Here is an 882,018-nt window from a genome sequence, read left to right as displayed (position 1 = left end):
ACCTCAACCGAACAACGCAACACCGCACTGCCCGCCTGGCTCCATTTCTACAATCACCATCGCGCCCACTCCGCCATCGGAGGCCGCCCACCAGCCACCCGGCTGACCAACCTCCCTGGACATCACAGCTAGGCGTCGTAGTCCAGAGTCACCAGGTCGGTCACCGGATGGGACTGGCACGTGAGCACGAAACCCTGCGCCACCTCGTCGCCCTCGAGAGCGAAGTTGCGGCGCATGCGGACCTCGCCGACGAGCACCTTCGCGCGGCACGTGCCGCACACGCCGCCCTTGCACGCGAAGGGCAGGTCGGGCCTGGCGCGCTGGACGCCGTCGAGCACCGCCGTGGTCTTCGGGACCAGCGCCGTGGTGAGTCGGCCGTCGAGCTTCACGCTGACCTCGCTGGTCTCCCCGACGAGCGCGGGTTCGACGTGCCGCACCGGTTCGGGCGGCTCGGCCTCGACGTAGAACAGCTCCTGGTGCACGCGCGAGAGGCAGACGCCGTGCCGTTCGAGCACGTCCTGCGCGTCGGTGACCATGCCGAAGGGGCCGCACAGCCACCAGTGATCGACCAGTTCCGGCTCCGGAACCAGGCGCAGCAGGTCGGTGAGCTTCTCCGCGTCGAGCCTGCCGCTGAACAGCTCCACCTCGCGGAGTTCTCGCGAGAGCACGTGCACGAGCTCGAACCGCGCGCGGTGGCGGTCCTTCAGGTCGGCGAGCTCGTCGGCGAACATCACCGTGTCGGTGCGCCGGTTGCCGTAGAACAGGGTCACGGTGCTCGCCTGGTCGGCCAGCACCGACGACGCGATGGAGAGCACAGGCGTGATCCCGGAGCCCGCCGCGACGAGGACGTGGTGCGCTGGCTCGGTGAGGTCGGGCGTGAAGCCGCCGGTCGGGGTGCCGACGTCGATCATCTGGCCTGGCCGCACGTCGCGCACGAGCCAGGTGGAGAACAGACCGGCGGGCACCTCGCGCACGCCCACCCTCGGGCTGGCTCCCCTAGGCGCGCAGATCGAGTACGACCTGCGCTGTTCGTGGCCGTCGACGGTGCGCCGCAGGGTGAGCGACTGTCCCGGCAGGAAGTCGTAGGCATCGGCGAGCTCGGGCGGGACGTCGAAGGTCACCGCGACGGCGTCGTCGCACAGCCGCGTGACGTCGGAGACGCGCAAGGGGTGGAACGCGGCTCGCGGCCGCACCGGAGCACCCATCGCCCTCACCCCTGTTTCGCCCGCGGGAGTTCTCGTGACACTAAGCCCGGCCGCGGCAGGGCGCCAGCGCGGACGACCTGGTGGCCGGGGTGGCGCCGCCTTGACACCACCCGCGCCTCGAACCCAGTATTAACCGTCCATTCGGTCAGTAAGCGAGGATGTGGCTGGTGCGGGACAACGCTGCTCACGACATGTTCGCCGTCGACGAGGCCTCGCGCGCACTCGGCATTGAGCTGCGGGAGGCCGCCGACGGCAGCGCCACCGCCACCATGCGGATCACGGCGACCATGGTCAACGGCCACGACATCGCCCACGGCGGCTACGTCTTCCTGCTCGCCGACACCGCGTTCGCGTGCGCGTGCAACAGCCACGGCCCGGTGACCGTCGCCGCGGGCGCGGAGATCTCGTTCGTCGCCTCGGCCCGGCTCGGCGACGAGCTGGTCGCGACCGCACAGGAGCGCACCCGGTTCGGCCGCAACGGGATCTACGACGTCACGGTGCGCCGCGAGGGACCCGACGGCCCCGTCGTGATCGCCGAGTTCCGCGGCCGCAGCAGAGTCATCGACAAGAACACCTGAGCTCGACCGAATCGTCCTCAATGGACACTTTGACACCCGTCGCGACCATGACGCGCCCCTTGGCGGTGACGGCGAGTGTCAGTATTCTCATCGACAGTGACATCATGGGTAAGGTAAGACTTGCCTTACCCACGTGACCGTCGAGTCGAGGAGTGCAGTGACCGCCGCTTCGTCCGTGGCCGAGTCCGTCGGCGAGTCCGTGCTCGACTGCGTGGGCGGAACCCCCGTCGTCGCGCTGCGCCGGCTCTTTCCCGATCCCGGCACCGAGGTCGTCGCCAAGCTGGAGTTGTTGAACCCCAGCGGAAGCATGAAGGACCGCTCCGCGCGCTACATCGTGGAGTCCGGCCTGCGCGACGGGTCGATCCCGCCCGGCTCCACGCTGGTCGAGAGCAGCTCGGGCAACTTCGGCATCGCGCTCGCCGTGGCGGCAAGGGTGCACGGGCTGAGCTTCAGCTGCGTCGTCGACCCCAAGACCACCACGGCCAACCTCGCGCTGCTGCGCAGTCTCGGTGTCGACGTCGAGGTGGTGACCGAGCCCGACGAGGCGGGCGGCTACCTGCAGACGCGAATCCGCAGGGTGCGGGAACTGCTCGCGCGCACACCCGGCGCGGTGTGGGTCAACCAGTACGCCAACGACCTCAACTGGCAGGCCTTCTACGACGGCACCGGCACCGAACTGGCCGAGCAGCTCGTGCGCCCGCCCGACTACCTCTTCGCCGCGGTGAGCACCACCGGCAGCATCCTCGGCTGCTCACGCAGGCTGCGGGAGCGTTTCCCCGACCTGCGGGTGGTGGCCGTCGACGCCGTGGGTTCGGTGATCTTCGGCGGCACCGCGGGCCGTCGCGAGATCCCCGGCATCGGCTCCAGCCGCGTGCCGGAACTGTGCAGCCCCGACGAGATCGACCAGGTGGTGCGCGTCGACGACGTGGACGCCGCGCTCGGCTGCCGCGAACTGCTCGCCACAGAAGGCATCTTCGCCGGCGGGTCCACCGGTTCGGTGGTCGCCGCGATCCGCCGCACCCTGCCCTCGTTGCCGACGCCGTGCCGGGTGCTGGCGATCTTTCCCGACCGGGGAGACCGCTACCTCGACCTCGTCTACGACGACGACTGGCTGGCCGCGGCCCGGTCGCGGCGCGCCTCGCCTGACCTCTCTGCCTGACCTCGCAGCCTGACCTCGCAGCCTGAACTCCCAGGAGGAAGACCCGCCCATGACCGAGCCCGCGCCGAGTCCCCGCATCCGCTATCTCACGCGGGGTGACGTCGCCGCCGTGGGAGGCGGGAGCTCCGAGCTCTACGTCGACGCGCTGAGCCGAGCCCTCGTCGCCCACGCCGACGGCAGGACCGTGCAGCCGCTCAAGCCGTACCTGCGCGTCGGCGAAGGCCACATCGCAGACCGCATCATCGCGATGCCCGCCCACGTCGGCTCGGTGGCCGGACCCGGCGTGTCGGGTCTGAAGTGGATCGGCAGCAAGCACGACAACCCGGCGGCGGGACTGGAACGGGCCAGCGGTGTGCTCGTGCTCAACGACCCGGACACCAACTACCCGGTGGCGATCATGGAGGCGGGGCTCATCAGCGCGTGGCGCACCGCCGCCGTCACCTGCCTGGCCGCCCGCCAGCTGGCGCGGCCCGGTTTCACCGATGTGGCGTTGGTGGGCTGCGGCGTCATCGGCGGCACCCAGGTCACGGCGCTGCTGGAGCAGTTCCCTGCCATCACCACGATCCACGCCTTCGACGTGCACGAGAGCGCGGCGCGGGCGCTGGCCCACCGGGTCGGCGAGCGCGCCGAGGTACGGGTGGCCGCGAGCGCGGAGGACGCGGTGCGCTCGGGCGACGTCGTGGTGCCGTGCACCGTCACCGACCGGCCGTATCTCACGTTCTCGTGGCTCAAGCCGGGCTCCTTCCTGGCCAACGTGTCCATCATGGACACCCACAAGGACGTCTTTCTCGGCGCCGACAAGGTCGTGGTGGACGACTGGGACCAGTGCAACCGCGAGAAGAAGATCATCAACCAGCTGGTGCTCGAGGGATCGTTCTCCCGGGAGCGGCTGCACGCCGAGCTGGGCCAGGTACTCGCGGGCACGCGGCCCGGCAGGGAGACCGACGACGAGATCATCCTGCTGAATCCCATGGGCATGGCAGTGGAGGATGTCGCGTGCGCCGCCGAGGTCTTCCGCCGCGCCGAGGCCGCGGACGTCGGCACATGCCTGAGCCTCTACTGACCGCGCGCGAGGAGGTCACGCGCGACCTGGTCGACGCGCTGATCAGGGAGCGGCTGTTCGGTTTCGGCGACGGGACGATCGAGGGCGAGTGGTACCGCGTCGGCGACGTCCGGGTGCGGGTCCGCGAGGGCGACGGGCTGACGCCCGTTCGGTTCGCGGGCGGCCCGGTGCTGCACGGCTCCGCCGAACTCGGTCCCGACGAGCTGGTGCGGCTCGTCGCGCGCGGCGAGACTTGCGCCGAGCAGGTGGCCGCCGACGTGCGCACCGCGATCGAGCACGGTGCCGTCGCGGCGGTACCGCCACACACCGGTGCGCTCGGGATGCTCGCGGGCGAACGCCTCGCGGCGAGCCGGAACCGGCCGTTCCACCCCACCGCACGCGCCGCCGCGGGCTGGTCGGCCGCCGAGCTGGCCCGCTACGGCACCACGCGGGCCGAGCCCCTCGCGCTGGACTGGGTCGCCGTGCGCACGGAGTCGCTTCGCTTCGGCTCCGGCGAACGCGACCTCGCCGGGCTGCTGCTCGGCGACGCCGCTCCCGCGGCTCCCGACGGGTTCCACGCGGTGCCGGTGCACCCGTGGCAACGCGAACACGTGCTGCCCCGCGAGTTCGCCGACGAGCTGGCACGCGGCGACATCCGGCCGCTCGCCACCGGGCTCGGCGCGTTCCGGCCGACGTCGTCACTGCGCACGCTGGCAGCGCCCGAGCAGTCGCTGCACGTCAAGTTGCCGCTGGGCATCGCAACGCTCGGAGCCGCGCGGCTGCTGCCCCCGCGCTACCTCGACAACGGCGAGCGCGCCGAACGCACCCTGCGCGACGTCCTCGCCCGCGACGCCGAGCTGGCCTCGCTGGTGGCCGTGTGCGACGAGCGCAGCTGGTGCGGCTGGGCGGGCGACGAGTTCGCCGACCGGCCCGGACACCTCGCCGCGCAGCTGCGCACCTATCCGGCCGACGTCGCCGACGCGGTGCCGATGGGAGCCTTCGCCGCGCCCGCGCTCCACGCCGGGTGGGAGTGCGATCCGGTGCCGTTCTTCCGTGCGCTCGCGGAGTCGTTCTGCGCCGTGGCGCTCGGGTTCCTGCGCTACGGGGTGCTGCCCGAGCTGCACGGGCAGAACGTGGCCGTGACGCTCGTCGACGGCGTGCCGGGGCGGTTCGTGCTGCGCGACCACGACACGGTGCGCATCCATCCACAGTGGATGCGCGCGGCCGGGGTGGCCGAGCCGGGTTACCGCGTCAAGCCGGGCGCCCGGCAGTCACTGGTCCTCGACGAGCCCGGCGAGCTCGTCGGCTACCTGCAGACCCTGGGATTGCAGGTCAACCTGCACGGCATCGCCGACGCACTGTCCCGGCACTACGGCATCACGGAGAACGTCCTGTGGAACCAGCTCCGCGCGGCGCTGATCAGCTGCTTCGACCGCACGCACCCGCTACCGGAGGTGGAGCGGCTGCTCCTACGCTCACCGACGTGGCCGAGTCGCACGGTGCTCGGCCCGCTGCTGAGGCAGGGCACGTCGGCGGGCGTGAGCATGCCGGCGAGCACGGGCCGGGTGCCGAACCCACTGCTGCGCTGAGCGCCGCCGAGCACGCCGCGCGCCAGCGGCTGCTCAACGCCTACCTGCGCGAGACCGGGATCCACGACGTGACACCCGGCGAGCTCGTCGTGGAGCTGCCAGCGACGGGGCGGAGCCTGCGCGTCGAGGTGTGGCACGCCTCGGCGTTCGGGCACCACACCTACGGCGAGCACACCGTGCCAGGCCACCCGGACCTGGTCGCCGCGCTGCTGGCCGAGCTGGCGGCCACCACCGGCTGCCCGGGTGGTGAGCTCGCGACCCAGATCGGCGACAGCGTCGAGCGCACCGCGCGCTACCTCGCGCACGGCAGGCGCCGGCCGGGGCCGGGAGCGCACGCGCGCACGCGGCACGCCGAGCAGAACGTGCTGCTGGGCCATCCCTTCCATCCCACGCCGAAGAGCGCGGAGGGCTTCACCGACGCCGACATCGGCCGGTACGCGCCGGAGCTGGGCACCGAGTTCGTGCCGCACTACCTCGCCGTCGCGAGGGAACTGCTCCTGGAGGTCAGGGTCTCGCCGGACGAGTGGGTGCCCGGCGAGGTCGCCGAGCACGTCCCCGCCGGGTACGAGGCGTTGCCCGTGCACCCGTGGCAGGCTCGCCATCTCGCCGGCGAACCCGAGGTGCGCTCGCTGGTCGCGCAGGGTGGGCTCGTGGCGCTGGGCCCGCTGGGCAGGCCGGTCTATCCGACGTCGTCGGTGCGCACCGTGTGCGACCCGGAGTTCGGCGTCTCGTGGAAGCTGCCACTGCACGTGCGCATCACCAACTTCGTGCGCAACAACCCGCTCGAACACCTGCGCCGGGCCACCGACGCGAGCCTGCTCGCCGCCCGGCTGCCCGCACGCCCCGGGTTCGGCGTGGTGCTGGAGAGCGGGTACCGCACGCTCGCTCCGGGCGTGGTGAGCGACGAGCTGGCAGCCGACCTCGCTGTGCAGTACCGGCAGAACCCGTTCGCGGGCAACGGGCAGGCGCCGCGGGTGCTCGCGGGCCTGCTGGAGGATGCGGCCGAGGTCCTGCCCGGCCCGCGCGAGGCCGACGAGTGGCTGCGGCGCTACCTCGATGTCGCGCTGGTGCCGCTGCTGTCGGTGTTCGCCACCGACGGCGTGAGCTTCGAGGCACACGTGCAGAACTCGCTGCTGTGCACGGAGAACGGCTGGCCGAGCGGGCTGTGGGTCCGCGACCTCGAAGGGGTGTCGGCGAGCCGCGACCGGGTGCGCGCCGGGCTCGTGGAGGCGGACAGCCCGGTGCTCTACGACGAGGCCGAGGCGTGGCTGCGGCTGCGCTATCACGCGGTGACCAACCAGCTCGGGCACGTCGTGCACGTGCTGGCGCTGCACACCGCGACGTCCGAACGGCGGCTGTGGCGCCTCGCGCGCGACCACCTGCGCGCCGCGCCGGAGGCCGGGCAGCTGCTGGCGTGCGCGACGTTGCCCGCCAAGGCGAACCTGCTCAGCCGCTTCACCGGACGCGGCGAGCGACCGGTGTACGTCGACGTCCCCAACCCACTGCGGGAGCTGCCATGACCCACGACCTCGTCCAGCGGGCGCTCGCCGCGCCGACCTACGCGCCCGTGCTGCGCAGGCTGTTGCGCCAGCTGCTGGAGTCGCTGCTCTACGAGGGCGCCGTGCGCACCGAGGACGACTCGACGATCGTGGGCTCGGCGGGTGTCACCTACACGTTCACGGCGCGCAGGCGGTTCACCTTCGACCGCGTGACGGTGGACGAACTCAGGCGCGAGGGCGAGGAGCCCGAGTCGGTGACGCGGCTGCTCGGCGAGCTCGGCGACCGCCTCGACGCCGACCGCGCGTGCCTCGCCCGCTTCGCCCGCGAGCTGGAGCACACGCTGCTCAACGACGCCGTGGCACAGTACTCGCGCACGGGCACACTCGCCGGTTCCGGCTTCGACGAGCTGGAGGGCGCCATCACCGACGGGCACCGCTACCACCCGGCGTACAAGTCGCGCATCGGCTTCGGGGTGGCCGACAATCTCGCCTACGGTCCCGAGTTCGCGCGAACGATCCGTCCACTGTGGCTGGCCGCGCACCGCGACCTCACCGAGGTGAGCGCGTCGTCGACGATCGAGGAGGCCGAGTTCCTGCACGGCCAGCTCGGCGACGCGCTCACCCCGCCCACTCCCGAGTTCACCTTGGTCCCGGTGCACCCGTGGCAGTGGAACGAACACGCGGCACGGGCCTTCTCCGCGCAGCTGCGGCGCGGAGAACTGGTAGTGCTGGGAGAGGATCCACACGCCTTCCTCGCCCAGCAGTCCATCCGCACGTTGTCGTGTGTGGATGATCCGAGCCGGCCGTACCTCAAGCTCGCGATGTCGCTGGTGAACACCTCCACGAGCCGGGTGCTGGCACCTCACACGGTGCACAACGCGCCGTTGATCTCCGACTGGTTGCACACCATCGCCGCCGCGGACGAGTTCCTGCGCGACGAGGCGCGCACGATCCTGCTCGGCGAGGTGCTGGGCGCCGCGGTGAACCCCGAGCCCGCGGCGGAGCTGACGAGGGAGGACACCTACGGCACGCTCGCGTGCATCTGGCGCGAGAGCCTGCACCTGCACCTCGACACGGAAGAGCGGGCGGTGCCCTTCACCGGACTCACGGCGCGCGAGCGCGACGGCACCCCGCTGATCGACGCCTGGATTCGGCGGCACGGCGCGGCCACGTGGGTGCGCGGGCTCGCCGAGGTCGCCGTGCTGCCACTGGTGCACCTGCTGTGCCGGCACGGGATCGCGCTGGAGTCGCACGCGCAGAACATGGTGCTGCTGCACCACGACGGCGTGCCCACACGGGTCGCGCTGCGCGACTTCCACGACGGCGTCCGGTTCTCGCGCGCGCACCTGGCCGAGCCGGAGCTGTGCCCGCCGCTGCGCGGCACGCCGTCGCACCACCAGAACCGCAACTCCTTCGTCGAGACCGACGACCCGGCGCTGGTGGCCGACTTCATGCTCGACGCGTTCCTGTTCGTCAACATCGGCGAGCTGGCCATCTTCCTCGCCGACGAGTACGGACTGTCCGAACGCGACTTCTGGGCGATCGTCGCCGAGCGGGTCCGCGAGCACCTCGGCCGCGTCGGCGAGGCGCGCTTCGACGTGTTCGCCCCGGAGATCGCCGTGGAGAAACTCACCATGCGCAGACTGTTGCCCGACACCGAGCTGCGACTGCACCGCGTGCCCAACCCGCTGGCGCGCGTGTGAGCGCCCCGGAGCCGGTCTGCCGCTACGTCTACGACCTCGACGCTCTTGCCGCGCATGTCACCAACGTGGTGGCCGCGCTGCCCGAGCGCTGCCGCATGTTCTACGCCATGAAGGCCAACAGCGCGCAGCCGCTCCTGCGTACGCTCGCGCCGCTGGTCGCCGGGTTCGAGGTGGCCTCGGGCGGCGAGCTCGCCAAGGCGCGCGCGGTCTCGGCCGACGTCCCGGTGCTGTTCGGCGGGCCCGCGAAGACGGAGTGCGAGATCGAGCAGGCCCTGCTGGCCGGGGTCGAGCGGCTGCACGTGGAGAGCGTGCTGGAGCTGCACCGCATCTCGCGGGTCGCCACGCGCGTCGGGCGACCGGCGCGCGTGCTGTTACGGGTGAACCTCGCGGGCCCGTTCCCCGAGGCGACGCTGGCGATGGCGGGGCGGCCGACACAGTTCGGCATCGACGAGACCGACCTGGGTGAGGCGATGCGCGCCGCGCGGGACCTGCCCTTTCTCGCGTTCACCGGCTTCCACCTGCACTCGCTGTCCAACAACCTCTCGCCGGACAACCACCTGGCGATGCTGGAGCTGTACCGGCGCAAGATCATCGGCTGGGAGGCCGAGTTCGGGGTGCGCTGCGAGGTCGTGAACGTCGGCGGCGGCATCGGCGTCAACTACGCGGAGCTGAGCGAGCAGTTCGACTGGCACCGCTTCACCGAGGGACTCGGCAGGCTCGTCACGACGTTTCCCGCGCACTGGCGCGAGATCGACTTCGAGTGCGGCCGGTTCCTGGTCGCCGCGTGCGGCAGCTACCTGACCGAGGTGCTCGACGTCAAACGCAACCACGGTGTCCACTATGTACTCGTGCGTGGCGGAACCCATCACTTCCGGCTGCCGGTGTCGTGGCAGCACAGCCACCCGTTCAGCGTCCTGCCGGTCGAGCGGTGGCCAGACGCGCTGCCGCGACCGGCGGTGCACGACGGGCCGGTGACGGTGGTGGGTGAGCTGTGCACGCCGAAGGACGTGCTCGCGCACGACGTCACGGTGAGGCGGGTGCGGGTGGGCGACGTGCTGGAGTTCCACCACGCGGGGGCCTACGGCTGGGAGATCTCCCATCACGACTTCCTCAGCCACCCGCACCCGGAGCAGGTGTTCACTGCGGCCCGGTCTTGAGTTTCGTCGCTCGCTGGGCGAATCTTGAGCGTCGGACGAGGGGACACACATGTTGCTGACGGGGCAGGTCGCCATCGTGCACGGCGGCTCGGGAATCATCGGTGGGGCGGTCGCGCGGGTGTTCGCCCGCGAGGGCGCGACCGTGCACGTCACGGGACGCTCCCGCGAGTCGCTCCACCCGGTGCTGGCGTCGATCGCCGACGGCGGCGGTCAGGGGCACGCCACCGCGCTCGACGTCACGGACGAGGCGGCCACGAAAGCCCATGCGGACTCGGTCGTCGAGCGCGCGGGGTCCATCGACATCCTCTTCAACGCCGTCACCCATCGGGATGTGCAGGGAACACCGCTGCTCGAGCTGCCGACCGCCGTCATGGAGGACGCGGTGCTCAGCGCCGTGCGCGCCCAGACCGCGACCATTCGTGCGGCGGCGACGCACATGGCCGAGCGAGGATCGGGCGTCGTGCTCACCAACGTCGGGTACGGGCCTCCGTTCGAGGGGATGGGCACGACGGTGGTGACGTGGCAGCTCGTCGAGGCGCTGTACCGGCAGTGGGCGGTCGAGCTCGGACCGCGGGGTGTGCGCGTCGCATGGACGCGCATCGGGGGAACGGTCGAGGGCGTGCTGGACGGGCCGGACTACGGATCGAGCTACGCGGGCGACACGGAGAATCGCGCCATCCTCGACGAGCTCGAGTCCGGCACCATGCTGCGCAGGCTGCCCAGCGCCACGGAGATCGCCGAAGCGGCCGCATACCTGGCCAGCGACCGGGGCGCGTCCATCACCGCGGCCGGCATCAACCTCACCGCTGGTGCGGTGTCCGACTGAGTCGGCCGCGCACGGCGGCGAGGCCGATGCCGGTACGCGCTAGTCGATGATCGCGCTGTAGCCGTTCAGCGCGGGCTGCCCGCCGAGGTGCGCGTAGAGCACCGTGGAGTCCTTCACGATCTCCCCCCGCCTCACGAGGTCGATCAGACCTGCCATGGACTTGCCCTCGTACACCGGGTCGGTGATCATGCCCTCGGTGCGGGCGGCGAGCTTCATGGCCTCCACAGTGGACTCGTCGGGGATGCCGTAGGTGCCCGCGTGGTAGCGGTCGTCGAGCAGGATCTCGTCGTCGGCGAGCTCGCGCTCGACACCGATCAGCGACGCGGTGGCGCGCGCGATCCTGGCCACCTGGTCCCACGTCTGCTCCGGCTTGGCCGAGCCGTCGATGCCCAGCACCCTCCGCGGCCTGCCGCCGAGCGCGGCGAACCCGGCCACCATCCCGGCCTGCGTGCTGCCCGTCACCGAGCACACCACCACGGTGTCGAAGAAGACGCCGAGCTGCCGTTCCTGCTCGGCGACCTCGAACGCCCAGTTCGCGAAGCCCAGCCCGCCGAGCCGGTGGTCGGAGGCGCCCGCGGGGATCGCGTAGGGCGTGCCGCCCGCCTCCTCGATGTCGGCGATCGCCTGCCGCCAGCTGTCCTTGAACTCGATGCCGAACCCGGACTTCACCAAGCGCACGTCGGCGCCCGCCAGCCGCGACAGCAGGATGTTGCCGACCTTGTCGTACACGGCGTCGGGCCAGTCGACCCAGCTCTCCTGCACCAGCACGCACTTGAGCCCTGCCCGCGCGGCGACCGCGGCGACCTGGCGGGTGTGGTTGGACTGCACGCCGCCGATCGACACGAGCGTGTCGCAGCCCTGGGCCAGCGCGTCGGCCACCAGGTACTCGAGCTTGCGGGTCTTGTTGCCGCCGTAGGCGATGCCGGAGTTGCAGTCCTCGCGCTTGGCCCACACCGCGGCGCCGCCGAGCTGGGCTCCCAGCCGCTCCAGCTCGTGCACCGGCGAGGGCCCGAACAGCAACGGGTAACGCTCGAAGTCGTTCAGCGACAAGGGATTCTCCGATCTTCGGCCAACACGGCTGAACGCAAGCGTACGGCTCCTGACGCCCTGTTAACCTGTGAAACATGTCTTGCGCTTGCGCTGCGGCCATCGCCGTGACCCGGACGCTCCGCCACTAGCGGCGGAGCACCTTCGCGTATCTTCTCCGCCGCTTCGTCCTGACCGGAGCGGCCTTCGTAGTGCTGCTCGGAATCTTCTCGAGCGACGGAGCACAACCTTGCACCAGGACATCCAACCCGGGACCTCGCGGCTGCGGCCGTGGTTCCTCCTCGGCTCACTGTCCCTTTTGCAGTTCCTGATCGCGGTCGACGTCACCGTGGTCAACATCGCCCTGCCCTCGATCGGCGCCGACTTCGGGGTCGGCCCGCGCCAGCTGACCTGGGTCGTGGTCGGCTACACCGTCGCGGGAGGTGGCCTGCTGATGTTCGGCGGCAGGCTCGGCGACCTGCTCGGCAGACGTCGGGTCCTGCTCACGGGCGCGGCCGTGTTCGGTGCGGCCTCGCTGCTGGCCGGGCTCGCCCCGACGTATCCGCTGCTGATCGCGGCTCGGATGCTGCAGGGCGTCGGCGAGGCGCTCGCGCTGCCCGCGGCGATGGCGGCGATCGTCCTGACGTTCCCCGAAGGGCCGCGCCGCACCCGCGCGCTGAGCGTGTGGGCCGCCGTCGCGAGCACGGGCCTGGTACTGGGCTTCGTGCTCTCGGGCGTGATCACCGAACTGTTCGGGTGGCGGTGGATATTCCTCATCAGCGTGCCGTTCGTCGTGCTCGTGCTGGTGGCGGTCACCGTGCTCGTGCCTGCCGAACCGCCGCGCGAGCGCACACCGCTCGACCTGCCCGGCTCGGCACTGCTCACACTGACCCCGCTGCTGCTCGTCTTCGGGATCATCGAGGGCGGGGAAGGCGGCGGAAGTCCGTGGCTCTCGGCGGCGGCGCTGGCCGGCGCGCTGATCGCTGGCGTGGCGTTCGTGCGCGTGGAACGCCGCGCCTCCGACCCGGTGATCCCACCGTCGTTCTTCCGCAACCGCACGAGGGTGCTCGCCAACATCGCCACGGCGTTGCTCAGCGGCGCGTTGTCGACGTCGTTCCTGCTGCTGACCTTCCAGCTCCAGCAACGCGAGGGCCTCACGCCGTTCGCGGCGGGACTCGCGCTGCTGCCGCTCGCGGTCGTGCTCGTGGCAGCGGCGACCTTCGTACCGCGCGTCGCGGGCCGGTGGGGAGCGCGCACCTGCGCGGTTCTCGGCATCGGGCTCACCGCGGCCGGGCTCGTGGCGATCCCCGTCGGCTCGGGTGTGGCGGGCACGATCCCCGCGATGGTGCTGATCGCCGCTGGCATGGGCTTCGGCCTCGTCGGGCTCCAGTACGCGGCCGTCAGCGGGGTGACCGGTGACGACGCGGGCGTCGCCTCCGGCATCCAGCGCGCCTCCGACCAGCTCGGCGGCTCGGCGGGAGTCACGCTCTACGTCGGCATCGGGTTCGCACCCGCGCTGGCTGGCTTCGACCCGTTCGTCGTGAGCTGCACGCTCGCCACGGCGGGACTCGTCGCCGCGGGCCTCGTCGCCTGGCGGATCAGGGATCACTGAGCGAGGGCGACCGGCCGGGCCTCCCGGCCGGTCAGCTCTCCGCCTCCACCGTGGCGCCGTCCACGACGTCCAGCACGAACCCGGCGACCGCCGTCCACACACCCGGGATCAGCAAGACCGCGAGCACCGAGAAGACCGGGAAGATCAGCCTGTTCTCCACGCCCTTGCCGGTGCGGAACCGCAGCCAGCTCGGCGGGCGCAGCTCGTACCAGGTCTCACCCGCGATGGGCAGCGGGAACAGGAACGGGCACCCGGACTCGGTGAGCGCGTCGCCGAGGCAGTGCGTCACACAGCCCAGCGCCACGGCGATGCCGAGCAGGCCGGTGACGCCCTCGAGCTGAGCGAGCGCGTTCGGGTTGTTCTCGTAGACCCACCAGATCACGGCGCCGCCGGACACCGGCAGCAGCCAGTCACCGAGCGCGTCCTCGGCCAGCAGCAGGCCGAACAGCACGACCCCGGCCACCGCCCACGGGCCACCCGCCTCCGTACCCGCCGCCGTGGCGAACCCGAGCACCGCGGCGAACAGCACGGTGTGGGACAGGTGCCGGTGGGTGCCCTTGCCCTTCTCGTCGCGCGGGCCCTTGGTGACCTGGTACAGCGCCCCGGAGGCCTTGCGCAGCAACCACGACAGCCCTCCGGTGACCGGCCCGAGCAGCTTCGAGGCCCTCGCGCCGGGGTGGTCGAGGTCCGGCAGCAGCGCGAAGCCGGCCGTCGTCGCGGCGAACACCAGTGCCTGCGCGAGCGTGTCGACACCGGCGAGCGGCGCGACGGCGAGACCGGCGCACCAGCCGGTGAGCGCGTGGGTACGACCCATCATGGGCGGGCGATCCTCCAGGGGGACACGGGGACTGGGAGCGTCGAACATCCTTTCGAACGCGGACCGCCGTGTCGCAGGGACACGCCCATGATCATCGGCCCTCCCACAGGCCGGGAGTGGGCACTTGGCAACAATCCCGGCCAACCCTACGAAAGTCGGAATTTTCGGGCCGCTCGCTCCGGATGTGAAACGTTTGTGAGCCTCGCGCAGATGGTCGGAGCATCGCGCTGGCGGGAGGTCGAAGCAGTGACTGGACGACGTTGGTGGAGACGCACGGGGATCGCGGCGATGGTCGTGGCCGTGAGTTCGCTCGGGTTCAGTGCCCCGCAGGCACTGGCCCAACCACCCGCACCACCACCCGGTGAGCAGGAGGTGCTCGACAACGAGGACCTCCGGTTGCTCGAGCAGGCGGAGCAGGCCGGGAAGTCGGAGGTCACCCTGCTCGTCGCGGCGCAGCGAGGGCGCGCCGACGCCGCCGCGGGTGAGCTCCGGTCGCTGGGCGGCGTGGTCCGTTCCGCCAACGACGACCTGGACTACCTCAAGGTCACCGTGCCCATCGAGGAGGCGGAGCGTGCTCCGAAGCTCCGCTCGGTGGACGCGGTGGACGTCGACGGGCTCATCGCACGCGACGAGCCCGCTCCCGTCGGCGCGACCGACCCGCTGCCGCAGCCGGCACCGGATCGCAACACCCCGAAGGTGAATCCATACCTGCCCACCGGCGACATCAAGGCAGCGCAGTTCGCGCGGACGTTCCCGTTCTGGGACGGCCGCGGCACCACGGTCGCCGTGCTCGACTCGGGTGTCGACCTCGACCACCCGGCGCTGGCGAAGACCAGCACGGGCAAGCGCAAGATCGTCGACTGGTACACGGCCAACTCGCCCACCTCGGGCGACGGCACGTGGGTGCCGATGTCGGAGCAGACCTACTCGGGCGCGTTCTCGGCACAGGGCAGGCAGTGGACGGCGCCGGATGGCTCGTTCACGTTCGGCGTGTTCTCGGAGACCGCGGGCGATCTCGGCACTGCGGCCAGCGAGACCGGCGGCGACGTCAACCGCGACGGCGACTCCGACGACAGCTGGGGCGTGCTGCAGGACACCGAGTCCAAGCAGGTGCGCGTCGATCTCGACGGCGACGGTGACTTCACCGACGAGAACCCGATGATCGACTACTCCGTGAACCACGACGTCGGCCACCTCGGCGTCGACAACCCGGCGACCGGCGTCGCCGAGCGCGTGGCGTTCGTGGTGCAGACCGACAAGCCCGGCTACGTCAACATCGGCATCGCGGGCGCCGCGCACGGCTCGCACGTCGCCGGTATCGCCGCGGGCAACGACCTCTTCGGCGGCCGGATGGACGGCGCCGCTCCCGGCGCAGAGGTGATGTCGGTGAAGGTGTGCCTGTCCACGCCGTCGTGCACGTCGAGCGGCCTGATCGACGGCGTGGTCTACGCGGCCGAGAACGGCGCGGACGTCGTGAACATCTCGATCGGCGGCCTGCCCGCGCTCAACGACGGCAACAACGCGCGCGCCGAGCTCTACAACCGCGTGATCGACACCTACAACGTGCAGCTGTTCATCTCGGCTGGCAACAGCGGCGCGGGCGCGAACTCGGTCGGCGACCCCTCGGTGGCGACCGACGCGGTGAGCGTGGGTTCCTACATCACCGACGACACGTGGCTGTCGAACTACGGTTCCGAGTCCCCCGTCGCCGAGTCGCTGCACCCGTTCTCGTCGCGCGGTCCGCGTGAGGACGGCGGGTTCAAGCCCGACCTCGTGGCGCCCGGCGCCGCGATCTCGGCGATCCCGCGCTGGCAGGCGCCGGAGCCCGTCCCGGGCACCTACGAGCTGCCGGCCGGGTACGGGATGCTCAACGGCACCTCGATGGCGGCGCCGCAGGCGACCGGCGCGGCCGCGCTGCTCGTCAGCGCCTACAAGGGCCTGCACCGCGGTGAGCGGCCTCCGGTGACGGCACTGCGCTCGGCACTGACGTCGACCTCGCGGTTCATCGACGGCATCGACGCCAACGCGCAGGGCGCGGGCCTGATCGACACCTTCCGGGCACTCACCGCGTTGCGTGGGCCCGGCGTGCACGAGGTGACCACGTCGGTGCCGGTGAGCACGGTCCTCTCCGGACAGCTCGAGACGCCGAACACCGGTGTGGGCATCCACGACCGCGAGGGTGTGACGGTGGGCAAGGCCTACACGCGGACCTACACGCTCACCAGGACCACGGGCTCGCGGCTCACCGTGAACTACCGGGCCGGCTGGGTCGGCAACGACGGCACGTTCTCCTCGGCCCGCACCGTGCGGTTGCCGCTGAACAAGCCCGTGACGTTCGACGTGCGCGTCAACCCGAAGACCGCGGGTTCGCACTCGGCGGTGCTGCGGCTGGACGACCCCCGCACGACGGGCATCGACGTCATGACCATGAACACCGTGTTCGCGCCGTACGACCTCACCGAGGACGGCGGTTTCGTGGGCAGCGCGTCGGGCACGATCCAGCGCAATCAGGCCACGAGCGTCTTCGTGCGGGTGCCGGAGGGCACCAGCTCGCTGCAGGTCGACCTCGACGCGGGTGGAGAAGAGCCGGGCGCGGGCCAGGCGCGGTTCGTGCGCTACGACCCCACCGGCGTTCCGGTGGACCCGACGTCGTCGGTCAACTGCTACAACCCCGACGCCGGAGCGGGCTGCCCCACGGGCTCGCCGACCAGCAGGGCGGCGACCGACCCGATGCCGGGCGTGTGGGAGATCGTGCTCGAGGCGCGGCGCACGTCCGACGCCGCCGAGGTGCCGTGGGCGCTGACGTTCGCGGCGCAGGGCACCACGGTCAGCCCCGATCCCGACGTCATCGACGAGGCCGCCCAGGGCACTGCCGTCGCCCGTGAGTACACCGTCACCAGCACGCTCGGCGAGTTCACCGGGCGGCTCACCGGCGGGGCGCTCGACAGCGCACACGTGGCGAGGCCTTCGATCGGCGAGGGCGAGACGCAGAGCTACGACGTGCGGGTGACGCCGGACTCGACGGCGCTGACCGCGACGATCGGCAACACCTCCGACGGCGGCGCCGACCTCGACCTGCTCGTGTACGACTGCACGAGTGGGACGTGCTCGCTCGCCGGGCTCAGCGCTGGCGGTGACTCCGAGGAGTCGGTGACGATCCCGAACCCGGCGGCCGGCGCGTGGCGCGTCGAGATCGACGGCTACGCCGTGCCCTCGGGTTCGACGGAGTTCGACTACCTCGACCTCTTCGCCAACCCCGCGTTCGGCTCGATCGCCGTGGACGACAGCGACGCGCCGAGGCCGACGGGCACGACGTGGACGGTGCCCGCCGAGGTCACGGCCGAGGGGCAGCCCGGCGAGGGCAGGGTCCTGCGCGGACTGGTCACCGTCCGCACCCCGGACGACCTGCGGATCGGCAGCGGCACGGTGCTCGTCGAGTCCGTCACCGGGTGACCGGAGCGGCTCGATCGGGTAGACCCTGAACCATGGGGTCGAGACTCGACGAGTACCGGCGCAAACGGCGGGCGGGCCGCACGCCCGAACCGCTGCCGGAGGGCGACGTGGTGCCCCACGGTGACGACGACACGTTCGTCATCCACGAGCACCACGCTCGCCGCCTGCACTGGGACGTGCGGCTCGAACGCGACGGCGTGCTGGTGTCGTGGGCCGTACCCAAGGGCCTTCCCGTCGAGCAGGGCACGCTCCGGCTCGCCGTGCACACCGAGGACCACCCGCTGGAGTACGCCACGTTCTCCGGTGACATCCCGAAGGGCGAGTACGGCGCGGGCCGGATGACCATCTGGGACAGCGGCACCTACGAGACGCTCAAGTGGTCCGAGCGCGAGGTGTCGGTGGTGCTGCACGGCGAGCGGGCCCAGGGCCACTTCGTCTTCTTCCGCAGTGGGGAACAGTGGCAGGTGATCCGCAAGGGCCCGCCGCAGGACCCCGGCTGGGAGCCGCTGCCGGAGCTGGTCGCGCCCATGCTGGCCGTCTCCGGCCGCCTGCCGTCGGCCGCCGAGGACGACGACTGGGCCTACGAGTTCAAATGGGACGGCGTGCGCGCGCTCGCCAGGGTGGAGGGCGGCAGGGCGACGCTGTTCTCCCGGCGCGGCGGCGACATCAGCACCACCTATCCCGAGCTGCGCGGCCTCGGTGAGCAGCTCGGCAGCGCACAGGCATGGCTCGACGGCGAGATCGTCGCGCTGCGCGAAGGGCGGCCGAGCTTCAAGGCCCTGCAGGCCCGGATGCACGCCGGCGAGCAGCGCGCACGGGCCCTGTCGAAGCACCAGCCGGTGACGTACCTGGTGTTCGATCTGCTGCACCTCGACGGCCGCTCATTGCTCGACCTGCCCTACACGCGACGTCGCGAACTGCTGACCGGACTGGAGCTGGGCGGCGCGCACTGGCAGGTCTCGCCGAGCTTCACGGGCGAGGGCGCAGCGGTGGTCGCCGCCGCGGGCGAGCAGGACCTCGAAGGCGTCATAGCCAAACGGGCCGACTCGCGCTACGCGCCGGGCAAGCGCAGCGACGACTGGCTCAAGATCACGGAACTGCGCACGCTCGACGCGGTGATCGGCGGCTGGCGACCCGGCGAGGGCAAGCGGTCGGACACGTTCGGCTCGCTCATGCTCGGCCTGCCCTACGACGGCGGCCTCCGCTACATCGGCCAGGTCGGCTCCGGGTTCACCGAGGACATGCTGCGGGAGCTGCTGGCGATGCTGCGCGAGCTGGAGCGAACGACTCCGCCGTTCGCCGACGAGGTGCCGAAGGAACGAGCCAAGGGCGCCCACTGGGTGAGCCCCACGCTGGTGGGCGAGGTCGTGTTCAAGGACTGGACGGAGGACGGCAGGCTGCGCGCACCCGCCTGGCGAGGGCTGCGGCCGGACCTCGACGCGAAGGAGCTGGGCTCGTGACCGATCCGCTCGTCGACGTCGAAGGCCGCCGCATGCGGGTGTCCAACCTGGACAAGGTGCTGTACCCGAAGGTCGGCTTCACCAAGGGCGAGGTGCTCGACTACTACGCGCGCATCGCGCCGGTGCTGCTGCCACACCTCCAGGACCGGCCGCTGACACTCAAGCGCTATCCGGACGGCGTGGAGGGTGCGTCGTTCTTCGAGAAGAACGTGTCGCGGCACGCGCCGGACTGGGTGCGCACGGTGCGCATCGAGACCCCCGGCAGCTCGCGCGGAGCCGAGAAGGCCGACTACGCGCTGGTGCAGGACCTGCCCACCCTGGTGTGGGTGGCCAACCTCGCGAGCCTCGAACTGCACATTCCACAGTGGACCGTCGGCCCGCGTGACGGCAGGCGCGATCCGGACCTGCTCGTGTTCGACCTCGATCCCGGAGAGCCCGCCACGATCGTCGAGTGCTGCGAGGTGGCGTTGCGACTGCGGGAGGAGCTCGCCGAGGACGGCATCGAGGCACACCCGAAGACGAGCGGCTCCAAGGGAATGCAGCTCTACGCGCCGGTGCGGGTGCGCTCGGCCGACCGCACGCGCACCTATGCCAAGGAGCTCGCCGAGCGGCTGGAGCGGGCGATGCCGGAGCTGGTGGTGTCGCGGATGGCGAAGAACCTGCGCCCGCACAAGGTGTTCATCGACTGGAGCCAGAACAACACTCAGAAGACCACGGTGGCCCCGTACTCGCTGCGGGCCAGGCCCGAGCCCACCGTGTCGACACCGTTGCTGTGGGACGAGGTCGCCGAGTGCGAGAGCGCCGCCGACCTGGTGTTCACCGCCGACGAGGTACTGGAACGCGTCGAGGAGCACGGCGACCTGTTCGCACCACTACGGACCGAAGAACCCCCGAAGCTCTGACACCCCGCCACTGCCACTGCGGCTGCGGTGAAGGGCACCTTTACTGCGTTCAATGCAGTAAAGGTGCCCTTCACCGCATGATCCGGATCGAGTCTCCAGGGTAGATATTTTTGTCCCCTCGGTCTGACACCGGGTTCTGCTGTGTACAGACCAACTGTGGACGGGCAGGCTCACCGGCATCCGATCGACCAATTCTCCGAGCAGAGGACACGATCATGTCGTTCACGAAACGCGTCAAGGCTGTTGCAGGTACCGCTGTCGCCGGCGCAGCGATCAGCGTGGCGATGGTCGGATTCGCGGGCACCGCGAACGCGGCCGACTACGAACTCAAGCTGTGCAACGAGTCGACCATGTACAACCTCAGCGCCGAGTACGAGGACGGCTCCACGTCGTCGAAGGTGTTCCCCCAGAGCTGCATGGAGTTCGGCGGCATCGCCGCCGACACCGACTTCCAGCTGATCTTCGACTTCTCCCACGACGACAACGACACCAAGTCGAGGGTGCTGAACACCTTCAGCGACGGGAACACCCAGGTGACGACCGATGACTCGCTCCGCTGGACCATGAGCAAGTACTGAGCACGGTCGACAGTCCACACCGGACCCGAAAGCCCGGTCAGCCGTTCAGCGTGTCGTCGAAGAACGCGAGCGTGCGACCCCAGGCGAGGTCGGCGGCGTCGGGGTCGTGGAACGAGGGCGCGTCGAAGTTCGAGAACGCGTGTCCCGCCGCGTAGTGGTACACGGTGATCTCCGGCCTGCCCGACACCGCGGCCTCGACGGCGCCGATCGCCTCGCCGGAGATGTAGGGATCGTCGTCGCCGTAGTGGAACATCACCGGGCAGGCGATGTCGCCGACCTTGTCGAGCATCCCGTGCACGCCCGAGCCGTAGTAGGACACCACGGCGTCCGGACCCTCACCGTCGGGACGCACCGACGTCGCGAACAGGTAGGCCAGCGTGCCGCCGAGGCAGAACCCGACGCCGCCGGTCCTGCCCGTGCACGCGGGCAGTGCGCGCAGGTGCGCGAGCGTGGCGCTCATGTCGTGCACGGCGACGTCGAGGTCGAGCCGCTGCGCGAGCTCCATGCCCTCGGCGATCCCTGATTCGTCCTTGCTCTGAAAACCGCGTTCCAATCGCCAGAACATGTCGGGCACGAGCGCGACATAGCCGTGCTCCGCCAGCCTGCTCGCCAGCGCGCGCATGTTGTCGTTGACGCCGAAGACCTCCTGGAACAGGACGATTCCCGGGCCCCGGCCCGACTCCGGCAGGGCACAGAACGCGTCGAAGGTTCCGCCGTCGTGCGCCGTGATGGTCTCGATCTGGGTGGCAACCACGATCGCGATCTTGCTATCCAGCGCCGGTCCTGCCAACCCCGTCAGGTGAATCTGCTGGACAGCCGGTCGCGTGCTGCTGCTCCCACAGTGCACGGTTATGCTGCGAGAATGCCGAGTTCGGTCGAGCCAGCTGACATAGCAGACCGGCTCCGTCGCATCGAGGCGGTCACTGACAACGCGCTCGCGGAGCTCGAGCTCGAACAGCTCCTCGCGGAACTGCTGGCCAGGGTCAAGGAGCTGCTGGGCGCCGACACCGCCACCGTGCTGCTGGTCGACAGCGGCGGGCACCATCTGGTCGCGTCGGCCTCGTCCGGGATGGAGGAGGAGGTGCGCCAGGGCGTCCGGGTCCCGGTCGGCGAAGGATTCGCCGGGCGCATCGCGGCCTCGCGCACGCCCATGGTCATCCAGCAGGTCGACTCCACCACCGTCGTCAATCCGCTGCTCTGGGAGAAGGGCGTCCGCTCACTCGCGGGCGTTCCGCTCGTGGCGGGCGGTGACATGGTCGGTGTGCTGCACGTCGGCACGTTCGACCCGACGCCGTTCTCGGAACGGGACGTGGAGTTCCTCCAGGTCGTCGGCGACCGGGTGGCGCTGGCCACGCACACGCGCCTCACCCGCACCGAGCGTGCCGCCGCGGCGGCGCTGCAGCGGACGCTGCTGCCTGCCAAGCTCCCGCAGATCGCCGGACTCGAACTCTCCTCGCGCTACGTGCCCGGCGAGGCCGGCGGAGCCAGCGGCGACTGGTACGACGTGTTCACCCTGCCGTCGGGCTGGCTGTGCGTCACCGTCGGCGACGTCGTGGGCAGGGGCCTCGCCGCGGCCACGATCATGAGCCGCGTCCGGACCGCGACCCGCTCCTACGCGCTCGACTCCGGCGAGCCCACCGCGGTGCTGTCCAAGCTCGACGCGCACATCCGGCACTTCGAACCGCAGACGATGACCACCATCGCCTACGCGGTGCTGGAACCGTCGCTGGAGCGGATGCACATCTCGCTCGCGGGCCACCTCTCCCCGGTGCTGGCGCTGCCGGACCGCAAGGCGGAGCTGCTGGACGTGCCCATCGACCCGCCGATCGGCGTCGGCTCGGCACCCCTGCAACGCCGCAGCGCCACGATCGACCTGCCCGAAGGCGCGACGGTGCTGTTCTACACGGACGGTCTCGTGGAGCGGCGCGACCGCGGTCTCGACGAAGGTCTCCGGTTGCTGTGCGACACGGTGACCACGGACTCCACGGAGCGGCTGTGCTCGACGGTCATGTCGCGCATGGTCGGCAGCGACCCCACCGACGACGACATCGCGGTGCTCGCCATCCGCAAGCGGCTCACCGACGAGTTGCGAACGCTGGAGCTGGAGCTGGACGCCGTCCCCGAGGTGCTCGCGGACGTGCGCGCGGCGCTGCGCCGCTGGCTGCCGACGACGGGCGCCACGGCGGAGGAGACCGCGGACCTGCTCGTCGCCGTCGGCGAGGCGTGTTCCAACGTGATCGAGCACGCCTACGGTCCGCTCGGTGGCAAGATCAATCTCCGCTTCGAGGCGGAGGAACCCGAGGTGGTCGTGACGGTCGCGGACACCGGACGCTGGCGGCAGGCCCGCGGCGCCCACCGCGGAAGGGGAACGGCACTGATGCGTCAGCTCAGCGACAACGTCACGTTCGAGCACACGGCGGGCGGCACCCTGGTGCGCATCCGCAAGACCCTGAGCGGCGAACCGGCATGACAGTGGCGAACATCGAGGTGCTCACGCGCGATCCCGAGACGATCGAGATCGCCATCACCGGCGAGATCGACCTGTCCAACGCCGACGTGGTCCGCGACGACATCTTCGCCGCCATCGGCAACCACCTGGTGACCGTCCGGCTGAACCTCGCGGGCGTCACCTATCTCGACAGCGCGGGGCTGCGGATCCTGTTCTCGCTCGCCGAGCGGCTGCGGCTGTTGCAGGCCGACTGCCAGATCCTGGCGCCCGAGGGCTCGACCAGCCGACGCGTCGTCGAGCTCGCCGGCCTCGACACCCTGGCCCGGATCCTGCCCTGACGGGTCCACTGTGGAGTAACCAGAGCTACGCCCGGCCACACGAATGTGACCAGGCGCTTTGGTGAGATACCGTTCGCCCATGCGCAGGAACTGGGTCGTCGCGGGCGTCGTCGCGATCGCCGTGGTGTGGCTCGTGGTGGTCACCGTGCTGATCTCGCGCGAGCCCGAGACGGGGGCGAGCTCGCCCGAACAGCTGCGTGACCGGCTCGAGCAGGCCCTGTCCACGCACGACGCCGACGAGCTGGGCCTGCTGCTGGGCCAGACGGGCAGCGAGGTCGACGAGTTCGCCGGTGCCTACGTCGACAAACTGCGCGGCACCACCGGGCTCACCGTCTCACTGCGACCGGACGGCGGCGAGTCCCGCGTCGCCGTCGTCGAGGGTGCCCGCGCGGACGGCAGCGCGTTCGCCTACGAGGTCTCGCTCAGCCGGTCCGGCGATCGCTGGCGCCTCGACCTCACCCCGCCGCTCTAGGTTTCGCGTGCCCGGAAGGACTTCATGACCAAGATCTTCAACGACCCGGCCGACTTCGCGCGCGACACGCTGTCGGGCTTCGCACGCGCGTTTCCCGGTCTCGTGCAGCGCGTGCCCGGCGGCGTGGTCAGGGCCTCGCAGGCGGGGCGGGGCAAGGTCGCGATCGTGGTCGGCGGAGGCAGCGGGCACTACCCGGCGTTCGCGGGCTGGGTGGGGCCCGGACTGGCCGACGCCGCTGTGGTCGGCGACGTGTTCTCCTCGCCGTCGACGCAGCAGGTGGTGGCTGTGGCGAGCGCGGCCGAAGCCGGCGGCGGCGTGGTGCTCAGCTACGGCAACTACGCGGGCGACGTGCTGAACTTCGAGGCCGCTCGCGCGCAGCTCATCGACGCGGGCATCCCGGTGCGCTCGGTGGTGGTCAGCGACGATCTCGCGAGCGCGCCGCGCGACGAACGGTCCCTGCGCCGCGGCACCGCGGGCGACCTCGTGGTCGTCAAGATCGCGGGCGCCGCGGCGGAGGCGGGCTACGACCTGGAGGGCGTGGTGCGGGTCGCCGAGCGCACCAACGCGGCCACGGTGTCGCTCGGAATCGCGTTCGAGGGGCCGACCCCGCCCGGCGCGCGCGGCCCCCTGTTCACCGTGCGCGACGGCAGGATGGGCGTCGGCCTCGGCATCCACGGCGAACCCGGCGTCTCGGAGGAGCCGCTGCTCGGAGCGCGAGAGCTGGCCGAACTGCTCGTGCGGCGGCTGCTCGCCGAACGGCCGGAGGGCATGCGCAGGGCCACCGTGCTGCTCAACGGCATGGGCTCCACGAAGTACGAGGAGCTGTTCGTGCTGTGGAACGAGGTCGTGCCGCGGCTCGAGGCCGAGGGTGTCGAGGTGGTCGAGCCCGAGGTCGGGGAGCTGATCACGAGCCTCGACATGGAAGGGCTCTCGCTCACGGTCGCGTGGCTCGACGACGAGCTGGAGGCACTGTGGGGAGCGCCCGCGCACAGCCCGGCGTTCCGCAAGGGTCCCGCCACCGCGGCTCCACTCACGCCGAGGCCGGTTCCCGTGGTCGCCGAACGCGCCATCCCGGAGTCGAGCGAGGTGTCGCGGCAGGTAGCCAAGGTCGTGCACGCGGCTTTCGAGACGGCGGCGACGGCGCTCGCCGAGGCCGAGCCCGAGCTCGGCGACCTGGACTCGGTCGCGGGCAACGGCGACCACGGGCGCGTGATGGCGCGTGGGGCGAGGGCGGCAGCCTCGGCCGCGGGCCGGGCCGTCGAGGCCGGAGCCGGCACGACCACCACGCTCCTACTCGCCGCCGACGCGTGGAGCGACAGGGCGGGTGGCTCCTCGGGCGCGTTGTGGGGCGCGGGCCTGCGAGCGGCCGCGCGGGTGCTGTCCGACACCGACCTCCCATCGCAGGCCGTGCAGGTCGCGTGCCGGTCCGCGCTCGACGCCGTGACCGCGTACGGCAACGCCCGCGTCGGCGACAAGACCGTGGTGGACGCGTTCCTGCCGTTCACCGAGAGCCTCGAGGCCGACCTCGCCGCGGAGCTGCCGCTCGGACCGGCGTGGGTCAACGCCTCCGCCGTCGCCGCGAGGGCGGCCGAGTCGACGGCGTCGCTGAGCCCGCGGCTCGGCAGGGCCCGCCCGCTCGCCACCCGCAGCCTCGGCCACCGCGACCCCGGCGCCGTGTCGTTCGCGGTGGTGGTGACGGCGATCGCGGAGCACGTGGCATGAACACCTCGCGCAGGGCCACGGTGTTGCGGGCCGCGGAGCTCTACTACGACCGGCACCTCACGATGGAGGCCATCGCCCAGGAGCTCGGGTGCTCGCGCGCGACCGTGTCGCGCCTGGTCGGCGAAGCCCGCACGGCCGGACTCGTGGAGATCACCGTGCACCGCAGGGGCCGGGCCGCGAGCACGCTGGAGCGGCTGATCGGCGAGCGCTACGGCGTGCAGGCCACCGTCGTCGCTCCGCCCGAGCGCGCGACCGAGGGCGAACGTCTGCTGCACGTGGCCACGCAGGCCGCCGCGAAGCTGCGGCTCACGCTCGCACCCGACACCACGATCGCGATCACGTGGGGCATCACCATCGCCACGCTGGCCCGCAACCTCACGCCCGGAGTCGTCCCCGGGCTCCAGGTGGTGCAGATGAGCGGCTCCGGCAACACGTTCTCCTCCGGCGCCGAGTACGCGTCCGGGGTGTTCGACCGCTTCGGCGCGGTGCTCGGCGCACGCGTGCACCACTTCCCCGTGCCCGCGTTCTTCGACTCCGCGGCCACGCGCTCGGCGCTGTGGGCCGAGCACAGCGTGCAGCGCATCCTGCGGCTGCAGCAGCGGGCCGACATCGCGCTGTTCTCCGTCGGCGCGCTCGGCGGCGGCATCCCCGGTCACCTCTACCGCGCCGGCTACCTCGACCGCGCCGACCTGCGCTCGCTCACCGAGCAGGGTGTGGTGGGCGATCTCGGCACCGTGTTCCTGCACTCCACCGGCTCGAGCGCCGAACTGGCGATGAACCAGCGTTCCAGCGGGCTGCCCATCGAGGCGCTGCGCCGCATCCCGCGCCGCCTGTGCGTCGCGCTCGGCGAGGCCAAGGCCCCGGTGGTGCGCGCCGCGCTGCTGGCGGGCGCCGTCACCGAGCTGATCGTCGACACGACAGCCGCCGAACCCCTCGTCGGCTGAACAGATTCTCACGCTGTCGCACTTCTGGATCGAAACCGCCAATGATCAGCGACTGATTTTCGCAACTCCGTTCACCGACACTGGGCCGTTCTGGTTACGCGTGCTTAGCATCGCCGCAATCTTTCAGCCTGTCAGGAGTCGACGTGGACGCCACCCAGCAGTCCCCCGTTGAGCGGTCGGCGATCCGCAAGGTCGCCGTGCGGCTCGTGCCCTTCGTGGCACTCATGTTCTTCATCAACTACCTCGACCGGACCGCGATCTCCTTCGCGGGGCCGAACGGGATGAACGACGACCTCGGCCTCACCGCCGCGCAGTTCGGCTTCGCCTCCGGTGTGTTCTTCATCGGCTACATCCTGCTCGAGGTCCCCAGCAACATCGCGCTGCACCGGTTCGGCGCCCGCAAGTGGCTGGCCAGGATCATGGTGTCGTGGGGCATCGTCTCGCTGCTGTTCACGTGGGTGGACAGCGTCGGCGGGCTCTACGTGCTGCGGTTGCTGCTCGGCATCGCCGAGGCCGGGTTCTTCCCCGGCGCGATCCTGTTCCTGTCCCTGTGGGTGCCCGCGCGGCACCGCAGCAAGATCCTCGCGCTGTTCTACCTGGCGCAGCCGCTCACCACGGTGATCGGCGCCCCGCTGGCCGGCCTGCTCATCGAGCAGCACGGCGTGTTCGGCCTCGAGGGCTGGCGCTTCATGTTCCTGTGCGTCTCGGTGCCCGCGATCCTCGTCGGCATCGCGACCTGGTTCTACCTCAGCGACCGCCCCGCCGACGCGAAGTGGCTGACCGAGGAGGAGAAGACGTGGCTCACCGCCGAACTGGAGGGTGAGGCCAAGACCAAGACCGGCGGCGGCTCCCACAAGGGCGGTATGGCGGCGGCGCTGCGCAGCGGCCGGGTGTGGGTCCTCGCGCTCATCTACTTCGGCTTCATCTACGGCCTCTACGCGCTGGCGTTCTTCCTGCCCGCCATCATCAGCAGCTTCGAGGAGAGCTTCGGCACCACGTTCACGACGCTCGAGGAAGGCCTCATCACGGCCATCCCGTACGTGCCCGCGGCGATCGTGCTCTACCTGTGGTCGCGCGACGCGACCAGGCGCGGCCTGCGGACCTGGCACATCGCCCTGCCCGCCGTGGTCGGCGGTGTGAGCGTGCCGGTCGCGTTGTACATGGGCTCGCCCGCGGCGACGATCGTGGTCATCACGATCACGGCGTGCGCGATCTTCGCGGCGCTGCCCAACTTCTGGACCGTGCCCGCGCAGTTCCTGACCGGCGCGGCCGCGGCCGTGGGCATCGCGCTGATCAACACCTTCGGCAACATGGCCGGTTTCGCCGCCGGCTACGTGACCGGATTCCTCAACGACGCCACGGGTTCCTACGCCGTGCCGATGTTCGTCGTCGGCGGGCTGATGGTGCTCTCGGCCGTGCTCATGGTCGCGCTCGCCAAGCGGGGCCGCGTGCAGACCGGTGACCTCGACGAGAAAGCGGAGACCTCGGCATGACCCGACTGTTCAACGACCCGGCCGAGTTCGCCGACGAGGTGCTCGAGGGCTTCGTCGCCGCCCACCAGCGGTGGGTCCGCCGCGTGCCGGGCGGCGTGGTGCGCAACACCGCGAAGACGCCGGGCCAGGTCGCCGTGCTCGTCGGCGGCGGCTCGGGCCACTACCCCGCGTTCACCGGACTGGTCGGGCAGGGACTCGCCCACGGCGCGGTGTCGGGCAACATCTTCGCCTCGCCCTCGGCCCAGCAGGCGTGCTCGGTGGCCAAGGCGGCCGAGAGCGGCGGCGGTGTGCTGCTGCTGTTCGGCAACTACGCGGGCGATGTCCTCCACTTCGGACACGCCGCGGAGATCCTGAACCAGCAGGGCATCCCCACCAGGACCTTCGCCGTGACCGACGACGTGTCGAGCGCCGAGGTCGACGAGATCACCAAGCGCCGCGGTGTCGCGGGCGACCTCACGGTGTTCAAGGTCGCCGCCGCTGCCGCCGAGGCCGGACTGAGCCTCGACGAGGTGCACCGGGTCGCGGAGCACGCCAACGACCGCACCCGCTCGCTGGGCGTCGCCTTCTCCGGCTGCACGCTGCCCGGCGCCGAGGCGCCGCTGTTCACGGTGCCCGAGGGCAAGATGGCCGTGGGCATGGGCATCCACGGCGAGCCCGGCATCGACGAGGCCGACGTGCCCAGCGCCGACGGGCTCGCGGAGCTGTTCGTGCGGACGCTGCTCGCCGAGCTGCCGCCCGGCATCACCGAGGCGCGCGGGCAGCGTGCGGGCGTGATCCTCAACGGACTCGGCACGGTCAAGCACGAGGAGCTGTTCGTCGTCTACCGGCGGGTGGCCCAGCTGCTCGCCGAAGCGGGCGTCGAGGTGGTGGACCCCGAGGTCGGCGAGTTCGTCACCAGCTTCGACCTGGCCGGGGCCTCGCTCACGCTGTTCTGGCTGGACGAGGAACTGGAGCGGTACTGGAGCGCGCCCGCCGACGCGCCCGCGTTCCGCAAGGGCTCACTCACCCCCGCTCCGCCCGCAGCCGAGGACCTGGCGGACGACACGGTCGAGCAGAGCGTGCCGGAGGCGAGCGAGCAGTCGCGCGCCGCCGCCGCGACCGTGCTCGCCGCGCTGGAGGCCACGCGCAAGGTGGTGGACGGCAACGCCGAGGAGCTGGGCCGCATCGACGCCGTCGCGGGCGATGGCGACCACGGCATCGGCATGCAGCGCGGCGCGGTGGCCGCGGTGGACGCGGCGCGCGAGGCGCAGCGGCTCGGCGCGGGCGCGGGCACACTGCTGGCGCTGGCCGGTGACGCGTGGGCCGACCGCGCGGGCGGCACGTCCGGTGCGCTGTGGGGGCTGCTGCTGCGGGCCGTCGCGAACACGTTGGGGGACAACGACGAACCCACCGGCGCGACCGTGAGCGAGGGTGTCGCGGCCGGGCTGGAGAGCGTGCTGCGCGTGGGCGGCGCCCAGCCTGGCGACAAGACAATGGTCGACGTGCTGGCGCCGTTCGCCGAGGCACTCGCGACCGGGATCGGCGAGTCGAGGGGCCTCGCCGAGGCGTGGGGCCGGGCGGCCGAGACCGCCGACGTCGCCGCGACGGCGACCGCGGACCTGGTGCCGAAGATCGGCAGGGCCAGGCCGCTCGCCGAGAAGAGCGTGGGAACTCCGGACGCGGGCGCCGTCTCGCTCGCACTGATCGTGGGCGCGGTACACGGCGTCCTCGCCGAGAGGAAAGGTGTGTGATGGCTCAGCAGTGGCGCATCGTCGTCGGCTCGGACGACGCGGGCTTCGACTACAAGGAAGCGCTCAAGGCGGACCTGGAGGCGAGTGAGCTCGTCGCGTCCGTTGTGGACGTCGGGGTGACCGCCGACGGCAACACGCCGTACCCGAAGGTGGCCGTCACCGCGGCCGAGCTGATCGCCAAGGGCGAGGCCGACCGGGCGCTGCTGGTGTGCGGAACCGGCCTCGGCGTGGCGATCTCGGCCAACAAGGTGCCCGGCATCCGCGCCGTCACCGCGCACGACAGCTTCTCCGTCGAGCGCTCGGTGCTGAGCAACAACGCGCAGGTGCTCACGTTCGGCCAGCGCGTGGTGGGCCTCGAGCTCGCCCGCAGGCTCGCGCGCGAGTGGCTGACCTACACCTTCGACGAGAACTCGGCGTCGGCGCAGAAGGTGCAGGTGCTCACCGACTACGAGAGCGTGGGTTCGTGCTGAGCTTCGGCGTCAGCCTGAAGATGTACTTCTCCCACGCCAGGACTCTGGCGTGGAGCGGGGATGTGGCCGCGCTCGCCTCCCACGAGGCGATCGCGGGAGGGCACGCGGAGCTGTTCGTGCTGCCCTCCTTCCCCAGCATCCCCGCAGTGACCGACGTCTTCGCGGGCACGCCGGTGCGCGTCGGCGCGCAGGACCTGTGCGCCGACGACACCGGCGCGTTCACCGGCGAGGTCGGCGGGCCGCTGCTGCGCGAGCTCGGCTGCACCCACGTCGAGGTCGGCCACGCCGAACGGCGGCGGCTCTACGGCGAGGACGACGCGCTGGTCGCCCGCAAGACCGCGGCGGCGCTGCGCAACGAGCTCGTGCCGGTGCTCTGCGTCGGCGAGCCCGAGCGCGTCCCCGCCGACCAGGCCGCCGCCCACTGCGTGGCCGAGGTGGAGTCGGCGCTCGGCTCGGCGACCGGACCCGTCGTGGTGGCCTACGAGCCGCACTGGGCGATCGGCGCGGCCGAGCCCGCTCCCGAGGAGCACATCGCGCACGTCTGCGGCACGCTCAAGAAGCGGCTCGGCGTCCGCGTGATCTACGGCGGCAGCGCGGGCCCCGGACTGCTCACCAGGCTCGGGACGTCGGTCGACGGGTTGTTCCTCGGCCGGTTCGCCCACGATCCCGTCGCGGTGGGCGAGATCCTGGACGAGGCGCTGGAACTGGCGAAGGGATCCTGATGGCGATCGGACTCAGCACCTACGCGTTCTTCTGGCGCATCTCGTCGGAGGCCGAGAAGCCACTGACGCTGACGCAGATGCTGGAGGAGACCAGGGAACTGGGCGCGGACGTCTTCCAGATCTGCGACTACGCGGGTGTCGAAGCGCTGTCCACGGCCGAGCTGCGCGAGGTGCGCTCAACGGCAGAGAGCCTCGGTGTCCAGCTGGAACTGGGCACCCGCGGCGTGCGCCCCGAGCACCTGCGGCGCTACCTCGACCTCGCCGAGGCGCTCGACGTGACGCTCGTGCGCAGCATGCTGTACTCGGCCGACGACCGGCCGACGCTCGCCGAGGCAACCGAACGGCTGCGCGAGGCCGTTCCCGGCTACGCGCAGCGCGGGGTGACCCTCGCGCTGGAGACCTACGAACAGGTGTCCTCGGCCGATCTCGTGGACGTCGTCGAGGCCGTCGGCAGCGAGTACCTCGGCATCTGCCTCGACCCCGCCAACTGCGTGGCCAACCTTGAACACCCGAAGCAGGTCGTGGAGACCACCGCCCGGCACGTGGCCAACCTCCACGTCAAGGACTTCACCTTCGCCCGCCAGGCGGGCTGGGTCGGGTTCACGCTCTCTGGCTGCAAGCTCGGCGAAGGGCGCCTCGACTACGGCGCCATGATCGAGCGGGTCAGGCCGGGCGAGAAGAAGATCAACCAGATCGTGGAGCACTGGCTTCCCTGGCAGGACGACATCGAGACGACCTGCCGGCTGGAGGACGAGTGGACGCGGCACAGTGTGGAATTCCTAAGGAGCAACTCATGACCACGGTCACCGTCGTCGGCGCGGGCGGCAAGATGGGCCAGCGCGTCTCGAACAACCTCGCCACGAGCGACTTCCAGGTGCTCTTCAGCGAGAACTCGCCCCAGGGCAAGGAGCTGCTGGCGAGCCAGGACCGCGAAGTCACCGACGCCGCCGAGGCGGCCCGGCAGAGCGACGTCGTGATCCTCGCCGTGCCGGACGTCGTACTCGGCAAGGTCTCCGAGGCGCTCGTGCCCGAGCTCAAGCCCGGCGCGATCGTGCTGACGCTGGACCCGGCGGCGGCCTACGCCAACCTGCTGCTCAAGCGCGACGACATCGAGTACGCCGTGGCGCACCCGTGCCACCCCTCGGTGTTCCTCGAGCGCACCACCAAGGAGGAGTACGCCGACACCTTCGGCGGCATCGCGGCCCCGCAGGAGGTCGTCGCCGCGTTCGAGTCGGACAACGAGACCGCGCGCAAGCTCGCCGACGACGTCATCCGCGTGATGTACGCGCCGGTGGTCGACGTGCACTGGGTGAGCGTGAAGCAGCTCGCCGTGCTGGAGCCGACGCTCGTCGAGACGGTGGCCTGCATGGTGGGTTCGCTGCTCAACGAGGCCCTGCACGAGACCGTGCACACCGTAGGCGTGCCCGAGCCGGCCGCGCGCGCGATGCTGCTCGGCCACGTGCAGGTGGCGCTCACCAACACCCTGCGCGGCTCCAACCCGTTCTCCGACGCGTGCCTCATCGCGATGGACTACGGCCGCGAGTCGATCGTCAAGGACGACTGGAAGAAGATCTTCGACGACGGCGAGCTCGACAAGGTCATCGCCAGGATGCTCAAGATCGACGCGGTGAAGCGCGACAACTGACCCACAATGGGGCCATGCGCTACCTGCGACTCGGCCCCGGAGACCGCCTGCCCGTGCTCGGCCAGGGCACCTGGCACATGGGTGAACGCGAGCGTTCGAGGAAGGCCGAGGTCGAGGCCCTGCGACGGGGCCTCGACCTCGGCCTTTCCCTGATCGACACCGCGGAGATGTACGGCGACGGCGGCGCCGAGGAGGTCACCGGCGAGGCGATCGCGGGCCGCCGCGACGAGACGTTCCTGGTCAGCAAGGTCCTTCCGCACAACGCGAGCGCGCGCGGCACGGTCGCCGCCTGCGAACGGAGCCTGCGCAGGCTCGGCACCGACCGGATCGACCTGTACCTGCTGCACTGGCGGGGCGGAGTGCCGCTGACCGAGACGCTCGAAGCACTGGAGACGCTGCGGACGGACGGCAAGATCCGGCACTACGGCGTCAGCAACTTCGACCGCGACGACCTCGCGGAGACGTGGGAGCACGCGCTCGGCCGCGACGTCGTGAGCAACCAGGTCCTCTACAACCTCACGCGGCGAGGACCGGAGTTCGACCTGCTGCCGTGGTGCCGCGAGCAGAGCGTCGCGGTGATGGCGTACTCGCCGATCGAGCAGGGCAGGCTGCTCGGCGACCCGGTGCTCGCCGAGGTCGCGCGACGCCACGACGTGACGCCAGCGCAGCTCGCGATCGCGTGGGTGCTGCACCAGCCGCAGGTGTGCGCGATCCCGAAGGCGACCACCCTCGCGCACGTGGAGCAGAACGTGGCGGCGCTGGACATCTCGCTCACGGCTCAGGACCTCGCCGACCTCGACGCCCGCTTCCCGGCCCCCTCCCGTGCCACACCGCTGGAAGTGCTGTGACGCGATGAGTTTTTCCTGTCGGTGGGGTCTGCCAGGATGAGGACCTCGAGGCAGCGAAAGGGCAGGGGCCATGGGGCAGACCAAGGTCGACGACGATTTCCTGCGTCAGGCGGACCCGTTCCGCCGCGAGTTGCTCGCGCACTGCTACCGCATGCTGGGCTCGGCACACGACGCCGAGGACCTGGTGCAGGAGACGTATCTGCGCGCCTGGCGGGCCTACGACCGGTTCGAGGGCCGTTCGTCGCTGCGCACCTGGCTGCACCGGATCGCCACCACGGCCTGCCTCACGGCGCTGGAGAGCAGGAGCAAACGGCCGATGCCCACCGGGCTCGGCGGCGGCAGCTCCGACCCCGCCGACGACCTCGTCGACCGGCCCGAGGTGCCGTGGCTGGAGCCGATCCCCGACGCGCTCGCGGGCGCCGACGGCAGCGACCCCGCGGCGATCGTCACGGAGCGAGAGAGCATCCGGCTGGCGCTCGTCGCTGCCCTGCAGCACCTGCCGCCCCGGCAGCGCGCGGTGCTGATCCTGCGCGACGTGCTCAAGTGGCGGGCGGCAGAGGTGGCCGAGGCCGTCGGCGTCAGCACCGCGGCGGTCAACAGCATCCTGCAGCGGGCCAGGGCCCAGCTGGCCCAGGTGTCGCCCACGCCGGACGACGTCGTTGAGCCGACCGCCGACGAGCAACGCGCGCTGCTCGAGCGCTACGTCTCGGCGTTCGAACGCAAGGACGTGACCGAACTGGTCGAACTGTTCACCAGCGACGTGGTGTGGGAGATGCCGCCCTACGCCGCCTGGTACGCGGGCACCGAGTCCGTGGCGGCGCACCTCAGCGATCGTTGTCCCGCGCGGCCGGGCAAGGTGCTCATGCTGCCGGTGGAGGCCAACGGCCAGGCCGCGTACGCGATGTACCTGCACGACGCGGACAGCGACGAGTACCGCGCGTTCACGCTGCAGGTGCTCACCGTCTCGGGCGGCGCGATCAGCCACGTCGCCAACTTCATGGACACGCGGCTGTTCGAGCTCTTCGGCCTGCCGGTGACCCAGGACAGCGCAGGCCGGGTGGCGGCGGAGCAATCAGTTCGCCGGGCGCACGCCTGCGATGACCGGCCCTGGCCGAGCGATCGGCTGCGGGCGCACGCCGACGGTGGCCGACTCAGGCCGGGTCGCGGCGGAGCAAACGGTTGCGGTGCGCGCCTGCCATGACCGCCCGGGCAAGGCAGAGCGATCGGCTGCGATGACCGGCTCGAGCCGGATCCCGGCCGAGCAAACGGTTGCGGTGCGCGCACCTGCCATGACCGCCCGGGACGTGGCCAAGAAATCGGCCATAAGCACCCGCCGACGGTGACCGGCTCAAGCCGGATCCCGGCCGAGCAATCAGTTCGCCGGGCGCACGCCTGCGATGACAGCCCCAGGCCGACCGATCGGCCGCGGGCGCACGCCAACGGTGGCCGACTCAGGCCGGGTCGCGACCGAGGAAGGCGAGCAGCCGGTCACCGGGACCGGCCAGCGGTGACACGTCGACGGGCTGCGCGAAGCGGCCCGGCCGGTCCTCGCCGCTGACCAACAGCGGGCAGAGTTCGAGCAGTTCGCGCGCGAGCGCGTCCGGAATCGGCCGGTCCGTGCCGCACGCGCGCGCGACGTCCCAGCCGTGCACGGCGACCTCGACCGCCCCGGCCCCGGCCACCACGTCGGCGGACAACGGGTGCCCGCCGATCTCGACGGTCCCGGAGCAGTCCGCGCGTGCCCACTCGCCGACGAGCAGGCACGCGTGCTCGCGCAACGCTCGCACCGGATCGGGGTGGTCGCCGGGATCGGACTCGAGCGAGACCGCCCCGAGGCCCGCGGCCTCGGACAGCGCGAGCAGCGAGTCCTGCATGTGCGCGAGCAGGTGGCCGAGGTCCCACCACCCGCAGGGAGTCGGCCCGCGCAACGCGTCGCGCTCGACCAGCCGCAGGCTGCCGAGCGTGTAGCCGACCGCCCGCTCCAGCAGGGCGAGCCCTGCGCCCATCGCCCCTCCTCCCACACCACCGTCCGGAAGTAGGGACCGCCAAACCCCCCAGAACTAATCGCCCACCCCGCGAGTCCCCCACTCCAGCGCGCGAGTCCCCCACTCCGGCCCGCGAGTTCTGCGCTCGGGCACGCGAGTCCCGCACGCCTGCGCGCGAGTCCTGCGGTCAGGCGCGCGAGTCCCGCGCTCCGAACCGCGAGTCCCGCACTCCAGCCCGCGAGTCGTGCACGCCAGCCCGCGAGCTCTGCGCTCAAGGCATCCGAGGAACCACCGACCGGCGCAGCCCGCAGAAACCGCAGCTACGCAGCCGACATAGGCACCGTAGGCACTGCGGCTACGCAGCCCACACGAGCACTGCGGCCACACGGCCACACAGGCAACCCCGGCCACGCGGCTACACGGCCACACAGGCACCGCGGGCACCCCGGCCACACAGCCACACGGCCACACGGCCACACGGCCACACGGCCACACGGCCACACGGCCACACGGCCACACGGCCACACGAGCGCGACCATCCGCCACCCGAAGCCCGCAGCAAGATCCCGCCGCGCCTCACCACAACACCGAGCGCAGTGCCCCCCACGCCAACCGCCGCGAACGACACCTACAACCCGCGCGTCAGCTCCGGGATACGCGCCGAGTACCGCGCGATCAGCTCCGCGTTGCGCTCGTCGCCCCCGGGGACGTTCGCGCTGGTCCACAGCGGCAGCGCGATCCCGCGCTCCGTCGCCAGCCCGTCGAGCGCCGCGAGCACGGACGACCACAGGTACGCCCCGAGCACCGTCGACACCGCCGCCGTCCGGGGCGCGCCCTGCGGGTGCACGACGTCGCCGGGCGGGACGCCGGTGTCCAGCACCACGGTCGCGTGGTCGGCGAGCCGCGTTCCCGAGCGGTCGCTGGCCTGCGCCGACGCGGGCAGCGACGTCACCGCGATCACCGGGACGCCACGAGCCAGGCCCTCGCTCGCGATCTCCACGGGATACGGGTTGCGGCCACTCGTCGAGAACACGACGAGCAGGTCCGACGACGTCGGCGCGGCGGCCTCCACCAGCGCCCGGCCGCGGCCGGGCTCGCGTTCGACGGCGGAACTGCGCAGCGCCCCGGTCAGCGGCAGGACCTCCGGGTCCCACAACGGCCGCACCGGGGCGAGTCCGCCCGCGCGGTAGAAGGTCTCGCACACCATCGCGAGCGAGTGCCCCGCGCCTGCCGCGTAGACGATGCCGTCAGCGGCCACCGTGTCCAGCAGCAGACCGGCGGCCCGCTCGATGTCACCCTGCCGCTCGTCGAGTTCCCCGAGCAGCCTGCGGACGTCCTCGCGCATTCGCGGTGCCTCCTTCGATCGCCTGGCAAACGCTAGGGCCAGCAAGTCGAATTTGTCCAGACCAATGTGGCCGAACCGGATCTTGACCTATGCGGGCCATCACTCTAGGTTCCTAGATAGGACGTCCTATGTCCAAATTTCAGCAAGGAGGCTGAAGCGATGCCCGCCGTGTCCCGACGCGCCGCCCTCTCCCTCGCAGGCGCCACCGCAGCCGGCCTGGCCCTCGCGCCAGCGGCCGCCGCCGCCCCGCGTGCCCGCAGTATGACCTCAGTGCCGTTCACCTCGGGCACCGAGGGCTACCACACGTTCCGCATTCCCGCGCTCGTCCGCACGAAGGCCGGTGAGCTGCTCGCCTTCGCCGAAGGTCGCGTCGAGTCGGCGGGTGACAGCGGCGCGATCCAGGTCGTGTCGCGCCGCTCGGCCGACGGCGGCCGCACGTGGAGCCCGCTGTCCGTCGTCTCCGCCAACGGCGACGCCACCGCGGGCAACCCCTCTCCCGTCGTGCTGAGCTCCGGCGACATCGTGCTGCTGACCGTCCGCAACGGCAGGGTGTCCGAGGACGAGATCAGGGAAGGCACCGTGTCCGAACAGGACACTCGCAGGGTGTTCGTCCAGCGCAGCACCGACGACGGCCACACGTTCTCCGAGGCCGTCGAGATCACCGCCGATGCCAAGGCACCGGACTGGCGCTGGTACGCGACGGGCCCCTGCCACGCGATCGAGCTCGAGCACGGCAGGCACAAGGGCCGCATCGTCGTGCCCGCCAACCACTCCAGCGCGCCGCCCGAGGGCTCGCCCGACACCGGCGCCGAGGACAAGTACTACGGCGCCCACTGCCTGCTCAGTGACGACGGCGGCCGCACGTGGCGCATCGGCTTCACCGAGGAGCGCCACGACGGATACATCGCCGCCAACGAGACCACCGTCGCCGAACTGCCCGACGGCACGCTGTACTTCAACAGCCGCTGCCACGGCACCGCACCCGGCCACCGGGTGGACACCTACAGCGCCGACGGCGGCGAGACCCTCGTCGAGCCCTACCGCGAGCAACCGGGACTGGTGGGCCCGCGCGTGCAGAGCAGCGTCCTGCAGACCTCGAGGGAAAACGCGCTGCTCTTCGCAGGACCGTCCGATCCGGACGCCCGAAGGGCGATGAGCGTCCGGATCAGCTCCGACCGGGGTCGCACCTGGCGAACCGCGCACCTCGTCTCCGAGGCGCCGGCCGCGTACTGCGACCTGGTGCAGCTCGACTCCCGCAGCGTCGGTCTGCTGTACGAGACGGGCGCCGAGGGCAGCTACGAGACGATCACGTTCGAGCAGCTCGCCATCCCCCGCACCTGACGCGGATCAGGTGGGCGCGTTCGCGAACTTCTCCGCCCCGTGCACGGCCTTGCCCGCGACGAACGTCGCGAGCACACCGATGTCGCCGATGCTCGAACTCGGTGCCGTGGTGGGGTCGTCGTCGAGCAGCACCATGTCCGCGAACGCGCCCGCCGCCAGGTGACCGCGCTCGTGCTCCTGTCCCGCCGCGTAGGCGGAGTGCACGGTGAAGGCACGCAGCGCCTCCTCGCCGTCCACCCGCTCGTCCTCGCTGAGCACCACACCGGCCTTGGTGGTGCGCTCGACCATCGACTGCAGGCCGAGCAGCGGCGCCCCGGCCGAGACGCACGGCCGGTCGGAGCTGCCGGGCACCCGCAGGCCGGCAGCGAGGAAGGACTTGTGCCGGTACAGCCACGGCACCCGGCTCTCGCCGACCGCGCCCACCATCGTGTCGCCGATCTCGTACAGGAACCGCGCCTGCGGAACGGGGACCACGTTGAGCGCGGCCATCCTCGCCAGCTGCTCGGGCCGCACCATCGCGGAGTGCTCGATGCGGTGCCGGACCTCCGGCCTCGGCAGCACGCGCTGCGCCTCCTCGAAGGTGTCGAGCGTGAGGTCGATGGCGCGGTCGCCGATCGCGTGCGCCGCGATCCGCCAGCCGCCCTTGTGCGCGGCGAGCATCCGTTCGCGCAGCACCGCGGGGTCGTCACCGAGCACGCCGACCCCACCGTGGCCGCAGAACGGCTCGGTGACCGCCGCCGTACGGCTGGACAGCGCGCCGTCGGTGAAGATCTTCATCGGGCCGATGCGCAGGAAATCGTCGCCGAAACCGGTGCGCAGCCCCAGATCCAGGCCGAAGGCGTCGCCGTGCAGCGGGTGCAGCACCTCGCTGGCCGGCATCAGTTCGACCCGCAACGGCAGCAACCCGCGCTGCCTCGCGGCCTGGTAGGCGGCGGCCTCGGCGGGGCTGTGGCCGATCCAGCCACCGCCGATCCCGGCCTCGGTCACGTGCGTGAGGCCCTCGGTGACGTAGACGCGCGCGGCCCGGTCGATGGCGGCCACGAGCTCCTCGACGGGATAGGGCTTCACGAGCGCGTCCACGAGCTGCTGCGCCTGCTCCGCGAGCAGACCGGTGGGCACACCGTCGTCGCCGAGCTCGACGACACCGCCCTCTGGCACCTTCGCCGAGCCGTCGAGCACCCCGGCCTGGTCCAGAATCGCGCTGCTCGCCACGCACATGTGCGCCGAACGGTGCTTGAGCCACACGGGCCTGCCGCCGCCAGCGCGGTCGAGCGCGGCGCGATCGGGGTGCCCGCCGAGCACGAAGTCGTCGTAGCCGGAGCCGACAACCCAGGCGTCGGAGGGCAGGCTCGCCGCCTTCGCGGCGACGGCGTCGTAGAGCTCCTGCGGCGTGCGGCACACCGAGAGATCCAGCTCGGCGAGCGACAATCCGTACCACACCATGTGGTTGTGGGCGTCAGCGAAGCCGGGGGTGAGCACGGCGCCGTCGCAGTCGACGACATGCCGCGCCCGCAGCCCCTCGACCTCGTCGTCGACGCCGACTATCCGGCCACCCAGCACGCCGATGGTGTTCGCGCGGGGCCGCTCACCGGTCATCGTCAGTGCCCGCACATCACGCAGCAGCAGATCCAGCATTCGTGTCCTCTCACGCCAAGTCGTCTTGCCTCAACCGGCAGCCTAGGCGCGAGAGGCAAGGCGGTCACTCCTTGCGGTGCCTGCCCTGCGGATCGTCGCCGTCGACCTCGATGCGCTCCTTGCGCACCTGGTCGGTGACGGTCTGCTCCTCGGTCACCTGCTCCGTGCCGAGCCGCACCTTCTCCACGGGCACGGATTCTTTGCGCACCACCGGACGTTCCTCGTGCAGGACGATCTCCTGCTCGTCTTCGCCGATCGGCACCCCGCCCGCACGGTCGGCGTCGGTGATCGGCTCCCGCTCGAGGCGGACCTCCTCGTGGCTCACCGGCACGCTCACCTGCTGCTCCTCGGTGACGACGTACTTGCGCAGGCGCACGCGACCCGTCTCCACCTGTTCGGTACCGACCTTGAGCTGCTCCTCGCTACGCATCATCGTTCCGCCGGAGCCATCGGAACCATCGGAGCCGGAGTGCTCAGACCGCTCGCGGCCGGTGTCGCGGGGCCTGCCACCTCCGAGCCGTCCCGGTGAGGTGCCCGTCGGCCCGTCCATGCTCTGGCGCGGCGCCGGCAGGTCGTAGTAGCGGTAGAGCTCCGCGCTCTCCTTGTGGGAGAGGTGGCCCTCGACGTCCATCCGAGGAGCATCGGACACCTGGTCCTTGGCGACGCTGACGTGCAGCCCCTCGGCGTCCAGGTTGGCGCCGTGCAGCGGGACGAAGCTCTCCCGCTGCCCGAACATGCCGGTGCGCACTGTGACCCATTCGGGTTCGTGCGTGTCGTCGGCGAGGTAAACGGTGCCGACCTTGCCGATCTTGCTGCCGCTGTGGTCGACGACAGTGCTGTCGACGAGCTCGTCTGGCCTCATGGACTGGGTCATGATGACGGTTCCTTCCGATTGCCGCTTTTCGTGACCCGGCGGGGAATTCGGAGCTGACGAGCGAGTGCCCGGCCCACCCGTGCGCCAACCGTCGCGCCCCTCGGTCGAGTGACCCGTCAGCTCAGCCTGCGGTTGACACACCAGAACACCAGTGCCACGCACACCCCCGCCAGCGCGAGGAACAGTCCGGCCTCGATGACCTGAAGCGTCCAGTACCGGTCCGCGGGCTGGACCGGGACTCGTGAGAAGTAACCCGCCCGGGCCATCTCGTCCGCCGTGTCGGAGTTGAGGAATCCAGCCGGATCGGCGACACCGGCCCGCGAAGCGGCCTCGCTGGAGCTGTACACCGCGCCCTGGGCGTCGACGAACACCTGCGTGCCCACCCGGAGCGAGTCCACGGCGGGCGAGGCCGACAGCACCGGGTCGAGGTAGTGCGGCCGCACGAAGTTCTTCACCACCACGAACAGAGGTAGGTACACGGCCAGGGTCGCCGCCATGCCCGCCAGCGTCCGGCGCGTCAGCGCACCCGCCGCCACCCCGAGGAGGAACCCGAACAGGGAGGTCGCGGGGAACGAGACGAGGCCGAAGTCGAACGTGGCGAACCAGCCCTCCGACTCCAGCGCGGGCGAGAACCACCAGGCGTAGGCGACCGAGAACACCACGCCGAACAGCACCGAGCAGGCGCCGAGGAACAAGAGCTTCGAGCTCAGCCACCGGCTCCGCGCGAGGCCCTGAGTCCACGCGAAGCGATGCGTGTGGTGCTCGAGCTCGTTCGCCACGAGCGGCGCCCCGAGGAACATGCCCACCAGTGCGGGCAGCAGCGGGAACAGGATCACCACGTAGTGATGGATCGCGTCGACCAGGTCCGACCACGAACCACAGCGCACGGGTTCGGAGCCGGTGAAGCAGTACGGCAGATCCGCCGGGCTGATCGCACCGCGCATGGCCGCTCCGAGCGCGACGTAACCGCAGGCGAGCAGGAGGAAGACCGCACCGAGTCCGACGAGCTTCGACCGATGCTGCCGCCAGGCCAGCCAGATCATGCGGTCACCTCGGACCGGGCGAGCTCCCCTGCATCCAAAAAGGACAAGATCAGTTCCTCGAGACTCCGTTGTCTTCCGTGTGAGTCCAGCAGCTCGTCGATGTCACCGGCGTAGCGCAGCGTGCCCTCGTCGAGCACCACCAGGTAGTCGCACAGGCGTTCCAGCTCGGACACGACGTGCGACGACAACACGACCGTGCAGTCCCACTCCGACTTGACCTCCATGAGCGTCCCCATGAGGTCGCGGCGAGCCAGCGGATCGAGACTGGCGACGGGCTCGTCGAGCACCAGCAGGTCGGGCCGCTTCGCCAGCGCGAGCGCGAGCGCGACCTGCGCGCGCTGCCCGCCGGAGAGATTGCCGACCTTGTGCTCCAGCGAGATGCCCAGGTCCTGTAGCCGCTCGAACGCGACCTCCGGGAACCACCGCTCGTTCAGCCTCGCCCCTGCCTCGATCATGTCGCGCACGCGGAACGACTCGTACAGCGCGTGCCGCTGGTCGAGGTAGGCGACCGATCCCCAGCCAGCGGGCGCGCCGAGGATCTCGACCGAGCCCTCGGTGGGCCGCAGCAGGCCCACCAGCAGGCTCAGCAACGTCGACTTACCAGCGCCGTTCGGGCCGACGAGGCCGACGACGCGTCCGGCCTCGATGTCGAGCGTGCAGTCGCGCAGCCCCCAGCGACGGCCATACCGTTTGCCTACACCCCTGGTCGAGATGGTGGGTACGGTCACCGGTGTTCCTCCTTGAAGTCGTGCAGTACGGCGGCGACGAGTGCGGCGATGTCCTCGGCGTCCATCCCGGCGTCGCGTGCGGTGGCGAGCCACGTCTCGAGCCCGGCGCGCAACTCGGCCTGCTCGGACTCGGCGAGCCCGTTGGACTCCCGCTCGACGAACGTGCCGCGCCCCGGCCTGCCTTTGGCGAGCCCGCGGTGCTCCAATTCGCGATACGCCTTGAGCACGGTGTTCGGGTTGATCACCAGGGTTCGGGCGAGGTCCTTGACCGTGGGCAGCCGATCACCGACCCGCAGCTCGCCCAGCCGCACGGCTTGCTCGACCTGCTGCACGAGTTGCAGATACGGCGGCACACCCGATCCCGCGTCGAACCTGAACCGGAACACCACATCACCCCGTTCCGCTATTAACCTAGCTAACTAGGATAATAGGACGCTCTGGCAAGCGTGCGGAATCAATGGCTTGCTGAGCTGGTTCGGACTACTGGGAATCCGGCGTCCGAAATGACTCCGGACACACCTCGGCAACGGCTCCGACGGCAGCCGGCGTTGCAGGGATGGCGGCGGCCTCACTCACCGGGCCACAGCAGCCGAGAAGACAACTGAGACAAAGAAGGACCGGGGCGAATCCGATCATCGGACGTGCCCCGGTCCCGAGTGAGCCGGCAACAGGACTCGAACCTGCGACCTGCTGTTTACAAGACAGCTGCTCTACCAACTGAGCTATACCGGCCTGCCTCGCCACAGGCGAGCGCGGGCTCACTATATCCGTCGCGCGCTCGCGTGAGCGCGCGCGGCCGCGCGGTCTCACCCGACTGCCGCGCGACCATCCCAGAGCTATGTTGGTTGCCGGCCACGGTGAACGAAAAACGTGGCGGACGCCACGGCCGTCAGCATGCAACGGCGGGCCCTTGCCGGTCGATGCTACGCGCGGAACCAGTAAGGAGGTCGCTGATGAAACTACGGCCGCGCGCGAAAACGGCGCCGAACCGCCGGCACGCGTGGCAGATCCTGGAAGCTCCGGCCGAGGAGCGGACAGAGAGGCACGTCCCACGGCAGCAGCGTGGCCGCTCGCTGCGGCAGCGTGCGTGGCACATCCTCGAAGCACCGACCGGCGAGCTTCCCGTGGTCGAGCCCCCGGCGACCATGGGCCCACAACTTCCCGACGAACCGACCGTGCACCTCGTGCTCGACCTCGTCGTCCGGATCGGCGAGGTCCAGATGGCCAGCGGTGCCGGCGCATCAGACGTCACGGCGACGATCCTCGCCCTGACTCGCGCGCTCGGTATCCCGACGTGTGAGGTGGACGTGATCTTCACGTCCATCACTGTGAGCTGCCATCGAGGCAGCGACCTCTCGCCGGTCACCGCTGTGCGCGTCGTCCGCGCCCGCAGCCTCGACTACACGCGCCTCTCCGACACGGAGCGGCTCGTGCAGCGGCTCCTGCGCAACAAGCTCAGCGCCGAGGAGGGCTACTCCGAGCTGCACCGCATCACCAACGCCAAACACCCCTACCCGCGCTGGGTCTCCACGCTGGCCTGGGGTGGCATGGCCGGTTGCATCTCGATCCTGCTCGGCGCATCGGGCTGGGCGGCGCTCGTCGCGTTCGCGATCAGCGCCCTCGTCGACCGCGTCGGCAGGATTCTCAACAAGCTGACGTTGCCGTTCTTCTTCCAGCAGGTGTCGGGCGGCTTCGTCGCGACCCTGCTGGCGATCGCGTTCGTCAACCTGGACCTCATTCCCGAGGATCGACCGACCCTGGTCGTCGCCGCGGCGTTGACGGTGTTGCTGTCCGGGCTCTCGACCGTGTCGGCCGTGCAGGACGCCATCACCGGCTACTACGTCACCGCTGCGGGCCGAAGTCTCGAGGTGGCACTGATGAGTGCCGGGCTGATCACCGGCGTCGCCGCGGCGATCGGGCTGGCAGGCAGCCTCGGCGTCGGTCGCACACCGATTCCGGCGATCGACGCGTTCAACCCGGTGAACCTGCCGATCATGGTGGTCGCCGGTTCGGGAGCCGCCGCGTGCTTCGCGCTCGCGTCGTACTCGAGCCTGCGCCCGCTGCTGGTCGCAGCGGTCGCCGGAGCGGTCGGCGTGGGAGCTTACGGCGCGCTGACCGTGCTCAGCCTCAGCCAGATCATCGCGTCGTCGATCGCCGCGACCCTGGTCGGTCTCGGCGGTGGTGTGCTCGCCCGCAGGCTGAAGGTCACCCCGCTCGTCGTCGCTGTGTCCGGTATCACTCCGCTTCTTCCTGGGTTCGCGACGTACCGCGGACTGTCCCAGCTCGCCGACTTCGGTACGGCTACCCAGCTGATGGAGGCGGTCGCGATCGGGCTGGCACTGGCCGCGGGCGTGGTGTTGGGCGAGTTCCTGGCGCAGCCGCTGCGGACCGGCCTCGGCAGGCTGGAACGCAAGCTGGCCGGACCCCGAATGGCAGGTCCACTGGACACTGGCGGCAGTCTGGAATGACCACATCGCGATAGTGTTTTCGTATGCCCGCTCGAGCTACGGAGTCCGAAGCACGCGCCGAGTTCGTGGTCGTCGCCAACCGGTTACCGGTGGACCTCGACCGTGCTGAAGACGGCACCCAGCGCTGGACACAGAGCCCCGGTGGGCTCGTGTCGGCGCTGGAGCCGTTCCTGCGCTCCCGCAAGGGCGCCTGGGTCGGTTGGCCCGGGGTCCCGGATGTCGAGGTGGACGAGTTCACCGACGACGGACTCGTCCTCCACCCGGTGACCCTCACCTCCGCCGACGTCCGGGACTACTACGAGGGCTTCTCCAACGCCACCCTGTGGCCGCTCTACCACGACGTGGTCGCCAGGCCGATCTTCGATCGCGGCTGGTGGGAGGCCTACGTCCGCGTCAACCGCCGCTTCGCCGAGGCCAGCGCGGCGGTGGCGGGCGAGGGCGCCACGGTGTGGGTGCAGGACTACCAGCTGCAGCTCGTGCCGAGCATGCTCCGCGAGCTGCGGCCGGACCTGCGGATCGGCTTCTTCCTGCACATCCCGTTCCCGCCGGTGGAACTGTTCATGCAGATGCCGTGGCGGGCAGAGATCGTGCGCGGTCTCATCGGCGCCGACCTGGTCGGCTTCCACCGGCCGGGCGGCGCCCAGAACTTCCTGTGGCTCGCCAGGCAGCTGATCGGCCTCGAGCCGAGCAGGGGCTCGGTCGGCGTGCGTTCGAGACCGGGCATGGTGCAGGTCGGCGACCGCACCGTCCGCGTCGGCGCGTTCCCCATCTCGATCGACGCCGCGGGCCTCGACACGCTCGCCCGCACCAAGGCCGTCACCGACAGCGCGGCCCAGGTCCGCGCCGACCTCGGCAACCCCGAGACGATCCTGCTCGGCGTCGACCGGCTCGACTACACCAAGGGAATCGACCTGCGCCTGCAGGCCTTCCACGAGTTGCTGCAGGAGGGCAGGGTCAAGCCGGAGAACGTCACGTTCGTCCAGCTCGCCACGCCCAGCCGCGAGCGCGTGGAGCACTACCAGCGCATGCGCGGCGAGATCGAGCAGATGGTGGGTCGCATCAACGGCGAGTTCGCCCGCGTCGGTCACCCGGTCGTGCACTATTTGCACCAGTCGGTCAACCGGACGGAACTCGCCGCGTTCTTCTCCGCAGCCGACGTCATGGTCGTGACGCCACTGCGTGACGGCATGAACCTGGTCTGCAAGGAGTACGTGGCGTGCAGGCACGACCTCGGCGGGTCGCTCGTGCTGTCCGAGTTCGCGGGCGCCGCGGCCGAGCTGAGCAGCGCGTTCCTGGTCAACCCGCATGACCTGGACGGGGTGAAGAACGCGCTGGAACAGGCTATTACGCTCGACCCCGCGGAAGGTCGGCGTAGGATGCGCGCCTTGCGTCGTCAGGTATTGACCCACGACGTCGACAGGTGGGCGCGCTCGTTCCTCGAAGCCCTCGGGTCCGAGACGGCCGCCTGACTCCCCAGACCCCTGCGAGCTCCTTGAGGAGGAGTGTTGACCGCCGAGGCCCTGACCGCTGAGCTGCGGCGCGCGATCATGCAGATCGCCCGGACGCCGCGCCTGCTGGTCGCCTGCGACTACGACGGCACGTTGGCGCCGATCATGGAGAACCCGGACGAGGCGCGACCGCGCCCCGAGTCGGTCGGTGCGTTGCGTTCGCTCGCCGGCCTCCACGAGACCACCACGGCGGTGATCTCCGGCCGCGCCCTGCGTGACCTCGCCACCCTGTCCCGTCTTCCCTCCGAAGTTCATCTCGTCGGAAGCCACGGCTCCGAGTTCGACATCGGCTTCGTCCACGAACTCGACGCGCAGGCACGCCGCCTGCACCGCCAGGTCGAGGACGAGCTGGAACGGCTGATCGAGGGCGTCGAGGGCGCCTCCCTCGAGGTCAAGCCCGCGAGCGTCGCCGTGCACGTCCGCCGTGCTTCGCGCGAGGACGCGCACCGGATCCTCGATGCCGTCCACAAGGGACCGTGCACCTGGGAAGGTGTGTCGACCACGGACGGCAAGGAGGTGGTCGAGCTCGCGGTTGTCCAGACCAACAAGGGCGGCGCGCTCGACACCCTGCGCCATCAGGTCGGCGCGACGGCGGCCGTGTTCATCGGCGACGACGTGACCGACGAGAAGGCGTTCGCGCGCCTCGCCGGGCCCGACCTCGGCGTGAAGGTGGGCGACGGTGAGAGCCTCGCGCAGTACCGGGTCGAGGACCCCGAGCAGGTCGCGACCGTGCTGGCCTTCATGCTCGAGGAGCGCCGGAACTGGCTCTACGGCGAGCAGTCGCCCCCGATCGAGCGGCTGTCGATGCTGTCGTCCGAGCGCTCCGTCGCTCTGCTGACGCCCGACGCCAAGCTCACCTGGCTCTGCCACCCCGGCCCCGACGCGCCCGCCGTGTTCGCCGACCTGCTCGGAGGCGAGAGCGCGGGCCACTTCACGATCAAGCCCCACCGCAACGGTCTGCCGCTGGGCCAGCGGTACCTGCCCAACACGATGACCGTGGAGACGCGCTGGTCGCGGCTGCTGGTCACGGACTACCTCGAGCCGGAGTCGCCCGCACACCGCACCGACATCGTGCGCGTGATCTCGGGTGAGGCGGCGGCGTCGATCGTGTTCGCGCCGAGGCCCGAATTCGGTGGCGTGCCGGTGCGGCTGCTGCAGGAAGAGGACGGCCTTCGCGTGCTGGGCACGTCGGAGCCGTTCGTGCTGCGCGCGCCCGGTGTGCAGTGGGAGATCACCAGCGACGGTCTGCACGACACCGCCACGGCGCTGGTGCAGCCGACGCCGGAGAACGCGGTGGTGCTCGAACTGCGCTGCGGCACGACCGACCTCGGCCCGCACGACCTTCCCGAGCTGGAGCGGCGCGCCAAGGCGGGCGACTACTGGAGCTCGTGGGCGTCGACCCTGAAACTGCCGACGGTGGAGCCCGAGCTCGTGGCCCGCTCGGCACTCACGCTGCGCGGCCTCGCCGATGCCGACAGCGGTGGCGTGATGGCCGCTGCCACGACGTCGCTGCCGGAGGAGATCGGCGGCGTCCGCAACTGGGACTACCGCTACTGCTGGATCCGCGACGGCGCCATGACGGTGCGCGAGCTGGTGACGCTGGGCTCCCTCGACGAGGCCGACGGTTTCCTGCGCTGGCTGCACGGCGTGCTCTCGACACTCGCCGGCCCCGAACGCCTCCACCCGCTCTACACGCTCGCGGGCACTCAGCTCGGCGCCGAGGCCGTGATCGACTCGCTGCCCGGCTACAAGGGCTCGCGCCCGGTGCGCGTCGGCAACCTGGCGAACCACCAGGTGCAGCTCGACGTGTTCGGGCCGGTGGTGGAACTCGTCATGACGCTGGCCGAGGCGCGCGGCGCGCTGCGGGACGAGGACTGGCAGATGGTGCGCGCAATGGCCGAGGCCGTCAAGCGGCGCTGGTCCGAGCCCGACCACGGCATCTGGGAAGAGCGGCACGTGCCGCGCCACCGCGTGTACTCGCGCGTGATGTGCTGGGTGACCCTGGACAGGGCCATCAAGCTCGCCGAGATCTACGACCGCCCGGTGCCCGCGGGCTGGCACGAGCTTCGGGACCAGATCGCATCGGACGTGCTCGAGCACGGCTGGAACGACGAGGTGCAGGCGTACACCACCGCCTACGACGGCACGGACCTCGACGCGGCGTCGCTGTTCGTCGGCCTCTCCGGACTGCTGGACCCGCAGGACCCGCGCTTCCAGTCGACGGTGACGGCCATCGAGGCCGAGCTGCGCAGCGGCTCGACCGTGTACCGCTACCACCGCGACGACGGGCTTCCCGGCGGCGAGGGCGGCTTCCACCTGTGTGCGGCCTGGATGATCGAGGCCTACCTGCTGACCGGCAGGCGCACCCAGGCGCAGGAGCTGTTCGAGCAGATGGTGGACGCCGCGGGCCCGACGGGCCTGCTGCCGGAGCAGTACGACCCGATCGCGGAGCGCTCGCTGGGCAACCACCCGCAGGCGTACTCGCACATCGGACTGATCCGCTGCGCCCGCCTGCTGGCCCAGTGATCGCGCGGCCCTCGTAGCCGCCGTGGAGGCCACCTCGAGTGCGTTGATCGCATTCGAGGTGGCCTTCGCCGTACCGGACGGCAGCACGCAGCGCCTCGGCACCCGGGTCGGTTCAGGCCATCGGGCCCCTCGTCTTCTTCTCACCCCACCAACAATGGCCGAGCGAACCGCACCAGAGAACCGCGATTTCGCCACCCTGTGGATAACCGCCCCGACATGAACAACTCGGTCAGCCGCCCGCCACCGACGGGATGATCACCACTTCGGACTGCGGCCGCAGCGGCGTCTCGGAACCGTCAAGGCGACGGCATTCCTCACCGTCCACATAGAAGTTCACGTACCGCCGCAGGCCGCCCTGCTCGTCGCGCAGCCGACGTTCCAGTGCCGGATACCGCTGCGCGAGCACGTCCAGAGCCGCGCCCAGCGTCCCCGCCGACACGTCCACATGCGACATCCCGCCCGCGAGCCCGCGCAGCATCGAGGGCAATCCCACCGAGGCCACCTAGACCCCCGCCGCACGGACGCAGAACACGTCGGGAAGATGCGCGGCCACGAGCGACCACGTGTCGCCGTCGTCGGCGCTCGCCCACACCTCACCGGAACGCGAGCCGAAGTACACGCCCGCGGGGTCGGAGTCGTCGACGCACATGGCGTCGCGCATCACCGCGGACCAGAAGCCCTCGCCGGGAAGCCCCTTCGCCAGTCCGGTCCACGTCTCGCCCGCGTCGTCACTGCGGTAGACGCGGCACCGGCCCTCCGGCGGGAACCGCATCATCGACGACTCGAGCGGGAACGCGTAGAGCACGTCAGCCCGCGTCGGGTGCGCCACCACGGGAAACCCGAAGTCCGCGGGCAGCCCCTCCGCGATCGACTCCCACGTGCGCCCCGCGTCGCCGCTGCGGTACACGCCGCCGTGGTTCTGCAGGTACTGCCGATCCGGGTTCGTGGCATCGACGGCCACCTTGTGCACGCACTGGCCGAACTCCGGGTACTGCTGGCCCTCCGGCATGAAGTCCGCGAAGATGCCGCTGTTCGACGCCTGCCAGGTCTCACCGGCGTCGTCGGTGCGATAGACGCCGCCGGTCGACATCGCGACGTTCACGCGGCGCGCGTCCCTCGGATCGGGCAGCACCGTGTGCAGCGCCATCCCACCGCCGCCCGGAGTCCACTGCTCCCGGTGCGGGTGGTCCCACAGGCCCCGCACGAGTTCGTACGTGCGCCCGCCGTCCAGTGAGCGGAAGAGGGCCGTCGGCTCCGCACCGAGATAGACGACGTCGGGCTCCGGACCGTACGCGAACTGCCACACCCCCTCCAGCGCGACGCCGGTGTCCTCGGGGAACGACACGGGTGCGTCGTCCGGCTCGCTCCAGGTCTCGCCCAGGTCGTCGCTGGTGACCACCGTGGGGCCGAAGTGACTGTTCAGCACGGCCGCTGACAACCGCGGGGTCGCGCACCTGGTGTCGATCCCGACCGCCTTCACGTCGGCGATCGGGAACCGCGGACCCGAGACGTCCCAGCGGCGCCGGTCCTGGCTACGCGCGAGCCAGAGGCCTTTGCGCGTGCCGATCGCGAGCAGGGTGTCCATGACTACCTCCGATGTGAATCAAGTCACAATCGAGGCTACGCCGCACCACCGACAGAACTCCGATCCGTCTCACGGACGACGGAGCGGTCGGGAGGTCGTCGGGGGACGGCCCGGCCGCTTCGCCAAAAACTCAGGAAGGCACGTACTTGACCGCGTGCACCGCGCTCGCGAGATCTCCGACCTCCAGCGCCTTGATGCCGTCGGGCAGCGGGCCGGGATCCGTGGGAACGAGCGCGTGGGTGAAGCCCAGCCGCACCGCCTCCGCGAGCCGCCTGCCGACACCGGTCACCCTCCGCACCTCACCGGCCAGCCCCACCTCACCGATCGCGACCAGCCGCGGGGACAGCGCTTCGTCACTGAACGCCGACGCCACCGCGAGCGCCGCGGCCAGATCGACGGCGGGTTCGGTGACCTTCATCCCGCCGACGGTCGCCGTGTAGACGTCCTTGTCGCCGAGCAGCACGCCGCCCCGCTTCTCCAGCACGGCGAGCACCATGCTCACGCGGGCGGAGTCGAGACCGCTCACCGCACGCCTCGGCTGGTTGAGGTGTGAGCGCCCGACGAGCGCCTGCACCTCGCACAACAACGGGCGCTTGCCCTCGACCGTCACGGTGACCGCGGTGCCTGGCACGGCCTCGGTGTGCCGGTTCAGGAACAGCCCCGACGGGTCGGGAACGCCGATGATGCCGTCGTCGCGCAGTTCGAAGCAGCCGATCTCGTCCGCGGCGCCGAAGCGGTTCTTCACCCCTCGCACCAAGCGCAACGTCGAGTGCCGGTCGCCCTCGAACTGCAGCACCACGTCGACCAGGTGCTCGAGCACGCGCGGACCGGCGACCGAACCGTCCTTGGTGACGTGTCCCACGAGCACGACAGGCAGTCCGCGCTCCTTGGCCAGCGCCACGAGCCCCGCCGCGACCGCACGCACCTGCGTGACGCCACCCGGCGCGCCCTCGACCTGGGGCGACGACATGGTCTGCACGGAGTCCACGATCAGCAGGCCTGGCTTGACGTCGTCGACGTGGCCGAGGATCGACGAGAGATCGCTTTCCGCCGCGAGGTACATGTCGCCGTGGACGTTGCCGGTGCGCTCGGCGCGCAACCTCACCTGTCCCGCGGACTCCTCGCCGGTGACGTACAGCGCGGCCCCTGTGCCCATGGCGGCCCACTGGTAGGCGACCTCGAGCAGAAGTGTCGACTTGCCGACCCCCGGCTCGCCCGCGAGCAGAACGACAACACCGGGCACGAGCCCGCCGCCGAGTACTCGGTCGAGTTCGGAGACGCCCGTCTGGCGCGCACGGGAGGTCTCGATGTCGACGTCGGAGATGGGCCGCGCCGGAGCACTGGGCGCTCCGGCCGCCACGCGGGCAATGGGAGGGCGCGTGTCACCACGCTGCTCGATCGTCCCCCACGCCTGGCATTCCGGGCACCGGCCGACCCACTTCGCGACCTCGAAACCGCATTCGGCGCAACGGTAGGTACTGGCTGCTTTCTTGACCACGAGCAGACGGTATCCGCCGGTACCGACAACGCGGCGTCAGTGACCGCCCTCTTCGTCGTGCTCGGACACCCTCGGCTCCGCCGGAGCCTTGATGGGGAGCTCGACCGAGGCATCACCGGCGTCACGGAAGGTCAGCGTCACCTTGACGGTCTGGCCGGGGCGCACCTCACGCGTGAGGCCCTCGAGCGTGACCTGGGCGTGGAGCTGGCGGCCGGCGCCGGGCTCGGTGGGTCCAACGTTGAGCGCGGTGCCCGCGGGAACCTCGCGGTCGCCCTGCACCGAGACGTTGGCCGCCTCGTCGGACTCGATCGAGACCAGCTCGTCGTTGGTGCCGCTGCGGTTGACGATGCTCATGAGCACCTCGGCGTCCGAGCCCTGGAGGTAGGCCGGGGGCTGCACGTCCCCGGGGAAGGCGAGCTCGGCGTTGCGGATCGCGATGTCCCGCACGTCCACCGACGCCCCGTCGATCGCCGCCACCTGGCGGTCGGTCTGGGTGATCTGACCGGCTCCGCAGCCCGCGATGAGCAACGCGGCACCGAGACCGATGACCGAGCCCAGCATGCGACGTTTCACTTCCGAGTCCCTCCTAGCTAAGGACTTGCCCTGCCGCGCACACTATCCCGGAGCGATATGCGAGGCGCGACGTGGTGGTCACTCGCGTGGTGTGACACACCTCGCGCACCGAGATCAAACGTCCACAGTGGATTTCGCAGCCGACGGGAAACGCATCCGTGCCCACCTGCGTGAGTACGCGAATTGCGCGTTTGTCAACCCCTGAGGGACCCTTGATCAGGCCACTGACCTGCGAGGACGACTCCGGGTGGCTGGTTAGCCCCCGATGCTCCGTGCTAAGCTGTATTCAGCGAAAGGGGCAGAGGACACATGGTTTTCAAGGTCGGAGAGACCGTCGTCTACCCGCACCACGGTGCCGCACTCATCGAAGCGATCGAGACACGCGTGATCAAGGGCGAGGAAAAGCAATACCTCGTCCTCAAGGTCGCGCAGGGAGATCTCACCGTTCGCGTTCCCGCTGACAACGCCGAGATCGTCGGCGTGCGTGATGTCGTGGGTCAGGACGGGCTCAACCGCGTTTTCGACGTGCTGCGTGCGCCTCACACCGATGAGCCCACGAACTGGTCCCGTCGGTACAAGGCCAACCTCGAGAAGCTCGCCTCCGGCGATGTGAACAAGGTGGCCGAAGTGGTGCGCGACCTCTGGCGGCGTGAGAAGGACCGTGGCCTTTCCGCTGGTGAGAAGCGGATGCTGGCCAAGGCGCGACAGATCCTGGTGAGTGAGCTAGCACTCGCCGAGGGCACCGATGAGGGGAAGGCCGAGGTGCTGCTCGACGAGGTTCTGGAAACCGCGGCGGTCTAGCAACCCTGAACGTCATCGCGCTGGTTCCCCTGACGGAGAACGACCATCGCCTTTCCGGGGCGCTGATCAATTTCCAAGGCGAATCCCTGTTGTCGCATGCCGTTCGTGGCCTGTTGCACTCGGAATGTGTGGACCGGGTGATTGTGGCAGGCCCGCCGCAGAATACGACCGTGTACTCGGCTGCGCTCGAATCAGTCGCTGATACACGTGTGCGAGTTGTTGCCGGGGGTGCCGGCCGTTCCGAATCGGTGCGGTCGGCGCTCGCGGCCCACTCGGTAAGACCGTCGGACATCGTGCTGGTCCACGACCCGGCGAGACCCTTCACACCGGCCGCCACCATTCGCGCGGTCATCGAGTCAGTGCGCTCCGGGGCCCCCTCCGCGGTCCCCGTCGAGCTGGTCACCGACACCATCAAGCTCGTGGACTCCGACGACGTCATCCGCGGTACCCGCGACCGCTCGACGCTGCGTTCCACCCAGTCTCCCCAGGCGTTTCGCGCCGAGGTCCTGCGCGACACGGGCCTCGACCCACTCGGCGAGCAGGTGCACACCGTCGCGGGCCACCCCCATGCCATGCGCATCGCCACGTCGTTCGATCTCGCCGTGGCCGAGGCGCTGCTGAACTCGGAGAAATGACAGTGAGAATCGGCCAGGGCACCGACGTCCACCCCATCGAGGCCGGCCGCGAGTGCTGGATCGCCGGACTGCGGTGGGACGGTGTCGACGGCTGTGCGGGCCACTCCGACGGCGATGTCGCAGCGCACGCACTCTGTGACGCTCTGCTGTCGGCGGCAGGGCTCGGCGACCTCGGCGCCGTGTTCGGCACCGGTGATCCGCGCTGGGAGGGCGCCCACGGCGTCGAGTTCCTGGCCGAAACCCGCAGGCTCGTCGAGCAGGCCGGCTACCGCCTCGGCAACGCGGTGGTGCAGGTCATCGGCAACCGCCCGCGCATCGGCCCCCGTCGGGCCGAGGCCCAGCGCGTGCTCGGGGAGGCCGTCGGCGGCGACGTCAGCGTCGCGGGCACGACCACCGACGGACTGGGCCTCACCGGCCGGGGCGAGGGCGTCGCGGCGATCGCGACCGCTCTGCTCGTGCCCGTCGACCGGTAGTCTGGCGCGGTGACGATTCAGGCGGTGATGTTCGATTTCTCCGGCACACTCTTTCGACTCGAGCACAAGGACACCTGGCTCAGCGACCTGACCGACTCCGCGGGTGAGCCCCTCGATCTGGAGGCGCAGGCGGAGCTCATGCGGCGGATGACCGCTCCGGTGACCCTGAACGTCGACTTCGACGAGGAGCACCTGCACGCGTGGGAGCACCGGGACCTCGACCCGGAGCTGCACCACAAGGTGTATCTCGAAGTGCTGCGGCAGTCCGGTGTCGCGCGCGTCGAGCAGGCCAGAGCTCTGTACGACCGGCTCGTCGACCCATCGGAGTGGACCCCGTACCCCGACACCGAGCGGGTGCTGAAGTCGCTCGCCGACAAGGGCGTGCGCGTGGGTGTGCTCAGCAACATCGCCTTCGACATCCGGCCCGCGTTCACCGCACGGGGCCTCGACGCCTACATCGACGAGTTCGTGCTGTCGTTCGAGGTGGGCGCCATCAAGCCGGACGCCGCGATCTTCCGGCTGCTGCTCGATCGGCTGGGCACGGCACCGGAGAACACCCTGATGGTGGGCGACCACGAGGGGGCCGACGGCGGAGCCAAGGCACTCGGCTGCCCGTTCGCGCTGGTGGAGCCCCTGCCGACCGTCCGGCGCTCCGACGGACTGCTGACCGCCCTGCGCGAGCACGCCGCGCTCTGACACGTACCATTTCTCCGTGGTCCTACATCTATACGACACCGCGACCAGGGACGTACGGGAGTTCCATCCCGCGCGCAGTGGAACGGCGTCCATGTATGTCTGTGGGGCCACCGTCCAGGGCATTCCGCACATCGGGCACGTCCGGGGCGCACTGAACTACGACGTGCTCAGGCGCTGGCTGGTCCACAATGGACTGGACGTGCTCATGGTGCGCAACGTCACCGACATCGACGACAAGATCCTCACCAAGGCCGCCGACGCCGACCGGCCGTGGTGGGAGTGGGCGGCGACCCACGAGCGCGCGTTCGAGGACGCCTACACCGCGCTGGGCTGCCTGCCGCCGTCGATCGCGCCGCGCGCGACCGGGCACGTCACGCAGATGATCGAGCTGATGCAGCGGCTGATCGACCAGGGGCACGCTTACGCGCAGGGCGGGGACGTGTACTTCTCCGTCGCGTCCTTCCCCGACTACGGCTCCCTGTCGGGGCAGCGGGTCGACGAGGTCCAGCAGGGCGAGACCCTGGCCGAGGGCAAGCGCGACCCCAGGGACTTCACCCTGTGGAAGGGCAGCAAGCCGGGCGAGCCGTCGTGGCCGACCCCGTGGGGGCCGGGCAGGCCCGGCTGGCACCTGGAGTGCTCGGCGATGGCCACGACCTACCTCGGCGCGGAGTTCGACATCCACGGCGGCGGCGTCGACCTGGTGTTCCCGCACCACGAGAACGAGCGGGCGCAGTCCAACGCGGCGGGCGACGGGTTCGCCCGGTTCTGGCTGCACAACGCGTGGGTGACGCTCTCGGGCGAGAAGATGTCGAAGTCGCTGGGCAACGTCGTCGCCATTCCGGAGATGCTGCGCCGCTACCGGGCAGTCGAGCTCCGCTACTACCTGATCCAGCCGCACTACCGGTCCACCATCGAGTACTCCGACGCCGCACTGTCGGAGTCGGCGCAGGGCTACCGCCGGGTGGAGCAGTTCCTGCGGCGCGTCGCGGGCAGCGCGGGCGAGGTCCACATCGGACGGGTTCCCGGCGAGTTCGCCGCGGCGCTCGACGACGACCTCGGTACACCCCAGGCATTCGCGGTGCTGCACAACACCGTGCGCGACGGCAACGCGGCACTGGACGCCGCCGACTCGGCCAAGGCTCTGGAGCTGGCCGAAACGGTGCGGGCGATGACCGACGTGCTCGGCATCGACCCGCTCTCGGAGCGGTGGACGGAGACGGGCGGGTCCGAGGACGAGGCACTTGCGGCACTGGTCGCCGACCTGCTGGCCCAGCGCAAGCAGGCGCGCGCCGACAAGGACTTCGCGAGGGCCGACGCCATCCGCGACCAACTGACCGCTGCGGGCATCGCGGTGGAAGACACCCCCAATGGTCCCTTGTGGACAGTGAGAGACTGAGAGATGGCAGGCAACTCCCACCGCCGTGGCGCGATTCGCAAGGACGGCACCAAGAAGGGCCAGGTCGTCGGCTCGGGTGGCCAGCGCCGTAAGGGGCTCGAGGGCAAGGGCCCGACCCCGAGGGCGGAGGACCGCTACGGCCACCCCGCTCAGCGCAAGGCCGCCGCGGCGGCGCGGACGGACAAGAAGCGCGCGAACTCCAAGAACAAGTCCGAGGGCCCGGAGATCATCGCGGGCCGCAACCCGGTGGTGGAGGCGCTGCGGGCCAACGTGCCCGCCACCGCGCTGTACGTCGCGCTCAACATCGACGCCGACGACCGCGTCAAGGACGCCGTCCACCGGGCGGCCGACAAGGGCATCTCGATCCTCGAGGTACCGCGCGACGAGCTCGACCGCAAGACCGGCGGAGCCATGCACCAGGGTCTCGGCCTGCAGGTGCCGCCGTTCGAGTACACCCACCCTGACGACCTGCTGGCGATGGCCCGCGACTCCGGCGAGGCTCCGCTGATCGTCGCGCTCGACGGTGTCACCGACCCGCGCAACCTCGGAGCGGTGATCCGCTCGGCCGCCGCGTTCGGCGCGCACGGCGTCCTGCTGCCCGCGCGGCGCAGCGCCGGCATGACGGCCGTCGCGTGGCGCACCAGCGCGGGCACGGCCGCCAGGCTGCCCGTCGCGATGGCCACCAACCTCACCCGCCAGCTGCAGTCGTGGGCCTCCGCGGGGCTGATGATCGCCGGACTGGACGCCGACGCGTCGCTCGAAATCGACAACCTCGATCTGGCCACCGACCCGCTGGTGATCGTGCTGGGCTCCGAGGGCAAGGGCCTCTCCCGCCTGGTGCGCGAGAACTGCGACTACACGGTGTCGATCCCGATGGCTCCCGGCGTCGAGTCGCTGAACGCGTCCGTGGCCGCGAGTGTGCTGCTCGCGGAGGTAGCGAGGCGGCGGAGGATCACCGGCCGGGTGTAGCCGGGCGCATGGCGCCCGCCACTTGACGCCGGTCTTGCCAACCCGGGGGCCCTTGCTCCGTTAGGGTCACGTTGCTGCACCGTGACCAGGGGGCCCACCGGATGTCGTTCGTCTCGCCACTCTTCCTGTGGTACTTCATGCCCGCGGTGCTCATCGCACTGCTGGCGTGCCCCAGGAGCTGGCGCAACGGCATCGTCGCGGTCGCGAGCCTGTTGTTCTACGCGACGGGTGCGGGGGCGTTCACGCTCCTGCTGCTCGCCTGCATGGCCGTCAATTTCGCGGCGGGGCCCGCGCTCGAGCCCGACGAATGGGGCCTGCGCTCCAACAACAGGCGCCGGTGGCTGCTGATCGGCGTCGTCGCGTTCGACCTGTCGATCCTGCTCGTGTGGAAGTACGCCGGCTTCGCCACCGAACAGATCGCCTGGTTCGCCGAGCTCTTCGGCGGTGATTTCCCCATCGTCTCGCTGGCACTGCCGATCGGGATCTCGTTCTTCACGTTCCACCACATCTCCTACGTCGTCGACATCTACCGGGGCGAGCGGCACGCGCTGCGCAACCCGGTGGCGTTCGCGACGTACATCTCGATGTTCCCGCAGCTCGCAGCTGGCCCGATCGTGCGGTACCGGGAGATCGCCGACCAGCTGCCGCAGCACCGTTCGCACCGCTTCGACGACATCGCGGCCGGGTTCCCGCGGTTCGCGCTCGGTCTGGTCAAGAAAGCCGTGATCGCCGACTCGCTGGCCCCGATGGTCGACGCGTGCTTCGCGACCCCCGCCGACGAGATGACCTTCGCGATCGCGTGGCTCGGGGCGATCGGGTACACGCTGCAGCTGTACTTCGACTTCTCCGGCTACTCCGACATGGCGATCGGCCTTGGCCGGATGCTGGGCTTCCGGCTCCCGGAGAACTTCGCCAGGCCCTACTCGTCGGTGACGATCACGGAGTTCTGGCGGCGCTGGCACATGTCGCTGTCGCGCTGGTTCCGCGACTACGTCTACATCCCGCTCGGCGGCAACCGCGGCGGCAAACGCAAGACGTACCGGAACCTGAGCATCGTGTTCGTGCTGACGGGGTTCTGGCACGGCGCGGCGTGGACGTACGTCGTGTGGGGCATCTACCACGGCGCGCTGCTGATCATCGAGCGCGCGTTCGGCTGGGACAAGGCACCGAAGGACTCGAGGGCGCGGATCGCGAGGCGGGCGCTGACGCTCGTGCTGGCGGTCTTCGGCTGGGTGCTGTTCCGCTCGCCCGACATGGCGCACGCGCTGACGATGCTGGGCCACATGCTGGTGCCGGACTTCGAGGGCATCACCGACCTCGTCGGGGCGTCGCTGACGAATCAGCGACTCGTGCTCCTGCTCGCCGCGGCGGCCATCTTCTTCCTCCCCGCCAGCCCCGTGACGGGGCCGATGCTGGAGTCGGCGCGCGGCAAGCCGGCGACCGCCCTGCGGATCGGCATCATGACCGTCGGCCTCGCCTACGCGGCGATCCTGGTGGCGACGGGCACGTTCAGCCCGTTCCTCTACTACCAGTTCTGACGCTCAGGTGGCCCGGTCCTCGGGTCGCCTCGTTCGCATACCTTCTGACCTGCGCGTTGCTTGTTGATCTTTCTCGCGAGTTCTCACGCCTGCCCGCCACCTGACGGCCTGTAGACGGCCTGGCAGCTCTCCGGCCACGCCTCCCCCATCGATCCGATACGCAGCCTGCTCAGCGGCCGCTGCGCCGGGTCAAGGCACGCTCTCCCGCCTTGACGCGGTGTGGCGGCCGTTGGACGATCCGGCGTTCGGGTCGCTGGGGGTCTGTCTCGTCGCCTGCGGTGGCGCGCAGGCACCCACCTGGGCGCGGCCGTGCCGCGCGGCCCGCCGGGCGTAGCGGAGCGGGAGCCCGGCGTGTGCCGCGATGGATCCGGCCCCGCCGCCAAGGTGAGGGGCAGGGAGCGCGCCGCCGCAGGCGGCGCGCCTTGATCCCATAGAGCCAAGTTCGGCAGTGGGCAGTCGTTTCGCCGGGCGCTCTGTTGCACGTCGCGCTGTATGCTGTCCGTGTTGCGGCTAGCGCTGGGAAGAACTCACGAAAGGTATATGACTCCGGCATGTACATCAGGCGTGTTGTTCTTTCAGGAATCAAAGGTTTTGATAACGCTGATTTGAGCCTCGTCGGCGATGACGATTCATTCGATGGCTGGTCTGTCATCACAGGTGAAAACGGTGCAGGAAAGACAGCCTTCCTGAAGGCGATCGCACTAGCCCTGCTCGGCCCAGACCAAGCCGCGTCCCTCGTTCCCGATTTTTCGGGCTGGATCACGGACGGGCTCGATAGCGGGACGATTTCAGTTGAAGTTCTGCCCGACCACGACCACGACAAAACTCGCAAAGGCGGATTTCCGGTCGCGGGCACCTTCTGGGCTGAGATAGAGATTCGGCGAAGTGACCGGATGTTCGATGTGTCGTCGGCAGATATTTTCAGAAATAAAAAGAAAGGCGCCCTCAACGGGCCCTGGCAGTCTCTGACACCCGGTTGGTTTTCGGTCGGATATGGCCCTTTTAGAAGGCTGTACGGAAGTTCGCCGGATGCTCAACGTTTGATGATGCTTCCGGGAAGAGTTCCGCGTTACGCTACCCTCTTCAAAGAAGACGCAACTCTCGCCGAGGGTGAAGAATGGGTCAAGACACTCAACTATCGTCGACTGGAACAGAACAAAGAAGACGCAACTATTCTCGACGCTTTATTAAACTTAGTCGGAGACAATTTTCTTCGACAGGGTGTGGCGATCGACGCAGTGAATTCTGACGGTATCTGGATGCGCGACTCTGCGGGGCGCAAGATGCCGCTGTCCGACATGAGCGAGGGATATAGATCTGCCCTCGCAATGCTTATCGACATATTTCGCCACATGGTGAGCGTTTTTGGTTCCGAGAATCTTCTTAGTCGAGACGAGGATGGGCGCACTTTCATAGACCGGCCCGGCGTGGTCATGATCGATGAAATTGACGCGCATCTCCATCCAGCTTGGCAGCGTGAAATAGGATTCTGGCTCAAGAATCACTTGCCGCGAATACAATTTATTGTTACCACGCATAGCCCTCTGGTTTGCCAGGCCGCAGACGCTGGTCGGATATACCACATGCCGACAGCAGGAAGCGGTGAACCTTTCAAGGTGTCGCACGACGAATATCGACGCATAATTACAGGTAAGCCTGACGAGATCCTACTCACTCCTGCGTTTAACCTGCCGCATACACGTTCGCCTCGAACTGTAAGGGCCCGCGAACGCCGCGCGCGTCTTGTCGCAAAAGAACGCAAGGTTGGCCTAAGTCCCGAAGAAAAACGAGAGTTTGAGCAGCTCGATCTCTTTGCCGGGGTCTTGGGCGAGTAGTACCAATGCGAAGACTCCATCGCCCTGCGCTTAAATTTGAATCGAGACAGGACCTTTTCGCGCGTCAAAAGAATGTCACTTCGGCGAAGTCGGGCCGCGAGCACTGGGATCGCTACAGGAGATCTAAGCCTGCAAAGGAGGTAATCTCCGCACTAGAAGCGATGGCTGGGACTAGGCAACGTTGCGCCTATTGCAGCGACTCCTACGCTTCTGATATCGACCACTACGTTCCTATAGCAAGGGATCACGGTCGAGTATTTAGTTGGAAGAACTTCTTGTGGGTTTGCACAAAGTGCAATCGACAAAAAGGGGCGAATTTCCCGGTCGCTGATACGGGAGAGCCACTACTGGTCGACCCGTCGCGGACAGATCCTTGGGCGCATCTTACTTTGGATACGGCAACGGGATTTATATCTCCACGATATTTGGAGAGCACATTCGATCCGGTCGGAGAGTTCACTCTCTCAGTGCTACCAACGATAAATCATGAGGGCGTAGCAGAGGGTAGAGCGAGAGTTTGTCGAAGTCTGAAGAAGGCAATCGGGAGCGCAGCCACAGCGCCAAGTTCAAATCAAGCACGCGAAGACCTTTTGACACTAGTACGTGAAGACGATGTTGCGGTTTCACGCTGGTATGGCTACTGGGAGGGTAGCCAGGAACCCGAAATGGTTGCTTTGCGTGTAGCCTCGCCGAAGCTTTGGCGGCGACTTCTTCGCGCATGTTCGTACTGATGCAGACTTAGTGGATCTCCATAACGTATCGAAGTTCGTAGCGGTCGGCGGGGAATAGGATGTCGGCGGTTTCGACTGCGAGGTCTTCGGCTCCGTGGCGGTCGGCGACGCGGAATGTCTGGTGGATCTCGACCAGGGGGCGCGTGGGCGGCATTTCGAGGGCGCGGGCTTCCTCGGGCGTCGGGGTGCGGATATCCAGCACCTCCTCCACCTGGTTGACGTGCAGGCCGATGGCTCCGAAGCGGTCAACGATGCCCTTGTTCGCGTGCTCGCCCTCGTGGGGTAGCTCAATGTCGGTGCCGCCAGTGATGGCGAGGGGCTCCCATGCCTGGCTGCTGGTGACCGGTTGGGCTGGGTTGCCCATGCGGATGAAGTAGCGGGTGCAGGTCACGGGATCGCCTTCGGCGATGCCGAGTCGCTTGGCGATATCGGCCGGCGCCGTGGTTCGGATGGTCTCGTGCTGCACGTCGAGCTTCGCGCCCGACGCCTCGGCCTCTCGCACGTAGGTGCGGACTTCTTGGCCCCGGAAATACCGCTGAGGGGCGATGCGAGTGAGCTTGTCCAGGCGGCGGACGAAGACGCCCTTACCTCGAATGCCGTTGGCGAAGCCCCACTCGCGCAGGAGCTTCATGGCCGCGCGGGCGGTGATCGCGGAGACGTTGTGGATGTCGCAGAGCTGGGCTTCGCTCGGAAGCTTCTCACCGTCCTGTAGATCGCCGTCGATGATCCGGCGGCGGTACTCCTTGGCGATCTGCTTGTAGCGCGGTTCGTCATCGCTCGGGAAGTCCGCGTGCTCGCCAAACAGCAGCTCAGACATGTTTTTCGCCCTCCTCAGGTTCGGGCTGATCGTCTCACAGAACCTCGTATGTTGACATCCTCACATACGAGGCTTAACCTCGTATACGAGGTTGCTCCGATGGGGTGGCCGTGAAGCCCGCTGAAGGGCTCCCTACAGGCGATCAATGAGGAGACAGAACACAGATGGCGATCAACAGGGGTCACCGGTTCCCGATCAACTTTGATGACGCCTTCCCGCAGGGGTTGGTGATGGTCGGCGAGGTCGCGCCGGACAACGAGTACCTGTCGAACGACGAGCGGGCGCGTGGCAAGCAGCCCAAGCAGAAGTTGGACGAGACCACGGGCAAGCGGCAGTGGAAGGCCACGGTCACCGACCCGAGCGAGACCAACGCCAAGCGTGCCTCGTTCGTCCTCACGTTCCTGGCCGACGTGCAGCCCGTGCCCACGACCGACGAGGCTCTGCCGGGTATGCGCCCGATCGAGCTCGACGGCCTGACGGCTGAGCCCAAGGTCGCGGGCAATGGTGAGTTCAAGTACCAGTCGTACGTCTTCCGTGCGACTGCCTTCAAGGCCGCTATGGCCAGTGGTGGCGCTGGCAGGTCAGCGGGCAAGTCGGCTGGCAACGGTGGCGGGGCTGAGACTCCGGCCAAGGCCGCGTGATCTCCATGGGCGAGGCCAACGTGAAGGGGCTTGCCGTCGTTCCCCGACCGCTCGTGAAGGGATGGGAAGAGGCGTATCGCCGGTACGGAACGGCGTGTGAAGCCCTCGACCGCAGCCGCGGAATCGACACCGCGTCGAGCATGGCCGAGGCATCTAAGGCTGTCGCTGTGGCGTGGCGGGCGATCGCGACGCAGGGCGCTTTGTCCTGGTGGATCGTGGCGGCGATGGTCTCGGCGGCTGAGTCCTTCGATGAACAGGCCGACTACTGGGCGGAGCAAGCTCGACGGTTCGGCGCGGGGGTGAGCACCGGCGGCACTCGTCCTGTTCACCCTCGCACCTCCCGTTCCCTGCACCGTGGGGGGAGGTGACGACGTGAGCGAGTGGGACAAGGCGCGTGAGGTGCAGACGCTGAAGCAGGCACACGAGGTTCTGTCCGGTCTGCGCCCCGGCGACGGCGAACCGCTGGCCGTGTGGCGTGACTACTACCTGCGCAGCTCTGCCGTGTACGCGCGGATCGCAGAGATCGACCGGGGGCATCACCACGAGGCTTTGTACTGGTCCGGGCGCGAGAAGCGTAAGGCTGAGGAGATCAAGCAACCACAGTAGTTAGTCCACTGTAGAGGGTGAACGTGCGGCCTGTGGGTCGTGCGGCGATGACGCGCGCCCTCGTTCGGACTTGTTGGAACGTAAGGCGCAGAAGCGGTGCGTGGCTACCAACCTTGCCGCTTCTGCGCTGTCCACACCAGACGGAGTAGACATTGGCAACGATAGACAACGAGCAGGGGCGCGAGTCAACGGGGGTCACCCGGATGCGTTGCGCCACCTGCAAGCGTTTCGCTCGGCTGGCTCCCGGTGACCGCGACTGCGCGGGCTGTGCGGGTCGGCTTCCTCTCGACATGCCTGCCTCGGCGAAGCGGGGTGAGGCTCGATGAGCGTGCATGGTTCGCGTTGGGCCGACCCTGCCCCGCTGGAGATCTCGCGGCCCCGGTTGCCGTGGTGGACGCTGCTGCCCGGGTGGATCAAGGTCGTCGTCGCGCCGGTGGCGGCGGTCTGGGTGGTGTGCTGGCTTGTGTTCCAGCTCGCCCGGGTCGCGGTGCGCTACCCGTTGACCATCGCTGTCGCGGTGCTCGTGGGCTGGCTTCAGGCCCAGTCCGGGTGGTGGATGGTGGCGTTCACGTTGTTGGCCGTGGTGGTGGTGTTGGGGTTGTGGCGGTGGCGGCATGCGCCGTCGTTCGGGCGGTTCGTGGCCCCGCAGCCTCGCACGGAGTTCCGGCGGTTCTCGGTGTATGCGTGTCAGTGGCGCACGGTGATGCGGCTGTCGGATCTGGTGAAGTCCAGCCGGGGCAAGGAGTACCGGCCTGCGCTCGGGCGGGTGCGCTCGGAAGGCTGGCGGGACCGGGTACGGGTGCGGATGGTCAAGGGCCAGGCCCCGGAGCAGTGGGAGCTGCACGCCTCCGGTTTGGCGCACGCGTTCAAGGCCCGCTCGTGCCGGGTGCGGGTGCTCAAGCCGGGTCGTTTGGAGCTGGACCTGGTGCACAGTGACCCGCTCGTGCATCCCGTGGCGGTGCCGGATCTGGTGGAGGATGCGGCGGCGGTCGATTTGAAGCGGGTGACCGTGGGTCGCACGGAGGTGGGTAAGCCGTGGCGGTTGCGGCTGCTCGGTACCCACGTGTTGGCGGTGGGGGTGTCGGGTGCGGGCAAGGGCTCGCTGTTGTGGTCGATCGTGTGGGCGCTCGCGCCGTTGATCCGCTCGGGGAAGGTGCGGCTGGCGGGCATCGACCCCAAGGGCGGCATGGAGCTCGGCCAGGCCCCGGAGGTCTTCAGCAAGGTCGTGTTCGACAACGGTCCTGACGCGGTGGTGCTGTTGGAGGAGATCGCGGCGACGGTGAAGGAACGCGCCACTCGGTATCGGGGGAGGTTGCGGGCGTGGACTCCGGAGACCGGGGACCCGTTCATCCTGCTCGTGGTTGATGAGCTGGCGGACGTGATCGCCTACCAGGCCGACAAGGGCCTGCGGGAACGCGCGTCGCGGGCGGTGCAGACGATCACGAGCCAGGGCCGGGCACCCGGTGTGTGCGTGCTGGGGCTGTTGCAGGACCCGCGCAAGGAGGTCGTGAGCTTCCGACACCTGTTCTCCACCCGCATCGCCATGCGGCTGGATGAGAAACCGCAGGTGGACATGGTCCTCGGCGATGGTGTCCGGGAGCGCGGGGCGACGGCGCACGAGATCTCCGAGCAGACACCCGGCGTCGCGTGGGCCAAGGAAGAGGGGCGTCGGGAGCCGTTCCGCGCTCGGGCTTTCCACGTCACCGACACCGACCTGGACGAGCTGGTCACCTTCGTCACCGGCGTTCCCGTGCACCGCGCGGAAGTCCTGAACTTCCCCGGCCAGCGAATGGAAGGGGGTGCGGCAGCGTGAACGAGCTGATCGTCTTCCTCGACGCCATCCGCGCTCATCTCGTGCGGCACAACCTGCCGGGCGCGATCGGGGTACGGGTCACGACGTGGCGGGAACCGGTCAAGGTCCAGCTCGACGGCTGGGACCTCACGGAAGTGGCCGGCCAGTTGTGTTCGTGGGCCGCGAGCCTCGACGGCTCCACGGCTGAACTGCACCGGCTGGCGGATGGGTCGCGGGTGTTGGTGACCGTCGTCGGTCGACTTCCCTGTGGTGCCCCGGTTCACGTGTACGGCGCGGTCCGCTACACCCGTACCGCGTTGCCTGACCTGCCGGTGGCGGTCACGCAGGAGGTGCCGGTGTGGGTGCTGCGCGGATGGGCTCGCGGTCGGCAGGGGGTGGCCGCCTGATGACCATCCCTGCGACCACTCCGGTCGACGTGTCGCGGCTGACTCGCGCGGAGCGGATGCGGCTGCCTCTGTCCACCGAGGTCATCAAGGCCACGGCGGAGAAGCACGGTGTCTGTGTCCGTCCGTTCACGATGGAGGTTGGCGACCCGGACACCGGTGAACTCCGCTACGTCGCGGTGCCCTGCGGCTCCACCGTGGAGTCGGTCTGTCTGCCGTGTGCGCGCAAGGCGAAGGCGCTGCGGCAGACCCAGTGCCGTGAGGGTTGGCATCTGACCGAGGAACCGGACTTCACCCCGGAACCACCCACCGGGCAGCAGACCGAACTGCTCGAGTTCCGGGCCGACCTCGTGCACGCCTACCGCCAGGCAGTGGACGAAGGCGCGGACTGCGACGCGGAAGAACTCCGTGACGAGATCCGGGGTGTGGACGACGAGCTGCGGGCACTCGGGATGCGGGGCCGACTCCCCGCCGTCGAGGTCCCCGTCAAGCAGCCGACGAAGCGGTCCACGAAGCGGCGGCAGGACGCGCCGGACCTCCCGACCCGCAAGGTCACCAAGACCACCGTGGGTCGGGAGTTCGCGGGGCGGTTCCGGCCGTCGATGTTCGTCACCCTGACCCTGGACACCTACGGGCGGGTCCGGGACGACGGCACCCCGATCGACCCGGCGGGCTATGACTACCGCAGGGCGGCGCGGGATGCGGTGCACTTCTCCGCCCTGATCGATCGGTGGTGGCAGAACCTGCGCCGTGTGGCGGGCTGGGACGTGCAGTACTTCGCCACCGTCGAGCCCCAGAAGCGGGCCGCACCTCATCTGCATGCGGCGTTGCGTGGGTCGATGTCGCACGAGGTCATCCGCATGGTCACCGCGGCCACCTATCACCAGGTCTGGTGGCCTGCTCATGACCGGCTCGTCTACGACGGCGACCAGGTGCCCGTCTGGGATTCCCGCACGGCCTGTTTCGTGGACCCGGACACCCGACGTCCGCTGACCGAATGGCATCAGGCGGTAGAGGAGGTTGAGGACCCGGCGCACGTGGTGCGGTTCGGGCGGCAAGTGCACTCCAAGGGCATCCTCGGCGGCACCGAGGAAGCCGGGCGGCACATCGGCTACCTGACGAAGTACCTCACCAAGTCCACCGGTGAGGTCGTCGAGGCCGCGTCCAACCGGCAACGGGATCACCACGACCGGTTGCACGCCGAGTTGGCGATCACCCCGTGCTCGCCCCGGTGCGCGGTCTGGCTGCTCTACGGCATCCAACCGTTGGGCAGCAACGCCAAGACCACGCCCGGCAGGTGCAAGGGGCGGGCTCATCGGCGGACCACGCTCGGCCTGCCCGGTCGCAGGGTCCTCGTCTCCCGCAAGTGGTCGGGCAAGTCGCTGGCCGACCACAAGACGGACCGCAAACGGTTCGTGCGGGACATGCTCGCCGGAGTCGGCATCGAGAAACCCGAGGAAGACACCTCGCGCCTGATCTGGCGCAAGGTCGCACCCGGCGATCAGCACGTGCCACCACGGGCACACCTGCTCATGCACGCCATCGCCGAACGAGTCACTTGGCGGGCCGAGTACGACCGGGCCTTACTCGCCGCGCAGGGACCACCAGGCGATGCGCCAGAAACTTCGGCAACTCAGCTCGCAGCCTGAACTACCAGGGGGAACGCAGTGGAGAACGTGAGCAGATTCGAGCGGCTGTGGTCGGTCGAGGACGTGTCGGCCTACTTGGGGGTGCCGGTGAAGACGCTCTACCAGTGGAAGTGGCGCGGCGAGGGTCCGCCGGTCCGCAAGCTCGGCCGTCACCTCCGATACGACCCGGCCAAGGTGCGGGCCTGGGTGGACGGACTGACGGAGGCGGCCTGATGGGACATATCCAAGATCGCTGGTATCGGCCTGCCCAGGACTCGGAGACCGGGAAGCCGCTCCTGAACGCGCAGGGTAAGCCGGTGCTGGAGAAGACCGAACTCTTCGGCAAAGGTCTGCGGTACAAGGTGCGCTACCTCGACCCTGTGGGCAACGAGCGGAGCAAGTCCTTTCCGGACAAGAAGAAGCGTCTGGCCGAGGACTTCATGCACAAGGTGGAGGACGAGAAGAACCGGGGCAGCTACCTCGACCCGAAGGCGGGGAAGGTGGTGCTGCGGGAGTACGCACAGCGATGGGTGGCCAGCCAGAGCTTCGAGGAGTCGACGCGGGAGCTGACGGCCTACCGGATGCGGCTGCACATCTATCCGCATCTCGGTGACAAGTTCCTGGACGGCATCACAGCCTCGGACGTGCGGGAGTGGGACCGCAAGCTTCAGGACAAGGGGCTGGCGGCCAGTTATCGAGAGGTGCTGTTCGCGCATCTCCAGTCGGTGCTGAACGCAGCGGTTGACGACGAGAAGATCAGAAAGAACCCATGCAACGCGGCGTCAGTGCGCAAACCGAAGGCCGAAGCTCGCAAGATCATCCCGTGGACGGCTGAGCGGGTTCACGCGGTGCACGAGGCGATGGCGGAGCGGTACAAGGTCACGGTGCTGCTCGGGGCTGGCCTTGGGCTTCGGCAGGGTGAGGTCTTCGGCCTGGCTGTCGATGACGTCGACTTCGATGGCGGGGAGGTCCACGTACAGCGTCAGGTGAAGCTGGTCGGCAACAAGCCGTGCTTTGCTCCTCCGAAACGGAACAAGACGAGGGATGTCCCGCTGCCCGACTCGGTGGGCAAGGCGCTGGTCGATCACATGGCACAGTTCCCGCCGCTGTCGGTCACGCTGCCGTGGAAGCATCCGGGCGGCGAGCTGGTGACGGCGCGGCTGCTCGTCTACAGCAGGGAACGTACGCAGGCATGGCGGCCGGTCTTCAACCAGTGGACGTGGGCACCCGCACTCAAGAAGGCCGGGGTGGAACGGGTTCCACGGGTCGACGGCTTCCACGCGCTACGGCACTTCTACGCCTCGACGCTGCTCGACGCTGGGGAGACCGTGGCCGCGCTCGCGAGCTACCTCGGTCACGCGGACCCCGGCTTCACGCTCCGCACGTACACACACCTGATGCCGTCGAGCAAGGAACGGACCCGCCGCGCGGTGGACGGGGTCTTCGGCCCAGGTCGTGGGGATCTCCCGGCGGCGGCCTGACCACGGCCTGAGCTGCCCGTTGATCTTCGAACTGGCAGCTCAGACCCACTTCCTTACCTACAACTACCAGTTCTGACGACGACGTAGCCCACTACCCACGGTCCCGGGGATCTTTGTACCTCCGGTCAGCTCTCGTTTGGCATTTACTTCCCGATGCGAGTACGCTTTCCATATAGAAAGTAAGCGTCGAAGGGAGCTCGTCTGATGTCTGGCATGTCCGAACTCGACCAGGTCGCCGACGCACGCCGCAAGGTCGCGTCCCACGCCCAGTTCCCGACGGGCTACTGGGTCTTCTTCGGGGTCGCCCTCGTTTTCATGGCCGGTGTGCCGATCTGGATGAGCTGGGTGAACTCGGCCGGCTCCACCTATCTGGGCTGGTCGCTCGGGGCGATCGCGCTCGGCTCGGCCGTCTACTCCGTGATCAAGCGGCGCAGGTCGGGCGTCCACCTCCCCAAGTGGGCAGGCGCCTACCCCAGCGCGCGACCGATCTGGCTGGCCAGCATCGTGATCACGCTCGCCGGGTTCGTCGGGATCAACGTGTTGGTCAACAACGATCAGCGCAACATCGCGCTCATGGTGCTCCCCGTCGTGGCCATCGCCGTGTTCTTCACCCACCTCAAGATCCGTTCGGCGATGCGCCGTGACATCGAGGCGGGCCGGGTCAGGCCGTGAGCAGTCAGGACCTCGAACGGGGCGCGGGCCAGACCGAGGGCTGGGGTCGCCAACCGATCTTCGAGACCGGTCCCCGGCTGGCGCTGTGCGCACTGCTGCAGGGCGCGAAGTGGGTCGACTTCGCGACGGCCCGCGACATGCTGGGCGCGAGCGACTCCGCGATTTCCAAGCACAGCCGCACCCTCGAGGACGCGGGCTATCTGGAGGTGCGCAAGGGTTCGGTGGGCCGTCGCCCACGGACCTGGTTCCGGCTCACCGACGATGGCCAGGCCGCGCTCCGGGGCCACCTGGACTGGCTCTCCCGGCTGCGCGACACCCTCGAGCCGACCTGAGGCGTCAGCGCCTCCGACCAGAGCTCGGGCTCGCTCCGGTGTCGCGCTGTTGGACGGGGAGAACATGGCCACGCAGGTGTACGACCGGATCGGCCGCGGCTACTCGCACGGGCGGCGGACAGATCCCCGCTGGATGGCGGCCATCACGGCGGCGCTGGGAGACGCCGGTTCCGTCCTCGATGTCGGAGCGGGCACCGGGTCCTACGAACCCTCGGCGTCGACGGTGCTGGCGGTGGAGCCTTCGCGGGGGATGCTGACACAGCGAGGGCCATACCTGGCTCCGGCCGTGCGGGCCGTCGCCGAGAACCTGCCCGTTCGAGATCACGCCGTCGACGCCGCGATGGCGGTGCTGACCGTGCACCACTGGACCGACTGGCGTCAGGGCCTCGCCGAGCTGCGGCGGGTCGCAGACCGTCAGGTGGTGCTGGCCTACGACACGCGGCTGCACAGCGAGTTCTGGTTCACGCGGGAGTACGTCCCGGAGATCGCGCGACTGGAGCGCTCCCGCCCTTCCGCCGAGGACATCGCGACCGAGCTCGGCGCCGACGACGTTGCCGTGTTGCCCGTGCCGTGGGACTTCACGGACGGCGTGTTCCCGTCGTTCTGGCGTCGGCCCGAGGCCTACCTGGACGAGCGGGTGCGCGCGAACTGCTCGGCGCTCGCCCAGACCGATCCGGCGGCGGTGACGCGCGGCATCGAGCGGCTGCGGCGCGACCTCGACTCCGGCCGCTGGCGGCGACGCCACGCCGACCTTCTGGAGCTCGACGAGCTCGACGTCGGGTTCCGCCTCATCACCGCCGGGGGTCGATGAGTTTCCGGCTCGGCCCAGGTCAGTACCGGCATGGGAATCGTCACCGCCAACCTCGCCATCTCGCTCGACGGCTTCACCGCGGGGCCGGGGCAGAGCCTCGAGAAACCGTTCGGCTCGGGGGCCGACGCGCTGACCACGTGGATGTTCGAGACCGAGCAGCCCGGCCGCGAGCGCGACGCCAAGCTGCTGGCCGAGATTCATGCCGGAACCGGCGCGCACATCATGGGCCGCAACATGTTCAGCCCCGGTCGTGGCGCCTGGGACGAGAGCTGGACCGGCTGGTGGGGGCCAGAGCCGCCCTACCACGCGCCGGTCTTCGTGCTCACCCACCACGAGCGTGCGCCGCTGGCGATGGAGGGCGGCACCACGTTCAACTTCGTCACCGCCGGCATCACCTCCGCGCTCGACCAGGCACGTGCCGCGGCGGGCGAGCGGCCCATCGAGATCGCGGGTGGCGCGGCGACCGTGCGCCAGTACCTCGCGGCCGGGCTGCTCGACGAGCTCGTGCTGCACCTCGTACCCGCGACGCTCGGCGCGGGTGAGCGTCTCTTCGACGGGCTCGGCGACCTGAGGCTGGAGCCGGTGGAGACCATCAGCTCGCCCACCGTCACGCACCTGCGCTATCGCGTCCTGCCCTCACCCCGGTAGGGCGAGGCGCGCACGCGCACCACGTGGTGAGGCTGGGTGGTCCACGTGGCACGGAGGAGGGATCGTGATGGCAGGCACGGCGACGGTGGGGCTGCTCGTCACGTTGGAGGCCAAGCCGGGGCGCGAACGCGACGTCGAGGAGTTCCTCGACTCCGGGCTCCCGCTCGTGGACGACGAGCCCGCGACCACGGCCTGGTTCGCACTGCACCTCGGAGGTTCCCGCTACGGCATCTTCGACGTGTTCCCCGACGACGCGGGCCGGGACGCACATCTCAGCGGCAAGGTGGCCGAGGCCCTGGTGGCGAAGGCTCCCGAGCTCTTCGCCGCCGGGCCCGACATCCGCAAGGTCGACGTCAGGGCCGCCAAGCTGCCCTGAGCGTCAACCACCCATTCCGAGCACCCCGACCATGAGCGGGATCAGCAGCATGATCAGGATCGCTCCCGCCACGTCGAACACGACTCCGGACCGGATCATCTTGGTGATCGGCACCGCGCCGGAGCCGTACACGATCGCGTTCTGCGGCGTCGACACCGGCAGCATGAACCCGAACGACGCCGCGAAGGTCGCCGCCAACGCGGGTATGAACGGGTCGATGCCCGCCGCCGCGGCGATGGGGATGACGATCGGCACGACCACCGCGGCCGCTGCCGTGTTGGACGTCGTCTCGGACACCACGATCGCCACCAGGACGGCGAACACCGTGAGCGTCACCGTGCTCGTGAGACCGAACGTGCTGGCGAGCGCCGTACCGACGGTCTGGGCGAGCTCGGTGTCGCTCAGCAGCGAACCGAAGATGATGCCGGTACCGAACAGCAACACCGTGCCCCAGTCGATCCGGACGGCCTCGGTCCAGGTGAGCGTGAACTTCCGCTGCGGCCAGTTCACCGGCAGCACGAACAGCAGCGCCGCACCCAGCACGGCGACGATGCCCTCGTCGAGCCGGTTGCTGATGGTCTCGTAGGCCGAGGAATCGCTGCCCGCGACCAACGCGACGATGCCTGGCGTGACCCAGAGCGTCACGGTGACGAGGAACGCGATCATCGTGTTCCACTCGGCACGCGAGAGCTTGCCGAGCTGCTCGCGCTCCTTCGCGACGTACTCCTCGACCCCGGTGAGCCGCTTGATCTCCGGCCGGTTCAGCAGGATCAGCACCGCGGCGAGCAGCACGAACATCAGTGCACACGCCGGCAGCGCCAGCACCGTCCACTCCAGGAACGAGATCCGCTGGCCCGTGGCCTCCTCGATCAGCTCCCTGCCGATGAGGTTCGGCGGCGAGCCGATGGGTGTCAGGAGACCGCCGACGCTGGCGCCGTAGGCGAGCACGAGCATCAGCGCGATGCCGACGCGCAGCCGCAGCGGGTCGAAGGGCTTGTCCTCCGGTGTCTGACGCTTGATGAGCTCGGCGATCACCGACAGCAGACCGACCGCGGTGGGCAGCAGCATCGCCACCGTCGCGGTGTTGGAGATGAACGCGGAGATGACGGCCGTGACCGCTCCGAGCGCGACGATCACGCGCCAGGTGCTCTTGCCAACGCCGCGGATGCTCAGGATTCTGAACGCGAATCTGCGCGCCAGGCCGTGCCGCAACATGGCCTGGGCGAGGATGAATGCGCCGATGAACACGAACACCGTCGAGGAGCCGAACGGTGCCAGCACGTCGTCGGCGGGTAGCACCCCGAGTATCACGATGGCGGCGACGCCGATCAGGCCGCCGACCGGGATGGGTACCGGTTCGCAGACCCACAGCACCACCACGCCGAGCAGGACCGCGGCCAGCTTGTGCTGCGCGGGATCCAGCCCGGTCGGCAGTAGGAGGAACACGATCGTCACCGCGGGCGCCAGGAAGAAGCCCACTGTTCTGCGTGCTCGTTCGAAGCGCTCCTCGGCAGGCGTCAGCTTCTGTTCCGCCAGTCCGCGATAGGTACTCCCGGACAACAGAGCCGAAGTGACGCTCTGCGTGCGCCCACCGTCAGCGTCGTCGCTTTGTGCCATCCGGGAACCCTAGCGACCAGTGATCCAAGTCACTAGTACTTTGCGATCATTTGTCTGATTCCGGCACCAGGGCGAGCTGGTCGGCGTGGAACGACTGGCGCTGCGGCGGCGGCAACCAGGCTTCCGGCCGGTTGCTCTTGTGCCTGCCCAGCTCCGTGAGGCTCAGCGGCGCGCCGAAGTCGGCTCCGTACGAGTCGGGCTTCTCGATGCGCACGAGGTGCGTCCGCTCGGGCGCCAGGCCGATCCCGATCGCGATGACGTAGGAGTCGTCGAGCTCGGCGGTGAAGCCCGCCCAGGCGCCGGCGAAGTGCCACACCCGCGCCGTCACCGGCTCACCCTCGACCAGCCAGGTCACCTGCGGCCAGTCCTCGTAGCGCTTGGCCTGCTTCTCGGCGTGCTCGACGAGCGCGAGGATCAGACCATCGGGCCGCGGTACGGACCCGTCCGGCAGCGTGAGGTTGACCAGGCCGAACGCGCCACTGAAGGCGACCTCGGCGAGCGGGTCGCCCCCACTGGCGCACATGGTCTCGTCGTAGCGCCGCTTCGGCAGACTCCCGATCCGGACGCCGTGCTCACTCTCCCGCTCGCGGTGCCCCAGCCACAACGCCCACGGCCTGCTGTCCGGGATGCCCTCGAAGAAGTCGACCCATCGCGGCCCCCGGAAACCCCAGTCGAGCCCGTAGACGGAGAAGTCGACGGGCAGCGATTTCTTGTCAGTGACATCGGAGTTCACTCGAAGATATTGCACCGTTCGCCCGGTATCGGCAGCTCGAGTTACCAAGCCGCAGCAATGGGTGACACAGCGCGAGCAGGTCGGTAACGGTCCGGATTGGACGGAAATCGCGTGTTCGCCAGCCGGGTAGTGCAACGGGACGATCCCGCTGCGACAGGCGCAGTCGGCATCGTTACCCGGTTCGGCCGGTGACACACGAACGGCCGCGGCCGCCGGATTTCTCCTGCTGGCCCCCGCAGGGGGCCGACAGCGAATCGGCGGCGCGGCCGGTAAATCCACAATGGAGCAACGTCACCACGTCCACTGTGGAGTCGGCGCCGGCCGGGCGGGCGGTCTCGGATCGGCCCTACCCAACCAGCGACACCGCTTGCTCAGGAGGACTGAGCGGCGGCGGGCTCCTTCTTCTTCTCGCCGGCCGCGGCCTCCGGATCGGAGCCGAGCCGTTCGAGAGCGTCCTGCAGCGCGGTGTGGCTCGCCGCGAGCCGCTCGGCGACGACGCCCCGCAGCTCGAGCGCCTCGGTGCGCTTGGTGTTGGCGTCGGCGAGCTTGCGCTCGGCCTCGCTGACCATCTTCTCGGAACGCGTCCTCGCGTCGGTCTCGAGCTCGTTGATCCTGCGCTCGGCGTCGGCGGTCTTGGTCGCGATCTCCTCGGCCGACGCCTTCTCGGCCGCCGCGATGCTCTCCGCGGACTTCTTCTCCGCCGCGGTGATCTTCTCGGCCGAGGTCTTCTCGGCCGACGCGATCTTGTCCGCGGAGCCCTTCTCGGCTACGGCGATCTGGTCGGCGGACTTCTTCTCCGCGGCGGCGACCTCGTCAGCCGACTTCTTCTCGGCGGCCTTACGGCGTTCCTGAGCCTCGCCGTCGAGACGGGTGCGCTCCTGCTGGGCCTCGTTCGCGAGCTTCTCGGCCTCGGCGCGCGCCTTGTCGCGTGTCTTCTCCGCGTAACCGTCGGCGGCCGAGCGCGCGGCGGCGGCCTCCTCCTCGGCCTTGCGGCGGAGGTCGGCGATCTCCTCCTCGGCGAGCCGCATCATCGTCTTGACGCGCTCGCTCATCGCCGCGGGACCCGAGGGGTCCTCGACCATGCGGGTCAGAGCGGCCTTGGCCTCGATCAGCTCCTGCTGCGCGTAGCCAAGGGCCTTGGTCAGGTCGGCGACGGACGCGGTGGCCTCGTCGCGGCTGCGCGCACTGCGCTTGAGCTCGCCGGCAGTCTTCTTCAGGTACTCGTCGACCTGGACCTGGTCGTAGCCCCTGAAGACCGTGGTGAACGGGGTGGACTTGGTGGGGTTGTGGGGTGCTCCGGCTTCTGCCATTCGGCAACCTTAATGAGTCCACACGCGGAAACCCATACCTCCAAACGGACCCTTTCTCTCCAGGGCCGATACTGTGCGTGCAAGGGTGCGCTGACGAGGGGAGGGACGTCTAGATTGGACGCGGTCCTCGACGACATCGCCCAGCACTGGCCGCTGTACGCGGCGATCCCTTTCATCGCCGCGCTGATCGGCTACGTCACCAAACGCGTCGCCATCGAGATGATGTTCCGGCCCCTCGAGTGGGTCGGAATCAAGGGCACCTTCCTCGGCTGGCAGGGCGTCGTTCCCCGGCACGGCGGTCGCATGGCCGCGGTCGCTACCGATCTGCTCACCGCGAATTTGCTGGACATTCGCGAAGTGTTCGACCGGATCGACTCCGACCGGATCGCGCGCGAGATCGAACAGCCGCTGCTCCGGGCCGTCGACGGGATCGCCCGCGACGTGCTCGCCGAGTACCACCCGCGCATGTGGGAACGGCTCCCCCCGATGGCGCAGGAACTGATCGTCAAGCAGCTACAGGCGTCGTCACCGAAGCTCGTCACGCAGCTGATGGACGAGGTGCGGGAGAACCTCGACGACATCCTCGACGTCAAGCACATGACCGTGCAGCGGCTGACGAAGGACAAGGCGCTGCTGGTCAGGCTGATCCGCGAGACGTCGAGGCCCGAGATGGCGTTCATCGCCCGCTCCGGCATCTACTTCGGGTTCGTGCTCGGCATCGCGCAGGCGATCGTCTGGGCGCTCACCAAGGAGCCGCTCGTGATGCCGATCTTCGGCGCCGCGATCGGCCTGTTCACCGACTGGCTGGCGATCAAGCTCATCTTCGTTCCGCGCGAGCCGGTGCGGCTGTTCAACCGGTTCACGCTGCAGGGCAAGTTCCAGCGCAGGCGTGCGGAGGTGGCTCAGCAGTACGGCGAGCTGATCGCGCGCGAGGTGCTCACCGTGCCGAACCTGATGGACTCGATCCTGCGCGGGCCGCGCTCCGACCGGCTGATGGCGATGATCAAGCGCATGGTCGCCGAGTCGATCGACGAGCAGGCAAGTGCCGCGAAGCCGCTGGTCACTGTGGCCATCGGCACGAAGCGGCTCGAGGAGATGAAGCAGGCCGCGGCGGCGAAGGCCATCGAGCGGTTGCCCGAGACCATCGGTCCCGCCGAGGGCTACCTGACCAGGGCGATGGACGTCGCGAACATGGTCGAGGAACGGATGATGAGGCTGACGCCGGTGGAGTACGAGGGTCTGCTGCGGCCCGCGTTCCGTCAGGACGAGTGGAAGCTCATCATGGTCGGCGGCGTCATCGGACTCCTGGTCGGTGAGCTTCAGGTGCAGCTGATGCTGACGTGACGGCGACGCGCCGTTCACGTCCCTTCGCGTAGGCGATCACCCGGCACACAAGATAGATCGTGAACGAGATCGCCGTGACGAAGAAGCTCACCGGTGCGCCCGGTGCGAGCGAGAGGATGATGCCGCCCATCGCGGCGACCTCGGCGAACACCACGGCCAGCACGGTCGCCCGCAGCGGGCTCGCGGTGATCCTGGCCGCCGCCGCGGCGGGCGTGACCATCAGAGCCACCACCAGCAGCGCGCCGACGATCTGCACACCGAGAGCCGTCGCGATACCCACGAGCACCGCGAACAGCGGCGACAGCAGCCGCACCGGAACGCCCTTGGCCATCGCGACGCCGGGGTCGACGCTCGCGAACAGCAGCGGCCGGTAGATGAGGCCGAGCACCACGAGCACGACTCCGGCCGAGACCAGCAGCGCCGTGAGGTCCTGCGGTTCGACGGCCACGATCTGGCCGACGAGGATGCCGAACTTGTTCGACGCCCTGCCCTCGTAGAACCAGAGCAGCAGTACACCGAGACCGAGCCCGAACGACAGGATCACGCCGATCACCGAGTCGCGCTCGGACTCCCTGCCACCGAGCAGCCCGAGCAGCAGCGCGGCGACCACCGCTCCGAGCAGCGCGCCGTAGCTGACGCCGATGCCCAGCAGCAGCGCCGCGGCGGCGCCGGTGAAGGCCAGCTCGGCGGTGCCGTGCACGGCGAACGACATCCGCCGCATGACGATGAGCGGGCCGAGCGTGCCGGCCACGAGGCCGAGCACGGCCGCGGCGAGCAGCGCCATCTGCACGAAGTCGAGACCGAGCAGTCGTGCGGTGAGCTCGAAGTCGAAGAGCTTGTCCATGATCTGTTACGACACCCGCTCGCCCACGTGATGGTGCACCTCGTCCTCGCACAGCGCGCTCTGCGCGCCCGCGACGTGGATCTGCCCGCCGACCTTGAGCACCTCGATCCGGGTCCCGTACAGCTCCGACAGCGTCTCGGAGTTCATCACCTCGTCCGGCGTGCCGATGCGGAACTGTCCGTTGACCAGGTACAGCACTCGATCCACATAGGACAGGATCGGGTTAATCTCGTGGGTGACGAACAGCACCGCGGTGTCGGCCTCCCGACGCCTCGAGTCGATCAGCTCACTGACCACTCGCTGGTGTGTCAGGTCGAGCGAGGCCAGCGGCTCGTCGCACAGCAGCACGTCCGGCTCGCCGATCAGCGCCTGCGCGACCCGCAGCCGCTGCTGCTCTCCGCCGGAGAGCCTGCCGACCGGCGACGCGGCGTAGGACTCCGCGCCCACCGACTCGACCAGCTCGGCGATGCGCTTGCGCCGCCTGCCCGCGCCGAGCAACCCGAAGCCCCAGCGGTCGCCGTCGAGGCCGAGCCCGACCAGATCGGTGCCGCGCAGGGTCAGCTGCTCGTCCATGGCGCGCTGCTGCGGGATGTAGCCGATCCTGCGGTTGCCCCTGCCCGGCGGCCTGCCCGCGATGCTCGCGGAGCCCGAGCTCAGTGACTGCAGGCCGAGCAGCACGCGCAGCAGGCTCGTCTTGCCGGAGCCGTTGGGACCTAGGACGGCGAGGAACTCGCCGGGGCGGACATCGAGGTCCAGACCCGACCACAGGACCCGGTCGCCGAACCTCAGCCCGGCGCTCTCGATCTCGACGACTCCGCCACTCACTTGCCCAATGCTCCCGACAACGCCTCAACCTGCTCGTTCATCCAGGCAATGTAGTCCGTCGTGCCTTCGGGCAGCGTTTCGGTCACGTCGACCACCGGCACTCCGGCGTCCTTGGCGGTGCCGATGACCTTCTCTGTCACCGGGGTGACCGTCTGCGAGTTGTTCACCACCGCCTGGACCTGCTTGCTGGAGACCAGCTCGGTGACCTCCTGCTGAGCGGCGACGGGCACATCGGTCTCGTTCTCGACGGCTTCGGCGAACGCGTGCGGCGTGGCGTCGGTGATCCCGGCCGTGTCGAGCAGGTACTGCGCGACGGGCTCCGTGGCGACGACCTTCGTGCCTGGGTGCTCGGCGCCGAGCTGCTCGATGCGCGTCGTCAGGTCGGCGAGCTCGGACTTGAAGGCCTCGGCGTTGTCGGTGAAGGTCTGCTTGGACCCGGCGTCGAGCTCACCGAGGCGCGCGGCGACCTTGTCGGCCACCTCGGAGACGACCTCCAGGTCGTACCAGACGTGCTCGTTGCCATCGCCGTGGTCGTGGCCGTGGTCGCCCTCGGCACCTTCCTCGGCGTGTTCGCCGCCGTGCTCGTCTCCGTGCTCACCGGCGTGCTCTCCTTCGTCGCCTTCCTCGCCGTGCGAGTGGCCCTCGCCCTCGTAGGCGACCACCGGCTCCGCGTCGGAGGCCTGGCCCGCGAGCTGCTCGAAGAACTCGTCGTAGCCGCCGCCGTTGTAGACGAGCAGCTGGGCCGACTGCACGTCGGCGGCGTCCTCCGCACTGGCCTGGTACGAGTGCGGGTCCGCGGACGGGTCTTCGATGATCGGCAGCACGCTCACCTTGCCGCCGCCGACGGCCTCGACGACGCTGCCCCAGACGTTGGTGGAGGCGACGACCGAGATCCGGCCGTCCTCACCTGGCTGGCCACCGGAGTCACCGTCGGAACCACATGCGGTGAGGCCCAGCACGAGCACTGAGACAGCCGGTGCCGTGACCAGCAGGCGCCTCGCGCGGCGAGAGTTCATCGACAACACACTCCGTCAACGTGATGGTGGGTAACAGTCAGTAGAGATAATGGGAACGATTGTCGAATTCACTTTACCCCAACCGGTGACGAACCCACAGTTCAGCGACCAGCGTCACGACGGACCGTCAGGTGTGACGCCGGTGGGGCGGAACTTCTGCATTGGCTTCTGAACCGTTACGGTTTGTTCATGAACCGGCCGATGCGAACCCGGCGACAGGCGACGTTGGCGTCACTGGCCGCCGAGTTGGGCGTGTCCAGGACCACGGTGTCGAACGCCTACAACCGGCCGGACCAGCTCTCGCCCGAGCTACGCAAACGTGTGCTGGAGACCGCGAGGCGGCTGGGCTATCCCGGCCCCGACCCGGTCGCCCGCTCCCTGCGAACCCGCAAGGCCGGCGCTGTGGGTCTTTTGCTCACCGAGAACCTCTCCTACGCGTTCCGCGACCCGGCGGCCGTCGGCGTGCTCGAAGGACTCGCGCTCGCGTGCGAGGACGCGGGCGTCGGCCTGCACCTCGTGCCGGCCGGTCCCGGCCGTGAGGACGTCGCCGCCGTGCACAGGGCCGGCGTCGACGGGTTCGTCGTCTACTCCGTGCCCGACGACGATCCGCACCTCGCCGCCGTGCTCCAGCGCCCGGTGCCCACCGTGATCGTCGACCAGCCCTCCGTCGACGGCGTCGACCGCGTCGGCCCCGACGACGAGACGGCCACCGTGAGCCTCGCCAACCACCTCGTCGGGCTCGGGCACCGCCAGGTCGGCGTGCTCTGCATGCGCCTCGCCCGCGACCGCAACGACGACTTCGTGCCGATGTCTCGCCAGCAGGATGCCCACTACCACGTGCAGCGCACCCGGCTCGACGCACTCAAGCGCACCTTCGAGGCCGCGGGTGTGGCGTGGGAGAGCGTGCCCGTCGTGGAGCGCTTCGAGCACAACGTCGACGACGGCGCGTCCGCGGCCAGGCAGTTACTCGACTCCTACCCGCGCGTGACCGCGCTGATCTGCACGTCCGACATCCTCGCGCTCGGCGCGCTCGCCGAGGCGGGCCGACGAGGCCTGCGTGTGCCGGCCGACCTGACGATCACGGGTTTCGACGGCATCGCCGAAGCCACGCGCGCCGGGCTCACCACCGTGCACCAGCCGGTGCTGGAGAAGGGGAAGTCCGCGGGCAAGCTGCTGCTCGGCGCCGCGGACCGCGTCGCGCCGAAAGTCATCACGCTGCCGACGGAACTGCGCGTCGGCACCACGTCGGCGCCGCCGAGGACCGCCGAGGAACGCTGGTTCGGGCCCTGAGCCGAAAGTGAGCCGCTGCTCACCCCTTTCGCCCAGCCGCTCATGGTCCAATTGACGTATGACCGCGATCGACCTGCTGCTCAAGCGCAACCAGGAACTGGGCAACGCGACGCCCGGCGACCGTTCCTCGGCCAGCCCCTCGCTCCATGTGGCCATCCTGACGTGTATGGACGCGCGCATCCGCGTGTTCGAGATCTTCGGCCTGTTGCAGGGCGAGTCGCACGTGCTCCGCAACGCGGGTGGCGTCGTCACCGACGACATGATCCGCTCGCTCGCGCTCAGCCAGCGCAAGCTCGGCACCACCGAGGTACTGATCGTCCAGCACACCAGCTGCGGACTGAACACCGTGACCGAGGACAGTTTCAAGGACGAGCTGGAGACCGACTGCGGCCTGCGGCCGACGTGGGCCGTCGAGGCCTTCAAGGACGTGCAGGCCAGCGTGCGGCAGTCGGTGCGGCGCGTGCGGACGAGTCCTTTCCTGCCGCACAAGGACAACGTGCGCGGCTTCGTCTACGACGTGCACAGCGGTGAGCTGACCGAGGTCTCCTAGCCCACCCGGCCGCGACGGCGGCCGGTGCTGCTGTAATTCCAGGGATGTCCATCGACTCCGACACCCTGATCGACTGGTTCGACACGGTAGGCCGCGACCTGCCGTGGCGTCGCCCCGAGTGCACCGCGTGGGGCGTGCTGGTCAGCGAGATCATGTTGCAGCAGACGCCGGTCGCCAGGGTCGAGCCGATCTGGCACGAGTGGCTCGCGCGCTGGCCGAAGCCCTCCGGCCTGGCCGCCTCGAGCCAGGGTGAGGTGGTGCGCGCGTGGGGCAAGCTCGGCTACCCGCGGCGCGCGCTGCGACTGCACGCCGCCGCCTCGGCGATCGCCGAACAGCACGGCGACGTCGTGCCAGCTGACGTGGACGCTCTGCTCGCCCTGCCCGGCATCGGCGCCTACACCGCGAGGGCGGTCGCCGCGTTCGCCTACGGCCAGCGGGCTCCGGTCGTGGACACCAACGTGCGCAGGGTCGTCGCCAGGGCCGTCCACGGCGCGGGCGACGCCGGACCGCCGTCGAACACTCGCGACATGGCCGACGTCGAGGCTCTGCTGCCCCGCTCGGAATCGCGGGCGGCACGGCTTTCGGCCGCGCTGATGGAACTGGGCGCGCTGGTCTGCACGGCGCGCACTCCGCGCTGCGCCGACTGCCCCGTCTTCGACGGCTGCGCCTGGCAGCACGCGGGCAGGCCCGCCTACGCGGGTCCCGCCAAACCGGTGCAGAAGTTCGCCGGAACCGACCGGCACGTGCGCGGACTGCTGCTCGACGTCCTGCGCGGCACCTCGGAACCGGTGGAGAAACCGCGACTCGACGTCGTGTGGTCGCAGGCGGGTCAGCGAGACCGCTGCCTGGACTCGCTGCTGGTGGATGGCCTGGTCGAACAAACGGCCGACGGGAGGTTCGCTCTCCCGGGCGAACATTGACAGAACAGAAGCGAATCTTGTTAATGTCTCCCCTCGTCACGATTTGCGAGGGAGATCGAGATGACCGGCAATTCTGGTTTCGACCGGCGTGCCCTGTTCAAGGGCGGTATCGCCGCGACCGCTGTCGGTGCCCTGACGACCTGGGGGGCGGCCCCTGCAACCGCCGCTCCGCGCAGGGCAGCCGAACCCGTGATCTACGGGACCGATCTGTGGGGAGCGCGTCCACCGGACCAACCCATCGAGGTGCTCGACCACAAACCCACCTACATCGTCGTGCACCACACCGTGGAGCCCGGCAACACCGAGGACTATTCGAGAGAGCGCGCATTCCAGATCTCGCGCGACATCCAGACGTTCCACATGGACACTCGCGGCTGGGGTGACTCGGGCCAGCAGTTCACGAACAGCCGCGGTGGCCACATCACCGAAGGACGGCACCGCAGCCTCGAGGTGCTGCGCGGCGGCACCCAGCACGTGCTCGGCGCCAACGTGGGCAACCACAACAGTGAGGTCGTCGGGATCGAGAACGAGGGCCTCTACACCGACGTCGACGTGCCGCAGGCGCTGTGGGACTCGCTGGTGAACCTGGTGGCCTACATGGCCGACCAGTACGGAATCACCACCGATTTCATCAAGGGCCACCGGGACTTCAACTCGACCGAGTGCCCAGGCGAGGTTCTCTACGGACGGCTGCCGGAGCTGCGCGAGGCCGTGGCGGCCTCGCTCGGTGTGCAGGCCCGCCAGCCCGTCGAGTGGCCGCTGCTGCGCCAGGGAGACACGGGCGAGCAGGTCAGGGAAGCACAGCGACTGCTGCGGGCGCGCGGGGAGAAGGTGTCCGTCGACGGGGTGTTCGGCCCGGCGACGCGCAGTGCCGTCCGCTCGTTCGCCGACGCCAACGGGGTTTCCACGGCTACCTGCTACGCCTCCGCCCACACCGATGAGCGCGGGCTGCTCGGTGCCGACATCTGGCCCCTGCTCACCGACGGCGCCGACCGTCAGGCCGTCAAGCAACGGCTGGCCAGGATCGGCTAGCGGCCGAGGACCTCCGAGAGGAACGCCTCCACGGCGCCCCGGTACTGCTCAGGCGCGTCGTCGTGCACCACGTGTCCCGCACCGGGCACGACGACGTGCCTGCCGCCAGGTACCCGGCCGGCGAGTTCTGCCTGCTGCCCCGGCGGCATCGCGGTGTCGCCCGCCTCGACGACGAGCAGCGGGCACCTCACACTGTCCACAAAGGACCAGTAGTCGCGCCTTCCCCATTCGGCCGCGATCTCGTACAGGTCCTCGAGATCGGCCAGCAGGTGGTAGCCGTCGGCACGTTCCTCGACACACTCGGCGAAGTAGTCGCCCGTGCTGCCGAAGAACTCCCGCACGTGCGCCAGCGAACGGAACGGCACTGGCCACGAGTCGAAGTGGCCTCGCCACGCCTCGACCGTGCGACCGCGCTGGTCGGGAGCCATGTCCTCCACCACCACCGCGCGCACCAGTTCCGGGTGCGTGGCCGCGAGCACCCACGCGTGCAGCCCACCCATCGAGTGCCCGATGACCACAGCGGGCCCCTCGCCGAGCCCGGTCACCAGCTGGGCGACATCGGCCACGAACTCCTCGGTGCGCCACTCACCGCGACGCCGGGACCTGCCGTGTCCACGCGCGTCCAGACCCACGACGTGCCCGTACCCGGTGAGCCAGCGCGTCACCGGCCACCACGTCGTCGCGCGCCCCATGAGGCCGTGCAGGAGCACGATCGGCGGGCCCTGCCCACCGAAATCGACGACTCCCTCGCCGCACTGCATGGACTCGCATTCACCTCGTCTTTCGGTGCGGGCGCGTAAGCTCCCGCCATGTTTAGCCGCCGCGCGCGGGCCGCCCTGCTGGGCGGTCTGGTGTGCACACTAGCCGCGTGCACCACGTCCCAACCGGACGAATCCCGGGAACCAGACCAGGGAGCTCCGGTGCAGGGCGCGGCCGGGATCGGCGATCCGTACTACCCCGAGGACGGCAACGGCGGCTACGACGCCACCGGATACGACGTCTCCATCGGCTACAACCCGGACAACGGCAATCTCGACGGCGACACCACCGTCACCGCGCGCGCCACCCAGGACCTCGAACGGTTCAACCTCGACCTGCGCGGCTTCACCGTCAGCTCCGTCGAAGTCGACGGCCAGCCCGCGGAGTTCGCCAGGGAAGGCGACTTCGAGCTCGTGATCACGCCCGGCGAGCCGCTGGCCGAGGGCAGCGAGTTCACCACGCGCGTGCGCTACGACGGCAAACCGCAGGACGCCTCCAGCGCCCAGCTCGGCGGCAACGGCTGGCAGCGCAGCGAGTCCGGCGGCGCGTTCGTGCTCGGTGAACCACAGTCGGGGTCGTACTGGTACCCCGTGAACGAGCACCCGCGCGACAAGGCCACGTTCCGGCTCACCGCGCGCGTGCCGCAGGGCTGGACCGCCGTGTCGATCGGCACGCAGGAGAGCTCGAAGACCGAGAACGGCTGGACCACGAGCACCTGGACCGAGCAGGAACCCGTCGCCAGCTACCTCACTACCGTGGCCGTCGACCGCTTCACCGTCGACAAGGGACAGCTCGCCGACGGCACCCCCGTGCTCAGCGCGTACGCCCCCGGAGCCGAGGGCATCCGGCGCGACGCTGACCGGGTCGGCGAGGTGATCGACTTTCTCACCACGAAGTTCGGCGAGTACCCGGCCACGTCGGCCGGCGGCATCTACCTCGCCAACGACGTCGGCTACTCCCTGGAGACGCAGGGCAGGCCCACCTACACCCTCGGGGCCGACTTCTCGACGATCGTGCACGAGCTCGCCCACCAGTGGTACGGCAACGAGGTCTCGGTCGAGTCGTGGGCCGACATCTGCCTCAACGAATGCCTCGCGAGCTACTCGGAATGGCTGTGGGCCGAGGGCAAGCAGGGCGACAACCTCGATGCCAGGTACCGCAACAACATCGACCAGCTGCGCGACGACACCGAGTTCTGGGGCCAGAAGCTCTACGACATGGGCGCGGGCAACGAGTTCGAAGGCGTGTACGACAAGGGAACCCTCGCGATCCACGCGCTGCGCAAGCAGATCGGCGACGAGGCGTTCGACCGCGTGCTCAAGCAGTGGCCCGTCGAGCACCGCGAGGGCAACGCGAGCTGGCCGGACTTCGAACAGTTCGTCTCGGACGTCTCCGGCCAGGACTTGGAAGGCTTCTTCGCCGACTGGTTCCGGGGCACGGAGCTGCCCGGTGACGAGCACCTCTATCCGGGTTCGCTGCGCAACTAGGTTCTACGCTGGGGCCATGGCTGTTGTGAAGATCAACGCGATCGAGGTCCCCGAGGGCGCAGGCCCCGAGCTGGAGAAGCGCTTCGCCGCACGGCTGCACGCCGTGGACTCGCAGCCCGGGTTCCTCGGCTTCGAGCTGCTGCGCCCGGTGTCCGGCGACGACCGTTACTTCGTCTACACGAAGTGGGAGACCGAGGAGCACTTCCAGGCGTGGGCCCAGGGCCCGTCCCGCGAGGCGCACGCCGGTGAGCGGGCCAAGCCCGTGTCCAGCGGTGCGAGTCTGCTGGAGTTCGAGGTCGTGCAGAGTTCGGTGCCGAAGGCAGAGTGATTCGCGAGCTCGAGCGCGCCGCCGGGCTGATCTCGTCGGCGAACGCGCTGCTCGTGTGCGCGGGCGCGGGTATGGGCGTCGACTCCGGGCTCCCCGACTTCAGGGGCGAGGACGGGTTCTGGCGCGCGTACCCGCCCTACGCGCGACTCGGACTGAGCTTCGCCGAGATCGCCGACCCCGAGCACTTCGCCGCCGATCCCGCGCTGGCGTGGGGTTTCTACGGGCACCGGCTGGAGCTGTACCGCCGCACGGTGCCGCACGACGGGTTCCGGATCCTGCGCGAGTGGGGTGAGCGCAAACCCGGTGGGGTGCACGTGTTCACGTCCAACGTCGACGGCCAGTTCCAGCGAGCCGGGTTCGAGCATGTCACCGAGGTGCACGGGTCGATCCATCACCTGCAGTGCCTGGCGCGCTGCGGCTCCGGCATCTGGCCTGCCGACGACGTGTCGGTGGAGGTGGACCCGGACACGATGCGAGCGGTCGGTGCGCTGCCATCGTGCCCTCGGTGTGGCGGGCTGGCCCGGCCCAACATCCTGATGTTCGGCGACATCGAGTGGCTGCCGGAGCGCAGCGACGAGCAGGCTGAGCAGCTGCGAGCCTGGCGGCGGCTGCACCGCGACGCGGTGGTGGTCGAACTGGGCGCTGGCACCGCGGTGCCGACGGTGCGCAGACAGGCCGAGCTGGCGAGTGCGGCGACGGCAGCGCTGGTGCGCATCAACCCGCGCGAACCCGAAGTCCGCCACGGCAGGGGCATCCCCCTCCCGGAAGCCGCCCTGAACGCCCTGACAGCCCTGTCGAAAACGATCACCTAGCCCCGCGCCGCCGCCACCCGCCACCAACCGCGGACCGCGCACCCAGCCCCGCGAGTCCCCCGCCCCAGCCCGCGAGTCCCCCGCTCTGGGCCGCGAGTTGCCCCCTCCTGCACGCGAGTTGCCCGTTCCGGGGCGTGAGTTGCCCACTCCCGCGCGCAAGCATCCGTTCCGAGCCGCAGCTCCAGCTCGCGTGCTTCCAAGCGCGCAGCGAGTGCCCCGCTTGGAACGTGACACCGCCCAGTAGGCAGCGGGGTCCCCGATCCAGCCTGTTGGCCTCCGTCCCGGCACAACGAGTTCCGCACTCCGGGCAGGGCGTCCCGCGTCGGCGCATCAGATCCCCGCCTCGACCTTCACGCTTGGTCCTCCCACACGCGTGCTTTCAGCGGAAGACGCCCTTACTCCCGCCAGTCGTGCGAGGTCCTGACGGCGCACGGCCGCTTCGGCTCTCCGGTCGCATACGAATCGCGCGGGGCGCTACGTGAGGCGCTGCCCATCACATCCCGTCGGAACGCAGACCCCGCTTGTCCCATCGGGAAACTCACGGTCGGGAACGGGGAACTCGTCGGCCATAGCGGGGAACTCGCGTGCGGGAACGGGGGACTCGCGGGCTGGAGCGGGGCGCGAGTCGCGCGTCGGGCCGCACGACTTGCGCTTGGGTACCGACAGGAACGGCGCCCCACGCAAAGCGTGGGGCGCCGTTTCCGTCGTACCGGGTTGCGGTTACTCCTGCTCGGCCTCGCCGGCGTCCTCGCCGCCCGCGGCGGCGATGCTCACCGGCGGGGCGTCGGGCACGTCCGACGGCTTGGCCTCACCGCGGAAGACGAACTGGGCCTGGTCGTCGCGCTCGTCGCCGACCTCCCAGTTCTCGACGTCCACGATGATGATCTGGCCGGCCTGCACCTCGCCGAACAGGATCTTCTCGGACAGCTGGTCCTCGATCTCCCGCTGGATGGTGCGGCGCAGCGGTCGGGCACCGAGCACCGGGTCGAAGCCGCGCTTCGCGAGCAGGGCCTTGGCCCGCTCGGTCAGCTCCAGCTCCATGTCCTTGGCCTTGAGCTGCGACTCGACCCTCGTCACCATCAGGTCGACCATCTCGATGATCTGGTCCTGCGTGAGCTGGTGGAAGACGATGATGTCGTCGATCCGGTTCAGGAACTCCGGCCGGAAGTGCTTCTTCATCTCCTCGTTGACCTTCTGCTTCATCTTCTCGTAGCGCGATCCCTCGTCGCTGCCGGAAGAGAAGCCCAGGCTCACGGACTTGGAGATGTCCTGAGTACCCAGGTTCGAGGTGAAGATCAGCACCGTGTTCTTGAAGTCGACCGTGCGGCCCTGACCGTCGGTGAGACGGCCGTCCTCCAGCACCTGCAGGAGCGTGTTGTAGATCTCCTGGTGCGCCTTCTCGATCTCGTCGAAGAGGACCACCGAGAACGGCTTGCGCCGCACCTTCTCGGTGAGCTGGCCACCCTCCTCGTAGCCGACGTAGCCAGGAGGGGCACCGAAGAGCCGCGAGGCGGTGTAGCGGTCGTGGAACTCACCCATGTCGATCTGGATGAGCGCGTCGTCCTCACCGAACAGGAACGCGGCCAGCGCCTTGGAAAGCTCGGTCTTACCGACACCGGACGGGCCGGCGAAGATGAACGAGCCGGACGGGCGCTTCGGGTCCTTCAGGCCGGCCCGAGTACGGCGGATGGCCTGCGACACGGCCTTGACCGCGTCCTCCTGGCCGATGATCCGCTTGTGCAGCTCGTCCTCCATGCGGAGCAGACGCGTGGTCTCCTCCTCGGTGAGCTTGAACACCGGGATACCGGTCCAGTTGGCGAGGACTTCGGCGATCTGCTCATCGTCGACCTCGGCGACGACGTCGAGGTCGCCGTCCTTCCACTGCTTCTCGCGCTCGGTCTTCTGGCCGAGGAGCGTCTTCTCCTCGTCGCGAAGGCGTGCGGCCCGCTCGAAGTCCTGAGCGTCGATGGCCGATTCCTTCTCCCTGCGGACGTCGGCGATCTTCTCGTCGAACTCGCGCAGGTCCGGCGGAGCGGTCATGCGGCGGATCCGCATCCGGGCGCCGGCCTCGTCGATCAGGTCGATCGCCTTGTCCGGAAGGAAGCGGTCGTTGATGTAGCGGTCGGCCAGGGTTGCGGCCGCGACCAGCGCCGAGTCGGTGATCGAGACACGGTGGTGCGCCTCGTACCGGTCGCGCAGGCCCTTGAGGATCTCGATCGTGTGCTCGAGCGACGGCTCGCCGACCTGGATCGGCTGGAACCGACGTTCCAGAGCGGCGTCCTTCTCGATGTACTTGCGGTACTCCTCGAGCGTGGTCGCGCCGATCGTCTGCAGCTCGCCGCGGGCCAGCATCGGCTTGAGGATGCTCGCCGCGTCGATCGCGCCCTCTGCGGCACCCGCACCCACGAGCGTGTGCAGCTCGTCGATGAACAGGATGATGTCGCCGCGGGTCTTGATCTCCTTGAGCACCTTCTTCAGGCGCTCTTCGAAGTCACCGCGGTAGCGGGAGCCCGCCACCAGCGACCCGAGGTCGAGCGTGTAGAGCTGCTTGTCCTTGAGCGTCTCGGGCACCTCGCCCTTGACGATGTTCTGGGCCAGTCCCTCGACGACGGCCGTCTTGCCGACGCCGGGCTCGCCGATCAGGACCGGGTTGTTCTTGGTGCGGCGCGACAGCACCTGCATGACGCGCTCGATCTCCTTGCTGCGACCAATGACCGGGTCGAGCTTGCCCTCCCGCGCGGACGCGGTGAGGTTCCGGCCGAACTGGTCGAGCACGAGCGAGGACGACGGGGTGCCTTCGCCGCGGCCGCCGCCTGCTTCCGCGGGCTCCTTGCCCTGGTAGCCGGAGAGCAACTGCAGCACCTGCTGGCGAACCCGGTTGAGGTCTGCGCCGAGCTTGACGAGCACCTGCGCCGCCACGCCCTCACCCTCGCGGATGAGGCCGAGCAGGATGTGCTCCGTGCCGATGTAGTTGTGGCCGAGCTGCAGCGCTTCGCGCAGCGACAGCTCAAGCACCTTCTTGGCACGCGGCGTGAAGGGAATGTGCCCGCTCGGGGCCTGCTGCCCCTGGCCGATGATCTCCTCGACCTGCTGGCGGACGCCCTCCAGCGCGATACCCAGCGACTCCAGCGCCTTGGCGGCGACACCTTCACCCTCGTGGATCAGACCCAGGAGGATGTGTTCGGTGCCGATGTAGTTGTGGTTGAGCATCCGGGCCTCTTCTTGGGCCAGGACAACCACCCGCCTCGCGCGGTCGGTGAACCTCTCGAACATTCCCACTCCCTCGACTGCTGCGCCCGGCGGCCCGATCTCATCACCAACGAACTCTTCCGGCAATGAGTTCGGCACCGTGAGACCACTGTAGTAGCCAAGCGCACGTGTCGGCCTACCACTCTGGCCGTTTGCACCCCGCTCCTGCCGACCGGGCGATGACACCTGACCCGGCGCTGAGCAGACACACAGTCCGTTTGTTGCTGGCTGTTGACGTCTGGCACAACGCACAAGCGGCACCTTTTGATTCCGATGGAAATTCTTGTCCGCTCACCGCGAACAGATATCCGTGACCCAGCTTTCCCACGAAAGAGGTGCGCGGGTGGCGAGTCACCCGTCCAGCGGTAAGGTAAGGCAGACCTAACGCCCGAATGGAGCAAGCGGAGGCGATCCGTGACCGTTGATCGGTCCGTGCGTGATGCTCGACACACGCGCGCCCAGCTCGACTCCCTCTCGGACTCGCTGACCAGGGTCGCGGGCCTGCAGGATCGCGTCGAGCTCCGTGCCGACCTGCCAGGCGAGGGCTGGCAGCGGTGCTCAGACCTGCTGACGCAACCCGGCCGCATCGGTGAGTGGTGCCTGGCGCTGTCCGACTGGTTGCGCGAGCAGTACGGCGAGGCACCCCCGAGGACCGCGGCCAGCTACGTCATGTCCTGGTACCTCCGCGTACCGGCGTACGCGGGCGCGCTCCTGCTGCACCACGAACGCCGGGTGCCGTCACTGCGACCCGAGGAGCTGGGCTTCCGGATCTCCGCCGATGGCAGGCCCGACCCCACGGGCATCGCGGTGCTCGGCACCTCCTTCTACTGCCTGCCGCTCGACCCCGCCGCGGGGCGGCCGGAGGCCACGGTCGTCGCGGACGAGCGCGCCCTCGCGGCGGTGCTGCGGGCCCGCTACACCGCGCACGCCGCGCGCTTCGTCCGCACCTACGGCCGGATGAGCCCGCTCGGCAACCGGGTGCTGTGGGCGGGCGCGACCGACGCGCTCGACGCGTGCCTGTGGTGGGCGGGACTCGACGGCGGCGACGAGGGCGCGGGCGTCGCCGACGCGGCACTGGTGCTCGAGTCGCGGTTCACGCCGCTGACCTCGGCCTCGACGTTGCGCATGGAACCCGGCGCGGACGGTCGACGCCTGTGGTGCAGGCGCAGGGAGAGCTGCTGCTTCAGCTATCTGCTGCCCGGCCAGACCGAGTGCGCTGAGTGTCCTCGGCTCGGCAGGTCACGGACCTGACGCTCAGCGCGACCAGTCCGGGGAGCGGCCCGAAAGACCCAGCGCGCGCTCGAACGCGGACGCCGAGTCCGCCACCGGCACGGCCTCGCCGAACACCTGCAGCCGTCGGCCCTGCTCGGCCATTCCGAGCATGACCATTTCGGCGGCCTCACCCGTCTCGTCGGTGCTGACGAGCTGCTGTCCGGTCGCCCGAGCGAGGTCCCAACCGTGCAGCACGAACTCGCAGAGCACCATCTCGCCGACCATCGAGGCAGGCAGGTCACCGCCGCCCATCGTCGTGCCGCCCTGCCACGCGTCGGGGTCGGCCAGCGCGCAGGCCAGGTCCTCGGTCTGGCGGACCAGGCGCGCTGCCCAGTCGCCGGTCACCAGGTCGGCGCTCTCCTCGGCAGCCGCTCTCGGAGGCACCTCACTCTTGCGCGCGGCGGCGTGCAGCGCGGGACCCCAGTACAGGAGGTGGTTGCACAGGCCGCGAACGTCGTAGCTCTCGCACGGGGTCGGCTCGGCCAGGTGCCCGGCGCGCACACCGTGCACCACCCGGATGAGGTCGGCGGCGGCGATCTTGATCGGTTCTCGCAGGTCGGACATGCCGCTCATCCCAGCGCGCGCGGCCGGATCCGTCTTGAAGAAAAACGTCACCCGCGGTGGCTACTGTCACCGGCGTGGAGCGCATCCCACAGGGGGTACTGGACGCCGGGATCGCGGCGACGAGGTTCGAGCTGACCCGGCACGAACCGATGGAGGCCCTGCGCCCGTTCGTGCAGTACTACTGGGTCGTGCGCTGGGACCTGCGCGGCAGGCCCGCTCATCTGCAGCGGGTGCTGCCCAACCTGTCGGTGCACGTCTCGTTCTCGCGCGCGGCCTCCGGCGTGTGGGCTCCGAGTCGCGAGGTGTTCTCGCACCTGCTCGAGGACAGGGACCAGGTTCTCGGCGCGCGGTTTCGGCCTGGGTGTTTCCGGTCCTTCGCCCGTAGGCCCATGTCGGAGTTCTCCGGCAGAGTGGTGTCGCTGGCCGAGGTCTTCGGGCCGCAGGCGCGGGAGACGGAGGACGAGCTACTGGCCGCCGCCGAACCGGCGGAGATGGCACGGCTGGCCGACGAACTGCTCGGCAAGGACGTGCCCGCACTGAGTGCGGCGGAGGAGCAGGCGCGCGACGCCGTGCGGGTGGTCGCGAGCGATCCGGGGATGACCAGGGTCGCCGCGCTGGCGGAGGCCACCGGGCTCTCGGCGCGGACGCTGCAGCGGTTGTTCGCGACCTGCGTCGGCGTCAGCCCGAAGTGGGCGATCAGGGTCCACCGGCTCGACGACGCCGCGCGGCGCATCGCCGACGACCCCGGGCTGAACCACGCCGACCTCGCGCACGAACTGGGCTACAGCGACCAGGCGCACTTCGTCCGCGACTTCACCACCGTCGTGGGCACGCCACCCGCGCGCTATGCGAGAGCCCAGGCCGCGGAACCCCGAACGTGAAGCGGCGGCCGTCCCTGGTCGGGAGGCCGCCGCTTCGCAAGAGTGGAACTATGTTTCAGTTCTTCTTGTGGTAGGCGTCGACGACTTCCGAGGGGATGCGCCCACGGTCGGAAACGTCGTAACCGTTCTTCCTCGCCCACGCGCGAATGGCCTGATTCTGTTCGCGGTCGACCGCGGCCGAACGGCCGGGCACCTTGGCGACGGCCGGGCGGCCCGCCCGCTTCCGGCCACCGGCACGGCGCGCGTGCTCGACATACTGCGCCAGCGCGTCCCGCAATTCTTCGGCGTTTTCGCCAGACAGATCGATCTCGTAGCTGACACCGTCCAGCCCGAACTCGACGGTCTCTTCGGCCTCTGACCCGTCCAGATCGTCCACGAGGGAGACAAGGACCTTCTGCGCCATCAGTTCCTCCTGTTAAAAGCCCGGCGATAGCCGGCGTGCGAGCCACGCCCCGGTCAAAAGCCTTTGACTGGACATATTAATACCCCGTGACCAGACTAAAGGCAAATCAACATCTGCGGTTACAGATGTGTCGCGCGCAGCTATTCGGGACGGACCAGCGGAAACAGGATCGTCTCCCGGATACCGAGACCGGTGAGGGCCATGAGCAGCCGGTCGACTCCCATTCCCGCGCCGCCGGTCGGTGGCATTCCGTACTCAAGTGCACGCAGAAAATCCTCGTCAAGGCGCATGGCCTCGCTGTCACCCTTCGCGGCCAACCGAGCCTGTTCGGTGAGCCGTTCCCGCTCGATGACCGGGTCGACGAGTTCCGAGTAGCCCGTGGCCAGCTCGAAACCGCGCACATAGAGATCCCACTTCTCTGCGACGCCGTCCTGGGTCCGGTGCTGTCGCGTCAGCGGCGACGTCTCGACGGGGAAGTCGCGCACGAATGTCGGCGCGTGGAGGTGATCCCCGACGAGGTACTCCCACAGTTCTTCGACGAGCTTGCCATGACCCAGCTTCGGATCCGTCTCGAGCCCGCGCGCCTGCGCGAAGGATCGCAGTTTCTCGACCGTCGTTTCCGGCGTCACTTCCTCACCGAGCGCGTCGGAGAGGGAACCGTACATTGTCATTGCGGTCCACTCGCCGGAGAGGTCGTACTCGGTTCCGTCGGCGAGGGTCACCACCTGGGAACCGAATGCCGCCTCGGCGGCTTCCTGCACCAGCTCCCTGGTGAACACTCCGATTGTGTCGTAGGTCGCGTAGGCCTCGTAGTATTCGAGCATCGCGAACTCGGGCGAATGGGACGAGTCACTGCCCTCATTGCGGAAGTTGCGGTTGACCTCGAAGACCTTCTCGATACCGCCCACCACGCAGCGCTTGAGATACAACTCGGGCGCGATACGCAGGTACAGATCCAGGTCGAAGGCGTTGGAATGCGTCACAAAAGGCCGCGCCGACGCACCACCGTGAAGAGTCTGCAGCATCGGCGTCTCCACCTCGGTGAATCCGCGGCGGTGGAAAGAATCGCGAAGCGCGCGCAGAACCGTCGCCCTGGTCCGCACCACGTCCCGCGCCTTCGGGCGCAGGATCAGGTCGACGTAGCGCTGGCGGACCCTGGTCTCCTCGGACAGTTCCTTGTGCGCCACCGGCAGCGGGCGCAGCGACTTCGCCGTGAGCTGCCAGCTGTCGGCGAGCACGGACAGCTCGCCGCGCTTGGAGGTGATCACCTCGCCCTGTACGAAAACGTGGTCGCCGAGGTCGACGTCGGCCTTCCAGGCGCCGAGCGCCTCCTCGCCGACCTTCGCCAGGCTCAGCATCGCCTGCAACTCCGTGCCGTCGCCCTCGCGCAGCGTCGCGAAGCACAGCTTGCCGGTGTTGCGCAGGAACATGACGCGGCCGGTGACCCCGACCTGCTCGCCGGTCTGGGTGTCGGCGGGAAGATCCGGGTGCCCGGCACGGACCTCGGCAAGCGAATGCGTGCGCGGCACCTCGACGGGATAGGGCTCGACGCCCGCGGCGAGAATCCGGTCACGCTTGTCCCGGCGCACCCGCATCTGCTCCGGCAGGTCGTCCTCGCTCATGGGCTGCTCCGGGAAATCGCTCATGAGGCCTTAGGGTACGAACACCCGTGCGAGCCGTGCACACGGGCACCCGTTCCCGCGCGGACCCGCTCGCTCAGCGCACGTTGCGTTCGTAGACCAGTCGCAACCCGAGCAGCGTGAGTTCGGGACGGTGCTCCGTGATGGTCTCCGACTCGCCCAGCACCAGCGGCGCGAGACCGCCCGTGGCGATCACCTCGACCCGCTCACCGGTGTCGCCGGCGAGCTCGCGGGCGATGCGCCGGACCAGACCGTCCACCTGGCCCGCGAAACCGAACACGATTCCGGACTGCAGGCATTCCACGGTGTTCTTGCCGATCACCGAGCGCGGCGGCACCAGCTCCACCTTGCGCAGCGCGGCGGCGCGCGCGGCGAGCGCGTCGACCGAGATCTCGATGCCGGGAGCGAAGGCTCCGCCGAGGAACTCGCCCCTGGCGGAGATGGCGTCGACGTTGGTGGACGTGCCGAAGTCCACCACGACGCACGCGGTGTTGTGCAGGTGGTGCGCGGCCAGTGTGTTGACCAGCCGGTCGCCGCCCACCTCCTTGGGGTTGTCGACCAGCAGCGGGACACCGGTGCGCACACCGGGTTCCACCACGATCTTCGGCACCCTCGGGTAGTACCTGCCGAGCATCACGCGCAGCTCGCGCAGCACGGCGGGAACCGTCGACAACGCGCTGATCCCGCTGACCGAGTCCGCGTGCTGGCCGAGCAGCCCGCGCATGGTGAGCGCGAGCTCGTCGGCGGTCATCCTCGCGTCCGTGCGCATCCGCCAGTCACGCACCAGCTCGGCCGACTCGCCCCTGCCGGAGTAGAGGCCGAGCACGATGTTCGTGTTGCCGATGTCGACGGTGAGGAGCAACTAGCTCTCCGCGTGCAGCAGGGCGTCCAGCTTGGCCGCGTCGACCGTCTCCGCCACCGGGAACGCCTGCTGCTCGCCGATGAACTTGCCGATGGGCAGCGCACCGCTGACCAGGCCGCTGCCCTCGGGCACCGTGGCCGGGTCGCCGCCGAGGTCGGCGATGCGGTTGTCGGCGTCGACGAACACGACCCTGGGCCGGAAGGACGCGGCCTCGGCGTTGTCCATCTGCCCGTACGCGATGAGGATCACCAGGTCACCGGGGTGCACGAGGTGCGCGGCGGCCCCGTTGATCCCGATGACGCCGCTGTCGCGCTCGCCCTTGATGACGTAGGTCTCCAGGCGCGCGCCGTTCGTAACATCCACAATGGACACCTGCTCGCCCGGCAGCAGGTCAGCGGCCTCCATCAGGGCCTCGTCGACGGTGACGGAGCCGACGTAGTGCAAGTCGGCCTGCGTCACCGTGGCTCTGTGAATCTTGGATTTCAGCATCGTGCGGTACATCCGGGACTCCCTCTATACCCCTGCGTCCTCTGTGGACATGTGTGGGCCGTGCTCGGCCGCTGCGCCGAGCAACACGGCGACGTTGTCGATGAGCCGGGTCCTGCCGACCCGCGCGGCGATCAACAACCGTGCCTCTCCATCGACGGGTGCGGGCCCCAGATCGGTTCCCCGCAGTTCCAGATAGTCCACCGCGATCTCCGGTCGCGCCGCGAGCGTGTCGCGAGCGGCGTCGAGCGCGGCCTGTGCACCGAGCCGTCCGGCGTGGGCGCCCGCGATGAGCGCGGCCGAGAGCGCGACGGCCTGCTCACGTTCCTCCGCCGACAGGTAGACGTTGCGCGACGACAACGCCAGCCCGTCGGCCTCCCGCACCGTGGGCACGCCGAGCACGCGGGTGTCGACGTCCAGGTCGCGCACCATCCGCCGGATCAGGACCAGCTGCTGGTAGTCCTTCTCGCCGAACAGCGCGTGGTGCGGCCTGACGATGTTGAACAGCTTCGACACCACCGTGAGCACGCCCGCGAAATGCCCCTGCCGCACCGCCCCCTCGAGCTCGTCACCCAGCGCGCCAGGGTTCACGGTGACCGTCGCGTCCTCCGCGTAGAGATCGCTCACCTGTGGCGTGAACGCGATCTCCACGCCCAAATCCTCGAGCACCTCGAGGTCGCGCTCCAGCGGCCTCGGGTAGGCCTCGAAGTCCTCACCCTGTCCGAACTGCAGCGGGTTCACGAAGATCGAGGCAGCCACCACCGTGTTGGGCAGCCGCTTCGCCCTGCGCAGCAACTCCCGGTGCCCGGCGTGCAGCGCACCCATGGTGGGCACGAGCGCGACCTTGCGGCTGACCCCGCGCAGCGCCGTCGTCACCTTCGTGACATCGGCGGGCGAGCGGTAGACGTTGAGAGTGCCTCGGCTGAACTTCGGGGCTGTCATGGGGTTTCACGTCCGTTGTCGAGGAGATCGGTGAGCTCGGCCGCGGCGTCGTCGGCGAGTAGTCCCGCGCCGGTGGCCCTGGAGACGGTCCGGCGCGCGAGCGTGGCGTAGGTGTCCGCCACCTCCGGGTCCTGCTCCGCCAGCACCTCGAGGTGCTTCGCGACGGTGCCCGCGTCGCCACGGGCGACCGGGCCGGTCAGCGCACGATCACCGTGCCGGAGCACGTTGTCGAGCGCCGCGGACAGCAAGGGGGCCAACAGCCGTTCGGCGTTGCGCACCCCGCCCGCTCCCAGCAATTCAACACTGTCGCTCACGAGCGTGATCAAGTGGTTGGCGCCGTGGGCGATCGCCGCGTGGTAGAGCGGCCGCATGGCTGCCGGGATGCGCACCGGCTCGGCACCCATCTCCACGGTCAGCGCCTCGCCGACGTTCCAGGCCGCCTCGTCGCCCTCGGCCGCGGTGATGCCGACGCTGCACGTCGCGATGCGCTCCAGGTCCTCTTCCCTGCCGCTGAAGGTCATCACCGGGTGCAGGGCGAGCGGGAGCGCGCCGAGTTCGGTGACGGGGGCCAGGATGTCGACGTCGTAGGCGCCGGAGGTGTGCACCACGATCTGACCGGCTCGCAACGCACCGGTCTTGGCGAGACCGTTGGTCATCGCAGCGAGTGCGTCGTCGGGCAGTGCGAGCAGCACCAGATCCGCGCGTCTGGCGACCTCGTCGGGCGGCAGCAGCGGAACTCCCGGCAGCAACGTCTCGGCTCGCCGGACGGACACGTCCGAGATACCCGACGCGGCGACCACTGTGTGACCTGCGCGGGCCAAAGCCGCACCCAGCACACTTCCGACCCTGCCCGCGGAAACCACGCCCACCGAGAGCCGGGCGGGCCGCTCCATGGCCGTCATCGCGCACGCCAACGGACGCTCATGTTGAACTCCCAAACTCGTTCCAGTCCCGCTCTTCGGTCGCGGGTACCAGACGACGGCGCGAGAGTAGTACTCGAACGCGCCGGTAACCGTCACCAGGTGACGAGCTTCACCCGTCCCGGGTTCACCCGTTCGCGGTCGCGAGCCGCACGGCCTCGGCCCTGCTCGACCTGACGATCTCGGTGAGCTCCCGCTCCCGCGACTCACTGGGTGAGCGGCGGCGCAGGAACGCCAGTTCGGTCACGCCGTTCTGGTACTCCGCGACGGCGTTGGCCGCGGCGCGGCCCGACTGCTTGCGGGCCATCTCGCGCCAGCGGCGGCGCTCCTTGAGGTCGGCGAGCAGGTCGATCTCGGACCTGGCGATGATGCCGGCCGACGCCAGCTCGGGCAGCGCGTCGGAGACGACCCGCTGCTCACGCCGCCGTTGCCAGAGCACGAGCATCACCACGCCGACGAACATCGGCACCATGATGAGGAAGTAGACGTTGAGGAACGCCTCGGCGCCGCCGAGGACCGACGACGCATTCCACAACGCGTGCAGGCAGACCGCGCCGACGTAGGCGATGAGCGGCAGCAGCACCTTGAGCCTGCGGCTGCCGGTCTGCGCGGCGACGCCGAGGCCGATCCCGATGAGCACCGAGAACAGCGGGTGGGCGAACGGCGAGAGCACCCCGCGCAGGATGAACGCCGCGATGACGCCGGAGCTCAGTCCGTCGCCGAAGCCCTGCTCGGCGAAGGCCCTGCCGAAGTAGTAGACGTTCTCGGTGAACGCGAAGCCCGCCGCGCTGAGCCCGGCGTAGACGATGCCGTCGACCACGCCGTCGAACTCGTGCGAGCGCCGCCAGAGGATCACCACTGCGGGCACGGCCTTCATGAGCTCCTCGACCAGCGGAGCGGAGACGATGGCGCTGACCTTGCTGCCCTGGCCCGAGCCGAGCAGCAGGTCGCCGACGGTCGCGGCGGTGTCGTTGATCAGCAGCGCCGACAGCGTCGCGACGCACGCGCCCCAGAGGAACGAGAGCAACAGCAGCTTGGCGGGTTCCGGTTCCCAGCGGTCGATCCACAGGAACGCCGCGGTGACCACGGCCACGGGCACGACCGCGGCGATCACGCCGATCACCACGGCCAGCACACCCACCCGCACGGTCGCGAGGCCCAGCACCAGCAGACCGCACAGCGCCACGCCCGTCAGTACGACGATCGGCAACAGCACCGTGATCCTGCGCGGGGTGTGCCGACGCGGTGGCTTGACCGGCCGGCTGGTCGTGGGTCCGCTCACGCGGGCACCATAAGTCCTGTCCACGAACCCGGAAGAGCAGGGTGGCCAGCGATCCTCCGAGGTTCATCCGCCAGGGAGAGCCGCGGGGTCCGCTCAGTCGTCCGCGCGACGCCGCCTGCGCGGGGCCGACTTGCCCGAGCCGTGCGCGGCGAGCAGCTCGCTGACCGACTTGCCCTCCGCGTGCGAACCCTGCGGCTCGGGATCGGGCTCGGGCGCGCGACGGCGTCCGCCACCCGACGAACCGTTGGTGTCGGCCTGCGCGCGCCGCCGACCGCCGGACTCGGAGTCGTCGGGCTCGGCGGTGAAGCCCTGCCATGCGGGCTCGCCCTCGGCCCTGCGCCTGCGGCCACCGGACTCGTCGTCGCCGTGCCGTCCCGTGGCTGCGGGCTGCTCCCCGGCCTCGGGCCGTCGCCTGCGCCCGCCCGCGCGGCCTGCATGCTCACGGACCTCGGGCGGCAACGTCGGATTCGGCGGAGCGGGAGCAGGCTCGGGAGCGGGCGGTTCGGGCTGCTTCTCGGGCGGCGCCGCCTGCTCGACGGGCGCGGCGTGCGAACCGTCGTCCACCTTCGCGGGCGGCTCCGGCTGGTCCTCCGCGCCGGACCAGGTCGGCGTCCAGTCCGCGTCGAAGCTCCTGGCGTAGGTGGTCGGCGGCTCCGGTTTCGCGGGTTTGCGCACGGGCGGGGTGACGCTCGCGGCCGGTCGTCCCCTGCGCGGCGGCTCCATCGCGGGCCTCGTCGGATCGGGCTCCGGTGCGCGCGCCGGCGTGTGCGGTTTGGCGGCGGGTGGCGGCGGCGAGGGCGGGGCCTGCGGCGGTGCGGGCGGCGCGGGCGGCTTGGCGGCCGGTGGCGGCGGCGCCTGCGGCGGCGCGGGCGGCTTGGCGGGCGGTGCGGGCGGCGCCTGCGGCGGGCGCTGCGCGGCGGGCCGCTGTTCGGGCTGGGGCCGCTCGGCAGGCGGCTCGGCAGGCCTGCGAACCGGCTGTTGCTGCGGCCGCGACCGCTCGGCGCGAGCCATCTCCGCGCGGGCGAGCTCGGCCGCCTTGGCGGCGCGGGCGGCGGCAGCACCGGCCTGGTCGCTCGGCTGCACGCGCCGCGTCGGCAGATCCACAGGGCGCTCGACGGGGCGCTGCGACGGCCTGCTGTCCTCGGGGGGCCGCGAGGGGCGCGGAACGAACTGGGTCGCCGCCTCCTGCGGAGCGGGCGGCTTCGGCGCAGGCTGCTGCGGAGCGGGCTTGCGCGCGACCGGTTTCTGAACCGGCGGTTTCGGGGGTGCGGGCTGCTGGGCCGCGGGTGGCTGACGCCGCGGCGGGCGGACGACGACGTCCTGCCCCTTGTCGCGGAACCGGTCCATCAGCTCCGTCTGCCGCTCCGGCGGCTCGGACCCGTTCTTGCCCGCGGTGATCTGCGCGGGGGCGCTGCCGCTCGACTCACCGGCCGTGACGATCCTCGGCTCCTCGCCGATCGAGCGCATGCGCGTGGACTGGGCGGTGAGCGCGACCCGCTCCCACAGGACCTCACCGCCGAACAGCGCCTGCAGGCTCTCGCGCAGGGACGAGACCTCGTTGCGGAGCGCGTCGAGCTCCTCGCGCGACTCCTCCTCGACCCGGTCCCGCGTCTCGGCCTCGATCTCCAGCTCGAACTCGCGCCTCGCCGCGATCTCGCGTTCCAGCTCCAGTTCGTAGATCTCCTGCGCCTGCGCGGCCGCCTGATCGCTCGACGAGGCCTGCTTGCGATAGCGCACGGCCACGAACGCACCGATCAACGCGGCCCAGAGCGCGGCGACGATGCCCAGTCGCAACCACCTGAGATCCTCGGTGAGTACGAGAGCCAAGGTCGCACCGATGGCGAGGGCCAAGCCCGCGGCCAGCCACGGCCTACCCGAAGAGTGGCCGCGCGAGTCGTCACCCACGCCAGTCATGCCCAACACCGTACCTTCTGGTAATCCATCCGAGACCTTGTTGGTACTTCGAGCGGTGGGTTTGGATCGTTAACCGGTCACTCTCCGATCGCGATCATGATCACGCGGTTCCGGTGCCCGGCAGCAGTGCTCGAGCCACAGTGCCGCGGCGATCAGCACGAGGGCGCAGCCCGCACCGATGATCGCGGAGGGAAGATCGTCAGCGGCGGCCGTGAGCTCGTTGGAGCGCGGAGCGAGATAGACCACTCCCGCCAGCCACGCCCCGAACATCAAGGCGCCCAGCAACGACGACGCCTTGGCGAGCGCGACGGCCCTGGCGATCCCGATGCCGTGGACCACCCTGCCTTGGCGGATCCGGCTGCGGACGATGTAGGCGAGCACCAGCTCGATGACGGCGAGGATCAGCAGCGTGACGCCGGCCAGCGTCGGCAGACTCGGCATCGACGTGTAGGCGAACTCGAAGAGGAAGAACACCAGTCCGAAGCCGATCACCCCGGCGACGAGCAGGTCCCGTGGCCGAGTGAAGTGCATGCCCCCACCGTAGCGGGACTCGAGGTGGCCATGACGCTCGTCGGTGGGCGATGCTTGACCCTCCAGTGACTGAAGACTCCAGTCTGGATCTCGTGCAGGGGGCGAGCGTGTTCACGATCGGAGAGCTGTCACGGCGGACGGGACTTCCCGTCAAGACCATCCGGTTCTACTCCGACGAGGGACTGCTCCCGCCCACCGACCGCACCCACGCCGGATACCGACTCTACGACACCAGGGCGCTGGCCAGGCTCGAGCTCGTGCGCACGTTGCGCGAGCTGGGCATCGGCCTCGCCGACGTGGAGCGGGTGCTCGAGCGGACGGAGACGATCTCCGCTCTCGCGAGCAAGCACGTCGAGGTGCTCGACGAGCAGATCCGCGTGCTCCGCCTGCGCAGGGCGGTGTTGCGTGCGGTCGCCACCCGGCGATCCGAACTGGACGAGGTGCAACTGATGAACCGACTGGCTTCGATGTCCGACGAGGAGCGCAAACGCCTCGTCGACGAGTTCTGGGACAGCGTGACCGAGGGCCTCGACGTCGACTCCGACTTCTACGAGTGGATGCGCTCGGCCAAACCCGAGCTGCCCGACGACCCCACGCCCGAGCAGGTGGAGGCCTGGGTCGAGCTGGCTGAGCTGGTGCAGGACCCCGGCTTTCGTGCCCTCATCAGGGGAATGGGCGAGGGGCAGGCGGCCCGGCGCGAGCAGGGAGAGGACATCGACGCGTTCGCGAAGGTGCAGCGGGACGCGTGGTGCGGGTGGAGCGAGCGGGCGGAAGCCGCACTCGGCAAGGGGCTCACGCCGGACTCGCCCGAGGGCACGGAGCTCGCAAGCGAGATCGCGGCACTGCTGCGCGCCGAGGACAAGACCGACGGCCCCGAGTTCCGCGCCGAACTGGCCGGGCAGCTCGAGGCGGGAGCCGATCCGCGCGGCGAGCGGTACTGGCAGCTGATGGCGATCATCAACGGCTGGCCGCCGGTGCCCAGCCAGAACGCGGCGGCTCAGTGGATCGCCGCCGCCGTGCGTGCGACGGCGGGTTAGAGCAGCAGGTCCGGCCGGAAGCGCACACCGGCGCGGTCGGACTCCGGCAGCGCGGCGAGCAGCTCAACGGCCCTGCCGCGGCCCGGCACCTCGGCGGCCGGCTCGATCTCGAGCCACGGGATCAGCACGGTCGCGCGCTCTGCGGTGCCGGGGTGCGGCAGGAGCAACTCGGGATCGGTGGAGCGGACTCCGTCCACGGTCACCACGTCGACATCGAGCGTGCGCGGGCCCCAGCGCTGCTCGCGCACGCGCTCGGCCTCGCGTTCCAGCGCCTGCCCGGTCCGCAGCCAGTCCCAGTGGTCGCGGGCCGGGTCGGCCACGATGCACACGGCGTTGAGGAAGTCCGGCTGGTCCTCGACGCCCCACGGCGCCGTCTCGTAGACGCCGGACACGGCCACCAGCACGTCCCGCAGGCCGTCGACGGCGAGTCGCAGGTACGCGAACCGGTCACCGAGGTTGGACCCCAGCGAAAGGACGGCCCTGCTCATCGCTCGCGCCGCACGGTCACGGCCACGTCGGCGAACGCCAGCGGAATCGGGGCCGAGGGCTTGTGGACGGTCACCTCGACGGCCGAAAGCCGCGAGTCCTTGCGCATCACCTCGTCGGCGATGCGCCCGGCGACGCTCTCGATCAGGTCGTAGGGCTCGCCGCCCACGATGTCGGCGGCCAGTTGCGCGAGCTCGCCGTAGTGCAGCGTGTCCGCGAGGTCGTCGGAGGCGGCCGCGGGCGCGAGGCTCAGCCACGCAGTCACGTCGACGACGAACTCCTGCCCCTCGCGCTTCTCGTGCTCGAAGACGCCGTGCCTGCCGAACACCGCCAGCCCGGTGAGCGTGATGCGATCGGTCATCCGGACGTGCCTCCACGCTGCCAGGCCGCGGCGACCTGCACGGCGTCGAGCGACGCGCCGACGTCGTGCACCCGCACTCCCCAGGCTCCCGCCTGCGCGGCGAGCGCCGAGATCGACGCGGTGGCCACCTCGCGGCCGGACGGCTGGCGCGGTTCGCCCTCCGCGTCGGCGAGCAGCCTGCCGAGAAAACGTTTGCGGGATGCCCCGACCAGCACGGGAAAGCCCATGCCCAGGAACACGTCGAGGCGGTGCAGCAACGCCCAGTCGTGCTCGGCCTGCTTCGCGAAACCGAGCCCAGGGTCCAGCACGATCTTGTGCTCGGCGACCCCCGCGGCCAGCGCCTCGTCCACCCTGGCGCTCAGCTCGTCGCGCACCTGCGCGACGACATCGGTGTAGTCGGCGAGCGAGTTCATGTCCTTGCTGTGACCGCGCCAGTGCATCAGCACCCACGGCACGCCGGCCTCCGCCGCGACCTTGGCCATGTCCGGGTCCGCGAGCCCGCCGGAGACGTCGTTGATCACGTGGGCGCCCGCGTCGACCGCGGCCGCCGCGACAGCTGCCCGCGTGGTGTCCACCGACAACGCGAGCCCGTCGGCGCACAGCGCCCTGATCACGGGAAGCACGCGTGACTTCTCCGTGTCGGCGTCCACGCGGCCCGAGCCCGGCCGGGTCGACTCACCGCCGACGTCGATGATGTCGGCGCCGCGCCGCCACATCGCGTGGGCGTGGGCAAGCGCGTCCTCCCGGCTCAGATAACGCCCACCGTCCGAAAAGGAATCGGGCGTGACGTTCAGTACGCCCATCACGGCGCACCTGCCAGGGGACGGGAGACCTGCGGTCACCGCCGGCCCTTGATCAGGTCGAGCGCCTCCGCCCTCGAGGTGGCCGAGGTCTTGAGCGACCCGCGGACGGCGGACGTGGTGGTGCGTGCGCCGGGCTTGCGGATGCCGCGCATCGCCATGCACAGGTGCTCCGCCTCGATCACCACGATCACGCCGCTCGGCTTCAGCTTGCGGTCGAGCGCGTCGGCGATCTGCGACGTGAGCCGCTCCTGCACCTGGGGGCGCTTCGCGTAGAGGTCCACGAGCCTGGCCAGTTTGGACAGTCCCGTGACCTTGCCCTGCGAGTTGGGGATGTAACCGACGTGCGCGACGCCGTGGAACGGCACCAGGTGATGCTCACACGTGCTGTACATCGGGATGTCGGTGACGAGCACCATCTCGTCGTGACCCTCGTCGAACGTCCGGTCCAGCACGTGATCCGGCTCGTCGTAGAGGCCAGCGAAGATCTCCTGGTAGGCACGGGCGACTCGACCGGGAGTGTCCTGCAGGCCGTCGCGATCCGGGTCCTCGCCGCACGCGAGCAACAGCTCGCGCACGGCGTTCTCCGCACGCGCCTGGTCGAACACCCGGCCGTTGGCCAGGGGCGCGACATCCTCTATCGCGGCCCCGTAGCCGTTGCCGCTCACCTCACTGGCGATGTTGACCGTCCTGATCGTCGGGATCGCGCTCGTGCTGCCCGCCCTGGGGAGGCTGCGGCTGCGAGGGTCCCGGCTCGTTGCCGGGAGGGCTCGGCCGCCACGGCTGGCTCGGCCTGGTGCCACCGGGTGAGGTGGCGGGCGTCCAGCCGGGAGGTGCCCCGTAGTTCGGCGGGCCAGCCTGGTAGTCGCCGGGCGCTCCGCCGCCGTAGGGCTGCTGCGGCCACGAACCCTGACCGCCGCCCTGACCGGACTGCCCGCCGTTCTGCCTGCGGGTGCCGTTCGGGTAACCGCCGCCGCCCTGGGGCGGCGCGTACGGGTTGTACCCCGGCGGGGGTCCGACCGGCCTGGGGTTGGTGCCGTACGGCGGGCCACCGGGCAGGTCGTTGCCACCGGGTGCGGTCGCCACGGGCGTCGGCTCGGGCTCCGGGACCGGCGCGGTCTGGGGCTCCGGCTCGGGCTGCGGCGGAGGCCACGGCTCGCCGCGCTCCATCGCCAGCTCGCCCGGAGTCTTGATCGGCGGCTTGTCCGAGGGAAGCCGCTCGCCGAACTCGTTGAACGCCGTGATGCGCGGACGCTTCTCGACCGAGGCGAAGATCCGCTCGAGGTCCCTGCGCTGCAGGGTCTCCTTGTCGAGCAGCTCCACGACGAGTTCGTCGAGAACGTCACGGTAGGTGTTGAGCACCTGCCACGCCTCGGTGTGCGCCGTCTCGATGAGCTTGCGCACCTCCTCGTCGATCTCGTGCGCGACCTCGAGGGAGTAGTCCGCCTGCCTGCCCGCCGAGCGGCCGAGGAACGGGTCGCCCTGCTCCTGGCCGTACTTGACGGCGCCGAGCCGGGGGCTCATGCCGTACTCGGTGACCATCGCCCTGGCGATCTTGGTGGCCTGCTCGATGTCGGAGACGGCACCGGTGGTGGGCTCGTGGAACACGAGCTCCTCCGCGGTCCGACCGCCCATCGCGAAGACCAGCCTGCCGATCATCTCGGAGCGGGTCATCAAGTCCTTGTCGTCCTCGGGGACGAGCAGCGCGTGCCCACCGGTGCGGCCACGCGGCAGGATCGTGAGCTTGTAGACCGGCTCGATGTCCGGCATCGCCCACGCGGCCAGCGCGTGCCCACCCTCGTGATAGGCCGTGATCTTCTTCTCCTTCTCGGAGATGATCCGGCTCTTGCGGGCAGGTCCGCCGATGACGCGGTCCACCGACTCCTCGAGCGCGGAGTCGGTGATGACGTTGCCGTGGGTACGCGCGGTGAGCAGGGCGGCCTCGTTGATCACGTTGGCCAGGTCGGCACCCGACATGCCTACCGTGCGCTTGGCGAGCGAGGTGAGGTCGACGTTCTGCTCGAGCGGCTTGCCCTTCGAGTGCACCTCGAGGATCGCCTTGCGGCCGCGCAGGTCGGGCGCGGACACCGGGATCTGCCGGTCGAACCGGCCGGGGCGCAGCAGCGCCGGGTCGAGGATATCGGGCCGGTTGGTGGCGGCGATCAGGATGATGCCGCCCCGCGAGTCGAAGCCGTCCATCTCGACGAGCAGCTGGTTCAGCGTCTGCTCGCGCTCGTCGTGCCCACCACCGAGGCCGGCGCCACGCTGACGGCCGACGGCGTCGATCTCGTCGACGAAGATGATGCAGGGCGCGTTCTGCTTCGCCTGCTCGAACAGGTCGCGCACCCGGGAGGCACCGACACCGACGAACATCTCGACGAAGTCGGAACCGGAGATCGTGTAGAACGGCACGGCCGCCTCGCCGGCGACGGCACGCGCGAGCAGCGTCTTACCGGTACCGGGCGGGCCGTACAGCAGCACGCCCTTCGGGATCTTGGCGCCGAGTGCCTGGTAGCGGCCGGGGTTCTGCAGGAAGTCCTTGATCTCGTGCAGTTCCTCGACGGCCTCGCTCGCGCCGGCCACGTCGGTGAACGTGGTCTTGGGCATGTCCTTGTTGAGCTGCTTGGCCTTGGACTTGCCGAAGTTGAGGACGCGGTTACCGCCGCCCTGCGCGTTGTTCATCATCCACATCAGCAGGAGCAGCAGGATCCCGAGCGGGATCATGTAGATGAGCAGCTGCGTGAAGAAGGAGTCCTGCGTGACGGTGGTGTCGAACTTGACACCCGAGTCGCCGTTGCGGGCATCGAGCAGCGAGTTGTAGAGCTGACTCGACGCTCCGTTCGGGAACTTCGTGATGATCTGGTTGACCTGCTGGCCATCGACGTCGATCGAATCGGCCAGGTGCAGCTTGAGCTGCTGCTCCTTGTCCTCCAGGTTCGCTTCCGTGACGTTGCCGGAGTTGATCTGCTGGACGGCCTGCGACGTCGGCACATGCGTGTACCCACGGTCGCCGTCGAAGATCATGCTGAAGGCGAAATAGAGCAGCAGAACCGCGACTATCCACAGCAGTGGGTTCTTGAGCAGGCGCTTGCGGTCCATTTGATCCGGCCGTGGTGGCCTCGACCCTCCCTGGCTAGGCGGTTCATGTCACACCCGCCGTCACGGTGTTGACAACTGCGATGGGCACGGTGTTAGCCGTCCCACCAGCGTACCGCCCGGCATGTTAAGGCAGCCGGGCGATCCTCCAGGAGAACAACGGCCATCAGCTCACCGATGTTCCCACCAGCCGACCCTCAACTCAACGCGGGGCGCGAACGGAGCCGTCACCGCTAGGAGGCGACACCCGCCACCATCTCGCCGAGCCGCGAGCGCAGGGTCTTCGCATCGGCGGGAGACACCGTCACCCACTCCCTGCCGTCGGTGCCTGGGCGCGACAGGCTCAGGTAGCGGCCGGTCGCGGTGTCGAACCACGCGAGCACGGCCGAACGACGCTTCGCCCCCAGGTCGTCGCGGCTGTTGGCGGCGAGCTGGCCGCCCCGCGACCTCGGCTGCGCGATCAGCTGTGCGTACGCCTGCCTCGGATCGGTGGTCCGCTCCGACAGTGCCGTGCGCCTGCGTGCACCGGCCCCGGAGCCGGCGACCACGCCCGAACGCGCGGGCTCCGTTCGCAACGCCTCGTCGATGGGGATGGTGATGGACGACTCGCTGCCACGCGGCGCCTGCGGGAGCAGATCCACCACCGCGGAGACCAGTCCGTCGGGATACGCGGGACGCAGCGAGACACCGGTCGCGTCCTGGACGGCCAGCACCGCCTGCCTCCCGTCCGAGGCGGCCAGCGCCGCGACCGGGGGCGCCTGGAACTCGGGGATGAACAGCGCGTCGATGCTGATCGACGGCCTCGCGAGCAGTGCGAGCCACTCCTCGACGTGCGAACCCGGGATGTCGCGAGCCGCGAACTCGGCGTCGAAACCGCGGCGCAGTTCCCTGCGCTCCAGCTCGGTACGGCCGTGCGAGCGGACCCGCAGCGGGTACGGCAGCTCACCGATACCGGCCGACTCCCACAGGAAGTCGAAGGCGACCGGCGTGAAGAACTCCTGCGTGGGCACGATCCTCCCGATATGAGCCCGATACTGCGGCGAACCCTAGCTCACCGGACCGCTACAGCGGCGCGGTCGTTGAGTTCACCGCACCGGCGATCATCTCGGAGAGCCGGTACCGCAACGTGGCCGCGTCGGCGGGCGCGATCGTGATCCAGTCCCTGCCGTCCCGACCGCGAGTCGCCTGCGTGAAGTACCGCCCGGTCTCCGTGTCGAACCAGCTCAGTACGGGTGTTCGGCTCTTGCTGCCGGTGCGGCTGCGCGCGTTGGCGCCGATCTGACCGCCCCGCTCGCGCGGCTGCGCGTGCAACCTCGCCAGCGCCTTGCGGTCCTCGTCGACGCTCGCCCTGCCACCGTCTGGCGCTGGTGCCCTGCGCTGCATGAAGTCGACGCCCGGCCCGGAGAGCAGCTGCTCCAGCGGGACGGTGATCGACTTCTCCTTGCCGCGCGGGGCAGGCGGCAGCAGGCTGACGATCGCGCTCGCGAGGCCGTCGGCAGGGACGCGGTCGACGAAGAAACCCTGCGGGTCCCTGATCAACAGCGTCGCCTGCGTGCCCAGCGTCGCCGCCACCGCGAGCTGCGGCTCGGCGCTCGGCGCACTGATCTGCACCGAGTCGACGCTCACGTCGGCGCCCGCGACCACACCGAGCATGTCCTCGATGTGGGGCTGCGGCCTGCCACCGTCGTCGACGAGGCCCCGCCGCGCCAGCTCGGCGAAAGCCTGCTGGCGCAGCGTGGCGCGTTCTTCCATCGTGTCGCCGTGCGACCGCACTTGAAGCGGATAGGGCAGTTCACCGATGCGGGCGGACTCCCAGAGGAAGTCGAACTCCAGCGGAGTGAGCCGCTCCGCCACTGCCTAGCGCTCCTCGTCGTCGTCGGATCCCCAGGCGCCGAGCACCGGCGGAGGCGTCGCCTGCGTGGCACCGAACGTCTCGTCCGGGTCCGGGTCGATGAGGAAGGAAGCGTGCGTGTGCTCCTTCTCCTCTTCCTGCCGGGCACCGCCCGCGCCCATGCCACCCATACCGCCCATGGGAGCGGCACCCTGCGGAGCGCCACCACCGATGGTGCCCGCGGGGTTCACCACACCCGGCTGCTGCTGCTGAACCGACGCGGCGCTGCTGGCGCCCTGCTGGTTGCTCGCAGTGGTGTCGGTGGACGACTGCTTGGTGCTGCCCGTGCGGTTGCCCTTGGCCAGCGAGCGGGCGCCCGCGTAGCCGAGCGCGCCACCGGCGGCCGCGCCGCCGAGCGAGGCGGCGACGTTCGGGCCGCCCGTGGGAACGGAGGGAGCCGAGGGAACCGAGCCGGTACCCGCGCCCGCCCCCACGCCGGGAGCCGGAGCGGAGCCGGGAGCCGGAGCGCCGGGAGGAGCCTGCGGCGGCGCCGCGTGGGAACCGCCCTGGAAGCCCGAGGCCGCGACGTTCTGCTCCCCGCCGTGCGCGGCGATCGGGGTCGCGCCGAGTCCGCCGTGGAGCACACCGCCGGGCGAGCCCGAGCCGGGCATGCCGTACGCGCCGGGGCCGCCGACCGGACCGGCGCTCAGCGTCGAGACACCCGACATCGGCTTCAGGCCGAGGGACTCGGGGCCGAAGCTCGGAGTGCTGCCGTCGATCTCCGCCATCGCCGTGGTGTAGGCCTCGAGGTAGGCGACCTGCTGGGCCTTGATGTCGTTGGCGGCGTCGAACTTCGGCTTCATGTCCTTGACCATCGCGGCGGGGCCACCCGCCAGCATGGCCGCCGTCATCTGGCCGGGGTCGAAGTCGCTGGGCTGCGGCATCTTTTTCAGCTCAGCGGCGGCCGCCGCCTGCTGGGTGAGCCGCGAGCTCATCGTGTTGGCCGCCTCGGAGGCCTGCGCGCTGGAGTTGGCGATACCGACGAGCGAACCCTGCGCGGCGCCCGCACCCTGGCCGACCCACGCGGCGCCCAGCTCGGCGATCGCGTTGTAGAGGTCCTCGGAAGCCCTGGAGAGGCTGGCGCTGTGGCCGGCCCACGACTGGCCGATCTCCTCGGCCGTGCCCGGCTCGTTGTTGACCGTCGCGTAGCTGTAGAGCTGCTCGCTCTCCTGCGCTTGCCAGTTCGGGCGGTCGCCGATCGCGCGGTCGTCGCCGTAGGTGAAGCCGTCCGCGCGGCCACGCGCCTGCTGGACGATGCCGGCGACCTCGCCGTTGTCGCCCATCGGCACGCTCGAGGTCTGCCGCGATTCGCCCATGTTCTCGAATGCCATGTTGTCGCCCCCCTGGCCTTACGCTTGCCCGCGGAACGGGTCGGCGCCCGACTGGTCGATCTCGTGGTAGCGGCTCATCGCCGTCATGATGGCCTGTTCGGCCTGCTCGTACTGGGTGTAGAGGTTCTGCAACGCCTGCGCGTACGAGTCGCCACCCCCGTCGGCGCGCTCGGAGAACTTCGCGGCCATGGCATTGCCGACCGGGTTCGCTCCGAGCCTCGGCTGCGTGGCGAGAGCCCCCGCGTTGGCGAGAAGCGCCTCGACCTCGTCCTTGCCGGTGCGGATCTTGTTGAGCACACCCTGCGCGGCGTCGGGGTCGACACCGACCTGGCCGGTCGCGGCCGCGGCGCGGAACGCGGCGGCATCCGCGTAGCTGCTGTTCCCCATCTCTCGCTCTCTCCTGTCCCCAGCACAGCGTGAAAAAACGCCTGTGATCTTCGCTTAGGTTAACGCAACAGCTGTGCCGGTATGACGCGTTCCCGGCACACAGGGTTCCGCATTTCCCCGAGGGGACGCAATGCGTTCACCTGCGATTACGAGGAGTAAACCTTTGGGTCCAACGTTCCGATGAACGGCAGGTCCCGGTAACGCTCCGCGTAGTCGAGCCCGTACCCGATGACGAACTCGTTCGGGATGTCGAAGCCGATGTAGCGCACCGGGACGTCCACCTGCACGGCCTCGTGCTTGCGCAGCAGCGACACGACGTTCAGCGACGCCGGGTTGCGGGCGTTCAGGTTCTTGAGCAGCCACGACAGGGTCAGTCCCGAATCGACGATGTCCTCGACGATCAGCACGTCCCTGCCCGCGATGTCCCTGTCGAGGTCCTTGAGGATCCGCACGACACCCGACGACGAGGTGGACGAGCCGTACGACGACACGGCCATGAACTCCATCTGCGCCGGGATGGGCAGTGCCCTGGCGAAGTCGGTCATGAACATGACCGCCCCCTTGAGCACACCGACCAGCACGAGGTCGTTCGCTCGATCCTCGACGGGGTAGTCGGCTGCGACCTTCTCGGCCAGCTCCGCGATCTTGTCTTTGATCTCTTGCTCGGTGATGAGCACGGAGGCGATGTCGCCTTCGTACACGGGCCAGTCCCCTCTTGTGGTGGGTTCGGGAGCCTTCACGCTTCCACGCAGAGCTTTCCACGTGATCTGCGCGCTTCAAAATTGCCGGGCAGCCATACGCCGCCCTGCCCCCGCCATTCGCCGACGAGCGCGTCGACGGCGCGCAGGTGGGCGTCGGTCAGTTCTCGCACACCCGCGCCGAGTAGCCAGGTGCGCAGCGCCCGCCGCCGCAGCGCGGCAGGCGCGGGCGTCAGCACGTCCACGTCGAGTGTCTCCCCGTCGCGCGCTCGCCGCAGCAGTTCGGCGGCCAGTACGTCGAGTGCCTCGGTGTCCTCGCGCAGTTGCGCGGCCGTGCGCGCGAGCGCGGCGGAGACTCCGCCCGCGAGCACGTCCTCCAGCAGCGGCAGCACCTCGCGCCTGAGCCGGACCCGGGTGTAGCGGCTGTCGGAGTTGTGCGGATCGGTCCACGGCACGACGCCCAGTTCGGCGCAGGCGCCCTCGGTCGCCGACCTCGGCAACGCCAGCAGTGGCCTTCCCCACGGCGGGTCCAGCGGGCGCATGCCGGACACCGAGCGCGGGCCGGAGCCCCTGCCGAGCCCCAGCAGCACGGTTTCGGCCTGGTCGTCACGGGTGTGTCCGAGCAGCACGAGCCGGTCGGGTGCGGGCAACGCCTCCCGCAACGCCCGGTAGCGGGCCCCTCGGGCGGCGGCCTCGACGCCTCCGCGGCCCTCGACGGTCACGGTGAGCACCCTGGCGTCGTCGGCGCCGAGTTTGCGGGCCATGTCCGCGGCCGTGGCGGCCACCTCGGCCGAGCCCTCCTGCAACCGGTGGTCGACGACCAGAGCGGTGACGCGCACGTCCCTGCGGTGCGCCGCCCTCGCCGCGGCCTCGGTCAACGCGAGCGAGTCGGCTCCGCCCGACACCGCGACGAAAAGCTCACCGGAGGCGAGCACCGGTTCGCCTGCCGCGAGGAAATCCCTGACCGCCCTGCGAACCGCGCTCAGTGGATCCGGCGAACCCACGCCTGCGGATCCCTGATCTCGGCTCGGGTCGGCAGCGTGTCCGGCGAGGTCCACACGACGTTGAAGCCGTCCATGCCGACGGTCCGCACCACCTCGCGCGTGAACGTGGCGCCCAGCGCGTACTGGCGGATCTTGGCATCGACACCGAGCAGGCTGCGCAGCAACCGATCGAGCAGCCCACCGCCCTTGCGCCTCGCGGTGAACCGGCGGCGGATGGTCGCCACGCTGGGCACCACGTCGGGGCCGACGGCGTCCATCACGTAGTCGGCGTGGCCCTCCAGCAGCGTCGACATCGCCAGCAGCTTGTCGAAGACGGCACGCTGTTGCGGGGACTGCAGCAGTTCGGCGAGGCCCATCGAGCCGTCGGCCTTGGCGCGCCGCGCCTCCTTGAGCGTCTCCGGCAGCCTGCCGAGCATCGTGCCGAGGCCGTCGCTGTCGGCGAGACCGGTGATGAGGTTGGCCACCTCGTTGGCGAAGTACTCGCGCAACCAGGCGACGGCGGTGAACTGCAGCCGGTGTGTGCTCTCGTGCAGGCACACCCACATCCGGAAGTCGCGGCCCGAGACACCCATCGCGCGCTGCGCGGTGACGACGTTGGGGGCGACCAGCAGGAGCCTGCCCTGCTTGTCCTCACCGCCGAACGGGTCGTACTGCCCGAGCACCCTGGCGCCGAGGAACGCCAGCACCACCCCGGTCTGCACCCCGGCGCTGCCCGCGACCAGCGGTGTCAGTGCGCCGCCCGGTGCGTCCGGCAGGGCGCGGCCGGTGAGCTCGTCGAGCCCCGACGCCGCAGCGCGCACCCAGCCCGGCCGGTCGACGACGTCACCCGGCAACAGCGGCAGCCCTGTCCCGAGCCCGGTGAGCTCGCGGACGTGGTGCTCGGCGTCGATTGTGAGCTCGCGCAGCTCGCTGACGGCGCGCTCGGCCTCTTCCCTGGGCACGACCGGTCCACCCCGCACGAGGTAGGCGCCGGTCGAGGCTGCGACGGACCAGTCGACCAGCTGGTTCGCCCTGGCCTGCGACTGCTGGTTCACCAAGTTCACCGTTTCGACGCTACCCGTTCGTCAGCCGCAGCCGCACCCACGCAGCGTGGCCGTGATCGTGTCCAGCCCGGCACGTCCGGCCTCGGTCTGCGAGCCCTCGGTCATCAGCGCGAACACCAGCACGCGGCCGTCGGTGTCGAGGACGAGTCCGGCGAGCGTGTTGATGCCGTCGGACGGGATCGTGCCGGTCTTGGCGCGCACCCAGCCCCTGCCTTCGGTGGCGGTCCCCTCGGTGTAGCGCGAGGCGAGCGTGCCACTACCGCCGGCGACGGGCAGGCCGCCGAGCAACGGGCGCAGCTTGGCCGTCCGCGCGTCGCCCTTGCCGTCCGGCGCGGCCGCGACCGACAGCACGTCGGCGAGCAGCTTCGCCGAGACCTTGTTGCGCAGGGAGAGCCCGCTGGCATCCGACAGCTCGACCCCGTCGACGTCGAAACCGTTGTCGCGCAACACGGTGAGCATCGCCCGCGAGGCGCCCTCGAACGACGGCTCCTCGCCCTCGGCGATGGCGACCTGGCGCGCGATGGCGTCGGCCAACAGGTTGTCCGAGATGGACAGGAACGTGTCGACGAGCTCGGTCAACGGTGCGGAAGCGACCTCGCCGAGCACTCGTGCGCCCTGCGGCGCGGTGGTGGTGGCGGTGCCGGAGACCTGGGCACCGAGCCTGCTCGCCAGCTGCTGGGCGAGGTCCTGGGCAGGCTTGCCGGACCGCATCGACGTGTCGTCGTCGGGTTTGCTGCGCCCGCCGTCGAGCATCGCGGGCTCGACGGGAGCCATGTAGGTCGAGGGCGCGTCCTCAGGCGCCCAGCCCTCGGCGCTCGTCGGACCGGAGAACGCGGACAGGTCGAGCTGCACCTGGCTGACGTCGCCGCCGGTGGCCTCCTTGACCTGCGCGACGAGATCGTCGAGGTGGGCCGCGCCCTGGTACACCGAGTCCTCTCCGTCGGGCAGCGACGACAACGTGACGTCCCCACCCGCGACGAGCACGACGGTGCCCGGCTCGGAGCCCTCCACGACCTTGGTGGTCAGCTGCTTGCCGTGGTCGAGCGCCAGCAGCGCCGCGGCTGCCGTGAGCACCTTGGTGGTGGACGCGGGGGTGATGAGCTTGCCCGCGTCCTGCTCCCACAACGCGGTGCCGTTGGCGGGATCGATGATGGAACCGGTCAGCGAGCCGAGCGCGGGGTTGTTCGTGAGCCCCGACAGCGCCTGCGTGACGCCGTTCGCGGTCGGCGACGGCGCCGAGTCGGGCGGACCCTCGAGGTCGCGGGTGACGGCCACCGGCTGCGGCTCGTCGCCCTTCGGCGCATTGGGCGCCCACGGCAGACCGAGCCGGTTGGAGACGTAGGGCAGTGCGGCCGTGACGCCGAGCAGCACCACCAGCACCACGGCGGCGCCGACGAGCCACCACTTGCGCCTGCCCCGCGAAGTCGGGGGTGGTGGGGGTGGCTGCTCATCGTGCGAGGGTTCGCCGCCCTCGGTCCGCGCAGCCGCCGGGTGCTGTTCACCGGTCGGCTCGATGCGCATCGGGATCGCCTGCGACCCGGCCTGCTTGACCTCGACGCGCGCGGGCACCTGCGGCGGCGCGGGTGAGTGTCCCTGCTGGTTCTGGGGCTGGTGGTGCTGGTTGTAGGGCGGCGCGGGGTGGTTCCGGTGCTGGTCGGGCTGCGACTGCTGGTCCTGCCGCTGGTTCTGCGGCCCTGGCCGGTGCTGCGAGCCCGGCTGGTTAGGCGAACCCGGCTGGCCGTACGAGCCGGGTTGGTTCTGCTGGCTGTGTTGGCTGCGTTGGTTCTGCTGGCTCTGCGAGCCCGGTTGGCTCTGCTGGCTCTGCTGGCCGGGCTGGATCTGCTGCCCGGACTGGTTCTGGCTCTGCTGGCTCTGCTGGCGCTGCTGCCCCGGCTGGCTCTGCTGGCCGGACCGGTTCTGTCCCTGCTGGCTCTGCGAGCCCTGCTGCCCCGGCTGGCTCTGCCCGGGCTGATTTTGTGCGCCGGACCGGTTCTGCCTGCCGGGCTGGTTCTGTCCCGGCTGATTCTGCGGCCCGGAGTCAGCCTGCGAGCCCTGCTGAGCTTGCTGGTTCTGCTGGTTGTGCGGGCCCTGCGAGCCGGGCTGCCCCTGTGCGCCGGGTCGGCTCTGCTGCGCGGGGTGGTTCTGCGGCCCCGACTGGTTCTGGCCGGGGCGCGACTGCTGGCTCTGCGACTGGCCCTGCTGCGACTGGGCCTGTGGTCGCGGGTGCTGGTGCTGCGAGGCGGACTGGTTCGCGTGCGGTGACCGCTGCTGTTCCTGCTGCCCCCTCGACGGCTCCCTCGACGCGCCCTGACCCGGCGACTGCGACTGCCGACCCGGCTGGTCCTGCCCACTCTGCGGCTGCGGCCTCGGCCGGGGCTCGGTGCGCTGCTCCCCCCGCTTCTCGGGGGCCTGCTCGTGCTCGGTCGGCACCGGAACCCACAGCGTGGGCCGCTCGGGCAGGCTCGGCTTCGGCAGGGCCAGCTCGTGGGTTCTTCCCTCCGGCTCGCCCTCGGCCGTCTTGTCGTGATCGGCCGACGGCCACGCGGGCTCTAGCGTCTCGTCAGTGCCGGTCACACACCCCTCCTCGCCACTTTGACGGGGCCAACGTCACACTTGCGCACCAGCATGCGACACCCGTCCGATCCGTGGTCCACACTAGTGAGGACGGTAAACGGACTATGTGAGCCGCCCGGACGCGGCACGCAGGCAACGAGGCAGCGAGGACGGCGTGGAATTCGACGTCACTATCGAGATCCCCAAGGGGGAGCGCAACAAGTACGAGGTGGACCACAAGACGGGGCGCATCAAGCTTGACCGCACCCTGTTCACGGCCACCCAGTACCCGGCCGACTACGGCTTCATCGACGACACGCTCGGGCAGGACGGTGACCCGCTGGACGTGCTCGTGCTGGTGCAGGAGCCGACGTTCCCCGGCTGTCTGATCCGGTGCCGTGCGATCGGCATGTTCCGCATGCGCGACGAGAAGGGCCCTGACGACAAGGTCCTCGCGGTGCCCTCCGACGATCCGCGGCTGGAGCACCTGCGCGACATTCATCACCTCAACGAGTTCCACAAGCTCGAGATCGAGCACTTCTTCCAGGTCTACAAGGACCTGGAGCCGGCCAAGAGCGTCGAGGGGTCCTCGTGGGCCAACCGCGTGGACGCCGAGACGGAGATCAAGCGCTCGTACGTTCGGGAGACCGAGCGTCTCGAGAAGGAGGCCGCCGACAACGGCGAGCACTGATCGCATGCGTCACGAACGCCCCGCTGCACTGAGCAGCGGGGCGTTCGTCGTTTCGGGCTCAGGCCTGGTAGCCGGGGATGGGGAACGCCGACAGCAGCTCGCGCACCTCGGCCGAGATCGTGCTCAGCGCCGCGGTGTCCTCGTCGACGGCGGCGGTGACGGTGCGGTCGATCCATTCGGCGAGCTGCGGCTGGTGCTCAGGCCGCAGGCCCCGCGTTGTGATGGCCGCCGTGCCCAGCCGGATGCCGGAGGGGTCGAACGGCTTGCGCGGGTCGAAGGGCACGGTGTTGTAGTTCAGCTCGATGCCCGCCTCGTCGAGCGCCTTGGCCGCGGGCTTGCCACCGATCCGCTTGCCGGTGAGGTCCACCAGCAGCAGGTGGTTGTCGGTGCCACCGGAGACGAGGTCGAAGCCTCGTTCGGTGAGCGCCTCGGCCAGAGCCTTGGCGTTGGCGACGATGGCGTGGGCGTAGTCGCGGAAGCCGGGCAGGGCCGCCTCGCCGAGCGCCACCGCGATCGCGGCCGTCGTGTGGTTGTGCGGGCCGCCCTGCAGGCCGGGGAACACCGCCTTGTCGACGGCCTTCGCGTGGTCGGCGTCGGTGAGGATCATGGCGCCGCGTGGCCCGCGCAGGGTCTTGTGCGTCGTGGTGGTGATCACCGGCGCGTGGCCGACCGGCGACGGGTGCGCGCCACCGGCGATGAGACCGGCGATGTGCGCAATGTCGGCCACCAGCACGGCGTCCACCTCGCGCGCGATCTCGGCGAAGGCGGGGAAGTCGATCGTGCGCGGGATGGCCGTACCGCCGGCGAAGATCAGCTTCGGGCGGTGCTCGCGAGCGAGGTCGCGCACCTGGTCGAGATCGACCCGGCCGGTCTCCTTGCGCACGCCGTAGCGGACCGCGTCGAACCACTTGCCGGTGGCCGAGACCGACCAGCCGTGGGTCAGGTGGCCGCCGTCGGGCAGCGCCATGCCGAGCACGGTGTCGCCGGGCGCGGCGAACGCGAGGTAGGCGGCGAAGTTGGCCGGCGAGCCGGAGTAGGGCTGCACGTTGGCGTGTTCGACGCCGAAGAGCGACTTGGCGCGGTCGATGGCGAGGAGCTCGACCGGGTCGACCAGCTGCTGGCCCTCGTAGTAGCGCTTGCCCGCGTAGCCCTCGGAGTACTTGTTGGTGAGCACGGTGCCAGTGGCCTCGAGCACCGCCTGCGACACGTAGTTCTCGGAGGCGATGAGCCGGATCTTATCGTGCTGGCGAGCGGCCTCCGCCTCGATCAATCCCGCGATCTCGGGGTCGGCGGAGGAGAGCGTGGGGATCGCTGGCTGATGCGTCATGTGACGAACTCCTGGCATGCGTCCGGGCTTCGCGGACACCCAGGCGCGCGGTGCCCTGCCCTGTTTCGCTCCCCGGTGGTGCTCCACCTCGTGGCGCCAGTCGCTACTGCGCTGCCGATGGTAGTCGACGCGGAGCCCATTCCCGCAGAGCGGAATGGGAGACGAGGTACAGGACGACCGCGTTGAGCAGGTGCCACAGGAAGTGGGTGCCGACGGGGAACTGCCCGCAGACGGAGTGGTCGGCGCTGCGCAGCGAGAGCGAGACCCCGAAGACACCGCCCGCGAGCGCGAACCTCGGCCAGTACCGGCGCGAGCGGGCGTCGCGCGTCACCGCGAGGGCGGCGGCGAACCCGAACAGACCGAGCAGCGGAGCCAGGTAGCTCGCGCCGCCGAAACCCAGCGGCGCCACGGCCGCGGTCACCGCGACGGTGAACGCGAGGAACGCGGGAGCGGCGAGCCAGGCCCTCGCCCAGCGCACGCCGAGGAAGACGTGCGTGAAAACGACCGCGTAGACCAGCACGAACACGAGGATGAAGAACGTGTCGGCGGCGCCCGCCCAGCGAGTGGCGAGCGCGTGGAACGCCGTGCTGGCCGCGAAGATCAGGCCGAGCAGCACCGCGAGCACCCTCGGGCCCCTCGCGCCGCCGGCCTGCCGCCACACGGCGACGGCGGCGCCGAGGAACGCCAGGTTGCTGACGGTGTTGAGCGGCTCGCCCCACAGGCCCGGTTCGGCCCGCTCACAGTAGCCGTCGACGTAGTCACCCCAGTCCACGCCGTCCGGTCTAGCAGGTTCGGGGGTACGGACGGTGTCGCGCACGTCAACGGCCGGTGCTCAGTCCGCTCGCTCAGTCCCGCACCGTCACTCCCATCGACCGGGCGGTGCCCTCGACGATGCGCGTCGCGGCGTCGAGGTCGGCGGTGTTGAGATCGGGCAGCTTGCGCTCGGCGATCTCGCGCAGCCGCTCGCGGCTCAGCACGCCCGCGCTGTCGTGGCCCGGCCGCGCGGAACCCTTGCCGCCCAGTGCCTTGCGGATCAGGAACGCCGTGGGCGGGGTCTTGAACCGCAGCGCGAACGAGCGGTCCTCGAACACCGTGACCACCACGGGCACGATGTCGCCGCGGCTGGCCGCGGTCTCGGCGTCGTAGGCCCGTTTGACGTCGACGAGGTTGACGCCGGTCTGGCCGAGCATCTTGCCGAGGTCGACGACGGGCGCCTCGCCGGCAGGCAGCTGCAGCGTGGCCTGGAAGGTCTGCTTCTTCTGTTTCGGTGGCATGCCGACGAAAGCTAGGAACTCCCTTCGCCGGAGGGTCAAGCGCTTTTCACACCTCTTCGACGGTGTCCGCGTGCCTGCGGGCGAGGTCCCGGTAGAGCTCGGCGTTGTGCTCCACCCACTCGCGCGCGGAGTCCGAGAGGGGCACGAACTTCTTCGCGGGACTGCCCATCGCCACCACGTCGGCTGGCACCTCGGCGCCGGGCGGCACCGTGGCGCCTGCCGCCACCAGCGTGCGCTCGCCGATCCTCGCCCCGTCCAGCACTGTCGCGCTGTTGCCGACGAGGGCCTGTTCGCCGACGACGCAGTCATGAACGACGCAGGAGTGACCGATGGTGGCGTCCCGCCCGACCTCGCAGCCGCCGTCGCCCGCGTGCAGCACGGAGTTGTCCTGCACGTTGGCGCCCTCGCGGACGACGATGCTGCCGAAGTCACCCCTGAGCACGGCGCCGTACCAAACGGAGGCGTCGCGCTCCACCACGACGTCGCCGACCAACGTGGCCGTGGGCGCGATCCACGCGCCGGGGTGCACCTGCGGGGTCTTGCCTTCGAACGCGAACAGCGGCATGGCCGACACCCTAGACACAAACAAAATCGGGGCCCCTCCGAAGAGGAGCCCCGATTCTGGTGGAGCCGCCTAGGGGAATCGAACCCCTGACCTGCTCATTACGAGTGAGCCGCTCTGGCCGACTGAGCTAAGGCGGCACGGACCGTGTCCGGCTGCGACCTAGTATAACGATCCCTTCGCGCGTCACTTTCCCACCCCTGCATCGTTAGGACGCCAGGACACCGCCGTCAGCGGATCGGCGGGTCCACTGGTGGTCTGGAGGACTCGTACATGCGCCGACGTCTGCCCCGTACGCTGGCACTTCCCGTGACAGCCGCGGTGCTCGTCCTGTCTGCCGCGCCAGCCGCAGGGCAGACCATCCCGACGACGCCCATCCCGGAACCGGCCGATCCGGGGCAGGCCCCGATCACCTCGCAGCCCAGCCCGGCACCCAACGGCAAGGCGGTCGGCGAGGCGGGCACGGCGCTCGGCATGCTGCGGCTGCTGCCGGAGGCTGTGCCGACCGACGCGATCCTGCCCGGCCTCGGCGAGGAGCTGCCCAAGCAGTCGGCGCTCGAGGGCGGGTTCGGCATCTCCAGCGCCCAGGCCAACTCCGAGTCCTACCTGACCTATGAGCGCTCGATCGCGCAGGCGTCGCCGTTCGGGCTTTCCGTCGCGGGCAACGCCCCGCAGACGCCGGGCTCGCTCGTGCAGACCGCGCTGCCCGACAACCCGGAGCCGGTGACCACCGGCTTCAACGCCCCGGACAACCCGCTGCTGAACGTGGGCGTTCTCAACGGCAGCGCGCATGCGCGGTGGAGCCCCACCGAGGGCCCGTGCGTGGGCACCATCTCCGACGCCAGCACCTCAGTCGCGAGCCTGTCGCTGCTCAACGTGGTCCCGACGATGCCCGACCTCTCGGCGATCTCCGACTCGCGGATCAAGGACGGGCTCGCGTCGCTGCCCGGCCCGCTCGCCAACCTTGGCGGGCTGCTGTCCGGTTCGAGCGAGGGCAAGCCCAACGCCGACGGCACGGGCGCGGTGCTGAGCATGCCCAACACGCTGTCCACGAGGTCCGTCGTGGAGCTCGTCGACATCCCGGACTCCGACCGCAAAGCCGTGCAGTCCACGTCGACCATGCAGGCCGCCGACATCAACGTCCTCAAGGGCACCCCGCTCGGCCTGACCATCAAGGTCGCCAGCCAGCCCGCGCTCAAGGTCACCTCGACCGGCGACGAGGCGACGTCGAAGGTCGAGTACACGGCGCCGGTGCTGTCGGTGGAGCGCAACGGCCAGCAGCTGTTCGAGCTCGACGCGGCCAACCCCACCAAGGACATCCCGATCGGCATCCCGCTGCCCGGCCTCACCGACGTGCCGGGCTTCCAGGAGGCCAAGGACCTGCCGGTGATCGGTGGCGTCGCCGAGCTCACCGACGGGCTGGTCAAGCCGCTCACCGACGCCGCGAACGGTTTCGTGGCCGACCTCGGCGTGCTGCGGCTCAGCATCGCGGGCCTCGACGAGCAGGGCTCGCAGCTGCAGGACCCGTTCCCGGGCTTCCAGCTCGGCGCCTCGGCCCGGCTGCTCGATCTGCAGATCCTGCCCACGAAGGCACTCCAGGACCTGCTGCCTGCCGACGTCGCCGGCAAGCTGCCGTCGTCGCTGGCGCAGGTCTCGCTCGGCGAGCAGGTCGCGAGGGCCTACGCGCCCGAGGGCGGCGTCGAGTGCGGGTCCACGGCACCGCCGTCGCAGGCGCCGCCTCCCGGCGGCGGTGAGCAGCAGCCGGGCGCACCCGAGAAGCTGGCGCAGACCAGTGCGGCGTACTCGTCGGTGCCGCTGTTCTGGACCGGCACCGCGATGCTGCTGCTCGGCGCCGTGCTGGTGGCCGGTCTGCCGCATCGCCGCAGGCTGGCTCCGGAAACCACGCCGAAGCCGTCCCCGCGCCCCCGCGACGAGTAGGCGACTGCGGTGAAGGGCACCTTTACTGCGTTCAATGCAGTAAAGGTGCCCTTCACCGCATCCGAGGAGAGGTGGCGGAGCTGAGGGTCAGCCTTCGCGGAGTGTGGTCACCATGGCTTCCACGGCGATGCGCGGCTTGACGTTCCACTCGATCGCCTCGCGGCAGGCCAGCACGGCCTCGAGCCTGCGCAGCGTGGACGCCGGGGTCCACTGGGAGGCGGCGTCGGTGCTCTGTGTGGCGTGGTCGGGATGGTTGAGCATCGCGCCCGCACCGCTGGCCGTCACCAGCACGTCGCGGTAGAAGGCGGCCAGATCCACCAGCGCGAGGTCCAGCGTGTCGCGCTGGGTCCGCGTCGCCCGCGACTTCTGTCGCTTCTCCAGCTGCCGAACGGCCGCGTCGGCGGCCCGCTTCGCCCCGGCGACACCCTTGCCGGTGCCGCCCGAGCCCATCGCGGTGCGCAACGCGTCCTGTTCGGCCTCGTCGCGGACCTTGCTCTCCTCCGAGGCGTCCGCCTCGGCCGTCTTGATCAGCTCGTCGGCGCACACGAAGACATCCGAGGGCCTGCGCAGACCGAGCGGGATCCTGAGCACGGCGGAGCGTCGTTTGCGGGCGCTCTCGTCGGTGGCGAGCCTGCGGGCCCTGCCGATGTGGCCTCCGCACACCGACGCCGCCCACCGCGCCATCCGCTCCTCCACACCGTCGCGCTCCATCAGCACCTGCGCGATCGCGGCGGGCGGCGGTGTGCGCAACGTGACGAGCCTGCACCGCGAGCGGATCGTCACCGAGACGTCCTCGGGGTGGTCGGAGGGCGCGCAGAGCAGGAACACCGTGCGCTCCGGTGGCTCCTCGACGGCCTTCAGCAGTGCGTTGGCGGCGCCCTCGGTGAGCCGGTCGGCGTCCTCGATGATCACGATCTGCCAGCGGCCGGTGGTCGGCCTGCGCGCGGCGGCCTGCACCAGCGAGCGCATCTCGGCGACCGAGATCGACAGCCCTTCCGGCACCACGAGCCGCACGTCCGCGTGCGTGCCGGAGAGTGCGGTCCGGCAGCCGTTGCACCCGCCGCAGCCGAGGCCGAGGTTGCACTGCAGGGCCGCGGCGAACGTGCGCGCGGCCACGGAACGTCCCGAACCGGGAGGCCCGGTGAACAGCCACGCGTGCGTCATCGCGCCCGAGTCCGTGGTCTCGCCGTCCACGAGGGCCGCCGCCGACTTCGCCGCGGCGGAGAGGGTTTCGACAGCCGGTTCCTGGCCGACCAGCTGCGACCACACCGCCTGCGTCACGAAGCGGCCTCCGCGACGGCCGGCCTGGACGCGAGCCCCGCGACCATTCCGACGAGGGTGGTCTGCACGGCGATCCGCACGCGGTCGGCGACCTCGTCCTCGGTGCCATCGGCGTCCACGACGACGTAGCGCTCCGGGTCGGCCGAGGCCATCTCGGTGAGCAGTTGTTGCACGCGCCAATGGTGCTGGGCCGAGTCGGCCGACTCCTCCTCGGCCCCCGGTTCGGCGTCGAGCAGCACGGTCAGGTCGGGCCGCAGCCGCCCGGTGGCCCAGTCGGCCAGGCCCTCGAGCTCCTTGGCGTCCAGGCCGGCGACGGCCGAGAGGTGCGCGAGCGGGGAGTCCACGAACCGCTCCATCACCACCACCGAGCCCGCGTCGAGCGCGGGCCGCACATCTCGTTCGACGATGTCGGCGCGCACCGCCGCCGCGGCGAGTGCCTGCGCTCTGGCCCCGGACAGCGCCGCGCCGGAGACGAGCGATTCGAGCCTGCTGTCGTCGAGCGCCGGGTCGGCGGCGAGCACGACGTTGCGCGGGCCCGCGGAGAGCCACCCCGCGAGCTTGGCCGCCTGCGCCGCGGTGTCGGTGGCCGTGGTGCCTTCGAGCGCGATCAGCAGCCCGTTGACGCGCCGCGGCCTGCGCCGGATCACGTTGCGCAGGTCGGCGAGGATCGGCTCCGTGCGCCGGGAGTCCATCTGCCGGTAGGCGATCACGCCGACCAGCGCTGCGAGCAGCCCGCCGCCGAGCAGCACGGGCCGGGTGCCGTCGATCGTGAGGACGTTGCCCCACACCGTCACCTTGTGGGGCTGCACCAGCCCGATGAGCAGTGGCACGGTAGCGGTCGCACCGAAGATGATGATCTTCATCATCGACTGGTAGATCGCGTTGATCCGGCCCCGGATCGAGTCGTCGACCTGCGAGCCGATGATCGTCACACCGGTGAGGAACGCGGCACCCGCGCACCCACCGACCACCGCGACGGCGATCAGCGAGACCGCGAGGTGCGGCGACAGCGCCACGACGATGAGCGCGAGCCCGGCGAGCACGATCCCGATGCCGAACATCCGGTCGTGCGGCAGGCGCTGGGCGAGCTTGGGCACGCCGGCGAGACCCACCGCGGCACCGACGAACACGGCCACGAAGAGCAGGCCGAACGCGGCGTCACCGCCACCGAGGCTCGACGAGTACGGCTTGGCCGCACCGATCACGGCTCCACCCGCGGCGAACGCGCCCATCATGCCGATCAGCAGTCCGCGCACCAGCGGCGTCGTGCGGATGAACCGGAAGGCGTCGCGGAACATCCCGAAGATGCCGCCCGACGGCTTCTCCTCGGCCTCCGCGGGCTTGGCGACGGCGCCGGATGCGGGCACCGGGTGGACGTTGCGCAGCGACAGCTCGGGGATCCGCGTCGCGACGATCAGCGCACTGGCCAGGTAGAGCAGGCTGTTGATGACCACGACGGCGTTGGCGATGCCGAACGTGCCGAACACGTTCGGGGACAGGTTGAACGTCGTCGGGATACCGGTGAGGATCGCGTAGAACCCGGCGCCGGTGACCACCGCGAAGCCGTAGGTCATCACCATGCCGAGCTGGTTGGCCGTCTCCACCTGGTCGGGCCTGCGCAGCAGGTTCGGCACCGCCGCGTCCTTCGACGGGATCCACATCATCGCCGCGGAGCCCACCAGGAAGTTGGCGATGAACAGCCAGATCGGCGACCCGACAATGGCGATCGAGAGCAGCAGACCGAAGCGCACCAGGTCGGCGACGATCATCACCTTGCGGCGGTCGAACCGGTCGGCGAGCAGGCCGCCAACCGGTGCGAAAAGCAATCCCGGCAACAGGTTGGTCAGCACGACTCCGGCGAAGGCGAAGTTCTGCGCCATGTAGTTGTCGGTGAACTTGGTGACCAGGCCCGCCAGCGCGAGCAGAGCGAGCCAGTCGGCGACACTGCACAAATAGGTGACGCCCCACAGTCTGCGGAAGGGCTGGATGGCGAGTACTCGCCGCACGCGATTGACGGTGGACGCCTCTCGGCGCACCGACTCCTGGGCGCCCGCGCCCGCTTTCCCCTGTCCTGCCTCGCTGATGTGCCCCACCCCAAATGACCGCCGGCACGTGCTGAGGTCAGAGTAGCGCTCGCCACGGACAGTGCGCCGGAGCACCGACGAAAACACCCGGGGTAGTCAATGAATCACGAAACGCTGATCGAAAAAATCAGCCGGTTCAGTTGAATAGGCTGCTGATGCTCTCGATCAAACTCGAAATGAACTGAATGGCGACGATACCGAACACAGCCATGAGTACGAGCGCGATCAACAACCCCGCCGAGCCGTTCGACGGCTTGCGGACGAGCCCACGCTCGCCCTCCGGCTTCGGAGCCTTCTCCCGACCCTCCTGCCGCTTGCGCAGCATCTGCGGCAGCAACTGGGTACGCGCGGCCCAGCCGCGCGACTGCCGCGAATACACCCCGGGCGGACCGTCGTCGCCGGACTCGGGCGGCGCACCGGGCAGGGCCACGGCGTCGTCGGCGGGAGCATCCTCGGCGTCCTGGTCCGGGAGCTGCTCGCCGGCCATCGCGGCGTCGACCATCCCCTTGACCATGTCGGGATCGGGCTCGACGGGCGTGGCGAGCTGGAAGCTCGTGAAGTCGTTGCGCTCGGGCCGCTCGTCCGTCGACTGGTTGTCCGGGCGTCCGCTGGTGACCAGCCCGGACAACGGGTCGCTGAACGACTGAGCCGGATCGGGTGCCTGGGTACCGTCCCCGTTGGCCACGCGTCCTCCTAGCCGGGTCTCGTCATGCCATATCAGGGTAGCGAGCCGGTCACTCCGCGCATCCGCCAACGGGGCGCACTAGCCCTCACCCACGGTCACGACGACTTCGACTTGGCCGTGGTGGCCTTCTTCTTGGTCGCGGTGCGCTTCTTCGGCGCGGGTCCCTTGGCACGCTTCTCGGCGAGCAGCTCGGCCGCCCGCTCCACGGTCAGGTCCTCGACCGAGTCCGACTTCCGCAGCGAGGCGTTGTACTCACCGTCGGTGACGTACGGCCCGAAGCGCCCGTCCTTGACGATCATCGGCTTGCCGGAGTTCGGGTCCTCGCCGAGCTCCTTGAGCGGCGGCTTCGCCGCCGCCTGGCGGCCCCTGCGCTTCGGCTCCGCGTAGATCTTGAGCGCCTCCTCGACCGTGATGTCGAAGATCTGCTCCTCGGTGGACAGCGAACGCGAGTCGGTGCCCTTCTTCAGGTAAGGCCCGTACCGCCCGTTCTGCGCCGTGATCTCGTCACCGCTGTCCGGGTCCTTGCCGACGACACGGGGCAGCGACAGCAACTTCAGCGCGTCGTCCAGCGTCATGTCCTCGATGGTCATCGACTTGAACAGCGACGCCGTGCGCGGCTTCGGCTTCTTCGCCTTGCTCGTCTTCTTGCCGGTGGTGCCGCCTTCGGGCTCCTCCGGCTCCGGCAGGAGTTCCGTGACGTAGGGCCCGAACCGGCCCTCCTTCGCCACGATCTCGTTGCCGCTGACCGGGTCGTTGCCCAGCACGCGGCCCTCCTGCGGCGTCGCGAAGAGCCGCTCGGCGATCTCGAGCGTCAGCTCGTCCGGTGGCAGGTCCTCCGGCAGGTTCGCGCGCTGCGACTGCTCGTTGACCTCGCGCTCGAGGTACGGGCCGTAGCGGCCGACCCGCACGACCACGGCGTGGCCCTCGGTGTCGTCGAACATCTTGATCGAGTTGATCTCGCGGGCGTCGATGTCCTCGACGCTGGTGCCGACCAGCTTCTTCAGCCCGCCGAGCCTGCCGATCGAACCGTCGACGCCCTGGTCGCCACCGAAGTAGAACCGGGACAGCCACTGCGTCCGCTGCTCGTCACCTGCCGCGATGCGGTCGAGCTCGTCCTCCATCGCGGCGGTGAAGTCGTAGTCCACCAGCCGCTCGAAGTGCTGCTCCAGCAGCCCGACCACCGAGAACGCGACCCACGAGGGCACCAGCGCGGAGCCCTTCTTCCACACGTAGCCGCGGTCCTGGATGGTCTTGATGATCGAGGCGTACGTCGAGGGCCTGCCGATGCCCAGCTCCTCGAGCTTGCTCACCAGCGACGGCTCGCTGTAGCGCGCGGGCGGCGAGGTGGAGTGGCCGTCCGGCGACAGCTCGCCCGCGGTCAGCTCCTGACCCTCGCTCAGCTGCGGCAGCCTGCTCTGCTTGTCGTCCGCGTCGCCGCCGGTCTCGGAGTCGACCGACTCGACGTAGGCCTTCAGGAAGCCGGGGAACGTGATCGTGCGGCCCGACGAGGAGAAGACGCACTCCTCGCCGCTGGTGGCCGTGCCGGTGATGCGCACCGACATCGTGGTGCCCTTGGCGTCGGCCATCTGCGAGGCGATGGTGCGCTGCCAGATCAGCTCGTAGAGCCGGAACTCGTCGGTCTCCAGCTCACCGGCGACCTGGCCGGGCGTGCGGAACACCTCGCCGGCGGGGCGGATCGCCTCGTGCGCCTCCTGGGCGTTCTTCACCTTGCGCGTGTACTGCCGGGGGGTCGGCGAGACGTACTCGGAGCCGTAGAGGTCGGTCGCCTGGTTGCGCGCAGCCGTCAGCGCCGTCTCCGACAGCGTCGTCGAGTCGGTACGCATGTAGGTGATGTAGCCGTTCTCGTAGAGCCGCTGCGCGATGCGCATCGAGCGCTCGGACGAGAACCGGAGTTTGCGGCCCGCCTCCTGCTGGAGCGTGGAGGTCATGAACGGCGCGTACGGCCGCCGCGTGTAGGGCTTCTCCTCGACGCTCGAGACGGCGAAGTCGCGCTCGGTCAGCGCCTGGGCGAGCCGGTTGGCCTCGGCCTCGTCCAGCACGCGGACGTCGCGAGCCGACGCCTTGAGCTGCCCGTCGGAGCCGAAGTCGCGGCCCGTGGCGAGCCGGGAGCCCGCCACCGAACTCAGCCGCGCCGGGAACGTGCGCGGGCTCGCGTCGGCGCCCGCGTCCATCGTCGCGGAGATGTCCCAGTACGACGCCGAGGTGAAGCGCATGCGCTCCCGCTCGCGCTCGACGATCACCCTCGTCGCGACCGACTGCACGCGGCCGGCCGAGAGCCTCGGCATGACCTTCTTCCACAGGACCGGCGAGACCTCGTAGCCGTAGAGCCGGTCGAGGATGCGGCGCGTCTCCTGCGCGTCGACCAGGTCGGGGTCCAGCTCACGGGTGTTCTCGGCCGCCGCACGGATGGCCTGCTCGGTGACCTCGTGGAACACCATCCGGCGCACCGGCACCTTGGGCTTGAGCGCCTCGAGCAGGTGCCACGCGATGGCCTCGCCCTCGCGGTCGGGGTCCGTGGCGAGGTAGAGCTCGTCGACGTCCTTGAGCAGGGTCTTGAGCTCGGTGACCGTGGCCTTCTTATCGGGTGAGACGACGTAGAGCGGCTCGAAGTCGTTGTCGACGTCCACGCCGAGCCTCGCCCACGGCTGGCCCTTGTACTTGGCAGGCACGTCGGCGGCACCGCGCGGCAGGTCACGGATGTGGCCACGGGAGGACTCGACGACGTAGTCACGACCGAGATACGGGGCGATCTTGCGCGCCTTGGTGGGCGACTCGACGATCACCAACCGTCGACGGCCACCGCCGTTGGCAGCCGCACTCTTCTTCGTCTTCGTCGATCCAGCCACGCTGTCCCGCTCTCCGCTCCACTAACTCACCTGTTCGACCCGCCAGTGTGCACTCTCCCGGGCGATGGCGTCCTCCCAGGTGGCTCAACACGCCGTAAAGCGTGTGTCAAGCGCATCGCCATGTGCCCCGGTGGTGTTTCCCTTCCACACCTAGCACGTCACACGAACCTCACGCTGAAGTGGGCCGGGGCGTAGCCGAACAACTACGCTGCGTCCCACGAGCCCGTCAACGGAGAGGACCGCCCCGATGTTCCGACGCCCGCTGGGTGCGCTGCTGGCAGCGCTGCTGACGTTCGCACTGGTCAACGCCGCACCGGCGAGCGCGGCGCCGGCCGTGGACCTCGCGGGCACGGTGGCACTGTCGAACTGCTCGGGCTCGATTGTGCACCTCGCCGGCACTCCTGCCACGGCACCGGCGCTGGTGCTGTCCAACGGGCACTGCCTCGAGGAGGGCTTCCCAGCGCCCGGCGAGGTCATCGTCGACCAGCCGTCGCAGCGTTCGTTCACGTTGCTCGCGGGCGACGGAGCCGAGCTCGGCACGGTACCGGCCACAAAACTGCTCTACGCGACGATGACCGGCACCGACGCCTCGGTGTACCAGCTCGGCCTCAGCTACGCCGAGCTCGAGCGCACCCACGGCGTCACCGCACTGGAGCTCGCCGAGCAGCGCCCCTCGGCGGGCAGCGACATCACCGTGGCCTCGGGGTACTGGAAGCAGACGTACTCGTGCTCGGTCGACGGCTTCGTCCACGAGCTGCACGAAGGCGACTACGTGTGGGACGACTCGATCCGGTACACGCCGGAGTGCGAGACCATCGGCGGCACCTCCGGCTCGCCCATCGTCGACGTCGCGACCGGCGAGGTCGTCGGCGTGAACAACACGGGCAACGAGAACGGCGAACGGTGCACGATGAACAACCCGTGTGAGGTCGCCGGGGACGGCGCCGTCACCGTGCGCGAGGGCATCAACTACGGCCAGCAGACCTACGACCTCTACGGCTGCCTGACGGCCGGAAACGAGATCGAGCTGGGCCGACCCGCCTGCGAGCTTCCGCAGCCCGCCTGAATCCGGACTTGAGGTTGACGCGACGTCAACCTCTACCGTTGTCCGCATGGCCTACTCGATCGTCCAGGTCGCCCGCATCGCGAACGTCACGTCGCGAGCGCTGCGGCACTACGACGAGATCGGCCTGCTGCCGCCCGCACACGTGGGCGGCAACGGCTACCGCTACTACGAGGACGAGCAGCTGCTGCGCCTGCAGCAGATCCTCGTGCTGCGGGAACTCGGCCTGGGGCTGGACGCGATCAGGGACGTCCTCGATCGCCAGACCGACCGCCTCGCCGCGCTCAGGGTGCACCACGAGTGGCTCACGGCCGAGCGGAACCGGTTCGACCAGCTGGCCAGGACCGTTGCGGACACGATCGAAAGACTGGAAGGAGGGATGAGAATGAACGCCGAACAGCTGTACCGGGGCTTCGCGCGGGATTCCGAGCGAGCGCAGACGCTGGCCGAGGAGGCGGAGCAGCGCTGGCCCGGCGCGATGGAGTCGCACCAGCGGGTCAAGGGCTGGTCGGACGAGAAGTGGCAGGCCGTCCAGCGTGCGGGCGCGGAGGCGTCGGCCCGGCTCGCCGAGCTGATGAACGAGGGCGTCGCAGCCGACGACCCGCGCACCATCGAGGCGACCGGCGCGCACTACCGCTGGGTGTGCCACTTCTGGACGCCGAACCAACAGGCCTACCTCGGGCTCGGCAGGCTCTACGTCGACGATCCGCGGTTCACCGCGAACATCGACGCGGTCGCACCGGGCCTCGCTGCCTACCTGTGCGATGCGATGGCGGCCTACGCGCGGGCCCGCCTGAGCCAGTAGGCCGGCCGGGGAACCGCGGTCCCCGGTCTCGCCACTACGGGGTGCCCGGATCGAACCTGGGCGCGGCCCCGGAGTCCGTGAGCTCCGTGCACTGCGGAGCCTTGAGGCTCGCTTCCTTCAACTCCGGCACGGCGTCGAAGCCGTCGAGCAGGCTGATCCGGCCGATCTCGTCCAGCGGAGCGCGTACCGAACCGATCGCGGCCCTGCTGGCCTCCTCGGTCGTGGCCGCGTCGAGCTGCTGCTTCGCGCCGACCGCCCGGTCCCTGATGTTGGTGTACGCCGTGACGGCCTGCTCCTTGATCCGGTCGCCGTCGGCCACGGGAGCGCGGGCGAGCCGGTCGAGCCCGTCCAGCGTGCGGTCGAGGCCTCCGATCATCGAGCCGAGCAGCTCACTGGACGTGCGAGAGGCCTCCTGCGGCGTGCTCGGGTCGATGCTCGGCATCTCGGAGAACGAGCGGACCAGCTCCGACACCGCTCCGCAGTAACCACCCGCCCACGCGGTGGTGGCGTCCTCGTGCCGCACCTCCTCGGCGGTGAGACCCGGTCCAGGCGGTGCGGGCTGACTGCCTGGCGACACTCTCGACTGCTGGCCACACCCCGCCACTCCAAGGCCAAGGGCCGTCACCACAGCGGCGAGAACGGTCATCCGCGGCCGCACGCCCACACCTCCTGACACACAGTGTCGAATCGAGCACGATCTTCGTCCGACGGTACCGGTCGTGTTGCAGGCTGCAAGCGCCCCCGCCGGGCTCGTCGGTTCCCGGAGACGGAACGGGCCCGGAACGCGAGGTGCGCGCTCCGGGCCCGGACAACGTGCCTGCTAGGCGTTGGTCGCCTGCTGAGCGGGCGTTTCCGTCATGACCGAACTGCGGCGCTTCGACACCACGATCGCGGCCACGATCACCAGCACCGCCACCAGCGCGATGGCGATCCGGACACCAACGGAGGCGCTCTCACCCACGGTGAACTGCACGACCGCGGGCGCGATCAGCAGCGACACCAGGTTCATCACCTTCAGCAGCGGGTTGATCGCCGGGCCCGCGGTGTCCTTGAACGGGTCACCGACGGTGTCGCCGATGACCGTCGCGGCGTGGGCCTCGGAGTTCTTGCCACCGTGGTGACCGTCCTCCACCAGCTTCTTCGCGTTGTCCCACGCGCCACCGGCGTTGGCGAGGAACACCGCCATGAGCGTGCCGGTCGCGATCGCGCCGCCGAGATAACCGGCGAGCGCACCGGTGCCGAGGCCGAAGCCCACCGCGATCGGCGCGAACACGGCGAGCAGACCGGGCGTGGCCAGCTCCCGCAGCGAGTCGCGGGTGACGATGTCGACGACCCTGCCGTACTCGGGCCGCGTCGTGCCCTCCATGATCCCGGGGATGTCCCGGAACTGACGGCGCACCTCGTACACCACCGCTCCCGCGGCCCGCGAGACCGCGTTGACGGCGAGACCGGAGAACAGGAACACGACCGCCGCACCGATGATCACGCCGACCAGAGTGTTCGGCTGGATGATGTTGTCGGCGAACGACTCCGGGATGTCCGTCAGGCCGGTACCCACGTCGCGCAGCGCACCGAGAATGGCCTCGGAGTACGAACCGAACAGCGCGGTCGCCGCGAGCACCGCGGTGGAGATCGCGATGCCCTTGGTGATCGCCTTGGTGGTGTTGCCGACGGCGTCGAGCTCGGTGAGGATCTGCACGCCCTCGCCTTCCTCGAGATCGCCCGACATCTCCGCGATGCCCTGCGCGTTGTCCGCCACCGGGCCGAACGTGTCCATCGCGACGATCACGCCGACGGTGGTCAGCAGGCCCGTACCGGCCAGCGCGACCGCGAACAACGCCACGGCGCCACCGAGCAGGTAGGCGCCGAACACGGCACCACCGATCACGAGCGCGGTGTAGACGGCCGACTCGAAACCGACCGAGAGCCCGGACAGGATCACCGTCGCGGCACCGGTCTCGGACGTCTTGCCGACGTTCTTCACCGGGCCGTGCTCGGTGCCGGTGTAGTAACCGGTGAGCCACAGGATCACGCCCGCGAGCGCGATACCGATGAGCACCGAGAACGTCGCGATGACCGCCGGGTTGCCGTCGGCGCCCTCGAACGAGCTGGGCAGGAACACGAACGCCGCGACGGCGGACAGCGCCGCCGAGATGCCCGCCGAGATGTAGAAGGAGCGGTTGATCGTCTTCAGCGCGCTCTCACCGGCCCTCGCCCGCGTGATGTAGATGCCGATCACAGCCGTGATGACACCGATCGCGGGGATGATCAGCGGGAACACCAGGCCGTAGCCGGTGGCTCCGAACGCGGCGCTGCCGAGGATCAGCGCGGCGACCAGCATCACCGCGTAGGACTCGAACAGGTCGGCCGCCATACCGGCGCAGTCACCCACGTTGTCACCGACGTTGTCGGCGATGGTGGCCGCGTTGCGCGGGTCGTCCTCCGGGATGTTCTGCTCGACCTTGCCGACCAGGTCGGCACCGACGTCAGCGGCCTTGGTGAAGATGCCGCCGCCGACTCGCATGAACATGGCGATCAGGGCGGCGCCGAAGCCGAAGCCCTCGAGCACCTTCGGGGCCTGGCCCGCGTAGACCAGCACCACGACGGCCGCGCCGAAGAGGCCGAGTCCCACCGTGATCATGCCGACCACACCACCGGTGCGGAACGCGATCCGCATCGCCTTCTCCCGGCCGCCGGGCACCCTGGCGGCAGCCGCGACGCGGACGTTCGCTCTCGTCGACAACCACATGCCCAGGTAGCCGATGGTGAACGAGAACGCCGCACCGATGAGGAAGAACAGCGAGCGGCCTATCCGCTCGTTCCAGTCCTCCGCGGGAAGTGCGAACAGCAGGAGGAACACGACCACGCCGAAAATCGCGAGGGTGTTCCGCTGCCGGTTGAGGAAGGCAGCCGCACCTTCCTGCACCGCCTTGGCGATGTCCTGCATCTTCTGAGTGCCCTGGTCAGCAGCCAGGACCTCCTTCAGCAGGAAATAACCAATGACGAGTGCAGCAAGGGCGACCACGGCGACCACGGCCACGATGCCGTAGTCACCTCCGGAGAGCTCGGCTGAGCTCGCCGCGAGGAAGTGCCGGGACATTCGTCCTCCTGGAAACGTCGCCTGTTGCCAGCTCCGGCAATGGGGCTGACCACTGTGCCGACGCTGACATGGGATCTACACCACTTCTGGTGTGGTTCGGCGGAGTCTATTGGTAAAGACGGACGACCCGGCAGGCCGTCCCACCTCACATACGCTGCGTATTCATGTGAAACCGCTCACGGTACCGCTCAACGGGTCGCGCTTGATCACGATCTCGGGTGTGCAATGCTCGAACACATGAGCGGTCGAGCCGACACATCGCGGGCCCGACGCCTGCTGAACCGGGCCACCGCGGGCATCCCGGAGCGGCGCCATCCCGTCACCCACGTCGCCGATCTCCCGGCGCGACAGCCGCGCTTCGCGGCCTGGCCGGACTGGGCGCCGTCCGCTGTCGTCGACGCCATCAGGGCGAGCGGCGTCGAGCAGCCGTGGACCCACCAGGCCGACGCGGCTGAGCTGGCCTGGTCGGGCCGCGACGTCGTGATCGCCACCGGGACCGCGTCGGGGAAGTCGCTCGTCTACCAGCTTCCGGTGCTCTCGGCACTGCACACCGACCCGAAGGCCACCGCCCTCTACCTGGCTCCCACCAAGGCTCTCGGCGCCGACCAGTTGCGCGCTGTGTCCGCATTGGACCTCGACGGCGTGCGGCCCGCGTCGTACGACGGTGACACCCCTCTGCCCGAGCGCGACTGGGTGCGCGAGCACGCGCGCTGGGTGTTCACCAACCCCGACATGCTGCACCGCGGCGTGCTGTCGGCCCACGCGCGCTGGGCGAAATTCTTCCGCAGGCTCTCCTACGTCGTGGTGGACGAGTGCCACAGCTACCGGGGCGTGTTCGGCTCGCACGTGGCACTGCTGCTGCGCAGGCTGCGCCGGGTGGCGCGGCACTACGGCGCCGACCCCGTGTTCGTGCTCGCGTCGGCGACCACCGCGGAGCCCGCGGAGTTCGCGGCCCGGCTCACCGGCCGGGAGTGCTCCCCCGTGGTGGAGGACGCCTCGCCGCGCGGGGCGCGGACGGTGGCGCTGTGGGAGCCGCCGCTACTCGAGGAGCTGGCAGGCGAGAACGGCGCGCCGGTGCGGCGTTCGGCGGGCGCCGAGGCGGCGCGGATTCTCGCCGAGCTGGTCATCGAGGGCGCCCGCAGCCTCGCGTTCGTGCGCTCACGTCGCGGCGCGGAGCTCACCGCGCTGGGAGCCAACCGAATTCTGTCCGAAGTGGACCCAGAGCTCGGTGAGGCGGTGGCCGCGTACCGGGCGGGTTTCCTGCCAGAGGAACGGCGATCGCTGGAGAAGTCGTTGCTGTCCGGCAGGTTGCTGGGTGTGGCTACCACGAACGCGCTCGAACTCGGCGTGGACATCTCGGGCCTCGATGCCGTGGTGCTGGCCGGTTATCCGGGCACGTTGGCGTCGTTCTGGCAGCAGTCGGGCCGGGCAGGCCGGGCGGGCGACGACGCGCTGGTGGTGTTCGTCGCGCGCGACGACCCGCTGGACACGTATCTGGTGCACCACCCCGCCGCATTGCTGGACCGGCCCGTGGAAACCGCGGTGCTGGATCCGTCGAACCCGTACGTGCTCGCGCCACAGCTGGCTTGCGCGGCGGCGGAACTGCCGTTGACGGCGAACGAACTGCCCGAGTTCGGCGGTGAGGCAGCGCGCGACGTGCTGGACGAGCTGGTGGCCGACAAGGTGCTGCGCAGGCGGCCGAGCGGCTGGTACTGGACGACGAGGGAGCGCCCGCAGCACGAGGTCGACATCCGCGGTTCGGGCGGTGAGCAGATCGCCGTGGTGGAAGCGGAGACCTCGCGGATGCTCGGCACGGTGGATCCGGGGTCGGCGTGCAGCACAGTCCATCAGGGAGCGGTGTACCTGCACCAGGGCTCGGCCTACGTGGTCGACGAGCTCGACCTCGAGCACGGCATCGCGCTGGTGCACGCGGAGGACCCCGAATGGAACACCTCGGCGAGAGAGGTCGTGGACATCGCCGTGCTCGACACGGTCCGCGAGGAGCGGTACGGCGGGGTCACCGTGTGTCTCGGCGAGGTGGCGGTGACGTCGCAGGTGGTGGGGTATCTCCGGCGGTTGCCGTCGGGCGAGGTGCTCGACCACGTCGCGCTCGATCTGCCGGAGCAGGTACTGCGCACCCGTGCGGTCTGGTACACGATCAACGGCGAACTGCTGGATGGTGAAACCGGTGGGGACCGGGATGACAGGGCACCGGGGGGCGCCGGTCTGGAACCGGCGCGCATCCCCGGCGCCCTGCATGCCGCCGAGCACGCGGCGATCGGCCTGCTACCGCTGTTCGCTACGTGCGACCGTTGGGACATCGGCGGTGTTTCGACCGCGATGCACGATGACACCGGGGAGGCGACGGTGTTCGTGCACGATGGTCATCCCGGGGGTGCGGGATTCGCCGACCGCGGTTTTGCCGCGCTCGTCCCATGGCTGGCCGCTACGCGGGAGGCGATCGTCTCCTGCGAGTGCCCGGCTGGGTGCCCGTCCTGCGTCCAGTCGCCAAAATGCGGGAATGGCAACGATCCGCTGGACAAGGCGGGGGCTGTGACCGTGCTGGACCTCGTGCTCGGGGCGGTGAACCACGAGGGTCGGCACGACCACGGGGTGGATCACACCGCGGAGGATCCCGCGGCGAAGACGGGCTGAGCCGAGGCGGGGGCGGCCGACTCGCCGTGCAGTGCGCGCTCGAGAACGTCGTGCACCGCTTCGGCGGCGGGAAGTCGCCAGCCCCAGATCTCCGGCTTGACCCGCCAGTGGACGACACCGTGCTGGAACGGCGTCGGCGGGAGCGGGACGTAGCTGCCCTCACCGTGGTACCGCACGTCCTCGTTGGCGGTGAGCATCGACGGCACGTTGTCCGTCGACGTGGTGAGGAAGAGCCAGCGGCCGTTGGGCATCGCGACGATCGGCGCCGGGTGCCCGGTGGCGCGCAGCAGCGTGGCGGCGCGGCGGCCGAGGCTGTCGTCGACCTCGATCGCGTCGATCATCGTGCCGGTGGCGACGAGCAGGCTGTACGGCCTGCCGGTCCACCAGGCGGCCACCTGCTGCGGGTGGGCGCCGATCCGCTGGCGCCAGTCCTCGTGCGCCGGGACCGGCTCGGTCCATGCGGAGCCGGACTCCGTGCTGTCAGCGGCACCGGGGTAGGTGCCCGGCAGCACCGGCCAGCCTCGCCAGGCCAGGCCGATCGCCTCAGCGCGCAACTCGATGCGGAACGCGCCGCGCCAGCTGTCCGACCACTCCGTGTCCAACATGTCTTTCTCGAGCCTCCCTCGTGCTTCGTCGCCTCGTTCGCGGCGACACCTACGAATAAACGGCAAGTTGCACCTCGCCGGAACCCCTCGGTCGACCACCGGCACTTGACAGACGACGAGTGAGCATCGACACAACTGTTCGGCTGAAGCCCGCGTGTCAATCGTCGGCCGGAGGCGCCCGCTACCCCCGCCGCTCGTCGCAGCCTTGGGAGCAGGCGACTTTCCTGGTGATCAACCGGTGTGGGGGCCGTCCTGCCTCCCACCTGGGTGAAGACCGTTCGTCGCACCCGGACGACCGCTGCTCGCCAACGCCCGGTTCGTCCGGCAGGTCAGTTCGATTCCTTTCGCCCGTTCGTCGCGGGCGCGTCCACCGGGCCTGCGCGCGCCCGCGCGGTCGCGGGACCGAACCCGGCCAGCAGACCAGGACCGGGTGCCTCGACCACGACCAGCGCATCCCACTCGTCGAACCGGCACTCGCGCAGTCGCGCCGACATCCGCTCCGCGATCCGCCCGGCGTGTCCGCATGCCTCCGTCGCCCCGCGAGCGACGTGGCCCGCGGCCGCGAGCGCAGCCAGGTCCGCCGCGTTCGCCGCGCGTTGCCGGGTGAGGACGGCGCTGCCGAGCGCCCACACCAGTGCGCCCACCACGAGCAGCGAGGCGATGGCGCCCGCCGCCCACACGGTCGCCGACCCGGTGTCGGGCTCAGGGCGGCGCCTCGACACCGGCCATCACCTCCTCGACTTCCTCCGCCTCTGCTTCGCCGGGTTCGAGTTCGGCGAAGGCCTCGGCGCGGACGGCGACGCCCGGCAGCAGGCCACCGATGGCAGGGACGGCAACGGTCACGGCGACGGTTGCCTCCTGGGTACGGGCGTCGATGGTCGCGCCGCTGGGCGCCAGCCTCCGCACGGCTTCGTCGGCGAGCGGAGCCTGTCCTCTTGCCAGGTGCCGGGCCGCTTCCGTGGCGGCGTCGGCACACCGCAGCTGGTGGGAGAGCGCGGTGACCCCGGCGAGAACGAGGCCGAACACGGCCAGCATCGAGCACAGCGCGATCGCGCCCTCGACGGTGGCTGCTCCGCGATCGCCCCTGGGCCACATCAGAAGTCCACGGAGATCGCGCGCTCGATGAGTGAGGTCAGGGCGCTGAGCACCGAGTCGCCGGTGACGATCGTGTAGAGCAGGGCCGCGAAGGCCGCGGCCGCGATCGTGCCGATGGCGTACTCGGCGGTGCTCATCCCGTCGTCGGAGTCGAGCAACTCGCGCGGCCACAGCGTCCACGTCCGTTGGGACAGCGGGTTTCTCACGAGGATCGTGCGCATGGGTGTTTCCCTTCTCTTGTCGTGCATCGATTGGGTCAGGGGAAGACGGAGAGACTGCCTGCGAGACCGAGTACGACCGGGACGACGCCAAGGCAGAGGAACGCAGGCAGAAAGCACAGGCCGAGCGGCCCCGTGATCAGCACGCCGGCCCGTTGCGCGCGAGCCTCGGCCTGGTCGGTGACCGCCGAGCGCGCTCGCTCCGCCATTCCAGAGGCGGCCTTGGCCAGGGCGCTGCCGGAACGAGCGGTGCGGCGGGCGGCCCGGGCCAGTTCCGCGGTGTCCTGACAGCGCAGAGCGGGCTCCCAGGCCTCCGCGGGTTCGGCTCCGAGCGCGAGGAGTTCGGCGGTGGACCGCAGTGCCGCTGCCGCATCGGCGGGGGCGGTGCCCGCGACCGCGCGCACAGCCGTGGGCACGGGCAACCCCGCCGCCAGGCACGCCGCGAGCAGGTCGCCGGTCGCGGCGAGGCGAAGCGGATCGACTGCGGTCCTGCGCGAACGCGTCAGCAGTCGGCGCGCAGCCAGCCAGGCGGCGACTCCGGCGGGAGCGGCAACGAACCAGCCTCCCGCCGCGGCGACCACGAACGCGAGCGTTCCGCCCAGGAGAGCGGCACGGACTCGCGCGGAACCCCACGAGCTCGCCGGAGCCGATGCCTGCGGCTTCGGGTCCTCACCTGACAGGATCTGCCGCAGCCTGCTCGCCCGCCGTGGCGGGAACACCAGCACCGCGACGCCCGCGAGCGCGGCGGCGAGACTCTGCGCGTTCATCGCCACGCCCTTCTGCGGACGAGAGCCACGAACCGCACGGCCACCACGACGGCGACAATCGCGACGGGTTCGCACCCTGGCCGTGCTCGCACCGCCGAGGGAGACTCCCAACCTCGGACCGGCGAGCTCATCGCGGCACCACCCGGCCGGTGAGGACGGCGCTCCAGCACACACCCGCGAGGATCAGTGCCGCGCCAAGGACAAGCAGCACCTGGCCCGCCGTCGTGGTGGCGAGCACGTGCAGTGGTTCTGCGCCCATTGCCTGGCCGAGCAGAATGCCACCCGCGGGCAGCGCGGCCAGGATCGCGGAGCTCGCGCGCGGGCCGGCCATCCTGGCGTCGACCTGGTTGGCCAGACGTACCTTGGCGTCGACATCCCGTTGCACGGCGTCGAGCACCGTGGCCAACGGAAGGCCGTGATCGCGAGCCAGAGCCCAGGCGTTGCCGAGCTGGGCGAGCACGTCGTCGAGGACGTCGTGGCGCCCGGGAACCGACCGTGGGAGCACCGCGTCCAGATCACCGCCGAGCCGCGCGGACGCGGCCACCGCTCGCAGGACGTCGGCCGTGCGCGCGTCGGCGTCGACGGCCGCCGCCTCCGCCGCGACCGCGGGATGCGCGCCCGCGCGGAGTTCGCCGACCATCGTGCGCACCGCCTCGCCGAGCGCCGCGGCGGCCGCGACCTTCTGGCGCTCCTCCCGCCGAGCCCGGAACTGGCGGATCGCGGCCCCGGCGAGCAACACCAGCGCCACGGCGACCGCAGGTCCCACCGTCATGGCGGCCAGGGCCGAAGAGAGCACCACGACAGGCACCATCACCTGGCGCGACCGGAGCCGGCCGATTCCCGCGCCGGGCCCCTTCGGGCTGCCGAGTGCGGCGAGCCGGTACGTCGAACTCGGCCTCGGCCAGCAGAGCAGGCCGAGAGCTGCGCTGATCGCGGCACCGGTCAGCACGGCACCTCGACCCCCTTCGACGCGAGGAGTTCCGACACCAGTGCGCGTCGGCCCGTCCAGCCCGAGGGCCGCCACGCCGGCAGCACGCGGACCGTGTCGCCCTCGCGATGCACCACACCGATCTCGGCGAGAACCCGCCGCCCGTCGGGTCCACGTCGCATGTGGAGCACGACCTGGACCGCGGCGGCGAGCTGACTGTGCAGGGCGGAACGGGACAGACCGCCGAGTGCCGCGAGCGCCTCGAGCCGGGCGGGCACCTCGCTCGGCGAGTTGGCGTGCAACGTGCCCGCGCCGCCGTCGTGCCCGGTGTTGAGCGCCGTCAGTAGTTCGCAATAACACTCAATTGCACCAATACTCACACGCGCGCCTCACGGCGGCGTCACCTGGGGAGCAGAGTTGTGAACCTCCTGCGCAAGCCACACAGCCGTACCCGCCGGGACTGGAAATGGGCCGCCGCTCGCGTGCTGGGCTATCCGCTCCTCGCCGGTCTCGCAGTCGTCGTGTACGTCGGATTCGCCCAGCCCGAGATGATCAGCGGCGAGTACCGCGACGGCATCCAGATTGTCACGGAGACGGCCCGATGACCGAGAAGCCGTCGAAACCGAGCTTCCTGTCGAAACTCCGTGCGCTCTGGACCCGATTCCTGGCCTGGTTGGCGACGCCCGTCGATGACCAGGACGACCCCGAAGACCGTGCCTGGTAGCCGATCCGTTGCTAAGACACGACGCCGTAGTGAGCGGCCAGCTCCGCGAATTCGGCGCCGCGGCGGCGGGGCGCGCGGTCAACGAGCCGTCGCATGGTTGCTTCGCCGAGCGGCTGGTACCTCACCCAGTCTGGCGCGAGGTCCCGCGCTTCGGCGAGGTAGCCGAGAGCGTGTTGGTCCCGGCGTAGGTCCACGGAAGCAGCCGCGAGGCGCAGGCGATGGCCTGCCTCCCAGAACGCAGGTACGTCACCGCGGGCGGCGGGCATCTCCGCGGCGAGCTGCAGAGCCCCTTCTGGGTCTCCAGCGCGAGCAGTGTGGTCGATGCGCTGGAGCGCGGCGACGCGGGGTCCAAAGATCGCGGCCTCGCTGGCGTTGTCTCCGCGTGCACGCACGGCCGCGGCTTGGGCCTCGGCCAGCAGGTCGTCGGCACGGGACACGCTGCCCGCCGAAAGGGCCGCTGTCGCGGCGTTGAACAGCAGATTGCCGAAGACGCCAGCGCGACGCGAATTGCGGTCGAGCATGCCGGGTTGAATGCGCTCCGCGGCGGTTACGGCGACACGCTCGGCTTCGTCGAGCCGGCCTTGTCGGACAAGCGTCCACGCGAGGTAGCGCAACGAGATCGCAGCCTCGATGTCTGGGACGTCAGAATCACGGGCCGCTCGTAGTGCACGCTCGGCGGATGACCACGCGAGGTCGTCGAGCCCCATGCGCCCGGCCAGACCAGCCCCGAGGCGATAGGTGGTGGAGAGCACGCGGTGCGCGCCGGCCTTTTCGGCGTCGTCGATCGCAGCACGGGCGACGCGCCGGGCGTCTGTCAGCACGGCGGGCAACACGTTGAGGAGCACCGTGTGGCGTCCGTCCACGTAGGCACGCCACGCGGAGTGGGTCATCACAGTGAGCTGGTGCAGGCTGACGACTTCGGCAGGCTCGGCGAAGTCATCAAGGCCTGGAATGTGTTCGCCTGCAGTCACGGCGTGTCGGAGTGCTGCCACGTCGAGCTGGCCAGGCAGCGGTGGGTTTATCTGGCCGAGGAGGTTCTCGACGGTGACGCCGAGCGCGTCAGCGAGGCATTTCAGCGTAGCGGGACGGCAGGTGGAGCGTCTGCCCTGTTCAATGCGGGCGACGGTGTCCACGCCGATAGATGCAGCGGCAGCGAGCTGCTCCTGGGAGAGATCTCGGGCCTTGCGAAACCGGGCGAGGTTCTCCGAGAGCGGGTTGCCAGCTGTCACAGCGCCTCCCATGTGGCATATGCAGCGTGAATAGACTAGCCCGCTACGGGCTTGCCGTCCTCGCACAACGCCAGCTGGCCACTGGATTCGGCGTCCATGGCGACGGACAGGCGTGCCGCAAGCGATGGTTTCACCCGGGACGTGGTCTGGTCGAGGGTGTACAGGCCGGCGGACACGATCTCGGGGTCCGTCAGCGATAGGCCAGCCACCTGCTCGACGGTGAGCAAGCCGCCGTCGAACACGAACGCGATGCCCTCTGGCATTCCACCGTGGTCCAGGACATGATCGATCACCAGCAAGCGGCCAAGCGGTCGCTCGATGCCGATCTCCTCGCGGACCTCACGGACCGCGGTCGTCCACGGCGCCTCCTCAGCATCGACTGAGCCACCGGGAATGTCCCAATGTGGCTTGTACGACGGCTCGACCAGCAGCACGCGACTGGCTGCGTCACGGAACAGCACACCAGCGGACATCCGTTTGCGGTGCAGGGAACGCACATACTCGTCGAACGGAAGCAGTTCCACGCGCCCGAGGCTACCGCTCCGTCGCGACGGTCTGAGTTCTAGGCGCAAGAGGCATAGAACCACGGCCGACGCTCGACGAACGCCGTTGTTGAAGCGCTGTTGCGCCTGAGGATGCTTGCCGAAACTGCCCATGTGGGAAAAGGAGAGTGGCGAACGGCAGGCCAACAGGCGCACCTCGTCGTCGAGACCAGAAAGGACGACAGCGGTGCCGCGTTCGTGCACACCCGGTGCAACTGGTTGATCTGGCCAAGTGTGGTTGACATGCGCCTGACCGACCCTCCGAGGTGCCAGACCTGCGTGTGGCTGGCCGATGCGACGACGCGCAGGGAGGTGGCGTGATGGACACGGCGCAGATCGACAGAGAAGCCGTGCGTGCGCATCCCGCGTTGCAACGCCTGATCGACCTCCGGAACGCCGGCTGGCAGTTCGTGCACCGATTCAACGATGAGGGTGAGGTGCGCCAGATCAACGGCCTGCGCGGGTGGCCCGATGGACACGTCGACGGCGTGCGCTTACGCCACGCCGACGATGCCGCTGCGGTTCGCTGGGACGGTGCCGGCCAGGTGGTTTGGCAGAAGGACGGCGGTCTGGCAGAGGTCGTCGACGGGCTGTTGTCCCTTCCGGAGCCGTCATGAGTTGGGCCATGGGGCCGGACGGCACGGAGTACGCGATGGTCAGCGGCGACCAGTGGCTTGAGCTCTACGTCGCCATGCGGGACGGCGACGAGGATCGCGCGATAGGCCTCCTGCTCGAGGTCAAGCCGTCGCACTGGCCGCTTCTCGACGAGAGGCTCGACGAGGACCCACTGGAAGCTGGCGAGTCCCGATGAACATGCCCTGGCTCAACGTGCCCCGCCACATCGCCGCCCACTGCACAGAGTGCGGCCAAGCGATGCCGCACTCGCCCTTCGCGACCATGGGCGATCTCGTGATGGTGGCAATGGCGTTCCGATGGGCTGTCTACGTGTGCGACGAGGTCACCGCGTGGTGCCAGGAACACCGCGAGTCCAACCGCCTGCCCGGCGGCCGTCCATCTCCTTGAACAGCGGCTCGCTGCCTTCTGGTGCGGCACAGCACCGGCAGGCGGCGCGCCGATCATGCCCGCCCGGCGCACAGTAGGCCTCCCTGCGCCATGCGGGCTATCCCTGCCCGGCTCGGTCCCGAGTTGTCTGTCCGAGCCGGGCAGGGCCACAGCGAAACGCCCGGATCCTGTCGGCCGGTCGTGCCATGCTCCGAGACGGGGGTGAGCGGATGTCGGTCGAGGACCTCGCCGCGGCAGTCCGGCGAGCGCTAGACCTGCTCACCCAGGTCCGCGCCGACGCCGAACACGCCACAGGGCTCATGGCTGAGGCGCGCGACGTCTACGGCGCCCTGCTGCACGGCTCCAGCGATCCAGAGGCCGCGCAACTGCCCGCGCTCGCCGCGCAGCTCGTCGACGAGGTCGGCGCAATCCACGGCCCGCTGCAGCTCGTCGACGAGTCCCTGCGCCGCTACCTCGACGAGCTCGGCGCCACCGGCCCAGAGCCCGACGCGGCGCCACGTCGGACGGAGGCCACGCCTACGCGTCAGGCTCCCCCGGATCCGCCGGGGGTGGCGGCGCCGGATGGCTCGCGGTACCCGCGCGAAGCTGAGTGGTGTGTCGACATGTTGCCGCGCAGGGTGCGAGCCGGGCAGGCCGTGGACCGCACCGTTGGCTACGCCGATGGCAGCCTCACTCCGCTGACCTCGGGCCAAGACGGAACGTGGACACCGGCGATCCGTCAGCGCCTGACCGAGCTCGGGTTCCCAGTCCAGACCGCTCGCCGTCTGGGTAACCACGTCGAGCTCAAAGCCGCGGCGAAGATGCTGCTGGAGGGGCGGCAGCACAGCGAAATCACGATCAACAACGAGCCATGTCGGGCACGCAGCAGGATGCTTCTCGGTTGCCGTGAAGTGCTGCCGAGGTACCTTCCCAGAGGGCACACATTGACCGTGCATGGCACCACTCAGCAGGGCGAACCGTTCACCGAGACCTACGAGGGGACCGCATGAGCACCACGATGACCGCTCAGCCCGCCTACGACATCACCACGGTGACCGACGCCGACGCCCTGTTGCGCATCATGGACGAGGTCAGCCGCGAACTGTCGCGCCCGGCCGAAGCTGGTGTGGTGTGGGAGCTGTTCTCGGGCGAGGACGACGAACACGTGCTAGTAGCCGGCGTCCGCGGCGAGCGCGGGTGCCTCAGCTGGGCTGAGCCTCACGAACTCCAGCTGCCTCAGAACGGTCTGAACGCCGAGCCGGTCGAGTACTTCACCTGGGACGGACACCAGTACGACCAGGACCCCGGATCCGAGGTCCCAATCGCGACCGTGCGCACCGCAGTCCGCGAGTACATCGCCACCAAGCAGCGCCCAACCTGCGTGCAGTGGGTGCCCGCGCCGCTGTAACACCCACCTGGCCCTGATCGACTCAACCGGGTGACGCTGGCCGGAACCGGCCCCCGTTCGGCTCCGGCGTCGCTAGCGTCACCGCTGATCGGCGTTGGGTAATCACCGATCATCCCCCTCGCCCCCGGCTCGCGACCCCCAGCGCGGCCGGGGGCGTCACCATGTCAGCCCGAGATGCGATGCCCCTGCATGCAGGACGTCAGGCTGGTTGTTCCGCCTCGACGATGGTGTGGACCCACAGGGGCGCCTCGCGCAGTGGTGCCTGCACGGCTGAGACCGGCTCGGCAGCCCACTCGATCTCGCGGTACATCAGCCGGTACAGACCGCCCAGCATCACGCCCACCGCGCGCCACGGCTGTTCCTGCGCGAGCTGGAAGTGGATCTCCAGTCGGCTCGGCTCAATGAGCAACTCGCTGCGAGGGTCGGGAACAGCCGGGAATCCGTCGAGGTCGACGATCACGTACTGCCACCCTTGATCGCGCGTTCGCACGACGACAGCCCATCTACCCCGCATGCTCGAAGCCTGTCAGAACGCCCCGCCATCGGTCACGGCTCGGGACGCACCCTCGACGCGCGCCCCGAGCATCACCACGGTCCGGAGCTGCGCGACGGTAGGTCCTCCCCTCGCCGTGTCGCGCAGCTCGGCCCCGCGAGACACGCCCCGCACGGCCCCACGAGGTGACACCGCACGCACCAATCAGACCCCGCCCCGATGCCATGTGGCGTCGTCCAGAGTGTGCGCAGGGGCCGCAGATCGCTGCTAGAGGCGTTCGTCCCACAACGCCACCCACACGGCGTATCGCAGCCCACGTTCGCGCATCCGAGACACTTCCAATCGCACTCGCGCCGTACCCGCCAACGAAAACTCAGTGCCCCTGAAAAACGCGCTCAAACCCCCCGCCGACCAGGGGGTCAGTTGGGCCGTTCCGCAGCGACGATGCCCCGCAGCCACCGGGGCGCCTCACGTAGCGGTATCTGCGCAGTCGAGATCGGCTCCGCAGCCCACTCGATCTCGCGTCGCACACGACCGTGCACGCCACTGAGGGTGACGCCGACGGCCTGCCACGGTTGGTCGCGGGTGCGGGCGTAGTGGACGGCCAACCGGGCAGGCTCGATCGCGTCGCCGCTACCGGGATCGGCCACCGGCGCGTAGCCATCGAGGTCGACGATGACGTGCCGCTGCGCGTGCTCACGCACCCGTGCCACGGTGTAGCGCCCTCGGGACTTGCCTGCCATGAGTGCAGGATGCCCCGTCGACGCGTGCGCGACCAGCGGAAAGCCCCCGCGCCAGTGGGAGACGACGCGGGGGCTCGCAGGGTATCCAGTTACGCGACCGCGCACCTGCACGTGACCGCAACGCGGGTATCCCGAGTCGGTCCAGCAGCAAGGGGACCAAGCGCAACCACCCCCACGCCGTGGTCAGGCCGGGCGCAGGGGTGGTTGTGAGGAGCGATTGGCTACGCGGGTGTGGACATCGCCCCGGAAGCCTCAGCAAGCACCGTCGCCGGGTAGGTGTTGACCTCGCCGTAGCGTTCGTGCTGGGTCTTGCCGGGCGCAATTCCCTTCTCCCGGCAGATCTGCGCCGCACGCTTCCCGAGCGACCTGGTTGCCGCGACGGAGGTCGACAGTTTGTGCCTACGTGCCCAGGCAAGCGCCGAGAACCAGTCGTGGCGTCCCTCGATACCGTCGAGGCGGTGTTCGACATCGTCGAGCCGCTCGCGCTGCCTCATCTGCTCAACTTCGATCTTGCCGACCCTGCGGATCGTCTCGATCTGCTGCTGAGCCCATACGGGCAGCTCGTCGTGCTCCTGTTGAGCAACCTCTGCCTCGCGGGTCTGCCCGGCGAAGTAGGCCTGCGCCTCGGCCACCTCAGGCTTGTTGGGGTCGCCGTTCATGGCAACGAGGTAGGCGCACTCCCGGGACAGCTGGTAGTCCTCCTGCGCCGGGCCGGGCCCACCTCGATCTTTCGCAGATCGGCGAAAGTTCGAGGTCAGATCAATACCGGTGTTCTCAGCTGACTGCCGCGCCCTGAACAGCGGACTCTTGAATCGTTCCCACGTTGCGTAACCCATCAACGGCTGCAGATCGCGCGCCGACCAGTACTCGGTGCCGTCGGGCCGCACACTCCTGATGCGGTCGAACGCCGAGACCGAATGCTCGATCGTGGGACCCAGATCACCCTTGTTGGGTGTGGGTTCTTTCTTCCACGGGTACGTCTTGCTAACTTCTTCCATGTCGCCTACCTCCATTGTGACGGCGATCACCCCTCCGGCCGCTGACCCCGGCGCGGAGGTGGATACGGATTCCGGAGGCCGCATGACGCAACCATGCGGCCTCCGGCCGTGCCAGGGTTCCCCTGGCACGTGATCCCAGAGAGTACCGGCAGCCTCCGACGAACACGGCCGACGCACCGTATGTTTTCGCCGGTGTGTTCGACTAGACACGCCCCGTAGTTGGGTGTTGACCCGGAGGCGTGCAGGCCTCCCAGCTGCAGCCTCCGGGCCAAGTCTGATCAGCTCGATTCGGCGAGCAGCCGGGGAAGCAGGTAGCGCAGCGCGGCCGCGGCCTGCTGCGGGATGACGCCGTTACCGGCCAGGCGCAGCCGGTCCGCGCGCGAGAGCCCGGGCACCGCGGTGATGTGCCCGGGAATGCCCATCATCCACTCGGGCAGTGCAGGGTTGAGGACCTGGCCGCCGCGCGCGCTCGTCGCCGTCGGCCTCGGGGCCGGGTGGTCGAGGACCGTTTCCCAGCGCCGGATCGCGTGCGCGTACGGTCCCCAGTCCAGAACACGTCCATCAGCGTCTGTCCCGTGTGGTGCCCCGACGTGGAGCGGTTCGCGGTGGCGTTGCGGCTGCCTCTGGCGTCGGCTGCGGTCGGTGTGGGCAGGAGCCGGCCTATCGCGTCGAGAGACGGGCGCCGGTCGGCGTCGGCGCGCTGGGCGCCGTTGCTGCCGGAGCGTGCGGCCGTCGGCGTCGGCAGCAGGGCGACGGCGGAGGACACCGTCAGGTCCCCGGAGCTGGCGCGCTGGCCGGGTGAGCCCTTCGTGCCATCGCTCGCCCTCGGTGTCGGCAGCAGGTGCACAACCTGATCCGCCAGCGACGGCTGGTGCCCGCCCGCCTTCCGGATGTCCGGGTGCTGCGAGCCCCCGCCGAGCGCCAGGGATGCCGTCGGCGTCGCGAGCAACCGCGGCGACGAACACCCGGTGCCGGTGGTGTGGGGCGCCGATGTCGCTGGCGCGTAGGCCAGTCCACGCCGCGTCATACCCGAGGTCGGCCAAGTCTCCAAGAACGGCACCCAGTGCCCGCAGAGCAGCGACGTCGCCGCTGTCTCCCAGACACCACGGGCAGGGTTCCATGTCGCTATGTGCGGGGGCACTGAGCAGTCCTCTCACGTTCTCGGCGATCACCAGCCGCGGCCGCAGCACACCGATCGCGTGGGCCATGTGCGACCACAGCCCGGAGCGGGTGCCCGGAGCGAGGCCTGCGCGGCGCCCCGCCGTCGACAAGTCCTGACACGGGAATCCCCCGGTCAGCACGTCAACCGGCGCCACGGAGGACCAGTCCACAGTGGTGATGTCGGCGAGGTTCGGTGTGCTCGGCCAGTGATGCGCGAGTACCGCCGACGCGGCGGGGTCGACCTCGCAGAACCACGCGGGCTCACAGCCGAGCACCGCGGCCGCGGCCATGTCCAGGCCGCCATAGCCGGAGAACAGGCTGCCAGCACGGCGGAATCGCTGGCGCCGCAGCGGATCGGGCCGCACGCGGGTCACGGGCATCGGTGTCTCCTCGAGCAACGCGCCCAGCTCACGCCGGGCGATGCGTTCGGAGGTCAGCGGCTCGGGCCGCCGGGGAGACACCTCGTGGTTCCAGCGCAGCTTACAGGCGCCGGAGCGTTGTGGGGGCTAGGTCAGTCGTCGAGGGCGGCCACGATCCGCTTCAGCGGCGTGGTGAAGTCGCGGCGGTCGGCGGGCAGCGGCCGAACTGGCAGGTGCGTGGTCCCGAGTCGTGTTGCCTGCTCGGCTGCCCACGCGTCCATCGCCTGCTCGTCATCACCGAAGTCCGGGCGGGGCGGCACGTCGCGCAGTCGCGGGTGCTGCTCGTGCAGCCACTCCCTGCACGGCTCGGTGACGCCGAGCGAGCTCGAGGGCGACGGCAGTGTCTCGCCGCTCATGAACTCGAGGATGTCGCGGTAATGCGAGCCGTAGGAGGGCAGGCCGTGGGTGACGGCGAGGACCATGTACAGCGAGAACGTGCGGGCCTCGTCGGCGTCGTGCTGGTCGGTCAACGTGGTCTCCTGATCGGGCGTGCGTGATAGCCCCATTTTTCCAGCGTCCTCACAGGACATTTCCAGGCCAGGAACGGGACAGCGCCAGCCTGTGCAGCGAACCGGCCCCACACCCGCACGGCGTGGGGCCGGTGCTGCCTGCGTCACTCAGCTACCCGGGCCCCCCGGAGACGACAGAGGATCGGCGTCGCCGCCGCGGAGCGCGCGAGCCTGCGCCTCGGCGACGCGGCCGAGCTCGGCGGCGTCGTCGAGCGCCCGCAGCATCGCAGCATCGCGGCACGCGACTTCGCCACGGGCTCGTCGGGTGCGTTGGGCACCCGCCATACCCCGTAGACCGTGGCGGCGGCGAGGACCAGCGTGGACGCCAGGCCGGTGCCCTCGCTGACGTCGAGCACGTCGTCAGCGACCGCCGCGGCCAGGGCGGTCACGACCGTGCCGACCGCGCCCACGAGCGTCTTGGCGATGGTGCCGATCTTCACTGCTGGTCACCTCCGGCCACGGTGACGTCGACCCGCACGGTGCCCTCCTCGAGGGCGGCGCGGGCGCCGGACGCTGCTGCGGCCTGCACGGCGGCGAGATCGATCGCCTCGTCCTTCGCGAGCTGGCGGACCAGCTCGGTGATGCCGGCGAGCTCACCGCGCATCGGCGCGACCTGCTGCCGGAGAACCCAGTCCGGCAGCGACCCGATGAACATCTCAGGCCAGCCGTTCGGCAGGTTCGGGTGCCTGTTCTTGATCAGCGGCGCGCCGTCGGCTCCGTGCCACACGGCGTTGTAGAGGGCCTTCTGGAACACGTTCGAGTTCGCCAGCTTCTTGATGTCGGCGTCGGTCAGGGGCATGTCGTCCTCTCCTTGGATGGGCCCGCCTGCGGCGAGCGCGTTGATGTGGTCGATGGCGTCGTAGGCGTGTTTGCCGGGGCACGCCGTGGGCTTGAGGTCTTGGTGTCCGCCGTTGAGGCGGGCGGCCTTCCACCAGCCGCGGGCCTTGCCGTGCTGCAGCAGCCACGCGGCCGCCCGCAGCTGCGCCTGAGTGGGCCGGTGTGTCTCGTAGTTGCCGACGAAGCAGATCGCCCGCGCGATGTCGTTGCGGCCGCCGGTGTGTGCGCCCTGGCGGCCGACGCCGTGCCCCTCGTAGATCCGACCCGAGGGCATCACGAGGAACGTGTAGGAAATCCCCCCGTTGAACCTGTCCTGGCCGATGTCCTCGAGCGTGCGCATGGCGCGTTCTTCGTCGTCGTCGACGCCGTCGCGGTCGGCGTCGACCCACTGCAGGTCGGGCGCGATCGTGACGGAGTGGTGCAGCCACACCTCCTGCGCGGGCAGCGGCGCGTCGGTGAAACCGTTGTCGTGGCGGGCGCCCCACTTGCTGCGGCCGATGATGTTCAACGTCAGCTCCCTTCGGTCTGTTCGGGGGTGCAGGTGTAGGTCGGCGCGGTGTCGGGTGAGCCGGTGTCGCGTGTGCACTGCTGGGTCCGGCCGAGGCTGTCGACGAACGTCCACGACGCCACGGGTTTGCCGTCCGCGCCGCGGCACTGGTTCGGTTCGGACAGACACGGCGGGCTCTGGCCGTCCACGCCGTCGGCACCGGTGTTGCCGGTCCTGCCGCGGCACGGCTCGGAGGGCTGGCCGCACAGCGCGGCGACCTGCGCGAACACCTGGTCGTCGGTAACCGGCGGGGCGTCGCGCGGTGCGGGCATGAGGGCGAGCACGTCGGTCACGATGGCGTCGAGGTCGGGCGCCTGGCCGTCGGCGCCGCGGCACCGGTCGTCCGCGCAGTAGTTCTGCACCGCGCGCCGGGCCGCCTCGCGCACCGCGGCGGGGTCGACGCGCGGCACTTCGACGATCTCGGCCGGCTCCTCGACCGAAGGCGGCTCGACGACCGGGCGTGCGCCGAGCTCGCGCACCTGCGCGGCCAGCGCGGCGGCTGCGGCGGCGTTGTGGACGACGGCATCCTGTGTGGAGTTGACGCGCCACTGCTGGTAGCCGAAGCCACCGGCTACGCAGAGCACGAGCATGGCGAATGCCAGCCACGGACCCCGTCTGCGGTCGGATTCCTGCACGGCCCGTTCGGCGGCGTTGTCGCGCAGCTGACGTGCGTCATCCGGTCTCATGGCTCACCGTCCTCGTCCTCGAGCGCACGGCGGAGCTCCTCGACCTCGTCCGGGGTGATCTGGCCGTCAGCGAGCGCGTCGAGAAACGCTGCAGCCGACGAGGACGCGGCCCGCTTCGCGACTCGTCTCGGTTCCCGCTTGCGGTCCACATGCGACCGCAGCAGGACGTAGGCACTGACCATCGAGCCGATGAGCCCGCCGATCGCGACGACCAGGTCAGCAACCTCACTCACACACACCCCCTCGAAGTGGTCATGCCCGCAGCCACGTGAACGAGATGTGGTTCTCCTCGAGCTGCTGGCTGGTCGACAGCGGCCCGCCCGAGTCCTGATACATCCACGCGGCGAGCGTCGTCCCCGCGGGAAACCGGCGGACCGTGGTCGTCGACAGCGCGGTGACGTGCGAGGCGCCGACGGTGATCTGCGCGGAATTGCCGTAGGCGGTGCCGTTGTTGGACGCCGCGGCGATCCGGAGGAACCGCTGCCCACCACCGGAGGCGGGCAGTGCGCGCACGCCGGCCTCGACGAGCCACACCCCGGGCCGGTTGATGGTGAAGTCGGTGCCACCGCCGGACACGGCGATGTCCGAGCTGGTCTCGATCGGCTGGGCGTAGGCGAGCTTGGTGTAGGAGGCGTTGGGCAGCGACATGTTGCCCGCGGCGATGTAGCGGGCGTGGCGGCCCTCGAGCTGCGCGGCGATCGCGGCCGCGATCTGCGCCAGGCCAGCCTCCGACGCAGTGGCGAGTGCCGCGATGTCGGCGGGCACGTTCGGGGGGTCGCTCAGCGCCGGGTAGGGCAGCGAGTAGATCGGCGTGGTCGGCATGGAGGGCTCCTAGAACGGCATCACGGTCAGGACACGGTTGTTGACCTGCAGGTTTTGATCTCCGTCGGCGAGACCGCGGTACTTGCAGGTGAAGGTGTTGAGCCCCTGCTGTAGACCGTTCTCGGCGGTGATGAACGTCGTGGCCGAGGCAGATCCGGCCACCCCCGCGGGCCCTTTGAGGTAGGCGTTGGTGATCGCGGATGCTGGGGATGCCTGCGTGGCTCCGGAGATCGCCACGCCCTGATGGATCTGCCCCTGTTGCCCGATGTTCACAGCGCCCGAGATGATGACTTCGCAGGAGTGAATGACCAGCGCCCGGCGCTGTGATCCGATGTAGACGGTCACTTCTGGGCCGTAGGAGCCGGTGAGGTCGCCGAAGGTGTCGTTGTTGGGCACGAACAACGACGCTGCGACGCGGTCCGAGTCGATGCGTTCACCCGCCCCGGCGCCGGGCGCGCGGATCTTGCCGAAGATGAAGTAGGTGGTGCCCACGCGGAGCACACCCACCACGTCGTCGGGCTGGAACGGCTGCACCGAGCCCGTGGAGAGCACCTTGAGGTTGGTGAACACCCGGCCCTTGATCTCGACGCTGTTGAGGCCGGTGAGGTCGTCCCAGGACAGCACGACGCCGGTGTGCCAGCCGAGCTCGGTGGTTCCGGTGACCTGCTGCTGCATTCCGTCGGCGAGCAGGGCGGCGATGTCGGTGGACCTCACTCGTCGACCTCGACTTTCGCGCGGGTGGTTCCGGTCATGGCCGCGCCCGAGTCGAGCGGGACGGTCAGGGTTTCGATCACGTGTGTCTCCGGCGCGGTGCGGTCCGAATAGGACACGGCGATGGGGTCCAGCGGCTCGAGGGCGACGTTGGGCACCATCGAGAAGTCCACCGAGTAGGGCAGGCCGATCGCGCGGGCGAGCATCGCGTCGGCGGAGGTCTGGCACTGGGCCTCGGTGGTGAGGAACGTCGAGCTGTAGAACTTCGGCACCCGCCCGAACGGGCCGTTCCAGTAGGTCGGGCTGTTCGGGTTGAGGTCGAACGCCACGGCGCGCACGGGCGGGGTTTCGCCGGCCTGCTCGCCGGTGGCGACCACGGCGTTGTAGACGCCCTGCCGCGAGAGCGAGCGCGAGACCTTGGTGACCACGCCGCCGCGGCCGTGGTTGACCGCGAACGCCGGGCGGGCGGGGTCGGGCGCGGTCTCCACGCGGAGCCTGCCCGCGTAGTCCCACCACATGACCTTGCCGAGGGAGTCGCAGATGTCCTTGAGGAACGCATACCGGTCGTCCTCGAGGATGTGGCTGCCCGGGAAGCTCGCGGTGGCGGCGTCGAAGTCGAACAACACCACCGCACCCGGGTAGACCTCGCCCACGAGGTAGTCGAAGATCGCCGCCACCGACGTGCCGGGCCCGAACTCCTGCGGTGCGAGCGGGCGGGCATCGACGATGCCGGCCATCCGGTCGCGCGCGGAGAGCCGCACCAGCCCGGACGGGGCTTCCTCCTGGTCGGCGTCCTCCAGCCGGTAGTAGCCCTGCGACACCCACTCGCGCACGCCGTCGCCGTAGACGACGCCGCGCTCCACGAACAGCTCGTTGCCGTACGGCGTGAGCGTGCCGCCGGCGTCGGTGGGCCACTCGTGGGTCGTGGTCAGGTCGAGCGACCCGCGGATCTGTGCGGTGGCGTCCAGGCGCACGTCGCCCGCGGTGATGGCGATCTCGACGCCGTGCGGGTTGATGCCGACCTGCCCCGGTGGACACACCCGCACCCGCGCGCACATGGCGTGCGAGCCGCGGATGGTGGTCAGGAACCGATCGGACACGGGCCTCACGGGACGATCACGTCTTCGGGGTCGGCGATGCGGTCGAGCACGTCGGCGTAGGTCGGCTCGGTGGCGAGCAGGTCGGCGTAGGTGGCGAACGCGGCGAGCAGGTCGGCGTAGAGCACGGTTTCGCCGACGAGCGTTCCGGGCGGGGCGGCGACCTCGGTCAGCGGCAGCTCGAGGAACCGGCGCAGCGTGCGCTTGCTGTGCTTGTCCGTGCTGATGTCGCCGATCACCGCGTACATGCCGGGGAACGGGCAGCCGGGTGGCACGTGCAGCAGCACCGGCTCGCCGGTGGCGAAGCAGTAGTCCAGGTCCTCGGCGAGGTCGAGGTTGGCGGCGGTGATGGTGAGCGGGTAGCGGCGCGAGCCGCGCAGGTCGGTCACCGCGACCGGCAGCGAGCGGGACACGACCTCGAACACGCCGCCGCGGGCGGGCCGGGTGATCTGCCCGAAGTCGGTGACTACGACGCGCCGGTTCAGGTAGGGGCGCTGCACGTTCTTGATCCACACCCCGGTCATGGCCGGCGTGACGGTGGCCTGCTCGGCGGCGAGCCGGTCGGCGGGCCGGAACGCCACGGTGACCGCTCGGGACACCGCGGCCGCGCCGCCGGAGACATCGAACACGCCGGGCACGACGTTGACCTGCGTGCTCTGCACGAGGTAGCACCAGGCGATCCCGGCGTCGTCGCCGGTGACGCTGGAGGGCTCGCCGATCTCGGTGACCGGCATGCCCACGCCTGCCCAGTCGTCGGCCTTCCACCCGGCGATGAGCACCAGGTGCCCGTCGCCGGGCACGGTCAACGGCGGGTAGGCGATGTTCTGGCCGCTGGTGTTGATCTGGGTGTTGGCGGTGGCCGGGGTGAGCGCGGCGTTGCGGAACGCCGCGCACTGGGCGAGCGTGTCCGCGCCGGCCACACCACCGGTGAAGCCGACGGTCGGCGCGGTGTCGCCGGGCAGGTAGCGGCGGCCGAGCAGGGCGGCGTTGCCGACCTCGACCAGCGTGCTCCAGCCCGCGGGGACGACGGGGCGGCCCGCGGTGTTGCGGATCGCGGTCCAGATCAGCAGCAGGTCGCCCTCGAGCAGCCCGGTCGGTAGCGGCGGGGTGAGCGCGGCGTTGACCCCGGCGGCCGCGGCCCCGGCACCGACGAACGACACCGGCGCCGAGTCCACATAGGACGCCCTGTAGTGGTTGGGCACGCCCGGGGTGAACTCGTAGTCGTCCAGCGAGCCCGCCCCGGTGGTGAGGGGCACGGTGTCGCCGCCGCGCACGGTCGACCAGGTGATCAGATCTGTCGAGCGCTCCACCCGCGCGTAGTCGGCCGCGGCCGGGGCGCCGGTGATCGACAGGCGCACGCGCGAGAGGTCGTCGGCGTAGGTGGCGGTCAAGGTCATCGGGCGGCCCCCACTCCCTGGCTGGCGCGGCGCCGGGTGTCCCGGTCGCGGGTGGTGACCTCGGTGCGCACGATGTCGGTGAGCTCACGGTCACCGATGAACACCCGCACCTCGGTGATCTGCTCGGTGGGCGTGCTCGTCGACGAGCTCCCGGCAGTGGCGGTCTGGCCGGTGACGGGCAGGGCGGCGGCGTCGAGGTAGCCGCGGGTGACCACACCGGAGCCGCCGACCCGGGCGGCGATGGCCGGCGCGATCGCGGCCGCGGTGCGCAGCACCTCGGTCAGCCCGGAGTCCAGTCCGGTGGTGAGGCTCTGCATGATCGCCCGGCCCTGCGGGATCAGCAGCCGCCGGTCCTTCTCGATGGGGCCCTTGACCGCGGCGATCTGCGAGGCGATCCCGGCGGCGAAGCCGAGCACCCCGGGCAGAGCGGCCTGCATTCCCACCCGGAGGCTGGACATGATCGCCGAGCCCTGCGACCACAGCGACATCCCGGAGAACGCGTTGCGCACGCCGCTGGCGGCGTTCTCGGCACGCTTGCGATTGATGTCGCCCTGGCGCCTGGTCTCGGCCACGATCCGCGCCCACGCGTTGTTGTTCGCACCGGCCGCGCCGTTGACCCCGCCCGCCCACCAGGCGCGCGCGTTGTTCGCCTGCGTCTTCGCCGACAGCGCCGCCGACCGGGACTTGTTGCCGGCGTCGCGGGAGATCCGGTCCCAGATCGTGGCGTTGCCCGAGCCGGTGGCCGACAGCTGCGACCACCACCCGTTGCGCGTGTTCGTCGCCGCAGTCGTGGCGCTCGAGGCCGCCCAGAACGCCTTGCCCCGCACCTGATCGGCGATCCCGGTCCACGCCAGCGTGTTCCCGGACGCGGTGGTGCTCATCGCGGTGTTCCAGAACGTGGGGATCTCGCCGGCCTTCTGGCCGATCGTGGCGGTGATCTCGCCGGCCTTCTGCGTGGTGGTGTTGGCGACGGTGGTCCACGTCTGGGTGGCGGTGTTGCCGAAGTCCGTGAGCCCCTTGCTCGCCGAGGTGATCTTGGGACCCCACTCGTTGACGATCAGGTTGGTCATCTGCTCGCCGGTCCAGGCCACCGTGTCCTCGACCCGGGCGGAGAGCCACCCACCGGTGATCTCGTCGGCGATCGCGTAGCCGAGACCGACCCACCCGAGCGCCTTCAGGCCCTGCGAGAACGCCCCGCCGAACTGCCGGGCCGCGCTCGGTCCCTTCTTCTTGCCGCCCTTCTCGGTGCTCTCGACCACGCCACCGACGTAGCCGTTGCCGTCGCGCCTGCCGTCGGCCCTCGAGTTCCGCCATGAGAACGCGCCCGCGATGGTCGAACCGATGCCCTTGAGCCTGCGCGCGGCACTGGCGAACGTGGCCAGCGCGGCCGCGGCGACCAGCACCTTGATGCCGAGCCCGTCGGCGGCCGTGGTCAGGTCCAGGGCCAGGCCGATGAGCGGGCCGATGAACTCGGCCAGCGTCTCCAGCGCCGGGGCCAGGTCCTCCTCGACGAAGTTCGCCAGGGTGTCCACGGCGCGGCCGAGCGGTCCGATGATCGGCTGCAGCAGCGCCAGCGCGGGCTCGAGCAGCGAGGTGATGATGCGGGAGCAGTCCTCGAGGATCCCGCCGAGCGTGCGGAACACCTCCTGGCCCTCGGCCGACTCGACGAACTCCTTCAGTGTCTCGATCGCCGGGCCGAGGACCCCGCCGAGACCGGCGCCGCCCTCCTCCAGGGCGGCGAACACGCTGCGCACGGTCGCCCACACATCGCCGAGCACGTCGCCGATCTCGCGGAAGGTGTCGATGCCCTCCTGCATCCACTCGCGCAGCTGGCCGGATTCCTTGGCCTGCTTGATGAACTCCGCGAACCGCTCCCCCGCCGCACCGGCGCCCTCGGTGAGGTCGGCGAACACCTCGCCGCCCACGTCGGCGATGTCGAGCAGCGCCTGCCCCACCGGGGCCAGGAACTTCCCCAAGTTCCGGACGGTCCTCGACGAGGTGAGCAGGATCCGGTTCAACGTCGTGGTGTTGCGGCCCTGCTTGAGCATGGCCGTGAACCCGGTCGCGGCGTCCGACACACTGGCCGCCACGGCGTTCAGGCCGGTCTCGGTCTTGGGCAGGGCCTCGTTGAGGTTGTCGACAGCGGGCCGCAGCCCACGCTCGAACGTGCCCGACACCGCCGAGCGCAGCCCGTCCAACGTCGGGGTGAGGCGCTTGAACGCGCGCTCGATGCCCTCGCCGCCGAGCTTGACCGCGACCAAACCGGCGACGGCGGCCGCGGCGATCCCGGGCAGCAACCCCAGCGCACCCGAGGCCGACGCGATGACGCCGGCGAGCCCGGCGACGAGCCCGATCACGCCGTTGAGTGCCGCGCCGACCAGCGCCAGCCGCAGGAACGCCCCACCGAAGCGGGTCACCATCCCGCGTGCCCGGTCAGCCGCATCACCGACCCAGGTGATCGCCGCCCGCAGCCGCCCCGACGAGCGGCGCGCCTCCTCGGCCTGGCGCACGGCTTCCTGCTGCGCCTCGCCGTACTGGCGAGTGGCCTCGGCGTGGGTGGCCTGTGCCGCGGCCACACCCCGGGTGGCCTTGGCCACCGCCGCCTCGGCCGCGGCGAGCGTCGAGGCCTTCACCACCGCCGCGTCGCGCACCTCCTGCAGCCGAGCTTGCGCGACCCGCAGCTTCTCGGTGGCGTCCGCCTCACCGTCATAGGCGCGGCGCACCCGCGCCGCGGCGTCGGCGATGTGCTTGTTGTAGTCGGTGACGCCGCGCGTCGAGGCGCGCAGCTCCTCACGCACCCGGTTCGCGGCCGCCCGCAACCGGTCCGCGGTGCCGTCGAACCGGATCCGGATCGTCCGCTGAGAGTCGGCCATGAGCTACCCGCCCCGACCGAACTTGCGGGCGATCTCCGATGCCGCCGCGTTCCACTCGCGCGCGATCCTCGCCTGGTTGGCCTCGATCACCGGGAAGAACCAGTAGGCGTCCTGCCCGCCGTGCGGGCGGTACTGGCGACCGGTGGCCTCCCGGAAGCGAGGCGCACCGAACCAGCCGGAACGGCGGTTCATGCCGAACACCGAGCCGAACAGCAGCGCCCACGCCGGTGCCTTGTTACGGCCGAGGCGCTTGGTGCCACCGGCCTCGACGACCGGCACCCGGTCGCGCCGCGCCTTGACCGTGCCGGCCACGAGCGCGGCCTGCGCGCCCTCCGCACGGCCACTGAGTGCCGCGTCCTCGGCGAGCACCGTCGCCAGCGCCATCGATCGCTCGCGCAGCTGCTCGTTGGCGTCCTTCGGCATCGCCTGCAGCGCCTGCAGGGTGTCGCGCACACCGTCGATGCGCATGCGCACGGTCAACGCTGTGCCCGCCATCCGTGCGCCCTCCTCCGTTAGCCCGACAGCTGCATTCCTGTCGGGCCTCCGGCCCCGGGCGCACGATCACCGCGTGCGTCGGTTCGCTGCTTCAGCACGTCCAGCGCGGTGAAGAGGGTGCGTTCGTCCTCGTCCCACCACGCGCTCGGTGCGGTGTTGGTCGCTATCGCCAGCTCGATGACGAGCCGCGCTAGAGACCCAACTGGGTAGGGTCCAGCTCGTCGTCGTCTTCGTCGTCCGAAGCCCGGTCGACCTCGAGGTCGAAGGCCTGCTCGAACTCCTTGAGCGGCCCGCTGTACTCGCCGAGGCGGCGGCTGGCGTACCAGGCGATCTTGTAGAGGTCGACGATGTGCATGTCGTCGACAAAGCTCCCGAACGATGCGCCCTTGGTGGTGCGCTCCCAGTTCAGGACGTCGCGGCTGTTCGTCTCGATGTCAATCGCGTCGCCGTGCTCCGGCGTCAGCGTGATTTTCAGCTTCACAGCGAGAAAACTCCCCTTGTCACGTCGGCCACAGCCGAGTAGTCCACATAGGCCCGACCGGAGTCGGGCTGCCCGGTCGGGCGGCCAAACGTCGTCTTGCTGAACGGGCCGATCAGTCGACGGCCACCGGCAGGAACCTGCACGGCGAGCTCGTCGACGGCCAGGCCGTCCACGGTGAGCGGTGTCTGCACCGTGACCGTCACCGGCGAGGCACCGGCGTTGTCGACCATGAGCAGCACCCGGCCGGTGTCGATCACGTCACCGTCGACGGTGGGCGCCGTCAGCTCCGGCTCGACTCCGGTCTTGACGATTGGCTGCGTGAGCACGTTCGCGCGCGCCATGACTAGGCCCCCGCGCCCATCGGCTCGTAGTACAGGCCGTCGCCGAGGGTGCCGACGATCGGCAGCGTGACCTCGGTGATTTCTGTGGTGCGCGCGTCGCCACCGACAGGGCCGGGCTTGATCTGCACCCGACCGCGCCACCGCTTGCCCTCGGGCAGGTTGGGGTGGTGATCGAGTACGAAGTCAACAGTCTGGTTGGCGTGGGTCCACAGGAAGTCCGAGAACCCATCGCTACGCCAGTCGGAGAACGCCGTCAGCTGCAGCGTCGGCTCGTCGTCGGTCTCCTCGATGAACGAGTTGTCGCCCTCCTCCGAGCCGCTGCAGTAGGTGTACTGCCGATCGCCGTCCTGGGTGCCCGGATCCAGGGTCCAGGACCGGATCTGGCACTCGAACGCGATCCCGTCGACGGTGAAGTTGATCAGCTTGAGGCGGCGCTGGTGAACGCTCATGTCAGGCTCATTTCTACGGTGATCTCATAGCAAGGAAGGTCGGCGTTGCCGACCGGGAACATCCCGGGCAGAGCGCTGGTCGTGACGGCGTCCTGCACCTCGGACAACGCGGCGGCGACGCGGGGAACGAACTCCCACAACCGCTCCAGCGACCGATCGTCGTTGGCTACGGCCACGTACACCACACACGTCGCGCTGGTGGGCTGGGCGAGCTCACCGAGCGGGAGGTAGCCGTCCCAGTCCAGCCGCGGCGGCCCGATGATCGCCGCTGGTGGGTCCACGTTGGACCCCAGATCACGAGTCACCCGCAGATCGCCCACTGTTGCCAACGCCGCCTCGAGCCGCTCGGCGGCTTCACGCACCAGGCTCATCCGATGACCGCCTTGGCGTAGCGGCCGATCCGCAGCAATTGCTCGATGTCCGGGTCGAATGAGGGCACCCGCGTGCTGCCGAGCTCACCCATCGCGATCAGCGCGTCGGGCGAGCGCCGGCGCGTGTGCCAGCGGAACGCGAGCCGCATCGTTCCCAGGATCAGATCGTGGGTGGGCGCGGGCAGTGTGGACTCGGGTTCGCTGTCGTAGTTGAACCGCGGCCGCCGAGACCGGACGAACACGATCGCGGCATCGAGTACCTGCTGCAGGCGCACGTCGTCGCGGGTGTCGTCCGGTTCGATCTTCTGGTCGATCTTGATCTGTGCCACGGTGGGCGGCCAGGACAGGGCCGGTGCCGGTTCGGTCATAGCGCGGCCCTCACGCAGCAGTCCTTGGCCTCCAACAGCTTGCGCAGCCCCGCGGCCAGCTCCGGACCCTCCAGCCGTGCCGCCATGAGCTCGGCGAGCTCGGCGAAGGGCTTGGACACCTCCTGCAGGTGCGCGGGAAGGTGCTCCCACGCGAAGAACCGCATGAGGTTGTCGATGCTCGGGTGCCGCGGGGCCGTCATCACCGCGCGCTCGATTCCGGCGCCCAGCCGTCGTCGGTGAGCACGTGGCCACCGGCGCGCACCGGCGCACCATCGCGGCGCACGACCTTGTAGGTGTGCACGGGTACGAAGGCGCTGGGCTCGGCCAGAGCGGGCTCCGGCTCGGCCCCGGCTGCCTGCTGCTCGTCGGCAGCCGGGGCCGACTCAGCCGCAACAGGTTCCGGTGCGGCGCTGGTGGGCTGCGGAGCTGACGCGGCCGCCCCCTGCGCGGTCGCGGCCTGCTCCGGAGCCGCGGCGGCGGTGCTCGTGCTCCGCTTGCGGGCAGCCATCGTCACTCGCCCCGGGTGTGGCGGACCGCGGAGAGGCCGACCGGGCGCAGCACGCGGGACGCGAAGTACCCGAACAGCGCGAGGTCGACGTTGGCCGGGCCGTTGCGCTCCTCGTAGCGGAACGTCAGCAGGCCCGACTCCCACGCCCACACGTCGGCCTGGTTGAACATGAGCGCGTCGGCGTCGCCCGCAGCGTTGCCGGTCATCGACCAGCACGGCTCGAACACGAGGTTGTCGATCACCCACGCCTGCCCGGCCACACCGGTACCGGCCGAGTTCGAGGGGTTGGCCGGCGGCAGCAGCGGGCGCCCGTCGTTGTCGACCGCGGTGGCCAGCGCGCTCGTGCCCTCCTGCGAGAGGTAGCCGCGGGTCGGTCCCGCGAAGCGGCGGAACGGGTAGAGCGCCTCGGCGCCGCGAATGCCGGCGATCAGCTCGCGGCCACCGAAGGTGCCCTCAGCAGCCGAACCGCCGGTCGTGGCGGAGGCCTGCGCACCGGAGGGGGTGAAACCGGCGGTGATGGGGCCGCCCTGGCCGTTGGCGCCGTTGACCTCGGCGTAGACCATGCCCTCGGTCTGCTGGCTGTAGGACTCGCCCATCGCCTGCATGGCGATGGCGTCGATGGCCGGGTTCGAACTGTCGACGATCTCGCGCGTGAGCTGGAAAGTGCCCGAGATCGCGCGCGGGGTGACGGTGACGACGTCCAGTTCGAGCGTGCCGGGACTGGGGTTGGTGCCCTCGGTGTGCTGGCTGCTCATGCCCGATGCCGAGGTGAACGACGGGATGGTGAACGGGGTCGCGTCCTCGAGCGCGCCGCGCGAGACACCGTTGACGAGCGGGCGGCCGCGCATCAGCTGCGTGACGTAGAGGTCGGGCCGGTAGCCGGGCGGGATCACGGCGGCCGCGTTGGTGGTGTTCGCCGCGAACATCACGGACGCGGCCTGCTTGGCGATGTCGTCGGTCTGCGCCTCGAACTTGCGCAGCCGCTCGCGGGCCTCGGAGTCGTACTCGCGGTGCGCGCGCCAGGAGTCGCGCACGAGCGAGTGGCCGTAGCCGTTCATCGAGTAGACCGGCGCTTCCTGCGTGACCACGGCACGGCCGGCGGGCACGACCTGACGTTCGTGCTGCTGCTGGAACGGCAGCTTGGCGAAGGCCTCGGCGACGGCGGTGGCGACGGCCTCGCTCATGCCCGCGGTGAACTGGGCCATGTCGACGGTGGGCGCGGAGGCCTGCACCGGCGCGGCCGGAGCGGCGGGCGCGGCGGTGGTACCGGCGGCCGGAGCAGCCGGGGCGGCGGGCGCGGCAGCGGGCTGCTGCTCGGGAGCCGGTGCGGTCATGGTGCTGTTCTCCTTTGCTGTCGGGGCCGATGCCCCGGGCGAGGTCTGGGATGCGGTCACGGACGTGATGCGGGCGGTGTCGAACGAGGGCATCGGGGTGATGCTGACTTCACGCAGGGACGCGCGGCGGACCAGGCGCACGCGCTCGTCGGCGGGGTCGGGCTGCCAGTCGTCGGACTCACCGTCGAACCACACGCCGATGGACAGGCCGTCGAGCACGCCGTCCTCGGCGAGGGTCAGGATCGTGTCGCCCTCGGCGCCGCGGGCGACCTTGAGCGTGGCCACCAGGCCCGCGTCGGTGGACTGCAGCGACGTCGCGACACCGACGGCCTGGTCGTAGTCGTGATCGCGGAACATCTTCACGCGCGAGACATCGGACCACACCAGCGAATCCGGCGGGAACTTCCACAACGCCCACCCCGATCGGGCGATCATGTTCCACGGCACCGCGAGCCCGGTGATGGTCCTCTTCGCACTGTCGACGGCGAACTGGGCCGCCACGGCGTCGCCACCGAAGGTGAAGGTCTGCAGGGCCGTGCCGGTCTCGGTGCTGGCGAACTGCGCCGAGGGCACGTGCGCGGGGGCGGGGGCAACGCGGAGCGGGCGCGGGGCCGACTGCTGCACGGTGGTCTCCTCGTCGGGGGTGTCGGCCGGCCGCGGCGCGGGCTTCGGCGGGGGCTGCGGGACAGCGCTGGGGATGTTCTCGATCTCGGCGATCCGCTGGTCGTTGTAGACGCCGACCTCGCGGCCGACCTTGTAGGTCTCCATGCGGGTCTTGGTGTCGCTGCGCAGGAACCCGGCGTAGTCGAAGCGCACGAGGTGCCCGCCGGGCACGACGTCGGGCATCGACAACCGGGTCTCGATCGCGCCGACGTAGGCGGCCAGGGTGAAGTCGACGAGGTCGAGGCGGCGCTGCTCGGCGTTGGCGTAGGTGCGCGAGGTGGTCGACACCCCGAGGTCTTCCGGGTCGACACCGGCGTGCCGGGCGATCTCCAGCACGATCGCGTTGCGCGACGAGGCGAGCTGCAGCTTCTCGGGGTCCCACTGCAGCACGTTCGCCTTGAGCGCGGCACCGATGTAGCCCCACGAGCGCTCAGAGCGGGCGGTCTCCCACTCGTCGAGCAACGGCTGGATCTCATTCGGGTCCTGGTCGGCCATGCCCTCGGCAGGGCTGAAGTAGCCCAGCGGCAGCGGGTCCCTGGTGTAGCGCTCGGTGGCCTGGTCCAGCGCGATCGCCATTCGGATGGCCCGCGCGGCGGACTTCAGCAGCGGCTCGTTGGGCGAGTCGATCCGGATCAGCTCGGCGTCGGGCACGTGCTCCTCGGCGATGCCCTGCGGCCGACCGTCCTCACTGGACACGTACACGCGGGCGTCGGTGCGCACGGTGACACTGCGCGGTTCCAGGCGGCGGACCTTGGTGGGGAACCCGTGCCAGCCGAACTCGGTGATGCGTAGCCAGGAGACACCCTCGAACAGCATGTCCTCGGCGATGCGGGTCATGGTGACCGAGCGGGCAACGTCGCTCTCCGGCTGCTCGAGCAGATCGGAGCGGATCGCGTTCCGGGTGGAGTCGTGCAGCCGGATCGGCAGGGTGCCGAGCGTGGCGCACACCAGGTCTCGCGCGCGCTTCACCGCGCCGACGGTCAAGGCCTCGGCGCGGCCGACGCGGGGCGCGAGCGGGCCCGTCGTCGATCCGCCGCGACGGATCATCTCGGGCGCGTTCAGCTCGAAGGCGACGTTGTTCGACGTCAGGTGCGGGGGGCGGGGACGACCGGGGGCCGGCGCATCGCGCCAGCCCCCGCCGAACACCGTCCGCCACAGCCCCACACGACCGAGACTAGCAGGAAGATTTTCGGTCAATCTGTCAACTAGCCGGACGATTTCCCGTCTGACGCGTCACTGGTTCGGCGTCCACGCAAAATCACCGGTTTCGGCGGTGGCTTCGGCACCGGGAGCGTGCGCGCCAGGTGCACCGCGCCGGCCGCGGCGTAGATGCCGCTGACATGGCCGGCGCCGTGCCGGGTGAACACCCACGCGTCGCCACGCGGCAGCTTCTCGGCGCCACCGGCCTGGGCGTTGAGCATCGGGTCGTCGGAGTGCAGGACCTGCCCGGACTTGACCAGCTCAGCGAAGCCCATGCACACCGCGGGCACGTCCCGGCGGATCGCCTCAACCTCGACGTCCTCGGGTGGCCAGTCCTCGCCCTCGGCGAGATCCGCCGCGACCACGGCGGCCGGGCCGTTCGGGAACCAGCCCAGCTTGCGCGGCCGCACGAGCGCGACCAGGCCCTTGACCTCGGCGCGCATGTCCTTGACCGCCGTCGGCCCGGACCAGGCGTGCACCGGCTCGATCCGCACCCTGCCGTCGGGCAGCTGGGCGGCGGCGAGCAGTGCGGCGTGCTGTTCGTCCATCGACACGTCGACAACCAGCGCCAGTTGGTCACGCAACTCGGACAGGTCGCCGGGCACGTGACCTTCGGCCCAGCCCGCGGCACTGATGGCCGGGTTGAGGTTCGGCACGTCCATGCACAGGATCTCGGTCAGGTACTGCGCCAGCTCCTCGCCGCCGTTGCGCTTCGCGCGCCGCGCGTCGGCGAGCAGCGAGCGCAGGCTGATGCGGCGGCCGAGATTCGGGTTGGACTGGGCCAGAGCATGCGGGTCGTCCGGCTCTGAGCCTTGCGGAGCGCTCCACTCGAACAGCCCCAGCTCGGGATCGCCGTCGGCGCGCATCGTCTCGCGGCCGGTGACCTCGTTGACCTCGACGGCGTCCTTACGCAGGGAGTTGAGCACCACGGCGCGGGCGTCGCCCTTGTTCGTGATCCCGAACGCCTGCGCGTCGGGTACAGCGTTCATCGCGTTGTAGGCAGCGTTCCAGGCGGCCCACGAGTCGTGCTCGCGCAGCTCGTCGAGGATGAGCTTGTGCACGGTGAGCGACCGGCCGCCCTTCCTGTTACTGGCCGCGATCTTGTAGCGAGACCTGTGCCGCTTGCCCTTCACCGTCCGGGCGATCGTCAACGTCTGCTCACCGTTGGCCTTGCGGATCCCGCCCTTGGGGACCTCCTCGGCCAGCTCCTCGATGGACTCGACGAGCTCGACGGCCTTCTCCCACGACTCGCGCGCGTAGTCGAGGTTCGTCGAGGTGCCCAGCACGAGCCCGACCTGCATCACGAACAGCCAGTACAGCGACAGCACCACCAGAACGTGCGTCTTGCCGTTCTGCCGCGCGACGATCACCAGCACCTTGCGGAACCGCGGCCGCCCATCGGGCAGCAGCTCGCCCGCGTGGATCACCAGCCACCGCTCCCATGGGTCCAGCGGCTGCTCGAGGATGTCGCGGGCGAACTCGTCGACGGCGAACCCGTAGGAGGTCGCCGGCGTCAGCGCGCACCCGCAGCCACACGGCCCAGGCGAGCCGGTGACCAGTGGAGGCGTGAACAGCCGCGGTTCAGTCCGACCCAGTACGTCCGGCGTGGTCTCCGCGGAGTTCGATGAGCTTGGCCTTCTTGGTGCTTCCACCACCGTCGTCAAGGGGCGCACCTCCCTTCGGCAGGATCGCCTTGCGCGCGGCCGGCGTCGCGCCGAGCGACTCCAGCACCGCGAGCATCGCGCGGCCCAGCTCGGCGACCGTGCGCCCGCTGGTCTCCTGGTCGATCGCCTTCGCCAGCCGCCGCGTCAGCGACGCGGCCGCCTTGTCCTGCTCCTCGAGCTTGAGTTCCTTCAGCGTCGCGTTCACCGCGGTGTAGACCGCCTTCGACGTCGCCGCGGACTTGGCCCTCGGCGCGCGCTTCGCCGCGGTCACCGTGCACCTCGCGTGGTGTGCAAAACATGCGGGGAGAGAGAGGACATAGGGACTCGGGGTGTCCGCCGGCCGGGGACCTCGGAAAAACCGCAGGTCAGGGGTTCGACCACTGTGGACTGTTGTTCGCGCAGGTCAGCGGCCTTTCGGGCTTGACTCTTCATATCGCTCCCTCATTCCACGTAGACGCAGTCAGTGGCGTAGCCGACGACTCCGCCCATCTGGATGGCGAGCTGGGCAGCTTCGAGGTAGGACGACGCGGCCACGTCGACGCGTGCCCACTGTGCGACGGTGACGCCCTGCTGGAGAAGTTCGTGTGTCGTGACGCCTACGTCAAACTCCCACGTCATCTCGGTGGTCACGGCCGCCACTCCTCGCGGTAGTCCGAGTGGGAGGCGTACGGCAGAGCGAGCAGGCGAACGGTCCGACACGGACCATTCGGCACATCGCTCCGGCTTTTGAAATGCGAGTGCTTCGGCACGCACACCCCACACACGGGCAGTTCGCTGTACTCCTCATCACCATCGGCGAGCCAGCCGATATCGCGCCACAGCTCTGCGTGTTCGTCGAGGATGCGCCGCTTGGACTCGATGTCATCCAGGACGGCAGCGGGATCATGCCGTGCGATGTGTACCGCCTCGAAGTAGCCCAACGTCCCAGTGATGTGCTGCAGGCGCTCCCCATGGACGACGGCAACCGTGCCGCCCCACACTGCATCGTCATCGGCCCGGTAGATCTCCCCGGTGTCCTGGTCTCCCGTCCATTCCGCGGAGGAGCAGAGCCGGGCTGAGTTCTCGTCCTCGTCGAGCCGCGCGCGCAGGAACTCAGTCAGTTCGGCCATGGTCACCACCTTGTCACGGGTCGGGGCTCAGGATCGGGCTGTGCGCTGGGATCGCCGATGTCCATATTGCACTTGCGGTGTGCGGCGACGAGGTACGCGGGGTCGTCGCCGTTGACCTTGCCTCGGGTGTGATGGACGGACGGGGCCTTGGGGTCGCGTCGTCCGTTGCGGGTCGGGTCGATGGGCTGGTGGCACAGCTGACAGATCCACCTGTCGCGGTCGAGGACGAACAGTCGGATCTTGCGCCAGCGGCGGGTGCTTCCGCCTTCCCATGCGGTGCTCACCTTCCCTCACTAATCCTTGACTTTACTGGGTATTTCACCCTAGACTGATGGCACAACTTCAGAGAGGAGGTGAACACATGGGAGACCTGGGAACGGCGATCATCACCGCGATGCGCGATCAGGGTTGGCTGCTCATCAGCGGCACCAACACTCTCGCCTGCTACCCGCCCACGCGGGACGGCGAATCGCTCAAGTCGATGGTGGTCCCGACCGTCCTGCTCCAGCAGGGTAACGAGCGCCGATTGGGCGTTCTGCTGCTCTCGCTGATAGCCGTGTACGGACTGCAGTGGCCTTGGCCGCCGGAACCGTCCGACGGGGCGCAGGGTGGCGAGACACCGCGACTCGACTGGTGGTGATCGCGTGAGGGCTGGCCGGGGGTGAAGGAAGCACCCCCGGCCAGCTTGCCCAGGGTACCCGCCGTTCGATAATCCTTGAATCAAGTCAAGTCCAAGCGCATTATGGGAGCATGACGATGTGGAGTTTGACGGTGACGGCCGCGCTTGATCGCGCGCCCTCCCAGCACGAGACCATGCAACTCGGCCGCGAGATCGCGGGCGAGGACCTGGTGATGGTCGGCATCCAGGACAACCGCGTCTCCTGCGTGGTGTCCAGCGAGAGCGTCGACGGATTCGGCATCCTGCAGGACGTCATCGACAATTACGAGCAGACGATGGCCCACCACGGGTTCACGGTGCTGTCGTGGGAGTCCGCCGAGGTGTTGTCCGAGGCCGAGACCCAGCGGCGCATCGAGGCCGCGGCCATCCCGGCCATGGTGTCGGCGACCGAGTTCGCCGAGCTGTGCGGGATCACCAAGCAGCGCATCTACGAACTGGAGACCGAACGCAAGAAGACGGTCGAGCAGGGCAAGACGAGCCGGTTCCCGACACCGGTCGTGCCGGGCTACTGGCTCCGCTCGGCCGCCGAGCACTACGCGAAGAACCGTCCGCGCCGCCCCGGCCGGCCGCGCAAGGACCAGCCGTAGGGGCACCGCGCTGCTGCCGTTCACGTCAGGCCACTGCGCGGATGGTGATGTGGACGCCGGAGGCTTCGACCTGTGCGCCCGAGCCTCCGGCGTAGCGCTTGACGGCGTGGAGCTCGACGACCTGCGAGTCGTCGCCCCACACCCCGGCGCTGCCGATGGCGTCGAGCACGGCGCGCACGAGCTTGTCGATGTCGGGCTTGCCGGTCGGCGCGACGGGTGCGTTGTCGCGCAACAGGTGCGCGTTGCGCCCGGTGCGGTAGTGCGACTTCGGACGCGGCATGACGAACACCAGATCGACGTCGACGGAGCCGTCGAGGCGCGGCCGGTCAGCGCCGACGAGCGCGTCCCGAATGTCGCCGCGCCAGGTCTTGACGTGCTGCGACACCTCCATCTGAACGATCTTGCCGCTCTGCTTGTGGTGGAAGGCGCGCTTGCTGCCCTGGGGACGCGGGATGCCGGGCACGAACACGGCGGGGCTCACCGCGGCCACGTGCTCGAGGTCGGTGGGTGTGAGGGTCACGGTGTCTCCCGGGGAGGTTGGCGGGCGTCGTGGTAGCCGGTCATGGGTCTGCGGCGGCCGCGGCTGGCCTGGACGGTGCAGGGCTGGTTGGGTCCGGCTCCGCAGGGTGGCCACGGGCAGTGGCGTAGGCGCGGGTTGTCGCGGGTCTCGGCCTTGTCCGCGTTGGCGGCCTGGCCGTTCCAGAACAGCGCGGCGGGCGCCATCCCGGTCGGGGCCTGGCCGCGAGCCTTGCGGGCGGTCACGTCGGTCTCGCCGCGCGCCACGCCTCAGCAGCGGCGCACACGGCCGCGATGCGCTGGGCGCCCATGCCGGACACGTCCGACAGCTGCGAGCCGGTCGGGGTGGCACGGTGCTCGTCGACGAGCTCGGCCAGCTGCTCGGTGGTGGTGATGCCCGCCCGGCGCAAGGGGGCGGTCTGGTGGAACGTCAGGCCGTATTCGTGCAGGGCCTGGACGTCGGTCGCGGTGGTCATGAGGCCTCGCGCTTCGGGGTTAGGCGGCAGAGTGCGCACGTGGCGGACTTGCCGGTGATCGGGTGGAGGTGCAGGCCTCCGTCGGTGCCGTGTTCGCAGCGCATGCGAGGGTCGGCGATGGCGGCTTCGATGTCGCGGGTGACCTGCCCGGCGCGCTCGGTTTCGCTGGTGTCCCAGGCTTCCGCGGTGAGGCGTGCGTCTCGGCAGGCCCGACAGGGTGGCGGGTCGTCGTCGCCGAGGTGGCGGTCGCAGCGGTCGGCCGGTCGTGGCCCGTCGAGGGGTTTCGAGGGGGTGGGGGTTTCGCCGTCGCGTTCGGTAGGTGAGTGCCCCTCCCCAAGGTGACCATTGGAAGGGACGGGACCGGGAACGGGACCGGGACCGGGTGTGTTGTGACTCCCGTGTGGAGTCTTGCGTGAGTCCACTGTGGTGTCTCCGTTGGTGTCCCGTGGGGACACTTCGGTGGACGTTCCGGTCTTTCGTTTCCGGCGCTGCTCGGCCTTGCGTTCCCGCCACGCCTCGCGCTCGGCCTCGACGGTGGCGCGGGTGGGCTGGTAGTCGGCCCAGTCGTGGAACATGTAGCCGGACTCGCCGTCGACCTCGGTTCGGTTCCACAGGCCGACGTCGACGAGCCGCTTGGCGTAGCGGTGGCGCGGGTCCCACAACGTGACCTGTTCGTCGGGCACGAACCCGTCGGCGACGTTGGTGTCGACGTTGTCGGCGCACCAGGTTCCGGCGAGCTCCCACAGTCCGACGGCGGGCAGCTTGTCCCGGCCGAGTTTGCGGACCTTGGGGTGACGCCAGAACGAGTCGTCGCTCTTGAACCAGGGCATCAGGCGGGCACCTTTCGTGCTGGGTGCGCCGCGAGGCCGAGGCGGTCTCGGATCCTCGCGGCCGTGTAGGTGGACATGCGTGTGTGCGTGGCGATCTCGACGTCAGACCAGCCGGTGAGCCAGAACCGGTAGATGAGCTGGTCGACCTCGGCGGGGTCGACGAGTGCGAGCGCCTCGGCGGGCATCTCGCCGCGCCAGCACATGCCGCGCAGGACCTGCAGCGACATGACGCGCACGGCGGGGCGGTCCGGTATGGCGTAGCCGTGGACGTGCAGGCTCACCGGGGCTCCGTTCGTCGGCAGGGTGCTGGGCCGCCCCGCGCACTCCTCGGGGCGGCCCAGCGGGCTTACGGGATCTCGGCGGCCGCCGTCGCGCCGGGCACGTGCACGAGCACCACGGGACCGGAAACGGCGAGCAGCAGCGGCCACGACAGCGGGCGACCGCAGGGGGTCGCCGGGAACCACCGGTGAACATCGGGCGGGGTGATCCGCCACGGGTGCTCATCGGTCTCGCTACGGCGTTGCCAGGCGTGGCCGGTCGAGGCGATCACCACCGAGCCGGGCGCGGGCTCGACGGGCAACTGCGGGGTGAGGACCGCCGGGAGTGTGGGCATGGCCTCTACTCGCCGTGCTCGACGGGCAGCGCGGCGGCGTGCACTTCGGCGCTGGGCTCTGCACCCTCGTTCGGCTGGTCGTTCCACCCGCCGAACGGGGTGATCACTCCGCGGTAGTGCGGGCCGATCTGCACGAGCGCGCGCCGCGTGTGGTGGTACCGGTAGAGCTGAACGGCCTCGCCCCGGGACCTGGCGACCTTCAGGAACGGCGCCAGGCGAGCGGCGGTGTAGTCGTGGCGCGGCAGCGACGGGGTGTCCTCGTCGACGACAGGGGGTGTCTCGAGCGCAGTGAATACGCGCGGGAACTTCGCGGCCGGCCCTTCGGTGAAGCGCAGGGCCAGGCCGTCACCGAAGAGGTCGGGGTCCTCGCAGACACGGATCTCGTTGAGGTCGCGGCGGATCTCGACGGCGTGGTCCTTGTGGCTGGTGGCCTTCGGTTTGAACGCGGCGATGACGGCGCGCACGTCGGTCAGCGGCCACAGCATCGGGTGTTCCATGAGGCCGTAGGCCTGCACGTAGGTGTGGCCGATGGCGACGCCGCTCGTCGAGGTGCCGACGAGCAGGTCGGTCACGCCGACGTCCTCGCCGAGGTAGCCGCGGGCGGAGTTCAGCAGGATGCCCTCGGATGCGGCGCCGCTGCCGAACGCGGCGGTGTGCGCGAGGTCGCCGAGTAGCTGCACCAGCCGCACGGTTTCGATGCGGATCAACGGGTTCTCCTTCTGTGGTGATTGGCGTTGGGGCACGTCGCGAAGTGCGCGAGGTGCAGTCGGGTGCGGCGGGCGCGGGACATGCGCGCCTGGCCGGAGGTGAGCACGGCGGCGACGAGCAGCGCGCCCTGCACGACGAGCAGGACGTTGCCGTTGCTGGCCGGGTCCGCGTTGACGGGCATGCGCTCGCCCTCGCGGGTGGTCGCCCACAAGATCCGTGCGCGACACGACTTGCACGTGTCGCGGAACGGAGCCAGGGCGACCCCCGCGGGCGGTGTCACGACGTGGCTTCTCTCGCGGCCTCGGCGGCGGCGACGACACCGGTGACGTCGCGCAGCGGCGCCTCGGCGTGACCAGCTGCGTCCGTCCACCGCTGCGCCTGACCGCCCGGCTCTGCCTCGTTGCCCCAGGCCCATCCGGTGGTCGTGCGGTAGAGCCAGGCCCAGCTCGTCTTGCTGTCCTCGTCGTAGAGCACCCGCACGTCGGCGGGCGGCTCGTCGTCACCCGGGTTCCAGGTGCGCGACCACGAGGCGGCTTCCTCGTGCTCGGTGTAGGCCACGTGGTCGCCGAGGTGCCCACGCCACCGCGAGCAGACGAACGATCCGGACGGCTTCTGCGCGGCGCATTTCCCCGGCTGCTGCACCTCCGGGTAGGGCGCGCTGTCGATGTCGGCGACCTTCGCGGCGAACAGACGGCCGAGCTCGTCGAGCCGGTCCACGAGCTGGCCGAGCCGATCAGCGACCGCGAGCGTGGCGTGAACGTGCGCGGCGTCGAGCTGGTATCGCTCGGCGGGCGTGCCGTAGTCCGGGATCCCCGCGGCGGAGTCGAGCTTGGTCACGGCCCGCTGGTACTGGTCGAGGTCGCTCACTGGGCGCCGCCGTTGTCGTCGCCGTCCTCGAGCTGGGCCAGCACAATGTCGAGCGTGCGCTTCGGGTCGTCGCTACCCAGCGCGCGGTCGAGCATGTCGATCACCTGCGACGCTTCGGCGCGCGTGAGGTCGCTCGACGATGCGAGCCGCTGGTTGATCAGCAGTCCGACCACGCGCAGCTTGTCGTCGCGGTCGGTGATGCCGAGCTCTCCGAGCTGGGCATGGAGCTTGTTCTGCTGGTCGCGGGTGACCTTGCGCTTGTCGTCTCCCGACGCGACCGGCTCGCGGGCCGTCGTGTCAGCCACGGGATCGGGGTCGTCGGCGTGCTCGTCCTCGCCGGGCAGCGGCGGCCCGGCGTTGGCGGACTCCGGCTCGGCCTGCGCGCGGCGAGCGGGCGGGGCGACGCGTTCGGCAGTCGCCCGTGTGGCCGGCCTCGCCTCAGCGGTGGTGCGGCGCCGGGCGGTGCGCTTGGGCTGTTCCTGCTCGGCGCGCTCGACCTGGTCGTCCTCGATCTCCTCGGCGACGTAGGCGATACCGAGGATGGCGTCCGCGGCGATCAGGCGGGCGCACTCGGCGGTGGCGCGAGCGACGAGCATCGCGCCGGGCTGTTTCTTCCAGTTGTCCTTGGTGTGCAGTCCGAGCCCGCGCGCACGGTCGATCGTCCATTCGGAACGCTCGATGCGGTCGGACCCGGCGCGCTTGCCGGCGACGATCGCGCGGGCGGAGGTCTGCTCCTCAACCCAGATCTGGTGTCCGTGGGACTGCACGATCGCGCGCAGCGTGATGGCACGGGGTGCAGCGGTGCCCTGGATGACGTCGAACGAGCGCAGCGCGCCGAGCGGGGACAGGCCGACCTCGGCACCGGCGAGGATCGCGGCTGCGGCGTCGTAGGGCTTCTCGCGGAACCCCTGCGGGCAGAACGGGGTGGAGACCAGTCCCTTGGCCAGGTGCATGGCGGCGTCGGCGCTGTGCGCCCACTCGACGAGCGCGGCGGCCTGCGCGGGCAGTGCCGACGAACGCGCGGCGGGCGCCGCGACGGCAGCCGTATCGGGCTGGAACGGGGCGATGGCGGTGCTCACAGGTGGCTCACTCCTGAACTTGTGCGGAGGTGGGACAGGGTCTTGTTGGCGGCCATGTGCACCAGCTCGCCGACCTCGCCGAGGTCGGCCCCGGCGAGCCGGTCCGGCACGGTGACCTCGGCGCGGATGCGCACGCCGTCCGGGGTGCTGATGGCGGACTCGAACCGCCACTCGGGATCGACGATCTCGGCGTCGACAACGCTCTCGGCGTTCACGCGGCGGCCTCCTCGCGCAGGATCTCCAGGCGGCGGCGCGGCACGCTGCGTGGCGGCACCGCGGGGTTGCCGACGAGGTCGCGCGAGCCCTTGTCGAACTCGGCGACCTGCTGCGCGTACAGCAGCTGTCGGTGCTGCACGGGGCCCGCCGTGACCGGGATCAGGTCGGCGCCGTCTGCGCGGACGTGCACCGCGGCGCACCCGTCGACCGGGATCATCGGCTGCTCGGCGCCGTCGGGGTCGACGTAGGTGTCGGCGTAGCGGTACCCGGCCAGCTGCAGCGCGGTCTCACCGAAGATCCCGGACCGGTTGGTCTTGAGGTCGACGAGCAGCCGCGGGCACTCTTTGTCGATGCCCGGCACGCCGAGCGGGAAGTCGGCGATCAGGTCGAGGGTTCCGGCGTAGCCGTGGCGGTGCGACATGACGGTGATCTCGATGTGCACCGGCTGCACCTGCCAGGCGTCGAGGAACGCTACGTAGGACTCGACGTGGCCGGCGAGCTCGTCGGGCACCTCGACCTCGTCACCGCGCACCAGGCGCTCGGCGAGGTTGTGCACCTCGGTGCCGCGCTTGGCCGCCCGATCCTTCTCCTCGTAGCGGGCCTTCTGCAGCTTCTCCAGCCGTTTCGCCGGTGACAGCTCGCCGAGGGCGGCCCAGTTGTCGATCGCGTATTCAGCGGTCGCCTTGCCCGCCCAGTTGATCAGCGCGGCCTTCGGCAGGCCGCCGGACAGGATCGTGGTCACGCCGGGCACTCGGGTGCCGTTGGCGTCGACGTAGTGGTGTCCCCGGGCGGTGTCGACGCGCCGGATCGGGGCGGTGTAGTTGCTCATCGGGTCCTTTCAGGACTGTTGTCGTGGGTGGTGTCGTCGGTGTCGGTGGTCTGGATGCGGCCGGTGAGCAGGCACGGCCGGACGCGGCGGTCGGTGTGGTTCACGAGGCGGCCGCGCGGGAACACCTCGACGTGGTGGGCGGCCTGGCCGCACTCCTCGCACGGAAGGTTGTGCGCGGCGATGATCTGGTCAGGGGTCACGAGGCGCGCTCCGTGCTGCGGTGCCGGTGGATCGCCCGCTCGAGCGCGCCGAGCGACATGCCCATGCGTTCGGCGGCCGCGCGGCGGGTGAGGTTCTGGGCGGCGAGGAACGTCCAGTCCTCGATCACCTCGACCCCCGGGCGAAGCTGGCGCGGGTACGCGGTCGCGTTGCCGGCCCTGAGTTCCCGCTGGTAGCAGCGGTTGTGCATGCCGCGCCCGCAGCGCCGGTCTCCCCACCTCACGGTCTTGTCGTCGTGAGCGGCCATCGGCTCGCCGCACTTGCGGCACACCTGGCCGCTCACGACACCCACCGCCGGGCCAGGGACCGAGCACGAGCGCGGGTGTGGCCTTGGCTGCGGAGCCTCAGCCGGTACTCACGGCGCCGACGGCGCCGGTCCGCACCGACCGCGGCACCGGCCAGCAGCCAACCCGCCAGCACGGCGAGGATTGCGGTCGCGAGCAGGACGGCCGCGGCCAACATCTGTGCGGATGTCACGGCAGCAGCACCTGCCCCAGCCACACCAGCGTGTGGATGACGAGGTACAGAGCGGCGAAGGCCAGCGGGGCCGCGACGAGCGGGCACCCCACGCCACCGGCCGGTGTCGGGGCGGCCGAGGCCACCTCGACGCGACCGGCCTCGCGCCCGTCCTGCCGCTCCTCCCACCGCGCGCCCATCACCGCGCCCACTGGTTGTCGTCGATGTGGCCGAGCTGCCCGACGGCGGGCAGGACCTCGGTCGGCTCGGGCAACGCGTGCCGTCCGCTCGGATACGGGTCGGTGTAGGCCTCGCGCGGCGGCTCCGGATGCCACGCCGGTTCGTCCTCCGGTGCGTCGGGCAGCGGGTCAGGCTCGCGGCCTGCACGCACGTAGTCGATCAACGCGTCGCGCTGGGCGAGCATGTGGAAAAACGCCCACGCGCCGAGCCCGAAGCCGGCCGCGGCGACGAGGGTGAGGGCGAGCAGGAACCAGGCCACGATGGTCATCGCGTCTCACCGCCGTGCAGGGGCACGAGGATGTGGCCGCGGGCCTCGATCTGCGCGCGGCTGGTGTCCTCGACCCGCACGGAGTGCGAAAACTCCGCGCGCAGCGAGGTCTCCCATACTCCTGGCGAGATCTCGCGGTAGTAGTGGCCATCGGGCACCCGCTGCGGGCAGCGGTAGACGATCGGCACGTCCGCCAGCTCGGCCGCCGCTGGGGCGGCGATAACCTGTGCGTACGCCATAGAGGCACTTCCTTTCGTGATGGATGGGTTGGTGCTGCGGCGTTCAGCGGGGCCGGTGTTCCAGCACCGGCCCCGCGCTTGTTCTGGGACCGCTCGCTCGCCGGCATGTGATCGACTTAGGCCGTCGACGGGCAGGAAGGTCACGCCGCGCCGTTGGTTCGCTGCGGAGAACTTGGGGTTGATATCTGCTCGCGATAGGGAGCGAGAAGCGCGAGGATCTTGCTGGCCTCGACGTCGGTTAGGTCCCGGTGCTTGCTCGCGTCTTCGGCGGCCGCGGCCCGGATCTCCTCGACAGTTCGGCACAGCCGGGAGGGGCGGTGCGGCGACTTCTCGCTACACCTCGCCTGAACCGTTGCATCGGTTGCAGATGGTTTCGCCTTTGCGCCGATCGTTGGGATCGACAGGGACGTAGCCTTCTCCGTTGCATCGGCCGCACGGCACAGGCTTCGGTTTGGGTCCGGGTTTGCGCCCATAGCCAACCACCGGTCACGCGGCTCGATCGTGGACCGCTGCGAGGAGTGATTCCCGTTTGACGCGAAGCACTCGGCACAGCGCTTTGAAGTTTCCCGGGCTCGGGGACTGCCGCCCGGCCTCCCAGTGCCCGACCGCGGAGCGGTCCACGCTGAGCTTGCGTGCAAGCTCATCCTGGGTGAATCCAGCGAGCTCACGGGAGCGCCGGATGGCCGTCCCATCGACGGATGTTGATCTCATGGGTCGTCACGCTAGATCACGTTTACTCACGCAGGCAAGCGTGAAACGCCACAGTTCGGCCCTCTAACGTGATTATACGTGAGCTTGTAACGTCTAGACCTGCCAAAACGACGTTCGCCGTCGGCTGGACACTCACGTTTAATCACGCCAGACTGACATGCCATGAGCAACTACGAGGACGGTTCACTTGGCTGGTGGATCGACGAGCGTCGCGCCGAGCTCCGCTTGACGTGGGACGAGCTCGCAACGAGGGCAAACCTGTCCACGGAGACCTTGTTCGCTGCCGCACGCGGCCGGCCGATGCGCACGACGAACCGATCCGCCCTCGAACGCGCCCTCGAATGGACGAACGGGGACATCAACCGAATCCGGGCCGGGCAAGAGCCACGCGTCCGCGACGTCGCCGAACCCGCACGTGACGGTGACCGCGAGGCCGAATTGCAGCAACTGCGCGAGATGGCCGAGACCCTCGAAAAGCAAGCTCACGAATTACGCGAACGGCTCAACCAATTGAGCCATCCGAGTGAAAAACGGCGGGCACAGTAACGGTAAAGGAGTTATTACAGCGCTTTGACCAGCGCGAACGGTCATTTAGGGTCAGCCGATAGGGGGAACTAACCAACGCGTCCCCTTGAGTGGAGGAAAGCGACCCCGCAATGCCCGACCGTGAACTACTGCAAGTCGAACTAAAACAAATCGAAGACCAGCTACGGCGAGTCCGCGACAAGATCGACCAGCTGGAACACGAGCAGCCACGGCCACCTCCGCCGCGGCGGGCAAACCTTCGACTCGTCTCGAACAGCAAGGCGGGCCCGGGCATCGCAGGCGGGCCCTGCGCCCGAGAGTCGCGTCCGAACCGCCATCGAGGCGCTTCCTAACCCGGTACCCGGATTAGCTTCACAGAGTCGGGATCGAAACCAGGTCCTCGCCACGTCGCCGGCAGAACGACTACGCGGAACAACGCACGGATGACCTCGGCCCGAAGATCGAGCGGTAACGCATCCCAACCCGCGCGATCCATGCCAGCCGCACGCAACAACAACCTGTGACGGGTGCTCAACGACTGCTGAGACCGCAGATCATCGATCTTCGCAGAGAAGGCCGCGAGCGACTTCGCGATGAGAGCAGGATCGATGTCGGGGTGGTCGACGAGTTGCTCAAGCTGCTTCTTCGCGGCTTCGCGACGTCGCTCCAGCTGCGCGATCTCCTTACCGACCTTCGGATCCGCATTCGCTGCCTCAGCTAATCGCTCCTTGAACCGCGGCCGGTTGAGCACCGCGAGCACCTGCGTCACCACGTACTCGTCGAGGTGCTCCGTGTTCCGACCAGCACGCTTGCACTGTCGGCAGTAGTAGATTCGCGAAGTCTTGCGGTTCCGTCCGCCGGTCGGCTTGCTACTCAGCGTGCTGCCGCAGTTGTAGCACTCCGCGACACCCGTCAGCAGGTATCGACGGGCACGCCCCTGGTACGGGAAGAGCTTGGCGTTCCTGGCGAACAACGCCTTCACTTCCTCCCAGAGCTCCACTGAGATGATCGGGGCCCAAGCCCCCTCGTAGGTCTGTCCTTGACGTTGGATCAGGCCGACCACACGAGGCGCTAGCAGCACGTTCTGCATGGCTCGCGGATCCCAGCGGTTCCCCATGCTGGTTGTGGAGCGTTCGTTCAACCAGGCCACGACTCCGGCGATCGTCTGTCCCGCGACCAGCCGCTCAGCGGCCTCCTCGACGAGCACGGCCTCGTCTGGGCGATGCGTAACCTTGTCTGCCTCGAATCCGAACGGACGCCGTCCACCGCCCGCAGGCAGGCCCTTCTCGGCGCGCCTTTCCCATGCATGCTTGACACGCCTCGATGTGTCGTCGCTGGCCTTGCACGCCTGCGCTGCCTCAATGCGAAGGACGAATCTGTCGTCCGGACTGTTGAGGTCCCTAACCCCGGACACCGATGCCAGTTGCAGGCGGCGCTCGTCGGCAAGCCTCAGCAGCAACTCAAGGTCCCAGGGCTGACGTACGAGGCGGTCTCCGTGGTAGACGATGATGCCGTTGACCTGGTTGTTCTTGATCGCTTCGAGCATCGCGTCCCAGCCCCTGCGCTTGCGATTGCGCTGCCAGGCCGAGACGGAGTTGTCCTTGTAGATGTGGTTCTCGCTCACTCGCCAGCCGTTACGCTGGGCCAACGCGCGGGCGTCCAACTCTTGCCGATCGACGTTTTCCAGTGATCCGTCCGGCGCCCAGCTCAGTCGACAGTAGATCGCGGCAGTCACGGTCATGCTCGGAGTATAGGTACTTGACAACGGTGTAGCTCGCACACCTCCTGTCCCCGGACCTCGCCGACGACGAGCCGGTCGGGGCGCATGCGCAGCGCCTCGCGGACGAGTTCGCGCAACGTCACCTCGCCCGCACCCTCGACGTTCGGTGGCCGCGCGACGAGGCGAACGAACTGTGGATGCGCGGGTTGCAGCTCACCCGCGTCCTCGACACAGACGATGCGCTCCGTGGGCGCCACCTCGCCGAGCAGCGCGGCCAGGAGCGTGCTCTTGCCGGAGCCGGTGGCTCCGGTGACGAGAAACGCGAGCCTGGCCGACACGAGTGCGCGGAGCAGGACGAGCCCATCGCCGCCGACCGTGCCGAGCCTGCGCAGCGCGCGCAGGTCGTGCACGGCGGGGCGCAGGACCCGCAGGGAGAGACAGGTGCCCTCGGCCGCGACCGGCGGCAGCACCGCGTGCAGGCGGACCCGGCCGTGCGGACCGCTGCCGGGAAGCCAGCCGTCGACGAACGGCTGGGCGTCGTCGAGTCTGCGCCCCGCGGCGAGCGCGAGCCGCTGCGCGAGCCGCCGGACCGCCTCCTCGTCGGAGAAGCGGATCTCGGTGCGGCGCAGGCCGTTGGAGCCATCGATCCACACCTCGTCGGGTGCGGTGACTAGTACGTCGGAGACGCCGGGATCGGCCAGTAACGGTTCCAGCGGTCCGGCCCCGACGAACTCGTGCCGCAGCAACCTGAGCGCGTCGAGGATGTCGAGATGCCCCGCGACACCACCGGTTTCGGCGCGAACCGCGTCGGCGACCGTGCGGGGATCGGTACCCGAACCCGCTCCGGCGATTCGCCTGCGCACGCGCTCGACCAGCTCCGTGTCGGTCTCCGGCCGCTCCTGTCGTGAGTGGACTGTCGTGCCATCCATCGTGAACCCCCCGTTCGGCTGTACGTCCACGATCGAAGACTCGCCGAGGCGCGAACAAGGTGAAGTCCGCGAACCTGTGGACAACCGGTCCGATGTGGATAACTCGCACAGCGAGAGGTCCGATTCCCGCCGGATCCTGGCCGCGGAAATCCAGAAACTGGACCCATGAACCTCACAGACAAGGTCGCACTGGTGACCGGTGGAAGCAGGGGAATCGGTGCGGCGACGGCGCTTCGGCTCGCCGAGGATGGTGCCGACGTGGCCATAACCTTTCAGCACAACGAGGACAGAGCGGCGGAGGTGGCCGGCCGGATCAAAGCCGCCGGCCGTCGAGCGCTCACGATCCGCGCGGACAGCGCGGACCCGGAGGCCGTCACCGAGGCCGTCGACCGCACGGCGGCCGAGTTCGGCAGGCTGGACGTCCTCGTCAACAACGCGGGTGTGTTCCTGGTGGCGCCGCTGGAAGAACTGGGTATCGCGGAGATCGACGAGACACTCGCGGTGAACGTGCGCGCTCCGTTCGCGGCGGCGAAGGCGGCGGCGCGGCACATGACCTCCGGCGGCAGGATCATCCACATCGGCAGCAACGTGGCAGAACGCGTGGTGTTTTCCGGATTCTCGGCGTATTCGATGAGCAAGGCGGCCCTCACCGGTCTCGCCAAGGGTCTCGGCAGGGAGTTGGGACCACGGGGCATCACCGTCAACGTGGTGAGCCCCGGTCCCACCGACACCGAGACCAACCCCGCCGACGGTCCGAACGCGGACACGATCCGCGACTTCACCGCACTCGGCCGCTACGCCGAGGCGGCCGAGATCGCCTCCGCCGTCGCGTTCCTCTCGGGCGACGGCGGCGCCTACGTGACCGGCGCCGTGCTGGCGGTGGACGGCGGGTTCAACAACTAGGTGCGGAGTGGAGAGCGTCGAGCACGGTGCGGGCGGCGCGACCGAGCGCGCTACCGGGACGTGGGTTGAACGCACCGCGCTCGACGGCTCTCGCCAGCCCGCGGTCGGTGCGGACAGAGCCGAGCAGGGCAACACCGACGGCGTCGGCGACCTCGCCAGGGCTCAGTCCGTCTGGCGCGGGACCGCGGGCCAGCACCCGGACTTCACCGGGACAGTCGAGACCTGCGAGGACGCGCGTGGCACCCACGCAGGAGCGGACCTCGGCAGGCACCACCAGCACCACGAGGTCGGCGTGCCGCAGGGCCTCCGCCGCGGCGGCGTCGGGGTGCCGGGGCACGTCGCACACGACGGTTCTGCCCGCGCGCCGCCCGGCTTCGACGACCGCGGCCACGGCGTCCGAGCTCGGCCCCGGCCCCTCGCGATCGCACGAGAGCACCGACAGCCGCCCGGCACCGATTTTCCTGGCCGGCAACGCCGCTTCCAGCTCGGCCATCGACACTCGCCCCGACTGCACGCGCAGACCGGGCCAGCGCACGCCGTCGGTCTGCTCGGAGCCGAGGAGCAGGTCGACCCCGCCGCCCAGGGGATCGCAGTCGACGAGCAGCGCGGAACCGCCGGTTCGGGCCACACCAAGCCCCACACTCGCAGCGAGTACCGAGGCACCCGCTCCGCCGCGTCCTCCGACAACGGCGAGCACTCGTCCCCGTCGGTCGCTCGGACCTTCCGCGACATCGGCGAACGCCGCGACGAGCGTGTCCTCGCCGTCGGGCAGCGTGACGACGTCGCGGGCACCGAGCGCGAACGCCCGCCGCCACGACGCCGGTTCGGGAGCGCCCTTACAGACGAGCAGCACGTCCGCTCGCCTCGGCAGCGGCGTGTCGAGCAGAGCAGCGGTGTCGTCGACGAGAACGAGCGGCGCGTGGGCCCAGTGTTCGCGCGCGGCCCCGAGGTCGCGCACCCACTCGCTCTCGCAGCCGACGGCTGCCGCGATCCGCTGGATCTCGTCGAGCACGGTGTCGTCGCTCGCCACGACGAGCGGACGGTCGGCCTGCTGCACTTGCCACCCCCAGAAGCGTCACTGCGATCGCTTCCACGTTCACCTCGGCGCAGGCCGACGAACAACCCTGAGTTTTCGAACCTGTGGACAACTCGCCCGCTGTGGACAACTCCGTGGACAACCGGGGTGAAGGCGGCCCCCGCCAGGGGGGAGGAGCGGGGACCGCCGGTGGGTTCAGTCCCGGGGGGTCGGACTGAACCGGGGGTCCGGCTGGACCGGACAGTTCAACTCTAACGCCGTCAACGCAAGGTCATGTGACTCCGACCACCCCAATTCGGTAACGAGCAGGAGGTCGACGATTCCTTTGCCACGGCGCGAATCCGACTCGACACGCTCCGTGCCTGTGCCTCACGCGCCGAGTCGCGGCCACCGAAACGCGATCACTATTGTGGAGACGTGGCCGAACCCAACAGCTCGCCGCCGAGCGCGCCCGAAGCGCCCACCGCGGTGGCGGCGTTCTTCGACCTCGACAAGACGATCATCGCCTCCTCCAGCGCCCTCGCGTTCAGCAAACCCTTTCTGCGCCAAGGACTGATCAACAGGCGTGCGGCGCTCAAGAGCGCCTACGCCCAGCTCGTCTTCTCGCTATCGGGAGCGGACGCGGACCGGACCGAACGGTTGCGAGCGGAGATCTCGGCACAGTGCGCGGGCTGGGACGTCAGCCAGGTCCGTGCCGTGGTCAACGAGACGCTGCACGACGTGGTCGCTCCGCTCGTGTACGCCGAGGCCGCGGAGCTGATCGCCGAACACAAGGCGCGCGGCGAGGACGTGATCGTGCTGTCCGCGATGGGCGAGGAAGTGGTGGCGCCGATCGCCGAGATGCTCGGGGCCACGCGGAGCATGGGCACGCGGATGGAGATCGTCGACGGCCGGTATTCGGGAGAACTCGAGTTCTACTGCTACGGCGAGCAGAAGGCCGTCGCCGCCAAACGTTTCGCGGCCGAGTACGGCTACGACCTCGCCACGTCGCACGCCTACACGGACTCGAGTACGGACGTGCCGCTGCTCGAGGTCGTCGGCCACCCGCACACCGTGAACCCGGACCGTGCGCTGCGCAAGATCGCAGTGGAGCGCGGCTGGCCCGTGCTCGCGTTCACCAACCCGGTGTCGCTGCGCGCACGGATCCCGGCGCCGTCGGCGGCTGTGGCGGTGGGACTCGGGGTGGGCGCGGTCGCGGCGGGCGCGACCCTCTACGGACTGTCGCGCCGCCGTCGCAAAGAGACCTAGTCGCCACCCACACGGCGGCGGCTTCTGCTTGGGATGTCACGGAAATCGATGTGCTCACAACCGTGGAACTCACCGGATAGCGGCTCTGTACCGGTGCACCCCGGCTCCCTCTTGAAGTGACGGCCGTCACTAGGTAGAAAAGGAGTTGCGGACATCGAGTCGGCCAGGGACCCGGCGAAGATAAGCCCGGTCCACCCCGATCCGATCTCCGTGCGCGAACTCCGGGCACCCACGCTGGGCACGCCGCGGGAGGCTTGTCGTCGAGGGACTGCGTAACGGGACGCCGGACGCCGAGACCCCATTGAGTACGACACGAGTTGCAGCTTGGTCACCCGAGCAGTTCGCGCGAGCAGGCGGCGCCCGTCGACGTTCAACGTCGACGGGCGCCGCCATCATGTCCGGGTACTTTTTCCCGGGGAACGGACCATTCGGTCATTGACCACTCCCCGCTTCGTCAGTAGCTTTCCAAAGTCGGCGAGTTCTCGTGGAGAATCCACGAACACATCGCTCTGGGAGGCTTTCAGTGACGATCCCCCGTGTCCGGCGCAGGAGAACGCATGCCAGGAAAGGCGCCACAGTCTCGATCGCGGGCTTGCTCGCCATGAGCGCCGCCGCCGTCCCCGCCACAGCGGAGCCCGCCGACGAACAGGCACGGAGCTGGGCCGAACAGACACTCGCGGAGCTGACCCTCGAACAGAAGGTCGGCCAGCTCTTCGTCGCCGACGTCTTCGGCAAGTCCGCCGACGAGACCCACCCCTCGAACCAGGAGAAGTACGGCGTCGACACCCCTGCGGAGGTCGTGCAGCGCTACCAGGTCGGCGGGGTCATCTACTTCAACAACGCCGGCACCGACAACGTCGACGACCCGGCGCAGGTCGCGCGCTTCTCGAACGGGCTGCAGCGCGCCGCGCTCTCGGCCGAGCCGAACATTCCGCTCGTGATCTCCGTCGACCAGGAGGGTGGCCGGGTCACCCGTATCGGCGATCCCGCGACCGAGTACCCGAGCGCGATGGCGCTGGGCGCGGGGCGGGACGCCGGGGACGCGCGCGACGCCGCGGCGATCAGCGGCGTCGAGCTGCGGTCGATGGGCATCGCGCAGGACTTCGCACCCGACGCCGACGTGAACTCCAACCCGCTCAACCCCGTCATCGGTTCGCGGTCGTTCTCCTCCGACCCGGCGCTGGCGGGCGAGTTCGTGGCCGCGCAGGTGGACGGATACCAGAACGGGGCCGGCCCCACGGAGTCCGTGTCGGCGGCCGCCAAGCACTTCCCCGGCCACGGCGACGCCGCGACCGACAGCCACACCTCGCTGCCCCAGATCGACCGCACCGAGCAGGAGTGGCGGGAGACCGACCTTCCTCCGTTCAAGGCGGCGATCGACGCGGGCATCGACTCGATCATGACGGCGCACATCACCGTGCCGAGCCTCGACCCATCCGGCAATCCCGCCACGTTGTCCCAGCCGATCATCGGCGGGTTGCTGCGCGAAGAGCTGGGCTACGACGGCGTCGTGGTGACCGACTCGCTGCAGATGCAGGGCGTGCGCGAGCTGCACCCCGACGACGAGATCCCGGTGCTGGCGATCGAGGCCGGCGTCGACCAGATGCTGATGCCGCCGGACCTCGACGTCGCGATCAACGGCGTGCTCGACGCCGTGCGGAGCGGAAGGCTCAGCGAGGAGCGCATCGACCAGAGCGTGCGGCGCATCCTCGAACTCAAGGAGAAGCGCGGCATCGTCGAGCAGCCCTATGCCGACGAGGAGGCCGTCGACCTCGTCGTGGGCACGCCGGACAACCTGGCGCGCGTCCAGGAAGTCACCGACAAGACCACGACGGTGCTGCGCAACGACGCCGGAACGCTGCCGCTGCGCGATCCCGGCAACGTGCTCGTGACGGGGTGGAACCGACCCGACTACCCCGGTTACCCGGCGGAGCCGGTGGACGCGCTGGCCGACGCGATCGGCCCGTTCGCGACACCTCTGGCAACCGGAAGTGAACCTGACCCGAGCACGATCGACAGCGCCGTGTCCGCCGCGACCAGCGCGGACACCGTGATCGTGCTGACGAACGGCCTGCGCGACGACGAAGGGCAGCGCGCGCTCGTCGAAGAACTCGTGGCCACCGGCAAGCCTGTCGTGGCAGTGTCGGTCCAGGAACCGTACGACCCCGGGTACGCGGACGTGCCCACGTGGGTCGCCACCTACGACTGGCGGAGCGTGACGATGTCCTCGCTCGCGAAGGTGCTCCTCGGCGAACAACCACCGCAGGGCACGCTTCCCGTGACGATCCCGGCCGGAGACGACACCGGCACTGTGCTGTACCCGTTCGGCCACGGGATCAGCTGGTGACCGTCAACCGGCGGCTCTTCCTCGCCGCGAGCGCGCTGGCGACCCCGATGCTCACCACGGGGTCCCAGTTCGCCGCGGCGGCACCGATCGAACGCGGCGGCGGCGAGGTCACACCGGGCGCGGACCAGCTGGCGGCAGAGGGCTGGCAACGGCTCGCCGGCCGCAAGCTCGGCGTGCTGTCCAACCCCACCGGCGTGCTCGCGAACCGCGACCACATCGTCGACTCGCTGGTGGCGGCCGACATCCGGCCGGTGGCCGCGTTCGGCCCCGAGCACGGATTTCGGGGCAGCGCGCAGGCGGGCGGCTCGGAGGGCGACTACGCGGACCCGCGCACGGGTGTGCCCGTGTACGACGCCTACGGGGCGACCGCCGGCTCACTCGCGGGCATGTTCACCAAGGCGGGCGTCGACACGGTCGTCTTCGACATCGCCGACATCGGTTCGCGCTTCTACACCTACATCTGGTCGATGTACACGGCGATGGCGGCCGCCGCGCGCACCGGCGCCGCGTTCGTCGTGCTCGACCGGCCGAACCCGGTGGGAGGCCAGGCCTTCGGACCGATGCTCGACCCCGCGTTCAGCTCGGGGGTCGGCCTCAAACCGATCGTGCAGCAGCACGGCATGACCGTCGGCGAGCTGGCCCGGTTCTTCGACGCGGAGTTCCTGCCCGATGACGGCGGCCGCCTCGACTCGCTCGAGGTCGTCGAGGTCCACGGGTGGCAGCGGTCGACGGTCTTCGCCGACACCGGGCTCCTGTGGACACCGCCGAGCCCGAACATCCCCACCGCCGACACCGCGCTCGCCTACCCGGGCACGTGCCTGTTCGAGGGCACGGTGCTCTCGGAGGGCAGGGGCACCACGAAACCGTTCGAGACCATCGGCGCGCCCGGCATCGACTGGCGGTGGCGCGAGGCGCTCGCGGCCGAGCGGCTCGCGGGTGTGTCGTTCCGAGAGACCTACTTCGTGCCCACGTTCGGCAAGTTCACCGACGAGACGTGCGGCGGGGTGGAGCTGAGCATCACCGACCCGTACTCGTTCGACCCGGTCCGCACGGGCGTGGCCATGCTCGTCACCGCCAAGCGGGCACACCCGGAGCAGTTCGGCTGGCGGCCGGACAACTTCATCGACAAGCTCGCGGGCTCGACTCGCCTGCGCACGATGGTCGATGCCGGTGCGGGCACCGACGAGATCGTCGGTTCCTGGCAGGACGAGCTCGCGGACTTCCGGCGAAGCCGCCAGGACTACCTCAGCTACCGGTAGGGGACGATCGTGCGGGCGAAAATCGCGACACTGACCGCGGTCATAGTGCTCACGGGAGCGACGGCCATGGCTTCTGCTCACCCCGACAGCGGCCGGTTCGACCGGTCGAAGGAGGGTTTCGCGCCCGCGTCCACCGTCCTGCACGAGGCCCCTCCCGAGCAGGTGGGGCTCGACCCCGAGCCCCTGCGCGACGCCGACCGGCAGCTCACCGAGTGGACCCAGGACGACGCCGTCGACGGGCATCCGCTGTTCTCCGGAGCGGTCGGCATGCTGGTGCACGGCGGGAAGATCGTCGACACACACGCCACGGGCGAAGCCGTGCGCTACGCCGACGGCGAGGGCACCGAGCTGCCGGAGTCCGAGCAGGTGCCCATGCGCCCGGACACGATCTTCGACATGGCCTCGGTGACCAAGCTGTTCACCTCGATCGCGGTGATGCAGCTGGTACAGGACGGCCAGGTGGAGCTGGACGCGCCGGTGGCGCGCTACTTGCCCGAGTTCGGCGTCAACGGCAAGCAGTCCATCACGGTGGAACAGCTGCTCACCCACACCTCAGGGCTCGAGCCGTTCCTGCTGCTGTGGCAGGACTGGCCCGACAAGCAATCGCGCATCAAGGCCGTCATGGACGTCGCGCCGGAGAACGAGCCCGGCAGCACCTACACCTACTCCGACCTCAACCTCATCACGCTCGGTGTGCTCGTGGAGCGGCTCACGGGGTCTACGTTGGACCAGGTGGTGACCGAGCGGATCACGGCACCGCTCGGGATGTCCGACACCGGCTTCAACCCGCCCGCGTCGAAGCTCGACCGCATCGCCGCGACGGAGTTCCAGAGCGACCCGGACCGGGGCATGGTGCGCGGTGAGGTGCACGACGAGAACGCGTGGTCGCTCGGCGGAGTCGCCGGCCACGCCGGGGTCTTCTCGACGGCCAGGGACATGGCCGTGCTCGGGCAGGCGATGCTCAACGGCGGAACCTACGACGGAACGCGAGTGCTCAGCGAGGACAGCGTCCGCGCCATGTTCACGAACTACAACCTCGACTTCCCCGGCGACGACCACGGACTCGGGTTCGAGCTGAACCAGCTCTGGTACATGGGCGGGCTCAACTCCACCGTCACGGCGGGGCACACCGGCTACTCGGGCACGTCGTTCGTCCTCGACCCGAAGTCACGCTCGATCGCCATTCTGCTGAGCAACCGCGTGCATCCCAGCAGGGAATGGGGATCCATCAACGTCGCCAGGCAGGCGTGGGCGACGGCACTGTCGCGCTCGATGGCGGTGCTGCCCGCCAAAGGACGCTCGTACTGGTTCAGCGCACTCGGCGACGACAGCACGGCCACGCTGACGACACAGCCGCTCACTCCCAGTGGTCGTTACGTCTCGGTGCGGTTTTCGGCCTTCGTTGACAACGAATCGGCAGACCCGCTCGTACTCGAATCGAGCACCGACGGCGTCACGTGGGAGACGGTTCCGTTGCACGCGAAGGGAGCCGGGGCACCGCGCGAAGCCACCCCTTTTTTGGCCGGAACGGGTCACCGTTCGTGGTGGTCCGTGCGCGCGGAGCTTCCCAGCACTGAAAATCTCACGCTTCGTTGGCGATTCACCACTGACGGGAACTACACGGCGCGCGGGGTGTCACTCGACGACATTCGGGTAATAGATACAGAGGGCGCCCTTGTAGACGGCGAACGGCATCCCGAAGCCTTCTCCGCGATCGGCTTCGCTTTGCACAGCCGGTAATTAGTTGCAGAGTCGTTAGCCAACCAAGGTTAACGACCACGACCCGGTTGGCGACTTTCTCAGCAACTAGCGAAGCAGCAGCACGGGACGTGGGAACACTCTCAGGTTGCGATCATTCCGAAAGGTGTGGGTAACCTTGTCGCAGATGCCTACGGTTAGTAAGTTTCCCACGGTGAGCAGTGCCAGCCCCGCCGACTCGCCAACGGAGCCGTCGACCGACGGTCCCGAGCGCGATGCCGAGCACGGTCCCGAGACGACCGTGGGGCAGAGCCTGGACGCCGATGCCAGCCCGCTCGTTCGAATCCGTTCCCTTTTGCCGGGCCTGGCGCGTGCGGAACAGCGCGTGGCGAAGGTCGTCCTCGACGACCCGTCCGCGGTCGCCCGCCGCAGCATCACCGAGGTCGCGCTCGCCGCGAACACGAGCGAGACCACAGTCACCCGTTTCTGCAAGGCGATCGGGGTCGGCGGCTATCCGCAGCTGCGCATCGCGCTGGCCGCGGACACCGCCCGCTCGGCAGCCCGCTCGACCCGCAACCTCGGCGGTGACATCACCCGCGACGACGAGCTCTCTTCCGTCGTCAGCAAGGTGAGCTACGCCGATGCCAGGGCGGTCGAGGAGACGGCCGAGCAGCTCGACATCGGCCAGCTGGAGCAGGTCATCGACATCCTCGCCGCCGCGGGCAGAGTGGATGTCTACGGCGTCGGAGCGAGCGCGTTCGTCGCCGCGGACCTGCAGCAGAAGCTGCACCGCATCGGCCGCATCAGCTTCGCCTGGTCGGACACGCACATCATGCTGACCTCCGCGGCGGTGCTGAACTCGGGCGACGTGGCGGTGGGCATCTCCCACACGGGAGCCACCACCGACACGGTCGAGGCGCTGCGAGTGGCCAGGGAGCACGGCGCGACCACGGTGGCGCTGACGAACTTCCCGCGCTCGCCGGTGACCGAGGTCGCCGACCACGTGCTCACGACCGCCGCGAGGGAGACGACCTTCCGCTCCGGCGCGACGGCCAGCAGGATCGCGCAGCTCACGGTGATCGACTGCCTGTTCATCGGGGTCGCGCAACGGCACATGGACGACGCCGTGAGCGCGTTGGACGCCACCCGCGACGCGGTGGGCACACACAGGCTCGGGGTCAGGCCGGACGGTAGGCGCAGGCCCCGGGAGACCGGCAAATGAGCGACGCGGTGGACATCGCTGCGCGTTCCGAAAGGCGAACAGCGAGAACGGTGAGGCCTATGACATCGAGCCGCAGCGGAGTGGGCGTGCCCGCTCAGGTGGTGCACGTCGACTCGCCAACGGAGCAACGCAACACGCGCACGACCGACATCGACCAGATGTCCACCGCGGGGATCCTGACGGCGATCAACGCCGAGGACAGCCGTGTTCCCCGGGCCGTGCACGCGGTGCTGCCGCAGCTCGCGACGGCCGTCGACTACGCGACAGAAGCGCTCAGGGGCGGGTACCGCGTCCACTACGTGGGCGCGGGCACGTCCGGCAGGCTCGCCGTGCTCGACGCGGCCGAGCTGGTGCCCACGTTCAACGTGCCGCCCGACTGGTTCGTCGCCCATCACGCGGGCGGCGAGCGGGCGCTGCGGCACGCGGTGGAGAACGCCGAGGACGACGAGAGCGCGGGCGCCGCCGAGCTGAGCTCCACGGCGGCACCGGGCGACTTCGTGCTCGGACTCACCGCGTCCGGCAGGACGCCCTACGTACTGGGTGCGCTGAAGGCCGCTCAGCGGCGTGGCGCACGGACCGGCCTGGTCTCCGGCAACCCGGGGGCGCCGAAACCGCCGGGGGTCGACGTGCTGATCGCCGTGGACACCGGCCCCGAGGCCATCGCGGGGTCGACCCGGATGAAGGCGGGCACGTCCCAGAAGATCATCCTGACCGCGTTCTCCACGGCCACGATGGTGAAGCTGGGCCGCACGTACTCGAACCTGATGGTCAGCATGCGCGCCACCAACGCGAAGCTCCGGGGCCGCACGCTGCGCATCCTGCAGGAGGCAACGGGACTGAGCGCACACGAGTGCGACGAGGCTCTCACGAAGGCGGACGGCGACCTCAAGGTCGCGCTGGTCCACCTGCTGTCCGGAGTGGACGTCGCCGAGGCGCACAAGGCACTGGCCCGCTCGGACGGACATGTCCGCAAGGCCCTGGAGTTCGTACGCGCCAGGGCTTCGTGACTCCGGCGGGCAACGATCAGGAGGCGGCGGCGTCGGCGATGCTCGTCGCCTCCCGCGCACCTGCCTCGAACGCCTCGCACGAGAACAACAACCACTGCCGTACGCCATCGGCCTCGCCGCTCGCGAACGCCTGCGCGGCCTCGCGGTACTGGGCCGCGCGCCGGAAGTAGGCGACCTCGGGAACGGTCAGTGCCTTCGGGTCGAGTCCCGTCGCGATCATCGTCAGCCGCGACGCGGCGCGCGCGACCACGCCGTCGGCCGAGCCGAACGCCCGCAGCGCGAGCAGTTCGCCGTGCACCACGGCGGTGAGCACCGGGCCCGGCACCGCCGTCGCACCCGTGACGAGCTGGGAGAGCAACTCCAGCCGCGCCCCGACGCCCGCCTCGGCGCGGGGCCTGCCCAGCGCGTCGGAGTCCGAGACCAGATCAGCCGCGGCGAGCACGTGAACGCGGGCCAGCGCCTGCGCGGGCGCCCTGCGCCACGTGGGCAGCAGCGACTCCGTGGCTTCGGCGACCCGCAGCGCGCCCGCGAGCACGGGGTCGGTGACGGCCCCCTCGGCCGGGAGTTCGGGGTCGGCGCCCTCGGTGCCTGCCGAGGCGCGCGCGGCACGGACCGACGCCTCCGCGGCGGTCGCGGAGCCGTCCCGCAGGTTCGCCCGGTGGCGGTGCACCGCGAACACGGCGTCCTGCGCGGACTTTGCGGCGGCGGCGACCCCGTCGAGCTCGAGCAGCGGCGCCAGCGGATCCGTCATGCGTCGAGCACCTGACCTTCCTTGCTGACCACCGGGGGCAGCGTCGACCACGGGAAGTTGATCCACTTGTCGGTGCGCCGCCACACGTACTCGCACTCCACGACGGACGCGGGCTTCTGGTAGACGACCGCGCAGCGCACCTCGGCCACCTGGTCGGCGCAGAAGTCGCGGACGAGCTTGAGCGTGGCGCCGGTGTCGGCGACGTCGTCGGCGACCAGCACGGTCGCTCCCGCGAGGTCGACGACGTTGGGCACCGGGGGCAACATCACCGGGAGGTCGAGACGCTCGTCCACACCGGTGTAGAACTCGACGTTCATCACGTGCAGGTTCTTGACGTCCAGCGCGTAGCCGAGCGCGCCCGCGACGAACAGTCCCCCGCGCGCGATCGACAGGATCAGGTCGGGCTCGAAGCCGTCCTCAGCCACCTGGGTCGCCAGCTCACGGCTCGCCGTACCGAACAGTTCCCACGTGAGCTCTTCGCGCTCAGCCATCCGCGCCGTCCCTTTCGCCTACTACCGGGTCCGTCGAGGATAAGCAGCGCCCGTCGACCGCTTGTCAGCCGCTCGTCGCCCGTGGCTTGTCGTGCCCGCAACCTGGCTGCAACCTTCTACTTGCCGTACTAACGTCACTACGGACGCCGCCACGGATTCGCGCATCAGGAGGCCATGGAACATGACAGAGCAGTCGCCGGCACTCGACAACCTGCTGACCGAGAGCCGGACCTTCCCTCCGAGTGAGGACTTCGCCTCGCGGGCCAACGCGACCGCGGATTGGTACGCGAAGGGTGACGAGGATCGCGACGCCTTCTGGGCCGAGCAGGCGCACCGGCTGCACTGGGACACCGAGTGGAGCCAGGTCGTCGACTGGTCCGACGCGCCGTTCGCGAAGTGGTTCGTCGGCGGCAAACTCAACGTGGCCTACAACTGCGTCGACCGGCACGTGGAGGCCGGGCACGGCGACCAGGTCGCGATCCACTGGGTCGGCGAGCCCGGCGACACCCGCGACCTCACCTACGCCGACCTCAAGCGCGAGGTGTCCAAGGCGGCCAACGCCCTGCTGTCACTGGGTGTCTCGGCCAACGACCGCGTCGCCATCCAGCTGCAGATGGTTCCCGAGGCGATCGTCGCGATGCTGGCGTGCGCGAGGATCGGCGCGCTGCACAGCGTGGTGTTCGGCGGGTTCTCGCCGAGCGCGCTGCGGCAGCGCGTCGACGACGCCGAGGCGAAGGTCGTGATCACCTCCGACGGCCAGTACCGCAGGGGCAAGGCCGCTCCGATGAAGGCCAACGTGGACGAAGCACTCGAGGGCGCTGAGAGCGTCGAGAAGGTCCTCGTGGTGCGCCGCACGGGCGACGACCTCGACGCCGAGGTGCCGTGGACCGAGGGCCGCGACGTGTGGTGGCACGAGCTGGTCGACGGTCAGTCCGAAGAGCACACGCCCGAGGCGTTCGACTCCGAGCACCCGCTCTACATCCTCTACACCTCGGGAACCACCGGGAAGCCGAAGGGCATCCTGCACACCTCGGGCGGCTACCTCACGCAGGCCGCCTACACGCACAACGCGGTGTTCGACCACAAGCCGGGCGAGGACGTCTACTGGTGCACCGCCGACATCGGCTGGGTCACCGGGCACTCCTACATCGTGTACGGGCCGCTGGCGAACCGCGCGACGCAGGTGGTCTACGAGGGCACTCCCAACACGCCGCACGAGGGCAGGCACTGGGAGATCGTGCAGAAGTACAAGGTCTCCATCTACTACACGGCGCCGACGTTGATCCGCACGTTCATGAAGTGGGGCGCGGACATCCCGGCGAAGTACGACCTGTCGTCGCTGCGCGTGCTGGGCTCCGTGGGCGAGCCGATCAACCCCGAGGCGTGGATGTGGTACCGCGAGAACATCGGCGCCGAGCGCTGCCCGATCGTCGACACGTGGTGGCAGACCGAGACCGGCGCGATCATGATCTCGCCGCTGCCCGGGGTCACCAGCACCAAGCCCGGCTCCGCGCAGCGCCCGCTGCCGGGGATCTCGGCCAAGGTCGTGGACGACAAGGGCGACGAGGTGGGCAAGGGCGGCGGTGGCTACCTCGTGCTCGACAAGCCGTGGCCCGCGATGCTGCGCGGCATCTGGGGCGACAACGAGCGCTACCGCGACACCTACTGGTCGCGCTTCGCCGACCAGGGCTACTACTTCGCGGGTGACGGCGCCAAGTACGACGCCGACGGCGACGTGTGGCTGCTGGGCCGGGTCGACGACGTCATGAACATCTCCGGTCACCGCATCTCCACCACCGAGGTCGAGTCGGCGCTCGTGTCGCACCCGACCGTCGCCGAGGCTGCCGTCGTCGGCGCGACCGATCCGACCACGGGCCAGGGCATCGTGGCGTTCGTGATCCTGCGCGGCGGCGCCGAGGGCGGCGGCGACGAGGCCATCCAGGAGCTGCGCAACCACGTCGCCAAGGAGATCGGCCCGATCGCCAAGCCGAGGCAGATCATGGTCGTGCCGGAGCTGCCGAAGACCCGCTCCGGAAAGATCATGCGCAGGCTACTGCGCGATGTCGCCGAGAACCGCGAGGTCGGCGACGTCACCACGCTCGCGGACTCGTCCGTGATGGACCTGATCTCGAGCGGCCTCAAGACCGGCGGCGACGAGTAGGCACCCACCGCACACGAAAGCGGCCTCCACCCGGCGGGGTGGAGGCCGCTTGTCGTTGTGCGCTCAGCTGATCAGCAAGAGGTAACCGACCGTCCTACCGATTGCCACCCTGTGCGACCCGCTCGATGATCTGCGAGATCCGCTCGCGCTTCTCCAGGTCATCCCGAACGACGAAGGCCGGGGAGTCGCCCTCCGTCACGCCCCACGGTACAAGGACGTCGAACTCGAGGTCTCGCACCCGAGTGAGGCTGTCGACGTAGTCCTGGCGCAGATCGGAGTCGAGGACCACCGCTTTCCACTCCCCGTCCTCGATCCAGATGAAGTCGCCGGTGAAGAGGAATCGGTGCTGTCCGCTGTCCCAGAGGTAGGAGGTGGTGCCACTGGTGTGTCCCGGAGTGGGGATGACATACAGATCGTCATCAATCGTCGTGGACCCGTCGAAAGTGCCGTGAATCCGGACCGAATCCTTCATCTCGGCGCGGTCGTCTCGATGCGACCAGATCGGAACGTCGAGTGCGGGCTGACCGTACATCGCCTCGTGCGCGTGGTTGATCAGCAGGCGCGCCGGAGCACCCATCCGACGGATGGCCGCAGCACCATCGCTCACCCCCGGGGAGTTGTAGACCACGACGTTACCTGCGGGGCGCCGCAGGATGAAGGACCGCAGCAGCACGTTGTCCTGGTAGGGCAGCCGCGTCGTGGATGTGGCGGCGAGTTCATCGAAGATGCTCTCCAACTCCCGGCTACGGGTACGGGACATGTCTGACTCCGCTCTCGTGATCCGGCCAGTTCCTGTCGATGTCAGCGAGACTAGAAGTTGAAGCGCACTTGAGATCAAGGACGCGAAATGGCTCGATGGCATTCGCCGAAGGAAAACCCGGCCAAGGCATCGTGGCGTCCGTGATCCTGCGCTGCGGCGACGAGTAGACGCCCACCGCACGCGAAAGCGGCCTCCACCCGGCGGGGTGGAGGCCGCTTGTCGTTGCGCGCTCAGCTGATCAGCCGGTCACGTCCAGGTGGGCCTTGACCGGGGTCGGGGTCGGGGCGTGGCCCGACTGCGAGCCCGAGCCACCGTCGTCCGAGCCGTTGTCGTCACCGTGGTCGCCGCCGTTGTCGCCGTCGTCACCGTTGTCGTCGGTGGGCGGGGTGGTCGGCTCCTCGCCGTCGTCGTCGCCGGCCTTCGAGCAGGTGGCCGACGCGAGGTCGAGCGTCTGCAGATTGTTGACCTCGACCGACAGCGCGGTGACCGTGGTGGAGCCGTCCTCGTTGGTGACCTGCTTGTTCAGGGTCACCGAGGCAAGGCCCGGCACCTCGACGGCGGTGTTCGCCGGAGCGGTCACGTCCAGCGCGATGCCTGCGACCGACGCGGCGGCCACCGACGACGACGCGACGCCGTTGTCGCAGGAGGCCTCGATGGCCTCGGCGGCGACGAGCGGCTTGGCCAGGTTCAGGCCGAGGTCGGGCAGCGCGCTGATGTCGACGCGCACGTCGGCGATGCTCGCCTTGGCGTAGCCGTCGCCGGCGCGGGCGTTGAGGGCACGCACGTCGAGCAGGTTCTCCGGCACGTCCAGGTGCGCGACGGACTCCTCGGAGGCACCGTTGGTGTCGTCCACGAACGGCGTCTTCGCGACCTTCAGCAGGCCGTCGGCGGCGATGGCGAAGGCGGAGTTCTCGCCACCGGTCGCGGACGCGGCGGGGGCGATCAGGACGCCAGCGGTCAGCACGGCGGAAAGCGCGCCGACACCAGCCATGGCCAGTCTCTTCTTGGACACAGAAATACCCTTCAAGGAATTACGTACAGTTACCGCGAATGCGGTTCTTCATGCGCGAAAAAGGCTTCCGGAATCGTGATCCGGCCGAGAAGTCAGACGATGTTGACGATCGTGCCGAGCGGAAGCTTGACGAGCTCGTCGAGGGCTTCTTGCGTCACCCTGATGCACCCGTCGCTGTTCGCCTGGCCGACAAAGCTGTCGTCGGGCCAGGTGTGGATGCCGACGGTGCCGGGGCCACCGCCGAACGTCTCGTGCGAGTCCGAGTGATAGCTCAACGGAAGCACGATGGGGCTGTAGTCGTTCACCGTCTCCTCGATGGAGGCGATGATGTACGCACGCCCCTCCGGCGTCGGGTGCTCATTCGTACCGATGCCGATGGTCCATGTACCGATCGACTCACCGTTCTCGGTGATCTCGATCTCGAAGTTCTCCCTGTCCACGTTGACAGCGAAGGTGTTCTCGGCCGACTCGAGGTCGGCGTCGGAGGCGTGGATCCAGCCGCTGGCTCCGTTGGGACGGGTCGGCAGCAGAACCTGCACCCACTCGCCCTGCTCTGCGACCACGGGAACCCAGGTCGGGGAACCCATCTGGCGGGTCGGCAGCTTCGCGAAGGGCTCGCCGTTCACTGCTTTGTAGACGACCAGGTCCTTCTTGGGGTGAACCACGCGCCCGGTGGACTCGCCACCGGGGTCGGACGGAGCACCCTCGACCGTGCCGAACGTCGTGGCGTCGGGCAGTTTGGTCAGGTCCTCCTGGCTCACCGCGGCGGGTTCGACGGCGGCTTGTTCCTCCGCCTCGCCGCCGCACGCGGAGACCGTGAGTGCGAGCAGTGCGGCGCCCGCGAGCGCGAACAGCCGCGTCGACCTCTTCCTCCCGTGGGCAGGGGAGGTGCCAGATCTATCCATCGATCACTTGTCCTGAACGCAGTAGGGACACAGGTACACGCACGCGGAACCCCAACGAAGACGCCGAACACGGCGACTACCGCATGCGTACGAGACGCCTCGCATTGTTATCCCGTGAAGAACGACGGATCAAACTGGTCGGTTTTCCACCGCAACTCCGGCAACAGCACAAATGCTGCATTTACGCAGGCCAGAAACTCGCTAGTGGATCACTCGATAGTGTTAACCCTAAGCGGAAGGGGTAACGCGACCTGCGGTTGCATGGCGTGACCAGTTCCCGCGCGCGTCACCCGACAGTGGCTACTTCACTCGTGAATCGCTGCCCTGAAAGTGCGAGTAGTGACACAGTAGCTCGAACTCGGCAACAGCGAAACAATCATGAACGCCCGCCCCGAACCCGCCGATCTCGAACGTGTGTTCTATAATTCTGGCCGTCGCAGCCGGACGCCACCGACAGGGAGATCACTCCGCATGAGCCTGGACACATCCACCACCCCGGACGAGCAGGTGAACTCGGCAGCCGAGACTCCCGCCCAGCCTGCGCAGGCCGAGCAGCCTGCCCAGAACGGCGCGGAGAACAACACCGAGTCCGAGTCCTCCGAGTCCGCGGAGGAGAGCAAGCCGAAGCGCGGCCGCCCCAAGGGTGCGACCGCCGCGCGCAAGACCCGCACCGTGGAGCTGACGCTCACGGTCACCGGCACCGCCGACGGCGAGTGGCAGGCGGAGCTGAAGCACGGCAGCAAGTGGGTCGCCCGTGGCCTCGGCATCCCCGCCGCCGCGGTGTCGAGGGCGGCGAAGGAGCTCCACGAGGAGCTGTCCGCCCCGATCGACGAGGTCATCAACGCGGCGAAGGAACAGCAGCAGGCCAAGGTCGCCGAGCTGGAGGCCCAGCTGGAGCAGGCCAAGCAGGCCCTCGCCGAGCTGGAGAGCTGAGACTTTCCCCCTGACGGCTCCGGTCCCGGACTTACCCGGGGCCGGAGCCGTCGCTTTGCGCCGGGGAAGTTCCTCAGCGCGCGAGGACGGTGGTGGGCTCGTGCTTCACGGGGAAGTTCACCGATCGCGCGATGAAGCACTTCTCGTGAGCCGCCGCGTGCAGTTCCGCGGCCCGCTCCACCATGTCCTGCTCGGCGACTGTCACCGTCGGCCGCAGCACCACCTCGGTGAACTCGCCCGCACCGCCTGCCTGTTCGGCCATCGTGCCCGCCGCCTCGTCGACGTAGTCCGTCACGACGACGCCGGCCTGCGAGCAGAGCCCGAGAAACCACAGCATGTGGCACTCGGACAGCGCGGCGACCAGCAGTTCCTCGGGGTTCCAGCGCCCCGGGTCGCCGCGGAAGGCGGGATCCGCGGAGCCGGCGAGCACCGGCTTGCCCTCGGCGCTGATGTCGTGGTCCCTGCTGTAGGCGCGATAGCTCGACGTGCCGCTGCCCTGGTTGCCGGTCCAGCGCACGGTCAGTGCGTAGGAATGTTCACGATGTCCCATGAGCCGGATATACCGCCCGGTGGCAAGTCGGCGGAAGCGAGTTTGGCGGTTGCGGCCGCGCGTACGAGGCGTTGAATGTCGCCGTGAGCGAAACACCCGAGGCCGGGCCTCATCGCGGCGAGCACCACCACGAGGACGTCAGCGGCAAGCTCAACTGGCTGCGCGCGGGAGTACTGGGCGCCAACGACGGCATCGTGTCCGTCGCGGGAATCGTGGTGGGTGTCGCGGGAGCGGGCACCGACCGCGCGGCGGTGCTGATCGCCGGCGTCGCCGGGCTCGTCGCCGGTGCGCTGTCGATGGCGGGCGGCGAGTACGTCTCCGTGAGCACCCAGCGCGACACCGAGCGCGCGATGTTGCGGCTGGAGCGCTACGAGCTCCGCACGATGCCGCACGAGGAGGAACGCGAGCTCGCCGAGATCTACGAGGAGAAGGGACTGTCGCCGGACCTCGCGGCGAAGGTGGCGCACGAGCTGTCCGAGAAGGACGCGCTGCACGCCCACGCGGAGGCCGAGCTGCGCATCGACCCCGACAACCTCACGAGCCCGTGGCAGGCGGCGTTCGCCTCGATGGCCGCGTTCACGGTCGGCGCGCTGCTGCCGTTGCTGGCGATCGCGCTGCCACCGGTCTCGGTCAGGGTGTGGGCCTGTTTCGCCGGCGTCGTCGCCGGCCTCGCGCTCACCGGTTGGGCGAGCGCGAGGCTCGGCAACGCCCGCGTGGGCAGGGCCGTGGCCCGCAACGTCGGCGTCGGTGCGCTGACGATGCTGATCACCTACGTGGTCGGGCTGCTGTTCGGCGTCACGACCGGATAGGCCGCGTCAGCCGCAGGTCACCGCACGCCCTGCATCAGCTTGCGAATGAACGGCGACAGCAGGCCGATGGCGACACCGACCACGACGGCGACCGCGCCGACGATGCCGAAGTACGACCCTTCGGACTCGGGGCTGTAGTACTCGGCCAGCGAGCCCGACAGCGCCGTGCCCAGCGCCACCGACAGGAAGTTCAGCGCCACCATCTGGGTGCGGAACGTCTTCGGCGCCAGCTTGGTCGACAGCGAGAGCCCCACCGGCGACAGCAGCAGTTCGGCCACGGTGAAGACCAGCAGGATGCCGATCAGCACGAGCAGCGGGCTCGTGTTGCCGGTACCGCCCGCCATCGGCAGGAACAGCAGGAACGCGACACCCATCAGCGACGTGCCGAGCGCGAACTTCATCGGCGTCGACGGCTGCCGGTCGCCGAGCTTGGTCCACATCGTGGCGAACAGCGGGGCCAGCGCGATGATGAACACCGGGATCACCGAGTTCACCCACGACACCGGCATCTCCCAGCCGAAGAGATCGCGGTTCAGCCGCTCGTCGGAGTAAACGGTGACGACCGTGAACTGCTGCTGGTACAGCGCCCAGAACGCGGCGCTGGCGATGAACATCGGGATGAACGACAGCACCCGGCTGCGCTCGATGGACGTGATCTTGCTGCTGGACAGGATCACCGCGAAGTAGGCCACCGACGCGACGCCGACGATCCACACGGTGACGTCGGAGAGGTTGGCCGCGGTTACGACGCCTGCGATGACGAGCACCGTGATCAGTGCGGCCAGCGCGAGCACCCCGACGCCGACGAGCGGCAGCCGCGACGACGGCAGCGGGTTGGGAACCTCGCGGGCCTTGTCGCCGAGGTTCTTCCTGCCCAGCGTGTACTGGATCAGGCCGAGCGCCATGCCGATCGCGGCGAGCGCGAACCCGAAGTGGAAGCCGACCTCCTTCTGCGCGAGGCCGGTGAGGATCTGGCCGACGAACGCGCCGAGGTTGATCCCCATGTAGAAGATGGTGAATCCGGCGTCGCGACGCTGGTCGTGTTCGCTGTAGAGCGTTCCGACCACCGCGGTCGCGTTGCCCTTGAGCCCGCCGCTGCCGAGCGCGACGCACGCGAGCCCGACGCCGATGCCGGCGTATCCGGGCAGCACCGCGAGGCTGACGTGGCCGATCATGATCAGAACGGCGCTGTAGAACAGGGTCCGGTCCGGTCCGAGCAACCGGTCGGCGACCCACGCGCCCGCGATCGTCGAGAGGTAGACGAGCCCGCCGTAGCCGCCGACGATGCTCAGCGCCGTCGCCTTCGGCATGGCGAGGCCACCGTCGGCCACCGCGTAGTAGAGATACAGCGGGAGAATCCCGAGCATCCCGTAGTAGGAGAAGCGCTCCCACATCTCGACACCGAACAGGTTCGCGAGCCCTCGTGGGTGCCCGAAGAAGCCGGTGTCCTTGCTGCCCTCTGTGGAGGTCGTGTCCAAGGAGTTCACGTGCATCTGCCCTTGTCGTGCTGGGTCTGGAAAACCACCAACACGGTAGGTTACTTCTGGGTAAATGCACGCCGGAGTCGGGTCGACTCACCGCAGGACAGCCACTAGGGTGGCCAGCGGGTGTGCCGGGAAGTCTGGTCGGCGGTCCCGTTGTCGACCCCACCGGAGCCCGTTTAGTGAGCACTTCCGACCGCACCCGGCCGATCCTGTCCGGTTTCGCCCGCTTCCTCCGGATCGAGACCACCGGCGGATTTCTGCTCTTGGCCGCAACGGCGATCGCTCTGGTGTGGGCCAACTCTCCGCTCGACGACAGCTACCGCGCGATCCGCGACTTCCACATCGGACCGGAGTCGCTGCACCTGAACCTGTCGATCGGCGACTGGGCCAAGGACGGTCTGCTGGCGCTGTTCTTCTTCGTCGCCGGACTGGAGCTCAAGCGCGAACTGGTGGTCGGCGAGCTGTCCGACCTCCGCTCGGCCGCCTTGCCGATCCTCGCCGCCGTGGGCGGAATGCTGCTGCCCGCGCTGATCGCCGTCGGCGTGGCGTGGGGCGAACCCGGGATCGAACGAGCCTGGGCGATCCCGGTGGCCACCGACATCGCGTTCGCGCTCGGAGTGCTGGCGCTGGTCGGATCGAGGCTGCCCACGGCGGCCCGCGTGTTCCTGCTCTCGCTCGCGGTGGTCGACGACCTCGGCGCGATCGCCGTGATCGCCGTGCTGTTCACGGAGACGTTCAGCGTGCTCGCCGCCGCGATCGCGGTCGCGGGACTCGCCTGCTACGCCTACCTCCAGCACCGGCGGGTGCGTGCCTGGTGGCTCTACGTTCCCTTGGCCGTGGTGGTCTGGGCCGCCGTGCACGCCGCGGGCATCCACGCCACGATCGCCGGCGTCGCGCTCGGCCTGCTCACCCGCGTGCGCGCGGACGCGGGCGAGGAGCACGCGCCCGCGGTGCGGCTCGAACACCGGCTGCAGCCGTGGTCGGCGGGTCTGGCCGTACCCGTCTTCGCGCTGTTCGCCGCGGGCGTCACGATCAGTGCCGACTCGCTGGGGGCCGTGTTCTCCAGTGCCATTCCGCTCGGCGTGGTCGCGGGGCTGCTGGCAGGCAAGTTCTTCGGCATCCTCGGCGCCTCGGCGCTGGCCGTGCGACTCGGCGTCGCCCGGCTGCCCGGCTCGCTGAGCTGGCGCGACGTCGCCGCGCTCGCCATGCTCGGCGGGGTCGGGTTCACCGTGAGCCTGCTCGTCGCCGAGCTCTCGCTGGACGGTGAAGCGGCCGAACTGGCCAAGGCCGCCGTGCTCATCGCGTCGGCGTTCGCGGCTCTGGCGGCCGCCGCGCTGCTCTCGAGGCGCAACAAGGTGCACGCCAGGGGCGCGCCCACCGAGCCATCGGATTGATCACATGGCACGATGATGCCCGTGAGCAGCCCCAAACACGAACCGGTCGGCGGCGATCGTGTGGGCTCCGTGCCCTACATCCCGCTGTCCGAAGACAACGGATCCGCGGCCGACGGTCAGTCGATCGGCACGCTCGTCAAAGACGCGACGACGCACCTGTCGACCCTGTTCAGGGCCGAGGTCGAGCTGGCCAAGTCCGAAGCCGTCGGGGAGGCCAAGAAGGCCGCCAAGGGCAGTGCCTTCTTCGTCGTCGCCGGCGTCATCGCGCTGTACAGCTCGTTCTTCTTCTTTTTCTTCCTCGGTGAGCTGTTGTCCGAGTGGCTCCAGCGCTGGGCGGCCTTCGGCATCGTCTTCCTGCTGATGCTGGTCACGGCCGCGCTGTTCGGCCTGCTCGGCTACCGGAAGTGGAAGAAGGTCAGGGCGCCGCAGCGCTCGATCGACAGCATCAAGGAGACGGCCGCAGCGCTGAAGTCCCGGCGCCAGCCCGAGTCCGCCGAGGCGGAGCCGGGCCTGCCGGTGCAACGCTGACGGCAGTGCGGCAGGTCGCCGTGCCCGCACCCGACCCGTCGACCGTCCGGCTGGCGGGTCCCTGGACCCACCGCGACGTCTCCGCGAACGGGATCCGCCTGCACATCGCCGAGGCCGGATCCGGTCCTCCGGTGCTCTTGTTGCACGGCTTCGGCGGGCTCTGGTGGAGCTGGCACCACCAGCTGCGAGCGCTGGCCGACGCCGGCTTCCGTGTCGTGGCCGCCGACCTGCGCGGCTACGGCGACTCGGACAAGCCCCCGAGGGGCTACGACGCGTGGACCCTCGCGGGCGACGTCGCTGGGCTCATCAGGGCGCTGGGCGAGCGCAGGGCCCACCTGGTCGGACACGCGTGGGGCGGCATGCTCGCCTGGACGGCCGCGAGCCTGCACCCGCGCCTGGTGAGCTCGGTGAGCGTGCTGGGCGGGGCGCACCCGCTCGCGCTGCGCTCGGCCATCAGGCGCTCGGTGCTGCGCAGGCGCGGCCAGGCGCGCGCGATGGCCCACCTGCTGCGGTTCCAGGTCCCGATGCGGCCGGAACGCGCCCTGGTCAGAGACGAGGCCGCCGAGATCGAGCGGTTGCTGCACGACTGGTCGGGCGTCGCGTGGCGCGAGGACCCCGGCTTCGCCGAGGCCTCGAAGACCTTCCGCAACGCCATGCTCGTTCCCGGTGTCGCCCACAGCGCGCTCGAGTACTACCGCTGGGCCTTCCGCGCCCAGTTCCGCGGTGAGGGCAGGCGGTTCACCGACGCCGTCGACACCAGGCTCCACATGCCGGTGCTTCAGGTGCACGGCGCCGCCGACCCGTGTGTGCTGCCCTCGACCGCTCGCGACTCCGCGCCGTGGCTCGGCCCCCGCTCGCGCTTCGAGTTGCTGCCCGGCGTGGGGCACTTCCCGCACCTGGAAGACCCCGACCGCACGGCGAAGTCGCTCGTCACGTTCCTGCGCGAGTCCTGACGCCGGTCACGCCGTGCAGGCGCCGGTGCTGACCTCCGCCCCGAATCCCGGCGCGGCCTCCACCTCGGCGCGCACCTCGTCGGCGGTGAGCACGAAGCCCGTGTCCGGGTCCTCGACCGACGCGCCGAACACCACGCCGACGACATCGCCATCGGGGTCGACCATCGGGCCGCCGGAGTTGCCGCTGCGCACCTGTCCTCGCACGGTGAAGACGTCGCGCTCGACGGTGTTCGCGTCGTAGATGTCGGGGCCACGCAGGTTGATCCGCTCGCGCACGCGCAGCGCCGACGCGGTGTACGGGCCGTCGAGCGGGTAGCCGAGCGCGATCGCGTCGTCGCCGTTCTGTGCCGGACGCGGGTCCAACGGGAGCGAGGGCGACGAGAGGCCGGGCACCGCGAGGATCGCGACGTCGGTCTCCGGGTCGTAGTAGACGACGCGCGCGTCGAGCCTGCCGCCCGCGGTCTCGACCGCCACCTCGTCGGTGCCCGCCACCACGTGCGCGTTGGTCATCACGCGCTCGGGGGCGACCACGAACCCGCTGCCCTCGAGCGAACGCGAGCACGCCTGCGCGACGCCGCGGATCTTGAGCACGCTCTGCTGCAGGTCCCGCACCACGGCGCTGTTCTGCAACGCGGTGTCAGGGGGGCCGATCTCGGCCACCGGCGCCTTCTGGAACGGGTCCACAATGGAGGGGAAACCGGACGCGTCGAGCAGTTGGCGCAGTTCACCGGGAAGGCCCTGCGCCGCCTCGGGCATCATCGAGTTCACGCCGCCGAGCACCACGGAGTTGTTGATCGCCCTCGACAGTCCCGGCAGCGAGGTGACGCTGGTGAGCGGCAACGCGATCAGCCAGGCCACCACGAACACCACGACGCCCTGCACCACCGCGCCGAGCGTGCTGTCCACGCCGGACAGTTTGGGCGAGCGGATCTTGCTCTTGAGCTTGTTTCCCAGCCACACCCCGAGCGTCTCGCCGAGTGCGACCAGGAACACCACCGTGCCCACCGCGAACGCGACCCGCGCGGCCGGATGGTCGAAGAAATCGACGATCACGGGCGCCAGCTGGATACCCGCGACGGCCCCCGCGATGACACCGAGGAACGCGGGCAGGGCGATCACGACGCCCTGACGCGCACCGGAGACGGCCGCCAGCACAGCCAGCAGGATCACCAGCACGTCGACCCAGTTCACGTCACTCCCAACCCGCGGGGCACCGGCGGTTACCCACGCTCTTCCGGCTCCGCCCTGCGGAGGCGGGCTTCGTGCCGCGCCAACGCTACGTCAAGCTCGCGTACATCCGTGTGATCCCACTCGCGCTCCCAGCCCGCGAGGGTCAGCAGCACCGACAGCAGCCCGGCCGTGAAACCCCACACGAACATCTCGCCGACCTCGAAGGCCGGGCCGGTGTATCCCGTACCCGGCCTGCCGACCCGGAACCGGTTGGCGGGATCAGTGAGGTCCGCCACGGCGACCCTGGCCACGGCCGCGGTCTCGGCGGGATCGACGGGGTGCACGGGAGAAGGCTCGTGCCAGTAGGCGAGCACCGGGGTCACGGCGAAGCTCGACACCGGAACGTACAACTCGGGCAGCACGGCGAGCGGCCGGATCCCGGCCGGGTCGACGCCCGTCTCCTCCTCGGCTTCGCGCAAGGCCGTGCCGACCGGGCCGTGGTCACCGTCCTCGGCACCGCCGCCTGGGAAGGACACCTGCCCCGCGTGCGAGCCGAGCGTGTCGGCCCTGCGCTGCAGCAGCACGTCGGGGCCTCGACCGTCCCCTTCGCCGAAGAGGATCAGCACCGCTGCGGCACGGGTGGCCTCGCCGTTGGGCACGGCGAAACGGGTGAACGTCTTCGCATCCAGCTCGCCGCTGATCTCGACGAGCCCGCGCAGCCAGCCGGGAACGCCGCCGGAATCGACGAGCGGACCGTTCACCGCGCCGCTCCCACTGCCTCGCGGATCTGCTCGACGGAGCGGAACAGGCGCGGGTTCTCGATCAACCGCACGGACCCGTCGGGACTCACCAGGTACGAGGCGGGCAGCGACCTCGGCACCCGCAACGCGTCGCGGACCGGCCCCGTCGGACCTTCACCGTCGTAGACCGAGGGCAGGCGCACGCCCAGCTCGTCGAACAGCTCCAAGCCCTCGCGCGCGCCGCTCTGCACCTGCACGGCCAGCACCCGCGCCGCACCGGGCCGCTCGGCGTACTCCTGCAGCAGCGGCAGCTCCTCGCGGCACGGTCCGCACCAGGTGGCCCACACGTTGACCAGCGTGGTCTCGCCCGCGAGCGCACTGCCGAGGTCGACCTGCGAGCCGTCTCCCAGGCACGGGACCTCGACCCCGGCCAGCTGCTCGACGGTGCCCTCACCGCGAGGGCACGGCTCCAGCGCCGCGGCCGCGCGCGCGGGCCCGAGATCCTCGCCAGCGGCCGCCCCTGGCTGCGCAGGCTGCTCGCCACGCAGGTTCGGCAGCACGGCCACCAGCACGGCGAGCGCCAGCACGCCCACCGCCAGTGCCCATTTCGTCGCAGTGGTCAAGGCTTCGTCACCAGTGAGAGCAGGTGCTCCCGCTCGTCGCCCTTCACCAGCTTTGCCGCGACATCGAACTCGGTGGGCCCCGCACCGTAGGAGGGGCAGTCGTTCGCGAGCGGGCACGCGCCGCAGGCGGGCTTGCGGGCGTGGCAGACGCGCCTGCCGTGGAAGATCACGCGGTGGGAGAGCATCGTCCACTCCTTGCGGGGGATCAGCTCACCGATCTCGTGCTCGACCCGCACCGGGTCGTCGTCGGTCGTCCAGCCCCAGCGGCGCACCAGCCTGCCGAAGTGGGTGTCCACAGTGATCCCCGGGACGCCGAAGGCCTCACCCAGCACGACGTTGGCGGTCTTGCGGCCCACGCCGGGCAGCTTCACCAGCAGGTCGAGCTTGCCGGGGACCTCGCCGTCGTGCCGCTCCACGAGCGCGGCGCCGAGCCCCATCAGGGAGTTGGTCTTGTTGCGGTAGAAGCCGGTGGGCCGGATCAGCTCCTCGAGCTCGATCCGGTCGGCTCCCGCGTAGTCGGCGGCGCTGCGGTAACGGGCGAACAGCGCCGGAGTCGTCTGGTTCACGCGCTGGTCGGTGCACTGCGCCGACAGGATCACGGCGACCAGGAGTTCCAGCGGAGTCGTGAAATCCAGCTCGCAGTGCGCGCCGGGATAGGCCTCGTCCAAGCAACGTTTCATGCGCCGGGCGCGTCTTACCAAGGACAACCGGCTCTCGTCAGCGAACGAGCGCCGCTTCCGGGGGGCACGACCGACGGCTGACGACACACCGCTAGCCTACGTGCGCCGTCCGACGACTCGGATACGTGCTTGGCTAAGGTCGAGCTCCGGCAGACCACGAGCGAGGGATCGGGAGACTCATGACCGTCTGGTTCGTCATCGCGGTGCCGCTCGTCATCATGCTGTTCGCATTGGGTATGGAGCGGGTCGAGAACCGGCTCCGCCATGTCTCCGTCCGAGGTGAGGACGTCGAGGAGTTCCTCGAGCAGGCACGACCTGACGAGGTCAGAGCGCTCTACGGGCACGGGATCGGCCGCGCGCTGGAGCTTTTCCGGCTGCGCAGGCTCGGTGGGAAGACCGGCAAACTGAAGCCGCGCCGCGTCCGGGGTTAACAGCGGGTTAGGCTGTTCGATCGGACGAGATCGATCCCATACCGCTCTGACAGGCGGTGTTCGCGCGAACGCGTAGCGGTATCACCCGCCCAGGGTGCGTTCACTGCTGCGCGGCGAGCCGGGAGGCGATCTCGGGAGCACGCCCTACACTGCACGTAGTGATCGGCGACACGCTCCTCGAGTTCGAAGGATCGCGGTCGCTTCTCAAAGGAGGCACGAGGTGGACGAGACCCTGGCCCGCGCGGGCATTTTTCAGGGTGTGGAACCGGCAGCGGCCGAGGCGCTCGCGCAGACCTTGGAGACTGTGGAGTTTCCCCGCGGCCACGTGATCTTCAACGAGGGCGAGCCGGGCGACAAGCTCTACATCATCAAGTCGGGCAAGGTGAAGATCGGGCGCAAGTCCGCGGACGGCCGCGAGAACCTGTTCCAGATCATGGGCCCTTCCGACATGTTCGGTGAGCTGTCGATCTTCGACCCCGGCCCCCGCACCTCGACCGCGACGACCGTGACCGAGGTCAGCGCCGTGACGATGGACCGGCCAGCCCTTCGGCAGTGGATTTCGACGCGCCCGGAGATCGCCGAGCAGTTACTGCGCGTGGTCGCGCGCAGGCTGCGCCGCACCAACAACATGGTGGCCGAGCTCATCTTCACGGATGTGCCTGGTCGCGTCGCGAGGGCGTTGCTACAGCTCGCGCAGCGTTTCGGCAGCCAGGAGGCCGGGCTGCTGCGGGTCACGCACGACCTGACCCAGGAAGAGATCGCGCAGTACGTCGGCGCGTCGCGGGAGACCGTCAACAAGGCACTGGCCGACTTCGCACACCGCGGCTGGCTGCGGCTCGAGGGCAAGAGCGTGCTCATCCTCGACCCCGAGCGGCTCGCTCGCCGCGCTCGCTGAGCAGGTAGCTCCAGACATAACAAGGGGCCGGGCGCCACCCCCGACGTGGCGCACCGGCCCCTTGCTGTGCGCGGACCATCCCCCGACAGCCCGCGCTCCCCGCCCTCCGGTGTAGGCCCCGACCCGATTCCCGGAGGGAGTTCGCAAAGCATGTAGTTGGTGCGGTGCTTCTAACGATCCATGAGCTACACCCACCAACTCAAGGCCGTTCACTCTCAAGGACGCCCAATGTGATGATTTGATGCCCTGAACCCGCACTCTGTTATCCAACTGAGACAGAAATACCCGTTCAGGGCCTCGCCCGCACCCAACGGCGCCGGCGAGTCGCGAAACCGGACCACAAGTGGTACCTCCGTACCACCCTGGTGGCATACTGGTACGCGTGTCCCAGTCTGATGCTCACGGCCGCACGACGCTGGCCGACTACCGCGCCGCACTGAGCACCCCTGGCGCCCGGCGCCCGATGATCGCGTCGCTGCTCGCGCGCCTGCCCATCGCCATGATCGGCATCTCGGCGCTGCTCTTCGTCCAGCACGAGACGGGGTCGTTCGCCGCTGCGGGACTGGTGTCGGCAGGCGCGCTCGTCGGGGTCGCCGCGGGCTCGGTCATCCAGGGCCGGATCATCGACCGGTTCGGCCCGACCAGGCCGTTGCTGGTGGTCACCGCGATGTTCGTCGTGGCGATGACCGCGCTCGCCGTCGCCATCGAGGCCCACGCGCCCACCCCGCTGCTGGTGACGCTCGCGGTGGGCATCGGCGTGACCGAGCCGATGACCGGGTCGGCCTCGCGCGCCCTGTGGGCCAGGCTGGTGCCCGCCGGACCGGCCAGGGAAGCCGCGTTCGCCTACGAGGCCATCAGCATGGAGACCTTCTTCATCCTCGGTCCCGGCCTGGCCGGGGTGCTCATCGCCGCACCGTGGCCGGGCACCGGCATGGTGCTGGGTGCCGCGTGCATGGTGACCGGCGCGGTGCTGTTCGCGCTCAGTCCCGCCGTCCGCGAGTGGGGTCCTTCGCAGGAACGCGGCGGGCGCCTGCTCGGTGCGCTCGCCAGCCCGGGGATGCGGACGCTCGCGCTCGCGGCGCTGGGCTTCGGCATGGTGATCGGTTTCGTCGAGGTCGCCGTGCCCGCCGCCGCCGACGCCGCGGGCCACGTCGCGCTCGGCGGGGTGCTGCTGTCGGTGTGGTCGGTCAGCTCGGTCGGCTTCGGCGTCGCCTACAGCCTGCGGCCGTGGCCCCGGCGGCTGCCGGTGCGCCTGCCCGTACTGCTCGCCCTGTTCGGTGTGCTCGTCGCCGTGCTGGCCCTGCCGGAGACGCTGTGGGTGCTGGCCATCGCGATGCTCGGCGCGGGCGCCCTCATCACCCCGCAGTCCACGGCCCACTCCACGACGATCGAGATCGTCGCCCCGAAGGGCACGGCCGCCGAGGCCTTCGGCTGGGTGCTCACCGCGATCACGCTCGGGCTCGCCTTCGGCCAGTCCGTGAGCGGCTACCTGGTGGAGCACAGCGGGCCGCCCGCCGCATTCCTGGCAGCGGCGGGCTGCGCGCTCGTGCTCGCGACCGTGGTCTGGTTCCTCCGCCACACGATTCGCCCGCCGGTACCGGCGTGGGCCGCCGCGGTCCCGGCGTGAGCGGCTAGAGCACCAGTTCCATGCCGTCGACGGGCAGCTCCGCGCCCGCGGCCACGAGCTCGGCGTGTTCGGGCGAGACCGGGTCCAGCACCGGGTTGGTGTTGTTGAGGTGCGTGTAGAGCCAGCGCGTGCCCGGCGAACGCCGGATCCTCGCGAGGCTGCCGTGCTCACCGGCCATCGGCAGGTGCCCCATCGCCAGCTGCGCGCCCGACCCGACGCCGCCTCCGGTCGCGTCCGCCATCTCGTCCGGCGCGTAGAACGAGCCGTCGAGCAGCGCACAGCTCGCCCCGGCGCAGAAGTCCTCGAACCCGGCGGGCCACTGCGCCACGCACGGCGCGTACACGAGCGAGCCGCCGGTGGCGGGATCCTCGATGCGGTAGGCCACCACCCACGGGCCCGGCAGCGTGGACTCCGCCGCGTACTTCGGCTGCTTGTCACTCACCGGGAACACCGTGACCCGCAGGCCGTCGAACTCGAACTCGCTCTCCAGCTCCGGCCACTGCCAACCGTGGTAGCGGCCCGCGATCTCGCGGGCGGGCACGGTGTTCGCGACCGCGTCGGGCGCCCACACCCGCAGCCCCGCGGCCTCCTTGAGCTGGAACAACCCCAGCGTGTGGTCGAGCTCACCGTCGGTGAGCAGCACCCCGCGCAGCGGCGTCTGTCTCGCTCCCGGTCCCGGGGCGAGCGCCGCACACGACGTCAGCTGCGTGCGGATGTCCGGGGAAGCGTTGAGCAGGTGGAAGTTCCTGCCGTCGGCGCTGATGGCGAGGCAGTCCTGACTTCGCGCCGGGGCAGCCCCGGCGCGCACGGCCTCACACGTCGGGCACGCACAGTTCCACTGGGGAACACCGCCGCCGGCCGCCGTGCCGAGCACGATCACTCTCATCGCGGTCCTCGCATCACGAACTCGCTCGCACCACTGGGCGCCTCCAAGATCAGGTCCACGAGCCCCCGGTCCGGCGAGCGCTCACACACCGGGTCGGTCGCCGCGGCGTCGCCGGTGAGCTGGAACGCCTGACAACGGCACCCACCGAAGTCCACGCTCCGCCGATCGCACGTCCGGCACGGCTCGCGCATCCAGTCCTCACCACGGTAGGCGTTGAACGACTCGGAGTCGTACCAGATCTCGGCCAGCGGCCGCTCGCGCACGTTCTCCAGCGACAGGGTCGTGATCGCCGTCGCCGCGGGGCACGGCAGCACCGTGCCGTCGGGCGCGACGGTGAGCTGCTGGGCGCCCCAGCCGGACATGCACGGCTTGGGGTAGGGCTCGTAGTAATCCGAGAGCACGTAGACGACCTGCATCCGCCCCCGCAGCCGCTCGATCGCGGCGCGCACCACCGGTTCGGCTGCCGCGAGCTGCTCGCGCGTTGGCAGCAGCGCGTCCCGGTTGCGCAGCGCCCAGCCGTAGAACTGCGTGTTCGCCAGCTCCAGCCGGTCGGCCTCCATCTGTTCGGCGAGCGCGATCATGCCCTCGAGCTGGTCGTGATTGGCGCGGTGCAGCACCACGTTGACGCTCAGCGGCAACCCGGCGGCCTTCACGAGCCGGGCGGCGGTGAGCTTGTGGTCGTGGGCCTTCGTGCCCGCGAGCAGGTTGGCCCGCTCGGCGTCGGCGCCCTGCACGGACAGCTGGACGTGCGCGAGCCCTCGGTCGACGAGATCGGCGAAGCGCGACTCGGTGAGCCCGAGGCCACTGGTGACAAGACTGACGTAGCAGCCGAGCTCGCTCGCATGGGAGACCAGCTCGGGCAGGTCCGGCCTGGCCAGCGGCTCTCCGCCGGAGAGGTGCACCTGGAGCACGCCGAGCTCACGCGCCTGGTCGAACACCGAGATCCATTGGGCCGTGCTCAGCTCGTTCGCGCGCGTGACGAGTTCGAGCGGGTTGGAACAGTAGGGGCAGTGCAGCGGGCAGCGGTGGGTCAGCTCGGCGAGCATGCCCAACGGCGGCTGGGTCACGTCCATTCGACCACCTGCCGGTCCACGAGCCGGGCGAGCACGTCGTCGACGTCAGCCTCGCGCACGCCCGCGTAGCGCGTGCCGAGCGCGGCCACGATGTCGGGCACGGTGCGCTCGCCGTCGCAGAGCTCGAGCACGGCCGCCGCGGTCGGGTTGGTCACGAGTACTCCCTCCGGGAACAGCAACACGTGGGTCTGCCGCGTGCGGTCGTAGGTGAGGCGCACGCCTCTGCGCAGCCGCGGCGTCACCGCTTGGCCGCCGCGTCCTCGATGGCGCTGAGCATCGACCACAGTACGTCGCACTTGAACGCCAGCGCGGCGACGGCGGCGTCCTGCTGCTGCCTGCTCACGGCGTGCTCGACGACCAGCGCGAGCGTCTGTTCGCCCTCACCGCTCACCGCGTCGATGCGGGTGGTGAAGTACTCGAGGTCCTGGCTGCGGATCCAGTCGTAGCGCGCGAGCATGTCGCCGACCCTGCGCCGCATGAGGTGCCCGGAGAACATCTCCGTGAGCCCGGAGGCCACCGCCTCGACCCACGGCCTGGTGCGCGCGAAGTTGACGTAGGCGTCGACAGCGAACCGCACGCCGGGAGCGAGGTGACGTTCGTCGAGCACCTCCGCACGGTCGAGCCCCACGGCCTCGCACAGGCGAAGCCACCGCTGCGCTCCGCCCTCGTTCTCGGTCCTGCCGTCGTGGTAGACGATCCGGTCCAGCCATTGCCTGCGGACGCCCGGGACGGGGCAGTTGCTGATGATCGCCGCGTCCTTCTGCGGCAGCATGCGCTGGTAGTACCAGCGGTTGGCGGCCCAGATCCGCAGCTCGTGTTCGCTCAGCTCACCGGCGTGCATGCGGTGGTGGAACGGATGGGTGCCCCAGTAGCGGTGCGAGAGTCCCTTGAGCTCGGCGACGAAGGCCTGCTCGGTCATCGGTTGCATCGATTGCATCGGCGGCACTGCCGTCCTCCCGGGTCGAGGGACGTGGCCAACGGGGGCGCGATTGAAAGCGCTTTCCCGCTGACCACGTCACAACACTCGTCACTCCATACGGCCGAAGTACGCCGTGACCTCCATCGGGGTCTCGTACTCCTCGAAGTCCGGAGTGGTCCAGACCTCTAGCTCGCCCGACTCGATCATGGTGCGCCTCCCTCCATTGGGACGTCGATCAAAACGCCATCACGGTAACGGGATTCGTGCGGAAAGTGCTATCCCTCGGAGCGGAGATACTCCAACTGAGCAACCACGCTCGACTCCGCGGGCGCCCACAACGAGCGGTCGACATCGGCGTAGACGAGCTCCACCACCTGACGCGGCGTCGCGTCGGAACCGAGCTGCCGCAGTGCGGAACGCACCTGGTCCAGGCGCTGCTCCCGGTGCGCCGCGTACTCCCTGGCCGTGGCCGTGACGTCGGCCAGCTCCGGTCCGTGCCCCGGCAGCCCCAACGCGCCGTCCGGCAGCGCACACAACAGCTTCAGTGACCGCAGGTAGTCGCCGAGATCGGTCAGGACCGTGGTGCCCCTGCCGAGCACGGTGTCGCCGGTGAGCACGTGGGTGGTCCCACCGGACGCGAAGCGCAGCGTCACCGAGTCGTCCGTGTGTCCCGGCGTGTGCAACACGCTCAGGTCCAGTCCGGCCGCGCTCACGACATCGCCGTGCGCGAAGGGTTCGGCGTCCCGGCAGAGGTCCGCGCGCCACGCTCGCACCGGAGCGCCCACCCGCTCCGCGAGCCACGGCGCGCCCTCGGAGTGATCGGGGTGGTGGTGCGTCAGCAGGACCAGCTCGACGGGCTCGACCTCGGCCACCCGCTCCAGATGCTCGACGTCCTCGTAGCCGGGGTCCACCACCACGCACGCGCGCGAGCCCGGCGCCCGCAACACCCACGTGTTGGTGCCCTCGAGCGTCATCATCGAGGGGTTGTTCTCCAGCAGCACCGAAGCGGCGCGAGAGACCTCCCTGAGCGCGCCGTACGCGGGATGTGTCACGGAACCTCCACCCTCACCTCGTCGCCCTCGACGACCATCCGGGGCATCACTTTCTCCACCGGCTTCCGCACGGCCAGCGCCTCAGCCACCGACGGATACGCGTTGAGCTCGTCGAGCAGGAACCACGTCGGCGGCATGAGCATCGACCTGCCGGCCTCCGCGTCGGCGATGGCGTCGGCTGGCAGCTGCCAGTCCGAGGACTCGGCCTCGGTCGTCCTGCCGTCGGCCTGCTGGCCCTCGGGCAACGCGGCGAGGAAGAACCGCGCGTCGTAGCGGCGCGGCTCCTGCTCGGGGGTGAGCCAGTTCGCCCACGGCCGCAACAGGTCCGCCCGCAGGGTCAGGCCCTCACGGGCGAGAAAGCCCGCGAGGGAGAGCTCGCGCGACACCAGCTCGGCGCGGGCGCCGTCGTACGGCGAGGTGTCGGTGACCAGCTCGGTTCCGGAGCCGGCCAGTAGCACGCCGGACTCCTCGAAGGTCTCCCTGACGGCCGCGCAGACCAGCGCCCTCGCCACCGGCTCGGAGCACCCGAACCGGTCGGCCCACTCCTGCGGCGGCGGACCCTCCCAGCTCACCGAGGCGTCAGCGTCTCGCTGGTCGACGCCGCCGCCGGGAAAGACGGTCATACCGGCCGCGAACGCCATCGCCGCCACCCGGCGCTGCAGGAAGACCTCGACACCGGCGTCGGTGTCGCGCAACAGCAGGACGGTCGCGGCGTCGCGCGGCGCCACGGGGTGTGCCGGCGCGTCGGTCGGCAAACTCAGCACGGACTGCTTCGGCACCCGAAAAATTGCTGGCACGTCCCGCAACATACCCGCAACTACGCGGAAATCAGTCCGCCCAGCGGTGCTCGCTGCCGTTGGCCCTGCCCTGCGCACTCTTGGCGGCCTCGGCCCGCTCGCGCTCGGCGAGCTCAGCGTGCAGCTCGCGCAGCAGCTGCCGGTCGCGGTCGGAGAGCTGCGGGTCGTCGAGATCCAGTTCGGGCAGGTCGACCACGCCCTCGGCGCGCAGGCCCGCGATCGCGCGGCCTTTGTCGGGGTCCTCCGCGATGGCCGCGCGCAACTGGGCGACCTCTTCCTTGGTCATCTCGGTGGTCGCCGCGGCGCGGTTCTCGCGCTCGGCCGGGGACGGCGGCTGCTCAGGCTCCGGCGCCGGTTCCGGCTCCTCCGCGGGCTCGGGCTGCTCCGCCGATGAGACCTTGACCGAGGGCTCCTCGAAGTCGGGAGCCGCGTGCAACGGCTCGCGCGAGGCCTCGGCGACCGGGTGGACGGGGCTCTCGTCGCGGGGCGCACTCGCCGCCCAGGACGACGGTCCGCCCGAGGACTGCGCGGTGGCCAGCCACACCGGCGTCGCCGCCGCGAGACCGGCCTCGTGGTACTCGGTGCGCTCGGCGCCAGGCCCGGTGACCTCGACGACCGAGCGAATGCCCGCCCTGCGCAGCGCGTCGTCGACGCGGAACGCGACGGCGGGCGGATGGGCCTCGGGGCCGATCTCGACCAGCACGACCCGCTGCGGCAGCGGGCCCGGCACGCTGCCAGCCGGGGTGTTGCGCCAGACGGCGTGCACGGAGCGCAGGTCGGGCAGCACCTGCAGGGTGCGGTCGAGCGCATCGGTGATGCCCTGCTCGGGATCGTTGTCCCTACTGAAGCGGTGGGCGTAGCCGGGAACGGCGTCGCCGACGGTGAGGTGATCGGCCAGCGTGGCGTCGGACCGGCTCATCTCCAGCACGAGCGCGAGTTCACGCTGCTCGGCTGGGCGAACCATGATCCGGCCGGCGATCAGCGCGCCGACAGCGAGTTCGGCGGCGTCGTCCAGGTGCGAACGAGCGACGAGCTCACGTGCCTCCGAGAGCGCGCTGTCGTCCAGTCGGCCCGCCAGTGCCAGCAGGACGTTGTGCAGTCGCAGCGGAACCGCGAAGCCGTCCTTCGGCAGGCCATCGTGGACATCCACCATCGCCGTTCTCCCTCCAGCCCGCTGGCCGAGCGAGCGCTATGCGGGTACGAGTGTGTGGTGACCGGCGTCCACGGAGCCCACGCACACGAACCGTGAGTTCGCGAGCGCCGCCCGGTGGTAGGCGGGAACGTCGAACTGTGCAGGCAGGACCTCCACACTCGGCGCCTCGTCGCCGAGGACGCGGAGGACCCGCTGAAGCTCCCCAGTAAGTCGTGGGAGCCCGGACACCGCGGTGACGAGCAGAATCCGCTTCGCCTCGTCTTCGGACCCACGGTCGTGCCGCCAGCTCTCCCGGACCTCGCCCACATCCGGGCGACCACGCAACGTTGCGTGAACCACCACGGACACCGAATCGACGGTGTTCACCCAATCGGGTGCACCCGTCGTGAATGTGTACCGGTTCTCAGCGGAGGCGTCTACCCCAAGCGTGGAACTCACCTGGTGCCAGTCCGCGCCGTGCGGGATCAGACCAGCGACCAGCAGGCGATACTCGGACTGGTCCAGATCAATCCTGTGCTTTAGCAAAGACTTGGGGAGCGTGCGGGACAGCGTGCCCATCGCGCCCTCGCCCAGCCAGTCGCGGAACCGCCACAGCATCTGGTCCGGCATCCGGCCGGCCAGCCGCAGCAGCAGCTCGTGACACGCGTGCTCGATGTCGGGGTCCATCTCAGGAAACCTCCACGGTCAGCTCGACTTCGACTGGGGCTCCGAGCGGCAGTTCCGCGACCCCCACGGCGGAGCGGGCGTGCGTGCCCGCGTCGCCGAAAACCTCTCCGAGCAGCTCGGACGCACCGTTGATCACCGCGGGCTGACCGGTGAAGCCCTCGCTGGACGCGACGAACCCGGTGACCTTGACGACACGCACCACCGAGTCGATGCCGACCAGTGAGTGCACCGCCGCGAGCGCGTTGAGCGCCGAGGTGCGCGCGTGCTGCTTGGCCTCCTCGGGGCTCACCTCGCCGCCGACCTTGCCGGTGGCGGCCAGCGAGCCCTCGACGAACGGCAGCTGACCCGAGGTGAACACGTGCGAGCCGCTGCGCACCGCGGGCACGTAGGCGGCGACCGGCGCCGCGACGCCGGGCAGTTCGATACCGAGCTCGGCGAGCCTCGCGCTCCAGGTCATGGGGTCAGCCCTTCGGGCGCTTCAGGTAGGCGACGTGCTGCTCACCGCTCGGGTTCGGCAGCACGGTGACGAGCTCCCAGCCGTCCTCGCCCCACTGGTCGAGGATCTGCTTGGTCGCGTGGATCAGCAGGGGGACGGTGGCGTACTCCCACTTCGTGGCACTCATGCGGCACACCCTAGCCAGTACCGTCTGATCGCGTGGAGACATGGCGCATCATCGCCGCGATCCTGCTCGCGGTCGTCGGAATGTTCGGCGTGCTGATCATCATGGCCAAGGTCCGCGACCGCAGCGACAGCTCGCCGACCGTCGCCGTCGCGGGGCTCGTGTCGTTCACCACGCTCGCGGTCCTGTGCGTACTGGCGCTGACCGTGCTGCCGGGTGCGGTGACCTGGGGGATGGCGGCGGTCGTGGCGGTGATCGTCTCCGTGCTGGCTCTGGCGTCCTGAGCCGCGCGCGCCCGGAATCCTGGCTTACCCTGCGTAGGTGACCACTCCGGCTGGCTGGACCGACGAACTCGCGCGGACCCGGCTCCACTTCGTCACCGGCAAGGGCGGAACGGGCAAGACCACCCTCGCCGCCTCACTGGCACTGGCGCTGGCCAGCCACGGCAGGCGAGTGCTGCTGATCGAGGTCGAGGGCAGGCAGGGCTTCGCCCAGGTCTTCGACACCGAGCCCCTGCCCTACGCCGAGCAGCGGATCGCGTCCGCGCCGGGTGGCGGGGAGGTGCGCGCGCTGCACATCGACGTCGAGGCCGCGCTGCTCGAGTACTTCGAGATGTTCTACAACCTCGGTTTCGCCGGACGGACGCTGCGCCGCATGGGCGCCATCGAGTTCGCCACCACGCTCGCGCCGGGACTGCGCGACGTGCTGCTCACCGGCAAGGTCAAGGAGTGCGTCGGGCGCACCGAGTCCGACGGCAGGCACACCTACGACGCCGTCGTGGTGGACGCGCCGCCGACCGGCAGGGTCGTGAAGTTCCTCGACGTCACCAAGGCACTCACCGACCTCGCCAAGACGGGCCCGATCAGCGCGCAGGCCGAGGGAGTCGTGCGGCTGCTGCACTCCGGCGAGACCGCCGTGCACATCGTGACCCTGCTCGAGGAGATGCCCGTGCGCGAGACGCTCGACGCGGTCGCCGAGCTCGACGGCGCCGACCTTCGGCCCGGAGCCGTGCTGATCAACCGCGTCCGCCCGCCGCGCCTGCCCGCCCGCTCGGTGACGGCGGCCGCGGACGGCAGGGTCGACGCATCGCGCGTGCGCTCGGGACTCGCCTCGGCGGGCATCGAGCTGCCTGAGGCGACGCTGGACGGGCTGGTGGAGGAGACCGTGGAGCACGCCATCCGGCTCGAGGCCGAGCAACGCGCCCGCGAGCAACTCTCCGAGAGCGACCTGCCGACGCTGGAGCTGCCCGACCTCAACGGCGGCGTCGACGTCGCCGCGCTCTACGAACTCGCCGAGGCGCTGGTGGAACAGGGGGTTCGATGACGTCGACGCTCGACATCGACGCGCTCATCGACGATCCGGGGACGCGGGTGGTCGTGTGCTGCGGGTCCGGCGGAGTCGGCAAGACAACCACGGCGGCGTCACTCGCGCTGCGGGCCGCCGAGCGCGGCAGGCAGACCGTGGTGCTGACGATCGACCCGGCTCGCAGGCTCGCCCAGGCGCTGGGCCTGCGCGAGCTCGGCAACCAGCCCCGCAAGGTGTCGGTCGCGGGCTTCGAGCCCAAGGGCGAGCTCTGGGCGATGATGCTCGACATGCGGCGCACCTTCGACGACATGGTGCGCAGGCACGCGGGCCCGGAGCGGGCCGAGCAGCTGCTGACCAACCGCTTCTACCAGACCATCTCCACGTCGTTCTCCGGAACGCAGGAGTACATGGCGATGGAGAAGCTCGGTCAGCTCGCCGCGGCGGGCGACTGGGACCTGATCATCGTCGACACTCCGCCGAGCCGTTCCGCACTGGACTTCCTCGACGCGCCGACGCGGCTCTCCACGGCGCTCGACGGCCGGATGATCCGTCTGCTGACCGGCCCGGCGAAGGCGGGTGGCTGGGGACTGCGCAAGGTCGTCAGCGCGGGATTCTCGATGTTCGCCAAGGCGGTCTCGACCATCCTCGGTGGACAGCTGCTCGCCGACGCGTCGGCGTTCATGCAGGCCTTCGACACCACGTTCGGCGGGTTCCGCGAGCGGGCGCGCAAGACCGCGGAGCTGCTGCGGTCGGAGGGCACGGCGTTCCTGGTGATCGCCGCGCCGGAGCCGGACGCGCTCAGGGAGGCGAGCTACTTCGTGGAGCGGCTGTCGGAGGAGACGATGCCGCTGGCAGGGCTGGTGGCGAACCGGACGCACCCGGTGCTCGCGGACCTGTCGGCCATCGACGCGCTGGCCGCGGCCGACGCGCTCGACCGCGGTGACAAGAGTGCCCCTCTCGCCACCGCGGTCCTGAGACTGCACGCCGACCGGGTCGCCCAGGCGGAGCGGGAGCAACGCCTGCTCGAACGCTTCACCAAGGCCCATCCCGTGGTGTCGGTCGTACGGGTTCCCGCACTGCCCAGCGACGTGCACGACCTCGCCGGGCTGCGGGACATCGGGGACCGTCTCGCGGGGAGTTGACGGCCCCCGGGTGGTCCAGGGCGTGTCTGACGTCAGACGCGCCCTAGCCGCCGACCGCGGGCTCGTACTCCCGCTTGGCGGACTCGAGCAGTTCGCTCCAGCTGTCCACCCCCGGACGCCTGCGCAGCAGTGCGCGCCTCTCGCGTTCGGTCATCCCGCCCCAGACACCGAAGTCGATCCGGTTGTCCAGCGCTTCGGCCAGGCATTCCGTGCGTACCGGGCATCCCATGCAGACGACCTTCGCCCGGTTCTGTTCGGCTCCCCGCACGAACAGGCCATCGGGGTCCGTGTCCCTGCAGTACGCATAGATCCGCCAGTCCGACTGGTTGGTCTCCATACCCCCAGCTCCTACCCTGTTGCGACCGTCAGGCAGGCAGCGAAGTTCTCGACCTCGCCCCCGCGAGCAGGTCTGTTGTGCTCACGTCCCTCCAGTAGCGCCTCCCCAGGCGCTGTATTCGTGAGATGTTGACGGACTGTAGGGGTCCACGGTTCCATCGCCAACCCCCAAGCGGCGTTTTGTTACCAGATGTCACATTGCCGTCAATCCTGTATCTGGCTGGTCCGGACCGGCCTCATGCGCGAGCGATTTAAGTGATCTACGCCACTCCTTGCGTACTCTGACGTGGGTGCGCATGAGGGACGGTCTGCTCAAGATGTTCGGCCTCTGCCTACTCGCGGGGGTCCTCGTTGCGGGAATCATGTTCCCGGTGGCCGGGGGCATCGGCGTGCTCTCGAACCAGGCCAGCGACACGGTGGAGAACATGTCCGCCGGGCTCGCGGACGATCCGCCGCCACTGGTCACCACGGTCACCGATCGCGACGGCAATCCGATCGCGACGTTGTACGACCAGTACCGCATCCCCACCGGCCCCGAGGAGATCTCCGACGCCATAAAGTGGGCGCTGATCTCGGTGGAGGACAGGCGGTTCTACGAACACCACGGCGTGGACTGGAAGGGCACCATTCGCGCCGCGGTCAGCAACTCCTCCGGCGGCGACACACAGGGCGCCTCGACGTTGACGCAGCAGTACGTCAAGAACTACCTCATCAACGTCACCTACCGCGGCGACGAGCTGGGCCAGCAGCGCGCGCAGGAGGCCACGATCGCCCGCAAGCTCAAGGAAGCGCGCATCGCGATCCAGCTCGAGACGAAGTTGAGCAAGGATCAGATCCTGGCCGGCTACCTCAACATCGTCGAGTTCTCCCGCGAGATCTTCGGCGTCGGCGCGGCGGCCAGGGCGTACTTCGACACCACGGCGGACGAGCTCACGGTGGCGCAGGCCGCGTTGCTGGCCGGCATGGCCAACAACCCGCCCGCGTACGACCCGTGGAACAACCCGGAGCGGGCCACGCAGCGGCGCAACTTCGTGCTGGACAAGATGGTCGAGAACCGCAAGGTGTCGCGCACCGACGCCGAGCGGATCAAGACCGAGCCGCTCGGGGTCGTTCCCGACGGCCCGAACAAGCCACCGGCCAACTGCGTCGGAGCGGGTCCCGAGCACGGTTTCTTCTGCCAGTACGCCGAGGACTACCTGCTCGACCAGGGCATGACCAAGGACGAGCTCTACACCGGCGGCTTCACGGTGAAGACCACGATGGACCCGAGGGCCAACCAGCTCGCGAAGGCGTCCGCCGAGGAACAGGTGGCCAAGACCCAGGACAACGTCGCCAACACGCTCTCGCTGATCACTCCGGGAAAGCAGCGGCACGAGGTGGTGGCGCTGGCGGCGAACCGCGACTACGGCCCGGACGCCGCGGCGGGTCAGACCGAGTTCGCCCTGCCCTCTGCCATCTCCAACGTGACCGGAGCGGGCTCGAGCTACAAGATGTTCACGGCCGCTGCCGCCGTCGAGCGCGGGGTGGTGGGCATCTACGACACCGTGCAGTCGCCGGGCTCGTACGTGTCCCGGATCTTCAGCGGCAGCCCTCCGCCGTGCCCGTACGTCGCGCCCTACACGCGCGGGTACTGCGTCTCCAACGCGAGCGAGGGCTACAGCGGCACGATGTCGCTGCAGACGGCGTTGCAGACCTCGCCCAACACGGCCTTCGTGATCCTCGAGGAGCAGGTGGGCATGGGCGCGGTGATCGAGATGGCCAGCAAGCTGGGCCTGCGCAAGACGATGGCGGGCAACGTCGCGACCGGTGCCGCGCCCGAACCGGGCTCGCAGAGCCAGGAGATCCGCTCGAGTCAGGCCCAGTACTTCGGGCCGAACCAACGCTCGCCGGGCAAGGGCTCGTTCACGCTCGGCGTGAGCCCGACGAGCGGGCTCGAACTGGCCAACGTCGCCGCGACGCTGATGAGCGGTGGTGTCTGGTGCCCGCCGACGCCGATCGCCTCGGTCACCGATCGCAGCGGCAGGCCGGTGCCGGTCGAGGAACAGCCGTGCGAGCAGGCCGTGCCGGAAGGTCTCGCCAACACGATGGCGATCGGGCTCAGCAAGGACGACCTGCCGGGCGGCACGGCGGCCGCCGCGGCGGCGGGGGTCGGCTGGAAGCGGCCGATGATCGGCAAGACCGGCACGACCCAGAACAACGGCTCGGCGGCGTTCATCGGCGCGACGCCGCAGCTCGCGGGAGCGGCGATGGTGTTCAGGCCCGACCTGCCCAACGGCGGGCTCGTCGACGGCGGACCCGGCAACGTCGTCGCCGTCGACGGCGACAGCGGCAACATGTTCGGCGGCAAGACGCCGGCGCGGACCTGGTTCGGCGCGGTCAGCAAGATCCTCGACGGAGCGCCCGCGTTGCCGCTGCCACCCGCGGACCCGCGGTACGAGCGGGCCAACTGAGCCGAGGCGACGCCCATCAGAGACGATCGACTGAATCCTGCCCACCCGGACGAACACGATTCCGTCATGTCGCGTGTACGCTGGGTAACACAAGACGCCCAAGGATGATGATGAAACGTCTCGTGACGGGTACCGCCGCGCTCGGCGCCGCGACCCTCGGTTACGCCGCCGGGATCGAGCGGCGCCACTGGACGCTGCGCACGGCGGAGCTGCCCGTGCTGGCCAACGGCGCGCGGCCGATCAAGATCCTGCACATCTCCGACCTGCACATGCTGCCAGGGCAGCTCTCCAAGCAGCGCTGGGTCGCCGAGCTCGACCGGCTGGAGCCGGACCTGGTCGTCAACACCGGCGACAACCTCGCCCACCGCAGGGCCGTGCCGTCGGTGCTGCGGGCGTTCGGACCGCTGCTCAACCGGCCGGGCGTGTTCGTGTTCGGCAGCAACGACTACTACGCGCCGAAGCCGAAGAACCCCGCCAGGTACCTGATGCCGAAGGGCCGCAAGAAGCGCATCCACGGCAGGCACCTGCCGTGGCGCGATCTGCGTGCCGCGTTCATCGAGCACGGCTGGCAGGACCTGACCCACGTGCGGCGCACGCTCACGATCGACGACCAGGAGGTCTTCGTGGCGGGCGTCGACGATCCACACCTGCGCCGGGATCGATATGTCGATATTTATGGACGGCCGTCGCGATCCGCCGCGCTCCGGCTCGGGCTCACCCACTCCCCCGAGCCGCGCGTGCTGGACCCGTTCGCCTCCGACGGCTACGACCTCGTGCTCGCCGGGCACACCCACGGCGGCCAACTGCGCCTGCCCGGCTACGGCGCGCTGGTGACCAACTGCGAGCTCGACCGCTCGCGGGCACGGGGCGTCTCGCGCTGGGGCGCCGACATGTGGCTGCACGTCTCGGCGGGTCTCGGCACGTCGCCGTACGCGCCCGTGCGCTTCGCGTGCCCCCCGGAGGCCAGCCTGCTGACGCTCGTCCCGCGCGACTCGGAACCCTCGCGGTCACGGAAGGCGGCCCGCCGAAAAGCCGCCAGTGACGTCCGCTAGACTGTCTTCCGACCCATTGAGCAGTACATCGGGGTGTGGCGCAGCTTGGTAGCGTGCCTCGTTCGGGTCGAGGAGGTCGTGGGTTCAAATCCCGCCACCCCGACGCAAGATCAAAAAGGGCCGTGCTCGTCACTGACGAGCACGGCCCTTTTTCGTGCCCCGCATCGTCGTGCAGTGAAGGGCACCTTTACTGCGTTCAATGCAGTAAAGGTGCCCTTCACCGCAATCAGCGACCAGCGAGCAGCGGTCAGCGGGTGGCGAGGACCTCGGTCCAGCACTGGGCGAACTCGCCGCTGCCGTCGCGGACCCACATCCACGCCGAGCGAGCGGCACTGGCCAGCTGCTGGTCGGCACTGCCGTCCTGCGAACGGATCGCGGCGGCCAACTCGGTCTCGACCTGCTCGGCCAGCTCACGGTAGGCAGGCCCGGGGTGATGCTTCGTCTTCGAGCGCACGTCCCGGAAACCGGCACGCAGCACCCAGTCCGTCACGTGCCTGCCCGCGAACGGGTTGCCGCCTGCCCTGCGGTGCAGCAGGTGCCTGCCGCGAAGGGCCGCGTCCACGTTCGCCGTCTTCGGCCGCAGCTTCGCCTTGCTCCAGTCCGAAGTAGACACGGCGAGCGTTCCGCCTGGACGCAGGACCCTGGCACACTCGGCCAGCACGGCCTGCGGGTCGGCGACGTGCTCGAGCAGCCCGTGCGAGAACACCACGTCCACAGAGGACGTCGCCAGCGGGATCCCGTCCGGCGAGGCAGCAACGAAATCCACTGTGGACACGCGAGCCTGTTCGGCAGCCTTCCTGGCGTGCGCCAGGTCGCCGGTGTCGGCCGCGACCCCGAGCACGTGTATCGGATGCGCAGCCGAGCCGAGACTCAGCGTGATCGCACCACGCCCGCAGCCGACGTCGACCACTCGCATCCCAGGCTCCAGCCGGGGCAGGACGAAGCCCGCGTAACCCTCCAGCACGCCCACAACAGTACGGACCTGGCAGGATCGGGGAGTGACCACACAGCATCCGGCAGCTCAGGTCCCTGACCAGCTCTTCGCCGACGCCTCGACGGAGGCGCTCTGGCGAGCGCGGTTCAAGGCTCCGAGGGTCTCGGTTCCCGACTGGGCCCTCGACGCCCCGGACGCGAACATCTACGTGTCCAACGCCAGCGGCGTGTGGGAGGTCTACGCGTGGGACCGCGCCACGGGTAGCCACCGCCAGGTCACCGACCGGCCCAACGGCACCCTGCACGCCACGACGTCGCCCGACGGCCGGTGGATCTGGTGGTTCGACGACACCGACGGCGACGAGTTCGGCTCGTGGGTGCGCGAGCCCTTCCACGGCGAAGGTCATGGCGGCAAGGCACTTCCCGACGTCCCCGCCGGGTACCCGGCCGGGCTGGAGATCGGGCACGGACTGGTCGCGATCGGGGTATCGACCGACGACGGCAGCGCCCTCTACGCGCACCGCAACGGCGAGACCACACGCTTCTACTCCAGCACCGACGACGCCGGCGTCGCCGCGCTGTCCCGCGACGAGCGCCTGCTCGCCATCTCGCACTCCGAGCACGGCGACTCGCGCCATCCCGCCGTGCGTGTGCTCGCGAGCGACGGCTTCACGACGATCGCCGACAAATGGGACGGCGAGGGCAAGGGCCTGGCGGCACTGGCGTTCTCGCCGAAGCAGGGCGACCCGCGCCTGCTCCTGCTGCACGAGCGCAAGGGCCGCGAGGAGCTGCTCATCTGGGACATCGAGAGCGGCGCCGAGCAGGAGATCGAGCTGGACCTGCCCGGCGAGGTCATCGGTGACTTCTACCCCGACGCGAGCGCGCTGCTGATCGTGCACTTCCACGAGGGCCGCAGCTCCCTGCACCGTTACGACCTCGGCACGGGCGAGCTGACCGCCGTGGAGACGCCGCCGGGGCGCATCGGCGGCGCGGGCGTGCGGCCCGACGGCGTCATCGAGTACTCGTGGTCCAACGCGGCGCAGCCGCCGCTCGTGCGCGTGCGCGCCGCCGACGGCTCCGACACCGTGCTGCTGGAGCCACCAGGTGAGAAGGCGCCCGGCTCCGAGCCGCTGACCGACGCCTTCGTCGAGGGCCCCGGCGGCCGCATCCACGCGCTGGTGTCGCGCCCCTCCGGCGCGGATGGACCCCAGCCGACGGTGTTCCTGCTGCACGGCGGGCCGCACGCCGCGGACGAGGACCGGTTCTCGGCGTACCGGGCGGTGTGGCTCGACGCCGGTTTCGCCGTCGTCGAGGTGAACTACCGCGGCTCGACCGGCTACGGCTCAGCCTGGCGCGACGCGATCGAGGGCCGCCCTGGGCTGACCGAGCTGGAGGACGTCGCCGCGGTGCACGACTGGGCGGTCCGCAGTGGACTGGCCGATCCGGCGAGGTGCGTGGTGAGCGGCGCCTCGTGGGGCGGATACCTGACGCTGCTCGCGCTGGGTGTGCAGCCCGGCCGCTGGGCGGCGGGCGTGGCGGGCGTGCCGGTGGCCGACTACGTGGCGGCCTACGAAGATGAGATGGAGCAGCTGCGCGCGTTCGACCGCGCGCTGTTCGGCGGCTCGCCCACCGACGTGCCCTCGGTGTACGACGAGTGCTCGCCGATCACCTACATCGAGAACGTCGACGTGCCCGTGCTGGTACTGGCAGGCGACAACGATCCGCGCTGCCCGATCCGGCAGATCGAGAACTACCTCGACCGACTGGCCGCGCGGAGCGTGCCGTACGAGTTCTACCGCTACGACGCGGGCCACGGTTCGCTCGTGATCGCCGAGACGATCAAGCAAGTGGCGATCGAGGTCGGCTTCGCCCGCCGCGCGGTCGGCCTGGCGTAACAACGACACAGGGGCGCCGGGCTCACGCGCGCTGCGTGGGCCCGGCGCCCCTGGTGTGTCGGAGGCCGGATCAGGAGGCCTGCTGGGCCTGCCACATCCAGTGCTGCTTCTCCAGCTCCGCGGCGATCGCGATCAGCAGGTCCTGGCTGACGAGGTCGCTCTTGTCGGTCTCGTCGATGTGGCCCCGCAGGCGCTCGATGATCGTGCCGAGGATGTCCACGATGGCCGCTATGGTCGCTTCGGTGGACTGCCAGTTGTCCGGGTAGTCGGGCAGTCCGGAGCTCTCGACCACCGTCTTGGCCTTGCCGTTGGGAGAGACACCGATGGCGTTGGCCCGCTCGGCGACGTCGTCGGTGAACCCGCGGGCGGCGTCGACCAGCTCGTCCAGCTGGAGGTGCACGCTGCGGAAGTGCTGACCGACCACGTTCCAGTGAGCCTGTTTCGCGATCAGCGAGAGGTCGACGAGATCGACGAGCGTGGACTGCAGAGCGTTCGCCGTGTGCTCCTTGTCGCTCTCCTTGAGCGGGCTGGTGATCGGCGAATTGGCCATGATTTTCGTCCTCTCTTCGCACGTGGTGGGAGCGTCGACCTTGCGCAGGCGTCAGGTTGACGAGCTACCCGGCCCAGGCCGAGTCGAAACCACCTACAGTGTGCGCCGCGCGAGGGCGAACTCGGTAACCTGCCGCCCGATCAGGCGCAGGTTGTTGACCACCTTCTCCTCCGACGCGCCACCCGTTTCGTCGAACTTGACCTCGGCCGTGTTGACCGCGCCACCCATCGGAGTGGGCCAGCCGCGCAGGGCGTGGGCGATGGTCCGGAGCTGGTTGAGCGTGGTGACGGCGGCCTGCCAGCCGTAGGCGACGGCGATCACGCCGACGGCCCTGCCGTCGAGGTAGGGACGGGCGTCGGAACGCAGGTCCTCCACGTAGTCGAGCGCGTTTTTCACCAGACCGGACAGCGCGCCGTGATAGCCGGGCGAGACCACCACGATGCCGTCGGCGGCCCGGACGGCCTCGATCAGCTGGGCGGCTTCCGGCGTCCGGTCGTCGATTCCGGCGTCGTAGAAGGGCAGCGACAGTGCGCTGCCCGTGATGGCGTCGGTCTCGGCGCCCGCTTCCCTGGCTCCGGAGAGTGCGATGTGTAAGGCGCGCTCGGACTGGGACCCGTCTCTCAGAGAGCCACCGATACCGAGCACCTTGATCGCACGCGTCGAAGTCACGCCCCCGAGGCTAGACCTTCGACTTAGGTAGAGGACCAGTCCGAACGGCCGGGACATCCGTCACATCTGGCGCCGAAACCTACTGATTAGTAACCTTCGGTTGGTCATCGCTGACGGGAGGAAGAATGGCGATTCCGCTCCACATCCGGGTCCAGGCGGCAGGCGCGCAGCTGCTCTACGCACTGCCACTGCCGCTGCGGCGAGCGATCGCGGGCAGGCCCATCCGCGTCGACGGCCAGGAGCTCGCGCTGGACGCCCAGCTCCTGCTGCGCCTGCAGCAGCTGTCGGGCGCGTCGCTGGTGAGCAAGGACGCCGCGGTGGGCGCCTCCCGTGCCGCGCTCGACCTCTCCAGGCACCTCGTCAGCGGCAAGCCCGTCGAGCCCGTGGCCACGCGCGAGTTCCCGATCCCGGCCGAGCACGGCGAGATCCCCGCGACGCTCTACACGCCGCAGGGCCTCGCGCCCGGCTCCGGCCTGCTGGTCTTCTACCACGGCGGCGGCTGGGTGATCGGCTCCCGCGACAGCCACGACAACACGGCGCGCTTCTTCGCCAAGCACGCGGGCGTGCGCGTGCTGTCGGTGGAGTACCGGCTCGCGCCGGAGCACCCGTTTCCGGCCGCGCAGCAGGACGCGCTCACGGCGTTCGACCACGCCCACGCGAAGGCCGACGAACTGGGCGCGGACCCGGACCGCATCGCGGTGGGCGGGGACAGTGCGGGCGGCAACCTCTCCGCGGTCACCGCGCAGGTGGCCGTGCAGCGCGGCGGCCCGGCACCGGCTTTCCAGCTGCTGCTCTACCCGGGCGTCGACGGGACGCGGCGGCGTCGGTCGCGGGAGCTGTTCTCGAACGGCTTCTTCCTCACCGACGATCAGATGACGTGGTTTCTCGACCACTACGCGCCCGAGGGCGTCGACCGCGCCGACCCGAGACTCTCGCCACTGCTCACCGAGGACCTCACGGGACTGCCGCCCGCCTACATCGCCACGGCCGGGTTCGACCCGCTACGCGACGAGGGCGAGGCCTACGCCGCGCGGCTCGCCGAGGCCGGCGTGCCCGTCGCGCTCAGCAGGCAGGCCGACCTGATTCACGGTTACGCCAATTTCCTCGGGGTCGGCACGCGATTTCGCGAGGCGACCGCTGAAGCGGCGGGCGCACTGAGAATGGGGCTCGGACTCAAGGGGTAGCAGTTCCGGACACAAAAATTCGGAATCCGGCGTGGAATTGCTTCCACGCCGGATTCCGGTCCCCCTCTTTTACCCCTTGGCTTACGGCGCCGGAACCGGCAGTTCAGGCACCTCGGGCACCGGAACCGGGACACCCGGCACCGGCGGGAGCCCACCGAGCAACGAGGACAGCAACGACTGCAGGCTCTCGAGCAGCCCCTGGAGCAGACCGTTGACCATGGTCAGCGGATCCGGCAGTGGCGGCAGCCCCGGCACCTGCTGGGTGTAGGCCCTCGGTTCCGCGTTCGGGTCCGCGATCACCTCGCTGACCTCGGTCTGCTGCGATTTCGCGACACCCGCACTGCTCTGGGCGTCGGCCTGGATCGTGTAGATCTGGCCTGCCGCGAGATCGGCGAGCAATGGATCGAGGTCGGCGAGTGTGTCCTGGGTGCCCTGCACGTCACCCTCGTACGCGGACTTCGCGAGCTGGTCACGCAGTTCGAGGACCTGCGCGCCGGCCGCCTCCGTCGACGTGGCACCCTTCCCTCCGCCATTACTCGCGGCGGCGACTCCCGCAGAGGTCGCAGCCAGCATGGCGCCTGCCGCGACCGTGGCGACCACGCGGGCGAACTTGCTTTTCATTTCGTACCTCCTGGCCCTCCTGAAGCCCAACGCGAATATGGTTACCAATTGCGTTGGTGATCCACCAGCCGATCTTGAGCTGCGGCATTTTCCAACCTTCACCTGACGAATTCGTCATCTGATACCGGCCCGCAACTGATGAACGTCGAACTGTTGCCATTCGCCCGGAAGACCAGAAGAAAAACTACGCTCCGCGCTCGCGTCACCCCGTGGAACGCGGACGTAACCCGCGTGAGCGTATTCGGCCACGAACGCCGCGCATCACCCCGTGGTGCACGCGTGTCGAATGGACCCTCACGGCCGACGAACAGACACGAACGGCCCCGGCGGCAGAAGCCGGGGCCGTTCGCCTGTGGCGGGAGCGGACGCAGCCGCCAGTTCAGCCTGCCCAGTTTTCTGGATCCAGTCAAGAAAGAGCACCCGGGTGGACGTGACCACAAAGAAGTTGCACGCGCGTACCAGCCTGGGGTTTCCTCGATGTCGTGCCACTCAAGCCGTACCTCGAGGTACTCCGCCTGCCTGGAATGCGGACCTCCACCCTCCTGATGGCGCTCGCGCGGCTGCCGATGACGGCAATGGGCATCACGCTGACCCTGCACGTCGTCAGTGAGCTCGGCCGCGGCTACGGCGCCGCCGGACTCGTCGGCACCGCCACCACCGCGGGCACCGCGCTCGCCGCTCCGCTCGTCGGCCGGATGATCGACCGGCACGGCCTGCGGCCGGTCGTCGCCGTCTGCGGGCTCGTCTCGACGGCGTTCTGGGTGTGCGTGCCGTATCTGCCGTACCCGGTGCTGGTCGTGGCCGCGCTCCCGGCCGGGGCGCTGGTACTGCCCGCGGGCTCCATCGCCAGGCAGGTGATCACCGCGCTCGTGCCTCCGGCCCGGCGGCGCACGGCCTACTCGCTGGACACCATCTCGCTCGAGACCACGTTCATGATCGGCCCCGCGCTGGGGATCGCCGTGAGCACGCAGCTCTCCTCCACCGTGGCGCTCACGGGGATCGGCCTGACGTTCGGCCTGTGCTCGGCCGTGCTGTACGCGGTGAACCCGCCGATCCGCACCCAGGAGGAAACGAGTGTGCCGAGGGGAGCACGGCCGCGGATCCACACCTGGCTGAGCGCGCACCTGGTGGCGACGCTGCTGATCGCGATGGGAGCGCTGTTCGTGCTCATCGGCACCGAGCTCGCCGCCCTGGCCGCGCTGCGCGAGTCCGGAGACGTCGGCTGGACCGGAGCGGTCATCGCCGTGATGTGCGTCGCATCGCTCGTGGGCGGGCTGATCCACGGCGCCGTGCCACGCTCGCTGTCGCAGCTACCGCTGATGGTGCTGCTGGCCGTGCTCGTGCTGCCCGTCGCACTGGTGGCGGAGCCGTGGTGGCTGCTCGCACTCGTTCTCGTGCCGATGAACATGGCGTGCGCGCCGACTCTGGCCGCCACGACCGAGGCGGTGAGCAGGCTCGCCCCCGCGTCCGTGCGCGGGGAGGCGATGGGCCTTCAGGACTCGGCGAGCAGGATCGGAATGGCGCTCGGCGCGCCCGTGATCGGGTTCGTGATGGACAACTCCCAGCCGGGCTGGGGTTTCGTGGCCGCGGGGCTGGGCGGGCTGCTGTTCGCCGTGGTCGGCTTCCTGCTGCTGCGCCGCCCAGCGCGGCCCACGCCTACAGACAGGCCTGTCGAAGCTGGTCCAGGTTCTCCAGATTCCGTTGCAACCACTCGTTGAACGCGCTCAGGTTGTCGAGCTTGCGCTGTTCGAACTCGAGGTAGCCGTCGGCCATCGCGCCGAGCGTCTGCTTGACGTCCTGTTCGGCGACCTGACCTGCGAGGTCGCGCAGCTCGCCCGCCTTCTCCTCGGCGTTCGCCTGCACTTGCTCCGGGTCGACGTTGGGGTTCAGGTCGGCGATGCCCAGCGCCTGACCGCACACGCTCGCCTTGTTCGTCGCGTTGTTCACACCGTCGACGGCCTCGTTCACCTCGGAACAACCGGCGAGCAGCAACAGACCAAGCGCGACCGGCGCGCACCTCTTCAGCATGGTGAGTGAACCTACCGGGCTCGCCCCATCCACCCACCCCGTGTCCGACTTCGGGAGGACGCCACCGGGGGCCGCCGCGCCGTAGCTTCGGGCGGGAACCGGGGAGGGGTGGCGAACATGCAGGCTGGGGGCCGGGTCGCGGCACTGGACGTGCTCCGCCGGGCTCTTCGTGGCCGTGGCCGCGTTCCAGCTGTTGGCGGCGTCGTGGTGGCTCACCCGCTTCTCCCGGGGCCCGCTGGAGCAGGCTTGGCACTGGGCGTACCTGGCGCCGCAACGGAGCGCCACGCCGGCGCGCTGAGCGGGCACGAAAAAGGGCCGCCCCGCGCGTACGCGAGGCGGCCCTGTTCCCGCTGTGGCCTCAGCCCAGGGTCGGGGCGAGGTGCTCGGCGATCTCGTAGGTGTTGAGCGCGGCACCCTTGCGCAGGTTGTCGCCACACACGAAGAAGTCGAGCGTGTTGGGGAAGTCCAGCGCCTGGCGGACGCGGCCGACGTAGGTCGGGTCGCCACCGACGACCTCGGCGGGCGAGGGGAACCGGCCGTTCTCCGCGTCGTCCACCAGCACGATCGAGGGCTGGGCCTCGAAGACCTTGTGCGCGGCCTCCACGGTGACCTCGCGCGAGAACGTCGCGTGGACGGCGAGCGAGTGGGTGGTCACCACCGGTACGCGCACACAGGTCGCGGAGACCTTCAGGTCCGGGATGCCGAGGATCTTGCGCGACTCGTTGCGCACCTTGAGCTCCTCGGAGAACCAGCCGTCGCCCTTGTACGACCCCGCGGACGGGATGACGTTGAGCGCCAGCGGGGTCCCGGCGAACGGAGTGTCCGACAAGGACAGTCCGGCGGCCTCGAGCGCCGCGCGCACGTCGCCCGCCTTCGAGCCGAGCCCCTTGCCCGCAACGGCTTCCAGCTCCGCGTAGAGCCGGTCGATGCCGTCCTGACCCGCGCCGGAGGCGGCCTGGTACGACGCGACCACCAGCTCCTGGAGCCCGAACTCGCGGTGCAGAGCGCCCAGCGCGGCCATCATCGACAGCGTGGTGCAGTTGGGGTTGGCGATGATCCCCTTCGGACGGTCGGCGGTCTTGGCCGCGTTGACCTCGGGCACCACGAGCGGCACCTCGTCGTCGAGGCGGAACGCCCCGGAGTTGTCCACCGCGACGGCGCCGCGCGCGGCGGCGACCGGCGCCCACTCGGCCGAGATCTCGTCGGGCACGTCGAACATCGCGACGTCAACGCCGTCGAACGCCTCGGGCTTGAGCTCGATGACCGTCAGCTCCTCGCCCCGCACCACGATCTTCTTACCGGCCGAGCGCGCCGAGGCGATCAGCCGGATCTCACCCCACGGAACGCTCTCGCGCCCGTTGATGATGTCGATCATGACGGTGCCGACCGCTCCGGTCGCACCGACCAGAGCCAGTGTCGGGCCCTGTGCACTCATCTAGCGTCCACTCCCTGCGTAAACGACGGCTTCTTCGTCGCCGCCGAGCTCGAATGCGTCGTGAATCGCGCGCACCGCCTCGTCGAGTTGCGCGTCCCTGATCAACACCGAGATCCGGATCTCCGAGGTGTTGATGATCTCGATGTTCACACCCGACTTCGCGAGCGCCTCGCAGAACGTCGCCGTGACACCGGGGTGCGAACGCATTCCGGCGCCGACGAGCGAGACCTTGCCGACGTGGTCGTCGTAGAGCACCGCCGTGAAGTCGAGCTCTGCCTTGATCTTCTCGAGCTCGCTCACCGCCTTGGGGCCGTTGGCCTTGGACAGCGTGAACGTGATGTCCGTTCGGCCGGTGGTGTTGGAGATGTTCTGCAGCACCATGTCGATGTCGATCTCCGCGGCCGCGACGGTGCGGAAGATCCTCGCTGCGGCACCGGCGTGGTCGGGAACACCGGTGACCGTGATCTTGGCCTCCGAGCGGTCGTGGGCCACACCGGTGATCAACGCTTGTTCCACGGGGAGCTCCTCAATCGAACCGGCCACGGTCGTGCCCGGCTTGTCACTGTAGGAAGAACGGACCCGGAGGGTCACGCCGTACCGGCGCGCGTACTCCACCGACCGCAGGTGCAGGATCTTCGAGCCGCTGGCCGCGAGCTCGAGCATCTCCTCGTAGGGCACCGTGTCGAGCTTGCGCGCGTCGGGCACGATCCGCGGGTCGGCGGTGTACACACCGTCCACATCGGAGTAGATCTCGCACACGTCGGCGCCCAGCGCGGCGGCCAGTGCCACCGCGGTGGTGTCGGAACCGCCTCGTCCGAGCGTGGTGATGTCCTTGGTGTCCTGCGCGACACCCTGGAAACCCGCCACCAGCGCGACGTAGCCCTGTTCCAGCGCATCCGTGACGCGACTGGGCGTCACGTCGATGATGCGCGCATTGCCGTGCACCGACGTGGTGACGACTCCCGCCTGCGAACCGGTGAACGACCACGCCTCGGCACCCTGTGCCGAGATCGCCATCGCGACAAGCGCGTTCGACATCCGCTCTCCGGCGGTGAGCAGCATGTCCATCTCGCGTTCGGGGGGAACGGGGTTCACCTGTTCCGCGAGATCGAGCAACTCGTCGGTGGTGTCGCCCATGGCCGAACACACCACCACGACCTCGTTGCCCGCCTTCTTCGTGGCAACGATCCGCTCGGCAACGCGCTTGATCCGGTCTGCGCTCTCCAACGACGAACCGCCGTACTTCTGGACCACGAGCGCCACTTGCCGAACCTCCTCGCCGGAGCGAGCACACCTCACGGTTCTGTTGCGAAGGGCCCGCTCCATACCTTCGAGACAGCCTACCGGGGGCAACCACCCTGGACATCTCGCTTTGTGGCCCCGACCACTCGCCGGGAGCGGCCAGTGCCGCAGCGCTGACTTACAGTGAGCCGATGAGTGACAAGGAAGCCGAGACGAGTGTGCCGGTACACGACCTGATCGCGACCCGCTGGAGCCCCAGGGCGCTGGACGACATGGCGGATGTCACACGGGACCAGCTGCGGGCTCTGCTCGAGGCGGCGCGGTGGGCACCGTCGTTCGGCAACACGCAGCCCACGCGCTTTCTCGTGGGCAGGCGCGGCGATCCCGGCTTCGACCGCATCCTCGGCACGCTCACGACGCGCAACCAGTCGTGGGCACACCGTGCCGGTGCGCTGCTCGTGGTGCTGGCCCTCACTCACAACGAGAAGGGCGACATGCCCTACGCCGAGTACGGCGCCGGACTCGCCGCGGAGAACCTCGTGCTGCAGGCCGTCGCCGAGGGACTCGTCGCGCACCAGATGGCCGGCTTCGACGCCGAGGCCGTGAGCCGCGAGTTCGGACTTCCCTCCGAGGTGCGCCCGCTCGTCGCCGTCGCGGTCGGCCAGCTCGGCGACCCCGAGGTCCTCGGCGACGAGCGCTCGATAGACAGGGAGACCGCCCCGCGCGAACGCGTCGCACTCGACGAGTTCGCGTTGAGCGACTGGGGCACGCCCGCGTTCTAGGCGGAGCCGGTCCAGTTGATCGTGCCCTCGGGGCCGAAGAACGTCCTCAGATGCCTGCTCTCGGTGTTGCCGTACAGCAGGAACTCGAAGGTCGAGCCGTCCGGCCAGGTGACGGTGCGCTTGCGGAGGTCCACCTTCGGCGCCTGCGGATCCCTGGCCTGCCAGACGACCTGGGGTTCGGGCGCGTTGGCGGGTTCGAGGATCGTCGTGCCCGTGTCGACGATCGCCAGCGCCGAGGGCGAGCACACGAGCCACGGCGCCTTGGCGGCCCTGAGCCGGTCGGTCAGGTCGAGCACCATCGCGTTCTCGGGGCCCTTGACGTGCACCACACGCTTCGTCGAGCCCTTGCCGGCCGCCGAGTTGTGCATCAGGTAGAGGACGTAGGACACCGCGACGCCGACTCCACGGATGATGTTCCAGAAGAAGCGTCGGACGAGCCGCTTGCCCTTGACCGTGCCGTCCTCGCGCCTGCCGGGCACCTCGAAGGCGAGCCCGTTGTCGCTCAGGCGCAGCACGACGACCGGCTCGCGCCACTGGCCGCGCATGAACTCCTCGACCCGCTCCCGGAAACCGGGCCGGACCGTGGTCTTGTCCCGCTTCTCCTGGAGCTTCTCCTCGTGGGCGAAGATCTTCTCCGCGGCCCGGCGCCTGACTTCGGTGGGCGCCTGCTCGATCAGATGTCGAGGTTCCTGCGGGTCTCCTCCGGGCTCTGGTCCCCGCCGATCTCGCTCTTGTTGAACCACGGCTCGTCCCCTCCGAGACTGACGTCTTCGCTGGCCTCACCGTAGGCGGTCGTCGCCGCGGCGGAGCCTGCCTTGGCCCCGGCACCGGCGACGAGTGGCATCGCCCCCACCGAGGTGCCGAACATCGTGGACAGCGCCCGGTTACCCGGCGTGAACGCGACTCCGGCGGTGTCCTGGAGGACATCGAGTCCGAACCTCGACTCACCGGCGAAGCGGCCGAGGCGGAACTTCCTGGTCATCTCCATGACCTTGGTCGAGTACTTCGCCAGGAACTCGATGAACGTGTCGAGCAGCTTGCCGAACTTGCCGAGGTATCCGGTGACCTTCGTCAGCACGCTCGCGGCCTTGGCGATGGACGCGGTCATGGCGGCGGCGACCGAGCCGCCGAAGCTGATGACCGACGCGGCCAGCGCTGGCAGCCAGATGGTGATCAGCCAGGACACCAGCTCGGTGATGATCGCCTTGATCACCTCTTCGATGACCTGCATGACCATCGACCACATCTGCAGGACCTCGGCCACCGAACCGGCCGCGGAGCCGACACCGCGGATGCCGGAGGAGAACTCGCCGAGCGCTTCCTTCGCCGCATTGCCCGCCTCGTCGACCCACTCGGCCAGCGCGGTGTCGCCCGCCTGCTCGAAGTCGTCGGCGAGCGCGACGAAGCCCTGCGCGATCGTGACGAAGTTGTCGGAGGCGTGCCCGATGGCAGGACCGTCGCCGGTGACCTGGTGCAACGCGTCCTGCAGCGGCTGGACAAGCTCCAGCAGCATGTTGAGCCCGTTGCCGACCAGCCAGCCGATCGGGTCCATGGCGAAGGTGACGATGTCGCCCGCGGCGGAACCGACGAAGGCCGCTCCGTCGCCGACCAGTGCGGCACCCGCGGAGGCCAGCTCCTGCGGGTTGTCCGCCTGCGCGGCCTGCTGCGCGTGCGCGGCGACCGACTTGCCGGACTCGTAGACGGTGCCGACCACCGGCACGTGGCCCATCGCGCGGTCGACGTTCGCGCCCATGCTCTCGTCGTACGCCTGGACGTCGAGCGCGTCGGCGATGCTCTCTCGCTCGGTCACGATCCCTGGCCTCCCGCCGCGTCGATCTGCGCCTGGTGCTGGCCGAACGTGATCGACCCCGCGTCCTCCGCGCCCTGGTACATCTCGGCGGCCTTGTTCAGTTTGGTGATGAAGCCGTCCACGCCGTCCTTCATGTCGTCCAGCAGCGAACGCAGCTCCTCGAGCCGGTCGGTGTAGCCCTGCTTGGCGAAGATCCCGACGACGCCCCACGCCTCGTTGGTGACGTCGGCGGCGTCGATGAGGCCGCCGAACTTGTCGGCTTCGCCCTCGTAGTGCGGAAGTTGCCGGGCGTAGGCGGAGATCGCCTCGATGTTGGTCTGAATGCCCTCGGGCATCGAGCCCCCTCGGTCGGGATCGGTCAGCGGCGCATGATGGAGCCCTGGTCGAAGTAGTCGTCGTTGTCGTCGTCCGAGCGGGTGGGCCTGCGCCTCGGCGGCGCCGCCTGCTGCTGCGGTTGTGACTGCTGTGGCTGAGACGACTGCTGCGGCTGCTGCGGTTGCTGCTGCTCCTGCGACGCAGGCTCCGCCTCGGCGGTTCCGAACGCCTCGGCCTGCGCCTGGCGAACCTGCTCCGAGGTGTTGACGCCGAGCGAGTCGCCGAACGCATCGTCCACGATCCCGGCCTGCCGCTGCACCGCTCCCGCGACCGCCTGACGCATGGTGTTCATGATCGTCCTGGCGAGCTGGTCGGCGTCCATCCGCAGCGCGGCCGCCCCCAGCTTGAGATCGGTGACGGCTCCACCGGCGCCGGCGACGACCCTGACGTTGCCGTCGGGAGAGGTCGCGCTGCTCTCGATCTCCGCGATCTGCTCCTGCATGTCGGCTACGCCGGCGAAGTTGGCCTCGGCCTGCCGGATCTTGCCTCGGAAGCTCTCGAACTGGGCGATCAGCTGGTCCATGTGGGCGGACATGGTTACTCCCGTGCATTACGCGAAGATCATTCGGACATTTGCGTCACCCGATTATGACAGCTCGCGCGGGAGTGGATCAGCCGCTCGCTCAGGCGGAGCCGCCGACGCGGCGGATCACGCGCGCGACGATCGAGGACACCACGAGCCAGAAAACCGCGGCGATGCCGTAGTTGACCAGCACGGAGAGCTTGGGATCCTCCGGCTGGAACAGGTCCTTGAAGCCCAGGGAGAGACTCTCGGACCAGTCCGACACCCACGACACTATGCCGTTGCCGGCGTTCGCCTCGCCGATCACGAAGATCACGTGCAACACGAGCACCAGCGCGAACAGCAGGCCGATCCAGCGGACGATGCCGGCCAGCAGCCCCACGACGCGGTCGCGGACCAGCCGCCAGTCCGTCGTGCGCTTCGGCGCGGACTCGGGCTCCTCCGCGGCGTTGCGGTAGGTCGACACCGCGGGGCCGGGCGGCAGCGCCTCGGTGGGCTCGCCTGCGTCCCTGCCCTGTTCGTTGCTCTCGGCGCGCTCAGCCATGCCCCGCAGTTTCCCACGCCGATCCACGAATTGCTACGCGCGAGTAACTCCCGGAAGGAGCCCGAAAGATAACGGTTCGGCCTCGGCCCCGGCTTTTCAAGTCGATCGCGTCGTGGTTAAGGTGGCTGACGTGGCACGTGCACTCCTGCTTCGCTGCCGCGACGGGGCCTGATCGGACCGGCTCCCCGTCGCGGGGCTTCGTGGTGCCGCCGGTCGTAACCGAGCCCACAACGAGCAGGAGCAGTTCCAGATCATGAGCACGCCCGAAAGCCCCGTATCGCAGTCCGGCCGCATCCGTAAGCCCACGCGCCCCGCACCCGCCGGCCAGCCGGTGTGGAACACGCAGCGCGGCTCGTCGATGCCCGCCCACCGCTACCAACCCTGGCATCGCCTGGTCGAGGACATCCAGCTGTCCGACCGCACCTGGCCCGACAACCGCATCGAGCGCGCCCCGCTGTGGTGCGCGGTCGACCTGCGCGACGGCAACCAGGCCCTGATCGACCCGATGTCGCCGGCCCGCAAGCGCAAGTTCTTCGACCTGCTGGTGCGCATGGGCTACAAGGAGATCGAGGTCGGCTTCCCCGCAGCGAGCCAGACCGACTTCGACTTCGTGCGCGAGATCATCGAGGAGAACGCGATCCCGGACGACGTCCGGATCCAGGTGCTGACCCAGTGCAGGCCCGAACTGATCGAGCGCACGTTCCGCTCGCTCGAGGGTGCGCCGAGGGCCATCGTGCACATCTACAACTCGACCTCAATCCTGCAGCGCCGCGTCGTGTTCCGCGAGGAGCGCGAGGGAATCAAGAAGATCGCGCTGCAGGCCGCCGACCTGGTGACCGAGTACGCCGCCAAGTACTCCGACACCGACTTCCGGTTCCAGTACTCCCCGGAGTCCTACACCGGCACCGAGCTGTCCTACGCCGCCGAGGTCTGCAACGCCGTCTCCGACATCTGGCAGCCGACGCCGGAGCGCCCGGTGATCATGAACCTGCCCGCGACCGTGGAGATGGCAGGCCCCAACGTCTACGCCGACTCCATCGAGTGGATGAACCGCAACCTGGAGCGTCGCGACGGCGTGATCCTGTCGCTGCACCCGCACAACGACCGCGGCACCGGCATCGCCGCGGCCGAGCTGGGCTACCAGGCGGGCGCCGACCGCATCGAGGGCTGCCTGTTCGGCAACGGCGAGCGCACCGGCAACGTCGACCTGGTCGCGCTGGGAATGAACCTGTTCAGCCAGGGCATCGACCCGCAGATCGACTTCTCCGACATGGACGAGATCAAGCGGACCGTCGAGTACTGCAACCAGCTGCCGGTGCCCGAGCGCAGCCCGTGGGGCGGCGATCTGGTGTTCACCGCGTTCTCCGGCTCCCACCAGGACGCGATCAACAAGGGCTTCGACGCGCTCAACGTCGCCGCCGACAGGGCTGGCGTCCCGGTGGACGAGTTCACCTGGGAGGTCCCGTACCTGCCGATCGATCCGAAGGACGTCGGCCGCACCTACGAGGCCGTGATCCGCGTGAACTCGCAGTCCGGCAAGGGCGGCATCGCCTACATCATGAAGTCCGAGCACCAGCTGGACCTGCCGCGCAGGCTGCAGATCGAGTTCTCGCAGACCGTCCAGCGCCACACCGACTCCGAGGGCGGCGAGGTGGACCCGGACACGATGTGGACCGCGTTCTCGGCCGAGTACCTCGAGCCGCGCACGCCGCTGGAGCTGGTGAGCCAGCACGTCACCGCCAACGGCGACTACGACCTCACCGCCACGGTCAGGGTCGACGGCGAGGAGCAGGAGATCACCGGCCGCGGCAACGGGCCGATCGCCGCGTTCTTCGACGCGCTGACCACCGTGGGCTACAACATCCGGCTGATGGACTACAGCGAGCACACGCTGACGCCGGGTGACGACGCGAAGGCAGCCTCCTACATCGAGTGCGCCATCGACGACAAGGTGTACTGGGGCGTCGGCATCGACCCCTCGATCGTCACCTCGTCGCTGCGGGCCGTCGTCTCCGCGGTGAACAGGGCCCACCGCTGACCGGTGCGGGGACCCGGGCCGCCGGGTCCCCGTCCACAGTGGATTTCCGGTGTGGACGGACCTGAGGAGTTCTCAGCCGGCGAAGCGTTGAGGGTGGTGTGGACGTCTCGACGCTGTCACTGCTCGCGCTGTTTCTCATCGCGGCGGTTCCGCTGGCCCCGACGGAGGTGACGCTCGTCGGCATGGGCGTGGTCGCCGCGACGACGGACGGGCCGGTCGCGCCGATCATCCTCGTCGCGTCCGCGGGCTGCCTGCTCTGCGACTACCTGCTCTACGTCGTGGGCAGGAGGGGCGGCCCGCTCGCGCTCGACCGCGTCCGCAGGCGGCGCGCGGGCGACGCCACCGTGCGCTGGCTCTCCCGGCACCTCGACCGTCGTCCCGTCGCGGTGCTGGTGATCGCCCGCTGGCTGCCCGCGGGCGGCACGGCGGGTTCCCTGCTCGCGGGCTCGCTGCGCTGGCCGCGCTCGGTCTTCGTCGTCGCCTCGGTCATCGGCGTGACGCTCTGGTCCACCTACGCCGTGCTCCTCGGCTACCTCGGCGGTGCCGTGGTGGAGGAGTCGGCACTGGGCCTGTTGCTCTCGCTCGGCGTCGCGGTGGTGCTCGCGGTGACGGTCGCCTCTGTGTGGCGGCGCCGGAGCGGGCATGATCTGGAGCATGCGCGCGGAACGTCTGGTGGCACTGCTGTTCACCCTGCAGAGCAGGCGTAGCGCGACCGTTCCCGAACTGGCCGAAGCGCTCGGCGTCTCCGAGCGGACCATGCATCGCGACATCGCCACGCTGCAGGCGTCCGGCGTACCGCTGTGGACCGAACCCGGCCGCTACGGCGGAGTCCGGCTCGTCGAGGGCTGGCGCACCCGGCTCGACGGGCTCACCTCCCGCGAGGCCGTCGCCATCTTCGCGATGGGCGTGCCGAGAGCACTCGCCGAACTGGGCCTCGGCACCGCCGTGTCCGCGGCACACGCGAAGGTCTCGGCGACACTGCCCGCACCGCTGCGGGAACAGGCACAGCACGTCGCGCAACGGTTCCACCTGGACGCACCCGGCTGGTTTCGCGAGGAGGACGAGGCCGAGCACCTGGCCGATGTCGCGCGGTCGGTGTGGGAACAGCGCAGGACGAAGATCACCTACCGGCGCGGCGACGGCACCGTCGAGCGCGTGCTCGACCCGCTCGGACTCGTGCTCAAGGCCGGCGTCTGGTACCTCGTCGCGCGGGCCGACGACTCGCTGCGCACCTACCGCGTCAGCCGGATCGCCGGGTCGGAGCCGCTCGAGCAGACCTTCGAACGACCCCCCGACTTCGACCTGGCGAGCTGGTGGCAACGCTCGTCGGCCCAGTTCGAACGCTCACTGCGGCGCCAGCGCGTGCGGGTGCGGTTGAGCGAGGGCGGGCGACGGGGGTTGCCGAGGTTCGTCGACGCCGACCTGGCGATCGCCGCGCTGGAGGCGGCGGAGCCTCCCGACGCGGACGGCTGGACCGAGGTGGAGCTCGACCTCGAGGAGGGCCACATCGCCGCGGGCCAGCTGCTCGGGCTCGGCGCGGGCGTCGAGGTGCTGGAGCCACCCGCTGTGCGCGCGGCCTTCGCCGACGCGGCACAGCGGATGGCCGACCGTCACCGGTAGCCGGTGGCGTCCGCGGGCTTGCCGGCCTCCTGCACCTCGTCGACGTAGCGCCACGCGTCCGGCCTGCTCCCGTCCACGTCGTCGAACTCGTAGATCGCGGCGAGCTGCCCACTGTTGAGCGTCTGCCCGGTGAAGCGCTGCCGCTCGGGGTCCGCGGCGAGCTCGGCGACCGCGCGGCCCACGAACACCGGCGACTCCGAGATGCAGAAGTGCGGCTCCTTGACCAGCGCGTCGCGCCAGTGCTGCTCGGTGACGCCGTAGTGCTCGAGCATGGCCTCCGAACGCAACCAGCCCGGTGTCATCGCGACCGCCGTGCAGCCGTACTCGCGCAGCTCGTGAGCCTGCGCGAGCGCGAGCTGGTGCGCGGCGGCCTTGGGGATGTAGAAGCCGAGCGAGGTGCCCACGCGGAACCTGGCGTTGTACTCGGCGGTGCCGTCGGTCAGCTCCACCAGCAGCCCGCCCTGGTTGCGGATCATCAGCGGGAGGAGGTGGTGGCTGGTGATGATGTGCGCGTCGATGCCGAGCCGGATCATGCGCAGCGAGTGCTCCAATGGCTGTTCCCACACCGGCTTGCCCCAGCCGATGTAGTCGTCGCCGCCCCACACGCCGTCGACGAGGATGTCGACGCGGCCGTGCTCGCGGTCGACCCGCTCCGCCAGCGTCGCGACCTGAGCGGAGTCGAGGTGGTCCACCCGCACGGCCGCTCCCTCGCCGCCCGTCTCGGTGATCCGCTCGACCGTGCCCTCGATGGTCTCCGGCCGGTTCACCTCGGAGCGTTGCCGCCCCGACGACCTGCCGGTCACGTAGACGAACGCGCCGCGCCTGCCGAGCTCGATCGCGATCGCCCTGCTCGCGCCGCGCGTACCCCCGGCGACGACGGCCACCCTGCCTGTCAATGAGTTACCCATGCCCACGACGCTGCCCCCGAACCCTGTCACCCCCTGTCAAGGTTGGAGCAGCCATCCCGCGAGTCCCCCACTCCGGCGCGCGAGTCCCCCACTCAGGCACGCGAGTCCCCCACTCCAGACCTCGAGTTGCGCGCTCCAGCGCGTGAGTCCCGCATTCCCGCCGGTCTGAAACATCGGCGCAGCGAATGGCACCCGGCCGCTGCGTGGAGCCGCCGTTCTTCGCAGTCAGGCCGCGGTGGCCGACTCCCGGACGCCCGAAGGGCAACTCGCTGACGGGAGCGAGCAACTCACTGTCCCGAACGCAGCACACGCGTCGGGAGCACACGACACGCAGGCCAGCGTGCGTAACTCGCCATCCCAAACGCAGGGCTCGCGTTCTCGAGTGCACGACTCGCAGTTCAGAACGGGCAACTCGCCGTCGTGAACGCGGGACTCGCGATCAGGAACGCACGACACGCAGGCCCGAGCGCACGACACGCAAGCCAGGGCCGGGAACTCACCGACCCGAACGCGCAACTCACCGTCCCGAGCGGGGGACTCGCGGGCCTGGGCGGGGGACTCGCGGGCCTGGGCGGGGGACTCGCGGGCCTGGGCGGGGGACTCGCGGTTAGTGGGGTTCGTTGCCCACTGCCGCGGCTTCGGTTTTCAGGGCGTCCAGGACCGCCGTCACGGCGGGGCGGCGGAGCGCGCCCGCTCGCAGCACCGCCTCGATGAGCCGCGCCGCACGGATCCCCGCGAGCGGCCTGCGCAGCACCCGGCGAGTGTCCATCGTGTACCTGGGCAGCAGCGCGATCCCGTGCCCCGCGGCCACCAGCGCCTCGGTGATCCGGAAGTCGTTGAAGCGGTACTCGACCCGCGGCCGCACGCCCGTTCGCGTCGCGAGCGACACGAGCACGTCGTCCACCGGGAACCCCACGTCCACACTGATCCAGCGTTCTCCAGCCAGCTCGGTCAGCTCCACCCGCTCGCGATCACCAAGCGGGTGCCCTGGCGGCAGTGCCACGTCCAGCGGCTCCCGCAGCAACGGCACCACGTCGATGCGCTCGCCCGCGAACGGCGCCGCGTGCTCGTCGCGGTGGGTCACCACCACGTCGTGGTCGGCGAGCAGGCCCGGCACCTCGGGCGGGGTCATGTCGACATCGCGCACCTCGACGTCGAGCCCGTCGGTCGCGGCGAAGCGCGGCAGCAGGCCCGGCAGGAGCAGCAACCCGGCCGAAGGGAAGATCGCGAGGCGCACCCGGCCGCGTGGCGAGCGCCGGTAGGCGTCGAGCTCCGACTCCGCCCGCTCCAGCGCGGCCAGCACGTCATCGGCCCTGGCCACGAGCGCCCTGCCCGCGTCGGTGAGCCGCAGCCCGCGCCCTGCCGGCTCGGTGAGCGTGAGCCCGACCTCATCCTGCAGCGCACGCAGTTGCTGCGACACCGCCGACGGCGTGCAGTGCAACGCCAGTGCGGCAGCGGTCACACTGCCGCGGTCGGCGAACTCCCGCAGTGTCCTGAGTCTGCCGAGGTCCATGCCCACAGTGAAGCATGGCTACACAATCACTGAACACATTCTCGCTGGTGCTTCATTGTTAGCGGGCGCAAGCTGTAAGCCGTGCCTGGTCGGGACCGCTTACTCGCCGCGTTCACCGCTCTGCTCTGGGGCTGCAACTTCCTCGCGATCCATGCCACCCTCACGCACTTCCCGCCGCTGTTCGCCGGCGCGCTGCGATTCGTGGTCATCGCGATCCCGACGATCCTGCTCGTACCGTGGCCGAAGGTGAAGCTGCGCTGGCTGATCGGCTACGGCCTCGGCTTCGGCACCCTGCAGTTCGCGTTCCTGTTCGTGGCCATGAACACGGGCATGCCCACGGGACTGGCGTCGCTGGTGCTGCAGGCCTCGGCGCCGTTCACGGTGCTACTCGGTGCGGTGTTCCTGCGCGAGAAGCTCACCGCGTGGCAGGTGGCCGGCATCGTGCTCGCCGTCGCCGGGATGAGCGCCATCGCGTGGCAGCGCGCCGAGTACGCCGCGCTGCTGCCCGTGTTGCTCACCCTGCTCGGCGCGCTGAGCTGGGCGTGCGGCAACCTCTGCCTGCGCAAGGCCGAACCCGAGCAGCCCCTGCGCTTCACGCTGTGGATGTCCGTGGTGCCTCCACTGCCCATGTGGGGCCTCTCGATGATCTTCGAGGGCCCCGCCGCGCAGTGGGACAGCGTCAGCACCTTCCATCTGCCCGCGCTGGCCGGGATGGCCTACACCGCCGTGCTCGGCACGGTGGTGGGCTCCGGGATCTGGAGCGCGCTCATGCGCCGCAACCCGGCCAGCACGGTCGCGCCGTTCTCCCTGCTCGTGCCCGTCGTCGGCCTCACGATGGCGTTCCTGCTGCTCGACGAGCGCCCGACGCCGATCGAGATCGTCGCGAGCGCCGTCGTGGTCAGCGGCGTACTGCTCGGCTCCGTGCGCTGGTCACGGAGGAAACGCGAGCCTCAGGACGTGACGGCGTCCGGTTGCACCAGTTCCGGCTCCACCTCGTGCGGCGAGAGCCGGCCCTCGAGGATGTCCTCCGCGTAGTGGCAGGCCACCCGGTGCCCCTCACCGATCTCCCGCAGCTGCGGCCGGTCGGTGTCGCACAGGGTCTCCTGCCGCCACGGGCAGCGGGTGTGGAACCGGCACCCGGTGGGCGGGTCGGCCGGCGAGGGCAGGTCTCCCGAGAGCAGGATCTGCTCGCGGCTGTCCTCCACCACGGGGTCGGGCACCGGGATCGCCGAGAGCAGCGCCCGCGTGTACGGGTGCAGCGGCTGCCGGTAGAGCTCGTCGGAGTCGGCTTCCTCCACCATCGAGCCCAGGTACATCACGCCGATCCGGTCGGAGATGTGGCGCACCACCGCCAGGTCGTGCGCGATGACGAGGTAGGTGAGTCCCAGCTCGTCCTGCAGCTCCTCCAGCAGGTTGACCACCTGTGCCTGCACCGAGACGTCGAGCGCCGACACCGGCTCGTCCGCCACGATCAGGTCCGGCTCCACCGCGAGCGCCCTCGCGATGCCGATGCGCTGCCGCTGCCCGCCCGAGAACTCGTGCGGGTACCGGCGCAGCGCGCTCTCCGGCAGGCCCACCGCGGCCAGGAGCTCCTTGAGCCGCTGGTGGGTCTGTTCCTTGCCCTTGTCGAGCCCGTGTGCGCGCATGCCCTCGACGAGCAGCGACTCCACCGACTGACGAGGGTCCAAACTGGACAGCGGGTCCTGGAACACCATCTGCATCCGGCGGCGCATGGTGCGCAGCTCCTCGCCCTTGAGCGTGGAGAGGTCGGTGCCGTCGAAGTCGGCCCGCCCGTCCGTGGGCTCCACGAGCCGCAGCAGCGCGCGCCCGAGCGTGGTCTTGCCACACCCCGACTCGCCGACGAGGCCGTAGGTCTCGCCCCTGTTGATGGTCAGGCTCACCCCGTCGACGGCGTAGACGTAGCCGACCGTGCGGTCGAGCACGATTCCCCGCTTGATCGGGAAATGCACCTTGAGGTCGTCGATCGTGACCAGTACGTCGTCGCTCATCGCGCTCCCTCCGCTGCCATCGGCGCGACCTCGACCGGGTTGTGGCAGCGCAGCATGCCACCCCGGTCGTCGACCAGCTCGGGAGGATCGCTCCAGCACTCCTCCAGCTGGCTCGGGCACCTCGGCGCGAACGCGCACCCGCGCGACCACGCGATGTTGTCCACAACGGACCCCCGGATCGGCACCAGCTTCTCGCCGCGCGGCGCGTCGAGCCGCGGGATCGACGCCAGCAGCCCGTGGGTGTAGGGGTGCCTCGGCTCGGCGAAAAGCGCGTGCCGCTGCGCGCGCTCGACGATCCGGCCGCCGTACATCACGTTGACCTCGTCGCAGAGTCCAGCCACCACACCGAGATCGTGCGTGATCATGATCAGCGCAGTGTCCGTTCCGGACACCAGCTCCGAGAGCAGGCTCAGGATCTGGGCCTGGATCGTCACGTCGAGCGCGGTGGTCGGCTCGTCGGCGATCAGCAGCCTCGGCCTGCACGCCAGCGCGATGGCGATCAGCGCGCGCTGGCGCATGCCACCGGAGAGCTGGTGCGGGTACTCGTCGAGCCGCCGCTTCGGGTCGGGGATGCCGACCCGGTTGAGCAGCTCGGCGGCCTCCGCCTTGGCCTCCTTGCGGCCCAGCTTCCGGTGCCGCTCCAGCACTTCCGAGATCTGCAGCCCGATGGGCACCACCGGGTTCAGCGACGAGAGCGGGTCCTGGAACACCATGCCGAGGTCGCGGCCACGCCGCTCGTCGAGCTCCCGCTGCGAGAGTCCGAGCAGCTCCTCGCCCTCGAACGTCACCGAGCCGCCGACCTTCGCTCCCCGCGAGGGCAGCAGTCCCATGATGGCCAGCGACGTCACGGACTTGCCGCAACCGGACTCGCCGACGAGCCCCACCGTCTGGCCTGGCTCCACGTTGAAGCTGATGTTGTCCACCGCGACGGAGGGCTCCTCGCCCTTGCGGTGGAAGGTGATCGAGAGATCGCGTACTTCGAGCAGTGCCATCCCGGTCACCTCCGCTGCCGCGGGTCGAGGGCTTCGCGCATCGACTCACCGACGAGTGTGAAGCCCAGCGCCACCACGATGATGCACACGGCGGGCAGGAACGCCAGGTGCGGCTGGTTGTCGAAATAGTCCTGCGCGTTGCCGAGCATCTGACCCCATTCCGGAATCGCGTCGTCCGCGGCACCGAGGCCGAGGAACGACAGTGCGGCCGCGTCGAGCACCGCGATGGCGAGCACGAGCGTCGACTGCACGATCACCGGGCCGAGCGAGTTCGGCAGGATGTGCCGGAACACGATCGCCCCGCGTTTCACGCCGAGCGCCTTGGCCGCGAGCACGTGGTCGCTCTGCCGCACGCTCAGCATCGTTCCGCGCAGTAGTCGCGCGAAGATCGGGATCTGCACGATCGCGACCGCCAGGATCACCGTGAACTGTGTTTGATCGGCGAACAGCGCACCGATGGACACGGCCAGCAGCAGCGACGGGATCGAGAGCAGCACGTCCACGATCCGCATGACGAGCGAGTCGACCCAGCCGCCGAACGCGCCGGCGAGCGTGCCGAGCACCAGCCCGCCGCCGAGGCCGATCACCGTGGCGAGCACGGCCACCAGCAACGTCTGCTGGGAACCGAGCAGCATCCGCGAAAACAGGTCGCGGCCGAACTGGTCACCGCCGAGAGGGTGACCGTCCTGTGGTGGCGGGATCTCGTTGCGAGCCCGGGAAACCTGATCGTCCAGCAGCCGCAGCGCCGGGTCGTGGGGGGCGATGAGCGGCGCCAGCAACGCCAGCAGCACGAACAGCCCGATCACCACGGCGCCCACGAGGAACACCGGGTTGCGGCGCAGCCTCCGCCACGCCGAGGCGGCGAGGCTGACTCCCGCATCGGTGGCGTTGCGTGAGCCCGAGCCCTCCGGACCCGGTTCGAGTTCGGGACCCCGCGCGGCCACGCTGGCGAGCCGGTCGATTTTCGCCGCACGTGACGACGTCATAGCTAGCTCACTTTCTGCGCCGAGCGGATGCGCGGGTCGATCACCGCGTACGACAGGTCAACGATGAGGTTGACCAGTACGTAGGCCATCGCGGCCGCGATGATCACCACCTGCAGCACGGCGAAGTCCTTGCGTTCGAACCCGATCGCCAGCGCCTGCCCGATTCCCTGCCACGAGAACACCGTCTCGGTGAGCACTGCGCCGGACAGTAGCGCGCCGGTCTGCAAGCCGACCGTCGTCACCACCGGCAACATGGCGTTACGCAGGATGTGCCGGTCGCGGATGATCCGCCGCGTCAGGCCCTTCGACCGCGCGGTGCGCACGTAGTCCTCGTCGAGCACGTCGAGCACCGACGCCCTGGTGATCCGGAAGATCACGGCGAACGGGATCGAGGCGAGCGCCACCGCGGGCAGCAACAGGTGTCGCAGCGCGTCCCACGCGGCGTCCCATTCCCTGGTGAGCACCCCGTCGAGGACGAAGAACCCGGTGATGCGCGTGGCATCGATGTCCGGGCTCTGCCGTCCGCCCGTCGGCAGCCAGCCGAGCTTGATCGACAGGAAGTACTTGAGCAGGAAGGCCAGGAAGAAGATCGGAATCGAGATGCCGATCATCGAGCCGACGACGCCCGCGTTGTCCAGCCAGCCGCCGCGACGACGGGCGGCGAGGTAGCCGAGCGGGATCGCGAAGATCAGCGCGAGCAGGATCGCCGCGATGCTGAGCTCGAGCGTCGCCGGGAACCGTTCGAGGAACAGTTCCATCGCTGGCTTGCCGGGCGAGACACCGGTGGACGTACCGAAGTCACCGGTGATGGCCCGACCGAGGAAGGCGAAGTACTGAACGAAGATCGGGTCGTTCAGTCCGAGCGCCTCGGTCAGCTCGGCGCGGCTCTCGGCCGTACCGCGGTCCCCCAGGAGGGCCGAAACCGGCCCTCCCGGGAGCATCCGCAGCCAGCCGAAGATCAGCACCGACAGCACTACCACGACGAGTGCGAGTTGCAGCACCCGCCGAACCGTAAAGCGGAGCACAGTTCTCTGTTACTCGCCGGAGGACACGGTGACCGAGGCGAACTCCTCCTTGGTCAGCGGGCTGGGCACCAGCCCCTGAACGTCGGAGGAGACCACCATGGCCGGCGGGGAGTGCGAGAGCGGAATCGCGGGCAGGTAGTCGGACATCAACTTGCGGTTGATCTCCTGGTACTTCGCGTCGCGCTCGCCTTCCTCCACCGTGGTGTCGGCGTCGGCGAGGGAGTCGGCCAGCTCCTGGCCCCACGGCGAACCGGAGGTCCAGAACTGGTTCTCCGCGTTGCCGAAGAACGTGCCGATGAAGTTGTACGGCGAGTTGTAGTCACCCGTCCAGCCCAGCAGGAACAGCTGGGCGTCGGCGACCTCGACCTGGTCGACGTAACCGCCTGCCCACGGCTTGCTGATGGGCTTCACGGTGATGCCGGCGGCCTCGAGGTCCTCCTGCAGCGCACCGAAGATCGACTGCGGGTTCGGCATGTAGGGCCTGGTGACCTGGGTCGGCCACCACAGCTCCACGGTGAGGTTCTCGTGCCCGGCCTCGCGCAGCAGCTGCTTGGCCTTGTCCGGGTCGTACGGGTACTCCTGCACGTCGTCGGCGTAGCCCTCGACCGAGGACGGGTAGAACTCCTTGGCGACCTCGGAGTTCTCCGGCATCACGGAGTCGACCAGAGTCTGGCGGTCGATCGCGTGCGCCAGCGCCTGGCGGACCTTCAGGTCCCGGAGCGCCTCGTTGTTCTTCTGGGTGATGCCCAGGTACAGGATGTTGAACGGATCGCGGATCTGGACGTTGTAGCCGGCGTCCTCCAGCGAGGCCCAGTCGGCGGGCGACGGGAAGTCGTAGCCGTCGATGTCACCGGCTTCGAGCGCCTGCTTGCGCGCGGTCTCGTCCTCGATCACGCGGAAGATCAGCTTGTTGAGCTTGGCCTTGTCGCCCGAGTACTCGTCGTTGCGAGCGAGCTCGATGGTGCCGTTGCCCTCGTCGTACGAGGTGAACTTGAACGGACCGGTGCCCGTCGGGTGCTGACGCGCGTACTCGGAGAAGACGAAGCCACTGCCCTCGGCCTTGACGTCGTTGGCCTTGTACTCGTCCAGCGCCTTGGGGCTCTGCATGGAGAACGAGTCCTGGCTGAGCATGGTCGGGAAGCGCGCCGTGAACCGCGTCAGCTCGAGCTTGACGGTGGTGGGGTTCTCGGCAGTGCAGCCCTTGAACAGCGACGGCTTGGCGCCGTCGGCGAAGCCGCCGAAGTTCTCGATCCAGTAGTACGACAGGGCGGCCGTGGCGCCCGCGCCGGTCTGGTTGAACATGCGCTCGAAGTTCTTGCAGACGGCGTCGGCGTTGAACGGGGTGCCGTCGTGGAACTTCACGTCCTCTTTGAGGTTGAAGGTCCAGACCTTGCCGTCGGGGGTGGACTCCCAGTCGGTGGCGAGCTCGGGCTCCAGCTCAGCGGTGCCGGGCTTGATGCCGACGAGGGTCTCGAACATCTGCCGCGTCACGCGGAACGTCTCGCCGTCGGAGGCGTAGAACGGGTCGAAGTTCGACGGGGCGCCAGGAGCGCCGAATACCAGCGTGCCGCCTTCCTGCCCGCCGCCGCTGTCGCGTTCGGATTCGGCACAGGCGGTCAAGGACACCGCGAGCGCGGCGGTGAGCCCGATCAGGGCTGTCCGTCGCGATCGGGCCACCCGCATTTGGAGCATGTTGGCACCCCTTGGAGGAAATTCCAGTTCGGTCGCGTTCACGTGAACACGTGACCGCAGATGGTCGCTGACCCTAGCGGTTATCGGCGGCTCACTTAAGGTCTGGAGGTTACGATCGGGCTACGCGGAGGAGCGGGTTACACCGAACAGTCGCTGAACATCGACTCAGAGTGACCGTCCGAACGGCCGCTACCCGCGTTGGTCGGCCTCCATTGGTCCGAACGTCGCATCGGCATGAGCAGCCGTGCGATCGGCCGAAAACCAGCCGAACTCGAAGCGTTGCCAGGCCAGCAGGTGTGGTCTGGACGTCTCGCCGTCCCTCGCCACGGCGCGTTCGAGCCGGACGCCGGGGTCGGGATCGTCCATCCAGCACAGATACGAGAGCAGGGGCCGCACGGAGGCCCGGCCTGCCGAGACCCCTTCGAGCACCAGCACGTGCGGCACCGGCACGTCCACCAGCGGGCCGGGCTTCGCCTCGCCAGTGGTCCAGTCCATCCGGCGATACCGGCCGGCACGGCCGTCGGCGAGCGGATCGAGCACGCCGGCACGCAGGCGGGGCCACCACGAGACGGGGTCGCTCCAGGTGGCGAAGTCGTCGGTGCCGACGAGCGCGGTGGAAACGCCCCGTTCGCGCAGGGCGGCCACGACCGCGGCGGCGAACGTGGACTTGCCGGAGCCGGACGGACCGTCGATGGCGAGCAGCCGCACGCCGCCCAACTTCGGCGACGTGTGCAGCACCCGCTCGGCGACGGTCCGGCCCGGCTCCGCGAGATCGGGCACGAGCGCCTCGATCAGAGCGCGCGGCGACCGGACAACGCGCGGCCGAGGGTGAGCTCGTCGGCGAACTCCAGGTCGCCACCCATCGGCAGGCCAGAGGCCAGCCGGGTGACGGTCAGACCGGGGAAGTCACGCAGCATGCGAACGAGGTAGGTCGCGGTGGCCTCGCCCTCTGTGTTGGGGTCGGTCGCGATGATCACCTCGGTCACCTCTTCCGCCCCGATCCTGGACAACAGGTCCTTGATGCGGAGCTGGTCCGGCCCGATGCCCGACAACGGGTCGAGCGCGCCGCCCAGCACGTGGTAGCGGCCCCGGAACTCCCGGGTGCGTTCCACGGCGAGGACGTCCTTGGGCTCCTCGACCACGCAGATGAGCGCCGGGTCGCGACGAAGGTCCCGGCAGATGCGGCACTGCTCCTCCTCGGAGACGTTGCCGCAGACGTCGCAGAAGCGCACGCCTTCCTTCACCTTGCCGAGCACGTCCTGGAGCCTGCCGATGTCGACCGGATCGGTGGCCAGCAGGTGGAAAGCGATGCGCTGCGCGCTCTTCGGACCGATGCCGGGCAGCCTGCCCAGCTCGTCGATGAGGTCCTGAACTACGCCTTCGTACAAAGTTACTGTCCAGGCAGGCCGAGGTTGCCGAGACCGCCGAGGTCGGGCATGCCGCCGCCACCGCCGAGGCCACCCGCGAGCGGGCCGAGCTTCTCCTCGGTGAGCTTCTGCGCGTTGTGGGTCGCGTCGCGCACCGCGGCCACCACCAGGTCGGCCAGGGTCTCGGTGTCCTCGGGGTCGACGATCTTGGGGTCGATCGCCAGGTTCTTGAGCTCCATGCCGCCGGAAACGGTCGCGGTCACCAGGCCGCCGCCGGAGGTGCCGGTGACCTCAGCCTCCGCCAGCTCCTGCTGGGCCGTGACCAACTGTTCCTGCATCTTCTGGGCCTGCTGCAGGATCTGCTGCATGTCGGGCATTCCGCCGCCGGGCTGCACCATGATTCGGATTCCCGCTTTCGTAGCTTGCGTGACGTCGTGTCCAGCCTAGTCGCAGCGCGTGTGGCACGGTGTGAGCCGTGCGTCGTCGTGGTGTTGCGCTGCTGTTCGTTTCTCTGGCGCTGAGTTCGTGCGGACCGGACGGCGGGGCTGCCGCACCCGCTGCGAGCCAGAGCCCGGCCCCCGACCGCGTCAGCTCCACACCCCGGCAGGTGCCGACCACCGCTCCGCCACGGAGCACCACGCCCGAGCCGGACCCGCCCACCGTGGTGCTCGACGCCGGCCACAACGGCGGCAACGCCTCGGCACTCTCCGAGATCAACCGCGAGGTGCCTGCGGGGCGAGGACGGATGAAGCCCTGCAACACCACCGGCACGGCGACCGACGACGGCTACCCCGAGCACGTGTTCAACTTCGACGTCGCGAAGCGGGTCGGCGAGGCGCTGCGCGCCCGCGGGGTGCGCGTGGTCGGCACCCGCGACTCCGACGACGGCGTCGGGCCGTGCGTCGACCGGCGCGCGGCGATCGGCAACGAGGTGAATGCCGACGCCGTGGTGTCCATCCACGCCGACGGCTCGTCGACGCAGGGCAGCGGCTTTCACGTCGCCTTCTCCGACCCGCCGCTCAACCCGGCGCAGGGCGACCCCGCGAACCGGCTGGCCACAACGGTGCTCGATGCGATGGCCGCCGAGTTCCCCGTGGCCGACTACATCGGCGAAGGCGGCCTCTCCGGCCGTGACGACCTGGCGGGGCTGAACCTCTCCGAGGTGCCCGCCGTGCTCGTGGAGTGCGGCAACATGCGCAACCCCGACGAGGCCTCGGTGATGTCCACACCCGAGGGCAGGCAGCGCTACGCCGACGCGATCACCGAAGGGGTACTCGCCTACCTGGGCTGAGCCACGCGCTCAGTCGATCGGGCGCGCGCCGAGGTGGTCGGAGAGCAGCTTGTGGGCCACGGCCTCCGGATCGGTCTGGTCCGGCGCGGGAGCGGCCACGGGGCCGCCCGAGTCGGGACCGTCCGGGTAGGGCTCCTCGTCGTCGGGCTCGGGCGGCAGCGGGATGTCCGGCTCCGTGGTGGCGGGCACTGGCTTGCGCTGCTGTTCCGAGGCCGAGGGCCGCTGGAAGCGTTGCTCCGGCTGCTGGTTCTGCTGCGGCTTGGCCGGCGGGGCCTGCCTGGCCGGTGCGGGCGGCGCCTGCCGGGCCGCGGGGGCCGGTGCCTCGTTCTGCACCGCTCCCGCGTGCACGCACCTGACGCTCCAGTTGCCCGAGACCACCTGGCCGAGTGCCGTCGCGATGCAGTCGGCGTTGCGCGGCTCCGACAACCGTCGCGCCAGCGGCTCCGCGGGATGGGTGAGCACCACCGTGTTGCCGTCGAGGCTGTGCACGGTCGCGTTGGTCAGCATCGCCTCGGTGCTGCGGCTCAGCTTGCGCACGGCGGCGAGCAGCTGCGGCCAGTACTGGCGCAGCGCGGCCGCGTCGAGCTGTCCCGGCTCGGACGAGGAACCGGCCACCGGAGCGGGCGCCTGAGCGGGCTTCGGCTCGGGCTGCGCAGGCGGGGCTGACGCAGCGGGCGCGGCCGGTTGCTTCGGCGGTTCCGGCTGCTCGGCGGGCGGTGCGGCTGCCGAGGGCTGCGTGGGTTCGGCCGGCTTCGCCGAGCGCTGCGAGGGCCGTTCGAAGGTCCGCTCCGGTGCGGCCGTCGTGGCAGGCGCGGTCTGTTGCGCGGCGGGAGCAGGTGTGGCGGCGGGAGCGGCGGCTTGCGGCGCGCCGGCCTGCGCGGGCCCCGCGGTGACCCGGCGCTCCAGCCGTTCGAGCCGCTGCAGCATGGCGGCCTCGTCGCCGGCGACCTCGGGCAGCAACATGCGCGAGCACAGCAGCTCCAGCAGCAGCCGGGGCGCCGTGGCCCCCCGCATCTCCAGGAGTCCGTTGTGGACGATCTCGGCGTAGCGCGTGAGCGTGCCCGGCTGGATGCGCTCTGCCTGCGCGATCATGCGGCCGAGCTCTTCCTCCGGCGCCGACACCATGCCGGTGGACGCCGCGTCGGGCACCGAGCGCAGCAGGATGAGGTCACGCAGCCGGTCGAGCAGGTCGGTGGCGAAGCGGCGCGGGTCGTGGCCGGCTTCGGAGAGCTGGTCGACCGTGCTGAACACGGCCTTGTGGTCGTCCGCGGAGAGCGCGTCGACCATCGCGTCGATCAGCGCGACGTCGGTGACGCCGAGCAGCGACACCGCACGGGCGTAGGTGACGCCCTCGGGTCCCGCGCCGGCCAGCAGTTGGTCGAGCACCGACTGGGTGTCCCGCGCCGATCCGCCGCCCGCCCTGATCACCAGCGGGTAGACCGCGGGCTCCACCTGCATGCCCTCGGCGGCGACGTTGCGCTCGAGCAACTCGCGCATCGCGCTCGGCGGGATCAGCCGGAACGGGTAGTGGTGCGTCCGCGAGCGGATGGTGGGCAGCACCTTCTCCGGCTCGGTGGTCGCGAAGATGAAGATCAGGTGCTCGGGCGGCTCCTCCACGATCTTCAGCAGGGCGTTGAAGCCCTGCGTGGTGACCATGTGCGCCTCGTCGATGATGAACACCCGGTAGCGGGACTCGGCGGGCGCGTAGAACGCGCGGTCGCGCAGCTCGCGGGCGTCGTCCACACCACCGTGGCTGGCCGCGTCGAGCTCGGTGACGTCGACGCTGCCTGGGCCTTCCGGTGCGAGCGCGAGGCACGGCCCGCACTTGCCGCACGGGTCGGGCGTCGGGCCCTCGACGCAGTTGAGCGAGCGGGCCATGATGCGCGCGCTGGACGTCTTGCCACACCCACGCGGACCCGAGAACAGGTAGGCGTGGTTGATCCGGCCGGAGGACAGAGCGGTGCGCAGGGGCTCGGTGACGTGCTCCTGCCCGACCACCTCGGCGAAGGTTGCCGGCCGGTACTTGCGGTACAGCGCGAGAGCCACGTCGCGAGGGTACCGGCAGACTCGGACACTCCCCTCGCCCGGCCGTCCAGGGCAAAAAGGGGACCCCCGCACCCGTCAGAGCCTGCTTATCCTTGCTGCCTTCCGGCCCTGGGGAGGTTCACAGGGTGGACGCCGCGGGGGTCCGTCGCCCAGTCTAGGCGAAGGCTCGACCGGCTGCCGACACGGGGAGTGCCAGAGTGAACTCGGTGGCCCCCGGTTCGCTGGTCACGGCCACTTCGCCGTGGTGAGCGGCCACCACGGCGGCGACGATCGCCAGCCCGAGTCCGGTGCTGCCGGCCGAGCGCGAGCGCGAGGTGTCGCCGCGCGCGAACCGCTCGAAGACCTCGGGCAGCAGCGGTGCGGGGATGCCTGGACCGTCGTCGTGGACCTTCAGCACCGCGGAGTCCCCCCGCCGCGCGAGCACCACCTCCACCCTGCTGCCCGACGGGGTGTGCGCGCGGGCGTTGCTCAGCAGGTTGGCCACCACCTGGTGCAGCTGCTCGGCGTCGCCCTTGACCGTGATCGGCTCGGCGGGCGCGTCGAGCACCCACCGGTGTCCCGGCCCGGCCACGTGCGCGTCGGCGACGGCGTCGGCCACCAGCCGGGACAGGTCCACGGGCTCTCGCACCGGCGCACGCCCCGCGTCCAGCCTGGCGAGCAGGAGAAGCTCCTCCACGAGGTTGGTCATGCGCGCCGACTCGGACTCCACGCGGGAGAAGGCGAACCGGACGTCGTTCGGCACCGCGTCACCGTGCCTGCCGACGAGCTCCGCGTAGCCCTTGATCGCGGCGAGCGGCGTGCGCAGCTCGTGGCTCGCGTCGGCGACGAACTGCCGGACCCTGCTCTCGCTGCGCTGGCGCGCGTCGAGCGCGCCCGAGACGTGGCCGAGCATCTGGTTCAGCGCCAGTCCGACCTTGCCGACCTCGGTGCGGGTGTCGGTGTCGGGCTCGGGAACGCGTACCGACAACGCCACCTCGCCCTTGTCCAGCGGCAACTCGGTGACCTTCGAGGCGGTGGTGGCCAGCCGGTCGAGCGGGCGCAGCGTGCGGCGCACCGTCCACGCGCCCACCAGCCCCGTGATCGTCACCGCGCCGAGCGCGACGCCGCCGATGATCAGCCCGACGTTCAGCAGCGTGTCGTCCACTTGCGACAGCGGGAGCCCGGTGACCAGCACCGTGCCGTCGCCCATGACCATCGCGGAGAGCCGGTAGGAGCCGAAATCGCCGAGGTCGCGGCTGTAGGCCCGGCCATCGGCAGGCAGGTCCGTGAGCACCGCGTCGCTGCTGTTCGGCAGCAGTTGACGCTCGGCCTCGGGGCCCGTGAGCCGCTGGGCCCTGACCACCTCGCCGTCGCGGAGCACGGCGGTGAGGGTCTCGACGCCCTGCCCGGGAGCGTCCAGCGCGACCAGCGGCCCCTTGGGGCGCGGCTCTCCGGGCCGCAGTTCGGGAGGCGGGCCCATCGCGACCGCGCGCGCCCGGTCGCTGGCCCCCCGAAGCTGCTCGTCGAGCTTGCCGACCAGGAAGGTGTCGAGCGCGAACTCGGTGACCACGACGACGAGCAGGCACACCACCGCGAGCAGCCCGATCAGCTGCGCGAGCAGCTTGCTGCGCAGCGACCAGGGCCTGCGCACCCTAGGCCGGCTTGAGGACATACCCCGCGCCGCGCATGGTGTGGATCATCGGCACCCTGTCCGCGTCGATCTTCTTCCGCAGGTAGGAAATGTAGAGCTCGACGATGTTGGCCTGCCCGCCGAAGTCGTAGTTCCACACCCGATCGAGGATCTGGGCCTTCGACAGGACTCGCCGGGGGTTGCGCATGAGGTAGCGGAGCAGCTCGAACTCGGTGGCGGTGAGCGAGATCGACTCGCCGCCCCGGTGCACCTCGCGGCTCTCCTCGTCCAGCGTGAGGTCGCCGACCACCAGCGTCGAACCCGCCGCGGCCGCCACCACCCGTGCCCTGCGCAGCAGTGCCCGCAGGCGCAGTGCCAGCTCCTCCAGGCTGAACGGCTTGGTCACATAGTCGTCGCCGCCCGCGGTGAGCCCCGCGATGCGGTCCTCGACGGCGTCCTTCGCGGTGAGCAGCAGCACGGGCAGGTGCGGGGAGTCGGCGCGCATCCGGCGCAGCACCTCCAGCCCGTCGAGGTCGGGCAGCATGAGGTCGAGCACCACGGCATCGGGGCGGAACCCGCGGGCCTGCTGGATCGCGCTCGCGCCGTCGGGCGCCGTGCGGATCTCCCAGCCCTCCATGCGCAACGCCATCGAGACGAGCTCGGCGAGGCTGGACTCGTCGTCGACGACGAGCACCCGGACAGGTGAACCGTCGGGCCGCCGCTGCCCGACCTTGCCGGGGTCGGTGTTCATGCTGGTCATGGTGGCAGCTTCGCGCGCGAGCGTGTGCTCTCGCTGTGGCCCGCCTGTGCGCCCGCTGTGAACGCGCGAGGGCACAGCCGACGCCCATGCGGCACACAGCTCGGGCACAGCCGGGCCCGCGACGCTGACGAACATGAGCACCGAGAACGCGCTCCCTGAGTCCGAGCGGAACTGGGGCGATCCACAACCACCACGGGAACACAGGCCGCGCTGGACGGCACGCCGGACGACGGTGGCCGTCGCGGTCGCGGCCGGCATCGCGCTGGCCGGCGGGGTCGCCGTCTACGCGGGAGCGAGCGGCGGGTCGGGCCAGGACGGCATGCGGGGCGGCCCTCCGGGGACGGGCGGGCAGTTCGGCCCGCAGGACGGCATGTCGGCGATGGCCGACGCACTGCACGGCGACTTCACGGTCGCAGGCGACGACGGCGGGTACGAGACCCAGCGCGTGCAGAAGGGCGAGGTCACCGCCATCGACGACACGTCGGTGACGGTCGAGAGCGAGGACGGCTACACGCGGACCTACGCGATCGACGAGGAGACCGAGCAGCCCGAGGAGACCGGGAAGGGCGAGGTGGTGACCGTGCTCGCGTCGGTCGCCGGCGACGAGGCGACGGCCACGAGCATCACGACCGGCACCGACGGGTTCCCCGGCGCACCGGGCGGCACCGGCCCTGGGCAGCAGGGCGGGCCGCAGGGGGCTCCGCCGGGACAGCAGGGCGGTCCCGGCGACGCGAACTGAGCGGTTCAGGCGGGGAGGTCGAACTGACCGGCCTTGACGGCGATCAGGAACGCCTCCCACTCCTTCGTGTCGAAGACGAAGACGGGGCTGTCCGCGAGCTTGGTGTCGCGCACCCCGATCCGCTCCCCACCCAGGTTGACCTCGACACAGCTGCCGCCGTTGGGCTCGCTCGCGAACGACTTCTGCCAGCGTTCGGCCTCGAACATCTCCACAGCCGTGGCGGGGTCGTAATAATCCGATCGAGCGACATAATCGGCCATGGCGCTACCTCCGTGCCTGGTCGAAGGACCCGGACGATCGGCGTGACGGGTCACGCCGATTCCGTGCCCCAGTGTCAACTGAGATCAACCTATGCGGCCATTCGTGCGATGTTCGGTTGACCTCATCGACAGCGTGATTAATCTGAGACTAGGATTATTTCTAGTCATAGGGTCCCACCGACGCAACGGCGGGGGTCACCCCGTGAGAGATCGGCAACACAGGCAAGTCTGGGGATGGAGCACGACATGGCGGTACGACTGGACGTGGAACCGAGGGGAACCGAACGGGCAGGGGATGCCTCCGACGAGGACGGCGCACACCCCGAACAGTCCGCCCGCCGCCTCGACCTCGGCTTCGTGAAGGTCTGGCGGCCGCGCCCGCTGCGACTGCTCGAACCGAACCTCTCGGTCAGCTACTGCCGCGTCTGACGGTTCAGTTCCTCGCGGTAGTGCTCGGCCAGCTCCTTGAAGAACTGCCGCGTCTCCTGGCGCTCCAGCGCCGCACCACGCAACCGGTCCCACGAGTCGACGAAGATCTGGAAGTCCTTGATGTCGTCGAGGTAGATGCCGCCAGCCGAGTGCTCGATGTAGACGAAGTCCCGCGTGCGGTCGGGGAACCGCATGATCGTGAAGTCGTTGGGCACCGAAGCCAGTCGGGCGTCGAACGGCAGCACGTGCAGGTAGACCCTCGCCCGCTTCTCGAGCTCCAGCATGTGCTCCAACTGGTCCAGCATCACGGCGGGCGAGTTGCCGCCGGGCGCCCTGCGCAGTGCCGACTCGCTGAGGATGAAGCGGTAGTACGGCGGCTGCTGCTGGTCGAAGACCGCCTTGCGGTCGAGCCGGTTGCGAACCAGTGATGTGACGTCCGTCGCTCCGAACTCCGTGAACTGCTTGAGCATGAAGTGCTCTGACTGCAGTGGACCGGGGATGCGCTCGCCGTGCCACGTCATGATCTCCGCGGCCGCGGGCTCGAGGTCGGTGAACGTACGGAACCAGTGCGGCACAACGGATCGGTACCCGGACCAGTGCCCGCGCTGACCGGCGGCCGCCCTGGCGAGGTTGAGCAGCGTGTCGGCCTCCTCGCCCGAGATGTCGAACGCGTCGAGCATGGCGCGGACGTCGCCGAGCTTGACCCCCACCGCCCCGGACTCGATCTTGTTGACCTTGCCCTGGGTGCACCCGAGGATCTCGGCGACGCGCTGCTGGGTCAGGCCCGCGGAATTGCGCGCGTGGCGCAGCTCATTACCGAGCTGCTTTCTTCGGGAGGTGACGGTACTGGCCATGGCGCGTCGACGTTACCGTTTTCCACCACCAACTCGAAAGAGGCTCTTCCGCGTAGGCTGCAGGTCATGACGAAGAAGGCGAGCATCGGCGTCACCGGCCTCGCGGTGATGGGGCGCAATCTGGCACGCAACCTTGCCCGGCACGGGCACACGGTCGCTCTGCACAACCGTTCGGAGCAACGGACCCGCGACCTGGTGGAGGAGTTCGGTTCCGAGGGCGACTTCATCCCCGCCTACTCGGCGCGCGAGTTCGTCGACGCGCTGGAGCGGCCGCGGCAGGTCGTGGTGATGGTCAAGGCGGGCGCCCCGACCGACGCCGTGATCGAGGAGTTCGCCCCGCTGCTCGAGCCAGGCGACGTGATCGTCGACGCTGGCAACGCGCACTTCGCCGACACCCGCAGGCGCGAGGCGGCGCTGCGCGAGCGCGGTCTGCACTTCGTCGGCACCGGTGTCTCCGGCGGCGAGGAGGGCGCCCTGCACGGGCCGAGCATCATGCCCGGCGGGTCGAAGGAGTCCTACGAGTCGCTCGGCCCGCTGCTCGAGGACATCTCGGCCAAGGTCGACGGCACACCCTGCTGTGCGCACATCGGACCCGACGGCGCCGGGCACTTCGTCAAGATGGTGCACAACGGCATCGAGTACGCCGACATGCAGCTGATCGCCGAGTCCTTCGACCTGTTGCGCGGCGCGCTGGGCTACGAGCCCGCGCAGATCGCCGAGGTCTTTCGCACCTGGAACACCGGCAGGCTCGGCTCCTACCTCATCGAGATCACCGCGGAGGTGCTCGCCCACACCGACGCCGCCACGGGCAGGCCGTTCGTCGACGTGGTGCTCGACCAGGCGGAGCAGAAGGGCACCGGCCGCTGGACAGTCCAAATCGGACTCGACCTCGGCGTGCCGATCACCGGCATCGCGGAGGCCACGTTCGCGCGTTCGCTCTCGGGCCACGCCGACCTGCGGGCGGCGGCGAACGGGCTCGCCGGCCCCTCGCGTTCCCCGTTGACGGGCAGCGACGCCGAGCGCTTCGCCGACGACGTGGAGCAGGCGCTCTACGCTTCGAAGGTCGTGGCCTACGCGCAGGGCTTCAACCAGATCCAGGCGGGCAGCGCCGAGTACGACTGGAACATCGACCTCGGCTCGGTCGCCTCGCTGTGGCGCGGCGGCTGCATCATCCGCGCGAAGTTCCTCGACGACGTCAGCGCGGCCTTCGGGGCCGAGCCGGGCCTGCCGACGCTGCTCACGAGCGGCGACTTCCGCAAGGCCGTCGAGGACGCGCAGGACTCGTGGCGCTCGGTGGTCTCGACCGCGGTGCGGCTCGGCATCCCGACGCCGGGCTTCTCGACCGCGCTGGCCTACTACGACGCGCTGCGGGCCGACCGGCTGCCCGCCGCACTGGTCCAGGGGCAGCGCGACTACTTCGGCGCGCACACCTACCGCCGCGTGGACACCGAGGGCACGTTCCACACGGAGTGGGCCGCCGAAGGCCGCCCGGAACACAAGTCCTGACCCTGCCCCCGCGGCTCCACCACCCGTGGTGAAGGGCACCTTTACTGCATTCAACGCAGTAAAGGTGCCCTTCACCGCGTTCGGGCTCAGTCGGCTCGGTCGAAGGGCAGGCCCACGTAGTTCTCCGCCAGGCTTGTGGCCGCCGCCCTCGACGACGCCGTGTAACGGAGTTGCGAGAGCTGGAGCCGGTGCTGGAACGCGTCGGCGTTCGGGTCGGTGTGCAGCATCGAGGTCATGAACCACGAGAAGTGCTCCGCCCGCCAGACGCGGCGCAGGCAGCGGTCCGAGTAAGACGCCGCGAGCTCGCCGTCGTTGTCGCACAGGAGCGCCTTGAGCGCGCGCGAGAGGTTGCGGACGTCGGCGATCGCGAGGTTCATGCCCTTGGCCCCCGTCGGCGGCACGATGTGCGCGGCGTCGCCCGCCAGGAACAGCCTGCCGTACCGCATCGGCTCCACCACGAAGCTGCGCATCGGTGTGATGCTCTTCTCCAGCACCGGCCCCTCCCGCAACGAGAACCCGTCCCTGGTCTCGAGCCGCTGTTCCAGCTCGTGCCAGATCCGGTCGTCGGACCAGTCCTCGATCCGCTCGATGGGGTCGACCTGCAGGTAGAGCCGGGTGACCTCGGGCGAGCGCATGCTGTGCAGCGCGAAGCCGCGTTCGTGGTGGGTGTAGATCAGTTCCTCGTGCGAGGGCGGCGTGCGCGCGAGCACACCGAGCCAGGCGAACGGGTACTGGTGGTCGTAGGCGGTGAGTTCCCCGGCAGGGATCGAGGGCCGCGAGATGCCGTGGAAGCCGTCGCAGCCCGCGATCACGGCGCAGTTCAGCTCGCGCGCGTTGCCCTCGGAGTCGTGGTAGGACACCCGAGGCGACTCGGTGTCGAGTCCGTGCAGCTCCACATCGGACACCTCGAACTCGATGGGCAGTCCCTTGCCGGCGTGCGCGGCGATGAGGTCCTTGACGATCTCCTGCTGGCCGTACACGGTGATCGCCTTGCCGGTGAGCTCGGCGAGGTCGATGCGGTGGTCGGCGCGGTCGAAGCGCAGTGAGAGCCCGCGGTGGGGCAGGCCCTCGGCGGCAAGCCGCTCGCCGACGCCCAGCTCGCGCAGCAGTTCGACGGTCGGTTGCTCGCACACGCCCGCGCGCACGCGCTGCTCGACGTACTCGCGGCTGCGCGCCTCGAGCACGACCGCCTCGATGCCCTCGAGGTGCAACAGGTACGAGAGGACCAGGCCGGCCGGTCCCGCTCCGATGATGCCAACCTGCGTGTCCGTCACCGTTTCCTCCACGTCGTCACTGCCGGGTCGCTGCCGTTGTCGCACCACACTCTGCGACGGGCCGATCCGCGCGAACCACCAGGACTTCCACTGGACGGAAGGCTTTCAGTGGGTCTCCCAGCGCGCATCCCCGGAGACCCGGCCGGCCCTCGGGGCGCCGAGCGCGCGCGAGATACCCCTCGCGGCGGCTCTGACCGCGGGCACCAGCGTGCGCGGATCGGTGCCCTCCGCGGGCACGACGATCGAGATCGCGGCCACCACGGAGTCCTGCTCCCCGTAGACGGGAGCTGCCACCGACAGCGCCTCTGGCTCGATCTGCCCGTCGCTCACCACGTAGCCGTCGCGCCGCACGTCGGCGAGCACCCTGCGCAGCTCCGACGGCGACGAGATCGTCTTCGGCGAGTACCGCTTGAGCGGCACGGCGAGCGCGCGCTCCTGCCAGTCCTCCGGCGCGAAGGCCAGCAGCACCAGCCCGACCCCGGTGGCGTGCACGGGCAGCCTGCCGCCGACCCTGGACTGGATCTTGATGGCGCCCCGGCCCGAGATGCGTTCCACGTACACGACCTCGGCCACGTCCAGCACCGCGAGCTGCACGTGCTGATGGGTGGCCTCGTAGAGGTCCTCGAGGAACGGCATCGCGCTCGCGCGCAGGCCCGCGCCGTGCGGGGCGAGTGAGGCGACCTCCCACAGCCACAGTCCCACCCGGTAACGCCCGTCGGAGTCGCGTTCCAGCGCGCCCCGCTCGGCGAGCTCGCCGACGAGCCGGTGAGTGGTGGACAGCGGCAGGCCCGCGCGGCGGCTCAGGTCGGACAACGTCAGCACCGGGTGCTCGGCACTGAACGCGTCGAGCACGTCCAGCACACGCCCGACCACCGTCGGTGAGACCTCAGCGTTGTGCCGCACCTCCACAGCCAACTTCGTCGGCGCTCAGGGCGCAACCTCCGCGTTGCCGGTGCGAGCCGGGGGCCGATTGGTTAGCTTTGCGTCCGGACAGCCGATCGAACGAACGGAGTGACCCAGTGGCCCGGGACTGGTCCTGGGCCGTCCTGCGCCGGTTTCTCCCCAGCTGGCGCCAGCCCGCGCGAATCGTGGTGCTGGCGTTCGCGGCGGTGGTGGCGCTGGGGACGGCACTGCTGTCGCTGCCGGCCGCCACCACCACGGGGGAACCGGCCGAGCTGGTGACGGCCCTGTTCACGGCGACCTCGGCGGTCTGCGTCACCGGGCTCGTCGTGGTGGACACGCCCACCCACTGGTCCACGTTCGGCGAGGTGGTCATCCTCTGCCTCATCCAGGTCGGCGGGCTCGGCATCATGACCATCGCCTCGCTGCTCGGCCTGCTCGTGTCGCGCCGGTTCGGGCTGCGCCTGCAGCTCACCGCGCAGACCGAGACCAAGGCGCTCGACCTCGGCGACGTGCGGCGTGTGGTGCGGGGCGTCGCGCTGGTGAGCCTGGCCTTCGAGCTGGTGACGAGCCTCGTGCTGGCCGCGCGGTTCGCGATCGGCTACGACTACGGCGTCGCCGACGCGCTCTATCACGGGGTCTTCCACTCGGTGTCGGCGTTCAACAACGCCGGTTTCGCCCTGTTCCCCGACAACCTGGTCGGCTTCGCCACCGACCCGTGGATCTGCGTCCCCATCGCCGCCGCCGTGCTCGCGGGCGGGCTCGGCTTCCCGGTGTGGGTGGAGGTGTGGCGCCGCACGCGGGAGCGACGACGCAAGGCCCGCTGGTCGCTGCACACGAAGATCACCGTGGTCACCAGCGGTGTCCTGCTCGTCGTCGGCGTCGCCGTGGTGACTCTCGCGGAGTGGAACAACCCCGCGACGCTAGGCCGCTTCGACGCGGGAGGCTCGCTCGTCGCGGGCTTCTTCCACGGCGTCATGCCACGCACCGCCGGGTTCAACAGCATCGACGTCGGCCAGATGGAGTCGGGCACGCTGCTGATCAACGACATCCTCATGTTCATCGGCGGCGGCAGCGCGAGCACCGCGGGCGGCATCAAGGTGACGACGTTCGCGCTGCTGGCGTTCGTGATCTACGCCGAGATCCGCGGTGAGCCCTCGGTGCACGTGATGGGCCGCAAGCTCCCCGCGACCGCCCAGCGGCAGGCCCTGTCGGTGGCGCTGCTCAGTGTCGGCGCCGTCGTCGCGGGCACACTGCTGCTGCTCACGCTCACGCCGTTCCGGCTCGAGTTCGTACTCTTCGAGGCGATCTCGGCGTTCTCGACCGCCGGCATGACCACCGGGATCACGGCCGAGGTCGGCACTGCGGGGCACGTCGTGCTCCTGGTGCTGATGTTCCTCGGCCGCGTCGGTCCCATCACGCTCGCGTCGGCACTCGCGCTGCGCGAGCGGTCCCGGCGCTACGAACTACCGGAAGAGAGGCCGATCGTTGGGTAACCGGAACCAGGGCCGTCGGGTCGTCGTCATCGGCCTCGGCCGCTTCGGCAGCTCGCTCGCCGTCGAGCTCGTCAACGGCGGCTGCGAGGTGCTCGGCATCGACAGCGACCCCAAACTCGTGCAGAAGCTCTCCGACGAGCTCACCCACACGGCGGTGGCCGACACCACCGACGCCGAGGCCATGGGCCAGCTCGGCGTGCCCGAGTTCGACCGCGCCGTCGTGGGCATCGGCACCGACATCGAGGCCAGCATCCTCACCACGTCGATCCTGGCCGACTTCGACATCCCCAACATCTGGGCCAAGGCGGTGAGCCGACAGCACGGCCGCATCCTGCGCCGCGTCGGCGCCCACCACGTCGTGCTGCCCGAGCACGACATGGGCGAGCGCGTGGCCCACCTGGTGACCGGCCGGATGCTGGACTACATCGAGTTCGAGGACGACTACGCGCTCGTGAAGACCACGGCTCCGGCGGAGGCGATCGGCAAACCGCTCGGCGAGACGCGGGTGCGCAACAAGTACGGCGTCACCGTGGTCGGCGTGAAGCGGCCGGGCAGCGAGTTCACCTACGCCACGCCGGAGACGGTCATCGCCCCGCGCGACCTGCTCGTGGTGGCGGGCCGCCGCGAGGACGTCGAGACGTTCGCGGACCTGACCTGAGCGAGGGCGTGAGCTAGCCCCACACCCTGGCCGCGGTCTCCACGATGCGCTCGAGCTTGCGGATCTCCTGTTCCTCGGTGAGGTCGTTGCCCTCCTCGGTGGAGGAGAACCCGCACTGCGGCGACAGGCAGAGCTGCTCCAGGTCGACGTACTTGGCCGCCTGTTCGATGCGGCGCTCCAGCGACTCCACCGGCTCGAGCTCGCCGCGCTTGGTGGTGACCAGGCCGAGCACGACGTACTTGTCCTCGGGCACGAACCGCAGCGGTTCGAAGCCGCCGGAGCGCTCGTCGTCGAACTCCAGGAAGTAGCCGTCCACGTTCAGCTCGTTGAACAGCGCCTCGGCCACGAAGTCGTAGCCGCCCTCCGCCGCCCACGACGACCGGAAGTTGCCCCGGCACAGGTGGGTGGTGATGGTCATGCCCCCCGGCCTGCCCGCGATCGCGGCGTTCATCGTCCTGATGTTGCGCAGGTGCAGGGTCTCCGGGTCGCCGCCCATGCGCGCCACGAGCTCGCGCTGGTTCGGGTCGTTGAGGTAGGCGAGGCTGGTGTCGTCGAGCTGCAGGTAGGTGCAGCCGAGCTCGCCGACGGCCCTGACCTGCGCGGCGTAGGCGTCGCCGAGGTCGGCGAAGAAGTCCTCAAGGTCGGGGTAGACGTGTTCGTCCACCGCCTTCCTGCCGCCGCGGTAGTAGACCATGCTCGGCGAGGGAATGGTCAGCTTCGGCGTCACCGCGGGATCCACAATGGACTTCAGGTACTCGAAGTGCTCGCCGAAGATGGTGGTGCCGAGGCCCACCTTGCCGTCCACCTGCAGGCCGGGCGGGCTGAACTCCAGGTCACCGGCGGCGTTGTGGAACTTGACGTGCAGGCGTTCGTCACTCTTCGAGACGCCGTCGAGCTGGTAGATGAAGTCCATGTGCCACGAGGCGCGCCGGAACTCCCCGTCGGTCGCTGAGCGCAGGCCCACCTTGCGCTGCAGGTCGACGACGTCGCGGATGGCCTCGTCCTCGATGGTCCTCAGCTCGGCGCCGCTGAGCTCACCCCGCGCCGCCTGCTCGCGAGCCCGGTGCACGGCGGCGGGGCGCAACAGGCTACCCACGTGGTCGGCGCGAAACGGAGGAATCGAACGCTGACTCATCACCGCATGGTCACACGTCCCGCGAGGCCCATCAACCGACGAACGCGCGGCCCCCGGTACGGCAGCCCCGTGCCGGGTACCCAGCGCGGATGTCGCACCCCCTCGCACGCGGACTCGCGGCGGGAGCCGCGGGGGTCACCGCGCTGAACACCGTCACCTACCTGGACATGGCCCTGCGCGGACGGGCCGCCAGCAGCACCCCCGAGCGGACCGTCGACTCGCTCGCGAGCGCCGTCGGCCTCCGCGTGCCCGGCGTGGGCGAGACGCGCCGGAACCGTCTGACCGGCCTGGGTGCGGTACTCGGCACGCTGGCCGGCACCGCGGTGGGCGTCGGGTACGGCGCGCTGCACGCCCTCGGCTGGCGGCCGTCGCCGCCGGTCGGGGCGCTCGCCGTGACCGCGGCCGCGATGGTGGCGGGCAGCGGGCCGATGACCGCGCTCGGCATCACCGATCCGCGCGGCTGGAGCGCCACCGACTGGCTCAGCGACGTGCTGCCCCACCTGGCCTACGGAGCGGTCACCGCGGCCACCTACCGCGCCATGGAACCGGCGGCGGAATGAGCGGGGGCCAAGTTTTGCAGCCCCCTGGACAGTGACCGCGCCGCATGGAGACGCTGGAAGTTTCCTTCGTCTCAGCCGAGGAGCGCAATCATGACGCACGCCAACGGTCCCGAGATCGATCCCACGTTCTACCGCAGCCCGGCCGAGGCGATCGCGGCTCCGCCGGAGCAGCTCGCCTACGTGGTGGCGTTCGACCGCACGGCCGAGCGTCCCGACGCCCTCACCGTCGTGGACACCGACCCGGAGTCGAACACCTACGGGAAGGTGGTCGGCTGGTCCGACCTGCCGACCCGAGGCGACGAGCTGCACCACTTCGGCTGGAACGCCTGCAGCAGCGCGTTCGCCCACGCGGGCCACGACACCGACGGCCTGCGGCGCCGCTACCTGCTGCTGCCCGGCCTGCGCTCGTCCAACATCCACGTCTTCGACACCGAGCCCGACCCCAGGCAACCCACACTGCACCGCACGGTGGCGGCGAGCGAGCTCGCCGCGGGCGCGGGCTACTCGCGGCCGCACACCCTGCACTGCGGGCCCGAGGGCATCTTCCTGTCCTGCCTCGGCGGGGCGAACGGATCGGAGGGACCCGGCGGAATCGCGTTGCTGGACCACGACACGTTCGACGTCCTGCGGGCCTGGGAGACCGACCGAGGGCCCCAGTACCTCGCCTACGACGCGTGGTGGCACCTCAACCAGAACATCGCGATCACCTCCGAATGGGGGACGCCGTCGATGATCGAGGACGGCATCGACCCAGAGCTGCTGCTGGGGAACAAGTACGGCCACAGCCTGCACTTCTGGGATCTCGAGAAGGGCACCCACCTGCAGGAGGTGGACCTCGGCGCGCAGCACCAGATGGTGCTCGAGCTGCGCCCGTCACACGACCCCGAGGCGACGTGGGGGTTCGCGGGCGTGGTGGTGAGCACCGAGGACCTCTCCGCGTCGGTCTGGCGCTGGCACCTCGACGGCGGCACCTGGCGCGCCGACAAGGTGATCACGATCCCGGCCGAACCCGCCGAGCCGGAGCTGCTGCCACCGGCGTTGCAGCCGTTCGGCGCCGTGCCGCCGCTGGTCACCGACATCAACCTGTCCGTCGACGACCGGTTCCTCTACGTCTCGTGCTGGGGCACCGGCGAGCTGAAGCAGTACGACGTCAGCGACCCGGCTCACCCGAAGGAGACCGGTTCGGTGCGGCTCGGCGGGATCGTCGGCCGGGTGCCACATCCGTCCGCAAAGGACGAACCACTGGCGGGAGGCCCGCAGATGGTGGAGGTGAGCCGCGACGGACGTCGCATCTACCTCACCAACTCGCTCTACGGCAGCTGGGACGACCAGTTCTACCCCGACGGGGTGGGTGCCTGGTTCGCCAAGATCGACACCGACCCCGGCAGTGGGGGCGGGCTGAGCATCGACGAACGGTTCTTCCCACACGGCAACGAGTTCCGTGGGCTGCGGGCGCACCAGGTGCGGTTGCAGGGCGGCGACGCGTCGTCGGACTCCTACTGCTTCCGCTGACGGGCTCACCCGGAGTAACCGCAGCTCAGACCCGGTAACCGCTGGTCAAACAGGCCCCTGCTACGCTCTTTCGCGGAGGATTGGCCGAGCGGCCTAAGGCGCACGATTGGAAATCGTGTTGGGTGTAACAGCCCTCACGGGTTCGAATCCCGTATCCTCCGCGCTTCGAACGAGCAGAACGCCGGAACCCCTCGGGTTCCGGCGTTCTGTATTAGACGGGCGCACAGAGTAATCAGCACGTCCCCCTACCTTCATCTGTCCGGAGTCGATCGGTCACGCTAGGTTTGATACCGATTGACCCGACTTCCTCAAGGAGTCCGCCCCATGCCCGGAGTGGAAGAGATCCGCGCGGGGATCGCCCTCGCGAACGAGAAGGCTTCCGCTGGCATTGCCGCCCTTCAGCAGGCTGCCCAGTCGATCGAGGAAGCCCAGCAGACCCTTTCCATGGCGACGTCCGGCAGCACGCAGCAAGAGGTGAACCAGGCTCACGGTCTGCTCGCCGAGGCGCTGCAGGGCATCAACGGCACGCAGAGCACCATCCAGGCCTGCATCTCTTCCGCCGAGAACTACTCGGCGCGGCTGTAGCCGATGTCGTTCGACCAGCTGCGCCAGTCGCTCGCTCAGGTGCACAGCGGGCTCACCGACGCCCGCGTCCACACCGATCGGGCGAAGGAACTGCTGGAGGAGTACCGCCGGGCGCTGGCCGATGTCCAGACCCAGGCCCAGCCGTGGCTGCCCCCGCAGTTGCCCCGCGCCTTCGAACAACTCGACAATGACAGCGGCCGGCTGGCTGGCGCCGACGACCTGCTGAACCACTACGAGGCGAGGCTGTAGGCAACGCATGGGCAGGAGGGCAGGCGAGCAACGCGCCCGGGTGACGACCGCGCTCGATCACCTGAGGCAGCAGATCGGCCTGGCCCTCGGCGCTGCGCGCAACGCCCGCACCGCGGCCGAGTTCGAACTGGCCAAGGCCCAGCTCGAGCAGCTCATCGTCAGGGTGGGCACGGAGCGGGCCGCGCACGACCCCAAGGTCACCGAGCACGCGAGCGATCCCGCCATGCCGGGCGTGGTGTCCTGGCTGCGCAGCGTCCGCGCCGAGTTCTACCGCGAGTGGGCCGACGGCCCCAACCGGCTGCGCGAGCTCGTCGCGGCGAGCGCGCCGGGCCCCGCCGGACGTCCTCCGGGTGACTGGCTCGGCAGGGTCGGCAACTCGCCGGGCATCACGGCGCCCGAGCTCTGGCGCATCGGCTACTCCACAGTGGATGGTTCGACGGCCGGTCGGACCGCGGGCACGGAGCTGAGCTTCGACGTCGCCGTGCCGCTGCTCGACGAGTCGCACCTCGCGATCACCTCGGCGCCCGGCACAAGGCAGTCCGTGGACGCGCTGGTGGAGAACGTGCTGATGCGCGTGCTCAGCACGTTCGAGCCCGGCGCCGTGAAGATCCACCTGTGGGACGTCGGCCAGCTCACCGCGGTGCTGCCGAGCTTCTACGCGCTGAGCCGCACCAGCGCGGTCACCGTGCACGACCCGACGCGCCTGGTCGACCTGCTCGACGAGTTCGCCGGGCACATCCGCCGCATCCACAGCAACACGATGCAGGCCGGTTTCCCCTCGCTGCGGGCGATGCGCGCCGCGACGGGCAAGCGCGCCGAGCCGTGGCGGATCGCCGTGCTCTACGGCAACGGCGAGGACCTGCACCCCGAGCAGATCCGCGACCTGCGGCGCGTGGCGAGCGGTGCGCTCGACGCGGGGATCTCGCTGGTGCTCGTGGACGTGCCGACCGTGCTGGGCGGCTCGGTCGAGACGATCAGCCTGCTCGACGAGCGGCGCGCGATCTCGAGCATGACCGGCTCCGACCTGGTGGTCACGCTCGATCCACCGCTGCCGTCGGGCCAGGTCACCACGGCCGCGCACCGCATCGCGGAAGCACTGGTCGCCAAACAGGGCGGGCCGCGCTCGTTCGGCGACCTGCTGCCCACCGAGTACGGGCGGGAGAGCGCGGCGCGGGAGCTGCGCGCGCCCGTGGGGTTCTACGAGGGCGAGCCCGTCGAGGTCGTGATCGGCGACGCCACCCCGCACGCGCTGATCGGCGGCCCGAGCGGATCGGGCAAGACGAACTTCCTCTACGCGCTGCTCGGCAGCCTCACCGCGCGGTACTCGCCCGACGAGCTCGCGCTGTACCTGCTGGACTTCAAGGAGGGCGTCTCGTTCGCGGGACTGGCGCCCGGCCGCAAGGACGAGAGCTGGCTACCGCACGCGCGGCTGGTCGGCGTCAACATCAACACCGACCGCGAGTTCGGACTGGCGCTGCTGCGCTTCCTCGCCGACGAGCTGCGCAGGCGCTCGGCCGCGGCCAAGGAACACGAGGTCACCAACCTCTCCGAACTGCGCGAACAGGATCCAGCCGGGCACTGGCCGCGCATCGTCGCCGTGATCGACGAGTTCCAGTACCTCTTCGCGGGCCGCGACACGGTGACCGCACTGGCAACCTCGCTGCTGGAGGACCTCGCCAGGCGAGGCCGCTCGCAGGGCATCCATTTGATACTGGCGAGCCAGGACATCGCGGGCATCGACGCGTTCTGGGGCAAGCCTGCCGTGTTCGAGCAGTGCACGCTGCGCATCGCGATGCCGAAGGCCCGCAGGGTGCTCGCCGACACCAACCAGGCCGCCGTCGCCGCGCCGAAGTGGCACTCGGTGATCAACCACGACTCCGGCATCGCGCACGGCAACCAGCTCGCGCACGTCCCCGACGCCAGCGCGAAGGGCGTGTTCCCCGCGTTGCAGCGCGAGCTGTGGCAGGCCTACGCCGGGCACGGCCAGCCCCGGCTCTTCGACGGCGCACACGCACCGCTGCTGGAGGAGTCGGCGGCGTTCACGTCGCTGGGCCTGGCCGAACGGCCGCGCGCGCTCGTCGGCCAGTCGATCGACGTCGCCGACACCGCGCACAGCGTGGAGCTCTCGGGCGCACCGGGCAGGCATCTGGCCGTGCTGGGCACGTCCACGAAGGAAGCACTGTCGATTCTGGACTCCGCCGCCCGTTCGCTGGCACGCCAGTACCAGCAGGGCGACGTCGAGTTCGTGCTGTGCTGCCCGGTCGAGCGGTGCGTGCCCGCCGCGAGGGAACTCACCGACCGGCTCGTCGCCGAGGGCCACAAGGCCGGCCTCATCGCCCCCGACGAGCTCACCGGAGTGGTCACCACCACCGCCGCGAACCTCGCCGGGCTGGGAACCGCGCGCATCATGGTCCTCTACGGGGTGGACGCGGCACTGCCCGCGCTGGAGGCCAAGGAACCCGGCAAGCAGAGCGGACTCGACCACCTGCGGACGCTGCTCAAGCAGGGCCCCGCGCACGGGCTGCACGTGCTCGGCTGGTGGCGGGGCATCGCGCGGCTCAAGGACACCCTCGGCTTCGCAGGCACCGACGACATCGGCGCGTGGGCCGCGCTCGACGTTCAGGGCAACGAGCTGGCACCGTTCTGCGCGGGGCAGGTCGTGCACTGGTCGCCGAGGCCCGACCGCGCGCTGTTCTTCGACCGCACCACCCATTCGTCGCCGGAAGTGGTCATCCCCTTCAACCGTCCGGAGAGCTCCGATGAGTGACGAACCGACCGCCGCGATGCGGTACAAGGAGATCGTCGGCCTCGCGCGCAAGGCGGCCGAGGACCTGCGCACGTGGGAACTCGAACGCACCGAACAACTCACCGGCGAGATCGCGGCAAGGGCCGACGCGGTGACCACGGCGGCCAAACGGGAACAGGCGATGACCGAGCGCGCCAACCGCTGGTGGCGCATGGCGAACGACAACGTCTCGCGGCTGTCGTGGCTGGAACTGGGCGCCCCGCCGGAACCGACGGCCTCGGCGCGCGGCGAGTGGCTCGACCGCTACGCCGAGGACGTCCGGCCCGCGTACCACGAACTGACGCAGGCGATCCTCAGGCTGGGCTGGCGAGCCCGTTAGCCCAGGGCCTGGCTAGCTACGGCAGCGGAGGCAGCGACCACCGGAAGGGCCCGTCGGGCTCGTCCAGCCACATCTGGTGGAACCCATCGGGCGTAACGGTCAGACCGAAACGATCCCAGCCCGGTCTGCCGAGCGTGTCCCACATGGTGTGTACCCGTTCGAACTGTTCCCAGATTCTCACCGGTCCTCCGTAGCGAACCTCCCGCGCACCCCTTTCGTCCGAGTCGAGCGCGATCGCGCACCACGACCCATCGTCGCCGGTGAAGGTCGCCCACTGCGCGCCGTTCCTGCCGCGGTAACCGAACACGACCCGCCGAGGTAGCTGTGACTGTGCCAGAAACCACGGCAGGGCATTCGTCCACGGCTCGGCATCGAGCGTCGTGGTTGACCGCAAGCCATTGTCGAGGTCGATCTTGCGGGCCTGCTCGGACGACGGCGCCGTGTCGGTCGCGCGCATCGCCATGAACCCCGCCCACCGAGGCGAGAACCGGCCCTCGAGCCGGTCACCGATACGCCTCAATCGAACCAGGTTGCCCGCGTGCGAGCCGCGTTTGACGTCGACGAGCACCAGGCCTCCGTCACGTACCTGCCTCGCCCACGTCCACGGCACTGCCGGCACCGAGCACGTCGCGATGATGCGGTCGAACGGTGCCGCATCCGGTAGGCCGGCCGTTCCGTCGGTCGCCGCCAGTGTGGGCGCGTACCCGAGGTCGGCAAGACGCTCACGCGCGGCGTCGACCAGCCCGGCGCCGATGTCTACCGAGAACACGCACGCGTCGCCAAGACGGTGCGCCAGTAGGCCCGCGTTGTAACCGGTGCCTGTTCCGATCTCGAGCACGCGGTGTCCGTCGCGCAACTCGAGTGCCTCGAGCATCCGCACCATGAGTCCCGGTTTTGTCGACGACGACACGGTCACCGAGTTGCCGGACTCGGTCCGCGCAAGCGCTGTCACGAGTGGCCGATCGCTGTAGACAGTCTCGAGCCACCCCGCATCGCCCACGCCCTTCTTCGCCCAAGAGCCGTCTCGCCTCTGTTCGAAGAAGTGCGGGACGAACACGTGTCGCGGCACTCCCTCGAGTGCGGCCCGCCACATGGGATCGGTTAGTACGCCATCGGCCGCGACCCGCTCTCCGAGCTTGCGCGCGTGTTCACGCCACATGCCGTCCGATACCGTCACGTCTCCACTCCCCTCGCGAGCAACTCCGCCAGCGTCGCGGTGATCGGCGCGCCGAGGGCATCCTCGATCCATCCATACTGACCGCCTGCGTTGCATTCCAAGAACACCCAACCTCCGTCGGGGCGCACCACGAAGTCGAAAGCGCCGTATACGAGGCCGAGTTCTGCACAGTAGCGACGCACCCCGGCCACCACGTCTATTGGCGGGGCGACGAGTTCGTAGCGCAGGGCTCCGTAGTCGGCGCGCCAGTCGAGCCGGCTTTCGGCGCTGCCGGCGATGATGCTCGCGGCGAAAACATGCTCGCCAACCACGATGACCCGCGCGTCGACATCCTTCGGAACCCACTGCTGGAACTGGTGAGCAGTGCGCTCGACACCGCGTAGATCTTCCAGATCGGCCGGTCCGACACGCGTCGTGAAAGTCGTTTTTCGCCCGCCTTCTTCCACGATAGCCGCGGCGCCGAGCGCCTTCGACACCATCGGGCCGGCTGCGAACGAGCGCACCGCATTCGCCTGATTGGTGATGAGCGTTTTCGGCACCTTCAGCCCGCACGACGCCGCTGTCGCCAGCTGCACCGGCTTGTACGCCGCGTCCGCGTTGCGGCTCGGGTGGTTCACCCACAACACCGGCAGTGACGCCAGAATCCCACCCAGGCTGTACTTGGCCTCGGACATCGCCCAGCGCCTCTCGGTCGGCGACATCTCGGCGTGGAACCGGAACGCCGAGGGGCTGCGGTACCAGATCGACCGCAGCGCCTTGAATTCGATTCGCCGCCCGCCGGCGGTCAGGCTCCCCGCCCAGCGCCCACCACGCAGTTCCGCCCGAACACTCGCCCGCTGCGGAAACCACGCCGTATCGACGCGCGCCACCGGCGCGCCTCGATCCTCGAGCGCGCGAACCATCCGATCTGCGGTGATGTCGTCCTCGGACGCCAGGATGAGAACCGTCATCAGTCGTTGATCCAGTCCTCAGCGCTCGGCCCATCCTCGCCGTCCACCGTCGATGTCGTGTGCGCGGTCGGATCGCCTGCGACCGGAAGATCGATCAGCGGCACGCCGTCCTCAAGCGCAACCGCCTTCTGCTCACCCTGGTCGTAGCGCCACGCCGGCAGAGCGCGACCCGGGCCTGCCGGCCGAGCACGCCGCAACCCCCACGGACGCACGCCCACACGCGAGGGTGTGTCGTCGCGCGACCCCGGCGTCGTCGTGCCCGAGAGCGCGAACTGTGCGCTGAAGGGTGCGAACGGGTCGGTGTCGAATTGGAAAGATGCATCCGACATCTGAGCTCCTCTCCTCTGTTGCCGTCAACAGCTATCTGGCTCCCGAATGGGCTGGAGCAGTTTCGAAACGTGTCGCGAGCATCGACGCTCAATCCGACAAGGGAAACGACGCCGACGTATACGGCGCACTCAGCGCATATACCTCGCAGGTATATGAACCGTCACAACCCGTGGCAGATCACCTACACTGCGAATTGATCGGGATGGGGACCGGTATGAGCGACCAGAGACGCTGCTGCGGCGCGTGCGGCGCACGACTCGCCGCGGACCAGCGGGCCAAGCTATGCAGTCCGTGCTCCCGGTTCGCGGCCGCTCGGAATGAGCCAGCTCGGCCCAGCACCGACTTCTGGGATCGAGAGAGCCTGCGCGATGCCCTGGCATCGCGGCACTTCGGACGCGTCTTCAAGGCCTATCGGCAGGCGCACAAGCCGCAGGTCACGCAAGCCACGCTCGGCCGGTGGCTCGGCATGTCCCAAGTCCAGGTGAGCAGACTAGAGAAGGAGAACGCGCAGGCACCGTCAGACCTGCGCAAGCTGCAACGGTGGGCTGAGATCCTGCACGTCCCACCGTCCGAACTGTGGTTCACCGTTGGCTATACCGCGGACGAGTCATCGTCGCAGCCGACCTCGATTAGCCTGCCGACGAAGGACGGCGAAGGTGACAACGTCCAGCGTCGACAACTTCTCAAAGCGGCAAGCTCAACCGTGACGTTGGTCGGCGCCTCTCTGCTCGGCGCACCGGCCACGACGACGACCCAGCGGAGCCGCACGTTAGGAAAGACCGACATCAAGATCGTCCGCGAGATGACCGGTGTGTTCCGCCGACTCGACAACCGCTACGGAGGAGGACACACTCACGCCGCCGCCACAGTCTCGGAATACCTGACGGTGACCGTGAAACCCATGCTCCAAGACGGTGTCGGCACCGACGTCGTCCGCGCCGACCTCTTCCTGGCTGCCGCGGAAATGCACCAGCTCGCTGGCTGGATCGCATACGACATCGGCAAACGCGATGCCGGCCGCCGATGGCTCCGCGAAGCACTCAAGCTCTGCCAGGATGCCGGCGACGACGCGCTGGAGGCAGAGATGTTGGCGGGCATGAGCCACCACGCCGCGTTCGACCACTCGCCCGGCACCGCCGTCGACCTGGCGCTTGCCGCCCGCCGAACCGCACGTCGATCCGGTCTTCCTGCGCTCGCGGCCGAAGCCGCGGCAATGGAGGCGCACGGTCACGCCATGCAGGGAAACGTCTCCGCCTGCTTCGCTGCCCTGCACGACGCCGAGCGAGCATTCGGCCGGGTGGTCGGCAGTGACGGACCAGAGTGGCTGAACTACTTCGACGCCGCCTACCTTGCTGCCAAGTTCGCACACACCTTCCGAGCACTCGGCCGACCGGGTGAGGCCGAACGCTTCGCACGCCGCTCGCTCGAAATGAGCGACGGGTACGAGCGCGGAAGGTTGTTCAACACTGCTCTACTCGCGTCGACACTCGCCGATCAGGGCCGGGTCGAGGAAGCCTGCACCACCGGCGGAGCCGCGATGCACATGGCGCGCACTGTGCGCTCCGTCCGCGGCGCCGAGTACCTCGCCGACGTCGGCCGCCGGCTGAGCCCGTATCGCGGACACGCCGACGTGTGCGCGCTCTACACGCAGATGGGCCGCGCCGGCCTCGCTACTCCGCCCGCCTAACGGCCGAACGCGAGTACGTGCAAGAGCCCCACCTGTGAGGCCGCCCCGACGATCTCGCCGCTCTCGATGTACTCGCGGATCGAGTCCAGCGGCACCCACGAGACCCGCTCGGCCTCGTTGATGTCCGTTGGCTCACCGATTCGTTCGGCGCCGCGCGCGAGGTAGAGCAGGTTTTCGGCATCTGCCGAACCGACCATCGGCTGCATGGTCACGAGCGGCTCGACATTGAGCGGACGCCACCCGGTCTCCTCTTCGACCTCACGAGCGGCGGTGACCGCCGGATCCTCGTTCGGGTCGACGTAGCCACCCGGCAGCTCCCACACCCACCGGTCGATGATCCACCTGTGGCGCCACATCAACAGCACACGATCGTGATCGTCGAGCACGATCATCATCGCGGCCTTGGGAATCCGTAGCACGTACTGCTCGAAGGTCACCCCGTCTGGCAACTCGACCGATGCGATGCTCAGTCGTAGCCGGCGAGTGTCATCGACGAGCCGCTCGCCATGGATGGTCCAGCGCGTCAGCTCGCGCCCGGTCGGTTCGATCTCCACGTGAGCCGATGCTACGGCCGAGACCGACTCCGGGACACTCCCGCGCCAACGAGCCCAGGGCCTGGCTCACAACCACCAGGACCACCAGCCGCCAGGACGGAAGCGCACCACCTGCGGGTCGTGGTCACTGGCCTGCTCGGCGAACTCCGCGTTGATGTGCACCACGTCGTAGTCCACCCCGAACGGCGCGCGCGAGATCAGCATGTGGTCCAGCACCTGCGAGTTGCCCTCATAGACGTAGCTGTAGCGCTCGCTCTTGGGCAGCGTGTCGATCAGGACCTCCAGCGGGCCGCGCAGCTTCGCCAGCGTCGGCGAGAACTGGAAGTCGTTGAGGTCGCCCGCCACCACGATGTTGGCGAACCGATCGGCCTCGAGGACGTCGTCGACGAAGCCGCGCAGCACCTCCGCCTGCTGCAGGCGCTGTACCTCCGAGCCGCGCGCGGGCGGCTGGTTGCGGCCGTGCGTCGGCTCGTCGCCGCCCTTGGAGGCGAAGTGGTTCGCGACGACGAAGACCGTCTGGCCCAGGAACCGGAACTCGCCCACGAGCGGCTTGCGGCTGTCCTCCCACGCGGCGTTCTCCGGGTCGATGCGGCCGGGCGAGGCCGACAGGCGCGCGCCGCCGAGCTTGCGCTGCACGTCCACCGCCGTCGTCGCGTCGCCGCCTGGACGGTCCACGAAGGACACTCGCTTGGGGTTGAACAGGAATCCGACGCGGATGTTGCCGCCCGGCTGACCGCCGTCGGTCAGGTCCTGCGGGTCGATCTGGCGCCACTGGTAGCGGGGCCCGCCCGCGGCGACGATCGCGGCCACGAAGCGGTCCAGCGTCTCGTCGGCCGCCACCACGCCGTCCCCGACGCCGTCGGGGCCGTTGTTGTCCTGGATCTCCTCCAGCGTCACGATGTCCGGCGACGCGAGGTTCTCCACGACTCCGGCGGCGAGCGCGTCGAACTTGGCCTGCTCGTCGCGCGCCGACAGGTTCTCGACGTTGTAGGTCGCCACGGCCAGCTCGCCGAGGCGCTGCTTGCGCGTGACCTCGCGCTCGAGCCCGTTGTCCTTCACGTCACCGAGGAGGTTGGCCATGATCGTGTAGCCACCGAAGCTGTCGTACTCGACCGGACCCGAGGTGATGCCGGCGAGCGTGTCACCGGTGTTGGCCTTCGGGAAGGGCCGCTGGGAGAACGGGATCAGCGACTCGATCTTGACGATGCCCGTGTTGGGCCGGTCGTAGTCGAGGTAGACCGAACCGCCCCGCGCGCTCGGGTTCTGGTCGGGCTCGGTGGTCACGTACAGCTCGTTGTAGTCCGTGCTGCGGCTGACCAGCCTGGCGTCGGTGACGCTGACGAGCTCGCCCTCGTGCGCCTCCCAGAAGTCCAGCGCGTACCGCTCCGGCTCCAGCGGCAGGTCCTCGATGTTGCCGCCCACCTGCGGCGCCGAGCGCTCGGGCAGCGTGCCCTCGGTGACCACGACCGGCTCGGGAACGGCGTTGCCGCTCGACTCGACCGTCCACGTGGCACCGGTCAGCTGCGTGGTCGACTGCGACTGCTGCGACGGGTAGTACTCCGCCACCACGCCCGCGACGCTCACGGCGTCGCCCGGCGCCACCGAGGGCGTGACGGAGCCGGTGAACACGAACAGACCCTCACTGGTGCGCGGGTCGTCGTCGGGTTCCGGGTCCTGCAGCCAGAAGCCGCGTGCAGAGCCGAACGTCTTCGTGGCCGTGACGACACCGGGCACTCGCACGCTCTCGCCCTCCAGCGGCGAGAGCCGGGTGGTGCCCTGGACGTCGCGGATGCGCGCGTCCGTCGGCTCCGCGCCGCCGCCCGGCTCCTCGCCCGCCGCGTTGACCGGCGTCGGGCTGCCCGCGGCGAAGTCGGCGGAGTTGTCGTCGGTGTCGGCCAGGTCGGTGCGCGCCACCGACGTGGTGTTGCTCGCCGCTGGCGCCGGGGAACCCTCGCGCACCGTCGCGTTGCCGTAGCCGACGAGGTCGACGATGCGGGAGTCCGCCGCGCAGTCGGCCGCGGTGAGGCACGTCAGGGTGTCCGTGCCCTCGACGAGCGCGACCGTGCCGGAACCCGCCGCCATCGCGATGGAGCCGTTCGCGTCCGGCGAGGGCAGCGCGGCCGTGCCGCCCGCACCCTTGGACTGGGCCACCAGGTAGCGCCCCTCGGGCTCCACCGAACCGGACAGCGGCGTCGCCTGCCAGCGGCTCGACCCGCTCGGCGAGCCCGGCAGGTACTGCACGCTCAGCCCGTCGAGGCTGGCCGACGCGTCGCCCGCGTTGGCCAGCTCCACGAAGTCGTTGGTCAGCGTCGCGCCGGAGTTGCCGCCCCCGCCGTAGACCTCGGCGATGACCGGGCCGGTGCTGGGTGCTGCGGTGGCGGGCGCGGCGATCACGGCCAGCCCGGCCACCGCGGTGACGGTGGCGACGGTGGTCGCGCGGCGCAGGAGAGAGGTCACCGGGAGATCTTTACCCAGCCGGGTGAACGAGGGAAGGACAATGGCCTAAACGTCAGCGACCGGTTTCGACCTCTGCCCGCGATCAGTTGCCGGTCCGTTCGACATCGAAGCTAGCGCCCGGGCCCCATTGCCATCGCTTCACAACTCCGGACGACCGTGAGCGCCGCCTGCCGTTCCGCGGCGCCGAACACCGGGTTCTCCGCGTACTCCTGCCAGAGCCGCAGCGCGCCGAGCGCGGCCTGCCGCACTTGCGGCTCCGGTCCCTCGACGCCCAGCCGCTGCGCGGGCTCGTCGCCGTAGCCGCCGATGAGCCGCAGCGCCTCGTCCTTGAGCTCCTCGGGCAATCGCGCGCGGCCTGCTCGCAACGCCGCCAGCACCCGCAGCTCGGCGAACTCGTGCGCCCCGGCGAGCAGTCGTTCCAGCTCGCCGAGCAGCGGCGCCGCCGCGGGCCGGGGTTCCATGCGCAGCACGACCTCGAGTCCGATCAGCGCCGAACGCGCCTTGAGCACGTGCCTGCGGTCGGTGAAGTAGCGCGTGATCGAGTCGCGCAGCTCGCTGAACCCGGTGCGCTGCGAGAGCTGAGCCGTCAGCGCGGACTGGGTGTCCACGCCGCCGCGCACGAGGGTGGTCGCCAGCCGGACGCCGAACAACCCGAAGCGCGCGAGCAGCTCCTGGCGGCGAGGGTCGGCGGCGAACCGGTCGGCGGAGAGCAGCAGCGGTTCCAGCTCAGCCTTGGGGACGGCGGCGAGCGCGGCGACGGTCTCGAAGTCGGCCTCGGTCAGGCTCCGGCTCGCACCGGCCGCCAGCCCGGCGACCGGCACGATGTCCTGGCACAGCCCGCTCAGTTCGGTGTCGCGCCGGTACCGTCGCGCCACCTGCCTCGCCGAGATCAGCGCGTCGACCCTGCCACCGCCGAGTTCGTCGGCCCGCGAGAGCACGACGAGCGCGTTCACCGGCGCGGCCCTGGCGACGGGGTGGTCCTGCACGGTCCGCAGGAACGACAGGTCCGCGTTGTGCGGGTGGCCCATCAGGTACAGCACGGCGTCGGCGTCCATGCAGACCCGTTCGAACGCGCCGGGCTCGGCCGCCTCGGCGTCCAGCGGCGGCGGGTCGAGCAACATCAGCTCGGCCTGCGAGCGGCTCGCCTGCACGTGGTGCCAGCCCGCGTCGGTGCCCGCACCGGCGACGTCCTCGCCCGCGATGGCGTTCACCAGTGTCGACCGGCCGCACCCGTGCGGGCCCGCGACCGCGATGCGGACGGGTTCGGTGAACCGCGCGAGGTGCCCGCGCAACCAGTTCGTCGCACGCGGGCTGTCGCCGTAGGCCTCCAGCGCCTGGTTGAGCAGCGACCAGGTCAACTCGGGCAGATTCACGCCGTGAGTCCGCGAACGGTCTCCGCCGTGGCGAGCGAGTGTCCCCTCCGGTACAGCAGGTTCAGCTGCTCGATGCCGCGCGCGAGCTCCCGTGCGCTGGCTCCCCGCTCAGCGGTCTCGGTGTCGATGACCTGCTTGATGCGCTTGGCCGTGTCGGCGATCTCGGTGCGCAGGTCGTGGGCGACGGCCGTGCAGCGGTCGCGCAGGTCGCGGTGGATGAGCCGGACGGTGTCCTTGCTCTCCTTGCCGTAGGTGAGGAAGAAGTCGTCGACGTGGCGGTGTGCGGCGGTCCGCGCCACGGCCTGGCGTCGTTTGAGCCGGGCGCCACGCTCCTCGAACACGCTCTTGGCACCGAACGCGGCACCCGCGCCGAGCGAGATGGGGTTGATCAACGGCATGCCCGCCAGTGTGGTCGCCAACCCGAACATCAGCAGGCCACTGTAGGAGCCGCGCAGACCGACGAACAGCTTCTGCCCCACCCCGAAGCGCTCGACGTTGGGCATCCGCAGGTCACCGATGTGGTCCCGCGCCTCGGCGCCGAGCAGCTTCTCCGGCAGCGCGTCGTCACCACGCGGAGCCACCTGGCGGGCGATCTTGCGCGCGATCCACTCGAAGCGGTCGAGCAGCCACGTCGAGTTCGTCTCCGCGACGGCCTTGAGGTTGTCGCGCAGCCACTGCTCGAACTCGGGCCAGTCCTTGGCCGGATCGGCGGTATCGAAGTACTCGTCGGCCTCGCGCAGGATCCGGCGGGTGCGGTCGCGCAGGTCGAAGTCGAGGTCGGCGACCAGGTCGGCGACCTCGTCGGAGAGCACCGTCTGCCAGCGTGCCGACTCGCGTTGCAGGTCCTCGAGCCGGTTGCCCGCGGCCCGCCAGCGGGCGGTCAGCTCGTCGGTGCCGCCCTCCCTCAGCTCGGCCAGCCGGTCGCGCAGCGGCTCGGCGAGCTGTTCCACCGTCATGTGGATCAGCGCGGCGGCCGAGCGGCGGCGCAGCAGGTCCACATGGCCCATCAGGTCCTGGTGCAGGTAGCGCACGAGCGCGCCGTAACCGGACTCGTCGTTGAGCGCCTGGTCGCCGGTGCGCGCGGCGGCGAGGCGCAGCGACGCCGACACGGGGATCACGGCGACGGAGAGCCCGTCGCGTTCCAGCCTGGCGCGGTTGCGTTCGGCGACCCCGCGCCAGCCCGGCACCAGATCGATCTTGGTGAGGACCAGGACCACGGTGGGACAGAAGAGCCGCACCCGGCCGAGTAGTTCCAGCTCGGCGGCCGAGAGTTCCCTGGTCGCGTCGGAGACGAGCAGGGTCGCGTCGGCGTGCGGGAGCACGGCCAGTGCACGGTGGGTGTGCTGCGAGGTGGGCGCCCCGATGGGCGGGGAGTCGACGAGCGCGAGCCCGGACTCGAGAAGTTTGCGGGGCAGTCCCACCTCGGCGCGGACGGCGCCGGAGTCGCGGTTGGCGCGCGTGGTGACGGACTCGACGGGCGTCGGGACGCGGCCGGACTCGATGGCGGTGGGGGCGCCGTCCTCGGTGGTGACGATCGAGGCTGCGGGCGCGGCGGCGTGTGCGACGACGGCGGGGACCGTGGTGGTGACATCGTCGCCGACCGCGCACACCGGGGCGTTGACGAGGCCGTTGATCAGTTGGCTCTTGCCCTGGCCGGATTCGCCCAGGACCAGGACACGGACCTGTGGTCCCGCCAGTTCAGTGCGACGGGACCGGAGACGCTCGGCCAGGTCGGGCCTGGCATGTGCGCCGCACGCCTGGATGGTCTCGTCCAGGACGCCGAGCCACGAGGTAGCCATCATCGGACGGCAAGTGTGCCTCGATCACTCTCCGCAGTGAAGGCTGGGCTCGTGATTGACACGAGCCCAGCCTGTTATCACTCCGAGATCAATTCGGTCCTCAGAGACCGAGGCCCAGGTCACCCGTGTCGGGGAGGTCCGTGGGCAGCGCGTCGGTCACGCCGGCGACATCGCCGAGCGGGCTGGCGCCAACGCTGTCCGTGACAGTGCCGACCGGGTCGCCCGGCAGCTCGGCCGGGACGTCGGCGGGCAGGTCCGCACGGTCGGGCAGCGGGTTGGCGACCGGCAGCTCCGGCAGCTCGGTGGGCAGGTCCACCGGGAGGCCGCCAGGCAGGTCGGTCGGCAGATCGACCGGCAGGTCGCCGAGGGCGGGGAGGTCGGTGGGCAGGTCCACCGGAAGCTCGCCGAGACCCGGCAGGCCGGGCATGCCGGGCACGTCCACCGGCAGGTCGCCGACGGCGGGCAGGTCAGCGGGCAGGTCGACGGGCAGGTCGGCCGGCAGCTCGGCGGGCACGTCGATCGGTGCGTCGACGGGCAGGTCCGCACGCTCCGCGGGCAGGTCGACCGGCAGCGAGCCGGTCTCCGGCAGCGCGGGGACCGCGGGCAGGCCGGCCGGGACCACACCGCCGAGGCCGCCGAGGCCGCCGAGCGCCGCGCTGTCCGAGGTGACCACGGCGAGCGTGGAGGCGGCGGGGTCGAAGCCGCGGGTCAGGCTCTCGGAGTCCAGCGCGCCGGCGAGGTCGCCGGTGGTGGCGAAGTCCGGCAGCGACGGCTCGGAGGGCGAACCGGCGAACGCGATGCCGTAGGTGCCGGCCGGGGTCTCGATCGAGCCGCCAGCGGCGACGTCCTCGGCAGTGGCCCCGGCGGTGCCCTCGAGCTCGACGGCGTCGCCGTCCAGCGCCACACCGCCGGCCGCACCGTCGGTGCTGCCCTCGGTGAAGGCGGCGATGCCGGCCTGCTCGGTGGCGAAGTCGAGGTCGCCGGAGATGCCCTGCAGGCTGGCGTCGACCGTGCCGGCGCCGTTCGCGGCGTCACCCTCGTAGGCGACCGAGCCGCCAGCGCTCTCCAGGCCCGCGCCGCCGATGCCGGCGAACTGACCGAGAACCGAGTCGGAGGTGGAGGCGAAGCTGGCGCCGTCCTCGCTCACCTCGCCGACGATCTCGCCCGCGCCCGCGTCGGAGACCACGGAGCCGGCCAGCTGGCCGCCCTCGGTGGAAGCCGTGGCGGCGCCGACAGCGTGAACCTGGTCGGTGACCAGCTCGCCCGCGCCCGCGACGCCGTCAGCGGAGCCCTCGAGGTCGGCGTCGAAGACGCCGAAGTCGAGCGCGTCGTCGGAGCGCTGCTCGCCCGCGACGTCGGCGACGGACTGCAGCTGGGCGATGGCACCCGCGATGCCGTCGGCGCCGACGGGCAGGTCACCCAGCGCGTCGGTGCCGGGCAGCTGGCCGCTGTAGTCCATGACGAGCGGAACGACTTCCTGCACGTCCTGCGCGGTGATGTCACCGAGCCCGGCGCACTCGAGGGCGTCGGTCGGGTCCTCGGTGAACGCCAGTCGCGAGGCGGGGTCGTTCAGCAGGCCGAGCACGAAGTCGTGCAGCGTCTGCTCCTCGTGGATGGACAACGAAATCTCCATTCGGTGGGGGATCGGTGCGGCGCTCGGGGACGCCGACCGAAGCAAGCTATGCCCGCGTGACGTCGAGGTCATCGGGGATCACTCCCTGTTGTCCACGCGTCCTGCTGGGGGTTCGGTTAGGGGATTAGGGGATCGGGAACGCTTACGGCTCGGGGTGTCATCCGGGTGCGCCGCTTTGGTACGAAAGGACGCACACTTGGCCCTCCCCGACCGAGAACCGTGAGGATCCGCCGGAAAAATGCGCTATGTACTGGGTGTCCACGTCGGCACCACGCGCACCACGGCCGCGGTGTGCCGTTCGGGAGCAGCCCACTGGGGGCAGCCCGAGGTCGTCCCCCTCGGGGGTGGCTTCCCGTGGCTCGACTCGGTGCTGCACGTCGGCCCGAACGGCGACGTCCTCACCGGTCAGGACGCTCTGCGTCGCGCGGCGGCCGAGCCCGATCGCATCGCGCGCGGCCCGCTGCGCCGCACGGGTGACGCCGTCCCCCTGGTGCTCGCCGACCTGTCCTACCCCGCCGAGACGCTGGCCGCCGCCCTGATCGGCTGGGTGGTCGATCGCGTCGCCGACGCCGAGGGCGCGGACCCCGAACGGATCGTGGTCACCCATCCGCCCGGCTGGTCCGGCTACCGGCGCGGACTGCTGCACGAGGCGCTCGACCAGGCCCAGCTGCCCGCGGTGCTCGCGCTGCCGAGCCCGATCGCGGCGGCGGAGAGCCACCTCGCCCGTGAGCGGGTGGAGGTGGGCCAGACGCTCGCGGTCTGCCGCGTCGGCGGCGAGCACGTCGAAACCGCGCTGCTGCGCCGCGGCCCGCACGGGTTCGAGCTGCTGGCCCACGCCGACGGACCAGAGCACACGGCGGGCGTCTACCTCGACGACCTGCTGGTGCGGCACCTGCAACGCGAGCTGTCGGTGGACGACAAGGACCCGGGCGCGATGGCGCGCCTGCGGGCAGCGTGCACCGCCGCGAAGGAACGCCTGTCGCAGGCGAGCGAGACGGCGGTGTGGGACGACGTGCCCGTCACCCGCGCCCAGTTCGAGGAGCTGGCCAGGCCCGCGCTGACGGCGGCGGTCGGCTCGCTGGAGCGGCTGGCCTCGACGGTGCCCTCGGGGCAGCTCGCCGCCGCGGTGCTGGTGGGCGGCACGGCCCGCATCCCGCTGACGAAGGAGCTGGCCGAGGACGCGCTGTCGTGCCCGGTCTCGGTGGACCACGATCCGGGCACCGCCCTGTGCCGGGGCGCGGCGCTCGCGGCGATGCCGAGGCCGGAGCCCGAGCCGGAGCCGACGAGCACGTCCAGCTCGCTCGTCGCAGCTTCCTACGAACTGCCCACGGTGTACGGCGGGGACGAGGCCGACGATCTCGAGCCGCCGCCCGAACGCCCCCCGGTCGAGATCACACCGCTGGAGCCGCCCAAGCGGCGGTTCACGCTGGCCCGCAAGGACTCATCGACCCCAGACCGAGACGAGGAACGGTGAGCCTCACCGGGATCAGGACCGAGCTGCTGCTCGACGAGCCGACGCGGGAGCTGTGCGCTGCCGTCGCGAACGGACGGCTCGCTCCGGCGCGGCTGGCGGTCATCGCACCGGGCGGCTACGGCAAGACCGCGCTACTCGACCACCTCGCCGCCGGCCGCACGCGCTCCGGACTGCCCGTGGCCCGCTTCGGCGAGCACGAGCCGGGCTCGCCGCTGGTGCTCGTCGACGACGCCCACGAGCTGGGCGAGAGCAGGCTTGCCGACCTGGCCGAGCTTGCCGCCGACGACCGCGCCGGGCTGGTGATCTCCACCCGGCCCTCACCCCGGCCAGCGGCACTCGACCGGACGCTCGCACTGCTGCGCGGACAGGTCGTGCTCAGGCCGCTCGACCGCGACCGGATCACCACACTGCTCGGCCGCGCCCGCGCGGGCCACACCGAGTTCGTGCACGACGAGACCGCGGGCGTGCCCGCGTTCGTCGCCCGGCTGGCGCCGGCGCTCGGCGCGGAGCCCGAGGTGCCCTCGGCCGCGCTCGCCGACTTCCGCCCCGAACTGGACCGGCTCGACTCCGGCGTGCTGGTGGTGCTGCTGGCGGCCGAGAGCGGGGCCGGGCTCGACCCCGGGCTGCTCACCGGGCTGCTCGGCAGGGAACCCGACGCGATCGCGGGCGTCGTCGACGCGGCGAGGGCCACCGGGCTACTCGGCGCCGACGGCTCACTGCTGCCGATCGCACGGCGGGCGCTGACCGCGCTCGTGCCCGCCGACCGGCGGCTCGCCGTACACCAGCGGCTCGTGCGGTTGCAGCTCGACCGCAGGGGTCCGGTGCTCCCGCTCGTGCGGCCGCTGCTCGGTGGCGGACTCACCGGGCCAGAGCCCGCCGCGGCGTTCGAGGCAGCAGCCGACGAGGCCGCCGAGGCCGATCCGGCGCTGGCCGCGCAACTGTTCGACGCGGCCGTGACCGCCGGGCTTCCCGCCTCCGACGTCGGCACGCGCTGGGCCGAGGCCTCCGCCAGGGCGGGCGACCTCGCCACCGCGGCCAGACTGGCCGACCAGGTGATCGCCGACCCGAACGCCCGCGATCGCAAGGACGGCGCCAGGGTGGCGGGCACCGCGCTGGTGCACCTCGGCCAGCTCGCGCGCAGCGCCGAGCTCTTCCGCTGGTCCGGCACCCGGCTGTCCACCGTGTACGCGGCGCTCGGACTGCTCGGCACGGGGCGCCGAGCGGAGGCGCAGCGCCTGCTCGAGACGCCGCCGGACTCCGACGAGCCGCCGACCCTGCTCTCCGGCGCGATGACGGCGGCGGCCCAGGGCATCGCCGAGTCGGTCTCCGGACCGCCGGCGGCAGCACTGTCCACTGTGGTCAGCTCGGCCGAGATGCTGGAACCCGTCGGCCGCTCGGCACTGTTACCGGACAGCCCAGCCGCGCTGGGCGCGCTCGTCGGCATCCACTGCGGTGAACTGGGCATCGCTGAGACGTTGCTGGAGCGCGCCGTCGCGGCCGAGTCGGGCGGGGACGCACTGGCGCCACGGCACCGGCTGCTGCTCGCGTGGATCGCGGTGCTGCGCGGCAACACCGACCTCGCGGGCGAGCGGCTCGCCTCGGCGGGCACGGAGCTGTCGCCGCGCGACTGGTTGTTCGCCGCGGGACTGCGGGCCGCGCTCGCGCGCAGGGCGAGCGACCTCAGCGGGCTTCGCACGATCTGGGGCGAGGCGTGCGACGCCGTCATCCGGCATCCCGTGGACCTGTTCACGCTGCTGCCGTTCGGCGAGCTGTCGGTGGCGGCGGCGAGGCTCGGCGACCGCGAGCGGCTCGCCCATCACGTGCAACGGGCGTGGGCACTGCTCGACGCGCTCGGCAATCCTCCACTGTGGACAGCGCCGCTGCACTGGAGTGGGCTGCACGCGGCGATCATGGCCGAACAGCCGGCCGAAGCACGCGAGCACGTCACGGCGCTCGAGGCCGCGGCGGGCCACAGCTCGCACCACGCCGTGGTGTCCGCCGCGGCGGGCTGCTGGCTCGACGTGATCGGCGGCAAGGTCGACGCCGCGCGCGTCGAAGCGGCGGCGCGCGGCCTGCACGAGGAAGGGCTGTGGTGGGACGGCGCGCGCCTCGCCGGGCAGGCCGCGATCCGCACCACCGACCGGGCCGCCATGGTGTCGCTGCTGGACTGCGCGCGGGAACTGCGTGGCCGCGCGCCCGGCGACGCCGTGACCGACCCCGGCGGCACCCCGAAGCTGAGTGAGCGCGAGGTGCAGGTGGCCGAGCTCGTCGTCGCGGGCATGACGTACAAGCAGGTGGGCGACCAGCTGTTCATCTCGGCGAAGACGGTGGAGCACCACATGGCCAGGATGCGGCAACGCCTGGGCGCCACGAGCCGCAGCGACCTGCTGGCCCAACTCCGCACCCTGCTCGCCGCCCGCGTGCGGTGAAGGGCACCTTTACTGCATTGAACGCAGTAAAGGTGCCCTTCACCGCATCTGTGGCCGGCTAGTAGCGGCGGTCGACCACTGATCCGTTCGAGGCGGTCCACTGGATGTAGCCGTGCTGGAAGTTGTTCCTGCGACCGCCCGCCACGGCGAACTCACCACTCGTCGGGTAGCCGAGGTAGGAACGTTCCCAGCCGCGCGCGGCCCAGCGCGAGCGGATCGCGCCGTAGACCTCCCGCGCACCGGTGCTCGCCGTCCAGTAGACCGAGCCGGTCTTGGAGAAGTGGTTGTACCGCCCGCGACCGTCGGGCGTCACGCCCTCGTCGGTGGTCGGGTAGCCGAGCGGGCCACGCTCCCAGCCCAGCGCCGCCCAGCGCTTGCGGATCTCGCCCCAGATGCCGTGCGCACCCGTGCTGGGGGTCCAGTAGATGGAACCGGTCTTCGAGAAGTGGTTGTACCGCCCGGTTCCGTCCGGGGTCACCGACTCGCTGGTGGTCGGGAAGCCCAGCGGAGAACGCTCCCAGCCAAGTGCCGCCCACTTCTTCCTGATCTCACCCCAGATTCCGTGCGCACCCGTGCTCGCCGTCCAGTAGATCGACGCGGGACCGGCGCCGGGCAGACCGGCGAAGTGGTTGTAGCGGCCCGTGTTTCCCGGCGTCGACGTCTCCTCCGTGCTCGGCGGGCCGAGCGCCCGGTGCGCGCCGAGCGCGACGTAGCGGTCGTGGATCGCGCCGAACACGGCCTTCGTGCCGGTCGGCGCCGACCAGTAGAGCCTGCCGCCTGCGTAGGGCCGGTAGTACACGCCGCCCTCGATGACCTCCGGCCCGGTCGGAGCGCCGAGCACCCCGCGCAGTCCGGCGTCGGAGCTGTAGCGCTGCTGCACCGGTGTCGTGTAGGTGGCGTGCAGCGTCAGGTCGGAGCTGCCCATCGTGACGGTGCGGCTCGCCTGCGTGGAGCCGTCCGACCAGCTCGCGAACGTCGACGCACCGTCGCTCGCGGTGGCCGCCGCCTCGATCTTCAGCAGCGCGCCCTCGGTGACCATCGCGACGCTGCCGCCGGTGCCCTCGTCGGGCATCTGCAGCCCGGTCGGCACGTTGCTGGTCAGCGTCACCCGGTGCTCCCTCGGAGCGGCGACGGAGGTGTAGCTCGTGGACACTCCGTCGCTGTCGGTCGCCGTGGCCGTGAACTCCATCCGCGAGTCCGGGTGGTCGGTGAACGGCATGGTGATCGTCGGGCCGGTGCCCGCGGGGCCACTGTGCGCGTGGCACGTGTCCTCCTCGGCGCAGTGCACGACGGAGCTGGTCCATGCGACGTCCACGGCGCCGTCCTCGACGTCGGTCGCCTCCACCGTCACCTCCACCTGCTCGCCGACCGCGAAGTCGCGGCCCTCCGGCGTGACGGGCGTGATCACGGGCGCGTGGTTTCCGGGCACCACGGTGATCTCCAGCGACGACGAGAGCCCGAGCGGGTCGGTGACGGTGAGCGTCGCGGTGAAGCGCTGCGCCGAGTCCGGGTACGCGTGGGTCACGCGCACGCCCGTGTCAGTGGCGCCGTCGCCGAAGTCCCACTCGTAGCGCAGCTGGTCGCCGTCGTAGTCGATGGAGCCCGACGCGTCGAAGGTGACCGTGCGCGTCTCCGGGTTCGTGCTCGTGGACGCCTTGGCCACTGGCTCGGAGTTGCCCGGCGCGTAGCTGAGCCTGCGCAGCTGCCCGGACTTGATGTCGGCGTAGACGATGTCGCCGCCAGGACCGGTCGCGAACTTCACCGGCCCGCCGATGTCGGTGCCGAACGGCGGGTTCTCCCTCGGCCGCGTCACGGTGCCGTCCGGCGTGAACCGCATCGTCCACAGCTTGTTGGCAACGTAGTCGCCGAAGAAGTACGTGTTGCGGTACTGCTCGGGGTAGACGGAGCCGGTGTAGAAGACGCCGCCGGTGACGCTGTTGCCCTGGTCGATGCCGCCGCCGTGGCGGTAGGCGACCAGCGGTGCGGTGTTCTCGACGCCGGCGCACGCGGCGAGCGTGCTGTAGCCGGGCGTGCGCGAGTTGCCCTCCCAGCACGGCCAGCCGTAGCGCAGGCCGGGCTTGACGAGGCTGACCTCTTCCCACGTCTGGTAGCCGACGTCACCGACGACGGGCAGGCCACTGCGCGGGTCGAGCGAGAGCCGGAACGGGCTGCGAAAGCCGCTCGCGAACACCTTGCTCCGCGTCGCACCCGGGGCCGCGGGGTCGTAGTACGGGTTGCCCTGCACCCCGTTGCCGTTCGGCAGGATGCGCATGATCTTGCCCTGCGGCTGGTTGACATCGAGCGCGCGCAGGGCGCGGGGATCGGTGCCGACGTAGTGGGAGACGTCGCCGATCGACACCCAGATGGTGCCGTCCTGCGCCGCGACGATCCCGGTGATGCCGTGGACGTTCGAGTCGCCCGGCACCTGGAGCAACGTGTTCTCGCCGGTGAGTCCGGCGGGCTCGTCGCCGCCGGTGACGGTCCAGGCAGCGAGCCGGATGACGTAGCCGTTGCCGCTGGGCACGGAGCGCGCGAGGTAGATCTTGCGCGAGCTCGCGTAGTCGGGCGCCACGGCGATCCCGACGAGTCCCAGGTCCTGCACGGGCTCAACCGGGAGCGTGGCGAGGGTCCGCGTGCGCGCGCCGTCCGCGGAGACCCACGCGACCTTGCCGAGCTTGCCGGTGGACAGCAGGCTGCCGTCGGGCAGGTAGGCGAAGTCGGTGAGGTCGAAGGCGGCCTGCCCGCTCGGTTGGTCCCTGAGCACGAAACCGTCGGGCAGTGCGGGCGCCGCCGAGGCATGCCGGGGCGGGAGCCCGGCGAGCAGGCCGGCGACCATGAGCGCAACGCCGACCACGGCGAACACGAATGCGGGCACACGCTTCCCTGCGGAGGACATGCCCCGTTTTCGCTAGATCGAGTGAATATGTTTCACACTCTGAAGTGAAGTAATTCGACTGTGACCACAGCACGTTGTCAGCACGTTGTCGCAACCGCGCTCAGGGCGGCGGTGAGCGACCAGGACCTAACCCTTGGTGTAGATCTCTCCGTTCCAGGTCTTCTGGTGGGGCAGGGAGAGCGAGCCATCGTCGGAGACCGTGCCCTGCACCGTCCCGCCTCTCTTGACGAGACCGCTGAAGGTCAAGTGGTCCCCGGAGACCGTCCAGGTGCACTCGCGGATGTCCCTCTCGTCGAGGTCCTCGATCTCTTGGCCCTCTTTGTACTCCTGGCTGTAGAGGCACTCGCCTTCCGACTTGATGACCAGGATGGTGTCACCCGCGGTACCGAAATAGGTTCCCTCCACGCTGCTCCCCCCGCATCCGGTGAGGGCGACGCCGAGCACTGAGACGGCTACCGCGCCGGTCGCCGCCTTGATGAAAAGCATGTTGTTGGCCCCTTGCAAGTCGAGCGGAACTCACCGCAGGTGGCACGGCGCGCATGCCGCGCCCCACCTCCGTCAACCGAATTCAACAACTCAGAGTCAATGGCTCACGCGACGCTCACCGACGAAGCTCCGTGCCACCTGCGGGGAAAGGCTCGAACACGACGAAGGCCTCGTCTCCCCCGATCGAACGGGAGAAACGAGGCCTTCATCTGAGCGGTAGCGGTGGGATTTGAACCCACGGACGGGGGTTACCCGTCACACGATTTCGAGTCGTGCTCCTTCGGCCGCTCGGACACGCTACCGACGGATACGTTACTGCATCGTCTCAGCGAGCTTCGAACGGGCCCGCGCTCCCACGCTGACCAGCGAAGAACTCCTCCAGCAGTGCCGAACACTCGTCGGCGAGCACCCCGCCGCGCACCTCGGGGCGGTGGTTGAGCCTCCGGTCGCGCACGACGTCCCACAGCGAACCCACCGCGCCCGTCTTCGGCTCCCACGCGCCGAACACCACGCGGGAGACGCGCGCCAGCACGAGCGCGCCCGCGCACATCGTGCACGGCTCCACCGTCACGGCGAGGGTGCAGCCCGCGAGCCGCCAGCCGTCGCCGAAGCTGCTCGCCGCCTCTCGCAGCGCGAGCACCTCGGCGTGCGCCGTCGGGTCGCCGAGCTGCTCGCGGGCATTGTGCGCGGAGCCCAACTCGGTGCCGTCGGGACCGAACACCACGGCGCCGATGGGAACGTCCGCCGTACCGCGCGCCTGCAGTGCGACCAGCAACGCCGCTCGCACCGCGGAGGTGTCGTCGGGCCTCACAGCTCGTCGAGCAGCTTGCCGAACTCGTCGGAGAAACCGCAGCGCTGCGCGATCATCTGCAGCTGCTCGTCCGGGTACAGCTCGACCTCGTTGACGATCACCTCGAGCTCCGGACCCGGCATGCCGAGATCGGCGAGCACCTCCAGATCGCCCTCCGGCCAGAGCACGTCGTCGTCCTCGTCGGGTGGATCGACGCGCAACAGGTCGAGTACGTCAGCGGCGATGTCGTAGTCGAGCGCCGCCGCCGCGTCGGACAACAGAAGTCCCGCTCCGCCGGGGCTCGGGCGCACGATCACGAAGAACTCGTCGTCGACGGCCAGCAGCCCGAAGACCGCTCCCGTCGAGCGCAGTTTCCTCAACTCCGTGATCGCGGCGTCCAGTTCCCCCAGCGCAGCCGTGTCCAACGGGCTGCATCGCCACCGGCCGTCCTCGCGCACGACGGCCACTGCGAACCCCGTGATCGGCTCCTTCACCGCCATGCGCCCACCGTATACCCGCACGGCCCCGCGCCGAGCGCCGAAACGTGCACCGTTGGCGTGTCAGTATCGAGTCCATGACCGGACCGACCGAGCTGCCCTCGCTTCCCGACGCCCGCTTCGCAGGCCTGCGCGCCGAAGCCGAGGCCCTCCAGCCCACCACGATCGCCCTGCGCAGGCGGCTGCACCGCCATCCCGAGCTGGGTCTCGAGCTGCCCGCCTCGCAGAAAGCGGTACTCGAGGCCATCGAGGACCTGCCGCTCGAGGTGACCGTCGGCAAGTCGACGTCCTCGGTCACGGCCGTGCTGCGCGGCGCGCGGCCCGGCCCCGCCGTGCTGTTGCGCGGCGACATGGACGCGCTGCCGATGCCGGAGGACACGGGCGAGGAGTTCGCGTCCGAAGTAGCCGGTGCGATGCACGCGTGCGGCCACGACACCCACGTCGCGATGCTCGCCTCGGCGGCTCGACTGCTCGCGAACCACACCGACGAGCTCGCGGGCTCGGTGGTGTTCATGTTCCAGCCGGGCGAGGAGGGCTTCCACGGAGCGCGGCACATGATCCACGAGGGCGTGCTCGACGCGGCGGGCACGCGCGTGGAGCGGGCACTCGGGCTGCACATCTACGCCAACCTGCCGAGCGGGCAGATCGCGACGCGGCCGGGTCCGCTCATGGCCGCGGCGGACACGTTCCACATCAAGATCACCGGCAGGGGCGGGCACGGCTCGATGCCGCACAACGCACTCGACCCGGTGCCCGCGGCGGCGGAGATGGTCGGGGCGCTGCAGACGATGATCACGCGCCGGATCGGCGTCTTCGACCCGGCGGTGCTCTCGGTGACCAGGATCGAGGCGGGCACCACCACCAACGTCATCCCGGAGACCGCTGTGCTGGAGGGCACCATCCGCACGCTGTCCGAGCGCACGCGGGCGCGCGTGCACGCGGAACTGGGCGCGGTGTGCGAGAACATCGGCGCCGCTCACGGCTGCCGGGTGCTCGCCGACGTCGACCCCGGCTACCCGCCGACCGTCAACGACGCCGGGCAGGCCACGCGGGTCCTCGAACTGGCGGCGGAGGTCCTCGGCGAGAGCAACTCGCTGGAGATGCCCGACCCGATCATGGGCGCCGAGGACTTCTCCTACGTGCTGCAACGGGTTCCGGGCGCGTTCGCCTTCCTCGGCGCCTGCCCGCCGGAGACCACACCGGACGAGGCCGCGCCGAACCACTCGAACCGCGTGCAGTACAACGAGGCGGCGATGGCGAGCGGGGTGGCGACGTACGCGGCGTTCGCGCTGGACGCCCTGCGCTGACGGGACGCGATACGGCAGGATGGGCGCCGTGCGAGACGTATGCGTGATCGGACTCGGGCTCATCGGCGGCTCCGTGCTGCGGGCCGCGGCGGCCGCGGGCAGGACGGCCTGGGGTGCCACCGACTCCACTGTGGACGCCGAGGCCGCCGTCGCCGACGGCTTCACCGCGACGGTCGACGTGGCGGGAGCGCTGCGCGACGCCGCCGAGCGGGACGCGATCGTGGTGCTGGCCGTTCCGCTGCCCGCGGTGGAGCGGGTGCTGCCGCTGGTGGCGGAGCACGCGCCGAACTGCCTGCTCACCGATGTCACGAGCGTGAAGGTGCCCGTCCTCGACGTCGTGGGCAGGCGGCTGCCGGACGCGCGGTTCTGCGGAGGGCATCCGATGGCGGGCACGGCCGAGTCGGGCTGGGCGGCGGGCAGCGCGACGCTGTTCTCCGGAGCCGCGTGGGTGGTGTGCGTCGAGGACGACACGGACCTGGACGTCTGGCGGGAGGTGGCGGCACTGGCGCTCGACGCCGGTGCGCACGTGGTGCCGACGAACGCCGCCGCTCACGACGAGGTGGTGGCCCGGATCTCGCACCTGCCGCACCTGATGGCCGGGGTGCTCGCCGCGGTCGGCGCCGTCGGCGGGCCGCTCGCGGCGGCGCTGGCGGCGGGATCGTTCCGCGACGGCACGCGGGTCGCGGGCTCGCACCCCGAGCTGGTGCGCGCGATGACCGAGGGCAACCGTGCTTCGCTACTGCCGGTGCTCGACGAGGCGCTCGGCAGGCTCGGTGCCGCGCGCGGCTCCCTCGCATCGACCGGCGGGCTGGCCGCGACGATCGACGCAGGGCACGAGGGGATTCGCGAACTCGACAAGTACGCTTCCGCCCCGCACACCGGGGTCCGCGTCGACCTCGGTGCACCGGACGCCCGCGTCGGACTGCTCGCACTCGGCGAGCGGGGTGGCCGGATCACCGCACTCGACGGCGACGTGCTCACCGGCGAGGTGCGGTAACCGCTACGGGTTCTGCGGTCCCTGCGGGCCCTGGGGATTCTGCGGGCCCTGCGGTCCGCCCTGGCCAGGCTGGCCGCCTTCGTCGCCCGCGCTCTTGTGCAGGAAGTTCTTCGCCTTCTTCGTTGCGCTGTCGATCTGGTCGGACTTGTTGCCGAACTTGGACTTCGCGAAGCCGCTGGCCTTGTCCAGTCCCTGCTCGACCTTGTCGCTGTTCTTGCTCAGCGCGTCCTGAGCCTTCTTTTTGATCTCATCGAAGTTGATGCCCATGTGTCCATTCACCAGCATTGACGTCTCCTGCGCAATGGGAGAACTCCCTTAGGGGTCATCCCCTTCGGCGGAACGTGAACCGCGACCTGGTCAGATCAGGTCCGCGTACGGCGTCGAACGCGTTTTCCAACTGATCAGCGATGTCGGACAGTTCCTCGGCGGCAGGCAGGTCGACGCCGGCGGGATCGCGCTGCTCACGGACCGCCGCGGCGAGTTCGCCGAGGCCCTCGGTGATCAGCCGGACGTCATCGGCCGCCGGTGGTCGCGCGCCGTGTTCGACGGTCACCACCACCGCCGTGACGGCGTCGGTGAGCTGTTCGAGCGCCACGATCGCGGGCCACCACGCCGCGGCCTGCCGTCCGGCGGGCGAGGGCTCCACCACGAGTTGCTGGAACGCGGTGCGCAAATCGGCGAGGCCGCGATAGGCCCTGCGCCGGTTTCTCGAACGCTCCGTCCGCTCCTGCGGGGTGTCGGCGGCCGACAGCCCGGTCTCGACGTAGTGGCCGACGGTCTCGGCGACGTCGGCGAGCCGCCCGCCGACCCGCGGCCGCCTGCTGCCTGGCCACAGCAGATAGCCGAACACGAGCACGATCACGCAGCCGATGACGGTGTCGACCAACCGCGCGAGCACGAGCGGCCAGTCACCGCCCGCGGTGAGGTCCATCTGCACGATGATCAACGGCGTCACGAAGGCGCTGAGGATGCCGTAGTTGCGCACCTTGCCGATCGCGGCGCCCGCGGCGAACAGCCCGACGAGCAGGACCAGTCCGATGCCCTGCGTTCCGATGCCGAGCACCGCGGCGCCGATTCCGACGCCCACGATCGTGCCGAGCCCGCGCAGGATCGCCCTGCCGAACACCGACCCGAAGTCCGGCTTCAGCACGATGCCGACGGTGAGCGTGATCCAGTACGAGCGATCGACGGGGACGACGAGGCTCACCAGCTCCGCCAGGGTCACGCACAGCGTCAGGCGCAGCGCCGCGATCCAGGTGAGCGGACCAGACGACAACAGGCCGAGCCACTCGCGCACGCGGGCGCGGAAGGTGACGCGCTCGCGCCGCTGGCGTTCCTGCTCGGTGTTGATCTTGGCGAGCCCGTGGTAGAGCGCCGTGATGGCCGGATCAGGGTGCTCGCCGCGCGGCGGGTCCGGCAGCGGGCCGTTCGCCAGCACGGCCGTGGCCACGTCGGTGAAGTACTCGATCACGTCCCTCGGCGCGCGCAGGCCCGCGTTGACCATCGCCACACACGCCTCGACGGCAGGTGTCGCCGCCGACAGCAGATTGAGCAGCTTGCGGTAGGTGACGTCTCGGCCCGACAGCCACGAGCGGGCGTTGAGCAGCCGGTCGTAGGCGGTGTTCATGGAGGCGGTGAGCTGCTGACGGGCCGCGAGCGCGGTCGCCTCGTCCTGCGCCGAGTGCAAGGCCGCCAGCTCGATGAACACCTGCGCGACGGCCTGTCGCTCCGGCGAGGTGGCGTGCACGGTCCAGCCGACGAGCGCTACGAGCAGACCCCACACCGCACCGCCGGCGAAGCACGCGAGCGCGAGCTCGGAATCGGTTCCCACGGAGTGCTGCCCGGTGCCGAGCACGGTGAACACGAACAGCTGCAGCGCCGCGATCGACGCGTTGTTCCCGGCCGCGCTGATCAGCGCCGAGACGGCGGAGACAGCCACCACCAGCGGAATCGAGAACGCCGGGTTGCCCCCGGTCAGCAGGCCGAGTCCGAACCCGACGACCGCGGCGAAGGCCGCGCCGGCGAGCCGGACGGCGCGATACCGGTACGGCCCGGCCGCGTCGGCGAGCACCGTGGGCAGCGCGCCGCTCGAGACCAGCGCGCCCAGCACGAGCTCGTCGAGCGCGAACCCGATAGCGATGGGCACGGCCAGCGCGATCGCGGCGCGCACGGCTCTGGCCCAGGGAATGGGGACGGGGGTCGAGCGGAGGAGATGAACGAGCCAGCGCGGTGCGGGCAGGTCGGCACGGGTCGAGCTCACCCCGACATCATCACCTACTCCGGTAGCTTTCCCGCGATGGTCGGCAGAAGGTTCTCGTTCGAAGTGCGGCGGAGCAGCAGCGCGGCGCCGGAAAAACTGTTCCGGCTCGAGACCGACGGTGAGCTGTGGTCGAGCTGGGCGGGCCCGCTGGTGCCGCAGTCGAGCCAGGCGCGCGTGCCCTGCGGGGTCGGCGCGGTCCGCAGGGTCGGGCTGTGGCCGGTGCTGCTCAGCGAGCAGACCGTGGTCTACGAGCCGGACCGACGACACGTCTACGTGCTCACGAGCGCGGGGCTACCCGTGCGCGACTACCGCGCCGAGGTGCTGTTCACGCCCACCGGCTCCGGAGGCACCGAGCTCTGCTGGAGCGCGTCGTTCACCGAGCGTCTGCCCGGCACTGGCGCGGTGACGGCTCCGGCGCTGCACGCCGCGCTGCGCTACCTGGCCGCGAGGCTGGTCACCGCCGCCGAACGCGCCTGAGCTCAGCCCGCGCCGAGGCAGAGGAACGGGCGGCGCAGCGGGTCGACAGCCGTGGCCTCGGCCAGCGCCACCGCGGGCGAGGTGCCCATCGCGAGCTGGCGGTGCAGGTCCGCCATGGCTTCGGCGGCGGCACCGTCACCGACCCGCGCGACGGCGCCGACCACCGTGCGCGATCCGCTCGCCAGCAGCGCGCCCGCGAACCCCAGTGCCTCCTCGCCCGGCCGGATGTGGCTCATCGCCAGCTCGCACGCGGCCAGCACCACGCGCTCCGGCGGGTTGGGCAGCCGCGCCGCCTCGTGCGCGAACAGCGGACCGTCCACCAGATCGAGCCGCGAGAACAGCGCGTTCGCCGGCTCGTGCGCACCGTGCGCCACCAGGTGCGCGACACCGGAGCCGTCCAGAGCGGACAGCACGTTGCCGCTGGTGGCCAGCTCGCCGTCCACCAGCCGAGCGTCGGGATAGACCGAGCGCAGCTGCCGCACCTCCCCGACGGAGCCCGGCACGCCAGGGCCGCCGACGAGCACCACCGACTCGGGGCTCGGGTTGCGCGCCGCGGCGACCCACGCCGTGGCCGACGGCGCGATCGACAACGGCCGGCCTCGCAACGCGGGCAGCGCCGCCCACGGCAGCGCGTGCAACGGACCGGTCGGCACCACCACCAGCTCGCGGTCGCCGAGCAGCCCTTCGAGCGGGCGGATCAGCAGCTCGTCGAGCGTTGCCGCCCTGCGCCGCGCCGAGGCGGTCACCGCCGTGGCGAGCGCGCCAGGCAGGTGGTCGGGCGCCAGCGCGTTGAGATCGGCGTGCAGCTGCTGCGCGGTCTCGACGGCCTCGCTGTACGCACCGAGCCGCACGAGCCGGAACCGGCCGTCGCGCACCACCACCGCGGCGAGTGAGTCGCCGTGCCAGACCAGGCTCACCAGCACGCGCTCGCCGAGCTTCCCGGCGACCTCCTCCGGCGAGGACACCGGCCGGGGCCTGCCCCAGCGGGACGTGTACCAGCCGAGCCTGCTCGCCTCGCGTTGCAGCCACGCGTAGCGCTGTTCGAGCGCCGCCACCGGGCGGCCCGAGAGCCGGTGCTGCTGCACGGTGCGCTGGACGTGGCGCATCTCGGTGATGTGGTGTGCCAGCACGGGATCGTCGATCGCGGGCAGTGGTTCGTACCGGTACACCTGCGCGCGGGTGCGTTCCTGCCACGCGAGGAGCCTGCGGGCGCCGCTGCCTCCCGTGGCCGTGCCCAGCACCAGCCCGACAGCGAGCGAACCCAGTTCCTGACCGTGCACGGCCGTGCCGCACAACAGGTCCAGTCCGCCCATGCGGTCCCTGGCCCAGCCCAGTTCGGTGAGCCCGCCGCGCGCCTGCGCGAGCGCCGCGCGCGTCCGGCCGGTCGCCACCGCCAGCTCGGCGCGGCACAACCGCAACAGCATCCGGTGGTCGACAGGTGTCGTGCGGCGCGGCCTCGGCACGCTGGCGAACTGCTCGGCCGCGGCCTCGACCTCGCCTCGGCGCACCAGCAGCCGCACGGCGAACAGCCGCGCCGCCGCCGCCTCGTCGCGCAGCCCGAGCTCGGCGAGCCTGCCTGCGAGGCGGACCAGCTCCCCCGGCAGCTTCGCCGGCGGGCGGCGTCCCGACTCCAGCAGCTCCACGGCGTCGACGCGCAGCCTGGTGAGCGCGGCGATCTCGGCCCAGGGAGCGTTGCCCCGGCGCAGGAACCGCCTGCGCGCACCGGCCGCGAGCTTGCGGGCCAGCGCGACGTCGCCCTCCAGCAGCGCCGCGGCCGCCCTGGCGACCTCCGCCTCGGCGAGGTCCTGGATCACGCGGTTGCGGCGCAGGACGGGCAGCGCCTCGTCGAGGTGGCGAGCGGCGTCCTCGGCGAGCCCCGCGACTAGCAGAGCCCGCGCCTGGTCCACGCGCACCCTCGCGAGCCAGCCCGGCGCCGCGGATTCGAGGATCCGGATCGCCTCGTCGTAGTGCCGTAGTGCACCGGGAATGTCACCGGCGAGCCGGGCGAGGTCGCCGAGCCCGTGCCTGGCCTTGCCCTCGAGTCGCGGGTGCCGGCGTTCGGCGGAGAGTGCGATGGCGCGGTCGAAATCGCGCCTCGCGGCGTCGAGGTTGGACTTCTCCGCGTGGATGTGCGCGCGGTTGAGCAGGGTTCGCGCCAGCATCAGGCCGTCGCTGTCGATGCGTTCCAGCGTCGGGATGATCGCGTCGAACAGGCCCAGCGCCTCCGACAGCCTGCCGACGCGGAACAGCAACAGCGCGCGCTGGCCGGAGATCGCCGCGGTCAGCTCCTCGCGCCTCGGCCCTTCCGGCAGCGGTTCGAGCTGCACCTGGGCGCGCTTGAGCCCTCGGAAGCCCTCGGCCGTGGAACCGACCTCGGCCGTGGCCAGAGCCAGACTGATCAGCACCCGGACGCGAGCGGCTGTCCACTCTGGACCAGAGCCGCCCCCGTCGAGCGTTCGCAGCGCCTTGCGCAACAGGCGGATGGCCTCCACGTTGTGCGCACTGCCCGCCGCGTCGTTGGCTCGCCGATGGTCCGCGAGAACGGCGGCGAGGGCTCGATTCGGTTGTCGATCACCACGCACGGGATCTATGGGAGCACATCCACCGCCCCACTCCGCAAGCTGGATCTTTTACAGCACGACTGCCGGCGTGACAACGGTTCGTCTGCATGAAATCCCGTCGACGTATACCACTATCTGAGTGGTTCCCCGGGGCACGTCGTGGAGAACGAACCGCCCACCGTCGTCCGCTGTGGTCGAAACCGAGTCGTACCCGGCAACCCGGACCTCGACGCCGTACTCCCCCTCCGGCACGAGCCACCCGTCGATCCGGTGCGCCCTGCCGACCTTCGTCAGGTTGATCATGACCGTCAGGTCGCTGACCGTGAAGGTGATCGTCCCCTGCGCGACGCTGCGGACGCCCGACAGTTCGTCGGCCCGCTCCCAGCGCGCGACCTCGACGTCGAGGTTCTCCAGCTCCAACGCGAACTGCACGCGCTCGACCAGACCTTCGGGCGGCGGATCGAGCTCGTCGACGAACCGGCCGAGCTCGGCGAGCAGCGCCTGGTCCTCCGGGTGGGTACTGCCCTCGTTCATGCGCTGCCCCCTTGAGCGTCAAGCAGTCCCCGCATCCGCTTCAGACACCGGCCCCGCGTGGGGCCGATGCTGCCGTGCGGCATCCGGAGCACGTCCGCGACGAGCCGGTACTCGACCCGGCCCGCGAGCACGGTCAACCGCAACAGTTCCTGGCACCGCTGCGGAAGCTCACCGAACGCGGCCCACAACCTGCGGTCGCGGTCGGCCCGCAACGCCTCGGCCTCCGGCGCGGGCTGTGTGCTCGGCACGGTCTCGGCGAGCTCGTCGGTGAGCGGCACCGGCGGCGGCTTGCGGCCACCGGCGCGCTGGGACTCGCGGCGCGCGGTGGTGATCAGCCACGCGGCGAGCGCTCGCGGATCGGCGAGACGGTCGAGATGGCGGAACAGGGCGAGCCACACGGTCTGCACCACGTCCTCCGCGGTGTGCCCGTCCAGGCCGTTGCCCCTCGCGACGTGCCACACGAGTGGCGTCAGCTCAGTGACCAAGCGGTTCATGGCCAGCTTGTTGCCCACGCGCGCCGCGTGCATGCACGCGGCATAGAGCTCGTGGCCGTGGAGTCCTTCCCACGGAGGGTCCGCCTCGGCGGTTCTGGCGTCCGTCACCGCACCCGCCCTTCGCTGTCGCTCTCTTCAAGTCGGCGCAGGCAGTATCCCGGTCTCCCGAGAGCAGAGGAGCGGGTTGCGGAAAGTCAGATACATGAGGTCACTCGTTCGGACTAGCGATCAGAGCAAAAGTGACCGAGCGGCGCGGTTCGTCCTCCCACGGCCGCGCCAGCTCGGCCTCGATGAGGTGCCGGCCGGCATCGACGACGTCGAGCGCCAGCCGGCGAACCCCACCTTGTCCGGGCGGCCCCACCCCGCGGGACCGCCCGGCCGGATGGTCGACACCCCCAAGGACGAACTCGTCGACGACCAGCCGGACCCCCTTCGGTAGCCGCAGCGACCACCGGTAACCCGACGTCCGGATCTCCGGGAGCGTCAGCTCCACGGTGTCCCCGACACGCAGCTCCGCTGTCGTCCCCGCATCGGACTGCGCGAGCCGGACCAGTGCCACCACACCTCCCGATTCCTCGTCCCCGACTTGTCCCCCGACATTCCCCCGACGGCGGTGGTGGCCGACGGCCCCCTCGACTATCGGCCACCACCTGCTTGCTGCGCGGACCTCAGACCACCAGCTGGTCGATCTGTCCGCGCTCGTCCTCGTGGTACGACACCGGCAGGCGGTAGTTCTTCGCCAGCAGCGCCAGCAGCGTCAGGTGACTGTGGCCCGACTCCGAGGCCGGAGACAGCCGCTTCCAGCCGATCCCGTGCACCGCGACCCACACGCCCGGCGAACCCGCGGTGGAGAACAGGTGCGTCACCGCGCGGCCGTTCACCCAGCCACCGCCGGCGGAGGCACCGTTGTGCCCGTTCGGCTGCTGCTGCGCCGCGCCGCTGGGCGGCGAGGAGTACGGGTCCCAGCCGGTGGGCGCGGGCGTGGCGGCAGGAGGCGGCGAGTACGGGTCCCACCCGGCCGGGGCGGGCGGCGGGCTGTAGGGATCCCAGCCCGCCGGCGCCGGACGGGCCTGCGGCGGCGAGTAGGGGTCCCACCCCGCGGGCGCGACCCTCGCGGGCGGCGAGTACGGGTCCCACCCGGCGGGCGCCGGACGCGCGGGCGGAGGCGAGTACGGGTCCCAGCCCGCCGGCGGCTCTGGCGGAGGCGCGTCCTGCGGCTGCTCGGCCGGTGTCTCCTGCTCGGGCTTGGTCTCGGTCACCGTGTCGTCGGTCATCGTTGGCGCTCCGTACTTCGTCAGTTGACGGGATGGATGATGCTGAGCTCGTCGTTGTCGATGAACGGCACGAACGGACGCCCGCTGGCCCTCGCCCCGCTGAGCTGGGCGAGCGCGGCGGTGGTGCCGTCGGGCCCACCGGAGAGCCGGGTCCAGCCCAGGTTCTCCAGGTAGGCCCAGCCGTTCGCATCGTGCGCGGTGGCGAAGAGCCGGAGCGCTCGCTGCGGAGGCAGCCACGCGCGCAGGCTCACGCCGGTGCAGCCGAGCGTCGTCGGCCGCGGCTCGGGGTAGTCCTCGATGTAGGCCTCTCCGTATGCGATCCGGAGGAAGCCGTCCTCTCCCCAGTCGGGACCCCACGAGTTCTTGGCGATCCAGCAGCCCGCTTCGTCGTCCCAGCCGATGAGCGCGACACAGTGCCCGCCGCTGGTCTCCTCGGTGGTGCGCCGGTACACGCCGCCGGTGTAGTGGAACAGGTCGTCGAAGACCACGAGGCACGCGGTGACCGCCCCGTAGCCGTAGATGTGCTCCTTGATGGCCACCGGATCCTGGCTGAGGTCGACCACGCCCTCAGCCTTGGCCAGCCGGTCGCGCCAACCGGGGTTGAGCGCGCCGGAGTCGTCGTCGTAGTACGGGTAGTGGTCGTCGAAGGTGACGCCGATGCCCTCGCAGTCGGCGAACAGCTCGTCCGGCCACGTGCCGTCGGGCAGGATCGCCTCGCGCGCGGCGGCGTGGCCGAAGAACAGGTGCGCCTCGGAGAGGTCGAGCCGCAGGCCCGGCGCACCGCGGGTGTAGGCAGCGGTGGTCTCCAGAGCCGCGATGGTGCCGAACGCGCTGCACGAACCCGTCTCGCCCTGGTCCTTGACCTCGGTGACGTAGTTGCGTCCCTCGACGTCGCGCAGGTCGAAGGCCTTGGGCAGGTGCGGACTCGGAGCGTGCCGCGCCGACGTGGATCCCCCTGCGGCGGCGAGCGCGACCTCGGCCATCCGGCCCGGCAGGTCAGCCCGCGCGGAGAGCTCTCCCGCCGCCGGCGACGGGACGCCGAGCCTGGCCTTGCGCGCGTCGCCGGAGAGCCTGCTCAGCCGGGTCTCGCCGCAGCGCCACGGGTCGCCCAGCGCCGCCAGCGAGTCGCGGATGCCCGCGATCTCGGCGGTGCAGGGGTGCTCGGCGCTCATCTGGGTCCTCCCGGAGGGTGGCTGACGTGCTGTCGGCCATAGGACGCAGCAAGACCCCTTCCAGATACACCCGGGGTAAGACTTTTTTCATCCCCGCGCGTCCGCGCGGGTGAGAGCATCCGAAAAGCTCACGCTCCGCGTTCGGTCCGCATGCGTTCCTCGTGCCATCGGTCGAACAGCGCCGGGACCTCCTTGACCACGAAGGCGAGGAAGTCGGCCATGCGGCTCAGCCGCAGGCCCGCCGGGGTGTCGGGGCCGACCGCCTCGACGCCCTCGGCAGTCGTGTCGCGCCACATGCGCAGCATGCGGTCGCGCTTGAGGAACGACGCGAACCAGAAGTCGTCGTAGAGCTGGTAGTGGTCCCGGCGTTCACCGGGCTGGCGTTCCTTGCTGATGAGCCCGACCTGTTCGAGGTAGCGCACGGCGCCCGAGATCGCGGCGGGGCTCACCTCGAGGGCCTCCGCCAGGTCGGCGGAGCTCATCCGGCCCTCGTCGGACACCGTCAGGGCCGCGAAGACCCTGGCGGGCATGCGGGGGAACCCGATCTGCGACAGCGTCAGCGCGAGGCTCTCGACGTAGGCGCGGACACGCTGCTCGTCACGCCCGGAAGCCGGGTCGCCGGGCGACTGCGGACTGCTCGACATGCGCTCCATCCTTCCCGAGAAGCAGACCAACACTCAATCTATACACTTCCTTAACTTCACAAGTTTGTGAAAACACTGTACTTTCGGCGGCATGAAGAACGCCATCGACGTCAACGACCTGCGAAAGTCGTTCGGGTCGACCAAGGCCCTCGACGGACTCGACCTGACCGTCGCCGCCGGCGAGGTCCACGGCTTTCTCGGCCCGAACGGCGCGGGGAAGTCGACCACCATCCGCGTGCTGCTGGGACTGCTGCGCGCCGACGGGGGACGCGTGAACCTGCTCGGCGGCGACCCGTGGCGCGACGCGGCGAGCCTGCACCGCCGGCTCGCCTACGTACCCGGCGACGTCAACCTCTGGCCCAACCTCTCGGGCGGCGAGGTGATCGACCTGCTCGGCAGGCTGCGCGGAGGCATCGACCAGCGCCGCCGGGACGAGCTCGTCGAGCGGTTCGACCTCGACCCGAAGAAGAAGGGCCGCACCTACTCCAAGGGCAACCGGCAGAAGGTCGCCATCGTGGCCGCGCTCGCGTCCGACGTGGAGCTGCTGATCATGGACGAGCCCACCTCAGGCCTCGACCCGCTGATGGAGGCCACGTTCCAGCAGACGGTGCAGGAGGTGCGCGAACAGGGCCGCACGGTGCTGCTCTCCAGCCACATCCTCGCCGAGGTCGAGGCGCTGTGCGACCGCGTCAGCATCATCCGAAACGGGCGCACGGTGGAGACCGGGACCCTCGCCGACCTGCGGCACCTCACCCGCACGTCGATCTCGGCCGAGCTGGCGGGACACCCGAACGGGCTCACCTCGCTGGAGCACGTGCACGACCTCAAGGTGGACGGCAACAAGGTGCGCTTCGACGTCGAGACGGACTCGCTCGACGAGGCACTGCGCATGCTCACCTCCATCGGCGTGCGCAACCTGACCAGCCAGCCGCCGACCCTCGAGGAGCTCTTCCTCCGCCACTACACCGAGACCGAAATCGGATCGGCGTCGTGACCGCCACACTGGAACGGCCCGGCTCCGCGCACACGCGGCAGCAGGCGGGCCACCTCGTCGGCACCCGGCACCTCGTGCGGCTCGCGCTCCGCCGCGACCGCATCGTGCTGCCGGTGTGGATCGTCGTGATCGGGATGCTCGCGTCGGCGGGCGCCGGTTCGTACGAGGCGATCTATCCCACGCAGGCCGAACGGGACGCGCTGACCGCGTCGATGGGCTCCAACCCGTCGCTGACGCTGCTCTACGGTCCCGCGTTCGACCTCAGCACGGCAGGCGGTTTCACCGCATGGCGCTTCGGCGCCTTCCTGGCCCTGTTCACGGCGCTGGCCTGCATCTTCACGGTCACCCGCCACACCAGGCAGGAGGAGGACACGGGCAGGCACGAACTGCTCGCGTCGGCCGTGGTCGGCCGCTACGCCGCACTGACGGCCGGGGTGCTCGTCGCCGGGCTCGGCGCGCTCGCCACCGGGGTACTGATCACCGTCAGCCTGGCCGGAGTGGGCATGCCGGTGGCGGGCTCCGTCGCGCTGGGCGCGGGCACGGCGCTGACCGGCTTCGCGTTCACCGGCGTCGCCGCGATCGCCGCGCAGATCTCCGAGTACTCGCGCGGCGCCAACGGCATCGCCGCGGCGGTGCTGGGCGCGACGTTCCTGCTGCGCGCGGTCGGTGACGCCGCCGCCGACGCCTCTTGGCTGTCGTGGCTCTCGCCGTTCGGCTGGGCGACCCAGGTGAGGGCGTTCGCGGACGAACGCTGGTGGGTGCTCGGGCTGCTCGTCCTCGCCGCGCTCGTCACCGGACTCGTCGGCTACCTGCTGCTGCCCCGTCGCGACGTCGGCATGGGCCTCATCCAGGCCAAGCCGGGGCCCGCGCGGGCGGCGCACGGTCTGCGCTCACCGTTCGCGCTTGCCTGGCGATTGCACCGCGGTGCGCTGCTCGGCTGGATCATCGGGTTCGCGGTGTTCGGCGCGCTGTTCGGCTCGCTCGCGGCCGGGGTCGGCGACGTGATCGGCGACAGCGCGGAGGCGCAGGAGATGTTCGCGCGGCTGGGCGGTTCTCAGAGCATGGTGGACGCCTTCCTCGCCTCGATGGCCGGGATCATGGCCATGATCGCCTCGCTCTACGTCGTCCAGGCCACGGTGCGGATGCGCTCGGAGGAGACGGCGTTGCGCGTCGAGCCACTGCTCGCGACCAGCGTGAGCAGGCTGTCGTGGGCGGCGAGCCACCTGGTCTTCCCGCTGCTGGGCAGCGCCGCGCTGCTGGCGGTGGCCGGCTTCGCGACGGGGCTGCTGCACGGGCTGCGCGTGGACGACCTCGGCGGGCAGCTGCCCGCGGTGCTGGGCGCGGCGATGGCGCAGCTGCCCGCCGTGTGGGTCGTCGCGGGTGCGGCGACGGCGCTGTTCGGGTTGCTGCCCAAGCTCGCCACCGCGGCGTGGGCCGTGGCGGCGGTGTTCCTGCTGATCAGCATGTTCGGCCCGATCGCGAACGCCGGACAGCTCGTGCTCGACCTCTCGCCGTTCCAGCACATCCCGAAGCTGCCGAGCGCGGAGTTCACGGCGACGCCGCTGGTGTGGTTGAGCGCGTTGGCGCTGGTCCTGCTCGGCATCGGGCTCGCGGGGTTCCGCAGGCGCGACATCGGTTAGCGGTGTCCGGCCGGAGCCCGGGTCCTGTCGGGGGGCGCGGGCTCCGTTCGCGTTCAGGTACCGGTGCGGACGGTCCCGTCGGCGGCGACGTCCAGCTGTGCCTGCGGCCCGGCGACGCCGCAGTCCTTCCCGTTCGGATACACCGGGCCTGGGGTGAGGTCCAACGTCTGGCGGGTGAGCTCACCGCCGTCGGCGCCGGTGATCGTCAGCGTCACCCGGACCTGCTGCTCCGGCAGGCCCGGCACGTCCGCGAAACCGTCCTTCTCGCCGGTCTCACGGACCTCGGCCGAGCAGACGTCCTCGGGCCGATCGCCCGTGCAGCCGGTGTCGACCGCTTCGGTGGTGGGGTGCAGCATCACCCGGCTCGACCGGCAGGACTGCGCCCAGCACGTTTCGAGCGTCGCGGCTGTGGCCTCGCCTGCCACCGAGCCCGGTGCGACGGTCACCGAGATTCCGGCGGGCGCGCCGATCGCGGTGCACGCACCGGGGCCAGCGCCCGCCGAGGCACCACAACCGGCGACCAGGAGCAGGGCGAGCAGCGGGAGAGCACGCATACCTCGAAGGACGGTGCGCGTCCGGCATCGCGTTGCATCCGTGGCTACCTTTTCCGGATGGAGACTGTGGACGAGACGCGGGCGGTCCGGTTCCGGCTGGCCAGGCAGGGCCTCGGCAAGCGGGCACCCAAGGGGAACCTGGCGGAGACGGCCGGCGCGGTGGCCCCACAGAACTCACCTCCCGGCTCGGCGGGGCAGGCACTACAAGCCCGCCTCACCGGCCTGACGCCGCAGCTCATCGAGGACGCGGTGACCGAAGAGAAGGCGCTTGTGCAGCTGTGGGCCATGCGCGGCGCGCCGCACCTGGTGCCGGTCGACGACGCGGGGGTGTTCACCACCGGGCTGCTACCCGAAAGCGAGGAGTCGTTCCTGCAGTTCATTCCGGGGGTGGCCGATCACGCGGCCAAGTTCGACCTCGGTGTGCGGCAGCTCGTGGAGTACACGCGCTACGCGCTGTCCGTCGCGCTCGACGGCAGGCAGCTGAGCAAGGACGAGCTGGGCGTGGCACTGGCCGAGGAGGTGGGCAAGCGGCTGCCGCCTCGATCGCGCAAGGGCTGGGCGGAGCCGGACGGACTGGGCTCGAACACCTACGGGCAGAGCACCGTGCGCTACGCGCTCTACGTCGTGTCGCTGTACGGCGTGCTGTGCATCGCCTCGCAGCCCCGAGGGAGCGCGAAGTTCGCGCTCACCGAGCAGTGGCTCGGCGAGCCGTTGCCGACGTGGGAGCCGGACCGCGCCAGGGCGGAGCTGGTGCGCAGGTACCTGCGCCTCCACGGACCGTCCACCGCGGCCGAGCTCACGGCGTGGACGGGCGCCTCCACGGAGTTCACGAAGGCGTCGTGGGACCTCGTCGCCGACGAGCTCGCCGAGGTGGACTACCGCGGCAAGCGGGCCTGGGTGCTCGCCGAGGACCTGTCCGAGCTGCGCACGCCACCCGCGATCAAGGGCGTGCGCCTGCTGCCGCCGTCCGACCCGCTGCTGGCGAACAGGGACCGCGCCGCGCTCGTCGCCGACGAGGCCACGCGCCGCAGGATCTGGCGGTTCCAGGGCAATCCCGGCGTGGTGCTGGCCGACGGGGAGCTCGTGGCGCTCTGGCGTCCCAGCAAGAAGGGCAAGACGGTGACGATCGGCGTCGAGGAGTTCCGCCCGCTCGGCGGCACGGTGAAGGACGCCATTACGAAGGAAGCCGAGGCGCTGGCGCCCTTCCGCGGCGCCGAGCAGGCGCGGGTCACGGTGACGTCCGCGGGCTAGCCGACGCCCCGGCTTCGGCGGATCAGTCGAGGTCGGACAGTGCCAGCTGGGCGTCGTCGACGAGTCGGTCGGCGGCCTCGAACTCCTTGCGGGCGGCCATGGTCCGCTTGCGGGCCTTGGCCTCCGCCTCCTCGGCGACGCGGAGTTCCCTGGCTGCGGCGTTGCGCGCGGTGCGGGCCCGCGCGAGCTCGTCCCTGGCACTCTGCCGCCGCTCCCGCAGGCGGCGCATCTCGTCGTCGCGCTGCGACTCGTCCGGCTCCGGCTGCACCACGGGCGGCTTGGTCCCGTCCACCCGCTGCGGTGGCTTCGCCACGCCGGACTTCGCCCGGGTGTCAGGCTCCGGTGGCGTGGACTTGCTGAGCTTGGCTCCGCCCGGTCGGCGCGGCTCCGCCTCACCCTTCGGCTCGGGCGGCCTTGTCGTGCTCGACTTCGCTCGGCCACGCCGGGGTGGCTGCGTCTCGGCCTCCGACGTCGACCGCCGCCGTTGCACCGGCTCTGCCTGTTCTGCCTGCTCTGCGTGGCCCGCCGAATCCTCCGACTCGGTGCCACGCGGCCTCGCCGGCGCCTTGTCGCGCGGCTCCCGCGTTCCCGGTGCGGGGCCGAGCGCCATCCAGTCGCCCGCGAAGGCGTCGCCGGGGTGCAGCGCCGTCGTGAGCCTGCCCTCGGTGACCGCCCTGCCCGCGTCCGGCTCGGCGAGTGCCGTGTCGAGGGTGTCGTATACCTCCCTCACCACGGCCTCGCCCACGGTCCCTCCGCCCAGCGTCGCCGCGCGGTCGGCGAGCTCCCGCACCAGTTCGTGCCTGCGCCGGGACAGCGCGCGCAGGTCGTCGCCCGACAGCTCGGCGTGTGCGCGGCGCAGTGCGTCCCCGAGGTCGATCAGCTCGGCGACGTCCTCGGGATGGGCGCGCGCGAATGTGTTGACCAGCCACGCCGCGCTCGTCGGCTTGCGCAGCGACTTCACCCGGCTCGCGAGGTCCTTGTCGCCGGCCTTGCGGGCCTCGGCGGCGCGCCGGTCGCGCACCTTCGTGAACTCGTCCCGGTCGAGCTCGTAGAGCTCCTCGGCGACCGACTCGAAATCCATGGCTCCAGCCTGCCTCCTCGACCGCGGCCGTGGCGCGCCGACGATGTCATTAAGGTGGGTTCCGTGGGTACGACCGAGATCGAGTTCTACTGGCGGCCAGGCTGCCCCTTCTGCTCCATGCTGCGCAGCTCGCTGGAGGGCAGTGGCCTTCCGGTGCGCGACGTGAACATCTGGGAGGAGCCCGATGCCGCAGCACGCGTGCGCGCGGTCGCGAACGGCAACGAGGTGGTGCCGACCGTGTTCGTCGGCGAACACGCGCTGGTGAACCCGACGATGAAGGAGCTGATCGCGCTGGTCCGCGCCGAGGCTCCGCACCTGCTGGAAGCCCCCGAAGCGACCTAGCACGGCTGCGCGGGAGGGTGCCGCAACCACTGCAACCCCCTGCAACCCTTGTCGTCGCCACCGGCTGCCGCCGACAGTGGAGTTCTCACAGCACGCACTGTCGCGACTTGCTGGATCGGAGGCTCCGTTGACGACCGACCTCACCACCCGCGCGGACACCTGGCTCACGGCCTTTCAGGACGCACTCGCCGCCCGCGACGTCGAAAGAGCGGTCTCGCTATTCGCCGAGGACTGCTACTGGCGCGACCTCGTCTCGTTCACGTGGAACCTGCTCACCGTCGAGGGCCGCGACGCCGTCGCCGACCTGCTCCGCAACACCCTCGAGCACACCGATCCGCACGACTTCGCGCTCGTCGGTGAGCCCACCGAGGCCGACGGCGTCACCGAGGCGTGGCTGTCGTTCGAGACCGCGACGGGCCGCGGCACCGCCCACGTCCGCCTCGTCGACGGCAAGGTGTGGACCCTGCTGACCACGCTCGACGAGCTCAAGGGCCACGAGGAGCCGCGCAGGACCTCGCGGCCGAAGGGCGTCGAGCACGGCGCCGACCGCAAGCGGGTGACCTGGCTCGAAAGGCGGGAGTCCGAACAGGCCGAACTGGGCTACGCGACCCAGCCCGAGGTGGTGGTGATCGGCGGCGGCCAGGGCGGCATCGCACTGGGAGCGCGGCTGCGCCAGCTCGGCGTGCCGACGATCGTCGTCGAGCGCAACCAGCGGCCCGGTGACTCCTGGCGCAGGAGGTACAAGTCGCTCGCACTGCACGATCCCGTCTGGTACGACCACCTGCCTTACCTGCCCTTCCCCGACAACTGGCCCGTCTTCGCCCCCAAGGACAAGATCGGCGACTGGCTCGAGATGTACGCACGGGTCATGGAGCTCAACTACTGGGGCTCCACGACCGCGCGCTCGGCGGCCTACGACGAGCGCGAGCAGCGCTGGTCACTCACCGTCGACCGCGACGGCCAGGAGGTGACCCTTTCTCCGCGCCAGCTGGTGTTCGCGCTCGGCGTCTCCGGCAAACCGAACGTGCCCGTGCTGCCCGGCCAGGAGAAGTTCCTCGGCGACCAGCACCATTCGTCGCAGCACCCCGGCCCCGACGCCTACGCGGGCAAGAAGGCCGTGGTGATCGGCTCCAACAATTCCGCGCACGACATCTGCGGGGCACTGTGGGAGGCGGGAGCCGAGGTGACGATGGTGCAGCGGTCGTCGACGTGCGTGATCAAATCCGACTCGCTGATGGAGCACGGGCTCGGTCCGCTGTACTCCGAGCGGGCCGTGGAGTCCGGTGTGGACACCCGAACGGCAGACCTGATCTTCGCGTCGCTGCCGTACCGGATCATGAACGAGTTCCAGAAACCCATCTACGACACGATCCGCGAACAGGACGCCGGCTTCTACGAGAAGCTGGAGCGCGCCGGGTTCGAGCTCGACTTCGGCGACGACGACTCCGGTCTGTTCATGAAGTACCTGCGCAGGGGCTCGGGCTACTACATCGACGTCGGCGCTGCGCAGCTCGTCGCCGACGGCAGCGTGCGCCTGGTGAAGGGGCAGGTCAGTGAGCTGACGGAGCGCGAGGTGGTGCTCGAGGACGGCACGCGGCTGGAAGCCGACCTCGTCGTCTACGCCACGGGCTTCGGTTCGATGAACGGACTTGCCGCCGACATCGTGGGCGAGCAGGTGGCCGACCGCGTCGGCAAGGTGTGGGGACTGGGTTCCGGCACCACCAAGGACCCGGGCCCGTGGGAGGGCGAGCAGCGCAACATGTGGAAGCCCACGCAGCAGCAGGCGCTGTGGTTCCACGGCGGCAACCTGCACCAGTCGCGGCACTACTCGCTCTACCTCGCACTGCAGCTCAAGGCCCGCGCCGAGGGCATCCCGACCCCGGTCTACGGCCTGCAGTCCACGCACCACACGTCCTGAGCAGCCGGATGTGCCGCTGCCCGGATTTCGTTCCGGGCAGCGGCACCGTCGAGTTCCCGGGCTGAACGATGCGTTTCGCGGGCGGGCCGTGGAACGTAGGCTTGTTGTCTACGTCACCGCACGGGTACGATCACCGGTGTATACCGTATACATCAAGGAGGCTGCGGTATGTCGATCGACAGCGCCGGTACTTCGGTCGCGGAGCGGGTACGAGCCGTGATCGAGGCGCACAAGGGCGATCGGGGAGCCCTCCTGCCCATCCTGCACGGCATCCAGGCGGAGTTCGGCTACGTCGACCCCGAGGTGGTGCCCGTACTGGCGAACGAGCTGAACATGAGCCGCGCCGACGTGCACGGCGTCATCACCTTCTACTCCGACTTCCGCTCCGAACCCGCGGGAACGACCACGGTGAAGCTCTGCCGCGCCGAGGCGTGCCAGTCGGTGGGAGCCGAACAGCTGGTGGCCGACGCCGAGCAGGTGTTCGGCGTGAAGCTCGGGCAGACGACGCCGGACGGCTCGGTGACGCTCGGCCAGGTGTTCTGCCTCGGCAACTGCGCACTCGGGCCCGCGGCCCAGATCAACGGCCGGATGTACGGCCGCATGGACCGGTCCCGGCTGGTCGAGTTGCTGGTGCGAGCCGAAGGTGGCGAGAGCGCATGATCACCGTCTACGTCCCCAGGGACTCCGCCGCCGTTTCCGTGGGCGCCAACGAGGTGGCCGCGGCCATCCAGCGCGAGGCGGACGGCACGCCCATCCGGCTCGTGCGCAACGGCTCGCGCGGCATGTTGTGGCTCGAGCCGTTCGTCGAGGTGGAGACCGAACGGGGGCGAGTCGGCTACGGGCCGGTGACCCCCGAGGCGGTGCCCGGTCTCGTCGCGGGCGGGCTGTTCGAGGGCGCGCCGCACGAGCTGTGCCAGGGCGTTGTCGACGAACTGCCGTGGATGCGCGACCAGCAGCGCCTGTGCTTCGCGAGGGTCGGCGTGATCGACCCGCTGTCCACCACCGACTACGAGGCAGGCGGCGGTCTGGCGGGCCTGCGCAGGGCGCTGGAGCTCGACCCCGCCGACGTGGTCACGGAGGTGACCGACTCGGGCCTGCGCGGCCGCGGCGGCGCGGGATTCCCGGCCGGCATCAAGTGGAACACGGTGCTGAAGACCGACGGGCCGCTGAAGTTCGTGTGCTGCAACGCCGACGAGGGCGACAGCGGCACGTTCGCCGACCGCATGCTGATGGAGGGCGACCCGTTCTGCCTCATCGAGGGCATGACGATCGCCGCGCACGCCGTTGGCGCGAGCGAGGGCTACGTCTACGTGCGCTCGGAGTACCCGGACGCGGTGAACACGCTGCGCAGGGCCATCGACATCGCCTACGCCCACGGCTGGCTCGGCGAGAACGTGCTGGGCTCAGGACTGTCGTTCGACCTCTTCGTGCGCATGGGCGCGGGTGCCTACATCTGCGGCGAGGAGACCTCCATGCTCGAGAGCCTGGAGGGCAAGCGAGGCATGGTGCGCTCGAAGCCGCCGATCCCCGCGATCACCGGCCTGTTCGGCAAGCCGACCGTGGTGAACAACGTGCTCACCCTGGCCAGCGTGCCGACGATCCTCGCCGAGGGCCCCGAGCGCTACGCGGGACTCGGGGTGGAGCGCTCGCGCGGCACCCAGGTGTTCCAGCTCGCGGGCAACATCGCCCGCGGCGGCGTCTTCGAGACGGCGTTCGGCATCTCGCTCGGCACGCTCGTCAACGATTACGGCGGCGGGACCCGGTCCGGCCGCCCGGTCAAGGCGGCTCAGGTCGGCGGCCCGCTCGGCTCGTACGTGCCGACCTCGCAGTTCGACCTGCCCACCGACTACGAGGCGTTCGCGGCCGCCGACGCGATGCTCGGTCACGGCGGCGTCGTTGTGTTCGACGACACCGTGGACATGGCGGCGATGGCGCGGTTCGCGATGGAGTTCTGCGCTGAGGAGTCCTGCGGCAAGTGCACGCCGTGCCGCGTCGGCGCCGTGCGCGGGGTCGAGGTGATCGACAAGATCACCGGCGGCCAGGACCGCGACGGCAACCTCGCCGTGCTGAACGACCTGTGCGAGCTGATGACCGACGGGTCGCTGTGCGCGATGGGCGGGCTCACCCCGAACCCCGTGCGCAGCGCGCTCGCGCACTTCCCCGACGACTTCATGACGAACAGCGCCAACCACGAGGAGGCGAAGTAGCACCATGGGTCTGTTGAAGGAACACGACTTCGGCACGCCGCCCCAGCCAGGGCCGGCGTCCGTCACCGTCGAGATCGACGGCGTGCCCGTGGCCGTTCCCGAGGGCACCTCGGTGATGCGGGCCGCCGCCCAGACCGGGACGGACATCCCGAAGCTGTGCGCCACCGACAGCCTCGAGGCGTTCGGGTCGTGTCGCCTGTGTCTCGTGGAGATCGACGGCAAGAAGGGCACCCCGGCCTCGTGCACCACGCCGGTCGCCGAGGGCATGAAGGTGCGCACGCAGACGCCGAAGCTCGAGAAGCTGCGGCAGGGCGTGATGGAGCTCTACATCTCCGACCATCCGCTCGACTGCCTCACGTGCGCCGCCAACGGCGACTGCGAGCTGCAGGACATGTCGGGCGTGGTCGGGCTGCGCCAGGTGCGCTACGGCTACGAGGGCGAGAACCACCTCGACGCACCGAAGGACACCAGCAACCCGTACTTCGACTTCGACGCCTCCAAGTGCATCGTGTGCTCCCGCTGCGTGCGCGCGTGCGGCGAGGTGCAGGGCACGTTCGCGCTGACGATCGAGGGCCGCGGCTTCGACTCCAAGGTCTCGCCGAGCGCGAACGACCTCTTCATGGACTCCGAGTGCGTCTCGTGCGGCGCGTGCGTGCAGGCCTGCCCGACGGCGACGCTGCAGGAGAAGTCCGTCGTCGAGCTCGGCATGCCTACGCGGTCGGTGCTCACGACGTGCGCCTACTGCGGCGTCGGCTGCTCGTTCAAGGCCGAGCTGCGCGGCGACGAGCTGGTGCGCATGGTGCCGTACAAGGACGGCGGCGCCAACGAGGGCCACTCGTGCGTCAAGGGCCGCTTCGCGTTCGGCTACGCGACCCACCCCGACCGTCAGCTGAACCCGATGATCCGCGAGCGGATCACCGACGAGTGGCGCGAAGTGGACTGGGAGACCGCGATCTCCCACGTGGCCGAGAAGTTCCGCGACATCCAGGCGCGCCACGGCGTCGGCTCCATCGGCGGCATCACGTCGTCGCGCTGCACCAACGAAGAGGTCTACGTGGTGCAGAAGCTGGTGCGCGCGGCGTTCGGCAACAACAACGTCGACACGTGCGCCCGGGTCTGCCACTCACCGACCGGCTACGGACTCAAGCAGACGTTCGGCACCTCGGCGGGCACGCAGGACTTCCGCTCGGTCGCCGAGGCCGACGTGATCGTGGTGATCGGCGCCAACCCGACCGACGGGCACCCGGTGTTCGCCTCGCGCATGAAGCGCAGGCTGCGCGAGGGCGCCCAGCTGATCGTGGTGGACCCCCGGCGCATCGACCTGGTGCGCTCGCCGCACGTCGAGGCCTCCCAGCACCTCCAGCTCGCGCCCGGCACCAACGTCGCGATCGTCAACGCGCTCTCGCACGTCGTGGTCACCGAGGGCCTGGTGGACCGGTCGTTCGTGACCGACCGCTGCGAGGAGTTCGACGAGTGGGCCGAGTTCATCGCCCGCGAGGAGAACAGCCCCGAGGCCACCGAGTCGATCACCGGTGTCCCCGCCGAGCAGGTGCGCTCCGCGGCGCGGCTCTACGCGAGCGCCGGCAACGGTGCGATCTACTACGGCCTCGGCGTCACCGAGCACAGCCAGGGCTCGACGATGGTGATGGGCATGGCCAACCTCGCGATGGCCACCGGCAACATCGGCCGCGAGGGCGTCGGCGTGAACCCGTTGCGCGGGCAGAACAACGTGCAGGGCTCGTGCGACATGGGCTCGTTCCCGCACGAGCTGTCCGGCTACCGGCACGTGTCCGACGAAGCCGTGCGCGAGGTGTTCGAGAAGCTGTGGGAGCGCCCGATCATCCCGGAGCCGGGTCTGCGGATCCCGAACATGTTCGACGCCGCGGTGGACGGCTCGTTCCTCGGCCTGTTCGTGCAGGGTGAGGACATCGCGCAGTCCGACCCCAACACTCAGCACGTCAACGCCGCACTGTCGGCGATGGAGCTGGTGGTGGTGCAGGACCTGTTCCTCAACGAGACCGCCAAGTTCGCGCACGTGTTCCTGCCGGGCACGTCGTTCCTCGAGAAGGACGGCACGTTCACCAACGCCGAGCGGCGCATCAACCGCGTGCGGCCGGTGATGACCCCGAAGACCGGCAAGGACGAGTGGCGCGTGGCGTGCGAGATCGCGCAGGCGATGGGCTACGACATGAGCTACGAGCACCCGCGCGAGATCATGGCCGAGATCGCGGCGGTGACGCCGACGTTCGCTGGCGTCTCGTTCGACAAGCTCGACAAGCTCGGCAGCGTGCAGTGGCCGTGCAACGACAACGCGCCAGAGGGAACACCGACCATGCACGTCGACGGCTTCGTGCGCGGCAAGGGCCGGTTCGTGCGGACGCCGTTCGTGGCGACGCGGGAGCGCAGCACGCGCAAGTTCCCGCTGATCCTCACCACGGGCCGCATCCTGTCCCAGTACAACGTGGGAGCGCAGACGCGGCGCACCGCCAACGTGGCGTGGCACCCGGAGGACGTGCTGGAGATCCACCCGCACGACGCCGAGGAGCGCGGCATCTCCAGCGGCGACGAGGTGACGCTGACCAGCAGGGTCGGCACCACGACGTTGCGCGCGGAGATCGCCGACCGGATGCCGGTCGGGGTGGTCTACACGACGTTCCACCACCCGGTGACGGGCGCGAACGTGGTGACCACGGAGAACTCGGACTGGGCCACGAACTGTCCGGAGTACAAGGTCACCGCGGTGCAGGTCGGGCTCAGGCATCCGGTGGAGCGGCACGAGGCCGCGCGTGACGAGGAACCGGCACTCGCGGATTAGGAGCGCAATGACCAGCACCATCTCGCCCCAGGTCCGGATGGCCAACGACATCGCCGTGCAGTTCGAGCACAAGGACGCCGACGAGGCGGCCGAGGAGATCGCCGCGCACATCCGGATGTTCTGGGACCCGAGGATGAAGTCGGAGTTGCTCCGCCTCGCCGGGTCCGAGCCGTCGTCCTTCGAGCCGACGGCTCTGGCCGCGGCGAGGCGGCTCTGAAGGCTCGGGGAACTCTCAAGGGATACGGAAGACCGGGAAGCCGGGGGCGACGCGCAGCAGCTCCGCCTCCGGCGTCTCGGCGTTGATGTCGCCGAAGAACGCGCCCACCTCCCACGCCCACTTCTTGAGGTAGGCCCTGATGACCGGCGGCTTGTCGGCGTCGGCGAGTTCGACGGGCCTGATCGTCTCGACCCGCTTGCCCACGCGCAGTTCGGCCTCGCCGGCGGCGCGGACGTTGCGCACCCACTGCGTGTGGCCCCTCGGCGCGACCAGGTAGCGCTCGCCCTCGTGGGTCAGCACGTTGACTGGCACCGATCTCGGCTCGCCGCTCTTGCGGCCCTTGACCGTGAGCAGTCTGCTGCCCGCGACGCTCACGCCGAGTCCGGTCAGCCTGCCGACGAGGCGGTTGAAGGCATCGCCGAGCCTGCCGCTGCGGAGGTAGCGCTTGTCGTCGTACTGGGTTCCCATCGTCGTCTCCTCGATCCGATTTTCGAGAGCGGTGCTCTCTGTTGAGATCAGTGAACACGGATCGGGAGATCGAGTCAAGAGCAGTGCTCTCGAATTTGTGCACCGATCTCGCCACTGGCAGACTGAGCCGTATGCCAGCACACCGGACGGCGAGGGAACGAGCACGCGCCGAGCTCACGGCGGCCATCAAGGACGAGGCACGCAGGCAGTGCGGCGAGCGCGGAGCCGACGGGTTGTCGCTGCGCGCCGTGGCCAGGGAGCTCGGGATGGTTTCCTCGGCGCTCTACCGCTACTTCCCCAGCCGCGACGACCTGCTGACAGCGCTCATCATCGACGCCTACAACGACATGGGCGCCGCTGTGGAGCAGGCCGCGGAGCAGCACGAGCACCCGCGCGAGCGCTGGCGCGGCGCCTGCCACGGGCTGCGCACCTGGGCACGCACCCACCCACACGAGTACTCCCTGCTCTACGGCACCCCGATCCCCGGCTACCAGGCCCCGCAGGACACCGTCAGCGCCGCGAGGCGCGTCCCCGCCGTGCTCCTCGCCGCCGTGAGCGACGGGTGGAAGGCAGGCGAGGTGGAGGCTCCGTTCGCGGCACCCGAGCTGTCCCCACTGCTGCGCGAGCAGATCGGCGTCGTCGGCACGGCGCTGGCCCCCGGCGTACCGGAGGAGGTGCTCGCGCGGACGATGATCGCCTGGTCACAGCTGTTCGGCATGGTCGGCTTCGAGCGCACCGGCCACTTCGTGGGCTCGGTGGATCCCGCCGACGAGTTCTTCACGTACGCGGTGGAACAGATGACCCTGTTCGTGGGACTGAGTTGAGCGGATACGCGCCTATCGTCGAAGTGGTCAGCGAACGATCCGCGACGAAGGGAGCCGACATGGTCAGCCGCGACGCCACCACCCACTGGAGCGGTGGGCTCAACTCCGGCAAGGGCACCGTCACCCTGGACTCCTCCAACGCCGGCCAGTTCGACGTCTCGTTCCCACGCCGCGTCGGCGACCCCGAGGGCCAGTCCAGCCCCGAGGAGCTGATCGCGGCGGCGCAGTCGTCGTGCCTGGCGATGAACCTCTCCGGAGTGCTGGAGAAGGAGGGCCTCTCGCCGACCTCCATCGACGTGAGCGCCGAGGTCACCCTCGGCCCCGCCGACGGCGGCCTCGCGATCAGCGCCATCGACATCACGCTGCGGGCGAAGGTCGACGGGGTCGACGCACAGAAGTTCACGGAGCTGGCCACCACCGCCAAGGACACGTGCCCGGTGAGCAAGGCGCTCACGGGCACCACGATCACCCTCGACGCCGCGCTGAGCGGCTGAGCGGGCGAGACGGGCTGGACCGTTGGAGCCGGTGACCGGTATCCGGGGCACACACCGGTCACCGGCTCCGAGGTCACGCCGAGGCTGGGGCGAGCACGACCACCGAGTTGTGACCGCCCATTCCGAGCGAGGACTTCACCGTGAGGCGGCCGTCCAGCGCGAACTCACCGTGCCGCAGCTGCGGGTGCGCCTCCGCCACGACCGGCGGCGCCGGGATGCTCCCGCGTTCGTAGCCGAGCGCGGCGACGGCAACCTCGACCGCCGACGCCGCGCCCTGGCAATGCCCCGTCAGCGGCTTCATCGAGTAGATGCCCGTGTCCGGCGTGAACAGCTCCTCGAGGATCGCCGCCTCCACCCGGTCGCACTGCGCCGTGCCGGGACCGTGGGCGTTGACGTAGCCGACCTCCGACGCCGCGACGCCCGCGTTGTCCAGGGCGTCGGTGAAACAGCGCCGCACCTCGCGGTACTCCGGATCGATCGACGTCACGTGGTACGCGTCGTGTGACATCGCGCCACCGAGCGTGACCGCGTAGGGCGCGTCGGAGGAGTTGGAAAGAACCATGCCGACCGAGGCCTCACCCATGACGAACCCACTGCTGCCCTCCTGGAACGGCCTGCAGCAGTCGAGCGGCTCCCGGTCCGTCACGACCACCCCGAGATCCCTGAAGTGCAGCACGTTCTCCGGCGTCAGCGAGAGATCGGTGGCGACCAGCACCACGTCGTCGACCACGCCCGCGTCGAGCCACGCCTTCGCCGTGAGCAGTCCCGCGTTGCCGGACGCGCACATCGCGGACACGTTCATGGCGGGCCCGTGGAATCCGTGCTCCCGCATGAACGTCGACATCGGGGTGGAGGGCATCAACGCCAGATAGTCGCGTGGCCGTAGGTACCCATTCTCCGGACCGTAGAAATCCTTCCAGAGATATGTCTCGCCGAGCACGACGGCGTGCAGCAGACCGACCCGGCGTCCCGGCGTCCAGCCTCGGCCCTTCGCGTCCTCGATCGCTTCCCGCGCGGCAGCGCGCATCGCCCTGGCGAACCGACCGCGGCCGTCGGCGGGATCGCCGCCCTCCGGAACCGCGGCGATCCAGGCGGACTCGTTCCGGTACCGGCCGTGTCCGCCGGTCAGCGAAGCCGCGGGCTTGCCGGAGATCAGCCCGTCCCAGAGCATTTCCCGGCCCCAGCCGTAGCCGGTCACCGCACCGATGCCGCAGATTTCGATTCCATTTGACGCGTCCTTCACCTTGCTCACTTTCCTACCTTCCGTTGTGGGGACAGACGGCGGCACGGGGCGTTCTCGACAAAGCCGTCTACTTGTTCTGACGGCGAACGGGCGCGTCCGGGATGCCGGGTTCGCGAAGTCGTTGCCGAATCCTGCTGTTCGCAAGGGGCCGAAACCGTGCTCTAATCGGGGTGCCCAGCACTCGCGGATGGACGGGACATGGAGGCGCGAACGAACGCAGCTGTAACCAGCGGCTACGAACCGCACCACGAGATCGTCGCCGATCTGGCACTCGCTGCCGGGGCGTCGGCCATGTGGTCGATCGACCTCGTCGACGACGACGTCACGTGGTCCGCGGGCCTCGCAGCCATCCTCGGTCTGTCCGAGCCGGGTGACGACGAGATCCGGCGCACACTCCTGGACCTGATCTCACCCATCACCACGGCTGTGCACGAGGTGTCCGAGTGGGATAATTTCGAACTCGAGCAATGCGTCGAGACGCCGGAAGGCGACGTCAGATGGATTCGGTTCCTGGCCAGACCCCAACCCGGCGGCGACCCCGCCGGACTGCTCGGGATCGCGGCGGACGTGACTGAGCGCCGCGGCAGCGAACAGGAACTGGCCGACCTCGCCGAACGGTACCGGCTGCTCGTGGAGCTCAGCCCGGACGCGATCTGCGTGCACGAGGCGGGCAGGCTCGTCTACGTCAACCCCGCCGCCGTGCGGTTCGTCGCGGCCGAGTCGGCGGACGACCTGGTCGGCAGGCCGATCACCGACTTCGTCGACCCCACGTCGGTGCCAGAGGTGCTGCGACGGATCAAGAGGCTGGGCATTCCCGGCGCCACGTCGGAGCCCTCCGAGGCCAGCCTCAAGCGCTTCGACGGCGAGTCGATGCTCGTCGAGTCGGTGTCGGTGCGGACCACCTGGCAGGGCCGCCCCGCATTCCAGGTCATCATGCGCGACGTCACGGCGCAGAAGACGGCCGAGGCGGCGCTGCACTACCAGGCCGCGCTGGTGTCGCACGTCAGCGACGCGATCATCGCCACCACCGCCGACGGCATCGTGACCAGCTGGAATCCCGCCGCCGAAACGGTGTACGGGCACAGCACAGCCGTGGCGATCGGCCAGGACGTCAGCGGACTGGTCGGCGCTCCGCTCGACCCCGAGGCGATCGTGGCGGCAGGCGGCGTCACCGAGGCGACGCACCACCGGGCCGACGGCTGCGTGCTGGCCATCCGGGTGTCCGCGGCCGAGATGAGCGAGGGTTACGTGCTCGTGTGCGCCGACGAGACCCCGCGCAGGCGCGCGGAGCTGCGGTACAGCACGGTGGTGGCCGCGCTCGACGAGGGCGTGCTCGTGGTCAGCGCGGACGGGCTGGTGGAGACCGCGAACCCGGCCGCGATCCGGATACTGGGACTGCCCGGAACGGCGCTCCTCGGCACGTCACCCACGCGGTTCCCGCTGTACAGCGATTCGGGCGCGCGGCTCAGCACGACGCAGTACCCATTCGCGCAGGTGCTGGCCACGGGCGTCCCGCAGAACGGGCGCGTACTGCGGCTGCAGCGGCCCGACGGGCAGTGCGTGTGGCTGTCGATGAGCTGCCGCCCGCTCGACCCCGACGCGGCACCGCCGTCGGCCGTGGTCACCTCGTTCACCGACATCACCGAGCGCAGGGCCATCGGCGAACGGCTGGCCCACGACGCGACGCACGACCCGCTCACCGGCCTCGCCAACCGCACGCTCGTGCTCCGGCGGCTCGCCAGCGCGCTGGCCGAACCGGACCGCGAGGGACTGGCGTGCGTGCTGTTCGTCGACCTCGACAAGTTCAAGCTCATCAACGACTCGCTCGGGCACAGCACCGGCGACAAGGTGCTGCGCGTGGTCGGTCAACGGCTGCGGCACTGCGTGCGCTCGACCGACCTGGTGGGCAGGCTCGGCGGGGACGAGTTCGCCGTCGTCACCTTCGACGTCTCGGGCGACACCGGCATCCGCTCGCTGATCGGGCACCTGCGCTCGTCGCTGACCAGGCCGATCGGGCTCGACGGCAGGCAGCTGCGCGTCGACGCGAGCGTCGGCATCGTCACGGCGCGGCCGGGCGACCCGCGCTCGGCCGAGGATCTGATCCGCGACGCCGACGTCGCGATGTACGAATCGAAGACCCGGGGCCGCGGCCGCTACGAGTTCTTCGACGTCGAGCTGCGCGAACGTGTGCAGCGGCAGCTGCGGCTGGAGCAGGACCTGCGCGAGGCCGTGGTGGACGGCCAGCTGTGGATGGCCTACCAGCCGGTGGTGGAGCTGAGGTCGCTGCGCACCGTGGCCGTCGAGGGCCTCATGCGCTGGCACCACCCGACGCACGGCGCGATCTCGCCGGTGGAGTTCATCCCGCTCGCCGAGGAGAGCGACCTGATCAACCTCATCGGCGACTACATGCTCAGGACCACCACCGAGGAGATCGCCAGTCAGCGGGCGCGGCGCGGCCTCGACACCCGGCTGACCGTGAACCTCTCCGCGCGCCAGCTCGACGACGCCGCGCTGGTGCCGACCGTGGAGGAGGCCCTGGTCCGCACGGGGTTGCCGCCACAGACGCTGTGCCTGGAGATCACCGAGAGCGCGCTGATGCGCGACCCGAAGTCCGCAGGCGACGTGCTCACCGCGCTGCGGGAGCTGGGCGTGCGGCTCGCGATCGACGACTTCGGCACCGGCTACTCCTCGCTCGCCCAGCTGTGGCGGCTGCCGCTGGACACGTTGAAGATCGACCGCTCGTTCGTCACCGGGCTCGGCAAGCCCGGCAAGTCCGAGGCCGAGGCCATCATCAAGGGCATCGTGACGATGGCGCACAGCATGGGACTGAGCGTGATCGCGGAGGGCGTGGAGACCGACCGGCAGCTCGAGATCCTGCGGGAGCTCGAGTGCGACCAGGCGCAGGGCTACCGCTTCAGCAGGCCGGTCAGCGCCGGGGAGCTGTTCCCCAGGATGACCGCGTAGCTCTCACGGCAGTCGCGGCCTGTTGTGTGAGCCAGGTAACAAGTCCTACGCTGAACTCCGAGCTGCACGCCACCACCACGAGAGAAGTGACCGCGATGTCGGGGACTCACCCGGGCGCGGATCCGGTCGGTGAGCTTTTCGCCCGACGCACCGACCCCGTGCTCGATCTGGCAGGACAGGCGGAGGACGTCGCGCGGGCATGCCACGCGATGGCCGTGCGATTCCATCGCGGCGGCAAGCTCGTGGTCTTCGGCAACGGCGGGCCCAGCACCGACGCCCAGCACGTGGCCGTCGAGTTCGTGCACCCCGTCATCGTCGGCAAGCGTGCGCTGCCCGCGATCTCGCTGACCGCCGACGTCGCCACCGTCACCGGCGTGGCCAACCGCGAGGGGCTCGCCGAGGTGTTCGCCCACCAGCTTCGGTTCCTCGCCGATCCGGTCGACATCGCGCTGGGCATCTCCTCGGACGGCAACTGCGAGAACGTGCTGCGCGGCCTGGAGGTCGCCACCGAGCTCGGGCTGCTGACGATCGCGCTCACCGGCGGCGACGGCGGCCGGATCGCCGGTACGCCGGGCCTCGACCACGTGCTCGTCGCGCGGTCCGCCGATCCCAGGGTGGTCAAGGAGGTCCACGTCACCACCTACCACGTGCTGTGGGAACTCGTGCACGTCTTCTTCGAGCAACCGGGGGTGCTGGCTCCGGAGGTGGTCGCATGACCGGCGAGAGAGTCCCCGCCTGCCACGACGGGGTGTGCATCACGTGCTCCGACACCGCGGTGGAGGTCCGGGTCGTCGAGGTGCTGGCACACCGGCTGGCCGTCGTGGACACCGGGCAGGGCCGCGAAGAGGTCAGCGTCGCACTGGTCTCGGCCGGCGTCGGGGACACGATCCTCGTGCACGCCGGAGAGGCGATCGCCGTCGTCAGTTCCTGACACGTCCGCACCCCGCGAAGGGGGTGAGTGTCGATGGCACCCGAGCGTTCCAGGGCGCACACCGACGAGATGGCCGCGCTCTACCCGTTCCTGTACTCCGAGACCAGCGACCTCGACGCCGTGCTGGAGCAGGTCCGACGCTCCACAGTGGACAAGGCGAACGAGATCGTGGAGCTGCGCGACACCGTGCTCGAACGCGATGGCGCCAAACTCGCCGCGTGCGCCGAGGAGATGGCCGCGTCGTTCGCCGCTGGCGGCAGGCTGCTCGCCTTCGGCAACGGCGGCAGCTCCACCGACGCGCAGGACCTCGCGAGCCTGTTCCTGAGCCCGGCCGGTGCCGCGCGGCCGCTGCCCGCGTTCGGGCTCACCAACGACATCGCCGTGGTGACGGCCCTGTCCAACGACATCGGCTTCGACGTCGTGTTCGCCAGGCAGATCGCCGCGTTCGGGCGCGCGGGCGACATCGCCGTCGGGCTCTCCACCAGCGGGAACTCCGCCAATCTGCTCCGCGCGTTCGACGAGGCCGGCAGGCGCGGCATGGTCACGGTCGGCATCGCCGGCTATGACGGTGGGAAAATGTCCGAACTGGACTCCATCGAGTACCTGTTCGTCGTTCCCTCCCCCTCCGTGCACCGGATCCAGGAAGCGCAGACGACCGTCTACCACGCGCTGTGGGAGCTCACCCTCGCCGCGCTGGAGCCGGTCAGCGAAGGGTGATCAGTCGTGACGACAACGGAACCGATGGAAACCGACGTCAAACCCATCCACGTGTTGTGGATCAACGCGGGACTCTCGTGCGACGGCGACTCCGTCGCGCTGACCGCGGCGACACAGCCCAGCATCGAGGAGATCGTGCTGGGCGCACTGCCGGGACTGCCGAAGATCCAGGTCCACTGGCCGCTGATCGACTTCGAGTGCGGACCGGACCAGGGCGCCGACACGTTCATCGAGTGGTTCCACAAGGCCGACCGGGGTGAGCTGGAGCCGTTCGTGCTCGTGGTGGAGGGCTCGATCCCCAACGAGGCGATCAAGCGCGAGGGCTACTGGTGCGGCTTCGGCAACAACCCCGCGACCGGCCAGCCGATGACCACGAGCGAGTGGCTCGACCGGTTGGCGCCCAAGGCACTCGCCGTCGTGGCCGCCGGCACGTGCGCGACCTACGGCGGCATCCACGCGATGGAGGGAAACCCGACCGGTGCGATGGGTGTGCCCGACTACCTCGGCTGGGACTGGAAGTCGCCCGCCGGTATCCCCATCGTGTGCATCCCCGGCTGCCCGACGCATCCCGACAACTTCTCCGAGACCCTGCTGTACCTGCTCTATCAGGCGGCAGGCCAGGCGCCGATGATCCCGCTCGACGACAAGCTCCGTCCACAGTGGCTGTTCGGGTCCACCGTGCACGAGGGCTGCGACCGCGCGGGCTACTACGAGCAGGGCGAGTTCGCCGACGCCTACGACTCACCGACCTGCCTGGTGAAGCTGGGCTGCTGGGGTCCGGTGGTGAAGTGCAACGTGCCCAAGCGCGGGTGGATCAACGGCGTCGGCGGTTGCCCGAACGTCGGCGGCATCTGCATCGCGTGCACGATGCCGGGCTTTCCCGACAAGTTCATGCCGTTCATGGACGAGCCGCCCGGCGCGCACGTCTCGGCGATGGGGAGCAAGGCGTACGGCTCGGTGGTGCGCAAGCTCCGCGACTTCACGATCAAGACCGTTGACCAAGAGCCGAGGTGGCGCGAGAAGGGCAAGCAGTTGCACACCGGCTACCAACCCAGCTGGCAGTGAGGTGGGACCACGATGGCGACGACAGCAGAGCGCAAGAGCGCGGCGACCGAGAAGACGAACCTGGTCGAGATGTCGTGGGATCCGATCACCCGGATCGTCGGCAGCCTCGGCATCTACACCAAGATCGACTGGGCGCAGAAGAAGGTCGTCGAGTGCCACAGCACGTCGTCGGTGTTCCGCGGCTACTCGATCTTCATGAAGGGCAAGGACCCTCGCGACGCACACTTCATCACCAGCCGGATCTGCGGGATCTGCGGCGACAACCACGCGACGTGCTCGGTCTACAACCAGAACATGGCCTACGGGGTGCGCCCGCCGCACCTGGGCGAGTGGATCATCAACCTCGGCGAGTCGGCCGAGTACATGTTCGACCACAACATCTTCCAGGAGAACCTGGTCGGGGTCGACTACTGCGCCAAGATGGTCTCCGAGACCAACCCCGGCGTGCTGGAGCTGGCCAACCGCACCGAGGCCCCGCACGCCGCCGAGCACGGCTACCGCACGGTGGGTGACATCATGCGCTCGCTGAACCCGCTGGAGGGCGAGTTCTACCGCGAGGCGCTGCAGGTGAGCCGCAGTACGCGCGAGATGTTCTGCCTCATGGAGGGCAGGCACGTCCACCCGTCCACTTTGTACCCGGGTGGCGTCGGGACGGTCGCGACGGTGCAGCTGTTCACCGACTACCTGACCAGGCTCATGCGCTACGTCGAGTTCATGAAGCGCTGCGTGCCGATGCACGACGACCTGTTCGACTTCTTCTACGAGGCCCTTCCCGGCTACGAGCAGGTGGGCCAGCGGCGCGTGCTGCTCGGCTGCTGGGGCAGTCTCAACGACCCCGAGTACTGCGACTTCACCTACCGGAACATGGAGGACTGGGGCCGCCGGATGTTCGTGACCCCTGGCGTGATCGTGGACGGCAAGCTCATCACGACGAGCCTGCTCGACATCAACCTGGGCATCCGCATCCTGCTCGGCAGCTCGTTCTACGAGGACTGGGCGGGCAAGGAGAAGTTCGTGACGCACGACCCGCTCGGCAATCCCGTCGACGACCGGCACCCGTGGAACCAGCACACGATCCCGAGGCCGCAGAAGCGCGACTTCGACGACAAGTACTCGTGGACGATGTCGCCGCGCTGGTTCGACGGGACCGACCACCTGGCGCTCGACACCGGCGGCGGCCCGCTCGCGCGGCTGTGGACCACGGCGCTGGCCGGCCTGGTCGACACCGGCTACGTGAAGTCGACCGGCGGCAGCGTGCTGATCAACCTGCCGAAGACGGCCACCAAGCCCGAGGTGACGTTCGAGTGGAAGATCCCGCGCTGGAGCAACGCCATCGAGCGCAACCGGGCGCGCACCTACTTCCAGGCCTACTCCGCGGCGATGGCGCTGCACTTCTGTGAGAAGGCGCTGACCGAGGTGCGGCAGGGCAACACCAGGACGTGGGAGCCGTTCGAGGTGCCGGAGGAGGGCGTGAGCTGCGGCTTCACCGAGGCCGTTCGCGGCATCCTCTCGCACCACATGGTGATCAAGGGCGGCAAGATCGCCAACTACCACCCGTACCCGCCGACGCCGTGGAACGGCAGCGTGCGCGACAGCTACGGCACGCCGGGCCCGTACGAGGACGCCGTGCAGAACACCCCGATCTTCGAGGAGAACTCGCAGGAGAACTTCAAGGGCATCGACATCATGCGCGCGGTACGCAGCTTCGACCCGTGCCTGCCGTGCGGGGTGCACATGTACACCGGTGGCGGCAAGGTCGTCGAGCAGCTGCACACGCCGCACGCGTTCGGCTCGGGGGTGTGATGCGATGGCCGACGCAGGCGCCGTCGCCGAACGCGTCGAGCAACTGCTCGGCGAGCTGGACCACGAACGCCCACAGGTGCGGGAGATCGCCGCGGAGCTCGTCAGAACGCTGATGGGCCTCTACGGCGCCGGGCTCACCCGCGTCACGGAGTTGGCGGACGAGCGCGGACTCGACGCGCTCGCCGCCGATCCGCTGGTGTCAAGCCTGCTCGTGCTGCACGACCTGCATCCGCGCGACACCGAGCAGCGCGTGGCCGCGGCGCTCGACGAGGTGCGCCCCTACCTCGGCTCGCACGCGGGTGACGTCGAGGTGGTGGGCATCGACGACGAGGGTGTACTGCGACTGCGGCTCACCGGCACGTGCGACGGCTGCCCGTCCTCGGCGGTCACCGCGAAGTACGCGATCGAAGACGCCGTGCGCGCGGCGGCGCCCGAGCTGACGGGTGTCGAGGTCGCCGGCGTGGCGGAGCCCGCTGGTCCCGGCGGCAGGCCCTTGCTTCCACTGGACACAGTGGACTGCCCGGTGCCGCGATGAGCACGGGGCTGCGCAAGTTCCTCCGGCCGGCTCCCGCGGCCCGGCCGGGGGAACGCTGCGAGCTGTGCGCCGAGCCCATCGGCGAGGAGCACGGGCACGTCATCGACCTCACCACGCGCGCGATCCTGTGTTCCTGCCGCGGTTGCTACCTGCTGTTCACCAGGCCCGGCGCGGGCGGGTCGCGGCATCGCGCCGTGCCGGAGCGCTACCGGCACGTGGCGGACCTGGAGATCGCCCGCACGCTGTGGGACTCCATCGGCATCCCGGTGCGGATGGCGTTCGTGTTCGAGAACTCCGTGCTGGAGCGCAGCGTCGCCTTCTATCCGAGCCCGGCGGGCGCCACCGAGTCGTTGCTGCCGCTGGGCGCGTGGGACGACCTGCTCGCCGCGGCACCGGGGCTCGCCGACGTCGAACCCGACGTGGAGGCGCTGCTGGTGAACCGCACCGGCGAGGGCTTCGAGTGCTTCCTGGTGCCCATCGACACCTGCTACGAGCTGGTGGGGCTCGTCCGGCTGTACTGGCGCGGCTTCGACGGCGGCAGCGAGGCCCGCACGGCCATCGAGGGGTTTCTCTCCACGCTGCGCGAGCGAGGGGAGGGCGGGTGGCCGAACTGAGCTTCGACTGTCTCGACGTGCGCCCGCTGCGCCACGCGGTGGCGCCGACGCTGCTGTTCCGGCTGCGCATCGCCGAGCTCACCGGAACCCCGATCCACACGATCGCGCTGCGCTGCCAGATGCGCATCGAGCCGCGGCGCAGGCGCTACGACGAACACGAGGGCGAGCTGCTGGCCTACCTGTTCGGCGAGCGCTCGCGCTGGGGCGAGACGCTCAAGCCGATCCAGTTCACGTCCGTGTCCACGCTGGTTCCGGCGTTCACGGGTTCCGTGGAGGCGGAGCTGGCCGTGCCGTGCAGCTACGACCTGGAGGTGGCCTCCGGCAAGTATCTGCACGCGCTCGCCGACGGCGACGTGCCGCTGCTGCTGTTGTTCAGCGGCACCGTGTTCGCCAAGGGAGCGCAGGGGTTCCAGGTGCACCAGGTGCCGTGGCACAAGGAGGCGACCTACCGGCTGCCCGTGGCGGTGTGGCGGGAGCTGATGGACATCTACTTCCCCGGCGAGGGCTGGCTCCGGCTGCGTCGTGACACCGTCGACGCACTGCTGCGCTACAAGTCCGAGCACGCCATCCCCACCTGGGACGCGGCTGTGGACAAACTGCTCGCCGACGCGGGAGGTGGGCGGACATGACCGGCGCGCTGGACACGGCCAGGGCGGTGGGCGACGCCGTGCTCTACGAGGGCTATCTGCTCTACCCCTACCGCGCGAGCGCGGCGAAGAACCGGTTGCGCTGGCAGTTCGGCGTGCTCGTGCCGCCCTCGTTCGCCTCAGCCGACGCGGGTGAGTACGCCACCTCGCGCACCGAGTGCCTGCTGGAGCCCAGACGGCAGGCGACACTGCACCTGCGGCTGCGGTTCCTACAGGCGCAGGCGCGGCAGGTCGTGACACACGGACGGCCCGTGCCGTCAGCCGTCGTGGACGCCGTCGAGTACACGACCTGGGACGAGGCACTGGAGCGCGAGGTCGAGGCCACCCTGCCCGTGGCCGAGCCGCTGGCCCAGCCCGTGGAGGTGCCGTTCACGATCGCCGGGGGCGAGGACGTCGAGAACCTCGGCGACGGCGTCGAGCTGGTGCGCACCCGCCAGGAGCTCACCGGGTCGCTGTGGCTGCGCGCCGAACCGCTGTCCGGGCCGTTCGGCGGGATGCGGCTGCGCGTGGACGTGCGCAACACCAGCGCGTGGAGCGAGCAGGACGCCACCAGGGAACGCGCCCTGCACCACGCGCTGCTCGCCGCGCACGTCGTGCTCGCGGTGGACGGCGGGCACTTCCTGTCGCTGCTCGACCCTCCCGAGTGGGCTCGCCCGGCGGCACGGTCCTGCGTCAACGAGCGCACGTGGCCCGTGCTGGTCAGCGACGACGTGGTGCTGTCCTCGCCGATCATCCTCGACGACCGGCCCGTCATCGCGGCCGAGAGCGCGGGCGAGCTGTTCGACGGCACCGAGATCGACGAGATCCTGACCCTGCGCACGATGGCGCTCACCGACGAGGAGAAACGCCAGGCCCGTGCCACCGACGACCGCGCGAGGGCGCTGGTCGACCGCGTGGACGCACTGCCACCCGAACTGCTGGACCGCCTGCACGGCACCGTGCGCTACCTGCGCTCGGTCACCGGCGAGACCGAGGACCAGCCCGACGTCGAGAACGTGGAGGTGGCGGGGGTGCGGGTGGCGGCCGGTTCGCGCGTCGTCCTGCGGCCTGCCGCCAGGGGCTCCGACGCGCAGGACATGTTCCTGGCCGGACGCGGCGCCACCGTCCACGCCGTGCTGTCCGATGTGGACGGATCGACCTACGTGGCCGTGACGCTCGACGACGACCCGGCCGCGGACCTGCAGGTGGACCACGGTCGCTTCCGCTACTTCGCCCCTGACGAGATCGAACCACGGGAGGTGACCGGATGACCCGCGTGCTCGTGGCTGGAATAGGCAACATCTTCCTGCGCGACGACGGCTTCGGCGGGAAGGTGATCGAACGGCTGCGCGAGGAGGAGCTGCCCGAGTGGGTCGAGCTGGCCGACTACGGGATCAGCGGCGTGCACCTGGCCTACGACCTGCTCGGCGGTTACGACCTCACCGTGCTGGTCGACGCCACGCCACAGGGCTGCGAGCCCGGCACCGTCTTCCTCATCGAGGTGAGCGCGGACCGGCCCGCACCGCACTCGCTGGACGCACACGGCATGCAGCCCGACGCGGTGCTCGGCCTGCTCGACCTACTCGGCGGAGACGCGGGCCGCCTGGTCGTGGTCGGCTGCGAGCCGGCCGACACCGGCGACGGCATCGGGCTCACCGAGCCGGTGGCCGCCGCCGTCGACGAGGCCGTGCGGCTGGTGTGTGATCTGGCCAGACAACACGAGGACACGACGAGGGAAGGTGTGTCATGAAACGACTCCTCACCCTGTTGGCACTCGGCGGCGCGGGCGCGCTGGCGTGGCGCGGTGTCGGCGCGGACGTCAAGCGCTACCTGCGGATGCGCAGGATGTGATCGCCATGTGCCTCGGCATTCCCGGCGAGGTCATCGAGATCCTCGAAGACCGTCCCGATCTGGCGAGGGTGTCGGTCAGCGGCGTGAAGCGGGCCATCAACATCGGCCTGCTCACCGACGACCCGCCCGTGCCCGGCGACTGGATTCTCATCCACGTCGGCTTCGCACTGTCCAAGATAGACGAGCAGGAGGCCGCCGCCGCGCTGGAGTTCCTGGAGAGCATCGGCAAGGCGTACGAGGACGAGCTGGCCGCGCTCCAAGAGTCCCGTATCGATTAGAGGTTCGCGCCATGCGATTCGTCGACGAGTTCCGCGACGCGGAGAAGGCCCGAGCGCTCTCCGCGAAGATCACGAGCCTGTGCGAGCCAGGCAGGCAGTACAAGTTCATGGAGGTGTGCGGCGGGCACACGCACACGATCTACAAACACGGCCTCGAGGACTACCTGCCCGAGAACATCCAGCTCGTGCACGGTCCCGGCTGTCCCGTCTGCGTGATCCCGATGGGCCGCGTCGACGACGCCATCCACATCGCGCGCAGGCCCGACGTGCTGATGACCTCGTTCGGCGACATGATGCGCGTGCCCGGTTCGGGAGGCAACTTCTTCGACTCCAACGCCGAGGGCACCAACATCCGCATGGTGTACTCGCCGCTGGACTCACTGAAGATCGCCAGGCAGAACCCGGACACGCAGGTGGTGTTCATGGCGATCGGGTTCGAGACCACCACGCCCTCCACCGCGATGACCGTGCTGCGCGCCGCCGAGGAGGGGCTGGAGAACTTCTCGGTGTTCTGCAACCACGTCACGATCATCCCGGCCATCAAGGCGATCCTGGACTCGCCGGACCTGCGCCTCGACGGGTTCCTCGGCCCCGGTCACGTGTCCACGGTGATCGGGTGCAGGCCCTACGAGTTCATCCCCCGCGACTACAGCAGGCCCGTGGTGGTGGCCGGGTTCGAGCCGCTGGACATCCTGCAGTCGATCTACCAGCTGATGGTGCAGCTGCGCGAGGGCCGCTGCGAGGTGGAGAACCAGTACTCGCGGGTGGTGCCGTGGGACGGCAACATCGTGGCGCTGCGGGCCATCGCGCAGGTGATGGAACTGCGGCCGTACTTCGAATGGCGAGGGCTCGGTTTCATCTCCCATTCGGCCATGCGGGTCAAGGACTCCTACGCCGACTTCGACGCCGAACGCCGCTTCGCCGTGCCCGGCGTGCGGGTGGCCGACCCGAAGGCCTGCCAGTGCGGCGAGGTCCTCAAGGGTGTGCTGAAACCGTGGGAGTGCAAGGTGTTCGGCACCGCGTGCACACCGGAGACGCCGATCGGCACGTGCATGGTGTCGCCCGAGGGCGCGTGCGCCGCGTACTACAACTTCGGCCGGTTCAGCAGGCAGCGGGTGCGGGAAGCGAGCCACTCGTCATGAGCGCGCCGACCGACCGCGAACAACAGGTGCTCGACCGCATCGACAAGGCGCGCAGGCGTCGGGCCAAGGTGCGCGAGGAACGCGTGACGCTCGCACACGGTTCCGGCGGCAAGGCCACACAGACGCTGGTGGAGGCGATCTTCCTCGACGCCTTCCGCAACCCGTTGCTCGAACCGCTCGAGGACGCGGCCACGTTCACCGCGGGCGAGACCCGGCTGGCGCTGACCACCGACTCGTTCGTGGTGTCGCCGCTGTTCTTTCCCGGCGGCGACATCGGCGACCTCGCCGTGAACGGGACCGTGAACGACCTGGCCGTGTCGGGCGCGCGGCCGCTGTACCTGACGGCGGGCTTCATCCTCGAGGAGGGCTTCGGCATCGAGGACCTCGTGCGGATCGTGCACTCGATGCGCGACGCGGCCGAGCGGGCAGGCGTCGACGTGGTCACCGGCGACACCAAGGTGGTGCAGCGCGGCAAGGCCGACGGCTGCTACGTCAACACGGCTGGCGTCGGCGTATTGGAGCACTCTCACGCACTCGGCGTGGCCACCGCGAAGCCCGGTGATGCGGTGCTGGTGTCGGGCCCGATCGGCGAGCACGGCGTCACGATCATGCTCGCGCGCGGGGAACTCGACATCGACGCCGACCTGGAGTCCGACACCGCACCGCTGAACGGTCTGGTCGCCGACCTGCTCGGCGCCGTCGACGGGGTGAGGGCGATGCGCGACGCCACGCGGGGCGGCGTCGCGACGATCCTCAACGAGGTGGCCAAGGCCGCGGACGTGGCCGTGGTGGTGGACGAGAACGCGATCCCGGTGCGCGACGAGGTGCGCGGCGCGTCCGAACTGCTCGGCATCGACCCGATGTACGTGGCGTGCGAGGGCCGGATGGTCGTGGTGGTCGACGGGGCGCAGGCGGACGCGGCGCTGGCGGCGCTGCGGGCGCACCCGCTCGGCGAGGGCGCGGCGAAGATCGGCCGGATCGTCGACGACCCGCCCGGCCTGGTCCTGCTCAACACCGCGTTCGGGGGCACCCGGATCGTGGACCTGCTGGTGGGAGATCCGCTGCCGAGGATCTGCTGATGCACGAGCTGTCGGTCACCCAGAGCATCGCCGACGCGATCGTGGCGAAGCTCGGCGACACCAAGGTGAGCGTGGTGAGCCTGGAGATCGGCAGACTGTCCGGGGTGGTGCCGGAGTCGGTGCGATTCTGCTTCGACGTGGTGGCGGAGGGCACGATCCTGCAGGGCGCGAGGCTGGACATCGCCCAGCCGCCCGGCCGGGCCCGCTGCCGCGACTGCTCGACGGCGTTCGACCTCGACGACCTGATCCTGCTGTGCCCGTGCGGCAGCGCGAACGTCGAGGTGCTCTCCGGAATGGAACTCAAGATCAAGTCGGTGGAGGTGGCGTGAGATGTGCGCGACGTGCGGCTGCGGGACCGAGGAGCACTCCCACTCGCATTCCCACACGGTGACGATGGAACAGGACGTGCTGGCCAAGAACGACCACCTGGCCGCGCACAACCGCGAGTGGCTGGCCGAGCGAGGAATCCTGGCCGTCAACGTGATGAGCTCGCCGGGAGCAGGCAAGACCACGCTGCTGGAACGCACCGTTCACGAGCTGGGCACCAGCCTGGCCGTGGTGGAGGGCGACCAGGAGACGAGGCTGGACGCGGACCGCATCAGAGCCGCCGGCGCGCCGGTGGTCCAGCTCAACACAGGAGCGGGCTGCCACCTCGACGCCGGAATGCTGCGGCGGGCGCTGGACGAGCTGGACCCGGCGCCGCACTCGGTGGTGTTCGTGGAGAACGTCGGCAACCTGGTGTGCCCGGCGCTGTTCGACCTCGGCGAGGGGGCGCGGGTGGTGCTCATGTCGGTGACGGAGGGTGCGGGCAAGCCGCTGAAGTACCCGCACATGTTCGCGAGCACGGACCTGGTGCTGCTGAACAAGCTGGACCTGTTGCCCTACGTCGACTTCGACGTCGCGGAGTTCACCGAGGACCTGGGCAAGGTGAACCACTCGGCGGAGGTCCTCGGCCTCTCGGCGACGCGCGGCGACGGGATCCCGGAGTGGCTGGACTGGCTGCGCACCCACCCGTCGATGGCGAAGACGGGCGTCCTGCGGTGAGTGCGGTGAGTGCGGTGAGTGCGGTGAGTGCGGTGAAGGGCACCTTTACTGCGTTGAATGCAGTAAAGGTGCCCTTCACCGCGTTCAACCCACCCGGGTCGCCGCGATCACGGCTTGACCGAGGCTCACTCCGCCGTCGTTGGCGGGAACCCTGGAGTGGGTCAGCACCCGGAATCCCCCCGCCTCCAGCGTCGTCACCGTGCGGTGCAGCAGCAGGAGGTTCTGGAACACGCCACCCGACAGCGCTACCGTGCCCAGGCCCGTGCGCTCCCGCAGCCCCGTGCACACCTCGGCGATCACCTCGGCCACTCCGTTGTGGAAGCGCGCCGCGATCGTCTCCCGCGGCACGCCCGCGCGGAGATCGTCCACACCGGACCAGATCAGGTCACTCGCGTGCACGAGCTCGCCGTCCACCCTGGCCCGGTACGCGCCGCGCTCCGCGGGATCGGCCAACTGTTCCAGTTCGATCGCGGCCTGGCCCTCGTAGTTGATCTCCTCGCGCACACCGAGCAGCGCCGCGACAGCGTCGAACAGCCTGCCCGCGCTGGACGTCCACGGCGAGTTCGTGCCGGCGCGCGCCAGCGACACCACAGCGGTCCAGTCCGCGCCGTGCCTGCGGGCGACGTCGAGATCGGTCTCGCCGAGGTGGGCCGCAGCCATGCGCCACGGTTGCCTGATCGCCGCCACCCCGCCCGGCATCGGCACCGGCGCCAGGTGCGCCGCCCGCTCGAAACCGGCCAGGTCCGCCACGAGGAACTCGCCTCCCCAGATCGTGCCGTCGGTACCGAATCCCGTGCCGTCGAACGCGACTCCGAGCACCGGTCCCCGTTCGCCGTTGTCAGCCAGGCACGACGCGATGTGGGCGTGGTGGTGCTGCACGCCCACCAGCTCCACATCGGACTGTTCCAGCGCGTACTTCGTCGACAGGTACTCCGGGTGCAGGTCGTGGGCCACCACCTCGGGCCGGATGTCGAAGAGGCTGCCGAGATGGGCGATGCCGTCGGTGAACGCGCGCAACGTCTCGTAGTTCTCCAGATCGCCGATGTGCTGGGATACAAACGCGTGCCGGTCCTTGGCGAGACAGAACGTGTTCTTCAGCTCGGCCCCGCACGCCAGCACGGGCCGCGGGAACTCCAGCGCCACCGGCACCGGTTCCGGGGCGTAGCCACGCGAGCGCCGCTGCACCTGCACCGTGCCGCGGAACGGCCGCACCACCGAGTCGTCGGCGCGGATGTGGATGGGCCGGTCGTGGGTCAGGCAGGCATCGGCGATGCCACCGAGCCGGTCGGCCACGTCCTCGTCGCGGTGGACGATCGGTTCGTCCGAGACGTTGGCGCTGGTCAGCACGATCGGCCTGCCGACATCACCGATTAGCAGATGGTGCAGCGGCGTGTACGGCAGCAGCAGCCCCAGGCTGCGGTTGCCTGGAGAGACGTCGCGGGCCACCGGTGCGCCCGGCCTGCGCGGCAGCAGCGCGATCGGCGCGCGGCGGCTGGTGAGCACGCGTTCGGCGAGCACGTCCACCTCGCACAGCTCGCGGGCCGCGGCGAGATCGGGGACGAGCACGGCGAACGGCTTGTCCTCGCGGTGTTTGCGGCTGCGCAGCGTCGTCGCCGCGCGCTCGTCACCGGCGTCGACGGCCAGGTGGTAGCCGCCGAGCCCCTTGACCGCGAGTACCCCACCCGCGCCGAGCAGGTCGACCGCGGCGGCGAGCGCGGCCTCTCCGTACGCGTCGCCGAGACGCAGCCGGGGGCCGCACACCGGGCAGCACACGGGCTGGGCGTGGAACCGGCGATCCTCGGGGTCCACGTACTCCCTCGCGCAGTCCGCGCACATCGGGAACCCCGCCATCGTGGTGAGCGGGCGGTCGTAGGGAACGCCGCGCACGATCGTGAAGCGGGGGCCACAGTTGGTGCAGTTGACGAACGGATAGCGATACCTGCGGTCGCCTGGGTCGGCCAACTCGGCGAGACAGTCGGCGCACGTCGCGCTGTCGGCCGAGACCAGGGTGGCCGCGGCACCGCCCCGGCTGGGCACGATGCGGAACCCGCCGTCGCCCGCCACCGGGACCTCGTGCACGGTCACCGCGTCGATCGCGGCGAGCGGCGGGGCCTCGGACTCGAGCGCGGCGAGGAAGGTGCTCAGCTGCTCCGGCGAGCCCTCGACCTCGATGAACACCCCGGCCGGGTCGTTGCCGACGAGCCCGGAGAGACCGAGCCGGCCCGCGAGTGTGTGGACGAAGGGCCGGAACCCCACGCCCTGCACCACACCCTCGACCCGCACCGCGGTCCGCACGCGCCGGTCCATCAGCCCAGTGTCCGCCTGGAACCGGGCTCGGGCCAGCGGCTCAGCCGACGATCAGCACCTCGAGCGTGCGCGGGCCGTGCACACCCTCCACGCGATCCAGCTCGATGTCACTGGTCGCCGACGGTCCGCTGATGAACGTCAGGGGCCGCCCGGGCTCCAGCCGCGCCAGCGCCTCCGGCACGCTCACCGACACCTGGTCGGCCCGCACCACGCACAGGTGGTAGTCGGGCACCAGGCTCAGGATCCGTCGCCCCTGCGCGACGCCCGCGTCGAGCACGATCGTGCCCGTCTCCGCGATGGCCACCGCGCAGCCAGTCAGCACACCGTCCACAGTGTCCAGTTCGCCCAGCGGCAGCGGCGGGTCGTCCGGCACCCACGTCACCGAGGGCACGCGCCACCGCGGCGGGACGTCGGCTGGCACCGCGACCGTCGACACCGAGCGCCGCGCGAGGCACTCTCCGATGGAGTCCGGCACCTCGGCCTCGGTGACCCGGTGCACGATCGCCTTGTAGTCGGCGACGCGCTCGTCCAGCAGGTCCAGCGGGTCGGCCACGGTGCGCGTGCGCTCGTAGTCCCTCGGGATCGGCGCCGCCGACGGCCGGTCGATGGCCCGGATGCGGGCCAGGATCTCGTCACGGGCGCTGAACACGGTTCTTCCTCCACCACGCACGGAAGGACTCCTTCGGCACCGCGGGCGCGTCGCGCGAGTCCGTCCACTTCGCACCTGGTCCGGGCAGTCGTTTGATCCGGCCGTCGCGGGCGAGCAGGCGCGACAGCGACCCCGCCTTCTGCGCGGCCTCGTACCGCTTCGCGTCGCCGAACACCCACGCCGCCGCGGCCATCGCGATCGCCTCGGGAGTCCGCTTTCCCTTGGCCTGCACGGCTTCCGCGCGCAGGTGGGTGAGCACCTCGGGGATGTTGATCCGCACCGGGCACACCTCGTAGCAGGCGCCGCACAGCGACGAGGCATACGGCAGCGACGCCGCTTGCTCGTCGTGCGGGTCGTCCACGAGCTGCGGCGCCAGGATCGCACCGATCGGACCCGGGTACACCGAGCCGTACGCCTGGCCGCCGGTGCGCTCGTACACCGGGCACACGTTGAGACACGCCGAGCAGCGGATGCAGCGCAGCGCCTGCCGCCCCACCTCGTCGGCGAGGGTGGCGGTGCGCCCGTTGTCCAGCAGCACCAGATGGAACTTCCGCGGCCCGTCGCCGGGCGTCACTCCGGACCACACCGAGGTGTAGGGGTTCATCCTCTCCGCCGTGGACGAACGCGGCAGCAGCTGCAGGAAGACCTCGAGGTCTTGCCAGCTCGGCACCAGCTTCTCGATACCCATCACAGTGATCAGCGTTTCGGGCAGGGTCAGGCACATGCGGCCGTTGCCCTCGGACTCCACCACCACGATCGAGCCCGTGTCGGCGACCGCGAAGTTGGCGCCGGAGATGGCGACCTTCGCCGAGAGGAACTTGCGCCGCAGGTGCTTGCGCGCGGCCTCGGCGAGGTCGGGCGGCTCGTCGGAGGCGGGCTCCTCGGCCATCTTTTTCCGGAAGATGTCGCGGATCTCGGCGCGGTTGCGATGGATCGCGGGCACCAGGATGTGCGAGGGCCGGTCGTCGCCGAGCTGCACGATCAGCTCCGCGAGGTCGGTCTCCACGGCCTTCACCCCACCGGCCTCGAGCGCCTCGTTGAGACCGATCTCGGCGGTGGCCATGGACTTGACCTTCACGACCTCGTCGGTGCCCTCGGCGCGCACGAGGTCGAGCACGATGCGGTTGGCCTCCTCGGCGTCGCGCGCCCAGTGCACGACGCCGCCGCGCGCGGTGACCGCCTCCTCCAGTCGCACCAGGTAGGTGTCGAGGTTGGCGAGCACGTCGTCCTTGACGGCCTCGCCGGCGACCCGCAGCCGCTCCCAGTCGTCGAGCTCGGCGACGACCCCGGCCCGCTTGGTGCGGATCGTGGTGGTGGCCTTGCGCAGGTTGCGGCGCAGCTGCGTGTCGGTCAGCGCCTCACGCGCGGCCTTGGGGAACACCGGGCTCCCCAGCCAGGTCACCGGGTTGCGGCCGCCCATGGCTCCTCCTCCGTGCTCGCCAGGATCTCCGCCAGGTGCACCGTCTGCACGCCCGTGCGCAGCCGCGACAGTCCGCCGCCGATGTGCATGAGGCACGAGTTGTCGCCAGCGCTGAGCACCTGCGCTCCGGTGTCCTGCACGCACCGCATCTTGTCGGCCAGCATCGCCGTGGAGGTCTCCGCGTTCTTGAGCGCGAACGTGCCGCCGAAGCCGCAGCACTGTTCGGCCTGTGGCAGCTCCACCAGCTCGAGGCCCTTCACAGCACGCAACAGGTCGAGCGGTTTCTCGCCGACACCGAGCATGCGCAGCGAATGACACGTCGGGTGGTAGGTGACGCGGTGGGGGAAGTACGCGCCGACATCGGTCAGGCCGAGGACGTCGACCAGGAACTCGCTCAGCTCGTAGGTGCGCTCCACGGCGGGACTCGTGCCGCACAGGTCCGGGTGGATCTCGCGGACCATGCCGCCGCAGGAGCCCGAGGGCGCCACCACGTAGTCGTAGCCACCGAACACCTCGGCGTAGTCGCGGGCCAGTGGCTTGGCGTGTTCCTGGTAGCCGGTGTTGAAGTGCATCTGCCCGCAACACGTCTGCGCGAGCGGGAAGTCGACGTCGCAGCCGAGTCGTTCCAGCAGGCGGACCACGGCCTTGCCGGTGTCGGGGTAGAGCGTGTCGGTGAGACAGGTCGCGAACAGCGCCACGCGCGGTGCGCTCATGCCTGCCCCACCCGTTCCCCGGCGCGGCGCCAGGCCATCGGATCTCCTTCGGGTTCGTAGCGAGCCAGTGGCGTGCTGGCCGGCACCTCCTCCAGCACCCCCGCGGCCCTGGCCTGCACGAACGCATTGCCGAGCGCGCTGGCCTCCACCGGTCCGGCGAGCACCGGCAGGCCGCAGGCGTCGGCGGTCAGCCGGCACAGCGGCTCGTTGAGCGCGCCACCGCCGACCAGGTGCACCACGTCCAGCTCGCGGTCGGCGAGCCCGGCCGCGGTGCGCAGCGAGTTCGCGTGCGCCAGTGCCAACGACTCCAGGATCGTGCGCACCACCTGGGGCGGTGTCTCCGGAACGGGCTGGCCTGAGTCCCTGCAGGCCTGTGCGATGCGCGCGGGCATGTCGCCCGGTGGCAGGAAAACCGGGTCGTCCGCATCCACAATGGACCGGAATGCGGGTTCCCGCATCGCCGCCGTCAGCACGTCGTCGAGCCTAGTGTCGCGCCCGTGTGCGCGCCATACCTTCATCGACTCGCTGAGCAACCACAGTCCCATCGTGTTGCGCAGGAAGCGCACCGTGCCGTCGATCCCGGCCTCGTTGGTGAAGTTCGCGGCCCGCGCCTGCGGGCTCAGCACGGGAGCGGGAAGGACGAGCCCCGCCAGCGACCACGTGCCGCACGAGACGTAGCCGAACCGGTCGCCGGAGGCGGGCACCGCGGCGACGGCCGATGCCGTGTCGTGCGAGGCGACGGCCAGCACCGGCACACCACCGGGAGCGGTGCCGATGCGCTCACCTGGCTGCCGCAGCGGCGGCAGCAGTCCCGGCGGCAGCCCCGCCTTGGCGACCAGCTCCGCCGACCACGTGCGCGTGGTGGCATCGAGCAGCGCGGTGGTGGACGCGTTGGTCACCTCGGCGCCGAGTTCGCCCGTCAGCCGGTGGGCGAGCAGGTCGGGCAGCAGCAGCATCGTCCTGTGCTCCAGCCGCCCCTCCGGCTCGGAGAGCAGCTGGTAGATCGTGTTGAACGGCAGGTACTGCAGGCCCGTGATGCCGTAGAGGGTCTCGTCGTCGACGCGCTCACGCAGCCGCCGCGCCATGCCCTCGGTGCGCGGGTCGCGGTAGCTGCGCACGTCGCCGTCGAGCCTGCCGTCGGAGTCGACGAGCCCGTAGTCGACCGCCCACGAGTCGATGCCGATCGACACCGGCTCCGCGCTCTCGCACTCGCGCAGGCCCGCGAGGACCTCGCCGGACAGCTCCTCGAAGTCCCAGCGAAGCCCTCCGCCTGGCCGCTCGCGCGGACCGGTCGGGAAGCGGCGGATCTCGGTGAGGTCGATGGTCCCCTCGCGCACCCGGCCGAGCATGACGCGCCCGCTCGTGGCGCCGAGGTCGACGGCGACGAACGCCGTCACCGGCCCACCTCGACCAGCGGCACGCCCAGCAGACTCGCCACCGCGCGCAGCTCCACGGCGCGGTGCCCGACGCCGAGCGCCCAGTGATGAGCGACCCCGCTGGCGGACCACTCGTCGGTCCACTCACCGGGATCGCGGCCGAAGTCGACGCGGCTCGTGGTGTTGCCGATGCGCATCAGCGGGCCGTCCACCACCTCGCCCTCCGACACGATCAGCGAGTACCGGCCGTCGCGGTCCTGGCCGAGGCCGCACAGCGTCACCGGCCCGTGCGCCACGTCGAACTCGACCGAGACGCCCCAGCCCCGTTTGCCGTGGTAGACGCCGAGGCCGCGCAGCAGCGGCTTCTTCGCGCTGATCGCCAGGTGCGCCGGGCCGTCGTGACCCATCTCGACGTGCCCGCGTTCGAAGTCGAGCGCCTGCAACTCAGTGAACGACCCGCCGGCGCCGAGCACGTCCATGATCAGCATCGCGAGGCTCGTGCGCAGCTCGTACTCGCCCGCGGCCGGGATGCCGCGCGCGGTGAGCAGGCTCGCCCCGAGGATCATCCCCGCGCCGAGCCGCTCGTGGGTCTCCCCGTCGAGCCCGCGGTGATAGTAGGCGAGGCTGTCGAGGTCGAAGTCGGCGACGAGCCGGTCGAGGCCCACCGCGACCTTGGCTCCCCAGTCCAGGTCCTCGCGGTTCACCGACGCGTCCAGCTCGAAGATCGACTCCGCCTCCTCGACCTTGGCGGCCACCTCGGCGTCACCGACCTGCTCCACGCGCACGCGCAGGTCGTCGAACTCCAGCACCTCCACGTGCCCGCCGAAGTGGGCGCTGACCATCGTGAGGTCGGTGGAGACGTCGTACATGCCGGGGTAGAGGTGCCCCATGAGCCCGTGCCTGCCGTGGCGCAGCGCCGTGCGCACCGACGCCGCCGAGATCCAGCCGCCGATCTTGGCCCAGGCGCGCTCGTCGCGCAGGTAGCCGGACACGCTGCGGAACTCCACGCCCGCGCGGCGGAACGTGTTCGCCATCTCCGGCAGCGGGCACGCGCCGCAGTAGGCGAGCCACTGTCCGGTGTCGACGGTCGCGTGGTCCATCGACTCGGTGGGCTGCAGGTTGATCAGCAGCACCGGAGCGCCGCTGCGCTGCGCGATCGGCATGAGCATCGTGGCCGTCATGTACGTCGTGAGGAACCCGACGATCAGGTCGCAGTCAGCCGCCCGCAGCTTCTCCGCGGCGGCCGCGCCCTCCTGGGCGTCGGAGATGAACCCGACGTCCACGATCTCGGCGGCACCGTTCCCGTGGGCGGCGATGCGCTGGCTCACGTACTCCGAGGACCGCCGCAGTGTGGGCAGCAGGTCGGGGAACTGGGGCCAGTAGGCGCCCAGCCCTCCGGCGACGAGCCCGATCTTCGGCCTGCGCTTGCTCATGATCTCCTCCACTCACCCAGGAAAAGCCGGTCCGCTGCGGTGAAGGGCACCTTTACTGCGTTCAATGCAGTAAAGGTGCCCTTCACCGCAGTCACCTCACCTCAGGAACGCGGCTGCCACCCCGGCGTCCACCGGGACGTGCAGGCCGGTGGTGTGGGAGAGCTCGCCCGCGGTCAGCGCGAACACGGCGTTCGCGACGTGCTCGGGCAGCACCTCCCTGCCCAGCAGGGTGCGCTTGGCGTAGAAGGCGCCGAGCTCTTCCTCGGGCACCCCGTAGACGGCGGCGCGCTTGGCGCCCCAGCCGGACGCGAAGATCCCGGAGCCGCGCACCACGCCGTCGGGGTTGACGCCGTTGACGCGGATGCCGTGCTCGCCGAGCTCCGCCGCGAGCAGCCGCACCTGGTGCGCCTGGTCGGCCTTGGTCGCACCGTAGGCGATGTTGTTGGGACCGGCGAACACGCCGTTCTTGCTGACGATGTAGACGATGTCGCCGCCGAGGCCCTGCGCGACCATCGCCCTCGCCGCCTCGCGCGAGACGAGGAACGAACCGCGCGCCATCACGTCGTGCTGCAGGTCCCAGTCCTGCGCGCTGGTCTCGAGCAGCGGCTTCGACACCGAGAGCCCGGCGTTGTTCACCACCAGGTCCACGCCGCCGAACGCCAGCGAGGTCGCCGCGACCGCCCAGGCGATGCCGTCCTCGTCGGTGACGTCCACCGCCACCGCGACGGCCCGGTCGGTAGTGCCGATCTCGTCGGCGACCGCGGTGGCCGCGGCCAGGTCGCGGTCGGCCACGGCCACGCACGCGCCCTCGGCGGCCAGCCGCAGCGCGATGGCCTTGCCGATGCCCGAGCCGCCGCCGGTCACCAGCGCGATGCGCGTGGCGAGGGGCTTGGGCTTCGGCATCCGCCGCAGCTTGGCCTCCTCAAGCTCCCAGTACTCGATGCGGAACTTCTCCGACTCCGCGATGGGTGCGTAGGTCGACACCGACTCGGCGCCGCGCATCACGTTGATGGCGTTGACGTAGAACTCGCCCGCCACGCGCGCGGTCTGCTTGTCCCTGCCGAAACTGAACATCCCGACACCGGGCACCAGCACGATCGCCGGGTCGGCGCCGCGCATCGGCGGCGAGTCAGCGCTCGCGTGCCGCTGGTAGTAGGCGGCGTAGTCCTCGCGGTAGCTCGCGTGCAGCTGCCTGACCCGCGCCAGCACGTCCTCCACCGGCGCGGTGCCCGGCAGATCCACCACCAGCGGCGAGACCTTGGTGCGCAGGAAGTGGTCTGGGCACGACGTGCCGAGCGCGGCGAGCGCGGGGTGCTTGGCGTGGGCGAGGAACTCCAGCACCTCGGGGCTGTCGGTGAAGTGGCCCAGCTGCGGCAAGTCGGTGGACGCGAGCCCGCGCAGCACCGGGAACAGCGCCGCGGCCCGCGCACGACGCTCCTCGTCGGGCAGCGCCTCGTAGCCCGGCAGCGGCTCGCCGAACGGAGCCGGGTCGCCGTGCTCGGCGAGGTAGGCCTCCGCGGTGCGGATGATCTCCAGCGAGTTCGCCTGGCACTGCTCGCTCGTCGCGCCCCACGCCGTGATGCCGTGCCCGCCGAGCACACAGCCGATGGCCTGCGGGTTCGCCGCCTTGATCGCGGCGATGTCCAGTCCGAGCTGGAACCCGGGCCGCCGCCACGGCACCCAGACCACGCGGTCGCCGAACGCCTTGCGGGTCAGCTCCTCGCCGTCCACCGCCGTGGCGATGGCGATGCCCGAGTCCGGGTGCAGGTGGTCGACGTGCGGCGCGTCGACGAGTCCGTGCATCGCCGTGTCGATGCTCGGCGCCGCGCCGCCCTTGCCGTGCAGGCAGAAGTCGAACGCCGCCACCATCTCGTCCTCGCGGTCCTCGCCCGGGTAGACGTCCACGAGCGCGCGCATGCGGTCGAGCCGCAGCACCGCGAGTCCCGGCTCGGTCAGGGTGCCGAGGTCGCCGCCGGATCCCTTGACCCACATCAGTTCCACGTCGGAATCGGTCACCGGGTCCGTCGTGGTGGCCTTCGCGGAGGTGTTGCCGCCCGCGTAGTTCGTGTTGCGCCGATCGGCTCCGAGCGCGTGCGAGCGCGCGAGCAGATCGGTCACGGCCCTCTCGGTCATGCTCATGCTCCCCAGCCGGCCGCCGCGCCGCCGACCCGCTCGGCGACGATCCGTTCCGCATACCCTGAGCGCCGGTAGGCGGCGATCGGATCGGGGTCGAGCCCCATCTCCTCGCGCAGCTCGGCGAGCAGCGGGCGCACGTCCGTGGCGAACGCGTCGGTGAGCACCCCGTTGGCGCCCAGCACGTCCCCGTCGCGCTGTGCCGACCGCAGGGCGTCGACGTCGACCAGCAGCGCCTTGGCCGTCGCCTCCTGCACGTTCTGCACCGAACGGATCAGCGCCGGGATCTTCGGCTCGATGTTGTGGCACTGGTCGAGCATGAACGCCACGCCGCTCGCCGAGTCCAGTCCGCCGCCGAGCACGATCTCCACCATGATCCGGAAGAGCTGGTACGGATCGGCCGCGCCCACCATCAGGTCGTCGTCGGCGTAGAACCGCGAGTTGAAGTGGAAGCCGCCGAGCCGGTGCTTGCGCAACAGGAACGCGACGATGAACTCGATGTTGGTGCCCGGCGCGTGGTGGCCGGTGTCCACGAGCACCTGCGCCTTGTCACCGAGCTCGACACAGTGCGCGTAGCTGGTGCCCCAGTCGGGCACGTCGGTGGCGTAGAAGGCCGGCTCGAAGAACTTGTACTCCAGCAGCATCCGCTGGTTCTCGCCCAGCCGCTCGTACACCGCGGCCAGCGCCTCCTCCAGCCGCGCCTGCCGGTCGGCGATGGAGTCCTGTCCCGGGTAGTTCAGCCCGTCGGCCAGCCAGACCGACAGATCGCGCGAACCGATGGCGTCCATGATGTCGACGCACTCCAGCAGGTGCGCGACCGCCTTCTTGCGCACCGCCGGATCGGGATTGCAGACGCTGCCAAGCCGGTACTCGTCCTCCTGGAACACGTTGGGGTTCACGGCGCCGAGCCGAACCCCCAGGTCCTCGGCGTGCTTGGCGAGCCCGGAGTAGTCGTCGACCCGGTCCCACGGGATGTGCACGGCCACGCTCGGCGCGACGCCGGTGAAGCGGTGCACCGTCGCCGCGTCGGCGATCTTCTCGTAGGCGTCGCGCGGAACACCCTCCTGCTCGAACACCTTGAACCGCGTGCCGGAGTTGCCGAAGGCCCACGAGGGGGTCTCGATGTGCTGCCTGCGCAGTGCTGCCTTGACGGCGGAGTAGTCGGACATGGAGCCCTCCCTCTTGTGGTGTGGATCAGTCGAGATGAAAGACCTCGGCGAGCGGCACCATGCCCTCGTCAGGTGCGCCGTCGAGGTCCTCGAAGAACTCGGCCATCTCGGCCTGCCACCTCGCGTTGACTTCCCGTGCTGCCATGCCGTCGCGTGCGGCGTCGAGGTCGTCGGTCTCGAAGTAACCGACGAGCAGACCGTCCGGGGCGAGGAACAACGAGTAGTTGCCCCAGCCGGTCTCCCGCAACGCCGCCCGCATCTCCGGCCAGACCTCGGCGTGCCGCCGCCGGTACTCCTCCATGCGGTCCGGCTTCACCCTGAGCAGGAAGCAGACACGCCGAGATCCGGTGGCCATCAGAAGTCGAAGTCGTCGATGTTGTCGGCGTTGAACGTCGTCGGCGGGCCGAGGATGATCTCGCCGTTCTTGCCGATCTCGCGCTCACCGAGCTCGCCCGCCTTGAGGACCTCGCCCTCCTTGCCGGTGATCTGGCCCGAGGCCAGCGCCGCCGCGGCGTAGCCGGCCAGGTAGCCCAGCTGCTCCGGGTCCCACAGCGCGAACTCCTTCACCGTGCCGTCCTTGATGAACTGGCGCATCTGGTTCGGCGTGCCGAGCCCGGTGAGCACCACCTTGCCCTTGTACGGCGACGAGGAGATGTAACGCGCGGCCGCCGCGATGCCCACCGTGGTGGGCGAGACGATCGCCTTGAGGTCCGGGGTGGAGCTGAGCAGCGCCTGGGTCTCCTGGAACGACTTCTGGTCGTCGTCGTCGCCGTAGGCCGTGGTGACCAACTCGATGTCGGAGTATTCCGGCTTCTTCAGCTCGTCCTTCATGAACTCGATCCAGGTGTTCTGGTTCGTCGCGTTCGGCGTCGCGGACAGGATCGCGATTTTGCCCTTGCCGCCGATCTGCTCGGACACCATCTGGATCTGCGAGCGGCCGATCGACTCCGAGTCGGCCTGGTTGACGAACACCTGGCGGGCGTCCACCGCGGCGTCGGAGTCGTAGCTGACCACCGCGATGCCCTTGTCCATCGCCTCCTTGAGCGCGGGCGCCACGGCGTTGGGGTCGTTGGCCGCGATCACGATGGCGTCCTGGTTCTGCTGCACCAGGGTGTTGATGTAGGAGACCTGCGACGACGCCGACGCGTCGGACGGGCCGACCTCCTTGCCACTGCCCTTGAGCTCCTCGACAGCCGAGATGCCGCCCTCGTCGACGATGTTCTCGTACGGGTTGTCGATCTCCTTGGGCAGGAAGGCGATCTGCAGGCCCTCCTTGATCGGCGCGTCGGGGTCGGCCACCTTGTCGGCGTTCGGCCCTGAGCCGCTGCCGGACTCGGCGTTGTCCTTGGTCGTGCCGCCGCAACCGGCCACCAGCGTGGCCGCGAGGCCGATGCTGGTCAGCGCGAGCAGAGCCCGCTTCCCGCTCCTTCGGTGGTGGATCATCGTTGGTCCTCCTCGGGGGTGGCGTGGGAGGCGGCGGTCGCCCCCACGGGGTCTGGCAGGGTTTCCTGCGGTGGTGGCTCCGGTATCCCCACGGCGGCCGGGGACCGCCGCCTGCGCACCAGGTTCGCGACCACCGGCACCAGCACGGAGATGATCAGCAGCAGGCCGTTGATCACGTTCTGGATCTCGTTGGTCACGTCGTTGAGGAACAGCACGTTGCGCAGCCCCGCCATCAGCAGCAGGGCGCTCGCGACACCGACGACCGTGCCCTTGCCGCCGAAGATCGACACTCCGCCGAGCAGCACGGCCGCCACGGCGATCAACTCGAGGCCGTTGGCGTTGTCGGCGCGGGCGCTGTTGTAGCGCAGCGTGTAGACCAGCGAGGCGAGCGCGCACAGGATGCCCGACACGATGTAGAGCACGAACTTGATGCGCTGCACCCGGATCCCGGAGAACCGCGCGGTCTGCTCGCCGAGCCCGATGGCGTACAGCGATCGGCCGATCGGGGTGTAGTGCACGACCACGGCGACGAGGATCCCGAGTACCAGCACCACGAGCGTCGAGTAGGGCAGGAACGTGCCGGGGATCGTGTCCGTCGCGATCGGACGGTAGGTGTCGGGAAAGCCCGTGACCGCACCGTCGCCCAGCACCACGTACGCCAGCCCCCGGTAGAGGCCGAGCGTGCCGATGGTGACCGCGAGCGCGGGCAGGCCGAACCTCACGATCAGCGTCGCGTTGAGCGAGCCGAGCACCGCACCCGCGACGAGCACGAGCGGCACGATGGTCTCGAACGACATCCCGGCGTCCCACAGCACACCGGTGAGCGCGGAGCAGAAGCCGAGCACCGACGCCACGGACAGGTCGATCTCGCCGGTGAGGATGATCGGCAGCAACGCCAGCGCGAGCAGCGCCACCTCGGTGTAGTCAAGCAGCAGGAAGCTGACGTTGTCGGTCTCCGCGAAACCCGGGGTGCTCGCCGAGCCCCACACGAACACGAGGATGCACAGCAGCAGGAGGATCGACTCCCAGCGGAGCAGTTTCTCACGCACGGCGCAGGCTCCTTTCCTTCCGCAGGCGCTCGGCTAGTCGCACCATCACCGCCCGGTCCAGCGAGATCGCGAGCAGCAGCGCGGCGCCGTCGACGGCTCGCTGCCAGAAGGCGGGCACCCCGAGAATGGGCAGTGCGCTGGTGATCGTGGTCAGCAGCAACGCGCCGAGCACCGCGCCCAGCACCGTGCCGCTGCCACCGAAGATGGCGACCCCGCCCACCACGACGGCCGCAACCACGGCGAGCTCGCGCCCGGTGCCGACGGAGGCGTTGATCGTGCCGAAGTACGACGCGTGCAGCACCCCGGCCAGCCCCACGAGCGCGCCCGACACGACGAACGCGGTCAGCACCCGCTTGCCGGCGGGAATGCCGGCCAGCCGCGCGGCCTGCGGGTTGGAGCCGATCGCGTACAGCTCCCGGCCCGAGCGCCAGTTGTGCAACGCGTACGCCGCGATCGCCAGCGCGACCACCGCGATCAGCGTCAGGTGCGGGATGCCCAGCACCGACCCGCTGCCGAACGACAGGAACCCCTGCGACATCTGGTCGGCGTTGATCTGGTGCACGCCCGTCGCGCTGGCCCAGCCGTAGGTGAGGCCGCGGTAGACGTACAGCGTGCCCAGCGTGACCACCAGTGCGGGTACCTTCGCGATGGCCACGAGCGCGCCGTTGAACGCACCGCACGCGGCGCCGAGCGCCATGCCTGCCAGCACCACGAGGATCGTGGGCGTCTCGTGGTCGGCGATGAACATCTGCCCCGACATGTACGCCGTCAGCCCCATCACCGAACCCACGGAGAGGTCGATGTTGCGGGTGATCACCAGCAGCGTCTGACCGATGGCGAGCAGCGCGATGATCGAGGCGTTGAGGAAGAGGTCGTGGATGCCCTGTGCGCTCAGAAAAGACGGGTTGGTCGCGGTGGTCACCAGCACCACCGCCGCCAGCGCGAGGACGATGCTCAGCTCGCGCCCGGACAGCAGCGCGCGGATGCGGTTCATGCGGCGCTCCCGTTCCCCGTCGCGGCGTACATGACGGACTCCTCGTCGGCCTCGTCCCTGGACAGCTCCGCCGTGATCCGGCCCTCGTGCATCACCAGCACGCGGTCGGCCATGCCCAGCACCTCGGGCAGCTCGGAGGAGATCAGCAGCACCGCCATGCCCTGTGCCGCCAGATCGGACAGCAGCGCGTGGACCTCGACCTTGGCGCCGATGTCGATGCCGCGGGTCGGCTCGTCGACGATCAGCACCGACGGCTCGGTGGCCAGCCACTTGCCGAGCACGATCTTCTGCTGGTTGCCGCCGGAGAGCGTGGCCGCCGGATCGGACAGGCTGCCGAACTTCAGCGAGAGTCGTTCACCCCACGTGCCCGCGAGCGCGCGCTCCCGCGACTGCCGGGTGAGCCCGCCAGGCGACACCTGCCGCAGCCGCGCCAGGCTCGCGTTGCGTTCGATGGAGAGCTCCAGCACCAGGCCCTGCTCCCTGCGATCCTCGGGCACCAGCGCGACGCCGGACTCGATCGCGTTGCGCGGCTTGCCCTTCGGCAGAGCCTTGCCGTCGACGGTGACGGTGCCCGAGTCGCGGTCGTCGACGCCGAACACGGCTCTGACCACTTCGGACCGGCCCGAGCCGACCAGACCGGCCAGCCCCACGATCTCGCCGCGGCGCACGGAGAAGGAGATGTCGCGGTAGACCCCGGCGCGGGTGAGCCCGTCGACGACGAGCACCTCCTCGCCGATCTCGGTGTCGCGCTTGGGGAAGAGCTGCTCGACGGAGCGGCCCACCATCCTGCGCACGAGCGTGTCGTTGTCGATGTCGGCCATCCGCTCGGTGACCACGAACGCGCCGTCGCGCAGCACCGTGACGCGGTCGCACAGCGTGTACATCTCGTCGAGGCGGTGGGAGATGAACAGCAGCGCGGCACCACGGTCGGCGAGGCCGCGCGCGACCCGGAACAGGCGCTCGGCCTCCACGGCGGACAGTGCCGCGGTGGGCTCGTCCATCACGATGATGCGCGCGTCGGCCACCAGCGCCTTGGCGATCTCGATGATCTGCTGGTCGGCGATCGAGAGACCGCGCGTCTGGCGGGCCGGGTCGATGGGGACACCGAGCTGGTCGAACACCTCGGAAGCCCTGCGGTGCATGGCCTTGCGGTCGATGCGACGTCCGGTGCGCAGTGGCTGGCGGCCCATGAACACGTTCTCGGCGACGGAGAGATCGGGGAACTGGATGGGTTCCTGGTGGATCACGGCGACCCCGCGCTGCTGCGCCTCTCGTGGCGAGGAGAACCGCACGTGCTCCCCGTCGAGGAGGACGTCGCCGCTGTCGGGCTGGTGCTCGCCGCCGATGATCCGGACGACGGTCGACTTGCCTGCCCCGTTCTCGCCCGCCAGTGCGTGCACCTCCCCCGACCGCAATGCGAGGGAGACGCCGCGCAGGGCGCGCACGGCCTGAAACGACTTGGTGACGTCGCGGAGCTCGAGCAGCGGCACGCCGGTGTGGTCCGGTGCTGCCACGATGTCCTCCTTCGTTGGAGATCGTGAAACGTTTCATTCACGAGTGGCGCTCAAGTTAGGCCGTTCTGCGCGCGTCGTCAAGACCCTGGTTGACGTGCCATTTGGTAACGATCCGGCGCGGGCCGGGCGGTCCGGTCGTGTTAGCTTGCTTGCGATCGCATTGTTCCTGGTGTTCAGCCGTCCGGTTGAACGTTTCACAGCGGAGCGGGGCACGTTATGTCGCCGAGCATCAAGGACGTAGCCGTCCGCGCGGGAGTCTCCGTCGGGACCGTCTCCAACGTGCTCAACCATCCCGAACGCGTCACGGAGAACACGCGCGCCGCGGTGCTGTCGGCGATCTCGACGCTCGGGTTCGTCCGCAACTCCTCGGCGGCGCAACTGCGCGCGGGCACGAGCCGCTCGCTCGGCCTCATCGTGCTCGACCTGAGCAACCCGTTCTTTCACGACGTCGCGCGCGGCGTGGAGCACGTCGCCGACGAGCTGGGTTACGCGGTGGTGCTGTGCAACTCCGACGACCAGACCGCCCGCGAGAACCGCTACCTGCAGGTGCTCGAGGAACAGCGCGTGCGCGGCGTGCTGATCACGCCCATCGAGGTGAGCTCCGACCGGCTCGACGCGCTGCGCAGGCGCGGCACCCCGGCCGTGCTGGTCGACCGGCACGACCCGAGGGTGAACTGCTGCTCGGTGGCCGTGGACGACGTCGCGGGCGGCGAGCTCGCCGGCGCGCACCTGGTGGCGCAGGGCCACGAGCGCATCGTCTACTACTCCGGCCCGCCGAACCTGAGCCAGTGCGCCGACCGACTCACCGGGCTCCGGCGCGCGGTCGCGTCGGCGGGCCTCGACCCCGACGAGGCGGTGGAGGTCGTGGAGGTGCCGGTGATGAACGCCCGCAGCACCCACGACCTCGCGCGCGCCAGGTTCGCCGACGGCGACGACACGCCCGGCGCGTTCTGCGCCAACGACCTCATGGCGCTGGGTGTCCTGCGTGCCGCGCTGTCCACGGGCAGGCGGGTGCCGGGCGACCTCGCGCTCGTCGGCTACGACGACATCGAGTTCGCCGCCGACGCGGCCGTGCCGCTCACGTCGATCCGCCAGCCCACGCAGCAGATCGGCAGGGCGGCGGCGCAACTGCTCGTGGAGGAGTGCGACAACCCCGAAACGCACGCGCACCAACAAGTGATGTTCAAACCAGAACTGGTAACCAGAGACTCCACAACCCCCGAATAAAAGCAAGCCGCGCACCCGAACGCGCGAGTCCCCCGCTCCAGCGCGCGAGTCCCGCACTCAGGCACGCGAGTTGCGCACTCAGGCACGCGAGTCCCCCACTCGGGCGCGCGAGTCCCCCGCCGAGGCACGTGAGTCCCCCGCCGAGGCACGTGAGTTGCGCACTCGAGCGCGCGAGTCCCCCGCTCACGCACGTGAGTTGCACACTCCAACCAGGAGTCGTGCACGCCAGATCGCGAGTCATGCACTTCGGTTTGCGAATCGTGCGCTCTCGACCGCGAGTCGTGCACTCCGACGCGCGAGTCCCGCGGCTCACCCTCCGCCCGCCGGCCGGGGTTCACGACTTGCCCGCCCCGGAGGGCAGGTTCCGATCCGAATCACCACACCCCGCACTCCACGCCGTCCGAACCACACCCTCGGAACCGGAGCCGAGCAACCTGCGGCCACGAGTGCACAACTCGCGTCTCCGGCGTGGAACCCACGCCCACACACGACTCGCGACCAAGAGCGCACAACTCCCGAGCTCGAACGCGCAGTTCGCACGCCCGAGCGAAGAACTCGCGGTCGGGAACGCAGGACTCGCCGTCGGGAGCGCAGGACTCGCGTGCCTGAGCGGGGGACTCGCGAGGGCTCGCGCGCCTGAGTGCGGGACTCGCGCGCCTGAGTGCGGGACTCGCGGTCGGGAGTGCGGGATTCGCGGGCTTGAGCGGGGACTCGCACGCCTGAATGGGGAACTCGCGGGCTTGAGCGCGCCACTCGCGGTCCGGAGCGGGGGACTCGCGCGCTGGAGCGGGGGACTCGCGGGTTGAAACGTATTAGCTTGACTCCCGAATCACGCTCGATCGGCGGCGGCGCGGCCGCGCCAACTGCGGTGACCGTGCCAGCCGCGCATGAATCGTTTCACGGCGGTGGTACGGTACGGCGAGTTCGGCACCGAGGGGACACATGGTCGGCATCAAGGACGTGGCGCGTCGCGCCGGGGTCTCGATCGGCACGGTGTCCAACGTCGTCAACCGCCCGCAGGTGGTCTCGGCCAGCACCAGAGCGAGGGTCCTCTCGGCAATCGAAGAGCTCGGCTACGTACGCGACGAGTCCGCCCGGCAGCTGCGCGCAGGCCGTAGTCGCATCATGGCACTGCTCGTGCTCGACCTCGGCAACCCCTTCTTCGTCGATATCGCCCGCGGCGCCGAGGAGACCGCGCAGGACGAGGGCCTGCACGTGATCACGTGCGACAGCGGCCACCAGGCCGAGCGCGAGGTGTCGTACCTGTCCATGCTCGCCGAGCAGCGGGTGCGCGGTGTGCTGCTCAGCCCGGTCGACACCTCGGGAGCCGCATTGGAGACGTTCCGGCGCAGCGAGATCCCGTACGTCTTCGTCGACCGCAGGGTGCCCGCTGACGAGGCCAGTTCCGTGTCCGTCGACGACGTCACCGGCGGAGCTCTCGCGGCGCGGCACCTGGTGGAGACGGGACACACGGAGATCGCGTTCGTCAACGGGCCCGCGATCCTGGCGCAGTGCCGCGACCGCGAGGCGGGCGTGCGCTCGGTGCTCGACGCCTCCGCCGCGAGGTTGTCGGTGCTGGAGACCTCCGAGCTCGACGTGGCCTCCGGCCGCGACGCGGCAGCGCGACTACTCGGCATGAGCCCGAGGCCGACCGCGGTGTTCTGCGCCAACGACCTGCTCGCGCTCGGCGTGCTGCAGGGCATGGTGGCCGCGGGCGTGCGCGTGCCCGACGAACTGGCGATCGTGGGCTACGACGACATCGAGTTCGCCGGCGCCGCCGCGGTGCCGCTGACCTCGGTCCGCCAGCCCGCCAGACGGCTCGGCAAGGCCGCGGCCGAACTGCTGATCGCCGAAACCGGAGAGAGTGAGCGCGTCCCCGAGCGGCAGACGGTGGTGTTCGAGCCGGAACTGGTGGTCAGGGCCTCGACGCGCCTCACGAGGTGAGGCTCGCGCCGCTCACTCGTGGATGATCGACACCATCCGCAGCGCGGCCCGGCCCAGTCCCTCGTCGCCCTCGATCCGGGCGCGCCCGACGGCCTGCGCGGGCTCGATGCCTCGTGAGCACAACCGCCACAACGTGTCGACGTCGACGTGCACCACCGCGGCGGCGACACCGTCGCCCGGTTCACCCAGCGACCAGCCGTGCCCGGTCGCCGTCACGTCCCAGGAACGGACCGGCGTGCTCACCAGCAACCACGTGCCCGGCGAGCGACGCACGCCGCGCAACGTGAACGGCAACGCGCGCAGGAACGTGTCGAGCACCGGCACCAGGAACTCCTCCCGCAGGTCGGGCGCGAGCCCCACGGCTTGCCTGATCTGCTGCCGGTGCACCCAGTACTCGGTGAAATCCCTGGCGCAGTCCAGCCACAACGGCGCGTCCTCGGCGCCTGCCCACGACACTCCGAGGCTGTGGCCGTCGGGATCGCTGTCGCGCCACAGCGCGGCGATCTGCTCTCCGGTCAGCGCGAGTGTGTCGATCAGACACTGTGGACTGAGTCGCGCGCACGCGTCGACCCATTCCTGATTGCTGCGGTGGATTAACGCGGGCAGGGTCTCGCCCTCCAGCGGGCCGGGACCGCCGTGGCCGTCGCGGTCGCGGGCCAGCCGCCCGTAGTCGTCGCCGAGCAGGTGAGCGGCGACATCGCGCACGCTCCACCCGGGAACGGCCTGCCGCGCCCAGTCCCCGGCGGCGACGCCGCGCAGGCAGGCCAGTAGCTCGTCGCGCTCGGGGCGGAACAGCTCGCGGGTGTCGATGGGCTCGCCGAGCCAGGAGAAGTCGGGTCCTACCGCGCCACGCGGCGGCGGACAACTCGATTACCCGACGCAAGAACAGGGGCTCCCCGCTCCTGGACCAGAACGGGAAGCCCCTGCGATCACACGAGGTTCGCGTACACGACGACGTTGTCCTCGTAGCTGTGTTCGGCGTCGTCGAAGACTCCGCCGCAGGTGATCAGACGCAGCTGCGCCTTGTCCGTGTTGCCGTACACGGCTTCGGTCGGGAACTCGTCCTTCGGCACCTGGATGGAACGCTCGACGACGAACGTCAGCTCCTCGCCGTCGCTGCGATCCACCATGATCTCGTCGCCGGGCGCCAGCTCGTGCAGCTTGTAGAAGATGCCGGGCTGACTGTTGCCGTCGACGTGGCCGAGCAGGATCGCGGGTCCGATCTCACCGGGAACCGGCGACAACCGGTACCACGCTGCCTGCATCGGCTCCTCCACCGAAGGCACGGCGATGGCGCCGTCCTTGGTGACGGCGACCGAGATCAACGACGAGTCGGCGTCGATCTTCGGGATCCGGACCTCGGTGGGCCGGAGCTTGTCGTAGGGCTTGGTCACCGGCACCGACGTGGTCGGAGCCGGGGCGGCCTGCGGCTCGGGGGCCGAGCCACAGCCGGTCAGTGCGAGTGAGGCGAGCAGGGCGGCCGCGACGAAGCGGCCGCCCCGGCGAAGCGGCAGGCGCATCGAGTCAGCCCCGCGCTCCGCCCGCACCGGTCTCCACGCCGCCCTTCGGGGCGAAGCCGACCTGGGCGTCGCCGCCGTTGTCGCTCTGCCACGAGCCGGCGTCCGCGGCGCCGGGCACCGGTGCGATCGGCGTGCTGCCGCCGCCGATGGTGCCGCCGTCGCCGTTGTCCGTGCCGCCGTCGCCGTGGTCGGTGTCGTCGCCGCCGCAGACCCACTCGCCCAGCACGTTGCCGCTCTCGAAGGTCATGCCGTCCCGCAGCTGGACCATGTAGCCCCAGTAGCGGCCGTCGACCTCGTCCTGCCACGGGCCCTCGAGCACGTCGAAGTGCGGCGAGGTCAGCCCGGTGGGCTCACCGGCGACACACGCGATGATCAGCATGCCCAGACCCGTCTCGGGGTCGATGTCGAAGCCATATCCGGCGTTGTCCTCGAACGGCGGGAGCTCGGGCTCGCTGGGCTCGTCCGTGTCCGAGGTCGGCGGGGTGGTCGGCTCGTCGGGCTCCGACGTGCCGGGGTCCTCGGGTTCGGGCTCGGGATCGGTGGTGGGCGAGGGCTCGTCGCTCGGGTCCGACGGAGCAGGCTCGTCGCCGGGCTCCGACGGCTCGGTGGTGGGCTCCTCGGCGTCATCGGTGGGCTCGGCGCTCGTCGAGGTGGTGACCTCGGGCGACGTCAGGCCCTCCTCGTCCTGGGCGACTGCGGGTGCTGCGAACACGGCCAGGGCGAGAACATTGGCAAGCGCCGCACCAGCGATGCGGCGCAAAGGCTTTCTCAAGACTGCTCCCCAGAAGGACAAATGTCGGTGAAAGAAAGATCGGGACCGCATGATCTTGCCCGACAAATCACCCGAAAGGGTAATTGATACTTCATGACATGAATCATGACCAGATTTTGTAACGCTGTTCAATTTCCGGAATTACAGTTGGTCGGAAATTGACGGTCCTCGCATCGGTTCGAAATCTTCCCACTCGAGGTCCTGAATAGAAATGCGAGATACGCGTTTCATTCAGCAGCAGTGGTTGCCGCGCCAGGCGTCGCGGCCCTCCTTCACCGCCACCGCGGCGATGACCAAAGCGGCGATCGGGTCGGCCCATGCCCAGCCGAACAGCGAATTGAGCAGCAGGCCGACGAGCAACACCGCGGAAAGGTAGGTGCACAACAACGTCTGCTTGGAGTCGGCGACCGCGCTAGCCGAACCGAGCTCGCGCCCCGCGCGCCGTTCCGCGTAGGACAGGAAGGGCATGATCGCCAGCGACACGGCCGCCAGGACGATGCCGACCGTCGAATGCGAGGCGGCCTCGCCTCCGAACAGCGACCGGACGGATTCGACGGACACGTAGGCCGCGAGCGCGAAGAACGACACCGCGATCACCTTCAACGCGGCCTGCTCACGTGCTTGCGGATCCTTGCCCGAGAACTGCCAGGCGACGGCTGCGGCCGAAGCCACCTCGATCACCGAGTCCAGCCCGAATCCGATCAACGCGGTCGAGGACGCGATCGTGCCCGCGGTGATCGCGACGACGGCCTCGATGACGTTGTAGGTGATCGTCGCGGCGACGAACAGCCGAATGCGACGCGACAACACGGCGCGCCGAGCAGCGTCGGGCCCCTCCAACTCGGGAGCCGCGCAGCACGCGTCGGCGCAGGTGGGCTCGCTCACCGGGCGGCGACCGACGGTTCGTCGTCGACGCAGGGCTCGTCGGTCTCGACGGCGAGCACGACCTGCGCCAGCTCTCCGAGCGCCCGCGCGAGGTGGGCGTCCGCCAGCTCGTAGCGAACCTGCCGCCCCTCATAGGTCGCCACCACCAGCCCACAACCGCGCAGGCAGGCGAGGTGGTTCGACACGTTGGAGCGGGACAACTCGAGCTTGGTCGCCAGCTGCCCGGGGTAGTTCACGCCGTCGAGCAGGGCCACCAGGATCCGGCACCGCGTCGGATCGGCGAGCGCTCGCCCCAGCCGGGCCAGCGCCGACTCCCGCATCTCACAGGTCAGCATGAGCGGAACAGTACAGCAATGGATGTACTACAGCAACGGCTGAACAGTTGCCTGTGAGCTGATCAACTGAGCAAACGGCTACCGGATTCAAGCCTCGCGGGCAAGAGACCAAGCGGGGTTGATCATCGCTCGATACGGTTGCCATCGCCAGGAAGCCACCAATTGGGGATGAAACTTGTTTCGACCTTTCCGCATCGTGACCGCACTCGCCGGCCTCACCGTGCTCTCGCTCCTGCAGGCCGCCCCCGCCAACGCCATCGCGAACGGGGAGGACGTCGCCGACGGCGAGTACACCTTCTCCGCCTCGCTGTCGATGCCCGAGATCACCAGGGGAGACGGCACCACCTACGCCAGCGCGTGCTCGGGCGCGCTCATCGCGGACCAGTGGATCATCACAGCGGGTCACTGCTTCCACGACGGCGACCGCAACCGTGTCAGCGGTCCGCCGCGCTACCAGGTGACCGCGACCATCGGCCAGGCCACGCGCTCCGGTGACGAGGGCGTCAAGGTCGATGTCGCCGATGTCGTGCAGGGCGAGAACGCGGACATCGCCATCGCCAAGCTCGCCAAGCCGGTCGAGGGCATCGAGCCGCTCCAGGTGGGCGAGAACGCGCCCGCCAAGGACGACATCGTGCGGCTCGTGGGCTGGGGCTCGTCCGACGCCACGGCCGACGTCGACAACCGGCCGGACCGCATGCAGACCGGCGAGTTCGTGGTGACGGGGGTTGAGGATCTGGCCGTCAACGTGACGGGCCACGCGCCGCAGCGCGACGTCAGCGCCTGCCCGTACGACTCGGGCGCCCCGTTCTTCTCCGAGTCGGAGGACGGCACCTACAGCCTCGTCGCGACCGAGGTCGGCGGCCCGGACTGCCCGCACGCGGAGGACGAGAGCGCCGCGAGGACCGACGTGCTCTACGACTGGATCGCGAAGCACGTCCGCCTGCCGTGACGGACTGACGCCGCGCTCAGACGAAACCGCCCTGACCTCTGTCGGGGCGGTTTTCGTCTGAGCACCTCAGCAGCTCAGCTGGGCTGGTAGGTCTGCATCCGACTGATCTTGTCGCCGGTGAACGTGTAGGCCTCGGCGCTGACGAAGGGCATGGGCTCGCCCTCGTTAGGCACCAAGCGCCCGCGGTTGAGAGCGACGAGGGTATCGCTGTCCGGATCCTCGATGAGCTGCTCGATGCTGACTTCGGCGCTGCCCTGGGCGAGGTCAGCGCGCATGCGTTCCTCGAACGCGGCTCGGCCTTCGCCGACCTTCTCGCCGTTGAACTCCCAGACGAGGTTCTCGTCGACGAAGCCGACGATGGTGTCGACGTCGCAGGTGGCGAACGCGGCGGCGAACGTGCGAACGGCGCGGGCGCGGATGCTCTCTGGCATGTCGGGCTCCTTTGACATAGCGCGCGGATGCGATCACGGGTAGGACTCGCGCGCCAAGTCTGAGTCATCGCCTGTGACCGCCCCGTGATGGCAGTCACAGGTGGAAACGAGAACTGGAGGCATCGAACCCCGAACACGGATGGGCAGGCGAGTGGCGGCGTCGCAGTCGCAGGAGCCGACCCGGACAACTACGAGAGATCGAAGGGGGCGAGGGAGTGGCCTTCCCAGATCCGGCGGGATGCCTGTTCGGGGTAGGGCAGAGTCTTCGACTCGGTGTCCAGGACGCGGGTGAGGTGCTCGCCGGGCCGGTGGGCGGACCAGCCCGCGTCGCCGGTGGTGACGAAGCGGACCCATGCCTCCTGGAGTTCGCGGGAGAGCGCGACGGCCTCGGGAGTGGGCTCCTCGCCGATGAGCTGGGTGCCGACAGGGCTGTCCAGCGTGCCGAACGCCAGGGGCACGTCGAGGCTGTGGCAGGCGCCCATGATGCCGCCGAGGGCCGGGGCAGCCCAGCACAGTTCGAAGAGGTACGAGGTGCCGCCGGCTGCGGCGTTCGCCTCGGCCAGCTTCTGTGACGGCATGCGGAACAGGGCGTCGGAGTACACCGTCTCCACCAGCTCCTCCGGGCCTGCCTGCGGGAACGCGGCACGGTAGGCCCGCGCGCCGTCCGGTTGCGGGGCGAGCAGTTCCAGGGCCGCCTGGGCGTCCTCCTCGGTGAAGGTGCCGTACCGTCCGCTCGCGACGCTGAAGTACCGGAACTCGTCCCGGGTGTGGCCGACGAGCAGTTCGGTCCCGCTCGCGCGCGCGCCGGTCAGCGCGGGCCAGGGCGTTTCCGGGAGGACCTCGCCGTCGACGACGGGACACAGCGCGGTGCCGGTCTCCGTGAGGCGTCCCCAGCTCGCCCGGTGCGCGTGGAGGTCGGCGTTGAAGGAGGTGAGCTCGGCGGCCAGGTGCCACGGTTCGATGTCGCACAGGGCCTCGGCGGTGGGGGCCGCCGCGCCGAGCCGGTCCGCGAACGCGGCGGTGACCTGCCGTGCCAGCACGGGGGTGCTGTGCAGCCCCGGCACCGAGTGGGCGATGGCCCGCCGGAACAGTCCGCGCGCGGACTTCATCGTCAGCAGGGCGGCGACCGAGCCCGCCCCTGCGGACACCCCGGCCACGGTGACCTGACCGGGGTCGCCTCCGAAGGCGGCGATGTTGCGCTGCACCCACTCCAGCGCCGCGATCTGGTCGAGGAATCCGCGGTTGGGCGGCACGTCGTCGAGGAACGCGAATCCCTCCGCGCCCACGCGGCAGTTGATGGTCACCACGACGACTCCCGCCTCGGCCAGCGCTGCCGGGTCGAACATCGGGTCGCTCGACGCCGCCGAGAGGTAACCGCCCACGGGGAACCACACCAGCACCGGTAGTCCCGCCGCGCCGGGATCCGGCGTGCCGACGTTGAGCGTCAGCCAGTCGGTGCCCTGCGGGGGCACGTCGATCGGCAGGGACAGCGGCACCACGGGGCCGAACTCGACCGCCTGCCTCGTCCCCTCCCAGCGGTGCGGCGGTGCGGGCGCGGCGAAGCGGAGCGCTCCGACCGGGGGCTGGGCATAGGGGATGCCGCGGAACACCGCGTGCCTCTGCCGCCTGCACCCCTGCACCACGCCTTCCGTGGTCCGCACCTGTGGCTGTTCGAACATGACGATCCCTTCCCTCCAGTGGCCCCCAGGATTATGGGTCAGGTGTATTATGTCAACTGTATTAGAACAGTTCCGGGGCACGAGGGAGAGGCCGGCGATGCCGAAACAGGTGGATCACCGCGGACGCCGCGAAGCGATCGCCCGCGCACTCTGGCGGGTGGTGGAGCAGCGCGGCGTCACACAGCTGACGATGCGCGTGGTGGCGCAGGAGGCGGGCATGTCACTCGGGCAGCTGCAGCACTACTTCGCCTCCCGGACCGCGATGCTCTCCTTCGCCATGGACTTCGCGTCCGAGCAGACCTCGGTGCGCGTACACCAGGGGCTCGACAAGCTCGGTGACCGTCCGCACCCACGTGACGTGCTCCGGCTGACGCTCGCGGAAATGCTCCCCCTGCATGCCGACGCCCGCGCGACCAGCCGGATGAGCGCCGCCTACGTCCTGGAGGCGCTGCACGACGAGGCCGTGCACGAGCAGGCGCGCCGCGGCCTCGTCCAAGGACGGGCCCTCGTCGAGCGGCTGGTCCACCAGGCGATCGCCGACGGGCACATCGACTCCGGCCGCGACCCGGCGACCGAGACCAACCTGCTCCTCGCCCTCACCGGCTTCACCTCCCTGATCGAACTCGACGTGATCGAGCCCCAGGACGCGCTCGCCGCGATCGACGTGCAGCTGGACCGGCTGTTCAGGAGTAGGTGACCCGCCCCCGGACACGTGGGCGGGTGGGACAAGGTCGACTCCAGTCCGCCGACTACGAGGAGTGGCGCACTCCCTCACCGAAGCCGACGTGCGATAGGCCCGGCTCCACGACGTGCGATAGGCCCGGCTCCACGACGCGCGCCACCCGGCCGCGACCGTGCTGCTGATCCTCGGGGGCCCGACCGGACCGTCGTGGACATGATGTGGCGGTCCACCACCGAGACGAAGCGCGGTACATGCATGTGACGGAGGACATCCGAAGAGACGTCGCCGACCAGCTCAACGGGTACTTCCGGAACACCAACCGAGAACCCATTTGAGCCCCTGACACGCGAAAACGCCCCGACTCCGCTGGAAGTCGGGGCGTTTCGAAGGTATTAGCGTGGCCAGGGCCGGGGTCGAACCGGCGACCTTCCGCTTTTCAGGCGGACGCTCGTACCAACTGAGCTACCTGGCCGGAAACGCCGGCTAGGAGCCGAACGCTTGGCGACCCTGACGGGACTCGAACCCGCGACCTTCGCCGTGACAGGGCGACGCGCTAACCAACTGCGCCACAGGGCCAAAATGTGTTGCGTACTCCCAACGGGATTCGAACCCGCGTTGCCGCCTTGAAAGGGCGGAGTCCTAGGCCGCTGGACGATGGGAGCCCGGTTCAGTTCGGCGAACCGACCCGACCGCGCCCTCAGGTCGTTCCCTGGGAGCGATAGCTAGTCTAGGACACCCTCTCAACCGCTTTCACAGCGGGTACCCCATTTGCTCTGACCTGCGCAAACCTTGCCTCACGGCCCACTGGGCCGCTCGGCGTCGATCTCCATCATCCGGCGCCCGGGGGCAGCCGGCAACAGCGTTACGAAAACCTTGTCGTCACATTTACGAAAGCGAAAGACCTTCTGGCGAAACGCCGTTGTCACCGGCAATCGATTGCCTCCGCACGGTCTGGACCAGTAACTTGGCCCTCGTGCTGCCCAGGTGCACGACCAGGGGGTGTGCACCTGGGCAGTCTGGGGGCCCGGCACACAACGCCTAGCGCTGTACCGGCGCCGTTCCGTCGTCGTCCGGCTTCAGGCCCAGCATGTCGAGCAACTGGGCGCAGTCTTCGACCCCATGGGCTCCTCGCGCCACCGCGAGCCGCGCCCTTCGCACCTGGTCGTCGGAGACCCGCGGGGCCTCGGCGTGCCCGGACCGCTGCGCGGGAACGCCACCGCCGCCCTGGCCTTCTCCCTCGTATCGAAGGAGGAACTGCCGCACTTCCACAGACCCGCTCATGGTTCCTCCAAGGGCTTTTGGATCACCTTGGCCGCGAGGCTAGCGAGCGTGAGAACGCGCTGACAGCCCCCCGGAGAGTGAAGCTCTCAGCACGCTGCGTTCACTTGAGCGGCCATTCGGGGCCAGTTCAACAATGTCGCTTCGACAACGAAGAAATGACAGGTCGGAGCGCATTTTCCGGCGCAACACTCGCAAGTCGCGGCGATGTCATGTAACAATCAACGTGCTGACACACCCCCGGTCAGCGCCTGTGGAGATCCCCTCCGGCCCCCGCGTTCCTCCCCCTGGCGCGGGGGCCTCTCCATGCGTGGGGTCAGTCGTTACGACAGCTATCGAATTACTCATGGTGTTCGACTCCTGCGCCAGGCGGGTTGGCGGCTAGGCCGAACGGCACAACTTCGACCGAATTACCGCGACACGCCGTGTGGCTACAGTCACAGACATGTCGCGGCCGAGACACAACCGTTATCGTGTCGGGGTGCCTCTTCCCTCATTCGGACGGCTGAGCAGCCGCACCAACCTCAAGGCAGTGAACGGCGGTCGTCACCGCGGCGCCGCCACACAGGACGCGGACCCCGCCGCCGAGGACCACGAGCTCACCAGCTACCTGGCGGCTCTTGCGCCCGAGGCCGACCCGGAGACCACCGGGTCCGGCAGGCGCTTCGGCGACGCGCAGGTCTACCAGCTCCGCATGAGCCTGATCGCGAGCCAGCAACTGAAGGACCTCGCCATCGAGCGCGGCACCTCTCCGCAGGCGCTGGCCCAGGAATGGGTCCTCGAGCGTCTCGCGTGGGAGGCGCAGGCCGCGTCCGAGATCCGCAGGCCCGAGCGGGCCCGGCGGCAGGACATCGAGCAGACCGACCAGTTCCGCTTCGACGCACAGCAGTGGGAGCAGACAGCTCCGCGCTGACCTACCCCGACAACGACCGAGCCCCCGGCGGAAAATCCGCCGGGGGCTCGTCGCTGTCAGTGGGTGACGCCCTTAGAGAGCGCGAACCTTCTGAGCCTGCGGCCCCTTCTGACCCTGGCCGACCTCGAACTCCACTCGCTGGTTCTCCTCGAGCGTGCGGAAACCGCGGCCCTCGATTTCCGAGTAGTGGACGAACACGTCGCCCTCGCCGCCGTCCTGGGCGATGAAGCCGAAGCCCTTTTCGGCGTTGAACCACTTCACAGTGCCTTGCGCCACCGTTTTACTCCTCGTTGCTGTTCCGCATGAACGTCGCCGAAGCGATGTCCTGGCCGTCCCGGGCGGTTCCAACGAGACGAGCAACGAGCGCGGCGGCTCACGGCTCGCGTCAGAAGTTCCGCGAGTGTGAAGCCACTAACACGCAAAACGACGGCCACTCGGCAGCCTACCGGCTCCGGGCCGATTTCGAACCCCGCAGTCCCAGGTTGGTCCAACCGGGCGGACTCTCGTGGAAGTGGTTGCGCTATGGGCGCTTCGAGCGATCTACCAGCACAGCGAGCCGGCAGTGTCGTCAAGCAGCCCGGGTTCGCCCACGGACCCCGGAACCGCCCCGTCGGCACGGCACAATCAACACCTCAACCTTGTGATGGCAGTCACAAATTTCGCGGTGCAACGAATGGCTCCCGCCGGACGTCAGTGGGTTTGTATGGGGAGATCAAAAGGGGCTATGGACGTGGAACAACTACTGGGGACGTCGAGGAGGGGACGCGGGCGCGCCGGCGGGCTAGTGGCGCTCGCAACGACAATCCTGCTGACGCTCACCGCCTGCTCGAGCGATGGAGCCGAAGGCGACCCGCAGCAACGACCGAGCGACCCGGCCGCACCCGCGGCGAAGGTCGAGGCACAGCCCGGAGACGGCGCGACCGACGTCGCGCCGCGCGATCCCGTCACGATCTCGGTGACCGAGGGAACGATCGAGCAGGTCCTGCTCACCAACCCGGCCGGGGACGGGGTCGAGGGTGAGCTCTCGGAGGACAAGCGCAGCTGGACCATCACCGAGCCGCTCGGTTACGACAAGACCTACACGTGGTCGGGCAGCGCGGTGAACACCGATGGCAAGGCCACGCCGATCACCGGCTCGTTCGACACGGTGGCGCCGGCGACGACGCTGGGCGGACGGCTCAACGTCGGCGACGGCAACACCTACGGCATCGCGATGCCGATCAGCCTGACCTTCGACGAGCCGGTGAAGGACAAGGCCGAGGTGGAGAAGGCGCTGACGGTGGAGACGACGCCGAAGACCGAAGGTTCGTGGGCCTGGCTCGAGGGCGACACGTCGGTGCACTGGCGGCCGAAGGACTACTGGCAGCCGGGGACCGAGGTGTCGGTCAAGGCGATGATCTACGGCGTCCCGATCGGTGACGGCGCCTACGGCGAGGCGGACGTGACCTCCAACTTCACCATCGGCCGGTCGCAGGTGGTCAAGGCCAATACCCAGACCCACCGGATGCAGGTGTTCCGCGACGGCCAGCAGGTGGCGGACTACCCGGCCAGCTTCGGGCTCGACTCGGACCCGGGCCGGGTCACGCGCAGCGGCACGCACGTCGTGATGAGCAAGCACTCGCAGTACTTCATGAACAACCCCGGCTACGGGTACACGGACTTCGAGGTGGCCTGGGCTGTGCGGATCTCGAACAACGGCGAGTTCACGCACGCGGCGCCGTGGTCGGTCGGCGACCAGGGCAACACCAACGTCTCGCACGGCTGTGTCAACCTCTCCGACTCCGACGCCAAGGAGTACTACGACAGCGCGCTCATGGGCGACCCGGTGGAGGTTGAGGGCAGCACGCAGCAGCTCGGCCCGAAGGACGGCGACTACCACGACTGGACCTATTCGTGGCAGGACTGGCTTTCGATGTCGGCGCTAGAAGGATAAAAAAGGCGAATCAGACAAAGGAAGCGCCGCGAGACTCGGTTCTCGCGGCGCTTTTCCTGTTCCGGACAAAAGACGTTGCCCAAGTGGCAGGTTGACTGAAACTTTCCGACACTGACTTGACAACGTAAGCCAGTGCCTGGAGGTCCCCAATGGCGGAGGACGCAGCACCCAGACCAGAGGGTGCCCGCTACGAACCCGAGCCGAAAGACGTTCGCAAAGCCGTCGCCGGATCGGCGATGGGTAACTGCATCGAGTGGTACGACTTCGGCGTTTTCGGGTTCATGCCCGCGATCCTCGGCCAGGTCTTCTTCAACGCGGGCAGCACGTCGGAGGGCGCGCTGGCGACCTTTGCGCTGCTCGCCGTGACGTTCGTGATCCGGCCCTTCGGCAGCTTCGTGCTCGGCCCGCTCGGCGACAAGCTGGGCAGGCAGAAGGTACTGGCCCTGACGGTCATCCTCATGTCCGGCTCGACGTTCGCGATCGGCCTCCTGCCGTCCTGGGAACAGATCGGGCCTGCCGCGGCGGTGCTCGTGATCCTGTTGCGTGCGCTGCAGGGCTTCTCCGCGGGCGGTGAGTACGGCGGCGCGGCCACGTTCATCGCCGAGTACGCGCCCGACAGGAAGCGCGGTTTCCTCGGCAGCTGGCTGGAGTTCGGCACGCTCGTCGGGTTCTTCCTCGGCGCGGGCGTGGTGACGGTCTCGACCGTGATCCTCGGCGACGAGGCCATGCTCGAGTGGGGTTGGCGCATCCCGTTCCTGATCGCGGGTCCGCTCGGCCTCGTCGGTCTGTACCTGCGGAACAAGCTCGAGGACACCCCGGTGTTCCGCGAGATCGAGAACCAGAAGAAGGTCGCCAAGTCGCCGCTGAAGGAGCTGTTCAGCCAGCACTGGAAGTCGATCCTGCACCTGATCGGCCTGGTGATCCTGCTCAATGTCGGTGACTGGATCATGCTCGCCTACGTCGAGACGTACCTCAAGGACGTGCTCGGCATGGAGGGTGACACGCCACTGCTGATCGTGATGGGCGTGATCCTCGCGATGCTCGTGGTGATCGTGCCGATCGGCAGTCTCTCCGACCGGGTGGGCCGCAAGCCGATCCTGATCGCGTGTTGCGCTGGCTTCCTCGCGCTGCCGATACCCGCGTTCACGCTCATGGAGAACAGCGTCGGCGAGGGCGGCAGTATCAACGTGCCCATGCTGGCCGGCGGTCTGGCACTGATCGGCGCGTGCCTGGTGCTGTTCCTCGCCGTGGTCGCGTCCACGCTGCCGGCGATGTTCCCCACACAGGTGCGCTACGGCGCCTTCTCCATCGGCTACAACGTGTCGACGGCGTTGTTCGCCGGTACCGCTCCCTACATCGTCGGCTCGCTCGTCGACGCCACCGGCAACAACCTCTGGCCTGCGTTCTACCTGATGGGCGCGGCGGCGATCGCGACGATCCCGGTGCTGATCCTGCCGGAGACCAAGGGCGTGTCGTTGCGCACGATCGTCAGCTCGACGGAGTGTGAGAGCGAGACCACCAACCCCTCCGCGCCGACCACGGGATAATTTGTCCAGGTGACCAAACCTGGACAGAGCTGGCCGCCGACCGACACGGAACCGGCGGTCCCCCACGAGGACGCCCCGGCGCCGGGCAGCAAGCTGGGCGTGCACTACTCCCACTGCTTCGGTTGTGGCGATGAGGTCGAAGCCGGCCTGCACATCCAGTCGTCCGTCGCCGAGGGTCCCGTGGTGGTCTCGCAGTTCACCGTCACCGAGGCCCACCAGGGTGCGCCGGGGCTCGCCCACGGCGGGCTGCTGGCGTGCGCCTTCGACGAGGCGCTCGGCTCGGCGGTCGGCAACCTGCTGCGCAAGCCATCGGTGACGGCGAAGCTGGAGACCGACTTCGTGCGCCCGGTCCCCGTCGGCTCGACGCTGCACATCGCGGCCGAGCTGGACGGGGTGTCGGGCCGCAAGATCTACGTGAGCGCCGACGGCAGGCTGGACGCCGCCGACGGCCCCGTCGCGGTGCGCGCGAGGGCGTTGTTCGTGACGGTCGGCTTCGAGCACTTCACCACGCACGGCGACAAGGACGCACTGCACAAGTTCGGGGTGTCCGACAAGGAGAGACCCAAGGACTGGGACATCAACCCCTGATGTTCATCCTGCTGGTCGTCAGCTTCCTCGTTCTCGCACACCTCTACATGTGGAAGCGCCTGGTGGCCGACACCACGGCGCGCGGGAGCACGGCACGCCGGACCGGCACCGCCGCGCTCGTGGTGCTGATGCTGCTGACGGTCGCGGCACTCGCGCTGGGCACCGGCGTGGATCCGGCCATCGCGCAGTGGTTCGCGTGGCCGGGCTACCTGTGGCTCGCGGCGTTCTTCTACCTGGCCATCACGCTGCTGGTGCTGGAGCTCCCACGGCTGTTCCTGCGCCGGTGGGCCGCGAAGGAACCCGCGGACGACGAGCCCTCCGGGGTGAGCAGGCGGACCGTGCTCGCGCGCGGCAGCGCCGCGGTCGCGGGAGTGGTGGCCACCGGGTTCGTCGGTTACGGCGTCTCGGTGGCCATGGGCTCGCCGACGGTCACGCGGGTGCCGATGGCCCTGCGCAGGCTGGACCCACGGGCCGAGGGATGCCGCATCGCGCTGATCAGTGACGTCCACCTCGGACCGATCATCGGCCGCTCGCACACCGAGCGGATCGTGGAGCTGATCAACGCCGAACGCCCGGACCTCGTGGCCATCGCGGGCGACCTGGTGGACGGCGAGGTGGCCCACCTCGCCGAGGCCGCCGCGCCGCTGGCGGACCTGCGCAGCACGCACGGCACGTTCTTCGTGACGGGCAACCACGAGTACTACTCGGGCTACCAGCAGTGGATCGACCACCTGCCGTCGCTGGGCGTACGGCCGCTGCGCAACGAGCACGTGGACATCACACACAACGGCGGCACGTTCCACCTGGCCGGGGTCAACGACCACACCGCCTACCAGTGGCAGGACGAGGGCGACGTCGCCGCGGCGGTGCGGGGCCGCGACCCCGGCAACGCGGTGGTGCTGCTCGCCCACCAGCCCCGGGACCTGCCGAGCGCGGTCGACGCGAACGTGGACCTGGTGCTCGCGGGACACACGCACGGCGGGCAGCTCTCGCCGTTCGAGCTGATCGTGAACCTCCAGCAGGGCGCGGTCGCCGGTTCCTACGAGTTCGGCGACACGCGCATGTACGTCACCAGGGGCGCCGGGTTCTGGGGCCCGCCCGTGCGGGTGGGGGCCCCGCCCGACATCACGATCGTCGAGCTCCGGACTACGTGAGCGTGCGCGGGCGGATCTCGTTGGCCTTGTCCACCAGCGCGATCCGCCGCTCCGCGGAACCCGCGAGGCGCGCGAGCGCCCGGTAGCACCGCTCCAGCCCGAACCGCAGCTCCCGTTCGGAGAGGTCGCAGCCGAGCACCTTCGCACCCGGCAGCTGCCTGCCCTGCCCGCCGTTGGGGTTGGCCCCGTCGGAGACCACCCACTGGAACGCGGACTCCAGCACCTCGGCCGAGAGTCTGGTGCGGCTCTCGGCGTCGAGCGTCAGCCGCTCGAGCCGCGCGCCCGCCTCGACGATGTCGCGCTCCCTCGTGTGCTGCGCCGCGCCGCCGGTGATCCTGGTCTTGATCTTGATGGCGGCCACCTGCGCGGCGACGTGGTGCGTCGACGACACCGGAACCGACTCCAGCACCTCGATCGCGCTCGCCCTGGCCCCCTGCGCGAGATACACCCGCGCCAGGCCGAACGCCGCGCTGACGTAGGAACGGTCGGAGCGCCACACGAGCTCGTAGAGCCGCGAGGCGTTGAAGTAGTCGCCGACGCTCTCGGCGCTGAACGCCATCGCGAGCTTCGGCGCGATCTCGCCGGGCAGCTCGTCGTACACCGCGTCGAAGGCGACGTGCCCGACCCTCGGGCGTCCGCCCGCGAGCTCGATGAGCCCTCGGTACCAGTCGATACGCCAGTCGTGCGGGTAGCCGGCCTTGATCGCCAGGTACTGCGCGGCCTGCAGCTGCCGGTTGGCCTCGGCCAGCTCGCCGAGCTCGATCCGGGCGCGCACAATGCGCAGCCGCACCTCGATCGACTCGCGCGGAGCGTTGGACAGCGCCTCGATGGCGGTTCTCGGGTCGGCCGACGCCGTGGTCGCGAGGACACCCGCGCCGGGATCGTCCGTGTGCACCTGTGGGATGGGCAGGCCCGCCACGACCTCGGCCGGGTCGGGCAGCGGCACGTTCTGGCCCGGCTCCGGCACCACCATGTCCACACCGAACGTGTTGGTCTCCGGACCGTAGACATTGGACGGTGCGGGCCGCTGTTTTCCGGTGCCCAGCGACATGATCTCGCGCAGCACACCGGTGAGCTGGTCGGCCATGTCCTCGGCCGAGATGAACCGGCGGTCGGGGTCGGCATGCGTCGCGCGGCGCAGGAACCGGTGGTACGAGCCGAAGAGCTTGAACAGCGGGACGTCGTCCTGGCTCGGCAACGTCGTCTTGTACTTGGTGGTGTAGCCGGTGAACTCGAAGCTCAGCACCGCGAGCGTCCGCCCGACGGTGAACAGGTCAGAGGCCACCGACGCACCGCGCGTCGGCAGTTCGGGTGCGCTGTAGCCGGTGGTGAAGAACAGCGGGCTCGTGTAGTCGTCGTTGCGGCGCACCGCACCGAGGTCGATGAGCTTGAGCTGCTCGTGCGTCTGGATCACGTTGTCGGGCTTGAGGTCGCAGTACAGCAGCCCCTGCCCGTGCAGATAACCCAGCGCGGGCAGGATCTCCAGCCCGTAGGCGATCACCTGGCCGATGGGCAGCGGCTCGGCGCGCCCGGTCTCCCGGTGGTGCGCGAGTGCGAGCTGGCGCAGCGACTGACCGCCGACGTACTCCATCACGATGTAGCCGACGGAGGTGCCCGTGTCGGGATCGGGATGCTGCACGAAGTTGTAGATGCGGACGATGTTGGGGTGCTCGACCTCGGCGAGGAACCGGGTCTCGTTCACAGCGGCGGCCATCGCGGTGGCGTCGCCGGTGTCAATCAGTCCTTTGAGGACGACCCAGCGCTCGTTGACGTTGTGGTCCTGTGCCAGATAGATCCAGCCGAGCCCACCGTAGGCGAGTGCGCCGAGCACCTCGTACTGACCGCCGACGAGCTCGTGCGGCCGCAGCTTCGGCACGAACGAGAACCACGTGCCGCACTTCTCGCAACGGCCCGTGGGCTCACCGGGCCTGCCGTCCTTGCCCCTGCCGACCTTGGCCGAGCAGTTGCCGCAGAAGCGCTTCTCCTCCGAGACCTTCGGGTCGGACAGCACCGCCGACGCCGGGTCGCGGTAGGGCACCTGCGGTACCTCGACGAGACCGGCGCCGAGCCTGCCGCGCCGGGCGGTCCGCGAGCCCGTGCGCCGCGACGTGCCGGGGAACGCGCCCGAGCCGGTGCCGGATCCCGTGCCAGGTCCGGTGCCTGGCCCCGTGCCCGAGCCCGTTCCCGGCACGATGCCGCCGGAGGTGCTGCGCGGCAGCACACTCTCGGTGCCAGGGTCGGGCAGCACTCCGGGGCCGGAGGGCTCTGACGGCGGGGCTGGCGGGCGGATGCTCTCCGTGAGCGGCGCCGGCGTGGCGAGGACGCTGGTGGGCTGCGGCTCAGGAGCTGCCTGCCAGTGCGGCGTCATGACCTGGGTGTTGGGCGCGACCGGCGGCCCGGGCGGCGGCCCGGGCCGCGCCGCGGGACGGGCCGGCGGGTCGGCCGGGGCCGGCTGCGAGCCGGTGAGGACCTCCGGTGGCTGCTGCCAGCCGCTGCTCTCCGGCTCGTCCGGCGCGGCGTGCCGAGGACGGCGTTGCTCATCCGACACTGCTGCTACCTCCGAAAAGACGTCACTGGTAGTCGGGGGACGGCGGGCTCGCGGGACCGAGGCGCTCGAGCAGCCACCGGTTGTAGCTCTGCTGCCACGCACCGCCACGCACGCGGTCGAGCACGGCGTTGACGAAGCGCACCATGTCCTCGTTCTCCTTGGGCACGCCGATGCCGTAGAGCTCGTCGGTGAACCGCTCGCCCACGATCTTGACCGTCGGGTCCTGTTCGGCCATGCCCGCGAGGATCGTGTCGTCGGTGGACACGGCGTCGACCTGGCCCTGCTGCAACATCACCAGGCAGTCCGACCAGTCGTCGACCGAGATCGGGACCGGCGCGGGGTCCGCGGCAGCGATGTTCTTCAGCGACGTCGACTCCTTGGCGGCGCACACCCGTTTGCCGCCAAGGTCCCCGATGCCCTCGACGTCGGAGTTGACGCCGACGAGGACCTTCTGGCCCGCCACGTAGTACACCGTGGAGAAGCTGATGTCCTCCAGCCGCTCGCAGGTGATCGAGAACGTGCGCACGACGATGTCGACGTCGCCGTTCTGCAGTGCCGGGATGCGCTGCGCCGAGGTGATCGCGCGGAACTGCACGGCGTTCGGGTCACCGAAGATCTCGCGCGCGACCTCCCTTGCGATGTCGATGTCGAAGCCCTCGAGCGCGCCCGAGGTCGGGTTGCGGAACCCGAAGAGGAACGTGTTCTGGTCGACGCCGACGCTCAGGTGACCGCGTTCGCGGATCTCGTCCATCGTGGACCCCGACGGGATCGAGCCGTTCGGCGAGAGGCTCGCGGTGGGGTTGCAGCTCTGGTCGGCGGTGCCGCCGCCCTGGACGTCGTTCTCCAGCGCGGCGTTCGCGGGCTGTGGGCGTTCGACGGAGCCAACGGGGGCGGGGTCGACCGGCTTTCCCGGCGAGCCGCAGCCGGCCACCAGCAGTGCGAACGTCGACAACGCGACGCCGAGGCGTGTCCTGTGTTTCATCAGCGGTACTCCCGCAACCTGTCCCGGAATCCCAGCGTAGTGCCCAGTGCGGCGATCACGGCGAGCACCGCGAACCCGGGCGCCAGCAATGTCAGCGCGCGTGAGCCGTTGGTCGTGTCGTCGACGAAGACCTGCCTGCCCGACTCGATCGCCGCGGCCAGCTCCTGGTCGAGCCGGTTGAACGCGGCGGCCGCGCTCTGTTCGTCGGAGGCGTCGATCGCCAGCGCCACCGCGGCGTCGTAGTCGCCGGTGCCGTCGAGCTCCCGCACCTGCTCGTGCGCCTCCCGCCACGCGGTGGCGTGCGTGATCGCGGAGTCGACGTGGCCTGCCGAGTCGAGGCCCTCGGTGCTGCTCGCGGCCTCGGCGAGCAGTCCCGAGTTGCCGTCCGGTCCCGCCAGCTGGCCGAAGAGCTCGTCGAACTCCTCCTGGTATGCCTCGCCACCGCCGCGGGCGACGAGTGTCAGCGTCTCGTCCGCGCGGGCCTGCAGCGCGGCGATCCTGGCTCGCACCAACAGATCCGACTGCTCGGTGCCGTCGCCGCTACCGCTGCCGACGAGCACGCTCTGCACCGTGATGGCCACCGCCGTCCACAGGACCGCGATGCCCACCGCGACCGTGGCCACGACGAGACCGACGTTGAAGACGCGGTTGGTCTTGCGCTTGAGGTGGATCTGCGCGGCGATGAGCGCGCCGAGCAGGCCGAGCACGAGCAGCGCGATCAGCCACGGTACGCCGGCGGCGTCGTCCTGCTCCTCGACGAGCCGCTCGGTGTCGATCTCGTAGAGCTCCTGCGCGGCCGGCAGGATCTTGGCCCGCATGAGCTCGGAGGCCTCGCGCAGATAGGCGGCGCCCGCGGGGAAACCCTGGCGGTTGTTGGACCTCGCGGTCTCCACGAGCCCCGTGTAGACCGGCATCTGCTGGCTGAGGATCTCGACCTGGCGCGCCGCCTCGCTGCCGCCCGAGTCCGAGGCCGCCCTGGCGAGCGCCACCCCGGCCTTGGCGATGTCGAGCTCGTAGCGCTCGCGCAGTTCCGGCGGTTCCGAACCGGTGGAGAGAAACGCGCTCGCCGCCGTCGCGTCGGCGTCGGACAGCGAACGGAAGACCTCCTGCGCCGCGGCGGCGAGGGGTTCGCGGTGGTCGATCAGGTCGTCGATCGTGTTCGCGCGGTTCTGCACGGACACGGTGCCGAGCAGGCCGACGAGCAGAGAGAGCACGATGAGGCCGGTGGCGATGAGCGAGAACCGGCCGGGCGTCGTCGCCGCCGACTTGGTGATGTTGCGGATCGCGTTGCCCGGCAGTTCGAGCAGCCAGGCGAGTCCCGAGCGCGGGCCACGCGGCTCCTCCGGCGGAACCGGGGGCACGGGCTGCCCAGGGGGCACTGCGGGCACACCCGGACCACGAGGGGTCACGGTGCTCGTCATCGCGTTCCTCCACCCAGTTCCAGCACCCGCATGACCGTAGCCGAATGCGGGTAACGGCAAGCACGGTGTCCACGAACGGACCAAGATCGTGCCGCTGCCGTAACCAGGCGGGCGGTACCGGCTAGCGCGGTGCCCTCAACGCGGGCGCCGTGGAGTGCGGCAGCACGAGCTCCGGCGCCTCCGGTCGTTCGAGCACCACCTCGATGTCGTCGGCGAAACGGTAGGGCCTCGGCGCGAGGATCGCGCCGAGTCGCCTGCGCAGACGCGACATCTCGGCCCTGACCGTCACGGTGCGTTCGGCGTCGCCGAACAGGTCCAGCGCGAGCCCTGCCGCCGACCGGCCGTCGCGGTGGGTGGCCAGCACGAACAGCATCTCCGCGTGGCGGGGGCTGAGCGGATACGACCACGTGCCGCTGTGCGCGGTGACGGTGAGCGTGCAGTTCCTCGGCGAGCGCACGTCCAGTACGGCCCTGGTCGGTTCCTGAACCGAGTCGCCGGACAGGCGCACCAGCCAGCCACCTGGAACGGGTTCCACCCGGCAGCCGCCCAATGCGGGCAACCACACCTCGCCGGGCGCGCAGCCGCGCGGCAACGCGACGCGGTCGAGAGGTTCGACGCCCGACACGGCGGCTACCCAGCCGTGCTCGTCGGTGACCAGCGCGCGCTCACCCACCTTGGCCAGCACCGGCAACGCGGCGGCCCGCAGGCGCTCCAGTTCGGCGAGGTGGGCGTTGCGCAGCTGCGACTCGGCGAGCCTCGCGACGGTGTCGACCAGCGCGAGGGTGGTGGCGTGCACCGTCGCGGCCGGCCCGGAGAGGTCGACGACCCCGAGCAGGCTGCCGTCGCGGGGATCGTGCAGCGGGGCCGCCGCGCACGTCCACGCGTGGTGGCTGCGCACGTAGTGCTCCGCGGAGTACACCTGCATGGGCCTGCGCGCGATCAGAGCGGTGCCGATGGCGTTGGTGCCCACGTGCCGCTCGTCCCACGAGACGCCCTCGGTGAAGCCGAGCCGGTCGGCGCGATGACGCACGGGGTTGCTGCCGTCGCGCCACAGCACGCACGCGTCGGCGTCGACCACCACCATGATGTGCGCCGCCTCCTCGGCGACGCTCATGAGCCCGCCGCGCAGGATCGGCAGCGCCTCGGCCAGCCGGCTGGCCCTGCGCCTGGCCTCCAGCTCGGCCGCGGACAGCGGGCTGCCGTCGCGGCCGTGGTCGGGATCAAGGCCGAGCCTGCGCATGCGCTGCCACGACGCGCCGATGACGGCCCGTGGCTGCGCGGGCGGACTGGTGCCGGACAGCGCGGCCTCGTGCATCCGAGCGAGCACGCGCGCGTACCGCCGGGGGTCCGTCCCGACGGGCACCGCTGCCTCGAGGTGCTCCTGGCGCACGCCCACGAGTGTCGCAAGCCTGCCGTTCGGAAGGAACCCTCAGCGGCCGACCGGCTGCCGAGGGTTTCTGACCGCTCCACTTCGGACAGCGGCTCCGTGTGGGCGGAGTCACCGCCCGCGAGGCTCAGGACTTGGCCGTGGCCAGCCGGTCGAGGCGTGCCGTGGTCGGCCAGCGCACGTCGCGGGCCCAGCCGAGCTTCTCGAACATCCAGATCAGCCGCGCCGAGATGTCGATCTGGCCGCGCAACACGCCGTGCCGGGCGCACGTCGGGTCGGCGTGGTGCAGGTTGTGCCACGCCTCGCCGAAGGAGAAGATCGCCAGCGGCCAGAAGTTGGCCGCCTTGTCCCTGCTGGTGAACGGGCGGTCGCCGATCATGTGGCAGATCGAGTTCACCGACCACGTCACGTGGTGCAGCACGCCGATGCGCACGAAACCGGCCCAGAAGAACGCCGTGACGCCGCCCCAGAACGACCACGTGATGAGCCCGCCGAGCACGCCGGGCAGCAGCAGGCTCAGGCCCACCCACAGCGGGAACAGCGCGTCGACGCGCCGGATGTCGCGGTCGGCGAGCAGGTCGGGGGCGAACCGCTCCGCGTTGGTGATGTCGCGCTCGAAGAGCCAGCCCATGTGCGCGTGCCAGAAGCCCTTGGCCAGTGCCTTCGGCCCGGTGCCGAACAGCCACGGCGAATGCGGGTCGCCTGCCCGGTCGGAGAACGCGTGGTGCCTGCGGTGGTCGGCGACCCACTGGATCACCTGGCCCTGCGCGGAGAGGCTGCCCGCGACGGCCAGCGCGACCCGCAGCGGCCTGCCCGCCTTGAACGAGCCGTGCGTGAAGTAGCGGTGGTAGCCGACGGTGACGCCGAGTCCGCTGACCACGAAGAAGAGCGCGGCGAGACCGACGTCGACCCAGGTCAGTCCCCAGCCCCACGCGAAGGGAACGGCGATCGCCAGAGCGACGATCGGGGCCAGCACGAAGACCTTGACGGTGATGTGCTCCGGCATCGACTTGCGTCCGGAGACGATCGGTTTCGGCCTGCGCTCCTTCGGCGTGGCGGCAGGGCTCGGTGACGTGCTCATCAACACCTCGCGTGGTCGGATCGAAAGGATCTCGGACGGGCAAGAAAAATTGCCGAATTAGAGCAAACGCCGAATTCACACTGACCCGTACGCTCGCGATGTCTGGCTTCGGACGCTACCCGATTCTGCTGTGAGAAGCCACAGAATCCAGCCGCCGACTAGATTGCCGTGGTGACCTTTGCGCATTGGGAACTGATCGCGACCAGATGGCGGGACAACGACGTGTACGGGCATGTCAACAACGTCGTCTACTACGAGTTCATGGACACGACGGTCAACCGTTGGTTGATCTCAGAGGGTGGACTGGATATTCACCAGGGTCCGATGATCGGCCTTTGTGTCGAATCACACTGCAATTACCGGGCCGCCGCTGAATTTCCCGAGAAGCTCGCGATCGGTCTGCGAGTGGGCAGGCTGGGCACGTCGAGCGTGCGGTACGAACTCGGCATCCACCGCGAGGACCGCTCCGAACTACTGGCCGAGGGACACTTCGTGCACGTGTTCGTGGACAGGCACTCGCGCCGCCCCGAACCGATCACCGAAGACCTGAGGGCCGCGCTGGAGCGCCTTCAGATCGAGTCCATAAAGGACTAACGGACCGCCCGCGACGGTCACCCACGGGCCCCGTACGCTACGGCTAGTAGTACTAGGGGTGCTGGAGGACCGGTGATCACTGGGTATTCGGTCGCGGTGGCGCTGTGCTCGCTGGCCGTCGCGGCATGGGCGTTCGTGTCGGCGGCGCGCAACCGCGAGCCCGGCAAACCGCTGCTGATCGGGCTCGTCGCGCTGGAGGCCCTGCTGCTGGTGCAGGTGGTGATCGCGGTGGTGCTGCTGATCGGCGGCGACCGGCCGGGCAGCATGGTCACCTTCATCGCCTACCTGGTCGGCTCGCTACTGATCCTGCCGCTCGGCGCGGCGTGGGCGCTGGCCGAGCGCACCCGCTCCAGCACGGTGATCCTCGGCATCACCTGCGTGACCGTGCCGGTGCTGATCCTGCGACTGTCGGAGGTCTGGGGTGGCGCGAGTGCCTGAACCAGCGGCGGAACGGCCGGCCACGGCGAGTGGACCCGGCCGCATCCTGGTGGCGGTGTACGCGATCTTCGCCGTGGCCGCGACCTCCCGCGCGGCGGTGCAGATCGCCACGCGGTTCGACGAGGCCCCGGTGCCCTACCTACTCTCCGCGTTCGCCGCGCTGGTGTACCTGCTCGCGACGTTCGCGCTCGCGCGCACCGGCAGGACGTGGTGGCGCGTCGCGCTCGCCGCCTGCTCGGTGGAGCTGGCGGGCGTGCTCGTGGTGGGACTGCTGAGTGTGTTCGACCAGGCGGCGTTCCCTGACGCCGCCGTGTGGTCGAACTTCGGGATGGGCTACCTGTTCATTCCGCTGGTGCTGCCCGTCATCGGGCTGCTCTGGCTGCGACGCACGGCGCCTACCAGAACACCGCGATGACGACGTTGGCGAGCGTGAAGCCCGCCAGGCCGTAGAAGACGCCCTTGCCGGACTCGGGGCGGCGCCACAGGATGTGGGCCAGCACGAGCACGACCACCGCGATGGCGAGCTTGACGGCGACCTTGGTGTTGTCGGGTTCCGCGGCGACCAGGCCCGCAGAGGCGATGCCGACGAGAGCGACTCCGGTGAGGACCTGGGTTCCCGCGCTGTACATCGTGATCGCGGGAGCTGGTCCGGCCGGTGCGACGCTGCGCGCGACCACGCCACTGACGATTCCGGCCATACCGAGCAGGTGCAGCACGACCAACGCGTCGTAGACGATTTCCATGTCGGAACTTTACTACACCTTGTAGTAGCTACTGCGGTGAAGGGCACCTTTACTGCGTTCAATGCAGTAAAGGTGCCCTTCACCGCAATTGGCTGGCCGCTAGAGCGGGACCGCGAAGAGTGCCGCCGAGGTGCTCAGGGCCGTCAGGACCAGCAGGCACGCAACGGGCCACGCCAGGGGGAAGGCGAAGCGGTCGGGGTCGCGCAGGCGGCGGATCCGCGCCTGCACCGGGGTGTCGGCCACCGCGAGCGCACCCGCAGGCGTACCGCCCGTTCCGTTGGCGTGGAAGCGTTCGAGAGCGCTCGCCAGCGTCTCCCTGCCGTGCTGGCGGACGGCCTTGTCGTCGGCGCACATCTCCACCAGCAGCTCGATCGTCGCGCACACGCGCGTGAGCAACCCGCTGCTCGGCAGCAGCCTGCGCAACGCCTGGAACGGCGCCACCACGAGGTGGTGCCGCTCGCTCGCGTGCGCGCGCTCGTGGGCGAGCACGGCGTCCAGCTCCGCGTCGGTGAGCAGGCGGCGAGCGCCCTGGCTCACCACGATCCTCGGGGTGCGTCCCGGCAGGCAGTACGCGACCGCGACGGGGTGGTCCACCACGAGCGCGTCAGTGTCGTGCCGCGCGACGAGCTGGAGCAGCAGCCGGTGCCGCGCCCGTGCGCGGGCGGTGCTGCGCAGGCACAGCAGCTGGTTCACGACCAGCCAGCCCGCGAGTGCGAGTCCGGCCAGCACCGCGGCCGCGTGCCAGATGTCGAGTTCGTGGAACACCGGCGGCAGATCGAGCAGGGCGGGCAGCAGGCCGCGCCGGTAGGGCGCGAGCCCGAAGCCGAGCAGGGCACCGATCGCCGAGACGACCAGCGTGAGCATGCTGATCTGCCAGAGGATCAGTGCCGCTCTCGGGTGCGTGTGCGTCCAGCGGCTGCGCAGCAGCCAGACCGCCACGAGCACCGCCACCGTCGCTGCCGCGAGCTGGTGCCCCACGAGGATCACGTCTTCTCGCCCCGTTCCAGCGCCTGCCGCAGAGCGTCCGCCTCGTCGCTGGTCACCGACTGCGCGAACCGGACCAGAGCCGAGCCACGGTCGCCGGTCAGCTCGAGCGCCTCCAGCATCAGCTCGGCCACGTACTCCTCACGCGTGGCGGCGGGAGCGTAGAGCCATGCCCTGCCCTCGCGCTCGCGACGCACCACGTTCTTGGCGGCCAGCCGCGTCAGCACCGTCATCACGGTCGTGTAGGCGAGACCTCGATCGGCGAGCGCCGCGTGCACCGCACGGACGCTGGCCGGCTCCGGTCGCGCCCAGAGCACCTCCATCACCGCGCGCTCCAGTTCTCCGAGCCTCGCCACGTCCACCCCTTCTGCAAGTCCGCCTGCCGAAATTCAACCACGAACCCCCGAGGACGTGACCCCCGTTGTGACCGCCAGCAACAGCTGGAGATGGCAGGAGAGACGCTCGCGCGGATCGGCTAGATCGACGCCGCTGACCTCGCTCGCTCTGCGCACCCGGTGGCGAACCGTGTTGGGGTGGACGTGCAGCGCGGAGGCGACCGCACGCACGTCACCCATCGCGTCGAGCCAGGCGAGCAGCGTGGGCACCAGCTCGGAGCCGTGCTCGGCGTCGTGGGCGCTCAGCGCGCCGACGGCGGGGTCGCGCAGATCGGGGTTGGCCTCCAGCAGCGACAGGGTCTGAGAGAGCAGCACCTCGGCCCGCAGGTCGGCGATGCTCGCGACCGAGCGGGCCGTGCCCATCGCGTCGAGCACCCGGTCGGCCTCCGCCCGCGACGCCCCGACCTCGCGCAGCGACGCGACCGCCGACCCGATCCCGGCCTGCACCCGCACGCCGGTGCGCCTGGTGAGCACCTCGGCGACGTCGGCGAGCTCGGGGGCGAGGCCCGTGAGCTGGCGAGCCTCGGGCAGCACCGCGTAGACGCGCGAACCGTCGGTGCCCACCAGCGCGGCCCTGCGGAACGAGGCCATGTGCACCGAGACCATCGTGAGCATCTCGGCGAGGCGCAGTTCGCGCACCGGCTCGTCGGGCGTCGACTCGCGCGCGGTGAAGGCCACGACCACCGCGGGCGCGGCGGGGTCGAGCCCGAGCTGCCCCGCGACCAGGTCGGGGCTGGTGTGCCCGGTGAGCAGCCCGGTCACCAGCTCCTCGCGCGAGCGGCCCTGGTCGCTGCGCTGGCGCAGCAGGTGCACCGCCGCGAGCCTCGCCCCGCCGAGCAGCGCGCTCTCCGCCCGGTCGGTGAAGGGCTCCCTGCCCTGCTGCACCCACACGGTGCCGAGGTGGTGGGTGCCCGCCCTGATGCCGACGGCGAGCCTGCGCCGGATACCCAGCTCGGGATGCTGCTCGATGCGCACCACCTCCTCGCCCGCGCGCAGGCGTTCGAAGACGCCCCACTCGCGCAGTAGCGCCAGATAGCTCTCGGGGCCCTGCCAGCCGAGGATCGAGAGCCTGCGCAGCTCGTCCACCTCGGCGGCGTCGCTGTCCGAGCGCGAGTAGGCGAGCACGCGATTGCCCGCGTCCTCGATGCTCACGCTGCCCCCGGTGAGCGTGGCAAGCGTTTGCGCCAGCGAGAACAGGTCACCCGGCTCGTCGGTGAAGCCCTCCGCGAGCGTCGCGCTGTCGAGCACCTGGCGCACCACGGTCTCCAGCTGGTCCCAGCGCACCGCCGCGGCGACGCCGAGCAGCGCGACCCCGGCCTCGGCCGCCACGCCCGCCAGCTCGTCGGGCGCCTCCTTGACCGCGACGGCCGAGGCGCCCCGGCGGGCGGCCGCCCGCACGGACCGCGCCGCCTCCCGCCCGCGCACACCGATGATCAGTACGAGCTCGCCCTGGTAGCTGCCGGGCTCGTCGTCGGGATCCAGGATCGCCACCCCGCGCACCACCGGGTCGGTGTGGTCCGTGCGCAGCTCCACCAGCGGCAGCCCGATCGCCACCAGCAGGCTGCGCAACCCGATCCCGTTGTTCGATCGGCCAACCGTCATGGTTCAACGTTAGCCGCTCGAACATCCCGTAGCCGCCGTCCCGGACCCACACTTCCCTCATGGACGCCATCACGAGCACGCCAGCGCCGCGCAACGAACCCGTGCGGGACTACGCCCCCGGCTCGCCGGAGCGGGAGAGCATCACCCGTGAGCTCGCCCGGCTCGAGAGCACCCGCTTCGAGCTCACCGCCACCATCGACGGCGAGCAGCGGATGCCGGAGGGCGCGCGCATCGACGTCGTCCAGCCCCACGACCACGCCCACGTGCTGGGCACCACCGCCAACGCGACCCACACCGACGCCAAGGCCGCGATCGACGCCGCGCTGCGCGCCGGTGAGTCGTGGCGCCGCCTGCCCTACGACGAGCGGGCCGCCGTGCTGCTGCGCGCCGCCGACCTGCTGTCCGGCCCGTGGCGCGACACCATCAACGCCGCCACGATGCTCGGCCAGTCCAAGACCGTGGCGCAGGCCGAGATCGACTCCGCGTGCGAGCTCGCCGACTTCTGGCGGTTCAACGTGCAGTTCGGCCGCGAGCTGCTGGAGGGCCAGCCGCAGAGCTCGCCCGGCGTCTGGAACCGGCTCGACTACCGCCCGCTCGAGGGCTTCGTCTACGCGATCACGCCGTTCAACTTCACCGCGATCGCGGGCAACCTGCCCACGGCTCCCGCGCTGATGGGCAACACCGTGCTGTGGAAGCCCTCGCCGACGCAGGGCCTCGCCGCGCACCTGACGATGCGCCTGCTCGAAGAGGCCGGCCTGCCGCCCGGCGTGATCAACCTGCTGCCCGGCGACGGCCTCGACGTCTCCGACGTGGCGCTCGCCGACCCGGCGCTGGCTGGCATCCACTTCACCGGCTCGACGCGGACGTTCCAGCACCTGTGGTCGTCGGTCGGCGCCAACATCGGCGGCTACCGCACCTATCCGAGGCTCGTCGGCGAGACCGGTGGCAAGGACTTCGTGGTGGCCCACCCCAGCGCCGACGTCGACGTGCTGCGCACGGCACTCGTGCGCGGCGCGTTCGAGTTCCAGGGCCAGAAGTGCTCGGCGGCCTCCCGCGCGTTCGTGCCGCGCTCGCTGTGGACGCGGATGCGCGACGACCTGGTGGCCGAGGTGGAGGCACTGAGCGTCGGCGACGTCACCGACTTCTCCAACTTCATGGGCGCGGTCATCGACCGCAGGGCCTACGACCGGCTCGCAGGCGTGCTGGAGCAGGCGAAGTCCGCGCCGTCGCTGGAGGTCGTCGCGGGCGGCACCGCCGACGACTCCACCGGCTACTTCGTGCGCCCGACCGTGCTGGAGGGCACCGACCCCGAGCACGAGGTGTTCCGCACCGAGTACTTCGGCCCCGTGCTCGCCGTGCACGTCTACGAGGACGGCGACTTCGAGCGCGTACTGCAGCAGGTGGACCGCGGCGCGGCCTACGGGCTCACCGGCTCGATCATCGCCCGCGACCGGACGGCCGTGGAGCGCGCCAAGGAGGTGCTGCGCTTCGCGGCCGGCAACTTCTACGTCAACGACAAGCCGACCGGCGCGGTCGTCGGCCAGCAGCCCTTCGGTGGCGCACGCGGCTCCGGCACCAACGACAAGGCGGGTTCGATCTACAACCTGCTGCGCTGGGTAAGCCCGCGCACGATCAAGGAGACGTTCGTTCCGCCGGTGCGCTCGTCGTACCCGCACCAGCTCTAGGAGGTCGTCATGCTCCGCTCGGCCATCATCGCCGCGTCCCGTTCGCCTCGAGCCCGCTCGCTCGTGGAGAACCTGCCCCTCGCCAGGCCGATCGTCGACCGCTTCGTCGCGGGCGAGCAGCTCGGCAAGGCACTGGACACCACGCGGGAGCTGACCCGCGACCGGCTGGTGACCCTCGACCACCTCGGCGAGGACACCACGGACCGGGCCAGCGCCGACGCGACGGTCGAGGCGTACCGGAAGGTGCTCGGCGCGCTGGCCGACGGCGGGCTCGCGGCGCGGGCGGAGGTGTCGCTGAAGTTGTCGGCGCTGGGCAGGTCGCTGCCCGGCGACGGCGACAAGATCGCGCTGGAGAACGCCCGCGCGATCTGCGAGGCCGCGGCGAGCGCGGGCACCACGGTGACCGTGGACATGGAGGACCACACCACGGTCGACGCAACCCTGTCGATCGTGCGGGAGCTGCGGGTGGACTTCCCGTGGGTGGGCGCGGTGCTACAGGCCTACCTGCACCGCACCGAGGGCGACTGCGCCGACCTCTCCGGCCCCGGCTCCCGCGTGCGGCTGTGCAAGGGGGCCTACGACGAGCCCGCCTCGGTCGCCTACCGCGACAAGGCCGAGGTCGACGCCTCCTACGTGCGCTGCCTGAAAATCCTGATGGCCGGGCAGGGCTACCCGATGGTCGCCACCCACGACCCCCGGCTGATCGAGATCGCACAGGACCTGGCGGCCCGCTCCGGCCGCGCCGCCGCGGAGTACGAGCACCAGATGCTGTTCGGCATCCGCGCCGACGAGCAGCAGCGGCTCGCCGCACGGGGCCTGCGCATGCGCGTCTACGTGCCCTACGGCGGCGAGTGGTACCCGTACTTCGTGCGGCGGCTCGGCGAGCGGCCCGCGAACCTGGCCTTCTTCGCCAGGGCCCTGGTGGGGCGCTAGCTAGCGCCCGGCGGGCACGGCGTCGCGAGCCTGAGCGCCCAACTCGCTCGACTCCCTGGCGCAGTGGGCGCAGCAGTAGAACTGCCCACCGACGTCGACGCCGTGCCCCGACACCTTGCAACCGCAGTGCTCACACACCGGGGCGAGCTTGTGGATGGCGCACTCGAACGAGTCGAAAGTGTGCCTGTCACCGCCCTTGGTGTGAATCTCGAAGGCCATGTCGTAGTCGTTGCCACACACTTCGCAAGTAGCCATGTATGAGCGTTCCCGCATGGCTCACCGGCGAAACTCAGCGTGAAAGACGCGAGGGCCACCACACCAACTTGCCGATGTCCACGGTCAGCGCGGGCACCAGCAGCGAGCGGACGATGAGCGTGTCGAGCAGGACACCGAACGCCACGATGAACGCCAGCTGCGCCAGGAACAGGATCGGCAGCACCGCGAGCGCCGCGAACGTCGCCGCCAGCACCACACCCGCCGACGTGATCACCCCACCGGTGACGGTGAGCCCGTAGCGCGTGCCCTCTCGGGTGCCCCGGGTCCGCGCCTCCTCCCGGACTCTCGTCATCAGGAAGATGTTGTAGTCGATCCCGAGTGCCACCAGGAAGACGAAACCGAACAACGGCACCACGGGATCGGCCCCTGGGAAGCCCAGGACGTGGTTGAAAACCAACGCGGACACACCCATCGTGGCCGCGAACGACAGCACCACGGTGGCCACGAGCAGCAACGGTGCGAGCAGCGAGCGCAGCAGCAGCATGAGCACGGCCAGCACCACCACGAGCACGATCGGAATGATCACCGCACGGTCGCGTTTGGACGTTTCCTGCGTGTCGAGCGTGACCGCCGTGCGCCCGCCGACCATCGCGTCGGCGTCGGGCACCGCGTGCACGGACTCGCGCAGCTCCCGCACCGCGCCGACGGCCTCCTCCGAGTCACCGGGCGCGTCGAGCACGGCCTCGATCAGCACCAGTCCGCCTGCCGTGCCCGCGGGTTCGGCGCTGGACACCCCGTCGATGCGCGTCGCCTCCAGCACCGCGTCGGCGGCCCCCTCGTTGGCGATCACGATGGCGGGCGAGCCGACGCCGCCGGGGAAGTGGCGCGTGAGCACCTCCTGGCCTGCCACGGAGTCGACCTCGGTGAGGAACACGTCGGTCTGCGACGTGCCGTCGGCCTTGAGCTGCGGCAGGAACGCCGCGCCGACCAGCAGCACCAGCGCGGTGACCACCCAGATCGCCCTCGGCTTGCGGTCGACGGCACCCGCGATGCGGCCCCACACACCAGTCGACTCGGGATGCGGCGAGCCGTGCTTCGGGCGGAACGGCCAGAACGCGGCGCGGCCGAAGAGTGCGAGCACGGCGGGCAGGAACGTCACCGAGGCCAGCAGCGAGGCACCGATGCCGATGGCGGCGACCGGACCGAGCCCCCGGTTGGAGTTGAGGTCGCTGAACAGCAGGCAGAGCACGCCGAGGATCACTGTCCCGGCCGAGGCGGCGATCGGTTCGATGGTGCCGCGCAGCGCCTTGCGGATCGCGACGTAGCGGTCCTCGGTGTCTCGCAGTTCCTCCCGGAACCGCGAGACCAGCAACAACGCGTAGTCCGTCGCGGCCCCGAAGACGAGGATGAACAGGATGCCCTGGCTCTGGCCGTTGAGCGCGAGCACGTCCGCGTCGGCGAGCAGGTACACGGACAGGCTCGCGAGGCCGAGCGCGAAGACGCCGGAGAGCAGCACGAGCAGCGGCAGCAACGGACTGCGGTAGACGATGACGAGAATCAGCGCGACCACGGCGCCCGCGACCAGCAGCAACAAGCCGTCGATGCCGCCGAAGGCCTCGGAGAGGTCGGCGATCTGGCCAGCAGGCCCGGCGGCGTACACGTCGAGCCCGTCCGGCCGGTCCCGGTCGAGCACCTCGCGCAGGGCCTCGACGGCATCGTTCGGCTCGCCCTCGATGGGCACGACGAGCTGCAACGCGTTGCCATCCTGCGACGGGATCACCGGCGAGAGCGGCTCGACGACGCCTTCGATCGAGGTGGCCTCCTCGGCTCGCTGCTGCAGGAACGCACGGTCGTCGGGAGTGACCCCGCCCTCGCGTTCGGCGACGACGATCGCGGGTACGGCCTCGTCCTGGGTGAACTGTTGCTGCAGCTCCTGGACCTGCGTGGACTCGGCGGAGGCCGGCAGGAACGACGAGTTGTCGTTCTCGGAGACCTCGCTCAGCTTGCCCGCGTAGGGTCCGCCGAACCCGCCGAGCGCCAGCCAGCCGATCATGATCAGAGCGGGTAAGACCCAACGGAGCCTGCGCACGTTTCTCCCAGTTGTTTCGATCATCGAATGTTTCGGTGGTCGAAATACTAAGCTGGGTAGATGGAGGCGGCAAACTGGAGGAGTGAGACAAACGTGACATCGGAGCAAGCGCCCGGCGACGGCGTGCTGATCCGGCTACTGCGCCAGCTGACCGTGGAGAACGGGGAGTTCGTCGAGATCCTGCGACAGTCCCATCGCATGCACCGCACGGACCTCAACGCGCTCGCCGTGATCATGGACGCCACCAGGACGCAGGGCCACGCACCGAGCCCCGGCGAACTCGCCGAGGCGCTGCACCTGTCGGCCTCGGCCACGACGTCGCTGCTCGACCGGCTCGAGTCGGCGGGCCACGTGCACCGCACCCGCAGCGCGGCCGACCGCAGGCGCGTCGAACTGCACGTCGAGGATCAGGCGCTGGAGCTCGCCCGCGGGCTGTTCACGCCGCTCGGCGAGGAGTTCGCGCGCACCTGGACCGAGTTCGGGCCCGAGGAGCGGCGGATCATCGAGCGCTTCCTGACGGTGAGCATCGAGGCGACGGTGCGCACCAAGAAATCCGTGCTGCCACCGAAAAAGCCGAACTCAGCAGGGTAGCGGCCCCACGCAGAGCGTCGGCGGCCAGCGCGCGAGTCCCCCACTCCGGCGCGCGAGTCCCCCGCTCTGGCACGCGAGTCCCCCGCTCTGGCACGCGAGTCGCACGCTCCCGACTCACCCGGACGCGCCACCGGGTGGGGCAGCCGAAGCCATCCCACCCGGCGGTACCCGTCCGGCCCGGTCAGCCGATCACGCCCGGCAGAACTTGTCCCTCGCCGGCATCTCGCCGTCGACCAGGTAGCGCGTGGTCACGTTCGACGCGCACGGGTTGTCGCCGAAGACGTAGACGCCGTGGCCGCTGCCGTCGACGCTCAGCAACCGGGACCGGTCGCCGAACTCCTCGCGCAGCATCTCCGCGCCCACGTGCGGGGTCGCCGGGTCGCGCTGGTTCTGCACGAGCAGCACGTTGCTCGGCCCCTCGTCGGTGATCTCCACGCGAGGCTCCGCAGGCTCGTGCGGCCAGAACGCGCAGGGCGAGATGTTCGCGCTGGCCGCGCCGAACAGCGGGAACTGCTCGCGGTCCTCGGCTACGGCCTGCCGGTAGGTGTCGACGTCCTCGGACCACTCGCTGTCGTTGCAGGTGACCGCGAGAAACACCGACCAGTTGTTGTCGGCGGGCGCCAACTCGTCGGCGTCGAGCTGTGCCTTGACGGCGTCCACGTCGTAGGTGTCCAGCGACTGCCAGAGCTGCGCCATCGCGGCATAGCTCGACTCGCCGTAGAGGCTCACCAGGGTGCCGAACCGGAACATGCCGCCGTCCAGCCCCGCGACGGGCTGCTCGTCCAGCCGCCCGGCGAGCTCGAAGTAGGTGTCGCGCACCTGTGCGGGCGTCCGGCCGAGGCCGTAGCTGCCGTGCCGCTCGGCGACCCACTTCGCGAAGTCGGGGAAGGTCTCCTCCATACCCAGCGCGAACCTGCGCATGCCTTCCTGGCCGAGGGCGGTGTCGCCGATGTTGCTGTCGAGCACGACCCGGTCGGAGGTGTCGGGGAACATCGACGCGTACGCCGCACCCAGCGCCGAACCGTAGGACAGCCCGAAAAAGCTGGCCTTCTCCTCACCGAGCGCGGCGCGGATCCGGTCCAGGTCACGGGCCGTGTTCGCCGTCGTCAGGTGGCGCAGGCGCCCGTCGTCGTCGTTGCGCGCGCACTGCTCGGCCACCGACTCGGCGATCCTGGCCTGTTCGAGCACCGCCGCGTCGTCGACCGCGTACGGCGGGATGTTGGCGCCATAGTCCTGATCGGCGGTGAAGCGGCAGCTCACCGGAGCCGAGTGCCCGACTCCGCGGGTGTCCATACCGATGAGGTCGTAGCTGTCCAGCACGCTCGCGGGGATTCCACGGGAGACGAGGTCCGCGGGGAGCGACAGCCCCGGGCTCCCGGGGCCGCCCAGGTTGAGCATCAGCACGCCGCGCCGCTTGTCCGGGTTCTGGCTGGCCAGCTTGGAGATCATGATGTCGATCCGGTTGCCGTCCGGGTCGGCGTAGTCCAGTGGCACCGGCACGGTGGCGCACTGCAGGACGGTCGGCGCGGCCGCGGCCACGGTGTCCTCCGGGCACTCGCCCCACTCGACCTGCGCCGTGGGTGCGCTGCCCTCGTCGGCCGTCGCGGGGGCCGTGGCCAGCGTGCCGAACAGCCCGAGTACGGCCAGCACCGCCAGGCCTCTGCCCGCGCTGCGTTGTCGTTTCATGTCCACTCCCAGATCGGTCTTGCCTGCGGTTTCCGCCTCACTGGAACGTGTGTTGTGGGAACACGGTCAAGATCGCGGGGGAGGTCGGTCGTCAGGTGTGCCCGGAGGGCTCTGGTTCGGGCTGCTGACTTGCGGTCGGGTGACCGGGGCTGCCGGGGTTGCCGGAGCGGGACTCGGGTGGGGAGTTCGCGGCCCGTAGTGCGGGACTCGCGGGCCGGACCGGGGGACTCGCGGCCGGGAGCGGGACTCGCGGGCCGGAGCGGGGGACTCGCGCGCCCGAGCGGGGGACTCGCGCGCCCGAGCGGGGAACTCGCGCGCCGGAGCGGGGAACTCGCGCGCCCGAGCGGGGAACTCGCGGGCCCGGGCGGGGAACTCGCGCGCCGGAGCGGGGGACTCGCGCGCCCGGGCGGGGGACTCGCGGGGTTGGGCGTGGGTTGCTTGGGCGCGGGGTGGGTTTGGTGAGTGGACTTCGGGGGTTGATTCGGGCTCGGCGGGGTTGTCTACTGCGGGCGCAGGAGTCCCTACCGGCTTGGAGGTACGCGGGTGATCGTCACGGTGCTGGGCGGCGGGAACGGATCACACGCGGCGGTGGTGGACCTGTGCCTCGGCGGGCACGAGGTGCGCTGGTGGCGGCGCGGAGCCAAGTTCCCCGACGGTGGCCGCCTGCGGTACCGCACCCACGACGACTCCGGTGAGGTCACCGCCGCGCTGACCACCCACGACCTCGGCGCCGCCGTCGAGGGCAGCGACCTGATCGTCGCGCCCGTACCCGCCACCGTGCAGACCGAGCTGCTCGACGCGCTCACGCCCGTGCTCGCGCCCGGCCAGGCCGTCGCGTTCACGCCGGGCACGTTCGGCACCTGGCTCGGCGCGCTCCGCAGGCCCGACGTCGCCTTCCTCGAGACCGGCACGCTGCCCTACCTCACCAGGGTCACCGCGCCCGGCGAGGTGAGCATCCCGGTGATCTCCGGCCGCCTGCCCGTCGGCTCCATCCCCGGAACCGGCGCGCTCGCCGACGACGCGCACGCCCGCTTCGCCGCCGCGTACCCGATGGCCGTGCGCGTGAGCGACGGGCTCGACGCCGCGCTGAGCAACTGGGGGCCGGTGATCCACCCGCCGCTGATCGCGCACAACCTCGGCGCCATCGAGTCGCTCGCCGAGCGGTTCGACATCCACGCCGAGGGCAGTTCGCCGTCGGTGCTCGCCACCACGCGCGCGCTGGACACCGAGCGGATCGCGCTGCGCAGGGCACTCGGTTTCGGCGACCCGCACTGGCCATTGGAGGACTACTACCAGGGCCGCGACACCTCGATGTACCCGCCGGACGCGAAGGCGCGCTTGCTGGCCTCGGACCTCTGGCGCGAGTCGGTGACCATCGACCACCGCTACGTCCACGAGGACATCCGACGCGGCCTGGCGTTCAACGTGGCGCTCGCCCGGCTCGCCGGCGTGGAGGCCCCGGTCGGCGCCGCGATCCTCACGCTGGTGGGCACCGCGCTGGGCGAGGACCTGCTCGTCACCGGCCGGACTCCACACTCGCTCGGCACCGAGGACCCCGACGAACTCCGCCGGAAGGCCCGCGAGGGCATGACTATGCTCGCGGCGTGACGACACCCATGCGCTATCTGCTGCAGCTGCACGGAAATCTGCCGATCGAGACCTACCCGGCCGTCGCCGCGAGGGCCGAGGAGCTCGGCTTCGAGGACGTCACGGTGCACGACGTCCTGCTGCGCAGGCCGGTGTGGCCGGTGCTGTGCGACATCGCGCGCGCCACGTCGCGCATCCAGGTGGGGCCGAACGTCACGCATCCCTACCTGAGCCACCCCGTGCAGATCGCGGCGAACGTCGCGCACCTCGACGAGCTCTCCGGTGGACGCGCCGTGCTGGGCATCGGCCGCGGTTCGATGTACGAGCTGGTGGGCCAGACCAATCCGTCCACGTTGAAGGGCGTGCGCGAGGCCGTGGACGTGATCCGCGCGGTCATTACGGGCGACGGGTCCGAGTACCACGGCGACGTCTTCAAGCTGGGCAAGTCGGCCAAGCTGCATTTCGGCACGGGCCGCCGCGTCCCGGTGTACCTCGGCGCGCACGGTCCGAAGGGCGCACGGCTCGCGGGCGCGCATTGCGAGGGTCTGCGCCTGGCCGCGCAGTGGGACCCCGCCTACGCAACGATGCTGCGCAAGGAACTCCACGCAGGAGCCGAGGAGGCCGGCCGCGCGCCGTCCGACGTGGACTTCGTGGCGGAGAACTGGACCTACGTGCACCCCGATCGCGAGCTGGCCCGCCAGGGCGCGCGCCGCATCATGGCGACGTTCCTGCCGCACCTGGGCCCGCTGCTGAAGTTCCACGACGTGCCGCAGGCCGAGGTGGACGCGGCCCGCGCGGCGACGCGCGACGGCCAGACCGAGCGCCTCGCCGAGATCAGCGACCGCACGCTGGACCTGTTCATGGCGGCGGGTGACCTGAGCGACCTCGTGGCCGGGCTCAAGCGCTGGCGCGAGGCCGGGTTCGACGCGGTGTCGTTCAGCGGCGAACTCGGCCCCGAACCGGAGGTCGCCCTGGAACTCCTTGGCGAGGCCCTGCAGCAGGTCTGAGCACCCCGCGTGCGGTGAAGGGCACCTTTACCGCGTTGAACGCGGTAAAGGTGCCCTTCACCGCAGTTGGCCGCTAGTGGTCGCGGTGGTCGAAGACTCGTTTCGTCTTGCCCGCGTTGCGGGGGAGCTCGCCCATCGGCACCAGGTCGACGTCGACGCGGACGCCGATCTGGGCCTGGAAGCGCTGCGCCAGCTCGGCCGCGAGGCCGGGGCGATCGCCGCCCTCGACGCGGATCACCAGCGAGTCGCGTCCCGCCTCGTCGCGGTCGACGTGGGCCTGGAACTCCGAGCCCGCGCCCTCGACATCGGCGAGCACGGTGTCGACCTGCGCGGGCAGGAAGATCACGCCGCGCACCTTCACCTGGTCGTCGGAGCGGCCCTCGATGCGCCCGATGCGCGGGTACGGGCTGCCGCACGGACACGGCTGCGCGTAGCGGAAGGACAGGTCGCGCGTGCGGTAGCGCACGAGCGGCGTGGCCTCCTTCGTCAGCGTGGTCACCACGACCTCGCCGGGAGTCCCGTCCGGCACCGGCTCCAGAGTCTCCGGGTCGACGATCTCGACGTGGTAATGGTCGGACCACACGTGCATGCCCTCGTGCAGGGAGCATTCGACACCCGTGCCGGGGCCCCACAGCTCGGTCATGCCGTAGACGTCGAAGGTCTCGATGCCGAGCCCGGACTCGATGCGCCTGCGCGTGGCGTCGCCCCAGCGCTCGGAGCCGATGATGCCGACGCGCAACGACAACTCGTCGCGCAGTGCCTCGCGCTCCACCAGCTCGGCGATCAGCAGCGCGAACGACGACGTCGCGCCGAACACGGTGGTACCGGCCTCGCGCATCAGTTCCAGCTGCAGTTCGGTGTTGCCTGGACCGCTGGGAATGGTCATGGCGCCCAGCCGCTCCGAGCCCGCCTGGAAGCCGACGCCCGCGGTCCACATGCCGTAGCCGACCATCAGCTGCACGCGGTCGGCCTCGGTCACGCCCGCGAACCGGTAGCAGCGGGCGAACATCTCGGTCCAGTCCTCGATGTCCTTGGCCGAGTAGGCGCAGATGGTGCGCTTGCCCGTGGTACCGGACGAGGAGTGGATGCGCACGATCCGCTCCGCGGGCACGGCCGCGTAGTCGAGGAACGGCGTCTCGCGCAGCTCCTGCTTGGTGGTGAACGGCAACCTCGCGAAGTCCTCGGCGTCGCGAACGGGCGCGTCACCGAGCTTGGCGCGCAGGAACGACGAGCCAGCCCGAGCCCTGCCGATGGCCTCGTCCAGCGCGGACACCGATACGTCGAGCACATCTACCCCAGTCATCGACTCACCTCACCAGCAACCGGTTCGGACCACGGAAGTCCAGCGTCGGCTGCCATTCCACCTTCTCCTCCGCCAGCCGCAGCCGCGGGAACCGATCGAACACCAGCGGCAGCACCACTTCCATCTCGGCCCTCGCCAGCGCGGCGCCGAGGCAGAAGTGCATGCCGTGCGAGAACGCGAGGTGCTGGTTGGGCGAGCGCGTGATGTCGAACCGGTCCGGATCATCGAAGACGTCCGGGTCGCGATTGGCGGCGCCGAGCAACAGGATCACGGCCTGGCCCTGCTTGAGGTCCAGGCCACACAGCTGCCGGTCGCGGTCGGCGATCCTGGCCGCGATCTGCACGGGACCCTCGTAGCGCAGCATCTCCTCGGTGGCGGAGCCGAGCAGCGACGGGTCCTCGCGCAGCAGCGCCAGCTGCTCGGGGTGCCGCAGCAGCGCGAGCAGGCCGTTGCTCAGCATGTTCGTCGCGGTCTCGTGGCCCGCGGTCATCAGGAACAGCGCGTTGGCGTAGAGCTCGTTCTCGCTGAGTCGCTCGCCCTCGTCGGCGGCCTCGATCATGGCGCTCAGCAGGTCCGGGCCCGGCGCGGCGCGGCGCTGCTCGATGAGCCGTCCCAGCAGCTCGCGCATCCGCAGCGCGCTGTCGGACGCGCGACTCGCGAGCTCGGGGCTGATGCGGCCGGAGCCGACGACGAGCACCAGGTCCAGTGCCCAGCCCTGGAACTGTTCGTGTTCCTCCTCGGGGATGCCGAGCAGGGCCGACACCACCAGCGCAGGCATCGGGTACATGAGGCCGCGGTGCAGGTCGAAGGCGTCGCCGTCGGCGGGCAGCGAGTCGAGCAGCGACCGGGTGAGCTTCTCGATCGTCGGCTTGGCCTGCTGCACCATGCGCGGAGTGAACGCGCGCAGCATCAGCCTGCGCAGGCGACGGTGGTCGGGCTGGTCGGAGAACACGACGATGTCGCGCATCGTCTCCTCGAGCGGCGCGGCCGCGAGCCTGGCCTCCTCCGGCAACGGGCGCAGGATGGCCGACACGCGGTCGGAGCTCAGCTCCTTGTCGAACAGCGCCTCGCGCACGTCGGGGTAGCGGAACAGGAACCGTCCCGTCGGCAGCCCGGCGTCGGACGCGGCCCTGATCTCGGAGTAGATCGCGTAGGGGTCGGCGAGTCCGTCAGGACTGAGCAGCTTGCGAATCACGGAGGTGACGGACCAGTCGTCGCTCATGGTCCAACCCTTTAATGCCGGGTGCCCCTCCGTCAACCGCTCAGGTCCGGGCACCGAACCTGCTCAGCGGGTCGCTCGCAGGGTCCTCGCGATCCCGTTGGCCGCCGTGCGCAGGGCGCCAGCCACCTGCGCGGTGTTCATGCGCGCGGTGGGCGCGGTGACGGACAACGCACCGATGGGAACCCCGTCGACGTCGGGCACGGGCACGGCGGTGCTCGCATAGCCGAGCCGCGTCTCCTCCCACTCGGTGGCGACGCCGCGGTCGCGGATCTTCTCGAGCTGTCCGCGCAGCACCGCGGGCGCGGTGATGGTGTGCCTGGTCAGCGGGCGCAGTCCGCGCGAGACGACCTGGGTGAACAGCTCGTCGGGGGCGTGGGCGAGCAGCATCTTGCCGGTCGCCGTGCAGTACATCGGCAACCTGCCCGCCACCCTGGACTGCTCGCTCAGGCCCCGGTGCACCACGATCTTCTCCAGGTACAGCACCTCGGTTCCGTGCCGGATCGCGAAGTGCACGGTCTCCCGCGTCGCGAGTAGCAGATCCTCCATGTAGGGCAGCGCGGCGTCACGCACGATCCGCTGCCTCGGCACGCGGTGGCCGATCTCGAACAGCTTGAGCCCGAGCCGGTAGCCGGTGCCCGCGCGTTCGAGCAGGCCCCACGTGAGCAGCTCTTGCGCCAGACGGTGCACGCTGGCCTTGGCGACGCCGGTGCGGCGCACCAGGTCGGTCAGCGACAGCGACTCATCGTCGACAGTGAAGGCCTCGATGATCAGCTGCGCCTTGCCGAGTACCGAGTTCATCGTGGTGGTGGGACCCGGCGACGGAACGACACTCATGTCAGGAACCTCGCGATCACTCGCACGACTTCTCCGGCGTGCTCCTCCATCAACGGAACCATGCCGCCCTCGACGATCACCACCTCTGCGGCGTTAAAGCGCGATGACAACGCTCCGAGCTGGGGAAACGTGTGCGGATCCGCCGAGGCGCCCAGGCACAGGACGGGCGCGCGGACCTCGCCCGCGCGCTCCTCCATGCGGTAGCGGCCCACGGCGTGGTGCCCGGCCTCGACGTCGTCACCCAGCGTCAGCGCGTCGCGCACGAACCGCGTGAGCAGGTCGAGTCTGCGCTCCGGGTAGAAGCCCTGCCTGCGCTGCCACAGGGTCCGCAGGTGCGAGCCGTCCTCGCTCACAGGCACGTGGTCGATCGGCGGCCGGTCCACGCGGGCCTCCCGCGAGGCCGCGTCGACCCAGGGCGTGGACGAGAGCACGAGCCGGTCGACGCGCTCGGGCGCCGAGGCCGCCACCTCGATCGCCACCACGCCACCGGTGTGGTGCCCGACGAGCGAGACCTTCTCCAGCCCGAGCGCGTCGAGGAGCTCCAGCACAGCCGCGGCGTAGTGCTCGATGCCGTGCTCGGCCGGCGGGGCCGAGTTGCCGAAGCCCGCCGTGTCCATGGCGATGGCGCGGTGCGTGGCGCCGAGCAGCGGCAATACCTCGCGGTACTCGTCCCACGAGCGCGGCGTCTGGTGCAGCAGCACCACGGGCTCACCCGAGCCGCACTCGGCGTAGTGCAGCTGGCCCAGTGAGGTGTCGGCGTAGCCGAAGCGGATCCTTCTCACGAGACCTCGGCGAGGAACTTCAGGCTCAGCGGGTTGTAGCGCTCGGCCTGCTCGTGCTGCGGCCAGTGCCCGCACTCGGGGAAGATCTCGAGCTGCGCGCCGGAAATCGCGTCGGCGATCGCGTGTGCCTCGGGCACGTCGCCGAACGGGTTCTTGTTGCCCCACACCACGAGCGTCGGCGCGGCGATCTTCGCCATCCGGTCGGGGCGCAGGAGGTTGCGCTCGCGCGTCTCGGTCTCCTGCAGTGCCAAGAGATTGTGCAGGTTCCGCTGGAACTCGGGGCGGTGGTAGATGTCGTAGCGAACCTCGGTGAGCTCGTCGCCCAGCGCCTCGTCCCACTCAGCCCACAGCAGCCGCAGCCGCTTGCGCGTGAGCTCCACGTCGTCCTCCAGCGACGCTGCGGTGGTGGAGGTCTTGAGCCGCTGCATCACCTCGGGGTTGACCTTGGTTCCGCCCATGCACAGCAGCTGTAGCGACGCGACGCGCTCGGGGTGTTCGCTGGCCGTCCACGCGGCGACCCAGCCACCGAGCGACTCGCCGACCAGGTGCGCCTTCTCCGCACCGACGGCGTCGAGGTAGGCGAGCAGGTGCTCGACGTAGGCCGGGATCTCGCCTGGCTTGTCGGGCTTGTCGGTGTAGCCGTGGCCGAGCATGTCGATGGCGTGGCAGCGGTAGCGCTGGGCGTGCGGCTCGATGTTGCGCACGAAGGCCTCGAGGTGACCGGTGGTGCCGTGCAGGAACACCACGTGCTCCCCGTCCTCCGGCCCCGCCTGCAGTGACCGGGTGCGGATGCCGCCCGCGTCCACATAGGCCTGCCGGAAGTCCACATCGGCCAGTTCGGTCCAGATACTCACGCGTCACTCCTCGTTGCCGGGTCCAGAACGGCGACCCCCATGCCGGTCAGCCACTCGGGGATCACCTCGTACGACAGTCGCCTCGCGGGCACGTTGTCCAGCGCGGCCGCCATGGCGAGCCACGTGCGGATCTCCTGCGCGCCGTTGCCAGCGACCTCCTCGAGCTGTTCCGTGCTGTAGCGGGTGAGGCTCCGGGACTCGCCCTTCTCCAGCAGGGTCAGGAACTCGTCGTCGAACTCGGGGTTGATCGCGGCGGAGGCGGCGCGGATGATCTCGCGGCGGCGCGCGTCGTAGTCCTGCCAGTTGTCGCGGCCGTCGAGCCACGCGCGCACCATGAACTCCTCGTCCTCGCCCTGCGGGTCGCGCCAGTCGGGCCACGGCAGCCGGTGCGACAGCCCGCCCGAGGCGATCACGGCCACCCTGCGGTCGCCCTCGAAGCCGAGCACGGCCTCGCGCACGGCGGCACCGAGATCGGCGCAGCGCGCGAGCGCGGGCAGCGGGTGAGCGAAGACGTTCACCACGATCGGCACGATCTCCACGTCCAGCCCGTCGAGCAGGTACTGGATGGCGTGCGACTGCCCGTGGTCGATCTGCAGGCGCGCCGAGAACGCGGCGTCGAAGCGCCCGCCCTCCACGAGCGAGTTCGCGAGGTGCCTCGACAGCGGCACGTCAACGGGCTGCGGGCCCTTGGGAGTGCCGGACTCGCCACTGGCCACGCACTCGCCGACACCGATGGTGAAGCTCGGGATCAGGTCGAGCCAGAAGCCGCGGAAGTGGTTGGAGCCGATGATCACCACCGTGTCGGGTGCGGCGGCGGCAAGCTCGTCGCGCGCCTCGGCGAGCGCGTCGCGGAAGCGCTGCGCCTCCTCCTTGTGCACCGTCTGCTCCCAATGGGTGTTCATGAGCGTGCAGTGCGACGCACCCACCCCGAGCACGATCTCCGTCATAGCCCCACCTCGCTTCGCGGTCTCGTCGTCGTGTCCACGGCCACCCGCACCAGCAGGCGGGTCAGCCGCACCATCTCCCGCACGTCCACGGTGTTCATGCCGAGCGAGAAGTCGTCGGCGGCGTGGGCGACCTTGGGCATGCCGACGCGCACGGTCGGGATACCGCGGCCCCGCAGGATGTTGGCGTCGGTCGCGCCGCTGTTGCCGCGGATCACCTCGTGCGGGCGGCCTTCGGTCTCCTCCCACGCGGCGATGGCACTGCGCGCGACCCACGAGTCCGGCGGCGTGTGCGTGCCGGGGATCGCGAGCACCAGTTCCATACCAATGTCCGGAATGGACAGTTCCTCGCCGATCCTGGCGAGTTCCGCTGCCAGTTCCCGTTTCGCGGCCAGCGGCGAGAAACCAGGTGGCAGGCGCAGATCCGCGCGCAGCCTGCACGCGGCGGGCGTGGTAGCCGCCATGCGCCGCCAGCCGCCCTCGATCGAGGCGATCACGCCCTGCGGGCTCACGGTGCCGCCGGTATGCCGTTCGGCGAAGCCGGCGAACCACCGCTCCAGCCGCACGGCGACCTCACCGGCGCGCGCGATCGCGTTGGCGTAGGGCAGGCGGTGCCGCGAACCGACGTAGGTGTGGGTACCGCCCACCTCGATGTCGAACCACGCGAGCCCCACCTCCTCCCACGACACGGTCCAGCCGGGTTTGGCGATCACGGCGAAGTCGGTCCAGCCGCCCTGCTCCAGCAGGAACGAACAGCCCGCGCCCTGCCCGGTGTTGCGCCGCGTGCTCGCGGGCAGCGCGTTGGTGGGCATGCCGCCCGCGCCGAACGCGGCCACCAGGTCGCCGGACAGCGGCACGCCCGCGCGGGCGATCGCCTCTGCCGCCATCGCCACGCACGCGACGTGGCCCTTGGGGTTCGACGCGCCGAGCCCGGTGACGAAGTCGCCGTCGTGCGCCGCCTCCGCACGCATGTCGGGCCGCAGCTCCGGCCCGATCCACGGCACGTCCTGCTCGGCGTCGCCGGTGGTGAGCGTGTCGATCGGCGCGTACAGCATCAGGTCCGCCCCGGTGCCGTCACCGCGCAGCCGGCCGAGCGCGTTGGCCTGGTGCTCGTCGAGCGGCTGCGCCTCGGCCGCAACCCCGGCATCGGTCAGCGTGCGCGCGAGGTGCCCGGCCAGCGGTGCCTCGAACCCGGTGGGACTCGGCACGTCGACGATACCGGTGATGAGCTCGCGCAGCCGTTCGGCCGTGACGTGCGCGCACGCCTCGGCGATCCAGCGTTGTCGATCACTCACTGGTTGATCCGGTGCACCTGGGTGTTGCTGCGACGGGCGAGCGCGCGCCACGCGAACCGCCCGGCGACCACGGCGGTGCCTGTCACGATCAGGGACAGCACGACCTTCACGACGGATCTCCCTCCAGCTCGGCGAGCCTGCGCTTGGTGGTGGACTCGGCGAGGTTGCGCCACGACGTGAGCGAGACGTCGGGGCGGTAGAGCTTCTCGGGCGGGGCGTCGGTGATGTCGACCATCCACGCGTCCTGGCCGGAGAACTGGCCGTGGAACAGCCACCGGATCGCGCCGAGGTACTTGGCGTAGAAGCGCGCGGTCTCCGCGCCCTTCAGGAAGTTGACCATCACGCCCACGTAGCGGTGGTTGTTCTCGTCCACCGGCACGTAGAACTCGTAGTGGATGAACTTCGGGTACACGATCCGCAGCACGCCGGGCATCGACAGCGACGCGAAGCCGGGAAAGCGCTGCGCCTGGATCACCGGGTCGATCTTCTTCGGCGTGCCGGTGTTGCCGACGTTGAACGTGCCCCTGGGCGGGCGCATCTTCCACCAGCGTTTGCCCGTCCAGTGCCCGACGCCGGGGAAGTCGGCCTCCCAGTGCACCTCGTCCTGCACGCGGTAGATCCAGCGTCCGCCCGGCACCACGCGCGTGGTGTTCCAGACCGGCATGGGCTTGAACAGCCGCCACAGCGACGTGCGGTGCAGGTACTTGGCGTGGCCTTCGTCGAAGCCGTTCTCGCAGGCGAAGCGCCAGTTGCCCGACCTAGGGTCGATCCGCCCGCCCAGCACGAACGCGTTGTCGACGAGCTCCTCCGGCAGCTGTTCGTCGATCGGCGGCGCCTGCTCGTCGGCGATCGGCAGGTACACCCAGACCATGCCGAGGCGCTCGGCGACGGCGTAGGTCGCCACCCCGACCTTGCCGCGGATGGGCGAGTCGGGGCCGTCGGTGATGACGGCGCAGAGCTTGCCGTCGGTCAGGTCGAACGTCCAGCCGTGGTAGGGACAGCTCACGGTGCCGGGGAACTGCTGGTTGCCCTCCGAGAGCGGAACTCCCCGGTGCGGGCAGCGGTTGTGCAGCGCGTAGGCGGTGCCGTTGTCGCGGATCAGCGTGATCCTGTCGCCGCCGAGAGTGAACGGCTGGGGTTTGCCCGTGATGTGGTTCGACCACGTCACCGGGTACCAGTAGCCGCGAAAACCCTTGGCCGCGCCGTCGTAGTGCGGCCACGACGACCAGTCCTGACGCCCGGGCAGCTTCGGCGCCCTGCGGGTGCGGACCCCGCCCTCTTCGAGCCGTCGTGCCATCGCGTGTCCTCCCGAACGAGCCGGTGTCGCAGCATCATGGGGGCGCACCACCCGCCGTGCCTACGCGCTCGGTTCGCTGAGCAGACCCCGGTCGTTGAAGCACCGGGCCCGGCGGCGGCACGATCGGCGACCATGACGACCACGGAGCCGTTCGAGAGCCACTTCGCCGAGGCCGACGGGGTGACCTACCACTACCTCGAGGCGGGCGAGGGCGAACGAGCCGCGGTGTTCCTGCACGGCGGTGGCCCCGGCTGCACGGGCTGGTCGGACTTCGGACCCGTCGCGCCACTGTTCGCCGCCGACCGCCGGTGCCTGCTCGTCGACATCGCGCAGTACGGCCGCTCCGAGAAGTGCGTGATCACCGGGCCGATGTGGGACTTCCACGCCGCCAAGACGGTGGCACTGCTGGACACCCTCGGCATCGAGCGCGCCGACTTCGTGTGCAACTCGTGGGGCGGCACGATCGCGCTGAACCTGGCCGCGAAGTACCCGGAGCGCGTGCGTTCGCTGGTGGTCACCGGCAGCATGCCCGTCTTCCACGGCCCGCTCGCCCCACTGCCGGAGGGCTCCCGCCGAGGCCGCAACGCGCGCGACGCCTACTACGGCGGCACGGGCCCGTCGTGGGACAAGATGCGCGAGCTGATGGCGCGCCTTGAGTGGTACGACCCGGACGCGATCCCGGCGCTCACGGTCACCATGCGCCACGAGCAGAGCCTCGATCCCGAGGAGATGGCGCTCGCGGCGGCCTCCGACAACCCGCGCGGCGACTGGCAGGACCTCTCGGCCGAGCTCGGCCGCATCCAGGCGCCGGTGCTGTTCGCGTGGGGCATGTACGACGCGTTCCTCACGCCCGACTACCCGCTGATGCTGGCGCGCATGGTGCCGCGCGGCCAGCTCTACGTGCTGGACCGCGCCGGCCATCACCTGCAGGAGGAACGGCCCGCGGAGTACTACTCGGTGGTGACCGGTTTCCTGGACGCGCAGCACTGAGTTCTGTGGTTCGCTGGGATCCGGACCTTCGACTACTCGCGAGGAGAACCCGGATGCCCGCATCGGTCGATCCCGATCGCACGGAATGGGACGTCATCGTCCTCGGCGGCGCCGCCGCCGGAGAGAACGCCGCGCAGTACGCGACGCAGTTCTCCGGGCTGAGCGCCGTGCTCGTGGAGGCCGCCCTGCTCGGCGGTGAGTGCTCGTACTGGGCGTGCATGCCGAGCAAGGGCCTGCTGCGCCCGGTGGAGCTGATCGACGACGCGGCGCACCTGCCCGGCACGGCGAAAGCAGCCGCGCACGGGCTCGACGTCGACGCGGTGCTGGCCAGGCGCGACACGATCGTCAAGAACCTGGACGACACCTCGCAGGTCGACTGGGCGGTGGGCGCGGGAATCGACGTGGTGCGCGGCTACGGGCGGCTCACCGGCGAGCGGCAGATCACCGTGACCGGCCAGGACGGTGGCACGCGGGTGCTCACCGCGCGGCACGCGGTGGTGATCGACACCGGTTCCTCGGCCACCGTCCCCGGCACGCCCGGCCTGCGCGAGGCGCTGCCGTGGACCTCGCACGACGTCACGAACCTGCACGAGGTGCCGCGCCGGGTCGTGCTCGTCGGAGGCGGGGTCGTCGCGTGCGAGGCGGCGACGTGGCTGCGCGGACTCGGTGTCGAGGAGCTGACCCTGGTCAACCGCGGCGACCGCCTCCTGGCCCGCCAGGAACCGTTCGCGGGCGAGCTGGTGGCCGACAAGCTGCGGGCCGACGGCGTGCATCTCTACTCGAACGCCTCGGTGACGTCGGTGCAGCGACCGGACGCCCGCGACACCGGCACCGGCAGGACGCACGGCGGTGAGGTGCGCGTGACGCTCGACGACGGCACGGTGCTCACCGCCGACGAAGTCGTGGTGGCCACGGGCCGCACGCCCAACTCCGGCGACATCGGACTCGACGCCGTCGGCCTCCGCGCGGGCGGCTACGTCGATGTCGACGACCAACAGCAGGTGCGCGGAGTCGAGGGCGACTGGCTCTACGCGATCGGCGACGTCTGCGGCAAGGCACTGCTCACCCACATGGGCAAATATCAGGCGCGGATCGTGGGCGAGGTGATCGCCGCGCGCGCCGCGGGGAAGGCCCCGGAGCCCGGACTCAGCACCGCGGCAGGGCACTCCGCCGTGCCCCAGGTGACGTTCACCAACCCGGAGGTCGGCTCGGCCGGACTCACCGAGCAACAGGCCCGCGAGGCAGGGCTCGACGTGGAGACCGTGGAGTTCGACATGGCGGCCCTGGCGGGCACCTACGTGCAACGGGACGACTACGTGGGCCGCGCGAAGCTCGTGCTCGACCGCTCCGACGACACCATCGTCGGCGCCACGTTCGTCGGTCCCGGCATCGCCGAAATGGTGCACGCGGCCACCATCGCGATCGTCGGCAAGGTGCCGCTCGCGACGTTGTGGCACGCGGTGCCGAGTTACCCGACGGTGAGCGAAACCTGGCTGCGGCTGCACGAAACACTCAACGCGCAGCGGCGCGGAGCAACGGCCTGACGGTGGTACAACCCACCGCATGAGACGAAGACCCCGCTTCACCATCCTCTGTGGATCGCTCGTGGCGCTGCTCATCGGCAGCGCCACGACTGCGTTCGCGGGCGAGAAGTTCGTGACCCACGACGACCTCACCCAGCGCGAACTCACCAACTGGACCCACCGCCACCAGGACGAGGGCTACCGCCTGGTGCGCGTCGACAGCGACCGGACGCCCGAGGGCACCCGCTACAGCGCGACCTTCCGCAAGCACGGCGACCGCCCGGACTGGCCGCTTCGCGCCGCTGTCGACGCCCGCATCTCCCACGAGCTGGCCAGCACCGGCGTGCCGGGCATCGCCGTGGCCGTCATCCAGGGCGGCACCCTGCGCTACCTGCGGGGGTTCGGCCACGCCGACGTCGACGACGACGTGTGGATGGACGGCACGATCGTGGGCCCGTACAACTCGGTGAGCAAGGCCATCGCCGGCGCGCTCACCTTCGACGTCGCGGAGGCGGACGGGCTCGACCTCGACGCCAGCACCAGGACCTACCTGCCCGAACTGCCCGCCCAGCACACGCACACGGTGGGCCAGCTGCTCGACCTGCGCGGCTGCGTCGGCCACTACGAGCAGATCCCGGCCGCCACGTTCGACGAAGGCCCGTACGCGAGCGCGCGCCAGGCCGTGGCCGAGTTCGCGCACGCGCCATTGGTGTGCGAGCCGGGACGGCACTGGTACTACAGCACCCACAGCTACGCGATCCTCGGCGCCGTGCTGGAGTCGCGTCTCGGCGAACCGATCGGCGCCATCGTCGACAAGTGGATCACGCGCGGCTACCGGCTCCCGAGCGTGCGCCCCATCGACCTCGCCGACACCTCCGTGCGCAGGATGACCCTGTACTCGGGCAGCAACACCGAACTGCGGCCGTCCGACTCGACGTACAAGGTGCTCGGCGGCGGGCTGGAGGGCTCGGTGCTGGACATGGCGCGGTTCGGCCAGCGGGTGATCGGCAGCGACGTCCTCGGCAGGGCGTCGCTCGAGCGGATGCTGACGCCGCCGGACGCGCTCAGCCCGTACGCCTACGGCTGGGCGACCGGCACCGAGCGGGGACACCGCTTCGCCGACAAGGACGGCTCGTGGCCGGGCAGCCGCACGTACCTGCGGATCTACCCGGACGACGGGCTGGTGGTGGCCGTGCTGACCAACCGCGAGCGCGGCGCGCACAGCGCGGTGCGGCTTGGCGGCGACATCGGCGCGCTCGTGCTCGGCGACTGAGCGGGCCTCAGCGAACGTCAGCGGACGAGGCGGCTGGTGAAGCCCGCGCTCACCAGCCGCTCGCACGCCCGCGAGACGTCGTCGGGCACGTGCTGCGCGATGGCGAAGCCGCGCCTGGCGTACTCGGTGATGCGCTGGGTGTCGCCGACCAGCATGTCGATCACGCGGTCGGCGTCGCCGATGCTCTCGATGTAGGCGTCGAGCGACAACGGCAGCGACGCGCACCGGAACTCGACGCCGGGCCAGCGCTTGCGGGCCGTCGCGTAGGCGCGCCGCTGTTGGTAGGGCTTGCAGACGAGCACCGCCGAGCGCACGGCGATGCCCCGCTCTGCGAGCAGGTCGCGGCTGAGGTCGATGTTGTCACCGGTGTTGCGAGCACTGGGCTCCACGAGGATCGCGTCGTCGGGAACGCCCAGTTCGAGTGCGTGCTCGCGGTAGTGCACCGCCTCGCCGCGAGGGAAGCGCTCGACCGTCGTCGGGGCGTTGGCGCCGGTGAAGACGAGCAGGGGGAAGACTCCGCGGTGGAACAGCTCGGCGGTGTGGGTCGCGACGCCGAGGTCGTGGCTGCCGAGACCGATCCCCACGTCCGCGCCGCGCAGCTCGTGACCGAGGTCGTGGTAGTGCCACAGCGTCAAGACGTCGGCTCTGAGCGAGTCGGGCAGCGTCCGGGTGGGGGCTGACATGGGTCCTCTTCGGGGTCTGGCCGGGTCGGCCCAGTGTTGCAGCCCCCGGTGATCGCGCACGTGGCAAGGCCTGGCCCGACTGCGGTGAAGGGCACCTTTACTGCGTTCAATGCAGTAAAGGTGCCCTTCACCGCGGTTGTTATTACTCAGGAAGCTTTAGTAAGCTGCCTGATAAAGTTCGTGAACCGTCCAAGGGAGGTTCCGATGTTCGTACTCGACGAGGGCGAAGGCCCCGCGCTGGTTTTGCTGCCCATCCTGGGCGGGACCCACCGCATGTACACGCCGCAGGTCGAGGTGCTCCAGCACGAGTTCCGTTGCCTCGCGGTCGACCTGCGCGGCTGCGGCCGTTCGCGCTCCCTGACCGGAGTCGAGGAGCACGACGTCCTGCGCACGCAGGCCCGCGACGTCGTGGCCGCGCTGGACGAACGGGGCATCGCCTCGGCGCACCTGGTGGGCGTCTCCTACGGCGGGGTTGTTGCACAGACGCTGATGCTGGAGCACCCCGAGCGCGTCGCGTCGGCGGTGCTCTGCGACAGCCTGTGCGACATGCGGCCCCGCAGCCTGTCCGAGCGGCTGCTGATGGCCTCGGCCGGGCTCCAGCCGCTGCTGTACCGGTTGCCCGCGCGCCGCCTGGCCGCGCTCGAACAACGGCTTTACCGGCGCTGGCCGGAGGCAGGGCAAGCGGTGGCAGACACACTGACGACCACCCGCCGGAGCGACCTCGTGAAGCAGCGCAGGGCCGTCAACGCGATCAGGCTGGAGGAGCGGCTGCACGACTGCGAGGTCCCGACGCTGTGTCTGGCGGGCGCCGCGATGGCCACCGGCGTGGCGATGATGCGCCGCATCGACGACGCACTGCCGCGCTCGGAGTTCGCGCTCATCGACGACGCCGTCGACCCGTCGAACCTCTGCAGCCCGGAGGCGTTCACCGACGCCGTCGCGGGCTGGGCCCGACGGCATCCGATCCGAGAGGGCGCGACGTGACGGACTCACTGCCGCAGCTGGTCAGCCGGCTGCTCGACCAGGTGCTCGCCGGACTGCACGAACACCTGGCCGGCCACGGTTTCCCCGACCTGCGACCCACTCACGTCGTCAACGTGCTGGCGCGCATCGACTGCGACGGCAGCAGACCGACGGCGCTGGCGAGCCGGGCCGGGATGACCACGCAGGCGATCAGCGAACTGGTGGCGTACCTGGAGCGGGCGGGCTACGTCCGGCGCGTGCCGGACCCGAAGGACGGCCGGGCGCGCGTGGTCGTCTTCGCCGACCGGGGCGAACAGGCGGCGAAGGTCGCGGCCGAGTACTTCGAGGAACTGGAACACCGGGGCGCCCGCGAGGTGGGAGCCGAGCGCTTCGCCGACGTCAAGGCGGCACTGGCCCAGCTCACCCGTGCGGATCGGCCGTGAGCAGACGGGCGTACTGGGACCGCCAGGCGGCCGACTACGACGCGCGCAGGGCAACGGCGGAGCGCCGGTACTTCGCCGAGAGCAGGCCGTGGGTCTGCGGCCGGGCCGTGGGTTCGACGCTGGAACTCGCCGTGGGCACGGGCCTGAACCTGCCGCACTACCCGGCGGAGGTGGAGCTGACGGGCATCGAGTGGAGCCCGTCGATGCTCGCCGAGGCGCTCCGCAGGGCCGAGTCGCTGGGCCGCCGGATCGACCTGCGCGTGGCCGACGCGACGGACCTGCCGTTCGCGCCGGACTCCTTCGACACCGTGGTGAGCACGTTCTCGCTGTGCTGCGTGAGCGACCATCGCCGCGCACTGGCCGAGGCGGCGCGCGTGCTGCGTCCCGGCGGCAGGCTGCTGCTGGCCGACCACGTAGCCGCGTCGTCGGTGCCGGTGCGCGTGCTCCAGCACCTGGTCGACGTGGTCAGCATCCCGGCGCAGGGCGAGCACTACACGCGCCGCCCGATCCGTAGGCTCGCGGCGCTGGGGCTCGACGTGGTGGAATCGCAGCGCACGACCTACGGCGCGATCGAACGGGTCCACGCAAGGAAGAACTGACCCCGGCGCGGTGCGACCTCGCGAGCCACACCGCGCCGGTTCCATTGTGGATACTTCGGATCAGGAACCGCTGCCGCCCACCGGCGGCTTGGCGGTCTGACACGTCGTGTCCTGTTCGGGCAGACCGTCGCCCATCAGGTACCGCGTGACGACCGAGTCCGCGCAGTTGCCCGGGTAGGCGCCGTGCTCCCACGAACCGTCCACGAGCGCCATCCGCGCGTTGTCGCCCAGCAGCTCCCTGAGGTTCGCCGCGCCCTCGATGGGCGTCTGGGAGTCGTGGGAGTTCTGCACCAGCAGCACCTCGCTGTCGACCTCCCCGACCTCCGTCGCGGGTTCGCGCGGTTCCGGCCAGAACGCGCACGGCGCGATGTTCGAGGTGACCGCCCCCAAGATCGGGTAGCGCCTGCCGTCCTGGATCGCGTCGCGCCGGTAGCGCTCCACGTCGCGTGGCCACACCGCGTCCCCGCACACCACGGCGAGGAACGCGGAGTCGGAGTTGTCAGGCGGAACCTCGTCCTGCCACCGGTTCGGCACCGCCGGCGCCTGCTTCAACGCGGCACCGGTGCGGGCAGCCGGTTCACCGTCCGCGGCGGCGCGCACGCGCCCGAGGAACTCGGCGTAGTCCGCGTTCACGTCATCGGTGGGCCCGGCCGAGAGCGCCTCGGACCGCAGCACGTTTCCGTCCACGGTCTCGCCGTCGAGCCGCACCGGTTCGCGATCCAGGCGGGTGAGCAGGTCGCGGAACAGCGCCGACACGTCGTCGGCACTCTCGCCGAGGTGGTACTCCGCGTCGCGTTCGGCGGCCCATTCGGCGAACACCTGGAAGCCGCGTTCGGCGCCGAGCGCCCAGATCTGCACCATGCCGCGCCACACCCGCTCCGGGTCGACGCTGCTGTCGAGCACCACCTTGTCGACGCTGTCGGGGAACATCTCGGTGAAGACGGCGCCGAGGTAAGTGCCGTAGGAGATCCCGAAGTAGGAGATCGTCCGCTCACCCAGCGCGGTACGGATCGCGTCCAGGTCGCGGGCGGTGTTGCGGGTCGTGATGAACGGCAGCAGGTCCGGCTGCTTCGACAGGCACGCGTTCGCCATCTCCTTGGTGTCGGCCACCGTCTGGTCGAACGTCTCCGGGTCGAACGGCATCGGCGACCACCCGTGCTCGAGGCCGCACGAGATGGGCGTGCTCCGGCCGATGCCACGCGGGTCGAAGCCGATCAGGTCGTAGCTGTCCTTGACCTCCTGCGGCAGCCGCGAACCCGTGGTGAGCGGCAGGGTGAGCCCGGACGCCCCCGGCCCGCCCGGGTTCATCAGCAGCACGCCCTTGCGCTTGGCGGACTCGGCCGCCTTGAGCCGGGAGATCGTCACGTCGATCGTGCGCCCGTCCGGGTCTGCGTAGTCCAGCGGCACGGTCACGGTCGCGCACTGGAAGTTCTCCGGTTCGTCGGGTGAGCACCGTTGCCACGCCAGGTCAGAGCCCGCGGGCTCGGCCGAGGCAGCCACGGGCGCACCGACGAGCGCGGCCCCCGCTGTCGTCGCCGCGGCGCACAGCATCGCCAACTTTCGCTTCATCAGATCTCCGTTCGCCGGTCTACACACGACGACTATACATTGCGCGTATACCTTCAGCGAATACGACGCTGAGCTGCTATGACGTGCGCTCGGCCACCAGTACCGCGAACCCGTCCAGATGGCGTGCGAGGCCGTACTCGAACAATCCGTCCAGATCCGACGCCGCCTCCTCACGCATCTCGGCCAGCAGCGGATACCGCCCACTGGCGAAGAGCTCATCGGCGCGCGCCCGCTGCGCCATCAGCCACCGGTCCTGCGTCAGCCCGGACTCCTGCTCGGCCTCGACCTCGTCCGCCATCGACAACGCGGCCGTGATCACCAGCGAATGCAGCGTGAGCGCTTCCTGCATGCGCGTCGTCTTCGACAACCCGAGCTCGTCGAGCGCGCGCAACGTCCACTCGGTGTGGGCCACCAGATTCGGCGCGAACGAGGGGCGGGTGAACGAGACGGCCCTGGGCAGCCACGGGTGCCGCCAGCACAGCGACCACTGCAGCCGGGAGACGAGCTCGAGCTTCGCGCGCCATCCGTCGGGCCCCGGGTCGGGCAGTTCGGGCTCGCCGAACACCTGATCGGCCATTTCGGTCACCAGTTCATCCTTGGTCGAGACGTGGCGATACAGCGACATGGGACCGACACCGAGCTCGGCCGCGACCCGGCGCATCGACACGGCGTCGAGACCCTCGACGTCGGCGATCGCGATGGCGGCGCGGAGCATGTGCTCCCGGTTCAGCGCCTGCCGCGACGACTCGGCGGCGACCGGCGGCGGCTGCGCCGGGCCGACCGGGTGTTTCCGGCCCGCGCTGACGATCGTGCCGGAACCGACCTTCGACTCGACCAGCCCCTCCTCGCGCAACGCGGCGACAGCCCTGGTCGCGGTCGCCACGGCGACACCCCAGCGCTCGGCGATCTGGCGGATCGACGGCATCCGCTCGCCGGACCGGAGCTCACCGGAGCGGATTCTCGCGCCGATCTCGGCGACGATCCGCAGATACGGCGGATCCGGTCGTGCTGCGCGCGGCATGCGTTCCTCCTGATCATCGACCTCGACGTGAGGCTACCTCGCGGAAGTGTACTAGTTCACTCATTACCCAACTAGTACACTTTGTCAAGCATTTTCTACGTATTTAGTTGACGTGTCGGGCATCGCAAATACACTGTACGCGAAAGATCGATACGCTGTACGCATCCTGGTTAGGCGACCATGAACCCCATCGCATCCCCGGCTGCGCGAACCGGAAGCGACTTCGCGCGACTGTCCACACGCATCACTTCACTGGGCCTGCTGGACCGGCGTCCCGTGTACTACGGCATCAGAATCACCACGGTCGCCCTGCTTTTCGCAGCGGGCTGGGCGGCGTTCTTCCTGATCGGCGACTCGTGGTGGCAGCTGGCCGTCGCCGGTTTCCTCGCTGTCCTGTTCGGACAGATTGCGCTCGTGTCGCATGATCTGGCCCACCGTCAGGTTTTCCGGACCAGAAAGCCGAGCGAGTTCGCGGGCCGGCTGGCTGGAAACCTCGGCATCGGCATGAGCTACGGCTGGTGGATGGACAAGCACACCCGCCACCACGCGAACCCGAACCACGAGGAACTCGACCCCGACGTCGACCCCGACATCCTCGTGTGGTCCACCAAGCAGGCACGCGAAAGCCGCGGTCTCCCACGGTTCATCGGCAAGTGGCAGGCGTTCCTGTTCTTCCCACTGCTCACGCTCGAAGGCTGGAACCTGCACGTCTCCGGGATTCGCGCGGTTCTCCGCAGGAAGATGAAGCGCCGCGGGCTCGAGGCCACCCTGCTCGTCGCGCACTTCACGTGGTACTTCGCCGCGGTGTTCCTGGTGCTCTCGCCGGTCAAGGCCGTGGTGTTCGTCTTGGTGCACCAGGCCCTGTGGGGGATCTACCTCGGCTCGATCTTCGCGCCGAACCACAAGGGAATGCCGATGCTGCGCGGCGACGAGCGGCCGGACTTCCTGCGCAGGCAGGTGCTGACCTCGCGCAACGTGCGGGGCGGCCGGTTCGTCGACAACGCACTCGGCGGGCTCAATTACCAGATCGAGCACCACCTCTTTCCCAGCATGCCCTCGCCGAACCTGCGCAGGGCGGCGCCGGTGGTCCGCGCCTACTGCGAGGAGATCGGCGTGCCCTACCACGAAACGGGCCTGCTGGATTCCTACCGGCAAGCCCTGCGGCATCTGCACGAGGCGGGCGCGCCCCTACGAGTCGGCTGAGGACTTTCCACCGAGCAGAAAGGACATCCCGTGCACCCATCTATCCGGCGGGCACAGGCGACCGACGAGGACACGGTCCTCTCGGTACTCACCGAGGCGTTCGCGAACGACCCGCTCACCCAGTGGCTGTTCCCCGACCCGGCTGAGCGGACCCGGCTCCAGCAGCGCTTCTACCACCACCAGCTCGGACAGCCCGGCGCGGAGACGTACCTGGTCGGCGAGGGCGAGGGCGTCTCGCTCTGGCACGCCCTGCCCGCGCCCGACGCGGAACCGGACGGACCAAACCTGGACGTCGCCTACGGCGCGAGCGCCGCCCGCTTGCGGACGCTGGGAAAGGCGCTGGCTCCACGCCATCCAGGCGCCAGCCACCTCTACCTCTTCTGCATGGGAGTACGCGGCGAGCGTCAGGGCGCCGGACTCGGTTCGGCGATGCTGCGCGACCGGCTGACCCGCGCCGACCACGACGGCGTCGCCGTCTACCTGGAAGCCAGCTCGCCCGGCAGCCGCGCGCTCTACCTGCGGCACGGCTTCGAGCACCTCGGCGAGCCCGTTCGCCTTGCCGACGGGCCGCAACTCTGGCCGATGTTGCGCGACCCGCGCCCCGTCGACCTCCACGGTGGATAACGAAAGGGAACCCATGACAACGAACGAACGACCGACACTGATCCTCGTCCACGGCACCAACTCGAACGCCTACGGCTGGTCGGGTCTGGTCACCGAGCTCACCCTGCGCGGGCACCGGTGCGTGGCCGTCAACCTGCCCGGACATGGCGACAACCAGTTCATCCCGCGCTCCTACCAGGCTCCGCAGGACCTGGAGGCGCTGGCGAGCGAGCCGTCGCCGCTGGCCGAGATCACCATCCACGACTACGTCGAGCACGTCGCGGGCGTGGTGCGCAGGGCCAGGCAGCACGGGCCCGTGATCCTCGTCGGCTCCAGCCAGGGCGGCGTCACCGTGAGCCGGGTCGCCAACGTGGTCCCCGAGCTGATCGACAGGGTCGTCTACGTCGCCGCGTACTGCTGCGTCGACCTGCCGAACATGCTGGCCTACCTGGAGACTCCGGAGAACAGCGGCAGCCTGGTGCACCTGATCGAGGCCATGAAGGTCGGCGACCCGGCCGAGCTCGGCGTGACCCGGATCAACTGGCGCTCGGCGGAGCCCAAGGCGTTCGAGGCGATCAAGCAGTGCCTGGCAGGCGATTTCAGCGACGAGGGCGTGCGCTGGCTGGCCAACCTGCTGGAGCCGGACGAGACCGCCGCGATCCCGGTGTCGGAGGCCAGGGGCGAGGCGCAGACCTGGGGCCGGATTCCGCGCACCTACGTGCGTTTCACCGAGGACCGGCTGATCCCGCTCTCGCTGCAGGACCGTTTCATCAGCGAGGCGGACCGGCTGACCCCGGACAACCCGACCGACGTGCACAGCGTCGCCGCACCGCACGTCGGCCCGTTCCACCGGCCCGAGCTGGTCGAGATCCTCGCCGGACTGGCGAGCCAGGGGGAGGGATCATGACGAGGACACGTCGCGGGTTGGCGCTCGTCGCCGCGGTCGGACTCGGCCTCGGCGTGCCCGGCCAGGCCGCCGTCGCCGACCAGCGCGACGCTGTCGTGTGGACCGAGACGGGCGCGGTGCGCGGCTCCGTGACCGACCAGGCGCGGGTGTTCCAGGGAATCCCGTACGCCGCGCCGCCGGTGGGCGAACTGCGTTGGCAGGACCCGAAACCCGCGGCCGCGTGGAGGGGTGTGCGCGACGGCACCCGGCCCGGGCCCGCGTGCCCGCAGGGCCCGGTCGAGGTCCCCGGTGGCAGCAAGAACGAGGATTGTCTGTACCTCAACGTGACCACGCCGTCCGAACCCGCCGAGGGCGCCACCGCGCCGAAACCGGTGGTGGTGTGGGTGCACGGTGGCGGCTTCTACATGGGAGCGGGCAGCAACTACCACGCCGAGCGGATGGCCGCCCGCGGTGACGTGGTCGTCGTGACCATCAACTACCGACTCGGGGTATTCGGTTTCTTCGGCCATCCCGGGCTCTCCGGTTCGGGCACGTTCGGGCTCAAGGACCAGCAGGCCGCAATGTCCTGGGTGGCCCGCAACGCCGCGTCGTTCGGCGGCGACCCGCGCAACATCACCATCGCGGGCCAGTCCGCCGGCGGCATCAGCAACTGCGCGCACCTGACCTCACCGACGGCGAGGGGGCTGTTCGACAAGGCGGTGCTGCAGAGCGGATCGTGCGACCTGGACTGGCTGGACAACTTCGATTACCGGGGCCAGTCCGCCGACGCGATCTACGAGCCGCTGTCCTCGCTGGAGGCTCAGGGCAGGCGAGCGGCGACCGACCTCGGCTGCGAGGGCGAGCACGACGCCGCCGTGCTGTCCTGCCTGCGCGGTCTGCCGGTGGACAAGCTCATGCCGAAGCTGGACAAGTTCATCCAGCCCGCCTACGGCACCGAGGTGCTGCCGGAGAACCCAGCCGACGCCATCCGGTACGGCCGGGTGCAGCGGGTGCCGGTCCTGGCGGGCCACACCCGCGACGAGATGACGCAGTCGACGTCGTTCTACGACCAGGGCAAGCCGATGAGCGGGGCCACCTACCAGGCGGTGATGCGCGAGACCTTCGGCGAGCACAAGGACGAGGTCGAGGCGCGGTACCCGGAGCGGGCCTACGACTCGGCGGCGCTGCGCTGGGCCGCCATCACCACCGACCGCAAGTGGGCGTGCAACCAGTACAGCACCTCGCGGGCCCTGAACCGGCACGTTCCGGTGTACCAATACGAGTTCGCCGACCCCGACGCGCCACTGCTCTCGCCCGCGCCACCGACGATGCCGATGGGCGCGCAGCACGCCTCGGAGCTGTGGTCGTTGTTCGACCTCCACGGCATCGCGGCGGAGTTCACCCCGGAGCAGCGGCGACTGTCCGACCAGATGATCGACTACTGGGCCGGCTTCGCCAGGAGCGGCGACCCTGGTGACGCCGACGGCCCCCGGTGGCCCCGGTTCCGCGCCGGGGACCGGACGCCACACGTGCTGGCCCTGGCACCGGGTGCGGGCGGCATCCGGCCGGTCGACCTGGCCGCGCAGGACCACTGCGGCTTCTGGGCGGAGCTGGAAGGAGGCGAGAACGGTGCCGGAACTGACCATCGCTGAGGAGGTCCTGCTGGTCGCGCTCGACGACCGGACGGGAGCGGGCAGGCTTCGGCTCGGGCTCGACTGGGCCGTGGCCGGCGCCGTCGTGGTCGACCTCGTGCTCGCCGGGAAGGTCACGGTGGCCGACGACGACCTCGTCACCGTGCTGGACTCCACGCCGACCGGCGTAGCACACCTGGACGCCACCCTGAACGCGGTGGCCGGTGGTATGAAGATCGGCAAGGTGTTGCGCCGAACACGCCGCAGCGCCCCCGATCGCGCGCTCGACTCGTTGATACAGAAGGCAATCCTGCGCAGGACGACGACACGGCTGCTGGGGGTGCTCCCGACGCGCCGGTACCCGTCGCAGGCCGGGGCGGCCGAGTCCGAGGTCCGCGCCCGACTGGCCGAGACCGTCCTCAATGGACGTCCAGCCGACGGGCGCACCGCGGCTCTGGCCGGAGTGCTCTACGCAGGAAGGCTTTGGCGCACAGCGATTCCCGGCGGAGACCGCAAAAAGGTCAAGCGAAAACTTAGGGACATATCGGACGGACAGACCGTGAGTCCCGCTGTAGGCAAGGCAATCGTGCGTACGCACGGCGCCATCGTCGCCATGACCGCGGCCGCGTCGAGCGGCGGCTGAACCGCGGAAAAAAAATCCGAACCGGCTGGAACTGGCTCCGCGACAAAAACGTCTATACCAATCACGCACCAGAAAGCTACGAAAGGTGATCATGCGCAAGACAGTGACCGTGACAGCGTTGTCCTTGCTGATGCTGGGGGGATTCACCAGCGCGGCGCACGCCACGGAGGCGGCGGCACCCGTGGGCACGCTCGCGTGCTCCGGCACGACGGTGACCGCGAAGGAGACGGTGAAGATCCGCTCGAAGGCCACCACGTCCTCGACGGCCATCGGACAGCTCAACAAGGGGAAGAAGGCCTGCGAGACGTCCAGCCCGACGGGCGGCTACCACAGCGCCTGCGGCGGGAAGAGCAACGTGTGGTCGAAGATCAAGGTGGGCGGTAAGACGGGCTACGTCCCGTGGAACTGCATGCGCTGACCGGGGCGGAAGGCGTGCGTTGTGGACGAATCCCTGTTCGTCCACAACGCACGCACCCGGGCTACGGGCGCGTGCGAGAAGAGTGGGCCCCGTGGGACTCGAACCCACAACCCGCGGATTAACCTGCCACCACGTCTTTCGACGCCGCCCCTTCGGAGCGTTCGTGGTCTGGACTGTCCCTTCACCCTGGCGCTGACGCGCTGTAGGTGCCACCCGTCCAGTCTCTACACCTTCCGAGGTCTCCCTCGGCTTGGCTCGGGATTGCCATGCCGGCGTGGCCGACGAAGGGTTCCCCGACTTTGAGTGGTGTCATCCTGGCCGTTTCCGACCAGGCGCTCCTATTGAAGTCCGCTGCTCTGCCAATTGAGCTAGAGGCCCTAGCCGGGGGAGAGTCTAACGGGCGATGCCACTCCGCCGGTAGGCACCCGGCAGACTTGACCTCGCCGTCCTCTCGCCGCCGCCGCAAGGAGCACGAACGTTGTCGCCCTCGTCCGGCCTGGTCGCACGCATGGAACGCCACCAGGTCGCCGTCTACGTGGGGGCGCTCCTGGCGGGTGCGGCTGTGGGCAGACTCGCGCCCGGCGCCGGTCCAGGTCTGGAGCACGCGATCAACCCGGTGCTCGCGGCGCTGCTGTACGTCACGTTCCTGCAGGTGCCCGCGGCGGAGCTGGGGCGTTCGCTGCGGGCAGGGCGCTTCCTCGGCGCCGCGCTGGTGGTGAACTTCGTCGTGGTGCCGCTGGTGGTCGCGGCGATGTTCGTCTTCCTGCCCGCCGACCAGGCAGTGCGGCTGGGAGTGCTGTTGGTCCTGCTGACGCCGTGCGTGGACTACGTGATCGTGTTCAGCGGGCTGGCAGGCGGTGACAGCAGACGGCTGCTCGCGGCGACGCCGCTGTTGCTGGTGGCGCAGATCCTGCTGCTGCCGGGTTTCCTGTGGTTGTTCCTCGGCTCGGAGCTGGCCGAGATCGTGGAGGTCGGCCCGTTCGCCGAGGCCTTCGTCGTGTTGATCGTGATCCCGCTGGCGCTGGCCTGGCTCACGCAGGCGTGGGCTGCTCGCCGCAGGACGGGACAGCGGGTGAGCGACGCGGTGGGCACGCTCATGGTGCCGTTGATGGCGGCGACGTTGCTGACCGTGGTGGCATCGCAGGTGCCCAAGCTCGGAGACGGCCTCGCCACCGTGGCCCGGGTCGTGCCGTTCTACGTGCTCTTCCTGGTGGTGATGGCGTTCGCGGGGCTCGCCGTCGCCCGGCTGTTCCGGCTGGACGTCGCAGAGGGCCGGGCGATCGTGTTCAGCGGGGCCACGCGCAACTCGCTGGTGGTGCTCCCGCTGGCGCTCGCCCTGCCCGACGCGCTCGCGATCGCGGCGGTCGTGGTGGTGACGCAGACACTGGTGGAGGTCGTCGGCATGGTGCTCTACGTCAGAGCCGTTCCCCGGCTGCTGCCCGCGCGGTGACGCACGGCGGCCATCACGAGCTCCGTTGCCCGCGATGACCGCCGGCGAGACTCAGCACTTCCCGCAGCAGCCACAACTCGGACCGGAACAGGAACCGCAGCAGTTGCATCCACCCATCACGCCGACACCACCTTGTCCGAATCCCGAACGTGCGTTTCGTTCACTACGTTAGGCAGCGCGAGGTGGGTGGCGGAACCACTGCCCGAGTGACTCATGGCGATTCCGCTATGTGACGACGACCGTCGACCAGTCACCTGACGGATGCCCTGGGGCGCCACGTCTTCCTACGGTTTCGGTCATGTCCACCAAATCACTGCGACTCGCAGTCATCATCGGAAGCACCCGCAGCGGCCGGTTCGGCCCCGTTCCCGCCTCGTGGTTCGCCACGCAGGCCAGTGAGCACGACGCGATGGACGTCGACCTGGTCGACCTCGCCGAGCTGACCCTGCACAACTCGCTCGACGACTCGGCCGACGCGAGCAGCCTCGCGCGGCGGCTGGGCTCGGCCGACGCGTTCGTGGTGGTGACGCCCGAGTACAACCACAGCTTCCCGGCCTCGCTCAAGACCGCGATCGACCACTACGCCAAGGAATGGCAGGCGAAACCGGTCGGCTTCGTGTCCTACGGCGGGATGAGCGGCGGCCTGCGCGCGGTCGAGCACCTGCGCCAGATCTTCGCCGAGCTGCACGCGATGACCGTGCGCGACACCGTGAGCTTCCACAACTTCTGGGAGCGCTTCACCGACGACGGCGTGCCGCACGACGCGGGCTCGGCCAACTCCGCGGCCCGGGGCATGCTCGATCAGCTCGCCTGGTGGGGTTCCGCGTTGCGCAGCGCCAGGACGACCAGCCCGTATGCGGCCTGAGCAGCGCTCGACGCGTCGGCTTGACCTACACCAAGGTCGAACTTGCACGCTGGGGCGCATGACGTTGCAGGCGACTCCCGCGCTACTGGGCCGCACCAGCGAGCTGGCCGTGCTCGACCGCAGACTCGACGAGGCGCGCTCCGGCCGCGGCAACGCGCTCGTCGTGCGCGGCGAGGCGGGGATCGGCAAGTCGGCGCTGCTGTCCCACGCGAGCACCGCCGACGACGTGCTGGTGTTGCGCGGCGGGGGCATCGAGACCGAGGTGAAGCTGCCGTTCGCCGGGCTGCACCTGCTGCTGCGCGAGGTACTCGGCGAGCTCGACTCGCTGCCGAACACTCACGCACGCGCGTTGCGGTGCGCACTCGGCACCGGCAACACCGGTACCGGCGAGGCGAGCGAGCTGTTCGCGATCGGCCTCGCCGTGCTCGCCCTGTTCGAACGGCTGGCGCGGCAACGGCCGGTGGTGTGCGTCATCGACGACGCGCACTGGCTCGACGAGTCCTCCGCCGACGCGCTGCTGTTCGCGGCGAGGCGCCTGAGCACGGAGCGGGTGCTGTTGCTCTTCGCCGCGCGCGAGCTGCACGCACCGCCGTTTCCCGCCCCCGGTCTGGCCGAGCTGCGGCTCGATGGCCTGGCGAGCTCCGACGTCGACACGCTGCTGCGCGAGTACGCGAGCGACCTGCCCCGCCACGTCCGCGACCGGGTCGCCGAGGACGCGGCAGGCAACCCGCTCGCGGTGCTCGAGTTCGCCGCCGCGCAGCGCGAGGGCAGGCCGGTCGACCCGTACGGCGTCGCGAGACTGCCCGCCCACAGCCGGATCCAGCGCACGTTCGCCGACCGCATCGCCGCGCTGCCGGACAGCACCCGGACGGTGCTGCTCGTGGCGGCGGCCGACGGCACCTGCAACACCGGCACCGTGCTCGAGGCAGCCACCCGGCTCGGCGCCTCCGCGGCCGATCTGCGCGTCGCCGAGGGCGCCGAGCTGCTGATGTTCACCGACAACTGCATCGGCTTCCCGCACCCGCTCGTGCGCACCGCCGCATACCAGAAGGCCACGATGCAGCAGCGCATCGCCGCGCACCGGGCACTCGCCGAGACCTCGGCCGAACACGGCGAGGCGGACCGGCGGGCGTGGCACCTCGCCGCGGCCAGCACCGGACCCGACGAGGCCGTGGCGAGCGCGTTGGAGGCGGGTGCCGAGCACGCCAGGGCCAGGGGTGGCTACGGCGCGGTGGCCTCGGCCTACGAGCGGGCGGCGCAGCTCAGCCCCGACACCGGCGAGCGCGGCAGGCGGCTCACGGCGGCGGCCCGGGCCGCGGCCGAAGCCGGTCAGCTCCAGCGGGCGTGCCAGCTGGCCCACGAGGCGGGAACCCTCCTGAGCGACCCGGTGGCGATCGCCTGGGCGGCCATGATCCACGCGACCATCGCCGAAGACCACGCCAAACCACTCGAGGCGCAGCGGATCCTCGCGAGGGCCGCCGAGTCCGTTGCGGGGCGCGAACCCGACCTGGCTGGCAAGCTGCTCTTCTGGTCGGGCACCGCCGCCTGGTCGGCGGGCGACGCCCGCGCCGTGGCCGGCACCGCCGCCGACGCCGAGGCACTCGGCCTGCCCGACACCGGTCGCTTTCGCTCGCTCGCCACCGCGTCCGGCGGCGACGTCGCCGAGGCCATGAGCGCGGTACGCGACCTGATCGCCGACTCCGAGCGGCTCCCGCGCGTCTGCACCGACCAGCCGATCGCACTGCGCCGGCGCTCCGAGATCGCGGGCTGGCACCTGCTGCTCGGCGACCACCTCCAGGCCCACGAACTGGCGCTCGGCATCGCCAGGGACAGCAGGCAGCAGTCCGCGGCGGGCGTGCTGCCGAGGGCACTCGCGCTGCTCGCCAGGACCGAGCTGCTGCACGGCGACCCCGCCGCCGCGCGGGCCAACGCCGAGGAGGGCAGGCGCATCGCCGCCGACATCGGGCAACCGCAGGGCAGCGCCGAGCTGGCCGGGGTGCTGGCGCTGCTCGCCGCCACCGAGGGTGACCAACGGCGGAGCACCGCACTCGCCGGGGAGGCCTTCGAGCCGCAGGCCGCGCTCGCGCTGAGCCTGCTCGACCTCGGCAACGGCGACTACGACGCCGCACTCGACCGGCTCGCCGCGCTCGCCCCCGCGCCGGACCGGCTGGCCACCATCGAGACCGTGCCGATCATGGTCGAGGCAGCGGCCCGCGCTGGCAGGTCCGACGAGGTGAGCGGCCCCGTGGTCACCTTCCTGACCTGGGCCGAACGGAGCGCAACACCGTGGGCCCGCGCCGTCGCGCTGCGCTGCCGGGCGGTGCTCGGCGAGTCCCACCTTTTCGCCGAGGCCATCGAGCTGCACCACAGCGCACCGGGCAGGCCGTTCGAACGCGCCCGCACCGAGCTGCTCTACGGCGAGTGGCTGCGCCGCGAACGGCACCGCAGCCAGGCACGGGCCCGGCTCCGGTCGGCGCTGACGATCTTCGAGCGCCTCGGTGCACGGCCGTGGGCGGAGCGAGCTCGCACCGAGCTGCGCGCGACCGGCGAGAGCCTCGGCGCCAAGGCGCACGCTCCGGAGCTCGCCGAGCGGCTGACCCCGCAGGAACTGCGCATCGTGCGACTCGCCGCGACCGGGCTCAGCAACCGCGACATCGGCTCCCGGCTCTTCCTCAGTCCGAGGACCGTCGGCTACCACCTGTACAAGGCCTACCCGAAGCTCGGCGTGGCGTCGCGGGTGGAGCTCGCCAAACTCGGCCTGGCGAGCTGACCCGGCGCGCGCCGTGCCAAACTGCGCACGTGGAGTACCAACTCACCGCCGAGCTCACCTCGCCGGCAGGCGCCCCTGACCTGGACCAGCTTCAGCAGGTCGGTGTCGTGGCCCTGCTCGACGCGCGGCTGAGCCGCCTCGCGAGCATCGAAGGACCCGACGGGGTGGAGATCAGCCCTGTCGAGCATTCCGTGCACGCCCACCTGGCCGGCGCCAACGTGAACTGGCTGCTCGACGCGCCGGCGCTGGTGTTCGCCGAGGACGCGACCAGGGCCGTGCTCGAGCAGCTGCTCGAGGAGACCGAGCTGCTCAACGGCTGGTCGGTCAAGCACTGCGCGGTCACGGCGACCGACGACCAGCTGGAGAGCGCGCTGGCCGCGGAGGAGGAGCCGGAGGGCGAGCCCGAGCCGGAGCCGCTCACCGAGTACGAGCTGGAGGACCGGCGGGAGCGTCTGCTCGAGGCCGCCGACTACGTGCGCGCCTTCGGCCTCGACGCGTTCGGCCACACCGACGGTGGCGACGTCACCGAGGAGGAGGCCCGCTACGTCGCGGGTGCGCTCGCACACGGCCTCGAGATGGTGATCGACGAGCTCTTCGGCGACATCCAGCTGCTCGAGGACGAGGACACGACGGCCGACGAGGTGGACGTGCTGTGGGTGCTCGACGAGCTGCCCCAGCAGTACGCCGACCGCTACACCGCGCTGTTCGCCAAGCAGTTCCTGGTGGCGACGGTGATCCTGGGCCACCGGCTCACGCAGCCGGAGTGGACGGCGCCCGCGTCGATGGCCGAGGCCCTCGCACTGCACATCGCCAAGTCCCGTGCCGAGCTGGAACTCGACCTCGCCGAGGCGATGGCGGAGGACCGCGTCGCCGAGATCCTCGCGCTCTTCGACGACAAGGCCTTCGAGGACGGCGAGCACGAGGCGCTCTACGACGGCGCGAACCCGGACGTCGACGTGCTGGACTGGTTCCGTCCCTACACCCACCTCACCGACGCCCAGGTTCTGCACCCGTACCTCGCGGACGAGGACCAGTCACCGAACTGAGGGCTGTTCCCCGTCGCGCTCGGCGGCCCGCTGCCGGTAGGTCATGGTGGCGCTGGCCAGGCCGAGCACGAGCAGCACGACGCCGATGAGCAGGTCGTTCACCACGGCCGGGTTCTGGCCGGGCTCGTCGAACGCGAACGCGGCCACGATCAGCCACGCGCCGAGCCCGGCGTTGATGAGGCTGAGCCAGGGCAGGTCGCGGGGCGCGAGCACGCGGATGAGCGCGAGCGTCCCGGCGATCGCGGCCACGAGCACGTCGCTGGTCTCCGCGGTCGTCGAGGCGCTGTAGTCCAGTGCGAACGGTGCGAACCCCAGCCACACCGCGCTCAGGAACATGATCGAACTCGGCAGACTCGGAGTCAGCCTGCCCTCGGTTGCCGGTCCGGTCCACAGGTGGTTCGCGCGCGCTGTCGGCACAGTTACCGCTCCCTCGTTCGCCTCGGTGTCGATCTCCTTCGGCCGCCCTCCAGCATGCGCCCGAGCGGGTGCCGACGGGCATGATCCATACGTTTCCTTGACGCGCGACGTCGGTCACCGCCCGCCTTTGGTCGTAGGCACTGCGGGTGATTTGCCCGGGTTGATCGCGAATTCATAACCGAACCATTCTCGGTTTTCAAGACTGCCCAGCGGGTTTGCCGCCATCTAGCTTTCGTGATTGTCACCGTCAACCCTGCTCGGTGACTTTCACACTATCGAGAGAGATCGAAAACCATGAAAAGACCTCTGGTTCGGTTTCTGATCGCAGGACTCGCCCTCGTAGGCGGATCCGTGACTCTCGCCGGCCCCGCCGCGGCGGAGACGGCAGTGGTGGCGCACGAGGCAGCCACCACCAGCAGTGCGCAATCGAGGATCGAGGCCTACTGGACCACGGAGCGGATGGAGTCGGCCGTGCCGGCTGACCTCAGCCTGGCCGTGGACGCGGCCAGGGTGCCGGCGAAACAGGTGAGGGCCGCCGCCGACCCCGAGAATCCGCAACCGCGCCACGGCAAGGTGTTCTTCACCCTCGGCGGCGCGAACTACGTGTGCTCTGGCACCGCCACCAACAGCAGCAACGGCGACGTCGTCACCACGGCGGGCCACTGCCTCAACGAGGGTCCCGGCGCGTTCGCGACCAACTTCGCGTTCGTGCCCGCCTACGACAACGGCTCGCGCCCGTACGGCACCTGGACGGCCGAACGGCTCTACACCACCTCGGCGTGGGCCAATTCCGGCGATTTCAACTACGACGTCGGGTTCGCGGTGATGAACGAGAACGCGAGCGGGCAGAGCCTCACGCAGGTCGTCGGCTCTTACCCGATCGCGTTCAACCTCGCGCGCGGCCTGAACTACACCTCCTACGGCTATCCGGCGGGCGCGCCGTTCAACGGCGAGTCGCTGTACTCCTGCTCGGGTACGGCGCGGCAGGACACCGTCGGTGGCTCGCAGGACCAGGGGCTGACCTGTGACATGACGGGCGGTTCCTCCGGTGGCGGCTGGCTCACGGGCGGCCGGATCAACTCGGTGAACAGCTTCAAGTACACGTTCGACCCGTCGACCATGTACGGCCCGTACTTCGGATCCACCATCCAAACCGTCTACAACCAGGCCGCCGTCGCCTAGCCACCCCAGCTAGCAGTGAAGGGCACCTTTACTGCATTGAACGCAGTAAAGGTGCCCTTCACCGCGGTCGAGCGGTCACAAGCGCCGGGGGACCACGAACCAGAGCACCGCGAACAGGGTTCCCACCAGAACCCCGAACACCGCCATCAGCACCGAGCCGTAGATCACCTTCGCGATCAGCGCCACCGTGAGTGTCACCGCGATCGAGAGGCAGACCAGGCCCGCGATCACGCTGCGGTTGCCGACGCGCAGGATCTCGGCGCGCCTGCCGGTGCGGAACAGCACGCGGTGCCACACCGCGGGCGCCGTGAGCAGTGCGGTGGCGGCTGCCGTGAACAGGACGGTGACGAGGTGCACGCCCTTCTCGAACCCGCTGGCCTGGCGAAACGGCTCGGTGAACGCGACCGCGAGCAGGAAGCCGAACAGGATCTGCACCCCGGCCTGCGCGACCCGCAGCTCCCCGAGCAGCTCGTTGATGTTGCGGGTGAGCTGCTGGTTCCTGGATTCCTGGTCGGCGGCGCTCACGGCGCCGCTCCCGCTCGCGGCTGCTCCACCACCACCGGTGCGCGGCGTACGCGTTCGTGCCAGCCGAGTGCGGTGACGGCGCCGATCACCAGGAGCAGCCCGAGCCACTGCGTCACCGACAGTGTCGAATCCAAAAAGGACACACCAATGATCGCCGCCGTCACGGGGAAGGCGAGCTCGGCGAGCGTGGCGCGCGCGGCCGGGGTGGAGCGAAGGCCCACGTAGTAGAGGCTCAACGCCAGCAATCCCGGCACGAAGGCCAAGAGTCCGAGTCCGAGTGCGTTGTCCCAGCTCACCGTATAAGTTTCCCCCTGCACGGCAACGATAATCGCCGCGAACGGAAGCCCTACCGAGAAGCGCAGTGTGGTCACGTCCCGTGAGCTGAGCCGCCCGGAGACGAAGCGACCGAGCACGGTGCCCGCAGCCCACAGCGCGGCGGCGCCCACCGCGAGCAGCGCGGCCCGTGCCGCGGCGATCTCGACCGCGAACGGATCGCGAAACGCCAGCAACCAGGCACCGAGCAGTGCGGGGACCGCGAAAAACAGGTAGGCGGCGCGCGTGCGCTCACCCAGCACGACCCACGCCGCGAGCACGGCGAACACGGGTTGCAGCTTCTGCAGGACCAGCGGGGTGATCGGGTCGCCGAGCTGGAACGCCGCGGTGAACAACGCCGTCGCCAGCGCCGACGAGCCGCCACCGATCACGAGCACCGCGAGCCACTCGCGTGGTCCGCACCGGCGCAGCGCAGCGAGCGCCGAGGGCAGGAACGGCAGCAGTACCGCCGCGACGATCACGTGCTCCCAGAACACCACCGTGCCCGCGGGCAGGTCCTCGGCCAGCGGCAGCCGGAGCAGCCCGTCGGTTCCCCACAGCGCGGCCGCCACCGCGACCAGCCACGTCCGGTCCGCTCTACCGGCCCCATCTGCTGTTGTCACTGGTCCAGGCTACGAGCGCCGTCGAACCGGGGGGCCACACCGTGAGATCACTCATTCGGGTCTTCGGGTTGCAAACGGGTATCGGGGATGGATAGGGACGAACCATGAAGCCCCGGATCCCTCTCGCACTGCTCACCACGGCCGGCGCCGTGTCCGCCGTCCTGCTCGCCGGCGGCGGCCAGGCCCTCGCCGCACCCGCTACCCCGATCGCCACCCCCATCGCCACCGCGCACGGCACGTTCGGCGAGTACAACGACACCCGCACCGCCTCCACCTACGACACCGAGCTGGTGCCGGAGGGCTCGCGGGCGTCGGTGTTCTCGCTGTCCTCGCCCGTGCTGGGCACCACGACCAAGCTCGGCGTCACCGGCCTGGTGCCGGACCGGCACTACGGCGCACATGTCCACACCAAGCCGTGCGGCGCGAGCGGAACCGACGCGGGCCCGCACTTCCAGCACGAGCAGGACCCCGTGAGCCCCTCGACCGATCCCGCCTACGCCAACCCGGACAACGAGGTGTGGCTCGACCTGCACACCGACGCGCGCGGCAACGGCTTCGCGGTGTCGCACGTCGACTGGTCCTATTCGGAGCGGCGCCCCGCCTCGGTGGTGCTGCACGAGCACCACACCGCCACCGAACCCGGCGAGGCAGGCGACGCGGGCGCCCGCCTGGCGTGCGTGAACGTGAACTTCTAGCTCGCCGTGCGGTGAAGGGCACCTTTACTGCATCCAACGCGGTAAAGGTGCCCTTCACCGCAGCTCAGGACCCTGGCGAGCGTGCTGTGCGGCACCAGCGACAATGGAGGGCGTGACCGCCACCCTGAGCAAGCCCGCGCTGAAGATCGGCCCCTACGAGGTCGATCCGCCGGTCGTGCTCGCCCCGATGGCAGGCATCACCAACGTCGCGTTCCGCAGGCTCTGCCGCGAGTACGGTGCCGGGCTCTACGTATGCGAGATGATCACCGCGCGCGCCGTGGTGGAGCGCCATCCCGGGACGATGCACATGATGTCGTTCGACCACGGCGAGTACCCCAGGTCGATGCAGCTCTACGGCGTCGACCCGAAGACCATGCGCGAGGCCGTCAAGATCATCGTCGGCGAGGGCCTCGCCGACCACATCGACCAGAACTACGGCTGTCCCGTCGCCAAGGTGACCCGCAAGGGCGGTGGCGCCGCGCTGCCGTACAAGCGCACCCTGTTCGGCAACATCGTGCGTGCCTCCGTGGAGGCCGCCGAGCCCGCCGGAGTCCCGGTGACGGTCAAGTTCCGGGTCGGCATCGACGACGAACACCACACCTACCTCGACGCGGGCCGGATCGCCGAGGCCGAGGGGGCCGCGGCGGTGTCGCTGCACGCCCGCACGGCGTCCCAGCGCTACTCCGGTGAGGCCGACTGGACCCGCATCAGCCGCCTCAAAGAGGCCGTCACCTCCATCCCGGTGCTCGGCAACGGCGACATCTTCTCCGCCGACGACGCACTGCGGATGGTCGCCGAGACCGGCTGCGACGGCGTGGTCGTCGGCCGTGGCTGCCTCGGCAGGCCCTGGCTGTTCGGCGAGCTCGAGGCCGCCTTCGCCGGCAGGCCCGCGCCGCAGGGACCGAACCTCGGCGAGGTCTCCCGCGTGCTGCGCAGGCACGCCGAACTGCTCATCGAGCACGACGGAGCCGCCAAGGCGCTGCGCGACCTGCGCAAGCACATGGCCTGGTACTTCATGGGCTTCCCGATCGGCTCCGAACTGCGCCGCTCGTTCGCGATGGTGAGCAGCCTCGACGAGCTCGACGACCTCATCACGCGCCTCGACCACGACGCGCCGTTCCCCTCCGAGGCGCTGGGGCCGAGGGGCCGTCAGGGCTCGCCCGGCAAGGTCACGCTGCCGCACGGCTGGCTCGACGACCCCGACGACCCCTGCGTTCCCGAGGGCGCCGACGTGATGCACTCAGGCGGCTGAGCCACTTCGCCGGAACGGCATGATCGTGGGCACCGGTTCGCCGGTGAGGAAGTCCGCGACGATCGCCGTGCACTGCGCCGGTTTCTCCAGCAGCAGCACGTGCGAGGCGCCGGGCACCACGGCCAGCTCCGAGTTCGCGATGCCCCGGTACAGCGCCAGTGTGTGCTCCAGCGTCACCAGGTCGTCGTCACCGCTGAGCACGAGCGTGCGGCACGTGATCCCGGCCAGGTCGGCCTCGGTGAAGCCGGGCTCCTCGCGAGCGGCCTCCGCGATCTTGGCCATCACCACCGGCAGGTGCTCGACGCCGTCGGGCGAGACCTCGGCGTACATCCGCACCAGCTCGTCGGGCAGCTCGCCGACACCGTCGCGCGGGCTCACGATCATGCCGTCGAGGTCGAACGCCCCGCTGATCAGCACGAGCCGCTCCACCAGGTCGGGTCGCTCCAGCGCGACCGCGAGCGCCACGGTGGCACCGGCGCTATAGCCGACGAGGCGAGCGGACCCGCCCACCACCTTCTCCAGGAACGCGACGGTGTCGCGCGCCATCACCGACACCGTGAGCGGACCCTCGACGTCCGGCGTGTGCCCGTGTCCCCTGCGCTCCGGCAGGTACAGGTGGAAGTTCTCGGCGAGTGCGTCGAGGTTGTCGCAGAACGTCCTCGCGTCACCGAACCCGCCGTGCAGCAGCACCAGCGGCTCGCCGTCGCCCCGCTCGTCGTACCAGGTGCGCACTCCGTCGAGGTCTGTGTACTCAGCCATGACCATCAGCCCGTTCTCGTTCGATCCGGTCGTTGCTCAGGTAGTACGAGCCGGCTCGGGAAAACTCATCGGCAGACCGAAGAACGGGAACAGCCTCGGCGCGTCGAGGTACGTCGTGGTGTGCGCGATCCGATCGCCCCTCGGTTCGAGCAGCACCAGCGCGAAGCCCACGCCGTCGCGATACTGGCCGAACGCGGGGCCTCCGTTGGCACGCACCGGCAGCAGCCGATCGTGCTCGCACGGCTGGCCGGATTGGGTCACGACGGCGGCGATGTCGTCGCGACCGCTCAGCCACCAGGCGAACGGCGGCATCGACATCGTGGCGTCGGAGTGCAGCAGCGCGACGAGGGTGTGTACGTCGTGTGCCTCGAAGGCTGTCACGTAGCGGTCGAGCAGCGCTCGCTGCCGCTCGTCGAGTGGGCCGGACGAGGGGTCCTCGCCGAGCCCGGCGCCGCCGAGCGTGGCGCGCGCTCGCTGCACCGCGCTGGTGACCGAGGCGGTACTGGTCTCCAGCAGCGCGGCCACCTCGTCGGCCTTCCAGCGGAGCACGTCCCGCAGGATCAGCACCGCCCGCTGCCTCGGCGGCAGCAACTGCAGTGCGGCGACGAACGCCAGCCGCACCGTCTCCCTGCCCACGGCCACCTCGGCGGGATCGCCGTCCTCACGCAGCACCCTGTCGTCCGGCACCGGCTGCAGCCACGTGTGCTCGGGCAGCGGCGCGCCGAGCGGGGTGCCGGGGCGCGCGGCGGGCCCGAGGTCCATGGCGCGAGCGCGGCGCTGTGCGCTGCGGAGCATGTCGAAGCAGACGTTGGTGGCGATGGAGTAGAGCCACGAGCGCACGGTGGCCCTGCTCTCGTCGTAGCGCTCGCGGTGCCGCCACGCCCGCACGAGGGTCTCCTGCACCGCGTCCTCGGCTTCGAAGCCGGACCCGAGCATCCGGTAGCAGTAGGCCGTCAGCTCGATCCGGTGGCGGTCGAGCAGCGCGGGGTCGGTCATCCCGCCCACCTCATTTGAGTTGCATAAAACAAGCAGAGTCCAGTAACAGCATGATGCACTAGAATTCATACCATGGGTAAGCGACACTACGGACAGTTCTGCGGTCTGGCGCACGCCGCCGACCTCGTTGGCGAGCGCTGGGCGCTGCTGATCATCCGCGATCTACTGGTGGCCCCCAAGCGATTCACCGACCTTCGGCGTGGACTCCCGAGGATCCCCACCAACGTGCTTTCCGCCAGGCTCAAGCAACTCGAGGCCGAAGGCGTCGTCGAGCGCCGCGTGCTGCCGCGGCCCGACGGGTCCGTCGTGTACGAGCTCACCGACTACGGCAGGGACCTCGAGGAGATCGTGCTCGCGCTCGGCCGCTGGGGCGCGCGGACGCTCGGCGAACCGGGGCCGGACGACATCGTCACGCCCGACTCGCTGGTGATGGCCATGCGCTCGACGTTCCATGCCGACGACGCCCACGACGTGCGGGCGAGCTTCGAACTGCGGCTCGGCGACATCGTGCTCGGCGTGCGGGTGGACGGCGGCAAGCTCGACGTCGCCGAGGGCGAGCTCACCGGCGGTGCCGACCTGGTGATCACCACCGGTCCCGCGATCAAGGCGGTGATGGCGGCCGAGCTGACTCCCGCCGAGGCGATCGAGAACGGCAGCGTCCACCTGGAGGGCGACCCGGCCCTGCTCACGACGTTCGCAACGATCTTCCGGATCTAGCAAACTGCCCATTGACAACCGTGGTTGTTTTTAGCAAGCTCTCTCCCAGAGCAAGCGACAACCACGAAAGGAACCCGACATGGGCACGCAGATCTTCATCAACCTCCCCGTCAAGAACCTCGACAAGTCGGTCGAGTTCTTCACCGGCCTCGGCTTCACGCAGAACAAGGACTTCACCGACGAGAACGCGTCGTCGATGATGATCACCGACGACATCGTGGTGATGCTGCTGACCGAGACCTTCTTCAAGACGTTCACGAAGAAGGAGATCGCGGACGCCACGACGACGACCGAAGCGATCATCGCGCTCGGATTGGAGAGCAGAGCCAAGGTCGACGAAATGTGCGACAAGGCGCTCGCGACGGGCGGCTCGGCCGCGAACGAGACGCAGGACCACGGCTTCATGTACGGCCGCAGCTTCGCCGACCCGGACGGTCACCTGTGGGAGGTCACCTACATGGACCTTTCCGCCATGCCACAGTGACCATTCGGTCACTCTCGTAGTCCGGTTGAGCGATATTCACTTTCCAGCCGTATCCGCACGCTCAAGCAAAGCCTCACTCGAGACGAATACCCATCACGGGGGATGAGGCGAGGAGACGGAACGCGGTGGCGGTGAACCGGGCGGCCCCGGCGGCGACAGGGGCACACGACCCCGCCGGGCTACTGGCCGCCCACGAGGCGATCGCGCGCGAACTGGCCGCGCAGGGGGACTGGCGCAGGGCCTACGAACACCTGGGGTCCGCGCTCGAGCTGGCTCGGGCGGGCGCGTCGTGCAGCCACCCGCAGATCCCGGAGCAGTACCAGCTGGAAGTGGAGCGGTTGCGCCGTGAGCGCGCGCAGGCCAGACACGAGAGCCTGACCGACGCGCTCACGGCCACCTACAACCGGCGCTACCTCGACAGGCGCCTCGGCGAGCTCCGCGCGCCCTCGGTCGCGCTCGTCGACATCGATCTTTTCAAACACATCAACGACCGGTTCGGGCATCAGGTCGGCGACCAGGTGTTGCAACGAGTCGTAGCGCTTTTGCAGCAAACCCTTCCGCCGGACGCCTTCTGCGCGCGCTACGGCGGCGAGGAGTTCGTGCTCGTCGCTCCGGGGGCCGGGCCCGCGGCGGCGGTGGCGCTCGCGGAGCGTGCTCGCGCCCGCGTCGCCGGGTTCCCGTGGACGCACGTACGTCCGGGACTCTCCGTGACGGTCAGCGTTGGTGTGGCGCCGTTCTCCGGCACGAGCGAGCGCCTGGATGATCCACAGAAACAGCTGGCAGAAGCCGATGCGTTGCTGTACGCGGCAAAGCGTGCGGGACGCAATCTGGTGGCCCATCGTGAGCGCGGCCTCGTTCGCTTCCTTCCCACTCTCCGTACTCACGCCACTCGGCCATGCCCGTGACGTGTGCCGATGCTTGATCCCTCACCCGTGGCCGGAATCTGCCGAGCGCAACTCTGCGTAAAAAAGTCACGGCATGGTGTCGTCACGAACGGCGGATATCCGTACGATAACGAACGCTGTCCACAGGACGATCAATCAACTGATCCGTGGGTGACCAAGACCAGACTGTGAAGGGAGAGTGCGTGTCCGACGACGCCGACTCTCCCGGCACGAGTTCACAGGCCGACGAATGGCGTGCTCTCGCGCAGCGGAACCGCAAGGACGCGGAACGCAAGCGCAGGCGCTCCCTGGACGACGGCCAGGGCGGCATCAGCGTTTCCGACGTCGTCGCAAGACACACCGGTAGACGGCCGCAGTTCGAGACGGGCGAGCGGCCGGTCCCACCAAGACAGGCCAGGCCGGTCGAGCCGCCCTCAGGAAATGACCCGGCCTCCGGCGCGGTGCGGCCCCGGCGCCACTCGACCCCGCGCCGAGAGGAACCCCCCTCTGCGGCGCCGCCATCGGCGGCCCCAGGACAGGAACCGACGAACTCGGGCCAGTACCCCCGACCGGCCCAGCACGGACCACCCGCGGCCCCGCCGGCACCCGCGGCCCCGCCGGCCCCGTCGGCGCCGTCGGCGCCGTCGCGAAGGCAACAGTCCCCGCCCCCGCCCCGATCCGAACCCTCCCGACCGGACGACGCGCACGCCGAACCGAGGCACGCGGAGCCGGCCAGGCGGGCCGACGCGCTGCGCGCCGAACCGCCCCGACACGACCCGGCTCCACTCGAACCGCCGCGAACGGCGCCCCCGCGCGCTGAGCGGCCGCGAACGGAGCCTTCGCGCAGCGAGGGACTGCGAGCGGAGCCGTCGCGCCCTGAGGTGCCGGGAGCGGAGGCCACGCGAACGGACCTGTCGCGCCCCGAACCGTCACGAGCGGAACCCCCGCGCGCCGAACGGCAACGAACGGACCCTTCGCGCGCCGAAGGGTTACGAGCGGAGCCGTCGCCGCGCGGTCCGCGAGCGGAGCCGTCGCGCGGCGAAGGGTTACGAGCGGAGCCGTCGGCACGCGATCCGCGAGCGGAGCCGTCGCGCCCGGAACTGTCCCGTCCGGAACCTTCGCGTCCAGAGGCGCCGCGTCCGGAGCTGTCGCGTCCGGAGCTGTCACGTCCAGAGGTGCCGCGTCCGGAAGCGCCGCGAGCGGACCATCCGCGTGCAGCGGGGATGCGAGCGGAGCCGCCACACGCGGCACCGCCGCGAACGGACCAACCGCGCGCCAACGGCTTGCGCCCGGAGCCGCCACACGCTCCGCCGTCATTGGTGGAACCGCCTCGATCGGAACCGCCACGCGCAAATGGCTCGCGAGCGGAACCGCCACGGGGGCCGCGCGGGGAACCTTCTCCTCCGGAACCGTCACATCAGCCGTCGCATCCCGAACTGTCGCGCCCGGAACCGCGCCGCCCTGGCCCGCCGCGAGCGGAGCCGCCACGGCAGGACACGCGGCGATCGGAACGCTCCCTGCCCGAACCGGGCCTGGCGGAGCCGCCGCGAGTGGAGCGCTCGCGGCCAGATCCGGCGCGCCCCGACTTGTCGCGCCCGCAGGCTCCGCACCAGCCCCCGGCTCGCCCCCAACCGCCGCGAGCGGAGCCGTCGCGTCCCGACGCGCCGCGAGCGGAGTCCTCACGCGCCGAACCGCCGCGAGCGGAGTCTCTGCGCGCCGAAGCGCCACGAGCGGGGCAAGCGCGCCCCCTGCCGCCGCACGCCGAGGCGACACGAACGGATCTGTCGCGCCCGGAACCGCCGCGAGCGGAAATGTCGCGCCCCGATCCGTCACGACCGGAACTCTCCCGACCCCAGCCGCCGCACGCCGATCCGGCGCGAACGGAGCAGTCGCACGCTGAGGCCCCGGGCGAGGAGCCCACTCGCAACAACCTGCCGCGGGCCGACCGCCCTCGCAGGCGTCCGTCGCGAGCGGAGCCGCGGCAGCCTGAGCAAAGCCGGGCCGTACCACCTCCACCGGTGGACGACTCGACCATGAACGTCGCCGCCGTGCTCGAGGGCGGGCTAGGGGACCACGGCGACGAAGCCGGTGACGCCCCTGCGCCCGGGCCGAAACGCCCTGTCGCGCCGCCCCGGCCCCGACGCCCACTCCAGCCGCCTCCGACGCCCTCGATCGAGGACCGGCTGACGATGACCGACCAGCTCGAGCCGGTCGACGACACCACGAAGTACAAGCGCAAGATCGACAACTCGCTCGCCCGGTTCTCGGCGGCGCACGACGAGCTGGAAGCCGAGGAGCAGGAGCGGAGGGACCGCCGCGACAAGCTCGTCGCGCGCTTCGAACAGACCCGCACGAAGCTGCATCGCGCCGTCACCGTCGCGACCTCCGTCGTGGGCCAGCGCGGCTCGGCGCTCGTCCAGGACGAGGAGCCCGAGACCGAGAGTGACGACCAGCAGGCCTCGCCGCAGACCCGCCTGCAGGAGAAGAAGGAGCGCCGCAACAACCGGACGCTGCTCGCCGCGCGGGTCACGGCGATCACGCTCGCTGTTCTGGTCTTCATCGCCACCGGCATCGCCTGGGGCGCGAAGACCTGGTTCAACTCGCAGTTCAACGAGATCGCCGCGCTCGACCAGAACTCCAAGGACATCCAGAACGCGCAGGGCCAGCTCGGCGACGAGAACTTCCTGATCGTCGGCTCCGACACCCGCGAGGGCGCCGAGGTGGAGGACAACGTCGGCGACCCAGACGGCGTCCCCGGAGCACGCTCCGACACGGTGATGCTCGCCCACATCCCCAAGGACCGGAAGCGGGCCGTCGTCGTCTCCTTCCCCCGCGACCTGGAGATCTCGCGCCCCGAGTGCGAGCGGTGGAACCCGGAGACCGGCGAGTACGGCGAGGTCGTCGACGCCGCCGACGTGGTGAAGCTCAACTCCGCGTTCAACGTCGGCGGGCCCCGCTGCGTCACCAAGGTGATCCAGCAGATCAGCGGCATGGCGATCAACCATTTCGTCGGCATCGACTTCAACGGCTTCAAGGGAATGGTCGACGCCGTGGGCGGCGTGACCGTGCACATCGACGAGCCGATGGAGGACCAGGAGCTCGGGATGATCGTCGCCGAGACGGGCGACGTGGTGCTGCGCGGCGACCAGGCGCTCAACTTCGTGCGCGCCCGCAAGGTCTACAGCGACCCGACGTTCTCCGACTACGGGCGCATGTCGCGGCAGCAGGAGTTCATGTCCTCGCTGCTGAGCGCCACGCTCTCCCGCGACGTGCTGCTCGACGTCGGCAAGCTCACCGGGTTCGTCAACGCCTTCGCCAGGTCGACGTTCGGCGAGAACATCGGTGTGGACCAGCTGCTCACGCTCGCCCAGTCGATGCAGGGCCTCAGCGCGGGAGCGGTGGAGTTCATGACCGTGCCCACCGTCGGCGAGGCCAACGAGAACTCGAACGAGGAGCTGCTGGAGCAGGACACCGCGGACCTCTTCAAGGCCCTCATCGACAACACGCCGCTGCCCGGCGAGGAGCCCGCCGAGCCGGAGCCCGGCCCCGGAGAGCAGCAGGCGGCGGACTCCTCGGAGTAACCCGAACCGGTGTAGCAGCTGTCCCCGAAAGAGTTAGCCGGGGTTCACCTCAGGTTCATTTGGCAATTCGGCGGCCGTGCCTACCGGGTCGTAGAGTCTGCGGCATGCGCGAGGCTTACCACGTTGAACTCGACAACCTTGCCGACCGGCTTTCCGGTATGTCGAGCCAGGTCGCTGACGCCATGGAGCGGGCGACCCGAGCACTGTTGGACTCGGACCTGAAGCTGGCCGAGCAGGTCATCAGCGACGACGTCAAGGTCGATGACGCGCGCGCCGACTGCGAGGAAAAGGCCTACGCCCTCCTCGCACTGCAGGCGCCCGTGGCCACCGACCTCCGGATCGTCGTGGCGGCACTGCACGCGGCCGAGAGCCTGGAGCGCATGGGCGACCTTGCGCTGCACGTCGCGAAGGCCGCGAGGCGACGCCACCCGGACCCGGTTCTTCCCGAGCAGGTCCGCGCCGCCTTCGCCAAGATGGGCGAGGTCGATGTCCGGCTGGCCCGCAAGGCCGAGGAAGTGATCCGCACCAAGGACGTCGAGGCGGCTCGCAGCATCGAGGCCGACGACGACGAGGTGGACGACATCCACCGCAACCTGTTCAGCGTGATCATGGACAAGGACTGGCCGCACGGCGTCGCGACCGCCGTGGACGTGACCCTGCTGGGCCGGTTCTACGAGCGCTACGCCGACCACGCCGTCTCGGTGGCTCGCCGGATCGTGTTCGTGGTCACCGGAAGGATGCCTGGATACACCGGCAGTGACGTGTAAGCGGGCAATCGACAACCACTGATCACCCAGTTGTCATGTTCTATACGTCGGCGATCACTCATCCGGACAACAGAGAGTCACTTCTCTGTTATGTCGCTGTGATGTCGCCTCTTCGTCGCGTTTCGTTCAGGCTTCGTTCATCCACGCAGCGCTGCGGTGTCATGTGCCGCCCATAGCGTCCGACCACGTGAGGATTCCCCAGCGGAGGCGTCTGCCTGCCGCGGAGACTTGGAAGAGGTTAACTGTGAAGCGTACCACCCTGGGCCGCGTTTTCGCCCTCCCAGCGGCAGCCGCGCTCACCTTCGGCCTGGCGGCCTGCGGCTCGGCCAACGAGCAGGGCAGCGGCAGCGGGGGCTCCGGCGAGGGCCTGTCGGGCACGATCTCCGGCGCAGGCGCCAGCTCGCAGGAGGCCGCCCAGCAGGCCTGGCAGGCAGGCTTCATCGGCCAGAACGGCGACGCGACGGTCAACTACGACCCGATCGGCTCGGGCGGCGGTCGTGAGCAGTTCATCAGCGGCGGTTCCGACTTCGGTGGCACCGACTCGTACCTGGACGACGAGGAGCTGGCCAAGGCCAAGGAGCGTTGCGGCGAGCTCGTCGAGGTCCCGGCCTACGTCTCGCCGATCGCCGTGGTCTTCAAGCTGGACGGTGTCGACGAGCTGAACCTCAAGCCCGCGACGATCGCCAAGATCTTCAACCAGCAGATCAAGAAGTGGAACGACCCGGCCATCGCCGAGGACAACCCGAACGCCGACCTGCCGGACACCGCGATCACCCCGGTGAACCGCTCCGACGAGTCGGGAACGACCGAGAACTTCACCGAGTACCTCACGGCCACGGCCGAGGCCGACTGGCCGCACGAGGCCAGCGGTGACTGGCCTGTGCCGGGTGGCGAGGCCGCCCAGGGCACCTCGGGTGTCATCCAGGCCGTGTCCAACGGCAACGGCACCATCGGCTACGCCGACGCCAGCCAGGCCGGCGAGCTGAGCACCGTCAAGGTCGGCGTCGGCGAGGAGTTCGTCGCCTACTCGCCCGAGGCCGCCGCGGCGGTCGTGGACGTGTCGGAGCGGCACGAGGGCCGTGGCGAGTACAGCTTCGCCTACGATCTGGCCCGCGACACCACCGAGGCCGGCACCTACCCGATCGTCCTCGTGTCGTACGGCATCGCCTGCGCCAACTACGACGACGCCAACAAGGCCGAACTCGTGAAGTCGTACTTCAACTACATCATCAGCGAAGAGGGCCAGAAGGCATCGGCCGACGCTGCCGGCTCGGCTCCCATCTCGGACAAGCTGCGTGAGCAGATCCAGCCCGCGGTCGACGCGATCTCCGCGAACAGCTGAGTAACAACAGCTCCAGCGTCCGGGTGGTCACCTCTTCTTGGTGGCCACCCGGACACACGCTTTGAGAAGGGTTAGAAGGGAATCCAAGTGCCGCCCAGCACAACGAGGCCGAAGGCACCGAAGGTGCCGCAACGGCCCGGGGACCGCATTTTCGCCGGCGCTTCCACGGGGGCGGGCGTGCTCATCCTCGTGGTCCTCGCCGGGGTCGCCGCGTTCCTGCTCGTCGAGGCCTGGCCGTCGCTCACGGCCCCCGCCGAGGACATCCCGGGTGGCGAGGGGGTGGCGGTCTACGTCTGGCCGCTGCTGTTCGGCACTCTGATCTCGGCCGTCTTCGCTCTGCTGATCGCGTCGCCGCTGGCGGTCGCGATCGCCCTGTTCATCACGTACTACGCGCCGCGCCGCATCGCCGCGGGTCTCGGATACCTGATCGACCTGCTGGCCGCGGTGCCGAGCATCATCTACGGCCTCTGGGGTTTCACCGTGCTCGCGCCGCTGACGGTCGAGCCGGCGAACTGGCTCGCCGAGAACCTCGGGTTCATCCCGCTGTTCGCGGGCCCACCGTCGGCCACCGGCCGCACGATGCTCGTGGCGGTCATCGTGCTCGCCGTGATGATCCTGCCGATCATCACCGCCGTGGTGCGTGAGGCATTCCGGCAGACTCCGCGTCTGCACGAGGAGGCATCGCTCGCTCTCGGCGCCACCCGCTGGGAGATGATCCGGATGGCGGCGCTGCCGTTCGGCCGCTCGAGCATCATCGGTGCCTCGATGCTGGGCCTCGGCCGCGCGCTCGGCGAGACGATGGCCGTCGCCATCGTGCTCTCCGTCTCCGGCGGCGTCACCTTCAACCTGATCAGCAGTGCCAACCCCTCGACGATCGCGGCGAACATCGCGCTCCAGTTCCCCGAGTCGTCGGGCATCGCGGTGAACACGCTGATCGCATCGGGTCTGGTCCTCTTCGCGATCACGCTGGCCGTGAACATGGTGGCTCGCGCGGTGATCAACCGCCGCAAGGAATTCTCGGGAGCCAACTGATGCCGACTCCTACCTCACAGAGCTCCGAATCCGACCTCTACACACCGCTCACAGGCGCTCCGCTCACCGCGGGACAGCTGCCGAGGGGAGCGGCGCCGCTGACACTGGCGATCGTCGCGCTGGCCGCGCTGGGTCTGTGGCAGTTCGCCGACTGGAGCCCCGCGGGGGCCGCCGTGGTGGGCGCGCTCGTCTACACGGCCGTCATCTACCTGTGGTCGCGCGTGGTCGAGGGGCCGCGAAAGGCCACCGACCGGCTCGTCACCGCGGTGGTGACGTGCGCGTTCCTGCTGGCTCTGCTGCCGCTGATCTCCGTCGTGGTGACGGTGCTGTCCAACGGCCTCGCCCGGTTCGACACCGAGTTCTTCTCGTACTCGATGCGCGGGATCGTCGGCGAGGGCGGCGGTGCCTACCACGCCATCATGGGCACGCTGATCATCACGGCGCTCGCCGCGCTGATCTCGGTGCCGGTGGGTCTGCTCACCGCCGTGTACCTGGTGGAGTACGGCCGGGGCAAGCTGGCCAAGGCCATCACGTTCTTCGTCGACGTCATGACCGGCATCCCGTCGATCGTGGCCGGCCTGTTCGCCTACGCCCTGTTCGCGCTCATCTTCGGTCCCGGGGTCCGAATGGGCATCATGGGCGCGATCGCGCTGAGCGTGCTGATGATCCCCGTGGTGGTGCGATCCACCGAGGAGATGCTCAAGCTCGTGCCCAACGAGCTGCGGGAGGCGTCCTACGCGCTGGCCGTGCCGAAGTGGCGCACGATCGTCAAGGTCGTGCTCCCCACGGCACTCGCCGGTATCGCGACGGGTGTGACGCTGGCGATCGCCCGCGTCATCGGTGAGACGGCCCCATTGCTGATCACGGTCGGTATCACGTCGAGTGACAACTTCAATCCGTTCGACGGCCGGATGGCGACGCTGTCGGTATTCTCGTACTACGAGTACGTGAACCCTGGTGTTCCGCCTCAGTTCTCCCTCGACCGTGCGTGGGCAGCCGCACTGACGCTGATCATCATCGTGATGGTGCTCAACCTCGTGGCCCGGCTCATCTCCCGACTGTTCGCTCCGAAGACGCGCGCGTGAGCGGCGTCCGAGAAGACCAGGAAGACTAGGAAGGCACTGTGGCAAAGCGCATCGAGGTCAAGGATCTCGACATCTACTACGACAAGTTCCTCGCCGTGCAGGGCGTGTCGATGACGATCCAGCCACGGTCGGTCACCGCGCTGATCGGCCCTTCCGGTTGCGGCAAGTCGACGTTCCTGCGCACGCTCAACCGGATGCACGAGCTGGTGCCCAACGCCAGGGTCGACGGCAAGATCTTCATGGACGACGACGACCTCTACGGCGCGGCCGTGGACCCGGTCAACGTCCGCAGGCAGATCGGGATGGTGTTCCAGCGCCCCAACCCGTTCCCCACCATGTCCATCTACGACAACGTGGCCGCCGGGCTCAAGCTCAACAACAAGCGCCTCCGCAAGGCCGAGATGGACGAGGTCGTGGAGCGTGCGCTGAGCGCGGCCAACCTGTGGGAAGAGGTCAAGGACCGGCTGCCGAAGCCCGGTTCCGGCCTCTCCGGCGGGCAGCAGCAGCGGCTCTGCATCGCGCGGGCCATCGCCGTGCAGCCGGACGTGCTGCTGATGGACGAGCCGTGCTCGGCGCTGGACCCGATCTCCACGCAGGCCATCGAGGACCTGATGCTGGAGCTCAAGGAGAAGTACACGATCGTCATCGTCACCCACAACATGCAGCAGGCCGCCCGCGTCAGCGACATGACGGGGTTCTTCAACCTGCGTGGCGTCGGCCAGCCCGGCGAGCTGGTGGAGATCGACGAGACGACCAAGATCTTCTCCACACCCAGCAAGAAGGCCACGGAGGACTACATCTCCGGCCGCTTCGGCTGATCGCCGCTTCGGGCGGGGTGCTCGTCACTCCGCCCGAAGCGCGCTGCGCGCGGGTCTGCCCGCGCGCACGAACCGGACGTGGGGATGTCCCTCCGGTTCCAGGGTCACGACGGCACGCACGCCGTAGACCCGCTCGATGAGCTCCTCGGTGAGCACCTCTTCGGGGCGGCCCGCCGCCACCACCTTCCCGCTCTGGAGCACCACCAGCCGGTCGCAGTACATGGCGGCCAGGTTCAGGTCGTGCAGCGCCACCACGGTGGTGAGCGGGAGCCCCACCAGCAGGTTCAGCAGGTCGAACTGGTGCTGGATGTCGAGGTGGTTGGTCGGTTCGTCCAGCAGCAACTCCCGCGGCTGCTGCGCCAGCGCGCGGGCGATCTGCACCCGCTGCCGTTCGCCTCCCGACAGCGTCTGCCATCGTCTGTCCACTTTGTCCGTCAGCCCGGCGTGTTCGAGCGCGGCGCCGACCGCGTCGTCGTCCTCGGCCGAGGAGGGCAGCCAGGTGCGGCGGTGCGGGATCCGGCCCAGCCGCACCACGTCCAGCACGGTGAGCGGCACCTGGGTGTCGGTGTGCTGTTCCACCACGGCGATGCGGCGCGCGAGCGAACGTCGGCCGACGTCGTCGAGCCGCTCGCCGTCCAGTGTCACCACACCCGTGGTGGGGGCCAGCACGCCTGCCAGCAGCCGCAGCAGCGTCGACTTTCCCGAACCGTTGGGCCCGAGCAGGCCCACCGTGGCCCCTGCCTCCGGCGCGATGCTGACGTCGTCGAGCACGATCCGGCCGCCGAGCGAGCGCGTGACGCGCTCGGCGGCGATGCCGTCGGCGGTCATCGGGCACCTCGCGCGCGGTAGAGGATGAGCACGAACGCGGGCACACCGATGAGTGCGGTCACCACACCCACCGGCACTTCCTGCGGGTCGAGCACTGTCCTGGCGAGCGTGTCGACCCACACCAGGAACACCGCGCCCGCGAGCGCGGTCACCGGCAGCAGCCGCGCGTGGTTCGGGCCGGCCAGCGCGCGGGCGGCGTGCGGCAGCACGAGTCCGACGAACCCGATCGCGCCTGCCGAGCTCACCAGTACCGCCGTCAGCAGCGCGGTCACGCACAACAGCACCAGGCGCGTACGGGCCACCGAGACGCCGAGCGTTGCGGCCGCGTCCTCGCCGAACGCGAACGCGTCGAGCGAGCGCGCGTACCCGGCGCACACCAGCAACGTCGCGGCGAGCACCGCGAAGCACGTGCCCACCTCGGCCCAGCTCGCGTTGCTGAGCGAGCCCAGCAGCCAGAACAACACTCCGCGCGTGGTCTCGGCGTCGCCGGAGGTCAGCACGACGAACGACGTCAGCGCCGAGAACAGCTGCATCACCGCGACCCCGGAGAGCACCACGCGGTCGGTGGTGCCGCCGAGCGTGTGGCTGAGCAGCAGCACGAACGCGAACGAGGCCACCGCGCCGAGGAACGCGCCCGCCGACATCGACACCACACCACCGCCCGCGCCGAGCACCACCACCAGCACCGCACCCGTCGAGGCGCCCGAGGACACCCCGAGCACGAACGGATCGGCCAGTGGGTTGCGCAGCAGCGACTGCATGATCGCGCCGCACACCGCGAGCCCGGCGCCGCACACGGCGGCCAGCAGCGTCCTCGGCAGGCGCAGGTTCCACACGATGCCGTCGCGGATGGCCGACAACCCCGACTCGCCGATGCCGAGCCGGGCGACCACCGCGGACCAGACCTCGCCGACCTCGATGTTCGCGGGGCCGAAGGTGATGGCGAGCGCGATCGACAGCGCCAGCGCCACCACCCCGCCGAGCAGCACCAGCGGCAGCCGCGAGCGCCGCGTCAGCTGCGCGAGACTCACCCGGCGAGCCCGAACTCGCGCAGCTTCGCGGCCAGCTCCTCGACACCGGCGACCGTGCGGATCGACGGGTTCAGCGCCTGCCCGCTGAGCAGCACGTAGCGCTTGTCCCGCACGGCCTTCAGGTTGCGGGTCACCGGGTGCGACTCCAGGAACTCGATCTTCTTCGCGGCGGTCTCCGCCGTCTGCGACTTCCGGGTCAGGTCACCGATCACGAGCACGTCGGGATCGCGTTCGGCCACCGTCTCCCAGTTGATCTGCGGCCACTCGTCGCGGGTGTCGTCGAAGACGTTCTCGCCGCCGACCGCCTTCGTCATCACGCCAGGGGCGCCGCAGCAGCCTGCGAGGTAGGGCGCCTCCGAGTTGGCGAACCAGTAGAGCAGCGTGACTCCCGAGGCATCGAGGCCGTCGGTCGCCCGTTCGAGCCTGCCGCGCAGCTCCGACACCAGACGCTCGCCGCGCTCCTCCACGTCGAAGAGCGTGGCCAGCTCACGCACCTCGGTGTAGATCGTGTCCATCGTCAGTGTCGTGTCCCTGCGCCCGTCGCCTGCGCCCTCGTTGTTCTTCGTGCAGTCCGAAGGGGACAGATAGCTGGGCACGCCGAGCTCGGAGAACTGGTCGCGTGTGGCTACGCCGCCCTTGCCGAGGGTCGCCACGAAGGACGCGGTGACGAAGTCGGGTTCGGTGCTCAGCACCGACTCGAACGACGGCATGTTGTCGGCCAGCCTCGGGACGCCCTCGTTGGCGGCCGCGAGGTCGTCGGGCAGCGGGTCGGTCCACGTCGCGGTGCCGACGATCCGGTCGGCCAGCCCCAGCGACAGCAGGATCTCCGTGGTGCCCTGGTTCAGCGACACGACCTTCTGCGGCGGCGCCTCGACGGTGGTGCGCACCCCGCAGTTGTCCACGGTGCGCGGGTAGCCGGGAGCGGCCCGGTCGTCGTCGCCGGTGCCACCGGTGCCACCGCACGCGGCGAGCGGGACCAGCAGGGCCAGCGAAAGCGGAAGGGCGAGACGGCGGAGCGGGAAGGCCACAGCGTTCCTCTGCGTCGAGGGCCCATGCGCGGAGCCCGAACCGGACAGCGACTCCCGGCTCACGCCGGGGTGCCAGCAGGTCTTCGGACTCGGGATCGTCCGGACGGAAACGCCTTCCCGGAAGCGTCGCTCCAGTGGCATCGTGTCCCGCCCGTCACCCTCACCGCTGCGCGTCAGTTCCGGACTCTCACCGGATTTCCTGACTCACGTCGTTCGTGAGTACGACTGGCGGCGGCAACGTATCACGGACGGGCGTACTGGACGTCCGTTTCGTGACGCACGAAACCGAGGCGCTGATACACCGCGACGGCGGGCGCGTTGTCGCCCTCGACGTACAGGATCACCTGACCCAGCCCGCGTTGTGCGAGGTGACGAAGGCCCGCGAGCGTCAGCGCCCTGCCGAGCCCACCGCCCTGCGCGCCGGGGTCGACGCCGACGACGTAGACCTCGCCCACTTCTTCGCCGCCGAAGCGCTCGGGGTTGGCCGGGTGCACCTTGGTCCAGTGGAAGCCGACGACAGTGCCGTCGGCGTTCTCGGCGAGGAAGAAGCCCTCGGGGTCGAACCAGCTCTCGGACTCGGTGCGGCGCAGGTCGTCGACGGTCAGCGCGCCCTGCTCGGGGTGCCAGTCGAAGGCGCGGGCGTTGACGTCGATCACCGCCTGCTCGTCGTGGCCGGGGCGGAACGTGCGCAGCGTGAGCCCCTCGGCGGGGGTCGGCTCCGGCCAGTCGGCGTCGGCGACCCGCACGTGCATCACGAGCAGCTCGCGGACGCGCTCGAAGCCGAGTCGCGTGGCCAGCCGCGCGGCCGCGGGGTGATCGCCGTGCGCCCACACGCGGAGCTGGTCGGGCACCTGCGCCGCGAGCTCGCGCGCCAGCGCCGCGCCGTGGCCCTTGCCGCGGTGCTCGGGGTGGACGATCAGCTCGGCGACCTGCCTGCCGAACGAGTCGCCCCCGGTGTCGAGGTGCGCCACGCCCACCAGCTCGCCGCCGTCGTGGCCGAGCAGGAACCTGCCGCCGGCGAACTCACCCGGCAGCGGCCCGTCCCGCTCGATCTCCGGCCTGCCGTCGGCGGCGCGTGCCGCAAGCAACAACGCGCGCACCGAGTCGGTACGCGCGTCGTCGAGGTCGTTCACCCACGCTGTCTCGAGCATGAGTCGAGACTAACCGCGGCGGTCGGGTCAGCGGTTGGAGAACTCCGTCACCTCGAAGGACTCCGGCACCACCGGCACCGCGCCCTTTACAGAGCCCGGCTTGGAAGGCCGTTCGAACTTGTAGCCGACGTTGCGCACGGTGCCGATCATCTGCTCGTGCTCGGGGCCGAGCTTCGCGCGCAGCCGCCTGACGTGCACGTCGACCGTGCGGGTGCCGCCGAAGAAGTCGTAGCCCCAGACCTCCTGCAACAGCTGGGCGCGGGTGAACACCCGGCCCGCGTGCTGCGCGAGGTACTTGAGCAGCTCGAACTCCTTGTAGGTGAGCTCGAGGGTGCGCCGCCGCAGCCGCGCCGTGTAGGTGGCCTCGTCGATGACGAGGTCACCGACCCGCAGTTCGGCGTCGACATGGCTCGTCGCGCCGTCCCTGGTGGTGGCCAGCCGCAGCCGGGCGTCCACCTCGGCGGGACCCGCCGTCGGCAGGAGAATGTCATCGGTGCGCCACTCGGCACTCACCGCCACCAGGCCACCTTCGCCGACCACGGCGATCACCGGGGTCGTGGCGTCCTCGTCACCGGCGCCCTTGAGGAGCCTGCAGAGGCTCTTCGCGGACGCGAGGTCGCTGCGCGCGTCGAGCAGGATCACGTCACGGTGTCCGGCGTCGAGCAGCGCGGTGACCTCGGGTGCGCGAACGCGTACGGTGTGCGGGAGCAGATCGAGAGCGGGCAGCACTGAGGTGGCATCGGATTCCGCAGTGAGTACCAGTAAGTCCAGGCTCATCGCCACCGCCTCAAAATTGATCGCCTCGGGCACGGCCCGGGCCGGTCTTAGTTGAGAATAACCGGTGAAATCTGTGGTGTCCCTACTCGTGAAGTCGGCATCACACGAGGTCGCGGGCTTGAAGCGACCCGGAAACGACCGCGAAATGCTGCTGTAACAGAACGGAACCGAATGTGAGTGCTGTGACCCAGCAATCCCACCCGCCTCGCAAGCGCGGAGGCCGCAGGGCCCGCAAGATCATCGTGGTGCTCGTCGTGCTGGTCGGCCTGCTGGTCGCCGCCGACTTCGGCGCCGCGGCATTCGCGGAGCACACGGTGTCGCAGAAGGCGCGCGAGCAGCTGGGGCTCACCGAGGACCCGAACGTAACGATTCACGGCTTTCCGTTCACCACGCAGGCGCTCGGCGGCGAGTACGACCACATCACGGTCTCCGCGGACGGCGTGCCGGTGGGCGACATGCTCAACGACGTCGGGATCAGGGCCGAACTGCGCGAGGTCACGGCGCCGCTGTCGGACCTGACCTCCGGCAACACCGACAACATCACCATCGGCGACCTCGAGGGCCAGATCACGCTGAAGGCCAGCGACATCGGCAAGGTCTCGCCGCTGGACAACATCAAGGACCTGAGCATCGAGCCGTCCACCGAGGCCTATGTCCGCAACGGCGAGGGCAACGACGACTCCCAGGCCGGCGACGACACCGGCGATAGCGCCGCCGAGTCGCAGCGGGAGGACGACCAGGACTCCACGGCCGGCGTGCGCCTGTCCGGCAAGGTCGACATCGCAGGCCAGGAGATCGAGATCTTCGCCTTCGCCATGATCGAGCTCGACGGCACCTCGATCCGCATCACCCCGCACCGCCTGCAGTTCGGGAATGACCAGGAGACCACCGTCGTTCCGCCTGAGGTGCAGCAGAGGCTGCTGCCGAACTTCGAGGCGGACATCAACACCGGCGATCTGCCCTTCACCGTCACGCCGACGGCGGTCAAGGTGGAGCCGGGCTCGCTCACGATCAGTGGCGAGGCGAAGGACGTGGCGTTCGCCGGAGTGACGGGACAGTCGGGGCGGTAGCCCCCGCGCGGGACCAGGGAGACGAGCCGGTGACGGGGTTGTGGGTGGTGGTGGGCACGCTCGTGGCCGGCCTGCTGGTCGGCGCGCTGCTCCACCGCCGCAACGGCCGCATCCGCACCACCGCCGAGCCCGCGGGCGAGAGCGCCGAGCTGCCCGAGCCGGTCACGGCGGCCCTCGCGCCCGGCTCCGCCGTGACGCTGGTGCAGATCTCCACCACGTTCTGCGCCCCGTGCAGGCAGACGCGCGCCCTGCTGTCCCATCTGGCGGAACGCACCGAGGGTCTGCACCATGTGGACCTCGACGTCACCGACCGCCCGCACGTCGCGCAGGAGCTCGGGGTGCTGCGCACGCCGACGACCGTGGCCTACACCTCCGAGGGCCGTGAAATATTGCGGGTCGGCGGGGTACCGAAGGGCCCTGACCTGCTCGCCGCGCTCGGCCCGCACCTCGTCCCAGAGGTTGAACGCGGTTCCCACTGACAGGGAGGGTAGGTACTGTGAGCGCCGTGGACAGGCTGCCTACCCACCTCCTCACGCAGCGCCGCGCAGTTGATCTGTGCCGCGTGCGTAGCAGCCTGTGTTCGTCGAGCGGTTCGCCCCGGTTCGACGTTCCAGCCGCACACAGGAGGTGACATGGCAGCAGGCCCCGCAGTAGACCCTCGTGGCCCCCGCTTCGCCGCGGCCGTCACGACGGTCGTGCTGGCCGTGGTGCTGGTCACCGGCTGGTGGCCGCTGCTCGCCGCGCAGACCGTGGTGTTCGCCATCGGCGCCTTCATCGGGCTACGGCCCGCGCCCTACTCGGTGCTGTACCGCGCGCTGGTGGCGCCGCGACTCGCGCCGACGAGCGAGCGAGAGGACGCCGCTCCGCTGCGCTTCGCCCAGACGGTGGGGTTCGTGTTCGCGCTGGTGGGCACCCTCGGCTACGCGGGCGGGGTGACCGCGCTCGGCGTCGTCGCAACGGCGTTCGCCCTGTTCGCCGCGTTCCTCAACGCGGCGTTCAACTTCTGTCTCGGCTGCGAGGTGTACCTGCTCGCGCGCCGGTTCACCCCGCGCACCGAACACACGTCCTGAGAAATCCCTTCGCCAACCACGAGTACAAGAAAGTGAGTGCCGCTCCATGAGCCGTGAAGACGTCCTGGTCACTACCCAGTGGGCAGAGGAGAACCTGAACACTTCCGGCGTGGTGTTCGCCGAGGTCGACGAGGACACCACCGCCTACGACGGCGGGCACATCCGCGGCGCCGTGAGGATCGACTGGAAGACCGAGCTGCAGGACCAGGTCCGGCGCGACTTCGTCGACAAGGCCGGCTTCGAGGCCCTGCTGTCGGACAAGGGCATCGGCAACGACGACCTCGTGGTCCTCTACGGCGGCAACAACAACTGGTTCGCCGCGTACGCGTACTGGTACTTCAAGCTCTACGGCCACGACAACGTCAAGCTCCTCGACGGTGGCCGCAAGAAGTGGGAGCTCGACGGCCGCGAGCTGACCACAGACGACACCAAGCGTGAGCGCACCAGCTACAAGGCCAAGGAGCAGGACCTCCAGCTCCGCGCGTTCCGCGACGAGGTCGTCGACGCCATCAACACCAAGAACCTCGTCGACGTGCGCTCGCCCGACGAGTTCTCGGGCAAGCTGCTGGCGCCCGCGCACCTGCCGCAGGAAGCGGCCCAGCGTGGCGGCCACATCCCGAGCGCGGTGAACGTGCCGTGGTCGAAGGCGGCCAACGAGGACGGCACCTTCAAGTCGGCCGAGGAGCTCACCGAGCTGTACCGGGAGGCCGGCCTCGACACGTCGAAGTCGACCATCGCGTACTGCCGCATCGGCGAGCGGTCGAGCCACACGTGGTTCGCGCTGCACGAGCTGATCGGCCTCGACGACGTGAAGAACTACGACGGTTCGTGGACTGAGTACGGCTCGCTGGTCGGCGTGCCCATCGAGACGGGAGCGAAGTAGATGTCGGACGGATGCGGCGCGCCGCAGCAGACCGCCACGGCGGCTGACGAGGACACCAACGGCCAGGTCGTGGTCGCCGGAACGGTGACCAGCAGCGACGGCCCGCTCGGCGGCGCGTACGTGCGGCTGCTCAACGCCGACGGCGAGTTCGCGGGCGAGGTCCAGGCCTCACCGCAGGGCGACTTCCGCTTCTACGCGGCTGCGGGCGACTGGACCGTGCGCGCGCTGCACCGCACGGGCAACGGCGAGGCCGCCGTGACCGCGGGCGGCCCGGGCGTGCACCAGGTCGCCATCGCCGTCTCCTGAGGCGTCCACCACCACAGCACCACCAACGCGGAGGCCGCCTTCCCTGACGAGGGGAAGGCGGCCTCGCTGCGCCGACCCGCCCCACCCGAGACCTGCGGAGCTGCGGTGAAGGGCACCTTTACTGCATTGAATGCGGTAAAGGTGCCCTTCACCGCATCTGGGCTCCCGCGCTGCTGCTGAGCCAGTGCGGCGGGTTATCCTTCCGCTCGTGGAGATTATCTTTACGACGCTGCTCGTACTGGCCATCGTCGCCACCACCTGGTTCGGTGGTTACGTCGTCTACCGGCTGTACTCGGACCGCCGCGACGCCTGATGTCCAGCGGTATGTCCAGCGGCGACGAAGCCATCCGGGTCGCGGCCGAGCGCGCCGAACAGACCGCGGGCAGGAACATCCCGCAGTTCGACGACCTGCCGATCCCCGGTGACACGGCGAACCTGCGCGAGGGTGAGAACCTCAACGACGCGTGCCTGGCGCTGCTGCCGCTCGTCGGCGTGTGGCGCGGCGAGGGGGAGGTCAACTACCCCACGATCGACGGTCCGCGCCGGTTCGCCCAGCAGCTCACCATCGCCCACGACGGGCGCCCGTTCCTCTTCCACGAAGCCCGGTCGTGGCTGCTCGACGACGACGGCAACGTGATCCGCCCCGCGGCGCGCGAGACCGGCTGGTGGCGTCCCCAGGAGGACGACACCATCGAGCTCCTGCTCGCGCACTCCAGCGGGATCCTCGAACTCTTCTACGGCACCCCCAAGAACCAGTCGGCCTGGCAGCTCGCCACCGACGCGGTGGTGCGCACCTCCACGGCCAAGGAGGTCACCGCCGCGCAGCGCCTGTACGGCATCGTCGCGGGCGGCGACCTCGGCTACGTCGAGGAGCGCGCGATGGTCGGCCAGCCGATGACGCCGCACGCCTCCGCGCTGCTGCGTCGCGTGGTCGGCTGAGTCCCCGCTTCCACGACGAAGGCCACCTCCCACTCACGGGAGGTGGCCTTCGTCGTGTCCGGGGCTCAGTCGTACTGCGAGTCGTAGACCTTCGCCAGCTCCGCGTGCAGCTCCGTCGAGTCGGCCAGCGGCTGCCCGTCGAGCGTGTGCACCCGCGTCACCTTGCGCACCGACGACGCGAGGAAGACCGCGTCGGCCGAGGTGAGCTCGCTCGCGGGGAACGACTCCACCACCGTCTGCCAGCCGGCCCGTTCGGCCGCGCGGAACACGTCACCCTGCGTAGTACCCGGCAGGATGCCGATGGTCGGCGGCGGCGTGTAGAGCGTGCGCCCGCGGACGAGGATCACGGCCGACGTCGGGCCCTCGAGCACCGAGCCGTCGGTCGCCGTGAAGATCACGTCGGACGCTCCACGCCGCGCCGCCTCGCGCACCGCGGCCATGTTCACCGCGTACGACAGGGACTTCGCGCCGAGCAACAGCCACGGCGCGCGCTCCATCAGGTCGGTGCCGATGCCACGCTCCAGCGTGACCGCGGCGATGCCCTCGGCCCGCGCCCGCTTGACCTTCTCGTCGATCTCCATGCCCAGCGCGAACGCCGTCGGCGTGGCGTTCGGGTCACCCTCGACGCCTCGCGTGTAGACGAGCTTGAGGGCGATCTCCGAACCGCCGGACCAGTTGTCGATCACGAGCTGGACGACGCGTTCCCACGCCGCCCGGTCGGGCTCGGGCAGGTCCAGCATCGCCGCCGACCGCGCGAGCCGGTCGAGGTGCGGGCCGAGCTCACGGGGCCTGCCGTCGGTGACGAGGATCGTCTCGAAAACGCCGTCACCGCGGAGCACGCTGAGGTCGTCGACGCGGAGGTGGGCCTGGTCTGGGTCGGCAAGTGTGCCGTCGAGGAAAGCGAGCACGCGCATGTGCTCACGGTACTCACCTACGATCGGTCGTATGGCCTACCAGTCACCGCTGCTCTCCCGGCCCGGCGCGGTCGCGGCACCCGAAGGACACCCCGAGGCCGGGGTGGCCTGGCACTGGGGGGATCCGTTCGCCGAGCAACGCACCGCCGTGCGCGGTGTCGCCGTCGTCGACCGCTCCCACCGGCACGTCATCACGGTGTCCGGCGAGGAACGCCTGTCGTGGCTGCACCTCGTGATCTCGCAGCACGTCTCGGCACTGCCCACCGACACCGGCACCGAGGCACTGGTGCTGGACAGCCACGGCCGCGTCGACGCGCACATGGTGCTCGGCTACACCGAGGACGTCGTGTACCTCGACACCGATCCCGATTCGCAGGCGACGAGCGCGCTGCCCAAGGGCGGCAAGCAGAGCCTGCTCGCCTATCTCGAGGCGATGAAGTTCTGGTCCAAGGTGGACATCCGCGACGCGACCGAGGACTTCGCGGTGCTCACGTTGCTGGGACCGGACATCGACAAGGTCCTCGACGTCGAGGTCGGCCCGCAACCCTACGCAATCACGCCGCTGCCCGGCGGCGGTCTCGCCCGCCGTATGCCGTGGCCGGGCAGGCACGCCGTCGACCTGCTGGTGCCTCGCGCCGAGCTGGCGACGTGGTGGTCCCGGCTCACCGACGCGGGCGCCCGGCCCGCGGGCAGCTGGGCATTCGACGCCCTGCGCGTCGAGTCGCTGCGGGCCCGCACGGGCGTCGACACCGACGAGCGCGCCATCCCGCACGAGCTGAACTGGATCGGCTCGGCCGCCCACGTCGCGAAGGGCTGCTACCGCGGCCAGGAGACCGTCTCGAAGGTGCACAACGTCGGCAGGCCGCCGCGCAACATGGTGCTGCTGCACCTCGACGGCTCGCCGGAGATCTATCCCGAAACGGGTGACCCGGTGGTCCTGGGCGAGCGCACGGTCGGCCGGATCGGCAGTGTCGCCCAGCACCACGAACTCGGACCGATCGCGCTCGCGCTGGTCAAGCGCTCGACCCCGGCCGATGCGGAGCTGCTCGTCGGCGCGGAGGACAACAGGGTGCAGGCCGCGATCGACCCGGACTCCGTGCCAGGGGAGGGTGCGGCCCCGGGGCGGGAGGCGGTACAACAGTTCCGGGGATGAGATGATCACGCGCATCCCTGGTGTGCCCGACCGATCTAGAGCAGGATGGCCCCGTGATCGAAGTCCGGCCCGGCGGGCGACGTCGCATCGACCGTGTACTGGCCCCCGGCTACGTCCTCGACGTGGACACGCTGCCGATGGACACGCTGCGCGAACGGCGTGACGAGGCCGCGCAGGAGGAGACCGACCTCTCCTACCTGCGCCGGCTCCTGCACGCCAGGATCGACATCGTGAAGGCCGAGCAGCAGCGCCGCACGTCCGGCGGCTCGGCCAGCATCGTCGACCAGCTGGCCACGATCCTCGCCGACAACGCGCTCGGGCCGGCCACCGGTTCGGGCCGCCACCAGTCGCTCGAGCCCTCCCGCGCGGGCGAGTACCGCAGGCGCGCGGAGGCGCTGGTCGGCAACGCGGATCTCTCCGACGTGTCGGCACTGTCGGAGGAGCAGCTGACCCAGACCCTCGACAGCTTCCGCGAGCAGGAGGAGTCGGTCTCGCAGCGGCGGCGCGAGGTGCAGAACGTGGTCGACGGCTTCAACGCCGAGATCGCCCGGCGCTACGCCTCGGGCACGGCCTCGGTGGACGAGCTGCTGGCGAGCGAGCGAGGCAAGGACGTGCCCGAGGATGACTGACGCCCCGCCACTGGTGGAGCTGGTCCGCTCGGGGTTCGTCGAGAGCGTGCACCACGGCGCCGTCGTGGTCGTGCGTCCCGACGGTTCGGTGCGCACCGCGTTCGGCGACGTCGAGCGCCCCTTCTTCCCGAGGTCGAGCTGCAAGCCGCTGCAGGCGGTGGGCCTGCTGGAGTCCGGCCTCGACGTCGGCTCGGCGGATCTGGCGCTGGCGTGCGCCTCCCACAACGGCGAGCCCGGCCACGTCGAGCGGGCACTCGCGCTGCTCGCCTCGGCCGGCTTGGGCGAGTCCGACCTGCACTGTCCTGCCGTCTACCCGATGTACGAGCCGGCCAGGGCCGAGGCGATCCGCACGTGGCCGGGCGAGCGGCGAGCGGCGATGAACTGCTCGGGCAAGCACGCCGCGATGCTGGCGGCCTGCGTGCGGCGCGGCTGGCCCACGCGGGGCTACCACGATCCGGGCCACGAGTTGCAGCTGACGATCGCCGACACGGTCGAGAAGCTCACGGGCGAACCCATCGCGGCCACGGCCGTCGACGGCTGTGGAGCACCGCTGTTCGCGTTCTCTCTCACCGGTCTGGCCAGGTCGTTCTCCCGGCTGGTCACCGCCCAGGACGGCCCCGCTCGGCGGGTGGCCGACGCGATGCGGGCCGACCCGTGGCTGGTCGCGGGCACGGGCAGGGACGACACGCTGCTGATGCGTGCGGTGCCGGGCCTGCTGAGCAAGGTCGGCGCAGAGGGTGTGCACGCGATGGCGCTGCCCGACGGCACGGCGGTGGCGCTCAAGCTCGCCGACGGCGCCACGCGCGGCAGGGCACCGGTGCTGGTCGCCGCGCTGCGCGCGCTCGGGGCGCTGCCGGACAACCCCGCCGCGCTCTCGGTGGTGGAGGGCCTCGGCCGCGGCGCGGGCGTGGTGCTCGGCGGCGGTCGCGAGGTCGGCGAGCTGCGGGTCACCGGCGAGTGCCTCGCGGCGCTCGCTAGTTGAACCGCTCCCTCGCGGCGAGGTCGCCCCAGTAGTCCCGCAGCGTCTGGAACAGCTCGGCGATCTCCTCGACCGCGCCGCCCCGCAGGGCCTCCAGGATCGAGTGCACCTCCTCGGCGGAGGTGTCGGACTCCAGGATCGGGTCCTCGATGAGCTGCACCAGCCCGCCGTAGTCCAGCTCGACGGCCGAGGCGGGGTGGAAGTTCGACAGCCAGCGGCCCGTCTCGGCGAGGATCTGCGTCGGCCCCGAGTCGCCGAGCGTCTCCTGCACCAGCTCCTCGGCCTCGGCCACACGGCGCAGCGCGTCGGTCATCGCGGTGCGCCAGGACAGCTCGCGCCGGGGGTCGTGCATGCCGTCGCCGAGCACGAGCCTGCGCTCGTCGGGCTCGATGAGCGAGAACCACGGCAGCGGCACGGTCCACGTCGTGGACAGCATGTGCATGGTTCCGGTGTGCAGGTCGCGCAGCGCCGAGTTGGCCCGCGTGCGCAGCGTCTCCTCCGTGGCGTCCGCGGCGTCGAGCACCGCGGCGCGCAGCGCGGGCGTGGCCTCTCCGAGAAAGCCCACGAGCGCCGCGGCCGAGCGCACTCGTAGCTCCAACGGGCAGACGAGGGGGCCGGGACCCACCACGGCACTTCCCGCCGTCGGCACCTCGGAGGGGTCGAGCACGAGCACGTCGGTCTTGGCGCTGGGAGCCGCCTCGCCGCTCGGCAATTCGGCAGGCAGCAGCCGAGGAGGCACTGAAATCTGTGACTTCAGCCACAAGAGATGTTCGCGCTCGCCGGCGCTCGCCCGCGTCAGCTTGGCGGCCTCCGCAGCACGAAGCAGCTGCTCGTCGGGCGGTTCACCGAAAGCGGACAGCGGTTCGTACACCCGGAGATAGGCCACGAACGGACGGAGCACCCCGAAATCCTGGCACGCCCGCACCCGCCCGTGAGCACCGGCTCACCCCTTCGCGAGCCGGACCGGATACTGTCACCGTTCGCACACCGTGCCACGTCGCATCACAGCCCATCGACACGGTACGGTGTGTCCAAGAAATAGTTGTCGAGACGACGCGGGGCCGCCGATTCCCCCGGCCGCCCCGCCCCTGTGCAAGGGGGTCGAGCCATGGGGCGCGGCCGAGCTAAGGCCAAGCAGACGAAGGTGGCCCGGGAGCTCAAGTACAGCGTTCCCACCACGGATTTCGATGCTTTGCAGCGCGAGCTGTCGGGCGATTCCTCTGACGAGGAAATTAGCCGCGGTGAGGACGAGGAGCAGTACGAGGACCCGTACGACGGGTACGACGACTACCGTCGTTGAAGCACGCGGAACGCGAGGGTGGGAGCCGGTGACACCGGTGCCCACCCTCGCGTTCCGCGTGCTGACCTTGTGCTGCCATCAGACGTGACGTGAGGAGCAACGGTGCCTGACATACAACGCGTCGGAGTGATCGGAGCGGGCCTGATGGGCTCCGGGATCGCGGAGGTGCACGCGCGAGCGGGCATCGAGGTCGCGGTCAACGAGGTGAGCCAGCCTGCGCTCGACGCGGGCAGGGCTCGCATCGAGAAGTCGTTGCAGCGCGGTGTGCGCAGCGGCAAACTCTCCGACTCCGACGCCGAGGCCGCCCTCGCGCGGATCACGTTCACCACCGACCTCGACGCCCTCGCCGATCGCGACCTCGTCGTGGAGGCCGTGCTCGAGCAGGAGCAGGCCAAGGTCGAGGTGTTCCGCTCGCTGGACAAGGTCGTCGAGCGCGAGGACGCGATCCTTGCCTCCAACACGTCTTCCATCCCGATCACGACGCTGGGCAGGGCCACCGAGCGGCCCCAGCAGGTGATCGGCATTCACTTCTTCAACCCGGTGCCGGTACTGCCGCTCGTCGAGCTGGTGCCGTCGCTGCTCACCGGTGCCGACACCGTCGAGCGGGCCGACGCGCACGTCTCGTCGGCGCTGGGCAAGACCGTGATCCGCGCGCAGGACCGTGCGGGCTTCATCGTCAACGCGTTGCTGGTGCCCTACCTGCTGTCGGCGATCCGGATGTTCGAGGCGGGCTTCGCCTCCGCCGAGGACATCGACAACGGCATGGAGAAGGGCACCGCGCACCCGATGGGTCCGCTGCGCCTCGCCGACCTGATCGGCCTCGACACCGTCAAGGCCATCGCGGACTCGATGTACGCGGAGTTCAAGGAGCCACTGCACGCGGCGCCGCCGCTGCTGCTGCGCATGGTCGACGCCGGGCTGCTCGGCAAGAAGTCCGGCCGCGGCTTCTACGACTACAGCTGAGGTCGGCGGCCCGCGATCAGATCGTCCCCAGCTGCGGGGACGACAGCATCATGGCGACCTTGGTGCCCGGAACCGCCGAGTCCACCTGCTGCTGATCGACCAGGATGCCGGTGACTCGCAGCGATCGCTGCTTGCCGTCCTGGGAGACATCCAGGTTCTCGCCCACGTGCACCGGGAGCGTCAGCGGGCCGGTGACGGTCACCCCGACGCCGCTGATCACGTGGGTGTCCTCGACACGGATCACCTCCGCACCGGCTCGGGTGACCCCCGCGGGCCCGGCCGGTTGAGCACTCGCCTTGTTTCCGAACAACCTGCCGAGAAATCCCATGACGAGGACCCTAGCGGGCACGGCCGGTGCGCACGCGGAAACGGCGCATAGGGTGCGGGGGTGGACGCACAGCTGCGAGTGGGCCTGGTCGGCGCGGGGCCGTGGGCGCGGACCGTGCACGCCCCGGGTCTCGCGGAGCACCCCGGCACGTCACTGACCGCCGTGTGGACGCGGCGCCCCGAGGTCGCCTCCGCGCTCGCGGAGGAGCACTGCACCCAGGCGGCGACGTCGTTCGAGGAACTGCTCGACCAGGTGGACGCCGTGGCGTTCGCCGTGCCGCCGTCGGTGCAGGCGGAGTACGCCGTGCTCGCGGCGAAAGCGGGCAAGCACCTGATCCTGGAGAAGCCACTCGCCCACGACGTCGACTCGGCCCGCCGGGTCGCCGACGCGGTGGCCGAGGCGGACGTGGTGGCGTTGCTGATGCTCACCATGCGCTACACGCTGCAGACGCGCGAGTGGCTGGCCGGGCTCGGCGAGGCAGGCGGCTGGAAGGGCGGCAACGCCCGGTGGCTCTCCGGCGCATTGCTCGGTGAGAAGTACGGCAACTCGCCGTGGCGGCAGGCCGAGGGCTCGCTCAGCGACATCGGCCCGCACACGTTCGACCTGCTCGACGCCGCGCTCGGCGAGATCACGGCGGTGCTCGCCGCCCACCGCGACGCCGGCGACCTGTGGCACGTGCTGCTGGAGCACGAGAGCGGCGCGACGAGCACGGTCGCACTGACGACGCGGCTGCCCATGCGCCCGACCGTCACCGAGTTCGCGGTGTACGGCGACTCGGGGTTCCGTTCGCTGAGCCGCAAGCCCGGCCTGGAGACCGAGTCGTTCACCGCACTGCTCGACGACTTCGCCGCCATGATCGCCAGCGGCGTCCGCACCCACGACTGCGACGCCACCCGCGGCCTGCACCTACAACGAATCCTGGCGATGTGCCTCGAGGCGGCCCGACTGCGGTGAAGGGCACCTTTACCGCGTTCAACGCAGTAAAGGTGCCCTTCACCGCGGTTACGCGTCCTGCTTTTCCCGCTCCTGGGTTTTCGGGGTGATCAGTTTGCGGAGCAGGGGCCACGCCAGGATCAGCGCGATCACCACGTAGACCGTCACCGCCATCGGCGAGTTGACCAGTCCGCTCAGGTTGCCGTCGCTGATCTGCAACGCCCGCCGCATCTGCAGCTCGGCGGCCGGGCCGAGGATCACGCCGATGATCGCGGGCAGCACCGGCAGCCCGAAGCGGCGCATCGCGAAGCCCAGCACACCGATCGCGAACAGCAGCAGCAGGTCCAGCACCTCACCGCCGACGGCGTAGGCGCCGACGCTGGCGAAGAACAGGATGCCCGCGTACAGGTACGGCCTCGGGATGCGCAGCAGCTTCGCCCACACCGGCGCCATCGGCAGGTTGATCACCAGCAGCAGCACCAGGCCGACGAACAGGCTCGCGATGAGACCCCACACCAGCGCCGACTCCCGCTCGAAGAGCAGCGGGCCCGGCTGGATGCCGTACTGCTGGAAGGCCGCCAGCATCACCGCGGCCACGGCCGTGGTGGGCAGGCCCAGCGTCAGCATCGTCACCAGCGTGCCGGCCGCCGACGCGCTCGCGGTCGACTCCGGACCGGCGACGCCCTCGATGGCGCCCTTGCCCCACTCGTCCTTGTGCCGGGAGAACCGCTTCTCCGTCACGTAAGACAGGAAGGTCGGGATCTCCGCGCCACCGGCGGGGATCGCGCCGAAGGGGAAGCCGATGAACGGTCCGCGCAGCCACGGCTTCCACGTGCGCCGGAGGTCGTCCTTGCCCAGCCACGGCCTGCCGACCGGGATGGGCTTCTCCAGCTTGTTCCGCAGGTGCGCGGCGACCCACAGCGACTCGCCCACGGCGAACAGGCCGACCGCCACGATCACCACGTCGACGCCGTCGGCGAGGTGCAGCGAGCCGAACGTCAGCCGCGCCTGGCCGGTCAGCTGGTCGAGCCCGACGAGCCCGATCGTGAGACCGACGAGCAGCGACGCGAACCCGCGCAGCCGCGAACTTCCGAGCACCGACGTCACCGCGACGAACGCGAGCACCATGATCGCGAAGTAGTCCGGCGCTCCGATGTCCACGGCGAGCGAGGCGACCAGCGGCGCCAGCAGCACCAGCAGGGTCGTGCCGATGACACCGCCGAGGAAGTGCCCGATGGCGGCGGAGGCCAGCGCCTGCGGGCCCCGGCCGCGTTTGGCCATCGGATGGCCTTCCATCGCGGTGACCACGGCCGCGGTCTCGCCGGGCGTGTTCAGCAGGATCGACGTGGTCGAGCCGCCGAACATTCCGCCGTAGTAGATGCCGGCGAACATGATCAACGCCGCCGTCGGGTCGAGCCCGTAGGTGACCGGCAGCAGCAGTGCCACCGCCATGGCCGGGCCGATGCCCGGCAGCACGCCGATCGCGGTGCCGAGCAGCACGCCGATCACGGCGACCAGCAGGTTCGAGGGGGTCAGCGCGGTGCCGAATCCGTCGAACAGGTTCGAGAGCGAGGTCCCGATGTCCATGGCTTAGAACACCCCCATCAGCGGGCCGCCGGGAAGCGGGACTCCGAGCAGCTCGTTGAAGGCGACCCACGTGACCACCGACAGCACGGCGGCGATGAGCGGGTCGCGGACGTAGTTGCGGCTGCCGAGCGCGAACGCCGCGGCCCAGAACATCACCGCCGACGACACCGGGAACCCGGCGACGTCGATCAGCGCCGCGTTGGCGAGGAACGCGCCCGAGAGCAGCAGCACCGTGCGCCAGTCGGCCGTCGACGTCAGGTCGATGTCCTCGCCGCCCTCGGCCTCGCCCTTGCCGCCGCGCAGCACGTCGCGCGCCAGCAGCAGCGCGATCAGCACCAGCAGCGACCCGACCGCCACCGGCACCGCCTGCGGCCCCAGCGGGCCACGCGTGGTGAAGTCGGTGGGCAGGCTCAGCCCGTCGGTGAGTACCAGCACGCCGAGCAGCAGCAGGAACGCGCTCATCCCGAGCTCGGAATGCTCCCGCCACCAGGTCTTGCGATCGGTCTCCGGCTCCCGGGTCTTGGGAGCCGTGCTCGTGGTGTCCGTGCTCATGCCAGCCCCAGCTCCTTCAGCACCGACTCCACCCGCTGCGACTCCGAGTCGAGGAAGGCGCCGAACTCGTCGCCCGTCTGGAACGCGTCGTCCCAGGCGTTGAGCTTCAGCGCCTGCTTCCACTGTCCGGTGCCGTGCAGCCGGGAGAACATCTCGATCAGCTTGTCGCGATCGGCTTCGGACAGGCCGGGCGGCGCGACGATGCCGCGCCAGTTGGTGAAGTTCACGTCCACACCGGACTCGATGAGCGTCGGCGCGTCGATGCCGTCGACCCGCTCGGACCCGGTGACCGCCAGTGCGCGCAGCTCGCCCGCCTCGATCTGGTCCCGCGCCTCGCCGATGCCGGTGACGCCGAAACCGACCTTGCCGCCGAGCACCGAGGCCATCAGCTCGCCACCGCCGTCGAACGACACGTAGCGGACGTCCTTCGGCGCGAGCCCGATGGCCTTCGCCGTGAGCATCGGCGCCAGGTGGTCGGGCCCGCCCGGCGACGAGCCGCCGCCGACGGGCAGTGCCGCGGGGTCGGCTTTCCACGCGTCGAGCAGCTGGCCGATGTCGCGGTACGGCGAGTCCTTGCCGACCACGATGATGTCGGCTTCCTCGGTGAGCTTGGCGATCGGCGTCGTGTCGGCGAGCGACGACGGCGACGAGTTCGTGTACACCGAACCGACCACGCCGAGCCCCATCGACATCGCGAGCTTGCCGTTGCCTCGTTCGCCGACGAGCCTGCCGAGCCCGACCGTTCCACCGGCACCGGGCAGGTTGAACACCTCGGTCGTGCCGTTGAGCCCGTTGTCCTCGATCGCCTTCACCGCGGTACGCGCGGTGATGTCGTAGCCGCCACCCGGCGTGTTCGGGACCATGACGCGCAGGCCGCGGATCTGCGAGCCCGACTCGTCACCGCCGGAGCTCACGAGCGGCGGTACGAGCAACACCAGCAATGCCGCGCCGAGCACCGCCAGCCATGTCTTCGGTTTCCTCATTGCCACCTCACTGTGATCGGCAACATCGTGCACCGGCGGCGGGGTGAAGTCTCGGTTGCGCGCTTATCGGTACTTGTGGTCGTTCTGCTCACCGAACGGTCGGCTGCCGAGGTGCCATAGTGAACCGATGGGTGCGAAGGGATCGCTGGCAAGGCAGCTGCTGGGCTGGCTGCTCGCCATCGTGTTCGCCCTGCTCGGCTGCGTGGTCGTGGTTTCGGTGATGCAGTCGAACAAGAGCTTCGCCGACAGCGAGGGCCGCAAGCTACTTTCCGCCGCCGAGAACGTGGCCGCCACTCCGGGCGTGCGGGTGAGCCTCGCCGATCCCGTGAACCGTGACCCGCTGCCGATCTTCGCCGAGAGCGCGCGCAGCCTCTCCGGGGCCGACTTCGTGAGCATCACCGACCCGGACCTGCGCGTGCTCACCTCGCAGGATCCCGACCAGCTGCGCACGACGCTGCCGATCGGCGAGAGCACCGTGGCCGACGGCCGCGCGTGGGTCGGCGTGGTCGACGACTCCCTCGTGGCGCACGTGCCGGTGATCGGCGACGACGGGAGCACCGTCGGGGTGGTCGCCGCGGGCAAGGCGACGCCGGGGTTCTTCGAGGGCATCGCCAACCGGCCGAGCGACGCCTTCGTGCTGATCGGCATCGCGACCGTGCTCGGCATCGCGGGCTCGTTGTTCCTCGCCTGGCGGGTCAAGCGCCAGACGCTGGGACTGGAGCCGCGCGAGATCACCGGGCTCGTCGAGCACCGCGAGGCCCTGCTGCACGGCATCAAGGAGGGCGTGATCGGGCTCGACCTGCAGCACCGGATCACCCTGGTCAACGACCACGCGCGCGAGCTGCTGGCGCTGCCGGAGGACTGCGTCGGCAAGCGCATCGACGACCTCGACGCCGGCGATCGGCTGCGCGACGTGCTCACCGGCAGGGCAAGCGGCGCCGAGGCGATCGTGCTGCGCGCGGGCAGGGCACTGGTGATGAACCGGATGCCGGTCTCGCGCGACGGCCGTGAGCTCGGCTCGGTGGCGACGCTGCGCGACCGCACGGAGCTGATCGCGCTGCGGGAGGAGCTCGCCGCCACCTCGCGCACCACCGACACCCTGCGGGCGCAGGCGCACGAGTTCACCAACCGGCTGCACACGATCGCCGGGCTGATCGAGCTGGGCGAGTACGACGAGGCCCGCAACTACGTGAACCTGGTCAGCCGCGCCCACGACGAGTGGCACGAGCAGGTCAGCGCCCACCTCGGTGACGCCGCGGTGGCCGCACTGCTGGTCGCCAAGGCGAGCCTGGCCGCCGAGCAGGACGTGGGAATGCGGCTCACCGGCGACAGCTCGCTCGGCGAGGTTGACGAGCAGCTTTCGGCCGACCTCGTGACGGTGGTCGGCAACCTGGTCGACAACGCGCTGGACGCGCTGCGCGGCGTCGACGGGGCTGGCGAGAACTGGATCGAGGTGGGCATCAGGGCCGACGGCGAGGCGGTGTCGGTGGTGGTGCGCGACTCCGGGCCGGGCGTGGCTCCAGAGCTCGTCACCGAGGTGTTCGCCCACGGGTTCACCACCAAGGCCGCCGAGCACGGCGGCACGCGCGGGCTCGGCCTCGCGCTCACGCGTCAGACCTGCAGGCGCAGGGGCGGATCCGTCGAGGTGCACAACGCGGGCGGCGCGGTGTTCACCGCGGTCTTGCCCTTCGAGAGCACTCGCGCGAAGGTGTCGCGATGATCCGAGTGCTCGTGGTCGACGACGACTTCATGGTCGCGAAGGTCCACAGTGGCTACGTTCAGCGCACGCCCGGCTTCACGGTGGTGGGCGCCGCCCACACGGGAACCGACGCGCTGCGGGCCGTTCGCGACCTCAGGCCGGACCTGGTGCTGCTCGACATCTACCTGCCCGACCTCGACGGCCTGGCCGTGCTGCGCGAGCTCCGCGCCGATCCATCCACTGTGGACACCGACGTGGTGGTGATCACCGCGGCCCGCGACGTGGACACCATCAGGGGCGCGATGCGCGGCGGAGCGCTGCACTACCTGATCAAGCCGTTCTCCTACGCAGCGCTGCGCGACCAGCTCGAGCACGTGGGCTCGCTGCACGCCAAGCTCGCGCGGCTCTCGGCACACTCGACCGCCGGACAGCAGGACGTGGACGACGTCTTCGGCACGCGCACGCGCAACACGAGTGCACTGCCGAAAGGGCTCACCACACAGACGGCCGAGCTGGTGCGGCAGGCGCTTGTCGACCATCCGGATGGTCTTTCGGCGAGCGAATGTGCTGCCGCGACGGAACTGTCGAGGCCGAGCGCACGCCGTTATCTGGAGCATTTCGTGGAGAAAGGCCGCGCGGAGGTGCGGCTCCGCTACGGCGGAACAGGGCGGCCGGAACGCCAGTACCACTGGCGTAGTTGAACAGGCAATCCCCAACTTGGGCGGCTGATTTCCCGTGCAATTGCGCTCCCGTGATGTAAAGGTGATCTTGGGAGTCGCGATAAGTCGGGGGAGGCAGATCGCGTGGAAATTTTGCTGCGCAGTTTCGGAATATTGGTCCCCATCGCGGTGCTGACACTGCCGTTCGCACTGCTCGCCTGGCGATTGCTGACCGTGTGGCGCGCCCGAAGACGACCCGCGCGCCAGGCGCTCGTCACGGCGGGGCTCGACGTGGCGATCGTGCTCGTCGCCGCGCTCGTGCTCGCGCTGGTCACCATGCCGTTTCCGGGGCCGGGCGGCGTCAGCCTCGTGCCCGGCGAGGACCTCGGCGACGCGCTGACCGACAACGCGTCGTTCTGGCAGGTCGCCGCCAACGTCGTGATGTTGTTGCCACTCGGGATCCTGCTGCCGCTGCGCTGGCGGTTCTGGCAGGGCGTGCGCCGGGTGGCGCTGGCCGCGCTCATGGCCTCGATCGGCATCGAGGCCATGCAGTACTTCATCGACGCGGGCCGGTTCACCTCCACCGACGACGTACTGCTCAACACCGTCGGCGCCGCGCTGGGAGCGTCACTGGTCCGGCGCTCGCCGGAGCCCGTCTTCATCGCTCTACGTGGATACCCATCCCCGGCCCCAGCGGTAGGTCAGCGAAGTAGAACACCGACAGGATGAGCGCCCACGCCGTCCAGAATGGAATGACGAACGGCAGCATCTTCGCGATCACGGTGCCGAGACCGGCGCTCGGGTCATAGCGACGGACGAACGTCAACAGCACGATCATGTACGGGTTCAACGGCGTGATCACCTGGGTCGCCGAGTCGCCCACCCGGAACGCGGCCTGGCTGAAGCCGGGTTCGAAGCCCAGCAACAGAAACATCGGCACGAAGACCGCCGCCATCAGGGTCCACAAACTGGAACCGGAGATGATGAACAGGTTCAGCACCGAGGCCAGCACCATGAAGCCGAGGAACGCCGCGTAGCCGGTGAGCCCGATGCTCTGCAGGAAGTTCGCACCGCTCACCGCCAGCCACGCGCCGATGTTGGTCCACGCGAACAGCGCGATGAACTGGCCGAGCACGAACGCGAGCACGATGAACCCGGACAGGTCCTTGAGCGCCTTGCCCATCAGCAGCGGCACGTCGGCGGAGCGGCGGATGGCTCCCACCGAGATGCCGTAGGCGAGACCGGGCACGAAGAACGCGACGAACACGAGCGTGGTCACCGAGTCGAGCAGCGGCGACTCGGGAAGGAACCCGCCGTTCTCGTTGCGCAGTGGTGATCCGGGCAGCAGCACCAGCACCAGCACCGCCGCGGTGGTGACGAGCAGTGCGATTCCCGCCCGCACGAGTGCCCTGCGCTCGCGCGGTTCAAGCTCGGCCGTCAGCGTGGTGTCGGTGGCGGGTTCCACCTCCTCGCGCGGGAAGCGACTGCGTTCGAGGGACGGCTCCACGATCTTGGCGATGATCAGTCCGGCGAGCAGGCTCAGCGCGATCGAGGCCACGACGTTGAAGTAGTAGTTCGAGATCGGGGTGACCGTGGTGCCCGGGTCGGGCAGCGTCGAGGCCACGGAGTTGCTGATGCCGGCGAACAGCGCGTCGAGGCTGGTCACGAACATCGACGTCGAGTAGCCGGCGCCGGTCGCGGCGAACCCGCCGAGCAGCCCCGCGACCGGGTGCCTGCCCGCCGCCTTGAACACCATCGCCGCCAGCGGCGGGATGATGATGAACGCCGAGTCGGACATGATGCTGCCCGAGACACCGACGAAGCCGAGGGCGTAGGGCAACAGCCAGCGGGGCGCGCCCCGGAACGCGAGCCGGATCAATGCCGACAGCAGCCCGGTCCGCTCGGCGAGCCCGACGCCGAGCATGATCGTGACCACCGTCTGCAGCGGCGGGAACTCGATGAAGTTCGTCGCCATGCCGGTGAACAGGAACTGCAGGCCCGCGCCGGTGAACGCGCCCTGGATGGGCGTCGCCTCGTCCTCGCCGGGGACGAGCACCTCGACCCCGGCCGCGGCCATGATCGTGGAGACCACGCCGACGAGCAGGGTCAGCAGCACGAACAGGATGAACGGCTCCGGCAGGCGGTTGCCGACCCGCTCGATCCAGTTCAGTAGCCGGTCGAGCCGGGTCTGCTTCGGGAGAGCGCCGGTGTCCGACATCGCCCACCTTCCGTCGCCGCGGACAGTGGAGGCAGGCTAGTTGATCAGTGTTTCTCCCGAATGACTTCCCGAGAAGTAGGACGGAACATCGAGCGCGCCGCCCGCCGCCTCGAACTCCTCGTGCACGGCGGCACGCAGGCGCCCGTCTGCCAGGTAGTCCACCGCGGTGAGCGCGAGCCCGAGCGCACCGTCGGCCACCGCGCGCTCACCCGCGGCAGAGCCCGCGGCCTCGGCGAACTCCACGGTGTGCAGCGCGGCTGTGGGCTCGGAGATGGCGATCATCGGGTGGATCGCGGGCATCCGGTACGACAGGTTGCCCAGGTCGGTAGAGCCGGTGAGGAAGTCGGGCACCACGCCGGGCGGCAGCGGGGTGCGACCGCTGAGCTCCTGGTTCACCGCCCAGCGGGCCGACAGGGTGTGGTTGAACCGGATCGGCAGATAGGCGGGCTGCGGGTCCCAGCGCAGCTCGACGCCGCACCCGGTCAGCTCGGCAGCGCCGCGCGCGATCGCGGCGAGCCGGTCGGCCAGGTCGCGCAGCGTCTCCGGGCGCATCGACCGGAAGTAGAACAACAGCGCGGCCCGGTCGGGAACGACGTTGGGCCGGTTGCCGCCGTCGGTGAACACCCCGTGCACGCGGTCGCCCGGCGGCAGGTGCTGACGCAGCGCGGCGACGCCCTGGTAGGCGCCGACCGCCGCGTCGAGTGCGTTGCGGCCCATGAACGGCTGCGCGGCCGCGTGCGCGCTCACGCCGTGGAAGACCATCTCCAGCTGACGGCGACCGAGGAACGGGTGCATCGCGACGTCGTGACTGAACGGGTGCAGCATCACCACGGCATCGACGTCGTCGAAGACACCGGCCCTGGCCAGCGTCTCCTTGCCACCGCCGCCCTCCTCGGCAGGCGTGCCGACGAGCGAGACCCGGCCGCCCGTCTCGCCGAGTGCGGCGGCGACGCCGAGGTACCCGCCGACCCCGGTCGCGCAGATGACGTTGTGCCCGCACGCGTGGCCGATGCCGGGCAGCGCGTCGTACTCGGCGAGCACCGCGACGTGCGGCCCCGACTCTCCGGTGGTGGCGAGCAGCGCGGTGTCGAGCCCGCCGACCCCGACCCGCACCGAGTGGCCGTGCTCCTCCAACAGGTCCGCGACGGCACGGGCCGAGCGGTGCTCGGTGAACGCGGTCTCGGGATTGGCGTGCAGGTCGCGGCTCAGCGCGACCAGCCGCTCGCCGTACGCGGAGACGGCCGCGGTCACCGCGTCGCGCGCGCTCGCGGGTGCGCCGTCGTGGTCGGAGGTTAGCGGTTCGGCGCGGCGCACGGCCTCGGCCGTCGCCTCGGTGAGTACACGCAGGTAACTGTCGTCGGGCTGGCGGGGTTCGGTCACGCGCGCACCCTACTCGTCGAACCGACCGCCCCGGCCGCGCTTGACGTCACCACGACGTTTCTTCGCGGCGATCCGGCGCTCCTGCGAACCACGCGTCGGCCTGGTGGGGCGGCGCTTGCGCGGCGGCGCGGCCGCGGCCTCGCGCAACGACGCCACGAGCCGCACCCTCGCCGCCTCACGGTTGCGCCGCTGCTCGCGATGCTCACTGGCCACGATCGTCAACACGCCGTCGTTCAATCGCTGCCCGAGCCGCGCGAGCATCCGCGACCGCAGGTCGTCGGGCACGGACGGCGAGCGGCCGACGTCGAAGGACAGCTCCACCCGCGACGACGTGGTGTTGACGCCCTGCCCGCCGGGACCCGACGCGCGCGAGAACCGTTCGCCCAGCTCGGCGTCCGGGATCACCAACCGCGCGGTGACGCGCAGGTCAGAACCGGGGGTGGTCACCGGTCAGCGTGGCGCGAGGCCCGTCGGCGTCCTCGGAGGGCCGCACGTCGCCGAGCACCCACGCGGGCACGTGCCGCGCGGTGAGCACGGCCAGCGCCCGGTCGACGTCCTCCGGCGACACGATCGCGACCATGCCGACGCCCATGTTGAAGGTGCGCTCCAGCTCGGAGCGCTCGATGCGGCCCCGCTGTCCGATCAGCGCGAACACGGGTGCGGGCGTCCAGGTACCCCGGTCGAGCTCCGCGGTGAGCCCGCGCGGCATGACGCGCTCAAGGTTCGCCGCGAGGCCACCGCCGGTGACGTGCGAGAACGTCCGCACGTCGGCCTCGGCGGCCAGCGCGAGGCAGTCCTTCGCGTAGATCCGGGTGGGCTCGAGCAGCTCCTCGCCGAGGGTGCGGCCGAACTCCTCCACGTGCCCGTCGAGCGGCATCCGCGCGATGTCCAGCAGCACGTGCCTGGCCAGCGAGTAGCCGTTGGAGTGCAGACCGGTGGAGCCCATGCCGATCACGACGTCGCCCGGCCGGACCAGGTCGGGGCCCAGCACGTCGGCGGCCTCGACGACACCGATTCCGGTGGCCGAGATGTCGTAGTCGTTCTCGCCCATCAGCCCGGGGTGCTCGGCGGTCTCGCCGCCCAGCAGCGCGCAGCCCGCCTGCACGCAGCCCTCCGCGATGCCCTCGACGATCGCGGCGACCTTCTCGGGCACGACCTTGCCGATGGCGATGTAGTCCTGCAGGAAGAGCGGCTCGGCACCGGTCACGACCAGGTCGTCGACCACCATCGCGACCAGGTCGATGCCCACCGTGTCGTGCTTGTCCAGAGCCCTCGCGACCGCGATCTTGGTGCCGACGCCATCGGTCGACGACGCGATCAGCGGTTCCTTCCAGCGCCCCGGCTTCAGCGAGAAGAGGCCGGCGAACCCGCCGACTCCGCCAACCACCTCCGGCCTGCTGGCGCGGGCGGCATGGGGCTTGAGCAGCTCGACGGCGTGGTCACCGGCGTCGATGTCGACCCCGGCAGCGGCGTACGTAGCGCTCGTGGACTCGCTCACGGAAGCGGACTCCATCCTGGAAGCTCGAAACGACTAGGGCCCCGTGCCCTAGGGACGCCTGACGGCATCCTCGGCACCGTACCCCGCCGGACTGACGGCGATGGAGGTCGCGGCCGTTCCTACTCCCGCCGCACCTCCGGACAGCCCTTCGAGCAAATGCTTGCCGATGAGCGCGTCATCGGGCAGGTCGATGGGGTACTCGCCGTCGAAGCACGCCGCGCACAACCGCGTGCGGGGCTGCTCGGAGGCGGCCACGAGACCGTCGAGCGAGACGTAGCCGAGCGAGTCGGCGCCGATCGAGCGCCGGATGCCGTCGAGGTCGGCGCCGTTGGCGACGAGCTCGGCACGCGAGGCGAAGTCGATGCCGTAGAAGCACGGCCAGCGCACCGGCGGCGACGCGATGCGCACGTGCACCTCGAGCGCTCCGGCCTCGCGCAGCATCCTGACCAGCGCGCGCTGGGTGTTGCCACGCACGATGGAATCGTCGACCACCACGAGCCGCTTGCCCCTGATCACCTCGCGCAGCGGGTTGAGCTTGAGGCGGATGCCGAGCTGGCGGATGGTCTGCGAGGGCTGGATGAACGTGCGGCCGACGTAGCCGTTCTTCACCAGGCCCGAGCCGTACGGGATGCCCGAGGCCTGCGCGTAGCCGATGGCCGCGGGCGTGCCGGACTCCGGCACCGGGATCACCAGGTCGGCGTCGGCGGGGTGCTCGTCGGCCAGCCGCCTGCCGATCTCCACGCGCGTGGAGTGCACGCTGCGACCTGCGATCGTGGTGTCGGGCCTGGCCAAGTAGACGTACTCGAAGATGCAGCCCTTTGGCTCCGGGTTGGCGAAGCGCGACGACCGCAGACCGCCCGCGTCGATCGCGATGAGCTCGCCCGGCTCGACCTCGCGCACGAACGAGGCGCCGGTGATGTCGAGCGCCGCGGTCTCGCTCGCGACGACCCAGCCGCGCTCGAGCCTGCCGAGCACCAGCGGGCGGACGCCGTGTGGGTCGCGCGCCGCGTAGAGAGTGCTCTCGTCGGAGAACGTGAGGCAGAAGGCTCCGCGCAGCGTGGGCAGGAGCTCCATCGCCGCCGCCTCGATGCCCTTGTCGGCTGCCGCCGCCGCGAGCAGGCCACTGACCAGGTCGGAGTCGGTGGTCGCGCCGTTCTTGCCGACGACGCCGAGTTCCCGCGCGCGCTCGTGCAGCTCGTGGGTGTTCACGAGGTTGCCGTTGTGGCCGAGCGCGAGCCCCGAGCCCGTCGGCGTGGTCCGGAACGTGGGCTGAGCGTTCTCCCAGCTGCTGCCACCGGTGGTGGAGTAGCGGCAGTGCCCCACGGCGATGTGTCCCTGCAGCGACGAGAGGATCTGTTCGTTGAAGACCTGGCTCACCAGTCCGAGGTCCTTGAAGACGACGATCTGGTTGCCGTCCGAGACGGAGATACCCGCGGCTTCCTGCCCGCGATGCTGCAACGCGTACAGGCCGTAGTAGGTCAGTTTCGCGACATCTTCACCGGGCGCCCAGACGCCGAACACGCCACATTCCTCGCGTGGTTCGGTTTCGAGCTGATCGCCGGCGGCTTCCCCAGTGGACGACTGGTCGGTGTGCACCGAAAGGCTCCCCTGAATACGAGAACGGGCCGCCCCCAGTGTAGACGCAGGAGGCGGCCCGGCTCGGTGATGTAGCGCTCAGCGAGAGCCGGTCACGCGGTGGCCGCGAGCCACTTGGCGCGGCCGAAACCGCCGGGAACCCAGCAGCCACGGGACTCGGTCCGCACGGGCTCGGCGTAGTCGTCGTCGCCGAGGCCGAGCAGGTCGTCGACGACGGTGGTCATGGCACCGGCGCGTTGCCACAGAACGGACGCGGGGGCGAGGATGTCGGGCTCTTCACCCGGCATGCGCATGGCCAGCACGTCGTCCTCGCCGTCGAGTCTGACGACGTCCACGACGTTGCCGTGCGCACGGACACCGACGACGGTGATGATCTCGCCTCGGTCGTCACGCGGGTGCACGAAGTTGAAGCCACGCTCGATCAGCTTGCCGAGGACGTCCTCGACCGTCGTCTCAGGCGAGCATGTCATCGAACTCGCCGTCCTTGGCTCCGGAGAGGAAGGCCTCGATCTCGGCGCGCGTGTAGATCAGCGCCGGCCCGTGGGGGTCGCGGGAGTTCCGCATCGCGATCTGCCCACCGGTCAGGTGCGCCACCTCGACGCAGTTGCCCATGGCTCCGCTGTACTTACTCTTCCGCCAAGCCGCATCCGTCAGCAGCTCCGAAGAGATCCCGTTCCGGATCGTCTCCGCCATGATCCTCACCTTCCCGACTTACACCTTGGAGGATGCATCTGCACGTGCATTCACTTGTGCACTCACCGTAGCACGGGCCAATGCAGGTGTGAATGCACGTGCAGCGGCAAGTTCGCCGAACAGAAGATGAACCGCTTTCGGGTGAATACCGAGGTAGGAAGCAGCCCGCGGCTACGCCGCTGCGTGAGCCTTCAGCAGCATCTGACGTGACCGATCGGGTGTCTCGGCGTCGACCGCGAGCCGGTCCAGTGACCGTCCGATGAGCTCGATCTCGTCAGGGCGGTCCAGATAGAGGCCGCCCGCGATGTGCTCGATGTAGGCGATGTTCGGCAGCTCCGGCTCCGAGAAGCGCAGGAGCGTGAACGCGCCCTCCGCCGCGTAGCCGCTGCGCTCGTAGGGCAGGACCTGCAGCGTGATGTGCGACATGTTGGTGAGCTCGAGGAGCTGGTCGAGCTGCTTGCGCAGCACGTCCCTGCCGCCGATCGGACGGTGCAGCACCGACTCGTCGATGACCGCCCACATCCGCGGCGCGTTCGGCCGGAAGAGCAGCCGCTGCCGACGCATGCGGAGCGCGAGGCGACCCTCGGCGGCCTCGCTGGCGTTCTCGGGCAGACCGTGGGTGACGATCGCCCTCGCGTAGTCCTCGGTCTGGAGCAGGCCGGGCACGAACTGGAGCTCGTAGGTCTGGATGCGAGCGGCCGCCTCTTCGAGTCCGACGAAGTCGTCGAACCACTTCGGCATGTACTCGTTGAACTTCTGCCACCAGCCGGGCTGGTTGGACTGCTTGACCATCGCGAGGAAGCTCGCGCGCTCCTCGGCGTCCCCGACGCCGTACATGGTGAGCAGGTCGCTGACGTCGCGGTCCTTGAAGCCGACCCGGCCGAGCTCGAGCCGCGAGATCTTCGATTCCGAGGCCCGGATGTGATACCCGGCGTCGGACCTGGTGACGCCCGCGTTCTCCCTGAGGCGGCGCAGCTGAGCACCGAGAATCATGCGTCGAGCGGTAGGACCGGCTGACTGATCGCCGGCGGCACCCTCAACCGCAGCCATGTTTCGGACCCAACCCTCTCATTGCCGACCCCTGTTCAAGACCTGACATCGTACCCGAGGAAACCGCCCGATCACCCAAAGTACCGCCGACGGCCTCGCAGTCAAGACACCGCCGTTTACCCGCCGGGCACGAGTCCCTACTCTACGTTTGACTCCGCGATACCCCAACTCACTCTGTGAGGTTCCCCATGACCGGTTCCGTGTCCCCGTCCGAACGAGTCCCGGTCGGCGTCGACCCGACCAGGGCCAGTATCGCGCGTGTCTACGACGCCTTCCTCGGTGGCAAGGACAACTACGAGATCGACCGCGAGGTCTTCCGTGGTGTCCAGAAGGCCGCGCCCGAAGCGCAGGACCTCGCCGTCGAGAACCGGAACTTCCTCATCAGGGCGTGCCGCTTCCTCGCGATCCAGACCGACATCGAGCAGTACCTCGACTGCGGCTCCGGGTTGCCGACCGCGGAGAACATCCACCAGGTCGTCCAGCGCATCAAGCCGAGGGCCAAGGTCGTCTACCTCGACAACGACCCGGTGGTGCTCGCGCACAGCAGGGCGCTGCTGGAGGAGAACGACAACACGCACTTCGCCTCGGCCGACATCTTCGAGCCGAAGGAGGTGCTGACCAACCAGGTGGTGCGTAAGCACATCGACTTCACGGAGCCGATCGCCTTCCTCCAGCTCGGGACGCTGCACCACTTCGAGGGGCCTGCCAAGGAGCCGGCCGCGATCATGAAGGAGTACCTCGAGGTCCTCCCTTCGGGCTCCTTCGTCGCGATCAGTCACTTCCTTGATCCGGAGGACGAGCACAGCCCGGTCGCCAGGAAGATGGAGGAGGTCTTCCGGCACAGCCCGATGGGGTCGGGCACCTTCCGGACCATGTCCGAGATCGAGGAGCTCTTCGACGGGCTCGAGATGATCACGCCTGGCGTGGTCCGGTGCGCGGACTGGTGGCCGGAGGGGCCGCGGATCAAGCCGCTGAACCAGGTGCAGTACTGCATCGCGGGCGGCGTCGCGCGCAAGCCGTAGCGACAGGTGTCAGAGGCGCACGATCGGCAGCCAGTGGGAGACGTCGGCGCGCGTACCGGAGGCGGAGATCCTGCCGTCGGCCAGCGCGTCGCTCCACTGTAGACGGCCGGTGGCGAGCTCCAGCCACGTTCGCGGGTCGGTCTCGACGACGTTCGGCGGGGTGCCGCGCGTGTGCCGCGGCCCCGCGACGCACTGGACGGCGGCGAACGGAGGAACCCGGACCTCGACACTGCGGCCCGGCGCGACGGCCGCGAGCGTCCGCAGGCTCAGGCGCACCGCGGCGGCCAGATCAGCCCGCGCTGGCTGGTCGCCGGAGCCCGTCAACCAGTCGGACACCGTCGCGATCGCGGCTCGTAACTCACCGGGATCGACCGAACGCGAACTGGACATGCCTCAACAGTAGAGTGATGACCGATTTCGAACAGCAGCACGGCAGGAACGTGGGGGTTGCACATGGCGCAACGCGATGACGCAGACCGGCTGGTTCCCAACGAGCCCACGGTGAATCGGAAACCGAAGATCACGCGGGAGATGCGCGCCAACGCGCGGGCCAACCCGAACAGCTGGCTCTACGTGATCGACGAGGCCTTCGACCCCAACGGCAAGGTGCCGTCCTGGGCCGTCGTGGGCGCCTACCCGGTCAACGCGGGTGGCGATGTGGTTGAGGACTTCCACCCCAACGACCGGTACCGGCCCTCGCCGAAGGCGCTCGGCTACCCCGAGCCCGCCAACGAGCTCGAGCGGCTGCTGCAGCTGGTCCGAACGCGACACCGCCCGGCCGAGGACCTACCTCCGGTCATCCTCGACTCCACGCTGTTCGTCTACGCGATCTCGCCCGTGCAGCGAACCGTGATCGGCTTCCACAACACCGACGGCAGGGTGATGGTTCCCGCCTACACGACCAAGTCGCTCGTGCCCGCGGAGTGGCCGCACGCGCGCGCGGTGAAGGGCAGGGACATCATCGAGCTGCTCGGGGGCCACTCGCTGGTGATCAACCCGCACGACGTCGTCACCGCCGTGGTGCCGTCGGCACACCTCGAGCAGGCCCTCACCCAGGAGGACTGAGTCCACTCTGGCGGGTGACACCCGGTTCGCGCGGCACGCCTTGTCGAGGCATGGTGACGCCGGAACGGGGAGTCGCACGAAGGGTGGGTGTCAGGTGAAGCGTCGCAGTTCTCTCATGTGCCGCAGTGCTCTTGCGGGTTTCGGAGTCGCGGTGTTCGCGGCGAGCACGCTGACCTACGGGGGCTCGGCCGCACAGGCCGAGGAGTTCGTCAAGCCCGACTACCGGGGCGCCGAGCAACGGCACGCGGGTTCGCAGATCGCACTGCACGAGGGCGTGACGGGGTCGCCATCCCAGGACGCGTACCTGTCGACGGCGAAGGCCACGGTGCTCGGCCACGACGTCAGCGGCTGGCAGGGCGACGTGGACTGGCCCGCCGCGGCAGCGGACGGGGCCAAGTTCGTCTACGTCAAGGCCACCGAGGGCACGGGGTTCACGAGCGACCACTTCGCCCAGCAGTACAACGGCTCGCACAAGGCCGGGCTGATCCGTGGTGCATACCATTTCGGCAGGCCCGACATCTCCAAGGGAGCGGCGCAGGCCCACTACTTCGTGGACAACGGCGGCGGCTGGACCAAGGACGGCAAGACGCTGCCCGGCGCGCTCGACCTGGAGTACAACCCGTACGGCGAGTCCTGCTACGACCGCAAGCCGTCGGTGATCGTCGCGTGGATCAGGGACTTCTCCAACGCCTACAAGTCCCGCACCGGGCGCACGCCGATGATCTACACGTCCACGAGCTGGTGGAAGAAGTGCACGGGCAACAGCACGGCGTTCGGCAAGACCAATCCACTCTGGCTGGCTCGCTACGCGCCGGAGATCGGGGAGCTCCCCGCCGGCTGGGACTTCCAGAGCATCTGGCAGTTCTCCGACGCGGGCAGGCTTCCCGGCGACCAGAACTTTTTCAACGGCAAGCCGGGACAGCTCACCGCGTTGGCCGCCGGATGAGCGCGAACGTGACTCTCGCCATCACCCTCGGCCCCTTAATTCACCCGTGAATCACCCACTTGTAGCGGGTATTTCATGCCACCTAGTGACAAAGCAGGCATCCTGCGATAACAATCAACGCCCGGGCGACTACCTGCAACGAGTCGCCCGACGCGAGGGCAAATTGTTAATCGTGAAGGGATGTTTCGCATGTCCGCACGAAGAATCTGGCGGCGGGTAAGCACAGCCGCCGCTGTCGGCTCGGTCGGCGCGCTCCTGCTCAGCGCGCTGACCCCGGCCGGCGCCGCTCAGGCGGAACGCCGAGCCGTACCGAACCGGGTCGACGGCATGCCGGTGCAGGAATACGTCGAGAAATTCGACCATCCGATGGGCTCCCAGATCGCCGAGGTCGAGGGAGACCGTTCCACACCGGACAGCAAGCGGGCGGCCCTGCGCCCGCAGGGAATCGACGTCGACGGCGCTCCTGCTCAGGCGACCGTTCCCGGCATGGACGTCAGCGGTCACCAACAGAACGTGGACTGGAACCACTGGTGGGGCCAGGGCAAGCGGTTCACGTTCGTCAAGGCCACCGAGGGCACGGGCTACAAGAACCCGTACTTCGCGCAGCAGTACAACGGCTCGTACGACATCGGCATGATCCGTGGTGCGTACCACTTCGCACTCCCGGACCGCGCGTCCGGCGCGGCGCAGGCCAACTACTTCGTGGACGGCGGTGGCGGCTGGTCAGGGGACGGCAAGACCCTGCCCGGCGCGCTGGACATGGAGTACAACCCGTACGGGGCCGCCTGCTATGGCCTGAACCAGGCGCAGATGGCGGCGTGGATTCGCGACTTCCACGACACCTACCACTCGCGCACCGGCCGCTGGCCCGTGATCTACACGTCCACGAGCTGGTGGAACCAATGCGTCGGGACCGCGCAGAGCTTCGGTGACACGGTGCCGCTGTGGGTCGCGCGGTACTCGGACTCGGTCGGCGCGCTGCCGAACGGCTGGGGCTTCCACACGTTCTGGCAGTACACCTCCAGCCCGATCGACCAGAACTCGTTCAACGGCGCCTACGACCGACTGCAGGCGCTGGCCACCGGCTGAGCCGGGGGGCCACAACCGATTTGTCCACAAGGCTCCCGATTCGACCCCGAATCGGGAGCCTTGTGGTGTGCCGGGTAGGACTAGCAGGCACAATGCGCTCTGATCGACGCAGGCGCTGGGGGAACCACACCTTCCGGAAGCGCGTCCGATGACGGGAGCGCACCACTGGGGGCGCAGCAGCGACGGAGGGTTTGGCCCATGACGTATCCACCTCAGCCCGGGCAGCCGTACGGTCAACAGCCCGATCCCTACGGGCAGGGCGGTTACCAGCAGCAGGGCGGCTACCCGCAGACCGGCGGCTACCCCCAGCAGGGCGGCTACCCGCAGTCGGGCGCGTACCCCCAGCAGGGCTATCCGCAGCCGGGCGACCCGTACGGCCAGGGCGCCTACCAGCAGCAGGGCTACCAGCAGTACGGCTACCCGGGCGGCGGCGGATACGGCCCGCAGCCCCCGAAGAAGAAGACCGGCCTGTGGGTGGGGCTCTCGGCGGCCGCCGTCGTGGTGGTCGCGTTCGTGGTCACGGCGTTCGTCGCACCGGGCTTCCTGCTCAGCGACGACGAGAACAACAACGCCGGTGGTGACGGCAAGGACGGCGGCGCCCGCGCCTTCGCCGAGAAGATCATCGCCGGGATCAACAACAAGGACAGCGCCGGGCTGTCGGGCATGAAGTGCGCCGACGCCGAGGGCGACATCGACGAGATCATCGGCTACGTCAACCAGGTCGACAGCGCCAAGCTCGACAACGTGACCGAGAACGGCAACACGGCCACCGCCACGGCGACGATCACGATCTCGGGCGAGGCCGTTCCCTCCAGCGCCGAGCTGGCCAAGAACGGCGACAAGTGGTGCTGGGCCAGCGTGTCGACGGACTCCAGCGGCTCGCCGGACTCCACTGACTCGTCCTCGACCGAGTCCGCCGACGCGTCCGCGTCCGAGTCCGGGTCCACCGAGATGCCCGGTGTGCCGAACACCGCCGATGCCGACCCGGTGATCGCCGAGTTCATCGACGCGCTGAACAACGGCGACGCCGCGGCCGCGCAGGCGACGATGTGCGACGACTCGATGAGCCTCAACGAGTCCGACATCGAGAGGGCCACGAAGGGCGACACCAACCTCGAGGTCGGCAAGGCCGAGGGTTCGTACTACGTCGAGGCGCCGCTCACCGGCACCATCGACGGCGAGCAGATCGACGGTTCGGTCAACGCCGAGAACTTCGACGGCGCGGGCTGGTGCGTCAGCCTGATCTTCCTGTAGCTCGCGGTTTTCGCAGAGGCCGGCTCCCATCCGGGGCCGGCCTTTGTCGTGTCCTGGCTCATCTCGTGTAGCGGGTGCCCGCGTCGCGGGACCGCATGATCAGCGCCGCGACGTAGTAGGTGCAGGGCTCGGCGCTGCGGTTGGCGTACTCGAGCGTGACGTCGGCGGCCAGGTAGATCGAGTCGCCCGCGCCGAGATCGACCACGCGTTCGCCGTCGATGGTGAGTTCGACTGAACCGGACTCGACGAAGATGTACTCGTGGGAGCCCGGCGCATAGGCCGGATAGGTGCCGGGCTCGCAGCCGGGCGGCAGGGTCGAACGGATCCATTCGAAGTTCACGCCCGCGACCACCGGGGTGAGGATGGTGCGTTGCCAGCCACCCGGCTCGTCGACCACGTCCTGCTCGGCGGCCCTGCGCACGAGGATCCGGTCGGCGTCGGGTTCGGCCAGTAGCCCCGCGAGCCGCACGCCGAGCCCATCCGCGATGCGGTCGAGCACCACCACCGTCGGCGCCTTGTCGCCGCGCTCGACCGAGGACAGCATGCTCACGCTCACCCCGGACTGGCCCGCGAGTTCCTGCAGGGTCAGGCCCCGGTCCCGCCGGAGTCCCTGAATCCGCTGGCCGAGCACACTGAGATCCATATACACTATAGTAGTGACCGGTTCTTCTATAGTGAAATCCAGGGTGCTCCGCGACGCGTCGACGGCCGACCTGCCCGCGATCGCCGAGATCTACGCCCACTACGTGCGCGACAGCGTCGCCACCTTCGAGTTCGACGCGCCCGACGCCGCCGAGTGGCAGCGCCGCTTCACCGCGATCACCGAGGCGGGCCTGCCGTTCCTGGTCGCCGAGTCCGATGGCCGCGTGGCCGGCTACGCCTACTGCGGACCGTGGAAGACACGGCCTGCCTACCGGCACACCGTCGAGGACTCGATCTACCTCGCACCGTGGGCGCTGGGCCGCGGACTGGGCGGCGCGCTGCTGGACGAGCTGCTCGACCGCTGCACCCGCTCGGGACTTCGCGAGGTCATCGCCGTGATCACCGACTCCGGCGACGAATCCTCGGCCGAGCTGCACCGCAGGCGCGGGTTCGCCGAGGTGGGCAGGCTGCGGCAGGTCGGCGACAAGCACGGGCGCCTGCTCGACACCGTCCTGTTCCAGCGGAGCCTGCCCCAGCCGGAGTGATCCGGGCGATCTTGCCCACCGGCGTCGCAAGATCGCCTAGATTCCTTGGCATGAAACGGCTCCGCTCCGCGTTCCGGTCCCCGCTGTTCGGCACCATCGCGGCGGCAGTGGCGCTCGTGCTCGGCATCAGCCTCTGGCTGCTGACCGACAGCAGGACCAGCAGCAGCGACGCGTTGCGCACGGGCGGACTGGCGGGCGCCTCGGTGATCGCGTTGTACGCGCTGTGGCTCAACGACCGGCGCCGCAAGGTCGAGGAGGCCCGCCAGGACATCGAACGACGCCGCCACGACCTGGAGACCAGCCGGATCTCCGACGAACGGTTCGCCCGCTCGGTGGAACTGCTCGGCAACGAGGCCGACCAGGTGCGGGTGGGCGCGATGCACGCGCTCGCGGGACTCGCGCGCAGCAGGCCGGGCTTCACCCAGACCGTGCTCGACGTGCTCTGCGCCTACCTGCGCAGGCCGTTCAGCCACCCCCGGTTCGAGAAGAAGCCAGGTGCCGAGGACCCCGAGGCCGAACGCGAACTGCAGGTACGCCTCACCGCGCAGCGACTGGTCTTCGACCTGCTGCCCCGCACCGAGCAGAGCGGCGCACCCGCGTACGACCTCGACCTCACCGGCGCCGCGCTGGAGTACCTCGACCTGTCCGGCCGCCGGATGGGCTCGGTGATCCTGCGCTACGCCTACCTGCACAGCAGCACCAACCTCAGCGACTGCGTGTTCACCGGACCCGCCTGGTTCACCGCGACGACGACCGGCGCGGGCAGGCTCGCGGGCCGCTTCCGCTGTACCGGTACCCGGTTCGAGGAGCGCGCGTGGTTCAGCGGCACGAGGTTCAACTCGCTGGCCGACTTCACCGGCACGACGTTTCTCGGCGAGGCGAACTTCAAGGACGCCGTCTTCCACGGCGAGACCAGGTTCGGGCAGACGTCGTTCGGCTCGGAGCTGGTGCTGCGCGACGCCAGGTTCGACAGCCACGTCGACCCGCCGGAGGGCTGGGTCGCCGACGAACTACGAGACGGAATGACCGTTTTGTCCCGCGAGGAACCCGCAGCTGGCTAGACTCCGCACCATGACGCACGGCCACCCACAGCAACCCGGCGGTTATCCACAGAATCCGGGAGGTTATCCACAGAGTGGGTACGGCCCGCAGCCGCCGCGCAAGAGCAAAGCCGGAGTCGTGGTGGCCGTGGTGGGTCTGGTCGCGGCGGTGTCGATACTGGGGATCACCGGGTTCGTCGCCCCCGGCTTCCTCCTCGGCGACGACGAGAGCGGCAGCAGCGCCGCAGCGGCGACGTCGGAGCGGCAGGTCGCACCCTCGACCACCTCGGCGAGGACGAACGGCTCCTCCAGCGGCACCGCCGACGACGAGGGAACCCGCACGATCCGCGACTTCGTGCACTCGCTCAACGCCGGCGACGCCGACTACGCGGCCGGGCTGTTCTGCCCGGAGGTGCGGGACGGCGAGGAACAGGTCGAGGAGATCCTCGCCCGGGGCCTAGCCTTCGAGGCCGACTATCTCGTCGACGACGACCCGGCACTGGCGGGCGCGCGGGTCACCGGGACCGGCGGCGTCACCGCCAGCGGGCTGATCACGGCGACCCGCGAGAACAACGGCTCGACGTTCTGCATCAGCACCGTCGGCATCGACTACCGCTGACCCGCGCGACTCAGCCGAACAGCGCGGGCAGCGTTCCCTCCCAGGCGGTGCGGAGCTCGTCGAGGCCGAACGTCGCGATGTCCTGGATCTCGAGCGAACCCGACTCGGGGTCGACCACACCGGCCCTGCGCCACGGCAGGCCGCGCGCGCCGCACATCTCCGTGAACCGCAGCTCCTCGCTGCGCGGCACGGCCACCAGCACGCGGCCAGCCGACTCGGAGAACAGCTGCACGAACGGGTCCTGGTCGTCGGCGAGGATCGCGCGCGCCCCGCACTGTCCGATGAGGACCATCTCGACGAACGCCTGTGCGAGGCCACCGTCGGAGAGGTCGTGGGCCGCCGAGATCATGCCGTCGCGCGAACCGGCGACCAGGATCTCGGCAAGCAGCCGCTCGCGCTCGAGGTCGACCTTCGGCGGCAGGCCGCCGAGGTGCTGGTGGATCACGTGCGCCCAGGCCGAGCCGCCGAACTCGTCGTGGGTGTCACCGAGCAGCAGCAGCGACTCGCCCGCCTCGTTGCCGATGCCGGTGGGGATGCGGCGCGTGACGTCGTCGACAACGCCGAGCACACCGACCACCGGGGTGGGCAGGATCGCGGTCTCGCCGGTCTGGTTGTAGAAGCTGACGTTGCCGCCGGTAACCGGCACGCCCAGCTGCGCGCAGCCGTCGGCGAGACCGTGCACGGCCCGCTCGAACTGCCACATCACGCCGGGGTCGCGCGGGGAGCCGAAGTTGAGGCAGTTGGTGACCGCCATCGGCTGCGCGCCGCTGGTGGCCACGTTGCGGTAGGCCTCGGCCAGCGCGAGCTGCGTGCCCGCGTACGGGTCGAGGTAGACGAAGCGGCTGTTGCAGTCGGTGGCGACGGCGACGCCCCGGCCGGTGGACTCGTCGATGCGGATCACGCCCGAGTCAGAGGGCTGGGCGAGCACCGTGTTGCCGCGCACGTAGCGGTCGTACTGCTGCGTGACCCATTCCTTCGAAGCCAGGTTCGGCGAGGCGATGAGCGTCAGCAGCGTCTCGCGCAGTTCGTCCGGAGTGGACGGACGGGCGAGCGAGTCGGGGGTGTTCGCCTGCACGGTGTCCTGCGCGGCGGGACGCGCGTACGGGCGGTCGTACACCGGGCCCTGGTGGGCGACAGTGCGCGGCGGCACGTCGACCACGGTCTCGCCGCCCCAGGTGATGACCAGGTGCTCGCCGTCGGTGACCTCACCGATCTCGGTGGCGATCACGTCCCACTTCGCGCACACGGCCATGAAAGCGTCCACATCGGACGGCGACACCACGGCGCACATCCGCTCCTGCGACTCGCTGGAGAGGATCTCGGCAGCCGTCATGCCCTTGGCGCGCAACGGAACCTGGTCCAGGTCGATGTGCATGCCGCCGTCGCCAGCCGCGGCCAGCTCGGAGGTGGCGCAGGACAGCCCGGCACCGCCGAGGTCCTGGATGCCGACCACGAGCTTCTTCGCGAACAGCTCGAGGCAGCACTCGATGAGCACCTTCTCGGTGAACGGGTCGCCCACCTGGACGCTCGGCAGCTTCTTGCGGCCGCCGGCCGTCTCGTCACCCGAGAACGTGTCGCTCGCGAGCACGGACACGCCGCCGATGCCGTCGAGGCCGGTGCGCGCGCCGAACAGGATGATCTTGTTGCCCGTGCCGGAGGCGTGCGCGAGGTGCAGGTCCTCGACGCGCATGGCGCCCACGCACAGCGCGTTGACGAGCGGGTTGCCCGCGTAGCTCTCGTCGAAGACCACCTCGCCGCCGATGTTGGGCAGGCCGAGGCAGTTGCCGTACCCGGCGACGCCCGCCACCACACCCGGCAGCACCCTGCGGGTGTCCGGCGCGTCGGCGGGGCCGAAGCGCAGCGGGTCGGCGACCGCGAGCGGGCGCGCACCCATCGCGAGGATGTCGCGGACGATTCCGCCGACACCGGTCGCCGCGCCCTGATAGGGCTCCACATAGGACGGGTGGTTGTGGCTCTCCACCTTGAACGTGACGGCCCAGCCGTCGCCGATGTCGACCACACCCGCGTTCTCGCCGATGCCGGCGAGCATCTTCTCGCGCATCTCCGGCGTGGTGGTCTTGCCGAAGTAGGAGAGGTGCTTCTTCGACGACTTGTACGAGCAGTGCTCGCTCCACATCACCGAGTACATGGCCAGCTCGGCCTCGGTGGGCCTGCGGCCGAGGATCTCCTTGATGCGCGCGTACTCGTCGTCGGCGAGGCCGAGTTCGACGTAGGGCTGCGGCAGATCCGGGGTCTGCTCGGCGCGTGCGGTGCTGTCGATGGCGGGCGTTTCGACGTGAGGTGAGACCACGCCGACAGGCTACCCGGCGAAATTCGGTCGCCATCGTCGCAGGTCGTTCGTAACGTTGAGCGACGTGTCCGCAACGCCCTACCCGGCTCCGGAGCTCCGGCTCCCCGAGCGGGTCACACCCGGATCGCTGCTGCGCGCGATCCTCGCGAGCCGCCCGTGGCTGGCGCTGGCCGCCATGGTGTTCGGCGCGCTGTGGCTGGTGCCCGGCGCGCTGCTGCCGCTCGTGATCGGGGCGGCGATCGACTCGGGAATCGCGGGCGGTGACACCACGGCCCTGCTCTGGCTCGCGGCGCTGGTTGCCGGAATCGGTGTGGCGCAGGCGATCTTCGGCGGGGTGCTCGACTTCCTCGGCGCGGGCATGTGGATGCACGGAGCATCGGCGACCCAGCGGGTCGTTGGCACGCACACCGCGCGGCTCGGCTCCTCGCTGCGGGAGCAGGCGAGTTCGGGCGAGGTGCTGGCCGTGACGTCGGCCGACATCGACAAGGTCGGCTTCGCCCTCGAGGTGATCGGCCGCGTCGTCGGCTCGATCGTGGCGTTCCTCACGGTCGGCATCGTGCTGCTGACGTACTCGCCACTGCTCGGCTCGGTCGCGCTCGTGGGCGTCCCGTTCGCCGTGGCGGGCATCGGCCCGCTGATCGGGCCGCTGGAACGCAGGCTCGACACCCAGCGCGAGGAGCTGTCGGCAGTGAACGCGCTCGGCTCCGACATCGTGTCCGGCCTGCGGATCCTGCGCGGCGTCGGCGGAGAGCGACAGTTCCTCGGCCGGTTCCGCCACGCCAGCCAGCGGGTGCGCCGCACCGGCGTCGCCGTGGCGCGCAGCGAGTCGTGGCTGACCGCCGCCGAGGTGCTGCTGCCGGGTCTGGTCACCGTGGTCATCACGTGGCTGGGCGCGCGGCTGGCCGTCGCGGGCACGATCACGGTCGGCGAGCTCGTGGCGTTCTACGGCGCCGCGGCGTTCCTGGTGATCCCGGTGAGCACGACCACGGAGAGCACGGGTGTGTGGGCTTCGGCGTGGGTCTCGGCGCGCAAGGCCTGCCGCATCCTCAACCTGCGGCCGCTGCTGGACGAGCCGGACTCGCCGGTGCGACTGCCGGACGGTCCGCTCGAACCGCACGACGTCGAGTCCGGGATCACCGCCGTCGCGGGCAAGCTCACCGTCGTGGACGCGGGTCCGCGCGCGGAGGCGATGGCCTCGCGGCTGGCGCGGTTCACCGACGACGGGCCGACCGCGCTGCTCTCCGGGGTGCCCGTGGACCGGGTCGCGCTGGCAGACCTGCGCGAGCGCGTGGTGTTCGCCCACAACCAGGACCTGTGGTTCTCGGGTCCGCTCGGCGACGAGGTCGCCCCGGACCGGCCCGGCGAGGTCTCGGTCGCCACCGCGCTGTGGGCGGCCGACGCCGACGACATCGTGGCCGCGCTGCCCGACGGACTCGCCGAGCGCATCGGCGAGCGCGGCCGGGAGGTCTCCGGTGGCCAGCGGCAGCGACTGAGTTTGGCCAGGGCACTGGCCAAGGACGCCGACGTGCTGATCCTCGACGAGCCGACCTCGGCCGTCGACGCGCACACCGAGGCGCGGATCAGCGAGCGCGTGGCGAGGCTGCGCGAAGGCAGAACGACCGTCGTGTTCAGCCAGAGTCCGCTCTGGACGGCGGTCGCGGACGAGGTGGTGACGAGGTGCAGGTGAGACTTCCCCTCGCCACGCGCGAGGACGCGCGGGGCTGGGCGCGCACGACGTTTCGCGACAACCGCGCCGCGTTCCTGACGGTGATCGCGCTGTTCGGCGTCGCCGCGGTCGCCGGGCTGGCCGGGCCGCAGCTGCTCGGCTACCTGGTGGACGAGGTGAGCCGTGGTTCCGACACCGTCGGCATCGACCTGCTCGCGCTCGCGTTCGTGGCGATCCTGCTGGTGCAGGCCGCGCTCAAGCGGGCGGCACGCGTGCGAGCGGGCGTGCTCGGCGAACGGGTGCTGGCGAAGACCCGCGAGGACTTCGTGGCAGCGTCGCTGCGCCTGCCGTTGGGCACGGTCGAGGCCGCGGGCACCGGCGACCTGCTGAGCAGGGCGACCTCCGACGTCGAGCGCATCGACAACGCCACCCGCAACGCGGCGCCGGAGATCACGATCGCCGCCATCACGGTGCTGCTCACCGTCGCGGCCATGATCGTCACCTCGCCGCTGCTGGCGCTCGGCCTGCTGGTGTCGCTGCCGGTGATCTACTTCCCGACCCGGAGGTACTGGCGCCGCTCGCCCAGAACGATCGAGCGGATGCTGGCCGCATGGTCAGGTGTGCAGTCCGGCACCCACGAGACCGTCGAGGGCGCGCGCACGGCCGAGGCGCTCGGGCTGATCGGCCGCCGCGTCCGGCACGGCGAGCGGGCGCTGCAGGGCGCGCTCACCGGGGAGCGGGACCTGCGTCGGCTGCAGGTGCGCTGGGTGCCCTTCCTCGAGCTCTCGCACGCGCTGCCGATCGCGGCGATGCTGCTGCTCGGCGCGTGGGCGTACTCGCAGGACCTCGTGGCGCTGGGCACGATCACCACGATGGTGCTCTACGTCCAGGCGCTCGCGTCGCCGATGGACGAGCTGCTGTGGTGGGTCGAGGACTTCGCCGTCGCGGGCACCGCGCTGCGCAGGGTGCTCGGCGTGCGGACGCCGCCCGCCGAACGGACCGGTGGCCCGCCGCGCGGGCGCGACATCGAGCTCGCCGGCGTGCGGTTCTCCTACGACACCGGACGCGAGGTGCTGCACGGCATCGACCTGAACATCCCGACGGGAGAGCGGCTCGCGGTGGTGGGCCCCTCCGGGGCGGGCAAGTCGACGCTCGGCAGGCTGCTGGCCGGTGTCGCGGGGCCGACCGGCGGGTCGGTGACGGTCGGCGGGGTCGAGGTGTCGACCCTGCCCGACGACGTGCTGCGCGGCGAGGTGCTGTTGCTGACGCAGGAACAGCACGTGTTCAGCGGCACGCTGCGCGAGAACCTGTCGCTGCCCGAGAGCGACGGGTGGACCGACGCGCAGCTGCTCGACGCGCTCGCCTCGGCGGGAGCGCTGGAGTGGGCGCGCGGGCTGCCCGAGGGCTTGGACACCGAGCTCGGCACCGGCGCACAGGCGGTGCCCGCGGCGATGGCGCAGCAGCTCGCGCTGGCGCGCGTGGTGCTCGCCGACCCGCACACCCTGGTGCTCGACGAGGCGACGTCGCTGCTGGACACGTCGTCGGCGAGGGAGCTGGAACGCACCCTCGCCAATGTGCTCGCCGGGCGCACGGTGATCGCCATCGCCCACCGGCTACACACCGCGGCGGCGGCCGACCGCGTGGCGGTGGTGGAGGACGGGCGCATCACCGAGCTCGGCAGCCACGCCTCGCTGCTGGCCGAGGGCGGCTCCTACGCCCGGCTGGTGCACGCATCGCGCGCGGAGTGAGGGTCAGCCGAGGTCGTCGAGCACCACGGGCGCGAGCCCGAGCGCGGTCGTCATCCCGATGCCGGAGGTGACGGCCACGACGCGCACGCCTGGCGCGGGCGTCTCGACGAGGAACGGCTCCGGAGCCGACGCGTAGACCCCGCGCCAGCGTTCGCGCACGGTGAGCGAGCCGACGCCGAGCAGGCGCGCGGTCTCGGCCAGCACGAGCTCGTCGCGTTCCTCGGCCACGTACGGGTTGAGGGTCCGCTGGTGGTCGTGGGTGTCGCCGATGGTCAGGTCGCCGCCGGGGAGCTGCGTGAACATCAGGTTCAGACCCGCGGCGAGCAGGTCCGGGTGCCGCCGCTCGACGCGCGCCCTGACCTCCGCGAGGCTCGGGCACGCCGCGAACCCGGCGTAGCGCAGCATCGACAGCCCGGTGAGCACGGCGGGGCCGACCTCGCGCCCGTGCGGGTCGGCCACGCGCAGCATCGACAGCGAGCAACGGCGCACCTTTCTGCGCTCGGCCAGCTCGGGGAAGTGCCGGTCGACGTCGTGTCCGACGGCCACCACGACGTTGCCCGCGCGCAGCGTGCCCCTGCTGGTGGCGACCTCGCCCGGCTCGATGACGTGCGCGGTGGTGGCCCAGTGGAACGTCACGCCGCGCGCGGCGAGCAACGTCGCGATGGCGTGCACGGCCTCGCGCGGGTTCACGCGGACGTCGAGCGGCAGCACCGCGCCACCGACCACGCCGTCACCGACGGGCGCCTTGCGCGCGACGTCGGCAGCGTCGAGCAGTCGAACCTGCTCGCCCCGCAGCTCGGCGAACTCGGCGAGCACGGCGAACTCGTCGTCGGCGCGGGCGACCACGAGGGTGCCGTCCTCGCCGAGCCAGAATCCGGCGTCGCGAGCGAGCCGCGCCCATTCCCGCCGCGCCGCCAGCGCGTAGCCGAGTGCCTCGCCGTCCTGCGCGGTGACGCAGCCGTGGCCGAAGTTGCGCACGGAGGCCCCGGTCGCCCACTCGTCACGCTCCACCACCGCGACCGAGAGGCCGCGCTCGACGGCGGCGTGGGCGTGGGAGAGGCCGACGATCCCGGCGCCGATCACGACGACGTCGACGGAACCCAGTACGGAACTTGTCATGACAAGCAAGCTCATCGGTTCATTTGCCCGACGTCAAGGCTCAACGGAGGAACGTTCTGTGCTGTTCATCGCGCTGTCACGGTTGACCAGAGCTGTATAGTCAAGTGTCGTGGACGGACCCCTGCACGAGCGCATCGCCGCGGATCTGCGCCGCCGGATCTCCACCGGCGAGCTCCCCGTCGGCACACCCGTTCCCTCCGAGTCGCAGCTCACCGCACAGTGGAACGCCTCGCGCGGGCCGGTGCGACAGGCGCTGACGGCGTTGCGGGCCGAGGGCATGATCGGCGGCGGCAGGGGCAAGCCGCCGGTAGTGCGTCGACAGGCACTGAGCCAGCCGTTCGAGACGTTCCTGTCGTTCTCCCGCTGGGTGCGCGACCTGGGCCGGACACCGGGGCAGCGCACCCTCGAGATCGCCCGCAGGCCCGCGACCGCCGAGCTCGCCGACGAGCTGGACCTCGACGAGGGCGCCCCTGTGGTGCAGGTGCTGCGGCTGCGGCTCATCGACGAGACGCCGACGATGCTCGAGCGCACGACGTTCGTGGAGCCGGTCGGCAGGTTGTTGTTCGACCACGACTGCGACTCCGGTTCGATCTACGCCTACCTGGCCGCGCGCGGAGTGGACCTGAGCACCGCGCGCCACCTGATGGACGCCGTGGCGGCCGACGCCACCGACAGCGAACTGCTCGGCGTCGACGTGGGCGCGCCGCTGCTGCGCGAACGCCGCAGAGCCTGCGGAGCCGACGGCGGGCCCGTCGAGTACTCCGACGACCGGTACCGGCCCGACCTGGTCAGCTTCGCCGTCGAGAACTCACAGCGTGCGCAGCCCGCGCTCGCCAGGAACTGGAGGTCTGCTTCGTGATCGAGCTCGCCGTACTGGACATCGCGGGCACCACCGTGGAGGAACACGGCGCCGTCTACGCCGCACTGGAACAGGCCGCGACCGCCGCGGGCGGAACACCGACGGCAGCCGACGTCCGGCGGTGGATGGGCGCGGGCAAGCGCGAGGCCATCACGGGGCTCGTCACCGAGACCACCGGGCGCGCGCCCACCGCGGAGGTGGTGGAGCAGGGCCTGACCGACTTCCGCGCGAGGCTCGCCGACGCCTACGCCGCGACCCCTCCGACGCCGCTGCCCGGAGTGCCCGAGGCGATCACCGCCCTGCGGGGAGCGGGAGTGCGGGTGGCGCTGACGACCGGGTTCGACCGGCAGGTGGTGAGCGGGCTGCTCGAAACCCTCGGCTGGGACGACTCCGTGGTGGACGCCGTGGTGTCGGTCGACGACGTGTCGGCTGGCAGGCCGGCGCCGTACCTGATCTTTCGAGCGATGGAACGCACCGGCGTGCGCGACGTTCGCTCGGTGCTCACCGCGGGCGACACGACGAGGGACCTCGAAGCGGGCAGCAACGCGGGCGCCGGATACGTCGTGGGAGTGCTGACCGGCGGCCACTCGGCGACCGACCTGGGCGCGGCGCGCCACACCCACATGCTGCCGAGCGTGGCCGCGATCCCCGCCCTGCTGGGAATCTGACGACCGGCCCCGACTCCGGACGCGAGTCGACCCCAGATACGACAAAGGCCACCCCGCCCGCGCGACGCGGGTGAGGTGGCCTTCGAGGAAGCCGGACTCAGGCGCTGGGGACCAGCGCGTCCAGAGCCGAGTAGAACATGCCGAGACCGTCGTCGGACGGGCCCGTGAGGGCGTCGATCGCATGCTCCGGGTGCGGCATCAGGCCGACGACGCGGCCGCTCTCGCTGGCGATGCCCGCGATGTCGTTGCGGGAGCCGTTGGGGTTTCCGCCGACGTAGCGGAACACCACGCGACCGTCACCCTCGAGCCGGTCGAGCGTGGCCTGGTCGGCCATGTACCCGCCCTCGCCGGACTTCAACGGGATCAGCACCTCGGCGCCCTGGTCGTAGCGCGTGCTCCACACGGTGTCGTTGTTCTCGACCCGTAGCCACTGGTCGCGGCACACGAAGTGCAGCTTCTCGTTGCGCACGAGCGCGCCGGGCAGCAGGCCGGCCTCGCACAGGATCTGGAAGCCGTTGCAGATGCCGAGCACCGGCATCCCCTTGCCCGCGGCCTCCACCACCGACGTCATCACGGGGGCGAACCGGGCGATCGCGCCGCACCGCAGGTAGTCGCCGTAGGAGAACCCGCCGGGCACCACCACCGCGTCGACCCCCTTGAGGTCGGCATCGGCGTGCCAGAGATCCACCGCCTCGGCGCCGGAGTAGCGCACAGCGCGGGACGCGTCGACGTCGTCGAGCGTGCCAGGAAAGGTGATGACGCCGATGCGGGGGCTCACGCCTCCAACCTCCGCACGGTCCAGTCCTCGATCACCGGATTGGCGAGGAACCCCTCCGCGATCTTCGCGAGGGTCTCGTCGTCGACGGAATCGTCGACTTCCAGCTCGAAGTGCTTGCCCTGGCGAACCTCGGTGACCCCTGCGAAGCCGAGGCGCGGCAGCGCACCGGCCACCGCCTGGCCTTGCGGGTCGAGAATCTCGGGCTTGGGCATGACGTCGACGACTACTCGGGCCACGACAGGCTGCTCCTATATTTCCGCAGGTCGATGCCCATCGAGCGTAGCTTAGGGGCCGAGAGGCCCCCGACACCCCTCGGCCCCGTGCCGACTTACCGCTATTTCACCCGGTTAATACACACGTTGGACGTGCGGGTATTCCCGGACGTTGCGCGCGGGGGCCCGATTCGCCGGTTTGGCCCAGTCCTGTCAGCGCCAGTGACCGTGTGCGACCAGAGGCCGCTGACCTGCACCGCGCATGGCCCGGCCCGTCGCGGGCAGCGCCGCGCCGACCAGTGGGACGAGCCACAGCAGCAGCGCGACCACGGGCATGCCGACGTAGTCCCCGCCGCCGGTGCTCGAGAGCAGGTCGATGATCGCGTAGACGTAGTAGCCCGACCCGATCGCGGCGAGCGCGACGAGGATCCAGCGCACGAAGCCGAGCCGGAAGCACAGCAGCACCGCGAACAGTGTGACCGTGGAGGCGAAGCTGATGCTGAAGGTGATGGCGAAGTCGACGTTGCCGGTGAGGTCGTCGGTGAACGCCAGGCCAAGCGTCGCCACCAGCGCGTCGAGGTTGTCCGTCGTCCCGTCCCACGAGATCACCGCGACGATGTAGGTGAACGCGATCGCGGGCAGGAAGAACGCGGCCGCGACGTAGGCCATCGCGGTGCTCGGCCGCGGCGGACCGTAGCCGGGTGGGTAGCCGTAGCCGGGCGGCGGCTGCTGCTGCGGGTAGCCGTGAACGGGCTGCTGCGGCTGGTACGGCTGCTGGTACCACCCAGGATTCGGCTGGTTCATCGAACTCCCCCACGTGCGACGACCCGGCACCGCCTACGGGCGAATGCCGGATCGTTTTTAGCACGCCGCCCTGCCCTCGGACAGGCGATCGCGAGAAGTCGGGTGTGGAGTCAGTGCTTGTCGCGCTGCTTGCCGTGCAGCTTGCCGATCAGTTTGCCCACCAGCGCGTCGGTCTTTGCGGTGCGGGTGAACGACGTGAGCGCGACGGGCGCCGTGAAGCGCTGGCGCGCGATGGCCTTGGGCCGCGCGAACTCCCGCAGCCCCTCGGGGCCGTGGATGCGCCCGAACCCGGAATCGCCGAGCCCGCCGAAGGGCAGTGAGGCGATGCCCGCGAACGACAGCGGCGCGTTGATCGCCGTCTGTCCGGTGCGCAGCCGCCGCGCCAGCTCCATCCCGCGCCGCTTGGAGAACACCGTCGACCCGAGGCCGTACACCGAGTCGTTGGCCTTCTCGACGGCCTCGTCCATGTCGGCGACCTTGGCGATGGTGACCGTGGGCCCGAAGGTCTCCTCGCGCACGGCCGCGGAGTCCTCGGGCACGTCCACGAGCACGGTCGGCCTGACGAAGCGGTCGCCGACCGCGTCCTTGCCACCCACCAGCGCGCGTCCGCCTCTGGCGAGCGCGTCGGCGATGTGCCTGCGCACCACCTCGAGCTGTGAGGGCATCGTCATGGGGCCGTACTGCGTGCCCGCGTCCACCCGCTTCGTCTTCTCGACCACGCGCGCCACGAAGTCGTCGTACACGCGCTCGTGGACGTAGACGCGTTCGACGCCGGTGCACGTCTGGCCCGCGTTGGAGAACGCGCCCCACACCGTGGCGTCGGCGGCGGCCTCCACGTCGGCGTCGGCGTCGACGAGCAGCGGATCCTTGCCGCCTGCCTCGATCACCACGGGCGTGAGCGTCTCGGCCGCGGCGGCCATCACCTTCTTGCCCGTCGTGGCCGAGCCGGTGAAGGCGATCTTGTCGACGCCCGAGTTCGCCAGCGCCGCGCCGGTCGCCCCGAAGCCGGTGATCACCTGCAGCACGGGGTGCTCGGGCACGGCCTCGGCGAACGTGTCGGCGAGCCAGGTGCCGATGCCGGGCGTGTACTCGCTTGGCTTGAACACCACGGCGTTGCCCGCGGCGAGCGCGTAGCTGACCGAACCCAGCGGCGTGTAGACCGGGTAGTTCCACGGGCCGATCACGCCGACCACGCCGAGCGGGTGGTACTCGACGGTCGCGGCCTGGTTGGACAGCAGCAGGCCCGGCGAGCGGCGCTGCGGGCCGAGGATCTTGCGCGCGTGCTTGGCGGCCCACGCGAGGTGCTCGATCGCGAGCACGATCTCCAACTGGGCGTCACCGGCCGGCTTGCCGTTCTCCCTGCGGACCACCTCGCAGAGCTCGGGCAGCCTGCGCGCGATGATGCCGCGCCAGCTCGCCAGTCGCTGCGCGCGCCCGGCGAAGCCGAGCTGTTCCCACCACCTGGCGGCCTCGCGCGCCCTGGCGACGGCGGCCTCGACCTGCTCGGCCGTGTGCACGGGGTAGGTACCGAGGACCTCGTCCGTCGCCGGGTCGAGCGAGTCGAACGTTTCGACTGCCTGCACTGTGGTCATGGCCACAGGGTACGGCGACGTCTTCTTACTGACAATCTGCCAACTAGCCTGCGGCGTACTGTGGGACCGCGACTGGAGGGAGCACCATGCGAATCGTCCACTTCGGACACGCCTGTGTCTTGATCGAAACCGACAGCGCCCGCATTCTGATCGATCCCGGCGCCTTCTCCTCCGGGTTCGAAGGTGAGCGCGAGCTCGACGCCGTGCTGATCACGCACCAGCACTACGACCACATCGACACCGAGAAGCTGCCCGGTCTGCTGGAGGCCAACCCCGGCGCGCGGCTGATCACCGACCCCGGTTCCAAGGAGACAGTGGAGAAGCTGGGCCTGCCCTCGACGACGGCGCAACCCGGCGACGCCTTCGAACTCGGCGGGGCGAGCGTCAACGTCGTCGGCGGCCAGCACGCCACGATCCACGCCGACATCCCGGTGATCCCCAACGTCGGGTTCATCGTCGACCACGGCGCCTTCTACCACCCCGGCGACTCGTTCTTCGTGCCCGAGCAGCGCATCGACGTGCTCGGCCTGCCGACGGGCGCGCCGTGGCTCAAGGCGGGGGAGGCCGTGGACTACCTGCGGGCCGTGTCGCCGCGCCTCGCGGTGCCGATCCACGAGGCCGTGCTCGCCAACCCGGCCATGCACTACGGCCTGTTCACCAACCTCGCGCCCGAGGGCACCGAGGTCAGGGTGTTGCCGCGAGCCGAGTCGGCAGCGCTGTGAGGTAGGTCCGGCCGGTGGCGCCGTGCTCCAGCGCCACGTCGACGGCGTCCAGGAAGGCCTGCCGCCTGCCGGGCCTGCGCAGGTCCCTCGCGTCGACGCCGAGCCGCACCAGCCCGCCGCGCCTGGCCGCGCGTGCGGCGCTGAGCACGAGCGCGAAGCACCGCACCGTCTCGGTGCGCTGATTCTGGCTGCCGAAGCCCTGCACCCTGGCGCGGGCCACCTCGCCGGTGGTCAGGTCACGCACGGTCGAGAGGTCGGCGCACAGCCGGTATCCGTGGTGCCGCAGCGCCTCGAGGGTGCCGCGCGAAACTCGCCAGCGCGGCGGGGCGAACGCCTTGGTGCGCAGACCCGCCCTCTCCAGAGCGGCGCCCGCGGCGATCAGCCGCAGCCTGGCCTCGTGGGCGGGCAGCGAGGCGAACTCGGCCCTGATGCGGTGGTCGTAGCCGTGCAGCAGCACGGCGTCACCGCCGCGCACCCGCTCGCGCATCCATTCGGAGACGTCGGGCGAACCGTCCTCGGCGCTCGGGGTGAACAGCATCGAGAGCGGGACACCGCGCGCGTCCAGTTCCCCGGCCAGTTCTGTGCAGCGGTGCAAGGTCCGGGGGCCGGCACCGGACAGCGACACCAACAGGGTTGCGTCCACGCGCCTCATTAGGCACGACGGGTGTGACCGCCCGTTGGCTGCGAGGTGAGGCGCGAGTGAAGCCGGTGCGACAGTGCCGTCAGCGGTCGGCGGTCTGCTGGACGTCGTCCTCGCCTGCGAGTGCGTTGACGCGCCGCTCCTCCCGCATCGAGCGCACCGCGTTGGCCAGTGCCGTGACGATGAACGCCACGAGTCCCACGTAGACCACCGCGATCACCGTGGGCGAGGCACCGAGCGTGGACAGCAGCAGCCAACCGTTGGTCAGGATGATCAGCCCGCCCGCCGCCGTGCCCAGCACCCGGGGCGGCAGGCGGTGCGCGAGCCACGCACCGAGCGGCGCCGCGAGGACACCGCCGAGCAGCAGCCCGCCGACGACCACCCAGTTCATCTCCTCGTGGGAGAGCGCGACGAGGAACGCGGCACACGCTGCCACCGTGACGGCGAACTCGGCGGCACCCACAGAGCCGACCACCTTGCGCGGTTCGAGCCTGCCGCTCGACAGCAACGTCGTCGTGGCGACGGGACCCCAGCCGCCACCGCCGGTCGAGTCGACGAATCCGGCGACGAGCCCGAGCGGCGCCAGGAACTTCGCGCCAGGCCGCTTGTCGGTGATCAGCTTGCCGAGGCGCAGGAACGCGAACCGCACCAGCACGTAGAGGCCGAGCACGAACAGGATCGTGCTGATCCACACGCTCGCGAAGTCCGTGGACAGCGACACCAGCACGAACGCGCCCACGACGGCACCGATCGCTCCGGGCACCGCGAGGATGCTCACCGTCCGCCAGTCGATGTTGCGGAACTTCCAGTGCGACAGTCCCGAGGCCAGCGAGGTGCCCACCTGGGCGAAGTGCGCCGACGCCGACGCGACGGCAGGTGCCGTGCCGAAGGCGACCAGCGCGGTCGTCGAGGTCATGCCGTAGCCCATGCCGAGCATTCCCGACACCAGCTGTGCCACGAATCCGGCGACGCCGAACACGACGAGGGCGAGCATGGGCGGACCTCGGTTTCACGTGCGGCCGGGCACTCCTGCGGCAGAAGACCTCGGCGGGGTCAGGGGACGGGTGTCAGCGGGCTCGGCACGGTGCCGAGTCGGACCGATGCTGACAGAGGTCCACCAGGTGGTCCACGTGTTCCCAGATCACAGGATGGGGGCGGGCCGGTACGCGGCGGCCTCGGGGAACCGCTTCGCGAGCTGCTCGACGCGCGCCGCGACGGTCTCCACCTGGCCCTCGGCCGTGCCCGTGAACGAGAGCCGGTCGGCCAGCAGCGCGTCGAGCGCGGGCCGGTCCAGCGGCAGCCGCTCGTCGGCGGCGAGCCGGTCGAGCAGGTCGTTGTCGGCCTGACCCTCCCGCATCGCCAGTGCGACGGCCACCGCGTTCTCCTTGATCGCCTCGTGCGCGGTCTCCCTGCCGACGCCGGAGCGGACCGCGGCCATGAGCACCTTCGTGGTGGACAGGAACGGCAGATACCGGCCCAGTTCGCGGTCGACGACGGCGGGGAAGGCACCGAACTCGCCGAGGACGGTGAGGAACGTCTCCAGCAGACCGTCGAGCGCGAAGAACGCGTCGGGCAGCGCGACCCTGCGCACCACCGAGTCCGAGACGTCGCCCTCGTTCCACTGGTCGCCGGAGAGCTCGCCGATCATCGACAGGTAGCCGCGCAGCACCACCGCGAGCCCGTTCACCCGCTCGCACGAGCGCGTGTTCATCTTGTGCGGCATCGCCGACGAACCGACCTGGCCGGGCTGGAAGCCCTCGGTGACCAGCTCGTGGCCCGCCATCAGCCGGATGGTCTTGGCCAGGCTCGACGGCGCGGCCGCCACCTGCACCAGCGACGAGAGCACGTCGAAGTCGAGCGAGCGCGGATAGACCTGGCCCACGCTCGTGAACGCCCGCGTGAAGCCGAGGTGAGCGGCGACGCGCGACTCCAGCTCATCCAGCTTGGCCTGCTCGCCGAGCAGGTCGAGCATATCCTGCGCGGTGCCGACCGGGCCCTTGATGCCGCGCAGCGGATAGCGGCCGACCAGCTCGTCGAGCCGCTCGAAGGCCACCAACAGCTCGTCGGCCGAGGTGGCGAAGCGCTTGCCCAGCGTCGTGGCCTGCGCGGCCACGTTGTGCGAACGGCCCGCCATGACCAGTCCGGAGTGCTCCACGGCCAGCCCGGCGAGCCGGTCCAGCACGGCGACGACGCGTCCGCGGATGAGCTCCAGCGAGCGGCGCAGCTGCAGCTGCTCGACGTTCTCGGTGAGGTCGCGCGAGGTCATGCCCTTGTGCACGTGTTCGTGCCCGGCCAGCGCGTTGAACTCCTCGATGCGGGCCTTCACGTCGTGCCTGGTCACCCGCTCGCGATCGGCGATCGAGGCCAGGTCCACGCGGTCGAGCACCCGCTCGTAGTCGGCGACGACGCCGTCGGGCACCTCCACCCCGAGCTCCGCCTGCGCCTTGAGCACGGCCAGCCACAGCTCGCGCTCCAGTCGCACCTTGTTGTCCGGCGACCACAGCGCCACCAGCTCGGGCGAGGCGTAGCGGCCGGCGAGAACGTTGGGGATGCTGGGCTTGTCCGTCACGCAGCCAGGCTAACCGGCGGCCCAGGTCACAGCTGCGGCACCGGGTCAGCTCAACGCGTCGCGCAGCATCCTGGCCGCCGCTGCCCTCGGGTCGGGTTTCACCTCGATCAGCGCGTTCACGACCGCGCCGTCGACCAGCGCGATCAGCTGTTCGAGCCGCTGTGCGTCGATGGGCACCCCGGACTTCGCGAAGATCTCGGTGAGCAGCTCGCGCAGCTCCACGGCCAGCGTGCGCATGAGCGGGCGCAGGTAGGGCCGCCTGCCGGTGGCGACGAGACGCTCGTAGCGCAGCAGCACGGCCTCGTAGTCGGCGTCGTCTCCCAGCAGCTGGTCGAGCACCAGTTCCACGAGCGTGTCGACGCCCCGGTGCTCGGTGCTCAGCCGCGACAGCCGGTCGCGGCCCTTGGCCAGCTCGGAACGACCGTAGAACTCCATCGCGGCGGCGATCAGGTCGTCGAGCGAGTCGAAGTAGTACGTGGTGGAGGCGAGCGGGAGCCCGGCCCGGTCGGCCACGGCGCGGTGCCTGATCGCCTCGAAGCCGCTCTCGGTCAGCAATTCGGCGGCGGCACTGACCAGCGCGGCACGCCGTCGCTCGCCCTTCGGCGTGCTCGCCGTGCTCGCAGTGCTCCCGTCGGACGTCATGCCAAGCTAGTTTGCCACCCGGCCCCTGGTCAGAACCGAGGCGCCAGCGCGTCGGCCACGCCGCCGAGCTGATTCGCGAGCGGCGCCCGCGGTGTCGCCGAGTCGGGGATGCTCACCATGAGCAGCGTGCCGCCACTCGCCGCGGGCCGCTCCACCACCTCGGTGCCCTCCGGCCGGTCGGCCAGCCGGGTGGAGACACCTTCGGGGACCAGCGCGGCGGTGACGGTGCCGCCGTCGAGCGTGTAGGCGGCCGTGCGAGAGCCCGCAGGGCAGACGAGCCCGCCGATGGCGTCGGCTCCTGCGCCGACCGGAAGCTCGCCAGCGAGGGCGGTGGCGAGCTCCCGGTCGACCTTGTCGCACCCGAGGGTGCTCTCCCCTTCCACCGATCCGCCCTGCTTCGGCACGGTGTCAGGGAAGTCCTGCGCGCTGGGAAGACGTCCGGAGGACGCTCCCGGTTGCCCCGCGATCAAGGGTTTGCCCTCATTGGGAGCAGACCCCGACGCGGTACTGGTCGATTCATCGCCGCCACCCAGCAATACACCCACGGCGCCCGCCGCGCCTCCCAGCAACACGACCGCGCAGGCCACCCCCGCGATCATGGAGTGGCGCCGTCGGGTGATCCGGCGCGACTCGGACGCGATGTCGGCGGCGGCGAACGTCGGCGGCGGAGCCTCACCGGGGGCGTCCCGGAACAGCTCCTCGAGTTCCCGCTCATCCACGTGTCTCCACCTCCTCGCCGAGCACGTCCCGCAGGTTGGCCAGCCCGCGCGCGGTCTGGCTCTTGACGTTGCCCTCGCTGCACCGGAGCACCTTCGCGACTCCACTCACGTCGAGCCCCTCGAAGTAGCGCAGCACCAGCACGGCCCGCTGCTTCGGCGGCACCTCGCGCAGGGCCGTCAGCAGGTCCTCCCGCAGCGCGACCCGGTCGGCGAGCGGGTTGCCCTCCGGTGGCGGCTCGGGCAGTTCGTCCGACTGCCGCTCCCTGCGCCAGGGTCTGCGCGACTCGTCGATCGAGGCCCTGACCAGCGTCTTGCGCACATACGCGTCGGTGGCGGCCCGGTCACGGATCTTGCGCCACCGCCGGTGAAGTGCGACGAACGCCGTCTGCGCCAGGTCGTCGGCGCGGTGCCAGTCGCCACAGAGCATGTACGCGGTCCGGCGCACGGAGTCCCGCTTGGCGGCGAAGTACTCCGCGAACTCCTGCTCGTCGCGGTGGTCCACGCGATGGTTCTCCGGTCGGTTTGTGTTGTCGATGGCAGAGACGGAAGTGCAGGGGTCCACGGTTGCACGCCCGCACAGATTTCCGCTCGGGAGAGACCTCGTTGTGAGATCAACTCACGATGTGATGTGATCAGACTGTGACCTCCGAAGCGAATCCCGCCACTTCGCACCTCGACTTCCGTTCGGACACGATCACCCGGCCTGACGAACCCATGCGCCAGGCGATGGCGAACGCCGAGGTCGGCGACAACGTCATCGACGTCGACCCCACGGTGCGCGAGCTGGAACGACGCGCGGCGGAGACGCTGGGCATGGACGCCGCGCTCTGGACACCGAGCGGCACCATGGCCAACCTCATCGCACTGTCGGTGCACCTGCGCAGGGGCGACCGGTTCCTCGCCACCCGCAACGCGCACGTGCTGACCAACGAGCTCGGCTCCGCCGCGTGGCTCGCCAGCGGCATGCCCGACGTCCTCGAGCACGACGCAGGCCCAGGCAGGCCGACGCCGAGGGCGGTGCGGATCGCGGCCGGAACGCGCAGCGGGCCCTACTACGCGCTGCGCACGACACTGCTCTGCCTGGAGAACACCCACAACGCCGCCGGTGGGGCCATCACGCCGCCCGACGAGCACGCCCAGCTCGTGGCCACCGCGCGCGACGAGGGCCTGCTCGTGCACCTCGACGGCGCGCGGCTGTGGAACGCCGCCGCCGCACTCGGTCTTCCGCCCGCCGCGCTGACGGTGGGCGTCGACACCGTGTCGGCGTGCTTCAGCAAGGGCCTCGGCGCACCCGTCGGCTCCGTCGTCGCGGGTAGCGAGGAGTTCGTCGAGCAGGCGCGCCGGATGCGGCAGATGCTCGGTGGCGGCGTGCGCCAGGGTGGCGTGCTCGCCGCGGCGGGCCTACTCGCGCTCGACCGGGTCGGCGAGCTGGCGACCGACCACGACAACGCCAAGGCGCTCGCCGCGGGCCTGCGCGAACTCGGCTGGGACGTCGGCGAGCCGCAGACCAACATCGTGCTCGCCGCGGTACCCGACGTGCGGCTCACGCTGGAGTCGCTGCGCTCGCTCGGGGTCCTCACGCTGCCCATGGCGGGCAAGGTGCGCTTCGTGCTGCACCGCGACGTCTCCGCCGACGACGTCGCCGACGCGCTCGGCCGCATCAAGGCGAACGCCCGGTGAGCGGCCGCTGGCTGGTCTTCGACTACGGCGAGGTGCTGTGCACGCGCACCAAGGCGTTGCCGTCGCTCGCCGAGCGGATGGGCGCGCCGCTCGCCGCGTTCGAACCCGCGTACTGGGCCGCGCGCGACGCCTACGACCGGGGCGCGAGCGACCTGGAGTTCTGGAGCACGGTCGGCGACGCACTCGACGTGCGCGTCGACGAGGCGACCTCGGCGCGGCTCACGGAGCTCGACATCGAGGGCTGGTCCCACGTCGCGCCGGAGTCGCTGGAGCTGGTGGAGTCACTGGCCGAAGCGGGTGCGGCGCTGGCCGTGCTGTCCAACGCGCCGGTGTCGTTCGCGCGGTTCGCGGAGGAGCAGCCGTGGACGCGGCACTTCAGCGAGCTGCTGTTCTCGGGCGACGTGGGCATGGCGAAGCCGGACGCGAAGATCTTCGAACTACTGCTGGCCAGGCTGGGCGCGGAACCGGGTGACTGCCTGTTCTTCGACGACCGGCAGGCGAACGTGGACGGAGCGAGGGCGGCGGGCCTGCACGCCCACGTCTGGCAGGGCATCCCCAGCGCGGACGAGCTGCTCTGAGTCGCTCAGGCCAGTCCGAGCAGCACCGCGTTGGCCACCGCGAGCACCCCGAGGCTCGCGGCGGGCGCGGCGACCGCGGGTGAGTCCTTGACCCGCAGGTGCCGCAGCACCGTGCCGACCATCATCACCACGAGACCGATCGACGCGGCGAGCGCGACGGGACGGAACCAGAACCCGACGATGAGCCCCGCCGCAGCGGCGAGCTCGAGCGCCCCTATCGCGTGGTTGACCTGCGTGGACAACCCGAGGTGCCCGGCGTAGGACTTCAGGGGCTGAGCCCCCGCGAGCCGTGCCCCGCCCGCTCCGACGAACGCCGCCGTCAGCAGGAGTGAAAGCACCCCGATGACGATCGACATGGACGGAGTCGGCTCAGGAGTTGATCTGCTTCTTGTTGCCGCCGCCCTTGATGGCTCCGTACGCGGCCGTACCGAGGAACGCGGCACCCGCGATGAGGGCGATCCAGAACACCGCCTTCACCAGGAAGCCCACCAAGGAACCGATCACCATGAACGCGATCCAGGCAATCAGCAGACCGCCGACGATCTTCCAGAACATGACCTTCCTCCGCTGCACATCGAGTAGCCATCCGGTCCATCCCAGGTTGGCATGCCGCGGACCCGGATGACCCTCCGAACTGCCAACGTTCAGGGAAAACTCGGGGTTCCCCCTTATAACCCGCCCAGCCCCAAGCCTGCCCGACTGCGGTGAAGGGCACCTTTACCGCGTTCAATGCAGTAAAGGTGCCCTTCACCGCAGTTCTTCAGAGCCAGGTGGCGAGCCTGTGGATGGCTTCGGCGACCTCGGACTCCGCGCCCGCGAAGGAGAACCGGACGAAACGGCCGCCCTCGACCGGGTCGAAGTCGATGCCCGGCGTGATCGCCACACCCGTGTCGGCGAGCAGCCGCTGGCACCAGCTGAGGCTGTCGTCGGTGTGGGCGGAGACGTCGACGTAGGCGTAGAACGCGCCGTCGACGGGTGCGACGCGGTCGAACCCGAGGTCGCGCAGGCCCTTCAGCAGCAGGTCCCGGTTGGTCCGGTAGTTCGCGACGTGCCCGTCGAGCTCGGCGTAGGACTCCGGCGTGAACGCCGCTACGGCCGCGCGCTGGGCCAGCGCGGGCGGGCAGATGTTGAAGTTCCCGGTGAGCACGTCGACCGCGCGGTGCAGCCGCTGCGGCACGAGCATCCAGCCGAGCCGCCAGCCCGTCATCGCGAAGTACTTGGAGAACGAGCCCAGCACCAGCGACTCGGTCGAGGTCTGCCACGCGCAGCCGAGTTCGGCCTCGTACGAGATGCCGTGATAGATCTCGTCGCTGATCAGCTGCACGCCGTGCGACGAGCACCAACCCGCGATCGCGGCGAGTTCGCCGGGAGGGAGCACGGTGCCGGTCGGGTTGCTGGGGCTGGCCACGATGAGCCCCTTGATGGGGCCGAGCTCGTCGAGCAGGTCGGTGGTGGGCTGGAAGCGCGTGTGCTCGTCGGTGGTGAACTCCACGACCTCGCAGCCGAGCGCGGCCAGCAGGTTGCGGTAGGCGGGGTAGCCGGGCCGCGCCATCGCCACCCGGTCGCCCGCTTCGAAGGCCGCCAGGAACGAGAGCAGGAACCCGCCGGAGGAGCCGGTCGTGACGATCACGTCCTGCGGGCTGACCTCGAGCGAGTAGGTGCGCTCGTAGTGACCGGCGATCGCCTCGCGCAGCTCGGGGATGCCCAGCTGCACGGTGTAGCCGAGGTCGCCTTCACCCAGCGCACGCCGCGCCGCCTCCAGCACGGGCTTCGGCGCCCCCGCCGTGGGCTGGCCCGCGCAGAGCGAGACCACGTCGCCGTGGCTGCGCTGTCTGGCCTGCGCCGCGGAGAGGACCTCCATGACGTGGAAGGGCGCCACGTCGGCGCGCCGCGAGGGGCCGGGGAAGTGTGGGAACTCGACCATGCCGCCGAGGGTAAGGCCGCCGGCTAGCCCGCGCGGTAGCCGACCGTGAATCCGTCGTCGCGGCGGCGGATCGACAGCGACAGCGCGGCCGCGGCGATGAGCAGCAGCACGCCGACGTTCTCGCCCAGCTCCTCGGCGTGGTAGGTCAGCACGTAGAGCGGGCCGCTCTCGCCGCTCGCGATCAGCAGTCCCTGCACCAGTTCCATGCCCAGCGCCGAGCCGAGCAGCAGCGCGCAGCCGCCGATCACGAACCACCTCGGCCGACCGCGCAGCCTGCTCGCCAGCAGCGAGAGCGCGGCCACCACCACGAGGCCCGCCACCGCACCGGGCAGCAGCCAGTAGAACGGGAAGCCGTCGAAGGTCACCAGCTGCCGCCCGATGCGATCGAGACGTTCGTGCAGTTGTGTGTGGTCGTCGAGGGACAGCAGGGTCAGCAGTGCCGCGCCGCACCACCAGCCCCACGACTCCGCTCGCGCCGGTCCCCGCGCGAGCGCCGCGGTCACCCCGTACAGGACGGCCGCCACCACCAGCAGTCCCACGCTCCACCAGGTCGGCAGGTTCCCTTCCACGAACACGTCGAGGTAGAGCTGGATCTCACCGCGGTCCCTGGTCAGGGGGTGGTGGATCAACGCGGGCACCGCCATGCTCGCCACGTTGAGCGCCACCGACACCCCGAGCAGGGCCCACCACACCGGGCGCAACCGCACCCCGGTGCCGTCCGCGGTCAGACTCTCGCTGGTCGCGTCAGCCACTACAGCCATCCTTTTTGGGAAGAATGCGCGATTCTAGCTGGATTGTTCGGTTCAGCGAGGGCTGTCGGCGCTGTTCGGCGACGGCGACGCGGCCGAGTCAGGCGTGTTCGGCGTGTTCGGCGTGTTCGGCGTCTGCGGGGAGTTCGGCGTGTTGGGAGTGTTGGGCGTCTGGGCCGTGTTGGCCGTGTTGGCCGTGTTGGCCGTGTTGGCCGTGTTGGCCGTGTTGGCCGTGTTGTGGTCGCGGTCCGCGGGGGAGTCGACGGCCGAGGCCGCGGGCGAGTCGGCCGACTCCGGAGAGTCGTCACCGGCCTGCTGCTGGGCGTGGTCGACGAGCTGCACCTGCGAGGGCACCTGCTGGTCGTTGAGCTGCACGTCAGCCGACGCGGTGCCCATCGCCACCAGGCCGCCGACTCCGAGCACGGTCGCGGTGGCCGCGACGACGAACCAGGGACGCTTGTTCTGAGCCATGATCGTTTTCCTCTCCTCGTTACTTTCGGTTTCTCACGCGGCGAGCAGCTGCTCGCCGGTCAGCCAGCGCTGGGCGAGCTCGAGTCGTTGCCCGAGCGCCGTGCGCCAGTTCTCGTCCTGCACCCGGTGCGAGCCGGTGGCCAGTGACAGCACCACAGCCGCGACCCGGGTGCGCAGGATTCGGGGGTCGAAGTGCCGCTCGAACTCGCGAAGGCACCTCGCCGCGTAGGCGTCGATCACTTCGGCGCGGTCGGGTCTCACCTGCGCGAGCACGGCGAGGTGGCCGAGCAGGCACGCGGGGTCGTCGTAGCGATCGCCCGCGCCCGCGGTGTCGATGTCGAGCAGCCCGCCGAGTTCGCCGTCGCGCACGAGCAGCTGGCTCTCGTAGAAGTCGCCGTGCACGGCCACCGGCGGCTCGCCCGAGGGCAGCACGGCATCGGCGATCGCGTGCGCGGCGGGACCGGCCTCCGGCAGTACCGCGGCCACGGCGTTCGCGTAGTGGCGGGCCTGCTCACCCCAGCCCGGCCGGGCGGGGTGCTCGGCCAGTGCGGGCGGCAGCGTCCGCAGCACCTCGACGATCCGCTCGGGGTCGAGCGCGATCGAGTCCTCGGTGAGCAGCAGGTCGCGCAGCGGTGTACCTGGCAGTCCGCCGAGCACGAGCAGCCCGTCGTCGGTCCAACCGAGACTCTCGGGCGCTAGCGAGCCCGCGGCCGCCCGGTGCAGCCGCTGCAGGTCCTCGACCTTGCCGGGACGCAACACCTTCACGAAGAGGCTCGTGCGCGCGGTCCGTACCTCGACCACGGCCCTGCGGCACGGGCGGTAGGCCCGCACCCGCAGCGTCACCTCGCCGTCGCCGAGGCCGAGCCCGGCCACGAGGCGGCGCATCCGCTCGGGATCGCACGCGGCGGGCAGCGCGGGCAGCGCCGGGTCGTGCGGGAACCGCCAGAGCCCGACCTCGCGCTCGCCGTCGGACATCAGCAGCGCGGCCTGCGTGTGCCGGGAGTCGGTGGTGGCCCCGAAGGTCTCGGTGCTGTGCGCACCGTCGCCCCATTCGACGTCCACGTGGGCAGCGACCGTCGTGCCGCCCTTCGGCTGCACGTCGAGGTGAGTGGTGCGCCAGCCGAGCACCGTGCCGCCCGCGACCTCGACGGCCGCGCTCCACAGCCGTCCGAGGTCCGCCTCACCGGGTGTCCACCGCTTCTCGCTCATGGAAACAACGATGCGGGCGGAGCGTGAATCGGCGCTGAGTCCCCGATTAAGGGATCTTCATGGAGCTAGTAGCCCTGGTAACCCCCGCCACCGGCCATGGAAGCGAGGCCGGGGTGGCCTTCGAAGCCGCCGTAGCGGTCGAACGTGTAGCGGACCCCGGCGATGATGTTGTCCACCGGGTCGTAGATGTCGTCGTGGCCGGGCAGCTTGTGCGCCTCGAACGTCGGGTCGATGCACTGCATCAGCCCCTTCGACGGCGTTCCCTTGGCCGCGTTGGAGTCCCAGTCGTTGAGGGCGTGCGGATCGCCGCCGGACTCCTTCTCGATGATCGTCCAGATCTCGTCGATGTTGTCCTCGGTCACCGGGATTCCGTTGGCCTGCAGGATCTTGATGGCCTCGCGGATCCACTGGTCGACGTTGCCGGGAGGAGGGCCACTGCTCGGCGGGCCGCCGCTCGAGCCGAGCCCGCCGCCTCCGGACGCGCCGCCACCCGAGCTGCCGCCTCCACCGGAACCGCCGCCCGAGCCCTCGCTGACACCGCCGTCGCTGACACCGCCGGTGGCCTGCATCTGCGAACCGGACCCTCCGGGCGGTGGCACCGCCGCGAACCCACCGTCCACTTCGGTCTTCATGAGCTCCTGCGCCCTCGCGATGGCCTGATTGGACTGTCCGAGCAGTTCGTCGATGCGCGTGGCGGCGTCCGACGCGGTGCGCTTGTTCTCCTCGTCCGCGGTCCGGATGATCTCCTCCGCGGTGGGCGAGGGCGGCTGGTCGCGCTCGCCGTCGTTGAACGCCCGCATGGCGCCGCGCGCGGCCTGTGCGTTGCCCTCGGCCTCGGTGTTGCGGTTGTCGATGGCCGTACGAGCGTCTTCCTTGGTGCTCTGGATCTGCCTCTTGAGGTCGGACAGCGTCTCCTGCAACGTGGTGAGCTCGCGCGCCACCTCGTCGAGCTTGTCCTTGACCTTGCTGCCCGCCGCGGCGACCTTGCCGACGTAGTCGAAGAACGAGTCGGCGGCAGGCCCGTCCCACACGCCGCCGTCCTGCAACGGCGCGGCGGCACTGGTGAGTCCCGCCGTGTGGTCGCCCGCGTTGCGCGACGCCTCGTCGAACTGCCGGGCGACCTCCTGGATCTCGCCGGGGTTGACCTTGTCCACCTTGGCGGCCCGTGTCTCCACATCGGACCAGTTGGCGGGAATTCCTGCGCCCGCCATCAGCGGTCCCTGACGGTGAGGTTGTCCGCGGCGGTCGCGTCGGCCTCTCCCATAGCGGCGACGGCGTCGCGCAACGCGGTGCTGGCGGCCGACATCAGGCCGGCAGCGCTCTCGAACTCGGACTGCATACCGGAGGTGAACGAGCCGAGCGTGCCGTCGACCCTGTCCGGGTTCTCGGGATCCTCGACCTCGCCGAAGGGGCTTTCCCCTTCGACGCCCTTCATCTTGTCCTTCGAGGACCGGAACTCCTCGGCGAGCTTGTCGAGGCTGCCCGCCGTGATGTTCATCGACTCCGCGTCGTATACGGGCACGGCTGTTTCTCCCCTGTCATCCCGTCTCGCACACCCCGATTGTCGTCCGCCCGTTCGACGCGTCGACTCCTGCGGCGGTTCCGCCACTGTACGACGCCGCACGGGTTCGCGCGCGAGCTTCGAGCTGCTCAGACCTCCGAGAGCAGCTCCCACACGCGGCCGGCGAGCAGCGAATTGTCCGCCGGTGTCACGGTTGCCCAGTTTCGCCCGTCGCTGCCCGGCTGCACCTGGAAGAGGTAGCGCCCCGCATCGTTGTCGTAGAAGGCGATCACGCGCCGCGCTCTGGTGATCTGACCGTCGCGACCGTGGCGCTGCGCGCCGAACTGGCCGCGCGTGCCCATGCCCATCATCATCCCGGCGAGCTCCTGTGCCTGCCACAGCTCCACGCCACGGTCCTCGAGCTCGGTGACCATCGCCTTCGCGTCCCCGCGAGCCCGCTCGTCGGCGGCCACCAGCACCTCGTGCGGCAGGCTCACCGACTGCCCGACCCCAGCGCCGAGGTCTCCTGCCACCGAGACCGCGGACTCGGGCAGCGACGTGTCCGCGGCGGGGATGAGCCACACCTCGTCGCCGTCGACCACGCCGAGCAGCGCCTGGTTGCCCGTGCTCACGGCGAGCCCGGAGATCTGCCGGTCGGCCCAGACCCAGAGGTCGATGCTCACCTTCGGCTGCACGAACAGGTTCAACAGGTCGACCACGTCGTTCGACGCCTTGTTGCCTCGCGCGAGACCACGCCGGGCCAGCGACTCCCACGCCCGCTTCACGAGCTCGTCGCGCTCGGTGTGGGTGACGCCAGGGCTCGGAACGTCGAGTGCCACGTGCCTGGTCGGCAGGCGCTCGGCCTCCCAGAGCATGTCGAACTCCAGCGTGGACAGGACCACGCTGCCCGCGGCGGCTCCGCTCACTTGTGTCCGTCCGCGTCGTCGCCGATGACGTCGGGCGAGACCATGCGCTGGTCGGTGAACAGGTCGTTGTCGTCGACGCCGTAGCGGCGCACGTGGCTCGCGTCCTCTTCGCCCTCGTCCTGCGGCGCGGCCTTCTCCAGGTAGCCGGCGCGCTGGCGCTCCGAACGCGGGCTGAGCCGGTCGGAGTTGCGCTGGGCGCGTGCCTCCTCCTCGGGCAGGTCGCCGATCGCGAGCTGGTGCGGAGACCGCGTCGAACCCGGTGCGCTGCGACCGACGCCTCTGCCCTTGCGTTCGTTGTCGCCCGCCAGCGCGCCCGCGACGCCACCGGCGCCGAGCGCCGCGGCTCCGGCACCGACGTCGTTCAGCGGCGCACCGCCCTTCGGCGTTCCGGTGAAGCCACCGCTGGTGACCGTGCCCGGCTGGGAGCCGGGCTGGGGCGCCGAACCGAACGACTTGCCCTTGGCGAGCGGCTGGTCGTCACCGCCGCCGCCGGGCACACCCGGCTTGCCCACGACACCACCGACGCCGCCCGCGACGCCGCCACTGCCAGCAGCGGGCGGCGGAGTACTCGCGGCGGGAACGCCACCCGCTCCGGGCGCGCCTCCCGTCACGGGTCCGCCGACAACGCCGCCGACCCGGCCCGGTGTGCCCGGCCCGGAACCGGCACCAGCTCCCGGCGGGACGGCCGTGCCGGGGGACTGCGTGCCGCCGACGACACCACCCGCCACGGGCGGCACGGCGGGCGGAGTGGTCGAACCGGGCGCGATCGGCGAGCCGGAACCGCCGGGCGCCGCGGGAGCGCTCGGCGGGACGGCGACGCTGCCGGACTGGTGCTGCTGCGGCGCCCGGACCCCGCCCACGTAACCGGAGGGCGCCGGCGCCGGCGCGGGCGCGGCGCTGCTCGCCGACGTCGACTGCGGCACGGGCCGCGTCACCGGGTTTCCACTGCCGGTGCTGCGCGAGGGCGGCGGCTGCTGCGCGGGCAGGCCGTAGGCGGGCGTCGGCGCGTACGCGCTCGCACCGCTCACCGGCGGGGCGGCGGTGGGAGGCGGCGAACCGGGGACGGAGCCGGGTGCCGCGGCGATCGGTCCACGCAGGCCCGCCGCGGCGGTCACGTCGTCGGGGCCGCCGCCCGCGTCGACCCTGCCCGGAAGCCTCGGCCCGGTGTCGGCGTGCAGGGTCTGCGGGGACGCCAGCGACGGCGTGCTGTTGAGGTGCTCGCCGCTGTCCTGCGCATAGGCGTTGAGCGCCTCCAGCGCCTGCTGCCTGGCTTCCCGCGCCTGCGCGACCTTGACCGCGTTGTCGGTCTCGAAGCCGAGCAGGCTGCCCAGCCCGTCGAACACCCCGTAGCCCGCCGACTGCCGTAGTGCTTCTGAGTCGGGCAGCTTGTGCAACGTGCGGTTGAACGACTCGCCCTGCGCGAAGATTCGCTTGGCCGAGTCGTCCACCCGCTCACCGGCCTGCGTGGAGAAGTCGGCGTTGCGGGCCACCGCGGCTCCGGCCTGTGCACCGGCCTCGCTCTGCCACTCCACGCCCAGCTTGGCCAGCTCGGTGCGCAGGATTCCGTCGGTCTCGGCGAGTGCGCCGCCGATGGCCATGAGCGCCTCGACGGCGTCGCTGATGCCGCTGATGCCGGGACCGGACCGGAACCGGTCGATCTCGTCGGCGAGCATGTTGTCGGTGTAGCCGTCGTAGCGGTGGTCGCTGATCTTGTTGACCAGCACCGAGATGTCGAGGTTGTCCATTGCCCGGTCCTTACCTCGTGGCCTGCAACGTCTGCACGGCGAGCGTGGCGGCCTGTGCGGCCAGGTCGCACATCTGTTCCTGGGTGAACTCACCCGGGTCGGTGGGGTAGAGCTGCGTGCGCAGGGTCTGGCCCTGCGCGACGCCGACTAGCGACTCGCAGTCGCTCGGGCTCGAACCGTCGGCGTGGTGCACGAGGGCGGGAAAGCCCTCGATCTCGGTCTCCTGGGTGATGGTGGAGCTGTTCGCGCGGTCACCGTCCACCCAGTCGGCGACGTCGGCGCCGGTGATCGTCTCGACGTAGAAGCTGTAGTACGGCGCGGTGCGGTCGACGTCGAGTGAGCAGGTGGGCCCGTCGCGGCCCTCCTGCGAGCTCCGCGGCTCGCTGTTGACCTTCAGTTCGTCGAGCTGTGCGCCGGTGAACAGCGAGCACGGGTCGACGCCGTCGAGCGAGAGCTCCGCCGGGCGCTGCGGCGACGGCTCCTCCGGCGTCGCACCACCCGCGGCGCTCGCCTCGCCGTCCTGCGGGGTCGAGCAGCCTGCCAGCGCGAGTGCGGCCAGCACCGCGCCGAACGCGAGGCGCCCAGGCCTGCTAGGCCTCGTGGACACGCCGGTCCCCGAAGCTCGCCGCCTTGTCCTCGTCGTCGAGCTGGTAGGTGCCACTCGCCTCGCGGAGCTGCTCGGCCAGCGACCTGAGCTCCTGGACGTAGGCGCGGACCTTGCGCTCGTAGGAGCCGTCGGCGCCCGCGATGACCTCGTTCCACACGTCGACGACGTTGGTGGACACGATGTCCTCGGCCGGGGCGTTGATCCGCAGCGCGCCGAGCTGGCCGGCGAGCTTCTCCTGGAGTGCGCCCGCCTGCTCCTCGATGATCCGCGCGACGTCGAGGATCCGATCGGGGGCGATCTGGATGTCCCTGGCTCCCGGCACTCCCGGTACGGTCGCGTTGAGTCGCTCACCACCGGTGAAGCCGGTCGTGAACGGCAGTGGCGATCCCGACTGCATCTCGCCGCTCTCTGACATGCGCGCACCCCCTGCTACGGTCCGTAGCCGGACAATTTCCCACCGCAGGCTACCAACCCGGGTGTGACGGCGACCTGAACTTCGACGGACGAAGCCGCCCCGCGGTTCCCGCGAGTTCCGATCGGTCCGCTCAGTGCGCGGGCAGTGCGATCTCGCCGCGCACGGCGCGCAGCGCGATGTCGGTGCGGTGGTGCGCACCGGGCAGGTGGACGCGGCCGACCCGCTCGTAGGCCTCCGCTCGCGCCGCCTCGAGGTCGTCGCCGGTGCCGACGACGGAGAGCACGCGACCACCGTTGGCCACCACGGCGCCGTCGTCGCGGCGGCGGGTGCCCGCGTGCAGCACGCCCTCGGCCTCCCCGCCGGTGATGACGTCGCCCGTGCGCGGCTTGCCGGGGTAGCCGTCGGCGGCCAGCACGATCGTGACGGCGGCGCCCTCGGCCCAGTCCAGCGGCGGCTGCTCGGCCAGCGAACCGGTGGCCGTGGCGTACAGCAGCCCGGCGATGGGGGTGCGCAGCAGCGCGAGCACCGCCTGGGTCTCGGGGTCGCCGAAACGGCAGTTGAACTCGATCACCTGCGGGCCCTCGCTGGTCAGCGCCAGCCCGGCGTAGAGCAGACCCGAGAACGTGGAGTCGCGGGCGGCCAGCTCGTCGACCACCGGCTGGACGATGGTGGCGACCACGTCGTCCACCAGTCCCTGCGGTGCCCACGGCAGCGGGGCGTAGGCGCCCATGCCGCCGGTGTTCGGGCCCGCGTCGCCGTCTCCGACGCGCTTGAAGTCCTGCGCGGGCAGCAACGGCACCACGGTGCGGCCGTCCACGAGACAGAACAGCGATGCCTCGGGGCCGTCGAGGAACGACTCGAGCACCACCGGGTGGCCGCCGTCGAGCAGCATCAGCGCGTGCTTGCGCGCCTGGTCGATGTCGGGCGTCACCACCACGCCCTTGCCTGCGGCGAGCCCGTCGTCCTTCACCACCCACGTGGGGCCGAAACGCGACAGGGCGGCGTCGAGATGAGCGGGGTTGTCCACGACCTCGGCGCGCGCGGTCGGCACACCGGCGGCGGCCATGACCTCCTTCGCGAACGCCTTCGAGCCCTCGATGCGGGCAGCCGCGGCGGAGGGGCCGAAGCACGCGATGCCCGCCTTGCGGACGGCATCCGCCGCTCCGGCCACGAGCGGCACCTCGGGACCGATCACCACCAGGTCGGCCTTCCACTCGCCTGCCGCGACGGCGACGGCGGAGGGGTCGGTCAGGTCCACACCGAGCGGTTCGGCCAGCGCCGCGATCCCGGCGTTGCCCGGCGCGCAGGCGAGCGCCGTGACCGCCGGGTCGTTGGACGCGGCAAGGACGATGGCATGCTCTCGGGCTCCGGAGCCGATAACCAGGACTCGCACGGTGCTGAGGGTAATCGCGGGGGTCGTCTGCCGTTCACCGGCATGTCTCCTCGCTGCCGCCACACCGTCGCCCGTGCGTCGGGGCGGTCGATGAATGTTGCCTCCGAAACCCTGACGTCCCCCCAGAAAGGGCTGAGTAGATGCTTCGAAAGCGACTGATGCTGGCGGCGTTGAGCGCGTTCGCCGTACTCGGCATCACGAGCGTGGCCAGCCCCGTGCACGCGGCATCGGACGGCCCGGTGACGGCGGGCCGGGGGCAGGACGGGCCCGTGATCGTGGCCCACCGGGGCGCGTCCGGCTACCGGCCCGAGCACACGCTCGCCGCGTACGAGCTCGGAGCCCGCATGGGCGCCGACTACATCGAGCCGGACCTGGTGATCACCAAGGACGGCGTGCTGGTCGCCAGGCACGAGCCCGAGATCGGCGGCACCACCGACGTCTCGCAGCGCCCCGAGTTCGCCGACCGCAAGACCACCAAGCAGCTCGACGGCAAGCCCGTGACCGGATGGTTCGCCGAGGACTTCACCCTCGCCGAGCTGAAGACGCTGCGCGCGACCGAGCGCATCCCCGAGCTGCGGCCGAACAACACGATCTACGACGGCCGCTTCGAGGTGCCCACGCTGCAGGAGGTGATCGACCTCTCCAAGCGACTGTCCAAGGAACTGGGCCGCGAGATCGGCGTCTACCCCGAGACCAAGCACCCGACGTACTTCCAGCAGCTCGGTCTGCCGCTGGAACCGCCGCTAGTGACGACGTTGCAGCGCAACGGTCTCAACCGCAAGAACGCCAAGGTCGTCGTGCAGTCGTTCGAGGTGGCCAACCTCAAGCAGCTGTCGAAGCAGCTCCGGGTTCAGCTCGTGCAGCTGGTCGACTCCTCCGGCGCGCCGTATGACTTCGTGGCGGCCGGTGACCCGCGCACCTACACCGACCTGATGAAGCCGAAGGGCCTGCGCGAGATCGCCACCTACGCCGACGGTCTCGGCCCCGCCAAGGACCGCGTGATCCCCAAGGACGAGAACGGCCACCTGCTGGAGCCGACCACGCTCGTCGCAGACGCGCACCGGGCCGGGCTGACGGTGACTCCGTTCACCTTCCGCGCCGAGAACAGCTTCCTGCCGGCCGACTTCCGCTCGTCGGAGAACCCGGCCGAGTGGGGCGACATCTTCGCCGAGTACGAGGCGTTCCTCGCCACGGGCATCGACGGCGTGTTCGCCGACCACCCGGACATCGCCGTCGAGGCGGCCAAGGCCGCGGGCAGGTAGGCGACTTTCAGGTGATGTGCGCCGCGGGCCGCTGGTCCGCGGCGCACTCCTGTGCGGCGTAGTGCTCGATCTTGTGCCGGATGAGGCGCTGGTGCTCGCGTAGCTGGGCGAGCTGTTGTTCGACGCGTCCCTCGTGCGCACGCAGCACCGCGAGCCGTTCCTTGCCGCACTCCGCACCGCCCCGCAGCAGCAGGGCGACTTCGTCGTCGGAGTACCGACGACGCCCGCCCGGCGTCGCCGTCGACGTCCTGCAGCAACCCGATCTTCTCGCAGTAGCGCAGAGTGTCGACGCTGAAGCTCACGACATCCAGAGTCACACCTGGAGTGCACTCCAGGCCAAGACCTCACGCGGTGTCCTCACAGCGCACCGCCGCTCTCGGCCGGCCGCGGGCCACCACCTCCGAGGACTCCACCCGCACCTGGAGCGACCCGCACGCGCAGTGGGTCCAGACGGTCTCGCCCTCCGGGGTTCGGTGGCGCGACACGATCTCGTAGACGTCGGTGTCGGGCCAGCCGCAGAAGGGACACGTGCTCATGGGCCCAGGATGCGCCCGTCCGAGCATGCAGGTCCAGGTTGGATTTTTGGAGTCAATTGTGAAGAATCGACTTCATGATTGATCTGCGGAGGCTGAGCGTGCTGCGCGCGGTCGCCCACTACGGCACGGTCACCGCCGCCGCGAAGGCACTGCACCTGACCCCGTCGGCCGCCTCGCAACAGATCCGGCTGCTCGGCCGCGACCTCGGCGTCGCACTGCTCGAACCGAACGGGCGCAAGGTGCGGCTGACCGGCGCGGCGCTGGGCCTGCTCTCGCACGCCGACGCCATCGAGGCCCGCTGGCGGCTGGCCGAGGCCGAGCTGCACGCCACCGACGGCGAGCCGTCGGGAATTCTGCGCATCGCGGGTTTCGCCACGGCGATGTGCCGCTTCCTCGGCCCGGTCACGGCGCTGATGCGCGAGCGGCACCCCGCGCTGACCGTGCGACTGCGCGAGACCGAGACCACGCGCTGTTTCGACCTGCTCCTCACCGGCGGCATCGACCTCGCGGTGGTGGAGGCCATCCCCGGCAACCCCGCGGCAGGCGACCAGCGGTTCGAGCAGCAACCGCTGCTCGACGACCCGTTCGACCTGCTCGTGCCCGCCGAGCACCCGCTCGCGAAACGACGCTGCGCCCACCTCGAGGAGGTGGCCGGTGAGCCGTGGATCATCGGCGCCGAGGGCGACGCGTGGCTCGCCCACGTACTGGCCGCGTGCTCGGCCGCGGGCTTCAGCCCCAACGTCGCCCACGAGGCGTGCGACGCGAGCCTGGTCGCCAGCCTCGTCGACCTCGGCCTCGGCGTGGCGCTGTTCCCCCGGCTCGCCCAGCTACCGCCCGATGTGGACATCCGCCGCGTCGAGGTCGGCGGAACCGCGCCGTCGCGCAGGTTCCTCACGTGCACACGCCGCGGCGACCGGGAGGCTCCCTCCGTCGCCGCGGCGATCGCGACGCTGAACGAGGTCATCGCGCGCTGAGCCACCGTCCTTTCCGGACGGTCCGACCTACGCGAACTGGTGGCGCACGATGGTCTGCTCGCGGCCGGGACCGACCCCGACCGCCGAGACCCGCGCGCCGACGAGCTGCTCGATGCGCTCGACGTAGGCGCGCGCGTTGGCGGGCAGCTCCTCGAACGTGCGGCACTGGCTGATGTCCTCCCACCAGCCGGGCAGCTCTTCGTAGACCGGAACCGCGTGGTGCACGTCGGTCTGGGTCATCGGCATGTCCTCCGTGCGGAAGCCGTCGACCTCGTAGGCCACGCACACCGGCACCTTCTCCAGGCCGGAGAGCACGTCGAGCTTGGTGAGGAAGTAGTCGGTGATGCCGTTGACACGCACCGCGTAGCGGCCGATCACGGCATCGAACCAGCCGGTGCGCCGCGAGCGGCCCGTGGTGACACCGAACTCGCCGCCGGACTTGCGCAGGTTCTCGCCCGACTCGTCGTGCAGCTCGGTCGGGAACGGACCCGAGCCCACGCGCGTCGTGTAGGCCTTGAGGATGCCGAGCACGGTCGTGATGCGGCCGGGCCCGATGCCGGAGCCCGCGCTCGCGCCACCCGACGTGGGGTTGGACGACGTGACGAACGGGTAGGTGCCGTGGTCGACGTCGAGCAAAGTGCCCTGCGAGCCCTCCAGCAGCACCGTCTCGCCGCGCTCGAGCGCCTTGTTGAGCTGCAGGCGGGTGTCGGCGATGCGGTGGGCGAACTTCTCGCCCTGCGTGAGCACCAGGTCGGTGACCTCGTCGGCGTCGAGACCCTTGCGGTTGTAGACCTTGACCAGCACCTGGTTCTTGAACTCCAGCGCGGCCTCGACCTTCTGCCGCAGGATCTTCTCGTCGAGCAGGTCCTGCACGCGCACGCCGACGCGCGCGACCTTGTCCTGGTAGCAGGGCCCGATGCCGCGGCCGGTGGTGCCGATCTTCTTGGCCCCGAGGTAGCGCTCGGTGACTTTGTCGATGGCGACGTGGTACGGCATGATCAGGTGCGCATCGGCCGAGATCAACAGCCGCTCGGTGTCGACGTCGCGCTCCTCGAGGCCGGCGATCTCCTCCAGCAACACGCCGGGATCCACCACCACGCCGTTACCGATCACGTTCGTGACGCCCGGCGTGAGAATGCCGGACGGGATCAGGTGCAGTGCGAAGTCCTGCCCGTCGGGCAGCACCACCGTGTGACCGGCGTTGTTGCCGCCCTGGTAGCGCACCACCCACTGGACGCGGTCGCCGAGCAGGTCGGTGGCCTTGCCCTTGCCTTCGTCGCCCCATTGGGCACCGATGAGCACGATGGCCGGCATGTGACACTCCTGGTATTCGAGGGCAGGACAAAATGGCGCTGGAAATGCCGGTGCATGAGCCTAACCGAGGAGTATTACGTGCGGGGACTGGTGCTGGTTTGCGGGCGAGCCGGGGAGTGGTTCACCGCGCCGGAGGGGGTCAGGACCGAGGCACTTCCGGCGCGGCCGGGCAAGTCGGAGGTGGACCCTCTGCTGGCCCCAGAGCTCGTGGTCGCGGGCTCGGACGCCGATCTGGCCGCGATCGTGCTTCGCTTGCTGCGCAAGGAAAAGCTCGCCACGACGACGGTCGGCTACGTGCCGGCCGAGGCCGACTCTGCCGTCGCGGCGCTGTGGGGGATTCCGACCGATCGGCGGCGTGCGGTGGAGCTCGCGCTGTCCGGAACGGACCGGCCCGTGCCGCTGATCCGGGACGACGCGGGCGGCGTGTTGCTCGGCAAGGGCGTGGTGCGCAATCCGCGCGGTGTCGCGTACTGCGACGACACGGTCGCGCTGCGCGGTGAGGCAGGCTCGATCGTCGTGCGCCCGGACACGGGCGGCAGCGGACTGGTGGCCACCGTCACCAGGGGCAGGGTGCTCAGGCGCAAGCAGATGTTCACCGGCAGGGCGTTCCAGCTGGGCGGCGCGCCCGCCCAGCCTGTCTCGGACGGTGTGCCGTACCCGAGGCCGATGGAGCGCTGGACCTGGTACCGGCATACCCACGACTTACGTCTGGTCATGGCCGCGCGTTAACGCGGAAGTGTTGATCCCGTCACCTCCCTGGGTCACAGTCGGAAAGTCCCCAACTACCCAGAGAGGTGACGCAGGTGTCCGTTCCCCGCACTCTCCGTCGTGGCTTGCTCGCACTGGGCGCAACCGTCGCGTTGACGGCACCGCTGTCCGGCGTCGCGAACGCCGAGCCACCCGGCATCCCGGACGAGGCCACCGCCCGCGCTCAGCTCGCCGAGCTGACCGTGGCGCCCGACGGCTCCATGGACGGTTACGACCGCGACCAGTTCCCGCACTGGAGCGACCAGGGCGACTCCTGCAACACCCGGGAGGCCGTGCTCGAGCGCGACGGCACCGGCGTGGAGACCGGCTCCGACTGCTACCCGACCTCGGGCAGCTGGCCCAGCCCTTACGACGGCGAGACGTGGAGCGACCCGTCGGACGTCGACATCGACCACGTGGTGCCGCTCGCGGAGGCGTGGCGTTCCGGCGCGGCCGACTGGACGACCGACCAGCGCGAGCAGTTCGCCAACGACCTCTCCGGCCCGCAGCTGATCGCCGTCACCGACAACGTGAACCAGTCGAAGGGCGACCAGTCGCCCGACGCCTGGAAGCCGCCGGCAGAGGACTACTGGTGCACCTACGCCGCCATGTGGGTCGGCGTGAAGCACACGTACGAGCTGACGGTGGAGGAGCCGGAACAGGCCGCCTTGACGGAAATGCTCGCAACCTGCTGACCGCACGTGAGCTGACCCTCGAATGCAGTGAAGGGCACCTTTCCCGCGTTGAACGCGGGGAAGGTGCCCTTCACTGCATCTGTGGTCGGCTCAGTCCGTGAGGCCCGTGGCCTCGGCCGCGGCCGGATCCGAGTCGGTGAGCAGCTTCTTGCAGCGCTCGTACTCGTCGGTCTCGCCGATGCGGCCCGCCGCCTTGCCCAGCACGGCGAGCGCACGCAGGAAACCCTGGTTCGGGCGGTGGTTCCACGGCACCGGGCCGAAGCCCTTCCAGCCCGCGCGGCGGAGCTGGTCGAGGCCGCGGTGGTAGCCGGTGCGCGCGTAGGCGTAGGCGGCCACGAACTCGTCGGCGGCGAGCGCCTTCTCGCCCAGCGCGGCCCAGGCCTCGCTGAAGTCGGGGTGTTCCGCGGCGACCTCGGCCGGGTCCGTGCCCGCGTCGAGCGCCGCCTCGGCGTCGACGCGCTCGGGCAGTTTGGTGGCGGGTGGTTCGAGGAGGTTGCCGTGTGTCATGCGGCCATTCTGCATCAACCGGGGGACCGGACGGTCACAGCAAGACGCTCAGGGCCACGGCGCTGCCACCCAGCAGCAGCGCCGCGACGAGCACCGCGGCGACGATTCGTTTCGGCATCATGGCCTCCACTGTGCCCTACGCCCCCCGGCCCGCGATCCATTGCCCTGTCAGGGTGAAACCGATCCGGGTTCGGTCACGCTGCGAATCGCATCGCGGGGGTCGGCGGCCTCCGCCATCGACGAGGCGACCTCCTCGGCGCGCTTGCGCACGTCCGCGGAGCCGAGCACCTCCGCGACGGCGGACCGCACGTCGGCCACGGAGCTCACCCGCACGCCCGCCCCCGCGGCGACGACGCGGTCCGTGATCGCGGGCTGATCGGCACCCTGTGGCCAGAGCACGAGGGGAACGCCGTGGCTGAGGGAGGCGAGCACCGTGCCAGCCCCGCCGACGCCGACGACCACGTCGACTCCCCGAAGGAGCTCGTCGATCGGCACGAACGGCACGAACGTGACCTCGCCACCTCCCGCGCCTCGACGATCCTCACCGACCACCTGCTCGCCCTGCAACGCCAGACCGAGGGTGGCCACGACGTCGACGGGATTCTCGGCGACCGCGTCCACGACCGCCGCGAGCACGGCGCTGTCGGAGAAGACGGTCCCCAGCGTCACGAGGACCTTCGGGCGCCCGGTTCCGGCGGAGGCCGGTGCGCAGGGCGCGGTGGCCGAGGGACGACGGTGGGCGCGCGAGCGCACCGGCAGGACCGGGACCCCCGGCTCGCCTGCGGCGTCGTCGGTGTCGCGCAGGAGCGGGGGCCACAGGCCCAGGACGCTCGCGGGCGCACCGGGGCGGATGCCGCGCGCCTCGTGACGCGCCGCGGCGGCCTTCTCGATCGCGCTCTGCCAGTCAGCGGGAATCGCGGCGGTCATCGTGACCCGATGCCACGGCAGGCCCAACGTCGCGGCGACGGTGGCGCCGACCGTGCAATAGATCTCGGAGAGCACGACATCCGCCCGCCAGGCACGCGCGGCCTCGACGGCCTCGTCCGCCGTGGTGTCGAGCAGGACGCCGCCGAAGGTCTCCCCGATGCCCTCCACGGACGGCGTCATGACCTCGCCGCCGGTGCGCTTGGCCGCCTCCACCGCCAGTTCCACCGGCATCGGGCCCGCGGGCAGGTGCTCGACCCCAGCGGGCAGCTCCGCGCGAACCAGTTCGGCGGCTCCGGCGCTCACGACCACGGCGACCTCGTGCCCGAGGTCGAGTGCGGCGCTCATCAACGGAGCCAGCGGCAGCACGTGACCGTGAGCGGGGACGGCACTGAACAACAGGCGCATACGACAGCGCTCCTCGGGGTCCGGAACAAGATCACCCACAGGCTAGCGACCGTCGTCCCCCTAAGGGTGACACCTGATTTTCGCCGGTTTCCCACTCGACGGAGATCTTCGCCCGGCATGATGCACGGGTGACAAAAGCGGCAGCCCTGCCTGACGAGCGCGAATCCGGCATCCCGACGAGCCCGATCGCCAAGACCGTGCTGTTCTTCCAGCGGCACTGGCACCGTTCGGCCCCGGGCACGCCGACCCCGGAATGGGTGACCCGGTTCTGCTACAGCATGTGGCTGACTGCGTTCGCGTTCAAGGTCATCGGCGCCTCATGGGACATGTCGTGGCATTTCAAGTGGCTGCGCGACGACTTCGCCCCGCCACACCTGATCAACACCGTCGGCACGGTGATCATCTGCGTGCTCGTGGCGATCCACACCTACACCGGGCTCGGCTGCGACCGGCGCTCGCTGCGCCTGATGCAGGCCGGTCTGGTGATGTTCCTGATCGCCGCGCCGCTCGACGTGATCAACCACCGCGTCAGCGGGCTCGACCTCACCGCGTGGAGCCCGACGCACGGTCTGCTCTACCTGGGCACCGGCATCATGCTCGCCGGCGTCATCGCGGGCTGGCTCCGCGTCGCACCGCCCGGACCGGTCAGGGCCGTGGTGCTCACCGCACTGTGGGGCTTCTTCCTGGAGAACACGTTCTTTCCCAACGGGCAGCAGGAGTACGGCATCCTCGAGCTGCGTTCGTGGGAGCGCGGCGAGCCCTACGCGGAGCCGACGCTGCTGGAGTTCGCCGCCGACGACATCGGCCGCTCGGTGGACCGCGAGGCCGTGATCCACTTCGCGCTGCCGATCGAGGACTGGGTGTACCCGATGTGGGGCATCGGCGTGATGGCGCTGATTCTGGCCGCGGCCAGGTACACGGTGGGCAGGACGTGGACGGCGACGACCGTCGCGGGCGCCTACGTGGCCTACCGCGCGATCATCTGGCCGCTGTTGCTGGCGGGCGACTTCCCGACGTCGACGGTGCCGTTCTACCTCGTGTTCGTTGGCCTCGCCGTCGATCTGGCCTTCCGCGCGCCCGCCGCACGCTTCGCCGTGGGCGGCGTGCTGGTGACCGTCTTCGGCTACGGGGCGCTGTGGGTGCAGTCGCAGCTGCGGCCGTGGCTGCTGGGCGACGCGCTCACGGAAACGGCGCCGCCCAGTGCGTACTGGACGGCGCCGATCGTGCTGGCCGGAGTGGCCGCGGTCTGGTACCTGGCCGCCCGCAGGCGGACAGCGTTCTCAGAGCTTGGTGCCCGCTGACCTGAGGCTCTGCGCCGCCTCAACGATCCGCTTGGCCATCGCGGACTCGGCGGCCTTGAGGTAGCTGCGCGGGTCGTAGGCCTTCTTGTTGCCGACCTCGCCGTCCACCTTCAGAACGCCGTCGTAGTTCTTGAAGAAGTGGTCGGCGATCGGACGGGAGAACGCGTACTGCGTGTCCGTGTCGACGTTCATCTTCACGACGCCGTACGAGAGCGCCTCGTGGATCTCCTCGAGCAGCGAGCCGGAACCGCCGTGGAACACCAGCTCGAACGGCTTGGAGCCCTCGGCAAGACCCAGCTTCTCGGAGGCGACCTGCTGGCCCCGCTTGAGCACGTCGGGCCGCAGCTGCACCGCGCCGGGCTTGTAGGCACCGTGCACGTTGCCGAACGTGGCGGCGAGCAGGTAGCGGCCCTTGTCGCCGGAGCCAAGCGCGTCGACGGTCTTCACGAAGTCGCCCTCGGCGGTGTAGAGCTTCTCGTTGATCTCGTTGGCGACACCATCCTCCTCGCCACCGACGACACCGATCTCGACCTCGAGGATGATCTTCGCGGCGGCGGCCTTGGCCAGCAGCTCGGAGGCGATCGTGAGGTTCTCGTCGAGGTCGATCGCGGAGCCGTCCCACATGTGGGACTGGAACAGCGGGTTCTCGCCCCGGTTCACACGCTCCTGCGAGATGTCGATGAGCGGGCGGACGAAGCCGTCGAGCTTGTCCTTGGGGCAGTGGTCGGTGTGCAGCGCGACGTTGATCGGGTACTTCGCGGCGACGACGTGGGCGAACTCCGCCAGCGCGACCGAACCGGTCACCATGTCCTTCACGGCCTGGCCGGACGCGAACTCCGCACCACCGGTGGAGAACTGGATGATCCCGTCGCTCTCCGCCTCCGCGAAGCCACGGATGGCCGCGTTCACCGTTTCCGACGAGGTCACGTTGATGGCCGGGTACGCGAACTCGTTCGCCTTGGCCCGGTCCAGCATCTCGGCGTAGACCTCGGGTGTGGCGATGGGCATCGTTGTCCTCCTCGACGGTGTCCTTTTGCCCCGCATCCTACGAGGCCCGCTCCTCGGGTGCGCCAGACTGCGGTGAAGGGCACCTTTACTGCATTCAACGCGGTAAAGGTGCCCTTCACCGCAGTTTTAGAACAGCGCTGCGGCCAGCGCTCGGTACGTCGGGAGCGGATCGGCGTCGTCGGGCAGGTTGTGCAGGCAGACGTGGTCGGCGCCGGCCTCGAGGTGGGCGTTCAGCCCGCGCGCGATCGTCTGCGCGTCGCCGTGCAGGCCGAGCGCGTCGATGAGCCGGTCGCTGCCGCCGTCGGTGATCTCCGAGTCGTCCCAGCCGAGCCTGCGCAGGTTGTTGGCGTAGTTGCGCAGGTTGAGATAGGGCATGTTGATCGGCGGACGGGCGATCTCGCGGGCACGCGCCGGATCGCTTTCCAGCACCACCTTGTGCTCGGGGGCCAGCAGAACGTCGGCGCCGAGCAGCTCGCGCGCCTGGCGCGTGTGCTCCGGCGTGGTCAGGTACGGATGGGCGCCCGCGGCGCGCTCCGCGGAGAGCTTGAGCACCTTCGGGCCGAGCGCGGCGAGCACGAGGCCGTCCCTGGGCACGCCGGCCTCGTCGAGTTCGTCGAGGTAGGAGACGATCTTGTCGTAGGGCTTCTGGTAATCGGCCGTGGCCTCGGGATGGCCGACGCCGACGCCGAGCAGGAACCGGTCCGGGTGCTTGGCCACGACCCGGTGGTAGGCGGCTCCCACCGTCGCGGCGTCGGTGGCCCACATGTTGACGATGCCCGTGGCCACGGCGATGGATTGGGTCGCGTCGAGCAGGCTCTCCGCGAGCTCGAGGTCGGCGGGCGGCGAACCGCCGATCCAGATGGCGCCGTAACCGAGCTTCTCGACCTCGACGGCCAGCTCAGGAGTGAGCCCGCCAGCGCCCCGCCAGATTCCGTACTTTCCCAGTTTCACAGCCATGTACCCACTCAACACCGAATCGTCGGGGTTATGTTCCGACCATGGGCAAGATTGGCGAGATCGAGGTATTTCCGCTCAACCTGGGCGGCAACGTGTTCGGCTGGACGGCTGACGAGTCGACGTCGTTCGAGGTGCTCGACGCCTACACCGACGCGGGCGGCAACTTCATCGACACGGCCGACGTCTACATGGCCGGCGTCGAGGGCAACTCGGGTGGCGAGTCCGAGACGATCATCGGCGACTGGCTGGCTCGCCGCGGCAGGCGCGACGACGTCGTGCTGGCCACCAAGGTCGGTGGCTGGCAACGCAGGCCGGGACTGTCGGCGAGCAACATCAAGGAGGCGGCGGAGGATTCGCTGCGCAGGCTGCGAACCGACCACATCGACCTCTACTACGCCCACCGCGACGTGGGCGACGTGCCGCTGGAGGAAACGCTGACCGCGTTCGACGCGCTGGTGCGCGAGGGCAAGGTGCGTCATCTCGGTGCCTCGAACTTCACCGCGCGGCGCCTGCGCGAATCTCTGTCCATTTCGGATCGCGAAGGTCTCGCCAGGTTCGTAGCGGTGCAGCCGCACTACAACCTCGTCGAGCGCGACTACGAGCGCGAGCTGGCCCCTCTGGTGCGCGAGGAGGGACTGGCGACGCTGCCGTACTACGCGCTCGCCAAGGGCTTCCTCACCGGCAAGTACCGGTCGCACGAGGGGTCGGTGGACAGTCCGCGCAGGAAGGGCGCTCTGTCCTATCTGGACGATCGAGGCGAGCGGGTACTGGCCGCGCTCGACTCGGTGGCCGCGGCGCACTCGACGTCGGTGACCGCCGTGTCGCTGGCCTGGCTGACGGCCCAGCCGACGGTGGCCGCCCCGATCGCCAGCGCACGCGACACAACCCAGCTCGCCGACCTGCTGGCGGCGACGCGACTGCGCCTCACCGACGACGAACTGGCGGCCATCAGCGTGTCTACCGACGAGTAGCCTACTCCGAGTAAGTTGAGGTACGGTGCGTCCAAGCTCATCGAGGAGGCACCGCACATGGCGTTCCTGTCCGGCAGCGTGAAGAACAAGGTCGTGCTCATCACCGGGGCGGCGCGCGGCATCGGCGCGGGCCTCGCCGAGCGGCTGGCCGCCGACGGCGCGAAGGTGGCGCTCGTCGGCCTCGAAGCCGACGAGCAGCAGAAGGTCGCCGACCGCATCGGCCCCGCCGCCAAGGCGTGGGAGGCCGATGTCACCAGCTGGGAGGCGCTGGAGACGGCCACCGACGAGGTCGCCGAGCACTTCGGCGGCATCGACATCGTCATCGCCAACGCGGGCATCGCCACCACCGGCTTCGTGCGCTCGGTGGACCCGGCGGCGTTCGAGAAGGTGATCGAGGTCGACCTGCTCGGCGTGTGGCGCACGTTCCGCGTCGCGCTGCCGCACGTGATCGAGCGCAAGGGCTACCTGCTGGCGATCTCCTCACTCGCCGCGATCACCCACGCGCCGGGCATGGCCAACTACTCCGCGGCCAAGGCCGGGGTCGAGGCGTTCTGCAACAGCCTGCGGGCCGAGGTCGCGCACCTCGGCGTCAAGGTCGGCGTCGCGCACCCGACATGGATCAAGACCGACCTCGTGGACAGCGCGGACACCCACCCGGTCTTCGGCAGGCTCCGCTCCGGCATGCCCGGCCTGCTCGGCAAGACCTACCCGCTGGGCGTGGCGCTCGACTGCCTCGAAGCCGGGGTGAAGCGCCGCGCCAGGACCATCCACGTGCCGCGCTGGGTCGGTGCGCTCAAGCTCATCCGCTCGTTCCTGCCGCCCATCGTCGAGCTCGGCGCCCGTTCGCGGGTACCGGCCGCCGACCGTGCCGCGCTGGAGGACATCGCCGCCCGCGGCGCCCGCGAGTCCGCCGTCACCGGGCACGGAGGCCGGGCCGCGACCAGGTAAGGAGCCCACCGAATGTCGCGCCGCGACCAGATCAGGATGAACACCGGCGAGGTCGTCGACTACCTCGCCGAACAGAAGGTCATCAACGTCGCCACGATCGGCCCCAACGGGAGGCCGCACCTCGCCCCGCTCTGGTACGTGCCGAGGGGCGAGGCCGTGGCGACCTGGACCTACCGCCGGTCGCAGAAGGTCGCCAATCTGCTGCGCCTTCCGCAGGCGACGGTGCTCGTCGAGTCGGGCGAGAGCTACGAACGGCTTCGCGGCGTCTCGATGGAGTGCGACGTGGAGCTGATCGAGGACACCGGCGACGTCGCCGCGATCGGCACCGAGCTGCTGCTGCGCTACAGCGGGGAGCCGTCAGCATCGGCCGAGCTCGAGGCAGGCGTCGCCACACAGGCCGCCAAGCGGGTCGGCCTGCTGCTGACGCCGACCAAGATCGTGAGCTGGGACCACTCCAAGCTCGGCGGGGTCTACTAGCTTCGCGGCCCTGGTTCGAGGGCTCCGCGCCTGCGATGATGGCGTGGATCACTCGATGAGGAGTGCGCAGTGGAGCTACGACTGGAGATCGCACAGTCGTGGCGGCGGGCCGAACTCTCCGGACTGACCCCGAACGGCGCCGCCGACCGGCTGGAAGTGCACGACATAGACACCAGCAGCAGACTGCTGCGGGCGGCGACCCCCGTGCTCGACGAGGTCGCCCGGCATCTCGACGACACCCGCCTGTGCGTGGTGCTCGCCGACCGCGACTGCCGCATCGTGGCCAGACGCTTCGGCAGGCACTCCGTGGAACGCGTGCTCGACAGCATCGGCGCGGTTCCCGGGTGCCAGTTCACCGAGGAGACCAGCGGCACCAACTCACTCGCGACTCCCTACGAGGTGCGCAGGGGCGTGGCCGTACACGGCGACGAGCACTACCTCGAGGCGTTCAAGCGGTTCACCTGCTACGGCCACCCCATCGTCCATCCGGCGACGAAGCGGCTTGAGGGCGTCCTCGACATCACCGGCCTTGTCGAGGACACCAACCCACTGCTCGGGCCCTTCCTCGCACACGCCGTCGCCGACATCGAGCGACGCCTGCTCGACGGCTCCAACCAGGCGCAGCAACGGCTACTCGCCGCGTTCCAGGCCGCGCAGCACCGCAGCGCGGCGGTGCTCGCGCTCGGAGAGGACGTGGTGCTGGCCAACAGCACCGCGGTGGACCTGGTCGACGCGTGCGACCACTCCCTGCTGCGCGAGGTGAGCCGCACGCGGCGCGGGGTGCGCAGGCTGCGGCTGTCCTCCGGCGCCGAGGTGGAGGTGCGCATGGAGGCCGTGTCGGTCAACGCCGGGATGCTGTTCGAGCTGGCCCCGGTGCGGCCGTCGTATCCGGCGCACGTGCGCAGGCGCGCGCTCGGCGGGGTGTTGCCCGCCGACATCGAGGACCGGCTGCGCCGCGGCGCGCTCGCCAGGCGCCGGGTGCTCGTCGCGGGCGAACCCGGCACGGGCCGCACGGCCGCGACCGCGGTACTCGCGGGTGCCGAACCGCTCGCCCGGCTCGACTCGGCCGACGTGCCCACGCTGGGCGAGACCGCCTGGTGCGCGCGCCTGGAGCAGCTGGCCGCCGGACATCCGGGGCTCATCGCGGTGCGCGACGTGCACCTGCTGCCCGCCGTGCTGGCGAGCTGGCTGGCCAGGCTCATGGACGACTCGGCCGCGTGGTTCGTGCTCACCTCGGAGCCGTTGTCCGACCTGCACGGCGAGCACGCCGCACTGGTCGCGCGCACGCACCGGCGCGTCGAGCTGCCGCCGTTGCGCGAGCGCAGGGCCGACATTCCCGCGCTCGCGCGCACGCTGCTCTCCGGGCTGCGGCCGGGCAGCTCGCTGCGCCTGACGGCAGGCGCGCTGGAGCTGCTGGCCGCGCAACCGTGGCCGGGCAACCTGCGCGAACTGGAGACCGTGCTCGACGAGGCCGCCGACCGGCGCACCGCGGGCGACCTCACGGCGAGGGACCTCGCGCCGGGCTGCCGGGTGAGCGCGGCGACGCCGCAGCTCACCGGCTGGGAGCGCGCCGAGCACGACGCCATCACCAAGGCGCTCGCCGCCGTCGGCGGCAACAAGGTGCACGCGGCCAGGCACCTCGGCATCAGCCGCTCCACCCTCTACAACCGCATGCGGGCGCTCCGGATCAGCTAGGTGTGCAGGATTTGCACACCTGGCGGCCTCGCGACCGTTCGACAATCTCCGCAGACGTTGCAACGGCGCACGTGAGGAGACAGCTGTGAAGACGAAGGCGGCAGTACTGTTCGACGCAGGCAAGCCGTTCGAGATCCTCGAGCTCGACCTGGACGGCCCCGGTCCCGGTGAGGTGCTGATCAAGTACACGGCCGCCGGTCTGTGCCACTCGGACCTGCACCTCATCGACGGCGACCTGGGGCCCCGGTTCCCGATCATCGGCGGCCACGAGGGCGCCGGGATCATCGAGGAGGTCGGACCAGGCGTCACCAAGGTCCAGCCCGGCGACCACGTGGTGTGCAGCTTCATTCCCAACTGCGGCACGTGCCGCTACTGCGCGACGGGCCGGTCGAACCTGTGCGACCTCGGCGCCACGATCCTCGACGGGCATCTGCCCGACGGAACCTTCCGCTTCCACTCCGGGGGCCGCGACTTCGGCGCGATGTGCATGCTCGGCACGTTCTCCGAGCGCGCCACGATCTCCCAGCACTCGGTGGTGAAGGTCGACGAGTGGCTGCCGCTGGAGACCGCGGTGCTCGTGGGCTGCGGCGTGCCGACGGGATGGGCCTCGGCGAACTACGCGGGCGGGGTCCGCGCGGGCGACACCACGGTGATCTACGGCATCGGTGGCATCGGGATCAACGCCGTGCAGGGCGCAGCGCACGCGGGAGCGAAGAACGTCATCGTGGTGGACCCGATCGAGTTCAAGCGCGAGAGCGCGCTCAAGGTGGGCGCCACGCACGCGTTCGCGTCGGCGGCCGAGGCCGCGGAGAAGATCGCCGAGTTGACCTGGGGACAGATGGCCGACCAGGCCATCATCACCGTCGGAACGGTGGACGAGCAGGTGGTGAGCGAGGCGTTCGACGCTGTCGGCAAGGGCGGCGTCGTGGTGGTGACGGGGCTGGCGAACCCCGAGAAGCTCACCGTGCACGTCTCCGGCGGCGTGCTGACGCTGTTCGAGAAGACGATCAAGGGCACGCTGTTCGGCTCGGCCAACCCGCAGTACGACATCGTGAAAATGCTGCGCCTCTACGACGCGGGCAAGCTCAAGCTCGACGAGCTCGTGACGACGAAGTACACCCTGGACCAGGTCAACGAGGGCTACCAGGACCTGCGCGACGGCAAGAACGTCCGCGGCGTGATCGTCCACGCACAGTAACCACCCCGACAGCCACCCCGGATGCGGTGAAGGGCACCTTACGTGCGTTCAACGCAGTAAAGGTGCCCTTCACCGCATCTCGGGTCTCGGCTACTGCTTCGGGACCCAGGCGCCGATCACCGGCTTGAACTCGCGGACCGTGCGCTCCGCGATCGCACCCTCGAGGTGGTAGGGGTCCTGGTCGATCAGCTTCTGCAGCTCCTCCCGGTTCTCCGCCTGGTACAGCGACACCCCGCCGGTGTCGTTGTCCACCGGCCCCGCCACCGCGACTACGCCCTGCTCCGCGAGCGAGACGAGGAACTCCCTGTGCCGGGGCCGCACCTCGGCGAACTTCTCGGGCACGTAACGGATTTCCACCAAGAACCAGGCCACTGGAACCTCCCGATGATCTAGCGTTGTCTCCAGCCAGCGCACCGTATCGGTACCCGACGGTCACCTGGGAACGCTGGGTAATGCCGGTCCGAACCGATACGCTGAGTACGCGTCAGCTCTGGTCTAGGGGCTGGAGAACGCCGTCGAGGGATGGGCAGGTTTCGATGCAGGGCAGCGCCGAGCCCATGGGACAGCCGGGCGCCGCGGCCGGGAGGAACGTCGAGAGCAGCGTCGAGCAGACGCTCGGGCATCTGCGGACACTGGACTCTCCGGTGCCCAAGGCCCAGCCGACCGGCCCGCTGAACCTCGAGGATCTGTACCGCCAGCACCGGATGCGGCTCGTGCGGCTCGCGATCCTGCTCGTCGACGAACCCGCCACGGCGGAGGACGTCGTGCAGGAGGCGTTCACAGGTCTGCACCGCAACTGGGGCAAGCTCCGCGACGCGGCCGCTGCCGTCGGCTACCTGCGGACGGCTGTGGTGAACGGCTCACGCAGCGTGTTGCGCAGGCGCAAGACCGCCCGCGAGTACGTGCCGCCGCACGCGGTCAACGCGCGCTCGGCCGAGAGCCTGGCGATGCTGTCGACCGAGCACCAGGCCGTGGTCGCCGCGCTGGGCAAGCTGCCGCCGCGCCAGCGCGAGGTGCTGGTGCTGCGCTACTACGGCGGACTGTCGGAGGCCGAGATCTCCGAGGCGGCCGGCATCTCGAAGGGGACCGTGAAGTCCACCGCGAGCCGCGCGCTCGAGGCTCTGCAGCGGACGATGCACGACGGCAGAAACTGAGTAACGAAGCAGCAGCGATACCTCGTTAGTTGCCAACATTCTGGTCTGGACCAATATGATGGGCTCGTGAACGGTTCCGACGACTTCGTGCTCACAGGCGGGCGGCTCGCCTGCCCGGACGGTGTGCTCGACGGTGGCTGGCTCTCCGTCTCCGGCGGTCTGATCGCCGACCTCGGCACGGGAAACCCGCCCGAGGGCGACCACGTGGACCTGCGCGGCGCACTCGTCGTGCCCGGGTTCGTCGACCTGCACTGCCACGGCGGTGGCGGCTCGTCGTTCTCGACGACCGATCCCGGCGAGGCGGCCAAAGCCGTCGCCGCGCATCGCAGGCACGGCACCACGACGATGCTGGCCAGCCTGGTCTCCGACCCGTTCGCGGTGCTCTCGAACCAGCTCGCGGCGCTGTCGGACCTGGTGGCCGACGGTGAACTGGCAGGCGTGCACCTCGAGGGGCCGTTCATCGCGCAGACCCGGTGTGGCGCGCACGATCCGGACGCACTGCGCGAACCCGACTCGAGCGCGGTGGACGCGCTGCTCGACGCGGGCAGGGGCACCGTGCGCATGGTCACGCTCGCTCCCGAGCTGACCGGCGGCATCAAGGCGGTGCGCCAGCTCGCCGAGTCGGGCGTCGTCGCCGCGATCGGGCACACCGACGGCACGGAGGAGCAGATCCGGCCCGCCATCGACGCGGGCGCGACGGTGGCCACGCATCTGTTCAACGGCATGCGGCCGCTGCACCACCGCGAGCCGGGACCCATCGGCGTGCTGCTCGACGACGAGCGCGTGACGGTGGAGCTGATCTGCGACCTCGTCCACGTGCACCCCACCGTGGTCCGGCTGGCCGCGCGGCACGCGGGCCCCGACCGGACCGTGCTCGTCACCGACGCGATGTCGGCGACCGACGCGGCCGACGGCACCTACACGCTCGGCAGGCTCGCCGTCGACGTGCGCGACGGCGTCGCCACGCTCGCCGGCAACGGCGCGCTCGCGGGCAGCACACTGACGATGGACGCCGCGTTCCGCAACCTCGTCCACGGCGCCGGCCTGAGCATCTCCGACGCCGTGCGTGCTACTGCGAGTAGACCGGCGGAGCTGCTCGGTATCGCCGAGCAGGCCGGTCACCTGCGACGGGGCAGCCGAGCCGACCTCGTGCTCCTCGACGACAACCTTTGCCCAATGGGAGTATTGCGCCGCGGCGAATGGGTGACACCCAGCGACCACTAGACTCTTCTGGGTGGCGGAATACCGCGTCGACGAGCTCGCCCGCGTCGCGGGCACAACCGTTGGAAACGTCAGGGTCTACCAGGATCGGGAGCTGCTTCCTCCTCCTGAGCGACGAGGCCGCGTCGCGCTCTACTCAGAGGCGCATCTGGCGCGGCTGCGGATGATCCTCGGGTTGCTCAAGCGCGGCTACACCTTCGCGCAGATCCGCGAGCTGCTCACCACCTGGGAATCGGGCCGCGACCTCGAGCACCTGCTCGGACTGGAACAGGTCCTCGCCGCACCCTGGAGCGACGAGGCCACCGAGCGGCTGCCGATCACCGACCTGCTCGCCGAGTTCAGCGGCCACGAGGTCGGCCCCTCGACCGTCGCGCGCCTCGTCCGGCTCGGGGTGTTCGACCTCGACGGCGGCACACACGTGGTGGTCAAGAGTCCCCGGTTGCTGCACACCGGCCGCGAGCTGCTGGCCGCGGGAGTGCCGCTGCCCGTGCTGCTGGAGATCGCCGAGGAGGTGCAGAGCCACACCGACGAGCTCGCCACGCTCTTCCTGCACCTGGTCGACCAGCACGTCGTGCCCGGCAGGGACACCGGCTGGACACCGAGCAGCGAGGAGATGCCCGAGCTCACGCAGCGCGCGAGCACGTTGCGTCCACTGGCGCAGGCCGCCGTCACCGCGTTCCTCGCTCGGTCGATGAGCAGGGCGCTCAGTGACTGGCTGGCAGAACGGTTCGGCCCGCTGCTGAGCCAGCACTACCCTGAACAACGATGAGCGACGACCCCGAGCGCCTGCTGGCGGAGGCACTGCGCGCACAGGCGCGTCACGCGCCGCCCGAGCAGTCCGCCGCGCACCGGCTCGAGCCACCACCGCCGGTGGTCGAGACGCCGGGCGGCTACGGCCTGCTCTCCGGCGCGGGTGAGGGCTCGCTGGAGCGGGAACGCGCCGCGCTCGACGAGATCACGACCGAGGCCCCGAGTTCACCCGAGGCGCAGCCGAAGGCCGCGCCGGTGGCCGGACCACTGCGGCTGAGCTGGCTCATCGCGTTCACCGTGCTGCTCGGGCTGGCGGCCGGTTGCGTGATCGGTCTGCTCACATTGGTCTGAAAAACGGGCATTAAGGCTCAAGTCGCCGCTGGTAGCGACCCTGTACCTTGTGCTGCGTGATTCTCGCGCAGACTCCTGCCCAGATGTCGATCATGCCGGACTGGCTCAACCCGGAGCAGCTGCTCTCGGGCATCGGGCCCGCGGTGGTCGCCGTCCTGTGCCTGATCCTGTTCGCGGAGAGCAGCATCTTCCCGGTGCTGCCCGGTGACTCGCTGCTGTTCACCGCAGGGCTGTTCACCGCCAACGGCAGCCTCGACGTTCCGCTGTGGCTGGTCTGCCTGCTCGCGACGCTCGCCGCGATCGTCGGCAACGTCGTCGGCTACGGCATCGGCTGGAAGGTGGGGCCGAAGCTGTTCAACCGGCCCGACTCACGGTTCTTCAAGCAGGAGTACGTCGACAAGACGCACGCGTTCCTGGAGAAGCACGGCCCCAAGGCGATCGTGCTCGCCAGGTTCGTACCGTTCGTGCGCACGTTCATCACGTGGCTCGGCGGCATCGGCCGCATGGAGCCGAAGAAGTTCTTCACCTACACGGTCCTCGGCGGCATCCTCTGGGCCGCTGGTCTGATCGTGCTCGGCTCGTTGCTGGGCAACATCGCGTTCATCCGCGACAACGTGGACGCGATCTTCCTGCTCATCGTTCTGGTGTCGGTGCTGCCGATCGCCTACGAGTACCTCAAGGCGCGCCGCGAGAAGCGCGCGAGCACCGAGAACTGAGCCTCACTCCAGCGAGAACATCGACCCGGGGTTGAACAGGTTCTCCGGGTCGAGCGCGCGCTTGATCTGGCGGTGCACCCGAAGGCCGACGGGGCCGAGTTCGCGCTCCAGCCACTCCTGCTTGAACTTGCCGACGCCGTGCTCGCCGGTGACGGTTCCGCCGAGCGCGAGGCCCAGCTCCAGGATCGCGTCGAAGGCCCGCCGGGCCCGGTCGAACTCGCCCTCGGCATCGGCGTCGTAGACGACGGTGGGGTGCATGTTGCCGTCGCCGGCGTGCCCGCAGACCGCGATCCGCAGGCCCACCTCGGCGCTGATCCGCTCGCAGCCCTCGATGAGGTCGGCGATGCGGGTGCGGGGCACGCACACGTCGTCGGTCATGTTCGAACCGTAGGCCGCGAGCGCGTAGTGCACCGACCGCCGTGCGTGCATCAGCAGATTGCCCTCGGCGAGGTCCTCGGTGGCGTGGGTGAGCCCGGCGCCTTCGTCGGTGCAGACCTGCTGCAGCGCGGCGAGCTCGCGCCTGGCCTCCTCGCCGCCCGCGTCGGACTGGCACAGCAGCAGCGCGCCCGAGCCGGAACTCGCGCCGAGCTCGGTGCCGAGGTGCCGCTCGACGGCGTCGACCGTCGTGGCGTCCATGATCTCCATGAGCGACGGGACGAGGCCCTCGCTCACGATGCGGCTCACGGCGGAGCCCGCGTCCCTGGTGGAGGAGAACGCGGCGACGAACGTGGCAGGCGCCTGCGGCAGCGGCCTCAGTGCCAGCGTCGCCTGGGTGATGACGCCGAGCGTGCCCTCGCTGCCGACCAGCAGCTTGGTGAGGTCGTAGCCCGCGACGCCCTTGACCGTGCGACGTCCCGTGCGCAGCAGCGAGCCGTCGGCGAGCACCACCTCGAGCCCCAGCACGGAGTCGGTGGTGACGCCGTACTTCACGCAGCACAGCCCGCCCGCGTTGGTGGCGAGGTTGCCGCCGAGCGTGCACCAGTCGTAGCTGGACGGATCGGGCGGGTAGAACAGGCCGTGCTTGGCGACGGCGTCGCGCAGCGTCAGGTTCACGACCCCGGGCTGGACCACCGCGAGCCGGTTCTCGGCGTCGATCTCCTCGATCTGGTCGAGCTTGGTGGTGGCCAGCACCACGCAGCCGTCGATGGCGTTGGCGCCGCCGCAGAGCCCGCTGCCCGCGCCCCTCGGCACGATGGGCACGCCCGCCTCGCCGCACGCCCTGACGGTGGCCTGCACACCCGCGACGTCGGCGGGCAGCACGACCGCGAGCGGGGCTCCTGCCGGGGCCAGCGGCATCTCGTCGCGCGAGTAGGCCGCCGTCACGTCGGCATCGGTGAGCACGGCGTCCCTGCCGAGCTCCTGGCGCAACCTGGTCAGCAGGGTCATGCGGGAAACGCTATCGCGCCATCCCGTACACGCGGTCCACTCGCAGCCGCAGAACCAGGCGCCGGTCGGCGACCATCGCCGCGCGGTACTCGGCCCAGTCCGGGTGCTCGCCAGCGACCGCGCGGTAGAGGTCGATGAGCTCCTCCACCGCGGCGTCGTGCTCGTCGGCCGCCACGGCCGTCAGCTCCGCGACGCCCTCGGCCACGGCGTAGGACCACCCGTCCTGGCTGGACACGTGATAGCTGGCGCGCGGGTCCCGGCGGAGGTTCTTCGTCTTGGCGCGCCCGTCGGTGATGGAGACGCGCAGCAACCCGGTGTCCGGATCGAAGTGGTGGGTGACGTTCGAGAGCTGAGGCCGTCCGTCGCGTTTGAGAGTGGCGAGCACGCCGAACGGGCGGCTCGCGAGCAGGGCGCGGAGCGGGTCTGGAGCAGCGTCGCTGGTCATGTCCGGCCAACGCGGTACGGCCGCGGCGAATTCCGGGCGCTGACTCGGACGGGTGACAACTGCGGTGGCCTCGCCCACAGCGCCAGGTAATGGAGTTGCACGACGAGCCCGCGCGGGGACATTCTTGCGTAGGGCAACTAGTTGTACCGCGCAAACAAGACATCAGTGACGAAAGACCTGCTCATGGCATCTGTCTCCGAACAGCTCGCGCCGGCCGGGCACTCACCGACCGACGCGGAACTCGCCGTGGCCGACGAGCTGGGCAAGCAGATGGTCCGGTTCATGCGGGTGGTCACGCGCGCCAAGTCGCAGATCAGCAAGGCCGGGCCCGACGGCATCGAGCGAGCCGCCTACGCGATCCTGTTCAGCCTGGTGCACGACGGACCGCAGCGCACGAGCCGCCTCGCCGAGGGACTGCACTCAGACATCTCCACGGTCAGCAGGCAGAGCAGCACGCTCGTCCAGCACGGCCTCGTCGAGCGGCAGGCCGATCCCGAGGACGGCCGCGCCTGCCTGCTCGCGCCCACCGACGAGGGCCTGCGGGTCTTCGAGGAGAACCGGAGACAGCGCGGCCGCTGGCTCGCCACGATCCTCGCCGACTGGCCGGAGGAGGACCGGGAGCGGCTCACCATCCTGTTCGACCGGCTCAACACCGGCATCGAGAACTTCGATCCACAGCACCACAGCAGCACCGAGGGGGACCCCGCATGACATCCGCCGTTGACAAACCGCCCGCGCAAGCCGCGGACGACAGCGGCCCCAACCTGACCCACCGCCAGATCGTCGTCATCCTCATCGGGCTGATGACGGGCATGTTCCTGGCGGCGCTGGACCAGACGATCGTGGGCACGTCCATCCGGACCATCGCCGACGACCTGAACGGGCTGAGCCTGCAGGCGTGGATCACCACCGCCTACCTGATCACCGCCACCATCACGACGCCGATCTACGGCAAGCTCTCCGACATCTACGGCCGCAAGCCGTTCTACCTCGCCGCGATCACGATCTTCGTGCTCGGCTCGGTGGCGGCCACGTTCGCGCAGTCGATGTACGAACTCGCCGCGTTCCGCGCGGTGCAGGGCCTCGGCGCCGGTGGTCTGATGTCGCTGGCGCTGACGATCCTCGGCGACATCGTGCCGCCCCGGCAGCGGGCTCGGTACCAGGGCTTCTTCCTGGCCGTGTTCGGCACGTCGACCGTGCTCGGCCCCGTGCTGGGCGGATTCCTCGCCGGGCTCGACTCGATCGCGGGCATCACCGGCTGGCGCTGGGTCTTCCTGGTCAACGTGCCGCTGGGCATCATCGCGCTGTTCGTGGTGGCGAAGGTGCTCAACGTGCCGCACCAGCGTCAGCAGCACCGCATCGACTGGTGGGGCGGGCTCGCGCTGGTGATGTGCCTCGTGCCGTTGCTGTTGATCGCCGAGCAGGGCCGTGAATGGGGCTGGGGCTCCACTCGCGCCGTGATCTGTTACGGCGTCGGCGCGGTCGGCCTGGTGCTGTTCCTCTTCGTCGAGCACGTGATGAAGGACGAGGCGCTGATCCCGCTGCGCCTGTTCCGCAACTCCACGTTCAGCGTCGCCATCGCGGGTGGCGTGATCGTCGGCGTCGCGATGTTCGGCTCGATCATGCTGATCCCGCAGTACCTCCAGATCGTGCAGGGCTACTCGCCCACGGAGGCGGGTCTGCTGTCGCTGCCGCTGATGGTCGGCGTGATGACCGGCTCGGTGACCTCGGGCCAGCTCACCTCGCGCACCGGGCGGTACAAGATCTTCCCCGTCGTCGGCACCGCGCTGATGACCATCGGCATGCTGCTGTTCGCCCAGGTGAAGTGGGACAGCCCGATCTGGCAGCCGATGGTGTTCATGGCCGTGATCGGCCTCGGCCTCGGTGGCTGCATGCAGACCCTGATCATCGCCGTGCAGAACGCGGGCCCGCGCCGCGACATGGGCGTGTCCACGGCCTCGGCGACGTTCTTCCGGCAGATCGGCGGCACGCTGGGTGTCGCGGTGTTCCTCTCGGTGCTGTTCAGCACCCTGAGCGGCAACATCGAGAGCGCCTTCCGCGCCGAGGGCGTCGCCCCGAGCGCGATCGGCTCAGCGGGCAACAACATCATGACCGACTCGTCGTTCCTGCAGCAGATCCCGATCGAGCAGGCGAAACCGTTCTTAATCGGCTTCACCGACTCGATCAACCTGGTGTTCTACATCGGCGCCGGAGTGGCAGCGCTCGCGTTCGTCGTGCTGCTGTTCATGAAGGAGATCCCGCTGGCCGACGGCGCTCCCAAGCCGACGCCGATGGAGGGCGGAGAGGCTCTGCTCGACGACGACGCGGCCGCCGCGGCCCAGCCCGCCGAGAACGAGCGCGACGAAGCACTGGCCGACGCCGACGAGGCGCTCGACCGCGAACCGGAACTCGTGGCGGCGGGCAGGCACTCCCGGGCCGACGAGAACGGGCACGGTGAACTGCAGGCGAGCGCCGCGCCGATCCTGGCCTCGACGGGTTTCGGCAGCGCCGTCGAGACGTCGGGCCTGCCGGTGACCGGGCACATCCGCAGGCAGGACGGTTCCTCGGTGGCGGGCGCCGCGCTCACGCTGATCGACCAGCGCGGCAGGCAGGTCGCGCGAGGCACGGGGCAGCCCGACGGCGGCTACACGATCGGCGCCCCCGAGCCGGGCAACTACGTGCTGATCGTGTCGGCGGGCGGGCACCAGCCGCAGGCCTCCAGCGTCGTGGTGGGCCAGTCGCAGGCTCCCGCGCGGATCGACATCACGCTCACCGGTTCCGGTGAGGTCACGGGTGTCGTGCGCGCGTCGGGCAGCGGCACGCCCCTGGCGGGCGCCACCGTGACGCTGGCCGACTCGCGTGGCGAGGTCACCGGCGCGTGCAGCACGCAGGCCGACGGCGCCTACGCGTTCAGCGGCGTCAGCGCCGGCACCTACACGCTCGTGGCGAGCGGGGAGCGGCTGCGGCCCACCGCGGTGACGCTGACAGTGCCCGACAGCGGAGTGCTGCACCACGACGTCGAACTCGCGGGCTCGGTGCTGCTGAGCGGCACCGCGCGCGCCGAGGAGGGCCGGCCGGTGCCGGACGCGCGGATCACCGTGCTCGACCCCGAGGGCAACGTCGCGGCGGTGGCCCGAACCGACGAGTCCGGTCACTACGTGGTGAGCGACCTGCCCGAGGGCGACTACACCGTGGTCGCCAGCGGCTACCCGCCCGCCACGAGCACGGTGACCGTGGCCGACGGCGAGGCCGAGCACGACGTGCGCCTCGGCTACGACCAGGTGCTCGACGATCTGGCCGGGCAGGGCAACTGATGCCGGGGCTGTCCGGGACCGTGCGCACCGCCGAGGGCTGGGCGGTGGAGCACGCGGTGCTGACCGTGACCGACCTCGGCGGCGGCCAGGCGGCGCGGACGACGGCGGACCAGCACGGCTCGGTGCTCACCGGGCCGCTGGCCCCCGGCGTCTACACCGCTGTGGTCACGGCGCCGGGTTACCTGCCCGTCGCCAGGACCGCGCAGGTGGCGAGTGATGGCTCCGGCTCCATCGGCGACGTCACGCTCTCCCCGGAGGAGGGCGCGGTCGAGCTGCCGCCGGCCGGCCCGTGGGTGATCGACCCGGTGCACTCCTCGGTCGTCGTGACGGCGCGGCACCTCGGGATCGCGAGCATCAAGGCGCGCTTTCCCGAGCTGTCGGGCCGGATCGAGGTCGGCAGGCCCGCGGAGCGGTCGTCGGTGACGGCTCGCATCGACGCGGCGTCGATCGACACCGGCATCAAGATGCGCGACGACCACCTGCGTTCGGCCGAGTTCCTGGACGTCGCCAACTATCCGGCCATCGAATTCACCGGCAGCGGGATGACGCAGCGGGGCAGCGACACGTGGTCGCTGCGCGGTGAGCTGGTGCTGCACGGACAGCGCCGCGACATCGAGCTCGACCTGCACTACGGCGGCTACGGGCCCGACCCGTGGGGCGGCGTGCGCGCGGCGTTCCACGCGGAGACCCAGCTCAGCCGCGACGACTTCGCGATCAACTACAACGCGATGGTGCGCGCGGGCGTCGCCGCGATCGGCACGACCGTGAAGGTGGAGCTCGACATCCAGGCGTTGCAGGGGGAACGGCTGCCCGAGTTCTGAGCTCTCGGCGCGTGATCCGTCACTCCGGGTCGGACCACACCTCGAGCTGGATGCCGTCGGGGTCGCGGAACACCACGACGAGCGAGCCGGGCGCGGTGCGCGACGGCGTCGCCGCCGTGTAGGTGACGCCGTAGTCGGCGAGCCGGTCCTCCCACTGCCGCAGCTCGGCGCGGGTGCCGACCTTGAAGGCGACGTGGTCGAGCCCGGTGTGCCGTTCGTCGAAGGCGGGTCGTTCGACCCGCGCGTGCTGCACCAGCATCACGGAGAACCCGTCGCCCGGCGCCTTCAGGACGGCCTTTCGCAACCCGGTTTCGTCATCCTCACGGCGCGAGATCTCCTCGAAGTCGAGCACCCGCACGTACCAGGGCACGCTCCGGTCGACGTCGGTGACCGTGAGGGCCAGATGGTGCACGCTAGCGAGTGTGGTCATGCCTCACAGTCGTCCTTCCACCCCCCGCAGAGGATTCTCGCCGGACGACCCGGCGAGCGTCGTACGCGGTGGCTGGAATGGGATGCCGCTGTAACCGCGCCGTTCCCAGGATGACCGAAGCGAGGCGTGCTCGCGGTGAGTTCGGCCCATGTGTCCACAGCTCCCTGTGGACAACTCACGTTTTTCCACAGGCGCCTGTGGACAACCCGGAGCGGTTGTTCACACGGCGAAGTGCGGCAGCTCCATGTCGCGCACCACGAGATCCGCTCGCATGGCGCTCGGGGCGATCAGATCGGCGTTGCGCTGGTCCGAGCCCAGCGCGCGCTGCTGTGCCTCCACGCGCGAACGGCCGTACTTGCGGTGACGCGTCACCAGCCGCTCGATGCGCTCCTCCTCGTCGGGCTGCAGGAACCAGACGTCGTCGAGCAGCGACCGCAGGTCTGCCCACGGCTCCGAGTCGAGCAGCAGGTAGTTGCCCTCGGTGATCACGAGCCGCACGTCGGGCGGCACCGGCACCGCGCAGGCGATCGGCTCTTCGATCTCCCTGCGGAACTCCGGCGCGTAGACCAGCTCCTCGCCCTGGGCGAGCCTGCGGATCAGGTGCACGTAGCCGTAGGCGTCGAACGTCTCGGGCGCACCCTTGCGGTCGACGCGGCCCAGCCGGTTGAGCTCGACCTGCGCGAGGTGGAAGCCGTCCATCCCCACCACGGTCGCGCGGTCGCCGAGCGCGTTGGCGAGCCGCCACGCGAGCGTCGTCTTGCCCGACGCGGGCGCCCCCGCGATGCCGAGCACCGTGCGGCCGTCCTTGGCGGCCAGCGTCTGCGCCCTGTCGAGCAGCTCGTCGAACGACGTCATCTCTCTCCCATCTTCGCCCTCACCGGGCCCAGCCAGCTTCTCGGTCCACTGTGGCGCACCCGCTCGGCTGCCACCGCGTTGGCGAACCCGATGAGCTCGGGCAGCGCGAGCTCGCCGACCCGCGCCACGAACGCACCGTGCCACACGTCGCCCGCGCCGAGTGTGTCCTTCGCCGTCACCGCCGGTACCGCCACCTCACCGGACTCGTCACCGCGGCGCCAGCGCACGGGGCCGGGGCCCGCGGTGGTGACCACGGTGGGCACGTCGCGCAGCGCGCCGTCGGGCTCGCGGAAGTCCGCCGAGCAGGCCACCACGTCGGCGAGCGGGAAGAGTTCGGCGAACACCGGCTTCCAGCTGCCGGCGTCCACCACCACGGGAACGCCCTCGGTCCTGGCCTGCCGGGCGGCCGCCAGCGCGAGCACCGGGTGGTGGCCGTCCACGAGCACGGCGTCGGCGGCGGGCAACGGGCCGGGCTCGCCGGGTTCGGGCCCATCGGCGGCGTTGTGCGAGACGACCGTGCGCTCGCCGTCGTGCTCCCGCACGGCCACCGCGCTGAGAGCGGGCGGCTCGGGACGAGCGGGCAGCGCGTCGAGCAGCTCGACCCCGCAGGTCGCGAGGTCGGCGCGGGCGAGGTCGGCGAGCGGGTGGGCGCCGAGGACTGTGAGCAGCGTGGCCTCACCACCGAGCGCGGCGACCGTGACGGCGGCGTTGGTGGCGGGTCCGCCCGCGGAGACCTCGACGGAGTGCGACTGGACCTTGTGGCCCGGTTCCGGCAGCTCGGCGACCCGCTGGACGACGTCGACGGTGCACAGCCCTGCCAGCAGCACCCGCACGCCCGTCACCCTCCTCGACCTCGGGGGCCATACCACCCGATGCCTGCAAAGTAGACACGCGTTATGCTCTCGCGCAACCGTTTGCGCAAACGCTTGCCGCGAGTCGCGAAGGACGAACCATGCCCCCGCAGCGCTCGACCCGGCCCACTCAGCGCGACATCGCCGAGCTGGCCGGGGTCTCGATCACCACCGTGTCGCACGTCGTCAACGGCACCAGGGCCGTCGCCCCGGAGACCAGGACGGCCGTGCTCGAGGCGATCGAGCAGACCGGATACACCGGCGATGCCATCGCCCGCTCTCTCGTCACGGGTGGCACCCGGTCGATCGGCGTGGCGATCTCGCTGCTGGCCAACCCGTACTTCGCCGTGCTGATGCAGGCGATCGAGCGGGAAGCCGCAGCCGCAGGCTACACGGTGCTGTTATCCGACACCCATGACACGGTGGACACCGAACAGGACGTCGTGCGGGCGCTGCGATCGCGCCGGGTCGAGGGACTGCTGCTCACGTCTGTACCCGGCGACGGCTCCGTGATCGGCGAGCTCGTCTCGCTCGGCATCCCGACCGTGCTGATCGACCGGCTCGCCACGCGCGGCGACGTGGACCAGGTCGGGGCTGAGAACATCCAGTCGACGTCGGCGCTCACCGAGCACCTCGCCTCGCTCGGACACCGCAAGATCGGCTTCGTCAGCGGCACCCCGGGGCTGGCCACGAGCGAGGAGCGGACACTGGGCTACCGGCTCGGGCTCGGTCGCGCCGGGCTCAGCTGGAACCCCGACCTCGTGGAGACCGGCCATTCGGAGCGCGCGGGTGGCGCCAGGGCGTTCGCCGCGCTGCTCGACCGGCCAGATCCGCCCACCGCGGTGCTGGTGGGCAACGACGCGATGATGGCGGGCGTGCTGCACGAGGCGCGGCGCAGGCAGCTCTACGTGGGCAAGGACGTGGCCGTGGTGGGCTACGACGACACCGAGTGGGCCGACCTGGTGGAACCGCCGCTCACCACGATGGCGCAGCCCATCGCCGACATCGGCAGGGAGGCCGTGCGCCTGCTGCTGGCCCGCATCAAGGACCCCGATCGCGCGGCGGAAACCCTGCGCCTGCCACCGACTCTGCGGCACCGGGAGTCCTGCGGCTGCTCGCCCATTCACTCGGAAGACTGAATCTCGGCGGCACTGCGCTGTGTAGTGGATCGCGGCCTAAGCCACTCGGGTTAGCGTCACCCGATCCACGTTCCTGGAGTCGCCACATGAGCTCACCGTCGAGCGCGCCGCCGCGTCGTCGCGCGCCGCTCTGCTATCGGTTCGGAGTCGCGCTGCCCGCCGACGTGGACGGCCACTCCAGGCTCGCGGGAGCGATCGACTGCGCCGCGCGGCTCGCGGGCTGTGCGGTGACCTTCGCCGACACCACCGGGACGGTCCACTCCGAGGCGGCCGCGGCACGCGCACTGCGGGCGCAGGGGGTCGACGGCGTCCTGCTGGCTCCGGCCGCTGGCGACGACACCGTGGTGACCGACCTGGTCCGGCTCGGCATCCCGACCGTGCTCGTCGACCGCCTCGCCGCACGCGACGACGTCGACCAGGTGGGCACAGAGAACGTCCAGTCCACGGCGGCGCTCACCGAGCAGCTGGCCCGGCAGGGTCACCGGCGCATCGGGCTGCTCGCGGGCCCGGTCGGCGGCATCACGGCCGACGAGCGCGTGCTGGGCCACCGGCTCGGGCTCAACCGCGCGGGGCTGTCGTGGAACGAGGACCTCGTCGTGCGCGGCGGCGCCCTGGCCGCGGGCGTGCTGCTGAACGAGGTGCCGTCGGCGATCGTCGTCGCCGAGGAAGGGCTGGTCGCCACCGTGCTGGCCGAGGCCGACCGGCGAGGCCTGCGGATCGGGGACGAGCTCGGCCTCGCCTGTCACAGCGGAATCCGCGAACCCGGCTGCGCGATGTCCACACTCGCCACGCCGGTGATCGACATCGGGCGCATCGGCGTGGAGCTGCTGCTGGCCCGCATCGCCGATCCGGCCCGGCGGCCGCAGACCGTGCGGCTGAGGCCGACGTTCACCGGTCACGGCTCCAGCGTCGCCGCGGCCTCCAGCAGCAGCCACGCGCCGAGCTGAACCGAGAGGTCCCGCGCGGCGCCCATCGGCTCGGCCCTTTCCGTCCACTCCGGACTGAAGAGCGGACCGTGGCGGGTCGGCGCCGCGCCGTGCCAGCAGGCCCGCGCCGAGGCGAACACCAGCTCGGCAGCGGCATCTGCGGCCGGTCCGCTCGGCAGCCGTCGCGCCGCGATCGCGAGATAGCGCGCGAGAATTCCCGCGAACAGCCCGCCGTCGCCGCCGCCCTGCCCGCGCAGCACGCCGCCCGGCGCGAGATGAGCGGCCACAGCGCGAACGGTCCGCTCAGCGAGGTCCATTTCGGACAATTCGAGTGCCGCGCCGAGGAAAACTCCTTGGCAGTAAGTGTAGATGTGCCGCACGATCTCGCACGTCTCCGGCCGCACCCCGTCGTTGACCAGACCCGTGGGGGCATCGACGAGATGGTTTTCCAGCCACGAGAACAGTTCCCGCGCCCGCCGCTGCTCGCCCGCCCTCGCGAAGGCGATCGCGGCGGGGCCGTTGGTGGGCGCGTTCTTGAAGGTGTCGCCCCTGCGCCAGCGGATCCCGCCGCCGGCGTCGGGACTCCAGCCCTGCCACACCGAGCCCAACAGCACCTCGACCGGCCTGCGCTCGCCGAGCCGCTGCAGCGCCAGCGCGAGCCACGCCATGTCGTCGTAGTAGGGATTGCTCCAGCGGCCCCGGTTGCGCAGCCGGATCGTGCGCACCAGCCGCGCGATCGTCGTGGCCCGGCCCGCCGAGCGGTCCCGTCGCTGCGCGTCCACGAGGCAGTCGAGCAGCTGCGCCTGCCACCAGTAGTTCCAGTGCCGGTGCAGGCGCTGCTCGGCCGTCGGCGGCCACCCCGAGCAGGCGAGCGCGGTGCCGGGCACACCCCAGAGGCGGGTGAGATGACGCGCGCACACGGCCGACTCGGCCTCTGCTGCGGCCTCGCTCCACGGCATCCGCCCATCCTCGCGCCGTACCCGGCACGGCGCAGCGGAGGCGCTCAGCGCCGCGCCCACTCCGGGGTCCACGTGTCCGCGGCGCGTTCCGCGGAGCCGAGGTACTCGCGCAGCTCGGGCAGCGCGGGATGCGGGTTGTCCGCGCGCCAGAGCAGCGAGTGCGGGTAGACCGGCGTCGGGCCGCGCACCGGGATGCGCCGCAGATCGTGGTCGGCAGGCCAGGACAGCGGAGTCCGCGCGCCGGCGAACGTGACGAGCGCGGGGGAGCCCGCGACGGCGTCGAGCAGCGGGTCGATTCCGAAATTCGGGCCCACCGGGTCGATCGTGAGCCCGAACGCCGCCGCGAGCGCGTCGTAGTAGGCCGACCACTCGGTGCCGGTGACGTTGCCGGGCATCCAGATCCGGTACCCGACGAGGTCGGCGAGGCTCACCGCGCTCTCGCCCGCGAGCTCGTGCGCGGCGCCGGTGACGGCCACCAGCGGCTCGTCGAAGACGCGCACTGCCTCGACGCCGGCGTGCCGCCTGGCCTGCTCGGTGACCGCGCGGAAGGCGGCGTCGATCGTGCCCGAGCCCACGGCGGTCAGTGCCGCGTCCCCGTCGGGCAGCGTCACGACGTCCAGCGCCGTGCCGGAATGGCTCCGGTGGAAGTCGCGCAGCAGCCCGGCCGGGGCGAGCCTCCTGCCGACCACGTCGACGCGCAGCGCCCGATGGCCGGGACGAACGGAGGCGGCGGCCCGCTGTTCGGCGTGCAGCAGTCCGCGCGCGTGCGGCAGGAACGCCTGCCCATCGATGGTCAGCCTCGACCCGCGCGGGACGCGGTCGAACAGCCGCACGCCGAGCTCCTTCTCCAGCGCGGCCACGCGCTTGGACACCGCCTGCTGCGTGATCGACAGCTCGAAGGCGGCCTCGGAGAACTGACCGGTGTCCGCGACCGCGACGAACGTGCGCACGGCGTCCAGATCCACGCCGACCGATCCTAGTGAACCCTCGGTGTCCGGGCGCGCTACCAGGACGTCGACAGGTCCGCGTGCACCCGGATCCAGCTGTGCATCACGATTCCGGCCGCGACGCCCGCGTTGATCGAGCGCGTGGTGCCGAACTGGGCGATGGACACCACGAGGTCTGCGGCGTCCTGCGCCTCCGGCGACAGGCCCGGACCCTCCTGACCGAACAGCAGCACGCACTCGCGGGGCAGCTCGGCCGTCTCCACCGGCTGCGCGCCGGGGGTGTTGTCCACCGCGACGACGGCGAGCCCGTGTTCGGTGGCGAACGTGGCCAGCTCGCCGATACCGGCGTGGTGGTACAGGTGCTGGTAGCGATCGGTGACCATCGCGCCGCGCCGGTTCCACCTGCGCTTGCCCACGATGTGCACCGCGGCGGCGGCGAACGCGTTGGCTGTGCGCACCACCGTGCCGATGTTGTGGTCGTGTTGGAAGTTCTCGATGGCGACGTGGAACGGGAACCGGCGTGCGTCGACGTCGGCGACGATCGCCTCTCGACGCCAGTACCGGTACGGATCGACCACGTTGCGCCGGTCGCCATGCTCGAGCAGCTCGGGATCGTAGCGATCGTCGTCGGGCCAGTGTCCCTGCCACGGTCCGACGCCGACCTCGTGCGCGCCGACCCACTCGGTGGGTCCCGGCGTCTGTTCGATCACCGCTTCATTGTCGCCCTGTTCAGCCGACGCCGACGGAGTGCCCCTGTACGTCGTCGTGACGGTGCCGCCACAGCACATAGGCGCCGACGTAGGACACGACCACCAGCAGCAGCGCCGCGATGCCGAGCACGGGGAGCAGCTCGTGCGGCACCATCTTGCCGTAGATGTAGTACTCGTTGAAGCCGCCCGGCATCGGGCCGAGGCCGCGCAGTTCGCGCAGCCGGTCCTCGGCCACGGTCAGCGGGCAGGGCAGTGGGAACACGTTCACCACGATTCCCCACAGCGCGAAGAAGATGTGCACGAAGATCGACTTCGGCCAGATCCACGCCAGAAAACCGCCCAGCCCGATATAGATCAACGCGAGGAAATGGACCGTCGTCGTGAGACCGGTCAAAAACCCCAGCATCTCCCCACCTACCCCGTTGCAACCCCCTGAACACCTACAACGGTACTCCGAAACCAATCAATCGTCGTCAACCAATTGATCTGTCGGAAAGCGAAGTCGGCCTGTTACGAAATCGATACTTCGCAACAGGCCGACCCGAATGATCTTCAGCTGTTCAGCGCGCGGAATACGTCGCCTGCACCTCCACCTCGACCAGCCAGCCCGGCACCGCGAGCCCCGCAACCTCCGTGGTCGCGCGGGCGGGGCGCGCCGCGTTCACGAGGTGGGGCCGCACGGGCGGGGTCGTGCCGATCGGCATGGCGATGGGCCTGCCGGTGCCGAGGTCGACGTTGGCGAAGAAGTGCCGATACGCCCGGTTCCAGCCCGCGTAGTCGGCGTCGGCCGCGCCGGGCGGGCGTTTGAGGTAGCACTTCATCGTGATCACGTGCTGCGGTTTCGCGTCCATCTCCACGAGGTTGTCCACGATGCGCTGCAGCGTGTTCCACGCCTGCGCCTCCGTGACCGTGACGCCGGCCGGCATCGCGCCGTCGGGGAACACCGACGGGTCGACGTACTGTTCCGGCGACCCGGGCGGCGCACCGGGGTTCGCCGCGGCGGGACCGAGTCCACTACTGGTGTAGACCGCGACCGCGCTGCCCACCGCGACCCCGTTCGCGATCGAGGGATTGGCGCTCTGCGGGAGGTTGAACCGCACCTCGGTGGGCCGGGGCCCCTTGCCGCGATGTCCGCCGGCGGACGCGGTGCCCGCGCCCACTCCGAACGTGACGGCCGTGCCACCCGCCACGGCGCCGAGTCTGCGCCGGGAGAACCTGCTCATGTGCCTACCCTTCCGCCAGTACGCGCTGATGGATGCTCGTGACGGCGTGGCGCGCGGAATCGAACGCGCCCGCCTGCCACGCGATGAAGTAGCTCAGCCAGTCGCCCGCGAAGTAGACGTGGCCTGCCGGTTCGTTCAGCAGTGAGTACTCGCCGCTCGTGCGCGAGGGCCAGCCGACCCAAGCGCCCTCGAGGAACGGTGTGCGCTGCCAGGCGACGGAGAACGCGGATGCCAGCTCGGATCGGTACTTCTCTCCGTGGATCTTCACGCCCTGCGCGAGCGCTCGTTCCCTGCGCGCGGCCGGAGACAGCGCCGCGTAGGTACCAGAGGCGGTACCGGTGTTGTAGTAGCCGACGACGATCCCGCGTTTGCCGTGGAAGCCCGACGACGGGTACCAGACGTGCTGGAGATCCAGGTCGGTCTCGGTGATGCCGCCGTAGATCCGGTCGTCGGTCTCCCACCACCGGCGCCGGTACTCGAGGCCGATCTTGCCCGCCGACGTGACGGTGGGGTAGCGCAGTGCGGCCGTGACGTCGGGGCCGAGGTTCGTGGGGACCTTCGCCATCAGGTGCGGCGGCAGGGTGGCGACACAGAAGTCGGCGTCCAGCCGCACGTGTTTGCCCCGCTTGTCGCGGTAGGTCACCTCGACGCCGCGTGGCGTGTCGGTGACGCCCGTGACCCTGGTGCCGAGCTTGACCTTGTCCTTGCCCACCGCGCGGTGCAGTGCCGCCGGGATCGCGTCCATGCCGCCGACGGGCTGCATCATCGTCATCGCCTGGTCGTAACCGAACTCGAACGAGAAGTACCTGCCGACCTGGCTGGCGAACACCTCAGACAGCGAGGGCGGCGGCCCGAGGACCACGCCCGCCTGGTCGGCGGCACCGGGCTCGACGGAGTAGCCGCGCCTGCTGGTGCCGGTGTAGGCGTAGCCCGTCGCCTTGCCGCCGACCGCGCCGAACCCGGAGAGGAACGTCAGGAGCGCGTCCTTGTCGGAGGCGGTCAGCCGCGTGTCGAGTGAGCCCTGGTCGACGGCCTTGGCGAGCAGTTCGGAGACGTAGCCGTACACGTCGGCCTTCGCGGTGCGGTACTGCTGCGGGGCGACCCCGCTGCCCTCGTTGTAGATGAGCGCGTTGGCGTTGGAGTTGAGGAACGGCTCCACCGCGACGCCCAGTTCACGGCAGTAGTCCAGCGTGATGTGCGACTGCGGCAACCGCCCCGGCCCTGCGTTGAGGTAGAGATCCGGGTCCCGGCCGAACCGCGCTGTCTGGGTGTGGCCGTCGAGGTCGGTCTCGGTCGTGCCCGCGCGGACGGTCCAGTTGCGGCCGCCGACCCGGTCCTTGGCTTCGAGGACAGTGCACCGGTACCCGGCCTTGCCGAGCTCGTAGGCGGCGGCGAGACCGGCGACGCCCGCGCCGAGCACCACCACCTTCTTGCCGCGCCTGCGCGCGTCGAGGTCGCCCGGTGCCGGTGCGCGGAAGTCGGGTGCGGCCAGCGCCTGCGGAGAGGCGGCGAGGCCGAGCGCGCGCATCGACTCGAACATCACCCCCGCTCCGCCGGCGACGCCAATGGATCTGAGGAGAGTTCGACGAGTCACATCGGATGCCATTCAAGCTCCCTTCGCCACGAGGCGAAGCAGAGCTTGATCGACGACCTCACCCGACCGGGTGACGAAGTGGTGTCGTACTCGTTAGTAAACCTAAGGAACTAATCGCACCGGGGTAACCGGCGGTTGATCAGGCGAGGCCCAGGTCGTCGAGGTCGAGCAGATAGCGGTAGGCCAGGCCCTCCTTCTCGATGGCCTCGCGCGCGCCGGTGCCGCGGTCGACCACCGTCGCGACGCCGACCACCGTCGCACCCGCCTCGGTGAGGGCCTCGACCGCCGTGAGCACGCTGCCGCCCGTGGTGGAGGTGTCCTCGACGGCGAGCACGCGCTGCCCGGCCACCTCCATGCCCTCGATGCGGCGCTGCATTCCGTGCTCCTTGACGGCCTTGCGGACCACGAACGCGTCGAGCACCATGTCGTCGGCCGCGGCCGAGTGCAGCATCGCGGCGGCCACCGGGTCGGCGCCGAGGGTGAGCCCGCCGACGGCGACGTAGTCCCAGTCGGCCGTGAGCCTGCGCAGCAGTCTGCCGATGAGCGGAGCGGCGGCGTGGTGCAACGTCGCCCGGCGAAGGTCGACGTAGTAGTCGGCCTCCTTGCCGGAGGAGAGCATCACCTTTCCGCGCACCACGCACAGTTCGGTGACCAGCCTGGCCAGTTCGATCTTCGCCGCGTCGTCAGTCGAGGGGTTCGCCACGACCGGCAGTTTTACACACGGCTTCGCTCAGGTTCGGTCTCGACCCGCGAACCGGCCGCCGAGCCTGCGCACGAGCCCGCGCGGCAGCAACCGGCCCACTGCGACCACGATCTTGTACTGCGAGCTGGGGATCGACACGACCTTGCCCTTGCGCAGATCGGCCAGCGCCTCGGCGACCACGCGGTCGGCCTTGAGCCAGAACGCCTTCGGCCCGGTCTTCTCCAGGCCGGCCCGCTGGTGGAACTCGGTCTCGGTGAAGCCGGGGCACAGTGCCAGCACGCGCACGCCGGAGCCCTGCAGCGCCGAGGCGAGCCCGTCGGAGAACGACGTCACCCACGCCTTGCCTGCCGTGTAGGTGGAGCCGCGGCCGGAGAAGAACCCGGCGACGCTCGAGACGTTGATCACGTCGCCCCTGCCGCGGTCCAGCATCCCTGGCAACGCGGCCCTGGTCAGCCGCAGCACGGCGGTGACGTTGACGTCGAGCTGGCGCTGCAGGTCGTCGACCGAGGCCGTCCACAGCTCACCCGCGAGTCCCAGTCCGGCGTTGTTGACGAGCAGGTCGACGGGCTGTTCGTGCAGCCGCTGCTCCACGGCCTCGCGCCCCTCGGTGGTCGCCAGGTCCGCCGGCAGCACGTCGACGGTGATGCCGTGCGCATCGGTGAGCTCACGCGCCCTGGCAGTGAGCTTCTCCTGGTCGCGGGCGACGAGCACGAGGTCGTAGCGCTCGGAGGCAAGCCTGCGGGCGAACGCCGCGCCGATACCGACCGTAGCGCCCGTGATCAATGCAAGTGGCATGGCGCCGAACGTACCGCCCTCGCGGGAGGACCGTTGACCACAGGAAGTATCTTCGAGACGCCATTAGGGGTACGTACTCACCCAGACGAGGTTGACCTCCAGATGGAGCACGACACCAACGACTACCTGTCGTTCGTCCGCGGTTTCCTCGCGGCGAGCGAGGCCGAGCCCGCCGACGGCGCCGAGACCACCGAGCCGCCGGAGACCGGCGGTGCGCTCAACGGCTGGAACCCCGAGTCCTATGCGGAGGGCTACGCCGCCGCGGGCACCGTCGAGTTCCCCGTGACCTACCGCGAGCTGTCCGTTCAGGACGACGGCCGGTTCACGGGCACCCTCGACTTCGGCGACCTGGACGTGCCGCACGACCCGGAGCCCTACCTGGAGCCGTACGCCGAGCAGGACGACGACCTGCCGCACGTCTCGGGCACGCTCGACCTGCAGTGATCAGAAGCCCTGCTGGCGGGCTCGCTCCTCGGTGGTGGTCGTGGCCTGGGTCGCCGACGGCAGCGCCTCCTCGTGCACGGTCTGCCCGTACTCCTCGTCGAACGGATCGACGATGTCGGCGATCTCGCCGAGGTCGCGCAGCAGCCGCTCCAGCCGCGACGGCCCGACATTGGGCGCGACGCTGGCCAGCACCCACTCGCTCTCGAGCCACGCCACGCCCACGTCGCCACCCAGTGCGTCGGCGGCGTCGACCAGGTCCTGCGTGATCATGGCGCGCGCGGTGTTGACTTCGTCGGCGAACGCGTAGCGCTGACCGACCGGGCCCAGTAGCTCCGGCATTTCGGCCCGCTGGAACGGCACGCTCGCGAGCCACAGCTCCAGCAGCACCGGGTGGATCCGGTTGCAGCGCACGGCCACGATCACGGCCGGAATCAGACTGTCGGCCTCGATGTCGAACACGAACACCGGCCGCCTGCCGTCGGACGTGAACGTCGAGCCCGCGACCACGTTGACCGCGCTCTCGGCGCCGAAGTAGCCGATGGCGCCGCCCGACCACTGCTGCGGCAGGCGCTCGTCCTCCTCGACGTACTGCCAGCCGCGCAGCTCGGCCCAGCGCGCTCTCTCGCGGTTGCGCGAACTCTCCCTGGCCTTGTCGGCGGTGAGCAGGGCGAGTCCGGCCACCAACGCGACCGCAGCGACGACGAACCAGATCCAGGCTGGAATACCCACGCGACCAGGGTATCCCTCACGGCCCGCCGACCAAGATCAGCGGGCCGTGTCGCGGGTACTCGTTCGGTTTACTCCGCCCTGGTCACCGAGAGCGAACCCCCGCCCGCGTCGAACTCGGGCACCTCGACCTGCACGGTGTCGCCGTCGCGGATGTCGCCGCCGAGCAGCTTGCGGGCCAGCTCGTCACCGATCGCCGACTGCACGAGCCTGCGCAGCGGCCGCGCCCCGTAGATGGGGTCGTAGCCGTTGAGCGCGAGCCACTCGCGGGCGGCGGGCGAGACGTCGAGCGTGAGCCTGCGCTGCGCGAGCCGCTGCGCCAGCTTCCGCACCTGGATGTCCACAATGGACGCCAACTGCTCGGTGTCGAGCGCGTGGAACACCACGATGTCGTCGAGCCGGTTCAGGAATTCCGGCTTGAAGTGCCGCTGCACCACCGACAACACCGCCTCGCCGCGCTGCCGCTCGTCCAGCGTCGCGTCGGCGATCTCCTGCGAACCGAGGTTCGACGTGAGCACCAGGATCGTGTTGCGGAAGTCGACCGTGCGGCCCTGGCCGTCGGTCAGCCTGCCGTCATCGAGCACCTGCAGCAGCACGTCGAAGACGTCGGGGTGCGCCTTCTCCACCTCGTCGAGCAGCACCACCGAGTACGGGCGCCTGCGCACCGACTCGGTCAGCTGACCGCCCTGGTCGTACCCGACGTAGCCGGGTGGAGCCCCGACGAGCCGAGCCACGCTGTGCTTCTCGCTGTACTCGCTCATGTCGATGCGCAACATCGCCCGCTCGTCGTCGAATAGGAACTCGGCGAGCGCCTTGGCCAGCTCGGTCTTGCCGACACCGGTGGGGCCGAGGAACAGGAACGAGCCCGTCGGCCGGTCGGGGTCGGCGACCCCGGCGCGAGCCCTGCGCACCGCGTCCGAGACGACCTTCACGGCGTCGGCCTGGCCGACGACCCTGCTGGTCAGCTCGTCCTCCATGCGCAGCAGCTTGCCGGTCTCGCCCTCGAGCAGCCTGCCGGCGGGGATGCCCGTCCACGCGCTCACCACGTCGGCGACGTCGTCGGCCCCGACCTCTTCCTTGAGCATCACCTCGGCCTTGGCCTCGGTGACCCTCGTGGCCTCGGCAAGGTCCTTCTCCAGCGCGGGGATGCGGCCGTAGCGCAGCTCGGCGGCGTGCGCGAGGTCGGCGTCGCGCTCGGCGCGCTCGGCCTCGCCGCGCAGCTGCTCCAGCTGCTCCTTGAACTCGCGGACCTTCTCGATCGAGCCCTTCTCGTTCTGCCAGCGGGCGGTGAGCGCCGAGAGCTCCTCGCGCTTCTCGGCGAGCTCGGCGCGCAGCGCGGTCAGCCGCTCGCGGGAGGCGGGGTCGTCCTCCTTGTCGAGCGCCATCTCCTCGATCTCCATGCGCCGCACGGCCCGCTCCACCTCGTCGATCTCGACGGGGCGGGAGTCGATCTCCATGCGCAGGCGCGATGCGGCCTCGTCGACGAGGTCGATCGCCTTGTCCGGCAGGAAGCGCGCGGTGATGTAGCGGTCGGACAGCGTCGCGGCGGCCACGAGCGCGGCATCGGTGATGCGCACACCGTGGTGCACCTCGTAGCGCTCCTTGAGCCCGCGCAGGATGCCGATGGCGTCCTCGACGGACGGTTCGCCGACCAGCACCTGCTGGAAGCGGCGCTCCAGCGCGGCATCCTTCTCAATGTGCTGGCGGTACTCGTCGAGCGTGGTGGCGCCGACCATGCGCAGCTCGCCCCTGGCGAGCATCGGCTTGATCATGTTGCCCGCGTCCATGGCACCGCCGTCGCCGGTGCCGCCCGCTCCGACGATGGTGTGCAGCTCGTCGATGAACGTGACGACCTGGCCGTCGGACTCCTTGATCTCCTTGAGCACGGCCTTGAGCCGCTCCTCGAACTCGCCGCGGTACTTGGCGCCCGCGACCATAGAGCCGAGGTCGAGCGACACGACGCGCTTGCCGCGCAACGACTCGGGCACGTCGCCCGCCACGATGCGCTGGGCGAGACCCTCGACGATCGCGGTCTTGCCGACGCCGGGCTCGCCGATCAGCACCGGGTTGTTCTTGGTCCGGCGCGAGAGCACCTGCACCACGCGGCGGATCTCGGTGTCGCGACCGATCACCGGGTCCAGTTCGCCCGAGCGGGCGGCGGCGGTGAGGTCGACGCCATACTTCTCCAGTGCCTGGTACGTGCCCTCGGGGTCGGGGTTGGTGACCCTGGCGGAGCCGCGCACCTTGGTGAACGCGTCGCGCAGCGCCTCCGGCGTCGCACCGTGCCGGGTGAGCAGACCGCCGACGGGACCGCCCTCGGCGGCGAGGCCCACCAGCACGTGCTCGGTGGAGACGTACTCGTCACCGAGTTCGGTCGCGAGCTTCTGCGCGTGCGTCAGCGACTTGACGGCGTGGCCGTCGAACTGTGGCGTCGACACGGTGGCGCCGGTGGCCGACGGCAGCCCTGCGACGATCGGTTCCAGTTCCTTGTGGACCACGTCCGCGTCGGCCCCGACCGCGGTCAGCAGCGGCCCGGCCAGGCCGTCGCCCTGTGACAGCAGTGCGCCGAGCAGGTGTGCCGGCGAGATCTCCGGGTTGCCTGCCATCGTCGCGGCCTGCGCTGCGGACGAGATCGCCTGCTGGGTCTTCGTGGTCGGGTTGAAAGAGTCCATCCCCTCACCTCTGCTCGAGAAATCCCGGTACAAGCCTCCCTCAGAGGCCATCGCTATGCACAACGTCAGAAAAGTTGAGCGTGTTCCGCTCAACTACCCTTTCGAGGCAAGTTTTTGAGGACAACTGGTCCGAATGGGTTGCGCTTTACGTACCCTTTGCGATCGACTACCGCTCCATGGCTGCCATGACCGCCGGGCTCGCGACCGCGAGCCCGCCACCTGACACTGTCGTGCTCGCCGCAGAGGGCGGCGCACTCGCCTCGATCGAGAACTGGGTCAACGAAGTCTTCACCCCGATCTCCGACGGACTCTCGAACTTCGTGTTCGCGGAGATCACGATCGGCAGCATCTCGTTCCCGTGGATCGTCGCGTGGCTCGTCCTCGCGGCGACCGTGTTCACGGTGTACTTCGGCTTCGTCCAGTTCCGCAAGTTCAAGCTGGCCACCGACCTGGTCAGGGGCAAGTACACCAACTCGGACGAGCCGGGCGAGGTCAACCACTTCCAAGCGCTGGCCTCGGCGCTCTCGGCGACCGTCGGGCTCGGCAACATCGCCGGTGTCGGTGTCGCGGTGACGATCGGTGGCCCAGGTGCCACGTTCTGGATGATCGTCGCCGGCCTGCTCGCGATGTGCAGCAAGTTCGTGGAGTGCACCCTCGGCGTGAAGTACCGCGAGATCCACGAGGACGGCACGGTCTCCGGCGGTCCCATGCACTACCTGCGCAAGGGCATCGCCGAACGGTTCGGCAACGCCTTCGGTGTCGCGCTCGGCAAGACGCTGGCCGTGCTCGCCGCGATCATGCTGCTGTTCTTCGCCCTCGCGGGCGGCAACATGTTCCAGGCCAACCAGACGTTCGCGCAGATGCGCGACGTGACCGGCGGCGACGACGGCTTCCTGGCCAGTGACGGCGCCGCGTTCGTCTTCGGTGTCGTGCTCGCCGTCGTGGTCGGTGCCGTGATCCTCGGCGGCATCAAGTCGATCGGCAAGGTCACCAGCAAGCTCGTGCCCGCCATGGCCGTCATCTACGTCGCCGCGTGCCTGATCGTCATCTTCGTCAACATCTCCGACGTGCCCAACGCCGTCGGCCAGATCATTTCGGGCGCCTTCACCGGAGAGGGCGTCGCCGGCGGTGCCGTCGGTGCGCTGATCGTCGGCTTCCAGCGAGCACTGTTCTCCAACGAGGCCGGGGTGGGCTCCGCGTCCATCGCCCACTCCGCGGTGAAGACGAAGAACCCCGCCACCGAGGGCTACGTGGCGCTGCTGGAGCCGTTCATCGACACGGTGATCGTCTGCACCATGACCGCGCTGACCGTCGTCATCGCCAACACCCAGTTCTGGAACGACGCGCGCAGCACCGTCGCCGCGGGCGGCGAGACGCCGGACGGCGTGACGGTGACCTCGCACTCCTTCGAGACGGTGCTGCCGTGGTTCCCGTACGTCCTGACGCTCGCGGTGGTGCTCTTCGCGCTGTCGACGCTCATCACGTGGGGCTACTACGGGCAGAAGGCGTGGACGTACCTCTTCGGCAAGTCGACGCTCTCGGAGCGCGTGTACCAGGTGATCTTCTGCCTGTTCACCGTCGCGGGCTGTGTCCTGACGCTGGGCAGCGTGCTCAGCTTCGCCGACGCCGTGCTGTTCCTGCTGGCGCTGTTCAACATCATCGGGCTCTACCTGCTGATGCCGATCGTCAAGCGCGAGGTCTCCGACTTCGCGTACAAGCTCCGCACCGGTGAGGTCAAGAAGGTCGACGAGGACGTGCGCGCCTGACCCGCTGACCCACCGGCCCTAACCGACCAGGACGGCCCGCTACCCGCTCTTCGCGCGGGCGGCGGGCCGTTCGTCGTCGGCACCCTCGGGGAAGGTCGCGGCACGCAGGTCCTCGTTGACGGCGCTGAGCCGATCGGTGAGGTCCTTGAGAGCAGCTTCGTCCCAACCGCCGAGCGCCGAGCGGACGAAGTCGACATGTGCCCTGCGCCAGTGCTCGAGCTGGCGCTCACCCTTCTCGGAGACCTTGACCAGCGTGGCCCTGCCGTCCTCCGGTGCGGGCCTGCGCTCGACGAGGTCGTAGGCCACCAGCTGGCCGATCTGTCTGCTCACGACGGAGATGTCGACCATGCGCAGCTTCGCGAGCTCGGAGAGCCGCAGCTCGCCGCGGCGCTGGATCTCGGACAGCAGCATCCCGGCGGCGGGGTGCGGGCCGTCCTCGGTCTGCCACAGCTGCATCACCCAGGCGTTGTGCAACTGGGAGGACGTACGGATCTCCCGCATCAGGTCCACACAGACCTCGTCCGAGGGATTCATAGCCACCAATCGGTCACATAAAGTTACTTGCTCTATACAAACTCTACCCCAGTGGCCGTCGAACGGAACCACGCTTCAGGTGAGCTATGGCACCAAGCGGACACGAGTGCCACCCACTCGGAGCAACCACAGGGGGACAACTCGCCCAGCGACTACCGCCCAGCAGGACAGGAACCTAGTGTTGGGTGGGCGCTTGCGTCGGAAAGGTGGAATATTCATGGGGCCAATGGAGTGGACACGGGTCACCGACCTGGTGAAGACCTTGACGACTCCACCGTCACCCATTAGTGAATAATCGCAAACACCTTTTGATTACCGTGAGTATCCAACAGCCGGTCCGACACGGCCACACTGGGGCAGACGAATGACAGCCGACGCGATCAGTCCGATACCGCGGGTGGCGCCGGCCAGGGAAGCGCCGCCCGCCGTCACCGCGATGGTGGAGCTGATCCGCGACACCTGGCGCCAGGCCGAGCCGTACACGCCGGAGATCTCCCAGTTCTTCTACGGCATGCTCTTCACGCTCGCGCCCGCCACGCGCGACTTCTTCCCGATCAACATGGAGTCGCAGCGCGGCAGGCTCGTCCGAGCGCTCGTGCACATCGTGCAGATGGTCGACCGGCCCGACGACCTGGCGCCGTTCCTGCGCCAGCTCGGCCGCGACCACCGCAAGTTCGGGGTCGTCCCCACCCACTACGAGGCCGTGGGCACCGCGCTGCTCGCCGCGCTCAAGCGACAGCTCGGTCCCGCGTGGACCACACAGGTCGAACGGGCGTGGGCCGAGGCGTACACGATCATCGCGCGGTCCATGCAGGACGCCGCCGCGGCCAGCGAGTACCCGCCGTCCTGGGTCGGCACGGTCGCCGAGCACCGCAGGCTCAGCTGGGACCTGGCGCTGATCCGCGTCGAACTCGAGCACCCCGTGCCCTACAACGCGGGCCAGTACCTGAGCATCGAGGTGCCGCAGCGGCCCCGGCTCTGGCGCTACTTCTCGCCTGCCAACGCGCCGCGCCCCGACGGCTCACTGGAGTTCCACGTTCGCGCCGTCGAGGGCGGCTGGGTCTCCCGCGCCATCGTCAGCCACACGCAGAGCGGCGACACCTGGCGGATCGGCCCGCCGATGGGCAGGCTCTCCGTCGACCGCAAGTCCGGCCGCGACGTCGTGATGGTCGCGGGCGGCACCGGGCTGTCGCCACTGCGCGCCGTGCTGGACGAGCTGGGGCAGTGGGGCACGAACCCGAAGGTCACCCTGTTCTACGGCGGCACCACGCTCGACGACCTCTACGACCTCGAGCAGCTGCGGGCCATGGCGTCCACCAACCCGTGGCTCACGGTGTGCCCCGTGGTGGAGAAGGCCGAGGGCCTGCCCGGCTTCGAGCAGGGCACCCTCGCCGACGTCGTGAGCAGGCACGGCGCCTGGCAGAACCACGACGTGCTCGTGGCGGGCTCGCCCGCGATGATCAGGGCCACGGTGTCAAGGATGCTGGTCGCGGGCACGGCACTGGACCAGATCCGCTACGACCCCTTCACGATCGACTGAGCGAGTCCCCCTGAATGCAGTGAAGGGCACCTTTACTGCATTCAACGCAGTAAAGGTGCCCTTCACTTCAACTCAGGTGTAGGGCTCAGCCTCGGCGGCGTGGTTTCCACACCACCAGCGCGTTCTGCGTGCGGATGGGCACCAGGTCCTTGCGGTAGGAGGCGTGCACCGCGGCCGCGGCCTGTTCGGCCGCCGCGTAGGCGTTCGCCAGTTCCTCCGTCAGCTCCTGCATCCGGTACTGCAAGGCCTCGACGTGGTTCTCGAGCTCGATGATGCGCTTGATCCCGGCGAGGTTGACGCCCTCCTCCTGGGAGAGCCGCTGCACCTCGCGCAGCTGGGCGATGTCGCGCATCGAGTAGCGCCTGCCGCCGCCCGACGTCCGGCCAGGACACACGAGCCCCAGCCGGTCGTACGAGCGCAACGTCTGCGCGTGCAGGCCGGACAACTGCGCGGCGACCGAGATCACGAAGACCGGTGTGTCCTCGTCGGCGCCGTTCGGCAGCCCACCTCCGAGCCCGGAACCGAACATCATGCCCCCCTGTCTCGCAACAGCGCGGTGATCTCCGGCCGCGGATCGTGCTTCGCGACCGCCTCGGCGTAGGACTCCAGCGCGGCCTTCGCCGTGCCGTCCACCTTGCCAGGGATCACGACCTGCAGGGTGACCAACAGGTCGCCCTGGGTGCCGTCCCGCTTGGTGATGCCCTTGCCGCGCACCCGCAGCGTCCGGCCGCTCGAGGTGCCCGAGGGAACCTTGAGCGACACCTTCGCGTCGAGCGTCGGCACGGTGAGCGTGGTGCCGAGCACCAGTTCCGAGAACTCCACCGGCACGGTGATGGTCAGGTCGTTGCCCGACCTGCCGAACACCGGGTGCGGGTTGACGTGCACGCGAACGTAGAGGTCGCCCGCCGTGGCGCCGCCCCGGCCGGGTTCGCCCTGGCCGCCGAGCCGGATCCGCTGGTTGTCGTCCACACCCGCGGGGATGCGGACGGTCAGCGTCCTGGTCCTGGTGCTGATGCCCTCGCCTGCGCACTCGGGACACGGGTCGTCGATGATCGAGCCCCGGCCACGGCAGTCGCGGCACGGCTCGGAGAACGCGAACGCCCCCTGGCTCCTGCTCACCAGACCGGAACCCGCACACGTCGGGCACGTCCTCGGCGAGGTGCCGGGACGGGCGCCGTTGCCGCCGCACGTCGCGCACGACGCGGGGCTCGACAGCCGCAGCGGCAGGGTCGCGCCCTTGACCGCCTCGGCGAAGTCGATGCGCACGTCGGTCTCCACATCGGCGCCGCGCTGACCGCGAGCCGCCGTGGTGCCACCGCCGGCGCCGCGACGGCCGAACAGGTTGCCCAGCATGTCGCCGAGCCCCCCGAAGCCGCCACCGCCACCGGCGCCACCCGCGGCGTTCTGGCCGAAGAGGTCGTTGATGTCGAAGCCGCCGCCTCCACCGCCTGCGCCGCCGCCAGCTCCGGGAAAGCCGAAGCCACCGGGACCGCCGGAGCCGAACAGGCGCCTGGCCTCGTCGTACTCCTTGCGCTTGGCCGTGTCGGACAGCACGCCGTACGCCTCGGAGACCGCCTTGAACTTGGTCTCGGCCTGGGCGTTGCCGGGGTTGGCGTCGGGGTGGTTCTCCCTGGCCAGCTTCCGGTACGCCTTCTTGATCTCGTCCTGCGAGGCATCGGAGGAGACGCCCAGCTCACGGTAGAAGTCCTTGCCGATCCACTCACGCGCGCTCATGCGGCGTCTCCTCCTTCCTCGTGGTTGCGATCAGCGTGCGTTCTCATCGGCGTCGATGGGCAGCTCGCCGCCGACCGGCGGATCGATCGGCTCCTCCGGCACGGCACCACCGGGCTCGTGGTCGGTCACCCCGACGAGCGCCGCGCGCAGCACCCGGTCCGAGAACCGGTAGCCGCGGCGAAGCACCATGGTCACGGTCGGTTCCGTGACCGTGGGCGACGTGTCGTGCTGCACGGCCTCGTGGACGCTCGGGTCGAAGGGCTCACCCTCGGCGCCGAACGACTCCAGCCCCGCCTTCTCCAGCGCACCGACGAGCTTGTCGGCCACGGACTTGAAGGCACCGGTGAGGTCACCGTGCTGCTCGGCCCGCTCCAGGTCGTCGAGCAGCGGCAGCAGGTCGTTCACGACCGAGGCCTTACCGCCTGCGACCACGGCCTCGCGGTCGCGGTCCACCCGCCTGCGGTAGTTGGCGTACTCGGCCTGCACGCGCTGCAGGTCCGCTGTGCGCTCCTCGAGCTGCTTCTCCAGGTCCGACACCGGCGCGACGGCCTCGTCGACCGTCGCCTCGCCCGCGACAGGACCGGGGACGCCCGCCTCGTCGACGGGCGCCTCCTCCTGCGGCTGGGGTTCGGCCACCGGCTGCCGGAGCTGACCGGTCTCCGGATCGATCTTCCGGCGATCCCGCACGACCACTGGCTCCTGTACTTCTTGTCGGTCGGTTTCGTCGTTGTGTTCGGTCACTTCTTGTCGCCCTCGGGGGTGTCGTCGACGATCTCGGCGTCCACCACGTCGTCGGCCTTGGCCGAGCCACCGTCGGCGCCGGGAGCGTCACCCGTGGCGCCGGCGGCACCGGCGCCATCGGCACCGGGAGCGCCCTGAGCCTGTGCACCGGTGTCGGCGTACAGCGCGGTGGCGAGCTCCTGCGAAGCCGCGTTCAGCTTCTCGATGGCCTCGCGCACCTTGGCCGTGTCGGTGCCCTTGAGCGACTCGTTGGCCTCGTCGATCGCCGTCTTGACCTTGCCCTTGAGCTCGTCGGGCAGCTTCTCGTCGTTGTCCTTGACGAACTTCTCGGTCTGGTAGACGAGCGTCTCGGCCTGGTTGCGGGTCTCCGCCTCCTCGCGCCGCTGCTTGTCCTCCTCGGCGTGCGCCTCGGCGTCCTTGACCATGCGGTCGATGTCGTCCTTCGGCAGCGCGGAGCCGCCGGTGATCGTCATCGACTGCTCCTTGTTCGTGCCGAGGTCCTTCGCGGTCACGTGCACGATGCCGTTGGCGTCGATGTCGAACGTGACCTCGATCTGCGGCACGCCACGGGGAGCGGGCGGGAGGCCGGTCAGCTCGAACATGCCGAGCTTCTTGTTGTGCGCGGCGATCTCGCGCTCACCCTGGAACACCTGGATCTGCACCGACGGCTGGTTGTCGTCCGCGGTGGAGAAGATCTCCGAGCGCTTGGTCGGGATCGTGGTGTTGCGCTCGATGAGCTTGGTGAACACGCCACCCTTGGTCTCGATGCCCAGCGACAGCGGCGTGACGTCGAGCAGCAGGACGTCCTTGACCTCACCCCGCAGCACACCGGCCTGCAGCGCGGCGCCGACGGCGACGACCTCGTCCGGGTTCACGCCCTTGTTGGGCTCGCGGCCGCCGGTCAGCTCCTTGACCAGATCGGCGACGGCGGGCATGCGGGTGGAACCACCCACGAGCACGACGTGGTCGATCTCGCTGACGGAGACGCCCGCGTCGCGGATGACGTTGTTGAACGGCGCCTTGGTGCGGTCGAGCAGGTCGGACGTGATCCGCTGGAATTCCGCGCGGGACAGCGTCTCGTCGAGGAACAGCGGGTTCTTGTCGCCGTCGACCGTGATGTAGGGCAGGTTGATGTTCGCGCTGCTCGAGCTGGACAGCTCGATCTTGGCCTTCTCGGCGGCCTCCTTGATGCGCTGCATCGCCATGCGGTCCTTCGTCAGGTCGATGCCCTGCGAGGACTTGAACTTGTCGACGAGCCAGTTGACGATCCGCTCGTCCCAGTCGTCACCACCGAGGTGGTTGTCACCGCTCGTGGCCCGCACCTCGACGACGCCCTCGCCGATCTCCAGCAGCGAGACGTCGAAGGTGCCGCCACCGAGGTCGAAGACCAGGATGGTCTGTTCCTTCTCGCCCTTGTCGAGGCCGTAGGCGAGCGCCGCGGCGGTCGGCTCGTTGACGATGCGCAGCACGTTGAGGCCCGCGATCTGGCCCGCTTCCTTGGTGGACTGCCGCTGGGCGTCCTCGAAGTAGGCGGGAACCGTGATCACCGCGTCGGTGATCTCCTCACCGAGGTAGGCCTCGGCGTCGCGCTTGAGCTTCATCAGCACGCGCGCGCTGATCTCCTGGGGCGTGTAGCCCTTGCCGTCGATCTCGGTGTTCCAGTCGGTGCCCATGTGCCGCTTGACCGAACGGATGGTCCGGTCGACGTTGGTCACTGCCTGGTTCTTCGCGGGCTGCCCGGTCAGCACCTCGCCGTTCTTGGCGAAGGCGACAACGGACGGCGTGGTCCGCGAACCCTCCGAGTTGGCGATGACCGCCGGCTCGCCGCCTTCCAGTACCGCGACGACCGAGTTGGTCGTGCCGAGGTCGATGCCGACCGCTCGCGCCATTGTGTTCCCTCCTGCTTTGCTTTCCTGTGCGCCGGCTTCTGCCAGCGGTGTTGCGTCCACGTTGAGTGGGGTTCACTCAGGTTGTATCCGGAGTCCCCGGCGCTCGTCAACCGCGACTTGAGCCCGGCCCACTCAACCTTTCTGCCCGCACAACGCGTGGGCAGGCCGGGTTGTTCCCGAACCGGCTACCCAGCCCTGACCACGACGTCACCGCTGTCGGTGCTGACGTCGAGCGCGGTGTCGGCGGACGGGTCCTGCACCACGCCGACCTCGCGGTCGCCGGAGTCGGTGGTGCCGGTGACGTTGTAGGAACCGCTCGGCACGGTGAGTTCGATGTCACCGCTGTCGGCCGACAACCTGGCGTCGCGGGCGTCGTCCATCGTCAGCACGATGTCGCCCGAGTCCACCTGCGCGTCGACCGTTCCGCTCAGTCCGTCGCCGGTGATGTCCCCGGAGTTCGCGGTCACCCGCACGTCGCCGACGCGGGTGAGCACCAGGTCGCCGGACTTGGCGTCCACCTGCACGTCGCCGACGTCCTCGAGCGTGACGTCCCCGGAGTCGACCGTCCCCCCGACGGTCGTCCCGGTGGGCACGACGACCTCGTAGTCCACCGAGCACCACGAACCACAACCGGTGAGCTTGAGCGCTCCGCCCTCCACGGAGTACGCCTGCTCGGGGTCGCCCCATTGATAGCTGAACCGCTGCCGGACGGTCGTCGTCTCGGCACCCTCCTGCGCGCGGATCAGGACGTCGCCCGATCCGCTGTCCAGCTCGACCCTGTTGATCGAGTCGCTCACCTGGTCCGTGGCCTCCGAGGTGGCGGGCCAGAACCAGCCGAGGGCGAACGCCACGCCCACCCCGATCAACGCCACGCCCCCGATGGCAAGTCCAGCCCGCCTCATGTTGAGTCCTCCCGCCACAACTTCCCTGCGCAGCAAACGCTATGGCGTCGCGGACCTCCAGGACATCCGGGTGAACCCCGGTTCCACCCTGAGGCTGTCCCTACCCCCGCCCAGGGCCGGGGATCACTAGCCTGCTCGGTGAGGTCTCGCGAGGTCTCACACCGAACCGACGAGCTGGAGGAGGACCAGAGCCCATGACCCGAGCTCAGAACCCCTACGAATCGCTGCCGCCCGTGCCGTCCTTCACGCTGCGCAGCAACGACGTGGCCGAGGGGGAGACGCTCGCGACGCCGCACCTGAGCGGCATCTTCGGCGCCGGAGGCGAGGACCGCTCGCCGCACCTGGCGTGGGAGGGCTTCCCCTCCGAGACCAAGAGTTTCGCGGTGACCTGCTTCGACCCGGACGCGCCCACCGGCAGCGGCTTCTGGCACTGGGCCGTGTTCAACATCCCGGCGTCGGTGACCGAGCTGGGCTCCGGCGCGGCCGACGCGAGCGCCTCCGGCCTGCCCTCGGGCGCGCGCACCCTCGCCGGCGACGGCGGCGTGCGCCAGTTCCTCGGCGCGGCACCGCCTCCCGGGCACGGCCCCCACCGCTACGTCTTCGCGGTGCACGCCCTCGACGTCGACTCGCTCGACATCGGCGAGGAGGCCAGCCCCGCTTTCCTTGGCTTCAACATGTTCGGCCACACCCTCGCCCGCGCGGTCATCACGCCGGTCTACGAGAACAAGGGCTGAGCGAAGGGGGCGCGGCGGCCCGGCCGCCGCGCCCCGCCTCAGCGCGGCTTGAGCAGGTAGTCCACGACGGGCCTCAGCTCCTCGGCCGTCGGCGGCTCGTCGTCGATGAGGCCCTGGATGAGCAGTCCGTCGATCCCGGCGAGGAAGACGCGAAACGCCACCTCGTCGTCGTGGCGCACCATCGAGGTGAGCACGTCGAGCCAGCGCCGCGCGGCAGGGCGCAGCTCGGGACGCCGCGCCGCGAGCAGGTACAGCTCGTACTCCGCCATCGTGCGGCCGCGCCTGGGCCCGAGCGCCTCGGCGAGCAGGCCCGCCACTTCCTCGGCGCCCCTGCTGCCTCGCGAACGCGCGCGGTCGATCATCCAGTAGACCTCGGTGGCCATGTCGCGCGCGCAGTCGATGAGCGTGGCGATGAGCAGGTCGTCGAGCGACGCGAAGTGGTAGGTGGTCGACGTCGTCGGCACCCCCGCCTCCTTCGCGACCGTGCGGTGGGTGACGCCCGCGACGCCGTCGCGCTCGATCACGCGCAGCGTGGCCTCGATGATCTCCGTACGCCGTTTCTCGCCGCGGACCTTGCGGCCGTCCACCTGCCGTCGCATCACGCCCTGCCCACCTCGAGCAACACCACGCCTCCGATCACCAGTGCCAGACCGGCCACCATCGTCAGGTTCAGGGACTCGTTGAGGAAGACGGCGCCGATCACGGCCACCAGCGCGACACCGGCCGCGGACCAGATCGCGTAGACCACGGCCACCGGGACACCGGCCTTGAGCACCTGCGCCAGCAGCGCGAACGCGATCGCGTAACCCACGATGACCACGATCGAGGGGCCCAGTTTGGTGAAGCCCTGGGAGAACTTCAGCGAGATCGTCGCGGTCACCTCGGCCAGGACGGCACCGGCGAACAACAGATACGCACCCATCAACCCAGAGTATCTGAACGATAGTCCCACTAGTAGCGAGTTTTGCACCACATCGGTGGGACTTCGTGCTGCGCGATCGATTACTGATCAGTAAGAAGAGTTAGGCTCCCGAAACCCACCGCGAAGTCCCGAACCGAAAGGCCCAATCATGGGTGCACTGCAGATCACGCTCGGCGTGATCGGCGTTGCCGTCAGCGTTGTCGCTTGGGGTGTCTTCGGCGCAGGCGTCCTGCGTCAGATCAAGATCATCCGACTCGGTCAGCCGGACGCAACGCGCAACGGTCCCTTCGTGCCTCGCCTGAACACCCTGATCAAGGAGTTCGCGGCGCACACGAGGATGAACAAGCTCCGCCACGTCGGGCCATGGCACTGGCTCGTGATGTGGGGCTTCCTCCTCGGTTCGCTCGCGCTGTTCGAGGCCTACGGCGAGACCTTCAACCCGCACTTCGCGTGGCCGATCATCGGGCACTGGGCGCCCTGGCAGCTGCTGCTCGAACTGCTCGGTCTCGGCACCGTCGTCGGTGGTGTCGCGCTGGCGATCATCCGCCAGGCCAACCACCCGCGCAGGGCCGACCGGCAGTCGCGGTTCGCGGGCTCCAACTTCAAGTACGCGTACTTCGTCGAGGCCGTCGTGATCATCGAGGGTCTCGGCATCCTCGGCGTCAAGGCGTTCAAGATCTCCAGCGGCATCGAGGACCCGGCCCTGTGGTCGAGCTTCGTCACCCAGCCGCTGGCCGAACTGCTGCCCACCAGCACCGCGGCCGTGTCGATCATGGCGCTGATCAAGCTGCTCTCCGGCATGATCTGGCTCTACGTCGTGGGCACCACGCTGACGATGGGCGTGGCCTGGCACCGGTTCAGCGCGTTCTTCAACATCTACTTCAAGCGCGAGGACGACGGCGGCGTCGCGCTCGGCAAGCTCAAGCCGATGATGAGCGGCGGCAAGCCGATCGACCTCGAGGAGGCCGACCCCGACGAGGACACCTTCGGCGTCGGCAAGGTCGAGGACTTCAGCTGGAAGGGCTGGCTCGACTTCTCCACCTGCACCGAGTGCGGGCGTTGCCAGTCGCAGTGCCCCGCGTGGAACACCGGCAAGCCGCTGTCGCCGAAGCTGCTCATCACGCAGCTGCGCGACCACGCCTACGCCAAGGCGCCGTACCTGCTGGCGGGCGGCAAGAAGGACATGGCGGGCGACGAGGTCGGGCTCACGGGCGACAACCCGTACGCGGGCATCGACGTGCTGGCCATCGCCGAAGCCGACCGCGCGCTCATCGGCGACGACGGCGGTGTGATCGACCCCGAGGTGCTGTGGTCGTGCACGTCGTGCGGCGCCTGCGTCGAGCAGTGCCCCGTGGACATCGAGCACGTCGACCACATCGTCGACATGCGGCGCTACCAGGTGATGATCGAGTCGAACTTCCCGACCGAGCTGAACGCGATGTTCAAGAACCTGGAGAACAAGGGCAACCCGTGGGGCCAGAACGCCAAGGACCGCATGGCCTGGGCCGACGACCTCGACTTCGAGGTGCCCGTGTTCGACGGCGACTTCGGCGACACCGAGTACCTGTTCTGGGTCGGCTGTGCGGGCGCGTTCGAGGACCGCGCGAAGAAGACCACTCGCGCCGTGGCGGAGCTGCTGCACATGGCCGGCGTGAGCTACTCCGTGCTCGGGCCGGAGGAGACCTGCACCGGCGACCCCGCTCGCCGCGCGGGCAACGAGTTCGTGTTCCAGATGCTCGCGCAGCAGAACGTGGAAGTACTGAACTCCGTCTTCGAGGACGTCGAACAGGCCAAGCGCAAGATCGTCGTCACCTGTGCGCACTGCTTCAACACCCTGGCCAACGAGTACCCGGACCTCGGCGGTGACTACGAGGTCGTGCACCACACCCAGCTGCTCAACCGCCTGGTGCGCGAGAAGCGGCTCACGCCGGTCGCGCCCATCGCGGAGGACGTGACCTACCACGACCCGTGCTATCTGGGCAGGCACAACAAGGTGTACGAGGCTCCGCGTGAGCTGGTCGGCGCCTCGGGTGCGGCGCTGCGCGAGATGCCGCGCCACGGCGACCGTTCCATGTGCTGTGGCGCTGGCGGCGCCCGCATGTGGATGGAGGAGCGCATCGGCAAGCGGATCAACGTCGAGCGCGTGGACGAGGCGCTCGGCACCGCGCCCTCCAAGATCGCCACCGGCTGCCCGTTCTGCCGCGTGATGCTCACCGACGGCGTCACCTCGCGCCAGAGCGACGGCATGGCGAGCGAGCAGCTGGAGGTCGTCGACGTCGCGCAGCTACTGCTCACGGCCGTCAAGCGCGGCGAGCAGAAGGTCCCGGCCCCCGTGGGCGCGACCAGCGGCGGCGAGGCGGAGGCCGACGGCAGGGCCGACGTGCCGACCGACGAGGTGCCGACGGGCACGCCGCAGGCCGAGGAGGACAAGTAGTCGGATGAGTCGGCGCCGGGGGCGCTGAACGGGCGAGCAGGTGGACAAGCCGAGTAACATTGTTCATCCTCGCAGTCGACGTAGCCCGCGAGGCACAGAGACCTGCACGGATCTGCGCGAGGGCGGACGGACGTGGGCATGGCCACCCCCGGCGACGACGAACCCGAGACCGACGGCGATGACGTCGGTCCCACCGGCGCGCGGTTTCCCTCCTCCCGGCAGCGCTCGCGGTTCGGTTCCGACGAACCCGAACCGGCCGGGGAGACGTCGAAGCGCAAGAGCAAGAAGCGCGGCACGAGGGTGGGCTACACCGGCGGCCGCTTCCCGTCCGCGGCGCGACTGGAGAAGTTCGCCGACGGCGAGCCTGCTGAGCCGGAGCCCGAGTCCGCCGAGCCCATCGGCCCGGAGCCGACGCCCGAACCACCCCCGCCGCCGAGGGAGCGCGCCCCCGTCAGGCCGCCGCCACGCAGCGAGCGGGTGTTCGCCACGTCGGCGGATCCCGCCGGGGACGACCCGTTCGAGGAGCACCGGCTGCGCGTGCGGCCCTACGTGCTCACGCGGGGCCGCACCCAGGCGAGCTTCGACCTCGCCGTCGAGACCCTGATCTCCACGATCGCGCAGGCGCCTTGGGATGCCGAGCACCTAAGCTCGGAGTACCAGGCCGTCCGCAAGATGTGCGAGCAGCCGCGCTCGGTCGCCGAGGTCGCGGCGCTGTTGTCGGTGCCGCTCGGAGTGGCCCGCGTGCTGCTCAGCGACCTGGCCGAGTCCGGGCTCGTCCACGTGCACAGCAGCACGGCGAACTACGGCGGGCGCCCTGACTTCGACCTGATGCAGCGCGTGCTCGAGGGACTGCACAACCTCTGACGCTTGCCTGAAGCCGTGAATCGGTGCTTCACTTCTTGACGTGGTGTACCGGCGCACCCCTCAGATCCAGGCCCGCATGGACTCGCAGCGGGCCCTGATCCTCGACGCCGCGATCGAGCTGCTCGCCGAGCGCGGCTACTCCGGTTGTTCGATGGCGGCGGTCGCCGCGCAGGCGGGCGTCGCCACCGGCAGCGTCTACCGGCACTTTCCCGGCAAGGCCGAGCTGGTCGCCGAACTGTTCCGGCTGGTCGTCACACACGAGGTCGACGCCGTGGAGCGAGCGGCCGAGCAGCCGGGCACGGTCGCCGAACGCGTGCTCGCCGTGGTGGAGACGTTCGCGGGCAGGGCGCTCAAGGCCCCGCGGCTGGCGTACGCGCTGCTGGCCGAGCCCGTCGACGCACCGGTCGAGGCAGAACGGCTCGTGTTCCGGCGGGCGTTTCGCGACGTCGTGGCCCGCTGGGTCGCCGAGGGCGTCCGCACCGGCGTCCTCCCGCCACAGGACGCCGACATCACCGCCGCCGCCGTGGTCGGGGCGATCGCCGAGGTGATGATCGGCCCGCTCACCTCCGACAGCACCGACGCGGTACCCGCGCTGTGCACGTTCACCCTCCGCGCGCTAGGAGCGACCGATGCCACCCACCCATGAGGTGACCAACCAGGTACCCGCGCTCGTGGGCCACGACCTCGCCGAGGACCCGACGCTGCTGGAGAGCCTGCGCCGCGAGGACGCGGGCTGGGCCGAGGAGGAGCTGCACGAGCTCGGCGCGCTCGCGGGCAGTGAACGCGTGCAGGAGTGGGGCAGGGTAGTCAACGAGAACCCGCCGACGCTGCGCACCCACGACCGCGTCGGCAACCGCGTCGACGAGGTGGAGTTCCACCCGCACTGGCACGACCTGATGGACGTCGCCGTCTCGCACGGATTGCACGCGGCGCCGTGGCGGCAGGACCGGACGGGCGCGCACGTGGCCCGCGCGGCGAAGTTCTACGTGTGGAGCCAGAACGAGGCCGGCCACACGTGCCCGATCTCGATGACCTACTCGGCCGTACCCGCACTGCGGCACAGCCCCGACCTGGCGGCGACCTTCGAACCACTGCTCGCGGCCACGACCTACGACTTCGGGCTCCGCGAGCCGAGCGGCAAGCGCGGACTCATCGCTGGCATGTCGATGACCGAGAAGCAGGGCGGCTCCGACGTCCGCGCCAACACCACCTCGGCGCGGCCCGCGGGCGACGGCTACGTGCTCACCGGGCACAAGTGGTTCACCTCGGCTCCGATGTCGGACGTGTTCCTCACGCTCGCGCAGGCGCCGGGCGGCCTGTCGTGCTTCCTGCTGCCCCGCGTGCTGCCCGACGGCACCCGCAATCGCATTCACCTGCAGCGACTCAAGGACAAACTGGGCAACAAGTCCAATGCCTCCGCCGAGCTCGAGTACGACGAGGCGTTCGGCTGGCTCGTCGGCGAGGAGGGCCGCGGGGTCCCCACGATCATCGAGATGGTCAACAACACCCGGCTCGACTGCGTGATCGGCGGCGCGGCCGGGATGCGCTACGGCGCGGTGCGGGCAGCGCACCACGCCCGGCACCGGCACACCTTCGGCAAGGCACTCGACCGCCAGCCGCTGATGACCAACGTGCTGGCCGACCTCGCGGTGGAGTCCGAGGCCGCGACCGTGGCGGCCCTGCGACTGGCGGGCGCGAGCGACCGCGCGATCACCGGCGACCGGCAGGAGGCGGCGCTGCGGCGGCTCGCCCTCGCGGCTACCAAGTACTGGGTGTGCAAGCGGGCGCCCGCGCACGCGGCCGAGGCGCTGGAATGCCTCGGCGGCAACGGCTACGTCGAGGAGTCCGGCATGCCGAGGCTCTTCCGCGAGTCGCCGCTGTCCTCGATCTGGGAGGGCTCCGGCAACGTCGCGGCCCTCGACACGCTGCGGGCAATGGCGAAGCGGCCGGACTCCGTCGAGGCGTACTTCGCCGAGGTCGAGCAGGCCGAGGGCGCGGACTCGCGGCTCGACGACGCCATCGGGCGCGTGCGCAAGGAACTGGCCGATCTCTCCGACGTCGAGTTCAGGGCCCGGCGCGTGGTGGAGCTGCTCGCGCTGGTGTTCCAGGGCTCGCTGCTCGTGCGCCACGGCGACTCCGCCGTCGCGGACGCGTTCTGCGCCTCGCGGCTGGCAGGCGACTGGGGCATCGCGTTCGGCACGCTGCCCGCCGGGGTCGACGTGCACGCGATCACCTCCAGGGTGTGGCCGTGACCAGGCCCGCGCGGCGCGGGCGCCGTCGACGGGCCCACGGCGGAAGCGCTGGCCGAGGCGTTTCGCGAGTTCGACTCCGACGACGACGCGAGCGTGGCCGTGCTGTGGGGCGAAGGCGGCACGTTCTGTTCCGGTGCCGACCTCAAGTCGCTGGGCACACCGGAGTCCAACCGGGTCGCCGAGGACGTTCGCGTCCAGGACGGGCCGATGGGTCCAACCAGGATGCGGCTGTCCAAACCCGTGCTCGCGGCGGTCTCCGGGCACGCCATGGCGGGTGGCCGAGGAGGACGCCGTGTTCGGCGTGTTCTGCCGACGCTGGGGCGTGCCGCTCATCGACGGCGGCACGGTGCGGCTGCCGAGGCTGATCGGCACAGGCAAGGCTCTGGACCTGGTACTCACCGGCCGCCCGGTGGCCGCCGACGAGGCACTCGCGATCGGCCTGGCCGGCAACAGGGCCTCACCGAGCAGGACGCGCTGGCGAACGAGCTGCGGCGCGGGCTGACCTCGCTCGGCGCCGGGGCGCTCAACGGGGCCCGCCGATTCGCCTCCGGCGCCGGGCGGCACGGGGCTTCTAGTAGCCGAAGTTCTGCGTCCAGTACCAGCCGTCGGAGTTCACGCCGACGCCGATGGTGTTGATGTCGCAGTTCAGGATGTTGCGGCGGTGACCGTCCGACGACATCCACGCGTCCATCACGGCCTCGGGGCTCGACAGGCCCATGGCGATGTTCTCCGCGGCGGGGTCCGGGTAGCCGGCCTCGCTGATGCGTTCGTCGAACGTGGTGCCGTCCGGCGAGGTGTGCGACAGGTACTCGCGCTGAGCCATGTCGTCGCTGTGCCGCTGTGCCGAGTTGGTGAGCCTGTTGTCGACGCTGAGTGCGGAGCAGCCGGCGTCGGCGCGTTCGGAGTTGACGAGGCTGACCACCCTGGCGGTGGACGACGGCGAGGCGCCGCTGGTCTGTGAGTCCGAGCGGGGGCTCGGGGGCGGCGCGGGCGCTTCGGTGGTCTGCCGGGGCCGGTCCTGCGCGCTGGTCGAGCCGGGTGCGCTCGACGAGCCCGATCCATCGGACGCGGTCGAGGAGGTGGCCGAGGTCGAGGTCGGGTCTTCGGCGGTCGGGGTGTCGGCGGGGGCCTGGTCTTCGGGGGCGGGGTCGGTGCTGGGCTGCGTGGGGGTCGCCGAGGCCGGCTCGTCGGAGGGGGAGGTCGAGGCCGGATCGGGTTCGCCGCGCTGGATGGAGCCGTTGAACGGGTCGTCCGCGAATCTGTCGGGCATGGCGACGGGGGATTCGCTGCCCTGCGGACGCAACCACAACAGGTGACCACCCGCCGCGACCGCGACACCCACGAGCACACTCACCATCACTAAAAGTGATCGAATTCGTGAGCTCGGGGTAGACACAAGAGCGGAAGCTACCACCAAAGCGTGAGTTACTGAACCGTTATCTCGGCCGCATTCACGAGGTGACTCGGCGTGATTCTTTCAGCGACGCGTGTCGATTCGGTCGAAATTCTTGTACGCGCGACTCGGCGTCGGACCGCGTTGTCCCTGGTAGCGCGAGCCGGCCTCGGTGGAGCCGTAGGGGAACTCCGCGGCGGTGGTGAGCCGGAACAGGCACAGCTGGCCGATCTTCATTCCCGGCCACAAGGTGATGGGGAGGTTCGCCACGTTCGAGAGTTCGAGCGTGATGTGCCCGTTGAAACCGGGGTCGATGAATCCGGCCGTGGAATGGGTGAGCAGGCCGAGTCTGCCGAGCGAGGACTTGCCCTCGAGCCTACCCGCGAGATCGTCCGGCAGCGCGAACATCTCGAACGTCGAGCCGAGCACGAACTCGCCGGGGTGCAGCACGAACGGGTCCTCGCCGTCCTTCTCCACGAGCGAGGTCAGCTCGTCCTGCTGCAGCTGAGGGTCGATGTGCGTGTACTTCGTGTTGTCGAAGACACGGAAGAAGCGATCGAGGCGCACGTCGATGCTGGACGGTTGCAGCATCTTCGGGGTGAAGGGGTCCACCCCGAGCCTGCCGGCATCGAGCTCTTTGCGGAGGTCACGATCACTCAGTAGCACCGGGCCACCCTATCCGGGCTCAGGCCGCGGACGGGCTCTCGGTGCTCATGTGGCGGGAGTAGGTCGGATCGGTGCGAAAGATCTTGCCGAGCCGCTCGGCGTAACGGCGTCTGCCCAGGTCGCCGATCCGTTCCTGCAGCACGGTGGCGCCGGGCACCCACTGACGCACGGTCTCGGCCGCGAAGTTGGTCGCCGCGGCGGCCAGCACCACGCCCTGGGCGATGGGGTCGTTGGGCAGTTCGAGGAAGTCGGCGTTGGTCTTGCCGAGCACCAGCCTGCTGATCGACGAGTGCACGCGGACCGAGACGTGGGCGAGCACCTTGCCGACCGCACCGCGCCCGGTACCGACCTCGGCGTGGGAGGCCAGCAGCGCGGCGGCGAGCCGCTTGGAGTCGCCGTCCGGGACGAACTCGGTGGTGGCGAGCAGCCACAGCAGCCGCCACGCGTCCTCCTCGGTGGCGGGCAGCAGCTCGTCGTCGACGCCCATGAGCCAGCCGACGTAGCGCCAGAGGTGCAGGATGTCGGCGCGCTCGCGGTCGGTGTAGCGAACGCCGAGCAGCTGCATGCCGAGCACGTAGACGAGCGAGAACAGCAGGAGCGTGCCGACGGTCTGCACCTGGTTGACGGGCCGGTCCCACGCGCCGTAGTCCCAGTCGTCCCTGCGGTTCATCGCCGCACGCACGTGGGCGTGCACCAACCGGACGCGCAGAGCGGAGGCGTAGCCGTGCCCGCGCGGCCGCAATGCGCCGGGAGTGGTGACGTCGATCCACCAGTTGGCGGTCTCGACCAGGCGCCGGGAGGCGGTCTGCTCGATGGCGCCGGTGCCGATCAGCGACTTGGTGGCCCTCGACGCGAGATAGCCGCCCATGAGCGACATGTCGCCGAGGGGGAACAGCCCGAGGATGCCGGTGCGAGTGATGGCGCGAGCGCCCCGTTCGATGCGCTCCTGGTCGACCCAGTACGGCGTGGCCTCGACGTCGCGGAAGAACGCGGCCAACGGCTTTGGCGGATCGTCGAGACTGTCGACGCCACCGCGCAGAGCACGCTCGAACAGCTCGCGCCCCTGCCCGGCAGGCAACTCGTGAATCATGGCGACGACGGCGTCGGCGAGCGGGTCCTCGGCCTGGGCGAACCGGCGCAACCACAGCACCTGCCCCTCGGTGCCCCGCAGGTCGCCGGGCCCGAACAACCTGGTGGCGACCCGAAAGCCGCCCTGCCGCAACAGCTCAGGATCCGGCATCCGCTCGTCGGCTGTCATCGCACTTCACCCTACCCGCGCCGCAGTGGACAACAAGTGTTGTCACTCCGGGCCGCAGTCGTCAAGGAGGCGAAGTCCGAGGGAAGCCACTGTGGGCGGGAGATCGGCACCGTGTATGCTTTCGGTGCTCTGCGGATGTAGTTCAATGGTAGAACATCAGCTTCCCAAGCTGAGAACGCGGGTTCGATTCCCGTCATCCGCTCTCGTATCGAAGGCCCAGGTCAGAAGGTGTCCACTTCGGACCTGGGTCTTCGTCGTTTCGGGATCAACTTGGCTCGCGTGCCATTAACGTGCCATTAGCCGACCGGAACCGGTTGCCCGGAATCGCCGTCATCAGGCTCGTCCTCGTCGCCGTCCGTGGTGTCCGCCACGCCGTCGCGGTGCTTATCCACCAGCTCCGACAACCGATCCGCGATTCGCTCGTCGGCATCGCTCGTAGCCCGCTGATAGATCAACGCGGCACGCATGTCGTCGTGGCCCATCCGCGCCATCAGGTCCTTGGTCGACGTCCCAGCCTTGGACGCCCAGATGCTCCCGGCGTGCCGGAGGTCGTGGAAGTGGAGCCCAGCGAGCCCCATGTCCGCGACGACCTTGGTCCACTTGACCCGCTGGTCAAGTTGACCAGCTGGTCAAGGGCGGCGCGCAAGCGCGCCGCCCTTGACCAGCGACGCCCTTGGCACCAACGCGTCACCTAGGAAGTCCCCTTCTCGCCCGGTGATCGTCTTACGCCGAGCCGCCCGCATCAAGGGCGCCTAACGGCGTCGCTACGCGATGAGCTGCGCTCACCCTTGACACGACCGCCTCGACGCAACGGATCAGCAAGGGCGAAGGGGACGGGGAGATTAGGAGCTACTCCCTGGGCGCATCAAGACGCTCCAGGTCCACAAGGCTGTAGACACGGGTCTCGCGCCCAGTCGCCAACGAACGGGCAACACTGACCTCGAACAAGCCTCTCACGCGGTGACTGTAGAAGTCGCCGAGCCGTGGTACTAGCTCGTCCACAACGCGAGCTTGAATGACTCCGTCACCAGTGTCCAGTTCAACTCGATTTCGAATATTGCTAACCGTTCCGAGAGCCCCTTCAAGGATTACTTCTTCCTCAGTCACCCTGTTACGGCTCAGAACGTCACCGAGTCGCCGCGCTGCGGTTCGAGTAAACAACGTGTCACGGCTCTGACCAGTGGGCGCCGTCCAGCTCAACTGGGCACTTATCTGTTCATCAACGATCGCAGTTGAAAGGTTGTTGATGTGCTTAAATGCTCGCCCACCAAGAGGAAGTACCTCTTCAACAATCGAGGAATCGTCCTCCGGGTTGGTGGCTGCCAAATCAATCAACGTCAGCATCTTGTCCAACGACTGATCGAGGAGGGGTGACGGCCCATCGCCGTCTTCGCGATCGAAGAAGGAATCTTGCCGAGGCCTCGCAGATGGGCCCTGCAAGACTGCACCAAACGACCCAGGAAAAACAGCCGTAAGGCTAAGAGCAGTCTGATCACGCAACGCCGCGGGGATAGAAGACCGACTCGTCGCCTTGCCGACAAGCGCTTGCCCGATCGCGGCCACGGCTTCCTGCAGGCTGTGAAGGATCCTGGTCAAGGCATCAACACGAATCTCGTATCCGCTCACTGCCGCGCCGTCTAGGGTCACCTCTAGTCGCGTGCGCTCGGCGACAGCCAGGTCAGACGCCAGATCGTCGCGAACATCTTCGATACCAGAGCGCAACAGCGCAACGGCTGGACTCGACGAGGCAGGCTGGAGGGCCGAGAGGGTGCGCTCAAGACGCACCAGGTCAGCGCGCAGAGCTGCTCGCGACCTCATGCCATGACCTCCAAGTAGCCCTTTTCAGCGCCCTCGACGTCCTTAATTCGCTGCCAGAACCAGTCCCAATGATCCTTCGCTTTCAACGTCTCAGGGGCAAGGCTATGCCCATCCGGGTAGATCGGCAGCGCATACGAGTCGATGCCCCAGACGTGCTTGGTCTGTTTCCCGGCCAACATGGCACCCACCATCTGCTGCAAGCCCGGAGCCAGCCCATCGAACGCTTCGCCATCGAACAACGTCACAACATCGACATCACCAGGGTTGATTTTACTGGTCACGTAGCTGCCGTTGATCCACTGCGAGTGGATAGGCAACACACTGCTCAGCGCCTCCCGGTGCCTCTGCCAACGCACAAACAGCCTCTTACGACTCGTCGAGTCGCCGAACGCATCGACAAAGTGCGTGTGGAACTCGTCAATGGTGACGACATGTTTGCCCGGCGGAAGAACCCCACCAGCTCCGAGCATCGGTCCCTCCGACGATGAAGATCTACTTGACGTGAGGAGAGTCGTCATGCAAGTCGGCGTGTTACTCAGAGCGGGCAGCCGACATCGATTCGTAACCAAGGTCGATTGGTCGCCCCTGACAGCGCATGCCATTAGCGTGCCACTAAGGCCGGTCAACTACGGTCACCAGCGGTACCCTGCGCACACCCGCGCCCGCAGCTCAGGGCTACTTTCCAGCATGATCACGCTGGTTCCCAAGCTGAGAACGCGGGTTCGATTCCCGTCATCCGCTCCAAGGCTGTTCCAGCAGCTCACGAGGCCCGCATCCCGATCAGGGAAGCGGGCCTTTCGCTTGCCGGGAATCCACTTCGGACCGCTCTGACTCGTCGACGTCGGGCAACGGCTCACTCGATAATGGCGCCGTGACCAGATTCTCCGACTGTTCGTCGTTCGATGTCTGGCTCGACGAGCGCGACGCGTTCGACGGCGGACGCTTGGCTCAGATCACGCGGTCTGGGGACGGCTTGATCACACTGGTTCTCGAGCAGTGCCTTCGACTCGGGCTTCTTCCCGGCGATCACTCCACGCTCGACGTGTACGAACTTGTCACCACAGGCGCGGGCGAACTCGACCCGCCGACCGAGCGCGGCCCGAGCGACATCCTGGACCCGATCGAGACGGCCGAGGTCGATGGGCGGATCGCGATCTCGATTCCCACCTGGCCGGGCTCGACTCGGCTGGTCGCCACCGACCTGACCGTGCGCCACGTCGGAACCGAGCAACGGCGAACGGAACCATTCGTGAGCGAGGCGTTCACCGTGGTGACCGGCACCGACTGCAACGACCTCTTCTGGCGCACTCGCGTCGGCGAGCTCCTGGGGGCACCTGTCGTCTGGCGTGTGCTCGGTAGCCGCACTCCGGGTCTGCCCGGCCTGGACACTGACGGTTGCTTCCTGCAGCGACCGGACCTGCTCGCGAGTACGAACCACGGCGTTTTCTGCACGCGAGGACGCACGGGCACGACCACGATGAGCCGATACAGCCGCGAGGCCGACGCCGATCTGTGGCGTGCCGTGCAATGGGCCGGTGCGGAGTTCGAGCGGATCCGCTCGGGCAACTGTGTCTTCGAGCGGGCCGATTGGGAGAACTACCTCGCAACCGGGCAGTTTCCCCCCGACGAGAAGCTGCGCGGCTCACTCGTCCGAGAATGATCGGCTGTCTGGACGTTCAGTTGGTTGGTCCACTTCGGACTGGTTCGACCCAGCCCGCCCTCGCCAGGATCTCGAAGATCACCGGGCGTTTCGCCTCCGCGTAGTAGTTGATGTCCGCCCATTCGCGTTCGGCCAGTTTTCGTTTGGTGGCCTCGTAGAGCTCGCGGTCCGCATCGTTGGCGCGGAGGCGGTCGCGGAAGGCGAGATAGCGGCGCACCTCGACGTCGTCAGGCGGGTAGCAGTGCAGGTTCACCGGCTCGTCCGGCTCGCCCGCCCGCAGGCAGCGGTGGCCCGGTTCGCGCACCCGCGGGTCGTAGCCCGCCGCTTCGAGGTCGCGCAGGTAGGCCGCCTCGTCGTCCGGGTCGTCGATGCCCACCACGATGTCGATGATCGGCTTCGCCGCGAGTCCGGGTACCGACGTGGAGCCGATGTGCTCGATCAGCCTCGCCCGCTCGCCGAGGATCGAGCGCAGTTCGGAGGCGCGGGCCTCGAACCTGGCAGGCCACGCGGGGTCGTGGTCGGCGAGCGTGACCCGGGTGGGGCGCAGGCCGTTCACGAGCTTGGCGGACAGTTGCGCGTCGTCGAGCTCGTCGGACATCGAAAGCCCTTTCGTGAAAAGCACGCCAGCGTAGTGATCTGGGCTAGACGGCGGCTACCGCCTCGACCTCCACCAGTTGGTCGTCGTAGCCCAGGGCCGCCACGCCGAGCAGCGTGCTCGGGGCGTCGTGGTCACCGAAGCGGGCGCGCACGACCTCCCACGCCACCACCAGGTCGTCCTGCTTCGCCGATGCGACGTACACCGTGGTCTTGAGGACGTCGCGCAGTGTCGCTCCCGCTTCGCGCAGGGCCACGTCGAGGTTGTCCATCACCTGCTTCGCCTGACCGGCGACGTCGCCGACGGCCACCGTGTTGCCCTCGGCATCGAGCGGGCACGCGCCCGCGGCGAAGATCAGTCGCTCGGCCGACAGGGAGACGGCGGAGGCGTAGGCGTACTCGGCGACGGACGACAGCTGGGAACTACGGACAAGTCGGACGCTGGTCATGCTGACTACATTACGAACGCCGCCAGCCGAATAGCCGGTCGTCGTTGCCCCGGCACCGCGGCGGGTCCCCATAATCGGGCATGGCAGGGCCGCCTCTGCTCGGCGCGACCAGGCTGCCGGACGGCGTGTGGGTCCGGGGCCGGGGACTCCGCGAGGCCGCGCCAGAGGGGCCGCGACCCGATTTCGGGCTCTACCTCGGCGCCGGGGTGCTCCACCGCCGCCACGACGCCTCGCTCACCTGGGAACACGAGTGGGTGCACTGGGTCGACGGCTGGCTGCCCTCGCACTGGCGACCCGCCGCGGCGAGCATCGTCGCGCTGCACGAGCGCGCGAGGACCGGCCAGGCCGTGGAGATGGCATGCCACGGCGGCATCGGCCGCACGGGCACCGCCATGGCCTGCCTGGCCACCCTCACCGGGCTCACGCCACGCGAGGCGTTCGCCTGGACCCGCGCGAACTACCGCCGCCGCGCGGTCGAGGCTCCGTGGCAGCGGGCGTGGATCAGCTGGTTCGCCCGCCACGCGCGCCTCAACCGTCCAGGGCCCTCCGCAGCCGGGCCGGAGCCTTGAGCCGCCACGACTCCTCGATCAGCTCGCCGAGCTGGTCCTCGTCGACGGCCGCCAGATCGACCAGGATCGACCCGTAGCCGTCGTAGTGCGGCGTCGTGTAGAACGCCGGGTCGCCGGACTCCAGCAGCGCGGCCTTCTCGTCGAGCCCGCACATCAGCACGAGTCCGCCCTCGGATTCAGTGCGCAACCGTGCGAAGCCTTTGCCCGCGACCTTCAACGCCGGGGTGCGGTACCACGTCGACTCCTCGACCTCGGGCAACCGCGAGCCCATCGCCACCACGTCTTCCCATGTCGCCATCCGCCCATTCTCGGTCCGGCCGGCGGCCGCGGTCTTGGCGAAACGGGAGCCCGGCCAGCCGGACGGCCCTCGGCCGGATGGCCGATGCAGGGGGTGATCAACAGCCCTTCGACCGAGGTCAGAGCAGGTCAGCCAGCCATAACGTCTAGATCATGACTTGGGCACAGCAGACGGCACTGGGATACGGCCTCCTCGGTTTTCTCATCGTGTGGGGCATCGTCCTCGCCATCCAGGTATCGACGCAGCGCGCGCGGTACGGGCGGGTGCGGACCCGGAGCATCGTCGTCAGCGGGGCGGTGACGCTCTACGCGTGCCTCGCTGTGGCCGTCGTGCTGCTGCCGCTGCCCGGGCCGAACACCCCGGCGCTGGAGCAGACCGTGCAGCTCGTGCCCTTCCAGTGGGTCGCAGACATCGGCACCGAGCTGGCCAAGTACGACCAGCCGGGCTCGGCGGCACTGTTCACGCAGACGTTCCAGCAGGTGGCGATGAACGTGCTGCTGTTCGTGCCACTCGGGATCTTCGCGAAGGTGCTGTGGAACCAGCGGGCGAGCCGTGCCGTGCTGTGGGGCTTCGGAGCCTCGCTGCTGATCGAGCTCACACAGATCACCGCGAACTTCGGCACCGCGCCCATGGTCTACCGGATCTTCGACATCGACGACCTCATGACCAACACGTCGGGCGCGCTGCTCGGATGGGTCGCCGCGGCTCTCTTCCTGACGCTGCGCCACATGGCCCAGGACGTCAGCCCGGAGGACGCTGTCCCAGCCCAGCAGGCAACGGTGCCGACGCCAGCGGGTCGTGCTCACCAAGTCTGGCCAGCCGCGCCTGTCTTTGCTGCGCATGACGCCGTGCCGCACGGCGGTCTTCCAGCACTACCGTGGCACCCGCGGCGATGAGTAACAGCACCGCGAGGCCGATGACCAACGCCAGTTGCACGTCATCCCCCTTGATGCGTCGTGTGTGGCGGATCACACAGAGTACGCACTCGGGAGCGGATCGCGCCACCCCAGCAGGTCAGCGCGCCGGCAGGACGCAGAACTCGTTGCCCTCCGGGTCTGCCAGCACCACCCACGGATGCCTGCTCTCGTCGGACAGCACCGTGGCCCCCAGCCCCGCGAGCCGGTCCACCTCGGCGTACTGGTCGCCCTCCGCGGGCGCGACGTCGAGGTGGAGCCGGTTCTTGCCGGTCTTGCCCTCCGGCACCGGCTGGAAGAGCAGCGGCGGGTCGCCGTCGAGCTGCACGTACCGTCTCCCGTCCGCATCGCTCCAGCGGTGCGGCTCCGGATAGCCCAGTGCCTCCCGCCAGAACGCGGCCAGTGCTTCCGCGTCGGCGCAGTCGACGGCGATCGCGATGACATGAACAGGCATTGGCCCTCCCTACCACTCGATCAGCGGCGAGACTGCTGTCATGCCAGACCGTCCCACCGCCGATCAGCTCGCAGCGGCGCACGGCCGCACGATCGACGACGTCATCGAGCCCGGGTTGCGGGTGCTCTTCTGTGGCATCAACCCGGGGCTGTACTCAGGCGCCACCGGCCACCACTTCGCCCGCCCCGGCAACCGGTTCTGGCCTGCCCTGCACCGCGGCGGCTTCACGCCGAGACAACTGGCGCCGAGCGAGCAGGGCGAACTGCCGTCCTACGGGCTCGGCATCACCAACCTCGTCGCCAGGACCACGGCCAGAGCCGACGAGCTCACCGCTGAGGAACTGCGCGCCGGTGGCGAGGATCTCACCCGCAAGGTCGCGAAGTACCGCCCTCGGCTGCTCGCGATCGTCGGCATCACCGCCTATCGCACCGCCTTCGGCAGACCGAAGGCCGTCGTCGGGCCTCAGAAAGAGCAGGTCAGCGACACGCCGCTCTGGGTGCTGCCCAACCCGAGCGGGCTCAACGCGCACTGGACGCCTGCCGCGCTCGCCGAGGAGTTCGCACAACTGCGCGCGGCTGTTCAGTGACCCAGTGTCGCAGGAACCGGCGGGCACATAACTCCAGCTCAACTAGGCCGGGCCCCCCGAACGAGGGAAACTCCGTCATGGATTAATTGAATGGTCGTCCAAAGCGTCACGAGGTCGTCATACGCACGTCCCAGCACCGGAGCACAGGGCGACCTCGCACGGGGGGCCGGGTGATCACGGCGAGTGGAGCGCGCTCTGGAACGAGGGCGTGTTGGAGACGGAGTACGAATGACGCACAGCATGGACAGGGGCAGGCCGGCCCCGACGCTCGGCGCCGCGGGGACCCGCGCGTTGACCGTCGCGGCACTGGACCCCGTGCCGATCTTTCGCGAGGGGCTCAACGCGCTGATCAGTCGCACGCCCGGGCTTCGCTGGGTCGGCCACGCCACCAACCACCACACGTCGTTACAGCTCTGCGAACAGCTCCGTCCCAACATCGTGATCGTCGACTCCGGCTTCGATCCGCACAGTCACCTGATCAGGCTGCTCAGCGACGGTGACCCCACGCTCGTCATCGTCGTGCTGGTGCGGGAGCCGCAGCGCACGGCTCAGTTCCTGACCACCGCGGTCGCCGCGGGGGCGCACGGTGTGCTGCCGCGCTCCGCCGAGCCGAGGCGGCTCGCCGAGGCGATCCGCAGGGCGCACGTCGACCGCCGCTACATCGATCCCTCGCTCGCCGCGCTGACGGCGCGTCCCAAGCGGCAGCCGAGCGCCAACGGCCAGGTGCTGAGCACTGCGCAGCGGCCGCAGATGCCGCTGTCGCGCCGGGAGTACCAGGTGCTGCAGCTGGTGGCCGAAGGACTGGAGAACTCCGCCATCGCGAAGGTCCTCTTCCTGTCGGTGGAGACCGTGCGCACCCACGTGAAGAGCATCCTGCGCAAGTTGTCGGCCAGGGATCGCACGCACGCCGTGACCACCGCGTTCCGCAGCGGAATACTGATCGCCAGGTCCGACGACGCCACGGTCACGCCGCGCGAGAACGCGGCCAGGCCTGCTCCGAACGGACCCACATAGGGGATCTCTTCATCACAAAAGTGGCATCCGCCTTGCCGTCGGTTACCCGCAGGTAATATTCTTGAAGTTACCGGCGAGTAGGGCAGTGATGTCCGAACCAGGAGCGCCCAGCCGGAATCCCGAACGACCCGTACGGAGCGACGACATGGGCCACTACAAGAGCAACGTCCGAGACCTGGAGTTCAACCTCTTCGAGGTGCTCGGCGTACAGGACCGCCTCGGCAAGGGTGTTTTGGCCGAGTCCGACGAGGAGACGGCGCGTGGCGTGCTGTCCGAGCTGAACAACCTCGCCGTCGGACCGCTCGCCGAGTCCTTCGCCGACGCCGACCGCAACCCGCCGGTCTACGACCCCAAGACCTTCTCCGCCACGCTGCCGGAGTCGTTCAAGAAGAGCTACCAGGCGCTGTGGGACGGCGAGTGGTGGCGCATCGGCCTGCCGAACCACCTCGGCGGCTTCGGCCTGCCCCCGACCGTGCAGTGGGCCTCGTCCGAGCTGATCCTCGGCGCCAACCCGGCACTGTTCATGTACATGGCGGGCCCGAACTTCGCCATGATCGTCGACAAGAACGGCACCGACGAGCAGAAGCGCTGGGCGCAGCTCATGATCGAGCGCGCGTGGGGCGCGACGATGGTGCTCACCGAGCCCGACGCCGGCTCCGACGTCGGCGCGGGCCGCACCAAGGCCGTGCAGCAGGAGGACGGCTCCTGGCACCTCGAGGGCGTCAAGCGCTTCATCACCTCGGGCGACCAGGACATGACCGAGAACATCATGCACCTGGTGCTGGCACGCCCCGAGGGCCCCGGCGTCGAGACCAAGCCCGGCACCAAGGGCCTGTCGCTGTTCCTCGTGCCCAAGTTCCACTTCGACAGCGAGACCGGCGAGCCCGGTGAGCGCAACGGCGCCTTCGTCACCAACGTCGAGCACAAGATGGGCCTCAAGGTCTCCACCACCTGTGAGCTCACGTTCGGCCAGCACGGCACTCCCGCCAAGGGCTGGCTGCTCGGCGACGTGCACAACGGCATCGCGCAGATGTTCCAGGTCATCGAGTACGCCCGCATGATGGTGGGGACCAAGGCCATCGCGACGCTGTCGACCGGCTACCTCAACGCGCTCGAGTACGCCAAGGAGCGCGTGCAGGGTCCCGACCTCACCAAGCAGCTCGACAAGGCCGCGCCGCGCGTCACCATCACGCACCACCCCGACGTGCGCCGCTCGCTGATGCTGCAGAAGGCCTACGCCGAGGGCATGCGCGCCGTGTACCTCTACACCGCGTCGTTCCAGGACCAGATCTGGATCGGCGAGGGCGACGAGGACTCGCTGAACCTGGCCGAGCGCGTGAACGACCTGCTGCTGCCGATCGTCAAGGGCGTCGGCTCGGAGCGGGCCACCGAGCAGCTCGTGCAGTCGCTGCAGACCCTCGGCGGATCCGGCTTCCTGCAGGACTATCCGATCGAGCAGTACATCCGCGACGCGAAGATCGACTCGCTGTACGAAGGCACCACGGCGATCCAGTCGATGGACTTCTTCTTCCGCAAGATCGTCCGCGACAAGGGAAAGGCACTCACCTACCTCGCGGGCGAGATCACGAAGTTCATCGAGTCCGAGGCGGGCAACGGCAGGCTCAAGAATGAGCGGGCGCTGCTCAAGCAGGCGCTGGACGACGTCCAGGGCATGCTCGGCTCGCTGATCGGCTACCTGAGCGCCTCGCAGGAGGACGTGAACAACTCCTACAAGGTCGGTCAGCACACCGTGCGACTGCTGCTCTCGGCGGGCGATCTGGTGATCGGCTGGCAGCTGCTCAAGGGAGCGGAGGTCGCGCTCGCCAAGCTCGACGGTGAGGGCGGCAAGGTCTCGGCCAGGGACACCGCGTTCTACCAGGGCAAGGTGGCGGCGGCGACGTTCTTCGCGAAGGACGTGCTGCCGGAGCTCACCTCCCGGCGCGCGGTGGTCGAGGCCGCCGACAACGAGCTGATGGAGCTGCCCGAAGCGGCGTTCTGACCCGTCCCCCAGAAAGCCCCGTGGCCGCGCTCGCGGCCACGGGGCTTCGCCGTTTTTCGGGGTTACCAGGGGACCTTCTGGGTACTCCTGTTCGGTCATTCGTTGACCTTGAACAGGAGTGGAGACCATGGCTGTCTCTGGAATCTTCGCCGCGATCGTGGTCGGGCTGGTGCTCGGCGTGCTCGGCCGGTTTTTCGCCCCGGGCAAGCAGGGAATCCCGATTTGGCTGACCATCCTGGTCGGCATCGTGGCAGCGTTCATCGGCACGGCCATCGCGCGCGGCCTCGGTTACGCCGACACCGACGGATGGGACTGGCTCGAGTTCATCACCCAGGTCGTCGTCGCCGCCATCGGCGTCACGCTTGCGGCAAACCTCTACGGCGGCAGGAAAAAGGGCATTCGAACCTAGTAACTTGGTCCACTGTGGATAGGCACACGCTGGACCTGAGCGAGCAGGGACTCACCACCTTTCCCGGCCCGGCACGGGAGCCGGCCGGGATCAGGGAGGTGAACGCCTACCGAAACCGCCTCACGACGGTGCCGGACTGGCTGTGGGACCTTCGCGAACTGCGGGTGCTGATCCTCGCGGACAACGAACTGACCGAACTGTCACCACGGATCAGCCGGTTGTCGCACGTGCACACACTCGACCTCGGACACAACGCGTTCACGTCGTTGCCCGACGAGATAGGCGAACTGCCGAACCTCACCGAGTACCTGTACCTCAGCGACAACCGGCTGACGTCTCTTCCGGACTCCCTCTTCGGCCTCTCCGGACTGCGCTACCTCGGCGCCACCGACAACGCACTCACCGAACTTCCCGAGAACATCCGCGGCCTGAGCGCGTTGCGCGAGCTGCGGCTCTACCACAACCGGTTGCGCGCGTTGCCCGACTCGATCGGTGAACTGGCCGCATTGCGCGAACTGCACCTGCGCGGCAACCGCATCAGCCACCTGCCGGACTCGATCGGCGCGCTCAGCGACCTCCGCCTGCTCGACCTGCGGGACAACGGCCTGCGCGAACTGCCGGACTCGCTGCTGTGCTTGCCCAGGCTCGCCAAGCTCGACCTGCGCTGGAACCGCGAGCTGCGCGTACCGGACTGGCTGCCGGAGCTCGGGGCAGGCGACTGCGTCGTGTTGCGGTAACCCTGCTAGCCGCGCCCGGGCGCACAGAGCACCACCGGCTTCGGCGCGTAGCGCACCTGCTGGGTCTCGCGGCCGGCCTCCCTGCCGCCGTCGACCTCGTAGCGCACCCTCGTGGCCGAGACGGTGAAGCCGAACTCGCCCCGCGACGGCGTGCAGTCGGGGCCTTCCTCGCGGCGCACGTCGGGCGGTTCGAGGCCGGTGCGCGAGCCCTCCGAGACCTCGACGCGGTACTGCCGGGTGCCCCAGATCTTCACCGTGACACCGGAACCGCCCGAGCTCGCGCTGATGGCCACCGCCTTGCGCAGGTTGTTGGTGAACGCCAGATCCACGCCGGAACCGTCGGAACGCAGCGAGATCGCGTCGCGCGCGAGCGGGTAGCGCTCGTCGTAGTGCTCGTGCGGGGTGTGGCCCGCGTCGGTCAGCCCGGCGAGGTAGGCCGCGTTGTAGAGCGTGGAGGTGAACTGCGAGACGCCGCCACCGAGCACGTCGGCTCCCGTGCCGTCCTCGTTGGCCGGCGCGACGGTGTAGCCGCGCGAGCCCGTTCGCGGGCCGGTGCGGGCGTCGAGGCTGAACGTCTCGCCAGGCCGCACGATGGCTCCGTTCACCGCCGCGGCCATCGTCGCGAGGTTGGGCGCCGCCGCCTCGCTCGCGCCGCCGGTGCTGAACTCGCCGATGACCTCCTTGATGCCGAGGTCGGCGACCGCCTCGGTGGTGACCTCCGGCTCGCGCAGGTCGTAGGCGACCCCGAGGTCCCTCGCGTCCTGCCGCCCTGCCACGTCGAGGAACGGTTGGAAGGTGCGCTCCCAGTTGATGCGCCTGCCCTGCTCGGCAGGCTCGATCGAGGGACCGTTGTCAACCAGGCGCAGCGCCGCGTCCTTCGGCTGCCTCTCGGTGCCCGCCAGCTGCGGGCGCACCGACGCCTGCAGCCTGCCACGGTCGAGCGTCAGCTCCAGGCCACCGCCGCCGACGGGCGCGAAGCGCAGCGCGGCGCCGATGTCCCTCGGCGTGAGCACAGCCGTCCGGCCCTCGCCCTGCAGCGTCACCGGCCCCGACACCAACGGCTCGGCCTGCCGCAGCGCGGCCCGCACCCCGGCCAGCGTCGCCACCGGGGACGTGACGGCCACCGGCAGGTCCACCGTCGCGTGGTTGAGCCAGCCCCGCTTCACCAGCGTCATGGCGCCGTCGACGTCGGAGAGCCGCTGTCCGTCCTTCGGGCGGATCGCGAACGGGCGCACCGCGCTGCCGTCGTCCTCCACCGAGTGGAAGCCGATGCCGCCCTCGACGACCCGGTGGTCGATGCGCTCCTCCGCCAGGGTCTGCAGCGCCTTGCGCAGCTGCTGGTCGTCGGCCCTGCTCACCACCCCGACCTCGCGCGAGGTGAAGAACGACGCGATGCGGGTCAGCGGGTTCAGCGGCTGGCTGCCCGCCTGTTCGACCGTGGAGCGCCAGTCGAGGCTGAGCCCCGCGTCGGTGGGTTCGAGCGTGGTGTTCACGTCACCCGCCCGCACCGAGATGGGCTCGGTCAGCCGCGGTTCGAGCTCGCGGCGCAGCGTGTCCTCCGCGGCCGACGGGTTCAGCCCGCCGACCTCGACCCCGCTCACCGTCACGCCGCGCGGGACCTCGCCCACGCTGAAGAACAGGTCGGCCGCGTACAGGACCACGAAGGCGACCGCGGCCAGGCCCGCCATGACGAAAGCCCTGCCGACGCCTCTGCGGACCCGCTTGCCCGTGGTGGGCTGGACCTGCCTCGGCTCGGGCTCGAACAGTTCGTCGAGCAGCTCGTCGTCGTCAGCGGCACGCGGATAGGCGGAGAAGGCCTGCGGCACGGCTTTGGGCACGGGATCGGTGTCCCAGTCCGGCCAGTCGTGTTCCTCCCGCACCCTCGACCCCCTCCGCCGACGGATGGCTGCTAAAGGTACAAGCCCGTACCGTGTTCCGCCCGCTCACTGGCCATCGCGTGGATGTCGCGCTCTCTCATCACCAGGTAGGCGTCCCCCTGGATCTCGACCTCCAGCTGGTCGTCCGGGTTGAACAGCACCCGGTCGCCGACCTTGACGTTGCGGACGTTGTTGCCGACCCCGAGGACATCGCCCCAGGACAGGCGTCGCGCCACCTGCGCGGTCGCCGGGATGACGATGCCGCTGCTGCTGCGGCGTTCCCCCTCGTCGACCGGGATCCGGACCAGCACACGGTCGTGCAGCATCTGGATCTCGAGTTTGGCGTCCGGCGCGACCGGGCTCCTGCTGTCTGACACGAGACTCATGCTACGTCGCCGGGTTGCCCGCCATAACCAGGCGAAGGCTCGCTTCGCCGTCCGGTTGGAGCCGGATCGGCACGCCCCAGTCCTGCCGGGTGACGCGGCACGCGGGGTGTTCGGCGTCGCTGTCGCAGCTCGCCGCCTGCGCGACGATCTGCAGCACGCCCTCGGTGACACCCTCGGCGAACTTGATGGTGCGGGTCAGGTCCGTTCCACCACCACCGCCGTCGGCGAGCAGCTCCGGTGGTGACGCGCTCACCTCGAGCCTGGTCGAGGGTCCGAACCGGTCGTCGAGCCGCTCGCCGGGCGGCGGCACGAACACCACGGTGAAGTCCAGTTCGCCAGGGGCGAGCACGGTCGGCGGCCTGCGCACGGCGTGCGCCTCGCCCTCGACGTGGCCGGCGCCGGAGACGTCGAGCCTGCGCAGCCGGTGTGCCGCGGTCTCGACCACGAGCACGCCCGCGTCGGTGACGACGAGCCCGGCGGGCTCGGCGAGGCCGCTCGCGAGCGTGCCGACCTCGCCGGACGCGGGGTCGTAGCGGCGGATGGCTCCGTTGTAGGTGTCGGCGATCGCCACGGTGCCGTCGGCGAGCACGGCGACGCCGAGCGGGTGCTGCAGCAGCGCCTGGGAGGCCTTGCCGTCGCGGTGGCCGAAGGAGAACAGGTCGGTGCCGACGGCGGTGAAGACGGCGAAGTCGTCGCCGGCGGGCTCGATCCAGCGCAGCGACGAGGTCTCGGCGTCGACGAGCCACAGCCGGTCCCTGCCCACGGCGAGCCCGGAGGTCTGCGCGAAGAACGACTCCGCGGCCTTGCCGTCGCGCAGGCCCTCGACCGTGGTGCCCGCGAACCGGCTGACCGTGCCGTCGACGGGGTCGAACAGGCCGAGCGTGTGGTTGCCCGCCATCGCCACCACGACGCCACCGGCGGCGTCCCACCAGCGCACGTCCCACGGGCTGGTCAGGTCCACGTCGAGTGCGGGACCGTCGGAGGAGCCGTCGCGCCACTGCGCGCCCGTGCCCGCCACCGTGGTGACGCCTCCGGTGCGGAGGTCGACACCACGCAGCCGGTGGTTGGCCGTGTCGGCGACCACCAGGTGGTAGCCGGCCTTCTCGGCGACCTCGGCTGGCAGCAGTGCCAGGCCCGAGGGCTCGGCGAAGCGGGCGACGTCGAACGCGCCGTCGGCCTCGCCGCGCTCGCCGCTGCCGAAGCGGCGCACCAGCGTCTCGGCGTCGGAGGCGAACTCGGCGATCGAGTGGTTGGCGGTGTCGGCGACGAGCACGCGGCCCTCGGCCGTGACGACGGCCTTGCTGGGGAACCGCAGCTCGGTGGCCTCGGCCTCGACGGGCACGTACGGGCTGCCGCCCCTGCGCAGCGTGCCCTTGGCCTCATGGGTGGAGACCAGCTCGGTGAGCACGCGGCGCAGCGCCTCGGCGTGGCCCTCACCGGCGGCCACGTGCACGACGTAGCCCTCGGGGTCCACGACGACCAGCGTCGGCCACGCCTTGACGGCGTACTGCTGCCAGTTGGTCAGGTCGGGGTCGTTGAGCACCGGGTGGTGCACGCCGTAGCGCTCGACGGCGGCCTCGATGGCCGAGGTCTCGCCCTCGTGCAGGAACTTCGGGGAGTGCACGCCGACGGTGACGAGCACGTCGGCGAACTCCTCCTCGAGCGGGCGCAGCTCGTCGAGCACGTGGAGGCAGTTGATACACCCGGAGGTCCAGAAGTCGAGCAGGACGATCCGTCCGCGCAGCTCGGCGAGCTTGATCTGCTTGCCACCCGTGTTGAGCCAGGTCTGTCCGGTCAGCTCGGGTGCGCGCACGTTCTGGCGCAGCGTTGGAGCACTCACACAAGTAGTGAACTCGACGGATTCGCCGGAACTTCCTGCCGGGGGGTGTGATCCACCCGGCAGGGGTATGTAATAAGCGTTCGTTTCAGATTGTTTCGCGACGTCAGTTACGGTCCCGGGTCGGTCCGCCCGCCGGTTCGGTGAGCGTGACGGTCGGCGGGGTGCCGGTGTAGCTGAGCTTCGGGGTGGATACCGAGGCAGGCGGCTCGCTCGCGCAGCCGGCGAGGGCGGCGGCTGAGGCGAGAGCGGCGACGCTCGAAGCGATGACCGAGGCGGCGATGCGCATGGGTGGGGTGCCTAGCTGTCGGGGGAGGGGCGACAACCGCACATCGCCCCCGCGCGAGCCCGCGTTACCCGTCCGTGGTCAGGGGGCCAGCCGACGTTGCAGCGCCGCCAGCGTGGCCTCGATGTTGCGCTGGTTGCGCACGTCCCGTTCGTCAGGCCGCACGCCGATGAACGGACCCACCAGCATGCGAAACCACTGCGGCGAGCGGTTCCACGTGCTCTCCACGACCCGGCAGCCCCGCTCGGTGGGCTCCAGGTCGTACTGCCAGCGCGAGACCTGGATCAGGCCGAACGCCACGTCGAACGCGAAGCGGCTGCCCTCGTCGGCGTGGGTGATCGTGGCCACCGTGCTCCAGCGCCGGGAGCCGTTGCGGTTGCGGCCGACGAACCTGGCGCCCGGCCGCGCTCCACGCGCCTCGCCCAACCAACGGTGTTCGGTGTACTCCCCGGCCAGCTCGGCGAGCACGCCGGGATCACTGACCAGCGCGTACACGTCCTCGGGCCGCGCGTCGATTTCGATCTCCGCGCGTGCGGTCGGCTTCGTCCTCGTTGACATTGCGGAAGGCTAGCTGCCGTTGCGTCGCAGGGTGCGCGTCACACCGGCGGCCACCGTGGTGGCCAGCACCCAGCCCATCGCCGTGAACCCGGTGGAGACCCACTTGTCCTCGTCGGCCATGAACCAGCGGCCCTTGTTGCCGAAGTCCACGATGGGCACCAGCAGATCGGCCGTGTAGAGCACCGGGTTCCACTCCAGGCCCGAGTCGTCGCGGTTCACCGCGCAGCGCTCGCCCACCACCTCGAAGCGCTCGGTGTCGAGTACGCAGTCGTCCTCGCGGACACCGAACCACAGGCTGCCGGCCACGAGCAGCATCACGAGCCAGGCCAGCGCGCGGACGGGCCGGTAGCCGTAGCCGACCATCGAACGCTGCAGCCAGCTCCACAGCCGCACGCCGAGCCCGAGCACCCGGTTGCCCTTGGCCAGCGACTCGTAGCGGTACTGCTGCTTCTTCAGCAGCACGGTGTCGGCGTGCTCCTCGTTGCCGCTCGTGCGCAGCATCGTGGCGAGCTGGTCGTAGGGCCCAGGCCGATAGCCGGGCATGGCGTCGTGCAGCTGTTCCAGCCGCCCCTTGACGGTCTTGTCGTCGCGGAGGTCGATCGGGGTGTCGAGCGCGTCGTAGCGGAAGTCCTCGAGCTCGAGACCGCCGGTGGCCTTCCACAGTGCCGGGGTGTCGGACAGGGTTCCGCAGTGCGCGCGGCGCAGCACCACCGTGCCCTCGGGCGCGACGATCGGGGCGAGCACGAACTCGTCGGCCGTCGTGTCGCCAGCGTCGAGCGCGATGCCGTCCCTCGGCATCGAGTACAGCTCCGCGCCCGTGAAGTCGATCTGGCGCTTCACCACCGCGCCGTCCATCGTCACGCCGCCCTTGGCACGGAACGGCCGGTCGCGGTTGGCCATCAGCAGCAGGCTGCGCGCGACCTGCACCGCACGCAGGTCCACCGACCAGCTGCCGGCGTCGGTGATCTCGGGCTGGGCGGCGTCGGTGCCGCGCAGGTCGATGCTGCCGCCGACGTTCATGCCCTGCAGCCGCAGTGTTCCCGTCACCGCGCAGTCGGTGAGCAGCAGGTTTCCGGAGACTGTGCTTCGGCGCGCGGACACGACGTCGCGCTCGGGGTGGAAGAACGTGGCTCCCGCGATCAGCACGTTGCCCCGCACCTTCACATCGGCGAGGCGCAGCTGGCCCTCCGCCCACATGCCCTTGCCGTCGATGTCGCCGTTGATCTCGGTGCCGTCCAGGTGCACCGCCCGGTCGTGGAACGGCGGCGTCTGCCCGCGCAGCACCTTGATCCGCGCGCCCGCGAGGCGCAGCGAGCCGCCGAGCCGGGCGTTGACCATCCGGATCGTGCCCGTGACGTCGAGCTGGTCGCTCAGCTCGATGTTGCCCTCGACGTGCAGCCGGTCGGCGATCAGTGCGGGCCGCGGGTCGACGTACCAGTCGCCGGTCTTCCACGCGTCCACCACGATGTCGCCGGTCTGGTCCACCACCAGCCGTCCGCCGCGGAGCACGATGTCGCCGGAGACCTTGACGCTGGGCATGAACAACATGCCGTTGGCCGTGAAGCGACGACGGTCCGTCCGGCGGCCGAAGTTGTCGACCTCGCACAGGAGACTGCCGCCCACCTGCATGCCGTTGCCGTTGAGCGCGAACCCGTCGGGGTTGTCGAGCGTGGCGCCGGAGAAGTTCACGTTGCCGCCCGCGCGCATGCCGGGCAGGCGGACCTCGCCGCTGGCCTCGATCCTGTACGCCAGCAACGCGCCGGTGATCACGAGCCGGTCGGCCTGGATGGCCTTGCCGCGCGGGTGGTAGATCCGCGTGCGGGTGAGCACCACGGAACCCTCGATCACGGCGTCGGTGAGGTTCACCGCCGCGTCGGGAAGGCCGCGCTCGAAGTCCTCGGCCCTGCGAACCGTGGTCTCCGCGTCCGAGCTGCCCGAGTCGACCTCGACCAGGCAGCGGATCAGCCGGACGTCGTTGCGGCTGCGCAGGTTGCGGGCCTTGAGGCCGGGCAGCCAGCACTTGCGGAACACCAGACCGAGCAGGTTCGCCTCGCGTACGTCCGGCGGCTCCTCGAACCGGCAGCGCTCGAACCGGAACAGGTACTGCAGGTCCGCGGCGCGCAGGTCGAGCTTTCCCGTGATGTAGGCGTCCTCGACCTGCACGATCGGCGCGTTGGTGGCCTGCCTGCGCCAGCGCCGCAGCCCGACCCCGCCCGGCTCGGTGAACGGCCGCAGCAGGTCGGCGGCCTTGAGCTCGTACTGGCGGTCGGGATGCGGCGCGAACGGGTCGAAGGGAGGGCGCTCCTGCTCCACGGCCTCGACTTGACCGTCCTCACCCTCGCCGGATTCGCGGCCCCCTCGGCGAAAACCCGGCATCACGCATCTCCTCTGCTGCTCGGCCGCAACAAGCACTCCCTGTACTTGGACGACCGCGCAGCGAGGTTGGTTCCCGGATCAGTCGTGCGCGTGCACCGGATTCAGCACGCGACGCAGGAACGTCTGGGTGCGTTCGTGCTGCGGATCCCCGATGACCTGCGCCGGCGGACCCTCCTCCACGACGACGCCGCCGTCCATGAACAGCACCTTGTCGGCGACCTCGCGGGCGAACTGCATCTCGTGAGTCACCACGAGCATCGTCATGCCCTCGTTCGCGAGCGTGCGCATCACGCCGAGCACGTCGCCGACGAGCTCCGGGTCGAGCGCCGACGTCGGCTCGTCGAACAACATCACCGCGGGCTGCATCGACAACGCCCTCGCGATGGCGACGCGCTGCTGCTGGCCGCCCGAGAGCTGCGAGGGCATCGAGTTGATCTTCTCCTCGAGCCCCACCCTGCGCAGGTTCTCCTTCGCGACCGACTTCGCCTCCTCGGCGTCGCGTTTGAGCACCTTGCGCTGGGCGATGGTGAGGTTGTCGAGCACCGAGAGGTGGCCGAACAGGTTGAAGCCCTGGAAGACCATGCCGATGCCGCGGCGCGCCTTGTCGATGTCGACGTCCGGGTCGGTCATCTCGAAGTCGTTGACCAGCACCGTGCCCGCGTTGGGCTCCTCGAGCAGGTTCACGCAGCGCAGCAGCGTGGACTTTCCGGAGCCAGAGGGCCCGATGATGCACACGACCTCGCCGCGCTTGACACTCATGTCGATGCCCTTGAGCACCTCGAGATTGCCGAACGCTTTGTGGAGGCCGGAGACCTCGATGATCACGTCACTCATGCGGTCACCTTCAGTCCTTCGTCCTGTTTGCGGCCGGTCCTGCGTTCCAGGTACCGCGACAGGTAGCCGAGCGGCAGGGTGATGATCAGGTAGCACAGGCCCGCGAGCAGGATCGGGGTCAGCGAACCCGTCGCGTTCAGGCCCTCCCGGCCGAACTTCGCCAGCTCGTACTCGGTCCTGGCGAGCCCGAGCAGATAGATCAGCGACGAGTCCTTGGTGAGCAGGATCAGCTCGTTGGTCAGCGGCGGCAGAATGATCCGGAACGCCTGCGGGATCACGATCGTGATCATGGCCCGCGACTGCGACATGCCGAGCGAGCGGGCCGCCTCGACCTGACCGGGCGGCACCGCCTGGATGCCCGCCCGGAGTGTCTCCGCGATGTAGGCGGAACCGACGAGGCCCAGCGAGATGGCGGCCGTCGAGTAGATGTCGAAGCGGAGCTGGAACGCGAGCGGCACGCCGTAGCCCAGCGCGATGAACACGAGCAGCGCGGGCACGCCGCGGAAGAACTCGATGTAGATCGTGGCGAGCCACCGGTAGGGGCCCACCGACGACAGCTTCATCAGTGCCAGCACGAGCCCGAGTGCCAGGCCGAGGGCGAAGCCGAGGCCGGTGTAGATGATCGTGTTGACGAGCGCGGTGGAGAGGATCTCCGGGAACTGCGTCGCCGCGGCGTCCAGGTTGAAGAACGCGTTGCGGATCGTGCCCCAGTCGGCGAAGACCGCGATGAGCACAACCGCGAGGACGAGGACGCCGTACTGCACGCCGCGGAAGGTCCGCGCACGCTGGCGCCGAGACATCGCCATGGAAAGAACTCCTCGAGAAGCGGCTCGTGAGCGACGCGTGCGCCGCTCACGAGCCCGGGCGTGCGGTTACTGGCTGTCCGGCTTCCGGTTGAACCACTTCTCGTAGATCTCGTCGTACCGGCCGTCCTCCTTGGCGGCGGCCAGCACCTCGTTGACCTTCGAGCGGAGGGCGTTGTTACCGGTGCCCACGGCGATGCCGTACTGCTCGCCCGTCTCGAACTCCTCGGTCACCTCGGTGTCCGGGTTGTTGTTGACGTAGTCGAAGAGCACCGAGTTGTCGTTGATGCCCGCGGCGACCTGGTTGGTCTTGACGGCCGTCTGCATCAGCGCGAGGTCCTCGTACTGGCGCGTCGTGTAGCCGAACTTCTCCTTGTTCTCCTCGGCGTACTCCTCGCCGGTGGTGCCGAGCTGAACGCCGAGCGTCTTGCCCCGCAGCTGCTCGAGGCCCTGGATACCGGAGTCCTTCTTGACCAGCAGCGCCTGGTTGGCGTCGAAGTAGCCGTCGGAGAAGTCCATCACCTTGTCGCGCACGTCGGTGATGGTCATCGCGGCCGCCGCCAGGTCGCACTGCCCGGTGTTGAAGGACTGACCGGACTCGATGCCCTCGAACGAGGTGTCGAAGATTTCCTGCTCGACACCGAGGTCCTCCGCGACGAGGTCGACGAGGTCGACGTCGAAGCCCACGGTCTTGCCGTCCTCGGTGAACTGGAACGGCGGGTACGGCAGGTGCGTGCACGTGGTGAGCTTGCCCTCGGTGATGAGGGAGACCTCGTCGCCAGCCTGCGACTCCGAGCCCGGGTTGACCTCTTCCGCGCAGGCCGTCGCTGTCGCGACGAGTGCGAAGGCAGGCAGGAGAATGAGCGCTCTCATTTTGGATCGACGCGCCACGATGTTCACTCCTAGTAGTTCATACTGGTCGAGTCCACGCATCCTGCCACCCTCCAGGGCTAGAACACAGCACCAGGGACGTTACGGAGACGTTTCGACAGCCTGGACTGGACGAGTACTACGCCAGGTAGCCGAACGAACACGACACTTGGCCCTCCCGGACATCGACCAGGACATAGCGGACTGGCGGGTCTCCACAACGTGACGCACATCTTTTTTGGCGGACCCTCCGAGAGGGTTACCTTGCGAGCGTGTCTGCACCCCGTGCCTCCTTGCCCGCGGCCGACCTCGCCCGAACGGTCGTGTTCGCCGCCTTCATCGCCGTGCTCGGAATCTTCCCCGGCCTCTACCTCGGCGGTTCCGGCGTGCCCATCGTCATCCAGAACGCAGGGCCGGTGCTGGCCGGCGCGATCCTCGGCGCGCGCCGGGGCACCGCGTCGGTCGTGCTGCTGCTCGCGCTGGTCGCGATGGGGCTCCCACTGCTCTCCGGTGGACGCGGCGGGCTGGCGCCGTTCATCGGGCCCAGCGGTGGCTTCATCTTCGGCTGGATCCTCGCCGCGCTGGTCGCGGGCCTGATCGTGCAGCGGGCCGAGCGGCCGGGGCTGCCGGTGCTGGCCTTGGCCACGACAGCGGGGTTCCTCACCCAGTACCTGATCGGCATCCCGTTCCTCGGCGCCTACACCGGAGACCTCGGCGCCGCCGCGGTGCAGTCGCTGGTGTTCCTGCCCGGCGACGCGGCCAAGATGGCTGCCGTCGCCACGATCGCGGCCGTCGTCCACCGCGCGCTGCCCGGCACGCTGACCCGCCCGGCGGTGCGCGGCGAGTGACCGGCTCACCCCCGATCGCGGGCGGCGCCACAATCCCCGCCGAACTGCTCGCCCTGGCCAACGGGGCGGCCGTGCGGCTCGCCTCGCTGGGCGTTCGGGAGGGCTCTCGGGTGGCGGTGGACTCCGCCGACCCGCTGCCGTGGCTGCTCGGAGCCGACCTGCTCGGCGCGGCGACGCTCGTGGTGGAGCCGTCGTGGCGGCCTGCCGAGCGGGCAGGGGTGCTCGCCGACGCCGCGCCCGAGGTGATGGTCACCCGGACGCCGGAGCCCTCGGCCGAGCGGGTCGAGCCCCGCGGCGACGAGCGGACGGTGTTCTACCTGCCGACGACCTCGGGCAGCACGGGCAGGCCGAAAGTACTGAGCAGGACGCGCGGCTCGTGGCTGCGCAGCTTCGAGGCGCTCGGGCCCGTGCCGTCGCCGGTGCTCGTCGGCGGTCCGCTCGGTTCGTCGCTGTTCCTGTTCGGGGCGCTGCACGCGCTGTGGGCCGAGGCGGAGGTGCGCCTGCGCCCGAGCCTTCGGGCCGACGACGCGAGGCACGCGGCCACGGTGCACGTGGTGCCCGCGATGCTCACGGCACTGCTCACCGAGCTCGAACGGAATCCAGGATCGTGCGCGCTGCAAACCGTGGTGTGCGGCGGCGCCCACGTCGGCGACGAGCTGCGCGAGCGCTTCGCCCGCGTGCTGCCGCGCGCCGAACTGGTGGAGTACTACGGCTCGGCCGAGCACTCGCTGATCGCCTTCCGGCACGGCGACGGGCTGCGCGCGGCGCCGGGCGTCGAGCTCGACGTGCGCGAGGGCGTGCTGTGGGTGCGCTCGCCGCTGTCGTTCACCGGCTACCTGCGCGACGGCGAGCTCACGCCGGCGCGGGACTGGTCGAGCGTCGGCGACCACGCGGAGCTGTCGGCCTCCGGAGTGCTGACCGTGCGCGGACGGGGTTCGGCCACCGTGTCGAGCGGAGGCAGGCTCGTGGCGGTCGAGGAGGTGGAGGCCGTGCTGCGGACGGTTCCCGGAGTCGCCGACGTGCTGGTGACGGGCACGCCGCACGACCGCCTCGGCGAGCTGGTGACCGCCGTCGTCGAGTCGGACGAGCCGCCCGCACTGCGCGAGCTGCGAGCCGCGGCGAGGGCGAAGCTCGCGCCGGGCAAGCGGCCCCGGCACTGGCTGGCGACGAAGGCGCTGCCGCGCACGGCGTCGGGCAAACCGGCCCGCGCGGCGCTGGCCGAGCAGCTGCGGGACGGAACGCTGCTGGCGGAGCCGCTGCGATGACCGGCGAACGTACTCCGGTGGTGGTGGCCGCCCGGCGCAGCCCCATCGGCACCACCGGTGGAGCGCTGCGAGCACTGGGCGTCGACGAGCTGGCCGCGCCCGTGCTGCGGGCGGTGCTCGCCGACGCCGGGGTGGCCACCGTGGACGACGTGGTGCTCGGCAACGTCTTCGGTCCGGGCGGCAACCCGGCCCGGGTCGCGGCGTTGCGGGCCGGGCTCGGCCAGGACGTGCCCGGGCTGACCGTCGACCGGCAGTGCGCGAGCGGGCTCGCCGCGATCACCACCGCCGCCGCGCTGATCAGGGCGGGCGAGAGCGAGGCGATCCTGGCAGGCGGAGTCGAGAGCGCGTCGACGGCGCCGCTGCGGTCCTGGCGCACCGAGCCACCCACCGAGTACACGAGGGCTCCGTTCGCGCCGGCAGAGCTGGGCGACCCGGACATGGGTCCCGCCGCCGACCGCGTCGCCGCGGAAGCGGGAGTCTCCCGGCACCGGCAGGACGCGTTCGCCGTACGCAGCCACACGCGCGCCGTCGAGGCGCAGCGGGCGGGCCGGTTCGACGCGGAGCTGGTGCCGGTCGGCGGAGTCACCGCCGACGAGCGGCCGCGTGCGGGCTTCACCGTCGAGCGGCTCGCTCGCTTCCGGCCCGCGTTCACGCCCGGCGGCACGGCGACGGCCGCCAACTCGTGCGGCGTCAACGACGGAGCAGCGGCCGTGCTCGTGGTGAGCGAGCGGGTCCGGCGCGAGCGCGGACTGGCCGGCCTGCGGCTGGTGGCCTCGGCGACCTCGGCGGTGGACCCGAACCTGCTCGGGCTCGGCGCCGTACCCGCGATGAAGTCGGTGCTGGACCGCACGCCCGACGTGGTGGAGTTCAACGAGGCGTTCGCGGGCCAGACGCTGGCGTGCCTCGACGCGGCCGGGATCGACGACGCGATCGTGAGCCCTGATGGCGGCGCGATCGCGCTCGGGCACCCGTGGGGAGCCTCCGGCGCGGTGCTGGTCGTGCGGCTGTTCCACCGGCTCGCGGGCACGGGCGGTTCGGGACTGTCGGCGCTGTCGGCCGGTGGCGGTGTGGGTGTTGCGGCGATGTGGGAGGCCGTGTCGTGATCGAGTTCTCGGGCGTGGGACACCGCTACGGCGAGCGCGCCGTGGTGTCCGATGTGGACCTGAAGCTGACCGAGCGGCGCGTGGCCTTCGTCGGCGCAAACGGCTCCGGCAAGTCCACGCTCGCCCGCATGATCAACGGGCTCGTGCTGCCCACCGAGGGCAAGGTGCTCGTCGAAGGGCTCGACCCGGCCAAGGACGGCCGCAAGGTGCGCAAGCGCGTCGGGTTCGTCTTCACCAACCCGGACAGCCAGATCGTGATGCCCACGGCGGGCGAGGACGTGGCGTTCTCGCTGCGCGGCAGCGGGCTGTCCAAACAGGAGCGGGCGCGCAGGGCCGAGCAGGTGCTGGCCGAACACGGACTGGACGGCTTCGCCGAGCATCCAGCACACCAGCTCTCCGGCGGGCAGAAACAGCTGCTGGCGCTGTGCGCGATGCTCGTTCTCGACCCGGACGTGCTGGTGTGCGACGAGCCGACCACGCTGCTGGATCTGCGCAACAAGCGGCGCTTCACCGAACTGCTGGAGGGTCTGCGCCAGCAGGTGGTGCTGGTGACCCACGACCTCGACCTGCTCGACGGCTTCGACCGCGTGGTGGTGCTCGACGACGGGCGCGTGGTCGCCGACGACGAGCCGGAACCCGCGCTGCGCCACTACCGGAAGCTGGCGCAGTGATCTCGGCTCACGTGCCGGGGACGAGCGTGGTGCACCGCGCTCCGGTCGGCGCGAAGCTGCTGGTGCTGTTCGCCCTCGCGGTGACTGTGTTCGTGCTCGAGCGCGCACCCGCGCTCGGCGCGCTGTTCGGGGTGGTGGCGCTCGGCTACGCGCTCGCGCGCATCCCGGCAAGCCGCTGGCTGCGCACGGCGCGGGCACTGCTGCTGCTCGCGGTGTTCGTGTTCGCCCTGCAGTGGTGGTTGCTCGGCGCCGGCACCGCGCTCGTGATCTGCCTGCGGCTGCTGACCGCACTGGCCGCGGCGAACCTGTTCACGCTCACCACGCCGGTGGACGAGGTGGTGAGCGCGGTCGAGCGCTGGGCGAGTCCGCTGCGGCGCTTCGGGGTGCGGCCCGAGTCGGTCGGCCTGCTCGTGGGGCTCACGATGCAGGCCGTCACCGCGCTGTCCGGCATCGCGCGTGAGGTGCGCGAGGCCGCCAAGGCGCGCGGGGCCGAGCGTTCGGTGACGGCGTTCGCCGTGCCGTTCCTGGTGCGCACTCTCCGCCACGCCGACGAACTGGGCGAGGCACTCGCCGCTCGCGGCGCGACGGAGAGGTGACGACTCGGCTGTCTCAGCCCCTGGCGTGCGCGTCGAGGATGTGGGCGACCGCCTCGGTGACGCGCTGGGCGTGGTCGAGGTGCAGCCACTCGTCGGGCACGTGCGCGTTCGAGTCGGGTCCGAGCGCTCCGGTGACGAGGAACTGCGCCTCGGGGTACTTCTCGCCGAGCAGGCCCATGAACGGGATCGACCCGCCGAGGCCGACGCTGCGCCACGGGCTGCCGAAGACGCCGTCGCTGACCTGGTCCAGCGCGCCCGAGAGCCACGGGGCGAGCTCGGGCGCGTTCCAGCCGTCGGCGTTCTCGACACCGCTGAGCTCCACGGTCGCGTCGTAGGGCACGTCGGTGGTGAGCGCCTTCTCGATCGCGGCGAGCGCCGCCGCCGAGTCGGCGGTCGGCGGCAGCCGGAAGCTCAGCCCCAGCGTGGTGTGGTCGCGCAGCACGTTGCCCGCGTCGTCGGGCGCAGGGAAGCCGGAGGCGCCGATCACCGACAGCGTCGGCCGCCAGCTGTTGTTGAGCAGTAGTTCCAGCTCGTCGTCGGCCACCGGCCGGGTCGAGCCATGCAGCGGGAACGCCGAGCGCGACGCACCGGGTGCGACTTCGGCGGTGGCGCGGGCCTCATCGATCCGGTTGGCCGGGATCTCGACGTTGCACTCGTCGACGAGGATCGCGCCGTTCGCGGAGTCCTCGATGCGTGTGAGCAGCTCGCGCAGCACGCGGAACGAGCTGGGCACGACACCGCTCGCGAGCCCGGAGTGCTGCGCGGACTCGAGCACCCGTGCGGTGATCCGCACCTGGGCGAGCCCGCGCAGGCTCGTGGTGAGCCACAGCCGCTCGTAGTCGTTGCCGCCCGAGTCGAGGCACACGACGAACGAGACGCGGCCAAGCCGCTCCGCGAGGTGCTCCAGGTAGACGGGCAGGTCGGGGCTGCCGGACTCCTCGCCGGTCTCCAGCAGCACCACGGCGCGCGCGTGCCCGCCGTTCGCGGCGCGCACGGCCTCCAGCGCGACGGTGGCGGCGTAGCCCGCGTAGCCGTCGTCGGCGGAGCCGCGGCCGTAGAGCTTGCCGTCCTCGATCACCGGCTTCCACGGGCCGAGGCCGTCGGACCAGCCGCCCACCGGGGGCTGCTTGTCGAGGTGGCCGTACAGGAGCACGGTGCCCTTGTCCTGCGCGCCCTCGGTGGCGGGGACGTCGAGCAGCAGCACCGGGCTGCGGCCCTCGAGCCGCACCACCTCGATGCTCGCGCCGGGCAGGTCCCGGGCCGACAGCCATTCGCGCACGTGGTCGACGGCGGCGTCCAGCTGTCCGGTCCTCGCCCAGTCCTTGTCGAAGACGGGCGAGAGGGCGGGGATCTCGACCAGGCCGGACAGGCTCGGCAGGACGTCGTCCGCCCACAGCGCCCGGACTGTCTCACTCACGGTTTGCTGTTCCACGGACCCATCCTGCCACCGCGAACGGGCCGGTCAGGTCGCGAGGGCTCCGTCGATGCCCGCCTCGATGGTCTCAGCGAGCAGGGTCAGCTCGTCCTCGGTGATCGTCAGCGGCGGCGAGACCACCAGCGCGTTGCCCGCGAGCACGCGCACGATCGCGCCGTGCTCGCGCACCGCTTTCTGCATGCGCGTGATCAGGCCCTTGTCGTCGGCGAGCACGCTCGCCTCGATCTCGACGGCTCCGAGCAGGCCCGTGCCGCCGCGCACCTCGGCCACCGCGCGGTGCTTCGCCAGCCGCAGCAACGCGTCGTGCAGCGGGCCTTCCAGCTCGCGGGAGCGGGCGAGCAGCTGCTCACGTTCGAGGATGTCGAGGTTCGCCAGCGCCGCCGCGGCCACCGTCGGATGTCCCGAGTACGTCGGCCCGTGCGGGAACGACGCTCCCGGCTCGGCCCAGAACACGTCGGCGACCTGCGCGGACACGGCGACGCCGCCGAGCGGCAGGTACCCGCTCGTGACGCCCTTGGCGAAGGTGATCAGGTCCGGCCGCAGGCCCCAGCGCTCGACGCCGAACCAGCCGCCGAGGCGCCCGAACCCGCCGATCACCGAGTCGGCGACGAACAGCACGTCGTGCTCGGCGCAGATCTTCGCGACGGCTTCGAGATACCCGGGCTGGGGCGCCCTGGCACCGCCCGCTCCGAGCACGGGTTCGGCGAAGAACGCGGCGACCTTCTCGGGGCCGATGCTCTCGATCGCCGCGCGCAGTTCCTCGGCGTCGTCGTGGGCGACGAGGGTGGTGTCGGAGACGAGCGTGCCGAAGCCGTCCCGGTTGCCCTCGATGCCCGCGATGCTGGTGCCGAGACCGTTGGTGCCGTGGTAGGACTGCCGCCTGCTGAGGAAGTGGACCCGCTCCGGTTGCCCTCGCCGCGCCCAGTACAGCCGGGCGAGCTTGGCCGCGGTGTCGATGGACTCACCGCCGCCCGTGGTCAGGAAGATCTTCGCCTCGTCCATCGGCGCCACGGCGGACAGGCGCCTGGCCAGTTCCTCGGCGGGTTCGTTGGTGTAGTCGTTGAACGTGAAGTAGTTGTCGAGGCGCCGCATCTGCGCCGCGACCGCGTCCACGATCTCGGTGCGCCCGTGCCCGACGTTGCAGTACCAGAGCCCCGCGGTGCCGTCGAGGTAACGCCTGCCGTCGGCGTCGTAGAGCCACACGCCCTCGGCGCGGTCCACCACGAAGCGGTCGTGCTTGACCTCGGCCATGTTGGCGAACGGGTGCCACAGCCGTGTCTGCCCCGATCCGGTCGTCATCCGTCTCCTCCGTCGTGTCAGGCGCTCGCGTGCGCGTGCAGGATGCGGGCGACGGCCTCGGTCACCCGCGCGGTCTGGTCCAGGTGCAGCCACTCGTCGGGCACGTGCGCGTTGTTGCCGGGGCCGCGCGGCCCGGTGACCACGAACTGCGCGTCGGGGTAGGCCCGCCCGAACAGGCCGAGGAACGGGATCGTGCCGCCGAGGCCGAGCGCGCGCCACGGCCTGCCGAACACGTCCTCGCCAACTTCATCCAATGTGGACTCCAGCCACGGGGCCCTCGGCGTGGCGTTCCAGCCGTCGGCGGCCTCGGCCCTGGCGATCTCCACCCTGGCGCCGTACGGAACGTCGGTGGTCAGCGCCTTCTCGATGGCCCGCAACGCCACCGTCGAGTCGACCGTCGGCGGCAGGCGGAAACTCAGCTTGAGGCTCGTGTACGGCCGCAGCACGTTGCCCGCGTCGAGGATCGGCGGCAGTCCGTCGGCGCCGGTGACCGAGAGCGTGGTGCGCCAGGTGTTGGCGAGCACCAGCTCGACGGGATCGTCCTCGGCGAACGCGACGCCCTCGGCAATGGGCAGCTGCGGCGCGAGGAACCCCTCCGCGGCGGCGACCCCGATCTCGGCGAGGCGGTCTCGCGGTACCTCGACCTCCAGCTCCGGCAGCTTCGCCCGGCCCGTGCGCGGGTCCTCGATGCGGTCGAGCAGTTCGCGCAGGACGCGGAAGCTGCTGGCCACGAGACCGCTGGCGTGCCCGGAGTGCACCCCGGAGTCCAGCACGCGCACGCTGAGGTCGAGAAACGCGATGCCGCGCAACGACGTCGCGAGCCACAGCCGCTCGTAGTCGGCGCCGGAGGTGTCGAGGCAGATCACGAGGCCGACCGTGCCGAGCCGATCCGACAGGTGCTCGAGGTACGCGGCGAGGTCGGGACTGCCCGACTCCTCGCCGGTCTCTAGCAGCACCACCGTGCGGGCGTGGCCGCCGCCCGCGGCGTGCAGCGCCTCCAGCGCGGTCGCCGCGGCGTAGGCGGCATAGCCGTCGTCGCCCGCGCCACGGCCGTAGAGCCGCTCGTCCTTCACCACGGGCGTCCAGGGCCCGAGGCCCGGCGACCACGCGCCCGCCGCGGGTTGCTTGTCGAGGTGGCCGTAGACCACGACGGTCTCGACGTTGGTCGCGTCGCGGGCGGGGACGTCGAGCAGGAGCAGCGGCGTGCGGCCGGGCAGCTCGACGACCTCGACAGTCGCGCCTTCGATGGGCCGCGCGGAGAGATAGGCGCGGGTGTGCTCGACGGCGGCGTGCAGGTGGCCGGTCCTGGCCCAGTCTGCGTCGAACGCGGGGGAGAGCGCCGGGATGGTCACGAACTCGGAGAGGCCGGCCAGCGCCTCCCGCGCCCACACGTCGCGCACCGTCTCCCGCACCAGTCGTTCGTCCATGCCCCTGATCGTGACACGGATGGTTTGTGTCACACGTCACAGCGACCGTACTCGTCGGTAAGCAGCGGAGCGCCCCGGCGCGGTCCGCGCGGCGCGAAGGGCTGGTTAACGCCCGTTCGCACCACCGACTTTTGGCGCACACATGGTTGGCCTTCCAAGCATTTCCCCAGCTCAGCAGGCGGTTGCGCGCAACGAAACGGACTCAGGGCCTCTCCAGATCGGGCGGGTTCGTGCCAGGATGGCGACGTGAACCGTCACCGCCGACGGACGCCTCAGCGCTCGGACCCGAGACGCGAACGTGGCCGCCGGTGCGCCGTAGTGACCGCCACAAGCGGCTGCGCGGCACGATCCCCAAGGAGATAGCGCATGCCGTCCCCCGAACAGTGGACGCGCCCGGAGCCTGGCGCCGGACCGGCCGCGACAGCGGCCGAACCGACTCCAGAACAGGTGATTGCGGGTTTGCGAGCAACTACAGAAGGCGGTGCTGAGCTCACTCAGCTCCTGACTCCCGAAGGCGAGCGCATCCCGTCGGCGATGTTCGACCCGTACGTCACCGACGTCGACGCCGAGGCACTGCGCGGGCTCTACCGCGACATGGTGCTGGTCCGCAGGGCCGACCGCGAAGCCAACGCGATGCAGCGCCAGGGCCAGCTCGGCATCTGGGTGCCACTGCTCGGCCAGGAGGCAGCACAGGTCGGCTCCGGCCGCGCACTGCAGGCGCGCGACATGGCCTTCCCCAGCTACCGCGAGCACGGCGTCGCCTACACGCGCGGCGTGGACTTCCGCGAGCTGCTCGGCATCTTCCGGTGCACCGACCACGGCGGCTGGGACTTCCAGCGGCACGGCTTCCACCCCTACACGATCGTCATCGGCAACCAGGTCCTCAACGCCGCCGGCTACGCAATGGGACAGAAGTTCGAGGGCAAGGTCGGCGACGACGACAACGCCGAGGCCACCATCTGCTACTTCGGCGACGGCGCCACCAGCCAGGGTGACGTGCACGAGGGCTTCGTGTGGGCCGCCGTCTACGACGCGCCGCTCGTGTTCTTCTGCCAGAACAACCAGTGGGCCATCTCCGAGCCCACCGAGCGCCAGTCCCGGCTCCCGCTCTACCAGCGGGCGCGCGGCTACGGCTTCCCCGGCCTGCGCGTGGACGGCAACGACGTGCTCGGCTGCCTCGCCGTCACCCGCTGGGCGCTCGACGAGTGCAGGCGCGGCAACGGTCCGGTGCTGATCGAGGCGTTCACCTACCGGATGGACGCGCACACCACCACCGACGACCCCTCGCGCTACCGGCTCTCCGACGAGCTCGAGGTGTGGAAGCACAAGGACCCCATCGAGCGCGTGCGCGTGCACCTCGCTCGCTCCGGCGGCGCCGACCAGACGTTCTTCGACGACGTCGACGCCGAGGCCGACCGCTTCGCGGCGGAGCTGCGCGACTTCTGCTTCAACATGCCCGATCCGCCGCCTGAGCGGCTCTTCGAGAACGTGTACTCGGAGCCCTCGCCCGTGCTCGACGCGCAGCGCGAGGAGTACCTGTCGTACCTCGCCGGTTTCGGGGCGGGTGAGCACTGATGGCGGCTCCCGTGAAATCCACAGTAGACACCGCGATGTCGAGCGTGCAGAACCTGACGATCGGCAAGGCGCTCAACCTCGGCCTGCGCAGGGCGATGGAGGCCGACAGCAAGGTCATCGTGATGGGAGAGGACGTCGGCAAGCTCGGCGGCGTCTTCCGCATCACCGACGGCCTGCAGAAGGACTTCGGCGAGCACCGCGTGCTGGACACGCCGCTGGCCGAGTCGGGCATCATCGGCACCGCCGTCGGCCTCGCCGTGCGCGGTTTCCGCCCGGTGTGCGAGATCCAGTTCGAAGGGTTCATCTTCCCCGGCTTCGACCAGATCTCCAGCCAGCTCGCGAAGCTGCACTACCGGACACAGGGCAAGGTGAAGGTGCCCGTCGTGATCCGCGTGCCCTACGGCGGCGGGATCGGCGCGGTCGAGCACCACTCGGAGTCGCCGGAGTCGCTGTTCGCGCACACGCCCGGCCTGCGGGTCGTCTCGTGCTCCAACCCCGTCGACGCGTACTGGATGCTCCAGCAGGCCATCACGTGCGACGACCCGGTGCTGTTCTTCGAGCCGAAGCGGCTCTACCACTCCGGTGCGCTGAAGGCTGCGGTCGACACCACCGCGACGCCGGAACCGCTGTTCGCCTCGCGCGTGCTGCGCCAGGGCGGCGTGGACGCGGCCGCGACGCTCGTGACCTACGGCCCGTCGGTGAAGGTCTGCCTCGACGCCGCCACCGCGGCCGCCGAGGAGGGCAAGTCGCTTGAGGTGATCGACCTGCGCACGCTCTCGCCGCTCGACCTGGAGCCGGTGTTCGAGTCGGTGCGCCGCACCGGTCGGCTCGTCGCCGTCAGCGAGGCCTCGTCCGAGTCGTCGCTGACCTCGGAGATCGCCGCCCGCGTGCAGCAGGAGTGCTTCTACTCCCTCGAGGCACCGGTGCTGCGCGTGACGGGATTCGACACGCCGTACCCGCCGTCGAAGCTGGAGGAGCACTTCCTGCCGGACCTCGACCGGGTCCTGCACGCTGTCGACCGCGCGCTGGCCTGGTGAGGGGGAGGAACCGAACATGCCCGAGTACAAGCAGTTCCCCCTTGCCGACACCGCGGAGGGACTCACCGAGGCCGAGATCCTCGGCTGGCGCATCAAGCCCGGCGACGAGGTGACGGTCAACCAGATCGTCGTGGAGATCGAGACCGCGAAGGCTGCCGTCGAGCTGCCGATCCCGTGGGCAGGCGTGGTCACCGAGCTGCTCGTGGAGCCCGGCCAGACCGTGGAGGTGGGCGCGCCCATCCTCACCGTCGACGTCGACCCCGGCGGAGCGGCCGCACCGGCACCGGTGACCAACGGCTCGGCGCCGGCGGATCCGCAGGCCGCCGAGGAGGAGATGAAGCCCCTCGTGGGCTACGGCTCCAAGACCGTGGTCGCCAAGCGCCGTCCGCGCAAGACCGCCACAGCCACACCGGAGCCGGTGTCCGAGCCCGTGCCTGAGCCCGAGCCGATGGCCTCGGTGCACACCGTGTCGGCACCGCGCGGTGGATACGTCCCGCTCGCCAAGCCGCCGGTGCGCAAGCTCGCCAAGGAGCTGGGCGTCGACCTGTACGACCTCACCGGCACGGCCGAGGGCGGCGTGATCACGCGCGAGGACGTGCGGCGCGCGGCGGAGCCGGCGAGCGCTGCGCCGGCCGCTCCCGTCGCCGCCGGTGCGCGGGAGCGCAGGGTGCCCGTCAAGGGCGTCCGCAAGGCGACCGCCCAGGCCATGGTGGCCAGCGCCTTCACGGCACCGCACGTCACGGAGTTCCTCACCGTCGACGTCACGCCGATGATGGAGCTGCGCCAGCGGCTCAAGACGAGCCCGGCGTTCGCGGGCGTCAAGCTCACCCCGCTCGCTTTCGCGGCCAAGGCCGTGTGCCTGGCGGCGCGCAGGACACCCGACGTCAACGCGGTGTGGGACGACTCGGGCGCCACGGCCGAGATCGTCTACAAGGACTACGTGCACCTGGGGATCGCCGCGGCCACGCCGCGCGGGCTCGTGGTGCCGAAGATCCGCGACGCCGACGCCATGTCGCTGGTGGACTTGGCCCGCGCGCTCGAGGACCTGACCAGCACGGCGCGCGACGGCAAGACGACGCCGGAGGCGATGCTGGGCGGCACGTTCACGATCACCAACGTGGGCGTGTTCGGCGTCGACACCGGCACGCCGATCATCAACCCCGGCGAGTCGGCCATCCTCGCGGTGGGCGCCATCCGCGACATGCCGTGGGTGGTGGACGGCGAACTGGCCGTGCGCAAGGTGATGCAGCTGTCGCTGAGCTTCGATCACCGCGTGATCGACGGCCAGCAGGGCTCGCAGTTCCTGGCCGACGTCGGCGCGCTGCTGGCCGACCCGGCCGTCGCCATCACGTTCTAGCCCTGCCGCGGCCCGTCGTGAGGTCAACAGCCGTGCGACGGGTCGCGGTGATCGGGTCTGGTGGCGCGGGAAAGTCCACGTTCTCCCGACGGCTCGGCGCGCTCATCGACGCGCCAGTGATCCATCTCGACCGGCTGTACTGGCGACCGCGCTGGGTGCGAAGCGAGCCCAGAGCCGCCGGGCAACTGGTCCTCGCTCGGCCCCGGGAAGCCGAGCAGTTCCCCGACCGTCTTGCGACTCACGGCGGGTGACATCACCGATTCGGCGCGTGACACGGGAGCAAAACGGACGCCTCATGCGTTGTCCGGGTATGGCCGTCGTGTTCCTGCTGTACGTGGTTGCCGAGGTGGCTGCCGTTTGGGCGGTCGTGTCGCTCATCGGATTCCTGCCCACCCTCGGTGTGTTGCTCGCCGGCGCGTTCCTCGGTTCGTGGCTGGCCCGCCGTGAGGGTGGCAAGGCCGCGCGCGCGTTCATGGACACGTCGAGATCAGGACGCTCGCCGCACGCCGAGATCACCGACGGCATGCTGATCGGGATGGGCGGGCTGCTCATCCTGCTTCCCGGCTTCGTGAGCGACATCTTCGGTCTGCTGTTGCTGCTGCCGCCGACCCGCGGCGTCGTGCGCCGGTCGTGGCTGCGCCGGATCGAGAAGCGCGCACCGCTCGGCGGCTACCCCGGCCAGCAGCAGGAGCGCGTGATCGTGGTCGACAGCGAAGTGGTCAGCGAGAACAAGGGCAACGGCCCCGACCAGGACCCGCCGCCGCGGATGATCATCGACTCGCAGTGACCGGCCGAGCTACGGCTTGGGGATGTCGAAGTAGCTGCTGAACCGCACGGCGGGGGCGTACTCGCCGCGCACCTTCACCTTGCCGGTCACGAACATCGTCGCCACGGCGACGTTGCCGGTCGCCATTCGGATGAAGTCCTCGGCCGCCACCGTGATCGTCGTGTCCGGGGTGCGGGAGCAGTCCGCGCTCGACACGCACTCGCCCTCCTCGATCACCGTCTGGAAGCGGTCGAAGTCGTCGGCACCGTCGGGAAACCGCCAGCCGACGACGATGCTGAGGTGTTTCGCCTTCGCGGGCAGGAAATGATCCGACATCCGGCGAAATATCTCGTCCAGAAACACCGCGCGCAATTCCGGGTGTCGCGCTATTCCTCTGATCTGGTCCTTCGTGGCCCTCGCGACGATTCCGGCGAGCACCTCCGTGGACAGCGAACTCAGCGACACGCCCGCGCCCGCGGTGTCCAGCATGTGCAATGTTTCGAGCACGCGCAGGAACTGATCAGTGCTCAGCGCTCGCACATCGATGCTGCGGGCGAAGTCGTCCAGCACCCTTTCCGAGGACACGGCGTAAGGTTACTCACCGGTAGATACAGCGGCAAACCGAGCGGAACCTCCTCTGCAGGTAGCGTTTTCCGGGAAGACAGGAGGTTCGAGTGACCGAGGATGTACGACGCTCGCCCGAACGGGCTAAACGGCTACCACGTGCCGTCCGGGAGAAGCAGATCCTGGACGCCGCGGTGTCGGTGTTCTCGCGTCACGGTTACCACTCCGCGTCGATGGACGAGGTCTCCGAGGTCGCCGGCGTCTCCAAGCCGATGATCTACAGCTACCTCGGCGCGAAGGAAGACCTGTTCCTGCACTGCATCCGCCGCGAGGCGGACAGGATGCTCGAGGCCGTGCGCGCCGGGATCAAGCCCGACGTGCCGCCGGACATGCAGCTCTGGCACGGCCTGCGCGCGTTCTACGGGTTCGTCGCCGACCATCGCGAGTCGTGGCTGGTGCTGCACCGCCAGGCGCTGACCGTGGGTGGACCGTTCGCGAGCGAGGTCGACGTGCTGCGCACGACCGCCATCGAGCTGGTGTCCGGGCTCGTCGTCTCGGCGGGCTCGCGCAAGGGGCTCGCCGAGCAGGCCGAGTTCTCGGGTGAAGGACTCGCCGCCGCGCTCGTCGGCGCCGCGGAGTCGCTCGCCGACTGGTGGCTCGACCATTCCGACGTCTCCGACGCCGTGCTCGCCTCGTGGCTGATGAACCTGATCTGGCTCGGCTTCAACGACCTCGTCGAGGGTGAGGTCTGGCGGCCTACAGAGCCGTGATCGCACCCTCGAGGTGCGGCTTGGGCTTGCGTGCGTTCCACAGTTCGAACGCCCACCCGTCACCCGTCCGCCACCCCCCATCGAGACGCTTCGCGTCGCCGGGTCTCCCGTCACCCGTCCGCCACGTGGTGAACGCGGCCCTGGCCGGCAGCAGCACGGGCAGCTTGAATCGCACGTCGACGGTGAAGGCCTCCGGCAGCCTGCCCTCGAACGCGGCCAGGCTGTGCGCCTTGGTCCACATGCCGTGCGCGATCGCCGAGGGGAAGCCGAACAGCTTCGCCGTGAGCGGGTGCAGGTGGATCGGGTTGCGGTCGCCGGACACCTCGGCGTAGCGACGGCCGATGTCGGCCGGTACTCGCCAGATCGCGCCTGCCGACGGTGCGGCGAGCTGCCCCTTCGCCCCGCCGGAACCGGAACCGCCGCCGCGGCGCAGATACGTGCTCACGTCCGTCCACACGGTCTGCCCGCCCGCGACCGCCTCACTGAGCACGTCGAACTGCGTGCCCTTCTCGTGCGGGCGCAGGTTCTGCGCGCGCACGCGCAGCGTGAGCTCCTCGCCGATGCCCACCGGCCGGTGCTGGGTGATGCGGTTGGCCACGTGCACCATGCCCAGCAGCGGGAACGGGAAGTCCGGCTCCGACATCAGCGCCACCTGCATCGGAAACGCCAGGATGTGCGGATAGGTCGCGGGCAGCTCGTCGCCGAGTCGGAACCCGCAGACCCGGTTGTAGTCGGCGACGTGCGCCGGGTCGGCGACCACGCCGGAGCGCACGTACTCGATGTCGGGCAGCGTGTCGCCGCCGCTCTTGCGCAGGCCGCCGAGCACCGCCCTGGGATACAGCGTCGACAGGCTCGGTGCCCGGTGCAGTTCCTTGACCGTCATGTCAGGCCCCCAGGAAGGCCTGGCCGCACACGCGCACGACGTTTCCGTTGACCGCGGCGGAACCGGGGTTGGCGTACCAGGCGATGGTCTCGGCGACGTCGACCGGGAGCCCGCCCTGCGCGAGGCTCGACAAGCGCCGCCCGACCTCACGGATCACCACGGGCACCTGCGCGGTCATCTTGGTCTCGATAAATCCCGGCGCGACGGCGTTGATCGTGCCGCCGTACTCGGCGAGCGCGGCCGCGGAGTCGTCGACCATGCCGATCACGCCCGCCTTGCTGGTGGCGTAGTTGGTCTGGCCCAGGTTTCCCGCGATGCCCGCGATGGAGGAGACGCCGACGATGCGGCCGTTGGCGCGCAGCACCTTCTCGGCGAGCAGGGTGTCGTTGACGGCGAGCTGCGCGACGAGGTTGACGGTGAGCACCGCGTCCCATGCGCTCCCGTCGAGGTTGCCGAGCGTCTTATCCCTGGTGATGCCCGCGTTGTGCACGACGACGTCGACGCCGCCGTGGCGCTGGGTGAGGTACTCGGCGAGCCGGGCAGGCGCGTCGGTGGCGGTGATGTCGAGCTGCAGCGCCGAGCCGCCGATCTTGTTGGCCACGGCTGACAGGTCGGCGCCCTGCGCCGGGATGTCGAGCGCCACCACGTGCGCGCCGTCGCGCGCGAGCACCTCGGCGATCGCGGCGCCGATGCCGCGCGACGCACCGGTGACCAGCGCGACCTTGCCCGCCAGCGGCGTCTCCCAGCTCTCCGGAGCCGTCGCCGTGGTGACCCCGCCGGTACCGATGCGGATCACCTGGCCGTCGACGAACGCCGACTTGGCCGAGAGCAGGAAGCGCAGCGTGGACTCGGTGGCGTCCTCCGCGCCTTCGGCCACGTAGACGAGCTGGGCGGTGGCGCCGCGCTTGAGCTCCTTGCCGACCGAGCGGACGAAGCCCTCCAGCGCACGCTGGGCAATGCGCTCCCGACCCGAGGCCAGCTCGGGCGGGGTGCCGAGCACCACGACCCGGCCGCCCGCGGCCACCTTGCGGATCACCGGCTGGAAGAACCGGTGCAGCTCGCGCAGCTGCTCGGGAGCGGTGATGCCGGTGGCGTCGAAGACGAGCGCGCCGGGGCGGACCTCGTCGGCGGCGACCGTGCGCACCTGGAGGCCGAGCGCGCCGAGCTGTGCGGTCAGCGGCTTCTCCAACCGGCCCCCGGGCGCGCCACCGAGAAGTGCGGGACCCTCGAGGGCGGGCTGGCCAGGACGGTATCGGCGCAGCGTGGGCGGGTTCGGCAGGCCGAGCCTCGGCACCAGGAACTTTCCGACCGGTGTCCTGGTGAAGCTGTGATACCTGTCAGCCATCGGATCGCCCTCCTGTGCCGGATCGTGCACCGCCAAGCCTAACCTACTCGCCAGTAGGTTACACTGCCATCGGGTGCGAAACGCTGACCAGGAGGAACCATGACCTCAGCGCAGAAGCCGCGCAAGACCAGCGGTGGCAGCAGGAGCGGCAGGGCCAAGTCGGGCCCCGAGATCCGCAGGGTCGCGATCGTGGGCGCCAACCGGATCCCCTTCGCCCGCTCCAACGGTCCCTACGCCGACGCGTCCAACCAGGACATGCTCACCGCGGCCGTCGACGGGCTGGTCAGCCGGTTCTCTTTGCAGGACCAGCACATCGGCGAGCTCGCCGCGGGCGCCGTGCTCAAGCACTCCCGCGACTTCAACCTCGCCAGGGAGGTCGTGCTCGGCAGCAGGCTCTCGCCGACCACGCCCGCCTCCGACGTGCAGATGGCGTGCGGCACCGGGCTGCAGGCGATCGTCAACGTCGCCAACAAGATCGCGCTCGGACAGGTCGACTCGGCCATCGCGGGCGGCGTGGACACCACGAGCGACGCCCCGCTCGCCGTCAACGACAACCTGCGCAGGCTGCTGGTGCGGCTCAACGCGGCCAAGTCGGTCGGCGACCGGCTCAAGCTCCTCACCAGGATCCGGCCGGGCCACATCGTGCCGGAGATCCCGCGCAACGCCGAGCCGCGCACCGGGCTCTCGATGGGTGAGCACGCCGCGCTCACCGCCAACTCGTGGGAGATCACGCGCGCCGCCCAGGACGAGCTCGCCGCGGCGAGTCACCAGCGGCTCGCCGCCGCCTACGACCGCGGCTTCTTCGACGACCTGCTCACTCCCTACCTCAGGCTCACGCGCGATCAGAACCTGCGCGCCGACTCGACGGTGGAGAAGCTGGCCAAGCTGAAGCCCGCATACGGCGGGCCGGAGGGCACGATGACGGCGGGCAACTCGACGCCGCTCACCGACGGCGCCTCCACGGTCCTGCTCGCCACCGAGCAGTGGGCGAAGGAGCGCAACCTGCCGGTGCTGGCGTATCTGACGTTCTCGCAGACCGCCGCCGTCGACTACGTGCACGGCGAACAGGGCCTGCTGATGGCCCCCGCCTACGCCGTGCCGAAGCTGCTCGACCGGGCCGGTCTGACGCTGGGCGACTTCGACTTCTACGAGATCCACGAGGCGTTCGCGTCGCAGGTGCTCGCGACGCTCAAGGCGTGGGAGGACCCGGCGTTCGCCAAGGAGCGGCTCGGCCGTGACGAACCGCTCGGCTCGATCGACCGGGACAAGCTCAACGTCAACGGCTCCTCGCTCGCCGCGGGACACCCGTTCGCGGCGACCGGCGGGCGGATCGTCGGCACCCTCGCGAAACTGCTCTCGGACAAGGGATCGGGGCGTGGACTGATCTCCATCTGCGCGGCAGGTGGTCAGGGCATCACGGCGATTCTCGAGAAGTAGGTTCGCTCGAGGCAGAACCGCGCGACTTTGTCGGTGGGCGCTCCTACTCTGGCGCCATGTCCGACACCGACAAGGGAGTCGCGGTACGGGCACGCGGCCTCGTCAAGAACTACGGCATGACCCGTGCACTCGACGGCGTTGACCTGGAGATCCCGACCGGGCAGGTACTGGGCCTGCTCGGTCCCAACGGGGCGGGGAAGACCACCACCGTCCGGATTCTCACCACCCTGCTGCGCCCCGACTCGGGCGAGGCGGAGGTGGCGGGGCACGACGTGCTGACCGACCCCGACGGGGTGCGGCGCTCGATCGGGCTCTCCGGTCAGTACGCCGCCGTGGACGAGAACCTCACCGGCTTCGAGAACCTCTACCTCGTCGCCAGGCTCTACGGGCAGCGCAAGGCGCAGGCGCGCCGCCGCTCTCGCGAGCTGCTGGCCCGGTTCCGGCTCGACGAGGCGGCCGACCGGCCGGCCAAGGGCTACTCGGGCGGCATGCGGCGCAGGCTCGACCTCGCGGGCGCGCTCGTGGGTTCGCCGAGCGTCGTGGTGCTCGACGAACCGACCACGGGGCTCGACCCGCGCGGCAGGATCGAGATGTGGGAGGTCATCGAACAGCTGGTCGCCACCGGCGCCACCGTGCTGCTGACCACGCAGTACCTGGAGGAGGCCGACCGGCTCGCCGACTCGGTGGTGGTGATCGACCGGGGCAAGGTGATCGCCGAGGGCACCCCCGACGAGCTCAAGAACCAGTCGGGCGGCGAACGGCTCGAGCTCGTGGTCGGCTCGGCGGAGGAACTGCCGCTGGCCATGCGCGTGCTCGGCGAGATCGGTAGCGGCGAGCCCACCGTGGACGGCCGCGCCCGCCGCGTCGACGTGCTGGTGGACACCGGAACAAAGGCACTGGTCGAGGCACTGCGCAGGCTCGACGCGCAGAACGTGGTGGTGCAGGACGCCGGGCTGCACCGGCCGACGCTCGACGACGTGTTCCTGTCGCTCACCGGGCGGGGCACCGGCGAAGAGGTGCCGTCGTGACCTCCATGACCAAGGTGCTCTCCGACAGCGGCGTCATCACGTGGCGCAACGTCGTGAACGTGCGCCGCAACCCCGAATGGCTGCTCGGGGCCACCGTGTTCCCGATCATGTTCGTGCTGCTGTTCGCCTACGTCTTCGGCGGGGCCATCGGCGGTCCCGGCGGCGGCGGCCTGGCGTACCGGGAGTTCCTGATCGCAGGCATCTTCGCGCAGACGGTGGCCTTCAACTCCTCGTACACGGTGATCGGCTTCGCCAACGACCTGCAGAAGGGCATCATCGACCGGTTCCGCTCGCTGCCGATGTCGCGCTTCGCGGTGATCGTCGGGCGCACGACCGCCGACCAGGTGCTGAGCGTGGTCGTGCTGGTGGTGCTGTCGGTGTGCGGGCTGGCCATCGGCTGGCGCATCCGCGGCAGCGTCGTCGACGCCGTGCTCGGCTACCTGATGATCCTGCTGTTCGCGTTCGCGCTGTCGTGGGTGGGCGCCTACATCGGGCTCATCACGCCGAGCGTCGAGGTGGCCAACAGTGCGGGACTGATCTGGATGTTCCCGCTGACGTTCATCTCGTCGGCCTTCGTTCCTCAGGAGAGCCTGCCCGGCGTGCTGCGCACGATCGCCGACTGGAACCCGTTCACGGCAGCGGTCAACGCGACCAGAGACCTCTTCGGCAACGTCAGTCCGCCGGGCTGGCCGGAGCCGTCGGGCTGGCCAGCCGAGAACGCGGCGCTCTACGCGATCATCAGCTCGATCGCGATCATCGCGATCTTCGCGCCGCTGGCCACGGCGCGGTACCGGCGGGTGGCCAGCAAGTAGTCCTCAGCGCGACAGCGCGGAGTCGAACGCGGACTCGACGGCCTTGGTCGCCTTCTCCGTCGCCTTGCCGGTCTTGCGCTGCACCGTGCCGGCGGTGTCCTGCACCTGATCGGCCGCGTCGTGCGCCGCCTTCTTCGCGCGCCACGCCACCGACGGCTTGCCCTCGGTGTCGGCGGCGGCGAGCAGGAGGCCACCCGCGAGGCCCGCGTTCTTGAGGAAGTGGATCAGCTGCGCCTGGCGCTGCTCGGGGTCCTTCTCATCCCAGAACGGGTGCCCGGCGACGGTGGTCGGCACAAGGCTGCCGAGCAGCAGCAGCGAGGCGACCCGGGGCAGCTTGCCGAACGCGAGCAGGGCCCCGCCCGCGATCTTCACCGCCGCGTCGACCTTCACCAGGGTCACCGGGTCGGTCGGCACCTGCTCGGGCAGCGCGTCGGCCTGCGGCGCGACGGTCTTGTCGACCAGTGGTGCGGCGGCCTGCGCGTGGCCTTCCGCGTTGCGGAGGGCATTGATGCCACCGGAGATGAAGATGGAGGCGAGAAGCGGGCGCGCCACTCGGCGGAGAATCATCGCGACCTTCCCTGGACAGCCGGGATCATTGCGACAACCAACTACCCACTCCTCGCCGTCTTCACCCATCTACGCGTGTATAGCTTCTGAGCTAGAGAGCGCTAGCGAGCCGGATACGACCTCGGCAGGCGGAAGCCCCGGTCGGCGGCGACCTCCCGCAGCCGGTCCGGGTAGTCGGTGATGATCCCGTCCACGCCGTCGTCGATCAGCTTGTGCATGGTCGCCTTGTCGTTGATCGTCCACGGGATCACCTTCAGCCCCGCCCGGTGCGCCTCGTCGACGAGCGCCCTGGTGGTGAACGGCTCGTAGTCGGGGTCGCCCACCGCACCGCCCTGCGGGTTGCCGTGCACGGGCGACAACGCGCTCGCGCCGAACGACTTCGCCGCGCGAACCGGGCTGCCGCCGAAGTCGTCGATGTCGAGCCCACCGAGCCAGGGAGACCGGCCGGGCTGTCCCACCTGCAGGAACTCGGGCTGGGTCAGGGCGACCGTCGGCAGCCACGGCGCGCGCTTGCGCACGAGCATCAGGGCGCCCCAGTCGAAGCTCTGGATGGTGACGCGGTGCGCAAAGCCGGACCGCAGGACCTCCCACACCGCGCGGTTGACGAACTGCTCGCGCGGAGCGGTCTCGTGCGGGGCCGCGGCCTCGACCTTGGTCTCGATGTTGAACCGCACGTTCCACGCGCGGTGCTCGCGCACGAGCGCGAAGAGCTCGGCCAGCGTCGGCATCGTCGCGCCGGGGGAGAGCTCCTGGCCGGGATGGTTCGGCTGGCGCTGCGAGCCGCAGTCGAGTGTGCGGACCTGGGCGAACGTCAAGTCCTTGATGTACTTGCCCGCGTAGGGGTACTGCGGGTCGCCCGGCCGCACCGGCGCGGTGTCGGCGCACTTGGCCGGGTTGATCTGCCGGTCGTGGGTGATCACGTCGCGGCCGTCGCGTGTGATCTGGATGTCGAGCTCGAGCGTGGTCACGCCGAGTTCGAGGGCGCGGGAGAACGCGGCGAGGGTGCCCTCGACGGTCAGCCCGATCCCGCCCCGGTGGGCCTGGATGTCGAAGTTCCTGTGCTTCGGCTTCGCGACCGCGAGGCCACTGGCGGCGAACGACACCACCAGCAGGCTCGTGAGCACCGCGAACGCACGTTTCGTCATGGTCACGGGGCGACACTGGCACCCGAGGGTGACGGCCGGACGAACCCGAGTTGACCATGCGGACACGCCGATAGCCGTATCTCGCGCAATATCGGTTTCGCACTAGAAAACCCAATAGTGTGCCAGCGATGGACCCCGTGCGGAATCCGTTCGCCCCCGGCGCCGGCCAGCGCCCACCCGAACTGGCAGGCCGAGAACGCGAGCTCCAGGCGTTCGACGTGGTGCTGGAACGTGTCGCCAGGGGCAGACCCGAGCGGAGCCTGATGCTGACCGGCCTACGCGGGGTTGGAAAGACCGTGTTGCTCGGCGAACTGCGCTCGATGGCTATCCGGCGGGGCTGGGGTGCGGGCAAGGTCGAGGCCAGGCCCGACGCCGAGCTGCGCAGGCCACTCTCGGCCGCACTGCACAGGGCGATCCGTGACCTCGCCGTGAGGCACCGGGCGCCAGACCGGGTCGACGAGGTGCTGGCCGTGCTCAAGTCGTTCGCGCTCAAGGCCAACAAGCCCGACGCGAAACTGCGCGAGCGCTGGCAGCCGGGCATCGACGTGCCGCCCGCGCAGGGCCGGGCCGACTCCGGCGACATCGAGATCGACCTCGTCGAGCTGTTCACCGACGTCGCGGAACTGGCCACCGACGTCGGCACGGGGGTGGCACTGCTGATCGACGAGATCCAGGACCTGGTGCCCGACGACGTCTCGGCGCTGTGCGCGGCGTGCCACGAGCTGTCGCAGTCCGGCGCTCCGCTGGTGGTCGTCGGCGCGGGCCTGCCGCACGTGCCCGCGGTGCTCTCGGCCTCGAAGTCCTATTCGGAACGACTGTTTCGCTACACCCGCATCGACCGGCTGAGCAGGGGAGACGCCGACCGCGCCGTGCTCGCGCCCGTGGAGCGGGAGGAAGCGGAGATCGCGCCGAAGGCGCTCGCGGCGCTGTTCGAGAGCTCGGGCGGTTACCCCTACTTCGTGCAGGCCTACGGCAAGGCAGCGTGGGACGCGGCGCCGTCGAACCCGATCACTGAGGAGGACGTGGCTGTGGCCTCGCCGGAGGCCGAGGCGGAGCTGGCCGTGGGCTTCTTCGGCTCCCGCGTCGAGCGGGCCACGCCGTCCGAACGCGAGTACCTGCGCGCGATGGCCGAGCTGACCCAGGGCAGGGACGAGAGCGCGGGCACCTCGGACGTGGCGGTGTTCCTCGGCCGCAAGCCGTCGTCACTCTCGCCCGCTCGGGACAGCCTGCTGAAGAAGGGGCTGGTCTACTCCGCGGAGCGCGGGCACATCGCGTTCACGGTGCCGCACTTCGGCAACTATCTACTCAGCCGTGCCGACGATTGAGTCTTCTATAGCTCTCTAGCTGAGAGCCAATACAGCGCTAGACACCGCTAGCGATACATCTCGGCCGAATTTTCCCGCTCTCGCCGATGATCTTTCGGCGAGTAAGCCATCTCACCTGACGATCGTTGGCGACTTTGTGAAAAAAAGTACATAATGGGATATGTACAGCTCAGCCGACGAGACCCCCAAGGGGATGCAGCAGAACCGATGAACAACATCGCCGCCCGACTCCGTGCCCGCCGCGCCGAATCCCGCACCCGCCGAGCCGTCAACCGAGCGATCGACAACGCCGCGACCGCGACCGTCCGACAGGAACTCATCGCCATCGCGCAGACACGCCCGCGCTACGAGCGCTCGCCGCGCGTGTGACCTGAATTACAATCAATCCAGGGTGTAACGCCGCCGCAGGCGGTGTCGATACCCCTCATGACCCCGTGATGCTGGCGGACCCCCGACCTGGCAGCATCACGGGGTTTCCAATTTTCCGCACCCCTTTTTTGTTCGGCCCCCTCATCGCCGGTTATCGTTGACTGAGTCAATGAAATCGCTGAGGTGGTCAATGAACACGCTGCCGGAGCGCATCGCCGGAGTCCGCGCCTTCAACCGGCTCTACACACGCGTGATCGGCGTCCTCGACGAAGGACTGGTCGGCTCCGCCTACTCGCTGAGCGAGGCCAGGGTCCTCTACGAGCTCGCCCAGCAGGACGTCCACGAGGTACCCGAGCTGCGCAGGCGGCTCGACCTCGACGCGGGCTACGCGAGCAGGCTGCTCGGCAAGCTCGAGGCGACGGGACTGCTCGTCCGTGAACGCTCCGAGACCGACGCCCGCAGGCAGACCGTCCGCCTCACCGAGGACGGCCGCGACACGCAGGCCGAGCTCGAGCGCGACACCGACGCCCAGATCGGCCGGCTGCTCGGCACGCTCGCCGAACCCGACCAGCAACGCCTGCTCGCCGCGATGACCGCCGTCACCGGACTGCTCGGCGAGCACCGGCGCGACGCCACGCTCGTGCTGCGCCCGCCGCGCGCGGGTGACTACGGCTGGGTGGTGCAGCGCCACGGCGCCGTCTACGGCACGGAGTACGGCTTCGGCCCCGAGTTCGAGGGGCTCGTGGCGGGCATCGTGGCCGACTACGTCGCCGCGCGGGGCAGCGCTCGCCAGGCCGCGTGGATCGCCGAGCTCGACGGCGAACCCGTCGGCTCCGTCCTCTGCGTGCAGGGCAGTGACGAGACCACCGCCAAGCTGCGGCTGCTGCTCGTCGAGCCCAGTGCCCGCGGCCACGGCGTCGGCAAACGGCTGGTCGCCGAGTGCGTCGAGTTCGCCCGCCGCTGCGGCTACCGCTCGATGGAGCTGTGGACGCAGAGCAACCTCACCGCGGCACGCGCGATCTACCGCGGGGCCGGTTTCGAGCTCGCCGAGAGCGAGGCGCACGACAGCTGGGGCGCCGAGCTGGTCTCCGAGGTCTGGAGGATGCGGCTCTAGGGTGTGCCTGACGATTCCCTGCTGTGCGAGCGGGGATCGGCGTGGTGGCTCGCAAGGCGGAGGAAGGTCCTCGTACTGGGCGTACTCGGGCCTTTCCGACAACGCAGCGAGCGACCGCGCCGGCCCCGCGCAGCCGGCTGCGGAATCGTCGGGCGCACCCTAGCGGCCCATCGAGTAGAACTCGGCGTTCGGCCGCAGTGCCGTGAGGTGGGCGAGCCGGTTCGACAACGCGAACAGTGCGGTGATGGACCCGACGTCCCAGATCTCGTCCTCGGTGAGCCCCGCCGCGCGCGCCGCCGCCAGGTGAGGCTCGCCGAACTTCGCCGAGTCGTGCGCCAGCGCCAGCGCGAGGTCGACGATCGCCCTGCCGCGTTCGTCCAGCTCCACCTGCCACGGGTTCGCCGAGACGCGGTCGGCCAGCTCCGGGTCCTTCGACCGGATGCGCAGGATCGCGCCGTGCGCCACCACGCAGTACGTGCAGTGGTTCGCGCCCGACGTGGCCACCACCACGAGCTCTCGCTCGGCCTTGCTCAGTCCGTCGGACTTGTCCATCAACGCGTCGTGGTAGTCGAGAAACGCCCTCAGCTCGGCAGGCCTGCGGGCCAGCGCGCGGAAGATGTTGGGCACGAAGCCCGACTTCTCGGCGATCGCCCCGACGCGCTCGCGCAGGTCGTCCGGCAGCTCGTCGGGCTCGACGACGCCGAACCTGCTCACCTCGTCGCTCATGGATGTCACGCTAGCGGTGTCGATTTCCGCTGTCCTCGTTCGTCTGTCGGGTGTCCATCGAGAAGAAGAAGAAGAAGAAGGAGGCGGACATGCCCCGCTACGTCGGATTCATCCGCAACGTCGACGACTCGCGCACCGGCCTGAGCCCGGGAGAGGCCCAGCGCACGCTCGAGGCCTACGTCACCTGGAGCGACGACCTGGAACGCCAGGGCAAGTTGGTGCTCAGCAGCGGGCTCTCGCACAGCCAGAGCCGCGTGGTGCGGCTGGTCGACGGATCACTCGCGTCGACCGACGGCCCGCACACCGAGGCCACCGAGGTCGTCGGCGGTTTCATCGTGGTCGAGGCCGACGACCTCGACCAGGCCGAGAAGCTCTTCGGCACCCATCCGCACCTGCGGTTCGGCCCGATCGAGGTGCGCAAGATCGGCGAAAACGGCTGTGAGGCCTGAGCGATGAGCGCGCCGGCCGGCGTGGTGGAGCACCTGTTCCGGCACAGCGCCGGGCAGATCGTCGCCACGCTGGCCCGCACGCTCGGGCCCGCCAGGCTCGACCTCGCCGAGGAGGCCCTCGCCGATGCGATGGAGCAGGCGCTGCGCACCTGGCCGCACAACGGCGTGCCCGCCAATGCGAAGGGCTGGCTGTTCCGAGCGGCCCGCAACCGGGCGCTCGACCTGATCCGCAGGGAGCAGACGCTGCGAGCCAAGCTGCCGTTACTGGCCGAACTCGACCACGACGCCGAACCAGGCGGGGACGCCGAGCTGGCGATGATCCTGCTGTGCTGCCACCCCGAACTACCGCTGGCATCGCAGGTGGCGCTGACGCTGAAGACCGTGGGCGGACTCGGTGTCGACGAGATCGCCTCGGCGTTGCTGGCCAAGCACGCCACCGTCGCGCAGCGCCTCGCGCGGGCCAAGCGCTGGCTGCGCGACGCGGGGCCGCTCGAACTGCCGCCTGCCGACGAGCTGCCAGAGCGCGTCGACAGCGTGCTCTCGGTGCTGTACCTGCTGTTCAACGAGGGCTACGACGCCACGAGCGGCGACGAGGCCGTGCGGGCGGAGCTGTGCGGCGAGGCCATCCGCCTCGGCCGCCTGCTGCTCGCCGATCCGCGCACCGACCTGCCGAGGTCGCGGGCGCTCGTGGGGCTGTTGCTGTTGCAGGCGAGCAGACTGCCCGCCCGGGTGGACGACGACGGTGACGTGCTGCTGCTCGCCGAACAGGACCGAAGCCGGTGGGACACGGCGATGATCGCCGAGGGCACCCGGACCTTCGCCGCGGCCTGCACCGGGGCCGAGCTGTCGGCTTACCACGTGGAAGCCGCGATCGCGTTGTGCCACGTGAGCTCTGCCGACCCGCACGGCACGGACGACACCGACTGGCCGAGGATCCTGGACCTCTACGACCGGCTCGTGGAGCTGCGTCCCTCACCGGTGGCGTGGCTGAACCGCGCGATCGCGGTGTCGATGGTGCACGGCCCCCGGCGGGGGATCGCCGAGCTGGAACGACTCGAGGACGATCCCCGGCTCGCCGGGTACCGGTTGCTGCCCTCGGCCCTCGCCGCGTTGTGGATGCGGGCGGGGGAGCCCGGCAGGGCCGCCGCGTACTACCGCGCGGCCGTGGCCATGCCGGGCTCCGAGCCGCAGCGCAGGTTGCTGCGCCGCCGCCTCGCCGAGTGTGTCGCCGCCGATCAGTGAGGCGCGGCGACCGGGCGGAGGTCCTCGTCGCCCTCGTCGACGTGGTAGTCGGCATCCACTGTGGTGTCGGTTCCGTTGGACACCTTGAGCTGACGCGCGATCACACTCACCACCGCGGCCACCAGCAGGTTGGCCAGCAGCGCCACGATGCCGACGTAGATCTGCACCGTGGAGCCCGCGAACGGCTGCCAGCCGAAGATGTTCAGCTTGTCCAGCGCGAGCGCCGCGCCACCGAAGTGCTCCCTGCCCGTCGCCGGGTTCGGGATGCCGTAGAGCAGCGTCATTCCCCAGCCCATGCCGATGATCCAGCCCGCGACGAGTCCCCACCGGTGCAGCCAGCGCGTGTAGAGCGCGATGGCCACGGCCGGCAGCGTCTGCAGGATGATCACACCGCCGATCAACTGCAGGTCGATCGAGAACTGCGGGTCGAGGAACAGGATGCACGCCACCGCGCCGAACTTGACGATCAGCGAGGAGAGCTTGGCCTGCCGTGCCTCCTCCTTGGGCGTGGCGTCGCGCTTGATGAACTCCTTGTAGATGTTGCGGGTCCACAGGTTCGCGGCCGCGATCGACATGATCGCCGCCGGAACGAGCGCGCCGATCCCGATCGCGGCGAAGGCGATGCCCGCGAACCACGACGGGAACTGGTCGTCGAACAGCTTCGGCACGATGGTGTTCGTGTCCGGGTTTCCGGTGGCCTGGTTGGTGATCGCCTCCGTGCCGGCCGCGATCGCCGCGAAACCGAGCAGTGCCAGCAGACCGAGCAACAGCGAGTACGCGGGCAGCGCGGACATGTTGCGCTTGAGCACGTTGCGCCCGCGCGAGGCCAGCACACCGGTGACCGAGTGCGGGTAGAGGAACAGCGCGAGCGCCGAACCCAGTGCCAGCGTGGCGTACTGGAGCTGATTGTTGCCGTTGAGCAGAATGCCGTCACTCTCGGCGTCGGTCGCCGCGAACTTCTCCTGCGCCGCACCGAAGATCGAGTCCCAGCCGCCCAGCTTGATGGGCAGGTAGATCACCGCGACGATGATGACGATGTAGACGAGCAGGTCCTTGACGAACGCGATCAGCGCGGGCGCACGCAGGCCCGACTGGTACGTGTAGACCGCCAGGATGATGAACGCGATCAGCAGCGGCAGGTGGCCGAGGAAGCCGCCCGCGTTGAAGCCCATCGTCCGCAGCACCGCCTCGAGGCCGACCAGCTGCAGCGCGATGTAGGGCATCGTCGCCACGATGCCGGTCACCGCGATGAGCGTGGCCAGCAACGGCGAGCCGTAGCGCCCGCGCACGAAGTCGGCGGGCGTCACGTAGCCGCGGGCCCTCGACACCGACCACAGGCGCAGCAGCGGCAGGAACACCAGCGGGTAGGCCAGGATCGTGTACGGCAGCGCGAAGAAGCCCATCGCGCCCGCGCCGAACAGCAGCGCGGGCACCGCGACGAACGTGTACGCCGTGTAGAGGTCGCCACCGATCAGGAACCACGTGATCCAGGAGCCGAACTTGCGGCCGCCGAGACCCCACTCGTCGAGGTGGTCGAGCGTGTCACCCGCCTTCCACCGCGCGGCCACGAAGCCCAGCACGGTGACCAGCAGGAACAGCGTCGAGAAGATGATCAGTTCCGGCCATTGCAGGTCGGTCATCGCAGGCTCCCCTCATCGAGGTCGTCGACGTCGGTCGGCTCGGTGCGAGGGGCGGAGCCCCGCCGGTTCTTCGTCCCGAAGTACACGAGCGTCGTGCAGGTGACGCCGACCGCGATGCCGACGAACTGGAACCAGTAGAAGAACGGCATCCCGAACAACGTGGGCTCGACCCGGTTGTAGAGGGGAGTCAGCAAGATCCAGAACGGAATGATCAGTAACAGGTTCCAGGGGCTGAACCGCAGCCCGGAACCCTTCGCGCCGCTTTGCGCTGCCACAGCAGTTCACCAGCTCTCGTGATGACATGTGAATGACCCACCGGTAATGCGGCGTCGACCTTAAGTCTTCGATGCGGTCCCTCGGTAGGGTCTGTACCGATGTCGAGACATGGGCGAATGCTTTCCGCGGTCGTGCTGGCGGCCGCCGTGACGCTGTCGGCGTGTGCCAGCCAGGTCGGTGGCACGCCCTCCGCGGACGAGTCCGGCGGCTCACCGGATGCCGACCCGTCCGTGACCAGCACCAACGCGGGCGAGCCCTCGGCTCCGGCCGAGCGGGGAACCGAGGCCGCCGAGCCCGCGGCACCCGGAGAGTGCGTCGACGGCAGCGACACCTCCGCAGTGGACTGCGCGCAGCCGCACACCGTGGAGATCACCAAGGAGGGCACGTTCGGCAGCGGGCTGCCCTCGGAGTCCCCGGACAAGGCCACGATCTTCGCCGAGGTGTTCCCGGAGTGCAGGCAGGCGGCGGCCGACTACCTCGGTAGCGCCCAGTACGACGCCACCACGCTCGGCGCCTGGATGTTGTGGGCCGACAAGGACGACTGGCAGGCGGGCGATCGCTGGTACCGCTGCGGCGTCGCCCAGCTGAGCCCCGGCGGTGAGGCGCAGTCGCGCACGGGCTCCGCCCGCGACGTGCTGGCGGGCGAACGGCGTTTCGAGTTCCAGCTCTGCTCGTCGGTGCGGCCCTCGCAGGAACTGCCGCAGCAGGTGCCGTGCGACGACCCGCACCGGGCCGAGGCCATCGGCGCGGTGCCCGTCGGCAACGCGGGCGAGAAGTTCCCCAGCGACGAGCAGTTCAACGCCGAGGCCGCACCCTCGTGCAGGCAGCTGCTGAGCGAGTACCTGGGCTCCGCCCGCGACGACGTCGCGGCGTCGTGGCGCTGGCCGGATCAGACCAACTGGAGCCACGGCTTCACCAACATCACCTGCTACGCCGAGACCGAAGCCCCGGTGAACGGCTCGCTGCGCGGTATCGGTTCGTCGCCTTTGCCCCGCTAGTCCCCGCAGGACCACTTAGGACCCGACGAACGACCGGTTGCCGGTGCGTCCCCCGCGGGATTCAATGTCGGCCGGCACACCAATTCGAGGGGCAACAACATGAGAAGACTTCGCCTCGCCGTGGTCGTCCCGGCGATGGCAGCCTCGCTGCTGGCCGGAACCACCCCGGCGCTGGGGCAGCAGACCGCCGACGCACCCGAGTTCCCCGCGCGCTACGCGGACCAGACGCTCGACTGGCACCCCTGCGGTGAGGACGAGCTGCCCTCGGCCCCGCCCGAGGGCGCCGAGGACATCGAGTGCGCCACGTTCCTCGCCCCGCGTGACTGGGACGACCCCGACGAGGGCACCGATCTCACCATCGCGGTCAGCAGGCTCAAGGCGACCGGAGGGCCCGCGACGGCGAGCGTCATCACCAACCCCGGCGGCCCCGGAGCGCCCGGCCGCAGCTTCCCGGCGCGACTGCGCGACCAGGACCGGCTCCGGGAGCAGCAGGAGATCATCGGTCTGGACCCGCGTGGCACCGGCAAGAGCACCAGCATCACGTGCGGCGGCGCGATCGGCACGGGCAGCGCACTGGACCCGAGGGACCGCAGCAGGAAGAACCTGGACCTGATCCTCGACGCCACCAAGTACGCCGCCGAGTCGTGCCAGTTCAAGTCCGGCGAGCTCGGCCCGCTGGTCAACACCTCCCAGACCATCCGCGACATCGACCTGCTCCGCTCGCTGCTGGGCAGGGACACGATCAACTGGGTCGGCTACTCGGCGGGCACGTGGCTCGGCGCGCACTACGCGCAGGAGTTCCCCGAGCACACCGGCCGGTTCGTGCTCGACTCGGCCACCGAGTTCACCACCACCTGGCAGAAGTCGTTCGACTGGCAGCCGCTGGGCTTCGAGCGCCGCTGGCGCGAGGACTTCCTGCCGTGGCTGGCGAAGTACGACTCGGTCTACGGCTTCGGCACCACGGGCGAGCAAACCCGTGAGACCTACGAGCAGGTCCGCGCCGCGCTGGCCGAGCAGCCGGTGGACTTCGAGGGCGAGCCGCTCGGGGCGAACGAACTCGACTCGACGATCGCCACGCAGCTCTACGACAAGTCGGTCTTCCCCGACCTCGCCGACTATCTGGTGAGCGTGCGGACGCTCACCGAGGAGTCCGCGACCGAGGAGCAGCAGGCCTCCGCGCTGGCGACGGTCGCGGCGAACGTGCCCGAGGCCGAGGTGCTCGGTCCGCAGCCGCTGGTCGTACCCGGCGAGTACGCCGACTCCTACGACGCGAGCTTCTGGACGATCCCCTGCAACGAGGGTCCGTGGAACGCCAACCGCAACAGCGTGGTCCGGCAGTCCGAGGAGCTGGGGCAGCAGTACCCGTTGCTCGGCTGGGCCTGGCTGGTGCAACCGTGCATCTTCTGGAAGAACAAGCCCGCGAAGCTGCCGAAGCTGGACGGCGAGGGTGTGCCCCCGGTGCTGATCGTGCAGTCCGAGCACGACCCGGCCACGCCGATCGAGGGCGCGCGGCGCGCCCACGAGGCGTTCGAGGGCTCGCGGATGCTGACGATCACCGACGAGGGCGATCACGGCATCTACGCGGGCGGCAACGACTGCGCCGACGGTGTCGTCGAGGACTATCTGGTCGACGGCGTGGTGCCGGACGACAGGTCGTGCCCCGGAATGCCACTGCCGGTGCCGCCGGGCGCCTGACCCGGCCCGGACACCCACGGGGGCGCTCTCGTTCGCGAGGGCGCCCCCGTTTTTCGTCCACCGCTCGTCCACAGTGATCCACAGGTTGTACACAGAGTTGTCCACAGGCTGTGTGTACAGCCGCGAGCGGTATTAGTATCTGAGCCGTGGTGCGAGTGCCGTTGAGCGAAGCAGAACGGGCCCGCGGCGAGCGGCTGGGAGCCGCGCTCCGAGAGGTCAGGGGCGTCCGGAGCATGGTGGAGGTCGCCGCGCAGGCCGGGATCTCCGTCGAGACGCTCCGCAAGATCGAGACCGGCCGGATCCCGACCCCCGCGTTCTTCACGGTCGTCGCCGTCGCCGATGCCGTCGGCCTCTCGCTCGACGCGCTGCGCGGCCTGGTCGAGACCGCGGAACCGGGCTCGCTGCCCCGCGTCTCCTGAGCCAGATCACGGTTGTGTCATCGCCCGAATCGCCCTGGTTCCGTTGAGGGCTTGAGCGGGTTACGTTACCGGGCATGTCTCACGAGGTCGGGCACGAGGACGTCAAGGATGTACCTGTCGGCTGGAAGGCCAAAATCAAGCAGGTAGGCCCTGGCATCATGGCCGCCGCCACGGGCGTCGGCGCGGGCGACCTGGTCGCCACCATGGTCGCGGGTTCGCGCTACGGCTACGCCCTGCTGTGGGCCGTGGTCGTCGGGGCCATCTTCAAGATCGCGCTCGCCGAGGCGGTCGGCAGGTGGCACCTGACCTCGGGCAGCACGATGCTCGGCGGCTGGCGCACGCTGGGCAGGGGCGTGCTCGTCTACTTCGGCGCCTACGCCGTCGTGTGGGGATTCGTCTACGGCGCCACCGCGATGTCGGCGTCCGGCCTCCCGCTCAACGCGCTCTTCCCCGACATCTCGCTGCGGGTGTGGGGCATCGTCTGCGGCCTCGCGGGGCTCGCCCTGATCTGGTTCGGCCGCTACGCGCTGATCGAGAAGATCATGACGATCTTCGTCGGCGTCATGTTCGTGACCGTGGTGGGCACCGCGATCCTGGTGGCTCCCAACCTGCTCGACGCGGCGTCCGGTTTCGTGCCGACGCTGCCCGACGGCTCGTTCATCTACGCGCTCGGACTCATCGGCGGCGTCGGCGGCACGATCACGATGGCCGCCTACGGCTACTGGACGATGGCCAAGGGCTGGCGCTCGTCCAAGTGGCTCCCGATGATGCGGCTGGACAACACCGTCGGCTACGTGACCACGGCGATCTTCGTGGTCGCGATGCTCGTGGTCGGCGCCGAGATCCTGATGGGCACCGACATCGTCTCCGGCGACGAGGGCCTGCTGACGCTCGGCAACGTGCTCGCGCAGGACTACGGCGAGTGGGCCCGGATCCCGTTCCTGATCGGCTTCTTCGCCGTCTCCTTCACCTCGCTGATCGGCGTGTGGAACGGCGTGAGCCTGCTGTTCGCCGACTGGTGGCGCACGTGGCGGCTACCCGCGGACGCGGAGTACGGGCTCGAGGACTACGACCGCAAGGCGGGCGAGAAGAGCCCCGCGTTCCGCGGATACGTGCTGTGGCTGACGTTCCCGCCGATGGCGCTGCTCTTCCTCGACCGACCGTTCCAGCTCACCGTGGTCTACGGCGTGCTGGGCGCGTTGTTCATGCCGTTCCTCGCCGGAACGCTGCTGGTGTTGCTCAACTCCAGCCGCGTGCCGCGCGAGGGCCGTTCGCACTGGCTGTCCAACAGCCTGCTCGTGGTGTGCCTCGCGCTGTTCGCCTACCTGGCGGTGGACGAGATCATCGGCATCTTCAACTAGCGTCAGCGCAGCACTCCCCAGACGACGAGCCCGAGCGTCACCAGCACGGTGAGCACACCGGAGGGCTGGGAGACGAGCACCAGCACGCCGAGCACACCGAGGTCCGGCCCCCGCACCGCCTGCGCGACGAGGCGGACGGGTGCCGGGCCGAACGGTGTGTCCGTCATGCCTGGGGAGTCGTAGCCGATCGGCGGACGCGTGGCGGTGCGCAGCACCATCGCAGCCGCGAGCGGCACCGCGAGCCACGCGGCTCCCGCGAGCGGCGAGCCGAGCAGCACCGTGCCCGCGAACGCCACCAGTGCCCAGCCCAAGGCGAGCCCGCCCAGCGCCGCGGCGTGCCAGCCGCGCAGCGCGCGGTCGGAGACGTCGAGCCAGCGGCGCAGTCCCGGCGAGCGCCACAGCTGCCCGATCCCGCCGCCGAAGGGCAGCAGCGCCGCGTACGCGCCGAGCCCGACCAATACCGCGTCGGGCACACCCGGCAGCGCGACGTGCGCGAGCGCCACCACCGAGGCCAGCAACACGGCGGGCACCGCGAACCGCGCGCGGGCCGCCATCCCGGCGAGCGCGAACGCCGCCACCGAGCGCACGGGCCTGCCCGGCACCGGGTGGGCCGACGGCAGCATCATGCTCGGATCGAGGAAGGTCACCGAGACCAGGCGCACCACGCGTGCCGACCAGCCGTCCACGAGCCGCTGCCGCCCAGCGGCCACCGCGACGGGCAGCCGTAGCGGCGGGCCCACTCCGGCGGCGCGCGGCAGCACCACAGCCGTGACGAGCACCAGCACACCGAAGCCCGCGTACCAGGTCCACAGTGGAACAGTGGCGGCCGCGGCGAGCAGCGCACCGAGGTAGCCAAGCGCGAGCAGCCTCCCGAACCACACCGTCCACACGCGACCACTGACCAGGCGAACGCGGTCGTGCCCGGTGAAGTCGAGCCAGGTGAGCACCGCGGGCTCGGCCCACAGGAACGAGCGGTTCAGCATCGAACCGAGCAACAGCACGGCGAGCACGGCGAACAACCCGAGCAGGACCGGCGGGTGGGCGGCCATCCCGGCGAAGAGCACCGAGCGCCACCACTCGAGCCGGAAGAACGCCATCACCAGCCAGCCGAACGCGAACACCGCGATGAACGTCGGGGTGTCGCCGGAGAGGAGTCCGCCGAACCGGGCGCGGCCGGGCACCCGGACCGCGGTCGCCGTCACGCCAGATCCACGACGTGATCGGCCGAGTCAAGCAGTGGCGGGTGGTGCGTCGCGAGCACCACGACCGCGCCCCGGGCGACCGCGCGCGAGACCACCGTGGTGATCCACTCCTTGCCCGCCGCGTCCAGCGCGCGCTCCGGCTCGTCGAGCAGCAGCACATCGAACGGCCGGGCGGTGGCCCCGAGCAGCAACAGCCTGCGCCGTTGGCCGGCCGAGAACCGGCCCGCCGAGACCGTGGCGCGCTCGCCGAGGCCTGCGTCGGCGAGCAGCCCGTCGTAGTCCAGTTCCACATCGAACGAGCCCGCGATCAAGTCCAGGTGCTGCAACGGTGTGAGCTCGGCGAAGAAGTCGGAGTCGTCCAGCAGCGCCGAGACGTTGCGGCGAAAACTCCGGTCGCGTTCGTCCGGCTGCTCGCCGAACACCGTGAGCACGCCCTCGGTCGGCTCCTGCATGCCATAACAGCAACGCAGCAACGTCGACTTGCCACTGCCGTTCGGGCCGACGAGCGCGAGGCACTGCCCAGGACCGACGTCCAGGTCGAGATCCCGGAACAGCCAGTACTCCCCGGCCCTGACACCGACACCCTTCGCGGTGATCAACGGAGCCTGCCGAGCACGGCGGAGAAGGCGTCGAGATCCTTCTCCATGACGGTGAAGTACGTGAAGCCGTAGTCCTCGCGCCGCGAGCGCACCTGCTCGGCGATCTCGTCGAGGGTGCCCACCAGCAGCACCGGCAGCTCGGCCAGCTCCTCGGCGGTCCGGTCCGGCGCGAGCGCGCGCAGCTCCTCCAGCGCGCCTCGCCGATCGTCGGTCACCTGCACATGCTGGACGAGCAGGTTCAGCTCCAGCTCCGCGAAACGACTGCCCGCCTGCGCGCGCACGAACTCGACGCGCTCGGCCAGTTCCACCGGACCCGAGGTCCGCGCCGCCGCACCGTCGCGCGTGAAACTCACGCCGGTGAAGCCGACGATGTCGGCCTCGCGGGCGGCGATCCGGAGCATGCGATCGCGCTGCCCGCCCAGCAGCAGCGGCGGAGGCGGCCGCTGCTCGTCGGCGAAGCGCTTCCGCAGTTCGGCGATCGCGTGCTCGAGGTGGTCCAGCCTGGCGCCGGGACCTGGAAACGGCAGGCCCGCCGCGTCGAACTCCGCCTTGACGTAGCCGGTCCCCAGCCCGAGATCGAGTCGGCCGTCGACGAACTGGTCGGTGCCCGCGGCGTCACGCGCGAGCAACACCGGGTTGTAGAAGCTCGTGTTGAGCACGAAGGAACACAGTCGAACGCGTTCGGTCGCCTCAGCGGCGAGCACGATGGCGGGAAAAGGGGCCGGCATTCCAATGTGGTCGGCCACGGCGATGACGTCGTAGCCCAGTTGCTCCGCCTTGCGGCATTTGTCCACCCAGTCGGCCCGCTTCGCCGGAGCCATCATGTTCACGCCGAAGCGGAACTCTCGCCCAGTCGTCGCGATCACGATCCCGACGCTACCCAAAAGCCGCCGGGGGCACCGCGATCGCGATGCCCCCGGCGGCTTGGTCCGGTTTGGTCAGCCGAGGCGCTGCTTCAGCGCCTCGAGCTCGTCCCGCAGGCTCGAGGGGACGCGGTCGCCGATCTTGGCGAACCAGTCCTCGATCAGCGGGATCTCCTGGCGCCACTCGTCGAGGTCGACGTCGAGCGAGGCCTGGATGTCGGCCAGCGGCTCCTTCAGACCGTCGGTGTCGAGGTCCTCGGCGCGCGGCACGAAGCCGACCGGGGTCTCGGTGGCCGAGGACGTGCCCTCGATCCGCTCGACGATCCACTTGAGCACGCGCGAGTTCTCGCCGAACCCGGGCCACAGGAAGCGCTTGTCGTCGCCGCGGCGGAACCAGTTGACGTAGAAGATCTTCGGCAGCTTGGCGCCGTCGGCGTTCTTGCCGACCTCGAGCCAGTGCTTGAAGTAGTCACCGGCGTGGTAGCCGAGGAACGGCAGCATCGCCATCGGGTCGCGGCGCACCTCGCCGACCTTGCCGGCGGCGGCGGCCGTCTTCTCCGACGACATCGTGGAACCCATGAACACGCCGTGCTGCCAGTCGCGCGCCTCGGTGACCAGCGGGATCGTGGTCTTGCGGCGGCCACCGAACAGGATCGCCGAGATCGGCACGCCCTTCGGGTCGTCCCACTCCGGCGCCAGCGTCGGCACCTGGGCGATCGGAGTGCAGAAGCGCGAGTTCGGGTGTGCGGCGGGCACGTCGGACTCCGGCGTCCAGTCGTTGCCCTTCCAGTCGGTGAGGTGCGAGGGCGTCTCGTCGGTCATGCCCTCCCACCACACGTCACCGTCGTCGGTGAGCGCGACGTTGGTGAAGACCGTGTTGCCCTTGTCGATGGTCTTCATCGCCACCGGGTTGGTCTTCTCGCCGGTGCCGGGCGCGACACCGAAGAGACCGAACTCGGGGTTGATCGCGTAGAGCTGGCCGTCCTCGCCGAACCGCATCCACGCGATGTCGTCACCGATGGTCTCGGCACGCCAGCCGGGAATGGTCGGCTGCAGCATGGCGAGGTTGGTCTTGCCGCAGGCGCTCGGGAACGCGGCGGCGACGTAGTACGCCTTGTTCTCGGGCGAGATGAGCTTGAGGATCAGCATGTGCTCGGCGAGCCAGCCCTCGTCGCGGGCCATCGCCGAGGCGATGCGCAGCGAGTAGCACTTCTTGCCGAGCAGCGAGTTGCCGCCGTAGCCCGAGCCGTAGCTCCAGATGGTCCTGGACTCGGGGAAGTGGCTGATGTACTTGGTGTCGTTGCAGGGCCACGACACGTCGGCCTGGCCGGGCTCGAGCGGAGCGCCGACCGAGTGCAGCGCGGGCACGAACTCGCGCTCGGAGCCGTCCGCCCGCACGAACTTCTCGAGCGCCCTGGTGCCCATGCGGGTCATCACGCGCATCGAAGCGACGACGTAGGCGAAGTCGGTGACCTCGATGCCGAGCTTCGGGTTCTCGTCGCCGAGCGGCCCCATGCAGAAGGGGATGACGTACATCGTGCGACCACGCATACAGCCCCGGAACAGCTCGGCCATCGTGGCCTTCATCTGGTCCGGGTGCATCCAGTTGTTGGTCGGTCCGGCGTCTTCCTCACGCTCGGAGCAGATGAAGGTGCGCTCCTCGACCCGCGCGACGTCGCTAGGGTCGGACGCCGCCCAGTAGGAGTTCGGCCTCGCCTTGAGCGGCACGAACGTGCCTGCCTCCACGAGCTCGGCATTGATGCGTTCGGCCTCCTCGTCGGAACCGTCCACCCACACCACTCGGTCCGGGGTGGTCAGCTCCGCGACCTCCCGCACCCAGGACAGCACGCCACTGTGCGTCGTTGGCGCGTTGTCCAGCCCGGGGATGGCTACTGCAGTCATCTCGTCTCCTGTCTTCGACGACAAGAGCCCACACCGAACTTCGTCGTCCGAGTGCGGGCTCCGTTGCCGGCGACCGAATGGCTCGCGCGCACCGTCAAGCGGTGTGCTGGTTTTGGGGATTCCCTGAGAGTAGCGGGCACACCCGAGCTGGACCGAGCCCTGACCTGTCGGTTCTCTCACAAGAACGATCAGGGAATCGATTCAGTTCTTGCTGAATCGCGACAGGTGGAAAGACTTTCCTGTTTTCACGACGAAGCCCCGGTACGGCTTCCGTACCGGGGCTTCCTGGATATGTCTGATTCGACCTTTTCGTGATCGGCTGCCGGCGCCGGATCAGTTCTGGCTGATCCACTGCCCGGTGGCCGAGTCGATCTTGGCGACGCCCTCGACGGTGTCCTGCCCGCCGCTTCCGCCCCACAGACTGTCGCTGCTGTCGCTGCCTGCCGAGGCGCCCGTGCCGCCGGTCTCGGACCACTCGCCGTCGCCGGTGTGCTCGAGAACCGTGGACTGGCCGTCGGGACCGATCACCACCGCGACGTCGGCCTCGCCGTCGCCGTCGACGTCGGTGAACGCGACGGTGTTGCCGCTCTCGTCCTCGACCACGGCGGTGTCGTTGACGCCGTCCTCGTTGGTGTCGACGGTCGCGGGCCCGACCTGGAGCTCGCCCTCGGGGAAGTCGGCGGTGATGGTGCCGCCCGCGCTGGTCTGCTGGTCGGTGGAGTCGCCACCAGGAGCGCCGGGCTCGACCGACACCCAGTCGCCACTGGCCTCGTCGAACTCCGCGTGGGCCACGACCTCGCCCTGCGCGTCGAGGGCGATGTACTCGTCGGCGACACCGTCTCCGTCGACGTCGACGAACGCCTGACCACTGCCGTCGGCCTGCTCGATGACCGCCGTGTCCTCGACACCGTCTTCGTTGATGTCGAAGTTGACGTCGGCGGAGTACTCCTCACCGTCGACGGTGATGGTCATCTCGTCCGAGGTGCCGGTGGCGTCGGTGGTATCGGAGGAACCACTCTCGTCGACCCACACTGGGAACTCCCCCTCTGGTCAGGCTGCTGGCTTGTTCTGTGTTTCTGACTCACGTTATGCCGGTTCGGTTCCCCACACCAGGCTGTCAACTCTCCCGGGGCCGGTCGCGCAGCGCCCTGATGCGGGCCAGGAAGCTGTCGGCTCGCGCCTGCGCGTCGGCCATCTCCTTACTGCGCCTGGTGACCGACGAGAGCGACTTCGCACGCTCCTGCGCGTCCATCTTGATGGTCTTGTCGACCTCTTTGAGCTCGGCCTCGATCGCCTCGATCCGCCTGCTCAGCGCGTCGTCCAGAGCGAGGGCCAGCTGCTGCTCGGCCTCGATCAGCTGTTCGGCGACCAGCTGGTCCAGCGTGGAGCGGGCCTCGGCGATGGACTCGACGAGCCACTGCTTGGTGTGCTGCTTGTCCGCGGCGTGCCTACGGGTTCGGGCCATCCACCAACCCGCACCGAGCCCGATGACGATCGTCGCTGGCAGTACGACCGGATTGAACAGCGCGAAGCCGGCCAGCGGAGCCGCCGCCAGCTTGGCCGCGCCCGCGCCACCCGACACTCCCATGAAGACGAGCAGCTTGTCCTCGGCGGTCGGCGGCCGCTTGTCCGGCGGCCGGAGCACCACGGGCGGCCCGCCCGCGCGCGCGAACTGTGCCCTGATGATGTCGAGCTCCTCCGGGGAGAACAGCTCGGCCAGCGCGACGTCGGTGACGTGGTTGAGCCGGTGCGCGAGCTGCGCCGACACCGACTGCGAGATCGACTGCAACGCCGCGTCGACCTGCTGCGGCAACTGGCCGAGCTCGTCGCGGCTCGCCGCGTCGATGCCCTGACGGAAGTACGACTGTGCATCGCGCATCCGCCTGCTTCCCTCGTGGCCGAGCTCGACACGCGTGCGCTGCACCTCGCCGCGCAGCTTGAGCTGCCAGCCCCTGGTGGAGGAGCGCCGTTCGACGGTGAGCTGGTCGCGCCGCGCGCGCAGCTGTTCGGCCTCGGACTCGCCTGCCGACAGCGCGCGCTTCTCGGCGTTGAGCTTGGCTTTCTGCTCCGCGAGCGCGCTGGAGAGCGCGCGCAGGGTGTTGGCCTCGCCGAGCATCACCGAACGCCCGACCAGCAGCTCCTGCACCGCGCCCTGCAGCTCGGCGACACCGGACTTCTCCCGCAGCATGGTCGCGGCCTGCTCGTTCGGCGCCTTGGCCGCCATCTCGAACATCCGCGCCGACACCGCGTGGAACGGCGCGTCCGCGAACCGCGGCGCGTGCTCGGCCAGCAGCTCGCGATCGGCGGCCAGCACCTCCCGCCAGCCGCGGAACTGGTCGATCTTCGACAGCGCGAACAGCACGGTCTCGACCCGGTCGGCCATGTTGCGCAGGAAGAGCAGCTCGGTGGACGTGAACGGAGCCGACGCGTCGACGACGAACAGCAGCGCCGTGGCGCTCGCGGCCGCCTCCATCGCGAGCTCGCCGTGCATGGAGTCCAGCCCGCCGACCCCGGGGGTGTCGACCACCGACACCCGCTCCAGCAGCGGAACCGGGCCCGAGACCTCGACGTAGCGCGGCGGCAGCTGGCCCTCGGGCAGCTCGTGGTTCACCGACACCCAGCGGGGCAGTTCCTCCAGCGGGAAACCGACGGGCGCGAGCTGGCCGGGATAGCACGCCTGGGCGAGCCATTCGTCGGAGTACTCGAACGACAAATAGGTGGAGGTGGCCACGTCTGCGTCGACCGGAGACAGTCCCTGCGTGGCGAGCAGGGCGTTGACCAGCGAGCTCTTGCCGCGGTTGGTCTCGCCGACCACCACCACCGACGGCTTCTGCGACCGGGCCCTGCGCTGGTCCTCGACCCATTTCGCGGCCTGCGGGTCGGCGTCTCGCAGCAGGGCGAGCAGCTGCTCACGGGCCTGCTTGACCTGTGCGGGCAGGGTCGGCTTGCCGGGCGAAGGGGTGGTCACGTCTAGATTCAACCAGCGGCGCGGGGACGCACCCAGAGGGGCGGTCCGGAGCTAGCGCCGCGTGTAGACGGTGACGATCGGCGCTCGCAGCAACCGGTCGTGGTCGAGGAAGCCGACGACCTCGGTCTCGGCGACGGTGCCCTCGAGGCTCGCGTCCTCGGTCGGCACGGCGCCACCCGCCTCGTGCAGCGTGGGGTCGAACCGCTGGCCGTCCGGCCGCAGTGCGTGCACACCGATCGCGGCGAGCCCCTGCTCGATGCGCTCGACGACACCGCCACTGCGAGCCCGGTCCATCGCGTACAGGCACAGCTGGATGAGTGCCTGGCGATCGGCGAGCGCCTGCTCGGGGGCGACCGGCGAAACGGCTACTCCTACGGTGTCCACATCGGGTTCCGACGCGTCGTCCGCCGGTGCGGTTCCCTCCTCCGCCGGAATCTGTCCCGTCGGCGGCTCGGGGTCGGCGGAGCCCTTGCGGAACCACGCGTTCATCGAGCGCCGCCGCCGGACTCGCGCAGCTGCTGCCAGATGAGGAAGTACGCCCGGTGCACCACGTGGGCCACGCGGCTCTGCGCGGGCGTCGCGCCGAAGGACGCGAACGAGCGCCACCACCCCGCCCGTTCCAGCGCGTAGGTGACCAGCTCGGCGTGCGGCGTGGCACCCGGTTTGCCGAGCTGAGCGGGGATCTCGGCGTTGCTGCCCACGCGCAACACCTCCTCGCTGAGGTCCTCCGGCATGTCGACGGCGCCGGACGCGACGAGCGTGAGCGCCTCCAGCAGCCGCAGCTGGTGGGCCTCCGGCTTGGCGAGCAGCACCTCGATGGCGTCGTGCACGCGCTGCCGCTCGGCGGGGTCGCCGGACGCGTGGGCCAGCGCCGTCACCGACGCCAGCGCCGCGGCGGCCTTGATGCCGTCGGCGCGCGCGGCGAACACGGTGGACAGCCGCGCCCGCACGGCTGCGAGCCCCGAGGCGTCGAGCAGCCTGCGCCGCAGCGTGCCCGCGGTGATCTCCGGATCGGCGCGCACGGCCTCGACGCCCTGCCGGATGCCGAACAGGTCGAGCTTCTCCAGCAGCCGCACGCGCACCCCGGCCGGCACGTCGCACTCCCAGCTGGTGAACATGTCCGCCGAGATCAGCATCATCTCGAGGATGTCGTCGTCGAGGTTCGCGAGCCTGCCGAGCGCGTCCGCGTCGGCCGAGGTGAACTGACCCGACTCGGCCGACTCCGCCACCAGCCCGATCACCGGCAGCACGTCGGCGACCCTCGGTTTGAGGGTGGCGGCCTGCTTCTCCGCGAGCATCGACGCCGCCAGCCACACGTCGCCGCCCGAGCCCTCGACCGACTCCGGCGTGATCGTGTCCGCCTTGTTCAGCACGGCGATCGCGTTCACCGGGCCCGCCTCGCGGCTCGCGGTGGCCGCCGTGAACGCCGCGAGCGCCTGCTGGTCGTCGGCCCTGACGCCCTGGGTGACCACGTAGAGCACGGCCTCGGCTCCCGCCACCGCGTTGCGCGAGGTGTCGTCGAGCTCGTCGGAGCCGGCGTCGTCACCGTCGATACCGTCGCCGCCGTCGCTCGCCGTGGCCGCGCCGAGCAGCTGCTCCGTCCTCGACACCGACGCCGCGTCGAGCGAGCCGAGGCCCGGGGTGTCGATCACGGTCATGCCCTGCAGCACCGCGTTGGTCAGGTAGGCCTCGACGTGCGAGACCTCGTCGATGTCGACACCGAGCTCCGCGGGGATCATCCCGTCCGGCGCGAACGGCAGCACCTGCTTGCGGCCGTCGGTGAACACCACCTCGATGCGGTCGACCGTGCCGTACTGGAAGCGGGTGACCAGGCGAGTGCACTCACCGATGTCGGTCGGGGCGACACGTCGGCCGATGAGGGCGTTGACGAGCGTCGACTTGCCGGACTTGATGCGGCCTGCCACCGCGACCTGCAGCGGAGCGCCCAGCCTGCGCAGCACCTCGGCGAACCCGGCCGCCGTGCGCGGCGAGACCTGCGGCTGCAACCGCCTGCACAGGTTCGCCACCGACGTCGACAGCGGGCCGGCCAGCCGTCCGCCCTGCTCCGCCGGTGCCGTCATGCCGCCCCCTCTCGCCGCTCGCGGACGATCCTCCCATCGAGTCATCCCTCGCTCGCAGCCAAGGTGCTACCGCAGGAGGACGCCGTCAGCGCGGCCGGCACCATACTGTGGGCTCGTGCGACGGCTGAGTCTGTGGATGCGAGCGCATCCGATGGTGGGCGACAGCATGATCGCGCTGCTGGTCCTGCTCATCGACCTCTCGGCCTTCTTCGTGGTCCAAGCTCAGCCCGACGGGACGGTGCATGGCTGGCAGGTCACGGTTCCCGTCGACATCGCGATGGTGGCGCCGCTGGTGCTGCGCAGGAAGTTCCCGCTGCCGTTCGCCTACGCCGTGCTCGTGCTCGGGGTGGTGCACAGCGCGCTGGGGCCCGGACTCGCAGCCGCACTCACCAGCGGCATCGCCGTCTACAGCGTCGTCGTCTACGCGGGACGCAAGCAGGGCGCGGTGTACCTCGCGCTGACCCTCGCGACGAGCGTGGCGCAGCTGTTCTTCCAGCCCAGGGACGAGTGGCTGGTCAACCTGATCGTCTCGGTGCTGGTGCTGCTGCTGTGCTGGGTGCTCGGCGAGTTCGTCGGCGCGCGGCGTGCCTACCAGGGCGAAGTGGAGGCTCGGTTGCATCTGCTGGAGACCGAACGCGACCAGGCCACCCGCATCGCCGTGGCCGAGGAGCGTGGCCGCATCGCCCGCGAGCTGCACGACGTGGTGGCCCACGCGGTGAGTGTGATCGTGGTGCACGCCGACGGCGCCTCCTACGCGATCCGCAGCAAGCCGGAACTGGCCGAGCACGCCATCCGCACGATCTCCGAGACCGGCAGGGACGCGCTCGGCGAGCTGCGCAGGCTGCTCGACGTACTGCGCGGCGAGGACGACGACGAGCCGAGGGTGCCGCAGCCGACCACCGCCGACCTCACCGAGCTCGCCGAATCGATGCGCACCGCGGGCCTCGGCGTCGACATCGAGCTCGACGAGCTGGGCGAACTGCCGGCCGGGGTGTCGCTGGGCATCTACCGGATCGTGCAGGAGTCGCTCACCAACGCGCTCAAGCACGCCGGCCAGGGGGCGCGCACGAAGGTGCGGGTCAGGCGCAACCCCGACGTCGTGACGGTGGACGTCAACGACGACGGAGCAGGCAAGGCCCACCAGCTGACGACGGCGAGCGCGCAACGGCCCCTTTCTGGCGGCAACGGCCTGATCGGCATGCGCGAACGGGCCCACGTCTACGGCGGCACGCTGCACGCGGGGCCTAGCCCGGGTGGCGGGTGGCACGTGAGCGCGCGGCTGCCCGTTAGGTTGGACCCGTGATCCGGGTGTTGTTGGTGGACGACCAGGAACTCATGCGCGTCGGTTTCCGCATGGTGCTCGGCGCGCAGGACGACATCGAGGTGGCCGGCGAGGCCGCCAACGGGGCCGAGGCGGTGCGTCTCGCGGCCGAGCTGCGGCCCGACGTCGTGCTCATGGACGTGCGGATGCCGGTGCTGGACGGAGTGGAGGCGACCAAGCGGATCGTCGACGACGCCACGTCGAAGGTGCTGGTGATGACCACGTTCGACCTCGACGAGTACGTCTACTCCGCGCTGCAGAGCGGCGCGAGCGGCTTCCTGCTCAAGGACACCCCGCCCGATCACCTGGTGTCGGCGCTGCGCTCGGTCGCGCTCGGCGACGCCGTGGTCTCACCGGCGGTGACCAAGCGGCTGCTCGACCGTTTTCTCGGCGACGGCAGGGTGCCGCCGCGCGACGCGTCGGTGCTCGACGTGCTCACCGACCGGGAGCGCGAGGTACTGACGCTCGTCGCGAAAGGCCTGTCGAACACCGAGATCGCGGGCGCGCTGTTCCTGTCAGAGGCCACGGTGAAGACCCACGTCGGCCGGATACTGGCCAAGCTCGACCTGCGCGACCGTGTGCAGGCGGTGGTGCTCGCCTACGAGACGGGACTGGCCAGGCCCGGAGCCGGTTAGCGGTACCTGGCCGGATCGGCCTGCACAGGGTCGAGGCCCGGTGTCACGACGTCGGCCATCCAGCGGCCGAAGTCCGGCTGGCTGCCGTCGACATCGGTGACGCCGTAGGTGCGCATGAGCGTCCACGACGCCAGTGCCTGTCCCGCGAACCGGCCGACGTCGCCGTCCCGCGCCAGCGAGACGACCCCGCGCGCGAGGTAGTAGGGCGTCTGGCGGCACCGCGAAGTGCGGATCGGCCGCGGTCGCGTCGCGCCACGTGGCCTCGGTGACTCCGAAGTGGTCGAGCATCGCCTCGGAACGCAGGAACCCCGGCGCCACGGTGAGCCCGGTGCAGCCCTGCTTCGCCAGCTCGGCGCCCAGTGCCCTGCCGATGGCGCGCACGCCGGACTTCACCAGGTAGTAGGCCACACCCGCGCCGACGTAGTCCTCGGTGTCGCCGTCGGTGACCTCGATCGCGAGGCCGCCCTCGCGCCGCACCAGCAGCGGCAGCAGCCGGTGCAGCGCGATCAGGTGGGTCTCCAGCCCGTTGCGCACCATCGTGAGCGCGTTGTCCAGATCGGACCCCAGAAGCGCGAGGCGAAGTCGGCGTAGGGGTCGCCGCCCCACACGTCGTCCACCAGCACGTCGAAGCGCCCCTCTACTTCGGACTCGATGCGCGCGACGAGCGCATCCACGTCGGCCACCACGGAGAAGTCGCAGCGCACCGGGATACCCCTGCCGCCCGCTGCGTCCACCAGTTCGGCGGTCTGCTCGATGGTCTCCGGCCTCGCCATCGCCGAGCGCCGCTCGCGCGTGCTGCGCCCGGTGACGAACACGGTGGCGCCCGCGCGCCCCGGTTCGACGGCGATGGCACGCCCGCACCCGCGCGTCGCCCCCGTGACCACCGCGACCCTGCCTCGCAGGTCCCGCACGGACTCGGTCATGCGTACCAGCTCCCCACTATCGAATCGACGTCCTCGGCCAGGCGGTCGGACAACGCGCCACGCGGCCGGATCGACCAGTCGAGCGCCGCGCCGTTGACCGTCGCCAGCAACGTGCGCGCGGCGATCTCGGGAGAGGGCCCCCGCCACCCGGTGTCCACCGCGAGGATGACGAGCGAACGGAGCTCCGACTCCAGCGCCGCGTAGTGCTCACCGAGCAGCGAGCGCAGGTCGGAGTCGGCGAGATCGGCGGCGAGCTGACCGAGACTGTTGGCCGCCTCTGCGGCGTCGCCGAGTCCCGCATAGACGGTCACCAGCGCGTCCCGCAGCGCCTCCCTCGGCCCCGCGGCCGCGCCGGCGGCGTCGCGAACTCGAGTGATCGCCTGCTCGCGCCCTGCCTTGCTCAGCGCCTGGAGCAGCCCTTTCTTCGAGCCGAAACGCTGGGCCACGCTGCCGACCGCGACCCCGGCCTCCTCGGCGACCTGCGCGAGTGTGAACCCCGAACCCGCTCTGCTGATCACCGCTCCGGTGGCCGTCAGCAGGCGCTCGTCACTGATGCTCCTCGGTCGCGCCATGGTAGTTATTGAACCGCAGTTCATTAACCCTCGCCACCGAGTTCAGGGTCAACTCAGGGTCATCACCGATCGGCAGGGAGCGGCCGAATCGGCCAAGCTACGACCATAGGCGAATCCCAAGTTAGGTCTCGAGGATGACGCGCGAAGGGGTCCCCGTCGGAAACGATGGTCTCAGCGCGGGCGGACCGGCCACGGGGGAACGCCAGGAATGCCACGCACACTTTGCAAGCGTCACAGCGGCGGCCAGTCGCACCAGGAGGACATGATGATCGAGGCACAGGGCCTCACCAAGCGGTACGGCAAGACGCTCGCGGTGGACAACCTGACGTTCAGCGTCACGCCGGGCAAGGTCACCGGCTTCCTCGGCCCCAACGGCGCGGGAAAGTCCACCAGCATGCGCATGATGCTCGGCCTGGACAACCCGACCGCGGGACAGGTTCGCATCGGCGGCAAGCGCTACCACGACCTCGACCATCCACTCCGGACGGTCGGCGCCCTGCTCGACGCCAGGTGGGTGCACCCCAACCGCTCGGCGAAGGCACACCTCGCGTGGATGGCGAAGTCCAACAAGATCTCGCCGCGTCGCGTGGACGAGGTACTGGACATCGTCGGCCTGAGCAGTGTCGCGAACAAGCGCGCCGGCGGTTTCTCGCTCGGCATGTCGCAGCGGCTCGGCATCGCGGCCGCGCTGCTCGGCGACCCCGAGGTGCTGCTGTTCGACGAGCCCGTCAACGGCCTCGACCCCGAGGGCATCCTCTGGATCCGCAAGTTCATGCACCGGCTCGCCAGTGAGGGCCGCACGGTGTTCGTGTCGAGCCACCTGCTGTCCGAGATGGCGCTCACCGCCACCGAGCTCGTGGTGATCGGCAAGGGCAAGCTGATCTCGCAGACCACCACCGACGACTTCGTCGCCCGCGCCAGCGAGAACAGCGTCAAGGTGCGCAGCCCGCAGCTCGCGGTGCTGCGAGGCGCACTCGAGGGCGCCAGCGCCACGATCACCGACTCCGACGACGGCATTCTCGTGTCCGGTTTGGACAGCGACAAGATCGGCGAGATCGCCATGGAGCAGGGTGCGGTCCTGCACGAGCTGAGCCCCCAGCGCGGTTCGCTCGAGCAGGCGTTCATGCAGATCACCGGCGACTCCGTGGAGTACCACGCCGATCTCGAGACCGAGGCGCAGCAGGCGCTGGCCCCCACAGCCAACTGACGAGCCACCACCGAAACCGAGGAAACACGATGACACTGCTCGCAGTCGAACGGATCAAGCTGCTGTCCACCCGGTCGCCGTGGTGGTGCGCGATCGTCGCGCTCGTGGTGACCACCGGCTTCACCGCCCTCATCGTCGGCAACGCCAGCGAGGACTTCCCGGCCACCGTCGCGACCACCCAGTTCGGGTACAACTTCGGGCTGGCCGTGATCATGGTGCTGGCCGCACTGGCCATCACCACCGAGTACCGCTTCGGCACCATCCGCACCACGTTCCAGGCGGTGCCGAACCGCGGCGCGGCACTGGTCGCGAAGACCACGGTGATCGGCCTGCTGGCGCTCGTGATCGGCGAGATCACCGCTTTCGCGTGCTACGGCATCTCGCTGCTGCTGCAGCCCGAGGCCGACCTCGCGCTCAACAGCACTGCCGACTGGATCAACGTCGCCGGCGTGGGCGTGCTCTACGGGCTCGCCGCCGTGATCGCCGTCGCCGTCGGCATCCTCGTGCGGCACAGCGCGGGCGCCATCTCGCTGCTGATGATCTACAGCCTCGCCGTCGAGGGCCTCGTCCAGCTCATCCCGAACATCGGCGATGACATCTACAAGTGGCTGCCGTTCAACGTCGCCAACAAGTTCCTGATGGGCGACGGGACGTCCAACGGGTCCAGGGCAGCCGACGCCGGGATGCCGCTGTCGACCAGCCCGCTGAGCCCCGGCTGGGCACTGGCCTACTTCGCGGCCTTCGCCGCGGTGCTGCTGGCCGCCGCGGTGGTCACGGCGAAGAAGCGCGACGCGTAACCGCACAGAACCACCACAGGGGAAAAATCCGGACCTCAGCCGCGAAATTCGGGGGCGGCGGGATCGGATAACGGGGAAAGAAAAAGAGGCTCGGACCGCAATTCGGGGGCAGTCCGGGCCTCTTTCTCGTGTTCAGGCGATTAAGAACGCGTTAACGACGTGTGAGCACCCCCACTTCGGGCACTGAAACCGCGCTCAACAGGGGATATTGGGAACCACCCGTCAGGACTTCCACGGAGGTGACCCTTGACGGTGACAGAGATTCCCCGCCTGGAACCGATGGTCGAGCTCGAGTGGTCTCGGGCCATCGAACTGCCTCGCGACTCCCGCTCCGCGAACACGCCTGCCGAAATGCGAACGGCGTGGATCCACCGGGCTCCGGAAAAGAAGGTCCTCGCGCTCTATCGAGCCGCGTGCGCCATGGAGGGACCGGTGCCCTCACCGTGGTGGCTGCGGGCCGTCGCGGCGGGCCAGCTCGGCAGTCGTGAGGACGGCTTCCGGGTGGAGGACCGCATCGACAAACTGCTCACCAAGCGGCCCGGCTGGGAGTTCGTGCCGTGGGCCGCCGACGGCGAGTCGGGCTACTGGGAGTTCATGCCCTCGGAGGGCGGCCGGTCGGGTCACCGCATCCCGACCACGGTGCTGACCACCGAACGGCACGACGGCTGGATCGACGTGCTGCCCGCCCACAGCCTCACCACACCGGAGCCCATCGCGGTCGCGGGCCTCGCCGGGTTGCGCGCCCGGCTGGGGGAGTTCGAAGCGGTGCGCTGAGCCGCGGCTATCGTGCCTGCTCGTGGAGAGCGAGCAGGAGCCGCGGCTGCGTAGCGTCGTCAGCTACGTCAAGCGCGGCGGACGGATGACGGTCGGCCAGCAACGTGCGTGGGAGACCGCGTGGCCGCAGCTGGGCCGCACGGTGTCCGAACTCGCGCCGGGAACGATCGACTTCGCGGAGTGGTTCGGCCGCGCCGCCCCCGTGGTGCTGGAGATCGGCTCCGGCATGGGGGAGACGACCTCGCAGCTCGCGGCGGCCGCGCCCGAGGTGAACTACGTCGCCGCCGAGGTCTACGAGGCCGGGCTCGGACAGCTGATGCTGCGCGCCGAGCGGCTCGGCGTGGTCAACCTGCGACTGCTCCACGGCGACGCCGTTCCGCTGCTGACCCAGCACGTCGACGGGGACTCGCTGGCAGGCGTGCGGATCTTCTTCCCGGACCCGTGGCCGAAGAAGCGCCACCACAAACGGCGGCTCGTGCAGCCCGACTTCGTGAAGCTGGTCGCCTCGCGGCTCGCCTCCGGCGGCACCCTGCACCTGGCCACCGACTGGGAGAACTACGCCGAGCAGATGCTCGAGGTCTGCGAGGCCGAGCCGGCGCTGCGCAACCGGTTCGACGGCTGGGCGCCCCGGCCCGAGTGGCGGCCGGTGACCAAGTTCGAGCAGCGCGCCGAGGAGGAGGGCCGCGTGAGCAGGGACCTGATCTTCGAGAAGCTGCCGTGACCGGCGGACACGAGGTGCGCACCGCTTACCTCGTGAAGCGGCTGGAACAGGCCGTGCGCGGACATCTCGAGTCGGTGCTGCGGCCACACGGCCTCACCACCGCGCAGTACACGGCGCTCACCACGCTGCGCGGCCAGCCGGGGCAGTCGTCGGCGCAGCTGGCCCGGCGTTCGTTCGTGAGCGCCCAGACGATGCAGGAGCTGGTGACGAGCCTCCAGCGCCGCGGCCTGGTCGACAAGGCGCCCGCTCCCGGCAACCGGCGCGTGCTGCACGTCAGCCTCACCGACCAGGGTGAGCAGGCGCTGGCCGAACTGGACGACGAGGTGGACGCACTCGAACGCGAGATGCTCGCCGACCTCGACGAGGCGCAGGTCGAGGCACTGCGCCAGGCGCTGCGCTCGTGTTCGCGCAGGCTCACCGACCTCAGGTGAAGAGCCCCGCCACCTGTCGGTGACGGGGCCCCTCTCGCACCCCCTGGTCATTCCTCGGCGAGCGGCTCCGCGCGGACCCGGTTCAGTGCCGGCGTGCAGACCGAGGCGGCCAGCACGGCCACTCCCGCTCCGAGCACCACCGGCGCCGCGAGCCACGGCGTCAGCACCACCGAGGCCTCGTCTTCGACGAGGCTGTAGAGCCCCATTCCCACCAGCACCCCGACAGCACCGGCACCGATCGTGGCGACGAGCGCGGGCATCGCGGCCTCCGTCCGCAGGGCCTTGGCCAGCACCTTCACCGGCGTGCCCGCGGCGATGAGGGCCCCGAACGTCCGGCGCCGGTCCATCACCGAGCCCGCCGTGGAGATCGCCGCACTGCACCCGCTGAGCACCGACGCGGCCACGAGGCCGATCACGGTGACCCTGCGCAGGTCGGCCAACTGGTCGTCCTGGCTCGCCAGTAGGGCGTCCCTGCTCTCGATCATCTCGCCGCCGGCCGCCGAGGCCAGCGCGGTACGCACGACCTCCTTGTTCTCCGGCGTCGTCGGCACCGCCACGGTCACGTAGTTCGACTCGACCGACGCGGGAACCAGCCCGGGATCGATGATCGTCACGCTGTTGAGCTGGTCGGTGTCCTGCCGGATCTGGTGCACCGGCGTGCCCTCGGGCAGCGGCGCTCCCTGCTGGTCGAACTCGGCGGCGACGGTCACGCCGTTCAGGTCCATCGGGTACGGGCTGTAGATCGCGGGCGCGCCCCCACACGCTCCCGACATGTCCAGCTGCACCAGCTTCTCGGCCTGCTCGCAGTCCATGACCTGCGCCGTCTCGCCGCCTATCTCGTTGTTCAGCACCACCTGGGGGATGGCGACGGCCCGCTCCTGCTGGCCGTAGCGTTCCAGTGCGGCGTTGGTCTCCTCGGCGATCTGCTCCCCGCGCTGACCGTCGGCGGACAGGTACAGCACCGAGTCCTGGTACGGCGAGCTCGATCCGGCCTGCGACTCGAAGCTCGGCATGAGCGTCAGCGCCATCGAGCCCGTGAACACCGCCAGCACGACACCGGCCGAGGCGCGGTAGGCACCCCTCGGGTCCTCGCGCAGTCGCCTGCCGGCCAGCAGCACCGAGGGCTTGCGCCAGACCCGCGTAAAGACACCCCCGATGGCCGAGGTCACCCACGGGCCGACCAGCGCGGCCGAGCCCACGATCATCGCCAGCCCGAGCAGGACGAGCAGCATGCCCATCTCGTCGTTGGCCGTCGACACCATGAAGGCGAAGAACAGTCCGGCCAGCGGCAGCGACAGCAGTCGCCACCAGTGCAGCGGCTTCTGCTGGTGCGAGCCCGTGGCACCGAGCGGCGTCGCCATCACCCTGCGCAGGCCGAGCACCGCCGCCAGCAGCACCAGCGCGGGCATCGCGACGACGATCGGGATGGCAACGGCCAGCGGCAGCTGGAAGTCGGTCGACAGCCACGTGCCGCCGTCCCAGGGCACGTACGTCGCGAGCATGTGCAGCAGCGGGCTCACGGCGGCGCCGAGCAGCGCCCCGCCCACGGCCGCGATGGCCGTCTCGGCGGTGACCATCGAGATCACCTGCTTGGGCGTGGCACCGGCCAGCCGCAGCGCGGCGAGCCTGCGTTCCCGCCTGGCCGCGATGAGCCGCGACGACGACGCCACCAGCACCAGGCTCGGCACGAGCAGCACCACCACGCCGACACCGGCGAGCAGCTGCAGCAGCCCGTCCTGCTGGCCGCCACCGATCACGAAGCCCGGCTGCTCGAACGCGCGCGCCGGCATGTCGTCCGGCGCGTGGCCGACGAGCGCCACCAACTGGTCCGGGTACTTCAGCGCGTCCTCACCGATCGCGCCGACCTGCTCCCCGTAGCGATCGGCCAGCTGGGAGCCGGGCGCCCCGTCGGCCATCTCGGCCAGCGCCGGCGAGAGCAGCGTCTCGCCGGGAGCGGGCATCTTGTCGACCCCGGGTGGCAGCTCGATGGAGCCCGCGTCCCCCAGCGCGGCGACGTCCACCCGCGTGATCTGCTTGCCCTGCGCGTAGTCCTCCGTGTTGGCCAGCCACATCGAGGGGGTTCCGGCCCCCTCCGAGCCGTAGCCCGGCTGCTGCCACATGGAACGGTCTCCGCGCGCCTCGGTGGCGAACGGAAGGCTGACGAGCAGCAGCACCAGACCCGTGGCGATGGCGACACCGATGCCGGTGAGGATCGCCGAGGTCCGGGTGCGCCGGTCGACGCGAAGGACCCTGAGTGCGAGCCGGAAGCTGCTCATGACTGCCTCACCGCGGTGTCGATGCGGCCGTCGCGGATGGTCACCGTGCGCGGGACCGACTGGGCGAGGTCGCGGTCGTGGGTCACGATCACCACGGCCGCCCCGTTCTCGGCGGCTGCCCCGAGCAGTGCGTTCATCGTGTCGCCGCCGGTCCGCGTGTCGAGCGCCCCCGTCGGCTCGTCCGCGAAGATCACGCTCGGCCGGTGGGCGAGCGCCCTGGCGATCGCGACGCGCTGCGCCTCGCCACCGGAGAGCTCACCCGGCCTGCGCGTGCCCTTGCCCCCGAGACCCAGCCGGTCGAGCCACTGCCGCGCGTCGGCGATCGCCTTCGAACGGCTCATCCCGCCGAGCAGCAGTGGCAGTGCCGCGTTCTCCTCGGCGCTGAGTTCGGCGACGAGCATGCCGGACTGGAACACGAAACCGAACTCGGTGCGCCGCAGCTCGCTGCGCTTGGTCTCGTTCAGGTTGTCGATCCGGTTACCGCTGAGCAGCACCTCGCCGGAGTCGACCGGCAGGATGCCCGCGAGCACGTGCAGCAGCGACGTCTTGCCGGAGCCGGACGGCCCGACGATCGCGACGGCCTCGCCCTGCTGGATGTCGATGTCCACGCCGGCCAGCGCGTGCTGGTTGCCGTAGCGCTTCACCAGGCCCCTTCCCGACAACGCGGGGCGGGTAGCGGTCCCGAGTGGACCCGGCGAGTGTGTCGTCTGTGTTCGCATGACCAGTAGTTTCACGGAGACCTGACACCCACCACTTCGGACGGACGGCCATGTCCTCACACTCCGGCATCGGCCGATCGGCCGATCAAGGCCCGGCCTGACGGCCAAGGTGCGCGCGCGTGCGGATCGTCTACCTTCGCTGTGTGTCCGTTCCACCTGTCCGGCGTAAGGCCCAGGAGCTGTTGCAGTGGCTCGGCCTGCCTGGAGTGGTGCTGATCGCCGCCGTGGTCTGCGACCTGGCGATCATCATCAACGCGAGCTTCGACGACACCGGCCCCTTCGCTGTCGACCTGCTGATGCTGCCCGGCATCGTGGCGCTCACGGCGTGCGCGCTGTGGGGGAGCCGACAACCCGTGCTGGCCGCATGGGTCGGCGCGGTGTCGCTCGTGGCGAGCACCGTGCTGATCAGGCTCAGCGACGTCACGCCCTACTCCGCACTGCTGCCCAACATCACCTTCGCCGAGACGGTCGCCGGGCTGGAGCTGGTCTTCTTCGTCGTCCGCGCGGCGAACGCGGGAATGGCGTTCGCGACCACGTTCTCGATGGTCGTGGCCTGTCTCGCCGCCGTGGGCGGCCGCAGTTCGCTCTCGTCCGGGTCGGAGTTCCTGCAGGCGATGATCAGCGGCTTCGTGCTGCTCGCTGCCACGGTGGTGGTGGCGATCCAGCTGCGCAAGCCCCGCACGCAGAAGGTCCGCAGCGAGCTGGTGACCCTGCTGCGCACGCACTGGCCGCTGGTGGGACTGCTGGCCTCCGCGGTGTTCATGGACATCTTCATCTCGGCGTCGTCCGGGCTGTTCGCACTGGTGGTGCTGGCGACCAACGCCGTGGCCGTGCTCGCGACCGTGTACGCGGTCAAACGCCCCGTGCAGGCCGCGCTGTGGCTCTCGGGCTCGATGTTCCTGAGCACGCTCGCGATGTCGGCCGCGTCCGACAACATCCCCTACAGCAACGTCGGCGGATTCTCGCTCACCCAGGTGCTCTCGGGCCTGGTCGTGGTGGTCTTCCTGGTCCGCACCGAGGCACCCCGGCCCGCGACGTTGTCGATCGGCCTGATGTCGCTGGTGGTCGCGAGCGGAACCGCCGCGAACATCAACGTCGACGTCGACGCCATGCGCGGCCTTTCCGTCACCGCGACCCTGCTGCTCGGCATCGCCGTGGCGACCGGGCTCTACTTCAGGGCCCGCGACTCCGAACGCACCCAGGCCGTCGAGACCGCGGTCAACGAGGCACAGACCTCCGAGCGGATGGCGCTGGCGCGCGAGCTGCACGACGTGGTGGCCCACCACGTCACGGGCATCGTCGTGCAGGCGCAGGCGGCCAAGATGCTCGGCGAGAAGGACCCCCGCGTCGTCGTGGACGCGCTCGGCCAGATCGAGACAGCGGGCACCGAGGCGCTGGTGGCGATGCGCAGGCTCGTGCGCAGCATGCGCGGCGACGCGCCGTCGGGCAGCACCGAGGTCAGCGAGCAGGCCACCACCGACCTCGGCGCCGACCTGCGCAAGCTCGTCGACTCCGGCAACCACACGGTGCCAACGGAGATCGAGTTCGACCTGCCGGACAAGCTCCCGCAGGAGGTGGCGCGCTCGGCGCTGCGGATCGTGCAGGAGTCGCTCACCAACATCGGCAAGCACGCGATGGACGCCACGCTCGCGACGGTGTCCGTGCACCCGGTCGGGGAGGAGCTGCACGTCAAGGTGAGCGACAACGGCACGGTGGGCGCGTCGGGTGTGCCGGGCGGTGGGTACGGTTTGGTCGGCATGCGCGAGCGCGTGGATCTGCTGCACGGCCGGCTCGCCGCAGGGCCCGGGCCCGACGGTGGCTGGCTGGTCGAAGTGTGGTTGCCACTGGACGGGAAAGAGGACGAGTGATCCGGGTACTGATCGCCGACGACCAGGACATGGTGCGGATCGGCTTTCGCATGATCCTCGACGCGCAGGACGACATCGAAGTGGTGGCCGACGTCGCCGACGGCATCGACGCCGTGCGCACCGCGAGGGAACTGCGTCCCGACGTGTGCCTGCTCGACATCCGCATGCCCGGCATGGACGGCCTGCAGGTCACCAAGCAGCTCGCGGGCCCCGACGTCGCCGACCCGCTCAAGGTCGTGGTGGTGACCACGTTCGACCTCGACGAGTACGTGCACACCGCGCTGCAGGGCGGCGCGTCCGGCTTCCTGCTCAAGGATGCGGGCCCCGCGCTGCTACTCGAGGCCGTCCGTGCGGCGGCACGGGGCGACGCGCTGGTGTCGCCGCAGATCACGGTGCGCCTGCTCAAGCATTTCGGTAACCAGCAGCCGGCGAGGCAGCTCACCGAGCATCCCTCGGAGCCGCTGACGGCACGCGAGCTCGACGTCGTGCGCGCCGCGGCGCGCGGGCTGACCAACACCGAGATCGGCACCGAGCTGTTCCTGTCGCTGTCCACCGTGAAGACGCACCTCGCCTCGGTGCAGAGCAAGATCGACGCCCGCAACCGGGTGGAGATCGCCGCGTGGGCGTGGCGCAACGGCGTCGTCGACGAGAACTGACCGAGAACTGACTCAGCGGGCCTTCGCCTCGAGCTCACGCAGGTCACCCGCGACCGCGCGGCGCACCAGCGGAGTCAGCAGCGCGCCGGTGAGCCCGGAGAACCGGCTCGCGTCGCTGCGCACCCTGATACTCGCGAGCGTGCCCGCGGGGCGTTCGGCGAAGCGGTAGGTGACGCGCATCGCGAACGGCCCCGCCACCGACGACATGTCGAGCAGGTCGGGCGGGTCGTGGGTGAGCACCCGCAGCACGTAGTCGATGCGCCTGCCGAGAAAGCTCGCGCTCCGGCGCACCTCGGCCCCGACGCCGAACCCACCGCCTGGCGCCTCGACGGTCAGCTCCGCCCGCGTGATCCCCCGCGTCCACACCGCGTCGTTGCGCCAGTCCATCGCATACGCCGCCACGCGCCGCAGCGGCAGCGCGATCACCCGATGCACTTCGATGTCCATGTCCGGGAAGTCGCGCACCGGGGCCCTGGCGCGACACTAGACTCGCGCCATGACCCGTCGCCTGCGTGCTCCCGTCGTCCTTCCCGCCGATCCCACCTGCTCGGTGATCCGAGACGGCGTGGTGGACATCGACGACGACGGGCGCATCGGCTACTGCGGGCCGGCGGCATCGGCTCCCGGAGACGCCGAGGTCACCGAGCTGCCCGGAATCCTGTTGCCCGGCCTGATCAACGCTCACGGCCACAGCCCGATGGTGCTGCTGCGCGGCATGGGCGGCGACCTGCCGCTGTTGCGCTGGCTGCGCGAGGTGATCTGGCCGGCCGAGGCGAGGCTGCGACCGGACGACGTGCACGCGGGCATGGTGCTCGGCTCCGTCGAGATGCTGCGCAGGGGTGTCACCACCAGCGCCGAGATGTACGCCTACCCCGAGCGGATGGCCGACGCGGTGCTCACCACCGGCGGGCGCGTGGTGCTCGGCGGACCGATCATCGACCTGCCCGGCTTCGACTGGCGCTCGACGGTCACCGCCACCGAACGCTGGATCGACAGCGACGGCATCCGCTTCGGCCCCGGCGAGCGCGTCGAGCTGTCCTACGCCGCGCACTCGGCCTACATGCTGCCGCCCGAGGCGCTGCGGGAGGTCGCCAAGTCGGCACAGGCGCGTGGTGCGCTCGTGCAGATCCACGTGGCCGAGGCGCCCGACGAGGACGAGCGGCAGCGCGCCGAGTTCGGTTCGGTGCCCCGGCTGCTGGACCAGACGGGCCTGCTCGACGGCAGGCTCCTCGCCGCACACGCCGTGCATCTGTCCGATGAGGACATCGCGCTGCTGGCTGCCAGGGGCGCCGGAGTCGCGCACTGTCCCGGCTCCAACGCGAAGCTCGCCTCGGGCATCGCCAGGCTGGCCGACCTGCGCGCCGCCTCCGTATCCGTCGGCCTCGGCACCGACGGGCCTGCCAGCAACGACGACCTCGACCTGTGGGAGGAGGTCCAGCTCTCCGCGATGCTGGCCCGACTGTCCACACAGGACTCCACGGCTCTGAGCGCGGCCGACGCGCTGCTGCTGGCCACCCGCGGTGGCGCCGACGCGCTCGGCCGCGACGACCTTGGCGCGCTGGAACAGGGCCGCTGGGCCGACGTCGTGCACATCGACCTCGACGACCCCGCTTTCGCGGCCGGGCTCGACGTGCCCAACGAGCAGCTGCTGGCGAACCTGGTGTGGGCGGCGGGATCCCGCAGGGTGCGCGACGTGTGGGTCGCGGGCGAGCAGGTGGTGGCCGAAGGCGAGAGCCTGCGCGTCGACCGCGCCGAGGCGCAGGCGAACGTGGCGACGGCCGCCGCCCACGTGCGCGGTTAGGGCGCGTCTGGCAGTTCCGCTACCGGCTGCGCGGGGCCAGGCCCTAGCGGACGGGACGCGGGCGCAACGTGAGCTCGGTCAGGTGCGCGTCCGGGCTTGCCAGCACAGCTGTGCGCACGCCCGCGGCCACCGAGTCGGGACGCAGGTACTTCTCCGGGTCGTAGTCGCCACCCTCGCCTGCGACCACGGCCTGCTGCATCTCCGTGTCGGTGCGGCCGGGAAACACCGACGTCACCCGCAGACCGTTCGCGGCCTCCTCGGCGCGCAGCACGTCGGCGAACGCGCGCAGGCCGAACTTGCTGGCCGCGTAGGCGCCCCAGCCCTCGCGCGCGGCGAGCCCCTGGCCCGAGTTGATCAGCACCACGTGACCGTGCGCAGCCCGCAGCACGGGCAGCAGCAGCCGCGTCAGCTCCACGACGGCCACCACGTTCACCTCGAAGTTGTCCCGCCACACGTCGGCGGGCGAGTCCTCGATCGTGCCGAGCCGCGCGACGCCGGCCGAATGCACCAGCACGTCCAGCCCACCGATCCCGGCGACCGCCGCCTCGACGGCGGCGGGATCGGTGAGGTCGACGACCCACGGGCTCGCGTCCGGCAGCTCACCGGCCAGCTCGGCGAGCGCGCTCTCGTCGCGCCCGCCGAGCAGGAGCCGGTGCGTCGGAGCGAGTGCGTGCGCCACCGCGGCGCCGATTCCCCTGGAGGCGCCGGTGACGAGTGCGAGCGGTTGGTCTGCCATGCCCTCCACCGTAGAGGGCATGGCAGGAACCGCTTCGCGCTACCGGACGCCGATCTTGCCGCTGCCCCAGCGACCCTTCTTCCACACCGCGACGATCGCGGGCCTCGGGTTGGCCGAGCCGCCGTCGGGCCAGTGCGAGTCCGGGTTCGCGGCGCCCGCGCCCTCACCCGGGTGCTGCACCGCGACGAGCACCACGTCGTCGGTCACCACGGGACCACAGGTCTCCGCGCCGACCGGCACGGTCAGGAACTGCTTGACCTGGCCGCGCTCAGGGCCGTCGACCGGCACCGAGAACAGACCGTCGTTGCTGCCCAGCGCGTTGCCGTCGGTAGAGACCCACAGGTTGCCGTGCGGGTCGAACGCCACGTTGTCCGGGCACGAGATCGGGCTCACCTGGTCCTTCGGGAAACCGCCGAAGTAGGTGTCGGCCGTGGCCGGGTCACCACAGACGAGCAGGAGCCGCCAGGTGAACTTCGTCGCCGCCGCGTCGCCCTTGTGCTCCTCCCACTCGAGCACGTGGCCGTTGCGGTTGCCGTTGCGCGGGTTGATCTCGTCCGCACCGGCCTTGCCCGCGGCACCGCGGTCGCTGTTGTTGGTCAGCGCCGCGTAGATCCGGCCGTTGACCGGGTTGGGCTCGATGTCCTCGGGACGGTCCATCTTCGTGGCGCCCACCTTGTCGGCGGCCTGGCGCGTGAAGACGTAGACCTCCTCGGCCGTGAAGCCATCCACAAAGGACTTGTTGCCACTGGCCAGCGGGATCCACTCGCCGTAGCCGTCGAACTCGCCGTCGGAGGGCAGCGTGCCGGAGCCGTCGATCTCGGCGGCCGGGCTGTCGCCGGTGAACCTGGCGACGTAGAGCGTGCCGTCGTCGAGCAGCGCCGAGTTGTGCCTGCGCGCGAAGGAGCTGGTGCCCTTCTTGTACTTGCCCTTGGAGACGAACTTGTAGATGTAGTCGAAGCGCTCGTCGTCACCGGAGTACACCGCGACGCGGTTGTCCCTGGTGATCTTCACCGTGGCGGCCTCGTGCTTGAAGCGGCCGAGCGCGGTGTGCTTGATCGGCTTGCGGTGCGGGTCGTGCGGGTCGATCTCGACGACCCAGCCGAAGCGGTGAACCTCGTTCGGCTCCTGCGCAATGTCGAAGCGCTTGTCGAAACGCTCCCACTTGCGGCTGGTCTCGCCGCCGCTGATGCCGTAGCGCTTGAGACGCGCGGCCTCGACCGGATCGGTGACCGTCTCGGCGTTGGCGAAGTACTGGTTGAAGTTCTCCTCGCCGGAGAGCACTGTCCCCCACGGCGTGACGCCGCCCGCGCAGTTGTTCTGCGTGCCGAGGACCTTGCGGCCCGTCCTGTCGGCGGAGGTCTTGAGGTAGTCCGAACCCGCGGCGGGACCACGGACCTCGAACTCGGAGTTGAGCGTGATGCGCCGGTTGTAGAAGCTCGGCACCACGCGCAGCCCGCCGCGCGGGTCGCGCAGGGCCTGGACGACCGACAGGCCGTGCGCGGCCCAGCCGATCTTCACCTGCTCCTCGGTCGGGTTGTTTTCGTCGTAGGTTCCCGCGGGGAACATGTCGGTCTCGGTGGTGTACTCGTGGTTGACCACGAGCAGGTTGCGCAGACCGAGAGAGTCCTGCGGGATGAGGCCGACGAAGTCGTTGTTGTAGCCGAACTGCTTGGCCTGCGCGGCCGCGGTCTGCTTGGAGAAGTCGAACTTCGGAGCGCCGGGCAGCACCGGGTCGCCCCAGCGGATCACGACCTGCTGCTCGTAGCCCTCGGGGATCGTGACGGCGTCGGCGCTGTTGGGCGCCACCGCGTCGAAGTCCGTGCCGGGCACAGGACGGCCGGGCCTGCCCTTGCCTGGGTTGCCCTTGCCTGCGAGGGCAGGGGGCACCGCGGGCGTGGCGGCGGCGGTGCCCGCGAGGGCGGCGAAGCCGGCGGCGGTCGCGGTCATGACGGCGCCGGCCCGCAGCGCACCGCGCCGGGACACGACGTTCTTGACCACGTCACCGAAGTACTCGTTGTCGGACTCGTTGGGTGTGGGGTGGGCGCACGCATTGCCGCAGCGGTACTCACACGTGACCGCGGACCGGCCGGAACGGTGAGACGTCAGCAGTGGCAGCAGACGTCCGGGCTCGAAGGACACACGGCCTCCAGTTCACTCAGTCAGGGGAACGCGTGTGACCGTAAGTGCCCAAAGCAAGCCGATGCCGACTTGCAGATGAACACGGGACGAACGGCGGGGCCGCCTACAGTTCTTCACCCACGAGAGCAGCCTCGGCGGGCACGGTGTGCGGGTCGGGCCTGCGAGCTCCGAACGAGAGCAGGGCGCCCGCGAGCACGCACAGCACCGCCGCGACGAGGAACGGTCCCTGCACGAAGCCGAGCAACTCGGCGACGTGCCCGACGACCGTGGCCGCGACGGCTCCGCCCAGCCACCGGCAGAAGTTGTACCCGGCGCTGGCGACCGGCCGGGGCGCGTCCGAGATCGACATGGCCGTGCTGGTGAACAGCGTGTTCAGCAGGCCGGAGACGAGTCCACTGAGGATGATCGCGGCAACGAGCAGCGGTTTGCTCGGCACCACCATCACCAGCATCAGCACCGCGTAGGCCAGCACCGACACCACGGTGGCCCTGCGCTCGCCGATCCGGGCCGCCAGCCGTGGAGCCAGCGCGACCCCGGCGATGGCCACGCACAGGCCCCAGCCGAAGAAGATCAGTCCGATCGCGACGGCGTTCCACTCCAGGACGAACGGCGACCACGCGAGCACGGCGAAGAAGGCGGCCGTGTAGAACGCCGACCCGATCGAGGTGCGCAGCAGGCCACCGTGCCCGAGCGCCTTGAGGGGATCGAGAATGCCGATCCGCGGCCGTTTCTCGTGCGAGTCGCTCTTGAGGAACACCGCGCACAGCACCAGCGCGCCCGCCATGAGCACGGCGGTGCCGAGGAACGGACCACGCCAGGAGATGCTGCCCAGCAGCGCGCCGAGCAGCGGGCCCACCGACAACCCGAGGCCGAGCGCGGCCTCGTAGAGCAGGATGGCGCCCGACTGTCCTCCGGTGGCCGCACCGACGATCACCGACAGCGCGGTGGCGATGAAGAACGCGTTGCCGAGGCCCCAGACGGCGCGCAGCCCGACGAGTTGTTCGATCGAACCGGCCATCGTGCACAGCGCGGTGGCCAGCACGATCAGCGTGAGCCCGGTGAGCACGGTCCGTTTGGCACCGAAGCGCGCGCTCGCGGCGCTGGTGATCAGCATGGCGATCACCTGGACGCCGAGGTAGGACGAGAACAGCAGGGTCACCTGCGACGGCGTCGCGTCGAGGCCCTCGGCGATGGAGAGCAGGATCGGGTCGACGAGCCCGATTCCCATGAAGGCGATAACGGCGGCGAACGCGGTGATCCAGACCTGCTTCGGCTGCCCCTTCACGGCATCGAGCAGGCTTCCGTGTTTCTCAGCGCTCATCGGCTACGACTTCCTCCCTGGGGGTGCTGGGTTCGAGCAGACGCCGGAGTGCGGGCAGGGCGGCGTCGATGGCCGACCGGTCGCCCTGGGTCATCGCGGCGAGGCGTTCGCGCAGGAACTCCTCGCGGGCGACGATGAGCTCGTCGTGGAAGCGCGTGCCCTCGGCCGTGACCGTGACGAGCACGGCCCTGCGGTCGGCGGGGTCGGGAGCGCGGCTCACGAGACCGTCGCGTTCGAGCCTGGCGACGACGTCGGTCATGGACGGCAGCCGGACGCCCTCGAGCTCGGCGAGCGCACTCATCCGGCGGGGTCCGCCCTGGACGAGCTCGGCGAGCACCGATCCCTGCGTGAGGGTGAGCGTGAGCTGCGGAGTCTGCCGCCGCACCAGGTAGTAGAGGCGGAAGAGCAGGGGACGCAGCTCGTGGGCGAGCTCGGCCACTCCGGAAATCACTTAGGTAGGCTAACAAAAATTGCTTAGCTATGCGAAGTAATCTCGGGCACACGTAGGCTGTGCGGCCATGGACGCTGTGGTTTTCGATCTCGACGGAGTACTCGTCGATTCAGAGCAACTGTGGGACGAGGTGCGCCGCTCGGTTGTCGCCGAGCACGGCGGCACCTGGAAAGAAGAGGCGACCCGCGCGCTGCAGGGCATGAGCACGCCGGAGTGGGCGCGTTACCTCGTGGCCGAACTGGGCATCCGGCTGACCGCCGAGCAGGCGGCCAAGACGGTGATCGACGAGATGGCCCGCCGCTACGAGGGCCGTCCGCCCGTGCTGCCGGGCGCGGAGGACACCGTGCGCGCGGTCGCCGAGCGCTACCCGGTGGCGATCGCCAGCTCTTCGCCGCCCGTGCTGATCCAGTCCTTCCTGCACGCGACCGACCTCACCGGCATCGTTGGCGTCGCGGTGTCGAGCGAGCAGGTGGCGGCGGGCAAACCGGCCCCGGACGTCTATCTCGAGGCGGCGTCGCAGCTCGGCGTGGAGCCGGGGGCGTGCGTGGCGGTGGAGGACTCGACCAACGGCCTGCGCTCGGCACTGGCCGCGGCGATGACAGTGATCGGAGTCCCGAACCCGCACTTCCCACCGGACCCGCAGGTCCTGGCACAGGCGACGAGAACCCTGAAGTCGATCACCGAGCTCCCCCAAGCCCTGGCCCACATGCGGTGAAGGGCACCTTTACTGCGTTGAACGCAGTAAAGGTGCCCTTCACAACGGTTGGAGCAAGAGGGGAGATCAGCTCTCGACTTCACCCGCGATGAACTTCTCCACCGAGTCGCGGGCGGTGGAGTCGTCGTACTGCACCGGCGGCGACTTCATGAAGTAGGACGACGCCGACAGCAGCGGGCCGCCGATGCCGCGGTCCATCGCGATCTTCGCCGCGCGCACCGCGTCGATGATGATGCCGGCCGAGTTCGGCGAGTCCCACACCTCGAGCTTGTACTCCAGGTTCAGCGGCACGTCGCCGAACGCCCGGCCCTCGAGCCGGACGTAGGCCCACTTGCGGTCGTCGAGCCACTGCACGTAGTCCGAGGGACCGACGTGGACGTTGGCCTTGCCAAGGTCGCGGTCGATCTGCGAGGTGACGGCCTGCGTCTTCGAGATCTTCTTGGACTCGAGCCGCTCCAGCTCCTTCATGTTCTTGAAGTCCATGTTGCCGCCCACGTTGAGCTGCATGGTGCGGTCGAGCTGGACACCGCGGTCCTCGAACAGCTTCGCGAGCACCCGGTGGGTGATCGTGGCGCCGACCTGCGACTTGATGTCGTCGCCGACGATCGGCAAACCGGCCTTCTCGAACTTGGCTGCCCACTCCGGGTCAGAGGCGATGAACACCGGGATCGCGTTGACGAAGGCGACACCGGCCTCCAGCGCGGCCTCCGCGTAGAAACGGGCGGCATCGGTGGAACCGACCGGCAGGTACGCCACCAGCACGTCGGCCTGCGACTCGCGCAGCGCGGCGACGACGTCGACCGGCGCGTCGTCGGACTCCTTGATGGTCTCCTGGTAGAAGCGGCCGAGCCCGTCGAGCGTGTGCCCGCGCAGCACCGGCACGTTCAGCGGCGGAACGTCGCAGATCTTGATGGTGTTGTTCTCGCTCGCCAGGATCGCCTCGGCCAGGTCCTGGCCGACCTTCTTGGCGTCCACGTCGAACGCGGCGACGAACTCGACGTCGGAGACGTGGTAGTCGCCGAACTGCACGTGCATCAGGCCTGGCACGCGCGAGGCCGGGTCTGCGTCGCGGTAGTAGTGAACACCCTGGACCAGCGATGCCGCACAGTTGCCGACGCCAACGATGGCCACCTTCACGCGGCGGTTCTCGCCCATGCCGGTATCTCCCTCTAAATCGTGTTCGGTGTGTAGGTCCCGCCGAAGTGGCAGCTCAGGTTTCCTTCCCTCGCTGCTCGGCTTGTTCGTGCGCGATCAACTCGTTGAGCCAACGCACTTCCCGTTCGCTCGCCTCGAGCCCCAGCTGGTGCAACTCTCGGGTGTAGCGATCGATTTTCTCTTCGGCCCTGGCCAACGCTGCCCGAAGACCTTCGCGGCGCTCCTCGACGCGGCGGCGCCGACCTTCCAGGATCCGCATCCTGACGTCGGCAGGTGTCCTGGAGAAAAACGTCAGGTGGACACCGAAACCCTCGTCGTCCCACGTTTGCGGTCCGGCATCGGCGAGCAACTCGGCGAATCGCTCCTTGCCCTCCGCGGTGAGCTTGTACACACGTTTCGCCCTGCGGTTCCAACCCGTGACCGGGTCGACGGCCTCCTCGACGATGAGCCCGGCCCTGAGCAGCCGACGCAAGGTCGGATAGAGAGAGCCGTACGAGAACGTCCGGAACATGCCGAGGGTCTCGTGCAAACGCTTGCGCAGCACGTAACCGTGCATGGGGGCCTCGTGCAGGATCCCCAGAATCGCGAACTCCAGCACAGTGCACCCCCCTCCGGGAACGAAACGACGCCACCCGGCGTTGCCGCTGAGGCCCGGATGGCCTGGGTTCAACCTACCGACCGAGTATATCGGCTCGATACATCGAAGTGGCGCAGCTAACCTCCGGAACATCTGAATCCGGCTCAAATTTCACCCGAGCGTTATCGTCCTGACGGCGTGTCGCGCTAGGTGGTGAGATCTCTCGGCAGAACGGCTCATCGCCAACCCACGCGGAGCACGTACTCTGTTCTGGTGCGAAACCAGCGGCAGGTCGTCGACTACGCGCTACAGCGCCGTGCGCTGCTGGCCGAGTTCCACTCCGGCCGCGTGAGCACCATGGATGTCTGCGACGCCACCCCCTATCTGCTCAGGGCGGCCAAGTTCCACGGCCAGTCCAGCGAGACCTCGTGCCCCGTGTGCCGCAAGGAAGCGGTCACCCTGGTGTCGTGGGTGTACGGCGACGAGCTCAAGCACGTCGCAGGATCGGCCCGCGGGCCGGAGGAACTCGAGCGGATGGCCAACCTTTTCGCCGAGTTCACCGTCTACGTGGTTGAGGTCTGCAGGTCGTGTCGCTGGAACCACCTGGTGCAGTCATACGTCCTCGGTACTGGAACACCGCACCCACACTCACGGAGGACCGCAGGTCAGTGACGGCAGACATGGGATTGATGCAGCAGAAGTCCCGCCGCGCACAGAGGGTCGGTCCGCAGAACGGCGTACCCCGACGCGCCGATCTGGGAGGGTCTTGAGTGAACGACCAGGGAAATCACCGCTGGCCGGGGGAGGACCCCGCCCGCGGCAGACATGGCAGGCCACCGTCCGGCAACGACGGCGGCCACCAGTGGCCGACCGGCGACGAGCCGGCCAGGCCACCTCGGCAACCGCGGCAGGTGCGCCCGCCGCAACAGCCCCCTCGCCAACCGCAACAGCCACCGCAGCAACCGCAGTGGCCGGGCGGCGACCAGGGCCAGTCCCCGCGCTGGCCCGGTGGTGAGCAGGGCCAGCCGCCCCGCCGTCCCCCGGGCGGCGGCAGGCAGCAGCCCCCGCCCCCGCAGCCGCCCCCACCTGGCCGCAGGCAGCAGGGACCCCCTCCGCCCGGCGCGCGTCCGCCCGGCGGTCCTCAGCAGCCCCAGCAGGCGGGTCACCGGCAGCAGCCACCCCCTCGCCAGCAGCGCAGGCAGCGGCCCCCGCAGGACGAGCAGCCGACCGGCATGGTCGCGCCCGTCGGCGTCCCGAAGGAGGAGCGCGAGCCCGAGCTGATCACCCACCGCGCGCACAACGGCACCGGCGGCGATGAGCACGGCTACGACTCCGACGGCTACGACCGCGGCTGGTCCGACGAGGACGAGGCCCGCTTCCACGAGGCGGGTTTCGACGAGGACCCCGAGGGCGACGACGGGGGCAAGAAGGCAAAGAAGATCCTGACGCCCGAGCAGCGCAAGAAGCGCCGCTGGCGGCGGATCCGCAGGTCGCTGTACGCCTTCGTCGGCATCTTCTTCGTGCTGCCCGCGATCGCGTTCGCCATCACCTACCTGCTGGTCGACGTGCCGTCGCCGCAGGAGGTGGCCGCCCAGCAGGGCAAGGTCGTCACCTACTTCTACGCCGACGGCAAGGAGATGGGCCGCGACATCCCCGCCGACGGCGGCAACCGCATCCACCTCGAGCCGCACCAGGTCACCGACACGGTGCGTCACGCCGTCTACGCGGCGGAGGACGCGACGTTCGAGACCAACTCCGGCTTCGACATCACCGGTATCGCGCGTGCGGCGTACAACCAGCTCACGGGTGGCGTCGGCGGTGGTTCGACCATCAGCCAGCAGTACATCAAGGTCGCCACCGAGAACGACGAGTACTCCTACACCCGGAAATGGACCGAGCTCGTCAAGTCGTTCAAGATGAACAACGAGCAGTCCAAGGACCAGATCATCACGGCCTACCTGAACACCATCTATTTCGGACGTGGTGCTTACGGGATCGAGACCGCGGCGCAGGCGTTCTTCGGCAAGCACGCCGAGGAGCTGAACTCGTCGGAGTCGGCGGCGCTCGCCGGGATGATCCAGGCTCCGGGTCGCTCCGAGGACCTGGAGAACGTCCAGAAGCGCTGGAGCTACGTGATGGACCAGATGGTGAACAACCGCTGGATCACGCAGCAGGAGCGCGACTCCGCGACGTTCCCCACGCCGATCCCGGCCGAGGAGGCCAAGCCCGACTCGATCAGCGGCCCCGACGCCTACATCGAGGGGCGCGTGAAGGCCGAGCTGGAGGCCAAGGGCTACCCGGAGGAAAAGGTCCAGTCGGGCGGCTACAAGGTGTACACCACCATCGACCAGCGTGCCCAGGAAACGGCCAAGCGCAGCGTCAACGAGGTCATGGACGGCCAGCCGGAGGAGCTGCGCAAGGCACTGGTCGCCGTCGACCCCAAGACCGGAGGGGTGCTTGCCTACTACGGCGGACCCAACGAAGCGGGCGTCGACGAGGTGGACTGGGGCAACCAGCAGCGCAACCCAGGCTCGTCGTTCAAGCCGTTCGACCTCGTGGCGCTGCTGCAGAGCGGCAAGGGCCTCGGTGAGGTCTACGACGGCAGCTCGCCGAGAGAGTTCGGCAACAGCACGGTCCGCAACTCCGAGGACGCGCAGTGTCCGCAATGTACGGTCGCCGAGGCGATGGAGCGCTCGATCAACACGGTGTTCTACGACATCGTGCTGAACGAGGTCGGTGTGCAGGCTGTCGTGGACGCGGCGCTCTCGGCGGGCATCCCCGAGGACGACGGCGGCAACCGGCCCACCATGGCGAACGCGGACGGCAACATCGCCATCGGCGGTGGCAGCACGGTGGTGACCCCCACCGACATGGCGGGCGCCTACGCCACCTTCGCGGCGGGCGGCACGCAGCGCGACACGCACTTCGTCTCCAAGCTCACGACGGCCGACGGTGAGGTGCTCTTCGACGAGACCACGCCGGAGGCCGTGCAGGGCGAGCCCGCGTTCTCCCAGGACACCGAGGAGAACAAGCAGATCGCGGGCAACGTGACCGAGTCGCTGGAGCCGGTGCTGACGTCGTCGGAGCTCACCTGCGCGGACGAGCGCGACTGCGCGGGCAAGACCGGTACGCACCAGTACGTGGACCCGGAGGGCAACAAGTCGGTCAACGAGAACGCCGAGGCGTGGATGGTGGGCTACAACCCGCAGATCGCCACCTCGGTGTGGGTCGGCACGGGTTACAACAAGCCGATCCGCAACGCCGACGGCGGCCTGATCTACGGCAGTGGCCTCCCTGGCGAGTTGTGGAAGACCTTCATGGACTCCTACCTCGAGGAAATGCCCGAGGCGGAGTTCGAGGAGGTGGAGCCGATCGGCCGGGTCCCTACGCCGCCGGAGACGGACGACTCGACACCGACTTCGGAGGAAACCACGACGACGGCTACGACCACGACGACCGAGGAGCCCCCGTCATCGAGCGAAGAGGTCCCGACGTCGACCGAGGAATCAACTCCGACCGAGGACGAGGAAACGGACACGGAAACGGACGTCCCGGGCCTCCCGACGTGGCCGGGGAACCCGGGCGGGGACGATAACGAGCGGTGGAGACAGGAAACAGAAGGCTGAGCGAACGTGGCGGTCACTCACGAGTGGCCGCCACGTTCCGTATTCGGGGCACGTAACATTCGGACCGTGCCCAGCGATAGTCCAGATCCGTCTTCAACCGGGACGCCCGACACCATGTCGCTGGAATCGGGACAGCGGGTGGCGCCGAGCCTGACCGAGCCGGTGGTGGCGGCGGCGAGCCGCCCGCTCGGCGGACCGCTGGGCGAGCACGCGGCGGTCGGCAGGCACTGGTTCTGGTCGCCGCTGCGGGTGGGACTGCTGCTCGCGGTGCTGGGGCTGATGCTCGGCTGGTTCGGCAAGGCCGCGTGCATCCAGCAGTTCGTCAACGACGACGGACAGGCCGAGCTGGACTGGCGCTCGGGCAGGCCCTACGTCGCGATGTGCTATTCGGACGTCGTTCCGCTCTACACCGCCGAGCGGCTCGACCGCGGTGAGACGTTCCCCTACGCCACCAGCTGGGTCGAGAACGAGGGCACCGACGGCGAGCAGGTGCGGTTCATGGAGTACCCCGTGCTCACGGGGCTCTTCCAGTGGGTCAACGCCAAGCTCGCGCACGCGTGGGGTGACGTCGCGGAGGCGGGCTGGTTGCCGGGGGCGCTACCGGTGGCCGTGTACTTCAACATCACGGCCTTGTTCCTCGCCGCCGCGTGGCTGGTCACCGTGTGGGCGGTGGCGCGAACGGCCCGCCGACGACCATGGGACGCCGCGCTCGTCGCGGTGTCGCCACTGGTCATCGTGCACGCGTTCACGAACTTCGACACCGTCGCCATCGCGTTCGCCGCGACGGGGCTGCTCGCCTGGGCGAGACGAAAACCCGCGCTGGCCGGGCTGCTGCTCGGCATCGGGGCCGCGGCGAAGATGTATCCGCTGCTGTTGCTCGGACCCCTGTTGGTGCTGTGTCTGCGCGCGGGAAAGCTGCGCGAGTGGAGCATCACGACGCTCGTCGCCGCGGGCACGTGGCTGGCGGTGAACCTGCCGTTCATGCTCTTCCTGCGCCAGGGCTGGGAGGAGTTCTTCCGGCTCAACACCGAACGCGGGATGGACCCCGACTCCATCTACAACGTCATCTCGCACTTCACGGGCTGGGCCGGCTTCGACGGACAGCTCGCGCAGGGCGAGACACCGTCGTGGCTCAACACGGTCAGCGGCGCGCTCTTCCTGCTCTGCTGCGCGGGTGTCGCCTATCTCGCGCTGACGGCGCCCGTGCGCCCGAGACTGGCTCAGCTGTGCTTCCTCGTGGTGGCCGCGTTCCTGCTCACCAACAAAGTGTGGAGTCCGCAGTACTCGCTGTGGCTCGTGCCGCTCGCCGTGCTCGCGATCCCGCGCTGGCGGCTGCTGATCGGGTGGATGATCGTCGACGCGCTCGTGTGGGCGCCCCGGATGTTCTATTACCTCGGCACCGACAACAAAGGGCTGCCCGAGGACTGGTTCCTCGGCGCGGTCGTGATCCGCGACCTCGCGGTGATCGGCCTCTGTGTGCTGGTGGTGAGGGAGATCTACCGGCCGTCGTCGGACCTGGTGCGCAGAGCGGGGGACGACGACCCCTCCGGCGGAGTGCTCGACGGAGCCCCCGACGCCGTGGTGGTCAAACGCCCGGTCGCGGCGCGGTAGGGCACGGCGGCCGCGGCGGAGAACGCCACGAACAACCCGACGAGCAACGCGGCCCTGCCCCACACGCCGATCACCACGGCCTGCGAGGCGAACCCGTCGTAGATGGCGCCGCCGCCCTGGCCGAGCACGCCGTACCAGCGGAAAACGCCGATGCCCATCGCCAGGTCGGCCGCGAAGTAGGCCAGTACCCAGCCCCAGCGCACCCGCACGAGCGCGAACATCGGCAGCAACCACAGCGTGTACTGCGGCGAGTGGACCTTGTGCAGCAACAGGAATCCGCACAGCGCCGCCGCGCAGACGGGCAACAACGGGAAGGCGCCCTCCGAGCGGTAGCGCCGCCAGCCGAGCCAGCAGGCGAGCGCGAGCGAGCCGAGCACCAGTACCGGCGAGGCGAGGTCGGCGAAGGACTGGAACGCCTCGTCGTCGGAGAAGAGCGGGCGCACACCCCAGTACCAGATCGAGTTCGTGGTCGCGTCCACCGCGCGCTGGCCCTGGAACTCGAACGACGCCCACCAGCCGTCGAAGCCCACCAGCGCGAACGGGAGGTTCGCCGCGACCGCCGTGGCCGCGGAGATCAGCATCACGCGCACCGCCCCGCGCACATCCCTGCCGCCCTCGGTGAACACGTAGAGCGCGAGCGGGACCACGAACAACGCCGGGTACACCTTGGCCGCGAACCCGGCGCCGAGTAACACGGCGGCCAACCCGGCTCGGCGTTCCAGTGAGCCCCGCCCCTGGTGGAGCACGAAGAACGCGCCCACCGCGCACGTGACCGCCAGCAGATCCCAGTTGTGGAACGCGTACAGCACGAGCGGGGGACCCACGGCCCACACGAGCGCCCGCCAGCCGCTGAGCCTGCCCAGCAGCCACGCCGTCACCAGCCCGAACGGGATCAGCAGCAGCGCGGAGAACAACAGGAACTGGGCGTCGGTGTCGGCGAAGAACGCGCCGGCCCAGACCGCGACACCGGTGAGCACCGGGTACTCGAGCGAGCCGCCGACCAGTGCGCCGTCGACCAGATCGCCGTGGACGTAGGGGAACGTGTGCTGATCGACGTCGCGGCCGAGCCACAGGAACTGGATGTCGGAGTAGCAGGCGTCGAGGTAGTTGCGTTCCGAGTAGTTCGGCGTGCTGCGCCCCGACTCGTCGAACTCGGGCCCCGTGCACCGGTACTTGTTCACCAGGCCGAGCGCGAGCGTCGCCGCGCACAGCAGCAGGAGCACGAGCAGCTGGGCGCGGCGCTCGGAGCGGGCGGGGCTAGGCAAGCCCGTGGAGGTACTCGATGTCGGCGGCCTGGCCGTCTGACGGCGTCTCCACGATCACCGGCGCGCCCGCGGCCTTGGCGACCTCGGCGAGCTGTTCCGGGTCGATCGTGCCGTCGCCGCCGACCACGTTGGCGTGCCGGTCGCGCTGGGAGCCGAACTCGTCGCGCGAGTTGTTCAGGTGCAGCAGGTCGATGCGGCCGGTGATCGCGCGGACGCGGTCGACCACCCCGTCGAGGTCCCAGCCCGCGGCGTAGGCGTGGCAGGTGTCGAGGCAGAAGCCCGCACCGAACTCGCCGACCGCGTCCCACAGCCTGGCCAGCATGTCGAACTCGCGGGCCATCGCGTTCTCGCCGCCCGCGGTGTTCTCGATGAGCAGCGGCACGGGAAAACCACCCTGCTCGGCCTGGCGCTCGAACAACTTGCGCCAGTTGGCGATGCCCTCGTCGGGCTCCTCGCCCTTGCGCACGTGGCCGCCGTGCACGACCAGCCCCTTCGCACCGACCTCTGCCGCGCCCTCGGCGTGCTGGGCGACGGTCTTGCGCGAGGGGATGCGGATGCGGTTGTTCAGCGACGCCACGTTGAGCACGTACGGCGAATGGATGAAGACCTCGACACCCGCCGGGGCGAACTCGTCGGCCTGCGGGTGCCGCTGCGGTTTCTTCCAGCCCTGCGGATCCGACAGGAAGAACTGCACGGCGTCGGCACCCCGCTCGCGGGCAGCGGACAGCGGGTCGTCGTCACGAACGTGGGCTCCGATGAGCATTATCCGAGGGTAACGATTCGCGCGGGCTCCGATCGAGTACCGTGATCGTGTCCTACGCATTTGACTGCGGTCACACACGGAGCGTGAAGGCGAGGAACTCATGGGGTCTGGGTTTCGGCGGCACGTGGCACGGCTCGGCACGGTCGGCATCACGCTGACCACGTCGGCGCTGCTGCTTCTGCCGAGCACGGCATTCGCCGAGGGCGAGGTCGTGGTCGGCGAGTGCGACGCCACGCTCAAGGGTGAGGACGGCAAGCCACTCACCGTCGACCTCGGCGCCGCGGTGAACCAACCCGGCCTGCTCGACCTCGGGCTCGGCTCCGACTCTGGCGCGCTGCTCTCGCTGCCGGTCAAGGAGGCGCTGGACGGGCTCGGCCTCAGCAGCGCGGACGTGCTCGTGAACCCGCTCGGCGAGGTCTGCGACGTCACCCAGGACACCGTGAACACCCTGGCCGCTCCCGTGCAGGAAGTACTGCCCAACCCGCAGGAAGAGGCGCCCGAGGCTCCGGAGGCGCCTGCCCCCGACGACCCCGCGCCCGGCGAACCGGAGCCCGGTGAGCCCGAGCCCGAGCAGCCCGCTCCCGGCAACCCCGATGCTCCCGGCGCGCCCGGCAGCGACGGCGACTCCGGCCCCGGTGGAGCAACGGGCTCCGACGGTGGAGACGGCGCGTTCCTCCCCTCGCCAGGCGAGACCGTGGCGATCGAAGGCTTCGCCCCGCTCGGCCCGATCTCGATCCCGCCGATCGCCGAGCTGCCCCCGATGGCACCGCCGATCGCACCCGGCGCAGGCCAGCCGGACGCGGGCAAGGTGCCCGACGTCACCGCCATGCGCGACTCGGGCACGGTCGAGGCGCTGCCCGCGCCGGACTCGCCCGACCGCCTGCCGCTGCTGCTCGCCGTGGTCGCCCTCGTGCTCGTGATCGCGGGCCTCGCCCGCACCTGGCTGCGCCGCAAGGCGACCTGAGCCCGCTTTCGCGTCACGTTCGCGGCACCGGTTCGTTACCCATTGAGGAGCGAACCGGGAGGCAGGCATGCACAGGAGCACCGGCAGGGTCGCAGCCGTGGGAACCGCCGCCTTCGTGCTGGCAGGCACAGCGGCACTGGCCGCACCCGGAGTCGCCGCGGCCGAGACCAAGAAGGTGCCCTGCGGCAGCACGGTCACCGCGGCGCCCGGTGATCGCATCCAGGGTGTCACCTTGCTCGGTCTCACCCTCGACCTCGGCGTGGTGACCGATGGCATCGGCTCGCTGCTCGACGGCGTCTGCAAGGTCACCGTCAACGTCGTCGACACCGTCGTGGCCCCCGTGCCGGGAGTCGGGGCACCCGTCGCGGGCGCGGTGAACGGAACGGTGGAGGGCGTGACCGGCACGGCGAACAAGGCCGTCGGCCAGGTCGCGGGAGCGCTCGCCGGGCCCAGTGGAAACCAGCCCGCACCGCAGCAACCACCCGTGCGGCCCGAGCCGCAGAGCCCCGGCACCCGGCCCGCTCCGGCCGGCCCGCCGGCACAACCCGACCGGCTGGGCACGATCCCCGCGCCCAACAGTCCCGTGCTCGGCGGAGCCGCGCTGCCGGGAGCGGCATGGCTCGGCTTCGGAACCGCGTGGGCTCCGATGCGCGACTACTCGGGCCTGCCCACGGCCACGCCCGGCCTGTTCTCGATGTCGCCGGGAATCCGCTACGGCGGCCAGATCCCCGGCTACTCACCGGAGTTCGGCATCCTCGGCCAGGACGCGGGCGAAGACGGTGCTGGGGAAGGCGGGGACGCGGTCCGCAGCGCCGGTAGTGCCGACGCGCTGCCCTCGGCTTCCGGTGGGGTCGCCGACGGTCCCGCGTTGCCGATGCTGCTCGCCGTGCTCGCACTGTCCGGCGTCAGCGCGGCGCTCGTGCGAACCTGGGTGCTGAGAAGGGCAACCACGTAGCGCGTTCTCGCGTATCTTCTTCGGTGACTTCTCGTTACCTCTTTGACACGGTGCCAACTTCTGGAGGGACAGCTCCTGTGCGGACCATGCCGACCGCCCTGGCAGGGATGACTCGCAAGGTGTTCACCACGGCGGCCCTCACGGCCGCACTCGCCGGTGGCACCGTGCTGACCGCGGGCTCGGCGGCCGCGGCCGTCCCGCCCGCGCCGTCGTGCACCGCCGCCGTGACCGGTCCGATCGGCGAGGCCGTGACCGTCAAGGGCGAGTCGGTGAAGGACCTCGTCAAGCGCGGCGCCCAGGAGGCGAAGTCGGTCGTCCTGGTGCACGACCTGACCATCTGGCCCGACCACCTGGCCCGCAAGATCTCCGAGGAGACGCTCACGGTCGGCTCCGTGCCCGACGCGCAGGGCGGCAACGTGGGCGGGGCCGTGATCGGCACCGCCGTGCGCAACGCGCTGGAGGGCGAGGCCGGTCTCGGCGCGCTGAAGTCGACGCAGCAGAAGACCCTCGACGTCATCGAGAACAAGGTCGCGGGCAACTGCGGGCTCTCGCTTTTCGCCTCCAACTTCACCCCGCCGACCTCCGACACCCCGCCGCCGGCCACGGGGCAGCCCGGCGGTGCGCCGGCGCCGGCCCCCGGCGCGGCGGGCACCCCGGAAGCCGCACCCGGCGTCCCGCAGGGAACCGGCGGCGAGGCCGTCGCCCCGCGCGACTACAGCGGCATCCCCGTGGCGAGCGCACCGAACGCGGACATCGCCGCGCCGCCGGGGCTGCGCTACCCGCCGTCGAGCGGCGTTCCCGGCTCGGCCGAGTTCGGCCTGCTCGGCGCCGACGAGGGCAACGGAGCCGACACCGGGCAGTCGAACGACGTGCGCAATGCGGGCAACGCCGACGCGATCGCCGCACCCGCATCGCCGAGCCAGGTCCAGCTTCCGATGCTGCTCGCCGTGGTCGCACTGGCCGGCGTCACAGCCGCGCTGGTCAGGACCTGGGTGCTGCGAAAGGCGTCGTAGCCCGCAGCTACACTGACTGACTGACAACCCTCCTGTCACGGATCGTCCGTGACCGCGAAGCCCACAGGAGGTGAGTGGTTGTGTCACGCCATTACGAGGTGATGGTCATCCTCGATCCTTCGCTCGACGAGCGAACGGTCGCCCCCACCCTGGAGAACTTCCTCAACGTGATCCGCACTTCCGGCGGCAGCGTGGAGAAGGTCGACGTCTGGGGCCGTCGCAGGCTCTCGTACGAGATCAACAAGAACGCCGAGGGCATCTACGCGGTGCTCGACCTGCGTGCCGAGCCGGACGCCGTCAAGGAGCTCGACCGCCAGCTGTCTCTGCAGGAGACCGTGCTGCGCACCAAGGTCGTGCGTCCGAAGGCGCCGCGTGGCGCCAAGGCCGCCGCGAAGATCGCCGCGAAGGCCTGATCCCGCGATGGCCGGAGACACCGTCATCACAGTGATCGGCAACCTGACCGCCGACCCGGAGCTGCGCTTCACGCCGTCCGGCGCGGCCGTCGCGAACTTCACCGTCGCGTCGACCCCGCGCACCTTCGACCGCCAGTCCGGCGAGTGGAAGGACGGCGAGGCCCTGTTCCTGCGCTGCAACATCTGGCGGCAGGCGGCCGAGAACGTCGCCGAGACGCTGACCAGGGGCGCGAGGGTAGTCGTTCAGGGCAGGCTCAAGCAGCGTTCCTTCGAGACCAAAGAGGGCGAGAAGCGAACCGTCGTCGAGCTCGAGGTCGACGAGATCGGTCCTTCGCTGCGCTACGCGACCGCCAAGGTCAACAAGGTCAGCCGCGGCGGTGGCGGCGGTGGCGGTGGCGGATTCGGCGGCGGTGGCTCAGCCGCTCCCGCCGACGACCCGTGGGGCTCGGCCCCGCCTGCCGGTGGCGGCGGCGGTGGCGGTGGCTTCTCGGACGAGCCGCCCTTCTAGACCCAACCACGACACAGTTCCCCAGGAGTAAAAAGTGGCGAAGCCACCCATTCGTAAGCCCAAGAAGAAGGTCTGCGTTTTCTGCAAGGCCGAGAAGCAGGGCCACCCGGAGTTCATCGACTACAAGGACACCAACCTGCTGCGGAAGTACATCTCCGACCGCGGCAAGATCCGTGCCCGTCGGGTGACCGGAAACTGCAGCCAGCACCAGCGCGACGTCGCCATCGCGGTCAAGAACTCCCGCGAGATGGCGCTGCTGCCCTACACGTCCACCGCGCGCTGAGAAGGGAGTCAGACATGGCAAAGATCATCCTGACGACCGACGTCGCGAACCTGGGCGGCCCCGGCGACATCGTCGAGGTCAAGGACGGCTACGCGCGCAACTACCTGCTGCCCCGGGGGTTCGCCATCACGGCGACCAAGGGTGCGGAGAAGAACGTCCGGACCATCCGTCGTGCGCAGGAGAGCCGTCGCATCCGCGACCTCGACCACGCCAAGGAGGTCAAGGCGACTCTGGAGGGCCTCGGCGCCGTCCAGCTCTCCGCCAAGGCCGCCGAGGGCTCGAAGAAGCTCTTCGGCTCGGTGACCACCGCCGACATCGTCGGTGCGATCAAGGCCGCGGGCGGTCCGCTGCTCGACAAGCGGACCATCGAGCTCCGCGAGCACATCAAGACCGTTGGCAAGCACTCGGTCAGCGCCAGGCTCCACCCGAACGTGACCGCCGATGTGCGCATCGAGGTCTCGCCGAAGTAGCACCAACTGCCTGACGATGGCGGGATCCCCGGACACCGGGGGTCCCGCCATTGGCGTTTCCGGAGGGGAACGCATTCGCGTCCGCGCACGTCGGAAAGAACGGAGACGGGTGGGACGTGCTTGACGAGCGGTCACCGCCCTGAGGAAAATTAATCTTCACTGAGGGTGAAGGGGATGGGCGGGGCGATGCTGGACGCAGGTGGGGTCGGCGGCGCTATCGGTGCCGGTGTCGGCAAGGTCGTGACGATGGCGGCGCCCAAGGTCGCGGGAGCTCCGGCGCCCGCGGCGGGCGGCGGCTACAAGTTCAAGGCCGAGGAGCTCGACGCCGTCATCCGCAAGTGGGAGGACCTGCGGGACTCCCTGAAGACCGACGAGCGCGACGCCGAGCGCATGGCTCACGTGCAGCCGCCGGGCCGCGAGTTCGCCAGCGGCGACTTCGCCGATCTCGCGAATCCCTCCGGCAAGGCCTTTCTCGAGTCCAACCGGCGCATGCAGGACTACGTCGGCAAGTACATCGACGCGCTGAACCAGGCCAAGCGCAGCATCAGTTCACAAGAAGAGCAGTCGCAGTCCGACATCGCTCAGGCCGGTGAGCAGTCCGCATGAGCATGCGTCGACGAGCGGGCCTCGGACTCACCGTGCTCGCCACGGCCATCACCCTGGGTGCGTGCGGCAGCAGCGGCGGAGACGAGGGAGTGGACGCTCCCGCCTCGCCCTCGGCCGCACCGTCCAGTTCGGAGCAGGCGGCTCCTCCGGTCGGCGAACCACTCGACGCGGCGGCGCTCGTCTCCGGTCCGTGTGCCGCGCTCTCGCCGGACGATCTCTCCAAGTTCGGGTTCGCCGAGGGACGCGTGGAACCCACCGCGGGCGGGGAGAACGCCACGGCCTGCGTCTGGGAGTACGCGGCCGAGAGCGGCAACCGCGTGGACCTCTCCGTCGTGACCGAGAACGAGAACGGCCTCTCCGCGATCTACGAGCAGCGCTCCTCCAACGAGTACTTCGAGGAGACCGAGATCGCCGGCTACCCGGCCGTCCACACCGCCACCCTCGACAACCGCACCGACGGCGGCTGCGGACTCTGGGTCGGCGTCGACGAGCAGACCACGCTCTTCGTGCTCACCAACTTCGACTACGGGCCCGAGGTCGCCGACCCGTGCCCGGTCGCCGATCGAGTGGCTGAAGCCACCATCGCCACACTGAGGGGTTGATCCGACATGGTGTTCTTCCTTGTCCCGGTCGTCGCGGGGGCGGCCGCGTACGGAGCGGCGACGCAGGACTCGGCCGGAAGCTACGAGGGCGGTGACAGCGACCGCCGGATCGACGCCTACCAGATCTGGGAGCAGATCACGTCCGGTCCCGGACCGGGCTCGATCAACGACGGCCAGACCTCGGCCAACACGCTGCAGGGCGTCTACCAGGACCGGGTCACTCAGATCGACGAGCTGAACCAGCTCATGGACGACGCCTGGCAGGGCGGGGGCGCCGACGCGGCCCGATCGGGCGCGCATCCGCTCAAGGACTGGATGCAGGACTCGGGGGACAAGCTCCAGGAGAGCGACCGGACTCTCGGTGAGCAGGGCTCGGCGTTCCAGACGGTAGCGTCCAAGGTGCAGCCGATCCCCAAGGATCCGCCAGAGAGCGGCTTCCTGAACACGGTCACGCCGTGGGAGACCGACACCGACCGCTCGATCAAGGACTACAACGACAAGGCGCAGGCCAACGTCGACGCCTTCAACGAGTACTTCCAGGTCAGCGCCGACAACGGGCGGCGGATGCCGACGTACTCCGCGCTGGACGGCGACATCGGCGACGTCGATGTCGACGACAACGGCGGCGGAGACGACAAGAACGGCAACGACAAGCCCGGCGACGGCTCGGACCGGCCCGGCGGCGCCGACCGGCCCGGAACCGGCGGTGGCGGCAGCGGGGGCGGCGGCTCCGTCCCCGGCATCGGCACGCCTGGCGGACCCGGCGGCGGCGGGGGCTACACCCCGCCGGGCGGTTACCCGGGCGGCACCCCGGGCTCGATCCCTCCCGGCGGCATCGGGGGCCCTGGTTCCGGTGGAAGCGGCCCCGGTGGGTACGGCGGCGGGTACGGCAACGGTGGCTACCAGCCGCCCGAGTGGGACGACACCACCAACTCCTCCAGCTACGTCCCGCCGAAGGTGCCCAGCGCCGACTTCTCCGCAGGCGGCGGCTACTCGCCGGGCGGCTTCGGCCCCGGTGGCGGCGGCGCTGGCGCGGGCTCCGGCGGGGGCTCGGTCGCCGGCGTCGGCAGCTTCGGTCCTGGCGGCGGCGCCTACGGTGCCGGCGGCGCGGGTGGTGTGCCCGGCGCCGGTTCGAGCTCGGGCGCCTCGCCCGGTGCCACCTCCGGCGCGGGTCGCCTCGGCGGCGCGGCGATGGGCGGCGCGGCCGCGGCGGGTGCAGCAGGTGGCGCCGGCCGGGGCATGGGCGGCGGCATGATGGGCGGCATGGGCGGCGGCGGTCGCGGCGGCAAGGGCGCTGAGGACGAGGAGCACCAGTCGAAGTTCCTCGTCGAGGAGGACGCCGACTCGCTGTTCGGCACCGACGAGCTCACCGCACCACCGGTCATCGGTGAGTGACCATCCGGTCCGGGACAAGAGAAGAGGGAAGACGACGGTGCTGGACCAGCAGGTGACCCTGACGACGGGCACGCTGCTCAACCTCATCCGCAGACGCGGCGTCGAGCCGCACACGGTGCTCGCGAGCACCCCGGTGTGGGAGGACGAGCGCGCCCGGCGGGCGGCCGACGAACGGGCAGACGCGGAACTGCGGGGCTACGGGCTCTACGGCCGCGGTGGCGTGCACAGTGGACTGCAGGCGACGCTCGACGCGGTCGCCCGGCCCGCCGTCGAGTACTTCGGCTGGATCAACGGCGGCCACGACGGCAAGCCGCTGAACTTCACGCTGCTCGCCGGGTCGGCCGGTGGCGAGGGGTTCGTGCTCGCGCGCAACACCGACCACGAGGGCGTGGTGCTCGTGTCGGTGCGCCCCGAGGAGATCCTGGACAACTTCGTCGCCCAGATCCCGCGGCTCGGGCCGGGGCGCGGGCAACAGCTGCGCGTGCCGAAGAGCCAGGCGAGCGGTGGCAAGCGCCGCTCCGACTCCTACGGCGACGACTTTTCCGTGATGCGCAGCGGCACGCCCAACCCGGGCAGTGTCGAGGCCGACGAGCTGCGCCGGGTGCTGAAGCTGCCCCGGCTCGGCGGCGGCAGCCTGTACGCCGCCGCGCGCGGGCGCACCGGGAGGCGCGAGCGCGTCGAGCGGCCGCTCAACTACATCGACACCACCGAGGGCCGCTGGCTGACCGAGGAGGTTCCCGGCTCGGGCGAACCGCTGATCGCGTTCACGCCGGGATCGCCGCAGGTGATCGCCGAGCGACTGCGGCACCTCGCGAGCCGGATCCCCGTCAGCTGAGCCGCGCCACTCGTTCAGCCCAACGGGTGGGCACTCAACGCTGCGTAGCGTTCATCCACAGGCCGGCCCCCAGCCTGGTGACAAGCACCATGCGCGACACGCCGGGAGCGGAGTTCGACGCGACACGCCGCGAGATCGCAAACTAGTTTCTCCACAGCTTACCCACAGGCTCTGAGCAGGTGTTTTCACAAATGAGCGAACGCTTTTCCCCACGTTGTCCACAGGGTTTCGCGAGCCTGTGACTCGTTGGGCGGCCCCATCAACAGGTTGTCCACAGCGCCGTCCCCAGGCGAGATTGCGCTGCTCCTTCCGAGGGATCTAGCGTGCTCCGGCGGCCTCCGGAACGCGACACCCGACGTGATCCCGAACCGGTGGCCGAATCCGATAGAATCGAACGCGTGTTCGAGTAGTCATTGATATCAGGAGGTGCCTGCACCGGTGGCGATCACCGACGACCGCGGTCCCGCTTTCGCCTCGTCCGATCAAGGCGGCGGGTTCGATCGCCAGCCGCCGCAGGACGTACCGGCCGAACAATCCGTGCTGGGCGGCATGCTGCTGTCGAAGGACGCGATCGCTGACGTCGTCGAGGTGCTGCGGCCAGGGGACTTCTACCGGCCCGCGCACCAGGCCGTCTACGACTGCGTGCTCGATCTCTACGGCCGCGGTGAGCCCGCCGACCCGATCACGGTGTCCGCGGAGCTCGAGCGGCGCGGCGAGCTGAGCCGCATCGGCGGTGCCCCGTACCTGCACACACTAATCGCGACGGTGCCGACGGCGGCCAACGCCGGGTACTACGCGGAGATCGTGGCCGAGAAGGCCGTGCTGCGCAGGCTCGTCGAGGCGGGCACCCGGATCGTGCAGTACGGCTACAACGCCGACGGCACCGACGGCGGCGACATCAACGAGGTGGTCGACCGCGCGCAGGCCGCGATCTACGAGGTCACCGAGCGGCGCACGAGCGAGGACTACGTCGCGCTGGAGGAACTGCTCCAGCCGACCATGGACGAGATCGACGCGATCGCGTCGCGAGGCGGTACCGCGCAGGGCATTCCGACCGGGTTCGCCGACTTCGACGAGGTGACCAACGGGCTGCATCCCGGACAGATGATCATCGTCGCCGCCCGACCTGGTGTCGGCAAGTCGACATTGGGACTTGACTTCGCGCGCTCGTGCTCCATCCGGCACGGCATGTCCAGCTGCATCTTCTCGCTGGAAATGAGCCGCACCGAGATCGTGATGCGCATGCTCTCCGCCGAGGCCCGCATCCGGCTCGCCGACATGCGCGGTGGCCGCATGTCGGACGACGACTGGACGCGGCTCGCCAGGCGCATGAGCGAGATCAGCGAGGCGCCGCTGTTCGTCGACGACTCGCCGAACCTCACGATGATGGAGATCCGCGCGAAGGCGAGGCGGCTCAAGCAGCGCAACGACCTCAAGCTGGTCGTGCTCGACTACCTGCAGCTGATGTCGTCGGGCAAGCGCGTCGAGTCGAGGCAGCAGGAGGTCTCGGAGTTCTCGCGTGCGCTCAAGCTGCTGGCCAAGGAGCTCGAGGTGCCCGTGATCGCCATCAGCCAGCTCAACCGTGGTCCCGAACAGCGCACCGACAAGCGCCCGATGCTGTCCGACCTCCGTGAGTCCGGCTCGCTGGAGCAGGACGCCGACATGGTGGTGCTGATCCACCGGCCGGACGCGTGGGAACGCGACGACCCGAGGGCTGGCGAGGCGGACCTGATCCTCGCCAAGCACCGTGCGGGCCCGACCAGCACGATCAGCGTCGCCCACCAGCTGCACTACAGCCGCTTCGCCGACCTCGCGCAGGAGTAGGCGCGTCACGTTGGCGACGACCCCACGAACTCGTGAAGGCCACCTTCACCACGTGAGACGTAGCGAAGGTGGCCTTCACAAGCGTTGACCGGTCAGGAGGGGTCGGGCAGCGGCATGCCGGGCACGCTCTGATCCTCAGGGACCACGCCGTCGACCAGGTAGGCGTCGACGACCTTGTCCACGGCCGAGTTGCCGTACCCGTAGATGCCGTGGTCGCCCTCGCCGGTGACGGTCAGCAGCCGGGAGTTCTCGAACCCGGCGTGTGCCTTCCGGGCGGCCTCGATGGGCGTGGCCGGGTCGTTCACCGACTGGACCATCACCACCGGCGGGACATCCTTGCCGTCCACCGTGGGCAGCGGACGGGGCTGGCCCTCCCAGAAGATGCAGTTCTGGATGAACATCCAGAACCCGCCTGCCAGCAGCTTGCCTTCGTCGAGGAACTCCTGCGACCTGCGGATCACCGACTCCCGGTCGCCGGTCTCGGCGCCGTCGTTGCACCTGACGGCGGTCAGGACGGCGAGCAGGGTGTCAGTGGGGTCCGGCTCGGCCTGTGCGGCGGCGATCGCCGTCCTGGCCTGCGCCTTGGCCTGCTCCGAGGCGTCGTTTCCGGTCAGCGTCCTGAGCTGGACCAGGAAGTCTGCCAGGCCGGGGAAGGCGTGCTTGGTCTTGAGCAGACCGACGAACCGGGTGTCCAGGTCGACCGCGCCGACCTTCGCGCCGTCGACCTCGACCGGATTGCGGGACAGCGCGTACCGGACGTTCTCGTAGGTCTGCCGGACCTGTTCGCCGGTGGTACCGAGCCCGTACCGGTCGTCGTGGGACGCGGCCCACGGCAGGAAGTCCTGCCGCCAGCGGCGTTCGTAGCCCATGGGCTGCAGGTCGAACGACGCCGCCCAGGTCGAGGTGAAGTCGACCGACGAGTCCAGCACGAACCGGCCGACGCGGTCGGGGAAACGCTGGGCGTAGTGCGCGCCGAGCCAGGTGCCCGCCGAGTAGCCGATCCAGTTGATCTTCTCCCGGCCGAGCAGGACCCGCAGCAGGTCCAGGTCCTTGGTGTTGTGGAAGGTGTCGACGTACTTGACGAGTTCGCCGGAGGTCTGCTCGCAGGTCTTCGTGGTGAGTTCCAGGTTGTCCAGGAGCAGGTCCAGATTGCGTGGGTCACGGTCGCGCGGGTCGTAGCCGTCCTCGGTGCCGTCGCCCATGCCACCGCACGAGATGTTCGTGCTCCTGCCGGTGCCGCGGGTGTCGATGCCGATGATCTCCTGGTGCTCACGCAGTTTCGATTGCTCGCTCAGCGAGGCGGGAAACGAACGGCCGGGCCCTCCGGGGCCGCCCGGGTTGGTGAGCACGGACGCCGTCGTCTCACCGGTGGACTTCAGTCTGCTGATCGCGATCGTCACGTCCTGCTGGTCGTCAGGGCGCTCCCAGTTGCGGGGGGTCGCGAACGTCGCGCACTCGAGGATCTTCGCTGACTCTGGCTGGTCCGGCACATCCTCGGCGGTGCACTGGCGCCAGTCCAGGTCCTGTTCGGCGTAGCGCGCCGGGATGCCGGTGGTGTTCAACGTGCCGGGGTTCGCCAGCGCCGGGGTCACTCCCGCGAGCAGGCCACCCACGACCGCGGGGATCACCACGGCGAACCGCAGTCTCCTGTGCATTTACCGCCCCTTTGTTCACATAGTCCCGTTTGACCTTCGTCAACGGGCCCAGTTGAAACCATGTCCATAGGGCCAGGTCAAGGAGCTCAGTGGATTCCGTTGGTAGTCCGCGACCCGCGCGGCGAGGCCCTGCAGTCACTCGATCGGGTTCGGTCGCCCCGGACCCGGCACTCGCCTGCGCATACTCGGGACATGAGCGACGCCTGGGACGACGAGGTCCACCGGCTCGCCGCCCTGCGAGCGCTGCGACTGCTGGACACGCCGCGGGAGGAGCGCTTCGACCGCATCACGCGGTTGACCCACCAGGTACTCGACGCGCCGATGGCGCTCGTGTCGCTTGTGGACCTGGAACGGCAGTGGTTCAAATCGTGCGTCGGGCTCGACCAGCGCGAGACGCCGCGCAGCGTGTCCTTCTGCGCCCACGCCCTGCGTTCGGACGAACTGCTGGAGGTGCCCGACGCGCGCGCCGACCCGAGGTTCGCGGACAACCCGATGGTGACCGGCCCTCCGCACATCCGCTTCTACGCCGGCCAGCCGATCAGCGCGCCGTCCGGCCATCGCATCGGCACTCTGTGCGTGCTCGGCGGCGAGCCGCGCGAGCTCACGCCCACCCAGCGGGTGCAGCTGCGGGACCTCGCGAGCTGGGTGGAACTGGAGTGCTCGGTGGTGCAGGCCAATCTCGGATTGCGCGAGGCGGAGGTGGTGAAGCGCGATTTCGTCGCACTGGTCAGCCACGAACTGCGGACCCCGCTGACGTCGGTGCACGGGTCGCTGGAGCTGCTCGCCTCTGGCCGGTTCGGCACCCCGTCGGCGCAGGCGAACCAGCTGCTGCGCATCGCCGTGCGCAACACCGACCGGCTGGTGCGCCTCGCCAACGACGTGCTCGACCTCTCCCGCGTGCAGAGCGGTCAGCTGCGGCTGCGACTCACCGACGTGGACCTCGCCGAGGTGCTGGACAGCGCCGTCGGGGCGGTCGCGGGCACCGCGCAACGCCACGACGTCGAGCTGGTCACGGCGTGCGAACCGATGCGCCTGCGCGCCGACTCCGATCGGCTCGTGCAGGTCTTCACAAACCTGCTCGCCAACGCGGTCAAGGCATCGCCGCGCGGCAGCCCGGTGCGGCTGGAGTCGTCGTGCTCGGAGCACACGGTCGAGGTGCACGTCATCGACGAAGGGCCTGGCGTGCCGGAGGACCTGCGGGAACGCGTCTTCGAACCGTTCGTGCAGGCCGACTCCACGCACACCGAGCAGGGCGCGGGCCTCGGGCTGACGATCACGCGCGGCATCGTCCAGGCCCACGGCGGACACGTCGCCGTGGCCAAGGGACCGGGCAGCGCATTCACGGTCACGCTGCCGGTTGCGGGCCCCCGAGACGATCGTCCGTGGTGGTGAGCCAGCCGAACGCCGCCGCCAGTCGCGCGCCGAGCCCGGTCGGGTCGAACGGCTTGCCGAGCACGTCAGCGGCACCGAGTTCGGTCAGGGTCGCGGTGAGCGCGGGGTCGGCCGCCGCAGTCAGGAACACCACCGGCACCGACGCGGTCCCGGCGTCGGCACGCAGCGCGGCGAGCGTCTGCCGCCCGTCGAGCCTCGGCATGTCGAGGTCGAGCAGGACGCCGTCGTAGTGCTCGTCGCGACAGCGGTGCAGCCCTTCCTCGCCATCGGCCGCGGTGTCGATCAGCCAGCCCGTGTCGAGCAGGCACAGCCCGAGCAGTTCGCGCAGGTCCGGGTCGTCGTCGACGACGAGCAGCCTCCTGGTCACAGCTTGGTCCGATCCACGCGGTAGCCGACCCCGCGGACCGTGGTGATCAGGTCGGGTGCGCCCGCCGCGGCGAGTTTGCGCCGCAGCTTGGACACGTGCACGTCGACGGCGTGGTCGTCAGCGAGCCACGACTCTCCCCACGCACGCTGGCGCAGCTGGTCGCGCGTGCGCACCTGCTTCGGGTTCTCGGCGATGGCGGCGAGCAGCTCGAACTCGATCCTGGTCGTGGCCACCGGGTCACCGTGCACGGCGACCTCTCGGGCGTCGAGATCGACCTCCACGGGGCCGAGCACGTGCCTGCGGCCGACCTCCGGTTTCGGCTCGGGCGCCGAACGAGGCCTTCGCAGCATCACCTGCACCCTGGCCACGAGCTCCCTCGGCGAGAACGGCTTGGTCAGGTAGTCGTCGGCTCCCGCGGACAGGCCGACGAGCTTGTCGACCTCGTCGGCGCGCGCGGTGAGCATCAGCACGTAGGCGGTGGAGAACTGACGCAGCCTGCGGCACACCTCGAGCCCGTCGGGGCCGGGGATGTTGAGGTCGAGCACCACCACGTCGGGATCCCATGTGGACAGCAGCTCGAGCGCCCTGTTGCCGTCCTCGGAGACGCGGACGTCGAAGAGCGCCCCGGTGAGGGCGACCTCGATCACCTCACGGATGTCCTGGGTGTCCTCGACCACGAGGACCCGTGCGCTGCTCATCTCCCCGATTGTGGCCAGGGGTGATCGGTTCGGCACGTCGAGTGCATCCGGGGCGCTCATCGGCGGAGCAGCGCCCGCTTGGCCGCGACGAGCACGCAGCCGCCGGTCAGGAGGATGAGCGCGATGCGCACCCAGGCGTACTGGCCGAGCAGCGACACCTGGCCGACCACGGGCACGTCGGTGACGACGAGCGGCACGGTGTCCGAGGTGATGCGCAGTTCGAGCGGGTCGGCCGCGGCGTTGGCATCGCCCTTCGTGCGCACGACGGCCTGGCCGCCGGAGGCGTCCACCGAGATCAGCCGGTGGGCGTAGCGCTCACCAGGCGCGTCGGGCCTCGGCAGCACCACGACGTCGCCGACCTTCAGGTCTGTGGCCGGGACCGCGCGGGTGACGAGCAGGTCGCCCGGCGCGAACGCGGGCTCCATGCTCGGCGAGAGCACCGGAGCGAAGCCGAGCTTCAGCACGAGCACCAGTCCGGCCAGCGACACCGCGCCCACCGCGGCCACGCCGAGCACGACGTTGCCGAGCACGCGCAGCATCCGGCGCGGCGGGGCCTGCCTGCGGTGGCGGCCGGTGACGGGGGCGACAGGCGCGGCGGTGGCGGTCATGACTCGGCCCTTCAGGAGTTGGTGGTGGTCGCGGCCCGCACGCTGGCGCGCACGGTCGAGACGGAGACGTGGACCGTGGTGAGCGCGGCCGCGGGAACGGTGAGCTTCAGTCCGGCGGAAGCGCCGACCCCGAGCGGGATCGCGGCGGCCGAGCCGCTGGTGATGTTCACGGTGGTGCCGTCGCACCTACCGGTGGAGGTCTGCCAGCTGCCGCCGAGGCACGCCTGGAGTGTGACGGCGCCGAGCGGCAGACCCTCTGCCGTGATCGTGTAGGTCTGGTTGAGCAGCGAGGCCGTGCCGGTGTTGCGCACCGAGCCGTACACGGCCCTGGCCCCGCCGAGCACGGTTGCCGCGTCGAGCGTCCTGCCGGTGAGCACGGTTCCGTCGGAGGAGACCAGCGTGGCCGACCAGCTGATGGTGCGGGCGGGCACCGTCGCTCCGGCCGCGGTCGCCCTCGCCGTCGCGAACGCCAGTCCCGACGCGAGCACGATCGCGGCGACGGCACCGGCGAGCACAACCAGCAGTCGCTGTCCGCGTCTCGTCGGTGCCGTCGTCATCGTGCTACCTCTCGCCAGGGGAGTCGATCGCTCAGGAGTTGGTGGTGGCCGCGGCGCGCTGGGTCTCGCCGAAGGTGTAGGTGAGGTTGGCGGTCTGGCCCTGGATCGTGGTGGTGGGCAGGGTGCCGTTCACCGTGGTCTCGGTCTGGTCGGGCAGCGAGACGACGACCTGCAGGCGCTGGACGCTGCCCGCGGCGACGGATCCGGGGATCAACGAGGCCGCGGTGCCGAGCGAGCCGACCGGAGTGGCGGCGAGCAGCGGAGCCTTGGTGCCGGAGCACACGCCGGTGGCGGCGTTCCAGGTGCCGCCGGTACAGGTGTTCACCGCGACGCGCAGTGCCTTGGTGCTGGAGCCGTCGGCGATCAGTGCGCTGGAGCCGGTGGCCGCCACCTGCAGGGTGAGCGCCTGTGCGTCCAGGGTGCCGCCGTTGGTGAGGTCGAGGTAGCGGTTCACCGTGTCGCCGGGTGCGAGGTTGGAGACGGCCTGGTCGAAACCTGCGCCGTTGCCCGCCATCGTGAGCTTGAGGGTGCCGCTGCTGATCTGCTGCGGGGTGACGTTCGCGGCGGTGGCGCTCAGCGTGGCCCACACGCCGATGCCCATCGCCACCAGCACCGAACCGGCGACCGCCGCCAGTGCGACCGGGCGCCAGGCTGAGCGGCGCTGCTCGGGGTGGGTCTGCTCCATGTCGATCTCCTCGGTTCCTGTCGAGTGGCGCCGGCCGCGTCGTGCGGCCTGACAGGAACGAGAATGCGACCCCTACCTAGCGGTGCCCTCTCGCGAACCTCTCCGTTTCCTCAAGATGGTCACGGGATCGCGAGTCCGGCGCCGCGCAGGGCTTCCTCGACGCGCAGGCGCTCCACTTCCCGCTCCACGCCCTCGGGTACGGCGTCGAGCCGGTGCGGCACGTCGACCGCGTCGCAGGCCTGCACCAGCAGTGCGTCGTAGGCCTGGCGGGTCGCGCGGCGGCGCAACATGGGGTCACCGGGGGCGAGCCGGACGAGCGCGCGGTGCACGCGGCGCAGGTCCTCGGCGAGGCGTTCGATCGGCACGGCTCTGGCCGCGGGCGTACGCCTGCGCCGGAACCAGGCGACGATCCGGGGAACGCTGAGCACGAACCAGAACGCCGCGGTGGGAAGGACCACGACGCCGAGGTAGATCAGGATGTTCCCCACCATGCCTCATGGTAGCCACGGCAACGCTTCGAGAATCCGCGCTTTTCGCCCTGCGGCCCGGGTTGTGGCGTACAGTCATAGTTGAACATTCAACATTGGAGTACGCGATGACCGCTCCCACCGACCGGATGCCGGTGCTCTACCTCAGCCACGGCGCACCCCCGCTCGCCGACGACGCGACCTGGACGCGGCAGCTCGCCGGCTGGTCGGCAGACCTACCGAAACCGACGTCGATCCTGATCGTCTCCGCCCACTGGGAAGAAGCCCCGCTCACCATCGGCGCCACCACGACGGTGCCGTTGGTCTACGACTTCTGGGGCTTTCCCGAGCACTACTACCGCGTGCGATACGGGGCACCTGGCGCACCCGAACTGGCCGCGAAGGTCCGTCGACTCCTGCACTCCGGCCCCACGCCGGTGCACGACGCACCCGACCGCGGACTCGACCACGGCGCCTACGTGCCGCTGGTGGAGATGTTCCCCGGCGCCGACGTGCCCGTGCTGCAGGTGTCGATGCCCTCGCTCGACCCGCAGGAGCTCTACGACCTCGGGCGCAAGCTCGCTCCGCTGCGCGACGAGGGCGTGCTGATCATCGGCAGCGGCTTCTTCACCCACAACCTGCGCGCCATGCAGTCGGTCGACGGCGTCAACGGCGCACCGCCCGCGTGGTCGACGGAGTTCGACCACTGGGGAGCGCAGGCGCTCACGTCCGGAGACATCGACGCGGTGCTCGACTTCCAGCACAAGGCGCCCGGCGCCCAGATCGCGCATCCACGCACGGAACACTTCGCGCCACTGTTCGTCTCGCTCGGCGCGGGCGGGGACGCGGCCGCGCCGCGCACGGTGATCGACGGCTACTGGTACGGGCTGGCCAAGCGCTCCGTGCAGATCGGCTGAGCACAGACAAAAGCCGGGCCCGGGAGACGTCGTCGTCTCCCGGGCCCGGCCCGTTGTTCACTTCAGTGAGTCACCGAAAGCGCTTCAGCGCAGGCCGCTCACGTCGGCACCGGACAGCACGCCGGTGATGTTGCCCTGGAGCACGTCCAGCTGCGGGGCCGAGGGCAGCTCGGCCTGCGGCAGCAGCGAGTCCGCCTCCACCGGCAGGGCCATGCCGTCGACACCCGGCAGCTGGGCCAGGCCCGGCAGCGAGGTCACGTCGGCCGGAACCAGCGAGGTCACGTCGGCGGGCACCAGCGAGGTCACGTCCGCCGGAACCGGCAGCATGGTGACGTCGGCCGGAACCGGCAGCGCGGTCACGTCGGTGGGCAGGCCCGGCAGCGAGGGCAGACCCGGCACCTGGTCGGCACGGCCGACACCGGCGGGCAGCAGCTCGACCGGCAGGCTGTTCACCTGCGGCAGCTCCGCGGGGAGGTCCGCCGGGTTGGGCAGCGTCCTCGGCAGGGCGGGCAGATCCGTCGCGGGGAGCTCGGAACCGTTGATCGGCAGGTCGATCTGCGGCTCGTCACCGGCAACCGACACGTCGGTGTCGTTGTCGGTCTGCGAGGTCGCGACAGCCAGCACGTCCAGCGGGATGTCGAAGACCTGCGCCACGGCGCCGACCGGCAGCTGGCCGTCGATGCCGGAGAGGTCCTCGGTCACGCCCGAGGTGGAGTTCTCGCCCGCGTCCGTGGCGGTGGTGCTGTTGTCGGCCACCGCGTTCGCGACGCCGCCGACCGAAGCCGCCACACCGAAGACCTGGGCGACCGCGGTCACCGGGACGTCGAAGATGTCGCCGGCGATCGCGCCGCCGACACCGGAGGTCTCGATGTCGCCACCGGAGGTCACGTCGGTGGTGTTGACGCCCTCGCCGCTCACGACCGAGGTCAGGGACGCGGCGTCCCCGAAGACCTGGGCGATCGGCAGCGCCTGGGCGCTCACCACGTCACCGGCGATGGAGCCGCCGTCGCCGTTGGTGGTGACGTCGCCGCCGGCCTCCGACACGACGTCGTTGGTGGACTCGCCCGAGACCACGCCGACCCAGCTGGCGCCGAGGCCGAACACGGTCGCCGCGGCGCCGGCCGGAACCTGCACCACGTTGCCGGCGATGGAGCCGCCCTCACCCGTGGTGGTGGCGTCGCCACCGGCCAGGGAGTCGGTCAAGTTCTCGCTGCTGCCACCGGCGTTGCCGATCCAGCTGCCGCCGATGCCGTGCACCTGGGCGGGCAGCGACACCGGGACGAAGCCGATGTTGCCGGCGCCGGTGCCCTTCTTGCCGTTGGCCTTCACGTCGCCACCGGCCTCGGTGATGGTGTCGGCCGTGGCCTCACCGAAGCCGTTGCCGATCCACGTGCCGCCGATGCCGAACACCTGCGCGGGCAGCGAGACCGGGACGGCGACGAGGTTCGCGGCCGCGAGGCCGTTGTCGTCCTCGGTGTTGCCGCCGCCACCGGCGGAGACGACCTTGGTCTCCTCGGCGGAGCCCACGCCCTGGCCGATCCAGCTGCCACCGACGCCGAACACCTCGGCCGGGACGGCGAGCGGAACCTGCACCAGGTTGCCCGAGCCGGCGGAGTCGTTGCCGCGGGTGCCGTTGTAGCCACCGGCGTCGATCGTCTTGTCTTCGGTCGCGTGGCCCGAGGCGTTGCCGATCCAGGTGCCACCGATGCCGAAGGCTTCGACGGTCGAGGCGATCTGGCCGTTCACCGAGTTGCCCGAGACGACGGAGCCGTCACCGTTGGTGATGGTGTTGTCGCCGGCGAGCGCGCTGGTGGTGTTCTCGTGGCCCTTGGCGTGCGAGTTGCCGATCCAGTTGCCACCGACGCCGAAGACCTCGACGGGCAGGGCGACGGGCAGGTCGGCGATGTTGCCGGAGGCAGCCGCGTTCTCGCCGCTGGTGTGGGAGTACCCACCGGCCTGCATCTCCGCGTCCGAGACGGTGTCCTCGGTGGTGGCGTTGCCGATCCACGCGGCAGCGGTGCCGGTGACCGACCCGAGCAGCGCACCCTGCGGCTGCACGATGTTGCCCGCGAGGAACGAGTCGTCACCGTCGGTCGAGATGTAGGCGGGGTTGCCCGCGCGCTCTCCCGGAGTGTCACCCGCGGTGGCCTCGACCTCGGACGAGCCCGTGGCGTCGGCGTCGCCGCCCCACGCCACGGCGTCGTTGGCGACGCGCACCGGCAGAGCGATCGGGGCGCCGACCACGTTGCCCGTGCCCGCGCCCTTCTCGCCGTGGGTCTCGATGTAGCCGCCGGAGGTGGCCTCGCTCTCGGCGTCGAAGTCGGTCTCCGCGTGGGCGAGGAACCAGCCGAGGGCGTTGCCCGAAGCCTGGACCGGGGTCGCGAACTGCGGCGCGACGACGTTGCCCGCGAGCCCGCCGTTGGTGCCGTCGCTCTCGATGTTGCCGGTGGTGGTCGCGCTCTGCGACGCGCTGCCCGACGTCTTGCCGCTGCCGCCGAGGCCGCCCGCGTTGCCCGAGATCTGGACCGGCAGGGCCCAGTCGAGGTTCACGACGTTGCCCGCGAGGCCGCCGCCCGCACCGTTGGTGCTCACGTCGGAGTTGTGCTCGTAGGTCTGCTCGGCGTCCGACTCGACCTCGGCGTCGCCGAGGACGCCCACCGCGTTGCCGGTGATCTGGATCGGCAGCGCGAGGTTGCCGACGACCTTGTTGCCCATGAGGGCGTCATCGGTGGGCTCCACCGTGGGGAGCTCGGACTGCGTGGCGCGCTGCTCCTGCATCGGAGCCTTCGCGGCGGCCTTGCCGACGGTCGTGGTCGCCTGCGTCGCGGAGGCGACGGCCTTGTTCAGCGGCGCCGTGGCGGGCGCGGCGGCCTTCGACACCGGGGCGGCGGCCTTCTGCACGGGCGCCGTCGCCTTGTTGACGATGTCGGTGACGGGCTTGGTGCTGATCTCGCCCTCGTGGCCGGGGAGGTTGACCTGCCCCAGCGGCGTGCCGACCGCGTTGTCCTTGATCTGGTAAGGAACGCTGAGGTTCAGGTCGAGCGGCCCGGCGGGGGTGTCCGGGTCGGCGACCGTCTCATTGGCAGAAGCGATGCCGGTGCCCAGCATCAGCAAACCACCGGTGACCAGCGCGGTCTGGATTCCGCGCTTCGCCCAGGTCTGCATAGTGAGGTGTTCTCCTTTTCCTTGGTTCCCTTGCGGGGGCTGTGCTGCGCTCCGTCGAGGCGCGAATGGCGGGATTGATCGACGGATGCGGGACGCGGAAAGAGGTCCGCGTACCGCGGTGAATGCGGGGAAAAGGAAGCTGACGCGCAAGCGGGCGCGGGAAACGGCCGCAAGGGTGAGCGTCAGCTACCCCGCGGCGAGAATCAGTCTGGAGTGACGCCGGGCTGCTCGCCCGGCTGCGTCGGCGTGTGCACGACGCCTGCCCGCACGGAGGCGGGCACGTTCTTGTCGAAAGCGGTCACGCCGCCGGCGGGAATGCCGAGCAGCGGACCATCGAGGTGAAGGAAGTGGGTGCCCCCGGCAGGCGAGGGCAGGGCGGCGGGAGCCGCGGGAGTGGGCAGCGGCGCGATCGGAGCTGCCGGAGCGCGGCTGTCGGCCTCGGTGTCGGCGGGCTCGTCGACGGGCGCGGACTGCACGGGTGCGTCCGCCACCTCGGCGACGTCCTGCTTCGCGACCTCGGAGAGCACGGGGCCGACGGTGTCGGTGTCGGCCGACGGCGCCTCGACGCGGTGCTCGGGTTCCGCGGAGGTGCCTGAGTCGCCGTCACCCTCGAGGCCGGGCAGCTCGCCCAGCTCCGGCAGCTCGACGATGTTCGCGCCGCCGCGCGGCTGCAGCGATTCCCAGACTTCCTTGCCGATCTCGGCGCGGTCCTCGGGAACGGTGACGAAGCGGCCGACGGTGTCGAGCGTCTTGCCGACCGGCTCGGCGACGCCGTGCTGCCAGAGCTTCTCGGCGGACTGCTTGACCTTGCCGGCCATCTCGCCGTCGCCGAGCGGGAGCGCGGCGCCCTGCTCCTTCTTCTTCGGCTCGGCGTCCTGCTTCGGAGCGAGCGCGGAGCCGACGCCCTTGGCGGCCTCGGCCACCACGGAACCGTCGAGCTGCGGAAGGTCCTCGGATGCCGAGGCGGATGCGGACGCGGTGGAGACGGCCCAGGCGGCTGCGACGCCACCCGCGATGAGAGCGAAGCGCGACAGCCACCGACGGACGCGTCCATCGCGTCCTGTGGTGGCGGCTGCCGTCTCGGCCACAGCTCTCCTGTCAGAAGGTCGTGCGTCGTGCTCTGGGAGTCGGTGACACAGCACGCTGAATCAGCATCTGTTCGCCGTGTGCCACCGAGATAAGCAAATTGCTCGGGCCGGATGCACGTTTAACGCGACTTGATGGCTCGATCGTGTGAAGAACACAGCGTGTTCTCGAATCTCACCGCGAGTGATCGACGCAGTACCTGATCATCTACTCTCGCGTAGCCCGCCTAAAAACTCCATAGTGGACAGTGGAACGCCTCGCCGTACCGAAGCCCGGACGCGGACGCCCAGGACCGATACGGTTACCTCGTGAATGAGAAAACACCGAAGCATCCGGTGATTTCGGAAGATCCGGACGTCACCGGGTCGGTGCCGAGGGGGCTCAGAGTCAGCGCGGCGCTCGCCTGGCGCTTCCTGGTCGTGATCGCCGCGCTCTACGTCGTTCTGGAGATCGTCGGCTATCTCTCGGTGGTCGTGATCCCCGTGTCCATCGCGCTGTTGCTCGCCGCGCTGCTGGCGCCGGCCGTACGCAGGCTGGTGATGGTGCGCGTGCCGAGGGGACTGGCCACCGCACTCGTGCTGATCGGCGGACTCGGCGTGGTCGGCGGTCTACTGACCTTCGTCATCATCCAGTTCACCGACGGCCTGCCCGCGTTGCAGCAGCAGCTGACCGAGAGCCTCAACCAGATCGAGGACTGGCTCATCAACGGGCCGCTGCAGCTGGGCGAGACTCAGATCGAGGACGCGATCAACAGCGCCATCGGTCTCATCCAAGAGAACCAGGCCGCGCTGACGTCGACCGCGCTCACCACCGCGAGCACCGTCGGCGAGTTCCTCACCGGGTTCCTGCTCACGCTGTTCGTGCTGATCTTCTTCCTCGTCGGCGGCGACCAGATCTGGGGCTACCTCGTCCGCGGCGTGCCCCGGCACGTCCGCTCGCGCGTGGACACCGCGGGCAGGCGCAGTTTCGCGTCGCTCGTCAGCTACGTGCGTGCGACGGCCGCGGTCGCGGTCGTCGACGCGGTGGGCATCGGCATCGGACTGTGGGCCGTCGGCGTTCCGCTGGTGGTCCCGCTGTCGACGCTGGTGTTCCTCGGCGCGTTCATCCCGATCATCGGCGCCGTGGTGACCGGTGCGGTCGCCGTGCTCGTCGCGCTGGTCACCAACGGGTTCGTCACCGCGCTCATCGTGCTCGCCATCGTGATCGGCGTGATGCAGCTGGAAGGCCACGTCCTACAGCCGCTGTTGCTCGGCCGTGCCGTGAAGCTGCACCCGCTCGCCGTCGTGCTGGCGATCACCATCGGCCTCGTCGCCGCCGGTATCCCCGGTGCGCTGCTGTCGGTGCCGCTGCTGGCCGTGCTCAACGCGGGCATCAAGTCACTGGTCAACGAGAGCGATCCCGATCCGGAACAGGTGGACGTGCTCTCCAAGAAGGACGCGACGCCCGACGCCGAGCAGGACGACCACGACAAGTTGGACAAGCAGGAATCCGGTTCCCGCGAGGAGGAACTGGACGAGCGGTGACCGCATCCCCGACGCTGCGCGACCCCGCCACCCCGCTGTGGTGGGGCACCATCGTGCTGCGCTGGGTGACGCTGGTGTTCGCGCTCGCCGCGGTGCTCGTGAACCACGAGGGCTACGACCGGCCGGGCCTCGCGTGGACCGGGTTCTCGGTGATGCTGGTGTGGTCGGTCGTCACCACGGCGGCCTTCGCCCGCGAGTCGACGCGCTTTCGCTGGCTCGTCGTGGTCGACGTCCTGCTGACGTGCGTGGTGATGCTCAGCTCGCGGCTGGTGCTGTCCGACTCCCAGTTCGCCGAGACCGGCCCGCTGGTCACCACCGTGTGGGCGTCGGTGCCCGCACTGACGGCCGGAGCCAGGTTCGGGGTCGGCGGCGGAGTGCTCGCGGGTCTGGTCATGGCCGTGTGCACCGGGCTGTCCCGGTACACGTTCGACCTCGACGTCGCGCGCGACGGGGTGCTGTTGACCGCGAGCGGGCTGCTGATCGGGCTCGCCGCCACCACGGCCCGGCGCTCGCAGGCCGCGCTCGCGCAGGCGATGCGCACCGAGGCGGCCACGGCGGAACGGGAACGGCTGGCGCGCTCGATCCACGACAGCGTGCTGCAGGTGCTCGCCAGGGTCCGGCGCAGGGGCACCGAGCTCGGTGGTGAGGCGGCGGAGCTGGCCAGGCTGGCCGGTGAGCAGGAGATCGCGCTGCGCGCGCTGGTCACCACCGAGCCGTCCAGGCCCGCGGGCGGCGACGCCGACCTGCGTGCGGCGCTGCAACTGCTGGCCACGCCGCGGGTCCAGGTCTCCGGCCCCGCGGGCGAGGTGCGGTTGCCAGCGGGCACGGTCGACGAACTGGTGGCGGCGACGAAGGAGACACTGTCCAACGTGGACCGGCACGCGGGACCGACGGCGAAGGCCTGGGTGCTGCTGGAGGACCTCGGCGACGAGATCGTGCTGACGATCAGGGACGACGGACCCGGCATCGCGCAGGGCAGGCTCGAAGAAGCCGAGAAGGAAGGGCACCTCGGCGTCGCCACATCCGTCAGAGGCAGGGTGAACGAGCTCGGAGGCACGAGCACGCTGGAGACCGCGCCGGGTGCGGGAACCGAGTGGGAGCTGCGCGTGCCGAGGCCGAAACAGCGGAGGAGGGGCAGATGACCGTCTCGGTGATGATCGTCGACGACCATCCGATCTGGCGGGACGGCGTCGCCCGCGACCTGGCCGAACACGGCTTCGACGTGCGCGCCACGGCCGCCGACGGCGAGGCCGCGCTGCGCATCGCCCGCACCGTGCGGCCCGACGTGGTGCTGATGGACCTGAACCTCGGCGAGACCTCGGGGGTGGTCGCCGCCCGCTCGATCACGGGAGAACTGCCCGGCACGCGGGTGCTCGTGCTCTCGGCGAGCGGCGACCACAGTGACGTGCTGGAGGCCGTCAAGGCCGGCGCCTCGGGCTACCTCGTGAAGTCGGCATCGGTCGCCGAGCTCGTGGACGCGGTGCACCGCACCGCGGGCGGCGACCCGGTCTTCACGGCGGGACTGGCGGGCATGGTGCTCGGCGAGTACCGGCGCATGGCCGACGCTCCCGCGGACGGAGACCCGCCGCCGCGGCTCACCGAACGCGAGACCGACGTGCTGCGGCTGGTGGCCAAGGGACTCACGGCGAAGCAGATCGCCGACCGGCTGGTGATCTCGCACCGCACGGTCGAGAACCACGTGCAGTCCACCCTGCGCAAACTGCAGCTGCACAACCGCGTCGAGCTCGCGCGCTACGCCATCGAGCACGGGCTCGACCGCGACGAAGACTGACACTGCCTGACCCGGACCGACGCCGACCGGCGCTTCAGGGTGTTCTCCGGGGATTTCCCGGAGCCGTCCCGGCCCACCCCGGCGATAGCATCGATCACGTGGCTGAGGGTGCAGAGGACCAGACGACAGAAACGCCTGCCGCCGAGCAGGTTCCGGACGAACTGGCGCGGCAGCGGAACATGAGAGTGTCCGACGCCGAGCGCGAGCACGTCGTCGAGCTGCTCCAGCGCGCGATCGGGCGCGGCATGCTCGACCTCGACGAGTTCACCGAGCGCACCGACATCGCACTCGCGTCGCGCACCCGCGGCGAGCTGAACGCCGTGCTCGTGGACCTGCCTGGGCTCGTGCACAGCGACGCGACGGCTCCAGCGCCGACGGCGGCCTCGGCCGTACCGGGCTTCGCCGCTCCCGTGAGCAACGGCGAGCGGCTCGAGGTCAAGGCACACGGCTCGACGCTGGTGCGACGCGGCAACTGGCGCGTGCCGGGCGAGCTGCTGGTGCGCAACAAGTACGGCGAGACCAAGCTCGACTTCACCGAGGCCGACGTCACGAGCCAGGTGGTGCACATCGAACTCGACATCAAGTGGGGCTCGGTCACCGCGGTCATCCCGCCGAACGCGGCGGTGGACCTCAACGGCGTCACCGACGTGAAGTGGTCGTCGATCGACGACAAGACCAACTCCACCGGCAAGTCCGGGATACCGCGGTTCGTGTTCACCGGCCGCGTGCACGGCGGCTCGCTCGTCACGCGCCACCCGCGCAAGGGCCTCTTCGGCTGACCCCGGCTCAGGCCTCCTTGGCTCCCGATCTGGCGGCCTGCGCGGTCGGTGCGTCCAGCGCCGCCCGCGCGGCCCGCTCGCAGTCGGCGAGCGTCACCGCGGCGAGGCTCGCTCCGACGGAGCGCACCGAGCCCGCGTTCATCGACAGGCTCGTGACGCCGAGTCCGGCGAGCACCCTCGCGAGCAGCGGGTCGGCCGCGGCCTCACCGCACACGCCCGCCGGTTTGCCCGTGGCCTTCGCGGCCTCGCCGACCAGCGCGATGAGCCGCAGCAGGCCGGGCTGCCAGGGGTCGTTGAGCTTGGCGACGGCGCCGAGCTGCCGGTCCGCGGCGAACGTGTACTGCGCGAGGTCGTTGGTGCCGACGGACACGAAGTCCACCGCGTCGAGCACCTCCCTGGCGGTCAACGCCGCCGCGGGCACCTCGATCATCACGCCAGCCCTGGCGATGCCCGCCGCGCGCACGCGCTCGGCGAACCAGGCCGCCTCCTCGGCGACGGCCACCATCGGCGCCATCACCGACACCTCGGCCCCGGAGTCGGCCGCCGCGCCCGCGATGGCCTCGAGCTGCCGGTCGAGCACCCCGGTGCGGTCGAAGGCCACGCGCACGCCACGCACGCCGAGCGCCGGGTTGGGCTCCACCTCGGGATCGAGGAACGCCAGTGGCTTGTCGGCGCCCGCGTCCAGCGTCCGCACGATCACCGGCTTGCCGCGGAAGGGCTCCAGCACAGCCGTGTAGGCGGCGCGCTGCTGGTCGACCGACGGCTCGTCGTCGGCGTCCAGGTAGCTGAACTCGGTGCGGAACAGGCCGACGCCCTCGGCTCCGGCCTCGGCGGCCGAGCGTGCGTCGGCGGGAGCGCCGACGTTGGCCAGCACCTTCACGGTGTGGCCGTCGGAGGTCTCGCCGGTGCCGTTCCACTCGGCGGCACCCGCCGTGGTGGCCGCGACCGCCGGAGCGTCCGGGTCCACGGCGGTGATCTCGCCGGTGCCGCCGTCCACCGAGACCGCACCGGCGTCGAAGGCGAGCACGCCGCGCACGGCGACCACGGCGGGAATGCCGAGCGAGCGGGCGAGGATCGCGGTGTGGCTGGTGGGCCCGCCCTCCTCGGTGACGAGGGCGAGGACCTTGGCCGGGTCGAGGCCCGCGGTGTCGGCGGGGGCGAGGTCGCGGGCGACGAGCACGCTCGGCGTCGCGGGCTCGGGAACGCCGGGAGGGGCGATGCCGAGGATCTCGGCGATGATGCGGTCGCGCACGTCCTGGATGTCGCGCACCCGCTCGGCCATGCGGCCGCCCGCGCTGGCGAGTGCCTGCGCGAAGTTGTTGGCCGCCTCGTACACGGCGCGTGCCGCGGGGATCCGCTGCGCGGTGACGAGCTGCTCCGCCTGGCTGACCAGCGCCGGGTCGGCCGCCATCGCGGCGGTGGTGGTGAGGATCGCCGCGGCGTCGCCGGTCGCGGCCGCTGCCATCGCCTCGAGCCTGGCCGCGACGGCCTGCGCCGCGGGCGCCACGCGCTCGGCCTCGGCGTACGGGTCGTCGGGTCCGGGGCTGCTGGCGGGCTCCGTGATCGACTCGGTGACCTTGACGACGGGGCCGCTCGCGCGACCAGGGCTCACTCCCACCCCGGAGAGCTGTGCGTCAGACATGGTCTAGACCATAGTGGTACATGTTCCTCCAATGAACCCCTTGCGGCCTCACTGTAGTTCGGATGCGGCCGGATACGAGGGCTGCGCACCGCGCCGAGTGACCGACACCGCCGCCACCCGCACCGCACTTCGAACGGCGTCGGCCAGCGTGGACCCGTCGGCCAGCGCGGTGGCGAGCGCGCCGGCGAACGCGTCGCCCGCGCCGGTCGTGTCGACGGCCTCGACCTCGGGCGAGGGCACCTCGGTCGTCCCGTCGGCGGTGACCACCACGGCTCCGCCCGCGCCCCTGGTGACCACGGCCGAGGACGGCCCGAGCGTGAGCAGCCCGGCCGGATCGGCGGACCGGTCGCCCAGCAGCCACGCCGCCTCGTGCTCGTTGACCACCAGCACGTCCAGCGCCGCGAGCGTGCGATCGGCGAGCTTCGCCGCTGGCGAGAGGTTCAGGACCGTGAGCACCCCGGCGTCGGCGGCCGCGGCGATCGCGTGCTCGACAGTGGTCAGCGGGATCTCCAACGACGTGACCAGCACCCGTGCTCCGTCGAGCGCGCCGTCGACGTCGGCGGGCTCGAGCGCGTGGTTGGCGCCGGGGGAGACGAGGATCGAGTTCTCGCCGTCGGGGGTCACGGTGATGTAGGCGACGCCGGTGGGGCGATCGACGGTGCGCACCAGGTGGGTCCGCACCCCGGAGCCGCGCAGCGAGTCGAGTAGCAGCCTGCCGTTGCCGTCGTCGCCGATGGCGCCGAGCAGCGCCACGTCGGCGCCGAGCCTGGCCGCGGCGACGGCCGTGTTGGCCCCCTTGCCGCCCGGCAGCGTCTCGGTGTCGCCACCGAGGACGGTCTCCCCGCCCCCCGGCCGACGTTCCGCGGCAACGACAAGGTCGGCGTTGGCCGATCCGACGACGAGCACCTGTGCGGTCACCGAACCAGCGTGCCACGAGACCGCCCCGGATCGACCCACGACCTGGGGGCTTGTACATACGTGAATTTCTTTGTAACTTTCCCGGGCCCTGATGCGACAATCAGGCGAGTGTTCGCACCGCTACTCACTCGTTCAGGTGAGTTCGGGGTCGAAGCGTCATTGCGGAGACCACGCGAACTCTTCACAGACACCACCGCGTTCGCGCGGGGTGTTGTCCGGCCCCCGGTCCCCAGGACCCAAGTCGGGCATCGGGTCGCCGGCACCGGTCACGTAGCCCCCCGAGTGATCGGTGCCGGCGGCGCCCTGAATCCCAGGCCCGCACGGCCACCACCAGCTCCCGCACACCTGCGCGCGCAGGTCCTAAACTGCGCATAGTCCAGGGCGGACGACAACACAGCTCAGCGGGGTGCGCCATGAACAGGCCTGTACGCCGGGGCCGCGAACGCGCGGCGACCGACCGGGAGATCCGGCAGACGGCGCGGGCCCTGCTCGTGGACAACGGCCCCGAGGCGGTGACCCTGCGGGCGATCGCCAGGGAACTCGGCATCACCGCACCCGCGCTGTACCGCTACTACGGCTCGCGCGACGACCTGATCGAACACCTGCGCATCGACGTCATCTCGGACCTCGGCGACGAGCTCGCCACCGAGATCGCGGACCTGCACGGCGGCGGGACCGAGCAGCTGTTCGCCATCTGCAAGGGCTTCCGCCGCTGGGCGCTGACCCACACCAAGGAGTTCACGCTCGTCTTCGCCTCGCCCACCGGCGGCGTCGGCTCGGGGCCGAGCAGCGTGGCGACGCTGCGTCAGGTGGCCGAGCCCTTCGGCAGGGTCTTCCTGCTCGCCGCGGGCCAGGTGCTGGTCGCCAACGACATCGCGCTGCCGACCGACGAGGCCGTACCCGCCGAACTGCGCGACGACCTCGCCGCCTACCGCGACTCGCTGCTGCTGGTGATGGCGGGCTCCGGCGTCACCGTGCCCACCGAGCGGCTGACGCTCGGCACGACGTATTTGATGATGCAGTTCTGGGCCCGGCTCTACGGGCACGTCACGCTCGAGGTGTTCGGAAACTACCCGATCCCGGTGTCCAAACCGGACGCCCTGTTCGACGCCCTGCTCGCGGACCTGGCCCGCGAGATCGGCCTGGACACCGGGTCGGTCACAGAACCACGTTGACGAGGCGGCCGGGCACCACGATCACCTTGCGCGGCTCACCACCGGCCAGCAGCGCGACGACCTTCTCGTCGGCCAGCGCCGCGGCCTGCACGTCGTCCTTGCCCGCGTCGGCGGCGACCGTGATGCGCGAGCGCACCTTGCCGTTGACCTGGATCGGGTACTCCACCGTGTCATCGACGAGGTACTTCTCGTCCGCCACCGGGAACGGCCCGTACACCAGCGTGTCCGGGTGGCCGAGCCGGTGCCACAGCTCCTCGGCGATGTGCGGGCACAGCGGAGCCAGCATCAGCACCAGCGGCTCGGCCAGCGAGCGAGGCGTGACGGCCGAGGCGCCGTAGACCTTCGTGACGTAGTTGTTCAGCTCGATGAGCTTGGCGCCCGCCGTGTTGAACCGCAGCTCCGCGTAGTCCTCCCGAACCCCCGCGACGGTCTTGTTCAGTCGCCGCAGGTCCTCTTCGGACAGTGCGTCGTCACTGACCCGCAGCTCACCGGTCGCCTCGTCGATCACCAGCCGCCACAGCCGCTGCAGGAAACGCTGCGCGCCCACCACGTCCTTGGTCGCCCACGGACGGGAGAGCTCCAGCGGCCCCATCGACATCTCGTAGAACCGGAAGGTGTCGGCGCCGTACTCGTCGGCCATCGCGTCCGGAGTGACGACGTTCTTGAGGCTCTTGCCCATCTTGCCGTACTCCTGGCGGACCTCCTCGTCACCGAAGAAGAACTTGCCGTCCTTCTCCACGACCTCGTCCGCGTTCACGTAGAACCCGCGGGAGTCCACATAGGCGTAGGCCTGGATGTAGCCCTGGTTGAACAGCTTGCGGTACGGCTCCAGCGACGACACGTGGCCCAGGTCGTACAGCACCTTGTGCCAGAACCGCGCGTACAGCAGGTGCAGCACGGCGTGCTCCTGACCGCCGACGTACAGGTCCAGCCCGCCCGGGTCGTTGACGCCGTGCTCGGCGGGCCGGGGGCCCATCCAGTACTGCTCGTTCTCCGGCTCGACGAACCGCTCGGAGTCGGTCGGGTCGATGTAGCGCAGCTGGTACCAGCACGAACCGGCCCACTGTGGCATCACGTTGGTGTCGCGGCGGTACTTCTTGGGCCCGTCGCCCAGATCCAGCGTGACCTCGACCCACTCGGTGGCCTTGGCCAGCGGCGGCTGCGGCTCCGAGTCGGCGTCCTCGGGGTCGAACGTCTTCGGCGCGTAGTCCTCGACGTCGGGCAGCTCCAGCGGCAGCTGGTCCTCCGGCAGTGCGATCGGCGTGCCGTCCTCGCCGTAGACGATCGGGAACGGCTCGCCCCAGTACCGCTGCCGCGCGAACAGCCAGTCGCGCAGCTTGTACTGCACGGTGCCCTCGCCGTGGCCGTGTTCCTCCAGCCACGCGATGATCGCCTTCTTGGCGTCGTCGACGTCCATGCCGTTGAGGCTCAGGTCCTCGTTCGACGAGTTGATCGCCGGGCCCTCGCCGGTGAAGGCCTCGCCGTCGAAGCCCTCGCTCGGCTGCACGGTGCGCACGATCGACAGGCCGAACGCCGTCGCGAAGTCCCAGTCGCGCTGGTCCTGCGCGGGCACGGCCATGATCGCGCCGGTTCCGTAGCCCATCAGCACGTAGTCGGCGATGAACACGGGGATCTGCTCGCCGTTGACCGGGTTGATGGCGAAGGAGCCGGTGAAGACGCCGGTCTTCTCCTTGTTCTCCTGGCGGTCCAGTTCGGACTTGCGGGAGGCCTCGCGCCGGTAGTCCTTGACGGCGTCGGACGGCGTCGCGGCGCCACCGGTCCAGCGCTCGTCGGTGCCCTCGGGCCACTCGCTCGCCGTCAGCTGATCGACCAGCGGGTGCTCGGGCGCCAGCACCATGTAGGTGGCACCGAACAGCGTGTCGGGCCTGGTCGTGAAGACCTCGATCCGCGCGTCACCGGCCGCGAAGCGCACGTTCGCGCCGCGCGAGCGGCCGATCCAGTTGCGCTGCATCGCCTTGATCTGCTCGGGCCAGTCCAGCAGCTCGACGTCGTCGACCAGGCGGTCGGCGTAGGCGGTGATGCGCATCATCCACTGCCGCAGGTTCTTGCGGAACACCGGGAAGTTGCCGCGCTCACTACGGCCGTCGGCGGTGACCTCCTCGTTGGCGACGACCGTGCCGAGCCCGGGAGCCCAGTTGACCGGGGCGTCGGAGAGGTAGACCAGCCGGTGGGAGTCGATGACCTCGCGCTGCTCGGCCCGGCTCAGCTCGCCCCACGGGCGGCCGTCCGGAGTCTCCCGGGTGCCGTCCTGGTACTCCTGCTCCAGGTCGGCGATCGGGCGGGCCTTGTCCTGCTTCTCGTCGTAGTACGAGTTGAAGATCTGCAGGAAGATCCACTGCGTCCAGTGGTAGTACTCGATGTCGGTGGTGGCGATGCGGCGGCGCTCGTCGTGTCCGAAGCCGAGCCTGCGGATCTGGCTCAGGTACCGCTCCATGTTGGCCTCGGTGGTGGTGCGCGGGTGCGTGCCCGTCTGCACCGCGTACTGCTCGGCGGGCAGGCCGAACGCGTCGAAGCCCATCGTGTGCAGCACGTTGCGGCCGGTCATCCGGTGGAACCGGGCGAACACGTCGGTGCCGATGAAGCCCAGCGGGTGCCCGACGTGCAGGCCCGCGCCGGAGGGGTACGGGAACATGTCCTGGACGAACAGCTTGTCCGACGGCAGCTGCGTGCCCTCGTCGGCGAGCGGGCCGACGGGGTTGGGCGCGTGGTACGTGCCGTGGTCGGTCCAGTAGTCCTGCCAGCGCCTCTCGATCTGCCCGGCCAGCGCCGCGGTGTAGCGCTGAGCCGGAGTCGTCTCGGTGCCGTCTGTCATCGCCGAACCTTCCCGTGCTTGATACCTGCCCCAGAAACAACGCGACCCCTCAGCCACAGGGGCGTGAGGGGTTCGCCGCACCGGCCGGAGCTTCTCCGGTCAGTGCGGCCGGCTAAGGAGCAGGCTGGCCGAATGCACGGGTTTATGGTAGCCGCTCCGAGCCACGCGTTTTTCTAAGGCCTACCTCAACGCGAGGGCGATGACCTGCGTCACCTGGTTCGCGGAGAAGTTGTCGTCGCTGACGAGCAGCAAGCTGCGCTCACCGGTGGCGAGCCGAGGGCCCCACGTCATGCCCTCGATGTTGTCGACGTGGGAGAGCGGCAGGTCGGCGAGGTCGGCGACCAGCCGCTTGCTCACCGGTCGCATGTGCCGGGCCTCGGCGAGCGAGCCGGTGCGCAGCACGTTGGTCGCCCCGCTCGTGTCGATCTCGAAGATCCGCACCCGGTTGCCCACGCCCGCCGCGTACGCGCGCTCCAGCACGAGGTGGCGCGTCGGGTCGCCGGGGTTCGACGCCAGGATCGACGTCACGCCGTTGTTGGCGGAGCCACCGGGCGAGGGCGCCGCGAAGATCGGCTCCTGCGGGTAGGCGTACTGCGCGAGTACGGGACCGACCCTGCCCTGCACGGTGATCCGCGAGAGCGCGCCGTGCTCCGGCGTCGCCTCGGGCCCGTCCTGCAGCAGCGGACCCTCCATCGCCGTCACCACCAGCGCGCCGTGCGCGGCGAACGTCATGGCCTCCAGTGCCTGGTTCTGCCGGGGGCCTGCCGTCTCGGTCATGCGGTGGTTAGCCGGAATGGGCAGGTCACGCACATACGCGCCGGTGCGCGTCGCCTCCCCCACCGACGGATCGGCGAGCCCGGTCTCGCCGCGCTCGCCCTCCTGGCTCCAGAGGTAGCCGCCACGCCACGGGTCCACCCGCAGCTCCTCGGGATCGACCGAGTTCTCCGGGTAGGTCTCGCCGTCGGGGCCGGTGAACGGGTGGGTTCCGGTGAAAACCACGTCGCCGAGCCCGTCGGCCGTGACGTCGATCCTGGCCGTGTAGAAGCGGGCGGGCTGCCGCTCCGAACGGTCGTCGCTGATCAGCACGTAGTCGCCGGTGCGTGGGTCGCGGTCGATGCCGGAGAGACCGCCGACCGTGGTGCCCTCGAAGCTCAGGCCGGTCGGGACGGTGGTCTCGCCGAGCACCCGGACTCCCCGGGAGTCGGCGGAGGCGGGGACGGCGACGAGGGACAGGCAGAGCGCGCCGAGCAGGCCGCTCGCGATCAAGGTGCGGGACATGGCGTTCAGCACACAGGATCCGGGTGTCGACAAGGTGACCGTGGGATGGCACGTATTCTCGGTCGCGTGTTCGTGGTCGCGTTGATTCCCGTCATCCTCGGCGTGCTGGTCGGCTGGGGAGGTTTCCTCGGCCTGCGCGAGAAACTTCCGGCCAAGCGCGGCGCCGGGGTGCGCACCGCGGCCACATTGCGCAGCGACGAGGCGTTCCGTGTCGCCAACAAGGTCGCCGGACTGCCGACGATCGCCGCCGGCGCGGTGGGTGTGCTCGCCGGTGTGGCCGGTCTGGTCATGCCCAGCACCCTCGGCGTCATCATCGCCACGGTGCTCGGGCTCGCCGGCATGTTCGCGCTGGTGGCGGGCGGCGGCGTGCTCGGTCACCGCGCGGCGAGCGCCGTGCCGGAGCCCGAGCCCGAGGTCCCGGCCGGGTGCGCGGGCTGCCCGTGCGGCGGCTGCGGGGCGCTGACCGGCGCCAAGACCGACGCCGCCACCTCCTAGCTGTACCTAGCGGCTCAGTTCCGCTGCAGGTCGCCGGGATGCGTGGCCAGTAGCGCCGTCGGCAGGCCCTGTCGGCGCAGCACCTGACCCCACAGGTCGTGATTCGGCGTGGCCAGCACGTCGCTCGGCAGCGCGGGCACGATCAGCCAGTCGCCCCTGTCGATCTCGCCAGCCAGCTGTCCCGCGTCCCAGCCGGCGTAACCGGCGAACACCCGCAGCCCTCGCACCTTCGGCACCAGCTCGTCGGGATCGGCGTCGAGATCGACCAGCGCGACGGGCCCGCGCACCGCGATCACGCCGGGCACGCTCGCCGCCGTCTCGCCCGTACGCAGCGCCGCCAGGCACAGCGCCGTCTTCTTCTCGACCGGCCCGCCGACGAACACCGCCTGCGGTTCGACGACGTGCTCGCCCCAGCTGGGCAGCACGTCGTCGACCGGCACATCACTGGGCCGGTTGAGGACGACCCCGAGCGTGCCTTCGTCGCGGTGGTCGATCACGAACACCACGGTCCGGCGAAAGTTCGGGTCGAACATCGTGGGGGCAGCGACCAGGAGTGTTCCTGGCTCAACCTCGGCGTCCGCTCGCACGCGTCCATGATCCCACTCGCGTTGTCGCGTGGAGTCACGGTGCTGTGTCACTTCGCAGCGCAAGCCGCGAACCCGGACCGGGCCTAGGCTGAGAACTCGTGACAACGGGAACACGGCCGGGAACGCGGCCGGGCGCGCGACTGGCCGCGCCTGGCGCTCTGCTCGCCATCGGCGAGTTCCGCAAACTCCTCTACCTGCGCTTCTCCATGCACTGGGGCGACGGCGCCTTCCAGGCCGGCCTCGCGGGCGCGGTGCTGTTCAACCCCGAGCGGGCGGCCGACCCGCTGACGATCGCGGGCGGGTTCGCCGCACTGCTGCTGCCGTACTCGCTCGTCGGTCCCTTCGCGGGCGCGTTGCTCGACCGCTGGGACCGCCGCCGCGTGCTCGTGCTCGCCAACGTGCTGCGCGGGTTCGCGATCGTCGCCGCGGCGGCGGGCCTCGGCGCCGGACTCGAGGGCGTGCCACTGTTCTCGCTGGCGCTGCTGGTGATGGGCATCTCGCGGTTCGCGGGCGCCGGACTGTCGGCCTCGCTGCCCCACGTCGTGCCACCCGAGCGGATCGTCACGGCCAACGCGTTGTCGGCCACCGTCGGCGCGACCATCGCCGTGCTGGGCGGTGCGTGCGCCATCGGGCTGCGCGCCGTGTTCGGCGCGGGCGACACCGGATCCGCGTGGACCACGTCGTTCGCCGTGCTCGGCTCCGTGGCCGGCGCGGCGCTGGCGAGCCGGTTCGCCCGCGGCAGCCTCGGCCCCGACACGGTGGACGAGCCAGCCAACGCGCTCGCCGCCGTGGCCTCGGGTCTCGCCTCCGGCGCCAGAGCTGCCGCGCGGACGCCGAGCGTGCGGGCCGGGCTCGTCGCGCTGCTGGCCCACCGGGCCGCGTTCGGCATCTCGCTGCTGCTCACCGTGCTGCTGATGCGCTACTCGTTCTCCGACATCGGCCCGCTCAAGGCCGGGATGCCCGGAATCGGCCAGCTGGCACTGATGGGCGGGGCTGGCATCCTGCTGGCCGGGGTGTTCACTCCGAGATTGGTGGCGCGGTTCGGCAGGCGCGGCACCGTGGTGTCGGGACTGGCCGTCGCCGCGCTGGCGCAGGCCGCGCTCGGGTTGCCGCTGGTGCTGCCCACCGTGTTGCTCGCGGCGTTCGTGATCACCGCCGCCGGCCAGGTGCTCAAGCTGTGCGTCGACGCCGCCGTGCAGCGCGACATCGGCGACGAGACGCGGGGCCGGGTCTTCGCGCTCTACGACACGCTCTTCAACACCACCCAGGTGGCCGCGGTGTCGTTGGCGGCCGCGTTCGTGCCGCTCGACGGGCAGTCGCCCGCGTTGCTTTTCGTCGCGATCGGCCTCTACCTGGTCGGTATCGCCGGATATCTCATCGCCACCCGTTAGGGTGAGCGGGTGACCATAGCTGGTAACCCAGCGTCGGCGACCGTCACATCGCGAGACGGTCTCGTCCGCGCCACCGTTGATTCCACCGGGGCACTGACCGGGCTCGAGTTCGCGCCGAGCGCGTTTGAGGGCACCGACCCGGCCGCATTGGCCGAGACGGTGCTCGACGTCGTCCGCCAGGGCGCGACCCGCGCCCGGCAGGACGAGGGCCCCACGGCCGCTCCGCCATCCGTGCCCCCGCGGCCGACTCCCAGGCGCCACCGGAGCACCCGGAAGGTTTAATTAAGGTGAGGTGACTCCAGGGGGGACTCGTGCGCTATCGAGCTGAGGTGGCCGACCGACCCGACGCGTTGTACGCGCTGTGGAACGGCCGGATTTTCCGAGCCAGACGATCGACCGCGGACGAGAGCGTGCTGCTCGTCGCCCCGGCCGGCGAACCGCCGGAGGGCTTCGACACCGAGTGGAACGGATCGCCCGCGAAGGTCGTGCCGGCCGCCGAGGCCAACGCGACGTTCGCCATCCACACCTACGCCAGCTACGACGACGAGCCCTACCGCGTCGAACCGCGCTCGGGAGCCGGTGAGCTGACGCTGCGCTGGGCAGGCCGCGACGAACGCGTGGCCGCCGAGCTGGGCCTCACCGACTTCACGGCCGCCACCGACGACCCGGAGAGCCTGAGCGTCCTCTGGCAGGAGCGGCACGACTTCGCCGAGGAGGGCGCGCCGCGCACCACACCGGGCAGCGGCGACACGCAGGCGCTGCTACGGGCCATCGGCCGCACGATCCTGAGCTTCCTGCCGTCGGGCTGGCAACGCGTCGGGGCGCAGTTCCGCCAGGTCGGCGACTACTCCGAGCTCGAGGTGCGGGCCGTGGCAGGCGACGTCGCGGTGTCGCTGTCGGCCCCGCCCGAGCTGGGCCAGCTCTTCGCCCAGCTGCGTTCGGCGATGTACGAGCCCGACACCGGCACCTGGTTCCAGGGCACGTTCACGCTGGACTCCGGCTCGAACTTCGACTTCGACTACGACGCCGACACCGAGCCCAGCTGGCGGCTCGCGCCCGCCGGCCGCACCACGGCCCGCAGCTACGAGGCCGAACTCGGCTACTACCCGCGCAAGCACGCGCCCGCCTGGCTCACGGCGAAGGCGGGGCTCCCGCTGGACGTGACGTTGCGGCACGCAAGGGTGGTCGACAGCCACGCCGAGGGCGAGAAGCCCGTGGTCAACCGCCCGCCGGTGCCGCAGGACGAGGCGCAGCGCATCCTCGGCTACCTGTACCGCGCACCGGTGGCGGCCGGACGGCCCGGCTCGCTGCCGGACATCTTCGTGCCAGGTGGGCCGCCGAACGTGCCCGACGCCTTCCACACCGACGGCGTGTGGGTCTGGCCCGCCGCCGTGCCGCACTACCTGCGCAAGTACGGGGTGCCGCCGGAGGCCGACCTGCTCGACCACATCCGCGCGCAGGACTACCGCACGCCGTACGTGCCCCGGCGCGTCCGCGCCACGGCCGAGGCCGAGGTCGCCGGACGACCGCATCCGCCCCAGACCGCGGAGGACCTCGCCGAGCCCGACGCCGTCACCCGCGTCGAGCGCGGGCAGGAGCCCAAGCCCGCACTGCGGGCGTCGGAGGTGCTGGCCGTGCTGCGCACGCGGCTCGCCGAGTACGGCGTCGCGCAGAGCGCCTACCGCGTCGGCGAGCGCGCCGACGGCGCGTGGTGCCTGAGCCGCACGCCGCAGGGCTGGGAGGTGGCCCGCTACGACGGCGGTGAGCCGGTGGAGCCCGCCTACTTCGCGCGCGCCCAGGAGGCCGCGCAGGCGCTGCTCGGCGCGGTGCTGCTGCTGCCGGGCCGCACCAGGCTGGGGGCTCCGGAGGACGCCGAGGCCCACCCGCACGTGTCGGACTGGCCGATCATGCCGCTGCGGGGCGAGCCGCCGCTGACGTACTTCCACGGCAAGCGCCTGGTCACGCTGCCCGAGGGCACGGTCGTGCTGCGCTACGGCAACGAGGGCGGCAACGTCGTGCACCCCGAGGGCACGCCGTTCCAGGAGACGTCACTGGCGTTCGACCGCGAGAACGAGGTCCACCACTACGAGGTGCGCAGGCCGCTGCACGTGCTCACCGGCGTCACCCGGCCGTGGGGGCCGTTGCCCGGCGGAGCGGTCGCGTACCTGCTGCCGAGGGCGATCGGGCACCACGTCGAGAGCGGCGCGCTCGAGCGCAGGTCCTAGCGCGGCACCCAGAGCGTCACGCGCGTGCCGTTGCCCGGCGCCGACTCGACCTTCGCCGTGCCTCCGACCTCGGCGAGGCGGGCCACGATCGACTCGCCGATGCCGAAGCCCGGCGTCCGGTCCTCGGGGACGAAGCCGGCGCCATGGTCGCGGATGATCGTCGCGATGCCGCCGTCGCGCTCCTCCACTCGGACGATCGCGGTGTCGGCGCCGGAGTGCTTGAGCGTGTTGCGCAGGGCCTCCCGCACCGCGTCGCGCACGGCGATCTGACGCACCTCCGACAGCGTCTCGCCGTCGGGCTCGGCCGCGACGAGCTGCGCCCGCAGCCCGTCCCTGGCCATGTCGGCGGCCAGGGCCGCGAGCTTCTCGGCGAGCCTGCCGCCCTGCCCGCCCGACTCCGACTCGAGCCTGGCGCGCAGCGCGATCGCCTCGGCTCGCGCGATGCGGCGCAGCCGCTCGGCGTCCCCGTCGGTGCCGTCGCCCGGCAGCGCCATCGCCTCGAGCGCCTGCAACGCGGTGTCGTGTAGGTACCGCTGTTGCACCGCGCGCTCGGCCAGGCGTCCAGTGCGGATGCCGTAGGCGAGCGCCAGCCGCGTGCCCAGCCCGAGCAGCACGAGCGCGGCCGTGGCGGTGAGCAGCACCCCGAGCGTGGTGCCGAACTCGGTGAGCCCCGCGCCGAGGTCGAAGCCGTCGCCGGACAGCCACGACATGGCCGCCCTCAGCGGGATGCCGAGCACGGCGAGCGCCGCCCCGAAGCCGACCCCGAGCGCCAACGTCAGCAGAGCCACCGCACCGAGCAGGTGCTTGCCGGGCACGCCGGCTGCGCTCTCGAGCGACTCCGGCGGCACGGTCGCACCGATCACGAGGTTGGCCACGAGCGTGAAGACCACGTCGAGCCCGAGCAGCAGCGCGGCTGTGGCGTCGCGATACGCCGAACGGCGCAGCAGCCAGTGGGCGCCGAGCAGGTTGAGCACCACAGAACAGGCCGCGACGGCCGCCACCGGGGCGAGCCCCGCACCGCCGCTGCCGGCGAACGTCGCGAAGGCGCCCGGGACGGCCAACAGCCGGTAGGCGATCGGCACCAGTGCGACGTTGCGCGCCGCGCGCAGCAGCAGCCCGTCGCGAACGCCGGTGTCGACGGGTCCGGCGAGGTGCCGGAGCCTACGGCCGACCCGCATCGGAGCCGGGTCGGCCAGCTCGTCGGAGAGCCCGGTGGTGGAGCTGGCCAGCACGGGCGCGCCACCGCGCAGCAGCGCGCCGAGGAAGCTGCCACGCCTGCCCGCGGGCTCTCCCGCGGTCACTCCGGCGGCTCGATGCCCTGCTCGGCGGCCCACCGGCGCAGCTCGGTGACCGCCTCGTCGTGGTCGAGCGGGCCTCGGTCGAGCCTGAGCTCCTTGAGGAACCGCCACGCCTGGCCGACGAGCGGACCCGGCGGCAGGCCGAGCAGCTTCATGATCTCGTTGCCGTCGAGGTCCGGCCGGACGGCCTTGAGGTCCTCGTCCTCGGCGATCCTGGCGATCCTGGCCTCGAGCTCGTCGTAGGACTTCTGCAGCGCGGCCGCCTTGCGCCGGTTGCGAGTGGTGCAGTCGGCGCGCACGAGCTTGTGCAGCCGGGGCAGCAGCTCGTCCGCGTCGGTGACGTAGCGGCGCACGGCCGAGTCGGTCCACTCGCCCTTGCCGTAGCCGTGGAACCGCAGGTGGAGGTACACGAGCTGGGAGACGTCGTTGACGACGTCCTTGGGATACCGCAGCGCACGCAAACGTTTGCGGACCATCTTCGCGCCCACGACCTCGTGGTGGTGGAAGCTCACGCCGCCACCCGGTTCGAAGCGGCGCGTGTCCGGCTTGCCGATGTCGTGCAGCAGCGCGGCGAGCCGCAGCACCAGGTCTGGCTCCGACGTCGGCTCGTGGCTGGACTCCAGCTCGATCGCCTGGTCGAGCACGGTCAGCGAGTGCTGGTAGACGTCCTTGTGCTGGTGGTGCTCGTCGATCGCCAGCCGCATCCCCGGTACCTCCGGCAGCACGTGCTCGGCGAGGCCGGTGTCGACCATCAGCTCGATGCCCCGCCTCGGCGCCACGCCGGTGAGCAGCTTCGACAGCTCCGCCTGCACCCGCTCGGCGGTGATGCGCTCGAGCTCTCCCGACATCTCGGTCATCGCCGTGACCACCCTTGGCGCGGGCTCGAAGCCGAGCTGCGCCACGAACCGCGCCGCCCGCAGCATCCGCAGCGGGTCGTCGGCGAAGGACTCCTCCGGGGTGGCCGGGGTGTCGAGCACCTTGCGGGCGAGCGCCTCGAGCCCGCCGTGCGGGTCGATGAACGTCTTCGTCGACAGCTCGACCGCCATGGCGTTGACCGTGAAGTCGCGGCGGACCAGGTCGCCCTCGATCGTGTCGCCGAACGACACCGCGGGCTTGCGGCCGACCCGGTCGTAGACGTCGGCGCGGAAGGTGGTGATCTCCAGCGTCGAGCCTCTGCGCGAGACCCCGACCGTGCCGAACTCGATCCCGGTGTCCCAGACGGCCTCGGCCCAGCCGGAGACGATCGCCTGGATCCGGTCGGGCCTGGCATCGGTGGTGAAGTCGAGATCAGGAGACAGCCTGCCGAGCAGCGCGTCGCGCACACTGCCGCCGACGAGGTACAGCTGGAACCCCGCCTTGGCGAAGCGCGCGGCGAGCTCGTCGGCGACCGGCGAGATGCGCATCAGCTCCGTCACCGCATTCTGCTTCGCGGTGGTGTGATTCACGCCGATCCCACCCCCGACGCGGTTCCCTTACAACACAAACGGATCAACACGGACACGAGAAGCCAGCGTACCGGCGTCACCGTTTGCTCTAGCATCGCAGCATGCCTGGATCGGCCGGTCGCTCCGGTGGCGCAAAACCGGGACGCCGGTCCCGGCGTCGTCGTGGTAGGCGGCTGACCACTGTGAACGAGACCTCGGCAGGCGGGTTGGTGGTCGACACCGACCGGGAGTACGCGGTGCTCATCGGCAGGCTCGACCGGCAGGGCAGGCTCCTGTGGTCGCTGCCGAAGGGGCACATCGAGGACGGCGAGACCACCGAGGAGACCGCCGTGCGCGAGGTGAAGGAGGAGACCGGCATCACCGCGCACGTGCTCCGCCCGCTCGGCACGATCGACTACTGGTTCGTGGCCGAGCGCAGGAGGGTCCACAAGACGGTGCATCATTTTCTCCTCGAAGCAGGCGGCGGTGAGCTGTCCGACGAGGACGTCGAGGTCACCGAGGTGGCGTGGGTTGCGCTACCCGAGCTGGAGGGCAGGCTCGCCTACGCCGACGAGCGCAAGCTCGTGCGCAAGGCCCGTGAGATGTTCGAGCGAGCACCGGAGTGAGTAGGCAGTGAAAAGGCTCAGCGCACTCGCGCTGGCAGTGGCGTTCCTCGTCGCGCAGGGACTGTTCGGTGCGACGAGCGCGACCGCGCAGCCACTCGACGCGCCGAACTGGCTCGAGTTGGACGTCGAGCAGCTCAGCCCGCGCGTGGTCACTCCGCAGGACGACACGCTGCAGGTCCAGGCCACGGTCACGAACGTGGGCGACCGGCCGATCACCGACATCGTCGCCAGGCTCCAGCTCGGTGCGGCCCAGACCACCGAGGACGAGCTGGACCAGACCCTCGGCGACCCGCCGCCCACCGACTCTGGCACCACCGAGTGGGTCGGCATCGCCGACACGCTGCGCCCCGGCGACACCGCGCCCGTCACGCTGGACGTGCCGATCGAGACCCTGCCGCTCAGCTCGCCCGGGGTATACCCGCTGCTGGTCAACGTCAACGGCACGCCTGCCTACGGCGGGGCCGCGCGGCTGGCCGCGGTGAGCACGCTGCTGCCCGTGATCGACCCGCCGAGCGAGGTCCCGCCCGCGAGCGTGTCGATGCTGTGGCCTATCACGGGGAGCAAGCCCGATGTCGTCTCGGCTGCGCTCGGCGCCCCGCTGACCCTGGCCGACGACGGCCTCGCCGGTGAGCTGAAGCCGGGCGGCAGGCTCGACGCGCTGGTGGCCGCCGCTGCCTCGCAGCGCGACAACCCGGCCGTGTTCGGTTCCCTGTGCTTCGCGATCGACCCCGAGCTGCTCGACACGGTCGAGCTGATGAGCAGGGGTTACGAGGTGCGCACGCCTTCGGGTGACGTGCCGGGTTCCGGCCGGGACGCCGCGGCGGGCTGGCTGGAGAAGCTGCGGGAGCTCGTCGCCTCGCACTGCGTGATCCAGCTGCCCTACGCCGACGCGGACCTCAACGCCGCCTCCAAGATCAGGACGGACGTCGACCTGGTTGGCACCGCGGTCAACGGCACGTCGATCCTGCAGAAGCTCGGCGTGCAGCCGAAGCCGGGCGTGGTGTGGCCGGGCAGCTCGCTGGACGAGACCACGCTGACCAGGGTCTCCGAGTCGGGTGTCAACACCCTGATCACCGATCCCGACCAGCCGGGCGGCGAGCGGCCCGACGTGCGGTCGCTGCCGTACGACCCGCTGGTGTCGGGCGCGCTCACCCGCCCGCGCAGCGACGCCGCGAGCGCGCAGACTCCCGCCGACCAGCCGGCGATCACGACCCAGGACGGCATCGCCGCGCTCGCGTTCCGCGCCGGCTTGGGCGAGCAGGTGGACGGCCCGGTGCTGGTGGCGCCGCCGCGCCGCTGGGATGCACCGGTCGGCGAGCTCGTCTCGTTCCTCGACTCCTACGCGGGCCTGCAAGCGGCCGGGATGGTCGAGCCCACCTCGCTCGACGCCCTGCTCGCCGAGCCCGGCACCACCGACACGGCCACGAACGGCGACGGCGACTCGCTCGACGGCACGTTCGGCGTGCCCGGCGACGTCATCGGCGAGCTCTCCGAACTGGAGGGTGTCGCCGCCGACCTGCAGGGCGCGATGGACGTGGACCCGACCAGGCAGGTCCAGCCCGCCGCGCTGATCCAGCCGCTGCACAACGCGGTGCTGCGCGCGACGTCGACCGCGTGGCAGGCCAGCGCGCGCCAGGGCAGGGCGGCGGCCGAGACCGCCACCGCGCAGCTCAACGCCCTGCGCAGGCAGGTCACGGTCACCACGCTCTCGCAGTCGGTGTCACTGGCGTCCGGGTCCAGCCCACTGCCGGTGACACTGAGCAACTCGCTGCCCGTGTCCATCACGGTGCGCATCAAGCTGGAGAACAGCGCGGGTCTGCGACCGGCACACGTGCCGGACTCGCTGCTGTCGGCGAACAGCAAGATCCCGCAGTACATCCCCGCCGAGGCGCTGCGTTCGGGGCGGTTCAACCTCGACGTCTCGCTGACCACGCCGGGCGGCACCGAGCTGGGCACTCCCGCCCGGCTGGACTTCTCGTCGAGCGAGCTCGGCATCGTCACCGTCGTGCTCACCGCCACAGCGGCGGGAGCGCTCGTGCTGCTCTCCGGACGGCGCATCTACCGTCGGGTGAAGTCGAAGCAGCGGTAGTAGTCCGATAGGCCTCCAGATTTGGGCCGGTCCCGGATTACCCTGAATCGACCAAGCAGCACCACCGACGGATTGGGACGTGTTGGACAGAGAGCCGGGCCTGCCGCCAGAGCGCGCCGGGAGGCCTCCGCGTCCTGACCGGGTGCCCCCTCCGTCACGGTCAGGACGCCGCCCCCCGCCGGACGCTCCGCCACGAAGGCAACCGCCCCCACCCGACCGCAGGCAACCACCTCCCGACCCCCGCGAGAACGGCCACCCGCCACCTCATCGCGGTCAGCAGGGCAGGCCGGGCCCGCCGCCGGCGACGCGACGCGTGCCGCCGAGGCCGCCACAACAGCAGCCGCCCCCTCAGCAGCAACCGCCACCGGGACCGCCTCCGCAAGGCCCGCCGCGCCGGGGACGTCCTCCCGAGCAGCAGCGCAGGGAACAGCCGGTGCGGCCGTGGCGGCAGGAGGGCGAGCCTCCACAGCGGGGCGGACCGCCCCCGCAACCCAGCGAGTCCACGATGTACATCCCGCGCGAGCGGGGTGTTCCCCCCGGCGTGCGCTGGCCCGCTGCCGACCCGGACATGCTGAGGCCGTACGACGAGTTCGCCACGCGGATGATGCCGCGGATCCTGGACGGCCCCCGGCCGACCGAGATCGGCGAGCGGCTACCCGCGGTCCAGCTGGACGAACCCGCCGAGGCGCCCGCGAAGGCGCCGTCACTCGCGCGCGCCAGCGGCCGCATGGCCATCGCCACGCTGACCAGCCGTATCACCGGCTTCGCGTGGAAGGTGATGCTCGCCTGGGTCGCGACGCTCGGCGTGCTCTACGACTCGTTCACCGTCGCCAACACGCTCCCGCTGATCATCAACGAGCTGCTGCTCGGCGGCGTGCTGACCAGTGTGGTGGTGCCACTGCTGGTCCGGTCGCAGGACGACAAGGACGGCGGCGAGTCCTACACCCAGCGCCTGCTGACGATGGCGGTGACGATCCTCGGTGTCGGCACGGTGCTGTCCGTCGCGGCGGCCCCATGGCTGACGTCGTTGCTGATGGACGACACCGGCGAGGCCAATCCGCAGCTCGCGACGTGGTTCGCCTACCTGTTGCTGCCCGGTCTGCTCTTCTACGGGCTCTTCGCGGTGCTCTCGGCGATCCTCAACGCCAAGCAGATCTTCGGGCCGGCCCAGTGGGCACCGGTGATCAACAACCTGGTCATCTTCGCGACGATCGGCGCGTTCGCGCTGGTCCCAGGGGACCCGACGATCATCCCGACCGAGATGAGCGACCCCAAGGTGCTCGTGCTCGGCGTCGGCGTGCTCACCGCGATGGTGGCGCAGGCGATGTTCCTGCTGCCCGCGCTGCGCCGCTCCGGGTTCCGGTTCAAGTGGCGCTGGGGTCTGGACGAGCGGCTCAAGGAGTTCGGCGGGCTCGCCCTGTGGATCCTCGGCTATGTCGTGGTGAGCCAGATCGGCATGGTCGTCAACACCAGGGTGCTGACCGCGGGCGCAGCCGGTGGACCCTCGATCTACTCCAACGCGTGGCTGCTGTTCCAGCTGCCCTACGGCGTCATCGGCGTCTCGCTGCTGACCGCGCTGATGCCGAAGATGAGCCGGGCCGCCGCCGACAACGACTTCCGCAGGCTGATCGGCGACCTGTCGTACGGCTCCCGGCTCACCACTCTGCTGCTGCTGCCGGTCTCGGCCGTGATGGCGGTGGCGGGCACCTCGATCGGTATCGCGCTGTTCGCGCTCGGCAAGGGCTCGGTCGACGACGCACAACGACTCGGCCAGGCCCTCGCGGTCTCGGCGTTCGGCCTGCTGCCGTACGCGCTGGTGATGCTCCAGATGCGCGTCTTCTACGCGATGAAGGACTCGCGCACGCCCACGCTGATCATGGTCGTGATGACGGCGGTGAAGATCCCGCTCCTCTACCTCGCCTCGGCGCAGCTGGCCCCGGTGAACGTCGTGCTCGGCGTGATGATGGTGAACTCGCTGGTCTTCGTGGTGGGCGCCGTGCTCGGCCAGGTCTGGCTGTGGGTGAAACTCGGCAACCTGCGCAGCAAGCGCGTGCTCGGCGTCATCCTGTTCACCGTCGTCGCGAGCGGGCTCGGCGCGCTCGCCGCGGTGCTGGCGGGGATGCTGGTTCCCGACGCGCTGGGCCCTGTGTTGGGCGCGTGGGTGAAGCTGATTCTGCAGGGAGTCGTCGGTATGGGTGTCTCGTTCGGGGTACTGATCGCACTCAAGGTCGACGAGCTCACCCCGGTGACCCGCAGGATCACCCGAATGGTGCGGCGCGCATAAGGTGCGTCTCGCATCGGGTGTTCACGTACCCTCGTGGGAAACGTGTCGTCGAGCGAAGGCAGGGGGTCCGGCGCGGTGAGCACGAGTACGCGGGGTGGCTCCCTGGCGCCCGGCGGCGTCGTCGGCGACGGCCGGTACCGGCTGCTCGCACAGTTCGGCATCGACGAGCGTGCGGGCGCCCACCTCTGGAGGGCCAGGGACGGGCAGCTGCGCCGGGACGTCGCGCTGACCATGCTGGTCGGCGACCCGGCCGACGCGGAGGCCGCCCGGTTGGGCAGGCGCACGCTCGAACGCGCCGCTCACGCCGCCAAGTTCAACCACGCCGGCGTCGCCAGGGTGCTCGACGTGCTCAGCCTCGGCAACGGCATCTCGTCCAGCGAGGGGCTGCTCGGCATCGTCGTGGCGGAGTGGACCAAAGGCACCGACCTCATCGACCTCGTCGCGGAGCGCCCCGTCGAGCCGGGTACGGCCGCGCGGATGGTGCAGGCGCTCGCCGAGTCCGTCGAGCTCGCGCACCAGTCCGGTCTCGTGCTGGGTCTCGACCATCCGCAGCGGCTCCGGCTGACCCCGGACGGCAGGCTGCGGCTCGCGTTCCCAGGCCCGCTGCCCGACGCGACGCTGCGCGACGACGTCAAGGCGCTCGGCGCCGTGCTCTACCTGCTGCTCACCGGCCGCTGGGCGCTGGATGGCGGGCCGCCGGCCGTGCCTGCCGCACCGCGCTCGCCGACGGGCCGTGTCGTCCCGGCCCGTTCGCTGGAGCCGAGGGTCCCTCAGGAGCTGTCGGCGCTCGCGGTCCGCACCATCGAGGACGGCGGCCACGGCGGCATCCGGACCAGCGCGGCGATCCTGCGCGTGCTCGACGAGGCCGCAGAGGAGGCCGAGCGCACCCAGTACATCGCCAAAGACCCCAACGTCGACACCGACGGCGGCGTCTGGACCACGAAGAAGCCGGTCAAGGACGCGGCGAGGCGGCGAAAGCTCGCGCTCGGCGTCACCGTGCTCGTGGTCGCCGTGGTGGGCATCCTCGCCTGGCTGGGCATGATGGCGATCAGCTTCTTCCAGGACGACAGCGGCAGCAGCGGCCCGCCCGTCAACCTCGCGGATCCCACGCCGACGCAGCAGGAACCGCCGCCGGAGCAGAACCAGCCGCCGCCGGCGCCGCCGCCGGGCAACGGCGAACCGGTGGCGCCGAGCGACATCACGGTCTACAACCCCGAGGGCGAGGGCGACAGCGTCGCCAACGCGGCGAGGGCGACCGACGGCGACCCGACCACGATCTGGCGCACCGACGAGTACCAGCAGCAGTTCCCGACCTTCAAAACCGGTGTCGGCCTGGTCGCGACGTTCGACTCACCGCTGGAGCTCGCGGCCGTGAAGATCACCGCGGTCAGCCCCGGAACCAACGTCGAGATCCGCGTCGCCGACGAGCCGGAGCCCGCGCTCGACGCCACGCAGGTGGTCGGATCGGGCACCATCGAGGGCACCGAGACGGAGATCGACCTGCAGGAGCCGACCTCGTCGCAGTACGTGATCGTCTGGATCACCTCGCTGTCCGGTGAGGAGCCCGAGTTCGTCTCCGAGTTCGGCGAACTGGCCTTCCTGCCTGCCGGATAAGAGATCACCAGGTCTTAGTAGTCTCTTCCGGGTGACCGCAGCAGCGCCTACTGATGCCGATCTCATCGCGGCACACGCAGCAGGGGATCCACACGCTTTCAGCGAGATAGTCAGGCGGCACCGGGATCGAATGTGGGCGGTCGCACTGCGCACCGTTCGCGACCCGGAGGAGGCCGCCGACGCGCTGCAGGAGGCGTTCATCTCGGCGTTTCGCGCCGCCGCGAACTTCAGGGCCGAGTCGCAGGTGACCACGTGGTTGCACCGCATCGTGGTCAACGCCTGCCTCGACCGGGTGCGCAGGCGTCAGGCGAGGCCGACGGTGCCATTACCGGAGCAGGGCCACAACGAGCCCGCCGTGCCGCGCGACTCGATGGCCGAACGCGAGACCAGGCTGGTGATCAAGGAGGCGCTGAGCCAGCTCCCCGAGGACCAGCGAGTGCCGATCGTGCTCGTGGACGTCGAGGGCTACTCCGTGGCCGAGACCGCGAAGATGCTGGGTATCGCGGAGGGCACGGTCAAGAGCAGGTGTGCTCGGGGTCGCGGCAAGCTGGCGAAACTTCTCGGGCATCTACGGAACCCCGAGCCAGAAGGTGACGTCCCAACTCACGAAAGCAAACACGGGGAGGGACGATGACAGACGAGAGCAGGGGGACGGGTGGGGCCGTCGGCCCCCCGTGGTCTGTCGACTTGCTCGCTGATCTGCATGCCGGGGTGCTTAGCGAAAGCGAAGCCGCCGAGCTGTGGCCGCGGGTGAACACCGACCCGGAGGCCCGCGCGATCCTCGACGCGCTCGACGCGACCAGCGCCGACCTCGCGAGCATTGACGCGGCACCCGTGGAGCCGATGCCCGCGCACTTCGCGGCCAGGCTCGATGCCGCCCTCGAGCAGGAACAACAGTCGCGAGGGTCGGGCAACGTCGTGAGCATCGACGCGGCCCGCAAGCGGCGGAACAAGCGAGCCGGCTGGGGAGCCGGCTTTCTGGCCGCCGCGGCCGCCGTCGTCGCCGCCGTCGTGATCGTGTCTCCGAACACTCCGAGCGAGTCCACCGACGGGATGGCGCAGCCCGCTCCGTCGGCGACCGCGCCGGGCAGCGACGCACCGTTGGCGCTGACCGACAACAACCTCGGCTCTGCCGTCGGCTCCGTGAGCAACGTGCGCGACTTCGGGCCGCTCGAGAACAGGCGGAACCTGGACGCCTGCCTCGAGGCAGCGGGGATCGACCCGGCCAAGCAGCCGGTCGGCTTCCGCCCGGCGACGATCGACGGCCAGGATGCCGTGATCGTGCTCTACACCACGGGTGAGCTGGCCCAGTTCCGCCTCGTGGCGCTCGCGCCCGACTGCGGTCCGGACAACCCGGGACTGCTGCGAGACGAGACCATCGGCCGCTAGCACCAGCACCGCTCACCAAGGGGGGTCGTCGCTTCCAGCTCACGGAAGCGACGGCCCCCTTTTGGCAGCGGCCCGCGTCACGTCGGGAACACCCGCACCTACGATCGTGTTGAGCCTGGTACGCAGGTTGTAGTCGAAGCGGAGGTCACGGGTGGCTGGAGAGGACGTTCGGAACCTGATCGTCGTTGGATCGGGTCCCGCCGGGTACACCGCCGCCGTATATGCGGCGCGCGCGCAGTTGGAGCCGCTGGTGTTCGAGGGTTCCCAGTTCGGCGGTGCGCTGATGACCACCACCGAAGTGGAGAACTACCCGGGTTTCCGGTCGGGCATTCAGGGGCCCGACCTGATGGAGGAGATGCGCGAGCAGGCCAAGGCGTTCGGTGCGGATCTGCGCACCGAGGACGTCGAGGAGCTCGACCTCACCGGCCCGGTGAAGTACGTGACCGCGAACGGCAATCGCTACGCCGCCCGCGCGGTCGTGCTGGCGATGGGCGCGGCGGCGAGGTACCTGGGGGTTCCCGGCGAGCAGGAGCTGCTCGGGCGAGGCGTCTCGTCCTGTGCGACGTGTGACGGCTTCTTCTTCCGCGACCACGACATCGCCGTGGTCGGCGGCGGTGACTCGGCGATGGAGGAGGCGACCTTCCTGACCAAGTTCGCCCGCTCCGTCACGATCGTCCACCGCCGCGAGGAGTTCCGCGCCTCCAAGATCATGCTCGAGCGGGCCAAGGCCAACGAGAAGATCCACTGGAAGCTGAACTCGCAGGTCGCCGAGGTGCTCGGTGACGGCAAGGTCTCCGGACTGCGCGTCACCGACACCGTCACCGGCGAGGACTCCACGCTCGACGTGAGCGGGTTCTTCGTGGCGATCGGGCACGACCCGCGCAGCCAGCTCGTGCGCGGGCAGGTGGACCTGGACGACGAGGGCTACGTGGTCACCAAGGGCCGCAGCTCCTACACCAACATCGACGGTGTGTTCGCCGCAGGCGACCTGGTGGACCACACCTACCGCCAGGCGATCACCGCGGCGGGCAGTGGCTGCTCGGCCGCGATCGACGCCGAGCGCTGGCTCGCCGAGCACGGCGACGTGAGCGAAGCGCACGAGGCCGCCGAGCTCGTGGGCGGCGGCTACGCGACCCGCGCCAACTGACCAACGACCGAAAACACAGGGAGAGAAGATGACCGACACCGTCAAGGTGACCGACTCGAGCTTCGCCAACGACGTGCTCGCCAGCGACAAGCCCGTCCTCGTCGACTTCTGGGCGACCTGGTGCGGCCCGTGCAAGATGGTCGCTCCGGTGCTCGAGGAGATCGCGGCCGAGCACGGCGACAAGCTGACCATCGGCAAGCTGGACATCGACGAGAACCCGAACACCGCTCGTGACTACCAGGTGATGTCCATCCCGACGCTGATCCTGTTCCAGGGCGGCAAGCCCGTGAAGCAGATCGTCGGCGCCAAGCCGAAGGCCGCGCTGCTGTCCGACCTGTCCGACGTGCTCTGACGCCGGTCGTCGCGACTCGCGGAACCCGGGTGGCGCGCCCGTTCGCGCCCCCGGGTTCTCGCGTGACTCCCCGCTGCGCCACGCCGAAACGCACTCACCGGCCCTGCGCGCTCACGGAGAGTTCACAAGGCACAATGGGTGCCTCAGGGCCGCCGGGCCCTGGTCCACATCGCACAGCATCGAGCGCAATTGGTGCCCAAGGAAGAGCGAGGAGTGCATGCGGGTACTCCGCCGCGGCGACACCGGACCGGAGGTCGCCGAGATCAGGTCCATGCTCATCGGGCTGGAACTGCTCCCTGCCGGTAACGGACCGGACTCCGCGGCAGGTCATGCCGCCTTCGACCTGGTCGTCGAACACGCCGTGCGTGCGTTCCAGCAGCGCAGGGGCCTGATCACCGACGGAATCGTCGGATCGGCCACGTATCGCGCTTTGCGAGGCTCCAGCTATCACCTCGGCAGCAGGCCGCTCGCCTATCTCGTCTCGTCGCCGGTGCACGGCGACGACGTCTTCGCGCTGCAGGAACGGCTCACCGAGCTCGGCTACGACGCGGGCCGCCCCGACGGCGGCTTCGGCCCCCAGACCGAGCGCGCGCTGAAGAACTTCCAGCGCGACTACGGCCTCACCGTCGACGGCATCTGCGGTCCGGCGACCGTGCGCGCGCTGCGGCAGCTGTCGCCCCGCGCGCGCGGCGGCAGGCCGGTGTTCCTGCGCGAGCAGGAGCAGGTGCGCAGGGCCGGTCCGAGGCTGCGCGGCAAGCGCATCGTGATCGACCCCGGCCACGGCGGCGACGACCTCGGTGTCGTCGTCGACGACGTCAGGGAAGCCGACATCGCGTGGGACCTCGCCCGCAGGCTCGAGGGCCGCATGAAGGCCACCGGCATGGAGGCACTGATCTCCCGCGGCCCGGCGCACAGCCCGACCGAGGTCGAGCGGGCCCAGTTCGCCAACGACGCCGGCGCCGACCTGTTCCTGTCGCTGCACTCCGACGGCAACGGCTCGCCCTACGCCCAGGGCGTGGCGAGCTTCCACTTCGGCACCGGCAACGGCACCACGTCGACGGTCGGCGAGCTGCTCGCGGGCTACATCCAGCGCGAACTGGCCGCCAGGACCGGGCTGCGCGACTGTCGCACCCACCCGAAGACCTGGGACATCTTCACCCGCACCCGCTGCCCCGCGGTGAGGGTCGAGATCGGCTACCTCACCAACCACGACGACCGGCGGAGGCTCTCCGACCCCGCGTTCCGCGACGTGGTCGCCGAGGGCATCCTGATCGCTGTCAAGCGCCTGTACCTGCTGGGCGAGAACGACCAGCCCACCGGCACGTTCACGTTCGCCGACGTGCTGGCGCACGAACTCGCGAAGGCCGAGTAGCTCACCCACCTGGTAGAACCCCTTGCCGTGATCCGCCGTCGGCGATCACGGCAAGGGTGGGTCCCCAAGGTGTGGACAAAGAGGGCGATTGATCCACATCGCCCGGCGCAACCGCGAAGAACATACGCATCCACCTGACCGGTGTCCCGGTGTGGACAACCAGGTCAGTTGTGCACAGATCTGTGGATAACTCAGGCGCGGGTGGTGCTGGGCGTCGCCGTGGTCACGGAGACCTGGCCCAGCAGCTTCTCCAGCGCGGCCTCGACGTCTTCCTTCCAGGAGATCGCCGAACGCAGCTCGAGACGCAGCCTCGGCCAGCGCGGGTGCGGCCGCACGGTCTTGAACCCGACGCCCTGCAGGAACGACGCCGGGATCACGCACGCGTGCTCGTCGTCGGCGCCCGCCTCGGGGTCGGCGTCTCCGAAGGCCTCAATCGCCCGTACGCCGCGTCGAGTCAGGTCCTTGGCCACCGACTGCACGAGAACGCGTCCCAGGCCGCCTCCGCGGAACTCAGGGGCAATGTGGAAGGCCGTGAGCAACACGGCGTCCGGGCTGGGCGGCGATGTGGGAAAGGCGTTGGCCCTCGGGACGGCGCTCGGCGGCGCGTACAGCACGAAACCGACGGGCATGTCGCCGCTGTGGATGATCCGGCCGCACGAGCCCCACTCGAGCAGGACGCCCGAGACCCAGGCTTCCTTCTCGACCTCGGTCTCGCCGAACTCCTCGGCCTGCTCCTTGAGGTGCGGGGCCAGCTCCCAGTAGACGCACCGTCGGCAGTGCAACGGCAACTGCTCCAGGTTGTCCAGCGTGACGCCCACGACGCGTCGCGACACCAAACCTCCCCGGGATGTGCGTCAGTCGAAAGCCGAGCAAAGCATATGCCGGTGTGACACAGGCCAGAAACCCGGGAGTGCTCGAATTCGCTGACGTTACACTCGTTGAGATCTACCCGCAGGTGGAACGTACGAGTGCCGAGCGCTTTTCGAAGCAGACGGAAGCATGCCATGACTGACTCCCAGCCACTGGAGCACAGACAGGGGTCCGAGCCGGGCCGCCACAACCTCGATCCGCACATCGACCGTTACGCCGCGCGCACCGCGGGCATGACGGCATCGGAGATCCGAGCGTTGTTCGCGGTGGCCAGCAGGCCCGAGGTCGTCTCCCTGGCCGGGGGCATGCCGAACCTCGCCGCGCTCCCGCTGGAGTCGCTGTCCGGGCAGATGGCCGAGCTCATCGCCGAGGAGGGCCTGGTCGCGCTGCAGTACGGCTCCGCACACGGCGTGCCCGCGCTGCGGGAGCAGATCTGTGAAGTCATGGCCATGGAGGGCATCTCGGGCCACCCCGATGACATCGTCGTGACGGTGGGCTCCCAGATGGGCCTGGACATGGTCACGCGCCTGTTCTGCGACCCGGGTGACGTCGTGCTCGCCGAGGGCCCCTCCTACGTGGGCGCGCTCGGTTCGTTCGCCGCGTACGAGGCCCAGGTCGTGCACGTCGAGATGGACGACGACGGCCTCGTGCCCGACACGCTGCGCGCCGCGATCGACGCGACCAGGCGTGAGGGCAAGCGCATCAAGTTCCTCTACACGATCCCGAACTTCCACAACCCCGCCGGCGTGACGCTCGCCGTCGAGCGGCGCGCGGAGATCCTCGAGATCTGCGCGTCGAACGACATCCTCGTGGTCGAGGACAACCCCTACGGCCTGCTCGGCTTCGACGGCCAGACCTACCCCGCGCTGCGGTCGATGGACCCGGACAACGTGGTGTACCTGGGTTCGTTCTCCAAGACCTTCGCCTCCGGGCTGCGCGTCGGCTGGGTGCTCGCGCCCCACGCCGTGCGCGAGAAGCTCGTGCTCGCCGCCGAGTCGGCGACGCTGTGCCCGCCCACGCTGAACCAGCTGGTGGTGTCGCGCTACCTCTCGACCCACGACTGGAAGGGCCAGATCAAGACCTTCCGCGAGAACTACCGCGAACGGCGCGACGCGATGCTCTCCTCACTGGAGCAGCACCTGCCTGCCGGTTGCACGTGGACTCAGCCGGACGGCGGCTTCTACGTGTGGGTGACGGTGCCCGAGGGCGTCGACACCAAGGCGATGCTGCCCCGGGCCGTCACCGCGCGCGTGGCGTACGCCTCGGGCACCGGCTTCTACGCGGACGGGTTCGGCAGCAGGCAGATGCGCCTGTCGTACTGCTACCCGACGCCGGAGCGGATCCGGGAGGGCGTGCGGCGCCTCGCGGGCGTGCTCGAGTCCGAGATGGAACTGGTGCGCACCTTCGGTAGCGTCACCACGCGCGCCGTGTCGGGCCCGCAGTTCCCCGGCCCGGACACGGCCTGAGCACACTTTTTCACTTGATCAACTGAGGAGTTTCCGGGTGGCCGAGCCTACTTTTGCCGTGCTCGCTGGCGGTCTGTCGCACGAGCGGGACGTCTCGTTGCGCTCTGGCCGCCGACTGTCGGTCGCTCTGCGTGAGCAGGGCCTGTCGGTGGAGGAGTGGGACACCGACAGCGGTCTCGTCTCCCGGCTGCGCGACGAGCGGCCCGATGCGGCGCTGCTGGCCCTGCACGGGGGAGAGGGCGAGAACGGCTCGGTGCAGACCGTGCTGGAGATGCTGGGAGTGCCGTTCGTCGGCACCAACTCGGAGGGCTGCCGCCGTGCCTTCGACAAGCCGATCGCCAAGGCGCTCGTCGCCGGCGCCGGTTTCTCGACGCCAGAGTGGGTTGTCCTGCCCCACAGCACCTTCCGCGAGCTCGGCGCCCAGGCGGTGCTGGACGCGATGGTCCAGCGCCTCGGCCTGCCGTTGATCCTCAAGCCGGACCAGGGCGGCTCCGCGCTCGGAACGCAGGTCGTGCGCGACGCGGCCGAGCTGCCCGCCGCGATGGTCGGCTGCTTCGCGTACGGCGACACCGTGCTCGCCGAGCGGTTCATCCACGGCGTCGAAGTCGCGGTCACCGTCATCGAGCGCGACGGCGGCCCGGAGGCGCTGCCCGCGGTGGAGATCGTTCCGGAGAGCGGGGTGTACGACTACACCGCTCGCTACACCGCGGGGCTCACCGACTTCTTCTGCCCCGCGCGGCTCACGCCCGAGGCCGAGAAGGCCGTCCGTGAACTCGCCGTCGGCGCCCACCGGCTGCTCGGGCTCCGGGACATCTCCCGGACCGATGCGGTTGTCGCCGCCGACGGCACGGTCTACTTCCTCGAAGTGAACCTCTCGCCCGGGCTTACCGAGACCTCCACCGTTCCGATGGCGATGGAGGCCGCCGGCACCTCACTCGGGGCGGTTTTTTCCGACCTCGTGTCCCGCGCGGTTCAGCGAGGGAGCTGACAGCAAATCATCACCGTGACGAAATGACCTGGTGTCACGGGATGTCGGTTTCACGTGCCCCGTTTGTCTGATTTGCCTGATTCGTGTTCATGAGCGCCACGATGCGCTCGAGATCGTCGACCGAGCCGAACTCGACCACGATCCGACCCTTGCGCCGGCCGAGGTCCACCTTCACGCGAGTGTCGAACCGGTCCGACAACCGCTCGGCGAGATCCTGGAGTCCCGGCGCCTGCATCGGCTTCCGAGCGGGGGGCTTCTCCTTTTTCTTGGCCGCACCCTTCGAGAGGGTCACGGCCTCCTCGGTCGCCCTCACCGACAGCCCCTCAGCGACAATGCGCGCGGCCAGCTCCTCCTGACCGTCCGGATCGTCGAGCGACAGCAGCGCCCGAGCGTGACCGGCCGACAGCACGCCGGCCGCCACCCGCCGCTGCACGGGGAGGGGGAGCCGCAGCAGCCGGATCGTGTTCGTGATGACCGGACGGCTGCGGCCGATCCGCGAGCCGAGCTCCTCGTGCGTCACCTCGAACTCGTCGAGCAGCTGCTGGTACGCCGCCGCCTCTTCCAGCGGGTTGAGCTGGACGCGGTGAATGTTCTCCAGCAGGGCGTCACGCAGCATCGCCTCGTCGGCGGTCTGCCGCACAATCGCCGGGATGGCTTCCAGCCCGGCCTGCTGAGAGGCGCGGAGCCGGCGCTCACCCATGACGAGCTCGAACTCGTCATCGGGCAGCTGCCGCACGACGATCGGCTGCATGAGGCCGAACTCGCGGATGGAGTGCTCCAGCTCGGAGAGCGCCTCCTCGTCGAAGACCTGCCGCGGCTGCTTCGGGTTGGCCTTGATCGCCTCGAGCGGCACCTCACGGTAGACCGCCCCGGCGACCTCACCACCGGCCGTCGTGACGGAACCGTTCGCCGCGAACCAGCCCTTGTCGCCTTCCTTCGCGCTCGGCTCCGGGCGCACCTCGACGGTCGCTGTACCTTCCGAGCTCACCGGCCCGGTCGGAATCAGGGCCGCGAGACCCCGGCCAAGACCACCCCTGCGCTCGCTCATCTCTGCTCCCTACTCAGCACTCCGCGCTCGGCGACTTCCCGTGCGGCATCCAGATAGCTCATCGCACCCCGGGAACCGGGGTCGTACGCGAGGATCGTCTGCCCGTAGCCGGGCGCCTCGGAGACCTTCACGCTGCGCGGGATGATCGTCTTCAGAACGACGTCCCCGAAGTGGTTGCGGACCTCCTGCGTGACCTGGTCGGCCAGCTTGGTGCGGCCGTCGTACATGGTCAGCAGAATGGTCGACACCTGCAACGCGGGGTTGAGGTGCTGCTGCACGAGCTCGATGTTGCTGAGGAGCTGTCCCAGACCCTCGAGCGCGTAGTACTCGCACTGGATCGGGATGAGCACCTCGTGTGCCGCGCTCAACGCGTTCACCGTGAGCAGCCCGAGCGAGGGCGGGCAGTCGACGAAGACGTAGTCGATACCGAGTTCGTCCAGCGCCTCAGAGGTGAGGGCTTCCTTGAGTCGCGACTCCCTGGACGCCATCGAGACGAGCTCGATCTCGGCGCCGGCAAGGTCGATGGTCGCCGGAACGCAGAACAGGTTGGGGGACTGGGAACTCACCTGCGCTGCCTCGGCCAGCGACACCTCACCGATGAGCATCTCGTAGATGGACGGCGTGCCGGATCGGTGGTCCACGTCGAGCGCGGTGCTGGCGTTGCCCTGGGGGTCGAGATCGATGACCAGCGTCCTGACGCCGTGCAGAGCCAGCCCCGCAGCCAGATTCACCGTGCTGGTGGTCTTGCCGACGCCACCCTTCTGGTTGGCCACGGTGAGTACTCGCCGCTTGGTGGGCCGCGGCATGAAGTCTGCGTCCGGGTGCAGCACCCGCGCAGCGCGCTCGGCCTCTTCGGCAATGGGAGTCCAGCCGGTGCCGGTGCCCGCGCTCGCCTCGGGGGGAGGGTTCACCGGACGCCACCCCTCTCGAGGCTTACGCGCTCGCCGGTGCACCGTTTCACGTGGAACATTCGCCGCTCCGTACTGATCGTCATTCGCTCGGCTAATCCTTTCCTCTCGAACGTGCCCCAGCGCGCCGCCGCGATCGCTCCGGCTTCGGACGCTCCACACGTTCGATCACAACCACGGTCGTCGGCGTTTCCAGCACACCGGCACCGCATTCCGCCAGCTTCGGCTCCCCGCCGCCTGCCTTTCGCAGTGCGACCCGGTCGCGGTCGATCTCCTCGGCGGCGCTCGCTCCCTTGAGTGCGACGAGCGAGCCCGACGTACGCACCAGCGGAAGGCACCACGTCGCGAGTCTCGCCAGGGGAGCCACAGCTCGAGCGGTCACTACGTCGGCGAGGCCGAGGTGCTCCCGGATCGACTTCTCTTCGGCGCGACCGCGCACGACCTCCAGGTGGATCTCCAAGGTCTCCGCAACCTCTGACAGCCAGTCGACGCGGCGTGCCATCGGCTCCAGTAGAACGATATCGAGATCGGGTCGTGCGATCGCGAGCGGGACACCGGGAAGGCCCGCGCCCGATCCGACATCGACAACTCGAGCACCGTGGGGGATGTACTCGCCGATGACAGCGGAGTTCAGCACGTGCCGATCCCAGAGGCGGTCGACCTCGCGTGGACCGATCAGGCCTCGCTCGACACCGTGCTGGGTCAACAACTCGACGAACCGCTCTGCTCGCTTCACCTGATCGCCGAACACCGCAGCCGCTGCTGCCGGGGTGGTGGACTCCATCCCGTCCAAACCCACAGACTCACTCCTCACGGGATGCCGTTTCACGTGAAACCGGCCGCGTTTGATTGTCCCTGATGTACTCCGGGAATCGACACGACAGTCCGAAGATGTGGACAAGTGCACTGACCCGATCCCAGTTTCACGTGAAACGGGGACAAAAAAAGCGGCCCGCCGGATCACCGGCGGGCCGCTTCGCTGCTTGCTACTACGAGGAGGGGAGCACGACGACGCGTCGCTTCGGCTCCTCACCCTCACTCTCGCTCGTCACGCCGTCGACGGTGGCGACCGCGTCGTGCACGACCTTGCGCTCGAACGGGCTCATCGGCTGAAGCCGAACCCGCTCACCGGAGGACACCACCGACTCGGCGGTGGAGCGGCCGAGCTCGCGAAGCTCCTCGCGACGGCCCGCACGCCAGCCCGCGACGTCGAGCATCAGACGGCTCCGGCTACCGGTCTCCTGCTGCACCGCGAGCCGGGTCAGCTCCTGCAGCGCCTCGAGTGCGCTACCGCGCGGACCCACGAGCTTGTCCAGGTCCTCGCCGCCGTCGATGCTCACGATCGCGCGGCCGGCCTCGACATCGAGGTCGATGTCGCCGTCGAAGTCGAGGATGTCCAGCAGGCGCTCGAGGTAGTCACCCGCGATGTCGCCCTCCTGGACGAGCAGGTCGTCCTCGTTGCCCGCGTCCGTGTCCTCGGCGGCTTCCTCGGTCGCCTGGTTCTCGACCTCGTCCTGTTCGGTGCCGACAACCTCGGCTGTCTCCGACATGTCTTGTCTCCTCTCCAGTCCCTGGAGGCGTCAGCGCCGCTTGCGGCCTTGGGTCTTCTTGCCTTGGTTGGCCGGCCGCTGCTTGGCGCCGCCGTTCTTGGCCCAGGCTCCGCCCTTGACGCTGCTCGGGTTGCCGCTCTTCTGGGACTTGCCGTTCTTGGGGGTGCCGTTCTTGGGAGCCGTGTCCGCGGAGGCCGTGTCGTCGTCCGACTCGGGGGTCGCCGACTTCTTCGGCTCGGCGGGCTTGGGCTTCTGACCGACCTGGGGTTTCTGACCGGGCTTCGGGCCAAGGCTGCTGCGCTTCTCCTTGGCCTCGGCCTTCTTGGCCTCTTCTTCCTTGTCGATCCGGGTGTAGACGAGTCGCTGCTGCATCAGGGTCCAGCAGTTGTTGGCGAGCCAGTAGATCAGCAGACCGATCGGGAAGAACGCACCGAAGATCAGCACACCGGCCGGGAAGATCCACAGCGTCAGGCGGTTCATCACCGCGGTCTGCGCGGTGGCCGAGGCCGGGTTCTGGCGGGCCACCGAGTGGCGAGCGGTGAAGTGGGTCGCGACGCTGGCGACGATCATCAGCGGTACAGCGACAGGCGCCACTCCCCAGTTCCAGCCGGGCTCGGCAGCGGCGGCGCCACCGCCGAGAGCACTGACGTGGTTGATCGCGTCACCGAGGTTGACGCCGAAAAGCTTCGCGTCGACGTAGGAGCGCACGCCCTCGGCGTCGAAGAAGTAGTTGCTCTCCTTGCCCGGAGCGAACATCCGGAGCACGTGGTTGAGGCCGATGAAGACCGGGATCTGCAGCAGCATCGGTAGACAGCTACCGAGGGGGTTCACCCCGTGCTCGCGCTGGAGCTTCTGCATCTCCGCGGCCTGGCGCTGCCGGTCGTTCGCGTACTTCTTCTGGATCTTCTTGAGCTCGGGCGCGAAGTCCTGCATCTTCTTCATCGACCGGACCTGGTTCACGAACGGCTTGAACATGATGCCGCGGACCGTGAAGGTCAGGAACACGATGCCGAGGACCCAGGAAATCGCGTTGTCATCGCCGAAGACGAAGCCGAACACCTTGTGCCAACACCACAAGATGAACGACACAGGGTAGTAGATAAAGTCGAGCACTGAGCTACTCCTCGGTAGACATACCAGGGCTTTGGCGCCGGAAGGTGAACCGCTCCGGCACGGGGTCTCGTCCAGGCGGGGTCCACGGACCGCATCGCAACAGCCGGCGGATCGCGAGGTAGGAACCGCGAGCGGCTCCGTGCCGCGTCAGCGCCTCGGCCGCGTACGTGCTGCAGCTCGGGTAGAACCGGCACATCGGGGGAAGGTAAGGGGAGATGGCCTTGCGGTAGAACCTGATCGGGAGCAGCAGGACCCAGGCCACCGGCGTCGGCCTCGCAGGCCCCGGGGCTCCTTCGGGTTCGGCCGTCTCAGTGCCGGCCACATGCTCTGTACTCACACCGCTGGTCCATTGTCTTGGCGGGCGGAGGGCGACAGGCTCAACCGCCGCAGCGCCGCGTCGAGATCCGAGCCGAGCTCCGCACTGGTCGCGGTGGCGGCGGCGGGTAATGCCCGAACAACCAACGCGCTACCGGCCGGCAAGGTTCCGAGCCGGGAGGCGAGCAGGTGCCTCAGGCGCCTGCTCACGCGATGACGCACTACCGAGTTACCCACAGCCTTGCTCACCACCAACCCCGCCTTGGTGTGCTCGCCGAAGTCAGCGAGCGCGTGCAGCACAAGGCGGCGGCGCCCCGCTCGGACGCCGCCGCGCATGACCGCACGGAATTCCTCACTCCGCCGCAGGCGAGCGTTGGCGGTAAGCACGCCGCGCCTCGCAGGCAGACGGGATCAGGCGGAAAGTTGCTGACGGCCCTTGCGCCGGCGAGCCGCCAGAATGGCGCGGCCTGCGCGGGTCCGCATCCGCAGCCGGAACCCGTGGGTCCGAGAGCGTCGGCGGTTGTTCGGCTGGAAGGTGCGCTTGCCCTTGCTCACGGCTCAGTTCTCCTGGTCTCAACGTCTACTCGTATTGTCCGGCAGCCGACGTAGTCTCTGTGAGCGCTCCGTGCTCCATATAGATGGGCAGGCGGAACAGGCCCGCTGTCAGCGGCAGACCTTACGAGAGTACGCACCCTGTCCGGTGACACCGGAACCGGCCCCTCGAGTCACGCTCTGTGGCCGTGGAGGATAAAGATCATCAGCACGCTCCATCGCCGAATGGCAACACGCCGTACACCGTGAAATCCTTGCTCGGAAGGACGTCTTGTGGCAACAAGCCGCTCTTGTTAGCGTGCCCCTTCTCGGTATCTCCGCGAGGGGCGTACGCAGGCCGTTGGAAGGTGGGAGACTTCGGCTGGCGTAGCTTGATCCTGCGGGGTGGAGTGCCCGTGGGTCGTCGTACATTGATGCACAACTGTGGACAACTTTGTGGATACCTGCTGCGCGGGTATCCACGCCGACCTGCTATGCGGTGAGGTCGAGGGGAGGGGAGCGGAGCAGGGTGTCTGAGCACCAGCTGAACCTGGCTGTCGTCTGGGAGCAGGTCGTCAGGGAGCTCTCGGACGGCACGCTGTCCCCCCAGCAGCGGGCGTGGATGCGGGTGACTCGGCCCATCGGTCTGCTCGACGGAACCGCCCTGCTCGCCGCGCCGAGCGACTTCGCGAAGGAAGCCATCGAGCGCGCCCTGCGCGAGCCGATCACCACCGCGCTGTCCCGCAGGCTCGGCCGCGAGGTCTCCCTCGCCGTCAAGGTCGACACCACCGAAAGCGCTCCAGCGCCCAGTGCACCCTCTCGGTACGCCGCTCCACCCGCAAGGGTGGACGCGGGCAACGGCGCCAGGACCGACGGCCCGCCGCTGCCCCCGCCCGAGGACACGATCACGGTCCCCGCCTCGGCCAGGCACACGCGCTCCGACGGAGCCGACCGCCAGCCCGCGCAACGTCAGCAGACCCAACGTCAGCAGACCCAGCGCCATCAGCAGCCGCAGCGCCAGGCAGCTCCTCGACCGACGATGCCTCCGCCGATGCCGATGAACAACATGGCGGACCAGGTCGACGACGGCGATGAAGAAGTGGACGAAGAGGGCGAGGCCCTCGCCGCGGTGCACGAGATCTGGCCGACCTTCTCCGGACAGCCGATCGCGGGCCAGCCCTACACGGCGCCCGCGCAGCCGCAGACCTCGAAGACTCGCCTGAACGAGAAGTACACGTTCGACACGTTCGTCATCGGCGCGTCCAACAGGTTCGCGCACGCCGCGGCGGTCGCCGTCGCCGAAGCTCCGTCGCGTGCTTACAACCCTCTCTTCATCTGGGGGGAGTCCGGGCTGGGCAAAACCCACCTGCTGCACGCCGTCGGGCATTACGCCCAGCGGCTGTTCCCCGGCATGCGCGTGCGGTACGTGTCGACCGAAGAGTTCACCAACGACTTCATCAACTCGCTGCGAGACGACCGCAAGGTCGCGTTCCAGCGGCGGTACCGCGACATCGACATCCTGCTGGTGGACGACATCCAGTTCCTGGAGGGCAAGGAAGGTACTCAGGAGGAGTTCTTCCACACCTTCAACACTCTCCACAACGCGAACAAGCAGATCGTCGTGTCGTCCGACCGGCCGCCGAAGCGACTGGAAACGCTGGAGGACCGCCTTCGCACGCGGTTCGAGTGGGGACTGATCACCGACATCCAGCCGCCCGAACTCGAGACCCGGATCGCGATCCTCCGCAAGAAGGCGGCGCAGGACCGGCTCGCGGTTCCGGGCGACGTCCTCGAGTTCATCGCCGCGCGCATCGAGGCCAACATCCGCGAGCTCGAGGGCGCGCTCATCCGCGTCACCGCGTTCGCGTCTCTGAACCAGCAGCCGGTCGACGTCGGACTCGCCGAGATCGTGCTGCGCGACCTGATCCCCGACTCGCAGGCGCCCGAGATCAGCGCGCCGACGATCATGGGTGTCACGGCCGAGTTCTTCGACGTGACGCTCGACGACCTGTGCGGTCCGGGCAAGACGAAGGCGCTCGCCACCGCGCGACAGATCGCCATGTATCTGTGCCGCGAACTCACCGACATGTCGCTGCCGAGGATCGGCCAGACGTTCGGTGGTCGGGACCACACCACGGTGATGCACGCCGACAAGAAGATCCGCAAGGAAATGGCTGAGCGGCGCCGCATCTACGACCAGGTGCAGGAACTGACCTCGCGCATCAAGCAGCGCGCTCGGCAGTAGCCACCTCTCACACCGCCGCCCACCCCGCCGCGATCGCTCGTGCCTGACGATCACGCACCGTCCGATTCGGTCAGTGCGTGATCGTCAGGCACGAGCCTGATCCTTTCTGATGTGGACACCGCGCCCTCAGAGCTCTTCGGCGCCCCGCAACAGGATCTGAGCTTGCCGGCTATCCACACGCGCTCAGCTCATCGGCGCAACCACTGAACGCCGAGGACACGAGAGCGCCTTTCACGTTCGGTACCGGACCTACTCGCCCCGCAAGAACCACGGGCATCGCGCAGTCTCTCGGCCCGATCACGTTGGCGCTGCTGGCATCCCGGCGAGACGGCTCCACTCGCCGCCACGAACGGTGGGAGTACTGCAAAGTCTCGAGCCCGCTGTGGACGCGCTGACCGGCCTGACGATGCCGTCAGAACTCCTCTCACGGCCCCAGCGGGCCGTCCTTACATGTGTGTGCACAGTCGGAATCGACGCCGTGGCGGCCGCCGCAAGGGGCCGGAAAGCCTTCTCGCGCCTAGGTTTTGTCACTCACTGGGGCGATCCGGGTCACGTTTTGGGGTGCTTCGGCTGGGCATTGCCTGGGCACAGGTCGACCCACAACTGGGGACAAAGCTGTGGAAATCTGGGGACAACTGTGGACCGATTGAGGATGGCCGAAGTTCTCCACGGAGACCCCTGAGTTCTCCACCTACTTGCCACCACGGCTGTCCACACGGTCGCGCGTACCCGGACCTGCGCGGACAAGGCCTATCCACACAACCCACAGCCCTTACTACTACGACTAAACAAAGATCTCTTCTTAGAAGAACAAAACAAAAACAAGCGAGCTTCGAAGTTGGGGATACCCGGACGGACGCTTGACTGGGCCGGGATGACGCCGGGGCCGCTCACGCTCTACCGTGGAAACCCACACCCCGGTCCGCTCGGTGCCGGTGTCGTCGGCATCCGGCGCACCGCGTCCGGGAGGGCCCACACAGCCACGCCCCCTCACCGCCCCTGCCCATTGGGGGCGCATGTCGGGGTGGATTTGTCGTCTTTCGAGCCGTCCGGCTCGGCTGTCGAAAGGATGGGCGCCATGAAGATCCGCGTCGAGCGTGATGGGCTCGCTGACGCCGTCGCCTGGGTGGCTCGGAGCCTTCCCTCCAGGCCGCCGGTACCCGTGCTGGGCGGCGTGCTGCTCGACGCCGGAGCGGATGGTGGTTCCGACGCGCTGACGGTGTCCGGCTTCGACTACGAGGTCTCCGCGACCGTCGGCGTTCCGGCCACGATCGCCGACGGCGGCCGCACGCTCGTGTCGGGCAGGCTGCTCGCCGACATCACCAAGGCGTTGCCCGCCCAGCCGGTGGAGATCTCCGTCGACGGCGCCCGCGCGTCCATCACCTGCGGAAACGCCCGGTTCAGTCTGCCGACCATGCCGGTCGAGGACTACCCGCAGCTGCCCGCCCAGCCGGATCTCGCCGGCGAGGTGACCGGCGAGGCGTTCGCCCAGGCGGTCACCCAGGTCGCGGTGGCCGCAGGCAAGGACGACACCCTGCCGATGCTCACCGGTATGCGGCTGGAGATCTCCGGCAGCAACCTCACGCTCGTCGCCACCGACCGCTTCCGGCTCGCGATGCGCGAGTTCAGCTGGTCGCCCGCCGAGGGGCTCGCCGACGCCGCGGTGCTGGTGCCCGCGCGCACGCTTGCCGACGCGGCCAAGTCGCTCGGTGCCAGCGGGGCGACCGTGCAGGTCGGCCTCGCCAGCGGCGACGGACTGCTCGGGCTCGCCGGCTCCGGCCGCTACACCACCACGCGCCTGCTCGACGCCGAGTTCCCGCCGTACCGCCAGCTGCTGCCCGCGCAGCACACGTCGCGTGCGGTGCTGCAGGTCTCGGCGCTGGCCGAGGCGATCAAGCGCGTTTCGCTGGTCGCCGAGCGCGGTACCCAGGTCCGGCTGGAGTTCAGCGAGGGAACGCTGCGCCTGTCCGCTGGCGGGGACGACGAAGGCAGCGCCGAGGAAGAACTGCCCGTCGACTACGAGGGCGAGTCGGTGACCATCGCGTTCAACCCCGGCTACCTCGTCGACGGCCTCGGCGCACTGCACGCCGACCGGGCCGAGCTCACGTTCACCACTCCCAACCGGCCCGCGCTGATCAAGCCGGCCGACGAGAACGGTGACGTCGTGCCCGGCTACCTCTACCTGCTGATGCCGGTGCGGCTTCCCGGCTGAGCACGACACGTCGGACAAGAGGGGACATCTGATGGTTCAGCTCGGGCTCGTCGGCCTTGGCAAGATGGGTTTCAACATGCGCGAGCGGCTCAGGGCCGCCGGGCACGAGGTGGTCGGCTACGACCGCAACGTCGAGGTGAGCGACAGCGGCTCGCTCGCCGAACTGGTCTCCGCTCTCGAGGCTCCGCGCATGATCTGGGTGATGGTGCCGGCGGGTGAGGCCACCCGGCAGACGGTCGCCGAGCTCGGCGACCTGCTCAGCGAAGGTGACCTGCTGATCGACGGTGGCAACTCCCGCTACACAGACGACCAGCTGAACGCCGAGCTGCTCGCGGGCAAGGGCGTCGGCTACCTCGACGTCGGTGTCTCCGGTGGCGTGTGGGGCAAGGACAACGGCTACGGCCTGATGGTCGGTGGCGACAAGGCCAACGTCGACCGGGCGATGCCGATCTTCGACTCGCTGCGTCCGGACGGGCCGCGCGAGGAGGGCTTCGCGCACGCGGGCTCCGTCGGCGCAGGTCACTACGCCAAGATGGTGCACAACGGCATCGAGTACGGCCTGATGCAGGCCTACGCCGAGGGCTTCGAGCTGCTCGAGGCCGCGAAGGTCGTCGAGGACGTCCCCGCGGTGATCACGGCGTGGCAGCGCGGCACGGTCGTGCGTTCGTGGCTGCTCGAACTGCTGGTCAGGGCGCTGCAGGAGGACCCGGACCTCGATGATCTCGAGGGCTACGTCGAGGACTCCGGCGAGGGTAGGTGGACGCTCGAGGAGGCGATCAACCACGCGGTGCCCGCGCCGGTGATCTCAGCGGCGCTGTTCGCCAGGTTCTCGTCGCGGCAGAAGGACTCGTCTGCGATGCGTGCGGTGGCCGCGCTGCGCAACCAGTTCGGCGGCCACTCCGTCAAGAAGGTCGGCGAGTAGGTACGACGTGTACCTCCGTCACCTCCAGGTGACCGATTTCCGCTCGTGGGAGCACGTCGACCTGCCGCTCGAGCCCGGCCCGACCGTGCTGGTCGGGCAGAACGGTCGGGGGAAGACGAACCTCGTCGAGGCGATCGGTTACGTGGCCACGCTGGGCTCGCACCGGGTCTCGACCGATGCGCCGCTGATCCGGCACGGATGTGAGCGTGCGCTGGTGCGGGTCGCCGTGGTCAACGAAGGTCGCGAGCTGACCGTCGAGCTCGAGATCGCGCCGGGCCGGGCCAACCGCGCGCGGGTGAACCGCGGCGCGGTCGGCAGGCCGCGCGATGTACTCGGGATCCTGCGCACGGTGCTGTTCTCTCCGGAGGACCTGGCGCTCGTGCGTGGTGATCCGGGGGAGCGTCGACGGTTCCTCGACGAGCTGCTCGTGCTGCGCGCGCCTCGATACGCCGGGGTGCGCAGCGAGTACGAGAAGGTGCTGAAGCAGCGCAACGCCCTGCTCAAGACGGCGGGCAAACGGAGAGGAAACGACCCGTACGCGCTGTCGACGCTCGAGGTGTGGGACAACCACCTGGCCACGGTCGGCGCTCAGTTGCTCGCGGCGCGGCTCAACCTCGTGGCTGATCTCGCGCCGCACGCGGCCGCCGCCTACGCGGGCGTCGCGCCCGACTCGCGACCGGCGAAGATCGCGTACCGGTCGCGGCTCGACGAGGCGTTGCCGGAGGGCTACGGCGTGGCGGGCGGGGCCCGCGCGGAGGAGGACACGCTCGTCGAGATCCTGCTGCAGGCGCTCGGCGAGTCGCGCACGGCGGAGCTCGAACGTGGGGTAAGCCTGGTCGGACCCCACCGGGACGAGCTGGAGCTCGTGCTCGGGGAGGCTCCGGCCAAGGGGTACGCGAGTCACGGCGAGTCGTGGTCGTTCGCGTTGGCGCTGCGACTCGGGTCTTACGAGCTGTTACGGGGCGAGGCCGGAGGGGAGCCGGTTTTGTTACTTGATGACGTGTTCGCGGAGCTCGATCGCCGGCGGAGAGCACGGCTGGCCGAGGTAGCCGCGAGTGCCGAGCAGGTGATCGTCACCGCTGCTGTGGATGAAGACGTCCCCGGAGAGCTGACCGGGGCACGGTTCGTGGTGTCGGAGGGTGAGGTGAAACGTGCCTGATCAGAGCCATGATCAACCGCGTCGGCGACCTAAGGTGACCGGGGCCACACCAGTTACCCACCGATCTGGGGATAAGTCTGTGGATAGTGTGGATAACACGGCGAATCTGTTATCGCCGCGCGTGACTGAAGGCCCAAATGAGGTGGTCAATACCCCTCGGGCGGGCGGTTCTGCGAGTAACTCCCCCAAACGAGACACTGAGCGTAACAGCGGCACTGGGCCGAACGAGACGGGGGCCGAGGCCCATCCACAGGGCCGCGACCTCGCGCACGCGGCCCTGCAGGCCGCGCGGGAGCGAGCCGCCGCGCGCGGCCACGAGCCTGGGGTCCGCAAGCCCGCGACGCGTTCGGGCCGCGGTGGCTCGGCGCAGAACCCCAAGCGCAGGCGCTGGTCGGGCCCCGGTTTCGACGAGCGCGACCCGCAGCCACTCGGCAGGCTCGCCTCGCGCATGGCGACCCAGCTCGGCTGGACCGATCAGCTGACGAACGGCCGGGTCTTCGGGCAGTGGACGCGCCTCGTCGGTGAGGAGGTCGCCGAGCACGCCCAGCCCGTCGCGCTCAAGGACGGCGAGCTGACCGTGCGTGCCAGCTCCACCGCCTGGGCGACGCAACTCCGGTTGCTGCAGCGTCAGCTGCTGGCGAAGATTGCCGCGGGGGTGGGGCACGGTGTCGTCAAGCGGATGCGGATCCAGGGCCCGACTGCGCCGAGCTGGCGCAAAGGACCGAGGCATGTGCCTGGTCGGGGCCCTCGTGACACCTACGGTTGAGCCCGGGCCGGGCACTCCTCCGAAAGAGGCCGCCCGAAGCCGCCACTCCGGCGCGAGGGCTCCGTTGGCCACGGCGGGACCCGGTTGACGCCGAGATCGTCGCTCTGTGACGAAATCAGGGGTGTCCTTGATGCATGTGAGCAGAGCTGGCCAAGTAAACTTGTGGAGGCAAGCCGGATTGGTGCCGGACGAGTACCAGGTGGCATGCCCGACCGACAGGCACACACCCGTGCGCGCGTTGGGTGAGACGAGGAGAAATCAGGCCGGTGGCAGCGAACCAGAGTGAATACAACGCGTCCTCCATCACGGTGCTCGAGGGTCTCGAAGCCGTTCGTAAACGCCCCGGCATGTACATCGGATCGACCGGCGAGCGTGGTCTCCACCATCTGATCCAGGAAGTCGTCGACAACTCCGTCGACGAGGCGATGGCCGGCTTCGCGACGCGGGTCGAGGTCACCCTCCTCGCCGACGGCGGCGTGCGCGTCGTCGACGACGGTCGTGGCATCCCGGTCGCGATCCACCCGAAGGAGCAGCGGCCGACCGTCGAGGTCGTGCTCACCGTGCTGCACGCGGGCGGCAAGTTCGACAGTGAGTCCTATGCGGTCTCCGGCGGTCTGCACGGCGTCGGTGTCTCCGTCGTGAACGCGCTCTCCACCGCGCTCGACGTCGAGATCCACCTCGACGGTCGCATCTGGACCCAGCACTACGACCGCTCCGAGCCCGGTGAGCTCAAGGACATCGGTCCCACTGACCGCACCGGCACCACGGTCACGTTCTGGGCCGACCCCGACATCTTCGAGACCACGCACTACAGCGCCGAGACCGTCGCGCGCAGGCTCCAGGAGATGGCCTTCCTGAACAAGGGCCTCACCATCGTGCTGCGCGACGAGCGGGTCGCCGAGGAGAACGGCGAGGACGCCACGGGCGAGCGCGCACAGATCAAGGAGCGCGTCTACCACTACCCGGGCGGGCTCGAGGACTTCGTCAAGTACATCAACGGCAGCAAGGACCCGATCCACCAGTCGGTGGTGTCGTTCGAAGCCAAGGGTGACGGCCTCGAGGTCGAGGTCGCGATGCAGTGGAACAACGGCTTCACGCCGTCGGTCTACACCTTCGCCAACACGATCAACACGCACGAGGGCGGCACCCACGAGGAGGGCTTCCGCGCCGCGCTGACCCGAGTGGTCAACAGCTACGCGCGCGACAAGAAGCTGCTCAGGGAGAAGGACGCCAACCTGACCGGCGACGATGTGCGCGAGGGTCTCGCCGCGATCGTCTCGATCAAGCTGGCCGAGCCGCAGTTCGAGGGCCAGACCAAGACCAAGCTGGGTAACAGCGAGGCCAAGTCCTTCGTGCAGTCCACCTGCAACGAGTGGCTGTCCGACTGGTTCGAGCGCAATCCCTCCGAAGCCAAGACCATCATCAACAAGGCGGTGTCGAGCGCGCAGGCCCGCATGGCCGCCCGCAAGGCGCGTGACCTGGTCCGCCGCAAGGGCGCCATGGACATCGGCGGCCTGCCCGGCAAGCTCAAGGACTGCCGCTCCACCAATCCGGAGGAGTGCGAGCTCTACATCGTCGAGGGTGACTCGGCGGGCGGTTCGGCGAAGGAGGGCCGGGACTCGAAGTTCCAGGCGATCCTGCCGATCCGGGGCAAGATCATCAACGTGGAGAAGGCGCGCATCGACCGCGTGCTCAAGAACAACGAGGTCCAGTCGCTGATCACCGCGCTGGGCACCGGAATCCACGACGACTTCGACATCTCCAAGCTGCGCTACCACAAGATCGTGCTGATGGCCGACGCCGATGTGGACGGCCAGCACATCCGCACCCTGCTGCTGACGCTGCTCTTCCGGTTCATGCGCCCGCTCGTCGAGCAGGGCTACGTCTACCTTGCCCAGCCGCCGCTCTACAAGATCAAGTGGCCCCGGTCCGAGCCCGAATACGCCTACTCGGACAAGGAGCGCGACGGACTGCTCGAGGCGGGCGCCGCAGCAGGCAGGCGACTGCCGAAGGACGACGCGATCCAGCGGTACAAGGGTCTCGGCGAGATGAACGCCGAGGAGCTGTGGGAGACCACCATGGACCCGGCCAACCGCGTGCTGCTGCAGGTGACCCTCGACGACGCCGCCACCGCCGACGAGCTGTTCTCCGTGCTGATGGGCGAGGACGTCGAAGCCCGCCGCTCGTTCATCACCCGTAACGCCAAGGACGTTCGCTTCCTGGACGTGTAACGCCCCGAAACCCCGTCCACGCCAGGACTGTCCAACCGAGAAGGACCTATGACGGAAACCTTGCCGCCGGATCACGACCGCGTCGAACCGGTCGACATCCAGCAGGAGATGCAGCGCTCCTACATCGACTACGCGATGAGTGTGATCGTGTCGCGTGCGCTGCCCGACGTGCGGGACGGGCTCAAGCCGGTGCACCGCCGCGTCCTGTACTCGATGTACGACTCGGGCTTCCGCCCCGAGCGCTCGTACAACAAGTGCTCGCGCGTCGTCGGTGACGTGATGGGTAACTACCACCCGCACGGTGACTCGGCGATCTACGACGCGCTCGTGCGGTTGGCACAGCACTGGTCGATGCGCTATCCGCTCATCGACGGCCAGGGCAACTTCGGTTCTCCCGGCAACGACCCCGCTGCCGCCATGCGGTACACGGAGTCGCGTCTGGATCCGCTCGCGATGGAGATGCTGCGGGAGATCGACGAGGACACCGTCGACTTCTCGGACAACTACGACGGCCGCACGCAGGAGCCGGACGTCCTGCCGAGCCGGATTCCGAACCTGCTGGTCAACGGTGGTTCGGGCATCGCGGTGGGGATGGCGACCAACATCCCGCCGCACAACCTGCGTGAAGTCTCCTCCGGCGTCATCTGGGCGCTGGAGAATCCGGAGGCCGACGACGACGAGCTGCTCGCCGCGCTGATGCAGCGCATCAAGGGCCCCGACTTCCCGACCAAGGGCCTCATCCTGGGCACATCGGGCATCGCCGACGCGTACCGCACCGGCCGTGGCTCCGTGCGTATGCGCGCGGTGGTGGAGGCCGAGGAGGACGCCAAGGGCCGCACGATCCTCGTGGTCACCGAGCTGCCCTACCAGGTCAACCCGGACAACCTGGTGGAGAACATCGCCGCGCTCGTGCGCGACGGGAAGCTCACCGGCATCTCCGACATCGCCGACGAGTCGAACAGCCGCAGCGGCATGCGGATCGTGATCACGCTCAAGCGCGACGCGGTCGCCAAGGTGGTGCTGAACAACCTCTACAAGCACACCCAGCTGCAGTACAACTTCGGTGTCAACATGCTGGCGCTGGTCGACGGCGTGCCGCGCACGCTGCGCCTCGACCAGATCATCCGCCACTACGTGAAGCACCAGATCGAGGTCATCGTCCGGCGCACCCGGTTCCGGCTGCGCAAGGCCGAGGAGCGGGCCCACCTTTTGCGTGGTCTGGTCAAGGCGCTCGACCAGCTCGACGCCGTGATCGCGCTGATCAGGCGCTCGCCGACGGTCGACGAGGCGCGCACGGGCCTGATCGAGCTGCTCGATGTCGATGAAGCCCAGGCGACGGCGATCCTCGACATGCAGCTGCGCAGACTCGCCGCCCTGGAACGGCAGAAGATCGTCGACGAGCTCGCCAAGATCGAGCTGGAGATCGCCGACCTGCAGGACATCCTCGACAGGCCCGAGCGGCAGCGCACCATCATCCGCGACGAGCTCGCCGAGATCGTGGACAAGTACGGCGACGACCGGCGCACGCAGATCATCCCGTTCGACGGCGAGGTCTCGGTCGAGGACCTGATCGCGGTCGAGGACGTGGTCGTCACCATCACCCGCACCGGCTACGCCAAGCGGACCAAGACCGACCTGTACCGCTCGCAGAAGCGCGGCGGCAAGGGCGTGCAGGGAGCCACGCTCAAGCAGGACGACATCGTGCAGCACTTCTTCGTGTGCTCGACGCACGACTGGATCCTGTTCTTCACCAACAAGGGGCGCGTCTACCGGGCCAAGGCCTACGACCTGCCCGAGGCCAACCGCAACGCGCGTGGCCAGCACGTGGCGAACCTGCTCGCGTTCCAGCCGGACGAGCAGATCGCCAGCGTCATCGAGATCCCGAACTACGAGGTGGCCCCCTACCTCGTGCTCGCGACCCAGAAGGGCCTGGTCAAGAAGTCGAAGCTGAGCGACTTCGACTCGCCGCGCGCCGGCGGGCTGATCGGCATCAACCTGCGGGAGGGTGACGAGCTGGTCGGTGCCGTGCTCGCGTCGGCCGAGGACGACCTGCTGCTGGTGTCGTCCGACGGCCAGTCGATCCGGTTCCATGCGACCGACGAGGCGCTGCGCCCGATGGGCAGGGCCACCTCCGGTGTGCTCGGAATGCGCTTCAACGAGGGCGACGAGCTACTCGGCATCAGTGTGGTCAGGAACGACACGTTCCTGCTGGTCGCGACCGACGGCGGGTACGCGAAGCGCACGGCGATCGAGGACTACCCGGTGCAGGGCCGCGGCGGCAAGGGTGTGCTCACCATCCAGCACGACCGGAAACGTGGCAGGCTGGTGGGGGCACTCATCGTCGATGCCGACGACGAGCTGTACGCGATCACCTCGATCGGTGGGGTCATCCGCACGCCCGCCGGACAGGTTCGCAAGGCCGGACGGCAGACGAAGGGGGTCCGCTTGATCAACCTCAGCGAGGGGAACACCCTGCTCGCCGTCGCACGCAACGCGGACAAACCCTCGGACGTCCCCAACGGGGAGAACGGCGACGAAGACGCGGAGACCCCCGAGGCCATCGAGGCGCCGGCGGCCGCCGACGTTGACGAGGTCGACCAGGTAGGCCAGGTCGACGACGCCGGGACCGACGAGGCGAACGAGACGACGCAAGAGCAGTAGCAGGCGCGGATTCTGACAAGGGACTGACCGTTTGTGACACCACCTGACAACACCGAACGGCGCGGCGGCAGCACCGACACCAACGCGGGTGGCGACGTCGCACCGCCGTGGCAGCGCGTGGCCAAGGAAACCGGCAGTGGTTCGGCCGGTCAGGAGGGTGACGGAGGCTTCGGCGACCGCTGGTCCGCAGGCCAGCTGCCCGCCGAAGAGACCCAGCAGCAGCCCCAGGTCCGCTATGAGGCGAACGGCAACGCCGAGACCGTCGTCGCGGGCAGTGCCGCCAACCGGCTGTTCGGCCAGCAGCAACCCCAGCAGGCCGACGCCAGGGCGCAGCAGCAGGCGGGCGGCCAGGGCGGCGGAGGCAAGGGCGGCCGGTCGACGCCGGTCAGCGCACTGCGCAGGCCCGGCAGGGGTCCGCGCAGGGCGAGCCTGCAGATCAAGCGCTTCGATCCGTGGTCGGTGCTGAAGCTCTCGCTGGTGCTCGGCGTCGCGCTGTTCTTCGTCTGGCTCGTCGCCGTCGGCGTGCTGTACACGGTGCTCGATGGCATGGGCGTGTGGGACAAGATCAACGGCACGTACACGTCGCTGGTGCAGGGCGACAGCGCCGAGAGCGCGGGCGACCCGCTCATCAGCGCGGGCCGAGTGTTCGGTGTCGCGGCGATCGTCGGCGCGATCAACATCGTGCTGATCTCGGCACTGGCCACCGTGAGCGCGTTCATCTACAACGTCTCGGCCGACCTGGCCGGCGGCCTGGAGGTGACGCTCTCCGAGCGGGAGTGACCCCGTGCGAGGTGCCCTGCCAAGGTCCTGTAAGCTTTTGACCGTTCCCAGGGCCCATAGCTCAGGCGGTTAGAGCGCTTCGCTGATAACGAAGAGGTCGGAGGTTCAAGTCCTCCTGGGCCCACAGCACGTCAAAGGCCGGTTCCCAAATGCGGGAACCGGCCTTTGTGCGACTAAGTGAGCGACTACGCCACTTCATCGCCGTCAGACTCGGCGAAGATCCGATCCATCGCCTCGGCACCGTGCTCGACCACCGGCCGGAGCTGGTGACGGTAGACCAGTTCCGTTACCGCGGTGCCGTTGTGACCCATCAGCCGTGAGATCTGTTCGATCGGCATCCCACTGTCTGACAGCAGCGACACGAAGCTGTGCCGCAGCTCGCGCGGCGTCCAGTCCTGCGCGACCAAGCCCGCCTTGTCAGCCACCTTGCGGAACCCACGCCGGACGTTCGCCGCGTCCAGCTCGGTGCCCACCGCCGACGAGAAGACCAGCCCAGTCTCTTGCCACCGATTGCCCGCCAGCCTGCGCAGATACGCCTGCTTGCCCTCGTGAGCGCGCAGGGCGTCCACGCACCGCCGAGGGAGTGCCAGCGACCGGCGAGACTTCTTGGTCTTCGTGTCGCCATGCTCGCGGGTGGACCGCCACACCATCATGTGCGCCGGCACCGGCTTCCCCGTGTCTGGCTTGCCGACCAGATCAACGTGCGACCAGGTGAGAGCACGCATCTCCTCGGTTCGCGCCCCGGTGAGCAGCGACACGACGATGTAGGCCCGCATCGGCGTGCCCTCGGCCGCTTTCAGCACGGCCTCGGCTTGTGCGAGCGTCAGCGACTTGGACGGCCGCCCGGGCCTCCCTTCAGGAATGTCGCACAGCAGCACCACGTTCCGCCTAACCTTCTCGCGCTTCTGCGCCCGTGCGATCGCCCGACGCAATAGCGACAAGACCTCGCGGATTGACCCCGTCGACAGGACCTTCGCCTTCTCCGCGAGCCACTGGTCAATGTCCTCGGCGCTCAGCTCTCGAAGCTTGCGGGCTCCGAGATCGGAAATGATGTGCTTCCTGGCTAGAGCGTTCAGCTTGTCGACTGTGCCAGCGCTACGCCTGGGCAAGCCGAATTCGAGGAAGTCCTGCACCGCGTGGGCGACGGTGTAGAACCGGTCTTCGATCACGCCGTCTTCGAGTTCGCGCCGCATCTCGCGGAGCTTGCTCTGAGCCTCGGTCTTCGTCCTCGCATAGGCGCGCCGCGTCTTGCGTTTCCCTGCTGGCGTGTATCCGAGCGTGGTCTCGGCTCGCCACCGCTGTCTGGATTCCTCCCAGAACAGTCCGCCGTCGCCCCGACTACGCCGCGCGGCCATAGATGTCCTCCTCGGTCTCGTGGATGAGCAACTGCACGTAGCTGTCGATCGCGACAGCGGGAACGAGCCGCGACCGGCCGCGCTTGACGAACCGCAACCGGCCGCCGCGCATTTCCTCGTAGATCACGGACCGGCTCATGGACAGCAGCCGCATGGCCTCGGTGACCCGGTAGAGGTGCTTGGCGGGAACTGCGGCGGGCGTGGTCGTGTCCATCCGTTCCTCCTGGGCGGGTGTGACAGGTGGTGGGGGTGTCACTCGTGCTGTCACTGCTGTTTTTGCAGGTGGGGGCTGGTGGAGTGACGGAGTGACAGGTGCGGGTGTCACGGGGTGTTCCTTTCAGGCGGCGGCCGGTGCGGTTGTGGTGGTGAGGTGAGTGGCGAGGGTGGTGCCGATGTATCGGGTGTAGGCGGGCGGGATGGCTTCGCAGACCTCGCGGATGGTTCGGGTCCACGGGGTGCCCATGACTTGCGCGGCTTTTGCCTGCCAGGCGCGGGAATGTCGACCTCCGGTGATGGTCATGAACTGCCCGGGTTGGGGCAGGTAGCCGTTGCGGGCGCACCGGTGGAGGTGTTCGGGGTGCGCGGGGGCCGTGATGGGTCGCGAGGTCTCGAAGCCGCGGTGGCGGTAGAGCTGTAGGCCGAACATCGCTCCGCACAGCACGATCGGCTGGTGTAGCGGTGCTTGGACGACGTTTTCGATCACCCACGGCACGTTGGTGCGGATGAGGAGGTCGCGGGCGTCGCCGATGAAGTCGGGGTAGGTCTTGTGGTTGTAGGCGTTGAGGGGGCTGTACGCCTGGCAGGGCGGCGAGATGTGGATGGCGTCGAATTCGTGGCCGTGGGCGGCGAGGAACTCGAGTGCGTCGGCCTGGTGGAAGGTGAAGGGGTAGTTCGGCTGGGGTGCGATGTCCACGCCGGTGACAGCGAACCCGGCCTGGTGGTAGCCGAGGCTCGCGCCCCCGGCGCCACAGCACAGGTCCAGCAGGCGGGGCCGGGTGTCGGGCGCGGTGAGCGGGTGCGCGTCCATGCGGGTCCTCTCCGGTCGGGTGGGCCGGGTGTGACGGGTGCGGGTGGGTGTCACAGCGGGTGTCACTCCTGTTCTTGCTGGTCAGGGTCGGTGGAGTGACGGAGTGACAGGTGTGACAGTTCGGGGGTGTCACTGCTGCTGTCACTCGCGTCGGCCGGGCGGTAGGTGCCGCCGGGGGCGGCGCGGAGTTGGCCTTTGTCGGCCATGCGTTTGCAGGTCTGCCGCACGGTGTCGGCCTTGATCTCCAGGGCGTGGGCGATGGCCGCGGGCTTGCTGTCGGGGTAGTCGCGCAGGAAGCGCATGATCAGGGCGCGGGTGTCCTGCATGAGGTGGTCCCCGGCGGGGCCGTCGAGTTTGGTCCAGGCTCCGGCGTGGGAGTCGAAGCTCATGGCGTAGTCGGCTTCTTCGACGTCGCGGCCGGTGACGTGCAAAACCCCATCTGCCTGGCCGCGTGCCCGCTCCAGCACCAACGTGGCGTCCACCGCGCCGGTCAGCCCGTTGGTGCCCGAGACGAGCGACTGGAAGTCGTCGGCGGCCTGTTTGCGGACGTGGTGGATGAGCAGGAACGGCACGCTGTAGCGGTCGGCGAGGTCCTTGAAGCGGGAGGCGGCGGCGTAGTCGGCGGCGTACTGGGTCATGCCGTGCGGGTCGGCGCCGCGCATCTTGGCGAAGGTGTCGATGATGACCAGGCGGGCGTGCGGGTTCTCCTCCAGCCATTCGGTGATGACCTGCTCACCGCCCATGCTCATCGTGGGGCAGGCGGTTTCCAGGGTGAGCAGCGGCGCGGCCCGGCCCCCGGCGGCGATCATCTGCCGACGACGGCGCTGCAACCGGCGTCCGGTGTCCTCCAGCGCGCAGTACAGGACCGGCCCGCGCTCGACCTCGATCGCGTTGAGCGCCGGGTCGCCGTTGGCGATCGCGGCACCGAGGCCCAAGCTCAGCCAGGACTTGCCGAGCTTGGGAGCCCCGGCCAGCAGGTTGAGTCCTTCGCAGAGCAGGCCGGGCACGGCCCATCGGGGCTCGGGGAAGTCGACGGCCATCAGCTCGGCGTCGGTCCACCGGGTCCGGCGGGCCGGGGGCTCCGGCACGGCCGAGAGAGCGCGGGCGGAAGTCATGGTGCGGGCTCCCATTCAGCGATGTTGTGGACGTAGGTCCCGCAGTGGCGGATCAGGCGATCCAGCACCGCGGGCACGTCGTCGGTCATGGCGGGCGAGTCCAGGGCGCACTTGGCCAGCGGGGTCGCGGTGGCGCTCCACCAGAACTCGCGGTCGTTCCAGGCCTCGGCGATCGCACGCCCGGCGACCTGGGCGGCCTCGTCGTCGGCGTGCTCGACCTCGACCAGGTGGGCCACGATCGGCGTCGGCTTGAACGTCCTGTTCATGCGACCTGCCTCGGCCGGTTCGCCCCGGCCCGCAGACCGGAGCTGATCGTGCGCTCGGCCTCCCGCTCGGAGAACTGACGGGAGCCGAGATGCCGCCCGCACGCGGCGCGCAGCGCCGCCCGCACCTCGGCCTCGGTGAGCGCCTTGCCCGCGACGAGCTGACCGAGGGCGAGCGCGGCGCCGTAGAGGGTGGCGTTGCGGTTGCTGTCGGCCTCGGCCACCCGGCGGCACTCCTCCCGCAGCGCGGCCTCCAGGTAGCGGGAGCGGCGGTTGGTCGCCGGGCGGATCGGCAGCACCGGCGCCGGGGGCGGCGGTGCTGGCGCCAGCCGCTCGGCCAGCCACGCGGGCAGCGCGGCCACAGTGCCGTCGTGGACGTAGCGGTAGGCCCCAGTGGGGGTGAGCGATCCGGGGGCGACGACGTAGCCACCCCAGGCGCGGGTGTCGACCTTCCACCCCAGCCCCCGCCCGGTGTCGCCACTGGTGTTGCGCAGCTCCACCCCGGCCGGGCCGGTGAAGTACAGGTGCAGCCCACCGGACGGGGTGGCCACAGTGAGCGTGTCGGCGGGCAGCTCGTGCCCGGCCCGCTCGGCGACGATCGCCAGTACATCCTCACCGCCGCGCGCACCCTCGGCGGCCCACCGCGCAGGCGTCTCCTCGCCGGGCTTGGTGGTGTCGAGGTCGAGGACGCACAGTCCGGACGGGCCGGTCGCCACCCCGATGTTGAACGACCCCGCCGACCAGGCCGCACGGATGCGGGCCGGGTCGGTGGTAGCGCGCTGCTCCCACCCGGCGTGGGCCTCGGCGCACTGCCCGGTGCGGGGACAGCGGTCGGTGCCGTGCAGGGCCGGGCGCTTGCCGCGCGGGGCGAGCGGGAAGACGTACCAACCGCGCTCGGCGGCGGCCAGTGCGGCGCGGGTGAGCTGGGTGCGGGTGTCCATCGAAGACCCTTCCATCGGTCACGCTGTGTGCCTGTTTTCGGCATGGGGGTGCCGTCACGGCGTCCCGGTGCGGGTGCCGTGCGGGCGGCTGGTGTGGAGTTAGCTCGGGCAGTTAGCTCGCCGGATCCGAGTTAGGTTTCTAACTCGGCGGGTTAGCTACCCCGCCTGGCCTGCTGATCTGCGCGAAGTTAGGTAGTTAGCCGAGTTAGGCCGGGCCGCTGCGGGCCGTCGAGACCCCGGATTTCGGGGTGGTCGCGCGGGGCGGCCCGACCTAACTCGCGGCGTGTTCACGTGGTCTCGTCCTCGTCCAGGTCGGCCGTGGCACGGCTGGTGAGGACTTCACGCACGGTGACCGGATCGACGGGGTACCGGTTGCCCGTGGAGGGCACCTTGATCCCGTGCTCGGCGGCCAGCAGCTCGCGCAGCGCCTTGCCGCTGAGGCCCTGGTAGGGGGTCCAGTCGGGGGCGTACTGGGCCAGCAGCGCCGGGACGTCGGCAGCGTTGACGGGCTGCTTGCCCAGCACCGCGTCCAGGTCTTCCAGCAGGTCACGGGTCTCGATCTCCGGGACCGGCCGGTCGGCGCCGGGCACCGCGCCGCGTTCCTCGATCAGCCGCAGGGCGCGTTCGATGATCGGGGTGATCTGGTCGTGGTCCTTGGCCACGTCGAGGAAGTAGACCTGCACGATGTCGGAGCGCTCCCCGGTGAAGCCCTTGACCACGGCGGTGCCCTTGTCCGTGCCGGGGATCAGCTCGGTGGCGCGGTGCCCGGCCGCGTAGGCGCCCTGCCCCAGCAGGGCGTCATTGGCGACGTGATCGCCCACGGCGAAGGCGATGCCGTTGGAGCAGTTACGGGTCACATCGCGGGGCATGGAGTCCTTCGTGGGCGCCTGCGTCGAGACCAGCACGTGAATGCCGCGCTTGCGACCCAACCGCACGATGTCCACCAGCAGCTTGGCGATCTCGCCCCCGTACTTCGGGTGCTGGATCGCCACGTGTGCCTCTTCGAGCAGGACGAACAGCGGGTGCAGCCCGACGTTCTTGCTGGCCAGCTCGCGGGTCACGGACGGAATCTCGTAGCGGATCAGCAGCTCACCCCGCCGCTGCACCTCGGCGTGCAGGTCCGTGAGGTCGGCCAAGATCTCGGCGATGCGCTCGTCCTCGGCGCCCATGATGTAGCGGGAGCACCGCGGCTTGAACGCCTCGAAGTCAAAGTTGGCGTCCGGGACGTAAATCCGCAGCTCAGCGGTGGGATCGAGCGCGGCCCCGGCCATCAGGACCCGCGCCGCACTGGACTTGCCCTGGCCGGGCATGCCGCCGGTGATGGTGTTGCGCTCCATCAGCGGTGCCAGCAGCGGCGTGCCGCGCAGGGTCTTGCCAAACGGCACTCCCTTGAACACGTCCACCGCGCCCTCACTGAGCAGCGGATACTCCCCGGCACCCTCGGCCAGGGCGCCCTTGTCGGCTACCCACACGTCGAGGATTCCGGCCTCGGCGCCGGTGGTCGGCCACACCTCCTTGGCCAGCCGGTGCAGGCCGGTGGCGAAGTCGGCGCGGCGGCGGGCGATCTTCTCGGCGGTCACCCCGGCGGGGAGCCGGATCACCGCGTGGGTGCCGCGCCCGTCGATGCGGGCCGGGGTGAGGAACTGCAAGGGCAGGCCCTGCTTGAGGTAGGCGGAGATCTGCGGAATCCGCAGTGCCTCCAGCGCCTTGGCGATCGTGGTCTCATCGATCGCCATGTCCGCGTCAGCCTCCCTGGCCGTGGCCAGCCAGGCCGGGGCCTGCCCGCGCTTGCGGCCCTCCCGGTAGGCGGCGAGCAGCACGAACGCCGGGAGCGCCATCAGAAACGGCGTCCAGGCGATCGCGATCGCGGTGAACACCCACCGGATCGCCGAGAGCACACCCGTGACGACGTCGATGAACGCGCCGGTGCCGGAGAACTGCACGAACAGGCCCACCAGCAGGACCAGCGCCACACACCCGGCCAGGCTGCCGACCAGGACTTTCGCGGTGCCCCAGGCCAGGCCGGGCAGGTCCAGCATCCGCTTGTGGCGGCGCTCCACGGCCTGCTCCCGGCGCTCGGTCCAGTCGGCCAGCGCCTCCCGGTCGCCGCTGGCCTCGGCGGCCTTGATCTGACGTCGGTAGACGCCCATCGTCGAGGCGTCCCAGGCGCGCTTGCCCCAGGACTCCACCCCCTGAACCGTGGTCAGCCCCGCCGAGATCACCGCCTTACCAGCGGTTTTCGTGTGCTGGTGGGTCGCCACGGTCTTCACAGCGCGGCCGACGACCACGGCGTCGTGGGCGTAGCCCTTGTAGCGGGCGATCGCCTGCGCCTTCTGGCTGGTGCGGTAGCGGTACTCCTCGTCGGAGATCAGCTCACCCTCCACCACCTCGGCGTCGGAGACGGCGGGCATGTCCTGGCCTTCGGGGCGCAGGTAGTGCACCCGCGCCAACTCCTCGCCTGCCTCGGCGGACTGGGGCGTCGTGTCGTCGGTGGTCACTTCGAGCCTCCCAGGTGTTCGTCACGGAGCTGGCGTGCCCGCCGGGGCGAGCAGCGCAGGGCCTTACGGATGGACTCGGCGGAGGTGGGATCGACCTCGGTCGGGTCGGCCTCGATCGCCGACGCCAACTCGGCGCGAAGCTGCTCGATCGAGCGGCCGACGCGGCCGCCGATCCGGGCTCGATCGGGGCTCGATTTTTGCTGGTCACCGTCGCGGTCGAGGGTGCCGATCGACGGCCCACCCGACAGGGCCGACTCGTCGCCGCCCGTGCTGGGTTCAGGCGTGCCGGCCGAATCCGCATCGGCGATCAGATCGGCCAACGCGGTGTCCCAGTCGGGCAGCTCGATCGGGTCCGACTCGACGGCCGAGCCGGGCACGATCGCCGCTTCCAGCCGGCGACCACGACGGCCGGTGAGCACGTAGCGGCCGGGGGTGTAGACCAGCCGCGCCGTGCCGTCCTCGGCGATCTCGGCGACCGCATGACGCACCGCAGCCCGGCGGACCCGAGCGACCTTGCGGGCTTCCCGGCGGGCGATCCGGGCGGCGGCCCGCTCGGCGGCCGGGCGGGGTGGGGTGGCCAGGGTGAGCTGGTGGGCCACGATCCCGGACACGGCCACGATCGCCATCACGATCCCCGCGGACCAGCCCTTGTCCAGGCCGTGCAACAGGTTCAGCCCCGCCGAGAGCGCGGCGAAGACCCACACCCCGGCCTGGAGCATCCCCACCGGCCGGGCCGCGTCCTGCCGGCGGGCGATGAGCACGGCCACCGCGAAGGCCAGCATCAACAGCTCACTGATCCCGGGCAGCAGCCAGCCCAGGGCGGAGCCGTAGACCTCGGCCCCGTAGATGGCCATCGACGGCCCGGCCATCGCGAACGCGATCAGCACCGCCGGGTAGATCAGCAGATCCACCGTGTTCGCCGCCGCCCACGCCCGGAGCTTGGCGCGCTTGGCATCGCGCCGGGCACGCCGCTCGGCCTGCTCGCCCTGCCGCTGCTCAGCGCGGAGCTGCTCATCGCGGCGGGACTGCTCGGCCAGCGACTCCCGCTCCCGGATCCGGCGTGCGCTCGCGGCGTCGGCGTCCAAACGGGACTGCTCGGCGGCCACCATCCGGTCCGCGCGGCGCTGCTCTGCCCTGCTCATGCGCTCACCCCCTTGTCCTGCTGGCCCTCACGGCCCGTTCCGGCGTCCTCGGCGGTCTCGCCCTCGGTGTCCTGCTCGGCGGCGGGCAGGGTGCGCTGGTCGCGGATCTGCTGCTGTTCGCGGCGGAACCGCGTCTCCTTGACCGCCCACCCGGCGGCGACCAGGCCGGAGGCGAGGCCGAACCAGCCGCTGACCGTGGCGGCGAGCACGCCGGGGCCGATCACCCCGGACAGCTCCCCGAAGTGCCACACGACCCACTCCGACGCGACCGCGGTACGGGTCCGCGGCTCACCGGTGTGGACGTCGAGTTCACGCGTAGACATGGGGCTCCCCCTCACGAGAGTTGGTGGTGTGGTGGAAGAAGTCGTTGATCGGACCCTTCGGCGGGCGGCTGGCCTGCCGGATGGCGTAGCCGTCGATGCGGCGCAACACGCCCTCCAGCACCCGGACCAGCAGCACGAACGGGATCCGCAGCAGGTGCAGGACCAGGAACAGCAGCACCGCGCCCACGAACCGCAGCAAGGCGACCGTCCCAAAGCGACTCAGCACGTCGAAGATGGACATCACGCGCCACCTCCGAAGATCGCCGACCAGCAGGGACGGCAGTAGCCATCCCGCTCCGCCGAACGCGGGCAGTTGTCGGTGCCGCACCCGCCCGCCGCGCGGCGGGCTTCCTGCTCGCGAGCCCGTCGACGGGCACCGGCCGCCAGGTTGGCTTCCAGGGCTTCGCTGGAGGCGGCCCAGTCCTGCTTGAACCGCTCGAACTTCTCGCGGATGCCCATCACGCGGCCACCTCCCAGGTGCCGGACTCGCACTGCCAGCACACGCGGGTCGAGGTGGGCACGTAGTAGCCCACGTCCTGCCTGCACTCGACACAGATCCTGCGGACCCGCAGGGCTTCCTGGACCTTGGCGCGGCGCTGGGCGAGGGTGCCGCGCTTGGGGGCGGCCCGCTCCACCGAGAACAGCTCGGTGGTCTCCTCGCGCCGGTAGGGCTTGTGGTGGCGAAACACCAGCAACGCCACCGGGTCCTGCCCGTTGCGGCGCAACCCCACACTGCTGAGCTGGGACTCGGTGAGCAGGGTCGAAGGTCCCTCGCCCCACCCGAACATCGGCAGCCCGTCCCGGAACCCCCGGCACAGCGCCACGTGATGCGTGTGGCCGTCGAACACGGTGACCGGTCGCTGCTTGCGGTTGCGGGGGTTCACCGGTCCTCACCCCCGATGCGGGCGAGTTCCTGCGTGGCCATCGCGTCCAGGCGGTCGGCCTCCGCGTTGTGGGAGTCCATCTGCACGCGCATCGGGTCATCCATCTGCCACACGCCGAACTCGAGGACTCGGGCGCGCAGGGCGGCGGCCTGGTCGCGGTGCCACAGGGCGTGCCCCCGGAGCCTCCCGGCGACCTCCCGCGAGCACACCGAATCAATCAGCTTGTTGAGCGCCTGCGGGGTGTAGGTGACGACGTCGGACTCGGCCGATGCCGTGTCCAGCTCGGTGAGCACCATGTGCAGGTAGCCCGGCGAGCGCTTGCCGTCGAGGTAGGCACTCAGGGCCGAGGACAGTAAGCCGTACGCCTGCTTCGGGTCCTGGCCGAAACGGCGGATGCTCTCCCGCAGTAGTTCGGAGTAGCGGGTGGTGGTGTCTACCATGGGATTTCCCTTCGAGTCCGTTGCTGGCTGGTTGGGGACACCCGGTCCGGCGGCGTTCTTGGCGGAAGACGCCGGGCCGGGCTTCTGAACGGTGATTCGCGTGGTCATCGCCGCTTACCCCCGTTCCTCTTGACCTGCTCGCAAGCCGGGCACTTCGCGCCCGGCAGGCCGAACAAGCGCCACGTGTCGGTCTGGTAGTTGCCCGCCGTCTGCGTGGCCCCGCACAGCGCCCAGATTTGGCCCGACCACCACGACTTCTTCGCCGTGATGTGCACCAGCTCCTGGTCCCTCTTGCCCATCAGGCCGCCACCTCTCCGCCGAGGTCGCCCTCGACGCGAGTAGGGATCAAGCGCAGTACTTCGCGACCGGCGCGGCGCTCTGCCCGGCGAGCCCGGCGAGCATCCGTGAACGAGTGGGCAAGGCGGGTTGTCACGACCTGCTCCTCGTTCTCGAGCTCCCCGTAGACCTCCTGGATGAGCGCATCAATCGCGGCCTCGGTCAGCCCGTCCGGGTAGTGGTTGCTGTTCATCGGGATGTTCTCCATTCGCTATACGTTGTCCTCATGTCCTCAAGTCCTCATTAGGACTTGTGGTTGAGACCTTGCCGGACGGGCGGCGAGGTTGTCAAGAGGTCTTGAGGAGTTACGATCGAATCGCCCTACGACCAGGAACGGGGACGTTCAGGATGGCCAAGCAGTACGAGCGAGTAGCGGACGATCTTCGCCAGCGCATCGAGAGTCGCGAGTACTCGCCGGGGGAGCGCATCCCGACCGAGGCGCGCCTTACCGAGCAGTACAAGGTGAGTCCGCCGACGATCCGACAGGCCGTAGGCGTGCTCGAAGCCGAGGGGCTGGTCGAGCGCCAGCACGGCCGAGGGACCTTCGTCCGGAAACCGAGGCGGAAGGTTCGCCGAACGACTGACCGGTACCAGTGGGAGAAGGACCGGGTAAGGCTGGGTGAGGATGAACGGCGCAATTCCGGCACAACGGAACACGACACCGGGGTGGACGTACAGGAACTAGAGTTTTTCGCCAAGTACTCGACTGTTTCCGCGAGTGAGAGCCTAGGTCAGGCATTCAACGTCGCTCCCGGAACGAAACTTCTTCATCGCAGCTACCGAACTCGCTTGCGCGCCGAAGATGCCCCGCTCAGCCTCATTGATTCATATCTCGTATTCGACAAGGCTTCCGCAAATCCCGCGCTTCTATCCGACGAGAACGAACCTTGGCCCGGCGGGACGCAGCATCAGCTTTCAACGATCGGTATTGAAGTCGATAGGGTGATCGAAGAAGTTGTTGCGCGTCCTCCCACCGTATTCGAGGCGGAGCAATTAGAGATCGGTGCGGGCACTTCCGTGATGGCGTTGCGCAAGTTCTCGATAGACACAAATGGTGACGTTGTCGAAGTCTCCGATGTCATCCTGCCTGGGGATCGAACCGTCGCCGTTTACACCACGCATCTGAAAAACTGGGGGGATTAGATGCCGCTACTCTCAGTTGTGACAGCGACTTACAATCCGGTTCCGGATCACCTCCGGCAAGCATACGAGTCCCTGCTTTCGCAACGTATGCCTCAAGGGTGGGAGTGGGAGTGGGTCCTGCAGGAAGACGGAGAATCTGGGTACGTCAGGGATATTCTTCCGCTTGACGACTCCCGAATAAGATTCTCCTCCGGGCGCCGGTCCGGTGTTGCGGCTACTCGTAACCTCGCAGTGGGTCGAGCGCTAGGGGTATTCGTCAAGAATCTTGATTCTGACGACATATTGGCACCCGATGTTCTAAAGAGAGATGTCGAAACACTTTGTACCTACCCCGTGGTCCAATGGATAACTTCACGGGTTCTCGATTTACTGCCGGACGGGTCTACGCTCGATTTCGACGGCGATCCACCCGCTGGTCGTCTCGAACCCGGCGCCGTGTTCGAGACCTGGAAAGCGCGAAACTATCGCCTGCCGGTTCACCCCACCACAATCTGCATTCGGCGGAACTTGCTTCTTGCACTCGGCGGTTGGATGGCGCTTCCGGCATCCGAAGACACGGGCCTACTCGTCGCCGCGAGCGTCATCAGCGTTGGGTACTTCTCGCCCGAAGTTGGCCTGCTCTACCGGAAATGGCCGGGGCAGCTCACAGCGGATTCCTCCCACTCCGAAGCCTCCGAGTGGGAGACCCGAATGCGGCTCATTCAGTCGCGCGCTGAGGCGCTGGTGAACCTGCCAAGCGTGGCAGATGGCATCGGCGACGCCTGGTACGAGGACGACTCACCCTGTTAGCGGCCCACGCGCGGGCTGCAACCCCGTCTGCGGCTGAGGCGGCCACTCGGTGAGGGCTTGCGCCGTGGGCCGTCTCAGCGCGTCCAACGGCCCGAATTTTGCGCCCTGAGAAGCCCGCAGACGATCGAACACGCCAGGGCTGGTGTGGCGGGAAGGCCCACCGGCTCACAGGGCGGCTGAGGGCCCGTTTCCGCGCGACTCAGGCACCGGGTGACGATCCGTCTCCGATGTTCGAGTGACAGCGCGGACATCTCGCAACTGTCACACCTGTCACTCTGTCACTCTTTGGCGGTTGACCTGCGAAAACGTGAGTGACAGGGGAGTGACACCCTGGTGTCGCTGTCACTCCCCACTCTCTTTCTATGTCACACCAGTAACGACGAAGAGGCTGGAACACTCCGCTGCCCCCAGTGTTTCAGCCGTCTTGCACAGGAGGTCGCTAAGTGGGCGACAAACTGGGCGGCAACAGGGGCAGTGTGGCCAGGGACACCAGCGGACGTCCAGAGAAGGAAACCCCAGTTCAAGGGCTATATGCCGAGGTTGAGAACACCAAGATCAGAGCTGATAACGAAGAGGTCGGAGGTTCAAGTCCTCCTGGGCCCACAGCCACCCCGGTTACGCTGATCAAAAGACAGCGCAACCGGGGTTTTTGTTTGACGCCGGCCGGTCGGCTGGACTGGGGGTCCCTGATGTCGAATCCGTATCCAGGCGTGTCGCCGTACCATCCGCCGGACGACGCGAACAGCGTCAGCAAGGCGAATTCCAGGTCGGAACTGGTGGGATTCTGGGTCTCCTTCTCCCTGCTCACCCTCGCCGGCATCGGTGCGTCGTTTCTGTTCGGCTTGATGTTCACCCTGGCCAGTGACTCCTGCAATCGCGGTGCGACCGGCTGGCTGTGCGACGCGAAGGGGCCGCAGGTCGCGTTCGCCATGCCCTGGATCGCGTGGGCGCTTGCCATCACCGCCTCGCTCATCGGATTCGGCCTCCGTCGCCGTCGTGTTGGCGCACTCCGGGCCGGCGTCATCACCGGCGCGTGCCTCTACATCGTCATCGTCGGCATCACCTGGGCCGCGGTGGTCAGCGTCTCCGGCTGAGCGGAGCTCCGGGGTTGTTCGCCGCGCCGGTGACCGGTCAGGAATCGAGAAGCCGACCCCTCATGTGCAGGCATAGCGTGACTGTCATGGATACGAAATTGCAGGTCAGCACCATCATGCTGGGTGTGAAGGACGTTGAGCGCGCCAAGAAGTTCTACGTCGAGGGCCTCGGTTGCGAGGTCGAGCAGGACTACCCGGGGTTCGTCAGGTGCAGCCTCGGCGAGGGATCGTCGTCGCTCGCACTCTGCGATTGGGACGGCGCGGCTCAGGACGCCGGCGTCTCTGCCGAGGGCTCCGGGTTCCGCGGGTCGTCGTTCCACCTCATCACCGATTCGCGCGAGGCGGTGGACGAGGTGATGCGCGCCGCGGTTGCCGCGGGTGGCTCCGTGGTCAAGGAGGCGGCCGCCGCCGGGTGGGGTGGCTACTTCGGCTACTTCGGTGATCCCGACGGTTACCTGTGGAAGGTCGCCACCAGCGCGTGAGCGGGCACCTCGGTCAATCGACCGATGCCAGACTGGACCAATGCCACGCACTCGTCCCGCCGGGCCCGCCGACGCGGGGGCCATCGGGCGGGTGCACGTCAACTCGTGGCGCTCGGCCTACGCCGGGTTGCCGCTGCAGGGCCTTTCGATCACCCAGCGGCAGGACCGGTGGCGTGAGCTGCTGGTCGGGGACGAGCTGAGGGCCAACGTGCTGGTCCTGGTGGACGGCGGCTCCGTGGTGGGCTTCGCCTGTGCCGGGCCTTCGCGCGACGCTGACGCACGGCCCGACACCGGCGAGCTCATGAGCCTCTACCTCGATCCAGCCGCCTGGGGGCGTGGGTTCGGACGGATGTTGCACGACGACGCCCTCGCGCTGCTGCGGAGTGCCGGGAATCGGACGGCGACGCTCTGGGTGCTGAACTCCAACGCTCGGGCCCGCCGGTTCTACGAGAAGGCCGGGTGGCGGGCCGACGGTGCCACCAAGATGGACACCATCGCCGGAGGCCCGCCGCTGACGGAGGTTCGCTACGCCGGCGCGCTCGACGAAATCGGTTGAGTGCGCCACGGCTGCGATGTGATCGTGGGCCGATGGTCGAGCAGGGCAGAGAGTCGTATCCGCTGGCCGGGCGGGTGGCCGTGGTGACGGGGGTGAGCCGCCGCGGCGGCATCGGCTACGCCATCGCGTGCAGGCTGGCCGCCTACGGTGCCAGTGTCTTCCTGCACCACTTCGCGCCGCACGACCGCGAGCAGGAGTGGGGCGCCGACGATCTCGACGCGGTACGGCAGGGCGTGCGTTCGCACCTGCATGCCGATGCTCGGTTGGCCGACATGCATGCCGACCTCGCCGCGAAGGGGGCGGCGCAGGCGGTGCTCGACGGCGCGGTCCGGGAGTTCGGCCACGTCGACGTGCTGGTCTGCAACCACGCGCTGACCGGGCACGACGGGCCGCTCGGCGAGCTGACCGAAGACGAGCTGGACCGGCACTGGGCCGTCGATGCCCGGTCCTGCATCCTGCTGCTGCAGGCGTTCGCGAACCAGCACGGGGACAGGCCGGGTGGCGCCGCGGTGTTCCTGACATCCGGCCAGGCGCTCGGGCCGCTGCCGGGAGAGGTCGCGTACGGCGCGGCGAAGGCGGCGCTGCACGGGATCACGATGACGTTGGCCGATCAGCTGGCGGACCACGGGATTCGGCTCAACACCGTCAATCCCGGCCCGGTCGACACCGGGTACCTCACCGATCGGATGTGGCGGACGGTGGAGCCGATGTTCCCGTTCGGCCGCTACGGCGAGCCCGACGATCCGGCGCGGCTCATCGCCTGGCTCGTCACCGACGAGGCGCGGTGGATCACGGGGCAGATCCTCAACACCGAGGGCGGCTTCGGCCGCTGGCGCCCTCGGGGGGCCTGACAACAAAGATCAGGGGCTGTTCCACGTGGAACAACCCCTGATCCGGCAGCACGTACTACGACTGGTGGCCCTGCTCCCGGCGCTCGGCTTCGGCGGCGTCGCGCTCGGCCTGCTTGGCGCGCTGCTCGTGCTCGGCGATTTCCTGCTGAGCCTTCGCCTTGTCCTGCTGCGCGCTACCTTCGCGCTGCATCGAGTCGTTGCCGAAGAGCGCACCCGCGCTTTCCTTCACGCGGCCCTTGATGTCTTCGACGGCGCCCTTGAGGCCTTCCTGCTTCTCGTCCCTGTCACCCATGTGGGGTCCCTCCTCATGGCCGTTAGTGGCGTCAAAGTCCGATTACCCCGGAGCCCCACCGGATAAACAGTGCCGTTGCCGGGTGCAGTAGCATCATTGGTGCAGGGTCAGCGGATTGTCGTCGAGGAGGGCCTCACCGTGAAGAAGCTGTTGGCACTCGCGGTTGTCGCGGGCGGCGTGTTCTTCGTTATCAAGCGCAACAAGGACGCCAAGGCAGAGGCGGACCTGTGGCGCGAAGCAACTGCGCCGACCGAGCGTCCGCTGAACGGTGTCTCGCCCAACGGCAGCGCACCGGCCAAGGCGGGCTCGGACTCCGCAAGCAAGAACTGACTTGTCCCGTGGGCGTTGTCGTCCACGGTCAGGGGCTGTAGCTCAATTGGTAGAGCGCCGCTTTTGCAAGGCGGAGGTCAGGGGTTCGATTCCCCTCAGCTCCACTCACCATCCTCTTCTGAGTTCCGTTCAGGTTGCCTCTCGGTGATCAATCCCTCCCGGTTGCATCGTCGCGCGCTGCTGTCGCGTGTATCGAGTTAGCAAGCAACCGCACAGGAGGAGGGATACCCCATGAATATCCGTCGCAGCGCCAGCTTTCTGGCCATCGCCGCTGCCACGGCCGGGACCACGGTGTTCGGCGCGGGCACGGCGGTCGCAGCCGACGACACGTGGTGCACCCCCGACGACCTGCGGGTCTCGGTCAGCCAGGTGAACGCCCACGAGTTCCAGCTCAACTTCGAGGCCAGGAACTCCACCACCGACTGCACGCTGCAGGGCTACCCACAGCCGATGTCGTTCCACTTCGTCGGTGACCAGGTGCCGGTCGACTTCGAGTACCCCGGCGAGCACTCGCCCGAAGTCCGCATCACGCCGGACAACCCGGCCCAGGCGCGGATCTCTCAGGACGAGGCTGCGGCGCCTGCCGAGCAGCAGCCCTCGACGGTGCTGTTGCCCCTGCCCACCGCCGACGACGTCAACGTGACCCCGAAGTACGTCGCCGCGCAGTGGCCGGACACCGCGGAACTGGCGAGCACGGTCACGGTCGGGCCCGTCCTGCCGGCGTAGCTTCGCGTCACCCGCCGGGCTCACGACGTCCACAGTGGAGTCGTGAGCCCGGCGGCGCCGCGATGTCCCTCGAAAACCGGCGACTGTCCACTGTGACACCACCGGCCGGGTGAACCCGGTGGCGCGACCCCAGCTCCAGTCCTAGCGTCGCAGCGAGGACAAGGAGGCGAGGCGTCATGCCGGCGACAGAACCGCACGGGGCATTCGGGATCACCTTCGAAGGCGAGCTCGCCGACGAACTGCGGGCGATGGCGAGACGGTGGTGGGTGATCGGCCTGCTCGGTTTCGGTACCGCGGTGGTGGGAGTCCTGCTGCTGGCCAACCTCGCCACCGCGGTCGGTGTGCTCAGCGTCCTGGTGGCCATCGCACTGCTCATCGAGGGCGTCGACGACGTCGTGATGGCCGGCAGGCACCGTGTGCGCTGGCCCTCGTACGTGCTCGGTGCACTGTGGATCGTCGCCGGGCTCATCACGTTGGTGTGGCCGGGAATCACGTTGCTCACGCTCGCCGTGGTGGTGGGCGTCGGTTTCGTCGTCGCGGGCGCGGGCCAGGTGGGTGCCGCGCTGACGTGGCGGCGTCAGCTGCCGATGTGGGGGTTGTGGCTGGCACTGGGCGTGCTCACGGTCGTCATCGGCGTGCTCGCGCTGTCGCTGCCCGAGGCGACCATTCTGACGCTCGCGGTGTGGTTCGGCCTGGGCCTGTTGCTGCGCGGGCTCGGCACGATCTGGTTCAGCCTGCAGCTGCGCGAGGTCGCCGGGTCACGCTGAGCGCTCGGCGCCGATGCGGGGGAAGGGGCCGGTCGAGAAGATCACCTCGACCGGCACCTCGAAGTACTCCGCCATGCGCAGCGCCAGGTACAGGCTCGGGCTGTATTCGCCGCGTTCCAGGTAGCCCACCGTCTGGTAGTGCACCCCGAGCGCCTCGGCGAGCTGTCGCCTGCTGACGCCGCGCTCCGCCCGGAGCACCGCGATGCGGTTGTAGATCGTCTCGCTCATCACGCGATCCTTTGCATGGCCTTCTCTCTGCGAGCGGCGACACTCGATCCGGATTCCCGTCGCGCCATGTGCCGCAGCACCATCGGTGCCACCACCAATCCGATCACAGCCCACACCCCGAGCACGCCCGCGGTCTCCCAGTGCCGCCACGACTCGCCGATCTCCACGGCCTGCATGCCGTCCGGCAACAGACCGGAACGCATGCCCAGTCCCAGCCAGTAGATCGGGAAGAGCTGCGCGATCCACTGCAGCCACTCGGGAAAGCCGTTGATGGGATAGAAGACGCCTGAGGTCGCCACCAGCGCCATGATCGGCAACATCACGACGCCCAGGTTGCGCGGGTTGGGGGCCAGCGAGCCGATGATCGCGCCGATCGGCATCGTCGCGACGAGCCCCAGCGCCAGCACCCACGCCAGGGTGAGCCAGGTTCCCGGACCGCTCAGGTCGAGGCCGTCGAGCAGAAAAGCTCCTGGGACCAGCAGGATCACGACGCTGACGAGGACCATCCCCGAGATCAGCACGATCTTGCCGACGAGGTAGCCGAGCATGCCGCCGGGAATCGCCTTGGCGCGCAACAGAGTGCCGTCCTCGCGTTCGACGGTGAGGATCTGGGCGAGGTTGACCAGCCCGCCGAACGCAACGACGACGCCGAGAGCGCTCGGCAACGTCATGGTGCCGCGCGAGAACTCGGTGCCGGGAATGGTCGAGCCACGCATGAGCACCATCACCACGAGCAGGGCGACGGTGGGGAAGAGGTAGCCCCACAGGTCCTGGACGGTGGTGAAGCTCTGGCGCAGCTCGATCCGTCCACGTGCGACTCCGGCGCGCACCGCGGTGGTGGTCGGCTTCATCGGTTCTCCCCTGCGAAAGACCTGGCGGCGGCATCGTGGTCGCCTGACTCGAACGCGCGCACCAGCGCCATGTAGGTGTCCTCGAGCGAGGCCCTGCGCACCTCGAGGTCGGAGATCGCCTCTCCGTGCTCGGCGAAGAGTTGCCTGACGAACGCGGTCGCGTCGGTGCTCGAGTGCACGAACCGTTCGCCGGCGCGGCTCCACCGCACCTCGGCGTCGGTGGACATGCTCCGGGACAGCGCGTCGGCCGTGCCGTCGGCGATGATCGTGCCGCCCGCGAGCACGAGAATGCGGTCGGCCAGTTTCTCGGCCTCGTCCAGGTCGTGGGTCGTCAGCAGGATCGTGGTGTCGTCCAGATCGGACAGCCGGTGCACGAGGTCGTGGAACTCCCTGCGCGCGTGGGGATCGAAGCCAGCTGTCGGTTCGTCGAGGAAGAGCACCTCGGGCCTGCCGACGATGCCGATGGCGACGTCGAGCCTGCGCCGTTGCCCGCCGGAGAGCCGGATCGCCCGCTTGTCGGCGTGCTCGGTGAGGCCCACGGCCTCCACCAGTTCGTCGACGTTCCACGGTGGCCTGTCGCGAGCGGCGCCGTAGGGCTCGTAGTAGGTGCCGAGGTGCTGCAACAGTTCGCGGACCCGCCATTTGCCGTGGTCGCGCCACGACTGCAGGACCACGCCCAGTCGTGCGCGCCAGAGTTCGCCGCCGGACGCGGGATCGGCGCCGAGCACGTCGACCTCGCCCGCGGAGCGAAGCCGGAACCCCTCGAGGATCTCGATCGTCGTGGTCTTGCCCGCTCCGTTGGGGCCGAGCAGTGCGAGCACCTCGCCCTTGCGCGCGTGGAAGGTGACGCCTCGCAGGACATCCACCGTGCCGTAGCGCATCCGCAGGTCGCGGACATCGAGCGTGCGTTCCTCGCCCGGTTCGGCCTGCGGCACGGGCACGCTCAGTTCACCCACGGACATCTCGGATTCCCCAATCGTCCAATGTCTGCTCCGCTATGTAGCAGAGATACTACATAAAAAAGCAGACGTCTGGCAGCAGGTCTGTACCCAGCGAAGTCTGGTTCACTGTCCGATCTATGCGAAGACTGCTTGTGCTCGGTGCGGTGGCCGCGGCGCTGGCCGGTTGCTCGGCCACGGAAACCGGTGAACAGGACCAGTCCCCGGCTCCGTCCGCGCCGGTGCGGACCTCCGCCACAGCGCCACCGGAACCTGAACCGGTGGCCGACGGGCCCTGCCCGTATCTCGACACCGACGAGGTGTCGCAGTCCAACGGGCAGCAGGTTGCGCAGGTGCGGCTCTCGGCGGACGAGCCGCATCCCTCGTGTTTCTTCTACCGGCCTGACGGCGAAATGCAGCTCACGGTCCGTGTTTACGTCGGAGACCCGAAAGTGGCGATGGCGATCGTGGACGAGGCTGCACCCGTCGACACCTCGAATCCGACATCACAGCCCGCGGGCTGGGAAGGAGGCTACGAGTCGACCGACGAAGGCGCCGTGTACGCGGTGGCGAAGGACGGTAGTGCCGTCATCGTGACGACCAATCAGCAACAGAGCGTGAAAGCCAGATCCGTGGCCACGCAGGCGATTTCCGGCCTCGGGATCTGAGAGTGATCGTCACATGCCACTGCGTGCAGGCGAAGTTGATCTTGTACTAGTCTTGCGCCCACGCGCAGGCACCGTGGGACCGGCGCCACTTCAGGTGTACCCCCGAAAGGTGGGACATCGGAGCTGCGAACGGCCCCCTGCGAAACTCCAAAATCGTTGATCTCGAAGTGACGAAGGATAGGAATCCGTGGCTAGCACCCTCAAGGAAGCCCTGCTCGACTCCAGCCGTCGGCCGACCGTCGTGACCGACCTGCAGAACCTGATCGACGAGGAGGTGTCGGAGAAGGGCGGCGTTTCCGGCGCTGTCGTCAAGACCGGCTACGCGGCCGTCAAGAAGATCAAGCCGGGCATCATCGGCTCCGCCGTGGACAGCCTGCTCGACGACTTCGTCGTGGCCCTCGAGCCGTTCTACGCCGACTTCCAGTCGCAGGGCGGCGGCGACTTCGGCGCCTACCTGCCGACGCGGTCGAGCGAGGCCGCCGACGCGCTGCTCTCGGTCACCGACTCGCGTGCCGAGCAGAGCAGCCGCGACAGCATCAAGAAGGTCTACGGCAAGCTCCGCCCCAAGGGCAAGGAGAACGTCGAGGAGGCGCTGCCGCGTCTCGGCCAGCTGGTCAACAAGCACGCCTGACGCGCGCACCCAAGCGATGAGGCCCCCTCCGATCCGGAGGGGGCCTCATCGCGTGTGAAGTGGGTTCTCGTCAGGACTTCTTCTGCTGCGCGCTCGACGACGCCTGGCCGTTGCGCTGCGCGGCGGGCTTCGGCGCAGAGCCGGACGACTTCGCGGCCGACGACTGCTTGGCAGCGGCGGACTCAGCCTCGTCCGCCTTCGCCTGGTCCGACTTGGACTCCGCAGACTTGGGCTCCGCCGGCTTCGGTGCGGGCTTGGCCTGCGGTGCCGGCTTCGGCGCGTCGGTGCTGCGCGGCGGGGCCGGAGCGACGGGCGGCTCCGGCTTCGAGCGCAGCGCGTAGGCCACAGCGGCCCCCAGAGCGGCGAGGCCGAGCAGCAACGGAAGCTTCCTGCGCTTCTTCTTCTCGCCCGTTGCGGCGACCTTCGCCTCGGCCATCGCGGCCTTGAAGTCCTTCTTGGCGTGCTTGAAGTCCTTCTTGGCCTTGCGCTTGGAGTGGCCTGCGGACTTGGCGGCCTGGATCGCCGCCTTCTTGGCCTTGCGGCCGGGTGCCCGCAGTTCTTCCTTGCGCTCGGCTGCGATCTTGCGCGCCTGCTTGGCGCTCTTCGCCACATCCTTGCGCGTCCGCTTGGCCTGGCTCGCCAGCTTCTTACGGGTGCGGCGAGAGGTCTTAGCGAACTCCTTGCGCGCTGCCTCGGTGCCCTCGGTCAGCCTGTGCTCGGCGGCCTGCGCGGCGTGTGCGGCCACGTCAGCGCCTGCCTTGCCGGCTTCCAGGGCCCGTTTTCTCAGGGCGCGCGAGCCGTTCTTGACGGACTCACCCGCCGTCTCCGCGGTTAGAGCCATCGCCTTCACCTCGTCAATCGTTGGTTTTCCTGAGTTGCGCTCGTTACCCATCCTGCCCCTTTCCGGGCGATCTCGCCGCAGATGGCACGATGAATCGCGTGACTGAGAGCAACTCATCCCCCTCGGGAGCCCAGATGAAGGCCACCCTGCACACGAACCGTGGCGACATCGTGATCAATCTCTTCCCTGATCACGCGCCCAAAACGGTCGCCAACTTCACCGGCCTCGCCGATGGCACCAAGGAGTACACGCAGCCGAACGCGAAGGGCGAGAAGTCGGGCCCCTTCTACGACGGCGCGATCTTCCACCGCGTCATCGAGGGCTTCATGATCCAGGGCGGTGACCCCACCGGAACCGGTCGTGGCGGCCCCGGCTATAAGTTCGGCGACGAGTTCCACCCCGAGCTGCAGTTCAACCGGCCCTACCTGCTGGCCATGGCCAACGCGGGACCGGGCACCAACGGCTCGCAGTTCTTCGTGACGGTCGCGCCGACGCCGCACCTGAACTTCAAGCACACGATCTTCGGCGAGGTGGCCGACCAGCCGTCCCGCGAGATCGTGGACGCCATCGGCCGCACCGCGACCGGTCCGGCCGACAAGCCGCTCGAGGACGTCGTCATCGAGCGCATCACGGTCGAGCAGGCCTGACACCACCGGCTGGTGGGGCGGAAAGTTAGGTAGGTTGGAGAGCACTGTGAGCCAACCTCCCTACCCACCCCAGTACGGGCAGCCGCCTCAGCAGGAGGCGTTGCCCGGATGCTGGTGGCATCCCAACCGGCAGACCGGTCTGCGCTGCGTTCGGTGCAACCGGCCTGCCTGCCCGGACTGCCTCCGGGAGGCGTCCGTCGGGTACCAGTGCGTCGACTGTGTCCAGGTGGGCCAGCAGCAACAGCGCGCACAGGCCGCGCAGTACCGCCGCGCCGGTTTCGGCGCCCGCACCGTCGCGGGCGCCCGCGCGGCGCAGCGGCCGGTGGTGACGCCGCTGCTCATCGCGATCAACGTGCTCGTCTACATCGTCACGGTGGTCCAGGCCGGTGGCGACCCGATGAACAACGGCGCGTCCCAGCTGTCCCAGGACGGCGTGCTGTGGCCGATCGGCATCGCGGCCGGTGACGAGTGGTGGCGGCTGGTCACCAGCGGTTTCCTGCACTACGGCCTGCTCCACATCGCGATGAACATGCTCGCGTTGTGGGTACTCGGCCGAGACCTCGAGATACTGCTCGGCAGGGTGCGCTTCCTCGCCGTGTACTTCGTGTCGCTGCTCGGCGGCGCCACGGCGGTGTTCGTGTTCGGCGAGGCCAACACGCCCACGGCAGGCGCTTCAGGCGCCATCTACGGCCTGATGGGCGGCATCCTCATCGCCGTTCTCCGGCTGCGGCTCAACCCGACGTCGGCCATCGGCATCATCGTGCTCAACATCGTGTTGAGCGTGTCGATCCCGGGGATCTCGCTGCTCGGCCACCTCGGTGGGCTTGTGGTGGGCGCGCTGGCGATGATCGCGATGGTCTACGCGCCGGAGAAGCAGCGGGCCGCCTACCAGGCCGGCACCGTCGCGGTGCTCACCGTTGCGCTGATCGGGCTGCTCGTGTACCGCGACTCGGAGCTCAGTTCGCAGATCTGCCAGACGTACGGCCTCTGCTGAGGCACTGGCCGCCTCAGGCGGGCCGGAGCGCCAGCAGCGCGTCGTGCACGTCGCGCGGATCCTCGCCCAGCTCCAGCCAGCCGAGCACCACGAGGTGGTCGCTCTCCAGCTCCAGCGCGGCCACGTCGCGCCCGAGCCTGCGAGTGGTGACCAGCCGGATGTCGACCTCGTTCCAGTCGTACCGCCTGGTGCCGCCCAGCGTGCGCACGCGCAGCCCCCAGGTGTCCGCGGCGAGCCGTGGGCGCACGAACGTGCCGTACGCCGCACCGGCGGCCAGTGCGACGGCGCCGACGCCGAGCAGCACGGCGCCAGGACGGTCGACGGTGAGCGCTGCGTAGACGGCGCCGAGCGCGGCGAGCGCCGCGAGCACCCAGCCGACGACTACCAGAGCCGCGCGCGTGGCCCATTTCGGGGTCGAGTTATCCACAGGGTTTATCCACACTGGGGATTAGTCACACTGTTGTAATTCGCTGTCAAGCAGCCGTTCGGATTACTCGCACCCGTCGTCAGCGCCAGCGCATGGTCATCAGCAGACCGCTGATCATCAGTGCGAAACCGATGGCGAAGTTCCAGTTGCCCAGCTCGAGCATGAACGGGATCTTCTCGCCGGCCAGGTAGTTCACCACGAGCCAGGCGAGACCCAGGAGCATCAGCCCGAACATCACGGCCTTGTAGGCCGGGTGGGACGGGCCTGCGGCAGTCACCTTCACCGGCGTACGGCGATCGGCCGGCGGGGTGTACGCCGTCTTCTTGCGGACCTTGGACTTGGGCATTGGAGTCCTCGCGTGGCTGTCGGGCAAAACCACGGCAGAACGCATCTGCCGTTACCTGAACACGTTAACGTAATCGAGCAGGCGCCAGAACCGGGGAGCGAGCGCCGCACCCAGCTAAACGTGATGACGGGCCCGCATCGGCGGAGTCCGAGAGGAGCTCGCGTGTCGAGGTACGAGGAGCCGGAGACCAGGGAAATCCCTATTCCGGACTTCGGTCGCCGTCCCGGCGGTCCGCCAAGGCGACCCCAGCACCCACAGCGTCCACAACATCCACAAGCGCAGCAGCGTTCGCAGCCTCCACAGGCTCCGCAGCGCCCCCAGCGCTCGCAGGAGGCCCCGCCGCCGCGGCGACGACCGGACCCGCGTGGCCGTCCGCCCCAGCAACCGCCGCCGACCAGGCCACCCGCCCCGCCCTCGGAGGCCGGTGGAGGCAAGGGCGGCGGTGGCGGAGTCGGTCGCACGGTCGTCCGGACCACCGGCGAGGTCCTGATCACGCTCGGGCTGGTCGTACTGCTGTTCGTGGTCTACGAGCTGTACGTGACCAACTGGATGTCCGGCAGGCTCCAGCAGCGGGCCAGCGCCGACCTCGAGGCCGAATGGTCCAACGAGCGCCAGCTGCACGCCGAGCCGCTCGACGGCAAGGCGTTCGCCCGCATCTACATCCCGTCCTTCGGCGCGGACTGGAGCTTCACCGTCCAGCAGGGCGTCGACTCCGCGACGCTGGAGATCGGGCCCGGCCACTACAAGAGCACGGCCATGCCCGGCGAGCCCGGCAACGTCGGCATCGCGGGCCACCGCGTCGGCAAGGGCGCGCCGTTCAACGACCTCGACCTGCTGAACTCGTGCGACGCCATCGTGATGGAGACGGCCGAGCGCTTCTACGTCTACCGCGTGCTGCCCATGGCCGACGAGGCAGCGGGCTGGGCGCAGGGTAAGGGCGCCGACCCGAGGTGCGCCAACGTCGCGCCGCTGCAGGACCAGGACGGCGCCTACGCCGAGACCGTGGGCCGCGTGATCGTCACGCCCGACCGCGGCGACGCGGTGTCGCCCGTGCCGTACCGGCCCACCGACGTGCTGCCGCCGGCCTCGCAGGCCGCGTTGCTGACGCTCACCACGTGCCACCCGCAGTTCTCCGACCGCGAGCGCATGATCATCCACTCCGTGCTCACCAACGAGCTCGAGAAAGAACCGGGAGCGGGTTACGAAGATCTGCTCGCCGAGATCGGGGAGGCCTGATGTACGGCTGGATCTGGCGGCACCTGCCGGGACCGCTGGCCGTGCGCGTGCTGAGCGCGGGCGTGCTCGTGCTGGGCGCCGTGGCGTTGTTGATGTTCGTGGTCTTCCCGTGGGCCGAGCCACTGCTGCCGTTCAACGACGTGGCCGTCGATCCGGAGTGATGGCACCGGGCCGGGGAGCGCGCGGATACCCTGTCGGCATGCGTGTACTCGTCGTCGACAACTACGACAGCTTCGTCTACAACCTGGTGCAGTACCTGGCGCAGCTCGGCGCCGACTGCACGGTGTGGCGCAACGACGTCGTCGACCTCGATGAGATCGCGACGTTCGACGCCGTGCTGGTGTCGCCTGGACCCGGCACGCCGGAGCGGGCGGGTCAGAGCATCGACGTGGTGAGGCGCTGCGCCGACCAGGGCGTGCCGATGCTCGGCGTCTGCCTCGGCCACCAGGCGATCGGCGTGGCGTGGGGCGCCACAGTCGACCGGGCCCACGAACTGCTGCACGGCAAGACCAGCGAGGTCGAGCACACCGGCACCGGTGTGCTCGCCGGGCTGCCGAGCCCGTTCACCGCCACCCGCTACCACTCGCTGACGGTGCTGCCCGAGACGATCCCCGCGGAGTTCGAGGTCACCGGCCGCACCGCCTCCGGCGTCGTCATGGGCATGCGACACCGCGAGCTGCCGATCGAGGGCGTGCAGTTCCATCCCGAGTCGGTGCTCACCGAGGGCGGGCACCGCATGCTCGCGAACTGGCTCGCCTCGGCAGGTCACCCGGTGGCCGACTCGGTCGTCGGCGAGCTCGAGAAGGCCACGAAGGCACTACAGAGGGCGGCTGTGGCCTGAGCATGCGCCGCCTCGCGGGGGTCGCGAAGCGCTACGGACGCAACAACTACGTGCTCGACGGCGTCGAGCTGACGATCGAGCCCGGCAACGTGGTCGGCGTCGTCGGGCCCAACGGCTCCGGAAAGTCGACGTTGCTGCGCATCGTGGCGGGCCTAGCGAGGCCCAGCAGGGGCACGGTCACCGGCGACCCGGTCACGGGCTACGTGCCCGACCGGTTCCCCGGGGCACAGCGCCTGACCGCACTGGCCTACCTCGTGCACATGGGACGGATCAGCGGCCTGTCCACCGCGCAGGCTCGCGCGCGTGGCGGCGCGTGGCTCGAGCGGCTCGCGCTCGCGGGCGGTCCGGACACCCCGCTGCGCGAGCTGTCCAAGGGCAACGCCCAGAAGGTCGGTCTCGCGCAGGCGCTGCTCGCCGAGCCCCGGCTGCTGGTGCTGGACGAACCGTTCTCCGGCCTCGACGAGAGCGCGCACGGCGTCCTCGGCGAGGTGCTGGCCGAGCTGAGCGCGCGCGAGGCCGGCGTGGTGTTCACCGGCCACAGCGCCGGGCGGACGCGGGCGCACGCCACCACGACGCTGCGGCTCGCCGCAGGCTCGCTGCGCGCACTCGAACCCGAGTCGGACGCCACGGCCGTCGTCGTGCTCACCGGCGCCGCCACCGACGGCTGGCAGACCGAACCCGACGTGCTCTCCGCCGTCGAGAGGTCGGGCGCGGTGGAGCTCACCGTCCTAGCGCGACGATGCGACGAGATCCTGCTGCTCGCGCTGCGCCGCGGCTGCTCCGTTCGACACGTGGACAGGCGGGAGTAGCTTTCGATGATCGCCACGACGCGCTACCAGCTCGCCCTGCTGGCCCACTCGCAGCGCTACCTGCCGCCGTTGATCGTGTTCCTCGCCGTGCTCGGCGTGCTCTACACCAGCCGCGAGGCACCCGTGCTGCCCGAGTTCGCCGTCAGCGGCGGCGCGCTGGTGGTGGTCACCTGCTGGCTCGCGATCGCACTCGCCGACGTCGAGGACCCGGTCCAGCGCCTCGTCACGCTCAGCCACACCGGGCGGCGCACGGTACTGCTCGCCGGGCTCGGCCTGGCCATCCTGGTCTGTGGTACCGCGCTCGCGGGCGTCTCGATGCTCTGGGCGACGCTCGTGCACGGTGGGATCGCCGCCACCGAGCTGGGCTGGGGAGCGCTCGCCCACGCCGCCTGCGCGTTCACCGGCCTCGCCGTGGGGCTCCCGTGCTCGCGCCTGCTGGTGCCGCGCGCCGGCTACACCGTGGTCGCCGCGCTACTCGCGCTCGCCGTGGTGCTCGTGGTGCGCTGGGTTCCGCTGGTCAACCCCATGCTGCGTCAGCTCGCCGGTGAACACGCACCCGCGGCGCCGGTACTGACCGCACTCGCCGCGTCGGCGGTCGCACTCGTGGTGAGCGCGACCGCCACGACGCTGGCAAGCGCCCGCTGACTCCCGGCTACGGGAAGCCAGGAAGCCCGGGCTCGTCGGACGTCGACGTCTCGGTGGAGCCTTCTTCGTCCTCACCGAGGATCAGTGTGATCGACTGGTCCTTCGTGATGGTCGAGCCCGCCGACGGGTTGGTGTTGACCACCTTGCCGACCTGGCTCTCGTCGTCGACCGTCTCGGTCTGCGTCGAGATCTGGCCACTCCAGCCGGCCTCTTCCAGCTTGCGGGTCGCCTGGTTCTCGTTCAGACCGCTCAGGTCCGGCATCGAGATCTGCTGGCCGGATCCGTTGGAGACGTCCAACGTGATCGTGGTGCCGGGCGTGAACTCGCCACCGTTCGGCGTCTGGTTCACCACGACGCCCTCGGCCTCCGCCGAGTCCACGTCATTGCGCACCACCGTGAAGCCCGCGCCCTCGAGCCCGGCCTTGGCCACGTCGAACTGCTCGCCGGTGTAGTTGGTCACCCCGATGGTCTCCGGAGCCTTGCCGATCGTGATCCGGACGGTAGAACCCTTCTCGACCTCGGCACCCGCCTCCGGCGTCTGTTTGACCACGTTGCCGACCTGGCTCTCGTCGTCGACCTCGACCTCGACCACGTTCTGGTCGAGCGTGAGGCCCTCGCCCTGCAGCAACTGCTCGGCGTCCTGGCGGCTGCGACCGCTCAGGTCGGGTACCTGCACCTGTTCGGGTGCCACACCGACGGTGAGCACGATCTGCCGCTCGGGGGCGATCTGCTCGCTGGCAGCCGGGTTGGTGCTGATCACCTTGTCGATGTCGTCCGGCCCACAGCTCTGCTCGTCGCTGGAGTCGTCGCGGCAGACCCTGTTCTCCTGGCGGAAGTTGTTGAAGCCCTGCTCCCGCAGCTCGGCGGTGGCCTGCTGGTAGGTCCGGCCCGTCACGTCGGGCACGCCCTTCAGCTCGGGGTCGCCCTTGAACGCGCCCATGATCCACGCGACGAAGGCGATACCGGCGATGACCAGCGCCACGATGCCCGCGATGAGCCACGCCCGCTTGCGCTTGCGGCGGGCCTCCTCGTCGGCGTCGTAGGCCTCGGGGTCGTAGTCGTCGTAGCCGTAGGCGTCCGTCTGCTGGCGCGGCGCGTTGAGCACCTGGGTGCGTTCGTCGTCGGACATCACCATCGGCGCGGAGGGGCGCTGGCCCGAGAGCGTGCGCACCAGGTCGGAGCGCATCTCCGCGGCCGACTGGTAGCGGTTGGCCGCACCCTTCGACAGCGCCTTGAGCACCACGGCGTCGAGCTCGGGCGACACCCCGGGGTTCACCGCCGACGGCGGCTTCGGGTCCTCCCGTACGTGCTGGTAGGCCACCGCGACCGGGGAGTCACCCGTGAACGGCGGCTCGCCGGTGACCAGCTCGTAGAGCACGCAGCCCGCGGCGTACACGTCGCTGCGCGCATCGACCTGCTCGCCGCGCGCCTGCTCCGGAGAGAGGTACTGCGCGGTGCCGATCACGGCCGCGGTCTGCGTCATCGCGGCCTGGCCGTCGTGCATCGCGCGGGCGATGCCGAAGTCCATCACCTTGACGGCGCCGTTGCGCGTGATCATCACGTTCGCGGGTTTGACGTCGCGGTGGATGATGCCGTGCCGGTGGGAGAAGTCGAGCGCGGCGGAAACGTCGGCCATGACCTCCATGGCCCGCTTCTGCGTCATCGGACCTTCGGTCTTGACGATGTCGCGCAGCGTCCTGCCCTCGACGTACTCCATGACGATGTAGGGCAGCGGGCCGTACTCGGTGTCGGTCTCGCCGGTGTCGTAGACCGCGACGATCGCCGGATGGTTCAGCGCCGCCGCGTTCTGTGCCTCGCGCCGGAATCGCTCCTGGAACTGGGGATCTCGCGCCAGGTCCGCGCGCAGGATCTTGATGGCGACCTCGCGGCCGAGTCGCACGTCGTGGCCGTGATGGACCTCGGACATGCCACCGTAGCCGAGCGTGTCGCCCAGCTCATAGCGGTTCGAGAGCAGTCGGGGTGCGCTCATTGCTCGGTGCCGTTCCATTCCGTCAGTGTCTTCTCCAACGCGCGAACGCGATCACGTGAACGGGGTTCTGCCATCGACCCATCACCCGCGGTCGTCCATCAGCAGCCTGCCCATCATTGTTGCCACGCCGTCCTCTCCCGGTGAACGCTCGCCAGCACTGGACCAGTTGTCCCGCACGCTCGGCGAATCGCCCTCCACCCCGCCGGGAGGAGGGCTGCTGTCCCGCCTCAGTAGCACGGTCAGTAACACCGCGACCACGGCGACGAGGAGCACGACCGCCAGCGACAGCAGTATCCACAACCCGGCGGGCTTACGCCGCTGCTGTGGCATCGGGTGGGGGACCGGTCCGCTGCCCGTCGGAGGCGCCACGGGCTGCATCGACGGGTGCGATCCGGGGCCGACGGGAGTCAGCGGAGTGACCGGGTTCATCGGGGCCTGTTGATAGCCGGCGCCGACCAGTCCCGACGGGGCGGGAAGCGGGTGACCTGCACGGACGGCGGCCACGGCTGCCGCGAACTCGCCGCCCGTGGAGTAGCGCTGGCGGGGGTCCTTGACGAGTGTTGCCTCGATCACAACGCGCGCGCCGGGCGGCACGTCGGGCGGCAACGGAGGGGCCAGGTCCCTGATGTGCATCATGGCGACCGTCACGGCGTTCTCCGAGAGAAACGGCCTGCGGCCCGCGAGGCACTCGTACCCGCACACGGCCAGCGAGTAGACGTCGCTTGCCGGCTCCGCATCGTGGCCGAGGGCCTGCTCGGGGGCGATGTAGTGCGCCGTGCCCATCACCATTCCGGAGCGGGTCACCGGTGCCGAGTCGGCGGCCTTCGCGATGCCGAAGTCGGTGAGCTTCACCGCGCCGGTCGGCGTCACCAGGATGTTTCCCGGCTTGACGTCGCGGTGCACCAGGCCACGCTCGTGCGCGGCCTGCAGCGCGTTGCCCGCCTGTTCGAGGATGTCGAGCGTGCGCTCGGCCGTCAGCCTGCCCTCGCGCGCGAGGATGCCCGCCAGCGGCTCGCCCTCCACCATCTCCATCACCAGGAACGCGATGGAGTGCTCGCCCGCCAGCGTCTCGCCGTAGTCGTGCACGCCTGCGATGTTGTGGTGGTTCAGCGAGGCCGTGGTCCTGGCCTCGGTGCGGAACCGGTGCAGGAACTCGGCGTCGCCGGAGAGCTCGTCCTTGAGGATCTTCACGGCGACAGGACGGTCGAGCCTCGTGTCGCTCGCCTCCCAGACCTCGCCCATCCCGCCAACGGCGATGCGGCTGGCGAGGCGATACCGATCCGCGATGAGCAGCCCCGACGACAGCATCGGTCACCCACCCCCGAGCGCTGCGGAGATGGTGCTCCTGGCGATCTCGGCGGCCACGGTGCCACCGGTGGCGGCGAGACCGCGGTTGCCGCCGGACTCGACGATCACGGCCACGGCGATCTTCGGGTCGTCGTGCGGCGCGAACGCGGTGTACCAGGCGTGCGGGGGCGTGGCCTTCGGGTCGGTGCCGTGCTCGGCGGTACCCGTCTTCGAGGCGATCTTGAGCGACTCGTCCTTGCCACCACCACTGGTGTTGGACTCCGACTGGATCATCATGTCGGTCAGCGTCTGTGCGTTCTCGGCCGACATCGCGGCCTCACCGGTGAGCTCCTCGGGCGTGAACTCCTCGATCGTCGACAGGTCGGGAGCGAGCAGCGCCTTGACGAGCTGCGGCTTCATCGCGACGCCGTCGTTGGCGACCGTGGCTGCGAGCAGCGCGTCCTGCAGCGGGGTCAGCCGGACGTCGCGCTGGCCGATGCCGCTCTGGTAGAGCGCCGCCTCGCTCTCGAGCTCGCCGAGCCCGGAGGGCACGACACCCATGGGGATCTCGAGGTCGTCCATGCCGATGCCGAAGTTCGCCGCGGTCGCCTCGAGCTTCTCCTTGCCGAGGTCGCCCGCGATCTTGGCGAACGCGGTGTTGCACGAGTACTTCAGCGCCTCGGCGAGCGTGCTGCCCTGGCAGGTGGCTCCGCCGTAGTTCTCCAGCGTGGTGCTGGTGCCGGGCAGCGTGATGTTGGAATCGCTGGTCACCTGGCTGTCGCCCGACATGCCGTTCTCCAGCGCCGCGGCCGTGGTGACGATCTTGAACGTGGAGCCGGGAGGGTAGTTCTCCCTGATCGCCCTGTTCAGCATCGGGTTGCCCGGGTCGTCGCTGAACTGCTTCCAGGCCTCCTGCTGCTCCTCGGCGTCGTGCGAGGCGAGCCTGCCCGGGTCGTACGAGGGGGTCGAGACCATTGCGAGGATGTCGCCGGTCTTCGGGTCCAGCGCAACGACAGAGCCGGTGTAGCCGTTCTGCGTCATCGCGTTGTACGCGGCCTCCTGCACCGAGGGGCGCACGGTGAGCCGCACGTTGCCGCCACGGGGGTCGCGGCCGGTGATCATGTCCGAGAGCCTGCGCACGAGCAGCCGGGGGTCCGAGCCGTTGAGGAACTCGTCCTGGGCGCGCTCGAGCCCGCCCGCGCCGTAGAGCACCGAGTAGTAGCCGGTGACCGGCGCGTACATGGGGCCGTCGCTGTAGGTGCGGAGGAACCGCAGCTGGTCGTCGGTCGGTTTGACGCCGGCCAGCACCTGCCCGGCCTCCTCGGCCGTGATCTTGCCGCGCTCGCGCGAGTACTCGTCGAGCAGCACGCGCGAGTTCCGGCCGTCGGTGCGGTAGTCGTCGGCCCTGACCACCTGGATGTAGGTGGCGTTGGCGAGCAGGAGGGACACCATGACGAGCATGGTGATTCCGACCTTGCGCAGGGGCGTGTTCACAGGGTGTTCCCCCCTTCGGTGGCACCAGGGTGCTGCTGCGGTGGCCGCTGCACCATGACGGTGTGAGCCTCGGCCAGCGGAGCCTGCGGCAGCGGGGCCTTCGGCTTCACCGGCTGCTGCGGGCGCCGCGCCGTGTCACTGATGCGCAGCAGCAGCGCGACGAGGATGTAGTTGGCCAGCAGCGAGGAACCACCTGCCGAGAGCCACGGAGTGGTGACACCCGTCATCGGGATCAGCTTGGTGACGCCGCCGATGATCACGAAGATCTGCATCACGATGGCGAACGAGAGGCCGCCGCCGAGCAGCTTGCCGAAGGTGTCGCGCACCGCGAGCGCGCTGCGCATGCCGCGCATCGCGAGGATCAAGTAGACCAGCAGGATCGCGCTGAGCCCGACGAAGCCGAGTTCCTCACCCAGCGCTGCGCTGATGAAGTCGGTGTTGGACTCGGGCACCGTCTCCGGCCTGCCCGCACCGAGACCGGTGCCGAACATGCCGCCCGTGCCGAGTCCGAACAGGCCCTGGGCGATCTGGTAGCCGCCGCCGGGGTCGTCGTAGGTGGCCAGCGGGTCGATCCAGTTGGCGACGCGCTGCTGCACGTGGGTGAAGAGCTGGTAGGCGATCATCGCGCCGACGAGGAACATCGACAGCCCCACGACCACCCAGATGACGCGCTCGGTGGCGACGTAGAGCATCACGAGGACGATGCCGAAGAACAGCAGCGCGGTACCGAGGTCGCGCTGGAAGACGAGGATGCCGAGGCAGACGACGGCGGCGATGATGATCGGGCCGAGGTCGCGGGCACGCGGCAGCTCGATGCCAAGGATCCGCTTGCCCGCGGTCATGAACAGGTCCCGCTTCGCGACGAGGAACGCCGCGAAGAAGATCATCAGCAGGATCTTGGCGAACTCACCCGGCTGGATGGAGAAGCCAGGGAGCTTCAGCCACACCTTCGCGCCGTTGACCTCGGACAACGAGCTGGGCAGCAGCGCGGGCAGCGCCAGCGCGGCCATGCCGACGAGGCCGAACGTGTAGGCGTAACGGGTGAGCGTCCGGTGGTCCTTGACGACGATGAGCACGCCGAGGAACAGGATCAGCGCCGCCACGGTGAACAGCACCTGCCTCGGCGCGCTGCCCGTGGACGTCTCGCCGACCGAGATCGCCTCCTGCGCGTTCGCCAGGTCGATCCGGTAGATCATCACCAGACCGAGCCCGTTGAGCAGCGCCACGCACGGAAGGATCAGCGGGTCGGCGTAGGGCGCCCAACGGCGCACCGCGAGGTGGGCGACCGTGAAGATCGCCAGGTAGGCGAGTCCATACCAGACGATCGACCAGGAGAGCTCCTGCTCCTGGTTGGCCTGCACCAGGATGAACGCCGAGGTCACGATCAGCGCGGCGAACGCGAGCAACCACAGCTCGGTGCCCCGCCTGCGCGGCAGCTCCCGCGGCGGGTTGGTCGTGTACTGCTGGCCGCCCGCGCCAGAGTTGCCTGCGGGTTGAGCCATCAGTTACCGCCTGGGCTGGGCGCCGGGCGGCAGTCCACCCCCGGCTGCTGCTGGCCCTGATCCGGCGAAGCCGTCTCCGATTGCTGGTTGTCCCCGGTCGGCTCGCCCGCGCCCGACGGCTGGTTACCGCCGCTGGGCGGGTTCTCGCCGGTCCGCTCCTCAGAGCCACCCTGGCCGATGCCGCCGATCACGCCGCCGCCCTGTGGCTGCTCGTCGTCGCAGATCTCCAGCATGTTGTTGCGCCGAAGCGTGTCGATGTAGTCGCGGGACTCGGCGAGCCCGTCGCGCTTGACCGCGTTGCGCACGGCGACCCTGGCGTCCTGCTGCAGGTCCTGCAGCCGCAGCGGCTCACACAGCGAGGCCTCCGGCGGGCATGAGCCCTCCGCCTCGCGGTGCAGGTCGAAGCCGAGCACGCTGCCAGGAACGCCCTGGTAGATCACCACTTCGTCGTTCGAGCCGACACCGACGTAGTACTGCCGCAAGACGAAGTACCTGGTGGCGATCGCGGCGGCCGCGAGCAGGATCAGGGCCAGTCCGAGCGCTACCAGGATTCGGATCCGCTTACGGCGCTTCGCTTTTGGGTCCGGCGGCGGCTCCGTCGGCTCGAGCCGCTGGGGCTGTGGCGGAGCGGTGAGCGCACGCGCGCGGGCCGCGGGGGAGTCACCCTGGTGGCCCTCGTCGCTGCCGTCACCCGCGGCGCCGCCCACGATCGGGGCGTCGTCGCCGTAGTCGACGTCCACGACGTCGGCGATGACCACGGTGACGTTGTCGGTGCCACCGCCCTTGAGCGCCAGCTCGATCATCCGGTCCGCGCATTCCTGCGCGTCCGGGATCTGCATGGCCTCGGCCAGGGTCTCGTTGCTGACCATGCCGGACAGGCCGTCGGAGCACAGCAGGTAGCGATCGCCCGCGCGGGCTTCGCGCACCGTGAAGCTCGGCTCCACCTCGTGGCCGGTCAGCGCCTTGAGCAGCAGCGAGCGCTGCGGGTGGGTCGCGGCCTCCTCCTCGGTGATCCGGCCCTGCTCGATCAGCTCGTTGACGAAGCTGTCGTCGCGGGTGATCTGGGAGAACTGGCCGCCCCGCAGCAGGTAGGCACGGGAGTCGCCGACGTGCACCATCCCGAGCCGGGAGCCCGAGAAGAGCACGGCGGTGAGCGTGGTGCCCATGCCGTCGAGGTCGGGGTCGTTGGCGACGAGCTCGGAGATCGCCTGGTTGCCGTGGGCAACCGCGTCCCTGAGTTGGGTGACGAGGTCGTCGCCCGGCTCGTCGTCGTCGAGTGGGGCCAACGACGCGATGACGACCTTGCTGGCCACCTCACCGGCGGCGTGGCCGCCCATACCGTCGGCCAGGGCGAGTAGGCGCGGGCCGGCGTAGACCGAGTCCTGGTTGCTGGAACGAACCAGGCCACGGTCGCTGCGGGCCGCATAACGTAGGACGAGAGTCATGGGCGAAGCTCGATCACCGTCTTGCCTATCCGGATGGGGACGCCGAGCGGGACTCGGAGGGGTGCAGTGACCTTAGCCCGGTCGAGGTAAGTGCCGTTCGTCGAGCCCAGATCTTCGACGTACCACTCATCACCGCGCAGCGAAATCCGAGCGTGTCGCGTCGACGCGTAGTCGTCGTCGAGCACGAGCGTCGAGTCGTCGGCCCTGCCGATGAGGATCGGTTTGCCGTCGAGCGCGATGCGGGTGCCCGCGAGGGCACCGTGCGTCACGACGAGTTGCCGCGGCAGCTTCCCCCCGCGCGGCTTCTTCTGCTCCTTGCCGCGCCGGAGGCTCGGCAAGTTGACGCGCAGACCCGACGCCGCGTAGAGGTCCGACCGCACCACGCGCAACGCGGCGAACACGAACAGCCAGAGCAAGAGGAGAAAACCTGCTCTGGTGAGTTGTACGACCAGCTCTGGCACCGGTTGTGTCGCTCCCGCCTTTTCACGCCCAACCCGTGACGAGTGCGCCACGGGTCCCCCGCATGGCCGTCATTATGCGGGACCCGCGCTCGCGGGCCATGCGGGATGGCCGAAAAGCCCGAACTAGCCCTGCGTCCGGAAGACCAGGGACGAGTGTCCGACCCTGATGACGTCTCCGTCGGCGAGCTGCCAGGTCTGTACGGGGGTGCCGTTCACCGTGGTGCCGTTGGTGGAACCGATGTCGGCCAGCGTTGCGCTCTGACCGTCCCAGGTGATCTCCAGGTGCCTGCGCGAGACGCCGGTGTCGGGGAGCCGGAAGTCGGCGTCCTGACCGCGGCCCACCACGTTGCCGCCCTGCTTGAGCGAGTAGTTGCGGTTGGAGCCGTCGTCGAGCTGCAGGCTCGCCGCGAGCTGGCGGTTGCCGCCGGGGGGCATCCCGGGCTGGCCGTAGCCCTGCTGCGCGTACGGGTCGGGCGGCGGGGCCTGAGCGGGGTAGCCACCGGGCGGGCTCGGCGGAGCCGCGTAGCCCTGGTCGTAGCCGGGGGGCGGGGGCTGCTGGCCGTAACCCTGGTCGTACCCACCGGGCTGGCCGTAACCCTGGTCGTAGCCGCCACCGGGCTGGCCGTAGCCCTGGTCGTAACCGCCGGGCTGACCGTAACCCTGGTCATACCCTCCCGGCTGGCCGTAACCCTGGTCGTAGCCGCCACCGGGCTGGCCGTAGCCCTGGTCGTAACCGCCGGGCTGACCGTAACCCTGGTCATACCCTCCCGGCTGGCCGTAACCCTGGTCGTAGCCGCCGCCGGGCTGGCCGTAGCCCTGGTCGTAGCCACCAGGCTGTCCCTGTCCGTAGCCGTACTGGCCCTGCTGGCCGTACGGGTCACCCTGGTCGTATTGGCCGTAGCCGCCGGGCTGGCTCATTGGTCGGTCTCCTGCGTCGCTGGTTCGTGCTGGCCGTGCTTGACCCCCGGCGCCACTTGCTTTGACGTCGGGATCGACGGTCGAGCGGGTCTTGAACTGTCCAGTATGCAGCGCCTCGTTGCGCTCTAGCGAGACTACGACGTCACCATAGGTGTCCCAGCCGTGCTCGGCGAGGTGCTGTGCGACGGCGTCCGCGAGCAGGCGCGTGACCTTTTGCTCATCGCCCACCATCCGGTCGTGATCAGCGGGACCCAAGGACACGATGTAGTGGTTCGGAGCGAGCGTGCGACCGCCAGCGAGCTGGCGGACGTTGTCCTCACTCTCACGCTCCAGGTCCAGCGCCACTTCCTGCGTGACGACGTTGCCACCGAACATTCGCGCGAAGGTATTGCCCACGAGGCTCTCGAGGCGCCGATCGAAGCGCTGTACGCGACCCACCGGGACAACCTCCTCCTTCCACGTGTATCTCCGGATAGATCGTATCTGGGTTTTGGGCATTCAACACTGGGGCCGGTGAAACCCATCAGAACCGCCTGCTACGCTATGCGGGCTGTCGCAGTTGCTCGGGCGAGTGGCGGAATGGCAGACGCGCACGGTTCAGGTCCGTGTGTCCGAAAGGACGTGAGGGTTCAACTCCCTCCTCGCCCACTTCAAGACCGAGGCGCCCTGCTCGTGCAGGGCGCCTCGCTTTGTCTCTACGTCGTGCGAGCTCCTTACGTCCCAGCGTGGTTTCGTGAGCCGGAAACCAGCGTTATTGGGAGTGTGATTGCCGTGACTGTCGAGTGGACCCCTCGGACCCGCGCCATCGTCGCCGGGCGCCCGGAAGGGCAGGGCGAGCCCTCCAACGTGCCGATCGTGCCCGCGAGCGCACTCGGTCTCGGCTACTCCCGTGAGGACGGCACTCCGACGTGGGTCGCGCTCGAGGCTGCGATCGGCGAGCTCGAGGGCGGCCACGCGACCGCGTTCGCGTCCGGCATCGCGACCGTGTCCGCGGTGCTCGACCTGTTGCCCGCAGGCGTCGAGGTGGCGGTCCCCGGCGACAGCTACGTCGGCACCAGGGCGATGTTCGACCACGCCGAGCAGATGGGCAGGCTGCGGATCCGCCGCGTCGAGCCCGCCGACACCGCCGCGTGGGTCTCCGCCGCGGCCGAGGTGGATCTGCTGTGGCTGGAGTCGCCGACCAACCCGAGCCTCGAGCTGATCGACATCGCGGCGATCGCAGCCGCCGCAAAGGCTTCGGCCAAACGGCCGAAGGTGGTGGTGGACAACACTTTCGCGACACCCCTCGGACAGCAACCGCTGGCGCTGGGGGCAGACATCGCCGTGCACAGCGCCACGAAGCTCATCGGTGGTCACTCAGATCTGTTGCTCGGGCTGACGGTCGCCGCCGACGAGGAGCTCGCACGCGGACTGCGGGACGCGCGCACCCGCGGCGGTGCGACGCCCGGTTCGCTGGAGGCGTGGCTCGCGCTGCGCGGTCTTCGCACGCTCGGTGTCCGCTACGCCGAGGCGTCGCGCACGGCGGCGCTGCTGGCCGAGCGGCTCGGCTCGCACGCGGCCGTCACGCGCGTGCGCTATCCGGGTTCCGGAGCCATGATCTCGTTCGAACTCGCTGGTCCAGACCTCGCGGACCGGCTGTGCGAGCGCCTGCGGCTCGTGGGCCACGCGACGAGTCTCGGTGGCGTCGAGTCCACTCTGGAGCGTCGTGCGGCGAGGGCGGGCGACGCGCACGTGGCCCCCGCCGCCCTGCGGTTCAGCGTGGGGCTCGAGGACCCCGAGGACCTGTGGCTGGATTTGGCTCAGGCACTCGATTCTCTCGGTTGAACTCGCAACCAAACCCGAACGAGTGGCGCTTTCACGCCGATTTGATGCCCTGTGTAAGCTCCGCCCTCACTGGAAAGTGTGATCTTCACCCGAACTGGGGACGACAGGGCTGAAGCTCGCACCCACTCTTCTCTTTCTGCGGGGTTAGGAGACTCCATGCACAGCAGATCTGCCTGGCGCAAGGCAGGTGCGGCTCTCGTCGGTGCTTCGGTCGCGGTGGTGCTGAGCGCACTGCCCGCGTCCGCCGAGGACGTGAACGCTCGGTTCGACGAGGGCTCGCACGCAAAGGGCTACTCGATCAACGTGGGCGGTAAGAACCTCGGCACCACGCTGTTCGGTCTGAAGGTCGACGACGACAGCCTGCTCCGTGCCTACTGCGTCGAGATCGCGGTCAGCGTCGACCCGAGCCGGTCGCTGTCCGAGAAGCCGTGGGACGAGTTCCCCAACCCCGAGTCCCCCTTCCACGAGAACCGCGACAAGCTCAACTGGGTGCTGCACCACAGCTACCCGGCGCTCGAGCTCCCCGACATCGAGGGCACTCTTGCCGAGCAGGGCGTCGAGTTCGACAACGGTCTCGACGAGAAGGAAGCCATCAGCGCCACTCAGGCCGCTGTCTGGCACTACAGCGACGGCAAGGACCTCGACACCGAGAAGCCGCTGAAGAGCGACGACGAGGGTGCCGCGAAGGACGTCGTCGCGCTGTACGAGTACCTGACCAGCGACGCCAACGTCGGTATCGGCGACGAGCCGAACCAGACGCTCGGCGTCACGCCCGACACCATCGCGGGCAAGGCCGGCGAGCGGATCGGCCCGTTCACCGTCACCACCACCGGTGGCATCACCGCCGTGAACGGTGACCTGCCCGAGGGCGTCAAGCTCGTCGACGCCGACGGTGCGGAGCTCGCGCCCGAGGCGATCGAGAACGGCACCGAGTTCTTCGTCGACGTCCCGGCCGACGCGGCCGAGGGCAGCGCGAGCTTCGAGCTCGAGGCCGACGCCCAGGTCGACACCGGCAGGCTCTTCGTCGCGAAGAAGTACAACAAGAAGCCCGCGCAGTCGCTGATCGTGGCGCACGCCGAGCAGTCGAAGCTCAAGACCGGTGCCGGCGTCAGCTGGACCGAGGGCGTTCCGGAGACCACCGAGCCGCCGGTCGAGACCACGACCGAGGCCCCGCCGACGACCTCGTCCGAGGTTGCCGCGCCGCCGACCACCGAGGCTCCGGTCTCGCCGCAGGCCGACTCCGGCGACCTCGCCGAGACCGGTGTCTCGATCATGACGCCGATCATCATCGGTGCGGTGCTGCTGGGTGCCGGTGTGGGTGCGCTGCTCCTGCAGCGTCGCCGCAACAGCGCCTGAGCTGCCTGATCTGACGTAACGAACACCAGGGCCACCTGACGGCGCGGTTCTCCCGCGTCGCAGGTGGCCCTCGTGTTTCTCCGGCTTGACCACCGGGGATTCGGGTGCAAGCCTTGCTCTGGATGAGAGCACGGTGGATCGCGGCGACGTTGACGACCGTGCTCCTGCTCTCCGGCTGCTCCGCCGGATCCACCGCCACCGTCGGTGGCGAGGACGCGCTCGCCGTCGGTTTCACGGCTGAGCCACAGAACTTCGACTTCACCTCCACCGACGGCGCCGCCATCCCGCAGGCCCTGCTGTACAACGTGTACGAGGGCCTCGTGAAGCTCGACGCGAACGGCGAGATCGCGCCGCTGCTCGCCGAGTCGTGGACCCTGAGCGACGACCGCACGGTGTACGACTTCCGGCTGCGCACCGGCGTCCGGTTCAGCAACGGTGCCCCGTTCACCGCCGAGGACGTCAAGTTCTCGATCGAACGGGTGCAGACCGACTGGACGATCTCACTCAAGTCCACAATGGACGTGGTTGACCGGGTCGACGTGGTGAGCCCCTCGCACGCCAGGGTCGTGCTGCGCGAGCCGAGCAACTCGTGGCTGTTCGCCATGACCACGCGCCTCGGCGCCATGTTCGACCCCAGCGGTGTCGACGACCTCGCCAACCGGCCGATCGGCACCGGGCCCTACCAGGTCAGCGACCGCAGGCGCGGAGACTCGATCGTCCTGTCCGCCAATTCCCGGTACTGGGGCGCCCGACCGGCCTATCCGACGGTGGTGCTCAAGTACTACCGCGACGCGACCGCGCTCAACAATGCCTTGCTCAGCAACGGTATCGACGTGATCTCGGGCGTCACCGCGCCCGACTCCGTGCCGCAGTTCGAGGCGGACACCCGATTCGACGTCCTGCAGGGCACCACCAACGGCGAGGTGGTGCTGGCGTTCAACGGCAACCGTGCTCCGCTGGACGACGTGCGGGTGCGGCGGGCGCTGACGTACGCGGTCGACCGCGAGGCGTTGCTGGCAGCGGCGTGGGGCGGCAGGGGAAACCTGATCGGCAGTATGGTGCCGCCGACCGATCCCTGGTTCGAGGACCACTCCGGCGCCTACCCGCACGATCCCGAGCGCGCGAAGCAGCTGCTCTCCGAGGCGGGACAACAGAACCTGAACCTGCGGCTGCGGGTCGCGAACCTGCCCTACGCGATCTCGGCGGCGCAGGTGGTGGCCTCGGACCTCGACCGCGTCGGCGTCAACGTGACCATCGAGCCGCTCGACTTTCCCGCCGTGTGGCTGCAACAGGTGTTCACCGACCACGACTACGACCTCTCGATCGTGCAGCACGTGGAACCGCGCGACATCACGACGTTCGGCGATCCCGAGTACTACTGGGGCTACGACAGCCCGCGCGTGCGCGAGCTGCTCGACCGGGCCGACACGGGCACGCCGGAGCAGCAGCTCGCGGACATGCGGGAGGTGGCGAAGACGCTCAGCGACGACGCCGCCGCCGACTGGCTCTTCCTGTTCCCCAACATCATTGTGGCGAAGAAGGAGGTCACGGGCCTCGTTCGCAACCAGGTGAGCGAGTCCTTCGACCTGACCGGGCTGGGGCGCCGGTAGATGGCGTTGGCACTCGGTCGCAAGGTGCTCGTGCTCGTGGCGAGCGTCTTCGTCGCGTCCCTGGTGGTGTTCGCGTTCCTGGCCGTGCTGCCAGGCGATCCGGCCCAGGTCGCGCTGGGACTCAACGCGACGCCCGAGCTCCTCGCCCGCACCCGAGCCGAGTTCGGACTCGACCGGCCGCTCGTCACGCAGTACCTCGACTGGATGGGCGGTGTGCTCACCGGCGACTTCGGCACGTCGTACGTGACGCGGGAGGCGATCGGGCCGCAGCTGCTCGACCGGCTCGGCGTGACGCTGTGGCTCGTGGGCGCCGGCATGCTCGTCGCGCTGCTGATCGCGATGCCGCTCGGCACGATCGCCGCGGTACGCCACCGCAAGCCGAGCGGCGCCGCGGTGTCCGCGCTGTCGCAGCTCGGGGTGGCGGTGCCTGCGTTTCTGGCCGGGATCATCCTCGTGCAGATCTTCGCCGTGCGGCTCGGCTGGTTGCCCTCCGGCGGCTGGACACCGCCCGTTCGCGACCCCGTCGAATGGTTGCGGGGACTGATCCTGCCCGCGCTGTCGCTCGGTCTCGTGCAGGGCGCCGTGCTCACGCGCTACGTGCGCACCGCGGTGCTCGACGTCCAGAGCGAGGACTACATCCGCACCGCGCGGTCGAAGGGGCTGCGCCCGTACCCCGCGCTCGTGCGGCACGGGCTGCGCAACGCCGCCGTCCCCGTGCTGACCGTGCTGGGCCTGCAGCTCGCGACCCTGCTCGTCGGCGCCGTCGTGATCGAGCGCGTGTTCGTGCTGCCGGGGCTGGGCAGCATGCTGCTCGACGCCGTCGCCGCGCGCGACCTGCTGACCGTGCAGGGCATCGTGCTGGTGCTCGTGGTGGCCGTGCTGATCGTCAACTTCGTCGTCGACGCGCTCTACACGGTGCTCGATCCACGGCTGCGGAGGTCGTAGATGAGGCGCAACGTCAGCCTGTGGGCGGGAATCGTGCTGGTCGGCCTCGTGGTGGGCGTCGCGCTCGTGTCGTTCGCGTGGACGCCGCACGACCCGCTGCTCGTCGACGCGAGCGTGCGGCTGCTGGGGCCAGGCGGCGAGTACGTGTTCGGCACCGACAAGCTCGGCCGCGACCTCGCGAGCCAGTTGATGGTCGGTGCCAGGACCACGCTCTACGTCGGAGTGGTGGCAGTCGGCATCGCCGCGTTGATCGGGACTCCGCTCGGCGTGCTCGCCGGAATGGGCGCGAACTGGCTGGGCGAGTTGATCATGCGCACGAGCGACCTGGTGCTCGCGTTCCCCGCGCTGCTGCTGGCGATCATGCTCGGCGCCGTCTACGGGGCGAGCACGCTCACCGCGATGATCGCCATCGGCATCGCCACGGTTCCCTCGTTCGCCCGCATCGCGAGGGCGGGCACGCTGCAGGTGGTCAGCACCGAGTACGTGCTCGCGGCACGCGCGGGCGGGCGGTCGCGGTGGTGGATCGCCGTGCGGCACGTGCTGCCCAACATCTCCGGGATCGTGGTGGTGCAGTCGTCGGTGTCGTTCGCGATCGCCGTACTCGCCGAGGCCGCGCTGTCGTTCCTCGGCTTCGGCACGGCGCCGCCGACGCCGTCGTGGGGCCGGATGCTGCAGGAGTCGCAGGAGCTGCTGGCCGTGGAACCCAGGCTCGCGCTCATCCCCGGCGCGGCGATCGCCATCGCCGTGCTCGGCTTCAACCTGCTCGGCGACGGCCTGCGCGACCGGTTCGACCCCAGGCTGGAGGTGCGCCGATGACGCTGCTGGCCGTGGAGGACCTTGGCATCACGGCGGGCGGATCGCCGCTCGTCGAGGACGTGTCGTTCGCGATCGAGCCCGGCGAGCGGGTCGGCCTGATCGGCGCGTCCGGCTCCGGCAAGTCGCTCACGGCATCGGCCGTCATGGGGCTGCTGCCGGAAGGGCTCACCGCGTACGGATCCGTGCGCTTCGGCGACCGCGAGCTGCTCGGCGCCGGCGAGCGCGAGCTGTCCCGGCTGCGCGGCAAGGACATCACGATGGTGTTCCAGGAACCGATGACGGCGCTCAACCCGTCGATGCGCGTGGGCAAGCAGGTTGCCGAGGCGATGCTGCTGCACCGCACGCGCGACCGCCGCGCCGCCAGTAAGGACGCGGTCGAGCTGCTGGAGCGCGTCCGCCTGCCCGAGCCCGAGCGGCTCGCGCGCGCCTACCCGCACCAGCTCTCCGGCGGGCAACGGCAACGCGTGGTGCTCGCGATCGCGCTGGCCAACGACCCGGCGCTACTCATCTGCGACGAACCCACCACCGCGCTCGACGTCACCGTGCAGGCGCGCATCCTCGACGTACTGGCCGACGGTGTGCGGGAGCGGGAGAGTGCGCTGCTGTTCATCACCCACGACCTCGCCGTGGTGGCCACGGTGTGCGAGCGCGTGCTGGTGATGAACGAGGGCCGGATCGTGGAGTCCGGTCCCACGCGCCGCGTGCTGAGCGCGCCCGAACACGAGTACACGGCCCGGTTGCTGGAGGCGTCGTCGTGATCTCCGTCAGCGAGCTCGAACGCACCTACCGCCGCCCCCGCACGTCACTGACCGGCCGTAGGCCCGAGGTCGCCGCCCTGCGCGGGGTGTCGTTCGACATCGCGAAGGGCGAACGTTTCGGCATCGTCGGCGAGTCCGGCTCCGGAAAGTCCACTCTGGTCAGACTGCTCGCCGCGCTCGACCGGCCCACGGCGGGCACCGTCTCCTTCGATGGCAGGCGAGTGGACGACCTGCCCGAACGCGAGCTCGGCTTCCTGCGCTCCCGGCTGCAGATCGTGTTCCAGGACCCGATGGGCTCGCTGGACCCGAGGATGCGCGTGCGCGACATCATCAGCGAGCCACTCGGCAGGAGCCGCGACCGGTACGAACGCGTGCGCGAACTGCTCGACGCCGTCGGCCTTCCCGGCGACTCCGGCGAGCGGTACCCGCACCAGTTCTCCGGAGGGCAGCGACAGCGCATCTCACTGGCCCGCGCGCTCGCGCCCCGCCCGAGAGTGCTGGTGGCCGACGAGGCCGTGAGCGCGCTGGACGTGCTGGTGCGCAAGCAGATCCTCGAACTCGTCGACGAGCTCGTACAGCGCTACGAGCTCACGCTCGTGTTCGTCTCCCACGACCTCGACGTGGTGCGCCGCGTGTGCGACACCGTCGCCGTGATGCGCCACGGCGAGATCGTGGAGCTCGGAGCCGTGGCCGAGGTCTACGACGCGCCACAGCATCCCTACACCCGAGAGCTGATCGCGGCGGCGCCGAACCTGACGGCGGCGCTGAGCCGACTCGAGGAGGAGTGAATGGACTACTCGAAGCTGTTCCGGCTCGACGGCCGCTCCGCCGTGGTGTTCGGCGGCGGCAGCGGCATCGGCAGGGAGGCCGCCAGGGCGCTCGCCGGGCAGGGCGCGAGCGTGACGTGCGCGGACCGGGACCTGGCCGCCGCGGGTGAGGCCGCGACCCTCGCCGGGGAGAACGCGCGGGCCTACCACCTCGACCTCCTCGAACCCGGAGCCGTCGAGCGCGCGGCGAGCGAGCTCGGCGACACCGACATCGTGGTGCTCACCGCCGCGACCAACGTGCGCAAGCGGCTGCTGGACTACACCCGCGAGGAGTTCGACAGCGTGCTCGCGCTCAACCTCGGCGCGACGTTCGACGTGCTGCGTGCGTTCGGCGCCGGCATGGTCGAGCGCGGCAGGGGCAGCATCGTGGTGTTCTCGTCGATCCGCAGCCTGACCGTCGAGCCGGGGCAGAGCGCCTACGCCGCCACCAAGGCGGGCATCGTGCAGCTCGTCCGCACCGCGGCCGCCGAGTTCGGACCCGCCGGGGTACGCGTGAACGCCGTGGCTCCCGGCGTGGTCGAGACCCCGCTGACCGAGCAGATCAAGGCAGATCCGGACTGGTACCAGGCATACGCCGACAAGAGCGCGCTCGGCAGATGGGCGGGTGCCGAGGAACTGGCGGGCGCCGTGGCCTACCTCGCCTCGGACGCGGCGAGCTACGTGACCGGCTCGGTGCTGTTCGTCGACGGCGGCTGGACGGCCGTCGACGGACGCTATGTGCCGCCCGGATCGTAGGGAGGGCCGATGGCGGAACTGACATCGCTCACCGCGACCGAGCTGATCACCGAATACCGCGCGGGCACGCTGTCCCCGGTCGAGGTCACCGAAGCCGTTCTCGCCCGGATCGACGCGGTCGAGGGCACCCTGCACGCGCTCTACGCCTACGACCCCGACGCGGCACGGCGGGCGGCCCGGGAGTCGGAGCGCCGCTGGCTCGCCGGGCAACCGGCAGGGCCCGTCGACGGGATCCCGTTGACGCTCAAGGAGAACATCGCCACGCGCGGCACCCCGGTTCCACTGGGGACGGCGGCGACCGAACTGGCCCCGGCCGGGGCCGACGCGCCCGCGGCCGCGCGCGTGCGTGAGTCCGGTGGGGTCCTGCTCGCCAAGACCACCATGCCCGACTACGGGATGCTCACTTCCGGACTGTCGAGCTTCCACACCGCCACGCGCAACCCGTGGGACCACGCACGCACCCCGGGCGGCTCCAGCGCAGGGGCCGGTGCGGCGGCGGCCGCGGGCTACGGGCCGCTGCACGTCGGCACCGACATCGGCGGATCGATCCGGCTGCCCGCCGGGTGGTGCGGGCTCGTCGGGTTCAAGCCCAGTTTCGGGCGGGTGCCCGTGTTCCCGCCGTATCCCGGCCGGGTGGCTGGCCCGATGACGCGCACCGTGGCCGACTCGGCGCTGTTCATGGAGGTGCTCGCGCGGCCCGACCCGCGCGACCACCTGAGCCTGCCACCGCAGGAGCTCGCCTGGCGGGACCTCGCACTCGACCTTTCCGGGCTGCGAGTGGGACTACAGCTGGACGCGGGAGTCGGGCTGCCCGTCGAGCCGGAGGTCCTGGCCGCGGTCACTGAGGCGGCGCGGCTGGTCGAGGCCGCCGGGGCGAACGTCGAGGAGGTCGGCCCGTTCCTCACCAGGCCGATGCTCGACGGGCTCGACCGGTTCTGGCGCACCAGGTTCGTCGTCGACACCGAGGCGCTGCCCGTCGAGCGGCGCGAACGGACCCTGCCCTACATCGCGGACTGGGTCGCGGGCGGCGCGGGACTGTCCGGTGAGGACGTCTACCGCGGGTTCTCCCAGATCGACGCGATCACCGTCGCGGCGGTGGCGGCGACGGAGCCCTACGACATCGTGCTGTCGCCGACGTGCCCGGTCTCAGCTCCGCCGTACGACTGGGCGTCGCCGACCAACGACCCGGCGCGGCCGTTCGAGCACATCGGATTCACCGTGCCGTACAACATGTCCGGCCAGCCCGCGGTGTCGGTGAACTGCGGTTACACGAGTCAGCGGCAGCCGATCGGACTCCAGCTCTCGGGCCGCCGGTTCGCCGACGTCCACGTGCTGCGGGCCGCCGCGGCGTTCGAGCGGCTACGCCCCGCGCAGCGCGCGTGGCCTGGCTAGGCCGGCGAGGCGGGTGTAGGAGTCGAGCATCGCGTCGCGGTCGAACGTGCTCATCGTGATCAGCAGCTCGTCGGCGCCCGTGCGCTCGACGAGTTCGGCGAGCTCGCCGGCGACCTGCTCTTCGGTGCCGTGGATCTGTCCGCGCAGTGATCGTTCGAGCAGGTGGGCCTCGCGGCCGCTCGGGGTGGGCAGCTCGGCGGGCGAGCTCAACGGCGGGAACACGCCGCGGGTTCGCGAGTGGACCATCGACCACGCCTCCGGCAGCAGCAGTTCCCGCGCCCGCTCGGCGGTGTCGGCCACCGCGACCGCGCTGGACACCACCACGTACGGGCACGGCCAGAGCTCAGAGGGGCGGAACCGCTCGCGGTAGGCGGCGATGCGCCGTGTCGCGGTGTCGATCCCGGCGACGGGCGCGATCACGAGCGCCAGGCCCAGGTCGGCCGCCAGGTCGGCGCCCGCGCCGGTGGCGAGCACGAACGCGGGCACGCGCAGGCCCTCGGCGGGAAAGCCGTGCACGCCGGGGTGGGTCTGCTGGTCGCCGGTGAAGTAGCCGAGCAGCTCCCGCACCTGCTCGCCGAAGCGGTCCGCGTCGTCCTTGCCGTGTCCCAGCGCGCCGCGCACCGCGCCGGTGAACCCGACCGAGCGGCCCAGTCCCATGTCGATCCGGCCGGGATGCAGCGCTTCGAGGGTGCCGAACTGCTCGGCGACGACGATCGGCTGGTGATTGGGCAGCATCACCCCGCCGGTCCCGACGCGGATCTGCGAGGTGGCCGCCGCGATCGCGGCGGTGAGCACCGTGGGAGCCGACCCGGCGACGCCCGGCACGCTGTGGTGCTCGGACACCCAGAACCGGTGGTAGCCGAGCTCCTCGGCCTGGCGCGCGAAGCGCACCGTGTCGCGCAGCGCGGCCGAGGTGTCCTGGCCGGTGCGAGTGCTGGACCGGTCGAGTACCGAGACAGGTACGGGCAAGGTGTCCACGCAGTGTGCAACGCCCAACCCCACCCCCCGATTCCGCGCGAGTCCCCCACTCCAGCGCGCGAGTCCCCCGCCACGGCACGCGAGTTGCCCGCCACGGCACGCGAGTTGCCCGTTGGGGCACGCGAGTTGCCCGGGCGCGTCGGCCTGCCTGCGGCCGGAAGGGGGCCCGCGGCGCCTGGAAGGGAGATTCGGGGGCTGGAGTGGGCGACCCGTAACCCGGCGCAGGTCGCCGCAGTGGGGACTCGCGTGCCCGGGCAGGAGACTCGCGCGCGGGAGTGGGGGACTCGCGTGCCGGAGCGGGGAACTCGCGTGCGTGGGCGGGGGACTCGCAAGCCTGAGCGGGGGACTCGCGCGCCCGAGCGGGGGACACGCAAGCCTGAGCGGGGGACTCGCGTGCGTGGGCGGGGGACTCGCGCGCCTGGGTGGGGGACTCGCGGGTCAGGTTGGGCGGGTCAGTAGGTGGCGGGCGAAGGCACGCCACGCCACCACCGTGAGCATCGCCATCGCCACCGCCGAGCACCAGAACGGGGCCGTGATGCCGAAGCCGGCTGCCAGTGGTCCGCTCACCAGACTCCCCAGCGCGGCGCCGCCGATGCTGAACAGCAGGTACACACTGTTGACGCGCCCGCGCAGCCGGTCGGGAACCGCCCGCTGGCGCCACGTCTGCGACACCACGCCCCACACGGACCCGTGCAGTCCGAAAGCGACGAGCGTCACCACCGCCACCCACGGAGTACTCGCCACCGCCAGGACCACGTGGGTCAGCGTCTCCACGACCAGGCCCGTCCGCAGCAGCGTCGAATCGGCGAACCACACGCGCAGCCTTCCCGCCACGACGGTGCCGAGCAGCCCGCCCGCCGCCATCGCGGTGAGCAGCAGCCCGTAGCCGATGCCGCCGAGCCCCAGCCGCTCACGCGCGTAGAGCACCAGGATCGCGAACGCCGCCAGCATCGTGAGGTTCATCAGCGAGATCGACACCGCGAGCATCCGCACCACGCGATGTGCCCACAACCACCGCAGCCCCTCGCCGATCTCGGTCCACAGCGGACGTCGCTGCTCGGTCACCGGCGCCTGCCGCGTGAGAACGCCCAGCAGCGGAGCGGCGAGCGCGAACACCACCGCGTTGACTCCGAACGGAGCAGCGGCGGCGAACACGAACAGCGCGGCGCCCACCGGCGGCGCCACGAACTGGTTCGCCACGACCTGCAGCGCGATGAGCCGCGAGTTGGCCCTCGGCAGTGCCTCGTCGGGCACGATCGCGGGCAGCATGGCGGAGGAGGCGTTGTCGGCGAGCGTCTCGGCGGTGCCGAAGAGGAAAAACGCCACGTAGACCGCGGCGACGGTCACGGTGCCCGAGAACACGGCGAGCGCGAGGCCGGTACCGACCAGCCCACGCAGCAGGTTCACCACCACGAGCAGCCTGCGCCGGTCGAGCCGGTCCACGTAGGCGCCACTGACGAGCGAGAACAGCAGCCACGGCAGCTGCTGCACGAACACCGAACCCGCGACGAGCGCCGGGTCGTCCGTCAGCGACGAGATCAGCAGTGGGCCCGCGGCCAGCGTGATGCCGTCGGCGACGTTGGTGAACGCGTTGGCCGCCCACAGCTTTCCGAAGTCGGCCCCCAGCGGGGCTCGTTGTCGGCTCGGCACGTGCTCACGAGAGCGCACAAGAGCCCCTGGGGCAACGGAATTTCAGCCGAGTGCGCCGATGGCCTCCGCGAGGCCGAGCACTCGCTTCGCGTCCTCGACGTGCAGGTTCTCGATCATCCGGCCGTCCACCACCACGACGCCCTTGCCTTCGCGCCTCGCCTCGTCGAACGCGGCGATGATCTTGCGCGCCTGCTCGATCTCGGCCGCCGACGGCGCGAACACCTTGTTGCACGGCTCGATCTGGCCTGGGTGGACGAGCGTCTTGCCGTCGAAGCCGAACCGCCTGCCCTGCAGGCATTCCACCTCGAAGCCCTCGAGGTCGCGCACGTCGTTGTAGACGCCGTCGAGGATCACCTTGCCCGTGGCCCTCGCGGCGAGCAGGCACAGCGACAGCCCGCCGAGCAGCGGAGCTCTGCCGGGCACGAACTCGGCGTGCAGCTCCTTGGTGAGGTCGTTGGTGCCCATGACGAGCACGGTGAGCCGCTCGCTCGCGGCGGCGATCTCCTCGGCGTGCAGCATCGCGACCGGGGTCTCGACCATCGCCCAGATCCGCGTGTGTTCCGGCGCCCCGCCGAGTTCGAGCGCGCGCTCGATGTTGTGCACGTCGCGGGCCGAGTTCACCTTCGGCACCACGACGGCTGCGGGACCTGCCTGCGAGGCGGCGCGCAGGTCGGCGTCGTGCCATTCGGTGTCCAGTCCGTTGACGCGGATGGTCACCTCGCGCGAGCCGTAGTCGCCCGACGCCGCCGCGGCGCACGCGCGTTCGCGGGCGTCCTCCTTCGCGTCGGGGGCGACGGCGTCCTCCAGGTCGAGGATGAGCGCATCGGCCGCAAGGGTCTTCGCCTTCTCCAGTGCGCGCTCGTTGGCGCCGGGCAGGTAGAGAACGGAACGCCGCGGTTTCACGCGAGTGCCTCCTTGGTTGCCGCGTCGTAGGCCTCAGCGAGTTCAGGATCGCTCGCCGCCAGCGCGTCCGCCAGTTCGGCGACCACCCTGCACTGCTTCACCGACGCGTCGTCCTGCATCTTTCCGTCGATCAGTACCGCGCCCGTGCCATCGCCCATCGCGGCGATCACCTTGCGCGCCCACGCCACGTCTCCGGGCGCGGGGGAGAACACCTTCCTGGCGATGTCGATCTGCACCGGGTGCAGGCTCCACGCGCCCACACAGCCGAGCAGGAACGCGTTGCGGAACTGGTCCTCGCAGGCCACGACGTCGCGGATGTCCCCGAACGGTCCGTAGTAGGGCAGGATCCCGTGCAGCACGCAGGCGTCGACCATGCGCGCGACCGTGTAGTGCCACAGGTCCTGTTGGTAGGTCGTTCGGCCCTCGGTGAGCTCGCCGCCGATGGGATCGGTGCGCACGAGGTAGCCGGGGTGACCGCCGCCGACGCGGGTGGTCTTCATGCGCCTGCTCGCGGCGAGGTCGGCCGGCCCCAGCGAGATGCCCTGCATCCGGGGGCTCGCGCCCGCGATCTCCTCGACGTTCGCGACGCCGCTCGCGGTCTCCAGGATCGCGTGCACCAGCAGCGGCTTCGTGAGCCCCGCTCGCGCCTCCAACTGGGCCAGCAGCCGGTCGACGTAGTGGATGTCGTGTGCGCCCTCGACCTTCGGCACCATGATCACGTCGAGCTTGTCGCCGATCTCGGTGACGAGGGTGACGAGGTCGTCGAGCACCCAGGGCGAGTCGAGGCTGTTGACACGCGTCCAGAGCTGGGTGGTTCCGAAGTCGTTGTCCCTGGCCACGCGCACGAGGCCCGCGCGGGCGGCCTCCTTGCGGTCGGCCTTCACCGCGTCCTCGAGGTTGCCGAGCAGCACGTCGACCTTCGCGGCCAGCTCGGGAGCCTTAGCCGCCATCTTCTCGTTGCTCGGATCGAAGAAGTGGATCATCCTGGAAGGCAGTGCGGGAATCTGCCTGACCGGGTCCGGCGCACCGATGGCGAGCGGTGCGAAGAAGTCCTTCGGCGAACGCATCGGGCCTCCAGCACTGGGGGTCGGGTCCCGGCGACCCTAACCTGGGCTACCACGGAGCCGCTGCGGTACACGTCACCTCGGTGAATGGGCCGCTCAGGTGAACCGCTCCACTCTGGGAATCACCGTTCGGCCGCACGTCACCCATCCGGCGGCACTGCCGGACCGAACTCCGATTACCGCCCACCGACCGATCACCGACCGTTCAGCGCCGCCGATCGCAGCTACGCGTCCTACGTGCAGACTTCGAGTTGTTTCCGCTGTTACCTAAGTTGTGGCGCTTCCTGAGGGAGCACCAGAGGACGCGTCAGTCGCAGGAACAGCTAGAGGGAGGCGGACTTCGTGGCGGTTACACCTGGACACACCGCGGTGACGAGCGGTTCGACCGGGACCAGGTCCAGTCGCATCGTCGCGCCCATCGAGCTGCCGGCGAGCAGCGACGAGCTGGCCGCCGAGGCGGCTGCCCAGCTCGGTTGGGACGGCGTGCTCCTTCCCCGGATGACGATGTTCGGCCGCAGGGTCTACGTGGTCGCCAGGCTCCGGTCCGAGGCGCACGCCGAGCGGATCGCCATGGGCATCGGCCCGGTGACCGACAAGGCGAGCGTGTCGACGTGGACGTGGCCCGAGCTGGCGGGCGGGGCGCCACCCGCCGCCGTGGAGATCGTCGGTGTGCTGGCCGTCGCCAGGCACTGGCGCACCGGTCTCGCCGCGACCGTTCCGTTCGCGCGCTACGGCGACGCGGCGATCGTGCTGCCCGCGGCGGCCACGATGAGCCACGACTACGTGGACAACTGCCTGCCCCGCGCCCGCGCGTACGGCCTGGCCGTGGTCACCGCCGACGAGAACGCGACCACCGGTCTCGACCTCTCCGGCCGCACCGAGCGCATGATGCTCGGCGAGGACTCGGTGATCCGCTGGGTGCAGGAGATGGTCTACGAGCAGCTGCTGGCGATGGAGAGCCCTGCCGAGGCGCGCTGACCTCACTAGGCTTGAACCCATGCGAGTCGTAATTGCCGGTGGCCACGGAAAGATCGCCCTGCGGCTGGAGAAGCTGCTGGCGGCGAACGGTGACTCCGCGGTGGGGATCATCCGCAACGTCGACCACGCCGCCGACCTGCGCGACGTGAGCGCCGAGCCCGCTGTGCTGGACCTCGAGAGCGCGACGCTCGACGAGGTCGCCGCGGTGCTCGAGGGCGCCGACGCCGCCGTCTTCGCGGCAGGCGCGGGCCCCGGCAGCGGCACCGGTCGCAAGGAGACCGTCGATCGCGGAGCCGCCGTGTTGTTCGCCGACGCCGCCGAGCGCGCCGGGGTACGGCGGTTCGTCCAGATCAGTTCGATGGGCGCCGCCGGCCCCATCGACGAGGCCGCGGTCGGCGAGGTGTTCGCCGCCTATCTGCGGGCCAAGGCCGCGGCCGAGGAGGACCTGCGCGGGCGCGACCTGGACTGGACGATCCTGCGTCCCGGCCGTCTCACCGACGACCCCGGCACCGGCCAGGTGCACCTCGCGGAGTCCGTTCCGAGGGCCGACGTGACCCGCGACGACGTCGCCGCGGTCGTCGCCGGGATGCTCTCCGACGACATCGGTGTGCGCCGAGTGCTGGAGATGACCGAGGGCAACACCCCGATCGACGAAGCACTCAGCCGGATCTGACGTCCGTTTTTGTCGCTGCGTCCCGGTAGGTTCGGCCAACCGGCAGAGAGGCAGCAATGGAACGCAGCACTTCCGGGGTGGAACGCGCCCGGACCCAGCTCGGGGCGCTCGTGCGCCGGACCGGCGACGCGAGAGACGAGCTCGCGGCCGAGCGGTTCAGCTACACCAGTCCGGACCGGCTGGTCACGGCGACCGTCGACGGCACCGGGGCGTTGGTGGGGCTCACCATCGCCGAGGGGACCCTGCACATGGGTGAGTCCGTCACGGACGACCTCGGCTCGTTGCTGGTCACGGCGGTGAACACCGCTCGCCGGGGCGCGACGCTCGACAGCCGCGACCGGCTCGCGTCGGTGATCGGCGGTAAGCGGGCCGATGCGCTCGTGGGCGCGTCCGAGTACGACGCACTGCTCGGCGACGTCGAGCAGCACGGTGGATCCCACGTCGAGCCGCCGCAGGACGAGGACGGTGACTCACCATGGCAGCGGTGAACGAGGAGCGGCTGGCCGAGGCGCGCAGTCGCAGGGCCGAGGCCGACGAGAAGATCATCGGCGAGAAGATCGACGACGGCCTCGGCACGGTGCAGGTGGGTATTTCCGGTTCCCTGCGCGCGATCCAGCTCGAACAGCGGCTGTTGCCGGACCTGCCGGAGGATCGTGTCGCCGAGCTGGTCGTGGCGGCGATTCACCGTGCGGAGACCAAAGCCGGGCAGCTGCGCGAGATTCTGCTGGGCCGCGACGCGATGCGGAAGGACGCGTGATGGCGAGCTCGTGGCCCGAGGACGCCGAGCGGTCCGTGCTCGCCGTGGCCACGAAGATCGGCATGGACGACGCTGTGAAGGGCGTGCTGGACGAACTGCGTGCCCAATCCACTGTGGATTCCGCCGCCACGGCCACCGCGGTCTCGGATCTCGCGGTGGCACTGGTCGAGGCGGTCGGCGACCTGGACCGGCCGGACTTCCTCTTCGACGCAGTGGTTGCGGCGGCACGGATCTTGGCCGAGTTCGTCGACAGTGCGGCCGAGGTGCTCGCCCCAGGCTTGGAGGACGCTCGACTGCCGGTCTGATGTGGACCGGTCAGGACACGCCGACCGGACCGAGCACGCGGTCGAGGTAGTCGTTGGTGAACACCCCGGCAGGGTCGACTTCCTTGCGCACGGCCAGGAAGTCGTCGAAGCGCGGGTAGCGTTGCCGCAGGTCTTCGGCCTCGAGGTCGTGCAGTTTTCCCCAGTGCGGGCGTCCGCCCGCCTCGGCCGCGATCCGGCCGAACGCTCGGAAGTACTCGCGATAGGGCAGGCCGACGTACTGATGGATCGCGACGTAGGCGCAGTCGCGCCCGTACGCGGTGGACAGCCAGATGTCGTCGGCGGCCCCGACCCGCACCTCGACCGGAAAGGCAATGGGATCGGCCAGTTTCGGTGCCAGCGCGCGGAGTTCGCTCAGCACGTGGTGCAGTGCGGGCCTCGGCACCGCGAACTCCGACTCGACGAAGCGCACCGAGCGCTGGGTGACGAACACGCGGTGCGAGATGTCGCTGTACTCCCGCACCGAGAGCGAGGCCGAGGCCAGCCTGCCCAGCGGGGGCACGAGTCTGGGCACCCGGCGGCCCGCGCGGCACAGTGCGCCGAAGGCCGCGTTCTCCATGACCGTGTAGTCCAGGAAGCGCCGCGCCCGGGACAGCGGCATCGGTGTGGTGCCGATCGGCAGCCGGTTGTTGCGCTTGACCAAGGCGTTGCGGCCGTAGGGAAACCAGTAGAACTCGAAGTGGTCGTTGGTGTCGGCGAACTCGTCGAAGCCGTCGAGCACGTGCTCGAGCGGCTCGGGACCTTCCTGGGCACTCAGCGCGAACGCCGGTTCGCAGCGCAGGGTGACGGTGGTGAGCACGCCCAGCGCGCCCAGTCCGACGCGCGCGGCCGCGAACAGATCGGGCCTGCGGGTCGGCGAGCACGACACCACTGAGCCGTCGGCCAGCACGAGTTGCAGCTCGGCGACCTGCGTGGCGAGTCCTCCGAAGCGGGCGCCGGTGCCGTGTGTTCCCGTGGAGATCGCGCCGGCGATTGTCTGTGCGTCGATGTCGCCGAGGTTGGTCATGGCGAGCCCGAGCGCGTCGAGTGCGGCGTTGAGTGCGCGCAGCGTGGTTCCCGAGCGCACCGTGACCAGGCCGGTCTCGTAGTCGGCCGAGACGATGCCGGTCCAGCCGCTGAGGTCGATCACCTCGGAGTTCGTCGCGGCGATGCCGGTGAAGGAGTGGCCGCTGCCGAGCGGGCGCAGCCGCGCGCCCCTCGTTGCGGCGCCGGTGACGGCACTGGCGATGCCGGCGACGTCGCGCGGCCGGTGGATGCGTTCCGGGTCGGCCCGCTCGATCGAGGCCCAGTTCGTCCACGTCGCCAAAGCTCACTCCTCTGTGCTCGACTGTCGCCACAATAAGTGAATGCGATTCGCGTTACAACCGATCCTGGCGTAACGTGCGCGCTGTGACCACGGGAAATGCCACGTCGTACGACCTCGCGACGAAGGACCTCGACCCGCCGCTGGCGATCGTGGACCTGGAGGCGTTCGACGCCAACGCCGCTGATCTCGTGCGGCGAGCCTCCGGAATGCCGGTGCGTGTGGCCAGCAAGTCGATCCGCTGCCGGGAGCTGCTGGAGCGCACGCTCGCGCTGCCCGGCTTCGCCGGAGTGCTGGCCTACTCGCTGCCCGAGGCGCTCTGGCTGCACGGGCAGGGAACCAGTGACGACCTGGTGGTGGCCTACCCGACGGTCGACCACGCCGCGCTGCGCGAACTCGCGCGGAACGACGCAGCCCGCGCCGCCATCACGATCATGATCGACTCCACCGAGCACCTCGACGTCGTCGATGCCGCGCTCGGCGAGCACCACCCGGAGATCAGGGTGAGCCTCGAGCTCGACGCGTCCTGGCGGCCGCTGCCCGGCGTGCACGTCGGCACCCGCCGCTCGCCGGTGTTCACCCCGCGCCAGGCCGCCGATCTGGCGGAGAAGATCGGTAAGCGAACGGGGTTTCGCCTGGTCGGCATGATGGCCTACGAGGGGCAGATCGCCGGTGTCCCCGACGGCGCGCGGGGACTGCGCGGCGGAGTCGTCCGCTGGATGCAGCGGCACTCGGCAGCCGAGCTGGCGGGCAGGCGGGCCAAGGCGGTGGCCGCGGTGCGTGAGGTGGCCGACCTCGAGTTCGTCAACGGCGGCGGTACGGGCAGTCTCGAGACGACCAGCGCCGAATCCGCCGTCACCGAGGCCGCCGCGGGTTCCGGACTGCTCGGCCCGACGCTCTTCTCGCAGTACTCGCGGTTCTCGCCGCAGCCCGCCGCGCTGTTCGCGTTGCCCGTGGTGCGCAGGCCCGCGCGCCGCATCGCGACGCTGTTCTCCGGCGGCTACGTGGCATCCGGCCCGGCGGCGCCGTCGCGGCTGCCCTCGCCCTACCTGCCCGCGGGCCTGCGGTTGCTCGGCGTGGAGGGTGCGGGCGAGGTGCAGACGCCGGTCGCAGGCGCGGCCGCGCGCGAGCTGCGGCTCGGCGACCGCGTGTGGTTCCGGCACGCCAAGGCGGGCGAGCTCGCCGAGCGGTTCACCGAGTACCACCTCGTGGTGGGTGACCGGGTGGAGCGCACCGTGCCGACCTACCGCGGCGAGGGCGTCTCCTTCGGCTGAGCCGCACAAGTTGTCCACAGCGTGTGAGAACTTGTGGACAACTTGGGGATTCATTCGCCGAATCGACTGGCGAGATAGCCCTTGATCAGGTCTTTCGTCTCCGCAAGCACCTCGGGGTCACCCTGGGGATCGTTTCGGAACGCGAAGTTCAGCAGACCGTCCGCAGCCTCCACCGCGATGGCGATCGGGAGAGTCAGCCGCTCGGGGTCCAGATCCACGTGCCCGGCGACGAGGTTGGCCAGCGAATCGGTGATCACGCGGTTGTTGGTGCGCTGCTCGTCGAGCAGTCGCACGTCCACGACATCGCCGAAGTGGACCTTGGAGAAGCCCGGCACCTCGCGGTGCATCTGCAGGTAGATGTCGAGCAGCTGGTCGACCACGTCCCACCAGTGCTGGTGGGGGTCGTTGCCGAGCTGCTCGCTGACGGCGGCGACGAACCGGTCGAGATTGCGCTGCGTCAGGGCCTGCACGACCGCGCGCTTGTCGGGGAAGAACTGGTACAGCGAGCCCACCGCGACGCCTGCACGTTTGGCGATCAGGGTGGTGGTGAGCGCCTCGTACCCGACCTCCTGGAGTAACTCGGCGCTCGCGTCCAGCATTCGCTCGACGCGTTGGGCGCTGCGTTGCTGGACGGGCTGCCGACGCAGGGGCGTCGATTCGTTCGGCGTCACTGCCTGGTTCTCGGACACGTCGTGCTCCTCGCTGTGCAGGGCAGCGACTGTAGCGTGCTGACCTGCTTCCACGGTCGGGTGAGCACGTCGTGTTGGGAACCGCGGACCGGTGCCGGTCGGGGGAGGGGGAGTGCAACGGCACCGGCCCGCGGGGTATCGGGGCCGCACTGTGGGCGGGGTTTCACAGCGTCTCGTTGTGAAGTTGTGCGGCGATCACTCGCTGGCCACGCTAACTGCGGATTTGCTCTTCCGCCATAGGTTGGCCGGGGTTTTTTCGATTAATCGCCGAATGTTGTGACCGGCGACCGGTTCATCGCGCTCGGGGGTACGGACAAACCGGCCGCCGGAATTTGGCGAGTCACCTCGCCGTCTCGGCGCCTACCGGGCGGGGGTCCCGGTGATGGCGTGCCGGGCTGACACCGGCGTGGGGACCAGGGCGTGCTTGCCCTGCTGCGGGACCGGCTGGGTTTCAGCCGGCGTGGGGACCGCGTGAGACTGCTGGGCGGCGGAGGTCGCATGCCTGCGCCCCCTTCGCCGCGTGTCCTGCTGGGGTGCGAGACCGCCCGCGACCAGGTGCTCGTGAGCGACCTGCCACACGGTGCACGGAGCCTTGCACTTGTGCCACCGCGTGGAGCACGTGGGGCAGTCACCGCGCTCGTCCGGCTCGTGGGCACGCAACATGGCGCGCCAGCCCTCGGTCAGCCGGGGCAGCTCGGACCGCGCCACGGACACCAGTGAAGGCGCGTCCGCGCGGCTCGCCAGGTCGGAGAGCATGTCGAGGCGTTCCCACACAGCATTGCGGAGAACCTGCCCGAGGATCTGATCCACCTGGAACTCACCGTTACCTTTCCGCCAGTTTGGCGGCTTCGTTGAGCGCTGCTCGCAGCTGGCCGAGCTGGCCTGCCGTGAGCCGCGCCGATTCTCCGGGCGGCCCCACGAGCACCACTTCGTCGTCGTCTACGAACACCGTCAGGCAACGCTCGCGACTGATCAGGTCGCCGCACTGCACGCGCCACACGACCTGCCCGCCTTCGTGCCTGCGGGCGCCGGTGGCGCGGGGGTCTGCCGTCGGCGCTGACGACAGGGGCTGACGCGCCTTCTCGCCGACGGGAGCACGGTGCGCGGACGTCGTACCGGTCGCAGCACGTCCTGCTGTGATCGAGTGCACGAACTCCACGTCCCTCTCCGCTCTTCCCGGCGTCTGGCGCTTCGAGCCTGTCCTTGTGCTGATCGCTCTCCGTGATTGCGGTGGGTGTTCACCTGGCCACGGAGATCTGCGAACTACATTGCGACGAAAAGAACGCCGAAAGAAGCCTTGGCAGGCGTCATAGCGGCGACCGGCCTCGGTTCCACGTTAAGCGGTCGAGGAACTTCACCCCGGCCGATCAGGGGGCGTAAACAGCGTTTCGCAGGGTTCAATAGGGGTGCTTACGCTGCTAACCAACGCCCGACAGGACTGTGGAGGGCCGCTCGTGGACACAGGTGACGCCAAGCAGGGCCGGATCAACCCGGATCTCTGGGAAGAACCGGAGATGCGGGATGCCCTCGCGGCCCGCAACATCAGCGAGGTCTACCGCCAGCTGCGCAAACACGGCGTCTCACAGCGACAGATCGCTGCCATGACCGGCCAGTCGCAGTCCGAGGTCTCGGAGATCCTCAAGGGACGTCAGGTGATGGCCTACGACGTGCTTTCCAGGATCTCCACAGGTCTGGGCATCCCCCGTGGGTACATGGGTCTCGCCTACGACGAGGCCACGGAGATTCAGGTCGTCGGGTCGCCCGACGAGCAGCAGGCTGAGGAGGACGAGTCCGTGAAACGGCGGAAGTTCCTCGCGCACGCTGCCCAGGTCACGATGGGAGCCGCGGTCTTCGGACCGGCTTCCGACGCCTGGGCCGCGAGTCCCGCAAGGACACCGGCACCCGGCCGGATCGGCATGACCGATGTCCGGCAGGTGGAAGCGGCAACCAGAGCGCTCCGCTCGCTCGATTACCAGTACGGCGGCGGATTCTGCCGGGATGCCGTCGTCGCACAGCTCTCCTGGGGGCAGCAGATGCTCCAGGCCAGCGGTGCGGAACTGGTCAAGTCCCGGCTCTACGTCGCACTCGCCGACCTGCACAGTCTGGCCGGGTGGACCTCGTTCGACATCGGACTCATCGACTCCGCGCGGGGGCACTTCGCCAACGCGCTCGACCTGGCGAAGCAGGGTGAGAACCACCCGCTGGTGGCCAACATCCTGTACCGCATGGGACGCGTCTACCTGCACCAGGAGGCGCCGAACGACGCGCTGAAGCTGTTCCAGCTGGGACAGATCGCGGCGCAGGAGTCCGGTTCGGAGCTCGCGGTGGCGGTGCTCTGCGCCAACGAGGCGTGGGCCTACGCGATGATGGGCAACGCCGAACAGGCCATCAAGCTGCTGGGCCGGACCCGCGACGAGTTCGCGCGCGCCGACCTGGCCAACGCCGAGTCGTGGGTGCGGTTCTTCAACGAGACCGACGTCCACGCCATGGTCGGCACGGTCCACACGGCACTCGCGCACCAGGCCGACGCCTCGCACACGAAGTACGCGATTCCGGCGCTGTCCAGGGCGATCGAGACCTACGGCGACGACATGGCGCGCAGCCGCACCTTCAACCTGAGCATGCTGGCCACCAACCACATGATCGACGGCGACATCGACCACGGCGCGAAGATCGGCGGCAAGGCGCTCGACGCCGCCGAGGGCCTCAAGTCCGCCCGGATCGAGCAGCGCATGCGCCCGCTGAAGGAGGAAGCGGTGCGGCGCAGCAACAACGCCGACGCGCGCGATCTCGTGGAACGGATCACCACGTTCTTCGCGTAGCGGCCGCCGCACGACCCGTGAACGGGCGGTTCACCAGGGAGAAGCTGGATCAGGTCCTGGAGCGGGCGTGCGCCCGGCTCGGTCTGGACCACCGGGACGCGACGCTGTTGCGGTTCACCAACAACGCCGTGTACTCCCTGGCCGCAGATCCCGTCGTGATCCGGATCGTCGGGTCCCGCGCGCTGCGGCACCGGGCGAGCAAGGTGGTGGCCGTGGCCCGGCACTTCGCGGACCACGCGGTGCCCGCCATCCGGCTCGTTCCGGGTGTCGAGCAGCCGCTGCACGTCGGCGAGCACGTGGTGACGGTGTGGGAGAAGGTGCCCAGCACCGGCAGACGGGCCACCTCGGCGGAACTGGCCACCCTGTTGCGCCAAGTGCACGCACTGCCTGCGCCGGACGGCGTCGGCCACTGGGAACCGCTCGCCGCCGTGCGCGCGAGAGTGGCCGACGCCGAGGAGCTCGCCCCCACCGACCGCCGCTTCCTGCTGGAACGCTGCCGCGAGGTGGAGAGCAGCCTCGCCGGGCTGACGTTCGCGTTGCCGACGGCACTCGTGCACGGTGACGCCCACCCCGGCAACGTCATCGTCGGCGCGGACGGACCGGTCCTGTGCGACTTCGACTCGGCCTGCGCGGGCCCGCCGGAATGGGACCTGGTGCCCCTCGCCGTTGGCCGACAGCGCTTCGGGGACCCCTCGGCGTGGTACGAGGCGCTGGCCAGTACCTACGGCTTCGACGTCACGACCTGGGACGGCTTCGGTGCGCTGCGTGCGGCCAGGGAACTCAAGCTGACCACCAGCGTGCTGCCCATCATGCGCAGCCATCCGTCCGTGCGCCGTGAACTTCACCGGCGGCTGGAGGACCTCCGCGCGGGCCACCAGCACACGCGGTGGCTCCGCTATCGGTGACACAGCGTCGTTTTCGCATTCGTTCAACGACAGGAACTGACCGTTCGTCGTTTGCGATTTCGGCGATCGCTCGGGGTAGTAATTTCGCCCCGACCGATCACCCCGGACGCATCAAGCGCCACTCTGAAGGTGCAATTTGCAGCCACTTAGCGTCACTAGCTGGGGTTTTGCACCTGGCGAAGCCGTTCGCGGACCTCGCTGGCCTCGGGTCTGCCGAGCTCGGTGAAGATCGGCAGCACCGCTTCGTAGCGTTCCTTCGCCTCGTCGGCCCTGCCCGCCGACTCGGCCACCTCGGCGAGCACCTGCATCGCCCTGGCTTCCTCGAACGCCGAACCGCTCTGCCGCATCGCCTCGCGAGCCTCGGTGACGTGCTCGGTCGCCTCCGCGGTCCTGCCCTCCAGCGCGAGTGCCCTGGCGAGGTCGATGCGCGCGCGGGCCACGTTGTAGGAGTCGTGCTGCCCGGTCAGCAGCCCGAGCGCCTGCTCGAGTTTCTCGATCGCCTCGCCCGCCCGGCCCAACCTGGTGAGCGTCACGCCGAGGTTGACCTGTGCGAGCGCGATGTCGTGGGCGCGTTCCAACTGCTGCGACCTGTGCAGGTCGTCGTCGAACTCGCGCAGTGCGTCGTCGAGCCTGCCCTGCGCCAGCGCCACCAGGCCGAGTCCCTCGACCGACCGGATGGCAGCCACCTGGTCGCCGTCGGCCGGCAGTGCCCGCAGCGCGGCGGTGTAGTGCTCCACGGCCTCGTCGAACCGGCCCGCGCCGCGGCAGGCGGCGCCGCAGCGGTTGCGCATGATCACCTCGGCGGCGCGGTTGCCCCACCGCTTCGCGCAGTCCACGCCGAGCTGGCTCACGGTCAGGAAGTCGCGGTAGTGCTTGCGCAGCAGGAACAGCGGCCACATCGCGTCGCCTAGCTGCCAGCCGAGTGCAGGCATGCCGATCTGCGCGGCGGCCTGCATGGCGGCGAAGAGGTTGGTGCGCTCGCGCTCCAGCCAGTCCAGCGCCTCGTCCTCGCTGGGCAGCGAGGAGCCGTCGGGACGGCGGTGCACGTACTCGTAGGGGATCGGCTCCTGGTCGAGCGTCACGAGGTGGGCCGTGGAACGCGCGCCGCGCAGGTACCACTCGAGGATTCGCAGCTGGGCGTCTCTGCGGTCGTCGCCGGTCTCGTGCTCCTCGGCCTTCTCCACGGCGTGCAGCCGGTGCAGGTCGTGGAACGCGTACCGGCCGTCCTCGGGCTCGGTGAGCATGTTGACCTCGACGAGTTCGTCGAGCAGCCGTCGCGTGGTGGCGGCGGGACCGTTCACGGCTGCCGCCGCGACGCCGACGCCGAACTCAGCCCCCGGGTGTTGTCCGAGCAGCCGGTAGGTCCTCGCTGCCTCCGGTGGTAGTGCCTGGTAGGCGAGGTCGAACGACGCCTGCACGGAATCCCCCTCTTTCCCTGCCGACAGCACCGCGAGCCGCCGTCTGCCGACGCTCAGGTCGGAGGCCGTCCGCTCCAGCGTCGCCTTCGGCTTCGCCGCGAGACGGCCCGCCACCGAGCACAAGGCGATCGGCAGGCCCGCGGTGAGACGGACGATCGTTGTGGCGTGTGCCCGTTCAGTATCCACGCGATCAGCGCCGAGAGTGTCCCGCAAAAGGGTCATGGAATGCTCGGCCGTGAGGGGCTCGAGCGTCAGTAGCCGCGCGCCCTCGTCGACGGCGAGCCCGCCCAGCGGACGCCTGCTGGTGACCACCACAAGGCTGTCGGCCGCGGCCGGGATCAGCGGCCGCACCTGGGCTTCCGAGTCCGCGTTGTCGAGCAGCACGAGCATCGGCGCAGCGGCGGTGAGCGTGCGGAACAGCCCGCCCTGCTCGTCGACGTCGACCGGCACGCGGCTCCCCGGAACGCCGAGTGCGCGCAGGAACTGGCCCAGCACCTCGCCGACCGGAACGGGGCCGGTCGGGTCGAACGCGCCGAGACTCGCCTGCAACGCGCCCCCGGGGTAGCGCTCGGCGATCCCGCCGAGCCAGCGCAGCGCGAGCGCGGTCTTGCCGATGCCGCCAGGCCCGCTGATCACCTGCACGAGCGGCCTGCCGGTGGAGGTGTCGAGCCGGGCCTGCAGGCTCGCCAGCTCCTGCTCGCGGTTGGTGAACCTCGCCGGGGGCGTCTTGAGCTGACGAGGAACGTCCGACTCGCCGCCGCGCGGGGTGCTCGTGGTGCTGGAGCTGCCTCGCTGCAGCGGCAGGTGCGGCTCGGTCGTCACGCGGTCTCCTCCGAAAGCGCACTGGCGTGGCCGGGGTGATCATGGCGCAGCGTGGCGGCGTGGATACCGGAAAACGAGAGAATTGAGCTGTTCGGCCCAACGGGTGATGCCGTCCGCGTCGGGCGCCCGTGTCAGGCGACGGGCGCGCGCGTGAGCACCACCGCGAAGCCAAAGGCGAGTCCCATGACGGTCAGCTCCAGCGTCGCCCACGTCGCCAGCGCGGTGCGCTGGTGCCGCATGATCCTGGGCAGCAGCCGCCAGCGGGTGTAGGCGCCGAGACCCGCGATCGCCACCGTGCAGGCGAGCTTGAGCAGCACGAGCTGGCCGTACGGCGTGGTGAACAGCGCCGTCCAGAGGTCCATCGTCGGGTTGAGGTTGGCCTCGACGATCCCGTTGAACAGGCCGGTCGCCGCCGAGATCGCCAGGCACAGCGTCGCGAGCTTGGAGAAGCGGGGCAGCGCGTAGGCGAGCAGCGTTCGGTTGCCGATCAGCAGCGTCGCCATGGCACCGAGGCCGCCGGTCCAGGCGACGGCGCTCATCACGTGCAGCTCCATCGAGATCATCGTGTAGTCGTGGAACGACCAGTTCGACGCGTGCCCCGTGACCGGCAACGGCAGCAGCGCGAACAGGCCGAGCCCCACCCTGACCTCGGCGGGAACCTTCTCGCCGTGCCGCAGTGTGAGCATGTTCAGGGCCGTCAGGCCCAGCGCGAGCACGGCGACGATGAGCAGGGCCTTGCCCGCGCCGACCGCCACCACGTAGTCCGCGATGTCGCCCAGGCCGACCGCACCCTTGCCGGGGTTGTACTCGGCGGTCTGGAGCACGAGCGTGATCAGCGAGGTCACCGCCCAGACCAGCGCGGCGATCACCGCGGCGGGCCTGGCCTTGCGCAGCACCGGATCGGTGAGCTTGGGCCGGTCGTAGCCGACCAGCACCGACAGCAGTGCGAGGCCGATGGCCGTCACCGCGGCGATGTCGAGCAGCACCCGCACGATCGGGATGCCGACCGAGACCACCCCGCTGACCTGGGTGACACCGCTGACCGGAGCGGTCGCCGTCAGCGCGATGCCGATTCCGACACCGGCGAGCGCGGCGGCGAGCACGCTGATCAGCACGCCCACCCTGGGCGGCGAGGTGGTCTCGGCTCTGGTCATGACTACTTGTCCTCCGAGGACGAACCCATGCGCAGCGCGACCGTCACACCGGCGAGCAGCAGCACCACCGCGGCGACGATCCACACCCACACCGGCACGCCGGACGACGAGTCACCGTCCTGGCCCTGGTTCGCCTGCTGCGCGGGCGTGTCCTGCCCCGAGGACGCGCCCGCCTCGGGCGAGGACGGCGCTCCCGTGCCCTGACCTGCCGCGGTGAGCGTGAACCGGATCTCCTCCGACACCGGGTGTCCGTCGGCGGAGAGGACCCGGAAGCCGATCACGTACTCGCCGGCGGGACCGAGCGGCTGGACCTGCGAGGTCACCACGTTGCGGTTGACCTCGACCGTGCCCTCGCCGTACTGCCTGCCGTCGGGTCCGGTGACCGCCACCTCGTTGACCTGGGCTTGCTGCACGTCCTGGTCGAACGTCAGCGTGATGGTGCTCGGCGCCGAGTCGAGGCTGGCCCCTTCGGCGGGGTCGGACGAGATGAGCGTGTTGTGCGCGGACGCGGGCCCGGCCGCGCCGAGCAGCGCCAGCAGGGCGACGCCCGCGACGACCAGCGCGCGCCTCACGACCGCGTCCTCTTGCGAGCGACGATGATGGCGCCCGCGCCGACGCCGAGGCCGAGCGCGCCGACGGCGAGTCCGGCTCCGCCGAGCCACCGGGCGGTGTCGTCGCTGGAGGACGCCGCCGCCGTGTCCTCGGCCTCGGCGGACTCGGCCGACGCGTGCTCGGCGCCGTGCCCGTGTCCGCCGCCGGAGGACTCGGCCAGTTCGACCGTGGGAGCCGGGCTGTCCGGCTCCTCGCCGCCCTGTGGCTCCTCGTTCCAGTTCGAGACCGTGCCGTCCGAGTAGGTCTGCGCGGTGGCCAGCACGAGCGTGTCCACGTCCTCGGGCAGCGGTCCCGCCGTGAACGAGAACTCCTGGTAGGAGGTGGTTCCTGCCGGGATCTCGCTGCCGCGCTCCGCGGTCCAGGTGATCTTGCTGACCACGTCCTGCTTGGTGACCTCGGCGGTCCAGCCGGGCACGGGTTTGGTGCGCGCGGAGCTGATCGCGTAGTCGGCCGGGATGGTGACCTCGACCTTGACTGTGCCTGCCTGCTCCTCTTCGTTGGGCACGCGGAGCACGACGGAGCCGTAGCCGCCCTTCTCCGGCTGGCTGCCGTAGACGTCGGCGGTGACGTGCGCGGACGCGACGCCTGCCGTCATGAGACCGGTGGCGCCGAGCGTCGCCGAGAGCACGAGGGCGCGCCGGAAGAATTGATGTGTCGACATTGGGGTGTTCTCTCCTGAATGAAGTGGTCCTTCGAGGACTTCGAATCGGCTGTTCAGGACAGAACGGGCGGCCCGCGCCTGCCGTGAACCCGGCGCAGGAGCACCTCCGCGAACGCGACCCCGCCCGCGGGACGCACCACCGTGCGACCAGGTGTGGCCGAAGGCACCGGAGGCGCGGACCACACCAGCGGCAAAAACAGGTACAGCGTCGCCACCGCGGCCAGCAGCATCGACTCCGCGTGAGCGAGCAGCAGTGCGGTGACCACGGTGGCCACGACGTGCGCGAGCGTCATGCCCATGCCGCCTGCCGCGTGGTCGGAGAGCTCGGTGAGCACCAGGTGCATCGCCAGTTGCGCACTGCCGAGCACGAGCAGGACCCCGGCCACGCCACGCGTGCGATCTGCGGCAGCCGTGGCCGCCCAGCCGATCACCGCTGTCAGCAGAATTGTGGTCGTGAGGTGCGGGAATTCACCGTCGGCGCTGCCGTGCGCACTGATCGCCAATGCCGCCGATGAGGTGGCGAGCAGAACGCCGCGCGCGGTCGGTAACGCTGCGCGAGATGGCGATGAGCTGCTCACTCGCACAGGGTATGGGAAGCTGACCGGCGGGCTGTCGCACTCCCCGGGCGCTGTATTGCGATTGTCGAAACTTCGCAACGTTTCGTGCATCTCTTGTTGCTGATTTCTGCTGGATAGGCAACGGTATGTCCACATCGAAGGCCCCGGGGGTGCACCGGCAGTGACTGGGCAACGTTTGCCAGGGCCTAGGGTGTTAACCCGGTCGGGTTAACGGGTACGAAAGGAGGCCGCGCCTCCAACGGAGGTGCGTGCATATGTCTGAAGACTCTGAAGAAGACAGGGTGACAGCTGGAACGGCGGTGGAAGATCCGGCAGACGCGCCGGAGGAAACCGGCGCCGCCGCCGCAACGCCGGATCCCGACGAGCACGTGCCTCCCGTCGTCGCCGCTGACAAGCCGGCGAGCACAGACCGCCTCGTCTTCGGTATCGCCGCGGCTCTGGCACTCGTTATCGTGATCTGGGGAGTTCTTTCACCGACCAGCCTCGCCGACGTGTCGAGCACGTTGCTGAACGAGGCGGTCATCCCTTACGGCGGCTGGGCCTTCGTGCTCACCGCCAGCGGTTTCGTGATCTTCGCGGTCTGTATCGCGATCAGCCGTTACGGCCGGATCCGGCTGGGCAAGGACGACGAGAAGCCCGAGTTCCGGACGTCATCGTGGATCGCCATGATGTTCAGCGCCGGTATGGGCATCGGCCTGATGTTCTTCGGTGTCTACGAGCCGGTCTCGCACCTCGCGAGCCCGCCTCCCGGTAGCGCCGCGCCGCTCTCCGACGAGGCCGTGCACACCGCTATGGCCACGACGCTGTTCCACTGGACCGTCCACCCGTGGGCGATCTACGCGGTCGTCGGTCTGGCCATCGCCTACAGCACCTTCCGCCGCGGCCGTTCGCAGCTGATCAGTGCGGTGTTCGCTCCGCTCATCGGCAAGTCGCGCAGTGAGGGCCCGCTGGGCAAGGCCATCGACGTCATGGCCATCTTCGCGACGCTGTTCGGCTCCGCCGCATCGCTGGGTCTCGGTGCGCTGCAGGTCGGCGGTGGCATGGCCGCTGTCGACTGGATCGACAACCCGGGCACCGGCCTGCTGGTCGGCATCATCGCGCTGCTGACCGTGGCGTTCATCGCCTCGGCCGTCTCCGGTGTCGCCAAGGGCATCCAGTGGCTGTCCAACATCAACATGGTGCTCGCGGCGGTGCTCGCGCTGTTCGTGCTGGTCGTCGGCCCGACGGTGCTGATCCTCAACCTCGTGCCCAATGCCATCGGCGACTACTTCCGCGAGCTCGCGGAGATGTCGGGCCGCAGTGGTGTGACCGGTGGCGAGGAGATGCAGACCTGGTTGGGCGGCTGGACCGTCTTCTACTGGGCCTGGTGGATCTCCTGGACGCCCTTCGTCGGCATGTTCATCGCCCGCATCTCGCGTGGCCGCTCGATCCGGCAGTTCATCATCGGCGTCATCGCGGTGCCGAGTGTGGTCAGCCTGGTCTGGTTCGCGATCTTCGGTGGCGCCGCCATCGACCAGCAACGCAACGGTGTGGACATCGCCGGTGCGGGTGGCGAGGAAGCGGCGACGTTCGAACTGCTGCAGCACCTGCCGTGGTTCATTCCGATCGCCGTGCTCGTGATGCTCCTGGTGTCGATCTTCTTCGTGTCGGGCGCGGACGCCGCGTCTGTCGTGATGGGCACGCTCTCGCAACGAGGCTCCGTGGAGCCCAAGAAGGGCGTGGTCATCTTCTGGGGTGTGCTCACCGGTGCGGTGGCAGCCGTGATGCTCCTGGTCGGAGGGGACAGCGGACTCACAGGTCTGCAAAACCTGACGATCCTGGTGGCGGTGCCATTCGTGTTCGTGATGGTGGCGTTGTGTGTCGCGCTGTTCCGCGATCTGCGGCACGACCCCCTCGTGATCAGGGAGGACGAGATGATGCGATCGCTCGAAGAGATGCACGAGGAGCGGGCTGCTGAGCAGCCGAAGCTCCGTCGACGTCCGTTCCGGAGCCGCAGGCCGTGAATCTCCTCGACTACGTAGCCGATCGGTGGGATCGGCTGTCCCTGCAAGCGTGGCTGCACGTCAGCGAGGTCGTGCAGTCCACGCTCATCGCCGCCGTCATCGGCGTGCTGATCGGCGTTGCGGTGTACCGCAGCCCGATCGGCTCCGCCGTGGCGACGGCTCTGGCCAGCACGATCCTCACCATTCCGTCGTTCGCGTTGCTGGGCCTGCTCATCCCCGTCTTCGGACTGGGTGCCGTGCCCACCGTGATCGCGCTGGTGCTCTACGCACTGTTGCCGATCACGCGCAACACGATCGTCGGCCTCGCCGGCGTGGATCCGGCCATCTCCGACGCCGCCAAGGGCATCGGGATGAACCGGGTCTCCGTGCTGACGAGGGTCGAGCTACGACTCGCCTGGCCGGCGATCCTTGCTGGGATGCGCGTTTCCACCCAGATGCTCATGGGCATCGCGGTGATCGCGGCCTACGCCAAGGGTCCCGGCCTGGGCAGCGAGGTCTTCTCGGGCCTGACGCGTGCCGGCAGCGCCAACGCGACCAACCAGGCGCTCGCCGGCACGCTCGGTGTCGTCATCCTCGCCCTGCTTCTTGAGGGCGTGTATTTCCTGATCGCTCGCTTCACCATCTCGAGGGGTATCCGTGGCTGAGACCGTCAGTGGCGCAGAGATTCAGCTGGAGAACGTCACCAAGCGCTACCCGGGAACCGGGGAGCCGGCGGTGAAGGACTTCAACATGACGATCCCGGCCGGCAAGATCGTGATCTTCGTCGGCCCCTCGGGATGTGGCAAGACCACGACCATGCGGATGATCAACCGCCTGATCGAGCCCACTTCGGGCACGATCACGATCGGCGGTGAGGACACGCTCAAGCTCAACGCCGACGCCCTCCGCCGCAAGGTCGGGTACGCGATCCAGCAGGCGGGCCTGTTCCCGCACTTCACCGTGGCGCAGAACATCGCGGTGGTGCCGGGGCTGCTCGACTGGGAGAAGAAGAAGATCGGCGACAGGGTCGACGAGATGATGGACCTCGTCGGCCTCGACCCGAGCGTCTACCGCGACCGCTTCCCCCGGCAGCTCTCCGGTGGCCAGCAGCAGCGCGTCGGCGTGGCGAGGGCACTCGCCGCCGACCCGCCGGTGCTGCTGATGGACGAGCCGTTCGGTGCGGTCGACCCCATCACGCGAGGCAACCTGCAGGACGAGCTGCTCCGCCTGCAGCTGGAGCTGCGCAAGACGATCGTCTTCGTCACCCACGACTTCGACGAGGCCGTGAAGCTCGGCGACAAGATCGCCGTGCTGGGTGACCAGTCGACGATCCAGCAGTTCGACACCCCGGAGGCGATCCTCGCCAACCCGGCCAACGACATGGTGGCCGGATTCGTGGGTGCGGGTGCCTCCCTCAAGCAGCTCACGCTGCTGCGGGTGCGCGATGTCAACTACCACGACAACGCGCTCACGGTCGTCGCCCCGGACAGCTCGCCCGCGGAACTGCGCAAGCAGATGAGCGAGCAGGGCAAGACCTACGCGCTCGTGCTGGACGCGCGGCGTCGCCCGCAGCGCTGGGTGCACGTGCGTGACCTGTCGACCGCGAGCTCGCTCGCCACGGTCGGCCGGCCGGTCGGCGACAACGTGAGCACGCAGTCCACGCTGCAGGACGCGCTGGAGGCGATCCTGTCCGAGGGCGGCAACGCCGTGGTGACGGGTTCGCGCGGCGAGTACGTCGGCACCATCGACATCGAGACGGTGACCAACACGATCCAGCAGCTGCGCGACGAGCACGACGCGGGGAGCGCAGCCTCGTGAGCAGTACGACGAAGGTCCAGGGCTTCTCGACGGAGTCAGGCTCGCGTCGCGCGGACCGGGTTCGGCTGCTCGCCCAGCCGGTCGCGGTACTGGTGATCGTCGGGCTGGTGCTGCTGTGGGCGTTCACCCGCAGCAACGACAGCATCGAGGCCGAGTCCATCCAGGCGAGCGTGCTGCTCGCCAAGACGTGGGAGCACGTGCTGATCACGGTCGTCGTCGCGGCGATCGTGGTCGGCATCGGCGTCCCGCTGGGCATGGTGCTCACGCGCTCGTGGGCCAAGCCGGTCGCGCCGATCTTCATCGGCATCGCCAACATCGGCCAGGCGGCACCCGCGCTGGGTGTGCTGGTGCTGTTCTTCCTGTGGACGGAGTGGGACGGGCTGTGGGCGGCCGCGCTGCCGATCGCCTTCTACTCGCTGCTCCCGGTGCTGCGGAACACGATCGTGGGCATCCAGTCGGTCGATCCGGCGCTGGTCGACGCGGGCCGGGGTATCGGCATGTCGTCGCGAGGCGTGCTGTTCCGCATCGAGGCGCCGCTGGCGGTTCCGCTGATCCTCGCGGGTCTGCGCACGTCGCTGGTGCTGGCCGTGGGTACGGCGACGCTGGCGTTCTTCGTCAACGGCGGGGGGCTCGGTGAGCTCGTCGACACCGGCTACAAGCTCAACCGCGTCTCGGTGCTCGTGGTCGGCGCGGTGCTGGCCGTCGGGCTCGCGCTGCTGATCGACTGGATCGGCGCGCTGCTGGAGGAGTACCTCGGACCGAAGGGACTGTCATGAGGCGCAAGATGCGCGCGGTCCTCGGTGCCGCGCTGTTGATGGCCACCACGTCGGCGTGCGGGCTCACCGTCAACGCCGCGCTGCCGTTCGAGGTGCAGCCGGGCTCGATCAAGCCGGTGCCCGAACTCGAGGGCGTCGACGTCACGGTCGGCTCCAAGGACTTCACCGAGCAGATCGTCCTGGGCTACATCGCCGAGCTCGCCCTGGAGGCGGCAGGCGCCAACGCCATCGACCTGACCAACATCAACGGCTCCAACAGCTCGCGCTACGCGTTGATCGACGGTCAGATCGACCTGCAGTGGGAGTACACCGGTACGGGCTGGCTGTCCTACCTCGGCTACGACAAGCCGTTGGCGCAGGAGGACGAGCAGTACGAGGCGGTGCGCAAGGCCGACCTCGAGCAGAACGGCATCGTGTGGCTGCCGTACTCGCAGGTCAACAACACCTACGCGTTCGCGACCACCGAGGCCTTCGCTGAGAAGAACAACCTGAAGACCACCACGGACATGACGAACTTCCTGAAGGAGAACCCGCAGCAGGGTGTCTTCTGCGTGGAGACGGAGTTCGCGAGCAGGCCCGACGGCATGCCGGGTGTGCAGAAGGCATACGGCTTCGACGTGGCCAACACCAAGACGTTCGGCACCGGTGCGATCTACAGTGCCGTGGCGAGCGGCACCTGCAACTTCGGTGAGGTCTTCACCACCGACGGGCGCATCGCGGGTCTGAACCTGCGGGTGCTCGAGGACGACAAGCGGTTCTTCCCGCAGTACAACGCGTCGGTGACCATGCGTGAGGACTTCCTCGAGCAGCACCCGCAGATCGCCGATGTGATGGCGCCGATCACCGAGGCCCTCAACAACGACGAAATCATCGAGTTGAACAAGGAAGTCGATGTGGACGGACGGGACCCCGCTCAGGTGGCCCGCGACTGGATGATCGAGAAGGGCTTCATCAGCTGAGCTTTTTCTGGAATCATGGCGAACATGTCTGCTGTCTGGGATCGCTCCGGTATCTCTGCCTTGCTCCTGCGGCGCGGCCGCCTCGGCTCACCGCCGTGTTGAGGCACTTACCGGATCCCATTTAGTTTTAGACAGTAAGGAATTAGTTCGCCATGACTCTGGAATTGTCTGATCGGTCGATCCTGCGCGAAGCACGGGTGCCCGCCGGTGGAATTCTCGAAGGCCCCCGGGTACTGAACCGGCTTCCCGACGGGGTGGAGTCCTCCACGCCCTACGAGCTGTTCGACGTGCGCCCGCTGGGGCGCGTCATCGGCGCCGAGATCGAGGGCGTGGACCTCTCCGAGCCCCTCACGCCGGAACTGCGCGCCGAGCTGAACCGCGCGCTGCTGGAGTGGAAGGTCGTGTTCTTCCGCGACCAGGACATCACGCCGCAGCAGCAGCGAGCGTTCGCGCGCAACTGGGGCGAGCTGGAGACCAACCCGTTCATCCCCGCCGGTGACACCGACGAGGTGACGAGGTTCGAGCGCAGCGCCGCGATGCCGGGCTTCGAGAACATCTGGCACACCGACGTGACGTTCCGTCCGAACCCGGCGCTGGGTTCGGTGCTGCGCCTGGTCACGGTGCCGCCGGTCGGCGGCGACACGATGTGGGCCGACATGGCCGCCGCATACGACAACCTGTCCGCCGACGTGAAGGCCCGAATCGACGGGCTGACCGCGGTGCACGACTACCTGCCCGGCTTCGACCGCTTCTCCGACCCGGCCCTGCTGGCGAGCTGGCAGGAGCAGTTCCCGCCGATGGAGCACCCAGTGGTGCGCAAGCACCCGGAGACCGGCAGGCGGACGCTGTTCGTGAACCAGGCGTTCACCACGCACATCGTGGGGCTCGACCGGACCGAGAGCGACGAGCTGCTGCACTACCTGTTCACGCAGGCGCACGTGCCGGAGTACCAGGTGCGCTTCCGCTGGACCCAGAACGCCGTGGCGTTCTGGGACAACCGCGCGACGCAGCACTACGCGGTGAACGACTACACCCCGCACCCGAGGGTCGCGGAGCGCGTCGCCATCGCGGGCGACCGCCCGTTCTAGTGCGCTAGATGCCGAGGCGGTGCAGGAGCTGGGACTCGATGTGTTCCAGCTCCGCCGCCACGGCTCGATGAGCCGCCTTGCGACGCGCGGAGGGCATGTGCTCGGCCGCGCGCACCGACGCCGCGAGCTGTTCCAGGGTGCCCTGGCTGCGCTCGACGAACGTCAGGTCCTCGTCGGTGACCTTCGGTGAGCGGCGCAGCTGGGTGAGGCCCTCCGCTGCGCCCGCGATGCGCGCGAGTGACGCGCCGCCCTTGCCCGTGAACTCACTGAGCTGGTCGACGCTCACGCCCATGCGGTGCGCCTGGTAGCGGTCGTAGGCGTCGCGGGCCGCGCCCGCTGCGCGCACGGCGATCGGGGCCAGCACCGGGACCGCGGCGGGGATGATCACCTTGGCCACTTTGACGGCGTTGCGCGCCTTTTTCGGCGTGAGCGCGGACTCGTGCTCGACGTTTCCGGCGGCCTCGTCGGCCTTGTCTCGGGAGTGTCGGTGCCCTCTCATACAGTGAGCGTATGGCAAACGAGGTGCTACTGGACGCGGGAGTGGTGACCCGCTGCCGTCGGCGCGTGCATCTCGACAACGATCCGACCATGCGCGAGGCGCCGCAGGCCCCTCCGGATCCGGCTGCTGAGCAGCGGATCGCCGACGCGAGGACGCACCGGGCCGACATCGGTCAGCGCCTGCGCGAGGCCTCGGACTCGGCGTGGACCGTGGTGCCGGCCGAGCTGGCTCCATCCGATCGGGTGGGGCTCACGCGCACGGCGCTGGAGGACGGTGTCCCGTTCATCTGGGGCGCCCTGCTGCCCGCCGACACCGAGGGTGGCAGGCGTGGCGGTGTCGAGCTGCTCGTGCGCACCGGCGAGGGCTACGTGCCGGTGCTGGTGGTGCGCCACCGCATCACCGATCCCGGCGAGGGCGCGCGCACCACGGCGATGACCGATGTCGACCCGTCGCACGCGCGATCCGATCCCGCCCGCAAGCTCCGTTCGCATCCGCGCGACCAGCTTCGGCTGGCCCACCTGCGCAGGTTGCTCGAGGCGATCGGCCACGCCGAGCGCGGCAGGGCACTCGGCGGCGTCATCGGGCTCGACGCCGACGTGGTGGTGTGGCATGACCTCGCGGCCGCGACGTGGCCTGGCGGGCGTTCCACGCTGACCGAGTACGACGAGCGCTTCGCCGACCGGCTGGCCGTCGCCCGTGCCGCTGCCGGGCGGCTCGAGGCGCTGGCCGAGCCGTCGCGCGTGCTGGAGTGCCGGCGCTGTCCGTGGTGGCCGGTGTGCGAGGCGGATCTGACCCGCATCAGGGACGTCAGCCTCGTCGTGCGCGGCGAGGACGCGATGGAGTTGCGCAGAGCGGGCATCGGCACCGTGGACAAGCTCGCGGCGCTGCACGTCGACGAAGAGTCGCCGATCCAGTGGACCGGAACGACGTTCGAGGACGCCGTGGCGCTCGCGCGGGCGTGGCTCGCCGACCTGACGGTGGTGCGCAGGGTGACCGAGGTGACCGTGCCGCGCGGCGACGTCGAGGTCGACATCGACATGGAGAGCTTCGGCGACTCCGGTGCGTACATGTGGGGCTGCCTGCTCAGCGGAGCCGACCTCGGGGTGCCGCAGGGGTACCGGGCTTTCGTGTCGTGGGAGCCGCTGCCCACTGTGGACGAGGCGCGCTCGTTCGCGGAGTTCTGGACGTGGCTGTCCGACGTGCGGGCCCGCACGGAGGCGGCGGGCCTGACGTTCCGTGCCTACTGCTACAACGCGCTCGCCGAGAACCGCTGGCTGTTCGGCTCGGTGGAACGCTTCGCCGGGATGGACGGCATTCCCACCAAGGCCGAGGTCCGCTCCTTTGTGGACTCCGAGCAGTGGGTCGATCTCTTCCGCAGCGTGTCCGACCAGTTCCTGTGCTCGCACGGCAAGGGGCTGAAGGTCGTCGCGCCCGTCGCCGGCTTCCGGTGGCGTGACCCGGAAGCCGGCGGTGAGGCGTCGATGCGCTGGTACCGCGACGCGGTGGGGATGGACGGCGACGCGCCCGATCCCGTTCAGCGCGAACGGTTGCTGCGCTACAACGAGGACGACGTGCTGGCCACCCACACGCTCAGGGAGTGGATGAGCGGCCCGGTGATGCGCGAGGTCCCGTTCATGGGCGACCTCTAGCGCGGCGCCATCCGCAGCGAGCCGTCGAGGCGGATGACCTCGCCGTTGAGGTAGTCGTGCCGCACGATGTCGAGCGCCAGCTGGGCGTACTCGTCGGGGCGGCCGAGCCGCTTCGGGAACGGCACGCCCGCGGCGAGTCCCGCGCGGAACTCGTCGCTCACGGTGGCGAGCATGGGGGTGTCGATGATGCCGGGGGCGATGGTCATCACGCGGATGCCGTGGGAGGCCAGGTCTCGTGCCGCCGGCAGGGTCATGCCCACCACGCCGCCCTTGGACGCCGAGTACGCGATCTGGCCGATCTGGCCGTCGTAGGCGGCCACCGACGCCGTGTTGATCACGACGCCGCGCTGGTCGTCGGCCAGCGGCTCGGTCTTGGCGATTGCCTCGCTCGCCACCGTGACCACGTTGAAGGTGCCGATCAGGTTCACCTCGACGACCTTGCGGAAGAGGTTCAGGTCGTGCGGGCCCTTCTTGGACAGGATCCGCGCGGAGGGGCCGATGCCCGCGCAGTTCACGACGGTGCGCAGCGGCACGCCGGAGCCCGCCGCCGTGTCGACCGCGGCCCTGACCTGCTCGGGGTCGGTCACGTCGGCCTCGACGTAGGTGATGCCCTCGACCTGGTCTGCCTTCTCGATCGACGCGGCGAGGTCGAGCGCGAAGACGTGAGCGCCTTGGCCGGCGAGCGCCTTCGCGGTGGCGCCGCCCAACCCGGACGCGCCACCCGTCACGAGGGCCGCGGTGTCGTTGATCTGCATGGTCGTCCTTTCTGACACGGTGAATCCGCATCAGGTTAACGCTCGTTCGCGCCCCGTGGCCGGGTTCATTCGTTCGCCAATGGCTGCTTGCTGGTTCCCTCCGCGTTCGCTCGCAGGTCAACTGCGGGTGTGACCGTCGGTATATGAGCGCAGCTCGAATCGTGGTGGTGGGGACCGGTTACGTCGGGCTCACCACGGGTGCGTGTCTTGCCAGCCTGGGTCACCGGGTGACCTGCGTGGACGTCGACGAGTCGAAAGTCGCCCGGCTCGCCGCCGGCCGGGTGGACATCATGGAGCCGGGGCTCGCGGAGCTCGTCGCCCGCGGCCTCACGAGTGGCGGCCTGTCCTTCGTCGTGGGGGCGAGAGAGGCGGTGCGCGACGCCGACGGGGTGTTCCTGTGCGTGCCGACGCCGATGGGGGCGGGTGGCGCGGCGGATCTGCGGGCGGTGGAGCAGGTGGTCGGCGAGATCGCCGATGTGCTGCCGAGCGGGTGCGCGCTGATCACCAAGTCGACCGTTCCCGTGGGCACCGCGCGCCGGATCCAGGAACTCACCGGCCGCCCGGACCTCGCCGTGGTCTCCAACCCCGAGTTCCTCCGGGAGGGCACCGCCGTCTCGGACTTCCTCGGCCCCGACCGCATCGTCGTCGGCTCCGACACACCTGGCGCCGCCGACTGGGTCGCCAACCTCTACGAGGGCCTGCACGCCCCGGCCGTCGTCACCGACGCCGCCAGCGCCGAGCTGGTCAAGTACGCGGCCAACTGCTTCCTCGCGATGAAGCTCTCGTTCGTCAACTCCATCGCCGAGCTGTGCGAGCGGCTCGGCGCCGACATCGAACCCGTGACGCGCGGCATGGGCTACGACCGCCGCATCGGCCGGTCGTTCCTCAAGCCGGGGCCCGGCTGGGGCGGCTCGTGTCTGCCCAAGGACACCAGTGCGCTGCTCAACATCGCCGAGTCGGTGCGGTTCGACTTCGACCTGCTCAGCGCGGCGGTGGAGCAGAACATCGCGCAGCGGGACCGGGTGATCGCCAAGATCGCGGGCGCGGTGGGCGGCAGCCTCGCGGGGGCCAGGATCGGACTGCTGGGGCTGGCGTTCAAAGCGGGCACCAACGACCTGCGCGACTCGCCCGCGCTGTCGATCGCGTCGGTGCTGTGCGCGCACGGCGCCGAGGTGACGGCCTTCGATCCCGCGGTGGGTGGCGAACTGCCTGGGATGCTGGTGGTCGACAACGCCTATCAGGTCGCGAAGGGCGCAGACGCTGTGGTGGTGCTCACCGAGTGGCCGGAGTTCACCCGGCTGGACTGGACCTACATGGCGGAGCTGATGCACGGTGACGCTGTGGTGGACAGCCGTAACCTGCTGGAACCGCGAACGGTGCTCAACGCGGGGCTGAGCTGGCAGGGAATCGGGCGGCCGAGGGCCACCGTGCGGGCCACTTCCGTTAGTTGAGCGAACCAACCGTTCGCCCTTAGGGTCGGGTCGTGTTCACCACCAGACCCGAGCTCGCAGGTACCCGCGGCATGGTCGCCTCCACCCATTGGCTGGCCTCAGCGGCGGGCATGGCCGTGCTGGAGGACGGCGGCAACGCCTTCGACGCGGCGGTGGCGGCGGGGTTCGTCCTGCAGGTCGCCGAACCGCACCTGAACGGGCCGGGCGGGCAGGTGCCCGCGATCTTCGCGACGGCGAGCGACCGCACGCCGAAGGTGCTGTGCGGTCAGGGCGTCTCGCCCTCGGCGGCGACGCCGCGGCACTTCACCGACCTCGGTCTGGAGCTGATCCCCGGCAGTGGGCTGCTCGCGGCCACCGTCCCCGGCGCGTGGGACGCGTGGCTGTTGATGCTGCGCGACCACGGCACCAAGACGCTGCGCGACGTGCTGGGGCACGCCATCTCCTATGCCTGGAACGGCGTGCCGGTGGTCGGCCGCATCACCGACACCGTGGTGGCCGTCGCCGAACTCTTCGCCCACCACTGGCCCTCGTCGGCCCAGCTGTGGCTGCCCAACGGCGAGGCACCCGCTCCCGGTTCGCTGCACCGCAACCAGACGCTCGCGCGCACGTGGCAGCGGCTGCTCGCCGAGGCCGAGACGGTGCAGGGCCGGGAGGCGCAGATCGACGCCGCGCGGCGCGCGTGGTCGCACGGGTTCGTCGCCGAGACCGTGGAGGCCTTTAGCCGCACCGCGTTCCGCGACGACTCGGGCCGCGACCACGCGGGCCTGCTCACCGCCGACGACCTCGCCGGGTGGGAGGCCACCTACGAGGACGCCGTGGTGACCGACTTCGGCGAGTGGAGCCTGGTCAAGTGCGGCGCCTGGACGCAGGGCCCGGTGCTGGCGCAGCAGCTGCGGCTGCTGGAGGGACTGCGCGACGAGCTGTCGTATGTGGACGGTGTGCCGACGGCGCGGACGATCCACCTCGCCACGGAGGCGGCCAAGCTCGCGTTCGCCGACCGCGAGGCCTACTACGGCGACAGCGGCGACGTCCCGCTCGACTGGCTGCTCTCCCGCGAGTACGCCGACGAACGGCGCAAGCTCATCGGCGACGAGGCGAGCGACGAACTGCGGCCGGGTGGACTCGACCCGAGACTGCCGGAGGTCATCGCCAGGACCCGCGGCGCCCAGGCAGGCGTCGGCGCGATCGGCGAGCCGACCGTGGGCCCGCAGGGCCAGGTCCGGGGCGACACCGTGCACATCGACGTCGTGGACGCCGACGGCAACATGGTGTCGGCGACGCCGTCCGGCGGCTGGCTGCAGTCCTCGCCGACCATCCCGGAGCTCGGCTTCTGCCTCGACTCGCGGGCGCAGATGTTCTGGCTCGAGGACGGCCTGCCGAACACGCTGGCCCCCGGCAGGCGTCCGAGGATCACGCTCTCGCCGTCGATGGCGCTGCGCGGCGGCGAGCCGACCATCGCGTTCGGCACCCCCGGCGGCGACCAGCAGGACCAGTGGCAGCTGTGCTTCTGGCTCGCCCACACCCTCGGCGAGCTGAACCTGCAGGAGTCGATCGACTCGCCAGCCTGGCACACCACGGCGTTTCCCAGCTCCTTCTACCCGAGGGCGTGGACACCGAAGGAGCTCGTCGTGGAGTCGCGGATCGGCGCCGCCGCGCTGGAGCAACTGCGCGAGCGGGGGCACGACGTGGTGGACGCGGGTCCGTGGGCGCTGGGCAGGCTCTCGGCCGTCTCGCGCGACCGCGCGAGCGGCCTGCTGCATGCCGCGGCCAACGCCCGCGGCATGCAGGGCTACGCGGTGGGCCGCTGAGCGAGCGGCTCAGGCCTGCCAGAGCCAGAACTCCACGGCCTGGTCGTCAATACAGTCCGCGGTGCGCCCGTAGGGCTGCCGCCCCACCTCGCGCACCTCGCCGCCCGCGGCGCGCACGCGTTGCACCGCCGCGTCGAGGTCATCGACCGCGTACATCAGCTTCCAGCCCGGGTAGGCCTGGCCGCCCCAGACTCCCGCGTCGGGAAGCCCGCTGCCCTCGAGCCGCCAGGCCCGCTCGATGTTTCCGCGGCCGAACTGCCAGCCGAGCACCGCGCCGTAGAAAGCCATCGCCTGCTCGTCGTCGGGCACCGTGAACGTGAAGTACGCGGCCTCGCCGTGCCGTGGTGCCGGCGCGCCCGCCGACGACGGCTTCGGCGCCTGGGCGAGCATCCAGCGCTGGCCGAAGGGGTCGCGGATCCTGCCGCTCAGTCCGTGCCCTCGGTCCTCGACCTCGCCGACCTGCTCGGCGCCCAGTTCGACGGCGCGCGCGACCGCGGCGGCGACGTCGGCCACCTCCGCCCTGATCGACGCTCCGCCAGCGCTCGCCGCGGTGTGGCCGATCTCGGGGAACTCCTCGGCGAGCATCAGCACCGAGTCGCCGACGGCCACCTCGGCGTGGCCCACCCTGCCGTCGGGCATCACGATCGGCTCGCCGCGTCGCTGCGCGCCGAGCACGTCGACGTAGAAGTCCAGCGCGGCGCGTGCGTCGGTCACCGCGAGGTACGGGGTCAGTGCGTGGGTCTCGGCGCGTGCGGGTGCCTGTGCCGTGGTCATGTCGTGGTCCCTTTCCGGTTCGAGGACCGCGGCCCGCAGCGCCTCACGCAGTTCGGCGGCGAATCCGGGGTCCGGTTCGATGGGCTCGGCGGGGCGGAAGAGGGCATCGAACGCGTCAGTCATCGCTACCCTCCTTCCCCTCGTAGTGGCGTCTGAACGCGGTGCGGGCCCTCACCAGCAGCGCCTCCGTGGCCTGCACCGTGCGGTCCAGGTACTCGGCGACCTCGGGCACGCTCAGCCCGTCGACGTGCCGCAGCGTGAGCGCGGCCCGGTACTGCGGCCGCAGCTGCGCGAGCACCTGCCGTGCCCGCAGCGCGTCGAGCTCGGCGTCCCACGGGTCGACGCACTCGTCGCCCGCGTCGTGCACGAGCCGCAGCTTGCGGTGCTCGCGCTCGCGCCGCCGCCAGTGGTCGGCGAGCTTGTGCCGCGCGATCCCGATCAGCCACGCCACCGTCACCGGCGGCGCGCCCTGCCTGCGACACGTGCTCACCGCACCCAGGAACGTCTCGGACGTCAGCTCCTCGGCCAACGTCCGGTCTCCGCAACGGGACAGCAGGTAGCCGTACACCTCCGGCAGCACGTCCTCGTACATGCTGAGCAGCGCGAACGCCGGATCAGGCCGTACCCGTGGTTCCGTCACACCTCCATCGTCGTTCGGCGAGGCACCCCTCCGACGGCTTTCGGCCGACTTTTCCGCCCGCTAGCGTGGCGAAATGGCCACGACCCATCACCACAGCTGCACACTCTGTGAAGCCACCTGTGGAATCACGGTCACGGTCGAGGACGATCGGGTCACCTCCATCAGGGGCGACAAGGCCGATCCGCTCTCCCAGGGCTACGTCTGCCCGAAGGCAACCGCACTCGCCGACGTCCACCACGACCCCGACCGGCTGCGCACACCGCTGGTGCGGTTCGGTGACGAGTGGGTGGAGACCAGCTGGCCGGCCGCGTTCGAGCTGGTCGCGGCAGGGCTGCGCGACGTCCGCGAGCAGCACGGCAAAGACGCGCTCGCCGTCTACCAGGGCAATCCGAGTGCCCACAACCTCGGCCTGATCACCTACGGCCAGCCGTTCTTCCGCGCGCTCGGCACCCGCAACCTGTTCTCGGCGACGTCGGTGGACCAGCTGCCGCACATGCTCGCCGCGCTGGAGATGTTCGGGCACCAGCTGCTGATGCCCGTGCCCGACCTTGACCGCACCGACCTGTTCGTGTGCCTCGGCGGCAACCCGGCCGTCTCCAACGGCAGCATCATGACCGCGCCCAACGTCAAGGCGCGCCTCAAGTCGGTGCGCAAGGTCGTGGTGATCGACCCCCGCCGCACCGAGACGGCAGGCATCGCCGACGAGCACCTGTTCATCCGCCCCGGCACCGACGCGCTGCTGCTGCTCTCGCTGATGGAGGTGCTCTTCGCCGAGAACCTCGTGTGCACGGGACGGCTTACGCCGCACCTGGTCGGGCTGGACCTGTTGCGCGAGGTGGCCAAGGGCTTCGCGCCCGAGCGCACCGAAGCCGTCACCGGGGTGCCCGCCGAGCCGGTCCGCGCGCTGGCCAGGGAACTGGCGGCGACGCCGAGGGCCGTCGTGTACGGCAGGGTCGGGATCTGCACACAGGAGTTCGGCGGGCTCGCGGCGTGGCTCGTGGTGGTGCTCAACGCGCTCACCGGGCACCTCGACGAGCCTGGCGGCGCCATGTTCACCACCCCGGCCGTCGACGCCATCCCGCTCTCCGGGCTCACGGGCCACGGCGGCAGCTTCGACACCTACCGCAGCCGCGTGCGCGGGCTGCCCGAGTTCGGCGGCGAGCTGCCGGTCGCCGCGCTCGCCGAGGAGATCGACACCCCCGGCGGCGGCCGGATCAGAGGGCTCATCACCTCGGCTGGCAACCCCGTGCTGTCCACGCCGAACGGCGCCAGACTGGAGCGCGCGCTCGACGGGCTGGACTTCATGGTGTCGATCGACCCGTACCTGAACGAGACCACGCGCCACGCCGACGTGATCCTGCCGCCGACCGTCCACTTGGAACGGTCGCACTACGAGCTGGCGCTGGCGAACTACTCGGTGCGCAACGTGGCGAAGTACTCGCCTCCGGTGTTCCGGCGGGGTCCCGATCAGCGGCACGACTGGGAGATCGTGCTGGAGCTCGCCACGCGCGTGTTGGGCGGCGGTGCGCCCGCCCGGCTGCTCGGCGGCCTCGGTCCGGAGGCGGTGCTGGAGCTCGGTCTGCTGGCTGGGCCGCACGGGTTGCGCAAGCTCCACAAGGGACTGACGCTGCGAACCTTGCGGCGCGAACCGCACGGGGTGGACCTCGGGCCGCTGGAACGAAGACTGCCGGGCAGGCTCGCCACGCGCGGCCGCACGGTGAACCTCGCGCCGAGGGCCTACCTCAACGACGTGCCCCGGCTGCGTCGCGTACTGAAGCGCGACCGGGCCGCACTGGTGTTGATCGGCAGGCGACAGCTGCGCAGCAACAACTCGTGGCTGCACAACAGCGAGCGGCTGGTGAAGGGCAAACCCCGCTGCACCCTGCTGGTGCATCCGGACGACGCGCGCGCACGCGGGATCGCGGACGGCGAGTCCGCGCGCCTGACGTCGGCCAGCGGCGAGATCGAGGTGCCGGTCGAGGTCACCGACGCGATCATGCCCGGGGTCGTGAGCCTGCCCCACGGCTGGGGACACCACCGCGACGGCGTGCGGCTCGGCGTCGCGAGCAGGCACGCCGGGGTCAGCGCCAACGACGTGACCGACGAGGGCTTCGTCGACGCCCTCACCGGCACGGCGGCGTTCTCGGGCGTCGCGGTGGAACTCACCCCTGAGAGGGAGTTCAGCCGCTCCTGAGCGGGAACCGCGAGGCGCCGAAGCCGACGACGCTGACGTGCATGACAAAAGCACGGATCGTCCTCTGCTACGTCGCGATCGCCGGCGTAGCCCCTTACCTGTTGCTCAAGCTCATCTGGACGGCGGGCGGCACGCTCGGCGCCGCCGATCCGACGTTCCTCTCCGAACCGGTCGTGCGCGTCGGCAACGCTTTCACAGCGTTCCTGGACCTGGTCGCGATCGCGGTGGTGCTGGCGTTCACCTACAACTGGGGCCAGCGCATTCCGGCCTGGCTGGTGCTGTTCCCCATCTGGGTCGGCACCGGGCTCCTCGCTCCGATCGCGCTGTCGAGTCCGGTGATCGGGTTCCAGCTGGCGGTCGACCCTGGCGACAGCACGGAGCTGGAGTCCTGGGTTCATCCGATGGTCTACGCGAGCTTCGCCTGGCAGGGCGTCACGCTGCTGGCGGCGTTCGTGTTGTACGCGCGAACCCGCTGGCCCCACGTCTTCACCGGCGTCGCGGCGCGCGGCCCGCTCGGGGTGCTCTCCGGTGTCGGAGCCGTCGTGGCCGTGGTCAGCGGGGCGAGCAGGGCCTGGTGGGTGTTCGACACGGATGCCTCCGTCGCGACGCGGTTCCTCGACGGCGTTGAAGGGGTGCTGATTCTCGCCGGGGCGGCCGCGGTGCTCACGCTGGCCGGGCGGCGGCTCCGTGCGCGTTTCGTGCTGGCCTGGACCGGCTCGGCGGTGATGTTCGCGGCGGGCTTCTGGACGGTGTTCACCGCGGTCGCGATGGAGGCCGACCCCTCTGCCCTGCATCTGGTGCTCGCGTCGGTGCAGGCGCTGGGCGGCGTGCTGCTCGCGCTCGGACTGCTCGCTACCGCACGGGACGTAGCACCGGAACGCGCTTTCGAGCCGACGCGCGAAGCGCTCGCGCGGGGGTAGCTTCGAGCCGTGCGTTCGCCCAGGCAGCTGTTGACCGACGTGTACGGGCCGTTGGCCCTCGCCGTCGCGGTGCTGGGCATCACCACGGTCGCCGCGACCCGCCAGCCGCAGGCCCAGCACCTCGACGTGCTGGGCTACGGCCTGTTGGTGCTCGCAGGGCTGCCGCTGCTGGCCCGCAAGCGATTCCCCGTGTCCGTGTTCGCGGTGTCGATCGCGTGCACACTGGCCTACTACTGGTCCGGCTACCCCGGCGGGCCCGCGATCCTGCTGCCCGCACTGGCGCTCTACACGGTCGCCCTCGTGCGAGGTCCGCTGGTCGCCTCGCTCGCAGGCGCCGTGCTGGCCGTCGCGGGCTACGTGCTGTTCGTGAGCGCGGGGCTCGGCTGGCTGCCCGACGTCAGGGCAGCCGGGCTCGTCGCCGGGATCGCCGCGGTCGTCGGCATCGGCACCGCCGTGCGCAACCGGGCCGCCGCGCTCGCCGCCTCGAGGAGGCAGGAGAGCGAGCACCGCGAGCGGCTGGCCGAGCAGGAGCGGCTGCGGATCGCCCGCGAGGTGCACGACGTCGTCGCCCACAGCCTCGCCATGATCAACGTGCAGGCCGGGGTCGCCGCCCACGTCGCCGACCGCAAGCCGGAGCAGGCCAAGGAAGCGCTGCACAACATCAAGGAGGCCAGCGCCTCCGCACTCACCGATCTGCGCGCCACGCTCGCCGTCCTGCGCTCCGGCGAGAACCGGGCGCCCGCGCCGAGCCTGGCGCGGCTGACCGAGCTGCTCGACCACGCCCGCACGGCAGGGCTCGTGGTGCGCCTGCGCGGCGAGGCCGGTGAACTGCCCGCGCCCGTCGACGCCGCCGCCTACCGGATCCTGCAGGAGTCGATCACCAACGTCGTCCGGCACGCCGAGCAGGCCAGGCTCGTCGAGGTGCGGCTCGAACGCGGCAACGGCAGCCTCCGGCTCGCCGTGCGCGACGACGGCACGGGCGCCGTCGCCCCGAAGGAGGGCAACGGGCTGCGCGGCATGCGCGAGCGAGCCGAGGCGCTCGGCGGCACCGCCGACGCGGGCCCGGTGGAGGACGGGTTCGAGGTCAGGGCCGAGATACCGATCGAGGGGACGCCATGACGATCAGGGTGGTGCTCGCCGACGACCAGGCGCTCGTGCGCGCCGGGTTCCGCGTGCTGCTCGACACCGAGGACGGGTTCGAGGTGTGCGGCGAGGCGGCCGACGGCGAGCAGGCCGTCGCTCTCGCGCGCGAGCACCGGCCCGACGTGGTGGTGATGGACGTGCGGATGCCCGGCGTCGACGGGCTGGAGGCCACCAGGCGCATCGCGGAGGACGCCGAGCTGGCGGACGTGAAGGTGCTGGTGCTGACCACGTTCGACGTGGACTCCTACGTCTACGACGCGCTGCGCGGCGGCGCGAGCGGGTTCCTGCTCAAGGACACCGATCCGGTGGAGCTGCTGCGCGCGCTGCGCGTCGTCGCCGCGGGGGAGGCGCTGCTCGCGCCAACCGTCACGCGCAGGCTCATCTCGGAGTTCGTCGGCAGGCCGGAGAACCGCAGGATCGACCCGGAGGCCATCCGCGAGATCACCGACCGCGAACGGGAGGTGCTCGCGCTGGTGGCGGGCGGGCTGACCAACGACGAGATCGCGGCGGAGCTGTTCATCTCCACGGCCACCGCTCGCACTCACGTCAGCCGCATCATGACCAAGCTCGCCGCGAGGGACCGCGCGCAGCTGGTGGTGCTGGCCTACGAGTCGGGGCTGGTGAAGCCCGGCGCGTAGGTCAGCGCGTCGAGCGGCGGTATCGAACGACCTCCCTGGTCACCCTGACCAGGAAGACGGCCGCGAGCACGGCCACGAGCGAGATCTGAAGCCACATCACGCCTCCTGTCATCGGGGCAGATGCTCCGCTCGGAGGGCGTGTGACCGTGGGATGAGGTTGGCCAACACGGCCAACCTCACCCGTTCGGTGGTAGGACTACGAGCCGGTGTGGCTCGGCGGGGCCTGGTCGAGCTGCTCGTCGAGCAGGCTGGAGAACGTCGACTCCAGCTCGTCGCGGTTGGGGCCGGTGACGTCGATGATCACGACGCGGTCGTAGAGGACGTACACCGCGCGGAACACGCTGTCGGAGTCGGCGTTGCCCGCCCCGTAGACCTGCACGCCCTGCAGGGACAGGTCCCGCACCGCGGGGATGCCGCCCTCCTGCTGGATGACGCCGTACTCCTCGGCGGCGGCGATGGCAGCGTCCTCGTTGGAGACCTCGATCGAGTAGAGGCCGATCACGGCTTCGCCGTCGCGCGTGGTCTTGAGCAGCCCGTCGCCCATGCCCGCGTCGTCGAGTGCCTGCACCATCGGCTCCGGCAGCATCTGGTTCTGCTTCAGCTGCTCGAGGTTGAACGAGCCGCCGCCGTTGCGCTTCTCACCGGGCGGGTCGACGATCGCCGCCGCGTTGTCGGCGGGCTCGGCCTTGGGCTCCGGCGGCTTCGGCAGCGGCGTGCTGGTCGGCTGCGGCTGCTGGGACTGCGAATTGCCGGTGTCCTGCTGCGCCTGCTGGTCGTCACCGCCGTTGATGAACAGCGCCCACACCGCGAAGGCGATGCCGACGACCAGCACCACACCGGCGACCGAGAACAGCACCTTGCGGCCGGAACCGGGCTTGGACTCGGACTCGAACGACTCGGGGCCCTGGCTGACGCCCCATTCCGAGCTGCCCTGCGGCGCGATCGGCGGGAAGTCGCTGCCGCCCCACGGCGGGCTCGCGTCCTCCTGCGGCGCGTTCCACGGCTGCTGTTGCTGCTGGTACTGCTGCTGTTGTTGCTGCTGCGGACCCGCGAAGCCGCCGGGAGGGGAGGAGGGGTACTGCTGCTGGGGCTGCTGGAAGCCCTGTGGCGGCGAGGACTGCGCGTGGGGCTGCTGCGACTGCCAGTTCTGCACCACCTGCGTGCGCTCGGCGCCGGTGTCGGCGGGCTGCACGACCTGCGTGGACTCAGCCTGCGACGGCTGCTGCTGTGGGTGCTGCTGCGGCTGCGACGCCTGCTGCTGCGGGTGCTGCTGTGGCTGTGACGGCTGCTGCTGCGGGGTGCCCTGTGAGGGCGAGACCGGCTCGATGATCTGCGTCGAGTCCGCGTTGGTCTGGCCCTCTTGCGGCTGCTGTTCCGAGGAGGTCACGGCCGACGACAGGATCTGGTCCCTGCGGGCTCTGTACTCGTCCGCGGACAGGCTGCCGGACGCGAGACTCTCGTCCAGCTTGCGAAGCTCTTCCTGCCAGGTCACCCCCGGCCCCCCTTCGGGACAGTTCTGTGCATGCTCGCTTCAGCTCGGCGAGCATCGAGGACGGAAAACCGAGGACATTGTGCACCTCGTGTCAGGGGCCGCCTTGAGCGAGCCCACCCGTAACCTACTGTGTCGCCCCTTCGAGTACTGCCGGTGACCGAACCCCGAACAGTGCTGTCACCTGGTTGTTATCTCGGGTTGGCCGCGAGCGCGGCGGCGAGCCGGTCGATGGCGTCGTCCCGCAGCAGCGCGCTCGCCCCGCCGGTGACGATCCGTTCGACGAACTCGACGGCGATCACGTCCCGGTCGGCGAGCAGCTCCACGATCTGGTCGATCGAGCCCTCGGCCACCGTGTCGGCGTGCACCACCGAGACGTCGCGGCACGCCGCCGTCAGGAACGGCGTGGCGAACTGGGTGTAGGAGTCGGCGATCAGGCCGACCTTGTCCTCGATCGTGCCCTCGACCGGGTCGCCGCTCTGCTCCACCTCGAGCTGCGTGCGGAAGTCGCTGGCGATGTAGCGGGTGCGGTCCTCGCCGCCGTCGGGCGCGAGCGTGTAGCGCGTGAGCTGCCGCTCCGCCGATCTGCCCAGCAGCCGGGGCAGGTCGGCGGGCCAGGCCTGCTTGCCGTCGGGCTCGACCGCCCACGTCGACGTGCTGCCCGGCGCGATGCGCTCGGCCAGCTCGTAGGTCATGGTGAGCCCGCCCGCGAAGTTCCAGTGGCTGTCGATCGCGTCGTACAGCGGCTCGCCGGTGCTCTTCTCGGCGTCGGCCAGCGCGGGCCGCAGGTCGATGGCGTCCGCCTCGTCGGGCACCCGGTTCCAGAACTCGGCCGCCCGCTGCTCCGCGCACTCCTTGCCGACGTAGCTCGCGGGCAGGTGCTGCGGCATGATCGTGGTCTTGTCCGGCGCCACCACCAGCTCGAACTTCCGCCCGGACGACTCGACGGCCTCGCGCAGCTTGTTCAGCGCCGCCACGGTTCCGTTCACGTCCTTGACCGGGTTGCACCTGGCCTTGACGTCCTCGCCGAGGTAGAGCCAGCCGTCGGAGCCCGAGATCACGTCGGGATACAGCTCGGTGGGCACCTCCTCCTGCGGCGGTCCGTCGCCCGGCTGCACGCCCACCGTGTCGCGCGCGCCGCCGCCGACGTCGGGCGGGTCGCCGAAGACGCCGGTGCTGATGCCGCCCGCCGCTTCGACGCCGGCCTCGCGCAACGGCAGGTGGTCGGTGGCCCACGACGCGAGGCCCGTGAAGAAGCCCCAGCCGTCGGTGATGCTCGGGAACTCCGTCAGCGCCCTGTTCTCGAACGGCGCCGGCCGCACGCCCACCACGAACGCGAGCGCGGGAGCGAGAAAGAAGATGACCGCGCAGGTCAGCGCGGTGCGCTGTTTGGGGCTGTGCCGGGGCCGGTAGAGGTTGTGCTCGTTCGGCAGCCACGATTCCGGAGTCGGTGGGAGGCTCCCACCTGCCGGCGGGTGCGGTCCGGAGCCTGCTGACACGCGCCGTATCGTAACCGCCGGGCCGGCGACCGGGGGGCCGGTTCGGGTGAATCACTGGAGGCACGCGCGATGAACGGCGGGCAGGGGCTCGACTACGAAGAGCGTCTGGCAGCGGAGCGGGAGAACTTCGCCGACCAGCTCGACCTGCACGGGAGCCTGCCCGAAGCGGCGCACCGCTGGTCGGCGCGGCACATGCTGCCGAAGCTCAACGCGCTGGGTGTGACGAGCATCGACGAGCTCATCACCGGCGAGATCGCGGCCAGGGCCACCCGCCTGCAGCGCGACGCCGTGGTGCTCTCGCTCGGCAGCGGCAACGGCGACCAGGAGCTCGGCTGGCTGCGCACGCTCGCCGACCAGGGCGTGCACAACGTGCGCGTGCGCCTGCTGGAGATCAACACCGACATGCAGGAGCGCGCCGCTGCCGCCGCGAGCTCACTCGGCCTCGCCGACCGCGTGGAACCCGTCGTCGCCGACTTCAACACCTGGGTCGCCGACACCGAGCACGACGTCGTGGTCGGCTACCAGGTGCTGCACCACGTGCTCGACCTCGAGCACCTCTACGGCCAGGTGCGCGCCAGCCTCACCCGCGACGGCGTGTTCGTGGTGCACGACATGATCGGCCGCAACGGGCACCGGCGCTGGCCAGAGGCGCTGGAGGTCGTGGAGCGGATCTGGGCCACGTTGCCGGCCGAGCTGCGGCGCAACGCGATCACCGGAGCCGTCGACGAGGTGTACGACGACGTCGACTGCGCCGCCGACGGCTTCGAGGGCATCAGGGCCGAGGACGTGCTGCCCGTGCTGCTGCGCTACCTGCACCCGAGCTTCTTCCTGGCGCTGGGCAACGTGATCGACCCGTTCATCGACCGGATCTACGGGCACAACTTCGACCTGACCGATCCGGAGCACCTGGCGCTCATCGACCAGCTCGGCGTGCTCGACGACACCCTGATCGACCTGGGCACCGTCACGCCGACGCGGCTCACGGCGCTGTTCCACCCCACGCCGCAGCCGCTGCGCGTGCACGGCAACCGCACCCCGGCGCGCTCGGTGCGCAACACCGAGGTCCTCGACCCCGCCGGCCGGGTGTCGTTCGACCCGCGCGGTAGCGACCCCGGCGGCCTGGTGCGCGGAGCGGGCGTCGCGGTGGGCCGGATGAACGGTGTCTTCCACGACGCGTGGGCGCGGCGCACGGTCACGCTGCCCGTGCTGACCACGGCCGACGTCGCGGAGATCGAGGTGCGCACCTACGTGCCCGAGTGGATGCCGCGCACCGGCACGGTCACCGTCCGGCTCGACGGCGCGCCCGTCGGCACCATCGACGTCGGGCCCGAGCTCACCGAGCGTTGCCTGCCCGTGCGCGTGCCCGCCCACCGCACCGTCGAGCTGGCCCTGCACGCCGACTGGTGGGTGAACCCGCACCACACGGGACTGGGCGACGACCGCCGCAGCCTCGCCTATGTTCTCGTCGGTATTTCCTTGCGGGAAAACTGAACCACTAGGCCCACACAGTTCGTGAACCGCTAATCTCCCCCGCATGGGTACCGGACCACGCGGGGAGCGTCTCATCGAGTGGACCGGGGAGCGTTGTGTTCCGTGGGCCGACGATCTCCAGGTGATCTACGAGCACTACCACCGCTACGCGTTCGCGCTGCGGTTCACCGAGGGCAAGCGCGTGCTCGACCTCGCAAGCGGTGAGGGCTTCGGCAGCGCGCTGCTGGCCGCGAAGGCCGCGCAGGTCGTCGGCATCGACATCGACCCGGTCACCGTCGAGCACGCCAGGCAGCGCTACCCGCTCGGCAACGCGCGCTTCGAGGTCGCGTCGATCATCGACCCGGACGCCTGCGCGGGCGAGGAGCCCTTCGACGTCATCACCTGCTTCGAGGCCGTCGAGCACGTCGAGGAGCAGGACCAGCTGATGGAGCTGGTCGCGCGCAGGCTCGCCCCCGGCGGGATCTTCCTGTGCAGCACGCCCGACGTCGACGTCTACACCCATGACCACGGCAACGAGAACCCGTACCACGTGCGCGAGCTGCACGAGGGCGCGTTCCGCGAGCTGCTCGGCGGCCGGTTCGAGCACGTGCGGCTGCTGCGCCAGAACGTGGCCGTCGGCTCGCTGATCCACGACGGCGCCGAGGGCGGCGGCAGCGAGACCCACACACTGAGCAGGAGCTCGAGCGAGGACTGGGCCGTCGACCGGGGCGCCCCGCACACCTACTTCGTCGGTATCGCCTCCGCCGAGCCGGTCGAGGTACCGGACACCTCGGTGCTCGTCGACCCGAAGCTGACGCTGGTGCAGGAGGCCAGGGCGGGCGAGATCGCCTCGCTCTCCGAGTCGGTGCGCGCCCTCACCGAGTCCGTCCGCACGGTCGAGTCCGAGCTGCGCGCGAGCACCGTCGCCGCCGACGACGCGGAGGCGAGGGCGCGCTCGCTGGCCTCCGAACGCGACGCGGCGCTCGAGCGCGTCCGGCGCGCCGAGGAGTCCTACCGCAAGGCCGTGGGCGAGGGCGACCAGCTGCGCCGCAAGGCCACGCGCGACGCCGCAAGGCTGAGCTGGCTCTCGGACAACAACAACAGCCTGCGCGGGACCATCAACCAGCTCGCGGGCGACAACGCGAAGCTCGCCGCCGACCACTCCGAGCTCGCCCAGAAGCTGCTCGGCCGCTACCGCTCCGGCATCGAACGGTTGGCCCCGCGCGGCACCCGCCGCCGCGACGCCTACGAGAAGGCGCTGGGCAGGCAGCCCGGCATCATCGAGGCAGGCCCCTCGGTCCCCGGCCCCGTCGCGGTCACCACCAGCGACCAGCCCGTCGTCTCGGTGGTCGTCCCCATCTACGGCAACTGGGAGTACACGCGCCGGTGCCTCGAGTCGATCGAGGTCCACCTGCCGATCACGCCGCTCGAGGTGATCGTCGTCGACGACGCCTCGCCCGACGACACCGCCGACCGCGTCGCCCAGTGCGCGGGCGTCCGGCTCGTCCGCGCACCCCGCAACCTCGGCTTCATCGGCGCCTCCAACCTCGGCGCCGAGCACGCCCGCGGCGAGCTGATCATGTTCCTCAACAACGACACCGAGGCGCGCCCCGGCTGGCTCGACAAGCTGGTGCAGACCTTCGACGACGACGCGCTCGTCGGCCTCGCCGGCTCGCGGCTCGTGTACCCCGACGGCAGGCTGCAGGAGTCCGGCGGCATCGTCTGGCGTGACGGCTCTGGCTGGAACTACGGCAGGGGCGGCAACCCCGACGACCCGCGCCACCGCACGATGCGCGACGTCGACTACTGCTCCGGTGCCGCGCTGCTGGTGCGCCGCGACCTCTTCGAGCGCATCGGCGGCTTCGACACCCGCTACGCGCCCGCCTACTACGAGGACACCGACCTGGCTTTCGCAGTCAGGGACGCCGGGTACCGCACGGTCGTGCAGCCCGAGTCGGTGATCGTGCACCACGAGGGCGTCTCCAACGGCACCGACGTCGGCTCGGGCATCAAGCGGCACCAGGAGCTCAACCGCGTCGTGTTCGCCGAGAAGTGGGCGACCGCGCTGGCCGAGCACCTGCCGGAGGCGAGCCCGCGCAACGTGTGGCTCGGCCGGGCCCGTGGCGCCCACGGCCACCACGGAGGCCTCGTGCTGGTCGCCGACCACCAGGTGCCGCGCACCCTGGAGGACTCGGGCTCGGTGCGCATGGCCCGGCTGCTCGACCTGCTCGTGGAGCTCGGCGAGCGCGTGGTGTTCTTCCCGATGAACGGGGCCATTCCCGAGGAGTACATGGCGCCGCTGCACCGGGCGGGCATCACGGTGATCGCCGACCACGGCCAGCAGCAGGAGTTCCTGCGCGACGCGGGCGAGTCACTGAGCCTGGCGCTGCTGTCGCGGCCGCAGGTGGCCTGGCAGCTGCTGGAGCCGATCCGGCAGCATGCTCCCCGCTGCCTGGTCGCCTACGACACGGTGGACCTGCACTTCCTGCGATTGCAGCGACAGGCCGAGCTGGCGGGCTCGCTCGGCGAGAGCGCCGAGAGCGAGTCGCTCACCCGCAGGGCCGAGGCGCTGCGCGAACTCGAGCTCGGGCTGGTGCGGGCCTGCGACGTCACGTTCACCGTGTCCGAGGTCGAGCGGAAGCTGCTCGCGGAGCTCACCCCGGACGCCGAGGTCCAGGTGCTGTCCAACGTGCACGAGGCCGACGTCGCGCGCTCGGTGCCAGAGGGCCGCTCCGGCGTGCTCTTCGTCGGCAGCTTCGACCACGTCCCCAACCGCGACGCCGCCGCCTGGCTCGCCGAGGAGATCATGCCGCTCGTGCGCGAGCGGCATCTCGGTGCCGAGGCGCACATCGTGGGCAGCAATCCTCCTCCCGAGGTCGAGGCGCTGGCCAGCGACGGCGTCGTGGTGCACGGCTGGGTCGAGGACCTGGCGGCCCAGTACGAGCAGGCCCGCGTCGTCGTGGCGCCGCTGCGCTTCGGCGCCGGCGTGAAGGGCAAGGTCGGCGAGGCGCTCGCCCGTGGCGTTCCCGTCGCGGGCACCACGCTGGCCACCGAGGGCATGTTCCTGGCCGACGGCGAGGAGGTGCTGCTCGGGGAGACCGCCGCGCAGCTCGCGGAGCGCGTCGGCACGTTGCTCGCCGACGACGCGCTGTGGCTCCGGATCTCGGAGGCCGGCAAGGAGGCGGTGAACCGGCGGTTCGGGCCGGGCGTCGCCAAGCAGACACTGGCGAGCTTGCTGCGGGATCGGGCGCGAGCCGACTGACGGCACCGGGGGGACGAGTGGCTCGCACCAGGGGCAAGCGGCGCAGGCTCAAGGAGTACGCCGACCCGAATATCGGGTTCGCGTGGCTGCGGCTGTTCGGCGCCATCACGGTGGTGATCGACCACAGCTCGCCGCTCATCCACCCCGAACGCCTCACGATCTTCCCCGCGAGCTGGCACGCCTCGCCCGGCTACGTCGCTCTCATGGGCTTCTTCGCGATGAGCGGCTGGCAGATCAGCGACAGCTGGGAGCGCGACCCCTCGTGGTGGCGGTTCAGCGGCAGGCGGCTGCTGCGGATCCTGCCACCGCTGATCGCCGTGGTGTTCATTACGACGCTGGTGATCGGGCCCCTGTTCACCAACCTCTCGGCAGGTGACTACTTCTCGGACCAGCAGACGTGGCGCTACCTCGTGGGTACGTCGCTGCTGTTCCTGCTGCAGCACGTGCTGCCCGGCGTCTTCGCCGACAACCCGTACCCGTGGTCGGTCAACGGCTCACTGTGGACGTTGCCGATGGAGCTGATGGGCTACGTGCTCGTCCTCGTGATCGGGCTGCTGGTCGTGTTCGGCGTCACCCGCTACGTCGTGCTGCCGGTGCTCGCCACGCTGCTGGTGCTGGACGGGATGTTCGAGGCCACGTTCGGTTTCCAGGGCAACGTCGGCTCGCTCATCGAGATCCCGATCGGCTCCACGATCTCGTTCATGGTGCCCTTCGCCATCGGCATGGTGCTGCACACCTTCCGAGATCGGATCCCCCGCAACGGGCCCGTCGCGATCGTGTTGTTCGCCGGGTGGATCGCCGCGCACTGGACGCCGCTGGACCGCTACCTGCTCGCGATCTCGGCGAGCTACGGCGCGATCGTGATCGCCCACCACTGGCCGACGTGGTTCCAGGCCGACGGCAGGCTCTACTTCGGCAGCTACGGGCTCTACATCTGGGCGTTCCCGCTGCAACAGATCATCATCGCCGCCGGGGTGAACAACCAGTGGGTGCTGATGGCGTTCGCGGTGCCGGCCGCCTACCTGTTCGGTGTGCTGTCGTGGTGCCTGGTCGAGGCGCCGACCCAGCGCAGGTTGCGCAAGTACCTGGTGGCGCCCAAGCGGGAGAAACCCGAGCCCGATCCGCCGCCACCGCCCCCACCACGGCCACCGAGGCCCACGCCGCGGCCGCCCCGTCCGCCCCGGCCACAGAACCTTGCCGAGGCCGACACGGTCAGGTTCAGGCCTGTGGCAAGGCCCCACGCACCTCGGCGACCGCCTCCTCGGCGAGTCCGCTGAGCTCGTCCGAGACGCTCGCGGTCGGCTGCGAGACCCACAGGTTCACCGCGACGTCGCCCGAGGCGTACCAGGTACCGTTGAGGGTGCGCTCGCCAAGCTCACCGGTCATGGTGGCCTGCTGCTGCTCGGAGAAGCCCGCGCCGAGCATCAGCTCACTCATCCGGTCCACCACGGTGTTCGCGCCGTCCGGCGAGTCCATCGGGAGCACCAGCATGAAGTACGCGGTGTCGCCGTCGGTCGAGGCGCGGTAGACGATCTCCTTCGCGCCGGCCTCGGTGAAGATGTCGGCCGACGACTCGGGGTACAGGCCGAGCTCGGCGCCCTTGTTCACCGACATGGTGGAGTTGTCCCCGTTCTGCTGGCCGGGCAGCACGGGGAGTTTGTCCTCGAGCTTGACGTCGGCCGGAGGGGCGTCCTGGGAGGCCGCCGGCGGGTTGTCCTGCGCGGCGTCGGTGCCGTTGTCGCCCCCGATGCCGCCGAACCACCACGCGCCGCCGATCACGGCGACGAGCGCGACGAACACCCCCGCCGCGATGAGCAGCCACGTGCGCCGCGAGCCGTCGCGCTGCGGCGAGGGCGGGGGCACCGGCGGGTACTCGGCCCGGGCCTCGTACCTGCTGATCGGCATTGTCAGCTCGGTGTCGGCAGGGCTCGGTGCCGAGGTGGGCCGTTTGTTCGCCAGCAGGGAGGCCGGAGTCACCTTGGGTGGCTCCGGTGCGGGTGCCGGCTGCTGCTGGGGCTGCGGAGGCGGCGGCTGCTGTTGCGGTTGTTGCTGAGGAACGGGCGCCGGTGCGGTGGGTTGCTGCCCGGGAGGCAACGCCGCGTCGGCCGCGGGGTTGGCCGCCTCCCACTGGGGAGCTCCACTCGCTTCATCGCGCCCCGAGGCGAACGGCGACACCACGGGACTGCCCGACACCTCGGCCAGGATGTCCTCCCGGCGGCGTCGATGCAGCTCGTGGGAGATCGAGCCGGAGGCGAGCTCGGCGTCGAGACGTCGCAACTCATCCTGCCAAGTCATCAACAACCCCCTGACGAACACGACCGTGCGCATGCACAGTATTGCGTCACCCCTTGGAAGGACATCCCGTCACCTAGGATTGACTCATGTCGTGGTTCGGTCGAGACAAATCGAAGCTCGTGTCCGCCGAGGAAGCCATTCCCGGGCGTGACCAGCCGCTCACCACCCCTGACCTGCACGCCGTCTACCCAGACCGCCGTATCAAGCCCCCGTTCCCCGAGGGCTCGAGAACGGCCGTGTTCGGGCTCGGCTGCTTCTGGGGCGCGGAACGGTTGTTCTGGATGACATCCGGTGTTTACTCGACGGCGGTGGGCTACGCGGGTGGGCACACGCCCAACCCGACCTACGAGGAAGTGTGTTCCGGCCTCACGGGGCACACCGAGGCCGTGCTTGTGGTCTACGACCCGAAGCAGGTCTCGTACGAGCAGCTGCTGAAGGTGTTCTGGGAGGGGCACGACCCCACGCAGGGCATGCGGCAGGGCAACGACGTCGGCACCCAGTACCGCTCGGCGATCTACTACGTGGACGACACCCAGCGCGAGGAGGCCGAGGCGTCGCGGGCGACGTTCCAGTCGGCGCTGAGCGCGGCGGGCCACGGGGAGATCACCACCGAGCTGGCGCCGCTGCGGGAGTTCTACTACGCGGAGGACTACCACCAGCAGTACCTTTCGGACAATAAAAACCCGAACGGCTACTGCGGCTTGGGTGGCACGGGCGTGAGCTGCCCAGTGGGGTTGGGCGTCAGTGAGTAGCCGGTGGGCAACGGAGCGCTACATCACGACGGTGTCTTGATGCCGCAGGTGCCGCGGTGTTGATGAATAGAACGAGGCCGGTCGCTCCGCGCTGCCAGGTGTAACGCCCGCTGCACGCGAGGCGACTCCTACCCGCCGATGTCTGACGGAGGGGTCACTAGAGTTGCCTGCTGTGATTACGGGTGAGCTGAAGAGCAAGATCGACCGGGTATGGGACACGTTCTGGTCCGGAGGGATCTCCAACCCGCTCGAGGTGATCGAACAAATCACTTACCTGCTGTTCCTGAGGCGGCTCGACGAGGTGCAGACCCTGCACGAGTATAAGGCGCGGACCACGGGCGAGCTGATCGAGAACCCGACCTTCCTGCGCGAGCAGGGGCACCTACGCTGGAAGCGTTTCAAGGAGTACGCGCCGGACGCCATGTTCAAGGTGGTCTCCGAGGAGGCCTTCCCGTTCCTGCGGGGACTTGGCGAGAACTCGGATGGGGAGCGCTCCACCTACTCCGGCCACATGAAAGACGCTCGGTTCACCATTCCGACGCCGACGTTGCTGACGAAGGTCGTCGAAATGCTCGACCGCATCGACATGGCGGACCGCGACACCAACGGCGACCTCTACGAGTACCTGCTCTCCAAGATCGCCAGCGCGGGGACGAACGGTCAGTTCCGCACACCACGCCACATCATCAAGACGATCGTCGAGATGATGGAGCCGAAGCCCGGCGACGAGATCTGCGACCCGGCGTGCGGCACGGCCGGCTTTCTGGTGGCCGCTGCCGAGCACATCCGCGACAAGCACGGCAAAGCGCTGTACGACGAGGCGCAGCGCACACAGTTCCACCGTAAAATGTTCCACGGTTACGACTTCGACTCCACCATGCTCCGCATCGGCAGCATGAACATGCTCCAACACGGCATCGAGTCGCCCGACATCCGTTATCGGGACTCTCTCTCCGAGGGCGCGAGCGAGGACAGCGCGAAGTACTCCTTGATCCTCGCGAATCCGCCGTTCGCGGGATCGCTGGATTACGAGACCACGTCCAAGGACCTGCAGCGAGTCGTCAAAACCAAGAAGACGGAGCTGCTGTTCCTCGCGCTGTTCCTGAAGCTGCTCAAGCCGGGCGGCAGGGCCGCGGTGATCGTGCCGGACGGCGTGTTGTTCGGTTCGTCGAAGGCGCACAAGGACCTGCGCAAGACACTCGTCGAGGACCAGAAGCTCGACGCCGTCGTGAAGCTGCCCTCCGGTGTGTTCAAGCCGTACGCTGGTGTGTCGACCGCGATCCTCTGCTTCACCAAGACCAACGACGGCGGTACGGACCACGTCTGGTTCTACGACGTGCAGGCCGATGGGCTCTCGCTGGACGACAAGCGTCAGCCGACCGAGGCCAACGACCTGCCCGACGTGCTGGAACGCTGGAAGGCGCGCACCACCACCGAACGGGACCGCGCGCGCATGGAGCAGTCCTTCACCGTGCCCAAGGACGAGATCGCCGCTCAGGGCTACGACCTCTCGATCAACCGCTACAAGGAGGTCATCCACGAGGAAGTGGAGCACCGCGCACCGTTAGAGATCGTCGCTGACGTCGAGCAGCTTAACGACGAGATCGCCAAGGAGATGGCGGAGCTGAAGGCGATGCTGTCATGAGGACAGTCGCACTCGGTGAAGTAGTTGATTTCTACAGCGGCGGTACGCCTTCGAAGAGGGAGTCCAAGTTCTGGGATGGCGATGTTCCTTGGTTTAGCGCAAAGCACATGAAATCCCTACGACTCGCTGAATCAGATAATCATGTTACTGACGAGGTCTTCAGGGAAACGTCCTTGCGTAAGATTCCGGCGGGAACTGTAGTCCTGGTCGTGCGAGGTATGATCTTGGCTCATACAGTCCCCGTCGCCACCCTTGATGTTGATGCAGCGATCAATCAAGATCTTAAAGCTTTACTGCCCCGGGAAGACATTGACCCGAGCTATCTGTCCGCCGTCCTGCGCGCACAGCACGAGGCCATCCTTAAGCAAGTCGGCACCGCAGCTCATGGAACAAAGAAGCTCGAGTCACGCGTGTTGGAGAACATCAGGATTCCCCTGCCGGCTCCAAGCGAGCAACGACGGATTGCTGGGATTCTCGATCAGGCTGACGCCGTCCGCGTCAAGCGTCGCCAGGTCCTCGGTCACCTCGACGTCCTCACTCAATCCATCTTCCACGACATGTTTGGTGTCGTTGGCGGCGAACGATGGGATACCGCTTTTTTCAATGAAATAGTCCGACATATAGATAGCGGAGCTAGCCCCAAATGTGAAACACGCGCAGCCGAGAATGGCGAGTGGGGAGTTCTCAAGCTCGGAGCCGTAACCTACGGAGTTTTCCGACAAGAAGAGAACAAGGCATACCTGGATGAAATAGGGTCAATGGCAGCCAATGAGGTAACTTCCGGAGATGTGCTAATGACCCGTAAAAATACCCGAGACCTGGTCGGTGCAGTAGCGATTGCCGATGAGACGCGGCCTCGTTTATTGCTGCCTGATCTCATCTTTCGTCTCCACCTTGACAGGTCCCGTGTCAATCCATGGTATTTTCAGGCTCTCATGATGAACCCGCGGAAGCGCCACATGGTTCGTGATCTTGCGAGTGGTTCCGCAGCGAGCATGCCCAATATCTCCAAGGCTCGCCTTTCGAAGTTACCAATCGAGCTGCCACCACTTGATTTGCAACGTGAATTCGCTGCTCGTGTCAAGCAGATCAACGCTCAGCGGGCGGTTGTGCAGCGGGCGTTGGATGCGGACAATGGACTCTTCGCGTCATTGCAGGCGAGAGCGTTCCGGGGGGAGCTCTAGGGTATGGGGAACTTCGATTTCGTCGGTGTCGCGTTGCCGGTTGTCCACGACGATTGCACCAAGGCGGAGTCGTACGTCTCCACCGACCCGCGTTCCGCATGCTTCTACAGTCGCCGGACGATCGAGCGGCTGGTCACGCACCTGTTCGACGTGCTCGGCCTCAAAGCGCCGTATCGGAACGATCTGAACGGGCATCTGCATGACGCGGCATTCAAGGCGGTCACAGGGCCGGCGATCGCCAAGAAGCTCGACCTCATCCGGAAGGCCGGGAACGCCGCTGTCCACGAAACCCGGGCCGTCCGCCAGGAGATCGCGGACGCCGTGCTGCGGGAACTGCACCACGTACTCATCTGGGCGGCGTTCCACCACTCGCCCCACCCGCAAGCCGTCCCCGTCGAGGCCAGGTTCGACCCGAAGGTCGCGGCCACGGCGGCGCCGCTGTCACATGAGGAGATCAAACGGCTCGAGGAGCAGTTCGCCGCGCAGGACGCCGCACGCGCCAAGGAACTCGCCGACAAGGAAGAACTCCTCGCCAAGTACGAAGCGGAGATCGCCGACCTCCAGCGACAGATCAAAGCCGCGCAGGCCGCCAACACCGCCACCGACGATCGCAACTACAACGAGTCCGACACCCGCGCGTTCATCGACCTCGTGCTCCACGAGGCCGGCTGGGCGCTCGACGACGACCGCGACCGGGAATACCACGTCACCGGAATGCCGCCAAACAATGGTCGCGGGTATGTCGACTACGTGCTGTGGGGAGCCGACGGCCTACCGCTTGCAGTTATCGAGGCAAAGCGCACGAATCGGAGCCCCGAGGTCGGCCGCAACCAGGCCAAGCTCTACGCCGACTGCGTGGAAAACCAGTTCGGCCGGCGTCCGGTCATCTTCTACACCAACGGCTACGAACACTGGATCTGGGACGACGCCGCCGGATACCCGCCCCGCGAGATTCAAGGCTTCTACACGCGCGACGAACTCGAACTGCTCATCCAACGCCGACAGACGCGCAAGTCTCTCGCCGCTGCACCGATCAACCGTGCCATCGCGGGACGGCCGTACCAGGAACGCGCGATCAAGGCCGTCGGCGCGACGTTCGAGGCCAAGCAACGGCAAGCGTTGCTCGTGATGGCGACCGGTTCCGGCAAGACCCGCACCGTCGTCGCCCTCGTCGAGCAGCTGACCAAGGCCAACTGGGTCAAGCGGGTCCTGTTCCTCGCCGACCGCACCGCACTGGTCAACCAGGCCGTCAACGTCTTCAAACAGCAGCTGCCGTCAGTGCCCGTGGTCAACCTGCTGACGGAGAAGAACGCCGACGGCCGCGTGTGCGTGGCCACCTATCCGACCATGCTCAACCTGATCAACGAGTTCGAAGGTGAGCGAAAGTACGGTCCCGGGTACTTCGACCTCGTCGTGATCGACGAGGCCCACCGCTCGGTGTTCGCCAAGTACGGCGCGATCTTCGACTGGTTCGACAGCCTGTTGCTCGGCCTCACCGCGACGCCGAAGGACGACGTCAACCGCAGCACGTACCGGCTGTTCAACCTCGAGGACGGTGTTCCCACCGACAGCTATTCGCTGGAGGAGGCCGTCGCGGACGGCTGGCTTGTCCCCCCGAAGGGCGTGTCTCTCGGCACGAAGTTCCTGCGGCAGGGCATCCGCTACGGGGACCTGCCCGAGGAAGAACAGGACGAGTGGGACGCGCTCGACTGGGGCGAGGACGAGCCCGCCCCCACCGAGATCGATGCCCAGGAAGTCAACCGGTTCCTGTTCAACGAAGACACCGTGGACAAGGTGCTGGCCACCGTTATGGCGGACGGACACAAGATCGCAGGCGGCGACCGGCTTGGAAAGACGATCATCTTCGCCAACAACCAGCGGCACGCCGAGTTCATCCAGCGGCGCTTCGACGAACAGTGGCCCGAGTACGGCGGACAGTTCGCCCGCGTCATCACGCACAAGACCGAACGCGCGCAAAGCCTCCTCGACGACTTTTCGCAGGCCGACAAGTCCCCGCACATCGCGATCTCCGTGGACATGCTCGACACCGGCATCGACGTCCCGGAGGTCGTCAACCTCGTCTTCTTCAAACAGGTGTGGACCACGTCTAAGTTCTGGCAGATGATCGGCCGCGGCACGCGCCTTCACCCCGACCTGTTCGGCCCAGGCAGGGACAAGGAGAACTTCTACGTCTTCGACTTCTGTGGCAACCTCGAGTTCTTCAGCCAGGACATGCCAGCACCCGAAGCTGCGGTACAGAAGTCGCTGTCGCAGAAACTCTTCGAGGCGCGGCTCGACATCGTCGGCTTCCTGGACCAGCAACACCTTGACCCCGACGTTCGCGAGCGCGCGGCACGCACGTTGCACGAGCTCGTCGCGGGAATGAACGTCGACAACGTGCTCGTGCGGCCGCATCGACGAAACGTTGAGCGATTCGCAACGTGGACCGTGTGGGAATCGCCGCTGTCCGACGAGGACCGCACCAGCGCGCGGGAACTGGCCGGCCTCCCGTCCGCCCATCGCGATTCGGACGAGCACGCTAAGCGCTTCGATCTCCTGATGTTGTGCCGTGAACTCGCGCAGCTCGAAGGCGACACGGCCACGGCCGAACGAGCGCGCGAGAAGGTACAGGAGCTCGCTGACTCACTCGTGCGCATGATCCCGAACGTGCCCTCCGTGGCTGAGCATCGCGAAATCATTGAAGCCGTTGCCGGCGACCGCTGGTGGGTCGACGTCACCCTGCCCATGCTGGAACAAGCACGGTTGCGGCTGCGTGGGCTCGTCCGACTCGTCGAACCCGGCAAGCGCGACCCGGTGTATGCCGACTTCACCGACGAACTCGTCGCGCCCACCGAGGTCGCGCTGCCCGGCACGTCGCCCGGGATCAACCAGGCACGATTCCGAGCCAAGGTGCTCGCGTGCCTGACACGGCACGAGGACCACGTCGCCCTCCAGCGGCTACGGCGCAACAGGCAGCTCACCGCCGAGGACCTGGCGGCCCTGGAAGAGATGTTGTTGTCCTGCGGCGTGGGGGATCAGTCCGAGCTGAATTCCGTCGCAGAGCAAAGCGGTGGTCTCGGTCTGTTCGTTCGTTCATTGATCGGTCTCGATCGCGTAGCGGCCCAGGACGCGTTCGCGCGCTACCTCGACAGTGAGCACTTCACGGCTGAACAAATCCGCATCATCAACATGATCGTCGAAGAGCTCACGTCCAACGGAGTAGTGGAGCCTCGGCGGCTTTACGAGTCGCCATACACCGACTACGCGCCCACCGGGATCGACGTCACCTTCCCGACTGAGGATGTCGAGATCATCGTCGACACACTCCAGCGGATCAAGAGTACAGCCATTCCTGCGGACGTTGCCTGATAGTCGGATCCGAGCGCCTTCTTCAGTCGGCAGGAACCCACTCGATGCTGGTCGGACGTTGGTGGGTGCGAATGAACTGTGCTAGCGCCGCGAGCATGTCGTCCAGGGGGACTTCCGCCTTGGCGGGCAGGTATGAGGGGTGCAGACCGGCGAGTTGGTAGCTGACTTCCTCGTCGTTGGTGCCGATGGCGGGGACGTATTGATCGTCGCGTTGGCCGAAGGTGAGTGCGCCGATGCCGGGCTCGTTGCTGACGCCGAATTCGAGTTCTACGTGGTCGTCATGCCGAACGTCTGTTGGTCCGGCTGCGATGACCCAGAAGTGCGCAGCGTCGCGGTCTTGTGCGGCGAACTCGCGCACGTGGGCGACGAACTGGGTTGCGTCGGGTACGTCTTCGACACGGAAGCCCGTCAGGTCGAGTAGATCGGTCATGGTGCTGTCCCCTTGTAGGTGCGCTTGAACGGTGTGCCGTTGACGTCTGTGCCGAGCACGGTCAGCGAGAACCCCGCCGGGAGGATATCGGGTAGGTACTCGTGACAGCCGCCCGTCGCTCCCGGTTCCGACCCGCATGGAGCGTGGTTGAGGGTGAGCCTTCCGTGTCGTTCACCGAGTCTGATCATCATCGTGGCTGTCTTCATTTCGACGTGGTTGGCCAGTCGCCGGGCAACGGCGTTCGGGATTCCTCGCTTGACCAGCTCGGTTCGTGCCTCGCCGGTCCACGGGTCGTCACGGTCGGGCGTGATGTGTCCGAGTTTTCTTCCGCCGAGTTCGGGGAACGCGACGAGCCGGGGGTTGGCCTCGCCCCTGCGGACCCGGGGCGGAAGTCTCTCGGGGATGGGTGCTGCTTCGATCGGGTAGCGGTCGCCGTGCCGGTTGCGGATGATGTCCTGCGGAGTCGACCGTTCCTGACTCGCAGTGGGTGCGCTGGTTCCCTGCTCAGCCTTGAAATCGTTGCAGGGTGGCGTCGACGCCCTCCCGGAGCTGCGCCATGGCCGCCGAGGCGGTGCCGAGAGCTTCCTTGGCCTGCGCTGCTTGCCCGTGAAGCATGTTGCCGACCTCGGTGTTGCCGAGCGCGGCGAGGAGTTGTTGCAGGATGTTGTCCACTTCCTGCGCTTGGGCCAGGATGCCGCCTTGAATGTCGTTGCACCTGCCCGACGCGTTGTGCAGTGCTGCCAGCGTCTCTTCATGCGAGGCCATCGCTTCCCTCTCAACTCGGTGTTCGGTCGCTATGGGTGGTCGTGGTTCGCCGTACTGTGGCGGCCCGCCGATGGGGGCGCGGATGGCGCAGCTACGCCTACCCCCGTGTCCCCGGGGGATCGTGGGCGTACTTCGGGCGAAAGGAGCGCGGACCGTACTGCCGCATAGACCCGTTGACGCCATCCGCGCGGTCTCTGTGCGGTCGCTACGGGTCGCCGTGGTTGTCGGTGAGCGCGGCGAGCGCGGTCTTGATCCCGTCGACCTGTGTTTGCAGGCTGTGGACGGCTTGTTCGATCTCGTCCAGCCGTTGACCAGACGAGATCGGTTCGCCGTCTTGCTGTGGGGTGCGTGCGAGGCAGCGTTCGCAGGGCATGCCGGTGGGGTTGTCGAGCCGGAGTAGCTGCCCTGGGCCGAACGAGGCGCCACACAAGGCCGTGATGCGCCGTGGTGGCGTTGCCGTGTCCGGTAGCGGGAACACGTGGGTGACGCGCTGGGTCTCGCTGACGACGCCGTGGGCGGGGCGCGCGAGCATCACGCCGTCGTTCATGCGCTGGGCTCCGTCCGGTGGAGCCCGGCGGGAGCGAACGCCGGGGAGCTGTGCTGCTCGCTCCCGCCAGGGCTTGACTCCGACCGCTCGGTCGGAGTGGGGGCCACATGGCCCAGCAGGCGACGCACGATGCCGCTTCGCTCGTGCCGGTGGACCTTTCGAGGTATCGGGACCGTGGCGGGCTCGCTGAGAGCTGCGAGGCACGCGCGACAGGGTGGGCCGTTCGGGACGATGGCCGCCGATACCGCGACCATGTGGCCACAGACGGCGCGATACTCACCGGTGCCGTGCGCTCGACCAGCGGCGAACGCCTCGTCCTCGACGGCGTGATCGTGGCCGTCGAGGACGCACAGGAACCACGTGGTGTAGCGCGGGTGGCGTGTTGCTCTCGTTGTCGCCATGTCAGTCGTCCGTGAAATCGAGGGAGAGGTCCAGCTCGCGGAGTTGGTCGGGCGTGACCCCGCCGTAGAACAGCAGCGAGTAGAGCGCGAGCGTGATGGGTTGTGTCGTCGCTGGCGTTGGCGCTTGCTGGCCAGCCGCGCGGTAGACGTACCGGGCAGCGCCCACTAACGGACCGAACATGCCTTCGCCGTACGCCTTGCCGATGCTGTCGGTGCGTACGAGCTGTGGGAGTGAGGAGCCCTTCTCGTAAGCGCGCAACGTCTCGGCGGGGATACGGCACCGCGAGGCGAGTTGATCGAACGAATACCCGGCGCGCTGCCGTCGGTCCCGGAGTTCGAGTCCGAGGGCTATTCGATAGTCGGACAGCGCGCGGCGGTGAATATCGACGACATCGTGACTGGCCATCCGCCGTATCCCTTCTCGCTTGGTCGAACGCGGGGAACGTTATGGTCGTGGCAAGGCCAGAGAAGCCCTCGTCGCGCATGACTTCTATGCGCGACGCGCATACGGACGCTGACCAGGAGTTACACTGGGCGACGCAGGACCAGCACGGGCCACCACGGGAGGGGGTGGGTGCATATGGGCCGGTACTGCATGCGCTGCGGTAGTCGCCTTGCGCGCGAGAGCCGGGTTAGTATCTGCGCGCCCTGTCGGCAGGCCAGCGGCATCGGATCGGATCACGCGCCCGAGTTCGGGACGGACTTCTGGCACACGGACCAGATGCGAGACGCGTTCGCGACACGTGACATGGGCGCGGTTCTGCGCGCTTACCGGTATCACCCCGCTCACGGTCACCGGGCGCTGCCGCAGGAGACCGTCAGCCGTTGGCTTGGCACGGTGACGCAGTCGCAGCTCAGCCGTATCGAGTCGGGCCGCAACAAGGTCGACGCGCTGGACAAGCTCGTGCACTTTGCGCAGGCCCTCAAGATGCCGCCGGAGCTGCTGTGGTTCTCGCTGCCCGAGACTGCCGACGTGCCTGCTCAGCGCTCCACGGATGTGTTCGCGTTGCCTGACGGTCCGGTGGTCGCGGCCACGAGCATGCATACGGACTCGGCGCTGGCTGACATGCTTCTGCGTACGCTGGACCAGTACTCAAGCACAGACAACCTCGTCGGTCCGCAATCGGTGCTGGACCTGATGCCGTTGCAGCTGCGCTATGTGGAGACTCTGCTGGCGGACGCCAGCGGTAAAGATCGTCAACAGCTGCTCTACGTAGGCGCTCGTTATGCCGAGTTCGCTGGGTGGGCCTACCAGGACACAGGGCAGCTCGACAGCGCCATGCAGATGTCCAGCGTCGCGCTGGACTATGCACAGGAGGCCTCCGACGACACGCTGGCCTCCTACGTGCTCATGCGGCGCAGCAACATCGCGACCGACGCGAAGCGCTCCGACCTGGCCTTGAGGCTCGCGGACTCGGCGCTGGAGCAGGCCTCGCAGCTTCCGCCGGGGTATCGAGCGGTTGCCCTACGTCAGCGTGCGCACGCGCTGGCGCAGCTGGGTGAGGCGAAGCTTTGCGCCGACGCCATCGACCAGGCACACGTGTTCGCGGAACGGCGCGTGGCGGATTCCGAGGTCGACCTCACGGGGTACTGCACGCCTGAGTACATCGAGATGGAAGCGGCGCATTGCTGGGTTGAGCTCGGGCAGGCCAACGAGGCGATCAACACGCTTCAAGACAGCCTGGTCCGCTGGAAGCCGGAGTTTCGCCGTGACTTGGGCCTGTGCCTCGCCAGGCTCGCCGTCGCGCATGCGACAGATGGTCAGGTTGACAACGCGTTGATCGTTGCTGACCGGGCGTTAGGAATCGCGCGCGAAACGAAATCGTCGCGCACCGAAGATCAACTAGCGAAAATTCCTGGTATTCTCGCGGCGATCGGTGCGGACGAGCAGGCCCGCCGACTTGAAAGGCAAGTTCGGTCGCTGCGCACATGAAAGGGAATCGATGCTGTTCACGACCGCGACGACGTATGATGTTGCTGACCGCGGTGCTTCCGTTGCCATTCTTCCTGTCGGAAGCTTCGAACAGCACGGGAATCATCTCCCACTCACGACCGACACGGTTATAGCGTGCGTGATCGCGAACAAACTGGCGGCTGCGTACAACGTGCTCACGCTGGCCCCGGTCACCTTCTCGTGCTCGCATGAACACGAGGGTTTCGCGGGCACTGTTAGCCTGAGTTCACGAACGTTGATCAACATCATCGGTGACGTGCAGGCGTCCCTTGAACGGTCGTCAGTGCGGCACCTCGTGCTCGTGAACGGACACGGCGGCAACTACGTGCTGTCCAACATCGTGCAGGAAGCGAATGTGTCGGCGCGCAGGCTCGCCCTGTTCCCCGGACGTCGAGATGTTGAAGCGGCGCGTCGGCATGCGGGTATGGAGACCGGCGTGAGCGAGGACATGCACGGCGGCGAGTGGGAGACGTCCATCCTCCTGAACGAGCACCCCGAGCTCGTCGGGCAGACATACAAGGACAGCGATCACGAAGCGGCCGACAGGCCGCACCTGCTCGTCACAGGCATGCAGGGCTACACCACGCGAGGAATCATCGGCCGCCCGTCGCTGGCGACTGCGACGAAGGGGGCTGACGCGCTCGACAGTCTCGTCCAATCGTTCGCCGCGACGTTGGAAGTTCTTACTGAATAGCCTGACCTGACTTTCTGTTCTATGAGCGCCGCGCATATTTGATATGCGCGGCGCCTGCTTCTGGCTATATTCTTCGCGCGCATAGAAGTTATTCAGAACACGCGCAAGGTCGCCGCTTGTTTCGTCTTTTACTCGATTTAGGCCCGCGTCCGACGGGCTGAAATCGAGCAAAGGATCACGTTCAAATGGAAACCAAAAAGTTTGACGCCGGGTTTTCCGGTGTCTCTTCAGTCAGGGAAGCCGCGTGGATTCTGGGCGTTTCGCGTTCGGAGGTTCACCGGCTGATCAGGGTAGGAGTGCTGCCTACCGTTCGCCGTCGTTCCCGGCTGGTCGTGCCTGCGCACGCGCTCGCTCGGCTGTTGCCTCTGCCCGGCGAGAGGGGGCAGCGATGAACTACGAAGAGGAGAGCCTTGCCGAGGTCGTTGCCGGTCTGGATCACCTCGCGCAAGCGCCGACGGATGTCTTGGCGGGCCTGGTCGCGCGCCGTGGGGTGTGCCTGTGGATCAACGCAGCCACCGACGAGCCCGAGTGGACCGGCGACGCCCGAGCAGACCGGGCGTTGGTTGCTCCGCTGTGTGCCAGCTGCCCTGTGCGGCGTGAGTGTCTGGAATGGGAGTTCCGCACGACTGGTGGCGCGAAACTCGATGAGTGGGGCCTGCTGGACGAGGTCGAGCACGAGGCCGCCCACCTGGCGTGGCTGTTGCGCCGGAGAGGTGGGCTGCAATGAACGACCTCAATCTCACTCCGACGCAGCTGCTCGCGGCGCTGGCCGTCCTGGTGCTGCTGCTGTGGGTATGGCGGGCATCTGCCAGGCGCGCAAAGGCGGCGGCTGACGCGGCGCGCTCGGGCGCACGGCTGTTGTCGTTGACCGGCCGAGTTGTGGCCGGTGCCGGGTTGATCGCGGGTGTGCAGTGGCTTGCGTTGACCTATCCCGGTGCGCACTGGGCGCTGAGGGTGGCGGCCTTGGGGCTTCCGGCGTTGTTCTCGTCGTACACGCTCACTCGGTCGTTGACCGTGACCACGGTGGACGTGCGGCGGGGTGGTCGCCGATGACCTCGCAGAGTGAGCACGGCCAGGAACAGGGCGGCGAGCTGATTCCGAAGGTGTACGACGCGGAACTGGTGTCGCACGAGGACAGTGAGGCCGTTGACCGTCCACGTGGGCCGGTTATCCGGCGCCTGGCTGTTGAGTGCACGGGCTACGTGCTGCGTCGGGTGCGGGAGTCGGAGCGTACGGCGCGGTGGCGTTCGGTGCTGGCCTATCGGCTGCGGAAGTTGCCACGGGATGTGGGTCGGCTGCTGTGGTTCATGGTGCGCGGCCATGGCCGCTGGATCGGCAAGGCGTGGACGTGGGCCACGCATGGTGACCTACGCGCGGACGTTCGAGCCGCACGGCTGGCCGGCGACCCGCAGGCTCGTCGGGAGGCGCAGGAGGCCATCCGCGCAGACGCGAAGACGCGGTGGGCCAAGCTCGGCATTGCTTTGCGACGGTCGGTGATCGGCGCGGCTGTGGCGTTGGCACTGTTGGTGGTGCTGGCGTTGTTCGAGATGCTGTTCGACCGGGCGGACATGCCGCGCTGGCTCGTCGTGGTCTACGAGGTCCGGGACTTCCTCGGCGCGGCAATCCGGCTGGTGGCGCCGTGGCTGCTCGTGGTGGGTCCGGTCGGTTGGTTGGTCGCGGCGGTGTGGGAAGGCAGAGACCGCACACCCGGCGCCGGGTGGCTCACCCAGCCCGACCGTGACGACGCGGACTCATGGGTAGACGAGCGCATGATCTCGCGCGCCTTGGCTCATCTCGGGATCGCGCCGTTGAACGCGTTCTTCAAAGACGGCGGGCAGTTGGTGTACCTGATCGCACCGCGCAAGGACGGAGACGGCACGTTCGCGCGGGTACGCCTTCCCCTCGGGGTGACAGCCGGAATGGTGGCCGATCGCCGAGACACGCTGGCCGCGAACCTCGGGCGCGCGGCGCTGGAGACGTGGCCGACCAAGGCCGACGAGGACGGCGTTCTGGACCTCTGGATTGCCGACAAGGGCAGCCTCGGTGGCGGTGCGGGCGATTGGCCGTTGCTGCACGACGGGACGGTGGACCTCTTCGATGGCGTGCCGTTCGGCCTCACGCAACGTGGCCTGATCATCAATGCACCATTGTTCGAGGCCAACTGGCTGATCGGCGGCCGACCGGGGCAGGGCAAGACCTCGGCACTCCGGACGCTGACGTTGGGCGCCGCGCTCGACTCGACAGCGGAGCTGTGGGTGTTCGTGATGGGAGAGAGTCCGGACTTCGAGCCGCTGCGGCCACGGCTGACCCGCTACCGAATGGGCATGGACGACAAGGTTGCGGCCGACGCGGTGCAAGCGCTGAGCGAGTTGACCGAGGAGATGGAGCGACGCGGCCGGACACTCGGTGCGCAGCCGGGACAGCCGCCGAAGGTGTCGCGCAAGCTCGCCGACAGGGCAGGGCTCGGCCTGCATCCGCTGGTCGCGGCCATAGACGAGTGTCACGAGCTGTTCCAGCACAGGAAGTACGGCAAGCAGGCTGAGGAGTTGGCCGTCCGGCTGATCAAGCGAGGCCGCAAGTACGGAATCATCCTGCTACTCGCGACGCAGTCGCCGACGAAGGACAGCATCCCGAAGGAGATCACCCGCAACGTCTCCTGCGGCGTCGCGTTCGCCGTCGCCGACCACATCGCCAACGACGGGCTACTCGGCGCGGGCAAGTACCGCGCGGGCATCCGGGCGACCGAGTTGCGGATGAAGACCGACCGGGGCACCTGCGTAGCGGTCGGGGTCACCGACGAGGCATGGGAGCTGGTCCGCACGTTCTACGTGCCCTTCGAAGACGGCCTCGACCTCGTGTCACCGATCGTCGCCCGCGCGCTGGCGCAGGTGGTCGAGAATGGGCGCACGATCACCGCGACGGCAGAGGAGGACGAGGCGGAGCCGGTCGACCCGTTGGCCGACATCACGCACGTGCTGAACGGAGAAGCCCGCGTGCGCACACAAACCGTGCTCGTTCGGCTGGCCACGCTCAACCCCGCTGAGTACGACGATTGGACGTTCACCGACCTGTCTGCCGTGCTGTCCGAGGCTGGCGCGGAGCCGGTCAAGTCGCACGGCGTGAAGGTTGTCCGCGCCGACGCCGTCGCCGCCGCGCTGGCCGCCCGGGCTCGTGCCGAGGAGCCCGAACGGCACGGGGAAGCGAACGGGGACCGACCGGGGAGCCGGGGAGTTCTCCCCAACCGCCTCCCCAGGCAAAATCCCCCTTCTGGCCAGCGTGAACAGGGATCGGGGAGTCGGACTGGCAAGTCCCGAGAGTGCCGTGAAAGTCCCGCAAATCGAGGCTCGGAATGCACGCCACCCGACTCCCTCCCCGTCGAGGACGACGGTCCTCGTGATCGGGGTCGCGATGGCCCATAGCCGACGTGCATCCAGCGATTCGTGCCGATCGGCCAACACGAAGACCGAGACCGCGCGCGAATGGGGCCAACGTCTGGCACAAGAGTCACCGCAGTGGAGTGAAGAAAAGTGGCAGAGAGTAGCAACGCTACTCGGAATCAGGTTCACGAACGTTGGGTCGGTGGCGAAAGAAGATGGGAACGAAGAGGAAGGTTAGTACCATGCCAGCGGGCGCCCGCCGCATCGGCGTGGCGCCCGCTTTGTGGTTGCGAACGGTTGCTGTAAAGTCGCTCGGTAACCGAATGCACGTGCAGATGCATCCTCCGAGGTTTGAGAGTGGCTCATGGGCCACATAGGAGGAAGCTATGCACGTCGTCGTCGCATTGCTCTTCGTTCCGGTCTCCGTCGTGCTGGCTGTTTTGGCCTTCTGCTGGTGGCTAGTGCGATTCACCGGCAAAGCTGAGTCGCTGAGGGAAGTCCCTGAGGTCCTCCGGGCGTTGCGAGATCTTCTGTGCTGGCGCAAGCCTCGCTGATAGTTGTGCAGTAAGGCCGGGCGCTATTCCTACTCCTCGCGCCAGACGGGCACCAGAAGATCCGGGTTGAAGTTCCCTCGGCTGCCGTTGCCTTTGCCGACCGGCAGCACGATCACAGCGTGCAAGGCTTCGCGCACGTAGGCCCGCTTCTGGGGGATATCGAGGCCGCCTTCCTCCGGCGGCAGGTTCCAGCGGCGCCGTACGTCACTCGTGTCCCTTGCCGCTCGTTGGGTCGTAGCGGCATGACGTGCCCGTTCGTTGCGCAGGTTTGTCCGCTCTTGCTCGAGGTCGCGAACGTTGGCGAAGAAGAAATCGTCCGTGACCTGGTCGTTCTTCCACTGAGCAGTGAGTGTCGCGAGTTTGCTCTCGATGCGTTCGAGTTCTGCTTCCTTGACCCACGGGCCAGCGTCCTTCGTTACGGACTGCCGCTGCTCCAACTTCGCCAGCACTAGCTCGGTGATGTACTCGTCGACCTTGTCGCCGCGTCGGCCGAGTCCGCCGCAGCCACCCCGGCCCTTGGTGGCGCAGGCGTAGATGTGGTGCTTGCAGTCCCGCTGCCGTGTAACTCTGAGCTGGGCGTTGCAGACCGTGCCGTCGGGCTTCGTCTTGCCGCATCGGAGGATGCCGCTCAGCAGGTAGCGGTGTTCACGGTGGTCCACGGGCAGCGCTTCGACGGGCTTGCCGTCGCTGCCGATTCGGTGGCCCGCGCGAGCGCGGAAGAGCGCATCGACCGCTTGCCACTGCTCCGGCGTCACGACCGGTTCCCACGCTCCGACGACAGGCCGGCCGTGATCGTCGTGGACGAGTTGACCGCCGATGCGCCGGTACCCACACAGCCTCGGATTTTGGAGCAGGCGCTTCAGAGAAGTCGTGGTCCAATCTCGGTCGGTGGACGTCTTGACGCCGAGGCGCTGCCAATCGCGGACGATCGAGTTCAGTGACCTGCCCGCAATGAATTCCTCGACCGCGTCGGCCAGTAGCTTTGCTTCGGTCGGCTCCCGCGTCATGCGGTCTTCTCGCCAGCCGAACGTACGGCGACCGCCCGGCGGCTTGCCGTCCTCGGCGCGGTCGCGGTGCCACTGCCGCATGCGTCGGCGCGTTTTGCGAGCCTCGATCTTGGAGAACACGACCCCGACGAGGCCCATACCTTCGACGGTCTCGCTGTAGAGGTCCTTCTCGCCGTGCTCGTCACCGAAGACGCGTCCGGGCTCCTCGGTGAGCGCTTCGACGAAGCTCTCGTAATCGGCGGCGCGTCGCGCCAGCCGGTCATCGTTCAGGACGACGACGCCGTCGAAACGCGTGCCATCGGCGAGCACGCCGGAGGGCAGCGCGGCGACGATCTCCTGGAAGCCCTCGCGGGCGGTGTTCGCCTTGCTCGCGCTGATGTCGTTGTCGGTGATCTCTTTGACGACTTGCCAGCCGAGCCGTTCGGCAGTACGCCGGTTGGTGCGGTGCTGGTTCCGCACGCCGTGTGCGTCGTCTTCCGTGTCGTCGCTGATACGCGCGTATGAGACGACCGGCAGAGGGCTATCTGAGTTATCGCCCATACCAGCAAGCTACCACCAGCAGTACCTGTACAAGGTGCCGAACGGCTATTGCGGTCTCGGCGGCACGGGCGTCTCGTGCCCGGTGGGACTGACACTGCCCGCCGACGGTTCGTGACCGTCGACGGGCAGTGGTGTGCTGACTGACGCTCAGCCGAAGTCGACGTCCGAGCACGCGTAGAAGGCGTTCGCCGTGTCGGCGACGTCCCACACGGACAGCACCACGTGGTGGCCGGACTTGCCCTCGGGCAGGGTGCCCGTGTGCGACACCTCGAACGGCGGTTGCTCGCCGCCGAGGTCCACGTTCAGGAACGGTGCGGGCTCGAGCTGATCGCGCGTGATCGGCTCGGAGGGGTTCCAGCCGTCCTTGGTCACGAAGTAGCGGAACGACGAGGTCGAGTGGGCGGCCGTGAGCGTCCACTTGAACTCGAAGTCCTGACCGCTCGACATCGGTGTCTTCGGCCACGACTTCGACGGGTCGTCGAGTGGTGCGTACGGTTCGTTGCCGCCGGCGCAGATCTGGCCGTCGGCGGGTCCCTCCGCGGGGAAGCCCTTGGGGCCTTCCACGCTCTGCGGTTCCCATTGGATCGGGCCACAGTCGCCGACCGAGCCCTGCTGGCACTCCAGCTGGCGGCTCGGCGGGTTCTGCGTGTAGCCATGTCCGGACGCGGTGGGGGCCAGAGCCACAGCCGCGCCGAGCGGGATGAGGCTCAGCGTGGCGATTCCTGCCGCGCGACGGGTGCGGGTACCGAACATCGTCTTCTCCTCTCACCGGAAGCGATGTCAGAGATTTTCTCCCCGGGAGAAGATTGGTGTAGACCACTAACCGGCCGAACCGCTTGACTTACGTCGTGGCCAAAATGGTCCATACCAAAGGCAGATGGAGTAATCCGTTGAGCGAACCGGACTGAAGCAAGAAAAAAGCTCCCCCGAGTGGGGGAGCTGTAAAAAATTGAGAGCGGACGACGGGACTCGAACCCGCGACCCTCACCTTGGCAAGGTGATGCGCTACCAGCTGCGCTACGTCCGCATGCACTGCTTTCCGGCCGTGCTCGAACAGTCTATACCGAGCCCGCTCTGGGGTTGCGGGGGACCCGTCCATCCCTGAATGTGGGCATTTGGTCACTTCCGTAGTACAAGGGGTGACGACGCTGCGGTGGCTCCGTATGGTGTTCAACGTTCAACCGAAAGGGCTACGGCCCGGAGGGGGTGCCTGGCTGGATGGACCGTGTTACCGGATCCGATGAGCCGGCACTGCTCGCCCGACTGCGCTTCGGCGAAGACGCCGCGTTCGGCGAGCTGTTCGAACTCCACGCGGCGGCCGTGCGCAGGCTGGCCCGTGGTCTCGCCTCCGACGCCTCGGAAGCCGAGGACATCACGGCCGAGACGTTCTTCCGCGTCCTGCAGGCGGTCCGCCGGGGCAACGGCCCCCGCGACAACGTCCGCGCCTACCTGCTGACCGTCGCTCGCCGCGTCTCCTGGGAATGGCACGGTGCCCGCCGCGACGTGCCGGTGACCGACGACGAGCTCACCAGCCGCGTCGGCGTGAGCGCCGACTACCAGAACCGCACCGCCGAGGCCACGCTGATCACCAGGGCCTTCTCCAACCTTCCCGAGCGTTGGAAGACCGTGCTGTGGCAGACCGAGGTCGAGGGCGTGCAGCCCGCCAACGCCGCCGCGCACTTCGGACTCAGCGCCAACGCCACCGCCGCACTCGCCCGCAGGGCCCGGCTCGGTCTGCGGGCCGCGTACTTGCAGGCTCACCTCGCCGTGAACCGCAGCTCCGACGGTTGCCGCACCGTCGTGGAGAAGCTCGGCGGCTACACCGCGGGCAGCGTCACCGGCTCCGAGGCCCGCAAGATCAAGGCCCACCTCGTCACCTGCGCCTCGTGCCGGACGACCCATGACGAGCTGAGGGACGTCTGCTCGTCGCTGCGCGCTCACGCCGGCGTGATCGTGCTCTTGCTGCCCGCCGCCGGACTGGCGATGGGCGCGGGGTCCGGACTCGGCGCGGCAGGCGGGGTCACCGGCGTGACGGGAGCAGCCGGCACGGTCGCGAGTGGAGCGAGCGTCGCCGCGGGTGGCGGAGCGGGCGGTACGGCGCTCGCCGCGATCGGCACCAACGTCAAGCTCGGGCTCGCGCTCGCCTCCACCGCGGCCGTCGGCGCCGTCGGCGTCGCCGCGGGTCCCGTGAACTCGGACGTGCAGGACTCGATCGGCCTGCCCGGCGAGGGCAGCTCCGTCGAGCTCCAGATCGCGGAGTCCACCTCCGTGCCCGTGTCGCGGACGCCGACGGTGGTCCCGGGAACGGGCGTGGCCGAGCCCGGCCATGTCGTCGACTCCTCCAAACGGCTCGAACCCGAGCCTGCCGTCGAGCAGGGTGCGACCGAGTACTCGCTGCCCGTCGAACCGGAGCCGGTCGATCTGCCAGGGCAGGGCCGCGCCGAGGGCGAGGCCACCGAGCTGCCCGGCGTCCACGTGCCGCCCGGCAACGACGACGACCAGGGAGAGGACCAGGACGGCGACTCCGACTCGCCGCGCAGTGACCTGCCTGGCGAGTCCGAGCCCGCAGACACGACCATGAGCAGCACCGACTCCAGCACGTCGAGGTCCGACCTGCCGTCGGGCACGTCGGATCGGCCCGCCTCCACGAGTTCGCGCACGACCACCACGCACCCCTGGAGCCACACGGGCTCGCTGTCGTCCTCGCGGCCGGGGCCCGATCGGACCGGCTCTGCCGACCCGTCGCGACCCTGCCGGATGGGCCACCCGACCTGGGACCCTGAGCGAAAGCTGCATCACTGGGCGTGTGAACGCTAGCCGGACGCGGACTTCCCGCGAGGCTCAAGATCACGGTACGGTTTCACCGGAACTTGCTCGGGCGGGCGTGCGGAGGAAGCGATGAACCGGCTGGTCCGGGGTTCTGACGGCCGGGAATGGGTCATTCGCGGCCAGATGGAGTGGCGTCGGCCTGCCACCGCCGACGACTTCGAACACGACGTGGCGGCCAGCTACGCACCCGGGATCGTCATGGCGGCCGTGGCCGCGGGCCTCGCCATCGTGTTGCTCGTGTGGATGCCGGACGACGTCAGGGTGCCCCAGTGGGTGCCGCTCGCGGTTCTGCTCCTCGCACTGTTCTTCCCATTACGCTGGATCCTGCGCAGGCCGTGGACCGTCGTCGCGGAGACCGAGGGCGACGTCACCGGTGAGCGCCCCTCGGAACGCTGGGTCGGCACCGTCAGGGGAATCTTCACGGTGCGGAGCGAGATCAACAGGGTCGTCAAGTCGATCGCGCGCCACGATCTGCCGGACTTCGAAGGGCCGTTGCATCCAGTCGAGTAGCGCGGAGTGAGCCATGCCCGAGTTGCCGGAAGTCGAAGCACTCGCGTTCCACCTTCGTGAGCACGCGGTCGGCCGCACGGTGACCAGGGTGGACGTCGCCTCGCTCAGCGTGCTCAAGACGGTCGCGCCGCCGTGGACCGAGCTGCACGGCAAGGAGGTCACCGGCGCGGACAGGCACGGCAAGCACCTGGACCTCACCTGTGGTGACCTGCATCTGATCGTGCACCTCGCGCGGGCCGGCTGGCTGCGCTGGTCCGACTCGCTCTCGCCGACCCCGCCCCGCCCAGGCGGCAAGAGCCCACTGGCGTTGCGCGTTCACCTGGGCGGTCCCGGGTTCGACCTCACCGAGGCAGGCACCAAAAAGGGGCTCGCCGTATGGATCGTCGCGGATCCCTCCGAGGTGCCCAGCATCGCGCGGCTCGGCCCCGACGCGCTCGACCTCGACCGCGACGGCCTGGCCAAGCTGCTCGAGGGACAGACGGCGCGGCTCAAGACGCTGCTCACCGACCAGCGGGTGATCGCGGGCATCGGCAACGCCTATTCCGACGAGATCCTGCACGTCGCGCGCCTGTCGCCGTACGCGACGCCGGCGAAGCTCTCGGGCGAGGCGATCGACCGGCTCGCCGAGGCCGTGCGCGACGTGCTCACCGGCGCCGTCGAGCGCTCGGTGGGCCAGGACGCGGCGCGCCTGAAGGGGGAGAAGCGCTCCGGCCTGCGGGTACACGCGCGCACGGGGCTGCCGTGCCCGGTGTGCGGCGACACGGTGCGCGAGGTGTCCTTCGCCGACAAGGCGTTCCAGTACTGCCCCACCTGCCAGACCGGAGGCAAGCCGCTGGCCGACCGTCGCATGTCGAGACTGCTCAAGTGAGCCGCGACCGTGAGTGACAACCGCCAGTCGCGATTTACACACGGAAAGTGTGGGGCTAGCCCTTGCACGGGGACCCGGGAGCGCAGAGCATTGACGCCGTGTCCGGGTTGCTGACCACTCAAGTCATCCCATGGGGTGTCGCGGTGGTCGCGCTCGTGGCGCTCGCGGCGATGCTGATCAAGAGCCGCAAGCCGAGCGGGGCCGTCGACGACGCCGTGCTCGAGGCCGTCTACCTCATGTCCAAGGCGCCGCTCGAACTGCGCGAGGGACTGGACCAGGCCGTCGCCGACAAGGTCACCACCCGGCTGCTGCAGCTGCTCAAGTGCATCGCGGTGGGCATCACCGACGGCGAGGGCACGCTCCTGTCGTGGGACGGCGAGGCCAACGACCACTACGTCGACCTCGTCGACACCGTCGGCACCGCGATCCGCAAGCACCGGCGTGAGGTGGTCTCGCACGACAAGATGCCGTGCAACCACCGCGGCACGTGCCGCATGCGCACCGCCGTGATCGTGCCGCTGATCGTCGAGGACAAGACCGACGCGGTGCTGATCGTGGTCGGCAAGACGCGCGGCAAGCGCATCGTGCACATGGCCGATGCCGTCGCCCGCTTCGTCGGCACGCAGCTCGAGTCCGCGCGGCTCGAGGAGACCAAGCACCAGCTGCACCAGGCCGAGATCAAGGCACTGCGCGCGCAGATCTCCCCGCACTTCGTCTACAACGCACTCAACACCATCTCCTCGCTCATCCGGACCGACCCGGAGGAGGCCAGGGAGCTGCTGCAGGACTTCGCCGACTTCACGCGCTACTGCTTCCGCACGGAGGGCACGTTCACCACGCTGTCCGACGAGCTGCGCAACATCGACCGCTACCTGACGATCGAGAGCGCCCGCTACGGCGGCAGGCTCAACGTGCGCCTCAAGATCGCGCCCGAGGTGCAGTCGGTGGTCGTGCCGTTCCTGCTCATCCAGCCGCTCGTGGAGAACGCCGTCAAGCACGGCATCGCCAACAAGCCCGGCGGTGGCACGGTCACCGTCACCGCCCAGGACTACGGCACCGAGGCCGAGATCAGCGTCGAGGACGACGGCGTGGGCATGGACCCCGAGCTGCTCGACGGCATGCGCGACTCCAGCAGCAGTGCCCACATCGGCCTCACCGGCATCAACCGGCGGATGAACCAGGTGTTCGGCAACAAGTACTCGCTGATGGTCGAGACCGCTCCCGGTGCGGGAATGAAGGTGACCATGCGGGTGCCGAAGTTCGTCAGGGGAGTGCGCCCGGACATGCTCAAGTTCTCGGCCGACGTGCCCGCCCAGCCTGCGCGGCGCAACGGCCAGGGCAAGTCCGCTTTACAGAGCAGCGCCCCCAATCCTGGCTAGTGTGGTGCCATGGGTACGACGACACAGCGGCTGACCTCGCGCATTCCGAAAATCGGTGACCGGAGCGACCGCAAGGACGTGGTCTCGGTCGTCAAGCTGCACGGGGTGATCAACCCGCAGTCGACTCCGCTGGCGAGGGGTGTCATCAACCTCGCCACCGTCGAGTCCGCGCTGACCAGGGCCTTCGACCACGACCGGCTGCAGGCCGTCGCGCTGTCGATCAACTCGCCGGGCGGGGCGCCGACCCAGTCGGGGCTGGTCGCCGAGCGCATCCGGCAGCTCGCGGACGAGAAGAACGTGCCGGTGCTGGCGTTCACCGAGGACGTCGCGGCCTCGGGCGGTTACTGGCTGGCGTGCGCCGCCGACGAGATCTTCGCCCACCGCACCTCGCTGGTCGGCTCGATCGGCGTGATCTCCGGCGGCTTCGGCTTCCCCGGGCTGCTCGAGCGCTTCGGCGTGGAGCGCAGGCTCTACACCGCCGGCAAGAACAAGTCCCGGCTCGACCCGTTCAGCCCCGAGAAGCCCGAGGACATCGAGTGGCTCGGCAAGCTCCACAACGAACTGCACGAGATGTTCGTCGACTGGGTCCGCGAGCGCAGGGGCGACCGCCTGACCAGCGAGGAAGACCTGTTCACCGGTGACGTGTGGCATGGGGCCAAGGCCGCGAAGCTGGGGCTCGTCGACGGCCTCGGCAACCTGCGCGACATCGTCGGGCTGCGCTACCCGGACGCCGAGATCGTGGCCGCGGAACCGAAGAAGGCGCTGTTGGCGCGACTGGGTATCGGCGCTCCGGCTGCCGCGCTCCTCGACGCCGTGGAAAGCAGGGCGACATGGTCACGGTTCGGTCTGTAACCGGTACTTTTCCCCAACCGCGGTGTAGACATCGGACGCCTAGCCAGGCAATATGCGGGTCACTGTGAGTACTCACGACGACACTCGGAAGCTCCTCGTCCTGGCGGTGGACGACGAGCTGCCCGGCCTGGACCAGTTGCGGCACTGTCTTGAGTCGAACGCGCACGTCGGCCGTGTGATCCCCGCGGTCGACGCCTCCGAGGCCCTGCGCCTGCTCGGTTCCGAGGACGAGGAGATCCGCGTCCGCAAGGAACGCGGCCTGCCCCCGGTGGACGCGGTGTTCGCCGACATCAACATGCCCGGACTGTCGGGAATGGAGATGTCGCGGGTCTTCGCCTCGCTCAACCCCGCGCCCGTCCTGGTGTTCGTCACCGGTCACGCCACCGAGGCCGTCGACGCGTTCGACCTCGGCGCCGTCGACTACGTGCTCAAGCCGGCCAGGCAGGAACGCATCGACAAGGCCGTCGTCAGGGTCGTGGACAAGCTCCAGAGCACGCCCGCTCCCGAGCCGGGCGGTATCGCCGAGGCCATCAAGAGCGACGACGAGGTGATCCCCGTCGAACTGGCCGGCACCACCAAGCTGATCCCGCGCTCGTCGGTGCGCTGGGTGGAAGCGCAGGGTGACTACGCCAGGCTCTTCACCACCGAGGGCAGCCACCTGGTCCGCATCCCGCTCGCGCAGCTCGAGGAGCGCTGGGAGAAGGCGGGTTTCGTGCGCATCCACCGGTCGTTCCTGGTCGCGTTGCCGCTGATCACGGAGCTGCGAATGGGGCAGGGCGGCTACCAGGTCGTGATCGGCAACGACGAGAAGGTGCTGCCCGTCAGCAGGCGGCACACCCGCGAGCTCAAGGACAGGCTGGTCGGCTCGTCCCGCGCCGGCTGACCCTCCATGACGGACGAGTTCTACCCCAGTGTCGACGGCATCCGGGCTCCGGATCCAACGCTCGGCAAGAGCGTCCAGCCGGAGCCCCCGGTCGAGCCGGTCGCCGAAGTCGCCGAGCCCGAACCGCCACCGCGCATCAGACGGCAACGCGTGGTGCTCGCCGAGCCCAGCCGCAGCTCGGGATCACTGCGGGCCAGGGTGGAGCTGGAGCAGCAGACCAGCTGGGGCGAGCTGCTCATCAAGGACCTCATCAAGATCCAGCTGCGGTCCGGCCTCGCGCTGGCGGCCCTCGTCGTGGCGCTGCTCGGCTCGTTGCCCGCGGTGTTCTTCCTCTGGCCTGGGTTCACCGAGCTGAACTTCGTGGGCATCCCGTTGGCGTGGCTGCTGCTGGCCGTGGCCCCCTTCCCGCTGCTGTTCGGTGTGGGCCTGTGGTACAACCGGCTGGCGGAGCGGCACGAGCGCGACTTCGTCGACATGATCGAGAACTGAGCCGGCCGGCGCGGTACCGGACTTTTGCGAGGATCTGCCCGTGCAGGTGAACCCGTGGGCGCTGACCAGCGTCGGGCTGGTCATCGTGGTGACCTACTACCTGGGTCGCCGCACGTCCAGGTTCGCGCGCAGCACCCACGACTTCCTGGTCGCCCGCCGCACCGTGCGCTCTCGGCGCAACGCCGCCGCCATCTCCGGCGAGTACATCTCCGCCGCCTCGTTCCTCGGCGTCGCCGGTCTCGTCCTCAAGGAGGGCGCCGACGCGCTGTGGTACCCGATCGGCTTCACCGCGGGCTACCTCGCGCTGATGCTGTTCGTCGCCGCTCCGCTGCGCCGCTCCGGTGCCTACACGCTGCCGGACTTCATCGAGGCCAGGCTCGGTTCCTCGGCACTGCGCACGCTCTCGACCTGGGTCGTCGTATTCATCGGCGTGCTCTACATGCTGCCGCAGCTGCAGGGCGCCGGGATCGCGCTGACGGCGATCATGCCCGCGCCCGCGTGGCTCGGCGCCGTGCTGGTCACGGTCGTGATCGCCACCAACGTGATGGCGGGTGGCATGCGGGCGATCACGCTCGTGCAGGCGTTCCAGTACTGGCTCAAGCTGTTCGCCCTCGCGGTGCCCACGTTCATCCTGTGCGTGGTGTTCTTCGGTACCGGAGGCTCGGGCTCGGCGGGCTCGCTCGGCCAGGAGGCGCCGCCGAGGTTCACCGACGACACCACGGTGACCATCGAGACCGACGTGACGCTGGGCGTCGCCCAACCGACGCCCGTGGCGGTCGACGGTGCCGACGAGCTGTGGCTGCCGGGTGAGGACTACTCGCCGCCGCCGGGCAGCGAGCTGGTGTTCGCGGAGGGCTCGCGCGTGCCCGTGGTGGACGACGGCGCGCTGACCAACGACAGCTGGCTTCGGCCGACCGAGAACTCGACCGAGCTGCTCACCACGTACTCGCTGATGTTCGCGCTCTTCCTCGGCACCATGGGGCTGCCGCACGTGCTCGTGCGCTTCTACACCAACCCCGACGGCAAGGCCGCGCGGCGCACGACCGTGCAGGTGTTGTTGCTGCTCGGGCTGTTCTACCTGTTCCCGGTGATGATCGGCGCCCTGTCGCGGATGTACGTGCCGAAGTTGCTGGTCACCGGCAACACCGACGCCGCTGTGCTCGAGGTGCCCGCGGCGATGTTGCCCGGACTGCCCGGTCAGCTCCTGGTCGCCGTGACGGCGGCGGGAGCCTTCGCCGCCTTCCTCGCCACGGCGTCCGGACTGCTCGTGAGCGTGGCCGGGGTGATCGCCACCGACCTGCTGGGCGGCAAGGTCAGGGACTTCCGCGCGGCGACGATCTTCGTGGCCGCCGTGCCCGCCGCGCTGGCGGTGCTGCTGCCGATCGAGGACCTCTCGCTCAGCGTCGGGATGTCGTTCGCGCTCGCGGCCTCGACGTTCTGCCCGGTGCTGGTGCTCGGCATCTGGTGGCGGCGGCTCACGTGGCTCGGCGCGATGGCGGGCATGTGCGTCGGCGGTGGGCTCGTGCTGGCCGCCGTGGTGCTCAACGCCGTCAGCGAGCGCACCGGCGGCTGGGCGCCGTGGTTCATCCAGCAGCCCGCGCTGTTCACCGTCACCGCCGCGTTCCTGTTCACGGTGATCGTCAGCCTCGGCACCGCGCGGCGCGTGCCCGACGACGTCAACGCCGTGATGCTGCGCCTGCACGCACCCGACCCGCTCGGTTTCATGCGCGACCGCGCGGTCGCGCGCTTCGGCAAGGCCGAGGAGCGGGTGCGCACGGGGCGCGGCAGGCATCGCAAATGAGGGGGTCTTCACCTCCGGGCAACGGCTTCACATGCGACGATGGGGACGTGAACCCCGCCGAAATACCGACGGCCTCCGTGTCCGACCTGCCGTCGCAGGACCTCGTGCTGCTCGACGTGCGCGAGCCCGACGAGTGGGCGGCGGGCCACGCGCCCGAGGCCGTGCACATCCCACTGGGCGATCTTCCAGCCCGCGCCGGTGAGCTGGCCGACCTTCCCGACGACAGGCCCGTCTACGTCGTGTGCCGCAGCGGCGGCCGCTCGGCCAGGGCCGCGGCCTGGCTCAACGCGGCTGGCCTCGCCGACGCGATCAATGTCGCGGGCGGCATGAAGTCGTGGCACACCGAGGGCCGAGCGATCGTCGGCGACCACGAGGGTGTGCCCCCCGAGGTGCTCTGACCCATGCAGCCCTGGCAACCGCGCAGCCGGATGCGCGTGCGGTGGGTCGCCTCGGTGCCCCCCGGCGCGCAGCCGCGTCGCCGCGCCACGGCGCAGGCGCCCTACACCGGGCCACCGCACTACCCGACTCCACCGCGCTGGGGTTTTCCCAACCTCGCGTGGCGAAGGCCGACGGCCGTTCCCGGCACGGCGTCCGACGTCACCGTGCCGCTGCAGCGGCTGCGCATGATCGCGCGCAATGCGGTGGCGCTGCTGTGGACGCTCGCGGCGCTCGCCGTCGTGGCCGGTGGCTCGGAGGTCTGGCGCTACGTGCTGCTCGTGCAGAGCAGGGACTCCGCGCTGAGCCCCGGCGTGGTCGGTGCGTCCGACGCGATGGTGCTCGCGTTCTCGCTGCTCACGTTCGTGATGGCGTTGTTCGCGATCGCGGCCGCGGTGTGGTGGCTGCTGGTGGCGCGCTCGGCCGCTGCAGACGAGTCGGGCCAGGAACCGCCGCGCCCGGTGTGGCAGGTGCTGGTGGGCACGCTGGTGCCGGGAGCCAACCTGGTGCTCGCGGGCCCGATCCTCGCCGAGCTGGAGCACGCGACGCTGCGCCGTCCCGCCGACGTGCGCCCCCGGCCCTCGCGGCTGGTGTACGGCTGGTGGGCGACGTGGGTGCTCAACGCCGTGCTGCTGGTGTTCACGATCATCTGGCGGATGAAGGACGGCGTGCAGGCCGACGCCGACGGCGTGCTGCTCAACGCGTTCACCCAGCTCTCCGCGGCCGGGCTCGCGGTGGTGACGGCGCTGGTGGTCGGCAGCATCACGAGCCTGCTGGCGCCCACCGAACACCACCAGGCCCGCCCGCTGCGCGTGGTGAAGGTGACCGGCGCCCCCGAAGTCGCCCGCCACCCCCGCCCCAAAACCTCAACCCGCTGAACCACTCGCGGCCACCCCGCGCGAGCCGCGCGCTCCAGCCCGCGAGTCCCCCACTCCAGCGCGCGAGTCCCCCGCTCCGGTGCGCGAGTCCCCCGCTCCGGTGCGCGAGTTGCACATTCGCGGGGCGTGCGAGTCGTGCGCTCCGCGAGTCGTGCGTTCCAGAGGGCGAGTCGTGCGCTCGGGCTCGCGAGTTGTGCAAGCCCGCGTGGCTGGTGCACTCACGCCCGAGAGGCGTGCACTCGCAGCCTGCGAGCCGTGCGTTCCGCGTCAGTCCGTGGTGACCGGCAGCGTGCGCAGCCCGCGGATGACGAACTCCGGCCGCCGCTCCGGCTGCCTTGCCAGACGCAGTCCGGGCAGCCGTTGCCGCAGTGCGCCCAGCGCCGCCGCGATCTCGATTCGCGCGAGCGGCGCGCCGAGGCAGTAGTGGATGCCGCCGCCGAAGCCAAGGTGCGGGTTCGGGGAGCGGCCGATGTCGAGGGTGCCGGGGTCGTCGAACACCTCGGGGTCCCTCGCCGCGGCGCCGAGCAGCGCGGCGATCTTCTCGCCCTCCGCCACTCGGTGGCCCGCGATCTCGACGTCGGCCGTGGCCGTGCGTTCGAACAGCTGCAGCGGCGAGTCGTACCGGATCAGCTCCTCGGTCGCCGGTTCCACGAGCCCGGGGTCGGCGACCAGGCGTTTCCACTCGCTTCGGTGGGTCAGCAGCGCGGTGGTGCCGTTGCCGATCACGTTCACGGTCGCCTCGTGGCCCGCCATCAACAGCAACACGCCGGTGGCCACCACCTCGTCGCCCGTCAGGTCGGCCGCGACGAGGTGGCTCAGCAGGTCGTCTCCGGGGTGGCTCGCGCGTTGCTCGGTGAGCTCGCGCAGGTAGCCGGCGAATGCCTCCGCGGCGGCCTCGGCCTCGCGCCGCAGATCCTCGGGCAGGTCGTACTCGTACATCTTGACGATGGAGTTACTTAAAACCACAAGCCGGGGCGCCTCCTGCTTCGGCACTCCGAGAAGCTCGGCGATCACCTGAGCCGGCAGCGGCTGCGCGACGTGTTCAAGCAGGTCAGCCTCTCCGTCCGCAGAGATCTTCTCGGCGAGCGTCTCGACCAAGCCATCGGCTAGGACTTCGACCGTCGGACGTAGCCGCTCGACGTGTCCCCGCGCAAATGCGGCAGACACCGACCGGCGTAGCCGCGTGTGTGTCGGCGGCTCGTTCTCAAGAAGCGAGTTCCGATGCAAGAGGTTGAACGAGGCGAACTGTTCAAGCGGCGTCGCGTCGGTCCAGATTCGGCCGAGCGAGCGGTGCCGCAGGACAGCCGCGGCCGCAGCGTGTGACACGGCGATGAACTGACCGAGTCCTTCGTGCCAGTGCACCTCGTCGAGGGCGCGCAGCCTGTGAAACTCGGGGTAGGGGTCGGCGATGAACGCGGGGTCGTCAGCGACGAACATCGGGCGAGCGTAACTCGCACGCGATCACGCCTGCTGCGTATTTCTGGCGAGCTGTGTTCGCGACTACTACGGTGCCGCGCGCTCGCGGGGTTGGCCGCTTACCTGCTCGTGCGCGGGTTGGGCGTTGCGGTGCTCGCGCTCATGTCTGCCCGACAGGGTGTGCCGCTGCTCGGCGAGTTGACGGTGTGGGATGGGCAGTAGTACCTCGGCATCGCCGATCGCGGCTACGGCGGCGTGGGCGAGATGTCGCGGAACGCCAACGGCGACCCGTACGCTGCGGCGCCGTTCGGGTTCTTCCCCCTCTATCCGGCGCTCGTTGCGGCCGTCGCCGATCTGCCGGGGGTGTCGACTGCGGCGGCCGGGTTCTTCGTGTCAGCCGTGGCCGGCGTCCCGCACGCCAAGCCGCGGTTCATGCTCGTGGGCGCGTTTGTCCTGCTGATCCCGGTCGCGGTAGGGCTCGTCCGCCGGCGAACGAGTACTCAGCTTGCGGCGCTGGCGTTGTTCGTCCTCGGCGGCGCGTGGTTCAGCGCGCACGCACTCGCCGTGTGGGAGCACGCGATCTAGTCGGAGACGCGCGTGCTTGCCTGGGCGGCGTTGGAGACGATGCGGCGGGCGTCGGAACCGCTGACGCCAGCCGACCACAGCATGTCCGCGATCCGCCCGTAGAGCTCGACGTCGCCTGGAGCACTGGTCGACGCGTCTTGGTGGAGGGTCTCGACGTGGACGTAGTCGTCGAGGATCCAGAACCCGTGTAGCAGGGGCATCGGCACGGTGGTGTCGAGCGGGATGATCCGCAGGTGCCCGTTCGCGAGGCCGTCGAGTGCGAGTAGGCGGTCGAGTTGTGCGGCCATGACGGTCGGCTCGCCGATGGGCGTGCGCAGAGCGAACGCGGTGGTGAGCAGCTCGACCGTTTTCGAGGAGTCGTACAGGGCGTTTTGGCGCTGCATACGCGCCTGCACCGCCTGATCGGTGTCCCGCGGCGTGGCGCGCAGCTTGGCCAATGTTGCGGTGAATCGCCTGCGGACGGGCTCAGTGAACTCGCTGATGCACTCGATGACATCGTCGGCGCCCTAGGCGCTCGGGCAGTGGAACCAGCCGACAACGGGCTCGAAGCCCCTCCGCGCGTTGTGATCGAGGGCGGCGTCATTCACCCGGCCGGACCTGCCGGCGTTGCGGCTACTTGCGTTCGTGCTTCGAGCGTTGCTCGCGCAGGTGGAGGGCGGGGTTGTTGCGCAGTTGAAGTGCACCGATGTCGCGGGGCCGGATGTCGGCGCCGTTGGCCACAGAGTGCACGATTCCGTTGTAGACGAGGTCCCAGATGCGGCGGTCGCGGTGCCACTCCGAGTAGGTGCGGTCCATACCGCGCTCGTTGTCGTAGATCGCGAGGTGAAGGTCCCCGCCGCCGTAGCTGATGCGGATCTTGGTGAGCTCGTAGACCTTGACGTAGTTCGTCCGCTTAAACCGGCTGCGCCGCGATTGCACCCAGTCCGCGCCGGCCGAAATGGTGTCGATGTTGAAAGGGTTCGACGCCAGGTAGGCGAACACGACGATGACGATCCAGATCGGCCAGATGCCGAAAATGCTGAGGTCGCCGTCACCCGAGAGCCCGATCACGGCGACGCCGACCACCATGAGAGCGAACGCGAACGCTGCTCTGGCGAGCCCGGCCTTCGGACTGTCGCGCCACCACGCGAGGGTCGTGCCAAGGCCAGCTGGCGGCTTGGGCTTGCGAGACAGCGTGATGTCGCGCAGCGGATTGGCCTCAGGATGCTTGTCGTTTCCGGTGTAGCCGGGAGCGTGCGGTGGGAACGGTTTGCCGGTCTCCGGGTCCGGCCGGGGTGGCAGGCCATCTTCGGCGCTCGGCGTTCCCTCAGGCATGCTGGTAGACCTCTCGTGCGACTATTCGGGGTTGACGATATCGGCAACCCACTGCCCGGCGATGCCGCCGAGCATGCCGCCAGCGGTACCAACAACCAACGCTCCGACGGGACCACCTACCGAGCCGACGAGAGCACCGTATGCCCAACCGGCACCAGCGCCACCGGCTGCCGATGCCGCGATGATGACGCCGGTGTCCGATATCGCCTTACCCCACGACTGTTCCCCCTTCACCGCGCCGCGGACTTCGTTCGCGACCACGAGTCCACTGCCGATGTAGGAAAGCCCCTTGAGGTAGCTCCGGGCAGTCTCATACACCTTGCCGACACCGGGCTCGGGGTTGGACATCGCGCCCTTGCCCGGGTAGCTGGACAGCACGTCGCGTGCCCACTGTGGCACGCCATTGACATAGCGGCCGTACTCGTTGGCCTTAGCCTGGTAGTACTCGGCGCCGGCGTTCGTCGCGGAGATGTAGGTGACGAGTGTCTTCTGGAAGTTCTCGGGCAGCTGGTTGAACTTGCCGAGGGCGAAGTTGGTGAAGTCGGCACCGGTGTTGCGGAACCGGTCGGACAGGTTCGAGTACTCCAGCCGACTGTTCTCCATGCTCGCGACGAAACCTCGGGAGTGCGAGGCGGTGGTGAAGCCGAGGGCAACGTAGTCGTCCTCCGGCTTGGAACTCTGGAAGACCTGCTGCACCGCATTGTGTGCGTTGCCCTCCTGGTTGCGGGCGTCGGTGACGATGGCTTTGCACTCGTTGTAGACGGCGGCCTTGGCGTTGTAGTCGGTTACGGCAGCGTTGTGCGCGACGATGGCCTCCTTGTTCTGGGCCATCACCTCGCGTGCTTCCGCTCCGCCGCACGGTCCCGTCGGCACGACGTTTGCCGCGACGGGCTGCTCTGGAGCGAAGATGAACGGGCCCTCGATCTTCAGGCCGCCGAGGCTGGCTTTGCCGCGGGCGTTGTCCATGCGTCGGATCACGCCGCCCAAGGAGTCTGCGAACTCCCGCAGCGCCCGTTCCATCTCTTCGGCCTGCTCACCCAACCGGTCCGTCGACGGGCCAAACCGTTGCGTGGTCGCATCGTGTGCGTCGCGCGCTGGACCCGACCAGCTCGACTCGTCCACCGTGCGCGCCTGTTGCGCCGCGTCGGCGGCGCCGTGCGCGGCCTTGGCGATCTTGGCGAGATAGTTAGCGGCTTCGCGGCAACTGCCATCGCTGCCGTTCACGGTCGTGTTGAGTGCCTGTGCCACAGCGATTCCCCTCGCCGACCTTAGTTGTCGTCCATCGAGCCGGGACCATCGCTGGGCTCGTGCGGATGGTCCCGTTGCATCGGTTTCTGCTCCGGCAACGAGCCCGGTGTCGGCGTGGGGTCCGACGGCAGCCGCTTGGCCGGGCCGGTGCCGTACCGGGGCCGGGCTGCGATCGCGCCCTCGTTGGTGTTCTCGATGTCCTCATACGCCCCGTTGGCCGCATGCACCCTGCCAGCGGTCTGCGCCATCGCCGTCGCCGCACCTCGTAGCCCGTTCAGCAGTGCCGCGATCCCGTCGCCCACCACCCCCGACGACGCACCCGCGTCCGGCGGTTTCGCCGACGCCGCGGCGACCTCGTCCAAGCCGTGGGCGCCGTCCCGCCAGTGACCGACGATCGTTCGTAGAGCGCCGCTGTTGTGGGTGTAGCCGTCTCCACTAGGCACGCCAGCCCCTCCCCATCACCGACTTACTCGACCAGTCCAGTAACGGCGCGGTATGCCGGGACTCCTCGGCGAGCACGGGGTTGAACAGCACCCGCTCCGCGCTGCTTTCGGCCATGACTGTCTCGAGCAGTTCCGCGGGCACCGCGACGTAGGGCTGGTGCGGCCCGCAGCCGGCTTCCAGCGCCTGCGCGGTGGTGAACGCCAGCAACGTCGGTCGACGGCGGTGCAGCTGTAGTTCGATCGCGACGACATCGGCGCCCGGCTTGGTCGGCCGTGACGGAATGTAGAGCAGCTCCGGCTCGTCGGTGGCCTCGTCCAACAGCGGCAGATCCGGCTGCTCGGCGGTGTCGAGCTCGGGATAGCGCGGTGGCACCGGCAACACCTCGTCGAGCAACGCCTGCGCCCGCGAGACCTCACACACCTCCGCCAGCTCGGTCGGATCGAGCCTGCGAAAGGGCTGCCCGGTTCCGCACGACGCGGCCAGGGCGGTGAAGGTCGAATAGCACACGACCACGCGTTGGCCGGCGCTGAGCTCCCACAGCTCGATCGCGCTGTCCGGCTCCCGGCCGACCGTCAACGCCAACACCCCATCAGGCGCGAAGTCGCCGACTTCGGCCGATGTCAACACGCGAACCCGAGCCCCTCTACCAGGACCGGGCGATCTGTTCTCCTCCACTTGCTCCCCACCCGCAGAGTCCGATCTCGTACCGATTGTAATAACTATGTCGCCGTCCGTTACCGCTTTCGACAAGAAGCTCGGGCGCGGTCGCGCCGTAAGTCGCGGGAACCGCAGTGCTGGTTAGCGGATCTCGAACCAGAAGTGCTGGTTCGAGATCGGTGCGAGGTAGTCGGGGCGTACTTCGGTCAGTGCGGTCCAGGCTCGCTCCGGCGTAGCCCTCCATGGAGGACTACCTCGTCGGTTTCGGCAGCGGCGTCGTGCCGCTCGAGCGCGATGTGCTTGTCGATGGCGATTCCCGCGGCCGTAATGAACTTCCGCCCGTCGTTCGCCGGTGGGAGGTCATGCGAGACCGCGATCGACAGCCCCAGTCCGTCGTGTCGGTGCACCTCCGCCTCGGAGCGGAGGGCGGCGAACGCGGGGTAGGGGTCGGCGAGGAAACCGGGGTCGCGGGGATCGAACACCCGCCGACCTTAGCGCCGGACGGAGTCGAGTAGCGTTTTCGCGAAACGTGACGCGGGAGGCGAGAACGTGGGCAAGGGTGCGCGGAAGAAGGACCCCAAGAAGGACCGGAAGCCGAAGGTCCGGGATGTGTTCGTCGCGCGGCCGTTCGAGGGCCTCGCGGCCGAGCCCGAACTGATCGCGATGCGCGAGTTCGTGCCGTCGGGCACGGCGCGGCTGACGCTGGCCGACGACGCCGAGCGCAAGATCACCCTCGGTACCGTCCTGCCGATGGCCGCGGCGGCGTTCGTCCGCTCGGACGGCGAGGTGTTCATCGGGATGCAGGTGCAGACCCGCTCCTCGGACATCAGCCGCGACCTGGGCCGTTCGCTGCGCTGGGCGCTCGACGCGAAGCCCGGCGACGTGCTGTCGGTTCCGGACACCACGAGTGAGCCGGTCGAGGGCGAGCGGCTGCAGGATCTGCTGGCGGCGGATGCCGAGCTCGAGGTGACGCTGCATGAGGACTTCTCGTGGTGGCTGCCCGAGGACAGCGACGCGAGCGGAGACGTCGCGATGTCGCTGGAGCGGGCCAACGCCGCGATCATGCCGACCGAGCGCCTCGACACCGGCGCCTACTGGGTGCTGGCAGGAGAGAAGGCGCACCTGCGCTGGGTGTGGCCCGCCGACGAGAATCGCCTGCTGCAAGCGCTTGCGCGCCTGTCGGCGGCCGGGGAGATCGGGCTCGGTGACGAGACCCGCTACGCCGGTTCGTTCCGCGCGCACGGGCTGCTCGTCCCGGTGTGGGACCTCGACCCCGAGGCTCACGCGCGCGAGTGGGCCGAGCCCGCGAAGCAGCTCGGCGAGCGACTGCAGAAGGCACTCGAGTCGCTCGACGGCGAGCCGCTGAACGCGACCGAGCGGCGCTCGCGCGACGGCCTCATCGGCCGGCAGCTCACGCTGCGCTGATGATCCTGCACATCTGTCCCGAGGCCGAGTGGGCCACTGTCGCCGACGGTGGTGAGCTCCGGCCCGACTCGCTCGCCGACGTCGGGTTCGTGCACTGCTCGGACCTCGGGACCGTGCACTTTCCGGCGACCGCGCTGTACCGCGGTCGCACCGACATGCTGTTGCTGCGCATCGATCCCGACCGGCTCGACGTGCCCGTGCGGTGGGAACCCGCCGTGCCGCCCTCGCCGGGCGCGCCGTGGTTCCCGCACGTCTACGGGCCGGTGCCCGCGTCGGCCGTGGTCTCCGTGCACCGCTTCCCGCCTGGGCCGGACGGCTCGTTCGAGCTGCCGCCCGAGCTCGCCACTCCCCGAGACTGACGTCGCGAGTGCGCCGCGAGGGCAACCCGGCGGCGCCCTCGTGCGTGATCACGTCAGCCAGGTTCGGGCGGCGTGAGGGGAGGCGTTACGGTGACCGCATTCGTGCCTGCCATTCCGAGGGGGGATGGCTGGGCGGCCACCGCACGCCAGGAGAGGGGAACGGCCGTGCCGGGCGACCTCACGGACTTCGCCGAGTTCGTCGAGGCCAGCCTGCCCGGGTTGCTCCGCTACGGCCACGCGCTGACCGGTAACCCGCACGACGCCGCCGACCTCGTGCAGACGGTGCTCGAGAAGATCGGCTCCCGCTGGTCGCACGTCCTTCACAAGACCGGCGACCCGCTCGCGTACGTGCGCCGCTCGATGGCCAACGCCCACATCAGCAAGTGGCGGCGGCTGCGCAGGGAGAACCTGGTCGCGGACATCCCCGAGCCCAACGCTTTCACCCCGACCGACCCCTTCGAGCACGAGCCGCTGTGGCAGGCGCTGCGGGACCTGCCGCCGAGGCAACGCGCCGTCATCGTGCTGCGTTACTACGAAGGACTGTCCGAGGCCGAGATCGCCGAATCGCTCGGCGTGAGCCCCGGAACAGTGAAGAGCCAGGCCAGCAAGGCCATCGCCTCGCTGCGCGGCAAGCTGCGCGGCGATCAGGAGACCGAGGGGAGGGAAGCGGTGTGAACGACTGGGACGGCGACGACCGGCTCGGCGCGGAGCTGCGCAGGCTCTTCGGCGACGAGCGGCTGGACATGAACCCGCGTGCCGACTCGGGCAAGGCCATCGTGGCGGGTGCGCAGCGGCGCAGGAAGCGTCGCGCGGCCATGGCGACCGGTGGCGGCACATTGGCCGTGCTGGCCCTCGTCGGCGGCACCCTGGCCGTGTCCACCCTTCGCGGCGGCGACGAGCCGGCGAACGTGCCCCCGGCAGCGATGCCGCAGACCAGCCCAACCACCTCTCAAGCCCTGTCCTCGCCGTCGAGTTCGGTGGACGCGACGCAGTCCGAGGCCGAGGAGCCGGGGCCCTCCGGCAGCGCGGAGCCGCCCGACGCGCCCGCCTCACCGCCCGAGTCGTCGTGGTCGTCGGCGAGTTCGTCGCCGCCGAGCATGGGGACGAAGTTCGTGGACCCGACCCTCGGTCCCGAGGGTTACCGCGAGCTCTCGCTGGGTATGTCGTTCGGCGACGCGAACTCGACGGGCCTGATCTCCACCACGAGGATGATGCCGCCGTCGAGTGGTACGCCGTGCTCGACCTACCGGGTCTCCGACGGCACCGACGCGGTCAGCGACGTCACGATCTCCGAGGCGAACGGAATCGTGCGATTCCGCGCGGCGGAAGCGAAGACCGCCGACGGAATCGGCGCGGGATCGTCACTCGAACAGCTGAGGTCCACCTATCCGGATCTCACGACCGAGTCATCTGGTTACTCCGCGTCGGCGGGGGCGAATGCGCGCTATTCCTTCGCGGTAACCGATGAGACGGTCACCGACCTGCAATTGGTTGCGGTGAGCAGCGACTGCTGATTCGGTGACACGAGAAAACCCGGGCTACTCCACAGGGGGAGAGCCCGGGTTTTCTCGGTTTCGGTCCGCGGCGGGCGTCAGAGCGCGCCACCCGCGACCGGCGGCATGCCCGCGTCGTCGCCGTCGTCGGTGCTTTCGCGGTGAAGGAACTTCTCGACCTCGAACAGGTTGCCCTTCGCGCGGTCGTAGACGTTGAGCAGGGTCGACATCTTGGAGATCTCCTCGACCTGCTCCTTGAGGAACCACTGGATGAACTGCTCACCCGTGTAGTCGTCCTCGTCGCGAGCGGCCTTGGCCAGGGCCCTGATGTCGGCCGAGACCTCTTTCTCCTGCTCCAGCGCCAGCTCGATGAGCTCGCGCGCGTTGGCGAAGTCGTTGCGGACATCGCCGGTGCCGGGGATGTCGACGTGGTGATCTGTGTCCATCATGTACTGGGCGAGCGCCAGCGCGTGGTTGCGCTCCTCGACGGCCTGGGCGTAGAAGTACTTGGCCAGCTGCGGCAGGTCGTCGTTGTCGAACCACACCGCCAGCGCGATGTACTGCTGCGAGGCGTTGAACTCGTTGCGAACCTGCTGCTGGAGCAATTCGTAGAACTTCGAGCGGGGGTGCTGCTTGGAGGTCGGCATGCATTCAAGATACGTCACCGTCTCCGCATTTTTCTAGTCGAGGCTGGTGATCTGCGACCTAATTATCTACAATTATTAGCGCAGGTTTCACTAATTTCGTTTAGCCTCACCTAAGAAATTTGTTGATTTCTTAGGTGAGGCTTGCTTGCTTATTGTCGGCCGTGCATCGGTGGGTTCGCCGGAATCGAACTCCGCGCGATCGGGCACGACATGCAGCGCGGTCCGCCCCGGCCCGAGCCCAGTTCCGAGCTCGCGAGGCGCAGCACCTCGATGCCCGCCTCCTCGAGCCTGGCATTGGTCTCGACGTTGCGGTCGTAGCCCACGACGACGCCGGGTGCGATCGCCAGCGTGTTGTTCCCGTCGTCCCACTGCTCGCGTTCGGCGGTGACCGGGTCGAGGCCCGTGTCGATCACGTGGAGGCGGTCGATGCTCATCGCCTCGGCGGCTGCGGAGAGGAACGGGGCGGGCCCGTCGACGCGCAACGCGCCGTCGTCGCCAGGGCGCAGCGTGTACGCCACGAGCGAGTCGCGCGCGAGCGGATACATCACGACGGCGTCGGGGCCGATCATCGTGCAGACGGTGTCGAGGTGCATCGTGGCGCGGGTCTGCGCGATGGGCACCGCGAGGACGGTGTGGGCGATGCCGTCGGCGAAGGCTGAGCGGGCCAGCGACTCCGCGCCCGCCGCCGTGGTGCGCTCGCCGACACCCACTGCCAGCACGCCGGGGGCCAGCAGTAGCACGTCACCGCCCTCGACGGGCGCCGAGTGCGCGCCGTACGCGCGGACGGTGCCGTGGAACCGCGGGTGGTAGGCGTAGATGATGTCGAGCAGCGCGGTCTCCCTGCGCCGCGCGGGCATCGCCAGCGAGGAGATGGCGACCCGGTCGCCGATCCACACCGACGAGTCCCTGGTGAACAGCAGGTTGGGCAGCGGGTCGACGGCGAAGTCGTGCGGATGGTTCATCTTGCGCACGAGCGAGGCGCCCTCCGACGCGGGCAGTTCCTCGAACGTCACGCCCGACATCAGCACCTCGGCCAGGCTCGCGGGTGTGGCGCTCGACAGGTGTGAGCGCAGCGAGTCGGCCTGGTCCGTGCCGAGCCTGCGGTCGTCCACCGCGGCGTGCACGCCCGCCGTGTGGGCCCGTTGGTCGGCCAGGGTCTCGCGCAGCAGGTCGGACAGCAGCAGTACCTCGACGCCCCGGTCCTTGAGTACTCCGGCGAACGCGTCGTGTTCCTGCTGGGCGCGGTCCACCCACGGGATCGAGTCGAAGAGCAGCTGGTCGTTGTTGCGGGGCGTGAGCCTTTTGAGCTCGTTGCCGGGGCGATGCAGCAGCACGGAGCGGAGCGGCCCGACCTCGCTGTCCACGCCCGGGATGATGGTGTCTTCCACGGACGCGAGCGTAATGACTCGGACGGGCCGCTACCTGCTCATGCGAGGGTTTTTACCGAGCCGAACCGCGGCCGGCCGGCTCCGGCACGGCGGACCAGGCCGTGGTCTGCGTCGCGGGCACCGTGGCGAAGTCCCAGTTCTGGGCCCCGCCGCCCATGATCTCGGCGTACCGCTCGGCCGCGTCCCGGTTGGCGAACCGGATCTGCTGGTCGTTGATCCGGTGGGTGATCTTGCAGGCCATCGTGCCCCTCCATGCGTCGTGCAGCGTCGAGCCGGCTCTCCGCATCCCCTGCGAACCGGACCCGACCATTAGAACATTTGTTCGAACGCCCGTGCAACCAAGCCGGTTCACGGGAGCCACGAAACATGATCACGCAACAGCGCGTATCCCACGAACGCAAACACGTCCAACAGAGTGTGAGCTACGACCAACGGCCAGAGCCGGTTGGTCCGCTGCCACACCCTGCCGAACACCAGACCCATCACGAGGTTGCCGATGAACCCGCCGATGCCCTGGTAGAGGTGGTACGAACCCCGCAGCACGGCGGCCACGAGCAGGCTCGAGTTCTCGCGCATCCCCAGCTGGCGCAATCGGGTGAGCAGGTACCCGACGACGAGCACCTCCTCGGCGAAGGCGTTGCCGAACGCCGCGAGGGTGAGGGTGATCGGCCGCCACCACGACTCGTCGAGCGTCGAGGGCTGCACGGCGAGGTTGAGCCCGAGCTGCCACGCCGTGAAGTAGAGGGCGAGCCCGGGGATGCCGATCAGCGCGGTCAGCCCGATGGCCCAGCGCGTGTCCCTGCGCCACCGCGTTCCGTCGAGCCCGATCTCCGCGAGCTTGATGCCGCCACGCCACAGCAGGTAGAGGCCGAGCGCGCCCCAGCCGACCAGCTGGACGACGCTCAGCAGCTGCTTGAGCAGGTCGATGACCTGGGCGGAGGCCTGCGAAACGTTGATCGCGACCTGCTGCTCGTTGAGCGGTTCCGGCCGCAGCAGCGAGTCCACCAGCGACAGCAGGCTCCGCATGCCGGACAGGCCGAGCGTGATGGAGAAGACGAGGACGAGCTCGAAGACGAGTGCGCGCCGCTGCGCGGGTTCGGTGACCACAGCAGGCCTCGCGGGCGCGGCCGGGTTCAGCCAGTCACGACCAATCGACACTCGGGCACGCTACCCCAGGCCGTGAAAGGACCAGGTCAAGCCTGGGACAGGAACGGGCAGCCGATGAGCCTGCGCATTTCCACCGCGAGCTGCGGAGGGCTGTCGATGACGCGCGAGAAGCCGAGCCGGACGTCGTGGTCGCCGTAGCAGGACTCGACGCGCAGGCGCAGTCCGTAGCGATCGAGTCCGAGCGGGCGGATGCGCCCGTCGCGCAGCTCCTCCGGCAAGTGCCTGGAGAGCTGCCAGACGACGTCGGCGTGTGAGTCCTCGAGATGCCGGAGCCACTGCTGTTCGTACTGGCAGAACGGATCGGCCTTCGCGGTGCTGAACGTCGGTGCGGTGAGTGAATGGGTGCCCTCGGAGTCGGCGAGCACGATCGAGGCCGGGTTGAGGCGCAGCACGCTCGCGCCGTGGCCGACGTCGAGCAGTCTCGGGTCGGGTCTGGTGTTCGCGATGGAGACCGCGCGCGCCCTGCCCGCGCGCTCGTCGAGCAGGCGGAGCCAGCCGGTGATCCAGAGCAGGCCGCGGATGGGCTCGCGCAGGTCGACCGGGGCCTGGTCGGCCAGCTCGATCATCATCGCCAGCTCGCCGCTCTCGGACTCGCGCGCCGAGGCGACGATCGGGTGGTCGTCTGGGAGGAGCACGCTCACGCTGCCGCTGGAATGGACGTGCTGCAGCACGGGCACCACGCGCTCGTCGTCGCCGGCCCTGCGGTCGACGGCCGGCATGAGGATCGCCGGCCCGCCGCGCAGTGCGATCGTCTTGGCTCGCTCGGCAGGTCGCGGGGCCTGCGGGCGTCGGGACTGTGTCTCGGTCACCACTCACCTCCAACTTAGGTGAGGCTAACCTAGTTCGTCTTCCGGGGGAAGCGACCCGGCGGTGGAAAGGCGGGTGAGGTGTCCGGACGGCGTTCGTTAGACGGCCACTGTCGTCCTGATTTCGGACGCTACTAGCGTGTGGGGCGTGTCAAGCGCTGTGGAACTCACGCCCCCCGGCCCTCGTGGAATCCCGCCCCTCTTCGCTCGCCTTGTTGACGACTCGGCGCTGTTCCCTCCTGGCGACGCCACGATGCCGGAGGCATTGAAGGGTCACTTCGAGACCCGCGCCGGCGAGCACGCCGGTGTGCTCGGGGTGTTCCTGTGCCAGGCGTCGCGCCTGCCGGAGCTGATCACCGAGTTGATCAAGATCAAGCCCAAGGAGCCGCTGCCGCTCTCGCTGATCATCGACACCGGGCTCGGCGGAGTGCCCAAGGCGATCTCGATCGTCGAGTCCCGCAACGAGCTGCTCGACCTGAAGATGGTGGAGATGCCCGCCCCGTCCGACGTGGACGAGGTGTGGCTCGAGCGCGTGTCGGAGTTCGTGCCCGAGGACGTGGTGCGCGTCGTGGAGCCGAGGCGCGGCGTCGGCTGGCTCGACGGGGTCCGCAACGTCATCGAGCACGGCAGCTCGCCGAAGATCCGCTGCGGAGGGCTCTCCAAGGAGAACTTCCCGAGTGTCGACGAGGTCGCCGACTTCCTGTCCGTGGTCAGCAACTTCTCGGGCGCGGCGTTCAAGGCCACCAACAGCCTGCACCGCGCGGTTCACCACGTTGACGAGTCGAACGGCTTCGAGCACCACGGATTCCTGAACCTGCTGGTGGCGTCGGCTCGCTGCCTCTCAGGCGGCGACGTGCGGGAGGCGCTCACCTCGACCGACGGTGAGGCGCTCGCGGCTGAGGCGCACGGCCTGTCGGACGAGGCCGCGAAGGCCGTGCGTGCCCTGTTCGCGTCTTACGCATCGGCGACCTTCGACGAGCCGGTCGCGGACCTGAAGGGCCTGGGCCTGTTGTGACCAGGGAGAGCTCGCTGACGCTGGATCGCGGGCTCGCCCTGTTGCAAGCCGTGGCCGACGCCGGAGGCGAGGCGGCCACCATCTCGGAGCTGGCCACCACCATCGGCACGAGCCGGGCCGCCGTCTACCGGCTGCTGGTGCCGCTGGCCGACCGTGGCCTGGTGTGGCGCGACGGGAGCAAGGTGCGCCTCGGCGCAGGGGTGCTGAGGCTGGCCGGTCAGATGCTGCCGCAGCTGCGCCAGGCCGCCCAGCCGGTGTTGCGGGAGCTCGCCGAGTCCGGAGGGACCACCGCGCACCTCTCGGTGGCCGAGGGCGACCAGCTCCAGGTGATCGCGGTCGCCGAGCCGTCCTGGACCGCGATGCACGTGGCCTACCGCATCGGCAGCAGGCATCCCGTCTCGCGCGGCGCCGCGGGCAAAGCGCTGACCCTGCGGGCCAGGGGCAAACGCTGGGCGACCGCGACCGGGGAGCCGCAGTCCGGCACGTTCGGGGTGGCCGCACCCGTGCGCGGAGTGCTGGGGCTGAGGGCGAGTGTCGGTGTGGTGTCGTTCGAACCGCTGGACAACTCGACCGTCGGTCCTCGCGTGGTGGAGGCCGCCGCGGCGCTGGCCGCCGTCCTGCGCGACTGAGCCGCGCCGAGCTAGCCGAGCAGAGCCGCGCCGAGCGCGAACAGCGAGAACCCCGCGAACAGGAACCCGGCGACGCGTTGGATCAGCCGGGGCCGCAGCCTGCTGCGGATCTTGCTGCCGAGGAACACGGCCAGCGCCGCCACGCACACCAGGCCGGTGAACGCGCCGAGACCCACGGCGAAGGGCTGGCCGTAGCGGGCGGCGAGCCCGGCGGTGGCGAGCTGCGACGCATCGCCCCACTCGGCGGCGAAGAGCACCGCGAACGACGTCATCGCGGCGCGCAGGAACGACACGGGCTGGGCGCCGGAGCGGGCGGCGTCGTGGCTGCTGTCCTCGCCCTGCTGGAAGCCTTCGCGCAGCAGCATGGCCGCGCCGATGCCGAACATCACCCCGACGACAACGGAAACGAGCCGGTCGGGAAGAAGGGTGAGCACGCTGCCGAAAGCGACGGCGATCACAGCCTGTACGGCGAATGCAGCCGATACGCCGGCGAGTACCGCTCGCGCGCGATAACGCGTGGTCAGCACCAGCGTCGCCACCATCGTTTTGTCCGGCAGCTCCACGGCCATGACCAGCGCGAACGTCGCGAGAAACGCCAGCATCGCGGAGGACATCGAAAACCTCACCCCTTCTGCTTCCACGATAAAGGGGAGGGTGCTGAATGCCCAGCTGATTGGATTTGCGAATCGCCTTTTTCGGCGCCGGTGTTCCTATTTGCTGGATTGACTAATCATTTTCTTCGGCCTGCCGAAAATCAGGATTCCCAGACGGCGGCGGGCCTGGCTCCCTGGTCGTGCGCGAGCCGCAGCAGCGGCTCGGTCTCGTGCCACAGCTCGGCCACGATGTCGCGCATGACGTGCAGCCCCTCGCTGATCTCCTGCCACTGCCGCTCGAACGAGTCCTTGTCGCCGGTGGCCCGCTCCATCTCGCCGCGCACGAGGAACTCCAGCATCGTCCGGCGTGCCTCGAAGGCGGCGTGCTGGTGCAATTCGTCGTCGCGCATTCCCCGCACGTCGTTGCCGGAACGCAGCAAGGAGATCGCCTTCAGCGCCGTCTCGGTGGCGAACAGCACCAGCTCGGCACCCCAGTACGTGAAGTACAGGTCGTGGCCCGTCCGCTGCATGACGTCGATGGTGAGCTGCAGGCCCACCGTGTCGGCGACGCCCTCGAGGTTCATCGACCACCGCGGGCTCTGCTCTCCGTCGCCGACGTGATCCTCCAGCACGTGGGCGTACTCGTGGGCCAGAAGGAAGGTGTGAGCGGCCTGCACGACGATCGACGAGAACCGCTGCGCGCCGGGCGCGACCCGGTAGGGCTCGGCGGCCGAGGCGCGGCCGGTGGTCACGTAGCTGAACACGGCGTCGAGGAACCGGCGCACGGCTTCGTCGTCCTGGCGCAGGTGGGCGCGCACGTCGGCGCGTTTCGTGGCGAAGCCGAGCATGCCGGCGGGCGCCGTCGGGCCTGAGGGGACCGCGAGCGCGACGGCCTTGCCGAACAGGAACAGAAACTGCAGCAGCTCCCTGTCCACGAGCACCAGGTGGCCGTCGTCGCCGGGCATCCGCATCGTGCGGGCGTTGAGGTGACCGACGTCGAGCAGCCCGACCAGCGGCGGATCGCTCCCGCGTCCGCGCCCGGCCCGCACGACGGCCTCGTCGATGCGCGACGCCACCAGCTGCACGGACTTGTGCACGCCGAGCTCCTCGTACCTGGTCGGCGGCCGGATCGAGGAATCAGGCCCCGCCTGGTGGGCGAGCAGTGCGGCGACCTCGGCGTCGGTCGCGCTCGGATGCGCCCTGCGGATGTCGTTCGCGGTCAGCCTCGGCGGGCCTGAGGGCGGGCCCTCGACGAGTGCGGACTGCATGCGCTCGAGAAACGCCACTGCGCTCTGCGCAGGCTCCCGGCGTCGCAGGCGGAACCGGCGTAGTCGCGCGTCGTCATCCACGGAATCCACGGGCACAGGCAACCACACAGGACTGGCAGGCGGGAGGCTTTCGGCACAGGGACCTACGTCCCGCGCACGACGGGACCACGGGACCTGACGGGCAGAGGCCTTCGCGGAGGAAAGTCAGGGACGTGGAGGTCCTGGAACTAGCGCGCTGGCAGTTCGGAATCACGACCGTCTACCACTTCTTGATGGTGCCGTTGACGATCGGATTGTCGATTCTCGTCGCCGGCATGCAGACGGCGTGGGTGCGCACCGGCAACGAGCGCTACCTGAAGATGACCAAGTTCTGGGGCAAGCTCCTGCTGGTCAACTTCGCGATGGGCGTGGTGACGGGCATCGTGCAGGAGTTCCAGTTCGGGATGAACTGGAGCGCCTACTCGAGGTTCGTCGGTGACGTCTTCGGTGCGCCGCTGGCGATGGAGGGCCTGGTCGCGTTCTTCGTCGAGTCGACGTTCCTGGGCCTGTGGATCTTCGGCTGGGACCGGCTGTCGAAGCGGGTGCACCTGGCGTGTGTGTGGGCGTTCTCGCTGGCCACAGTGGCCTCGGCGTACTTCATCCTCGCGGCGAACTCGTGGATGCAGCATCCGGTGGGGGTGGAGTTCGTCGACGGCAAGCCGACGATGAACTCGATCTGGGCCGTGCTGACCAACAACACCGCGCTGGCGGCGATCCCGCACACGATCGCGGGCACGTTCTCGGTGGCGGCGGCGTTCCTGGTCGGCATCGCGGCGTGGCGGTTGTGGCGCAAGCGCAAGGAGGCCGACGAGGACCGCAAGGTCTGGCGCTCGTCGCTGAAGCTGGGCACCTGGGTCGGTGTCGTGGCGTTCGGAGTGCTGGCGATCACTGGCGACATGCAGGGCAAGCTGATGTTCGAGCAGCAGCCGATGAAGATGGCCGCCGCCGAGGCGCTGTGCCACACCGAGAAGCCGGCCAGTTTCTCGATCCTCGCCGTTGGCGACGTCGCGAACGCCGACTGCGAGAGCGTGAAGACGTTCACGGTGCCCGCGTTGCTGTCGTTCCTGGCGCACAACGACTTCTCGACCGAGGTCAAGGGCGTCGAGGACCTGGTGGGCCAGTATCAGGAGCAGTACGGCACGAACTATCCGGACGATCCCGCGCTCGGCGAGCTCGCGGGCAAGCCCATCGACTACGTGCCGAACCTGCCCGTGACGTACTGGGGCTTCCGGACCATGATCGGCTTCGGCGCGCTCTCGGCCGGGATCGGCGTGCTGGCGCTGTGGTTGACGCGCAGGGACCGCATCCCGAACACCAAGTGGTTCCCGAGGATGACGCTGCTCGGAATCGCGCTGCCGTTCATCGCCAACAGCGCGGGCTGGATCTTCACGGAGATGGGCCGCCAGCCGTTCGTGGTGGTGCCCAACCCGACGGGTGTGGACGGCGTGTGGATGTTCACCGCGCAAGCCGTGTCGAACGTGACGACGGGCGAGGTGTGGACCTCGCTGATCTCGCTGACCCTGCTCTACGCGGTGCTCGGGGTGGTGGAGGTCTTCCTGATGGTCAAGTACGTCCGCGGCGGCATCGAGGGCGTGATGCCCCCGAAGAAACCGGACCGCGACGACGGCGGTGACGAGGGCAAATCCGATGACGACGCACTCGCGTTCGCGTACTGAGGAGGAGCGAGACGATGTTCGGGGTAAGTAGGCAACCCCCCACCCTCCCTGGGGGGCGTCCCCGCTGCCAGCCTACCGGCTTTCCAGGTATCCACGGGGTGCTGCCAGCAAATTGTGGACAACTCAGGCTGTTGTGCACAACCTGGGGAAATCTGGTTTCACCTGAAACATCGGCCGGAGGGCCGTGCTGATGGACCTCGCGATCGTCTGGTTCTGCGTGATCGCCCTCTTCTGGGCTGGGTACCTCTTCCTCGAGGGATTCGACTTCGGCGTCGGCATGCTGCTGCCCGTGCTCGGCCGCGACAACACCGAGCGTCGCGTCATGATCAACACCATCGGGCCGGTGTGGGACGGCAACGAGGTGTGGGTCATCGTCGCGGGCGGAGCGATGTTCGCGGCGTTCCCCGCCTGGTACGCGGGACTCTTCTCGTCGGCCTACCTGCCACTGCTGGTCGTGCTGCTCGCCCTCATCGGCCGCGGTGTCGCCTTCGAGTACCGCGGCAAGGTCGACACCGAGCGCTGGCGCCGCACCTGGGACCGCGTGATCGTCCTCGGCTCGTGGCTCCCACCGCTGGGCATCGGGCTCATCATCTCCACCACCGTGCTCGGCCTGCCGCTCGACGCCGACGGCAACCGCGTCGGCTCCGCGTTCGAGGCCGTGCGCTGGGACACCCTGCTCGGGGCGGTCGCCATCGTCGGCTTCTCGATCGTGCACGGCGCCGCGTTCCTCGCGCTCAAGACCGACGGCGAACTGCGCCACCGCGCCCGCAGGCTCGCCGTGCGGATCCTGCCCGTCGCCCTCGCGCCGCTGCTGGCGCTGGTCGTGCTCGTCCAGGTGCGCGAGGGCGAGGCGTGGACCGTCGCCCCGGTGGTGGTCGTGTTCCTCGCCGCCGCGGTCGCGTGGTGGCGGCTCGCCAAGGGCAGGGAAGGCCAGGCCTTCGCCTCGCTCGGGGTGGCCATCGTGGGCGCCGCCGTCGCGCTGTTCGGCGCGCTGTACCCCGATGTCCTTCCGTCCACAGGGGACCCGGCCAACTCGCTGACCGTCTCGAACGCCTCGTCGAGTCCCTACACGCTGCAGGTCATGACCTGGGTCGCCGCCTTCGGCGCTCCCGCCGTGCTCGTCTACCAGGGCTGGACCTACTGGGTGTTCCGCAAGCGCATCAGCACCCACCACATCCCGAAGGTGCACGTGCCCCGATGAACTCTCCCGTCCGCACACCCCTTTCCGCCACTGTGTCCAGAGTGGACACGCTGCGGACGGGAAAGGGTCCGCTCGGCGCGCTGCCGGCCCTCTCGGCCTCGGCGCGCCGGGCGTTGGCCTTCGCCGGGGTACTCGCACTGTTCAACGCCGCCGCACTGGTGGCACAGGCGTTCCTGCTCGCGTCGGTGCTCGCGGCGCTCGTCGCGGGACAGACCGCCGGGCACGCGGGTGCGCTCGCCGCGCTGCTCGCCGTCGTTCTCGCCCGCTCCGTCATCGGCTGGGGCATCCGTGTCGTCGCCGCCCGCGCCGCGGCGGGCGCCAAGGAGGAACTGCGCGCCAAGACCGTGGACCACGCCCTGCGGCTCGGTCCGGAATGGATCGCCAGGCACGGTCCCGGTGAGCTAACCACGCTCACGACCAAGGGGCTCGACGCGCTCGACGCCTACTTCACCGAGTACCTGCCCGCGCTGGTCACCGCCGCTGTCGTGCCGCTCGGCGTCGGCGCCGCCGTGCTCGTCGCCGACTGGCCCTCCGCCGTGATCATCGCGCTGACCCTGCCGCTGCTGCCGATGTTCGCGATCCTCATCGGCAAGCACACCGCCGACCGGGTCGCCTCGGCCACCGACGCCGTGCACCGCCTCTCGGGCCACCTGCTGGAACTCGTGCGCGCGCTGCCCGTGCTCGCAGCCTTCCGCAGGGCCGACGCGCAGGCCGAGGCCGTGCGGCGGGTCAGCGACCGGCACCGCAGGACCACACTGGACACCCTGCGCGTCGCGTTCGCCTCGGCGTTCGCGCTCGAACTCGCCGCGACGTTGTCCGTCGCGCTCGTCGCCGTGGTCATCGGCGTCCGGCTCGTCTACGGCGACATGTCGCTGGCCATCGGGCTCGGCGTGCTGATCCTCGCGCCCGAGTGCTTCCAGCCGCTGCGCACCGCCGGCGCCGCCTTCCACGCCAGCGACGACGGCGTCGAAGCGGTCCGCCGGGTCGCCGACGTGCTCGCCGAGCAGGCGCCGACGCCGGGATCGGTGCCGCCGAAGCGCGGAGAGGTGCGCGTCAGCGGTCTGCGCGTGGCGCGCCGCGGCGGGTACGCGCCCGACGGCGAGTCGTTCACCGCGCGGGCGGGCAGCACCGTGTGGCTGCGTTCTCCCAGCGGAGCGGGCAAGAGCACCACCCTGTCGGTGCTCCTCGGCTTCGCGACGCCCGCCGACGGGACGGTCACCATCGGTGGCACGCCCCTCAACGATGTCGACATGTCGGCTTGGCGGGAGTCGATCGCCTGGGTGCCGCAGTCGCCCGCTTTCGCCGGCGGCACCGTCGGTGACGAGCTCGAACTGGCCGCGCCCGGCTCGCCCCACGTCGACGCCGTGCTCACCCAGCTCGGGCTCACCGGCCTGCAGGCTCGGCCGGTCGGTCGCCTCTCCACCGGCCAGCGGCAGCGCGTCGCCGTCGCCCGCGCACTGCTGCGCGTGCGGGCGGGCGCGTGGCTGCTGCTGCTCGACGAACCCACCGCGCACCTCGACGCTGCCAACGCCGAACGCGTGCTCGCCGCCATTCGCGACGCCGAGCGTGCCGGTGCCGCCGTAGTGATCGCCGCCCACGAACGCGCCGCGCTCGGCTCCGGAGACGAGCCGGTTCACGCACAGGGCGATGCGGAAGAAGCCGACGAACGTCGGTCGGGGAATTCGCGGCTGCGGAGCCTGCTCAGCGGCCGGTTCCTCGGTGGAGCCGCGCTCGGCGCCGCCGCACTGCTCGCGGGGGTCGCCCTCACCGCGACCTCGGGCTGGCTCATCGCCAAGGCCTCGCAGCAGCCACCGATCCTCACCCTCACCGTCGCGGTGGTCGGCGTGCGCACGTTCGGACTCGCCCGCGCCGGGCTCCGCTACGTTGAGCGCCTCGTCACCCACGACGCCGCGTTCCGCATCGCCGAGCGGCTGCGGGTCCGGCTGTGGCGCGCGTTGGTGCGCCTCGGCCCCGCGCACACTCTCGGCCTGCGCCGCGGCGAAGGCCAGCGCAGGCTCGTCGCCGACGTCGACACCGTGCGCGACCTGCTGCCTCGCGTCGTCACGCCACCCCTGGTGGTGGCCGCGGTGGTGCTCGGCGCGTGCGGCATCCAGGCCATCGTGCTGCCCGAGGCCGGAGTCGCACTCGCCGTGGCAGCGCTCGTCGCCGTCATGCTCGCGCCCGGGCTCGCGCTGCTCGTCGAACGGCACGCCACCTCGGCGCTGGCCGAGGGCCGTCGCACCGTGGCCGAACGCGTGCTCGGCCTGTTCGACGTCGCCGCCGAGCTGATCGCCTTCGGGGCCCACCGCGCGCGCCGTGCCGACCTCGCCGCCGCCGACGCGGACCTGACCACCCTCGCGCGCAAGCAGGCGCTCGGGGCGGGTGCGGCCGACGCCGTGATCACACTCGCCACCGGAGCCGCTGCCGTCGCGAGCACCTGGTCCGCGGCGGGCGCCGTCGCCGCGGGGACGCTCAACCCCGTGGTCACGCCGCTGCTCGCGCTCGTGCCGCTCGCGCTGGCGGAAGTGCTCTCGCTGCTCCCGCCCGCGGCTCAGCACCTGGACTCGCTGCGCCAGGCCCACGGCAGGCTCGCCGCCACGTGGGACCGGCCGAGCCCTCCCGCCGCCGACCGGATCGTGCGCGGCGGCGACGGCGTCTCCCTGCGCGGTGTCGACGTGCGCTGGCCGGGCGGCGCGGAACCCGTGCTGCGCGACCTCGACCTCGACCTCGCGCCAGGTGCGCGCGTCGCCGTGGTGGGACCGTCCGGAGCAGGCAAGTCGACCCTGCTCGCCACGCTGCTCGGCTTCCTCGCCCCCGAAGACGGGCACGCGAGCCTGCCGACCCGCGTCGCGTGGGCACCGCAGGAGCCGCAGCTGGTGTCGACCACCGTCGCCGAGAACCTGCGCCTCGCCGACCCGCACGCCACCGACGAGCGACTCACCGAGGCGCTGCGCATCGTCGGACTGCCCGACCTGGAACTGCGGACCGTGCTCAGCAGCGCGGGCGCGGGCCTGTCCGGCGGGCAGGCCCAGCGCCTCGCGCTCGCCAGGGCGGTGCTCGCGGCGGGCGAGGCGGACCTCGTGCTGCTCGACGAACCGACCGCGCACCTCGACGAGCCCACCGCGCGGCTGGTCCTGGCCAACCTCGACGAGGCACTGGCCGGAAAGACCGTCGTGCACGTCACCCACCGACCGGAGGAGGTGCGGGGCGCCGACGTGGTGCTCGAGGTCGGAGAAGGGCAGATCACAGCGCGGCAGACGGCTCTGGCGGGCGGAGGCGCATAACCTTGATGTTGCTGATGGAACCCACGATCGCCGCACGAGCACTGTCCGCGGCCACTGAGATCACCACGACGGCACTGTCCGGCGACGACCCCGGCACGGTGCTGGGCTCCGTCGTCCGCCATGCCGCCGAGCTCGCCGACGCCGACCTTGGCCTCGTGATGGTGCGGGCCGACGACGGCCACGTCACCGTCGAGTCCGCGCACGGCGAGAAGACCGCGGGCCTGCTCGGGCTCGTGCTGCCCGCCGAGTCCGCCGCCGGCACGGTGGCCGCGGGCGGCGAGCCGATCGTCACCGAGGACGTCACCAGCGATCCGCGCACCTCGCGCTACGTGCCGGGGGAGCTGCGGTCCTACGGGCCCTTCGCCGCGGCCCCGTTCGGCAAGGACGGGCGTCAGCTCGGCGTGCTCACCGTCTACCGGGAGCGCGACCGCGAGCCCTTCGCCGCCAGCACGGTGGAGATGCTCACGGCGTTCGCCAGCCAGGCCGGTGTCGTGCTCGCACTCGCGGAGGGAGCCAACGCCCGGCATCGCGTGACGCTCTACCAGGAGCGGGAGCGCATCGCGCGCGAACTGCACGACGTCATCGTGCAGCGGCTCTACGCGGCCGGGATGCAGCTCGACCGCGTGCGGCGGCGGATGCGCAAGCGGTTCGCCGGTGCCGACGGCGCGCGGCTCGGCGAGGCGATCGACCAACTCGACCAGACCATCGAGGAGATCCGCGGCACCGTGCGTGCCCTGCGCTCCCCCGATCCCGAGCCGCACGCGCCGGAACCGGCGGCGACCGACCTCGCGGAGTCGGCGCGCGCCGAGGTGCGCATCGCCGGTGAACTGCTCGGCTATCCGCCCACCCTGGAACTCTCCGGCGAGCTGGCCGACAT

General features: G+C 69.9%; 886 protein-coding genes, 13 tRNA genes, 1 other RNA gene, 10 pseudogenes and 2 riboswitches (1 of these 912 cut by a window edge). Of the genes and pseudogenes, 434 read left to right on the top strand and 476 right to left on the bottom strand.

What is annotated here, in order from left to right; all coding sequences use genetic code 11:
• Positions 1 to 132 (top strand): integrase core domain-containing protein (locus JHE00_RS13230; protein ID WP_200318223.1); only part of this gene is annotated, 132 nt, incomplete at its 5' end.
• On the opposite strand, the gene paaE is transcribed toward JHE00_RS13230, so the two are convergent.
• Complete coding sequence (gene paaE, locus JHE00_RS13225; protein ID WP_200318222.1) at positions 129 to 1,205, bottom strand: 1,2-phenylacetyl-CoA epoxidase subunit PaaE; 1,077 nt, start codon at positions 1,203 to 1,205, stop codon at positions 129 to 131. The two genes, JHE00_RS13230 and paaE, sit on opposite strands and share 4 nt — an antisense overlap.
• A 191-nt stretch (positions 1,206 to 1,396) precedes the next feature.
• Here paaE and paaI point away from each other — a divergent pair, with 191 nt between their 5' ends.
• The 8 genes from paaI (at position 1,397) to JHE00_RS13185 (ending at position 10,758) form a co-directional block, all read left to right on the top strand.
• Positions 1,397 to 1,783 (top strand): hydroxyphenylacetyl-CoA thioesterase PaaI, encoded by a 387-nt coding sequence (gene paaI / locus JHE00_RS13220; protein ID WP_200318365.1) that lies wholly within the window; start codon positions 1,397 to 1,399, stop codon positions 1,781 to 1,783.
• Between the two features lie 157 nt (positions 1,784 to 1,940).
• A complete protein-coding gene (gene sbnA / locus JHE00_RS13215) occupies positions 1,941 to 2,942 on the top strand; it encodes a 2,3-diaminopropionate biosynthesis protein SbnA (protein ID WP_200318221.1) in 1,002 nt (333 codons plus the stop codon).
• Positions 2,943 to 2,991: 49 nt separating this feature from the next.
• Positions 2,992 to 4,005 carry a 2,3-diaminopropionate biosynthesis protein SbnB gene (sbnB, locus tag JHE00_RS13210; RefSeq protein WP_200318220.1) on the top strand — a complete coding sequence of 338 codons (1,014 nt, stop codon included), beginning with the start codon at positions 2,992 to 2,994 and terminating at the stop codon, positions 4,003 to 4,005.
• Complete coding sequence (locus JHE00_RS13205) at positions 3,987 to 5,573, top strand: IucA/IucC family protein (RefSeq protein WP_200318219.1); 1,587 nt, start codon at positions 3,987 to 3,989, stop codon at positions 5,571 to 5,573. Before sbnB ends, JHE00_RS13205 begins: the two co-directional genes overlap by 19 nt.
• Entirely contained in the window at positions 5,468 to 7,093 is a 1,626-nt protein-coding gene (locus tag JHE00_RS13200; protein WP_200318218.1) for an IucA/IucC family protein, read from the top strand. The genes JHE00_RS13205 and JHE00_RS13200 overlap by 106 nt, the downstream gene beginning before the upstream one ends.
• Entirely contained in the window at positions 7,090 to 8,775 is a 1,686-nt protein-coding gene (locus tag JHE00_RS13195) for an IucA/IucC family protein (RefSeq protein WP_200318217.1), read from the top strand. Before JHE00_RS13200 ends, JHE00_RS13195 begins: the two co-directional genes overlap by 4 nt.
• Complete coding sequence (locus JHE00_RS13190) at positions 8,772 to 9,932, top strand: type III PLP-dependent enzyme (protein ID WP_200318216.1); 1,161 nt, start codon at positions 8,772 to 8,774, stop codon at positions 9,930 to 9,932. Before JHE00_RS13195 ends, JHE00_RS13190 begins: the two co-directional genes overlap by 4 nt.
• Before the next feature lie 49 nt (positions 9,933 to 9,981).
• Positions 9,982 to 10,758 carry an SDR family NAD(P)-dependent oxidoreductase gene (locus JHE00_RS13185; RefSeq protein WP_200318215.1) on the top strand — a complete coding sequence of 259 codons (777 nt, stop codon included), beginning with the start codon at positions 9,982 to 9,984 and terminating at the stop codon, positions 10,756 to 10,758.
• Between the two features lie 39 nt (positions 10,759 to 10,797).
• Here the strand turns inward: JHE00_RS13185 and JHE00_RS13180 are convergent, their stop codons facing one another.
• On the bottom strand, positions 10,798 to 11,808 hold the full coding sequence (locus tag JHE00_RS13180) for a 1-aminocyclopropane-1-carboxylate deaminase (protein ID WP_200318214.1): 1,011 nt from the start codon (positions 11,806 to 11,808) through the stop codon (positions 10,798 to 10,800).
• A gap of 226 nt (positions 11,809 to 12,034) precedes the next feature.
• On the opposite strand from JHE00_RS13180, the gene JHE00_RS13175 reads away from it, so the two are divergent.
• Positions 12,035 to 13,396, top strand: a complete 1,362-nt coding sequence (locus JHE00_RS13175) for an MFS transporter (RefSeq protein ID WP_230423241.1) — start codon at positions 12,035 to 12,037, stop codon at positions 13,394 to 13,396.
• A 31-nt stretch (positions 13,397 to 13,427) separates the two neighbouring features.
• On the opposite strand, the gene JHE00_RS13170 is transcribed toward JHE00_RS13175, so the two are convergent.
• A complete protein-coding gene (locus JHE00_RS13170; protein ID WP_200318213.1) occupies positions 13,428 to 14,213 on the bottom strand; it encodes a metal-dependent hydrolase in 786 nt (261 codons plus the stop codon).
• A 288-nt stretch (positions 14,214 to 14,501) separates the two neighbouring features.
• Between JHE00_RS13170 and JHE00_RS13165 the strand changes: the two genes are divergently transcribed.
• From JHE00_RS13165 to JHE00_RS13150, 4 genes are all read left to right on the top strand, one after another.
• Positions 14,502 to 17,666: a S8 family serine peptidase gene (locus JHE00_RS13165; protein ID WP_200318363.1), complete on the top strand. Its 3,165-nt coding sequence runs from the start codon at positions 14,502 to 14,504 to the stop codon at positions 17,664 to 17,666.
• 32 nt (positions 17,667 to 17,698) lie between these two features.
• Complete coding sequence (ligD, locus tag JHE00_RS13160) at positions 17,699 to 19,126, top strand: non-homologous end-joining DNA ligase (RefSeq protein ID WP_200318212.1); 1,428 nt, start codon at positions 17,699 to 17,701, stop codon at positions 19,124 to 19,126.
• The gene (ligD, locus tag JHE00_RS13155) at positions 19,123 to 20,028 is read left to right on the top strand and encodes a non-homologous end-joining DNA ligase (protein ID WP_200318211.1); all 906 of its coding nucleotides are present in this window, start codon (positions 19,123 to 19,125) and stop codon (positions 20,026 to 20,028) included. The genes ligD (JHE00_RS13160) and ligD (JHE00_RS13155) overlap by 4 nt, the downstream gene beginning before the upstream one ends.
• A 215-nt stretch (positions 20,029 to 20,243) precedes the next feature.
• On the top strand, positions 20,244 to 20,606 hold the full coding sequence (locus JHE00_RS13150) for a hypothetical protein (RefSeq protein ID WP_200318210.1): 363 nt from the start codon (positions 20,244 to 20,246) through the stop codon (positions 20,604 to 20,606).
• A 37-nt stretch (positions 20,607 to 20,643) separates the two neighbouring features.
• Here the strand turns inward: JHE00_RS13150 and JHE00_RS13145 are convergent, their stop codons facing one another.
• Positions 20,644 to 21,360, bottom strand: coding sequence for a dienelactone hydrolase family protein (locus JHE00_RS13145; RefSeq protein WP_200318209.1), 717 nt, complete (start codon positions 21,358 to 21,360; stop codon positions 20,644 to 20,646).
• A gap of 108 nt (positions 21,361 to 21,468) precedes the next feature.
• Here JHE00_RS13145 and JHE00_RS13140 point away from each other — a divergent pair, with 108 nt between their 5' ends.
• The 13 genes from JHE00_RS13140 (at position 21,469) to JHE00_RS13080 (ending at position 34,640) form a co-directional block, all read left to right on the top strand.
• On the top strand, positions 21,469 to 23,076 hold the full coding sequence (locus tag JHE00_RS13140) for an ATP-binding SpoIIE family protein phosphatase (RefSeq protein WP_200318208.1): 1,608 nt from the start codon (positions 21,469 to 21,471) through the stop codon (positions 23,074 to 23,076).
• A complete protein-coding gene (locus tag JHE00_RS13135; RefSeq protein WP_200318207.1) occupies positions 23,073 to 23,393 on the top strand; it encodes an STAS domain-containing protein in 321 nt (106 codons plus the stop codon). Before JHE00_RS13140 ends, JHE00_RS13135 begins: the two co-directional genes overlap by 4 nt.
• 79 nt (positions 23,394 to 23,472) lie before the next feature.
• Positions 23,473 to 23,865, top strand: a complete 393-nt coding sequence (locus JHE00_RS13130; RefSeq protein WP_200318206.1) for a hypothetical protein — start codon at positions 23,473 to 23,475, stop codon at positions 23,863 to 23,865.
• Between the two features lie 24 nt (positions 23,866 to 23,889).
• Entirely contained in the window at positions 23,890 to 25,587 is a 1,698-nt protein-coding gene (locus JHE00_RS13125; RefSeq protein ID WP_200318205.1) for a dihydroxyacetone kinase family protein, read from the top strand.
• Positions 25,584 to 26,531: a sugar-binding transcriptional regulator gene (locus tag JHE00_RS13120; RefSeq protein ID WP_200318204.1), complete on the top strand. Its 948-nt coding sequence runs from the start codon at positions 25,584 to 25,586 to the stop codon at positions 26,529 to 26,531. Before JHE00_RS13125 ends, JHE00_RS13120 begins: the two co-directional genes overlap by 4 nt.
• A 143-nt stretch (positions 26,532 to 26,674) precedes the next feature.
• On the top strand, positions 26,675 to 28,024 hold the full coding sequence (locus tag JHE00_RS13115) for an MFS transporter (RefSeq protein WP_200318203.1): 1,350 nt from the start codon (positions 26,675 to 26,677) through the stop codon (positions 28,022 to 28,024).
• Entirely contained in the window at positions 28,021 to 29,754 is a 1,734-nt protein-coding gene (locus JHE00_RS13110; protein ID WP_200318202.1) for a dihydroxyacetone kinase family protein, read from the top strand. Before JHE00_RS13115 ends, JHE00_RS13110 begins: the two co-directional genes overlap by 4 nt.
• Complete coding sequence (locus tag JHE00_RS13105) at positions 29,754 to 30,224, top strand: ribose-5-phosphate isomerase (RefSeq protein WP_200318201.1); 471 nt, start codon at positions 29,754 to 29,756, stop codon at positions 30,222 to 30,224. Before JHE00_RS13110 ends, JHE00_RS13105 begins: the two co-directional genes overlap by 1 nt.
• Complete coding sequence (locus JHE00_RS13100) at positions 30,218 to 30,946, top strand: triose-phosphate isomerase family protein (RefSeq protein ID WP_307831917.1); 729 nt, start codon at positions 30,218 to 30,220, stop codon at positions 30,944 to 30,946. Before JHE00_RS13105 ends, JHE00_RS13100 begins: the two co-directional genes overlap by 7 nt.
• The gene (locus JHE00_RS13095) at positions 30,946 to 31,743 is read left to right on the top strand and encodes a sugar phosphate isomerase/epimerase family protein (protein WP_200318200.1); all 798 of its coding nucleotides are present in this window, start codon (positions 30,946 to 30,948) and stop codon (positions 31,741 to 31,743) included. Before JHE00_RS13100 ends, JHE00_RS13095 begins: the two co-directional genes overlap by 1 nt.
• Entirely contained in the window at positions 31,740 to 32,591 is an 852-nt protein-coding gene (locus JHE00_RS13090; protein WP_200318199.1) for a phosphogluconate dehydrogenase C-terminal domain-containing protein, read from the top strand. Before JHE00_RS13095 ends, JHE00_RS13090 begins: the two co-directional genes overlap by 4 nt.
• 14 nt (positions 32,592 to 32,605) lie before the next feature.
• Positions 32,606 to 33,439: an aldo/keto reductase gene (locus tag JHE00_RS13085; protein WP_200318198.1), complete on the top strand. Its 834-nt coding sequence runs from the start codon at positions 32,606 to 32,608 to the stop codon at positions 33,437 to 33,439.
• Positions 33,440 to 33,509: 70 nt separating this feature from the next.
• Entirely contained in the window at positions 33,510 to 34,640 is a 1,131-nt protein-coding gene (locus tag JHE00_RS13080; protein ID WP_200318197.1) for a sigma-70 family RNA polymerase sigma factor, read from the top strand.
• 250 nt (positions 34,641 to 34,890) lie between these two features.
• On the opposite strand, the gene JHE00_RS13075 is transcribed toward JHE00_RS13080, so the two are convergent.
• Together JHE00_RS13075 and JHE00_RS13070 are read right to left on the bottom strand one after the other, a co-directional pair.
• Positions 34,891 to 35,445, bottom strand: coding sequence for a TIGR03086 family metal-binding protein (locus tag JHE00_RS13075; protein WP_200318196.1), 555 nt, complete (start codon positions 35,443 to 35,445; stop codon positions 34,891 to 34,893).
• A 607-nt stretch (positions 35,446 to 36,052) separates the two neighbouring features.
• Positions 36,053 to 36,769 (bottom strand): SIS domain-containing protein, encoded by a 717-nt coding sequence (locus JHE00_RS13070; RefSeq protein WP_200318195.1) that lies wholly within the window; start codon positions 36,767 to 36,769, stop codon positions 36,053 to 36,055.
• A 159-nt stretch (positions 36,770 to 36,928) separates the two neighbouring features.
• Between JHE00_RS13070 and JHE00_RS13065 the strand changes: the two genes are divergently transcribed.
• Complete coding sequence (locus JHE00_RS13065; RefSeq protein WP_200318194.1) at positions 36,929 to 38,110, top strand: sialidase family protein; 1,182 nt, start codon at positions 36,929 to 36,931, stop codon at positions 38,108 to 38,110.
• 6 nt (positions 38,111 to 38,116) lie between these two features.
• On the opposite strand, the gene JHE00_RS13060 is transcribed toward JHE00_RS13065, so the two are convergent.
• The 6 genes from JHE00_RS13060 to JHE00_RS13035 all read right to left on the bottom strand — a co-directional run bounded on the left by JHE00_RS13060 (position 38,117) and on the right by JHE00_RS13035 (position 43,122).
• Positions 38,117 to 39,745: an amidohydrolase gene (locus tag JHE00_RS13060; RefSeq protein ID WP_200318193.1), complete on the bottom strand. Its 1,629-nt coding sequence runs from the start codon at positions 39,743 to 39,745 to the stop codon at positions 38,117 to 38,119.
• A 64-nt stretch (positions 39,746 to 39,809) separates the two neighbouring features.
• The gene (locus JHE00_RS13055) at positions 39,810 to 40,619 is read right to left on the bottom strand and encodes a DUF2382 domain-containing protein (protein ID WP_200318192.1); all 810 of its coding nucleotides are present in this window, start codon (positions 40,617 to 40,619) and stop codon (positions 39,810 to 39,812) included.
• A gap of 116 nt (positions 40,620 to 40,735) precedes the next feature.
• Positions 40,736 to 41,662, bottom strand: coding sequence for an ABC-2 membrane transporter-related protein (locus JHE00_RS13050; RefSeq protein ID WP_200318191.1), 927 nt, complete (start codon positions 41,660 to 41,662; stop codon positions 40,736 to 40,738).
• Entirely contained in the window at positions 41,659 to 42,390 is a 732-nt protein-coding gene (locus JHE00_RS13045; protein WP_200318190.1) for an ABC transporter ATP-binding protein, read from the bottom strand. Before JHE00_RS13045 ends, JHE00_RS13050 begins: the two co-directional genes overlap by 4 nt.
• The gene (locus tag JHE00_RS13040; RefSeq protein ID WP_200318189.1) at positions 42,387 to 42,776 is read right to left on the bottom strand and encodes a GntR family transcriptional regulator; all 390 of its coding nucleotides are present in this window, start codon (positions 42,774 to 42,776) and stop codon (positions 42,387 to 42,389) included. Before JHE00_RS13040 ends, JHE00_RS13045 begins: the two co-directional genes overlap by 4 nt.
• A gap of 273 nt (positions 42,777 to 43,049) precedes the next feature.
• A tRNA-Thr gene (locus tag JHE00_RS13035) sits at positions 43,050 to 43,122 on the bottom strand.
• Positions 43,123 to 43,343: 221 nt separating this feature from the next.
• On the opposite strand from JHE00_RS13035, the gene JHE00_RS13030 reads away from it, so the two are divergent.
• The 3 genes from JHE00_RS13030 to otsB are packed head-to-tail and all read left to right on the top strand — an operon-like array spanning position 43,344 to position 48,892.
• Positions 43,344 to 44,858, top strand: coding sequence for a threonine/serine exporter family protein (locus tag JHE00_RS13030; RefSeq protein WP_200318188.1), 1,515 nt, complete (start codon positions 43,344 to 43,346; stop codon positions 44,856 to 44,858).
• Positions 44,859 to 44,881: 23 nt separating this feature from the next.
• Positions 44,882 to 46,327, top strand: a complete 1,446-nt coding sequence (locus JHE00_RS13025; protein ID WP_200318187.1) for an alpha,alpha-trehalose-phosphate synthase (UDP-forming) — start codon at positions 44,882 to 44,884, stop codon at positions 46,325 to 46,327.
• A gap of 36 nt (positions 46,328 to 46,363) precedes the next feature.
• The gene (gene otsB, locus JHE00_RS13020; RefSeq protein WP_230423239.1) at positions 46,364 to 48,892 is read left to right on the top strand and encodes a trehalose-phosphatase; all 2,529 of its coding nucleotides are present in this window, start codon (positions 46,364 to 46,366) and stop codon (positions 48,890 to 48,892) included.
• Between the two features lie 229 nt (positions 48,893 to 49,121).
• Here otsB and JHE00_RS13015 read toward each other — a convergent pair whose 3' ends face one another.
• The 4 genes from JHE00_RS13015 to JHE00_RS13000 all read right to left on the bottom strand — a co-directional run bounded on the left by JHE00_RS13015 (position 49,122) and on the right by JHE00_RS13000 (position 52,548).
• On the bottom strand, positions 49,122 to 49,385 hold the full coding sequence (locus JHE00_RS13015; RefSeq protein WP_307831916.1) for a MoaD/ThiS family protein: 264 nt from the start codon (positions 49,383 to 49,385) through the stop codon (positions 49,122 to 49,124).
• Between the two features lie 9 nt (positions 49,386 to 49,394).
• A complete protein-coding gene (locus tag JHE00_RS13010) occupies positions 49,395 to 50,477 on the bottom strand; it encodes a WD40/YVTN/BNR-like repeat-containing protein (protein WP_200318186.1) in 1,083 nt (360 codons plus the stop codon).
• A 130-nt stretch (positions 50,478 to 50,607) separates the two neighbouring features.
• The gene (radA, locus tag JHE00_RS13005; RefSeq protein ID WP_200318185.1) at positions 50,608 to 51,975 is read right to left on the bottom strand and encodes a DNA repair protein RadA; all 1,368 of its coding nucleotides are present in this window, start codon (positions 51,973 to 51,975) and stop codon (positions 50,608 to 50,610) included.
• Positions 51,976 to 52,011: 36 nt separating this feature from the next.
• Positions 52,012 to 52,548: a copper chaperone PCu(A)C gene (locus JHE00_RS13000; protein WP_307831915.1), complete on the bottom strand. Its 537-nt coding sequence runs from the start codon at positions 52,546 to 52,548 to the stop codon at positions 52,012 to 52,014.
• Positions 52,549 to 52,857: 309 nt separating this feature from the next.
• Between JHE00_RS13000 and JHE00_RS12995 the strand changes: the two genes are divergently transcribed.
• From JHE00_RS12995 to JHE00_RS36075, 9 genes are all read left to right on the top strand, one after another.
• On the top strand, positions 52,858 to 53,349 hold the full coding sequence (locus JHE00_RS12995) for a CarD family transcriptional regulator (protein WP_009156479.1): 492 nt from the start codon (positions 52,858 to 52,860) through the stop codon (positions 53,347 to 53,349).
• A gap of 5 nt (positions 53,350 to 53,354) precedes the next feature.
• On the top strand, positions 53,355 to 53,984 hold the full coding sequence (locus tag JHE00_RS12990) for an IspD/TarI family cytidylyltransferase (RefSeq protein WP_200318358.1): 630 nt from the start codon (positions 53,355 to 53,357) through the stop codon (positions 53,982 to 53,984).
• Between the two features lie 2 nt (positions 53,985 to 53,986).
• Positions 53,987 to 54,457, top strand: coding sequence for a 2-C-methyl-D-erythritol 2,4-cyclodiphosphate synthase (gene ispF, locus JHE00_RS12985; RefSeq protein ID WP_200318357.1), 471 nt, complete (start codon positions 53,987 to 53,989; stop codon positions 54,455 to 54,457).
• A 9-nt stretch (positions 54,458 to 54,466) separates the two neighbouring features.
• Complete coding sequence (locus JHE00_RS12980) at positions 54,467 to 55,153, top strand: HAD family hydrolase (RefSeq protein WP_200318184.1); 687 nt, start codon at positions 54,467 to 54,469, stop codon at positions 55,151 to 55,153.
• A 16-nt stretch (positions 55,154 to 55,169) separates the two neighbouring features.
• A complete protein-coding gene (gene cysS, locus JHE00_RS12975; RefSeq protein WP_200318183.1) occupies positions 55,170 to 56,549 on the top strand; it encodes a cysteine--tRNA ligase in 1,380 nt (459 codons plus the stop codon).
• A 3-nt stretch (positions 56,550 to 56,552) separates the two neighbouring features.
• Positions 56,553 to 57,518 (top strand): 23S rRNA (guanosine(2251)-2'-O)-methyltransferase RlmB, encoded by a 966-nt coding sequence (gene rlmB / locus JHE00_RS12970; protein WP_200318182.1) that lies wholly within the window; start codon positions 56,553 to 56,555, stop codon positions 57,516 to 57,518.
• Positions 57,519 to 57,619: 101 nt separating this feature from the next.
• A complete protein-coding gene (locus JHE00_RS12965; protein ID WP_200318181.1) occupies positions 57,620 to 59,056 on the top strand; it encodes an MBOAT family O-acyltransferase in 1,437 nt (478 codons plus the stop codon).
• A 551-nt stretch (positions 59,057 to 59,607) separates the two neighbouring features.
• The gene (locus JHE00_RS12960) at positions 59,608 to 60,891 is read left to right on the top strand and encodes an AAA family ATPase (protein WP_200318180.1); all 1,284 of its coding nucleotides are present in this window, start codon (positions 59,608 to 59,610) and stop codon (positions 60,889 to 60,891) included.
• Between the two features lie 5 nt (positions 60,892 to 60,896).
• Complete coding sequence (locus JHE00_RS36075) at positions 60,897 to 61,622, top strand: HNH endonuclease (RefSeq protein WP_372440437.1); 726 nt, start codon at positions 60,897 to 60,899, stop codon at positions 61,620 to 61,622.
• A 7-nt stretch (positions 61,623 to 61,629) separates the two neighbouring features.
• Here JHE00_RS36075 and JHE00_RS12950 read toward each other — a convergent pair whose 3' ends face one another.
• Entirely contained in the window at positions 61,630 to 62,439 is an 810-nt protein-coding gene (locus tag JHE00_RS12950; RefSeq protein WP_200318178.1) for a GntR family transcriptional regulator, read from the bottom strand.
• Positions 62,440 to 62,603: 164 nt separating this feature from the next.
• Between JHE00_RS12950 and JHE00_RS12945 the strand changes: the two genes are divergently transcribed.
• The 13 genes from JHE00_RS12945 to JHE00_RS12885 all read left to right on the top strand — a co-directional run bounded on the left by JHE00_RS12945 (position 62,604) and on the right by JHE00_RS12885 (position 71,830).
• Positions 62,604 to 63,080 carry a hypothetical protein gene (locus tag JHE00_RS12945; protein ID WP_200318177.1) on the top strand — a complete coding sequence of 159 codons (477 nt, stop codon included), beginning with the start codon at positions 62,604 to 62,606 and terminating at the stop codon, positions 63,078 to 63,080.
• A 5-nt stretch (positions 63,081 to 63,085) separates the two neighbouring features.
• The gene (locus tag JHE00_RS12940; protein ID WP_230423230.1) at positions 63,086 to 63,448 is read left to right on the top strand and encodes a hypothetical protein; all 363 of its coding nucleotides are present in this window, start codon (positions 63,086 to 63,088) and stop codon (positions 63,446 to 63,448) included.
• A gap of 4 nt (positions 63,449 to 63,452) precedes the next feature.
• The gene (locus JHE00_RS12935) at positions 63,453 to 63,686 is read left to right on the top strand and encodes an AMED_5909 family protein (protein WP_200318175.1); all 234 of its coding nucleotides are present in this window, start codon (positions 63,453 to 63,455) and stop codon (positions 63,684 to 63,686) included.
• A 322-nt stretch (positions 63,687 to 64,008) separates the two neighbouring features.
• Positions 64,009 to 65,499, top strand: a complete 1,491-nt coding sequence (locus JHE00_RS12930; RefSeq protein ID WP_200318174.1) for an FtsK/SpoIIIE domain-containing protein — start codon at positions 64,009 to 64,011, stop codon at positions 65,497 to 65,499.
• A complete protein-coding gene (locus tag JHE00_RS12925; RefSeq protein WP_200318173.1) occupies positions 65,496 to 65,885 on the top strand; it encodes a hypothetical protein in 390 nt (129 codons plus the stop codon). Before JHE00_RS12930 ends, JHE00_RS12925 begins: the two co-directional genes overlap by 4 nt.
• Complete coding sequence (locus tag JHE00_RS12920; protein ID WP_200318172.1) at positions 65,885 to 67,531, top strand: replication initiator; 1,647 nt, start codon at positions 65,885 to 65,887, stop codon at positions 67,529 to 67,531. The genes JHE00_RS12925 and JHE00_RS12920 overlap by 1 nt, the downstream gene beginning before the upstream one ends.
• 18 nt (positions 67,532 to 67,549) lie before the next feature.
• Complete coding sequence (locus JHE00_RS12915; RefSeq protein WP_372440436.1) at positions 67,550 to 67,744, top strand: helix-turn-helix transcriptional regulator; 195 nt, start codon at positions 67,550 to 67,552, stop codon at positions 67,742 to 67,744.
• Positions 67,744 to 68,991 carry a site-specific integrase gene (locus JHE00_RS12910; protein WP_200318170.1) on the top strand — a complete coding sequence of 416 codons (1,248 nt, stop codon included), beginning with the start codon at positions 67,744 to 67,746 and terminating at the stop codon, positions 68,989 to 68,991. The genes JHE00_RS12915 and JHE00_RS12910 overlap by 1 nt, the downstream gene beginning before the upstream one ends.
• 204 nt (positions 68,992 to 69,195) lie before the next feature.
• The gene (locus JHE00_RS12905) at positions 69,196 to 69,663 is read left to right on the top strand and encodes a hypothetical protein (RefSeq protein ID WP_200318169.1); all 468 of its coding nucleotides are present in this window, start codon (positions 69,196 to 69,198) and stop codon (positions 69,661 to 69,663) included.
• Entirely contained in the window at positions 69,660 to 69,995 is a 336-nt protein-coding gene (locus JHE00_RS12900; RefSeq protein WP_200318168.1) for a winged helix-turn-helix domain-containing protein, read from the top strand. Before JHE00_RS12905 ends, JHE00_RS12900 begins: the two co-directional genes overlap by 4 nt.
• A 64-nt stretch (positions 69,996 to 70,059) precedes the next feature.
• Positions 70,060 to 70,806: a class I SAM-dependent methyltransferase gene (locus tag JHE00_RS12895; RefSeq protein ID WP_200318167.1), complete on the top strand. Its 747-nt coding sequence runs from the start codon at positions 70,060 to 70,062 to the stop codon at positions 70,804 to 70,806.
• 30 nt (positions 70,807 to 70,836) lie between these two features.
• Positions 70,837 to 71,454, top strand: a complete 618-nt coding sequence (locus JHE00_RS12890; RefSeq protein ID WP_200318166.1) for a dihydrofolate reductase family protein — start codon at positions 70,837 to 70,839, stop codon at positions 71,452 to 71,454.
• Between the two features lie 67 nt (positions 71,455 to 71,521).
• The gene (locus tag JHE00_RS12885; protein WP_200318356.1) at positions 71,522 to 71,830 is read left to right on the top strand and encodes a putative quinol monooxygenase; all 309 of its coding nucleotides are present in this window, start codon (positions 71,522 to 71,524) and stop codon (positions 71,828 to 71,830) included.
• A 3-nt stretch (positions 71,831 to 71,833) separates the two neighbouring features.
• On the opposite strand, the gene JHE00_RS12880 is transcribed toward JHE00_RS12885, so the two are convergent.
• From JHE00_RS12880 to JHE00_RS12870, 3 genes are all read right to left on the bottom strand, one after another.
• On the bottom strand, positions 71,834 to 73,447 hold the full coding sequence (locus JHE00_RS12880; protein ID WP_200318165.1) for an SLC13 family permease: 1,614 nt from the start codon (positions 73,445 to 73,447) through the stop codon (positions 71,834 to 71,836).
• Between the two features lie 46 nt (positions 73,448 to 73,493).
• A complete protein-coding gene (locus JHE00_RS12875) occupies positions 73,494 to 74,180 on the bottom strand; it encodes a hypothetical protein (protein WP_200318164.1) in 687 nt (228 codons plus the stop codon).
• A 371-nt stretch (positions 74,181 to 74,551) separates the two neighbouring features.
• On the bottom strand, positions 74,552 to 75,490 hold the full coding sequence (locus tag JHE00_RS12870; protein ID WP_200318163.1) for a DivIVA domain-containing protein: 939 nt from the start codon (positions 75,488 to 75,490) through the stop codon (positions 74,552 to 74,554).
• A gap of 114 nt (positions 75,491 to 75,604) precedes the next feature.
• Between JHE00_RS12870 and JHE00_RS12865 the strand changes: the two genes are divergently transcribed.
• Entirely contained in the window at positions 75,605 to 76,834 is a 1,230-nt protein-coding gene (locus JHE00_RS12865) for a DUF445 domain-containing protein (protein WP_200318162.1), read from the top strand.
• Here the strand turns inward: JHE00_RS12865 and JHE00_RS12860 are convergent.
• Genes JHE00_RS12860 through JHE00_RS12850 form a run of 3 tightly spaced genes read right to left on the bottom strand, consistent with a single transcriptional unit; the run spans position 76,785 to position 79,519 of the window.
• Positions 76,785 to 77,678, bottom strand: coding sequence for a metal ABC transporter permease (locus JHE00_RS12860; RefSeq protein ID WP_200318161.1), 894 nt, complete (start codon positions 77,676 to 77,678; stop codon positions 76,785 to 76,787). The genes JHE00_RS12865 and JHE00_RS12860 overlap by 50 nt on opposite strands.
• 6 nt (positions 77,679 to 77,684) lie before the next feature.
• The gene (locus JHE00_RS12855; RefSeq protein WP_200318160.1) at positions 77,685 to 78,503 is read right to left on the bottom strand and encodes a metal ABC transporter ATP-binding protein; all 819 of its coding nucleotides are present in this window, start codon (positions 78,501 to 78,503) and stop codon (positions 77,685 to 77,687) included.
• A complete protein-coding gene (locus JHE00_RS12850) occupies positions 78,500 to 79,519 on the bottom strand; it encodes a metal ABC transporter solute-binding protein, Zn/Mn family (protein ID WP_200318159.1) in 1,020 nt (339 codons plus the stop codon). Before JHE00_RS12850 ends, JHE00_RS12855 begins: the two co-directional genes overlap by 4 nt.
• Positions 79,520 to 79,708: 189 nt before the next feature.
• Between JHE00_RS12850 and JHE00_RS12845 the strand changes: the two genes are divergently transcribed.
• The 4 genes from JHE00_RS12845 to JHE00_RS12830 are packed head-to-tail and all read left to right on the top strand — an operon-like array spanning position 79,709 to position 83,311.
• Entirely contained in the window at positions 79,709 to 80,809 is a 1,101-nt protein-coding gene (locus JHE00_RS12845) for a LacI family DNA-binding transcriptional regulator (protein WP_200318158.1), read from the top strand.
• A 58-nt stretch (positions 80,810 to 80,867) separates the two neighbouring features.
• A complete protein-coding gene (locus tag JHE00_RS12840) occupies positions 80,868 to 81,359 on the top strand; it encodes a beta-class carbonic anhydrase (RefSeq protein WP_200318157.1) in 492 nt (163 codons plus the stop codon).
• 44 nt (positions 81,360 to 81,403) lie between these two features.
• Complete coding sequence (locus JHE00_RS12835; protein ID WP_200318156.1) at positions 81,404 to 82,279, top strand: iron-sulfur binding domain-containing protein; 876 nt, start codon at positions 81,404 to 81,406, stop codon at positions 82,277 to 82,279.
• A 60-nt stretch (positions 82,280 to 82,339) separates the two neighbouring features.
• A complete protein-coding gene (locus tag JHE00_RS12830) occupies positions 82,340 to 83,311 on the top strand; it encodes a peptidoglycan recognition protein family protein (protein ID WP_200318155.1) in 972 nt (323 codons plus the stop codon).
• Here the strand turns inward: JHE00_RS12830 and JHE00_RS12825 are convergent.
• Positions 83,308 to 84,072, bottom strand: a complete 765-nt coding sequence (locus JHE00_RS12825) for an alpha/beta fold hydrolase (protein WP_200318154.1) — start codon at positions 84,070 to 84,072, stop codon at positions 83,308 to 83,310. The genes JHE00_RS12830 and JHE00_RS12825 overlap by 4 nt on opposite strands.
• Before the next feature lie 48 nt (positions 84,073 to 84,120).
• Between JHE00_RS12825 and JHE00_RS12820 the strand changes: the two genes are divergently transcribed.
• The 3 genes from JHE00_RS12820 to JHE00_RS12810 are packed head-to-tail and all read left to right on the top strand — an operon-like array spanning position 84,121 to position 86,697.
• Positions 84,121 to 85,557, top strand: coding sequence for a M1 family metallopeptidase (locus JHE00_RS12820; RefSeq protein WP_200318153.1), 1,437 nt, complete (start codon positions 84,121 to 84,123; stop codon positions 85,555 to 85,557).
• 16 nt (positions 85,558 to 85,573) lie between these two features.
• Positions 85,574 to 85,885 (top strand): antibiotic biosynthesis monooxygenase family protein, encoded by a 312-nt coding sequence (locus tag JHE00_RS12815; RefSeq protein ID WP_200318152.1) that lies wholly within the window; start codon positions 85,574 to 85,576, stop codon positions 85,883 to 85,885.
• Positions 85,885 to 86,697 (top strand): SIR2 family NAD-dependent protein deacylase, encoded by an 813-nt coding sequence (locus tag JHE00_RS12810; protein ID WP_307831926.1) that lies wholly within the window; start codon positions 85,885 to 85,887, stop codon positions 86,695 to 86,697. Before JHE00_RS12815 ends, JHE00_RS12810 begins: the two co-directional genes overlap by 1 nt.
• 720 nt (positions 86,698 to 87,417) lie before the next feature.
• Here the strand turns inward: JHE00_RS12810 and JHE00_RS12805 are convergent.
• Positions 87,418 to 89,970 (bottom strand): ATP-dependent Clp protease ATP-binding subunit, encoded by a 2,553-nt coding sequence (locus JHE00_RS12805; protein WP_200318150.1) that lies wholly within the window; start codon positions 89,968 to 89,970, stop codon positions 87,418 to 87,420.
• Positions 89,971 to 90,378: 408 nt separating this feature from the next.
• Between JHE00_RS12805 and JHE00_RS12800 the strand changes: the two genes are divergently transcribed.
• On the top strand, positions 90,379 to 91,197 hold the full coding sequence (locus tag JHE00_RS12800; RefSeq protein WP_307831914.1) for a (2Fe-2S)-binding protein: 819 nt from the start codon (positions 90,379 to 90,381) through the stop codon (positions 91,195 to 91,197).
• Positions 91,198 to 91,200: 3 nt separating this feature from the next.
• Here JHE00_RS12800 and JHE00_RS12795 read toward each other — a convergent pair whose 3' ends face one another.
• On the bottom strand, positions 91,201 to 91,833 hold the full coding sequence (locus tag JHE00_RS12795; RefSeq protein WP_307831913.1) for a TIGR03086 family metal-binding protein: 633 nt from the start codon (positions 91,831 to 91,833) through the stop codon (positions 91,201 to 91,203).
• 23 nt (positions 91,834 to 91,856) lie between these two features.
• Here JHE00_RS12795 and JHE00_RS12790 point away from each other — a divergent pair, with 23 nt between their 5' ends.
• Positions 91,857 to 92,663: an AraC family transcriptional regulator gene (locus JHE00_RS12790; protein ID WP_307831912.1), complete on the top strand. Its 807-nt coding sequence runs from the start codon at positions 91,857 to 91,859 to the stop codon at positions 92,661 to 92,663.
• A 55-nt stretch (positions 92,664 to 92,718) separates the two neighbouring features.
• Here JHE00_RS12790 and JHE00_RS12785 read toward each other — a convergent pair whose 3' ends face one another.
• The 9 genes from JHE00_RS12785 to JHE00_RS12745 all read right to left on the bottom strand — a co-directional run bounded on the left by JHE00_RS12785 (position 92,719) and on the right by JHE00_RS12745 (position 101,643).
• A complete protein-coding gene (locus tag JHE00_RS12785) occupies positions 92,719 to 93,066 on the bottom strand; it encodes a histone-like nucleoid-structuring protein Lsr2 (RefSeq protein WP_200318146.1) in 348 nt (115 codons plus the stop codon).
• 140 nt (positions 93,067 to 93,206) lie between these two features.
• On the bottom strand, positions 93,207 to 94,712 hold the full coding sequence (gene lysS, locus JHE00_RS12780) for a lysine--tRNA ligase (protein ID WP_230423229.1): 1,506 nt from the start codon (positions 94,710 to 94,712) through the stop codon (positions 93,207 to 93,209).
• A gap of 70 nt (positions 94,713 to 94,782) precedes the next feature.
• A complete protein-coding gene (locus tag JHE00_RS12775) occupies positions 94,783 to 95,568 on the bottom strand; it encodes a type III pantothenate kinase (RefSeq protein WP_200318144.1) in 786 nt (261 codons plus the stop codon).
• Positions 95,569 to 96,069: an aspartate 1-decarboxylase gene (panD, locus tag JHE00_RS12770; RefSeq protein ID WP_200318142.1), complete on the bottom strand. Its 501-nt coding sequence runs from the start codon at positions 96,067 to 96,069 to the stop codon at positions 95,569 to 95,571. It lies immediately after the preceding gene.
• A 12-nt stretch (positions 96,070 to 96,081) separates the two neighbouring features.
• Positions 96,082 to 96,996, bottom strand: coding sequence for a pantoate--beta-alanine ligase (gene panC / locus JHE00_RS12765; RefSeq protein WP_200318140.1), 915 nt, complete (start codon positions 96,994 to 96,996; stop codon positions 96,082 to 96,084).
• A complete protein-coding gene (locus JHE00_RS12760; protein ID WP_200318351.1) occupies positions 96,993 to 97,889 on the bottom strand; it encodes a Rossmann-like and DUF2520 domain-containing protein in 897 nt (298 codons plus the stop codon). The genes panC and JHE00_RS12760 overlap by 4 nt, the downstream gene beginning before the upstream one ends.
• Before the next feature lie 154 nt (positions 97,890 to 98,043).
• Positions 98,044 to 99,198, bottom strand: a complete 1,155-nt coding sequence (locus tag JHE00_RS12755; protein WP_372440435.1) for a PrsW family intramembrane metalloprotease — start codon at positions 99,196 to 99,198, stop codon at positions 98,044 to 98,046.
• Between the two features lie 93 nt (positions 99,199 to 99,291).
• Positions 99,292 to 101,112 carry a DUF6779 domain-containing protein gene (locus JHE00_RS12750; RefSeq protein ID WP_200318139.1) on the bottom strand — a complete coding sequence of 607 codons (1,821 nt, stop codon included), beginning with the start codon at positions 101,110 to 101,112 and terminating at the stop codon, positions 99,292 to 99,294.
• A gap of 69 nt (positions 101,113 to 101,181) precedes the next feature.
• Positions 101,182 to 101,643 (bottom strand): DUF3180 domain-containing protein, encoded by a 462-nt coding sequence (locus JHE00_RS12745; protein ID WP_200318138.1) that lies wholly within the window; start codon positions 101,641 to 101,643, stop codon positions 101,182 to 101,184.
• Between the two features lie 92 nt (positions 101,644 to 101,735).
• Here JHE00_RS12745 and JHE00_RS12740 point away from each other — a divergent pair, with 92 nt between their 5' ends.
• Positions 101,736 to 102,680, top strand: coding sequence for a MerR family transcriptional regulator (locus tag JHE00_RS12740; RefSeq protein WP_372440434.1), 945 nt, complete (start codon positions 101,736 to 101,738; stop codon positions 102,678 to 102,680).
• Here the strand turns inward: JHE00_RS12740 and folK are convergent.
• From folK to dacB, 13 genes are all read right to left on the bottom strand, one after another.
• Entirely contained in the window at positions 102,677 to 103,168 is a 492-nt protein-coding gene (gene folK, locus JHE00_RS12735; protein ID WP_200318136.1) for a 2-amino-4-hydroxy-6-hydroxymethyldihydropteridine diphosphokinase, read from the bottom strand. The genes JHE00_RS12740 and folK overlap by 4 nt on opposite strands.
• Positions 103,165 to 103,527, bottom strand: a complete 363-nt coding sequence (gene folB, locus JHE00_RS12730) for a dihydroneopterin aldolase (protein ID WP_200318135.1) — start codon at positions 103,525 to 103,527, stop codon at positions 103,165 to 103,167. Before folB ends, folK begins: the two co-directional genes overlap by 4 nt.
• On the bottom strand, positions 103,524 to 104,330 hold the full coding sequence (folP, locus tag JHE00_RS12725) for a dihydropteroate synthase (protein ID WP_200318133.1): 807 nt from the start codon (positions 104,328 to 104,330) through the stop codon (positions 103,524 to 103,526). The genes folB and folP overlap by 4 nt, the downstream gene beginning before the upstream one ends.
• A 35-nt stretch (positions 104,331 to 104,365) precedes the next feature.
• Complete coding sequence (folE, locus tag JHE00_RS12720) at positions 104,366 to 104,995, bottom strand: GTP cyclohydrolase I FolE (protein ID WP_372440433.1); 630 nt, start codon at positions 104,993 to 104,995, stop codon at positions 104,366 to 104,368.
• 1 nt (position 104,996) lies between these two features.
• Positions 104,997 to 107,426: an ATP-dependent zinc metalloprotease FtsH gene (gene ftsH / locus JHE00_RS12715; protein WP_200318131.1), complete on the bottom strand. Its 2,430-nt coding sequence runs from the start codon at positions 107,424 to 107,426 to the stop codon at positions 104,997 to 104,999.
• Between the two features lie 230 nt (positions 107,427 to 107,656).
• Complete coding sequence (locus tag JHE00_RS12710) at positions 107,657 to 108,433, bottom strand: ESX secretion-associated protein EspG (protein WP_200318129.1); 777 nt, start codon at positions 108,431 to 108,433, stop codon at positions 107,657 to 107,659.
• A 52-nt stretch (positions 108,434 to 108,485) separates the two neighbouring features.
• The gene (locus JHE00_RS12705) at positions 108,486 to 109,277 is read right to left on the bottom strand and encodes an ESX secretion-associated protein EspG (protein WP_200318127.1); all 792 of its coding nucleotides are present in this window, start codon (positions 109,275 to 109,277) and stop codon (positions 108,486 to 108,488) included.
• 3 nt (positions 109,278 to 109,280) lie between these two features.
• The gene (locus JHE00_RS12700; RefSeq protein WP_230423222.1) at positions 109,281 to 110,645 is read right to left on the bottom strand and encodes a WXG100 family type VII secretion target; all 1,365 of its coding nucleotides are present in this window, start codon (positions 110,643 to 110,645) and stop codon (positions 109,281 to 109,283) included.
• Positions 110,646 to 110,663: 18 nt separating this feature from the next.
• The gene (locus JHE00_RS12695) at positions 110,664 to 111,032 is read right to left on the bottom strand and encodes a hypothetical protein (protein WP_200318125.1); all 369 of its coding nucleotides are present in this window, start codon (positions 111,030 to 111,032) and stop codon (positions 110,664 to 110,666) included.
• A gap of 146 nt (positions 111,033 to 111,178) precedes the next feature.
• Positions 111,179 to 111,733 (bottom strand): hypoxanthine phosphoribosyltransferase, encoded by a 555-nt coding sequence (hpt, locus tag JHE00_RS12690; RefSeq protein ID WP_200318123.1) that lies wholly within the window; start codon positions 111,731 to 111,733, stop codon positions 111,179 to 111,181.
• Positions 111,734 to 111,768: 35 nt separating this feature from the next.
• Entirely contained in the window at positions 111,769 to 112,734 is a 966-nt protein-coding gene (gene tilS / locus JHE00_RS12685; RefSeq protein WP_200318121.1) for a tRNA lysidine(34) synthetase TilS, read from the bottom strand.
• The gene (locus JHE00_RS12680) at positions 112,713 to 113,735 is read right to left on the bottom strand and encodes an Rv3626c family coenzyme F420 biosynthesis-associated protein (RefSeq protein WP_200318347.1); all 1,023 of its coding nucleotides are present in this window, start codon (positions 113,733 to 113,735) and stop codon (positions 112,713 to 112,715) included. The genes tilS and JHE00_RS12680 overlap by 22 nt, the downstream gene beginning before the upstream one ends.
• 63 nt (positions 113,736 to 113,798) lie before the next feature.
• Complete coding sequence (gene dacB, locus JHE00_RS35075) at positions 113,799 to 116,351, bottom strand: D-alanyl-D-alanine carboxypeptidase/D-alanyl-D-alanine endopeptidase (protein ID WP_307831911.1); 2,553 nt, start codon at positions 116,349 to 116,351, stop codon at positions 113,799 to 113,801.
• 154 nt (positions 116,352 to 116,505) lie between these two features.
• On the opposite strand from dacB, the gene JHE00_RS12670 reads away from it, so the two are divergent.
• A complete protein-coding gene (locus JHE00_RS12670; RefSeq protein WP_200318345.1) occupies positions 116,506 to 117,021 on the top strand; it encodes an inorganic diphosphatase in 516 nt (171 codons plus the stop codon).
• A gap of 58 nt (positions 117,022 to 117,079) precedes the next feature.
• Here the strand turns inward: JHE00_RS12670 and glyA are convergent, their stop codons facing one another.
• The 5 genes from glyA to JHE00_RS12645 form a co-directional block, all read right to left on the bottom strand.
• Positions 117,080 to 118,348: a serine hydroxymethyltransferase gene (gene glyA / locus JHE00_RS12665; RefSeq protein WP_200318119.1), complete on the bottom strand. Its 1,269-nt coding sequence runs from the start codon at positions 118,346 to 118,348 to the stop codon at positions 117,080 to 117,082.
• Positions 118,349 to 118,378: 30 nt separating this feature from the next.
• Positions 118,379 to 118,462, bottom strand: a riboswitch (ZMP/ZTP riboswitch).
• Complete coding sequence (locus JHE00_RS12660; protein ID WP_200318117.1) at positions 118,452 to 119,120, bottom strand: hypothetical protein; 669 nt, start codon at positions 119,118 to 119,120, stop codon at positions 118,452 to 118,454. (Overlaps the previous riboswitch by 11 nt.)
• A 73-nt stretch (positions 119,121 to 119,193) precedes the next feature.
• The gene (locus JHE00_RS12655) at positions 119,194 to 119,622 is read right to left on the bottom strand and encodes an uL11 family ribosomal protein (RefSeq protein WP_200318115.1); all 429 of its coding nucleotides are present in this window, start codon (positions 119,620 to 119,622) and stop codon (positions 119,194 to 119,196) included.
• A 46-nt stretch (positions 119,623 to 119,668) separates the two neighbouring features.
• Positions 119,669 to 120,187 (bottom strand): gamma carbonic anhydrase family protein, encoded by a 519-nt coding sequence (locus tag JHE00_RS12650; RefSeq protein WP_200318114.1) that lies wholly within the window; start codon positions 120,185 to 120,187, stop codon positions 119,669 to 119,671.
• Positions 120,188 to 120,247: 60 nt separating this feature from the next.
• Positions 120,248 to 120,324 (bottom strand) — tRNA-Thr (locus tag JHE00_RS12645).
• A gap of 133 nt (positions 120,325 to 120,457) precedes the next feature.
• On the opposite strand from JHE00_RS12645, the gene JHE00_RS12640 reads away from it, so the two are divergent.
• The gene (locus JHE00_RS12640; protein WP_200318112.1) at positions 120,458 to 122,122 is read left to right on the top strand and encodes a hypothetical protein; all 1,665 of its coding nucleotides are present in this window, start codon (positions 120,458 to 120,460) and stop codon (positions 122,120 to 122,122) included.
• Positions 122,123 to 122,209: 87 nt separating this feature from the next.
• Here the strand turns inward: JHE00_RS12640 and JHE00_RS12635 are convergent, their stop codons facing one another.
• The 4 genes from JHE00_RS12635 to topA form a co-directional block, all read right to left on the bottom strand.
• On the bottom strand, positions 122,210 to 123,403 hold the full coding sequence (locus tag JHE00_RS12635) for a DNA polymerase III subunit delta' (RefSeq protein WP_200318110.1): 1,194 nt from the start codon (positions 123,401 to 123,403) through the stop codon (positions 122,210 to 122,212).
• On the bottom strand, positions 123,400 to 125,496 hold the full coding sequence (locus tag JHE00_RS12630) for a bifunctional MFS transporter/dTMP kinase (protein WP_200318108.1): 2,097 nt from the start codon (positions 125,494 to 125,496) through the stop codon (positions 123,400 to 123,402). Before JHE00_RS12630 ends, JHE00_RS12635 begins: the two co-directional genes overlap by 4 nt.
• Before the next feature lie 127 nt (positions 125,497 to 125,623).
• Positions 125,624 to 126,172, bottom strand: a complete 549-nt coding sequence (locus tag JHE00_RS12625) for a hypothetical protein (protein ID WP_200318106.1) — start codon at positions 126,170 to 126,172, stop codon at positions 125,624 to 125,626.
• Between the two features lie 95 nt (positions 126,173 to 126,267).
• Complete coding sequence (gene topA, locus JHE00_RS12620; protein WP_200318103.1) at positions 126,268 to 129,039, bottom strand: type I DNA topoisomerase; 2,772 nt, start codon at positions 129,037 to 129,039, stop codon at positions 126,268 to 126,270.
• 247 nt (positions 129,040 to 129,286) lie between these two features.
• Between topA and JHE00_RS12615 the strand changes: the two genes are divergently transcribed.
• Positions 129,287 to 130,105 carry a S1 family peptidase gene (locus JHE00_RS12615; RefSeq protein ID WP_200318101.1) on the top strand — a complete coding sequence of 273 codons (819 nt, stop codon included), beginning with the start codon at positions 129,287 to 129,289 and terminating at the stop codon, positions 130,103 to 130,105.
• 46 nt (positions 130,106 to 130,151) lie between these two features.
• On the top strand, positions 130,152 to 130,907 hold the full coding sequence (locus JHE00_RS12610; protein ID WP_200318099.1) for a MerR family transcriptional regulator: 756 nt from the start codon (positions 130,152 to 130,154) through the stop codon (positions 130,905 to 130,907).
• Between the two features lie 34 nt (positions 130,908 to 130,941).
• On the opposite strand, the gene JHE00_RS12605 is transcribed toward JHE00_RS12610, so the two are convergent.
• A complete protein-coding gene (locus tag JHE00_RS12605) occupies positions 130,942 to 131,484 on the bottom strand; it encodes a hypothetical protein (RefSeq protein ID WP_307831910.1) in 543 nt (180 codons plus the stop codon).
• Positions 131,485 to 131,727: 243 nt separating this feature from the next.
• Positions 131,728 to 134,007 carry a sodium-translocating pyrophosphatase gene (locus JHE00_RS12600; RefSeq protein ID WP_200318094.1) on the bottom strand — a complete coding sequence of 760 codons (2,280 nt, stop codon included), beginning with the start codon at positions 134,005 to 134,007 and terminating at the stop codon, positions 131,728 to 131,730.
• A gap of 237 nt (positions 134,008 to 134,244) precedes the next feature.
• Here JHE00_RS12600 and sftH point away from each other — a divergent pair, with 237 nt between their 5' ends.
• Positions 134,245 to 136,662, top strand: a complete 2,418-nt coding sequence (gene sftH, locus JHE00_RS12595; protein ID WP_200318092.1) for a DEAD/DEAH box helicase — start codon at positions 134,245 to 134,247, stop codon at positions 136,660 to 136,662.
• On the opposite strand, the gene JHE00_RS12590 is transcribed toward sftH, so the two are convergent.
• The 7 genes and pseudogenes from JHE00_RS12590 to JHE00_RS12560 form a co-directional block, all read right to left on the bottom strand.
• Positions 136,626 to 137,267 carry a bifunctional DNA primase/polymerase gene (locus tag JHE00_RS12590; RefSeq protein ID WP_200318090.1) on the bottom strand — a complete coding sequence of 214 codons (642 nt, stop codon included), beginning with the start codon at positions 137,265 to 137,267 and terminating at the stop codon, positions 136,626 to 136,628. The genes sftH and JHE00_RS12590 overlap by 37 nt on opposite strands.
• 329 nt (positions 137,268 to 137,596) lie before the next feature.
• Complete coding sequence (locus JHE00_RS12585; protein WP_200318088.1) at positions 137,597 to 137,989, bottom strand: Rv3654c family TadE-like protein; 393 nt, start codon at positions 137,987 to 137,989, stop codon at positions 137,597 to 137,599.
• A complete protein-coding gene (locus JHE00_RS12580; RefSeq protein WP_200318086.1) occupies positions 137,970 to 138,362 on the bottom strand; it encodes a TadE family type IV pilus minor pilin in 393 nt (130 codons plus the stop codon). Before JHE00_RS12580 ends, JHE00_RS12585 begins: the two co-directional genes overlap by 20 nt.
• The gene (locus JHE00_RS35070) at positions 138,362 to 138,583 is read right to left on the bottom strand and encodes a DUF4244 domain-containing protein (RefSeq protein WP_230423221.1); all 222 of its coding nucleotides are present in this window, start codon (positions 138,581 to 138,583) and stop codon (positions 138,362 to 138,364) included. The genes JHE00_RS12580 and JHE00_RS35070 overlap by 1 nt, the downstream gene beginning before the upstream one ends.
• 35 nt (positions 138,584 to 138,618) lie before the next feature.
• A complete protein-coding gene (locus JHE00_RS12570; protein ID WP_200318084.1) occupies positions 138,619 to 139,347 on the bottom strand; it encodes a type II secretion system F family protein in 729 nt (242 codons plus the stop codon).
• 127 nt (positions 139,348 to 139,474) lie between these two features.
• Positions 139,475 to 140,296: a type II secretion system F family protein gene (locus tag JHE00_RS12565; RefSeq protein WP_200318075.1), complete on the bottom strand. Its 822-nt coding sequence runs from the start codon at positions 140,294 to 140,296 to the stop codon at positions 139,475 to 139,477.
• Positions 140,290 to 140,625, bottom strand: a pseudogene (locus JHE00_RS12560) (ATPase, T2SS/T4P/T4SS family); the annotation flags it as partial. The gene JHE00_RS12565 and the pseudogene JHE00_RS12560, both read right to left, overlap by 7 nt.
• Positions 140,626 to 140,694: 69 nt before the next feature.
• On the opposite strand from JHE00_RS12560, the gene JHE00_RS12555 reads away from it, so the two are divergent.
• Both JHE00_RS12555 and JHE00_RS35565 read left to right on the top strand, forming a co-directional pair.
• On the top strand, positions 140,695 to 140,880 hold the full coding sequence (locus JHE00_RS12555; RefSeq protein ID WP_200318072.1) for a hypothetical protein: 186 nt from the start codon (positions 140,695 to 140,697) through the stop codon (positions 140,878 to 140,880).
• Complete coding sequence (locus JHE00_RS35565; RefSeq protein WP_268958256.1) at positions 140,877 to 140,999, top strand: hypothetical protein; 123 nt, start codon at positions 140,877 to 140,879, stop codon at positions 140,997 to 140,999. Before JHE00_RS12555 ends, JHE00_RS35565 begins: the two co-directional genes overlap by 4 nt.
• Positions 141,000 to 141,010: 11 nt before the next feature.
• Here the strand turns inward: JHE00_RS35565 and JHE00_RS12550 are convergent, their stop codons facing one another.
• Both JHE00_RS12550 and JHE00_RS12545 read right to left on the bottom strand, forming a co-directional pair.
• Positions 141,011 to 142,228, bottom strand: a complete 1,218-nt coding sequence (locus tag JHE00_RS12550) for a helix-turn-helix domain-containing protein (protein ID WP_200318070.1) — start codon at positions 142,226 to 142,228, stop codon at positions 141,011 to 141,013.
• A 35-nt stretch (positions 142,229 to 142,263) separates the two neighbouring features.
• Entirely contained in the window at positions 142,264 to 142,752 is a 489-nt protein-coding gene (locus JHE00_RS12545) for an NUDIX domain-containing protein (protein WP_200318068.1), read from the bottom strand.
• A 338-nt stretch (positions 142,753 to 143,090) separates the two neighbouring features.
• On the opposite strand from JHE00_RS12545, the gene JHE00_RS12540 reads away from it, so the two are divergent.
• From JHE00_RS12540 to JHE00_RS12525, 4 genes are all read left to right on the top strand, one after another.
• The gene (locus JHE00_RS12540) at positions 143,091 to 143,387 is read left to right on the top strand and encodes a hypothetical protein (protein ID WP_200318066.1); all 297 of its coding nucleotides are present in this window, start codon (positions 143,091 to 143,093) and stop codon (positions 143,385 to 143,387) included.
• Positions 143,384 to 143,581: a hypothetical protein gene (locus JHE00_RS12535; RefSeq protein ID WP_200318064.1), complete on the top strand. Its 198-nt coding sequence runs from the start codon at positions 143,384 to 143,386 to the stop codon at positions 143,579 to 143,581. The genes JHE00_RS12540 and JHE00_RS12535 overlap by 4 nt, the downstream gene beginning before the upstream one ends.
• A gap of 421 nt (positions 143,582 to 144,002) precedes the next feature.
• Positions 144,003 to 144,782, top strand: a complete 780-nt coding sequence (locus tag JHE00_RS12530; RefSeq protein ID WP_200318062.1) for a DddA-like double-stranded DNA deaminase toxin — start codon at positions 144,003 to 144,005, stop codon at positions 144,780 to 144,782.
• Positions 144,779 to 145,180, top strand: coding sequence for an Imm1 family immunity protein (locus tag JHE00_RS12525; RefSeq protein ID WP_200318060.1), 402 nt, complete (start codon positions 144,779 to 144,781; stop codon positions 145,178 to 145,180). Before JHE00_RS12530 ends, JHE00_RS12525 begins: the two co-directional genes overlap by 4 nt.
• 199 nt (positions 145,181 to 145,379) lie before the next feature.
• Here the strand turns inward: JHE00_RS12525 and JHE00_RS12520 are convergent, their stop codons facing one another.
• The 30 genes and pseudogenes from JHE00_RS12520 to JHE00_RS12385 form a co-directional block, all read right to left on the bottom strand.
• Positions 145,380 to 145,640 (bottom strand): hypothetical protein, encoded by a 261-nt coding sequence (locus JHE00_RS12520; RefSeq protein ID WP_230423214.1) that lies wholly within the window; start codon positions 145,638 to 145,640, stop codon positions 145,380 to 145,382.
• A gap of 452 nt (positions 145,641 to 146,092) precedes the next feature.
• Entirely contained in the window at positions 146,093 to 146,416 is a 324-nt protein-coding gene (locus JHE00_RS12515; protein WP_200318058.1) for a hypothetical protein, read from the bottom strand.
• Positions 146,417 to 146,637: 221 nt separating this feature from the next.
• On the bottom strand, positions 146,638 to 147,444 hold the full coding sequence (locus tag JHE00_RS12510; RefSeq protein ID WP_200318057.1) for a hypothetical protein: 807 nt from the start codon (positions 147,442 to 147,444) through the stop codon (positions 146,638 to 146,640).
• Positions 147,445 to 147,692: 248 nt separating this feature from the next.
• Positions 147,693 to 147,839 (bottom strand): hypothetical protein, encoded by a 147-nt coding sequence (locus JHE00_RS35065; RefSeq protein ID WP_230423213.1) that lies wholly within the window; start codon positions 147,837 to 147,839, stop codon positions 147,693 to 147,695.
• Complete coding sequence (locus JHE00_RS35060) at positions 147,836 to 148,465, bottom strand: hypothetical protein (RefSeq protein ID WP_230423212.1); 630 nt, start codon at positions 148,463 to 148,465, stop codon at positions 147,836 to 147,838. The genes JHE00_RS35065 and JHE00_RS35060 overlap by 4 nt, the downstream gene beginning before the upstream one ends.
• Positions 148,410 to 148,865: pseudogene (locus JHE00_RS36070) on the bottom strand (DNA cytosine methyltransferase); the annotation flags it as partial. The pseudogene JHE00_RS36070 and the gene JHE00_RS35060, both read right to left, overlap by 56 nt.
• A gap of 221 nt (positions 148,866 to 149,086) precedes the next feature.
• Complete coding sequence (locus JHE00_RS12500; RefSeq protein ID WP_200318055.1) at positions 149,087 to 149,500, bottom strand: hypothetical protein; 414 nt, start codon at positions 149,498 to 149,500, stop codon at positions 149,087 to 149,089.
• Positions 149,501 to 149,607: 107 nt separating this feature from the next.
• The gene (locus JHE00_RS12495) at positions 149,608 to 149,943 is read right to left on the bottom strand and encodes a hypothetical protein (protein WP_200318054.1); all 336 of its coding nucleotides are present in this window, start codon (positions 149,941 to 149,943) and stop codon (positions 149,608 to 149,610) included.
• Positions 149,940 to 150,848, bottom strand: coding sequence for an N-acetylmuramoyl-L-alanine amidase (locus tag JHE00_RS12490; RefSeq protein WP_200318052.1), 909 nt, complete (start codon positions 150,846 to 150,848; stop codon positions 149,940 to 149,942). The genes JHE00_RS12495 and JHE00_RS12490 overlap by 4 nt, the downstream gene beginning before the upstream one ends.
• 2 nt (positions 150,849 to 150,850) lie before the next feature.
• Positions 150,851 to 151,573, bottom strand: a complete 723-nt coding sequence (locus JHE00_RS12485; protein ID WP_200318050.1) for a hypothetical protein — start codon at positions 151,571 to 151,573, stop codon at positions 150,851 to 150,853.
• Positions 151,570 to 151,806, bottom strand: a complete 237-nt coding sequence (locus JHE00_RS12480) for a hypothetical protein (RefSeq protein ID WP_200318048.1) — start codon at positions 151,804 to 151,806, stop codon at positions 151,570 to 151,572. Before JHE00_RS12480 ends, JHE00_RS12485 begins: the two co-directional genes overlap by 4 nt.
• 19 nt (positions 151,807 to 151,825) lie before the next feature.
• Positions 151,826 to 152,395, bottom strand: coding sequence for a hypothetical protein (locus JHE00_RS12475; protein WP_200318046.1), 570 nt, complete (start codon positions 152,393 to 152,395; stop codon positions 151,826 to 151,828).
• Between the two features lie 9 nt (positions 152,396 to 152,404).
• Complete coding sequence (locus JHE00_RS12470; RefSeq protein ID WP_200318044.1) at positions 152,405 to 153,109, bottom strand: hypothetical protein; 705 nt, start codon at positions 153,107 to 153,109, stop codon at positions 152,405 to 152,407.
• Positions 153,106 to 154,206, bottom strand: coding sequence for a DUF5047 domain-containing protein (locus tag JHE00_RS12465; RefSeq protein WP_200318041.1), 1,101 nt, complete (start codon positions 154,204 to 154,206; stop codon positions 153,106 to 153,108). Before JHE00_RS12465 ends, JHE00_RS12470 begins: the two co-directional genes overlap by 4 nt.
• A gap of 5 nt (positions 154,207 to 154,211) precedes the next feature.
• Positions 154,212 to 155,600: a hypothetical protein gene (locus tag JHE00_RS12460; protein WP_200318039.1), complete on the bottom strand. Its 1,389-nt coding sequence runs from the start codon at positions 155,598 to 155,600 to the stop codon at positions 154,212 to 154,214.
• Positions 155,597 to 158,473, bottom strand: a complete 2,877-nt coding sequence (locus JHE00_RS12455) for a hypothetical protein (protein ID WP_200318037.1) — start codon at positions 158,471 to 158,473, stop codon at positions 155,597 to 155,599. The genes JHE00_RS12460 and JHE00_RS12455 overlap by 4 nt, the downstream gene beginning before the upstream one ends.
• Before the next feature lie 3 nt (positions 158,474 to 158,476).
• Positions 158,477 to 158,968 (bottom strand): hypothetical protein, encoded by a 492-nt coding sequence (locus JHE00_RS12450; RefSeq protein WP_200318035.1) that lies wholly within the window; start codon positions 158,966 to 158,968, stop codon positions 158,477 to 158,479.
• Positions 158,969 to 159,158: 190 nt separating this feature from the next.
• Positions 159,159 to 159,449, bottom strand: coding sequence for a hypothetical protein (locus tag JHE00_RS12445; RefSeq protein ID WP_200318033.1), 291 nt, complete (start codon positions 159,447 to 159,449; stop codon positions 159,159 to 159,161).
• Positions 159,446 to 159,790, bottom strand: coding sequence for a hypothetical protein (locus JHE00_RS12440; RefSeq protein WP_200318031.1), 345 nt, complete (start codon positions 159,788 to 159,790; stop codon positions 159,446 to 159,448). Before JHE00_RS12440 ends, JHE00_RS12445 begins: the two co-directional genes overlap by 4 nt.
• Positions 159,791 to 159,792: 2 nt before the next feature.
• Complete coding sequence (locus JHE00_RS12435) at positions 159,793 to 160,239, bottom strand: hypothetical protein (protein WP_200318030.1); 447 nt, start codon at positions 160,237 to 160,239, stop codon at positions 159,793 to 159,795.
• Positions 160,236 to 160,610 carry a hypothetical protein gene (locus JHE00_RS12430; RefSeq protein ID WP_200318029.1) on the bottom strand — a complete coding sequence of 125 codons (375 nt, stop codon included), beginning with the start codon at positions 160,608 to 160,610 and terminating at the stop codon, positions 160,236 to 160,238. Before JHE00_RS12430 ends, JHE00_RS12435 begins: the two co-directional genes overlap by 4 nt.
• Positions 160,607 to 160,978, bottom strand: coding sequence for a hypothetical protein (locus tag JHE00_RS12425; protein WP_200318028.1), 372 nt, complete (start codon positions 160,976 to 160,978; stop codon positions 160,607 to 160,609). The genes JHE00_RS12430 and JHE00_RS12425 overlap by 4 nt, the downstream gene beginning before the upstream one ends.
• Complete coding sequence (locus JHE00_RS12420; protein ID WP_200318027.1) at positions 160,975 to 161,181, bottom strand: hypothetical protein; 207 nt, start codon at positions 161,179 to 161,181, stop codon at positions 160,975 to 160,977. Before JHE00_RS12420 ends, JHE00_RS12425 begins: the two co-directional genes overlap by 4 nt.
• Entirely contained in the window at positions 161,178 to 161,486 is a 309-nt protein-coding gene (locus JHE00_RS12415; protein ID WP_200318026.1) for a hypothetical protein, read from the bottom strand. Before JHE00_RS12415 ends, JHE00_RS12420 begins: the two co-directional genes overlap by 4 nt.
• Positions 161,487 to 161,488: 2 nt before the next feature.
• Complete coding sequence (locus tag JHE00_RS12410) at positions 161,489 to 164,647, bottom strand: phage portal protein (RefSeq protein WP_200318025.1); 3,159 nt, start codon at positions 164,645 to 164,647, stop codon at positions 161,489 to 161,491.
• 41 nt (positions 164,648 to 164,688) lie between these two features.
• On the bottom strand, positions 164,689 to 166,110 hold the full coding sequence (locus JHE00_RS12405; protein ID WP_200318024.1) for a terminase large subunit domain-containing protein: 1,422 nt from the start codon (positions 166,108 to 166,110) through the stop codon (positions 164,689 to 164,691).
• Between the two features lie 154 nt (positions 166,111 to 166,264).
• Positions 166,265 to 166,618 (bottom strand): terminase small subunit, encoded by a 354-nt coding sequence (locus JHE00_RS12400; RefSeq protein WP_200318022.1) that lies wholly within the window; start codon positions 166,616 to 166,618, stop codon positions 166,265 to 166,267.
• Positions 166,619 to 166,788: 170 nt separating this feature from the next.
• Entirely contained in the window at positions 166,789 to 166,977 is a 189-nt protein-coding gene (locus JHE00_RS12395) for a hypothetical protein (RefSeq protein ID WP_200318020.1), read from the bottom strand.
• Complete coding sequence (locus tag JHE00_RS12390; protein WP_200318018.1) at positions 166,974 to 167,456, bottom strand: DUF6221 family protein; 483 nt, start codon at positions 167,454 to 167,456, stop codon at positions 166,974 to 166,976. The genes JHE00_RS12395 and JHE00_RS12390 overlap by 4 nt, the downstream gene beginning before the upstream one ends.
• A 2-nt stretch (positions 167,457 to 167,458) precedes the next feature.
• Positions 167,459 to 167,740, bottom strand: coding sequence for an HNH endonuclease (locus JHE00_RS12385; RefSeq protein WP_200318016.1), 282 nt, complete (start codon positions 167,738 to 167,740; stop codon positions 167,459 to 167,461).
• A gap of 77 nt (positions 167,741 to 167,817) precedes the next feature.
• On the opposite strand from JHE00_RS12385, the gene JHE00_RS12380 reads away from it, so the two are divergent.
• Complete coding sequence (locus JHE00_RS12380) at positions 167,818 to 168,096, top strand: hypothetical protein (RefSeq protein ID WP_200318015.1); 279 nt, start codon at positions 167,818 to 167,820, stop codon at positions 168,094 to 168,096.
• Positions 168,097 to 168,206: 110 nt separating this feature from the next.
• Positions 168,207 to 168,722, top strand: a complete 516-nt coding sequence (locus tag JHE00_RS12375; RefSeq protein ID WP_200318013.1) for a hypothetical protein — start codon at positions 168,207 to 168,209, stop codon at positions 168,720 to 168,722.
• Positions 168,723 to 168,747: 25 nt separating this feature from the next.
• On the opposite strand, the gene JHE00_RS35560 is transcribed toward JHE00_RS12375, so the two are convergent.
• The 18 genes from JHE00_RS35560 to JHE00_RS36065 all read right to left on the bottom strand — a co-directional run bounded on the left by JHE00_RS35560 (position 168,748) and on the right by JHE00_RS36065 (position 176,989).
• Positions 168,748 to 169,242, bottom strand: coding sequence for a RusA family crossover junction endodeoxyribonuclease (locus JHE00_RS35560; RefSeq protein ID WP_200318012.1), 495 nt, complete (start codon positions 169,240 to 169,242; stop codon positions 168,748 to 168,750).
• The gene (locus JHE00_RS12365) at positions 169,239 to 169,484 is read right to left on the bottom strand and encodes a zinc finger domain-containing protein (RefSeq protein WP_200318010.1); all 246 of its coding nucleotides are present in this window, start codon (positions 169,482 to 169,484) and stop codon (positions 169,239 to 169,241) included. Before JHE00_RS12365 ends, JHE00_RS35560 begins: the two co-directional genes overlap by 4 nt.
• Entirely contained in the window at positions 169,481 to 169,714 is a 234-nt protein-coding gene (locus JHE00_RS12360) for a hypothetical protein (protein ID WP_200318008.1), read from the bottom strand. The genes JHE00_RS12365 and JHE00_RS12360 overlap by 4 nt, the downstream gene beginning before the upstream one ends.
• A complete protein-coding gene (locus JHE00_RS12355; RefSeq protein WP_200318006.1) occupies positions 169,711 to 170,544 on the bottom strand; it encodes a hypothetical protein in 834 nt (277 codons plus the stop codon). Before JHE00_RS12355 ends, JHE00_RS12360 begins: the two co-directional genes overlap by 4 nt.
• On the bottom strand, positions 170,544 to 170,825 hold the full coding sequence (locus JHE00_RS12350) for a hypothetical protein (protein WP_200318004.1): 282 nt from the start codon (positions 170,823 to 170,825) through the stop codon (positions 170,544 to 170,546). Before JHE00_RS12350 ends, JHE00_RS12355 begins: the two co-directional genes overlap by 1 nt.
• A gap of 65 nt (positions 170,826 to 170,890) precedes the next feature.
• Positions 170,891 to 171,157 carry a hypothetical protein gene (locus JHE00_RS12345; protein WP_200318002.1) on the bottom strand — a complete coding sequence of 89 codons (267 nt, stop codon included), beginning with the start codon at positions 171,155 to 171,157 and terminating at the stop codon, positions 170,891 to 170,893.
• 5 nt (positions 171,158 to 171,162) lie between these two features.
• Positions 171,163 to 171,864: a hypothetical protein gene (locus tag JHE00_RS12340; RefSeq protein WP_200318000.1), complete on the bottom strand. Its 702-nt coding sequence runs from the start codon at positions 171,862 to 171,864 to the stop codon at positions 171,163 to 171,165.
• Positions 171,861 to 172,046, bottom strand: coding sequence for a hypothetical protein (locus tag JHE00_RS12335; RefSeq protein ID WP_200317998.1), 186 nt, complete (start codon positions 172,044 to 172,046; stop codon positions 171,861 to 171,863). Before JHE00_RS12335 ends, JHE00_RS12340 begins: the two co-directional genes overlap by 4 nt.
• 95 nt (positions 172,047 to 172,141) lie before the next feature.
• A complete protein-coding gene (locus JHE00_RS12330; protein WP_200317996.1) occupies positions 172,142 to 172,732 on the bottom strand; it encodes a hypothetical protein in 591 nt (196 codons plus the stop codon).
• Positions 172,729 to 173,811 (bottom strand): hypothetical protein, encoded by a 1,083-nt coding sequence (locus JHE00_RS12325; protein ID WP_200317994.1) that lies wholly within the window; start codon positions 173,809 to 173,811, stop codon positions 172,729 to 172,731. The genes JHE00_RS12330 and JHE00_RS12325 overlap by 4 nt, the downstream gene beginning before the upstream one ends.
• Positions 173,808 to 174,026 (bottom strand): hypothetical protein, encoded by a 219-nt coding sequence (locus tag JHE00_RS12320; protein WP_200317992.1) that lies wholly within the window; start codon positions 174,024 to 174,026, stop codon positions 173,808 to 173,810. The genes JHE00_RS12325 and JHE00_RS12320 overlap by 4 nt, the downstream gene beginning before the upstream one ends.
• Positions 174,023 to 174,856, bottom strand: coding sequence for a hypothetical protein (locus JHE00_RS12315; protein WP_200317990.1), 834 nt, complete (start codon positions 174,854 to 174,856; stop codon positions 174,023 to 174,025). Before JHE00_RS12315 ends, JHE00_RS12320 begins: the two co-directional genes overlap by 4 nt.
• Complete coding sequence (locus JHE00_RS12310; protein ID WP_200317989.1) at positions 174,853 to 175,056, bottom strand: hypothetical protein; 204 nt, start codon at positions 175,054 to 175,056, stop codon at positions 174,853 to 174,855. The genes JHE00_RS12315 and JHE00_RS12310 overlap by 4 nt, the downstream gene beginning before the upstream one ends.
• On the bottom strand, positions 175,053 to 175,358 hold the full coding sequence (locus JHE00_RS12305; RefSeq protein WP_200317988.1) for a hypothetical protein: 306 nt from the start codon (positions 175,356 to 175,358) through the stop codon (positions 175,053 to 175,055). The genes JHE00_RS12310 and JHE00_RS12305 overlap by 4 nt, the downstream gene beginning before the upstream one ends.
• Before the next feature lie 190 nt (positions 175,359 to 175,548).
• Positions 175,549 to 175,743: a hypothetical protein gene (locus JHE00_RS12300; RefSeq protein WP_200317987.1), complete on the bottom strand. Its 195-nt coding sequence runs from the start codon at positions 175,741 to 175,743 to the stop codon at positions 175,549 to 175,551.
• A complete protein-coding gene (locus tag JHE00_RS12295; RefSeq protein ID WP_200317986.1) occupies positions 175,731 to 176,039 on the bottom strand; it encodes a hypothetical protein in 309 nt (102 codons plus the stop codon). Before JHE00_RS12295 ends, JHE00_RS12300 begins: the two co-directional genes overlap by 13 nt.
• Complete coding sequence (locus JHE00_RS12290) at positions 176,036 to 176,278, bottom strand: hypothetical protein (protein ID WP_200317985.1); 243 nt, start codon at positions 176,276 to 176,278, stop codon at positions 176,036 to 176,038. Before JHE00_RS12290 ends, JHE00_RS12295 begins: the two co-directional genes overlap by 4 nt.
• Before the next feature lie 486 nt (positions 176,279 to 176,764).
• A complete protein-coding gene (locus JHE00_RS36065) occupies positions 176,765 to 176,989 on the bottom strand; it encodes a helix-turn-helix transcriptional regulator (protein ID WP_200317984.1) in 225 nt (74 codons plus the stop codon).
• Between the two features lie 162 nt (positions 176,990 to 177,151).
• On the opposite strand from JHE00_RS36065, the gene JHE00_RS12280 reads away from it, so the two are divergent.
• Positions 177,152 to 177,535: a hypothetical protein gene (locus JHE00_RS12280; RefSeq protein ID WP_200317983.1), complete on the top strand. Its 384-nt coding sequence runs from the start codon at positions 177,152 to 177,154 to the stop codon at positions 177,533 to 177,535.
• Positions 177,536 to 177,863: 328 nt separating this feature from the next.
• On the opposite strand, the gene JHE00_RS12275 is transcribed toward JHE00_RS12280, so the two are convergent.
• Both JHE00_RS12275 and JHE00_RS12270 read right to left on the bottom strand, forming a co-directional pair.
• The gene (locus JHE00_RS12275; RefSeq protein WP_200317981.1) at positions 177,864 to 179,255 is read right to left on the bottom strand and encodes a recombinase family protein; all 1,392 of its coding nucleotides are present in this window, start codon (positions 179,253 to 179,255) and stop codon (positions 177,864 to 177,866) included.
• Between the two features lie 29 nt (positions 179,256 to 179,284).
• Positions 179,285 to 180,163 (bottom strand): annotated as a pseudogene (locus JHE00_RS12270) (ATPase, T2SS/T4P/T4SS family); the annotation flags it as partial.
• 165 nt (positions 180,164 to 180,328) lie between these two features.
• Here JHE00_RS12270 and JHE00_RS12265 point away from each other — a divergent pair.
• Entirely contained in the window at positions 180,329 to 181,066 is a 738-nt protein-coding gene (locus JHE00_RS12265) for an SDR family oxidoreductase (protein WP_200317979.1), read from the top strand.
• On the opposite strand, the gene ssd is transcribed toward JHE00_RS12265, so the two are convergent.
• Positions 181,056 to 182,123: a septum site-determining protein Ssd gene (gene ssd / locus JHE00_RS12260; RefSeq protein ID WP_200317977.1), complete on the bottom strand. Its 1,068-nt coding sequence runs from the start codon at positions 182,121 to 182,123 to the stop codon at positions 181,056 to 181,058. The two genes, JHE00_RS12265 and ssd, sit on opposite strands and share 11 nt — an antisense overlap.
• A gap of 396 nt (positions 182,124 to 182,519) precedes the next feature.
• Between ssd and JHE00_RS12255 the strand changes: the two genes are divergently transcribed.
• From JHE00_RS12255 to murQ, 6 genes are all read left to right on the top strand, one after another.
• On the top strand, positions 182,520 to 183,350 hold the full coding sequence (locus JHE00_RS12255; protein WP_200317975.1) for an HAD-IB family hydrolase: 831 nt from the start codon (positions 182,520 to 182,522) through the stop codon (positions 183,348 to 183,350).
• A gap of 601 nt (positions 183,351 to 183,951) precedes the next feature.
• Positions 183,952 to 185,697: a glycoside hydrolase family 3 protein gene (locus JHE00_RS12250; protein ID WP_200317974.1), complete on the top strand. Its 1,746-nt coding sequence runs from the start codon at positions 183,952 to 183,954 to the stop codon at positions 185,695 to 185,697.
• Positions 185,694 to 186,956, top strand: a complete 1,263-nt coding sequence (locus JHE00_RS12245; protein WP_200317973.1) for an exo-beta-N-acetylmuramidase NamZ family protein — start codon at positions 185,694 to 185,696, stop codon at positions 186,954 to 186,956. The genes JHE00_RS12250 and JHE00_RS12245 overlap by 4 nt, the downstream gene beginning before the upstream one ends.
• 66 nt (positions 186,957 to 187,022) lie before the next feature.
• The gene (locus JHE00_RS12240; RefSeq protein ID WP_200317972.1) at positions 187,023 to 188,696 is read left to right on the top strand and encodes a serine hydrolase domain-containing protein; all 1,674 of its coding nucleotides are present in this window, start codon (positions 187,023 to 187,025) and stop codon (positions 188,694 to 188,696) included.
• Between the two features lie 145 nt (positions 188,697 to 188,841).
• Positions 188,842 to 189,876: a MurR/RpiR family transcriptional regulator gene (locus tag JHE00_RS12235; protein WP_200317971.1), complete on the top strand. Its 1,035-nt coding sequence runs from the start codon at positions 188,842 to 188,844 to the stop codon at positions 189,874 to 189,876.
• Between the two features lie 59 nt (positions 189,877 to 189,935).
• Positions 189,936 to 190,883 (top strand): N-acetylmuramic acid 6-phosphate etherase, encoded by a 948-nt coding sequence (gene murQ / locus JHE00_RS12230; protein ID WP_200317970.1) that lies wholly within the window; start codon positions 189,936 to 189,938, stop codon positions 190,881 to 190,883.
• Between the two features lie 16 nt (positions 190,884 to 190,899).
• Here the strand turns inward: murQ and JHE00_RS12225 are convergent, their stop codons facing one another.
• Both JHE00_RS12225 and JHE00_RS12220 read right to left on the bottom strand, forming a co-directional pair.
• Positions 190,900 to 191,634 (bottom strand): Fic family protein, encoded by a 735-nt coding sequence (locus JHE00_RS12225; protein ID WP_200317969.1) that lies wholly within the window; start codon positions 191,632 to 191,634, stop codon positions 190,900 to 190,902.
• On the bottom strand, positions 191,631 to 192,125 hold the full coding sequence (locus JHE00_RS12220) for a phosphoribosyltransferase (RefSeq protein WP_200317968.1): 495 nt from the start codon (positions 192,123 to 192,125) through the stop codon (positions 191,631 to 191,633). The genes JHE00_RS12225 and JHE00_RS12220 overlap by 4 nt, the downstream gene beginning before the upstream one ends.
• Before the next feature lie 181 nt (positions 192,126 to 192,306).
• Between JHE00_RS12220 and acs the strand changes: the two genes are divergently transcribed.
• The gene (gene acs / locus JHE00_RS12215; RefSeq protein WP_200317967.1) at positions 192,307 to 194,286 is read left to right on the top strand and encodes an acetate--CoA ligase; all 1,980 of its coding nucleotides are present in this window, start codon (positions 192,307 to 192,309) and stop codon (positions 194,284 to 194,286) included.
• 94 nt (positions 194,287 to 194,380) lie between these two features.
• Here acs and JHE00_RS12210 read toward each other — a convergent pair whose 3' ends face one another.
• From JHE00_RS12210 to ldt-CoaP, 3 genes are all read right to left on the bottom strand, one after another.
• Positions 194,381 to 195,046 (bottom strand): MBL fold metallo-hydrolase, encoded by a 666-nt coding sequence (locus JHE00_RS12210; protein ID WP_200317965.1) that lies wholly within the window; start codon positions 195,044 to 195,046, stop codon positions 194,381 to 194,383.
• Between the two features lie 238 nt (positions 195,047 to 195,284).
• The gene (locus JHE00_RS12205) at positions 195,285 to 196,058 is read right to left on the bottom strand and encodes a choice-of-anchor P family protein (RefSeq protein ID WP_307831909.1); all 774 of its coding nucleotides are present in this window, start codon (positions 196,056 to 196,058) and stop codon (positions 195,285 to 195,287) included.
• A 92-nt stretch (positions 196,059 to 196,150) separates the two neighbouring features.
• Positions 196,151 to 196,963 carry a L,D-transpeptidase gene (gene ldt-CoaP, locus JHE00_RS12200; protein ID WP_200317963.1) on the bottom strand — a complete coding sequence of 271 codons (813 nt, stop codon included), beginning with the start codon at positions 196,961 to 196,963 and terminating at the stop codon, positions 196,151 to 196,153.
• Positions 196,964 to 197,434: 471 nt separating this feature from the next.
• Between ldt-CoaP and JHE00_RS12195 the strand changes: the two genes are divergently transcribed.
• Positions 197,435 to 197,896, top strand: coding sequence for a DUF6319 family protein (locus tag JHE00_RS12195; protein WP_200317961.1), 462 nt, complete (start codon positions 197,435 to 197,437; stop codon positions 197,894 to 197,896).
• Between the two features lie 73 nt (positions 197,897 to 197,969).
• On the opposite strand, the gene JHE00_RS12190 is transcribed toward JHE00_RS12195, so the two are convergent.
• Positions 197,970 to 198,446 (bottom strand): OsmC family protein, encoded by a 477-nt coding sequence (locus JHE00_RS12190; protein ID WP_200317959.1) that lies wholly within the window; start codon positions 198,444 to 198,446, stop codon positions 197,970 to 197,972.
• 83 nt (positions 198,447 to 198,529) lie between these two features.
• Here JHE00_RS12190 and JHE00_RS12185 point away from each other — a divergent pair, with 83 nt between their 5' ends.
• On the top strand, positions 198,530 to 199,255 hold the full coding sequence (locus tag JHE00_RS12185) for a VIT1/CCC1 transporter family protein (RefSeq protein ID WP_200317957.1): 726 nt from the start codon (positions 198,530 to 198,532) through the stop codon (positions 199,253 to 199,255).
• A 17-nt stretch (positions 199,256 to 199,272) separates the two neighbouring features.
• Here JHE00_RS12185 and JHE00_RS12180 read toward each other — a convergent pair whose 3' ends face one another.
• A complete protein-coding gene (locus JHE00_RS12180) occupies positions 199,273 to 200,733 on the bottom strand; it encodes a peptide MFS transporter (protein ID WP_230424032.1) in 1,461 nt (486 codons plus the stop codon).
• 185 nt (positions 200,734 to 200,918) lie between these two features.
• On the opposite strand from JHE00_RS12180, the gene nhaA reads away from it, so the two are divergent.
• From nhaA to JHE00_RS12165, 3 genes are read left to right on the top strand one after another with little or no spacing between them, the layout of a single operon-like run.
• Positions 200,919 to 202,133: a Na+/H+ antiporter NhaA gene (gene nhaA, locus JHE00_RS12175; protein ID WP_307831908.1), complete on the top strand. Its 1,215-nt coding sequence runs from the start codon at positions 200,919 to 200,921 to the stop codon at positions 202,131 to 202,133.
• Between the two features lie 12 nt (positions 202,134 to 202,145).
• A complete protein-coding gene (locus JHE00_RS12170) occupies positions 202,146 to 202,661 on the top strand; it encodes a phage holin family protein (protein ID WP_200317952.1) in 516 nt (171 codons plus the stop codon).
• 20 nt (positions 202,662 to 202,681) lie between these two features.
• The gene (locus JHE00_RS12165; RefSeq protein WP_200318341.1) at positions 202,682 to 203,614 is read left to right on the top strand and encodes an alpha/beta fold hydrolase; all 933 of its coding nucleotides are present in this window, start codon (positions 202,682 to 202,684) and stop codon (positions 203,612 to 203,614) included.
• A gap of 6 nt (positions 203,615 to 203,620) precedes the next feature.
• Here the strand turns inward: JHE00_RS12165 and JHE00_RS12160 are convergent, their stop codons facing one another.
• From JHE00_RS12160 to nth, 4 genes are read right to left on the bottom strand one after another with little or no spacing between them, the layout of a single operon-like run.
• Entirely contained in the window at positions 203,621 to 204,805 is a 1,185-nt protein-coding gene (locus JHE00_RS12160; RefSeq protein ID WP_200317950.1) for a MarP family serine protease, read from the bottom strand.
• Positions 204,806 to 204,834: 29 nt separating this feature from the next.
• Positions 204,835 to 205,545: an NUDIX hydrolase gene (locus JHE00_RS12155; RefSeq protein WP_200317941.1), complete on the bottom strand. Its 711-nt coding sequence runs from the start codon at positions 205,543 to 205,545 to the stop codon at positions 204,835 to 204,837.
• The gene (locus JHE00_RS12150; protein ID WP_200317939.1) at positions 205,542 to 206,147 is read right to left on the bottom strand and encodes a TlpA family protein disulfide reductase; all 606 of its coding nucleotides are present in this window, start codon (positions 206,145 to 206,147) and stop codon (positions 205,542 to 205,544) included. The genes JHE00_RS12155 and JHE00_RS12150 overlap by 4 nt, the downstream gene beginning before the upstream one ends.
• Positions 206,144 to 206,914, bottom strand: coding sequence for an endonuclease III (nth, locus tag JHE00_RS12145; protein ID WP_200317937.1), 771 nt, complete (start codon positions 206,912 to 206,914; stop codon positions 206,144 to 206,146). The genes JHE00_RS12150 and nth overlap by 4 nt, the downstream gene beginning before the upstream one ends.
• A gap of 92 nt (positions 206,915 to 207,006) precedes the next feature.
• Between nth and JHE00_RS12140 the strand changes: the two genes are divergently transcribed.
• From JHE00_RS12140 to JHE00_RS12130, 3 genes are all read left to right on the top strand, one after another.
• A complete protein-coding gene (locus JHE00_RS12140; RefSeq protein WP_200317936.1) occupies positions 207,007 to 207,258 on the top strand; it encodes a hypothetical protein in 252 nt (83 codons plus the stop codon).
• A gap of 220 nt (positions 207,259 to 207,478) precedes the next feature.
• Complete coding sequence (locus JHE00_RS12135; RefSeq protein ID WP_005441764.1) at positions 207,479 to 208,153, top strand: Crp/Fnr family transcriptional regulator; 675 nt, start codon at positions 207,479 to 207,481, stop codon at positions 208,151 to 208,153.
• 382 nt (positions 208,154 to 208,535) lie between these two features.
• Positions 208,536 to 209,780, top strand: coding sequence for an MFS transporter (locus JHE00_RS12130; protein ID WP_307831907.1), 1,245 nt, complete (start codon positions 208,536 to 208,538; stop codon positions 209,778 to 209,780).
• Positions 209,781 to 209,784: 4 nt separating this feature from the next.
• Here the strand turns inward: JHE00_RS12130 and pqqB are convergent, their stop codons facing one another.
• The 11 genes from pqqB to sp36 form a co-directional block, all read right to left on the bottom strand.
• A complete protein-coding gene (gene pqqB, locus JHE00_RS12125) occupies positions 209,785 to 210,666 on the bottom strand; it encodes a pyrroloquinoline quinone biosynthesis protein PqqB (RefSeq protein WP_200317935.1) in 882 nt (293 codons plus the stop codon).
• Positions 210,663 to 211,739, bottom strand: a complete 1,077-nt coding sequence (gene pqqE / locus JHE00_RS12120; RefSeq protein ID WP_200317934.1) for a pyrroloquinoline quinone biosynthesis protein PqqE — start codon at positions 211,737 to 211,739, stop codon at positions 210,663 to 210,665. The genes pqqB and pqqE overlap by 4 nt, the downstream gene beginning before the upstream one ends.
• Positions 211,730 to 211,981 (bottom strand): pyrroloquinoline quinone biosynthesis peptide chaperone PqqD, encoded by a 252-nt coding sequence (pqqD, locus tag JHE00_RS12115; protein WP_200317933.1) that lies wholly within the window; start codon positions 211,979 to 211,981, stop codon positions 211,730 to 211,732. Before pqqD ends, pqqE begins: the two co-directional genes overlap by 10 nt.
• Positions 211,978 to 212,658 carry a pyrroloquinoline-quinone synthase PqqC gene (gene pqqC, locus JHE00_RS12110; RefSeq protein WP_230423210.1) on the bottom strand — a complete coding sequence of 227 codons (681 nt, stop codon included), beginning with the start codon at positions 212,656 to 212,658 and terminating at the stop codon, positions 211,978 to 211,980. The genes pqqD and pqqC overlap by 4 nt, the downstream gene beginning before the upstream one ends.
• Positions 212,659 to 212,766: 108 nt before the next feature.
• The gene (pqqA, locus tag JHE00_RS12105; protein WP_200317931.1) at positions 212,767 to 212,865 is read right to left on the bottom strand and encodes a pyrroloquinoline quinone precursor peptide PqqA; all 99 of its coding nucleotides are present in this window, start codon (positions 212,863 to 212,865) and stop codon (positions 212,767 to 212,769) included.
• 68 nt (positions 212,866 to 212,933) lie between these two features.
• A complete protein-coding gene (locus JHE00_RS12100) occupies positions 212,934 to 213,710 on the bottom strand; it encodes an MBL fold metallo-hydrolase (RefSeq protein ID WP_200317930.1) in 777 nt (258 codons plus the stop codon).
• Positions 213,707 to 214,519 (bottom strand): NUDIX hydrolase, encoded by an 813-nt coding sequence (locus JHE00_RS12095; protein ID WP_230423209.1) that lies wholly within the window; start codon positions 214,517 to 214,519, stop codon positions 213,707 to 213,709. The genes JHE00_RS12100 and JHE00_RS12095 overlap by 4 nt, the downstream gene beginning before the upstream one ends.
• A 19-nt stretch (positions 214,520 to 214,538) precedes the next feature.
• Positions 214,539 to 215,660: a hypothetical protein gene (locus JHE00_RS12090; RefSeq protein ID WP_200317928.1), complete on the bottom strand. Its 1,122-nt coding sequence runs from the start codon at positions 215,658 to 215,660 to the stop codon at positions 214,539 to 214,541.
• Positions 215,661 to 215,696: 36 nt separating this feature from the next.
• Entirely contained in the window at positions 215,697 to 216,326 is a 630-nt protein-coding gene (locus tag JHE00_RS12085) for a hypothetical protein (protein ID WP_200317926.1), read from the bottom strand.
• 1 nt (position 216,327) lies between these two features.
• Positions 216,328 to 216,783, bottom strand: a complete 456-nt coding sequence (locus JHE00_RS12080) for a RidA family protein (RefSeq protein ID WP_200317924.1) — start codon at positions 216,781 to 216,783, stop codon at positions 216,328 to 216,330.
• A 4-nt stretch (positions 216,784 to 216,787) separates the two neighbouring features.
• Positions 216,788 to 216,949, bottom strand: a complete 162-nt coding sequence (gene sp36, locus JHE00_RS12075; RefSeq protein ID WP_003068074.1) for a Sp36 family protein — start codon at positions 216,947 to 216,949, stop codon at positions 216,788 to 216,790.
• A 32-nt stretch (positions 216,950 to 216,981) separates the two neighbouring features.
• On the opposite strand from sp36, the gene JHE00_RS12070 reads away from it, so the two are divergent.
• From JHE00_RS12070 to bagB, 3 genes are read left to right on the top strand one after another with little or no spacing between them, the layout of a single operon-like run.
• Positions 216,982 to 217,230 carry a hypothetical protein gene (locus tag JHE00_RS12070; RefSeq protein ID WP_200317922.1) on the top strand — a complete coding sequence of 83 codons (249 nt, stop codon included), beginning with the start codon at positions 216,982 to 216,984 and terminating at the stop codon, positions 217,228 to 217,230.
• 37 nt (positions 217,231 to 217,267) lie between these two features.
• Positions 217,268 to 218,269: an ATPase BagA gene (gene bagA / locus JHE00_RS12065; protein WP_200317920.1), complete on the top strand. Its 1,002-nt coding sequence runs from the start codon at positions 217,268 to 217,270 to the stop codon at positions 218,267 to 218,269.
• Positions 218,266 to 219,393: an ATPase BagB gene (gene bagB / locus JHE00_RS12060; protein ID WP_200317918.1), complete on the top strand. Its 1,128-nt coding sequence runs from the start codon at positions 218,266 to 218,268 to the stop codon at positions 219,391 to 219,393. Before bagA ends, bagB begins: the two co-directional genes overlap by 4 nt.
• Before the next feature lie 43 nt (positions 219,394 to 219,436).
• Here the strand turns inward: bagB and JHE00_RS12055 are convergent, their stop codons facing one another.
• Positions 219,437 to 219,730, bottom strand: coding sequence for a WhiB family transcriptional regulator (locus JHE00_RS12055; RefSeq protein WP_200317916.1), 294 nt, complete (start codon positions 219,728 to 219,730; stop codon positions 219,437 to 219,439).
• 289 nt (positions 219,731 to 220,019) lie between these two features.
• Between JHE00_RS12055 and JHE00_RS12050 the strand changes: the two genes are divergently transcribed.
• The 3 genes from JHE00_RS12050 to JHE00_RS12040 all read left to right on the top strand — a co-directional run bounded on the left by JHE00_RS12050 (position 220,020) and on the right by JHE00_RS12040 (position 223,334).
• On the top strand, positions 220,020 to 222,179 hold the full coding sequence (locus JHE00_RS12050) for a transglycosylase domain-containing protein (RefSeq protein ID WP_200317914.1): 2,160 nt from the start codon (positions 220,020 to 220,022) through the stop codon (positions 222,177 to 222,179).
• 110 nt (positions 222,180 to 222,289) lie between these two features.
• Positions 222,290 to 223,231 carry a metallophosphoesterase gene (locus tag JHE00_RS12045; protein ID WP_200317912.1) on the top strand — a complete coding sequence of 314 codons (942 nt, stop codon included), beginning with the start codon at positions 222,290 to 222,292 and terminating at the stop codon, positions 223,229 to 223,231.
• A 29-nt stretch (positions 223,232 to 223,260) separates the two neighbouring features.
• Positions 223,261 to 223,334: transfer RNA gene (locus tag JHE00_RS12040), tRNA-Pro, on the top strand.
• Positions 223,335 to 223,478: 144 nt separating this feature from the next.
• On the opposite strand, the gene JHE00_RS12035 is transcribed toward JHE00_RS12040, so the two are convergent.
• A complete protein-coding gene (locus tag JHE00_RS12035) occupies positions 223,479 to 224,195 on the bottom strand; it encodes a class I SAM-dependent methyltransferase (RefSeq protein ID WP_200317910.1) in 717 nt (238 codons plus the stop codon).
• 34 nt (positions 224,196 to 224,229) lie between these two features.
• Between JHE00_RS12035 and JHE00_RS12030 the strand changes: the two genes are divergently transcribed.
• Positions 224,230 to 226,059 (top strand): prolyl oligopeptidase family serine peptidase, encoded by a 1,830-nt coding sequence (locus JHE00_RS12030; RefSeq protein ID WP_200317908.1) that lies wholly within the window; start codon positions 224,230 to 224,232, stop codon positions 226,057 to 226,059.
• A gap of 70 nt (positions 226,060 to 226,129) precedes the next feature.
• On the opposite strand, the gene JHE00_RS12025 is transcribed toward JHE00_RS12030, so the two are convergent.
• Positions 226,130 to 226,609 (bottom strand): Dps family protein, encoded by a 480-nt coding sequence (locus JHE00_RS12025; protein ID WP_200317906.1) that lies wholly within the window; start codon positions 226,607 to 226,609, stop codon positions 226,130 to 226,132.
• Positions 226,610 to 226,702: 93 nt separating this feature from the next.
• Positions 226,703 to 227,278, bottom strand: a complete 576-nt coding sequence (locus tag JHE00_RS12020; RefSeq protein WP_200317904.1) for an NADPH-dependent FMN reductase — start codon at positions 227,276 to 227,278, stop codon at positions 226,703 to 226,705.
• 125 nt (positions 227,279 to 227,403) lie between these two features.
• Here JHE00_RS12020 and JHE00_RS12015 point away from each other — a divergent pair, with 125 nt between their 5' ends.
• Positions 227,404 to 228,462 (top strand): alpha/beta hydrolase, encoded by a 1,059-nt coding sequence (locus tag JHE00_RS12015; protein ID WP_200317902.1) that lies wholly within the window; start codon positions 227,404 to 227,406, stop codon positions 228,460 to 228,462.
• An 81-nt stretch (positions 228,463 to 228,543) separates the two neighbouring features.
• On the opposite strand, the gene JHE00_RS12010 is transcribed toward JHE00_RS12015, so the two are convergent.
• On the bottom strand, positions 228,544 to 229,083 hold the full coding sequence (locus tag JHE00_RS12010) for a hypothetical protein (protein ID WP_200317900.1): 540 nt from the start codon (positions 229,081 to 229,083) through the stop codon (positions 228,544 to 228,546).
• A gap of 482 nt (positions 229,084 to 229,565) precedes the next feature.
• On the opposite strand from JHE00_RS12010, the gene JHE00_RS12005 reads away from it, so the two are divergent.
• Positions 229,566 to 230,801, top strand: coding sequence for an MFS transporter (locus JHE00_RS12005; protein WP_200317898.1), 1,236 nt, complete (start codon positions 229,566 to 229,568; stop codon positions 230,799 to 230,801).
• On the opposite strand, the gene JHE00_RS12000 is transcribed toward JHE00_RS12005, so the two are convergent.
• Entirely contained in the window at positions 230,740 to 231,111 is a 372-nt protein-coding gene (locus JHE00_RS12000; RefSeq protein WP_200317896.1) for a DUF8711 family protein, read from the bottom strand. The two genes, JHE00_RS12005 and JHE00_RS12000, sit on opposite strands and share 62 nt — an antisense overlap.
• A 124-nt stretch (positions 231,112 to 231,235) precedes the next feature.
• On the opposite strand from JHE00_RS12000, the gene JHE00_RS35555 reads away from it, so the two are divergent.
• Positions 231,236 to 231,409 carry a DUF418 domain-containing protein gene (locus JHE00_RS35555; protein ID WP_200318338.1) on the top strand — a complete coding sequence of 58 codons (174 nt, stop codon included), beginning with the start codon at positions 231,236 to 231,238 and terminating at the stop codon, positions 231,407 to 231,409.
• Between the two features lie 60 nt (positions 231,410 to 231,469).
• Here JHE00_RS35555 and JHE00_RS11990 read toward each other — a convergent pair whose 3' ends face one another.
• Positions 231,470 to 232,546: an aspartate-semialdehyde dehydrogenase gene (locus tag JHE00_RS11990; protein ID WP_200317894.1), complete on the bottom strand. Its 1,077-nt coding sequence runs from the start codon at positions 232,544 to 232,546 to the stop codon at positions 231,470 to 231,472.
• On the bottom strand, positions 232,547 to 233,809 hold the full coding sequence (locus JHE00_RS11985) for an aspartate kinase (protein ID WP_200317886.1): 1,263 nt from the start codon (positions 233,807 to 233,809) through the stop codon (positions 232,547 to 232,549). It lies immediately after the preceding gene.
• 170 nt (positions 233,810 to 233,979) lie between these two features.
• Between JHE00_RS11985 and JHE00_RS11980 the strand changes: the two genes are divergently transcribed.
• Complete coding sequence (locus tag JHE00_RS11980; protein ID WP_200317884.1) at positions 233,980 to 234,570, top strand: nitroreductase family protein; 591 nt, start codon at positions 233,980 to 233,982, stop codon at positions 234,568 to 234,570.
• On the opposite strand, the gene JHE00_RS11975 is transcribed toward JHE00_RS11980, so the two are convergent.
• The 5 genes from JHE00_RS11975 to JHE00_RS11955 form a co-directional block, all read right to left on the bottom strand.
• Positions 234,567 to 235,313: a hypothetical protein gene (locus JHE00_RS11975; protein WP_307831906.1), complete on the bottom strand. Its 747-nt coding sequence runs from the start codon at positions 235,311 to 235,313 to the stop codon at positions 234,567 to 234,569. The two genes, JHE00_RS11980 and JHE00_RS11975, sit on opposite strands and share 4 nt — an antisense overlap.
• Positions 235,244 to 236,380 (bottom strand): hypothetical protein, encoded by a 1,137-nt coding sequence (locus JHE00_RS11970; protein WP_200317882.1) that lies wholly within the window; start codon positions 236,378 to 236,380, stop codon positions 235,244 to 235,246. Before JHE00_RS11970 ends, JHE00_RS11975 begins: the two co-directional genes overlap by 70 nt.
• Positions 236,377 to 236,715: a hypothetical protein gene (locus tag JHE00_RS11965; protein WP_200317880.1), complete on the bottom strand. Its 339-nt coding sequence runs from the start codon at positions 236,713 to 236,715 to the stop codon at positions 236,377 to 236,379. Before JHE00_RS11965 ends, JHE00_RS11970 begins: the two co-directional genes overlap by 4 nt.
• A gap of 23 nt (positions 236,716 to 236,738) precedes the next feature.
• Positions 236,739 to 237,290, bottom strand: a complete 552-nt coding sequence (locus JHE00_RS11960; protein WP_200317878.1) for a YbaB/EbfC family nucleoid-associated protein — start codon at positions 237,288 to 237,290, stop codon at positions 236,739 to 236,741.
• A gap of 88 nt (positions 237,291 to 237,378) precedes the next feature.
• Positions 237,379 to 237,822 carry a hypothetical protein gene (locus JHE00_RS11955; RefSeq protein ID WP_230423206.1) on the bottom strand — a complete coding sequence of 148 codons (444 nt, stop codon included), beginning with the start codon at positions 237,820 to 237,822 and terminating at the stop codon, positions 237,379 to 237,381.
• Positions 237,823 to 238,075: 253 nt separating this feature from the next.
• Between JHE00_RS11955 and leuA the strand changes: the two genes are divergently transcribed.
• The 3 genes from leuA (at position 238,076) to JHE00_RS11940 (ending at position 241,480) form a co-directional block, all read left to right on the top strand.
• A complete protein-coding gene (leuA, locus tag JHE00_RS11950) occupies positions 238,076 to 239,860 on the top strand; it encodes a 2-isopropylmalate synthase (RefSeq protein WP_200317876.1) in 1,785 nt (594 codons plus the stop codon).
• Between the two features lie 98 nt (positions 239,861 to 239,958).
• The gene (locus JHE00_RS11945; RefSeq protein ID WP_200317874.1) at positions 239,959 to 240,567 is read left to right on the top strand and encodes a DedA family protein; all 609 of its coding nucleotides are present in this window, start codon (positions 239,959 to 239,961) and stop codon (positions 240,565 to 240,567) included.
• Entirely contained in the window at positions 240,515 to 241,480 is a 966-nt protein-coding gene (locus tag JHE00_RS11940) for a helix-turn-helix transcriptional regulator (RefSeq protein ID WP_200317873.1), read from the top strand. The genes JHE00_RS11945 and JHE00_RS11940 overlap by 53 nt, the downstream gene beginning before the upstream one ends.
• On the opposite strand, the gene JHE00_RS11935 is transcribed toward JHE00_RS11940, so the two are convergent.
• Both JHE00_RS11935 and JHE00_RS11930 read right to left on the bottom strand, forming a co-directional pair.
• The gene (locus JHE00_RS11935; RefSeq protein WP_200317871.1) at positions 241,471 to 242,388 is read right to left on the bottom strand and encodes an SDR family oxidoreductase; all 918 of its coding nucleotides are present in this window, start codon (positions 242,386 to 242,388) and stop codon (positions 241,471 to 241,473) included. The two genes, JHE00_RS11940 and JHE00_RS11935, sit on opposite strands and share 10 nt — an antisense overlap.
• A gap of 607 nt (positions 242,389 to 242,995) precedes the next feature.
• A complete protein-coding gene (locus JHE00_RS11930) occupies positions 242,996 to 243,901 on the bottom strand; it encodes a LysR family transcriptional regulator (RefSeq protein ID WP_200317869.1) in 906 nt (301 codons plus the stop codon).
• 81 nt (positions 243,902 to 243,982) lie between these two features.
• On the opposite strand from JHE00_RS11930, the gene JHE00_RS11925 reads away from it, so the two are divergent.
• Positions 243,983 to 244,936 carry an EamA family transporter gene (locus JHE00_RS11925; protein ID WP_200317867.1) on the top strand — a complete coding sequence of 318 codons (954 nt, stop codon included), beginning with the start codon at positions 243,983 to 243,985 and terminating at the stop codon, positions 244,934 to 244,936.
• Here the strand turns inward: JHE00_RS11925 and JHE00_RS11920 are convergent.
• The 8 genes from JHE00_RS11920 to JHE00_RS11885 form a co-directional block, all read right to left on the bottom strand.
• Entirely contained in the window at positions 244,852 to 245,910 is a 1,059-nt protein-coding gene (locus tag JHE00_RS11920; RefSeq protein WP_200317865.1) for an ABC transporter ATP-binding protein, read from the bottom strand. The two genes, JHE00_RS11925 and JHE00_RS11920, sit on opposite strands and share 85 nt — an antisense overlap.
• Complete coding sequence (locus JHE00_RS11915) at positions 245,907 to 246,902, bottom strand: ABC transporter ATP-binding protein (protein ID WP_200317856.1); 996 nt, start codon at positions 246,900 to 246,902, stop codon at positions 245,907 to 245,909. Before JHE00_RS11915 ends, JHE00_RS11920 begins: the two co-directional genes overlap by 4 nt.
• 5 nt (positions 246,903 to 246,907) lie before the next feature.
• The gene (locus JHE00_RS11910) at positions 246,908 to 247,888 is read right to left on the bottom strand and encodes an ABC transporter permease (RefSeq protein ID WP_200317853.1); all 981 of its coding nucleotides are present in this window, start codon (positions 247,886 to 247,888) and stop codon (positions 246,908 to 246,910) included.
• 2 nt (positions 247,889 to 247,890) lie between these two features.
• Positions 247,891 to 248,913: an ABC transporter permease gene (locus JHE00_RS11905; protein ID WP_200317851.1), complete on the bottom strand. Its 1,023-nt coding sequence runs from the start codon at positions 248,911 to 248,913 to the stop codon at positions 247,891 to 247,893.
• A 9-nt stretch (positions 248,914 to 248,922) separates the two neighbouring features.
• Complete coding sequence (locus JHE00_RS11900) at positions 248,923 to 250,605, bottom strand: ABC transporter substrate-binding protein (protein WP_200317849.1); 1,683 nt, start codon at positions 250,603 to 250,605, stop codon at positions 248,923 to 248,925.
• A 189-nt stretch (positions 250,606 to 250,794) separates the two neighbouring features.
• Positions 250,795 to 251,385 (bottom strand): uridine kinase family protein, encoded by a 591-nt coding sequence (locus JHE00_RS11895; RefSeq protein WP_307831905.1) that lies wholly within the window; start codon positions 251,383 to 251,385, stop codon positions 250,795 to 250,797.
• 11 nt (positions 251,386 to 251,396) lie between these two features.
• The gene (recR, locus tag JHE00_RS11890) at positions 251,397 to 251,993 is read right to left on the bottom strand and encodes a recombination mediator RecR (RefSeq protein ID WP_200317847.1); all 597 of its coding nucleotides are present in this window, start codon (positions 251,991 to 251,993) and stop codon (positions 251,397 to 251,399) included.
• 2 nt (positions 251,994 to 251,995) lie between these two features.
• Positions 251,996 to 252,370: a YbaB/EbfC family nucleoid-associated protein gene (locus JHE00_RS11885; protein ID WP_200317845.1), complete on the bottom strand. Its 375-nt coding sequence runs from the start codon at positions 252,368 to 252,370 to the stop codon at positions 251,996 to 251,998.
• 209 nt (positions 252,371 to 252,579) lie between these two features.
• Here JHE00_RS11885 and JHE00_RS11880 point away from each other — a divergent pair, with 209 nt between their 5' ends.
• The gene (locus tag JHE00_RS11880) at positions 252,580 to 253,263 is read left to right on the top strand and encodes an N-acetylmuramoyl-L-alanine amidase (RefSeq protein WP_307831904.1); all 684 of its coding nucleotides are present in this window, start codon (positions 252,580 to 252,582) and stop codon (positions 253,261 to 253,263) included.
• Positions 253,264 to 253,272: 9 nt separating this feature from the next.
• Here JHE00_RS11880 and JHE00_RS11875 read toward each other — a convergent pair whose 3' ends face one another.
• From JHE00_RS11875 to JHE00_RS11860, 4 genes are all read right to left on the bottom strand, one after another.
• Positions 253,273 to 255,309, bottom strand: coding sequence for a DNA polymerase III subunit gamma and tau (locus JHE00_RS11875; RefSeq protein ID WP_200317843.1), 2,037 nt, complete (start codon positions 255,307 to 255,309; stop codon positions 253,273 to 253,275).
• Between the two features lie 50 nt (positions 255,310 to 255,359).
• An RNA gene (gene ffs, locus JHE00_RS11870) (signal recognition particle sRNA small type) lies at positions 255,360 to 255,458 on the bottom strand.
• 5 nt (positions 255,459 to 255,463) lie between these two features.
• Complete coding sequence (locus JHE00_RS11865; protein ID WP_200317841.1) at positions 255,464 to 256,960, bottom strand: sensor histidine kinase; 1,497 nt, start codon at positions 256,958 to 256,960, stop codon at positions 255,464 to 255,466.
• Complete coding sequence (locus tag JHE00_RS11860; RefSeq protein ID WP_200317839.1) at positions 256,941 to 257,678, bottom strand: response regulator transcription factor; 738 nt, start codon at positions 257,676 to 257,678, stop codon at positions 256,941 to 256,943. The genes JHE00_RS11865 and JHE00_RS11860 overlap by 20 nt, the downstream gene beginning before the upstream one ends.
• Before the next feature lie 133 nt (positions 257,679 to 257,811).
• Between JHE00_RS11860 and JHE00_RS11855 the strand changes: the two genes are divergently transcribed.
• On the top strand, positions 257,812 to 258,417 hold the full coding sequence (locus JHE00_RS11855) for a hypothetical protein (RefSeq protein ID WP_200317837.1): 606 nt from the start codon (positions 257,812 to 257,814) through the stop codon (positions 258,415 to 258,417).
• 5 nt (positions 258,418 to 258,422) lie between these two features.
• Here the strand turns inward: JHE00_RS11855 and JHE00_RS11850 are convergent, their stop codons facing one another.
• Positions 258,423 to 258,677: a DUF397 domain-containing protein gene (locus JHE00_RS11850; RefSeq protein WP_200317835.1), complete on the bottom strand. Its 255-nt coding sequence runs from the start codon at positions 258,675 to 258,677 to the stop codon at positions 258,423 to 258,425.
• Positions 258,678 to 258,923: 246 nt separating this feature from the next.
• On the opposite strand from JHE00_RS11850, the gene JHE00_RS11845 reads away from it, so the two are divergent.
• Complete coding sequence (locus tag JHE00_RS11845; RefSeq protein ID WP_200317833.1) at positions 258,924 to 259,106, top strand: hypothetical protein; 183 nt, start codon at positions 258,924 to 258,926, stop codon at positions 259,104 to 259,106.
• Here the strand turns inward: JHE00_RS11845 and JHE00_RS11840 are convergent.
• Complete coding sequence (locus JHE00_RS11840) at positions 259,091 to 259,960, bottom strand: helix-turn-helix domain-containing protein (RefSeq protein WP_200317831.1); 870 nt, start codon at positions 259,958 to 259,960, stop codon at positions 259,091 to 259,093. The genes JHE00_RS11845 and JHE00_RS11840 overlap by 16 nt on opposite strands.
• Before the next feature lie 66 nt (positions 259,961 to 260,026).
• On the opposite strand from JHE00_RS11840, the gene gnd (JHE00_RS11835) reads away from it, so the two are divergent.
• Positions 260,027 to 261,466 (top strand): NADP-dependent phosphogluconate dehydrogenase, encoded by a 1,440-nt coding sequence (gene gnd, locus JHE00_RS11835; RefSeq protein ID WP_200317829.1) that lies wholly within the window; start codon positions 260,027 to 260,029, stop codon positions 261,464 to 261,466.
• Between the two features lie 86 nt (positions 261,467 to 261,552).
• Here the strand turns inward: gnd (JHE00_RS11835) and JHE00_RS11830 are convergent, their stop codons facing one another.
• Together JHE00_RS11830 and JHE00_RS11825 are read right to left on the bottom strand one after the other, a co-directional pair.
• Positions 261,553 to 262,740 (bottom strand): 4-hydroxybenzoate 3-monooxygenase, encoded by a 1,188-nt coding sequence (locus JHE00_RS11830; protein WP_200317827.1) that lies wholly within the window; start codon positions 262,738 to 262,740, stop codon positions 261,553 to 261,555.
• A gap of 105 nt (positions 262,741 to 262,845) precedes the next feature.
• A complete protein-coding gene (locus JHE00_RS11825) occupies positions 262,846 to 263,643 on the bottom strand; it encodes an IclR family transcriptional regulator (RefSeq protein WP_200317825.1) in 798 nt (265 codons plus the stop codon).
• A 116-nt stretch (positions 263,644 to 263,759) separates the two neighbouring features.
• On the opposite strand from JHE00_RS11825, the gene JHE00_RS11820 reads away from it, so the two are divergent.
• Entirely contained in the window at positions 263,760 to 265,136 is a 1,377-nt protein-coding gene (locus JHE00_RS11820) for a TrkH family potassium uptake protein (protein WP_443678454.1), read from the top strand.
• Positions 265,129 to 265,794, top strand: coding sequence for a potassium channel family protein (locus JHE00_RS11815; RefSeq protein ID WP_200317823.1), 666 nt, complete (start codon positions 265,129 to 265,131; stop codon positions 265,792 to 265,794). The genes JHE00_RS11820 and JHE00_RS11815 overlap by 8 nt, the downstream gene beginning before the upstream one ends.
• Positions 265,795 to 265,807: 13 nt before the next feature.
• Here the strand turns inward: JHE00_RS11815 and JHE00_RS11810 are convergent, their stop codons facing one another.
• Positions 265,808 to 266,929 carry a 5-methyltetrahydropteroyltriglutamate--homocysteine S-methyltransferase gene (locus JHE00_RS11810; RefSeq protein ID WP_200317821.1) on the bottom strand — a complete coding sequence of 374 codons (1,122 nt, stop codon included), beginning with the start codon at positions 266,927 to 266,929 and terminating at the stop codon, positions 265,808 to 265,810.
• An 89-nt stretch (positions 266,930 to 267,018) separates the two neighbouring features.
• Here JHE00_RS11810 and JHE00_RS11805 point away from each other — a divergent pair, with 89 nt between their 5' ends.
• From JHE00_RS11805 to JHE00_RS11775, 7 genes are all read left to right on the top strand, one after another.
• Positions 267,019 to 267,489, top strand: a complete 471-nt coding sequence (locus tag JHE00_RS11805) for a hypothetical protein (protein ID WP_200317819.1) — start codon at positions 267,019 to 267,021, stop codon at positions 267,487 to 267,489.
• A gap of 90 nt (positions 267,490 to 267,579) precedes the next feature.
• Positions 267,580 to 269,001: a selenium-binding family protein gene (locus JHE00_RS11800; RefSeq protein ID WP_200317811.1), complete on the top strand. Its 1,422-nt coding sequence runs from the start codon at positions 267,580 to 267,582 to the stop codon at positions 268,999 to 269,001.
• Positions 269,002 to 269,075: 74 nt separating this feature from the next.
• A tRNA-Ser gene (locus tag JHE00_RS11795) sits at positions 269,076 to 269,162 on the top strand.
• A 163-nt stretch (positions 269,163 to 269,325) separates the two neighbouring features.
• The gene (locus JHE00_RS11790) at positions 269,326 to 269,586 is read left to right on the top strand and encodes a hypothetical protein (protein ID WP_200317809.1); all 261 of its coding nucleotides are present in this window, start codon (positions 269,326 to 269,328) and stop codon (positions 269,584 to 269,586) included.
• Between the two features lie 3 nt (positions 269,587 to 269,589).
• Complete coding sequence (locus tag JHE00_RS11785; RefSeq protein WP_200317807.1) at positions 269,590 to 269,835, top strand: hypothetical protein; 246 nt, start codon at positions 269,590 to 269,592, stop codon at positions 269,833 to 269,835.
• Positions 269,836 to 269,842: 7 nt separating this feature from the next.
• Complete coding sequence (locus JHE00_RS11780) at positions 269,843 to 272,602, top strand: FtsK/SpoIIIE domain-containing protein (protein ID WP_200317805.1); 2,760 nt, start codon at positions 269,843 to 269,845, stop codon at positions 272,600 to 272,602.
• Complete coding sequence (locus tag JHE00_RS11775; protein ID WP_200317803.1) at positions 272,595 to 272,960, top strand: hypothetical protein; 366 nt, start codon at positions 272,595 to 272,597, stop codon at positions 272,958 to 272,960. Before JHE00_RS11780 ends, JHE00_RS11775 begins: the two co-directional genes overlap by 8 nt.
• Before the next feature lie 16 nt (positions 272,961 to 272,976).
• Here JHE00_RS11775 and tgmC read toward each other — a convergent pair whose 3' ends face one another.
• The 3 genes from tgmC to tgmA are packed head-to-tail and all read right to left on the bottom strand — an operon-like array spanning position 272,977 to position 275,416.
• Complete coding sequence (tgmC, locus tag JHE00_RS11770) at positions 272,977 to 274,137, bottom strand: ATP-grasp peptide maturase system methyltransferase (RefSeq protein WP_307831903.1); 1,161 nt, start codon at positions 274,135 to 274,137, stop codon at positions 272,977 to 272,979.
• Positions 274,134 to 275,087 (bottom strand): ATP-grasp ribosomal peptide maturase, encoded by a 954-nt coding sequence (tgmB, locus tag JHE00_RS11765; RefSeq protein ID WP_200317801.1) that lies wholly within the window; start codon positions 275,085 to 275,087, stop codon positions 274,134 to 274,136. Before tgmB ends, tgmC begins: the two co-directional genes overlap by 4 nt.
• Positions 275,087 to 275,416 (bottom strand): putative ATP-grasp-modified RiPP, encoded by a 330-nt coding sequence (tgmA, locus tag JHE00_RS11760; protein WP_200317799.1) that lies wholly within the window; start codon positions 275,414 to 275,416, stop codon positions 275,087 to 275,089. Before tgmA ends, tgmB begins: the two co-directional genes overlap by 1 nt.
• Before the next feature lie 215 nt (positions 275,417 to 275,631).
• Between tgmA and JHE00_RS11755 the strand changes: the two genes are divergently transcribed.
• Positions 275,632 to 277,104, top strand: a complete 1,473-nt coding sequence (locus JHE00_RS11755; protein ID WP_230423204.1) for a helix-turn-helix domain-containing protein — start codon at positions 275,632 to 275,634, stop codon at positions 277,102 to 277,104.
• Here JHE00_RS11755 and JHE00_RS11750 read toward each other — a convergent pair.
• The 5 genes from JHE00_RS11750 to JHE00_RS11730 all read right to left on the bottom strand — a co-directional run bounded on the left by JHE00_RS11750 (position 277,101) and on the right by JHE00_RS11730 (position 284,908).
• The gene (locus tag JHE00_RS11750; RefSeq protein WP_200317797.1) at positions 277,101 to 277,658 is read right to left on the bottom strand and encodes an NUDIX hydrolase; all 558 of its coding nucleotides are present in this window, start codon (positions 277,656 to 277,658) and stop codon (positions 277,101 to 277,103) included. The two genes, JHE00_RS11755 and JHE00_RS11750, sit on opposite strands and share 4 nt — an antisense overlap.
• Positions 277,659 to 277,724: 66 nt before the next feature.
• Positions 277,725 to 280,115: a DUF8508 domain-containing protein gene (locus JHE00_RS11745; protein WP_307831902.1), complete on the bottom strand. Its 2,391-nt coding sequence runs from the start codon at positions 280,113 to 280,115 to the stop codon at positions 277,725 to 277,727.
• A 110-nt stretch (positions 280,116 to 280,225) separates the two neighbouring features.
• Entirely contained in the window at positions 280,226 to 281,488 is a 1,263-nt protein-coding gene (locus JHE00_RS11740) for a hypothetical protein (RefSeq protein ID WP_200317795.1), read from the bottom strand.
• Complete coding sequence (locus tag JHE00_RS11735) at positions 281,485 to 283,290, bottom strand: dynamin family protein (protein WP_200317793.1); 1,806 nt, start codon at positions 283,288 to 283,290, stop codon at positions 281,485 to 281,487. The genes JHE00_RS11740 and JHE00_RS11735 overlap by 4 nt, the downstream gene beginning before the upstream one ends.
• 97 nt (positions 283,291 to 283,387) lie before the next feature.
• Positions 283,388 to 284,908: an IniB N-terminal domain-containing protein gene (locus JHE00_RS11730; protein ID WP_200317791.1), complete on the bottom strand. Its 1,521-nt coding sequence runs from the start codon at positions 284,906 to 284,908 to the stop codon at positions 283,388 to 283,390.
• 250 nt (positions 284,909 to 285,158) lie between these two features.
• Between JHE00_RS11730 and JHE00_RS11725 the strand changes: the two genes are divergently transcribed.
• The gene (locus JHE00_RS11725; protein ID WP_200317789.1) at positions 285,159 to 286,394 is read left to right on the top strand and encodes an Hsp70 family protein; all 1,236 of its coding nucleotides are present in this window, start codon (positions 285,159 to 285,161) and stop codon (positions 286,392 to 286,394) included.
• Positions 286,391 to 288,823, top strand: a complete 2,433-nt coding sequence (locus tag JHE00_RS11720; RefSeq protein WP_307831901.1) for a LuxR C-terminal-related transcriptional regulator — start codon at positions 286,391 to 286,393, stop codon at positions 288,821 to 288,823. The genes JHE00_RS11725 and JHE00_RS11720 overlap by 4 nt, the downstream gene beginning before the upstream one ends.
• Positions 288,824 to 288,881: 58 nt before the next feature.
• On the opposite strand, the gene JHE00_RS11715 is transcribed toward JHE00_RS11720, so the two are convergent.
• The 5 genes from JHE00_RS11715 to JHE00_RS11695 form a co-directional block, all read right to left on the bottom strand.
• Positions 288,882 to 291,719, bottom strand: coding sequence for a PQQ-dependent sugar dehydrogenase (locus JHE00_RS11715; protein ID WP_372440432.1), 2,838 nt, complete (start codon positions 291,717 to 291,719; stop codon positions 288,882 to 288,884).
• 126 nt (positions 291,720 to 291,845) lie between these two features.
• Positions 291,846 to 292,205 (bottom strand): hypothetical protein, encoded by a 360-nt coding sequence (locus JHE00_RS11710; protein ID WP_200317787.1) that lies wholly within the window; start codon positions 292,203 to 292,205, stop codon positions 291,846 to 291,848.
• A gap of 214 nt (positions 292,206 to 292,419) precedes the next feature.
• Positions 292,420 to 292,507: transfer RNA gene (locus JHE00_RS11705), tRNA-Ser, on the bottom strand.
• 23 nt (positions 292,508 to 292,530) lie between these two features.
• Entirely contained in the window at positions 292,531 to 293,016 is a 486-nt protein-coding gene (locus JHE00_RS11700; protein WP_200317785.1) for a nucleoside deaminase, read from the bottom strand.
• Complete coding sequence (locus JHE00_RS11695; protein WP_200317783.1) at positions 293,013 to 293,495, bottom strand: tRNA adenosine deaminase-associated protein; 483 nt, start codon at positions 293,493 to 293,495, stop codon at positions 293,013 to 293,015. Before JHE00_RS11695 ends, JHE00_RS11700 begins: the two co-directional genes overlap by 4 nt.
• 74 nt (positions 293,496 to 293,569) lie before the next feature.
• On the opposite strand from JHE00_RS11695, the gene JHE00_RS11690 reads away from it, so the two are divergent.
• Both JHE00_RS11690 and JHE00_RS11685 read left to right on the top strand, forming a co-directional pair.
• Complete coding sequence (locus JHE00_RS11690; protein ID WP_200317781.1) at positions 293,570 to 294,799, top strand: M20 metallopeptidase family protein; 1,230 nt, start codon at positions 293,570 to 293,572, stop codon at positions 294,797 to 294,799.
• A 19-nt stretch (positions 294,800 to 294,818) separates the two neighbouring features.
• Positions 294,819 to 295,796, top strand: a complete 978-nt coding sequence (locus tag JHE00_RS11685) for a prephenate dehydrogenase (protein WP_230423203.1) — start codon at positions 294,819 to 294,821, stop codon at positions 295,794 to 295,796.
• Between the two features lie 3 nt (positions 295,797 to 295,799).
• Here JHE00_RS11685 and JHE00_RS11680 read toward each other — a convergent pair whose 3' ends face one another.
• Together JHE00_RS11680 and JHE00_RS11675 are read right to left on the bottom strand one after the other, a co-directional pair.
• Entirely contained in the window at positions 295,800 to 296,063 is a 264-nt protein-coding gene (locus JHE00_RS11680; RefSeq protein ID WP_200318326.1) for an antitoxin, read from the bottom strand.
• Between the two features lie 55 nt (positions 296,064 to 296,118).
• Positions 296,119 to 298,056 carry an FUSC family protein gene (locus JHE00_RS11675; protein ID WP_200317779.1) on the bottom strand — a complete coding sequence of 646 codons (1,938 nt, stop codon included), beginning with the start codon at positions 298,054 to 298,056 and terminating at the stop codon, positions 296,119 to 296,121.
• 36 nt (positions 298,057 to 298,092) lie between these two features.
• On the opposite strand from JHE00_RS11675, the gene JHE00_RS11670 reads away from it, so the two are divergent.
• On the top strand, positions 298,093 to 298,533 hold the full coding sequence (locus JHE00_RS11670; protein WP_200317777.1) for an SRPBCC family protein: 441 nt from the start codon (positions 298,093 to 298,095) through the stop codon (positions 298,531 to 298,533).
• Positions 298,534 to 298,535: 2 nt separating this feature from the next.
• On the opposite strand, the gene JHE00_RS11665 is transcribed toward JHE00_RS11670, so the two are convergent.
• The 7 genes from JHE00_RS11665 to JHE00_RS11635 form a co-directional block, all read right to left on the bottom strand.
• Positions 298,536 to 301,115, bottom strand: a complete 2,580-nt coding sequence (locus JHE00_RS11665; protein ID WP_307831900.1) for a CHAT domain-containing protein — start codon at positions 301,113 to 301,115, stop codon at positions 298,536 to 298,538.
• A 48-nt stretch (positions 301,116 to 301,163) separates the two neighbouring features.
• Positions 301,164 to 301,628 (bottom strand): carboxypeptidase regulatory-like domain-containing protein, encoded by a 465-nt coding sequence (locus JHE00_RS11660; protein WP_200317775.1) that lies wholly within the window; start codon positions 301,626 to 301,628, stop codon positions 301,164 to 301,166.
• Positions 301,625 to 302,230 carry an RNA polymerase sigma factor gene (locus JHE00_RS11655; RefSeq protein WP_200317774.1) on the bottom strand — a complete coding sequence of 202 codons (606 nt, stop codon included), beginning with the start codon at positions 302,228 to 302,230 and terminating at the stop codon, positions 301,625 to 301,627. The genes JHE00_RS11660 and JHE00_RS11655 overlap by 4 nt, the downstream gene beginning before the upstream one ends.
• Positions 302,231 to 302,330: 100 nt before the next feature.
• Entirely contained in the window at positions 302,331 to 302,681 is a 351-nt protein-coding gene (locus JHE00_RS11650; RefSeq protein WP_200317773.1) for a protease inhibitor I42 family protein, read from the bottom strand.
• Positions 302,682 to 302,790: 109 nt separating this feature from the next.
• On the bottom strand, positions 302,791 to 303,396 hold the full coding sequence (locus JHE00_RS11645) for a hypothetical protein (RefSeq protein ID WP_200317772.1): 606 nt from the start codon (positions 303,394 to 303,396) through the stop codon (positions 302,791 to 302,793).
• A gap of 20 nt (positions 303,397 to 303,416) precedes the next feature.
• Positions 303,417 to 304,568: a C1 family peptidase gene (locus JHE00_RS11640; RefSeq protein ID WP_200317771.1), complete on the bottom strand. Its 1,152-nt coding sequence runs from the start codon at positions 304,566 to 304,568 to the stop codon at positions 303,417 to 303,419.
• 128 nt (positions 304,569 to 304,696) lie between these two features.
• Complete coding sequence (locus JHE00_RS11635; protein WP_200317769.1) at positions 304,697 to 305,212, bottom strand: GbsR/MarR family transcriptional regulator; 516 nt, start codon at positions 305,210 to 305,212, stop codon at positions 304,697 to 304,699.
• 91 nt (positions 305,213 to 305,303) lie between these two features.
• Between JHE00_RS11635 and JHE00_RS11630 the strand changes: the two genes are divergently transcribed.
• Positions 305,304 to 306,206, top strand: a complete 903-nt coding sequence (locus JHE00_RS11630) for an ABC transporter ATP-binding protein (protein WP_200317767.1) — start codon at positions 305,304 to 305,306, stop codon at positions 306,204 to 306,206.
• Complete coding sequence (locus JHE00_RS11625; protein WP_200317765.1) at positions 306,203 to 307,846, top strand: ABC transporter permease; 1,644 nt, start codon at positions 306,203 to 306,205, stop codon at positions 307,844 to 307,846. Before JHE00_RS11630 ends, JHE00_RS11625 begins: the two co-directional genes overlap by 4 nt.
• Positions 307,847 to 307,899: 53 nt before the next feature.
• Here the strand turns inward: JHE00_RS11625 and JHE00_RS11620 are convergent, their stop codons facing one another.
• Complete coding sequence (locus JHE00_RS11620) at positions 307,900 to 308,400, bottom strand: hypothetical protein (protein ID WP_200317764.1); 501 nt, start codon at positions 308,398 to 308,400, stop codon at positions 307,900 to 307,902.
• Between the two features lie 57 nt (positions 308,401 to 308,457).
• Here JHE00_RS11620 and JHE00_RS11615 point away from each other — a divergent pair, with 57 nt between their 5' ends.
• The gene (locus JHE00_RS11615) at positions 308,458 to 309,651 is read left to right on the top strand and encodes a winged helix DNA-binding domain-containing protein (RefSeq protein WP_200317762.1); all 1,194 of its coding nucleotides are present in this window, start codon (positions 308,458 to 308,460) and stop codon (positions 309,649 to 309,651) included.
• Positions 309,652 to 309,673: 22 nt separating this feature from the next.
• Here JHE00_RS11615 and JHE00_RS11610 read toward each other — a convergent pair whose 3' ends face one another.
• Entirely contained in the window at positions 309,674 to 310,732 is a 1,059-nt protein-coding gene (locus JHE00_RS11610; RefSeq protein ID WP_200317760.1) for a hypothetical protein, read from the bottom strand.
• Between the two features lie 63 nt (positions 310,733 to 310,795).
• On the opposite strand from JHE00_RS11610, the gene JHE00_RS11605 reads away from it, so the two are divergent.
• The 6 genes from JHE00_RS11605 to JHE00_RS11580 all read left to right on the top strand — a co-directional run bounded on the left by JHE00_RS11605 (position 310,796) and on the right by JHE00_RS11580 (position 318,231).
• Complete coding sequence (locus JHE00_RS11605; protein ID WP_200317758.1) at positions 310,796 to 311,074, top strand: glutaredoxin family protein; 279 nt, start codon at positions 310,796 to 310,798, stop codon at positions 311,072 to 311,074.
• A 97-nt stretch (positions 311,075 to 311,171) separates the two neighbouring features.
• A complete protein-coding gene (locus JHE00_RS11600) occupies positions 311,172 to 312,992 on the top strand; it encodes an FAD-dependent oxidoreductase (protein WP_372440444.1) in 1,821 nt (606 codons plus the stop codon).
• Positions 312,993 to 313,160: 168 nt separating this feature from the next.
• Positions 313,161 to 313,652 (top strand): NADH-quinone oxidoreductase subunit NuoE family protein, encoded by a 492-nt coding sequence (locus JHE00_RS11595; RefSeq protein WP_200317754.1) that lies wholly within the window; start codon positions 313,161 to 313,163, stop codon positions 313,650 to 313,652.
• Complete coding sequence (locus JHE00_RS11590) at positions 313,649 to 315,199, top strand: formate dehydrogenase beta subunit (protein WP_200317752.1); 1,551 nt, start codon at positions 313,649 to 313,651, stop codon at positions 315,197 to 315,199. Before JHE00_RS11595 ends, JHE00_RS11590 begins: the two co-directional genes overlap by 4 nt.
• Before the next feature lie 4 nt (positions 315,200 to 315,203).
• Positions 315,204 to 318,014: a formate dehydrogenase subunit alpha gene (gene fdhF / locus JHE00_RS11585; protein ID WP_200317750.1), complete on the top strand. Its 2,811-nt coding sequence runs from the start codon at positions 315,204 to 315,206 to the stop codon at positions 318,012 to 318,014.
• Between the two features lie 7 nt (positions 318,015 to 318,021).
• Complete coding sequence (locus JHE00_RS11580) at positions 318,022 to 318,231, top strand: formate dehydrogenase subunit delta (protein WP_200317748.1); 210 nt, start codon at positions 318,022 to 318,024, stop codon at positions 318,229 to 318,231.
• A gap of 15 nt (positions 318,232 to 318,246) precedes the next feature.
• Here the strand turns inward: JHE00_RS11580 and JHE00_RS11575 are convergent, their stop codons facing one another.
• Positions 318,247 to 318,699 (bottom strand): nitroreductase family deazaflavin-dependent oxidoreductase, encoded by a 453-nt coding sequence (locus tag JHE00_RS11575; RefSeq protein ID WP_200317746.1) that lies wholly within the window; start codon positions 318,697 to 318,699, stop codon positions 318,247 to 318,249.
• 131 nt (positions 318,700 to 318,830) lie between these two features.
• Here JHE00_RS11575 and JHE00_RS11570 point away from each other — a divergent pair, with 131 nt between their 5' ends.
• Together JHE00_RS11570 and JHE00_RS11565 are read left to right on the top strand one after the other, a co-directional pair.
• Positions 318,831 to 319,523 carry a TetR/AcrR family transcriptional regulator gene (locus JHE00_RS11570; protein ID WP_200317739.1) on the top strand — a complete coding sequence of 231 codons (693 nt, stop codon included), beginning with the start codon at positions 318,831 to 318,833 and terminating at the stop codon, positions 319,521 to 319,523.
• A 59-nt stretch (positions 319,524 to 319,582) separates the two neighbouring features.
• On the top strand, positions 319,583 to 320,017 hold the full coding sequence (locus JHE00_RS11565; protein ID WP_200317737.1) for an OsmC family peroxiredoxin: 435 nt from the start codon (positions 319,583 to 319,585) through the stop codon (positions 320,015 to 320,017).
• A 73-nt stretch (positions 320,018 to 320,090) separates the two neighbouring features.
• On the opposite strand, the gene JHE00_RS11560 is transcribed toward JHE00_RS11565, so the two are convergent.
• The gene (locus JHE00_RS11560; protein ID WP_372440443.1) at positions 320,091 to 321,260 is read right to left on the bottom strand and encodes a beta-ketoacyl synthase N-terminal-like domain-containing protein; all 1,170 of its coding nucleotides are present in this window, start codon (positions 321,258 to 321,260) and stop codon (positions 320,091 to 320,093) included.
• Between the two features lie 198 nt (positions 321,261 to 321,458).
• On the opposite strand from JHE00_RS11560, the gene JHE00_RS11555 reads away from it, so the two are divergent.
• The 17 genes from JHE00_RS11555 to hypB all read left to right on the top strand — a co-directional run bounded on the left by JHE00_RS11555 (position 321,459) and on the right by hypB (position 335,909).
• Complete coding sequence (locus tag JHE00_RS11555) at positions 321,459 to 324,224, top strand: sensor domain-containing protein (RefSeq protein ID WP_200317735.1); 2,766 nt, start codon at positions 321,459 to 321,461, stop codon at positions 324,222 to 324,224.
• 95 nt (positions 324,225 to 324,319) lie between these two features.
• Positions 324,320 to 324,940, top strand: coding sequence for a D-sedoheptulose-7-phosphate isomerase (locus JHE00_RS11550; RefSeq protein ID WP_200317733.1), 621 nt, complete (start codon positions 324,320 to 324,322; stop codon positions 324,938 to 324,940).
• Entirely contained in the window at positions 324,937 to 325,155 is a 219-nt protein-coding gene (locus JHE00_RS11545) for a HypC/HybG/HupF family hydrogenase formation chaperone (RefSeq protein WP_200317731.1), read from the top strand. Before JHE00_RS11550 ends, JHE00_RS11545 begins: the two co-directional genes overlap by 4 nt.
• Before the next feature lie 33 nt (positions 325,156 to 325,188).
• Positions 325,189 to 325,872, top strand: a complete 684-nt coding sequence (locus JHE00_RS11540; protein ID WP_200317729.1) for a D-sedoheptulose-7-phosphate isomerase — start codon at positions 325,189 to 325,191, stop codon at positions 325,870 to 325,872.
• A gap of 24 nt (positions 325,873 to 325,896) precedes the next feature.
• Positions 325,897 to 326,937: an NADH-quinone oxidoreductase subunit B family protein gene (locus JHE00_RS11535; RefSeq protein ID WP_200318324.1), complete on the top strand. Its 1,041-nt coding sequence runs from the start codon at positions 325,897 to 325,899 to the stop codon at positions 326,935 to 326,937.
• 12 nt (positions 326,938 to 326,949) lie between these two features.
• Positions 326,950 to 328,740, top strand: a complete 1,791-nt coding sequence (locus JHE00_RS11530) for a nickel-dependent hydrogenase large subunit (protein WP_200317727.1) — start codon at positions 326,950 to 326,952, stop codon at positions 328,738 to 328,740.
• 4 nt (positions 328,741 to 328,744) lie between these two features.
• Entirely contained in the window at positions 328,745 to 329,275 is a 531-nt protein-coding gene (locus tag JHE00_RS11525; protein WP_200317725.1) for a NifU family protein, read from the top strand.
• Entirely contained in the window at positions 329,272 to 329,889 is a 618-nt protein-coding gene (locus tag JHE00_RS11520; protein WP_200317723.1) for a DUF5947 family protein, read from the top strand. The genes JHE00_RS11525 and JHE00_RS11520 overlap by 4 nt, the downstream gene beginning before the upstream one ends.
• The gene (locus JHE00_RS11515) at positions 329,877 to 330,518 is read left to right on the top strand and encodes a DUF6084 family protein (protein WP_200317721.1); all 642 of its coding nucleotides are present in this window, start codon (positions 329,877 to 329,879) and stop codon (positions 330,516 to 330,518) included. Before JHE00_RS11520 ends, JHE00_RS11515 begins: the two co-directional genes overlap by 13 nt.
• Entirely contained in the window at positions 330,515 to 331,786 is a 1,272-nt protein-coding gene (locus JHE00_RS11510; RefSeq protein ID WP_200317720.1) for a hypothetical protein, read from the top strand. Before JHE00_RS11515 ends, JHE00_RS11510 begins: the two co-directional genes overlap by 4 nt.
• Entirely contained in the window at positions 331,783 to 332,265 is a 483-nt protein-coding gene (locus JHE00_RS11505) for a hydrogenase maturation protease (protein ID WP_200317719.1), read from the top strand. Before JHE00_RS11510 ends, JHE00_RS11505 begins: the two co-directional genes overlap by 4 nt.
• Positions 332,262 to 332,366 (top strand): DUF6893 family small protein, encoded by a 105-nt coding sequence (locus tag JHE00_RS36060; protein ID WP_372440431.1) that lies wholly within the window; start codon positions 332,262 to 332,264, stop codon positions 332,364 to 332,366. The genes JHE00_RS11505 and JHE00_RS36060 overlap by 4 nt, the downstream gene beginning before the upstream one ends.
• A gap of 5 nt (positions 332,367 to 332,371) precedes the next feature.
• Positions 332,372 to 332,644, top strand: a complete 273-nt coding sequence (locus tag JHE00_RS11500; RefSeq protein WP_200318323.1) for a HypC/HybG/HupF family hydrogenase formation chaperone — start codon at positions 332,372 to 332,374, stop codon at positions 332,642 to 332,644.
• Between the two features lie 11 nt (positions 332,645 to 332,655).
• Positions 332,656 to 333,786 (top strand): hydrogenase formation protein HypD, encoded by a 1,131-nt coding sequence (gene hypD, locus JHE00_RS11495; RefSeq protein ID WP_200317718.1) that lies wholly within the window; start codon positions 332,656 to 332,658, stop codon positions 333,784 to 333,786.
• Positions 333,783 to 334,865 (top strand): hydrogenase expression/formation protein HypE, encoded by a 1,083-nt coding sequence (gene hypE, locus JHE00_RS11490; RefSeq protein ID WP_200317717.1) that lies wholly within the window; start codon positions 333,783 to 333,785, stop codon positions 334,863 to 334,865. The genes hypD and hypE overlap by 4 nt, the downstream gene beginning before the upstream one ends.
• Positions 334,865 to 335,194: a hydrogenase maturation nickel metallochaperone HypA gene (gene hypA, locus JHE00_RS11485; RefSeq protein ID WP_200317716.1), complete on the top strand. Its 330-nt coding sequence runs from the start codon at positions 334,865 to 334,867 to the stop codon at positions 335,192 to 335,194. Before hypE ends, hypA begins: the two co-directional genes overlap by 1 nt.
• A gap of 1 nt (position 335,195) precedes the next feature.
• The gene (gene hypB, locus JHE00_RS11480; RefSeq protein ID WP_200317715.1) at positions 335,196 to 335,909 is read left to right on the top strand and encodes a hydrogenase nickel incorporation protein HypB; all 714 of its coding nucleotides are present in this window, start codon (positions 335,196 to 335,198) and stop codon (positions 335,907 to 335,909) included.
• 84 nt (positions 335,910 to 335,993) lie between these two features.
• Here the strand turns inward: hypB and hypF are convergent, their stop codons facing one another.
• From hypF to JHE00_RS11415, 13 genes are all read right to left on the bottom strand, one after another.
• Positions 335,994 to 338,216, bottom strand: a complete 2,223-nt coding sequence (hypF, locus tag JHE00_RS11475) for a carbamoyltransferase HypF (RefSeq protein ID WP_200317713.1) — start codon at positions 338,214 to 338,216, stop codon at positions 335,994 to 335,996.
• A gap of 40 nt (positions 338,217 to 338,256) precedes the next feature.
• A complete protein-coding gene (locus JHE00_RS11470; RefSeq protein WP_200317711.1) occupies positions 338,257 to 338,865 on the bottom strand; it encodes a LutC/YkgG family protein in 609 nt (202 codons plus the stop codon).
• Positions 338,849 to 340,285: a LutB/LldF family L-lactate oxidation iron-sulfur protein gene (locus JHE00_RS11465; protein WP_200317709.1), complete on the bottom strand. Its 1,437-nt coding sequence runs from the start codon at positions 340,283 to 340,285 to the stop codon at positions 338,849 to 338,851. The genes JHE00_RS11470 and JHE00_RS11465 overlap by 17 nt, the downstream gene beginning before the upstream one ends.
• On the bottom strand, positions 340,264 to 340,998 hold the full coding sequence (locus JHE00_RS11460) for a (Fe-S)-binding protein (protein ID WP_200317707.1): 735 nt from the start codon (positions 340,996 to 340,998) through the stop codon (positions 340,264 to 340,266). The genes JHE00_RS11465 and JHE00_RS11460 overlap by 22 nt, the downstream gene beginning before the upstream one ends.
• Positions 340,995 to 342,395 (bottom strand): rhamnulokinase, encoded by a 1,401-nt coding sequence (locus JHE00_RS11455; protein ID WP_200317705.1) that lies wholly within the window; start codon positions 342,393 to 342,395, stop codon positions 340,995 to 340,997. Before JHE00_RS11455 ends, JHE00_RS11460 begins: the two co-directional genes overlap by 4 nt.
• Complete coding sequence (locus JHE00_RS11450; protein WP_200317703.1) at positions 342,392 to 343,807, bottom strand: L-fucose/L-arabinose isomerase family protein; 1,416 nt, start codon at positions 343,805 to 343,807, stop codon at positions 342,392 to 342,394. The genes JHE00_RS11455 and JHE00_RS11450 overlap by 4 nt, the downstream gene beginning before the upstream one ends.
• A gap of 96 nt (positions 343,808 to 343,903) precedes the next feature.
• The gene (locus JHE00_RS11445) at positions 343,904 to 345,940 is read right to left on the bottom strand and encodes a bifunctional aldolase/short-chain dehydrogenase (RefSeq protein ID WP_372440430.1); all 2,037 of its coding nucleotides are present in this window, start codon (positions 345,938 to 345,940) and stop codon (positions 343,904 to 343,906) included.
• A 2-nt stretch (positions 345,941 to 345,942) separates the two neighbouring features.
• Positions 345,943 to 347,109 (bottom strand): L-rhamnose isomerase, encoded by a 1,167-nt coding sequence (gene rhaI / locus JHE00_RS11440; protein ID WP_200317699.1) that lies wholly within the window; start codon positions 347,107 to 347,109, stop codon positions 345,943 to 345,945.
• Between the two features lie 25 nt (positions 347,110 to 347,134).
• Entirely contained in the window at positions 347,135 to 347,464 is a 330-nt protein-coding gene (locus JHE00_RS11435) for an L-rhamnose mutarotase (RefSeq protein ID WP_200317698.1), read from the bottom strand.
• Entirely contained in the window at positions 347,464 to 348,552 is a 1,089-nt protein-coding gene (gene rhaS, locus JHE00_RS11430; protein ID WP_200317697.1) for a rhamnose ABC transporter substrate-binding protein, read from the bottom strand. The genes JHE00_RS11435 and rhaS overlap by 1 nt, the downstream gene beginning before the upstream one ends.
• Positions 348,549 to 349,601 (bottom strand): ABC transporter permease, encoded by a 1,053-nt coding sequence (locus tag JHE00_RS11425; RefSeq protein WP_200317696.1) that lies wholly within the window; start codon positions 349,599 to 349,601, stop codon positions 348,549 to 348,551. The genes rhaS and JHE00_RS11425 overlap by 4 nt, the downstream gene beginning before the upstream one ends.
• Positions 349,594 to 350,595, bottom strand: coding sequence for an ABC transporter permease (locus JHE00_RS11420; protein ID WP_200317695.1), 1,002 nt, complete (start codon positions 350,593 to 350,595; stop codon positions 349,594 to 349,596). Before JHE00_RS11420 ends, JHE00_RS11425 begins: the two co-directional genes overlap by 8 nt.
• The gene (locus JHE00_RS11415; protein ID WP_200317694.1) at positions 350,592 to 352,109 is read right to left on the bottom strand and encodes a sugar ABC transporter ATP-binding protein; all 1,518 of its coding nucleotides are present in this window, start codon (positions 352,107 to 352,109) and stop codon (positions 350,592 to 350,594) included. Before JHE00_RS11415 ends, JHE00_RS11420 begins: the two co-directional genes overlap by 4 nt.
• 216 nt (positions 352,110 to 352,325) lie before the next feature.
• Here JHE00_RS11415 and JHE00_RS11410 point away from each other — a divergent pair, with 216 nt between their 5' ends.
• Positions 352,326 to 353,336, top strand: a complete 1,011-nt coding sequence (locus tag JHE00_RS11410) for a LacI family DNA-binding transcriptional regulator (RefSeq protein WP_200317692.1) — start codon at positions 352,326 to 352,328, stop codon at positions 353,334 to 353,336.
• A 942-nt stretch (positions 353,337 to 354,278) separates the two neighbouring features.
• A complete protein-coding gene (locus tag JHE00_RS11405) occupies positions 354,279 to 355,280 on the top strand; it encodes a LacI family DNA-binding transcriptional regulator (RefSeq protein WP_200317690.1) in 1,002 nt (333 codons plus the stop codon).
• Between the two features lie 12 nt (positions 355,281 to 355,292).
• On the opposite strand, the gene JHE00_RS11400 is transcribed toward JHE00_RS11405, so the two are convergent.
• The 5 genes from JHE00_RS11400 to cmtR form a co-directional block, all read right to left on the bottom strand.
• Positions 355,293 to 356,075, bottom strand: a complete 783-nt coding sequence (locus JHE00_RS11400; protein ID WP_200318322.1) for a maleylpyruvate isomerase family mycothiol-dependent enzyme — start codon at positions 356,073 to 356,075, stop codon at positions 355,293 to 355,295.
• A gap of 134 nt (positions 356,076 to 356,209) precedes the next feature.
• The gene (locus JHE00_RS11395; RefSeq protein WP_200317688.1) at positions 356,210 to 356,800 is read right to left on the bottom strand and encodes a class F sortase; all 591 of its coding nucleotides are present in this window, start codon (positions 356,798 to 356,800) and stop codon (positions 356,210 to 356,212) included.
• A gap of 4 nt (positions 356,801 to 356,804) precedes the next feature.
• On the bottom strand, positions 356,805 to 357,572 hold the full coding sequence (locus JHE00_RS35855; protein ID WP_307831898.1) for a hypothetical protein: 768 nt from the start codon (positions 357,570 to 357,572) through the stop codon (positions 356,805 to 356,807).
• A 231-nt stretch (positions 357,573 to 357,803) separates the two neighbouring features.
• A complete protein-coding gene (locus JHE00_RS11385; RefSeq protein WP_200317686.1) occupies positions 357,804 to 358,457 on the bottom strand; it encodes a cation efflux transmembrane domain-containing protein in 654 nt (217 codons plus the stop codon).
• Positions 358,454 to 358,792, bottom strand: a complete 339-nt coding sequence (gene cmtR, locus JHE00_RS11380; RefSeq protein WP_200317684.1) for a Cd(II)/Pb(II)-sensing metalloregulatory transcriptional regulator CmtR — start codon at positions 358,790 to 358,792, stop codon at positions 358,454 to 358,456. The genes JHE00_RS11385 and cmtR overlap by 4 nt, the downstream gene beginning before the upstream one ends.
• A gap of 196 nt (positions 358,793 to 358,988) precedes the next feature.
• Here cmtR and JHE00_RS11375 point away from each other — a divergent pair, with 196 nt between their 5' ends.
• Positions 358,989 to 359,741, top strand: coding sequence for a S1 family peptidase (locus JHE00_RS11375; protein ID WP_307831897.1), 753 nt, complete (start codon positions 358,989 to 358,991; stop codon positions 359,739 to 359,741).
• Between the two features lie 74 nt (positions 359,742 to 359,815).
• Here the strand turns inward: JHE00_RS11375 and JHE00_RS11370 are convergent, their stop codons facing one another.
• On the bottom strand, positions 359,816 to 360,172 hold the full coding sequence (locus JHE00_RS11370; protein WP_200317682.1) for a nuclear transport factor 2 family protein: 357 nt from the start codon (positions 360,170 to 360,172) through the stop codon (positions 359,816 to 359,818).
• Between the two features lie 188 nt (positions 360,173 to 360,360).
• Positions 360,361 to 361,851 carry a carboxylesterase/lipase family protein gene (locus tag JHE00_RS11365; protein WP_200317680.1) on the bottom strand — a complete coding sequence of 497 codons (1,491 nt, stop codon included), beginning with the start codon at positions 361,849 to 361,851 and terminating at the stop codon, positions 360,361 to 360,363.
• Positions 361,852 to 361,948: 97 nt separating this feature from the next.
• Here JHE00_RS11365 and JHE00_RS11360 point away from each other — a divergent pair, with 97 nt between their 5' ends.
• On the top strand, positions 361,949 to 362,548 hold the full coding sequence (locus JHE00_RS11360) for a TetR/AcrR family transcriptional regulator (protein WP_200317678.1): 600 nt from the start codon (positions 361,949 to 361,951) through the stop codon (positions 362,546 to 362,548).
• Positions 362,549 to 362,931: 383 nt separating this feature from the next.
• Here JHE00_RS11360 and JHE00_RS11355 read toward each other — a convergent pair.
• The 4 genes from JHE00_RS11355 to JHE00_RS11340 form a co-directional block, all read right to left on the bottom strand.
• Positions 362,932 to 363,005 (bottom strand) — tRNA-Phe (locus JHE00_RS11355).
• Between the two features lie 27 nt (positions 363,006 to 363,032).
• Positions 363,033 to 363,109: transfer RNA gene (locus JHE00_RS11350), tRNA-Asp, on the bottom strand.
• Between the two features lie 13 nt (positions 363,110 to 363,122).
• Positions 363,123 to 363,195, bottom strand: a tRNA-Glu gene (locus JHE00_RS11345).
• A 376-nt stretch (positions 363,196 to 363,571) separates the two neighbouring features.
• Entirely contained in the window at positions 363,572 to 363,814 is a 243-nt protein-coding gene (locus JHE00_RS11340; RefSeq protein WP_200317670.1) for a hypothetical protein, read from the bottom strand.
• 478 nt (positions 363,815 to 364,292) lie between these two features.
• On the opposite strand from JHE00_RS11340, the gene JHE00_RS11335 reads away from it, so the two are divergent.
• Positions 364,293 to 364,724, top strand: a complete 432-nt coding sequence (locus tag JHE00_RS11335) for a hypothetical protein (protein WP_200317668.1) — start codon at positions 364,293 to 364,295, stop codon at positions 364,722 to 364,724.
• A gap of 72 nt (positions 364,725 to 364,796) precedes the next feature.
• Here JHE00_RS11335 and JHE00_RS11330 read toward each other — a convergent pair whose 3' ends face one another.
• Positions 364,797 to 365,000, bottom strand: coding sequence for a cold-shock protein (locus JHE00_RS11330; RefSeq protein ID WP_009156738.1), 204 nt, complete (start codon positions 364,998 to 365,000; stop codon positions 364,797 to 364,799).
• A 448-nt stretch (positions 365,001 to 365,448) separates the two neighbouring features.
• Between JHE00_RS11330 and JHE00_RS11325 the strand changes: the two genes are divergently transcribed.
• The 4 genes from JHE00_RS11325 to JHE00_RS11310 all read left to right on the top strand — a co-directional run bounded on the left by JHE00_RS11325 (position 365,449) and on the right by JHE00_RS11310 (position 369,946).
• Positions 365,449 to 366,657, top strand: a complete 1,209-nt coding sequence (locus tag JHE00_RS11325) for a L,D-transpeptidase (protein WP_200317666.1) — start codon at positions 365,449 to 365,451, stop codon at positions 366,655 to 366,657.
• Positions 366,658 to 366,806: 149 nt separating this feature from the next.
• A complete protein-coding gene (locus tag JHE00_RS11320) occupies positions 366,807 to 368,204 on the top strand; it encodes an MFS transporter (RefSeq protein WP_200317664.1) in 1,398 nt (465 codons plus the stop codon).
• Between the two features lie 9 nt (positions 368,205 to 368,213).
• Positions 368,214 to 368,792, top strand: a complete 579-nt coding sequence (locus JHE00_RS11315) for a PaaI family thioesterase (RefSeq protein ID WP_200317662.1) — start codon at positions 368,214 to 368,216, stop codon at positions 368,790 to 368,792.
• Positions 368,792 to 369,946, top strand: a complete 1,155-nt coding sequence (locus JHE00_RS11310) for a metallophosphoesterase (protein WP_200317660.1) — start codon at positions 368,792 to 368,794, stop codon at positions 369,944 to 369,946. Before JHE00_RS11315 ends, JHE00_RS11310 begins: the two co-directional genes overlap by 1 nt.
• Here the strand turns inward: JHE00_RS11310 and JHE00_RS11305 are convergent.
• From JHE00_RS11305 to JHE00_RS11285, 5 genes are all read right to left on the bottom strand, one after another.
• Positions 369,939 to 372,494 carry a serine/threonine-protein kinase gene (locus JHE00_RS11305; RefSeq protein ID WP_200317658.1) on the bottom strand — a complete coding sequence of 852 codons (2,556 nt, stop codon included), beginning with the start codon at positions 372,492 to 372,494 and terminating at the stop codon, positions 369,939 to 369,941. The genes JHE00_RS11310 and JHE00_RS11305 overlap by 8 nt on opposite strands.
• 22 nt (positions 372,495 to 372,516) lie before the next feature.
• Positions 372,517 to 373,476: a transporter substrate-binding domain-containing protein gene (locus JHE00_RS11300; RefSeq protein WP_200317656.1), complete on the bottom strand. Its 960-nt coding sequence runs from the start codon at positions 373,474 to 373,476 to the stop codon at positions 372,517 to 372,519.
• Positions 373,476 to 374,897, bottom strand: a complete 1,422-nt coding sequence (locus JHE00_RS11295) for a GlnX family signal transduction membrane protein (protein ID WP_200317654.1) — start codon at positions 374,895 to 374,897, stop codon at positions 373,476 to 373,478. Before JHE00_RS11295 ends, JHE00_RS11300 begins: the two co-directional genes overlap by 1 nt.
• Before the next feature lie 121 nt (positions 374,898 to 375,018).
• Positions 375,019 to 376,287, bottom strand: a complete 1,269-nt coding sequence (locus JHE00_RS11290) for a GAF domain-containing protein (RefSeq protein WP_307831895.1) — start codon at positions 376,285 to 376,287, stop codon at positions 375,019 to 375,021.
• A gap of 124 nt (positions 376,288 to 376,411) precedes the next feature.
• Positions 376,412 to 377,365 carry an acyl-CoA desaturase gene (locus JHE00_RS11285; protein ID WP_200317652.1) on the bottom strand — a complete coding sequence of 318 codons (954 nt, stop codon included), beginning with the start codon at positions 377,363 to 377,365 and terminating at the stop codon, positions 376,412 to 376,414.
• Between the two features lie 171 nt (positions 377,366 to 377,536).
• Between JHE00_RS11285 and JHE00_RS11280 the strand changes: the two genes are divergently transcribed.
• From JHE00_RS11280 to JHE00_RS11270, 3 genes are all read left to right on the top strand, one after another.
• Positions 377,537 to 377,959, top strand: a complete 423-nt coding sequence (locus tag JHE00_RS11280) for an acyl-CoA thioesterase (RefSeq protein WP_200317650.1) — start codon at positions 377,537 to 377,539, stop codon at positions 377,957 to 377,959.
• Positions 377,960 to 378,031: 72 nt separating this feature from the next.
• Positions 378,032 to 378,397 (top strand): hypothetical protein, encoded by a 366-nt coding sequence (locus JHE00_RS11275; protein WP_200317648.1) that lies wholly within the window; start codon positions 378,032 to 378,034, stop codon positions 378,395 to 378,397.
• A complete protein-coding gene (locus tag JHE00_RS11270; RefSeq protein WP_307831894.1) occupies positions 378,390 to 378,812 on the top strand; it encodes a hypothetical protein in 423 nt (140 codons plus the stop codon). The genes JHE00_RS11275 and JHE00_RS11270 overlap by 8 nt, the downstream gene beginning before the upstream one ends.
• Here the strand turns inward: JHE00_RS11270 and JHE00_RS11265 are convergent.
• From JHE00_RS11265 to JHE00_RS11250, 4 genes are all read right to left on the bottom strand, one after another.
• Positions 378,793 to 379,140: a hypothetical protein gene (locus tag JHE00_RS11265; protein WP_200317644.1), complete on the bottom strand. Its 348-nt coding sequence runs from the start codon at positions 379,138 to 379,140 to the stop codon at positions 378,793 to 378,795. The two genes, JHE00_RS11270 and JHE00_RS11265, sit on opposite strands and share 20 nt — an antisense overlap.
• Before the next feature lie 99 nt (positions 379,141 to 379,239).
• On the bottom strand, positions 379,240 to 380,127 hold the full coding sequence (locus JHE00_RS11260) for a M56 family metallopeptidase (RefSeq protein WP_200317642.1): 888 nt from the start codon (positions 380,125 to 380,127) through the stop codon (positions 379,240 to 379,242).
• Entirely contained in the window at positions 380,124 to 380,486 is a 363-nt protein-coding gene (locus JHE00_RS11255; RefSeq protein ID WP_200317640.1) for a BlaI/MecI/CopY family transcriptional regulator, read from the bottom strand. The genes JHE00_RS11260 and JHE00_RS11255 overlap by 4 nt, the downstream gene beginning before the upstream one ends.
• A 27-nt stretch (positions 380,487 to 380,513) precedes the next feature.
• A complete protein-coding gene (locus JHE00_RS11250) occupies positions 380,514 to 382,121 on the bottom strand; it encodes a PucR family transcriptional regulator (RefSeq protein ID WP_200317638.1) in 1,608 nt (535 codons plus the stop codon).
• Positions 382,122 to 382,180: 59 nt separating this feature from the next.
• Between JHE00_RS11250 and pruA the strand changes: the two genes are divergently transcribed.
• Together pruA and JHE00_RS11240 are read left to right on the top strand one after the other, a co-directional pair.
• Complete coding sequence (gene pruA, locus JHE00_RS11245) at positions 382,181 to 383,806, top strand: L-glutamate gamma-semialdehyde dehydrogenase (RefSeq protein ID WP_200317636.1); 1,626 nt, start codon at positions 382,181 to 382,183, stop codon at positions 383,804 to 383,806.
• A gap of 9 nt (positions 383,807 to 383,815) precedes the next feature.
• On the top strand, positions 383,816 to 384,739 hold the full coding sequence (locus JHE00_RS11240) for a proline dehydrogenase family protein (protein ID WP_200317634.1): 924 nt from the start codon (positions 383,816 to 383,818) through the stop codon (positions 384,737 to 384,739).
• On the opposite strand, the gene JHE00_RS11235 is transcribed toward JHE00_RS11240, so the two are convergent.
• Positions 384,740 to 384,994: a metallothionein gene (locus JHE00_RS11235; RefSeq protein WP_200317632.1), complete on the bottom strand. Its 255-nt coding sequence runs from the start codon at positions 384,992 to 384,994 to the stop codon at positions 384,740 to 384,742.
• 34 nt (positions 384,995 to 385,028) lie between these two features.
• Positions 385,029 to 387,008: an MMPL family transporter gene (locus tag JHE00_RS11230; protein ID WP_230423201.1), complete on the bottom strand. Its 1,980-nt coding sequence runs from the start codon at positions 387,006 to 387,008 to the stop codon at positions 385,029 to 385,031.
• Between the two features lie 96 nt (positions 387,009 to 387,104).
• Between JHE00_RS11230 and JHE00_RS11225 the strand changes: the two genes are divergently transcribed.
• Positions 387,105 to 387,635, top strand: a complete 531-nt coding sequence (locus JHE00_RS11225; protein WP_200317628.1) for a MarR family winged helix-turn-helix transcriptional regulator — start codon at positions 387,105 to 387,107, stop codon at positions 387,633 to 387,635.
• A gap of 189 nt (positions 387,636 to 387,824) precedes the next feature.
• Here JHE00_RS11225 and JHE00_RS11220 read toward each other — a convergent pair whose 3' ends face one another.
• A complete protein-coding gene (locus JHE00_RS11220; RefSeq protein ID WP_230423200.1) occupies positions 387,825 to 389,321 on the bottom strand; it encodes an alpha/beta hydrolase in 1,497 nt (498 codons plus the stop codon).
• Positions 389,322 to 389,864: 543 nt separating this feature from the next.
• Between JHE00_RS11220 and JHE00_RS35850 the strand changes: the two genes are divergently transcribed.
• Both JHE00_RS35850 and JHE00_RS11210 read left to right on the top strand, forming a co-directional pair.
• A complete protein-coding gene (locus JHE00_RS35850) occupies positions 389,865 to 390,929 on the top strand; it encodes an NAD/NADP-dependent octopine/nopaline dehydrogenase family protein (RefSeq protein WP_200317626.1) in 1,065 nt (354 codons plus the stop codon).
• A complete protein-coding gene (locus tag JHE00_RS11210) occupies positions 390,926 to 391,915 on the top strand; it encodes an LLM class flavin-dependent oxidoreductase (protein WP_200317624.1) in 990 nt (329 codons plus the stop codon). The genes JHE00_RS35850 and JHE00_RS11210 overlap by 4 nt, the downstream gene beginning before the upstream one ends.
• A gap of 73 nt (positions 391,916 to 391,988) precedes the next feature.
• Here the strand turns inward: JHE00_RS11210 and JHE00_RS11205 are convergent, their stop codons facing one another.
• From JHE00_RS11205 to JHE00_RS11170, 8 genes are all read right to left on the bottom strand, one after another.
• Complete coding sequence (locus JHE00_RS11205; RefSeq protein ID WP_200317621.1) at positions 391,989 to 393,218, bottom strand: phenylacetate--CoA ligase family protein; 1,230 nt, start codon at positions 393,216 to 393,218, stop codon at positions 391,989 to 391,991.
• A gap of 4 nt (positions 393,219 to 393,222) precedes the next feature.
• Positions 393,223 to 394,440, bottom strand: a complete 1,218-nt coding sequence (locus JHE00_RS11200) for a cytochrome P450 (protein WP_200317619.1) — start codon at positions 394,438 to 394,440, stop codon at positions 393,223 to 393,225.
• Between the two features lie 63 nt (positions 394,441 to 394,503).
• The gene (locus JHE00_RS11195) at positions 394,504 to 395,274 is read right to left on the bottom strand and encodes an IclR family transcriptional regulator (RefSeq protein WP_200317618.1); all 771 of its coding nucleotides are present in this window, start codon (positions 395,272 to 395,274) and stop codon (positions 394,504 to 394,506) included.
• A complete protein-coding gene (locus JHE00_RS11190) occupies positions 395,271 to 396,056 on the bottom strand; it encodes an alpha/beta fold hydrolase (protein ID WP_200317617.1) in 786 nt (261 codons plus the stop codon). The genes JHE00_RS11195 and JHE00_RS11190 overlap by 4 nt, the downstream gene beginning before the upstream one ends.
• On the bottom strand, positions 396,053 to 396,910 hold the full coding sequence (locus tag JHE00_RS11185) for an alpha/beta fold hydrolase (protein WP_200317616.1): 858 nt from the start codon (positions 396,908 to 396,910) through the stop codon (positions 396,053 to 396,055). The genes JHE00_RS11190 and JHE00_RS11185 overlap by 4 nt, the downstream gene beginning before the upstream one ends.
• Entirely contained in the window at positions 396,907 to 397,857 is a 951-nt protein-coding gene (locus JHE00_RS11180; RefSeq protein ID WP_200317614.1) for a DODA-type extradiol aromatic ring-opening family dioxygenase, read from the bottom strand. Before JHE00_RS11180 ends, JHE00_RS11185 begins: the two co-directional genes overlap by 4 nt.
• On the bottom strand, positions 397,854 to 399,149 hold the full coding sequence (locus JHE00_RS11175) for a M20 family metallopeptidase (RefSeq protein WP_200317612.1): 1,296 nt from the start codon (positions 399,147 to 399,149) through the stop codon (positions 397,854 to 397,856). The genes JHE00_RS11180 and JHE00_RS11175 overlap by 4 nt, the downstream gene beginning before the upstream one ends.
• 106 nt (positions 399,150 to 399,255) lie before the next feature.
• Entirely contained in the window at positions 399,256 to 400,446 is a 1,191-nt protein-coding gene (locus JHE00_RS11170) for an aromatic ring-hydroxylating oxygenase subunit alpha (protein WP_200317610.1), read from the bottom strand.
• A gap of 132 nt (positions 400,447 to 400,578) precedes the next feature.
• On the opposite strand from JHE00_RS11170, the gene JHE00_RS11165 reads away from it, so the two are divergent.
• The 3 genes from JHE00_RS11165 to JHE00_RS11155 are packed head-to-tail and all read left to right on the top strand — an operon-like array spanning position 400,579 to position 404,232.
• The gene (locus tag JHE00_RS11165) at positions 400,579 to 401,436 is read left to right on the top strand and encodes an alpha/beta fold hydrolase (RefSeq protein WP_200317603.1); all 858 of its coding nucleotides are present in this window, start codon (positions 400,579 to 400,581) and stop codon (positions 401,434 to 401,436) included.
• Positions 401,437 to 401,489: 53 nt separating this feature from the next.
• Complete coding sequence (locus JHE00_RS11160; RefSeq protein ID WP_200317601.1) at positions 401,490 to 402,980, top strand: dihydrolipoyl dehydrogenase family protein; 1,491 nt, start codon at positions 401,490 to 401,492, stop codon at positions 402,978 to 402,980.
• 19 nt (positions 402,981 to 402,999) lie between these two features.
• Positions 403,000 to 404,232 (top strand): serine hydrolase, encoded by a 1,233-nt coding sequence (locus JHE00_RS11155; protein ID WP_200317599.1) that lies wholly within the window; start codon positions 403,000 to 403,002, stop codon positions 404,230 to 404,232.
• A gap of 17 nt (positions 404,233 to 404,249) precedes the next feature.
• Here JHE00_RS11155 and JHE00_RS11150 read toward each other — a convergent pair whose 3' ends face one another.
• Positions 404,250 to 404,915, bottom strand: coding sequence for a YdcF family protein (locus tag JHE00_RS11150; RefSeq protein ID WP_200317597.1), 666 nt, complete (start codon positions 404,913 to 404,915; stop codon positions 404,250 to 404,252).
• A 204-nt stretch (positions 404,916 to 405,119) separates the two neighbouring features.
• Here JHE00_RS11150 and JHE00_RS11145 point away from each other — a divergent pair, with 204 nt between their 5' ends.
• The 3 genes from JHE00_RS11145 to JHE00_RS11135 are packed head-to-tail and all read left to right on the top strand — an operon-like array spanning position 405,120 to position 406,920.
• Positions 405,120 to 405,899, top strand: coding sequence for an alpha/beta fold hydrolase (locus JHE00_RS11145; RefSeq protein WP_200317594.1), 780 nt, complete (start codon positions 405,120 to 405,122; stop codon positions 405,897 to 405,899).
• On the top strand, positions 405,896 to 406,321 hold the full coding sequence (locus JHE00_RS35550) for a MarR family winged helix-turn-helix transcriptional regulator (protein ID WP_200317592.1): 426 nt from the start codon (positions 405,896 to 405,898) through the stop codon (positions 406,319 to 406,321). The genes JHE00_RS11145 and JHE00_RS35550 overlap by 4 nt, the downstream gene beginning before the upstream one ends.
• The gene (locus JHE00_RS11135; RefSeq protein ID WP_200317590.1) at positions 406,318 to 406,920 is read left to right on the top strand and encodes a class I SAM-dependent methyltransferase; all 603 of its coding nucleotides are present in this window, start codon (positions 406,318 to 406,320) and stop codon (positions 406,918 to 406,920) included. Before JHE00_RS35550 ends, JHE00_RS11135 begins: the two co-directional genes overlap by 4 nt.
• A gap of 60 nt (positions 406,921 to 406,980) precedes the next feature.
• On the opposite strand, the gene JHE00_RS11130 is transcribed toward JHE00_RS11135, so the two are convergent.
• Both JHE00_RS11130 and JHE00_RS11125 read right to left on the bottom strand, forming a co-directional pair.
• Positions 406,981 to 408,489: an alpha/beta fold hydrolase gene (locus JHE00_RS11130; RefSeq protein WP_200317588.1), complete on the bottom strand. Its 1,509-nt coding sequence runs from the start codon at positions 408,487 to 408,489 to the stop codon at positions 406,981 to 406,983.
• Between the two features lie 76 nt (positions 408,490 to 408,565).
• Positions 408,566 to 409,510 (bottom strand): TetR/AcrR family transcriptional regulator C-terminal domain-containing protein, encoded by a 945-nt coding sequence (locus tag JHE00_RS11125; protein WP_200317586.1) that lies wholly within the window; start codon positions 409,508 to 409,510, stop codon positions 408,566 to 408,568.
• Positions 409,511 to 409,690: 180 nt separating this feature from the next.
• Between JHE00_RS11125 and JHE00_RS11120 the strand changes: the two genes are divergently transcribed.
• The 10 genes from JHE00_RS11120 (at position 409,691) to JHE00_RS11075 (ending at position 421,025) form a co-directional block, all read left to right on the top strand.
• Positions 409,691 to 410,713, top strand: coding sequence for a fatty acid desaturase family protein (locus tag JHE00_RS11120; protein WP_200317585.1), 1,023 nt, complete (start codon positions 409,691 to 409,693; stop codon positions 410,711 to 410,713).
• A 30-nt stretch (positions 410,714 to 410,743) separates the two neighbouring features.
• A complete protein-coding gene (locus JHE00_RS35845; protein ID WP_200317584.1) occupies positions 410,744 to 411,337 on the top strand; it encodes a GNAT family N-acetyltransferase in 594 nt (197 codons plus the stop codon).
• A 13-nt stretch (positions 411,338 to 411,350) separates the two neighbouring features.
• Positions 411,351 to 412,223 (top strand): alpha/beta hydrolase, encoded by an 873-nt coding sequence (locus JHE00_RS11110; protein WP_200317583.1) that lies wholly within the window; start codon positions 411,351 to 411,353, stop codon positions 412,221 to 412,223.
• A complete protein-coding gene (locus JHE00_RS11105; protein WP_230423199.1) occupies positions 412,220 to 413,854 on the top strand; it encodes a carboxylesterase/lipase family protein in 1,635 nt (544 codons plus the stop codon). The genes JHE00_RS11110 and JHE00_RS11105 overlap by 4 nt, the downstream gene beginning before the upstream one ends.
• Positions 413,832 to 414,476, top strand: a complete 645-nt coding sequence (locus JHE00_RS11100; protein ID WP_200317582.1) for a GOLPH3/VPS74 family protein — start codon at positions 413,832 to 413,834, stop codon at positions 414,474 to 414,476. Before JHE00_RS11105 ends, JHE00_RS11100 begins: the two co-directional genes overlap by 23 nt.
• A 91-nt stretch (positions 414,477 to 414,567) precedes the next feature.
• Positions 414,568 to 414,894 (top strand): SH3 domain-containing protein, encoded by a 327-nt coding sequence (locus tag JHE00_RS11095; RefSeq protein WP_200317581.1) that lies wholly within the window; start codon positions 414,568 to 414,570, stop codon positions 414,892 to 414,894.
• 508 nt (positions 414,895 to 415,402) lie between these two features.
• Positions 415,403 to 416,344: an arsenic resistance protein gene (locus tag JHE00_RS11090; RefSeq protein ID WP_200318316.1), complete on the top strand. Its 942-nt coding sequence runs from the start codon at positions 415,403 to 415,405 to the stop codon at positions 416,342 to 416,344.
• A gap of 298 nt (positions 416,345 to 416,642) precedes the next feature.
• Entirely contained in the window at positions 416,643 to 417,209 is a 567-nt protein-coding gene (locus JHE00_RS11085; protein ID WP_200317580.1) for an NADPH-dependent FMN reductase, read from the top strand.
• Between the two features lie 58 nt (positions 417,210 to 417,267).
• Complete coding sequence (locus JHE00_RS35840) at positions 417,268 to 419,979, top strand: helix-turn-helix transcriptional regulator (RefSeq protein ID WP_200317578.1); 2,712 nt, start codon at positions 417,268 to 417,270, stop codon at positions 419,977 to 419,979.
• A gap of 29 nt (positions 419,980 to 420,008) precedes the next feature.
• Positions 420,009 to 421,025, top strand: a complete 1,017-nt coding sequence (locus tag JHE00_RS11075; protein ID WP_200317576.1) for a hypothetical protein — start codon at positions 420,009 to 420,011, stop codon at positions 421,023 to 421,025.
• Here JHE00_RS11075 and JHE00_RS11070 read toward each other — a convergent pair.
• Positions 421,014 to 421,442 carry an SPW repeat domain-containing protein gene (locus JHE00_RS11070; protein WP_200317574.1) on the bottom strand — a complete coding sequence of 143 codons (429 nt, stop codon included), beginning with the start codon at positions 421,440 to 421,442 and terminating at the stop codon, positions 421,014 to 421,016. The two genes, JHE00_RS11075 and JHE00_RS11070, sit on opposite strands and share 12 nt — an antisense overlap.
• A 351-nt stretch (positions 421,443 to 421,793) precedes the next feature.
• On the opposite strand from JHE00_RS11070, the gene JHE00_RS11065 reads away from it, so the two are divergent.
• The gene (locus JHE00_RS11065) at positions 421,794 to 422,624 is read left to right on the top strand and encodes a trypsin-like serine peptidase (protein WP_307831892.1); all 831 of its coding nucleotides are present in this window, start codon (positions 421,794 to 421,796) and stop codon (positions 422,622 to 422,624) included.
• 75 nt (positions 422,625 to 422,699) lie between these two features.
• Here the strand turns inward: JHE00_RS11065 and JHE00_RS11060 are convergent, their stop codons facing one another.
• Together JHE00_RS11060 and JHE00_RS11055 are read right to left on the bottom strand one after the other, a co-directional pair.
• Entirely contained in the window at positions 422,700 to 423,149 is a 450-nt protein-coding gene (locus JHE00_RS11060; protein ID WP_200317571.1) for a DUF6328 family protein, read from the bottom strand.
• Complete coding sequence (locus tag JHE00_RS11055) at positions 423,146 to 424,084, bottom strand: DMT family transporter (RefSeq protein ID WP_307831891.1); 939 nt, start codon at positions 424,082 to 424,084, stop codon at positions 423,146 to 423,148. Before JHE00_RS11055 ends, JHE00_RS11060 begins: the two co-directional genes overlap by 4 nt.
• Before the next feature lie 104 nt (positions 424,085 to 424,188).
• On the opposite strand from JHE00_RS11055, the gene JHE00_RS11050 reads away from it, so the two are divergent.
• Both JHE00_RS11050 and dusB read left to right on the top strand, forming a co-directional pair.
• On the top strand, positions 424,189 to 424,779 hold the full coding sequence (locus JHE00_RS11050; protein ID WP_200317570.1) for a superoxide dismutase family protein: 591 nt from the start codon (positions 424,189 to 424,191) through the stop codon (positions 424,777 to 424,779).
• 103 nt (positions 424,780 to 424,882) lie between these two features.
• On the top strand, positions 424,883 to 426,031 hold the full coding sequence (dusB, locus tag JHE00_RS11045) for a tRNA dihydrouridine synthase DusB (protein WP_200317569.1): 1,149 nt from the start codon (positions 424,883 to 424,885) through the stop codon (positions 426,029 to 426,031).
• Here dusB and JHE00_RS11040 read toward each other — a convergent pair.
• Both JHE00_RS11040 and JHE00_RS11035 read right to left on the bottom strand, forming a co-directional pair.
• A complete protein-coding gene (locus JHE00_RS11040) occupies positions 426,020 to 426,790 on the bottom strand; it encodes an alpha/beta fold hydrolase (protein WP_200317568.1) in 771 nt (256 codons plus the stop codon). The two genes, dusB and JHE00_RS11040, sit on opposite strands and share 12 nt — an antisense overlap.
• A 36-nt stretch (positions 426,791 to 426,826) precedes the next feature.
• Positions 426,827 to 427,786: a sigma-70 family RNA polymerase sigma factor gene (locus JHE00_RS11035; RefSeq protein ID WP_200317567.1), complete on the bottom strand. Its 960-nt coding sequence runs from the start codon at positions 427,784 to 427,786 to the stop codon at positions 426,827 to 426,829.
• Between the two features lie 72 nt (positions 427,787 to 427,858).
• Here JHE00_RS11035 and JHE00_RS11030 point away from each other — a divergent pair, with 72 nt between their 5' ends.
• The 9 genes from JHE00_RS11030 (at position 427,859) to pstB (ending at position 438,496) form a co-directional block, all read left to right on the top strand.
• Positions 427,859 to 428,503, top strand: coding sequence for a winged helix-turn-helix transcriptional regulator (locus JHE00_RS11030; RefSeq protein ID WP_200317566.1), 645 nt, complete (start codon positions 427,859 to 427,861; stop codon positions 428,501 to 428,503).
• 79 nt (positions 428,504 to 428,582) lie between these two features.
• Positions 428,583 to 428,987 carry a VOC family protein gene (locus JHE00_RS11025; protein ID WP_200317565.1) on the top strand — a complete coding sequence of 135 codons (405 nt, stop codon included), beginning with the start codon at positions 428,583 to 428,585 and terminating at the stop codon, positions 428,985 to 428,987.
• Positions 428,988 to 429,112: 125 nt separating this feature from the next.
• Positions 429,113 to 429,892 carry a GGDEF domain-containing protein gene (locus JHE00_RS11020; RefSeq protein WP_200317563.1) on the top strand — a complete coding sequence of 260 codons (780 nt, stop codon included), beginning with the start codon at positions 429,113 to 429,115 and terminating at the stop codon, positions 429,890 to 429,892.
• 2,168 nt (positions 429,893 to 432,060) lie between these two features.
• Positions 432,061 to 433,452 (top strand): LCP family protein, encoded by a 1,392-nt coding sequence (locus JHE00_RS11015; protein ID WP_200317561.1) that lies wholly within the window; start codon positions 432,061 to 432,063, stop codon positions 433,450 to 433,452.
• Positions 433,453 to 433,556: 104 nt separating this feature from the next.
• Positions 433,557 to 434,219 (top strand): phosphate signaling complex protein PhoU, encoded by a 663-nt coding sequence (phoU, locus tag JHE00_RS11010; RefSeq protein ID WP_200317559.1) that lies wholly within the window; start codon positions 433,557 to 433,559, stop codon positions 434,217 to 434,219.
• Positions 434,220 to 434,463: 244 nt separating this feature from the next.
• Positions 434,464 to 435,561: a phosphate ABC transporter substrate-binding protein PstS gene (pstS, locus tag JHE00_RS11005; RefSeq protein WP_200317557.1), complete on the top strand. Its 1,098-nt coding sequence runs from the start codon at positions 434,464 to 434,466 to the stop codon at positions 435,559 to 435,561.
• An 87-nt stretch (positions 435,562 to 435,648) separates the two neighbouring features.
• Positions 435,649 to 436,593: a phosphate ABC transporter permease subunit PstC gene (pstC, locus tag JHE00_RS11000; protein ID WP_307831890.1), complete on the top strand. Its 945-nt coding sequence runs from the start codon at positions 435,649 to 435,651 to the stop codon at positions 436,591 to 436,593.
• The gene (gene pstA / locus JHE00_RS10995) at positions 436,593 to 437,678 is read left to right on the top strand and encodes a phosphate ABC transporter permease PstA (protein ID WP_200317555.1); all 1,086 of its coding nucleotides are present in this window, start codon (positions 436,593 to 436,595) and stop codon (positions 437,676 to 437,678) included. Before pstC ends, pstA begins: the two co-directional genes overlap by 1 nt.
• Positions 437,679 to 437,716: 38 nt before the next feature.
• Positions 437,717 to 438,496 (top strand): phosphate ABC transporter ATP-binding protein PstB, encoded by a 780-nt coding sequence (gene pstB, locus JHE00_RS10990; RefSeq protein ID WP_200317553.1) that lies wholly within the window; start codon positions 437,717 to 437,719, stop codon positions 438,494 to 438,496.
• Positions 438,497 to 438,520: 24 nt separating this feature from the next.
• On the opposite strand, the gene JHE00_RS10985 is transcribed toward pstB, so the two are convergent.
• From JHE00_RS10985 to JHE00_RS10965, 5 genes are all read right to left on the bottom strand, one after another.
• The gene (locus JHE00_RS10985) at positions 438,521 to 439,324 is read right to left on the bottom strand and encodes an ABC transporter ATP-binding protein (protein ID WP_200317551.1); all 804 of its coding nucleotides are present in this window, start codon (positions 439,322 to 439,324) and stop codon (positions 438,521 to 438,523) included.
• A complete protein-coding gene (locus tag JHE00_RS10980; protein ID WP_504739428.1) occupies positions 439,321 to 440,322 on the bottom strand; it encodes a FecCD family ABC transporter permease in 1,002 nt (333 codons plus the stop codon). The genes JHE00_RS10985 and JHE00_RS10980 overlap by 4 nt, the downstream gene beginning before the upstream one ends.
• 29 nt (positions 440,323 to 440,351) lie before the next feature.
• Positions 440,352 to 441,383 carry an ABC transporter substrate-binding protein gene (locus JHE00_RS10975; RefSeq protein WP_307831889.1) on the bottom strand — a complete coding sequence of 344 codons (1,032 nt, stop codon included), beginning with the start codon at positions 441,381 to 441,383 and terminating at the stop codon, positions 440,352 to 440,354.
• Positions 441,384 to 441,440: 57 nt separating this feature from the next.
• A riboswitch (cobalamin riboswitch) is annotated at positions 441,441 to 441,626 on the bottom strand.
• Positions 441,626 to 442,534 (bottom strand): mycothiol synthase, encoded by a 909-nt coding sequence (mshD, locus tag JHE00_RS10970; protein WP_200317549.1) that lies wholly within the window; start codon positions 442,532 to 442,534, stop codon positions 441,626 to 441,628. (Overlaps the previous riboswitch by 1 nt.)
• Before the next feature lie 27 nt (positions 442,535 to 442,561).
• A complete protein-coding gene (locus tag JHE00_RS10965) occupies positions 442,562 to 443,311 on the bottom strand; it encodes a winged helix-turn-helix transcriptional regulator (RefSeq protein WP_200317548.1) in 750 nt (249 codons plus the stop codon).
• Between the two features lie 182 nt (positions 443,312 to 443,493).
• On the opposite strand from JHE00_RS10965, the gene JHE00_RS10960 reads away from it, so the two are divergent.
• The 6 genes from JHE00_RS10960 to JHE00_RS10935 all read left to right on the top strand — a co-directional run bounded on the left by JHE00_RS10960 (position 443,494) and on the right by JHE00_RS10935 (position 447,579).
• Positions 443,494 to 444,381, top strand: a complete 888-nt coding sequence (locus tag JHE00_RS10960) for an LmeA family phospholipid-binding protein (protein WP_200317547.1) — start codon at positions 443,494 to 443,496, stop codon at positions 444,379 to 444,381.
• Positions 444,382 to 444,410: 29 nt separating this feature from the next.
• Positions 444,411 to 444,860 (top strand): TlpA family protein disulfide reductase, encoded by a 450-nt coding sequence (locus tag JHE00_RS10955; RefSeq protein WP_200317546.1) that lies wholly within the window; start codon positions 444,411 to 444,413, stop codon positions 444,858 to 444,860.
• Between the two features lie 153 nt (positions 444,861 to 445,013).
• Entirely contained in the window at positions 445,014 to 445,451 is a 438-nt protein-coding gene (locus JHE00_RS10950) for a DUF4395 domain-containing protein (RefSeq protein WP_200317545.1), read from the top strand.
• 46 nt (positions 445,452 to 445,497) lie between these two features.
• Positions 445,498 to 446,334, top strand: coding sequence for a sulfurtransferase (locus JHE00_RS10945; protein ID WP_200317544.1), 837 nt, complete (start codon positions 445,498 to 445,500; stop codon positions 446,332 to 446,334).
• Positions 446,335 to 446,640, top strand: coding sequence for a DUF1416 domain-containing protein (locus tag JHE00_RS10940; protein WP_200317543.1), 306 nt, complete (start codon positions 446,335 to 446,337; stop codon positions 446,638 to 446,640). It begins immediately after the preceding gene.
• Positions 446,641 to 446,964: 324 nt separating this feature from the next.
• Positions 446,965 to 447,579 (top strand): heme-binding beta-barrel domain-containing protein, encoded by a 615-nt coding sequence (locus JHE00_RS10935; protein WP_200317541.1) that lies wholly within the window; start codon positions 446,965 to 446,967, stop codon positions 447,577 to 447,579.
• 65 nt (positions 447,580 to 447,644) lie between these two features.
• Here JHE00_RS10935 and JHE00_RS10930 read toward each other — a convergent pair whose 3' ends face one another.
• Positions 447,645 to 448,493, bottom strand: a complete 849-nt coding sequence (locus tag JHE00_RS10930; protein ID WP_200317539.1) for an aminodeoxychorismate lyase — start codon at positions 448,491 to 448,493, stop codon at positions 447,645 to 447,647.
• Positions 448,494 to 448,524: 31 nt separating this feature from the next.
• Between JHE00_RS10930 and ygfZ the strand changes: the two genes are divergently transcribed.
• From ygfZ to JHE00_RS10915, 3 genes are read left to right on the top strand one after another with little or no spacing between them, the layout of a single operon-like run.
• A complete protein-coding gene (ygfZ, locus tag JHE00_RS10925; protein WP_200317537.1) occupies positions 448,525 to 449,646 on the top strand; it encodes a CAF17-like 4Fe-4S cluster assembly/insertion protein YgfZ in 1,122 nt (373 codons plus the stop codon).
• A gap of 53 nt (positions 449,647 to 449,699) precedes the next feature.
• Complete coding sequence (locus JHE00_RS10920) at positions 449,700 to 450,275, top strand: RsiG family protein (RefSeq protein ID WP_200317535.1); 576 nt, start codon at positions 449,700 to 449,702, stop codon at positions 450,273 to 450,275.
• The gene (locus tag JHE00_RS10915; RefSeq protein ID WP_200317533.1) at positions 450,268 to 451,257 is read left to right on the top strand and encodes an asparaginase; all 990 of its coding nucleotides are present in this window, start codon (positions 450,268 to 450,270) and stop codon (positions 451,255 to 451,257) included. The genes JHE00_RS10920 and JHE00_RS10915 overlap by 8 nt, the downstream gene beginning before the upstream one ends.
• Here the strand turns inward: JHE00_RS10915 and JHE00_RS10910 are convergent.
• On the bottom strand, positions 451,250 to 452,155 hold the full coding sequence (locus JHE00_RS10910) for a DUF8083 family protein (protein WP_200317531.1): 906 nt from the start codon (positions 452,153 to 452,155) through the stop codon (positions 451,250 to 451,252). The two genes, JHE00_RS10915 and JHE00_RS10910, sit on opposite strands and share 8 nt — an antisense overlap.
• A 207-nt stretch (positions 452,156 to 452,362) precedes the next feature.
• Here JHE00_RS10910 and JHE00_RS10905 point away from each other — a divergent pair, with 207 nt between their 5' ends.
• Together JHE00_RS10905 and JHE00_RS10900 are read left to right on the top strand one after the other, a co-directional pair.
• Positions 452,363 to 452,554 carry a DUF3073 domain-containing protein gene (locus JHE00_RS10905; protein WP_200317529.1) on the top strand — a complete coding sequence of 64 codons (192 nt, stop codon included), beginning with the start codon at positions 452,363 to 452,365 and terminating at the stop codon, positions 452,552 to 452,554.
• 102 nt (positions 452,555 to 452,656) lie between these two features.
• The gene (locus JHE00_RS10900; RefSeq protein WP_200317526.1) at positions 452,657 to 453,517 is read left to right on the top strand and encodes a 3-hydroxybutyryl-CoA dehydrogenase; all 861 of its coding nucleotides are present in this window, start codon (positions 452,657 to 452,659) and stop codon (positions 453,515 to 453,517) included.
• A 16-nt stretch (positions 453,518 to 453,533) separates the two neighbouring features.
• Here the strand turns inward: JHE00_RS10900 and JHE00_RS10895 are convergent, their stop codons facing one another.
• Entirely contained in the window at positions 453,534 to 453,845 is a 312-nt protein-coding gene (locus JHE00_RS10895; protein WP_200317524.1) for a hypothetical protein, read from the bottom strand.
• 60 nt (positions 453,846 to 453,905) lie between these two features.
• Between JHE00_RS10895 and JHE00_RS10890 the strand changes: the two genes are divergently transcribed.
• Entirely contained in the window at positions 453,906 to 454,799 is an 894-nt protein-coding gene (locus JHE00_RS10890; RefSeq protein ID WP_200317522.1) for a Gfo/Idh/MocA family protein, read from the top strand.
• A gap of 48 nt (positions 454,800 to 454,847) precedes the next feature.
• Here JHE00_RS10890 and JHE00_RS10885 read toward each other — a convergent pair whose 3' ends face one another.
• The 3 genes from JHE00_RS10885 to JHE00_RS10875 are packed head-to-tail and all read right to left on the bottom strand — an operon-like array spanning position 454,848 to position 457,900.
• Positions 454,848 to 456,365 carry a tripartite tricarboxylate transporter permease gene (locus tag JHE00_RS10885; protein WP_200317520.1) on the bottom strand — a complete coding sequence of 506 codons (1,518 nt, stop codon included), beginning with the start codon at positions 456,363 to 456,365 and terminating at the stop codon, positions 454,848 to 454,850.
• A gap of 3 nt (positions 456,366 to 456,368) precedes the next feature.
• Positions 456,369 to 456,917: a tripartite tricarboxylate transporter TctB family protein gene (locus JHE00_RS10880; RefSeq protein WP_200317518.1), complete on the bottom strand. Its 549-nt coding sequence runs from the start codon at positions 456,915 to 456,917 to the stop codon at positions 456,369 to 456,371.
• Complete coding sequence (locus JHE00_RS10875) at positions 456,914 to 457,900, bottom strand: Bug family tripartite tricarboxylate transporter substrate binding protein (protein ID WP_200317516.1); 987 nt, start codon at positions 457,898 to 457,900, stop codon at positions 456,914 to 456,916. Before JHE00_RS10875 ends, JHE00_RS10880 begins: the two co-directional genes overlap by 4 nt.
• Positions 457,901 to 458,027: 127 nt before the next feature.
• On the opposite strand from JHE00_RS10875, the gene JHE00_RS10870 reads away from it, so the two are divergent.
• From JHE00_RS10870 to JHE00_RS10860, 3 genes are all read left to right on the top strand, one after another.
• Positions 458,028 to 459,620 carry a sensor histidine kinase gene (locus JHE00_RS10870; RefSeq protein ID WP_200317514.1) on the top strand — a complete coding sequence of 531 codons (1,593 nt, stop codon included), beginning with the start codon at positions 458,028 to 458,030 and terminating at the stop codon, positions 459,618 to 459,620.
• A complete protein-coding gene (locus JHE00_RS10865; protein WP_200317512.1) occupies positions 459,617 to 460,300 on the top strand; it encodes a response regulator in 684 nt (227 codons plus the stop codon). Before JHE00_RS10870 ends, JHE00_RS10865 begins: the two co-directional genes overlap by 4 nt.
• A 102-nt stretch (positions 460,301 to 460,402) precedes the next feature.
• Positions 460,403 to 460,987, top strand: a complete 585-nt coding sequence (locus tag JHE00_RS10860) for a VanZ family protein (RefSeq protein ID WP_200317510.1) — start codon at positions 460,403 to 460,405, stop codon at positions 460,985 to 460,987.
• Here the strand turns inward: JHE00_RS10860 and JHE00_RS10855 are convergent.
• The 8 genes from JHE00_RS10855 to JHE00_RS10820 all read right to left on the bottom strand — a co-directional run bounded on the left by JHE00_RS10855 (position 460,917) and on the right by JHE00_RS10820 (position 468,693).
• On the bottom strand, positions 460,917 to 462,476 hold the full coding sequence (locus JHE00_RS10855) for an AbgT family transporter (RefSeq protein ID WP_200317508.1): 1,560 nt from the start codon (positions 462,474 to 462,476) through the stop codon (positions 460,917 to 460,919). The two genes, JHE00_RS10860 and JHE00_RS10855, sit on opposite strands and share 71 nt — an antisense overlap.
• A 36-nt stretch (positions 462,477 to 462,512) precedes the next feature.
• Complete coding sequence (locus JHE00_RS10850) at positions 462,513 to 463,856, bottom strand: M20 family metallopeptidase (RefSeq protein WP_200317506.1); 1,344 nt, start codon at positions 463,854 to 463,856, stop codon at positions 462,513 to 462,515.
• A 9-nt stretch (positions 463,857 to 463,865) separates the two neighbouring features.
• Entirely contained in the window at positions 463,866 to 464,303 is a 438-nt protein-coding gene (arfB, locus tag JHE00_RS10845; protein ID WP_200317504.1) for an alternative ribosome rescue aminoacyl-tRNA hydrolase ArfB, read from the bottom strand.
• The gene (gene purM / locus JHE00_RS10840; protein ID WP_200317502.1) at positions 464,284 to 465,354 is read right to left on the bottom strand and encodes a phosphoribosylformylglycinamidine cyclo-ligase; all 1,071 of its coding nucleotides are present in this window, start codon (positions 465,352 to 465,354) and stop codon (positions 464,284 to 464,286) included. Before purM ends, arfB begins: the two co-directional genes overlap by 20 nt.
• A 48-nt stretch (positions 465,355 to 465,402) precedes the next feature.
• Entirely contained in the window at positions 465,403 to 466,950 is a 1,548-nt protein-coding gene (gene purF / locus JHE00_RS10835; RefSeq protein ID WP_200317500.1) for an amidophosphoribosyltransferase, read from the bottom strand.
• 92 nt (positions 466,951 to 467,042) lie between these two features.
• Complete coding sequence (locus JHE00_RS10830; protein ID WP_200317498.1) at positions 467,043 to 467,420, bottom strand: hypothetical protein; 378 nt, start codon at positions 467,418 to 467,420, stop codon at positions 467,043 to 467,045.
• Positions 467,404 to 467,643: a DUF397 domain-containing protein gene (locus JHE00_RS10825; RefSeq protein WP_200317496.1), complete on the bottom strand. Its 240-nt coding sequence runs from the start codon at positions 467,641 to 467,643 to the stop codon at positions 467,404 to 467,406. The genes JHE00_RS10830 and JHE00_RS10825 overlap by 17 nt, the downstream gene beginning before the upstream one ends.
• A gap of 171 nt (positions 467,644 to 467,814) precedes the next feature.
• On the bottom strand, positions 467,815 to 468,693 hold the full coding sequence (locus JHE00_RS10820) for a Sco1979 family transcriptional regulator (protein WP_200317494.1): 879 nt from the start codon (positions 468,691 to 468,693) through the stop codon (positions 467,815 to 467,817).
• Positions 468,694 to 468,881: 188 nt separating this feature from the next.
• On the opposite strand from JHE00_RS10820, the gene JHE00_RS10815 reads away from it, so the two are divergent.
• Positions 468,882 to 469,715, top strand: coding sequence for an SAM-dependent methyltransferase (locus JHE00_RS10815; protein WP_200317492.1), 834 nt, complete (start codon positions 468,882 to 468,884; stop codon positions 469,713 to 469,715).
• Positions 469,716 to 469,724: 9 nt separating this feature from the next.
• On the opposite strand, the gene JHE00_RS10810 is transcribed toward JHE00_RS10815, so the two are convergent.
• Positions 469,725 to 470,105 (bottom strand): sterol carrier family protein, encoded by a 381-nt coding sequence (locus JHE00_RS10810; protein WP_200317490.1) that lies wholly within the window; start codon positions 470,103 to 470,105, stop codon positions 469,725 to 469,727.
• Positions 470,106 to 470,168: 63 nt separating this feature from the next.
• Here JHE00_RS10810 and JHE00_RS10805 point away from each other — a divergent pair, with 63 nt between their 5' ends.
• The 4 genes from JHE00_RS10805 to JHE00_RS10790 all read left to right on the top strand — a co-directional run bounded on the left by JHE00_RS10805 (position 470,169) and on the right by JHE00_RS10790 (position 474,069).
• Positions 470,169 to 470,780, top strand: coding sequence for a type VII secretion system-associated protein (locus JHE00_RS10805; protein WP_200317488.1), 612 nt, complete (start codon positions 470,169 to 470,171; stop codon positions 470,778 to 470,780).
• 115 nt (positions 470,781 to 470,895) lie between these two features.
• The gene (locus tag JHE00_RS10800; protein WP_200317486.1) at positions 470,896 to 471,726 is read left to right on the top strand and encodes a lysozyme; all 831 of its coding nucleotides are present in this window, start codon (positions 470,896 to 470,898) and stop codon (positions 471,724 to 471,726) included.
• A 189-nt stretch (positions 471,727 to 471,915) separates the two neighbouring features.
• Positions 471,916 to 472,815, top strand: a complete 900-nt coding sequence (locus tag JHE00_RS10795; protein ID WP_200317484.1) for a lysozyme — start codon at positions 471,916 to 471,918, stop codon at positions 472,813 to 472,815.
• Between the two features lie 198 nt (positions 472,816 to 473,013).
• The gene (locus JHE00_RS10790; RefSeq protein ID WP_200317482.1) at positions 473,014 to 474,069 is read left to right on the top strand and encodes a hypothetical protein; all 1,056 of its coding nucleotides are present in this window, start codon (positions 473,014 to 473,016) and stop codon (positions 474,067 to 474,069) included.
• Positions 474,070 to 474,127: 58 nt separating this feature from the next.
• On the opposite strand, the gene JHE00_RS10785 is transcribed toward JHE00_RS10790, so the two are convergent.
• Positions 474,128 to 474,712, bottom strand: a complete 585-nt coding sequence (locus JHE00_RS10785; RefSeq protein ID WP_200317480.1) for a helix-turn-helix domain-containing protein — start codon at positions 474,710 to 474,712, stop codon at positions 474,128 to 474,130.
• A gap of 13 nt (positions 474,713 to 474,725) precedes the next feature.
• Here JHE00_RS10785 and JHE00_RS10780 point away from each other — a divergent pair, with 13 nt between their 5' ends.
• From JHE00_RS10780 to JHE00_RS10770, 3 genes are read left to right on the top strand one after another with little or no spacing between them, the layout of a single operon-like run.
• Positions 474,726 to 475,256: a GNAT family N-acetyltransferase gene (locus JHE00_RS10780; protein ID WP_307831888.1), complete on the top strand. Its 531-nt coding sequence runs from the start codon at positions 474,726 to 474,728 to the stop codon at positions 475,254 to 475,256.
• A gap of 50 nt (positions 475,257 to 475,306) precedes the next feature.
• A complete protein-coding gene (locus tag JHE00_RS10775; RefSeq protein WP_200317476.1) occupies positions 475,307 to 476,317 on the top strand; it encodes a pentapeptide repeat-containing protein in 1,011 nt (336 codons plus the stop codon).
• A gap of 10 nt (positions 476,318 to 476,327) precedes the next feature.
• A complete protein-coding gene (locus JHE00_RS10770; protein WP_200317474.1) occupies positions 476,328 to 476,915 on the top strand; it encodes a hypothetical protein in 588 nt (195 codons plus the stop codon).
• Between the two features lie 10 nt (positions 476,916 to 476,925).
• Here JHE00_RS10770 and purL read toward each other — a convergent pair whose 3' ends face one another.
• A complete protein-coding gene (purL, locus tag JHE00_RS10765; RefSeq protein ID WP_200317472.1) occupies positions 476,926 to 479,226 on the bottom strand; it encodes a phosphoribosylformylglycinamidine synthase subunit PurL in 2,301 nt (766 codons plus the stop codon).
• 64 nt (positions 479,227 to 479,290) lie between these two features.
• On the opposite strand from purL, the gene JHE00_RS10760 reads away from it, so the two are divergent.
• Together JHE00_RS10760 and JHE00_RS10755 are read left to right on the top strand one after the other, a co-directional pair.
• A complete protein-coding gene (locus JHE00_RS10760) occupies positions 479,291 to 480,913 on the top strand; it encodes an ABC transporter transmembrane domain-containing protein (RefSeq protein WP_307831887.1) in 1,623 nt (540 codons plus the stop codon).
• Complete coding sequence (locus JHE00_RS10755; protein ID WP_200317469.1) at positions 480,904 to 482,640, top strand: ABC transporter ATP-binding protein; 1,737 nt, start codon at positions 480,904 to 480,906, stop codon at positions 482,638 to 482,640. Before JHE00_RS10760 ends, JHE00_RS10755 begins: the two co-directional genes overlap by 10 nt.
• Before the next feature lie 3 nt (positions 482,641 to 482,643).
• Here JHE00_RS10755 and JHE00_RS10750 read toward each other — a convergent pair whose 3' ends face one another.
• Complete coding sequence (locus JHE00_RS10750) at positions 482,644 to 483,759, bottom strand: TIGR03364 family FAD-dependent oxidoreductase (RefSeq protein ID WP_200317467.1); 1,116 nt, start codon at positions 483,757 to 483,759, stop codon at positions 482,644 to 482,646.
• Positions 483,760 to 483,868: 109 nt separating this feature from the next.
• Between JHE00_RS10750 and JHE00_RS10745 the strand changes: the two genes are divergently transcribed.
• The gene (locus JHE00_RS10745; protein ID WP_200317465.1) at positions 483,869 to 484,618 is read left to right on the top strand and encodes a GntR family transcriptional regulator; all 750 of its coding nucleotides are present in this window, start codon (positions 483,869 to 483,871) and stop codon (positions 484,616 to 484,618) included.
• Positions 484,615 to 485,286 carry a phosphonatase-like hydrolase gene (locus JHE00_RS10740; protein WP_200317463.1) on the top strand — a complete coding sequence of 224 codons (672 nt, stop codon included), beginning with the start codon at positions 484,615 to 484,617 and terminating at the stop codon, positions 485,284 to 485,286. Before JHE00_RS10745 ends, JHE00_RS10740 begins: the two co-directional genes overlap by 4 nt.
• 97 nt (positions 485,287 to 485,383) lie before the next feature.
• Here JHE00_RS10740 and purQ read toward each other — a convergent pair whose 3' ends face one another.
• The 4 genes from purQ to JHE00_RS10720 all read right to left on the bottom strand — a co-directional run bounded on the left by purQ (position 485,384) and on the right by JHE00_RS10720 (position 488,672).
• A complete protein-coding gene (purQ, locus tag JHE00_RS10735) occupies positions 485,384 to 486,064 on the bottom strand; it encodes a phosphoribosylformylglycinamidine synthase subunit PurQ (RefSeq protein ID WP_200317461.1) in 681 nt (226 codons plus the stop codon).
• Complete coding sequence (gene purS / locus JHE00_RS10730; RefSeq protein ID WP_200317459.1) at positions 486,061 to 486,300, bottom strand: phosphoribosylformylglycinamidine synthase subunit PurS; 240 nt, start codon at positions 486,298 to 486,300, stop codon at positions 486,061 to 486,063. The genes purQ and purS overlap by 4 nt, the downstream gene beginning before the upstream one ends.
• 189 nt (positions 486,301 to 486,489) lie before the next feature.
• A complete protein-coding gene (locus JHE00_RS10725) occupies positions 486,490 to 487,080 on the bottom strand; it encodes a hypothetical protein (RefSeq protein ID WP_200318366.1) in 591 nt (196 codons plus the stop codon).
• A 110-nt stretch (positions 487,081 to 487,190) separates the two neighbouring features.
• Positions 487,191 to 488,672 (bottom strand): aldehyde dehydrogenase family protein, encoded by a 1,482-nt coding sequence (locus JHE00_RS10720; RefSeq protein ID WP_200317457.1) that lies wholly within the window; start codon positions 488,670 to 488,672, stop codon positions 487,191 to 487,193.
• 86 nt (positions 488,673 to 488,758) lie between these two features.
• On the opposite strand from JHE00_RS10720, the gene JHE00_RS10715 reads away from it, so the two are divergent.
• Positions 488,759 to 489,394, top strand: coding sequence for an MBL fold metallo-hydrolase (locus JHE00_RS10715; RefSeq protein WP_200317456.1), 636 nt, complete (start codon positions 488,759 to 488,761; stop codon positions 489,392 to 489,394).
• On the opposite strand, the gene JHE00_RS10710 is transcribed toward JHE00_RS10715, so the two are convergent.
• From JHE00_RS10710 to JHE00_RS10685, 6 genes are all read right to left on the bottom strand, one after another.
• On the bottom strand, positions 489,357 to 490,046 hold the full coding sequence (locus tag JHE00_RS10710; protein ID WP_200317455.1) for a DUF2334 domain-containing protein: 690 nt from the start codon (positions 490,044 to 490,046) through the stop codon (positions 489,357 to 489,359). The genes JHE00_RS10715 and JHE00_RS10710 overlap by 38 nt on opposite strands.
• Before the next feature lie 70 nt (positions 490,047 to 490,116).
• The gene (locus tag JHE00_RS10705; protein ID WP_200317454.1) at positions 490,117 to 491,028 is read right to left on the bottom strand and encodes a sulfite exporter TauE/SafE family protein; all 912 of its coding nucleotides are present in this window, start codon (positions 491,026 to 491,028) and stop codon (positions 490,117 to 490,119) included.
• A 147-nt stretch (positions 491,029 to 491,175) separates the two neighbouring features.
• Positions 491,176 to 492,603 carry an adenylosuccinate lyase gene (gene purB / locus JHE00_RS10700; RefSeq protein ID WP_200317453.1) on the bottom strand — a complete coding sequence of 476 codons (1,428 nt, stop codon included), beginning with the start codon at positions 492,601 to 492,603 and terminating at the stop codon, positions 491,176 to 491,178.
• Positions 492,604 to 492,648: 45 nt separating this feature from the next.
• Positions 492,649 to 493,245, bottom strand: a complete 597-nt coding sequence (locus tag JHE00_RS10695) for a TetR/AcrR family transcriptional regulator (RefSeq protein ID WP_200317452.1) — start codon at positions 493,243 to 493,245, stop codon at positions 492,649 to 492,651.
• Between the two features lie 29 nt (positions 493,246 to 493,274).
• A complete protein-coding gene (locus tag JHE00_RS10690) occupies positions 493,275 to 493,964 on the bottom strand; it encodes a hypothetical protein (protein ID WP_200317451.1) in 690 nt (229 codons plus the stop codon).
• Positions 493,957 to 494,466, bottom strand: coding sequence for a SigE family RNA polymerase sigma factor (locus JHE00_RS10685; RefSeq protein WP_200317450.1), 510 nt, complete (start codon positions 494,464 to 494,466; stop codon positions 493,957 to 493,959). The genes JHE00_RS10690 and JHE00_RS10685 overlap by 8 nt, the downstream gene beginning before the upstream one ends.
• Before the next feature lie 137 nt (positions 494,467 to 494,603).
• Between JHE00_RS10685 and JHE00_RS10680 the strand changes: the two genes are divergently transcribed.
• A complete protein-coding gene (locus JHE00_RS10680) occupies positions 494,604 to 495,644 on the top strand; it encodes a threonine aldolase family protein (protein ID WP_200317448.1) in 1,041 nt (346 codons plus the stop codon).
• Entirely contained in the window at positions 495,641 to 496,222 is a 582-nt protein-coding gene (locus JHE00_RS10675) for an HAD family hydrolase (protein WP_307831886.1), read from the top strand. Before JHE00_RS10680 ends, JHE00_RS10675 begins: the two co-directional genes overlap by 4 nt.
• Positions 496,223 to 496,227: 5 nt before the next feature.
• Here the strand turns inward: JHE00_RS10675 and JHE00_RS10670 are convergent, their stop codons facing one another.
• The 13 genes from JHE00_RS10670 to purD all read right to left on the bottom strand — a co-directional run bounded on the left by JHE00_RS10670 (position 496,228) and on the right by purD (position 507,162).
• Entirely contained in the window at positions 496,228 to 496,578 is a 351-nt protein-coding gene (locus JHE00_RS10670; protein WP_200317446.1) for a DoxX family protein, read from the bottom strand.
• A 13-nt stretch (positions 496,579 to 496,591) separates the two neighbouring features.
• The gene (locus tag JHE00_RS10665) at positions 496,592 to 496,777 is read right to left on the bottom strand and encodes a hypothetical protein (protein ID WP_200317444.1); all 186 of its coding nucleotides are present in this window, start codon (positions 496,775 to 496,777) and stop codon (positions 496,592 to 496,594) included.
• A gap of 205 nt (positions 496,778 to 496,982) precedes the next feature.
• On the bottom strand, positions 496,983 to 498,146 hold the full coding sequence (locus tag JHE00_RS10660) for a pyridoxal phosphate-dependent aminotransferase (protein WP_200317442.1): 1,164 nt from the start codon (positions 498,144 to 498,146) through the stop codon (positions 496,983 to 496,985).
• Between the two features lie 23 nt (positions 498,147 to 498,169).
• Positions 498,170 to 498,907, bottom strand: coding sequence for a DUF8692 domain-containing protein (locus tag JHE00_RS10655; protein ID WP_200317439.1), 738 nt, complete (start codon positions 498,905 to 498,907; stop codon positions 498,170 to 498,172).
• Positions 498,908 to 498,949: 42 nt separating this feature from the next.
• Positions 498,950 to 499,366, bottom strand: a complete 417-nt coding sequence (locus JHE00_RS10650) for a hypothetical protein (RefSeq protein WP_200317437.1) — start codon at positions 499,364 to 499,366, stop codon at positions 498,950 to 498,952.
• A 33-nt stretch (positions 499,367 to 499,399) separates the two neighbouring features.
• Entirely contained in the window at positions 499,400 to 500,575 is a 1,176-nt protein-coding gene (locus tag JHE00_RS10645; RefSeq protein WP_200317435.1) for a phosphotransferase family protein, read from the bottom strand.
• A gap of 65 nt (positions 500,576 to 500,640) precedes the next feature.
• The gene (locus tag JHE00_RS10640) at positions 500,641 to 501,786 is read right to left on the bottom strand and encodes a transglycosylase SLT domain-containing protein (protein WP_200317433.1); all 1,146 of its coding nucleotides are present in this window, start codon (positions 501,784 to 501,786) and stop codon (positions 500,641 to 500,643) included.
• Complete coding sequence (locus JHE00_RS10635; protein ID WP_200317424.1) at positions 501,786 to 502,097, bottom strand: hypothetical protein; 312 nt, start codon at positions 502,095 to 502,097, stop codon at positions 501,786 to 501,788. The genes JHE00_RS10640 and JHE00_RS10635 overlap by 1 nt, the downstream gene beginning before the upstream one ends.
• Before the next feature lie 128 nt (positions 502,098 to 502,225).
• On the bottom strand, positions 502,226 to 503,002 hold the full coding sequence (locus JHE00_RS10630; protein WP_307831884.1) for an ESX secretion-associated protein EspG: 777 nt from the start codon (positions 503,000 to 503,002) through the stop codon (positions 502,226 to 502,228).
• The gene (locus tag JHE00_RS10625; protein WP_200317422.1) at positions 502,999 to 504,747 is read right to left on the bottom strand and encodes a magnesium chelatase; all 1,749 of its coding nucleotides are present in this window, start codon (positions 504,745 to 504,747) and stop codon (positions 502,999 to 503,001) included. The genes JHE00_RS10630 and JHE00_RS10625 overlap by 4 nt, the downstream gene beginning before the upstream one ends.
• A gap of 10 nt (positions 504,748 to 504,757) precedes the next feature.
• The gene (locus tag JHE00_RS10620) at positions 504,758 to 505,354 is read right to left on the bottom strand and encodes a DUF3558 domain-containing protein (protein WP_200317420.1); all 597 of its coding nucleotides are present in this window, start codon (positions 505,352 to 505,354) and stop codon (positions 504,758 to 504,760) included.
• Complete coding sequence (locus JHE00_RS10615) at positions 505,338 to 505,769, bottom strand: hypothetical protein (RefSeq protein ID WP_230423197.1); 432 nt, start codon at positions 505,767 to 505,769, stop codon at positions 505,338 to 505,340. Before JHE00_RS10615 ends, JHE00_RS10620 begins: the two co-directional genes overlap by 17 nt.
• A gap of 130 nt (positions 505,770 to 505,899) precedes the next feature.
• Positions 505,900 to 507,162, bottom strand: a complete 1,263-nt coding sequence (purD, locus tag JHE00_RS10610) for a phosphoribosylamine--glycine ligase (RefSeq protein ID WP_200317418.1) — start codon at positions 507,160 to 507,162, stop codon at positions 505,900 to 505,902.
• A 140-nt stretch (positions 507,163 to 507,302) separates the two neighbouring features.
• Between purD and JHE00_RS10605 the strand changes: the two genes are divergently transcribed.
• Positions 507,303 to 508,424 (top strand): glycerophosphodiester phosphodiesterase, encoded by a 1,122-nt coding sequence (locus JHE00_RS10605; protein ID WP_200317416.1) that lies wholly within the window; start codon positions 507,303 to 507,305, stop codon positions 508,422 to 508,424.
• A gap of 7 nt (positions 508,425 to 508,431) precedes the next feature.
• Here JHE00_RS10605 and JHE00_RS35020 read toward each other — a convergent pair whose 3' ends face one another.
• On the bottom strand, positions 508,432 to 508,572 hold the full coding sequence (locus JHE00_RS35020; RefSeq protein ID WP_230423196.1) for a MerR family transcriptional regulator: 141 nt from the start codon (positions 508,570 to 508,572) through the stop codon (positions 508,432 to 508,434).
• A 196-nt stretch (positions 508,573 to 508,768) separates the two neighbouring features.
• Positions 508,769 to 508,960 (bottom strand): hypothetical protein, encoded by a 192-nt coding sequence (locus JHE00_RS10595; protein WP_230423195.1) that lies wholly within the window; start codon positions 508,958 to 508,960, stop codon positions 508,769 to 508,771.
• 74 nt (positions 508,961 to 509,034) lie between these two features.
• Here JHE00_RS10595 and JHE00_RS10590 point away from each other — a divergent pair, with 74 nt between their 5' ends.
• Positions 509,035 to 509,934: a LysR family transcriptional regulator gene (locus JHE00_RS10590; RefSeq protein WP_200317412.1), complete on the top strand. Its 900-nt coding sequence runs from the start codon at positions 509,035 to 509,037 to the stop codon at positions 509,932 to 509,934.
• 27 nt (positions 509,935 to 509,961) lie between these two features.
• On the opposite strand, the gene JHE00_RS10585 is transcribed toward JHE00_RS10590, so the two are convergent.
• The gene (locus JHE00_RS10585) at positions 509,962 to 511,248 is read right to left on the bottom strand and encodes an adenylosuccinate synthase (RefSeq protein ID WP_200317410.1); all 1,287 of its coding nucleotides are present in this window, start codon (positions 511,246 to 511,248) and stop codon (positions 509,962 to 509,964) included.
• Between the two features lie 78 nt (positions 511,249 to 511,326).
• Here JHE00_RS10585 and JHE00_RS10580 point away from each other — a divergent pair, with 78 nt between their 5' ends.
• Both JHE00_RS10580 and JHE00_RS10575 read left to right on the top strand, forming a co-directional pair.
• The gene (locus JHE00_RS10580; protein ID WP_372440441.1) at positions 511,327 to 511,977 is read left to right on the top strand and encodes a hypothetical protein; all 651 of its coding nucleotides are present in this window, start codon (positions 511,327 to 511,329) and stop codon (positions 511,975 to 511,977) included.
• Between the two features lie 74 nt (positions 511,978 to 512,051).
• Positions 512,052 to 512,690, top strand: a complete 639-nt coding sequence (locus JHE00_RS10575; protein WP_200317408.1) for an HNH endonuclease family protein — start codon at positions 512,052 to 512,054, stop codon at positions 512,688 to 512,690.
• 90 nt (positions 512,691 to 512,780) lie between these two features.
• Here JHE00_RS10575 and JHE00_RS10570 read toward each other — a convergent pair whose 3' ends face one another.
• Both JHE00_RS10570 and JHE00_RS10565 read right to left on the bottom strand, forming a co-directional pair.
• Positions 512,781 to 513,197 (bottom strand): DUF3151 domain-containing protein, encoded by a 417-nt coding sequence (locus JHE00_RS10570; protein ID WP_200317406.1) that lies wholly within the window; start codon positions 513,195 to 513,197, stop codon positions 512,781 to 512,783.
• Positions 513,198 to 513,365: 168 nt separating this feature from the next.
• Positions 513,366 to 514,529, bottom strand: a complete 1,164-nt coding sequence (locus JHE00_RS10565; protein WP_200317404.1) for a nucleotide disphospho-sugar-binding domain-containing protein — start codon at positions 514,527 to 514,529, stop codon at positions 513,366 to 513,368.
• A 128-nt stretch (positions 514,530 to 514,657) separates the two neighbouring features.
• Here JHE00_RS10565 and JHE00_RS10560 point away from each other — a divergent pair, with 128 nt between their 5' ends.
• Positions 514,658 to 515,830 (top strand): hypothetical protein, encoded by a 1,173-nt coding sequence (locus JHE00_RS10560; protein WP_307831883.1) that lies wholly within the window; start codon positions 514,658 to 514,660, stop codon positions 515,828 to 515,830.
• On the opposite strand, the gene fbaA is transcribed toward JHE00_RS10560, so the two are convergent.
• On the bottom strand, positions 515,810 to 516,838 hold the full coding sequence (gene fbaA / locus JHE00_RS10555; protein WP_200317402.1) for a class II fructose-bisphosphate aldolase: 1,029 nt from the start codon (positions 516,836 to 516,838) through the stop codon (positions 515,810 to 515,812). The genes JHE00_RS10560 and fbaA overlap by 21 nt on opposite strands.
• 126 nt (positions 516,839 to 516,964) lie before the next feature.
• Positions 516,965 to 517,795, bottom strand: a complete 831-nt coding sequence (locus JHE00_RS10550; protein ID WP_200317400.1) for an LLM class F420-dependent oxidoreductase — start codon at positions 517,793 to 517,795, stop codon at positions 516,965 to 516,967.
• 41 nt (positions 517,796 to 517,836) lie between these two features.
• Between JHE00_RS10550 and JHE00_RS10545 the strand changes: the two genes are divergently transcribed.
• The 5 genes from JHE00_RS10545 (at position 517,837) to JHE00_RS10525 (ending at position 523,084) form a co-directional block, all read left to right on the top strand.
• The gene (locus tag JHE00_RS10545) at positions 517,837 to 518,766 is read left to right on the top strand and encodes an aldo/keto reductase (protein WP_200317398.1); all 930 of its coding nucleotides are present in this window, start codon (positions 517,837 to 517,839) and stop codon (positions 518,764 to 518,766) included.
• A gap of 57 nt (positions 518,767 to 518,823) precedes the next feature.
• The gene (locus tag JHE00_RS10540; protein WP_200317396.1) at positions 518,824 to 519,714 is read left to right on the top strand and encodes an SDR family oxidoreductase; all 891 of its coding nucleotides are present in this window, start codon (positions 518,824 to 518,826) and stop codon (positions 519,712 to 519,714) included.
• Positions 519,715 to 519,726: 12 nt separating this feature from the next.
• Complete coding sequence (locus JHE00_RS10535) at positions 519,727 to 520,191, top strand: pyridoxamine 5'-phosphate oxidase family protein (RefSeq protein ID WP_200317394.1); 465 nt, start codon at positions 519,727 to 519,729, stop codon at positions 520,189 to 520,191.
• Positions 520,192 to 520,260: 69 nt separating this feature from the next.
• Complete coding sequence (locus tag JHE00_RS10530) at positions 520,261 to 521,886, top strand: sigma-54-dependent Fis family transcriptional regulator (RefSeq protein WP_200317392.1); 1,626 nt, start codon at positions 520,261 to 520,263, stop codon at positions 521,884 to 521,886.
• Between the two features lie 85 nt (positions 521,887 to 521,971).
• Positions 521,972 to 523,084 carry an NDMA-dependent alcohol dehydrogenase gene (locus tag JHE00_RS10525; protein WP_200317391.1) on the top strand — a complete coding sequence of 371 codons (1,113 nt, stop codon included), beginning with the start codon at positions 521,972 to 521,974 and terminating at the stop codon, positions 523,082 to 523,084.
• A 90-nt stretch (positions 523,085 to 523,174) separates the two neighbouring features.
• Here JHE00_RS10525 and JHE00_RS10520 read toward each other — a convergent pair whose 3' ends face one another.
• Positions 523,175 to 523,456, bottom strand: a complete 282-nt coding sequence (locus JHE00_RS10520) for a YciI family protein (RefSeq protein WP_200317386.1) — start codon at positions 523,454 to 523,456, stop codon at positions 523,175 to 523,177.
• 164 nt (positions 523,457 to 523,620) lie between these two features.
• Between JHE00_RS10520 and JHE00_RS10515 the strand changes: the two genes are divergently transcribed.
• The 5 genes from JHE00_RS10515 to JHE00_RS10495 all read left to right on the top strand — a co-directional run bounded on the left by JHE00_RS10515 (position 523,621) and on the right by JHE00_RS10495 (position 527,276).
• Positions 523,621 to 524,238 (top strand): RNA polymerase sigma factor, encoded by a 618-nt coding sequence (locus JHE00_RS10515; protein WP_200317384.1) that lies wholly within the window; start codon positions 523,621 to 523,623, stop codon positions 524,236 to 524,238.
• A 66-nt stretch (positions 524,239 to 524,304) separates the two neighbouring features.
• A complete protein-coding gene (gene nagA, locus JHE00_RS10510; RefSeq protein ID WP_307831882.1) occupies positions 524,305 to 525,462 on the top strand; it encodes an N-acetylglucosamine-6-phosphate deacetylase in 1,158 nt (385 codons plus the stop codon).
• A 10-nt stretch (positions 525,463 to 525,472) separates the two neighbouring features.
• On the top strand, positions 525,473 to 526,228 hold the full coding sequence (locus tag JHE00_RS10505) for a MerR family transcriptional regulator (RefSeq protein WP_200317382.1): 756 nt from the start codon (positions 525,473 to 525,475) through the stop codon (positions 526,226 to 526,228).
• Positions 526,225 to 526,560 (top strand): hypothetical protein, encoded by a 336-nt coding sequence (locus JHE00_RS10500; protein WP_200317380.1) that lies wholly within the window; start codon positions 526,225 to 526,227, stop codon positions 526,558 to 526,560. Before JHE00_RS10505 ends, JHE00_RS10500 begins: the two co-directional genes overlap by 4 nt.
• A 56-nt stretch (positions 526,561 to 526,616) precedes the next feature.
• Positions 526,617 to 527,276 carry a DedA family protein gene (locus tag JHE00_RS10495; RefSeq protein WP_200317378.1) on the top strand — a complete coding sequence of 220 codons (660 nt, stop codon included), beginning with the start codon at positions 526,617 to 526,619 and terminating at the stop codon, positions 527,274 to 527,276.
• 3 nt (positions 527,277 to 527,279) lie between these two features.
• Here JHE00_RS10495 and JHE00_RS10490 read toward each other — a convergent pair whose 3' ends face one another.
• Both JHE00_RS10490 and JHE00_RS10485 read right to left on the bottom strand, forming a co-directional pair.
• Entirely contained in the window at positions 527,280 to 528,662 is a 1,383-nt protein-coding gene (locus JHE00_RS10490; protein ID WP_200317376.1) for an FAD-binding oxidoreductase, read from the bottom strand.
• A gap of 10 nt (positions 528,663 to 528,672) precedes the next feature.
• Positions 528,673 to 529,107, bottom strand: coding sequence for a PPOX class F420-dependent oxidoreductase (locus JHE00_RS10485; protein WP_200317368.1), 435 nt, complete (start codon positions 529,105 to 529,107; stop codon positions 528,673 to 528,675).
• 183 nt (positions 529,108 to 529,290) lie between these two features.
• Here JHE00_RS10485 and JHE00_RS10480 point away from each other — a divergent pair, with 183 nt between their 5' ends.
• Genes JHE00_RS10480 through JHE00_RS10470 form a run of 3 tightly spaced genes read left to right on the top strand, consistent with a single transcriptional unit; the run spans position 529,291 to position 533,242 of the window.
• The gene (locus tag JHE00_RS10480; RefSeq protein WP_200317366.1) at positions 529,291 to 529,818 is read left to right on the top strand and encodes a MarR family winged helix-turn-helix transcriptional regulator; all 528 of its coding nucleotides are present in this window, start codon (positions 529,291 to 529,293) and stop codon (positions 529,816 to 529,818) included.
• The gene (locus tag JHE00_RS10475; protein ID WP_200317364.1) at positions 529,815 to 532,421 is read left to right on the top strand and encodes an MFS transporter; all 2,607 of its coding nucleotides are present in this window, start codon (positions 529,815 to 529,817) and stop codon (positions 532,419 to 532,421) included. The genes JHE00_RS10480 and JHE00_RS10475 overlap by 4 nt, the downstream gene beginning before the upstream one ends.
• Positions 532,421 to 533,242, top strand: a complete 822-nt coding sequence (locus tag JHE00_RS10470; protein ID WP_200317362.1) for a YceI family protein — start codon at positions 532,421 to 532,423, stop codon at positions 533,240 to 533,242. The genes JHE00_RS10475 and JHE00_RS10470 overlap by 1 nt, the downstream gene beginning before the upstream one ends.
• Positions 533,243 to 533,261: 19 nt before the next feature.
• Here the strand turns inward: JHE00_RS10470 and JHE00_RS10465 are convergent, their stop codons facing one another.
• The 3 genes from JHE00_RS10465 to JHE00_RS10455 form a co-directional block, all read right to left on the bottom strand.
• Positions 533,262 to 533,672 (bottom strand): VOC family protein, encoded by a 411-nt coding sequence (locus JHE00_RS10465; RefSeq protein WP_200317360.1) that lies wholly within the window; start codon positions 533,670 to 533,672, stop codon positions 533,262 to 533,264.
• Positions 533,673 to 533,891: 219 nt separating this feature from the next.
• Positions 533,892 to 534,527, bottom strand: a complete 636-nt coding sequence (locus JHE00_RS10460; protein WP_200317358.1) for a nucleoside/nucleotide kinase family protein — start codon at positions 534,525 to 534,527, stop codon at positions 533,892 to 533,894.
• Positions 534,524 to 535,360 (bottom strand): PfkB family carbohydrate kinase, encoded by an 837-nt coding sequence (locus JHE00_RS10455; protein WP_200318304.1) that lies wholly within the window; start codon positions 535,358 to 535,360, stop codon positions 534,524 to 534,526. Before JHE00_RS10455 ends, JHE00_RS10460 begins: the two co-directional genes overlap by 4 nt.
• A 119-nt stretch (positions 535,361 to 535,479) precedes the next feature.
• On the opposite strand from JHE00_RS10455, the gene JHE00_RS10450 reads away from it, so the two are divergent.
• Positions 535,480 to 536,517, top strand: coding sequence for a LacI family DNA-binding transcriptional regulator (locus JHE00_RS10450; protein ID WP_200317356.1), 1,038 nt, complete (start codon positions 535,480 to 535,482; stop codon positions 536,515 to 536,517).
• Between the two features lie 86 nt (positions 536,518 to 536,603).
• Positions 536,604 to 537,464 carry a substrate-binding domain-containing protein gene (locus JHE00_RS10445; RefSeq protein WP_200317354.1) on the top strand — a complete coding sequence of 287 codons (861 nt, stop codon included), beginning with the start codon at positions 536,604 to 536,606 and terminating at the stop codon, positions 537,462 to 537,464.
• On the opposite strand, the gene JHE00_RS10440 is transcribed toward JHE00_RS10445, so the two are convergent.
• The 8 genes from JHE00_RS10440 to JHE00_RS10405 all read right to left on the bottom strand — a co-directional run bounded on the left by JHE00_RS10440 (position 537,413) and on the right by JHE00_RS10405 (position 544,374).
• Positions 537,413 to 538,402 (bottom strand): glycoside hydrolase family 76 protein, encoded by a 990-nt coding sequence (locus JHE00_RS10440; protein ID WP_200317353.1) that lies wholly within the window; start codon positions 538,400 to 538,402, stop codon positions 537,413 to 537,415. The genes JHE00_RS10445 and JHE00_RS10440 overlap by 52 nt on opposite strands.
• A 44-nt stretch (positions 538,403 to 538,446) precedes the next feature.
• Positions 538,447 to 539,367 carry a LysR family transcriptional regulator gene (locus tag JHE00_RS10435; RefSeq protein ID WP_200317352.1) on the bottom strand — a complete coding sequence of 307 codons (921 nt, stop codon included), beginning with the start codon at positions 539,365 to 539,367 and terminating at the stop codon, positions 538,447 to 538,449.
• A 38-nt stretch (positions 539,368 to 539,405) separates the two neighbouring features.
• Entirely contained in the window at positions 539,406 to 540,056 is a 651-nt protein-coding gene (locus JHE00_RS10430) for a TrmH family RNA methyltransferase (RefSeq protein WP_307831923.1), read from the bottom strand.
• Positions 540,057 to 540,078: 22 nt separating this feature from the next.
• Positions 540,079 to 540,465, bottom strand: coding sequence for a DUF2784 domain-containing protein (locus tag JHE00_RS10425; RefSeq protein ID WP_200317350.1), 387 nt, complete (start codon positions 540,463 to 540,465; stop codon positions 540,079 to 540,081).
• 154 nt (positions 540,466 to 540,619) lie between these two features.
• A complete protein-coding gene (locus JHE00_RS10420) occupies positions 540,620 to 541,282 on the bottom strand; it encodes a Rid family hydrolase (protein WP_200317349.1) in 663 nt (220 codons plus the stop codon).
• A 4-nt stretch (positions 541,283 to 541,286) separates the two neighbouring features.
• Positions 541,287 to 542,822, bottom strand: a complete 1,536-nt coding sequence (locus JHE00_RS10415; protein WP_230423746.1) for a flavin monoamine oxidase family protein — start codon at positions 542,820 to 542,822, stop codon at positions 541,287 to 541,289.
• A 193-nt stretch (positions 542,823 to 543,015) separates the two neighbouring features.
• Positions 543,016 to 543,579: an orotate phosphoribosyltransferase gene (pyrE, locus tag JHE00_RS10410; protein WP_200317347.1), complete on the bottom strand. Its 564-nt coding sequence runs from the start codon at positions 543,577 to 543,579 to the stop codon at positions 543,016 to 543,018.
• 27 nt (positions 543,580 to 543,606) lie between these two features.
• Entirely contained in the window at positions 543,607 to 544,374 is a 768-nt protein-coding gene (locus JHE00_RS10405) for an SDR family NAD(P)-dependent oxidoreductase (protein ID WP_200317346.1), read from the bottom strand.
• Between the two features lie 102 nt (positions 544,375 to 544,476).
• Here JHE00_RS10405 and JHE00_RS10400 point away from each other — a divergent pair, with 102 nt between their 5' ends.
• Positions 544,477 to 544,818, top strand: coding sequence for a hypothetical protein (locus JHE00_RS10400; protein ID WP_200317344.1), 342 nt, complete (start codon positions 544,477 to 544,479; stop codon positions 544,816 to 544,818).
• On the opposite strand, the gene JHE00_RS10395 is transcribed toward JHE00_RS10400, so the two are convergent.
• Together JHE00_RS10395 and clpB are read right to left on the bottom strand one after the other, a co-directional pair.
• Positions 544,819 to 545,547 (bottom strand): TtfA family protein, encoded by a 729-nt coding sequence (locus JHE00_RS10395; protein WP_200317342.1) that lies wholly within the window; start codon positions 545,545 to 545,547, stop codon positions 544,819 to 544,821.
• Between the two features lie 68 nt (positions 545,548 to 545,615).
• Positions 545,616 to 548,216 (bottom strand): ATP-dependent chaperone ClpB, encoded by a 2,601-nt coding sequence (gene clpB, locus JHE00_RS10390; protein ID WP_200317340.1) that lies wholly within the window; start codon positions 548,214 to 548,216, stop codon positions 545,616 to 545,618.
• A 176-nt stretch (positions 548,217 to 548,392) separates the two neighbouring features.
• Here clpB and JHE00_RS10385 point away from each other — a divergent pair, with 176 nt between their 5' ends.
• On the top strand, positions 548,393 to 549,982 hold the full coding sequence (locus JHE00_RS10385) for an alanine/glycine:cation symporter family protein (RefSeq protein WP_200317339.1): 1,590 nt from the start codon (positions 548,393 to 548,395) through the stop codon (positions 549,980 to 549,982).
• A 39-nt stretch (positions 549,983 to 550,021) separates the two neighbouring features.
• Here JHE00_RS10385 and JHE00_RS10380 read toward each other — a convergent pair whose 3' ends face one another.
• Entirely contained in the window at positions 550,022 to 550,516 is a 495-nt protein-coding gene (locus tag JHE00_RS10380) for a MarR family winged helix-turn-helix transcriptional regulator (RefSeq protein WP_200317337.1), read from the bottom strand.
• A 364-nt stretch (positions 550,517 to 550,880) separates the two neighbouring features.
• Between JHE00_RS10380 and JHE00_RS10375 the strand changes: the two genes are divergently transcribed.
• A complete protein-coding gene (locus tag JHE00_RS10375; RefSeq protein ID WP_200317335.1) occupies positions 550,881 to 552,056 on the top strand; it encodes a globin domain-containing protein in 1,176 nt (391 codons plus the stop codon).
• An 85-nt stretch (positions 552,057 to 552,141) separates the two neighbouring features.
• Here the strand turns inward: JHE00_RS10375 and JHE00_RS10370 are convergent, their stop codons facing one another.
• The 5 genes from JHE00_RS10370 to JHE00_RS10350 form a co-directional block, all read right to left on the bottom strand.
• A complete protein-coding gene (locus JHE00_RS10370; RefSeq protein ID WP_200318303.1) occupies positions 552,142 to 552,585 on the bottom strand; it encodes a heat shock protein transcriptional repressor HspR in 444 nt (147 codons plus the stop codon).
• Positions 552,585 to 553,790, bottom strand: coding sequence for a molecular chaperone DnaJ (gene dnaJ, locus JHE00_RS10365; RefSeq protein ID WP_200317333.1), 1,206 nt, complete (start codon positions 553,788 to 553,790; stop codon positions 552,585 to 552,587). The genes JHE00_RS10370 and dnaJ overlap by 1 nt, the downstream gene beginning before the upstream one ends.
• Positions 553,791 to 553,820: 30 nt before the next feature.
• Positions 553,821 to 554,531 carry a nucleotide exchange factor GrpE gene (gene grpE, locus JHE00_RS10360; protein ID WP_200317331.1) on the bottom strand — a complete coding sequence of 237 codons (711 nt, stop codon included), beginning with the start codon at positions 554,529 to 554,531 and terminating at the stop codon, positions 553,821 to 553,823.
• Entirely contained in the window at positions 554,528 to 556,420 is a 1,893-nt protein-coding gene (gene dnaK, locus JHE00_RS10355; protein WP_200317329.1) for a molecular chaperone DnaK, read from the bottom strand. Before dnaK ends, grpE (JHE00_RS10360) begins: the two co-directional genes overlap by 4 nt.
• Positions 556,421 to 556,605: 185 nt before the next feature.
• Positions 556,606 to 557,322 (bottom strand): DUF4097 family beta strand repeat-containing protein, encoded by a 717-nt coding sequence (locus JHE00_RS10350; RefSeq protein WP_200317320.1) that lies wholly within the window; start codon positions 557,320 to 557,322, stop codon positions 556,606 to 556,608.
• A gap of 194 nt (positions 557,323 to 557,516) precedes the next feature.
• On the opposite strand from JHE00_RS10350, the gene JHE00_RS10345 reads away from it, so the two are divergent.
• On the top strand, positions 557,517 to 558,056 hold the full coding sequence (locus JHE00_RS10345; RefSeq protein ID WP_200317318.1) for a YbhB/YbcL family Raf kinase inhibitor-like protein: 540 nt from the start codon (positions 557,517 to 557,519) through the stop codon (positions 558,054 to 558,056).
• 38 nt (positions 558,057 to 558,094) lie between these two features.
• Here the strand turns inward: JHE00_RS10345 and JHE00_RS10340 are convergent, their stop codons facing one another.
• Complete coding sequence (locus JHE00_RS10340; protein ID WP_200318302.1) at positions 558,095 to 558,655, bottom strand: TetR/AcrR family transcriptional regulator; 561 nt, start codon at positions 558,653 to 558,655, stop codon at positions 558,095 to 558,097.
• The gene (locus tag JHE00_RS10335) at positions 558,655 to 558,978 is read right to left on the bottom strand and encodes a DMT family transporter (protein WP_200317317.1); all 324 of its coding nucleotides are present in this window, start codon (positions 558,976 to 558,978) and stop codon (positions 558,655 to 558,657) included. The genes JHE00_RS10340 and JHE00_RS10335 overlap by 1 nt, the downstream gene beginning before the upstream one ends.
• A gap of 148 nt (positions 558,979 to 559,126) precedes the next feature.
• Between JHE00_RS10335 and JHE00_RS10330 the strand changes: the two genes are divergently transcribed.
• The 5 genes and pseudogenes from JHE00_RS10330 to JHE00_RS10310 form a co-directional block, all read left to right on the top strand.
• A complete protein-coding gene (locus tag JHE00_RS10330; protein WP_200317315.1) occupies positions 559,127 to 561,412 on the top strand; it encodes a (Fe-S)-binding protein in 2,286 nt (761 codons plus the stop codon).
• Positions 561,413 to 561,550: 138 nt separating this feature from the next.
• Positions 561,551 to 562,276, top strand: coding sequence for a DUF742 domain-containing protein (locus tag JHE00_RS10325; protein WP_200317314.1), 726 nt, complete (start codon positions 561,551 to 561,553; stop codon positions 562,274 to 562,276).
• Positions 562,277 to 562,316: 40 nt separating this feature from the next.
• Positions 562,317 to 562,922, top strand: coding sequence for a TetR/AcrR family transcriptional regulator (locus JHE00_RS10320; RefSeq protein ID WP_200317313.1), 606 nt, complete (start codon positions 562,317 to 562,319; stop codon positions 562,920 to 562,922).
• On the top strand, positions 562,906 to 564,528 hold the full coding sequence (locus tag JHE00_RS10315) for an acyl-CoA dehydrogenase family protein (RefSeq protein ID WP_200317312.1): 1,623 nt from the start codon (positions 562,906 to 562,908) through the stop codon (positions 564,526 to 564,528). Before JHE00_RS10320 ends, JHE00_RS10315 begins: the two co-directional genes overlap by 17 nt.
• 6 nt (positions 564,529 to 564,534) lie before the next feature.
• Positions 564,535 to 565,164 (top strand): annotated as a pseudogene (locus JHE00_RS10310) (enoyl-CoA hydratase-related protein); the annotation flags it as partial.
• Here the strand turns inward: JHE00_RS10310 and JHE00_RS10305 are convergent.
• From JHE00_RS10305 to JHE00_RS10295, 3 genes are all read right to left on the bottom strand, one after another.
• On the bottom strand, positions 565,100 to 565,885 hold the full coding sequence (locus JHE00_RS10305) for a CAP domain-containing protein (protein WP_200317311.1): 786 nt from the start codon (positions 565,883 to 565,885) through the stop codon (positions 565,100 to 565,102). The pseudogene JHE00_RS10310 and the gene JHE00_RS10305 sit on opposite strands and share 65 nt — an antisense overlap.
• 120 nt (positions 565,886 to 566,005) lie before the next feature.
• Complete coding sequence (dcd, locus tag JHE00_RS10300) at positions 566,006 to 566,587, bottom strand: dCTP deaminase (protein ID WP_200317310.1); 582 nt, start codon at positions 566,585 to 566,587, stop codon at positions 566,006 to 566,008.
• A 19-nt stretch (positions 566,588 to 566,606) separates the two neighbouring features.
• Complete coding sequence (locus JHE00_RS10295; protein ID WP_200317309.1) at positions 566,607 to 567,845, bottom strand: oxygenase MpaB family protein; 1,239 nt, start codon at positions 567,843 to 567,845, stop codon at positions 566,607 to 566,609.
• Positions 567,846 to 567,976: 131 nt separating this feature from the next.
• Here JHE00_RS10295 and JHE00_RS10290 point away from each other — a divergent pair.
• Positions 567,977 to 568,047: transfer RNA gene (locus JHE00_RS10290), tRNA-Gly, on the top strand.
• Between the two features lie 94 nt (positions 568,048 to 568,141).
• Here JHE00_RS10290 and JHE00_RS10285 read toward each other — a convergent pair.
• From JHE00_RS10285 to JHE00_RS10275, 3 genes and pseudogenes are all read right to left on the bottom strand, one after another.
• Positions 568,142 to 568,432 (bottom strand): annotated as a pseudogene (locus JHE00_RS10285) (site-specific integrase); the annotation flags it as partial.
• Between the two features lie 262 nt (positions 568,433 to 568,694).
• Positions 568,695 to 569,663, bottom strand: coding sequence for a hypothetical protein (locus JHE00_RS10280; RefSeq protein WP_200317305.1), 969 nt, complete (start codon positions 569,661 to 569,663; stop codon positions 568,695 to 568,697).
• Positions 569,660 to 570,133, bottom strand: coding sequence for a DUF6932 family protein (locus JHE00_RS10275; protein WP_200317303.1), 474 nt, complete (start codon positions 570,131 to 570,133; stop codon positions 569,660 to 569,662). The genes JHE00_RS10280 and JHE00_RS10275 overlap by 4 nt, the downstream gene beginning before the upstream one ends.
• 401 nt (positions 570,134 to 570,534) lie before the next feature.
• On the opposite strand from JHE00_RS10275, the gene JHE00_RS10270 reads away from it, so the two are divergent.
• On the top strand, positions 570,535 to 571,323 hold the full coding sequence (locus JHE00_RS10270) for a hypothetical protein (RefSeq protein WP_200317301.1): 789 nt from the start codon (positions 570,535 to 570,537) through the stop codon (positions 571,321 to 571,323).
• 16 nt (positions 571,324 to 571,339) lie between these two features.
• Here JHE00_RS10270 and JHE00_RS10265 read toward each other — a convergent pair whose 3' ends face one another.
• The gene (locus JHE00_RS10265) at positions 571,340 to 571,921 is read right to left on the bottom strand and encodes a GrpB family protein (protein ID WP_200317299.1); all 582 of its coding nucleotides are present in this window, start codon (positions 571,919 to 571,921) and stop codon (positions 571,340 to 571,342) included.
• 43 nt (positions 571,922 to 571,964) lie between these two features.
• Positions 571,965 to 572,366, bottom strand: coding sequence for a RidA family protein (locus JHE00_RS10260; protein WP_200317297.1), 402 nt, complete (start codon positions 572,364 to 572,366; stop codon positions 571,965 to 571,967).
• Between the two features lie 80 nt (positions 572,367 to 572,446).
• Here JHE00_RS10260 and JHE00_RS10255 point away from each other — a divergent pair, with 80 nt between their 5' ends.
• The gene (locus JHE00_RS10255; RefSeq protein ID WP_200317295.1) at positions 572,447 to 572,935 is read left to right on the top strand and encodes a protein-tyrosine phosphatase family protein; all 489 of its coding nucleotides are present in this window, start codon (positions 572,447 to 572,449) and stop codon (positions 572,933 to 572,935) included.
• On the opposite strand, the gene JHE00_RS10250 is transcribed toward JHE00_RS10255, so the two are convergent.
• Positions 572,895 to 573,233 (bottom strand): MmcQ/YjbR family DNA-binding protein, encoded by a 339-nt coding sequence (locus JHE00_RS10250; protein WP_200317293.1) that lies wholly within the window; start codon positions 573,231 to 573,233, stop codon positions 572,895 to 572,897. The two genes, JHE00_RS10255 and JHE00_RS10250, sit on opposite strands and share 41 nt — an antisense overlap.
• Before the next feature lie 152 nt (positions 573,234 to 573,385).
• Between JHE00_RS10250 and JHE00_RS10245 the strand changes: the two genes are divergently transcribed.
• Positions 573,386 to 574,129, top strand: a complete 744-nt coding sequence (locus JHE00_RS10245; RefSeq protein WP_200317291.1) for a VanZ family protein — start codon at positions 573,386 to 573,388, stop codon at positions 574,127 to 574,129.
• 118 nt (positions 574,130 to 574,247) lie between these two features.
• On the opposite strand, the gene JHE00_RS10240 is transcribed toward JHE00_RS10245, so the two are convergent.
• The gene (locus tag JHE00_RS10240; protein WP_200317289.1) at positions 574,248 to 574,601 is read right to left on the bottom strand and encodes a VOC family protein; all 354 of its coding nucleotides are present in this window, start codon (positions 574,599 to 574,601) and stop codon (positions 574,248 to 574,250) included.
• A gap of 40 nt (positions 574,602 to 574,641) precedes the next feature.
• Here JHE00_RS10240 and mug point away from each other — a divergent pair, with 40 nt between their 5' ends.
• The 5 genes from mug to JHE00_RS10215 all read left to right on the top strand — a co-directional run bounded on the left by mug (position 574,642) and on the right by JHE00_RS10215 (position 579,346).
• The gene (gene mug / locus JHE00_RS10235; RefSeq protein WP_200317287.1) at positions 574,642 to 575,187 is read left to right on the top strand and encodes a G/U mismatch-specific DNA glycosylase; all 546 of its coding nucleotides are present in this window, start codon (positions 574,642 to 574,644) and stop codon (positions 575,185 to 575,187) included.
• Between the two features lie 228 nt (positions 575,188 to 575,415).
• The gene (locus JHE00_RS10230) at positions 575,416 to 576,201 is read left to right on the top strand and encodes a LuxR C-terminal-related transcriptional regulator (protein ID WP_200317285.1); all 786 of its coding nucleotides are present in this window, start codon (positions 575,416 to 575,418) and stop codon (positions 576,199 to 576,201) included.
• 145 nt (positions 576,202 to 576,346) lie between these two features.
• A complete protein-coding gene (locus tag JHE00_RS10225) occupies positions 576,347 to 578,200 on the top strand; it encodes an acyl-CoA dehydrogenase (RefSeq protein ID WP_200317283.1) in 1,854 nt (617 codons plus the stop codon).
• Positions 578,201 to 578,327: 127 nt separating this feature from the next.
• On the top strand, positions 578,328 to 578,609 hold the full coding sequence (locus JHE00_RS10220; protein ID WP_200318301.1) for a GlsB/YeaQ/YmgE family stress response membrane protein: 282 nt from the start codon (positions 578,328 to 578,330) through the stop codon (positions 578,607 to 578,609).
• A 14-nt stretch (positions 578,610 to 578,623) separates the two neighbouring features.
• Entirely contained in the window at positions 578,624 to 579,346 is a 723-nt protein-coding gene (locus JHE00_RS10215; RefSeq protein ID WP_307831881.1) for a leucine-rich repeat domain-containing protein, read from the top strand.
• 5 nt (positions 579,347 to 579,351) lie between these two features.
• On the opposite strand, the gene JHE00_RS35835 is transcribed toward JHE00_RS10215, so the two are convergent.
• The 9 genes from JHE00_RS35835 to JHE00_RS10170 form a co-directional block, all read right to left on the bottom strand.
• The gene (locus tag JHE00_RS35835) at positions 579,352 to 581,226 is read right to left on the bottom strand and encodes a VanW family protein (protein ID WP_200317279.1); all 1,875 of its coding nucleotides are present in this window, start codon (positions 581,224 to 581,226) and stop codon (positions 579,352 to 579,354) included.
• A 29-nt stretch (positions 581,227 to 581,255) separates the two neighbouring features.
• A complete protein-coding gene (locus JHE00_RS10205; protein WP_200317277.1) occupies positions 581,256 to 581,609 on the bottom strand; it encodes a GroES family chaperonin in 354 nt (117 codons plus the stop codon).
• A gap of 1 nt (position 581,610) precedes the next feature.
• Positions 581,611 to 583,422, bottom strand: coding sequence for an NHL domain-containing thioredoxin family protein (locus JHE00_RS10200; RefSeq protein ID WP_200318300.1), 1,812 nt, complete (start codon positions 583,420 to 583,422; stop codon positions 581,611 to 581,613).
• A gap of 130 nt (positions 583,423 to 583,552) precedes the next feature.
• Positions 583,553 to 583,735, bottom strand: a complete 183-nt coding sequence (locus JHE00_RS10195; RefSeq protein ID WP_200317275.1) for a hypothetical protein — start codon at positions 583,733 to 583,735, stop codon at positions 583,553 to 583,555.
• Between the two features lie 78 nt (positions 583,736 to 583,813).
• On the bottom strand, positions 583,814 to 584,290 hold the full coding sequence (locus tag JHE00_RS10190; protein ID WP_200317273.1) for an SRPBCC family protein: 477 nt from the start codon (positions 584,288 to 584,290) through the stop codon (positions 583,814 to 583,816).
• Positions 584,291 to 584,299: 9 nt separating this feature from the next.
• Positions 584,300 to 586,666, bottom strand: coding sequence for a translocation/assembly module TamB domain-containing protein (locus tag JHE00_RS10185; RefSeq protein WP_200317271.1), 2,367 nt, complete (start codon positions 586,664 to 586,666; stop codon positions 584,300 to 584,302).
• Positions 586,667 to 586,744: 78 nt separating this feature from the next.
• The gene (locus tag JHE00_RS10180) at positions 586,745 to 587,500 is read right to left on the bottom strand and encodes an amino acid ABC transporter ATP-binding protein (RefSeq protein ID WP_230423193.1); all 756 of its coding nucleotides are present in this window, start codon (positions 587,498 to 587,500) and stop codon (positions 586,745 to 586,747) included.
• Positions 587,497 to 588,306 (bottom strand): amino acid ABC transporter permease, encoded by an 810-nt coding sequence (locus JHE00_RS10175; protein WP_200317269.1) that lies wholly within the window; start codon positions 588,304 to 588,306, stop codon positions 587,497 to 587,499. The genes JHE00_RS10180 and JHE00_RS10175 overlap by 4 nt, the downstream gene beginning before the upstream one ends.
• A 66-nt stretch (positions 588,307 to 588,372) precedes the next feature.
• Entirely contained in the window at positions 588,373 to 589,194 is an 822-nt protein-coding gene (locus JHE00_RS10170; RefSeq protein ID WP_200317267.1) for an ABC transporter substrate-binding protein, read from the bottom strand.
• 251 nt (positions 589,195 to 589,445) lie between these two features.
• Here JHE00_RS10170 and JHE00_RS10165 point away from each other — a divergent pair, with 251 nt between their 5' ends.
• From JHE00_RS10165 to JHE00_RS10145, 5 genes are read left to right on the top strand one after another with little or no spacing between them, the layout of a single operon-like run.
• Entirely contained in the window at positions 589,446 to 590,021 is a 576-nt protein-coding gene (locus JHE00_RS10165; RefSeq protein ID WP_307831880.1) for a biotin transporter BioY, read from the top strand.
• Positions 590,018 to 591,286 (top strand): class I adenylate-forming enzyme family protein, encoded by a 1,269-nt coding sequence (locus JHE00_RS10160; protein WP_307831879.1) that lies wholly within the window; start codon positions 590,018 to 590,020, stop codon positions 591,284 to 591,286. The genes JHE00_RS10165 and JHE00_RS10160 overlap by 4 nt, the downstream gene beginning before the upstream one ends.
• Entirely contained in the window at positions 591,283 to 592,389 is a 1,107-nt protein-coding gene (locus tag JHE00_RS10155; protein WP_200317265.1) for a thiolase family protein, read from the top strand. Before JHE00_RS10160 ends, JHE00_RS10155 begins: the two co-directional genes overlap by 4 nt.
• Positions 592,386 to 593,060, top strand: a complete 675-nt coding sequence (locus JHE00_RS10150; RefSeq protein ID WP_200317263.1) for an energy-coupling factor ABC transporter ATP-binding protein — start codon at positions 592,386 to 592,388, stop codon at positions 593,058 to 593,060. Before JHE00_RS10155 ends, JHE00_RS10150 begins: the two co-directional genes overlap by 4 nt.
• The gene (locus JHE00_RS10145; protein ID WP_200317261.1) at positions 593,057 to 593,656 is read left to right on the top strand and encodes an energy-coupling factor transporter transmembrane component T family protein; all 600 of its coding nucleotides are present in this window, start codon (positions 593,057 to 593,059) and stop codon (positions 593,654 to 593,656) included. Before JHE00_RS10150 ends, JHE00_RS10145 begins: the two co-directional genes overlap by 4 nt.
• A gap of 13 nt (positions 593,657 to 593,669) precedes the next feature.
• On the opposite strand, the gene JHE00_RS10140 is transcribed toward JHE00_RS10145, so the two are convergent.
• Genes JHE00_RS10140 through JHE00_RS10130 form a run of 3 tightly spaced genes read right to left on the bottom strand, consistent with a single transcriptional unit; the run spans position 593,670 to position 597,817 of the window.
• Positions 593,670 to 595,073: a M20/M25/M40 family metallo-hydrolase gene (locus tag JHE00_RS10140; protein ID WP_307831878.1), complete on the bottom strand. Its 1,404-nt coding sequence runs from the start codon at positions 595,071 to 595,073 to the stop codon at positions 593,670 to 593,672.
• 45 nt (positions 595,074 to 595,118) lie between these two features.
• The gene (locus JHE00_RS10135; RefSeq protein ID WP_230423191.1) at positions 595,119 to 596,390 is read right to left on the bottom strand and encodes an aminotransferase family protein; all 1,272 of its coding nucleotides are present in this window, start codon (positions 596,388 to 596,390) and stop codon (positions 595,119 to 595,121) included.
• A 17-nt stretch (positions 596,391 to 596,407) separates the two neighbouring features.
• Positions 596,408 to 597,817, bottom strand: a complete 1,410-nt coding sequence (locus JHE00_RS10130) for a M20/M25/M40 family metallo-hydrolase (RefSeq protein ID WP_200317257.1) — start codon at positions 597,815 to 597,817, stop codon at positions 596,408 to 596,410.
• A 366-nt stretch (positions 597,818 to 598,183) separates the two neighbouring features.
• On the opposite strand from JHE00_RS10130, the gene pdhA reads away from it, so the two are divergent.
• The 4 genes from pdhA to JHE00_RS10110 all read left to right on the top strand — a co-directional run bounded on the left by pdhA (position 598,184) and on the right by JHE00_RS10110 (position 602,573).
• The gene (pdhA, locus tag JHE00_RS10125) at positions 598,184 to 599,392 is read left to right on the top strand and encodes a pyruvate dehydrogenase (acetyl-transferring) E1 component subunit alpha (RefSeq protein WP_200317255.1); all 1,209 of its coding nucleotides are present in this window, start codon (positions 598,184 to 598,186) and stop codon (positions 599,390 to 599,392) included.
• Positions 599,392 to 600,429, top strand: coding sequence for an alpha-ketoacid dehydrogenase subunit beta (locus JHE00_RS10120; RefSeq protein WP_200317253.1), 1,038 nt, complete (start codon positions 599,392 to 599,394; stop codon positions 600,427 to 600,429). Before pdhA ends, JHE00_RS10120 begins: the two co-directional genes overlap by 1 nt.
• Before the next feature lie 16 nt (positions 600,430 to 600,445).
• On the top strand, positions 600,446 to 601,786 hold the full coding sequence (locus JHE00_RS10115) for a dihydrolipoamide acetyltransferase family protein (RefSeq protein ID WP_200317251.1): 1,341 nt from the start codon (positions 600,446 to 600,448) through the stop codon (positions 601,784 to 601,786).
• 310 nt (positions 601,787 to 602,096) lie between these two features.
• The gene (locus JHE00_RS10110) at positions 602,097 to 602,573 is read left to right on the top strand and encodes an FxsA family protein (RefSeq protein ID WP_200318295.1); all 477 of its coding nucleotides are present in this window, start codon (positions 602,097 to 602,099) and stop codon (positions 602,571 to 602,573) included.
• A 9-nt stretch (positions 602,574 to 602,582) separates the two neighbouring features.
• Here the strand turns inward: JHE00_RS10110 and JHE00_RS10105 are convergent, their stop codons facing one another.
• Positions 602,583 to 603,122, bottom strand: coding sequence for an SCP2 sterol-binding domain-containing protein (locus JHE00_RS10105; RefSeq protein ID WP_372440440.1), 540 nt, complete (start codon positions 603,120 to 603,122; stop codon positions 602,583 to 602,585).
• Positions 603,123 to 603,226: 104 nt separating this feature from the next.
• Between JHE00_RS10105 and JHE00_RS10100 the strand changes: the two genes are divergently transcribed.
• Positions 603,227 to 603,886 carry a TetR/AcrR family transcriptional regulator gene (locus JHE00_RS10100; RefSeq protein WP_200317249.1) on the top strand — a complete coding sequence of 220 codons (660 nt, stop codon included), beginning with the start codon at positions 603,227 to 603,229 and terminating at the stop codon, positions 603,884 to 603,886.
• Here JHE00_RS10100 and JHE00_RS10095 read toward each other — a convergent pair.
• Positions 603,873 to 604,769, bottom strand: a complete 897-nt coding sequence (locus JHE00_RS10095; protein WP_200317247.1) for a MaoC/PaaZ C-terminal domain-containing protein — start codon at positions 604,767 to 604,769, stop codon at positions 603,873 to 603,875. The genes JHE00_RS10100 and JHE00_RS10095 overlap by 14 nt on opposite strands.
• A 1-nt stretch (position 604,770) precedes the next feature.
• On the bottom strand, positions 604,771 to 606,114 hold the full coding sequence (locus JHE00_RS10090; protein WP_200317245.1) for a 3-oxoacyl-ACP reductase: 1,344 nt from the start codon (positions 606,112 to 606,114) through the stop codon (positions 604,771 to 604,773).
• Positions 606,115 to 606,213: 99 nt separating this feature from the next.
• Between JHE00_RS10090 and JHE00_RS10085 the strand changes: the two genes are divergently transcribed.
• From JHE00_RS10085 to JHE00_RS10075, 3 genes are read left to right on the top strand one after another with little or no spacing between them, the layout of a single operon-like run.
• Positions 606,214 to 607,551 carry an acetyl-CoA C-acetyltransferase gene (locus tag JHE00_RS10085; protein ID WP_200317243.1) on the top strand — a complete coding sequence of 446 codons (1,338 nt, stop codon included), beginning with the start codon at positions 606,214 to 606,216 and terminating at the stop codon, positions 607,549 to 607,551.
• Between the two features lie 56 nt (positions 607,552 to 607,607).
• Positions 607,608 to 608,579 (top strand): ATP-binding cassette domain-containing protein, encoded by a 972-nt coding sequence (locus JHE00_RS10080; RefSeq protein ID WP_200317241.1) that lies wholly within the window; start codon positions 607,608 to 607,610, stop codon positions 608,577 to 608,579.
• A gap of 5 nt (positions 608,580 to 608,584) precedes the next feature.
• Positions 608,585 to 609,391 (top strand): ABC transporter permease, encoded by an 807-nt coding sequence (locus tag JHE00_RS10075; protein ID WP_230423717.1) that lies wholly within the window; start codon positions 608,585 to 608,587, stop codon positions 609,389 to 609,391.
• Positions 609,392 to 609,394: 3 nt separating this feature from the next.
• Here the strand turns inward: JHE00_RS10075 and JHE00_RS10070 are convergent, their stop codons facing one another.
• Both JHE00_RS10070 and JHE00_RS10065 read right to left on the bottom strand, forming a co-directional pair.
• Positions 609,395 to 609,943, bottom strand: a complete 549-nt coding sequence (locus tag JHE00_RS10070; RefSeq protein ID WP_307831876.1) for a DoxX family protein — start codon at positions 609,941 to 609,943, stop codon at positions 609,395 to 609,397.
• A gap of 116 nt (positions 609,944 to 610,059) precedes the next feature.
• Positions 610,060 to 611,103 carry a glycerophosphodiester phosphodiesterase family protein gene (locus JHE00_RS10065; RefSeq protein WP_200318293.1) on the bottom strand — a complete coding sequence of 348 codons (1,044 nt, stop codon included), beginning with the start codon at positions 611,101 to 611,103 and terminating at the stop codon, positions 610,060 to 610,062.
• A 128-nt stretch (positions 611,104 to 611,231) separates the two neighbouring features.
• On the opposite strand from JHE00_RS10065, the gene JHE00_RS10060 reads away from it, so the two are divergent.
• The 3 genes from JHE00_RS10060 to JHE00_RS10050 all read left to right on the top strand — a co-directional run bounded on the left by JHE00_RS10060 (position 611,232) and on the right by JHE00_RS10050 (position 613,911).
• The gene (locus JHE00_RS10060; RefSeq protein ID WP_200317235.1) at positions 611,232 to 612,428 is read left to right on the top strand and encodes an ATP-binding protein; all 1,197 of its coding nucleotides are present in this window, start codon (positions 611,232 to 611,234) and stop codon (positions 612,426 to 612,428) included.
• Between the two features lie 207 nt (positions 612,429 to 612,635).
• A complete protein-coding gene (locus tag JHE00_RS10055; RefSeq protein ID WP_200317233.1) occupies positions 612,636 to 612,797 on the top strand; it encodes a hypothetical protein in 162 nt (53 codons plus the stop codon).
• Between the two features lie 190 nt (positions 612,798 to 612,987).
• Positions 612,988 to 613,911: a bifunctional helix-turn-helix transcriptional regulator/GNAT family N-acetyltransferase gene (locus tag JHE00_RS10050; RefSeq protein WP_200317231.1), complete on the top strand. Its 924-nt coding sequence runs from the start codon at positions 612,988 to 612,990 to the stop codon at positions 613,909 to 613,911.
• 159 nt (positions 613,912 to 614,070) lie between these two features.
• Here JHE00_RS10050 and JHE00_RS10045 read toward each other — a convergent pair whose 3' ends face one another.
• Positions 614,071 to 614,637, bottom strand: coding sequence for a peroxidase-related enzyme (locus JHE00_RS10045; protein ID WP_200317230.1), 567 nt, complete (start codon positions 614,635 to 614,637; stop codon positions 614,071 to 614,073).
• A gap of 50 nt (positions 614,638 to 614,687) precedes the next feature.
• Here JHE00_RS10045 and JHE00_RS10040 point away from each other — a divergent pair, with 50 nt between their 5' ends.
• A complete protein-coding gene (locus tag JHE00_RS10040; RefSeq protein WP_307831875.1) occupies positions 614,688 to 615,086 on the top strand; it encodes a YciI family protein in 399 nt (132 codons plus the stop codon).
• Positions 615,087 to 615,089: 3 nt separating this feature from the next.
• Positions 615,090 to 616,328, top strand: a complete 1,239-nt coding sequence (locus tag JHE00_RS10035; RefSeq protein ID WP_200317228.1) for an RNA polymerase sigma factor — start codon at positions 615,090 to 615,092, stop codon at positions 616,326 to 616,328.
• On the opposite strand, the gene mctP is transcribed toward JHE00_RS10035, so the two are convergent.
• Together mctP and JHE00_RS10025 are read right to left on the bottom strand one after the other, a co-directional pair.
• The gene (mctP, locus tag JHE00_RS10030; RefSeq protein WP_200317226.1) at positions 616,322 to 617,968 is read right to left on the bottom strand and encodes a monocarboxylate uptake permease MctP; all 1,647 of its coding nucleotides are present in this window, start codon (positions 617,966 to 617,968) and stop codon (positions 616,322 to 616,324) included. The two genes, JHE00_RS10035 and mctP, sit on opposite strands and share 7 nt — an antisense overlap.
• Entirely contained in the window at positions 617,965 to 618,243 is a 279-nt protein-coding gene (locus tag JHE00_RS10025) for a DUF3311 domain-containing protein (RefSeq protein ID WP_200317224.1), read from the bottom strand. The genes mctP and JHE00_RS10025 overlap by 4 nt, the downstream gene beginning before the upstream one ends.
• A 117-nt stretch (positions 618,244 to 618,360) precedes the next feature.
• On the opposite strand from JHE00_RS10025, the gene JHE00_RS10020 reads away from it, so the two are divergent.
• From JHE00_RS10020 to JHE00_RS10005, 4 genes are all read left to right on the top strand, one after another.
• A complete protein-coding gene (locus tag JHE00_RS10020; RefSeq protein ID WP_230423190.1) occupies positions 618,361 to 619,242 on the top strand; it encodes a septum formation family protein in 882 nt (293 codons plus the stop codon).
• Positions 619,243 to 619,341: 99 nt separating this feature from the next.
• Positions 619,342 to 620,937: an alpha/beta hydrolase gene (locus JHE00_RS10015; protein ID WP_200317220.1), complete on the top strand. Its 1,596-nt coding sequence runs from the start codon at positions 619,342 to 619,344 to the stop codon at positions 620,935 to 620,937.
• Between the two features lie 146 nt (positions 620,938 to 621,083).
• A complete protein-coding gene (locus JHE00_RS10010; protein ID WP_200317218.1) occupies positions 621,084 to 621,356 on the top strand; it encodes a helix-turn-helix domain-containing protein in 273 nt (90 codons plus the stop codon).
• 74 nt (positions 621,357 to 621,430) lie between these two features.
• Positions 621,431 to 622,717, top strand: a complete 1,287-nt coding sequence (locus tag JHE00_RS10005; RefSeq protein WP_200317216.1) for an Nramp family divalent metal transporter — start codon at positions 621,431 to 621,433, stop codon at positions 622,715 to 622,717.
• Positions 622,718 to 622,719: 2 nt separating this feature from the next.
• On the opposite strand, the gene JHE00_RS35830 is transcribed toward JHE00_RS10005, so the two are convergent.
• From JHE00_RS35830 to JHE00_RS09965, 8 genes are all read right to left on the bottom strand, one after another.
• The gene (locus JHE00_RS35830; protein WP_200317214.1) at positions 622,720 to 623,919 is read right to left on the bottom strand and encodes a DUF6297 family protein; all 1,200 of its coding nucleotides are present in this window, start codon (positions 623,917 to 623,919) and stop codon (positions 622,720 to 622,722) included.
• Positions 623,916 to 624,518, bottom strand: coding sequence for an ABC transporter ATP-binding protein (locus JHE00_RS09995; RefSeq protein ID WP_200317212.1), 603 nt, complete (start codon positions 624,516 to 624,518; stop codon positions 623,916 to 623,918). The genes JHE00_RS35830 and JHE00_RS09995 overlap by 4 nt, the downstream gene beginning before the upstream one ends.
• The gene (locus JHE00_RS09990; RefSeq protein WP_230423714.1) at positions 624,515 to 625,342 is read right to left on the bottom strand and encodes a TIGR03621 family F420-dependent LLM class oxidoreductase; all 828 of its coding nucleotides are present in this window, start codon (positions 625,340 to 625,342) and stop codon (positions 624,515 to 624,517) included. The genes JHE00_RS09995 and JHE00_RS09990 overlap by 4 nt, the downstream gene beginning before the upstream one ends.
• 114 nt (positions 625,343 to 625,456) lie before the next feature.
• Positions 625,457 to 627,283: a phosphoenolpyruvate carboxykinase (GTP) gene (locus tag JHE00_RS09985; protein ID WP_200317208.1), complete on the bottom strand. Its 1,827-nt coding sequence runs from the start codon at positions 627,281 to 627,283 to the stop codon at positions 625,457 to 625,459.
• Positions 627,284 to 627,616: 333 nt separating this feature from the next.
• Positions 627,617 to 628,315 carry a hypothetical protein gene (locus JHE00_RS09980; protein ID WP_200317206.1) on the bottom strand — a complete coding sequence of 233 codons (699 nt, stop codon included), beginning with the start codon at positions 628,313 to 628,315 and terminating at the stop codon, positions 627,617 to 627,619.
• Between the two features lie 85 nt (positions 628,316 to 628,400).
• On the bottom strand, positions 628,401 to 630,251 hold the full coding sequence (locus tag JHE00_RS09975; RefSeq protein WP_200317204.1) for a dynamin family protein: 1,851 nt from the start codon (positions 630,249 to 630,251) through the stop codon (positions 628,401 to 628,403).
• A 51-nt stretch (positions 630,252 to 630,302) separates the two neighbouring features.
• Positions 630,303 to 630,740 (bottom strand): nucleotide exchange factor GrpE, encoded by a 438-nt coding sequence (gene grpE / locus JHE00_RS09970; RefSeq protein ID WP_200317202.1) that lies wholly within the window; start codon positions 630,738 to 630,740, stop codon positions 630,303 to 630,305.
• On the bottom strand, positions 630,737 to 632,332 hold the full coding sequence (locus JHE00_RS09965; RefSeq protein WP_200317200.1) for a dynamin family protein: 1,596 nt from the start codon (positions 632,330 to 632,332) through the stop codon (positions 630,737 to 630,739). The genes grpE (JHE00_RS09970) and JHE00_RS09965 overlap by 4 nt, the downstream gene beginning before the upstream one ends.
• 136 nt (positions 632,333 to 632,468) lie before the next feature.
• On the opposite strand from JHE00_RS09965, the gene JHE00_RS09960 reads away from it, so the two are divergent.
• Together JHE00_RS09960 and JHE00_RS09955 are read left to right on the top strand one after the other, a co-directional pair.
• Positions 632,469 to 633,635 (top strand): sensor histidine kinase, encoded by a 1,167-nt coding sequence (locus tag JHE00_RS09960; protein ID WP_443678455.1) that lies wholly within the window; start codon positions 632,469 to 632,471, stop codon positions 633,633 to 633,635.
• Complete coding sequence (locus JHE00_RS09955; protein WP_200317199.1) at positions 633,632 to 634,288, top strand: response regulator; 657 nt, start codon at positions 633,632 to 633,634, stop codon at positions 634,286 to 634,288. Before JHE00_RS09960 ends, JHE00_RS09955 begins: the two co-directional genes overlap by 4 nt.
• Here the strand turns inward: JHE00_RS09955 and JHE00_RS09950 are convergent.
• Positions 634,285 to 635,211, bottom strand: a pseudogene (locus JHE00_RS09950) (SDR family oxidoreductase). The gene JHE00_RS09955 and the pseudogene JHE00_RS09950 sit on opposite strands and share 4 nt — an antisense overlap.
• A complete protein-coding gene (locus JHE00_RS09945; protein ID WP_200317198.1) occupies positions 635,208 to 635,783 on the bottom strand; it encodes a TetR/AcrR family transcriptional regulator in 576 nt (191 codons plus the stop codon). Before JHE00_RS09945 ends, JHE00_RS09950 begins: the two are co-directional and overlap by 4 nt.
• Positions 635,784 to 636,048: 265 nt before the next feature.
• Between JHE00_RS09945 and JHE00_RS09940 the strand changes: the two genes are divergently transcribed.
• From JHE00_RS09940 to JHE00_RS09920, 5 genes are all read left to right on the top strand, one after another.
• Positions 636,049 to 636,990, top strand: coding sequence for an ABC transporter ATP-binding protein (locus JHE00_RS09940; protein ID WP_200318290.1), 942 nt, complete (start codon positions 636,049 to 636,051; stop codon positions 636,988 to 636,990).
• 29 nt (positions 636,991 to 637,019) lie between these two features.
• The gene (locus JHE00_RS09935) at positions 637,020 to 637,787 is read left to right on the top strand and encodes an ABC transporter permease (RefSeq protein ID WP_200317197.1); all 768 of its coding nucleotides are present in this window, start codon (positions 637,020 to 637,022) and stop codon (positions 637,785 to 637,787) included.
• Between the two features lie 279 nt (positions 637,788 to 638,066).
• Positions 638,067 to 638,561, top strand: a complete 495-nt coding sequence (locus JHE00_RS09930; protein ID WP_230423704.1) for a hypothetical protein — start codon at positions 638,067 to 638,069, stop codon at positions 638,559 to 638,561.
• Between the two features lie 22 nt (positions 638,562 to 638,583).
• On the top strand, positions 638,584 to 639,282 hold the full coding sequence (gene trmB, locus JHE00_RS09925; protein WP_200317195.1) for a tRNA (guanosine(46)-N7)-methyltransferase TrmB: 699 nt from the start codon (positions 638,584 to 638,586) through the stop codon (positions 639,280 to 639,282).
• Entirely contained in the window at positions 639,279 to 639,713 is a 435-nt protein-coding gene (locus tag JHE00_RS09920) for a MarR family winged helix-turn-helix transcriptional regulator (protein ID WP_200317194.1), read from the top strand. Before trmB ends, JHE00_RS09920 begins: the two co-directional genes overlap by 4 nt.
• Positions 639,714 to 639,760: 47 nt before the next feature.
• On the opposite strand, the gene JHE00_RS09915 is transcribed toward JHE00_RS09920, so the two are convergent.
• Together JHE00_RS09915 and JHE00_RS09910 are read right to left on the bottom strand one after the other, a co-directional pair.
• Positions 639,761 to 641,989, bottom strand: coding sequence for an FtsX-like permease family protein (locus tag JHE00_RS09915; protein WP_200317193.1), 2,229 nt, complete (start codon positions 641,987 to 641,989; stop codon positions 639,761 to 639,763).
• Positions 641,986 to 642,708, bottom strand: coding sequence for an ABC transporter ATP-binding protein (locus JHE00_RS09910; RefSeq protein ID WP_200317191.1), 723 nt, complete (start codon positions 642,706 to 642,708; stop codon positions 641,986 to 641,988). The genes JHE00_RS09915 and JHE00_RS09910 overlap by 4 nt, the downstream gene beginning before the upstream one ends.
• Positions 642,709 to 642,851: 143 nt before the next feature.
• Between JHE00_RS09910 and JHE00_RS09905 the strand changes: the two genes are divergently transcribed.
• The gene (locus JHE00_RS09905; RefSeq protein ID WP_307831874.1) at positions 642,852 to 644,576 is read left to right on the top strand and encodes a sensor histidine kinase; all 1,725 of its coding nucleotides are present in this window, start codon (positions 642,852 to 642,854) and stop codon (positions 644,574 to 644,576) included.
• Positions 644,573 to 645,232, top strand: coding sequence for a response regulator (locus JHE00_RS09900; protein WP_200317190.1), 660 nt, complete (start codon positions 644,573 to 644,575; stop codon positions 645,230 to 645,232). The genes JHE00_RS09905 and JHE00_RS09900 overlap by 4 nt, the downstream gene beginning before the upstream one ends.
• A 12-nt stretch (positions 645,233 to 645,244) precedes the next feature.
• On the opposite strand, the gene JHE00_RS09895 is transcribed toward JHE00_RS09900, so the two are convergent.
• A complete protein-coding gene (locus JHE00_RS09895; RefSeq protein WP_200317188.1) occupies positions 645,245 to 645,679 on the bottom strand; it encodes an SRPBCC family protein in 435 nt (144 codons plus the stop codon).
• Between the two features lie 49 nt (positions 645,680 to 645,728).
• On the opposite strand from JHE00_RS09895, the gene JHE00_RS09890 reads away from it, so the two are divergent.
• Positions 645,729 to 647,033: an amidohydrolase family protein gene (locus JHE00_RS09890; RefSeq protein WP_200317186.1), complete on the top strand. Its 1,305-nt coding sequence runs from the start codon at positions 645,729 to 645,731 to the stop codon at positions 647,031 to 647,033.
• A gap of 43 nt (positions 647,034 to 647,076) precedes the next feature.
• On the opposite strand, the gene JHE00_RS09885 is transcribed toward JHE00_RS09890, so the two are convergent.
• The 4 genes from JHE00_RS09885 to JHE00_RS09870 all read right to left on the bottom strand — a co-directional run bounded on the left by JHE00_RS09885 (position 647,077) and on the right by JHE00_RS09870 (position 651,680).
• Positions 647,077 to 647,769 (bottom strand): SDR family oxidoreductase, encoded by a 693-nt coding sequence (locus tag JHE00_RS09885; RefSeq protein WP_200317184.1) that lies wholly within the window; start codon positions 647,767 to 647,769, stop codon positions 647,077 to 647,079.
• 39 nt (positions 647,770 to 647,808) lie between these two features.
• Positions 647,809 to 649,908 (bottom strand): PhoX family protein, encoded by a 2,100-nt coding sequence (locus JHE00_RS09880; protein WP_200317182.1) that lies wholly within the window; start codon positions 649,906 to 649,908, stop codon positions 647,809 to 647,811.
• Between the two features lie 103 nt (positions 649,909 to 650,011).
• Complete coding sequence (locus tag JHE00_RS09875) at positions 650,012 to 651,229, bottom strand: MFS transporter (protein ID WP_200317180.1); 1,218 nt, start codon at positions 651,227 to 651,229, stop codon at positions 650,012 to 650,014.
• Positions 651,219 to 651,680, bottom strand: a complete 462-nt coding sequence (locus JHE00_RS09870; RefSeq protein WP_200317178.1) for a MarR family winged helix-turn-helix transcriptional regulator — start codon at positions 651,678 to 651,680, stop codon at positions 651,219 to 651,221. The genes JHE00_RS09875 and JHE00_RS09870 overlap by 11 nt, the downstream gene beginning before the upstream one ends.
• Before the next feature lie 67 nt (positions 651,681 to 651,747).
• On the opposite strand from JHE00_RS09870, the gene JHE00_RS09865 reads away from it, so the two are divergent.
• The gene (locus JHE00_RS09865) at positions 651,748 to 652,395 is read left to right on the top strand and encodes an HAD family hydrolase (RefSeq protein WP_200317176.1); all 648 of its coding nucleotides are present in this window, start codon (positions 651,748 to 651,750) and stop codon (positions 652,393 to 652,395) included.
• A 66-nt stretch (positions 652,396 to 652,461) separates the two neighbouring features.
• On the opposite strand, the gene JHE00_RS09860 is transcribed toward JHE00_RS09865, so the two are convergent.
• Complete coding sequence (locus tag JHE00_RS09860) at positions 652,462 to 653,550, bottom strand: inositol-3-phosphate synthase (protein WP_200317174.1); 1,089 nt, start codon at positions 653,548 to 653,550, stop codon at positions 652,462 to 652,464.
• A gap of 55 nt (positions 653,551 to 653,605) precedes the next feature.
• Positions 653,606 to 654,148 (bottom strand): PadR family transcriptional regulator, encoded by a 543-nt coding sequence (locus JHE00_RS09855; RefSeq protein ID WP_200317173.1) that lies wholly within the window; start codon positions 654,146 to 654,148, stop codon positions 653,606 to 653,608.
• 252 nt (positions 654,149 to 654,400) lie between these two features.
• On the opposite strand from JHE00_RS09855, the gene JHE00_RS09850 reads away from it, so the two are divergent.
• The 3 genes from JHE00_RS09850 to JHE00_RS09840 all read left to right on the top strand — a co-directional run bounded on the left by JHE00_RS09850 (position 654,401) and on the right by JHE00_RS09840 (position 659,364).
• Positions 654,401 to 654,799 (top strand): DUF5318 domain-containing protein, encoded by a 399-nt coding sequence (locus JHE00_RS09850; protein WP_200317172.1) that lies wholly within the window; start codon positions 654,401 to 654,403, stop codon positions 654,797 to 654,799.
• A 98-nt stretch (positions 654,800 to 654,897) separates the two neighbouring features.
• Entirely contained in the window at positions 654,898 to 657,753 is a 2,856-nt protein-coding gene (locus JHE00_RS09845; RefSeq protein ID WP_307831873.1) for a transglycosylase domain-containing protein, read from the top strand.
• 114 nt (positions 657,754 to 657,867) lie between these two features.
• Positions 657,868 to 659,364, top strand: a complete 1,497-nt coding sequence (locus JHE00_RS09840) for a glycosyltransferase family 87 protein (protein WP_200317171.1) — start codon at positions 657,868 to 657,870, stop codon at positions 659,362 to 659,364.
• Here the strand turns inward: JHE00_RS09840 and JHE00_RS09835 are convergent.
• Positions 659,250 to 660,629 (bottom strand): glycosyltransferase family 87 protein, encoded by a 1,380-nt coding sequence (locus tag JHE00_RS09835; protein WP_200317170.1) that lies wholly within the window; start codon positions 660,627 to 660,629, stop codon positions 659,250 to 659,252. The genes JHE00_RS09840 and JHE00_RS09835 overlap by 115 nt on opposite strands.
• Positions 660,622 to 661,392: a deoxyribonuclease IV gene (locus tag JHE00_RS09830; protein ID WP_200317169.1), complete on the bottom strand. Its 771-nt coding sequence runs from the start codon at positions 661,390 to 661,392 to the stop codon at positions 660,622 to 660,624. The genes JHE00_RS09835 and JHE00_RS09830 overlap by 8 nt, the downstream gene beginning before the upstream one ends.
• A 100-nt stretch (positions 661,393 to 661,492) precedes the next feature.
• Here JHE00_RS09830 and JHE00_RS09825 point away from each other — a divergent pair, with 100 nt between their 5' ends.
• The 12 genes from JHE00_RS09825 to dnaB all read left to right on the top strand — a co-directional run bounded on the left by JHE00_RS09825 (position 661,493) and on the right by dnaB (position 671,260).
• On the top strand, positions 661,493 to 662,356 hold the full coding sequence (locus JHE00_RS09825) for a hypothetical protein (protein ID WP_200317168.1): 864 nt from the start codon (positions 661,493 to 661,495) through the stop codon (positions 662,354 to 662,356).
• A gap of 67 nt (positions 662,357 to 662,423) precedes the next feature.
• Complete coding sequence (locus tag JHE00_RS09820; RefSeq protein ID WP_200317167.1) at positions 662,424 to 663,311, top strand: hypothetical protein; 888 nt, start codon at positions 662,424 to 662,426, stop codon at positions 663,309 to 663,311.
• Positions 663,312 to 663,397: 86 nt separating this feature from the next.
• Positions 663,398 to 664,324 carry a hypothetical protein gene (locus JHE00_RS09815; RefSeq protein ID WP_230423188.1) on the top strand — a complete coding sequence of 309 codons (927 nt, stop codon included), beginning with the start codon at positions 663,398 to 663,400 and terminating at the stop codon, positions 664,322 to 664,324.
• Positions 664,325 to 664,404: 80 nt separating this feature from the next.
• Positions 664,405 to 664,737, top strand: a complete 333-nt coding sequence (gene rpsF / locus JHE00_RS09810) for a 30S ribosomal protein S6 (RefSeq protein WP_200317164.1) — start codon at positions 664,405 to 664,407, stop codon at positions 664,735 to 664,737.
• A 7-nt stretch (positions 664,738 to 664,744) separates the two neighbouring features.
• Positions 664,745 to 665,245, top strand: a complete 501-nt coding sequence (locus tag JHE00_RS09805; RefSeq protein ID WP_200317162.1) for a single-stranded DNA-binding protein — start codon at positions 664,745 to 664,747, stop codon at positions 665,243 to 665,245.
• 34 nt (positions 665,246 to 665,279) lie between these two features.
• A complete protein-coding gene (gene rpsR / locus JHE00_RS09800; RefSeq protein WP_200317160.1) occupies positions 665,280 to 665,528 on the top strand; it encodes a 30S ribosomal protein S18 in 249 nt (82 codons plus the stop codon).
• A gap of 14 nt (positions 665,529 to 665,542) precedes the next feature.
• Entirely contained in the window at positions 665,543 to 665,998 is a 456-nt protein-coding gene (rplI, locus tag JHE00_RS09795; protein ID WP_200317158.1) for a 50S ribosomal protein L9, read from the top strand.
• A 174-nt stretch (positions 665,999 to 666,172) separates the two neighbouring features.
• Positions 666,173 to 666,604: a hypothetical protein gene (locus JHE00_RS09790; protein WP_230423187.1), complete on the top strand. Its 432-nt coding sequence runs from the start codon at positions 666,173 to 666,175 to the stop codon at positions 666,602 to 666,604.
• Positions 666,601 to 667,206: a DUF3558 domain-containing protein gene (locus JHE00_RS09785; RefSeq protein ID WP_200317156.1), complete on the top strand. Its 606-nt coding sequence runs from the start codon at positions 666,601 to 666,603 to the stop codon at positions 667,204 to 667,206. The genes JHE00_RS09790 and JHE00_RS09785 overlap by 4 nt, the downstream gene beginning before the upstream one ends.
• 6 nt (positions 667,207 to 667,212) lie before the next feature.
• Positions 667,213 to 668,601 (top strand): PPE domain-containing protein, encoded by a 1,389-nt coding sequence (locus tag JHE00_RS09780; protein WP_200317154.1) that lies wholly within the window; start codon positions 667,213 to 667,215, stop codon positions 668,599 to 668,601.
• Between the two features lie 37 nt (positions 668,602 to 668,638).
• Positions 668,639 to 669,436 (top strand): ESX secretion-associated protein EspG, encoded by a 798-nt coding sequence (locus JHE00_RS09775; RefSeq protein ID WP_200317150.1) that lies wholly within the window; start codon positions 668,639 to 668,641, stop codon positions 669,434 to 669,436.
• Positions 669,437 to 669,874: 438 nt separating this feature from the next.
• Positions 669,875 to 671,260: a replicative DNA helicase gene (gene dnaB / locus JHE00_RS09770; protein WP_200317149.1), complete on the top strand. Its 1,386-nt coding sequence runs from the start codon at positions 669,875 to 669,877 to the stop codon at positions 671,258 to 671,260.
• A 92-nt stretch (positions 671,261 to 671,352) separates the two neighbouring features.
• Here dnaB and JHE00_RS09765 read toward each other — a convergent pair whose 3' ends face one another.
• Complete coding sequence (locus JHE00_RS09765) at positions 671,353 to 672,915, bottom strand: alpha/beta hydrolase (RefSeq protein ID WP_200317148.1); 1,563 nt, start codon at positions 672,913 to 672,915, stop codon at positions 671,353 to 671,355.
• A gap of 192 nt (positions 672,916 to 673,107) precedes the next feature.
• Here JHE00_RS09765 and JHE00_RS09760 point away from each other — a divergent pair, with 192 nt between their 5' ends.
• Entirely contained in the window at positions 673,108 to 674,307 is a 1,200-nt protein-coding gene (locus tag JHE00_RS09760; protein WP_200317147.1) for a GAF domain-containing sensor histidine kinase, read from the top strand.
• Here the strand turns inward: JHE00_RS09760 and JHE00_RS09755 are convergent.
• The 6 genes from JHE00_RS09755 to JHE00_RS09730 all read right to left on the bottom strand — a co-directional run bounded on the left by JHE00_RS09755 (position 674,261) and on the right by JHE00_RS09730 (position 677,713).
• Positions 674,261 to 674,674 (bottom strand): response regulator, encoded by a 414-nt coding sequence (locus JHE00_RS09755; RefSeq protein WP_200317146.1) that lies wholly within the window; start codon positions 674,672 to 674,674, stop codon positions 674,261 to 674,263. The genes JHE00_RS09760 and JHE00_RS09755 overlap by 47 nt on opposite strands.
• Positions 674,671 to 675,372 carry a response regulator transcription factor gene (locus JHE00_RS09750; RefSeq protein ID WP_230423186.1) on the bottom strand — a complete coding sequence of 234 codons (702 nt, stop codon included), beginning with the start codon at positions 675,370 to 675,372 and terminating at the stop codon, positions 674,671 to 674,673. The genes JHE00_RS09755 and JHE00_RS09750 overlap by 4 nt, the downstream gene beginning before the upstream one ends.
• Positions 675,373 to 675,428: 56 nt before the next feature.
• Positions 675,429 to 675,980 (bottom strand): signal peptidase I, encoded by a 552-nt coding sequence (locus tag JHE00_RS09745; RefSeq protein ID WP_200317142.1) that lies wholly within the window; start codon positions 675,978 to 675,980, stop codon positions 675,429 to 675,431.
• Between the two features lie 11 nt (positions 675,981 to 675,991).
• Positions 675,992 to 676,537 (bottom strand): hypothetical protein, encoded by a 546-nt coding sequence (locus JHE00_RS09740; RefSeq protein WP_200317140.1) that lies wholly within the window; start codon positions 676,535 to 676,537, stop codon positions 675,992 to 675,994.
• 31 nt (positions 676,538 to 676,568) lie between these two features.
• Positions 676,569 to 677,222: a TasA family protein gene (locus JHE00_RS09735; RefSeq protein ID WP_200317139.1), complete on the bottom strand. Its 654-nt coding sequence runs from the start codon at positions 677,220 to 677,222 to the stop codon at positions 676,569 to 676,571.
• A gap of 119 nt (positions 677,223 to 677,341) precedes the next feature.
• Positions 677,342 to 677,713, bottom strand: coding sequence for a hypothetical protein (locus JHE00_RS09730; RefSeq protein ID WP_200317137.1), 372 nt, complete (start codon positions 677,711 to 677,713; stop codon positions 677,342 to 677,344).
• Positions 677,714 to 677,817: 104 nt separating this feature from the next.
• Between JHE00_RS09730 and JHE00_RS09725 the strand changes: the two genes are divergently transcribed.
• The gene (locus tag JHE00_RS09725) at positions 677,818 to 678,606 is read left to right on the top strand and encodes a dioxygenase family protein (protein WP_200317135.1); all 789 of its coding nucleotides are present in this window, start codon (positions 677,818 to 677,820) and stop codon (positions 678,604 to 678,606) included.
• Between the two features lie 84 nt (positions 678,607 to 678,690).
• Here the strand turns inward: JHE00_RS09725 and JHE00_RS09720 are convergent, their stop codons facing one another.
• Entirely contained in the window at positions 678,691 to 681,771 is a 3,081-nt protein-coding gene (locus JHE00_RS09720) for a beta strand repeat-containing protein (RefSeq protein ID WP_200317133.1), read from the bottom strand.
• A 203-nt stretch (positions 681,772 to 681,974) separates the two neighbouring features.
• The gene (locus JHE00_RS09715) at positions 681,975 to 682,859 is read right to left on the bottom strand and encodes a hypothetical protein (RefSeq protein WP_200317131.1); all 885 of its coding nucleotides are present in this window, start codon (positions 682,857 to 682,859) and stop codon (positions 681,975 to 681,977) included.
• Between the two features lie 333 nt (positions 682,860 to 683,192).
• Here JHE00_RS09715 and JHE00_RS09710 point away from each other — a divergent pair, with 333 nt between their 5' ends.
• The 4 genes from JHE00_RS09710 to JHE00_RS09695 all read left to right on the top strand — a co-directional run bounded on the left by JHE00_RS09710 (position 683,193) and on the right by JHE00_RS09695 (position 686,951).
• Entirely contained in the window at positions 683,193 to 684,380 is a 1,188-nt protein-coding gene (locus JHE00_RS09710) for an AI-2E family transporter (RefSeq protein WP_200318286.1), read from the top strand.
• Positions 684,377 to 685,522, top strand: a complete 1,146-nt coding sequence (gene macS / locus JHE00_RS09705) for a MacS family sensor histidine kinase (protein ID WP_200317129.1) — start codon at positions 684,377 to 684,379, stop codon at positions 685,520 to 685,522. Before JHE00_RS09710 ends, macS begins: the two co-directional genes overlap by 4 nt.
• Positions 685,519 to 686,172 carry a response regulator gene (locus JHE00_RS09700; RefSeq protein ID WP_200317127.1) on the top strand — a complete coding sequence of 218 codons (654 nt, stop codon included), beginning with the start codon at positions 685,519 to 685,521 and terminating at the stop codon, positions 686,170 to 686,172. Before macS ends, JHE00_RS09700 begins: the two co-directional genes overlap by 4 nt.
• A 179-nt stretch (positions 686,173 to 686,351) precedes the next feature.
• A complete protein-coding gene (locus tag JHE00_RS09695; protein ID WP_200318285.1) occupies positions 686,352 to 686,951 on the top strand; it encodes a DUF1707 SHOCT-like domain-containing protein in 600 nt (199 codons plus the stop codon).
• Between the two features lie 7 nt (positions 686,952 to 686,958).
• Here JHE00_RS09695 and ptsP read toward each other — a convergent pair whose 3' ends face one another.
• Entirely contained in the window at positions 686,959 to 688,593 is a 1,635-nt protein-coding gene (gene ptsP / locus JHE00_RS09690) for a phosphoenolpyruvate--protein phosphotransferase (protein ID WP_200317125.1), read from the bottom strand.
• 48 nt (positions 688,594 to 688,641) lie between these two features.
• Positions 688,642 to 689,511: a ribokinase gene (locus JHE00_RS09685; RefSeq protein ID WP_200317123.1), complete on the bottom strand. Its 870-nt coding sequence runs from the start codon at positions 689,509 to 689,511 to the stop codon at positions 688,642 to 688,644.
• 413 nt (positions 689,512 to 689,924) lie between these two features.
• Between JHE00_RS09685 and JHE00_RS09680 the strand changes: the two genes are divergently transcribed.
• A complete protein-coding gene (locus JHE00_RS09680) occupies positions 689,925 to 690,686 on the top strand; it encodes a TetR/AcrR family transcriptional regulator (protein WP_200317121.1) in 762 nt (253 codons plus the stop codon).
• On the opposite strand, the gene leuS is transcribed toward JHE00_RS09680, so the two are convergent.
• Together leuS and JHE00_RS09670 are read right to left on the bottom strand one after the other, a co-directional pair.
• Positions 690,670 to 693,519, bottom strand: a complete 2,850-nt coding sequence (gene leuS / locus JHE00_RS09675; protein ID WP_200317119.1) for a leucine--tRNA ligase — start codon at positions 693,517 to 693,519, stop codon at positions 690,670 to 690,672. The genes JHE00_RS09680 and leuS overlap by 17 nt on opposite strands.
• Positions 693,520 to 693,699: 180 nt before the next feature.
• Positions 693,700 to 694,797 (bottom strand): esterase-like activity of phytase family protein, encoded by a 1,098-nt coding sequence (locus JHE00_RS09670; RefSeq protein ID WP_200317112.1) that lies wholly within the window; start codon positions 694,795 to 694,797, stop codon positions 693,700 to 693,702.
• Positions 694,798 to 694,863: 66 nt separating this feature from the next.
• On the opposite strand from JHE00_RS09670, the gene JHE00_RS09665 reads away from it, so the two are divergent.
• Entirely contained in the window at positions 694,864 to 695,292 is a 429-nt protein-coding gene (locus tag JHE00_RS09665) for an SdpI family protein (RefSeq protein ID WP_200318284.1), read from the top strand.
• Positions 695,293 to 695,306: 14 nt separating this feature from the next.
• Here the strand turns inward: JHE00_RS09665 and JHE00_RS09660 are convergent, their stop codons facing one another.
• A complete protein-coding gene (locus tag JHE00_RS09660) occupies positions 695,307 to 695,930 on the bottom strand; it encodes a YqgE/AlgH family protein (RefSeq protein WP_307831872.1) in 624 nt (207 codons plus the stop codon).
• 155 nt (positions 695,931 to 696,085) lie between these two features.
• Here JHE00_RS09660 and JHE00_RS09655 point away from each other — a divergent pair, with 155 nt between their 5' ends.
• Genes JHE00_RS09655 through JHE00_RS09645 form a run of 3 tightly spaced genes read left to right on the top strand, consistent with a single transcriptional unit; the run spans position 696,086 to position 699,495 of the window.
• A complete protein-coding gene (locus JHE00_RS09655; RefSeq protein ID WP_200318283.1) occupies positions 696,086 to 697,270 on the top strand; it encodes an MFS transporter in 1,185 nt (394 codons plus the stop codon).
• Between the two features lie 9 nt (positions 697,271 to 697,279).
• Positions 697,280 to 697,552, top strand: a complete 273-nt coding sequence (locus JHE00_RS09650) for a YbaB/EbfC family nucleoid-associated protein (RefSeq protein WP_200317108.1) — start codon at positions 697,280 to 697,282, stop codon at positions 697,550 to 697,552.
• 29 nt (positions 697,553 to 697,581) lie between these two features.
• Positions 697,582 to 699,495, top strand: a complete 1,914-nt coding sequence (locus tag JHE00_RS09645; RefSeq protein ID WP_200317106.1) for a TNT domain-containing protein — start codon at positions 697,582 to 697,584, stop codon at positions 699,493 to 699,495.
• Here JHE00_RS09645 and JHE00_RS09640 read toward each other — a convergent pair.
• Both JHE00_RS09640 and JHE00_RS09635 read right to left on the bottom strand, forming a co-directional pair.
• On the bottom strand, positions 699,492 to 700,796 hold the full coding sequence (locus tag JHE00_RS09640; RefSeq protein ID WP_307831871.1) for a sensor histidine kinase: 1,305 nt from the start codon (positions 700,794 to 700,796) through the stop codon (positions 699,492 to 699,494). The genes JHE00_RS09645 and JHE00_RS09640 overlap by 4 nt on opposite strands.
• The gene (locus JHE00_RS09635) at positions 700,793 to 702,238 is read right to left on the bottom strand and encodes a CCA tRNA nucleotidyltransferase (protein WP_200317104.1); all 1,446 of its coding nucleotides are present in this window, start codon (positions 702,236 to 702,238) and stop codon (positions 700,793 to 700,795) included. The genes JHE00_RS09640 and JHE00_RS09635 overlap by 4 nt, the downstream gene beginning before the upstream one ends.
• Positions 702,239 to 702,339: 101 nt before the next feature.
• Here JHE00_RS09635 and JHE00_RS09630 point away from each other — a divergent pair, with 101 nt between their 5' ends.
• The 9 genes and pseudogenes from JHE00_RS09630 to JHE00_RS09590 all read left to right on the top strand — a co-directional run bounded on the left by JHE00_RS09630 (position 702,340) and on the right by JHE00_RS09590 (position 713,090).
• The gene (locus JHE00_RS09630; RefSeq protein ID WP_200317102.1) at positions 702,340 to 702,843 is read left to right on the top strand and encodes an NUDIX hydrolase; all 504 of its coding nucleotides are present in this window, start codon (positions 702,340 to 702,342) and stop codon (positions 702,841 to 702,843) included.
• Between the two features lie 7 nt (positions 702,844 to 702,850).
• The gene (locus tag JHE00_RS09625; protein ID WP_200317100.1) at positions 702,851 to 704,932 is read left to right on the top strand and encodes a DUF6049 family protein; all 2,082 of its coding nucleotides are present in this window, start codon (positions 702,851 to 702,853) and stop codon (positions 704,930 to 704,932) included.
• A gap of 433 nt (positions 704,933 to 705,365) precedes the next feature.
• A complete protein-coding gene (gene murJ / locus JHE00_RS09620; protein WP_200317098.1) occupies positions 705,366 to 707,216 on the top strand; it encodes a murein biosynthesis integral membrane protein MurJ in 1,851 nt (616 codons plus the stop codon).
• A 75-nt stretch (positions 707,217 to 707,291) separates the two neighbouring features.
• Positions 707,292 to 708,830, top strand: a complete 1,539-nt coding sequence (locus tag JHE00_RS09615; RefSeq protein ID WP_200317090.1) for a protein kinase family protein — start codon at positions 707,292 to 707,294, stop codon at positions 708,828 to 708,830.
• A 31-nt stretch (positions 708,831 to 708,861) separates the two neighbouring features.
• The gene (gene sigM / locus JHE00_RS09610; RefSeq protein ID WP_200317088.1) at positions 708,862 to 709,464 is read left to right on the top strand and encodes an RNA polymerase sigma factor SigM; all 603 of its coding nucleotides are present in this window, start codon (positions 708,862 to 708,864) and stop codon (positions 709,462 to 709,464) included.
• The gene (locus JHE00_RS09605; RefSeq protein ID WP_200317087.1) at positions 709,461 to 710,219 is read left to right on the top strand and encodes an RsmA family anti-sigma factor; all 759 of its coding nucleotides are present in this window, start codon (positions 709,461 to 709,463) and stop codon (positions 710,217 to 710,219) included. Before sigM ends, JHE00_RS09605 begins: the two co-directional genes overlap by 4 nt.
• Positions 710,220 to 710,370: 151 nt before the next feature.
• The gene (gene trxB, locus JHE00_RS09600) at positions 710,371 to 711,366 is read left to right on the top strand and encodes a thioredoxin-disulfide reductase (RefSeq protein WP_200317085.1); all 996 of its coding nucleotides are present in this window, start codon (positions 710,371 to 710,373) and stop codon (positions 711,364 to 711,366) included.
• Between the two features lie 19 nt (positions 711,367 to 711,385).
• Positions 711,386 to 711,718 (top strand): annotated as a pseudogene (trxA, locus tag JHE00_RS09595) (thioredoxin); the annotation flags it as partial.
• 217 nt (positions 711,719 to 711,935) lie between these two features.
• A complete protein-coding gene (locus JHE00_RS09590; protein ID WP_200317082.1) occupies positions 711,936 to 713,090 on the top strand; it encodes an N-acetylmuramoyl-L-alanine amidase in 1,155 nt (384 codons plus the stop codon).
• Between the two features lie 191 nt (positions 713,091 to 713,281).
• On the opposite strand, the gene JHE00_RS09585 is transcribed toward JHE00_RS09590, so the two are convergent.
• A complete protein-coding gene (locus tag JHE00_RS09585) occupies positions 713,282 to 713,923 on the bottom strand; it encodes a GNAT family N-acetyltransferase (protein WP_200317081.1) in 642 nt (213 codons plus the stop codon).
• Between the two features lie 171 nt (positions 713,924 to 714,094).
• Between JHE00_RS09585 and JHE00_RS09580 the strand changes: the two genes are divergently transcribed.
• Both JHE00_RS09580 and JHE00_RS09575 read left to right on the top strand, forming a co-directional pair.
• Positions 714,095 to 715,426, top strand: coding sequence for an aminotransferase-like domain-containing protein (locus tag JHE00_RS09580; RefSeq protein WP_200317080.1), 1,332 nt, complete (start codon positions 714,095 to 714,097; stop codon positions 715,424 to 715,426).
• A 37-nt stretch (positions 715,427 to 715,463) separates the two neighbouring features.
• Positions 715,464 to 716,414 (top strand): D-alanine--D-alanine ligase family protein, encoded by a 951-nt coding sequence (locus tag JHE00_RS09575; RefSeq protein ID WP_200317079.1) that lies wholly within the window; start codon positions 715,464 to 715,466, stop codon positions 716,412 to 716,414.
• A gap of 34 nt (positions 716,415 to 716,448) precedes the next feature.
• On the opposite strand, the gene JHE00_RS09570 is transcribed toward JHE00_RS09575, so the two are convergent.
• From JHE00_RS09570 to rpmH, 8 genes are all read right to left on the bottom strand, one after another.
• The gene (locus JHE00_RS09570; RefSeq protein WP_200317078.1) at positions 716,449 to 717,462 is read right to left on the bottom strand and encodes a ParB/RepB/Spo0J family partition protein; all 1,014 of its coding nucleotides are present in this window, start codon (positions 717,460 to 717,462) and stop codon (positions 716,449 to 716,451) included.
• On the bottom strand, positions 717,459 to 718,373 hold the full coding sequence (locus JHE00_RS09565; protein ID WP_307831870.1) for a ParA family protein: 915 nt from the start codon (positions 718,371 to 718,373) through the stop codon (positions 717,459 to 717,461). The genes JHE00_RS09570 and JHE00_RS09565 overlap by 4 nt, the downstream gene beginning before the upstream one ends.
• A gap of 91 nt (positions 718,374 to 718,464) precedes the next feature.
• Positions 718,465 to 719,154 (bottom strand): 16S rRNA (guanine(527)-N(7))-methyltransferase RsmG, encoded by a 690-nt coding sequence (rsmG, locus tag JHE00_RS09560; RefSeq protein ID WP_230423182.1) that lies wholly within the window; start codon positions 719,152 to 719,154, stop codon positions 718,465 to 718,467.
• Positions 719,155 to 719,359: 205 nt separating this feature from the next.
• Entirely contained in the window at positions 719,360 to 719,920 is a 561-nt protein-coding gene (locus JHE00_RS09555) for a Jag family protein (protein WP_200317076.1), read from the bottom strand.
• A gap of 30 nt (positions 719,921 to 719,950) precedes the next feature.
• The gene (gene yidC / locus JHE00_RS09550) at positions 719,951 to 721,033 is read right to left on the bottom strand and encodes a membrane protein insertase YidC (RefSeq protein ID WP_200317075.1); all 1,083 of its coding nucleotides are present in this window, start codon (positions 721,031 to 721,033) and stop codon (positions 719,951 to 719,953) included.
• A 4-nt stretch (positions 721,034 to 721,037) separates the two neighbouring features.
• Positions 721,038 to 721,355, bottom strand: coding sequence for a membrane protein insertion efficiency factor YidD (gene yidD / locus JHE00_RS09545; protein WP_307831922.1), 318 nt, complete (start codon positions 721,353 to 721,355; stop codon positions 721,038 to 721,040).
• Between the two features lie 11 nt (positions 721,356 to 721,366).
• Positions 721,367 to 721,735, bottom strand: coding sequence for a ribonuclease P protein component (gene rnpA, locus JHE00_RS09540; protein WP_200317073.1), 369 nt, complete (start codon positions 721,733 to 721,735; stop codon positions 721,367 to 721,369).
• A 24-nt stretch (positions 721,736 to 721,759) separates the two neighbouring features.
• On the bottom strand, positions 721,760 to 721,903 hold the full coding sequence (rpmH, locus tag JHE00_RS09535; protein WP_200317071.1) for a 50S ribosomal protein L34: 144 nt from the start codon (positions 721,901 to 721,903) through the stop codon (positions 721,760 to 721,762).
• Positions 721,904 to 722,408: 505 nt separating this feature from the next.
• Between rpmH and dnaA the strand changes: the two genes are divergently transcribed.
• The 9 genes from dnaA (at position 722,409) to JHE00_RS09490 (ending at position 734,979) form a co-directional block, all read left to right on the top strand.
• Positions 722,409 to 724,124, top strand: coding sequence for a chromosomal replication initiator protein DnaA (gene dnaA, locus JHE00_RS09530; protein WP_200317069.1), 1,716 nt, complete (start codon positions 722,409 to 722,411; stop codon positions 724,122 to 724,124).
• 1,078 nt (positions 724,125 to 725,202) lie between these two features.
• Positions 725,203 to 726,336 carry a DNA polymerase III subunit beta gene (gene dnaN, locus JHE00_RS09525; protein WP_200317067.1) on the top strand — a complete coding sequence of 378 codons (1,134 nt, stop codon included), beginning with the start codon at positions 725,203 to 725,205 and terminating at the stop codon, positions 726,334 to 726,336.
• Positions 726,337 to 726,367: 31 nt separating this feature from the next.
• Positions 726,368 to 727,258, top strand: a complete 891-nt coding sequence (gene gnd / locus JHE00_RS09520; RefSeq protein WP_200317065.1) for a phosphogluconate dehydrogenase (NAD(+)-dependent, decarboxylating) — start codon at positions 726,368 to 726,370, stop codon at positions 727,256 to 727,258.
• A gap of 7 nt (positions 727,259 to 727,265) precedes the next feature.
• Positions 727,266 to 728,417, top strand: coding sequence for a DNA replication/repair protein RecF (gene recF, locus JHE00_RS09515; RefSeq protein ID WP_200317063.1), 1,152 nt, complete (start codon positions 727,266 to 727,268; stop codon positions 728,415 to 728,417).
• Positions 728,418 to 728,559: 142 nt separating this feature from the next.
• Positions 728,560 to 729,183: a DciA family protein gene (locus JHE00_RS09510; RefSeq protein WP_372440408.1), complete on the top strand. Its 624-nt coding sequence runs from the start codon at positions 728,560 to 728,562 to the stop codon at positions 729,181 to 729,183.
• Between the two features lie 266 nt (positions 729,184 to 729,449).
• Positions 729,450 to 731,414, top strand: a complete 1,965-nt coding sequence (gene gyrB, locus JHE00_RS09505; RefSeq protein ID WP_200317061.1) for a DNA topoisomerase (ATP-hydrolyzing) subunit B — start codon at positions 729,450 to 729,452, stop codon at positions 731,412 to 731,414.
• 48 nt (positions 731,415 to 731,462) lie between these two features.
• Positions 731,463 to 734,075 (top strand): DNA gyrase subunit A, encoded by a 2,613-nt coding sequence (gene gyrA, locus JHE00_RS09500; protein WP_230423180.1) that lies wholly within the window; start codon positions 731,463 to 731,465, stop codon positions 734,073 to 734,075.
• A gap of 33 nt (positions 734,076 to 734,108) precedes the next feature.
• Positions 734,109 to 734,855, top strand: coding sequence for a DUF3566 domain-containing protein (locus JHE00_RS35825; protein WP_200317059.1), 747 nt, complete (start codon positions 734,109 to 734,111; stop codon positions 734,853 to 734,855).
• 50 nt (positions 734,856 to 734,905) lie between these two features.
• Positions 734,906 to 734,979: transfer RNA gene (locus tag JHE00_RS09490), tRNA-Ile, on the top strand.
• 61 nt (positions 734,980 to 735,040) lie between these two features.
• Here JHE00_RS09490 and JHE00_RS09485 read toward each other — a convergent pair.
• From JHE00_RS09485 to JHE00_RS09415, 15 genes are all read right to left on the bottom strand, one after another.
• Positions 735,041 to 736,210: a tyrosine-type recombinase/integrase gene (locus tag JHE00_RS09485; protein WP_200317057.1), complete on the bottom strand. Its 1,170-nt coding sequence runs from the start codon at positions 736,208 to 736,210 to the stop codon at positions 735,041 to 735,043.
• A complete protein-coding gene (locus tag JHE00_RS09480; protein ID WP_200317055.1) occupies positions 736,194 to 736,424 on the bottom strand; it encodes a helix-turn-helix domain-containing protein in 231 nt (76 codons plus the stop codon). The genes JHE00_RS09485 and JHE00_RS09480 overlap by 17 nt, the downstream gene beginning before the upstream one ends.
• 123 nt (positions 736,425 to 736,547) lie before the next feature.
• On the bottom strand, positions 736,548 to 737,237 hold the full coding sequence (locus tag JHE00_RS09475; protein ID WP_200317053.1) for a DNA cytosine methyltransferase: 690 nt from the start codon (positions 737,235 to 737,237) through the stop codon (positions 736,548 to 736,550).
• Positions 737,238 to 737,299: 62 nt separating this feature from the next.
• Positions 737,300 to 738,352 (bottom strand): AAA family ATPase, encoded by a 1,053-nt coding sequence (locus JHE00_RS09470; RefSeq protein ID WP_200317051.1) that lies wholly within the window; start codon positions 738,350 to 738,352, stop codon positions 737,300 to 737,302.
• The gene (locus JHE00_RS09465; RefSeq protein ID WP_200317049.1) at positions 738,349 to 738,618 is read right to left on the bottom strand and encodes a hypothetical protein; all 270 of its coding nucleotides are present in this window, start codon (positions 738,616 to 738,618) and stop codon (positions 738,349 to 738,351) included. The genes JHE00_RS09470 and JHE00_RS09465 overlap by 4 nt, the downstream gene beginning before the upstream one ends.
• Positions 738,615 to 739,556, bottom strand: coding sequence for a bifunctional DNA primase/polymerase (locus JHE00_RS09460; RefSeq protein WP_200317047.1), 942 nt, complete (start codon positions 739,554 to 739,556; stop codon positions 738,615 to 738,617). Before JHE00_RS09460 ends, JHE00_RS09465 begins: the two co-directional genes overlap by 4 nt.
• A 287-nt stretch (positions 739,557 to 739,843) precedes the next feature.
• Positions 739,844 to 742,054, bottom strand: a complete 2,211-nt coding sequence (locus tag JHE00_RS09455; protein WP_200317046.1) for an ATP-binding protein — start codon at positions 742,052 to 742,054, stop codon at positions 739,844 to 739,846.
• Positions 742,051 to 743,196: a hypothetical protein gene (locus tag JHE00_RS09450; protein WP_200317044.1), complete on the bottom strand. Its 1,146-nt coding sequence runs from the start codon at positions 743,194 to 743,196 to the stop codon at positions 742,051 to 742,053. The genes JHE00_RS09455 and JHE00_RS09450 overlap by 4 nt, the downstream gene beginning before the upstream one ends.
• The gene (locus JHE00_RS09445; RefSeq protein ID WP_200317042.1) at positions 743,193 to 743,519 is read right to left on the bottom strand and encodes a hypothetical protein; all 327 of its coding nucleotides are present in this window, start codon (positions 743,517 to 743,519) and stop codon (positions 743,193 to 743,195) included. The genes JHE00_RS09450 and JHE00_RS09445 overlap by 4 nt, the downstream gene beginning before the upstream one ends.
• Entirely contained in the window at positions 743,506 to 743,760 is a 255-nt protein-coding gene (locus tag JHE00_RS09440) for a hypothetical protein (RefSeq protein ID WP_200317040.1), read from the bottom strand. The genes JHE00_RS09445 and JHE00_RS09440 overlap by 14 nt, the downstream gene beginning before the upstream one ends.
• A complete protein-coding gene (locus tag JHE00_RS09435; protein WP_200317038.1) occupies positions 743,760 to 743,981 on the bottom strand; it encodes a hypothetical protein in 222 nt (73 codons plus the stop codon). The genes JHE00_RS09440 and JHE00_RS09435 overlap by 1 nt, the downstream gene beginning before the upstream one ends.
• A complete protein-coding gene (locus tag JHE00_RS09430) occupies positions 743,978 to 744,403 on the bottom strand; it encodes an RRQRL motif-containing zinc-binding protein (protein ID WP_200317036.1) in 426 nt (141 codons plus the stop codon). Before JHE00_RS09430 ends, JHE00_RS09435 begins: the two co-directional genes overlap by 4 nt.
• Positions 744,400 to 744,843: a hypothetical protein gene (locus JHE00_RS09425; RefSeq protein WP_200317034.1), complete on the bottom strand. Its 444-nt coding sequence runs from the start codon at positions 744,841 to 744,843 to the stop codon at positions 744,400 to 744,402. The genes JHE00_RS09430 and JHE00_RS09425 overlap by 4 nt, the downstream gene beginning before the upstream one ends.
• A 104-nt stretch (positions 744,844 to 744,947) precedes the next feature.
• Positions 744,948 to 745,142 carry a hypothetical protein gene (locus JHE00_RS09420; RefSeq protein ID WP_200317032.1) on the bottom strand — a complete coding sequence of 65 codons (195 nt, stop codon included), beginning with the start codon at positions 745,140 to 745,142 and terminating at the stop codon, positions 744,948 to 744,950.
• A complete protein-coding gene (locus JHE00_RS09415) occupies positions 745,142 to 745,387 on the bottom strand; it encodes a hypothetical protein (protein ID WP_200317030.1) in 246 nt (81 codons plus the stop codon). Before JHE00_RS09415 ends, JHE00_RS09420 begins: the two co-directional genes overlap by 1 nt.
• 140 nt (positions 745,388 to 745,527) lie before the next feature.
• On the opposite strand from JHE00_RS09415, the gene JHE00_RS09410 reads away from it, so the two are divergent.
• The 7 genes and pseudogenes from JHE00_RS09410 to JHE00_RS09385 all read left to right on the top strand — a co-directional run bounded on the left by JHE00_RS09410 (position 745,528) and on the right by JHE00_RS09385 (position 750,094).
• Positions 745,528 to 746,322 carry a GntR family transcriptional regulator gene (locus JHE00_RS09410; RefSeq protein WP_200317028.1) on the top strand — a complete coding sequence of 265 codons (795 nt, stop codon included), beginning with the start codon at positions 745,528 to 745,530 and terminating at the stop codon, positions 746,320 to 746,322.
• Positions 746,323 to 746,670, top strand: a pseudogene (locus JHE00_RS36055) (glycosyltransferase); the annotation flags it as partial.
• An 87-nt stretch (positions 746,671 to 746,757) separates the two neighbouring features.
• Positions 746,758 to 747,111, top strand: coding sequence for a hypothetical protein (locus JHE00_RS35000; RefSeq protein WP_230423179.1), 354 nt, complete (start codon positions 746,758 to 746,760; stop codon positions 747,109 to 747,111).
• A gap of 443 nt (positions 747,112 to 747,554) precedes the next feature.
• A complete protein-coding gene (locus JHE00_RS09400; RefSeq protein WP_200317024.1) occupies positions 747,555 to 748,205 on the top strand; it encodes a hypothetical protein in 651 nt (216 codons plus the stop codon).
• Between the two features lie 86 nt (positions 748,206 to 748,291).
• Positions 748,292 to 748,687: a VOC family protein gene (locus JHE00_RS09395; RefSeq protein ID WP_200317022.1), complete on the top strand. Its 396-nt coding sequence runs from the start codon at positions 748,292 to 748,294 to the stop codon at positions 748,685 to 748,687.
• 40 nt (positions 748,688 to 748,727) lie between these two features.
• Entirely contained in the window at positions 748,728 to 749,243 is a 516-nt protein-coding gene (locus tag JHE00_RS09390) for a GNAT family N-acetyltransferase (protein WP_200317020.1), read from the top strand.
• A gap of 32 nt (positions 749,244 to 749,275) precedes the next feature.
• Positions 749,276 to 750,094 (top strand): SDR family oxidoreductase, encoded by an 819-nt coding sequence (locus JHE00_RS09385; protein WP_200317018.1) that lies wholly within the window; start codon positions 749,276 to 749,278, stop codon positions 750,092 to 750,094.
• A gap of 55 nt (positions 750,095 to 750,149) precedes the next feature.
• Here the strand turns inward: JHE00_RS09385 and JHE00_RS09380 are convergent, their stop codons facing one another.
• A complete protein-coding gene (locus JHE00_RS09380) occupies positions 750,150 to 750,386 on the bottom strand; it encodes a CsbD family protein (protein ID WP_200317016.1) in 237 nt (78 codons plus the stop codon).
• A 138-nt stretch (positions 750,387 to 750,524) separates the two neighbouring features.
• Here JHE00_RS09380 and JHE00_RS09375 point away from each other — a divergent pair, with 138 nt between their 5' ends.
• The 4 genes from JHE00_RS09375 to JHE00_RS09360 all read left to right on the top strand — a co-directional run bounded on the left by JHE00_RS09375 (position 750,525) and on the right by JHE00_RS09360 (position 752,209).
• Positions 750,525 to 750,716, top strand: coding sequence for a DLW-39 family protein (locus JHE00_RS09375; RefSeq protein WP_110334286.1), 192 nt, complete (start codon positions 750,525 to 750,527; stop codon positions 750,714 to 750,716).
• Positions 750,717 to 750,747: 31 nt separating this feature from the next.
• Positions 750,748 to 750,820 (top strand) — tRNA-Ala (locus JHE00_RS09370).
• A 127-nt stretch (positions 750,821 to 750,947) separates the two neighbouring features.
• A complete protein-coding gene (locus JHE00_RS09365) occupies positions 750,948 to 751,442 on the top strand; it encodes a DUF4232 domain-containing protein (RefSeq protein WP_200317014.1) in 495 nt (164 codons plus the stop codon).
• 176 nt (positions 751,443 to 751,618) lie between these two features.
• Positions 751,619 to 752,209: an HdeD family acid-resistance protein gene (locus JHE00_RS09360; RefSeq protein WP_200317012.1), complete on the top strand. Its 591-nt coding sequence runs from the start codon at positions 751,619 to 751,621 to the stop codon at positions 752,207 to 752,209.
• Here JHE00_RS09360 and JHE00_RS09355 read toward each other — a convergent pair.
• The 3 genes from JHE00_RS09355 to JHE00_RS09345 are packed head-to-tail and all read right to left on the bottom strand — an operon-like array spanning position 752,201 to position 754,169.
• A complete protein-coding gene (locus JHE00_RS09355) occupies positions 752,201 to 752,437 on the bottom strand; it encodes a helix-turn-helix transcriptional regulator (protein ID WP_200317010.1) in 237 nt (78 codons plus the stop codon). The two genes, JHE00_RS09360 and JHE00_RS09355, sit on opposite strands and share 9 nt — an antisense overlap.
• Positions 752,437 to 753,288: an ABC transporter permease gene (locus JHE00_RS09350; RefSeq protein WP_200317008.1), complete on the bottom strand. Its 852-nt coding sequence runs from the start codon at positions 753,286 to 753,288 to the stop codon at positions 752,437 to 752,439. Before JHE00_RS09350 ends, JHE00_RS09355 begins: the two co-directional genes overlap by 1 nt.
• Positions 753,285 to 754,169 carry an ABC transporter ATP-binding protein gene (locus JHE00_RS09345; protein ID WP_200318279.1) on the bottom strand — a complete coding sequence of 295 codons (885 nt, stop codon included), beginning with the start codon at positions 754,167 to 754,169 and terminating at the stop codon, positions 753,285 to 753,287. The genes JHE00_RS09350 and JHE00_RS09345 overlap by 4 nt, the downstream gene beginning before the upstream one ends.
• A gap of 197 nt (positions 754,170 to 754,366) precedes the next feature.
• Between JHE00_RS09345 and JHE00_RS09340 the strand changes: the two genes are divergently transcribed.
• Both JHE00_RS09340 and JHE00_RS09335 read left to right on the top strand, forming a co-directional pair.
• Positions 754,367 to 754,894: a DUF2020 domain-containing protein gene (locus JHE00_RS09340; RefSeq protein WP_200317006.1), complete on the top strand. Its 528-nt coding sequence runs from the start codon at positions 754,367 to 754,369 to the stop codon at positions 754,892 to 754,894.
• A 187-nt stretch (positions 754,895 to 755,081) separates the two neighbouring features.
• Positions 755,082 to 755,525 (top strand): DUF6918 family protein, encoded by a 444-nt coding sequence (locus tag JHE00_RS09335; RefSeq protein WP_200317004.1) that lies wholly within the window; start codon positions 755,082 to 755,084, stop codon positions 755,523 to 755,525.
• 70 nt (positions 755,526 to 755,595) lie between these two features.
• Here the strand turns inward: JHE00_RS09335 and JHE00_RS09330 are convergent, their stop codons facing one another.
• The gene (locus JHE00_RS09330; RefSeq protein WP_200317002.1) at positions 755,596 to 756,366 is read right to left on the bottom strand and encodes a hypothetical protein; all 771 of its coding nucleotides are present in this window, start codon (positions 756,364 to 756,366) and stop codon (positions 755,596 to 755,598) included.
• An 89-nt stretch (positions 756,367 to 756,455) separates the two neighbouring features.
• Between JHE00_RS09330 and JHE00_RS09325 the strand changes: the two genes are divergently transcribed.
• A complete protein-coding gene (locus tag JHE00_RS09325) occupies positions 756,456 to 757,013 on the top strand; it encodes a peptidylprolyl isomerase (protein ID WP_200317000.1) in 558 nt (185 codons plus the stop codon).
• A 46-nt stretch (positions 757,014 to 757,059) separates the two neighbouring features.
• Positions 757,060 to 758,007, top strand: a complete 948-nt coding sequence (locus tag JHE00_RS09320) for a rhomboid family intramembrane serine protease (RefSeq protein ID WP_200316998.1) — start codon at positions 757,060 to 757,062, stop codon at positions 758,005 to 758,007.
• Positions 758,008 to 758,020: 13 nt separating this feature from the next.
• Here JHE00_RS09320 and JHE00_RS09315 read toward each other — a convergent pair whose 3' ends face one another.
• Complete coding sequence (locus JHE00_RS09315; RefSeq protein ID WP_200316996.1) at positions 758,021 to 758,434, bottom strand: PH domain-containing protein; 414 nt, start codon at positions 758,432 to 758,434, stop codon at positions 758,021 to 758,023.
• A 79-nt stretch (positions 758,435 to 758,513) separates the two neighbouring features.
• Positions 758,514 to 758,780, bottom strand: a complete 267-nt coding sequence (gene crgA / locus JHE00_RS09310; protein WP_200316995.1) for a cell division protein CrgA — start codon at positions 758,778 to 758,780, stop codon at positions 758,514 to 758,516.
• Positions 758,781 to 758,942: 162 nt separating this feature from the next.
• Here crgA and JHE00_RS09305 point away from each other — a divergent pair, with 162 nt between their 5' ends.
• The 5 genes from JHE00_RS09305 to JHE00_RS09285 are packed head-to-tail and all read left to right on the top strand — an operon-like array spanning position 758,943 to position 762,311.
• On the top strand, positions 758,943 to 760,016 hold the full coding sequence (locus JHE00_RS09305) for a class E sortase (RefSeq protein ID WP_307831869.1): 1,074 nt from the start codon (positions 758,943 to 758,945) through the stop codon (positions 760,014 to 760,016).
• The gene (locus tag JHE00_RS09300; protein WP_200316983.1) at positions 760,016 to 760,177 is read left to right on the top strand and encodes a hypothetical protein; all 162 of its coding nucleotides are present in this window, start codon (positions 760,016 to 760,018) and stop codon (positions 760,175 to 760,177) included. Before JHE00_RS09305 ends, JHE00_RS09300 begins: the two co-directional genes overlap by 1 nt.
• Before the next feature lie 38 nt (positions 760,178 to 760,215).
• Positions 760,216 to 760,857 (top strand): aminodeoxychorismate/anthranilate synthase component II, encoded by a 642-nt coding sequence (locus tag JHE00_RS09295; RefSeq protein ID WP_200316981.1) that lies wholly within the window; start codon positions 760,216 to 760,218, stop codon positions 760,855 to 760,857.
• A gap of 2 nt (positions 760,858 to 760,859) precedes the next feature.
• Positions 760,860 to 761,666 (top strand): ATP-binding cassette domain-containing protein, encoded by an 807-nt coding sequence (locus JHE00_RS09290; RefSeq protein WP_200316979.1) that lies wholly within the window; start codon positions 760,860 to 760,862, stop codon positions 761,664 to 761,666.
• A gap of 6 nt (positions 761,667 to 761,672) precedes the next feature.
• Positions 761,673 to 762,311: a hypothetical protein gene (locus JHE00_RS09285; RefSeq protein ID WP_200316977.1), complete on the top strand. Its 639-nt coding sequence runs from the start codon at positions 761,673 to 761,675 to the stop codon at positions 762,309 to 762,311.
• A gap of 7 nt (positions 762,312 to 762,318) precedes the next feature.
• Here JHE00_RS09285 and pknB read toward each other — a convergent pair whose 3' ends face one another.
• From pknB to JHE00_RS09250, 7 genes are all read right to left on the bottom strand, one after another.
• On the bottom strand, positions 762,319 to 764,301 hold the full coding sequence (gene pknB / locus JHE00_RS09280; RefSeq protein ID WP_200316976.1) for a Stk1 family PASTA domain-containing Ser/Thr kinase: 1,983 nt from the start codon (positions 764,299 to 764,301) through the stop codon (positions 762,319 to 762,321).
• A gap of 81 nt (positions 764,302 to 764,382) precedes the next feature.
• Positions 764,383 to 765,609, bottom strand: coding sequence for a serine/threonine-protein kinase (locus JHE00_RS09275; RefSeq protein ID WP_200316974.1), 1,227 nt, complete (start codon positions 765,607 to 765,609; stop codon positions 764,383 to 764,385).
• A 3-nt stretch (positions 765,610 to 765,612) separates the two neighbouring features.
• On the bottom strand, positions 765,613 to 767,082 hold the full coding sequence (locus JHE00_RS09270; protein ID WP_200316972.1) for a peptidoglycan D,D-transpeptidase FtsI family protein: 1,470 nt from the start codon (positions 767,080 to 767,082) through the stop codon (positions 765,613 to 765,615).
• Positions 767,079 to 768,584, bottom strand: a complete 1,506-nt coding sequence (locus tag JHE00_RS09265; RefSeq protein WP_200316970.1) for an FtsW/RodA/SpoVE family cell cycle protein — start codon at positions 768,582 to 768,584, stop codon at positions 767,079 to 767,081. The genes JHE00_RS09270 and JHE00_RS09265 overlap by 4 nt, the downstream gene beginning before the upstream one ends.
• Positions 768,584 to 770,029: a PP2C family protein-serine/threonine phosphatase gene (locus JHE00_RS09260; RefSeq protein WP_200316968.1), complete on the bottom strand. Its 1,446-nt coding sequence runs from the start codon at positions 770,027 to 770,029 to the stop codon at positions 768,584 to 768,586. The genes JHE00_RS09265 and JHE00_RS09260 overlap by 1 nt, the downstream gene beginning before the upstream one ends.
• On the bottom strand, positions 770,026 to 770,490 hold the full coding sequence (locus JHE00_RS09255; protein WP_200316966.1) for an FHA domain-containing protein FhaB/FipA: 465 nt from the start codon (positions 770,488 to 770,490) through the stop codon (positions 770,026 to 770,028). The genes JHE00_RS09260 and JHE00_RS09255 overlap by 4 nt, the downstream gene beginning before the upstream one ends.
• Positions 770,491 to 770,613: 123 nt before the next feature.
• Positions 770,614 to 771,846, bottom strand: a complete 1,233-nt coding sequence (locus tag JHE00_RS09250; RefSeq protein ID WP_200316964.1) for an FhaA domain-containing protein — start codon at positions 771,844 to 771,846, stop codon at positions 770,614 to 770,616.
• A 127-nt stretch (positions 771,847 to 771,973) separates the two neighbouring features.
• Between JHE00_RS09250 and JHE00_RS09245 the strand changes: the two genes are divergently transcribed.
• From JHE00_RS09245 to JHE00_RS09200, 10 genes are all read left to right on the top strand, one after another.
• Positions 771,974 to 772,056 (top strand) — tRNA-Leu (locus JHE00_RS09245).
• Between the two features lie 114 nt (positions 772,057 to 772,170).
• Positions 772,171 to 773,232 carry a trans-sulfuration enzyme family protein gene (locus JHE00_RS09240; RefSeq protein ID WP_200316962.1) on the top strand — a complete coding sequence of 354 codons (1,062 nt, stop codon included), beginning with the start codon at positions 772,171 to 772,173 and terminating at the stop codon, positions 773,230 to 773,232.
• Between the two features lie 156 nt (positions 773,233 to 773,388).
• Positions 773,389 to 774,588, top strand: coding sequence for a thioester domain-containing protein (locus tag JHE00_RS09235; RefSeq protein WP_200316960.1), 1,200 nt, complete (start codon positions 773,389 to 773,391; stop codon positions 774,586 to 774,588).
• Positions 774,589 to 774,710: 122 nt separating this feature from the next.
• Positions 774,711 to 776,198 (top strand): ABC transporter substrate-binding protein, encoded by a 1,488-nt coding sequence (locus JHE00_RS09230; protein WP_200316958.1) that lies wholly within the window; start codon positions 774,711 to 774,713, stop codon positions 776,196 to 776,198.
• Positions 776,199 to 777,143 (top strand): ABC transporter permease, encoded by a 945-nt coding sequence (locus tag JHE00_RS09225; protein WP_200316956.1) that lies wholly within the window; start codon positions 776,199 to 776,201, stop codon positions 777,141 to 777,143.
• Positions 777,144 to 777,959: an ABC transporter permease gene (locus JHE00_RS09220; RefSeq protein WP_200316954.1), complete on the top strand. Its 816-nt coding sequence runs from the start codon at positions 777,144 to 777,146 to the stop codon at positions 777,957 to 777,959.
• Positions 777,956 to 778,717: an ATP-binding cassette domain-containing protein gene (locus JHE00_RS09215; RefSeq protein ID WP_200316952.1), complete on the top strand. Its 762-nt coding sequence runs from the start codon at positions 777,956 to 777,958 to the stop codon at positions 778,715 to 778,717. Before JHE00_RS09220 ends, JHE00_RS09215 begins: the two co-directional genes overlap by 4 nt.
• On the top strand, positions 778,714 to 779,505 hold the full coding sequence (locus JHE00_RS09210; RefSeq protein WP_200316950.1) for an ABC transporter ATP-binding protein: 792 nt from the start codon (positions 778,714 to 778,716) through the stop codon (positions 779,503 to 779,505). Before JHE00_RS09215 ends, JHE00_RS09210 begins: the two co-directional genes overlap by 4 nt.
• Positions 779,506 to 780,279, top strand: a complete 774-nt coding sequence (locus JHE00_RS09205) for an SDR family NAD(P)-dependent oxidoreductase (RefSeq protein WP_200316948.1) — start codon at positions 779,506 to 779,508, stop codon at positions 780,277 to 780,279. It abuts the gene before it with no gap.
• 9 nt (positions 780,280 to 780,288) lie between these two features.
• Positions 780,289 to 781,671, top strand: a complete 1,383-nt coding sequence (locus tag JHE00_RS09200) for an amidase (RefSeq protein ID WP_200316946.1) — start codon at positions 780,289 to 780,291, stop codon at positions 781,669 to 781,671.
• Here the strand turns inward: JHE00_RS09200 and JHE00_RS09195 are convergent.
• The 4 genes from JHE00_RS09195 to JHE00_RS09180 all read right to left on the bottom strand — a co-directional run bounded on the left by JHE00_RS09195 (position 781,639) and on the right by JHE00_RS09180 (position 786,269).
• Positions 781,639 to 782,640 (bottom strand): LLM class flavin-dependent oxidoreductase, encoded by a 1,002-nt coding sequence (locus JHE00_RS09195; protein ID WP_230423175.1) that lies wholly within the window; start codon positions 782,638 to 782,640, stop codon positions 781,639 to 781,641. The two genes, JHE00_RS09200 and JHE00_RS09195, sit on opposite strands and share 33 nt — an antisense overlap.
• 447 nt (positions 782,641 to 783,087) lie before the next feature.
• Complete coding sequence (locus tag JHE00_RS09190) at positions 783,088 to 784,299, bottom strand: MFS transporter (protein WP_200316942.1); 1,212 nt, start codon at positions 784,297 to 784,299, stop codon at positions 783,088 to 783,090.
• Positions 784,300 to 784,341: 42 nt separating this feature from the next.
• Positions 784,342 to 785,202: an HpcH/HpaI aldolase/citrate lyase family protein gene (locus tag JHE00_RS09185; protein ID WP_200316940.1), complete on the bottom strand. Its 861-nt coding sequence runs from the start codon at positions 785,200 to 785,202 to the stop codon at positions 784,342 to 784,344.
• Positions 785,199 to 786,269, bottom strand: a complete 1,071-nt coding sequence (locus JHE00_RS09180) for an HpcH/HpaI aldolase/citrate lyase family protein (RefSeq protein WP_200316938.1) — start codon at positions 786,267 to 786,269, stop codon at positions 785,199 to 785,201. Before JHE00_RS09180 ends, JHE00_RS09185 begins: the two co-directional genes overlap by 4 nt.
• Before the next feature lie 339 nt (positions 786,270 to 786,608).
• On the opposite strand from JHE00_RS09180, the gene JHE00_RS09175 reads away from it, so the two are divergent.
• Genes JHE00_RS09175 through JHE00_RS09155 form a run of 5 tightly spaced genes read left to right on the top strand, consistent with a single transcriptional unit; the run spans position 786,609 to position 788,979 of the window.
• A complete protein-coding gene (locus tag JHE00_RS09175) occupies positions 786,609 to 787,244 on the top strand; it encodes a hypothetical protein (protein WP_200316936.1) in 636 nt (211 codons plus the stop codon).
• 19 nt (positions 787,245 to 787,263) lie between these two features.
• Positions 787,264 to 787,917 (top strand): NAD(P)H-binding protein, encoded by a 654-nt coding sequence (locus JHE00_RS09170; RefSeq protein ID WP_200316934.1) that lies wholly within the window; start codon positions 787,264 to 787,266, stop codon positions 787,915 to 787,917.
• 56 nt (positions 787,918 to 787,973) lie between these two features.
• On the top strand, positions 787,974 to 788,405 hold the full coding sequence (locus JHE00_RS09165) for a YbaB/EbfC family nucleoid-associated protein (protein WP_200316932.1): 432 nt from the start codon (positions 787,974 to 787,976) through the stop codon (positions 788,403 to 788,405).
• Positions 788,393 to 788,674, top strand: coding sequence for a hypothetical protein (locus JHE00_RS09160; RefSeq protein ID WP_200316930.1), 282 nt, complete (start codon positions 788,393 to 788,395; stop codon positions 788,672 to 788,674). The genes JHE00_RS09165 and JHE00_RS09160 overlap by 13 nt, the downstream gene beginning before the upstream one ends.
• Positions 788,674 to 788,979 carry a hypothetical protein gene (locus JHE00_RS09155; protein ID WP_200316928.1) on the top strand — a complete coding sequence of 102 codons (306 nt, stop codon included), beginning with the start codon at positions 788,674 to 788,676 and terminating at the stop codon, positions 788,977 to 788,979. Before JHE00_RS09160 ends, JHE00_RS09155 begins: the two co-directional genes overlap by 1 nt.
• Before the next feature lie 10 nt (positions 788,980 to 788,989).
• Here the strand turns inward: JHE00_RS09155 and JHE00_RS09150 are convergent, their stop codons facing one another.
• Positions 788,990 to 790,303: a D-arabinono-1,4-lactone oxidase gene (locus JHE00_RS09150; RefSeq protein WP_200316926.1), complete on the bottom strand. Its 1,314-nt coding sequence runs from the start codon at positions 790,301 to 790,303 to the stop codon at positions 788,990 to 788,992.
• 74 nt (positions 790,304 to 790,377) lie between these two features.
• Between JHE00_RS09150 and JHE00_RS09145 the strand changes: the two genes are divergently transcribed.
• A complete protein-coding gene (locus tag JHE00_RS09145; RefSeq protein WP_200316923.1) occupies positions 790,378 to 791,574 on the top strand; it encodes an amino acid deaminase/aldolase in 1,197 nt (398 codons plus the stop codon).
• Between the two features lie 50 nt (positions 791,575 to 791,624).
• Here the strand turns inward: JHE00_RS09145 and JHE00_RS09140 are convergent, their stop codons facing one another.
• The 3 genes from JHE00_RS09140 to JHE00_RS35820 form a co-directional block, all read right to left on the bottom strand.
• On the bottom strand, positions 791,625 to 792,263 hold the full coding sequence (locus tag JHE00_RS09140; protein ID WP_200316922.1) for a TetR/AcrR family transcriptional regulator: 639 nt from the start codon (positions 792,261 to 792,263) through the stop codon (positions 791,625 to 791,627).
• A 360-nt stretch (positions 792,264 to 792,623) separates the two neighbouring features.
• The gene (locus JHE00_RS09135; RefSeq protein WP_200316921.1) at positions 792,624 to 793,073 is read right to left on the bottom strand and encodes a hypothetical protein; all 450 of its coding nucleotides are present in this window, start codon (positions 793,071 to 793,073) and stop codon (positions 792,624 to 792,626) included.
• Between the two features lie 13 nt (positions 793,074 to 793,086).
• Positions 793,087 to 793,422, bottom strand: coding sequence for a hypothetical protein (locus tag JHE00_RS35820; RefSeq protein WP_200316920.1), 336 nt, complete (start codon positions 793,420 to 793,422; stop codon positions 793,087 to 793,089).
• Positions 793,423 to 793,777: 355 nt separating this feature from the next.
• Between JHE00_RS35820 and JHE00_RS09125 the strand changes: the two genes are divergently transcribed.
• Together JHE00_RS09125 and JHE00_RS09120 are read left to right on the top strand one after the other, a co-directional pair.
• Complete coding sequence (locus JHE00_RS09125; RefSeq protein WP_230423589.1) at positions 793,778 to 795,085, top strand: helix-turn-helix transcriptional regulator; 1,308 nt, start codon at positions 793,778 to 793,780, stop codon at positions 795,083 to 795,085.
• A 17-nt stretch (positions 795,086 to 795,102) separates the two neighbouring features.
• Positions 795,103 to 795,990 (top strand): aminoglycoside phosphotransferase family protein, encoded by an 888-nt coding sequence (locus JHE00_RS09120; protein ID WP_200316918.1) that lies wholly within the window; start codon positions 795,103 to 795,105, stop codon positions 795,988 to 795,990.
• A gap of 155 nt (positions 795,991 to 796,145) precedes the next feature.
• Here JHE00_RS09120 and JHE00_RS09115 read toward each other — a convergent pair whose 3' ends face one another.
• The 5 genes from JHE00_RS09115 to JHE00_RS09095 form a co-directional block, all read right to left on the bottom strand.
• Entirely contained in the window at positions 796,146 to 798,230 is a 2,085-nt protein-coding gene (locus JHE00_RS09115; RefSeq protein WP_307831868.1) for a tetratricopeptide repeat protein, read from the bottom strand.
• Positions 798,231 to 798,361: 131 nt separating this feature from the next.
• Positions 798,362 to 799,384 carry a CopD family protein gene (locus tag JHE00_RS09110; protein WP_200316917.1) on the bottom strand — a complete coding sequence of 341 codons (1,023 nt, stop codon included), beginning with the start codon at positions 799,382 to 799,384 and terminating at the stop codon, positions 798,362 to 798,364.
• 2 nt (positions 799,385 to 799,386) lie between these two features.
• Positions 799,387 to 799,956 carry a copper resistance CopC family protein gene (locus JHE00_RS09105; protein WP_200316916.1) on the bottom strand — a complete coding sequence of 190 codons (570 nt, stop codon included), beginning with the start codon at positions 799,954 to 799,956 and terminating at the stop codon, positions 799,387 to 799,389.
• Positions 799,953 to 800,657: a YcnI family copper-binding membrane protein gene (locus JHE00_RS09100; RefSeq protein WP_200316915.1), complete on the bottom strand. Its 705-nt coding sequence runs from the start codon at positions 800,655 to 800,657 to the stop codon at positions 799,953 to 799,955. The genes JHE00_RS09105 and JHE00_RS09100 overlap by 4 nt, the downstream gene beginning before the upstream one ends.
• Positions 800,658 to 800,710: 53 nt before the next feature.
• A complete protein-coding gene (locus tag JHE00_RS09095) occupies positions 800,711 to 801,235 on the bottom strand; it encodes a hypothetical protein (RefSeq protein ID WP_200316913.1) in 525 nt (174 codons plus the stop codon).
• A 254-nt stretch (positions 801,236 to 801,489) separates the two neighbouring features.
• Here JHE00_RS09095 and JHE00_RS09090 point away from each other — a divergent pair, with 254 nt between their 5' ends.
• The 6 genes from JHE00_RS09090 to JHE00_RS09065 all read left to right on the top strand — a co-directional run bounded on the left by JHE00_RS09090 (position 801,490) and on the right by JHE00_RS09065 (position 807,858).
• Positions 801,490 to 803,238, top strand: a complete 1,749-nt coding sequence (locus JHE00_RS09090; protein ID WP_200316911.1) for a BCCT family transporter — start codon at positions 801,490 to 801,492, stop codon at positions 803,236 to 803,238.
• Positions 803,235 to 803,882, top strand: coding sequence for an ABC transporter permease (locus tag JHE00_RS09085; RefSeq protein ID WP_200316909.1), 648 nt, complete (start codon positions 803,235 to 803,237; stop codon positions 803,880 to 803,882). Before JHE00_RS09090 ends, JHE00_RS09085 begins: the two co-directional genes overlap by 4 nt.
• Complete coding sequence (locus tag JHE00_RS09080) at positions 803,875 to 805,035, top strand: ABC transporter ATP-binding protein (RefSeq protein ID WP_200316907.1); 1,161 nt, start codon at positions 803,875 to 803,877, stop codon at positions 805,033 to 805,035. The genes JHE00_RS09085 and JHE00_RS09080 overlap by 8 nt, the downstream gene beginning before the upstream one ends.
• Positions 805,032 to 805,811, top strand: coding sequence for an ABC transporter permease (locus JHE00_RS09075; protein ID WP_200316899.1), 780 nt, complete (start codon positions 805,032 to 805,034; stop codon positions 805,809 to 805,811). The genes JHE00_RS09080 and JHE00_RS09075 overlap by 4 nt, the downstream gene beginning before the upstream one ends.
• Positions 805,808 to 806,770, top strand: coding sequence for a glycine betaine ABC transporter substrate-binding protein (locus JHE00_RS09070; RefSeq protein WP_200316897.1), 963 nt, complete (start codon positions 805,808 to 805,810; stop codon positions 806,768 to 806,770). Before JHE00_RS09075 ends, JHE00_RS09070 begins: the two co-directional genes overlap by 4 nt.
• Positions 806,771 to 806,922: 152 nt before the next feature.
• Positions 806,923 to 807,858, top strand: a complete 936-nt coding sequence (locus JHE00_RS09065) for a TauD/TfdA dioxygenase family protein (RefSeq protein WP_200316895.1) — start codon at positions 806,923 to 806,925, stop codon at positions 807,856 to 807,858.
• Between the two features lie 4 nt (positions 807,859 to 807,862).
• On the opposite strand, the gene JHE00_RS09060 is transcribed toward JHE00_RS09065, so the two are convergent.
• A complete protein-coding gene (locus JHE00_RS09060) occupies positions 807,863 to 808,357 on the bottom strand; it encodes a DUF6474 family protein (RefSeq protein ID WP_200316888.1) in 495 nt (164 codons plus the stop codon).
• Positions 808,358 to 808,368: 11 nt separating this feature from the next.
• On the opposite strand from JHE00_RS09060, the gene JHE00_RS09055 reads away from it, so the two are divergent.
• Positions 808,369 to 810,006, top strand: a complete 1,638-nt coding sequence (locus JHE00_RS09055; RefSeq protein ID WP_200316886.1) for a TM0106 family RecB-like putative nuclease — start codon at positions 808,369 to 808,371, stop codon at positions 810,004 to 810,006.
• Here the strand turns inward: JHE00_RS09055 and JHE00_RS09050 are convergent.
• A complete protein-coding gene (locus JHE00_RS09050; RefSeq protein WP_200316884.1) occupies positions 810,003 to 810,761 on the bottom strand; it encodes an SDR family NAD(P)-dependent oxidoreductase in 759 nt (252 codons plus the stop codon). The genes JHE00_RS09055 and JHE00_RS09050 overlap by 4 nt on opposite strands.
• A 143-nt stretch (positions 810,762 to 810,904) precedes the next feature.
• Here JHE00_RS09050 and JHE00_RS09045 point away from each other — a divergent pair, with 143 nt between their 5' ends.
• Positions 810,905 to 812,212, top strand: coding sequence for a UDP-glucose dehydrogenase family protein (locus tag JHE00_RS09045; protein ID WP_200316882.1), 1,308 nt, complete (start codon positions 810,905 to 810,907; stop codon positions 812,210 to 812,212).
• A gap of 32 nt (positions 812,213 to 812,244) precedes the next feature.
• Complete coding sequence (locus tag JHE00_RS09040; protein WP_200316880.1) at positions 812,245 to 814,020, top strand: gamma-glutamyltransferase family protein; 1,776 nt, start codon at positions 812,245 to 812,247, stop codon at positions 814,018 to 814,020.
• A gap of 9 nt (positions 814,021 to 814,029) precedes the next feature.
• On the opposite strand, the gene JHE00_RS09035 is transcribed toward JHE00_RS09040, so the two are convergent.
• Complete coding sequence (locus JHE00_RS09035; protein WP_200316878.1) at positions 814,030 to 814,917, bottom strand: VOC family protein; 888 nt, start codon at positions 814,915 to 814,917, stop codon at positions 814,030 to 814,032.
• A complete protein-coding gene (locus tag JHE00_RS09030) occupies positions 814,910 to 815,434 on the bottom strand; it encodes an RNA polymerase sigma factor (RefSeq protein WP_200316876.1) in 525 nt (174 codons plus the stop codon). Before JHE00_RS09030 ends, JHE00_RS09035 begins: the two co-directional genes overlap by 8 nt.
• A 73-nt stretch (positions 815,435 to 815,507) precedes the next feature.
• Here JHE00_RS09030 and JHE00_RS09025 point away from each other — a divergent pair, with 73 nt between their 5' ends.
• Genes JHE00_RS09025 through JHE00_RS09010 form a run of 4 tightly spaced genes read left to right on the top strand, consistent with a single transcriptional unit; the run spans position 815,508 to position 820,329 of the window.
• Positions 815,508 to 817,628 carry a molybdopterin oxidoreductase family protein gene (locus JHE00_RS09025; RefSeq protein WP_200316874.1) on the top strand — a complete coding sequence of 707 codons (2,121 nt, stop codon included), beginning with the start codon at positions 815,508 to 815,510 and terminating at the stop codon, positions 817,626 to 817,628.
• Between the two features lie 41 nt (positions 817,629 to 817,669).
• A complete protein-coding gene (locus JHE00_RS09020) occupies positions 817,670 to 818,548 on the top strand; it encodes a hypothetical protein (RefSeq protein ID WP_200316872.1) in 879 nt (292 codons plus the stop codon).
• Between the two features lie 9 nt (positions 818,549 to 818,557).
• Positions 818,558 to 819,667: a sensor histidine kinase gene (locus JHE00_RS09015; RefSeq protein ID WP_307831867.1), complete on the top strand. Its 1,110-nt coding sequence runs from the start codon at positions 818,558 to 818,560 to the stop codon at positions 819,665 to 819,667.
• Positions 819,664 to 820,329, top strand: coding sequence for a response regulator (locus JHE00_RS09010; RefSeq protein WP_200316870.1), 666 nt, complete (start codon positions 819,664 to 819,666; stop codon positions 820,327 to 820,329). Before JHE00_RS09015 ends, JHE00_RS09010 begins: the two co-directional genes overlap by 4 nt.
• A 196-nt stretch (positions 820,330 to 820,525) precedes the next feature.
• Here the strand turns inward: JHE00_RS09010 and JHE00_RS09005 are convergent, their stop codons facing one another.
• Both JHE00_RS09005 and JHE00_RS09000 read right to left on the bottom strand, forming a co-directional pair.
• Entirely contained in the window at positions 820,526 to 821,821 is a 1,296-nt protein-coding gene (locus tag JHE00_RS09005; protein ID WP_200316868.1) for a flagellar basal body protein FliL, read from the bottom strand.
• Positions 821,822 to 822,009: 188 nt separating this feature from the next.
• Positions 822,010 to 823,317, bottom strand: coding sequence for an alginate O-acetyltransferase AlgX-related protein (locus JHE00_RS09000; protein WP_307831866.1), 1,308 nt, complete (start codon positions 823,315 to 823,317; stop codon positions 822,010 to 822,012).
• A 69-nt stretch (positions 823,318 to 823,386) separates the two neighbouring features.
• Between JHE00_RS09000 and JHE00_RS08995 the strand changes: the two genes are divergently transcribed.
• The 3 genes from JHE00_RS08995 to JHE00_RS08985 are packed head-to-tail and all read left to right on the top strand — an operon-like array spanning position 823,387 to position 829,326.
• On the top strand, positions 823,387 to 824,808 hold the full coding sequence (locus JHE00_RS08995) for an SAM-dependent methyltransferase (RefSeq protein WP_200316866.1): 1,422 nt from the start codon (positions 823,387 to 823,389) through the stop codon (positions 824,806 to 824,808).
• Positions 824,809 to 824,851: 43 nt separating this feature from the next.
• The gene (locus tag JHE00_RS08990) at positions 824,852 to 828,049 is read left to right on the top strand and encodes a glycosyltransferase (RefSeq protein WP_200316864.1); all 3,198 of its coding nucleotides are present in this window, start codon (positions 824,852 to 824,854) and stop codon (positions 828,047 to 828,049) included.
• 17 nt (positions 828,050 to 828,066) lie between these two features.
• Entirely contained in the window at positions 828,067 to 829,326 is a 1,260-nt protein-coding gene (locus tag JHE00_RS08985) for an acyltransferase family protein (RefSeq protein ID WP_307831865.1), read from the top strand.
• Here JHE00_RS08985 and JHE00_RS08980 read toward each other — a convergent pair.
• Positions 829,268 to 830,344 carry a hypothetical protein gene (locus tag JHE00_RS08980; RefSeq protein WP_200316862.1) on the bottom strand — a complete coding sequence of 359 codons (1,077 nt, stop codon included), beginning with the start codon at positions 830,342 to 830,344 and terminating at the stop codon, positions 829,268 to 829,270. The two genes, JHE00_RS08985 and JHE00_RS08980, sit on opposite strands and share 59 nt — an antisense overlap.
• Before the next feature lie 86 nt (positions 830,345 to 830,430).
• On the opposite strand from JHE00_RS08980, the gene msrA reads away from it, so the two are divergent.
• The 4 genes from msrA to JHE00_RS08960 all read left to right on the top strand — a co-directional run bounded on the left by msrA (position 830,431) and on the right by JHE00_RS08960 (position 837,294).
• Positions 830,431 to 831,096, top strand: coding sequence for a peptide-methionine (S)-S-oxide reductase MsrA (msrA, locus tag JHE00_RS08975; protein ID WP_200316860.1), 666 nt, complete (start codon positions 830,431 to 830,433; stop codon positions 831,094 to 831,096).
• 172 nt (positions 831,097 to 831,268) lie between these two features.
• Entirely contained in the window at positions 831,269 to 832,741 is a 1,473-nt protein-coding gene (locus tag JHE00_RS08970; RefSeq protein WP_200316858.1) for a type I restriction-modification system subunit M, read from the top strand.
• Positions 832,738 to 833,925, top strand: coding sequence for a restriction endonuclease subunit S (locus JHE00_RS08965; protein WP_200316856.1), 1,188 nt, complete (start codon positions 832,738 to 832,740; stop codon positions 833,923 to 833,925). Before JHE00_RS08970 ends, JHE00_RS08965 begins: the two co-directional genes overlap by 4 nt.
• Positions 833,926 to 833,928: 3 nt before the next feature.
• Positions 833,929 to 837,294: a DEAD/DEAH box helicase family protein gene (locus JHE00_RS08960; protein ID WP_200316854.1), complete on the top strand. Its 3,366-nt coding sequence runs from the start codon at positions 833,929 to 833,931 to the stop codon at positions 837,292 to 837,294.
• Between the two features lie 22 nt (positions 837,295 to 837,316).
• Here the strand turns inward: JHE00_RS08960 and JHE00_RS08955 are convergent, their stop codons facing one another.
• The 5 genes from JHE00_RS08955 to JHE00_RS08940 all read right to left on the bottom strand — a co-directional run bounded on the left by JHE00_RS08955 (position 837,317) and on the right by JHE00_RS08940 (position 839,843).
• Positions 837,317 to 837,724, bottom strand: a complete 408-nt coding sequence (locus JHE00_RS08955; RefSeq protein ID WP_200316852.1) for an Imm1 family immunity protein — start codon at positions 837,722 to 837,724, stop codon at positions 837,317 to 837,319.
• A complete protein-coding gene (locus JHE00_RS36050; RefSeq protein ID WP_372440439.1) occupies positions 837,721 to 837,972 on the bottom strand; it encodes a DddA-like double-stranded DNA deaminase toxin in 252 nt (83 codons plus the stop codon). Before JHE00_RS36050 ends, JHE00_RS08955 begins: the two co-directional genes overlap by 4 nt.
• Positions 837,973 to 838,228: 256 nt before the next feature.
• Positions 838,229 to 838,489, bottom strand: coding sequence for a hypothetical protein (locus tag JHE00_RS34990; RefSeq protein WP_230423174.1), 261 nt, complete (start codon positions 838,487 to 838,489; stop codon positions 838,229 to 838,231).
• Between the two features lie 205 nt (positions 838,490 to 838,694).
• Entirely contained in the window at positions 838,695 to 839,036 is a 342-nt protein-coding gene (locus JHE00_RS35815; RefSeq protein ID WP_307831864.1) for a hypothetical protein, read from the bottom strand.
• Positions 839,037 to 839,438: 402 nt separating this feature from the next.
• Entirely contained in the window at positions 839,439 to 839,843 is a 405-nt protein-coding gene (locus tag JHE00_RS08940; RefSeq protein WP_200316849.1) for a helix-turn-helix domain-containing protein, read from the bottom strand.
• A 315-nt stretch (positions 839,844 to 840,158) separates the two neighbouring features.
• Here JHE00_RS08940 and JHE00_RS08935 point away from each other — a divergent pair, with 315 nt between their 5' ends.
• The 6 genes from JHE00_RS08935 to JHE00_RS08910 all read left to right on the top strand — a co-directional run bounded on the left by JHE00_RS08935 (position 840,159) and on the right by JHE00_RS08910 (position 845,504).
• Positions 840,159 to 841,370: a helix-turn-helix domain-containing protein gene (locus JHE00_RS08935; protein ID WP_200316847.1), complete on the top strand. Its 1,212-nt coding sequence runs from the start codon at positions 840,159 to 840,161 to the stop codon at positions 841,368 to 841,370.
• 10 nt (positions 841,371 to 841,380) lie between these two features.
• On the top strand, positions 841,381 to 842,085 hold the full coding sequence (locus JHE00_RS08930; RefSeq protein WP_200316845.1) for a creatininase family protein: 705 nt from the start codon (positions 841,381 to 841,383) through the stop codon (positions 842,083 to 842,085).
• 185 nt (positions 842,086 to 842,270) lie between these two features.
• Positions 842,271 to 842,477 carry a helix-turn-helix domain-containing protein gene (locus tag JHE00_RS08925; protein WP_200316843.1) on the top strand — a complete coding sequence of 69 codons (207 nt, stop codon included), beginning with the start codon at positions 842,271 to 842,273 and terminating at the stop codon, positions 842,475 to 842,477.
• A complete protein-coding gene (locus JHE00_RS08920) occupies positions 842,474 to 842,812 on the top strand; it encodes a WhiB family transcriptional regulator (RefSeq protein WP_200316841.1) in 339 nt (112 codons plus the stop codon). Before JHE00_RS08925 ends, JHE00_RS08920 begins: the two co-directional genes overlap by 4 nt.
• Positions 842,809 to 843,138, top strand: coding sequence for a hypothetical protein (locus tag JHE00_RS08915; RefSeq protein WP_200316839.1), 330 nt, complete (start codon positions 842,809 to 842,811; stop codon positions 843,136 to 843,138). The genes JHE00_RS08920 and JHE00_RS08915 overlap by 4 nt, the downstream gene beginning before the upstream one ends.
• On the top strand, positions 843,135 to 845,504 hold the full coding sequence (locus tag JHE00_RS08910; RefSeq protein ID WP_200316837.1) for a P-loop NTPase family protein: 2,370 nt from the start codon (positions 843,135 to 843,137) through the stop codon (positions 845,502 to 845,504). The genes JHE00_RS08915 and JHE00_RS08910 overlap by 4 nt, the downstream gene beginning before the upstream one ends.
• 541 nt (positions 845,505 to 846,045) lie before the next feature.
• Here the strand turns inward: JHE00_RS08910 and JHE00_RS08905 are convergent.
• Positions 846,046 to 847,563, bottom strand: a complete 1,518-nt coding sequence (locus JHE00_RS08905; protein ID WP_200316835.1) for a recombinase family protein — start codon at positions 847,561 to 847,563, stop codon at positions 846,046 to 846,048.
• A gap of 7 nt (positions 847,564 to 847,570) precedes the next feature.
• Here JHE00_RS08905 and JHE00_RS34985 point away from each other — a divergent pair.
• Positions 847,571 to 847,678: pseudogene (locus JHE00_RS34985) on the top strand (peptide-methionine (S)-S-oxide reductase MsrA); the annotation flags it as partial.
• A gap of 32 nt (positions 847,679 to 847,710) precedes the next feature.
• Here the strand turns inward: JHE00_RS34985 and JHE00_RS08900 are convergent.
• On the bottom strand, positions 847,711 to 848,316 hold the full coding sequence (locus JHE00_RS08900) for a lytic polysaccharide monooxygenase auxiliary activity family 9 protein (protein ID WP_200316833.1): 606 nt from the start codon (positions 848,314 to 848,316) through the stop codon (positions 847,711 to 847,713).
• A 201-nt stretch (positions 848,317 to 848,517) separates the two neighbouring features.
• Positions 848,518 to 848,590 (bottom strand) — tRNA-Gly (locus JHE00_RS08895).
• Positions 848,591 to 848,781: 191 nt separating this feature from the next.
• On the opposite strand from JHE00_RS08895, the gene JHE00_RS08890 reads away from it, so the two are divergent.
• The 10 genes from JHE00_RS08890 (at position 848,782) to JHE00_RS08845 (ending at position 858,487) form a co-directional block, all read left to right on the top strand.
• The gene (locus tag JHE00_RS08890) at positions 848,782 to 850,380 is read left to right on the top strand and encodes a sigma-70 family RNA polymerase sigma factor (protein WP_200316831.1); all 1,599 of its coding nucleotides are present in this window, start codon (positions 848,782 to 848,784) and stop codon (positions 850,378 to 850,380) included.
• Positions 850,381 to 850,461: 81 nt separating this feature from the next.
• On the top strand, positions 850,462 to 850,902 hold the full coding sequence (locus JHE00_RS08885) for a DUF983 domain-containing protein (protein ID WP_200316829.1): 441 nt from the start codon (positions 850,462 to 850,464) through the stop codon (positions 850,900 to 850,902).
• Between the two features lie 13 nt (positions 850,903 to 850,915).
• On the top strand, positions 850,916 to 851,770 hold the full coding sequence (locus tag JHE00_RS08880; RefSeq protein ID WP_200316827.1) for an Fpg/Nei family DNA glycosylase: 855 nt from the start codon (positions 850,916 to 850,918) through the stop codon (positions 851,768 to 851,770).
• Positions 851,771 to 851,859: 89 nt separating this feature from the next.
• Positions 851,860 to 853,149, top strand: coding sequence for a histidine kinase (locus JHE00_RS08875; RefSeq protein WP_200318274.1), 1,290 nt, complete (start codon positions 851,860 to 851,862; stop codon positions 853,147 to 853,149).
• A gap of 9 nt (positions 853,150 to 853,158) precedes the next feature.
• On the top strand, positions 853,159 to 854,001 hold the full coding sequence (locus JHE00_RS08870; protein ID WP_200316825.1) for a S49 family peptidase: 843 nt from the start codon (positions 853,159 to 853,161) through the stop codon (positions 853,999 to 854,001).
• A 52-nt stretch (positions 854,002 to 854,053) separates the two neighbouring features.
• A complete protein-coding gene (locus tag JHE00_RS08865) occupies positions 854,054 to 854,884 on the top strand; it encodes a LytR/AlgR family response regulator transcription factor (protein ID WP_200316823.1) in 831 nt (276 codons plus the stop codon).
• Positions 854,885 to 854,890: 6 nt separating this feature from the next.
• A complete protein-coding gene (locus JHE00_RS08860) occupies positions 854,891 to 855,373 on the top strand; it encodes a hypothetical protein (RefSeq protein WP_200316821.1) in 483 nt (160 codons plus the stop codon).
• A gap of 40 nt (positions 855,374 to 855,413) precedes the next feature.
• Entirely contained in the window at positions 855,414 to 857,174 is a 1,761-nt protein-coding gene (locus JHE00_RS08855; protein WP_200316819.1) for a sodium/solute symporter, read from the top strand.
• Positions 857,171 to 857,572, top strand: coding sequence for a rhodanese-like domain-containing protein (locus tag JHE00_RS08850; RefSeq protein ID WP_200316817.1), 402 nt, complete (start codon positions 857,171 to 857,173; stop codon positions 857,570 to 857,572). The genes JHE00_RS08855 and JHE00_RS08850 overlap by 4 nt, the downstream gene beginning before the upstream one ends.
• A gap of 3 nt (positions 857,573 to 857,575) precedes the next feature.
• Positions 857,576 to 858,487 carry a DUF4328 domain-containing protein gene (locus JHE00_RS08845; protein ID WP_200316815.1) on the top strand — a complete coding sequence of 304 codons (912 nt, stop codon included), beginning with the start codon at positions 857,576 to 857,578 and terminating at the stop codon, positions 858,485 to 858,487.
• A gap of 267 nt (positions 858,488 to 858,754) precedes the next feature.
• Here the strand turns inward: JHE00_RS08845 and JHE00_RS08840 are convergent, their stop codons facing one another.
• Positions 858,755 to 859,924 carry a cytochrome P450 gene (locus JHE00_RS08840; protein ID WP_200316814.1) on the bottom strand — a complete coding sequence of 390 codons (1,170 nt, stop codon included), beginning with the start codon at positions 859,922 to 859,924 and terminating at the stop codon, positions 858,755 to 858,757.
• A 234-nt stretch (positions 859,925 to 860,158) separates the two neighbouring features.
• On the opposite strand from JHE00_RS08840, the gene JHE00_RS08835 reads away from it, so the two are divergent.
• Positions 860,159 to 860,488: a hypothetical protein gene (locus tag JHE00_RS08835; RefSeq protein WP_200316813.1), complete on the top strand. Its 330-nt coding sequence runs from the start codon at positions 860,159 to 860,161 to the stop codon at positions 860,486 to 860,488.
• Here the strand turns inward: JHE00_RS08835 and JHE00_RS08830 are convergent.
• From JHE00_RS08830 to JHE00_RS08805, 6 genes and pseudogenes are all read right to left on the bottom strand, one after another.
• Complete coding sequence (locus JHE00_RS08830) at positions 860,485 to 860,925, bottom strand: Scr1 family TA system antitoxin-like transcriptional regulator (protein ID WP_200316809.1); 441 nt, start codon at positions 860,923 to 860,925, stop codon at positions 860,485 to 860,487. The genes JHE00_RS08835 and JHE00_RS08830 overlap by 4 nt on opposite strands.
• 175 nt (positions 860,926 to 861,100) lie before the next feature.
• Complete coding sequence (locus JHE00_RS08825) at positions 861,101 to 861,802, bottom strand: hypothetical protein (protein WP_200316808.1); 702 nt, start codon at positions 861,800 to 861,802, stop codon at positions 861,101 to 861,103.
• 21 nt (positions 861,803 to 861,823) lie between these two features.
• A complete protein-coding gene (locus JHE00_RS08820) occupies positions 861,824 to 863,050 on the bottom strand; it encodes a hypothetical protein (RefSeq protein ID WP_200316807.1) in 1,227 nt (408 codons plus the stop codon).
• Between the two features lie 20 nt (positions 863,051 to 863,070).
• Positions 863,071 to 863,493 (bottom strand): hypothetical protein, encoded by a 423-nt coding sequence (locus JHE00_RS08815; protein WP_200316806.1) that lies wholly within the window; start codon positions 863,491 to 863,493, stop codon positions 863,071 to 863,073.
• A complete protein-coding gene (locus JHE00_RS08810) occupies positions 863,486 to 864,070 on the bottom strand; it encodes an SAV_915 family protein (protein ID WP_200316805.1) in 585 nt (194 codons plus the stop codon). The genes JHE00_RS08815 and JHE00_RS08810 overlap by 8 nt, the downstream gene beginning before the upstream one ends.
• Before the next feature lie 443 nt (positions 864,071 to 864,513).
• Positions 864,514 to 864,633: pseudogene (locus tag JHE00_RS08805) on the bottom strand (cytochrome P450); the annotation flags it as partial.
• 67 nt (positions 864,634 to 864,700) lie between these two features.
• Here JHE00_RS08805 and JHE00_RS08800 point away from each other — a divergent pair.
• The 4 genes from JHE00_RS08800 (at position 864,701) to JHE00_RS08785 (ending at position 867,449) form a co-directional block, all read left to right on the top strand.
• Positions 864,701 to 865,576: a DUF5926 family protein gene (locus tag JHE00_RS08800; RefSeq protein ID WP_200316804.1), complete on the top strand. Its 876-nt coding sequence runs from the start codon at positions 864,701 to 864,703 to the stop codon at positions 865,574 to 865,576.
• Entirely contained in the window at positions 865,576 to 865,935 is a 360-nt protein-coding gene (locus JHE00_RS08795) for a DUF952 domain-containing protein (RefSeq protein ID WP_200316803.1), read from the top strand. The genes JHE00_RS08800 and JHE00_RS08795 overlap by 1 nt, the downstream gene beginning before the upstream one ends.
• A 90-nt stretch (positions 865,936 to 866,025) precedes the next feature.
• A complete protein-coding gene (locus JHE00_RS08790) occupies positions 866,026 to 866,610 on the top strand; it encodes a SigE family RNA polymerase sigma factor (protein ID WP_372440389.1) in 585 nt (194 codons plus the stop codon).
• A complete protein-coding gene (locus JHE00_RS08785; RefSeq protein ID WP_200316801.1) occupies positions 866,607 to 867,449 on the top strand; it encodes a hypothetical protein in 843 nt (280 codons plus the stop codon). Before JHE00_RS08790 ends, JHE00_RS08785 begins: the two co-directional genes overlap by 4 nt.
• A 77-nt stretch (positions 867,450 to 867,526) precedes the next feature.
• On the opposite strand, the gene JHE00_RS08780 is transcribed toward JHE00_RS08785, so the two are convergent.
• From JHE00_RS08780 to JHE00_RS08760, 5 genes are all read right to left on the bottom strand, one after another.
• Positions 867,527 to 868,075 carry a ferritin gene (locus tag JHE00_RS08780; RefSeq protein ID WP_200316799.1) on the bottom strand — a complete coding sequence of 183 codons (549 nt, stop codon included), beginning with the start codon at positions 868,073 to 868,075 and terminating at the stop codon, positions 867,527 to 867,529.
• A gap of 149 nt (positions 868,076 to 868,224) precedes the next feature.
• On the bottom strand, positions 868,225 to 869,463 hold the full coding sequence (locus JHE00_RS08775) for an arginine deiminase (RefSeq protein WP_307831863.1): 1,239 nt from the start codon (positions 869,461 to 869,463) through the stop codon (positions 868,225 to 868,227).
• 52 nt (positions 869,464 to 869,515) lie between these two features.
• A complete protein-coding gene (locus JHE00_RS08770) occupies positions 869,516 to 869,704 on the bottom strand; it encodes a hypothetical protein (RefSeq protein ID WP_200316797.1) in 189 nt (62 codons plus the stop codon).
• Positions 869,705 to 869,811: 107 nt separating this feature from the next.
• Complete coding sequence (locus tag JHE00_RS08765; RefSeq protein ID WP_200316795.1) at positions 869,812 to 870,621, bottom strand: CPBP family intramembrane glutamic endopeptidase; 810 nt, start codon at positions 870,619 to 870,621, stop codon at positions 869,812 to 869,814.
• Between the two features lie 35 nt (positions 870,622 to 870,656).
• Positions 870,657 to 871,439: a DUF2470 domain-containing protein gene (locus tag JHE00_RS08760; protein ID WP_307831862.1), complete on the bottom strand. Its 783-nt coding sequence runs from the start codon at positions 871,437 to 871,439 to the stop codon at positions 870,657 to 870,659.
• A gap of 157 nt (positions 871,440 to 871,596) precedes the next feature.
• Here JHE00_RS08760 and JHE00_RS08755 point away from each other — a divergent pair, with 157 nt between their 5' ends.
• Positions 871,597 to 872,451 (top strand): hypothetical protein, encoded by an 855-nt coding sequence (locus JHE00_RS08755; protein ID WP_307831921.1) that lies wholly within the window; start codon positions 871,597 to 871,599, stop codon positions 872,449 to 872,451.
• Positions 872,448 to 873,080 (top strand): IclR family transcriptional regulator, encoded by a 633-nt coding sequence (locus JHE00_RS08750; protein WP_200316791.1) that lies wholly within the window; start codon positions 872,448 to 872,450, stop codon positions 873,078 to 873,080. The genes JHE00_RS08755 and JHE00_RS08750 overlap by 4 nt, the downstream gene beginning before the upstream one ends.
• Before the next feature lie 11 nt (positions 873,081 to 873,091).
• On the opposite strand, the gene JHE00_RS08745 is transcribed toward JHE00_RS08750, so the two are convergent.
• The gene (locus JHE00_RS08745) at positions 873,092 to 873,694 is read right to left on the bottom strand and encodes a TMEM165/GDT1 family protein (protein WP_200316789.1); all 603 of its coding nucleotides are present in this window, start codon (positions 873,692 to 873,694) and stop codon (positions 873,092 to 873,094) included.
• A 140-nt stretch (positions 873,695 to 873,834) separates the two neighbouring features.
• Positions 873,835 to 875,031, bottom strand: coding sequence for a M48 family metalloprotease (locus JHE00_RS08740; RefSeq protein ID WP_200316787.1), 1,197 nt, complete (start codon positions 875,029 to 875,031; stop codon positions 873,835 to 873,837).
• A 122-nt stretch (positions 875,032 to 875,153) separates the two neighbouring features.
• On the opposite strand from JHE00_RS08740, the gene JHE00_RS08735 reads away from it, so the two are divergent.
• From JHE00_RS08735 to JHE00_RS08720, 4 genes are all read left to right on the top strand, one after another.
• Positions 875,154 to 876,656 (top strand): cytochrome ubiquinol oxidase subunit I, encoded by a 1,503-nt coding sequence (locus JHE00_RS08735; RefSeq protein ID WP_200316785.1) that lies wholly within the window; start codon positions 875,154 to 875,156, stop codon positions 876,654 to 876,656.
• A 190-nt stretch (positions 876,657 to 876,846) separates the two neighbouring features.
• Positions 876,847 to 877,857, top strand: coding sequence for a cytochrome d ubiquinol oxidase subunit II (gene cydB / locus JHE00_RS08730; RefSeq protein WP_200316776.1), 1,011 nt, complete (start codon positions 876,847 to 876,849; stop codon positions 877,855 to 877,857).
• Positions 877,854 to 881,141 carry a thiol reductant ABC exporter subunit CydD gene (gene cydD / locus JHE00_RS08725; protein ID WP_200316774.1) on the top strand — a complete coding sequence of 1,096 codons (3,288 nt, stop codon included), beginning with the start codon at positions 877,854 to 877,856 and terminating at the stop codon, positions 881,139 to 881,141. The genes cydB and cydD overlap by 4 nt, the downstream gene beginning before the upstream one ends.
• A 14-nt stretch (positions 881,142 to 881,155) precedes the next feature.
• Positions 881,156 to 882,018 carry the 5' portion of a GAF domain-containing sensor histidine kinase gene (locus JHE00_RS08720; RefSeq protein ID WP_200316772.1) on the top strand. Its footprint extends 280 nt past the window's final position, so only the first 863 of its 1,143 coding nucleotides appear in the window; it begins with the start codon at positions 881,156 to 881,158; its stop codon lies off the right edge, out of view.

It is taken from the genome of Prauserella cavernicola (assembly GCF_016595675.1).
GTDB classification, from domain to species: domain Bacteria; phylum Actinomycetota; class Actinomycetes; order Mycobacteriales; family Pseudonocardiaceae; genus Prauserella_A; species Prauserella_A cavernicola.
The sequence above is the reverse complement of the archived record's forward strand: the minus strand, read 5'-3'. Positions and strand labels throughout refer to the sequence as shown.

What these genes read in the sequence shown, in the direction of transcription:
- paaE (WP_200318222.1), bottom strand. Translation starts at nt 1,205, where the DNA reads ATGGGTGCTCCGGTGCGGCCGCGAGCCGCGTTCCACCCCTTGCGCGTC.
- paaI (WP_200318365.1), top strand. Translation starts at nt 1,397, where the DNA reads ATGTTCGCCGTCGACGAGGCCTCGCGCGCACTCGGCATTGAGCTGCGG.
- sbnB (WP_200318220.1), top strand. Translation starts at nt 2,992, where the DNA reads ATGACCGAGCCCGCGCCGAGTCCCCGCATCCGCTATCTCACGCGGGGT.
- JHE00_RS13205 (WP_200318219.1), top strand. Translation starts at nt 3,987, where the DNA reads ATGCCTGAGCCTCTACTGACCGCGCGCGAGGAGGTCACGCGCGACCTG.
- JHE00_RS13195 (WP_200318217.1), top strand. Translation starts at nt 7,090, where the DNA reads ATGACCCACGACCTCGTCCAGCGGGCGCTCGCCGCGCCGACCTACGCG.
- JHE00_RS13185 (WP_200318215.1), top strand. Translation starts at nt 9,982, where the DNA reads ATGTTGCTGACGGGGCAGGTCGCCATCGTGCACGGCGGCTCGGGAATC.
- JHE00_RS13170 (WP_200318213.1), bottom strand. Translation starts at nt 14,213, where the DNA reads ATGATGGGTCGTACCCACGCGCTCACCGGCTGGTGCGCCGGTCTCGCC.
- JHE00_RS13165 (WP_200318363.1), top strand. Translation starts at nt 14,502, where the DNA reads ATGGTCGTGGCCGTGAGTTCGCTCGGGTTCAGTGCCCCGCAGGCACTG.
- ligD (WP_200318212.1), top strand. Translation starts at nt 17,699, where the DNA reads ATGGGGTCGAGACTCGACGAGTACCGGCGCAAACGGCGGGCGGGCCGC.
- JHE00_RS13150 (WP_200318210.1), top strand. Translation starts at nt 20,244, where the DNA reads ATGTCGTTCACGAAACGCGTCAAGGCTGTTGCAGGTACCGCTGTCGCC.
- JHE00_RS13140 (WP_200318208.1), top strand. Translation starts at nt 21,469, where the DNA reads ATGCCGAGTTCGGTCGAGCCAGCTGACATAGCAGACCGGCTCCGTCGC.
- JHE00_RS13135 (WP_200318207.1), top strand. Translation starts at nt 23,073, where the DNA reads ATGACAGTGGCGAACATCGAGGTGCTCACGCGCGATCCCGAGACGATC.
- JHE00_RS13130 (WP_200318206.1), top strand. Translation starts at nt 23,473, where the DNA reads ATGCGCAGGAACTGGGTCGTCGCGGGCGTCGTCGCGATCGCCGTGGTG.
- JHE00_RS13125 (WP_200318205.1), top strand. Translation starts at nt 23,890, where the DNA reads ATGACCAAGATCTTCAACGACCCGGCCGACTTCGCGCGCGACACGCTG.
- JHE00_RS13120 (WP_200318204.1), top strand. Translation starts at nt 25,584, where the DNA reads ATGAACACCTCGCGCAGGGCCACGGTGTTGCGGGCCGCGGAGCTCTAC.
- JHE00_RS13110 (WP_200318202.1), top strand. Translation starts at nt 28,021, where the DNA reads ATGACCCGACTGTTCAACGACCCGGCCGAGTTCGCCGACGAGGTGCTC.
- JHE00_RS13105 (WP_200318201.1), top strand. Translation starts at nt 29,754, where the DNA reads ATGGCTCAGCAGTGGCGCATCGTCGTCGGCTCGGACGACGCGGGCTTC.
- JHE00_RS13095 (WP_200318200.1), top strand. Translation starts at nt 30,946, where the DNA reads ATGGCGATCGGACTCAGCACCTACGCGTTCTTCTGGCGCATCTCGTCG.
- JHE00_RS13090 (WP_200318199.1), top strand. Translation starts at nt 31,740, where the DNA reads ATGACCACGGTCACCGTCGTCGGCGCGGGCGGCAAGATGGGCCAGCGC.
- JHE00_RS13085 (WP_200318198.1), top strand. Translation starts at nt 32,606, where the DNA reads ATGCGCTACCTGCGACTCGGCCCCGGAGACCGCCTGCCCGTGCTCGGC.
- JHE00_RS13080 (WP_200318197.1), top strand. Translation starts at nt 33,510, where the DNA reads ATGGGGCAGACCAAGGTCGACGACGATTTCCTGCGTCAGGCGGACCCG.
- JHE00_RS13075 (WP_200318196.1), bottom strand. Translation starts at nt 35,445, where the DNA reads ATGGGCGCAGGGCTCGCCCTGCTGGAGCGGGCGGTCGGCTACACGCTC.
- JHE00_RS13070 (WP_200318195.1), bottom strand. Translation starts at nt 36,769, where the DNA reads ATGCGCGAGGACGTCCGCAGGCTGCTCGGGGAACTCGACGAGCGGCAG.
- JHE00_RS13065 (WP_200318194.1), top strand. Translation starts at nt 36,929, where the DNA reads ATGCCCGCCGTGTCCCGACGCGCCGCCCTCTCCCTCGCAGGCGCCACC.
- JHE00_RS13060 (WP_200318193.1), bottom strand. Translation starts at nt 39,745, where the DNA reads ATGCTGGATCTGCTGCTGCGTGATGTGCGGGCACTGACGATGACCGGT.
- JHE00_RS13055 (WP_200318192.1), bottom strand. Translation starts at nt 40,619, where the DNA reads ATGACCCAGTCCATGAGGCCAGACGAGCTCGTCGACAGCACTGTCGTC.
- JHE00_RS13050 (WP_200318191.1), bottom strand. Translation starts at nt 41,662, where the DNA reads ATGATCTGGCTGGCCTGGCGGCAGCATCGGTCGAAGCTCGTCGGACTC.
- JHE00_RS13030 (WP_200318188.1), top strand. Translation starts at nt 43,344, where the DNA reads ATGAAACTACGGCCGCGCGCGAAAACGGCGCCGAACCGCCGGCACGCG.
- JHE00_RS13025 (WP_200318187.1), top strand. Translation starts at nt 44,882, where the DNA reads ATGCCCGCTCGAGCTACGGAGTCCGAAGCACGCGCCGAGTTCGTGGTC.
- JHE00_RS13010 (WP_200318186.1), bottom strand. Translation starts at nt 50,477, where the DNA reads ATGGACACCCTGCTCGCGATCGGCACGCGCAAAGGCCTCTGGCTCGCG.
- JHE00_RS12995 (WP_009156479.1), top strand. Translation starts at nt 52,858, where the DNA reads ATGGTTTTCAAGGTCGGAGAGACCGTCGTCTACCCGCACCACGGTGCC.
- rlmB (WP_200318182.1), top strand. Translation starts at nt 56,553, where the DNA reads ATGGCAGGCAACTCCCACCGCCGTGGCGCGATTCGCAAGGACGGCACC.
- JHE00_RS12965 (WP_200318181.1), top strand. Translation starts at nt 57,620, where the DNA reads ATGTCGTTCGTCTCGCCACTCTTCCTGTGGTACTTCATGCCCGCGGTG.
- JHE00_RS12960 (WP_200318180.1), top strand. Translation starts at nt 59,608, where the DNA reads ATGTACATCAGGCGTGTTGTTCTTTCAGGAATCAAAGGTTTTGATAAC.
- JHE00_RS36075 (WP_372440437.1), top strand. Translation starts at nt 60,897, where the DNA reads ATGCGAAGACTCCATCGCCCTGCGCTTAAATTTGAATCGAGACAGGAC.
- JHE00_RS12950 (WP_200318178.1), bottom strand. Translation starts at nt 62,439, where the DNA reads ATGTCTGAGCTGCTGTTTGGCGAGCACGCGGACTTCCCGAGCGATGAC.
- JHE00_RS12945 (WP_200318177.1), top strand. Translation starts at nt 62,604, where the DNA reads ATGGCGATCAACAGGGGTCACCGGTTCCCGATCAACTTTGATGACGCC.
- JHE00_RS12940 (WP_230423230.1), top strand. Translation starts at nt 63,086, where the DNA reads ATGGGCGAGGCCAACGTGAAGGGGCTTGCCGTCGTTCCCCGACCGCTC.
- JHE00_RS12930 (WP_200318174.1), top strand. Translation starts at nt 64,009, where the DNA reads ATGAGCGTGCATGGTTCGCGTTGGGCCGACCCTGCCCCGCTGGAGATC.
- JHE00_RS12920 (WP_200318172.1), top strand. Translation starts at nt 65,885, where the DNA reads ATGACCATCCCTGCGACCACTCCGGTCGACGTGTCGCGGCTGACTCGC.
- JHE00_RS12910 (WP_200318170.1), top strand. Translation starts at nt 67,744, where the DNA reads ATGGGACATATCCAAGATCGCTGGTATCGGCCTGCCCAGGACTCGGAG.
- JHE00_RS12905 (WP_200318169.1), top strand. Translation starts at nt 69,196, where the DNA reads ATGTCTGGCATGTCCGAACTCGACCAGGTCGCCGACGCACGCCGCAAG.
- JHE00_RS12895 (WP_200318167.1), top strand. Translation starts at nt 70,060, where the DNA reads ATGGCCACGCAGGTGTACGACCGGATCGGCCGCGGCTACTCGCACGGG.
- JHE00_RS12890 (WP_200318166.1), top strand. Translation starts at nt 70,837, where the DNA reads ATGGGAATCGTCACCGCCAACCTCGCCATCTCGCTCGACGGCTTCACC.
- JHE00_RS12885 (WP_200318356.1), top strand. Translation starts at nt 71,522, where the DNA reads ATGGCAGGCACGGCGACGGTGGGGCTGCTCGTCACGTTGGAGGCCAAG.
- JHE00_RS12880 (WP_200318165.1), bottom strand. Translation starts at nt 73,447, where the DNA reads ATGGCACAAAGCGACGACGCTGACGGTGGGCGCACGCAGAGCGTCACT.
- JHE00_RS12870 (WP_200318163.1), bottom strand. Translation starts at nt 75,490, where the DNA reads ATGGCAGAAGCCGGAGCACCCCACAACCCCACCAAGTCCACCCCGTTC.
- JHE00_RS12860 (WP_200318161.1), bottom strand. Translation starts at nt 77,678, where the DNA reads ATGGACAAGCTCTTCGACTTCGAGCTCACCGCACGACTGCTCGGTCTC.
- JHE00_RS12850 (WP_200318159.1), bottom strand. Translation starts at nt 79,519, where the DNA reads ATGAACTCTCGCCGCGCGAGGCGCCTGCTGGTCACGGCACCGGCTGTC.
- JHE00_RS12845 (WP_200318158.1), top strand. Translation starts at nt 79,709, where the DNA reads ATGAACCGGCCGATGCGAACCCGGCGACAGGCGACGTTGGCGTCACTG.
- JHE00_RS12840 (WP_200318157.1), top strand. Translation starts at nt 80,868, where the DNA reads ATGACCGCGATCGACCTGCTGCTCAAGCGCAACCAGGAACTGGGCAAC.
- JHE00_RS12835 (WP_200318156.1), top strand. Translation starts at nt 81,404, where the DNA reads ATGTCCATCGACTCCGACACCCTGATCGACTGGTTCGACACGGTAGGC.
- JHE00_RS12830 (WP_200318155.1), top strand. Translation starts at nt 82,340, where the DNA reads ATGACCGGCAATTCTGGTTTCGACCGGCGTGCCCTGTTCAAGGGCGGT.
- JHE00_RS12825 (WP_200318154.1), bottom strand. Translation starts at nt 84,072, where the DNA reads ATGCAGTGCGGCGAGGGAGTCGTCGATTTCGGTGGGCAGGGCCCGCCG.
- JHE00_RS12820 (WP_200318153.1), top strand. Translation starts at nt 84,121, where the DNA reads ATGTTTAGCCGCCGCGCGCGGGCCGCCCTGCTGGGCGGTCTGGTGTGC.
- JHE00_RS12815 (WP_200318152.1), top strand. Translation starts at nt 85,574, where the DNA reads ATGGCTGTTGTGAAGATCAACGCGATCGAGGTCCCCGAGGGCGCAGGC.
- JHE00_RS12805 (WP_200318150.1), bottom strand. Translation starts at nt 89,970, where the DNA reads ATGTTCGAGAGGTTCACCGACCGCGCGAGGCGGGTGGTTGTCCTGGCC.
- JHE00_RS12785 (WP_200318146.1), bottom strand. Translation starts at nt 93,066, where the DNA reads ATGGCGCAGAAGGTCCTTGTCTCCCTCGTGGACGATCTGGACGGGTCA.
- lysS (WP_230423229.1), bottom strand. Translation starts at nt 94,712, where the DNA reads ATGAGCGATTTCCCGGAGCAGCCCATGAGCGAGGACGACCTGCCGGAG.
- panD (WP_200318142.1), bottom strand. Translation starts at nt 96,069, where the DNA reads ATGTACCGCACGATGCTGAAATCCAAGATTCACAGAGCCACGGTGACG.
- panC (WP_200318140.1), bottom strand. Translation starts at nt 96,996, where the DNA reads ATGACAGCCCCGAAGTTCAGCCGAGGCACTCTCAACGTCTACCGCTCG.
- JHE00_RS12760 (WP_200318351.1), bottom strand. Translation starts at nt 97,889, where the DNA reads ATGGAGCGGCCCGCCCGGCTCTCGGTGGGCGTGGTTTCCGCGGGCAGG.
- JHE00_RS12750 (WP_200318139.1), bottom strand. Translation starts at nt 101,112, where the DNA reads ATGACTGGCGTGGGTGACGACTCGCGCGGCCACTCTTCGGGTAGGCCG.
- JHE00_RS12745 (WP_200318138.1), bottom strand. Translation starts at nt 101,643, where the DNA reads ATGCACTTCACTCGGCCACGGGACCTGCTCGTCGCCGGGGTGATCGGC.
- folK (WP_200318136.1), bottom strand. Translation starts at nt 103,168, where the DNA reads ATGAGCAGGGCCGTCCTTTCGCTGGGGTCCAACCTCGGTGACCGGTTC.
- folB (WP_200318135.1), bottom strand. Translation starts at nt 103,527, where the DNA reads ATGACCGATCGCATCACGCTCACCGGGCTGGCGGTGTTCGGCAGGCAC.
- folP (WP_200318133.1), bottom strand. Translation starts at nt 104,330, where the DNA reads ATGGGCGTACTGAACGTCACGCCCGATTCCTTTTCGGACGGTGGGCGT.
- ftsH (WP_200318131.1), bottom strand. Translation starts at nt 107,426, where the DNA reads ATGGACCGCAAGCGCCTGCTCAAGAACCCACTGCTGTGGATAGTCGCG.
- JHE00_RS12700 (WP_230423222.1), bottom strand. Translation starts at nt 110,645, where the DNA reads ATGGCATTCGAGAACATGGGCGAATCGCGGCAGACCTCGAGCGTGCCG.
- JHE00_RS12695 (WP_200318125.1), bottom strand. Translation starts at nt 111,032, where the DNA reads ATGGGGAACAGCAGCTACGCGGATGCCGCCGCGTTCCGCGCCGCGGCC.
- glyA (WP_200318119.1), bottom strand. Translation starts at nt 118,348, where the DNA reads ATGACGCATCAGCCAGCGATCCCCACGCTCTCCTCCGCCGACCCCGAG.
- JHE00_RS12655 (WP_200318115.1), bottom strand. Translation starts at nt 119,622, where the DNA reads ATGCCACCGAAACAGAAGAAGCAGACCTTCCAGGCCACGCTGCAGCTG.
- JHE00_RS12650 (WP_200318114.1), bottom strand. Translation starts at nt 120,187, where the DNA reads ATGCCGCTGTTCGCGTTCGAAGGCAAGACCCCGCAGGTGCACCCCGGC.
- JHE00_RS12640 (WP_200318112.1), top strand. Translation starts at nt 120,458, where the DNA reads ATGCGCCGACGTCTGCCCCGTACGCTGGCACTTCCCGTGACAGCCGCG.
- JHE00_RS12615 (WP_200318101.1), top strand. Translation starts at nt 129,287, where the DNA reads ATGTTCCGACGCCCGCTGGGTGCGCTGCTGGCAGCGCTGCTGACGTTC.
- JHE00_RS12610 (WP_200318099.1), top strand. Translation starts at nt 130,152, where the DNA reads ATGGCCTACTCGATCGTCCAGGTCGCCCGCATCGCGAACGTCACGTCG.
- JHE00_RS12600 (WP_200318094.1), bottom strand. Translation starts at nt 134,007, where the DNA reads ATGTCCCGGCACTTCCTCGCGGCGAGCTCAGCCGAGCTCTCCGGAGGT.
- sftH (WP_200318092.1), top strand. Translation starts at nt 134,245, where the DNA reads ATGAGCGGTCGAGCCGACACATCGCGGGCCCGACGCCTGCTGAACCGG.
- JHE00_RS12590 (WP_200318090.1), bottom strand. Translation starts at nt 137,267, where the DNA reads ATGTTGGACACGGAGTGGTCGGACAGCTGGCGCGGCGCGTTCCGCATC.
- JHE00_RS12580 (WP_200318086.1), bottom strand. Translation starts at nt 138,362, where the DNA reads ATGTGGCCCAGGGGCGATCGCGGAGCAGCCACCGTCGAGGGCGCGATC.
- JHE00_RS35070 (WP_230423221.1), bottom strand. Translation starts at nt 138,583, where the DNA reads ATGCGCACGATCCTCGTGAGAAACCCGCTGTCCCAACGGACGTGGACG.
- JHE00_RS12570 (WP_200318084.1), bottom strand. Translation starts at nt 139,347, where the DNA reads ATGAACGCGCAGAGTCTCGCCGCCGCGCTCGCGGGCGTCGCGGTGCTG.
- JHE00_RS35565 (WP_268958256.1), top strand. Translation starts at nt 140,877, where the DNA reads ATGACCGAGAAGCCGTCGAAACCGAGCTTCCTGTCGAAACTCCGTGCG.
- JHE00_RS12540 (WP_200318066.1), top strand. Translation starts at nt 143,091, where the DNA reads ATGGACACGGCGCAGATCGACAGAGAAGCCGTGCGTGCGCATCCCGCG.
- JHE00_RS12535 (WP_200318064.1), top strand. Translation starts at nt 143,384, where the DNA reads ATGAGTTGGGCCATGGGGCCGGACGGCACGGAGTACGCGATGGTCAGC.
- JHE00_RS12530 (WP_200318062.1), top strand. Translation starts at nt 144,003, where the DNA reads ATGTCGGTCGAGGACCTCGCCGCGGCAGTCCGGCGAGCGCTAGACCTG.
- JHE00_RS12525 (WP_200318060.1), top strand. Translation starts at nt 144,779, where the DNA reads ATGAGCACCACGATGACCGCTCAGCCCGCCTACGACATCACCACGGTG.
- JHE00_RS12515 (WP_200318058.1), bottom strand. Translation starts at nt 146,416, where the DNA reads ATGGCAGGCAAGTCCCGAGGGCGCTACACCGTGGCACGGGTGCGTGAG.
- JHE00_RS35065 (WP_230423213.1), bottom strand. Translation starts at nt 147,839, where the DNA reads ATGATGGGCATTCCCGGGCACATCACCGCGGTGCCCGGGCTCTCGCGC.
- JHE00_RS12500 (WP_200318055.1), bottom strand. Translation starts at nt 149,500, where the DNA reads ATGGGGCTATCACGCACGCCCGATCAGGAGACCACGTTGACCGACCAG.
- JHE00_RS12485 (WP_200318050.1), bottom strand. Translation starts at nt 151,573, where the DNA reads ATGAGACCGGATGACGCACGTCAGCTGCGCGACAACGCCGCCGAACGG.
- JHE00_RS12475 (WP_200318046.1), bottom strand. Translation starts at nt 152,395, where the DNA reads ATGCCGACCACGCCGATCTACTCGCTGCCCTACCCGGCGCTGAGCGAC.
- JHE00_RS12460 (WP_200318039.1), bottom strand. Translation starts at nt 155,600, where the DNA reads ATGACCTTGACCGCCACCTACGCCGACGACCTCTCGCGCGTGCGCCTG.
- JHE00_RS12455 (WP_200318037.1), bottom strand. Translation starts at nt 158,473, where the DNA reads ATGGCCGACTCTCAGCGGACGATCCGGATCCGGTTCGACGGCACCGCG.
- JHE00_RS12450 (WP_200318035.1), bottom strand. Translation starts at nt 158,968, where the DNA reads ATGGCGGGCACAGCGTTGACCGTGCGCATGCGCATCGACGGTGTGCGC.
- JHE00_RS12440 (WP_200318031.1), bottom strand. Translation starts at nt 159,790, where the DNA reads ATGGCGCGCGCGAACGTGCTCACGCAGCCAATCGTCAAGACCGGAGTC.
- JHE00_RS12435 (WP_200318030.1), bottom strand. Translation starts at nt 160,239, where the DNA reads ATGAGCGTTCACCAGCGCCGCCTCAAGCTGATCAACTTCACCGTCGAC.
- JHE00_RS12430 (WP_200318029.1), bottom strand. Translation starts at nt 160,610, where the DNA reads ATGAGCCTGGTGCGTGAAGCCGCCGAGCGGCTCGAGGCGGCGTTGGCA.
- JHE00_RS12425 (WP_200318028.1), bottom strand. Translation starts at nt 160,978, where the DNA reads ATGACCGAACCGGCACCGGCCCTGTCCTGGCCGCCCACCGTGGCACAG.
- JHE00_RS12415 (WP_200318026.1), bottom strand. Translation starts at nt 161,486, where the DNA reads ATGGCTGCCCGCAAGCGGAGCACGAGCACCGCCGCCGCGGCTCCGGAG.
- JHE00_RS12390 (WP_200318018.1), bottom strand. Translation starts at nt 167,456, where the DNA reads ATGGCCGAACTGACTGAGTTCCTGCGCGCGCGGCTCGACGAGGACGAG.
- JHE00_RS12380 (WP_200318015.1), top strand. Translation starts at nt 167,818, where the DNA reads ATGGGAGACCTGGGAACGGCGATCATCACCGCGATGCGCGATCAGGGT.
- JHE00_RS12375 (WP_200318013.1), top strand. Translation starts at nt 168,207, where the DNA reads ATGACGATGTGGAGTTTGACGGTGACGGCCGCGCTTGATCGCGCGCCC.
- JHE00_RS12360 (WP_200318008.1), bottom strand. Translation starts at nt 169,714, where the DNA reads ATGACCACCGCGACCGACGTCCAGGCCCTGCACGAATACGGCCTGACG.
- JHE00_RS12355 (WP_200318006.1), bottom strand. Translation starts at nt 170,544, where the DNA reads ATGCCCTGGTTCAAGAGCGACGACTCGTTCTGGCGTCACCCCAAGGTC.
- JHE00_RS12345 (WP_200318002.1), bottom strand. Translation starts at nt 171,157, where the DNA reads ATGCCCACACTCCCGGCGGTCCTCACCCCGCAGTTGCCCGTCGAGCCC.
- JHE00_RS12335 (WP_200317998.1), bottom strand. Translation starts at nt 172,046, where the DNA reads ATGCCCGTCAACGCGGACCCGGCCAGCAACGGCAACGTCCTGCTCGTC.
- JHE00_RS12315 (WP_200317990.1), bottom strand. Translation starts at nt 174,856, where the DNA reads ATGAGCAACTACACCGCCCCGATCCGGCGCGTCGACACCGCCCGGGGA.
- JHE00_RS12295 (WP_200317986.1), bottom strand. Translation starts at nt 176,039, where the DNA reads ATGACCATCGTGGCCTGGTTCCTGCTCGCCCTCACCCTCGTCGCCGCG.
- JHE00_RS12290 (WP_200317985.1), bottom strand. Translation starts at nt 176,278, where the DNA reads ATGGCGTACGCACAGGTTATCGCCGCCCCAGCGGCGGCCGAGCTGGCG.
- JHE00_RS36065 (WP_200317984.1), bottom strand. Translation starts at nt 176,989, where the DNA reads ATGAGATCAACATCCGTCGATGGGACGGCCATCCGGCGCTCCCGTGAG.
- JHE00_RS12280 (WP_200317983.1), top strand. Translation starts at nt 177,152, where the DNA reads ATGAGCAACTACGAGGACGGTTCACTTGGCTGGTGGATCGACGAGCGT.
- JHE00_RS12275 (WP_200317981.1), bottom strand. Translation starts at nt 179,255, where the DNA reads ATGACCGTGACTGCCGCGATCTACTGTCGACTGAGCTGGGCGCCGGAC.
- JHE00_RS12265 (WP_200317979.1), top strand. Translation starts at nt 180,329, where the DNA reads ATGAACCTCACAGACAAGGTCGCACTGGTGACCGGTGGAAGCAGGGGA.
- JHE00_RS12250 (WP_200317974.1), top strand. Translation starts at nt 183,952, where the DNA reads ATGAGCGCCGCCGCCGTCCCCGCCACAGCGGAGCCCGCCGACGAACAG.
- JHE00_RS12240 (WP_200317972.1), top strand. Translation starts at nt 187,023, where the DNA reads ATGGCTTCTGCTCACCCCGACAGCGGCCGGTTCGACCGGTCGAAGGAG.
- JHE00_RS12235 (WP_200317971.1), top strand. Translation starts at nt 188,842, where the DNA reads ATGCCTACGGTTAGTAAGTTTCCCACGGTGAGCAGTGCCAGCCCCGCC.
- murQ (WP_200317970.1), top strand. Translation starts at nt 189,936, where the DNA reads ATGACATCGAGCCGCAGCGGAGTGGGCGTGCCCGCTCAGGTGGTGCAC.
- JHE00_RS12225 (WP_200317969.1), bottom strand. Translation starts at nt 191,634, where the DNA reads ATGACGGATCCGCTGGCGCCGCTGCTCGAGCTCGACGGGGTCGCCGCC.
- JHE00_RS12220 (WP_200317968.1), bottom strand. Translation starts at nt 192,125, where the DNA reads ATGGCTGAGCGCGAAGAGCTCACGTGGGAACTGTTCGGTACGGCGAGC.
- acs (WP_200317967.1), top strand. Translation starts at nt 192,307, where the DNA reads ATGACAGAGCAGTCGCCGGCACTCGACAACCTGCTGACCGAGAGCCGG.
- JHE00_RS12210 (WP_200317965.1), bottom strand. Translation starts at nt 195,046, where the DNA reads ATGTCCCGTACCCGTAGCCGGGAGTTGGAGAGCATCTTCGATGAACTC.
- ldt-CoaP (WP_200317963.1), bottom strand. Translation starts at nt 196,963, where the DNA reads ATGGATAGATCTGGCACCTCCCCTGCCCACGGGAGGAAGAGGTCGACG.
- JHE00_RS12195 (WP_200317961.1), top strand. Translation starts at nt 197,435, where the DNA reads ATGAGCCTGGACACATCCACCACCCCGGACGAGCAGGTGAACTCGGCA.
- JHE00_RS12190 (WP_200317959.1), bottom strand. Translation starts at nt 198,446, where the DNA reads ATGGGACATCGTGAACATTCCTACGCACTGACCGTGCGCTGGACCGGC.
- JHE00_RS12170 (WP_200317952.1), top strand. Translation starts at nt 202,146, where the DNA reads ATGATGCCCGTGAGCAGCCCCAAACACGAACCGGTCGGCGGCGATCGT.
- JHE00_RS12140 (WP_200317936.1), top strand. Translation starts at nt 207,007, where the DNA reads ATGACCGTCTGGTTCGTCATCGCGGTGCCGCTCGTCATCATGCTGTTC.
- pqqB (WP_200317935.1), bottom strand. Translation starts at nt 210,666, where the DNA reads ATGAGAGTGATCGTGCTCGGCACGGCGGCCGGCGGCGGTGTTCCCCAG.
- pqqE (WP_200317934.1), bottom strand. Translation starts at nt 211,739, where the DNA reads ATGGACGTGACCCAGCCGCCGTTGGGCATGCTCGCCGAGCTGACCCAC.
- pqqC (WP_230423210.1), bottom strand. Translation starts at nt 212,658, where the DNA reads ATGACCGAGCAGGCCTTCGTCGCCGAGCTCAAGGGACTCTCGCACCGC.
- pqqA (WP_200317931.1), bottom strand. Translation starts at nt 212,865, where the DNA reads ATGATCGAGTCGGGCGAGCTAGAGGTCTGGACCACTCCGGACTTCGAG.
- JHE00_RS12095 (WP_230423209.1), bottom strand. Translation starts at nt 214,519, where the DNA reads ATGTTGCGGGACGTGCCAGCAATTTTTCGGGTGCCGAAGCAGTCCGTG.
- JHE00_RS12090 (WP_200317928.1), bottom strand. Translation starts at nt 215,660, where the DNA reads ATGGTGGATGTCCACGATGGCCTGCCGAAGGACGGCTTCGCGGTTCCG.
- JHE00_RS12085 (WP_200317926.1), bottom strand. Translation starts at nt 216,326, where the DNA reads ATGGACCCCGACATCGAGCACGCGTGTCACGAGCTGCTGCTGCGGCTG.
- JHE00_RS12080 (WP_200317924.1), bottom strand. Translation starts at nt 216,783, where the DNA reads ATGACCTGGAGCGCGAGGCTCGCCGAGCTCGGTATCGAACTGCCCGGC.
- sp36 (WP_003068074.1), bottom strand. Translation starts at nt 216,949, where the DNA reads ATGAGTGCCACGAAGTGGGAGTACGCCACCGTCCCCCTGCTGATCCAC.
- bagB (WP_200317918.1), top strand. Translation starts at nt 218,266, where the DNA reads ATGACGTCGACGCTCGACATCGACGCGCTCATCGACGATCCGGGGACG.
- JHE00_RS12055 (WP_200317916.1), bottom strand. Translation starts at nt 219,730, where the DNA reads ATGGAGACCAACCAGTCGGACTGGCGGATCTATGCGTACTGCAGGGAC.
- JHE00_RS12045 (WP_200317912.1), top strand. Translation starts at nt 222,290, where the DNA reads ATGAAACGTCTCGTGACGGGTACCGCCGCGCTCGGCGCCGCGACCCTC.
- JHE00_RS12025 (WP_200317906.1), bottom strand. Translation starts at nt 226,609, where the DNA reads ATGGCCAATTCGCCGATCACCAGCCCGCTCAAGGAGAGCGACAAGGAG.
- JHE00_RS12015 (WP_200317902.1), top strand. Translation starts at nt 227,404, where the DNA reads ATGGCGATTCCGCTCCACATCCGGGTCCAGGCGGCAGGCGCGCAGCTG.
- JHE00_RS12010 (WP_200317900.1), bottom strand. Translation starts at nt 229,083, where the DNA reads ATGAAAAGCAAGTTCGCCCGCGTGGTCGCCACGGTCGCGGCAGGCGCC.
- JHE00_RS12000 (WP_200317896.1), bottom strand. Translation starts at nt 231,111, where the DNA reads ATGCTGAAGAGGTGCGCGCCGGTCGCGCTTGGTCTGTTGCTGCTCGCC.
- JHE00_RS11990 (WP_200317894.1), bottom strand. Translation starts at nt 232,546, where the DNA reads ATGAGTGCACAGGGCCCGACACTGGCTCTGGTCGGTGCGACCGGAGCG.
- JHE00_RS11980 (WP_200317884.1), top strand. Translation starts at nt 233,980, where the DNA reads ATGAGTGACAAGGAAGCCGAGACGAGTGTGCCGGTACACGACCTGATC.
- JHE00_RS11965 (WP_200317880.1), bottom strand. Translation starts at nt 236,715, where the DNA reads ATGCCCGAGGGCATTCAGACCAACATCGAGGCGATCTCCGCCTACGCC.
- JHE00_RS11960 (WP_200317878.1), bottom strand. Translation starts at nt 237,290, where the DNA reads ATGTCCGCCCACATGGACCAGCTGATCGCCCAGTTCGAGAGCTTCCGA.
- JHE00_RS11955 (WP_230423206.1), bottom strand. Translation starts at nt 237,822, where the DNA reads ATGGCTGAGCGCGCCGAGAGCAACGAACAGGGCAGGGACGCAGGCGAG.
- leuA (WP_200317876.1), top strand. Translation starts at nt 238,076, where the DNA reads ATGAGCACGCCCGAAAGCCCCGTATCGCAGTCCGGCCGCATCCGTAAG.
- JHE00_RS11940 (WP_200317873.1), top strand. Translation starts at nt 240,515, where the DNA reads ATGCGCGCGGAACGTCTGGTGGCACTGCTGTTCACCCTGCAGAGCAGG.
- JHE00_RS11935 (WP_200317871.1), bottom strand. Translation starts at nt 242,388, where the DNA reads ATGGGTAACTCATTGACAGGCAGGGTGGCCGTCGTCGCCGGGGGTACG.
- JHE00_RS11930 (WP_200317869.1), bottom strand. Translation starts at nt 243,901, where the DNA reads ATGGACCTCGGCAGACTCAGGACACTGCGGGAGTTCGCCGACCGCGGC.
- JHE00_RS11920 (WP_200317865.1), bottom strand. Translation starts at nt 245,910, where the DNA reads ATGAGCGACGACGTACTGGTCACGATCGACGACCTCAAGGTGCATTTC.
- JHE00_RS11915 (WP_200317856.1), bottom strand. Translation starts at nt 246,902, where the DNA reads ATGGCACTGCTCGAAGTACGCGATCTCTCGATCACCTTCCACCGCAAG.
- JHE00_RS11910 (WP_200317853.1), bottom strand. Translation starts at nt 247,888, where the DNA reads ATGACGTCGTCACGTGCGGCGAAAATCGACCGGCTCGCCAGCGTGGCC.
- JHE00_RS11900 (WP_200317849.1), bottom strand. Translation starts at nt 250,605, where the DNA reads ATGCTCCAAATGCGGGTGGCCCGATCGCGACGGACAGCCCTGATCGGG.
- JHE00_RS11885 (WP_200317845.1), bottom strand. Translation starts at nt 252,370, where the DNA reads ATGGTGCAGCCCGGCGGCGGAATGCCCGACATGCAGCAGATCCTGCAG.
- JHE00_RS11865 (WP_200317841.1), bottom strand. Translation starts at nt 256,960, where the DNA reads ATGTCCTCAAGCCGGCCTAGGGTGCGCAGGCCCTGGTCGCTGCGCAGC.
- JHE00_RS11860 (WP_200317839.1), bottom strand. Translation starts at nt 257,678, where the DNA reads ATGACCAGCATGAACACCGACCCCGGCAAGGTCGGGCAGCGGCGGCCC.
- JHE00_RS11855 (WP_200317837.1), top strand. Translation starts at nt 257,812, where the DNA reads ATGAGCACCGAGAACGCGCTCCCTGAGTCCGAGCGGAACTGGGGCGAT.
- JHE00_RS11850 (WP_200317835.1), bottom strand. Translation starts at nt 258,677, where the DNA reads ATGGCCGATTATGTCGCTCGATCGGATTATTACGACCCCGCCACGGCT.
- JHE00_RS11845 (WP_200317833.1), top strand. Translation starts at nt 258,924, where the DNA reads ATGGCGGTACGACTGGACGTGGAACCGAGGGGAACCGAACGGGCAGGG.
- JHE00_RS11840 (WP_200317831.1), bottom strand. Translation starts at nt 259,960, where the DNA reads ATGGCCAGTACCGTCACCTCCCGAAGAAAGCAGCTCGGTAATGAGCTG.
- gnd (WP_200317829.1), top strand. Translation starts at nt 260,027, where the DNA reads ATGACGAAGAAGGCGAGCATCGGCGTCACCGGCCTCGCGGTGATGGGG.
- JHE00_RS11810 (WP_200317821.1), bottom strand. Translation starts at nt 266,929, where the DNA reads ATGAGTCAGCGTTCGATTCCTCCGTTTCGCGCCGACCACGTGGGTAGC.
- JHE00_RS11805 (WP_200317819.1), top strand. Translation starts at nt 267,019, where the DNA reads ATGTCGCACCCCCTCGCACGCGGACTCGCGGCGGGAGCCGCGGGGGTC.
- JHE00_RS11800 (WP_200317811.1), top strand. Translation starts at nt 267,580, where the DNA reads ATGACGCACGCCAACGGTCCCGAGATCGATCCCACGTTCTACCGCAGC.
- JHE00_RS11790 (WP_200317809.1), top strand. Translation starts at nt 269,326, where the DNA reads ATGCCCGGAGTGGAAGAGATCCGCGCGGGGATCGCCCTCGCGAACGAG.
- JHE00_RS11785 (WP_200317807.1), top strand. Translation starts at nt 269,590, where the DNA reads ATGTCGTTCGACCAGCTGCGCCAGTCGCTCGCTCAGGTGCACAGCGGG.
- JHE00_RS11780 (WP_200317805.1), top strand. Translation starts at nt 269,843, where the DNA reads ATGGGCAGGAGGGCAGGCGAGCAACGCGCCCGGGTGACGACCGCGCTC.
- JHE00_RS11775 (WP_200317803.1), top strand. Translation starts at nt 272,595, where the DNA reads ATGAGTGACGAACCGACCGCCGCGATGCGGTACAAGGAGATCGTCGGC.
- tgmB (WP_200317801.1), bottom strand. Translation starts at nt 275,087, where the DNA reads ATGACGGTTCTCATCCTGGCGTCCGAGGACGACATCACCGCAGATCGG.
- tgmA (WP_200317799.1), bottom strand. Translation starts at nt 275,416, where the DNA reads ATGTCGGATGCATCTTTCCAATTCGACACCGACCCGTTCGCACCCTTC.
- JHE00_RS11755 (WP_230423204.1), top strand. Translation starts at nt 275,632, where the DNA reads ATGAGCGACCAGAGACGCTGCTGCGGCGCGTGCGGCGCACGACTCGCC.
- JHE00_RS11735 (WP_200317793.1), bottom strand. Translation starts at nt 283,290, where the DNA reads ATGATGGCTACCTCGTGGCTCGGCGTCCTGGACGAGACCATCCAGGCG.
- JHE00_RS11725 (WP_200317789.1), top strand. Translation starts at nt 285,159, where the DNA reads ATGCGCTATGTACTGGGTGTCCACGTCGGCACCACGCGCACCACGGCC.
- JHE00_RS11715 (WP_372440432.1), bottom strand. Translation starts at nt 291,719, where the DNA reads ATGTCCTCCGCAGGGAAGCGTGTGCCCGCATTCGTGTTCGCCGTGGTC.
- JHE00_RS11710 (WP_200317787.1), bottom strand. Translation starts at nt 292,205, where the DNA reads ATGCTTTTCATCAAGGCGGCGACCGGCGCGGTAGCCGTCTCAGTGCTC.
- JHE00_RS11695 (WP_200317783.1), bottom strand. Translation starts at nt 293,495, where the DNA reads ATGGCGGTGAAGGAGCCGATCACGGGGTTCGCAGTGGCCGTCGTGCGC.
- JHE00_RS11690 (WP_200317781.1), top strand. Translation starts at nt 293,570, where the DNA reads ATGACCGGACCGACCGAGCTGCCCTCGCTTCCCGACGCCCGCTTCGCA.
- JHE00_RS11685 (WP_230423203.1), top strand. Translation starts at nt 294,819, where the DNA reads ATGGGCGCCGTGCGAGACGTATGCGTGATCGGACTCGGGCTCATCGGC.
- JHE00_RS11680 (WP_200318326.1), bottom strand. Translation starts at nt 296,063, where the DNA reads ATGGGCATCAACTTCGATGAGATCAAAAAGAAGGCTCAGGACGCGCTG.
- JHE00_RS11670 (WP_200317777.1), top strand. Translation starts at nt 298,093, where the DNA reads ATGGTCGGCAGAAGGTTCTCGTTCGAAGTGCGGCGGAGCAGCAGCGCG.
- JHE00_RS11660 (WP_200317775.1), bottom strand. Translation starts at nt 301,628, where the DNA reads ATGAACGAGGGCAGTACCCACCCGGAGGACCAGGCGCTGCTCGCCGAG.
- JHE00_RS11645 (WP_200317772.1), bottom strand. Translation starts at nt 303,396, where the DNA reads ATGACCGACGACACGGTGACCGAGACCAAGCCCGAGCAGGAGACACCG.
- JHE00_RS11640 (WP_200317771.1), bottom strand. Translation starts at nt 304,568, where the DNA reads ATGAGCGCCGAGCACCCCTGCACCGCCGAGATCGCGGGCATCCGCGAC.
- JHE00_RS11635 (WP_200317769.1), bottom strand. Translation starts at nt 305,212, where the DNA reads ATGTCGAGCAGTCCGCAGTCGCCCGGCGACCCGGCTTCCGGGCGTGAC.
- JHE00_RS11630 (WP_200317767.1), top strand. Translation starts at nt 305,304, where the DNA reads ATGAAGAACGCCATCGACGTCAACGACCTGCGAAAGTCGTTCGGGTCG.
- JHE00_RS11620 (WP_200317764.1), bottom strand. Translation starts at nt 308,400, where the DNA reads ATGCGTGCTCTCCCGCTGCTCGCCCTGCTCCTGGTCGCCGGTTGTGGT.
- JHE00_RS11615 (WP_200317762.1), top strand. Translation starts at nt 308,458, where the DNA reads ATGGAGACTGTGGACGAGACGCGGGCGGTCCGGTTCCGGCTGGCCAGG.
- JHE00_RS11610 (WP_200317760.1), bottom strand. Translation starts at nt 310,732, where the DNA reads ATGGATTTCGAGTCGGTCGCCGAGGAGCTCTACGAGCTCGACCGGGAC.
- JHE00_RS11595 (WP_200317754.1), top strand. Translation starts at nt 313,161, where the DNA reads ATGTCGATCGACAGCGCCGGTACTTCGGTCGCGGAGCGGGTACGAGCC.
- JHE00_RS11590 (WP_200317752.1), top strand. Translation starts at nt 313,649, where the DNA reads ATGATCACCGTCTACGTCCCCAGGGACTCCGCCGCCGTTTCCGTGGGC.
- fdhF (WP_200317750.1), top strand. Translation starts at nt 315,204, where the DNA reads ATGGGTCTGTTGAAGGAACACGACTTCGGCACGCCGCCCCAGCCAGGG.
- JHE00_RS11580 (WP_200317748.1), top strand. Translation starts at nt 318,022, where the DNA reads ATGACCAGCACCATCTCGCCCCAGGTCCGGATGGCCAACGACATCGCC.
- JHE00_RS11575 (WP_200317746.1), bottom strand. Translation starts at nt 318,699, where the DNA reads ATGGGAACCCAGTACGACGACAAGCGCTACCTCCGCAGCGGCAGGCTC.
- JHE00_RS11570 (WP_200317739.1), top strand. Translation starts at nt 318,831, where the DNA reads ATGCCAGCACACCGGACGGCGAGGGAACGAGCACGCGCCGAGCTCACG.
- JHE00_RS11565 (WP_200317737.1), top strand. Translation starts at nt 319,583, where the DNA reads ATGGTCAGCCGCGACGCCACCACCCACTGGAGCGGTGGGCTCAACTCC.
- JHE00_RS11555 (WP_200317735.1), top strand. Translation starts at nt 321,459, where the DNA reads ATGGAGGCGCGAACGAACGCAGCTGTAACCAGCGGCTACGAACCGCAC.
- JHE00_RS11550 (WP_200317733.1), top strand. Translation starts at nt 324,320, where the DNA reads ATGTCGGGGACTCACCCGGGCGCGGATCCGGTCGGTGAGCTTTTCGCC.
- JHE00_RS11545 (WP_200317731.1), top strand. Translation starts at nt 324,937, where the DNA reads ATGACCGGCGAGAGAGTCCCCGCCTGCCACGACGGGGTGTGCATCACG.
- JHE00_RS11540 (WP_200317729.1), top strand. Translation starts at nt 325,189, where the DNA reads ATGGCACCCGAGCGTTCCAGGGCGCACACCGACGAGATGGCCGCGCTC.
- JHE00_RS11535 (WP_200318324.1), top strand. Translation starts at nt 325,897, where the DNA reads ATGGAAACCGACGTCAAACCCATCCACGTGTTGTGGATCAACGCGGGA.
- JHE00_RS11530 (WP_200317727.1), top strand. Translation starts at nt 326,950, where the DNA reads ATGGCGACGACAGCAGAGCGCAAGAGCGCGGCGACCGAGAAGACGAAC.
- JHE00_RS11525 (WP_200317725.1), top strand. Translation starts at nt 328,745, where the DNA reads ATGGCCGACGCAGGCGCCGTCGCCGAACGCGTCGAGCAACTGCTCGGC.
- JHE00_RS11520 (WP_200317723.1), top strand. Translation starts at nt 329,272, where the DNA reads ATGAGCACGGGGCTGCGCAAGTTCCTCCGGCCGGCTCCCGCGGCCCGG.
- JHE00_RS11510 (WP_200317720.1), top strand. Translation starts at nt 330,515, where the DNA reads ATGACCGGCGCGCTGGACACGGCCAGGGCGGTGGGCGACGCCGTGCTC.
- JHE00_RS11505 (WP_200317719.1), top strand. Translation starts at nt 331,783, where the DNA reads ATGACCCGCGTGCTCGTGGCTGGAATAGGCAACATCTTCCTGCGCGAC.
- JHE00_RS36060 (WP_372440431.1), top strand. Translation starts at nt 332,262, where the DNA reads ATGAAACGACTCCTCACCCTGTTGGCACTCGGCGGCGCGGGCGCGCTG.
- JHE00_RS11500 (WP_200318323.1), top strand. Translation starts at nt 332,372, where the DNA reads ATGTGCCTCGGCATTCCCGGCGAGGTCATCGAGATCCTCGAAGACCGT.
- hypD (WP_200317718.1), top strand. Translation starts at nt 332,656, where the DNA reads ATGCGATTCGTCGACGAGTTCCGCGACGCGGAGAAGGCCCGAGCGCTC.
- hypE (WP_200317717.1), top strand. Translation starts at nt 333,783, where the DNA reads ATGAGCGCGCCGACCGACCGCGAACAACAGGTGCTCGACCGCATCGAC.
- hypA (WP_200317716.1), top strand. Translation starts at nt 334,865, where the DNA reads ATGCACGAGCTGTCGGTCACCCAGAGCATCGCCGACGCGATCGTGGCG.
- hypB (WP_200317715.1), top strand. Translation starts at nt 335,196, where the DNA reads ATGTGCGCGACGTGCGGCTGCGGGACCGAGGAGCACTCCCACTCGCAT.
- hypF (WP_200317713.1), bottom strand. Translation starts at nt 338,216, where the DNA reads ATGGACCGGCGCGTGCGGACCGCGGTGCGGGTCGAGGGTGTGGTGCAG.
- JHE00_RS11465 (WP_200317709.1), bottom strand. Translation starts at nt 340,285, where the DNA reads ATGGGCGGCCGCAACCCGGTGACCTGGCTGGGGAGCCCGGTGTTCCCC.
- JHE00_RS11460 (WP_200317707.1), bottom strand. Translation starts at nt 340,998, where the DNA reads ATGAGCGCACCGCGCGTGGCGCTGTTCGCGACCTGTCTCACCGACACG.
- JHE00_RS11450 (WP_200317703.1), bottom strand. Translation starts at nt 343,807, where the DNA reads ATGAGCAAGCGCAGGCCGAAGATCGGGCTCGTCGCCGGAGGGCTGGGC.
- JHE00_RS11445 (WP_372440430.1), bottom strand. Translation starts at nt 345,940, where the DNA reads ATGACCGAGAGGGCCGTGACCGATCTGCTCGCGCGCTCGCACGCGCTC.
- rhaI (WP_200317699.1), bottom strand. Translation starts at nt 347,109, where the DNA reads ATGTCCGACTACTCCGCCGTCAAGGCAGCACTGCGCAGGCAGCACATC.
- JHE00_RS11435 (WP_200317698.1), bottom strand. Translation starts at nt 347,464, where the DNA reads ATGGCCACCGGATCTCGGCGTGTCTGCTTCCTGCTCAGGGTGAAGCCG.
- rhaS (WP_200317697.1), bottom strand. Translation starts at nt 348,552, where the DNA reads ATGATCCACCACCGAAGGAGCGGGAAGCGGGCTCTGCTCGCGCTGACC.
- JHE00_RS11420 (WP_200317695.1), bottom strand. Translation starts at nt 350,595, where the DNA reads ATGAACCGCATCCGCGCGCTGCTGTCCGGGCGCGAGCTGAGCATCGTC.
- JHE00_RS11410 (WP_200317692.1), top strand. Translation starts at nt 352,326, where the DNA reads ATGTCGCCGAGCATCAAGGACGTAGCCGTCCGCGCGGGAGTCTCCGTC.
- JHE00_RS11405 (WP_200317690.1), top strand. Translation starts at nt 354,279, where the DNA reads ATGGTCGGCATCAAGGACGTGGCGCGTCGCGCCGGGGTCTCGATCGGC.
- JHE00_RS11395 (WP_200317688.1), bottom strand. Translation starts at nt 356,800, where the DNA reads ATGCGCCTGCCGCTTCGCCGGGGCGGCCGCTTCGTCGCGGCCGCCCTG.
- cmtR (WP_200317684.1), bottom strand. Translation starts at nt 358,792, where the DNA reads ATGCTGACCTGTGAGATGCGGGAGTCGGCGCTGGCCCGGCTGGGGCGA.
- JHE00_RS11370 (WP_200317682.1), bottom strand. Translation starts at nt 360,172, where the DNA reads ATGCCAGAGAGCATCCGCGCCCGCGCCGTTCGCACGTTCGCCGCCGCG.
- JHE00_RS11365 (WP_200317680.1), bottom strand. Translation starts at nt 361,851, where the DNA reads ATGTTCGAACAGCCACAGGTGCGGACCACGGAAGGCGTGGTGCAGGGG.
- JHE00_RS11360 (WP_200317678.1), top strand. Translation starts at nt 361,949, where the DNA reads ATGCCGAAACAGGTGGATCACCGCGGACGCCGCGAAGCGATCGCCCGC.
- JHE00_RS11340 (WP_200317670.1), bottom strand. Translation starts at nt 363,814, where the DNA reads ATGAGCGGGTCTGTGGAAGTGCGGCAGTTCCTCCTTCGATACGAGGGA.
- JHE00_RS11325 (WP_200317666.1), top strand. Translation starts at nt 365,449, where the DNA reads ATGGACGTGGAACAACTACTGGGGACGTCGAGGAGGGGACGCGGGCGC.
- JHE00_RS11320 (WP_200317664.1), top strand. Translation starts at nt 366,807, where the DNA reads ATGGCGGAGGACGCAGCACCCAGACCAGAGGGTGCCCGCTACGAACCC.
- JHE00_RS11310 (WP_200317660.1), top strand. Translation starts at nt 368,792, where the DNA reads ATGTTCATCCTGCTGGTCGTCAGCTTCCTCGTTCTCGCACACCTCTAC.
- JHE00_RS11300 (WP_200317656.1), bottom strand. Translation starts at nt 373,476, where the DNA reads ATGAAACACAGGACACGCCTCGGCGTCGCGTTGTCGACGTTCGCACTG.
- JHE00_RS11295 (WP_200317654.1), bottom strand. Translation starts at nt 374,897, where the DNA reads ATGACGAGCACCGTGACCCCTCGTGGTCCGGGTGTGCCCGCAGTGCCC.
- JHE00_RS11285 (WP_200317652.1), bottom strand. Translation starts at nt 377,365, where the DNA reads ATGAGCACGTCACCGAGCCCTGCCGCCACGCCGAAGGAGCGCAGGCCG.
- JHE00_RS11265 (WP_200317644.1), bottom strand. Translation starts at nt 379,140, where the DNA reads ATGGAAATCGTCTACGACGCGTTGGTCGTGCTGCACCTGCTCGGTATG.
- JHE00_RS11250 (WP_200317638.1), bottom strand. Translation starts at nt 382,121, where the DNA reads ATGACGGTTGGCCGATCGAACAACGGGATCGGGTTGCGCAGCCTGCTG.
- pruA (WP_200317636.1), top strand. Translation starts at nt 382,181, where the DNA reads ATGGACGCCATCACGAGCACGCCAGCGCCGCGCAACGAACCCGTGCGG.
- JHE00_RS11240 (WP_200317634.1), top strand. Translation starts at nt 383,816, where the DNA reads ATGCTCCGCTCGGCCATCATCGCCGCGTCCCGTTCGCCTCGAGCCCGC.
- JHE00_RS11235 (WP_200317632.1), bottom strand. Translation starts at nt 384,994, where the DNA reads ATGGCTACTTGCGAAGTGTGTGGCAACGACTACGACATGGCCTTCGAG.
- JHE00_RS11230 (WP_230423201.1), bottom strand. Translation starts at nt 387,008, where the DNA reads ATGATCGGCTGGCTGGCGCTCGGCGGGTTCGGCGGACCCTACGCGGGC.
- JHE00_RS11225 (WP_200317628.1), top strand. Translation starts at nt 387,105, where the DNA reads ATGGAGGCGGCAAACTGGAGGAGTGAGACAAACGTGACATCGGAGCAA.
- JHE00_RS11220 (WP_230423200.1), bottom strand. Translation starts at nt 389,321, where the DNA reads ATGAAACGACAACGCAGCGCGGGCAGAGGCCTGGCGGTGCTGGCCGTA.
- JHE00_RS11205 (WP_200317621.1), bottom strand. Translation starts at nt 393,218, where the DNA reads ATGACTGGGGTAGATGTGCTCGACGTATCGGTGTCCGCGCTGGACGAG.
- JHE00_RS11200 (WP_200317619.1), bottom strand. Translation starts at nt 394,440, where the DNA reads ATGAGCGACGACTGGTCCGTCACCTCCGTGATTCGCAAGCTGCTCAGT.
- JHE00_RS11195 (WP_200317618.1), bottom strand. Translation starts at nt 395,274, where the DNA reads ATGAGTGTCGTTCCGTCGCCGGGTCCCACCACCACGATGAACTCGGTA.
- JHE00_RS11180 (WP_200317614.1), bottom strand. Translation starts at nt 397,857, where the DNA reads ATGACGGAGATCGTGCTCGGGGTGGGTGCGTCGCACTGCACGCTCATG.
- JHE00_RS11170 (WP_200317610.1), bottom strand. Translation starts at nt 400,446, where the DNA reads ATGGCACGACGGCTCGAAGAGGGCGGGGTCCGCACCCGCAGGGCGCCG.
- JHE00_RS11165 (WP_200317603.1), top strand. Translation starts at nt 400,579, where the DNA reads ATGACGACCACGGAGCCGTTCGAGAGCCACTTCGCCGAGGCCGACGGG.
- JHE00_RS11160 (WP_200317601.1), top strand. Translation starts at nt 401,490, where the DNA reads ATGCCCGCATCGGTCGATCCCGATCGCACGGAATGGGACGTCATCGTC.
- JHE00_RS11155 (WP_200317599.1), top strand. Translation starts at nt 403,000, where the DNA reads ATGAGACGAAGACCCCGCTTCACCATCCTCTGTGGATCGCTCGTGGCG.
- JHE00_RS11150 (WP_200317597.1), bottom strand. Translation starts at nt 404,915, where the DNA reads ATGTCAGCCCCCACCCGGACGCTGCCCGACTCGCTCAGAGCCGACGTC.
- JHE00_RS11145 (WP_200317594.1), top strand. Translation starts at nt 405,120, where the DNA reads ATGTTCGTACTCGACGAGGGCGAAGGCCCCGCGCTGGTTTTGCTGCCC.
- JHE00_RS11130 (WP_200317588.1), bottom strand. Translation starts at nt 408,489, where the DNA reads ATGAAGCGAAAGTTGGCGATGCTGTGCGCCGCGGCGACGACAGCGGGG.
- JHE00_RS11125 (WP_200317586.1), bottom strand. Translation starts at nt 409,510, where the DNA reads ATGCCGCGCGCAGCACGACCGGATCCGCCGTATCTGCGGATCGTCGCC.
- JHE00_RS11120 (WP_200317585.1), top strand. Translation starts at nt 409,691, where the DNA reads ATGAACCCCATCGCATCCCCGGCTGCGCGAACCGGAAGCGACTTCGCG.
- JHE00_RS11110 (WP_200317583.1), top strand. Translation starts at nt 411,351, where the DNA reads ATGACAACGAACGAACGACCGACACTGATCCTCGTCCACGGCACCAAC.
- JHE00_RS11105 (WP_230423199.1), top strand. Translation starts at nt 412,220, where the DNA reads ATGACGAGGACACGTCGCGGGTTGGCGCTCGTCGCCGCGGTCGGACTC.
- JHE00_RS11095 (WP_200317581.1), top strand. Translation starts at nt 414,568, where the DNA reads ATGCGCAAGACAGTGACCGTGACAGCGTTGTCCTTGCTGATGCTGGGG.
- JHE00_RS11090 (WP_200318316.1), top strand. Translation starts at nt 415,403, where the DNA reads ATGGAACGCCACCAGGTCGCCGTCTACGTGGGGGCGCTCCTGGCGGGT.
- JHE00_RS11085 (WP_200317580.1), top strand. Translation starts at nt 416,643, where the DNA reads ATGTCCACCAAATCACTGCGACTCGCAGTCATCATCGGAAGCACCCGC.
- JHE00_RS35840 (WP_200317578.1), top strand. Translation starts at nt 417,268, where the DNA reads ATGACGTTGCAGGCGACTCCCGCGCTACTGGGCCGCACCAGCGAGCTG.
- JHE00_RS11050 (WP_200317570.1), top strand. Translation starts at nt 424,189, where the DNA reads ATGAAGCCCCGGATCCCTCTCGCACTGCTCACCACGGCCGGCGCCGTG.
- dusB (WP_200317569.1), top strand. Translation starts at nt 424,883, where the DNA reads ATGGAGGGCGTGACCGCCACCCTGAGCAAGCCCGCGCTGAAGATCGGC.
- JHE00_RS11040 (WP_200317568.1), bottom strand. Translation starts at nt 426,790, where the DNA reads ATGGCTGAGTACACAGACCTCGACGGAGTGCGCACCTGGTACGACGAG.
- JHE00_RS11035 (WP_200317567.1), bottom strand. Translation starts at nt 427,786, where the DNA reads ATGACCGACCCCGCGCTGCTCGACCGCCACCGGATCGAGCTGACGGCC.
- JHE00_RS11030 (WP_200317566.1), top strand. Translation starts at nt 427,859, where the DNA reads ATGGGTAAGCGACACTACGGACAGTTCTGCGGTCTGGCGCACGCCGCC.
- JHE00_RS11025 (WP_200317565.1), top strand. Translation starts at nt 428,583, where the DNA reads ATGGGCACGCAGATCTTCATCAACCTCCCCGTCAAGAACCTCGACAAG.
- JHE00_RS11015 (WP_200317561.1), top strand. Translation starts at nt 432,061, where the DNA reads ATGACCGACCAGCTCGAGCCGGTCGACGACACCACGAAGTACAAGCGC.
- phoU (WP_200317559.1), top strand. Translation starts at nt 433,557, where the DNA reads ATGCGCGAGGCTTACCACGTTGAACTCGACAACCTTGCCGACCGGCTT.
- pstA (WP_200317555.1), top strand. Translation starts at nt 436,593, where the DNA reads ATGCCGACTCCTACCTCACAGAGCTCCGAATCCGACCTCTACACACCG.
- JHE00_RS10985 (WP_200317551.1), bottom strand. Translation starts at nt 439,324, where the DNA reads ATGACCGCCGACGGCATCGCCGCCGAGCGCGTCACGCGCTCGCTCGGC.
- mshD (WP_200317549.1), bottom strand. Translation starts at nt 442,534, where the DNA reads ATGCTCGAGACAGCGTGGGTGAACGACCTCGACGACGCGCGTACCGAC.
- JHE00_RS10965 (WP_200317548.1), bottom strand. Translation starts at nt 443,311, where the DNA reads ATGAGCCTGGACTTACTGGTACTCACTGCGGAATCCGATGCCACCTCA.
- JHE00_RS10950 (WP_200317545.1), top strand. Translation starts at nt 445,014, where the DNA reads ATGGCAGCAGGCCCCGCAGTAGACCCTCGTGGCCCCCGCTTCGCCGCG.
- JHE00_RS10945 (WP_200317544.1), top strand. Translation starts at nt 445,498, where the DNA reads ATGAGCCGTGAAGACGTCCTGGTCACTACCCAGTGGGCAGAGGAGAAC.
- JHE00_RS10940 (WP_200317543.1), top strand. Translation starts at nt 446,335, where the DNA reads ATGTCGGACGGATGCGGCGCGCCGCAGCAGACCGCCACGGCGGCTGAC.
- JHE00_RS10935 (WP_200317541.1), top strand. Translation starts at nt 446,965, where the DNA reads ATGTCCAGCGGCGACGAAGCCATCCGGGTCGCGGCCGAGCGCGCCGAA.
- JHE00_RS10930 (WP_200317539.1), bottom strand. Translation starts at nt 448,493, where the DNA reads ATGCGCGTGCTCGCTTTCCTCGACGGCACACTTGCCGACCCAGACCAG.
- ygfZ (WP_200317537.1), top strand. Translation starts at nt 448,525, where the DNA reads ATGGCCTACCAGTCACCGCTGCTCTCCCGGCCCGGCGCGGTCGCGGCA.
- JHE00_RS10915 (WP_200317533.1), top strand. Translation starts at nt 450,268, where the DNA reads ATGACTGACGCCCCGCCACTGGTGGAGCTGGTCCGCTCGGGGTTCGTC.
- JHE00_RS10905 (WP_200317529.1), top strand. Translation starts at nt 452,363, where the DNA reads ATGGGGCGCGGCCGAGCTAAGGCCAAGCAGACGAAGGTGGCCCGGGAG.
- JHE00_RS10895 (WP_200317524.1), bottom strand. Translation starts at nt 453,845, where the DNA reads ATGGGATTTCTCGGCAGGTTGTTCGGAAACAAGGCGAGTGCTCAACCG.
- JHE00_RS10885 (WP_200317520.1), bottom strand. Translation starts at nt 456,365, where the DNA reads ATGGACATCGGGACCTCGCTCTCGAACCTGTTCGACGGATTCGGCACC.
- JHE00_RS10880 (WP_200317518.1), bottom strand. Translation starts at nt 456,917, where the DNA reads ATGAGCACGGACACCACGAGCACGGCTCCCAAGACCCGGGAGCCGGAG.
- JHE00_RS10875 (WP_200317516.1), bottom strand. Translation starts at nt 457,900, where the DNA reads ATGAGGAAACCGAAGACATGGCTGGCGGTGCTCGGCGCGGCATTGCTG.
- JHE00_RS10870 (WP_200317514.1), top strand. Translation starts at nt 458,028, where the DNA reads ATGGGTGCGAAGGGATCGCTGGCAAGGCAGCTGCTGGGCTGGCTGCTC.
- JHE00_RS10865 (WP_200317512.1), top strand. Translation starts at nt 459,617, where the DNA reads ATGATCCGAGTGCTCGTGGTCGACGACGACTTCATGGTCGCGAAGGTC.
- JHE00_RS10855 (WP_200317508.1), bottom strand. Translation starts at nt 462,476, where the DNA reads ATGTCGGACACCGGCGCTCTCCCGAAGCAGACCCGGCTCGACCGGCTA.
- JHE00_RS10830 (WP_200317498.1), bottom strand. Translation starts at nt 467,420, where the DNA reads ATGACATGCTCGCCTGAGACGACGGTCGAGGACGTCCTCGGCAAGCTG.
- JHE00_RS10825 (WP_200317496.1), bottom strand. Translation starts at nt 467,643, where the DNA reads ATGGCGGAGACGATCCGGAACGGGATCTCTTCGGAGCTGCTGACGGAT.
- JHE00_RS10820 (WP_200317494.1), bottom strand. Translation starts at nt 468,693, where the DNA reads ATGGCTGCGGTTGAGGGTGCCGCCGGCGATCAGTCAGCCGGTCCTACC.
- JHE00_RS10815 (WP_200317492.1), top strand. Translation starts at nt 468,882, where the DNA reads ATGACCGGTTCCGTGTCCCCGTCCGAACGAGTCCCGGTCGGCGTCGAC.
- JHE00_RS10810 (WP_200317490.1), bottom strand. Translation starts at nt 470,105, where the DNA reads ATGTCCAGTTCGCGTTCGGTCGATCCCGGTGAGTTACGAGCCGCGATC.
- JHE00_RS10805 (WP_200317488.1), top strand. Translation starts at nt 470,169, where the DNA reads ATGGCGCAACGCGATGACGCAGACCGGCTGGTTCCCAACGAGCCCACG.
- JHE00_RS10800 (WP_200317486.1), top strand. Translation starts at nt 470,896, where the DNA reads ATGTGCCGCAGTGCTCTTGCGGGTTTCGGAGTCGCGGTGTTCGCGGCG.
- JHE00_RS10795 (WP_200317484.1), top strand. Translation starts at nt 471,916, where the DNA reads ATGTCCGCACGAAGAATCTGGCGGCGGGTAAGCACAGCCGCCGCTGTC.
- JHE00_RS10790 (WP_200317482.1), top strand. Translation starts at nt 473,014, where the DNA reads ATGACGTATCCACCTCAGCCCGGGCAGCCGTACGGTCAACAGCCCGAT.
- JHE00_RS10785 (WP_200317480.1), bottom strand. Translation starts at nt 474,712, where the DNA reads ATGGATCTCAGTGTGCTCGGCCAGCGGATTCAGGGACTCCGGCGGGAC.
- JHE00_RS10775 (WP_200317476.1), top strand. Translation starts at nt 475,307, where the DNA reads ATGAAACGGCTCCGCTCCGCGTTCCGGTCCCCGCTGTTCGGCACCATC.
- JHE00_RS10770 (WP_200317474.1), top strand. Translation starts at nt 476,328, where the DNA reads ATGACGCACGGCCACCCACAGCAACCCGGCGGTTATCCACAGAATCCG.
- JHE00_RS10750 (WP_200317467.1), bottom strand. Translation starts at nt 483,759, where the DNA reads ATGACAAGTTCCGTACTGGGTTCCGTCGACGTCGTCGTGATCGGCGCC.
- JHE00_RS10725 (WP_200318366.1), bottom strand. Translation starts at nt 487,080, where the DNA reads ATGAACCAGCCGAATCCTGGGTGGTACCAGCAGCCGTACCAGCCGCAG.
- JHE00_RS10720 (WP_200317457.1), bottom strand. Translation starts at nt 488,672, where the DNA reads ATGACCACAGTGCAGGCAGTCGAAACGTTCGACTCGCTCGACCCGGCG.
- JHE00_RS10715 (WP_200317456.1), top strand. Translation starts at nt 488,759, where the DNA reads ATGCGAATCGTCCACTTCGGACACGCCTGTGTCTTGATCGAAACCGAC.
- JHE00_RS10710 (WP_200317455.1), bottom strand. Translation starts at nt 490,046, where the DNA reads ATGAGGCGCGTGGACGCAACCCTGTTGGTGTCGCTGTCCGGTGCCGGC.
- JHE00_RS10705 (WP_200317454.1), bottom strand. Translation starts at nt 491,028, where the DNA reads ATGCTCGCCCTCGTCGTGTTCGGCGTCGCCGGATTCGTGGCACAGCTG.
- JHE00_RS10695 (WP_200317452.1), bottom strand. Translation starts at nt 493,245, where the DNA reads ATGACGTCCGACGGGAGCACTGCGAGCACGGCGAGCACGCCGAAGGGC.
- JHE00_RS10670 (WP_200317446.1), bottom strand. Translation starts at nt 496,578, where the DNA reads ATGTCGATCGTCATCGGGGTGCTTTCACTCCTGCTGACGGCGGCGTTC.
- JHE00_RS10665 (WP_200317444.1), bottom strand. Translation starts at nt 496,777, where the DNA reads ATGTTCTGGAAGATCGTCGGCGGTCTGCTGATTGCCTGGATCGCGTTC.
- JHE00_RS10660 (WP_200317442.1), bottom strand. Translation starts at nt 498,146, where the DNA reads ATGGTCGAGTTCCCACACTTCCCCGGCCCCTCGCGGCGCGCCGACGTG.
- JHE00_RS10655 (WP_200317439.1), bottom strand. Translation starts at nt 498,907, where the DNA reads ATGGCTGTAGTGGCTGACGCGACCAGCGAGAGTCTGACCGCGGACGGC.
- JHE00_RS10650 (WP_200317437.1), bottom strand. Translation starts at nt 499,366, where the DNA reads ATGGCTCAGAACAAGCGTCCCTGGTTCGTCGTCGCGGCCACCGCGACC.
- JHE00_RS10645 (WP_200317435.1), bottom strand. Translation starts at nt 500,575, where the DNA reads ATGAGCGAGAAGCGGTGGACACCCGGTGAGGCGGACCTCGGACGGCTG.
- JHE00_RS10640 (WP_200317433.1), bottom strand. Translation starts at nt 501,786, where the DNA reads ATGGCGGGCGCAGGAATTCCCGCCAACTGGTCCGATGTGGAGACACGG.
- JHE00_RS10625 (WP_200317422.1), bottom strand. Translation starts at nt 504,747, where the DNA reads ATGGACAACCTCGACATCTCGGTGCTGGTCAACAAGATCAGCGACCAC.
- JHE00_RS10615 (WP_230423197.1), bottom strand. Translation starts at nt 505,769, where the DNA reads ATGTCAGAGAGCGGCGAGATGCAGTCGGGATCGCCACTGCCGTTCACG.
- JHE00_RS10605 (WP_200317416.1), top strand. Translation starts at nt 507,303, where the DNA reads ATGCTTCGAAAGCGACTGATGCTGGCGGCGTTGAGCGCGTTCGCCGTA.
- JHE00_RS10595 (WP_230423195.1), bottom strand. Translation starts at nt 508,960, where the DNA reads ATGAGCACGTGTCCCTTCTGCGGCTGGCCCGACACCGACGTCTACGAG.
- JHE00_RS10590 (WP_200317412.1), top strand. Translation starts at nt 509,035, where the DNA reads ATGATTGATCTGCGGAGGCTGAGCGTGCTGCGCGCGGTCGCCCACTAC.
- JHE00_RS10585 (WP_200317410.1), bottom strand. Translation starts at nt 511,248, where the DNA reads ATGCCGGCCATCGTGCTCATCGGTGCCCAATGGGGCGACGAAGGCAAG.
- JHE00_RS10570 (WP_200317406.1), bottom strand. Translation starts at nt 513,197, where the DNA reads ATGACACACGGCAACCTCCTCGAACCACCCGCCACCAAACTGCCCGAG.
- JHE00_RS10565 (WP_200317404.1), bottom strand. Translation starts at nt 514,529, where the DNA reads ATGCGCCTGTTGTTCAGTGCCGTCCCCGCTCACGGTCACGTGCTGCCG.
- fbaA (WP_200317402.1), bottom strand. Translation starts at nt 516,838, where the DNA reads ATGCCCATCGCCACACCCGAGGTCTACGCCGAGATGCTGGACCGGGCC.
- JHE00_RS10550 (WP_200317400.1), bottom strand. Translation starts at nt 517,795, where the DNA reads ATGGCTGTGAAACTGGGAAAGTACGGAATCTGGCGGGGCGCTGGCGGG.
- JHE00_RS10545 (WP_200317398.1), top strand. Translation starts at nt 517,837, where the DNA reads ATGGGCAAGATTGGCGAGATCGAGGTATTTCCGCTCAACCTGGGCGGC.
- JHE00_RS10540 (WP_200317396.1), top strand. Translation starts at nt 518,824, where the DNA reads ATGGCGTTCCTGTCCGGCAGCGTGAAGAACAAGGTCGTGCTCATCACC.
- JHE00_RS10535 (WP_200317394.1), top strand. Translation starts at nt 519,727, where the DNA reads ATGTCGCGCCGCGACCAGATCAGGATGAACACCGGCGAGGTCGTCGAC.
- JHE00_RS10515 (WP_200317384.1), top strand. Translation starts at nt 523,621, where the DNA reads ATGCAGGGCAGCGCCGAGCCCATGGGACAGCCGGGCGCCGCGGCCGGG.
- JHE00_RS10500 (WP_200317380.1), top strand. Translation starts at nt 526,225, where the DNA reads ATGAGCGACGACCCCGAGCGCCTGCTGGCGGAGGCACTGCGCGCACAG.
- JHE00_RS10490 (WP_200317376.1), bottom strand. Translation starts at nt 528,662, where the DNA reads ATGACCCTGCTGACCAGGTTGCGCCAGGAGCTCGGCAGGGACGCCGTG.
- JHE00_RS10485 (WP_200317368.1), bottom strand. Translation starts at nt 529,107, where the DNA reads ATGACCAGCGACGCTGCTCCAGACCCGCTCCGCGCCCTGCTCGCGAGC.
- JHE00_RS10480 (WP_200317366.1), top strand. Translation starts at nt 529,291, where the DNA reads ATGGCATCTGTCTCCGAACAGCTCGCGCCGGCCGGGCACTCACCGACC.
- JHE00_RS10475 (WP_200317364.1), top strand. Translation starts at nt 529,815, where the DNA reads ATGACATCCGCCGTTGACAAACCGCCCGCGCAAGCCGCGGACGACAGC.
- JHE00_RS10470 (WP_200317362.1), top strand. Translation starts at nt 532,421, where the DNA reads ATGCCGGGGCTGTCCGGGACCGTGCGCACCGCCGAGGGCTGGGCGGTG.
- JHE00_RS10465 (WP_200317360.1), bottom strand. Translation starts at nt 533,672, where the DNA reads ATGACCACACTCGCTAGCGTGCACCATCTGGCCCTCACGGTCACCGAC.
- JHE00_RS10460 (WP_200317358.1), bottom strand. Translation starts at nt 534,527, where the DNA reads ATGACGTCGTTCGACGAGCTGCTCGACAGGGCGCAGACGCTGGCCGCC.
- JHE00_RS10450 (WP_200317356.1), top strand. Translation starts at nt 535,480, where the DNA reads ATGCCCCCGCAGCGCTCGACCCGGCCCACTCAGCGCGACATCGCCGAG.
- JHE00_RS10445 (WP_200317354.1), top strand. Translation starts at nt 536,604, where the DNA reads ATGAGCTCACCGTCGAGCGCGCCGCCGCGTCGTCGCGCGCCGCTCTGC.
- JHE00_RS10440 (WP_200317353.1), bottom strand. Translation starts at nt 538,402, where the DNA reads ATGCCGTGGAGCGAGGCCGCAGCAGAGGCCGAGTCGGCCGTGTGCGCG.
- JHE00_RS10425 (WP_200317350.1), bottom strand. Translation starts at nt 540,465, where the DNA reads ATGCTGGGGTTTTTGACCGGTCTCACGACGACGGTCCATTTCCTCGCG.
- JHE00_RS10420 (WP_200317349.1), bottom strand. Translation starts at nt 541,282, where the DNA reads ATGAGCAGGTTCTCCCGGCGCAGACTCGGCGCCGTGGCGGGTGGCACG.
- JHE00_RS10415 (WP_230423746.1), bottom strand. Translation starts at nt 542,822, where the DNA reads ATGTTCGAGTCGATGCGCGCGCTCGGCCTCGCCGCCTCTCCGCAGGCG.
- JHE00_RS10405 (WP_200317346.1), bottom strand. Translation starts at nt 544,374, where the DNA reads ATGCCACTTGCATTGATCACGGGCGCTACGGTCGGTATCGGCGCGGCG.
- JHE00_RS10400 (WP_200317344.1), top strand. Translation starts at nt 544,477, where the DNA reads ATGGAGCACGACACCAACGACTACCTGTCGTTCGTCCGCGGTTTCCTC.
- clpB (WP_200317340.1), bottom strand. Translation starts at nt 548,216, where the DNA reads ATGGACTCTTTCAACCCGACCACGAAGACCCAGCAGGCGATCTCGTCC.
- JHE00_RS10385 (WP_200317339.1), top strand. Translation starts at nt 548,393, where the DNA reads ATGGCTGCCATGACCGCCGGGCTCGCGACCGCGAGCCCGCCACCTGAC.
- JHE00_RS10380 (WP_200317337.1), bottom strand. Translation starts at nt 550,516, where the DNA reads ATGAATCCCTCGGACGAGGTCTGTGTGGACCTGATGCGGGAGATCCGT.
- JHE00_RS10375 (WP_200317335.1), top strand. Translation starts at nt 550,881, where the DNA reads ATGACAGCCGACGCGATCAGTCCGATACCGCGGGTGGCGCCGGCCAGG.
- JHE00_RS10370 (WP_200318303.1), bottom strand. Translation starts at nt 552,585, where the DNA reads ATGTTCGGTTCCGGGCTCGGAGGTGGGCTGCCGAACGGCGCCGACGAG.
- dnaJ (WP_200317333.1), bottom strand. Translation starts at nt 553,790, where the DNA reads ATGAGCGCGCGTGAGTGGATCGGCAAGGACTTCTACCGTGAGCTGGGC.
- dnaK (WP_200317329.1), bottom strand. Translation starts at nt 556,420, where the DNA reads ATGGCGCGAGCGGTCGGCATCGACCTCGGCACGACCAACTCGGTCGTC.
- JHE00_RS10350 (WP_200317320.1), bottom strand. Translation starts at nt 557,322, where the DNA reads ATGAGGCGGGCTGGACTTGCCATCGGGGGCGTGGCGTTGATCGGGGTG.
- JHE00_RS10345 (WP_200317318.1), top strand. Translation starts at nt 557,517, where the DNA reads ATGACCCGAGCTCAGAACCCCTACGAATCGCTGCCGCCCGTGCCGTCC.
- JHE00_RS10340 (WP_200318302.1), bottom strand. Translation starts at nt 558,655, where the DNA reads ATGCGACGGCAGGTGGACGGCCGCAAGGTCCGCGGCGAGAAACGGCGT.
- JHE00_RS10335 (WP_200317317.1), bottom strand. Translation starts at nt 558,978, where the DNA reads ATGGGTGCGTATCTGTTGTTCGCCGGTGCCGTCCTGGCCGAGGTGACC.
- JHE00_RS10330 (WP_200317315.1), top strand. Translation starts at nt 559,127, where the DNA reads ATGGGTGCACTGCAGATCACGCTCGGCGTGATCGGCGTTGCCGTCAGC.
- JHE00_RS10325 (WP_200317314.1), top strand. Translation starts at nt 561,551, where the DNA reads ATGGCCACCCCCGGCGACGACGAACCCGAGACCGACGGCGATGACGTC.
- JHE00_RS10315 (WP_200317312.1), top strand. Translation starts at nt 562,906, where the DNA reads ATGCCACCCACCCATGAGGTGACCAACCAGGTACCCGCGCTCGTGGGC.
- JHE00_RS10305 (WP_200317311.1), bottom strand. Translation starts at nt 565,885, where the DNA reads ATGGTGAGTGTGCTCGTGGGTGTCGCGGTCGCGGCGGGTGGTCACCTG.
- JHE00_RS10295 (WP_200317309.1), bottom strand. Translation starts at nt 567,845, where the DNA reads ATGACAGCCGACGAGCGGATGCCGGATCCTGAGCTGTTGCGGCAGGGC.
- JHE00_RS10280 (WP_200317305.1), bottom strand. Translation starts at nt 569,663, where the DNA reads ATGAGGTCGCGAGCAGCTCTGCGCGCTGACCTGGTGCGTCTTGAGCGC.
- JHE00_RS10275 (WP_200317303.1), bottom strand. Translation starts at nt 570,133, where the DNA reads ATGCTCGGAGCTGGTGGGGTTCTTCCGCCGGGCAAACATGTCGTCACC.
- JHE00_RS10265 (WP_200317299.1), bottom strand. Translation starts at nt 571,921, where the DNA reads ATGTCCGACGAGCTCGACGACGCGCAACTGTCCGCCAAGCTCGTGAAC.
- JHE00_RS10260 (WP_200317297.1), bottom strand. Translation starts at nt 572,366, where the DNA reads ATGACCAGCGTCCGACTTGTCCGTAGTTCCCAGCTGTCGTCCGTCGCC.
- JHE00_RS10255 (WP_200317295.1), top strand. Translation starts at nt 572,447, where the DNA reads ATGGCAGGGCCGCCTCTGCTCGGCGCGACCAGGCTGCCGGACGGCGTG.
- JHE00_RS10250 (WP_200317293.1), bottom strand. Translation starts at nt 573,233, where the DNA reads ATGGCGACATGGGAAGACGTGGTGGCGATGGGCTCGCGGTTGCCCGAG.
- JHE00_RS10245 (WP_200317291.1), top strand. Translation starts at nt 573,386, where the DNA reads ATGACTTGGGCACAGCAGACGGCACTGGGATACGGCCTCCTCGGTTTT.
- JHE00_RS10240 (WP_200317289.1), bottom strand. Translation starts at nt 574,601, where the DNA reads ATGCCTGTTCATGTCATCGCGATCGCCGTCGACTGCGCCGACGCGGAA.
- mug (WP_200317287.1), top strand. Translation starts at nt 574,642, where the DNA reads ATGCCAGACCGTCCCACCGCCGATCAGCTCGCAGCGGCGCACGGCCGC.
- JHE00_RS10230 (WP_200317285.1), top strand. Translation starts at nt 575,416, where the DNA reads ATGACGCACAGCATGGACAGGGGCAGGCCGGCCCCGACGCTCGGCGCC.
- JHE00_RS10225 (WP_200317283.1), top strand. Translation starts at nt 576,347, where the DNA reads ATGGGCCACTACAAGAGCAACGTCCGAGACCTGGAGTTCAACCTCTTC.
- JHE00_RS10220 (WP_200318301.1), top strand. Translation starts at nt 578,328, where the DNA reads ATGGCTGTCTCTGGAATCTTCGCCGCGATCGTGGTCGGGCTGGTGCTC.
- JHE00_RS10205 (WP_200317277.1), bottom strand. Translation starts at nt 581,609, where the DNA reads ATGAGTCTCGTGTCAGACAGCAGGAGCCCGGTCGCGCCGGACGCCAAA.
- JHE00_RS10195 (WP_200317275.1), bottom strand. Translation starts at nt 583,735, where the DNA reads ATGCGCATCGCCGCCTCGGTCATCGCTTCGAGCGTCGCCGCTCTCGCC.
- JHE00_RS10190 (WP_200317273.1), bottom strand. Translation starts at nt 584,290, where the DNA reads ATGTCAACGAGGACGAAGCCGACCGCACGCGCGGAGATCGAAATCGAC.
- JHE00_RS10185 (WP_200317271.1), bottom strand. Translation starts at nt 586,666, where the DNA reads ATGCCGGGTTTTCGCCGAGGGGGCCGCGAATCCGGCGAGGGTGAGGAC.
- JHE00_RS10180 (WP_230423193.1), bottom strand. Translation starts at nt 587,500, where the DNA reads ATGAGTGACGTGATCATCGAGGTCTCCGGCCTCCACAAAGCGTTCGGC.
- JHE00_RS10175 (WP_200317269.1), bottom strand. Translation starts at nt 588,306, where the DNA reads ATGGCGATGTCTCGGCGCCAGCGTGCGCGGACCTTCCGCGGCGTGCAG.
- JHE00_RS10155 (WP_200317265.1), top strand. Translation starts at nt 591,283, where the DNA reads ATGACCGGCGAACGTACTCCGGTGGTGGTGGCCGCCCGGCGCAGCCCC.
- JHE00_RS10135 (WP_230423191.1), bottom strand. Translation starts at nt 596,390, where the DNA reads ATGACGACCGGATCGGGGCAGACACGGCTGTGGCACCCGTTCGCCAAC.
- JHE00_RS10130 (WP_200317257.1), bottom strand. Translation starts at nt 597,817, where the DNA reads ATGGACGAACGACTGGTGCGGGAGACGGTGCGCGACGTGTGGGCGCGG.
- pdhA (WP_200317255.1), top strand. Translation starts at nt 598,184, where the DNA reads ATGCCGTCCCCCGAACAGTGGACGCGCCCGGAGCCTGGCGCCGGACCG.
- JHE00_RS10120 (WP_200317253.1), top strand. Translation starts at nt 599,392, where the DNA reads ATGGCGGCTCCCGTGAAATCCACAGTAGACACCGCGATGTCGAGCGTG.
- JHE00_RS10115 (WP_200317251.1), top strand. Translation starts at nt 600,446, where the DNA reads ATGCCCGAGTACAAGCAGTTCCCCCTTGCCGACACCGCGGAGGGACTC.
- JHE00_RS10110 (WP_200318295.1), top strand. Translation starts at nt 602,097, where the DNA reads ATGGCCGTCGTGTTCCTGCTGTACGTGGTTGCCGAGGTGGCTGCCGTT.
- JHE00_RS10095 (WP_200317247.1), bottom strand. Translation starts at nt 604,769, where the DNA reads ATGACGGTCAAGGAACTGCACCGGGCACCGAGCCTGTCGACGCTGTAT.
- JHE00_RS10090 (WP_200317245.1), bottom strand. Translation starts at nt 606,114, where the DNA reads ATGGCTGACAGGTATCACAGCTTCACCAGGACACCGGTCGGAAAGTTC.
- JHE00_RS10085 (WP_200317243.1), top strand. Translation starts at nt 606,214, where the DNA reads ATGACCTCAGCGCAGAAGCCGCGCAAGACCAGCGGTGGCAGCAGGAGC.
- JHE00_RS10080 (WP_200317241.1), top strand. Translation starts at nt 607,608, where the DNA reads ATGTCCGACACCGACAAGGGAGTCGCGGTACGGGCACGCGGCCTCGTC.
- JHE00_RS10075 (WP_230423717.1), top strand. Translation starts at nt 608,585, where the DNA reads ATGACCAAGGTGCTCTCCGACAGCGGCGTCATCACGTGGCGCAACGTC.
- JHE00_RS10065 (WP_200318293.1), bottom strand. Translation starts at nt 611,103, where the DNA reads ATGACGAAACGTGCGTTCGCGGTGCTCACGAGCCTGCTGGTGGTGTCG.
- JHE00_RS10060 (WP_200317235.1), top strand. Translation starts at nt 611,232, where the DNA reads ATGGACCCCGTGCGGAATCCGTTCGCCCCCGGCGCCGGCCAGCGCCCA.
- JHE00_RS10055 (WP_200317233.1), top strand. Translation starts at nt 612,636, where the DNA reads ATGAACAACATCGCCGCCCGACTCCGTGCCCGCCGCGCCGAATCCCGC.
- JHE00_RS10050 (WP_200317231.1), top strand. Translation starts at nt 612,988, where the DNA reads ATGAACACGCTGCCGGAGCGCATCGCCGGAGTCCGCGCCTTCAACCGG.
- JHE00_RS10045 (WP_200317230.1), bottom strand. Translation starts at nt 614,637, where the DNA reads ATGAGCGACGAGGTGAGCAGGTTCGGCGTCGTCGAGCCCGACGAGCTG.
- JHE00_RS10035 (WP_200317228.1), top strand. Translation starts at nt 615,090, where the DNA reads ATGAGCGCGCCGGCCGGCGTGGTGGAGCACCTGTTCCGGCACAGCGCC.
- mctP (WP_200317226.1), bottom strand. Translation starts at nt 617,968, where the DNA reads ATGACCGACCTGCAATGGCCGGAACTGATCATCTTCTCGACGCTGTTC.
- JHE00_RS10020 (WP_230423190.1), top strand. Translation starts at nt 618,361, where the DNA reads ATGCTTTCCGCGGTCGTGCTGGCGGCCGCCGTGACGCTGTCGGCGTGT.
- JHE00_RS10015 (WP_200317220.1), top strand. Translation starts at nt 619,342, where the DNA reads ATGAGAAGACTTCGCCTCGCCGTGGTCGTCCCGGCGATGGCAGCCTCG.
- JHE00_RS10005 (WP_200317216.1), top strand. Translation starts at nt 621,431, where the DNA reads ATGTCTCACGAGGTCGGGCACGAGGACGTCAAGGATGTACCTGTCGGC.
- JHE00_RS09990 (WP_230423714.1), bottom strand. Translation starts at nt 625,342, where the DNA reads ATGATGGCTCCGGCGAAGCGGGCCGACTGGGTGGACAAATGCCGCAAG.
- JHE00_RS09985 (WP_200317208.1), bottom strand. Translation starts at nt 627,283, where the DNA reads ATGACTGCAGTAGCCATCCCCGGGCTGGACAACGCGCCAACGACGCAC.
- grpE (WP_200317202.1), bottom strand. Translation starts at nt 630,740, where the DNA reads ATGAACGCGTGGTTCCGCAAGGGCTCCGCCGACCCCGAGCCGCCGACG.
- JHE00_RS09965 (WP_200317200.1), bottom strand. Translation starts at nt 632,332, where the DNA reads ATGACGGCACCGGCGGAGCAGGGCGGACGGCTGGCCGGCCCGCTGTCG.
- JHE00_RS09960 (WP_443678455.1), top strand. Translation starts at nt 632,469, where the DNA reads ATGCGAGCGCATCCGATGGTGGGCGACAGCATGATCGCGCTGCTGGTC.
- JHE00_RS09945 (WP_200317198.1), bottom strand. Translation starts at nt 635,783, where the DNA reads ATGGCGCGACCGAGGAGCATCAGTGACGAGCGCCTGCTGACGGCCACC.
- JHE00_RS09940 (WP_200318290.1), top strand. Translation starts at nt 636,049, where the DNA reads ATGATCGAGGCACAGGGCCTCACCAAGCGGTACGGCAAGACGCTCGCG.
- JHE00_RS09935 (WP_200317197.1), top strand. Translation starts at nt 637,020, where the DNA reads ATGACACTGCTCGCAGTCGAACGGATCAAGCTGCTGTCCACCCGGTCG.
- JHE00_RS09930 (WP_230423704.1), top strand. Translation starts at nt 638,067, where the DNA reads ATGGTCGAGCTCGAGTGGTCTCGGGCCATCGAACTGCCTCGCGACTCC.
- JHE00_RS09915 (WP_200317193.1), bottom strand. Translation starts at nt 641,989, where the DNA reads ATGAGCAGCTTCCGGCTCGCACTCAGGGTCCTTCGCGTCGACCGGCGC.
- JHE00_RS09910 (WP_200317191.1), bottom strand. Translation starts at nt 642,708, where the DNA reads ATGCGAACACAGACGACACACTCGCCGGGTCCACTCGGGACCGCTACC.
- JHE00_RS09895 (WP_200317188.1), bottom strand. Translation starts at nt 645,679, where the DNA reads ATGGACATCGAAGTGCATCGGGTGATCGCGCTGCCGCTGCGGCGCGTG.
- JHE00_RS09890 (WP_200317186.1), top strand. Translation starts at nt 645,729, where the DNA reads ATGACCCGTCGCCTGCGTGCTCCCGTCGTCCTTCCCGCCGATCCCACC.
- JHE00_RS09885 (WP_200317184.1), bottom strand. Translation starts at nt 647,769, where the DNA reads ATGGCAGACCAACCGCTCGCACTCGTCACCGGCGCCTCCAGGGGAATC.
- JHE00_RS09875 (WP_200317180.1), bottom strand. Translation starts at nt 651,229, where the DNA reads ATGAGCGCTGAGAAACACGGAAGCCTGCTCGATGCCGTGAAGGGGCAG.
- JHE00_RS09865 (WP_200317176.1), top strand. Translation starts at nt 651,748, where the DNA reads ATGGACGCTGTGGTTTTCGATCTCGACGGAGTACTCGTCGATTCAGAG.
- JHE00_RS09860 (WP_200317174.1), bottom strand. Translation starts at nt 653,550, where the DNA reads ATGGGCGAGAACCGCCGCGTGAAGGTGGCCATCGTTGGCGTCGGCAAC.
- JHE00_RS09840 (WP_200317171.1), top strand. Translation starts at nt 657,868, where the DNA reads ATGTCGCTGGAATCGGGACAGCGGGTGGCGCCGAGCCTGACCGAGCCG.
- JHE00_RS09830 (WP_200317169.1), bottom strand. Translation starts at nt 661,392, where the DNA reads ATGCTCATCGGAGCCCACGTTCGTGACGACGACCCGCTGTCCGCTGCC.
- JHE00_RS09825 (WP_200317168.1), top strand. Translation starts at nt 661,493, where the DNA reads ATGGGGTCTGGGTTTCGGCGGCACGTGGCACGGCTCGGCACGGTCGGC.
- JHE00_RS09820 (WP_200317167.1), top strand. Translation starts at nt 662,424, where the DNA reads ATGCACAGGAGCACCGGCAGGGTCGCAGCCGTGGGAACCGCCGCCTTC.
- JHE00_RS09815 (WP_230423188.1), top strand. Translation starts at nt 663,398, where the DNA reads ATGCCGACCGCCCTGGCAGGGATGACTCGCAAGGTGTTCACCACGGCG.
- JHE00_RS09805 (WP_200317162.1), top strand. Translation starts at nt 664,745, where the DNA reads ATGGCCGGAGACACCGTCATCACAGTGATCGGCAACCTGACCGCCGAC.
- rplI (WP_200317158.1), top strand. Translation starts at nt 665,543, where the DNA reads ATGGCAAAGATCATCCTGACGACCGACGTCGCGAACCTGGGCGGCCCC.
- JHE00_RS09790 (WP_230423187.1), top strand. Translation starts at nt 666,173, where the DNA reads ATGGGCGGGGCGATGCTGGACGCAGGTGGGGTCGGCGGCGCTATCGGT.
- JHE00_RS09785 (WP_200317156.1), top strand. Translation starts at nt 666,601, where the DNA reads ATGAGCATGCGTCGACGAGCGGGCCTCGGACTCACCGTGCTCGCCACG.
- JHE00_RS09780 (WP_200317154.1), top strand. Translation starts at nt 667,213, where the DNA reads ATGGTGTTCTTCCTTGTCCCGGTCGTCGCGGGGGCGGCCGCGTACGGA.
- JHE00_RS09765 (WP_200317148.1), bottom strand. Translation starts at nt 672,915, where the DNA reads ATGCACAGGAGACTGCGGTTCGCCGTGGTGATCCCCGCGGTCGTGGGT.
- JHE00_RS09760 (WP_200317147.1), top strand. Translation starts at nt 673,108, where the DNA reads ATGAGCGACGCCTGGGACGACGAGGTCCACCGGCTCGCCGCCCTGCGA.
- JHE00_RS09750 (WP_230423186.1), bottom strand. Translation starts at nt 675,372, where the DNA reads ATGAGCAGCGCACGGGTCCTCGTGGTCGAGGACACCCAGGACATCCGT.
- JHE00_RS09745 (WP_200317142.1), bottom strand. Translation starts at nt 675,980, where the DNA reads ATGACCGCCACCGCCGCGCCTGTCGCCCCCGTCACCGGCCGCCACCGC.
- JHE00_RS09740 (WP_200317140.1), bottom strand. Translation starts at nt 676,537, where the DNA reads ATGACGACGGCACCGACGAGACGCGGACAGCGACTGCTGGTTGTGCTC.
- JHE00_RS09735 (WP_200317139.1), bottom strand. Translation starts at nt 677,222, where the DNA reads ATGGAGCAGACCCACCCCGAGCAGCGCCGCTCAGCCTGGCGCCCGGTC.
- JHE00_RS09730 (WP_200317137.1), bottom strand. Translation starts at nt 677,713, where the DNA reads ATGGTGGGGAACATCCTGATCTACCTCGGCGTCGTGGTCCTTCCCACC.
- JHE00_RS09725 (WP_200317135.1), top strand. Translation starts at nt 677,818, where the DNA reads ATGACCGCTCCCACCGACCGGATGCCGGTGCTCTACCTCAGCCACGGC.
- JHE00_RS09720 (WP_200317133.1), bottom strand. Translation starts at nt 681,771, where the DNA reads ATGCAGACCTGGGCGAAGCGCGGAATCCAGACCGCGCTGGTCACCGGT.
- JHE00_RS09700 (WP_200317127.1), top strand. Translation starts at nt 685,519, where the DNA reads ATGACCGTCTCGGTGATGATCGTCGACGACCATCCGATCTGGCGGGAC.
- JHE00_RS09695 (WP_200318285.1), top strand. Translation starts at nt 686,352, where the DNA reads ATGAGAGTGTCCGACGCCGAGCGCGAGCACGTCGTCGAGCTGCTCCAG.
- ptsP (WP_200317125.1), bottom strand. Translation starts at nt 688,593, where the DNA reads ATGTCTGACGCACAGCTCTCCGGGGTGGGAGTGAGCCCTGGTCGCGCG.
- JHE00_RS09680 (WP_200317121.1), top strand. Translation starts at nt 689,925, where the DNA reads ATGAACAGGCCTGTACGCCGGGGCCGCGAACGCGCGGCGACCGACCGG.
- leuS (WP_200317119.1), bottom strand. Translation starts at nt 693,519, where the DNA reads ATGACAGACGGCACCGAGACGACTCCGGCTCAGCGCTACACCGCGGCG.
- JHE00_RS09670 (WP_200317112.1), bottom strand. Translation starts at nt 694,797, where the DNA reads ATGTCCCGCACCTTGATCGCGAGCGGCCTGCTCGGCGCGCTCTGCCTG.
- JHE00_RS09655 (WP_200318283.1), top strand. Translation starts at nt 696,086, where the DNA reads ATGCACTGGGGCGACGGCGCCTTCCAGGCCGGCCTCGCGGGCGCGGTG.
- JHE00_RS09630 (WP_200317102.1), top strand. Translation starts at nt 702,340, where the DNA reads ATGCCTGGATCGGCCGGTCGCTCCGGTGGCGCAAAACCGGGACGCCGG.
- JHE00_RS09605 (WP_200317087.1), top strand. Translation starts at nt 709,461, where the DNA reads ATGACAGACGAGAGCAGGGGGACGGGTGGGGCCGTCGGCCCCCCGTGG.
- JHE00_RS09590 (WP_200317082.1), top strand. Translation starts at nt 711,936, where the DNA reads ATGCGGGTACTCCGCCGCGGCGACACCGGACCGGAGGTCGCCGAGATC.
- JHE00_RS09580 (WP_200317080.1), top strand. Translation starts at nt 714,095, where the DNA reads ATGACTGACTCCCAGCCACTGGAGCACAGACAGGGGTCCGAGCCGGGC.
- JHE00_RS09570 (WP_200317078.1), bottom strand. Translation starts at nt 717,462, where the DNA reads ATGAGCGAGCGCAGGGGTGGTCTTGGCCGGGGTCTCGCGGCCCTGATT.
- rsmG (WP_230423182.1), bottom strand. Translation starts at nt 719,154, where the DNA reads ATGGAGTCCACCACCCCGGCAGCAGCGGCTGCGGTGTTCGGCGATCAG.
- JHE00_RS09555 (WP_200317076.1), bottom strand. Translation starts at nt 719,920, where the DNA reads ATGTCGGAGACAGCCGAGGTTGTCGGCACCGAACAGGACGAGGTCGAG.
- dnaN (WP_200317067.1), top strand. Translation starts at nt 725,203, where the DNA reads ATGAAGATCCGCGTCGAGCGTGATGGGCTCGCTGACGCCGTCGCCTGG.
- gnd (WP_200317065.1), top strand. Translation starts at nt 726,368, where the DNA reads ATGGTTCAGCTCGGGCTCGTCGGCCTTGGCAAGATGGGTTTCAACATG.
- gyrA (WP_230423180.1), top strand. Translation starts at nt 731,463, where the DNA reads ATGACGGAAACCTTGCCGCCGGATCACGACCGCGTCGAACCGGTCGAC.
- JHE00_RS09485 (WP_200317057.1), bottom strand. Translation starts at nt 736,210, where the DNA reads ATGGCCGCGCGGCGTAGTCGGGGCGACGGCGGACTGTTCTGGGAGGAA.
- JHE00_RS09480 (WP_200317055.1), bottom strand. Translation starts at nt 736,424, where the DNA reads ATGGACACGACCACGCCCGCCGCAGTTCCCGCCAAGCACCTCTACCGG.
- JHE00_RS09475 (WP_200317053.1), bottom strand. Translation starts at nt 737,237, where the DNA reads ATGGACGCGCACCCGCTCACCGCGCCCGACACCCGGCCCCGCCTGCTG.
- JHE00_RS09470 (WP_200317051.1), bottom strand. Translation starts at nt 738,352, where the DNA reads ATGACTTCCGCCCGCGCTCTCTCGGCCGTGCCGGAGCCCCCGGCCCGC.
- JHE00_RS09465 (WP_200317049.1), bottom strand. Translation starts at nt 738,618, where the DNA reads ATGAACAGGACGTTCAAGCCGACGCCGATCGTGGCCCACCTGGTCGAG.
- JHE00_RS09460 (WP_200317047.1), bottom strand. Translation starts at nt 739,556, where the DNA reads ATGGACACCCGCACCCAGCTCACCCGCGCCGCACTGGCCGCCGCCGAG.
- JHE00_RS09450 (WP_200317044.1), bottom strand. Translation starts at nt 743,196, where the DNA reads ATGAGCAGGGCAGAGCAGCGCCGCGCGGACCGGATGGTGGCCGCCGAG.
- JHE00_RS09445 (WP_200317042.1), bottom strand. Translation starts at nt 743,519, where the DNA reads ATGTCTACGCGTGAACTCGACGTCCACACCGGTGAGCCGCGGACCCGT.
- JHE00_RS09440 (WP_200317040.1), bottom strand. Translation starts at nt 743,760, where the DNA reads ATGTCCATCTTCGACGTGCTGAGTCGCTTTGGGACGGTCGCCTTGCTG.
- JHE00_RS09425 (WP_200317034.1), bottom strand. Translation starts at nt 744,843, where the DNA reads ATGGTAGACACCACCACCCGCTACTCCGAACTACTGCGGGAGAGCATC.
- JHE00_RS09420 (WP_200317032.1), bottom strand. Translation starts at nt 745,142, where the DNA reads ATGGGCAAGAGGGACCAGGAGCTGGTGCACATCACGGCGAAGAAGTCG.
- JHE00_RS09415 (WP_200317030.1), bottom strand. Translation starts at nt 745,387, where the DNA reads ATGGAGAACATCCCGATGAACAGCAACCACTACCCGGACGGGCTGACC.
- JHE00_RS09410 (WP_200317028.1), top strand. Translation starts at nt 745,528, where the DNA reads ATGGCCAAGCAGTACGAGCGAGTAGCGGACGATCTTCGCCAGCGCATC.
- JHE00_RS09395 (WP_200317022.1), top strand. Translation starts at nt 748,292, where the DNA reads ATGGATACGAAATTGCAGGTCAGCACCATCATGCTGGGTGTGAAGGAC.
- JHE00_RS09390 (WP_200317020.1), top strand. Translation starts at nt 748,728, where the DNA reads ATGCCACGCACTCGTCCCGCCGGGCCCGCCGACGCGGGGGCCATCGGG.
- JHE00_RS09385 (WP_200317018.1), top strand. Translation starts at nt 749,276, where the DNA reads ATGGTCGAGCAGGGCAGAGAGTCGTATCCGCTGGCCGGGCGGGTGGCC.
- JHE00_RS09380 (WP_200317016.1), bottom strand. Translation starts at nt 750,386, where the DNA reads ATGGGTGACAGGGACGAGAAGCAGGAAGGCCTCAAGGGCGCCGTCGAA.
- JHE00_RS09365 (WP_200317014.1), top strand. Translation starts at nt 750,948, where the DNA reads ATGAATATCCGTCGCAGCGCCAGCTTTCTGGCCATCGCCGCTGCCACG.
- JHE00_RS09360 (WP_200317012.1), top strand. Translation starts at nt 751,619, where the DNA reads ATGCCGGCGACAGAACCGCACGGGGCATTCGGGATCACCTTCGAAGGC.
- JHE00_RS09355 (WP_200317010.1), bottom strand. Translation starts at nt 752,437, where the DNA reads ATGAGCGAGACGATCTACAACCGCATCGCGGTGCTCCGGGCGGAGCGC.
- JHE00_RS09350 (WP_200317008.1), bottom strand. Translation starts at nt 753,288, where the DNA reads ATGAAGCCGACCACCACCGCGGTGCGCGCCGGAGTCGCACGTGGACGG.
- JHE00_RS09345 (WP_200318279.1), bottom strand. Translation starts at nt 754,169, where the DNA reads ATGCGCTACGGCACGGTGGATGTCCTGCGAGGCGTCACCTTCCACGCG.
- JHE00_RS09340 (WP_200317006.1), top strand. Translation starts at nt 754,367, where the DNA reads ATGCGAAGACTGCTTGTGCTCGGTGCGGTGGCCGCGGCGCTGGCCGGT.
- JHE00_RS09330 (WP_200317002.1), bottom strand. Translation starts at nt 756,366, where the DNA reads ATGGCTCTAACCGCGGAGACGGCGGGTGAGTCCGTCAAGAACGGCTCG.
- JHE00_RS09325 (WP_200317000.1), top strand. Translation starts at nt 756,456, where the DNA reads ATGAATCGCGTGACTGAGAGCAACTCATCCCCCTCGGGAGCCCAGATG.
- crgA (WP_200316995.1), bottom strand. Translation starts at nt 758,780, where the DNA reads ATGCCCAAGTCCAAGGTCCGCAAGAAGACGGCGTACACCCCGCCGGCC.
- JHE00_RS09300 (WP_200316983.1), top strand. Translation starts at nt 760,016, where the DNA reads ATGTACGGCTGGATCTGGCGGCACCTGCCGGGACCGCTGGCCGTGCGC.
- JHE00_RS09295 (WP_200316981.1), top strand. Translation starts at nt 760,216, where the DNA reads ATGCGTGTACTCGTCGTCGACAACTACGACAGCTTCGTCTACAACCTG.
- JHE00_RS09290 (WP_200316979.1), top strand. Translation starts at nt 760,860, where the DNA reads ATGCGCCGCCTCGCGGGGGTCGCGAAGCGCTACGGACGCAACAACTAC.
- JHE00_RS09285 (WP_200316977.1), top strand. Translation starts at nt 761,673, where the DNA reads ATGATCGCCACGACGCGCTACCAGCTCGCCCTGCTGGCCCACTCGCAG.
- pknB (WP_200316976.1), bottom strand. Translation starts at nt 764,301, where the DNA reads ATGAGCGCACCCCGACTGCTCTCGAACCGCTATGAGCTGGGCGACACG.
- JHE00_RS09275 (WP_200316974.1), bottom strand. Translation starts at nt 765,609, where the DNA reads ATGCTGTCGTCGGGGCTGCTCATCGCGGATCGGTATCGCCTCGCCAGC.
- JHE00_RS09265 (WP_200316970.1), bottom strand. Translation starts at nt 768,584, where the DNA reads ATGGCTCAACCCGCAGGCAACTCTGGCGCGGGCGGCCAGCAGTACACG.
- JHE00_RS09260 (WP_200316968.1), bottom strand. Translation starts at nt 770,029, where the DNA reads ATGACTCTCGTCCTACGTTATGCGGCCCGCAGCGACCGTGGCCTGGTT.
- JHE00_RS09235 (WP_200316960.1), top strand. Translation starts at nt 773,389, where the DNA reads ATGCACAGCAGATCTGCCTGGCGCAAGGCAGGTGCGGCTCTCGTCGGT.
- JHE00_RS09230 (WP_200316958.1), top strand. Translation starts at nt 774,711, where the DNA reads ATGAGAGCACGGTGGATCGCGGCGACGTTGACGACCGTGCTCCTGCTC.
- JHE00_RS09225 (WP_200316956.1), top strand. Translation starts at nt 776,199, where the DNA reads ATGGCGTTGGCACTCGGTCGCAAGGTGCTCGTGCTCGTGGCGAGCGTC.
- JHE00_RS09220 (WP_200316954.1), top strand. Translation starts at nt 777,144, where the DNA reads ATGAGGCGCAACGTCAGCCTGTGGGCGGGAATCGTGCTGGTCGGCCTC.
- JHE00_RS09215 (WP_200316952.1), top strand. Translation starts at nt 777,956, where the DNA reads ATGACGCTGCTGGCCGTGGAGGACCTTGGCATCACGGCGGGCGGATCG.
- JHE00_RS09205 (WP_200316948.1), top strand. Translation starts at nt 779,506, where the DNA reads ATGGACTACTCGAAGCTGTTCCGGCTCGACGGCCGCTCCGCCGTGGTG.
- JHE00_RS09200 (WP_200316946.1), top strand. Translation starts at nt 780,289, where the DNA reads ATGGCGGAACTGACATCGCTCACCGCGACCGAGCTGATCACCGAATAC.
- JHE00_RS09180 (WP_200316938.1), bottom strand. Translation starts at nt 786,269, where the DNA reads ATGCGTTCGCCGAAGGACTTCTTCGCACCGCTCGCCATCGGTGCGCCG.
- JHE00_RS09170 (WP_200316934.1), top strand. Translation starts at nt 787,264, where the DNA reads ATGCGAGTCGTAATTGCCGGTGGCCACGGAAAGATCGCCCTGCGGCTG.
- JHE00_RS09165 (WP_200316932.1), top strand. Translation starts at nt 787,974, where the DNA reads ATGGAACGCAGCACTTCCGGGGTGGAACGCGCCCGGACCCAGCTCGGG.
- JHE00_RS09160 (WP_200316930.1), top strand. Translation starts at nt 788,393, where the DNA reads ATGGCAGCGGTGAACGAGGAGCGGCTGGCCGAGGCGCGCAGTCGCAGG.
- JHE00_RS09155 (WP_200316928.1), top strand. Translation starts at nt 788,674, where the DNA reads ATGGCGAGCTCGTGGCCCGAGGACGCCGAGCGGTCCGTGCTCGCCGTG.
- JHE00_RS09125 (WP_230423589.1), top strand. Translation starts at nt 793,778, where the DNA reads ATGCGGGATGCCCTCGCGGCCCGCAACATCAGCGAGGTCTACCGCCAG.
- JHE00_RS09110 (WP_200316917.1), bottom strand. Translation starts at nt 799,384, where the DNA reads ATGACCAGAGCCGAGACCACCTCGCCGCCCAGGGTGGGCGTGCTGATC.
- JHE00_RS09100 (WP_200316915.1), bottom strand. Translation starts at nt 800,657, where the DNA reads ATGTCGACACATCAATTCTTCCGGCGCGCCCTCGTGCTCTCGGCGACG.
- JHE00_RS09090 (WP_200316911.1), top strand. Translation starts at nt 801,490, where the DNA reads ATGTCTGAAGACTCTGAAGAAGACAGGGTGACAGCTGGAACGGCGGTG.
- JHE00_RS09070 (WP_200316897.1), top strand. Translation starts at nt 805,808, where the DNA reads ATGAGGCGCAAGATGCGCGCGGTCCTCGGTGCCGCGCTGTTGATGGCC.
- JHE00_RS09065 (WP_200316895.1), top strand. Translation starts at nt 806,923, where the DNA reads ATGACTCTGGAATTGTCTGATCGGTCGATCCTGCGCGAAGCACGGGTG.
- JHE00_RS09060 (WP_200316888.1), bottom strand. Translation starts at nt 808,357, where the DNA reads ATGAGAGGGCACCGACACTCCCGAGACAAGGCCGACGAGGCCGCCGGA.
- JHE00_RS09055 (WP_200316886.1), top strand. Translation starts at nt 808,369, where the DNA reads ATGGCAAACGAGGTGCTACTGGACGCGGGAGTGGTGACCCGCTGCCGT.
- JHE00_RS09050 (WP_200316884.1), bottom strand. Translation starts at nt 810,761, where the DNA reads ATGCAGATCAACGACACCGCGGCCCTCGTGACGGGTGGCGCGTCCGGG.
- JHE00_RS09045 (WP_200316882.1), top strand. Translation starts at nt 810,905, where the DNA reads ATGAGCGCAGCTCGAATCGTGGTGGTGGGGACCGGTTACGTCGGGCTC.
- JHE00_RS09035 (WP_200316878.1), bottom strand. Translation starts at nt 814,917, where the DNA reads ATGACTGACGCGTTCGATGCCCTCTTCCGCCCCGCCGAGCCCATCGAA.
- JHE00_RS09025 (WP_200316874.1), top strand. Translation starts at nt 815,508, where the DNA reads ATGGCCACGACCCATCACCACAGCTGCACACTCTGTGAAGCCACCTGT.
- JHE00_RS09020 (WP_200316872.1), top strand. Translation starts at nt 817,670, where the DNA reads ATGACAAAAGCACGGATCGTCCTCTGCTACGTCGCGATCGCCGGCGTA.
- JHE00_RS09010 (WP_200316870.1), top strand. Translation starts at nt 819,664, where the DNA reads ATGACGATCAGGGTGGTGCTCGCCGACGACCAGGCGCTCGTGCGCGCC.
- JHE00_RS08995 (WP_200316866.1), top strand. Translation starts at nt 823,387, where the DNA reads ATGAACGGCGGGCAGGGGCTCGACTACGAAGAGCGTCTGGCAGCGGAG.
- JHE00_RS08990 (WP_200316864.1), top strand. Translation starts at nt 824,852, where the DNA reads ATGGGTACCGGACCACGCGGGGAGCGTCTCATCGAGTGGACCGGGGAG.
- JHE00_RS08980 (WP_200316862.1), bottom strand. Translation starts at nt 830,344, where the DNA reads ATGACTTGGCAGGATGAGTTGCGACGTCTCGACGCCGAGCTCGCCTCC.
- msrA (WP_200316860.1), top strand. Translation starts at nt 830,431, where the DNA reads ATGTCGTGGTTCGGTCGAGACAAATCGAAGCTCGTGTCCGCCGAGGAA.
- JHE00_RS08965 (WP_200316856.1), top strand. Translation starts at nt 832,738, where the DNA reads ATGAGGACAGTCGCACTCGGTGAAGTAGTTGATTTCTACAGCGGCGGT.
- JHE00_RS08960 (WP_200316854.1), top strand. Translation starts at nt 833,929, where the DNA reads ATGGGGAACTTCGATTTCGTCGGTGTCGCGTTGCCGGTTGTCCACGAC.
- JHE00_RS08955 (WP_200316852.1), bottom strand. Translation starts at nt 837,724, where the DNA reads ATGACCGATCTACTCGACCTGACGGGCTTCCGTGTCGAAGACGTACCC.
- JHE00_RS34990 (WP_230423174.1), bottom strand. Translation starts at nt 838,489, where the DNA reads ATGGCCTCGCATGAAGAGACGCTGGCAGCACTGCACAACGCGTCGGGC.
- JHE00_RS35815 (WP_307831864.1), bottom strand. Translation starts at nt 839,036, where the DNA reads ATGAACGACGGCGTGATGCTCGCGCGCCCCGCCCACGGCGTCGTCAGC.
- JHE00_RS08940 (WP_200316849.1), bottom strand. Translation starts at nt 839,843, where the DNA reads ATGGCCAGTCACGATGTCGTCGATATTCACCGCCGCGCGCTGTCCGAC.
- JHE00_RS08935 (WP_200316847.1), top strand. Translation starts at nt 840,159, where the DNA reads ATGCGAGACGCGTTCGCGACACGTGACATGGGCGCGGTTCTGCGCGCT.
- JHE00_RS08930 (WP_200316845.1), top strand. Translation starts at nt 841,381, where the DNA reads ATGCTGTTCACGACCGCGACGACGTATGATGTTGCTGACCGCGGTGCT.
- JHE00_RS08925 (WP_200316843.1), top strand. Translation starts at nt 842,271, where the DNA reads ATGGAAACCAAAAAGTTTGACGCCGGGTTTTCCGGTGTCTCTTCAGTC.
- JHE00_RS08920 (WP_200316841.1), top strand. Translation starts at nt 842,474, where the DNA reads ATGAACTACGAAGAGGAGAGCCTTGCCGAGGTCGTTGCCGGTCTGGAT.
- JHE00_RS08915 (WP_200316839.1), top strand. Translation starts at nt 842,809, where the DNA reads ATGAACGACCTCAATCTCACTCCGACGCAGCTGCTCGCGGCGCTGGCC.
- JHE00_RS08910 (WP_200316837.1), top strand. Translation starts at nt 843,135, where the DNA reads ATGACCTCGCAGAGTGAGCACGGCCAGGAACAGGGCGGCGAGCTGATT.
- JHE00_RS08905 (WP_200316835.1), bottom strand. Translation starts at nt 847,563, where the DNA reads ATGGGCGATAACTCAGATAGCCCTCTGCCGGTCGTCTCATACGCGCGT.
- JHE00_RS08900 (WP_200316833.1), bottom strand. Translation starts at nt 848,316, where the DNA reads ATGTTCGGTACCCGCACCCGTCGCGCGGCAGGAATCGCCACGCTGAGC.
- JHE00_RS08890 (WP_200316831.1), top strand. Translation starts at nt 848,782, where the DNA reads ATGGACCGTGTTACCGGATCCGATGAGCCGGCACTGCTCGCCCGACTG.
- JHE00_RS08885 (WP_200316829.1), top strand. Translation starts at nt 850,462, where the DNA reads ATGAACCGGCTGGTCCGGGGTTCTGACGGCCGGGAATGGGTCATTCGC.
- JHE00_RS08880 (WP_200316827.1), top strand. Translation starts at nt 850,916, where the DNA reads ATGCCCGAGTTGCCGGAAGTCGAAGCACTCGCGTTCCACCTTCGTGAG.
- JHE00_RS08870 (WP_200316825.1), top strand. Translation starts at nt 853,159, where the DNA reads ATGGGTACGACGACACAGCGGCTGACCTCGCGCATTCCGAAAATCGGT.
- JHE00_RS08865 (WP_200316823.1), top strand. Translation starts at nt 854,054, where the DNA reads ATGCGGGTCACTGTGAGTACTCACGACGACACTCGGAAGCTCCTCGTC.
- JHE00_RS08860 (WP_200316821.1), top strand. Translation starts at nt 854,891, where the DNA reads ATGACGGACGAGTTCTACCCCAGTGTCGACGGCATCCGGGCTCCGGAT.
- JHE00_RS08850 (WP_200316817.1), top strand. Translation starts at nt 857,171, where the DNA reads ATGAGGGGGTCTTCACCTCCGGGCAACGGCTTCACATGCGACGATGGG.
- JHE00_RS08845 (WP_200316815.1), top strand. Translation starts at nt 857,576, where the DNA reads ATGCAGCCCTGGCAACCGCGCAGCCGGATGCGCGTGCGGTGGGTCGCC.
- JHE00_RS08840 (WP_200316814.1), bottom strand. Translation starts at nt 859,924, where the DNA reads ATGTTCGTCGCTGACGACCCCGCGTTCATCGCCGACCCCTACCCCGAG.
- JHE00_RS08825 (WP_200316808.1), bottom strand. Translation starts at nt 861,802, where the DNA reads ATGCCTGAGGGAACGCCGAGCGCCGAAGATGGCCTGCCACCCCGGCCG.
- JHE00_RS08795 (WP_200316803.1), top strand. Translation starts at nt 865,576, where the DNA reads ATGATCCTGCACATCTGTCCCGAGGCCGAGTGGGCCACTGTCGCCGAC.
- JHE00_RS08780 (WP_200316799.1), bottom strand. Translation starts at nt 868,075, where the DNA reads ATGCCGACCTCCAAGCAGCACCCCCGCTCGAAGTTCTACGAATTGCTC.
- JHE00_RS08770 (WP_200316797.1), bottom strand. Translation starts at nt 869,704, where the DNA reads ATGGCCTGCAAGATCACCCACCGGATCAACGACCAGCAGATCCGGTTC.
- JHE00_RS08745 (WP_200316789.1), bottom strand. Translation starts at nt 873,694, where the DNA reads ATGTCCTCCGCGATGCTGGCGTTTCTCGCGACGTTCGCGCTGGTCATG.
- cydB (WP_200316776.1), top strand. Translation starts at nt 876,847, where the DNA reads ATGGACCTCGCGATCGTCTGGTTCTGCGTGATCGCCCTCTTCTGGGCT.
- cydD (WP_200316774.1), top strand. Translation starts at nt 877,854, where the DNA reads ATGAACTCTCCCGTCCGCACACCCCTTTCCGCCACTGTGTCCAGAGTG.